The sequence below is a fragment of the Arthrobacter sp. NicSoilB4 genome (assembly GCF_019977335.1).
Lineage (GTDB): Bacteria > Actinomycetota > Actinomycetes > Actinomycetales > Micrococcaceae > Arthrobacter.
In genome coordinates this window covers 1777467-2700212 of sequence record NZ_AP024653.1, presented here as the reverse complement: position 1 = coordinate 2700212, position 922746 = coordinate 1777467, and the positions used below count along the sequence as shown (strand labels likewise).

At 67.0% G+C, this 922746-nt stretch carries 847 protein-coding genes, 13 tRNA genes, 1 other RNA gene, 5 pseudogenes and 2 riboswitches (1 of these 868 cut by a window edge); of the genes and pseudogenes, 521 read left to right on the top strand and 345 right to left on the bottom strand.

Features of this window, described 5'->3' with window-relative positions; all coding sequences use genetic code 11:
• The 4 genes in view from hisN to LDO13_RS12240 are tightly spaced (at most 55 nt apart) and all read right to left on the bottom strand, a layout consistent with a single transcriptional unit that may run on beyond the window.
• Positions 1-454, bottom strand: partial view of a histidinol-phosphatase gene (gene hisN, locus LDO13_RS12255; protein ID WP_224047006.1) — the 5' portion only. The gene continues 359 nt to the left of window position 1, outside the view; 454 of the gene's 813 nt are visible here — the first part of the coding sequence; its start codon is at positions 452-454; its stop codon lies beyond the left edge, outside the window.
• 55 nt (positions 455-509) lie between these two features.
• Positions 510-1625 (bottom strand): ribosome small subunit-dependent GTPase A, encoded by a 1116-nt coding sequence (locus LDO13_RS12250; RefSeq protein WP_224047005.1) that lies wholly within the window; start codon positions 1623-1625, stop codon positions 510-512.
• Positions 1609-3012, bottom strand: a complete 1404-nt coding sequence (aroA, locus tag LDO13_RS12245; RefSeq protein ID WP_224047004.1) for a 3-phosphoshikimate 1-carboxyvinyltransferase — start codon at positions 3010-3012, stop codon at positions 1609-1611. Before aroA ends, LDO13_RS12250 begins: the two co-directional genes overlap by 17 nt.
• A gap of 7 nt (positions 3013-3019) precedes the next feature.
• On the bottom strand, positions 3020-3568 hold the full coding sequence (locus LDO13_RS12240) for a DoxX family protein (RefSeq protein WP_224047003.1): 549 nt from the start codon (positions 3566-3568) through the stop codon (positions 3020-3022).
• Between the two features lie 424 nt (positions 3569-3992).
• On the opposite strand from LDO13_RS12240, the gene LDO13_RS12235 reads away from it, so the two are divergent.
• A complete protein-coding gene (locus LDO13_RS12235; protein WP_224047002.1) occupies positions 3993-4790 on the top strand; it encodes a sigma-70 family RNA polymerase sigma factor in 798 nt (265 codons plus the stop codon).
• Complete coding sequence (gene rsrA, locus LDO13_RS12230) at positions 4787-5047, top strand: mycothiol system anti-sigma-R factor (RefSeq protein WP_224047001.1); 261 nt, start codon at positions 4787-4789, stop codon at positions 5045-5047. Before LDO13_RS12235 ends, rsrA begins: the two co-directional genes overlap by 4 nt.
• Before the next feature lie 301 nt (positions 5048-5348).
• Here rsrA and LDO13_RS12225 read toward each other — a convergent pair whose 3' ends face one another.
• The 4 genes from LDO13_RS12225 to LDO13_RS12210 all read right to left on the bottom strand — a co-directional run bounded on the left by LDO13_RS12225 (position 5349) and on the right by LDO13_RS12210 (position 11437).
• Entirely contained in the window at positions 5349-5969 is a 621-nt protein-coding gene (locus LDO13_RS12225) for a PadR family transcriptional regulator (RefSeq protein WP_224047000.1), read from the bottom strand.
• Positions 5969-6796 (bottom strand): DUF4097 family beta strand repeat-containing protein, encoded by an 828-nt coding sequence (locus LDO13_RS12220; protein ID WP_224046999.1) that lies wholly within the window; start codon positions 6794-6796, stop codon positions 5969-5971. The genes LDO13_RS12225 and LDO13_RS12220 overlap by 1 nt, the downstream gene beginning before the upstream one ends.
• A 126-nt stretch (positions 6797-6922) precedes the next feature.
• Positions 6923-7522 carry a GDSL-type esterase/lipase family protein gene (locus tag LDO13_RS12215; RefSeq protein ID WP_224046998.1) on the bottom strand — a complete coding sequence of 200 codons (600 nt, stop codon included), beginning with the start codon at positions 7520-7522 and terminating at the stop codon, positions 6923-6925.
• A 132-nt stretch (positions 7523-7654) separates the two neighbouring features.
• Positions 7655-11437 (bottom strand): multifunctional oxoglutarate decarboxylase/oxoglutarate dehydrogenase thiamine pyrophosphate-binding subunit/dihydrolipoyllysine-residue succinyltransferase subunit, encoded by a 3783-nt coding sequence (locus LDO13_RS12210; protein ID WP_224046997.1) that lies wholly within the window; start codon positions 11435-11437, stop codon positions 7655-7657.
• A gap of 328 nt (positions 11438-11765) precedes the next feature.
• Here LDO13_RS12210 and LDO13_RS12205 point away from each other — a divergent pair, with 328 nt between their 5' ends.
• The 8 genes from LDO13_RS12205 to LDO13_RS12170 all read left to right on the top strand — a co-directional run bounded on the left by LDO13_RS12205 (position 11766) and on the right by LDO13_RS12170 (position 21216).
• A complete protein-coding gene (locus tag LDO13_RS12205; protein WP_224046996.1) occupies positions 11766-13226 on the top strand; it encodes a GuaB1 family IMP dehydrogenase-related protein in 1461 nt (486 codons plus the stop codon).
• A 319-nt stretch (positions 13227-13545) separates the two neighbouring features.
• Positions 13546-14883: a hemolysin family protein gene (locus LDO13_RS12200; protein ID WP_224046995.1), complete on the top strand. Its 1338-nt coding sequence runs from the start codon at positions 13546-13548 to the stop codon at positions 14881-14883.
• Positions 14880-15944, top strand: coding sequence for a hemolysin family protein (locus tag LDO13_RS12195; protein WP_224046994.1), 1065 nt, complete (start codon positions 14880-14882; stop codon positions 15942-15944). Before LDO13_RS12200 ends, LDO13_RS12195 begins: the two co-directional genes overlap by 4 nt.
• Positions 15945-16049: 105 nt before the next feature.
• On the top strand, positions 16050-17009 hold the full coding sequence (locus tag LDO13_RS12190) for a zinc ABC transporter substrate-binding protein (RefSeq protein ID WP_224046993.1): 960 nt from the start codon (positions 16050-16052) through the stop codon (positions 17007-17009).
• 161 nt (positions 17010-17170) lie between these two features.
• Positions 17171-17986: a metal ABC transporter ATP-binding protein gene (locus tag LDO13_RS12185; RefSeq protein WP_224046992.1), complete on the top strand. Its 816-nt coding sequence runs from the start codon at positions 17171-17173 to the stop codon at positions 17984-17986.
• Positions 17987-18877: a metal ABC transporter permease gene (locus tag LDO13_RS12180; RefSeq protein ID WP_224046991.1), complete on the top strand. Its 891-nt coding sequence runs from the start codon at positions 17987-17989 to the stop codon at positions 18875-18877. It begins immediately after the preceding gene.
• A gap of 81 nt (positions 18878-18958) precedes the next feature.
• Entirely contained in the window at positions 18959-19588 is a 630-nt protein-coding gene (locus tag LDO13_RS12175) for a TetR/AcrR family transcriptional regulator (RefSeq protein WP_224046990.1), read from the top strand.
• Positions 19585-21216 carry an MDR family MFS transporter gene (locus tag LDO13_RS12170; protein ID WP_224046989.1) on the top strand — a complete coding sequence of 544 codons (1632 nt, stop codon included), beginning with the start codon at positions 19585-19587 and terminating at the stop codon, positions 21214-21216. Before LDO13_RS12175 ends, LDO13_RS12170 begins: the two co-directional genes overlap by 4 nt.
• Here the strand turns inward: LDO13_RS12170 and LDO13_RS12165 are convergent.
• Positions 21213-21671, bottom strand: coding sequence for a Fur family transcriptional regulator (locus tag LDO13_RS12165; RefSeq protein ID WP_224049774.1), 459 nt, complete (start codon positions 21669-21671; stop codon positions 21213-21215). The two genes, LDO13_RS12170 and LDO13_RS12165, sit on opposite strands and share 4 nt — an antisense overlap.
• A 105-nt stretch (positions 21672-21776) precedes the next feature.
• Here LDO13_RS12165 and LDO13_RS12160 point away from each other — a divergent pair, with 105 nt between their 5' ends.
• The gene (locus LDO13_RS12160; RefSeq protein WP_224046988.1) at positions 21777-22433 is read left to right on the top strand and encodes an MBL fold metallo-hydrolase; all 657 of its coding nucleotides are present in this window, start codon (positions 21777-21779) and stop codon (positions 22431-22433) included.
• Between the two features lie 13 nt (positions 22434-22446).
• Here the strand turns inward: LDO13_RS12160 and LDO13_RS12155 are convergent, their stop codons facing one another.
• Positions 22447-23547 (bottom strand): PLP-dependent cysteine synthase family protein, encoded by a 1101-nt coding sequence (locus tag LDO13_RS12155; protein WP_224046987.1) that lies wholly within the window; start codon positions 23545-23547, stop codon positions 22447-22449.
• A gap of 49 nt (positions 23548-23596) precedes the next feature.
• Here LDO13_RS12155 and LDO13_RS12150 point away from each other — a divergent pair, with 49 nt between their 5' ends.
• Positions 23597-24493 carry a sulfurtransferase gene (locus tag LDO13_RS12150; protein WP_224046986.1) on the top strand — a complete coding sequence of 299 codons (897 nt, stop codon included), beginning with the start codon at positions 23597-23599 and terminating at the stop codon, positions 24491-24493.
• A 132-nt stretch (positions 24494-24625) separates the two neighbouring features.
• Here LDO13_RS12150 and LDO13_RS12145 read toward each other — a convergent pair whose 3' ends face one another.
• Both LDO13_RS12145 and LDO13_RS12140 read right to left on the bottom strand, forming a co-directional pair.
• Positions 24626-25747 (bottom strand): hypothetical protein, encoded by a 1122-nt coding sequence (locus LDO13_RS12145; protein ID WP_224046985.1) that lies wholly within the window; start codon positions 25745-25747, stop codon positions 24626-24628.
• 357 nt (positions 25748-26104) lie between these two features.
• A complete protein-coding gene (locus tag LDO13_RS12140) occupies positions 26105-27568 on the bottom strand; it encodes an HNH endonuclease signature motif containing protein (protein WP_224046984.1) in 1464 nt (487 codons plus the stop codon).
• 184 nt (positions 27569-27752) lie between these two features.
• Between LDO13_RS12140 and LDO13_RS12135 the strand changes: the two genes are divergently transcribed.
• Both LDO13_RS12135 and LDO13_RS12130 read left to right on the top strand, forming a co-directional pair.
• Entirely contained in the window at positions 27753-28922 is a 1170-nt protein-coding gene (locus LDO13_RS12135) for an NAD(P)-dependent alcohol dehydrogenase (protein WP_224046983.1), read from the top strand.
• A complete protein-coding gene (locus LDO13_RS12130; protein ID WP_224046982.1) occupies positions 28919-29347 on the top strand; it encodes an HIT family protein in 429 nt (142 codons plus the stop codon). The genes LDO13_RS12135 and LDO13_RS12130 overlap by 4 nt, the downstream gene beginning before the upstream one ends.
• A gap of 7 nt (positions 29348-29354) precedes the next feature.
• Here LDO13_RS12130 and hrpA read toward each other — a convergent pair whose 3' ends face one another.
• Positions 29355-33395 (bottom strand): ATP-dependent RNA helicase HrpA, encoded by a 4041-nt coding sequence (gene hrpA, locus LDO13_RS12125; protein ID WP_224046981.1) that lies wholly within the window; start codon positions 33393-33395, stop codon positions 29355-29357.
• 147 nt (positions 33396-33542) lie between these two features.
• Complete coding sequence (locus LDO13_RS12120; RefSeq protein WP_224046980.1) at positions 33543-33710, bottom strand: hypothetical protein; 168 nt, start codon at positions 33708-33710, stop codon at positions 33543-33545.
• Positions 33711-33802: 92 nt separating this feature from the next.
• On the opposite strand from LDO13_RS12120, the gene LDO13_RS12115 reads away from it, so the two are divergent.
• Positions 33803-34771 carry a helix-turn-helix domain-containing protein gene (locus LDO13_RS12115; RefSeq protein WP_224046979.1) on the top strand — a complete coding sequence of 323 codons (969 nt, stop codon included), beginning with the start codon at positions 33803-33805 and terminating at the stop codon, positions 34769-34771.
• On the opposite strand, the gene LDO13_RS12110 is transcribed toward LDO13_RS12115, so the two are convergent.
• The gene (locus LDO13_RS12110) at positions 34768-35073 is read right to left on the bottom strand and encodes a protealysin inhibitor emfourin (RefSeq protein ID WP_224046978.1); all 306 of its coding nucleotides are present in this window, start codon (positions 35071-35073) and stop codon (positions 34768-34770) included. The genes LDO13_RS12115 and LDO13_RS12110 overlap by 4 nt on opposite strands.
• Positions 35074-35099: 26 nt before the next feature.
• Positions 35100-36158 carry a M4 family metallopeptidase gene (locus LDO13_RS12105; RefSeq protein ID WP_224046977.1) on the bottom strand — a complete coding sequence of 353 codons (1059 nt, stop codon included), beginning with the start codon at positions 36156-36158 and terminating at the stop codon, positions 35100-35102.
• A 224-nt stretch (positions 36159-36382) separates the two neighbouring features.
• Here LDO13_RS12105 and LDO13_RS12100 point away from each other — a divergent pair, with 224 nt between their 5' ends.
• Complete coding sequence (locus LDO13_RS12100; RefSeq protein WP_224046976.1) at positions 36383-36838, top strand: SRPBCC domain-containing protein; 456 nt, start codon at positions 36383-36385, stop codon at positions 36836-36838.
• A 27-nt stretch (positions 36839-36865) separates the two neighbouring features.
• On the opposite strand, the gene yidC is transcribed toward LDO13_RS12100, so the two are convergent.
• The 5 genes from yidC to LDO13_RS12075 all read right to left on the bottom strand — a co-directional run bounded on the left by yidC (position 36866) and on the right by LDO13_RS12075 (position 40801).
• Positions 36866-37666, bottom strand: coding sequence for a membrane protein insertase YidC (gene yidC, locus LDO13_RS12095; RefSeq protein ID WP_224046975.1), 801 nt, complete (start codon positions 37664-37666; stop codon positions 36866-36868).
• A gap of 106 nt (positions 37667-37772) precedes the next feature.
• A tRNA-Arg gene (locus LDO13_RS12090) sits at positions 37773-37845 on the bottom strand.
• A gap of 78 nt (positions 37846-37923) precedes the next feature.
• Positions 37924-39456, bottom strand: a complete 1533-nt coding sequence (locus tag LDO13_RS12085; protein WP_224046974.1) for an oxidoreductase — start codon at positions 39454-39456, stop codon at positions 37924-37926.
• Complete coding sequence (locus LDO13_RS12080) at positions 39453-40328, bottom strand: FAD:protein FMN transferase (protein ID WP_224046973.1); 876 nt, start codon at positions 40326-40328, stop codon at positions 39453-39455. Before LDO13_RS12080 ends, LDO13_RS12085 begins: the two co-directional genes overlap by 4 nt.
• Positions 40329-40366: 38 nt before the next feature.
• On the bottom strand, positions 40367-40801 hold the full coding sequence (locus tag LDO13_RS12075) for a hypothetical protein (RefSeq protein WP_224046972.1): 435 nt from the start codon (positions 40799-40801) through the stop codon (positions 40367-40369).
• Positions 40802-41046: 245 nt separating this feature from the next.
• On the opposite strand from LDO13_RS12075, the gene argS reads away from it, so the two are divergent.
• From argS to LDO13_RS11945, 26 genes are all read left to right on the top strand, one after another.
• Positions 41047-42711 carry an arginine--tRNA ligase gene (gene argS / locus LDO13_RS12070; RefSeq protein ID WP_224046971.1) on the top strand — a complete coding sequence of 555 codons (1665 nt, stop codon included), beginning with the start codon at positions 41047-41049 and terminating at the stop codon, positions 42709-42711.
• Between the two features lie 5 nt (positions 42712-42716).
• Positions 42717-44189, top strand: coding sequence for a diaminopimelate decarboxylase (gene lysA / locus LDO13_RS12065; RefSeq protein WP_224046970.1), 1473 nt, complete (start codon positions 42717-42719; stop codon positions 44187-44189).
• The gene (locus LDO13_RS12060) at positions 44190-45521 is read left to right on the top strand and encodes a homoserine dehydrogenase (RefSeq protein WP_224046969.1); all 1332 of its coding nucleotides are present in this window, start codon (positions 44190-44192) and stop codon (positions 45519-45521) included. It begins immediately after the preceding gene.
• A complete protein-coding gene (gene thrC / locus LDO13_RS12055) occupies positions 45522-46628 on the top strand; it encodes a threonine synthase (RefSeq protein WP_224046968.1) in 1107 nt (368 codons plus the stop codon).
• Between the two features lie 2 nt (positions 46629-46630).
• The gene (gene thrB / locus LDO13_RS12050) at positions 46631-47617 is read left to right on the top strand and encodes a homoserine kinase (protein ID WP_224046967.1); all 987 of its coding nucleotides are present in this window, start codon (positions 46631-46633) and stop codon (positions 47615-47617) included.
• Positions 47618-47946: 329 nt separating this feature from the next.
• Complete coding sequence (rho, locus tag LDO13_RS12045) at positions 47947-50088, top strand: transcription termination factor Rho (protein WP_224046966.1); 2142 nt, start codon at positions 47947-47949, stop codon at positions 50086-50088.
• Positions 50089-50277: 189 nt separating this feature from the next.
• Positions 50278-51351: a peptide chain release factor 1 gene (gene prfA, locus LDO13_RS12040; RefSeq protein WP_224046965.1), complete on the top strand. Its 1074-nt coding sequence runs from the start codon at positions 50278-50280 to the stop codon at positions 51349-51351.
• A 13-nt stretch (positions 51352-51364) separates the two neighbouring features.
• The gene (gene prmC, locus LDO13_RS12035; RefSeq protein WP_224046964.1) at positions 51365-52252 is read left to right on the top strand and encodes a peptide chain release factor N(5)-glutamine methyltransferase; all 888 of its coding nucleotides are present in this window, start codon (positions 51365-51367) and stop codon (positions 52250-52252) included.
• 42 nt (positions 52253-52294) lie between these two features.
• Positions 52295-53140 (top strand): L-threonylcarbamoyladenylate synthase, encoded by an 846-nt coding sequence (locus LDO13_RS12030; protein WP_224046963.1) that lies wholly within the window; start codon positions 52295-52297, stop codon positions 53138-53140.
• A gap of 1 nt (position 53141) precedes the next feature.
• Positions 53142-54050 carry a glycosyltransferase gene (locus LDO13_RS12025; RefSeq protein ID WP_224046962.1) on the top strand — a complete coding sequence of 303 codons (909 nt, stop codon included), beginning with the start codon at positions 53142-53144 and terminating at the stop codon, positions 54048-54050.
• Between the two features lie 7 nt (positions 54051-54057).
• Positions 54058-55014, top strand: a complete 957-nt coding sequence (locus LDO13_RS12020; RefSeq protein WP_224046961.1) for a glycosyltransferase — start codon at positions 54058-54060, stop codon at positions 55012-55014.
• A 174-nt stretch (positions 55015-55188) separates the two neighbouring features.
• Positions 55189-57063 (top strand): nucleoside-diphosphate sugar epimerase/dehydratase, encoded by a 1875-nt coding sequence (locus tag LDO13_RS12015; RefSeq protein WP_224046960.1) that lies wholly within the window; start codon positions 55189-55191, stop codon positions 57061-57063.
• Positions 57060-58085, top strand: coding sequence for a UDP-phosphate glycosyltransferase (locus LDO13_RS12010; RefSeq protein ID WP_224046959.1), 1026 nt, complete (start codon positions 57060-57062; stop codon positions 58083-58085). The genes LDO13_RS12015 and LDO13_RS12010 overlap by 4 nt, the downstream gene beginning before the upstream one ends.
• A 129-nt stretch (positions 58086-58214) precedes the next feature.
• Positions 58215-58700 carry a hypothetical protein gene (locus LDO13_RS12005; RefSeq protein ID WP_224046958.1) on the top strand — a complete coding sequence of 162 codons (486 nt, stop codon included), beginning with the start codon at positions 58215-58217 and terminating at the stop codon, positions 58698-58700.
• Complete coding sequence (locus LDO13_RS12000) at positions 58693-59022, top strand: hypothetical protein (protein ID WP_224046957.1); 330 nt, start codon at positions 58693-58695, stop codon at positions 59020-59022. Before LDO13_RS12005 ends, LDO13_RS12000 begins: the two co-directional genes overlap by 8 nt.
• 91 nt (positions 59023-59113) lie before the next feature.
• Positions 59114-59914: a F0F1 ATP synthase subunit A gene (atpB, locus tag LDO13_RS11995; RefSeq protein WP_224046956.1), complete on the top strand. Its 801-nt coding sequence runs from the start codon at positions 59114-59116 to the stop codon at positions 59912-59914.
• 79 nt (positions 59915-59993) lie between these two features.
• Positions 59994-60197, top strand: a complete 204-nt coding sequence (atpE, locus tag LDO13_RS11990; protein ID WP_009356484.1) for an ATP synthase F0 subunit C — start codon at positions 59994-59996, stop codon at positions 60195-60197.
• 58 nt (positions 60198-60255) lie between these two features.
• Complete coding sequence (locus LDO13_RS11985) at positions 60256-60804, top strand: F0F1 ATP synthase subunit B (protein WP_224046955.1); 549 nt, start codon at positions 60256-60258, stop codon at positions 60802-60804.
• Positions 60804-61628 carry a F0F1 ATP synthase subunit delta gene (locus LDO13_RS11980; protein WP_224046954.1) on the top strand — a complete coding sequence of 275 codons (825 nt, stop codon included), beginning with the start codon at positions 60804-60806 and terminating at the stop codon, positions 61626-61628. The genes LDO13_RS11985 and LDO13_RS11980 overlap by 1 nt, the downstream gene beginning before the upstream one ends.
• Before the next feature lie 87 nt (positions 61629-61715).
• Entirely contained in the window at positions 61716-63353 is a 1638-nt protein-coding gene (atpA, locus tag LDO13_RS11975; protein ID WP_224049773.1) for a F0F1 ATP synthase subunit alpha, read from the top strand.
• Between the two features lie 76 nt (positions 63354-63429).
• On the top strand, positions 63430-64323 hold the full coding sequence (locus LDO13_RS11970; RefSeq protein WP_224046953.1) for a F0F1 ATP synthase subunit gamma: 894 nt from the start codon (positions 63430-63432) through the stop codon (positions 64321-64323).
• Positions 64324-64403: 80 nt separating this feature from the next.
• Positions 64404-65858, top strand: coding sequence for a F0F1 ATP synthase subunit beta (gene atpD, locus LDO13_RS11965; RefSeq protein ID WP_056426125.1), 1455 nt, complete (start codon positions 64404-64406; stop codon positions 65856-65858).
• 1 nt (position 65859) lies between these two features.
• Positions 65860-66144 (top strand): F0F1 ATP synthase subunit epsilon, encoded by a 285-nt coding sequence (locus tag LDO13_RS11960; RefSeq protein ID WP_069952229.1) that lies wholly within the window; start codon positions 65860-65862, stop codon positions 66142-66144.
• 10 nt (positions 66145-66154) lie between these two features.
• Entirely contained in the window at positions 66155-66586 is a 432-nt protein-coding gene (locus LDO13_RS11955; protein ID WP_224046952.1) for a DUF2550 domain-containing protein, read from the top strand.
• A gap of 5 nt (positions 66587-66591) precedes the next feature.
• Positions 66592-67974: an alpha/beta hydrolase-fold protein gene (locus LDO13_RS11950; protein WP_224046951.1), complete on the top strand. Its 1383-nt coding sequence runs from the start codon at positions 66592-66594 to the stop codon at positions 67972-67974.
• Complete coding sequence (locus tag LDO13_RS11945; protein ID WP_224046950.1) at positions 67971-70526, top strand: DUF2156 domain-containing protein; 2556 nt, start codon at positions 67971-67973, stop codon at positions 70524-70526. Before LDO13_RS11950 ends, LDO13_RS11945 begins: the two co-directional genes overlap by 4 nt.
• Before the next feature lie 327 nt (positions 70527-70853).
• On the opposite strand, the gene LDO13_RS11940 is transcribed toward LDO13_RS11945, so the two are convergent.
• Together LDO13_RS11940 and nucS are read right to left on the bottom strand one after the other, a co-directional pair.
• Positions 70854-71057, bottom strand: a complete 204-nt coding sequence (locus LDO13_RS11940; RefSeq protein WP_024365900.1) for a cold-shock protein — start codon at positions 71055-71057, stop codon at positions 70854-70856.
• Positions 71058-71391: 334 nt separating this feature from the next.
• Complete coding sequence (gene nucS / locus LDO13_RS11935) at positions 71392-72087, bottom strand: endonuclease NucS (RefSeq protein WP_224046949.1); 696 nt, start codon at positions 72085-72087, stop codon at positions 71392-71394.
• A 59-nt stretch (positions 72088-72146) separates the two neighbouring features.
• Between nucS and LDO13_RS11930 the strand changes: the two genes are divergently transcribed.
• Both LDO13_RS11930 and LDO13_RS11925 read left to right on the top strand, forming a co-directional pair.
• The gene (locus LDO13_RS11930; RefSeq protein WP_224046948.1) at positions 72147-72500 is read left to right on the top strand and encodes an ATP/GTP-binding protein; all 354 of its coding nucleotides are present in this window, start codon (positions 72147-72149) and stop codon (positions 72498-72500) included.
• A 97-nt stretch (positions 72501-72597) separates the two neighbouring features.
• Positions 72598-73404, top strand: a complete 807-nt coding sequence (locus LDO13_RS11925; RefSeq protein WP_224046947.1) for an alpha/beta fold hydrolase — start codon at positions 72598-72600, stop codon at positions 73402-73404.
• An 85-nt stretch (positions 73405-73489) separates the two neighbouring features.
• Here LDO13_RS11925 and LDO13_RS11920 read toward each other — a convergent pair whose 3' ends face one another.
• The gene (locus tag LDO13_RS11920) at positions 73490-74659 is read right to left on the bottom strand and encodes an AI-2E family transporter (protein ID WP_224049772.1); all 1170 of its coding nucleotides are present in this window, start codon (positions 74657-74659) and stop codon (positions 73490-73492) included.
• 330 nt (positions 74660-74989) lie between these two features.
• Here LDO13_RS11920 and LDO13_RS11915 point away from each other — a divergent pair, with 330 nt between their 5' ends.
• The 8 genes from LDO13_RS11915 to LDO13_RS11880 all read left to right on the top strand — a co-directional run bounded on the left by LDO13_RS11915 (position 74990) and on the right by LDO13_RS11880 (position 84841).
• Complete coding sequence (locus LDO13_RS11915) at positions 74990-76882, top strand: hypothetical protein (protein ID WP_224046946.1); 1893 nt, start codon at positions 74990-74992, stop codon at positions 76880-76882.
• A gap of 138 nt (positions 76883-77020) precedes the next feature.
• On the top strand, positions 77021-78025 hold the full coding sequence (locus LDO13_RS11910) for a tetratricopeptide repeat protein (protein ID WP_224046945.1): 1005 nt from the start codon (positions 77021-77023) through the stop codon (positions 78023-78025).
• Entirely contained in the window at positions 78025-79125 is a 1101-nt protein-coding gene (locus LDO13_RS11905; RefSeq protein ID WP_224046944.1) for an NADH:flavin oxidoreductase/NADH oxidase, read from the top strand. The genes LDO13_RS11910 and LDO13_RS11905 overlap by 1 nt, the downstream gene beginning before the upstream one ends.
• Before the next feature lie 88 nt (positions 79126-79213).
• On the top strand, positions 79214-80020 hold the full coding sequence (locus LDO13_RS11900; protein WP_224046943.1) for an ABC transporter ATP-binding protein: 807 nt from the start codon (positions 79214-79216) through the stop codon (positions 80018-80020).
• Positions 80002-81573 (top strand): transporter, encoded by a 1572-nt coding sequence (locus LDO13_RS11895; protein WP_224046942.1) that lies wholly within the window; start codon positions 80002-80004, stop codon positions 81571-81573. Before LDO13_RS11900 ends, LDO13_RS11895 begins: the two co-directional genes overlap by 19 nt.
• A 105-nt stretch (positions 81574-81678) precedes the next feature.
• Complete coding sequence (gene nagB / locus LDO13_RS11890) at positions 81679-82461, top strand: glucosamine-6-phosphate deaminase (RefSeq protein WP_224046941.1); 783 nt, start codon at positions 81679-81681, stop codon at positions 82459-82461.
• A gap of 61 nt (positions 82462-82522) precedes the next feature.
• The gene (locus LDO13_RS11885; protein ID WP_144670921.1) at positions 82523-82849 is read left to right on the top strand and encodes a DUF3039 domain-containing protein; all 327 of its coding nucleotides are present in this window, start codon (positions 82523-82525) and stop codon (positions 82847-82849) included.
• A gap of 207 nt (positions 82850-83056) precedes the next feature.
• Positions 83057-84841: a DEAD/DEAH box helicase gene (locus LDO13_RS11880; protein ID WP_224046940.1), complete on the top strand. Its 1785-nt coding sequence runs from the start codon at positions 83057-83059 to the stop codon at positions 84839-84841.
• Positions 84842-84925: 84 nt separating this feature from the next.
• On the opposite strand, the gene LDO13_RS11875 is transcribed toward LDO13_RS11880, so the two are convergent.
• The 3 genes from LDO13_RS11875 to LDO13_RS11865 form a co-directional block, all read right to left on the bottom strand.
• A complete protein-coding gene (locus LDO13_RS11875; protein ID WP_224046939.1) occupies positions 84926-85273 on the bottom strand; it encodes a hypothetical protein in 348 nt (115 codons plus the stop codon).
• Between the two features lie 122 nt (positions 85274-85395).
• A complete protein-coding gene (locus tag LDO13_RS11870; protein WP_224046938.1) occupies positions 85396-86064 on the bottom strand; it encodes an isochorismatase family protein in 669 nt (222 codons plus the stop codon).
• Positions 86064-87392, bottom strand: coding sequence for a nicotinate phosphoribosyltransferase (locus LDO13_RS11865; protein ID WP_224046937.1), 1329 nt, complete (start codon positions 87390-87392; stop codon positions 86064-86066). Before LDO13_RS11865 ends, LDO13_RS11870 begins: the two co-directional genes overlap by 1 nt.
• A 213-nt stretch (positions 87393-87605) precedes the next feature.
• On the opposite strand from LDO13_RS11865, the gene clpS reads away from it, so the two are divergent.
• The 4 genes from clpS (at position 87606) to LDO13_RS11845 (ending at position 90545) form a co-directional block, all read left to right on the top strand.
• On the top strand, positions 87606-87986 hold the full coding sequence (gene clpS / locus LDO13_RS11860) for an ATP-dependent Clp protease adapter ClpS (protein WP_224046936.1): 381 nt from the start codon (positions 87606-87608) through the stop codon (positions 87984-87986).
• On the top strand, positions 87979-88545 hold the full coding sequence (locus LDO13_RS11855) for a DUF2017 domain-containing protein (RefSeq protein WP_224046935.1): 567 nt from the start codon (positions 87979-87981) through the stop codon (positions 88543-88545). The genes clpS and LDO13_RS11855 overlap by 8 nt, the downstream gene beginning before the upstream one ends.
• 102 nt (positions 88546-88647) lie before the next feature.
• Positions 88648-89751: a glutamate racemase gene (murI, locus tag LDO13_RS11850; RefSeq protein ID WP_224046934.1), complete on the top strand. Its 1104-nt coding sequence runs from the start codon at positions 88648-88650 to the stop codon at positions 89749-89751.
• Positions 89748-90545, top strand: a complete 798-nt coding sequence (locus LDO13_RS11845) for an MBL fold metallo-hydrolase (protein WP_224046933.1) — start codon at positions 89748-89750, stop codon at positions 90543-90545. Before murI ends, LDO13_RS11845 begins: the two co-directional genes overlap by 4 nt.
• 9 nt (positions 90546-90554) lie before the next feature.
• Here the strand turns inward: LDO13_RS11845 and LDO13_RS11840 are convergent, their stop codons facing one another.
• Positions 90555-91229: a response regulator transcription factor gene (locus LDO13_RS11840; protein ID WP_224046932.1), complete on the bottom strand. Its 675-nt coding sequence runs from the start codon at positions 91227-91229 to the stop codon at positions 90555-90557.
• Positions 91222-92520: a histidine kinase gene (locus LDO13_RS11835; protein WP_224046931.1), complete on the bottom strand. Its 1299-nt coding sequence runs from the start codon at positions 92518-92520 to the stop codon at positions 91222-91224. Before LDO13_RS11835 ends, LDO13_RS11840 begins: the two co-directional genes overlap by 8 nt.
• Before the next feature lie 150 nt (positions 92521-92670).
• Between LDO13_RS11835 and rph the strand changes: the two genes are divergently transcribed.
• Together rph and rdgB are read left to right on the top strand one after the other, a co-directional pair.
• The gene (gene rph / locus LDO13_RS11830; protein ID WP_275959828.1) at positions 92671-93429 is read left to right on the top strand and encodes a ribonuclease PH; all 759 of its coding nucleotides are present in this window, start codon (positions 92671-92673) and stop codon (positions 93427-93429) included.
• Positions 93426-94100, top strand: a complete 675-nt coding sequence (gene rdgB, locus LDO13_RS11825; RefSeq protein ID WP_224046930.1) for an RdgB/HAM1 family non-canonical purine NTP pyrophosphatase — start codon at positions 93426-93428, stop codon at positions 94098-94100. The genes rph and rdgB overlap by 4 nt, the downstream gene beginning before the upstream one ends.
• A 107-nt stretch (positions 94101-94207) precedes the next feature.
• Here the strand turns inward: rdgB and LDO13_RS11820 are convergent, their stop codons facing one another.
• On the bottom strand, positions 94208-94975 hold the full coding sequence (locus tag LDO13_RS11820) for a VTT domain-containing protein (RefSeq protein WP_224046929.1): 768 nt from the start codon (positions 94973-94975) through the stop codon (positions 94208-94210).
• A gap of 125 nt (positions 94976-95100) precedes the next feature.
• Here LDO13_RS11820 and LDO13_RS11815 point away from each other — a divergent pair, with 125 nt between their 5' ends.
• Positions 95101-96120: an exonuclease domain-containing protein gene (locus LDO13_RS11815; protein ID WP_224046928.1), complete on the top strand. Its 1020-nt coding sequence runs from the start codon at positions 95101-95103 to the stop codon at positions 96118-96120.
• Between the two features lie 122 nt (positions 96121-96242).
• Entirely contained in the window at positions 96243-96791 is a 549-nt protein-coding gene (locus tag LDO13_RS11810; RefSeq protein ID WP_224046927.1) for a DUF4395 domain-containing protein, read from the top strand.
• 29 nt (positions 96792-96820) lie between these two features.
• Here LDO13_RS11810 and LDO13_RS11805 read toward each other — a convergent pair whose 3' ends face one another.
• Positions 96821-97936 carry an ADP-ribosylglycohydrolase family protein gene (locus LDO13_RS11805; protein ID WP_224046926.1) on the bottom strand — a complete coding sequence of 372 codons (1116 nt, stop codon included), beginning with the start codon at positions 97934-97936 and terminating at the stop codon, positions 96821-96823.
• 70 nt (positions 97937-98006) lie between these two features.
• Between LDO13_RS11805 and LDO13_RS11800 the strand changes: the two genes are divergently transcribed.
• From LDO13_RS11800 to LDO13_RS11770, 7 genes are all read left to right on the top strand, one after another.
• On the top strand, positions 98007-98363 hold the full coding sequence (locus LDO13_RS11800) for a DUF202 domain-containing protein (RefSeq protein WP_224046925.1): 357 nt from the start codon (positions 98007-98009) through the stop codon (positions 98361-98363).
• A complete protein-coding gene (locus LDO13_RS11795; RefSeq protein WP_224046924.1) occupies positions 98360-98740 on the top strand; it encodes a DUF202 domain-containing protein in 381 nt (126 codons plus the stop codon). The genes LDO13_RS11800 and LDO13_RS11795 overlap by 4 nt, the downstream gene beginning before the upstream one ends.
• 72 nt (positions 98741-98812) lie before the next feature.
• Positions 98813-99775 (top strand): aquaporin, encoded by a 963-nt coding sequence (locus tag LDO13_RS11790; RefSeq protein WP_224046923.1) that lies wholly within the window; start codon positions 98813-98815, stop codon positions 99773-99775.
• 143 nt (positions 99776-99918) lie between these two features.
• Positions 99919-101097, top strand: coding sequence for an exonuclease SbcCD subunit D (locus tag LDO13_RS11785; RefSeq protein WP_224046922.1), 1179 nt, complete (start codon positions 99919-99921; stop codon positions 101095-101097).
• Positions 101094-104183, top strand: coding sequence for an SMC family ATPase (locus LDO13_RS11780; RefSeq protein ID WP_224046921.1), 3090 nt, complete (start codon positions 101094-101096; stop codon positions 104181-104183). The genes LDO13_RS11785 and LDO13_RS11780 overlap by 4 nt, the downstream gene beginning before the upstream one ends.
• A 135-nt stretch (positions 104184-104318) precedes the next feature.
• On the top strand, positions 104319-105722 hold the full coding sequence (locus LDO13_RS11775) for an MFS transporter (protein WP_224046920.1): 1404 nt from the start codon (positions 104319-104321) through the stop codon (positions 105720-105722).
• Positions 105723-105923: 201 nt separating this feature from the next.
• A complete protein-coding gene (locus tag LDO13_RS11770; RefSeq protein ID WP_224046919.1) occupies positions 105924-106886 on the top strand; it encodes a hypothetical protein in 963 nt (320 codons plus the stop codon).
• Between the two features lie 35 nt (positions 106887-106921).
• Here LDO13_RS11770 and LDO13_RS11765 read toward each other — a convergent pair whose 3' ends face one another.
• Entirely contained in the window at positions 106922-107638 is a 717-nt protein-coding gene (locus LDO13_RS11765) for a helix-turn-helix domain-containing protein (protein WP_224046918.1), read from the bottom strand.
• Between the two features lie 169 nt (positions 107639-107807).
• On the opposite strand from LDO13_RS11765, the gene LDO13_RS11760 reads away from it, so the two are divergent.
• From LDO13_RS11760 to LDO13_RS11750, 3 genes are all read left to right on the top strand, one after another.
• Positions 107808-108344 (top strand): flavin reductase family protein, encoded by a 537-nt coding sequence (locus LDO13_RS11760; RefSeq protein WP_224046917.1) that lies wholly within the window; start codon positions 107808-107810, stop codon positions 108342-108344.
• A gap of 61 nt (positions 108345-108405) precedes the next feature.
• Positions 108406-109860, top strand: coding sequence for a 4-hydroxyphenylacetate 3-monooxygenase, oxygenase component (gene hpaB / locus LDO13_RS11755; protein ID WP_224046916.1), 1455 nt, complete (start codon positions 108406-108408; stop codon positions 109858-109860).
• A 190-nt stretch (positions 109861-110050) separates the two neighbouring features.
• Positions 110051-111406, top strand: coding sequence for an MFS transporter (locus LDO13_RS11750; RefSeq protein WP_224046915.1), 1356 nt, complete (start codon positions 110051-110053; stop codon positions 111404-111406).
• A 152-nt stretch (positions 111407-111558) separates the two neighbouring features.
• Here the strand turns inward: LDO13_RS11750 and LDO13_RS11745 are convergent, their stop codons facing one another.
• Positions 111559-112209 (bottom strand): phosphoribosyltransferase family protein, encoded by a 651-nt coding sequence (locus tag LDO13_RS11745; protein ID WP_224049770.1) that lies wholly within the window; start codon positions 112207-112209, stop codon positions 111559-111561.
• Between the two features lie 272 nt (positions 112210-112481).
• Between LDO13_RS11745 and LDO13_RS11740 the strand changes: the two genes are divergently transcribed.
• Entirely contained in the window at positions 112482-113741 is a 1260-nt protein-coding gene (locus LDO13_RS11740; RefSeq protein WP_224046914.1) for a hypothetical protein, read from the top strand.
• 104 nt (positions 113742-113845) lie between these two features.
• Positions 113846-114253 (top strand): hypothetical protein, encoded by a 408-nt coding sequence (locus LDO13_RS11735; RefSeq protein WP_224046913.1) that lies wholly within the window; start codon positions 113846-113848, stop codon positions 114251-114253.
• 108 nt (positions 114254-114361) lie between these two features.
• Here the strand turns inward: LDO13_RS11735 and LDO13_RS11730 are convergent, their stop codons facing one another.
• The 5 genes from LDO13_RS11730 to LDO13_RS11710 all read right to left on the bottom strand — a co-directional run bounded on the left by LDO13_RS11730 (position 114362) and on the right by LDO13_RS11710 (position 119166).
• Positions 114362-115189 carry an alpha/beta fold hydrolase gene (locus LDO13_RS11730; protein ID WP_224046912.1) on the bottom strand — a complete coding sequence of 276 codons (828 nt, stop codon included), beginning with the start codon at positions 115187-115189 and terminating at the stop codon, positions 114362-114364.
• Positions 115190-115193: 4 nt separating this feature from the next.
• Complete coding sequence (locus LDO13_RS11725; RefSeq protein WP_056426240.1) at positions 115194-115523, bottom strand: biotin/lipoyl-containing protein; 330 nt, start codon at positions 115521-115523, stop codon at positions 115194-115196.
• Positions 115516-116580 carry an alpha-ketoacid dehydrogenase subunit beta gene (locus tag LDO13_RS11720; protein ID WP_224046911.1) on the bottom strand — a complete coding sequence of 355 codons (1065 nt, stop codon included), beginning with the start codon at positions 116578-116580 and terminating at the stop codon, positions 115516-115518. The genes LDO13_RS11725 and LDO13_RS11720 overlap by 8 nt, the downstream gene beginning before the upstream one ends.
• A complete protein-coding gene (locus LDO13_RS11715; protein ID WP_224046910.1) occupies positions 116573-117607 on the bottom strand; it encodes a thiamine pyrophosphate-dependent enzyme in 1035 nt (344 codons plus the stop codon). The genes LDO13_RS11720 and LDO13_RS11715 overlap by 8 nt, the downstream gene beginning before the upstream one ends.
• A gap of 137 nt (positions 117608-117744) precedes the next feature.
• Positions 117745-119166: an amino acid permease gene (locus tag LDO13_RS11710; RefSeq protein WP_224046909.1), complete on the bottom strand. Its 1422-nt coding sequence runs from the start codon at positions 119164-119166 to the stop codon at positions 117745-117747.
• 177 nt (positions 119167-119343) lie between these two features.
• Between LDO13_RS11710 and LDO13_RS11705 the strand changes: the two genes are divergently transcribed.
• The 6 genes from LDO13_RS11705 to LDO13_RS11680 all read left to right on the top strand — a co-directional run bounded on the left by LDO13_RS11705 (position 119344) and on the right by LDO13_RS11680 (position 125989).
• Positions 119344-119817 (top strand): Lrp/AsnC family transcriptional regulator, encoded by a 474-nt coding sequence (locus LDO13_RS11705; protein ID WP_224046908.1) that lies wholly within the window; start codon positions 119344-119346, stop codon positions 119815-119817.
• A 185-nt stretch (positions 119818-120002) separates the two neighbouring features.
• Positions 120003-120713, top strand: coding sequence for an NUDIX domain-containing protein (locus tag LDO13_RS11700; protein WP_224046907.1), 711 nt, complete (start codon positions 120003-120005; stop codon positions 120711-120713).
• The gene (nadA, locus tag LDO13_RS11695; protein WP_224046906.1) at positions 120710-122023 is read left to right on the top strand and encodes a quinolinate synthase NadA; all 1314 of its coding nucleotides are present in this window, start codon (positions 120710-120712) and stop codon (positions 122021-122023) included. Before LDO13_RS11700 ends, nadA begins: the two co-directional genes overlap by 4 nt.
• Positions 122020-123876, top strand: a complete 1857-nt coding sequence (locus LDO13_RS11690; protein ID WP_224046905.1) for an FAD-binding protein — start codon at positions 122020-122022, stop codon at positions 123874-123876. The genes nadA and LDO13_RS11690 overlap by 4 nt, the downstream gene beginning before the upstream one ends.
• Positions 123873-124832: a carboxylating nicotinate-nucleotide diphosphorylase gene (gene nadC / locus LDO13_RS11685; protein WP_224046904.1), complete on the top strand. Its 960-nt coding sequence runs from the start codon at positions 123873-123875 to the stop codon at positions 124830-124832. Before LDO13_RS11690 ends, nadC begins: the two co-directional genes overlap by 4 nt.
• Positions 124829-125989, top strand: coding sequence for a cysteine desulfurase family protein (locus LDO13_RS11680; RefSeq protein ID WP_224046903.1), 1161 nt, complete (start codon positions 124829-124831; stop codon positions 125987-125989). The genes nadC and LDO13_RS11680 overlap by 4 nt, the downstream gene beginning before the upstream one ends.
• Positions 125990-126057: 68 nt before the next feature.
• Here LDO13_RS11680 and LDO13_RS11675 read toward each other — a convergent pair whose 3' ends face one another.
• Both LDO13_RS11675 and LDO13_RS11670 read right to left on the bottom strand, forming a co-directional pair.
• Entirely contained in the window at positions 126058-126549 is a 492-nt protein-coding gene (locus tag LDO13_RS11675; protein WP_224046902.1) for a GtrA family protein, read from the bottom strand.
• Between the two features lie 4 nt (positions 126550-126553).
• Positions 126554-127228 carry a DUF1684 domain-containing protein gene (locus tag LDO13_RS11670; protein WP_224046901.1) on the bottom strand — a complete coding sequence of 225 codons (675 nt, stop codon included), beginning with the start codon at positions 127226-127228 and terminating at the stop codon, positions 126554-126556.
• 135 nt (positions 127229-127363) lie between these two features.
• On the opposite strand from LDO13_RS11670, the gene LDO13_RS11665 reads away from it, so the two are divergent.
• The 4 genes from LDO13_RS11665 to LDO13_RS11655 all read left to right on the top strand — a co-directional run bounded on the left by LDO13_RS11665 (position 127364) and on the right by LDO13_RS11655 (position 129567).
• The gene (locus LDO13_RS11665) at positions 127364-127552 is read left to right on the top strand and encodes a hypothetical protein (RefSeq protein ID WP_224046900.1); all 189 of its coding nucleotides are present in this window, start codon (positions 127364-127366) and stop codon (positions 127550-127552) included.
• Between the two features lie 138 nt (positions 127553-127690).
• Complete coding sequence (locus LDO13_RS18595; protein ID WP_263422130.1) at positions 127691-127822, top strand: hypothetical protein; 132 nt, start codon at positions 127691-127693, stop codon at positions 127820-127822.
• A gap of 29 nt (positions 127823-127851) precedes the next feature.
• On the top strand, positions 127852-128673 hold the full coding sequence (locus LDO13_RS11660) for a hypothetical protein (RefSeq protein WP_224046899.1): 822 nt from the start codon (positions 127852-127854) through the stop codon (positions 128671-128673).
• Positions 128674-128760: 87 nt separating this feature from the next.
• Positions 128761-129567, top strand: a complete 807-nt coding sequence (locus tag LDO13_RS11655) for a transglutaminase family protein (protein WP_224046898.1) — start codon at positions 128761-128763, stop codon at positions 129565-129567.
• Between the two features lie 40 nt (positions 129568-129607).
• Here the strand turns inward: LDO13_RS11655 and LDO13_RS11650 are convergent, their stop codons facing one another.
• Complete coding sequence (locus tag LDO13_RS11650; RefSeq protein ID WP_224046897.1) at positions 129608-130549, bottom strand: AraC family transcriptional regulator; 942 nt, start codon at positions 130547-130549, stop codon at positions 129608-129610.
• A 268-nt stretch (positions 130550-130817) separates the two neighbouring features.
• On the opposite strand from LDO13_RS11650, the gene LDO13_RS11645 reads away from it, so the two are divergent.
• From LDO13_RS11645 to LDO13_RS11625, 5 genes are read left to right on the top strand one after another with little or no spacing between them, the layout of a single operon-like run.
• Positions 130818-132167, top strand: coding sequence for a sugar ABC transporter substrate-binding protein (locus LDO13_RS11645; protein ID WP_224046896.1), 1350 nt, complete (start codon positions 130818-130820; stop codon positions 132165-132167).
• A 23-nt stretch (positions 132168-132190) separates the two neighbouring features.
• Positions 132191-133159, top strand: a complete 969-nt coding sequence (locus tag LDO13_RS11640) for a sugar ABC transporter permease (protein WP_224046895.1) — start codon at positions 132191-132193, stop codon at positions 133157-133159.
• Positions 133156-134070: a carbohydrate ABC transporter permease gene (locus LDO13_RS11635; RefSeq protein WP_224046894.1), complete on the top strand. Its 915-nt coding sequence runs from the start codon at positions 133156-133158 to the stop codon at positions 134068-134070. The genes LDO13_RS11640 and LDO13_RS11635 overlap by 4 nt, the downstream gene beginning before the upstream one ends.
• Positions 134071-134114: 44 nt before the next feature.
• Positions 134115-135176 (top strand): NAD(P)-dependent alcohol dehydrogenase, encoded by a 1062-nt coding sequence (locus LDO13_RS11630; protein WP_224046893.1) that lies wholly within the window; start codon positions 134115-134117, stop codon positions 135174-135176.
• A gap of 29 nt (positions 135177-135205) precedes the next feature.
• Complete coding sequence (locus tag LDO13_RS11625) at positions 135206-136153, top strand: carbohydrate kinase (RefSeq protein ID WP_224046892.1); 948 nt, start codon at positions 135206-135208, stop codon at positions 136151-136153.
• A 108-nt stretch (positions 136154-136261) separates the two neighbouring features.
• Here the strand turns inward: LDO13_RS11625 and LDO13_RS11620 are convergent, their stop codons facing one another.
• Positions 136262-136720 carry a MarR family winged helix-turn-helix transcriptional regulator gene (locus tag LDO13_RS11620; protein ID WP_224046891.1) on the bottom strand — a complete coding sequence of 153 codons (459 nt, stop codon included), beginning with the start codon at positions 136718-136720 and terminating at the stop codon, positions 136262-136264.
• Complete coding sequence (locus tag LDO13_RS11615) at positions 136720-137850, bottom strand: LLM class flavin-dependent oxidoreductase (protein ID WP_224046890.1); 1131 nt, start codon at positions 137848-137850, stop codon at positions 136720-136722. The genes LDO13_RS11620 and LDO13_RS11615 overlap by 1 nt, the downstream gene beginning before the upstream one ends.
• 230 nt (positions 137851-138080) lie before the next feature.
• Between LDO13_RS11615 and LDO13_RS11610 the strand changes: the two genes are divergently transcribed.
• A complete protein-coding gene (locus LDO13_RS11610; RefSeq protein WP_224046889.1) occupies positions 138081-139100 on the top strand; it encodes a M20/M25/M40 family metallo-hydrolase in 1020 nt (339 codons plus the stop codon).
• A 77-nt stretch (positions 139101-139177) separates the two neighbouring features.
• A pseudogene (locus LDO13_RS11605) lies at positions 139178-139468 on the top strand (aminotransferase class III-fold pyridoxal phosphate-dependent enzyme); the annotation flags it as partial.
• A 3-nt stretch (positions 139469-139471) separates the two neighbouring features.
• Here the strand turns inward: LDO13_RS11605 and LDO13_RS11600 are convergent.
• Genes LDO13_RS11600 through sbnA form a run of 7 tightly spaced genes read right to left on the bottom strand, consistent with a single transcriptional unit; the run spans position 139472 to position 149713 of the window.
• Complete coding sequence (locus LDO13_RS11600) at positions 139472-139618, bottom strand: hypothetical protein (RefSeq protein WP_224046888.1); 147 nt, start codon at positions 139616-139618, stop codon at positions 139472-139474.
• A gap of 33 nt (positions 139619-139651) precedes the next feature.
• A complete protein-coding gene (locus tag LDO13_RS11595; RefSeq protein ID WP_224046887.1) occupies positions 139652-140776 on the bottom strand; it encodes an acyl-protein synthetase in 1125 nt (374 codons plus the stop codon).
• A gap of 52 nt (positions 140777-140828) precedes the next feature.
• Complete coding sequence (sbnB, locus tag LDO13_RS11590; RefSeq protein WP_224046886.1) at positions 140829-141896, bottom strand: 2,3-diaminopropionate biosynthesis protein SbnB; 1068 nt, start codon at positions 141894-141896, stop codon at positions 140829-140831.
• Positions 141893-142900, bottom strand: a complete 1008-nt coding sequence (locus LDO13_RS11585) for a TauD/TfdA family dioxygenase (RefSeq protein WP_224046885.1) — start codon at positions 142898-142900, stop codon at positions 141893-141895. Before LDO13_RS11585 ends, sbnB begins: the two co-directional genes overlap by 4 nt.
• On the bottom strand, positions 142900-145512 hold the full coding sequence (locus LDO13_RS11580; protein ID WP_224046884.1) for an amino acid adenylation domain-containing protein: 2613 nt from the start codon (positions 145510-145512) through the stop codon (positions 142900-142902). Before LDO13_RS11580 ends, LDO13_RS11585 begins: the two co-directional genes overlap by 1 nt.
• A gap of 2 nt (positions 145513-145514) precedes the next feature.
• On the bottom strand, positions 145515-148634 hold the full coding sequence (locus LDO13_RS11575; protein WP_224046883.1) for a Pls/PosA family non-ribosomal peptide synthetase: 3120 nt from the start codon (positions 148632-148634) through the stop codon (positions 145515-145517).
• A 2-nt stretch (positions 148635-148636) separates the two neighbouring features.
• Entirely contained in the window at positions 148637-149713 is a 1077-nt protein-coding gene (gene sbnA, locus LDO13_RS11570) for a 2,3-diaminopropionate biosynthesis protein SbnA (protein WP_224046882.1), read from the bottom strand.
• A 491-nt stretch (positions 149714-150204) separates the two neighbouring features.
• Between sbnA and LDO13_RS11565 the strand changes: the two genes are divergently transcribed.
• The 3 genes from LDO13_RS11565 to LDO13_RS11555 all read left to right on the top strand — a co-directional run bounded on the left by LDO13_RS11565 (position 150205) and on the right by LDO13_RS11555 (position 151420).
• On the top strand, positions 150205-150324 hold the full coding sequence (locus LDO13_RS11565; protein WP_224046881.1) for an AAA family ATPase: 120 nt from the start codon (positions 150205-150207) through the stop codon (positions 150322-150324).
• 189 nt (positions 150325-150513) lie between these two features.
• Complete coding sequence (locus LDO13_RS11560; RefSeq protein WP_263422129.1) at positions 150514-150813, top strand: hypothetical protein; 300 nt, start codon at positions 150514-150516, stop codon at positions 150811-150813.
• A gap of 382 nt (positions 150814-151195) precedes the next feature.
• Positions 151196-151420, top strand: coding sequence for a hypothetical protein (locus LDO13_RS11555; RefSeq protein WP_224046880.1), 225 nt, complete (start codon positions 151196-151198; stop codon positions 151418-151420).
• 16 nt (positions 151421-151436) lie between these two features.
• Here LDO13_RS11555 and LDO13_RS11550 read toward each other — a convergent pair whose 3' ends face one another.
• The 7 genes from LDO13_RS11550 to bcp all read right to left on the bottom strand — a co-directional run bounded on the left by LDO13_RS11550 (position 151437) and on the right by bcp (position 160721).
• Complete coding sequence (locus tag LDO13_RS11550; RefSeq protein WP_224046879.1) at positions 151437-154679, bottom strand: efflux RND transporter permease subunit; 3243 nt, start codon at positions 154677-154679, stop codon at positions 151437-151439.
• Positions 154680-154766: 87 nt separating this feature from the next.
• Positions 154767-156269 carry a malate:quinone oxidoreductase gene (locus LDO13_RS11545; protein ID WP_224046878.1) on the bottom strand — a complete coding sequence of 501 codons (1503 nt, stop codon included), beginning with the start codon at positions 156267-156269 and terminating at the stop codon, positions 154767-154769.
• A 78-nt stretch (positions 156270-156347) separates the two neighbouring features.
• Complete coding sequence (locus LDO13_RS11540; protein ID WP_224049768.1) at positions 156348-158033, bottom strand: ABC transporter substrate-binding protein; 1686 nt, start codon at positions 158031-158033, stop codon at positions 156348-156350.
• A 251-nt stretch (positions 158034-158284) separates the two neighbouring features.
• Positions 158285-158959, bottom strand: coding sequence for a fasciclin domain-containing protein (locus tag LDO13_RS11535; RefSeq protein ID WP_224046877.1), 675 nt, complete (start codon positions 158957-158959; stop codon positions 158285-158287).
• Between the two features lie 297 nt (positions 158960-159256).
• Positions 159257-159338: transfer RNA gene (locus LDO13_RS11530), tRNA-Leu, on the bottom strand.
• Positions 159339-159402: 64 nt separating this feature from the next.
• A complete protein-coding gene (locus LDO13_RS11525) occupies positions 159403-160086 on the bottom strand; it encodes a GAP family protein (RefSeq protein ID WP_224046876.1) in 684 nt (227 codons plus the stop codon).
• Positions 160087-160247: 161 nt separating this feature from the next.
• Positions 160248-160721, bottom strand: coding sequence for a thioredoxin-dependent thiol peroxidase (bcp, locus tag LDO13_RS11520; RefSeq protein ID WP_224046875.1), 474 nt, complete (start codon positions 160719-160721; stop codon positions 160248-160250).
• Between the two features lie 105 nt (positions 160722-160826).
• Here bcp and LDO13_RS11515 point away from each other — a divergent pair, with 105 nt between their 5' ends.
• From LDO13_RS11515 to LDO13_RS11455, 13 genes are all read left to right on the top strand, one after another.
• The gene (locus LDO13_RS11515; protein ID WP_224049767.1) at positions 160827-161300 is read left to right on the top strand and encodes a MarR family transcriptional regulator; all 474 of its coding nucleotides are present in this window, start codon (positions 160827-160829) and stop codon (positions 161298-161300) included.
• A 133-nt stretch (positions 161301-161433) separates the two neighbouring features.
• Complete coding sequence (locus tag LDO13_RS11510; protein ID WP_224046874.1) at positions 161434-161574, top strand: hypothetical protein; 141 nt, start codon at positions 161434-161436, stop codon at positions 161572-161574.
• 935 nt (positions 161575-162509) lie between these two features.
• Positions 162510-165518: an Ig-like domain-containing protein gene (locus LDO13_RS11505; protein ID WP_224049766.1), complete on the top strand. Its 3009-nt coding sequence runs from the start codon at positions 162510-162512 to the stop codon at positions 165516-165518.
• A 123-nt stretch (positions 165519-165641) separates the two neighbouring features.
• Positions 165642-167531 carry a glycosyltransferase gene (locus LDO13_RS11500; protein ID WP_224046868.1) on the top strand — a complete coding sequence of 630 codons (1890 nt, stop codon included), beginning with the start codon at positions 165642-165644 and terminating at the stop codon, positions 167529-167531.
• Positions 167528-167863, top strand: a complete 336-nt coding sequence (locus tag LDO13_RS11495; protein WP_224046867.1) for a hypothetical protein — start codon at positions 167528-167530, stop codon at positions 167861-167863. The genes LDO13_RS11500 and LDO13_RS11495 overlap by 4 nt, the downstream gene beginning before the upstream one ends.
• Positions 167860-168063: a hypothetical protein gene (locus LDO13_RS11490; RefSeq protein WP_224046873.1), complete on the top strand. Its 204-nt coding sequence runs from the start codon at positions 167860-167862 to the stop codon at positions 168061-168063. Before LDO13_RS11495 ends, LDO13_RS11490 begins: the two co-directional genes overlap by 4 nt.
• Positions 168060-169112 carry a hypothetical protein gene (locus LDO13_RS11485; RefSeq protein WP_224046872.1) on the top strand — a complete coding sequence of 351 codons (1053 nt, stop codon included), beginning with the start codon at positions 168060-168062 and terminating at the stop codon, positions 169110-169112. The genes LDO13_RS11490 and LDO13_RS11485 overlap by 4 nt, the downstream gene beginning before the upstream one ends.
• Before the next feature lie 401 nt (positions 169113-169513).
• The gene (locus tag LDO13_RS11480; protein WP_224046871.1) at positions 169514-170614 is read left to right on the top strand and encodes a hypothetical protein; all 1101 of its coding nucleotides are present in this window, start codon (positions 169514-169516) and stop codon (positions 170612-170614) included.
• 12 nt (positions 170615-170626) lie between these two features.
• Entirely contained in the window at positions 170627-171445 is an 819-nt protein-coding gene (locus LDO13_RS11475) for a glycosyltransferase (RefSeq protein WP_224046870.1), read from the top strand.
• The gene (locus LDO13_RS11470) at positions 171435-172718 is read left to right on the top strand and encodes a polysaccharide biosynthesis protein (protein WP_224046869.1); all 1284 of its coding nucleotides are present in this window, start codon (positions 171435-171437) and stop codon (positions 172716-172718) included. The genes LDO13_RS11475 and LDO13_RS11470 overlap by 11 nt, the downstream gene beginning before the upstream one ends.
• Positions 172719-172750: 32 nt before the next feature.
• Positions 172751-174640, top strand: a complete 1890-nt coding sequence (locus LDO13_RS11465; protein WP_224046868.1) for a glycosyltransferase — start codon at positions 172751-172753, stop codon at positions 174638-174640.
• Positions 174637-174972: a hypothetical protein gene (locus tag LDO13_RS11460; RefSeq protein ID WP_224046867.1), complete on the top strand. Its 336-nt coding sequence runs from the start codon at positions 174637-174639 to the stop codon at positions 174970-174972. Before LDO13_RS11465 ends, LDO13_RS11460 begins: the two co-directional genes overlap by 4 nt.
• On the top strand, positions 174969-175172 hold the full coding sequence (locus LDO13_RS11455) for a hypothetical protein (protein ID WP_224046866.1): 204 nt from the start codon (positions 174969-174971) through the stop codon (positions 175170-175172). The genes LDO13_RS11460 and LDO13_RS11455 overlap by 4 nt, the downstream gene beginning before the upstream one ends.
• A 214-nt stretch (positions 175173-175386) precedes the next feature.
• Here LDO13_RS11455 and LDO13_RS11450 read toward each other — a convergent pair whose 3' ends face one another.
• Positions 175387-176940, bottom strand: coding sequence for a family 16 glycosylhydrolase (locus tag LDO13_RS11450; RefSeq protein ID WP_224046865.1), 1554 nt, complete (start codon positions 176938-176940; stop codon positions 175387-175389).
• An 879-nt stretch (positions 176941-177819) separates the two neighbouring features.
• Here LDO13_RS11450 and LDO13_RS11445 point away from each other — a divergent pair.
• Positions 177820-178041 (top strand): hypothetical protein, encoded by a 222-nt coding sequence (locus tag LDO13_RS11445; protein WP_224046864.1) that lies wholly within the window; start codon positions 177820-177822, stop codon positions 178039-178041.
• A 122-nt stretch (positions 178042-178163) separates the two neighbouring features.
• Here LDO13_RS11445 and LDO13_RS11440 read toward each other — a convergent pair.
• The 3 genes from LDO13_RS11440 to LDO13_RS11430 all read right to left on the bottom strand — a co-directional run bounded on the left by LDO13_RS11440 (position 178164) and on the right by LDO13_RS11430 (position 180693).
• Positions 178164-178239, bottom strand: a tRNA-Lys gene (locus LDO13_RS11440).
• 117 nt (positions 178240-178356) lie between these two features.
• The gene (locus LDO13_RS11435; protein ID WP_224046863.1) at positions 178357-179472 is read right to left on the bottom strand and encodes a PQQ-dependent sugar dehydrogenase; all 1116 of its coding nucleotides are present in this window, start codon (positions 179470-179472) and stop codon (positions 178357-178359) included.
• Positions 179473-179625: 153 nt separating this feature from the next.
• Complete coding sequence (locus LDO13_RS11430) at positions 179626-180693, bottom strand: hypothetical protein (protein ID WP_224046862.1); 1068 nt, start codon at positions 180691-180693, stop codon at positions 179626-179628.
• 104 nt (positions 180694-180797) lie between these two features.
• On the opposite strand from LDO13_RS11430, the gene LDO13_RS11425 reads away from it, so the two are divergent.
• The 18 genes from LDO13_RS11425 to LDO13_RS11340 all read left to right on the top strand — a co-directional run bounded on the left by LDO13_RS11425 (position 180798) and on the right by LDO13_RS11340 (position 203579).
• Positions 180798-181736: a LysR family transcriptional regulator gene (locus LDO13_RS11425; protein ID WP_224046861.1), complete on the top strand. Its 939-nt coding sequence runs from the start codon at positions 180798-180800 to the stop codon at positions 181734-181736.
• Positions 181737-181864: 128 nt separating this feature from the next.
• Positions 181865-183586: a dihydroxy-acid dehydratase gene (ilvD, locus tag LDO13_RS11420; RefSeq protein WP_224046860.1), complete on the top strand. Its 1722-nt coding sequence runs from the start codon at positions 181865-181867 to the stop codon at positions 183584-183586.
• Between the two features lie 425 nt (positions 183587-184011).
• Positions 184012-185910: an acetolactate synthase large subunit gene (locus LDO13_RS11415; protein ID WP_224046859.1), complete on the top strand. Its 1899-nt coding sequence runs from the start codon at positions 184012-184014 to the stop codon at positions 185908-185910.
• 2 nt (positions 185911-185912) lie between these two features.
• A complete protein-coding gene (ilvN, locus tag LDO13_RS11410; RefSeq protein ID WP_224046858.1) occupies positions 185913-186425 on the top strand; it encodes an acetolactate synthase small subunit in 513 nt (170 codons plus the stop codon).
• 82 nt (positions 186426-186507) lie between these two features.
• Entirely contained in the window at positions 186508-187533 is a 1026-nt protein-coding gene (gene ilvC / locus LDO13_RS11405; RefSeq protein WP_144670864.1) for a ketol-acid reductoisomerase, read from the top strand.
• A gap of 135 nt (positions 187534-187668) precedes the next feature.
• Positions 187669-189264, top strand: a complete 1596-nt coding sequence (serA, locus tag LDO13_RS11400; protein ID WP_224046857.1) for a phosphoglycerate dehydrogenase — start codon at positions 187669-187671, stop codon at positions 189262-189264.
• Positions 189265-189468: 204 nt separating this feature from the next.
• Entirely contained in the window at positions 189469-192258 is a 2790-nt protein-coding gene (locus tag LDO13_RS11395; RefSeq protein WP_224046856.1) for an FtsX-like permease family protein, read from the top strand.
• 38 nt (positions 192259-192296) lie between these two features.
• Entirely contained in the window at positions 192297-193022 is a 726-nt protein-coding gene (locus tag LDO13_RS11390; protein WP_224049765.1) for an ATP-binding cassette domain-containing protein, read from the top strand.
• 9 nt (positions 193023-193031) lie between these two features.
• Positions 193032-194591 (top strand): methionine--tRNA ligase, encoded by a 1560-nt coding sequence (metG, locus tag LDO13_RS11385; protein WP_224046855.1) that lies wholly within the window; start codon positions 193032-193034, stop codon positions 194589-194591.
• Positions 194592-195034: 443 nt separating this feature from the next.
• Positions 195035-195736, top strand: coding sequence for a hypothetical protein (locus LDO13_RS11380; protein WP_224046854.1), 702 nt, complete (start codon positions 195035-195037; stop codon positions 195734-195736).
• Between the two features lie 102 nt (positions 195737-195838).
• The gene (locus LDO13_RS11375) at positions 195839-196618 is read left to right on the top strand and encodes a class F sortase (RefSeq protein ID WP_224046853.1); all 780 of its coding nucleotides are present in this window, start codon (positions 195839-195841) and stop codon (positions 196616-196618) included.
• An 82-nt stretch (positions 196619-196700) separates the two neighbouring features.
• Positions 196701-197753: a 3-isopropylmalate dehydrogenase gene (locus tag LDO13_RS11370; RefSeq protein WP_224046852.1), complete on the top strand. Its 1053-nt coding sequence runs from the start codon at positions 196701-196703 to the stop codon at positions 197751-197753.
• A 136-nt stretch (positions 197754-197889) separates the two neighbouring features.
• Complete coding sequence (locus LDO13_RS11365; RefSeq protein WP_224046851.1) at positions 197890-199002, top strand: branched-chain amino acid aminotransferase; 1113 nt, start codon at positions 197890-197892, stop codon at positions 199000-199002.
• A gap of 148 nt (positions 199003-199150) precedes the next feature.
• A complete protein-coding gene (locus LDO13_RS11360) occupies positions 199151-199519 on the top strand; it encodes a DUF1304 family protein (RefSeq protein ID WP_224046850.1) in 369 nt (122 codons plus the stop codon).
• 66 nt (positions 199520-199585) lie between these two features.
• The gene (locus LDO13_RS11355) at positions 199586-200359 is read left to right on the top strand and encodes an MBL fold metallo-hydrolase (protein ID WP_224049764.1); all 774 of its coding nucleotides are present in this window, start codon (positions 199586-199588) and stop codon (positions 200357-200359) included.
• Between the two features lie 27 nt (positions 200360-200386).
• Positions 200387-201163 (top strand): fumarylacetoacetate hydrolase family protein, encoded by a 777-nt coding sequence (locus LDO13_RS11350; RefSeq protein ID WP_224046849.1) that lies wholly within the window; start codon positions 200387-200389, stop codon positions 201161-201163.
• A 128-nt stretch (positions 201164-201291) separates the two neighbouring features.
• Positions 201292-202824 (top strand): glutamate--tRNA ligase, encoded by a 1533-nt coding sequence (gene gltX, locus LDO13_RS11345; protein WP_224046848.1) that lies wholly within the window; start codon positions 201292-201294, stop codon positions 202822-202824.
• Positions 202824-203579 (top strand): HAD family hydrolase, encoded by a 756-nt coding sequence (locus tag LDO13_RS11340; protein WP_224046847.1) that lies wholly within the window; start codon positions 202824-202826, stop codon positions 203577-203579. Before gltX ends, LDO13_RS11340 begins: the two co-directional genes overlap by 1 nt.
• On the opposite strand, the gene LDO13_RS11335 is transcribed toward LDO13_RS11340, so the two are convergent.
• Positions 203576-204979, bottom strand: a complete 1404-nt coding sequence (locus LDO13_RS11335) for a hypothetical protein (protein ID WP_224046846.1) — start codon at positions 204977-204979, stop codon at positions 203576-203578. The genes LDO13_RS11340 and LDO13_RS11335 overlap by 4 nt on opposite strands.
• Before the next feature lie 330 nt (positions 204980-205309).
• Here LDO13_RS11335 and LDO13_RS11330 point away from each other — a divergent pair.
• From LDO13_RS11330 to LDO13_RS11315, 4 genes are all read left to right on the top strand, one after another.
• A tRNA-Gln gene (locus LDO13_RS11330) sits at positions 205310-205381 on the top strand.
• Between the two features lie 129 nt (positions 205382-205510).
• Positions 205511-205583: transfer RNA gene (locus LDO13_RS11325), tRNA-Glu, on the top strand.
• 98 nt (positions 205584-205681) lie between these two features.
• A complete protein-coding gene (locus tag LDO13_RS11320; RefSeq protein ID WP_224046845.1) occupies positions 205682-207427 on the top strand; it encodes a dynamin family protein in 1746 nt (581 codons plus the stop codon).
• A complete protein-coding gene (locus LDO13_RS11315) occupies positions 207424-209037 on the top strand; it encodes a GTPase (protein ID WP_224046844.1) in 1614 nt (537 codons plus the stop codon). Before LDO13_RS11320 ends, LDO13_RS11315 begins: the two co-directional genes overlap by 4 nt.
• 50 nt (positions 209038-209087) lie before the next feature.
• Here the strand turns inward: LDO13_RS11315 and LDO13_RS11310 are convergent, their stop codons facing one another.
• Both LDO13_RS11310 and LDO13_RS11305 read right to left on the bottom strand, forming a co-directional pair.
• Entirely contained in the window at positions 209088-209621 is a 534-nt protein-coding gene (locus LDO13_RS11310) for a DUF1697 domain-containing protein (protein WP_224046843.1), read from the bottom strand.
• Between the two features lie 17 nt (positions 209622-209638).
• Complete coding sequence (locus tag LDO13_RS11305) at positions 209639-210358, bottom strand: IclR family transcriptional regulator (RefSeq protein ID WP_056426387.1); 720 nt, start codon at positions 210356-210358, stop codon at positions 209639-209641.
• Positions 210359-210482: 124 nt separating this feature from the next.
• Here LDO13_RS11305 and leuC point away from each other — a divergent pair, with 124 nt between their 5' ends.
• From leuC to LDO13_RS11275, 6 genes are all read left to right on the top strand, one after another.
• Positions 210483-211937 carry a 3-isopropylmalate dehydratase large subunit gene (gene leuC / locus LDO13_RS11300; RefSeq protein ID WP_224046842.1) on the top strand — a complete coding sequence of 485 codons (1455 nt, stop codon included), beginning with the start codon at positions 210483-210485 and terminating at the stop codon, positions 211935-211937.
• 57 nt (positions 211938-211994) lie between these two features.
• On the top strand, positions 211995-212597 hold the full coding sequence (gene leuD, locus LDO13_RS11295) for a 3-isopropylmalate dehydratase small subunit (RefSeq protein WP_224046841.1): 603 nt from the start codon (positions 211995-211997) through the stop codon (positions 212595-212597).
• 217 nt (positions 212598-212814) lie between these two features.
• Positions 212815-214140, top strand: coding sequence for a UDP-N-acetylglucosamine 1-carboxyvinyltransferase (gene murA, locus LDO13_RS11290; RefSeq protein ID WP_224046840.1), 1326 nt, complete (start codon positions 212815-212817; stop codon positions 214138-214140).
• A gap of 10 nt (positions 214141-214150) precedes the next feature.
• Positions 214151-214987 carry a lysophospholipid acyltransferase family protein gene (locus tag LDO13_RS11285; RefSeq protein ID WP_224046839.1) on the top strand — a complete coding sequence of 279 codons (837 nt, stop codon included), beginning with the start codon at positions 214151-214153 and terminating at the stop codon, positions 214985-214987.
• Complete coding sequence (locus tag LDO13_RS11280) at positions 214984-216036, top strand: NAD(P)H-dependent glycerol-3-phosphate dehydrogenase (protein ID WP_224046838.1); 1053 nt, start codon at positions 214984-214986, stop codon at positions 216034-216036. The genes LDO13_RS11285 and LDO13_RS11280 overlap by 4 nt, the downstream gene beginning before the upstream one ends.
• A 2-nt stretch (positions 216037-216038) precedes the next feature.
• The gene (locus LDO13_RS11275) at positions 216039-217178 is read left to right on the top strand and encodes a D-alanine--D-alanine ligase family protein (protein WP_224046837.1); all 1140 of its coding nucleotides are present in this window, start codon (positions 216039-216041) and stop codon (positions 217176-217178) included.
• A gap of 3 nt (positions 217179-217181) precedes the next feature.
• Here the strand turns inward: LDO13_RS11275 and LDO13_RS11270 are convergent, their stop codons facing one another.
• A complete protein-coding gene (locus LDO13_RS11270) occupies positions 217182-217685 on the bottom strand; it encodes a DUF3515 family protein (protein ID WP_224046836.1) in 504 nt (167 codons plus the stop codon).
• A gap of 72 nt (positions 217686-217757) precedes the next feature.
• Positions 217758-218615, bottom strand: coding sequence for a glucose-1-phosphate thymidylyltransferase RfbA (gene rfbA / locus LDO13_RS11265; protein WP_224046835.1), 858 nt, complete (start codon positions 218613-218615; stop codon positions 217758-217760).
• 52 nt (positions 218616-218667) lie between these two features.
• On the opposite strand from rfbA, the gene rfbB reads away from it, so the two are divergent.
• The 6 genes from rfbB (at position 218668) to rsmD (ending at position 226268) form a co-directional block, all read left to right on the top strand.
• A complete protein-coding gene (rfbB, locus tag LDO13_RS11260) occupies positions 218668-219666 on the top strand; it encodes a dTDP-glucose 4,6-dehydratase (protein WP_224046834.1) in 999 nt (332 codons plus the stop codon).
• A 3-nt stretch (positions 219667-219669) separates the two neighbouring features.
• The gene (locus tag LDO13_RS11255) at positions 219670-221124 is read left to right on the top strand and encodes a bifunctional dTDP-4-dehydrorhamnose 3,5-epimerase family protein/NAD(P)-dependent oxidoreductase (RefSeq protein WP_224046833.1); all 1455 of its coding nucleotides are present in this window, start codon (positions 219670-219672) and stop codon (positions 221122-221124) included.
• An 81-nt stretch (positions 221125-221205) separates the two neighbouring features.
• On the top strand, positions 221206-222216 hold the full coding sequence (gene thiL, locus LDO13_RS11250) for a thiamine-phosphate kinase (protein WP_224049763.1): 1011 nt from the start codon (positions 221206-221208) through the stop codon (positions 222214-222216).
• A 22-nt stretch (positions 222217-222238) separates the two neighbouring features.
• Positions 222239-223315: a DAK2 domain-containing protein gene (locus LDO13_RS11245; RefSeq protein ID WP_224049762.1), complete on the top strand. Its 1077-nt coding sequence runs from the start codon at positions 222239-222241 to the stop codon at positions 223313-223315.
• A gap of 31 nt (positions 223316-223346) precedes the next feature.
• Complete coding sequence (locus tag LDO13_RS11240) at positions 223347-225605, top strand: ATP-dependent DNA helicase RecG (RefSeq protein ID WP_224049761.1); 2259 nt, start codon at positions 223347-223349, stop codon at positions 225603-225605.
• A 42-nt stretch (positions 225606-225647) separates the two neighbouring features.
• Positions 225648-226268, top strand: coding sequence for a 16S rRNA (guanine(966)-N(2))-methyltransferase RsmD (rsmD, locus tag LDO13_RS11235; RefSeq protein WP_224046832.1), 621 nt, complete (start codon positions 225648-225650; stop codon positions 226266-226268).
• A gap of 138 nt (positions 226269-226406) precedes the next feature.
• Here rsmD and LDO13_RS11230 read toward each other — a convergent pair whose 3' ends face one another.
• The 3 genes from LDO13_RS11230 to LDO13_RS11220 are packed head-to-tail and all read right to left on the bottom strand — an operon-like array spanning position 226407 to position 229260.
• On the bottom strand, positions 226407-227198 hold the full coding sequence (locus LDO13_RS11230; protein ID WP_224046831.1) for a fused MFS/spermidine synthase: 792 nt from the start codon (positions 227196-227198) through the stop codon (positions 226407-226409).
• Positions 227198-228406: an aminotransferase class I/II-fold pyridoxal phosphate-dependent enzyme gene (locus LDO13_RS11225; RefSeq protein WP_224046830.1), complete on the bottom strand. Its 1209-nt coding sequence runs from the start codon at positions 228404-228406 to the stop codon at positions 227198-227200. The genes LDO13_RS11230 and LDO13_RS11225 overlap by 1 nt, the downstream gene beginning before the upstream one ends.
• Positions 228403-229260, bottom strand: coding sequence for an SDR family NAD(P)-dependent oxidoreductase (locus LDO13_RS11220; RefSeq protein WP_224046829.1), 858 nt, complete (start codon positions 229258-229260; stop codon positions 228403-228405). Before LDO13_RS11220 ends, LDO13_RS11225 begins: the two co-directional genes overlap by 4 nt.
• 48 nt (positions 229261-229308) lie before the next feature.
• Here LDO13_RS11220 and coaD point away from each other — a divergent pair, with 48 nt between their 5' ends.
• The 8 genes from coaD to LDO13_RS11180 all read left to right on the top strand — a co-directional run bounded on the left by coaD (position 229309) and on the right by LDO13_RS11180 (position 235698).
• On the top strand, positions 229309-229779 hold the full coding sequence (coaD, locus tag LDO13_RS11215) for a pantetheine-phosphate adenylyltransferase (protein ID WP_224046828.1): 471 nt from the start codon (positions 229309-229311) through the stop codon (positions 229777-229779).
• Between the two features lie 203 nt (positions 229780-229982).
• Positions 229983-230507, top strand: a complete 525-nt coding sequence (locus LDO13_RS11210) for a DUF177 domain-containing protein (RefSeq protein ID WP_082492579.1) — start codon at positions 229983-229985, stop codon at positions 230505-230507.
• Between the two features lie 36 nt (positions 230508-230543).
• Positions 230544-230747, top strand: coding sequence for a 50S ribosomal protein L32 (rpmF, locus tag LDO13_RS11205; RefSeq protein WP_009356569.1), 204 nt, complete (start codon positions 230544-230546; stop codon positions 230745-230747).
• Between the two features lie 21 nt (positions 230748-230768).
• On the top strand, positions 230769-231542 hold the full coding sequence (gene rnc, locus LDO13_RS11200; protein ID WP_224046827.1) for a ribonuclease III: 774 nt from the start codon (positions 230769-230771) through the stop codon (positions 231540-231542).
• 9 nt (positions 231543-231551) lie between these two features.
• Entirely contained in the window at positions 231552-232535 is a 984-nt protein-coding gene (gene mutM, locus LDO13_RS11195; protein WP_224046826.1) for a bifunctional DNA-formamidopyrimidine glycosylase/DNA-(apurinic or apyrimidinic site) lyase, read from the top strand.
• 130 nt (positions 232536-232665) lie between these two features.
• A complete protein-coding gene (locus LDO13_RS11190; RefSeq protein ID WP_224046825.1) occupies positions 232666-233361 on the top strand; it encodes a hypothetical protein in 696 nt (231 codons plus the stop codon).
• A gap of 4 nt (positions 233362-233365) precedes the next feature.
• Complete coding sequence (locus LDO13_RS11185) at positions 233366-234673, top strand: MFS transporter (RefSeq protein ID WP_224046824.1); 1308 nt, start codon at positions 233366-233368, stop codon at positions 234671-234673.
• Between the two features lie 38 nt (positions 234674-234711).
• Positions 234712-235698 (top strand): hypothetical protein, encoded by a 987-nt coding sequence (locus tag LDO13_RS11180; protein WP_224046823.1) that lies wholly within the window; start codon positions 234712-234714, stop codon positions 235696-235698.
• Between the two features lie 241 nt (positions 235699-235939).
• Here the strand turns inward: LDO13_RS11180 and LDO13_RS11175 are convergent, their stop codons facing one another.
• Positions 235940-240688 (bottom strand): DUF4082 domain-containing protein, encoded by a 4749-nt coding sequence (locus LDO13_RS11175; RefSeq protein WP_224046822.1) that lies wholly within the window; start codon positions 240686-240688, stop codon positions 235940-235942.
• A 360-nt stretch (positions 240689-241048) separates the two neighbouring features.
• Between LDO13_RS11175 and smc the strand changes: the two genes are divergently transcribed.
• Positions 241049-244642 carry a chromosome segregation protein SMC gene (smc, locus tag LDO13_RS11170; RefSeq protein WP_224046821.1) on the top strand — a complete coding sequence of 1198 codons (3594 nt, stop codon included), beginning with the start codon at positions 241049-241051 and terminating at the stop codon, positions 244640-244642.
• Between the two features lie 62 nt (positions 244643-244704).
• Entirely contained in the window at positions 244705-245928 is a 1224-nt protein-coding gene (ftsY, locus tag LDO13_RS11165; RefSeq protein WP_224046820.1) for a signal recognition particle-docking protein FtsY, read from the top strand.
• Here ftsY and LDO13_RS11160 read toward each other — a convergent pair whose 3' ends face one another.
• Complete coding sequence (locus tag LDO13_RS11160) at positions 245929-247188, bottom strand: MFS transporter (protein ID WP_224046819.1); 1260 nt, start codon at positions 247186-247188, stop codon at positions 245929-245931.
• 258 nt (positions 247189-247446) lie between these two features.
• Between LDO13_RS11160 and LDO13_RS11155 the strand changes: the two genes are divergently transcribed.
• Complete coding sequence (locus LDO13_RS11155; RefSeq protein ID WP_224046818.1) at positions 247447-248808, top strand: ammonium transporter; 1362 nt, start codon at positions 247447-247449, stop codon at positions 248806-248808.
• The gene (locus tag LDO13_RS11150; protein WP_024366371.1) at positions 248805-249143 is read left to right on the top strand and encodes a P-II family nitrogen regulator; all 339 of its coding nucleotides are present in this window, start codon (positions 248805-248807) and stop codon (positions 249141-249143) included. The genes LDO13_RS11155 and LDO13_RS11150 overlap by 4 nt, the downstream gene beginning before the upstream one ends.
• 87 nt (positions 249144-249230) lie before the next feature.
• On the opposite strand, the gene LDO13_RS11145 is transcribed toward LDO13_RS11150, so the two are convergent.
• Positions 249231-250625, bottom strand: coding sequence for a glucose-6-phosphate dehydrogenase (locus LDO13_RS11145; protein WP_224046817.1), 1395 nt, complete (start codon positions 250623-250625; stop codon positions 249231-249233).
• 152 nt (positions 250626-250777) lie between these two features.
• Between LDO13_RS11145 and ffh the strand changes: the two genes are divergently transcribed.
• The 14 genes from ffh to LDO13_RS11075 all read left to right on the top strand — a co-directional run bounded on the left by ffh (position 250778) and on the right by LDO13_RS11075 (position 262246).
• Positions 250778-252364 carry a signal recognition particle protein gene (gene ffh / locus LDO13_RS11140; RefSeq protein WP_224046816.1) on the top strand — a complete coding sequence of 529 codons (1587 nt, stop codon included), beginning with the start codon at positions 250778-250780 and terminating at the stop codon, positions 252362-252364.
• Positions 252365-252423: 59 nt separating this feature from the next.
• Complete coding sequence (locus LDO13_RS11135; RefSeq protein ID WP_224046815.1) at positions 252424-253173, top strand: alpha/beta hydrolase; 750 nt, start codon at positions 252424-252426, stop codon at positions 253171-253173.
• Between the two features lie 104 nt (positions 253174-253277).
• The gene (locus LDO13_RS11130) at positions 253278-254360 is read left to right on the top strand and encodes an amidohydrolase family protein (protein ID WP_224046814.1); all 1083 of its coding nucleotides are present in this window, start codon (positions 253278-253280) and stop codon (positions 254358-254360) included.
• Positions 254361-254461: 101 nt separating this feature from the next.
• Positions 254462-255337 carry a VOC family protein gene (locus LDO13_RS11125; protein ID WP_224046813.1) on the top strand — a complete coding sequence of 292 codons (876 nt, stop codon included), beginning with the start codon at positions 254462-254464 and terminating at the stop codon, positions 255335-255337.
• A 551-nt stretch (positions 255338-255888) separates the two neighbouring features.
• Positions 255889-256326 (top strand): hypothetical protein, encoded by a 438-nt coding sequence (locus tag LDO13_RS11120; protein WP_224046812.1) that lies wholly within the window; start codon positions 255889-255891, stop codon positions 256324-256326.
• Between the two features lie 205 nt (positions 256327-256531).
• Positions 256532-256954 (top strand): 30S ribosomal protein S16, encoded by a 423-nt coding sequence (gene rpsP / locus LDO13_RS11115; protein ID WP_224046811.1) that lies wholly within the window; start codon positions 256532-256534, stop codon positions 256952-256954.
• Between the two features lies 1 nt (position 256955).
• Complete coding sequence (locus LDO13_RS11110; RefSeq protein WP_224046810.1) at positions 256956-257198, top strand: RNA-binding protein; 243 nt, start codon at positions 256956-256958, stop codon at positions 257196-257198.
• Between the two features lie 132 nt (positions 257199-257330).
• On the top strand, positions 257331-257939 hold the full coding sequence (rimM, locus tag LDO13_RS11105) for a ribosome maturation factor RimM (protein ID WP_224046809.1): 609 nt from the start codon (positions 257331-257333) through the stop codon (positions 257937-257939).
• Positions 257940-258782 (top strand): tRNA (guanosine(37)-N1)-methyltransferase TrmD, encoded by an 843-nt coding sequence (trmD, locus tag LDO13_RS11100; RefSeq protein WP_224046808.1) that lies wholly within the window; start codon positions 257940-257942, stop codon positions 258780-258782. It begins immediately after the preceding gene.
• 230 nt (positions 258783-259012) lie between these two features.
• Positions 259013-259372: a 50S ribosomal protein L19 gene (gene rplS / locus LDO13_RS11095; protein ID WP_224046807.1), complete on the top strand. Its 360-nt coding sequence runs from the start codon at positions 259013-259015 to the stop codon at positions 259370-259372.
• 117 nt (positions 259373-259489) lie between these two features.
• Positions 259490-260170, top strand: a complete 681-nt coding sequence (lepB, locus tag LDO13_RS11090) for a signal peptidase I (protein ID WP_224046806.1) — start codon at positions 259490-259492, stop codon at positions 260168-260170.
• A complete protein-coding gene (gene lepB / locus LDO13_RS11085) occupies positions 260171-261139 on the top strand; it encodes a signal peptidase I (RefSeq protein WP_224046805.1) in 969 nt (322 codons plus the stop codon).
• Positions 261140-261151: 12 nt separating this feature from the next.
• Positions 261152-261823 (top strand): ribonuclease HII, encoded by a 672-nt coding sequence (locus tag LDO13_RS11080; RefSeq protein WP_224046804.1) that lies wholly within the window; start codon positions 261152-261154, stop codon positions 261821-261823.
• 96 nt (positions 261824-261919) lie between these two features.
• The gene (locus LDO13_RS11075; protein ID WP_018773443.1) at positions 261920-262246 is read left to right on the top strand and encodes a DUF2469 domain-containing protein; all 327 of its coding nucleotides are present in this window, start codon (positions 261920-261922) and stop codon (positions 262244-262246) included.
• Positions 262247-262290: 44 nt separating this feature from the next.
• On the opposite strand, the gene LDO13_RS11070 is transcribed toward LDO13_RS11075, so the two are convergent.
• Positions 262291-262713, bottom strand: a complete 423-nt coding sequence (locus tag LDO13_RS11070; protein ID WP_224046803.1) for an HAD domain-containing protein — start codon at positions 262711-262713, stop codon at positions 262291-262293.
• A gap of 175 nt (positions 262714-262888) precedes the next feature.
• Here LDO13_RS11070 and LDO13_RS11065 point away from each other — a divergent pair, with 175 nt between their 5' ends.
• The 6 genes from LDO13_RS11065 to LDO13_RS11040 all read left to right on the top strand — a co-directional run bounded on the left by LDO13_RS11065 (position 262889) and on the right by LDO13_RS11040 (position 268737).
• A complete protein-coding gene (locus tag LDO13_RS11065) occupies positions 262889-263245 on the top strand; it encodes a YraN family protein (protein ID WP_224046802.1) in 357 nt (118 codons plus the stop codon).
• Positions 263246-264793, top strand: coding sequence for a YifB family Mg chelatase-like AAA ATPase (locus LDO13_RS11060; protein ID WP_224046801.1), 1548 nt, complete (start codon positions 263246-263248; stop codon positions 264791-264793).
• A gap of 89 nt (positions 264794-264882) precedes the next feature.
• On the top strand, positions 264883-266073 hold the full coding sequence (dprA, locus tag LDO13_RS11055) for a DNA-processing protein DprA (RefSeq protein WP_224046800.1): 1191 nt from the start codon (positions 264883-264885) through the stop codon (positions 266071-266073).
• A 160-nt stretch (positions 266074-266233) separates the two neighbouring features.
• A complete protein-coding gene (locus LDO13_RS11050) occupies positions 266234-267160 on the top strand; it encodes a tyrosine recombinase XerC (protein ID WP_224046799.1) in 927 nt (308 codons plus the stop codon).
• A gap of 339 nt (positions 267161-267499) precedes the next feature.
• Positions 267500-268003 carry a DUF3145 domain-containing protein gene (locus LDO13_RS11045; protein WP_224046798.1) on the top strand — a complete coding sequence of 168 codons (504 nt, stop codon included), beginning with the start codon at positions 267500-267502 and terminating at the stop codon, positions 268001-268003.
• Positions 268004-268164: 161 nt separating this feature from the next.
• Positions 268165-268737, top strand: coding sequence for a dihydrofolate reductase family protein (locus LDO13_RS11040; RefSeq protein WP_224046797.1), 573 nt, complete (start codon positions 268165-268167; stop codon positions 268735-268737).
• Positions 268738-268818: 81 nt separating this feature from the next.
• Here the strand turns inward: LDO13_RS11040 and fabF are convergent, their stop codons facing one another.
• From fabF to aceE, 6 genes are all read right to left on the bottom strand, one after another.
• The gene (fabF, locus tag LDO13_RS11035) at positions 268819-270054 is read right to left on the bottom strand and encodes a beta-ketoacyl-ACP synthase II (RefSeq protein WP_224046796.1); all 1236 of its coding nucleotides are present in this window, start codon (positions 270052-270054) and stop codon (positions 268819-268821) included.
• A 156-nt stretch (positions 270055-270210) separates the two neighbouring features.
• Positions 270211-270456, bottom strand: a complete 246-nt coding sequence (locus LDO13_RS11030) for an acyl carrier protein (RefSeq protein ID WP_018773434.1) — start codon at positions 270454-270456, stop codon at positions 270211-270213.
• Between the two features lie 151 nt (positions 270457-270607).
• A complete protein-coding gene (locus LDO13_RS11025) occupies positions 270608-271669 on the bottom strand; it encodes a beta-ketoacyl-ACP synthase III (protein ID WP_224046795.1) in 1062 nt (353 codons plus the stop codon).
• Positions 271666-272595, bottom strand: coding sequence for an ACP S-malonyltransferase (locus LDO13_RS11020; protein ID WP_224046794.1), 930 nt, complete (start codon positions 272593-272595; stop codon positions 271666-271668). The genes LDO13_RS11025 and LDO13_RS11020 overlap by 4 nt, the downstream gene beginning before the upstream one ends.
• Before the next feature lie 87 nt (positions 272596-272682).
• Positions 272683-273927: a helix-turn-helix domain-containing protein gene (locus LDO13_RS11015; RefSeq protein WP_224046793.1), complete on the bottom strand. Its 1245-nt coding sequence runs from the start codon at positions 273925-273927 to the stop codon at positions 272683-272685.
• A 227-nt stretch (positions 273928-274154) separates the two neighbouring features.
• A complete protein-coding gene (aceE, locus tag LDO13_RS11010) occupies positions 274155-276935 on the bottom strand; it encodes a pyruvate dehydrogenase (acetyl-transferring), homodimeric type (protein WP_224046792.1) in 2781 nt (926 codons plus the stop codon).
• Positions 276936-277332: 397 nt separating this feature from the next.
• On the opposite strand from aceE, the gene LDO13_RS11005 reads away from it, so the two are divergent.
• The 8 genes from LDO13_RS11005 (at position 277333) to LDO13_RS10970 (ending at position 284012) form a co-directional block, all read left to right on the top strand.
• Positions 277333-277752: a DUF3052 domain-containing protein gene (locus tag LDO13_RS11005; RefSeq protein WP_224046791.1), complete on the top strand. Its 420-nt coding sequence runs from the start codon at positions 277333-277335 to the stop codon at positions 277750-277752.
• 23 nt (positions 277753-277775) lie between these two features.
• Positions 277776-278267 (top strand): peroxiredoxin, encoded by a 492-nt coding sequence (locus tag LDO13_RS11000; protein ID WP_224049760.1) that lies wholly within the window; start codon positions 277776-277778, stop codon positions 278265-278267.
• A gap of 4 nt (positions 278268-278271) precedes the next feature.
• A complete protein-coding gene (locus LDO13_RS10995; protein WP_224046790.1) occupies positions 278272-279192 on the top strand; it encodes an NAD-dependent protein deacetylase in 921 nt (306 codons plus the stop codon).
• 99 nt (positions 279193-279291) lie between these two features.
• Positions 279292-279367: transfer RNA gene (locus LDO13_RS10990), tRNA-Val, on the top strand.
• Between the two features lie 743 nt (positions 279368-280110).
• Entirely contained in the window at positions 280111-280401 is a 291-nt protein-coding gene (locus tag LDO13_RS10985) for a hypothetical protein (protein WP_224046789.1), read from the top strand.
• Between the two features lie 284 nt (positions 280402-280685).
• A complete protein-coding gene (locus LDO13_RS10980; protein WP_224046788.1) occupies positions 280686-281522 on the top strand; it encodes a fumarylacetoacetate hydrolase family protein in 837 nt (278 codons plus the stop codon).
• 174 nt (positions 281523-281696) lie between these two features.
• A complete protein-coding gene (locus tag LDO13_RS10975; protein WP_224046787.1) occupies positions 281697-282494 on the top strand; it encodes an IclR family transcriptional regulator in 798 nt (265 codons plus the stop codon).
• Between the two features lie 168 nt (positions 282495-282662).
• A complete protein-coding gene (locus LDO13_RS10970) occupies positions 282663-284012 on the top strand; it encodes an MFS transporter (protein ID WP_224046786.1) in 1350 nt (449 codons plus the stop codon).
• A 240-nt stretch (positions 284013-284252) separates the two neighbouring features.
• On the opposite strand, the gene LDO13_RS10965 is transcribed toward LDO13_RS10970, so the two are convergent.
• Positions 284253-285317: a D-2-hydroxyacid dehydrogenase gene (locus tag LDO13_RS10965; protein ID WP_346347016.1), complete on the bottom strand. Its 1065-nt coding sequence runs from the start codon at positions 285315-285317 to the stop codon at positions 284253-284255.
• 78 nt (positions 285318-285395) lie between these two features.
• Here LDO13_RS10965 and LDO13_RS10960 point away from each other — a divergent pair, with 78 nt between their 5' ends.
• From LDO13_RS10960 to LDO13_RS10950, 3 genes are read left to right on the top strand one after another with little or no spacing between them, the layout of a single operon-like run.
• On the top strand, positions 285396-286337 hold the full coding sequence (locus LDO13_RS10960; protein ID WP_224046784.1) for an NAD(P)-dependent oxidoreductase: 942 nt from the start codon (positions 285396-285398) through the stop codon (positions 286335-286337).
• A gap of 13 nt (positions 286338-286350) precedes the next feature.
• On the top strand, positions 286351-287121 hold the full coding sequence (locus LDO13_RS10955; protein ID WP_224046783.1) for an SDR family oxidoreductase: 771 nt from the start codon (positions 286351-286353) through the stop codon (positions 287119-287121).
• Positions 287121-288188, top strand: a complete 1068-nt coding sequence (locus LDO13_RS10950) for a zinc-binding dehydrogenase (RefSeq protein WP_224046782.1) — start codon at positions 287121-287123, stop codon at positions 288186-288188. Before LDO13_RS10955 ends, LDO13_RS10950 begins: the two co-directional genes overlap by 1 nt.
• A 42-nt stretch (positions 288189-288230) precedes the next feature.
• Here the strand turns inward: LDO13_RS10950 and LDO13_RS10945 are convergent, their stop codons facing one another.
• Positions 288231-288959 carry an FCD domain-containing protein gene (locus tag LDO13_RS10945; RefSeq protein ID WP_224046781.1) on the bottom strand — a complete coding sequence of 243 codons (729 nt, stop codon included), beginning with the start codon at positions 288957-288959 and terminating at the stop codon, positions 288231-288233.
• A 239-nt stretch (positions 288960-289198) separates the two neighbouring features.
• Between LDO13_RS10945 and gndA the strand changes: the two genes are divergently transcribed.
• Positions 289199-290635 carry an NADP-dependent phosphogluconate dehydrogenase gene (gene gndA, locus LDO13_RS10940; protein ID WP_224046780.1) on the top strand — a complete coding sequence of 479 codons (1437 nt, stop codon included), beginning with the start codon at positions 289199-289201 and terminating at the stop codon, positions 290633-290635.
• A gap of 119 nt (positions 290636-290754) precedes the next feature.
• A complete protein-coding gene (locus LDO13_RS10935; protein ID WP_224046779.1) occupies positions 290755-291588 on the top strand; it encodes an oxidoreductase in 834 nt (277 codons plus the stop codon).
• Between the two features lie 31 nt (positions 291589-291619).
• On the opposite strand, the gene epsC is transcribed toward LDO13_RS10935, so the two are convergent.
• The 3 genes from epsC to msrA all read right to left on the bottom strand — a co-directional run bounded on the left by epsC (position 291620) and on the right by msrA (position 293769).
• Complete coding sequence (gene epsC, locus LDO13_RS10930) at positions 291620-292204, bottom strand: serine O-acetyltransferase EpsC (protein WP_224046778.1); 585 nt, start codon at positions 292202-292204, stop codon at positions 291620-291622.
• 36 nt (positions 292205-292240) lie between these two features.
• Positions 292241-293176, bottom strand: coding sequence for a cysteine synthase A (cysK, locus tag LDO13_RS10925; protein WP_224046777.1), 936 nt, complete (start codon positions 293174-293176; stop codon positions 292241-292243).
• A gap of 68 nt (positions 293177-293244) precedes the next feature.
• A complete protein-coding gene (gene msrA / locus LDO13_RS10920) occupies positions 293245-293769 on the bottom strand; it encodes a peptide-methionine (S)-S-oxide reductase MsrA (protein WP_224046776.1) in 525 nt (174 codons plus the stop codon).
• A 78-nt stretch (positions 293770-293847) separates the two neighbouring features.
• Here msrA and LDO13_RS10915 point away from each other — a divergent pair, with 78 nt between their 5' ends.
• Positions 293848-294765, top strand: a complete 918-nt coding sequence (locus tag LDO13_RS10915) for a Nif3-like dinuclear metal center hexameric protein (RefSeq protein ID WP_224046775.1) — start codon at positions 293848-293850, stop codon at positions 294763-294765.
• Positions 294766-294888: 123 nt separating this feature from the next.
• Positions 294889-295647 carry a C4-type zinc ribbon domain-containing protein gene (locus tag LDO13_RS10910; RefSeq protein WP_224046774.1) on the top strand — a complete coding sequence of 253 codons (759 nt, stop codon included), beginning with the start codon at positions 294889-294891 and terminating at the stop codon, positions 295645-295647.
• 44 nt (positions 295648-295691) lie between these two features.
• Here LDO13_RS10910 and LDO13_RS10905 read toward each other — a convergent pair whose 3' ends face one another.
• A complete protein-coding gene (locus LDO13_RS10905) occupies positions 295692-296456 on the bottom strand; it encodes a peroxide stress protein YaaA (RefSeq protein WP_224046773.1) in 765 nt (254 codons plus the stop codon).
• Between the two features lie 35 nt (positions 296457-296491).
• A complete protein-coding gene (locus LDO13_RS10900; RefSeq protein ID WP_224046772.1) occupies positions 296492-297343 on the bottom strand; it encodes an alpha/beta hydrolase-fold protein in 852 nt (283 codons plus the stop codon).
• 72 nt (positions 297344-297415) lie between these two features.
• Here LDO13_RS10900 and rnpB point away from each other — a divergent pair.
• Positions 297416-297809, top strand: an RNA gene (gene rnpB / locus LDO13_RS10895) — RNase P RNA component class A.
• 176 nt (positions 297810-297985) lie between these two features.
• Complete coding sequence (locus tag LDO13_RS10890; RefSeq protein ID WP_224046771.1) at positions 297986-299596, top strand: GMC family oxidoreductase N-terminal domain-containing protein; 1611 nt, start codon at positions 297986-297988, stop codon at positions 299594-299596.
• Positions 299597-299601: 5 nt separating this feature from the next.
• Here the strand turns inward: LDO13_RS10890 and LDO13_RS10885 are convergent, their stop codons facing one another.
• Positions 299602-300432 (bottom strand): glycerophosphodiester phosphodiesterase, encoded by an 831-nt coding sequence (locus LDO13_RS10885; protein WP_224046770.1) that lies wholly within the window; start codon positions 300430-300432, stop codon positions 299602-299604.
• A gap of 294 nt (positions 300433-300726) precedes the next feature.
• Here LDO13_RS10885 and LDO13_RS10880 point away from each other — a divergent pair, with 294 nt between their 5' ends.
• The 4 genes from LDO13_RS10880 to LDO13_RS10865 all read left to right on the top strand — a co-directional run bounded on the left by LDO13_RS10880 (position 300727) and on the right by LDO13_RS10865 (position 303849).
• The gene (locus LDO13_RS10880; RefSeq protein WP_263422170.1) at positions 300727-302187 is read left to right on the top strand and encodes a glyceraldehyde-3-phosphate dehydrogenase; all 1461 of its coding nucleotides are present in this window, start codon (positions 300727-300729) and stop codon (positions 302185-302187) included.
• A 79-nt stretch (positions 302188-302266) separates the two neighbouring features.
• On the top strand, positions 302267-302476 hold the full coding sequence (locus LDO13_RS10875) for a hypothetical protein (protein WP_224046768.1): 210 nt from the start codon (positions 302267-302269) through the stop codon (positions 302474-302476).
• Positions 302477-302575: 99 nt separating this feature from the next.
• A complete protein-coding gene (locus LDO13_RS10870; RefSeq protein ID WP_224046767.1) occupies positions 302576-303394 on the top strand; it encodes an HNH endonuclease family protein in 819 nt (272 codons plus the stop codon).
• Positions 303391-303849 (top strand): DUF1579 domain-containing protein, encoded by a 459-nt coding sequence (locus LDO13_RS10865; protein ID WP_224046766.1) that lies wholly within the window; start codon positions 303391-303393, stop codon positions 303847-303849. Before LDO13_RS10870 ends, LDO13_RS10865 begins: the two co-directional genes overlap by 4 nt.
• Positions 303850-304037: 188 nt before the next feature.
• On the opposite strand, the gene LDO13_RS10860 is transcribed toward LDO13_RS10865, so the two are convergent.
• Entirely contained in the window at positions 304038-305018 is a 981-nt protein-coding gene (locus tag LDO13_RS10860; RefSeq protein ID WP_224046765.1) for a 1-phosphofructokinase family hexose kinase, read from the bottom strand.
• A gap of 148 nt (positions 305019-305166) precedes the next feature.
• Here LDO13_RS10860 and ppk2 point away from each other — a divergent pair, with 148 nt between their 5' ends.
• Both ppk2 and LDO13_RS10850 read left to right on the top strand, forming a co-directional pair.
• Positions 305167-306036, top strand: a complete 870-nt coding sequence (gene ppk2 / locus LDO13_RS10855; protein ID WP_224046764.1) for a polyphosphate kinase 2 — start codon at positions 305167-305169, stop codon at positions 306034-306036.
• A gap of 69 nt (positions 306037-306105) precedes the next feature.
• Positions 306106-306816: an alpha/beta hydrolase gene (locus tag LDO13_RS10850; RefSeq protein WP_224046763.1), complete on the top strand. Its 711-nt coding sequence runs from the start codon at positions 306106-306108 to the stop codon at positions 306814-306816.
• 15 nt (positions 306817-306831) lie between these two features.
• Here LDO13_RS10850 and def read toward each other — a convergent pair whose 3' ends face one another.
• The 4 genes from def to orn all read right to left on the bottom strand — a co-directional run bounded on the left by def (position 306832) and on the right by orn (position 309585).
• Positions 306832-307404: a peptide deformylase gene (def, locus tag LDO13_RS10845; protein WP_224046762.1), complete on the bottom strand. Its 573-nt coding sequence runs from the start codon at positions 307402-307404 to the stop codon at positions 306832-306834.
• A 66-nt stretch (positions 307405-307470) separates the two neighbouring features.
• Positions 307471-308625: an acyl-CoA dehydrogenase family protein gene (locus LDO13_RS10840; RefSeq protein ID WP_224046761.1), complete on the bottom strand. Its 1155-nt coding sequence runs from the start codon at positions 308623-308625 to the stop codon at positions 307471-307473.
• Positions 308626-308743: 118 nt separating this feature from the next.
• Positions 308744-308816, bottom strand: a tRNA-His gene (locus LDO13_RS10835).
• Between the two features lie 157 nt (positions 308817-308973).
• Positions 308974-309585 (bottom strand): oligoribonuclease, encoded by a 612-nt coding sequence (orn, locus tag LDO13_RS10830; protein WP_263422169.1) that lies wholly within the window; start codon positions 309583-309585, stop codon positions 308974-308976.
• Positions 309586-309785: 200 nt separating this feature from the next.
• On the opposite strand from orn, the gene mptB reads away from it, so the two are divergent.
• Complete coding sequence (gene mptB / locus LDO13_RS10825) at positions 309786-311342, top strand: polyprenol phosphomannose-dependent alpha 1,6 mannosyltransferase MptB (protein WP_224046759.1); 1557 nt, start codon at positions 309786-309788, stop codon at positions 311340-311342.
• Here the strand turns inward: mptB and LDO13_RS10820 are convergent.
• Positions 311335-312015, bottom strand: coding sequence for a DNA alkylation repair protein (locus LDO13_RS10820; protein WP_224046758.1), 681 nt, complete (start codon positions 312013-312015; stop codon positions 311335-311337). The two genes, mptB and LDO13_RS10820, sit on opposite strands and share 8 nt — an antisense overlap.
• Before the next feature lie 44 nt (positions 312016-312059).
• Between LDO13_RS10820 and map the strand changes: the two genes are divergently transcribed.
• Positions 312060-312827, top strand: a complete 768-nt coding sequence (map, locus tag LDO13_RS10815; protein ID WP_224046757.1) for a type I methionyl aminopeptidase — start codon at positions 312060-312062, stop codon at positions 312825-312827.
• Here the strand turns inward: map and LDO13_RS10810 are convergent.
• The 3 genes from LDO13_RS10810 to LDO13_RS10800 all read right to left on the bottom strand — a co-directional run bounded on the left by LDO13_RS10810 (position 312824) and on the right by LDO13_RS10800 (position 313971).
• The gene (locus tag LDO13_RS10810) at positions 312824-313096 is read right to left on the bottom strand and encodes a GNAT family N-acetyltransferase (RefSeq protein ID WP_224046756.1); all 273 of its coding nucleotides are present in this window, start codon (positions 313094-313096) and stop codon (positions 312824-312826) included. The two genes, map and LDO13_RS10810, sit on opposite strands and share 4 nt — an antisense overlap.
• Positions 313097-313184: 88 nt before the next feature.
• Complete coding sequence (locus LDO13_RS10805) at positions 313185-313451, bottom strand: hypothetical protein (RefSeq protein ID WP_224046755.1); 267 nt, start codon at positions 313449-313451, stop codon at positions 313185-313187.
• A 25-nt stretch (positions 313452-313476) separates the two neighbouring features.
• Entirely contained in the window at positions 313477-313971 is a 495-nt protein-coding gene (locus LDO13_RS10800; RefSeq protein ID WP_224046754.1) for a lipopolysaccharide assembly protein LapA domain-containing protein, read from the bottom strand.
• A gap of 240 nt (positions 313972-314211) precedes the next feature.
• On the opposite strand from LDO13_RS10800, the gene LDO13_RS10795 reads away from it, so the two are divergent.
• On the top strand, positions 314212-315228 hold the full coding sequence (locus tag LDO13_RS10795) for a magnesium and cobalt transport protein CorA (protein WP_224046753.1): 1017 nt from the start codon (positions 314212-314214) through the stop codon (positions 315226-315228).
• Positions 315229-315312: 84 nt separating this feature from the next.
• On the opposite strand, the gene LDO13_RS10790 is transcribed toward LDO13_RS10795, so the two are convergent.
• A tRNA-Arg gene (locus LDO13_RS10790) sits at positions 315313-315388 on the bottom strand.
• 177 nt (positions 315389-315565) lie between these two features.
• Here LDO13_RS10790 and ssb point away from each other — a divergent pair.
• The 3 genes from ssb to ettA all read left to right on the top strand — a co-directional run bounded on the left by ssb (position 315566) and on the right by ettA (position 318426).
• Entirely contained in the window at positions 315566-316144 is a 579-nt protein-coding gene (gene ssb, locus LDO13_RS10785) for a single-stranded DNA-binding protein (RefSeq protein WP_224046752.1), read from the top strand.
• Positions 316145-316174: 30 nt separating this feature from the next.
• Complete coding sequence (locus LDO13_RS10780; protein ID WP_224046751.1) at positions 316175-316666, top strand: hypothetical protein; 492 nt, start codon at positions 316175-316177, stop codon at positions 316664-316666.
• A 77-nt stretch (positions 316667-316743) separates the two neighbouring features.
• The gene (ettA, locus tag LDO13_RS10775; RefSeq protein WP_224046750.1) at positions 316744-318426 is read left to right on the top strand and encodes an energy-dependent translational throttle protein EttA; all 1683 of its coding nucleotides are present in this window, start codon (positions 316744-316746) and stop codon (positions 318424-318426) included.
• A gap of 96 nt (positions 318427-318522) precedes the next feature.
• On the opposite strand, the gene LDO13_RS10770 is transcribed toward ettA, so the two are convergent.
• Positions 318523-319503 (bottom strand): acyl-CoA thioesterase II, encoded by a 981-nt coding sequence (locus LDO13_RS10770; protein ID WP_224046749.1) that lies wholly within the window; start codon positions 319501-319503, stop codon positions 318523-318525.
• 63 nt (positions 319504-319566) lie between these two features.
• Between LDO13_RS10770 and LDO13_RS10765 the strand changes: the two genes are divergently transcribed.
• Positions 319567-320238 carry a hypothetical protein gene (locus LDO13_RS10765; RefSeq protein WP_224046748.1) on the top strand — a complete coding sequence of 224 codons (672 nt, stop codon included), beginning with the start codon at positions 319567-319569 and terminating at the stop codon, positions 320236-320238.
• Between the two features lie 20 nt (positions 320239-320258).
• Here LDO13_RS10765 and LDO13_RS10760 read toward each other — a convergent pair whose 3' ends face one another.
• The 3 genes from LDO13_RS10760 to LDO13_RS10750 form a co-directional block, all read right to left on the bottom strand.
• On the bottom strand, positions 320259-320702 hold the full coding sequence (locus LDO13_RS10760) for a GNAT family N-acetyltransferase (RefSeq protein ID WP_224046747.1): 444 nt from the start codon (positions 320700-320702) through the stop codon (positions 320259-320261).
• A gap of 145 nt (positions 320703-320847) precedes the next feature.
• Positions 320848-321306 (bottom strand): globin, encoded by a 459-nt coding sequence (locus tag LDO13_RS10755; RefSeq protein ID WP_224046746.1) that lies wholly within the window; start codon positions 321304-321306, stop codon positions 320848-320850.
• Positions 321307-321310: 4 nt separating this feature from the next.
• Positions 321311-321979, bottom strand: a complete 669-nt coding sequence (locus LDO13_RS10750) for a mechanosensitive ion channel domain-containing protein (protein ID WP_224046745.1) — start codon at positions 321977-321979, stop codon at positions 321311-321313.
• A 136-nt stretch (positions 321980-322115) separates the two neighbouring features.
• On the opposite strand from LDO13_RS10750, the gene LDO13_RS10745 reads away from it, so the two are divergent.
• Positions 322116-323126 carry an epimerase gene (locus LDO13_RS10745; RefSeq protein WP_224046744.1) on the top strand — a complete coding sequence of 337 codons (1011 nt, stop codon included), beginning with the start codon at positions 322116-322118 and terminating at the stop codon, positions 323124-323126.
• Positions 323127-323173: 47 nt separating this feature from the next.
• Here the strand turns inward: LDO13_RS10745 and LDO13_RS10740 are convergent, their stop codons facing one another.
• Both LDO13_RS10740 and pepN (LDO13_RS10735) read right to left on the bottom strand, forming a co-directional pair.
• Positions 323174-323659, bottom strand: coding sequence for an OsmC family protein (locus LDO13_RS10740; protein WP_224046743.1), 486 nt, complete (start codon positions 323657-323659; stop codon positions 323174-323176).
• Positions 323660-323734: 75 nt separating this feature from the next.
• Entirely contained in the window at positions 323735-326290 is a 2556-nt protein-coding gene (gene pepN, locus LDO13_RS10735; protein WP_224049759.1) for an aminopeptidase N, read from the bottom strand.
• A 156-nt stretch (positions 326291-326446) separates the two neighbouring features.
• On the opposite strand from pepN (LDO13_RS10735), the gene LDO13_RS10730 reads away from it, so the two are divergent.
• From LDO13_RS10730 to LDO13_RS10720, 3 genes are all read left to right on the top strand, one after another.
• Entirely contained in the window at positions 326447-327448 is a 1002-nt protein-coding gene (locus tag LDO13_RS10730; protein WP_224046742.1) for a hypothetical protein, read from the top strand.
• Between the two features lie 172 nt (positions 327449-327620).
• Positions 327621-328061: a ribose-5-phosphate isomerase gene (locus tag LDO13_RS10725; protein WP_263422168.1), complete on the top strand. Its 441-nt coding sequence runs from the start codon at positions 327621-327623 to the stop codon at positions 328059-328061.
• On the top strand, positions 328061-329002 hold the full coding sequence (locus LDO13_RS10720; protein WP_224046740.1) for a DNA-formamidopyrimidine glycosylase family protein: 942 nt from the start codon (positions 328061-328063) through the stop codon (positions 329000-329002). Before LDO13_RS10725 ends, LDO13_RS10720 begins: the two co-directional genes overlap by 1 nt.
• A gap of 125 nt (positions 329003-329127) precedes the next feature.
• On the opposite strand, the gene LDO13_RS10715 is transcribed toward LDO13_RS10720, so the two are convergent.
• A tRNA-Gly gene (locus LDO13_RS10715) sits at positions 329128-329198 on the bottom strand.
• A 133-nt stretch (positions 329199-329331) separates the two neighbouring features.
• Between LDO13_RS10715 and LDO13_RS10710 the strand changes: the two genes are divergently transcribed.
• The 6 genes from LDO13_RS10710 (at position 329332) to LDO13_RS10685 (ending at position 334601) form a co-directional block, all read left to right on the top strand.
• Positions 329332-329406, top strand: a tRNA-Pro gene (locus LDO13_RS10710).
• Positions 329407-329473: 67 nt separating this feature from the next.
• On the top strand, positions 329474-330868 hold the full coding sequence (tig, locus tag LDO13_RS10705) for a trigger factor (protein WP_224046739.1): 1395 nt from the start codon (positions 329474-329476) through the stop codon (positions 330866-330868).
• Positions 330869-331114: 246 nt separating this feature from the next.
• Positions 331115-331738 (top strand): ATP-dependent Clp protease proteolytic subunit, encoded by a 624-nt coding sequence (locus tag LDO13_RS10700; protein ID WP_224046738.1) that lies wholly within the window; start codon positions 331115-331117, stop codon positions 331736-331738.
• Between the two features lie 38 nt (positions 331739-331776).
• Positions 331777-332436, top strand: coding sequence for an ATP-dependent Clp protease proteolytic subunit (locus tag LDO13_RS10695; RefSeq protein WP_056430069.1), 660 nt, complete (start codon positions 331777-331779; stop codon positions 332434-332436).
• 149 nt (positions 332437-332585) lie between these two features.
• Complete coding sequence (gene clpX, locus LDO13_RS10690) at positions 332586-333866, top strand: ATP-dependent Clp protease ATP-binding subunit ClpX (RefSeq protein ID WP_224046737.1); 1281 nt, start codon at positions 332586-332588, stop codon at positions 333864-333866.
• 162 nt (positions 333867-334028) lie between these two features.
• Complete coding sequence (locus LDO13_RS10685) at positions 334029-334601, top strand: disulfide bond formation protein DsbA (RefSeq protein WP_263422167.1); 573 nt, start codon at positions 334029-334031, stop codon at positions 334599-334601.
• Positions 334602-334958: 357 nt separating this feature from the next.
• On the opposite strand, the gene valS is transcribed toward LDO13_RS10685, so the two are convergent.
• Entirely contained in the window at positions 334959-337565 is a 2607-nt protein-coding gene (gene valS, locus LDO13_RS10680) for a valine--tRNA ligase (protein ID WP_224046735.1), read from the bottom strand.
• A gap of 72 nt (positions 337566-337637) precedes the next feature.
• On the opposite strand from valS, the gene LDO13_RS10675 reads away from it, so the two are divergent.
• Positions 337638-337997 carry a DUF488 family protein gene (locus tag LDO13_RS10675; protein ID WP_224046734.1) on the top strand — a complete coding sequence of 120 codons (360 nt, stop codon included), beginning with the start codon at positions 337638-337640 and terminating at the stop codon, positions 337995-337997.
• A gap of 17 nt (positions 337998-338014) precedes the next feature.
• The gene (locus LDO13_RS10670; protein ID WP_224046733.1) at positions 338015-338791 is read left to right on the top strand and encodes an SDR family oxidoreductase; all 777 of its coding nucleotides are present in this window, start codon (positions 338015-338017) and stop codon (positions 338789-338791) included.
• Positions 338792-338863: 72 nt separating this feature from the next.
• Here the strand turns inward: LDO13_RS10670 and LDO13_RS10665 are convergent, their stop codons facing one another.
• Positions 338864-339898: an endonuclease/exonuclease/phosphatase family protein gene (locus LDO13_RS10665; RefSeq protein WP_224046732.1), complete on the bottom strand. Its 1035-nt coding sequence runs from the start codon at positions 339896-339898 to the stop codon at positions 338864-338866.
• Positions 339899-340221: 323 nt separating this feature from the next.
• Here LDO13_RS10665 and ileS point away from each other — a divergent pair, with 323 nt between their 5' ends.
• The 4 genes from ileS to ndk are packed head-to-tail and all read left to right on the top strand — an operon-like array spanning position 340222 to position 345859.
• On the top strand, positions 340222-343590 hold the full coding sequence (gene ileS, locus LDO13_RS10660; protein ID WP_224046731.1) for an isoleucine--tRNA ligase: 3369 nt from the start codon (positions 340222-340224) through the stop codon (positions 343588-343590).
• 3 nt (positions 343591-343593) lie between these two features.
• On the top strand, positions 343594-344952 hold the full coding sequence (locus LDO13_RS10655; RefSeq protein ID WP_224046730.1) for a folylpolyglutamate synthase/dihydrofolate synthase family protein: 1359 nt from the start codon (positions 343594-343596) through the stop codon (positions 344950-344952).
• A gap of 3 nt (positions 344953-344955) precedes the next feature.
• Positions 344956-345399 carry a DUF4233 domain-containing protein gene (locus LDO13_RS10650; protein WP_224046729.1) on the top strand — a complete coding sequence of 148 codons (444 nt, stop codon included), beginning with the start codon at positions 344956-344958 and terminating at the stop codon, positions 345397-345399.
• A gap of 40 nt (positions 345400-345439) precedes the next feature.
• The gene (gene ndk, locus LDO13_RS10645; protein WP_224046728.1) at positions 345440-345859 is read left to right on the top strand and encodes a nucleoside-diphosphate kinase; all 420 of its coding nucleotides are present in this window, start codon (positions 345440-345442) and stop codon (positions 345857-345859) included.
• 106 nt (positions 345860-345965) lie between these two features.
• Here the strand turns inward: ndk and LDO13_RS10640 are convergent, their stop codons facing one another.
• Complete coding sequence (locus tag LDO13_RS10640; protein ID WP_224046727.1) at positions 345966-346637, bottom strand: vitamin K epoxide reductase family protein; 672 nt, start codon at positions 346635-346637, stop codon at positions 345966-345968.
• 473 nt (positions 346638-347110) lie between these two features.
• On the opposite strand from LDO13_RS10640, the gene LDO13_RS10635 reads away from it, so the two are divergent.
• The 13 genes from LDO13_RS10635 (at position 347111) to LDO13_RS10575 (ending at position 360830) form a co-directional block, all read left to right on the top strand.
• Positions 347111-350329 (top strand): Rne/Rng family ribonuclease, encoded by a 3219-nt coding sequence (locus LDO13_RS10635; protein ID WP_224046726.1) that lies wholly within the window; start codon positions 347111-347113, stop codon positions 350327-350329.
• Between the two features lie 104 nt (positions 350330-350433).
• Positions 350434-350531: riboswitch (TPP riboswitch) on the top strand.
• Entirely contained in the window at positions 350514-352178 is a 1665-nt protein-coding gene (locus LDO13_RS10630; protein WP_224046725.1) for a bifunctional hydroxymethylpyrimidine kinase/phosphomethylpyrimidine kinase, read from the top strand. Its footprint overlaps the riboswitch before it by 18 nt.
• A gap of 353 nt (positions 352179-352531) precedes the next feature.
• Positions 352532-352840, top strand: coding sequence for a 50S ribosomal protein L21 (gene rplU / locus LDO13_RS10625; protein WP_024368343.1), 309 nt, complete (start codon positions 352532-352534; stop codon positions 352838-352840).
• A gap of 61 nt (positions 352841-352901) precedes the next feature.
• Positions 352902-353165: a 50S ribosomal protein L27 gene (gene rpmA / locus LDO13_RS10620; RefSeq protein ID WP_009372867.1), complete on the top strand. Its 264-nt coding sequence runs from the start codon at positions 352902-352904 to the stop codon at positions 353163-353165.
• A gap of 117 nt (positions 353166-353282) precedes the next feature.
• The gene (obgE, locus tag LDO13_RS10615) at positions 353283-354872 is read left to right on the top strand and encodes a GTPase ObgE (protein WP_224046724.1); all 1590 of its coding nucleotides are present in this window, start codon (positions 353283-353285) and stop codon (positions 354870-354872) included.
• On the top strand, positions 354862-356046 hold the full coding sequence (gene proB / locus LDO13_RS10610; RefSeq protein ID WP_224046723.1) for a glutamate 5-kinase: 1185 nt from the start codon (positions 354862-354864) through the stop codon (positions 356044-356046). Before obgE ends, proB begins: the two co-directional genes overlap by 11 nt.
• Before the next feature lie 26 nt (positions 356047-356072).
• Complete coding sequence (locus tag LDO13_RS10605; RefSeq protein ID WP_224046722.1) at positions 356073-357467, top strand: glutamate-5-semialdehyde dehydrogenase; 1395 nt, start codon at positions 356073-356075, stop codon at positions 357465-357467.
• Positions 357468-357547: 80 nt separating this feature from the next.
• Positions 357548-357787, top strand: coding sequence for a hypothetical protein (locus LDO13_RS10600; RefSeq protein WP_224046721.1), 240 nt, complete (start codon positions 357548-357550; stop codon positions 357785-357787).
• A 55-nt stretch (positions 357788-357842) separates the two neighbouring features.
• Positions 357843-358487 carry a nicotinate-nucleotide adenylyltransferase gene (nadD, locus tag LDO13_RS10595; protein WP_263422166.1) on the top strand — a complete coding sequence of 215 codons (645 nt, stop codon included), beginning with the start codon at positions 357843-357845 and terminating at the stop codon, positions 358485-358487.
• A gap of 7 nt (positions 358488-358494) precedes the next feature.
• Positions 358495-359781, top strand: a complete 1287-nt coding sequence (locus LDO13_RS10590) for a hypothetical protein (protein ID WP_224046719.1) — start codon at positions 358495-358497, stop codon at positions 359779-359781.
• A gap of 86 nt (positions 359782-359867) precedes the next feature.
• Positions 359868-360269 carry a ribosome silencing factor gene (gene rsfS / locus LDO13_RS10585; protein WP_224046718.1) on the top strand — a complete coding sequence of 134 codons (402 nt, stop codon included), beginning with the start codon at positions 359868-359870 and terminating at the stop codon, positions 360267-360269.
• A gap of 142 nt (positions 360270-360411) precedes the next feature.
• A tRNA-Ala gene (locus LDO13_RS10580) sits at positions 360412-360484 on the top strand.
• A gap of 273 nt (positions 360485-360757) precedes the next feature.
• Positions 360758-360830, top strand: a tRNA-Ala gene (locus LDO13_RS10575).
• A 105-nt stretch (positions 360831-360935) separates the two neighbouring features.
• Here LDO13_RS10575 and LDO13_RS10570 read toward each other — a convergent pair.
• A complete protein-coding gene (locus LDO13_RS10570; protein WP_224049758.1) occupies positions 360936-361337 on the bottom strand; it encodes a hypothetical protein in 402 nt (133 codons plus the stop codon).
• 210 nt (positions 361338-361547) lie between these two features.
• Between LDO13_RS10570 and LDO13_RS10565 the strand changes: the two genes are divergently transcribed.
• The 4 genes from LDO13_RS10565 (at position 361548) to LDO13_RS10550 (ending at position 365619) form a co-directional block, all read left to right on the top strand.
• Positions 361548-361901 carry a zinc ribbon domain-containing protein YjdM gene (locus LDO13_RS10565; RefSeq protein WP_224046717.1) on the top strand — a complete coding sequence of 118 codons (354 nt, stop codon included), beginning with the start codon at positions 361548-361550 and terminating at the stop codon, positions 361899-361901.
• Between the two features lie 5 nt (positions 361902-361906).
• Positions 361907-363130, top strand: coding sequence for an NAD(P)-binding domain-containing protein (locus LDO13_RS10560; RefSeq protein ID WP_224046716.1), 1224 nt, complete (start codon positions 361907-361909; stop codon positions 363128-363130).
• On the top strand, positions 363111-364283 hold the full coding sequence (locus LDO13_RS10555; protein ID WP_224046715.1) for a class I SAM-dependent methyltransferase: 1173 nt from the start codon (positions 363111-363113) through the stop codon (positions 364281-364283). The genes LDO13_RS10560 and LDO13_RS10555 overlap by 20 nt, the downstream gene beginning before the upstream one ends.
• Positions 364284-364365: 82 nt before the next feature.
• Positions 364366-365619 (top strand): ROK family transcriptional regulator, encoded by a 1254-nt coding sequence (locus LDO13_RS10550; RefSeq protein ID WP_224046714.1) that lies wholly within the window; start codon positions 364366-364368, stop codon positions 365617-365619.
• Positions 365620-365682: 63 nt separating this feature from the next.
• On the opposite strand, the gene LDO13_RS10545 is transcribed toward LDO13_RS10550, so the two are convergent.
• Positions 365683-365886 (bottom strand): hypothetical protein, encoded by a 204-nt coding sequence (locus LDO13_RS10545; protein WP_224046713.1) that lies wholly within the window; start codon positions 365884-365886, stop codon positions 365683-365685.
• Between the two features lie 436 nt (positions 365887-366322).
• On the opposite strand from LDO13_RS10545, the gene LDO13_RS10540 reads away from it, so the two are divergent.
• Positions 366323-367324, top strand: a complete 1002-nt coding sequence (locus tag LDO13_RS10540) for a methylenetetrahydrofolate reductase (RefSeq protein ID WP_224046712.1) — start codon at positions 366323-366325, stop codon at positions 367322-367324.
• Between the two features lie 27 nt (positions 367325-367351).
• Positions 367352-369712, top strand: coding sequence for a 5-methyltetrahydropteroyltriglutamate--homocysteine S-methyltransferase (gene metE / locus LDO13_RS10535; RefSeq protein ID WP_224046711.1), 2361 nt, complete (start codon positions 367352-367354; stop codon positions 369710-369712).
• A 130-nt stretch (positions 369713-369842) separates the two neighbouring features.
• On the opposite strand, the gene LDO13_RS10530 is transcribed toward metE, so the two are convergent.
• The gene (locus tag LDO13_RS10530) at positions 369843-370349 is read right to left on the bottom strand and encodes a DUF2004 domain-containing protein (RefSeq protein ID WP_224046710.1); all 507 of its coding nucleotides are present in this window, start codon (positions 370347-370349) and stop codon (positions 369843-369845) included.
• Between the two features lie 99 nt (positions 370350-370448).
• On the opposite strand from LDO13_RS10530, the gene LDO13_RS10525 reads away from it, so the two are divergent.
• Positions 370449-371855, top strand: a complete 1407-nt coding sequence (locus tag LDO13_RS10525) for an aldehyde dehydrogenase family protein (protein ID WP_224046709.1) — start codon at positions 370449-370451, stop codon at positions 371853-371855.
• 33 nt (positions 371856-371888) lie between these two features.
• Here the strand turns inward: LDO13_RS10525 and LDO13_RS10520 are convergent, their stop codons facing one another.
• Entirely contained in the window at positions 371889-372821 is a 933-nt protein-coding gene (locus tag LDO13_RS10520) for a LysR family transcriptional regulator (protein WP_224046708.1), read from the bottom strand.
• Between the two features lie 174 nt (positions 372822-372995).
• Between LDO13_RS10520 and LDO13_RS10515 the strand changes: the two genes are divergently transcribed.
• The 7 genes from LDO13_RS10515 (at position 372996) to nrdF (ending at position 381055) form a co-directional block, all read left to right on the top strand.
• A complete protein-coding gene (locus LDO13_RS10515) occupies positions 372996-374384 on the top strand; it encodes an FAD-dependent oxidoreductase (protein ID WP_224046707.1) in 1389 nt (462 codons plus the stop codon).
• Positions 374381-375112: a DUF1365 domain-containing protein gene (locus LDO13_RS10510; RefSeq protein WP_224046706.1), complete on the top strand. Its 732-nt coding sequence runs from the start codon at positions 374381-374383 to the stop codon at positions 375110-375112. The genes LDO13_RS10515 and LDO13_RS10510 overlap by 4 nt, the downstream gene beginning before the upstream one ends.
• The gene (locus LDO13_RS10505) at positions 375109-376470 is read left to right on the top strand and encodes a class I SAM-dependent methyltransferase (protein WP_224046705.1); all 1362 of its coding nucleotides are present in this window, start codon (positions 375109-375111) and stop codon (positions 376468-376470) included. Before LDO13_RS10510 ends, LDO13_RS10505 begins: the two co-directional genes overlap by 4 nt.
• 538 nt (positions 376471-377008) lie before the next feature.
• Positions 377009-377254: a glutaredoxin-like protein NrdH gene (nrdH, locus tag LDO13_RS10500; protein ID WP_224046704.1), complete on the top strand. Its 246-nt coding sequence runs from the start codon at positions 377009-377011 to the stop codon at positions 377252-377254.
• 39 nt (positions 377255-377293) lie between these two features.
• Positions 377294-377800, top strand: a complete 507-nt coding sequence (gene nrdI, locus LDO13_RS10495; protein ID WP_224046703.1) for a class Ib ribonucleoside-diphosphate reductase assembly flavoprotein NrdI — start codon at positions 377294-377296, stop codon at positions 377798-377800.
• Between the two features lie 68 nt (positions 377801-377868).
• Positions 377869-379989 carry a class 1b ribonucleoside-diphosphate reductase subunit alpha gene (nrdE, locus tag LDO13_RS10490; protein WP_224049757.1) on the top strand — a complete coding sequence of 707 codons (2121 nt, stop codon included), beginning with the start codon at positions 377869-377871 and terminating at the stop codon, positions 379987-379989.
• Between the two features lie 91 nt (positions 379990-380080).
• Entirely contained in the window at positions 380081-381055 is a 975-nt protein-coding gene (gene nrdF / locus LDO13_RS10485) for a class 1b ribonucleoside-diphosphate reductase subunit beta (protein WP_224046702.1), read from the top strand.
• A 538-nt stretch (positions 381056-381593) separates the two neighbouring features.
• Here the strand turns inward: nrdF and LDO13_RS10480 are convergent.
• A complete protein-coding gene (locus tag LDO13_RS10480; protein WP_224046701.1) occupies positions 381594-382376 on the bottom strand; it encodes a hypothetical protein in 783 nt (260 codons plus the stop codon).
• 664 nt (positions 382377-383040) lie between these two features.
• Between LDO13_RS10480 and LDO13_RS10475 the strand changes: the two genes are divergently transcribed.
• The 4 genes and pseudogenes from LDO13_RS10475 to LDO13_RS10460 all read left to right on the top strand — a co-directional run bounded on the left by LDO13_RS10475 (position 383041) and on the right by LDO13_RS10460 (position 384907).
• Positions 383041-383259, top strand: coding sequence for a hypothetical protein (locus LDO13_RS10475; RefSeq protein WP_224046700.1), 219 nt, complete (start codon positions 383041-383043; stop codon positions 383257-383259).
• A 30-nt stretch (positions 383260-383289) separates the two neighbouring features.
• Complete coding sequence (locus LDO13_RS10470) at positions 383290-383475, top strand: hypothetical protein (protein ID WP_224046699.1); 186 nt, start codon at positions 383290-383292, stop codon at positions 383473-383475.
• Between the two features lie 3 nt (positions 383476-383478).
• Positions 383479-383668: pseudogene (locus LDO13_RS10465) on the top strand (ribonucleotide-diphosphate reductase subunit beta); the annotation flags it as partial.
• Positions 383669-384475: 807 nt separating this feature from the next.
• Complete coding sequence (locus LDO13_RS10460) at positions 384476-384907, top strand: hypothetical protein (RefSeq protein ID WP_224046698.1); 432 nt, start codon at positions 384476-384478, stop codon at positions 384905-384907.
• On the opposite strand, the gene LDO13_RS10455 is transcribed toward LDO13_RS10460, so the two are convergent.
• On the bottom strand, positions 384904-385119 hold the full coding sequence (locus LDO13_RS10455) for a hypothetical protein (RefSeq protein WP_224046697.1): 216 nt from the start codon (positions 385117-385119) through the stop codon (positions 384904-384906). The two genes, LDO13_RS10460 and LDO13_RS10455, sit on opposite strands and share 4 nt — an antisense overlap.
• Before the next feature lie 84 nt (positions 385120-385203).
• Positions 385204-385707, bottom strand: a complete 504-nt coding sequence (locus tag LDO13_RS10450; RefSeq protein WP_224046696.1) for a hypothetical protein — start codon at positions 385705-385707, stop codon at positions 385204-385206.
• A 419-nt stretch (positions 385708-386126) separates the two neighbouring features.
• Here LDO13_RS10450 and LDO13_RS10445 point away from each other — a divergent pair, with 419 nt between their 5' ends.
• Positions 386127-386849: a hypothetical protein gene (locus LDO13_RS10445; RefSeq protein ID WP_224046695.1), complete on the top strand. Its 723-nt coding sequence runs from the start codon at positions 386127-386129 to the stop codon at positions 386847-386849.
• Positions 386850-387017: 168 nt separating this feature from the next.
• Positions 387018-387815, top strand: a complete 798-nt coding sequence (locus tag LDO13_RS10440) for a class III extradiol ring-cleavage dioxygenase (RefSeq protein ID WP_224046694.1) — start codon at positions 387018-387020, stop codon at positions 387813-387815.
• Positions 387816-387920: 105 nt separating this feature from the next.
• Here the strand turns inward: LDO13_RS10440 and LDO13_RS10435 are convergent, their stop codons facing one another.
• Entirely contained in the window at positions 387921-388676 is a 756-nt protein-coding gene (locus tag LDO13_RS10435) for a hypothetical protein (protein WP_224046693.1), read from the bottom strand.
• A 194-nt stretch (positions 388677-388870) separates the two neighbouring features.
• Between LDO13_RS10435 and LDO13_RS10430 the strand changes: the two genes are divergently transcribed.
• The gene (locus LDO13_RS10430; protein WP_224046692.1) at positions 388871-389605 is read left to right on the top strand and encodes a hypothetical protein; all 735 of its coding nucleotides are present in this window, start codon (positions 388871-388873) and stop codon (positions 389603-389605) included.
• Positions 389606-389686: 81 nt separating this feature from the next.
• Positions 389687-390031 carry a hypothetical protein gene (locus LDO13_RS10425; RefSeq protein ID WP_224046691.1) on the top strand — a complete coding sequence of 115 codons (345 nt, stop codon included), beginning with the start codon at positions 389687-389689 and terminating at the stop codon, positions 390029-390031.
• Positions 390032-390076: 45 nt separating this feature from the next.
• Here LDO13_RS10425 and LDO13_RS10420 read toward each other — a convergent pair whose 3' ends face one another.
• Entirely contained in the window at positions 390077-391597 is a 1521-nt protein-coding gene (locus LDO13_RS10420; RefSeq protein WP_224046690.1) for a M1 family metallopeptidase, read from the bottom strand.
• Between the two features lie 400 nt (positions 391598-391997).
• On the opposite strand from LDO13_RS10420, the gene LDO13_RS10415 reads away from it, so the two are divergent.
• The gene (locus LDO13_RS10415) at positions 391998-392510 is read left to right on the top strand and encodes a DUF664 domain-containing protein (RefSeq protein ID WP_224046689.1); all 513 of its coding nucleotides are present in this window, start codon (positions 391998-392000) and stop codon (positions 392508-392510) included.
• Here the strand turns inward: LDO13_RS10415 and LDO13_RS10410 are convergent.
• The 3 genes from LDO13_RS10410 to LDO13_RS10400 all read right to left on the bottom strand — a co-directional run bounded on the left by LDO13_RS10410 (position 392507) and on the right by LDO13_RS10400 (position 395946).
• Positions 392507-393049, bottom strand: a complete 543-nt coding sequence (locus tag LDO13_RS10410; protein ID WP_224046688.1) for a hypothetical protein — start codon at positions 393047-393049, stop codon at positions 392507-392509. The genes LDO13_RS10415 and LDO13_RS10410 overlap by 4 nt on opposite strands.
• 2 nt (positions 393050-393051) lie before the next feature.
• A complete protein-coding gene (locus tag LDO13_RS10405) occupies positions 393052-393609 on the bottom strand; it encodes a hypothetical protein (RefSeq protein WP_224046687.1) in 558 nt (185 codons plus the stop codon).
• 132 nt (positions 393610-393741) lie between these two features.
• The gene (locus tag LDO13_RS10400; RefSeq protein WP_224046686.1) at positions 393742-395946 is read right to left on the bottom strand and encodes a transglycosylase domain-containing protein; all 2205 of its coding nucleotides are present in this window, start codon (positions 395944-395946) and stop codon (positions 393742-393744) included.
• 374 nt (positions 395947-396320) lie between these two features.
• On the opposite strand from LDO13_RS10400, the gene LDO13_RS10395 reads away from it, so the two are divergent.
• The 3 genes from LDO13_RS10395 to LDO13_RS10385 all read left to right on the top strand — a co-directional run bounded on the left by LDO13_RS10395 (position 396321) and on the right by LDO13_RS10385 (position 398234).
• Complete coding sequence (locus tag LDO13_RS10395) at positions 396321-396710, top strand: universal stress protein (RefSeq protein ID WP_346347015.1); 390 nt, start codon at positions 396321-396323, stop codon at positions 396708-396710.
• A 225-nt stretch (positions 396711-396935) separates the two neighbouring features.
• Positions 396936-397256 (top strand): GYD domain-containing protein, encoded by a 321-nt coding sequence (locus LDO13_RS10390; protein ID WP_224046684.1) that lies wholly within the window; start codon positions 396936-396938, stop codon positions 397254-397256.
• 156 nt (positions 397257-397412) lie between these two features.
• On the top strand, positions 397413-398234 hold the full coding sequence (locus tag LDO13_RS10385; RefSeq protein ID WP_224046683.1) for a nuclease-related domain-containing protein: 822 nt from the start codon (positions 397413-397415) through the stop codon (positions 398232-398234).
• A 34-nt stretch (positions 398235-398268) separates the two neighbouring features.
• Here LDO13_RS10385 and LDO13_RS10380 read toward each other — a convergent pair whose 3' ends face one another.
• A complete protein-coding gene (locus LDO13_RS10380) occupies positions 398269-399672 on the bottom strand; it encodes an HNH endonuclease signature motif containing protein (RefSeq protein ID WP_224046682.1) in 1404 nt (467 codons plus the stop codon).
• A 225-nt stretch (positions 399673-399897) separates the two neighbouring features.
• Between LDO13_RS10380 and LDO13_RS10375 the strand changes: the two genes are divergently transcribed.
• On the top strand, positions 399898-400560 hold the full coding sequence (locus LDO13_RS10375; RefSeq protein ID WP_224046681.1) for a DNA alkylation repair protein: 663 nt from the start codon (positions 399898-399900) through the stop codon (positions 400558-400560).
• A 28-nt stretch (positions 400561-400588) separates the two neighbouring features.
• On the opposite strand, the gene LDO13_RS10370 is transcribed toward LDO13_RS10375, so the two are convergent.
• Positions 400589-400858 (bottom strand): hypothetical protein, encoded by a 270-nt coding sequence (locus LDO13_RS10370; RefSeq protein ID WP_224046680.1) that lies wholly within the window; start codon positions 400856-400858, stop codon positions 400589-400591.
• A gap of 169 nt (positions 400859-401027) precedes the next feature.
• Positions 401028-401229: riboswitch (cyclic di-AMP (ydaO/yuaA leader) on the top strand.
• 112 nt (positions 401230-401341) lie between these two features.
• On the opposite strand from LDO13_RS10370, the gene LDO13_RS10365 reads away from it, so the two are divergent.
• The 3 genes from LDO13_RS10365 to LDO13_RS10355 all read left to right on the top strand — a co-directional run bounded on the left by LDO13_RS10365 (position 401342) and on the right by LDO13_RS10355 (position 403574).
• The gene (locus tag LDO13_RS10365) at positions 401342-401959 is read left to right on the top strand and encodes an NlpC/P60 family protein (protein ID WP_224049756.1); all 618 of its coding nucleotides are present in this window, start codon (positions 401342-401344) and stop codon (positions 401957-401959) included.
• A 312-nt stretch (positions 401960-402271) separates the two neighbouring features.
• A complete protein-coding gene (locus LDO13_RS10360; protein ID WP_224046679.1) occupies positions 402272-403306 on the top strand; it encodes a serine hydrolase in 1035 nt (344 codons plus the stop codon).
• A gap of 76 nt (positions 403307-403382) precedes the next feature.
• Positions 403383-403574, top strand: coding sequence for a DUF1918 domain-containing protein (locus LDO13_RS10355; protein WP_224046678.1), 192 nt, complete (start codon positions 403383-403385; stop codon positions 403572-403574).
• A 5-nt stretch (positions 403575-403579) separates the two neighbouring features.
• On the opposite strand, the gene LDO13_RS10350 is transcribed toward LDO13_RS10355, so the two are convergent.
• Positions 403580-405034, bottom strand: coding sequence for a DUF5129 domain-containing protein (locus LDO13_RS10350; RefSeq protein ID WP_224046677.1), 1455 nt, complete (start codon positions 405032-405034; stop codon positions 403580-403582).
• A gap of 138 nt (positions 405035-405172) precedes the next feature.
• On the opposite strand from LDO13_RS10350, the gene LDO13_RS10345 reads away from it, so the two are divergent.
• From LDO13_RS10345 to LDO13_RS10330, 4 genes are all read left to right on the top strand, one after another.
• Positions 405173-405829 carry a DedA family protein gene (locus LDO13_RS10345; RefSeq protein ID WP_224046676.1) on the top strand — a complete coding sequence of 219 codons (657 nt, stop codon included), beginning with the start codon at positions 405173-405175 and terminating at the stop codon, positions 405827-405829.
• A 42-nt stretch (positions 405830-405871) separates the two neighbouring features.
• Entirely contained in the window at positions 405872-406375 is a 504-nt protein-coding gene (locus tag LDO13_RS10340; RefSeq protein WP_224046675.1) for a hypothetical protein, read from the top strand.
• Positions 406351-408051, top strand: a complete 1701-nt coding sequence (locus LDO13_RS10335) for a DUF5671 domain-containing protein (RefSeq protein ID WP_224046674.1) — start codon at positions 406351-406353, stop codon at positions 408049-408051. Before LDO13_RS10340 ends, LDO13_RS10335 begins: the two co-directional genes overlap by 25 nt.
• Positions 408052-408150: 99 nt before the next feature.
• On the top strand, positions 408151-408363 hold the full coding sequence (locus LDO13_RS10330; RefSeq protein ID WP_224046673.1) for a YegP family protein: 213 nt from the start codon (positions 408151-408153) through the stop codon (positions 408361-408363).
• An 18-nt stretch (positions 408364-408381) separates the two neighbouring features.
• Here LDO13_RS10330 and LDO13_RS10325 read toward each other — a convergent pair whose 3' ends face one another.
• The 3 genes and pseudogenes from LDO13_RS10325 to LDO13_RS10315 all read right to left on the bottom strand — a co-directional run.
• Positions 408382-410085, bottom strand: a complete 1704-nt coding sequence (locus LDO13_RS10325; protein WP_224046672.1) for a SulP family inorganic anion transporter — start codon at positions 410083-410085, stop codon at positions 408382-408384.
• A 12-nt stretch (positions 410086-410097) separates the two neighbouring features.
• Positions 410098-410808: an endonuclease/exonuclease/phosphatase family protein gene (locus tag LDO13_RS10320; protein WP_224049755.1), complete on the bottom strand. Its 711-nt coding sequence runs from the start codon at positions 410806-410808 to the stop codon at positions 410098-410100.
• A 293-nt stretch (positions 410809-411101) separates the two neighbouring features.
• A pseudogene (locus LDO13_RS10315) lies at positions 411102-411952 on the bottom strand (phosphodiester glycosidase family protein); the annotation flags it as partial.
• A gap of 150 nt (positions 411953-412102) precedes the next feature.
• Between LDO13_RS10315 and LDO13_RS10310 the strand changes: the two are divergent.
• Together LDO13_RS10310 and LDO13_RS10305 are read left to right on the top strand one after the other, a co-directional pair.
• Positions 412103-412879, top strand: a complete 777-nt coding sequence (locus tag LDO13_RS10310) for a type 1 glutamine amidotransferase domain-containing protein (RefSeq protein WP_224046671.1) — start codon at positions 412103-412105, stop codon at positions 412877-412879.
• Positions 412880-413042: 163 nt separating this feature from the next.
• Positions 413043-413849 carry a thioesterase family protein gene (locus LDO13_RS10305; protein ID WP_224046670.1) on the top strand — a complete coding sequence of 269 codons (807 nt, stop codon included), beginning with the start codon at positions 413043-413045 and terminating at the stop codon, positions 413847-413849.
• 11 nt (positions 413850-413860) lie between these two features.
• Here LDO13_RS10305 and LDO13_RS10300 read toward each other — a convergent pair whose 3' ends face one another.
• Positions 413861-414244, bottom strand: coding sequence for a DUF2177 family protein (locus LDO13_RS10300; protein ID WP_224046669.1), 384 nt, complete (start codon positions 414242-414244; stop codon positions 413861-413863).
• Between the two features lie 16 nt (positions 414245-414260).
• Between LDO13_RS10300 and LDO13_RS10295 the strand changes: the two genes are divergently transcribed.
• On the top strand, positions 414261-415010 hold the full coding sequence (locus LDO13_RS10295) for a lipoate--protein ligase family protein (protein WP_224049754.1): 750 nt from the start codon (positions 414261-414263) through the stop codon (positions 415008-415010).
• A gap of 82 nt (positions 415011-415092) precedes the next feature.
• Here LDO13_RS10295 and LDO13_RS10290 read toward each other — a convergent pair whose 3' ends face one another.
• The 3 genes from LDO13_RS10290 to LDO13_RS10280 form a co-directional block, all read right to left on the bottom strand.
• Positions 415093-415740, bottom strand: a complete 648-nt coding sequence (locus tag LDO13_RS10290) for an MBL fold metallo-hydrolase (protein ID WP_224046668.1) — start codon at positions 415738-415740, stop codon at positions 415093-415095.
• On the bottom strand, positions 415737-416822 hold the full coding sequence (locus LDO13_RS10285; protein ID WP_224046667.1) for an S-(hydroxymethyl)mycothiol dehydrogenase: 1086 nt from the start codon (positions 416820-416822) through the stop codon (positions 415737-415739). The genes LDO13_RS10290 and LDO13_RS10285 overlap by 4 nt, the downstream gene beginning before the upstream one ends.
• Positions 416823-416971: 149 nt before the next feature.
• A complete protein-coding gene (locus tag LDO13_RS10280) occupies positions 416972-417229 on the bottom strand; it encodes a mycoredoxin (protein ID WP_056429693.1) in 258 nt (85 codons plus the stop codon).
• A 340-nt stretch (positions 417230-417569) separates the two neighbouring features.
• On the opposite strand from LDO13_RS10280, the gene LDO13_RS10275 reads away from it, so the two are divergent.
• The 3 genes from LDO13_RS10275 to LDO13_RS10265 all read left to right on the top strand — a co-directional run bounded on the left by LDO13_RS10275 (position 417570) and on the right by LDO13_RS10265 (position 419816).
• Complete coding sequence (locus LDO13_RS10275; protein WP_263422165.1) at positions 417570-418298, top strand: SOS response-associated peptidase; 729 nt, start codon at positions 417570-417572, stop codon at positions 418296-418298.
• 48 nt (positions 418299-418346) lie between these two features.
• Positions 418347-419363, top strand: a complete 1017-nt coding sequence (locus tag LDO13_RS10270) for an NAD-dependent epimerase/dehydratase family protein (RefSeq protein ID WP_224046665.1) — start codon at positions 418347-418349, stop codon at positions 419361-419363.
• A gap of 201 nt (positions 419364-419564) precedes the next feature.
• Positions 419565-419816, top strand: a complete 252-nt coding sequence (locus LDO13_RS10265; RefSeq protein WP_224046664.1) for a hypothetical protein — start codon at positions 419565-419567, stop codon at positions 419814-419816.
• Between the two features lie 617 nt (positions 419817-420433).
• Here LDO13_RS10265 and LDO13_RS10255 read toward each other — a convergent pair.
• Positions 420434-420856 carry a VOC family protein gene (locus LDO13_RS10255; RefSeq protein ID WP_224049752.1) on the bottom strand — a complete coding sequence of 141 codons (423 nt, stop codon included), beginning with the start codon at positions 420854-420856 and terminating at the stop codon, positions 420434-420436.
• 14 nt (positions 420857-420870) lie between these two features.
• Here LDO13_RS10255 and LDO13_RS10250 point away from each other — a divergent pair, with 14 nt between their 5' ends.
• The gene (locus LDO13_RS10250; protein WP_224049751.1) at positions 420871-421197 is read left to right on the top strand and encodes a chorismate mutase; all 327 of its coding nucleotides are present in this window, start codon (positions 420871-420873) and stop codon (positions 421195-421197) included.
• Positions 421198-421208: 11 nt separating this feature from the next.
• On the opposite strand, the gene LDO13_RS10245 is transcribed toward LDO13_RS10250, so the two are convergent.
• The gene (locus tag LDO13_RS10245) at positions 421209-421595 is read right to left on the bottom strand and encodes a hypothetical protein (RefSeq protein ID WP_224046663.1); all 387 of its coding nucleotides are present in this window, start codon (positions 421593-421595) and stop codon (positions 421209-421211) included.
• A 167-nt stretch (positions 421596-421762) separates the two neighbouring features.
• Between LDO13_RS10245 and LDO13_RS10240 the strand changes: the two genes are divergently transcribed.
• The 6 genes from LDO13_RS10240 (at position 421763) to pdxS (ending at position 430087) form a co-directional block, all read left to right on the top strand.
• A complete protein-coding gene (locus LDO13_RS10240) occupies positions 421763-422092 on the top strand; it encodes a DUF6504 family protein (RefSeq protein ID WP_224049750.1) in 330 nt (109 codons plus the stop codon).
• Positions 422089-425589 (top strand): DNA polymerase III subunit alpha, encoded by a 3501-nt coding sequence (gene dnaE, locus LDO13_RS10235; protein ID WP_224046662.1) that lies wholly within the window; start codon positions 422089-422091, stop codon positions 425587-425589. The genes LDO13_RS10240 and dnaE overlap by 4 nt, the downstream gene beginning before the upstream one ends.
• Positions 425590-425695: 106 nt before the next feature.
• Positions 425696-427705 (top strand): threonine--tRNA ligase, encoded by a 2010-nt coding sequence (thrS, locus tag LDO13_RS10230; RefSeq protein ID WP_224046661.1) that lies wholly within the window; start codon positions 425696-425698, stop codon positions 427703-427705.
• 20 nt (positions 427706-427725) lie between these two features.
• The gene (locus LDO13_RS10225; protein ID WP_224046660.1) at positions 427726-428361 is read left to right on the top strand and encodes an HIT domain-containing protein; all 636 of its coding nucleotides are present in this window, start codon (positions 427726-427728) and stop codon (positions 428359-428361) included.
• Positions 428351-428989 (top strand): phosphatidylinositol phosphate synthase, encoded by a 639-nt coding sequence (gene pgsA, locus LDO13_RS10220; protein WP_224046659.1) that lies wholly within the window; start codon positions 428351-428353, stop codon positions 428987-428989. Before LDO13_RS10225 ends, pgsA begins: the two co-directional genes overlap by 11 nt.
• Positions 428990-429160: 171 nt before the next feature.
• Positions 429161-430087 (top strand): pyridoxal 5'-phosphate synthase lyase subunit PdxS, encoded by a 927-nt coding sequence (pdxS, locus tag LDO13_RS10215; protein WP_224046658.1) that lies wholly within the window; start codon positions 429161-429163, stop codon positions 430085-430087.
• Between the two features lie 140 nt (positions 430088-430227).
• Here pdxS and LDO13_RS10210 read toward each other — a convergent pair whose 3' ends face one another.
• The gene (locus LDO13_RS10210; protein ID WP_224046657.1) at positions 430228-432240 is read right to left on the bottom strand and encodes a M3 family metallopeptidase; all 2013 of its coding nucleotides are present in this window, start codon (positions 432238-432240) and stop codon (positions 430228-430230) included.
• A gap of 82 nt (positions 432241-432322) precedes the next feature.
• On the opposite strand from LDO13_RS10210, the gene LDO13_RS10205 reads away from it, so the two are divergent.
• The 3 genes from LDO13_RS10205 to LDO13_RS10195 all read left to right on the top strand — a co-directional run bounded on the left by LDO13_RS10205 (position 432323) and on the right by LDO13_RS10195 (position 435042).
• The gene (locus LDO13_RS10205; RefSeq protein ID WP_224046656.1) at positions 432323-433621 is read left to right on the top strand and encodes a CapA family protein; all 1299 of its coding nucleotides are present in this window, start codon (positions 432323-432325) and stop codon (positions 433619-433621) included.
• Positions 433622-433624: 3 nt separating this feature from the next.
• Entirely contained in the window at positions 433625-434128 is a 504-nt protein-coding gene (locus LDO13_RS10200) for an ATP-binding protein (RefSeq protein ID WP_224046655.1), read from the top strand.
• 77 nt (positions 434129-434205) lie between these two features.
• Positions 434206-435042: an alpha/beta fold hydrolase gene (locus LDO13_RS10195; protein WP_224046654.1), complete on the top strand. Its 837-nt coding sequence runs from the start codon at positions 434206-434208 to the stop codon at positions 435040-435042.
• Positions 435043-435067: 25 nt separating this feature from the next.
• Here the strand turns inward: LDO13_RS10195 and LDO13_RS10190 are convergent, their stop codons facing one another.
• Complete coding sequence (locus LDO13_RS10190; protein WP_224046653.1) at positions 435068-435556, bottom strand: GNAT family N-acetyltransferase; 489 nt, start codon at positions 435554-435556, stop codon at positions 435068-435070.
• Between the two features lie 234 nt (positions 435557-435790).
• Between LDO13_RS10190 and LDO13_RS10185 the strand changes: the two genes are divergently transcribed.
• Positions 435791-436438, top strand: a complete 648-nt coding sequence (locus tag LDO13_RS10185; protein ID WP_224046652.1) for a hypothetical protein — start codon at positions 435791-435793, stop codon at positions 436436-436438.
• 102 nt (positions 436439-436540) lie between these two features.
• Here the strand turns inward: LDO13_RS10185 and LDO13_RS10180 are convergent, their stop codons facing one another.
• Both LDO13_RS10180 and LDO13_RS10175 read right to left on the bottom strand, forming a co-directional pair.
• Positions 436541-437218, bottom strand: coding sequence for a glutamine amidotransferase (locus LDO13_RS10180; protein ID WP_263422163.1), 678 nt, complete (start codon positions 437216-437218; stop codon positions 436541-436543).
• 116 nt (positions 437219-437334) lie between these two features.
• On the bottom strand, positions 437335-438654 hold the full coding sequence (locus LDO13_RS10175; RefSeq protein ID WP_224046650.1) for a Mur ligase family protein: 1320 nt from the start codon (positions 438652-438654) through the stop codon (positions 437335-437337).
• A gap of 92 nt (positions 438655-438746) precedes the next feature.
• Here LDO13_RS10175 and pdxT point away from each other — a divergent pair, with 92 nt between their 5' ends.
• From pdxT to LDO13_RS10130, 9 genes are all read left to right on the top strand, one after another.
• A complete protein-coding gene (gene pdxT, locus LDO13_RS10170; RefSeq protein ID WP_224046649.1) occupies positions 438747-439448 on the top strand; it encodes a pyridoxal 5'-phosphate synthase glutaminase subunit PdxT in 702 nt (233 codons plus the stop codon).
• Positions 439449-439451: 3 nt separating this feature from the next.
• Positions 439452-440207, top strand: coding sequence for a YebC/PmpR family DNA-binding transcriptional regulator (locus LDO13_RS10165; RefSeq protein ID WP_224046648.1), 756 nt, complete (start codon positions 439452-439454; stop codon positions 440205-440207).
• On the top strand, positions 440204-440791 hold the full coding sequence (gene ruvC / locus LDO13_RS10160) for a crossover junction endodeoxyribonuclease RuvC (RefSeq protein ID WP_224046647.1): 588 nt from the start codon (positions 440204-440206) through the stop codon (positions 440789-440791). The genes LDO13_RS10165 and ruvC overlap by 4 nt, the downstream gene beginning before the upstream one ends.
• Positions 440792-440896: 105 nt before the next feature.
• Positions 440897-441544, top strand: coding sequence for a Holliday junction branch migration protein RuvA (gene ruvA, locus LDO13_RS10155; RefSeq protein WP_224046646.1), 648 nt, complete (start codon positions 440897-440899; stop codon positions 441542-441544).
• A complete protein-coding gene (gene ruvB, locus LDO13_RS10150; RefSeq protein ID WP_224046645.1) occupies positions 441537-442649 on the top strand; it encodes a Holliday junction branch migration DNA helicase RuvB in 1113 nt (370 codons plus the stop codon). The genes ruvA and ruvB overlap by 8 nt, the downstream gene beginning before the upstream one ends.
• Before the next feature lie 239 nt (positions 442650-442888).
• Complete coding sequence (yajC, locus tag LDO13_RS10145; protein ID WP_224049749.1) at positions 442889-443296, top strand: preprotein translocase subunit YajC; 408 nt, start codon at positions 442889-442891, stop codon at positions 443294-443296.
• A 106-nt stretch (positions 443297-443402) separates the two neighbouring features.
• Positions 443403-445169 carry a protein translocase subunit SecD gene (gene secD, locus LDO13_RS10140; protein WP_224046644.1) on the top strand — a complete coding sequence of 589 codons (1767 nt, stop codon included), beginning with the start codon at positions 443403-443405 and terminating at the stop codon, positions 445167-445169.
• The gene (gene secF / locus LDO13_RS10135; RefSeq protein ID WP_224046643.1) at positions 445170-446192 is read left to right on the top strand and encodes a protein translocase subunit SecF; all 1023 of its coding nucleotides are present in this window, start codon (positions 445170-445172) and stop codon (positions 446190-446192) included.
• Positions 446193-446468: 276 nt separating this feature from the next.
• On the top strand, positions 446469-448760 hold the full coding sequence (locus LDO13_RS10130) for a bifunctional (p)ppGpp synthetase/guanosine-3',5'-bis(diphosphate) 3'-pyrophosphohydrolase (protein WP_224049748.1): 2292 nt from the start codon (positions 446469-446471) through the stop codon (positions 448758-448760).
• 41 nt (positions 448761-448801) lie between these two features.
• On the opposite strand, the gene LDO13_RS10125 is transcribed toward LDO13_RS10130, so the two are convergent.
• The 3 genes from LDO13_RS10125 to LDO13_RS10115 form a co-directional block, all read right to left on the bottom strand.
• Complete coding sequence (locus tag LDO13_RS10125) at positions 448802-449314, bottom strand: hypothetical protein (RefSeq protein WP_224046642.1); 513 nt, start codon at positions 449312-449314, stop codon at positions 448802-448804.
• Positions 449315-449557: 243 nt separating this feature from the next.
• On the bottom strand, positions 449558-451195 hold the full coding sequence (locus LDO13_RS10120) for a DUF349 domain-containing protein (protein ID WP_224046641.1): 1638 nt from the start codon (positions 451193-451195) through the stop codon (positions 449558-449560).
• Between the two features lie 61 nt (positions 451196-451256).
• Positions 451257-452060: a peptidylprolyl isomerase gene (locus tag LDO13_RS10115; RefSeq protein ID WP_224046640.1), complete on the bottom strand. Its 804-nt coding sequence runs from the start codon at positions 452058-452060 to the stop codon at positions 451257-451259.
• Positions 452061-452316: 256 nt separating this feature from the next.
• Between LDO13_RS10115 and hisS the strand changes: the two genes are divergently transcribed.
• Entirely contained in the window at positions 452317-453663 is a 1347-nt protein-coding gene (gene hisS, locus LDO13_RS10110) for a histidine--tRNA ligase (RefSeq protein WP_224046639.1), read from the top strand.
• A 25-nt stretch (positions 453664-453688) separates the two neighbouring features.
• Here hisS and LDO13_RS10105 read toward each other — a convergent pair whose 3' ends face one another.
• Positions 453689-454987 (bottom strand): APC family permease, encoded by a 1299-nt coding sequence (locus LDO13_RS10105; protein WP_224046638.1) that lies wholly within the window; start codon positions 454985-454987, stop codon positions 453689-453691.
• A gap of 107 nt (positions 454988-455094) precedes the next feature.
• Here LDO13_RS10105 and aspS point away from each other — a divergent pair, with 107 nt between their 5' ends.
• Positions 455095-456891 (top strand): aspartate--tRNA ligase, encoded by a 1797-nt coding sequence (gene aspS, locus LDO13_RS10100; RefSeq protein ID WP_224046637.1) that lies wholly within the window; start codon positions 455095-455097, stop codon positions 456889-456891.
• Positions 456892-456999: 108 nt separating this feature from the next.
• On the top strand, positions 457000-457788 hold the full coding sequence (locus LDO13_RS10095) for a GNAT family N-acetyltransferase (RefSeq protein ID WP_224046636.1): 789 nt from the start codon (positions 457000-457002) through the stop codon (positions 457786-457788).
• Positions 457789-457816: 28 nt separating this feature from the next.
• Here the strand turns inward: LDO13_RS10095 and LDO13_RS10090 are convergent, their stop codons facing one another.
• Together LDO13_RS10090 and LDO13_RS10085 are read right to left on the bottom strand one after the other, a co-directional pair.
• Entirely contained in the window at positions 457817-458464 is a 648-nt protein-coding gene (locus LDO13_RS10090; protein WP_224046635.1) for a class I SAM-dependent methyltransferase, read from the bottom strand.
• Positions 458454-459071, bottom strand: coding sequence for an AAA family ATPase (locus LDO13_RS10085; RefSeq protein ID WP_224046634.1), 618 nt, complete (start codon positions 459069-459071; stop codon positions 458454-458456). Before LDO13_RS10085 ends, LDO13_RS10090 begins: the two co-directional genes overlap by 11 nt.
• 115 nt (positions 459072-459186) lie before the next feature.
• Between LDO13_RS10085 and LDO13_RS10080 the strand changes: the two genes are divergently transcribed.
• Positions 459187-459939 carry an ASCH domain-containing protein gene (locus LDO13_RS10080; protein ID WP_224046633.1) on the top strand — a complete coding sequence of 251 codons (753 nt, stop codon included), beginning with the start codon at positions 459187-459189 and terminating at the stop codon, positions 459937-459939.
• Positions 459940-459961: 22 nt separating this feature from the next.
• On the top strand, positions 459962-460468 hold the full coding sequence (locus LDO13_RS10075; RefSeq protein WP_224046632.1) for a GNAT family N-acetyltransferase: 507 nt from the start codon (positions 459962-459964) through the stop codon (positions 460466-460468).
• Positions 460469-460502: 34 nt separating this feature from the next.
• Here LDO13_RS10075 and LDO13_RS10070 read toward each other — a convergent pair whose 3' ends face one another.
• Entirely contained in the window at positions 460503-460835 is a 333-nt protein-coding gene (locus LDO13_RS10070; RefSeq protein ID WP_263422128.1) for a DM13 domain-containing protein, read from the bottom strand.
• A 425-nt stretch (positions 460836-461260) separates the two neighbouring features.
• Here LDO13_RS10070 and LDO13_RS10065 point away from each other — a divergent pair, with 425 nt between their 5' ends.
• Positions 461261-462982 (top strand): HNH endonuclease signature motif containing protein, encoded by a 1722-nt coding sequence (locus LDO13_RS10065; protein WP_224046630.1) that lies wholly within the window; start codon positions 461261-461263, stop codon positions 462980-462982.
• Positions 462983-463210: 228 nt separating this feature from the next.
• On the opposite strand, the gene LDO13_RS10060 is transcribed toward LDO13_RS10065, so the two are convergent.
• Complete coding sequence (locus LDO13_RS10060) at positions 463211-463738, bottom strand: hypothetical protein (RefSeq protein WP_224046629.1); 528 nt, start codon at positions 463736-463738, stop codon at positions 463211-463213.
• A gap of 211 nt (positions 463739-463949) precedes the next feature.
• On the opposite strand from LDO13_RS10060, the gene LDO13_RS10055 reads away from it, so the two are divergent.
• On the top strand, positions 463950-464186 hold the full coding sequence (locus tag LDO13_RS10055; RefSeq protein ID WP_224046628.1) for a hypothetical protein: 237 nt from the start codon (positions 463950-463952) through the stop codon (positions 464184-464186).
• Here LDO13_RS10055 and LDO13_RS10050 read toward each other — a convergent pair.
• Positions 464164-464835, bottom strand: coding sequence for an acVLRF1 family peptidyl-tRNA hydrolase (locus LDO13_RS10050; RefSeq protein ID WP_224046627.1), 672 nt, complete (start codon positions 464833-464835; stop codon positions 464164-464166). The genes LDO13_RS10055 and LDO13_RS10050 overlap by 23 nt on opposite strands.
• 105 nt (positions 464836-464940) lie before the next feature.
• On the opposite strand from LDO13_RS10050, the gene LDO13_RS10045 reads away from it, so the two are divergent.
• From LDO13_RS10045 to nusB, 15 genes are all read left to right on the top strand, one after another.
• Positions 464941-466326: a replication-associated recombination protein A gene (locus LDO13_RS10045; RefSeq protein ID WP_224049747.1), complete on the top strand. Its 1386-nt coding sequence runs from the start codon at positions 464941-464943 to the stop codon at positions 466324-466326.
• Positions 466327-466562: 236 nt separating this feature from the next.
• Positions 466563-466961, top strand: a complete 399-nt coding sequence (locus tag LDO13_RS10040) for a cupin (RefSeq protein WP_224046626.1) — start codon at positions 466563-466565, stop codon at positions 466959-466961.
• Positions 466962-467215: 254 nt separating this feature from the next.
• Positions 467216-467842 (top strand): 30S ribosomal protein S4, encoded by a 627-nt coding sequence (gene rpsD, locus LDO13_RS10035; RefSeq protein ID WP_224046625.1) that lies wholly within the window; start codon positions 467216-467218, stop codon positions 467840-467842.
• A 145-nt stretch (positions 467843-467987) separates the two neighbouring features.
• The gene (locus LDO13_RS10030) at positions 467988-468362 is read left to right on the top strand and encodes a DUF948 domain-containing protein (RefSeq protein ID WP_224046624.1); all 375 of its coding nucleotides are present in this window, start codon (positions 467988-467990) and stop codon (positions 468360-468362) included.
• Positions 468363-468382: 20 nt separating this feature from the next.
• Positions 468383-468649 (top strand): DUF6167 family protein, encoded by a 267-nt coding sequence (locus tag LDO13_RS10025; RefSeq protein ID WP_224046623.1) that lies wholly within the window; start codon positions 468383-468385, stop codon positions 468647-468649.
• 164 nt (positions 468650-468813) lie between these two features.
• On the top strand, positions 468814-471492 hold the full coding sequence (gene alaS, locus LDO13_RS10020) for an alanine--tRNA ligase (protein ID WP_224046622.1): 2679 nt from the start codon (positions 468814-468816) through the stop codon (positions 471490-471492).
• A gap of 10 nt (positions 471493-471502) precedes the next feature.
• On the top strand, positions 471503-472117 hold the full coding sequence (gene ruvX / locus LDO13_RS10015; RefSeq protein ID WP_224046621.1) for a Holliday junction resolvase RuvX: 615 nt from the start codon (positions 471503-471505) through the stop codon (positions 472115-472117).
• A complete protein-coding gene (gene mltG, locus LDO13_RS10010) occupies positions 472098-473876 on the top strand; it encodes an endolytic transglycosylase MltG (RefSeq protein ID WP_224046620.1) in 1779 nt (592 codons plus the stop codon). Before ruvX ends, mltG begins: the two co-directional genes overlap by 20 nt.
• Entirely contained in the window at positions 473873-474778 is a 906-nt protein-coding gene (locus LDO13_RS10005; RefSeq protein WP_224046619.1) for a shikimate dehydrogenase, read from the top strand. The genes mltG and LDO13_RS10005 overlap by 4 nt, the downstream gene beginning before the upstream one ends.
• A 25-nt stretch (positions 474779-474803) precedes the next feature.
• Positions 474804-476003, top strand: coding sequence for a chorismate synthase (gene aroC / locus LDO13_RS10000; RefSeq protein WP_224046618.1), 1200 nt, complete (start codon positions 474804-474806; stop codon positions 476001-476003).
• A 65-nt stretch (positions 476004-476068) separates the two neighbouring features.
• Positions 476069-476608, top strand: a complete 540-nt coding sequence (locus LDO13_RS09995) for a shikimate kinase (RefSeq protein WP_224049746.1) — start codon at positions 476069-476071, stop codon at positions 476606-476608.
• Complete coding sequence (aroB, locus tag LDO13_RS09990; protein ID WP_224046617.1) at positions 476605-477696, top strand: 3-dehydroquinate synthase; 1092 nt, start codon at positions 476605-476607, stop codon at positions 477694-477696. The genes LDO13_RS09995 and aroB overlap by 4 nt, the downstream gene beginning before the upstream one ends.
• Positions 477696-478211 carry a tetratricopeptide repeat protein gene (locus tag LDO13_RS09985; RefSeq protein ID WP_224046616.1) on the top strand — a complete coding sequence of 172 codons (516 nt, stop codon included), beginning with the start codon at positions 477696-477698 and terminating at the stop codon, positions 478209-478211. The genes aroB and LDO13_RS09985 overlap by 1 nt, the downstream gene beginning before the upstream one ends.
• 179 nt (positions 478212-478390) lie before the next feature.
• Positions 478391-478954, top strand: a complete 564-nt coding sequence (gene efp / locus LDO13_RS09980; protein WP_056429593.1) for an elongation factor P — start codon at positions 478391-478393, stop codon at positions 478952-478954.
• Positions 478954-479364, top strand: coding sequence for a transcription antitermination factor NusB (nusB, locus tag LDO13_RS09975; protein WP_224046615.1), 411 nt, complete (start codon positions 478954-478956; stop codon positions 479362-479364). Before efp ends, nusB begins: the two co-directional genes overlap by 1 nt.
• Positions 479365-479478: 114 nt before the next feature.
• Here nusB and LDO13_RS09970 read toward each other — a convergent pair whose 3' ends face one another.
• Together LDO13_RS09970 and LDO13_RS09965 are read right to left on the bottom strand one after the other, a co-directional pair.
• Positions 479479-479778: a GNAT family N-acetyltransferase gene (locus LDO13_RS09970; protein ID WP_224046614.1), complete on the bottom strand. Its 300-nt coding sequence runs from the start codon at positions 479776-479778 to the stop codon at positions 479479-479481.
• A gap of 103 nt (positions 479779-479881) precedes the next feature.
• Positions 479882-481159 (bottom strand): PrsW family intramembrane metalloprotease, encoded by a 1278-nt coding sequence (locus LDO13_RS09965; protein ID WP_224046613.1) that lies wholly within the window; start codon positions 481157-481159, stop codon positions 479882-479884.
• Between the two features lie 136 nt (positions 481160-481295).
• On the opposite strand from LDO13_RS09965, the gene pyrR reads away from it, so the two are divergent.
• The 14 genes from pyrR (at position 481296) to LDO13_RS09895 (ending at position 497527) form a co-directional block, all read left to right on the top strand.
• The gene (gene pyrR, locus LDO13_RS09960; RefSeq protein WP_224046612.1) at positions 481296-481895 is read left to right on the top strand and encodes a bifunctional pyr operon transcriptional regulator/uracil phosphoribosyltransferase PyrR; all 600 of its coding nucleotides are present in this window, start codon (positions 481296-481298) and stop codon (positions 481893-481895) included.
• The gene (locus LDO13_RS09955; protein ID WP_224046611.1) at positions 481892-482938 is read left to right on the top strand and encodes an aspartate carbamoyltransferase catalytic subunit; all 1047 of its coding nucleotides are present in this window, start codon (positions 481892-481894) and stop codon (positions 482936-482938) included. The genes pyrR and LDO13_RS09955 overlap by 4 nt, the downstream gene beginning before the upstream one ends.
• Complete coding sequence (locus tag LDO13_RS09950) at positions 482938-484314, top strand: dihydroorotase (protein ID WP_224046610.1); 1377 nt, start codon at positions 482938-482940, stop codon at positions 484312-484314. Before LDO13_RS09955 ends, LDO13_RS09950 begins: the two co-directional genes overlap by 1 nt.
• Positions 484314-484832 (top strand): hypothetical protein, encoded by a 519-nt coding sequence (locus tag LDO13_RS09945; protein ID WP_224046609.1) that lies wholly within the window; start codon positions 484314-484316, stop codon positions 484830-484832. The genes LDO13_RS09950 and LDO13_RS09945 overlap by 1 nt, the downstream gene beginning before the upstream one ends.
• Positions 484813-486108 carry a glutamine-hydrolyzing carbamoyl-phosphate synthase small subunit gene (gene carA / locus LDO13_RS09940; protein ID WP_224046608.1) on the top strand — a complete coding sequence of 432 codons (1296 nt, stop codon included), beginning with the start codon at positions 484813-484815 and terminating at the stop codon, positions 486106-486108. Before LDO13_RS09945 ends, carA begins: the two co-directional genes overlap by 20 nt.
• Positions 486108-489422 (top strand): carbamoyl-phosphate synthase large subunit, encoded by a 3315-nt coding sequence (gene carB, locus LDO13_RS09935; protein WP_224046607.1) that lies wholly within the window; start codon positions 486108-486110, stop codon positions 489420-489422. The genes carA and carB overlap by 1 nt, the downstream gene beginning before the upstream one ends.
• A complete protein-coding gene (gene pyrF / locus LDO13_RS09930) occupies positions 489415-490293 on the top strand; it encodes an orotidine-5'-phosphate decarboxylase (RefSeq protein WP_224046606.1) in 879 nt (292 codons plus the stop codon). The genes carB and pyrF overlap by 8 nt, the downstream gene beginning before the upstream one ends.
• A 335-nt stretch (positions 490294-490628) precedes the next feature.
• A complete protein-coding gene (mihF, locus tag LDO13_RS09925) occupies positions 490629-490964 on the top strand; it encodes an integration host factor, actinobacterial type (RefSeq protein WP_224046605.1) in 336 nt (111 codons plus the stop codon).
• A gap of 23 nt (positions 490965-490987) precedes the next feature.
• Positions 490988-491560 carry a guanylate kinase gene (gmk, locus tag LDO13_RS09920; protein WP_224046604.1) on the top strand — a complete coding sequence of 191 codons (573 nt, stop codon included), beginning with the start codon at positions 490988-490990 and terminating at the stop codon, positions 491558-491560.
• A 39-nt stretch (positions 491561-491599) separates the two neighbouring features.
• Positions 491600-491860 (top strand): DNA-directed RNA polymerase subunit omega, encoded by a 261-nt coding sequence (gene rpoZ, locus LDO13_RS09915; RefSeq protein WP_011692102.1) that lies wholly within the window; start codon positions 491600-491602, stop codon positions 491858-491860.
• A gap of 25 nt (positions 491861-491885) precedes the next feature.
• Positions 491886-493166 carry a bifunctional phosphopantothenoylcysteine decarboxylase/phosphopantothenate--cysteine ligase CoaBC gene (coaBC, locus tag LDO13_RS09910; protein WP_224046603.1) on the top strand — a complete coding sequence of 427 codons (1281 nt, stop codon included), beginning with the start codon at positions 491886-491888 and terminating at the stop codon, positions 493164-493166.
• Between the two features lie 78 nt (positions 493167-493244).
• On the top strand, positions 493245-494480 hold the full coding sequence (metK, locus tag LDO13_RS09905) for a methionine adenosyltransferase (RefSeq protein WP_224046602.1): 1236 nt from the start codon (positions 493245-493247) through the stop codon (positions 494478-494480).
• Positions 494481-494632: 152 nt separating this feature from the next.
• Positions 494633-496789, top strand: coding sequence for a primosomal protein N' (locus LDO13_RS09900; RefSeq protein ID WP_224046601.1), 2157 nt, complete (start codon positions 494633-494635; stop codon positions 496787-496789).
• A 129-nt stretch (positions 496790-496918) separates the two neighbouring features.
• Positions 496919-497527: a hypothetical protein gene (locus LDO13_RS09895; RefSeq protein ID WP_224046600.1), complete on the top strand. Its 609-nt coding sequence runs from the start codon at positions 496919-496921 to the stop codon at positions 497525-497527.
• A gap of 48 nt (positions 497528-497575) precedes the next feature.
• Here the strand turns inward: LDO13_RS09895 and LDO13_RS09890 are convergent, their stop codons facing one another.
• The 4 genes from LDO13_RS09890 to LDO13_RS09875 all read right to left on the bottom strand — a co-directional run bounded on the left by LDO13_RS09890 (position 497576) and on the right by LDO13_RS09875 (position 501524).
• Entirely contained in the window at positions 497576-498682 is a 1107-nt protein-coding gene (locus tag LDO13_RS09890; protein WP_224046599.1) for a glycosyltransferase family 1 protein, read from the bottom strand.
• Positions 498679-499608 (bottom strand): alpha/beta hydrolase, encoded by a 930-nt coding sequence (locus LDO13_RS09885; RefSeq protein WP_224046598.1) that lies wholly within the window; start codon positions 499606-499608, stop codon positions 498679-498681. The genes LDO13_RS09890 and LDO13_RS09885 overlap by 4 nt, the downstream gene beginning before the upstream one ends.
• Before the next feature lie 10 nt (positions 499609-499618).
• Entirely contained in the window at positions 499619-500497 is an 879-nt protein-coding gene (locus tag LDO13_RS09880; protein ID WP_224046597.1) for an aldo/keto reductase, read from the bottom strand.
• 64 nt (positions 500498-500561) lie between these two features.
• Positions 500562-501524, bottom strand: a complete 963-nt coding sequence (locus LDO13_RS09875; protein ID WP_224046596.1) for a sugar-binding domain-containing protein — start codon at positions 501522-501524, stop codon at positions 500562-500564.
• Positions 501525-501649: 125 nt separating this feature from the next.
• On the opposite strand from LDO13_RS09875, the gene LDO13_RS09870 reads away from it, so the two are divergent.
• The 3 genes from LDO13_RS09870 to glpK all read left to right on the top strand — a co-directional run bounded on the left by LDO13_RS09870 (position 501650) and on the right by glpK (position 505939).
• Positions 501650-503461 (top strand): glycerol-3-phosphate dehydrogenase/oxidase, encoded by a 1812-nt coding sequence (locus LDO13_RS09870; protein ID WP_224046595.1) that lies wholly within the window; start codon positions 501650-501652, stop codon positions 503459-503461.
• A 158-nt stretch (positions 503462-503619) separates the two neighbouring features.
• Positions 503620-504369, top strand: a complete 750-nt coding sequence (locus LDO13_RS09865; RefSeq protein ID WP_224046594.1) for an MIP/aquaporin family protein — start codon at positions 503620-503622, stop codon at positions 504367-504369.
• A gap of 55 nt (positions 504370-504424) precedes the next feature.
• Positions 504425-505939: a glycerol kinase GlpK gene (gene glpK / locus LDO13_RS09860; protein WP_224046593.1), complete on the top strand. Its 1515-nt coding sequence runs from the start codon at positions 504425-504427 to the stop codon at positions 505937-505939.
• A 93-nt stretch (positions 505940-506032) separates the two neighbouring features.
• Here the strand turns inward: glpK and LDO13_RS09855 are convergent, their stop codons facing one another.
• Genes LDO13_RS09855 through LDO13_RS09840 form a run of 4 tightly spaced genes read right to left on the bottom strand, consistent with a single transcriptional unit; the run spans position 506033 to position 513752 of the window.
• Positions 506033-506947 carry a hypothetical protein gene (locus tag LDO13_RS09855; RefSeq protein WP_224046592.1) on the bottom strand — a complete coding sequence of 305 codons (915 nt, stop codon included), beginning with the start codon at positions 506945-506947 and terminating at the stop codon, positions 506033-506035.
• Positions 506948-506984: 37 nt separating this feature from the next.
• Positions 506985-510128 (bottom strand): efflux RND transporter permease subunit, encoded by a 3144-nt coding sequence (locus LDO13_RS09850; protein WP_224046591.1) that lies wholly within the window; start codon positions 510126-510128, stop codon positions 506985-506987.
• Position 510129: 1 nt separating this feature from the next.
• Positions 510130-510582, bottom strand: coding sequence for a hypothetical protein (locus tag LDO13_RS09845; protein WP_224046590.1), 453 nt, complete (start codon positions 510580-510582; stop codon positions 510130-510132).
• Positions 510579-513752, bottom strand: coding sequence for an efflux RND transporter permease subunit (locus LDO13_RS09840; protein ID WP_224046589.1), 3174 nt, complete (start codon positions 513750-513752; stop codon positions 510579-510581). The genes LDO13_RS09845 and LDO13_RS09840 overlap by 4 nt, the downstream gene beginning before the upstream one ends.
• Positions 513753-514496: 744 nt before the next feature.
• Here LDO13_RS09840 and leuS point away from each other — a divergent pair.
• From leuS to holA, 5 genes are all read left to right on the top strand, one after another.
• Positions 514497-517028 (top strand): leucine--tRNA ligase, encoded by a 2532-nt coding sequence (gene leuS, locus LDO13_RS09835; protein ID WP_224046588.1) that lies wholly within the window; start codon positions 514497-514499, stop codon positions 517026-517028.
• 83 nt (positions 517029-517111) lie between these two features.
• Entirely contained in the window at positions 517112-518128 is a 1017-nt protein-coding gene (locus tag LDO13_RS09830; RefSeq protein WP_224046587.1) for a DegV family protein, read from the top strand.
• Positions 518129-518411: 283 nt separating this feature from the next.
• Positions 518412-519104, top strand: a complete 693-nt coding sequence (locus LDO13_RS09825) for a helix-hairpin-helix domain-containing protein (RefSeq protein ID WP_224046586.1) — start codon at positions 518412-518414, stop codon at positions 519102-519104.
• A 20-nt stretch (positions 519105-519124) separates the two neighbouring features.
• Positions 519125-521119 carry a ComEC/Rec2 family competence protein gene (locus LDO13_RS09820; RefSeq protein WP_224046585.1) on the top strand — a complete coding sequence of 665 codons (1995 nt, stop codon included), beginning with the start codon at positions 519125-519127 and terminating at the stop codon, positions 521117-521119.
• On the top strand, positions 521053-522066 hold the full coding sequence (gene holA / locus LDO13_RS09815) for a DNA polymerase III subunit delta (RefSeq protein ID WP_224046584.1): 1014 nt from the start codon (positions 521053-521055) through the stop codon (positions 522064-522066). Before LDO13_RS09820 ends, holA begins: the two co-directional genes overlap by 67 nt.
• Before the next feature lie 128 nt (positions 522067-522194).
• Here holA and rpsT read toward each other — a convergent pair whose 3' ends face one another.
• Both rpsT and LDO13_RS09805 read right to left on the bottom strand, forming a co-directional pair.
• On the bottom strand, positions 522195-522455 hold the full coding sequence (rpsT, locus tag LDO13_RS09810) for a 30S ribosomal protein S20 (RefSeq protein WP_024365662.1): 261 nt from the start codon (positions 522453-522455) through the stop codon (positions 522195-522197).
• 186 nt (positions 522456-522641) lie between these two features.
• Positions 522642-523205 carry a type II toxin-antitoxin system PemK/MazF family toxin gene (locus LDO13_RS09805; RefSeq protein WP_224046583.1) on the bottom strand — a complete coding sequence of 188 codons (564 nt, stop codon included), beginning with the start codon at positions 523203-523205 and terminating at the stop codon, positions 522642-522644.
• 217 nt (positions 523206-523422) lie between these two features.
• Between LDO13_RS09805 and lepA the strand changes: the two genes are divergently transcribed.
• The gene (lepA, locus tag LDO13_RS09800) at positions 523423-525276 is read left to right on the top strand and encodes a translation elongation factor 4 (RefSeq protein ID WP_224046582.1); all 1854 of its coding nucleotides are present in this window, start codon (positions 523423-523425) and stop codon (positions 525274-525276) included.
• A gap of 42 nt (positions 525277-525318) precedes the next feature.
• Positions 525319-526557, top strand: a complete 1239-nt coding sequence (hemW, locus tag LDO13_RS09795) for a radical SAM family heme chaperone HemW (RefSeq protein WP_224046581.1) — start codon at positions 525319-525321, stop codon at positions 526555-526557.
• 119 nt (positions 526558-526676) lie between these two features.
• Here the strand turns inward: hemW and LDO13_RS09790 are convergent, their stop codons facing one another.
• Both LDO13_RS09790 and LDO13_RS09785 read right to left on the bottom strand, forming a co-directional pair.
• Positions 526677-527096, bottom strand: a complete 420-nt coding sequence (locus LDO13_RS09790; RefSeq protein ID WP_224046580.1) for a DUF4870 domain-containing protein — start codon at positions 527094-527096, stop codon at positions 526677-526679.
• A gap of 143 nt (positions 527097-527239) precedes the next feature.
• Complete coding sequence (locus LDO13_RS09785) at positions 527240-528088, bottom strand: DUF3097 domain-containing protein (RefSeq protein ID WP_224046579.1); 849 nt, start codon at positions 528086-528088, stop codon at positions 527240-527242.
• Between the two features lie 231 nt (positions 528089-528319).
• Here LDO13_RS09785 and hrcA point away from each other — a divergent pair, with 231 nt between their 5' ends.
• The 3 genes from hrcA to LDO13_RS09770 all read left to right on the top strand — a co-directional run bounded on the left by hrcA (position 528320) and on the right by LDO13_RS09770 (position 531358).
• Positions 528320-529333 carry a heat-inducible transcriptional repressor HrcA gene (gene hrcA / locus LDO13_RS09780; protein WP_224046578.1) on the top strand — a complete coding sequence of 338 codons (1014 nt, stop codon included), beginning with the start codon at positions 528320-528322 and terminating at the stop codon, positions 529331-529333.
• 100 nt (positions 529334-529433) lie between these two features.
• On the top strand, positions 529434-530561 hold the full coding sequence (dnaJ, locus tag LDO13_RS09775; protein ID WP_224046577.1) for a molecular chaperone DnaJ: 1128 nt from the start codon (positions 529434-529436) through the stop codon (positions 530559-530561).
• A 2-nt stretch (positions 530562-530563) separates the two neighbouring features.
• Positions 530564-531358, top strand: a complete 795-nt coding sequence (locus LDO13_RS09770; protein ID WP_224046576.1) for a 16S rRNA (uracil(1498)-N(3))-methyltransferase — start codon at positions 530564-530566, stop codon at positions 531356-531358.
• A gap of 43 nt (positions 531359-531401) precedes the next feature.
• Here the strand turns inward: LDO13_RS09770 and LDO13_RS09765 are convergent, their stop codons facing one another.
• Entirely contained in the window at positions 531402-532295 is an 894-nt protein-coding gene (locus LDO13_RS09765; protein WP_224046575.1) for a GerMN domain-containing protein, read from the bottom strand.
• Positions 532283-532693, bottom strand: coding sequence for a hypothetical protein (locus LDO13_RS09760; RefSeq protein WP_224046574.1), 411 nt, complete (start codon positions 532691-532693; stop codon positions 532283-532285). The genes LDO13_RS09765 and LDO13_RS09760 overlap by 13 nt, the downstream gene beginning before the upstream one ends.
• A 103-nt stretch (positions 532694-532796) precedes the next feature.
• Between LDO13_RS09760 and LDO13_RS09755 the strand changes: the two genes are divergently transcribed.
• From LDO13_RS09755 to LDO13_RS09735, 5 genes are all read left to right on the top strand, one after another.
• Positions 532797-533885, top strand: coding sequence for a PhoH family protein (locus tag LDO13_RS09755; protein ID WP_224046573.1), 1089 nt, complete (start codon positions 532797-532799; stop codon positions 533883-533885).
• Entirely contained in the window at positions 533882-534355 is a 474-nt protein-coding gene (gene ybeY / locus LDO13_RS09750; RefSeq protein ID WP_224046572.1) for an rRNA maturation RNase YbeY, read from the top strand. The genes LDO13_RS09755 and ybeY overlap by 4 nt, the downstream gene beginning before the upstream one ends.
• Positions 534352-535683: a hemolysin family protein gene (locus tag LDO13_RS09745; protein WP_224046571.1), complete on the top strand. Its 1332-nt coding sequence runs from the start codon at positions 534352-534354 to the stop codon at positions 535681-535683. Before ybeY ends, LDO13_RS09745 begins: the two co-directional genes overlap by 4 nt.
• Positions 535667-536626, top strand: a complete 960-nt coding sequence (gene era / locus LDO13_RS09740) for a GTPase Era (RefSeq protein WP_224046570.1) — start codon at positions 535667-535669, stop codon at positions 536624-536626. The genes LDO13_RS09745 and era overlap by 17 nt, the downstream gene beginning before the upstream one ends.
• A gap of 237 nt (positions 536627-536863) precedes the next feature.
• Positions 536864-538315 carry an LCP family protein gene (locus LDO13_RS09735; protein WP_224049745.1) on the top strand — a complete coding sequence of 484 codons (1452 nt, stop codon included), beginning with the start codon at positions 536864-536866 and terminating at the stop codon, positions 538313-538315.
• A 113-nt stretch (positions 538316-538428) separates the two neighbouring features.
• Here the strand turns inward: LDO13_RS09735 and LDO13_RS09730 are convergent, their stop codons facing one another.
• On the bottom strand, positions 538429-540381 hold the full coding sequence (locus tag LDO13_RS09730) for a M13-type metalloendopeptidase (RefSeq protein ID WP_224046569.1): 1953 nt from the start codon (positions 540379-540381) through the stop codon (positions 538429-538431).
• Between the two features lie 252 nt (positions 540382-540633).
• On the opposite strand from LDO13_RS09730, the gene leuA reads away from it, so the two are divergent.
• The 3 genes from leuA (at position 540634) to LDO13_RS09715 (ending at position 544052) form a co-directional block, all read left to right on the top strand.
• On the top strand, positions 540634-542373 hold the full coding sequence (leuA, locus tag LDO13_RS09725; RefSeq protein WP_224046568.1) for a 2-isopropylmalate synthase: 1740 nt from the start codon (positions 540634-540636) through the stop codon (positions 542371-542373).
• Positions 542374-542466: 93 nt separating this feature from the next.
• On the top strand, positions 542467-543222 hold the full coding sequence (recO, locus tag LDO13_RS09720; protein WP_224046567.1) for a DNA repair protein RecO: 756 nt from the start codon (positions 542467-542469) through the stop codon (positions 543220-543222).
• Between the two features lie 2 nt (positions 543223-543224).
• Positions 543225-544052, top strand: coding sequence for an isoprenyl transferase (locus LDO13_RS09715; RefSeq protein WP_224046566.1), 828 nt, complete (start codon positions 543225-543227; stop codon positions 544050-544052).
• Between the two features lie 43 nt (positions 544053-544095).
• Here the strand turns inward: LDO13_RS09715 and LDO13_RS09710 are convergent, their stop codons facing one another.
• A complete protein-coding gene (locus tag LDO13_RS09710; protein WP_224046565.1) occupies positions 544096-545115 on the bottom strand; it encodes an alpha/beta hydrolase in 1020 nt (339 codons plus the stop codon).
• 68 nt (positions 545116-545183) lie between these two features.
• On the opposite strand from LDO13_RS09710, the gene LDO13_RS09705 reads away from it, so the two are divergent.
• Entirely contained in the window at positions 545184-546257 is a 1074-nt protein-coding gene (locus tag LDO13_RS09705; protein ID WP_224046564.1) for a quinone-dependent dihydroorotate dehydrogenase, read from the top strand.
• Between the two features lie 89 nt (positions 546258-546346).
• Here the strand turns inward: LDO13_RS09705 and LDO13_RS09700 are convergent, their stop codons facing one another.
• Positions 546347-546943: a DUF3043 domain-containing protein gene (locus LDO13_RS09700; protein ID WP_224046563.1), complete on the bottom strand. Its 597-nt coding sequence runs from the start codon at positions 546941-546943 to the stop codon at positions 546347-546349.
• 126 nt (positions 546944-547069) lie between these two features.
• On the opposite strand from LDO13_RS09700, the gene LDO13_RS09695 reads away from it, so the two are divergent.
• From LDO13_RS09695 to LDO13_RS09675, 5 genes are all read left to right on the top strand, one after another.
• Positions 547070-548500: a dipeptidase gene (locus tag LDO13_RS09695; RefSeq protein WP_224046562.1), complete on the top strand. Its 1431-nt coding sequence runs from the start codon at positions 547070-547072 to the stop codon at positions 548498-548500.
• 181 nt (positions 548501-548681) lie between these two features.
• On the top strand, positions 548682-549071 hold the full coding sequence (locus LDO13_RS09690; RefSeq protein WP_024368088.1) for an iron-sulfur cluster assembly accessory protein: 390 nt from the start codon (positions 548682-548684) through the stop codon (positions 549069-549071).
• 199 nt (positions 549072-549270) lie between these two features.
• Positions 549271-550143 carry a cytochrome c oxidase subunit II gene (coxB, locus tag LDO13_RS09685; protein WP_224046561.1) on the top strand — a complete coding sequence of 291 codons (873 nt, stop codon included), beginning with the start codon at positions 549271-549273 and terminating at the stop codon, positions 550141-550143.
• Between the two features lie 10 nt (positions 550144-550153).
• Positions 550154-551875: a cytochrome c oxidase subunit I gene (ctaD, locus tag LDO13_RS09680; protein ID WP_224046560.1), complete on the top strand. Its 1722-nt coding sequence runs from the start codon at positions 550154-550156 to the stop codon at positions 551873-551875.
• A complete protein-coding gene (locus LDO13_RS09675; RefSeq protein WP_224046559.1) occupies positions 551875-552276 on the top strand; it encodes a cytochrome c oxidase subunit 4 in 402 nt (133 codons plus the stop codon). Before ctaD ends, LDO13_RS09675 begins: the two co-directional genes overlap by 1 nt.
• Before the next feature lie 117 nt (positions 552277-552393).
• Here LDO13_RS09675 and LDO13_RS09670 read toward each other — a convergent pair whose 3' ends face one another.
• Positions 552394-552687: an HPr family phosphocarrier protein gene (locus LDO13_RS09670; protein WP_224046558.1), complete on the bottom strand. Its 294-nt coding sequence runs from the start codon at positions 552685-552687 to the stop codon at positions 552394-552396.
• Between the two features lie 165 nt (positions 552688-552852).
• On the opposite strand from LDO13_RS09670, the gene LDO13_RS09665 reads away from it, so the two are divergent.
• A complete protein-coding gene (locus LDO13_RS09665) occupies positions 552853-553644 on the top strand; it encodes a GntR family transcriptional regulator (protein WP_224046557.1) in 792 nt (263 codons plus the stop codon).
• A gap of 139 nt (positions 553645-553783) precedes the next feature.
• Here the strand turns inward: LDO13_RS09665 and LDO13_RS09660 are convergent, their stop codons facing one another.
• The 4 genes from LDO13_RS09660 to LDO13_RS09645 form a co-directional block, all read right to left on the bottom strand.
• Positions 553784-555463 (bottom strand): cytochrome bc complex cytochrome b subunit, encoded by a 1680-nt coding sequence (locus tag LDO13_RS09660; RefSeq protein WP_224046556.1) that lies wholly within the window; start codon positions 555461-555463, stop codon positions 553784-553786.
• Positions 555441-556511 carry a Rieske 2Fe-2S domain-containing protein gene (locus LDO13_RS09655; protein WP_224046555.1) on the bottom strand — a complete coding sequence of 357 codons (1071 nt, stop codon included), beginning with the start codon at positions 556509-556511 and terminating at the stop codon, positions 555441-555443. Before LDO13_RS09655 ends, LDO13_RS09660 begins: the two co-directional genes overlap by 23 nt.
• A 101-nt stretch (positions 556512-556612) precedes the next feature.
• Complete coding sequence (locus tag LDO13_RS09650; protein WP_224046554.1) at positions 556613-557398, bottom strand: cytochrome c; 786 nt, start codon at positions 557396-557398, stop codon at positions 556613-556615.
• A gap of 87 nt (positions 557399-557485) precedes the next feature.
• Entirely contained in the window at positions 557486-558064 is a 579-nt protein-coding gene (locus tag LDO13_RS09645; RefSeq protein WP_224046553.1) for a heme-copper oxidase subunit III, read from the bottom strand.
• Positions 558065-558272: 208 nt separating this feature from the next.
• On the opposite strand from LDO13_RS09645, the gene trpD reads away from it, so the two are divergent.
• Entirely contained in the window at positions 558273-559331 is a 1059-nt protein-coding gene (gene trpD / locus LDO13_RS09640; protein ID WP_224046552.1) for an anthranilate phosphoribosyltransferase, read from the top strand.
• An 18-nt stretch (positions 559332-559349) separates the two neighbouring features.
• Here the strand turns inward: trpD and LDO13_RS09635 are convergent, their stop codons facing one another.
• The 3 genes from LDO13_RS09635 to LDO13_RS09625 form a co-directional block, all read right to left on the bottom strand.
• Complete coding sequence (locus tag LDO13_RS09635; protein WP_224046551.1) at positions 559350-559631, bottom strand: Lrp/AsnC ligand binding domain-containing protein; 282 nt, start codon at positions 559629-559631, stop codon at positions 559350-559352.
• Between the two features lie 99 nt (positions 559632-559730).
• Positions 559731-560183, bottom strand: a complete 453-nt coding sequence (locus LDO13_RS09630; protein WP_224046550.1) for a DUF3054 domain-containing protein — start codon at positions 560181-560183, stop codon at positions 559731-559733.
• A gap of 37 nt (positions 560184-560220) precedes the next feature.
• Complete coding sequence (locus tag LDO13_RS09625; protein WP_224046549.1) at positions 560221-560856, bottom strand: LysE family translocator; 636 nt, start codon at positions 560854-560856, stop codon at positions 560221-560223.
• Between the two features lie 152 nt (positions 560857-561008).
• On the opposite strand from LDO13_RS09625, the gene LDO13_RS09620 reads away from it, so the two are divergent.
• The 4 genes from LDO13_RS09620 to LDO13_RS09605 all read left to right on the top strand — a co-directional run bounded on the left by LDO13_RS09620 (position 561009) and on the right by LDO13_RS09605 (position 567854).
• Positions 561009-561485 (top strand): VOC family protein, encoded by a 477-nt coding sequence (locus LDO13_RS09620; protein ID WP_224046548.1) that lies wholly within the window; start codon positions 561009-561011, stop codon positions 561483-561485.
• A gap of 170 nt (positions 561486-561655) precedes the next feature.
• The gene (locus LDO13_RS09615) at positions 561656-563836 is read left to right on the top strand and encodes an elongation factor G-like protein EF-G2 (protein ID WP_224046547.1); all 2181 of its coding nucleotides are present in this window, start codon (positions 561656-561658) and stop codon (positions 563834-563836) included.
• Between the two features lie 80 nt (positions 563837-563916).
• Entirely contained in the window at positions 563917-565098 is a 1182-nt protein-coding gene (locus LDO13_RS09610; RefSeq protein ID WP_224046546.1) for an MFS transporter, read from the top strand.
• A 155-nt stretch (positions 565099-565253) separates the two neighbouring features.
• Entirely contained in the window at positions 565254-567854 is a 2601-nt protein-coding gene (locus LDO13_RS09605; protein WP_224046545.1) for an AMP-binding protein, read from the top strand.
• Between the two features lie 28 nt (positions 567855-567882).
• Here the strand turns inward: LDO13_RS09605 and LDO13_RS09600 are convergent, their stop codons facing one another.
• Positions 567883-568740, bottom strand: coding sequence for a hypothetical protein (locus tag LDO13_RS09600; RefSeq protein ID WP_224046544.1), 858 nt, complete (start codon positions 568738-568740; stop codon positions 567883-567885).
• 1013 nt (positions 568741-569753) lie between these two features.
• Here LDO13_RS09600 and LDO13_RS09595 point away from each other — a divergent pair.
• The 3 genes from LDO13_RS09595 to LDO13_RS09585 are packed head-to-tail and all read left to right on the top strand — an operon-like array spanning position 569754 to position 572808.
• A complete protein-coding gene (locus LDO13_RS09595; protein ID WP_224046543.1) occupies positions 569754-570977 on the top strand; it encodes a type III polyketide synthase in 1224 nt (407 codons plus the stop codon).
• 48 nt (positions 570978-571025) lie between these two features.
• Complete coding sequence (locus LDO13_RS09590) at positions 571026-571682, top strand: class I SAM-dependent methyltransferase (protein ID WP_263422162.1); 657 nt, start codon at positions 571026-571028, stop codon at positions 571680-571682.
• Positions 571675-572808, top strand: coding sequence for an NAD(P)/FAD-dependent oxidoreductase (locus LDO13_RS09585; RefSeq protein WP_224046541.1), 1134 nt, complete (start codon positions 571675-571677; stop codon positions 572806-572808). Before LDO13_RS09590 ends, LDO13_RS09585 begins: the two co-directional genes overlap by 8 nt.
• Before the next feature lie 38 nt (positions 572809-572846).
• Here the strand turns inward: LDO13_RS09585 and LDO13_RS09580 are convergent, their stop codons facing one another.
• On the bottom strand, positions 572847-573251 hold the full coding sequence (locus LDO13_RS09580) for a nuclear transport factor 2 family protein (protein WP_224046540.1): 405 nt from the start codon (positions 573249-573251) through the stop codon (positions 572847-572849).
• 71 nt (positions 573252-573322) lie between these two features.
• On the opposite strand from LDO13_RS09580, the gene LDO13_RS09575 reads away from it, so the two are divergent.
• Positions 573323-574309, top strand: coding sequence for a hypothetical protein (locus LDO13_RS09575; protein ID WP_224046539.1), 987 nt, complete (start codon positions 573323-573325; stop codon positions 574307-574309).
• Positions 574310-574318: 9 nt separating this feature from the next.
• Positions 574319-574981 carry a peptide deformylase gene (locus LDO13_RS09570; RefSeq protein WP_224046538.1) on the top strand — a complete coding sequence of 221 codons (663 nt, stop codon included), beginning with the start codon at positions 574319-574321 and terminating at the stop codon, positions 574979-574981.
• 27 nt (positions 574982-575008) lie between these two features.
• On the opposite strand, the gene LDO13_RS09565 is transcribed toward LDO13_RS09570, so the two are convergent.
• A complete protein-coding gene (locus LDO13_RS09565) occupies positions 575009-577090 on the bottom strand; it encodes a S9 family peptidase (protein WP_224046537.1) in 2082 nt (693 codons plus the stop codon).
• A gap of 141 nt (positions 577091-577231) precedes the next feature.
• Here LDO13_RS09565 and LDO13_RS09560 point away from each other — a divergent pair, with 141 nt between their 5' ends.
• The 4 genes from LDO13_RS09560 (at position 577232) to LDO13_RS09545 (ending at position 580411) form a co-directional block, all read left to right on the top strand.
• Positions 577232-578104, top strand: coding sequence for a methyltransferase domain-containing protein (locus tag LDO13_RS09560; RefSeq protein ID WP_224046536.1), 873 nt, complete (start codon positions 577232-577234; stop codon positions 578102-578104).
• Between the two features lie 142 nt (positions 578105-578246).
• Positions 578247-578708 (top strand): NfeD family protein, encoded by a 462-nt coding sequence (locus tag LDO13_RS09555; protein WP_224046535.1) that lies wholly within the window; start codon positions 578247-578249, stop codon positions 578706-578708.
• 97 nt (positions 578709-578805) lie between these two features.
• Positions 578806-579768, top strand: coding sequence for an SPFH domain-containing protein (locus tag LDO13_RS09550; protein WP_224046534.1), 963 nt, complete (start codon positions 578806-578808; stop codon positions 579766-579768).
• Between the two features lie 295 nt (positions 579769-580063).
• On the top strand, positions 580064-580411 hold the full coding sequence (locus LDO13_RS09545) for an RNA polymerase-binding protein RbpA (protein WP_056429445.1): 348 nt from the start codon (positions 580064-580066) through the stop codon (positions 580409-580411).
• A 183-nt stretch (positions 580412-580594) separates the two neighbouring features.
• On the opposite strand, the gene LDO13_RS09540 is transcribed toward LDO13_RS09545, so the two are convergent.
• From LDO13_RS09540 to LDO13_RS09455, 18 genes are all read right to left on the bottom strand, one after another.
• A complete protein-coding gene (locus tag LDO13_RS09540; RefSeq protein ID WP_224046533.1) occupies positions 580595-581350 on the bottom strand; it encodes a polyprenol monophosphomannose synthase in 756 nt (251 codons plus the stop codon).
• 440 nt (positions 581351-581790) lie between these two features.
• On the bottom strand, positions 581791-583443 hold the full coding sequence (locus LDO13_RS09535; protein WP_224046532.1) for an amidohydrolase family protein: 1653 nt from the start codon (positions 583441-583443) through the stop codon (positions 581791-581793).
• 93 nt (positions 583444-583536) lie between these two features.
• A complete protein-coding gene (locus LDO13_RS09530; protein WP_224046531.1) occupies positions 583537-586461 on the bottom strand; it encodes a DEAD/DEAH box helicase in 2925 nt (974 codons plus the stop codon).
• Between the two features lie 24 nt (positions 586462-586485).
• Positions 586486-587280 (bottom strand): twin-arginine translocase subunit TatC, encoded by a 795-nt coding sequence (gene tatC, locus LDO13_RS09525; protein WP_224049744.1) that lies wholly within the window; start codon positions 587278-587280, stop codon positions 586486-586488.
• Positions 587281-587328: 48 nt separating this feature from the next.
• The gene (gene tatA / locus LDO13_RS09520; RefSeq protein ID WP_224046530.1) at positions 587329-587598 is read right to left on the bottom strand and encodes a Sec-independent protein translocase subunit TatA; all 270 of its coding nucleotides are present in this window, start codon (positions 587596-587598) and stop codon (positions 587329-587331) included.
• 35 nt (positions 587599-587633) lie between these two features.
• Entirely contained in the window at positions 587634-588038 is a 405-nt protein-coding gene (locus tag LDO13_RS09515; protein WP_224046529.1) for a hypothetical protein, read from the bottom strand.
• Positions 588039-588064: 26 nt separating this feature from the next.
• Complete coding sequence (locus tag LDO13_RS09510) at positions 588065-590071, bottom strand: WYL domain-containing protein (RefSeq protein ID WP_224046528.1); 2007 nt, start codon at positions 590069-590071, stop codon at positions 588065-588067.
• Positions 590072-590208: 137 nt separating this feature from the next.
• Positions 590209-590604 (bottom strand): FKBP-type peptidyl-prolyl cis-trans isomerase, encoded by a 396-nt coding sequence (locus LDO13_RS09505; protein WP_224046527.1) that lies wholly within the window; start codon positions 590602-590604, stop codon positions 590209-590211.
• Positions 590605-590649: 45 nt separating this feature from the next.
• Positions 590650-591588: an FKBP-type peptidyl-prolyl cis-trans isomerase gene (locus tag LDO13_RS09500; protein ID WP_224046526.1), complete on the bottom strand. Its 939-nt coding sequence runs from the start codon at positions 591586-591588 to the stop codon at positions 590650-590652.
• A gap of 110 nt (positions 591589-591698) precedes the next feature.
• Positions 591699-593063: a Pup--protein ligase gene (pafA, locus tag LDO13_RS09495; RefSeq protein WP_224046525.1), complete on the bottom strand. Its 1365-nt coding sequence runs from the start codon at positions 593061-593063 to the stop codon at positions 591699-591701.
• 1 nt (position 593064) lies between these two features.
• Positions 593065-593772: a proteasome subunit alpha gene (gene prcA, locus LDO13_RS09490; protein WP_224046524.1), complete on the bottom strand. Its 708-nt coding sequence runs from the start codon at positions 593770-593772 to the stop codon at positions 593065-593067.
• A 1-nt stretch (position 593773) separates the two neighbouring features.
• Positions 593774-594601 (bottom strand): proteasome subunit beta, encoded by an 828-nt coding sequence (gene prcB / locus LDO13_RS09485; RefSeq protein WP_224046523.1) that lies wholly within the window; start codon positions 594599-594601, stop codon positions 593774-593776.
• An 88-nt stretch (positions 594602-594689) separates the two neighbouring features.
• Positions 594690-594893, bottom strand: coding sequence for a ubiquitin-like protein Pup (locus tag LDO13_RS09480; protein WP_224046522.1), 204 nt, complete (start codon positions 594891-594893; stop codon positions 594690-594692).
• An 89-nt stretch (positions 594894-594982) separates the two neighbouring features.
• Complete coding sequence (gene dop, locus LDO13_RS09475; protein WP_224049743.1) at positions 594983-596593, bottom strand: depupylase/deamidase Dop; 1611 nt, start codon at positions 596591-596593, stop codon at positions 594983-594985.
• A 56-nt stretch (positions 596594-596649) separates the two neighbouring features.
• On the bottom strand, positions 596650-598443 hold the full coding sequence (gene arc / locus LDO13_RS09470) for a proteasome ATPase (protein ID WP_224046521.1): 1794 nt from the start codon (positions 598441-598443) through the stop codon (positions 596650-596652).
• Positions 598444-598525: 82 nt separating this feature from the next.
• Positions 598526-599629 carry a tRNA (adenine-N1)-methyltransferase gene (locus tag LDO13_RS09465; RefSeq protein ID WP_224046520.1) on the bottom strand — a complete coding sequence of 368 codons (1104 nt, stop codon included), beginning with the start codon at positions 599627-599629 and terminating at the stop codon, positions 598526-598528.
• Positions 599630-599754: 125 nt separating this feature from the next.
• Positions 599755-600963, bottom strand: a complete 1209-nt coding sequence (locus LDO13_RS09460) for a site-2 protease family protein (RefSeq protein ID WP_224046519.1) — start codon at positions 600961-600963, stop codon at positions 599755-599757.
• Positions 600956-601705 carry an HAD family hydrolase gene (locus LDO13_RS09455; RefSeq protein ID WP_224046518.1) on the bottom strand — a complete coding sequence of 250 codons (750 nt, stop codon included), beginning with the start codon at positions 601703-601705 and terminating at the stop codon, positions 600956-600958. The genes LDO13_RS09460 and LDO13_RS09455 overlap by 8 nt, the downstream gene beginning before the upstream one ends.
• Positions 601706-601835: 130 nt before the next feature.
• Between LDO13_RS09455 and LDO13_RS09450 the strand changes: the two genes are divergently transcribed.
• The gene (locus LDO13_RS09450; RefSeq protein WP_224046517.1) at positions 601836-602741 is read left to right on the top strand and encodes a PAC2 family protein; all 906 of its coding nucleotides are present in this window, start codon (positions 601836-601838) and stop codon (positions 602739-602741) included.
• A 49-nt stretch (positions 602742-602790) separates the two neighbouring features.
• Here the strand turns inward: LDO13_RS09450 and mshC are convergent, their stop codons facing one another.
• Both mshC and LDO13_RS09440 read right to left on the bottom strand, forming a co-directional pair.
• Positions 602791-604071, bottom strand: a complete 1281-nt coding sequence (gene mshC, locus LDO13_RS09445) for a cysteine--1-D-myo-inosityl 2-amino-2-deoxy-alpha-D-glucopyranoside ligase (protein ID WP_224046516.1) — start codon at positions 604069-604071, stop codon at positions 602791-602793.
• A gap of 15 nt (positions 604072-604086) precedes the next feature.
• A complete protein-coding gene (locus tag LDO13_RS09440) occupies positions 604087-604920 on the bottom strand; it encodes an undecaprenyl-diphosphate phosphatase (RefSeq protein WP_224046515.1) in 834 nt (277 codons plus the stop codon).
• 52 nt (positions 604921-604972) lie between these two features.
• On the opposite strand from LDO13_RS09440, the gene LDO13_RS09435 reads away from it, so the two are divergent.
• On the top strand, positions 604973-605908 hold the full coding sequence (locus LDO13_RS09435; protein WP_224046514.1) for an aldo/keto reductase: 936 nt from the start codon (positions 604973-604975) through the stop codon (positions 605906-605908).
• A 31-nt stretch (positions 605909-605939) separates the two neighbouring features.
• Here the strand turns inward: LDO13_RS09435 and LDO13_RS09430 are convergent, their stop codons facing one another.
• Positions 605940-606206: a hypothetical protein gene (locus LDO13_RS09430; RefSeq protein ID WP_224046513.1), complete on the bottom strand. Its 267-nt coding sequence runs from the start codon at positions 606204-606206 to the stop codon at positions 605940-605942.
• A 39-nt stretch (positions 606207-606245) separates the two neighbouring features.
• Between LDO13_RS09430 and LDO13_RS09425 the strand changes: the two genes are divergently transcribed.
• Positions 606246-606479, top strand: a complete 234-nt coding sequence (locus LDO13_RS09425) for a DUF5703 family protein (RefSeq protein ID WP_024366712.1) — start codon at positions 606246-606248, stop codon at positions 606477-606479.
• A gap of 97 nt (positions 606480-606576) precedes the next feature.
• Here LDO13_RS09425 and LDO13_RS09420 read toward each other — a convergent pair whose 3' ends face one another.
• Both LDO13_RS09420 and LDO13_RS09415 read right to left on the bottom strand, forming a co-directional pair.
• On the bottom strand, positions 606577-607752 hold the full coding sequence (locus tag LDO13_RS09420; protein WP_224046512.1) for an acyl-CoA dehydrogenase family protein: 1176 nt from the start codon (positions 607750-607752) through the stop codon (positions 606577-606579).
• Positions 607753-607773: 21 nt separating this feature from the next.
• The gene (locus LDO13_RS09415; protein ID WP_224046511.1) at positions 607774-609078 is read right to left on the bottom strand and encodes a M20/M25/M40 family metallo-hydrolase; all 1305 of its coding nucleotides are present in this window, start codon (positions 609076-609078) and stop codon (positions 607774-607776) included.
• 163 nt (positions 609079-609241) lie between these two features.
• Here LDO13_RS09415 and LDO13_RS09410 point away from each other — a divergent pair.
• A tRNA-Leu gene (locus LDO13_RS09410) sits at positions 609242-609324 on the top strand.
• Positions 609325-609452: 128 nt separating this feature from the next.
• On the opposite strand, the gene LDO13_RS09405 is transcribed toward LDO13_RS09410, so the two are convergent.
• From LDO13_RS09405 to LDO13_RS09395, 3 genes are all read right to left on the bottom strand, one after another.
• The gene (locus LDO13_RS09405) at positions 609453-610394 is read right to left on the bottom strand and encodes a hypothetical protein (protein ID WP_224046510.1); all 942 of its coding nucleotides are present in this window, start codon (positions 610392-610394) and stop codon (positions 609453-609455) included.
• Positions 610395-610684: 290 nt separating this feature from the next.
• Positions 610685-612841, bottom strand: a complete 2157-nt coding sequence (gene malQ, locus LDO13_RS09400) for a 4-alpha-glucanotransferase (RefSeq protein ID WP_224046509.1) — start codon at positions 612839-612841, stop codon at positions 610685-610687.
• 9 nt (positions 612842-612850) lie between these two features.
• Positions 612851-613390, bottom strand: coding sequence for a hemerythrin domain-containing protein (locus tag LDO13_RS09395; protein WP_224046508.1), 540 nt, complete (start codon positions 613388-613390; stop codon positions 612851-612853).
• 175 nt (positions 613391-613565) lie between these two features.
• Between LDO13_RS09395 and LDO13_RS09390 the strand changes: the two genes are divergently transcribed.
• The 4 genes from LDO13_RS09390 to LDO13_RS09375 all read left to right on the top strand — a co-directional run bounded on the left by LDO13_RS09390 (position 613566) and on the right by LDO13_RS09375 (position 617003).
• On the top strand, positions 613566-613952 hold the full coding sequence (locus LDO13_RS09390) for a TraR/DksA C4-type zinc finger protein (protein WP_224046507.1): 387 nt from the start codon (positions 613566-613568) through the stop codon (positions 613950-613952).
• A complete protein-coding gene (locus LDO13_RS09385; protein WP_224046506.1) occupies positions 613949-614728 on the top strand; it encodes a M50 family metallopeptidase in 780 nt (259 codons plus the stop codon). The genes LDO13_RS09390 and LDO13_RS09385 overlap by 4 nt, the downstream gene beginning before the upstream one ends.
• Positions 614729-614737: 9 nt before the next feature.
• A complete protein-coding gene (locus tag LDO13_RS09380; protein WP_224046505.1) occupies positions 614738-615802 on the top strand; it encodes a glutathione S-transferase C-terminal domain-containing protein in 1065 nt (354 codons plus the stop codon).
• Between the two features lie 67 nt (positions 615803-615869).
• Complete coding sequence (locus tag LDO13_RS09375; RefSeq protein ID WP_346347014.1) at positions 615870-617003, top strand: aromatic acid exporter family protein; 1134 nt, start codon at positions 615870-615872, stop codon at positions 617001-617003.
• Between the two features lie 93 nt (positions 617004-617096).
• On the opposite strand, the gene LDO13_RS09370 is transcribed toward LDO13_RS09375, so the two are convergent.
• From LDO13_RS09370 to LDO13_RS09360, 3 genes are read right to left on the bottom strand one after another with little or no spacing between them, the layout of a single operon-like run.
• Positions 617097-618008 (bottom strand): MaoC/PaaZ C-terminal domain-containing protein, encoded by a 912-nt coding sequence (locus tag LDO13_RS09370; RefSeq protein ID WP_224046504.1) that lies wholly within the window; start codon positions 618006-618008, stop codon positions 617097-617099.
• Positions 618005-619360, bottom strand: a complete 1356-nt coding sequence (locus tag LDO13_RS09365) for a 3-oxoacyl-ACP reductase (protein ID WP_224046503.1) — start codon at positions 619358-619360, stop codon at positions 618005-618007. Before LDO13_RS09365 ends, LDO13_RS09370 begins: the two co-directional genes overlap by 4 nt.
• Positions 619361-619369: 9 nt before the next feature.
• On the bottom strand, positions 619370-620782 hold the full coding sequence (locus LDO13_RS09360; RefSeq protein ID WP_224046502.1) for an acetyl-CoA C-acetyltransferase: 1413 nt from the start codon (positions 620780-620782) through the stop codon (positions 619370-619372).
• Positions 620783-620913: 131 nt separating this feature from the next.
• Here LDO13_RS09360 and LDO13_RS09355 point away from each other — a divergent pair, with 131 nt between their 5' ends.
• Entirely contained in the window at positions 620914-621612 is a 699-nt protein-coding gene (locus LDO13_RS09355) for a TetR/AcrR family transcriptional regulator (protein WP_224049741.1), read from the top strand.
• Positions 621609-623798: an acyl-CoA dehydrogenase gene (locus LDO13_RS09350; RefSeq protein ID WP_224046501.1), complete on the top strand. Its 2190-nt coding sequence runs from the start codon at positions 621609-621611 to the stop codon at positions 623796-623798. Before LDO13_RS09355 ends, LDO13_RS09350 begins: the two co-directional genes overlap by 4 nt.
• Before the next feature lie 93 nt (positions 623799-623891).
• On the opposite strand, the gene glgA is transcribed toward LDO13_RS09350, so the two are convergent.
• On the bottom strand, positions 623892-625097 hold the full coding sequence (gene glgA / locus LDO13_RS09345) for a glycogen synthase (protein WP_224046500.1): 1206 nt from the start codon (positions 625095-625097) through the stop codon (positions 623892-623894).
• Between the two features lie 96 nt (positions 625098-625193).
• On the opposite strand from glgA, the gene glgC reads away from it, so the two are divergent.
• The 3 genes from glgC to LDO13_RS09330 all read left to right on the top strand — a co-directional run bounded on the left by glgC (position 625194) and on the right by LDO13_RS09330 (position 628724).
• Positions 625194-626615 carry a glucose-1-phosphate adenylyltransferase gene (gene glgC, locus LDO13_RS09340; RefSeq protein WP_224049740.1) on the top strand — a complete coding sequence of 474 codons (1422 nt, stop codon included), beginning with the start codon at positions 625194-625196 and terminating at the stop codon, positions 626613-626615.
• An 86-nt stretch (positions 626616-626701) separates the two neighbouring features.
• A complete protein-coding gene (locus LDO13_RS09335; RefSeq protein WP_224046499.1) occupies positions 626702-628165 on the top strand; it encodes an SDR family NAD(P)-dependent oxidoreductase in 1464 nt (487 codons plus the stop codon).
• Positions 628166-628253: 88 nt separating this feature from the next.
• Positions 628254-628724, top strand: a complete 471-nt coding sequence (locus LDO13_RS09330) for a pyridoxamine 5'-phosphate oxidase family protein (protein ID WP_224046498.1) — start codon at positions 628254-628256, stop codon at positions 628722-628724.
• 65 nt (positions 628725-628789) lie between these two features.
• Here LDO13_RS09330 and LDO13_RS09325 read toward each other — a convergent pair whose 3' ends face one another.
• On the bottom strand, positions 628790-629251 hold the full coding sequence (locus tag LDO13_RS09325; RefSeq protein WP_224046497.1) for a universal stress protein: 462 nt from the start codon (positions 629249-629251) through the stop codon (positions 628790-628792).
• A 307-nt stretch (positions 629252-629558) separates the two neighbouring features.
• Here LDO13_RS09325 and LDO13_RS09320 point away from each other — a divergent pair, with 307 nt between their 5' ends.
• Positions 629559-630284: a response regulator transcription factor gene (locus tag LDO13_RS09320; RefSeq protein ID WP_224046496.1), complete on the top strand. Its 726-nt coding sequence runs from the start codon at positions 629559-629561 to the stop codon at positions 630282-630284.
• 33 nt (positions 630285-630317) lie between these two features.
• Here LDO13_RS09320 and LDO13_RS09315 read toward each other — a convergent pair whose 3' ends face one another.
• The gene (locus LDO13_RS09315; RefSeq protein ID WP_224046495.1) at positions 630318-632018 is read right to left on the bottom strand and encodes a GAF domain-containing sensor histidine kinase; all 1701 of its coding nucleotides are present in this window, start codon (positions 632016-632018) and stop codon (positions 630318-630320) included.
• 170 nt (positions 632019-632188) lie between these two features.
• Here LDO13_RS09315 and LDO13_RS09310 point away from each other — a divergent pair, with 170 nt between their 5' ends.
• Positions 632189-632677, top strand: coding sequence for a pyridoxamine 5'-phosphate oxidase family protein (locus tag LDO13_RS09310; RefSeq protein WP_224046494.1), 489 nt, complete (start codon positions 632189-632191; stop codon positions 632675-632677).
• A gap of 41 nt (positions 632678-632718) precedes the next feature.
• Here LDO13_RS09310 and LDO13_RS09305 read toward each other — a convergent pair whose 3' ends face one another.
• The 3 genes from LDO13_RS09305 to LDO13_RS09295 all read right to left on the bottom strand — a co-directional run bounded on the left by LDO13_RS09305 (position 632719) and on the right by LDO13_RS09295 (position 636125).
• Entirely contained in the window at positions 632719-633570 is an 852-nt protein-coding gene (locus tag LDO13_RS09305) for a transglutaminase family protein (RefSeq protein WP_224046493.1), read from the bottom strand.
• A complete protein-coding gene (locus LDO13_RS09300) occupies positions 633567-634493 on the bottom strand; it encodes an alpha-E domain-containing protein (protein ID WP_024366688.1) in 927 nt (308 codons plus the stop codon). Before LDO13_RS09300 ends, LDO13_RS09305 begins: the two co-directional genes overlap by 4 nt.
• A gap of 75 nt (positions 634494-634568) precedes the next feature.
• Entirely contained in the window at positions 634569-636125 is a 1557-nt protein-coding gene (locus LDO13_RS09295; RefSeq protein ID WP_224046492.1) for a circularly permuted type 2 ATP-grasp protein, read from the bottom strand.
• A gap of 178 nt (positions 636126-636303) precedes the next feature.
• Here LDO13_RS09295 and LDO13_RS09290 point away from each other — a divergent pair, with 178 nt between their 5' ends.
• Entirely contained in the window at positions 636304-637335 is a 1032-nt protein-coding gene (locus LDO13_RS09290; RefSeq protein ID WP_224046491.1) for a putative sulfate exporter family transporter, read from the top strand.
• A 4-nt stretch (positions 637336-637339) separates the two neighbouring features.
• Complete coding sequence (gene pepN / locus LDO13_RS09285) at positions 637340-639943, top strand: aminopeptidase N (RefSeq protein ID WP_224046490.1); 2604 nt, start codon at positions 637340-637342, stop codon at positions 639941-639943.
• A 157-nt stretch (positions 639944-640100) separates the two neighbouring features.
• On the opposite strand, the gene LDO13_RS09280 is transcribed toward pepN (LDO13_RS09285), so the two are convergent.
• The 5 genes from LDO13_RS09280 to LDO13_RS09260 all read right to left on the bottom strand — a co-directional run bounded on the left by LDO13_RS09280 (position 640101) and on the right by LDO13_RS09260 (position 644254).
• Positions 640101-641207: a biotin/lipoate A/B protein ligase family protein gene (locus LDO13_RS09280; protein ID WP_224046489.1), complete on the bottom strand. Its 1107-nt coding sequence runs from the start codon at positions 641205-641207 to the stop codon at positions 640101-640103.
• 140 nt (positions 641208-641347) lie between these two features.
• On the bottom strand, positions 641348-641605 hold the full coding sequence (locus tag LDO13_RS09275) for a type B 50S ribosomal protein L31 (RefSeq protein WP_011691973.1): 258 nt from the start codon (positions 641603-641605) through the stop codon (positions 641348-641350).
• A 192-nt stretch (positions 641606-641797) separates the two neighbouring features.
• The gene (locus tag LDO13_RS09270; protein WP_224046488.1) at positions 641798-642607 is read right to left on the bottom strand and encodes an RNA methyltransferase; all 810 of its coding nucleotides are present in this window, start codon (positions 642605-642607) and stop codon (positions 641798-641800) included.
• Between the two features lie 57 nt (positions 642608-642664).
• The gene (locus LDO13_RS09265) at positions 642665-643450 is read right to left on the bottom strand and encodes a sulfite exporter TauE/SafE family protein (protein WP_224046487.1); all 786 of its coding nucleotides are present in this window, start codon (positions 643448-643450) and stop codon (positions 642665-642667) included.
• 18 nt (positions 643451-643468) lie between these two features.
• Positions 643469-644254, bottom strand: a complete 786-nt coding sequence (locus LDO13_RS09260; RefSeq protein WP_224046486.1) for an ABC transporter ATP-binding protein — start codon at positions 644252-644254, stop codon at positions 643469-643471.
• Between the two features lie 154 nt (positions 644255-644408).
• Between LDO13_RS09260 and serB the strand changes: the two genes are divergently transcribed.
• Complete coding sequence (serB, locus tag LDO13_RS09255) at positions 644409-645317, top strand: phosphoserine phosphatase SerB (protein WP_224046485.1); 909 nt, start codon at positions 644409-644411, stop codon at positions 645315-645317.
• Positions 645318-645424: 107 nt separating this feature from the next.
• Here the strand turns inward: serB and LDO13_RS09250 are convergent, their stop codons facing one another.
• Positions 645425-646177, bottom strand: a complete 753-nt coding sequence (locus LDO13_RS09250; protein WP_224046484.1) for an SDR family oxidoreductase — start codon at positions 646175-646177, stop codon at positions 645425-645427.
• A gap of 190 nt (positions 646178-646367) precedes the next feature.
• Between LDO13_RS09250 and LDO13_RS09245 the strand changes: the two genes are divergently transcribed.
• Positions 646368-646733 (top strand): DUF5655 domain-containing protein, encoded by a 366-nt coding sequence (locus LDO13_RS09245; RefSeq protein WP_224046483.1) that lies wholly within the window; start codon positions 646368-646370, stop codon positions 646731-646733.
• 78 nt (positions 646734-646811) lie between these two features.
• Here LDO13_RS09245 and LDO13_RS09240 read toward each other — a convergent pair whose 3' ends face one another.
• Positions 646812-647231 carry an Hsp20/alpha crystallin family protein gene (locus LDO13_RS09240; protein WP_275959821.1) on the bottom strand — a complete coding sequence of 140 codons (420 nt, stop codon included), beginning with the start codon at positions 647229-647231 and terminating at the stop codon, positions 646812-646814.
• Positions 647232-647426: 195 nt separating this feature from the next.
• Positions 647427-648152 (bottom strand): 3-oxoacyl-ACP reductase FabG, encoded by a 726-nt coding sequence (gene fabG, locus LDO13_RS09235; protein ID WP_224046482.1) that lies wholly within the window; start codon positions 648150-648152, stop codon positions 647427-647429.
• A 150-nt stretch (positions 648153-648302) separates the two neighbouring features.
• Between fabG and LDO13_RS09230 the strand changes: the two genes are divergently transcribed.
• The 4 genes from LDO13_RS09230 to LDO13_RS09215 are packed head-to-tail and all read left to right on the top strand — an operon-like array spanning position 648303 to position 650423.
• Positions 648303-648806 carry a DUF3099 domain-containing protein gene (locus tag LDO13_RS09230; RefSeq protein WP_224046481.1) on the top strand — a complete coding sequence of 168 codons (504 nt, stop codon included), beginning with the start codon at positions 648303-648305 and terminating at the stop codon, positions 648804-648806.
• On the top strand, positions 648803-649051 hold the full coding sequence (locus LDO13_RS09225; protein WP_224046480.1) for a hypothetical protein: 249 nt from the start codon (positions 648803-648805) through the stop codon (positions 649049-649051). The genes LDO13_RS09230 and LDO13_RS09225 overlap by 4 nt, the downstream gene beginning before the upstream one ends.
• Entirely contained in the window at positions 649052-649942 is an 891-nt protein-coding gene (locus LDO13_RS09220) for an SURF1 family protein (protein WP_224046479.1), read from the top strand.
• A 4-nt stretch (positions 649943-649946) separates the two neighbouring features.
• Positions 649947-650423: a YbaK/EbsC family protein gene (locus LDO13_RS09215; protein ID WP_224046478.1), complete on the top strand. Its 477-nt coding sequence runs from the start codon at positions 649947-649949 to the stop codon at positions 650421-650423.
• A gap of 337 nt (positions 650424-650760) precedes the next feature.
• Here LDO13_RS09215 and LDO13_RS09210 read toward each other — a convergent pair whose 3' ends face one another.
• The gene (locus LDO13_RS09210) at positions 650761-652359 is read right to left on the bottom strand and encodes an ABC-F family ATP-binding cassette domain-containing protein (RefSeq protein WP_224046477.1); all 1599 of its coding nucleotides are present in this window, start codon (positions 652357-652359) and stop codon (positions 650761-650763) included.
• A gap of 270 nt (positions 652360-652629) precedes the next feature.
• On the opposite strand from LDO13_RS09210, the gene LDO13_RS09205 reads away from it, so the two are divergent.
• The 3 genes from LDO13_RS09205 to LDO13_RS09195 are packed head-to-tail and all read left to right on the top strand — an operon-like array spanning position 652630 to position 654751.
• Positions 652630-653325, top strand: a complete 696-nt coding sequence (locus tag LDO13_RS09205; RefSeq protein WP_224046476.1) for a biotin transporter BioY — start codon at positions 652630-652632, stop codon at positions 653323-653325.
• Entirely contained in the window at positions 653322-654074 is a 753-nt protein-coding gene (locus LDO13_RS09200; protein WP_224046475.1) for an ABC transporter ATP-binding protein, read from the top strand. Before LDO13_RS09205 ends, LDO13_RS09200 begins: the two co-directional genes overlap by 4 nt.
• Positions 654071-654751: an energy-coupling factor transporter transmembrane protein EcfT gene (locus tag LDO13_RS09195; protein ID WP_224046474.1), complete on the top strand. Its 681-nt coding sequence runs from the start codon at positions 654071-654073 to the stop codon at positions 654749-654751. The genes LDO13_RS09200 and LDO13_RS09195 overlap by 4 nt, the downstream gene beginning before the upstream one ends.
• Before the next feature lie 346 nt (positions 654752-655097).
• Here the strand turns inward: LDO13_RS09195 and LDO13_RS09190 are convergent, their stop codons facing one another.
• Positions 655098-656318, bottom strand: coding sequence for a thiolase family protein (locus LDO13_RS09190; protein WP_224046473.1), 1221 nt, complete (start codon positions 656316-656318; stop codon positions 655098-655100).
• A complete protein-coding gene (locus tag LDO13_RS09185; RefSeq protein WP_224046472.1) occupies positions 656311-657723 on the bottom strand; it encodes an AMP-binding protein in 1413 nt (470 codons plus the stop codon). The genes LDO13_RS09190 and LDO13_RS09185 overlap by 8 nt, the downstream gene beginning before the upstream one ends.
• 58 nt (positions 657724-657781) lie before the next feature.
• On the opposite strand from LDO13_RS09185, the gene LDO13_RS09180 reads away from it, so the two are divergent.
• Positions 657782-658669, top strand: a complete 888-nt coding sequence (locus LDO13_RS09180) for a neutral zinc metallopeptidase (RefSeq protein WP_224046471.1) — start codon at positions 657782-657784, stop codon at positions 658667-658669.
• Between the two features lie 137 nt (positions 658670-658806).
• On the opposite strand, the gene LDO13_RS09175 is transcribed toward LDO13_RS09180, so the two are convergent.
• From LDO13_RS09175 to LDO13_RS09150, 6 genes are all read right to left on the bottom strand, one after another.
• Positions 658807-659139 (bottom strand): metal-sulfur cluster assembly factor, encoded by a 333-nt coding sequence (locus tag LDO13_RS09175; protein ID WP_056434018.1) that lies wholly within the window; start codon positions 659137-659139, stop codon positions 658807-658809.
• A gap of 13 nt (positions 659140-659152) precedes the next feature.
• Positions 659153-659950 (bottom strand): Fe-S cluster assembly ATPase SufC, encoded by a 798-nt coding sequence (gene sufC, locus LDO13_RS09170; RefSeq protein WP_224046470.1) that lies wholly within the window; start codon positions 659948-659950, stop codon positions 659153-659155.
• 88 nt (positions 659951-660038) lie between these two features.
• Positions 660039-660398 carry a non-heme iron oxygenase ferredoxin subunit gene (locus LDO13_RS09165; RefSeq protein ID WP_224046469.1) on the bottom strand — a complete coding sequence of 120 codons (360 nt, stop codon included), beginning with the start codon at positions 660396-660398 and terminating at the stop codon, positions 660039-660041.
• 57 nt (positions 660399-660455) lie between these two features.
• Positions 660456-661742, bottom strand: a complete 1287-nt coding sequence (gene sufD, locus LDO13_RS09160) for a Fe-S cluster assembly protein SufD (protein ID WP_224046468.1) — start codon at positions 661740-661742, stop codon at positions 660456-660458.
• On the bottom strand, positions 661742-663205 hold the full coding sequence (gene sufB / locus LDO13_RS09155) for a Fe-S cluster assembly protein SufB (RefSeq protein ID WP_224046467.1): 1464 nt from the start codon (positions 663203-663205) through the stop codon (positions 661742-661744). The genes sufD and sufB overlap by 1 nt, the downstream gene beginning before the upstream one ends.
• A complete protein-coding gene (locus tag LDO13_RS09150) occupies positions 663205-664065 on the bottom strand; it encodes a winged helix-turn-helix transcriptional regulator (protein WP_224046466.1) in 861 nt (286 codons plus the stop codon). Before LDO13_RS09150 ends, sufB begins: the two co-directional genes overlap by 1 nt.
• Before the next feature lie 126 nt (positions 664066-664191).
• Here LDO13_RS09150 and LDO13_RS09145 point away from each other — a divergent pair, with 126 nt between their 5' ends.
• From LDO13_RS09145 to LDO13_RS09135, 3 genes are read left to right on the top strand one after another with little or no spacing between them, the layout of a single operon-like run.
• Entirely contained in the window at positions 664192-665160 is a 969-nt protein-coding gene (locus LDO13_RS09145) for an ABC transporter ATP-binding protein (protein ID WP_224046465.1), read from the top strand.
• The gene (locus LDO13_RS09140) at positions 665157-665966 is read left to right on the top strand and encodes an ABC transporter permease (RefSeq protein WP_224046464.1); all 810 of its coding nucleotides are present in this window, start codon (positions 665157-665159) and stop codon (positions 665964-665966) included. The genes LDO13_RS09145 and LDO13_RS09140 overlap by 4 nt, the downstream gene beginning before the upstream one ends.
• 7 nt (positions 665967-665973) lie before the next feature.
• Positions 665974-666918, top strand: a complete 945-nt coding sequence (locus LDO13_RS09135; RefSeq protein WP_224046463.1) for a COX15/CtaA family protein — start codon at positions 665974-665976, stop codon at positions 666916-666918.
• A 91-nt stretch (positions 666919-667009) separates the two neighbouring features.
• Here LDO13_RS09135 and LDO13_RS09130 read toward each other — a convergent pair whose 3' ends face one another.
• Positions 667010-667972, bottom strand: a complete 963-nt coding sequence (locus LDO13_RS09130; protein WP_224046462.1) for a heme o synthase — start codon at positions 667970-667972, stop codon at positions 667010-667012.
• 508 nt (positions 667973-668480) lie between these two features.
• On the opposite strand from LDO13_RS09130, the gene tkt reads away from it, so the two are divergent.
• From tkt to pgl, 6 genes are all read left to right on the top strand, one after another.
• A complete protein-coding gene (tkt, locus tag LDO13_RS09125) occupies positions 668481-670598 on the top strand; it encodes a transketolase (protein ID WP_224049738.1) in 2118 nt (705 codons plus the stop codon).
• A 69-nt stretch (positions 670599-670667) separates the two neighbouring features.
• On the top strand, positions 670668-671786 hold the full coding sequence (gene tal, locus LDO13_RS09120; RefSeq protein ID WP_224046461.1) for a transaldolase: 1119 nt from the start codon (positions 670668-670670) through the stop codon (positions 671784-671786).
• A gap of 5 nt (positions 671787-671791) precedes the next feature.
• Positions 671792-673426 carry a glucose-6-phosphate isomerase gene (locus tag LDO13_RS09115; RefSeq protein WP_224046460.1) on the top strand — a complete coding sequence of 545 codons (1635 nt, stop codon included), beginning with the start codon at positions 671792-671794 and terminating at the stop codon, positions 673424-673426.
• Positions 673427-673441: 15 nt separating this feature from the next.
• A complete protein-coding gene (gene zwf / locus LDO13_RS09110; RefSeq protein WP_224046459.1) occupies positions 673442-675016 on the top strand; it encodes a glucose-6-phosphate dehydrogenase in 1575 nt (524 codons plus the stop codon).
• On the top strand, positions 675013-675954 hold the full coding sequence (locus LDO13_RS09105) for a glucose-6-phosphate dehydrogenase assembly protein OpcA (protein ID WP_224046458.1): 942 nt from the start codon (positions 675013-675015) through the stop codon (positions 675952-675954). Before zwf ends, LDO13_RS09105 begins: the two co-directional genes overlap by 4 nt.
• The gene (pgl, locus tag LDO13_RS09100; RefSeq protein ID WP_224046457.1) at positions 675944-676750 is read left to right on the top strand and encodes a 6-phosphogluconolactonase; all 807 of its coding nucleotides are present in this window, start codon (positions 675944-675946) and stop codon (positions 676748-676750) included. The genes LDO13_RS09105 and pgl overlap by 11 nt, the downstream gene beginning before the upstream one ends.
• A gap of 14 nt (positions 676751-676764) precedes the next feature.
• Here pgl and LDO13_RS09095 read toward each other — a convergent pair whose 3' ends face one another.
• The 17 genes from LDO13_RS09095 to LDO13_RS09015 all read right to left on the bottom strand — a co-directional run bounded on the left by LDO13_RS09095 (position 676765) and on the right by LDO13_RS09015 (position 696637).
• The gene (locus LDO13_RS09095; RefSeq protein ID WP_224046456.1) at positions 676765-677145 is read right to left on the bottom strand and encodes an RNA polymerase-binding protein RbpA; all 381 of its coding nucleotides are present in this window, start codon (positions 677143-677145) and stop codon (positions 676765-676767) included.
• Positions 677146-677261: 116 nt separating this feature from the next.
• On the bottom strand, positions 677262-677519 hold the full coding sequence (secG, locus tag LDO13_RS09090; protein WP_056433976.1) for a preprotein translocase subunit SecG: 258 nt from the start codon (positions 677517-677519) through the stop codon (positions 677262-677264).
• A 49-nt stretch (positions 677520-677568) separates the two neighbouring features.
• Positions 677569-678384 carry a triose-phosphate isomerase gene (gene tpiA, locus LDO13_RS09085; protein WP_224046455.1) on the bottom strand — a complete coding sequence of 272 codons (816 nt, stop codon included), beginning with the start codon at positions 678382-678384 and terminating at the stop codon, positions 677569-677571.
• An 83-nt stretch (positions 678385-678467) separates the two neighbouring features.
• Positions 678468-679694, bottom strand: coding sequence for a phosphoglycerate kinase (locus LDO13_RS09080; protein WP_224046454.1), 1227 nt, complete (start codon positions 679692-679694; stop codon positions 678468-678470).
• 10 nt (positions 679695-679704) lie between these two features.
• Positions 679705-680715, bottom strand: a complete 1011-nt coding sequence (gene gap, locus LDO13_RS09075) for a type I glyceraldehyde-3-phosphate dehydrogenase (RefSeq protein WP_224046453.1) — start codon at positions 680713-680715, stop codon at positions 679705-679707.
• 289 nt (positions 680716-681004) lie between these two features.
• On the bottom strand, positions 681005-681628 hold the full coding sequence (locus LDO13_RS09070) for a superoxide dismutase (protein WP_224046452.1): 624 nt from the start codon (positions 681626-681628) through the stop codon (positions 681005-681007).
• 173 nt (positions 681629-681801) lie between these two features.
• The gene (gene whiA / locus LDO13_RS09065; RefSeq protein ID WP_056433964.1) at positions 681802-682782 is read right to left on the bottom strand and encodes a DNA-binding protein WhiA; all 981 of its coding nucleotides are present in this window, start codon (positions 682780-682782) and stop codon (positions 681802-681804) included.
• A gap of 10 nt (positions 682783-682792) precedes the next feature.
• Entirely contained in the window at positions 682793-683812 is a 1020-nt protein-coding gene (yvcK, locus tag LDO13_RS09060; protein WP_224046451.1) for a uridine diphosphate-N-acetylglucosamine-binding protein YvcK, read from the bottom strand.
• A complete protein-coding gene (gene rapZ, locus LDO13_RS09055; protein ID WP_224046450.1) occupies positions 683812-684735 on the bottom strand; it encodes an RNase adapter RapZ in 924 nt (307 codons plus the stop codon). Before rapZ ends, yvcK begins: the two co-directional genes overlap by 1 nt.
• A 123-nt stretch (positions 684736-684858) precedes the next feature.
• The gene (gene uvrC / locus LDO13_RS09050; RefSeq protein ID WP_224046449.1) at positions 684859-686883 is read right to left on the bottom strand and encodes an excinuclease ABC subunit UvrC; all 2025 of its coding nucleotides are present in this window, start codon (positions 686881-686883) and stop codon (positions 684859-684861) included.
• Positions 686884-686929: 46 nt separating this feature from the next.
• Positions 686930-687598: a lysophospholipid acyltransferase family protein gene (locus LDO13_RS09045; RefSeq protein WP_224046448.1), complete on the bottom strand. Its 669-nt coding sequence runs from the start codon at positions 687596-687598 to the stop codon at positions 686930-686932.
• Positions 687585-688376: an HAD hydrolase-like protein gene (locus LDO13_RS09040; protein WP_224046447.1), complete on the bottom strand. Its 792-nt coding sequence runs from the start codon at positions 688374-688376 to the stop codon at positions 687585-687587. Before LDO13_RS09040 ends, LDO13_RS09045 begins: the two co-directional genes overlap by 14 nt.
• 124 nt (positions 688377-688500) lie before the next feature.
• The gene (gene uvrA / locus LDO13_RS09035; protein WP_224049737.1) at positions 688501-691341 is read right to left on the bottom strand and encodes an excinuclease ABC subunit UvrA; all 2841 of its coding nucleotides are present in this window, start codon (positions 691339-691341) and stop codon (positions 688501-688503) included.
• A 221-nt stretch (positions 691342-691562) separates the two neighbouring features.
• Positions 691563-691964 carry a GntR family transcriptional regulator gene (locus LDO13_RS09030; protein ID WP_224046446.1) on the bottom strand — a complete coding sequence of 134 codons (402 nt, stop codon included), beginning with the start codon at positions 691962-691964 and terminating at the stop codon, positions 691563-691565.
• The gene (locus LDO13_RS09025; RefSeq protein WP_224049736.1) at positions 691961-693778 is read right to left on the bottom strand and encodes an ABC transporter ATP-binding protein; all 1818 of its coding nucleotides are present in this window, start codon (positions 693776-693778) and stop codon (positions 691961-691963) included. The genes LDO13_RS09030 and LDO13_RS09025 overlap by 4 nt, the downstream gene beginning before the upstream one ends.
• 200 nt (positions 693779-693978) lie before the next feature.
• Positions 693979-695691, bottom strand: coding sequence for an ABC transporter ATP-binding protein (locus tag LDO13_RS09020; RefSeq protein WP_224049735.1), 1713 nt, complete (start codon positions 695689-695691; stop codon positions 693979-693981).
• Between the two features lie 166 nt (positions 695692-695857).
• Positions 695858-696637, bottom strand: coding sequence for a trans-aconitate 2-methyltransferase (locus LDO13_RS09015; RefSeq protein ID WP_224046445.1), 780 nt, complete (start codon positions 696635-696637; stop codon positions 695858-695860).
• A 145-nt stretch (positions 696638-696782) separates the two neighbouring features.
• On the opposite strand from LDO13_RS09015, the gene LDO13_RS09010 reads away from it, so the two are divergent.
• The 3 genes from LDO13_RS09010 (at position 696783) to LDO13_RS09000 (ending at position 701291) form a co-directional block, all read left to right on the top strand.
• The gene (locus tag LDO13_RS09010; protein ID WP_224046444.1) at positions 696783-699329 is read left to right on the top strand and encodes a DEAD/DEAH box helicase; all 2547 of its coding nucleotides are present in this window, start codon (positions 696783-696785) and stop codon (positions 699327-699329) included.
• Positions 699330-699394: 65 nt separating this feature from the next.
• On the top strand, positions 699395-699892 hold the full coding sequence (locus tag LDO13_RS09005) for a GNAT family N-acetyltransferase (protein ID WP_224046443.1): 498 nt from the start codon (positions 699395-699397) through the stop codon (positions 699890-699892).
• Between the two features lie 37 nt (positions 699893-699929).
• Entirely contained in the window at positions 699930-701291 is a 1362-nt protein-coding gene (locus tag LDO13_RS09000; RefSeq protein WP_224049734.1) for an alpha/beta fold hydrolase, read from the top strand.
• Positions 701292-701321: 30 nt separating this feature from the next.
• Here LDO13_RS09000 and LDO13_RS08995 read toward each other — a convergent pair whose 3' ends face one another.
• The 4 genes from LDO13_RS08995 to coaE form a co-directional block, all read right to left on the bottom strand.
• On the bottom strand, positions 701322-702713 hold the full coding sequence (locus LDO13_RS08995; RefSeq protein WP_224046442.1) for an MFS transporter: 1392 nt from the start codon (positions 702711-702713) through the stop codon (positions 701322-701324).
• A gap of 26 nt (positions 702714-702739) precedes the next feature.
• The gene (locus tag LDO13_RS08990) at positions 702740-703768 is read right to left on the bottom strand and encodes a TerC family protein (RefSeq protein WP_224046441.1); all 1029 of its coding nucleotides are present in this window, start codon (positions 703766-703768) and stop codon (positions 702740-702742) included.
• A 177-nt stretch (positions 703769-703945) separates the two neighbouring features.
• Positions 703946-706027: an excinuclease ABC subunit UvrB gene (gene uvrB / locus LDO13_RS08985; protein ID WP_224046440.1), complete on the bottom strand. Its 2082-nt coding sequence runs from the start codon at positions 706025-706027 to the stop codon at positions 703946-703948.
• A 41-nt stretch (positions 706028-706068) separates the two neighbouring features.
• Positions 706069-707358, bottom strand: coding sequence for a dephospho-CoA kinase (gene coaE, locus LDO13_RS08980; protein WP_224046439.1), 1290 nt, complete (start codon positions 707356-707358; stop codon positions 706069-706071).
• 22 nt (positions 707359-707380) lie between these two features.
• On the opposite strand from coaE, the gene LDO13_RS08975 reads away from it, so the two are divergent.
• Both LDO13_RS08975 and LDO13_RS08970 read left to right on the top strand, forming a co-directional pair.
• Positions 707381-708082 carry a YigZ family protein gene (locus LDO13_RS08975; RefSeq protein ID WP_224046438.1) on the top strand — a complete coding sequence of 234 codons (702 nt, stop codon included), beginning with the start codon at positions 707381-707383 and terminating at the stop codon, positions 708080-708082.
• Positions 708066-708590, top strand: a complete 525-nt coding sequence (locus LDO13_RS08970; RefSeq protein ID WP_224046437.1) for a GNAT family N-acetyltransferase — start codon at positions 708066-708068, stop codon at positions 708588-708590. The genes LDO13_RS08975 and LDO13_RS08970 overlap by 17 nt, the downstream gene beginning before the upstream one ends.
• Before the next feature lie 629 nt (positions 708591-709219).
• Here LDO13_RS08970 and rpsA read toward each other — a convergent pair.
• From rpsA to polA, 3 genes are all read right to left on the bottom strand, one after another.
• On the bottom strand, positions 709220-710695 hold the full coding sequence (gene rpsA, locus LDO13_RS08965) for a 30S ribosomal protein S1 (protein WP_224046436.1): 1476 nt from the start codon (positions 710693-710695) through the stop codon (positions 709220-709222).
• A 223-nt stretch (positions 710696-710918) separates the two neighbouring features.
• On the bottom strand, positions 710919-712208 hold the full coding sequence (locus LDO13_RS08960) for a GNAT family N-acetyltransferase (RefSeq protein ID WP_224046435.1): 1290 nt from the start codon (positions 712206-712208) through the stop codon (positions 710919-710921).
• A 47-nt stretch (positions 712209-712255) separates the two neighbouring features.
• Positions 712256-714898, bottom strand: a complete 2643-nt coding sequence (polA, locus tag LDO13_RS08955) for a DNA polymerase I (RefSeq protein ID WP_263422161.1) — start codon at positions 714896-714898, stop codon at positions 712256-712258.
• 268 nt (positions 714899-715166) lie between these two features.
• Here polA and LDO13_RS08950 point away from each other — a divergent pair, with 268 nt between their 5' ends.
• Positions 715167-715631: a hotdog fold thioesterase gene (locus LDO13_RS08950; protein ID WP_224049635.1), complete on the top strand. Its 465-nt coding sequence runs from the start codon at positions 715167-715169 to the stop codon at positions 715629-715631.
• 47 nt (positions 715632-715678) lie between these two features.
• Here LDO13_RS08950 and LDO13_RS08945 read toward each other — a convergent pair whose 3' ends face one another.
• From LDO13_RS08945 to LDO13_RS08925, 5 genes are all read right to left on the bottom strand, one after another.
• On the bottom strand, positions 715679-716230 hold the full coding sequence (locus LDO13_RS08945; RefSeq protein ID WP_224049634.1) for a dihydrofolate reductase family protein: 552 nt from the start codon (positions 716228-716230) through the stop codon (positions 715679-715681).
• 86 nt (positions 716231-716316) lie between these two features.
• Positions 716317-716538, bottom strand: a complete 222-nt coding sequence (locus LDO13_RS08940) for a hypothetical protein (protein ID WP_224049633.1) — start codon at positions 716536-716538, stop codon at positions 716317-716319.
• Complete coding sequence (locus LDO13_RS08935; RefSeq protein WP_275960813.1) at positions 716538-717752, bottom strand: inorganic phosphate transporter; 1215 nt, start codon at positions 717750-717752, stop codon at positions 716538-716540. The genes LDO13_RS08940 and LDO13_RS08935 overlap by 1 nt, the downstream gene beginning before the upstream one ends.
• 181 nt (positions 717753-717933) lie before the next feature.
• Positions 717934-718617, bottom strand: a complete 684-nt coding sequence (locus LDO13_RS08930) for a hypothetical protein (RefSeq protein WP_224049632.1) — start codon at positions 718615-718617, stop codon at positions 717934-717936.
• Between the two features lie 103 nt (positions 718618-718720).
• Positions 718721-719590: a universal stress protein gene (locus tag LDO13_RS08925; protein WP_224049631.1), complete on the bottom strand. Its 870-nt coding sequence runs from the start codon at positions 719588-719590 to the stop codon at positions 718721-718723.
• A 159-nt stretch (positions 719591-719749) separates the two neighbouring features.
• Here LDO13_RS08925 and LDO13_RS08920 point away from each other — a divergent pair, with 159 nt between their 5' ends.
• From LDO13_RS08920 to LDO13_RS08910, 3 genes are read left to right on the top strand one after another with little or no spacing between them, the layout of a single operon-like run.
• Positions 719750-720742, top strand: coding sequence for a hypothetical protein (locus tag LDO13_RS08920; protein ID WP_224049630.1), 993 nt, complete (start codon positions 719750-719752; stop codon positions 720740-720742).
• The gene (locus LDO13_RS08915) at positions 720735-720884 is read left to right on the top strand and encodes a hypothetical protein (RefSeq protein WP_224049629.1); all 150 of its coding nucleotides are present in this window, start codon (positions 720735-720737) and stop codon (positions 720882-720884) included. The genes LDO13_RS08920 and LDO13_RS08915 overlap by 8 nt, the downstream gene beginning before the upstream one ends.
• A 12-nt stretch (positions 720885-720896) precedes the next feature.
• Positions 720897-721442, top strand: coding sequence for a hypothetical protein (locus tag LDO13_RS08910; protein ID WP_224049628.1), 546 nt, complete (start codon positions 720897-720899; stop codon positions 721440-721442).
• Here the strand turns inward: LDO13_RS08910 and LDO13_RS08905 are convergent.
• Together LDO13_RS08905 and LDO13_RS08900 are read right to left on the bottom strand one after the other, a co-directional pair.
• Complete coding sequence (locus LDO13_RS08905; RefSeq protein ID WP_224049627.1) at positions 721439-722752, bottom strand: erythromycin esterase family protein; 1314 nt, start codon at positions 722750-722752, stop codon at positions 721439-721441. The genes LDO13_RS08910 and LDO13_RS08905 overlap by 4 nt on opposite strands.
• Positions 722749-724131 (bottom strand): MBL fold metallo-hydrolase, encoded by a 1383-nt coding sequence (locus LDO13_RS08900; RefSeq protein ID WP_224049626.1) that lies wholly within the window; start codon positions 724129-724131, stop codon positions 722749-722751. Before LDO13_RS08900 ends, LDO13_RS08905 begins: the two co-directional genes overlap by 4 nt.
• 259 nt (positions 724132-724390) lie before the next feature.
• Between LDO13_RS08900 and LDO13_RS08895 the strand changes: the two genes are divergently transcribed.
• Positions 724391-726193, top strand: a complete 1803-nt coding sequence (locus tag LDO13_RS08895; RefSeq protein ID WP_224049625.1) for a long-chain-fatty-acid--CoA ligase — start codon at positions 724391-724393, stop codon at positions 726191-726193.
• A gap of 13 nt (positions 726194-726206) precedes the next feature.
• Here the strand turns inward: LDO13_RS08895 and LDO13_RS08890 are convergent, their stop codons facing one another.
• Positions 726207-727031 carry a dienelactone hydrolase family protein gene (locus LDO13_RS08890; protein WP_224049624.1) on the bottom strand — a complete coding sequence of 275 codons (825 nt, stop codon included), beginning with the start codon at positions 727029-727031 and terminating at the stop codon, positions 726207-726209.
• Between the two features lie 226 nt (positions 727032-727257).
• Between LDO13_RS08890 and LDO13_RS08885 the strand changes: the two genes are divergently transcribed.
• Positions 727258-729609: an FdhF/YdeP family oxidoreductase gene (locus LDO13_RS08885; protein WP_224049623.1), complete on the top strand. Its 2352-nt coding sequence runs from the start codon at positions 727258-727260 to the stop codon at positions 729607-729609.
• Between the two features lie 236 nt (positions 729610-729845).
• Here the strand turns inward: LDO13_RS08885 and LDO13_RS08880 are convergent, their stop codons facing one another.
• Both LDO13_RS08880 and LDO13_RS08875 read right to left on the bottom strand, forming a co-directional pair.
• A complete protein-coding gene (locus LDO13_RS08880; RefSeq protein WP_224049622.1) occupies positions 729846-730163 on the bottom strand; it encodes a DUF6457 domain-containing protein in 318 nt (105 codons plus the stop codon).
• A gap of 118 nt (positions 730164-730281) precedes the next feature.
• A complete protein-coding gene (locus LDO13_RS08875) occupies positions 730282-731262 on the bottom strand; it encodes a LysR family transcriptional regulator (RefSeq protein ID WP_224049732.1) in 981 nt (326 codons plus the stop codon).
• Between the two features lie 120 nt (positions 731263-731382).
• Between LDO13_RS08875 and LDO13_RS08870 the strand changes: the two genes are divergently transcribed.
• From LDO13_RS08870 to LDO13_RS08830, 9 genes are all read left to right on the top strand, one after another.
• Positions 731383-732261: a xanthine dehydrogenase family protein subunit M gene (locus LDO13_RS08870; RefSeq protein ID WP_224049621.1), complete on the top strand. Its 879-nt coding sequence runs from the start codon at positions 731383-731385 to the stop codon at positions 732259-732261.
• A 5-nt stretch (positions 732262-732266) separates the two neighbouring features.
• Entirely contained in the window at positions 732267-732827 is a 561-nt protein-coding gene (locus LDO13_RS08865; RefSeq protein ID WP_275960807.1) for a (2Fe-2S)-binding protein, read from the top strand.
• Positions 732824-735217 carry an aerobic carbon-monoxide dehydrogenase large subunit gene (locus tag LDO13_RS08860; protein WP_224049620.1) on the top strand — a complete coding sequence of 798 codons (2394 nt, stop codon included), beginning with the start codon at positions 732824-732826 and terminating at the stop codon, positions 735215-735217. The genes LDO13_RS08865 and LDO13_RS08860 overlap by 4 nt, the downstream gene beginning before the upstream one ends.
• A 10-nt stretch (positions 735218-735227) precedes the next feature.
• A complete protein-coding gene (locus tag LDO13_RS08855; RefSeq protein WP_224049619.1) occupies positions 735228-736148 on the top strand; it encodes an XdhC family protein in 921 nt (306 codons plus the stop codon).
• Complete coding sequence (locus LDO13_RS08850) at positions 736132-736782, top strand: nucleotidyltransferase family protein (RefSeq protein WP_224049618.1); 651 nt, start codon at positions 736132-736134, stop codon at positions 736780-736782. The genes LDO13_RS08855 and LDO13_RS08850 overlap by 17 nt, the downstream gene beginning before the upstream one ends.
• Positions 736779-737702: a MoxR family ATPase gene (locus LDO13_RS08845; protein WP_224049617.1), complete on the top strand. Its 924-nt coding sequence runs from the start codon at positions 736779-736781 to the stop codon at positions 737700-737702. The genes LDO13_RS08850 and LDO13_RS08845 overlap by 4 nt, the downstream gene beginning before the upstream one ends.
• A gap of 64 nt (positions 737703-737766) precedes the next feature.
• Complete coding sequence (locus LDO13_RS08840; protein ID WP_224049616.1) at positions 737767-738984, top strand: VWA domain-containing protein; 1218 nt, start codon at positions 737767-737769, stop codon at positions 738982-738984.
• Positions 738975-739799 carry an SRPBCC family protein gene (locus tag LDO13_RS08835; protein WP_224049615.1) on the top strand — a complete coding sequence of 275 codons (825 nt, stop codon included), beginning with the start codon at positions 738975-738977 and terminating at the stop codon, positions 739797-739799. The genes LDO13_RS08840 and LDO13_RS08835 overlap by 10 nt, the downstream gene beginning before the upstream one ends.
• Positions 739792-740919: an XdhC/CoxI family protein gene (locus LDO13_RS08830; protein ID WP_224049614.1), complete on the top strand. Its 1128-nt coding sequence runs from the start codon at positions 739792-739794 to the stop codon at positions 740917-740919. The genes LDO13_RS08835 and LDO13_RS08830 overlap by 8 nt, the downstream gene beginning before the upstream one ends.
• Before the next feature lie 402 nt (positions 740920-741321).
• Here LDO13_RS08830 and LDO13_RS08825 read toward each other — a convergent pair whose 3' ends face one another.
• Positions 741322-741555, bottom strand: a complete 234-nt coding sequence (locus LDO13_RS08825) for a hypothetical protein (protein WP_224049613.1) — start codon at positions 741553-741555, stop codon at positions 741322-741324.
• A gap of 526 nt (positions 741556-742081) precedes the next feature.
• Between LDO13_RS08825 and LDO13_RS08820 the strand changes: the two genes are divergently transcribed.
• Entirely contained in the window at positions 742082-742522 is a 441-nt protein-coding gene (locus LDO13_RS08820) for a DUF4145 domain-containing protein (RefSeq protein ID WP_224049612.1), read from the top strand.
• A gap of 39 nt (positions 742523-742561) precedes the next feature.
• Here the strand turns inward: LDO13_RS08820 and LDO13_RS08815 are convergent, their stop codons facing one another.
• Positions 742562-743287, bottom strand: coding sequence for a hypothetical protein (locus LDO13_RS08815; protein ID WP_224049611.1), 726 nt, complete (start codon positions 743285-743287; stop codon positions 742562-742564).
• Positions 743288-743420: 133 nt separating this feature from the next.
• Between LDO13_RS08815 and LDO13_RS08810 the strand changes: the two genes are divergently transcribed.
• Together LDO13_RS08810 and LDO13_RS08805 are read left to right on the top strand one after the other, a co-directional pair.
• Positions 743421-743585, top strand: a complete 165-nt coding sequence (locus tag LDO13_RS08810) for a hypothetical protein (RefSeq protein WP_224049610.1) — start codon at positions 743421-743423, stop codon at positions 743583-743585.
• 52 nt (positions 743586-743637) lie between these two features.
• The gene (locus tag LDO13_RS08805) at positions 743638-744258 is read left to right on the top strand and encodes an L-threonylcarbamoyladenylate synthase (RefSeq protein ID WP_224049609.1); all 621 of its coding nucleotides are present in this window, start codon (positions 743638-743640) and stop codon (positions 744256-744258) included.
• A 59-nt stretch (positions 744259-744317) separates the two neighbouring features.
• On the opposite strand, the gene LDO13_RS08800 is transcribed toward LDO13_RS08805, so the two are convergent.
• On the bottom strand, positions 744318-744569 hold the full coding sequence (locus LDO13_RS08800) for a hypothetical protein (RefSeq protein ID WP_224049608.1): 252 nt from the start codon (positions 744567-744569) through the stop codon (positions 744318-744320).
• Positions 744570-744771: 202 nt separating this feature from the next.
• Between LDO13_RS08800 and LDO13_RS08795 the strand changes: the two genes are divergently transcribed.
• Positions 744772-745362: a dihydrofolate reductase family protein gene (locus LDO13_RS08795; protein ID WP_224049607.1), complete on the top strand. Its 591-nt coding sequence runs from the start codon at positions 744772-744774 to the stop codon at positions 745360-745362.
• A 707-nt stretch (positions 745363-746069) separates the two neighbouring features.
• Positions 746070-747011 carry a GNAT family N-acetyltransferase gene (locus LDO13_RS08790; protein ID WP_224049606.1) on the top strand — a complete coding sequence of 314 codons (942 nt, stop codon included), beginning with the start codon at positions 746070-746072 and terminating at the stop codon, positions 747009-747011.
• A 179-nt stretch (positions 747012-747190) separates the two neighbouring features.
• Here the strand turns inward: LDO13_RS08790 and LDO13_RS08785 are convergent, their stop codons facing one another.
• On the bottom strand, positions 747191-747880 hold the full coding sequence (locus LDO13_RS08785; protein ID WP_224049605.1) for an SDR family NAD(P)-dependent oxidoreductase: 690 nt from the start codon (positions 747878-747880) through the stop codon (positions 747191-747193).
• Between the two features lie 37 nt (positions 747881-747917).
• On the opposite strand from LDO13_RS08785, the gene LDO13_RS08780 reads away from it, so the two are divergent.
• Positions 747918-748445 carry a GNAT family N-acetyltransferase gene (locus LDO13_RS08780; protein ID WP_224049604.1) on the top strand — a complete coding sequence of 176 codons (528 nt, stop codon included), beginning with the start codon at positions 747918-747920 and terminating at the stop codon, positions 748443-748445.
• Positions 748446-748497: 52 nt separating this feature from the next.
• Here the strand turns inward: LDO13_RS08780 and LDO13_RS08775 are convergent, their stop codons facing one another.
• Entirely contained in the window at positions 748498-749202 is a 705-nt protein-coding gene (locus tag LDO13_RS08775; protein ID WP_224049603.1) for a class I SAM-dependent methyltransferase, read from the bottom strand.
• Positions 749203-749453: 251 nt separating this feature from the next.
• Here LDO13_RS08775 and LDO13_RS08770 point away from each other — a divergent pair, with 251 nt between their 5' ends.
• From LDO13_RS08770 to LDO13_RS08755, 4 genes are all read left to right on the top strand, one after another.
• Complete coding sequence (locus tag LDO13_RS08770) at positions 749454-749909, top strand: DUF2975 domain-containing protein (RefSeq protein ID WP_224049602.1); 456 nt, start codon at positions 749454-749456, stop codon at positions 749907-749909.
• Positions 749910-749985: 76 nt separating this feature from the next.
• Entirely contained in the window at positions 749986-750417 is a 432-nt protein-coding gene (gene umuD, locus LDO13_RS08765) for a translesion error-prone DNA polymerase V autoproteolytic subunit (protein WP_224049601.1), read from the top strand.
• Positions 750410-751702 carry a Y-family DNA polymerase gene (locus LDO13_RS08760; RefSeq protein WP_224049600.1) on the top strand — a complete coding sequence of 431 codons (1293 nt, stop codon included), beginning with the start codon at positions 750410-750412 and terminating at the stop codon, positions 751700-751702. The genes umuD and LDO13_RS08760 overlap by 8 nt, the downstream gene beginning before the upstream one ends.
• A 120-nt stretch (positions 751703-751822) precedes the next feature.
• Positions 751823-752446 (top strand): dihydrofolate reductase family protein, encoded by a 624-nt coding sequence (locus LDO13_RS08755; protein ID WP_224049599.1) that lies wholly within the window; start codon positions 751823-751825, stop codon positions 752444-752446.
• Positions 752447-752504: 58 nt separating this feature from the next.
• Here the strand turns inward: LDO13_RS08755 and LDO13_RS08750 are convergent, their stop codons facing one another.
• Positions 752505-753347 (bottom strand): BTAD domain-containing putative transcriptional regulator, encoded by an 843-nt coding sequence (locus LDO13_RS08750; RefSeq protein ID WP_224049598.1) that lies wholly within the window; start codon positions 753345-753347, stop codon positions 752505-752507.
• A gap of 378 nt (positions 753348-753725) precedes the next feature.
• Complete coding sequence (locus LDO13_RS08745) at positions 753726-754706, bottom strand: trypsin-like peptidase domain-containing protein (RefSeq protein WP_224049597.1); 981 nt, start codon at positions 754704-754706, stop codon at positions 753726-753728.
• Between the two features lie 181 nt (positions 754707-754887).
• On the opposite strand from LDO13_RS08745, the gene LDO13_RS08740 reads away from it, so the two are divergent.
• From LDO13_RS08740 to LDO13_RS08730, 3 genes are all read left to right on the top strand, one after another.
• A complete protein-coding gene (locus LDO13_RS08740; protein WP_224049596.1) occupies positions 754888-755385 on the top strand; it encodes an HtaA domain-containing protein in 498 nt (165 codons plus the stop codon).
• A 39-nt stretch (positions 755386-755424) separates the two neighbouring features.
• On the top strand, positions 755425-757332 hold the full coding sequence (locus tag LDO13_RS08735) for an amylosucrase (RefSeq protein WP_224049595.1): 1908 nt from the start codon (positions 755425-755427) through the stop codon (positions 757330-757332).
• 204 nt (positions 757333-757536) lie between these two features.
• Positions 757537-759006, top strand: coding sequence for a HAMP domain-containing sensor histidine kinase (locus tag LDO13_RS08730; protein WP_224049594.1), 1470 nt, complete (start codon positions 757537-757539; stop codon positions 759004-759006).
• On the opposite strand, the gene LDO13_RS08725 is transcribed toward LDO13_RS08730, so the two are convergent.
• On the bottom strand, positions 758921-759664 hold the full coding sequence (locus LDO13_RS08725) for a response regulator transcription factor (protein ID WP_224049593.1): 744 nt from the start codon (positions 759662-759664) through the stop codon (positions 758921-758923). The two genes, LDO13_RS08730 and LDO13_RS08725, sit on opposite strands and share 86 nt — an antisense overlap.
• 85 nt (positions 759665-759749) lie before the next feature.
• On the bottom strand, positions 759750-760019 hold the full coding sequence (locus tag LDO13_RS08720) for a hypothetical protein (protein ID WP_224049592.1): 270 nt from the start codon (positions 760017-760019) through the stop codon (positions 759750-759752).
• A gap of 247 nt (positions 760020-760266) precedes the next feature.
• Between LDO13_RS08720 and LDO13_RS08715 the strand changes: the two genes are divergently transcribed.
• Positions 760267-760569, top strand: a complete 303-nt coding sequence (locus LDO13_RS08715; RefSeq protein ID WP_056426952.1) for a DUF4193 domain-containing protein — start codon at positions 760267-760269, stop codon at positions 760567-760569.
• A 119-nt stretch (positions 760570-760688) separates the two neighbouring features.
• Positions 760689-762947: an EAL domain-containing protein gene (locus tag LDO13_RS08710; protein WP_224049591.1), complete on the top strand. Its 2259-nt coding sequence runs from the start codon at positions 760689-760691 to the stop codon at positions 762945-762947.
• On the opposite strand, the gene LDO13_RS08705 is transcribed toward LDO13_RS08710, so the two are convergent.
• On the bottom strand, positions 762936-764801 hold the full coding sequence (locus LDO13_RS08705) for a glycoside hydrolase family 15 protein (RefSeq protein ID WP_224049590.1): 1866 nt from the start codon (positions 764799-764801) through the stop codon (positions 762936-762938). The genes LDO13_RS08710 and LDO13_RS08705 overlap by 12 nt on opposite strands.
• A 103-nt stretch (positions 764802-764904) precedes the next feature.
• Positions 764905-765903 (bottom strand): pirin family protein, encoded by a 999-nt coding sequence (locus LDO13_RS08700; RefSeq protein WP_224049589.1) that lies wholly within the window; start codon positions 765901-765903, stop codon positions 764905-764907.
• 61 nt (positions 765904-765964) lie between these two features.
• Between LDO13_RS08700 and LDO13_RS08695 the strand changes: the two genes are divergently transcribed.
• Positions 765965-766636, top strand: coding sequence for an alpha/beta family hydrolase (locus tag LDO13_RS08695; RefSeq protein ID WP_224049588.1), 672 nt, complete (start codon positions 765965-765967; stop codon positions 766634-766636).
• Positions 766637-766682: 46 nt separating this feature from the next.
• Here LDO13_RS08695 and LDO13_RS08690 read toward each other — a convergent pair whose 3' ends face one another.
• Positions 766683-767966 (bottom strand): class I SAM-dependent methyltransferase, encoded by a 1284-nt coding sequence (locus tag LDO13_RS08690; protein ID WP_224049587.1) that lies wholly within the window; start codon positions 767964-767966, stop codon positions 766683-766685.
• A gap of 172 nt (positions 767967-768138) precedes the next feature.
• Between LDO13_RS08690 and LDO13_RS08685 the strand changes: the two genes are divergently transcribed.
• Both LDO13_RS08685 and LDO13_RS08680 read left to right on the top strand, forming a co-directional pair.
• Positions 768139-768495, top strand: coding sequence for a hypothetical protein (locus LDO13_RS08685; RefSeq protein WP_224049586.1), 357 nt, complete (start codon positions 768139-768141; stop codon positions 768493-768495).
• A 41-nt stretch (positions 768496-768536) separates the two neighbouring features.
• On the top strand, positions 768537-769424 hold the full coding sequence (locus LDO13_RS08680) for an amidohydrolase family protein (protein ID WP_224049730.1): 888 nt from the start codon (positions 768537-768539) through the stop codon (positions 769422-769424).
• Positions 769425-769438: 14 nt separating this feature from the next.
• Here LDO13_RS08680 and ligD (LDO13_RS08675) read toward each other — a convergent pair whose 3' ends face one another.
• Positions 769439-770461, bottom strand: a complete 1023-nt coding sequence (gene ligD / locus LDO13_RS08675) for a non-homologous end-joining DNA ligase (RefSeq protein WP_224049585.1) — start codon at positions 770459-770461, stop codon at positions 769439-769441.
• 90 nt (positions 770462-770551) lie between these two features.
• Between ligD (LDO13_RS08675) and LDO13_RS08670 the strand changes: the two genes are divergently transcribed.
• Positions 770552-771874 carry a nicotinate phosphoribosyltransferase gene (locus LDO13_RS08670; RefSeq protein WP_224049584.1) on the top strand — a complete coding sequence of 441 codons (1323 nt, stop codon included), beginning with the start codon at positions 770552-770554 and terminating at the stop codon, positions 771872-771874.
• Here the strand turns inward: LDO13_RS08670 and LDO13_RS08665 are convergent.
• The 3 genes from LDO13_RS08665 to hrpB form a co-directional block, all read right to left on the bottom strand.
• Positions 771865-772161: a hypothetical protein gene (locus LDO13_RS08665; protein ID WP_224049583.1), complete on the bottom strand. Its 297-nt coding sequence runs from the start codon at positions 772159-772161 to the stop codon at positions 771865-771867. The two genes, LDO13_RS08670 and LDO13_RS08665, sit on opposite strands and share 10 nt — an antisense overlap.
• Entirely contained in the window at positions 772158-772430 is a 273-nt protein-coding gene (locus tag LDO13_RS08660) for a hypothetical protein (protein ID WP_224049582.1), read from the bottom strand. Before LDO13_RS08660 ends, LDO13_RS08665 begins: the two co-directional genes overlap by 4 nt.
• 103 nt (positions 772431-772533) lie before the next feature.
• Positions 772534-775206 carry an ATP-dependent helicase HrpB gene (gene hrpB / locus LDO13_RS08655; protein ID WP_224049581.1) on the bottom strand — a complete coding sequence of 891 codons (2673 nt, stop codon included), beginning with the start codon at positions 775204-775206 and terminating at the stop codon, positions 772534-772536.
• A 101-nt stretch (positions 775207-775307) separates the two neighbouring features.
• Here hrpB and LDO13_RS08650 point away from each other — a divergent pair, with 101 nt between their 5' ends.
• Positions 775308-776822, top strand: a complete 1515-nt coding sequence (locus LDO13_RS08650) for a CYTH and CHAD domain-containing protein (RefSeq protein WP_224049580.1) — start codon at positions 775308-775310, stop codon at positions 776820-776822.
• Positions 776823-776887: 65 nt separating this feature from the next.
• Here LDO13_RS08650 and LDO13_RS08645 read toward each other — a convergent pair whose 3' ends face one another.
• Positions 776888-777337 carry a universal stress protein gene (locus LDO13_RS08645; RefSeq protein ID WP_224049579.1) on the bottom strand — a complete coding sequence of 150 codons (450 nt, stop codon included), beginning with the start codon at positions 777335-777337 and terminating at the stop codon, positions 776888-776890.
• A gap of 259 nt (positions 777338-777596) precedes the next feature.
• On the opposite strand from LDO13_RS08645, the gene LDO13_RS08640 reads away from it, so the two are divergent.
• The 4 genes from LDO13_RS08640 to LDO13_RS08625 all read left to right on the top strand — a co-directional run bounded on the left by LDO13_RS08640 (position 777597) and on the right by LDO13_RS08625 (position 779514).
• On the top strand, positions 777597-777983 hold the full coding sequence (locus tag LDO13_RS08640; protein ID WP_224049578.1) for a hypothetical protein: 387 nt from the start codon (positions 777597-777599) through the stop codon (positions 777981-777983).
• 122 nt (positions 777984-778105) lie between these two features.
• On the top strand, positions 778106-778447 hold the full coding sequence (locus LDO13_RS08635; protein ID WP_224049577.1) for a DUF5655 domain-containing protein: 342 nt from the start codon (positions 778106-778108) through the stop codon (positions 778445-778447).
• Positions 778448-778490: 43 nt separating this feature from the next.
• The gene (locus LDO13_RS08630) at positions 778491-779000 is read left to right on the top strand and encodes a hypothetical protein (protein ID WP_224049576.1); all 510 of its coding nucleotides are present in this window, start codon (positions 778491-778493) and stop codon (positions 778998-779000) included.
• Positions 778993-779514 carry a hypothetical protein gene (locus LDO13_RS08625; protein ID WP_224049575.1) on the top strand — a complete coding sequence of 174 codons (522 nt, stop codon included), beginning with the start codon at positions 778993-778995 and terminating at the stop codon, positions 779512-779514. The genes LDO13_RS08630 and LDO13_RS08625 overlap by 8 nt, the downstream gene beginning before the upstream one ends.
• Positions 779515-779590: 76 nt before the next feature.
• Here the strand turns inward: LDO13_RS08625 and LDO13_RS08620 are convergent.
• From LDO13_RS08620 to LDO13_RS08605, 4 genes and pseudogenes are all read right to left on the bottom strand, one after another.
• A pseudogene (locus LDO13_RS08620) lies at positions 779591-781053 on the bottom strand (DUF222 domain-containing protein).
• Positions 781054-781183: 130 nt separating this feature from the next.
• Positions 781184-781465 (bottom strand): hypothetical protein, encoded by a 282-nt coding sequence (locus tag LDO13_RS08615; protein ID WP_224049574.1) that lies wholly within the window; start codon positions 781463-781465, stop codon positions 781184-781186.
• 109 nt (positions 781466-781574) lie between these two features.
• Positions 781575-782588 (bottom strand): 2-oxoglutarate and iron-dependent oxygenase domain-containing protein, encoded by a 1014-nt coding sequence (locus LDO13_RS08610; protein WP_224049573.1) that lies wholly within the window; start codon positions 782586-782588, stop codon positions 781575-781577.
• A 117-nt stretch (positions 782589-782705) separates the two neighbouring features.
• Complete coding sequence (locus LDO13_RS08605) at positions 782706-783416, bottom strand: DUF2306 domain-containing protein (RefSeq protein ID WP_224049572.1); 711 nt, start codon at positions 783414-783416, stop codon at positions 782706-782708.
• A 107-nt stretch (positions 783417-783523) separates the two neighbouring features.
• On the opposite strand from LDO13_RS08605, the gene LDO13_RS08600 reads away from it, so the two are divergent.
• From LDO13_RS08600 to LDO13_RS08590, 3 genes are all read left to right on the top strand, one after another.
• Positions 783524-784291, top strand: a complete 768-nt coding sequence (locus LDO13_RS08600; RefSeq protein WP_224049571.1) for a TetR family transcriptional regulator — start codon at positions 783524-783526, stop codon at positions 784289-784291.
• A gap of 42 nt (positions 784292-784333) precedes the next feature.
• Entirely contained in the window at positions 784334-785311 is a 978-nt protein-coding gene (locus LDO13_RS08595) for a dienelactone hydrolase family protein (RefSeq protein WP_224049570.1), read from the top strand.
• A 100-nt stretch (positions 785312-785411) separates the two neighbouring features.
• On the top strand, positions 785412-785852 hold the full coding sequence (locus tag LDO13_RS08590; protein ID WP_346347035.1) for a DUF1508 domain-containing protein: 441 nt from the start codon (positions 785412-785414) through the stop codon (positions 785850-785852).
• Between the two features lie 66 nt (positions 785853-785918).
• Here LDO13_RS08590 and LDO13_RS08585 read toward each other — a convergent pair whose 3' ends face one another.
• Positions 785919-786932, bottom strand: a complete 1014-nt coding sequence (locus tag LDO13_RS08585; protein ID WP_224049569.1) for a hypothetical protein — start codon at positions 786930-786932, stop codon at positions 785919-785921.
• A gap of 61 nt (positions 786933-786993) precedes the next feature.
• Entirely contained in the window at positions 786994-787296 is a 303-nt protein-coding gene (locus tag LDO13_RS08580; protein WP_224049568.1) for a DUF4193 domain-containing protein, read from the bottom strand.
• 465 nt (positions 787297-787761) lie between these two features.
• On the opposite strand from LDO13_RS08580, the gene LDO13_RS08575 reads away from it, so the two are divergent.
• From LDO13_RS08575 to LDO13_RS08565, 3 genes are read left to right on the top strand one after another with little or no spacing between them, the layout of a single operon-like run.
• Positions 787762-788058: a metalloregulator ArsR/SmtB family transcription factor gene (locus LDO13_RS08575; RefSeq protein WP_224049567.1), complete on the top strand. Its 297-nt coding sequence runs from the start codon at positions 787762-787764 to the stop codon at positions 788056-788058.
• Positions 788059-788098: 40 nt separating this feature from the next.
• Positions 788099-788854: a cation transporter gene (locus LDO13_RS08570; protein WP_224049566.1), complete on the top strand. Its 756-nt coding sequence runs from the start codon at positions 788099-788101 to the stop codon at positions 788852-788854.
• Entirely contained in the window at positions 788851-789546 is a 696-nt protein-coding gene (locus LDO13_RS08565) for a thioredoxin domain-containing protein (protein WP_224049565.1), read from the top strand. The genes LDO13_RS08570 and LDO13_RS08565 overlap by 4 nt, the downstream gene beginning before the upstream one ends.
• Positions 789547-789789: 243 nt before the next feature.
• On the opposite strand, the gene cls is transcribed toward LDO13_RS08565, so the two are convergent.
• The 3 genes from cls to LDO13_RS08550 all read right to left on the bottom strand — a co-directional run bounded on the left by cls (position 789790) and on the right by LDO13_RS08550 (position 794379).
• Positions 789790-791256, bottom strand: a complete 1467-nt coding sequence (cls, locus tag LDO13_RS08560) for a cardiolipin synthase (RefSeq protein ID WP_224049564.1) — start codon at positions 791254-791256, stop codon at positions 789790-789792.
• A gap of 33 nt (positions 791257-791289) precedes the next feature.
• Positions 791290-791676 carry an SHOCT domain-containing protein gene (locus LDO13_RS08555; RefSeq protein WP_224049563.1) on the bottom strand — a complete coding sequence of 129 codons (387 nt, stop codon included), beginning with the start codon at positions 791674-791676 and terminating at the stop codon, positions 791290-791292.
• Positions 791677-791850: 174 nt separating this feature from the next.
• Positions 791851-794379: a LuxR C-terminal-related transcriptional regulator gene (locus LDO13_RS08550; RefSeq protein ID WP_224049562.1), complete on the bottom strand. Its 2529-nt coding sequence runs from the start codon at positions 794377-794379 to the stop codon at positions 791851-791853.
• A 250-nt stretch (positions 794380-794629) separates the two neighbouring features.
• Here LDO13_RS08550 and LDO13_RS08545 point away from each other — a divergent pair, with 250 nt between their 5' ends.
• The 4 genes from LDO13_RS08545 (at position 794630) to LDO13_RS08530 (ending at position 797821) form a co-directional block, all read left to right on the top strand.
• Positions 794630-795193, top strand: coding sequence for a potassium channel family protein (locus LDO13_RS08545; RefSeq protein WP_224049561.1), 564 nt, complete (start codon positions 794630-794632; stop codon positions 795191-795193).
• A 340-nt stretch (positions 795194-795533) separates the two neighbouring features.
• A complete protein-coding gene (locus LDO13_RS08540; protein ID WP_224049560.1) occupies positions 795534-795962 on the top strand; it encodes a DUF6325 family protein in 429 nt (142 codons plus the stop codon).
• A gap of 28 nt (positions 795963-795990) precedes the next feature.
• On the top strand, positions 795991-796212 hold the full coding sequence (locus LDO13_RS18640; protein ID WP_224049559.1) for an SHOCT domain-containing protein: 222 nt from the start codon (positions 795991-795993) through the stop codon (positions 796210-796212).
• 178 nt (positions 796213-796390) lie between these two features.
• Entirely contained in the window at positions 796391-797821 is a 1431-nt protein-coding gene (locus tag LDO13_RS08530) for a hypothetical protein (RefSeq protein ID WP_224049558.1), read from the top strand.
• A gap of 259 nt (positions 797822-798080) precedes the next feature.
• On the opposite strand, the gene LDO13_RS08525 is transcribed toward LDO13_RS08530, so the two are convergent.
• From LDO13_RS08525 to LDO13_RS08515, 3 genes are all read right to left on the bottom strand, one after another.
• Positions 798081-798542, bottom strand: coding sequence for a DUF6325 family protein (locus LDO13_RS08525; RefSeq protein ID WP_224049557.1), 462 nt, complete (start codon positions 798540-798542; stop codon positions 798081-798083).
• A 146-nt stretch (positions 798543-798688) separates the two neighbouring features.
• Entirely contained in the window at positions 798689-799519 is an 831-nt protein-coding gene (locus LDO13_RS08520) for a class II glutamine amidotransferase (protein ID WP_224049556.1), read from the bottom strand.
• Between the two features lie 122 nt (positions 799520-799641).
• A complete protein-coding gene (locus tag LDO13_RS08515; RefSeq protein WP_224049555.1) occupies positions 799642-800019 on the bottom strand; it encodes a PLDc N-terminal domain-containing protein in 378 nt (125 codons plus the stop codon).
• Between the two features lie 291 nt (positions 800020-800310).
• Between LDO13_RS08515 and LDO13_RS08510 the strand changes: the two genes are divergently transcribed.
• The 4 genes from LDO13_RS08510 to LDO13_RS08495 all read left to right on the top strand — a co-directional run bounded on the left by LDO13_RS08510 (position 800311) and on the right by LDO13_RS08495 (position 803322).
• Positions 800311-800793 carry a hypothetical protein gene (locus LDO13_RS08510; protein ID WP_224049554.1) on the top strand — a complete coding sequence of 161 codons (483 nt, stop codon included), beginning with the start codon at positions 800311-800313 and terminating at the stop codon, positions 800791-800793.
• 92 nt (positions 800794-800885) lie between these two features.
• Complete coding sequence (locus LDO13_RS08505) at positions 800886-801272, top strand: SHOCT domain-containing protein (RefSeq protein ID WP_224049553.1); 387 nt, start codon at positions 800886-800888, stop codon at positions 801270-801272.
• A 187-nt stretch (positions 801273-801459) separates the two neighbouring features.
• On the top strand, positions 801460-802617 hold the full coding sequence (locus tag LDO13_RS08500; RefSeq protein ID WP_224049552.1) for an AI-2E family transporter: 1158 nt from the start codon (positions 801460-801462) through the stop codon (positions 802615-802617).
• 39 nt (positions 802618-802656) lie between these two features.
• Entirely contained in the window at positions 802657-803322 is a 666-nt protein-coding gene (locus LDO13_RS08495; RefSeq protein WP_224049551.1) for a GAP family protein, read from the top strand.
• Positions 803323-803388: 66 nt separating this feature from the next.
• Here LDO13_RS08495 and LDO13_RS08490 read toward each other — a convergent pair whose 3' ends face one another.
• The 8 genes from LDO13_RS08490 to LDO13_RS08455 all read right to left on the bottom strand — a co-directional run bounded on the left by LDO13_RS08490 (position 803389) and on the right by LDO13_RS08455 (position 812563).
• A complete protein-coding gene (locus LDO13_RS08490) occupies positions 803389-803775 on the bottom strand; it encodes an SHOCT domain-containing protein (RefSeq protein ID WP_224049550.1) in 387 nt (128 codons plus the stop codon).
• 172 nt (positions 803776-803947) lie between these two features.
• Positions 803948-805543, bottom strand: coding sequence for an MFS transporter (locus LDO13_RS08485; RefSeq protein ID WP_224049549.1), 1596 nt, complete (start codon positions 805541-805543; stop codon positions 803948-803950).
• Between the two features lie 110 nt (positions 805544-805653).
• The gene (locus LDO13_RS08480; RefSeq protein ID WP_224049548.1) at positions 805654-807372 is read right to left on the bottom strand and encodes a SulP family inorganic anion transporter; all 1719 of its coding nucleotides are present in this window, start codon (positions 807370-807372) and stop codon (positions 805654-805656) included.
• A 23-nt stretch (positions 807373-807395) separates the two neighbouring features.
• Positions 807396-808529, bottom strand: a complete 1134-nt coding sequence (locus tag LDO13_RS08475) for a hypothetical protein (RefSeq protein ID WP_224049547.1) — start codon at positions 808527-808529, stop codon at positions 807396-807398.
• Between the two features lie 469 nt (positions 808530-808998).
• Complete coding sequence (locus tag LDO13_RS08470) at positions 808999-809403, bottom strand: universal stress protein (RefSeq protein ID WP_224049546.1); 405 nt, start codon at positions 809401-809403, stop codon at positions 808999-809001.
• The gene (locus LDO13_RS08465) at positions 809400-810932 is read right to left on the bottom strand and encodes a tripartite tricarboxylate transporter permease (protein WP_224049545.1); all 1533 of its coding nucleotides are present in this window, start codon (positions 810930-810932) and stop codon (positions 809400-809402) included. The genes LDO13_RS08470 and LDO13_RS08465 overlap by 4 nt, the downstream gene beginning before the upstream one ends.
• 9 nt (positions 810933-810941) lie before the next feature.
• Entirely contained in the window at positions 810942-811556 is a 615-nt protein-coding gene (locus LDO13_RS08460; protein ID WP_224049544.1) for a tripartite tricarboxylate transporter TctB family protein, read from the bottom strand.
• Positions 811557-811561: 5 nt separating this feature from the next.
• Positions 811562-812563: a tripartite tricarboxylate transporter substrate binding protein gene (locus tag LDO13_RS08455; RefSeq protein WP_224049543.1), complete on the bottom strand. Its 1002-nt coding sequence runs from the start codon at positions 812561-812563 to the stop codon at positions 811562-811564.
• Positions 812564-812705: 142 nt separating this feature from the next.
• Between LDO13_RS08455 and LDO13_RS08450 the strand changes: the two are divergent.
• The 8 genes and pseudogenes from LDO13_RS08450 (at position 812706) to LDO13_RS08415 (ending at position 821965) form a co-directional block, all read left to right on the top strand.
• Positions 812706-813589, top strand: a pseudogene (locus tag LDO13_RS08450) (LysR family transcriptional regulator).
• Positions 813590-813720: 131 nt separating this feature from the next.
• A complete protein-coding gene (gene kdgD / locus LDO13_RS08445) occupies positions 813721-814635 on the top strand; it encodes a 5-dehydro-4-deoxyglucarate dehydratase (protein WP_224049542.1) in 915 nt (304 codons plus the stop codon).
• 9 nt (positions 814636-814644) lie between these two features.
• A complete protein-coding gene (locus LDO13_RS08440) occupies positions 814645-816264 on the top strand; it encodes an aldehyde dehydrogenase (NADP(+)) (RefSeq protein WP_224049541.1) in 1620 nt (539 codons plus the stop codon).
• Positions 816261-817589, top strand: coding sequence for an enolase C-terminal domain-like protein (locus LDO13_RS08435; protein ID WP_224049540.1), 1329 nt, complete (start codon positions 816261-816263; stop codon positions 817587-817589). Before LDO13_RS08440 ends, LDO13_RS08435 begins: the two co-directional genes overlap by 4 nt.
• Before the next feature lie 145 nt (positions 817590-817734).
• Entirely contained in the window at positions 817735-818655 is a 921-nt protein-coding gene (locus tag LDO13_RS08430) for an AEC family transporter (protein WP_224049539.1), read from the top strand.
• Positions 818656-818752: 97 nt separating this feature from the next.
• Entirely contained in the window at positions 818753-819880 is a 1128-nt protein-coding gene (locus tag LDO13_RS08425) for a mandelate racemase/muconate lactonizing enzyme family protein (RefSeq protein WP_224049538.1), read from the top strand.
• 9 nt (positions 819881-819889) lie between these two features.
• Positions 819890-820603, top strand: a complete 714-nt coding sequence (locus tag LDO13_RS08420) for a FadR/GntR family transcriptional regulator (protein ID WP_224049537.1) — start codon at positions 819890-819892, stop codon at positions 820601-820603.
• Between the two features lie 12 nt (positions 820604-820615).
• Complete coding sequence (locus LDO13_RS08415; RefSeq protein WP_224049536.1) at positions 820616-821965, top strand: MFS transporter; 1350 nt, start codon at positions 820616-820618, stop codon at positions 821963-821965.
• On the opposite strand, the gene LDO13_RS08410 is transcribed toward LDO13_RS08415, so the two are convergent.
• Positions 821952-822812, bottom strand: a complete 861-nt coding sequence (locus LDO13_RS08410) for an SDR family oxidoreductase (RefSeq protein ID WP_224049535.1) — start codon at positions 822810-822812, stop codon at positions 821952-821954. The two genes, LDO13_RS08415 and LDO13_RS08410, sit on opposite strands and share 14 nt — an antisense overlap.
• A 101-nt stretch (positions 822813-822913) precedes the next feature.
• Between LDO13_RS08410 and LDO13_RS08405 the strand changes: the two genes are divergently transcribed.
• Together LDO13_RS08405 and LDO13_RS08400 are read left to right on the top strand one after the other, a co-directional pair.
• Positions 822914-823315 carry a helix-turn-helix domain-containing protein gene (locus LDO13_RS08405; protein WP_224049534.1) on the top strand — a complete coding sequence of 134 codons (402 nt, stop codon included), beginning with the start codon at positions 822914-822916 and terminating at the stop codon, positions 823313-823315.
• Positions 823312-824226 carry an MBL fold metallo-hydrolase gene (locus LDO13_RS08400; RefSeq protein WP_224049533.1) on the top strand — a complete coding sequence of 305 codons (915 nt, stop codon included), beginning with the start codon at positions 823312-823314 and terminating at the stop codon, positions 824224-824226. Before LDO13_RS08405 ends, LDO13_RS08400 begins: the two co-directional genes overlap by 4 nt.
• On the opposite strand, the gene LDO13_RS08395 is transcribed toward LDO13_RS08400, so the two are convergent.
• Entirely contained in the window at positions 824207-825427 is a 1221-nt protein-coding gene (locus LDO13_RS08395; RefSeq protein ID WP_224049532.1) for an alanine racemase, read from the bottom strand. The genes LDO13_RS08400 and LDO13_RS08395 overlap by 20 nt on opposite strands.
• Positions 825428-825691: 264 nt before the next feature.
• On the opposite strand from LDO13_RS08395, the gene LDO13_RS08390 reads away from it, so the two are divergent.
• The 5 genes from LDO13_RS08390 to LDO13_RS08370 all read left to right on the top strand — a co-directional run bounded on the left by LDO13_RS08390 (position 825692) and on the right by LDO13_RS08370 (position 828514).
• On the top strand, positions 825692-826330 hold the full coding sequence (locus tag LDO13_RS08390; protein ID WP_224049531.1) for a hypothetical protein: 639 nt from the start codon (positions 825692-825694) through the stop codon (positions 826328-826330).
• Positions 826327-826806, top strand: a complete 480-nt coding sequence (locus tag LDO13_RS08385; RefSeq protein ID WP_224049530.1) for an NUDIX domain-containing protein — start codon at positions 826327-826329, stop codon at positions 826804-826806. Before LDO13_RS08390 ends, LDO13_RS08385 begins: the two co-directional genes overlap by 4 nt.
• A gap of 111 nt (positions 826807-826917) precedes the next feature.
• Complete coding sequence (locus LDO13_RS08380; protein WP_224049529.1) at positions 826918-827244, top strand: GYD domain-containing protein; 327 nt, start codon at positions 826918-826920, stop codon at positions 827242-827244.
• Positions 827245-827275: 31 nt separating this feature from the next.
• Positions 827276-827800: a hypothetical protein gene (locus tag LDO13_RS08375; protein WP_224049528.1), complete on the top strand. Its 525-nt coding sequence runs from the start codon at positions 827276-827278 to the stop codon at positions 827798-827800.
• Between the two features lie 72 nt (positions 827801-827872).
• Complete coding sequence (locus tag LDO13_RS08370) at positions 827873-828514, top strand: thymidylate kinase (RefSeq protein ID WP_224049527.1); 642 nt, start codon at positions 827873-827875, stop codon at positions 828512-828514.
• Here the strand turns inward: LDO13_RS08370 and LDO13_RS08365 are convergent.
• The gene (locus LDO13_RS08365) at positions 828511-829698 is read right to left on the bottom strand and encodes a TerC family protein (protein ID WP_224049526.1); all 1188 of its coding nucleotides are present in this window, start codon (positions 829696-829698) and stop codon (positions 828511-828513) included. The genes LDO13_RS08370 and LDO13_RS08365 overlap by 4 nt on opposite strands.
• Before the next feature lie 535 nt (positions 829699-830233).
• On the opposite strand from LDO13_RS08365, the gene LDO13_RS08360 reads away from it, so the two are divergent.
• From LDO13_RS08360 to LDO13_RS08350, 3 genes are all read left to right on the top strand, one after another.
• Entirely contained in the window at positions 830234-831136 is a 903-nt protein-coding gene (locus tag LDO13_RS08360) for a M20/M25/M40 family metallo-hydrolase (protein WP_224049525.1), read from the top strand.
• Positions 831137-831453: 317 nt separating this feature from the next.
• Positions 831454-833127 carry an alkaline phosphatase D family protein gene (locus LDO13_RS08355; RefSeq protein ID WP_224049524.1) on the top strand — a complete coding sequence of 558 codons (1674 nt, stop codon included), beginning with the start codon at positions 831454-831456 and terminating at the stop codon, positions 833125-833127.
• A 22-nt stretch (positions 833128-833149) separates the two neighbouring features.
• Positions 833150-834430 (top strand): LssY C-terminal domain-containing protein, encoded by a 1281-nt coding sequence (locus tag LDO13_RS08350; protein ID WP_224049523.1) that lies wholly within the window; start codon positions 833150-833152, stop codon positions 834428-834430.
• A 63-nt stretch (positions 834431-834493) separates the two neighbouring features.
• Here the strand turns inward: LDO13_RS08350 and LDO13_RS08345 are convergent, their stop codons facing one another.
• The 8 genes from LDO13_RS08345 to LDO13_RS08310 form a co-directional block, all read right to left on the bottom strand.
• A complete protein-coding gene (locus LDO13_RS08345; protein ID WP_224049728.1) occupies positions 834494-835693 on the bottom strand; it encodes an MFS transporter in 1200 nt (399 codons plus the stop codon).
• A gap of 173 nt (positions 835694-835866) precedes the next feature.
• Positions 835867-837276 carry an MBL fold metallo-hydrolase gene (locus tag LDO13_RS08340; RefSeq protein ID WP_224049522.1) on the bottom strand — a complete coding sequence of 470 codons (1410 nt, stop codon included), beginning with the start codon at positions 837274-837276 and terminating at the stop codon, positions 835867-835869.
• A 153-nt stretch (positions 837277-837429) separates the two neighbouring features.
• The gene (locus tag LDO13_RS08335) at positions 837430-837726 is read right to left on the bottom strand and encodes a rhodanese-like domain-containing protein (RefSeq protein WP_224049521.1); all 297 of its coding nucleotides are present in this window, start codon (positions 837724-837726) and stop codon (positions 837430-837432) included.
• A 46-nt stretch (positions 837727-837772) separates the two neighbouring features.
• Positions 837773-838684 carry a sulfite exporter TauE/SafE family protein gene (locus tag LDO13_RS08330; protein ID WP_224049520.1) on the bottom strand — a complete coding sequence of 304 codons (912 nt, stop codon included), beginning with the start codon at positions 838682-838684 and terminating at the stop codon, positions 837773-837775.
• On the bottom strand, positions 838681-839325 hold the full coding sequence (locus tag LDO13_RS08325; RefSeq protein WP_224049519.1) for a rhodanese-like domain-containing protein: 645 nt from the start codon (positions 839323-839325) through the stop codon (positions 838681-838683). The genes LDO13_RS08330 and LDO13_RS08325 overlap by 4 nt, the downstream gene beginning before the upstream one ends.
• A gap of 226 nt (positions 839326-839551) precedes the next feature.
• Positions 839552-840289, bottom strand: a complete 738-nt coding sequence (locus LDO13_RS08320; RefSeq protein ID WP_224049518.1) for a VOC family protein — start codon at positions 840287-840289, stop codon at positions 839552-839554.
• Positions 840290-840370: 81 nt separating this feature from the next.
• Positions 840371-841834 carry a protein adenylyltransferase SelO gene (locus tag LDO13_RS08315; RefSeq protein ID WP_224049517.1) on the bottom strand — a complete coding sequence of 488 codons (1464 nt, stop codon included), beginning with the start codon at positions 841832-841834 and terminating at the stop codon, positions 840371-840373.
• 9 nt (positions 841835-841843) lie between these two features.
• Positions 841844-843271, bottom strand: a complete 1428-nt coding sequence (locus tag LDO13_RS08310) for a PLP-dependent aminotransferase family protein (protein ID WP_224049516.1) — start codon at positions 843269-843271, stop codon at positions 841844-841846.
• Here LDO13_RS08310 and LDO13_RS08305 point away from each other — a divergent pair.
• Complete coding sequence (locus LDO13_RS08305) at positions 843270-844211, top strand: DMT family transporter (protein ID WP_224049515.1); 942 nt, start codon at positions 843270-843272, stop codon at positions 844209-844211. The two genes, LDO13_RS08310 and LDO13_RS08305, sit on opposite strands and share 2 nt — an antisense overlap.
• 32 nt (positions 844212-844243) lie before the next feature.
• Here LDO13_RS08305 and LDO13_RS08300 read toward each other — a convergent pair whose 3' ends face one another.
• Both LDO13_RS08300 and ggt read right to left on the bottom strand, forming a co-directional pair.
• A complete protein-coding gene (locus LDO13_RS08300) occupies positions 844244-844546 on the bottom strand; it encodes a hypothetical protein (RefSeq protein WP_224049514.1) in 303 nt (100 codons plus the stop codon).
• A 102-nt stretch (positions 844547-844648) separates the two neighbouring features.
• A complete protein-coding gene (gene ggt, locus LDO13_RS08295; protein ID WP_224049513.1) occupies positions 844649-846475 on the bottom strand; it encodes a gamma-glutamyltransferase in 1827 nt (608 codons plus the stop codon).
• Between the two features lie 197 nt (positions 846476-846672).
• Between ggt and LDO13_RS08290 the strand changes: the two genes are divergently transcribed.
• Both LDO13_RS08290 and LDO13_RS08285 read left to right on the top strand, forming a co-directional pair.
• Positions 846673-847032, top strand: a complete 360-nt coding sequence (locus LDO13_RS08290) for a carboxymuconolactone decarboxylase (RefSeq protein ID WP_224049512.1) — start codon at positions 846673-846675, stop codon at positions 847030-847032.
• Positions 847033-847158: 126 nt separating this feature from the next.
• Positions 847159-847686 (top strand): antibiotic biosynthesis monooxygenase, encoded by a 528-nt coding sequence (locus LDO13_RS08285; RefSeq protein ID WP_263422153.1) that lies wholly within the window; start codon positions 847159-847161, stop codon positions 847684-847686.
• Positions 847687-847747: 61 nt separating this feature from the next.
• On the opposite strand, the gene LDO13_RS08280 is transcribed toward LDO13_RS08285, so the two are convergent.
• From LDO13_RS08280 to LDO13_RS08255, 6 genes are all read right to left on the bottom strand, one after another.
• On the bottom strand, positions 847748-849013 hold the full coding sequence (locus LDO13_RS08280; protein WP_224049726.1) for an MFS transporter: 1266 nt from the start codon (positions 849011-849013) through the stop codon (positions 847748-847750).
• Between the two features lie 108 nt (positions 849014-849121).
• The gene (locus LDO13_RS08275; RefSeq protein WP_224049511.1) at positions 849122-849427 is read right to left on the bottom strand and encodes a DUF1905 domain-containing protein; all 306 of its coding nucleotides are present in this window, start codon (positions 849425-849427) and stop codon (positions 849122-849124) included.
• 82 nt (positions 849428-849509) lie between these two features.
• Positions 849510-850100 carry a ferritin gene (locus LDO13_RS08270; protein WP_224049510.1) on the bottom strand — a complete coding sequence of 197 codons (591 nt, stop codon included), beginning with the start codon at positions 850098-850100 and terminating at the stop codon, positions 849510-849512.
• Between the two features lie 177 nt (positions 850101-850277).
• Complete coding sequence (locus LDO13_RS08265; RefSeq protein WP_224049509.1) at positions 850278-850646, bottom strand: DUF1801 domain-containing protein; 369 nt, start codon at positions 850644-850646, stop codon at positions 850278-850280.
• Positions 850647-850670: 24 nt separating this feature from the next.
• Positions 850671-851120, bottom strand: coding sequence for an SRPBCC family protein (locus LDO13_RS08260; protein WP_224049508.1), 450 nt, complete (start codon positions 851118-851120; stop codon positions 850671-850673).
• Positions 851121-851389: 269 nt separating this feature from the next.
• The gene (locus LDO13_RS08255; protein ID WP_224049507.1) at positions 851390-853192 is read right to left on the bottom strand and encodes an SLC13 family permease; all 1803 of its coding nucleotides are present in this window, start codon (positions 853190-853192) and stop codon (positions 851390-851392) included.
• Between the two features lie 186 nt (positions 853193-853378).
• On the opposite strand from LDO13_RS08255, the gene LDO13_RS08250 reads away from it, so the two are divergent.
• From LDO13_RS08250 to LDO13_RS08225, 6 genes are all read left to right on the top strand, one after another.
• Positions 853379-854548, top strand: a complete 1170-nt coding sequence (locus LDO13_RS08250) for a serine hydrolase domain-containing protein (RefSeq protein WP_224049506.1) — start codon at positions 853379-853381, stop codon at positions 854546-854548.
• A 45-nt stretch (positions 854549-854593) separates the two neighbouring features.
• Positions 854594-855694 carry a serine hydrolase domain-containing protein gene (locus LDO13_RS08245; RefSeq protein WP_224049505.1) on the top strand — a complete coding sequence of 367 codons (1101 nt, stop codon included), beginning with the start codon at positions 854594-854596 and terminating at the stop codon, positions 855692-855694.
• A 157-nt stretch (positions 855695-855851) separates the two neighbouring features.
• Positions 855852-856766: a LysR family transcriptional regulator gene (locus tag LDO13_RS08240; protein ID WP_224049504.1), complete on the top strand. Its 915-nt coding sequence runs from the start codon at positions 855852-855854 to the stop codon at positions 856764-856766.
• 124 nt (positions 856767-856890) lie between these two features.
• Positions 856891-857988: a tartrate dehydrogenase gene (locus LDO13_RS08235; protein WP_224049503.1), complete on the top strand. Its 1098-nt coding sequence runs from the start codon at positions 856891-856893 to the stop codon at positions 857986-857988.
• 142 nt (positions 857989-858130) lie between these two features.
• The gene (gene dctA / locus LDO13_RS08230; protein WP_224049502.1) at positions 858131-859645 is read left to right on the top strand and encodes a C4-dicarboxylate transporter DctA; all 1515 of its coding nucleotides are present in this window, start codon (positions 858131-858133) and stop codon (positions 859643-859645) included.
• Between the two features lies 1 nt (position 859646).
• Positions 859647-860801, top strand: a complete 1155-nt coding sequence (locus LDO13_RS08225) for a glycerate kinase (RefSeq protein ID WP_224049501.1) — start codon at positions 859647-859649, stop codon at positions 860799-860801.
• 74 nt (positions 860802-860875) lie between these two features.
• Here LDO13_RS08225 and LDO13_RS08220 read toward each other — a convergent pair whose 3' ends face one another.
• The 3 genes from LDO13_RS08220 to LDO13_RS08210 all read right to left on the bottom strand — a co-directional run bounded on the left by LDO13_RS08220 (position 860876) and on the right by LDO13_RS08210 (position 864420).
• A complete protein-coding gene (locus tag LDO13_RS08220; protein WP_224049500.1) occupies positions 860876-862486 on the bottom strand; it encodes a DASS family sodium-coupled anion symporter in 1611 nt (536 codons plus the stop codon).
• An 85-nt stretch (positions 862487-862571) separates the two neighbouring features.
• On the bottom strand, positions 862572-863510 hold the full coding sequence (locus tag LDO13_RS08215; RefSeq protein ID WP_224049499.1) for a 5'-3' exonuclease: 939 nt from the start codon (positions 863508-863510) through the stop codon (positions 862572-862574).
• A gap of 100 nt (positions 863511-863610) precedes the next feature.
• Positions 863611-864420 (bottom strand): aquaporin, encoded by an 810-nt coding sequence (locus tag LDO13_RS08210; RefSeq protein WP_224049498.1) that lies wholly within the window; start codon positions 864418-864420, stop codon positions 863611-863613.
• 282 nt (positions 864421-864702) lie between these two features.
• Between LDO13_RS08210 and LDO13_RS08205 the strand changes: the two genes are divergently transcribed.
• Positions 864703-865452, top strand: coding sequence for a potassium channel family protein (locus tag LDO13_RS08205; RefSeq protein ID WP_224049497.1), 750 nt, complete (start codon positions 864703-864705; stop codon positions 865450-865452).
• A 212-nt stretch (positions 865453-865664) separates the two neighbouring features.
• Positions 865665-867101, top strand: a complete 1437-nt coding sequence (locus LDO13_RS08200) for a DUF2252 domain-containing protein (RefSeq protein ID WP_224049496.1) — start codon at positions 865665-865667, stop codon at positions 867099-867101.
• A gap of 7 nt (positions 867102-867108) precedes the next feature.
• On the opposite strand, the gene LDO13_RS08195 is transcribed toward LDO13_RS08200, so the two are convergent.
• Both LDO13_RS08195 and LDO13_RS08190 read right to left on the bottom strand, forming a co-directional pair.
• Positions 867109-868101: a hypothetical protein gene (locus tag LDO13_RS08195; RefSeq protein WP_224049495.1), complete on the bottom strand. Its 993-nt coding sequence runs from the start codon at positions 868099-868101 to the stop codon at positions 867109-867111.
• Complete coding sequence (locus LDO13_RS08190) at positions 868092-868742, bottom strand: MerR family transcriptional regulator (protein WP_224049494.1); 651 nt, start codon at positions 868740-868742, stop codon at positions 868092-868094. The genes LDO13_RS08195 and LDO13_RS08190 overlap by 10 nt, the downstream gene beginning before the upstream one ends.
• Positions 868743-869212: 470 nt before the next feature.
• Here LDO13_RS08190 and LDO13_RS08185 point away from each other — a divergent pair, with 470 nt between their 5' ends.
• The 7 genes from LDO13_RS08185 (at position 869213) to LDO13_RS08155 (ending at position 875273) form a co-directional block, all read left to right on the top strand.
• Entirely contained in the window at positions 869213-869854 is a 642-nt protein-coding gene (locus LDO13_RS08185; protein WP_224049493.1) for an NADPH-dependent F420 reductase, read from the top strand.
• Positions 869855-870105: 251 nt separating this feature from the next.
• Positions 870106-871272, top strand: coding sequence for a cytochrome P450 (locus LDO13_RS08180; RefSeq protein ID WP_224049492.1), 1167 nt, complete (start codon positions 870106-870108; stop codon positions 871270-871272).
• Complete coding sequence (gene ligD / locus LDO13_RS08175; RefSeq protein WP_224049491.1) at positions 871273-872517, top strand: non-homologous end-joining DNA ligase; 1245 nt, start codon at positions 871273-871275, stop codon at positions 872515-872517.
• Between the two features lie 107 nt (positions 872518-872624).
• Positions 872625-873173: a TOPRIM nucleotidyl transferase/hydrolase domain-containing protein gene (locus tag LDO13_RS08170; protein ID WP_224049490.1), complete on the top strand. Its 549-nt coding sequence runs from the start codon at positions 872625-872627 to the stop codon at positions 873171-873173.
• A 91-nt stretch (positions 873174-873264) separates the two neighbouring features.
• Complete coding sequence (locus LDO13_RS08165) at positions 873265-873591, top strand: DUF1905 domain-containing protein (protein ID WP_224049489.1); 327 nt, start codon at positions 873265-873267, stop codon at positions 873589-873591.
• A 138-nt stretch (positions 873592-873729) separates the two neighbouring features.
• Positions 873730-874608, top strand: coding sequence for a glycerophosphodiester phosphodiesterase family protein (locus tag LDO13_RS08160; RefSeq protein WP_224049488.1), 879 nt, complete (start codon positions 873730-873732; stop codon positions 874606-874608).
• Between the two features lie 140 nt (positions 874609-874748).
• On the top strand, positions 874749-875273 hold the full coding sequence (locus tag LDO13_RS08155) for a DUF427 domain-containing protein (protein WP_224049487.1): 525 nt from the start codon (positions 874749-874751) through the stop codon (positions 875271-875273).
• Positions 875274-875307: 34 nt separating this feature from the next.
• Here the strand turns inward: LDO13_RS08155 and LDO13_RS08150 are convergent, their stop codons facing one another.
• On the bottom strand, positions 875308-875742 hold the full coding sequence (locus tag LDO13_RS08150; RefSeq protein ID WP_224049486.1) for a hypothetical protein: 435 nt from the start codon (positions 875740-875742) through the stop codon (positions 875308-875310).
• Between the two features lie 401 nt (positions 875743-876143).
• Here LDO13_RS08150 and LDO13_RS08145 point away from each other — a divergent pair, with 401 nt between their 5' ends.
• Positions 876144-876827 carry a DedA family protein gene (locus LDO13_RS08145; protein ID WP_224049485.1) on the top strand — a complete coding sequence of 228 codons (684 nt, stop codon included), beginning with the start codon at positions 876144-876146 and terminating at the stop codon, positions 876825-876827.
• A gap of 52 nt (positions 876828-876879) precedes the next feature.
• On the opposite strand, the gene LDO13_RS08140 is transcribed toward LDO13_RS08145, so the two are convergent.
• Positions 876880-877188, bottom strand: a complete 309-nt coding sequence (locus LDO13_RS08140) for a hypothetical protein (protein ID WP_224049484.1) — start codon at positions 877186-877188, stop codon at positions 876880-876882.
• Complete coding sequence (locus tag LDO13_RS08135) at positions 877185-878066, bottom strand: helix-turn-helix transcriptional regulator (protein ID WP_224049483.1); 882 nt, start codon at positions 878064-878066, stop codon at positions 877185-877187. Before LDO13_RS08135 ends, LDO13_RS08140 begins: the two co-directional genes overlap by 4 nt.
• 102 nt (positions 878067-878168) lie before the next feature.
• Between LDO13_RS08135 and LDO13_RS08130 the strand changes: the two genes are divergently transcribed.
• The 5 genes from LDO13_RS08130 to LDO13_RS08110 all read left to right on the top strand — a co-directional run bounded on the left by LDO13_RS08130 (position 878169) and on the right by LDO13_RS08110 (position 882504).
• Positions 878169-879620 (top strand): MFS transporter, encoded by a 1452-nt coding sequence (locus tag LDO13_RS08130; protein ID WP_224049482.1) that lies wholly within the window; start codon positions 878169-878171, stop codon positions 879618-879620.
• Between the two features lie 152 nt (positions 879621-879772).
• Positions 879773-880654, top strand: a complete 882-nt coding sequence (locus LDO13_RS08125) for an aldo/keto reductase (RefSeq protein WP_224049481.1) — start codon at positions 879773-879775, stop codon at positions 880652-880654.
• A gap of 26 nt (positions 880655-880680) precedes the next feature.
• A complete protein-coding gene (locus LDO13_RS08120) occupies positions 880681-881697 on the top strand; it encodes an aldo/keto reductase (protein ID WP_224049480.1) in 1017 nt (338 codons plus the stop codon).
• Positions 881698-881761: 64 nt separating this feature from the next.
• On the top strand, positions 881762-882106 hold the full coding sequence (locus tag LDO13_RS08115) for a carboxymuconolactone decarboxylase family protein (RefSeq protein WP_224049479.1): 345 nt from the start codon (positions 881762-881764) through the stop codon (positions 882104-882106).
• On the top strand, positions 882103-882504 hold the full coding sequence (locus tag LDO13_RS08110; RefSeq protein WP_224049478.1) for a cupin domain-containing protein: 402 nt from the start codon (positions 882103-882105) through the stop codon (positions 882502-882504). Before LDO13_RS08115 ends, LDO13_RS08110 begins: the two co-directional genes overlap by 4 nt.
• A 26-nt stretch (positions 882505-882530) precedes the next feature.
• On the opposite strand, the gene LDO13_RS08105 is transcribed toward LDO13_RS08110, so the two are convergent.
• From LDO13_RS08105 to LDO13_RS08095, 3 genes are all read right to left on the bottom strand, one after another.
• Positions 882531-882995 (bottom strand): phage tail protein, encoded by a 465-nt coding sequence (locus LDO13_RS08105; RefSeq protein WP_224049477.1) that lies wholly within the window; start codon positions 882993-882995, stop codon positions 882531-882533.
• Between the two features lie 587 nt (positions 882996-883582).
• Positions 883583-884434, bottom strand: coding sequence for a formate/nitrite transporter family protein (locus LDO13_RS08100; RefSeq protein ID WP_224049476.1), 852 nt, complete (start codon positions 884432-884434; stop codon positions 883583-883585).
• A 139-nt stretch (positions 884435-884573) separates the two neighbouring features.
• The gene (locus LDO13_RS08095; RefSeq protein WP_224049475.1) at positions 884574-885605 is read right to left on the bottom strand and encodes an NADPH:quinone reductase; all 1032 of its coding nucleotides are present in this window, start codon (positions 885603-885605) and stop codon (positions 884574-884576) included.
• Between the two features lie 63 nt (positions 885606-885668).
• Here LDO13_RS08095 and LDO13_RS08090 point away from each other — a divergent pair, with 63 nt between their 5' ends.
• The 3 genes from LDO13_RS08090 (at position 885669) to LDO13_RS08080 (ending at position 888218) form a co-directional block, all read left to right on the top strand.
• The gene (locus tag LDO13_RS08090) at positions 885669-886481 is read left to right on the top strand and encodes a hypothetical protein (protein WP_224049474.1); all 813 of its coding nucleotides are present in this window, start codon (positions 885669-885671) and stop codon (positions 886479-886481) included.
• Between the two features lie 124 nt (positions 886482-886605).
• Positions 886606-886992 (top strand): VOC family protein, encoded by a 387-nt coding sequence (locus LDO13_RS08085; RefSeq protein WP_224049473.1) that lies wholly within the window; start codon positions 886606-886608, stop codon positions 886990-886992.
• 644 nt (positions 886993-887636) lie between these two features.
• Entirely contained in the window at positions 887637-888218 is a 582-nt protein-coding gene (locus tag LDO13_RS08080) for a dihydrofolate reductase family protein (protein ID WP_224049472.1), read from the top strand.
• A gap of 228 nt (positions 888219-888446) precedes the next feature.
• On the opposite strand, the gene LDO13_RS08075 is transcribed toward LDO13_RS08080, so the two are convergent.
• From LDO13_RS08075 to LDO13_RS08065, 3 genes are all read right to left on the bottom strand, one after another.
• Positions 888447-889154 (bottom strand): VOC family protein, encoded by a 708-nt coding sequence (locus LDO13_RS08075; protein ID WP_224049471.1) that lies wholly within the window; start codon positions 889152-889154, stop codon positions 888447-888449.
• Between the two features lie 326 nt (positions 889155-889480).
• Positions 889481-890113 carry an alpha/beta hydrolase gene (locus LDO13_RS08070; protein WP_263422152.1) on the bottom strand — a complete coding sequence of 211 codons (633 nt, stop codon included), beginning with the start codon at positions 890111-890113 and terminating at the stop codon, positions 889481-889483.
• A gap of 429 nt (positions 890114-890542) precedes the next feature.
• Positions 890543-891295 carry a lytic transglycosylase domain-containing protein gene (locus LDO13_RS08065; RefSeq protein WP_224049469.1) on the bottom strand — a complete coding sequence of 251 codons (753 nt, stop codon included), beginning with the start codon at positions 891293-891295 and terminating at the stop codon, positions 890543-890545.
• A gap of 336 nt (positions 891296-891631) precedes the next feature.
• On the opposite strand from LDO13_RS08065, the gene LDO13_RS08060 reads away from it, so the two are divergent.
• Positions 891632-892372, top strand: a complete 741-nt coding sequence (locus LDO13_RS08060; RefSeq protein WP_224049468.1) for an SGNH/GDSL hydrolase family protein — start codon at positions 891632-891634, stop codon at positions 892370-892372.
• A gap of 233 nt (positions 892373-892605) precedes the next feature.
• Here the strand turns inward: LDO13_RS08060 and LDO13_RS08055 are convergent, their stop codons facing one another.
• Positions 892606-893151: a hypothetical protein gene (locus LDO13_RS08055; RefSeq protein WP_224049467.1), complete on the bottom strand. Its 546-nt coding sequence runs from the start codon at positions 893149-893151 to the stop codon at positions 892606-892608.
• A 259-nt stretch (positions 893152-893410) separates the two neighbouring features.
• On the opposite strand from LDO13_RS08055, the gene LDO13_RS08050 reads away from it, so the two are divergent.
• Positions 893411-893884 carry an NUDIX domain-containing protein gene (locus LDO13_RS08050; RefSeq protein ID WP_224049466.1) on the top strand — a complete coding sequence of 158 codons (474 nt, stop codon included), beginning with the start codon at positions 893411-893413 and terminating at the stop codon, positions 893882-893884.
• A gap of 292 nt (positions 893885-894176) precedes the next feature.
• Here LDO13_RS08050 and LDO13_RS08045 read toward each other — a convergent pair whose 3' ends face one another.
• Positions 894177-895289, bottom strand: coding sequence for a DNRLRE domain-containing protein (locus tag LDO13_RS08045; protein ID WP_224049725.1), 1113 nt, complete (start codon positions 895287-895289; stop codon positions 894177-894179).
• A 763-nt stretch (positions 895290-896052) separates the two neighbouring features.
• Positions 896053-896706, bottom strand: a complete 654-nt coding sequence (locus LDO13_RS08040; protein WP_224049465.1) for an NUDIX domain-containing protein — start codon at positions 896704-896706, stop codon at positions 896053-896055.
• A 267-nt stretch (positions 896707-896973) separates the two neighbouring features.
• Between LDO13_RS08040 and LDO13_RS08035 the strand changes: the two genes are divergently transcribed.
• The gene (locus LDO13_RS08035; RefSeq protein WP_224049464.1) at positions 896974-897537 is read left to right on the top strand and encodes a dihydrofolate reductase family protein; all 564 of its coding nucleotides are present in this window, start codon (positions 896974-896976) and stop codon (positions 897535-897537) included.
• A gap of 146 nt (positions 897538-897683) precedes the next feature.
• On the opposite strand, the gene LDO13_RS08030 is transcribed toward LDO13_RS08035, so the two are convergent.
• Positions 897684-899354 carry a phosphodiester glycosidase family protein gene (locus LDO13_RS08030; protein WP_224049463.1) on the bottom strand — a complete coding sequence of 557 codons (1671 nt, stop codon included), beginning with the start codon at positions 899352-899354 and terminating at the stop codon, positions 897684-897686.
• 275 nt (positions 899355-899629) lie between these two features.
• Between LDO13_RS08030 and LDO13_RS08025 the strand changes: the two genes are divergently transcribed.
• From LDO13_RS08025 to LDO13_RS08015, 3 genes are read left to right on the top strand one after another with little or no spacing between them, the layout of a single operon-like run.
• Complete coding sequence (locus tag LDO13_RS08025; protein ID WP_224049462.1) at positions 899630-900322, top strand: histidine phosphatase family protein; 693 nt, start codon at positions 899630-899632, stop codon at positions 900320-900322.
• 24 nt (positions 900323-900346) lie between these two features.
• Positions 900347-900901 (top strand): DUF3090 domain-containing protein, encoded by a 555-nt coding sequence (locus LDO13_RS08020; protein ID WP_224049461.1) that lies wholly within the window; start codon positions 900347-900349, stop codon positions 900899-900901.
• On the top strand, positions 900901-901668 hold the full coding sequence (locus tag LDO13_RS08015; RefSeq protein WP_224049460.1) for an SCO1664 family protein: 768 nt from the start codon (positions 900901-900903) through the stop codon (positions 901666-901668). The genes LDO13_RS08020 and LDO13_RS08015 overlap by 1 nt, the downstream gene beginning before the upstream one ends.
• A gap of 327 nt (positions 901669-901995) precedes the next feature.
• On the opposite strand, the gene LDO13_RS08010 is transcribed toward LDO13_RS08015, so the two are convergent.
• Complete coding sequence (locus LDO13_RS08010; RefSeq protein WP_224049459.1) at positions 901996-902655, bottom strand: Type 1 glutamine amidotransferase-like domain-containing protein; 660 nt, start codon at positions 902653-902655, stop codon at positions 901996-901998.
• Positions 902656-902829: 174 nt separating this feature from the next.
• On the opposite strand from LDO13_RS08010, the gene LDO13_RS08005 reads away from it, so the two are divergent.
• Positions 902830-903297 (top strand): ASCH domain-containing protein, encoded by a 468-nt coding sequence (locus tag LDO13_RS08005; protein ID WP_224049458.1) that lies wholly within the window; start codon positions 902830-902832, stop codon positions 903295-903297.
• A 44-nt stretch (positions 903298-903341) separates the two neighbouring features.
• On the opposite strand, the gene LDO13_RS08000 is transcribed toward LDO13_RS08005, so the two are convergent.
• The 4 genes from LDO13_RS08000 to LDO13_RS07985 all read right to left on the bottom strand — a co-directional run bounded on the left by LDO13_RS08000 (position 903342) and on the right by LDO13_RS07985 (position 906573).
• Positions 903342-903995 carry a DUF4304 domain-containing protein gene (locus LDO13_RS08000; protein WP_224049457.1) on the bottom strand — a complete coding sequence of 218 codons (654 nt, stop codon included), beginning with the start codon at positions 903993-903995 and terminating at the stop codon, positions 903342-903344.
• Positions 903996-904024: 29 nt separating this feature from the next.
• The gene (locus tag LDO13_RS07995; RefSeq protein WP_224049456.1) at positions 904025-905164 is read right to left on the bottom strand and encodes an aminopeptidase P family protein; all 1140 of its coding nucleotides are present in this window, start codon (positions 905162-905164) and stop codon (positions 904025-904027) included.
• Positions 905165-905330: 166 nt separating this feature from the next.
• Positions 905331-905876 (bottom strand): NAD(P)H-dependent oxidoreductase, encoded by a 546-nt coding sequence (locus LDO13_RS07990; protein WP_224049455.1) that lies wholly within the window; start codon positions 905874-905876, stop codon positions 905331-905333.
• A gap of 118 nt (positions 905877-905994) precedes the next feature.
• Entirely contained in the window at positions 905995-906573 is a 579-nt protein-coding gene (locus tag LDO13_RS07985) for a TetR family transcriptional regulator (protein WP_224049454.1), read from the bottom strand.
• Positions 906574-906707: 134 nt separating this feature from the next.
• Here LDO13_RS07985 and LDO13_RS07980 point away from each other — a divergent pair, with 134 nt between their 5' ends.
• Together LDO13_RS07980 and LDO13_RS07975 are read left to right on the top strand one after the other, a co-directional pair.
• Positions 906708-907385 (top strand): NAD(P)-binding domain-containing protein, encoded by a 678-nt coding sequence (locus tag LDO13_RS07980; protein WP_224049453.1) that lies wholly within the window; start codon positions 906708-906710, stop codon positions 907383-907385.
• A 146-nt stretch (positions 907386-907531) separates the two neighbouring features.
• The gene (locus tag LDO13_RS07975; protein ID WP_224049452.1) at positions 907532-908425 is read left to right on the top strand and encodes an SDR family NAD(P)-dependent oxidoreductase; all 894 of its coding nucleotides are present in this window, start codon (positions 907532-907534) and stop codon (positions 908423-908425) included.
• A 388-nt stretch (positions 908426-908813) separates the two neighbouring features.
• On the opposite strand, the gene LDO13_RS07970 is transcribed toward LDO13_RS07975, so the two are convergent.
• From LDO13_RS07970 to LDO13_RS07960, 3 genes are all read right to left on the bottom strand, one after another.
• Complete coding sequence (locus LDO13_RS07970) at positions 908814-909686, bottom strand: response regulator transcription factor (protein ID WP_224049451.1); 873 nt, start codon at positions 909684-909686, stop codon at positions 908814-908816.
• 1100 nt (positions 909687-910786) lie between these two features.
• Positions 910787-911632 (bottom strand): hypothetical protein, encoded by an 846-nt coding sequence (locus LDO13_RS07965; RefSeq protein ID WP_224049450.1) that lies wholly within the window; start codon positions 911630-911632, stop codon positions 910787-910789.
• Positions 911633-912774: 1142 nt separating this feature from the next.
• Positions 912775-913392 (bottom strand): DinB family protein, encoded by a 618-nt coding sequence (locus LDO13_RS07960; protein ID WP_224049449.1) that lies wholly within the window; start codon positions 913390-913392, stop codon positions 912775-912777.
• Positions 913393-914020: 628 nt separating this feature from the next.
• On the opposite strand from LDO13_RS07960, the gene LDO13_RS07955 reads away from it, so the two are divergent.
• The gene (locus LDO13_RS07955) at positions 914021-914539 is read left to right on the top strand and encodes a cupin domain-containing protein (protein ID WP_224049448.1); all 519 of its coding nucleotides are present in this window, start codon (positions 914021-914023) and stop codon (positions 914537-914539) included.
• Between the two features lie 353 nt (positions 914540-914892).
• Here LDO13_RS07955 and LDO13_RS07950 read toward each other — a convergent pair whose 3' ends face one another.
• Together LDO13_RS07950 and LDO13_RS07945 are read right to left on the bottom strand one after the other, a co-directional pair.
• A complete protein-coding gene (locus LDO13_RS07950; protein ID WP_224049447.1) occupies positions 914893-915633 on the bottom strand; it encodes an alpha/beta hydrolase in 741 nt (246 codons plus the stop codon).
• Between the two features lie 166 nt (positions 915634-915799).
• Positions 915800-916039: a hypothetical protein gene (locus tag LDO13_RS07945; protein ID WP_224049446.1), complete on the bottom strand. Its 240-nt coding sequence runs from the start codon at positions 916037-916039 to the stop codon at positions 915800-915802.
• A 3756-nt stretch (positions 916040-919795) separates the two neighbouring features.
• Between LDO13_RS07945 and LDO13_RS07935 the strand changes: the two genes are divergently transcribed.
• From LDO13_RS07935 to LDO13_RS07925, 3 genes are read left to right on the top strand one after another with little or no spacing between them, the layout of a single operon-like run.
• Positions 919796-920806 carry a LacI family DNA-binding transcriptional regulator gene (locus LDO13_RS07935; RefSeq protein WP_263422151.1) on the top strand — a complete coding sequence of 337 codons (1011 nt, stop codon included), beginning with the start codon at positions 919796-919798 and terminating at the stop codon, positions 920804-920806.
• Positions 920803-921777, top strand: coding sequence for an ABC transporter permease subunit (locus LDO13_RS07930; RefSeq protein WP_224049443.1), 975 nt, complete (start codon positions 920803-920805; stop codon positions 921775-921777). The genes LDO13_RS07935 and LDO13_RS07930 overlap by 4 nt, the downstream gene beginning before the upstream one ends.
• 7 nt (positions 921778-921784) lie before the next feature.
• Positions 921785-922744 (top strand): carbohydrate ABC transporter permease, encoded by a 960-nt coding sequence (locus LDO13_RS07925; protein WP_224049442.1) that lies wholly within the window; start codon positions 921785-921787, stop codon positions 922742-922744.
• Positions 922745-922746 lie beyond the last annotated feature (2 nt).

Sequence of the window (922746 nt, the reverse complement as noted above, 5' to 3'; positions counted from 1 at the left end):
ACACCCGGAGCCGGGTAGCGGCGGCCAGCGAACGGCCCATGTATGCTCCGGCGCCCTTGGCGGCCCACCAGCGCTTGCCCAGGGCGGGTGCGCTCACGACGCCGACCACCGGCTCGCCTTCGTCGACGAGGGCGATCAGCGTGGCCCAGACGGGGACGCCGCGGACGAAGTTCTTGGTCCCGTCAATCGGGTCGATGATCCAGCGGCGGGAGCCGTGGCCGGAGCTGCCGAATTCCTCGCCGAGCACGGCGTCGCGCGGACGGGACCGCGACAGCTGGCCGCGGATGGCTTCTTCGGCTGACTTGTCGGCGTCGGTCACCGGCGTCAGGTCCGGCTTCGTCTCGATCCGAAGGTCGAGCGCCTTGAAGCGGCTCATGGTCTGGGAATCTACGGAATCTGCCAGTACATGGGCAAGGCGCAGGTCATCGTTGTAGCTCGAAGCGGGTTGACTCATGGTTCCAAACTACCGCCAAAGCGTGCGGGGGAGCGGTAGGCGGCACCGCAGCCGGCTACGAGACGGTGCCCAGTTCCTTGACGTCCTGCGCTTCCATCCGCGGGTCCGTGCCCAGCAGGCGGCGGAGCGAGGCGAGCCGGGCCGGGCCGGATTCGCCCGCGTGGCCGGCGGCCACCCAGGCGTCCACCCCGCAGTTGACCGCGCTGGAATCGTGCTTGCAGCCCCGCTCGCAGTCGTCGGTGCCGGGCTCGAGGTCCGGGAAGGACCGCAGGATCCGGTCCGGGTCCACATGGGCCAGGCCGAAGGATCGGATGCCCGGGGTGTCGATGATCCAGCTGCCCGCCGGGGCATCGTTGACCTTCAGGGCCAGGGCGGAGGAGGACGTGTGCCGGCCGCGTCCGGTGACGGCGTTGACGCCGCCGGTGGCGCGCTCGGCGCCGGTCAGGGCATTGACCATGGTGGATTTGCCGACGCCGGAATGGCCCAGCATGACGGTGACCTTCCCGTCGAGATGGGCGCGCAGCTCGGAGACGGCGTCCTTGTCCAGCCGGGCGGACAGCCCGTCGTCCGAGCGGGCGTCGATGCCGGACGCCGCGGAATCCGCCGTCTTGGAGATGATCACGGGGAAATCAAGGTGCTGGTAGTTGGAGAGGAGTTCCGCGGGGTCCTTGACGTCGGCCTTGGTGACGAGCAGCAGCGGCTCGATGCCGGCGTCGTACGCGGCGACGAGGGCGCGGTCGATGAAGCCGGTCCTCGGCTCGGGGTTGGCGGCCGCCACGACGATCACCAATGTGTCGGCATTGGCGACGACGGCGCGCTCGATCGGGTCCGTGTCGTCGGCGCTGCGCCGCAGCAGGGTCCTGCGGTCCTGGATCTTGACCAGCCGCGCCAGCGTGTCCGGTTCGCCGCTGACATCGCCGACGAGTGAGACGAAGTCGCCGGCCACCACGGGGTTGCGCCGCAGCTCCCGGGCGCGGGCGGCGATGATCTTGCGTTCTTCGGGTGAGCCTTCGGCGACGACGGCGGTGTAGCGGCCGCGGTCAACGGTGATGATCCGCCCGGTCACGGCGTCGTCGTAGGCGGGCCGGTCCTTGGTGCGGGGCCGGGTGCCCTTCTTGTTGGGGCGGATCCGGACGTCGGATTCGTCCCAGGAATCAGTGCTGCGTGCCACCGGCGGAGTCCTTCTCTGCAGTGGTTCGCTGCGCCAGCATGGCTTCCCAGAGCTGCGGGAAGTCCGGCATGGTCTTGGCCGTGGTCGCGATGTCCTCGACCTCGACGCCGGGCACGGCCAGGCCCAGGATGGCACCAGCGGTGGCCATGCGGTGGTCGGCATAGCTGTGGACGACGCCGCCGTGCAGCGGCGCGGGGCGGATGACGAGGCCGTCGGCGGTCTCCTCGGCATCGCCGCCCAGGCGGTTGATCTCGGCCACGAGGGCGGCGAGCCGGTCGGTTTCGTGCCCGCGGAGGTGGGCGATTCCGGTCAGCCGTGAGGGTCCGGAGGCGAGGGCGCACAGTGCGGCGACCGTCGGGGCGAGTTCGCTGGTCTCGTCGAAGTCCGCACCCGTGATCTCGGGTCCGCCGGTGACGGTCAGGGTGCCGTCCGTCAGCGTCACGTTCGCGCCCATGGCGGTCAGGATTCCGCGCCAGAGGTCGCCGACCTGCGTGGTCTCTGCAGGCCAGTTGGGGATCCGCACCGTCCCGCGGGTGGCCAGGGCCGCCGCGAGGAACGGTCCGGCGTTGGAGAGGTCCTGTTCGATCCGCTGGTCAAAGGCCCGGATCGGACCGGGGGAGACAACCCAGTGGTTCGGCACGGAGTCATCAACCGCCACGCCGACGCCGCGCAGCACGGCCACGGTCATGTTGATGTGGTCCAGGCTCGGCACGGGCTTGCCCGGGTTTTTGGTGCTGCGGTGCTCCAGATGGAGGCCTTCGGCGAAGCGGGCGCCGGCCAGCAGCAGCGCGGAGACAAACTGGGACGAGGCGCTGGCATCGATCACGAGGTGCCCGCCGCGGACTTCACCCGTGCCCCGGACGGTGAACGGCAGCGACGACGCCGTTCCGCCGTCGGGCGCGCTGACGGCGACGCCAAGGCCGGCCAGGGCCTCGATGATGGTGCCCATGGGGCGCTTGCGCGCATGCGGATCGCCGTCGAACAGTGACACTCCCCGGCGCAGGGCCGCGACGGGCGGCACGAAGCGCATGACCGTCCCGGCCAGGCCGCAGTCGATCACGGTGTCCGCAGCGGCAACGCCGGGGGTGATGGGGGTGATTTCCAGGTCCGGGCCGAAGTCGCCGTCGCCGGGAACCTCCACGATGCTGGCCCCCAACTGGCGCAGCGCCTCGATCATGAGGGCAGAGTCCCGGGAGTGCAGGGGAGCGCGCAACCGGGAGGGCCCGTCGGCGAGGGCCGCCAGCACGAGGTACCGGTTGGTCAGGGACTTCGATCCCGGCACAGTGACCGTCGCGTCAACGGGCCGTTCGGCGAAGGGCGCCCGCCACAGCGGAGCGGTCCCGGCCGGAAGGGGGTGGGCAGCGGCGGTGGGGGTGGTGCCTGTCATTGCTGTTTTAGGCTCCGTGGGTGTGGTCTACGGCTTTGCGCACGGCCTTGTCGGCCTTCTTCAGCTGCTTGCCGGTGGTCTTCCTGACATCAGCGGCGAGGTGGCCGGCGTTCTTCTTGGCGTCCGCGGCCAGATGCTCGGCGCGCCAGGCCAGGCTGGGCCTGCCGTTTGTGTCGACGGCGGCCAGCAGCACGCCGCCGGTCAGCGTGACGTTCTTGAGCAGCTGCTTGCGGCGGGCCTCGCGCCCTTCCTTGGACGTGATGTCCGCACTGCGCCATTCAACGTAGCCGTTGAGCGCGGAGATCGCGGCCAGGACGGTGGCGGCCAGGCGTGCTGACTTGCCGAGCGCGAAGAGGACGCCCGCTCCAATCTGGGTGCCGCCGATAACGCGGGCCAGGACCTTCTCGTTGGTCTGGAAGGGTAGGGATTCAGCCGCGCGGCGCAGCAGGGGTGAGAGCTGCGTCGCGGTGTCATCCGCATTCTTGAGCTTGTCCATGCCTGCAAGGACGAAACTGGAGGCGAGCATGGGCCGGGCGAGAAAGCGGACAAAGGACATGAATTTCCTCCTGGATGGACGAACCGCGGAATCAATGCGGGAGAACCGGTTCTAGTCTTGCACTTTTGCGGAATATTTGCCCGCCCGGCGGGGTTGTGAATGACAGGTCCCGGCGGTTGGTCTGCGGTGGTCAAGGAGCAGGACAGCGCAGGACATTGCGGGACAACACGAGCAGGATAACGAGTCAGGTCAGCCCGCATGACGGGCTGAAACACGGTGGTGAGGCTGGAGAACTCCGGCGCGGCGCCAGGGAGGCGGAAATTTGATTCTGGTGAAGGACGGTTTCACCCGGGACGCAACGCTTATCAGGGACACCATGCAGCCCGCGGCGGACGCCGCAGAGTTGTGGACGATGGCCCTGCAGGATGGAGGCGTGCCGGCGATTCCGGACGCGCGCCGGAAGGTGACAGTAGACTTGAAGGCAATGAGCACCATGGATCCGGCCGTTGCGGCCATGCACGAGGCGTCCGGAAACGGCGCCACGCCTGCCGAGTCACCTGTCGCCGGCACTGCCGGCGCACTTTCCACCCCTGCCCTGGAATCAAGCGCAGTTCAGGATGCGGCCGCCCAGGAGCTGATCGTGGACGGCCAGGCACTCGATGTCGCGACGGAAACGGCGGAGGACCGCCGCGTGCGGTTCGAACGGGACGCCATGCAGTATGTGGACCAGTTGTATTCCGCGGCCATGAGGATGGCCCGGAATCCCGCGGATGCCGAGGACCTCGTGCAGGAGGCGTACACGAAGGCCTTTTCGGCTTTCCACCAGTACAAGCCGGGCACCAACCTGAAAGCCTGGCTCTACCGCATCCTGACAAACACTTACATCAACCTCTACCGCAAGCGGCAGCGCGAGCCTTTGCAGTCCAACTCGGACACGATCGAGGACTGGCAGCTCGCCCGGGCAGAGTCGCACACGTCCTCGGGACTCCGCTCGGCCGAGGCCGAGGCGCTGGACCACCTGCCGGATTCCGACGTAAAGCGGGCGCTGCAGGCCATCCCGGAGGAATTCCGGCTGGCGGTGTACTTCGCCGACGTCGAGGGATTCGCGTACAAGGAAATTTCAGACATCATGAACACCCCGATCGGGACCGTGATGTCCCGTCTGCACCGGGGCCGGAAGATGCTGCGGGACATGCTCGCCGACTATGCCGCCGAGCGGGGATTCAGGGCCGCCGATGCCACCGCTGCGGCCGGAAGCAACAAACAGGAGAACAGGAAATGAGCGACTGCCAGGGACTGGGCGACTGCGACGACGCCCGGATGCAACGTATCTACGAGTATCTGGATGGTGCCCTCACTCACGATGACATCGCCGAGATCAAGGACCACCTGGAGGGCTGCCCCGAATGCTTTGAGCAGTACGACCTCGAATGTGTCATCCGCGTGATGGTCAAGCGTTCGTGCACGGAAGCCGCCCCGGAGAACCTGAAGAACTCGATCCTGGACCGGATCCACTCGAGCAACCCCGTCGAGGCCTGACCCAAACAGGCCCGGCGCCGCCTGGAACGTTGTTAAACAGATGACCCCGGAAACCGTGAGGTTTCCGGGGTCATCTGTCCAAAGCTGTGGTTCCTAAGCGTTGCTTAGGCGTTGGGGCGCTTGCCGTGGTTCGCGCCGCCACGCTTACGGTCACGACGTTTACGTGCACGCTTGCTCATAGCTGGCCTCCTTAATTTTTGGTACTCAAAAGAGCTGCCCTCAAGTCTCCCACATCAGCGCACCCGCCGCGAACCGGCGGCCCGGGAAGTGTCCCGGGGGGTCAATTACGCAGCAAAACGAATCATTCCAGGGAATTCCGGATGGAGATCCGGGCCTGGTCCAGCACCGTCCTGACCGTCTCCAGCGTGACGGGCGTGATTGGATGCCGGCCGCCGTGGCGGCGCAATTCCACCCTGATGTCGTCGCGGAAGGCCTGCACCAGCATCTCCGCTTCCCGCAGCCGGCCGTCGCCCTCCTGTGAATAGCGCTGACCCGCCAGCGAGGCGACGGTTGACCCTGCCGCCCGGGCCGAGGAGCGGGCAGCCTCGGCCGTTGCGGCCAGGTCCGCCCGCAGCCCGCGCATGTTGACCTTGATGTCCTGCCGCAGGTTGTCCGCGAGCCTCCGGACCGACGCGGAAATGTCGTTTTCCACGCCGGCAAGTTCGTCCCGCCGGCTGTTCAGCTCCACGAGCCCTGCCGGGGTGATGCTGTAGCACGTCCGGCGGCCTTCGGTGTGGGTGGCCACGAGCCCTTCCTCCTCAAGCTTGCCGAGCCGCGGATAGATGGTCCCGGCGCTGGGGGAGTACGTGCCGCCGAAGCGTTCGCTGAGCGCCTTGATGAGTTCGTAGCCGTGCTTCGGGCCCGTCTCCAGCAGGGCGAGCAGGTAGAGCCGGAGGGCGCCGTGGGCGAAGACCGGGGGCATCAGAGCCCCGTTTCGCTGTCCGCGCCCGGCGGGCGGTGGAAGATCGACGTTTTGCCCGAGACGGAATTGGTGCGGACCAGCATGAGCTGGCTGTCGGGTCCGGCGATGGTCTGGACGGCGCCGCCGGGCTGGACGTATTTTGTGTCGCCAATGACGACGGCGCCACTGGCGGACTTGGCAATGATGTCCACGCCGACGTCGTGCGGGAGGCGGATGGTGACATCACCCGAGACCGAATTGGCGCCAAAGTCCTGGGTGAAACCGTGCAGGTCGAAGCTCAGGTCTCCGCTGACCGTGTTGGCGCGGATGTGGCTGAAATCGCCGGAGGCAGTGACCTCGCCCGAGACGCTTTTGGCCGTCAGTACGCCGTTGTGGTTGCGGGCGATGACTTCGCCGCTGACGGTGTTGACGGACAGGTCACCGGACGTGCCGTCGGCCAGGACGGACCCGGACACCGTGTTGAGCCGGGTGTGTCCGCTGATTCCGGACACCATGCCGTCGCCGCTGACGGTGCCGGCCTCGACCTCGACGCCGGCCGGGAGGGCGATGCTGATGACCACCGAGTTGTTGCTGTTGTTGCTGACGGTGTCCATCAGGTTCTTGAACCAGCCCTGCGGACCGTGCAGCTGGTGCCGGACCTCGAGGCGCCCGTCGACGAGGCTGACCGCCAGCGGATCGCCGGAGACCTCGGAGACCTCGATCCTGGCGACTGGCTCCTCGTGGGTGACGATGTCGAACCGGCCCCGGACAATGCCGAGCTTCAGTGAGCGGACGCCGTCGACGTCGATGGTCTGCGGACCGGTGACGGTCCAGTTGTTCTCTGACATGGTTCCTCCGGGAAGGGCGATACTTCGTGCCAACTTTTGCGATATATCGTGACTATGAAGTCACGATATATCGCCGGATCGGCACGGTCAAGATATATCGCGAAATTCCCGGCGAAGTGCGGTTTGCTATTCCGGAGCGTCCATACCCAGCCACTGGAACCAGCCCCGGTGCAGCACCAGCCACGCCATCAGCCCGTAGCCGGCCTGGCCGGGGGTGCCCCCGTTGGCTGCGAGGTCCTGCCGCCACTGTTCGTGGTTCAGCAGCGGCGAGAAGGTGTCCACGTAAAGGTGTTTGCGGCGTGTGGTGACGTCGGCGAAGGCCGTGTTGAGCTCGCCAAGCCGGCGGTTCTGGGCCGGGTCCAGGGAGGGCGGCGGGCCCACGACAAAGACTTCGATCTTGCTCTGCGACGCGGAGTCGAGGATGTTGGCAAGGTTGAGCCGGCTGCGTGCCGTGGAGAGGCCAAACTCGACATCGCGGCCGGAGAGGCCGATCACCAGGCGGTTCTCGTGGTGGCTGTTGAACCGGCGGCCGGCTTCCTCATGCCAGCGGGCGGCCAGGCCCTCCGTTCCCTCCTGCGGGCAGGGGAGCGAGTAGCATTCAAGCGACAGTCCGTCCTGCGGCGTTCGCGCCAGGACCCGGCCCAGCCAGCCCAGTGCCCGGGGGTCACCGAGCCCGGCCAGCAGTTCATCGCCCACGGCCGCGATCCGCAGCTTTCGATCTTCCACGACTACCTCTTCACTCCAGAGCGTCCATTGAACCGTCCCCGGACGACAGCGATGCCGGGGGACGGTTTCCGGTTAAACAACACTGCCCGGCCGGAGTTGCGTGTTTCAATCTCCGGCCGGGCAGCGTTGACCTTACTTACGTGCGAATGCCTGCTTGAGCAGCGTGTCCTGCTCGGCCGAGTGGCGCTTCATCGATCCTGCCGCGGTGGAAGCCGAGGCAGGGCGGGAAACGAGGCGGACCCGGCGGTCCAGCGCGTCCGGAAGGTTCAGGCCGATGAACGGCCACGGACCCTGGTTGGCGGGCTCGTCCTGGGCCCAGACAACCTCGGCGTTCGGGTACTTGGCAAGCTCCGCCGCGATCTCGGCGGCCGGCAGCGGGTATAGCTGCTCGACCCGGATGATCGCCGTGGTCTTGTCGCCGGTCTTCTGCCGGGTGGACAGCAGATCGTAGTACAGGCGGCCGGAGACCAGCAGGACACGTTCGACGGCGTCGCCCTGCAGCTGCTCGTGCTCGGGGATGACCGGCCGGAAGGTGCCGGTCGTGAAGTCCTCCACGGAAGACGCTGCGGCCTTGAGGCGGAGCAGCTGCTTCGGGGTGAAGATGATGAGCGGCTTCCGCGGCCGGCTGTAGGCCTGGCGGCGCAGCAGGTGGAAGTGCGACGCCGAGGTCGTGGGGTTTGCCACGATCATGTTCTCTTCGGCGCACATCTGCAGGAAGCGCTCGATCCGCGCGGAGGAGTGGTCCGGTCCCTGGCCCTCGTAGCCGTGCGGCAGCATCAGCACGAGCGACGAGCGCTGGCCCCACTTCTGCTCGGCCGAGGAGATGAACTCGTCGATGATGGTCTGCGCTCCGTTGACGAAGTCACCGAACTGCGCCTCCCACAGCACCAAGGCATCCGGGCGTTCCACCGAGTAGCCGTATTCGAAGCCCATGGCCGCGTATTCCGAGAGCAGGGAGTCGTAGATCCACAGCTTGGCCTGGTCATCGGAGAGGTGCGCCAGGGGCAGCCACTCGTCACCGTTGGCGCGGTCGTGGAAGACGGCGTGGCGCTGCACGAACGTGCCGCGGCGCGAGTCCTGGCCGGCGAGCCGGACGGGAACGCCTTCCATGATGAGGGAACCGAAGGCTGCCAGCTCGCCGAAGCCCCAGTCGATGCCGCCTTCGCGGGACATGACTTCGCGCTTCTCGAGCAGCTGCTTGAGCTTGGCGTGGACCGTGAACCCCTCGGGGATGTCGATGTGTGCCTTGCCGATGCGCGCCAGCGTCTCGGCGGAGATCGCCGTCGATGCAGGGGCGCTGATACCGGAATCGGACTGCTGGGCCATCGGGCGCTCCAGATCGGATACCGCGGCGGAGTCCGCCGTGATGATCGGAATCGGGGAGGTCTGCGCGGCATGGGTCTCCGCGAAGACCCGCTCCAGCCGCTCCTGGTAGTCGCGCAGCAGCTGCTCGGCTTCTTCCTCGGTGATGTCACCGCGGCCGATCAGGGATTCCGTGTACAGCTTGCGGACCGAGCGCTTGGCCTCGATCAGGTTGTACATCAGCGGCTGGGTCATCGAGGGGTCGTCGCCCTCGTTGTGGCCGCGGCGGCGGTAGCAGACCATGTCGATGACAACGTCCTTGTGGAACCGCTGGCGGAACTCGTAGGCGAGCTGGCCGATGCGGACCACTGCCTCCGGGTCGTCGCCGTTCACGTGGAACACCGGGGCCTGGATCATCTTGGCGACGTCCGTGGAGTAGGTGGACGAACGCGACGAGGACGGGGCGGTGGTGAAACCGACCTGGTTGTTGACCACGATGTGGATGGTGCCGCCGGTGCGGTAGCCGCGAAGCTGGGAGAGGTTGAGCGTCTCCGCGACGACACCCTGGCCGGCGAAAGCGGCGTCGCCGTGCACCATGATCGGCAGCACGGGGAAGGCTTCGCCCTGGTCGAGGCGGTCCTGCTTGGCGCGGACGATGCCTTCGAGGACGGAGTCCACGGCTTCGAGGTGGGACGGGTTGGCGGCCAGGTAGACCTTGGTCTCCTTGCCGTTGTCCGACGTGAAGGTGCCCTCGGTGCCGAGGTGGTACTTGACGTCGCCCGAGCCCTGCACGGAGCGCGGGTCCTGGGTGCCCTCAAATTCGCGGAAGACCTGGGCGTAGGTCTTTCCGGCAATGTTGGTGAGCACGTTGAGCCGGCCGCGGTGGGCCATGCCGATCGCGACTTCGTCGAGTTCGTCGTCGGCAGCGTCGGAGATGATGGCGTCCAGCAGCGGGATCAGGGATTCGCCGCCCTCGAGCGAGAAGCGCTTCTGGCCGACGAACTTCGTCTGCAGGAAGGTCTCGAATGCCTCGGCAGCGTTGAGCTTGGAGACGATGCGCAGCTGCTCGTCACGGCTCGGCTTGGAGTACGGGTGCTCGATCTGGTCCTGGAACCACTTGCGCTCGGCCGGGTCCTGGATGTGCATGTACTCAATACCGGCGGTGCGGCAGTAGGCGTCACGGAGGACCCCAAGGATGTCGCGGAACTTGAGCATCGGCTTGCCGCCGAAGCCGCCGGTGGGCCATTCGCGGTCCAGGTCCCACAGCGTCAGGCCGTAGGTCAGGACGTCGAGGTCCGGGTGCTTGCGCTGGACATACTCGAGCGGATCGGTGTCCGCCATCAGGTGGCCGCGGACGCGGTAGGCGTGGATGAGCTGCTGGATCCGGGCGACCTTGTTGATCTCGTCGGCCGGGTCCACCTGCAGGTCCGGGCTCCAGCGCACGGGCTCGTAGGGGATGCGCAGCGACTCGAAGATCTCGTCGTAGAAGTTCTGGGCACCGAGCAGGAGCTGGTGGACCAGCTTCAGGAACTCGCCGCTGCCGGCACCCTGGATGACGCGGTGGTCATAGGTGGAGGTCAGCGTGAGGACCTTGCTGATGGCGTTGTGCGCAATGATCTTCTCGCTGGCGCCCTGGAATTCCGCCGGGTAGTCCAACGCGCCGACGCCGATGATGGCGGCCTGTCCCTTGGACAGCCGCGGCACCGAGTGCACCGTGCCGATGCCGCCGGGGTTGGTCAGGGAGACCGTGGTGCCGGAGTGGTCATCGGCCGTGAGCTTGCCGGCGCGGGCGCGCTTGATCAGGTCCTCGTAGGTGTGCCAGAACTCGGAGAAGTTGAGGGTCTCCGCCTTCTTGATGTTCGGGACCATCAGCAGGCGGGTGCCGTCCGGCTTGGGCATGTCGATGGCGATGCCGAAGTTGACGTGGGCCGGCTGGACTGCGACAGGCTTGCCGTCCACCTCGTCGTAGTAGACGTTCATCGAGGGGAACTGGGCCAGGGCGCGGATGACCGCGTAGCCGATCAGGTGCGTGAAGGAAACCTTGCCGCCGCGTGCACGGGCAAGGTTGGAGTTGATCACCACGCGGTTGTCGATCAGCAGCTTCGCCGGGATCGCCCGCACGCTGGTGGCGGTCGGAACCTCCAGGCTGGTGATCATGTTGGTGGCGATCGCCTTGGCCGGGCCGCGGAGGACGGAGACGACGTCTTCCTCGGGGGCGGTCGGGGCCTTGATGTTCTTGGGCAGCTGGGCCGGGATCGGCGCCGTGCCGGGGCCGGCTTCCGAAGTCTTGGAACCGTCGCGGGCAACGGTGGCCGGGGCCTTCTTCGCTGCGGGAGCGGCGGCGGGGGCGGGTGCAGCAGGTGCGGCCGGCTGCGCTGCCGGGGCCGCCGGGGATACAACGGGAAGTTCGCGGGTGGCGGGGCGCGCAACTGCCGCTGCGCCTGAGGCTCCGTTGGTGGAGGAACTGTCTCCGGCGCCAAAGGATTCGAACAGGGGCCACCACTTGGCATCCACCGTGTTCTTGTCCTGCTGATACCGCTCGTACAGTTCGTCAACGAGCCACTCGTTTCCGCCAAATTCCTCTGGTAGACGGTGGCTAGGCTGCTCTGGCACTTGAATTACGCCTCTTCCATGAGTTTGATTCCCACTGGTTTCACGGTGCCGCAGCACAACGGTTGAACCAGTCTCCGCGTCCAGTGAACCCAGACCCCTGCCAGTCTAGTGACGATCCTTGCCAAACCGCCAATAAGGGTGACTCAAATCATCAAGTCGGCTCAAAGCGCCGCCGCGACGCATCTTCCGGCCGTCCTTTCGGCCGCTCCGGCGCCCGCCCGGACAGCGGGCCGGACGGGTCTGCGGGCCGCGGGAAGCCTCGCTAGAATCGCTCAGAGAACCCGTTGAGCACCGGAATGCCAATTTTTGCTTACTTTAAGGAGCAGCCGTGCGTTTCCTGACAGAGCCCACCACCGACCTGACCTACTCGGACCTATTCCTGGTACCGTCCCGTTCCGACGTCACCTCCAGGCTGGACGTGGACCTGGCCGCGGATGACGGGACGGGGTCCACGATTCCTCTGGTCGCGGCCAACATGACGGCGGTGACCGGCAAGCGTATGGCCGAGACCATGGCCCGGCGCGGTGGGCTGGCGGTGCTGCCGCAGGACGTGCCGCTGGACGTGATCCGCGACGTGACAGCCTGGCTCAAGACCCGCCACGCCGTCCTGGAAACTCCGGTCACGCTGTCGCCGGCCGACACCGTCATCGATGCCCTGCACCTGATGGGCAAGCGTCCGCATGGGGCGGTCATTGTGGTCGATGACTCGGGTGCGGTGGGCGGCATCGTCCGGGCTGCCGACTGCGAGGGCCAGGACCGTTTCGCCTCGCTCGCCTCGGTGATGCGCCAGCCGCTGGTCCTTGACGCCGCCATGCTGGACGCCACGCCCGACGGCGACGCAGGCCCGGGCCTGCGCGGCGCCTTCGACGCGATGGACGCTGCAGGGACCGACTTTGCGCCCGTGCAGCGGGATGGTGTCCTGGCCGGGGTCCTCACCCGGAAGGGCGCCCTGCGCTCCACGCTGTACCGGCCCTCGCTGGACGCTGGCGGCAGGCTCAAGGTGGCGGCCGCCGTCGGGATCAACGGCGACGTCGCCGGGCGGGCCGCGGAACTCCTGGCCGCCGGGGTCAATGTGCTGGTCCTGGACACAGCACACGGCCACCAGCAGAAAATGTTTGATGCACTGGCCGCGGTCAAGGGCCTCAACCCGGGCGTTCCCGTCGTGGCGGGCAACGTCGTCACAGCCGAGGCGACGCGCGAACTCATCCAGGCCGGGGCGGACATCGTCAAGGTCGGTGTTGGCCCCGGCGCCATGTGCACCACCCGCATGATGACGGCCGTGGGGCGGCCGCAGTTCTCCGCCGTGCTGGAATGCTCGGCTGCCGCCCGGGCGGCCGGCGGCCGGGTCTGGGCCGACGGCGGTGTCCGCTACCCGCGCGACGTCGCGCTCGCCCTGGCGGCCGGGGCAAGCCAGGTCATGATCGGATCCTGGTTCGCCGGCACGCATGAGAGCCCGGGGGACCTGATGCAGGACGCCGGCGGACGGCAATACAAGGAAAGCTTCGGCATGGCGTCCGCCCGGGCCGTTCAGAACCGCAACCAGCGCGAGGGAGCCTTCGAAAAGGACCGCAAGGCCCTGTTCGAGGAGGGCATCTCCACCTCCCGGATGTTCATTGATCCGGCGAGGCCCGGCGTCGAGGACCTGCTGGACATGATTACCGCCGGGCTCCGCAGCTCCATGAGCTACGCCGGCTCGGCGGACCTGGCGTCGTTCCGGGAACGCGCCGTGGCAGGAATCCAGTCAGCGGCCGGCTACGAGGAAGGCCGTCCGGTCCCGCAGAGCTGGTGAGTTGCCGCGGACGGAGGCGGCCGGCGTCGGGCGCCTCCCGGCGGTGTCATGACGGCGGCCGCGCCGGGCGCTCCTGTAGACTGAAATTCTTATGGACAGTAAATCTAGGTGCCGGCCTGGGGGCTGTCAGCGGGGAACGGAATCCGTTCCCGCGCAGTCTTCCCGAAGAGCCGGCAAACCCCGTTCACGCGCCCATCACTCTCCGGCAAGCCACACCGGAGCCTTCCAGGAATCAGGGTCGGCCTCGGCTGACCATCCTCCGCCGGGCAGATCCCACGAGCACCCCCATGGTGCCGCGGCCCCGGAAGCGGGCCGCTAAATGGAGTGGCTCCTTCTCGGCGCAGGCCTTCTGCTCATCCTCGGAACCGGTTTTTTCGTAGCCGTTGAATTCTCCCTCGTTGCCCTTGACCAGGCGACGGTCCAGCGGGCTGTGGATGACGGCGACACTGCCGCCGCGCCCCTGCTCAAATGCCTCAAATCCCTGTCCACGCAGCTCTCCAGCTGCCAGCTGGGCATCACCATCACCACCCTGCTGACCGGTTACGTTATGGAGCCATCGGTCGGCGCGCTGCTCGAAGGGCCGCTGGCCGCCCTGGGGCTGCCTGAAGCCGCTATTTCCTCGGTGTCGCTGATTCTTGCGATGGCGTTCGCGACGCTCCTGTCCATGCTGATCGGCGAGCTGGTGCCGAAGAACATGGCGATCGCGCTGTCCTTCCAGGTCGGCAAGGCTTTGGCCCGCCCGCAGCTGATCTTCACGGCCATCTTCAAACCCGCCATCGTGGTGCTGAACGGCTTCTCCAACAAGGTGCTCAACATCTTTGGCCTCGAGGCCAAGGAAGAGATTTCGGGCGCGCGGACTCCGGCCGAGCTGGCTTCCCTCGTGCGCCGCTCGGCGGCGATGGGAACCCTCGACGCCGGCACCGCCAACTTCATCGCCCGGACGCTCAAGTTCTCGGGGCGGACGGCAGCGGACGTGATGACGCCCCGCATCCGGGTCGAGACCATCGACGGCGACCAGCCCGTGTCCGACATTGTGGACGCCGCACGCCGCACCGGCTATTCGCGGTTCCCGGTCATCGGGGAATCCTCCGACGACATCCGCGGTGTGGTGCACATCAAGAAGGCCATCGCCGTGCCCTCGGACCGGCGCGCCAATCTGGAAGCCGGCGCGATCATGACCGACGTGCTCCGGGTTCCGGAAACCATCCACCTGGACGCCCTGCTGGCGGAATTGCGCGAAGGCAACCTGCAGCTGGCCGTGGTCCTGGACGAATACGGCGGAACCGCCGGCATCGCCACCCTTGAGGACCTGGTGGAGGAAATCGTCGGAGAAGTTGCCGATGAGCACGACAAGGTCCGGCCGGGACTGCTCCAGAGCGCCTCGGGGGACTGGTACTTCCCGGGCCTGCTCCGCCCGGATGAACTCTCCGAACAGATCCCGGGCCTGACCGTGCCCGACGAGTCTGCCTACGAAACGGTGGGAGGCTACGTCATGAGCCAGCTGGGCCGGATTGCCGCGGTCGGTGACACCGTCGACGTCGGCGGCGGGACCTTGAGCGTCACCCGCATGGACGGGCGCCGGATCGACCGGATCTGCTTCAAGCCCGTCCGTGTCCAGGGCGGGAACCACCCGGCCGGGCAGGTTGGTGCCGCATGAGCGACTGGGCGGGAATTCTCTGGCTTGTTGTGCTGCTGCTCGGCAACGCCTTCTTCGTTGGTGCCGAGTTCGCGGTCATGTCCGCGCGCCGGAGCCAGATCGAGCCCCTGGCCGAGGCGGGATCCAAGCGCGCGCAAACCACGCTGCGCGCGATGGAGAACGTCTCGCTAATGCTGGCCTGCGCACAGCTGGGCATCACTGTCTGTTCGCTGCTGATCCTGCAGGTCGCGGAACCGGCAATCCATCATTTGATGGTGGTGCCGCTGGAAGCGGTCGGCGTTCCGGTGGAGATCGCGGACATCGCCGCGTTCGCCGTCGCCCTGCTGCTGGTCACTTTCCTCCACGTCACGATCGGCGAGATGGTGCCGAAGAACATTTCGGTGTCCGTGGCGGACAAGGCGGCCCTGCTGCTGGCGCCGCCGCTGATGTTCGTCGCGCGCGTGGTGAAGCCGGTGATCGTTGCCCTGAACTGGTCCGCCAACCACATCCTGAAACTGATGCGGATCGAGCCAAAAGACGAGGTCACGTCCTCCTTCACGCTCGAGGAAGTCCAGTCCATCGTGCAGGAATCGACGCGCCATGGCCTCGTGGATGACGACGCCGGTCTGATCACCGGTGCGCTGGAGTTCTCGGAACATACTGCGTCGCGTGTGATGGTCCCGCTGGACAAACTGGTGATGTTGAAGTCGGCCACCACACCGGTGGAGTTTGAAAAGGCCGTGAGTCGGACCGGGTTCTCGCGCTTTCCGATGCTGGACGATGACGGGATGCTCTCGGGCTACCTCCACATCAAGGATGTGCTGTCCATCCCGGATGCGGCCTACCACCAGCCGATCGCCGAAAGCCATATCCGGTCCCTGGCCAACCTGTCCATGGACGACGAGATCGAGAAGGCCATGTCCGTGATGCAGCGGACCGGATCGCACCTGGCCCGCGTAATTGGGGCGGACGGCAACACCCAGGGTGTGCTGTTCCTTGAGGACGTCATCGAGGAGCTCGTCGGCGAGATCAGGGACGCCACCCAGGCCACCGGCTACCGGAGGCTTGGCCAGGACCAGTAGTCCACAGGCCGGAGGTAGCCCTAAATAGGAATCATTCCTATTTAGGGCTACACTCAAAACTGTTGCTATTGCTCCTGATTCTCAATAACAGATCCGAGGTTTTCCGTGCGTCGTCCCGCTGCCCGTGCCATTGTTGCCGCTTTTGCAGGCCTGAGTGTGCTCCTGACGGCCTGCGGACAGACCCCGGGCAATCCGCAGGGGAGCGCCGACGACGGAATTGTCGACGTCGTAGCCTCCACCAGCGTCTACGGCGACATTGTCAGCACCATCGGCGGCGACAAGGTGCGCGTCGAGTCGATCATCACCCGCACCAGCCAGGACCCGCACTCCTACGAGGCGACAACCCAGGACAAGCTGGCGGTGTCCAAGGCCGAACTGCTCGTCGAGAACGGCGGCGGCTATGACGGCTTCATCCACAAGCTCGCCGACGACACGGGGCTCGACCACGGCCGGGTCCTGAATGCGGTGGAGCTCTCCGGGCTGGTCCCGGAAGAGGAAGCCGGCGCCTCGCCCGACGCCGACGGGCACGGCCATGACCATGCGGGCTTCAACGAGCACGTCTGGTACAGCCTGCCGGCCATGGCCCGCCTGGCGGATGCCGTCGCGGCCAAGCTTGGCGAGCTGGAACCGTCGTCCGCGGAGATGTTCCGCAGCAATGCGGCGGCATTCAAGGACTCGCTGGGGGCGCTGGAATCCAAGCTGGCCGCCGTCAAGGCCTCGGCCGGCCCGGGTGCGGCCGCCGTCACCGAACCGGTGCCGCTGTACCTGCTGGAGGCTGCAGGGCTGGAAAACAAAACCCCCGCCGAGTACCTGTCGGCCATCGAATCCGACGCCGACGTCCCGCCCGCCGTGCTGAAGGCCGCCGTTGACCAGGTGGGCTCCGGCGGCGTCAAGCTGCTGGCCTACAACCTCCAGACCGAGGGGCCGCAGACCCTCGCCCTGAAGGATGCCGCCGTGTCGGCCGGGGTCCCGGTGCTGGACTTCAGCGAGACCCTCCCGGACGGTAAGGGTTACCTTCCGTGGATGACGGACAACGTGGACGGCATCGTCCGGACCCTCTCCTGAGATCCCTCCCGGGGCATCAGCCCCGGTGGCAGTAACGGGACCAGCCCGAATGACCCCGGTCCGGGGCGGGCGGGGCCTAAGATTATCGGAACGGCGTGAGTAGACCGCGCGTGCAGAGAGTGTAAGCGTCCAAGCTTGCGCAGAAATCGAGGAAAGCCAAGTTGACCCCTGTAGTGAGTCTCCGCGGTGCCTCCCTCGCGTTCGGCGAACGGACGCTCTGGGAGAACCTGGATCTGGACATCAACCCGGGTGAATTCTTCGCCGTCCTCGGCCCCAACGGCAGCGGCAAGACGACGTTCCTCAAAGTGCTGCTCGGACTGCAGGAGCTCACGTCCGGGACTGCGGTGCTGGACGGCCACCCCGTGGAGCGGGGGAGCCGGCGAATCGGCTACGTCCCGCAGCAGAAGTCCTTCGACCCCGACACGCCGCTGCGGGCCCGCGACCTGGTGGGCCTGGGAGTCGATGGCCACCGCTGGGGAATCCGCCTCGGCAGTGCCCGGGCGAACCAAAAAATCGACCGGCTGCTCGATCTCGTGGGCGCGCAGGACTATGCGAAGGTGCCGGTGGGTCAGCTCTCCGGCGGGGAGCAGCAGCGGCTTCGGGTGGCGCAGGCCTTGGCCGCCGATCCGAAGGTCCTCCTGTGTGACGAGCCCCTGCTGTCCCTTGACCTTCAGCATCAGCAGGCTGTCAGCGCGCTGATCAACGCACAGTGCCACGAGCAGGACAGCGCCGTGGTGTTTGTGACGCACGAGATCAACCCCATCGTGGACTACGTCGACCGGGTGCTGTACCTGGCCGGCGGACGGTTCCGGGTGGGGCCGCCGGAGGAAGTCATGACCACCGAGGTCCTGTCCGACCTGTATGGCAGCCGGGTCGAAGTAATCAACGCGAACGGCCGGATGGTGGTGGTCGGTGTCCCCGATGCCACGACGCACCACCACGAAGACGCACACGCGGTGGCGGGGGAGGCGGGCTAGGTGGACCTCGACAGCCTGCTCAATTCAATCTTCAACTTCGAAAACTATGGCGACCTGCTCATTCTCGTCCAGAACTCGATCTGGGCCGGGGCGGTCCTCGGCCTGCTGGGCGGCCTGGTGGGAACTTTCGTTATGAAGCGGGACCTGGCCTTCGCTGTGCACGGAATCTCCGAGCTCTCCTTCGCCGGTGCGGCCTTCGCCCTGTTGATCGGCGTCGACGTTGTGCTGGGGTCCCTGGCGGGATCCGTGGCCGCCGCCCTGCTGCTGGGCCTGATGGGGGTCCGCGCCAGGGACAAGAATTCGACCATCGGGGTGCTCATGCCGTTCGGTCTCGGCCTGGGCATCCTCTTCCTTTCGCTCTATGAGGGCCGTGCGGCCAACAAGTTTGGCCTGCTCACCGGGCAGATCGTCTCCGTCGGCACCGTCCAGCTGCAGGTCCTGGCGGGGGCCGCCGTCGTCGTGATGCTGGCCCTGGTCGCCATCTGGCGGCCGCTGACGTTTGCCAGTGTCGACCCCGACGTCGCCGCCGCCCGCGGCGTGCCCGTGCGGGCGCTGGCCCTCGGATTTATGCTGCTGCTTGGCGTCAGCGTGGCGCTCTCCATCCAGATTGTTGGCGCCCTCCTGGTGCTGGCACTGCTCATCACCCCCGCGGCTGCCGCCATGCGCGTGACGTCGTCGCCGCGGCTGGTGGTGGTCCTGAGTGTCGTGTTCGCCGTGACGGCGACCGTGGGCGGCATCCTGCTGGCCCTTGGCGGCCGGATCCCCATCAGCCCCTACGTGACCACGTTGTCCTTCCTCATCTACGTCATCTGCCGCGTGATCGGCGGCGCCCGGGCCAAACGCGGACTCAACGGCCGGGTTGTCCGCGGTGCGGCGGTGCCGGCCGCCTGAGGCCGCAGCCTGAAGCCGTAAGTGTGCATCACTGCAAGTATGCATTTGTGCAATCGTTGCAGTCGTGCAATTATTTAGCCCATGACTGATGCCGTTTCGCTGCCCCTGCGGGAGCGCAAAAAGGCTGAGACCTGGACGGCCCTCCACGAGGCGGCCGCATCGCTCGCCCTGAAGAACGGCGTCGAGCAGACCACGGTCGAGGCCATTGCGGCCAGTGCCGGCGTCTCCCCGCGCACCTTCTTCAACTATTTCCAGGCGAAGGAAGATGCCATCCTGGGCCTGCGCGAGCCTGTCCTGGAGGCATCGCTGCTCACCCCGATCTCACTCACCGCGGACGATCTGGTGGGGCAGGTTGCCCGCCTCCTGATGTCCGTGGCCTCGACCGCGCTCGGGGGCGACGGCCGCGCACGCCGCCGCCGGCTGATCGCCCGGGATCCCCACCTGGGCCGCCGCCACATGGACTACATGGTCAAAGCGGAAACCCTCGTCTGCCAGGGACTCGCCGGCCTGCTGGCAGAGGATCCCGGCTGGGCGGCCGGTGCCGCAGGTTTCGGCCCCGAAGAGTCCGCGCGCATGCTGGTCATGATCTCCGGCGTCCCCATCCGCTTCAAAATCACCTCCGCCGATTTCGACCCCGTCGAGGGGCTCTCCGCGGAAACGCTCCAGCCGTCGTTGGCCCTGCTCCACGAACTCCTAAGGAAACTCTCATGACCACGCAAGCTGTCCCCGCCACGGGACCTGCCGGAGAAAAGCAGCACATGGTGCTGCTGTTCGTCGGCCTGATGCTCTCGATGCTGCTGGCGGCACTGAACCAGACGGTGCTCAGCACGGCCCTGCCCACCATCGTGGGCGAACTCCACGGCGTCAGCGACATGCTCTGGGTCATCACCGCGTTCATCCTCGCCTCCACCATCACCATGCCGATCTACGGCAAACTCGGCGACCTCATGGGACGCAAGGCCCTGCTGATCGCGGCCATCGTCCTGTTTATGATCGGTTCCGTCATCGGCGGCCTCGCCAACGACATGGGTGTCCTTATTACCGCCCGCGTCGTGCAGGGCCTCGGTGGCGGCGGCCTGATGATCCTGTCGCAGGCGGTCATCGCCGACGTCGTGCCGCCCCGCGAACGCGGAAAGTACATGGGAATGATGGGTGGCGTCTTTGCCATCGCCTCCGTCGCAGGACCCTTGCTGGGCGGCTGGTTCACCGAAGGGCCCGGCTGGCGCTGGGTGTTCTGGATCAACATCCCCCTCGGCCTGCTGGCGCTGGCCGGAGCCGTGTTCTTCCTGAAGCTGCCCAAGCACAGCGGCAAGCCGCGGCTGGACCTCGGCGGCATGGTGCTGCTCGCGATCGCTACGACCTGCCTTGTGCTCTTCGCGACCTGGGGCGGCGGGAAATACGAATGGACCGATCCGATTATCCTGGCCCTGATTGCCGGCGCAGTCCTCAGCGCCGTCGCCTTCGTCCTGGTGGAGCGGCGCACGGCCGAGCCGATCATTCCGCTGCACCTGTTCAGGGACCTCAACTTCAACCTCTCCACGATTGCCGGCCTGCTGATCGGTGTGGCCATGTTCGGCGCCATCGGCTACCTGCCGACGTACCTGCAGATGGCCTTCAGCGTCAACGCCACCGAATCCGGGCTGCTGATGATCCCAATGATGGGCGCCCTGCTGGTTGCCTCGGTCGTCTCCGGCCAGCTGGTCAGCCGCACCGGCCGCTACAAGTGGATGCCGATTGCCGGCGGTCTGCTGGTCGCCGTCGCCCTCGTGCTGCTCTCCACCCTGAAGCCGGGAGCGCCGCTGTGGGAAATCTGCGCGTACCTCGCCGTGATGGGCCTGGGGCTGGGCCTGAGCATGCAGATCATGGTGCTGATCGTGCAGAACTCCTTCCCGCTGCGTGAAGTCGGCACCGCAACGGCGTCGAACAACTTCTTCCGGCAGATCGGCGCCACCCTTGGCTCCGCTGTGGTCGGAAGCCTCTTCGCGAGCCGGCTGGCCGAGCTGCTCGCCCAGCGGCTGCCGGCAGCGGCCACCGGGGGAGGCGCCCCGGGAGGATCGAACTCGCTGACTCCGGCGGTGGTCAGCCATCTGCCTGCGCCCGTCAAGGAAGCCATCATCTCCTCCTACAACGACGCTCTCACGCCCATCTTCATCTGGATGGTGCCGCTGGCACTGGCGGCCGCCGTGCTGATGTGCTTCGTGAAGCAGAAGCCGCTGGCCACGGCCATCGAGCACGACGTGCTGTCCGAATCCATTTCGGAGGGCAACATCCTGATCACGGCCGACGACGCCGAGGATGCCGAGGACGCTCTTGCTCCCGCCCGGGGACCCAGGGCCTAGCCGGCAGTACGGGCCGTGCACTCCGGGCACAGCCCGAAAATCTCGACAGTGTGTTCCACCGCGGTGAAGCCGTGTTCGGTGGCGGTCCGCGCGGCCCAGGCCTCAACCGCGGGCGCCTCGACTTCAACGGCCTTGCCGCAGCTGCGGCACAGCAGGTGGTGGTGATGGCCGGTGACGGCGCAGCGCCGGTAGACGGCCTCGCCGTCTGTATTCCGGAGGACGTCCACCAGGCCCTCATCAGCGAGGGACTGCAGGATCCGGTACGACGTGGCCAGGGACACCGACGTGCCGCGCTCCTGCAGGATGCGGTGCAGCTCCTGGGTGCTGACGAAGTCCGTCAGCTCGTCGAGGACCGCACTGACCGCGAGACGCTGCTTCGTGACCCGCTGCTCTTTGGCCGCGGCAGGAGCCGGCGCCGTTGTCCGGCTGCCGTTGGCGGTGGCGCCCTGGGACATCGTGGAACTCGCTTCGCTGGTGGTCTCTATACGGGGTGGTGGCAAGGTCCCAGATTACCAGCCGGGCACGTGGACAGCGCTTTGCCGGAACCCTAGGCTGGCCGGATGATGCTGACCAAATTCACGCATTCCTGTGTGCGGCTGGAGAAGGATGGGAAGGTGCTGGTGTTCGATCCGGGGAACTTCTCGGAGACGGGCCCTGCCCTCGCCGGTGCCGACGCCGTGCTCATCACGCACGAACATCCCGACCACGTCGACGTCCTCGCAGTCACTGCCGCCTTGTCGGCCGGCGGTCCGCTGCAGCTTTTCGCTCCGGCCGGAGTCGCTGCGCAGCTGCGGGAGAAGGCGCCCGGGGCCGCGGGCCGGATCCATACGGTGGCTCCGGGCGAGGACTTCGAGACGGCCGGGTTCTCCGTCCGGAGCTTCGGGGGGCAGCATGCGGTGATCCATCCGCAGATTCCGGTGGTGGCCAATATCGGCTATTTGGTGGACGCGAATGTCTACCACCCCGGTGATTCCTTCATAGTGCCCGACGGCGTGGACGTGCGGACGCTGCTGGTGCCGATCCACGCCCCTTGGAACAAGGTGGGGGAGGTGGTCGACTTTGTGATCGGCGTCCGCGCCCCGAAGGCGTTCCCGATCCATGACGCCCTTCTCAATGAGAACGGGCGCGGACTGGTGGAGGGGCATGTGACCCGGTTCGGCGCCAAGTACGGCACCGAATACCGCCACCTCTCCAGCGGGGACACCGTCGAGGTTTAGGGAGTAGCCGAGCCTAGGCCGGCCAGGTCCCGCTGGCGATGAATTCACGGATGGTCGCCTCATGCGGCTCGGGGTCCAGGCCCTGGGACCGCAGCCACTCCGGGCTGTAGTAGTTGCCGGCGTAGCGGTCTCCGCCGTCGCACATCAACGACACGACACTGCCGCGGCGGCCCTCGGCGATCATCCCAGCGATGAGCTGCCAGACGCCCCACAGGTTGGTGCCGGTGGAGGGGCCGGCGTGCAGTCCGGCGTGGTCGTTGAGATGACGCATGGCCGCGACCGAGGCCGCGTCCGGGACCTGGACCATGTGGTCGATGACGGCGGGGACAAAGCTGGGTTCCAGCCGCGCCCGGCCGATTCCCTCGATCCGCGACGGCTGGCCCACGGGGGCCGGGTGAGTTGTGTCTGCGGCGCGGCGGCTCTCCAGCCAGCCGGGGTAGAACGCGGAATTTTCCGGATCCACGACTGCGAGTTCTGTGCTGTGGCGGTGGTACCGGAGGTAGCGGCCGATGGTGGCGCTGGTGCCGCCGGTGCCTGCGCCCACCACGATCCAGCGGGGGATCGGGTGTTCTTCCAGGGCAAGCTGGCCGAAGATCGATTCGGCGATGTTGTTGTTGCCGCGCCAGTCCGTGGCCCGTTCGGCGTAGGTGAACTGGTCCATGTAGTGGCCGTTGGTGCGCCGGGCGAGGTCCCCGGCTGCCTCGTAGACCTCCGAGGCATGGTCCACGAGCAGGCAGGAGCCGCCGAACTGCTCGATCAGGGCAATCTTCTCCCGGCTGGTGGTCCGGGCCATCACGGCGATGAACGGCAGCCCGAGCAGCTGGGCAAAATACGCTTCCGACACGGCCGTGCTTCCGCTGGAGGCCTCCACGATGGTGGAGCCTTCGGAAATCCAGCCGTTGACCAGCCCAAAGAGGAACAGCGAGCGGGCCAGACGGTGCTTCAGGCTGCCGGTGCGGTGCGTGGATTCGTCCTTGAGGTACAGCTGGACGCCCCAGTGCTCCGGAAGCGGGACGGAATACAAGTGCGTGTCCGCGGACCGGTTGTTCTCGGCGTTGATTCTGCGGATGGCCTCGTCGGCCCAGGCCCTGTCCTGCTGTCGCACTCTGTTCACCGCACCAGCCTACCCGCGGGGGCAGGTCCGGCTTGGATAGAGTTGGGGGATGCAGACCCTCATGGACGTGGCCACACTGAAGGACCGGCTGGACGACGCCGGCGCGACCGGCCGGCGGACGGTGTTGCTCGATGTGCGCTGGGCGCTCGGAGACCCGCACGGCAGGGAACACTACCTCGCGGCACACCTCCCCGGTGCAGTCTTCGTGGACCTCGCCCATGAACTGGCCGGACCCGCGGACGCTAGCCGCGGCCGCCACCCGCTACCGTCCCAGGAGCAGTTCCAGGCGTCGGCGCGTTCCTGGGGCATCCGCCGCGGTGACGCCGTGGTGGCCTATGACGACAGCGGGAACATGGCCGCCGCGCGGCTCTGGTGGATGCTGCGGAACGCCGGCCTTGCCGACGTTTACCTGCTCGACGGCGGCCTAGCCGCCTGGCGTCGCGCGGGCTACGCCGTCGAAAGCGGCGAACGGCAGGCGGAAGCGGGGGATGTTGAGTTGACTGACGGCGCCCTGCCGGTGATCGACGCCGGGCAGGCGGCCGCGTGGGGCCTGGGTGGTGTGTTGCTGGATGCCCGGGCAGGGGAGCGGTACCGCGGCGAATTCGAACCGGTGGACCCGCGGGCGGGCCATATCCCGGGAGCCGTAAGCGCCCCCACCACCGCCAATCTGGATGCCGACGGCAAGTTCTTGTCACCAGCGGCGCTGAGGGAGCACTTCGTTCAGCTCGGGGTGCGCGCCGACGTCCCCACTGCCGTGTACTGCGGCTCCGGCGTCACGGCGGCGCACGAAATTGCGGCCCTCGAAATCGCGGGATTCCCCGCGGCGCTCTATCCGGGGTCGTTCTCCGAGTGGTCAAACAATTCCTCGAACCCCGTTGTGACCGGGGCTGCCCCGTATCCGGACCAGGCCGCGACTTATCTGGATGGGTGTGAATCTCAGCGATAAATGTCGCCTCGGGTGCCCGTAAGGCGAACCTTCCTTGGGACGGTTCGCTGTATTTGACTATCAGCCTGCTTCCTGGAGTCCGTCAGTCGCTGTTTCGTGCTTTGGTGATGTCCTTGGGTCCGTGCCGGCTCGTCAGGCCCACTTGCCGAGCAGTTCCTTATTGGCCTTCCGCAGGGCATCGAACCCTGCCTCGGGGAAGCCTTCGCGGCGCCGCCACCATGCATCCGGCGTCCGCGAGATCACCATTCGCTTGCCGGCAACGGAGGGAAAAATGTGCCACGCGTCTTCGGGCTGCAGGTCAGCGTGCCCTGGCCCGAGCACTTGGAAGGCGAAAATCCCTGGAGCTGTCGTCCTTACGAAGGAGTGGTCGGCGGCGCATTCGTGATCTGATGGGGCCGGGATTCCCCACTGGCTCATGACGCTGTTTGCGGTTACCGCGCCGAAATGACGAACGATAACGGCGGCGTAATCATATAGCGGTGCCATGGACTGGAGCAGGGCCGTCAAAGCGTTTATGCCCTCCGGAGCCCCGTCCTTGTATTCGACGCCAGACAGGATCCACCCCTCCGGGGAGAATGTGACGTACCAGTCGCCGTGGGGTGTGGGAAACAGCAGTTCCGCCCACCCGATGTCCGCGCAGCAGCGGGTCAGTACTGCCGCGACCTGTTCCGGCTCGCACCGGGACCTGGTGAAGTGGAGACCGGCAAGGATGGGCCCTTTGGTGTTGTCCGCAGCCCAGCGGGCCAGCCGGTCCACCAAGTTCTGGAAGGCGGACGATTCGACTGCCCAACACGACTGGTTGTCCTTCACAGCCCGGAAGGCCAGCGGCGCCCCGTCCCTGTCGATGGCGGCGTCCACCGAGCAGATGGCCGCGTTATACGCGTACCGTCCCGTCCGTGGCCTCGGCCCAAGCCGGTCAGCGCAGGCCGTGATGGTGCCGGTAAAGCCAAGGGGTTGGATGGCCTCGGCGATGCTTTCCGCGATCTGCACCGCATGGCTGGGGGCGTTCACCGGGAAGACGTAAATTGCTGTCCCTCGGCTGACCTCGACGGCATGGAAACGCTGGTGGGGTGCATAGGTCACAGTTATTCCCGCAATGGCCTCGTCGATGTCAGCGACCGATGGCTGTTCCGAATCCGGGGCAGGGATGCACAGGAATCCCTGGGTAAAGGTCGCGAAGGTATTTACTCTGCGGATCTTGGCGGCCTCGATGGTGACTCCACCCACGATCACCAGCTTGCTTGGTGCACCCATGAAGTGATCCAAGCGTGATTGCGTGGCAATGGCAAGGGTGTGCGCCGAGAACAACGGGGTCGTTTGAATCTGGGAAGGATCGAAGAAATGCGTGAAGAGCATACGAGAAACTGCCAGCTCGAAACCATCACCGACGACGTCATCGAAGCAGCCGCCGGCACCCTCGTCATCTGCAACTGACGAAAAAGAGCGACAACAGAACACCGCAAAAAGCTCCGAAGTCCACACTGATGGGACCGCTGCACGGTAGAGGTGCTGCCCATTCTTCAGCCGTCCCAGTGAACGGCATACCCCGATCGTCGGGGCGCTTCGTGGGGTCCGAGGGCCTCCCGCGCAGTGTCCGGCCGGACCGCTCGCTCATGCAGAGGGAAGCACTGCCAGCCGTGCGCGTCTGAGGGTTTTGGCGTGGTGTCGAAGTTTGCGGCGGTGATTCCTGGCTTCGGTCGCCGTTACGTCAATCCTGACCGGTGGCGGGCCAGCCAGCATCGTCCCCGGCAGGGGAGGTGCGGTGGAGCGGTAGCTGTGCCCGGTGGGGGTCGTGACTTCGATAGCGTGACGTGGTCCTGGCCCGGGTCTGACTGTCCAGCCGGGGGTTTCTTTGATGTGGTTGCAGGCTTCGCAGAGTCCGGCGCCGTTGGTGTGGGTGGTTTGGCCGCCGTGGTGCCAGGGGATGATGTGGTCCAGGTGGCGGATGGGGGCGTCGCAGTACGGGGTGCGGCAGGTGTTGTCCCGGACCTGGATGAAGCGGCGCAGTCCTGGCGGGAAGATCCGGGCGCGGGAGTCCATCGCGGTGAGTTCCCCGGTGCCGGGCGCGGTGTAGAGCCGCCGAAGCCAGACGTTCAGGGCCTGCCGCGAGGCGGTGTCAGCGCCGGTATCGCTGCCTTTGCTTCCGCCGCTGGCCTCCGCGGGGTTCCCGGCGCCTGTGAGCAGTTGCCGGGCCCAGCCGGCGGGGACGATGCCGTAGCCGGGGAGGCGGGCGGGTTCGCTGTCGCCGTGGAGGAGGGTGCGGTCGGTCAGAACGAGCTGGATTTCGATGCCGGTGATCCCGCCGGGGGTGCCGGTGGTGCGTTCGACGAGGGCATCGGCCATGAGCTGCCCGCGGTTCCGGGGGTCCCCGGCGGAGCGCAGGGTGTCGGCGTGCCGGGTGAGGGCGGCGTGCATGGCGACGCCGGCCGAGACGGGGAGCAGGGCGGTGAGGTAGCACATGGTGTCCGGGGCCGGGCGGAGACTGACGTGCCGTTCGGTGGCGGCGTGGCTGGCCCGCTGCGTGACCGTGCGCGGGTCCCGGCGGTACGCGGCCGCGCGGGCGGCGGCGATGATGCGGCGGTCCCCGGCGCCGTCGAACGTTCCGGTGTCGGGGGCGAGTTCCTCGTCGACGGCGGCCCGGTCCTCCGGCGACAGGCACGCGGTTTCCCGGACGAGCAGGGTGGCGCGCCATTCGTTGACCTGCCCTGTCTCCAGCGCCGCGAGGGTGTGCGGCATTTCGGTCACCAGGGCCTTCGCCAGGCCGAGGAGCCGGCTGCCCTTGGCCGGGGATTCCCGCCGGGCGAGGGCGATCTGTGCGGCGACCCCGGTCCCGAGGTCTGCCGCGGGCATTCCGTCGTCGGACTGTTCCCGGCGCTGGCGCAAATCAAGTTCGACGGCGATCCGGGCCTGCGACGCGGCCGCAACGGACTTCAGGTCTTCCAGTTCCCGGAGCTGACTGATCAGCCCGGCACTGTCACGGGCGGGCCGGACAGCGGCCATCGCCCGGGCCACCTCCGCGACCGTCACCGTGCCAGCTGCTGCCGGAGCCTCGTCGGGCCCCTGATTGCCGTCCATGAAAAGACACTATCGGGCACCTCCGACAATAAAGCCCCAGGTTCTAACAGCCGTCGCAAGAGTCCGTTCCGTCCGCTGACCTTGCTTGGGCTGGCTGGACCTGCCTTAGGCCCGGCCCGCGTCCGGCATCCCGCGGCCGGCTGCTAATTGGATAACCGCAGCTGCCCGGGGGTAGCGTCGGGGCATGACTCCTGGACGCCCCGTACCGCCGCCCCTTGCCAAACCGCTTCCCGATCTCACCACGGACACCACGGACACCGCGGAGGCCGCCGGCGGACCCCGCCTTGCCGCCGCCTACGGTGCCACGGCCAGCGACAGCGGCCTGGTTCCCCTCACGGTTGCGCGCAGGGCGCCGAAGGAAGACGACGTCGAGATCGACATCGAATTCTGCGGGCTCTGCCACTCGGACGTCCACGCCACCCGCGGTGAGTGGGGCACCCAGACCTATCCGATGGTCCCGGGACACGAAATCGTGGGCCGCGTCAGCCGGGTCGGTTCGGCCGTCGACGATTTCACCCCCGGCGAGCGTGTCGGCGTCGGCTGTCTGGTCGACTCCTGCCGCGAATGCGACAGCTGCCTCGACGGCCTGGAGCAGTACTGCGAAAACGGCATGACCGGGACCTATGGCTCGAAGGACCGCCGCAACGGCGACTCCACCACCCAGGGCGGCTACGCCACCTCGATCGTTGTGGACCGCCGCTACGTCCTCCACGTCCCGGACGGCCTCGACCCCGCCGCTGCCGCGCCGCTGCTGTGCGCCGGCATCACCACGTACTCTCCCTTGCGCCATTTTGACGTCGAGGTTGGGGACGTCGTTGGCGTCATTGGACTGGGCGGACTGGGACACATGGCCGTGAAGCTGGCCAAGGCCATGGGCGCCGAAGTGAAGGTCTTCACCACGTCGGAGTCCAAGATCGCCGCCGCACAGGAGCTCGGCGCGGACGAGGTCATCCTGTCCCGCGACGAGGCCCAGATGGAAGCCGCGAACCGCAGCATCGACGTCATCATCGACACCGTCGCCGCGCCACACGACCTCAACCCGTACTTCCGCACCCTGCGTGTGGACGGGGCCTTGTTCCAGCTCGGGCTGCCGTCGGAAGACATGCCGCCGGTGAACCCCGGTGCGCTGATCCGGCGCCGGATCGCGTACGCCGGGTCCCTGATCGGCGGCATTGCCGAGACCCAGGAGATGCTGGACTTCTGCGCCGAGCACGGGGTCACCTCGGACGTTGAGGTGGTCGGCGCCGGTCAGCTTAATGAGGCCTACGACCGCATGGTGGCGGGCGATGTGAAGTACCGTTTTGTCCTGGACACCAGCACCCTCGGAGCACCCTCGGAAAGGGCAGACGCATGAGCACTCTCTTCACACGGATCATCAACGGCGAGATCCCCGGCCGCTTCGTCTGGCGCGAGGACGACGTCGTGGCATTCCTCACGGTGGGCCCGCTCGCAGACGGCCACACCCTGGTGGTGCCCACCGAGGAAGTGGACCGCTGGACGGATGCTTCCCCGGAAGTGCTGGCCCGCGTGATGCACGTGGCCCAGAAGATCGGCGCCGTGCAGATCGACGTGTTTGGCGCGGCACGCGCCGGACTCATTGTGGCCGGCTACGAGATCAACCACCTGCACGTCCACGTATGGCCGTCCAATACCATGGCGGACTTTGACTTCGGCTCGGCGGACCAGCACCCGGATCCCGCGCGGCTCGACGCCAACGCCGAAAAGCTCCGCGAAGGACTCCGGAAGGCCGGACACACGGCCCACGTTCCGGAGGCCTAGAGGCCCGCTACGCCGGCGCCAGCGCCTTGTTCAGCACCGCGCGGATCCGCTTCTCGGAGACGGAATAAGCGGTCCCGAGCTCGACGGCGAAGAGACTCACCCGGAGCTCCTCGATCATCCAGCGGACCTGGGTTAACTCGGCGCCGGCCCGCCGGCCCGGAAGCAGCGCCGACACGGCGTCGTCGTAGTCGTCCTCCAGGGCCTGGACCGCGGCCATGTGCTGGGCGTCCCGCTGGACGTTCGTCGGGAGTTTCTCCAGCCGCTTCTCGATCGCCGCGAGATAGCGCGGCAGCTGGCTGAGCTGGCTGTAGCCGGTGCGTGCCACGAAACCTGGGAACACCAGTTGCTCGAGCTGGCTCCTGATGTCGTTGAGGGCACTGATCAGGGCCAGGCTGCTGGTTCCCTTGAGCGCCTTCTCGATCCGGCGCGTGCTGGCCAGGATGCGCTCCACCACCGCGGTAACGGTGAAGACCGTGTCGATCAGTTCCGCGCGTACCTTCTCGTACAGCGCGTTGAAGGACGCCTCGTCCCACGGCAGCTCGGCGGGGGTGAGCTTGTCGATGGCGGCGAGGGCGCAGTCCGCAATCAGTGCAGTGACGGAGCCGTGCGGGTTCTGGCTGAACGTCAGCTTCTCGGTATTGTTCAGGTGCTCCAGGACGTAGCGGTCCGGCGGCGGCACCCTCAGGGCGAGCAGGCGGATGACGCCGCCGCGCATGGCCGATCCCTGTTCGGAGCTGGTCTGGAAGAGCCTCAAGGCCACGGACGTTTCCTCATCCACGAGCGCAGGGTAGCCGGTGACGGTATGCCCCTTCACCGTGCCCTGGACCTGGCGCCGCAGTGTTCCGAAGGACCAGGAGGTCAGCCCGGACTGTTCGGCGAAACCGGTTGAGGCGGCCGCCGAAGCGGAGGCCGCAGTGCCCGCTGCCGCGCCGGACGCCTGGGCCGCGGCCTTGCCGTTGGCCTGGGCTTTCGTCCTGCCGACCGGCGCTGGCGCAGTCGTCGCGGGAGTGGCGCCGAGGGACTCGGCGATCGCCCGGCGCGTGGCCGGAGCCAGCCGGTCCTGCAGTGCGGTGAGGTCCTTGCCCTCGTCGAGGACCTTCCCCTGGGAGTCCACGACGCGGAAGCTGACCCGCAGGTGCGGCGGAACGGCGTCCCAGTTCCAGGAATTCGGCGGGATGACCTGGCCGCGGATCCGGCGCAGGACGAGCTCGAGGGAGGCCTCCAGCTCGTCGGCGGCCGGGTCGAAGTCGGACTCGAGGGCAGCGACGGCCTGCCGGGCGACATCCGGGGCCGGCACGAAGTTCTTGCGCACCTGCTTGGGCAGCGACTTGATCAGGGCGGTGACCAGCTCCACCCGCTGGCCCGGAATCAGCCAGCGGAAGGCCGCGTCGTCGAGCTGGTTGAGGAACAGCACGGGCACCTCGGCGGTGACGCCGTCGGACGGGTTGGGCGGCGAGCCGGGGGCCACGGGGTGGAACTCGTAGCTCAGCGGCAACTCAAAGCCCTTGTGCAGCAGGGACTTCGGGAAGGCCGAGTCATCCAGGGCATCGGCGTCTTCGCTGATCAGCAGGGCCTGGTCGAAGTCGAGGAGTGCGGGGTCCTGCTGCCGGGCGTCCTTCCACCACTTGTCGAAGTGCCGCTCGGACACCACGTCCTTGCCGACCCGGGCGTCATAGAACTCGAAGAGCGTCTCGTCGTCCACCAGGATGTCCCGGCGTCGCATCCGGGCCTCGAGCTCCTCGACCTCGTGGAGCAGGGCCCGGTTGCGGTGGAAGAACTTGTGGTGGGTCTGCCAGTCGCCCTCGACCAGGGCGTGCCGGATGAACAGCTCCCGGCAGAGCTCCGGGTCCACCTTGCCGTAGTTGATCCGGCGGCTCGGAATGATCGGCACGCCGTACAGCGTGACCTTCTCATGGGCCATCACCGAGCCCATCTTCTTGGACCAGTGCGGTTCGCTGTAGCTGCGCTTGACCAGGTCCGGCGCCACTTGCTCGACCCAGAGCGGATCGAACTTCGCCGCGACCCGGGCCCACAGCCGGCTCGTCTCCACGAGCTCGGCGGCCATCACGAAGGTGGGGGACTTCTTGAACAGGGCAGAGCCCGGGAAGATCGCGAAGCGGCTGCCGCGGGCGCCGGCGTACTCGCGCTTGCGTTCGTCGAGGATGCCCACATGGCTCAGCAGGCCCGAGAGCAGGCTGATGTGGATGCCCTCGTGGTTGCCTACCGGATCGGCCAGGCGCTTGTTGTCCAGGCTGATGCCCAGCGGGCGGGCCAGCTGGCGGAGCTGGGCGAACAGGTCCTGCCACTCGCGGACGCGCAGGTAGTTGATGAATTCGGCGCGGCAGAGCCGGCGGAAGGCGGTGGAGGACAGCTCCTGCTGTTTCTCCTGGAGGTAGTTCCACAGGTTCAGGTAACCGGTGAAGTCCGAGTTCTCGTCCCGGAAGCGGGCGTGCTTCTCCGCGGCGAGCTGCTGCTTGTCCGTCGGACGCTCGCGCGGGTCCTGGATGGTCAGCGCGGCCGCCAGGATCATGACCTCGCGGACGCAGCCGCGCTTGCCGGACTCGACGATCATCCGGCCGAGCCGCGGGTCCACGGGCAGCTGGGCAAGCTGCTGCCCGACGGCGGTGAGTCCGCCGCCGTTTCTGCCGCCGCCGTTTCTGCCGCCGCCGCTGCGGCCAGCAGCCGGGCGGCGGGCGTCGCCGTCGCCCGTTTCCTCCTGCGGACGCGCGGCGCTCAAGGCTCCCAGCTCCCGCAGGAGGGTGACGCCGTCGTTGATGGCGCGGGAGTCAGGTGGCTCCACAAACGGGAAGTTCTCCACGTCCTTCGGTCCGCGGGCCACGCCCATGGCGGTCATCTGCAGGATGACCGCGGCGAGGTTGGTGCGCAGGATCTCCGGATCCGTGAAGGGCGGCCGGGACTCAAAGTCCGCTTCCGCGTAGAGCCGGATCGCGATGCCGTCGGAGACACGGCCGCACCGGCCGGAGCGCTGGTTGGCCGAAGCCTGTGAAACCCGCTCGATCGGCAGGCGCTGGACCTTGGTGCGGTGCGAGTAGCGGGAGATGCGCGCGGTGCCGGTGTCGATGACGTATTTGATGCCGGGCACCGTCAGGGACGTCTCCGCGACGTTGGTGGCGAGCACGATCCGGCGCTTGTTGCCGGGATGGAACACCTTGTGCTGTTCCTGCAGGCTCAGGCGGGCGAAAAGGGGGAGCACCTCGGTACCGGCCAGCTTGCGGTTGGACTGGATCCTGCCGTTGAGCGCCTCGGCGGCGTCCCGGATTTCGCGCTCGCCGGAGAAGAAGATCAGGATGTCGCCGGGCGCCTCCTGCGCGAGTTCGTCGACGGCGTCGCACACCGCGTCCAGCGGGTCGCGGTCCTCTTCCAGCTCGTCGTCGGAGGCAGTGCCTTCTCCGCCGTCGTCGGCGCCCCCGCCGGCCGGCTGGGACAACGGCCGGTAGCGGATCTCGACCGGATAGGTTCGGCCGGACACCTCGATGATCGGCGACGGCGCTTCTTCGCTGCCGAAGTGCTTGGCGAACCGCTGCGGATCGATGGTGGCCGAGGTGATGATGATCTTCAGGTCCGGCCGCTGCGGCAGGATGCGCTTGAGGTACCCGAGGATGAAGTCGATATTGAGGCTGCGCTCATGCGCCTCGTCGATGATGATGGCGTTGTACTTGCGCAACAGCTTGTCGCGCTGGATCTCGGCCAGCAGGATGCCGTCCGTCATGAGCTTGACCTTGGTGCTGCGGCTGACTTCACCGGTGAACCGGACCTGGAAGCCCACTTCCTGGCCGATCTCGACGCCGAGTTCCTCCGCAATGCGCTCGGCGACCGTGCGGGCAGCCAGCCGGCGCGGCTGCGTGTGTCCGATCAGCCCGTTCTCGCCGAGGCCAAGCTCCAGGCACATCTTTGGAATCTGGGTCGTCTTACCGGAACCGGTCTCGCCGGCGATGATCGTCACCTGGTTGGCCGCGATGGCGGCCATCAGGTCCTCGCGGCGCTCGGAAACCGGCAGCTCGGCGGGGTAGGAGATATGCAGTGTCATGGCTGCACACAGTCTACTGGGAACTGTCCCGGCGGGGGTTTCCGGCGCAACTCCCGGGACGGGGAAGTGCCCGGTCCCTGACGGGGCCGGGCAGCGGGGGCGGTGGCTTTACTTCGATTGGGGGCAGTGCGTTCCGGGTTCAGCGGCTTAGAAGATCCGGAAGGTGTAGTTGGTGCTGGGCAGGTCCAGCGCCGTCCAGTAGTCTTCCGAGCGGACCGGCGGGTTGTGGCCCAGCCCGTCCTTGCGGAGAGCTGCGATGGTGGCGGCGAGGCCGATGACGATGAGGACTATGACTGCGATTCCGATGAGTTCCATACGTCTATGGTTCTCCCGTGGCACGGACAAAAGAAGTGGCAGAAATGCCCAAAAAGCTATAATTTCTGCCACTGTTCTGCCATCATGGAAACATGATCAAATCAGTGGCAATGATCGTGGTCCCCAACTTCTCGATCTTCGAGTTCGCGACCGCGTTCGAGGTGTTCGGCATCGACCGCTCGGCACGCGGGAACGGCGTCCCCGTTTTTGATTTCCGGGTCTGTACGCCCGTGCCTGGCGAGGTCGCGATGAAATCGGGGCTGTCCATGCAGGTGGGGCTCGGGCTGGAGGCAGCCGCGGACGCGGACCTGGTCATCATGGTTCCCTTCGGCCGTGACGACGACGTCCCCGAATCCGTCCTGGACGCCCTGCGCGACGCCCACGCCCGCGGGGCCTGGGTCATGTCCATCTGCTCCGGGGCCTTCGCCCTGGCCCGGGCCGGGCTGCTGGACGGCCGCCGCTGCACCACGCACTGGCACTACTCCCAGGAGCTGGCCAGCAGGTACCCCGCCGTGCTTGTGGACGAGAACGTCCTGTACGTCGAGGACAGCCGGATCATCACCAGCGCCGGCACGGCCGCCGGCATCGACGCCTGCCTGCATCTGGTCCGGGTGGAATTCGGCGCGAACGTGGCGGCGGCTATTGCCCGAGACATGGTGGTTCCGCCGCACCGCGACGGCGGCCAGGCCCAGTTCATCGACCGGCCCATCCCGCGCTGCGGCTCCGAGCCCATGGAGGAACTCCTGCAGTGGATGGTGCGGCACCTGGAGGAGGACCATTCGGTCAACGAGCTCGCCGCGCGCGTCCATATGTCGCCGCGGACGTTCGCCCGGCGCTTCCGTTCCGAGACGGGAGCGACACCGGCCGCCTGGCTCAACTCCCAGCGTGTGCTGCGGGCCCAGGAACTGCTTGAGACCACGGACCTCAACATCGACGAAATCGCTCGCGAATCCGGCTTTGGCCACTCGGTGCTGCTGCGGCACCACTTCGCCAAGGTGCTGGACACGAGCCCGCAGTCGTACCGCCGCACCTTCCGCGGACACCTGGCCCCCGCAGTCTAGGGAACCAGACCGTCCGACGGCGGGGGCTCCGCCGCCGCCTTGGCCGTCTCGACGAGATCCCGCCATGGTCCGGTGACGGCCTGCTCGGGCAGGGTGGCGCGGTGCTGTCCGGCCCGGATGTTGTACAGGAACCGGTCCGGCTGGCCGGCGGATGCGCCGCGGCCGGACTCGGCCACGGCGTCCCACGGGCAGGCCTCGATCAGGGGCTGCCAGACGTCTGTATCCTCCGGCGGCGTCGGCTGCACGGTCCACGTCCGCTTCATGCCGGCAATGCCGCCGCTGCGCTGGACAGTAATCTTCATGGGGCTCGGATCGTCATGGGTTTGGCCTATCGGCGGGCTCCCGGGAACTTTACCTTCACAGTTTCCCACGCCGAGCGCACGGCGTCATGCTCTGGAGAATCCGCCCCGAAAAGCTCCTTGGCGGAGGCGGCCGTGGCCTTGGCGAACGCCCCGAACGTTGCGTTCGGTGCCAGTGAACCGCCGGTCAGCGTGTCGTACCAGATTTGGCCCGGGGCGTCCCAGGCGTTGCCGCCGAGGCTTGTGGCAACCAGGCAAAACGCCCGGTTGGGGATCCCGGAATTGATATGGACCCCGCCGTTGTCAGCGCTCGTGTGCACATAGCTGTCCATCGAGTCCGGCTGCGGATCCCTTCCGAGGACGTCGTCGTCGTACGCGGTTCCGGGGGCCTTCATGGAACGCAAAGCGGTCCCCTGGACCTGGTCCGTGAACAGGCCCTCGCCGATCAGCCAGCTGGCCTCCGACGTCGACTGCCGGCGGACGTGCTGCTCGACGAGCGCCCCGAAGACATCGGACATCGATTCGTTCAGCGCACCGGCCTGGTTGCGGTAGACCAGCCCCGCCGAGTACTGGGTGACGCCGTGGGCGAGCTCGTGGCCGATCACGCTCAACGACTTCGTGAAGCGCTGGAACACCTGGCCGTCGCCGTCGCCGAAGACCATTTGCCGGCCGTCCCAGAAAGCGTTGTCGTACAGGCGGCCGTAGTGCACCGTGGCCTCGAGGTGGAGGCCGTTGCCGTCGATCGAATTCCGGCCGAAGGCCTCGGCGTAAAGCCGGTGCGTGTACCCCAGCCCGTCGTAGGCCTCGTCGGCGGCAGGATCACCGGTGGGCGGTTCCCCTTCCTTGCGGACCACGCTGCCGGGAAGCTGCTCGGCGAACTTGGCGTCATAGACCGTCCGCTCCGGCGGGGAAGGCTGGAGCTCGCGCATGCCGGGATGGCTGCCGGGCCCGGGCACGGCGCGGGAAGCCTGGAAGCCCGGGACGTGGTGCAGGGCTTCCTTCGCCGCGCGGGCGGCGCCGGAGAGCTCAGGTTCGCGCTGGGCCGCCAGGCGGCGGAGCATGTACGGAGGAATGATGGAACAGTGCATGTGAGACCCCTTAGTGCTACGGCGGGATCCCGTGGTGGTACGACGGCCGGCACCCAGTCCAGCCACCCGGCCGCCGGAACCCCGCTGCCGATGCAGACAGCCTACGAGCGGCCACCGACATTTGGCAGGGGCCGCGCCCGCTTTCCGGCCAGCTGTCCTGCGTCCTGTACTGCGTCCTGTCCTGCGCACTATTCGCCGGCTCGCGGCCGGACGTAAAATCATGCATGGAAAAGTTACGGTATTCGGTGACCGTCAACGCCCCCGTGCAGGCCGTGTGGACCACCATGCTGGACGATGCCACGTACCGGGAGTGGACCAGTGTGTTCAACAGTGAGTCCTCCTACGAGGGGAACTGGGACCAGGGCAGTGAAATCCGGTTCCTCGGGCCCGACGGCGACGGCTCAGTGGCGGGGATGATCGCCACCGTCGAGGAGAACAGGCCGAACGAGCTGATCTCCCTGCGCTATATCGGGCAGGTCGTCAACGGCGAGGACGACACCACCAGCGAGGCCGCGAAGGCCTTTATGGGCGCCCATGAAAAATACGCCTTCAGCGAGTCCGGGGGCGCCACAACGGTGGACGTGGAGCTCGACAGCGAAGAGGAATTCGTCGCCATGTTCGACGACGCCTGGCCACTGGCGCTGGCGAAGCTCAAGGCCATCGCGGAATCCCGCAGCTGAGGCGGCCGGCATCTCCTGCCCGGCCTCCTACGGGGACCGGGGGTCAAGGACGAATTGCTGCACCATGGTCCATAGATTCGTCGTGGTCCAGTAGATCAGAACGCCGATCGGGAAGATGATGCCGCCCGCGCCGAAGATGAGCGGGAGGGCGTAGAGCAACGCCTTTTGCTGCTGCATGACAGGGCCCGCCACGGTCTCCGCGGACAGGTTCCGGGCCATGACGTGCTTCTGCGTGACGAACTGCGCCGCCGTCATGGTCAGGATCATCACGATCGAGAGGATCCACACGGCCACCGCGTTGCCGCCCGGCTGGGTGCCGTGGAGCATGGACGCCGACAGCGGGGCGCCGAAGATGCTCGATTCCCCGAACTGCAACACCTGCTCCGCGCTCATCGCCCCGATGCCCTGGCCTTTGGCAGCCGCCGTCGGGATGCCTGACAGCACGGTGAAGAGCGCGAAGAAGAATGGCACCTGGACCAGCAGGGGAAGGCAGGCCGAGAACGGGTTCGTGCCGTGCTTCTTGTACAGCGCCATCTGTTCCTGCGCCATGGCCTGCCGGGACAGCGGGTCGGTCTTGCCGTTGTACTTGTCCTGCAGCTTCTTCAGGTCCGGCTGCAGGAGCCGCATGCGGCGCTGTGCCCTGATCTGCTTCAGGGAGACGGGAATCAGGGCGGCGCGGATGACCAGCACCAGGCCGATGATGGACAGGGTCCAGGTCCAGCCGCTGGCCGCCGGCATGCCGATAACGCTCAGGCCGTCGTGGAGTCCCACCAGGATCGCCGAGACCAGCCACTGGAACGGAAAGAGCAGCGCTGCACCGAAGTCCATACGATGCCCCCATCCGTAGGGCCGCCGCGCGGCCTGTGAACCTGCTTTCTGTCAGCCAACACGAAAGAACCCCCAGAATCCAGTGGATCCTAGGGGTTCTTGGCTGTGCCCTCGATTGGAATCGAACCAACGACCTTCTGCTCCGGAGGCAGACGCTCTATCCCCTGAGCTACGAGGGCAGTCAGGGTTCCTGCCGTTACCGGCGGGACGTCCTAGAGCTTAGCAGGAAGGGGGCCTCCAAGGGAAAATCGACGCGCTCAGTACCCGGAGAAAGAGTCCACATGGATCCGGCGGGCCCCGGCCCGGCGGGCGGCGGTGCGGAGGGAACGGACGCTGGCCGGAGAGCCCGACACGTAGACGTCCCGGCCAGCGACGTCGGGAACGAGTTCCTTCAGCGCGGCGCCGTCGATCCTGGCCGCTCCCGCATCCTGCATAAACGCCGGCGGCACCGAGCCGTCGGCAAGCCTGGCGATGACCCGGGCCCCGGTGCGTTCGAGTTCCTCGGCGTACGCCAGTTCGCCGGCATTTTTGGCCAGATACAGCAGGACCACATCCCGGTCCGCCGCGTTCCCCGACAGCTGGGCCATAAACGGGGTAATCCCGATGCCGGCCGCTATCAGCAACACCGGAACTTCCGGAGTCCGCGGCAGGACGAAGTCACCGCCCACCGTGGTGGCCGTCAGCTCGTCGCCGGCTGCCAGGCCCAGAAGGGACTGCTTGGCCGTGGACAGCGGCGTGGCCGTTCCCACGCCGATCGTGAGCTCGGCGGAACCCGGGGGACTGGTCAGGCTGAACACCCGGCGCCGTCCCTTGTGGTCGGCCTTCCCGTGGGGCAGGTTCAGTTCGATGTACTGTCCCGGGGCGAAGCGGAGCGGGCGCTCGGGCTGGAAGCTGAATTCCGTCGTCGTCGGCGTCAACGGCCGGGAGCCCCGGTAGCGGAGCAGGACGCGGCCGCGCTGGCCCGCGGTGAAGGCGAGCGCGTTCCCAGCGAGCAGTGCCAGTTCGGGGGAATTGGCCACGAAGCCCAGGTTGTAGGGGATGGCGAACAGCAGTCCGACGACGGCGGCCAGCGCCAGTTGCTGCCACCGGCGCGGCGGCAGGGTCAGCGGCTCGGTCAGCATGAAGCCGACGAAGAACAGGACCGGGCGCTGGGCTATCGGCTGCCAGAGCGCCTCGCCGAGTGCCATGCCGGTGCGGAGCAGTTCCACGGCCACAATGGACACCGCCACCACCGTGAAGACGGCAGCCATCAGCAGCTTCCGGACCCGGAACAGGACCAGCAGTACCCCGGGCAGCACAAGCCAGAGCATTGCGGGGGTGGCGGCCCACCAGGTGGCGATGTTGAGTCCCGTCAGCCCGGTGATGAAGGCCCCGGCAGCCGCCGGATTGAAGATGTGGCGGCCGCGCCAGGCCAGGGCGTATTTGGACGCCGACGCGATCACGCAGGCGAGGGCGACGCCGGCCAGGTCCAGGTACTGCAGTCCCGCCGAGAACTGCGTCGGCCAGAACAGGAAGTACAGCAGCAGGCCCGTGATCAGTGACGATTCAGAATGCGGACGCACATGGAACAGGGCCGCTATGGCGCGGTTGGAGGCGTAGGTCAGGCCGAGGCAGAGCACCAGGTGGGCGATCATCTCCGGGAGCCCGAACGTCAGCCACCCGAGCACGTTGAGCAGCAGGCTGTAGCCGGCCAGCACGGCAAGGACCCAGAGGACCAGCCGGTACATCGTGAAACGGCCCAGCGCCGTGTCCAGCCGCGAACTGATGGGAGTGGAGATTGTTGTGGTCATGAGAACAGCACCCCTTCAAAATCGGCCGAATACTCCGCGTGGCCGTCCGAATAGACGGTCAGCCACGAACAGTCGAACTCCTGCTGCAGCCGGGCCCCGTCGACGAAGAACAGGGCCGTAGCCAGCGCGTCCGCCGTCATGGCGCTCGCCGCCATCGCCCAGCTCGCGACGACGGTGCGCACCGGCGCTCCGGTGGTGCCGTCCAGCACGTGGTGCAGCCCGTCGCCCCAGGCCCTCCGGTTGGCGGCGGAAGCACAAAGGGCGGCGCCCGCCCCGAGGCTGACGATGCCGATCGCCCGGGTCTGGTCGTAAGGATGCTCGAGGCCCACGTCCACCGGCGCGGACCCGGCGTTGAGCAAGTCACCGCTCGCGTCGATGAAGTGCTCGCTGATGCCGCCGTCGCGCAGTACACCGGAGAGCAGGTCCGCCAGTTGCCCCTTTCCGGCGGCGCCGACGTCGACCACCACCGGGGCGCGGGTGGTCAGCACACAGCCGTCCCAGTCCAGCACCTCGTCCCAGCGCGGGGCGGGCAGTGGCGGGCCGCCCGGGCGCAGGGAGTACCCGGCGTCATAGCCGAGCTGTTCCAGGCTGCCGCCGATGAGTGGGGTCATGGCCCCGCCGCTGAGCCGGTACAGAGCCGCGTAGAGCCGCCCCAGGGCCGCTGCCCCGGCAGGCAGCTCGTAGCGTCCCGGCTGCCGCGCGGCGCCCGCGATGAGCGAGTCCGGCCGGAAGCGGGACCAGGCGGCGTCATACTCCGCCACGGTGTCCAGCAACCGGCGGCGGTGCGCGCCGGAGAGCGGAGCCGGCGTGGAAATTTCCCAGCGGGTACCGATCCCGTCGAAGCCGAATTCCGTCCAGCCCGGATGCGGCACATTCCCTCCTGCTGGCTACTTGCCGGTTTTGACTGCGGTTAGGCCCGGGCCTCGGACTTGATCTTCTCCACGGCCTGGTTGAAGCCGCCGCTGGTCAGTGAGGACGCGGCGACCTTCGAGACCTTGATTTCGTCGAGTTTCTTGCCGACGATCTGGGACTGGATGCCGCCGGCGAACTCGCCCTGGAACTTCCGCGTGTTGGGATTGGTGGGGTGCGGCGTGATCTTGACGCCGGTCACGGCTCCGCCCGCCAGCGTGAGTTCCACCCCCACGGTCTCGTTGCCGTTCGGCGAAACGTAGTTGCCGTCCGCGCTGTAAGTCCCGTCCTTATAGGTGGCGCCGGTGGCGGCCTGTGGTGCGGCGCTGGTGGCCTGGGGGCTGGAAGCCTGCCCGGGCGCACAGCCGGCCGCAGACCCGGCCAAGGAAAGTCCGGCGATGCCGACGAAAACTCCGTTTCGGAGATTGGTGTTCATGCAGCGGCTCGTTTCTCTTGCGACGATCGGGTGGGGAGTGACTGAACGCTGGGCCCGCCGGTGGCGGCCTCAGCTGATACTCCGATGACGACGTGTAAATCAGCGTAGTGGTTCACCCTGTGAACCTGCCGCTCCGGGCTGTGGTTTTCTGGCGGTGCCCAGCCGACCAGCCCTGAACGCCGCCGCCAGTTGTCATGCCGGACGCCAAATTCCGCCACACACCAGGCCACCGGTAGGCTGGAAGTGTGACCCCAGAAGAACTCTCCCTCGCCATATCCGCCTGCCTGAAGGACGCCGTCGCCGCCGGTGAGATCGGGCTTTCCGCATCCGACGTCCCGGATGAGGTGCGCGTGGAGCGTCCGAAGAACAGGGACCACGGTGACTGGGCCACCAACATCGCCCTTCAGCTGGCCAAAACCGCGGGCACCAACCCCCGGGAGTTCGCCTCCGTCCTGAGCGCCCGGCTGAAGACCATCGACGGTGTGTCCGCCGTCGACATCGCCGGGCCAGGGTTCCTGAACATCACCGTCGATGCTGCTGCGGCCGGCGCCCTTGCCAAGGTGATCGTCGAAGCGGGGCGTGATTACGGCACCAACACGGCGCTCGCAGGCCACACGGTCAACATGGAGTTCGTCTCCGCGAACCCCACCGGCCCGCTGCACATCGGCCACACGCGCTGGGCCGCCCTCGGCGACGCGATCGCCCGCGTCCTCCGGGCTTCCGGCGCGGACGTCACCGCCGAGTACTACATCAACGACGCCGGGTCGCAGATGAACGTCTTCGCCCACTCCGTGCTCTCGCGGCTGCACGGGCGCGGCGTCCCGGAAGGCGGCTACCCCGGCGAGTACATCGCCGACCTCGGCCACGAAGTGCTGACGCAGCACCCGGACATCCGCGAACTGACCGACGTCGCCGCGCTGCCCGTGATCCGCGGCGCTGCCTACAAGGCGCAGCTGCACGACATCAAGAGCACCCTGGCCGGGTTCGGCGTCGAATTCGATGTCTACTTCTCCGAGCAGGAACTCCACGACGCCGGAGCGATCGAGGACGCCGTCGCGCGGCTCCGGGAACAGGGCCACGTCTACGACGACGGCGGCGCGGTCTGGCTGCGTACCACCGACTTTGGGGATGACAAAGACCGCGTGATGATCCGCGCGAACGGCGAGCCGACCTACTTCGCCGCCGACGCAGCGTATTACCTGTCCAAGAAGGACCGCGGCTACACCGAGAAGATCTACCTGCTCGGCGCCGACCACCACGGCTACATCAACCGGCTCAAGGCCATCGCGGCCGCGGCCGGGGACGATCCCGAGGTCAACATCGAGGTCCTGATCGGCCAGCTGGTTTCCGTCAACGGCGCCAAGCTCTCCAAGCGGGCCGGGAACATCATCGAGCTCAAGGACCTTATCTCCTGGCTGGGCAAGGACGCGGTCCGCTACTCGCTGGCGCGCTTCCCGGCCGATTCGCCCCTGACCCTGGACCCGGAGCTGCTGAAGAAGCACAGCAACGAGAACCCCGTGTTCTACGTGCAGTATGCGCACGCGCGTTCCCGCGGCACCGCCCGCAATGCCGTTGCCGCCGGGGTTGAGCGCCGTGTCGACGGCAAGGACTGCTTCGATGCGGCCCTCCTCGAGCACGCGACCGAGAACGAGCTGCTCTCCTACCTCGGCAGCTACCCCTCGATCGTGGCCAAGGCCGCCGAGCTGCGCGAGCCGCACCGTGTGGCCCGCCATCTCGAGGTCATCGCCGGGGCCTACCACCGCTGGTACGACGCCTGCCGTGTGGCCCCGCTGGGCGACGAACCGATCACCGACCTTAACCGCACCCGGCTGTGGCTCAACGACGCCACGAGCCAGGTGCTGGCCAACGGACTGGAACTGCTGGGCGTCTCGGCGCCGGAACGGATGTAACCGCCATGACCACGAACCCGTCCCACCCGGCCGGCGCAGCCTCCCCCCTCGCACCGGACTGGCTGCAGGTGCCCGATGACCTCAATGCCCTGCACGGACCGCTGTGGGCAGGCGGGGTCGAACGGAACGACGCCGGCGAGCTCACCATCGAGGGGCTGACGGTCAGCGAGCTGCAGCGCCAGTACGGCACGCCGCTGTTCGTGCTGAGCGAGACCGACTTCCGGGCCCGGGCCCGGGCGTTCAGCGACGCGTTCAACGACGCCTTCGCCGATATCTGCGGGGGAGTGGACGTCTACTACGCCGGCAAATCCTTCCTGTGCACCGCAGTGGTCCGCTGGGTCGAGGAAGAGGGCCTGCGGCTGGATACGGCCTCCGGCGGGGAACTCGCCGTCGCAGCCCGCGCCGGGATCCCGGGAGCCGACGTCGCGCTCCATGGCAACAACAAGTCCGACGGCGAGATCCACCGTGCGCTGGACCTGAAACTGGGCCGGATCGTCGTGGACAGCCTCGACGAGCTCGAACGCGTCGCGGCGATCGCCGCCAACCGCGGCGAAACCGCCAAGGTCATGCTCCGGCTGACCCCCGGCGTCCACGCGCACACCCACGAGTTCATCGCCACGGCGCACGAGGACCAGAAGTTCGGCCTCTCCATGGCGGGGGACTCCACCGAGCAGGCCGGCCTGTCCGCGGCGGAGGAAGCCGTGGCCGCGGCGTCGGGCCACGCCAGCATCGAACTCCTGGGCCTGCACTGCCACATCGGGTCGCAGATCTTCGAACCGGACGGCTTCGCCCTCGCCGCGGAGAAGCTGCTGGACTTCCTCGCCGCGATGCAGACCAAGTACTCGATCGTGCTCCCCGAACTCGACCTTGGCGGCGGCTACGGCATCGCCTACACGCCCGTGGACACGCCGCGCCCGGCTGCCGAAATCGCGCAGGCGATGGCCGCCGTCGTCCGCTCCAAATGCGCTGAACTGGGGATTTCCGCCCCGCGGATTTCGATCGAACCGGGCCGTGCGATCGTCGGCAGCACCACGTTCACGCTCTATGAAGTGGGCACGCTGAAGACCGTCCGGGTCGACGCCCAGGACGAAAAGGCGGGGAAAGACGTTACGTACCCGCGCCGGTATGTGTCGGTGGACGGCGGAATGAGCGACAACCCGCGTCCGGTGCTGTACGACGCGGATTACTCGGCAATTCTGGCGTCCCGGACGTCGGACGCGGACCCGCAGCTGTCCCGAGTAGTGGGCAAACATTGCGAGAGCGGCGACATAGTTGTTAGAGATGTATATCTGCCCGAGGACGTGGCAGCCGGTGATCTGCTCGCTGTACCGGGGACCGGCGCCTACTGCTGGGCCCTGTCAAGCAACTACAACTATCTGGCCCGGCCGGGCGTTGTCGCTGTGCGCGACGGATCTGCCCGGCTGATTGTCCGCGGGGAAACCGAAGAAGATCTGCTCAACCGCGACATGGGAGTCTGAATGACCGAATTGCGAACCCTGAAAGTAGCCCTGCTGGGCTGTGGCAACGTCGGGGCTCAGGTTGCGCGGATTCTCCTTGACGACGCCGACATGCTGGCGTCCCGCGCCGGCGCCCGCCTGGAGCTGGCCGGCATCGCCGTCCGCAACATCGACGCCCCCCGCGAGGTCGAGCTGCCGCGTGAACTGTTCACCACCGACGGCGAGACCCTCGTCAAGGACGCCGACCTGGTGATCGAGCTGATGGGCGGGATCGAACCGGCCCGCAGCCTGATCCTGGCCGCCATGCGGAACGGTGCCTGCGTGGTCACCGGCAACAAGGCACTCGTAGCCAAGGACGGCCCCATCCTGCACGAGGAAGCGGACAAGGCCGGCGTGCAGCTGTCCTACGAAGCTGCTGTGGCCGGAGCGATCCCCATCCTGCGGCCCATCCGGGACAGCCTCTCCGGCGACCGGATCACCCGGGTGCTCGGCATCGTCAACGGGACCACCAACTTCATCCTGGACCAGATGGATTCCACCGGGGCGCAGTTCGCCGACGCCCTGGCCCAGGCCCAGCGCCTGGGCTACGCGGAGGCCGACCCCACCGCCGACGTCGAAGGCCACGACGCCGCCTCCAAGGCCGCGATCCTTGCCTCGCTGTCCTTCCACACGCGGTTCTCCCTGGACGATGTGTACTGCGAGGGCATCAGTTCCGTCACGGCCGCGGACATCGCCGCGGCGAAGGACGCCGGATTTGTCATCAAGCTGCTGGCGATCGCCGAGAAGCTGGGGGAAACTGGCGCGGAAACAGGCATCGGCGGCACCGGCGTTTCCGTGCGGGTGCACCCGACGCTGCTGCCGCGCGAACACCCGCTGGCTGCGGTCCACGGCGCGTTCAACGCCGTCTTCGTCGAGGCCGAGAACGCCGGCGAGCTGATGTTCTACGGCCAGGGCGCAGGCGGCAAACCCACCGCCTCCGCCGTGATGGGCGATCTCATCTCCGCCGCCCGCAGCATCGTCCTGGGCGGCCCGGGCCGCGCCGAGACCACCACCGGCCAGGTTGTTGCGCTGCCCATCGCCTCCGCGGTCACCAGCTACTACATCGGCCTGGACGTCGCGGACCAGCCCGGCGTGCTGGCAAGAATCGCCCGTCTCTTCGCCGAGCACGGTGTCTCCATCGAAATCATGCGGCAGACCATCCACCGCGACGCTGATTCCAACATTGAATCCGCGGAACTCCGGATCGTGACCCACCGCGCAAGCGAGGCTGCACTGGCAGCCACCGTCGAGGCCGTCAAGGGCCTGGACGTCATCAATTCCGTTACATCCGTACTGCGGGTAGAAGGAGTCTAAGTGGCTCACCAATGGCGCGGCGTCATCCGCGAATACGCTGAACGTCTGCCTGTCACGGAGGAGACGACGGTCATCACCCTGGGGGAGGGCGGCACGCCGCTCGTCCACGCGCAGCAGCTCTCGGCGCTGACCGGCAGCGATGTCTACCTGAAGGTCGAAGGGATGAACCCGACCGGTTCGTTCAAGGACCGCGGCATGACCATGGCCATGACGGCGGCCGTTGCCGCCGGCGCCAAGGCCGTGGTGTGCGCCTCGACGGGCAACACTTCAGCGTCCGCCGCCGCGTACGCCACCGCCGCCGGGCTCAAATGCGTCGTGCTGGTGCCTGAAGGCAAGATCTCCATGGGCAAGCTCAGCCAGGCGATCGCGCACGGCGCCACCCTGCTGCAGGTCGACGGCAACTTCGACGACTGCCTCGACATCGCGCGCAAGCTGGGCGAGTCCTACCCGGTTTTCCTGGTCAACTCCGTCAACCCGGCCCGGATCGAGGGCCAGAAGACCGGCGCCTTCGAAGTGGTCGACTGGCTCGGTGACGCCCCGGACTTCCACGTGCTTCCGGTCGGCAATGCGGGAAACATCACCGCGTACTGGAAGGGCTACAAGGAATACTCCGCACCCTTCGAGTCCCTCACCGCCGGCACGCTGGCCGCGGTCTCCACGCGTACCCCGGTCATGTGGGGCTTCCAGGCCGCCGGTGCGGCACCGTTCGTCGCCGGCCACCCGATCACGGAACCCGATACGATCGCGACCGCCATCCGGATCGGCAACCCCGCGTCCTGGGACACGGCCATCGCCGCCCGCGACGAATCCGGCGGCGTGATCGAGGCCGTGACCGACGAGGAAATCCTGTCCGCCCACCGCTGGCTGTCCGCCCGTGAAGGCGTCTTCGTCGAACCGGGCTCCGCTGCCGGCGTCGCCGGACTGATCAAGAAGCACGCTGCCGGCGAAGTGCCGACCGGCAAGACCATCGTCATCACGGTCACCGGCCATGGCCTCAAGGACCCGCAGTGGGCGCTCCGCACCGAGGACGGCAGCGAAGTGCAGCCGGTCAAGGTCTCGAACGACGTGGTCACCGTGGCCACCGCCCTGGGACTGGAAGAAAAATAGCCGTGGAAACCACCCTCACCATCCCGGCCGAGTCCGCCGCCGACACGCCGGCGGTTCCGGCCGGGCAGCTCGTGACGGTCCGCGTGCCGGCCACGAGCGCGAACCTTGGCCCCGGGTACGACAGCCTCGGCCTGGCCTTGACGCTGTTCGACACTCTGACGGTGGAAACCCTGGACAGCGGAGAGCTGGAGTTCGAACTCAGCGGAGAGGGTGCGGAATCCCTGCCCCGCGACGCCAGCCACCTCGTGGTCAAGGCCATCACGGAGGCCCTGCACCGCCTCGGCTTCAGGCACGAGGGCCTGAGGATCACCGCCGACAATATCAATCCGCACGGCCGGGGCCTGGGCTCGTCGGCCTGTGCCGTGGTTGCCGCCGTAACCGCCGCCAACGCCCTGGTTCCGGAGCCGTTCCGCCGGGACAAGGACTGGGTCCTGCAGCTCACCAGTGAGATGGAAGGCCACCCGGACAACGTCGCACCCGCAATTTTCGGCGGACTGGCGCTGTCATGGCAGGACAGTGACCAGTACAGCAGCACCTGCGCGGCTGTCGCCGCCACGGTCATCCCGGTGGTCGCCGTGCCGGACTTTGAACTTTCCACCGAAGCGGCACGGGCACTCCTGCCCGCCTCGGTGGGCCACCACGCTGCGGCCATGAACTCGGGACGTGCGGCCCTGCTGATCCACGCACTGACGCAGAAGCCGGAATTCCTGCTGGCCGGCACCGAGGACTACCTGCACCAGAGCTACCGCGCCGAGGCCATGCGCCCCAGCGCGGACCTGATCGCTGCCCTGCGGCGCGCGGGCTTCGCCGCCGTCGTCTCCGGGGCCGGTCCCACCGTGCTGGTCCTTGCCAACGGAGAGGCACAGGCGGAGGCCGCCGTCGCGTTCATCGGCTCCTTCACCGCCGGCAACACGCCGGACGTGGGCTGGCGTGTGATGAAGCTGGCTGTGGACGTTGAAGGTGCTAAAGTGGAAGTGCACCGGCGGTAATCACGCAGGCGGTAAGTCAAATTACCGTTCATAAGACCGCGATGTTGGCCTTGTTGCCTCTCTCATCTTTCACTGCGCAATATTTTCCGGTGCCACCTGCTTTCGGTCTGACGCAGGAATCCGCAGAAAAAATCTCTGCACCCCTGACAAGTCAGCCCGCCGTTCCTTTATTTTCCGGAGCGCGCCAGGTGAATGCAGTATCCGGCCGTGCTGGCCAATATCCATCCGGCAGGGCCGAAAATCGCGGCTGCAGATCTGAACTGCAGCCCGGATCAAAATCATCGCGTCCAGCTCCTAGCCTGGACGCCGTCGAGGGGGAAGGATCCTTCGTGACCGAAACCACTGAGCTGTCTTCAGCTGTGGAAACATCATCTTCTGCTGCCGGATCGTCAACGGCAGCACCCGCCAAGAGCAGCGGCCTCGCCGGCCTCAAGCTCGCCCAGCTCCAGGCTCTTGCCAGCCAGCTGGGGATCTCCGGCGGTTCCCGGATGCGGAAGGGCGATCTTGTAACCGCCATTTCCGCCCACCGCGCCGGTACCCCCGTGAGCAAGGCTCCGGCCCGCGCTGCTGAAAAGGCGACCGACAACGGCACCGTCTCCCAGTCCGCGGCTGCTGTAACTGCTGCAGCGCCCGCTGCCGCCGCCGATTCCGAGGCCCCGGCTCAGGAAAACCCGCGGGCCCGTGGACGTGGCCGCAGCCGCCGCGCCGGCAGCGACGGCGTCATCACGACTCCCGCCGCCGAAGCTCCCGCGGCTCCTGCAGCGGAGGCCCCCGCGGTTTCCGCCGAGTCCGGCCCCGTTGAAACCGGTGCCGGTGCAGGTTCTGCCGCCTCGGCTGAGGGCAGCGACCGCACCCGCCAGCCGCGCACCCGCAACCGCCGCCGCGGCGAAGTCGCCGAACAGGCCGCTGCGCAGGCTGCACCGGCTGCCGAGGCCCCTGCTGAACAGCGCCAGGCTGAACAGCGCACCGAGCAGCGCACTGAACAGCGCACGGAGCAGCGCCAGGCTGAACAGGGCAGCGAAGACGGCCAGCGCCGTGAGAACACCCGCACCCGCGGCGGCCGCGACGAGGCCGCCGGAAGCCGCGACAACCGCGACAGCGACGATTCTGACGGCGGCAGCCGCCGGAACCGCCGCAACCGGCGCGACCGCAACGACCGCAATGACCGTTCCGACCGCTCCGGCGGGCAGGACAGCCGCGACAACACCTCGCGCAACGACCGCTTCCGCGACCGCAACGACCGCCGCCGGGGACGTGCCCAGGGACCGGACGTCGACGACGTCGAGGTCACCGAGGATGACGTCCTGCTGCCGGTCGCCGGCATCCTGGACGTGCTGGAGAACTACGCGTTCATCCGCACCTCCGGTTACCTTCCGGGCCCGAACGACGTCTACGTGTCCCTCGCCCAGGTCAAGAAGTACAACCTGCGCAAGGGCGACGCCGTCGTCGGCGCCATCCGCGCACCGCGTGAAGGCGAGGCGCAGCAGGGGAACCAGCAGCAGTCCGCCCGCCAGAAGTTCAACGCCCTGGTCCGCGTCACCTCGGTCAACGGCAAGACCCCCGAGGAGCTCAAGGACCGCGTCGAGTTCGCGAAGCTCGTGCCGCTGTACCCCTCCGAGCGCCTGCGCCTCGAGACGGACCCGAAGAAGATCGGCCCCCGTGTCATCGACCTGGTTGCCCCGATCGGCAAGGGCCAGCGCGGCCTGATCGTTTCGCCGCCGAAGGCCGGCAAGACGCTCATCCTGCAGTCCATCGCCAACGCCATCACCACCAACAATCCTGAGGTCCACCTCATGATGGTGCTCGTTGACGAACGTCCTGAAGAAGTGACGGACATGCAGCGCACCGTCAAGGGCGAGGTCATTGCCTCCACCTTCGACCGTCCCGCCGATGACCACACCACCGTGGCCGAGCTTTCCATCGAACGCGCCAAGCGCCTCGTGGAAATGGGCATGGACGTTGTGGTGCTCCTCGACTCCATGACCCGTCTGGGCCGTGCCTACAACCTGGCAGCACCGGCCTCCGGCCGCATCCTGTCCGGTGGCGTCGATTCCGCAGCGCTGTACCCGCCGAAGCGCTTCTTTGGTGCAGCCCGCAACATCGAAAACGGCGGCTCGCTGACCATCCTGGCCACCGCGCTCGTCGAGACCGGTTCCAAGATGGACGAGGTCATCTTCGAAGAGTTCAAGGGCACCGGCAACATGGAACTGCGCCTGTCCCGCCAGCTCGCGGACAAGCGCATCTTCCCGGCAGTGGACGTCAATGCGTCCGGTACCCGCCGCGAAGAGAACCTGCTTTCCCCCGAGGAAGTCAAGATCATGTGGAAGCTGCGCCGCGTCCTCTCCGGACTTGAGACGCAGCAGAGCCTTGAGCTGCTGACCAACAAGATCCGGGAGACCCAGAGCAACGTCGAGTTCCTCATGCAGGTGCAGAAGACGACGCTTGGTGCGAAGTCCGATAACGACAAGTAGCGTCGCGTAACCGCTCGAAAATTGGCGGCCCCGCCCCTCCGCCGGGTGGCCCACGATCTACGATCGTGAGCCACCCGGCTACGGCAGGCCCGAAGCCACTCCCTGGCCACCAATTTTCCGAGCGGTTGTTGGTTTTAAGAGGACTTGCCCGCATTACTAGACTTGAGAGAGTCGAAAGAGGTTTTGAAAATGTTTGAGTCCGTACAGGGCCTGTTGGATGAGCATGATGCCATCCAGGCACAGCTTGGGGATCCTGCTGTTTATGCTGACCAGAAGCTTGCCCGGAAGCTGGGGCGGCGTTCTGCCCAGCTGAACGGCATTGTCGAGGCTTACCATGCCTGGCATGGCATCCAGGATGACCTGGCTGCCGCCAAGGAAATGGCGGACGAGGACCCTGAGTTTGCCGCGGAGGTGCCGGAGCTGGAGGAATCGCTGGAGACGGCTGCTGCGAAGCTGCGCCGGCTGCTGATCCCGCGGGATCCGGACGATGCCCGCAACGTGATCCTCGAAGTCAAGGGCGGCGAGGGCGGCGACGAGGCTGCCCTGTTCGCGGCCGACCTGCTGCGGATGTACACCCGGTATGCGGAATCCCGCGGCTGGAAGACCGAAATGATCTCTGCCAACGAATCGGACCTGGGCGGCTACAAGGACGTCCAGGTGGCCATCAAGGGCAGCTCCAACGATCCGGCCGAGGGCGTCTACGCGCGGCTCAAGTTCGAGGGCGGCGTGCACCGTGTGCAGCGCGTTCCCGTGACGGAATCCCAGGGCCGCATCCACACGTCGGCCGCCGGCGTGCTGGTGCTCCCGGAAGTGGACGAGCCCGAAGAGCTCGAGATCAACCAGAACGATCTGAAGATCGACGTCTATCGTTCCTCCGGCCCCGGCGGCCAGTCCGTTAACACCACCGACTCCGCCGTCCGGATCACCCACCTTCCCACCGGAATCGTGGTGGCCATGCAGAACGAGAAGTCGCAGCTGCAGAACCGGGAGGCCGGCATGCGCGTCCTCCGCGCCCGCATCCTGGCGCACCAGCAGGAGCAGATCGACGCCGAAAACTCGGCCCAGCGCAAGTCGCAGATCCGCACCATGGACCGCTCCGAGCGCATCCGTACCTACAACTACCCGGAAAACCGGATCGCGGACCACCGCACCGGCTACAAGGCCTACAACCTGGACCAGGTCATGAACGGCGACCTGGAGCCGGTCATCCAGTCGGCCATCGAGATGGACGAACAGGCCCGCCTCGACGCCATCGGCGACTAGTCCGGCCGCCGTCTTGACGACAGAAGGAACCGGTCTGAGCCTCGCGGACGCGGTCCGCGAGGCCACCGCCACCCTGGCCGCCGCCGGCGTCTCGAGCCCCAAGGTCGACGCCGAACTCCTGGCCGAGCACCTGCTCGGCGTCGGGCTCGGCCGGCTGCGCGCCCTGATGCTGGGGGACACGCCGGCACCGGAGGGCTATCAGGAGCTTGTCGCCGAGCGGGCCCGGCGCATTCCGCTGCAGCACATCACGGGCGTGGCGCACTTCCGCTACCTCGAACTGGCCGTCGGGCCGGGGGTCTTCATTCCCCGGCCGGAAACGGAATCCGTGGTGCAGCTCGTGCTGGACTGGCTCAAGGACACGGGCCGACTCCAGGGGAAGGCGCATCCCAAAGTCGTGGACCTGGGCACCGGATCCGGGGCCATCGCCGGTTCGATCGCCCACGAGGTCCCCGGCGCGGAAGTCCACGCCGTCGAGTTCAGCGAATTTGCGCACGCCTGGGCGGCCAAGAACCTGCTGCCCCTCGGCGTCCACCTCATCCGCGGTGACCTGCGCGATGCCCTGCCCGCGCACAACGGAACCTTCGACGTCGTCGTCTCCAATCCTCCTTACATCCCCGCCGAAGCCATCCCCAACGAACCCGAAGTGGCGCTGCACGATCCGCCCGAGGCGCTGTACGGCGGGGGAGCGGACGGCATGGAGCTTCCGACGGCGGCGGCGGCCTCCGCGGCCCGGCTGCTGGTCCCCGGGGGCTACTTCGTGATGGAGCACGCCGAAGTCCAGGCCGAATGGATCGCCGCAATGCTGGAGCGCTCCGGGCTGTGGGCCGGCGTGACCACCCACCGCGACCTCAACGGCAAGGACCGGGCCACCAGCGCCGTCCTCGCCGGCCCGGCCGCCTGACAGCGGCCCGGGCACTACCCGACGTGATGAAAGAATAGGCCAGTGACGACTAGCTACGATTGCACGGCAGCCGAGCAACGCGCTGCAGGACTCGAACATGCCCAGCGGGCCATCAGGGAGCACAAGTGTGTGGTCCTCCCGACGGACACCGTGTACGGGATCGCCGCGGACGCGTTCTCCCCCCTCGCTGTGACCTTGCTGCTCGCGTCGAAAGGCCGCAGCCGCAAGATGCCGCCGCCCGTCCTCATTCCCAGGCTCAATGCCCTCGACGGCCTGGCCACTGATGTCCCGGCCGAGGCCCGCCGCCTGGCCGAGGCGTTCTGGCCTGGCGGACTCACGCTGATCCTGCATGCCCAGCCGTCCCTCGACTGGGATCTTGGCGAAACCAAGGGCACCGTCGCCCTGCGGATCCCGGCCGACGACGTCGCCCAGGACCTGCTCACGCTGACCGGGCCGCTGGCTGTCTCCTCCGCGAACCGCACGGGCCAGCCGGCGGCGCAGACTGCGGCCGACGCCGAAACCCAGCTCGCCGAGTCGGTGGAGGTCTACCTCGAAGGCGGGCCCCGCCCCGCCGAGGGTGCCGATGCGCTGCCGTCGACCATTGTTGACGGCACCGCCGTGCCGCTGCGGGTGGTCCGCCAGGGCGCCATCAGCCTGGAGCGGCTCCGTGAAGTCGTCCCCGGCGTGCTGGGCGTCGGCGAGGAACCCGCCGACGTCGAGACCGCAGAACAAACTGCGACCCCCGAACAACCTGGAACCCCCGAACAACCTGGAACCCCCGAACAAACCGAAGCCGCGCCTGACAGCACCCCTGCCAGCAAAATCACTGACGGCACCATTCCTGACAGCAGCGGTGCACCCGCCGTCGACGATACTCCGAGGAACTGACATGCAGCCCAAAGTCGCCGTCGCGGCAGTAACCTTTGACCGCCACGAGGAACTTACCCTCCTCCTGAAGGGGCTGGCCGAACAGACTGCCCCCATCCACTCGATCGCCCTCGTGGACTCGGGCACTGTCCCGGCCACGGATGTTGTCAACGCCGGCGGGGACAACATCAACTACCTGCGCTCCGAGGCGAACCTCGGCGGCGCCGGGGGATTCGCGTACGCGATCCTGGCCGCCATGGCCAGCGGCGCTGAATGGATCTGGATGATGGACGACGACGGCCACCCCGAGGATGCCAGCTGCCTTGCCGAGCTGCTCAAGACCGCGGAGGAACACCAGCTCGACATCGTGAGCCCGCTCGTCGCCGCCACGGCCGACCCCAACCGGCTCTCGTTCAACTTCCGCATCAACGGGCTGCTGACCAACGACCGCTCCCGGCTGGCGCCGATGGGCTATCTCCCGGACATGGTGCACTTCTTCAACGGTGCCCTGATCCGCACGGAGGTCTTCTACAAGATCGGAATCCCGGATGTGAAGTTCTTCATCCGCGGCGACGAAGTCGATTTCCTGTCGCGGGTGAAGAAGGCCGGCCTCAAATACGGCACGCTGGCCACGGTCGCCGTGCAGCACCCCGCCACCTGGACCGAGATGAAGCCGGTCTTCGGCGGCTTTATCACGCCGGTCATCCCCGAGGGAGACTTCAAGCGGTACTGCTACTTCCGCAACCGTGGCTACCTGACCCGGAAATACCGGAACCTGCGCTGGTTTGGCGCGGACATTGTTGGCTTCCCGTACTACTTCCTGAAGAACGGGGACCTCAAGGGGCTCGCGCACTGGTTCGGGGCCTATTCCACCGGCTTCCGCGGAAAGGGCTTCGGCTCACCCGCCCGGCTTATGTCCACCAACCGCTAGGCCGGATGTGAAGAACCTGTTTGCCGTCGTCGTCACCTACAACCGTGCCGATTTCCTGCAGAATCTGCTCGACTCCTTCAGCCGCCTGACCACCCGGCCGGACCGGATCGTGGTGGTGGACAACGCCAGCACCGACCACACCGCCGACGTCGTCTCCCGCGCCATGGCCGCGGGCGGGCTGCCCATCCAGTACGAACGGTTGTCCGCGAATGTGGGCGGTTCCGGCGGCTTCTCCCGCGGCGTTGACCTTGCCCTCCGCGCCGGCGCTGAGTGGCTTTGGCTTATGGACGATGACGTCGAGGTGCTCCCGGGGGCGGTCGAGGCGCTCGATAAGTTCACGCCGGACTACTCCTGCATGATCGGCCGCCGCTACGACGCCGCCGGCAAGCCGTTCTTCTGGCAGCACCATTTTGTCGAGGCGCTCGGCGTCTTCCTGCCCGTCCGCGGCGACGTCTTCAGCTCGTCCGAGGTGTTCCCCACCAATGTCGGAAATTTCGAGGGGATGCTGATCAAGGCGTCGCTTGCCCGCAACATCGGGTTGCCCGACCCGCGCTTCTTCATCACCTGGGACGACCTTATCTACGGCTGGCTGGCGGCGCAGCAGACGCCGGTGGTCTACGTGAATGCCTTTGTCATCAAGAAGGTCCGGGCCCAGCGCCAGGTGGACCTGGGCGTGCGCCACCTCAACGATTCCTCCGACCTGAGCCGCCGCTACGTGATGCGGAACCGGGGCCATGTGGCGCAATACCTGCGCGCGCACGGCAAGTACAACCGGCTCGGCTTCGGTGCCGGGACGGCCCTGACCTACCTGAAGGAAATCGCGCGCCTGGTGCTGGTTGAACGCAGTATCAAGGGGGCGGGGGCACTGTGGCAGGGATGGCGCGAATCGCGCGGCATCCTCGCCGACCGCAGCTGGCGGCCGATGCCGCCGGTGCCGGCCGGGGCGGCCCGGGACCAGGCCTGACGCCAGCGCGGAACCCGGGGGACCAGCCCCGCGTGACCGGCACGGACCCCGGCTTCCAGCGCGATAGCGATTAGTATCGTTGGAGACCCGGGTGCTGTCCGACAGTTGCACGGCGGGTAATTTTTGAAACAGGCGCATGGCCGCCGTGGTAGTGGAAGTCGGTTGCAATCTCTGTTGACTACGAAATCTGAAGCGCGCGAACCCGCCGCAGCACTGGACGAGAAGAAGCCTCCGCTTTGGATCTGGATCCAGCTGTTCCTCGACTCGATGTCGTGGGTCGTGGCGATCATCCTCGCCCTGCTGCTGCGCTACGAGATGGGCCTCCGGGAAGAGCAGCTGTTCAGCGCCATCATCATCATGGCCATCGCCATCCTTGTGCAGGCCGCGGCCGGCTATGCGCTGGCACTTTACCGCGGGCGGTATCCCTTCGGCAGTTTCCAGGAGGCCAAGGCCCTTGTCTTCGTCACCGTGATCGTGGCCGCCTCCATCACGCTGAGCCTGCTGGTGCTCTATGAAACCATCGGGATCGGCCGCAGCGTCGGGCTCATCGCCTTCCCGTTCGCCTGCCTCTTCATGGGAGCTGCCCGCTACGCCAAGCGGCTTTACGTCGAGGGCAAGAACCGTCCCGGCGAGGGCGCCCAGAACACCCTGATCTACGGTGCGGGCTTCCTCGGCAACTCCCTGCTGAACCGCATGCTGCAGGACGCCGATTCGCCGTATTTCCCGGTGGGGCTGATCGACGACGATCCCACCAAGAAGCACCTGCGCCTCTCCGGCGTCCAGGTCCTGGGCCGCGGCGACGACCTGCCGGCCCTCATTCGGCGCACCCGCGCCTCCGTGCTGGTGCTGGCCTTCGCCAATGTCGAGGCATCCGTCGTCCGGCGGATTTCCGACGCCGTCGCCGGCCTGAACGTCCGGGTGCTGGTTCTTCCCCCGCTCCGGGACATGCTGGGCCGGGGGGCGCCCGAGGGATTCTCCGATTTCCGTGACGTGGCGGTCGAGGACCTGATCGGGCGGCGGCCGGTCGACATTAAGGTCGACGAGATTGCGGGCTACATCAAGGACAAGCGTGTCCTGGTCACCGGCGCCGGGGGCTCCATCGGCTCGGAGCTGTGCCGGCAGATCGTCCAGTTCGCTCCGGCGGAACTGATCATGCTTGACCATGACGAAACAGGGCTGCAGCAGACCCAGATTTCCATCACCGGCCGGGGACTGCTCGCCGGGCGCGACACGGTCCTGGCCAGCATCCGCGACGGGGACGCCCTCCAGGAGATCTTCGAGGACCGCCGTCCGGAGGTGGTGTTCCACGCCGCCGCCCTCAAGCACGCACCGCTGCTGCAGCAGTATCCGGTCGAGGCCTGGAAGACCAACGTCCTGGGCACCCTCAACGTGCTGCGCGCGGCCGAACGCACAGGTGTTTCGCACTTCGTGAACATCTCCACCGACAAGGCGGCAAACCCGACGACGGCGCTTGGCCACTCCAAGCGCGTCGCCGAAAAGCTTGCCGCCTGGATGGCGGGCCAGACCGGCCGCAAGTTCGTCTCCGTCCGGTTCGGAAACGTCATGGGAAGCCGCGGCTCAATGCTGCCGCTCTTCACGGAGCAGATCCGCGTCGGCGGTCCGGTGACTGTGACGGACCCGGAGGTCACCCGTTTCTTCATGACGATTCCGGAGGCCTGCCAGCTGGTCATCCAGGCGGGTGCGATCGGACGCGGCGGCGAGGTCATGATCCTTGATATGGGGGAGCCGGTCAGGATTCTTGACGTCGCCCAGCGCATGATCGCCATGTCCGGCAAGAAGGTGGACATCATCTATACCGGCCTCCGGCCCGGCGAAAAGCTCCACGAGGAACTCGTGGGAACCGGCGAGCTGGACGAGCGCCCCCTGCATCCCAAGATTTCACACACCCGGGCACACGAGCAGGACCCGGACGGGCTGAACCTTGATGTCTGGCTGGCCCGCTGCGAGGCCGAGCAGGGCCTCGACATTGAGTCCATCCCCGACGACGAGGCCGATGAACCTGGCGAGAGCATCAGGGCGGCGTCATGATGCCCGTCCTCCTCGCCGCCGGCATCACCCTCTTCGCGAGCCTCCTGCTTCCGTTCGCGGTCAAGCCGTGGCTGGTCAAGATGGGCGTCGTCGACGTTCCGTCGGCCAGGTCCTCCCACGCCCGGACCACCATTCGTGGCATGGGGGTGGCTGTTTCCCTGGCCACCGGCATCGGATACGCGGCCGCCGTCGTCCTGGGCGCGGTGACAGTGGACCGCTCGGTCTTCCTCGTGGTTCTTGCGATCATCGCCGCGAGCGCGGGAGTGGGCTGGATCGAAGACCTCAGGGGTCTCTCGATCCGTGGCCGCGCCGCCGCTCAGCTGGGGATCGGCGCCGCCGGTTCCGCAGCCCTGCTGGTCCTTACCGGCCAGTCGTTCTGGTGGCTGCCGCTGGCCGCGCTGGCCATTGCGGCCTATATCAACATTGCCAACTTCATGGACGGCATCAACGGCATTTCCAGTTTCCACGGAATTCTCGCCGGCGCCGCCTATGCCGTGGCCGGTGGGCTGTCCGGGCAGCCGTGGCTGACCGCCGGCGGCGCCGTGCTGGCCATGGCTTTTCTGGGATTCGTGCCCTGGAACCTGTCGCGCGGCTCCGTGTTCCTGGGCGACGTCGGCAGCTACCTGCTCGGAGCCTCGGTTGCTGCCCTGGCGGTGGCAGGGTTCCTGAGCGGTGTCTACGTGGAATACGTCCTGTCGCCGATCCTGGTCTACCTGGCCGACACCGGGTACACCCTGCTGCGCAGGATCAACGCGGGCGAACGGTGGTACGCGTCCCACCGTGAGCATGTCTACCAGCGTCTGACCGACGTCGGCTTCTCGCACCTGCAGTCGGCCGGCACGGTCTCGGTATGCACGGCCGCGGTCATCGTCCTTGGCTTCATCGCCGCCACGGCTCCGCTGCCGGTGGTGGTGCTCTGCGTGGCCGGAAGCCTGGCCGTGCTGGCGCTCTACCTTGCGTCCCCAGACCTTATCCGGCACTTCCGGCGGCGGAAGAAGGTCACCCGGGTGCCGGCGTCCTAGATGTATTGAGCCGCAGCGGCCCCCGGTGACGAACCGGACAACTGCATGTTCTATCTCGTGTAGAATTCAGGGGCGGGTTGACCCCGCGACTTCTGACCAGCAAACCAACACCTCGACGATTGGGATCACATGACCTCCAACGCCGAACCCGGACGAACGCCCGGTGCCGGACCCGTTGGTGTCTCAGGTCCCACAAAATCCTTGTGGCTGCGCCTGCTGGCCATCAGTTCGGCCGCTGGCGGTGGAGCACTGCTGCTCACCAGCCTGGCGGCACTGCTGCTCGACGGCACCGCGGCCGCACTGTCCTCCCTCTTCGGCGGGGCCCTGGTGATCGCCTTCTTCGCGATCAGCCTCCTGGTCGGACACTTCGGCGGCCGCAACCACTCGTCCGGTGCCATCGGCCTGTTCGCGGCCACGTACTTCATCAAGGTCGTTGGCTTTGCCGTGGTGCTGTTCGCCATCGGCAGCCCCGAGTGGCTGAACGGGCGCTGGTTCCTGGCCGGCGCCGTCGTGACCGTGGTCCTGTGGCAGGCCGCAGAGATCTATGGATTCAGCAAGGCACGGCTGCAGCTCTACAACGACCCCGAGACCCCGGAAGGCGGCACCGATGTTTAGCCGCAAAGACCGGCAGAAGAACAAGCCCCGCACCCCTGAAAGCACCGCCGGAGCCCCCGGCGTTTCGGACAACGGACGCGACGGCGGATACAACGCCGGCATCGCCGTCTTCAGCTACATTGTTGGCGGAATCCTCGTCTGGAGTTTGATAGGGTGGGGTCTGGATAATCTGTGGGGAACCCGCTGGATTGTGCTCGCAGGCGCCCTGCTGGGAGCCGCGGGAGGGTTCTATCTTTCTCATATGCACGGCCTCACCAGCCCGGGTAATTCCGTTGGCGGGGACAATGCTGCACGTGGCCCGTCCAAGGACGAGGATCAGTAATGCCAAATAATTTCACAGGGGGAGAGGCCGGCAGCTACGCCGCCTTTTCCCTACCAACGCCCAATGATGGACACTGCAGAGAGGAAACGCGTTGATCGCGCTTGCGCTCCCGGCCCAAGATTCAGGAACTTTTACGCCTCCTGGAATTGAAGAAATCCACCTGCCGGCAATCGTGCCGTGGGGGGCGGCCGACGGATTCTCCAAGCAGATGCTGCTGGTAATCCTTTCGGTCGTTATTATCGCCGCATTCTTTCTGATGGCTGCCCGCAAGGGTCAGCTTGTTCCCGGCAGGCTGCAGTTTGCAGGTGAAGCCGCCTACGGCTTCGTCCGCAACGGCATCGGCAAGGACATCATCGGCGGCAAAGACTTCATGAAGTACGTCCCGCTGCTGTTCAGCCTCTTCTTCTTCATCCTGGTGAACAACATCTACGGCGCCATTCCGCTGATCCAGCTCCCCACCTTCTCGCATGTCGGCGGCGCCTACGTGATGGCCGGAATCGTGTACGTCACCTGGATCGCCATCGGCGTCAAGAAGAACGGCCTGAAGTACTTCAAGCTTGCCACCGTGCCGTCCGGAGTCCCGGGCTACATTCTTCCGATCGTGATTCCGATCGAGATTATCTCCAACTTCCTGGTCCGCCCGGTCACGCACAGCCTCCGTCTGTTTGCGACCATGCTGGCCGGCCACCTCATCGTCATGATCGCCGGTTCCGGCATCGAGTACCTCGTCACGCAGGAGAACCTCCTGCTGAAGGGCACGTCGGTCCTCGTCCTTGGCGGCGCGATCGCCATGTACATGCTGGAAGCGTTGATTATGGTCCTGCAGGCGTACGTGTTCACCCTGCTGACCGCCATCTACATTGAAGGCGCGCTGCACGCGGACAGCCACTAGGCACCCCACAAACTTCCCCTCACGGGGTAGAAGTACACCAAACAACCTGCCACATAGATGGCATCTTGAAAGGAAAAAAATGGAAGGCAATCTCAACCTCGTAGGTTACGGTCTGTCCGCAATCGGCGGTGGTATCGGTGTTGGTCTCGTGTTCGCCGCTTACATCAACGGCGTCGCACGTCAGCCGGAGGCACAGCGTGTTCTCCAGCCGATCGCATTCCTCGGCCTCGCGCTGACTGAAGCCCTCGCCATCCTCGGCCTGGTCTTCGCCTTCGTTCTCTAGTTTCGAACTTTAGAACTAAGCGAACATCCAGAACCGAGTAGATAAGGACGGGTGAATTATGAATCAGCTGATCATCTCAGCCGCCACAGAGGGCGCCAACCCTCTGGTTCCCAATCCCTGGGAAATGCTTGTCGTCTTCGCCGGCTTCGCTGTTCTCATGTTCATCGTGGTCAAGTACGTTGTCCCGATGTTCGAGAAGACCTTCGCTGAGCGTGCGGAGGCCATTGAAGGCGGCATCGCCAAGGCTGAAAAGGCTCAGGCAGAGGCATCCGCTGCACTCGAAGAGTACAAGCAGCAGCTCACCGATGCCCGTGCCGAGGCCAACCGCATCCGCGAGGAAGCCCGTGCCGAAGGCGCTCAGATCCTTGCGGACCTGAAGGAGAAGGCAGCTGTCGAGTCTGCCCGTATCACGGCACAGGCCCACGCTGCGATCCAGTCCGAGCGTCAGGCGGCCGTTGTGTCGCTCCGCACGGAGGTGGGCACGCTTGCCACCACGCTGGCAGGGCGCATCGTTGGCGAGTCCCTCGAGGACGACGAGCGTTCGGCCCGTGTGGTTGACCGTTTCCTGGCAGATCTGGAGAACCAGAACGCAGGTGCAGCTAAGTAATGGCAGGTGTATCGAGCGAATCGCTGACCGCAGCCCTGGTGGCGCTGGAAGCCAAGCTTCCTTCTGCCTCGCTGCAGTTGGCTAAGGAACTCTTCGGAATCCTGGGAACGGTGGACAGCTCGGCTGGCTTGCGCCGCGCCCTGACTGACCCGTCCCGCTCCGGTGACGAGAAGTCGGCGCTTGTCAAGCAGCTTTTCAGCGGGAAAGTCTCCGCGGACGCTGTGGAAATCGCGAGCGGACTGGCCGGCTCACGCTGGGCATCCGCCCGGGATATCGGCGATGCACTCGAGACTCTTGCCGCTTCGGTGGTCATCGCCGTTGCTGAGAACAAGTCTGCCGTCTCTGCCTCAGGAATCACCGGACTGGAAGCGCTGGAGAACGATCTGTTCTCCTTCAACCAGGCTGTGGAGTCCAACCACGAGGTACAGCGTGCTGTGTCCGAACCGCAGGCCAGCCCGGCTGCCAAGGTTGCACTCGCCGAAAAGCTCGTGCCCAGTGCCAGCGAGGAAGCGAAAGTCCTCATCGGACAGGCAGTTTCGCAGCCGCGCGGGCTCAAGGTGACCAAGCTTGTGCGTCGTTTCGCCGAGCTGGCAGCCAAGCGCCAGCAGCGCTGGATTGCAACGGTCAGTGTCACCCGTCCGCTGACGGAGACACAGACCAGCCGCCTTCAGGCGGGGCTGAATGCCCTCTACGGGCGCGAGCTCAAGATCAACATGAACGTTGACCCGGCGCTTATCGGTGGCATCCGGATCCAGGTCGGTGACGAAGTGGTAGACGCTTCGGTCCTCGCCCGCCTGGGCCAGCTTCACCGTCAGCTTGCCTAGCCAGCCGGACAAGCACAACTTAACGAAACGAAACCCCGGTCATCGTGAGCAACGATGATCACGAAAACAGGAGAGCAGGGACTGCAGATGGCCGAATTGACCATCAACGCCGACGACGTCCGTAATGCGTTGAACGAGTTCGCGGCGTCCTACGAACCCGGAAACGCAGAGCGCGTAGAGGTCGGCCGTGTAACAACCGCAGGTGACGGCATCGCCCGTGTTGAGGGCCTTCCCTCGGTCATGGCGAACGAGCTGCTTCGCTTCGAAGACGGCACCCTGGGCCTGGCCCAGAACCTCGACGTGCGCGAGATCGGCGTCATCATCCTCGGTGACTTCACCGGCATCGAAGAAGGCCAGGAAGTTCACCGCACCGGACAGGTTCTGTCCGTACCGGTGGGCGACGCCTTCCTCGGCCGCGTAGTCGACCCGCTGGGCGAGCCCATCGACGACCTCGGCGAGATCAAGGCCGAGACCACCCGTGCACTGGAACTCCAGGCGCCCGGCGTGACCCAGCGCAAGTCGGTCCACGAACCGATGCAGACCGGCCTCAAGGCTATCGACGCCATGATTCCGATCGGCCGCGGCCAGCGTCAGCTGATCATCGGTGACCGCCAGACCGGCAAGTCGGCAATCGCGATCGACACGATCATCAACCAGAAGGCCAACTGGGCTTCCGGCGATGTCAACAAGCAGGTCCGCTGCATCTACGTGGCAATCGGCCAGAAGGCATCCACGATCGCGGCTGTCCGCCAGACGCTTGAGGACAATGGCGCTCTGGAGTACACGACCATCGTGGCTTCCCCCGCGTCCGACCCCGCAGGCTTCAAGTACCTGGCACCGTACGCCGGTTCGGCAATCGGCCAGCACTGGATGTACGGCGGCAAGCACGTCCTCATCGTGTTTGATGACCTCTCCAAGCAGGCCGAGGCCTACCGTGCAGTGTCGCTGCTGCTCCGCCGCCCGCCGGGACGAGAAGCCTACCCGGGCGACGTCTTCTACTTGCACTCCCGCCTGCTGGAGCGTTGTGCCAAGCTCTCCGACGAGCTCGGTGCAGGTTCGATGACCGGCCTGCCGCTCATCGAGACGAAGGCAAACGACGTCTCCGCCTACATCCCGACCAACGTGATCTCCATCACCGATGGCCAGATCTTCCTGCAGTCGGACCTCTTCAACGCCAACCAGCGTCCCGCCGTCGATGTGGGTGTCTCCGTTTCCCGCGTTGGTGGCGCCGCCCAGGTCAAGTCCATGAAGAAGGTCTCCGGTACTTTGAAGCTGGAACTGGCCCAGTACCGCGACATGCAGGCGTTCGCAATGTTCGCGTCGGACCTCGACGCCGCATCGCGCCAGCAGCTGACCCGTGGTGCACGCCTGATGGAACTGCTCAAGCAGGGTCAGTACTCGCCGTTCCCGGTTGAGAACCAGGTCGTCTCCATCTGGGCCGGCACCAACGGTCACCTCGACAACGTTCCGGTTGAGGACATCAACCGCTTCGAGACCGAGTTCCTGGAGCACCTCAAGCACAAGTCCTCCATCCTGACGACGCTGGCCCAGACCAACGTCATGAGCGATGACACTGCAGAAGCACTGAAGACCGCGATCGTGGACTTCAAGAAGGGCTTCTTCGGCGAGGGAGACAACCAGCTGGTTGGTGCGGGGCACGAAGAGCACGCCGCCATCGACGAGGCACAGGTCGACCAGGAAAAAATCGTCAAGCAGAAGCGCTAGTTTCGCTGGCAGGGACTGCCGGAACCCCAACGGGTTCCGGCAGTCCCGGCCAACGGGATCTTAGGAAAGGATAAGTATGGGAGCCCAGATCCGGGTCTACCGCCAGAAGATCAGCTCGACGACGTCGATGCGCAAGATCTTCAAGGCGATGGAACTGATCGCTACCTCGCGCATCGGGAAGGCCCGAGCACGCGTAGCAGCTTCACTGCCTTACGCAAACGCCATCACGCGTGCCGTTTCTGCTGTCGCAAGCCAGAGCGAAATCGACCACCCGCTGACCACCGAGCCGGAGCAGATCCGCCGGGCCGCCGTCCTGGTAATCACCTCGGACCGTGGCCTCGCAGGTTCGTACTCCGCGAGCGTGCTCAAGCAGGCGGAAGGCCTCAACGAGCTGCTCGTCGAGGAGGGCAAGGAAGTCAAGTTCTACCTGGTCGGCCGCAAGGCGCAGGCTTACTTCGACTTCCGGAACCGTCCCTACGGGCGTGTCTGGACCGGCGGTACGGACGCACCGGAGTTTGCCACCGCGCAGGAAATCGGCGAGGCATTGCTGACTGACTTCGCGACGGACTACGCAGAGGGCGGTGTCGACGAGATCCATGTCGTCTACACGCGCTTCAAGTCCATGGTCACCCAGGAGCCGACGGTTGTCCGTCTTCTCCCGCTTGAGGTTGTCGAAGAGCAGGCTGCGTCCGAATCGGACCTCCTGCCGCTCTACGAATTCGAGCCGGAAACGGAGCAGGTTCTCGATGCTCTGCTGCCGCGCTACATCGAATCACGTATCTTCGCCGCGATGCTGCAGGCAGCAGCTTCGGAACTCGCTGCCCGCCAGCGGGCAATGAAGTCCGCCGGCGACAACGCCACGGAGCTTATCAAGAAGTTCACGCGTCTGCGCAACACCGCCCGCCAGGCTGAAATTACGCAGGAGCTCTCCGAAATCGTGGCCGGTGCCGACGCGTTGAACGCGTCCTAGCCTCCCTGAGTTCGGAACCAGCTGTACCTGCACCAAAGTAAACTTAACCCCAACGCCATCTACTGAGTGAAGTGAGAGAGATGACTGCCACTGCTACCGAACACGTAGCCGCGACGACCGGTGCTACCGGCCGTATTGCACGTGTTATTGGCCCGGTTGTCGACGTCGAATTCCCGGCTGACGCAATCCCCTCGATTTACAACGCACTCACCACCGAGATTACTCTCAACGGTGAGACCAAGACGATCACCTTCGAGGTTGCGCTGCACCTCGGCGACAACGTCATTCGCGCCATCTCCCTGCAGGCAACCGACGGACTCGTCCGCGGCACTGCTGTAGTGGACTCGGGTGCCCCCATCTCCGTGCCTGTCGGCGACGTCGTTAAGGGACACATCTTCAACGTCCTCGGACAGCCGCTTGACGTGGCTGAGTCGGAACTCGAGATCACCGAGCGCTGGCCCATCCACCGCAAGGCTCCTGCCTTCGCGACGCTCGAGGGTTCCACCGAGATGATGGAAACCGGCATCAAGGTCATCGACCTTCTCACCCCGTACATCAAGGGTGGCAAGATCGGCTTGTTCGGTGGCGCCGGTGTCGGCAAGACCGTGCTGATCCAGGAAATGATCACCCGTGTTGCCCGCAACTTCGGCGGCACCTCGGTGTTCGCCGGCGTCGGCGAGCGTACCCGTGAAGGTAACGACCTCTGGGTCGAAATGGAAGAGGCAGGCGTCCTCAAGGACACCGCCCTTGTGTTCGGCCAGATGGACGAGCCGCCGGGAACGCGTCTGAGGGTCGCCCTGTCGGCCCTGACCATGGCGGAGTACTTCCGCGATGTGCAGAACCAGGACGTGCTGCTCTTCATCGACAACATCTTCCGCTTCACCCAGGCAGGCTCCGAGGTCTCCACCCTCCTCGGCCGCATGCCGTCGGCCGTGGGCTACCAGCCCAACCTGGCTGACGAGATGGGCCTCCTCCAGGAGCGCATCACGTCCACCAAGGGCCACTCGATCACCTCGATGCAGGCCATCTACGTCCCCGCAGATGACTACACCGACCCGGCTCCGGCCACGACCTTCGCACACCTCGACGCGACCACGGAACTTTCCCGTGAAATCGCTTCCCGTGGTCTGTACCCGGCCGTTGACCCGCTGACGTCGACGTCCCGCATCCTGGATCCGCAGTACATCGGCAACGACCACTACAACACGGCCGTCCGCGTCAAGCAGATCCTGCAGAAGAACAAGGAACTCCAGGACATCATCGCCATCCTCGGCGTTGACGAGCTCTCCGAAGAGGACAAGATCGTCGTGTCGCGTGCACGCCGCATCCAGCAGTTCCTCTCGCAGAACACCTACACCGCCAAGCAGTTCACCGGCGTCGAAGGCTCCACTGTGTCCATCAAGGACACTGTTGAAGGCTTCACCGCGATCTGCGACGGCGAGCTGGACCACATCGCAGAGCAGGCGTTCTTCAACGTCGGCGGCCTGGATGACGTCGAGCGCCAGTGGGCCAAGATCCAGGAACAGACCAAGTAATATGGCTGAGCTTGAGGTTGAGATTGTCGCAGCGGACCACTTCGTGTGGTCCGGAGCGGCCAAGATGGTCAAGGCCCGCACCAGCGATGGTGAAATCGGAATCCTGCCCGGCCACTCGCCCCTGCTGGCGATTCTGGCCGAAGGTGAGCTGGCAATCCAGCCGGTCTCCGGTGACCGCATTGCTGTAGTGGTCGATGGCGGATTCTTCTCCGTCGACAACAACCGGGTCGTCATTGTTGCTGACAACGCCCAAATGGGCGACGCGGCTACTGCGGGGATCCGCTAGCACGACCTTGATGAACGATACTGTTTTTCCGTTCATCGTCCTGGCAACGATCTTTGCGTTGCTGGTATTTGCACTGTGCCTTTCCGGGGTGCGCCGCTTCAATCTGCGGCGCGCCCTGGGCACGGTGGACGCCTCCATTTGCACGGCTGGTAACAGCTGGCAGATGGGGGTTTGTCGTTATCAGGACAACGACCTTGAGTGGTTCCGCCTTGCCTCGCTGAGCATGCGGCCGAAACACACGTTCCGCCGGAGTTCGCTGGAGCTGATCGGCAGGCGCAAGCCCACCGAATCCGAACTCGTCAAGGTCCAGCCCGACGCCGTGATCGTAGAACTCCGGTACGAAGGGCAGGACGTCCTGCTCGCAATGCGTTTCGACGCCTACACCGGACTGTCTTCCTGGCTTGAGGCCGGGCCGGTCGTCGGCGTCGGCACCTGGCGCTAGCCCCGGTGGACTTCCTCGAAGACCTCCGTCTCGTCGACGGGCCGGTGCTGTGGATTGCGTGGGCCGCCGGCGCCGCGGGCCTGGCCTACCTGCTGTGGCACGGCGCACGGCGCCGCAGCGGGAATGCCGCCGCCCGCCGCCGGCTGGAATTCCTGCTTCCCCCGGCCGCGGCCCTCCTGGCAGCCGCCGCGCTGCTCGCCGGTGTGCACTGGCTGATGATCTACGCCTTCTCGGTCTTCCCGGAGGAACTGCCCCGCGAGGTCCTGGCCTGGTCCCTTCTTTCGGTCACGGCACTGCTGCTCTGGACCATGCGCCTGTGGCGCCTCTGGCGGCCCGGAAACGCCGGGCCCCCAAGGCAGGGAAGCCCGCGCCGCCCCGCCCGAGCGACCGCGGCGGCAACGGCCGCGCTGCTCGGCGTCGTCCTGCTTTCCTCCGTCCAGATCAACGGCTACTTTGGCCTCAACCACACAATGAGTGACCTGATGGGCACGGCCGTGGCACGGATCCAGCCGCTGGAAGACGGGCTGAAACGCGCCCCGGGAGCGCCGGCCGGCGTCGGCCTGTCCGAATGGAAGCCACCGGCTGAACTGCCCGACGGCGGCGTGATGCGGCGCGCCATGATCCCCGGCACCAGCTCGGGCTTCGAAAGCCGGGAGGCCTACATCTACCTGCCGCCCGCCTACCAGGCCACTCCGCGGCCGGCCCTTCCCGTCCTGGTCCTCTTCTCCGGGCAGCCGGGCGCGCCGGCGGACTGGCTCACGGGAGGGGCGCTGCGCAGCCGCATGGACCGGTACGCGGCCGAACACCACGGCGTGGCCCCGGTGGTGGTGGTGGTGGACCCCAACGGCTCCGCCTCGGGCAACACCCTCTGCATGGACAGCAGGATCGCCCGGGCCGACACGTTCCTCGCCACGGATGTGCCGGCCTGGATCAAGCGGACGCTGGACGTGGATCCGGACCCGTCGCGGTGGGCGGCCGGGGGTTTCTCCTTCGGCGGGACCTGCGCGATGCAGATGGTGACCCGGCACCCGGACGTCTACAGCTCCGCCCTGGCCTTTTCCAGCGAGAAGGAACCCGCCCTCGCCAAGGAGCGGGAGAAGACCATTTCCGCCTCCTTTGGCGGTGACACCGAAGCCTTCGACCGCCAGACACCGTTGCGGCTCATGAAGGACAACCGCTTTGACGGGCATGCCATCTACTTTGGCGCCGGTGAGCGGGACCCCGAATTCCTCGGCTACATGGATCTCCTGTCGGCAGCGGCGCGGTCCGCCGGGTTCACTGTGGAGGCCCACAGCATTCCCGGTGCCGGGCACTCCTGGGAGACCGCGTCCAAGGGGCTGCCCGGGGGCCTTGAGTTCCTGGCCTCCCGCTGGGGGGTCACGCAGTGACCCCGGGAGCAACGGCACAGCAGCCGGGGACCGGGGCTGCCTCCCTTCAGGGCCTCGGCCGCCAGGGCGTCCGGCAGTCGCTGGGGCATCTGCGCGCCATACCTTTCACGCTGGCGGTCCTCGCGGTCTTCCTGATCACCGGCGCAGCCACCGGAAGCTTTCTCTCCGGGCCACCGGAATCGCTGCTCGACGTGGCTTCCGTCAGTGCACCGGAGCTGAAGGCCGGACGCTGGTGGGCGCTGTTCACGTCGATGTTCTTCGCCACGAACCTGCTGGCCTACGCCGCGGCCGCGCTGATGATCCTGCTCCTGCTGGGCCTCGCCGAGCGGCAGCTGGGGACGCGGCGTACCGCCGTGTTCTACTTCGCCGCCCAGTTCGCGGCGGTGACGCTGTTCCTGCTGCTGACCCAGCTCGCCCGCTATGTCGACGACGGCTGGCTCAGCCGGATGGTCGACGCGCGGCTGATGGGCCCGTACGCGGCTGTCCTCGCGGTGTCGTTGGCGTCCAGCGGGCTGCTGCCCACGCTGTGGCAGCGGCGGCTGCGCACCGCCGTCATCTCCATCTCCCTCATGCTTGTGATGTACGTCGGGCACGCGGAAACCGTCGTCGGGTTCGCCGGGGCACTGGCCGGACTCGCGGCCGGCTGGTGGATCCAGGGGGACAAAGGCACACTGCACCGGCACCGCTCCACTGGCCGCGAGACCCGCAACCTGCTCGCGCTTACCGTGGCGATCTTCGCCGTCGGACCCATCCTGACGGCGACCGTCCGGACCCCCACCGGACCGCTGGCCCTGCTGCGGGACGTCGTCCTGAACCCGCTGCCCACGCTGAACCAGCTGGAACAGTACTGCGGCGGCACACTGGATGCCACCTGCCTTGAGGCCGGCCGCGCCGGTTTTGCGGGTCCGCTGGGCCTCGCGCTGGCGGTGGTCCCCGTGGTGCTGCTGCTCATCTGCGCCGACGGCATGCGGCACGGCCGCCGGCTGGCCCTGCGGATCGCGATCGCGCTCCAGCTCGCGGTGACAGCAATGGCCGCCGTGTACCTGTCCCTGTTCGCCAGGATTCCGCAGTACCCCAACCGGCCGCGCACCGGAGTGATGGGGTCCGGGTTTGTCCACATCCTTCCCCTCGTGGTGGTGCCGCTGGTGCTGGTGGTGCTGCTCGCGGCCAACCGCCGCCAGTTCCGCGTCGAAACCAGTCCTCGGGCCCGCCGTGCCCTCGCCGCCGTTGTCGGCGGCACCTGGCTGGTGCTGGCCTCCGGCTACACCGCAGTGTGGCTGGCCTCCGGCGGCATGGACCGCGACGGCGGCCTGCTGGGACTGGCCGCCGAACTGTCCCGCCAGTACCTTCCGGTACCCATCCCCGGAATCTACAGCCGCATCTTCGAGGGCCGTGACGCCGTCGAGGCCTTCCTCTTCGCCACCTCCGGCATCATCTTCTGGGCGGTCGCGCTGGCCGCCGTCTGGCTGGTCCTGCAGCGCCGGCTGCACCGTACCGACGCCGGGGCGGAGGACCGGGACGTTGCCCGCGGACTGATCCGCCAGGGCGGGGACTCCCTGTCCTGGATGGCGCTGTGGGAGCCCAACAAGTATTGGTTCGCACCGGAGGGCCGCGGGGGAGTGGCGTACCAGCAGCACGGCAATGTCGCGCTGACGCTGGCCGGGCCCTTCGGCCCGGCGGCGTTCCACGAGGAGACCGCGGCAGGTTTCATCCGCTACTGCGCCGAACACGCCCTCATCCCGTGCTTCTACTCCTGCACAGATGAGCTGTGGCCGATGCTGAAGGGACGCGGTTTCCGGCGCGTGGCCGTGGCCCAGGAAACCAGGCTGGCAGTGCGCTCCCTCGAGTTCAAGGGCAAGGACTGGCAGAACGTCCGTACAGCCCTGAACCGGGCGGACAAGACCGGGGTCCGCGCGGTGTGGGGCCGCTACACCGACTTCTCGCCGGCGCTGCGCGCCCAGCTGAGCGAGGTCTCGGAGGAGTGGGCCGCGCAGAAGTCCGTCCCGGAGATGGGCTTCACCCTTGGCGGCATCGACGAGCTCGTTGACGCGGAGGTGCTCTGCTGCGTCGCCGTCGACGCCGAAGGACAGGTCCAGGGCGTTACGAGCTGGCTGCCGGTGTACACGGACGGGCGGCTCGTGAGCTGGACCTTGGACTTCATGCGCCGGCGCGGCGACGCTTTCCCCGGCGTCATGGAATTCCTCATCGCCTCCGCGGTGCAGGAGCTGCGCAGCTCGGTGGAGGTCATCTCGCTGTCCGGTTCGCCGCTGGCCAAGGACACGGCGAAGGTGGCGGACGTTGCCGGCGAGGAGGCGGCGTCCGGAGGGCTGGCGGGAATACTTGACGTCGTAGGAAAAGCACTTGAGCCCGTGTACGGGTTCCGTTCGCTGGCAACCTTCAAGTCCCGTTTCAAGCCCGACTACCGGACGCTGTACCTCTACTACCAGGACCCCCTGCAGCTGCCGGCCATGGGCCGGGCGCTGAGCCGGGCGTACCTCCCCGGCTTGTCCGTGCGCCAAAGTGCACGGCTGCTCAGGAGCCTCGTGCGCTAATACCGCGCGCTAACGGCCGCAACAATACGAACCGGCCAATAGCGCGGCCCCCATTGCAGCGTCGAAACAATGCACGGCAACGGGCCAAACAATGAGGTTTTGGGACAAAACGGGCAAATCCGGAGCAGCGCTGGCTGGAAATCTGGCGGTGTCCCGGGTGCCGGCCGACGCTGCCCATAAACCGCGCATCGCGGCCTCCCGCGGTACCGGCGTCTGGTCCGATAACCCAGACAATGCGCCAACAAGGCCAAAAAATGATCCCCGGCTCAGAAGCCGGGGATCATTTCTTGCGCGGAGACCGCCGCAGGCGGTTTCCGCTGCGGGTTGCTAGACCAGCGTTACGCCGGTAGCCTGGGGGCCCTTGGCGCCCTGGCCGATTTCGAACTGAACGCGGGCGTTCTCGTCGAGGGTCTTGAAGCCGCCGGTCTGGATCTCCGAGTAGTGAACGAAGACATCGCCATCGGAGTCATCCGGGGTGATGAAGCCGAAGCCCTTTTCAGCGTTGAACCACTTGACAGTTCCCTGTGCCATGTATTTCTCCTCATTATGGATCTTGGTTAAGACCGGCACACCTCGTGCCGGACTTGGTCACTCCGCGAGAAGAACCCTTGGCTGTGAGACCGGATTATCCGGGCTTCGGCGGCAGGCGCTTCACGCTCGCAACATGTCTTGCGAGCATGAAAAAACACCTACACAAAGACTCGTATAAGAATTTCATGACAGTTGCGTCAGGTCAACGGGCACGGCGCACAATTGGCATAAATTTTGTACAAAGTATCGATGAATGCCTGTGGCCGTGCATTACCTGCGGCCAGTTCCGGTTGAACGGCCGGGGCGCTGCCTTTTAGGAGGGCCGGGATTCGACTTAGAAGAGCCGGGATTCGACGTCGTCGACGCCGCGCATCGCGTCGTAGTCCAGGGTGACGCAATCGATGCCGCGGTCGTTTGCCAGGACCTTGGCCTGGGGCTTGATCTGCTGGGCGGCGAAGATCCCGCGGACCGGAGCCAGAAGCGGGTCGCGGTTGAGCAGTTCGAGGTAGCGGGTGAGCTGCTCGACGCCGTCGATGTCACCGCGGCGCTTGAGCTCGATGGCCACTGTGGCGCCGCTGGCATCCCTGGCCAGGATGTCCACCGGGCCGATGGCGGTGAAGTACTCACGGCGGATGAGGGAGAAGCCGGCACCCAGAAGCTCGATCTGGTCGGCCAGCAGCCGCTGCAGGTCCGCCTCCACGCCGTCCTTGATCAGCCCGGGGTCCTGGCCGAGCTCGTGGGAGGTGTCGTGGAGCTGCTCATGGATGTTGATGATCAGCCGGTCGTCGGTCTTGGCGGACTGGACGGTCCACTGCTCGACGACGCCGATTTCGACGTCGACGTCCTCAGGGGTGGAAACCCTCAGGGACGCTGGAGGACTCATCCAGTTCAACGGCTTGTAGGAACCGCCGTCGGAATGGACCAGGACGGAACCGTCGGCCTTGACCAGCAGGAGCCGGGTGGCAAGCGGGAGATGGGCTTTGAGCCGGCCGACATAATCAACGGAGCAACGGGCTATCACTAAACGCACCAGCCCAACACTACCGTCTGCGGGGACAAGGGGCACCCGGACTGGGGCAGAATGGAACCATGCCCCGTTCGAACCGCCCCCGCCGTGCCGTGCCAGGCAGGTCCGGCTCCGGCAAGGCGGCAAAGCCCGGGGCGAAGGGCGGTCCGGTGCCCGAGCTGGACCTGGAGCGCGCACGCTCGGGCTTCGCGCGCCGCGAGAGTGCGCCGGACGGCGAATGGTCGGTCCGGCCCATCACCGCCGGACGGGCTGAGAAGACCTACATCTGCCCGGGCTGTTCGACTGCGGTGTTGCCCGGCGTCGCCCACCTCGTCGTGTGGTCCGAGGACCACCTCTTCGGGGCGGCCGCGGGGCTGGCGGAGCGGCGGCACTGGCACACCAACTGCTGGACCTCGCGCAGCTACCGTTACCGCTGACTGATTCGCGGGATATCTGCTTGACGGTTCTGCCTTGTGGTTCCGCTTTGCGTCGTCGCCTGGCGGCTGCGCCGGTTGCTTTCGCTAAGCTGGACGCATGAGTTTTGACCCGGCGTCGTACGTCTTCAACCAGCCTTCCGCACCGACCGCGATCCGCGCCTCCACGGTTCTGCCGGCCCGCCGGGAGAACGTGGAGCTCCGGACCGGCGACGGGCACCGGCTCGTCGGCGAGCTGGCGCTCCCGGAGTCCGGCGAAGTGAAGGCCACCCTGATCACCCTCCATCCGCTGCCGACCCACGGCGGCTTTATGGACTCGCACGTCTACCGCAAGGCCTCGTACCGGCTGCCCGCCCTCGCCGGGATCGCCGTGCTCCGGTTCAACACCCGCGGCACCGCCTCGCCGCGCGGAACCAGCGACGGAACGTTCGAGGAGGGCATCGGCGAACGCCTGGACGTCGAGGCGGCCGTGCGGTTCGCCGTCGACCGCGGCCTGCCGAACCGCTGGCTGGTGGGATGGTCCTTCGGCACCGAGCTCGCGCTGATGTACGGGGCAACCGAGCCGGTGGCCTCCCAAGTGGAGGGCGCCATCCTGCTCTCGCCGCCCCTGCACCGGGCAACAGATGTGCACCTCAAGGAGTGGGCGGCCACCGGCAAGCCGCTCAAGGTGCTCGTCCCCGAGCATGACGACTACCTCCAGCCGGCCGGGGCCACGGAGCGCTTCGGCTTGGTGCCGCAGGCCCGGGTCGTGGGCGTGGACGGTGCCAAGCACCTGTGGGTGGGGGAGAAGTATGCCGGCCGGGTGCTCAACGAGATCGTCCAGGAGGTCCTGCCGGGCGGCTCCGGCGGCACGGACTCCGGACTGCCGCAGGAATGGGACGGTCCGGTCGCCACGGCGCACGCCTGAGCGCCGGGTGCAAGGACGCTACGAAATAGGACAGCCGCTGCGTGGATCCACGCAGCGGCTGTCCTATTTCGTAGCGAAAAACTCTCTAGTGCTTGTCCTGGCGGACGATGAAGATCTCCTTGACCAGCAGCATGATGGCGGCCGCGGTGGGGATCGCGATCAGCGCCCCCAGCACACCAAGCAGGCTGCCGCCGGCGATGACCGAGATCACGGCGACGGCGCCCGGCACCGCGACGGCCTTCTGCATGATGCGCGGCGAGATGAAGTAGGCCTCGAACTGCAGGTAGGCGAAGTAGCAGATGGCATAGACCACAGCGGTCTGCCAGCCCGCCGTGAGGGCGATCAGCGTGACGATGACGCCGGCGATCAGCCCGCCGACCAGCGGAATGAAGGCCAGCAGGGCCACAACGAACGCGAGCAGCACCGCGAACGGTACGCCGACGATCGTCATCACGATGAACGCGAAAGTGGCATTCACGAGGGCGACGACGGCCTGGCCGATCACGTAGTTGCCGACCGAACCGGTGATTTCCTCGGACAGGGCCTCGACCCTGTGCCGGCGCGACCGCGGGGCAAGGCGGTAACCCCACTTCTTCATGGCAGGCAGGGCGGCCAGGAAGTAGAGGCTGAGCACCAGCACAATCAGGGCACCGAACAGACCATTCGCCACCGTTGAGCCGAAGCCGACGACGCCGCCGAAGATGCCACCCATCGCCTCCGGGTTGTTGACGAACTTTTCCAGTTCCTGGGAGATACGTTCCCGCACCCCGTACTGGTTGTCGATGCTGCGGAAGAAGTCCGAGTTGATGAAGTCCGTGATCCAGCGCGGCGCCTCCTCGACGATCTGGGTCACCTGCTGGACGATAGTGGGGATCAGCGTCGCGAAGAAGGCGGCGACAGCAAGGGCCAGGGTGGAAACGGCGACCACAATGCCGGCGGCGCGGGGAAATTTCTTCGCCTCGAGCCAGCGCACCACCGGGTCCAGGCCCAGCGCAATGAAAAGCGCCGCCACGATCCAGAGGAGCAGCTGCGTGGTGTTGGAGCCGATCCAGTAGACCAGCAGGGCCACGCCGACGCCGACTGTCCCCATAAACCCGACGTAGAGGGGGTGCTGGGAGGACATTCGCGGGCCGGGATCGCCAAAGCGGGTGCCCGTCTCAGTCTCGGGCGTCGTCTCGTCGTCCTGCTCCGGGGGCATCTCGAAGCGGAGCCGCGGCTGGGCTCCCGGAAGAGGCTGGCGCAGGCGGTGGGCCATCGCGTTGAGCACTCCGGCCAGGGCTGACCGGCGGGGGGACACCTGCTCCTGCGGACCGCCTGCCGTGCTGCCGGATTCCTGGCTTTCTTCCTGTCCTGAGGGGGACGTATCCGTGTGTCCAGTCACTGCGTTGAAAGCCCTTAATCCTTGAGAAAATTCCCGTCGGTGCCGCGGTCACGGCCCCAGTGTGATGATCAACGCAAACACTATCAGCAGGCTTGTTTTGGCGCGGTGAAGCGGCTCCCGCGGAGGCCGCGGAAGGGGTTGACAAGCAGGCCGATCTGACTCCGTGGTAACAAAACCGTTACTATTGAAGCTAAGTGTCCGCTGATGATAGGTAATATTTTGCGTTTCAAGACTGCAGTTGCACTAGTGCTGCTCGGCCTCCTGACACTGCTGGCCGGAATCGGCCAAAAGACGTTCTGGGCCCCGGCCGAGACCGTAACGGCCACCGCGCCTGCCGGTTCGACCGCGGCGCCGCTGACCGTATTTGACGAGAAGCTTCGTACGATGCGGGACGGCACGGTGACCATCAATGTCAAGGGCGAGGGCAGCTTCATGCTGGCCGCCGGCCGTCCGGACGACGTCGAGGCCTGGGTCGGCAAGACCGCGCACAACACTGTCTCCGGCGTGTCCGAGGACGGCAAGGCGCTGCAGTTGACGCATGCCGAAGGCGAAGCGACCGCCCCCTCGCCGGCGGGTTCGGATCTGTGGGTCAGCACGGAGAACGCCAGCGGCGAGTTGAAGTACAACTGGACCCCGCCGGCTGACGGCGACTGGTCGCTCCTGCTCGCGACGGACGGCACTAAGCCGGCCCCCAGCTCGATCACCATGACCTTCCCGAACGACACCTCCACTCCGTGGGCCATCCCGCTGATGGTTCTCGGCGGCCTGCTGATCCTGGCCGGCGCCGCCCTGATGGTGCTGAAGCCCAAGTCCGGCACCCGCCCCGGTTCCGGCAGCGACGGTTCAAGCGGTGGTTCCAGCGGCGGTTCCAGCGGCGGTTCCAGCGATGACTCGACCGGCGGCAGCAGCTTTGCCCGCCGTGCGCAGGCCAAGGCTGCGGCCCGCAACGAAGCCCGGAAGTCCGCCGCCGCCACGGCAGCGGTCCCCGTCGTCGAATCCCCGGCGGTCGACCCGAAGGGCGTTGACTCCAAGGGCACCCAGGAGAAGTCCGTCGCCGCGCCGGCCAACGGACTGCAGCGGCTGCGGCGCTCCGGAGCGGTCGTGGCCGTACTGACGGCCACCGCCGTCGCCGGCAGCGGCGTGGCGGCCCAGGCCAGCCAGTCGCCCGCCCCGGCGCCGGCCACGTCGTCCGCCGCAGCGGAGCAGGCCCCGGACTCGCCGGTGCTGGTCGACGCCCAGGTCCGACGCATCCTGGAGCAGGTGGCCAGCGCGGTCGACGCCGGCGACGCCGCCAAGGACGCCAGCAAGCTGGAGCCGCGTGTGGCCGGGCCCGAGCTCGAGGTCCGCACGCAGAACTACAAGATCCGCTCGCAGGTCGGCTCGTACGAGGCCCGGATGCCGGTCCGCGCCACCAAGCTGCTCACGACCGTGGTCACAGAGAAGCGCAGCTGGCCGCGCACCGTCATGGCCGTCACGCAGGGCGAGGGCAACGTTGTTCCGCAGCTGCTGACCCTGACCCAGGCCTCCCCGCGGGAGAACTACAAGCTGGTCCTCACCACGCCGCTGCAGCCGGGGACAACCTTCCCGGGGATCGCACGCGGCGGCACGCAGACGGTGGCACCGTCGGATAAGTCGGGCCTCCTCTACAGCGGCGAGGAAGCGCTGGGCGGCCTGGGCGACCGGTTGAACTCCGCCGAATCCGCATTCAAGGACAAGCTGAGCGAGGGCGCGTCCTCCCCGTACATTGCCGACACGCTGGCCTACCAGGCCGATGTGGCGAAGTCGGGGGTCAACGGAACCTTCTCCTTCACCCACAAGGTGGTCCCGGAGAGCGTCGTGGTGTTCCGGACGGCCGACGGCGGGGCGCTCGCCCTGGGCCGCCTGAACTTCGCGTTCGATGGCACTCCGAAGGCCGAGGGTGACAAGCTGACCATCGGCGACGATGCAGCGGCCCTCGCCGGCGGCAAGGAGACCAGCACCGGCATGGTGCTGAACTTCGCCGAGTCCGTGGCCGTCTATATCCCGCCGGCCGGGTCCCAGGACCCGATGAAGCTCGTGGCCGCCACCCGTGGCCTCACGGGAGCCAGCTTCAAGTAGGCAGCGCGAGGCAAGCACTGCGCGAAACAGCAGTGTGAACGCACGATGACAGGAAAGACCCGGCCCCGGCCGGGTCTTTTCTTTTGCCCGGTTCCGCCAGGTGGCACCGGGCGCGGGCGATGTGGTTAGAGTGGAACCATGACTTCGCCAGCTTCCCGACCGGTCCCGCCTCCTGCCGCCAACCCGCTCAACCTGCGGGGCGCCGTCGACCTTTCCGCCCTGAAACAGCGACCCGCAGCGCCGCCGGCCGCGGCGGGACCGGCAGGCATGCCGGGTGCTCCGGGGGCCCCCGGCAACGGGGACGCGGAGCACCCCGGCCGCCCGTTGCGGGTGGACATCTCCGAAGCCAACTTCCAGGAACTCGTGGAGCTGTCCGCCCAGGTTCCCGTCGTCGTCGCGCTCTGGGCGGCATACTCGCCCGGCTCCGCCGAACTGGTGGACGTCCTCGAGCGGATCGTGCACAGCTATGACGGCCAGCTGGTGCTCGGTGCCGCCGACGTCGAGGTGTTCCCGCAGCTTGCCCAGGCGTTCCAGGTGCAGGCCGTTCCCACCGCCGTCGCCCTCGTCAAGGGCCAGCCGGTGCCGCTGTTCCAGGGCGGTGCCGAGGAACCCCAGGTCCGCAGCCTGCTGGACGAACTGCTCAAGGTCGCCGCCGCCAACGGCGTGTCCGGACGGATCGGGACGGGCGGGCCCGGCGCCGCCGCGCCCGAAGCTCCGCCGCTGCCTCCCTTGCACCAGAAGGCGTTCGACGCGATCGAGGCCGGGGACTACGCCGCGGCAGCGGACGCCTACCGCCAGGCGCTCCTCGAGATGCCGGCCGACGCCGAAGCCAAGGCCGGGCTCGCGCAGGTGGAGCTCATGGGCCGGCTCCAGCCGGTCTCCGCCGCTGACACTGAAGCATTTCGCAAGCTGGCTGCCGACGAGCCGGACAACCTCGAGGCCCAGTTTGCCGTGGCCGACATGGACATCGCCGGAGGGCACGTCGAGGACGGGCTCGGCCGGCTCGTGGCGTTCATCGGCCGGAACTTCGGCCCGGAGCGGGAAACAGCCCGGGTCAGGCTTCTGGAACTGTTCGACGTCGTGGGCACCAGCGACGACCGCGTCGCAAAAGCGCGCCAGAACCTGGCGCGGGTCCTCTTCTGATGGGTTCCGCGCTCTTCGCCCCGCTGGAACTGCGATCCCTGCACCTGCAGCACCGCGGCTGGGTCTCGCCGATGTGCCAGTACAGCTGTGAGCCGGAAACCGGGGAAGGGGTCCCCAACGACTGGCACCTGATGCATCTGGGCTCCTTCGCCACCGGCGGCGCAGCCCTGATCCTCACCGAGGCGGCCGCCGTCAACGCCGCCGGACGGATCAGCCCGCGGGACGCCGGACTCTACAACGACGACCAGGCGGCGGCCTGGGAGCGGATTACGGCGTTCGTCCACCGGCACGGATCCGCTGAGACCAAGATCGGCACCCAGCTGGCGCACGCCGGCCGGAAGGCCTCCTCCTACTGGCCGTTCTCGGGCAGGAAAGGCACGGTGGCTGCGGCCGACGGCGGGTGGCCCACCGTGGGTCCCGGCACCTCGGCCTTCGACGGCTACGACGCCCCCTCCGCGATGTCGGAGGAGGAGATCGACGGCGTGATCGCCGATTTCGCCGCGGCCGCGGAACGGGCCGTCGGAGCTGGCTTCGACACCATCGAAATCCACGGCGCGCACGGCTATCTCCTGCACCAGTTCCAAAGCCCCCTGGTCAATGACCGCACCGACCGCTGGGGCGGTGACGAGGAGGGCCGGAACAGGCTCACCCTCGCCGTGGTGGATGCCGTGCGGAACGTCATTCCCGACTCCATGCCGCTGCTGCTCCGGATCTCTGCCTCGGACTGGGCTGAAGGCGGCATCGACGCCGAGGCCTCCGTGCGGATGGCCAAGGCGGCCTCCGAACATGGCGTGGACCTCGTGGACGTCTCCAGCGGCGGCGCCGTCGCGTACCAGCAGATCCCGGTGGGACCCGGCTACCAGACCGGTTTCTCCGCACGGATCCGGCGCGAAACCGGAGTCAGGACCGGCACGGTCGGGCTGCTGACGTCGGCCGGCCAGGCCGAGCACGCCGTGGCCACCGGCCAGGCCGACGGTGTGTTCATCGCCCGTGCCGCCCTGCGCGACCCGCACTGGTGGCTGCGGGCTGCCTTCGAGCTTGGCCATGAAATGGTCTGGCCGCCGCAGTACGACCGCGCCATTCCCCGCCACTCCTTCTAGCAGACCCTCCAACGGAGAGAGTGGTCCGCCTGCGGGGTACGCCTTGCGGACGATCCGTTCCGGGCACGGCGGCGGTTAGTCTAGCGACATGACTTTTCACCAACCGCATCCGCCTGCCACCGAAGGCCGGCGGGACCAGCCGGTCCCCGCACTGTCCCTGCGCGGGCTGGCCAAGCGCTTTGGCGGCAAGATCGCCGTCGACGGTATCAGCCTGGACGTTCCGGCGGGCTCCTTCTACGGGATCGTCGGCCCGAACGGCGCCGGCAAGACCACCACACTGTCGATGGCGACGGGACTGCTGCGGCCCGAGTTCGGCACGGCGTTCGTGCACGGGGTGGACGTCTGGAAGCAGCCGCTGGAAGCCAAGAAGCTGATGGGCATCCTGCCGGACGGCGTCCGGCTCTTTGACCGGCTGACCGGCGAGCAGCTGGTCAGCTACGCCGGGCTGCTGCGCGGGATGGACAAGGACGTCGTGGCCGGGCGCGTCAAGGAACTGCTCGCGGCCCTGGACCTGAGCGTCGACGCCGGCACGCTGGTGGTGGACTACTCCGCCGGCATGACGAAGAAGATCGCCCTCGCCTCGGCGCTGATCCATGCGCCGCGGCTGCTGGTGCTCGACGAGCCCTTCGAATCTGTGGACCCGGTGTCCGCCGCCAACATCCGCGACATCCTGGACCGCTATGTGGCTTCCGGCGGCACAGTCATCGTCTCCAGCCACGTCATGGATCTGGTCCAGCGGATGTGCGACCACGTCGCCGTCGTCGCCGCCGGCCGGCTGCTCGCCGCCGGGACCGTGGAAGAGGTCCGCGCGGGCGAGTCGCTCGAAGACCGGTTCGTCGAGCTGGTCGGCGGCCGCAGCCACACGGAGGGGCTCGAATGGTTGCGCACCTTCTGAGGCTCAAGCTGATCCTGCTGCGCAACAGCGTCCGCCGCAGCCCCTGGCAGCTTGTGGGCCTCGGCATCGGCGTCCTGTATGCGCTGGGACTCGTGGGGCTCGCCGTCGCGGGGCTCCTGTATCTCCGCGGGCAGGACGCCGGCCTGGCGCACACGGTCGTGGTGCTCGGCGGCGCCGCCGCGCTGCTGGGGTGGGCCGTGGTCCCGGTCGCTGCCGCCGCCGCCGATATGACGCTGGACCCGGCCCGGTTCACCACGTTCGCCGTGCCAATGCCGCAGCTGCTGACCGGCCTGGCCCTCGGCGGGCTGATCGGCATCCCGGGCGCCGCGACCACCCTGGTGGCGCTCGGCACCGTCGGCACCTGGTCCCGGAGCCTGCCTGCCGCGGGCGGCGCCCTGGTGGGCGCGGTCCTCGGTGTGCTGAGCTGCATTGTCCTGTCGAAACTGGTCACTACGGCCACCGCAGGGCTGGCCAGTTCCCGCCGTTTCAAGGACGCCAGCGCGGTGATCTTCCTGATACCCCTTGTCCTGATGGGCCCGATCGTGGCGGGGATCGCCAAAGGGATTGCGGGTTCCGGGAACTTCCTGGCCGGACTGGCACGCACGCTGTCCTGGACCCCGGCGGGGGCCGCGTGGTCCCTCGGCGGCGATCTTGCCGAGGGGAGCTACGGCGCCGCGGCCCTTAAGTTTCTGATAGCTGTTGCCACGCTCGCCGGACTCGCGCTGTGCTGGAAGCTGCTGCTGCAGCGGGCACTCGTGACGCCGCCCTATGCCGGCACCTCCAGGAAGCGGGCCGGAGGACTCGGATTCTTCGGGTTGTTCCCGGCGACGCCAACGGGCGCGGTCGCGGCACGGTCCCTGACCTACTGGCTCCGGGACCCCCGGTACTCAGGCTCCCTCGTCGTCGTCCCGCTGCTGCCGGTCCTGCTGCTGTTCCAGGCCACCCAGACGGGATCCTACGGGCTGCTCCTCTTCATCGGGCCGATGACCGCGTTCCTGCTTGCCTGGTCCATCTCAACGGACGTCTCCTATGACAACACCGCCTTCGCGCTGCACGTCGCCACAGGAGTGCGGGGCGTCCACGACAGGCTCGGCAGGGCGGTGGCGTGCCTTGTCTTCGCCCTGCCGGTGGTGCTGGCGCTCAGCGTCCTGCCGTTCCTGCTCGGCGCGGACTGGCAGCAGTTGCCCGCAGTGCTCGGGTTGTCCCTCGGTGTCCTGTTCAGCGGGATCGGTCTGTCCTCGGTAGTGTCGGCACGCTACACGTCGGCGGTGCCGCTCCCCGGGGACAGCCCCTTCAAGAAGCCGCCCGGCAATGTGGCGCAGACGCTGGCGGTGCAGTTCGGCGGCATGGGGGCACTCCTGGTGCTGGTGGCCCCCGAAACGGCGCTTGTGGCGGCGCAATTCGTCACCGGAAGCTCCGTGCCCGGCTGGATCAACCTGGTCCTTGGCCCGGTCCTGGGGCTCGTGTTGTTTGCCGCAGGAGTCCGGCTGGGCGGCAAATGGCTCGATGCCCGCGGGCCGGAACTGCTGGCCCAGCTGGCCGTCAACCGTTGACACGGGCGCGGCGGGCGGGACTGGGATAACCTGCCCCTAAGGCGCATCCGGCAACGGGTGCGGCAGCGGAAGAGGCAGCGGCAGGGCAACGGTAAAGGCAGGGCCATGGAAGTCGTCATTTTGTCCGGCAGCAAGCCGATCGCCGCCCTTGCGGCGGATGCTGTGGAGGCACTGATCCGGCGCAAACCCGCCGCCGTCCTGGGCCTGGCCACCGGTTCGTCCCCGCTGCCTGCCTACAACGAACTGGCGTTGCGGCACGAGCGGGACGGCCTGGACTTCAGCCAGGTGCGGGCCTTCGCCCTGGACGAATATGTGGGGCTGCCGCCCGGACACCCGGAGTCCTACCGTGAAGTGATCCGGCGTGAATTCACCGAGCGCGTGAACATCGACCCGGCGAACGTCCGCGGCCCGGACGGCTCGGCCGCGGACATACCTGCCGCCTGCCGGGCCTTCGAGGACGCCATCCGCGATGCAGGGGGAGTGGATCTGCAACTGCTGGGCGTCGGCACCGACGGCCACATCGGATTCAACGAGCCCGGGTCCTCCCTGGCATCGCGGACCCGGATCAAGACCCTGATCGAGCAGACGCGCCGGGACAACGCACGGTTCTTCGGGAGTTTGTCCCACGTCCCGCACCACGTGGTGACCCAGGGGCTTGGAACCATCCTGGAGGCCCGGCATGTGATTCTCATTGCCACCGGCGCGCAGAAGGCGCAGGCGGTCCGCGACCTCGTGGAAGGACCCGTCGCCGCCATCTGCGCGGCCTCGGTCCTGCAGCTGCACCCGCATGCCACGATCCTGCTTGACGAGGCGGCCGCGTCGTCGCTGCGGCTCGCCGACTACTACCGCCATAGCTATGAGAACAAGCCCTCGTGGCAGGGGTTGTAGCACTGCGCCTTCAACTTACCGCCGCCATGCCGTCGCCATACGGTCCGATCCAGCGGCTAAGATGGGACTCATGAACAGCATGACCGATCCTCTCGAAAACGACCCAATGCGCGAGCTCTCCGGAGCCGGGACGTCGACGGCCACTATCGAGCGCGAGGAACTGCGCCAGGAAGTGGAACCCGGTGACCGGGAACGCTTCTCGCACTACGTGCGCAAGGAAAAGATCATGGAATCCGCGCTGTCCGGCGAACCCGTCATCGCCCTGTGCGGCAAGGTCTGGACGCCGGGCCGCGATCCGAAGAAGTTCCCCGTCTGCCCCGAATGCAAAGAGGTCTACGACGGCCTCCGCCCGGGCAACGACGGCGGCAAGGGTTCCGGCGACAAATAGCGCGGCCACGCAGGGCGCGGACGCATCGCCTCCCCGTGCCCGCGTCCGGGCCTGCCCCCTGCACCGGAGAGCCTGTTCCCCCGGTGAATGATGCCCGGTCCAGCTGGCCGGTGATTGCTTACGGTTCATCCGAAAAGATTGGTGTTTTTTGTGCTTAAGTGGGTTTCTCCGTCAGCGGCAGCAGTGCGCGGAATGGAGGGCACCTAAGTGACAGAGACACTCTTCGGCGGACCCGTGCTGCCGCCCGCGTATCCCGAGCGGGCAGCCTGGGGCACCGCGCCGAAGCTCCGTGCCTGGCAGCAGGAAGCCCTGGACAGCTACTTCACCACGCATCCCAGGGACTTCCTCGCGGTCGCAACGCCCGGCGCCGGCAAAACCACGTTCGCGCTGCGGGTGGCTTCGATGCTGATCGAAGCCAATGTCGTCAACCGTGTCACCATCGTGGCGCCCACCGACCACCTGAAGCGGCAGTGGGCCGACGCGGCCGCCAGGGTGGGCATCGCCATCGATCCGAACTTCAAGAACGCCGACGGCCAGCACGGCCGCGGCTTCATCGGCGTCGCGGTAACCTACGCGCAGGTGGCGAGCAAGCCGATGCTGCACCGGGCCAAGACCGAAGCCGCCCGCACGCTGGTCATCCTCGACGAAATCCACCACGGCGGCGAGGCGCTGTCGTGGGGCGACGGGCTCCGCGAAGCCTTTGAACCCGCGGCGCGCCGGCTCTCGCTGACAGGCACTCCGTTCCGCTCCGACACCTCGCCGATCCCGTTTGTGGAATACGCCGAGGACCGGGACGGCATCCGGCGTTCCAAGGCGGACTATACCTACGGCTACGGCAAGGCGCTCCGGGACCACGTGGTCCGTCCCGTGATGTTTATGGCCTATTCCGGCCAGATGCGCTGGCGCACCAGCGGCGGCGAGGAGATGGCGGCCTCGCTCGGTGAATCGGCCGTCACCAAGGACGTCACGTCCCAGGCCTGGCGGACAGCGCTGAACCCCACGGGCGAATGGATCCCCGCCGTGCTTGCCGGGGCGGACAAACGGCTCAGCGAGGTGCGCCGGACCGTTCCCGACGCCGGCGGGCTGGTCATCGCGACCGACCACGAGGACGCCCGTGCCTACGCCGGGCAGCTGAAGAGGATCACGGGCGAGTCGCCCACGGTCATCCTCTCCGACGACACGAAAGCCTCCAGCAAGATCGAGGAGTTCACCGCCAGCGAAAAGCGCTGGATGGTGGCCGTGCGTATGGTCTCCGAAGGCGTGGACGTCCCCCGGCTTTCCGTCGGCGTCTATGCGACCTCCACCGCCACCCCGCTGTTCTTCGCCCAGGCCGTCGGGCGCTTCGTGCGCGCCCGGAAACGCGGCGAGACGGCGTCGGTCTTCCTGCCCTCCGTGCCGCAGCTGATGGCCCTGGCGAACTCCATGGAGGCCGAACGGGACCACGCCCTGGACCGCCCCGAGAAGGAGGACGGCGACGGCCTCTTCAACCCGGAAGACTCGCTCATGGACGAGGCGAACCGCGAGGAGAAAGCCTCGGATTCGCTGACCAAGGGCAAGTTCGAGGCGCTGGATTCGCAGGCCTCCTTTGACCGTGTGCTGTTCGACGGCGGCGAGTTCGGCACCGGCGGCGAGGTGGGCTCCGAGGACGAGCTCGACTTCCTCGGGATTCCCGGGCTGCTCGACGCCGAACAGGTCGGCACGCTGCTGCGCCAGCGCCAGCATGAGCAGCTCAACCGCAAGAACGCGCGTGCCCCGCAGTCAAGCCCTGCCGCAGCCATACCGGCGGTGCCGGACCACCGCATGCTGATGGACCTGCGCACCGAACTGGCGAAGAACGTCGCGGCCTGGTCTGCGCGCACGGGCACGCCGCACGGCGTCATCCACACCAAGCTCAGGACGGTCTGCGGCGGCCCTGCGGTGGCGCAGGCCAACGAGCAGCAGCTGCAGACCAGGCTTCGAAAGCTGCAGGACTGGTTTATCGGCCGGAAATAGCCACCGGCGCCGGAATGAAAACGCGAAAAAGGGACCGGGGTCACCCGGTCCCTTTTTGGGAAATTTCGCACCGGTCGGCTGCCGCTACTGGCCGCCGCCGGTGCAGAGCTGGCTGAGGGTCTGGCCGGCAGCGGTGTAGGACCCCTGCAGCTCTTCCAGCTTGGCGGAATCCGGGTTTTCCTGGGCCGAGGCGTCCAGGAACTCGATGATGGAGGTCAGCGGGGCCTGCAGTTCCTTGGACGCGGTGGCCTCGATGGGCCGGAGCCGGTTGGCGAGGCGGATCATCCCGGCCTTGTCCGCGGCGGACGTGGGTCCCGCGCCAACGCTCTGGATCCGGGCGCAGGATTCCTCGGTGGTGTCTTGCGGGGCAGTGCACCCGGCAGCGCCGAGCAGGGCCCCGGCAGCGATCAGGACGGTCAGGGTCTTCTTCATGATGTACTCCGGGGTTCTTGCGGGTCAGACGATATTGGGCAGGGATTTCGAGTCTACTGCGGCGGCGCGGCTTTCCCGTCAGCGGTCACGGGGAAACGTGCAGGGGAACGACGCAGCCGGCCTCAGGCGATGTCGACGCCGCCGAGTTCCATTTCCGCAATCGCGTCGTCGAGGTCCTCGGCCACGCCGACCGTGAGATCCCGCAGCACAGTCACGGAGTACCCGGCCTGCACGCCGTCGAGGGCGGTCGCCTTGACGCAATGGTCGGTGGCGATTCCGACGACCACGACGTCCTCGACGTCGTGGCTCTGCAGCCAGTCATCGAGCCCGATTGCGTCCTCGCCGGCCAGGGCCTCGCCGCCGGGTTCGACGTCGGTGTCACCGCCGGGGGAGCCCCCGGAGAGCGGCATGGCACCGGGTTTCCTGTCTCCGGTGGGCACGGCATCGTCCGGGGCAAGCAGGCCCTCAAAGCCCGAGTAGGCCGCGGTGAACTGGCCCTTGCGGAAGTAGGCCTGGATGTATTCCGTGTCGAGGTCAGGGTGGAGTTCGGCCCCGCGGGTTCCGGCCACGCAGTGCTTCGGCCAGCTGTCGATGAAGTCCGGGTCTTCCGAGAAATGCGCGCCCGGATCGACGTGCCAGTCCTGGGTTGCCACGACGTGGTCGAACTGTCCGTGGTGGGCGTCAACGTATTCGCTGATGGCGCCTGCCAGCTCCGCCCCGCCTTCGACGGGCAGGGAGCCGCCTTCGCAGAAATCGTTCTGGACGTCGACGATGATGAGGGCGCGGGACATCAGTTCTCCTCGTAAATGGTGGGGATGGCCGCTTCGCCGCGCTGCAGCCGGTTCACGACAGCGGGAAGCTCCTTCATGGTGTCCGCGTGGCGCTGGCGGGCGCGCAGCACACCCTCCGCGCCGGTCCAGCCGGGCAGGAGCCCGCCGTTCTTGACGAACTGATGCAGCAGGGGCCGGTCATTGCCGTCGTCCTCCGGGCGGTGCCCGATGCCGACGATCTCCTGGGTGGCCGTGCCGCGCTCGTTGAGCTTGCGCAGCGCGTACTTGCGTCCTCCCTTGCTGGTCTTGTTCTTGGCGGCCTTGGCCACGGGTTCGAATTCGCCGTCGTCATCCGTGCGGCTGACCAGCTTGTAGACCATGCTGGCCGTGGGGGCGCCGGAGCCGGTCACGAGGGACGTGCCGACTCCGTAGGAATCCACCGGGGCGGACTGCAGGGCGGCGATGGCGAACTCGTCGAGGTCGGAAGTGACGATGATGCGCGTCCGCTCGTTGCCCAGGTCATCCAGGAGTTGGCGGACCCACTGCGCCTGCGCCACGAGGTCGCCGGAGTCGAGACGCACCGCGCCGAGCTTGTCGCCGGCCAGTTCGACGGCGGTGCGCACCGCCGCCTCGACGTCGTAGGTGTCCACCAGCAGCGCGGTGCCGGCGCCCATCGACGCGATCTGCGCTTCGAACGCCTCGCGCTCGGAGTCGTGCAGGAGGGTGAAGGAATGCGCGGCCGTGCCCACGGTCTTGAGCCCGTAGCGCAGGCCAGCCTCCAGGTTCGAGGTGCTGTCGAAACCGGCGATGATGGCGGCGCGGGCCGCGGCGACGGCGGACTCCTCCTGGGTGCGGCGCGAGCCCATCTCCACGCAGGGGCGGCTTCCGGCCGCGGTGATCATGCGAGAGGCCGCCGAGGCGATCGCGCTGTCATGGTTGAGGACCGACAGGATGTAGGTCTCGAGGATGCAGGCCTCTGCGAACGTGGATTCAACAATGAGGATGGGGGAGTTGGGGAAGTACGCTTCGCCCTCCGCGTAACCCCAGATTTCGCCGGAGAAGGAGAAACCGGCCAGATAGTCCAGGGTCTCCTCGTTGACCACCTTGGTGCGGCGGAGGAAGTCGATTTCGACTTCACTGAAGCGGAAGTCCGCGATGCCCTCCAGCAGCCGGCCCGTGCCGCCCACAATGCCGTAGCGGCGCCCGTCCGGCAGCCGCCGGGCGAAGGCCTCGAACACTGACTTGCGGTGGGCGGCGCCGGAATGCAGCGCGGCCTGCAGCATGGTCAGCTCGTAATGATCGGTGTACAGGGACGTGCGGGGACGGTCCCAGCCAGCTGAGGTACTCACGAATTCACTCTAGTCCCCACCGGCTCCCACGTCTCGCTTCGCTTCGCCGCGGGGCCCTCGCCGGCGTGGGCCCACCCACCGGCTCCCACGTCTCGCTTCGCTTCGCCGCGGGGCCCTCGCCGGCGTGGGCCCACCCACCGGCTCCCACGTCTTGCTTCGCTTCGCCGCGGGGCCCTCGCCGGCGTGGGCCCATCATCCCCATAGAATGGACAGATGACCCTCAGCGTTGCGCTCGGCCCTGATACCCAGGAGAGCACCCAGACCGGAACAGCGACGTCGACCGATGTCCTGATCGCCCCGGACATCCCGTGGAACCTCGTGATCTGGAACGATCCGGTGAACCTGATGAGCTATGTGAGCTACGTGTTCCGCAGCTATTTCGGTTACTCGGAGGCCAAGGCGAACAAGCTCATGCTCGAAGTCCACAAGAAGGGCCGCTCCATCGTGGCGCACGGCAGCAAGGAACAGATGGAGCAGCACGCGGTCGCGATGCACGGCTACGGCCTGTGGGCAACGGTGGAGAAGGCCACCGGCGGCGGCTCCGGCGGCGGCGGCGACAAGGGATCGGGCAAGGGCAAGGGAAAACGTGGCTAAGGCATTCAAGTACGGCATCAAGGGGATCAGCGGCTATCTGGAACCGGCCGAGCGGGAACTGCTGCGAAGCCTGTTCGACGACGTCGTCTCCATGCTGGAGCCGGAGGAACGAGCCAACGAGGACCCCCTCGCGGCGCTTGTGGGACTCGACGCCGAGGCTCGTGAGCCCTCGGACCGTGCCCTGCGCCGGCTGCTTCCGAGCGTCTCCAAGAACGACCCCGCCGCCTCGCTGGAGTTCCGGCGCTATACCGAGCGGTCACTGCGCGAGAGCAAGATCGGTGCCCTGAAGGCCGCGTCACTCGGGCTGGACAAGGATGAACTGGTCCTGACCCCAGACGACGCGCGGCACTGGTCCATGGCGCTCAACGACGTCCGGCTGGTGCTGGCCGAACGGCTGGACATCCGCGACGACGAGGATGCCGGCCACGTGCACCTGATGCAGGACTGGTCGCAGGCCGAAGACGTCGAGAGCTACCTCGCCCTTGTTTACAACTTCACCACCTGGCTGCAGGAATCCCTGGTCCAGGCGATGCTGCAGGCGCTGGAGACGCGCGGCTGAGCCGCGGCTCACCAGCGGCTGGGCTGCGCCGTCCGGGCCGGCCGGCGGCGGAGGCTGCCGCGGCGTGTGACACATTCGACATGAGTCGGACAACACAATGTGATGGCCCGGCCCGCGGCTAAGCCCTATCCTCGAATAATCATGACTTCAGCATCGAGCATGGATCCGGCAGCGAGAGCTGTTGCGGACTCCCCAGCGAGCAGTACCGGCAGCAGCCAGTCCGTCAGCCCGACCGCCAGCGAGATGGGATCGCGTCCCATCGGTGTGTTCGATTCCGGCGTCGGCGGACTCACCGTGGCCCGGTCCATCATCGACCAGCTGCCCAACGAATCCATTCTCTACGTCGGCGACACCGCCCACGGCCCCTACGGTCCGCTCCCCATCGCCGAGGTCCGGGCGAACGCACTGGGCGTGATGGACGAGCTGGTGGATTCCGGCGTGAAACTGCTGACCATCGCGTGCAACTCCGCCTCCGCCGCCGTCCTGCGGGACGCCCGCGAACGCTACACCGCCCGGTACGGGATTCCCGTGATCGAGGTGATCCAGCCGGCGGTGCGCCGCGCCGTCGCCGCCACCCGCACCGGCCGGGTGGGCGTGATCGGGACCTCTGCCACAGTCGGCTCCCGCGCCTACGAGGACACCTTCGCCGCCGCCCCGGACCTGCACATCACTTCCGCGGCCTGCCCCGCGTTCGTGCCCTACGTCGAAGCCGGCATCACGACGGGCCCGGAGCTGCTCGCCGTCGCCCGCGAGTACCTGGAGCCGCTCAAGGCCGCCGGCGTCGACACCGTGGTGCTGGGCTGCACCCACTATCCGCTGCTCACCGGCGTCATCTCCTACGTGATGGGGGAGGACGTCACGCTGGTCTCCAGCGCAGAGGAGACGGCCAAGGACGTCTACCGGGCCCTTGCCTCCAGCGGGCTTGAGCGCACGGACGCCACCGCTCCCGAACACAACTTCATCGCCACGGGAGACGCCTCACAGTTCGAGCACCTCGCCCGGCGCTTCCTCGGCCCCGAGGTCCTCAGCGTCCGCCACGTGGACCATGTCGCGGCCCAGTACCCCACGGGGAGCCTGGCCAGGATCACACCGGAAATGATTGCCGCCGCACAGGCCGGTGCGGGACGTCCGCGGATCTCCAACTTCGTGGGGCCTTCTTCCCTCGTCGCCCCCGGGGCTGCCTCCCTGCGGGGGCGCGGCCTGTGAAGCTGACCATCGTGGGCTGTACCGGATCCTTTCCGGGCCCGGGCTCGCCGGCGTCGTGCTACCTGCTGACCGCGAACGACGGCGAGCGGGACTGGAAGATTGTGCTGGACCTCGGCAGCGGGGCGCTCGGCGCGATCCAGCGCTACACCGATCTCGAGGACATCGACGCCATCTTCCTCACCCACCTGCATCCGGACCACTGCATGGACCTGTGCGGGCTCCACGTAGCCGTGCGCTGGAAGCCGGGCGGCTGGGGCCGCGGCAGGATTCCGGTGTGGGGTCCCGCCGCGACCGCCGACCGGATGGCCACGGCCTACGGCCTGGAACTGGACCCCGGGATGCACGAGGAGTTCGACTTCAGCAACTGGTCCGAGCGCAAGCCGGTGACCATGGGCCCGTTCACGGTCACCCCCTATTCCGTCAACCACCCGGTGGAGGAGGCCTACGCGCTCCGCGTGGAGGTCACCGAACCGGACAAGGACGGCAGCCCCGTCACCCGGGTGCTCAGCTATTCGGGGGACACCGACTCCTGCAGTGGCCTCGAAGACGCGGCCCGCGACGCCGACCTGTTCCTCTGCGAGGCAGCCTTCGAGGAAGGCCGCGACGACGGCATCAAGGACGTGCACTTGACCGGCAAGCGGGCCGGGGAGGCCGCAGTGGCCGCCGGCGCCCGGCGGCTGCTGCTGACCCACATACCCGTCTGGACCTCACCGACGACCGTTATGGCGGAAGCCAAGGGCGTCTTCGGCCAGCACGTGGCCGTAGCCGTGGCGGGCGTGCACTACACGGTCTGACAGGCTGAATCAGAGCAGCCGGTGTTCGTACGCGAAGGACACGAGCTGCAGCCGGGTCCGCAGGCCAAGCTTGGCAAGAATCGACCGTATGTGCGTCTTCACGGTGGCTTCGGCCACGAACAGGCTCCCGGCAATGTCGGCGTTGGCCAGTCCCTTGGCCGCGAGCAGGAAGACGTCGCGCTCGCGGGCGGACAGCGGATCGAGCACCGACAACGCAGGTGCAGCCGGGGACACTGTGCGGGCCGCGTGCTGGAAGAGCTGGTGGACCGAGCCGGGAGCGATGACGGAGTAGCCGGAGTGCACCGTGCGGATGGCGGCCAGCAGGAATTCCGGTTCGGCGCTCTTGAGCAGGTATCCGGAGGCGCCTGCCTGGACAGCGTCGATCACCGCCTGATCCCGGTTGAAGGTCGTCAGGGCGATGATCCGGGGCTTGTCGGTGCCGGCCGCATCGGCGTCGGCCAGGATGCGCCGCGTCGCTTCCACGCCGTCCATCCCGGGCATGCGCAGGTCCATCAGCATGACATCCGGGCGGAGCCCGGCGGCGAGAGCGACGGCCTGCCCGCCGTCGTCTGCCTCACCCGCGAGCACCATGTCCGGCTGGCTCTCGACCAGCATGCGGATGCCCGTGCGGAACAACGGCTGGTCGTCGACCAGGGCCACCGAGATGGTTGCGGAATCAGGCATGCCGGCCGGCCTGCGCTCCGGTGAGTTCCGGGATGGGGGCACCGTCGCGCCCGGCCAGGCCGAAGGGAATGAATGCTGTGACGCGGAAGTCGCCGCCGTCGGCTCCGGCGGTGAGCCAACCGCCTGCCAAGTGGGCACGCTCGCGCATTCCCGGGATTCCGCGGCCCGTCCGCTCGCGTCCGACACCTACCTCCTGCCGGGGGACAGTGCTTCCGGAGCCCGATGTTGAGGCTGCGTGCAACGTAAGGCCCGGGCCGGACCAGTCGGTGTGGAGGCGCACCACGGTGCCCCGGCCGCCGTGTTTGAGCGCGTTGGTGAGGCATTCCTGGATGATCCGGAACACGGCCAGTTGTTGGCCGGCGCCCAGGTCCGCCTGCACCCCGGATGAGCTCTGCCTGATGTCCAGGCTGCCGCGCATTTGCCCGACCAACGGCTCGATGTCCTTCAGCAGCGGCTGCGGTGCGGCCGGGCCGTCCTCCCGGACGTCCTCGATGACACGCTGTGCATCCACAAGGGCGCGGCGGGCCGAACCGGCAATGGTTTCCAGGGCGTCGTGCACGGCTTTGGGGCTTCCGTTGCCGATGTAGCGTGCGCCGTCGGCCTGGGCCGCGATGACGGCCAGCGAGTGGGCGAGGACGTCGTGGAGGTCACGGGTTATGCGGCTGCGCTCCTGCTCGACGATGAGTTCCACCTCGGTTTGCTTCAGGTTTGCCCACGCCTCGTCCCGGGCACGGGAGAGGCTGCCGCGCTCCTCGTAGAGCCGCAGAAGCACTCCCGTGGCGGCGCAACCGGCGGCGATGAGGAGCAGGACGGCCCAGCACTGCCACCACAGTCCGATCATGGTGGTCCGGGTGGCGTCGGCAATCACCAGGGCTGACGTCAAGTGGGCTCCCATCCCGTAGCCGCGCCCCAGGATGATGAACGCCATGACCCCCGCCAGGACCGCGGTGCCGGCGCCGGCGGCAAGCCTCATGCGGGGCGATGCCAGCCAGAGCATGAACGCCAGGGCGACAAAGGTTCCGATGTAGACATGCCACGGCGTGGCGATCATGGGATCGAGCACATGCAACAGCTGCAGGGCGAGGAGAAGCGCCGTCGCGCCCAGGGATGCCGCAGCCCACCGGCCCGCCAGCGCGATGGCCGCCGAGACCAGGATGATGACGGGCAGCCGGCCCTGCTCGGCGAGGAAGGCGCCGTAGAGGCCCCAGTGGCGCCCCGTCCAGAGAGTGAAGAAGGCGAGGCCGGCAGCAGGGGCACCCCAGTGCCGCAGGGCGTGCAGAGTTTTTTCCATGACCGCCACGCTATACGTCGCGGGGCCGCCGGCCGGCCCTATTCCGGCCCTGCGGAGGCTGTTGCACCTGGAAGCCAGAAGATTCATCCCATTGGTTGAGCCGAACGGTGCCGCACGCGGGACCCCTGCCGGGGTCGATAAGCTAAAGGCATGACTTCCGAAGCCCTCACTGCCCCCATCATCCGCGCCGACGGCCGCACGCCTGACCAGCTCCGGCCGATCAGCATCACCCGCGGCTGGTCCAAGCAGGCCGAGGGATCGGCCCTGATCGAGTTCGGCAACACCCGGGTGCTGTGCACCGCCTCCCTCACCGAGGGTGTGCCCCGCTGGCTCAAGGGCGAAGGGCGCGGCTGGGTCACGGCCGAGTACGCCATGCTGCCGCGCGCCACCAACACCCGCTCCGACCGCGAGTCCGTCAAGGGCAAAATCGGCGGCCGCACCCACGAGATCTCCCGGCTGATCGGCCGTTCGCTGCGTTCCATCATCGACACCAAGGCACTGGGCGAGATCACCATCGTGCTGGACTGCGACGTCCTGCAGGCCGACGGCGGAACCCGTACCGCCGCCATCACGGGCGCCTACGTGGCGCTGGCTGAGGCCATCCGGTTTGCCCGCGAGAACAAGATGATCGCCCGCAATGCCCAGCCCCTGACCGACACGATCGCCGCCGTCTCCGTCGGCATCATCGACGGCGTCCCCATGCTGGACCTCCCGTACGTCGAGGACGTCCGGGCAGAGACCGACATGAACGTCGTTGTCACCGGTTCCGGCAAGTTCGTCGAGGTCCAGGGCACCGCCGAGGGCGCCCCCTTCGACCGGGACGAGCTCAACAAGCTCCTGGATCTGGCCCTGATGGGCACCGAGCAGCTTGCCGCCATCCAGCGCGAGACCCTGGCGGAAGCACCGTGACAGAGGGCCCGGCAGGTCACGGCACAGCACCGGTGCTGGTGCTCGCCACCCACAACAAGGGCAAGCTCCGGGAGCTTCGAGAACTGCTGCGCGGGCAGGTCCCCGGCCTCGACGTCGACACCCAGGTGGTGGATGCAGGGGCCGTCGGCGCCCCCGACGTGGCCGAGACCGGTGTGACCTTCGCCGAGAACTCGCTGCTCAAGGCCCGCGCGGTGGCGCAGGCGACCGGGCTCGTGGCGATCGCTGACGACTCCGGGCTCGCCGTCGACGTGCTGGGCGGGGCGCCGGGTATCTTCTCGGCCCGCTGGGCCGGCCGTCACGGCGACGACGCCGCCAACCTGCAGCTGCTGCTGGACCAGCTGGCCGACGTGCCGGATGAGTTCCGGGGTGCCGCGTTTGTGTGTGCCGCGGCGCTGGCCGTGCCCCCTTCCGGCGCAGGTGCGACCCCGGAGGAGGGCCGGGAGGTTGTCGAGTACGGGCAGCTCGAAGGGACGCTGCTGCGGGCACCCCGCGGCGCGGGCGGCTTCGGCTATGACCCCGTGCTCCAGCCGAGCGGGATGGACCGCAGCTGCGCCGAACTCAGTCCGGAGGAGAAGAACGCCATCAGCCACCGGGGCCACGCTTTCCGGGCGCTCCTTCCGGCGATCGTCGAGGCGTTGTCCGGGAGGTAGCCGCCGCAACGACGGACAGTTGCGGACAGTTAAGCCAGGAAGGCGCCCCACATCGTGGGGCGCCTTCCTCTTGCGTTCTAGGTCCGGAGTGCCGTCCGGATCGGGAGCTACGGCGTCTTGCGTTCCTCTTCGGGCTCGTGCTCCTCGACGAACTCCTCGAAGACGTCTGTGCCGTACTTTTCGGCCTGGCGCTTGGCGATGAAGCCGCGGGCGACCTCAATGCCGATCGGGATCACCGAGACCAGGACGATGATGATGAAGATGATGTCCAGGTTTTCGCGGACCCACGGGAACGTGTCGCCCAGCAGGTAGCCCAGCAGGGTCACGCCGCCGCCCCACAGCACGGCGCCGATGACGTTGAACAGGAAGAATTTGCGCTTGTCCATCTGGGCGACGCCCACAATCACCGGGACAAAGGTCCGGATGATGGGCACGAAGCGGGCCAGGATGAGGGCCTTGCCGCCGTGCTTCTCGAAGAAGGCGTGGGCGCTTTCGACGTTTTCACGCTTGAAGAGCTTGGAATTGGGCTTGTTGAAGATGGCCGGGCCGGCCTTGGACCCGATCAGGTAGCCGATCTGGTTCCCGATGATCGCCGCGGTGATGATCAGCGCAATGAATGCCCAGATGTTGACCTTGATGGTTCCGGTGGCAACCAGCAGCCCGGCCGTGAACAGCATCGAGTCGCCCGGCAGGAAGAAGCCGACCAGCAGGCCGGTTTCCGCGAAGATGATGCCGCAGACCAGCAGCACGACCCACGGCGCCAGGGCGGGGTCGGCCAGGAAGACCTGGGGGTTCAGCCAGTCGGGCAGGAAGGAGGCCAGCTGCGGCTGGACCGGTCCTGCACCGCCGATCGTGGACACGGCAAAGTCACTCAAAGCTAGAAGGTTCACTTGTTAAGCGTACTTGACGGCCGGCGCCGGCCCGCCTGACCGGGTCCACGGCACGCGACAGGCCGCGCCCGGTGCGGGCCGGCCCTGATTCCGGCGGTAAAGTTTGGGGCGTGGCTTTGGACTTTACGGCGATCGACTTTGAGACGGCGAACGGCTTCCGGGGTTCACCCTGCGCTGTTGGCCTCAGCAAAGTCCGCGGCGGAGTCGTCGTCGAGGAGGCGTCCTGGCTGATGCGGCCCCCGGAAAACCACGACCGCTTCGACCACCACAACGTCCGGATCCACGGAATCCGGCCCGAGCAGGTGGCCGGGCTGCCCCGCTTCGGCGAGCTGTTCCCGGAGATCGGCGCCTTCATCGGCGGCGACGTCCTGGCCGCCCATAACGCCGCCTTCGATCTCGGGGTGATCCGCTCCGGCCTCGAGGTCTCCGGCCTGGCCGGCCCGGCCTATGACTACGTCTGCACTGTGATGCTCTCCCGCCGCTGCTACTCGCTCGTGTCCAATTCCCTGCCGTATGCGGCCGAGGAAGCCGGTGTCCCGCTGGTCAACCACCACGACGCCGCCGAGGACGCGCGGGCGTGCGCCGGGATCCTGATCGACATTGCCACGCGCAACGGTGCCGGCAGCATCGCCGAGCTCTACTTGTCCCTGGGGCTGACGGTGTCTCGCCAGCCGGCCTTCGACCCGCGGCGCGACCCGCTCTCCAAGGCCAGCCAGTCGGCGCTGGAGGCACTCGCCGGCGGGGCGGGTGCTGCGGCCCCGGTCCGGGCCTACCAGCCTGGCTGGCCCGAGGAGGGCGCCAATCCGTTGCCGAACGCCTTCGCCGATCCCGGACACCCGCTGTTCGGCCAGACCGTGGTGTTCACCGGTGAACTCGCCATACCCCGGCCCGAAGCCAAGATCCGTTCCGCGGAGTTCGGCGCCAGTCCGGAGAGCCGGGTCACCGCCCGCACCACGGTCCTGGTGGTCGGCGACGGTTTCGTCGCCGCCGACCTGCGCTCCGGACGCCTCACCGGCAAGGCCCGGCGAGTGCTGGAGCTGCACGAGCGCGGCCGGCGGATCGAAGTCCTGTCCGAAGGCGAATTCCTGCAGATGGTGGGCGGCCACGTTCCTTCGGCCGCGATCGCCTGAACATCCCGCCCGCACGTGAGGTTCGGGCATGTGGCGCCCGGCACGTGAGGTCCGGGCCCGTGAAGGGTCATACGGCGCAACAAACATTCCCCCCGGGGCCGGGCTGCTCCTAGCCTTGGACGATGAGCAAACTCACCTCGGCACCCTCCGGGAATCCGGCACCCGCAACCGCCCGGACGACCGGAACCGGCTGGCGGACGGTCTTCGCGTTCCCGAACCCGGTCAACGAGTACGCCGCCCGCATCACGGCCGGACTCGTGGTGCTGCTGTCCGTGGTGACGCTGCTGACAGGTTTCGGCTGGGGCCTGGGCGTCATTGCCGCCGGATTCTGGCTTCGCGTCCTGTTCGGGCCGCGGATCTCGCCGCTCGCCCAGCTGTCCGTCAAGGTCCTGACGCCGCGGCTGGGGAAGACGCGGCTCGTGCCGGGTCCGCCGAAGCGGTTCGCGCAGGGCATCGGAGCCGCGATGTCCACCACCGCCGCCGTCCTGCTGACCGTCGGGCTGGCTCCGGCCGCCTGGATCCTGCTCGCGGTCCTCATTGTTGCCGCGTCCCTCGAAGCGTTCGCCGGCTTCTGCCTGGGCTGCGCCATCTTCGGTTTCCTCCAGCGCCGCGGCCTGATCCCCGCGGACGTCTGCGAAGCCTGCAACGACATCACGCTCCGCAGCGCCTAAGCGCCGGGGTACCCGCCGCTGGGTCTTGCTCAGGCGCCGGTGACTGCTGCCAGCTGTGAGGCCATGCCCCGGATGAGCTCCGGCGCCTCAAGAACGTCGAGCCACTCCGCCGGCAGGCACTCCTCGCCGTAAAGCGTGCCCAGGATGTTGCCGGCAATCGACGCGGTGGAGTCACTGTCCCCGCTGTGGTTCACGGCGACGGCGATTGCCGCACGGAAGTGGGCCTCCGGGTGCCCGGCAGCCGCCGTCGGGTCCGGTGCCGTAGCCAGCACCGCGTAGAGCGCGACGGCGAGCGCCTCCTCCGCCACCCAACCCTCGCCGAGTTCCCGGACCAGTTCCTCGGGGCCCAGCAGTGTGCCGTCGGCGCCCAGCCGGAGGGCTGTGTCGAGCCGGGCGATAAGGTCGGCGTCGGGTTCTTCACCTTTGCGCAGGTGCCCTGCGCCGAGTTCTGCGAGCGCGAATTCCGCTGCTTCGCGCAGTCCGCGGCCGGCGGCCAGGGCGTGAATGACAAGGCTGAAGATGCCGGAGCTCTGCCGCGCCGCGGGATGCCCGTGGGTGAGGGAGGCCGCATCGGCGCTGAGCTTGTAGACGGCTTCGGCCGGGATGTAGGGGACCAGGCCGAAGGGGGCGGAACGCATGACGGTGCCGCAGCCCTTGGAGTCCGGATTGACCGGGCGGTAGAACGTTCCCATCTCTCCGGTGGACAGTCCGCTCAGGCAGGCGTTTCCCGGGGCGCGGCGGTGTTTGAGGACGTCGTGGGAATCGATCCAGCGGGGCGGCTGGAACGGTGCCGCGTCCGGAACGGGCACACCCTGGGTGGCGAGCCAGCGCAGGTACGCGAGCCACAGGCACGCGTTGGTGTCGGCGGCCACGCCCGAGTTGGCCCACTCCAGCGCCTCCAGCAGCCCGTCAACGGTGTAGAGCGTGAGCTGCGTGTCGTCGGAAAAGTGGCTGCCGCCGTCGAGCGCTGAAAAGTCCTGCAGCCCGTCGGGGCCGAACGTCTTTCGGATCGTGGAAATGTCGTCGAACTCGACGACGTACCCCAGCGAATCACCGAGGGCGCCGCCCAGCAGGCACCCGTGGATCCGGGATTCGCGGGACGGTGTTGACGGCGGCGCGGGGGTGATGACGGGCTCGTTGCTCATGACTTAGAATTTTACCCCGGCGCCCAGTCGGAACCGGTGCCACAAGTCAACAGCGGACGGCAGGCGACCAATGCGCGAACCAGCATGGCGGAAGACCGGATCCACCCCTGACTACCGGTTCTCGCTCGCCAACGAAACGACGTTCCTGGCCTGGATCCGGACATCGCTGGCCCTGATCGTGGGAGCCCTCGGCATCGACCAGCTGTTCCCTGACATTGCCCCTGCCCCGCTGCGGATCGCCATGTGCGTTGCCCTGGCGTTCATCGGTGCCGTCCTGGCCGTCCTGGCCTACCGCCGCTGGGGGCAGATGGAAGAAGCCATGCGCAACAGCCGCGAGTTGCCATTTTCCGGCGTGATGCTCGTGATGACGGTAGGGGTGGCGGCGGCGGCGTTCATCCTGGCCGTGCTGCTCCTGATGGCGCGGTGAGCGCCGCGGCCGTGCGGGATCCCGGGCTGCAGCCGGAACGGACCGAGCTGTCCTGGGGCCGGACGCTGCTGGCCCTGTTCGCGGCCGACCTGTTGATTTGGCGCAGCTGGGCGGTCGCGGCGTCTCAGCCCGTCCCCGCCGCGGACCCCGCGCCCGGCTTCGCCAGGTGGGCCGGGGCCGCGACCACGGACTATCTCGGGATTTGTGCCCTGGCGGCGATGGTCGCCACCGTGGTGCTGTGCCTCTGCGTGCTGGCCCGGGTGCGGCAGCTCCGGCATTCCTCCCAGGCGCCGCTGGCGTCCCTGATACGCTGGGCCGCCGCCGGCGTCATCGTGCTGGGCACCAGCGCCGTCGCCGCGATTGCGCTGGGACGCTGAGCCCGGGTCCAGCGAATGTCCAGACTCCGCTGGCAGACTGCTCGCTGACCCCAAGCAAAGGAATTCCTGAAGATGATCACGCCCGCGTCAGCCCTCGAGCCGGCCGCCACCCCCGACGATTCACCGCCTGCCGGGCTGCCGGGCCGGTTGTCCGCCGAGGCCTTCGGGACGTTTTTCGTGGTGGTCGCCGGACTGGGCGTTCCGCTGTTCACGATCCCGCAGTCGAACCCGCTCTCCGCGTCCCTCGCCGCAGGGCTGGCGGTCACCGCCGCGATGCTGGCCGTCGGGTACCTCTCCGGCGGCCACTTCAATCCCGCGGTGACGGCGGGACACGCCATTGCGGGCCGGATCCGGCTCGCCGACGCCGCAGCGTACGTGGGGGCGCAGCTCGTGGGCGCACTGCTCGGCGCGGTGGCGCTCTTCGGTATCCTGCGCACCGTCCCCAATATCGCCGACACCAGGACGGCCTTTGACACGGTGGCCGCCGGGTTCGGCGAAAATTCCGTCATCCAGGTGCCGCTGGCCGGTGTGCTGCTCCTGGAGGTTCTCGGCACCGCCCTGCTGGTGGCAGTGTTCCTCGGCGCCACGTCGGCGCGGAACCCGTCACGGCTGGCAGCGCCCTTCGCCGTCGGCCTGACCATGGCCGTTCTGCTGCAGTTCGGCCAGGCGCCGGGCAACATCCCCTTCAATCCGGCGCGTGCCACGGCGTCCGCGCTGTTCAGCAGCCCGGACGCGCTCGGGCAGCTGTGGCTCTTCTGGGTTGCCCCGCTGGTGGGCGCGGCCCTGGCGGGGCTTGTGTACCGCGGCTTCGCGCAGGGCAGCCCGGCCGCCGCCGTGCCGGCCGCTGCTGAAGAGCCGGACGAAGAGACCGACGAAGAGGAAGCGCCGCTGGACGGGGCCGGCGAGGAGCCGGAGTCCGGCGCCGCGGTACCGGCCGCGGCGGCCACGCCCGCACCCTCAGCTGTGCCGGCACCCGCCGAAGGCAGGACGGGCGACGACGAGGCCCGCGACTTCTTCGACAAGCGCGGGCAGTAGCCCGCCCCCCAGCGTCCGGGCAGAAGCCAACGCGGGGTCACTTCCGGCCCATTCCGAACGATGGGACCGGCCGGAAGTGACCCCGCGTTGCTGCTCCGGAGCGGTGGCGCAATCCTGTCGGTGGCAGCCGATACCGTAGGAGCATGCGGTTATTGCACACCTCGGACTGGCATTTGGGCCGGTCGTTCCACGGCGTCGGGATGCTCGACGCCCAGCGCGCCTTCATCGACCAGCTCGTCTCTTTCGTGCGGGACGAGGCAGTCGACGTCGTCCTGATCGCCGGCGACGTCTACGACCGCGCCCTGCCGGGAGTCGACGTCGTCCGGCTGCTGGATGACGCGCTGGTGGGCCTGACCGGCGCCGGCGCGCAGGTGGTGCTGACCAGCGGCAACCACGACTCGGCCATCCGGCTCGGCTTCGCCTCCCGGCTGCTGGAGCGCGGGGGAGTGCACCTGCGCACGCGGCTCACCGAGCTGGACCAGCCCGTGCTGTTCCCGCTCGACCCTGGCGCCCCGGACGCCGGGCCGGTGCTCGCCATCTATGGCATCCCCTGGCTGGAACCACGGCTCGTGGCCGAACAGCTGGGGGTCGAAACCGCCAGCCACTTCGAGGTAACCCGGGCGGCCACCGCACGGATCCGGGAGGACCTGGCCCTGCGCTCCGCGGCCCGGACCGTTCATTCCGTGGTCCTGGCCCACACGTTTGCCAGCGGCGGGATCAGCTCGGACAGCGAACGGGACCTCAGCATCGGCGGCGTCGGCGCTGTCCCGCTGGATCTCTTCGACGGCTTCGGCTACACGGCGCTGGGCCACCTGCACGGCCGGCAGGAGCTCTCGCCGTCGGTCCGCTACTCCGGTTCGCCGCTGGCGTACTCCTTCTCCGAAGCGAAGCACAAAAAGGGCAGCTGGCTCCTGGACGTCGACGCTGACGGCGTCGGCGCGGCCCGCGAAGTGCTGTGGGAAGCGCCCCGGACCCTTGCGGTGCTGCGCGGCAAACTGGAGGAGCTGCTTTCCGCCGCGGACCATGCCTGGGCTGAAACCGCCTATTGCCAGATCACCGTGACCGACGCCCAGCGCCCCGCCCAGGCCATGGAACGGCTGCGCTCGCGGTTCCCGGACACGCTCGTGCTGGGTTTCGATCCGGAAGGTGCCGGCGCCGCCGCCAAAACCAGCTACAGCAGCCGGCTCGCCGGGGCCGAGGACGACCTTTCCATTTGTTGCGGGTTCCTCGAGCACGTCCGCGGCCGGGGAGCCGACGACCGCGAGGCAGCCGTCCTCGCCGAAGCCCTGGAGTCCGTGCGCCTGGAAGGAGTCTCACTGTGAAAATCCATCGCCTCGAGATCTCCGCCTTCGGGCCCTTCGCGGGTACCGAACACATCGATTTCGACCGCCTGAGCGCCCACGGCCTGTTCCTGCTCAACGGCCCCACGGGCGCCGGCAAAACCAGCGTCCTGGATGCCATCTGCTTCGCGCTCTACGGTTCGGTGCCCGGGGCCCGGCAGGACGGAAAGCGGCTGCGCAGCGACCACGCCGAGGCTGCGGCCGAGCCGCGGGTGACCTGCGAGTTCTCGGCGCGCGGGCGGCACTTCGAAGTCTCCCGCTCTCCCGCCTGGGACAAGCCCAGTGCCCGGGGGAAGAACGGGTTCACCGTGCAGCAGGCCAACACCCTGCTGCGGGAACGCGTGGACGGAGAATGGATAGAGAAGTCCGGCCGCAACGACGAAGCCGGCGCAGAGATCGCCGACGTCCTGGGCATGAACCGGGAGCAATTCACCCGGGTTGTGATGCTGCCGCAGGGTGATTTCGCGGCCTTCCTGCGGTCCAAGGCCACCGACCGCCTCGACCTGCTGCAGAGCCTCTTCGGTACCCAGCGGTTCGAGGCCGTGGAACAGGAACTCGGCCGTAAGGCGCAGGCTGCCCGCACCGAAGTCGCCAGCCTCAACGGCCAGCTCGAACTCCTGCTCGCCCAGGCGGAAGCCGAAACTGCCGCACTTGGGCTCGACACGGCGGATGCCCCGGAACGGGCCGACGCGGACGCGTTCCTGGCCTGGCTTGGGACCAATGCCGCCGCGGCCGCGGAGCAGCGCCGCGCCGCCGCGCTGGGGGCCGATGAGAAGCGCGCCGACCGCTTGTCCGCCAGGGACGCCGCAACGGCGCGTGCCGCCCGCCAGGCCAAGCTGGCCGGGGCCGAACGCCGGCGCTCCGAGGCTGAGGCCGCCGCGCCCGCCGTCGCTGCCAAAAGCGCGCAGCTGGGCCTGCACCGAAAGGCGGAAGTCCTCGGCGGGCAACTGCAGGCAGCGGATAGTGCCGGGACGGCGGAGGAACGGGCAGCGGCCGCGATGGCCGCCGCCGCAGAAGATCTGCGCAGCGCTGCGCTCACCGACCCCGAACTTGCCGCGATGCTGAACACAACCGCGGGCAGCAGCTGTGACGCCCTGGGCAACGCCGGTGATGCCGGCGGCTACGCCTTGGACGGGGAAGCCCTGCGGTCCGCGCTGGGGGGACTGCGCTCACTGCGCGCGGTGCTCGAGGAACGGCTGCCCGATGAGACCAGGCTCGCCGGACTCCGGGGCCGCAGCACCCAGCTTCGCCTGGACCTGGCGCGGCTGGAAGCCGGGCGGACGTCCGGGGCTTCCGCCCTGCTCGCCCTGCGCCATGAATCCGTTGCCCTGCTCGCCGCACTGCGCCCGCTCGAAGAACTCGCCGCCGAGGTGCAGTTGCGGACGAAGGAGGCCGCCGCGGCCGAGGAACTGCTGGTCCTGGTCCGGCGCTACGCCGCTGCCGAGAAGGCCCGCGCAGCCGTTGCGGAACACCACAGCGGGGCCCGGGCGGAGTACCAGGACCGGCGCCAGCGCTGGCTCGATCTCCGCGAGGAACGGCTGGCCAACGCCTCGGCCGAGCTCGCTTCCCAGCTGCAGGCGGGCCTCCCTTGCCCGGTCTGCGGCAGCCCAGAGCATCCGGTCCCCGCCCCGGCCGCAGCGTCCGCCCTGGACGTGGCCGAGGCAGAACAGTCCGCGCAGCACGCGTGCGAGGCCGCGGAGGCCGCCCTCGCGGCGCTCGAACGTGAACTCTCCGAGGCCCAGCAGGAGGTCGCTGTGCTTGCCGCACAGGGCGGCGACACCGCGCCCGAGGATGCCGGCCTGGAAGCGGCCCTGGCGCGGGAACGCGCCGCCGAAGCACACCGTGCGGCGGCAGAACTCGCCGTCAACCGGGCACGGCACTCCGAGCTGGACGAGGAGATCGCCGACGCCGAATCGGTCCAGGCGGCCACGGCATCAAGCATCGCCCAGACCGAGTCCACGCTCGCTGAAGTCCAGGAGCAGGCCGATTCGCTCGAACTTGCCCTCGACAACCTTCGGGCCGGCCACCCCGTCCTGGCGGACCGCATCACCGCGCTGGACGGCAGCGCAGCCGTGCTGGAACGCGCCGACGCGGCACGGACCCGGCTGGAACAGGCCGCGGCCCGCTCCGCGGAGGCCCGGCAGCAGCTGGAGCTGGCGCTTCCGGGCGCCGGTTTCGACTCCGCGGCGGCGGCGCGGGCCGTCCTGCTCTCCGCCCCGGACTCCGCTGCACTCGAAGCCGCCGTCCGCGACGGACAGGACGAAGCGGCCCGGATCGAGGAACTCTTCGCCAGCGAGGAACTGGTCCTGGCGCTGCACGAGCTGGCGACGGAGGGCCCCGTCGCGGGGGAGCTGGTGGAGCAGCTCCGTGCGGACGCAGCCGCGGCTGAACGCTCAGCCCGGGACGCCGAACTCGCGGCCGGCCTCGCGGAAAAGTCCGTGCGGACCCTGGGCACGATCGCCGCGAACTATGCGCAGCTTGCGGCGGACGGACGGGAGCCGCGCGAACGGGCGCGACTGCTGGCCGCCGTCGCCGACGCGGCCCGGGGCGGGGGAGACAACAACTACCGGATGAGCCTGAACAGCTATGTGCTCGCCGCCCGGCTCGAGCAAGTGGCCGTCGCCGCCTCTGAACGGCTGATCGGCATGAGCGATGGCCGCTACACGCTGCAGCACACCGACGCCAAGGCGGTCCGCGGGCAGAAATCCGGCCTCGGCCTGGAAGTGGTGGACCAGTGGACCGGACAGCGGCGGGACACGGCAACCCTGTCCGGCGGCGAGTCCTTCATGGCCTCGCTCGCTTTGGCCCTCGGGCTGGCGGACGTCGTGCAGCAGGAATCCGGCGGTGTGGACATCGAGACGCTGTTTGTGGATGAGGGCTTCGGCAGCCTCGACGAACAGGCCCTCGAACAGGTCATGGACGCCCTCGAAGGGCTCCGGGACGGCGGGCGCGTGGTCGGCCTGGTGAGCCACGTCGGGGAAATGAAACAGCGCATCAGCACCCAGCTCCAGGTGGTCAAGGGACGCAACGGATCCGCCCTGCACATCTCCGACGACGCCCAGGGCTGACGCGCCTCCCCAGGCCCGGCCCGCGCGGCGGCCGGGCCTTCGCTGCTTGCCGGAGTTACGGCTATAATTGGTGAGTTACCGGGTCGCGCGCATCGGGAGGAGGGACGATGCGCACCATTGAACGAACCCGGAATCATGACTCTCTCAACGACTTCCCAGGCGCCCGCTTCTTCCGCGCCGCATCTTCCTGACACAGCTGCTGCCCGTCCCGGGCCTCCGTCCCCGACGGGACCCGCGGCCGCACCCCCGGCACCGCACACTGGCGGGCGTTTCTCCCGCCTGCCGCTGCTCGCCGGCAAAACCTTCATTCCGATCGGGCTGTTCGCCCGGCTCCCGCTCGCCATGCTCACCGTCGGAGCGCTGACCCTGGCCACCGCCGTCACCGGCTCCTACGCCGTCGGCGGGGTAGTGGCCGGAGCTGTCGGCATCGGCTCCGCGCTCGGCGCTCCGGTCTTCGGCGCGCTGGCGGACCGGCTGGGCCAGCGTCCGGTCCTGCTGTTCGCCGCAGTCTTCAATACCGCCGCCGTCGTCGCGCTGATCCTCGCCGCCTACCTCGTCCCCGGCGGAGATGAGCTGGCCGCCGCCCTCCCGGTCCTGGCCGCAGCGTTCGTGGCCGGTGCCAGCTGCCCGCAGGTCGGCTCGCTGGCCCGGGTCCGCTGGATGGCCCTGACCTCCAGCGGCGGACGAAACGCCAACCCCGCGGACCTGGACACGGCGCTGTCGTACGAAAGCACCGCCGACGAGCTGACTTTTGTCCTGGGCCCGGCCCTGGTGGGCATCCTCGCCAGCCTCATCGCACCGTGGCTGCCGCTCGCCCTCGCCGCCGCCCTGACCATCACACTCGTCCCGGCCTTCGCGGTGCACTCCACGCATCACGCGGTGGTCAGGACACCGGCGCGGACAGTCGCCGGCGCGGCGCACCAGAAGCAGCTCCGGGCTGCCCTGACCGCAGGGCAGCGTGCCGGTGCGTTCGCCGCCGTCGGACTCCCGGTGCTGGCCATGGTCTGCATGGGCACGTTCTTCGGCTCCACGCAGACCGCGCTGAGTTCCTTCTCCGCCAGCTTCGCCACGTCCGAGCTGGCGGGCCTGCTTTACGCCGTGATGGGCCTGAGCTCCGCGGCGGCGGCCTTGTCGGTGGCGTACTGGCCCCAGCGGTTTACGGTAAACGCCCGCTGGGTGGCCTGCGCGGCACTGATGGCGGGCCTCGCGCTGCTGCTTTTGCTGCCTTCGACGGCCCTTCCCATGATCCTCGTGCTCCTGGTCCTGGGCCTGCCGGTGGGCCCGCTGATGGTCACGGTCTTCGCGATCGGCGGCCAAGTGGCCCCCGCGGGCAAACTCGGCACGGTCATGACGGCGCTCGCCAGCGGCATCGTCGCCGGCACCGCGATCGGCTCGTCCATCGCGGGGCAGCTGGCACAGCACCAGGGCTACTCCACCGCCTTCCTGGTGCCGGTATGTGCCGCAGCGGCGCTGTTCCTGCTCGGCGCGGCAGCCGCCGTCGTGCTCCGGCGAAAGAAAGCAGCCGCCCTCACCGGTTGACGGTGGCGGCCGTGCCGGCCACGGGATGCAAGGCCGCCGCCCGGTCCGTTGGGGCACCGCGCCCCCGGGACCCATTGACGGCGGTGGGGCTTCGGAGGACATTGAGGAATCCGGGACGTACGGGAACGGTCGCCACGAGGTATTCCGTCGGAGGACGGCCTGGCGTGCCGCGCAGGGGGCATGCGTTCCAAGGAGGTAGGCGTGCCCAAAAAGCCCGGACTTATTGCGGCCGTAGCATTGTTCTGCCTGGCCGGCGCCATGCCTGCCGGAGCATCCACGGAACCCCACGGTACGCCGGGCAACGGGCCCGTAGCCTTCGGCCGGGGCAATCCGCAGCTGGGAGGCGGTGCGAAGAGCCTGTGGGTGGCGCGCGCCGACGGCTCGCATCAGCAGCAGCTCACCCGGGACGAGACGGGCTTCTCGGACTGGTCCCCGGACGGAAGCCGGATCGCGTTCGACTTCGTCAGTGACACCGGGGTCCACATCGCCACCGTGTCGCCCAACGGCAAGGGGCGCCGCTCCCTGACGTCCGCTCCGGGGGTTCAGGAAGGTCCCAAGTGGTCGCCGGACGGACGCCTGATCACCTACGACGCGTTTGCGGCTGGCCAGGATCCGTTCGCTGTTTCCATCTGGGTGATGCGTTCGGACGGTACCGACCCGCATGAACTCACGCAGGGCTTCATAGATGTGGAACCTGTCTTCTCGCCGGACGGAACAAGGATAGCGTTCGGCCGCATCACAGGAGACAGCCCGGAGGGCCAGCTGGAGGCCGTCTATGTTGTGAACGTGGACGGCACCGGTCTCCATCAGATCCTGGCTCCGCGGGCCGGTCTGGAGCATCCCGACTGGTCGCCGGACGGACGCTTCATTTCCTTCAATATTGCTCCGGAAAGCGGTTCCGCGCCGGACTCCGGAGCGATCATGGCAGTCCGCCCCGACGGGACCGGGCTAAGGATTATCCGGCCGCCGACTGAGGAATTGCGGTTCTTTAAGCCCGTCTGGTCACCCGACGGGCGCCAGCTGCTGACCGGCTGTTTTGATACGAAGATTGGGAAAGACCGCATCTGCACGATCTCCGATCAGGGCAAGGGAGGGATCCGCGTTGTCATAGCGGGCGACACCCACGTCAACGTGCCGTCATGGGGTGCGCGGCGGAGCGGCTGAGTTCTGCACCCACGGACATCCGGGCCGGCCAGGCCTTAGCCCAGCTGGCTCTCGATCCGCTCGGCGCCCGCGGCAAGGGCCGCGGCCACCTCTTCCGGATCCTGTGCGGCGCGGATATAGACGACGGCGAGAGCGGCCGGCCGTCCGCCCGGAACCCGGATCGGTACGGCCAGCGAGGAGACGCCGGCGATGACCTCGTCATGGCTGGCGGCATACCCCCTGCGGCGTGCCTCGGCCGCTTCCGCCCGGTAGGGGATGCCGGGTGCGGCGGCGGTCCATTCCTGTTCCGACATGGCTGACTGGATCGCGATGCCGGGGGCCCCGGCGCTGATCGGATGCCGCGAGCCGGGATGCTGGACCACAGTGGCCCCGGTGTGCCGAGGATCCACGGTGACCAGGGTGACGCACTCCTCGTGGTCCCAGACGGCAACGAAGGCGCTCATCGTCAGCGAGTTGGCGAGCTGGGTGAGCTCCGGCAGGGCCGCCGTCTGGAGGTTCCGGGAAACTCCCCGGGCCAGGACGGCAAGGCCCGGTCCGGGCTGGACCCGGCCGCCGTCGTCGCGCACCAGCAGGGAGTGGTCCTCAAGGGTGCGGAGGATCCGGTAGGCGACGGAGCGGTGCACGCCCATCGCATCGGCGAGTTCGGCGATGGTCAGCGGGTGCGGGGCGTCGGCCAGGATCTCCAGGGCACGGATGCCACGCGACAGCGTCTGGGACGGGGAGGCCTGCGTGCTGCCGGCGGTCGGGGTCATTGGTCCATCCTAAGTGCGGGCGGTCGCGAATCCGGGGATACACCGGGCGGCCCTTGTGCTCCGCCTCACGGTGCGCTAGCGTTCTATATAGGAACTATGTGTTCGATTATAGAACACTAACCCTTGCAAGTCATGCCAGTAAAGCCATCACCAGATGCAGGGATCAACGATGATTGCCAAACCCCGCACGGAGCCTGTCCGGGTTGTTCCGGGTCAAACTCCCGCTGCGCGCGCCCATCGCTTCCGCGGCAGCCTGGGGCGCTTCGCCACCGGTGTCGCGATCGTGACCTTCGACGGCGCCACCAGGCGCCACGGCATCACCGTCAATTCCTTCACCTCGGTGTCCATGGACCCGCCGCTCGTGCTCGTCAGTATCGCCCGCACCGCGAAGGCACACGACGAGCTCGCCGGCCGGCCCTTCACCGTCAATATCCTTGGCGCGGAGCAGCGGCAGCTCGCGATGCACTTCGCAGGCCGCCCCGGACCCGAGCCGCTCTGGGTCGAGGGTGGCGCCGCACCGCGGCTCTCCCGTGTGCTTGCCTACTTCGAATGCAAGCCCTGGGCAGCGTACGACGGCGGCGACCACACGCTCTACATCGGCGAGGTGACGGACTTCAACTACCGCAGCGGCGATGCGCTGGGCTTCGCCAACGGCGCCTTCACCACGATCCCGGAAAGCCAGCTGGGCATGGAGGACCTGCTCTGACCCGACACCGAACAGCGCCGCGGCCTGACGACTCAGCTCAACGATGACTGGAGAAACAACCATGGGTATCCGTACCGGACAGCAGTACCTGGACAAGCTCAACGACATGACGCCCCACGTGGTGATCGACGGTGAGGTTGTCAGCGAGAAGATCGCCGAGCACCCCGCGTTCCGCAACGTGGCGCGCTCCTACGCCAAGCTCTTCGACATGCAACATGACCCGCTGCACCAGGATGCGCTGACCTACACCTCGCCCACGACCGGAGACCTGGTGAATGCCTCCTTCCTGGTGCCGAAGACCGTCGAGGACCTCCAGCGCCGGCGCCGCGCCATCTCCACGTGGGCCGAGTCCTCCAACGGCTTCCTGGGCCGCTCCGGCGACTACATGAACTCCTCGCTGACCGCCCTCAGCACGGCCGGGAAGTGGTTTTCCCAGGCGGACCCGAAGTTCGGCGAGAACATCCTCAACTACTACGAGTGGGCCCGGGAAAACGACGTCCTCGCCACACACACCCTGATCCCGCCCCAGGTCAACCGGTCCGTCTCCGGCTCTGAACAGCTCGGCGGCCAGCTGTCAGCCCGGATCGTTGAGGAACGCGAGGACGGCATCGTCATCACCGGTGCCCGCATGCTCGCCACCATCGCACCGATCGCGGATGAGCTCCTGGTCTTCCCCTCCACGGTCCTCCGCGGCACGCCGGAGGATGCCCCGTACTCGTACGCCTTCGCCATCCCCAATGACACGCCGGGGCTTCGCTACCTGTGCCGCACCTCGCTGTACAACGGCGGCAGCACCCACGACGAGCCGCTGGCCTCCCGCTACGAGGAAATGGACGCCGTGGCGGTCTTTGACAATGTCTTTGTGCCCAATGAGCGCATCTTTATGCTCGGCAACCCGCAATTGTGCAACGGCTTCTACTCCGAAACCGGTGCTGGCGCCCTCATGACGCACCAGGTGGTCACCCGGACCATCGCCAAGAGCGAGTTCTTCCTGGGCCTTGCCTCCGAACTCGCCGATTCGATCGGCATCGACGGCTTCCAGCACATCCAGGAGGACATCGCCGAACTAATCGTCGACGTCGAGATCGGCAAGGCCCTGGTCCGGGCCTCCGAGGCCGATGCGGAGCTCAACGAGGCCGGCGTTATGCTGCCGAAGTGGACCACGCTCAACGCCGCCCGCAACTGGTACCCCAAGGTCGCCCAGCGCTTTCCGCAGATCATCCGGAAGTTCTCCGCCTCCGGACTGATGGCCCTTCCCGGCGAAGCGGACGTCAACAGCGACGCCCGGGCGGATATCGAGATGTACCTGCAGGGCAAGTCGCTCACCGGCCCCGAGCGTGTCCGGCTCTTCAAGCTGGCCTTCGACGCCTCGGTGTCCGGCTTCTCCGGCCGGCAGTCACTGTACGAGTACTTCTTCTTCGGCGATCCGGTCCGGATGGCCGGGGCAATGGTGAACAGCTACGACCGCGGGCCCGTCCGGGCCCGTGTGCGGGAGTTTCTGAACCGCACCGACTGACCACCGCAGGAGTTCGCCGTCCATTTATGGCGCGGCGAAGCTTTTTCCCAATGATGTGTGCCCTGTCACACATTTCATAGTATGATTCTGAATACTAACTGACCGTTCGATCAGTAAATCCAGAGGCATTCAGTTATTCACTTCGCACCCATCCCCGGGCAGGATTTCTGCCCCCAGCAACGGAGTTTCAATGACCGCAACTTCAAGTGTCGATTCTGAGGCGGGCCCCAGCAGCAAGCATGAGGAACGCAAGGTCCTCGCGGGGACGCTGGTCGGGACCACCATCGAGTGGTACGACTTCTTCATCTTCGCCCAGCTGACGGCAACGCTGCTGTCGCCGCTGTTCCTGGCTCCCCTGAACGCCTCCAACCCGGGCCTGGCGCAGATCCTGTCCTTTGCCCTCATCGGCATCAGCTTCCTGTTCCGCCCGCTCGGCGCCGTCGTCGCCGGCCACCTGGGTGACCGCCTCGGCCGCAAGGCCATGCTGGTCTTCACCCTCATCATGATGGGCGCCGCCACTGCCCTGATCGGCATGCTGCCGACCTACGCCCAGATCGGCTTCTGGGCTCCGGTCCTGCTGATCCTGCTCCGCGTCATCCAGGGCTTCTCCGCCGGCGGTGAATGGGGCGGCGCTGCCCTGATGGCAGTCGAGCACGCTCCCAAGAGCAAGCGCGGACTGTTCGGCGCCTACCCGCAGATCGGTGTTCCGGTCGGCATGATCCTCGCCACCGGCCTGCTGTACTTCCTCAACACGTCCATGTCCAAGGAAGACTTCGCGGCCTGGGGCTGGCGTGTGCCGTTCCTGCTCTCCATCGTGCTGATCGTCGTCGGCTACCTGATCCGCCGGGCCGTTGCCGAGAGCCCCGTCTTCAAGGAAATGCAGGAGCGCAAGGAAGAGAGCAAGGCTCCCCTCGGCGAGCTCTTCCGCAAGCACAAGAAGGCCGTCCTCTTTTCGACGATGATCTTCATCGGCAACAACGCTGCCGGCTACCTGCTGATCGCATTCTTCATCTCCTACGCCACCAAGTCCCTGAAGATGCCCACCGCGCAGATCCTGCTGGCCACCACGCTGGCGTCCTTCGGCTGGCTGATCTTCACCCTGGTCGGCGGCTGGCTGTCCGACAAGATCGGCCGGGTCAAGACCTTCCTGATCGGCTATGGCATCGTCTTCGCCTGGATGATTCCGATGTTCGCGCTGATCGACACCAAGAACATCTTCCTCTACGGCGTGGCGCTGTTCGTCCTGACCATCGGCCTGGGCCTGTCCTATGGCCCGATGTCCGCGATGTACGCCGAGATGTTCCCTGCGAACGTGCGCTACTCCGGCATCTCGATCGGCTACGCCTTCGGTGCCATCCTGGGCGGCGCGTTCGCCGCCACCATCGCGGAGGCCCTGCTCCAGGGCACCGGGTGGACCGGCTCCATCGGGATCTACATCATGATCCTCTGCGTCATCTCTGCGGTCGGCGTCCTGCTGGCCGGGGAGACCAGGGGCCGCGCGCTCGGCGTCAGCCACCACGCGCCGGCCGCAACGGCCAAGCACTAGTCACCAAGCACCAGTCAGCCAACTGGCGGGAGGGCGCGGACCATAAGGTCCGTGCCCTCCTGACGTTAGGGCATCACGCCTTTGGGACAACGCGGGGTCACTTCGCGCCCATCCGTGGCCCCGGTATGGGCCGTAGCTGACCCCGCGTTGAGTCAGGCGGGCCGGGCACCCAGCAGTCGGACGACGTCGTCGTCACGCACTTGCCGGAAGGTGCGGTAGGAGCTGCCGACGGCGCGGAACTGGCCGGGGATGAACAGGCTGAACGCGGCGTCCGCGAGCTGCTGCAGTGACGACTGGGCCTCCAGTGACGCGACGGGAACGCCGACGACGACGGTTGCCGCACCGGCCGCCCGTACGGCCTCGACGCCGGCCCGCATGGTCGCTCCGGTGGCCAGCCCGTCATCGGCCACGATCACGGTTTTGCCGGCCAGGGGCAGCCGGGGCCCAGGGTAGGCTGCGGCGCGGCGCCCCAGTTCCGACCGCTCGGCGCTTTCCACTGCGTCCAGCGCGGACTGGCGGACGCCAATGTCGAGGAGCCGGGCCACCAGGGGGCGGTTCAGCACCCTCACCACCCCGCCGTCAGCGGCGGCCAGGGCGCCGAACGCGGTCTCGTCGAGTCCCGGAATCCCCAGTTTGCGGACCGGCAGCACGTCCCACGGCAGCCGGAGGGATGCGGCGGCCTCGGCCGCCACCGGAACCCCGCCACAGGCGAGGCCCAGCACCGTGGTGTCCGGTCGTCCGCGGAACTGGGGGAGGGCAGCGGCCAGGAGCCTGCCGGCCTGCTCGCGGTCTGTGAAGCGCATGGCCACGGCGTCCCTCCTCCGGTTTCCGCCCATCCTGCTGCGGCCAGCCTACGTCCGCCGGGGACGGCGCGCGAGACCGCTGCCGGCATTAGTCCCGAAGGGCAGTTCTATCCATCCAGCGAATGGAATAACACTTGTAGACTGTCCATGGGCGGGACGTACCGGCCCTCCCGCCGATGGGGGAACGACTCGGGGGAACTGTGGCCGGATCCTTTTACGGCGCGGACGTCGCGCAATTACGCACCATGGCGGCGACTGCCGGAAGCAGTGCAATGACTCTCAGCGGCCTCCACCGGCGCCTGGCAGCGGAGGTCGCGGCGTCCACCCCCTGGCAAGGGAACGACGCCAGGGCTTTCCGGTCCGAATGGGAGAGCGTACATTCGTGGTCCATGATCCGCGCCGTCCAACTGCTGGAAGCGATGCAGCGGGAGCTCACGGCCAATGCTGACCAGCAGGAAAGTGCCAGCGGCGCCGCCGGCGGCCCGGCCTCGTCACCCGCCTCGCCACCCGCCTCGTCACCCGGTGGTGCAGCGCCGACTGCCGAGCCCGTCACGCCGGCTGCGCTGGGAGCGATGTCGCCCCGGGACGTCCAGGAGTGGTGGAATGGCCTGAGCGCAAGCCAGCAGGCCGACTTTGCCAGGCTCTATCCCTTTGCCGCCGGCAATACCGACGGACTCCCTGTTGCCGCCAGGATCGAAGCGAACCGCCTGGCGGCCGGAACCCGCCTGGCCGTGCTGGAGCAGGACGGAAAAGGCTGGACGGAGGAAGCCGAGTACCTGAAGAACACGGTGAAGGGCAGCATCGATCTCGTGGCATACGATCCCGCGGAGGGTAACCTCATTGAGATGATTGGCGACTATGACGGCACCACCAGGACGGTCCTTACCTATGTTCCGGGCACGTTCGCCACGGCAGGCGACTTCTACGGCGGAACCGCCCAAAAAATGGCAGCGTTCCTCCAGCAATCAGATCCGGTCGGACTGACGGCTGCGTTTGTCTACAAGAACAGCGAGTTCCCGCAGGACCGCATGTTTGGGCAATCGGCGGACAAGCCCTTTGGTGAGCAGGCCGGCAGGAAGCTGGCGTCCTTTGAGGCGGGCCTCGAGGCGCAGAACCCGCCAGGAGCCAGGACCGTCGCGGTCTCACACAGCTGGGGCCAGGCTGCGGTAGCGTCCTCGGAGAAGTACGGGACACACTACGACAGCCAGATCTCCCTGTCGGGCGCCTGGATGCCTGAGGGCTGGAAGGCCGACCCGGCCACTGAGTACCACCACTTCGCCTATGACTTTGATGCGCTGGCCACCGCCCAGCAGTTGGGGCTGGTCGGCGACAAGTACCCCCTGGGCGACCCCGCCTTCACGAAACACATTTACGATGACCCGGCCCGAAACTATGAGTTCGGTCCGGTGAAGATCACCACCGACCCGATGGCAAAGGTCGAGAACCACAGCCTGATCGCCAGCGCCCAGGACGCGAAGAACCGGGAGGCCCGCGAGGACATCGCACGCGTCATCTTCGGGAGCCGACGGTGAACGCGGCCACACTGTTCACCCGGCTGTCCGCAGCCGTCTCCCTGACCTGTCTCGCAGCCGCATTAGCAGCCTGCGCACCCGTTACCGAACCCCGGAGCCCCAGCATGGATCTTGCCACCGCGAAACAGTCCATCCGCAGTCAGCAGGACGAGCTGATGTCGGTGGTACCGCCGGCTGCAGTGGCGACGTCGAAGCAGACCGAGACGTCCCGCGCCCTCTTTGAATGCGAGACTGGCGGCTACTACTGGCCGGGCACGATGGACGTGGTCCTCAGCGCGGACGCCGACGGCGCGGCCCTGCTTGAGCAGATCAAGGCTGACTGGTCCGCCAGGAGCGGCTGGACCGTGAGGGACAAGACCAGTGTCAATGGGGACCCTGAACTCGTGATTGTCAGCCAGGAGGGTTTCCGGCACTCGATCGAGTACAACCCGGAGCGGAACGCGCTCAACGTGCTGTCCTCGTCCGCGTGCTTCCAGATGGAGGGAAAGCCAATGCCGGGCGTCGACTACTAAAACTCCAGCTGCGTCCCCGAAACCCACAACGCGGGGTCACTCCGGGCCCATCCGCAGCGTACGGATGGGCTTCAAGTGACCCCGCGTTGTGCGTGAACGGCCGGGAGGCTAGACGCCCAGGAAGCTGATGGCCCCCTGCTTAAACGCCCGGCTGGTGATGGCGTTGGTGTGGTTGCGGCCCGGAAGGACCAGCTGCTCCACCAGGGCCCCGGCTTTGGCGCCCAGCGCCGCAAGTTCGGGCATGGAGACGGCGCGCTCGTCCTTCTCCCCGGCCACCAGCAGCATCGGCATGTGCGGCACGGCTTCGGCGGGATCGAACGGCTCGCTCTTGATGGCCTCCACGAGGGACAGCAGCGAGAAGATGTTGTTGCTCGGCAGCATCTGGGCCATCTTCAGCAGCCCGGCAGTGGACGCATCGGAGATCGGGGTGCCGTCGGCGAGGTAGCGCTGTGCGGCGACGAGGTCGAAGTCCGCGAGCGGATCGGCGACGTTCGGCCCGCCCAGGACCAGCCGGTGCACCAGCTCGTGCTGGGTGGCGCCGAACTCCCAGGCCAGCCGGGAGCCGAGCGAGTAGCCGATCAGGTCCAGTCCGCTGGAAGGGTCGCCGTCGCGCAGGGGGCGGACTCCCGAGTCGAACGCGATCTGCAGCAGGTCCGCCCGGATCCTGCTCGGGGCGTAGGAGTCCATGTCCTCGGGGGCGCCGCTGCGGCCGTGGCCGGGCAGGTCCACCGTGATGACCCGGCGGCCCGCCTCAAGCAGGGCGGTAATCCAGCCGCTGTCTTCCCAGTTGAGCTTGGATGAAGAGGAGAATCCGTGCAGCAGCAGCACCGGGCGCAGTCCGGCGTCGGACGCGGGCTCGTGGACACCCACATACAGTTGCGGGTCGGTGCCCTCGACGGTGTGCGAATGCTGTTCGCCGGTGTGTCTGCCGCTCATGGTGTCAGTCCTCATCAAGTACGGCGCTCAGGCGGACCCGGCGCTTTGGTGCCTCTTCCTTCGGGACCGTGCCCACGATGCCGGCGGTGTTGTCCGGCACCTCAAACACAATCAGGGGCTCGCCGACATTGATCTTGTCACCGGGTCCGCCGTGGATACGCACAACCTTACCTGCCTGCGGGCTGGGCAATTCAACGGCTGATTTGGTGGTTTCCACTTCGACGAGGGGCTGGTTGCGCTCCACCTGGTCGCCTGGCGCGACCAGCCATTCCAGCACGGTTGCCTCGATCAGGCCCTCGCCGAGGTCCGGGAGCGGGAAGGAAATTTCAGCCACGTTTGTACTCCAATACTCGCTGGATCCCGAAGAGGATCCGGTCAATGTTCGGGATGTATTCGTCTTCCAGGTCTCCCGAAGGGTACGGGACGTCGAAGCCGGTGACGCGCTCGACCGGCGCCCGGAGCGTGTCGAAGCAGGACTGGGTGATCAGTTGCGCCACCTCGGCGCCCAGGCCGGACGTGAGCGGCGCTTCATGGACGACGACGGCGCGGCGCGTCTTGCGCACGGAGGCGGCCAGCGCCTCGGCGTCGATCGGCTTGAGCCAGCGCAGGTCCAGGACCTCGATGTCGATCCCGTCCTCGGCGGCGAGTTCGGCGACCTGGAGGCAGCGCGCCACCATGGCGCCCCACGCGACGAGCGTGAGGTGGCGGCCCTCGCGCATGACCTTCGCTCCGGTGGGGGAGCCGCCGTCTGCGAGGTTGACGTCGCCCTTCTGCCAGTAGCGGGACTTCGGTTCCATAAAGATCACCGGGTCCGGCCGCGTGGCCGCGTACTTGAGCAGGTGGTAGGCCTCGTTCGGGTTCGACGGCGAGACCACCTTGAGCCCGGGCACGTGGGCGAAGAGCGCCTCGAGGCTTTCGCCGTGGTGTTCGGGGGCTCGGATGCCGCCGAAGCTGGGAACCCGCAGGGTGATCGGCATCGGCATCGTGCCGCGGCTGCGGTAGTTCATCCGGGCGATCTGGCAGACGATCTGGTTGATGGCCGGGTAGGCGAAGCCGTCGAACTGGACCTCGGGGATGGGGTGGAACCCGGCCATCGCCAGGCCCACGGACATGCCGAGGATGCCGGATTCCGCCAGCGGGGTGTCGAAGACGCGCTGCTCGCCGTGCTTGGCCTGCAGCCCGTCGGTGATGCGGAAGACGCCGCCGAGCCGGCCGCAGTCCTCGCCGAAGATGACGGCCTTGGGGTTGTCGGCAAGGACCTCGTCGAGGGCCCGGTTGAGGGCCTGCTGCATGGACATCACGGCGGTGGTCGCGGCGGCGGTGCTTTCGGGAGCACCCGCGGCAAGGGTGGGGTGCACGGCGCTTTCGCCTTCGAGAATCGAGTTAGACATGTTCGGACTCCTCGCGCCAGTTGGCGGCCTGGGCCTGCAGGGCAGGGGTGGTTTCCTGGAAGACCAGGTCAAACATTTCGGTGCCGGGGCGGGAACCGAGGGCCTGGATGCCGGTGCGGATCTGTTCCTCCTCGGCCTTGGCCGCGGCGAGGGCTTCGGCGAAGAAGGCCTCGTCGGCGACGCCGTCGGCGAGCAGCCGCTGCCGGAAGCGTTCCAGCGGGTCCACGCCGGCGCCGTCGCGCTCCTCATCGAGCGAGCGGTAGCGGCCCGGATCATCGGAGGTCGAGTGCGGGCCGCGGCGGTACGTCATGGCTTCGATGAGGACGGGGCCGTTGCCGGCCCGGGCGTGCGCAAAGGCGCGGCGGGTGGCCTCGACGACGGCGACGACGTCGTCGCCGTCGATCCGCAGGGCCGGGATGCCGTAGCCGGCGGCGCGGGCGGCGACGGAGCCGCCGGCGACCTGGCGTTCGGTGGGGACCGAGATGGCCCAGCCGTTGTTCTGGACAAAGAACACCACGGGCGCCTTCATTACGGCGGCGAAGTTCAGGGCCTCGTGAACGTCGCCCTGGGAGGAGGCGCCGTCGCCGAAGTACGTCATCGCGACGCCGTCTTTCCCATCCAGTGTCTGGCCATGGGCCCAGCCGACGGCGTGCAGCACCGAGCCGGCCACCACGGCCTGGATCGGGGCGAGCCGCGATTCCAGCGGGTCGTAGAGGCCGCCGTGCCAGGTGGCCTTGTGGGTGGACATGTACGCCACCATGTCCACGCCTATGGTGCGGGCGACGCCCATCTCGCGGTAGGTGGGGAAGACGAAGTCCCGGGTGGTGTCGACGGCGTAGCCGCTGCCCACCTGGGCCGCCTCCTGGCCGAGCTCGGGTGCGTAGCCGGGGATGATGCCCTGACGCTGCCAGGCGATGGCCGAGGTGTCGAGGTGGCGGACGGCCACCATCAGCGAATAGAGCTCGCGGAGCTGGGCGGGAGTGAGGGGTTCGGCGGCGTCGCCGGAAGCCACGGGAAGTGTGTCCATGCCTGTGACCCTAGTCACCCGCTCGGCGGTAGGCAAACAGCTGTTAAATCACTGACCAGACTGCACAAGAGTGCCAGTCCGACGGGCGCCGGGCTTTGCAATCTGTGCAGTCTGGTCAGGTGGTGCGGACGGGCCGGTTACTTCCCGGCGTGGGCGGTTTCGGCGGTTTTGGCCTGCTCGGCCGGAGCCGCGCCGCGGTTGCGGGTGACACGGGCGCCGATCCAGCACGCTGCGGCAATGCCGGCGACCAGGGCGATGGTGCTGAAAAGCTGCTTGCTGCTGTCCGGGCTGCTGAAGCCGACGGCGAAGATCACGGCGAGGAGCACGAGCCCGAAGATCGTCAGTCCGGGGAAGCCCTTCATCCGCAGCGGCAGGACGGTGCCGTCCCGGTCCGCGCGGCGGCGGAGGATCAGCTGGGAGACGAGGGCGGAGCCCCAGACCATCAGGCAGGTCGAGCCGACCAGCTGGAACAGCGCCGGGAGGATCTGCTCCGGGAAAAGCAGCTCCAGCACGGCGGCCAGGAAGCCGAACGCCACGGAGACGCCGACGGCGAGCATCGGCACCCGTGACTTGTTGATTTTCGAGAGGAACCGGGGGGCTTCGCCGCGTTCGGACAGCGAGAAGACCATCCGGGACGCGCCGTACAGGTTCGCGTTCAGGGCCGAGAGAAGCGCGACGACGGCCACCAGGGTGATGGCGGCGCCGGCGCCGGGGATGCCCGCCACGTCCAGGACGCCGGCGAACGGCGACGCGAGGGCATCGGATGTGTACGGAAGGACGGCGGCGATGACGAACACGGAGCCGATGTAAAAGACCAGGATCCGCCAGACGACGGTGCGGATCGCCTGGCCCACGCTGTGCTGGGGGTTCTCGGTCTCGGCCGCGGCCACACTGACAATCTCAGTGCCGCCAAAAGCGAAGATCACCACGAAGAGCGCCGTGGCGATGCCGCCCAGCCCCGCCGGGGCGAAGTCCGCGGTGAAGTTGGAAAGGCCGGGGGATTCGACGTCCGGGAGCCAGCCGAGCAGCAGGGCGGTGCCGATGCCCAGGAACAGCAGGATGGCGGCCACCTTGAGGATGGCGAACCAAAACTCAAACTCGCCGAAGTTCTTGACCCCGGCAAGGTTGATCGCAGTGAACACGACCATAAAGATCAGGGACAGGGCCCAGACCGGGATTACGGGCCACACGCTGAACAGCAGGGCGGCGGCGCCGAGGGCCTCGGCGGCGATGACAACCACCAGCTGCAGCCACCAGAGCCAGCCTACGGTTGCACCTGCGGTCCGGCCCATGGCCTTCTCGGCGTAGACGGAAAACGCGCCGCTGTTAGGGTTGGCGGCGGCCATTTCGCCGAGGGCCCACATCACGAGGATGATCAGGGTTCCCGCGACCAGGTAGGAGATCAGGACGGCGGGTCCTGCGGCCTGGACTCCGGCCCCCGAACCGAGGAACAGGCCGGCGCCGATGGCGCTGCCGAGTCCCATCATGGTGAGTTGGCGTGGCTTCATGCTGTGGCCCAGTTTCAGGCCGGGGCGCTCCGCGGTGGACTTCATTGTCATGCTGGCGAACCTTCGTGTGGTGTGGATCTTGGAGTCCTTATGGGACCTATTGAATTTACCGTGTCCGGGCGGGGCCGGCGTGCCCCGGCCCGTGAGAGCATAGTGGCAGTTTGTTGGCTAGTAACGAGGTTTTCATGGCGGTTTGCCGTGCGGATGCTGCTGCAGGAGGAATATTCGATGGACGTTGATGCCCTGGACGCTAAAATTGTCCGATTCTTCACGGATGCTCCCCGGGCGTCGGTGCTGGAGGCCTCCCGGGTCCTTAAGGTTGCCCGCGCCACCGTGCAGTCGCGGCTGGACCGGATGCAGGACAGCGGCGTCATCGGCTCGTGGGTGCCGCAGCCGGATCCGGCACATTTCGGCTTCCCGGTGGTGGCGTTCTGCTCCCTGACGATCAATCAGGACCTGGGGCATGACGCGGTGGTCGAGGCCCTCGCGGCGATCCCGGAACTGATTGAAATCCACACCGTCTCCGGCAGTTCGGACCTGATGGCCCGCATTGCGGCCCGCTCCAACCCGGACCTGCAGCGCGTGCTGGATGCCATGATCGCCACCCGGACGGTGCTGCGTTCGTCCTCGGTGATTGTGCTCAACACGCACTTCCAGGGCCGCACCCTTCCGCTGCTGGAAGCCGCCGCCAACAAAGCGTGAGCGGCCGTGGCCCTTGGGCTTGCGCGGCGGTAACCGTGTGACCTGAAACATTTTGCGCTCGGACCGCACAGTCGTATCATTAGTTCTAGTCACTTTGACTATAACTACTCCGGCGGTTGGGCCGGAGCCGTCCGGGCCGTCCCCTCAGGGCCGGCCCGCAGCCTGAGAATGCGGGGTGAACCACCGTGTACACAACAGCAGCCAACGTCTCCGAACGCCAGACCGCGCCGCCGTCGCTGGCCATTTCCACGGTGATCTTCGCCCTGCGCCCCAGCGAGCGTTCCGGGCGCCCCACCCTCTGGATCCCGCTGGTGCGCCGGATCCGCGAACCGTTCAAGGGACTGTGGGCACTGCCCGGCGGCCCGCTGACCCATTCCGAATCCCTGCCGGACGCCGCCTCGCGGAACCTGCAGGAGACCACCGGACTGGCGCCCAGCTACCTGGAACAGCTCTACGCTTTCGGCGGCCTGCACCGCTCGCCCACCCAGCGCGTCGTCTCAATTGTGTACTGGGCGCTGGTGCAGCCCACGGAGGCCGCGCTCGCGGACGAATCCGAAAACGTCAAGTGGTTCCGGGCCGACCGGCTCGGCGAGCTCGCCTTCGACCACAACGCGATCATCGACTACGCCCTCTGGCGGCTGCGCAACAAGATGGCCTACGGCTCCATCGCCTACCACCTCCTGGGCGAGTACTTCACCCTGGCGCAAGTCCGGGAGGTCTACGAGGCCGTCCTGGACCGTGAACTGGACCCGGCCAACTTCCGCCGGCAGGTCAAAGCCACACCGGAGATCGAGGAAACCGACCAGTACCTGCAGGGCGGCAAACACCGCCCGCCCCGCCTCTACCGCTTTACCGGCCGCCCTGGCCTTGACCCAGACAACAGGAGCACACCATGAGCAGCGTCAACACGGCTATCCAGCTGATCACGCGCGAACAGGCCACCAGCAACAGCGCCACGGGCCGGGCAGCGGCCTCCACCTGCAGCCCGGCGCTCGCCCGCGGCCCCTGGGACTACGACCTTGCCGAGGCCCTCGCCGGCGTGCCCGCCTATGGCCCCGGCGCCTCCGTCGCCGACGTCGCCCCGGCCTCGACCCCGCGTCAGGGACAGCTCCCGGAGGAGTACAAGCTCGCCGGCACCGCCGAACTCGACGCCCGGATCCGGGCCGCCAAAGCGGCGCTGGGGGACCGCGCCGTCGTCCTGGGCCACTTCTACCAGCGCGACGAAGTCATCGAATACGCCGACTTCGTGGGCGATTCCTTCCAGCTGGCCAATGCCGCGCTGACCCGCCCGGATGCCGAGGCGATCATCTTCTGCGGTGTGCACTTCATGGCCGAAACCGCGGACATCCTGTCCCGGCCCGACCAGGCCGTGATCCTGCCCAACCTGGCCGCGGGATGCTCGATGGCGGACATGGCGGACATCGACTCGGTGACCGAGTGCTGGGAACAGCTGGAGGAACTGTTCGGCACAGAGCCCGACGCCGACGGCCGGGTCCCGGTCATCCCGGTCACCTACATGAACTCCTCCGCCGCCCTCAAAGGCTTCTGCGGCGAGCACGGCGGGATCGTCTGCACCTCCTCCAACGCCTCCGCCGTGCTGGAATGGGCGTTCGAGCGCGGCCAGCGCGTGCTGTTCTTCCCGGACCAGCACCTGGGCCGCAACACCGCCAAGGCCATGGGCGTGCCGCTGGAGCAGATGCCGATGTGGAACCCGCGCAAGGACCTCGGCGGCAATGACGAACAGGCCCTGCTCGATTCCCGGGTGATCCTGTGGCACGGCTTCTGCTCGGTCCACAAGCGCTTCAACGTCGGCCAGATCGAAAAGGCCCGCGCCGAGTTCCCGGGCGTGCAGGTGATCGTGCACCCGGAATGCCCCATGGAGGTGGTGGACGCCGCCGATTCCGCCGGGTCCACCGACTTCATCAAGAAGGCCATCGCCGCGGCCACCGAACCCACCACGTTCGCGATCGGCACCGAGATCAACATGGTGAACCGCCTCGCCGCGGAATACCCGCAGCACACCATCTTCTGCCTGGACCCGGTGATCTGCCCCTGCTCCACGATGTACCGCATCCACCCGGGCTACCTCGCCTGGGTCCTGGAAGCGCTGGTCCGGGGCGAGGTGGTCAACCGGATCACGGTGGCGGATGGCGTCGCAGCCCCGGCAAAGGTTGCCCTCGAGCGGATGCTGGCGGCGCGGCCGTGACCAGGCGGCTGGTAGTGGTCGGCAGCGGCATCGCCGGACTGTACGCCGCACTGCTTGCGTCCGACGCCGTCGTGGACGGCGGGCCGGCCTGCGAGGTGGTGCTGCTGACCAAGGGAACCCTCGAGCAGAGCAACACCTTCTACGCCCAGGGCGGCGTCTCGGCTGTGCTCACGCCAGGGGAGGCCGCGCCGGGCGATTCCGTGGCGGCCCACATCGCCGACACCCTTGCCGCCGGCGCCGGGCTCAACGACCCCGAGGCCGTGCGGGTCCTGTGCACCGAGGCCGTCCGGGACATCGCGGGGCTGCAGCGGTTCGGCGTGCATTTCGACGCCGGACCCTCCGGAGGCCCTGCGCTCGGACTGGAGGCGGCACATTCCGCCGCCCGCATCCTGCACGCCGGCGGGGACGCTACCGGCGCCCGCATCACCCGCGCCCTCGTCGCCGCCGTGCTGGAGCGCGCCGTCCTGAACCGGACGGGCCAGAGCCGGCTGCGGGTCGAGACCGGCGCGTTCGTCACCGAGCTGCTCACCGGACTCCCCGAAGCCGGCCCGGCGGCCTCCGCCCGGGTCACCGGCGTCGCCTACCTGTCCAACGGGCAGCCCCGGCGGTTGCACGCCGACGCGGTGCTCCTGGCTACGGGCGGTGCCGGACGGCTCTTCGCCCGGACCAGCAATCCCTCCGTCGCCACAGCCGACGGCCTGGCCCTGGCCTGGCGGGCGGGTGCGTCCGTCCGGGACCTGGAGTTCTTCCAGTTCCACCCCACCACTCTCGCCGCGGACGAGATCCCCGGCGGTCCGCCGGCGCTGCTCATTTCAGAGGCGGTCCGCGGGGAAGGCGCCCTCCTGCTGGACGTCGCCGGTTACCGTTTCCTGCCCGACTACCACCCCGATGCCGAGCTGGCCCCGCGCGACGTCGTCTCCCGCAGCATTGCCTTGCACCTCGCCGCCACGGGCGCGCCGGCGGACAGCCCCGTCTTCCTCGACGCCCGGGGGATCGAAGCCACCCGCGGTCCCGGCTTCCTGGCCCGGCGTTTCCCCACCATCGACGCCGCCACCCGCGCGGCCGGCTACGACTGGACCAGCCAAACGCTGCCCGTGTCCCCGGCAGCCCACTACTGGATGGGCGGCGTGTCCACCGACCTCTGCGGGCGCACCTCCGTGCCTGGACTGTACGCCGCCGGCGAAGTCGCGTGCACCGGAGCGCAGGGCGCCAACCGGCTGGCCAGCAACTCACTGCTCGAGGGGCTGGTCTTTGGGCGGCGGGCGGTGGAGGCGTTCCTCGGTGGGGAAACGGGCTGGGCGTCGGGTGGGGCGTCGTCCGACGTCGTTCCTCCGCGTGCTGTCTCGGCCGCGGGCGGACTCCCCTTGACGCACGCTTCCGGAACGCCATCGAACGACGGCAGGCAGGCAGCTTTGGGTGCCAGCCGGGAATATCATCCGACCGGCTTTCCCGATGGAGTTGCGACGACTGAGGCCGGTCCAGGGTCGTTTTCCCGCGACGCTCTGCGGCGGTTGATGACCGCGCACGCCGGGGTGTTGCGCAGCGGGGAGCAACTGCGGGAGGCGGAGTGCGTGCTTGCCGCCTGGGCCGATGTGGTCCTCCCCGAGAACGTGACAGGCGCAGCGGACGTGGCGGAACACGAGGACCGCAACCTGCTGCTCGCCGCGCAGCTCCTGGTGGCCGCGGCCCGGCAGCGGACCGGCTCCGTGGGCGCCCACCACCGTGCGGACTCGGACCCCGCGGCCACCGTGCCCGCCATGCTCGCGATTCCCGCCCGCTCCACGCCGCCAGCCAGCGCTTACGGCCACCGGCGTGCCGCCGCTTCCCGTCCCAAACAGAGGATTTCGTCATGACAGCACCCGTTGCAGCTCCCACCGCCGTCTCCCCGGTGACGGCGCTCGCCGGAACCCTGCCCGCCGCTGCCGTGGACGCCGTGCTGCGGGCTGCCCTGCTGGAGGATGCCCCGTACGGTGACATCACCTCGCAGACGCTCATCCCCGCGGATGCGCGGGCGACGGCGGTCCTGGCCGCCCGCGTTCCCGGCGTGCTCAGCGGCGGGGAGGTGTTCGCAGCGGCGATGAAACTCACGGACCCCGACGCCGACGTCGAACTCCTCGTGGCCGACGGTGCCGCCTTCACCGCCGGAACGGCGCTCGCAAGGGTCAATGGAAACGCCCGCGCCGTGCTGCTCGCCGAGCGCGTGGCCCTGAACCTGGTCCAGCGGATGAGCGCGATCGCCACCAAGACGGCCGAGTTCGTCGCCCTCGTGGACGGCACCCTGGCCCGCATCACCGACACCCGGAAGACGACGCCGGGCCTGCGCGTGCTCGAACGGTACGCCGTCCGCTGCGGAGGGGGAGCCAACCACCGCTTCGGCCTTTCCGACGCCGTGCTGGCCAAGGACAACCACCTGGCCGTCCTCACCGGGGGAGACCCGGCGAAACTCACCGCCGTGCTCCGGGAAGCCAAAGCGCGTCTGGGGCACACCACCCACTTTGAGGTCGAAGTGGACAACATGGACCAGATCGGGCCGGTGCTGGCGGCCGGCGTGGACACCATCATGCTGGACAACTTCACGCTGGCGGACCTCGCCGCCGGTGTCGCGCTGGTCGGCGGACGGGCCCGGGTCGAGGCAAGCGGCAACGTCAACCTTGCCACTGTGGCCGGCATCGCCGCCACCGGGGTTGACGTCATCTCGATCGGCGGGCTTACGCACAGCGTGGCGGCCCTGGATCTGGGCCTGGACCTTGAGTTGGGCTTCGACGGCGAACGGAACAGCGAACAGACGGCGGGCCAGGCGACGCCATGATTTTCCTCGACGCCGCGGCCACCACCCCGGTCCGCCGCGAGGTGCTCGAAGCGATGTGGCCGTACCTCAGCGGGGATTTCGGCAATCCCTCGAGCCATCATTCGCTCGGCGACTCGGCCGCTGCTGCGCTCGCCGGGGCCCGGGCAGCAACGGCGAAGGCACTGGGCTGCCGCCCGGGCGAGGTGGTCTTCACCTCCGGCGGCACCGAGGCGGACAACCTGGCCGTCAAGGGCATAGCCCTGGCCCGGCGGGCCGCGGATCCGCAGCTGGACCGGGTGGTGATCAGCGCCGTCGAACATCCCGCAGTGGAAGAGTCCGCCCGCTACCTCGAGCGAATGCACGGCTTCGCCGTCGACGTGGTGCCGGTCGACGCCCACGGACGCGTCACCGAAGAGGCCCTCGCCGGCGCGCTCCGGCCGGAGACCGCCCTCGTCAGCATCATGTACGCCAACAACGAGGTGGGCACGGTGCAGCCGATAACCCGGCTGGCCGCGCTGGCCCGCGCCCACGGCATTCCCTTCCACACCGACGCGGTCCAGGCCGCCGGGTGGCTGCCGCTCGACACCGCAGCACTGGGTGTGGATGCCCTGAGCATCTCCGGCCACAAACTCGGCGCCCCGAAGGGCAGCGGGGCGCTGTTCGTGCGGAGCCGGACGCGGATGGAACCCGTGATCCACGGCGGCGGGCAGGAACGCGGGCGCCGGTCAGGAACCGAGAACGTCGCCGGGGCCGTGGCCCTCGCGACGGCGCTGACGCTCGCCCGGACGTCACAGGCGGAACGTGCGGCCCACGTCGCCGCCCTGCGCGACGACTTTATCCGCTCGGTGCAGGCAGGGGTTCCGGGGGCGGTCCTCACCGGCCATCCCGGCGAGCGGCTGCCCTCGGTGGCGTCCTTCTGCTTCCCGGGGACCAGCGGCGAATCCGTGCTGCTGGAGCTCGAGCGGCTGGGAGTCATCTGTTCCAGCGGTTCGGCCTGCGCGGCGGGCTCGGACGAGCCGTCCCCGGTGCTGCTGGCGATGGGCATCACCGCCGAGGTCGCCCAGACCGCGGTGCGCTTCAGCTTCGACTCCACGATCACGGCCGCCGAGCTGCACGAGGCCGCGGACGCGGTCCGCACCGCCGTCGGCAGCGTCCAGGCCCTCGGCCCAACTAGCTAGCAGCAGGGGCCGTTTTGGACGCCCAAAACGGCCCCTGCTGCGAGTCAGATGAGGCAGGCAACCTGGGGCTAGCGGTGGCGGGCGCGGCGGAAGATCCAGTGCCGCAGCATGGTGAATCGCACGGCCGTGGCCGCGAAGCCGGAGAGCGTGGTGGTCCACAACTCGTCGGCCACGGTGGCGTCGGGGTTGATCCAGTGCAGGACGCCGAGGCTGCCGCCCGTGATCAGCAGCGCCACCAGGATCACGATCAGCCCGTTGAGGTGGTCGCGCTTGAGCCGGTGCCGGTCGGTGATCTTGAAGGTCAGCCGCCGGTTCAGCGCCGTGTTCATCAGTGACGTGAGGATGAGGGCTGCCGCGTTGGCCGGCTGCGAGCCGAGATACGGCCGGAGGAAGGCGTAGAGCGCCAGCGATGTTGCCGTGCAGACCACGCCGACGGCGGTGAACCTCAGCAGCTGCCGGACCAGCGGGTAGCGCAGGACGCCGCGGTGCCGCCGGCGGGCCGGGGCACCGGCAGGAGCCGGTGCGGGCGCGGGGGAGCGCTGCTCGAGCTGGGCATCCATCCGCTCAGTACAGCTCGCCGACAGGGATCTCCACGGCGAGGCGGTTGGACGGGCCGGCGAGGGGGCATGCCCACGCCTCGTTGTAGGCGCAGGAGGGGTTGTAGGCGAAGTTGAAGTCCACCACGAACTCGGCATCCGGGCCGGACCCCTGCACGCCGTGGAAAGCACCCTTAATGGTGTCCAGCAGGTAGCGGCCGGCACCGTAGCTGCCCCCGGGCTGCCCGGCCGTGGCGTCACGGAACGGCACGAAGATTCCGCCGCCGTAGCCGTGGAGCTTCCACACGGCGAGCTGGCCCATTTCCGGCAGATCGAACGTGCCCAGCCGGACAAACCGGACCAAGCCGTCGGTCCCGGTCTCTACGTTCATTTCCCGCCCCGCGCCCTCGCTGGTCAGCGGGATGTGGAAGCGGTAGATCGGGTCGTAGTCCGCCGTCTTCAGCCCGCCGAAGGTGGACTTGGCGGCCGCCGTGAGCGGCGAGGCGGGGTGGGTGCCGAACATCCTGTCCCGCTCCTGGCGCCAGTACGAATGTGCCTCGGCTGGATCCTCCGCCGCGAACTTGCGCACGTTGGCGTAGAGCGCAAAGGTCCGGAGCCGCCAGTCCGCGATGTCGACGGCGGAGATGTCCGCCACGCTGTCCTGGGCTCCGAAATCCGTGGAGCCAAAATCCTGATCCGCCATGTCCCCAGCGTATCCCGCTTTCCCGCCGGCGAATCGCGCCGCGGCGGCGGGCCCCGGGCCCAGGAGGAGACCGCCGGGGCCAGCGCGGCCGCCGCGGCGGGCCTCCTCGCCGGGCGCGGTGTAAGGCCCTGGCTGGTGCTGGACGAGGGCGGCGCCGCGGCCGGCGGGGCGTTCCCCGGCGTGACCCGGCCCGCCGCCGTCGTCGGTGTGGCCGAAAAAGGGATCCTGGGCGTGGAGCTGCTGACCCGCGACCCCGGCGGCCACGCCTCCACACCTCCGGATGGGCGCGACGGCGCGGCTGGCGCGGGCCATCACCCGGATTGAGCGCAGCCCGTTCCCGCAGTCGCTGCCGGACGTGACCGTTGAGCTGCTGCGGCGCTTCGGCCCGCCCCGGCGCCGCTGCGGGCCGTGTTTGCCAGTTTGTCGCTATTCCGCGCCCCGGTAACACTGCTCTTCGGCCGGATGGGGGGGCGAGACCAGCAGTGGGAACTGCTGGAGGGCTGCATCGCCGGGGTGTTCCCGGAGGCAATCGTCACCCCGTACATCATGATGGGCGGCGTCAGCTTCTACGAAACGCTGATCCGGGATCTCTGAGCGGCCCGGAGTCCGGCTACGCTGGCACCATGAAAGCGACGGACACCTTCCGGCGGACCTCGGTCCGCGGCATCCGGATCGCCGCGGCCCTGGCGCTCGCCGCCGCCGCACTGGCGGGCTGCAGCAGCGAGGCCAAGGGCCCGCCCGCCTGGACGGCGGGGGGCAGCCCCGGAGCAAGCGGGGCACCGTCGGCGGACCCGTCCGCGGGCGGCACGACGCCGACCGGCACGCCAGGGTCCACTGCCTCGGCCTCGGCGGAGCCAGGCTCGACGGCGGCGGCCTGGAAAGTCTTCACCGATCCGGCGAAGAGCGTCAGTTTCGAGCTGCCGCAGGAGTGGATCGCCCAGTCGGTGGCCCCGGCGGAGGGAACCATGCCCGGCGCACTCAAGATTGAGATCAAGGACGCCGACGGCGGCTACCTCGCCACCCTGCAGACAGGGCTTCAGCCGCGGCCGGCCGTGGCCTGCGCGGACGACGCCGCGAAACCGTACGTTGTGGTCAGCAGCGCCCCGGTGGACCTCCCGCACCGCGGCGGGGAAGGCACCATCGAGCCGCGTGTGGTCTTCCGGGTAATCCAGGGCTACAAGTATTTTGGGTCCTACGGGATTACCAACGTCGTCGGCGGCGCGGACGGAAGGTCCTGTGCGCTGCAGAACCTGGTGCGCGGCCCCGAGGGCAAAGGTGACTACTCCTTCGGTGACCTGACGGAGCTGAAGTCCTTCGCCCCGGACCAGAAGGTTGCCCCGGCCAAGGCCTTCGACACCCTGGACCAGGCAGCCAAATACGTCAACGAGGGCTCGGAATTCGCCAACGTCCAGCGGATGCTAATGTCTCTGAAGATCAAAAACTAGTCCCGCACCGCCCGCACCGCCGTACCCAGCCGTACCGGCGACGGTGGCGGCGACACGACCAGCCGATACCTCACACCCCGGAGATACATGCAGCGCTCTGTAGCCGCCCGCCTGGCCTTCAAGACCGTGGCCGACACCAAGGTCGCGCTGGCCGTGTCCGTGGCTCGAAACCCCGGCTACAGCAGCTTCCTGGAGTCGTTGTCCGTGACCGCCGGCGGCGAGGATGTCCCGCTCACGGAGCTCTCCGACCACCACGGCGGTCGCTTCCACTACATGGAATTCGCTGAACCCACCGAGGTGCTCGTGGACTACACTGCGAACGTCTCCGGGTTCGCGCTGCCGGAAGAACCCCGGCTGATGGAACTCATCCGCTACGTCCGGCCCAGCCGCTATGCCGAGTCCGACCGGCTCCTGCCCACGGCCTACGCGGAATTCGGGGGTGTGCAGGGCGAGGAGCTCGTGAACGCGGTGCGCAACTGGGTCTTCAGCGAACTCCGCTACATCAGCGGATCCTCACGCGGGACCGACGGCGCCGTCGAGACGCTGCTGCACCGGCGAGGGGTCTGCCGCGACTTCGCCCACCTGGCCATCTCGCTGCTGCGCGCCAAAAACGTTCCGGCCCGGCTGGCCGCCGTGTATGCCCCCGGACTGAGCCCCATGGATTTCCATGCGGTGGCCGAGGCCCACGTCAACGGTGCCTGGCATGTCATCGATCCCACCGGCCTGGCCCCGCGGGAAAGCATGCTGCGGATCACCGCCGGCAGGGATTCCTCGGATACCGCGTTCCTGTCGACGGTGGGCGGCAGCCTGTCCTTGACGCAGCTGCAGGTGACTGCCGTCGTCGACGGCGAACTGCCGGACGAGGATCCGGCGCAGCTCGTCACCCTCCACTAGGGTGTTCCGCTGGGCAAGCTACGGTCTCGACCGAGCGGGCTCAAAGCTGGACGCGCTGGCGGTAGTCCCGCGGGGTTTCGCCGGCGTCGTTGAGGAAATGCCGGTTGAAATTGGACAAGTTCGAGAAGCCCACCTCGTAGCAAATGTCGGAAATGGCTTTGTCGCTGTGCTCCAGCAGGCGGCGCGCATGGGCCAGCCGAAGTTTGCGGACCAGGTCACTGAAGTTCTGGCCGGTGGCACGTTTGAAGTACTTCGAAAATGTCGGCTCCGACATTCCCACCAGCGCCGCAGCCTCGGACATCTTGACGCTGCCGGCGTGGTTACTGAAGACGTATTCGAGGACGATGTCCACCACGGCCGCGGCCTGGCCGTCCAGCTGGGGCCTGAACCATTCGTCGGCCAAGTAGCGACGTTCGTCCTGCGGCGCCCGGGTAAGGACTGCAAACACCTCAACGAGATGATGAAACCGCTGTAGTCCGGTGGCCTCGCCCATCGCCTCAATGGCATCGGCTGCTGCCTTGGCCGATGCTCCCAGGAACTCGATGCCGCGTGAGGACTGTTCCAGCAGGGGTTTGACCTCGGCCATTTCCGGAATGACTGCAGCAGCCTGTTCAACCCATTTTCCGTCGAACTGGATGAGGGCGTCCCTGCCCTGGAGGACTTTCCCGGGCTCCAGGTCGCTGACCCAGTCGTGCGGCAGCCCCGATCCCACCAGCACTACGTGTCCGGCCTGGAACGTGCCGATGTGGTCTCCCACGATGTACTTTCCGGTGCCTTTCCGGATCAGGTGTAGCTCGTATTCAGGATGGTAGTTCCAGCGTGCTACCGGACTGGGATAGTCGTGCTCATGCCACCGGACCGAATGGTTCGGGTCTTCCGGGATGACTTCCCGGTTGGCGCGCATCCCCAGCAGTCGTTCTGCAAGCCGGGCCGCAGCGCTGTCTACGGGGTCGGCTCCGGCGGCGGGGTTCGCTGCGGCCATGGTGGTCCCTCCCGGGTTATGAAATATGGACGGCTTCTGGGCTGCCTGCTCCCAGAGTAGCGCCCGACTGCGGCCCGGCCGGGAAAATTAGTATCAGAACCTGGCAACCACGGCGCTAGTTGTGGTCTATCCCCCAGGCCTAATCTTGAGGAACATCAGCGAGGCACCCCGGCTTTCAAGCCCCGGTCCCGCTTTCGGCACCGCACCCCGACACAGCAGTCGGAACGCCGGTCGCATTGCATCCCCTGAAGAACAAAGGAGTCCTTGAATGCGCGCAAAAATACGCGTTGCCGCGTTGGCCGCAGGTGCCCTGTGCGTGGCATTAAGCGCCTCGGCCTGTGCCGGTGCCGGCGGTGGAAATTCGGCCGGCGACCCGAACGCCATCAATGTCCTGATGGTGAACAACCCCCAGATGGAGGACCTGCAGCGGCTCACCGCGGAGAACTTCACCAAGGAAACCGGCATCAGGGTCAACTACACCGTCCTGCCGGAAAACGACGTCCGCGCCAAGATCAGCCAGGAGTTTTCGAGCCAGGCCGGCCAGTACGATATTGCGTCGCTGTCCAACTACGAGATCCCGTTCTATTCAGCCAACGGGTGGCTGGCACCGCTGGACCATGTGGCCGCGGATGCCGGGTTCAACCAGGCGGACATCCTGCCGGCCTACACAGCGTCGCTGACCGGCAAAGACGGCAAGCTCTACGGCGAACCGTTTTATGGAGAGTCCTCCTTCCTGATGTACCGGAAGGACATCTTCGACGCCAAGGGCCTGACGATGCCGGAGAAGCCCACCTGGGATGAGGTCGCAGCCCTGGCCGCTCAGGCGGACGGCGCCGCCCCGGGCATGAAGGGGATCTGTCTGCGCGGCCAACCTGGCTGGGGGCAAGTCTTCGCGCCGCTGACCACGGTGGTGAACACCTTCGGCGGAACCTGGTTCGACAAGGACTGGAACGCACAGGTCAACAGCCCCGAATTCACCGCAGCAGTCGAGTTCTACACTGCCTTGGTCCGGGAGCATGGTCCGGCGGGGGCCGCCCAGGCCGGGTTCACCGAGTGCCTGAACAACATGAGCCAGAGCAAGGTCGCCATGTGGTACGACGCCACTTCCGCGGCCGGCGCCCTGGAGGCCGAGGCCTCCCCGGTGAAGGGAAAGATCGGCTACGCCCAGGCCCCCGTGAAGGAGACCAAGTCCTCCGGCTGGCTGTGGACCTGGTCCTGGGCTGTGCAGGCGGCCTCCAAAAAGCAGGATGCCGCCGGGAAGTTCATCGCCTGGGCCAGCTCAAAGAAGTACGAGGAACTGGTGGCGTCCAAGCTCGGCTGGTCCAAGGTTCCGTCCGGCAAACGCATCTCCACTTACGAGAACACCGACTTCCAGCAGGCAGCACCGTTCTTCAAGGCCGAACGCTTCGCCATCGAAAACGCCGATCCGACCAACCCCGGTGTCCAGCCGCGTCCGGCGGTGGGCATCCAATTTGTCGGGATTCCCGAGTTCGCCGCCCTGGGCACCAGGGTCTCCCAGGGTGTCAGCTCCGCCATCGCCGGCCAGGGTACTGTCGCCGACGCGGTGGCCAAGGGCCAGGAAGCCGCACAAAAAGTCGGCGACAAGTACAAGAAGTAACAACCCAACCGCAGGAGAACATCATGACAAACGCAACGGCGCGCGTCTCCCGGCACGGGAGCACCATAGCCAAACCTTCCAGGGACACCAGGGCGAGGGAACGGGCCGTGGCCTGGGTGCGGCGTGCACCGCTGCTGCCGGCCCTGATCTTCCTCATCATCGTCACCCAGCTCCCGTTCGTGGGGACGCTGGCCATCTCGTTCATGAACTGGAACAGCATGAGCCCGGATACCACCGGGTTTGCCGGGTTCGAGAACTACGTCCAGGTCCTCACCGACCCTTACTTTCAGCAAGCGATCGTCACCACCATCGTCATGACCGTCTCGGTGGTCCTGGCCAGCCTGCTCCTCGGCCTTGGCCTGGCCCTGCTCCTGGACAAGAAGTTCATCGGCCGCGGACTGGCCCGGACCCTGCTGATCGCACCCTTCCTCGTGGTGCCGGTGGCTGCGGCGCTGATCTGGAAGCACGCCATCCTCAACCCCGTCTACGGCCTGATCAACGGCACCCTCACCTGGGTCTGGTCACTGTTCGGCAGCGACAACCCGCCCCAGACCGACCTGCTGACCTCGGCGCCCCTGCTGGCCATCATCATCTCCCTGGTCTGGCAGTGGACCCCATTCATGATGCTCATCCTGCTCGCCGGTCTGCAGTCGCGTCCCATGGACACGGTAGAAGCCGCCCAAATGGACGGCGCCACTCCCTGGGCGATCTTCCATCACCTCACCCTGCCGCACCTGCGGCAGTACCTCGAACTCGGCGGGCTGCTCGGAGCCATCTACATCGTGCAGAACTTCGACGCCGTCTTCACCCTCACGTCCGGCGGCCTGGGCACGGCCAACCTGCCCTACGCCATCTACGAGACGTTCTACTACGCCAACGAATACGGCCTGGCGTCCGCCGCCGGCGTCGTGGTGGTCATCGGCACCATCGTCGTGGCGACCTTCGCACTCCGCACCGTATTCTCGCTCTTCAAGAAGGAGGCAGCACGATGAGCACGCTCACCCCCACCGAGCCCCGGGCATCAGTCCCCGGCCCCGTCCGCACCACCGGTTCACGGCGCCGCGGCAAGTCCCGCATGGACCCCACCCGGAACAATACCGCCGCCGGGATCGCAGCCTGGCTGCTGGCCCTGCTGTTCGCCGTACCGGTGCTCTGGATGATCCTGACGTCCTTCCACTCGGAGACGGACGCCGCGACCAACCCACCCTCCGTCTTCGCCCCCCTGACGCTGGACGCCTATCAGGAGTTCTTCGGGACAACATCCGGGGTCAGCCCGTGGCCGTCACTGATCAACTCCGCCACGGCCTCGATCTTCTCCACCATCCTGGTGCTGCTTCTGGCGATCCCGGCCGCGTACGCCCTGTCCATCCGGCCGGTGAAGAAGTGGACGGACGTGATGTTCTTCTTCCTCTCCACCAAGATGATGCCCGTCGTCGCCGCGGTCCTGCCGCTCTACCTCGTCGCCAAAAACATCGGCGCGCTGGACAACATCTGGTTCCTGGTCCTGATGTATGTGTCGATGAACCTGCCCATCGCCGTCTGGATGATGCGTTCCTTCCTCGACGAAGTACCGGTCGAAATGCTGGAGGCCGCCCAGATTGACGGTGCCGGCCTGCTGCTGACGCTCCGTAAGGTCGTCGCCCCCGTGGCGATGCCCGGCATTGCCGCCACCGCCCTGATCTGCTTCATTTTCAGCTGGAACGAACTGCTCCTGGCCCGGGTCCTCACCGGCGTCGTGGCCGGCACCGCCCCCGTCTTCCTCACCGGCTTCGTCTCAGGCCAGGGCCTGTTCCTCGCCAAGGTCTGCGCCGGTGCCGTCGTGGTGTCCCTGCCCGTGCTCTTCGCCGGCTTCGCCGCGCAGGACAAACTCGTCCAGGGCCTTTCCCTCGGCGCCGTCAAATAGCCAGCCCCCGCTACTTCGATTTGTCTAGGAAAAGGAATACTTCGATGACAACCTCAACCGCACAGTCCCGCACCCCCGGACACCCGGAGGTCCCCGCTACGATGCGCGCCGCCGTCCTCAAACGCCAGGGCGAGATGGCTCTGGAAACCCTGGCGGTCCCGCAGTTGGACCCGGACCAGGTCCTGGTGCAGGTCGCCGCCGTCGGCGTCTGCGGCAGCGACGTCCACTACTACGACCACGGCCGGATCGGCGACTACGTCGTGGACCACCCGCTGATCCTGGGCCACGAGCTCTCCGGACGGATCGCCGCCGTGGGAAGCGCCGTGGACAGCGCGCGCGTCGGCCAGCGGGTCGCGGTCGAACCCCAGCGGCCCTGCCGCACCTGCAAGCAATGCAAAGCCGGCCGGTACAACCTGTGCCCGGACATCGAGTTCTACGCCACCCCGCCGATCGACGGCGCCTTCGCCGAATACGTCACCATCCAGAGCGACTTCGCCTACGACATCCCGGACAGCGTCAGCGACGAGGCGGCAGCGCTGATCGAACCGCTCTCGGTGGGTCTCTGGGCGTGCGAACGCGCCGGGATCAAGCCGGGCAGCCGGGTCCTGATCGCAGGGGCGGGTCCGATCGGCATCATCGCCGCCCAGGCGGCCCGCGCGTTCGGCGCCACCGAAATTTACGTCAGCGACATCGCCGAGGACCGGCTGGCTTTCGCGCTGGAACATGGGGCCACCCATGCCCTGAACGCGAAGACGGACAGTACCGAAGGTCTCGACGTCGACGCGTTCATTGACGCGTCCGGCGCCCCGCAGGCCGTCCGCTCCGGGATCAAAGCCGTCGGACCGGCCGGTCGGGTCATCCTGGTGGGGCTCGGGGCCGACGACGTCGAACTCCCCGTCGCGTACATCCAGAACCGGGAGATCTGGCTCTCCGGCGTCTTCCGCTACACCAACACGTGGCCGCTGGCCATCCAGCTGATCGCGGACGGGAAGGTTGACCTGGACATCCTGGTCACCGGAAGGTTCGCCCTGGCCGATTCCGAACAGGCCCTCAACGCTGGCAAGCAGGCCGGCCAGCTCAAAGCCGTCGTGTATCCGGGCCGCTAACGAACCCCTCCCACTGCAAGGAAACAGCCATGCCAGAGCATGAAATGAGGGTGGTCGTTATCGGCGAGTCCCTAGTGGAAATCATCAGCGACCCCCGCCAGCCTGAGGAGATCCAGGTCCACCCGGGCGGCAGCCCCCTCAATGTGGCGGTGGGGGCGGCGCGCCTGGGCCTGCACACGAGCCTGGTGACCCACTTCGCCGATGACCGGCATGGGCTCCTGCTCGGTGAGCACCTGCGGTCGAACTTTGTCCACGTGATCAACGGCGGTACCGCGCCGACGTCGACGGCCCGCGCCACGCTGGGGCCAGACGGTGCCGCCGACTACACGTTCGCCATCACCTGGGAAATCAACGGCGCCGCCCTGCCTGCCCTGGCCGCCGTCGAAGGTTCCGCCCACGTCCACACGGGATCGATTGCTACGGTGCTGCCGCCGGGGGACCAGGCCACGCTCGCCCTCGTGCAGGCGGCCCGCGAGCACGCGACCGTCAGCTACGATCCCAACTGCCGGCCGGGGATCAGCCCCGATGCGGCCGTGGCGCGCCACCAGGCAGAACTCTTCGTAGCCGCCAGCGACGTCGTCAAAGCCAGCGACGAAGACCTTTGCTGGCTCTACCCGGACCGGACCCCCGATGAAACCCTGGAAGCCTGGCTGGCGCTCGGCCCGGCGGTCGTGGCAGTGACGCGAGGGGCCGCGGGGCCGGTCATCCAATCCCGAGACGGGCGCGTGGAGTTGGTTGCCGAACCCAGTGCCGTGGCAGATACCGTGGGCGCCGGCGACTCCTTCATGGCGGCTCTCCTGTCCGGGCTCTCCCAGCTGGGCGCCCTCGGGACGACGGGACGCAGGACACGGATGGAAAGCCTGACTCGGGAGGAACTCCATGCCTTGGCCGCCTACGCCAACCGCGCGGCAGCGATCACATGTTCCAGGCAAGGAGCCAATCCGCCGCGGAAGGACGAACTTGGTCCGTTGCCTTGACCCTCGACGGTTGGGGGTTTCCAAGCCGGAACATCAGCGGCGTCGCAGCTGACGCCGCTAGTGAGCATTGAGGTCATGAGCGGTTGAGGCACCCCGGAAGCGCGGGGCTCACCGCGCGGCCACCGAGGCCCGCAGCTTCTCTGTGAGCCGCTGCAGCTCCTGCTGCTCGGCGGCCGTCAGCGCCGGAACCACCAGGGCGGCGATGTCGCGGACGTGCTCCCGGCCGATCTGCTTCTGCAGGTCCAAGCCTGCTTCGGTGAGCCTGACCTGGACGCCGCGCCCGTCGTCTGGGGAGGGCATCCGCTCCACGAGGCCGCGCTTTTCGAGCCGCTCCACGAGCCTGCTCAGGCTGGACTGGCTCAGCAGCACGTGGTCGTTGAGTTCGTTCTGCCGGAGCCAGCCGGACGGACAGCGGGACAGCGTAAACAGCACGTCGTACTCGTTGATGGCGAGGCCCTTGAATGCGGGGCCGGCCTGCAGCCTGCGCATCACCGCCACCTGGGCGCGGAACAGGGATTCCCAGGTCTCCGCGGCCAGGCGCACCGGTGATTCTGTCTTTGCGGACATCACGCGCTCTGATTGCCGGCGGGCCCGGCGGATTCACTGACGGACTGCGCGGCTGCGGCGAGTGAGGCTGCCACGCGTCCGGCGTGGGTGGGCGGTTCGGGGACGTGGGCGGGGGTCTTGTCGGCGTATTCCTTGCGCAGGACCGGCAGGACCTCTTCGCCGAACAAATCCAGCTGCTCCAGCACGGTCTTCAGCGGCAGGCCGGCGTGGTCGATCAGGAAGAGCTGGCGCTGGTAGTCGCCGAAGTACTCCCGGAACGTGAGGGTCTTTTCGATGACTTCCTGCGGGCTGCCGACGGTCAGCGGGGTCTGCGAGGTGAAGTCCTCGAGCGACGGGCCGTGGCCGTAGACCGGTGCGTTGTCGAAGTACGGACGGAACTCCTTGACGGCGTCCTGCGAGTTCTTGCGCATGAAGAACTGGCCGCCCAGGCCCACGATCGCCTGGTCTGCCTTGCCGTGGCCGTAGTGCTCGTAGCGCTCGCGGTAGAGTCCGATCAGCTGCTGGTAGTGCTCCTTGGGCCAGAAAATGTTGTTGGCGAAGAAGCCGTCACCGTAGTAGGCGGCCACCTCGGCGATCTGCGGCGTGCGGATGGAGCCGTGCCACACGAAAGGGGCGACGCCGTCGAGCGGGCGCGGCGTGGACGTGAAGTTCTGCAGCGGGGTGCGGTGCTTGCCGGACCAGTTGACGGTGTCCTCGTCCCAGAGGCGGCGGAGCAGGGAGTAGTTTTCGATCGCCAGTTCGATCCCGTCCTGGATGTTCTTGCCGAACCAGGGGTAGACGGGAGCGGTGTTGCCGCGGCCCAATACCAGGTCCACGCGGCCATCGGCAAGGTGCTGGAGCATGGCGAAGTCCTCGGCGATCTTCACCGGGTCATTGGTGGTGATCAGCGTGGTGGCCGTGGACAGGATGATGCGTTCTGTCTGGGCGGCGATGTAAGCCAGCGTGGTGGTGGGGGAGGAGGAGAAGAAAGGCCGGTTGTGGTGCTCGCCGATCGCGTAGACATCCATGCCGATTTCCTCGACCTTTTTGGCGATCGCCACGGACGCCTTGATGCGTTCGTGCTCAGTGGGCGTGCGGCCCGTGGTGGGGTCGGTGGTGATGTCGCTGACGCTGAATACGCCGATCTGCATGATGTGCCTTTCCGTGGCCGGAGACTTCCGGGTGCTGTCATTAGTATAGCCGATTTACATGCATTTGCATCTATCGACCCGTATAACGCCCGCCGCGTCGGAGTATTCCCCAGGCTGTGCGGGGGGCGGGCCGGAGGCCACCACAATGAGGGAAGGGAGCCGTTGCCACCCGGGCAAAGTCTTCCTCTGGAACGGTCTGGGCGTTACCTTCGTGTATGGAGGATGCCCACATGATGAAAAGGCCCGGAACGGCTGCGGCCGCAGCCATCTTGCTCGCAATCAGTCTTGTGCTCTCTGGCTGCACTGCCTCGCGGCTGAATCCTGCCGGTGATGTGGATCCGAGGGCGGTGCTGGAGGATTTCAAGGGCCGGGGCATGGTCGGCCATCTGGAGGCGCTGCAGCGGATTGCTGATGACAATGGTGGCAACCGCGTTGCGGGAACGAAGGGGTATGAGGAATCGGGCCGGTACGTTGAGGAGCAGTTGCGCGCCGCCGGGTACACCCCGGTCCGGCAGACGTTCACGTTCCGGGGCGACGGCAAGAACCGGAAGCAGGTGGAGACTTTCAACATCCTGGCCGAGACCGGCGGGAGCGCCGATCACACCGTGGTGGTGGGCGGCCATTTGGACTCCGTGGAAGATGGCCCGGGGATCAACGACAATGGCAGCGGCGTCGCGGCCATCCTCGAGACGGCGAAGTGGATGAAGGAGAAAGGCATCACTCCGGTGAACCGGGTGGTGTTCGCGTTCTGGGGCGCCGAGGAGAATGACCTCGACGGTTCCCGGCATTACGTTAACGAGTTGAGCAAGGCCGGGAAGGAGCAGACTGCGGCCTACCTGAACGTGGATATGGCGGCCTCGCCGAACGGTGTCCGGTCCTTCCACGACGGCGACGGGTCGGACTTCGGGGATGCCGGGCCGAAGGGCTCCGACGGGATTGAAGCCGTCTTCGAGCGCTACTTCAAGGAGAACTCGCTGCCGGCGGAAACAACGCCCTTTGTCGACGGCGACTCCGATTACGATCCGTTCCTCAGGGCAGGCATTCCCGGCGGCGGGCTGTTCACCGGCGAGGTGAAGAAAAAGACCCAAGCCCAGGTGCAGGCCTACGGCGGGACAGCCGGCAAGGTCCTCGATTCCTGCTACCACAAGGCCTGCGACACCACCAGCAACATCAACGCCGACCTGCTCAAGGACATGTCCGGCGCCATGGCCTACGCCACCGCGTCCTACGCCCTGGCCCCACGCGGCTGACATCCAGCTCCACAAGAACGGTTACAGCACCACGCCGCTTCGGCAGTTTGCCCGAGGGCGCTGTGCGTTGATGCGGATCAGTCGAAGCGGCCCTGACGCTGGCTCGAAAAGTCACCGGCAGGACCCACATCCTCGGCTTCACAATTGCATTCCAACGGGATGACTCTTGGATCCCTCGCAGTGACAGGCAATTCGATGAAGCGGACGGGCGCTGGGTTCCGCTAACGAACGCATCCAGCATGCCCTATAACGGATTCCTGGACGGCCAGATGGCGGACTTCCTGTGGCTTCGCCATGCCCTGGAGGATAGCGGCTCAGGCGTCGACACGCCCGCCGCCGTCATCGTGGAGACCGTCCAGGGGGAGGGGGTCTCAGCCTTGATCCACCGACGGGCGGTCGAGCTCCGCCGCGAGGAAAGCCGAGGCCTGCTTCAGGATCGCAGGGTCTTTCCTCGCATCAATGGCCATCCGCGTTGCGCGCTCACGCAGCTCATCTGGGTACTTCCGTTGTGCTGGCATGGGAATCATCCTTCCGGGTAATCGATGTCTCCCTCAAACCCGGTGCAATTCAGTAGTGCCCGAACCGAGGTATTGCTCGATGCTGACTGGGCAGTGGCCAAGCCCGCCGTCCTGCCCCCGGCGGCGGAAGTTGATGACCTGGCCGGTTCTGCCGCACCCGCAGGTGCCGGTCTCGACGTCGCCCATGTCGTCGGTGAGGAGGAAACCGGGGTAGCTGGTGCTGAGGGCGTCCAGTACGGCGATGGTGCCGGTCTCCCCCGGGGCGATCTCCTTGGCGCTTTGGCCAGGGTCCCGGATGGAGATGTAGCACCATGGCGGAACGTGCTTGCGATGCAGATGGCATTCGACAGCGAGCATGTTCGACTCGATCATCCCGTACATGTCGCGCACGTTCACCGGAAGCACGCCGAGCAAGTCGTGGCACCGTTCCCGAAAAATCTCATTAGGGATGGCCTCGGCAGTGTGCCGCTTCCAGCCCCCGAGAGTGATGATCATGCTGAACGGGTCCAAGCGCACACTGATATCCTCCCGCTCAAGGAACCGGAGGAGCCGGCCGATGAGGAACGGCGGACTGACGATGTGGCGTGTCATATGTCCCTCCCATCGTCGCAGGTGCTCCAGGGCCTCCCCGGCGTCGAACGCCTGGTCGGCAACGAGATATGCGTGGTGGTCGAAGACGCTGTTCAGGATATTTAAGTCCTTGAGCAGTCCCATCTCCGAGGCTTCCGGGTCCGACGGGTTCAAGAAAAGTCCCGCGCCCCCGGACAGGCTGAAGAACTCCCGGTAGGTGCCGAGCAGGGCGACCAGCGCCAGGGTCATTGTCTCGCTGTTGCGGGGGATGACGGAAGGGACACCGCGGGTTCCGCTGGAGCGGGTTTCGGTCTCGACGTCGGCCAGGGAACAAGTAAGCAGCACCTTGGCGTCGGGACGCTTGAAAATGCCGACCGGCAACAGTGGCAGGGATTGCAGGTCGTTGATGTCCTTGATCGTGGCGGGGTCGACTCCCAGGGCGTCACACTGGGCGCTGTAGAAGCCGTTTGCGGCCTGGTGGTAGATCGCGGCGTCCCGCAGGACGTCGGTGACCGACCGGGCCCAGTCCTCAGGGGACTGGCTGTAGGCCTTGGAGACATTCCCCAGCATCTGCGGTAGGGAGAGCATTGCGTCACTCCTCGGTGAGTGCGAATCGATGAATGCGGTTTGCGCCGCAGGGTCAGCCGTACCGACGCAACTCGGAAAAGAAATCCTCGACCACCCGGAGCTGGCCACTGCCGGCAAGTTCGTCGTAGACGTACTTGCCGACTGCCAGATCGAGCACGCCCAGTCCGAACGGCGAGAACACAATAGGGCGGTCGTCCGTCAGCGAGACCCTGCCTTCCATGACGTCGGCCAAGGTGCCGTCCACGAAGTCCCTGTTGCCGACCTTCTGCTCCGCGAGGTGGGCCGACGTCCCGGCTTTCAGGCAGTGGTCGACGTCGTCGAGGATGTTGGTGGACGCCAGCAGGATCTCAGGGGCCAGATCGCGCAGGGACACGTGCAGCACCAGCGGCTTGTGCGCGAACCACGTCGTATCGTGCACGTGCGGCTGGCCCGCCACCGTGGCGAACACGACGAGATCGCTGCTTCTGATCAGCTGCTCGGGGCCGTCGTGCACGGTCACCCGGGCACCTGTACCGCTGCGCTCGAGATAGCCCTTGAAACCCTCCTCACTCTCACCCGAGAGGTCGAACACCCCGATCTCGTCGAAGGACCAGTCGGTGGCCTTCAGGAAGGTGTGGATGTAGCGGGCAATGAGGCCAACGCCCAAGAAACCTATGCGCCGGGGACGCCCGCGTCCCCGGCTGAGCCAGTCGGCAGCAGCGGCGGCAGATGCAGCGGTCCTGGAGGCGCTGATGATGGAGCCCTCCATGCAAGCCAAGGGGTACCCCGTTGCCTGGTCGTTGAGGATCAACACCGCAGAGGCGCGCGGGATTCCCGATGCCACATTGTCCGGGAAGCTGGAGACCCATTTGATGCCGTCAACCTCTACTTGTCCGCCGACCGAGGCCGGCAGGGCGATGATGCGTGAGGTAGGCCGGTCCGGGAAGCGCAGGAAGTAGGACGGGGGGTTCACCGAATCTCCGGCCGCATGCACGCGGTAGGTTTGCTCGACCAGCTCGATGACCTTCTTTTCCCGTCCCTGAAGCACCTGCTGCACCTGGGTCCCTGAGATGACCGCGAAGGGCGGAACCGTCTTCGGCTCTGCGGCCGCTGCGGCAGGGGAACTGGCAAGCTCTGTCATCGTGCACCGTCCTCGTTGTGGTTGTCGAGATCGAAAATGTTGCGCGGCTCGGCCATGCCGACAAGAATCTCCCGAGGCCCCTCATAGGCCTCACGGCTATGCGCCATGCGGATGTTGTCGACCAGCATGAGGTCCCCCGTCTCCCAGGGGGTGCGGAGGGTGTGGGCCTCATAGACCTCGTTCAGGAGGGCAATGATTTCCTCACCGATCGGCTCTCCGTTGCCGAAGCGGGTGTTGAACGGCAGCCCATCAGGACCGTAGACGTCCACCAGGTATTCCCGCACCTCGGGTGCGGTCGTCCATTCGCTCAGGAACGCAACCTGGTTGAACCAACAGCGTTGGCCAGTCGCCGGGTGCCGAACCACGGCAGGGCGCCGTTGCCGGGTGCGCAGCTCCCCATCGGGCTGCCACTCGAGCTCGATCTCGTGCGCCCGGCAGTAGCTCTCGACATCCGCGCGGTCTGAGACCCCGAACGCCTCCTCATAGGAGGCACCGATGTCCCCGTTGTAGCTGCGGGCGAGCAGCCACCCCTGGTTTTCGAACCGACGAACGATGTCCGGCGGCAGGGCATCGAGCACGGCACTGGCGTCCGCCACTCCGGTCACCCCACCGACACTGGGTGCCTGAAGGCAGGCGAAGAGCATCAGGCCGGGGAACTCGAGCGCGTAGCTGAGCTCGTGGTGCATGCACATCGGCTGGTTCGCGGGCCATGCCAGGGATGAGTACACGCCGTCCAAGTAGGGCTGCCTGGCGGCGAAAGCCTCCCGGTCCGGCATGAGGCCGCCTGAAACCAGCCGTTGGAAGGTATCGGCCACTTCGGCTGGATCACGGAGGCCCAGACCGCGGACCAGGACGGCGCCGTGCTCATCCACCGCCGCACGCAGCGCCTCTCGGTTCTCTTCGGCCCACAGCACGGGGTCGTGGCCGTTCTCGACGATGAGCAGCGGCACCCGGCCGGCTTGGCGTTCCACGTCGAACTGGATCCTGGGTGTAGGAGACGACATCAGAGGTCCTTTCGCTTCATGGGTAGCGGGTGGGAGAGGCCAACCGGTCCTCCTGCCGGGGCCATGGAGTCGGGCTCCGCGACGGCTCCCGCCGTCCGCGGGTCCGGCGGAACGGCTGTGTTCGCGGGGGACGAGGCTTCGAGCAGGGTCGCCAGGTCTGCCAGGATGGGCGTCTGCATGATGTCCTTGATCGACACTGCGCGCTTGAGCAGTACCGCGAGCTTCACCGCGGACAGCGAGGTCCCGCCCAGTGCAAAGAACGAGTCCTGCCCGCCGATCCGGCCCATCGGCAGGCCGAGCACCGTCGCCCATGCCTCCGCAAGCCGCTGCTCGGCCGCCGAGAGGGCTTCCGTGGCGGTGCCGGCCTCGGGAATGACCTCGCGCGCCATGCGGGTCAAAGCCTTCCGGTCGATCTTCCCGTTGCCGGTCAGGGGCAGGCTCTCCTGCCACCTGTACGTCGAAGGAACCATGTAGCCGGGTACCCGGGCAGCCATCTCGCTGCGGATTTCGTCGACCTCGAGCGGCCGGTTGCCGGAGTAGAACGCCACCAGGAACTTGGACTGCCCGGCGCCCTCACCGACGACGACGGCGCAGTCGCGGACGGCGGGAACCCGCAGCAGCGCGTTTTCGATGTCGCCGATCTCGATGCGGAACCCGGAGATCTTGACTTGGTTGTCCCGCCGCCCCAGGTACTCCAGCTTGCCGTCCGGGGACCAACGGCCGTAGTCGCCGGCCCGATAGAGTCGCGCGCCGTCCACGTAGGGGTCGGTGGAGTAGGCCTGCGCGGTGCGCTCCGGGTCGTTGATGTAGCCGCGGCCCACGCACACTCCGGAGAATGCGATCTCGCCCGGTGCTCCGAGCGGCACAAGGCGCTGCCGCTCGTCGAGGATGTGGATCCGGACGTTCGGGATTGGCGGGCCAAGTGGCACGGAGCCGCCCGGGGGCGCTGCACTCAACACTTCGTGGTTCGTGTCGTCGGAGGTTTCCGTCAGCCCGTAGGCGTTGACCAGCTTGACGTCCGGCATCACGTCGAACCAGCGGCGGACCAGCTCGCGCTTTAGAGCCTCCCCTGTGGCCGAGACGCAGCGGAGGTGCGGCAAGGCGCGAGGCCTGCCGCCCAGGTACGCCACCACGGCGTCCAGATACGACGGAACGACTTGGAAGACCGCCACCGCGCCCCGTTCCACCGTGTCGATGAACCGCTCGACGTCGAGGATCCGGTCCTGCCCGACGATGAGTGTGCGGCCGCCGACGAGCAGCGCCGAGACCAGTTGCCACAGCGAGATGTCGAAGCACTGGGGTGCGGTCTGGGCGACGACGTCCCCGGGGCGGATACCCAGGTCCTCGATCTTGGCGTACAAGTGATTCACCATGCCGTCGTGCTCGCACATCGCGCCTTTCGGCTCGCCAGTGGACCCGGAGGTGAAATAGACGTAAGCGAGCTGATCGGGACGAATCTCGATGCCGAGGTCGTCGGCGGGATGCCCCTCGGCCTCGATGTCCTCGAACAAGAGCTTCGTCACTGCAGGCATTCCTTCCAGTGCCGCATCGAGGGTGGTGGTGCTGCCGCCTTCGGTGAGCACCACCCGGGCCCCGGCCCGCGTGAGCGTTCTGGCGATTCGGTCGGCCGGGAAGTGCGGCTCGATCGGCAGATATGCGCCTCCGGCTTTGAGGATGCCGATCACAGCGGCCATCCACTCCAGATCCCGTTCGGCGACGACTGCCACGATGTCCTCCGCGCGCAGCCCGCGCGAGAGCAGACCACGGGCTATCCGGTTGGCGCGGGCGTTTAGCTCCGCGTACGTCCACTCCCGCGCGTCCTGAACGGCCGCGATTTGTTCGGGACGCTGCCGAACGCGCTCCTCGAACAGCTCGTGGAAGCGCCGCTGGGGCCGGGGCCGCTCGGGCCCGGCGAGCTGCTCAAGCTGGAAGCGCCGCTCCTCCTGGCCGACTAGGTCGGTGTCCAAGGGATCCGCCCCCGGGTCCGCTACCACGCCACGGAGCGCGGCGAGGTAATAGCTGGCGATGCGGCGGGCGGCATCTGCGTCGAGAACATCCCCGCGGTACTTCAGGCGAAGCACCTCGCCGATGGTCGCGTGTCCGACCGAAATACCGAGCACGATGCCCTCCGGCAGCTCGGAATCGTCGTCCCGAAGACCGCCGAACACCACTTCGTAGCCCGGGGCGGCCGGCTCGTGACTAGCCTGCCCGGGGGTGGACTGTTCCGTACGGGGCCGGATTTGGCGGCCGTTCGCATCGGTGACGAGGGCTCGCCAGGACCGGTGCGCCAGATCCAGGGTGCACTGCCAAGTCCCGAACGCGTCCTTGCAACCGGTCGTGACCTCTGTTTCGCCGGACAACGCGTGGAGCACTCTCGAGTGTGCCGCCAGCCAGATCGAGGATGGAGCCACCTGCAGGCTCTGGGCCAGCGTCCGCACGGCCTCGCACAGGTCCTGTGGCACAGCCACTTCGATTCGGCCCTGACTCGGCTGGCGCTCCCGCGTCCACCTGGGAATCGCCGTCAGCGCGGCACCCGCGGGCGCGGTTCGGTCGTTGCCCGGGCCCGACGAGCCGCCGGCGGTGCGGCAGGTCAACGCAGAGGTGGTGGTCATGATCAGGCCCTTTCCAGCGCGAGGGGGGACGTGGCGGCGTCTCGGGCCTCTTCGGCCGGGTTGCCGGCCCACAGGGATCCGCGGGTGAGAGTGGTCCCCTTCATGACGAAGGAGTCGGCGCCGACGACCGCGCCGTCTTCGACGGTCACGCCGTAGTGGACGAACGCGGAGACGCCGAGGGTGACATCGTCGCCAACAACGATGCGGTCCGACTTGAACATGCCGTCTTCCTGGGAATGGGATTGGAGGGTGGTGCCGGCGTTCAAGGCGCAACGGGAACCGACCGTGACCAAGGTCCGCTCGATGATGCCGCAGCCGTCGTCGAAGACCCGGCTTCCGATCCGTACGCCGAGCAAACGCCAGACCAGCGGCTTGAACGGCGTCCCGTTGAGGAGGCTTGCGTATCGGCTCTGCAGCGACATCTTCCAGTACTGCTCGTGCCACCAGAAATAGGGGTTGTAGATGGAGCAGAGCTGGGGCTGAAGCGGTTTCAGTCCCCTCCCGAGATGCTCGATGCCGATGGGGACCAACAAGCCAACCACGAGCATCAGGACAAAGGCCGCGCTGAGGGCAAGGAAACTGAACTGATCGGACAATTCGAGGGCGGCGAACATAATGATCATGGCCAGTGAGATGTTGAGCCACCGCACCAGCATCAAGAGGGCCATCGTGCGCAGGTTGTACCTGTTCTTGGCTGCCAGGTTCCGACGGAAGTGCGCACGTTTTGAATACTCCTCGGGGAGGGCGTCCCGGAGGACCGAGCGGGGGATCTCGAACGGCGGTGACCCGAGCAGACCTACGTCGTGGAGCAACGGTCCGTCGAGGGGGACCATCACCTTGGTCGCGAGCAGGCAGTTGTCCCCGGTCCTGGCCCCGGCAGGGAAGAGCACGGCGTTGCCCAGGAAGTTGTGTGAGCCGATCGCCGCCCGGCTGACCTTGAACGACGTCGCCGAGAAATCGGTGTTCATAAACGACACCCCGTCGGCGATCATCGTGCCGCTGCCTATCGTCGAAAGGAACGGGCTGTCGTGTTTGAACCCCGTGCCCAGGTTCGAGCCGGTCTGCTGGACCTGCGGCTGCTTGTACCCGATGGCCCGCACGTAGTTCACGACGTACGAGCTGTCGCCGAACAATCCCGTCAGCATGGGCTTGTTGGTCATTCTCAACACCGCCCGCTCCGCCGCGTGCCGCAGGCCGAACAGCGGATACACCGTGTCCGGCTTGACGGCGTGTTGAACCACCCGCGGGACGGTGGTGACGATGAGCAACGATACGACCGTGCCACCGAAGACAGCAAGAGCGGCATAGGCAATGGCGTCGGCGTAGAAGACCCAGTTGGTGAACGCGTACGCCTGCGTCTCCAGGAGTGCCGCCACGTTGGGGTTCGCCAAGACGACCAACACGACAGCCTGGCCTAGCAGAATGCGGCCAAAGCCAATAGTGCTGATCAGCTGGGAGGTGGCGAACCATCCCCGGCGCCAGGGCGAGTAGGGCCTGGCCTCGACTCCGCCATAATCCACCTCAGTGCGCCTGCCGGGCGACCCGTGCCACCGTTCGCCGGCGGGCACGGACTGGCCGGTGTACAGGGTGGACCGGTGGCCCAACTGCGACCCATCTCCCAATGCGGTGCCTATATCCAAAACGCTCCCCTCGCCGACGATTACGTCCCGGCCCAGCGTCAGCGCGCCCAGCTGGATGACGCCGCCGTGGGCGCGGTAGCCGTTCAAAACCGCGTCCTTGCGGATGACCGTCCCTTCCCCGATCGTGAGGAGGTCGGTGCAGACCGGCAGGCGGTTGGTCATGATCGTCACGTTGCGGCCCACCTTGGCGCCCATGGCCCGCAGGTAGAAGGTGGTCAGCGGAGACCCCCTCAGTAACACCAGCGGGGAAGTTCGCATCAGTGTCTTGACCAGCCAGAACCGGAAATAGCCCAAGCTCCACAGTCGGATTTCGCCGGGGCGGAAACGCCCAAGGATGATCCACTTTGCCGCCACGGGAAGGATGCACATCAGCACGAACACTGCCGCAGCATAGGCGGTCGACCGGAGGTAGATCTCCCAGAATTTTGTCCCGTCGCTCAACCATTGCTGGCTGCTCGGCCCAGCCTCCGGGTACACCCACTGGTACCAATTGACCGTGAGCAGTCCGGCGAGCACGCAGTAGCCGAGGTAGACGAGTACCTGCAGGGCACCGCAGGTGACGTACTCCCAGGTCCGGGCGTCCATGGGCGCCGGAGCCTCCGGCACCGAAGCCACGGCCGGTGAGGGCTCCTGCAAGCGGTCCTGCTGCGGGGGAACCTGCAGGGCCGCGGCGAGGGCGGAGACGCTCGGGTTACCGTAGACATCCTTTATCGAGACCGTCGGTAGGTCCGGCTGCTTACGCATGCGGGCGCAGAACTTCGCCATGACCAGCGAGTCCGCGCCCAGGTCCAGGAAGAAGTCGGCGTCCATCGGGACCTGCTGCATGCCGAGTACGTCGGCGAGCACCTCGGCCAGCCGCTCCTGCACCTGGACCGTCGCCGACGCCTCCTCGGACGGTGCCAGGGCCGCGGCCAGCGCGGAGATTGTTGGGTTCTGGTAGATGTCCTTGATGGACACGGCAGGCAGGTCCGGCTGCTTGCGCACGCGGGCGCAGAACTGCGCCATGATCAACGAATCCGCGCCCAGGTCCTGGAAGAAATCGGCCTCCACTGGCACATGCTCAATGTCCAGCACGCCGGACAGCACCTCTGCCAACCGGTCCTGCACCTGGATCTGAACCGTCACCGACGCCACTTCCGCCGGTGCCAGAGCCGCGGCCAGCGCCGAGATCGTTGGATTCTGGTAGATGTCCTTGATCGACACCGCTGGCAAGTCCGGCTGCTTGCGCACGCGGGCGCAGAACTGTGCCATCAGCAACGAATCCGCGCCCAGGTCGTAGAAGAAGTTGGCGTCCACGGGGACGTCGTCCTTCTTAACCACCGACGCCAGAAGATCCGCCAGCCGACGCTCCAAGGCAACGGCCGTACCCTTGGCCGGAGCGGCCGGAGAGCCGTTCCCGGCCGGAGCCGCGGTTGCATCAGGAATGGGCAGATCGATAGAAGATGTGGAACGCGGAGCGCCCTGTAGGTTATCGAGACGCATTTTCACTGCAGGAAATTCCCTAAGGCGGCGGTTGCGGCGTAACCGGCCACCGCTTGACGTGCCGGGTGCTGTGGCTCCGACACCGGGTCGGACCGTCGGCCCGGAGCCCCTGCCAAATCGTCGGCGGTTGCCAGCGCTTCGGCGCCGAAATGATCGTGCACCCAGTCAGGGTTGTAGACAGTGTCCAGGTAGGGTCGGCCCATGTCCGGGGAAATGGCAACCGCCGTCAGGTCCTGGGCGTCGTGTTCGGTGAGCCAAGACGCGGCGCCGTGGACCACGGTCCCGGTGGAGCCACCGAGCGTGAAGCCGGCAGCGGCGAGGCGATGGCAGGCGCGCACCGTGTCCAGTTCTTCGACCATCACCACGTCATCGACCAAGGCCTCGTCGAGCTGCGGCGGCCGCACGCTCATGCCGAGTCCCGGGATCAGGCGGGCGGCGGGCTGGCCGCCGAACGAGACCGATCCTGCGGCATCGACCGCGACAATCCGGACATCCGGCCGGTGCTCACGGAAGTACCGCGCGCAACCCATCAAGGTCCCCGTCGTCCCTGCTCCCACGAACAGCACGTCCAGGTCGGGGAACTGATGGGAGATCTCGGGGGCAGTCCAGCGGTAGTGCGCTCCCCAATTGCCGGGATTGGTGTACTGGTTGAGCCAGATGTACCGCTCGTCGGACGCACACAGGTCCCGCACGTGGTTGAGCCGGGCTCCGAGGAAGCCGTCGACGGGATCCGGTTCGGTGACCAGGTCCACCTGTGCCCCGAGCGACTCCATGAGTTGCCGGGTTGGCGGGTTACAGCGCGGATCGATCACACACACGAAGCGGTACCCCTTGCTGGCAGCGATCATGCTGAGCGCGACGCCGAGGTTGCCCGATGAGGACTCCACGAGGATGGAGCCAGGGCCGATCAACCCCTCCCGCTCGGCGCGTTCGACCATCTCCCGCGCGGGCTTAAGCTTGATTGAGCCGGCGAAATTGAACCCCTCAATCTTCAAAAAGAGGCGGCAGCCCAGCACCCCCGCCAGGTCGACGAACAGGCTCTGCTCGTTATACAGGTGCGGATCCCTGATGATCGGCATGATCTCCCTCGTTCCCTGTCATGAGCGTGGTCAGGGATGGGGGAGGCACCTGCCAGCTTGTGTGTGACGGGTGGCGGACATCTCCGTCCGGACCCTTCTACTTTTCAAGAAATGCCGCGTAAAGGGGCACAAGCGGAATACTGCGGCCGCCGCTATTTCCCCCAGCAGCAATACCTGGCTTCCCCACCGCGGATACTCCGAAATGCAGTTGGGGCTTCAAACCTCTCTTTCGACAGTAGCCAAGTTTAGTGGCCAACCGCAATGACTTCGAGCACCTGTATCCACCCCCCCCGGGTACCTGTATCCAAGCCCCGAGTACCTGCTTCCCCGCACTCGCGGCCCCGATAATACCTAGCGTAGGCGCCCGCTCCTCGTCCTCAGATGGCGAACCTCCCAGTCGGCCGCCCGCCTTCTCAGTGAGCCCTCCAGCGCTAAACCGGGAGAAGCAGTGACGGTTACATCTTGATAGATCCATAAGGGTCAGGAGCATCGTGAGAGTAACCGCCATAGGTAATCGAAAGGGCGGCGTGGGGAAGACGTCCGTCATCCTCGGGCTGGCCACCGGGCTTCGCTTGATCGGGAAGAAGGTCCTGGTCGCCGATCTGGCCTAGCTCCCCAAGCAAATGCAACTGATGCCACGGAGGGGGCGGTGGAGTTCAATGTCTTCGACGTTCTCTAAGTTGATGAGGCAGGAACCCTCGGCCAGGCCATTACTTCAACCACGTGCGGAGGAACTGAAAGACTAAGACCACATCCTTATTGACCTCCCGCCGGCGTTGGGAAGGCTAACGCTCAATGGATTGACCTGGGCGGATCGGGTAGTTGCAGTAACGGAACCAGCAGCTTTCTCCGCGAAGGGAGTGACAGAGTTCCTTAAAACCGTCAATAAAGTGCAGTCCCTGCCGCATCTTAACCCTGCCCTGGAATGTCTTGGCATCATCATCAATGTAACCAGCTCACCCCTGACCGGTGAGCACAATTTCCAGATCGGTGAGTTGGAATCCGAATATGGAACAGACGCCCGTGCTCCGCATTTGCCGCTTAGAACCGCGATGCAGGACTCAATAGGCAGCAAGTCCCCCTTAGAAAATGAACATTAGGGGAGCGGTGGTCCTAACCGAGAAGTTCGTTTCCCACGCTCGCTACGTGGACGCAGCAAAGTGATGGCAGTTGAGAGAGAATCATCTATCCATGCGCCAACGTCAAGACGTCGTCAACGTCTTGACCTCCAGAGCCCTGGAAGCGGTTCCTCCGACTTCTGCCGCTGACACTACGCGTTCTGAATTACGCCAGGCCGAGGTGAACCCTGTGGCCACTGCCAGGGGACCCGGGCCGGGTCGCCCCAAGGAGCAAGAAAAGGATGGAGCCCTTCTCATCGAAAATTGAAATCGCGCTCCGTGACGAACTGCGCTCCTACATGGGGCCACGTTATTCAGCGAGACAGGTAACCCGGCGTTCCGACCCCAATCCACAAACTACCCGGTGGGCACATACATTGCCGCCATCAAAGGCGCGACTTTCTCCGGCAACCCCGCCCACGAAGTTATCGTCCCGGCAGCCCGAAACCAGCGGTCGGCCGAGATCCCCGCCGGACCCCGGCACCTGAGCTACGAAGCGGCAGCCGGAACCCCGAAGCCGGCCCATGGCGGCCACGGGAAACCGCGGGCCGCGCACCGCCAACGCAAATCGGCTCTGACGGGATCCTAGGAAACAGGCCCGCCGCCTACCGCGACCCCGTCGGCAGGCGCGCGTCCTCGGGAAGGTCGTCGGGGAAATCGTCGGGGATTGCCCCCGGGGCGGCCCGGCGTCCCCGCGAAGGGACCGGAGCCGCTCCGGCCCCCGTGCCGCCTGCCATTTTGGCCAGCGCCTTGCGTTCGCGGCGTCCCTCGACCAGCCGGTACAGCACGGGCACCAGGACCAGGGTGAGTGCGGTGGAGGAGATCAGGCCGCCGATCACCACGATAGCCAGCGGCTGCGAGATGAAGCCTCCGCCGCCGGTCAGGCCCAGCGCCATTGGGGTCAGGGCAAATACGGTCGCCAGCGCGGTCATCAGGATCGGCCGGAGCCGTTGGCGGGCGCCGTGCGTGATCGCGTCCGCCACGCTCATTCCGGGTTCACCGTTCCGCGGCTGGCGGTACTGGTTAATGAGGTCGATCAGTACAATTGCGTTCGTCACGACGATGCCCACGAGCATCAGCATGCCGATCAGTGAGGGCAGGCCCAGCGGCACTCCGGTGATGAGCAGCAGCCCGATGGCGCCGGTGGCCGCGAAGGGCACCGAGACCAGCAGGATCAACGGCTGGATGAGCGACTTGAACGTTGCCACCATGATCACGTAGACGATTGCTATAGCTGCCAGCAGGGCCAGGCCGAGCTGGCCGAACGATTCAGCCTGCTGGGTCGTGGCGCCACCGATCTCGGCGGTGACGCCCGGCGGCAGCTGGACGGACTTGAGCCGGGACTGCACTTCGGTGCTCAGTGCGCCGAGGTTGGCGCCCGACGGCGTGACGGACACCCGGGCGGTCCGCTGGCCGTTGCTGGCGGTAATGGACACGGGGACGTCGACCTGCTCCACGGAGGCGATGCTGGCCAGGGGCACGGGACCGGCCGCCGTCGGCAGCGGGGTCCTCCGGACGGCGTCGATGCTCGTGAAGCGGGTGCCTTCGCCGATCCGGACCGGGAAGTCGTTGGTGTCGATGCGCACTGTTCCGGCCGGGATCGGGCTGATGGTGGAGGCGAGCACACCGGCCACCTGTTCCTCGGTCAGGCCGGCGGCTACGGCCTTGGCCCGGTCCACCTTGACCTGCACCACCGGCTGGCTGGCTGCCAGGTTGGTGGCCACTTCGGAGGAGCCGGGGACGCCGTCCATGGCCTTAACCATGGTGTCGCTCGCGGTCCGGAGATCGGCGGTGGTGGCGGCCTTGAGCGTGATGTCCACGGTTGAGGACGTGCCGAAGCCGCCCTGCTGCGAGCCCACGGTGATCTTGCCGGCGTCGGGGATCCTGGCCAGTTCGCTGCGGACAGTGTCCTTGAGTTTGCCTTGGTTGGCCTTCTCCTCGGTCACCACGGTGAAGCTGGAGTTCGAGGCACCGGCGGACAGCAGGGCGGAGAAGCCGGTCTGGGCGTTGCCCGTGGTGACCTGGACGTCCTTGACGCCGTCGATCTGCCGCAGCACTTCCTCGACCTTGACTGCCGAGGCACTGGCTTCGGCCAGGCTGGTGCCGGCGGGGAGGACCTGCCGGACGGTCATGCTGTTTTCGCCGGAGCTGCCCAGCAGGTCGGTGGCCAGCAGCGGGGTCATGGCGGCGGTGCCGCCAAGGACCAGCAGGGCCGCGATCAGGGTCACGACCGGGTGCTTCTGGGTCTTGGTCAGGACCGGCAGGTAGCCGCGCTGCAGGACAGTGCGCTGCTCGGCCTCGTGGGCCTTCGCCGCGATCTGCCGGGCAGTGGTTTCACGGCCAGCGGCGTCCCCCCGGGCTCCGCCCGTCTTGTCAGCCGGGTTCCGCAGGAACCAGTACGCCAGCACCGGCACGATCGTCAGCGAGACGAGCAGGGAGGACAGCAAGGCGATAGTGACCGTCAGCGCGAACGGCCGGAACAGTTCGCCGGCCAGGCCGGCCACAAAGGCAATGGGCAGGAAGACGGCAACGGTGGTCAGGGTCGACGCCGTGATGGCGCCGGCGACCTCGCGGATGGACGTCTGGATTGCGGTGATCTTGGCCTCGCCGTAGCTCAAATGGCGTTTGATGTTTTCGATCACCACGATGGAGTCGTCCACGACGCGGCCGATCGCGATCGTCAGCGCTCCGAGGGTCAGGATGTTCAGCGAGTAGCCGGTGGCTGAGAGCCCGATGAACGTGATCAGCAGCGATAGCGGAATGGAAACGGCCGTGACCAGGGTGGCGCGGACGGACATCAGGAACACCAGGATCACGGCGACGGCGAAGCCCAGGCCCAGCAGGCCCTCCGTGGTGAGGTCCTTGATGGATTTCTCGATAAACGGCGCCTGGTCGAAGATCGGGGTGAACCGGGCGTTGGAGCCAAGCTCGGCCTCGAGCTGGGGAAGCAGGTCCTTCACCGCGTGGGAGATGCCGACCGTGTCACCCTCGGGCTTCTTGGTGACGGACAGGGCCAGGGTTTCCTTGCCGTTGGTCCGCGTGATCGAGGTGCGGGCGTCCTCGGCGATGCTGACGTCGGCGACGCCGCCGATGGTTGTCGCCTTGCTGGTGCCACCGAGAGGGAGCGCCTTGATGGCGTCCAGCGAGTCGACCGGGCTGCCGATCTGCAGCGACAGCGCTTTGCCCTGGTCCTCGATAGTGCCGGCCGGCACGAGGGTCCCGTTGTTCTTGAGCGCCCCGGTGATGGAGTTGATGCCCGCGCCGGAGGCCGCCATGGCTTCGGGGCGGGGGAGGATCTTGATGTGCTGCGTGGCGCCGCCGGTCACCTCGGCGCCGCGGACGCCGTCGAGCTTCTGCAGCCGCGGAACGGTGAGCCGGGCCAGATCGGCGTTCAGTTCGCTGAGGGGCTTGTCGGAGGAGACAGCGAGGAACACGATCGGGAAGTCGCTGATGCTACCGGCGATCGCCTGGGGCTGGACGTCGTCCGGCAGCGACCGCTTGGCGTTGGAGATGGCCCGGTCAATCTGGTTCCGCGCACGGTCCAGGTTCGAACCATAGGTGAATACCATGCTGATTTGGGAGACACCGTTGCGGGAGGTGGACGACGTCGACTCCAGGCCTTCGACGCCGTTGAGCGCCGTTTCCAGCGGGCTGCTGATCTGCTTGGCCACGACTTCGGGCGAGGCGCCAGGCATCGAGGTAATGACCGTGATCTGCGGGAACTCGATGGACGGGATGAGCTCCTGCTTGAGCGAGGACATCGTGATCACGCCGAAGACCGACGCGAAGACGGTGATCAGCGCGATCAGGGCCCGGTTTGCCAGCGACAGCTTTGCGAGCCGGAACATCTCATGGTCTCCTGGTGGGTCGGCGGACGTACTTCAACGGAATCTAACCAGCAAAGGGATCAGGTCTGCCGCAACCCGGAGCGGGTGTCAGTTGCGCGCGTTGACCGGTTCCAGCTGCAGCGCCTTGGCGGTGTCGGCTTCGAGCCGGGCGGCGAGGTCCGGGTTCTCGTTGAGCTTGACGCCGTAGCCGGGCATCATCTCCTTGAACTTGGACTGCCAGCCCTTGAACTGCTTCGGGAAGGACTTCTGCAGCAGTTCGATCATGATCGGCACCGCCGTGGACGCGCCCGGAGACGCGCCCAGCAGGGCGCCGATGGATCCATCGCGGCCGGCGATGACTTCGGTGCCGAACTGCAGCACGCCGCCCTTCTTCGGGTCCTTCTTGATGATCTGAACACGCTGGCCGGCGGTGATCAGTTCCCAGTCGCCGTCTTTTGCCGCGGGGTAATACTCGCGCAGGGCCTCGACCTTGGCGCCGTGCCGCTTGGCGACCTCTTTGACCAGGTACGCGGTCAGGTCCATGTTGTCCTTGGCCACGGCCAGCATCGGAATGATGTTGGAGGGCCGGATGGACAGCGGGAGGTCCAGGTAGGAGCCGTTCTTCAGGAAGTTCGTGGAGAAGCCGGCGTACGGGCCGAACAGCAGGGAACGTTTGCCGTTGACGTAGCGGGTGTCCAGGTGCGGGACGGACATGGGCGGGGCGCCCACGGATGCCTGGCCGTAGACCTTGGCGCTGTGCTGGGCCGCAAGCGTCTCGTCGGTGCAGCGGAAGAACTGGCCGGAGACCGGGAATCCGCCGTAGCCCTTGCTTTCCGGAATACCGGAGGCCTGCAGCAGGTGCAGAGCCCCGCCGCCGGCGCCCACGAACACGAACTTGGCACGGATCGAGCCGTGCTCGCCGGACTTGGGGTGCTTGATCGCCAGGTCCCAGCCGCCTCCGGGGGCGCGCTTGATGCCGGAGACATCGTGGCCGTAATTGACCTCCACACCATTGTTGCCGAGGTAGGCGGTCAGCTCACGGGTCAGGGCGCCGAAGTCGACGTCGGTCCCTTCCGCGGCGCGGGTGGCGGCGACGCGCTGCTTCGGGTCGCGTCCCTTGACGATCAGCGGGGCCCACTTTGCGATCTGGGCGTGGTCTTCGGAGTATTCCATCGAGCGGAACAGCGGGTTCGGCTTGAGCGCCTCGTAGCGGGTGCGCAGGAATTTGGTGTTGTCCTCGCCGATCACGAAGCTCATGTGCGGAACGGTGTTGATGAAGCCCTTGGGGGAGCCGATCAGGCCGTTCGTGACGAGGTGGGACCAGAACTGGCGGGACAACTGGAACTGCTCGTTGATCAGCACCGCCTTTGCCGGGTCCACCGAGCCGTCTTTGGCGGCGGGGGAGTAGTTGAGCTCGCACAGCGCGGCATGTCCGGTTCCGGCGTTGTTCCAGGGCCCGGAGCTTTCCAGTCCGGGCTCGTCCAGCTTTTCGAACAGGGAGATCGTCCAGTTCGGCTCGAGCTGCTTCAGGAAGGCACCGAGTGTGGCGCTCATGATGCCGCCGCCAATCAGGACGACGTCGGCATGTTGGGTCTTGGAAATGAAAGTCACAATCAGTCTCCGATAGCAGCGGGTCTGGCTGTCACAGAATATCCCGCACCGGCCTCTTACTGAAATTGGCTCCGTCCGTCAAGGCTTTAGCTCCACCTTTGTGAAAACTTCGTTCAGGACCGGCGACGCCGGATACTTCAGCACGCGGTCGGAGAGGGCCAGCGCCGAGATCGGGAAAGCGATCGGCACTGCGGGCACCGTGGCGGCGATCTGCGCGTTGATGGTCTGGTATTCCTCCGTCCGCTCCTTGCCGTCCGGCAGGCCGCGCGCCCGGGCGATCTTGGAAAAGACCTGCGGGTCCTGGTAGCCGAACTCGCCGGTGTTCTCGCCGAAGAGCGGGCCCACGAAGTTGTCCGGGTCGGCATAGGAACCGTTCCAGCCCAGCAGGTGGAGGCCGTGGTCGCCGGGGGAGGTGACCTTCTGCAGGTAGCCTTCGGACCATTCCACGGGCACCGGCTTGATGTTCAGCCCCACGGCGGTCAGCTGCTTGCTGATTTCCGCGTAGACCTTTTCCGGCGTCGGGAGATAGGGCCGGGTGACGTTCAGCGGGTAGTAGAACTTCAGTTCCTCGCCCTGGTAGCCGGCCTCGGTGAGCAGTTCCTTGGCCTTCGCCGGGTTGTGGCCCAGGGCGGGGGCGTTGTTGTTGAAACCGCTGAGCTTCGGCGGGACGAACTGCGTCGCCTGGGCCGTGTTGTCGATGAAGAATTTTCGGATCAGGGTGTCTTTGTCCAAGGCCATTTCGATGGCCTGGCGGACCTTGACGTTTTGCAGGATGGGCACTTCCTGGTTCATGCCGAGGTACATGACGGAGAAGGGATCGCGTTGCACGATCTGCTGGCCGCGCTTGACCAGCTGGTCGAAGTTGCCGATGGTTACGGCGTCGTAGGCGTCGATCTTCCCGTCGAGCAGGGCCTGCATCCGGGTCTGGGTGTGATCGTAGGTGACAAAGTTGATCGTGCCGATCTGGCCTTTGTCGCCCCAGTAGTCCTTGTTGCTGGCGAGCGTGATGCTGCCCGGGTCCCAGGAACTGAAGACATAGGGGCCGGTCCCCACCGGATGGAGCCCGTAGGCGGAGACGGGCTGGCCGTCACGGCTCTGGTTCAGCTCATCGGCGTTTTTGGCCGCAAGCGCCTGCGGCGAGGACATGGCGAAGGCGGGCAGCGTGAGGGCCTGCAGGAATCCGGTAAAAGGCTGGGTCAGTTCGATCGTGACGTTGTCCGGGGCGGCGGCGGTGCATCCCTTGTAGATGGAGAGCGACGCCTGATCGGCATGGGCCTTGAAAACGCCCTTGAATGTGGTCCCCGGCGCCTGCTGCCGCAGCGCGCTGGAGAAGTTGAACCAGCGGTCGAAGTTGCTGCAGACTGCTGCGGCGTCGAAGACCGTCCCGTCCTGGAAGGTGACCTTCTCGCGGAGCTTGAACGTGTAGGCGCGGCCGTCGTCGCTCGTCTTCCACTGGGTGGCCAGCAGCGGCGTGGGCTGACCCGTGGTCTGGTCCACGCCGACCAGTCCCTCCAGGACCTGGCGGGTGATCCGGTAGGACTCGATGTCGGAGACCACGGCCGGATCCAGCCCGAGCGGCTGCGCGGCGGTGCCGAAGGTGAAGACGGCGCTGGGGCCGGAATCCGTGGGGCTGGCCGAGGAGGTGGCGGAGCCGGGTCCGGGGCCGGGCGTGCCCGTACAGGCGGCGAGGGGCAAGGTCAGGAGCACGGCCACGCCGGCCGCGATGCGGCGCAGTGCGCCGGCCCGCGCTCCACGGCCCTGCATATTGCGGGGGCGCACGGTACGGCTGGGCACTGTACTTCTGGGCACTCGGGAATCACCTCTGGGGAACTGGATGGACCGCCGGCTGCGGAACAGCCTCATTCTAGTTGACCGGCCCGGGCGATCCCTGTGAGCCGGCCGTGCCCTCGTCCATGCAGGAAAAACGAAGGCCCGCACCAGCGGTGCGGGCCTTCGTTTCTCCTAGTTGTTCCAGTGAGTCAGGCTGGAACCGCGGCAGGAGGGTTTGGTGCTGCCTACTTGGGCATCAGGACCGAGTCGACCATGTAGACAGTGGCGTTGGCGGTCATGACGCCGCCGCAAACAACGCTGGCGTCGTCGACCTTAAGCGCGTCCTTGGTGCCGGTCACCGTCACGGATCCGCCCTGGACAGTCTTGTGGGTGCCGACGATCTCGTCGGGGCTGATCTTGCCCGGAACAACGTGGTAGGTCAGGATCTTGCTGAGCAGGGCATCGTCCGTCTTCAGCGTTTCGATCGTGGCGGGATCGATCTTGGCGAAGGCGTCATCCGTCGGTGCGAAGACCGTGAATTCGCTGCCATTCAGGGTGTCCACCAAGTTGACCTTCGGGTTGAGCTTGCCGGAAACAGCGGCGGTCAGCGTGGTGAGGATCGGGTTGTTGGACGCCGCGACGGCTACCGGGTCGAGGGCCATTCCGGAGACTGAGCCGGCGCCGCTGGGGACCTGGGCGGCGTAGCCTGCGCAGCCGGCCCCAACAAGGTTGGCGGCCGGATCCATGGCTGCTGCCGAGCTGGCGGACGGCGACGGGGCCATGCTTGTTTCCATCGGCTTGGAGGCCGGGGCCGAGGATGCGGGTGCCGTGGTGGCTGCTCCGCCACAGGCAGTAAGGCTGAGCATGGCTGCAGCAGCGATTCCTGCAACGGAAAGAGTCGTGCGCTTGATGTTCTGCATTTCGGTTTCTCCTTTGTAGTGCCGATCGTTGCCAGCGGCGCTATTGCCGCTCTGGCCCTTGTCCGACTTGTTGGGCACCGACCCTTGGTTGGTGTCTCAATGGGTATTCGCGGGCTCGGGGGAAACGGATGGGTGCCGGATGGAAATTCTTTTTGCAGGATCGATTGACGGCCGAACCGACCCGGTTTTGAGCGGTTTCCGGCAGGGGCCGGGCGTCGGCAGCCGGCTTAAAGCCGCAGTAAGCAGCCGCACTTAAGCAAAAGAGTCCCGGTCCGAAGACCGGGACTCTTTACTATGTGCGCAAGGGGGGACTTGAACCCCCACGCCCGAAGGCACAGGAACCTAAATCCTGCGTGTCTGCCAATTTCACCACTCGCGCGGGGCGCCCGCACCTGGCCGGTCCAAGGGACCGCCGAGGCGGATACCAGGCTCCATTGTACATTTCACGGCACACGTCTCGGCCTAGATGCCGGCGCGGCCCTGCCGGTCATGACCGAGCCAATTATGGCGAGCACGACGGCGATGATGATGTCGTAGTAGCGCACCAGCCAGGTCTTGGCCGGTTCCAGCGCCCGGCGCACTGGATCGCCGAGCAGAAGATGGGCCACCACCGGCACTACGACGGTGATCGTGGCCATTGCCGTGTAGATGAGCAGGGCGGCGGCAGCTATCCCTGGCGGGATGCCCGCACTTCCGATCACCACGCCGGCCGCGACGCCGAAGATCAGTTCTTTCGGATTGATCGCGGTGACCAGGAATGCCGTCCGCAGGGCCTTCGCGGGTGGCATGCCGCCCAGGGACTGCATCCACCCGGGGATCTTCGGTTCGGCGGCGCCCTTCGGCCGCGAACGGAACTTGGAGAGCGCCAGGAGGATGAGTCCCACGCCTAGTACGAGACGGATGACTGCGCCCACGCGTGTGCCGCCTGACCCCTGGGTGGCTACGTCGGAGAGGGCCGCCGCCGCTAGCGCCGTCACCAGGACCGCGAGGACCCTGCCCACGGCGAAGCCGATGCTCCTGCCCCGGCCATTTGGAGAAAGGATCATCAGCAGCACGGCGATCAGCGGGAGCGGGCTGGCCGCCATGCCGATGGCCTGCGGCACCAGCTCCGCGATCAGTTCAAGCACGCTGCTCCATCCCGTGACGCCACAGGGGCGCGGACCTTCAGCGAAGGTATCCCGTCGGGCGGCCTGGACGCATCACTCTCAGCGGATGATCGGAACGCCGGGACCGCGAGCCCCGAGGGCGCCTCGGCTGGCACTTGTCCGGGCCGCGAAGGATGTGCCGGTCAGGAGTCGATTTTGAGGTCCCTGCGGAGTTTGGCGACATGCCCGGTGGCCCGGACGTTGTACTGGGCAACCGCGACCTTTCCCTCGGGGTCGATAACTACCGTGGACCGGATAAGTCCTTGGTACGTCTTGCCATAGTTCTTCTTCTCGCCCCAGGCCGCGTACGCCTCGGCGACTGTGTGGTCCAGATCGGACAGCAGGGGGAAGTCCAGGCCTTCTTCAGCTGCGAACCTGGCGAGTTTGTCCACGGGGTCGGGGGAGATGCCCACCACGTCGTAGCCGGCCTGCTGAAGGGACGCCAGGGAATCCCGGAAGTCGCAGGCCTGCTTCGTGCAGCCCGGGGTGGAGGCTGCCGGGTAGAAGTAGACCACCGTGCTGCGGCCCAGGAAGTCCGCGAGGGAGACGTCTTGCCCTTCCGAATTCTTCAAGGTGAAAGCAGGCGCCGGATCGCCGGGGATGAGTCGTTCAGGCAAGTTGTGCTCCTTCTCAGGGCTGTTGTAGGTGGTGATATTCCAGCCTAGTGAGGGTTGGTGCGGCCGCCGAATCTTGCGCTCGCTATACTCTTTGGTATGCCTGATATGGATCGCTGGCCCACGGGGCGCCTATTGTCCACGGCAGCACGCCTTGTTGAACACTCCTGGAACGAGAAGCTGGGGGCCATTGGCCTGACCCATGCCGGTGTTATCGCCATGGAAGTGCTCTCCGCCAATGGACCCATGACCCAGGCCCAGCTTGCCCAACTGGTGCGCGTCCAGGCGCAGACCATGGGAAAGACACTGAGCCGGCTGGAAGCCCACGGTCACATCTCGCGTCAGCGCAGTGCCTCCGACCGCCGCAGCCACGTTGTGTCCCTGACGGACCGGGGCCGCGAGGCAGTTGCCGAGGCCGCGGACATGGAACGTTCCGTGCTGGCCGCCGCCTCAATTGACCCGGACGTGCTCAGGCAGGAGCTCCGGGCGGTCGTCACCGAACTGGCTACCAAGATGTCCTCCACTGAGGCAAAGGCGATCGTAAACGCTCCGGAGCCAAGCCTGCCCGTCGAGGCCAACTAGGTCGGCCAGCGGATCATTCGGCCCAGGACCGGCCAGGATAAAGTCCAGGATCGTCGAGGCCGCTGGTGCCGCGGATGCCACCATCGCCGTGTCCCTCAGCGGACCATGCGCCCGCTGCGCATAGGCTCAAGACATGGACTCGAACATGACTGTGGAACTGGAAGGGCAGACCTCGATCAACGAGCTGCTTGACGAGCCTGTCGGTGTGTCGCCCGTCCAGCTCGCGTTGCCTATCCACTTTCAATTGGCCGCCGCGGCCCGGCGGGAATCCTGACGCAGCCGACTTCCTCTATCCCCGATCGGACCGTTCGTGCCGATCTGCGCGCCAGGTGTTCCGGGCATATGGATTGATACAAGGTCGATTAGTATCCTCACGGTTCAATCGGGCGGATATGCGCTGGATTGCGTCGAAAAGGTGCTGTACCACTGCGGTTTCTGCTCCCGCCCGGAGCAGGAACAGGAGTAATGCACGCCGGGGTTTCCACGGGAAATGGGTTGTTTAGTCGCCACCCATTCACAGAGCCAGGGATGTCTCCCTCCAGCCGCCACGCCGACAACACCTCGACATCTCAACTCAGGTGGACCTGACCAGGCCTGGAGAAGAAGGGGCGCATAATCCCGGTACTTACCGAGTGGATATAGCAGGGAAAGCAAGTATGGCCTACTCGTGACACTCCTTGGGGGCCGACCATAGGCTCTACGACACGGGGAATGGCTAAGACAGCTGGGGCCACACACCAGACTATGACCGGACAAGCCCTATTGTTGCGCTTCAAAAAGCACGACGTCGTTTGATATTCCGTAATTGTCATGAAGTGGTGATGCATTTGTCCCAGCTTCCAATTTCCCCCTCCGGCCTGACCGCCTTGTTACCGAGAGCGTCAGCAGGTGCGGTTATTCCTACCCCAAATGAAGCAATGATTCTTCCCGGGGTCACTCGCCGCATGCCCTCGTTCGCAAACGAGGTTCTCATCGCAGATGGGTGCTCCCATGCCCGCCGGCTACCTGCGCGGGCCCGGCTCGCTCACGTCTCCACAACCCGGCTCAGCAGGACAGTTCCAACGGCGCACCCTGGAGGAAAGCCCAGTGAGTGAACGCGTGAATGAACTGCCACCGGCCATGGAAAGCCATCGCTTGCCGGACTGGCCGGGGGCTCGGTGGATCGGCACCGTCAAGACTTCACAGTTTGAATGTCGGAAGGATGAAAACATGAGCAACCGTAATCGTCGACGCGGGTCGCGGAAGCTGCGGCTCCATGCACTGCTGGCCGCACTCCTGGCAGCACTGCTTGTTGGGCTGGGAATTCTGCTGGTGCCGGTTCAGGCGTCGGCCGCCACGGGTGATGTTGGGGTTGAGGGTCCGTCGCATTTGGGGACGGGGACGCCGACAGGCACGAAGCGGGCCACGAGTGCGTTGTGGTTCAACGACGGGAGCTGGTGGGGGAACCTGTGGGACACTGCCAGCTCGGATTTCCATATCTTCCGGTACAACAGCGGCACGAGCTCGTGGGTCAATACGGGTGTGGCGACGGACACTCGGGCGAACACTCATCATGATGTGTTGTGGGACGGGTCGACCTTGTATGTGGCGAGCTATCGGTTCGTCAACGACGGTCTGCCGGCTGAGCCGAACTTCCCGACGACGTTGCGGCGTTACAGCTACGACGCGAGCAAGAAGACGTACACACTGCTAGGTTCCGAACAGATCAACAACCAGCGGGTTGAGACCCTGACAATCGACAAGGACTCGACTGGTCGTCTGTGGGCCACGTGGCAGCAGGGGAACCGGATCTATCTGAACGTCACTGACACGGCCGGCGTTAAGTGGGGGACGCCGTTCCCGCATCCGGCGTCGTTGAGCAACGTGTCGGTGGACGACACCTCGGCTTTGATCGCGTACGACGGGAAAATTGGTGTGATGTGGAGCCGTCAGCTCGGTGACGCCACCGACGGCATGTACTGGAGCTACCACGTCGATGGACAGACCAACACCACCTGGACCACTCCTGTGGCGGCGGTGAAGGGGCAGCGCAGCAGTGATGACCACATGAACTTGAAGTGGCTGGACTCCTCGGGTGGTCGGGTCTTCGCCGCTGTGAAGACGTCGTTCATTTCGGCGTCCCAGCCGCTGATCCAGCTGTTGTCATTCAATGGTTCGACGTGGTCCGCGAACACGATAGCGACTGTGTCGGAGTGCCCGAACCGCGTGCTCGTTTTGATTGATGAGAGCACGCAGAGGCTGCGTACGTTCGCTACCTATCCGAAGCCGAGTGGCACGACGAACGCTGGTGTCTGCACCACCTCGGGCGGGGCGATCTACGAGAAGTCCACGCCGCTGGACAACATCAACTTCACCACCACAAAGACGGCTCGTATCGTGGACGCCGACCAGTATGTCCACAACGTGACGTCGACGAAGCAGAATCTCAACAGTTCGGCGCGGGGCACGGCCAACAGCGGTGTACTGGTGCTCGCCGATGTGAACGCCACAAGCCGGTACTGGAACTTCTTCGAGCCTGGCCCCGGCGGTGGGGGTGGCGGGGATACGACGGCCCCGACCGTGACGGCTACGTCTCCGGCTGCCGGTGCCACTGGTGTGGCGGTGACGGCGAATGTGACGGGGACGTTCTCGGAGGCTATGAATGCGTCCACGGTCACGTCTGCCACGTTCACGCTGAAGACCGGGACGACGACCGTGCCGGCCGCTGTGTCCTACAACAGCACAAACAACGTTGCGACGTTGAACCCGACTGCGGATCTGGCGGCCGGTACGACCTACACGGCGACCATCAATGGTGGCTCCACGGGCGTGAAAGATGCTGCCGGTAACGCGTTGGCGTCGGACAAGACCTGGACGTTCACCACGGCTTCCGCTGGCGGCGGCACGCCGGAGACCGTCACGCTCACGGCCACCGCTGACAGCTACGTGACGAGCGCGGCGACGGGGACGAACTTTGGCACGAGTACCACGCTGGGTGTGGACAACAGCCCGGTCGAGGCCACGTACTTGAAGTTCGACCTCTCGGCGTACGCGGGCAGGACAGTGGAGAGCGCGACGCTGCAGCTGCATAGTGCCGGGAGCGGGTCAACAGGTACGCAGAACGTCAAGCTGGTCGCTGATGACAGCTGGACCGAGGGCGGGATCACGTACAACAACCGTCCGACGCTCGGCACCAGCATCGGCACGCTCGGCCCGACAACGACCAACACCAGCTACAACGTTCCCCTGACCGTCAGCGGCCTGGCCGGTGAGCTCGGCCAACAGCTCTCCCTCGGTATGGACGCCAACACCAGCGACGGCCTGGACCTCAACTCCAAAGAGGCCGGCATCACGCTCGCGCCCAAGCTGGTGCTCACGCTGAGCGGCAGCGGCGGCGGTGGGGGTGGTGGTGATACGACGGCCCCGACCGTGACGGCTACGTCTCCGGCTGCCGGTGCCACTGGTGTGGCGGTGACGGCGAATGTGACGGGGACGTTCTCGGAAGCGATGACTGCGTCGACGGTCACGTCTGCCACGTTCACGCTGAAGACCGGGACGACGACCGTGCCAGCCGCTGTGTCCTACAACAGCACAAACAACGTTGCGACGTTGAACCCGACTGCGGATCTGGCGGCCGGTACGACCTACACGGCGACCATCAATGGTGGCTCAGCGGGCGTGAAGGATTCTGCCGGTAACGCGTTGGCGTCGGACAAGACCTGGACGTTCACCACGGCTACCGCGGGCGGCGGCACTTCGGAGACCGTCACGCTCACGGCCACCGCCGACAGCTACGTGACGAGCGCGGCAGCGGGGGCGAACTTTGGCACGAGCGTCATGTTGGGTGTAGACAACAGCCCCGTGGAGGTCACGTACTTGAAGTTCGACCTATCGGCCTACGCGGGCAGGACGCTGGAGAGTGCGACGTTGCAGCTGCGTAGCGCCGGGAGTGGGTCAATCGGCACGCAGAACGTCAAGCTGGTCGCTGATGACAGCTGGACCGAGGGCGGGATCACGTACAGCCTCCGCCCGGTGCTCGGCAACAGCCTCGGCACGCTCGGCCCGACAACGACCAACACAAGTTACAACATTCCGCTGACGGTCAGCGGCCTTACCGGTGAGCTCGGCCAACAGCTCTCTCTCGGTATGGACGCCAACAGCAGCGACGGTCTGGACCTCAACTCCAAAGAGGCCGGCATCACGCTGGCGCCCAAGCTGGTGCTCACGCTGGGCAACTAGGAACTAGGTGGACGGTGTCGACACTGCCGACACCGTCCACACCAACCGACCGACACCACCCAGACAGGGGACGACCATGCAGACCAATACCAAGGCACTGCACTTCGACATCCAGGACACGCGATGACTAGCACGCTTGATGTGGCCAGGCGCACGGAGGGGCGTTGGAAGGCGCGTGATGTGTGGTGTGCGGTGGCGGGTGTGGTGGCGTTGGCGCTTGCTGTGGGGGCGGCGTCGACGGTGGCTGTGCCGGTGGGCAGCGATTTGGGGCTTGTGGCGGTGTTGCCGTTTCCGTTCTGGGTGGGTGTTTTGCTTCTGAATGTGGCTTTTGTGGTGGCGTTGCGGGGGGATGCTGCGGGTCCGGCGCGCCGTGTGGTGATGGTGTGGCTTGTGGTGGTGCTGGTGTTGGTGCTTTTCGGGACTGCTGCTTTCGTGACGGATGTTCCGCGGGGTGAGGTTGCGTTCCGTCATCTTGGCATCGCTGATGCTCTTTCGGGGGCGCAGGGGATTGATCCGGGCATTGATGCGTATTTCAATTGGCCGGGTTTCTTCGCGCTGCTGGCGACGGTGCTGGGGGCGACGGGTCTTGATCCGGTGGCTGTTGCGTTGTGGGCGCCGGTGTTCAATGTGGGTTTGTGGCTTGTTGCTTTGGGGGTGCTGACGGGTTACCTGACGCGGGATCCGCGGCGGCGGTGGCTGGTGCTGTGGGTTTTCTGTCTTGGCAGTTGGCAGGACCAGGACTACCTGTCTCCGCAGGCTTTTGGCTTCTTTTTGTATCTCGTTGTGATCGCGCTGCTCCTTGGCCCGTTGGCCGCGCGGGCTCCCGGGTTCCCCGGGTTCCGCGGGGTCCGGCGTGCGGACCTGGCGGCGTGGTGGCGGGGGCGGGTGCCTGCGGAGTCCCGGCCGGGGCTCCGGGTGGGTGCGCTGGTGGTGACGATATTGCTCGTCGCGGTGATCTGCGCGAGCCATCAGTTGACGCCGTTTATGGTGCTGATCGCCATCACTGCTCTTACGCTGAGCGGGCGTGTCTGGCCCAGCCGGTTGCCGTTGATCGCCGTGGTGTTGTTGACGCTCTGGCTTGTTTACCCGGCGAGTGCGTATCTGATCGGGAACCCGCCGCTGGCGGAAGCGGGGCTGCAGGGCGCGACCGAGGCGAACGTCCTCGACCGCCTGAGCGGGACCGCCGGGCACGTGCTGGTGGTGCAGGTCCGGATCGTTCTGACCCTGGTGTTGTGGGCGCTTGCCGCGGCGGGGGCGGTGCGTGACTGGCGCAGAGGACGTCTCGACGTCCGGGTGGCCCTCCTGGCAGCTACGCCGTTGCTGCTCTTTCCCGCGCAGTTGTACGGCGGGGAGATGCTGATCCGTGTCTCGTTGTTCGCGCTGCCTTTCGTCGCGATGCTGGCGTGCTCGATCCTGCTTCCGGCGGACGGCAGCACGCACGCCGCCGCCCACGCCGCGCACGGCAGCGCACGGCCCGCCGCCCGCGCCGGGCATGGCGGCACACACCACCCCGCCGCCCATGCCGCGCAGGACCCCACGCGGCCCTCCTTCCGCGCCGCGGGGGCTCTTGCGCTGACCTGCTGCCTGCTGGCGGTGTTGACTGTGACGGGCCGGTTCGGGAACGCCCAGTATGACGTCTTCACCGACGATGAGATTGCCGCGGTCGCGGCCGTGCATCGTCTCGCGCCGCCGGGCTCGTCGATCATCTCGGCTGCGCACCCGACGCCGTGGCGCAGCGAGGACTACCTCGAACACCGGGCGCGGACGATCGATGACATGTGCCGGTCCGATTTGTCGACGGCGACGTGCGGCCCGCTCGTTTACGACTTCGCCCGGCACAGCCCTGGCGGTGGCGTCGTGTTGATCATGCGTTCGTCGGAGGCCAGTCTTGTGCTCCAGGGCGCCGGCAGCGCGGCAGGCCTGGACGAGCTGGAGCAGTGGCTGAGCGGGCAGGGCGGCGTGGAGCTTGCGTTCAGCAACGCCGACGCACGCGTGTACCGGGTGACGCCATGAGCGGCGTCAGCCGGCCCACCGTGGTGCTCGGTCTCGCGGCCGTCGCGCTGTCGCTGGTGACGCTCCTGGGTCTGCCGACGCCGCTGCAGGCGGTCGCCGCGATAGCGGTCCTGGTCCTGCTCCCGGGGCAGGCACTGACCCGGCTTATGCCGGTGACCGACCTCGCGCTCGGCGCGATGCTCGTCCTGGCGCTCGGCCTCGCGACGCTCACGGCGGTGTCCACGGCGATGTTCTACCTCACTGTGTGGTCGTGGCAGGCGTGCGTCGTCACGATGGGCGTCATCACCATCCTCGCGTGCCTGGCACGCGCACGGCAGGAGGCAGCAAAATGATCGAACTGGCCGGACTGATCGCGGCTGCCGCCCTGCTCGCCACCCTCGTCGGGCTCGAAGTCCGGCGGTCCGGAGTTGACACCGGGCAGCCCGCACGCCCGAAGCTCCTGGGCCTAACAATCAGCCCCAGGGTCGTCGCCGTCATGTGGGCGATGTACGCGCTCCTCTTCCTTCCCCGCGTGCTGGGACTGCTCGCATGAACCACGCGGCCAGGTGGTGGCTCCTCAGCGACGTCCACCTGGGCGTGTCGGACGACGACCCCCGGCACCCCGGCAGCATGCTGCCCGAGTTCCTCCACCGCGAGGTACTCGCAACTGCAGGTCCGCAGCCGAACGTCGCCTTCGTCGGTGACACGTTCGAGCTGTTCGGGTTAGCAGAGGACGAGAGCCTGGCCCGGCTCGAGTCCATCCTGGCCCACAACGGCGACATGTTCCGCGTGCTGAAGGCGTGTGCGGAGCAGGGCGTGCAGCTGCACTTCGTGTGCGGCAACCACGATGTGGAGCTGGCCCGGCCCTCGGTTGCAGCACGCCTGTCGGCGCTGCTGTCACCCGCGGAGCCCACGCGGGTCCAGGTGCACCCTTGGTTCCTGCACGTGCCCCACGTGCTCGTTGCCGAGCACGGGCACCAGCACCACGCTCTGCACCGGATGCCCGAGGTGCTCCGCTCGGCCGTCAACGGTACCGACGAGCTGGACCTGCCACCGCTCGCTGCCTGGAACGCCAATCCGTCCACGTCGCGCCTGAGCCGTGCCGGTGCCGTTGCCCGGGCCTGCCTGGCATCCGAGCGGGCGGAACGCCGCGTCCGTGAGGATGCGTACGACGAGTTGTTGCAGACTGAGTCACTGCGGCTCGGACTTGACGGCGTGGCGGTTCGGGACCTGGCGCGCCTGTCCCGGTTCCGGACGGTGTCGGCCCTTCCGGTCGCCGCGACCCGCATGGTGCTCGGGGCCGCCGGGCGCAGAGGCGCCGGCGAGGAGGCTCCGGCTGCGGCGGGCCGGTTCGCACGTACTCTGCAGGCGCACGATTCCGGGGTGGCCTGGTACGTCTCGGGCCACACCCACCGGGCCCTCGAGACGGCGCTCGACGCGTGCCCCACCCGGTACATCAACACAGGCACGTGGTGTTCGGACGTCCGCGGTCGCGGACCTGACCAGTCGGACCGTCGGGCGTTCCCGTACGCCATGGTCGACGTCGCCCGCGACGGCACCACAAGCGGCGGGCTGCGGTACTGGCGTCCGGACGGCGGCTGAGCCGGACCGGCTGGCCAATTCCGGAGCCTCCCTGTTGAGATCCTCCCTGTTGAGAATTAGGAGAATCCACAGCGTCCTGGCTCCGCGACGCGCCCTTCGCCGTCGCACACGGAATCACCGTCGAAGCCGTGCTCACTGACTGCTGCCTGACCCTCGCGGCCTCCATTGAACCCCGGGCGAATCTCACCCCCCTGGCACTGGCGGGAGCACGAAATTCCCTAGTAGGACGCCAAGTAAAAGCGAGTAGTCACTACCGTTGTCTACCTAACCGGCCTACCATACGGTCAATAACGGCAGAGTCACTCGGCCGGGGGTTTCGAACACCTCTAGGGGCACTTGGATGGTCCAGTCGCTGGGGCCGAGACACCATCCGAACGACACCACTCAGACAGGGGAGGACCATGCAGACCAAGACCAAGAACAAGACCAAGGCACTGCACTTCGACATCCACGGCCGCGTTATGATTCGCGTCGACGGGGATGCGCCGGCAGCAGCCCAGCTCCAGAGCATGTTGGCGTGTTTCGCCACCGCCACCGAGCGGCCGGCCGACATCGTCGTCGATGACCGGCTGGAGCCGATGCCGGATGCGGGTCTGGTTGAGCACGAGCTCGCGTACACGGAGAACAGTGTGCGTTTCCAGGCCGATCGGGTCCAGGTCGTGAGGGACGCAGAGCAGTGGCGCATTCATGGGCCGGGCGAGCTGTTGACCTCCGTGGTCCCTGTTCTCGATGCCGCCATGGTCGGTCGCGGAGCTGGCATGATCCACGCTGCAACGATGGCGTACCGCGGTCACGCGATCGCGCTGCCCGCAGCCGGAGGTACCGGTAAGACGAGCACTGCCGCCAAGCTGATGCGGCGCGAGGGGTGGTCGTTCATGGGTGACGACTGGGCCTTCCTCGCCGAGGACGCCACGATGCTCGGCTACGCGAAGCCGATGTTCATCAAGCCGCACCACCGGGCCATCTACCCCCACCTGTTCGAAGGTGTCAGGAAGCCCCTCATCCCCTCACAGCTCTCGGACAGTGTCGGCCGTTTCACCACGGTGGTGCACCCGTACGTCATCCGTTATCCGCGCCTCGCGGACTTCTCCCGGCGGTGGTCGCCGGAGCACCGCATGGTCGATCCGGGGACTGCGTTCCCGGGGAGGGAAGTGACCACCTCGGCGCCGCTCGCGGCCGCCATCTACATCGAGCGGTACGAGGGCGCCCGGTCCCGGATCGTCGAGCGGACGAGCGATTGGATGGTCGACCGCATGCTCGGCAACTTCCACATCGAGATGGCGGGCTTCTCGCAGCGGGTCGTGACGGGCCTGGCGGCCACGTCCGTCCTCCCCTGGCGCGAGCATTTCGCGGCGAAGGGGGTCGTGCTGAGCAAGGCGCTCGACGGACGTCCCTGCCACCTGCTGCAGGTGCCCTCCGCGTACTCGGCGGACGAGGCGTCCGACGACATCGTCCGGTATCTCGAGCAGCTGCTGCCGTCGATCCTTGACGAGCAGGCCTGAGGGGGTGGCACTGTGGGTCACAGCCCTGCCGAGGTCACCGCGGTCGTTCCGGCCCGCAACGCGGAGGACCTGCTCCCACGCTGTCTAGAGGCCCTGCGTCAGTCCGGTGTCGCTGAGATCATCGTCGTGGACGGATGCTCCACGGACCGCACCGTCGAGATCGCCCTCGCGGCCGGTGCCCGGGTCCTGAGTGACGAGGGCCGCGGCCTGCCATGGGCTCGAACACTAGGTGTACGGAGCAGCAACACCCGTTGGGTCCTGCTCGTCGACGCCGACGTCGTGTTCGGGCCCTCGGGGGTCGCCGACCTGCTCACGGAGTTGGTGGAGGGCGGCCACGACGCCCTCCAGGCCGGTTTGGAGAGTGTCGCTGGACCGGGCTACTGGGGGCAGGCGCTGGCACATCACCATCGCACCGGCCGCAGCCGTAACTGGTTCGGGCTCGTGGCGACGATCGTCGACCGGGACCTGATGCTGGGCATAGGTTTCGATGACTCGTTCAAGTCGGGGGAGGATATCGAGCTGCGTTGGCGGATGCGGGACTCAGGGCTGCGCACGGCGGTGTCACGCCGGGTCTTCGTCGAACATCGTTTTGCCGCAGACGACTTCGACTTCGCGCTCGACCAGTTCGTCATGGATGGAACGGGCCTGGGACGGATGGTCCGCAAACACGGCTTGCGCGGTGCCAGGTTGGCGTTGCTGCCCGCCGCCGCGGCAGTCCGGGGCAGCGCCTTGAGCCTCGCCGAAGGCCAGCCTCGATGGCTGCGCTACTACGTAGCCTTCTGCTGGTACAACTACGCGGCCATGGCGAAGGGTTTGCGTCGTGAGCACTGAGCGGGGGACCGTTGTCGTGGGCACCGCGACCGTCCGGCATTCGGCCCTGCGTAGCTCCCTAGGCCTCGTCGTGGCCAAGGCCGCCCAGACGGGCGCGGGTTTCGCCTTCTGGGTCGTGGCCGCGCGGGCGACGTCCGACCGTGAGGTCGGGCTCACCATGGCCGCGGTCTCGGCGGTGATGATCTGCACACAACTCGCGGTGCTGGGGGCCGGGTCCGCCGTGATCGTGTCGGTGGGGCGGGGGGAGCCGCCTTCGCGCGTGCTTGACGCGGCGTTCGCCATCGTGGGGGTAGCCGGCACCGTGCTGGCGCTCGGCTACCTTGTGCTGCAGTCGGCTGTGATGCCGGACACGGCCTTGGTATCGGTTCTCTTCTGGCTGACGTTCCTCGTGGCTGCCGTCACCGGCACCCTGGTCATCGTGCTGGACCAGGCGCTCGTGGCGTTGGGCCGCGGTGCCAGCGCGACGTCGAGGTACGCGTTGGGCGGCCTGGTCTCGCTCGGGGCTGCGGCGCTCGTGGCCTGGCTTTCACACGGCGCCGCCGCTGACGTGATCATGGCCTGCTGGACCCTCGGGACGACCGTGGCGTGCGTCGTCGGTGCGGTCCAGCTGCGAAGACTGGTCGGCTACCGGCCGCGGCCGTCCTTGCGCTCGGCGCGCGGCCGTCCACTGCTGGCGATGGGCCTTCCGTACCAGCTCCTCACCCTCACGGAGCGCGCCCCCGGACTGGTGCTGCCGCTCCTGCTCGCGCACATGGTGGCGCCGGAGGCAGCTGCCTACTGGTATCCCGCATGGATGATGGCCTGGGCCGCCTACTCCGCTCCGATGCTGATGGGCATCGTCCAGTTCTCCGAAGGTGTCCGCGACCCGGACCGCCTTGTGTCGACCACTTGGTCGAGTCTTCGTTTGTCGATCGCCGTAGGAGGTCTGGCTGCCGCCTTCCTCGCCATTCTTGCTCACCCGCTGCTCAGTCTGCTGGGGGAGCGGTATGCCGATTCGTCTGCCGGCGCTCTGCGGTGGTTGGCGGCCGGACTGGTGCCGTATGCGGTGTTGCAGGCATACAACGCCGTGTGCCGGGCCCGCGGTAGCTACACGGAGGCGATAGTGGTTGGTGTGACGCTCGGAGTCGCCCTCTGCGCCTCAGCGCTGTGGGCCGCCGACAGGGGGGCCACCGCCATGGCCTTTGCGTGGTTGGTGGTGCTCTCCATAGGGGCCGCGGCCGTCGGACTCCGGCTGCTCGCCATTCTCCGGCGGGTCAAGCGGGACGCGCGATGAGCCGCCCTACTGCGCGTCACACGGGAGGCGCGATGACTAGCACGCTTGATGTGGCCAGGCGCACGGAGGGGCGTTGGAAGGCGCGTGATGTGTGGTGTGCGGTGGCGGGTGTGGTGGCGTTGGCGCTTGCTGTGGGGGCGGCGTCGACGGTGGCTGTGCCGGTGGGCAGCGATTTGGGGCTTGTGGCGGTGTTGCCGTTTCCGTTCTGGGTGGGTGTTTTGCTTCTGAATGTGGCTTTTGTGGTGGCGTTGCGGGGGGATGCTGCGGGTCCGGCGCGCCGTGTGGTGATGGTGTGGCTTGTGGTGGTGCTGGTGTTGGTGCTTTTCGGGACCGCTGCTTTCGTGACGGATGTTCCGCGGGGTGAGGTTGCGTTCCGTCATCTTGGCATCGCTGATGCTCTTTCGGGGGCGCAGGGGATTGATCCGGGCATTGATGCGTATTTCAATTGGCCGGGTTTCTTCGCGCTGCTGGCGACGGTGCTGGGGGCGACGGGTCTTGATCCGGTGGCTGTTGCGTTGTGGGCGCCGGTGTTCAATGTGGGTTTGTGGCTTGTTGCTTTGGGGGTGCTGACGGGTTACCTGACGCGGGATCCGCGGCGGCGGTGGCTGGTGCTGTGGGTTTTCTGTCTTGGCAGTTGGCAGGACCAGGACTACCTGTCTCCGCAGGCTTTTGGCTTCTTTTTGTATCTCGTTGTGATCGCGCTGCTCCTTGGCCCGTTGGCCGCGCGGGCTCCCGGGTTCCCCGGGTTCCGCGGGGTCCGGCGTGCGGACCTGGCGGCGTGGTGGCGGGGGCGGGTGCCTGCGGAGTCCCGGCCGGGGCTCCGGGTGGGTGCGCTGGTGGTGACGATATTGCTCGTCGCGGTGATCTGCGCGAGCCATCAGTTGACGCCGTTTATGGTGCTGATCGCCATCACTGCTCTTACGCTGAGCGGGCGTGTCTGGCCCAGCCGGTTGCCGTTGATCGCCGTGGTGTTGTTGACGCTCTGGCTTGTTTACCCGGCGAGTGCGTATCTGATCGGGAACCCGCCGCTGGCGGAAGCGGGGCTGCAGGGCGCGACCGAGGCGAACGTCCTCGACCGCCTGAGCGGGACCGCCGGGCACGTGCTGGTGGTGCAGGTCCGGATCGTTCTGACCCTGGTGTTGTGGGCGCTTGCCGCGGCGGGGGCGGTGCGTGACTGGCGCAGAGGACGTCTCGACGTCCGGGTGGCCCTCCTGGCAGCTACGCCGTTGCTGCTCTTTCCCGCGCAGTTGTACGGCGGGGAGATGCTGATCCGTGTCTCGTTGTTCGCGCTGCCTTTCGTCGCGATGCTGGCGTGCTCGATCCTGCTTCCGGCGGACGGCAGCACGCACGCCGCCGCCCACGCCGCGCACGGCAGCGCACGGCCCGCCGCCCGCGCCGGGCATGGCGGCACACACCACCCCGCCGCCCATGCCGCGCAGGACCCCACGCGGCCGTCCTTCCGCGCCGCGGGGGCTCTTGCGCTGACCTGCTGCCTGCTGGCGGTGTTGACTGTGACGGGCCGGTTCGGGAACGCCCAGTATGACGTCTTCACCGACGATGAGATTGCCGCGGTCGCGGCCGTGCATCGTCTCGCGCCGCCGGGCTCGTCGATCATCTCGGCTGCGCACCCGACGCCGTGGCGCAGCGAGGACTACCTCGAACACCGGGCGCGGACGATCGATGACATGTGCCGGTCCGATTTGTCGACGGCGACGTGCGGCCCGCTCGTTTACGACTTCGCCCGGCACAGCCCTGGCGGTGGCGTCGTGTTGATCATGCGTTCGTCGGAGGCCAGTCTTGTGCTCCAGGGCGCCGGCAGCGCGGCAGGCCTGGACGAGCTGGAGCAGTGGCTGAGCGGGCAGGGCGGCGTGGAGCTTGCGTTCAGCAACGCCGACGCACGCGTGTACCGGGTGACGCCATGAGCGGCGTCAGCCGGCCCACCGTGGTGCTCGGTCTCGCGGCCGTCGCGCTGTCGCTGGTGACGCTCCTGGGTCTGCCGACGCCGCTGCAGGCGGTCGCCGCGATAGCGGTCCTGGTCCTGCTCCCGGGGCAGGCACTGACCCGGCTTATGCCGGTGACCGACCTCGCGCTCGGCGCGATGCTCGTCCTGGCGCTCGGCCTCGCGACGCTCACGGCGGTGTCCACGGCGATGTTCTACCTCACTGTGTGGTCGTGGCAGGCGTGCGTCGTCACGATGGGCGTCATCACCATCCTCGCGTGCCTGGCACGCGCACGGCAGGAGGCAGCAAAATGATCGAACTGGCCGGACTGATCGCGGCTGCCGCCCTGCTCGCCACCCTCGTCGGGCTCGAAGTCCGGCGCGCCGGAGTTGACACCGGGCAGCCCGCACGCCCGAAGCTCATGGGCCTAACAATCAGCCCCAGGGTCGTCGCCGTCATGTGGGCGATGTACGCGCTCCTCTTCCTTCCCCGCGTGCTGGGACTGCTCGCATGAACCACGCGGCGCAGTGTCGAAGTGGGCCCGGGTGGCCTGCTTCCAGACGCTCAGGCGCCGGCCCGGCCCCGTGACCTCCGGAATCCGGCAGGTCGGGACACAGGCCAGGATATCGGCGGGAAGGTCACGGCCCCTCTCCGGCCTGGCGTGATAGGCGGTACGTAGGTTTGGGCAGCACTGCCGCGGAATGTGGCGGTCCGTCGCTCCTGCCCAATTAGCCTTGGCCTCGAGACCCGCTGTCAGTCTCCATTCCGCCGGACACGGGACGGAATTCCCACGTATAAGAGCCGTCAGCCTTGAGGCTCATCCGTAGGTGGCCCCATGTGTCGCTAAACTTCCGCTCCACATAAGAGGGGCTGCTTGTGAACTCCCGGAGGCCAATTCCACCGGTGGACACCTGGAATTGTTGCATTCCGTCCGCAACGCACTGGTCCTCGTTGTTAATCGCGCAGGTCCGCTCATAATTGTGCTGTGAGCCGGACAGCAACACACGAACACGGTTCTCCCAGAACATGTCAATCCAAGGCTTCGCCTTGGAGAAGCGGGTATGGCTCGACGTGTTGCTGGTGAAATACGGATCATGGTAAATAACGGCCAGATGCTTTCCAGCTGCCTTTGCAGCTTTCAGGTCGGCATCCATCTCCGAGGTCATCGCCTCCGCCCGCTTAACGTCGTAACGCCATGCGGCCGTAGGCGCCACAAGAATGTGCCAGTTGCCCTTGTCGAACGAATACCATTCGAGAGCGTCCTGGAACCGCCCCAGATCGGAGCTCGTCGCGCTCTTCACCGTGGACACGCATTGCCCATCCATGTAACGGTCAACATCATTCGCGCCGGGTTCAACGTCATGACCGGGACCAGCGGTCCAGTACGTCTTATCCTTCGCCGGACCCCACAACTTGTCGAATGCCTCCAGCGCGGAACAGGTGCCCTTGTCATACTGGAAATCGCCCAGCGCAAGGAAGTTGTCCAGCGAACCGTCGTTTAGTCCGGCGATGATGCTGGCCGCGTTCTTACCACTGTGTGAATTGGCCGACGTGTTATCCGGGGGGTTCATATCTCCGGTGGCGGCGAAATCAAACGACTCACCGGATGACTGCAGCGGGGGCGCAGGAGGGGCTGCCGCGTAGACGCGAACCCAATCCACCCGCATCTCGGCAGCGCCGTTAGGAGTGCTGTCAGGGAACCAGTCCAGTTGTAGCGTCTGGTGCATCGGTCCGGGAGGCTGGTGCTCGGGGTTGTTGTCCTCAAACCACTTCTCGCCGTCGACGTAGCCGACGATCCCATTCGGAGACCAGTCAACCGCGTAGTTGTGGAACTGAGTAACGTCCAGAGCCTTGGCCCCGTATGTCTGCGAATTCGAACATCCATAGTGGTGGAAGAACTTGATGACGTTCCAGTCACCAGTCGTCTCCGCGTAGTCAACTTCACCGTCGCACGGCCAATTCCTGCTATCCGGCCACAGGAGCGCCACCAAATGGTACTCATTGTCACCCGAAGCCGCCGCACGGACCTCCCATCGGCCATACTTCTGGCTTCCAAACCTCGCGCTAATTCCAGCGGTCGTACCGTCCGGCGTTCCGGTCATGACCATCTTGGAACCGTCCACCGTGACCTGCTGGGGGCTCCGAATGCCATTCCCCGCATGCCCGACACTGTTGTAAACGGACCACTTCGTGGCGTCCGGTGCGCCGAAATAGTCGAACTCGTCGCCAGCGATCGGCGTGCCCCAATTCAGATCCGTCGCGGCCGAGCCTGTCTTTGCCATTGTCGTTGGCGTAGCAGGCGCCGGCGTGGCTGACACTGATGTGGGGGCCGGCGTCGCCGTTGTTACGTCCGGTTGCGGGGGCGGGCCCGAGCAGCCGGTTAGCAGGACTGCCGCCACCCCAAGTGCGAACGTTCGTCTACGCATACGTCAGATGATAAGGGCTCGCCCTTGGGGATGCCTATGGAAATGCTCCCGTGCGCCTCAGCCGGAGTTGCACGCCAGTCTTCCGGCACCGGGCCGGGTGGAGAACTCTCAGCTCGGCGTGATCCTGATATATCTCCGCCCCGGCGGTGCGAGCCACTCGCTTGGACGGCGTGCGTGAACGGGCAGGTACCCGTGGTTCACCGCGCGCTGTGTACTCTTCGAAACGGCATTGGGGGACTTCATGACTGACTATCGCGACCTGACCACAACCGATGCCGCAGCCGCCCTCCAGGAGTTCCTCGACGAACGCGCTCCGGCACTGGAGCGGCTCCGGGAGCGACTGGTAGCCGATGGCCGGGACCCGGCTGCGCTCCTGGATGGCACGCCTGAGAGCCAGGTTCCCCTGTGGCGCTGGGTGCTTTCCAGTGTCACCATCGTTGACGCGCCTGGAGCGACCGATCCGGCTTGTGTCCTATCTCGCCGCTGTAGTGCGATACCGTGCGCCGCTGGCACGCTGGGAGACCGCGCGACACAGCAATAAGCGCTACGCCTACAACAACCACCCGGTTCTTGTCAGCGGGCACGGGCGAGGGCCACAATATCCAGCCCGGGGTTCCCGTGGTCGACGCATGCGGCGTGCTTCTCGGGGTGCGGGAGTCACCGGAGGACGCGATGGCCGTGTACGCGCGGGAGCTCATCGGACAGCTAAATGAAGGCTATGACGACACTGCGAAGGTGATGGAGCCAGAGCCGCCCTTCGAGATCGGACTGGGCGACGAGATCGCCCACGAACGGCCGGCCGACGTCGACCGGCTTGTTAGCGAACTATCCCGTGAGGACGGCATCCATGAGGTGCTCCGCGACGACCGGGAACTGATCCTGGTGCGGGCACCATCGTGGAGCTCCGGAGAGCTTGAGTCGTGGCTCGCGCCGCGCCTCAGGACCGGGGGGACCTGAGCCATGATGCGCAGGTTGCGGCCGGAGCAGCCGGCCGTCTGTTTAGGGGTTAGCGGCAAAAACCAGGCAAAACAAAACCCCGCCTTCGTGGCTTTCAGCCAGTGAAGACGGGGTTTCATTGTTGGTGCACCCCCCGGGACTCGAACCCGGAACCCATTGATTAAGAGTCAATTGCTCTGCCAGTTGAGCTAGAGGTGCATCTGTTGTTTTCGTTCTCCGCGGTCTTTTTGTTCCCGCGTTGTTCTCCGCAACGACATGAAACTCTACACGAGTTTGGGCGGAGTGTGAAATCGGGCGGACCGGCAGCTGCCGGCACTACCCGGGCAGCTCCAAAACCAGCACAGAATCGGGGTTTTCGTTGTTGTTGAGCACCCACAGGCGGCCGTCCGGAGCCAGCGAAACGTCCCTGATCCTCCCGTACATCCGTGTGAAATAGCCCACAGGTTCGCCGGCGAATTCGCCGTTCAAGGGAACCTCCCACAACCTCTGGCCGCGAAGTGCGCCCAGGTATGCCGTGTCGCCGACGATTTCGAGGCCGCTGGGGGAGGAATCAGCCGTCGATGGCCACACCACCTTCGCGTCCAGGAAGCCGGCGCGGCGCGGTGCGCCCGTGACGTCCGGCCAGCCGTAGTTGCCGCCGGGCACGATCAGGTTGAGTTCGTCGTCGACGTCGGGCCCGAACTCGCTCGCCCAGAGCCGGCCGGCGCTGTCCCAGGCGAGTCCCTGGACGTTCCGGTGGCCCAGGCTGTACACCGGGTTGTCGCCGAAGGGATTGCCCGGCGCAGGCCGCCCCTCAGGCGTAATGCGCAGGATCTTGCCGCCGAGAGCGTTCGGGTCCTGGGGCTGGCCGCGGCGCTGCGAGTCACCGGTGCCGACGTACAGATACCCGTCCGGGCCGAACCGGATCCGCCCGCCGTTGTGTGTGCCGGCCTTCGGGATTCCGCTGAAGACAACCTCCGGGGCCCCCAGTTGCAGGTTCCCTTCCCTCTCCTCGAGGCGCAGCCGCGCGATCCGGTTGTCGCCTGCGGCAGTGAAGTAGGCGTAGAGGTACCGGTCCGTGGCGAAGTCCGGGGACAGCGCCAGCCCCAACAGCCCACCTTCGCCGCCGGGAACCACGTCGGGCACCCTTCCGAGCGTGCCCGCCGGGCCTCCGCCCTGGCCGGGCGCGATGGTCCGGAGGCGGGCGGTCTCCCGTTCGGAAATGACGGCGGTGCCGTCCGGCAGGAAGACAGTGGACCACGGCACCTGCAGTTCGGCGCCGATCTGTTCGACAACCGTCGGCTGGCTCACGCCCGGGGCGCTCCCGGACGCGCTGGACGCCGGCGGGCCGGGCGTCGCGGGTTCGCTGCCGGCCGGGGGATTGGTGCCGGTTGGAGCGGGGGTGCCTCCGGACGTGCAACTGCTCAGCAGGATCGCGACGGCGGCAACCACCCCTACCCAGCCCTTTGGGCCTTCTGCCCGGCCGGCTGGGGGCCCGCAGCGTTCAGCGGCTCTTCCCCGGCGCCCCGTCCCTGGGCCCGGCACTGGTCCTGCCAAGCCGCGTTCCCGTCCCGTCCTGCGCGTCCCGGCAGCCCGCACCGAGGCCTACTGCCGTGTCCGGCGCGGCGGTCTGAAGCCCGCGGCCTCGGCATGGGCGGCGGACAGGAACCAGACCTCCGCGCGAGTTTCCTCGAAGGAGGGGCTGGTCTCGTCGTGGTAGATCATCGACGAAGCGTTGCCCTTGACGGTGAAGCCCTCCGGCCCGCTGCCGTCGGCGGCGGGCGCCGCCGATCCCTCGCCATACGGCTGGTCGGCGGCCAGATGGCCGGTGGGTTCGGCGGGTTCAGCGGGTGCTGCCTCATGGCTCGCAGCCGTTTCGGACGCGGCCGAGGACATGGCGGTCTGACGGGTCTCGGCCTCGGCAAGGGGGGATTCTGCCGTTGCCGGCGGCCGCGGCGCAGCCGGCCCGGCGGTCCCACCTTCCTCGGCCCCGGTGGCAACTCCCGCTCTGGCCTCCGCCTCGGCTTCAGCTTCTGCCGCAGCGGATTCGGCGCCGGGGAGGGTCGGGGCGTGGGGCTCCGTGTATTCAGGGTGGTGCACGGGGGCGCCGTCCGCTGCTGCTGCCGCCGTACCGGTCGCGGCACCCGCGGCGGCGGCTCCGGCGCCGCGGACCGGCTCCGGGTGAACGGCAGCATGTGGTTCGGCCGGCGGCGTCTCGGACCACTGTGTTTCCCATTCAGGGCTTTCGGCCGGGGCGGCTTCGGCAGCGGGTGCGGACGCAGCGCCCGCCCCGGTGCCCGACACCTCGGCTGCAGCAGCCGCCGCAGCTGCCGCCCGGGCCTTCAAGTGCGCCTCGACGGCTGCCCGATCCTCCGCCGTGGCAACGGGGTCGGGGGCTGGTTCGGGCTCGGCTCCGGGCTCTGCCTGGTTAAAGCCCGCGGACGTAGGCATCCATGCGAGGCCGGCCGCCGCGGCTGACGGGGAGGATCCGCCGCCGGACAGGGCGCCGCGGTGACTGGGGTCGTGGTCCGCGTCGTGCAGGTGCGGAGGTGCGGAATCGCCGGCGGCCCCGGTCTCGGAGCCGGAATGTCCGCGGGAGCTGTTGCGGTTCAGGAGCCACCAGACGACGGCCACAATCGCCACGATGACGACCAGCCAGATAATCCAATCCATAGCGGAGCCTTTCTGTCCACAAGGCGAGGTTGCCGTTGTTTGACGGTACGTCCGCCTGAGGGGGCTGTCCACCCTCCGGGCCGCCCGCCCTGTAGCCTCTGTTCATGGATTTCAAGAGACTGCGGATTCTCCGGGAACTGGCTGACCGCGGCACGGTCGGGGCCACGGCCGAGGCCATGGGGGTCACACCTTCCGCCGTCTCGCAGCAGCTCAAGACCCTGCAGGACGAGCTGGGCGTGGTCCTGGTCGAAAAATCAGGCAGGGGAGTGCGCCTCACGGAGGCCGGGCTCGCCATGGCGTCAGCCGCCGCGGAGGTTTCCACTGCCATGGCCCGCGCGGAGGCCACCATCGACACCTACCGGCGCGGCTGGCAGACCCATGTCAAGGCCGCGTTCTTCCCGAGCGCCGCCGAGATGTTCCTTCCCGGCCTCCTGCACCGCGTCAAAGCCATCGACGGTCTCCGCTTCCAGGCGCACTTCGAGGATCCAAACGTGGCCGGCTTCGCGGGCCTGACCGCCGACTATGACATTGTGCTGGCGCACAGTGTTGATGGGCCCGATGTCTTTGCCCGGCTCGGGCTGACGGTGGTGCCTCTCCTGGACGAGCCGCTCGATGTCGCGATCCCCGAAGGCCACGCGCTGGCCGGCAAGGAGATATTGTGCGCTGCTGACGTGATCGGATACCCGTGGATGGGCGTGCCGGACGGGTTCCCGTTCGACACGGTCCTCCGCCAGATCGAAGTGCAGGCCGATTCCCCGGCAGTCCGCGCCCAACTGTTCCCTGATCTGCGGGTCCTTGAGGCCCTCGTCAGTGCCGGGCACGGCCTGAGCCTGCTGCCGCGCTATACGGCCCTGAAAAACCAGGGCAGGGGTTTCGTGCTGCGCCCGCTGGCCGGGGTCAAGGCCAGCCGGAGCATTGTCGCCCTCGCCCGTCCGGACGTCGCCGCCCGGACCACCATCCAGCAGGTGCTCACCCTGCTCAAAGCCGAGGCGCAGGCCGTCGCCGAGGCACCTGAACTCCGTGGTGCCGCCCACCTCAACTGAGCCGTCGAAGGCCCGGTGTCCACCTGGTGAGACGATAGTCCACTATTTGATCGAAACATTCCCGGTTTTCCGCTTAATGCTGGAATCCGGGTCGTTACGGCCCGCGGCGGAGCCCTAGACTTTCACCCATGAGTGAGGACACCCAAACAGCGACAACCACCCAACCGGACATCAAGCCCCGCAGCCGGGTCGTCACCGATGGAATCCACGCCGCGCCCGCGCGCGGGATGTTCCGGGCGGTCGGCATGGGGGACGATGACTTCGCCAAGCCCCAGATCGGCGTCGCAAGCTCCTGGAATGAAATCACTCCCTGCAACCTCTCGCTGAACCGGCTTGCCCAAGGCGCCAAGGAAGGCGTGCACGCGGGCGGCGGGTTCCCGATGCAGTTCGGCACCATCTCCGTCTCGGACGGCATCTCCATGGGCCACGAGGGCATGCACTTCTCCCTGGTCTCCCGCGAAGTCATCGCCGACTCCGTCGAAACAGTCATGCAGGCCGAGCGCATCGATGGCTCCGTGCTCCTGGCCGGCTGCGACAAGTCGCTGCCGGGCATGCTGATGGCGGCTGCCCGCCTGGACCTCGCGAGTGTCTTCCTCTACGCCGGCTCCATCATGCCCGGCTGGGTCAAGCTGGAGGACGGCTCCGAAAAGGAAGTCACCCTCATTGACGCCTTCGAAGCCGTGGGTGCCTGCGCCGCCGGCAAGATGAGCATGGAGGACCTTACCCGCATCGAAAAGGCGATCTGCCCGGGCGAAGGCGCCTGCGGCGGCATGTACACCGCCAACACCATGGCCTGCATCGGCGAAGCGCTGGGCATGTCCCTCCCCGGCTCGGCCGCGCCGCCTTCCGCGGACCGCCGCCGCGACGAATTTGCCCGCAAGTCCGGAGAGGCCGTCGTCAATCTCCTCCGCAAGGGCATCACCGCCCGCGACATCATGACCAAGAAGGCGTTCGAGAACGCCATCGCCGTGACCATGGCCTTCGGCGGCTCCACCAACGCCGTGCTCCACCTGCTCGCCATCGCCCGCGAGGCCGAGGTCGAACTGACCCTGGACGACTTCAACCGCATCGGCGACAAGATCCCGCACCTGGGTGACCTCAAGCCGTTCGGCCGCTATGTCATGACCGACGTCGACAAGATCGGCGGCGTGCCGGTCATCATGCGTGCGCTGCTCGACGCCGGCCTGCTGCACGGCGACTGCCTCACCGTCACCGGTAAGACTGTCGCGGAGAACCTCGCGGCGATCAACCCGCCGGACCTGGACGGCAAGATCCTCCGTGCCATGGACAACCCGATCCACAAGACCGGCGGCATCACCATCCTGCACGGCACGATGGCTCCCGAGGGCGCCGTCGTGAAGAGCGCCGGCTTCGACGCCGACGTCTTCGAGGGCACCGCCCGCGTCTTCGAGCGCGAACAGGGTGCCCTGGATGCACTCGACAAGGGCCGGATCAAGTCCGGCGACGTCGTCGTCATCCGTTACGAAGGCCCCAAGGGCGGCCCGGGCATGCGCGAAATGCTCGCCATCACCGGCGCCATCAAGGGCGCGGGCCTCGGCAAGGACGTGCTGCTGCTGACCGACGGCCGCTTCTCCGGCGGAACCACGGGCCTCTGCATCGGCCACGTCGCCCCGGAAGCCGTCGACGGCGGCCCCATCGCCTTCGTCAAGGACGGCGACCGGATCCGCGTGGACATCGCCGCCCGCAGCTTCGACCTCCTGGTCGACGAGGCCGAGCTCGACGCCCGCAAGGTCGGCTGGGAGCCGCTCCCGGCCAAGTTCACCAAGGGTGTGCTCGCCAAGTACGCCAAGCTCGTCCACAGCGCCTCCACCGGCGCCTACTGCGGGTAATTCCTACCCTGAGGCTGCGGCGCTGGCGCCGCAGCCTCAGGGGCCCTCGGAATCCCCTTATTAGGCCCTGCAGCCGAACGCCGCAGGGCTACCTAGGGAAAAGAGGGTCCCAGCTAGTGGACAGCGTTGTCCAGATAGTGAGACAAGCGCGGCGCTCGTTGACACGTGTCTTACTAAGAGGGAAAACTGAACGCATGATCGAGATCGTTACCGCCGGCGTTGCTGCAGATGCATTCGTCGTACTTACCAAGCGCGTGGCTCCATAGCCGCAACTGGTAACGAACCGTCACGCGCAAACCCCTCGAAGAGCCGTCAGGCTGAGGGGTTTTTTTATTTCCGCACCACCGGTAACACCAGCATCATGCAGTACCAGCAGTTCCACGATCACCGAAGATCCCACCGTAGATCCACTAAGGAAGAGTCCGATGAGCAAAGGATCGCCGATCAGCCCTTCGCTGATGGCCACTAAGTCCGCTGGAGCCCCCAAGGCTCCGGAACGCGTCGAACGTCCGGCCGACGCCGGCGTCGACACTGCTGCCGTCTCTCCTGTCCTTGGACCGAACAACGTCGTACCCCCGACGGTGATGACCGGTTCACAAGCAATTGTCCGCGCGCTCGAAGAACTCGGCGTGGAGGATATTTTTGGTTTGCCCGGTGGCGCGATCCTGCCCACCTATGACCCCTTGATGGCTTCCCGAATGAACCACGTTCTGGTCCGTCACGAACAGGGAGCCGGCCACGCCGCGCAAGGCTACGCCATGGTTACCGGACGGGTCGGCGTCTGCATCGCCACCTCGGGTCCGGGCGCCACCAACCTCGTTACCGCCATCATGGACGCCCACATGGACTCCGTGCCGATAGTGGCCATCACCGGCCAGGTCTCCAGCGGGGTCATCGGCACCGATGCGTTCCAGGAGGCGGACATCGTCGGCATCACCATGCCGATCACGAAGCACTCGTTCCTGGTCACCGACCCCAACGACATCCCGCACGTCATGGCCGAGGCGTTCCACCTTGCCTCGACCGGCCGCCCGGGGCCCGTCCTGGTGGACGTCGCCAAGGACGCCCAGCAGGGCCAGATGACCTTCTCCTGGCCGCCCAAGGTCGACCTGCCCGGCTACCACCCGGTGCTCCGCGGCCACAACAAGCAGGTCCGCGAAGCCGCCCGGCTCATCGCGGCAGCCAGCAAGCCCGTGCTCTACGTGGGCGGCGGAGTCGTCAAGGCCCACGCCTCGGCGGAGCTGCTGGAACTGGCGGAACTCTCCGGCGCCCCCGTGGTCACCACCCTCATGGCCCGCGGCGTCTTCCCGGACTCGCACCCGCAGCACGTCGGCATGCCGGGCATGCACGGCACGGTCTCGGCCGTGACCGCCCTGCAGCAGTCGGACCTGCTGATCACACTCGGGGCACGTTTCGATGACCGGGTAACCGGCGTGCTGAAGTCCTTCGCCCCGAACGCCAAGGTTATCCACGCTGACATCGACCCGGCGGAGATCTCCAAGAACCGCACCGCCGATGTGCCGATCGTTGGCTCGGTCAAGGAGATCATCCCGGAACTCAGCGACGCCCTCCGCGCACTGTTCGCCGTCTCCGGCACCCCGGACTACACCAACTGGTGGGCCTTCCTGAACAACCTCAAGGAGACCTACCCGCTGGGCTGGACCGAACCCGACGACGGCCTCAGCGCCCCGCAGCGCGTCATCGAACGCATCGGCGCCCTCACCGGCCCCGAAGGCGTGTACGTGGCCGGCGTGGGACAGCACCAGATGTGGGCTTCGCAGTTCATCAAGTACGAACGCCCGCACGCCTGGCTGAACTCCGGCGGGGCCGGCACCATGGGCTACGCCGTACCGGCCGCCATGGGCGCCAAGGTGGGCAACCCGGACCGCGTGGTGTGGGCCATCGACGGCGACGGCTGCTTCCAGATGACCAACCAGGAACTCGCCACCTGCGCGATCAACAAGATCCCGATCAAGGTTGCCATCATCAACAACTCCTCCCTCGGCATGGTGCGGCAGTGGCAGACGCTCTTCTACGAGGGCCGCTACTCCAACACCGACCTCAACACCGGCCATGACACCGTCCGGATCCCGGACTTCGTCAAGCTGGCTGACGCCTACGGCTGCGCCGCATTCCGCTGCGACCGCGACGAGGACATCGACGCCACCATCCAGAAGGCCTTGGAAATCAACGACCGCCCCGTGGTTATCGACTTCGTCGTCAGCCCCAACTCCATGGTGTGGCCGATGGTCCCCGCCGGAGTCAGCAATGACCAGATCCAGGTTGCCCGCAACATGACCCCGGAATGGGAAGAGGAGGACTGAACATGACCCGCCACACACTGTCCGTTCTGGTCGAAGACAAGCCCGGTGTGCTGACCCGCGTCGCCAGCCTCTTCGCCCGCCGGGCCTTCAACATCAACTCCCTGGCCGTCGGCCCGACCGAAGTTCCGGGCATGTCCCGGATGACCGTCGTCGTCGACGCCGACGGCGAGCTCATCGAACAGATCACCAAGCAGCTGAACAAGCTGGTCAACGTGATCAAGATCGTCGAGCTCACCTCCGAATCTTCCGTACAGCGTGACCACATCCTGGTCAAGGTACGTGCGGATGCCGGAACACGCCTGCAGGTTACCCAGGCTGCAGACCTGTTCCGCGCATCAGTGGTCGACGTCTCCACAGAGTCGGTGGTCATTGAGGCAACGGGCCACCCGGAAAAGCTCACGGCACTGCTCTCAGTGCTGGAGCCTTTCGGCATCCGCGAAATCGTGCAGTCCGGCACTTTGGCCGTTGGGCGGGGATCCCGCTCCATGAGCGACAGGGCTCTACGCAGCGCGTAGCCTGCCGCAGCACCACACCAGCTATGACAAAAATTTCACCGACAAGCACCACCAAAGAATCCACTTAAAAGGAGACACCCCAGTGACTGAAATGTTCTACGACGACGACGCCGACCTGTCGATCATCCAGGGCCGCACCGTCGCCGTCATCGGTTACGGCTCCCAGGGCCACGCCCACGCCCTCAGCCTGCGCGATTCCGGTGTTGACGTACGCGTCGGCCTGAAGGCCGACTCCAAGTCCCGCGCCAAGGCCGAGGCCGAGGGCCTGCGCGTCCTGGACGTCGCCGCCGCCGTCGCCGAAGCCGACCTGATCATGGTCCTCACCCCGGACCAGGTCCAGCGCCACGTCTACGCCGAGGACATCGCCCCGAACCTGCAGGCCGGCGACGCCCTGTTCTTCGGCCACGGCTTCAACATCCGCTACGGCTACATCCAGCCGCCGGCCGATGTCGACGTCGCCCTCGTTGCCCCCAAGGGCCCGGGCCACATCGTCCGCCGCGAGTTCGAGGCCGGCCGCGGCGTGCCGGACCTGATCGCCGTCGAGCAGAACCCGTCCGGCAAGGCCAGGGAACTGGCACTGTCCTACGCCAAGGCCATCGGCGGCACCCGCGCCGGCGTCATCGAGACCACGTTCACCGAAGAGACCGAAACGGACCTCTTTGGCGAGCAGGCTGTCCTCTGCGGCGGCGCCTCCCAGCTGATCCAGTACGGCTTCGAGGTCCTCACCGAGGCCGGCTACAAGCCCGAGGTTGCCTACTTCGAGGTGCTGCACGAGCTCAAGCTCATCGTCGACCTCATGGTCGAAGGCGGCATCGCCAAGCAGCGCTGGAGCGTCTCCGACACCGCCGAGTACGGCGACTACGTCTCCGGCCCGCGCGTCATCACCCCGGACGTGAAGGAAAACATGAAGGCTGTCCTCGCGGACATCCAGGACGGCACCTTCGCCAAGCGCTTCATCGACGACCAGGACGCCGGTGCCCCCGAGTTCAAGGCGCTCCGCAAGAAGGGTGAGGACCACCCGATCGAGGCCACCGGCCGCGAACTGCGAAAGCTGTTCTCCTGGATCAAGAACGAAGACGACTACACCGAAGGCTCAGTGGCCCGCTAGGCACTGACCGGCAGGGGAGCCGGACACCATTACTGGGGTCCGGCTTCCCTGCTGTGGAGCACCACCTGCAGTTCCCGCACCGCCCGTTTCACCAAAATCCACGCCTGTTATACAAGAGAGCTAAAGAGGTCACCGGTGACAAGCACCAAACCTGTAGTACTCCTCGCTGAGGAACTTTCGCCCGCCACGATCGACGCCCTCGGCCCGGACTTTGAAATCCGGCAGACCGACGGCGCGGACCGTTCGCAGCTGCTCTCTGCGATCGCCGACGTCGACGCGATCCTGGTCCGCTCCGCCACCCAGGTGGACGCCGAGGCCATCGCCGCCGCAAAGAACCTCAAGGTGATCGCCCGCGCAGGCGTCGGCCTCGACAACGTCGACATCAAGGCCGCCACCCAGGCCGGTGTCATGGTGGTGAACGCTCCCACCTCGAACATCGTCTCCGCAGCGGAACTGACGGTCGGCCACATCCTCAGCCTCGCCCGCCACATCCCGCAGGCGTCCGCCGCGCTCAAGGACGGCGAGTGGAAGCGCTCCAAGTACACAGGCACCGAACTCTTCGAGAAGAAGATCGGCATCATCGGCCTGGGCCGGATCGGCGCCCTGGTGGCAGCCCGCCTGAAGGGCTTCGACACCAAGATCCTCGCCTATGATCCGTACATCACCTCGGCCCGCGCCGCCCAGCTCGGCGTGCAGCTGGTGACCTTTGACGAGCTGCTGGCGCAGTCCGACTTCATCAGCATCCACATGCCCAAGACGCCGGAGACCGTCGGCATGCTCGGCGCCGAGTCCTTCAAGAAGATGAAGAGCACCGCCTACGTCATCAACGTTGCCCGCGGCGGCCTTGTCGACGAGGAAGCCCTCTACGCCGCTCTGGAGGCCGGCGAAATCGCCGGAGCCGGCGTCGACGTGTTCGTCAAGGAACCCAGCACCGACCTGCCGTTCTTCAAGATGGACAACGTTGTTGTCACGCCGCACCTGGGCGCGTCCACGGACGAAGCGCAGGAAAAGGCCGGCGTCTCGGTCGCACGGTCCGTCCGCCTGGCCCTGGCCGGGGAGCTTGTTCCTGATGCTGTCAACGTGGCCGGCGGCGTCATCGCCCCGGACGTCCGGCCGGGCATCGCACTGGTGGAAAAGCTGGGCCGCATCTTCACCGCGATGACGCACGCCTCGCTCACCCAGTTCGACGTCGAGGTTGCCGGGGAAATCTCCTCCCTCGACGTCAAGGTGCTCGAACTCGCGGCACTCAAGGGCATTTTCGCCGACGTCGTCACCGAGCAGGTCTCCTACGTCAACGCCCCCGTGATCGCCGAGCAGCGGGGCATCAACGTCCGTCTGATCACCACGCCGGACACCGAGTCGTACCGCAACGTCCTGACGCTGCGGGGCGCGCTGAGCGACGGCTCGCAGATTTCCGTGGCCGGCACCCTGACCGGGCCCAAGCAGGTACAGAAGCTCGTGGGGATCAACGGCTTCGAGGTGGAGATCCCGATCAGCGAACACCTTGTTGTGGTCGCCTACTCGGACCGCCCCGGCGTGATCGGTACCATCGGGCACATCCTCGGCATGAACAACATCAACATCGCCGGCATGCAGGTGGCGCGGCATGACGAGGGCGGCCAGGTGCTCGCGCTGCTGACCATCGACAGCTCCGTTCCGCAGCAGGTCCTGGACGCCATCAAGGCCGGAATCGGCGCCGACATGGTGCGCGAAGTCGATCTCGAGGACTGATTTTTCCTCCGCGGACACCGGCGGCGGGACTGACCGCCGCCGGTGTCCGCGAACGCATGGCTGGTCTGCGTACAATGGCTAGGTCCGAATTTCGGATCCGGCCGGCAGTCCGGCCTTTACTTTTGCACACCCGGCAGGGGACGCCTTCAATTCCGCGTGGAATGAACGGTGGTGTGCGCACGCAATCCAGCTTTCAGGAGCCCAATGAACGCCGTCCAGAGGTTCATCAGAAGCAGAGTGCTTCTGCTGACCGCGTCCATTTTGATCGTGGCCATGTGCCTGTCGGTCCTCGTCCAGGGCCAGTCGCAGGCCGCCCTGAACAGGACCGTTGACCAGAACTCGCGGGGGCTCTACGACGTCCTCGTCCAGGCCAAGGCCCCTGACAACGGCGGGCTCATGCAGCCGGAAATCGCCGCCGGCCAGGGCGGCATCAGCTTCGAGCAGCTGGACTCACTCCGTAAGCTCTCCGGCACGTCCGTGGCGGCCCCAATCAGCCTCGTCTCCCGCGTCACCCAGAACCTCGAGTCCCCGCGCCTGGAGGCCACGGACTACCTCGGCTTCAACGCCGGACTCGCCGGCACCGCAGGGGACCCCAGCGCCACCGATCCGTCCAAGTGGCCCGCCGCGGAGTCGGTCCTGTCCGACACGCCCAAGACGTACCGGCTCACCGCCAGCGCCGTCAGTTCCGACGGCCAGTCCGATCACACCCTGTTCAAGACCTCGGCCGAAGGATCCCTCGGCAAGGCTCAGCTCGTCGAAGAGCAGGTGGCCGGCGGCAAGAACGTCCGCATAGAGGGCCCCGAGGGGGAGACCGGCATCAAGTTCCCGGCCCCGGCCGGCGGCTCCGAGCACAACCTCTTCAACCTCGCCGTCTCCTTGCCGCTCGCGCCGCAGGTGACGGAATCCGTTGTCGCCGTCGACCCCGTCTCCGAGCGCGCCCTGCTCGGCAGCGCCGGGGACTTCCTCGCCCCGCTGGAGAAGGCGCCGCCCGCCGACGCCCGCAACGCCGGGGCCATCGGCCGGCACTTCGAAAGCCTCTTCACCACCGGCATCGGCATGGACGAACTGAAGGAAGGCCCCGATTTCCTCGGCGTCAAGCTCAAGTACTGGGCGCCTTTGATGAGCCAGTACCAGCAGGCCAAGCGCAACGGCCAGCTGACCGAAAACTCGCAGGCGATTCCGCTGATTGTCCGCTCCGGCACCTCCCTTGACCTCAAGTACTCGGTCAAGATCGAGGAAATCGACGCCTCCGGCAAGGTCACCAAGGACGTCGGGACCGTGACCCGCTCGCTGGACAAGGACTACCTGCCGTTCGTGTCCAAGTCCCCGTTCGCCCTGGCCTGGCCCGGGTCCAAAGATCTCAGCCAGCTGCTCGGCGACGCAGGAAGTTTCAGCCAGGGCCTCTACAACCCCGCCACCTGGAGCACCGACTTCGCCTCCGCCCCGAAGTACACCGACGGCGAGACCGCCGGCAACGGCGCCGTGGACAAGAGTGCCACTCCCGGCGACTGGGTCACGGTGAACCGCCTCCCGGAGAAATCCGCCCAGGGCGCCCCTGTGGACCAGACCCAGCGCAAGCCCGTCGACGAGCGCTCCTACCGTTCAAACCTGGAGACCGGCAAGAAGCTCGCCACGCCGCTCGCCATGGTTTACGGCACGTTCGACGCCGAGCAGGTCAAGGAGGCCGCCGGCGACGTCAACCGCCTGCCACTGGGCGGCTATGACCCCACTCCGTTCACGCTCACCAAGGATGCCTCCGGCAAGGACGTCGAGAACACCGAACTCAAGCCCTCGCTCAGCGCCACGGGCCTGGCCAGCCAGTCCGCCGGCGCCATCACCGACTACTACGGCCTCGCCGCCGCCCGCGGCTACGAGGACAACGCCGCCGTGATCGACGCCGTGCGCATCCGCGCCAAGGCGCCGGGCAGCTGGAAAGAAGCACAGCCCGAGGTGGAGAAGCTCGCCAACGAGATCCGCGACATGGGCCTCCAGGCAACCATCGTTGCCGGCTCGGCCCGCGAGGACGCGAGCATCTTCGTCCCCGGATACGCCAAGGACGACGCCGGCAAGGAAACCCCGCTCGGCACCGTGCAGCAGTCGTGGGTCCGCCAGGACGCCGCGGACGCCGTCTCCGGTTCCCTCACCGCCACCAACCTGACGCTGCTCTTCCTCACCCTCTGCGGCGCGGCCCTGCTGACCGGCGCCTCGACCGTGAGCTACGTCCGGAAACGCCGCACCGAGGCCGGAACCCTGCGCGCCATGGGCTGGACCCAGCGCCGGATACGGTCCTGGGTGCTTGCCGAATTCGGGGTGGGGGCCGCCCTGCTGGCCGTCGCCGGAATCGTCCTGAGCCTGGTGAGCTGGAACCCGGCCACGGCCATCGTCTCGGCAGCCGTGCTGGTGCTCTACGCAGGCGCAGCCTTCTTCGCCGCGCAACAGCTGCGCCACCGCGAGGTCGTGGACCAGGAACCGCAGCACGATGAGCGCCTCATCGCCGTGGACTCCCCGCTGACGTTCGCCAACCGCCAGTTGAGCACGAACAAGTTCAACACCATCTCCCTGGCCGTCGCCGTCGGCGTCTTCGCGGCAGCGGTCGGCGGCATGGTCGCCCTGCTGATCGACATTCCCCGCGCCGCCGGTGCGAGCGCCCTCAGCGGGCTGGCTGCCACGTCCATCGCACTGCCGAGCATCATCCTCGGACTGTCCGGCGTCGCCGTGGGCCTCGTGCTCACGATGGTCACGGGCCGGTTCGAGCTGCAGGCCAAGCGCCAATACCTCGGCACCCTGCAGGCGATGGGCTGGAACCCGGACATGCTGGGCCAGGTCCGCCTCTTCGAAAATGCCATGGTGGGGACGGTCGCGCTGCCGCTGGGTATCCTCGGCGCCCTGGGCGTCAGCCTCCTCCTCGCCCCCTATGCCGCACTCTGGGCCGCTATCGCCGGGCTCGTGGCTGTACTTTGCTGGATTCCGATTGCAACGAAAGTGGTCCGATGAACAACGACCTGAACCTTGACCGTGAGGCTCACGAGCGGATGACGGCAAGCACCCGCCGCGGCGCCCACCAGACGCGCGCCAACACGATCGTGAAGGCCGCTGACCACGCCACGCCGTTGGAACTCAGCAACATCACCATCCACTACGGCGGCGGCAAGGGCGGTGCCGAAGCCGTCAACGTGGTGGACGATTTCAACATGACGCTGCACGCCGGCGAAATGCACTGCGTCGCCGGCCGCTCCGGCTCGGGCAAGACCAGCATCCTCACCGTCGGCGCGGGCCTGACCCTGCCGACGTCGGGCCGGGTGTACTGGGAGGGTGACTCCCTCGAAACCATGGGCGATGACGAAATCGCCGACCGCCGGCGCGCCCTGATCGGCTACGTCGACCAAGGCGGCGCCCTGATCGACGGGATGAGCGCGTTGGAGAACGTGCTGCTGCCCGCCGTGCCCGACGGCGAGGTGGACAAGCGCCGCGACATGGCCAAGGACCTCCTGGACCTCGTGGGCCTCGGCCGGCGCATGCGGCACCGCCCGGCCCAGCTCTCCGGCGGTGAACGCCAGCGCGTGGCGATCGCCCGCGCCCTGATCCTGGGTACGCGCGTGCTGGTGGTCGACGAGCCGACCGCGAGCCTGGACCGGTCAGCGGCGAACCGCATCATCAGCATCCTCAAGGACACGACGTCGGACGGGATCGCCGTCCTGGTGGCTTCACATGACCACGAACTCGTCCGCCAGAGCGATACCCTCACCGAACTGATCTAGGTTTAAGCTGTGACCACCTCCGAAAAAACCCCGTTCTACATCACCACAGCCATCAGCTACCCCAACGGCGTGCCGCACATCGGCCACGCCTACGAGGTCATCGCCACCGATGCGATGGCGCGGTTCAAGCGCCTGGACGGCTACGACGTGTTCTTCATGACCGGCACGGACGAGCACGGCCTGAAGATGCAGCAGACGGCGGAAAAGGAAGGCATCCCGGTCAAGGAGCTCGCCGACCGCAACTCCGCCGCGTTCCGCCAGATGAGCGATGACCTCGGCATCTCCCTGAGCCGTTTCATCCGCACCACGGACCCGGACCACTACGAGGCGGCCAAGGCGCTTTGGCAGCGGATGGAAGCGAACGGGGACATCTACCTCTCCAAGTACGCCGGCTGGTACTCGGTCCGCGACGAGCGCTATTTCGTCGAGGACGAGACCGAGGTGCAGGCCGACGGACTTCGCTATGCGTCCGAAACCGGCACCGAGGTGACGTGGACCGAAGAAGAGAGCTACTTCTTCAAGCTCTCCTCTTACCAGGACAGGCTGCTGGCCCTGTATGCGGACCACCCGTCCTTCGGCGCACCGCACAACCGCTTCAACGAGGTGGTCAGCTTCGTCAAGGGCGGCCTCGAGGACCTGTCGATCAGCCGTACGTCCTTCGACTGGGGCGTTCCCGTCCCGGGCAACCCGGACCATGTCATGTACGTCTGGGTGGACGCGCTGACCAACTACCTGACCGGAGTCGGCTTCCCGAACACCGAATCCGAGCTGTTCCGGAAGTACTGGCCGGCGGATGTCCACGTGATCGGCAAGGACATCTCGCGTTTCCACGCCGTCTACTGGCCCGCGTTCCTTCTGTCCGCCGGGCTGGAACTGCCCCGGCGCGTCATGATCCACGGCTTCCTGCACAACCAGGGCGTCAAGATGTCCAAGTCGCTGGGCAATGTGGTGGCACCGGCCGACTGGGTGGCCCAGTACGGCCTGGACCAGGTGCGCTTCTTCCTGCTCCGCGAAGTCCCCTTCGGCGCGGACGGCTCCTACAGCCACGACGCGATCGTGGGCCGGATGAACGCGGACCTCGCCAACAACTTCGGCAACCTGGCCCAGCGTTCGCTGTCCATGGTCGCGAAGAACTGCGACGGCGCCGTTCCCGTTCCCGGCGGATTCACCGCCGAGGACTCCGCCCTGCTGGACCAGGCCAACGGGCTGCTGGAGCTCTCCCGTGCCGCGTTCGAAAAGCAGGAGTTCAGCCGCGCCCTGGAGGCCATCTGGAACGTCTTGGGCGACACCAACGCGTACTTCGCCGAGCAGGCGCCCTGGGTGCTGCGGAAGACCGACGTCGAACGTATGAACACCGTCCTGTATGTCACCCTCGAGGTGCTGCGGATCGTCGCCATCCTCGCCCAGCCGGTCATGCCGGCGGCGGCGGCGGCCATCCTGAACACCCTGGGCCAGCCGGAAGGTGAGGCCCGGGAGTTCGCCGCCCTGGGAACGCCGATCGTCGCCGGAACGGCCTTGCCCGCCCCGGCCCCGGTCTTCCCGAAGTATGAGGAGCCCGCGGAGGCCTGACCGCCCGACTGCGGCAGCCCAGGAGGCTGAAGCCTGCTCGAAATGCTCCCCCACCCTTGACCAAGGGTGGGGGAGCATTTGCGTTGTACTCGCAAGCAGTTTCGTGCCTTGTTTCCGCGTAATTACGCCCGTTTCCCGGACTGGTCGTCCGCCCCGGTTCGGTAACTGGCTACCGGCAAGTAGTTTGCGGCTCCAGTACTGAGTACCGCGTGCACAAATAAGGTATTTGACCATCAATTAGACGAGTACCTACTACTCACGACCCTGGGCTTCGGCCTCCATAGCCTGAAATAGCAAGCGAACTGACGACACTGCTGGGGAGTAACTGTCACCATTCAATTCGCTGTTTGAGGTCTCGAATAGTTGTTTTCCTGGGTCTCGAAGACGGTTACTCCACGCGCAGTCACGGCAGCTTAATTCCTGACTGGACGGAGCGACGAAAAATGAGACGAACAATAGCCACACTGGGGGTTGTGGGGCTGGGGATCATGGCGGCCACGGTGTCTGCCAACGCGGCGCCCCCGGAGGATAAGAAGATCACGATCTGCCATGCGACGAGTGCAGCGGGGAACACATTCCTTTCGCAGACGATCAACCTGAGCGCGCTGAAGGCCCACGCAGACGACACCCTGGACATCGTGCCGGAAAATACAGGCGACATCATGCCGCAGGGGCAGAACACGAGCAAGGCGAACCTGGCGTTTCTGGCCAACGGTTGCGTGGCCGTCGCCGTCCCGCCGGTCGACCCTCCCGTTGACCCGCCGGTGGACCCGCCGGTGGACCCGCCGGTGGATCCGCCGGTTGACCCGCCGGCCGACCCCGGAGCGGGGGACGTAACCCCGGGAACGGATACGACGCGGGAATCGGTGGTAGCGCCGTTGTCACCGGCTGCGGTGGTGCCGGAGGCCGTTGTCCCGGCCGCGAAGACCGTCGCTCCGGCCGCGAAGACCGTCGCTCCGGCGGCCAAGACCGCCGCGCCGGCCGCCAAGAAGACGAACGTCGGATTCAACGTCCAGACTGCGGTTGGCCGCACCTCGGACTCCGGCATTCCCACGTGGCTGATGGCGCTCACCGGAGTGTTCACTGCCGGAGCGGCACTGGTGCTCTGGCAGGGCGGAAGGCGCGCCAGGAACGCTGAGGGGTAGGCGGTACAGCCAGCACAAAGCAGTACAGGGGCGGGTGCCGCGATTGCAGCACCCGCCCCGCACGTTCCGTTTGCAGAGCACAGGCACCTCACAGGAGCACGTATGAGCTGGCACCGTCGCAACCAACTACCGCGGGTACCCGGTATCCGTGGCCTGGCACTCGGCCCGAGGGACATGCTCCTGCTGGCAGCCTGCGTGGTGGGAATCCTCGCAGCCTGGCTGTTCTACGCAGCATCAGGTCCGGGGAGTGTGCAGCCGGCCTACGGCCAAGCGGCTGCGGCGGCAAAGCCCGTGACCGGAAATTCCAGCCCACCGCCGACGTCGGTCCCCTCCGATGTCCCGATCGGAAGCAGTTCTGGGCTGCTTCCGATCGGTGCGGCGGCAGCCAGCCCGGCGGCGCTGGAACCGCCCGCCCAGAGCGCAGAGATCCAGCCCGCAGCCTCCGTCCCGCAGCGCATCACCTACCCGGCGGCAGGCATGGACGTGACAATCCACCCGCTGGATCCGCCGACGGGCGACGCCGAAACCACGGGCATCGTGCCCCCGGAGACGATGGACGGCTACTGGCTCACTCCCTTTGGCACCCCCGGAGACGGCTCGGCGAACACCACTTACATCGTCGGCCACAGCTGGGAGGGCCTCGACGCGCCGTTCAACCACCTGAGCTCGGCCGCGGCCCCGGGGGACGTACTCTCCGTGGCCACGGAGACGGGGATACTCCGGTATGCCGTGGAGTCCGTCACCACGTACACGAAATCCACCCTCAAGGACAGCCCCGTTTGGGACGCCGTCCCCAACCGCCTGGTGCTGATCAGCTGCTACACGGAGGATCCGTGGGGAAAGAACGTGGTGGTGATCGCGACGCCGGACCGGGGCCCATAACCGGGCCGCGGGACCCAAAGCCCGCTGTTCGAATAATGAGACAACTTGACCAGCATGTGGATGACTTGGCTACGCTGAAAACATGAGCGCATCAACGATTGATCTGGCTGTAATTCCCGGCGATGGCATCGGCCCCGAGGTCACGGCCGAAGCCGTAAAGGTCCTCGAGAAAGCTGCCGCGGCAGAGGGCATCGTGCTGCAGCAGACCCACTACAAGCTCGGCGCCCAGCACTGGCTCGAAACGGGGGAGACCCTGCCGGAGGAAACCCTCGCCGATCTCCGCACGCGCGACGCCATCCTCTTCGGCGCGGTCGGGGCCGCCCCGGGCGACACCCGGATCCCGTCCGGCATCATCGAACGTGAACTCCTGCTCAAGCTGCGCTTCAGCCTGGACCACTTCGTCAACCTGCGGCCCTCGCGTTTGTACCCGGGGGTGGCAAGCCCGCTCGCCCATCCCGGCGACATCGACTTCATCGTGGTCCGCGAAGGCACCGAGGGACCCTATGTGGGCAACGGCGGCACCCTGCGCGCCGGCACCCCGCACGAGGTCGCCACCGAGGTCTCGCTCAACACCGCCCACGGCGTGGAGCGTGTGGTCCGGGACGCCTTCCGCCGGGCCAACGACCGCCCCCGCAAGAAGCTCACCCTCGTGCACAAACACAACGTGCTGGTGTTCGCCGGCCACCTCTGGAAGCGCACCGTGGAGGCCGTGGCCCAGGAATTCCCCGAGGTCACCCACGACTACCTGCACATCGACGCCGCCACGATCTTTATGGTCACCGACCCGGCGCGCTTCGACGTGATCGTCACCGACAACCTCTTCGGCGACATCATCACCGACCTGGCCGCCGCCGTCACCGGCGGCATCGGCCTCGCCGCGTCCGGGAACATCAACATGGAACGCACCGCCCCGTCCATGTTCGAACCCGTCCACGGGTCGGCGCCGGACATCGCCGGCCAGCAGAAGGCGGATCCGACGGCGGCCATCCTCTCCGCCGCGCTCCTGCTGGACCACCTTGGCTACGCCGCTGCCGCCCGCAGGATCGAGGCGGCCGTCGTCGCCGACGTCGCGGGCCGCGGCGCCGGGGCGCGCAGCACCAGCGCGATCGGCGACGCCATCGCCGCCGCCCTGTAGGCACAGCCCTACCGGTCCGTTGGTCCGGGCCGGCGGCCCCGCCAACGGGCGTAAGCTTGTGTCGAATCACCAATATGCTGCCGTGGTCCGACGATGAACCACGTTCACACACCAGGCAGCCGACCGTGGAGGAACCATGACTCAGACTGCCCATGGCGTCGAATTCACCCAGCACCTGTCGGAGACCCCGAAGTCTGCTGAAGAGCGTGCAGCCATCCTGGCGAACCCGGGGTTCGGCGACTATTTCACCGACCACACCGCGATCGTCGACTACAGCGTCGACGCTGCAGGCAACGGCGGCTGGCACGACGCGCGGGTTGAGCCCTACGGGCCGATTTCCCTGGACCCGTCCGCCGCAGTGCTCCACTACGGCCAGGAAATCTTCGAAGGGCTCAAGGCCTACCGCCACGCCGACGGCTCCGTCTGGACCTTCCGGCCGGAGGCCAACGCGGCCCGCCTGAACAAGTCGGCCCGCCGCCTGGCGCTTCCCGAGCTGCCCGAAGAGTACTTCCTCGGCGCCATCCGCGAGCTCGTCTCCGCGGACAAGGACTGGGTTCCGGCCGGCGACGGCGAAGCCCTCTACCTGCGCCCGTTCATGATCGCCACGGAGGCCTTCCTCGGGGTCCGCGCCGCCCGTGAAGTGTCTTTCCGCGTCATCGCGTCCCCGGCCGGCAACTACTTCGGCGGCGAGCTCAAGCCCGTTTCCATCTGGATCTCCCGCCAGTACGCCCGTGCCGGCCGCGGCGGCACCGGAGCGGCGAAGTGCGGCGGCAACTACGCCGCGTCACTGATCGCTCAGCAGGAAGCCGAGGCCCACGGCTGCAAGCAGGTGCTGTTCCTGGACCAGTTCAATGACAACGCCGTGGAAGAGCTCGGCGGCATGAACGTGTTCTTCGTGATGAAGGACGGCTCCCTGGTGACGCCCGCGCTGAGCGGAACCATCCTCGAGGGCATCACCCGGATGTCCGTCATCCAGGTTGCCAAGGACATGGGCCGCGAGGTCACCGAACGCAAGATCACCCTGGATGAATGGCGCGACGGCGTGGCCTCCGGCGAAATCGCCGAGGTCTTCGCCTGCGGCACCGCCGCCGTGATCACCCCAATCGGCGTGCTCAAGGACGACACCGAGTTCATCGGCTCCGAGGACGCGAAGGCGGGGGAGACCACCATGGCCATCCGCAAGCAGCTCCTCGGGATCCAGACCGGAGCAGTCGAGGACACCCACGGCTGGCTCACCCGGTTGGCCTAAGCGGCAGCGCCTCGGCCACAGGCAGCGTTCGACGGCGGCTCCGCACCTTCGGGTGCGGGGCCGCCGTCGTCGTTGGCCGCCCGCCCGCAGCAGGGGTCCGGCCGGAAGCCCCTAGCCGCTCCTTGGACTCAGGGGCACAATATGGCGCATGACAGGACTTATTCAGGTTCTGGGTGTCATTTTCGGCATTGTGCTGATCCTCGTGGGGATCCTGGAATCCTTCTTCTTCCGGGACCAGCGCCTCCACCGGCTGTTCCTGATCAGGCCTGAGGACACGGAGGCCGTGCGGCTGTGGACCTTCAACCTGGGCTTCTACAACATGATCTGGGGCGCGGGGGCAATAGCCGGCGCGGTTATGCTGGCGGAGCCGGCGGCCGGGCGGGCGCTGCTGCTCTTCACGTGCCTGGGCCACGTGCTCCTCGGCATCATCCTGGTCCTGTCGGAACGGCGGCTGTGGGCGAGCGCCATCGCCGAGGCGCTGCTGCCGGCAGTCATCGCCGTGCTGCTGCTGGTGTGACGGACCCTCGTGTGGGCGCCGGTTCGGTGCGAAGATGGAACAGTGATACCGGACGATCCCCGCGCCATGGTGCGCAGCACGGAGCTGACCCGCTTCAGGCTCGCCCCGAACCCCGGGCCGATGAGCCTGCACGGGACCAACTCCTACGTGATAGCCGCCCCCGGAGCGGCAGGAACGGTCGTGGTGGATCCCGGCCCGCTGGATGAGCCGCACCTGCAGGAACTGGCACAGGCCGGCGCCGTCGAGCTTATCCTGATTACGCACCGGCACGCGGACCACACGGCGGCCGCCGCAAGGTTCTCCGAACTGACCGGAGCACCCGTGCGCGCCGTGGATCCGGCCCACTGCCACGGGGGAAGTCCGCTGGCGGACGGGGAGGTCATCCACGCCGCCGGGACCGAGATCAGGGTTGTCGCAACGCCGGGCCACACCTCGGACTCGGTCTGCTTCCACCTGCCGGCCGACGGCGCCAAGGGCTCGGTCCTCACCGGCGACACGATCCTTGGCCTCGGAACCACGGTCCTGGACTACCCCGACGGCACCCTTGGGGACTATCTGGCCTCCCTGGACCGGCTGGAACGCCTCGGCGCTGTGACCGTCCTGCCGGCACACGGTCCCATACTGCCCGCGCTGGACACAATTGTCCGCGCCTACCGGGACCACCGCGAAGACCGTCTCGCGCAGATCCGGGCCGCCCTAGCGAGCCTTGGCGACAGCGCCGAGGTGGCAGACGTGGCCGACGCCGTGTACGCCGCCGTCGATCCCGCCGTGCGGCCTGCGGCGGAACTCTCCGTGGCCGCCCAGCTGCACTACCTGCGCCTGGCCGGCGGCACCGCCTAGCCCGCCGGAGACGGTACGCTTGGAGCCATGCGTATCGCCCGGTTTGTAGTCGATTCTGATCCCCTCTACGGCATTGTTGAAGGTGAGCCCGGCAGTGAGGAAGTCACTGTCATCAACGGCGACCCGTTCTTCCACGGCGTGGAACGTACCGCCGTGCGGCACAAGCTGGAGGACGTGCGGCTGCTCGCCCCGATCATTCCGCGCAGCAAGGTCATCGGCGTCGGCCGCAACTTCGTGGAGCACGCCCGGGAACTCGGCAACGAGGTCCCGGCCCAGCCGCTGCTCTTCCTGAAGCCCAACACCTCCGTGGTCGGCCCCAACGATCCGATCGTCCTGCCTGAGTTCTCAGAGGAAGTGTCCTTCGAAGCCGAGCTCTGCGTCGTGATCGGCCGGATCTGCAAGGACGTCCCGGAGGAGCGCGTGGACGACGTTATTTTCGGCTACACCTGCGGCAACGACCTCACGGCCCGCGACGTCCAGAAGACGGACCTGCAGTGGGCCCGGGCCAAGGGCTTCGACACGTCCGCGCCGCTGGGGCCGTGGATCGAGACCGAGCTGAACACCGAGGACCTGCAGATCCAGGGCCGCCTCAACGGCGAACTGCGCCAGGACGGCAGCACCAGCCAGATGATCCGCGGCGTCCGCGAGCTTGTCTCCATCGTCTCGCAGGCGTTCACCCTGCTGCCCGGTGACGTCATCATGACCGGCACCCCCGCCGGCGTCGGACTCGTTACCGCCGGCGACCGCTTCGAGGTCGAGATCGAGGGCATCGGCCGCCTCTCCAACCCGGTCGTCCGCCGCTAGCGGGGCCACATCGATTCCCGCGCCGATTTCGGACAGCCGCACCGTGGATCCACGGTGCGGCTGTCCTTTTTCGCCGCGGAAACCGCGGGCACCCGGCACTGACCGGGGTTGGTAATGTTGGTACCACTATGACTACTCCTTCCGCGCCCGACGCCGTTTCCAGCTCCGCCCCCAGTGTGACCAGCGAAGTCACCGCTGACACCCCGGTCCGCGTCCGGTTCTGCCCGTCGCCCACCGGCACCCCGCACGTCGGCCTGATCCGCACCGCCCTCTTCAACTGGGCCCACGCCCGCCACACCAAGGGCACCTTCGTGTTCCGCATCGAGGACACGGACGCGGCGCGCGACTCGGAGGAAAGCTACCAGCAGCTGCTCGAGGCCCTGAAATGGCTCGGCATCACCTGGGAGGAAGGCGTGGAGGTCGGCGGACCGCACGAGCCGTACCGCCAGTCGCAGCGCCTGGACCTGTACAAGGACGTCGTCGCCAAGCTGATCGACGCCGGCTACGCCTACGAGTGCTACTCCTCCCCGGAGGAAGTCGAGGCCCGCCACCGCGCCGCCGGCCGCGACCCCAAACTGGGCTACGACAACTTCGACCGCGAGCTCTCCGAGGAGCAGCTCGCCGCGTTCAAGGCCGAGGGCCGCCAGCCAGTGCTCCGCGTCCGGATGCCGGACACCGATGTCACTTTCACCGACATGGTCCGCGGCGAGATCACGTTCAAGGCCGGCAGCATCCCGGACTACGTGATCGTCCGCGCCGACGGGTCCCCGCTCTACACCCTGGTCAACCCCGTCGACGACGCGCTGATGGGCATCACCCACGTGCTCCGCGGCGAGGACCTGCTCTCCTCCACACCCCGCCAGGTGGTGCTGATCCGCGCGCTCATGGAGATCGGAGTCGCCAGCTACCTGCCGGTCTTCGGCCACCTGCCGTACGTCATGGGCGAGGGCAACAAAAAACTCTCCAAGCGCGACCCGCAGTCCAACCTCTTCCTGCTCCGGGACCGCGGCTTCATCCCGGAGGGCCTGCTCAACTACCTCTCCCTGCTGGGCTGGAGCCTCTCCGCCGACGAGGACATCTTCACGGTCGAGCAGCTGATCGAAAACTTCGACGTCAACGACGTTCTCGCCAACCCGGCCCGCTTCGACATCAAGAAGGCCGAGGCCATCAACGGCACGCACATCCGGATGCTCGACGCCGAGGACTTCCGCGGCCGGCTGGTCCCGTACCTGCGCACCGCCGGGTTTGTCGGCGACACGCTCACCGCCCGGCAGGAGGAGATCCTCGCCGAGGCGGCACCCCTGGTCCAGGAGCGCATTTCGCTGCTCGGCGAGGCCCCCGAGATGCTTGCCTTCCTGTTCAAGAACGACGACGCGATCGACGTCGCGGACGACGCCCGCAAGGGGCTTCCGGAAAACCTCACCGAAGTGCTCGACGCCGCCCTGGCCGCCCTGGAGCCCATCGCCGACTGGAACGCCGAGACCATCCAGGCCGCCCTCAAGGAAGCGCTGGTGGAGGGGCTCGGCGTCAAGCCGCGCCTGGCGTTCGGTCCGGTCCGCACCGCCATCTCCGGCCGCCGGATCTCCCCGCCGCTGTTCGAATCCATGGTGATCCTGGGCAAGGATTCGTCCCTGGCCCGGCTACGCGCTTTCCGCGGCTGATGATGGGCACACCCGAGGTCATTACCAGCGCCCGGACGAATGCGCTGGCCGCCGGCCTGGGCGGCGGCGCTGTTCATGGGGTGCTGTTCGACATCGACGACACCCTGGTGGACCTTGAGTTCGCCATGACAGCGGCCCTGCGTGACGTCAGCGAACACCTCCTGCCCGGCCTGGACCAGGCCGGGTGGGAGAAATTCGGGCGGATCTTCACCCGCGAGACCACCCATTTCTACGATCGGTACCTGGCCGGCGAGCTGACCTTCAACGAGCAGCGGCTCCTCCGGGGCCGGGCTGCCCTGGGGCACTTCGGTGTGGAGCTGGAGGAGGGGGAGCAGGCCCACCACTGGGTCAGCTCCTACGCCAGCCGGCAGCACGGCTACATCCGCGCCTTCGACGACGTCACGCCGATGCTGGACGCGCTGGATGCGGCCGGCATCCCCTACGGCGCCGTGAGCAACAACGTCCACGACTACCAGCGGATCAAGCTGGACGCTGCTGGTCTGGAGCGCATCAGCATACTGGTGGGGACGGACACCGTCGGTGCCGCGAAGCCGGATCCGGCCATCTACCTGGAGGGAGTCCGCCGCCTCGGCACAGGTGCGGCCGAAACACTCTATGTGGGGGACAACCGCATCCTCGATGCTGACGGCTCGACGGCGGCGGGCCTGCTGGGTGTCTGGCTGAACCGAGGCGGGGAACCGGCCCCGGGCTTTGAGGGCCGCGAGGTCGGTTCCCTGCTGGAACTGCTGGCCTAACCCTCCGCCGGGGCGGTGCCGCGGGCGCGCCGGTTCCGCAGCCCAAGGAAAGCGCCGACCGAACCCAGGCCCAGGACACCGACGATCCCGAGGGCCACGGCCGCGTCGGACTGGCCGACCATCGTCGACGGCGAGACCGCCGCAGCGCCCGAGTGCAGTGTGACCGTGCCCTCGGCAATGCGGGCGTTTCCGTCGGCGAGCTTGTCCGCTCCGGTCGAAAGCTGCGAGGAACCGGACGCCAGTTTCGTGTTGCCCGCCGAGAGCTCGCTGGCGCCCGAGGCGAGGGCCAGGGATCCGTTGAGCAGCCCCGGGTTGGCCGGATCCGCAGGGTCCCCCTTGATGCCCGAGTTCAGCGCCACGGTCCCGTCCGCGAGCCGTGAACTGCCTTCGGTCATCCGCGCGGCGGCCTTGATGAGCCCCGGCCGTGCCGGGTCGCCCGGAACGCCGTCCATGCCCGTCCGGATTTTGGATGTTCCGTCGGCCAGCAGTTGCGTGCCAAGAACGACGCCGGGGTTCCTGGGATCCTGGCTGTTGAGTTTGCCGGCCAGTGTCCGGAAACCAGCGGTCAGCTTCCCCGTCCCCGCGTGCAGCTGTTCTGTTCCTGCCTGCAGGCGGCCCGCGCCGGCCTGCAGCTGGGTGGCTCCCGCGTCGAGCTTCTGTGCCCCTGCGGTGATTTTGGCGATCTTGTCCCTGACAACGGACAAGGGCACCAGTCCCTGCACAGGGTCCGAAGCGGCCGCCTGCAGGAGCTCGAGGGCCTGTGCGAGGGCCGCCGTGCCGGTACCGGCTTCCGGGTTGTTGCCGGCGCCCCGGTACCCCTTGAGCTGGACCGTGCCCGCGGCAAGTTCGCCGGATCCGGATGCCAGCCGGGCCGCCCCGGCGTCAAGCTGCGTGGCGCCGTCGGCCAGGTTGTTCTCGGCGTTGCCGGCGGCCGTCGGGGTCAGGGCGGCCGAGAGCTGCACTGCTCCGGCGGCAAGTTTTTGCGCGCCGTCGTCGACCTTGTACACGCCGGGGGCGAGTTTGTTGTTGACGTCGGTTTCGATCTTGACGGCGCCCGTGGCCAGCTGGTCCGCGCCGGCCTGGAGCTTCTCGGCCCCGGGAGCGAGCTTCTCGCTGATTCCCGCATGGACCTTTTTGGCACCGGCAGAGAGCTTGCCGGCACCAGTATCCGCCTGGCCGGCGCCCGCCGCCAGTTTTCCCGCACCGTCCTTCAGCTGCGCGGCCCCGGCGGATGCCTGCCCGGCGCCGTCCTTGAGCCGGGCAGAGCCATCGGCTATCCGGCCGGTAACGAGCGTGTAGAACCCCAGAAGGGCAATCAGCAAAAGGGCGAGCACTGCGATGGCGATCTGTTGGGCGCGGGTGCGGTTCGGACTGGTGGCAGCGGCACGGCTCTGTGTCACGGATGGTTCCTCTCGACGGCTTTGCCGGCAGCGGCTTGCTGCCGGCCCCCGGCTGTGACGCAGCTAACATTCGAAAATGCCCATGCAGCTGCCCGCAGCGGAGTGGGGGAGGGGTAGTTACTCGTTGGTAACTTACCGAGCGTAAACTTGTTGACCCCGGATTGGCAAGGGTTTTCGGCTGAGAAGGGCGCGGGCGGCTCCCGCAGGGCAGCTCCGGGACAGGCCGATCGGCCGATTTGTGCACAGGAAAACTCTCGGGTAAAGTAATTACTCGTGCTGAGGCGCCGGGAGCGCTGGTTTAGACCTGCGGATCCGGCCCGAAAGTTCCATTGGGATATGGTGTAATTGGCAACACTACGGTTTCTGGTACCGTCATTCTAGGTTCGAGTCCTGGTATCCCAGCTCTGAAAATCCGCGAATTTCCGCGGTTGATCAGGGGTTTTGAGTCGGTCCGCCGATTTGAAACACTTGCTGAGTGTATGAAATAATCGCTTAGCGCGAATGGCAGGAATGCTGTTCTGGAGAGTACGCGGCCCCATCGTATAGCGGCCTAGTACGCTGCCCTCTCACGGCGGTAACGCGGGTTCGAATCCCGCTGGGGTCACAGATAAGACGGTCCCGGGCATAAGCCCGGGGCCGTTTTTCGTTGTCCGGAGTCCTGCGGTCCGGAATCCCGCCGCCCGGAACTGGCATGATGATGCGGTGAGCCCCGATGAAACCCCCGGCCAGGCCGTTGAACTGCTGGAAGCCGTCCACCGCGACCTCGCCGCGACGGCCCTGCCGCTTGCCCTCCCCGGTGCGGATGCCGCCAGGCGGGATATCGGCGATGCCCTGGCGCAGCTCGAGGACTACATCCTGCCGCGCTACCGGAGCTTGGACGCGCCGCTGCTCGCCGTCGTGGGCGGTTCCACGGGCGCAGGGAAGTCGACCCTCGTCAACGGACTTGTGGGGCACGCAGTCACCCGCGCCGGTGCAATCCGGCCCACAACGCGGCAGCCAATCCTGCTGCACCACCCTGCAGACGGGCACTGGTTCGAAGGCCAGCGGGTCCTGCCGAGCCTGAGCCGGATCCGCGGCACGGCGGGCCAGGAGCCACTGCCCGCCAGCCAGGCCGGGCCAACGCCGGACGCCGCCGCGGTCTCCTCGCTGGTGCTGGTCGCCGAGGCGGCGGTGCCGCAGGGGATCGCCGTGCTGGACGCTCCCGACGTCGACTCGATCTCCGCTGACAACCGCAAACTTGCCGGCCAGTTGCTGGCCGCCGCCGATTTGTGGGTGTTCGTCACCACCGCCAACCGCTACGCCGACGCCGTCCCCTGGCGCCTGCTGCTGGACGCGGCCAGCAGGGACATCATGGTGGCCGTGGTGCTGGACCGGGTGCCGCCGGGCGCCGAGGCCGAGGTCAGCGCAGACCTCCAGTCCATGCTCAGCAGGGAAGGCTTGGGCGGCGCACGCCTCTTCGTCATCCCCGAGACGGCGCTGGACGGGATGGGCATGCTTCCTCCCGCCGCAGTGGAGCCGCTGCGGCTCTGGCTGCGGGAACTCGCCGCGGACGCCGCCGGGCGCTCCGAGATCGCCCGGCGGACGCTCAACGGAACCGTCAGGGCGCTGGGCAGCCGCGTGGACGCCGTTGCGCAGGCCGCCGGCGCCCAGGAGAATGCTGCTGAGGTCCTCGCGGGGGACGCCCGGGACGCCTACCGCGACGCCGTGGCCCGGATCCTGGAGGCCACCCGTGACGGCGCGCTCCTGCGGGGCGAGGTCCTGGCCCGCTGGCAGGACTTCGTGGGCACCGGCGAGTTCTTCCGGGCAATGGAGCAGACCATCGGCCGCTTCCGGGACCGCGCCGGTGCGTTCTTCCGGGGTGAACCGGCACCGGCGGTGCGCGTGGAGACGGCGATCGAAACCGGGCTGCAGGCCGTCATCATCGATGAGGCCGCCAACGCGGCGGAGGACTCGGACAGGCGCTGGCGCTCCGATCCGGCCGGCCGCCAACTGCTGGGCCCCGATGACCTGTCCGGAACCTCCGAAGGCTTCGCCGAGAAGGCCGCTGCCGAGATCCGGGCCTGGCAGGGGGACCTCATGGAACTCATCCGGACCGAGGGCCAGGGCAAGCGCACACAGGCCCGCTGGCTGTCCTTCGGGATCAACGGCCTCGGCGCCGCCCTTATGATCGTGGTGTTCTCGATGACCGCCGGACTGACCGGGCTGGAAATCGGCGTCGCCGGCGGTACCGCCGTCGTCGGACAGCGGTTGCTGGAGGCGGTGTTCGGTGAGGATGCCGTCCGCCGGCTCGCCCGGACGGCCCGAGAGGATCTCCACGCCCGCTGCCTGAACCTGCTGGAGGCCGAGCAGTGGCGTTTCCTGGCCCGGATCGAGGGCACCGGCGGGCCCACTCCGGCAGAGCTCGCCGGCCACGCCGCCGCGCTGCGACGCCTGGGAACCTCCGCATGAGCCGCCACGGCGCGGCCGCGGAGGCTTCCCGGCTGGACCGCCGGATCGACGCCCTGAACGAGGCGCGCGAACTGGCCGCGGGGGCGCTCCCGGAGGATGTCCTGGACGGCGTCCTTCAGGTGCTGCACCGGGCGGGCACGCGGCGTTCCCTCTCGGCGGACCACACCGTCGTCGGATTTTTCGGGGCCACCGGCAGCGGAAAGTCCTCCCTCTTCAACGCCGTCAGCGGCGAGGAAATCGCGACGGCGGCAGTCCGGCGGCCCACGACGTCCGAGCCGCTGGCCGGCATCTGGGGCGCCGAGGGGAGCGAGGAGCTGCTGGACTGGCTGGAGGTCCGGAACAGGCACCACGCTGCCCCGGTCCCCGGCTTCGCCGACGAGGGTACGGGCCTCATCCTCCTGGACCTCCCCGACTTCGACTCCACGCGCGCTGCCAACCGCGAGATCGTGGAACGGATGGTGGGACTCGTCGACGTCCTCGTCTGGGTGCTCGATCCGCAGAAATACGCCGATGCCGCCGTGCACAACGATTTCCTCACCCCGCTGGCCGCACACGGCGCCGTCACGCTGGTGGTGCTGAACCAGGTCGACAGGCTCCCGGGGCGGGACGTTCCGCCGGTGCTGGAGTCGCTCAAGGCCATCCTGGCGCGGGACGGCCTGGGCAAGGTGCAGGTCATTGGCGCCTCCGCTGTCGTGGGCAGCGGCGTCGACAAAGTCCGGGCGGCCATCGGCCAGGTGGCCAGGCAGCGGCAGGCCCAGTCCCAGCGCCTGGGCGCGGACGTCACGCGGGCCTCGGCCCGGCTCGCTGAGGCGTCGGGCGACGGCGAGGCAGCCGGAGTCACGGCAGCGTCGAAGGCCAGGCTGGCCGAGGAACTGGCCTTCGCCGCGAACGTCCCGCTCGTGGTGGAGGCTGTCGTCCGGTCCTACCGCCTGGAGGCGACCCGCCGCACCGGCTGGCCGGTGACGCGCTGGCTGGTCCGCTTCCGGCCCGACCCGTTGCGCCGGCTGAATCTGCGCCGGGAAGGCGCCAAACCTGAACTGAACCGCACGTCCCTGCCGCCTGCCGGCGCCCCGGAACGGGCCCGCACGGATGCCGCCGTCCGGGAATTTGCCGACGCAGCCTCCGACGGCGCCCCCGGCCCCTGGCGGGCAGTCATCCGCAGTGCCGCCCGCGAGGGCAGGGATCAGCTTCCGGATGCGCTGGACCAGGCCATCGCCGCGACGGATTTGAAAGCCGGCGGGACATCCTGGTGGTGGACGGTGTTCAACGTCGTCCAGTGGATTGCCTTGCTGGCGGCGCTGGGCGGATTCGCGTGGCTCGGCGTCCTGGCGGCTTTGGGCTATTTGCAGCTTCCCGTGCCGGAGGTGCCGCTGGTGCAGGGCTGGCCGGTGCCGACCGTGATGATCGCGGGAGGGGTGCTTCTTGGGATTGTCCTGGCCGTGCTGGCGAAGTTCATCGCGGGCGGCGCCGCCCGCGCACGGGGCGCGGCGGCCCGGAAACGGCTCAGGGCCTCTGTCGCTGCCGTGGCCGAGGATCTTGTGGTGGAACCGGTGGAGCTTGAGGTCAGCCGCCTGGGGTCGTTCAACAAGGCACTGCGGGCGGCGCGCTAGCTAGCCAGCGCTCCAGCACTGTGACAGCGGCAACGGGGGTGCTGTTGCCATCACAGCCCGGCGGCGTCCCGGACCTTGATCATGGTGCGCAGGTTGCGGGTGGTCGTGGAGGCCTTGTATTTCGGCTTCGAGGACAGCTTGCTGAACGGGCTGTCCAGCGTTCCCCCGGCCGGCGCAAGCCACGCCAGGGCCTCCGGCCCCAGCAGGGTCAGTTCGGCCCCGTCCATCGCTCTTCCGGCCTCGTAGAGCTCCGCAAGAACCTCGGCGTCCGAAGCGAGCGTGAGGTAGGTGTGGGTGGAGGAGTCATCCGCAGGGTAGGGGCAGGCCGCCACGAGTTCACCCACACGGTCCGCCGCCAGGACCACCACCCAGGCGTCATAGCCGAAGGCCTCCCGGAGGCACTCTTCGAACTCCTCCTTGACCCCTGCGGGGGGCAGCCCGCTGGAGAGCACGACGTTTCCGCTGGCCAGGAGGGTCTTCACGTCCGAAAACGGCCGGGACTTCAGGGCTTCCTTCAGCTCGGCCATCTTGATGGTGATGCCGCCGACGTTGACCCCGCGCAGGAAGACCGCATAGCTGTTCATGCGGACAGCCTATGCCGTCAGTCGTTGGTCTTGCGCAAGGCCTCGGTCAGCACCCGCGCCGCGTTGCAGACCACCTCGGCGTGCAGCCGGCCCGGCTGGCGGGTCAGGCGTTCAATCGGCCCGGAGATCGACACCGCGGCGATCACGCGGCCGGACGGACCGCGGACGGGGGCCGAGACGGAGGCGACCCCCGGCTCACGTTCGCCGAGGCTCTGGCCCCAGCCCCGGCGTCGTACTCCGGCCAGGACGGTGGGAGTGAAGCGGGCAGCCTGCAGGCCCTCCAAAAGGCGGTCGTGGTCCTCCCACGCGAGGAGCACCTGGGCGGCGGAGCCGGCCTTCATTGACAGCTGGGTGCCGACGGGAATGGTGTCGCGCAGGCCGATGGGCCGCTCGGCGGACGCGACGCAGACGCGCCAGTCGCCCTGCCGGCGGAAGATCTGAGCGCTCTCGCCCGTGGCATCGCGGAGCTGCATGAGGACCGGGCCCGCGGAGGCGATCAGGCGGTCTTCGCCGGCCGCGGAGGCGAGCTCCACGAGGCGGCTGCCGAGCACAAAACGGCCCTGGATGTCGCGGCTGACCAGCCGGTGGTGGACCAGCGCCAGTGCCAGCCGGTGCACGGTGGGCCTTGCCAGTCCTGTGGCTGCAACAAGCTGCGCCAGGGTGGTTGGCCCGGCCTCAAGTGCGTCAAGCACATGGGCCGCTTTATCGATGACACCGACTCCACTAGAATTGTCCATGTAATGATATTGCCGTCTCATTATCTGAGATGCAAGTCAGCGCGCTGGCGCATTACGCGGGAGTGCTGATTCAGTGGAGTCAGCAAGCTGGCAAGTACGTAGACCGCAGTGAAGGGAGCAGGCCGTGGCAAAGACACTGGCCGAGAAAGTCTGGGACGCGCACGTGGTGCGAAAGGGCGACGGCGAAGGAGCCAACGCCCAGCCAGACCTTCTCTTTATCGACCTCCACCTGGTGCACGAAGTGACGTCGCCGCAGGCCTTTGAGGGCCTCCGGCTGGCCGGGCGCCCGCTGCGCCGGCCAGACCTCACCATCGCAACCGAGGACCACAACACTCCCACGCTGGACATCGACAAGCCAATTGCCGATCTCACCAGCCGCACGCAGATCCAGACCCTGCGCAACAACTGCCAGGAGTTCGGTGTCCGGCTGCACTCCCTCGGCGACGCCGAGCAGGGGATCGTCCACGTTGTCGGGCCGCAGCTTGGCCTCACCCAGCCCGGCATGACCGTCGTCTGCGGCGACTCGCACACCTCCACCCATGGGGCCTTCGGTGCCCTCGCGATGGGGATCGGCACGTCCGAGGTGGAGCATGTCATGGCCACCCAGACACTGTCGCTGAAGCCCTTCAAGACGATGGCCATCAACGTCGAGGGCACCCTGAAGCCGGGCGTCTCCGCCAAGGACATCATCCTGGCCGTCATCGCCAAGATCGGCACCGGCGGCGGCCAGGGCTACGTGCTCGAGTACCGGGGCTCCGCGATCCGGGCGCTGTCCATGGAAGCCCGGATGACCATCTGCAACATGTCCATCGAAGCCGGCGCCCGCGCCGGACTCGTCGCCCCGGACCAGACCACGTACGACTACATGTTCGGCCGCCCGCACGCGCCACAGGGCGCCGAATGGGACGCCGCCGTCGAGTACTGGAACACCCTGCGCTCCGAGGACGACGCCACGTTCGACGTCGAGGTGGACCTCGACGCCGACGCGCTGGAGCCGTTCGTCACGTGGGGAACCAACCCCGGCCAGGGCGTGTCCCTGTCCGCGAAGGTGCCCTCGCCCGAGGACTTCGGTGACGAGAACGCCAAAGCCGCGGCGGAACGCGCGCTGCAGTACATGGGACTGGAGGCCGGCACCCCGATGAAGGACATCCGGGTGGACACGGTCTTCCTGGGCTCCTGCACCAACTCCCGGATGGAGGACCTCCGCGCCGCGGCGGACATCATCCGCGGCCGCACCAAGGACCCCAACATCCGGATGCTCGTGGTGCCCGGCTCCGCCCGGGTCCGCCTCGAGGCCGAGGCCGAGGGCCTGGACAAGGTCTTCAAGGATTTCGGCGCCGAGTGGCGCTTCGCCGGCTGCTCCATGTGCCTGGGCATGAACCCGGACCAGCTGGAACCGGGGGAGCGCTGCGCCTCGACGTCGAACCGCAACTTCGAGGGCCGCCAGGGCAAGGGCGGGCGCACGCACCTGGTTTCCCCGGTGGTGGCAGCCGCGACGGCGGTGCGCGGCACGCTGAGCTCGCCCTCGGACCTTGACCCCGCTGCCGGGTCTGCGGCCCGCAGCACCGACGCCGCGTAGCTACCCGCAGTCCCTGATCCACACAGCCCAGATCCATACAGTCCAGAAGGATCCGCCATGGAAAAGTTCACCACCCACACCGGCATCGGCGTCCCGCTGCGCCAGAGCAACGTCGACACGGACCAGATCATCCCGGCCGTCTACCTCAAGCGCATCACCCGCACCGGCTTCGAGGACGCGCTGTTCGCTGCCTGGCGGAAGGACCCGGCGTTCATCCTGAACCAGGAACCGTTCAACGCCGGCTCCGTGCTGGTGGCCGGCCCGGACTTCGGCACCGGATCCTCCCGGGAGCACGCCGTCTGGGCGCTGAAGGACTACGGCTTCAAGACCGTGCTGTCCTCGCGCTTCGCGGACATCTTCCGCGGCAACTCAGGCAAGCAGGGCCTGCTCGCCGCCGAGCTCGCCCAGGATGACATCGAACTCATCTGGAAGGAGCTGGAGAACGCCCCGGGCACCGCGGTCACCGTGGACCTCGTCTCCAAGACCGTCCAGTGCGGCAACATCGTGGCGCCCTTTGAAATTGACGACTACACCCGCTGGCGCCTCCTCGAAGGCCTGGATGACATCGGCCTGACCCTCCAGCACGAGGAAGACATCACCGCGTTCGAGGCCACCCGGCCCGGCTTCATGCCCAAGACGCTGCCGGCCAAGCTGTCCTGAAGCCTTCTCCTGCAGCAACGCGGGGTCACTTTTAGCCCATCCCGGCCCTTGGGATGGGCCGGAAGTGACCCCGCGTTGCTTTGCTTTCGACGGCGGGAACTGCGGCTAAGCCAACGGGCCGGACCGTGCCGTATTTCAGATCGGTAACGCAAGCTCCTATGCTTAGCAGGTGCCTTTGTAAGGATTTGGGGGCGAGTAGTCGTGAGGAAACCGGTATATGAGTAGTGTTCTGACAATCCGCGGAGGCGTCCCGCTGACTGGCCGCGTCACCGTGCGTGGGGCCAAGAATCTTGTCCCCAAGGCCATGGTGGCTGCCCTGCTGGGCAACGAGCCGTCCGTGCTGCGCAACGTCCCTGAAATCAAGGACGTCGAGGTTGTCACCAGCCTGCTCCAGCTCCACGGTGTCACCGTGGAAAAGGACCCGCTCACGGGGGACCTCACGCTCGATCCGACCAACGCGAAGACAGCCTCCCACACGGCCATCGACGCGCACGCCGGCGATTCCCGGATCCCGATCCTGCTGTGCGGTCCCTTGATCCACGCGATCGGCGAGGCCTTCATCCCCGACCTGGGCGGCTGCAAGATCGGCGACCGGCCCATTGACTACCACCTGAACGTGCTGCGGCAGTTCGGCGCCGTCGTCGAGAAGCGTCCCGGCGGCATCCACATCTCTGCGCCGGGCGGCCTCAAGGGCGCCAAGATCTCCCTGCCGTACCCGTCCGTCGGCGCCACCGAACAGGTGCTGCTGAGCGCCACGAGGGCCGAGGGCATCACCGAGCTCTCCGGCGCGGCCACCGAGCCGGAGATCGTCGACCTCATCGCCGTGCTGCAGAAGATGGGCGCGATCATCAGCGTCCAGACGGACCGCACCATCCGGATCGAGGGCGTCCCGGACCTCGGCGGCTACAACCACCGCGCCCTGTCGGACCGCAACGAGTCCGCCTCCTGGGCCTCCGCGGCACTGGTCACGCGCGGCGACATCTTCGTCGAAGGCGCCACCCAGCGCGACATGATGACTTTCCTCAACACGTACCGCAAAGTCGGCGGCGGGATGGACATCGGCGACGACGGCATCCGCTTTTATCACAAGGGCGGCAAGCTCAACCCGCTGGTCCTCGAGACGGACGTGCACCCGGGCTTCATGACCGACTGGCAGCAGCCCCTGATCGTGGCCCTGACGCAGGCTGAGGGCGTGTCGATCGTCCACGAAACCGTCTACGAAAACCGCTTCGGCTTCACCGACGCCCTCATCAGGATGGGCGCCAACATCCAGGTCCACCGCGAATGCCTGGGCAGCGTGCCGTGCCGCTTCGGCCAGCGCAACTTCCTGCATTCAGCCGTGATTTCCGGCCCGGCCCAGCTGACCGGCACGGATATTGACGTACCGGACCTGCGCGGCGGGTTCAGCCACCTGATCGCCGCGCTGGCCGCCAACGGCACCTCGCGGGTCACCGGAATCGACATCATCAACCGCGGCTACGAGCGCTTCACCGAGAAGCTCGCGGGCCTGGGCGCCGATTTCGACATCACCGCAGCCGAGTAGCGGGGACCAGGTGAAGGAATCGGCCAAGAGCCACATCACTTTTGTCGTTGTTGCCGGGATTGTCCGGCCGGTCATGAACCTCCTGATGCGGAAGAAATGGCTCGGCCTGGAGAAGCTTCCCGCCGGCGGCTTCATCGCAGCACCCAACCACTGCACGGAAATCGACCCCCTGGTGGTGGGGCACATGCTCTACAACCAGAAGCGGATGCCGCACTTCCTGGCCAAGGCGGGGCTCTTCAAGGTGCCCGTGCTGGGGTTCGTGCTCCGCGCCACCAAGCAGGTCCCGGTGGAACGTTCGACGGCGGGCGCCAACCGCTCGCTGCAGATTGCCAAGGAAGTGGTGGACGAGGGCGGCGCCATCATCATTTATCCCGAGGGCACGCTGACCCGTGATCCGGAGCTGTGGCCGATGAAGGGCCACACCGGTGCCGCGCGGATGGCGCTCGAAAGCGGCATCCCGGTGGTGCCGATGGCGCACTGGGGAGCCCACGAGGTCCTGCCCCGCTATGCCAAACGCATGCACGTCTTTCCCCGGAAGACCTCGCGCCTGGTGGTGGGCGATCCCGTGGACCTCAGCGCATTCGCCGGACGTCCGCTGGACAAGGCCACCCTCACGGAGGCCACGAACGTCATCATGGAGGCCATTACCGAGCTCCTGGCCACGCTCCGCGGGGGACAGCCTCCCCTGGTCCGCTGGGACCCTGCGGCCCACAAGCAGTCAACGCACGGCCGCTTCATCGACCAGGACGGCAAAGCCGGCGGTTCTGCCGCCGGCACCGGCGGCAAAACACCCGACGCCGGATCCGCCGACGCCGGCACAGCGACCGGCGCGGACGGCGTCAAATGACGGCGGACTTCGGCGGGACGGGCTCCGCCACCACGGTGGCCGTCCTCGGGGCGGGGTCGTGGGGGACCACGTTCGCGAAGATCCTCGCTGACGCGGCCACGGCCTCCGGCACCGAGCGCGATATCCGGCTCTGGGGCCGGCGGGGCGAAGTGGTCGACCAGATCAACCTGAAGCACCGGAACGAGCAGTACCTCAAGGACATTGCCCTTCCGCCCAGCATCACCGCGTCCACCGACGTCGCCGAAGTCCTCGCGGGCGCCCAGCTGGTGGTCCTGGCCGTTCCGGCCCAGACCCTGAGGCCGCAACTGCGCGAATGGAAGCACCTCGTGGAGCCTGGATCCCTGGTGGTTTCCCTGATGAAGGGACTCGAGCTGCACACCGATGCCCGGATGAGCGAAGTCATCTCCGAGGAGCTCAGCGTTCCCGCCAGCCGGATCGCTGTGGTTTCCGGACCCAACCTGGCCATGGAAATCGCCCGCGAGGAGCCCACGGCATCCGTGGTGGCCTGCACGGACCCGACCGCTGCCGGCTGGATCGCGCGCAGCTGCACGGCCCCGTACTTCCGCCCGTACACGACGGGGGACGTCGTCGGCGTCGAGATCGGCGGGATCGTCAAGAACATCATTGCGCTGGCCGTCGGCATCTGCGAAGGCAAGCGGATGGGTGACAACACGAAGGCCTCCGTCATCACGCGGGGTCTCGCCGAGACCTCCCGGCTCTCGCTCGCCCTGGGCGGCGAGGTACAGACGATGGCCGGGCTGGCCGGCCTTGGCGACCTTGTGGCGACCTGTTCCTCGCCGCTGTCCCGGAACCACACCGCCGGACGGCTTCTGGGCAAGGGCCTGACCCTGGACCAAGTGACCGCGGAAATGACGCAGACGGCCGAGGGGATCAAGTCCGCCCAGGCCGTCCATGAGCTGGCCGGCAAGCGTGGCGTTGAAATGCCCATCACCGCGGCGGTCGTCGCCGTGCTGGCCGGAAAGTTGTCCGTCGATGAACTGGGGCCGCTGCTGCTGTCCCGGGACCTGAAACCTGAAGGCGATTACTGACCGTGTCTGAAGAAAACGTGAACACAGAAGGCCAAGCCGCCCGGCCCCGCGTGGCGGTCCTGTTTGGGGGCCGTTCCAGCGAACACGCTGTCAGTTGCGTGACGGCGGCCGGGGTTCTCGGCGCCATCGACCAGACGAAGTACGAGGTCATCCCGATCGGGATCGCCAAGACCGGCCAGTGGGTGCTGGCCTCCGGCGACACGCATGACTGGTCGCTGTCGGCATCCTCCCTGCCCGAGGTCGCGTCCTCGGCCCGGACCGTGGCGCTGACCGAAATCGGCGGCGAGCACCAGCTGATCGTGGCCTCCCCGAACGAGGTCCCGCAGGAACTTGGCGCCGTCGACGTCGTGTTCCCGCTGCTGCACGGCCCGTTCGGCGAGGACGGCACCATCCAGGGTTTCCTGGAACTCTCCGACACCCGCTACGTGGGCGCCGGCGTGCTGGCGTCCGCCGTCGGCATGGACAAGCACTTCATGAAAGTGGTGTTCGAATCCGCCGGGCTCCGGGTGGGTCCGTACATTGCCGTGACCGACCGGCAGTGGCGCAATGACCCTGAGACGGTCCGCAAGCGCGTGGACCAGCTGGGCTTCCCCGTCTTCGTCAAGCCCGCGCGGGCCGGGTCCTCCATGGGGATCTCCAAGGTGGACTCCATCGACGGGCTCGACGCCGCGATCGAGGCCGCCCGCGAGCATGACCCGAAGCTTGTCATCGAGGCGGGCATTGTGGGCCGCGAAATCGAGTGCGCCGTGCTGGAAGGACGGGGGACTGACGCTCCCCGGACCTCTATGCCGGGCGAGATTTCCGTGGCAGGCGGCGGGCATGAGTTCTACGACTTCAACGCCAAATACGTGGACGACGCCGCGGACCTCAGCTGCCCGGCCGACCTCCCGGACGAGGCCAGCGCCCGGGTCCGCGAGCTGGCTGCTGTCGCGTTTGACGCCGTCGGGGCCGAGGGGCTGAGCCGGGTGGACTTCTTCTACACGCCTGAGGGCGAACTCGTTATCAACGAGATCAACACGATGCCCGGGTTCACGCCGAAGAGCATGTACCCGCAGATGTGGAAGGCCTCCGGCCTGGGCTACGCGGAGCTGATCGACGAACTGATCTACCTGGCGCTGCACCGCAAGACCGGCCTGCGCTAGCAGCTACTGGCTCGGCGGCAGGTTCTGCAGGTCCGCCTGGCCCACGCAGTTCCGCGCCGCCGGGACCTTCGCGGCAGCGGCGGCCAGGTCCGCGAGCACAGTGGCGGAGCTGATCTTGTCCGGGTCCATCAGGATCTCGGTGGCGGGCTCGCGTCCGAACGTGGTCAGGGTCCAGACCGGGTTGCCTTCCTTGATGACCCAGTCGACGCCGTTCACGCTGACGCAGCGGTCCGTCGTCGGGCCCGGAACATTCACTCCGCACCGCAGGATCACGAGGGACGGGTCACCCCAGGCAGCGGTGGCCTGGCTGTTGGTCTTGCGCAGCTTGGCCTCACCAATGGCATCGGGCAGCGCCACCATCATCGGGGCACAGGCGGCGTTTGCAGCGTCCTTGGCGGGCGCGACGTCGACAACCGGAGCGCAGGCGGCCAGCACGATCCCGGCGGCTGCCGCCGTGGCCAGAAAACGGAACGGACGTGCGGAAGCCGGGAAACGGTAGCGCTGCATGCGTTAAGCCTATCCCGGTGGTGGCGCACCGCAGTACGGGCCTGGAAGCGCCCTGAACCGGCAGTAGAGTCCCTACAGGAGCCCCAGCAGGTAGGATCCGTAACCGCTTTTCACGAGCGGCTCGGCCCTGGCCCGCAGCTCGTCGTCACTGAGGAAGCCCTGGCGCCACGCGATTTCCTCGGGTGCGCCGATGATGAGTCCCTGCCGCTTCTGGACCGTCCGGACAAAATTTGATGCGTCGTTGAGGTCGTCGAACGTGCCCGTGTCCAGCCACGCAGTTCCCCGGGGGAGGATCTCGACGTGCAGCTTATCCAGGGCAAGATATGCCTTGTTGACGTCCGTGATTTCGAGTTCGCCCCGGGGCGACGGCTTCAGCTCTCGGGCAATCTCCACGACGTCGTTGTCGTAGAAGTACAGCCCGGGCACCGCGTAGTTGCTCTTCGGCTGCGCGGGCTTCTCGTCCAGCGTCAGCACGCGGCCGGAATCGTCGAACTCGACGACGCCGTAGGCGCCAGGATCGTTGACCCAGTAGCCAAAGACCGACCCGCCGTCCACGCCAACGTACCTGCCGAGCTGGGCGCCCATGCCAGGGCCATAAAAGATGTTGTCGCCGAGGACGAGTGCCACGGAATCGTGGCCGATGTGTTCCTGGCCAAGGATGAATGCCTGAGCGAGCCCGTCCGGAGACGGTTGAACCTTGTAGGTGATGGAGACCCCGAATTGTGAGCCGTCACCGAGCAGCCGGCGGAAAGGATCCGAGTCGTGGGGAGCCGTGATAATCAGGATGTCCCTGATTCCGGCCAGAATGAGGGTGGAAAGCGGATAGTAGATCATCGGTTTGTCATAGACCGGGACCAGCTGCTTGCTGATGCCAAAGGTAATCGGATGCAGCCGTGATCCGGTTCCCCCGGCCAGAATGATTCCGCGCATGGGCACATCCTTTATGTTTCTTGGAGCAAGCGCAACGGGTAGGGTCTGACTCATGCAGCGACTACTCGTCACAGGTGGCGCAGGGTTCATCGGCGCCAGTTTTGTCCACTACGTTCTCGAGAACACGGACGCCCATGTGACGGTCCTGGACAAGCTCACCTACGCCGGAAACCTGGATTCGCTCGCGGGCCTTCCGGCGGAGCGCTTCGAGTTCGTCCAGGGAGACATCTGCGACGCAGGCCTGGTCGATCGGCTGGTTGCCGGCTGCGATGTCGTCGTGCACTACGCCGCGGAGTCGCACAACGACAACTCCCTGCACGATCCGCGCCCGTTCCTGGACACGAACATCATCGGCACGTACACGCTGATCGAGGCCGCGCGGAAGCACAGCAGGCGCTTCCACCACATCTCCACCGACGAGGTCTATGGCGACCTGGAGCTCGACGATCCGGAGCGGTTCACCGAAAACACGCCGTACAACCCCTCCAGCCCGTACTCCTCGACGAAGGCGGGCTCGGATCTGCTGGTCCGCGCCTGGGTGCGGTCCTTTGGCCTGCAGGCGACCCTCAGCAACTGCTCCAACAACTACGGTCCCTACCAGCATGTGGAAAAGTTCATCCCGCGCCAGATCACCAACGTGATCGACGGCATCCGCCCCAAGCTGTACGGCAAGGGCGAGAACGTCCGCGACTGGATCCACGCCAACGACCACTCCTCCGCCGTCCTGGCGATCATCGCCAAGGGCCGGATCGGGGAGACCTACCTGATCGGCGCCGGCGGCGAGAAGAACAACAAGGACGTTGTGGAGCTGATCCTGAAACTCATGGGGCAGGCGCCGGACGACTACGACCACGTCGTGGACCGGCCCGGCCACGACGTGCGCTACGCCATCGATTCCACGAAGCTCCGCGACGAACTCGGCTGGACGCCGCGCTTCCCGCACTTCGATGCCGGGCTGGAAGACACGATTCGCTGGTACCGGAACAACGAGGACTGGTGGCGTCCGCAGAAGGCGGCCACGGAAGCCAGGTACACGGAACAGGGCCAGTAGACCATGCCGATCGAGTTCTCGAAAAAGCTCACAGCGCACGAAACTCCGATTCCCGGCGTCGTCCTCTACGACCTTCCGGTCCATGGTGACAACCGCGGGTGGTTCAAGGAGAACTGGCAACGGGAAAAAATGGTGGCCCTCGGCCTGCCGGACTTCCGGCCGGTGCAGAACAACATCTCCTTCAATGAAAAGGCCGGCACCACCCGCGGCATCCACGCCGAGCCGTGGGACAAGTTCATTTCCGTCGCCACCGGCAGGATCTTCGGGGCGTGGGTTGACCTGCGCGAGGGGCCGTCGTTCGGCGCAGTTTTCACCGCCGAACTGGACGCCAGCCAGGCCATCTTCATTCCCCGCGGCGTGGGCAACGCCTTCCAGACCCTGGCGGACAACACCGCCTACACCTACCTGGTCAACGACCACTGGTCCGCCGACGCCCAGGGCCAGTACACCTTCCTGAACCTCGCCGACGAGACCGCAGCCATCACGTGGCCGGTTCCCCTGGGCGAGGCCGAACTCTCGGACAAGGACAAGGGGCACCCGCGCCTCGCGGACGTCACCCCGATGCCGCCGAAGAAGACCCTCGTGATCGGCGCCGACGGCCAGCTCGGCAAGGCCCTGCGGCAACTGTACGACGGCGACACGTCCGTTGAGTTCGCCGGCCGGGCCGAGTTCGACCTGGGCAGCGAGGATGCCTTCGCCGCGCGGAACTGGAAAAACTACTCCACGATCATCAACGCCGCGGCCTACACAGCCGTCGACGCCGCCGAAACCCCCGAGGGCCGCAAAACCGCCTGGGCCGTCAACGTCACCGCCGTCGCCCGGCTGGCCCGGACCGCCGTCGAGCACGGCCTGACCCTGGTGCACATCTCCTCGGACTATGTCTTCGACGGCACAACTGAAGTCCATACCGAGGACGAACCGTTTTCACCGCTGGGGGTGTACGGGCAGACCAAGGCCGCGGGAGATGCCGTGGTCAGTGTGGTTCCCCGGCACTACATTGTGCGGACCAGCTGGGTCATCGGAGACGGCGGCAACTTCGTCCGGACCATGGCTTCCCTCGCCGAACGGGCGATCGAGCCTTCGGTGGTCGATGACCAGATCGGGCGGCTCAGCTTCACCGAGGACATCGCCGCCGGCATCCGGCACTTGCTCGCAACCGGCGCCCCCTTTGGCACCTACAACCTAAGCAACAACGGGAATCCGCAGTCGTGGCAGGACATCGCAGCCGATGTGTTCGAACTCGCCGGGGGAGCGCGGACGGCTGTGACCGGAGTCAGCACCACGGAGTATTTCAAAGGCAAGAGTGCCGCCCCGAGGCCGCAAAACAGCACCCTCGAACTCGGCAAGCTGGCAGCCCAGGGGTTCCACCCGCCCGCGGCCGCGACACGGCTCCGCGACTACGTAGGCCAAGATGACCGCACACGCCCAAAAACCGCAGACGTCACACCGCCGCGGTAGCGTAGGACTGTGCCTGATCGTTTGAACGAACCGTCCCTGACCGCCTCACCACTGAACGTTTCACCACAGACGTCCCCACCCCTGACCGTCGGCGGGCTCTCCGAATCCGAGCTCCTGGAACGTATCTTCCCGCGCCTGCATTACGGCCAGGAACACAACCCGTCCCTGATTCTGGGCCCGGGCGACGACGCCGCCATCGTGGCCGCCCCGGACGGCCGGACCGTCCTCAGTATCGACACGCAGGTGGCGGACCAGGATTTCCGGCTCGAGTGGAACAACGGCTACCGGACCACCGGCTACGACGTCGGGTGGAAGGCCGGCGCGCAGAACCTCAGCGACATCAACGCCATGGGTGCCCGCGCCACGTCCCTCGTCGTCAGCCTCACCATGCCACCGGAAACCCGGGTCGCCTGGGTGGAGGACTTCGCTGACGGGCTTTCGGCAGCGATCCGGGAGCTGGGCGCCCCGGACTGTGCCGTGGCCGGCGGTGACCTTGGCCGGGGCCGTGAGCTGGCCGTCAGCGTAGCAATCCTCGGCACCCTCAGCGGCCGGGCGGCCGTGCTTCGCTCCGGCGCCCGCCCGGGAGACACCCTGGCGCTGGCCGGCACAGTGGGGCGTGCCGCTGCGGGTCTCGCGCTGCTCGAGTCGGCAACCCCGGTCGAGAAACTGAGCAAGGCGCAGCGCGGCCTGATGGACACCCAGTGCAGGCCCCAGCCTCCGCTCGCGGCGGGCCCGCTGGCCCGGGATTCCGGGGCCACGGCCATGATCGATATTTCCGACGGGCTGGTCCGGGACGGCAACCGGATGGCGTCCGCCAGCCGCGCCGTCCTGAACCTCGACGCGGCGGTATTGAAGGAACTGGCGGCTCCCCTCCTGCCCGCCGCCGAGCTGCTCGGCACAGATCCGATGGCCTGGGTCCTGGGCGGCGGGGAGGACCACGGGCTGCTGGCCACATTCCCCGCGGGAGTTCAGCTGCCTCACGGTTTCACTGCGATAGGCTCGGTAGAAGCCCCTGCACCAACGGACAGCGCGGGCGTCAAAATAGCGGGAAGGCCCGCTGACTCTGTGGGATGGGATCACTTTGCAGACTAAAATTGCCGCCAACGCGCAAGCGATGAAGCGGTGGTTGAGCAAGGCAGAAACAACGCTTGGAAACCACAGCGACCGCCTGAACGCCATCAACATCTTCCCCGTCGCCGACGGCGACACCGGCACCAACCTCTACCTGACGGTGCGCGCCGCCGCCCGCTCACTCCAGAGCCTGGATACCGCCGCGCTGCCCCAGATCAGCCCCGATTCGTCAGTGCATTCGTTCGGCCCGCCGGATCCGCGTCAGAACGACGTCGGCGCCGTCCTCGCCCAGGCAGGCCAGGCAGCCATGGAACAGGCGCGCGGCAACTCCGGGACCCTGTTCGCCGTCTTCCTCTGCGCCGCAGCCGAGCCCCTCGCGGGCCACCAGCGGCTGAGCGCACCGCTGCTGGCCGCGGCTTTGAACCGTGCCCAGCTCCGGGCCTGGTCCGCGTTGAGCGACCCGGTACCCGGAACCATGCTCTCCGTGATGGAGGCCGCCGCCCGCGCCGCGGCCGCCGTGGACTCGGCGCACGACGGGGACGACAGCAACCACACCCTTGGCTTGGCCCTGGACGCCGCTGTGAACGCCGCCGTCGCGGCAGTGGTGCGCACCGAAGACCAGCTGGAGGCGCTGCACAACGCCCACGTGGTGGATGCCGGCGGTGTCGGGATGCTGCTTATCCTCGACTGCCTCCGCTCAGCGGTCCTCGGCGAGGACCTTCAGGACCGCCTCCTGGACGGCCTGCACGGCTACGACGTCCAGGACCCGCACATCCACGCGGGCATGCCGCGGGACGAGGGGGTGGAAGTCATGTGCACGATCACGCTCTCCCCGCTCGACGCCGCCATGATGCGCCAGCGGCTCGATGAAATGGGCGACTCCGTCATCATGAGCCAGGTCGGCGGAGTCCCCGACGCGACCGGTGCCTACCGCTGGCGCGTCCACGTCCATGTGCCGCAGGCCGAGCCGGCCGTGGCCATGATCCGTTCCCTCGGCGTGCCCTCGGACATCAGCATCAGCGAGCTGGCCGTGCCGGACGCTGAACCCCTGGATACCGGAACCCTGGACGCCGGTGCCCGTGAACCCGCAGGACAGGTCCCCGACGGACATGAACGCTGACCCGAACAACGCCGAAATGCACAACGCTGAAATGCCCGGAGCTGAACGGCACAGCGCTGAACTGCACCTTGGCCTCGAGCGCCGGATCGGCAAGCGTTCCGCGGCCGTCATCGAAAAGCACCTCGGCATCAGCACCGTCGGCGGGCTGCTGAACTACTTCCCCCGCCGCTACCTGAGCCGCGGCGAACTCACCCCCATCAGCGAGGTCCCGCTCGACGAGGAAGTGACCCTGATTGCCCGAGTGGTCTCCACCAGCACCCGGCCCATGCGCGCCCGCCGCGGTTCGCTGACCGACGTCGTGATTTCCGACGACGCGGCGTCCGCGGGCACCGGGATGGGCAGCGGCACGCTGAAGGTGAGTTTCTTCAACGGCTTCCGGGCCAAGGCCGAACTCCAGCCGGGCCGCCGCGCCATGTTCTCCGGCAAGGTCACCCGCTACGGCGGCTCCCTCGGGCTGACCAACCCCGACTTCCTGCTCCTGGACGAGGACCCGGACACCCCCGGGATGGACCCGGAGAAGCTCGCCGCCATGCCCATCCCCGTGTACCCGGCCACCGCCAAGCTGACCAGCTGGTCCATCCAGAAAGTCATTTCAACCCTGCTGGACACCGTGGAGCTCGACACCCTGCCGGACCCGCTGCCGGGGGACATCGCCGCGCGGGAGAAATTCCTGCCGGTCGCTGACGCCTACCGGCTTATCCACGCGCCGCAGACGCCTCCGGACTGGCAGCGGGCCAGGGACCGGTTCCGCTACCAGGAAGCCCTGGTGCTCCAGTCGGCGCTGGCCCGGCGCCGCGCCCAGCTGGCCGCGGAGGAGGCCACCGCCCGCCGTCCCGCCGCGGAGGGGCTGCTCACCGCTTTTGACCGGCAGCTGCCGTTCACCCTGACCGCCGGCCAGGCCGCCGTCGGCAAAACCCTGGCCGCGGAACTCGCCCAGGACTCGCCGATGAACCGCCTGCTCCAGGGCGAAGTCGGCTCCGGCAAGACAATCGTGGCACTGCGCGCCATGCTGCAGGTGGTGGATGCCGGCGGGCAGGCTGCCCTGCTGGCCCCCACCGAGGTCCTCGCCGCGCAGCACTTCGAATCGATCCGGCGCACGCTCGGGCCGCTGTCCCGGGACGGCCTGCTGGGCGGCTCCGGCCCCGACGCCGTCCAGGTCACCCTCCTCACCGGGTCCATGCCCACCGCCGCGCGGAAGCAGGCCATGCTGGACGCCGCCTCCGGCACTGCCGGGATCGTCATCGGCACCCACGCGCTGCTCAGCGACAACGTGTCCTTCTACGACCTCGGCCTGATCGTGGTCGACGAGCAGCACCGCTTCGGCGTCGAACAGCGGGACGTGCTCCGGTCCAAGGCGAGCAAGCCTCCGCACCTGCTGGTCATGACCGCCACGCCCATCCCGCGGACCGTGGCCATGACCGTGTTCGGGGACCTTGAGACCTCCATCCTGGACGAGCTGCCGGCCGGCCGCGCACCCATCACCACCCACGTCGTCGGACTCGCGGAGCACCCGGCGTGGGCCACACGCATCTGGACCCGCGCCCGGGAAGAGATCGACGCCGGCCATCAGGTCTACCTCGTCTGCCCCAAAATCGGCACCGACGACGACGGCGACTTCAGCCCCGGGGAAGCCGAACCGTCGGCAGCGGACCTCGAAGACGACAACGGGGCGCGCGAACTGGCGTCGGTGACCGGCGTCGTCGAACAGCTCCGGGACGAACCCGCCCTGGCCGGCGTGCCCGTCGCGCCGTTGCACGGCCGGCAGGACCCGGCCCTGAAGTCCGAGACCATGGCCGCCTTCACCGCCAACCAGGTCAAGCTGCTGGTCTCCACCACGGTGATCGAAGTGGGCGTGGACGTCCACAACGCCACCCTCATGGTGATCCTGGACGCGGACCGCTTCGGCATCTCCCAGCTCCACCAGCTCCGCGGCCGGGTGGGCCGTGGAGGCCTGCCGGGCACCTGCCTGCTCGTGACCACGCTGGAACCCGGCCACCCGAGCCGCCGCCGGCTCGAGGCCGTGGCGGCCACGACCGACGGGTTCGAGCTCTCCCAGGAGGACCTCAAGCTGCGCCGGGAAGGCGACATCCTGGGCGCGTCCCAGTCCGGCGGCCGGTCCACCCTGAAGCTGCTGCGGGTCCTGGAACACGAGGACGTGATCGCGCGGGCGCGGCAGGATGCCTGGCAGATCGTCGGCGGCGACCCGTCCCTGGGCTCCCATCCCGGGCTCGCCGCGGCGATCGACGAATACCTCAACCCGGAAAAGGAGGCGTTCCTTGAACGCGGCTAACAGCATCCAGGAATTCGCGCATGTGTCTCAGGTGGCACGGCCATGAGCCGCATCATTGCCGGGGCCGCGGGCGGAACCACCCTGGTCAGCGTCCCCGGATCACTGACCCGCCCGACGACGGACCGGGTCAAGGAAGCGCTCTTTTCCCGGCTGGACGCCTTCGAGGTCATAGCGGACGCACGGGTGCTGGACCTCTACGCCGGCTCCGGGTCACTGGGCGTGGAAAGCGCCAGCCGCGGCGCGAAATCCGTGGACCTGGTGGAATTCGACGGCAAGGCCAGCGAGGTCTGCCAGCGCAATGCTGACCTCGTCAACACCGTTGCGCAGCAAAAAGTGGTCTCCGTGCACCGCTCCAAGGTCGAATCGTTCCTGGACCGGACCCAGCCCGGGGTCCTCTGGGACCTCGTCTTCCTTGATCCGCCCTACCCCCTGGACGAACCGGCGCTGGCGGTGGTGCTGGCCAAGCTGCTCCCGCACCTGGCCGAGGGCGCCGTCGTCGTCGTGGAGCGCTCCTCCCGGGCCCCCGAACCGTCCTGGCCGGACGGGCTGGAGAGGTTCGCGGAACGCAAGTACGGGGAGACCAAGCTCTGGTTCGCCGAACCCGGCGTGGAGGCGGGCCCGGAGGATGCTTCGGACCAGGCAGCGGAGCCCGAGGGGAGCTAGTCCCGCCCCGGCGGAGCCGCCGCACCTGCCGCCGGACCCCGGACATGCCCCGCGCCGGGGCCGGCGGATGGACATATTCCGCTTATGCCCGGTCCTGGGCGCGAGGACTGGACATGTCCTCCCGGGGGAGCGGCCCGATCAGCCCGGCTGGTCTGAGAACGGATCCAGCGCGACGCCGGACAGCACCTTCCCGGGGTGCGGTCCACGGGCGGTGAGCGCCGCGGTCCACATCTCCGGCCACGGTCCCTGCGTCCCGGTCAGGATGATGTTGCCGGGAAACCTGCCGCTGAACATGCCGGTCTCGGCAAACGCGGCCACATCGGCCATCGCCCGGCGCAGCGCGGCCACCTGGCTTCGCACTAGCGTGAGTCCCGGCTCGTCACCCACGTTGACGATCAGCACCCCGCGGGGGCTGAGCTTCGCCGCGGCCTCCAGGTAGAACTCCGTGCAGGCGATGTGCTCAGGCGCCTCGGGCCCGGAGAAGATGTCCAGGATCACGACGTCGAAGCGCAGCTCCGGCGGCAGTTCCGCCAGGGCGCCGCGGGCGTCGCCGATGATCGTCTGCAGGTCCGTGCCGCCGGGCAGGGGGAGTTGCTGCAGCACGAAGTCCAGCAGTTCCCGTTCCAGCTCCACCGCGTACTGCACGGACCCCGGCCGGGTGGCCTGGATGTACCGCGCCAGCGTCAGCGCCCCGGCCCCGAGATGGAGGGCCGTGACGGGTTCGCCCCAGGGCGCCGCGAGATCCACGACGTGGCCGATCCTGCGCAGATACTCGTAGAAGATGTCCGAGGGGTCCGCCAGGTTGACGTGTGACTGTTCCGCTCCGCCGATGCTGAGCACATAACCGCCCTCGGTGAAGGCGTCGGGCTCGATCGTGGCGTGCTGGCCTGTGGTGCGCAGGAACCGCGAGGCTGCGGGCGTGTCCGCCATCAGATGATGTCGCGGAGAGTCGCGAGCCGCTCGGCCGCTTCCTGCAGGACATCAATCCTCTTGCAGAACGCGAAACGCAGCAGGCTCCGGGTGCGTTCGGCGCCTTCCGGATGGCAAAACACGGACACCGGAATGGCAGCAACGCCCACCAGCCCGGGCAGCCGGCGGGCCAGGTCCAGTGCGTCGGTAATGCCCAGCCGCGCGGTGTCCACGTTCACGAAGTACGTCCCCTGCGGGGTGAAGACGTCCAGACCCGCGGCGCGCAGGCCCTCGCTGAGGATGTCACGCTTGAGCTGCAGCGTATCGGCGATGCCGGCGTAGAACTCATCCGGCAGGCCGAGCCCGGCCGCGATGGCGCTCTGGAACGGGGTGCCGGAGCTGTAGCTCAGGAACTGCTTGACGGTGCGGGCGGCCGAGACCAGGTGCTCCGGTCCGCAGAGCCAGCCGATCTTCCAGCCGGTAAACGAGAAGGTCTTCCCGGCGGAGGAGATGGTCAGCGTGCGCTCCGCGGCGCCCGGCAGGGTGGCCACCGGGATGTGGCGGACACCGAAGGTGAGGTGTTCGTAGACCTCGTCGCTGATGATGACGGCGTCGTACCGGGTGGCGAGCTCGACGACGCGTTCCAGCACCTCGCGGGGGAACACCGCGCCGGTGGGGTTGTGCGGGTTGTTGAGCAGCACCACCTTGGTGCGGCTGCTGAACGCCACTTCGAGGGCGTCCAGGTCCGGCAGGAAATCCGGGGCCAGCAGCGGGGCAGTGACATGGCGGGCGCCGGAGAGGCCGATGATCGCGCCGTAGGAGTCATAGAACGGCTCGAAGGTGATGACCTCATCGCCCGGGCCCACGAGCGCGAGCAGCGAGGCGGCAATGGCCTCCGTGGCTCCGGTGGTGACAATGATTTCGGTCTGCGGGTCCGGTTCCAGTCCGTAGAAGCGCTCCTGGTGGAGGGAGATCGCCTCGCGCAGCTCCAGGACGCCCTTGCCGGGGGCGTACTGGTTGGCCCCTGCGGCGATGGCTGCCTGCGCGGCAGCCTTGATCTCCACCGGGCCGTCTTCGTCCGGGAAACCCTGGCCAAGGTTGATGGCGCCGGTCTGGAGCGCGAGGGTGGTCATTTCCTCGAAGATCGTCACGCCGAGGGTGCCGTCCGGGGACAGCAGGTTGGCGCCGGTCGCGGTCCGCTGCCACGGGAATTGCATCGGGGAGTTCATCGGGTGCCCGCCTTCTCGCCGCGCCCGGTGAACTTGTCCATGGTGGAGTAGATCCCGAAGACCTTCCCGCCCACAAAGTCCCAGGCGCGGACCGGCAGCAGGCCGCGCAGGACCTTGCCCAGCTGCGCGGCGGCCGGGGCGATCAGCTGCGGGCGTCCGGCGACGGTAGCCCGCCAGGCCCGGTCCACGGCGTCCTCAGGAGTCATCAGCGGAGTCAGCAGCGGTCCGCGGGCGCCGTCGAACATGCCGGTGGAGATGTAGCTGGGGCAGAACGTGGTCACCTTAAGGTGGCCGAAGCCCTGCTGTTCAAGTTCCAGCCGCAGGGAGTCGCTCCAGCCAATGACGGCCCACTTGGAGGCAGCGTAGACGCTCATCCTCGGGTTGGACACGGTGCCGGCGGCGGAGGCGATGTTCAGGATCCGGCGCGGCCGGCCGGCGTCGGCCATCATGTCCGGGAGGAACGCGTGGGTGACATACATCGGGGCCAGCGCGTTGATGTCCATGGTCAGGGCGATGTCCCGCTCCGGGCTGTGGTCCCAGAAGAACGCGCCGCGGACGATTCCGGCGTTGTTGACCAGCAGCGTCAGCGCACCTTCCGCCTCGCACTCCGCCGCGGCGTCGGCAATCGCCGCGCGGTCGGCGAGGTCCACCTGCCGGACGACGGCGCGCGCCCCGAGGGCGGTTACCTCGGCGGCGGTCTTTGCCAGGCCGTCGGCGTCGACGTCCCAGAGAATCACGACGCCGGCGCCCTCGCGGGCCGCTCGCAGGGCGTACAGGCGGCCCATGCCCATGGCGGCGCCCGTCACGAGGACCACGCCCCCGGACACGGTGAAGGGAATGTTCGATGCTGACATCCCGCCATGTTATCCCGGCCCGCGGCACCGATACGGTAGGTTCGGAGCATGAGACGCGCCGTATGCCCTGGCTCCTTTGACCCCATCCACAACGGCCACCTGGAAGTCATTGCCAGGGCCGCGGGCCTCTTCGACGAGGTCATCGTGGGCGTCTCCACGAACTACGCGAAGAAATACCGCTTCACGCTCGAAGAGCGGATCGATATGGCCAAGGAAACCCTGGCCTCCCTGCGGGGAATTGTGGTGGAACCCGTGGGGGAGGGGCTCCTCGCCGAGTACTGCCGCCAGCGCGGGGTCTCCGCGATCGTCAAGGGCCTCCGTTCCTCGTCAGATTTCGATTACGAACTGCCGATGGCGACGATGAACCGCCAGCTCACCGGCGTCGAGACGGTCTTCCTGCCCGCCGAAAGCCACTACCTGCACTTGTCCTCGACCTTGATCAAGGAAGTGTTCACCCTGGGCGGCGATGTGTCCGAGTTTGTGCCCCGTTCCGTGCTGAAACGGCTGCACGCGGGCTAGCCGGTCCAGGACCCGCCGCGCAGAGGGTAAGCTTGATCGGTACTCGGCGGCCTGCTGCCGGTGCGCGGCCCTTGCCGGGGCCGGTCCGCGGTGTGAACCGCCGGCGTGCGCCCGGTTTGAGTCCGTCCGGAAGATCAGGCTAAGATAGTACGTCGGTCATATGTTCAACAGGAGTTCTCATTAAACGAGATGCTAGTTCGCCCTTGGCGTTCGACGTCAAGGACCTCGGACGCAGTCCGGGAAGCATGCGGACGCTGACGGAACATGTACCCGCACCGAGTGATCTTGGTGTGGCACTCATTGGCGTGCAGGAAGGCTCGGATGTCGAGCTGGATCTGCGGCTGGAGGCCGTACACGAAGGAATTTTGGTATCAGGTACCGCGAACGTCGAAGTAACCGGCGAGTGCGGCCGATGCCTGGATCCCCTTGCGTATGACCTCGAGGTCAATGTGCAAGAACTTTTCTTCTACGAGGACGCTGAGTTCTCGGATGAAGAAGACGAAGAAGAGCAACGTCGAGTCGAGCACGATCTAATCGATCTTGAGCCGGTGTTGCGGGACGCAGTTGTAACCATGCTGCCGTTCCAGCCGGTGTGCCGGGAAGACTGCCAGGGCCTTTGCTCCGAATGTGGAGTTCGCCTGGAAGACGAGCCGGGGCATCACCACGAGGTCGTAGATCCTCGCTGGGCTGCCCTAGCTGACTTGGCTAAGCCTGACCGGCAAAACTGATTTGTAAGTGTTGGACTAGAGAGAAATGAGTTAGCCGTGGCTGTCCCGAAGCGGAAAATGTCTCGCTCGAATACCCGCGCCCGCCGCTCCCAGTGGAAGGCAACTGCCCCCCACCTGGTGAAGACTGTCGAGAACGGCCAGGTCACGTACAGCCTGCCGCACCAGGCAAAGGTCGTTACCGACTCGGCTGGCACCGCGCTGTTCCTTGAATACAAGGGCCGCAAGGTCGCAGACGTCTAATCCGCCAACTGGCTGACTAAGATGTCTTCAACTGAAGAGCTTCTGAAGCGTCTCGGTGTCACTATTGACGCCGGGACGCTTCGTCTTGCTCTCACACACCGTTCCTACGCCTACGAAAACGGCGGCATCCCCACCAACGAACGGCTCGAGTTCCTGGGCGACTCCATTCTGGGGTTCTCGGTCACCGACGCACTGTACCGCGATAACCCCACCCTGCCCGAGGGGGAACTGGCCAAGCGCCGCTCCGCCGTCGTGAGCACCCGGGCTCTCGCAGGCATCGGCCGCAGCATCGGTCTTGGTGAATACATCTATCTTGGACAGGGCGAAAAGCTCACCGAGGGCAAGAACAAGGCGTCCATCCTCGCGGACACCATGGAGGCGCTGATCGGCGCCACCTACGTCTCCAACGACATCGAGACGGCACGCCAGCTGGTCATGCGCCTGATCGGGCCGCTCTTGAAGGACGCTGCCGCGCTCGGCGCCGGCACCGACTGGAAGACGAGCATCCAGGAGCTGGCGGCCAGCCGCCAGCTTGGCACGATCAATTACGCAGTCGAGGGCTCAGGGCCGGACCACGCCCGGACCTTCGAAGCCATCCTTCGGATCGGCGGCAATGACTACGGCTCCGGCTCGGGCAATTCCAAAAAGGAAGCCGAGCAGGAAGCTGCCGCGGATGCATGGCGCCGGTTGTCGGCGCCGTCGACGGTGACTCCGGAAGCAGCCGCTCCGGAAGCGCCGCCGGCCGAATCCGCTGGTCCCGACGCCCAGCAGCTGCAGTCCCAGACCGGCGCCTAGGCACGCACCGTGCCGGAACTGCCCGAGGTCGAAGTTGTCCGCCGCGGCCTGGTGAGCTGGGTGCGGGGCCGGACCATCACCGCTGTTGAGGTGGTGGATCCGCGCTCCGTCCGCCGCCACGCGCTCGGCCCGGAGGACTTCGCGGGCAACCTCGAAGGCGCCCGGGTCCTGGACGTGGTCCGGCGCGGGAAATTCCTCTGGATGCCGCTGGCAGACACCTTTGCGGAGACCCCCGCGGCGGACCCTGGTGGCGGCGCGGCCGAAACTTCCGCACCCGGCGTGGCTCTCATGGCACACCTGGGCATGTCCGGCCAGCTCCTCATGCAGGACGCCGGTGTGGCGGACGAAAAGCACTTAAAAGTCCGCCTGCGCCTCAGCCCCGCCGTCGGCATGCCGGAGCAGCTCCGGTTCGTGGACCAGCGGATCTTCGGCGGACTCTTCCTCACCTCGCTGATCCCCACGTCCGACGGCGGTCCCGGCGGTCTCGCCGAAACGCCCCTGCCGCTCATTGCCGAGGAAGCCTCGCACATCGCGCGGGACCCGCTGGACCCCAACTTCTCCTTCGACGAGTTCTACCGCCGTCTCCGGACACGCAAAACGGGGCTCAAACGCGCCCTCCTGGACCAGGGGCTCGTCTCCGGCATCGGAAACATCTACGCGGACGAGGCGCTCTGGAAGGCGCGGCTGCACTTCGCCCGGCCCACGGACACCCTCCGGCGGGCTGAAGCAGGGCGGGTCCTCGACGCCGCGCGCGAGGTCATGACCGACGCCCTCGCGGCCGGCGGGACCAGCTTCGACTCGCTGTACGTCAACGTCAACGGGGCGTCCGGCTACTTCGACCGGTCGCTCAACGCCTACGGCCGGGAGGGCAAGGAATGCAAACGCTGCGCCGAGGCAGGCCTGGTCAGCATCCTCCGGCGTGACCAGTTCATGAACCGTTCTTCCTACTCGTGCCCGGTCTGCCAGCCCCGGCCACGGAACGGACGCTGGTAGCGGGCGCCCCTAAAACAAGTAGTCCTACTCTTACGCTCCCCTCATCCCGCTGAAAGACTGTGGCGATGGGTGCTAGGGGAATGACAACCATGGTCTTAATTGATTCTTTCGTCCGGGCAGGGAACAGCCGGTGAAAGCCAAGCGGCTTGTCATCGCGGGTGTCGGCGTAGCGGCGATCCTGGGAGGCACCGCCGTCGTACTGGACCAGATGACGGCCGGAGAGCCTTCGACGTCGCAGGCTGTGGCACCTGCCGGCAGCAGCCCGCCGGCCGCCGTGTCCACCGCAGACCCGGGCACGACTGACGCAACGGCCGCCCCCACAGGTGCCGCCGACAGTGCGCCCAGTCCGACGGGCGGTTCAACCGATGGCTCGTCCGCTGCACCCGCGGGCCGTGAAGTCCTTCCGCCCGTGAGTGCGGCCCCGACGGGTCTGCCCGCGCCCTCTCCGCCCGCGTCCCTCATCAGCATGCCGCTGCCGGCCGCGGCATCAGCCCAAGGCAAGATCGTGGACGGGTTTCCCGCCGACGCACTCCGCTTCCCGGAGGGAACGGTGGTCGGCTCGACGTCGGTCTCCCCGGCAGAGGAATCCCTGCAGGTGGCCGCCGACGGGATCGCCAGCCTGAGCCAGGACTCGGTGGCAGGGCACTTTCAGCAGGTCCTGGGCGGCCTGGGATTCTGGTCCGAACCCGTGCCCGCCGCGGCCGGAGAACGGGCCCTGCGGTTCGGCCGGGGCGCTGACTCGGTGACCCTCACGGCCTCCACCACCGGCACGGGCGGCACACGGTTCATGCTCCTGGGAAACCTGCACGCGGCGGCAGGGGGATAGCGCAATGTATATCTCCATGTCGGACCGCAACGGCGGCAAGAAGGACCTGCAGGCGTTGGAGCCGGACGCCGTCGAACCCGTGAAAAGGCCCTTCCGCCTCTCCCCGGTGATCATCTGGCTGGGCGTGGTGAGCATGCTCACGGATGTCTCCTCCGAATCCGTGTCCGCCATCCTGCCCCTGTACATCACCGGGTTCCTCGGCCTGTCCACCATTGCCTTCGGATTTCTTGACGGCATCAACCAGGGCGCGAGTGCCATTGTCCGGATGGCTGCGGGCTATGCTTCCGACCGCATCGGGCGCCCCAAAGGCGTGGCCGTCGCCGGCTACGGCCTCTCAATGGTGGCCCGGATCGGCCTTCTTTTCGCTGGCGGGTTCTGGGCCCTCACCGCCGTCGTGACCGCCGACCGGATTGGCAAAGGCATCCGCACCGCCCCGCGCGACGCTTTGATCGCCGTGTCAGCCCAGCCTGAATATCTGGCGCGGCATTTCGGGGTGCACCGGATGCTGGACAACATAGGGGCGGCGGGCGGTCCGCTGCTGGCCTTCCTCATCCTGATGCTGATCCCGAACGGATACGGCACCGTGTTTGTCGTGTCCTTGGCCTTCGCTGCCATCGGCGTCGCAGTGCTGACGCTCCTGGTGCCGAACCTTAGAACCCGGCGGACTGGCAGGGCGGGACCGGACAGCGGAGGGCAGGACGGCAATACCAGGCCGGCGTGGGGATTCCGCTGGCGCCTGCTGCGTGAGCCGGGCCTTGGCCGGCTCTTGGTCGCCGCCGGGATTCTTGGCCTGCTGACGGTGGGGGACGGCTTCATCTACCTGGTGCTCCAGGACCGGGACTCCTTCGCCGTCCAATGGTTTCCGCTACTGTACGTGGGCACGAACGTGGTGTTCCTGGTCCTCGCCATTCCGCTGGGACGCCTCGCGGACCGCTGGGGCAAGGCGCGGGTCTTTATCATCGGGCACGTCGCGCTGCTGGCCTGTTACCTGCTGGCCGCGGCGCCGCTCGGGGGATTCGGGCCGACGGTGGCCTGCCTGGTTCTGCTCGGGGCTTTCTACGCCGCCACGGACGGGGTGCTGTCGGCGCTGGCGAGCCAACTGTCTCCGCCGGACAAGCTTGCCACCGGCCTTGGCGCCGCCCAGACAGTGGTTGCACTCAGCCGCATGACCGCCTCCGTGGGCTTCGGTGTCCTGTGGTTCGCGCTGGGTCCCGCCGTTGCGATGGTGGTGGCAGGTACTTGCCTTGGGGCCGGAGTCGTGGCGTCCTGGTTCATCCTGCGCGGCGGCCTGCTGCAGAGGCCGGCAGCTTGACGCCCGCCGGGGGCAGGGCGCGCTGGGGGATTCTGCTGTTGATCACGGCTCTGGTCATCGCTGCCGCCGGAGCCTATGCCGCGACTGCGTTCGGGCGCTTCCAGGAGAGCAAGGCGGCTGCATCGACGGCGCGGGTGGCATCCGACACCGCTGTCCTGACCAGGGCTTCGGTACTGTTCCGCAACACCGCGCCCGGCCAGGGCTACGGAATGATCGGCACCGTCCCGCTTTCTAATCCTGCCGGCGAGCGGGCATTGGCGTCGGTGGCCTGCGACAGGGTGTACGGCACAGTGCAAAACATCGTCTGCCTAAAGACTAACCGCGGTCTGGTGACCAGCTTCGAAGCCGTCCTGCTGAACGCGCAATGGCAGCAGACCGGCAGCTGGGCCCTGCCGGGAATTCCCAGCCGCGCACGGATGAGTCCGGGCAGCGCTTTGGTATCCACGACGGTGTTTGTCTCGGGACACTCCTACGGTACTGCGGGCTTCTCGACCGAGACGTCCATCACCGCGCTGCGGGGCGGCGGCGGAAGCGGGAACCTGGAGGACTTCGCGCTGATGGTCAACGGCGCCCGGATCACCGCGGCAGACCGCAACATCTGGGGCGTGACCTTCGCGCCGGGCGAAAGCGACACGTTCTTCGCGACGGCGGCATCATCGGGCCGCATCTGGCTGGTCAAGGGAAGCATTTCGGCGCGCACGCTCACGGCAATCCACGACGGCGTGGAGTGTCCGTCGCTTTCGCCCGACGGCACCCGGATTGCGTACAAGAAGAACACCGGGGGAACGCTGACCCCGCATTGGCGTGCCGCGGTCCTGGACCTGGCCACCGGCAGTGAAACCGTGCTGTCCGAACCACGCAGCGTGGACGACCAGATCGAATGGCTGGACGACCAGACCCTGCTGTACGGGCTCGCCCGCGAAGGCGCCGCGGGTGACAGCGACATCTGGCAGATCAACACGGACCCTGCTTCCCGCTCCTCCATCTTTATCGAGCACGCCTGGTCCCCGTCAGTGGTCCGCTGACCGGACTCCTCCGCACTGCCCCCGACACCCGTCGATTGCTCCATAACTGCCGTTATCAAGCCTCAAAAGGGCGGTTGTGGAGCAATCGATGGAGTGGGACAGGGAACACCGCCAAGTGGGCGGGCATTCCCGCAGGGACTGCCGCCGCTCAGGGCCCGCGGTCCTGCCCCCAACACCCGTCGATTGCTCCGTAACCGCCGTTTTCACGCCCCTATGGGGCGGTTACGGAGCAATCGATGGATCAGGGGGCTGCGGGTGTGAAGACGATGTCGACGAAGTAGTTGGTGGCGTTCCAGGAGTTCGCCGGCATGGAACCCCCGGAACCGTACTGGTACCGGCCGTTGTTCGGGCCCGGCGCCGACAGGACGCCATTGATCCAGGGCTCCGCGAAGAACGCCGGAGTGTAGGCATAGTTGCCGTTGGGCGCCAGGTACGACACCACGTAGCCCTGTCCCGGTTCGAGCGCGACGGGAGACGGGAACGAGGCTGTTTGCCAGCCGGTGGCTGACTCGTCCGTGAAGGTCACTTCGGCCAGCCGCTCCCCGGCGGCATTCCACAGCGAGCCGACATGCGTTCCGGTGTTGCCCGTGCCCTTGTAGAACCTCACACCGGTGGCATTGCCAGCAGTCGACGCCGCGAAGGCGGTGCCGAGCTCAATGGACGAATTGTCCCCGGACGCGGCGGGCACCGCCGGCAGCAGGGGCCCGAACAGTGACTGTCCGGGTCCGCTGGGGTTGAATGTCGTGAACTGCCAGCTGAGCGGCGCCAGCGCGGCGCCTTGGGCGGAGACGACATTACCGACGCTCGCGGACATCACGGTGGCCGTCGGCAGTGGCTCTGCCGGCGAGAAGGTGATGGTCCGGGCGTCCGTCGAGAGGGCGGATGTGCCCGCGACGGCGGCACCATTGGCGGACAGTGCGAACGTGAACCCGGCCTGGATCGGCGCCGACAGCGTCACTGCCGGTTTCGATGCCACCGGGAAGCCGAGGGAATCTGCCGCCGGCACCTGGGCTGTGACACTGAGCGGCGGCACTGTCGCGGTGAAGTCCACATCCACCAGATAACTCGCGGTCGAGGAAGCTGACGGGAAATCGCCGTTGTAGGTGAACGCCCCGGAGTCATACGCCGCGCGCAGCGGCCCGCGGGTGATGCCTGAGCCAAAGCCGCCCCCTACTGCCGAATACACTCCCGTGGGCGTGCGGTAGGCGGCCACGTATTCAGTGTCCGCCGCAATGTCCACGGGCTGGCTGAACGTGCCGGTCTGCCACCCGGCGGAGGATTCACCGGTGAACGTGACGGAAGCCAGCTGCTGGCCGCCGACGGTGTACAGCGCGCCGGTATGGGTTCCGGTGTTGCCCGCCGACTTGTAGTAGCGGATGCCGGTGACCTTGCCGGGGGAGCTGCTGGCGAAACGCACCCCGAGCGTCAGGGGCACCCCGTCATTGAATTCCGGGCCGCCGGGCGTCACGGAGTCCTGGTACAGCGAACACGGGCACACGCCGTCGGCCCGCGGAACCGGAACTGTGGTGAAGGTCCACGTGCCGCCGCCGAGCTGCTGCCCCGTCGCGGAGGTGGCGGCCAGTGTGGCCGTGTAGGTGGTGGCCGCCGCCAGCGGGGACGACGGCGTGAAGGTGACCCTGCTCGTCGGCGCGTCATAAGCCGCCGTGCCTGGCACCTCGGCGGAGTCCGGACCGGTCAGGACCAGCGTCACACCCGACGCAGGCTTGGACAAGGTGGCGGAGACCGCGGCATCGAGGGCAACACTCGAGGACCCGGGAAGTGGTGCCTGCGCGCCGGCCACGAATGGCGGATCCGGGTACTGGACCACCACGTCCACCAGGTAGCTGGCGCCGGAACGGGCACTGGGGAAATCTGCCGTGTACGAGAACGCCCCGGAGTCCGACGCCGCTCTCAGGTTCCCGACCCTCAGTCCGGACCCGAACCCGTTCAACGTTGCGGAGTACGATCCGGTGGTGCTCTTGTAGGCCACGATGTATTCGGTGTCCGCCGCCATGGCGACCGGCTGGTTGAAGTTGGCCGTCTGCCAGCCCGATGTCGTCTCGTTGGCAAACGTCACAGTGGCGAGCTGCTGGCCGGACACAGTGAACAGGGTGCCGGTGTGCGTGCCGGTGTTGCCCGCTGACTTGTAGAAGCGGACGCCGGTGACAGTCCCTGCGGCAGCGCTTGCGAAACGGACTCCGAGAGTCAGCGGCACACCGTCCCGGACCTCCTGGATCCCAGGGACAACAGCGTCATCGTAGAAGCTGCAGGGGCAAGTGCCTGGCACCGGCGGAGCGACCACCGTCGTGAAGGACCATGTTGCGCCGCTGGTCAACGTGCCTCCGCTGGCCGCCGTGGCGCTGAGCGTCGCTGTGTACGTCGTGCCACGTTCCAGGCCGGCTGCAGGGGTGAAGGTCACCTTTCGCAAGGCGGAGTCGTAGCCGGTGGTCCCAGCGACGGTCGCGCCGTTTGCCTTGACCGTCAGCTGCACACTCGGCTCGGCAACTGCCTTCGAGAACACCGCCCCGACTGTTGTGGCCTGAGGGACGCTGGAGGAGCCGTCCAGCGGCCAGTGACCGGACGCCGTCAGGTCGGAGGTGTCAACCGTGTCAAACAAGGCATCCACGAAATAGTTGCCGTTGTTGTAACTGTTGGACGGAAACGAACCAGGTCCGGCGTACACGCCGGCCGGGGGACTCCCGAATCCGCCTGCCACAGTCAAGGGCGGGTCGGCCAGGCCAAAGCTGGCCCACTGGTATTCCTTGCTGGCGTAGCGTCCGTTCGGAGCGGTGTAAGAGGCGACGTACTTCTGCCCGGCGGTCACAGCCACCGGCTGGCTGAACCGTACTTTCTGCCAGCCGGACGCGGTTTCCGAGGTGAATGTGGCGGTTGCGAGCCGCTGGCCGGTGGCACTCCACAGCGAACCGGTGTGGGTGCCGGTGTTGGCGGTGCTCTTGTAGAAGCGCACCCCGGTGATGAAGCCGTCCGCGCTGGGCGAGATGTTCATACCAAGCTCGTAGGCGCCGCCGTCCTGGGCATCGGGCACCTCGGGTACCTGCTGGCCAAAGACCGAGTACGGTCCGGTGAGCTGGAGGTTGCGGGTGGAGGGGGCACCGATGTTGGCGCTGTCATCCATGGCGCGCACCTTGAGGCTGGCGGTGGCAAGGCCCTTCTGGATATAGGTGTAGGTCCAGCTCTGCCTTCCCTGGGCCGGGTGCCAAGTGGTTCCGCCGTCGGTGGAGACTTCGACACCGGCCACGATGCCGCCGGTGTCCCCGGCCGTCCCGGACACAGTCACGGCGGTTCCGTGCGGGATGGTGGTCCCCTCGGCGGGGACGGAGATCGTCACGGTCGGGCCGGCTGTGTCGGTGCTGGCCGACGCCGGTGACAGTGCTGTGTCGCGGGTGGCGGGCTGGGCTCCCATGTCGGCCAGGAGGTTGATCTGCGCCTGCTGCATCCGCGGATCAGCGGGCCCGCCTTCGCCGTCGTGCTCCTGGTCCAGGCCCCACGTCCATTGCACGGTGCCCGCCGAAAATACCAGCGCCCCGCTGGGGGCGCGGTACATGGTCATGTTGTGCGTGGTGTTTCCCGGCTCTACTTTGTTGCCGAAATCCTGCAGATACTGCGGGGTCGCTCCGGTGGTCGTAGACAGCCGGATCAGCCCGGCGGGCCGGAACCCGTTGTCCAGGTCTTCATTGGATTCGTAGCCCACCGTGTGTGGCGCCAACGCCGCGGAGCTGCCGGCGGCGAGTGCGGCCAGGGAGGTGTTGCGCCACAGCCGCGATTTTCCTTCGGCGGCGCTGACCGTGATCGGCAGATCCGTGAAATTGGACACGTACATGGTCCCGGTCAATGCGTTCTCGGGCAGGCCGCCGCCGTTGGCCGGGGCGGCATACCGCGGATCGCGCCACGTCCCGGTCCACCCCGAACTGGGGTCAATCTTGGCGTTGGCCCACGTCTCCTTGTACGACGTGATGGTGCGGCCGGCCGCGCCGTCCACAGGGGAAGGGTCCATCCGGGTCCGCCAGTACATTTCGTTGCCGGAGAGGAACTGCAGGTTCACGCCGGCATCGCGGGCGGCCTCCACATTGGCGCGCTGCGCACCGGACCAGTATTCGTCGTGGCCCACGGAGAGGAACACTTTGTGGTTGAGGAGCTGGCCGCCGTTCCTGTCCGTGTCCACACCGCTGAGGTAGCTGACGTCGTACCCGTTTTTCTCCAGGAAACGGACGAGGGGGTACTCGTTGCTGAAGTAGAAATCGCGGCCGTTCACGGCCCCGCGGGTGTTGACCGGGCGGTTGTAGCTGATCTTGTAGGCCCTGCCGTTCCCGGCGCCTTCGTAGAAGTTCGAGCCGCCGTAGCTGTTGTAAGCCTGCCAAGACGTATCGGAGGTCTGGAAGACGACGTTGGACCGGCTGCCGTCCGCGCGGACCACGAAAGTGATGTGGCTCTGGCCACCGGTATCGGGCCGGGTCAGCAGCGCAACGTAGACCCCGGAGACCGCCGCCGCAGGGACCTGCCAAGTGGCGGACACCGCCCAAGTCCCGCAGTCGTAGAGTTCCGTGGTGACATCCGAGAGGCACTGCGGCTGGACCTGCCGGAACGCCGACGGCGTGACATCGGCAATCTTTCGGGCGCCGAGCCCCTGGTACCAGCCGGTCCGATAGATCCCAATCGTGTAACTGGCCGCCGTGGTGTCCACCTTGAAGTTGATGGGCTGGCCCGCGTTGACACTGATTTCGGTCGAGAACCCCTGGATGTCGGGGTCCCCGGCGCCGGAGATGTCCCATTCCTCGGGCGGGGCGCCGGGCTTCGAATTCTCACACGCCACGGCGTTCAGGAGCGGGGAGCAGGGATCGGCCGCGCTGGCGGCCGGCAGCAACGCGGGCACGGCGGCAACGGGCAAGAGCGCTGCCATCAGGGCTACAGCCAGCGGGAGAACGACCCGCCGGAGCGATTTCAGTGTGCGGCCGGTGGCAGAAACGGACATGTGAACTCCTGAGTGAGTACGCTGCGGCGGTGTCGGGGCCGGAACGTGATGTACCGCCCTGTGCCGCACCCCCCGGGGCAGCCAACCAAGTTTTCAATTGTCCCTACACCGGGTTGCCGGCACGCGCCCCCCATGCGCCCCCGGCAAAACACGGAACCACCCGCGTTCTGCCGCGTCGGTCCGGCGTGAGCCCGCCGGCCCGAGTCGTGTCCAGCAACTCTTGGCGCCAGCCTATGGTTGCGTTCGGAAACGCCGCAAAGGATTTCCTTGGGAAAAGCCTAAATCCGCTGAATTTGGCGTGATGGCGGTAGATTTAGGGCTGGAACAGCCGTTTCCGCCAGCCAGGAGAACCGAAACACCTTGCACCTCAAAAGCCTGACCGTCCGGGGATTCAAGTCCTTCGCTTCGGCGACGACCTTCGAATTCGAACCAGGTGTCACCGCCGTGGTGGGCCCCAACGGTTCCGGCAAGTCCAATGTGGTGGACGCCCTGGCCTGGGTGATGGGCGAGCAGGGCGCCAAGACCCTTCGCGGCGGCAAGATGGAGGACGTCATCTTCGCGGGCACGTCCGGCCGCCCGCCGCTGGGCCGCGCCCACGTCTCACTCACCATTGACAACAGCGACGGCGCCCTGCCGATCGACTACAGCGAAGTCACGATTTCCCGCACGCTGTTCCGCACCGGCGGCTCGGAATACGCGATCAACGGTGCCGGCTGCCGGCTCCTGGACATCCAGGAACTCCTCTCCGATTCCGGCCTGGGCCGGGAAATGCACGTGATCGTGGGGCAGGGGCAGTTGGACAAGGTGCTCCACGCCACCCCTGAGGACCGGCGCGGTTTCATCGAAGAAGCCGCCGGCATCCTCAAGCACCGCCGCCGCAAGGAAAAAACCGTCCGCAAACTCGAAGCCATGCAGGCCAACCTGGCGCGGCTCAGCGACCTCACCGGCGAAATCCGGCGGCAGCTCACGCCTTTGGGCAAACAGGCGGAAGTGGCGCGGCGCGCCCAGACCGTCCAGTTCGACGTCCGCGACGCGCGCTCCCGCCTCCTCGCCGACGACCTGGTCCAGCTCCAGTCGGCTCTGGCCCAGGATGTCGCGGACGAGAGCGCGCTTAAAGCCCGCCGCGGCGTCGTCGGGCAGGAACTGGAACTCGGCAGGCGGCGGCAGGCCAGCCTCGAACGGCTCGCCGCCGACGCCACCCCCAAACTGAGCGCCGCCCGCGACAACTGGTACCAGCTTTCCGCCGGGCGGGAACGGCTGCGCTCCCTCGGCTCGCTCGCGGAGGAGCGGCGCCGGCTGCTCGGGACGTCTGACAACGTCCCTGATTCCGGCCGCGATCCGGACAGGCTCGACCGGCAGGCCGCCGGCGTCCGGGCGGAACAGGCCGGGCTGGAGCACCAGATCGAAGAGCGCCGCAGCACCCTGGGGGCCGCCACGGCCGCCAAACAGGAGGCCGAAAACGCCGCCGCCGCTGAGGACAAACGGCTCGCGGCCCTGCTTCGCGCGGCAGCGGACCGCCGCGAAGGCCTGGCAAAACTCGCCGGGCAGGTCGGCGCCGCACGCTCCCGGGTGGAGTCGGCCCAGGCGGAACTCGGCCGGCTCCGTGAATCACTGAAGGCAGGGGAGGAGCGCCGCAGGCAGGCCCACAGCGAGTTCACGGCCTTGGAATCCCAGGTTGCCGGAGTGGAAGACGGCGAGGAAACCCTCGACGCTGACTACGAGGACGCCAGCGCGGCGCTCGACGCCATCATTGCCGAGATCGACGCGCTCAAGGCGGCCGAACGTGACGGTGAACGGGAACGCGGCGCCCTTGTTGCCCGCCGCGACGCCCTCCAGCTCGGCCTGAACCGCAAGGACGGCTCGGAACACGTCCTTGGCGCGGGGATCCCCGGCGTGCTCGGATCCCTGGCGTCAATGATCACGGTGGAACCCGGCTTCGAGGCTGCCATCGCGGCGGCCCTGGGCGTCGCCTCCGACGCCGTCGTGGTGGAGGACGGCGGGGCGGCCGCCACCGCGGTGCAACGGTTGAAGGACGACGACGCGGGCCGTGCCGCGCTGCTGCTGGCGGGGGCAACCGCACCCGCACCGGACCCGGGTGCAGGGCTTCCGGGGGAAGCACGGTGGGCCGCCGGGCTGGTCACGGCATCCGGACCGGACGATGCAGCCTCCGGGCTGCCGCTGACCGGCCTGCTGGCGGGCATCGCCGTCGTCGGGGGGCTGGATGACGCGGCGGAACTGGTTGCGGCGCGCCCGGAGCTGACCGCCGTGACCAGGTCCGGGGACGTCTTCACGGCGCTGACGGTCAGCGGCGGCTCCGCCAAGGCGCCCTCGCTCATAGAGGTGCAGGCCGCCGTCGACGACGCGTCCGCACGGCTGGCCGCAGTCACCGCCGAACTGGAACGCCAGCGCTTCGCCCTCGCCGCGCTAGAGGCCCGGCGGGCCGCGGCGCAGGACCGCGCCGATGCCGCCCTGGAACGGCTCCACGATTCGGACGCCAGGCTGGCGGCCGTCGCCGAACGCCTGGGGCACCTGAACTCGGTGCTGCGCAGCGCAGTCGGCGAAAGCGAGCGGCTCGCCGCCTCCCTCGCCAAGGCCGAGGCCAACATCGCCAGCGAACAGGAAGCGCTCGCGGCCGTGGCGGCCCGGCTCGCGGCCGCGCAGGAAGCGCCGGCCGAGGAAGAACCGTCCCCGGAACACCGTGATGCCCTCGCGCTGGCCGCTTCGCTGTCCCGGAGCGCCGAAATGGAGGCCAGGCTCGCGCTGCGGAGCGCCGAGGAACAGCTCACGGCCACCCGCAACCGGGCGTCGTCGCTCGAACGCGCCGCCGCCACCGAGCGGCGCGCCCGCGAGGAGGCGGCCGAACGGGCACACCGCCGCAGGCTCCAGGCCAAACGCGCCGCAGCCGTCTCTGCCGCCGTCGACCGCGTGATCGGTTTCGTCGATGTTTCGGTGGAACTCGCCCGGCAGGAACGGGACAGCGCCGAGGAACGCAAGGAGCAGATGGACACGGAGCTGGCCGGCGTGCGCAGCAGCAACGATGCGCTGGCCCGCGAACTGGCCGAACTGACAGACTCCGTGCACCGCGACGAACTGGCCCGCACCCAGCAGCGCCTGAGGATCGAGGCCCTTGAGCTCAGAAGTATCGAGGAGCTGGGACTGACGCCCGACCAGCTCGTGGAGAATTTCGGCCCGGACCAGCCCGTTCCCGTGCCCGCCGGGGAATCGGCGGACAAATGGGCGGCCCTTCGCGCCCCGGTCGACGAGGACGGCCGCGGGATCGTGGCCGGCAAGCCCTTCGTCCGGGAGGAGCAGGAGAAGCGCCTGAAGCGGGCCGAACGGGACCTGTCGGCCCTGGGCCGGGTCAACCCCCTGGCGCTGGAGGAATTCGCTGCCCTCGAGGAACGCCACCAGTTCCTCAGCACCCAGCTCGAAGACCTCAAATCCAGCCGCAAGGACCTGCTGGACATCATCAAGGAAGTCGATGATCGGGTCCAGAAGGTCTTTGCCGAGGCCTTTGAGGACACCTCGGCGCAGTTCGTCCGGATCTTTGCGCGGCTGTTCCCCGGCGGCGAGGGCCGGCTGGTCCTCACGGACCCCTCGGACATGCTCACCACCGGCATCGAGGTCGAGGCACGCCCGGCGGGCAAGAAAATCAAGCGTCTCTCGCTGCTCTCGGGCGGCGAGCGTTCGCTGACCGCGGTGGCTCTCCTGGTCGCGATCTTCAAAGCCAGGCCCTCACCGTTCTACGTGATGGACGAGGTGGAGGCCGCCCTGGACGACACCAACCTGGGCCGGCTCATCACGATCTTCGAGGAGCTGCGCGAATCCAGCCAGCTCATCATCATCACGCACCAGAAACGCACCATGGAAGTTGCCGACGCCCTCTACGGAGTCACGATGCGCGGCGACGGCGTCTCGACCGTCATCAGCCAGCGCCTCGGTGCCCAGGTCTGAGGCCCGCCCGCGTGCGTTTCCGGGCTCCGCAACGGCTTTCCGCTTTGTGAGAAGCTAGGGGAGTGAACGACATCCTCCCCATTCTTCTGCCCATTCTCGCCGCCCTGGTGGTCCTCGGTGCGCTTATTCCGGTCCTGATGAAGACCCGGAAGAACATCACCAACTACCCGGGAAAGCGTGACGCGAACGATCCTGTAGTGCCGGGTGCGGGCGGCGGCACCCTCCTTGAGGACCGCCCCGCGCCGGTGCGTGAACGCGTGTCACCGGACGACGCTAACGTCACGGCCGACGTCGAGGGCCTGGAAACAGTCGAAGTCCCGGACGACGTCGCCGGCCTGGAAACCGTTCCGGTGGAGACGCCGCTGCCGGTCGCAGGGCGCCTGATCCGCCTCCGCGAACGCCTCGTCAAGTCCAACAACATCCTGGGCAAGGGCCTGCTGGCACTGCTCTCGGCGGACAAGATCGACGAGAACGTCTGGGACGAGGTGGAGGAAACCCTCCTGCTCGCAGATCTGGGAACCGAACCGACCCTGCAGCTCGTGGACGCGCTCCGCGAACGCGTCAAGGTGCTGGGGACCCGGTCCCCGGAGCAGGTCAAGGCCCTGCTGCGCGAGGAACTCGTCAAGCTCGTGGACCCGACGATGGATCGCAGCCTCCGCGTGGAACGCCATGCCGACAAGCCCGCCGTCGTGCTGGTGGTGGGCGTCAACGGCGTCGGCAAGACCACCACCGTGGGCAAGCTCGCCCGCGTTTTGGTAGCCGAGGACAAGGACGTCCTGTTGGGTGCCGCGGACACCTTCCGCGCCGCCGCCGCCGAGCAGCTCGCCACCTGGGGCCAGCGTGTAGGCGTCCCCACCGTGAAGTCCGACGTCGACGGTGCGGACCCGGCGTCGGTCGCCTATGAAGCGGTCAAGGCGGGCATCGACCAGGAAGTCGACGTCGTGATGATCGACACGGCCGGCCGTCTGCAGAACAAGACCGGCCTGATGGACGAGCTCGGCAAGGTCAAGCGCGTCATCGAGAAGCTCGCCGAAGTGGACGAGGTGCTCCTGGTTCTGGACGCGACCACCGGCCAGAACGGCCTGAACCAGGCCCGGGTTTTCGCCGAAGTCGTGAACATCACCGGCATCGTCCTGACCAAGCTGGACGGCACGGCCAAGGGCGGCATTGTAGTGGCCATCCAGAAGTCGCTCGGCGTCCCGGTCAAGCTGATCGGCCTCGGCGAGGGCGCGGATGACCTCGCTCCGTTCGATGCCGAGAACTTTGTCGACGCCATCCTGAACTGATCAGGCGGCGCGGTGCCCTTCGGGCCGCGCCGTGCGCTGGAAGGTTTCGCGCGCCATCAGCCAGCCGGCGGCGGCCGCGATGAGCACACCGCCGGTGACGCCGAACGCCCAGCCATAGCCCAGCCGGTCCGCGAGGAGCCCTGCCAGCACCGGGCCGATAATCGCGCCGCTGTCGGCCGTCATCTGGAAGATGGCGAGCACCCGGCCCCCGGAGCGTTCGTTGCCGATCACGTCGGCCATGGCGGCCTGCTGGGCGGGGCCCAGGAGGCCTGAGCCGACGCCGGCCACGGCGGTGGCCAGCAGGAACCACAACAGTTCGTGTGTGAAGCCGATTGCTGCCGTTGCGGTACCGGTGACCAGCAGGCCGGAAATCATCAGGGGTTTCCGGCCCAGGCTGTCCGCGAGCCTGCCGGAAAACGTCAGCGCCACCGCGTTGGCCGCGGCGAACACCGCCAGGGCCCAGCCTGCCGACTCCGTCCCGGCGCCCAAAGCCACGACGGCGAAGAGCGGCACCGTGGCCATCCGCACCCCGAACGTTGCCCAGCCGTTGGCGAAGCTGGAGAACAGGCCCGCCCGGTAGGCGCTGTCCCGGAGTGCATCGCGGAGCTCCATCGCCGGCGCAGTCCCGCCGTCCGGGCGGGAGGCCGCCGGCACATGGCTGAGCTGGGTCTGCACCACCAGGGCCGCCAGCACCAGGGCGGCAGCATAGGCCAGGAACGGCACCCGCAGGCCGAAGCTCGCGAGCAGCCCGCCCACGATCGGCCCGCAGACATTGCCGATCAGGAAGGCGGAGGCGTAGGCCCCCGAGACCCGGCCCCGGCTTTCGGGAGGCGCCAGCCGGACGACCAGGGCCATCGACGCCACGGTGAACATCACCGAGCCCACGCCGCCCAGGCCCCGGAAGACCAGCAGCTGCCAGTAGTCCTGGGCGAAGGCACACGCCGCCGTCGACGCCGCGACAATCAGCAGGCCGGCCACGTACACGGGCCGTTCCCCGAGCTTCACGATCAGCGCGCCGCCGGCGGGAGCAAAGACGAGCCGCATGAACGCGAAGATGCTCACGATGATGGCCGCCTCCGTGTTGCCCACGCCGAAAGTGGTGGCGAACTGGGGGAGCACGGGGGCCACGAGGCCGAAACCGAGGGCGATGAGGAACGCCGCGACCAACATCACCTTGATGTCGCGGGGCAGCACCGGCTTCCTGGTGTTCCGGGGAGGGGCCTGCGGCGGGGAACCCGCGGGACGGGGGGTCTTACTCATGGTGGTGGCTTCCTGGCGGTGCTGGCGTGCGGGAGTGCGGGAGTGGGGGTTTTGGAACGGATGAAACATAACCGTAACAAGAAGGATTTGCACCATTTACTTCCGGGAGGTTCTTGTAACAACCCGGCAATCTAAATCCTCTCCCGGTGAAACACGCCCCGGACAAACTCTTCTTAGAACGCAAACAGCGTTGAGGCATGCGGAGAACTCCGCAAGAACACCCATAGATTCGCATCTAAGCAAGGGAGGACGTGCACCATGGAACTTACCGCAGGTCACGTATGGCTGATGGTGGCGGCGGCACTCGTGCTGTTCATGACACCAGGACTCGCATTTTTCTACGGCGGCATGACGCGCGCCAAGGCTGCACTGAACATGATGATGATGAGTTTCATCTCCATCGGCATGGTCGGTGTGGTCTGGGTGCTCTGGGGCGCCTCGATGAGCTCCGGCGAGGGCTTCATGCAGATGGTCGGGAACCCGTTCGCCACCTTCGGGCTGGAGGGCATCGACACTCCTGACGGACTGATCAAGGTCGGCTACGCAGCGACCTTCGCCATCATCACCGTCGCACTGATCAGCGGCGCGATCGCTGACCGCGCCAAGTTCGGCGCCTGGACGGTCTTCGTCCCGGTCTGGGTCACACTGGTGTACTGCCCGCTGGCCTACATGGTCTGGGGCGGCGGGCTGTTCGGCCCGGAAGGCGCCATCGGCCAGGCCCTCGGCCCCGCGATTGACTTCGCCGGCGGCACGGTGGTCCACATCAACGCCGGTGTTGCCGCGCTGATCCTCGTGCTGATCATCGGCAACCGCAAGGGCTTCGGCAAGGACCCCAACCACCGCCCGCACAACATCCCGTTCGTGATGCTCGGCGCAGCAATCCTGTGGTTCGGCTGGTTCGGCTTCAACGGCGGCGCAGCGACGACGGCGGAACAGGGCGGCCTGATCTGGGTCAACACCCTGGCAGCCCCCGCCGCAGCCATGCTCGGCTGGCTCATCACGGAGCGCGTCCGCGACGGTCACCCGACCTCGCTCGGCGCCGCCTCCGGTGTGGTTGCCGGCCTCGTTGCCATCACCCCGGCCTGCGCCAACGTCAGCCCGGTCGGCGCACTGTGCCTCGGCCTCGTCGCCGGTGCGGCTTCCGCCCTCGCCGTCGGCCTCAAGTTCCGCTGGGGCTTTGACGATTCGCTCGACGTCGTCGGTGTCCACCTGGTGTCCGGCATCATCGGCACCGTGGCACTGGGCTTCATCGCCCTCCCGGTTGAGGGCGTCGGCGGCGGCCTCTTCTACGGCGGCGGACTCACCCAGCTCTGGGCCCAGCTCGCAGCGGCCGGTATCGCCATCGCCTACTCCGCAATCATGACCGCGATCATCGCCTACGCCATCCACAAGACCATGGGCTTCCGGGTTTCCCAGGAGCAGGAAGTGGTGGGCGTGGACCTCAGCCTGCACGCCGAAACGGCTTACGAATTCGGTGTCGGCGGCCACGGCGGCAGCTTCACCCCGCTGCACGAACTCATCACCGGCAAGGCCCAGGCGGCAACGGCCCCGGCCGCCGAGACGGTGGACGCGTCGTCCAATGGCAAGAAGACCGCAGGCAAGGAAAGTGTGGAGGCATGAAACTGATCACAGCAATCGTCCGGCCGGAAAAGCTCGACACCATCCGCGAAGGGCTCGAAGCCTACGGCGTGCAGGGCCTCACGGTCAGCGCGGCCAGCGGCTACGGCCGGCAGCGGGGCTACACCGAGGTGTACCGCGGCGCCGAGTACAACGTGGACCTGCTCCCCAAGATCCGGGTAGAGGTCCTGGCCACCGATGAACAGGCGGACGACATCCTGGATGTCATCATCGCCAGCTCCAACACCGGCCGCGCCGGAGACGGCAAGGTCTGGACGATGGATGTGTTCGAGGCAGTACGGGTCCGCACCGGTGAACGCGGATCGGCTGCCATCTAGCCAGCAGCTGCACACGGCGAAGCTTCAAACAGCGAAGCGGGCCGGGACCCTGGAAAGGGACCCGGCCTGCTTTTGCGTCTGGCCGCTTCACCCAGCGTCCGGCCAACCCTCCGGCCCGTCACTCCCGGCGGCGTACTCCTCCAGCGGCGCGCTGCCCCTCGCCCAGGCCTTGAGGACGGGCTCCAGGATGCGCCAGCAGTCTTCCGCGGTGTCGGCACGGACTGAGAGCAGGGGATCACCGGTCAGGACGCCCTCCAGGACCTCCCCGTAGGGCAGAAGTGCCGAGGCGCTCAGCTCGGCCTTGAGGGTGGCGCGGTCCAGGCTGAGGATGTCGCCGGGGCCGTTCACGTCGACGTCGAACTGCAGGGTGTCCGGCCCGAAACCGATCCGCAGCTGGTTTGGGGAGTCCACCCCGGTGAAGCCCTTGGGCAAATGCGGTACCGGCCGGAAAGTCACCACGGCCTCCTTGCGTTTGTTTCCCAGGGCCTTGCCGGACCGCAGGATGAACGGGACGCCCTGCCAGCGCCAGTTGTCGATCTCCACCTCGACCTCGGCGAGCGTCTCGGTGCCCCGGTCGGCGTCGACGCCTTCTTCTTTGGCATAGTCCGGCACCGCCCGGCCGCCGATGGATCCTGCGGTGTACCGGGCGCGGCGTGTGCTCTTTGCATAGGGCGCCTTGATGCTGCTTGCGCGCAGTACAGTGGCCACGGCGTCGCGGAGGTCCCGCTCATCCACCGACGCCGGCGGTTCGACCGCCAGGAGCGCCATGATCTGCAGGAGATGGCTCTGGATCATGTCGCGCAGGGCGCCGGCGCCGTCGTAGTAGCGGGCGCGCCCCTCCAGTGCGAGGTCTTCGTCGAAGACAATCTCGACCTTTTCGATATGCTCGCGGTTCCACACCGGCTCCAGGAAGGTGTTGGCGAAGCGCAGGCCCAGGATGTTCAGCACCGTCGCCTTGCCCAGGAAATGGTCCACCCGGTGGATGTGGTCCTCCGGAACCAGCGCGGCGAGGGTTGCATTGAGGTGGCGGGCGGACTCTTCGCTGGATCCGAAGGGCTTCTCCATGACCAGCCGCGTCCCGGCGGGCACCTGGCCGGGGGCCAGCGCCTCGCAGGCCAGCTGGCTGACGCTCGGCGGCAGGGCGAAGTAGATGGCCACGGGTCCCTCGAGCTGCGCCAGCAGGCCGGCCAGCTGGCCGTCGGCGGTGACGTCGAGCTGATGGTAGCTGGTGGTTTCCCTGATCCGCTTCAGCTCCCGGCGGCCTGGGGCCTCGGCCTGGGAGTGGGCGTCGGCGAAGGACGCTTCGAGGCGCTCCGTCCACTGGTCCGGGGTCCAGGCATCCGAGCCGGCACCCACCAGTGTCAGGCCGTCGGCGCGGCCCCGGGATACGAGCCTGGCCAGTCCCGGCAGCAGGAGCCTGCCGGTGAGGTCGCCCGAGGCGCCCAGGATGAGCAGGGTTTTTACAGTTGTTTTGCTGGTCACCTACGCCAGCATGCCATCTTGAACGCCCGTCTTGGTACCCTAGATAGTCGAGTCCCGTTGTCGAGGCGGTTCGTTCAGGCGAACTTCAGTCGCGACGCTGGCGTGCCGGACCGGCCGCCATCCGTAGATCCACTGAAAGAAGTGCACGGCGCGTGTTCAATTCACTCTCTGACCGGTTGACAGCAACCTTCAAGAATCTCCGTGGCAAGGGCCGCCTGACCGAGGCGGACGTTGACGCCACGGTCCGCGAAATCCGGCGGGCCCTCCTGGACGCCGACGTCGCCGTGCCCGTGGTCCGCGAGTTCACCGGACGTGTGCGCGAGCGTGCCCTCGGCGCCGAGGTTTCCGCGGCGCTGAACCCGGGCCAGCAGATCGTGAAGATCGTCAACGAGGAGCTCGTCGAGATCCTCGGAGGCGAGACCCGCCGGATCCGCCTCGCGAAGACCGGGCCCACCATCATCATGCTCGCCGGCCTCCAGGGTGCCGGTAAGACCACCCTGGCCGGGAAGCTCTCCAAGCACCTCAAGGCGCAGGGCCACAGCCCCATGCTGGTGGCCTGCGATCTGCAGCGTCCCAATGCGGTGACCCAGCTCCAGGTCGTCGGCCAGCGTGCCGGCGTGCCGGTCTTCGCCCCGCACCCGGGCGCCACCTCGACCGAACTCGACCACCCGGCCGGCGATCCGGTCGCCGTCGCCCGCGCCGGCGTCGAGGAAGCCCGCCGCACCCTCCACGACGTCGTGATCGTTGACACCGCCGGCCGGACCGGCGTCGACGCCGAGATGATGGAGCAGGCGCGCCAGATCCGCCGCGCCATCGTCCCGAACGAAGTGCTGTTCGTGGTCGACGCCATGATCGGCCAGGACGCCGTCAACACGGCCATGGCCTTCGACGAGGGCGTCAACTTCACCGGCATTGTGCTCTCCAAGCTCGACGGCGACATGCGCGGCGGTGCCGCGCTGTCCGTCTCCTCCATCACCGGCAAGCCCGTGATGTTCGCGTCCACCGGCGAGGGCCTGGACGACTTCGAGCTCTTCCACCCGGACCGCATGGCCTCACGCATCCTCGACCTCGGTGACGTGCTCACCCTGATCGAGCAGGCCGAGAAGAACTGGGACAAGGACGAGGCTGCCCGGATGGCGAAGAAATTCGCCGACCAGGAAGACTTCACCCTGGACGACTTCCTGGCCCAGATGCAGCAGATCCGCAACATGGGCTCCATGAAGAAAATGCTCATGATGATGCCCGGGGCGCAGAACATCCGGCAGCAGCTCGAGCAGTTCGACGAACGCGAGATCGACCGGGTCGAGGCGATCGTGCGTTCCATGACGCCGCACGAACGCGTCGCGCCCAAGATCATCAACGGTTCCCGCCGGGCCCGTATTGCCCGCGGCTCCGGCGTGCACGTCTCCGAGGTCAACGGCCTGCTGGAGCGCTTTGCCCAGGCCCAGAAGATGATGAAGAAGATGGCGGCCGGCGGCGGCATGCCCGGAATGCCGGGGATGCCAGGCATGGGCGGCGGCGGGGCCCGCAAGGGCGCCAAGGCCGCGCCGAAGAAGAAGGCCCGCTCCGGCAACCCGGCCAAGGCCGCACAGGAGCTCAAGGACGCCGAGGCGCGGCGGGCCGCAGGCGCCAAGGCCCTTCCGACCGGGGCCGCGTTCGGCCAGCAGGGCGGGGATTTCGACCCCTCCCAGCTGAACCTGCCCAAGGGCTTCGACAAGTTCCTCGGCGGCGGCAAATAGCCCCGTCCGGCCGAGATGTCGGCGGCCCCATTGTGGGGCCGGTGCCATAGGGTTAGACCATGTTCAAGCAGCGCGTAGTTTTCGTCCACGGGGCGGGCAGCTTCGGCGCTGCTGCGTGGCCGAAACAGCACGGAATGGCGCTGAACTACGATGCGCTGTTCCTGCGCCGCCACGGCTTTGACCCCGTCGAGGAACCGCTGGAAACCGACTTTGCCGCCGACGCCGGCATCGTCCTCGGCGCCCTGGCTGACGACGGCCGCGGCGCGGCCGGCGGCCACGTCGTGGCCCATTCGCAAGGGGCCATCGCGGCGATGATGGCCGCCGTCGAGCGCCCCGATCTGGTGCAGTCGCTGACCCTCGTGGAACCGGCCTGCCTCTCGCTCACCGCGGAGCTGCCTGCCTCGGCGGCGCACCGCGCCCTGATGCAGCCGCTCTTTGAGGTCCGCCACCACCTCAGCGACGAGGATTTCCACCGCGAATTCGTCCGCCGGGTGTTCGCCGCCCACACACCCGCCCAAGCGACCCTCGGCGCCCCGCGCCCGGAAGACCAGCGGGAGGCGCGTCGCCTGCGCCTGCAAGCCCCGCCGTGGGAAGCCCCGCTGCAGATCGTCCCCGGCGTCCCCACGCTGGTCCTGACCGGAGGCTGGGAACCGCTCTACGAGGAGATCGCGGGCTACCTGCGCGAGACCGGCGCCCTGCACCGCATCGCGGCAGGCGGGCACCGGCCCCAGGATTCAGCGGAAGGCAACCGGGTCATCCGGACGTTCATCGCCGACGTCGGCCGGCAGCAGCACGCCCAGGCGTCCTGAACGGTGCGGCGGCTGCCGTCCGCTCCTCGAGGCGGAGGCCGACCGTTTGCCCGATGCGGAGCTGGGCCCCGGGCGTTCCCGGCATGGAGCTTAGGCTTTAAGCCATGACCCGCACCATCGAATTCAGCGGCACCGTCCTCACCGGACCCGGCACGGAGCATCACGGCCTGTGGTCCGTCGACGGTCTCCTCACGTTCCATCGGCCCTCCGCCGCTCCGGACCTGGTGTTGGACGGCTGGGTCATCCCCGGACTGGTCGACGCGCACTGCCACATCGGTCTTGGCCCGGGCGGGGACGTCCCGGATGACGTTGCGGAGCGGCAGGCCCTGGCCGACCGCGACGCCGGAACCCTGCTTGTCCGCGACGCCGGCGCAGTGCACAACACCCGCTGGATCCAGCAGCGCGCCGACCTGCCGCGGCTCATCCGCGCCGGCCGCCACATCGCGAGGACACGGCGGTACCTCCGGGACTTCGCCGTCGAGGTTGAGCCGTTGGACCTGGTGGAGGCAGTGCGCAAGCAGGCCCGCGCCGGGGACGGGTGGGTCAAGCTCGTGGGGGACTGGATCGACCGGGACGCCGGTGACCTGGCCGCCAGCTTCCCGGCCCGGACGCTGAAGGACGCAGTCGAGGCGGCCCACGATGAGGGTGCCCGCGTCACGGCGCATTGCTTCGCCGAGGACACGCTCGATGACATGCTCGACGCCGGGATCGACTGCATCGAACACGGAACCGGGCTGCTTCCCCGGCACATCCCGCGGTTCGTCGAGCAGGGCGTGCCGATCGTCCCGACCCTGATCAACATCGCCACTTTCCCGGACATCGCCGCGCAGGCAGAGGGGAAGTTCCCGCGCTATGCCGCGCACATGCGCTCGCTCTGGGAGCGCCGGGCAGAACGCGTCCTTGAGGCGTACGAAGCCGGCGTCACCATCTACGCCGGAACGGACGCCGGCAGCGTCATCAAACACGGGCGGATCGTTGACGAGCTCCAGGCGCTGCACGCCGCCGGACTCCCGGCCGCGGCAGCGCTCGACGCCGGCGCCTGGGCTGCGCGGGACTGGCTGGGAGCGGACGGCATCACCGGCGGTGCCAGCGCGGACGTCGTGGTCTGCGTCGAGGACCCGCGCAGGAACCTGGCGACCCTGCAGGAGCTCAAGAACATCGTGCTGCGCGGAGAAGTGGTCCGCTAGGAACCTGCCCGCTCCATTAGGAATAAATTGAAGCTTCAAGTAATTTATATCTATGAAGGGTCATCGACGGACGGTGGCCGCCGACGCATCGGAGCGATGAAATGACCGCAGAAGCCAGCACCCAGGACCTCCTTCCCGCTGAACTCACCATGGGCACCGTGATGCTCAAGGTCGGCGACATGAAGGTGATGACCGACTACTACCAGCGCGCCCTTGGCCTCGACGTCGTGGCCGAGCAGGACGGCGGGCTCTACCTCGGACGCAAGCGGAAGCCGCTGGTCCACCTGGCACCGGCCCCCGGGCTGAACCTGCCGTCCCGCGGCGAGGCCGGCCTCTTCCACACCGCCCTGCTGTTCGACGACCAGCCGGCCCTCGCCGCCACCGTGGCGTCCGCCGCCCAGTACGAGCCGCAGTCCTTCACCGGCAGCGCCGACCACCTAGTCAGTGAGGCCTTCTACTTCAACGACCCCGAAGGCAACGGCATCGAGCTCTACTGGGACCGGCCCCGCGACGCCTGGTCCTGGGATGGCAAGAACGTCGTGATGGACAGCCTCGCTCTTCCTCCGCAGCGCTACCTCGAGCAGCACCTCACCGAGGCCTCGCTCGCCGGCCAGCGCGAGGCGGATGCCGGCGTCGGGCACGTCCACCTGCAGGTCGGCGACGTCCAGTCCGCCCAGGACTTCTATGTGGGAACGCTCGGCTTCGAAAAGACCGCCGGCTGGCACGGCCAGGCGCTCTTTGTCTCTGCGGGCGGCTACCACCACCACATGGCCATGAACGTCTGGAACAGCCGCGGCGCGGGCCCCCGCCGCGACACCCTGGGCCTCGGCGAGGTGCTGATCGAAGTGCCGGCGGGCGACGACGTCGGCGCCCTTGCCGACCGCCTCAAGGCTGCCGGTGTCCAGTCCCACCACACCGGAGCCGAGCTGCGCTTCGAGGATCCCTGGCGCAACCGGATCCGAGTCGCGGTCCGCTAGGGGCACGCCCGGCGCCGGCGCCGCCGCCCGCACGGCTGGCCCCTGCCACTGCCTCCCTGCCTGCCGGGTGGGTTCGGTCCAGGGGACATGTCCAGCGCTGACGTAAGCGAATGGGCATGGTGACTTTATGTCCATTCGTGCAGGTCTCGGGAGGGCATGTCCACCATGCCGGGCGAGTGGGTCAGCGCGTGACCAGGTAGGCGGAGGACATGTCCACTGCTCGCCGACGGGACCGGGGAGCATGTCCACTTTTCGCGGCCAGGGATGGGCATGGTGACCATATGTCCATCGGTCACGGGCAGGGGAGGGCATGTCCCGTCCGAGCACGGCTTGAGCTGCCGGTAGAGGGGAACATGTCCACCTTTCGCGGACGGGGGTGGGGAGCATGTCCACTTTTCGCGGCCAGGGGCGGGCATGGTGGCCTTATGTCCATCGGTCACGGGCAGGGGAGGGCATGTCCCGTTCGGGCTCCGGCTCATGCAAGAACGGCTAGGCTGAAGCGACGCCAAAAACAGCGGACCAGCGCCGCCGAACAGCTAAGGACGAGTTCCATGGGATTCACCGAAGTCTTTGTCTCCACCCACGACGAAGCCCTCAAGCGTGCCACCGCCCTCGACGGCGGGGCTGCTGCGGCCCCCGGCGCCGTCCGTATTGCGGATATCACGGACTTCGAAGTCGAGCGCCTGGGCGATCTGGCCGGCACCGCCGTCCATGCCGCCGGCGCCGACTACGAGCTTGCCATGGTGGATGTTGCCAGCGACTCCCTGCTCGGCGTCCCGCCGGCGATGGTCCGCGCCCTCGCCGAGCTGCTCACCTATGAGACCGAGGGCGAGGAAGTCGTCCTGGACGACGTCGCCGAAAGCTGGGCCGCCGAGGAGGACATGCCCTTCGGTGCGGAGCAGGCCGCCCGCTACGTCCGGCAGCTTGCCGAACTGGCCGCCGCCATCGACCCCGCCAGCAAATCCGGCCTCTACGTCTGGACTTCCTGACGCCGATTGGAGCCCTAAATGGACCGGTTGCGGGTGTCAAGTCGAAATCCCGCCGCTGATCTGGCACAATAAACAGGTACTTGATCTGCGTGGCCCCTCTCTCCGCGTCCGGATCTTGTCCTTTTAGAACCCCCTAGTATGGCCCGCCCCACGGGTGCAGAACGCCGGGCTCGACCCCGTTTCAGAAACAGGAGTGACCACAAAAGTGGCCGTAAAGATTCGCCTTAAGCGCTTCGGCAAGATGCGCGCACCGTACTACCGTATCGTCGTCATGGATGCACGCTCCAAGCGTGATGGCCGTGCGATCGAAGAGATCGGCAAGTACCACCCGACCGAAGAGCCCTCGTACATCGAGGTCGACACGGACCGTGCCCAGTACTGGCTCGGCGTCGGCGCACAGCCGTCCGAGCAGGTCGCCGCGATCCTCAAGATCACTGGTGACTGGCAGAAGTTCAAGGGTCTCCCGGGCCAGGAGGGCACCTTGAAGACCAAGGCGCCCAAGGCTGCCTTCGTTACCCCGGAAAAGGGTTCCGTGATCATCCCGGAAGCCATCACCAAGAAGGCCAAGAAGGACGACGCAGCCGAGGCTCCCGCCGACGCCGACGCAGAGACCACCGAGGCCGAGTAAATTGCTGGCCGAAGCGCTCGAACATCTCGTCCGCGGGATCGTTGACAGTCCTGACGATGTCAAGGTCAGTGCGAAGAACAACCGCCGCGGGGACACCCTCGAAGTGCGCGTTCACCAGGACGACCTCGGACGGGTGATCGGCCGCCAGGGCCGCACCGCACGTGCTTTGCGCACTGTGGTGGCAGCACTGGCGGACGGCGAGCCGGTCAGGGTCGACGTCGTCGACACCGACCGCCGCCGGTAACGCCTTCAGCAACACTTGTCTTGAGTCCGGCCCCTTCACCAGATAATGGTGGAGGGGCCGGACTGTTTTTCCCGGATTTCCCGGTCTTCACCAGTAGACCCACAGACTCACCAACCCCGAACAGAGGAACAGATGCAGCTTCAGGTGGCACGAATCGGCAAGCCCCACGGCATCCGCGGCGAAGTGACCGTCCAGGTGCTCACCGATGCTCCCGGCGACCGCTTCGTCCCCGGCACCCAGTTCGTCGTCGAGCCGGCCTCGGCCGGCCCGCTGACCGTCGAGAGCGCCCGCTGGAACAAAGACATCCTGCTGCTCGCCTTCGAGGAGATTGAGACCCGCAACGAGGCGGAGACCCTCCGCGGAGCCAAGCTGTTCATCGAAACCGAAGAACTCGAGGACGATGACGACGACGAGGGCTGGTACGAGCACGAGCTCGAGGGCCTGGAAGTCCGCGTCGGCGGCCAGGTGGTGGGCAAGGTTTCCGGCCTCCACACCCTCCCCGTGCAGGACCTGCTTGTGGTCACCGCGACGGACGGCAAGGAAGTCCTGATCCCCTTCGTGGAGCAGATCGTCCCCGAGGTTAACGTCGGCGAAGGCTACGTTGTGGTCACCCCGCCGCCCGGACTCTTTGAAGTCAACGCCGAGGACGAGGCCAAGCCGGAGGACAATCCGGAAGACCAGCCGAAGCCCGCGGGCGCCAGCGATTCCGAAGACCGTGCCGACGCCGGAGACAACGCCTAAATGAGGATCGACGTCGTCAGCATCTTCCCTGAGTACCTGGCACCGCTGGAACTTTCGCTGATCGGCAAGGCGCGCCAGGACGGCCTGCTGGAGCTGAACGTCCACGACCTCCGGGACTTCACCACGGACCGCCACCGGACCGTGGATGACACTCCCTACGGCGGCGGCGCCGGGATGGTCATGAAGCCCGAGCCCTGGGCGCAGGCACTGGCAGCCGTCGCGGCGGCAACGCCGGACTCCGCCGAAGCGGGACCGGCGGCTGCCGGGTCCGGGCCGGCGAAACCCGTCCTCATCGTCCCGTCGCCGGCGGGGGAGCGGTTCACCCAGGCCGCCGCCCAGGAACTGGCCGGGGAAGACCGACTGGTGTTCGCCTGCGGACGCTACGAAGGCATCGACGAGCGCGTCATGGAATGGGCCGCCGAGCACTTCACCGTGCGGCCCATGAGCCTTGGCGACTACGTCCTCAACGGCGGCGAAGTGGCCGTGCTGGCCATGGTGGAGGCCATCGGCCGCCTGCTGCCCGGCGTCGTCGGCAACCCCGAGTCCCTCGTGGAGGAATCGCACTCGGACGGGCTGCTGGAGTACCCCGTCTACACCAAACCGTCCAGCTGGCGGGACCGCGACGTCCCGGCGGTGCTGCTCAGCGGCAACCACGGCAAGATCGCCCAGTGGCGCCGGCACGAGCAGTACCGGCGCACCGCCGAGCGCCGCCCGGACCTGCTCGAGGAGTTCGACGCCGCCAAGCTGCCCCGCGCGGACCGCACCGCCTTCGCGGATCTCGGCTACGACGTCGTCGACGGCCACCTGTCCCGCCGCGCCGACGCCGGCGGGGATTCCGCCTGACCGGATTGGCTGGAAAGCCCCGGGTGTGGCAAAATTAGTCCTTGTGCCTGCTGGGTGCGAACCTGCCACAGGGGGAGCGTCACCAACAGCGGAGCACCCCGGCCCCCGCCAAGTCCTGGCGGAGCCGGATTGACAAATTTTCGGCGGGAATTTCCGGACCGCATCCGCGCCCGGGCTTGGCCGCCGTGACCCAACGTGAAGGACCTGTGGCGTTCACCAGGAGTGAATCAATGCATATCCTCGATTCCGTAGACGCAGCCTCGCTGCGCACCGATGTTCCCGTCTTCCGCGCGGGTGACACCCTCAAGGTTCACGTGAACATCATCGAAGGCAAGAACTCCCGCGTCCAGGTCTTCCAGGGCTTCGTCCTGGGCCGCCACGGCGACGGGCTGCGCGAAACCTTCACCATCCGCAAGGTCTCCTTCGGCGTTGGCGTGGAGCGTACCTTCCCGGTGCACTCCCCGATCATCGACAAGATCGAGCTCGTCTCCAAGGGTGACGTGCGCCGCGCCAAGCTTTACTACATGCGCGACCTGCGTGGTAAGGCCGCGAAGATCAAGGAAAAGCGCGACTTCCAGACCGGGAAGTAAGACTCTTTCGGCTTCGGCCACAGTCTTCCACCGCGGATCCATGGACCGTGTCCGGCCAGCGCCGGAGCATCCGCAACAGCGCTGTTCACTTTAGAAAAGCGTTAGAGGATACGGATCATGGAACACACAAAACGCCAGCCCAGGAAACTCGGCTGGCGTTTTGTGTTACTGGCGGTGGTTCTGGCCGTCCTCATCAGCGGACTGGTCCGCTCGCTGTGGCTCGATGTCTACTACATCCCGTCCGCGTCGATGGAGCCGCTCTTCCAGGAAGGCGACAGGATCATCGTCTCGCGGACGGACTTCCAGGCCGAGCCGGTGGGTCGTGGCGACATTGTCGTCTTCGACGGGCGCGGCTCCTTCGCCCCGCTGAACAGCGGCAGGGGCCCCGTGCTGGACTTTCTTGGGGACGTCGGACACTGGATCGGCCTTTCCGGCGGCGACAGCACCTACATCAAACGGGTCATCGGACTCGCCGGAGACCACGTGGTTTGCTGTGATGCCGGTGGCAAACTCACAGTCAACGGCCAGCAAGTCGCGGAACCCTATCTCTACGAGGGCGACGCCCCGAGCCAGCTGAAGTTCAGCGTGATCGTTCCTCCAGGCAGGCTCTGGCTGATGGGGGACCACCGCTCACAGTCGGCCGACTCCCGCAGCCTCCTGGGCGCCCCCGGCGGCGGCATGGTGCCGCTGGACAGGGTGATCGGCAGGCCCGTACAGATCATCTGGCCGCTTGATAGATTTACAGCAGTAGCACGGCCCACCGAGGCCACCACGACAACAGCGAAGAACGGACAGTAAATGCCCGAGACCGGACCCCGGACTCCCGATCCGCGGGGGCAGGACCAGCCCCGGGTGACTTCGTCCCCGATCCCCGCCACGGAGCACGCGCCGTACGCCGCTGCGGGTCCTTCCCCGGCCACCGGTGCTCCGGACCTTTCGGACGCTCCGGGTCAGGGAGCCCCGGCCCACTCTGATCCGGCCCACTCTGATCCCGCCCGGAATGTTCCGGCCCCGGATTATCCGGCCTCGGGCGGACCCGCCCATGCGGGCGCCTCGTCGAGGCGTGCGCGCCGGGCCAAAGCCCGTGAGGGCCACAGCCCGATGTTCCTCTGGGCGAAGGAAATAGCGACAGTTGTAATCGTCGCCGTCGTTCTGTCCTTCCTGATCAAGACGTTCCTGTTCCGTGCCTTCTACATCCCGTCGGAATCCATGGTGAACACCCTGGACGTGAACGACAGGATCTTCGTGAACCTCCTGGTTCCGGAGCCGTTCGCCCTGGAGCGCGGCGACGTCGTTGTGTTCAAGGACACCCAGGGCTGGCTGGTCCCCGCGGCGGAGAAGGAAACCGGCCCGTTCACCTGGGTGCAGGACGGGCTGACGTTCATTGGCCTGCTGCCGGACAATTCGGAGCAGCACTTGGTCAAACGCGTGGTCGGACTGCCGGGCGATCATGTGGCCTGTTGCGACGCAGGCGGCCGGCTTATGGTCAACGGCAAGCCGCTGGACGAGCCTTATATCAACCCCACCGAAGTGCCCCAGGTCCGCGATTTCGACGTCGTGGTCCCCGAAGGCAAGGTCTGGGTGATGGGTGACAACCGGAACCACTCCGCCGATTCGCGCGCCCACACGGACAGTAACGGCGGTTTCGTGAACATCGCCGACATCGAAGGCAAGGCCGCCGTCATTGCCTGGCCGCTGAACCGCATCACCGCCCTGGACAACTACCCCGGCGTCTTCCGCGACGTGCCCGCCCCGGCCGGAAAATAGTGGCTGGCCATCATGTCTGAAGCCCCCACCCTCGACTACGAGCGCCGCTTCCGCGGCTCCGGCGCCAGGCTCCTCGCCGGCGTCGACGAGGTGGGCCGTGGCGCCCTCGCCGGGCCGGTCAGCGTGGGAATCGCCGTCGTGGACCTGCACCAGCTGACGCTGCTCGATGACGTGCGCGACTCGAAGCTGCTCAAGGTGTCTGAACGCGAACGCCTGGTGCCGCTGGTCCGGAGCTGGAGCGTGGCCTCCGCCGTCGGGCATGCCTCCGCGAAGGAGATCGACGACGTCGGCATCGTCGCCGCGCTCCGGCTCGCCGGGACCCGCGCCTGGCTCGCAGTCCTGGCCGCCGGGGTGACCCCGGACGTTGTCTTGCTGGACGGCAGCCACAACTGGCTCTCACCCGAAACCCAGCCCTCCCTGTTCGACGACGGCCCGGCGGAGCCCGGCTGCGACGCGCCGGTGCACACCCTGGTCAAGGCGGACATGCAGTGCCTGAGCGTCGCCGCGGCGTCCATCCTGGCCAAGGTGGAACGCGACGGCATGATGTGCGCGCTGCACAGCGAATACCCGGCCTACGGCTGGGACGTCAATAAGGGCTACGGCACCGCCATCCACAAGGACGCGCTGCGCGCCGCCGGACCCACCCCGTACCACCGCGTGAGCTGGCAGCTGCTCGCCGACTGACCCGGCAGCCGCCCACGGGTGTCACGCAAGCATGGCCGGGCGCCGCGGGACGGGCCTGTGGCGCGCGGGCGGCGCCGGATGGTGCAAGATGGAACCATGAGTGCCGAGGACCTTGAAAACTATGAAACCGACATGGAGCTGCAGCTCTACCGCGAATACCGCGACGTCGTCGGGCTGTTCAGCTATGTGGTCGAGACCGAACGGCGTTTCTACCTGGCCAACCACGTTGACCTGCAGGCGCGCAGCGCCGACGGCGAGGTCTACTTCGACCTGACGCTGCAGGACGCCTGGGTGTGGGATGTGTACCGTTCCGCCCGCTTCGTCAAGAGCGTCCGCGTGATCACCTTCAAGGACGTCAACGTCGAGGAGCTCCCGCGCAGCGAGGAGCTCGCCCTGCCCAAGGTGGAGGACTTGGGGAACTGATTCTGGTTTCCTAGCTCGGGTTTTTTCAGTTGGTAGATGTCCGCTCATGGGTTATCGCCGATGTTAAGAAACCCGGTTACCTGCTGCGCGACCTCGTCGGTGATTCCCGTTTGCCAGTTCGTTTTGAACAAGGGCTGATCGGCATAGAAGTCAGTGTCATCGTCGACAATGGCATACCGCGTCACTTCCGGATGCTGGTCCAGCCACATCTTCACCTCCTCGCCACGAAAGCCTGTGTCTGCTGTCGGTGTAACGTCAAAGGTTTTGTAGACGTGTCGGTCGACTTCTTGGCGGCCGTCCTGGAAGTGCCGCCATGTGGACGTAAGAACAATGGCTGCATCGGTATCGAGGATGATCTTGCGGACCTTGAACGCTAGGACGGGGTCGATCCCCATGAAGCCGTGATAGCGCTGTCTCGTACCCGCGCGGTTGACGACTCCATCAATATCGAGGAAAAGTACTTTCATTTCCGTTCTTCCTGCGGTTCTTCTCGTCCGGCCTTAATTATGCGGTCCGCCGTGCTGAACACGCTGCGGATTCTCTTCTCGTCGTGCGTGTGGCCCTGTAGCCACTGCTGGCCAGGTTTCCACATAGCCGGGGTGTGCCCTGTCCCCGTTCCTGGCGGCGCTCCACTCTGGAGACATGAAAGCAAAGGATGTGCTGGGCCGGCGCGGTGAGGAACTCGCCGCCGGATACCTGGAAGCCCAGGGCATGCGGATCGTGGACCGCAACTGGCGGTGCTCCGAGGGCGAAATCGATATTGTGGCGCTCGACGGCGACGCGCTGGTCATCGCCGAGGTGAAGACGCGCAAGTCCCTCGCCTACGGGCATCCCTTCGAGGCCGTCGGCGTGGACAAACTGGCCCGGCTGCACCGGCTGGCTTCGGCCTGGTGCCGCGACCATGAACTGCGGATGCCGCTGCGCCGCGTCGACGTGGTTGCCGTGCTCGACAACGGCATCGGCGAGCCGGCCGTGGAGCACCTCAAGGGGGTGGGGTAGGTGGCGCTCGGCCGGACGTACTCGGTGGCCCTGGTCGGGCTGAATGGCTACATCGTGGAGGTCGAGGCCGACATCGGCCAGACCCTGCCGGCATTCATCATCCTGGGGCTGCCCGACGCCTCGCTCAACGAGGCCAAAGAACGGATCCGCTCGGCCGCCCAGAACTCCGGTATTCCCTTGAGCCGCCGGAAAATCACCGCCAACCTGATTCCGGCGTCGCTGCCCAAACGCGGCTCCGGCTTTGACCTGGCCATCGCCATGGCCGCCCTGCTGGCCTCCAACGACGTCCGGTCCACCGGGCGGACGGTCTTCATTGCGGAGCTGGGCCTCGACGGCAGGCTCCGGCCGGTCCGCGGGGTCCTTCCCGCTGTTATGGCGGCGGTGCGGGCCGGATATGCCGACATCGTGGTGGCGCAGGCGAACGCCGCCGAGGCGCAGCTGGTGCCCGGCGCCCGCGTGCAGGGCTACGCCACCCTGGCCCGTCTGGCGTTTGATTTCGGAGCCGACCCACAGGACCTGGCCCTCGATTTCGAACCCGAACCGGAAGATGGTGCACCGGAAGCCGGCGCCGGGGGCCTTTCGGTCGTGCCGCCGGACATGCGCGATGTGTCCGGACAGGGCGACGCGCGGAGGGCGCTGGAAGTCGCCGCTGCCGGCGCCCACCACCTGCTGCTCACCGGTCCTCCAGGCGCGGGAAAAACGATGCTGGCTGAACGCCTTCCGGGGCTCCTGCCGGACCTGGGCGACGCCGAGGCCATGGAGGTGACCGCCATTCATTCGCTTTGCGCGCTGACCTCGGCCTCCCTCCATCTGGTGCGCAGGCCACCGTATGAGAACCCCCACCACACGGCTACGCCTGCGGCCATCATCGGAGGAGGCTCGGGGCTGCCTCGGCCCGGCGCGGCGTCCCGTGCCCACCGCGGTGTGCTGTTCCTCGATGAGGCGCCTGAATACGAACGCAGGGTCCTGGATGCGCTCCGGCAGCCACTGGAGAGCGGGGAGCTCGTGCTTCACCGCTCGGCAGGAACAGCGGCCTACCCTGCCCGCTTCCAGCTGGTTCTTGCGGCCAACCCGTGCCCCTGTGGCAAGGCCACGGGCAAGGGGGTCGACTGCATCTGCACCCCGACGATGCGCCGGCGATATCTGGCGCGGATGTCCGGACCGTTGCTCGACAGGGTGGATATCCAGCTGCAGCTTGAGCGGGTGTCGCTGGCCGACTTTGGCCAGCCCTCGGCCGAGGAGGATTCCCCCACCATTGCGGCCCGTGTCCGGGCCGCGCGGGAGCGCCAGCTGGAGCGGCTGCTGCCGTTCGGCATGGAGACCAACGCCCAGGTGCCGGGGCGCGTGCTCCGGGGTGCCCTGCGGCTCGGCGCCCCCACCACTCGGATCCTGGACCACGCCCTGGAACGCGGGGTACTGACGGCGCGCGGCTACGACCGTGTGTTGCGTTTGTCATGGACCCTGGCGGATCTGGCCCTGCGGGACGTCCCGGAGGCCGACGATATCGGGCTCGCGCTCAATCTGCGGCAGGCCGCCGTCGCGGCCTGATACTCACCTCGCCAAACAGGGACCGCGGCCCTGGTGCCGCCGCGAACGCTGCGCCACTACTCATCGCCGGCTTGTGAAAGGACAACACCATGACAGAGAGCGAACGGACTGCCAGGGCAGCGCTGTCCCGGCTGTTCGAGCCACAGGACGCGGCGGGCCTCGCGCTCGTCCGCATCGCCGGAGCCGAGGATGCTCTGAGGATCGCCACCGGCCAGCTGGCCGGTGGCGCGGATCTGGAACAGGAGCTGTTCGGGCTTCTGGACGAGAACAGCTCGGGCGTCGGCTGGACGGGCCTGGGGACGGCCCGGAAGCGCTGGGCGCCGAGGGTTCCGGATCTGGCGCCGGACCGTGACCTCGCGACGATGCAACGCCTCGGGGGGCGCCTGATCATTCCATCGGACGAACTGTGGCCGCGGCAACTGGCCGACCTGGGACTGCAGGAACCGATCTGCCTCTGGTGGCGCGGCATCGAGCAGGAGCTGCCCCCGGCCGCCACGTCCATTGCGCTGGTGGGTTCCAGGGACAGTACCTCCTATGGATCGTCCGTGACAGGCGATCTCGCGTACTCGCTGGCGCAGCGGGGATTCACGATCATCTCGGGCGGCGCCTACGGGATCGATGCGCACGCCCACCGGGCTGCCCTCGCCGCGGGCTCCTCCGGGAGCATGCCCACCATTGCAGTGATGGCAGGGGGAGTGGACCGGTTCTACCCCTCCGGCAACGAGGATCTGCTCCGCGACGTCGCAAATCAGGGCGCGGTCCTGGCGGAAGTTCCGCCGGGGTCAGCGCCCACGCGATATCGGTTTCTGCAACGCAACAGGCTGATCGCCGCGCTCGCGTCGGTCACAGTCGTCGTGGAAGCCCGCTGGAGATCCGGCGCGCTGAACACCGCGCACCATGCTGAAACGCTGGGCAGGGCCGTTGGTGCGGTGCCGGGGTCGGTTCACAGCGCCAACTCCGCGGGCTGCCACCGGCTGCTCCGCGAGGGAGGGGCTGTCTGCGTCACCGACGCGGGGGAGATTGCGGAACTCGCCGCGCCCAGCGGCGAATCGCTGCCCGAAGTCCGGACCGGCCCGGCGGCGGTCCACGACGGACTGACCCTGGAGGACCTCATCCTGCTCGACGCCCTGCCGCTGCGGACCACCAGTTCCGTCGAAAAGCTCACGGCCGTGGCGGGACTGAGCGCTGACTCGGTCAGGGCGGGACTCGGCCGGCTCGGCCTGCTGGGCCTGGCCGAGTCGCACGCCGGCGGCTGGAAACGGGCGGGCAGGGCAGGCTGACTGGCGGCCGAGCTCCAGGTGCCTGCCGCCCCGCGGAGCCTGGCCTGGCATGGCCTGGCATGGTGCGGCGGCGGCACCCGTCACCGCACCGGCACGGACCGGACCGGCGGCTCGCCGTCGGGCTCCTTGACCGCCGGGTGAATCCTGCGAGAGTTGGGGAGTGCACACTCAGCAGATCCCGGCCCCACTGGCTGGCGCCGCCCAGGCTTTCGGCCGCTATCTTGAAGCGGAACGGGGCCGGTCGGCGCACACTGTGCGCGCCTACCTCTCCGACGTCGGAAGCCTCCTGGATTTTGCGGCCTCCGACGGGGTGGAGGACCTTCCCGGGCTCGAACTGGGCACCTTGCGGCGCTGGCTCGGCGCGCAGAGTGAGGGCGGCATGTCCCGCGCCACGCTCGCCCGCCGTTCCGCCACCGCCAGGGCCTTCACGGCCTGGGCCGTCCGCGAGGAACTGATCGCTGCCGACCCCGCGCTCCGGCTGAAGGCACCGAAGCGCGAAAAATCCCTGCCCGGGGTGTTGCATCAGCAACAGGTCCTTCGTCTCGTCGAGGGCACGGAGACCGCCGCCGCCGAAGGCGGACCCATGCCCCTGCGGAACCGGGCCATGGTGGAACTGCTGTACGCCACCGGCATCCGGGTCGGCGAACTGGCCGGCCTCGACGTCGACGATCTCGATCCCGACCGCAGGACCCTGCGGGTGCTGGGCAAGGGCAACAAGGAACGCACCGTCCCGTACGGCCTCCCCGCGGCGCTCGCCGTTGACGACTGGCTGCGCCGGGGCCGGCCCGCCCTCGCCGCGGACGCCTCCGGACCGGCATTGTTCCTCGGCGCCCGCGGCAAACGGGTCGACCAGCGGCAGGTCCGCAGCGTCGTCCACGACTTGCTCGAAGCCCTGGGGGACACCGCCGCCACCGGGCCGCACGCGCTCCGGCACACCGCAGCCACGCACCTGCTCGACGGCGGGGCGGACCTCCGCGCGGTCCAGGAAATCCTGGGCCACAGCAGCCTGGCCACCACCCAGATCTATACGCATGTTTCCGTTGAACGGCTCCGGCAGAGCTACCAGCAGGCGCATCCGCGCGCCTGATCGCCGTCGCCCGTCACGGCACCGCGAACCTCTTCGCGGCCGCTCCGGACCCGCCCGGGGCGGGTATACGACTCGCCGACAACGACGCGCCGAATTGCACTGGCGTAATTAGGCGGGGTACGGCAGAATAAGACTCACGCCCGGCAACTTTCAAGTGGTGCTTGAAGCTCTTGAGCATCGTTCCATCACCTGAGGTCCGGACATATTTTTGAGTAGTGTGGCTTTGAAGAAACTGAATAGTCTGGCAGGGGCAACCGCCCCGCACGCGGATCCACGCAGCAGACAGGCATCCAGGCAGAGGTCGTTGGGGAAGACGTACCTATAGCTATGGAGGATGGAATGTCTGTTGCACAAACCCGCGGTGTCCTGTTCGTTCACTCGGCTCCAACTGCCCTGTGCCCCCACGTTGAGTGGGCCATAGGTTCCGTTGTGGACAAGCGGACGGACCTTGAGTGGACTGCCCAGCCAGCAGCGCCCGGAATGTTCCGGGCCGAGCTGTCGTGGACCGGAAACCCGGGCACGGGGGCTCAATTGGCGTCCGCTCTCCGGGGCTGGGCGCACCTGCGCTATGAAGTCACGGAAGAACCCAGCCAGGGCGTGGATGGCGGCCGCTGGTCGCACACGCCGGAGCTCGGCATCTTCCACGCCGTCACGGACGTGCACGGCAACATCATGGTCTCCGAGGACCGCATCCGCTACGCCTACGAGTCCGGCGCCGGTGACCCGTCCGCGGTCTACCATGAGCTCTCCCTGGCCCTCGGTGAGGCATGGGACGAGGAACTCGAACCCTTCCGGCACGCCGCCGAAGGTGCACCCGTGCGCTGGCTCCACCAGGTGGGCTAAGCCGCCGCACAGGACCCGGCACAACACACTCCATAGCTGCGCCAAACGGCAGATGGCGGCAATGTCCACGAAGGACATTGCCGCCATCTGCCGTTTGGCGGGCGCCGCACCAACTGCCGTAGGCTCTTCCCACCGCTCGAACAGCCATGATTGGAGAGAAGATGCGCGAGCTCGTCTACTACGTCGCCGTGAGCCTGGACGGCTACATTGCGGCGCCGGACCACACCTTTGATGCGTTTCGCGTCACGGGGGACCACATGGACACGATTCTCCGGGACTACACCGATGCCCTCCCGGCTCCGGCCCTCGCCGCGCTGGGACTGACGCCCCCACTGTCCCGCTTCGACACAGTCTTGATGGGCTGGAACACCTACGCCGTGGGACTGGCGCAGGGCCTCGACAACCCCTACCCGCATCTGCGGCAGTATGTGTTCTCCCGTACGTGCACGGCCGCCCCGGCAGGGATCACCAGCAGCGGGGCGGACCCCGCCGACGTCGTCAGGGCACTTAAGGCCGAACCCGACGGTGCGGACATCTGGTTGTGCGGCGGGGGACACCTGGCTTCGGCCCTGGCCGGGGAGATCGACCGGCTGGTCGTCAAGGTCAATCCGGTGGTGTTTGGTGCGGGGATCCCGCTTTTCGCCGGGCACGGCTACTCGCCCCGGCACGCGGAGCTGATGGCCAGCGAACGCTTCCGGTCCGGCGTCGTCATCAACGACTACCGCCTCAACTAGGATCCAAACGGCAGTTGGCGGCAATGTTCACGAAGAGCATTGCCGCCAACTGGCAACTCGGTGTGCTGCGGGCAGCCGGAACTAGATGCTGCGGACCGCGATCACGGCGTTGTGGCCGCCGAAGCCGAAGGAGTTGCTCAGCGCCGAGATGCTGCCGGACGGCAGGTCGCGGGCGGAGGTGACGACGTCGAGCGGGATCTCCGGATCCTGGTTCTCGAGGTTGATGGTCACCGGCGCCTTGCGATCGTAGATGGCCATCACGGTCAGTACGGCTTCCACCGCACCGGAGGCGCCCAGCAGGTGCCCCATCTGCGACTTGGTGGCGGAGACCGCGACGCTGTCCAGTTGCTTGCCCAGGGCGGCCTTGAGGGCCGCGTACTCGGGCTTGTCGCCGACAGGGGTGGAGGTGGCGTGCGCGTTGACGTGCACCACGTCCTCCGGCTGGATCCGGCCGTCGAACATGGCGGCCTTCAGCGCGCGCGTGGCGCCGAGGCCCTCGGGGTCCGGGGCCGTGATGTGGTACGCGTCGGCGGTGACCGAGGTGCCGGCCAGTTCGGCGTAGATCCGGGCGCCGCGGGCCAGGGCGTGTTCCTCGGCTTCGAGCACCAGGGCACCGGCGCCCTCGCCCATGACGAAGCCGTCGCGGTCACGGTCGTAGGGGCGGGAGGCGTGCTCGGGGTCGTCGTTGCGGCGCGAGAGCGCCTGCATGGAGGCGAAGGCGGCGATCGGCATCGGGTGGATGGCGGCTTCGGCGCCGCCGCAGACGACGACGTCGGCCTTGCCGGAGCGGATCAGGTCCAGTCCCATGTGAACGGCTTCGGTGCCGGACGCGCAGGCGGAGACGGGCGTGTGGGCGCCGGCGCGGGCGCCCAGGTCGAGGCTTACCGCCGCAGCCGGGCCGTTGGGCATCAGCATGGGCACGGTCATCGGCAGGACGCGGCGCGGGCCCTTTTCGCGCAGGGTGTCCCAGGCGTCCAGGAGCGTCCAGACGCCGCCGATGCCGGTGGCAAAGGCCACGGCCAGCCGGTCGTGGTCGATTTCGGTGATGCCGGCGTCGGCCCACGCCTCGCGGGAGGCGACCACGGCAAACTGCGTGGAGGGGTCCATGCGCTTGGCCTCGACCCGGCTCAGGACCTCGGTCGCGGGGGTGGTCGCGCGGGCGGCGAAGTGGACCGGCAGTTCGTACTTGGCCACCCAGTCGTCCTCGAGCGTGTGCGCGCCGGAGACGCCCTTCAGCGCGTTCTTCCACATCGTGGGGACATCGCCGCCGATGGGCGTGGTGGCACCCAGACCGGTAATGACTACTTTGCGTGCCATGGGATCACTCTCTGTCGGTGCGCCTGCCGTATCCGGAACCTGGGGAGGGTTGCCGGGGCCTGCGTTTGAAAAACTCTGGGGTGGTGCAGTGGAATGGTGCTGCAAATGGCGCGGTCCAGGGGTGCCGTGGCGCCCCCGGACCGGCCGGGGCCGAAATTAGGCCTGTGCGTTCGCGATGAAGCTGACGGCGTCGCCGACGGTCTTGAGGTTCTTGACCTCTTCGTCCGGGATGCGCACGCCGAACTTCTCTTCAGCGTTGACGACGATCGTCATCATCGAGATGGAGTCGATGTCCAGGTCCTCGGTGAAGGACTTGTCCATTTCGACAGCCTCGGTGGCCAGGCCGGTTTCTTCGTTGACGATTTCAGCCAGGCCGGCCAGGATCTCTTCGTTGCTAGCCATTGGTGGCTCCTTTTCTTGTTGTCGCCGTGGGCTGCCGGTATGCCGGCATCCTCGGGCGGTAGTGATTCAAACCGAGGGTTCGGTTTGCTGTGTGATTTGAAGACGGGGAAAAACGGGGAAAACGGGGGAATGACAGGAAAAACAAGAACGCCTAAGGAAGCACGATCACTTGGGCACCGAACACCAGCCCGGCACCGAAGCCGATCTGCAGTGCAAGCCCGCCGCTGAGCTGCGGGTTTTCCTGCAGCAGGCGGTGGGTGGCCAGGGGGATGGAGGCGGCGGAGGTGTTGCCGGCGTCGGCGATGTCCCGCGCGATGATGACGTTCTCCGGGAGTTTGAGCTTCTTGGCCATCTCGTCGATGATCCGCATGTTCGCCTGGTGCGGGATGAAGGCCGCGAGATCGTCGGCGGTGATGCCGGCGGCGTCCAGCGCCTGCTGGGCCACCTTGGCCATCTCCCAGACCGCCCAGCGGAAGACCGTCTGGCCGTCCTGGCGGAGCGTCGGCCAGACAGCCGCGTCGGTGACGGCGGCTTCCTCGGCGCTCAGGGCGCCGCCCTGCTTGCCCGCCGAGGCGAGCTCGCGGAGGTCCAGCATGGAGTGGGTCATGCCGATCGCGTCCCACTTGCTGCCGTCCGAACCCCATACCGACGGGCCGATGCCCGGGGTGTCGGAGGGGCCGATCACAACGGCTCCCGCGCCGTCGCCGAGCAGGAAGGAGATGGTGCGCTCGGTGTTGTCGATGACGTCGGAGAGCTTCTCGGCGCCGACCACGAGGACGTAGTCGGCCGTGCCGGAACGGACCAGCGCGTCGGCCTGGGCAATGCCGTAGCAGTAGCCGGCGCAGGCGGCGGAGATGTCGAAGGCCGGGGCGGGCGTCGCGCCGAGGCGGTCGGCGAGGCTTGCAGCGGCGGACGGCGTCGCGTAGGGGTGCGTCACGGTGGAGACGATGACGGCGCCAAGCTGGGACGCCTCGATGCCGGCCTTCTGCAGGGCCTCGCGGGCGGCGCCCTCGGCCATGTCGATCACGCTGATGTTGGCCGGGGCGCGGTGCCGGGTGATGATGCCGGTGCGCTGGCGGATCCACTCGTCGGAGGAGTCGATCCACTGGCAGACGTCATCGTTGGTGACGATCACGCCGGGCCGGTACGCGCCGACTCCCATGATGCGGGTGTTCTCCCGCAGGGGCGCCTGCTTCAACGTGGGAACGCTCATGCCTGTCCTTCCAGTTCTGCGAATAGGGCCAGGGCAGCGGACATATCGTCCGGGGTCTTGACGGTGACGGTCTTTACACCCGGCATGCCGCGCTTGGCGAGCCCGGCCAGGGTTCCGGCGGGGGCCAGTTCAATCACGCCGGTCACGCCGCGCTTCACGAGCGTTTCCATGCAAAGGTCCCAGCGGACCGGGCGGGAAACCTGGGCGATCAGGCTCTCGACGGCGGCGTCACCGTCGGTGACCTCGGCGCCGTCGAAGTTGGAGAGCAGGGGAACCTGCGGGTTCCGCGGGTGCAGCGTAGGCCGGAGGGACCGCAGCGCGGCGACCGCGGGGGACATGTGCGAGGTGTGGAACGCGCCGGCAACCTTCAGCGGGATGACCCGGGCCTTGGCCGGCGGGTTCTCGGCGAGGGCTTTGAGCTGGTCCAGCGTTCCGGCCGCGACGGTCTGGCCGGCGCCGTTGACGTTGGCTGCCGTGGCGCCGCAGGCCTCGATAGCGGCCAGAACCTCGGCCGGGTCACCGCCCACCACGGCGCTCATGCCGGTGGGGGTGGCAGCAGCCGCGGCTGCCATGCCGTTGGCGCGTTCGCGGACGAACGTCATGGCTTCGGTTTCAGTCAGCACGCCGGCCAGGGCGGAGGCCGTGATTTCGCCGACGGAGTGGCCGGCGAGGATCACCGGCAAGGTGCCGAGTTCGACGTCGAACAGGGACTTCGCGGCCACCAGCCCGGCGGCGACGATCAGGGGCTGCGCAACGGCAGTGTCCTTGATGGTCTCTTCATCCGAGGTGGTGCCGTGGGCGGTGAGATCGATACCTGCGATTTCGCTGAGGGAGGCCAGATGGCCTGCGACGGGAGGCAGTTCCAGCCAGGGGGCCAGAAAACCAGGGGTCTGGGAGCCCTGTCCAGGGCAGACGATTGCAAGCACGTATCCAGCTTTCCAAACTACGGCGTGATTATCGGTGCATTCATGCACCAAGCTCATCGGGTCACTTTGTAGGAAGTCTACAACTCCTCAGGCGTTGTTACGCGACGGCTGCCGTTCGGTCGCGGGCTTTGGAGGGGCCGAGAGCCGGCCCACGACGAGGGCCGTCTGGAGCACAAAAGCCTCCCGCGGCAACAGCGGATCCCAGCCCGTGACGTCGCAGACGCGCTTGAGCCGGTAGCGGACGGTGTTGGCGTGGACGAAGAGTTCGCGGGCCGTGGCCTCCAGCGAATGGCCCAGCTCGAGGTAGGTGCCGAGGGTCTCCACCAGGCCGTTGGACGCCGCGAGCAGGGGCCGGTAGATGTTCTTGACCAGGGAGCGCCGGGCTGCGTCGTCCCCGGAGATCACCCGCTCCGGCAGGAGGTCGTCGGCCGCCACCGGGCGCGGCGCGGCGGGCCATGCACGGGCGGCGGTCAGGCCCGCGAACGCGGACTGTGCCGAGCCGCTGGCCTCCAGCAGGGAGCCCGCTTCCGCGCCGTAGACCACCGGGCCCGGGGCGAAGAGTTCGGCGAGTTTCAGGTACGCGGTCTCGCGGTCATGGACCCCGCCAAGGATCAGGATGAGCCGGTCGCCCTGGATCCCGACGAGGGCATCTTCGGCGAAGCGCCCGGCCGTGCGGCGCAGTTCGCTGACGTAGCTGGCGCTCGGCTCGGACGGGGAATTGCCCACCATTACGGTGAAGCGCTCCTGTGCCTTCCACCCCAGGGCGGCAATCCGGGACCGCAGGGCATCGGTGTTTTCGCCGCGCAGGATGGCGTCCACAATGAGGGCCTCCAGTCGGGTGTCCCACGATCCGCGGGATTCGGCGGCGCGGGCGTAGACATCGGCGGCGGCGAAGGCCACCTCGCGGGAGTACCGCAGCACCGCTTCGCGCAGTGCGCCCTGGTCCGCCTCGGGGGCAATCACGGGCACCTGGTCCTCGACCACCTCAACGACGATCCGGATCAGCTGCAGGGCCTTCTGCAGGCTGATGGAGCGGGTGAGTTCGGTGGGCGCGGTGCCGAAAACGTCGGACAGGATCCAGGACGGGGAGCTGGGCCGCTCGTACCAGGTGACGAAGGCGGCGATTCCGTTCTGGGCCACCATTCCCAGGGCCGAGCGTTCGTCGGAGTTCAGCCGGCTGTACCACGGCAGGGATTTCTCGAGCTGGCGCAGTGTCGTCGTAGAGAGCTGGCCGACGCTCGCCCGAAGCTTTTTGAGGGTCTCGACCTTCTCCGGGGGCATGGCCCGTGAGGAGGGCTTGCGTTTTGCGGGAGTGGTGATCGGCTCGGCCATGCATCGAGCATACGGTGCGCGCCGCCCAAGCTCCATTTGTGCAAAGGCTACAAGGAGCCTTGTTCTGGATCACAGTGCCGGATACCGTGCCAGCGGGAATGAATGCCCCCGCCGCACCCGGACAGGCGAACCGCACGGTGCGGCGCCGGGATTAGGCGCCGGGATTAAACGACGACGGCGGCCCCGCCTTCCGGTGGGGACCGCCGTCGCACGCTCTTGGACTGGCTCTAGGAGTCGCCGCCCGCGTTGCCGGTGGTGCCGGCGTTGACGTTGTGCAGGCGGTATTTCTCGATGGCCTGGGCCGGAGCCTGGGCGTCCACCTCGCCACGGCGTGCCAGCATCTGCAGTGAACGGACAACCACGGAGTGGATGTCGTTCTTGAAGAAGCGGCGCGCAGCGGCGCGGGTGTCCGAGAAGCCGAAGCCGTCGGCTCCGAGCGAGGCGAACTCGTTCGGGAGGAACTGGCGGATCTGGTCCGGCACGGCCTTCATGTAGTCGGTGACCGCCACGATGGGACCGGTCGCGCCGGCGAGCTGTTCGGTCACGAACGGGACGCGGGCGGGCTGGCCCGGGTTCAGGAAGGCTTCTTCCTCTGCGGCCATGGCGTCGCGGCGCAGTTCGCTCCAGGACGTCACGGACCAGACATCGGCGGAAACGCCCCAGTCCTCGGCGAGGACCCGCTGGGCCTCGAGGGCCCAGGGGACGGAGACGCCGGAGGCAAGGATCTGCGTGCGCGGGCCGTCAATCTTGGCCGGTGCCAGCAGGTAGATGCCCTTGATGATGCCCTCGACGTCGATTTCCGCCGGTGCTGCGGGCTGGGAGATTGGCTCGTTGTAGACCGTGATGTAGTACATCACGTTCCGCGACGGGTCGTTGTCCGCCGGCCCCGGACCGTACATGCGGTTGAGGCCGTCGCGCATGATGACGCCGATCTCATAGCCGTAGGCGGGGTCGTAGGTGACCACTGCGGGGTTGGTCGCTGCCAGGATCGGGGAGTGGCCGTCGGCGTGCTGCAGGCCTTCACCGGTCAGGGTGGTGCGGCCGGCCGTGGCGCCGATGATGAACCCGCGGGTCATCTGGTCCGCTGCTGCCCAGAAGGAGTCACCGGTGCGCTGGAAGCCGAACATCGAGTAGAAGACGTAGATCGGGATCAGCGGTTCGCCGTGCGTGGCGTAGGACGTGCCGGCGGCGGTGAAGGCCGCCACCGAACCGGCCTCGTTGATGCCGGCGTGCACGATCTGGCCGGAGATGGACTCCTTGTACGCCAGGACGAGTTCGCGGTCAACGGACAGGTAGTTCTGGCCGTTCGGGTTGTAGATCTTCGCAGTCGGGAAGAAAGCGTCCATGCCGAACGTGCGGGCCTCGTCGGGGATGATCGGGACGATCCTGTTGCCGAACTCCTTGTCCCGCATGAGGTCCTTGAGGAGCCGCACGAAGGCCATGGTGGTTGCGGCCAGCTGCTTGCCGGAGCCGCGGTTGGCTACCTCGTAGACCTTGTCATCCGGGAGGGTGACGTCGGTGTGCTTGGAGCGGCGTTCGGGGACGAAGCCGCCGAGGGCGCGGCGGCGCTCCATCAGGTACTGGATCTCGGGGGAGTCCATGCCGGGGTGGTAGTACGGGGGCCGGTACAGGTCGGCTTCCAGCTGCTCGTCCGCGATCGGGATGCGGAGGTGGTCGCGGAAGGCCTTGAGGTCCGCGAGCGTGAGTTTCTTCATCTGGTGGGTCGCGTTGCGGCCCTCGAAGTGGGTGCCCAGGCCGTAGCCCTTGACGGTGTGCGCCAGGATGACCGTCGGTTTGCCCTTGAACTCGGTCGCGGCCTTGTATGCGGCGTAGACCTTGTTGTAGTCGTGGCCGCCGCGCTTGAGGTTCCAGATCTGGTCGTCGGTGAGGTCCTGGACCATTTCCTTGGTCTGCGGGGTCTGTCCGAAGAAGTGCTCGCGGACGAACGCGCCGGACTCGGCCTTGTAGGTCTGGTAGTCGCCGTCGACCGTTTCGTTCATGATCTTCACGAGCGAACCGTCCTCGTCCTTGGCCAGGAGGTCATCCCATTCCCGGCCCCAGACGACCTTGATGACGTTCCAGCCTGCGCCGCGGAAGAACGCCTCCAGTTCCTGCATGATCTTGCCGTTGCCCCGGACCGGCCCGTCAAGGCGCTGGAGGTTGCAGTTGATCACGAAGTTGAGGTTGTCCAGCTTGTCGTTCGCGGCGAGCTGCAGCAGGCCGCGGGACTCGGGCTCGTCCATTTCGCCGTCGCCCAGGAACGCCCAGACCTGCTGGTCCGAGGTGTCCTTGATGCCGCGGTTGGCCAGGTACCGGTTGGACTGGGCCTGGTAGATGGCGTTCATCGGGCCGATGCCCATCGAGACCGTGGGGAACTCCCAGAACTCGGGCATGAGGCGCGGGTGCGGGTACGAGGAGAGGGCGTGGCCTTCCTTGGACTTCTCCTGCCGGAACCCGTCCAGGTCCTCCTCGGTCAGGCGGCCTTCCATAAACGCGCGGGCGTACATGCCGGGGGAGGCATGGCCCTGGAAGAAGACCTGGTCGCCGCCGCCGGGGTGGTCCTTGCCGCGGAAGAAGTGGTTGAACCCGACCTCATACAGGGTCGCTGCCCCGGCGTAGGTGGAGATGTGCCCGCCGACGCCGATGTCCGCCCGCTGCGCCCGGTGCACCATAACCGCGGCGTTCCAGCGCAGCCACGCCCGGTACTTCCGCTCGATCTCCTCGTCGCCAGGGAATTCAGCTTCCTGGTCCACCGGGATCGTGTTGACGTAGTCCGTGGTGGTGACCATCGGCACACCCACGCTCTGCGCGCCGGCCCGCTGGAGCAGGCTGCGCATTATGTACTGGGCACGCTCGGTGCCCTGTTCCTGAATCAGGGTATCCAGGGACTCCAGCCATTCGGCGGTCTCTTCCGGATCACGATCAGGCAGCTGGTTAGTCAACCCGCTGAGGATATGGGAGGTCTCTTCTCCTGCAGCCACGTCCAACCTCTCTTTGAGCGCATTCATCGGCACCCTCAGCTCCGGCAGGGTAACTGCCTGGCGTGAACGCGACGTGTGCGACATATCGGTTACAACTGCCCGGTCATGTGCGCCGGGCAAGGTCCAATCACAACTATTCCCGCCTGCGTCGGCGGGGCGTTCGCCCTCGCGGGCGTAGTCGTCATCAGCCACTCTAGCTCTGACAGCTCGGGGATGCGTAGCTGTCGTGTGGGGGTCCCGTCGTATTTGACCGGCATACTGGTTGTGTGACGATGTGCCGCCTGGCGGTGCTCGGATCGCCGTATGTGACGCAGAATATGGCGGATCGCGGGGCCAACAGCTTGAAGCGCAGGCGCAAAGGGTGTTGGCTTGGAGTAATGGAAATCACTAGAGCTGTTGAAAACACCAAGCATAGGAGCAACACGTGAGCGAGGCCGACGCCGCCACTTCGGTAAATGTGGCGGAAAAACTGGGTTTCAAAACCGGAGACCTGATCCAGGAATTCGGTTATGACGATGACGTCGACTTCGATCTGCGCGACGACATCGAAGATCTCACCGGCTCGGAACTCTTCGATGAGGACGATCACGAAGTCGTCGACGCCGTGATTCTTTGGTGGCGGTCCGACGACGGCGACCTCGTCGACACCCTGGTCGGCTCGCGGACCACCCTGACCGAGGGCGGCGTCGTGTGGGTCCTGACCCCGAAGTCCGGCCGGGTCGGCTACGTTTCGCCGGCCGATATCCAGGACGCTGCGCCCACCGCCGGCCTGCACTACACCACCTCCGCGGGTGTCTCCAAGGACTGGAGCGCCACCCGTCTGGTCACGCGGAAGAACAAGTGACCCAAGCGGGAGCCGTTGGCGTCATCGGGGAGCAGTCGCTTGAGGCTCAGGCCGTGCCCGCCGTCGGCGAGGCCGCTCCCGACTTTGAACTGCTGAACCAGTTCGGCGAACCCGTGAGGCTCTCGGAACTCCGGGGCCGGAACGTGGTCCTCGTCTTCTACCCGTTCGCCTTCTCCGGCATCTGCACGGGGGAGCTGTGCGAAATCAGGGACAACCTGGCGCTGTTCGAGGATGCCGACGCCGTCGTGCTGGGGATCTCGGTGGACAGCAAGTTCGCCCAGAGGGCCTACGCGGAGAAGGAAGGCTATGCCTTCGACCTGCTGGCGGACTTCTGGCCGCATGGCGCCGTCGCGGATCGTTACGGAGTGTTCGACGCCGGAAGCGGGATGGCGAGGCGCGGAACCTTCATCATCGACGCCGGCGGAACCGTGCGCTATGTCGTGGTGAATCCCCGCGGCCAGGCCCGGGAGCTCTCCGAGTACCGGGCCGCTCTGGCGGGGCTCGGCGGGAACTGACGCGGTGAAGACGCGGCGGCCCGGGATCGGCATGACTGGGTTCGCCAGCCTGCCCCCGGTCACCGCCGGGCAACCTGCGCGCGACGAACTGGAGGTCCTGCAGGACATCCACGGCATTCTCGCGGGAGAGCGCTTCGCGCTGCTTACCGGGGCCGGCCTCAGCACTGATTCCGGAATTCCGGACTACCGCGGACCGGGTGCCGCCCCCCGCGCGCCCATGACGTACCAGGAATTCATCGGCGCGGCGGACAACCGGCGCCGCTACTGGGCCCGCAACCACATCGGCTGGTCACACCTTCGCCGGGCCGACCCCAATGACGGCCACGCCGCCGCCGCCGCGCTGGAGCGCCGCGGGCTGCTCACCGGCCTCATCACCCAGAACGTGGACCGGCTGCACGAGGACGCCGGCAGCGTCAACGTGGTGGACCTGCACGGCCGATTCGACCAGGTGGTCTGCCTCTCCTGCCACCGCCGCTACAGCCGGACGCTGCTGGCAGGCGTGCTGGAGGAACTCAACCCGGGATTCCTGGAACGCGCCCTTGCCGCCGGCGTAGTTGAAATGGCTCCCGACGCCGATGCCACTGTCGAGGACGCCGCGCTCATCGAGAGTTTTGTCGTGGCCCACTGCCCGGCCTGCGGCGGAACGCTCAAGCCCGATTTCGTCTACTTCGGCGAAAACGTCCCCAAGGACCGGGTGGAACGCTCCTACGCCATGGTGGACGAGGCAGGCGCCCTCCTGGTTGCGGGCTCCTCGCTGACGGTCATGAGCGGCCTGCGGTTTGCCCGGCACGCTGCCAAACACGGAAAGCCCGTGGTCATCATCAACCGGGGCCAGACCCGCGGGGACGGGCTGGCCACCATCAAGCTCGACGCCGGCGTCAGCGAAGCGCTCACCTGGCTCGCCGCCGAGCTGCCCCCGCTCTAAACCGGACCGGGCGCCCCGGTCCGATTGGCGTTCCTACGGGGACATCCGGTACAGTAGCTGTTCGTTGGTTGAAGCGCGGAAGCGTGAAAACAGAGGTTAGGGTCTTTAGCTCAGCTGGTAGAGCGCCACGTTTACACCGTGGATGTCATCGGTTCGATCCCGGTAGGACCCACCAAGTTACGCAGCCCCGTTGTTCCGGAAATTCCCGGAACGGCGGGGCTTTTGCGTGACTCCGGGCGTGTCGAGTTCCGCAGAGTTCTTCCGCTGAGTTCCGTGATCGTCCGTAAAGTTGCAGTCGCGCCCATGGCCCGCTGGAGCTGATGCTCCCTGAAACCTCCCTGGGACCGGTCTGCCGGGGGCATGAGCCCATGACGGAAATCATCGGGTTTCTGGAAGCACGAATCCGCAAGGGACCAAGGCGGCTTCAAGGCGCCAGCGGTCGCATCAGGCTGCGACCGCTGACGCCTTTCAACTATGCCAACTCGGGCAGATCCGCTTCTTGATGGTCGCGCATCATGTCGGAGTCGGTGGCATTGGAAGCCGCCCAAACACTCTGCGGATCTGCGCCCCCATCCAGGGCATCGGTCATTGCATCGCGTAGGTCCATTCGCGCTTGATCCGCTGCAAAGTCCGCGGACTCACTGTCTGCGGAAGCAACCCAAACACGCGCCAAACTCTCGTCCACATCAGCCTCCAAAGTATTGAATCCACAGCGCTCCCAGCGGGAGGCAGATCGATTATATGCATCGGAGTTGCAGGAAACCGAGCGGAGGTCAGAAGGTCGATCTCATGGCACTGACGTCGAGCGCAGACGGGTGTTAGTCAGACAGTCACCTCCTGGGGGTCGGCTCCTGCCTATGCCCACGGCGTCAGGTGGCGCCGCGGAAATTGTCGGTGCCCCGGCCTACCGTGGCTGGCATGGAACACGTCATGGTGAAAGCGGGCCCGGATGGCAGGCCCCAGGCGGTCGTGCGCGGCGGCCGCGAATGGATTGTCGGCGCGGAGCCGGTCCGCTGGTTCGAACGGGTCAGCTGGTGGGAGGCGGAGCGCCGGATGCCCAAGGGGCTGAGCCGCGTCGACGTCGAGGTCTGGCAGATCCAGGCGAGGCTGGGCCGCAATGCGGGTTCCGCCCTCACCACGATGGAAATCATCCGTGACGGGCTGGGTGGCGGCTGGCGGCTGCGGGGGGCCATCGCGGACGCGGCGTAGCGGCGGTCCGGCAAGGCCCGAAAAGCAGGACCTTCCCGAGGCATTGGAAAAGCCTTCCACCGCGACTATTGGGGGATGCCGCGGTGGAAGGCTTGGTATGAATATACCGTGAATATTTGGAAATGTGAAACAGGCGGCATCGTTTCTGACCTGCGGAAATGCCTATTCGATGGCGTAATTAAGGGCAATTAGACGCCGCAGCCAACGCCCGGCGGGCCCGCTGTGGATGGTGCCCGGCCCGACATAATCCGGACCGGTCCGGGACCCCCACCTAGGATGTCTTCATGAACGCCGCGAGTGCCCGCCGTATTGCCCGTGTCCGCCCCCTAGCCCCAATCTCGGAGGCCGAGCACTTTTTTGTCGCCAACGATGCCCCGGACTTCGACAGTGAGGCAGGGCGGCTGTGGACGGTGACCGACTCGCCGTTCCCCGGTTCCGTGGCGAACGCCGGCAGTGCGCACCGGACGGGGTGGGAAACCGGCGCCCTGGTGGAGGAAGGCTCGTTTACGTTCCTGGCACCAAGCGCCCCGGCCAATGTCCTGGGCATGGCACACAACACCGGGAGTGCGGGCCGCGCACTGCCTCCCCAGGCCTTCCACAAGGCAGCAACCAGCGTGGTCGGACCGGGGGACGCCATAGAGCTGGGGTCGGGCGTGGGCCACGTGGATCCGGAAGCGGAACTCACCATCGTCGTCGGGAGCAGGGCCCGCGGGCTGACGCTGGGCAACGCACTCACGGCCGTTCTGGGGTTCACGATCGGAAACGATGTCTCGGCCAGGGACTTGCAGAAGACGGACGAGCTCTGGATCAGCGCCAAGAGCCAGGACACGTTCACGCCGGCGGGGCCGTGGATCGTCACGGACCTTGACGGCGCCAACCTGGCCATCGGCATCACCCACAACGGCACTGAGCTCAAGGCGGCCAGCTCGGCTGACCTGGGCTGGGGTGTGGAGGAAATCCTGGTCTACGTGACGTCCTTCATGACACTTCACCCCGGCGACCTGGTGCTCACGGGCTTCCCCGCCGAGTGCGCACGCATCGTCCCCGGCGACACCGTCACCTGCCGTGTCGAGGGGATCGGGGAGCTCACGAATCCGGTCGTGGCCGCGGGCGCGGCCTGACGCCGAGTGCGGGCCCCGTCCGGCTCGACGCAGAGTGCCGGCGACGCCCCGCTCCTGCCCTCCGCCCGCTGTGGGCGATTGGCAACCCCAGACATTATGATGGTTACTGTTCAGCTGAATGAACAGCCGTTCGAATGGCGCCTGTGGCACACACGCGATACCTGAAGGAGAATCATGGCCGATTCCCGAATTCCCCGTACCTCTGATGGACTGGGGAGCGCCTCGCCGGCGCCGGCGGTCACCCGCGCTGCCGCCGTGCTGGAGGCCCTCGCAGCCTCTGCGACCGGACGCCTCACGCTGAGCGATCTCGCCCGGGAGCTGGGGATTCCGAAATCCTCGACATCAAACCTTCTGCTTGCGCTCGAGGAGGCCCGGCTCATCAACCGCCAGGGCGCCGATTTTACCCTGGGGCGCAAACTGGTCGAGCTCGGCGCGGCCTATCTCAGCCGCCTCGACGAGGTCCAGGAGTTCTACCGGTTTTGCGAGCAGGCCCCGACGCTGTCCGGCGAAACCGTCCGCATCGCCATGCTGGACGGAACCAACGTCATCTACCTGGCCCGCTATGAGGGCCATCCCGCGGTGCGCCTGACGTCCAACATCGGCGACAAGATGCCGGTGTCCCTCTGTGCCGTCGGCAAGGCGCTGCTGGCACGCCTGCATGACCACGACATTGCCGAGATGTTCCCGGACGACGCCGAACTGCCCGTCCTGACGCCGAAATCGCTGCGGACCGGCGCCGAACTCAAAGCCCAGCTCGAGGTCATCCGGGAACAGGGCTATGCCTTCGAGGACGAGGAATCCACCACCGGTGTCGTCTGCCTGGCCGTCTCCGTCCCCACCCGCGGTGCGCACGGGCCCAGCCTGGGCCTGTCGGTCACCGCGCTGAAGGCCACCTACTCGGACGAGCAGGGCGCCCTGATGGTCAAAGAACTCAAGGAACTGGCCCGTTCCCTCGGCAATCCCATGGGGTGACGCCGACGCCGGCGTCCGGTCGGGAGGATCGCCGAAAATAAATCGGATTACACATTGGCTGGGTGATCACCATGTTGTACGCTGTTCAACATGGTGATCATCCCTCGTGGGGGTTGTTCATATCCCACCAGGCCAACGGGGGTCTGGAGTGTTCTTGAGGGAGTGCTTGTGACTACTAGTACGAATACACCGCTTGTTGAAGCGGACGGCGCCGTCGTCGATCCGGATCAGCTGCGAAGGGCAACGCTTGCCAGCTCCGTGGGCTCGGCTCTGGAGTACTACGACTTCTACATCTACGGCCTGGCTTCGGCCCTGATCTTCGGCCCGCTGTTCTTCAAGCCGCTCGGCGACGACGGCGCCCTGATCGCCTCGTTTGCCACGTACGGCGTCGGTTTCGCGGCCAGGCCCTTCGGCGGAATGATCTTCGGCTACATCGGCGACAGGTTCGGCCGCAAGATGGTCCTCATCCTCACCATCGGCCTGATGGGTACGGCCAGCTTCGCCATCGGCCTGCTGCCCACCTTTGAACAGGCGGGAATGGTGGGCGCAGTTCTCCTGGTCACCCTGCGCATCCTCCAGGGCCTGGGCGCCGGCGCGGAGCAGGCAGGGGCCACCACGCTGATTTCCGAAGTCGCACCGCGCCGCCGTCGGGGCTTCTTCGCTGCGCTCCCGTTCGTCGGCATCCAGCTCGGCACCCTGCTCGGCGCCGGAACCTTTGCCCTGATCGCCATGTCGGACAAGGCCACCCTGGAGGGCTGGCTGTGGCGGGTTCCGTTCCTGTCCAGCGTGCTCCTGATTGCGGTTGCGATCTTCATCCGGCTGCGGCTGAAAGAAACGCCCGTCTTCCAGGAACTTGAGAAGCACAAGAACGTGGCCAAGAACCCCATCGGCCAGCTGTGGAAGCACTCCAAGAAGAACACCCTCATCGGGATCGGCCTGCGGATGGGCGAGAACGGAAATTCCTCCATCTACTCCGCCCTGCTGATCGCCTTCCTGGCCGCCAAGGACGGGGTCTTCCCCGGCGACAAGTTCATCGGACCCGTGGGCCTGCTCATTGCCGCCGGCTTCGCCGCCGTTATGGTTGTCACGTTCGGTGCGCTGTCGGACCGGTTCGGCCGGGTTCCGGTCTACCGCTACGGTGCGCTCTTCCAGGCCCTGATCGCGCTGCCCGCGTTCTACCTGGTCACCCTTGGCAACGTCACGCTCGTGTGGATCGTAATGGTGGTGGGCATTGCCCTCGGCGTTCAGTCCATGCTCGGCCCGCAGTGCCCGCTGCTGCCCGAACTCTTCGGTTCGCGGTACCGGTTCACGGGTGTGGCCATGAGCCGCGAGCTCTCTGCCGTGATGGCCGGCGGGCTTGTTCCGCTGGTGGGTGCGGCGCTCCTGGCTGTCACGGACCACTCCTGGCTGGTGCTCGCCATCTACTCGCTCGTGCTCGCCCTGATCTCGTTCGTCACGACCTTCTTCACCCCCGAGACCGTGGGACGCGACCTCCTCCTGACGGAGGACGCCAGCTAGAACCCCCGCGCCCGCCGCTGGCCGGCGGCGTGACCCAGGGCCGTGGCCCCTTCCGCTCAGGAGGGGGCCACGGCCCCACGCATTTTCGGGAGAGAGCCTGCGCCGCGGAGGGCGCCTGGCGACGCGGCACGAACCGACGCAGAAGGGCGGCCCTCCGTTTTGGAGGGCCGCCCTGGATGGTGCAACCGCGACCGCAGAACCAGCGGGACCTGCCCGCCGGGACCCGGTGGCAGCCGGGACCTAGTAGAAGTGGACCGTGTCCACGAGGTGGGGGAGTTCGCCGCCGTCGAGGTGGGTCCGCAGGTTGCTGCAGAAGCGTTCCGCGATCAGCCGGTTTTCGGCGGCACTGAGGGCGGAGGTGTGCGGGGACACCATCACCCGGGGGTGGTTCCACAGCGGGCTGTCCTGCGGAAGCGGCTCCACGGCAAACACGTCGAGGCATGCGTAGGACACCTGGCCGTTCCCGAGCGCCTCCAGCAGCGCCTCCTCGTCCACAACGGTGCCGCGGCCCACGTTCACAAAGACCGTCCCCGGCTTCATGGCAGCGAACACTTCGCGGCTGAAGAGTTTCTCGGTGGACGGGGTGCCGGGAAGGGTGTTGACGACGGCGTCCGCCGTGGCCAGCAGGCCGGCAAGGCCGTCGTTGTCCGTGACGTCCTGGATGCCGTCGAGGGGTTCCACCGTCCGTTTGGTGCCGCTGACAGTCATGCCGAGGGCGCGGGCGATCCGGGCCGTCTCGAGGCCGATCTCGCCGAGCCCGGTGACCACGAGGTGTGAGCCGTTGACCAGCCGCGTGGGCGTGCGGAGTTCGGGCCAGTGCCTGGCCGCCTGGTCCTGTGCCAGTTCCGCACTGCGCTTGAAGCCGTTGAGGATACCGAGGGCGGCGAACTCGGCGAGCGGCAGGGCGTGCACCCCTGCGGACGTGGTCACCTTGAACTTCTGCAGGGCCTCGGCGTCCAGCCCGGATGCCTTGACGGCCCCGCCGGCTCCGGCCGCCATGGCGTGGATCCACTCCAGATGCGCATTGCTGCCGGCGATCCTGGCGAGGCCGGCGGGGCTTTCATTGGGGAAGCCGTACAGCACCTGGGCCTGGTTGAGCATGTCCCAGTAGCGTTCCTCCTGCTCGGGCGTCCGGCGGAAGTCCGGATCGCCTGAGTGGTCTGCGGGAAAGCGCTCCGGAGGCAGCAGCTCCGGTTCGTAGTGGACGGTAACGGAGGGATCTACTGCGCGGATGCGCTCCACCAGCTCTGCTTCGAGCGGGACGGCGATCGCGACGGTGGTTTGAGTCGTCATAGTGTTCATCATACTGAATGGCGGCTAGGATATTGAACAGTTTCAAGAAATTGGGCACTCGAAAGATTAGCCACAACGAAGTGAGGCAGCATGGATACGGACCGGAAGGAAGCAGGCTTTGTGGGCCTGGGCCTGATGGGGGCGCCGATGGCGGCAAACCTCCTCAAGGCGGGCTGGGCGGTCAGCGCCTGGAACCGTTCGCCGGCGGCGCTGGAGGAGTTCGAAGCCCGGGGCGGCGTACGCGTGGGCGGCGTCGAAGAACTCCGCGACGCCCCGGTCATCATCTTTATGCTCCCGGATCTGTCCTACATCGAAGACGCCGCCGCGGGACTTCTGGCCAGCTGGTCGGCGAACCCGCCCGCCGCCGGAACCGCCTTGGTGGTCATGAGCAGCGTCTCGCCGGCCGCGGTGCAGGAATTCGGGGCACGCGTGGCCCGGACGAGCGGCGGAAACGCCGTCGTCGTCGACGCCCCTGTCAGCGGCGGCACCACAGGCGCCGTGGAGGGGACCCTGGCCATTATGGCCGGCGCCGGCGAAGAGGACTTTCAGCGGCTCGTTCCGCTCTTCAACGCCCTGGGCAGCACCGTGCGGCGGCTGGGGCCCCTGGGCGCCGGGTCGCTCGCCAAGGCATGCAACCAGCTCATCGTGGGGACCACGACGGCGGCGCTCGCCGAGGCCGCGGAACTCGCCGACCGCTCGGGCCTGGACGTCACTGCCCTCTATGACGTGCTCGCGGGCGGCCTGGCCGGCAGCAGGGTCCTGGACATCGTGGGCCCGCGGCTCGCCGCGAAGGACTACGAGCCCACCGGGCCGGCCAAATTCATGCACAAGGACCTGTCCTTCGTGATCGAGAGTGCCGCCGCCGCCGGTGCCGCCGTGCCGATGGCGTCCGCCGGCGTCGGACTCTACGCCGAATTGTTGCGCCAGGGACTGGGAGATAAGGACCTTGCCGTCGTCCGGCAGGCAGTCGCCAACCTCAGCGACGCCGCTGGAGACGACACAACAGCCGCCACAACCGCCGGCACCAAGTGAGGATCAGCGAACCATGAGTGGACTTTTTGACCTGACCGGCCGGACCGCACTGGTCACCGGCTCCAGCCGGGGGATCGGCAACGCGCTGGCCCGGGCGCTGGCCGATGCCGGCGCCAGGGTGGTGCTCAACGGCATCAACCCCGAACGGCTCAAGGCCGCCGAAACCGCGATGGCGGCTGACTACCCGCCCGGGCGGATTTCCAGCTGCGCCTTCGACGTCACCAGCGACACTGCGGCGGCGCGGGGCGTCGCGTGGGTGGAGGAGAACGTCGGACCGCTCGAAATCCTGGTCAACAACGCCGGCATCCAGCACCGGGTCCCCATGCTGGAGCTCGACGTCGCCGACTGGGAGCGGGTGATCTCCACCGACCTGACCAGCGCCTTCCTCGTGGGCCGTGAAGCGGCGCGGTACATGATTCCGCGCGGGCGGGGCAAGATCATCAACATCTGCTCCGTTCAGACGGACCTCGCCCGCCCCACGATCGCCCCCTACATTGCTGCCAAGGGTGGGCTGCGGAACCTGACCCGGGCCATGACGGCGGAGTGGGCCGGGTCCGGCCTGCAGATCAACGGGATCGCACCGGGCTACATCCACACTGAAATGACCCAGAACCTCGTGGACGACGAGCAGTTCAACGCCTGGATCCTCGGCCGGACCCCGGCGCACCGCTGGGGGACCGTGCAGGACCTCGCCGGCCCGGCGGTCTGGCTCGCGTCCGACGGCTCCAATTTCGTCAACGGCCAGACCATCTTCATCGACGGCGGAATGACGGTGGTGGTCTGATGGGCGGCGCAGCGGAAGTTCCTGCCACGGCGGCCGCAGTGGTGGCCCACGCAGCGGGCGATCTCCGGATCGAGGACATTCCCGTCTCCGCGCCGGGGACCGGTGAGGCGGTCGTCGAGGTCGCCTTCGGCGGCATCTGCGGCTCGGACCTGCACTACTGGCTGCACGGGGCCGCCGGGGAATCGGTCCTCAAGGCGCCGATGATCCTGGGCCACGAAATCGTGGGAACGGTCCTCGTGGCAGCCGGGGACGGCACGGGTCCCGCGGCCGGCACCCGCGTCGCCGTGCACCCCGCCACGCCGGGGCCGGGCGCCGCCCCGTATCCGGAGGACCGTCCGAACATTTCGCCGGGCTGCACCTACCTTGGAAGTGCCGCGCGTTTCCCGCACACCGACGGTGCCTTCATCCGGTACGCCGTCCTGCCCGCCCGGATGCTCCGTCCCCTGCCGGCAGGCCTGGACCTGAAGACGGCCGCGCTGGCGGAACCTGCGGCCGTGGCCTGGCACGCCGTCGGGCGCGCGGGAGACGTGGCGGGAAAGACGGCCCTCGTGATCGGCAGCGGCCCCATCGGCGCGCTGGCCGTGGCTGTCCTCAAGCGTGCGGGGGCGCGGCGGATCGTGGCCGTGGACATGCACGAGCTGCCGCTGGAAATAGCCCGCGCCGTGGGCGCCGACGAGGTCCTCAAGGGCGACGATGCAGAGGCCATCGCGGCCGTCGCGGCGGACGTCGTCATTGAATCCTCGGGCAGCCACCACGGCCTTGCCTCCGCGATCAAGGGTGCAGTCCGCGGCGGCAAAGTGGTGATGGTGGGGCTCCTGCCCACCGGGCCCCAGCCCGTCCTGATCTCGCTGGCCATCACCCGCGAGCTGGAGCTGCTGGGCTCGTTCCGCTTCAACGACGAAATCGATGACGTCATCAACGCGCTCGCCGAAGGATCTCTGCTGGTGGATCCGGTGGTCACCCACACCTTCCCGCTCGGCAGCGGGCTGGAAGCCTTCGAAGTGGCCCGGAACGCGGCTGTTTCCGGAAAGGTGCTGCTGGACTTCGGCCCGGCCGCAGGGGAGTGAGGGTGGCTGGGCCAGCGGAGCCGTCCTTCGCGGGCAGTGCGGCTAGGGCCGCGGGACCGGGACGAACACCCTCGGCTGGTCCTTCCATTCCGGTTCCATGTCCGAGATGGTCTCCCGCATGATCCGGTCCGAAGCCTCGCGGGCGGCCGCCGGGTTCCCCGCTGCGATCGCCTCCGCCACGTCCACGTGCCACTGCAGCGCCGTGTCGCGCGGGTGGTCCGGCATCAGGCCGTGCACGGTGCGCCCGGTCAGCGTTTCGGCCACCTGGCCCACCATGTTGGCGAACATTTCGTTCCCGGAGCCGGTCAGCAGCAGGGAGTGGAAGTGGATGTCCAGCTCCAGGAACTTCGGCACGTCCCCGGCCCGGCCGGCGTCGCGCATCGCGTGCGAGACGTCCACCAGCTCGCGGCGGATCTCCTCCGGGGCGTTGGCGGCGGCCAGTTCGGCGGCCACGGGTTCGACGGCGGTGCGCAGCTCGGCGAGGGAGCGCAGCTGCGCGCCGCGGCCTTCGCCGGCGAGGCGCCAGCGGATGACCTGCGGATCGAAGGGATTCCACCGGTTGGCCGGCAACACCCGGATACCCACGCGCTTGGTCGTTTCGACCAGGCCGAGCGACTGCAGGACACGCACTGCCTCGCGGACCACCGAACGGGAGACCTGGAGTTCCTCTTCGAGGTGCTCGGCCAGCATGATGTGGCCGGCGGGGAGGTCGCCCGCGACGATGCGGGTGCCGAGATGCTCAATCGCACGGTGGTGGAGGCTGGTTGACATAGTCGTAAGCATAGTGCGGCGGGCGCTGTTCCAGCCGCCGTTTCGCCACGGACCGGCGCGGAGGGCGCCGGAAATCATAGACTGTTTGTGACGCGCCATATTCCGCCACGTGGGCACTGCTTTCCCGTAGCCCGCGGAAATACATATGGTTTATTGACAGCCACTGATCCCAAGAAGGAAAGCCCCGCCCCACGCGCGGGACGAACTGCACTCGTTGCACAGAATGAATTGGAGTTTTGATGTCAGCACACATCGGTGTCACCGGCCTTGCGGTGATGGGGGCCAACCTCGCCCGCAACCTGGCCCGGAACGGCTTCACCGTTGCCCTGCACAACCGGTCCGTCGAGAAGACCGACGCACTGCTGGCGAAGCACGGCCAGGACGGCGACTTTGTCCGCACGGAGACCCTGCAGGAGCTCGTTGACTCGCTGGAGAAGCCGCGCCGCGTGCTCATCATGGTCAAGGCCGGCAAGCCGGTCGACTCCGTGATCGAGCAGCTCGAACCGCTCCTGGAACCGGGCGACATCATCATCGACGCCGGCAACTCCCACTACGAGGACACCCGCCGCCGCGAAGCCGCGCTGGCCAAGACGGACCTGCACTTCGTCGGCATCGGCGTCTCCGGCGGTGAGGAGGGCGCCCTCAACGGCCCCTCGATCATGCCCGGCGGCTCCCGGGAGTCCTACGACGCCCTCGGCCCGCTGCTGGAAAAGATCGCCGCGCACGTCGACGGCAAGCCCTGCTGCGCCTGGATCGGCACCGACGGCGCCGGCCACTTCGTCAAGATGGTCCACAACGGCATCGAATACGCCGACATGCAGGTCATCGGCGAAGCGTTCGACCTGCTGCGCTCCGGCGCGGGCATCGAACCGGCGGACCAGTCCAAGATCTTCGAAGAGTGGAACAAGGGCGAGCTCGCCTCCTTCCTCATCGAGATCTCCGCCGAGGTCCTCGGCCACGTGGACGCCAAGACCGGCAAGCCGTTCGTCGACGTCGTCGTGGACGCTGCCGGCCAGAAGGGCACCGGCCGCTGGACCGTCATCTCCGCGCTGGAGCTGGGCTCCCCGACGTCGGGCATCGCCGAATCGGTCTTCGCCCGTGCACTGTCCTCCCAGGCCGAGCAGCGCAAGCTGGCCCAGGAACTGCTGGCCGGCGGCGAGGCCGCCGTCGAGGTGCCCGAGACCTTCGTCGAGGATGTCCGCCAGGCGCTGTACGCCTCCAAGCTGGTCTCCTACGCGCAGGGGCTGGACATGCTCACCTCAGCGGCGAAGGAATACGGCTGGGACCTGAAGCTGGACGAGATCGCCTCCCTGTGGCGCGGCGGCTGCATCATCCGCGCCGAGCTGCTCAAGGAGATCACCAAGGCGTACGCCGCGGAGGAGAAGCCGGCCAACCTGCTCTTCGCCCCGGCGTTCACCAAGGCGATCGCGGACGTCCTCCCGGCCTGGCGCCGCGTGGTCTCCACCGCCGTCCAGCTCGGCATTCCGGTGCCGGTGTTCTCCTCGTCGCTGGCGTACTACGACGGCCTGCGCCGCAAGCGCCTCCCGGCCGCCGTGATCCAGGGCCAGCGTGACCTCTTCGGCGCGCACACGTACGGCCGCGTCGACGCCGAAGGAACCTTCCACACCCTCTGGGGCGAGGACAAGTCCGAAATCGAGGCAGTGGACACCCACTAGTCCGACGATCAACGCCGGCGGCCGGTGCTCCCCGTTACTCTGGGAGCACCGGCCGTTCACGTTTCCCCTGGAACCCCGTCCACGCGGCCGTCCACGTTCCCGTCACAGGAGTGCAACAGATGACCCAGCCCGTAGCGTTCGTCACCGGTGCCTCCACCGGAATCGGTTTTGAAACAGCCTGGAAACTCGCGGCCCGCGGGTTCACCGTCTACGCGGGTGCCCGCCGCGTCGAGAAAATGGAGCCGCTCAAGGCCCACGGGGTGACGGTCCTGGCGCTGGACGTCACGGACGAGGAGTCCATGAGCGCCGCCGTCGGGCAGGTGATTGCGGACCACGGCCGGGTCGACGTCCTGGTGAACAACGCCGGCTACGGTTCCTACGGGTCGCTGGAGGAAGTGGAGCTGGCCGAGGGGCGGCGCCAGTTCGACGTCAACCTCTTCGGCCTCGCGCGGATGACCCAGCTGGTGCTCCCCGGGATGCGGGCGGCGGGGCGGGGGAGGATCATCAACGTGTCCTCGATCGGCGGAAAGATGTACGAGCCCCTGGGAGCCTGGTACCACGCCACGAAGTTCGCCGTCGAGGGCCTGAGCGACTCACTGCGCATCGAACTCAAGCCGCACGGCATTGACGTGTGCATCATCGAGCCGTCCGGAACCGAATCGGAATGGGGCGCCATCTCGGGCGACAGCCTGCTGGCCACGTCCGGCCACGGGCCCTACATGGACCAGGCGAAGGTGGTGGCGGCGGCGTTGGCTTCCACCGTGGGCTCGTCGATGTCCACCCCGCCGGACGTCATTGCCGATACGATCGTCCACGCCGCGACGTCGGCGAGGCCAAAGACCCGCTATCCGGTGGGCAAAGGCGCCCGGGCCATCCTCCTGCTGCGGCGTCTGCTGCCGGACCGGGCGTTCGACGTCGTCATCTGGAGAATCTACAAGCGGTTTCCCGCGTAGGTTCGAAAGGTCAGGCGGCAGGGCCCGCGCGTCAGATCCGGTATTCGATCAGGTATTCGGCCGGGTCGACGGCGGGCTTGGTCTCGCGCTGTGCGTCCCGGTGCCGCCACGTGGCCGGCACACCCGTGAGGATCGATTCGGCCGGGGCGTCCTTGACCACGACGGCGTTGGCGCCCACGGCGCTGTCCCGGCCGATGGTGATGGGGCCCAGGATCTTGGCTCCGGCGCCGATCACGACGCGGTCCTCGATGGTGGGGTGGCGCTTGACCTTGGCCAGGGAGCGGCCGCCGAGGGTCACGCCGTGGTAAATCATGACGTCCTCGCCGATCTCGGCGGTTTCGCCGATGACGACCCCCATGCCATGGTCGATGAAGAAGCGGCGGCCGATCGTCGCGCCGGGGTGGATCTCGATCCCGGTCAGGAACCGGGCCAGCTGCGAAATCAGCCGCGCCGGGAAGCGCAGGGCCGGGTTCTGCCACATCCGGTGCGTCACGCGGTGGAGCCAGATGGCGTGCAGGCCGGAGTAGGCAAAGAAGTTCTCAAAAGAACCTCGAGCCGCCGGGTCGTGTGACCGGGCGGCGTCGAGGTCTTCCTTCAGTCTTGCGAAGAAGCTCACAAAGACCTTTCTACGAATCTTGGGACGGGGCCGGGCTCAGCCGCGGATGTCGTCGTACAACACGGTGGAGATGTAACGCTCACCGAAGTCGCAGACCACAGCAACAATAAGCTTACCGGCGTTCTCCGGGCGCTTGGCCAGTTCCAGGGCGGCCCAGACGATCGCGCCGGAGGAGATGCCGCCGAGGATGCCTTCCTTGACGCCGAGCTCCCGGGCCACGCGGACCGAATCCTCGAGGGTGGCGTCGAGGACCTCGTCGTAGACGTTGGTGTCCAGGATTTCCGGGATGAAGTTGGCGCCGATGCCCTGGATCTTGTGCGGGCCCGGGGCGCCGCCGTTGAGGATGGCGGAGTCCTTCGGCTCGACGGCGATGATCTGCACGTCGGGCTTGCGCTCCTTCAGCACCTGTCCGACGCCGGTGACGGTTCCGCCGGTGCCGATGCCGGCGACGAAGATGTCCACCTTGCCGTCGGTGTCGGACCAGATTTCCTCGGCCGTGGTCTGGCGGTGGACCTCGGGGTTGGCCTCGTTGGCGAACTGCTGGGCCCAGATGGAGTTCTCCGTGTTGGCGACGATCTCCTGGGCCTTCTCGACGGCGCCCCGCATGCCCTCGGAGCCGGGAGTGAGCACAATCTCGGCGCCATAGGCGCGGAGCATGACCCGGCGTTCGGTGGACATGGTTTCCGGCATGGTCAGGATGACCTTGTAGCCGCGGGCGGCGCCGACCATGGCCAGGGCAATGCCTGTGTTGCCGGACGTGCCTTCGACGATGGTGCCGCCGGGCCTCAGGGCGCCGGACTTTTCCGCGGCGTCGACGATTGCGACACCGATCCGGTCCTTGACGCTGTTGGCCGGGTTGTAGAACTCCAGCTTGACGGCCACGGTGGCGTCAAGTCCTTCGGTCAGCCGGTTGAGCCGAACCAGCGGGGTGCCGCCAATCAGCTGGGTAACATCGTCATAGATCCGTGCCATGGGTGTCTGCGCCTGTCTGTTGGTGGGGGAATACTGAGGTCAGCCTAACGAGGGCCCGCAGGCCCTAGCTAAGCATTAAGCCATGCAGAGTAATATTTCCTGGCCTTGGCCAGCTTCGGATTGATGATCACCTGGCAGTAGCCCTGCTCCGGGAACTTGGCGTAGTAGTCCTGGTGGATTTCCTCGGCCCGGTGGAACACGGGCAGCCGGCTGACTTCTGTGACGATCGGGTGCGCCCACAGCGACTGGTTCCGGTCGATCGCGTCCTCAAAGAGGATCTTTTCCTCGGTGGTCTCGTAGAACATCGACGAACGGTACTGGGTTCCGACGTCGTAGCCCTGGCGGTTGAGCGTGGTGGGGTCATGGAGCGCGAAGAACATGTCCAGGATGACCTCCGGCGGGATGATCTCCTCATCGAAAGTCACCGCCACGACTTCGGCATGGCCGGTGGTTCCGGAGCAGACGGCGTAGTAGTCGGGGTTGCGGTCGTGGCCTCCGGTGTAGCCCGAAACGACCGCGCTGACACCCTTGGTTTTCTGGTAGACGGCGTCGAGGCACCAGAAGCAGCCTCCGCCGAGGACAAAAGTTCTCATGCTCTGTTCAATGGTTGAAGGGCCCCGATGATTCCCGCGTCTGCGGGGCCGGCCGGCCAATAGGGTAAAAATGTGGGTATGGAACCTGTAAACACCGACGTTTCAGCCGACCCTTCCGAAGGAAGCGGCGCTGCCGGCAACGGATCCGCGGAAACGCCCGGGGCACCCACCCTGGGAATGATCCTGCTGGCCGTCGAAGAGCTTTGGCCGGAGTCCCTCGCCGAGGACTGGGACGAGGTGGGCCTCGTCGCGGGGCACCCCTCCGCCGGGGTGAGCAGGATCCTCTTTGCCGTCGATCCAACCCTTGACGTGATCGAGGAAGCCATCGAGTTCGGCGCCGAACTGCTGATCACCCACCATCCGCTGCTGCTCAAGGGCGTCACCTCGGTCGCGGCGACCACTGCCAAGGGACGGGCCGTGCACCGCCTGATCGAATCGGGCACGGGCCTGCTGACGGTGCACACCAACGGTGATTCCGCCGTCGGCGGTGTCTCGGATGTCCTGGCCGACGCGCTGGGACTGCAGAACGTCGCCCCGCTGAGCCCTGCGGTGAACGGCCTGCCGGAAGAAGGCATCGGGCGGGTCGGGGACCTCGAGGAAGTCCTTACCCTCGGCGACTTTGCCGCCCGCGTCTTCGGCATCCTGCCCGCGGTCGCCGGCGGAGTGCGCGTCTCCGGGGACAGGGACGGGCTGGTCCGCCGCGTGGCCGTCTGCGGCGGCGCCGGGGATTCCCTCCTCGGCGAGGTCCGGGCCAGCAACGCCGACGTCTACCTGACCGCCGACCTACGGCACCACCCGGCGTCGGAAGCCCGGGAGGCGGCGGTCAACGACCGGCCGTACCTGATCGACGTCTCGCACTTTGCCAGCGAGTGGCTGTGGCTGCCGGCCGCCGCCGAGGCGCTCGGCAACGTGCTGAACGACCAGGGCCACGACGTCGAGATCCGGGTCAGCACCACCAACAGCGATCCGTGGGACTTCATTCTGACTCCGGGCTAAGCCTGGCGCGCGAGGGGCCCCGGGTGAGCGCAGCGAGGCCGGGGCGCACGCTAGGCGCTAGAGTCTAAAGAGCGCCGACTAGGTGCCCGGCTCCGGCCGGCAGGGAACAAGCGGAGGTAAATAGTGGCCAAGGCAGCACCGGCGGAACAGTTGAAGTTGCTCGAATTGCAGGGACTTGATGCGAAGCTCAAATCCCTGTCCAACCGCCGCCGAAGCCTTGAAAGCGACTCCCGGATCACCGATCTTGAAGCAGCCCTCAGCGTGGCCAACGGCGAACTCGGTGCCGCGAAGGTGGCGGTCCATGACGCCGAACTCGAGCTCAAGCGCGCCGAGGCGGACGTGGAGCAGGTTGCTTCGCGGATCGAACGGGACGAGGCGAAGCTCAACAGCGGCACCGGCCTTTCCAAGGACCTCGTGGCGCTGCAGCGCGACCTCGTGTCCCTGAACAAACGCCGGTCCGACCTCGAGGACGTGGAGCTGGAAGTGCTGGAGCGGCTGGATTCCCTGCGCCTGCGCCAGGCCACGCAGCAGCAGATTGTTGACGACATCCAGGGTTCCTTCGGCTCCATCCGCTCGGAGCTGGACGAGCAGCTCGCGGAGATCGCCGCCGAGGCCACGGTGGTGCGGGGCAAGCGTGCCGAATTCGCCGACGGCCTGGATGCCGGGCTGCTGGCGGTCTACGAGAAGACCCTCGCCAAGCGCGGCGTCGGCGCTGCCCGCCTCTTCCACGGAACATCCGAGGGATCGGGCATGCAGCTGAGCCCGGGCGACCTTGCCGAGATCAAGGCCGCCGCCGAGGACGATATCGTGTTCTGCCCCGATTCCGGCTGCATCCTGGTCCGCTCGGCCGAGTGGAGTGGGCCCAACCTCCCGACTGACTAGCAGTTAAGGCCGTTTTGGGGGCTCAAAACGGCCCCTGCTGCGAGCTAGTTGGGCAGGATGATGTTCAGGGTGTGCGGCTTCCGGGCCGTCCCGTCGACCAGTTCCGCGGTCCACTTCTCGGCCGCCGCCTTCCGCAGCTGGGCGGGAGTCTGCGGCGCCTTGCCCCGGCGGGTCAGCAGGTGGCGGGATAGTTCGCCCCGGGTGTGCTTGGCGAAGTGGCTGACCACCTTACGGACGCCGTTGACCTCGGTGAACACGTTTACGGCGACCGTCTGCGGCGGTGGCGGAGCCCACGCGGCTGCGTAAGTGCTGGAGCGGCAGTCCACGAGGAGTTCCCCGTCCGTGGCGGCCGCCAGGGCCTCAGTGAGCTGCGGCTTCCAGAAGGACGCCAGGCGTCCGACTTCGGGCAGTGCGGTGGCCATCGACAGCCGGTAGGCAGGGACGCTGTCGCCGAAGCGGATGGCGCCCCAGAGCGCGGAAATGACCAGCACGGAATCGTCGGCCTTGCGCTTCTGCCCAGCTGTCAGCGAGTCATAGCCCAGCGCGTCGTACAGCACGCCGGAGTAAACCTGATGGGCGGGCGCCGCCGGCTCGGCGTGCAGCCGTGTGTTGCGTTCGACGTCGGCCCGCAGCGAGGCGCCGACGCCCAGGAGTGCCAGGGCGTCCTCGTGCGCGCTGACCGTGCCGAGACCCTCCAGCACCTTGGCCCGGTAGGCGTTCAGCCCGGGGAAACTCAGGGAAGCCCAGTCGACGGCGTCGCCGTCCGTGGCGGGGGTCTTGCCTTCGGAGGGCGGCAGCAGAATCAGCACCGCACAATCTTAGCGGTGCAATCCCGGCGGCGGGCTTAGGCCAGGTTGCGGCCGAGGAAGGAGAATACGTCGGGCAGGATGGCGCGCCAGTAGCCGTCGTCGTGGCCGCCGGGCTGGAAGCCGCCTTCGACGGCGCCCGGGAGCCCTGCGCGGTACGCCCTGACGGTGGCGGCAAGGTCGTCCCCGGTGCCGCAGTCGATCCTCTTGGGCACCGCCGCGAGCCGGGGCCGGAGCGCGAACACATCGTTGGCCGCGAAGTCGGCCGGGTCATCGAAGGCACCTTCGATCCGCGAGTCGTAGTTGTCCCAGACCGCCGGACTCATGGCCGCGACGGCCCGGACGCCGGGCAGCCGGCCCTGGGAGGCGAGCAGGAGGGAACCGAAGCCGCCCATGGAGAGGCCGAAGAGACCGATCCTGCCGAGGTCGTAGCCTTCGCCGCCAAGGTACGGAACAAATTCCTTCACCAGCATCGACTGGGTGTCGCTGCCGTCCGCACGGGCATGCCACCAGGTGTTCCCGCCGTCCACTGCGGCGACGGCAAACGGCGTGCCGCCGGCATCCACGTGCCGTTGCAGGGCCTCATGGGCTGCCAATCCGTCCAGCAGGACCCTGTGGCTGCCGCCGAGCCCATGCAGGAACACTGCGACGGGCAGCTGGGGCCGCGCACCGCCGGCCGGCAGCTCAGGCGCGGCCAGCGCCCAGTGGCTGGTGACCCCCTGGCGGTAGGCCGAGACGAATGAGCCTGAGCTGGTGCGGACGGTCAGCGGGCCGGCGGGGGACGTGACAGCGGGCTCGATCCCGGCGGTGCAGGCCGCAAGCGCGGAGGCGCCAAGGCCGATTCCTGCAAGCTCAAGCAGCCGGCGCCGGGTCAGGGTTGACTCGTCCATTCCCCGATCATAGGCCCGGCCGCCGGACGTGTCCCCGGACGTGTGCCCGCTGACCGTAGAATGGACAGCGGATGGGTTGACCAGGCGGCCGCGCGTCACGCAAGTGGCTCGAGGAACGTCCGGGCTCCGCAGGGCAGGGTGGTGGGTAACGCCCACTCGGGGTAACCCGCAGGCCAGTGCCACAGAGAACAGACCGCCTGCATGCGGCGTGTGCTTGCACGGGCTGCAGGGCAGGTAAGGGTGAAACGGTGGTGTAAGAGACCACCAGCTTCCCGGGTGACCGGGAAGGCTAGGTAAACCCCACCCGGAGCAAGGCCAGACAGGACACGTTTGAGGGCTGCCCGCCCGAGTGTCCGGGTAGGCTGCTGGAGGGCGTCGGCAACGGCGTTCGTAGATGGATGGCCGCTAGTCCCGCGCCGGTAACGGCGCGGGAACACAGAACCCGGCGTATCGGTCAACCCATCCACTCACACCGCCGGGAATCCGCGCCATCGCTATCGTTTCCGCCGCCGCGTGCCAGCTGGCCGCACGCGCGCCCGGGATTGCGCGGTGGCCCGAATGCTTGACATCGTCCAAGCCGGATCAGACACTTCAGGGAACGCTTCGAGTGGCAATGGTGTTCGCGAACGCATAGGAGTCAGGGTGCCGGAGGACGCAGCGTACGACTATGTGATTGCCGGGGGCGGCAGCGCCGGCAGTGTTCTCGCCGGCCGGCTCAGCGAAGACCCCTCGGTTCGCGTCCTGCTGCTCGAGGCCGGCAGGTCCGACCGCCATCCGTTGATCCATGTCCCCGCAGGCTTCCCGAGGCTGAAGAACGGGCCATACCAGTGGGACTATGCGAGTGTCCCGCAGGCGCACAGCAACGGCCGCCGCATCCCGCTGGCCCAGGGCCGCGTGCTGGGCGGCGGCGGGTCCATCAACTCCCAGGTCTTCACCCGCGGCGTGGCAGAGGACTACGACAGCTGGGTCTCCGACTTTGGCTGCGAGGGCTGGTCCGCCGATGAGGTGAACAGATACTTTGTGCGCTCGGAGTCGAACAGCCGGCTCTCGGCACCGCACCACGGGACCCAGGGCCCGCTCGGAGTCTCCGACCTCCTGCGTCCCCACCAGCTCTCGGCGGCCTTCGTGAAGGCGGGCCAGGAGTACGGGCTGCCCTACAACAGCGACTTCAACGGAGCTGAACAGTACGGCGTCGGCTTCTACCAGACCACCACGAAGAACGGCCGCCGGTGCAGTGCGGCCGTTGCCTACCTCAAACCCGCCCGCAATCGTCCCAACCTCACCGTCCGCGCCAATGTGACCGTTTCCAGGGTGGTCATCAGGAACGGCCGGGCCGTCGGGATCCATGCGATCGAAGGCGGCAGCCCGCGCACGTACAGCGCCAACCGCGAGGTGATTGTCTCGGCCGGCGCCTTTGGTTCACCCAAGCTGCTGCAGCTGTCCGGCATCGGAGACCCGGAGGATCTCGCGGCGGCAGGCATCGACACCGTCCATGCCCTGCCCGGCGTCGGCAAGAACCTGCACGATCACTGTGACGTTGACATCGTCTACGAGCTCAGGGATTACCACAGCATGGACCGCTTCAACCAGGTGCGTCCAGCCACGGTCCTGGCCGGCGTCGAGTACCTTGCCTTCCGTTCGGGACCCTTCGCTTCAACCCTTGTCGAGGCCGGCGGCTTCAGCTACGCCAACCAGGACGAGAAGACCCCCGACCTGCAGTTCCATTTCCTGCCGGCCGCCCGGGCGGGGACAGGCGCCGAGGCGCTGAAGCCAGGATTCGGGGCCACGTTGAACTCGTACTTCCTGCGGCCACGCAGCAGGGGGACTGTCCGCCCTGCCTCGTCCGACCCGGATCGGGCACCCCTCATCGATCCGAACTACCTCGCCGACGACTACGACATCGAGATGGCCATCGCCGGGGTGCAGCAGAGCCGTCAGATCATGGAGCAGTCATCGATGGCGGAGCTCGTCAAGGCGGAGCACATCGGGGACGGCACACGTGTCCAAACCCGCGACGAGTACGTGAAATTCGTCCGCGCCTTCGGCAGGACCTCGTACCACCCCGTTGGCACCTGCGCGATGGGAACCTCCGATGATTCCGTTGTCTCCCCGCGGCTCAAGGTCCATGGCATCGAGGGGCTGCGCGTCGTCGACTCCTCGATCATGCCACGCCTGGTCAGTGCCAACACGCAGGCGCCCACCATCATGATCGCGGAAAAAGCCGTGGACATGATCCTGGCAGAAGCCAACTAGGCGAGCTAAAGGCCCAGCTGCTCCGCCAGCTCCCACGGTGTGTCGGTAAAGACCCCGTCCGCGCCGTCCGCGCGCAGCCTCGCCGCGGTTGCCGGGTCGTTGACCGTATAGGCCCAAACGGTCAGTCCGGCGTCCTTGAGGCTCCGCAGGTAGCCCGGGCTGACGTCCTTGTGCGGGCCGACGTAAGCGATGCCGCTGGAGCTGATCGATGCGGGATCCGGCTCCGCCCCGTCCCGCAGCAGGTACAGCACCTGCAGCCCCGACCGGGCGAGGGCCCGGGCGGCCGGGAAGCTGAACGTCTGCACCACCACTTTGTCCTGGATGCCGCGCTCCAGGATGGTCTTCGAGAAGGCGTCCGGGTCGATGGCAGGGTCCTTCAGTTCCGGGACCAGGATGTTCCGTCCGCCGTAGAGATCCAGCATGGCCTCCCACGTCGTCGGAGTCCCTTCGGCACCGCCCAGCGGGTGGACGATGTGGGCCGCCGCCCACTGCTCCGCCGTGATGCCGGCGGGAGGGCCGCTGAGCCCTGACATGGTCCGCTCGGCGGCGTCGTCGTGCAGCGGTACGAGCGTTCCATCCTGTAGCTGCCGCAGATCCGTTTCGATCGGGAACGCCGTTTTGCTCACGGCCTCGAAGGCTTCCGCGGAGGACTCGGGGTAGACCAGGGCCCCGCCGCGGTGCGCCACCAGGGTGAACGCTGCCGCCGTCGTCGGCGCGGGGCCGGACGACGACGGTGATGCTGCCGCCGTTGTCGGCGCGGGGCCGGACGCCGGCGCGGCCGCGGCGCAGCCGGTGCACAGCACCACGCCCAGCAGGAGGACCCCAACCTTGAACATCGCCCCAGCGTAACTGGCGCGATGCTTTGTGTGAGTCATTTCACGCACTCCCGTGGCCGGACCCCGCCGGGCCGCCCGTAGAATGGATGGTGAACGTAGAAGTTCTGCCGCCGGGTCTGCGTTCGCAGCCGGTGGTTTTTCTTTGCTTGAACGGGCGCCCGGGGTGGACCGAATCCCCGGCGCCGAGGTACCGGACACCCTCCGGCTGCCGCTTCCGCATACGACGTCGTATGTGGTGGATTCTAGGAAGGTATTTCTGTGAGCCAGACGTCAGATTCTTGTCTTGATACGTGGATGGGCCGGGAGGCGCTCGCCGAGGCCATGATTCCGGTGATCGGCCGGCTGTACCGCGAAAACAACGTGGTCACGTCCATCCACGGCCGCAGCCTGATCAACAAGTCCACCATGAACATCCTCAAGGCACACCGCTTCGCTCGCCGGATGAGCAAGGAAGAACTGCGCCTTGAGGAGACCGCCCCGCTGCTGGACGCCCTGACCAAGCTGGAGCTTGGCGCCGCAGCCATCGACATTGCCCGCCTGACCGAGAAGTACCGTGTCGAGGGCAACGGCGCAACCCTGGACGAGTTCCTCCGCAAGGAACTCGCCGAGGTTGTGGGCAAGCGCGGCGGCGACGACCGCACCAGCACCGACGTCGTCCTCTACGGCTTCGGCCGCATCGGCCGGCTCCTGGCCCGCCTCCTGATCGAAAAGGCCGGCGGCGGGCACGGACTGCGCCTGCGCGCCATTGTGGTCCGCCGCGGTTCGGACAACGACCTCGCCAAGCGCGCCAGCCTGCTGCGCCGCGACTCGGTCCACGGCTCCTTCGAGGGCACCATCAAGGTGGACCTCGAGAACGACACCATCACCGCCAACGGGGTCCAGATCCAGGTCATCTACTCGGACAACCCCTCGACGGTCGACTACACCGCCTACGGCATCCACGACGCGCTGGTCGTCGACAACACGGGACGCTGGCGCGACGCCGAGGGACTGTCCCAGCACCTCCAGAGCAAGGGCGTTTCCCGGGTGCTGCTCACCGCTCCGGGCAAGGGCGAGCTGAAGAACATCGTGCACGGCATCAACCACACCGCGATCCAGGACTCGGACACGATCGTCTCGGCCGCCTCCTGCACCACCAACGCCATCACGCCTGTCCTGAAGGCGATCAACGACCGCTACGGCGTGGTCCATGGCCATGTGGAGACCGTCCACTCCTTCACGAACGACCAGAACCTGATCGACAACTTCCACAAGGGCGACCGCCGCGGACGGTCCGCCGCCCTGAACATGGTCATCACCGAGACCGGCGCCGCCAAGGCCGTCGCCAAGGCCCTGCCCGAACTCCTCGGCAAGCTCACCGGCAGCTCCATCCGCGTCCCCACCCCGGACGTGTCGCTGGCCATCCTGAACCTCAGCCTGGAGAACGGCACCACCAAGGACGAGGTCAACGACTACCTGCGGGAAATGTCGCTGCACTCGGACCTCCGCAAGCAGATCGACTACATCGATTCGCCCGAGGTGGTCTCCACCGACTTCGTCGGCTCCCGCCGTGCCGGCATCGTCGATGGCCTCGCCACGATCTCCAACGAGAAGAACCTGGTTCTTTACGTCTGGTACGACAACGAATTCGGCTACAGCTGCCAGGTGGTCCGCGTCATGGAGGAAATGGCCGGCGTGAACCCGCCGTCGTTCCCCGCCAAGGACGCAGCCGCAACCCTGGAGGCAGCCGGCCTGCCCGTCGAGGTCACGGCCTGACACCCCGGCCCTGAATTCCGTTCCGCCTTTCCCGGCCGATCCTCTGGAATCGGCCGGGAAAGGGCACCACAATAGTGCAATGGAACAGAACTCGGCAGTGGAGCACGAAACCACCCTGGAACACGCGCTGGACGTCGCGCGGCGCAACGTCAAGGAAGCCAAACGGCTCCTGGACGATGCCCGCGCCAAACAAGCGGCCGGTGATGTCGACGAGGCGCGGGTCCAGCAACTCGAATCGCTCTTGGCCCTCGCCAACGAAGACCTTGTGCGCGTGACGAAAGAGAACTGACAAGGCACTCGTCCTCCACACTGTGGACAACCCCCGCGGCGCCGGGGGACCGGCCTAGGCTTCGGGTGTGGAGAGACTCCGACCGGCCGCGCAGCCCGCATGACGCTCACCTGGGCGGAGTTCCGGCGCGAACGACGGCGGTCCCGCCAGGCGTGGGCACTGCTGGCCGCCGCTGCCCTTGCCGCAGCCGCGGGACTGGGATGGTTCTTCACCGCCGGACAGTTTGCCGCCGTCGAGCCGCCCACCGACGGACCCAGCGACGCGCCCGTGCTGGCGGCCGGCTGGATGGACGCCGTTCCCTCCGTGCGGACGGTCCCTTCGGGTCCCGCCGCGGTGCTGTTGGACACGCTTCCCGTCAAGGGCCGGGCGGGCAGGGACAACTACGACCGCAGCGCCTTCGGCCAGGCGTGGCTGGACGTGGACCGCAACGGCTGCGATACGCGCAACGACATCCTCCGCCGGGACCTCGCCGGCGTCGAATTCACCGCCGAATCCAGCTGCCGGGTGGCCGGCGGAACCTTCCGGGAACCCTACACCGGCCGGCAGTTGACCTTCCGCAGGGGTGCCGGCAGCAGCAAAGCCGTGCAGATCGACCACGTCGTGGCGCTGGGGGATGCCTGGCAAAAGGGAGCCCAGCAGCTGACGCCGGCGCAACGCGAGCACCTGGCGAACGATCCGCTGAACCTGATCGCCGTCGACGGCCCTGCCAACCAGGACAAAAGCGCCTCCGACGCCGCCACCTGGCTGCCGCCGAACAAGGCGTTCCGCTGCCACTACGTCGCCCGGCAGGTCTCGGTCAAGGCGGCTTACCGGTTGTGGGTCACTCCGGCGGAGAAGGACGCGATGAAGCGGGTCCTCGCCTCCTGCCCGCAGCAGCAGACCATTGTTCCGGATCCGGCCGCTAGACTGCAGCGATGAATGCAACCATGACAATCGTCGAGTTCCTCGCCCCCTATTTCGGCAGCTGGAACGGCACCAACGATTTACGGATCATGCCGACGGACGACTACCGGCGTTCGCCCGCGGATGCCACGGCAGGCGTGACCGCACATGACTTCGCCACGATCTCCTACACCTGGGCGGAGGACGGGAAGCCGCAGGACGGCGTGCTGCTGCTCGGCGGCACGGCAGCTGCGGCCCAAGCGGTCTGGGCGGATTCGTGGCACACGGCCAAGACCTGGCTGAACCTGGCCGGGGAAGTGGGCCCGGACGGCGTCCTCCGCCTGACCGGCTCGTACCCCGCACCGGAAGGCCCGGACTGGGGCTGGCAGATCCACATCACGCCGGCGGAGGCGAAGATCACCATGCACAACGTCGTCCCCGGGCATGATCCCTATCAGGTCGTCGAACTGCTGACCGGCACTCCGCGCTAGCCGGGGCCTTTCCGACGGCGCCGTGGACGGGCCTGCGCCTTCCTTAGATAGCGAGCCTGACGGGCCCGGCCGTCCCCGGGCCGCCGCAGGCCTCGCTGCCGCCCACCCTGGCCGCGGCACGTCGCCGGAACAGCCCGCGGTTGCGAAGGCAAGCAGCAGCGCGACAGCCAGCCTTGCCGGTCCCGGCTTCACAGTGCGCGGCTCCCGCCGAGGTTCTGGGCGGCGAGTTCGGCCTCCAGCCGTTCCACATCCTCGCGGTGGCAGAGCTCCGTGGCGGCTGTCGTCACGGTGGCGCTTCCGGCAGCGACGGCGGCCCGGAGCGCGTCCGCGAGGGTGCGGCCCTGCGCCAGGCGCAGCACGAAGGCGGCCAGGAAACTGTCGCCGGCTCCCACCGTGCTCCGAACCTTCACCTGGGGCACAGCCAGCCGCAGAATCCCGTTTGCCGAGGCGAGCACGGCGCCTTCCCCGCCCAGGGTCAGGGCCACATGCTCGGCGGAGCCGTCCGCGACCAGTGCCGCGGCTGCCTCTACCTGGCTTTCGCCGCTCTCCAGGGCTGTTCCAAAGTGCAGCCCCAGCTCCCGCCGGCTCGGCTTCACCAGGAAGACCCCCTCGGCGAGGGCCTCGGACAGGGCAGGGCCGGAGGCATCCACGATGCAGCGCGCATCATGCACACGCGCGAGCCGCGCCACCTGGGCGTAGAAATCCTCGGGGACCCCCGGCGGCAGGCTTCCGCTGGCCACGACATACCCGCCCTCGGGAATCGAATCCGCCACGAGGGCAAGGCACAACCGCCACTCAGGCTCACTCAGCTCGGGGCCCTGCAGCACGAAGCGGAACTGCTTGCCGGTCGCCGTCTCGTCGACCGTGAAGTCCTCGCGGGTGCTCCCTTGGATTGGGACTGCCAGCGTGGGGACGCGTTCGGCTTCGATGAGCCGGCGGTACGCCTCTCCGGTGGGTCCGCCGGCGGTGTAGACCGCCAGGGTCCGGCCGCCGAGCCGCTGCACCACCCGGGACACGTTGACGCCGCCGCCGCCGGCGTCGAGGCGGCTGGCGCCGCAGCGCAGCTTGTGGCCGCTGATGACCTGTTCCGTCGCGGTGCTCACGTCCAGTGCAGGATTCACGGTGAGCGTGAGAATGGGCTGCATCGCTGTCCGTCCAGAGGCTTCCATGGCCCCAGCATAGGAGCCCGGGGTTCCCCTGTCCCGGTACGGCGTCCCCTTGTGGGCCGTCAGCCGCTCGGCGAGAATGGGCGCGGCAGGAAAGAACGCGACGCAGGGACAGGAAGTCCGCCACGCCGCAAGGAACGGGACGGGAACCATGGCACATCCAAAGGCCGGCTCCGGCAAGGCCGGCCGGAAGGGCTCCAAGGGGCACTCAAGTTCCGGGCGGCTGGCGCTCGGTCTCTATGAGGCCGAGCTCTACCGTCTCCAGGCCGAGCTCGTCGCGCTGCAGGAGTGGGTCCGCAGCACGGGCGCGCGTGTGCTGGTGATCTTCGAAGGTCGGGACGCCGCCGGGAAGGGCAGCGCGATCAAGCGGGTCACCGAATACCTGAATCCGCGCGTAGCCAGGATCGTGGCGTTGCCTGCCCCGACGGACCGGCAGCGGGGTGAATGGTACTTCCAGCGCTATGTGGCGCATCTGCCCGCTGCGGCCGAGATCGTCCTGATGGACCGCTCCTGGTACAACCGGGCCGGCGTCGAGCATGTGATGGGTTTCTGCACCCCCGCGGAACACAAGCGCTTTATGGCCCAATGCCCGGTCTTCGAACGGCTCCTGATCCAGGACGGCATCCTGCTCTTCAAATACTGGTTCTCGATCAGCCACGCGGAGCAGGAGCGGCGGTTCAAATCCCGGCTGAATGATCCGATGCGGCAATGGAAACTCTCCCCGATGGACCGTGACGCGATCCTCCGCTGGGAAGACTATTCGCGGGCCAAGGATGACATGTTTATGCAGACGGACACCGCTGAGTCGCCCTGGTATGTGGTCGAGGCGGAGGACAAACGCCGGGCCCGGATCAACATGATCGCCCACCTGCTCTCCAGCATCGACTACACCGAAGTGCGGACGGAACCGGTGACGTTGCCCGAACGGCCCAAAGCCGTGAACTACACGCGCCCGCCGCGGGAGCTCTTCCGGTACGTTCCGGATCACGCGGCGAAGCTCGAGCGGCCGGACGAGGGTTAGCCCGGCGTTCCAGGAAATCATCCGCCGGTCCCGTGCCATTAAGTCCGCCCGGGCAGGTAGGGTACCGGCATGGACATCATCCTCGTACCCGGATTCTGGTTGGACGCCTCATCGTGGGAGGAGGTGACCCCGCCGCTGGTCGCGGCCGGGCATCAGATCCACCCGCTCACGCTGCCCGGTCTGGAATCGGCCGATGAACCGCGGGCCGGGATCGGCCTGCGCACCCACATCGACGCGGTCGTGGCGAAAATTGACACCCTTGATGCCCCCGTCGTGCTGGTGGGACATTCGGGCGGGGGCGCCATCATCCACGGCGCGGTCGACGCCCGGCCGGAACAGGTGGTCCGGGCAATCTACGTCGACAGCGGTCCGCTCGGCGACGGCGGCGTCATCAACGACGAACTGCCGGACGACGGCGACGAGGTGCCGCTTCCGCCGTGGGAGTTGTTCGACGACGAAGACCTCACTGACCTCGACGAGGAACTGCGGGCCATGTTCCGGGCCCGTGCGATCCCGCAGCCCAAAGGCGTGGCCCAGGACCAGCAGCGGCTGAACGACGAGCGCCGCTACGACGTCCCGGCGACCGTCATCGCCTGCGAGTTCCCGTCGTCCATGCTCACCGAAATGATCGCCGGCGGCCACCCGTACGTCGCGGAGCTCGGACGCGTCCGCGACGTCGACTTCGTGGACCTGCCCACCGGGCACTGGCCGCAGTTCACCAAGCCCGCTGAACTGGGCGCGGCGATCCTTGCCGCCGTCGACCGAACTTCGGGGAGCTAGCCTGGCGGCCGGGCGTCAGTGCCCGAACGGGTCCGGATCCACGCCTGGCATCCAGGTCAGCCCGGGGACGCCCCAGCCACTCCTTTTCGCCAGCTTCATCGCCTTGCGGGAGTAGCGGTCGATCAGCCGGTTCACGTAGAGCTTGCCGTCGAGGTGGTCGTATTCGTGCTGGATGACCCGGGCGAACCAGCCCGTCGCCTCGAAATCGACCGGGTTGCCGTCTCCGTCGAAGCCCTGCACGCGGGCCCATTCCGCACGCTTGAGCGGGTACTGCCCGCCCGGGAAGGACAGGCAGCCCTCCTCTTCCTCATCCGGATCCGGCAGAGCGCCGGAAACCTTGGACAGGGTCAGCACCGGGTTGACGACGACGCCGGACGGCGGGGCGCCGTCGTCGTTGTCGAACTTGTAGACAAACAGCCGTTTGCCCACCCCGACCTGGGGCGCGGCCAGACCGACGCCGTTGGCGGCGTCGTTGGTTTCGAACATGTCGGCGATCAGGGTCCGGAGCTCGTCGTCGAAGACTTCAACCTCGGCGGCCCGGCTGTGCAGTACGGGCTCGCCCCAGATCGTGATGGGCAGGACGGTCATGTCAGAAGTTCCTCAGGTGCTGTGCTGGGCTGTTCAGTGCTGTGCGGTGCCGGGAAAACGCGCGGATCAGTCGGCGATGGTGCGGCCGATGACGTCGCGCATGATCTCGTTGGTGCCGCCGAAGATTGTCAGCAGCCGGGCGGCGAGGTAGGCCTGCGCCACGGGGTATTCCAGGATGTAGCCGTAGCCGCCGTGCAGCTGGAGGCAGCGGTCGGTGACGGACTTGGCGCGCTCGGAGGCCCACAGCTTCGCGCGGGCGGCGGAGGCGGCGTCGAGCTCGCCAGCGTTGAAGGCCAGGATCGCCTGGTCCACGTAGCTTTCGGTGACCTCGACCTCGGTGAGGATGTCGGCCAGTTCGAACCGGCTGTTCTGGAAGTCGATGATCCGCTCACCGAAGGCGTTACGGTCCTTCGTGTAGCGGACGGTCGCCTCGTAAGTAGCGCGGACGACGGCGGAGCTGGCCACCGCGATCGCGAGCCGGCCCTGGGGGAGCTGCGCGGCAGCGTACTGCAGGCCCTTGCCCACCTCGCCGACGAGGTCCGCGTGCGGAACCCGGACATTGTCGAAGAACAGTTCAGCGGTATCCGACGCCTTGAGGCCCATCTTGTCCAGCTGCTTGCCGGTGTTGTAGCCCTCGCCCTTGTTGACCATGAACAGCGAGAAGGAGTCGTGGTTCCCGCGGCCGGAGCTGCCGTCGGTACGGGCCAGGACCAGGGAGGCGTCGCCGGAGATCCCGTTGCCGATAAAGGTCTTCTGGCCGCTGATCAGCCAGTCGTCGCCGTCGCGGACGGCCTTGGTGCGGATGCCGCGGAGGTCCGAACCGGCGCCGGGCTCGGTCCAGGCGATCGACGTGACCTTCTCGCCGGAGACCATGCCCGGGAGCCACCGGCTCTTCAGCTCGTCGGAGCCGTAAGCCAGCAGGTGGGGGAGGACCAGGTCATCGTGGAGATGGAAGGCCAGTCCCACGGCCAGGTGGTTGCTCTTGGCGAATTCCTCGTCGATCACGGCGCGGAAGCGGTAGTCGTCCATGCCCATGCCGCCGAACTCCTCCGGGACGGCCAGACCCAGCAGGCCCTGCTCGCCGGCCGCCGTCCACAGCTCCCGGGACATCATGTGGTCCTCGTCCCACTGGGCGTAGTGCGGTGCCACGGCACGTGTGTCGAACTCGGCAGCCATCGCACGGAACATCTCGTGGTCTTCTTCAAAAAGCTTGCGCTTCATTGCTTTTCCTTCCGTTCACGGTTCCTGGCAAGGACAACTGCACAGACAACAAAGGCCGCACCGGATATCCGGTACGGCCTTCGTCTAAGGTCGGACAATCACTGCCGTCCTTCATGAGGGTGAGCGACGGGGGTTGAACCCGCGACCTCCTGGACCACAACCAGGCGCTCTGCCAACTGAGCTACGCCCACCATGTGCCCCGCCATGCCCTCCGGTGAACCGGCTGGCTGAAAAGGCAACGACAAATAGCTTACCTGCTCTTCGGGGGTGCTTTTGCCACTTTCTTCGGTTTTCACCGAAATTTTCCTCAAACGTGGCGCAGATTACTAGCCGAAGACCGGCCCGGGGCTAGTTCGCCGGCGTGCCGGAAGGGGCCTCGACGGGCGCCGGTTCCTCGGCTGTGCCCATGACCCGCCTGGCAATCCGCTGGGCCGTGGCGCTGTCCGGTCCGGGCGCCGGGACGAAAACGGCCTCGCGGTAGTAACGCAGTTCGTCGATGGAATCCTGGATGTCGCCGAGGGCCCGGTGGCCGCCGAGCTTGGCGGGGGACTGGAAGTAGGCCCGCGCGTACCAGCGCCGGGAGAGCTCCTTGATGGTGCTCACGTCGATGACGCGGTAGTGCAGGTGCTCCACGAGTTCCGGCATGTCGCGGACCAGGAAGACCCGGTCGGTGCCCACCGAGTTGCCGCCCAGCGGGGCCTTCTTGGGGTCCGGCACCCACTTCTTGATGTAGTCCAGGACGATGGCCTGGGCCTCGGCCATCGTCTTGCCATGGGGGAGCTCCGCGAGCAGCCCGGAGCGGGTGTGCATATCGCGGACGAAGTCGTTCATCTGGGCCAGGGCGGCGTCATCGGGCTTGATGACGACGTCGACGCCGTCACCGAGGATATTGAGCTCCGAATCCGTCACCAGTGCGGCCACCTCGATGAGGGCGTCGTTCACGGTATCCAGGCCGGTCATTTCGCAGTCGATCCAGACGATGCGTTCATTAGATATAGGCACGCGCCCAGCCTACCGTTTCGTCGCCGCCGGGCGGTCCGATGCTAGGATTTTGGATACGCGGGCGGCGAAACTTTTCGTCACCGCGGCGAGCCCCGGGCCGGTTCTCACGGCCGGCTGAGGGTGGAGTAGAGCCCCACAACAGATTGGACGATCCTGAGATGACGGCGCCTGTGCCTGCGGCGGGAAAAACGGCTGCCGGCACGTCCCCGGCAGCAGCCGTTGCTGACGTGGACAATGCCCGTTCACCGCTTCTGGCGGGATTCGTCGGTTCGCTCTTTATGGCGATCGGTTCGCTCGGCGTCGGCTGGTTGGCGCCGGCCTCGGAGCTCCGCCGCGTTCCGTTGTTCATCTGGCTGCGCACGGAAGCCTTCGGCGTCGGCCTGTGCATTGTGCTGCTGGCCGTCGGCGGTATGCTGCTCGTCCGCGCCTGGCTCAGGCTCGGCCAGCGAGTGCGGGTCTGGGGAGCGGAGGCCCGCAAGGCAACCCTGCAGGCGGTTGTCCTGTGGGGGCTGCCCCTGATGTTCTCGGTGCCGCTGTTCAGCCGTGATGTCTACGCCTACATCGGGCAGGGCCGGCTGATGGTGGAAGGCTTCAACCCGTACGAAAACGGCATCTCCGCGCTGTCGAACTACTTCCAGCTCGGGGCCGACAAGATGTGGACCGAGGCGCCCGTGCCCTACGGCCAGCTGTTCCTCTGGATCGAGCAGTTCGTGGTCTGGTCCACCAACGTGCACCCGGAAGCCAGCATCATGCTGTTCCGGCTCGCCGCGCTGGTCGGGATCGTGCTGTGCATCATCTACGTGCCAAAGCTCGCCGAACTGCACGGCGTAAACCCGCACCGCGCCCTGTGGCTGACGGCAGCCAACCCGCTCTTCCTCACCAACTTCATCGCCAGCGTCCACAACGACGCGCTGATGATCGGCCTGGCCCTGGCCGGGATCTACTACTGCGCCACCCGGCGGGTCATCCTCGGCCTGGTCCTGGTAACACTGTCCATCTCGGTCAAACCCATCACGATCGTCTTCCTGCCGTTCATTGGCCTGCTCTGGGCAGGAAAAGGTGCCAGCTGGCCGCGGAAGTTCGTTTTCTGGGGGCTCACCGCCGGCATCAGCCTGGCCCTGCTGTACGCCATGAGCATGGTCAACGGTTTCGGTTTCGGCTGGATCGGCGGGCTCTCCGCCCCGGGCAGCATCTGGATCTGGTACGCCCCGGTGGGACTGCTGGGCCTGGTGGTCGCGTCCATCTTCAACGCCTTCGGCCTTGACGGCTGGGGGCTGGCCAAGTGGGTGTACGACGCCGGAAAGCTGCTGGCGCTCGGCATCATCGCCTGGCAGATCTTCCGCGGCGACTATGACCGCCTGATCCGCCGGCTCACGCTGGCGTTCGCCGCCGTCGTCGTCCTGGCCCCGATGATCCAGTCCTGGTACGTCGTCTGGCTCATCCCGCTTTTCGCTGTCACCGGCATCCGTGATGACTGGCAGGTCAAGGCCCTGTACTTCATCGTGTCGTTCTTTATGGTGTACGCGATCTCGGACCAGCTGGAAGTGTTCCCCTACCTGCAGACCGCGGATCTCGGCCTGGCGCTGGCCCTGGCCCGCAACGCCGCCGCGATCATTGCCCTGCTCTTCGCCCTGTACCTGATCTTCCTCGACCCCAAGACCAAGATGCTCTTCAGCAAGTCCGAGGAACCGGTCACCACCCGCCCGGTTATCTGATTTTCCGCAGGGCTTCCCGGCGGGAGAGCGGGCTCAGGGCTTCGCCGTGCCGTGCCGCGAAGTCCAGGACCCAGTCCGGGTCCGTGGCGGCGTAGTCCCGCAGCGCCCAGCCGATCGCCTTCCTGATAAAGAACTCCGGGTCGGCCAGGTTGGGCTCGATGACCGCGGCGAGCAGGGCAGGGTCCGTCGCGGACTTGGCGCCCAGCTGTGCGGTGATCGCCGCCCGCCGGATCCAGAAGTCCGCGTCCGTGCTCCAGCGGATGAGCGTGGGGGACATGTCCTCCCGGTGGGTCTGCAGCAGCCCGCAGAGCCGGTGCGAGACCCCGTCCACCAGATCCCACCAGGCGCCGGTGCGGATGATTTCCTCGTAGAGCGGGAGCATGCTCAGCTCACCCGCGGCCAGCCTCAGGCCCGTCAGATCGATGGCCGCGTAGCGTTCCTCCCGCCAGCGTGCGCCCCGCCACAACTCCAGGACGGTCGACTGCAGTTCCTGCAGGGAACCGGGTGGCAGTTCCCGGGCGGCGGCTTTGACGATCCGCCGGACCTCGGGAACCCGGACCCCCAGCGAGGGCATCTCGGACTTCATGTAGGCCTGGGCGCCTGCCGCCCGGGCCGGGTCGGCGGCCTGCAGCAGCCTGGATCGGATCGCGGACATCAGTTCAGCGTGGGCCATGGGGCAACTTTAGCCATGCTTCTGCGGGCCCTAGAGTTGGAGGCATGTCGATGATCAAGACCCCCGCCGAGATTGCCCTGATGCGCGAAGCCGGCAGGGTGGTGGCCAATACGCTGGAACGCGTCCGGGAGGCCGCCGCCGTCGGGGTGTCCCTGAAGGAACTGGACGAGGTGGCCGCCGCGACGATCTCCGCTGCCGGGGCTACGCCTGCCTTCCTGGGCTACAAGCCGCGGTGGGCTTCGGTGCCGTTCCCCGGCGTGATCTGCACGTCCGTCAACGATGCCGTAGTGCATGGCATCCCCAACGACTACCGGCTCCACGACGGCGATCTGCTCAGCGTGGACTGCGGCGCGTTCCTCGAGGGATGGTGCGGGGACGCGGCGATCAGCTTCATCGTGGGCACGGCCGACCCCGTGGACCAGGCCCTGGTCGACGCCACGGAGGCTGCCCTCGCCCGCGGCATCGAGGCCGCCCGGATCGGCAACAAGATGGGGGACCTGGGCTACGCAATCGGCGGGGCATCACGGCGCGCCGGTTACGGGCTGCTGGCGGACCACGGCGGCCACGGGATCGGCAAGACCATGCATGCCGAGCCGGACGTTCCCAACGACGGCCGGCCCGGCCGCGGCATCAAGCTGACCGAGGGCCTGGTCATCGCGATCGAGCCCATGCTGATCCAGGGCGGCAAAGACGACTACTTCCACGACGACGACGAATGGACCCTCCGCTCGGCGAAAGGCCGCCGGGCCGCCCACAGCGAGCACACCGTGGCCATCACCAAGGACGGGCCGGTCATCCTGACCCTTCCCTAAGGATTGCCGCCGGGCGGCGGCGCCGCCAGCCGGACGACGGCGCGTCCCGGCACCGCCTCGCTGACCACCTCGAAGCCGGCTGACAGGAAAAGGCCCAGGGTGCCGTGATAGAGGTCGGCGGGGCCGGCTTTGGGCCGTTGGACGGGATCGACGGGGTACCCCTCCACGACTTCGGCGCCGTGGGCGAGGGCATGCCCGACGGCGGCTTCGAGCAACGCGGGGGCCACACCGGTCCGGCGCTGGCCGGGGGAGACCACGAAGCAACTCACCGACCACAGTTTGTTCCCGCCCGGGTCATGGCCCACCGCCGGGCCGGCAGCTGTCAGGACTTTCGAGCGCAGGATCCTGGGATAGCAGCTACGGGGGCTCGACCGCGCACCAGCCGACCGGATTCCCGCCGCGGAAGGCCAGCACCCCCGGAGCCGGCGCGCCGCCGTCGAACTTTTCCCGTAACTGGCTTTTCCGCTGCTCCGGAGTGGACTCGGGCCACTCCGCTCCGGTGAAGGCGAAGAACCGGCACCAGCAGCGCGACGGCTCGCCCCGGACGCCGAAGAGGCGCTCGACGTCGGGCCAGTCGGCCGTGGCGGTGGTAATCGCGGAGTGCCCCAAGGATTCTGCGTTCATGGGACGAGGTTAGCGCCTGCGGGCGTCAGCGTCTGCGTGTGCCCTGGCCAGCCTGGCGGCTGACGCGTGCGCGGTGCGCCGCGAGCCGGAGCTGGATGATGCGGGCGGCTCCGGCGATGGCAACCAGTACGCCGCCGCCGACCGCGGCAATGAACAGCGCAATGCCGAGCGGGACCGATCCTTGGAGACCAAAGAACTTCACCTGCACATACTCCTGGTTCTGCAGGATGAAGGCGATGAGCAGGATCAGCACCACCAGTGCGCTCGCGACCGCGACCCAGACCATTCCCGCGCGGGTGACCTGGCGAGTCTCCGCGGCGGGAGCCCCTTCCCGGGGAGTCTCGACGCGCTGCGCCGAGGGTGAGTCAGCAGGCGCCCCGGACACCAGATCGGTGCCGTCGGAAGGGGGCCGGGTGTTGTGGCCCTCCTCGGCGGATGGAGCGTCGGCTGCCCCCGGGTGCTGGGAGCTCAGGGCGTCCTTGGAATCGTGGGGATCAAATCCGCGGGGTGTCTGGGTCATGGCGGCCGTACCTTTCGGTTGCGGACAGGGCGCAGGGGCTTTCCCCGGTGGCCTGCCCGTCTGGTCAATACTAAGCGTGCTGATGGCCGGCGGAGGCACGCGGGGCACTGTTCCCCGCGGGGAGCGCGGGTCGATAATGCTGGAGGCGTCGAAGGCCGTATTGAAACCGGGGCTGTTGGCACCGGACGGACGACGGTATAGCGTCGCAGCCAAGGGAAGCCTGGTGGAGGAGGCGCGGGCGTGAGCATTGTCGACAACGCAGTGTACGTGGACGGATACCGGACCGCGGACCCGGAGAACCTGGACGAGACGTACTTCATCCTGCGCCAGCGCCAGGGCATGGCCTGGATCGGGCTCTACCGGCCGGATGCCGAAGAGCTGCGTTCCGTCGCCGAGGAATTCGATCTCAACCACTTGGCCGTGGAGGATGCACTTGCCGGGCATCAGCGGGCCAAGCTGGAACACTACGGTGAAACGCTCTTCCTGGTCCTGCGCCCCGCCCGGTACCTGGATCATCTGGAGAAAGTCGAGTTCGGCGAGATCCATGTCTTCCGCGGGGCGGACTTCGTGGTGACGGTGCGCCGTGCCGAATCACCGGATCTGGCCCGGGTCCGCCACCGGATGGAGTCCCAGCCTGCGTTCCTGGCACTCGGTCCTGATGCCGTGCTTTACGCGATCCTGGATCAGGTCGTGGATGAGTACGAACCGGTTGTTGCCGGCCTGGAAAACGACGTCGACGAGATCGAGGACGACCTCTTCGCCGCGGACCCGGGTGTGTCCCGCCGGATCTACGAGCTCTCCCGCCAGGTCATCATGTTCCAGCGGGCGACGGCTCCGCTGATTGGCATCCTGCAGTCGCTGATGGGCGAAAGGCCGGATCATCAGCCACTTCCCGAGCTGCAGGACCACTACCGGGACGTCCTGGACCATGTCCTGCGGCTGAGTGAACGCATCGCCGCCTTCCGCGCCCTGCTGCAGAATGCGCTCGCCGTCAACGCGGCGTTGGTGGCCCAGCGGCAGAACGATGAAATGCGGCTGCTGACAGAGTCGAGCATCGCCCAGAACGAGCAGGTCAAGCGGATCTCTTCGTGGGCTGCCATCCTGTTCGCGCCGACGCTCATCGGCACCATCTACGGAATGAATTTCCGCAGCATGCCTGAACTGGACTGGGTGTTCGGGTATCCGATGGCGCTGGGCCTGATGATCGGCATGGGCGTGGCGCTGTATTGGACGTTCAAGCGCAATAAGTGGATCTAGCGGCCGCGGCTGCTAGCGCCCGCACCTGACCTTGTGGCCGCGGCCCTGGCCTGCGGAAAGTTCCGGCAGGCCAGAGCCGCGCCCTGGTGCCCCAGGAGGGAATCGAACCCCCGACCGGCGGATTAGAAGGCCGCTGCTCTATCCCCTGAGCTACTGGGGCATACCGGCGTACCGGCCCGGCTGCTGCCGGGGGACGCCTCAAAAAGCTTACCGTGCCCCGCGGCCGTCCGCTGTCAGGGTTTTCCACATGGCGCGCCCGGGCCCTCGCGCAGTTCCGTCCCCGGCGGGAAGCTGAAAGAGCCTGCTAGGGCACGACACTTCGAGACAGGACATAAGAATGAGTGACAACATCACGGTCCGCGGCTTCGTCGCCACGGAACCCAAAAGTTCGACGACGCCGGGCGGGGTGGCGACGGCGTCGTTCCGGCTGGGCTCGACCGACCGGCGCTACGACCGTGCCAAGGACGCCTGGGTGGACGGGAGCACCAACTGGTTCACCGTCCAGGGCTACCGGCAATTGGCGGGAAACATCGGCTGCAGCATCAAGAAGGGCCAGCGGGTCATCGTCACGGGACGGCTCAAGATGAGGAGCTGGGAAAACGACGGGCGGATCTACCACGTGGCTGAAATCGCCGCCGATTCCGTCGGCCACGACCTCATGTGGGGGTCCGCCAACTTCATCCGCACCGCCACCAACGGACCCCAGGACGCTGCCGGGCAGTCCCCGTCCCCGGCCTTCCAGGACGGCAGTCGCGATGAAAGCCCCGCCGATGACCAAGCCCAGGAGGGGCACGGCAACGACAGCGACAGTGACGGGGACGGGTCCGGATCCCGCACTGTTTTCATCAACGACGTCAATGGGGAGGCGGAGGAACTCGACGAGGAGACGGGAGAGCTGAAAGGGGCAGCCGCCTGAACAGCGCTGGTGCCGTGGCAGAATTGCCGCGTGAAGCGAACCCGGACCTTGAGCCACAGGACGGCGCTGGCCCGTGCCCGGTTCGGGGCCCTGGCGTTGGCATTGATGATGACGGCCGCGGTCGGATGTTCGTCGCCGGCCAGCTTCGGCGCCCGGACAGAGGCTTCATCCGGCGCCGCAGCGGATGTAACGCCCGGCGCGTCCCTGGACCCGGCGGCGGTGGACTCAGCCACGTCAGACACGAAAACCCGGGTTGAGGCCGCCCTCGACACCTTGGCCGGCACCGGCCGGACGCCGGGCACCGAGGAGATCCGCTCGGTCCTGATAGCCGCGGGCTTCGCCTCGGACGGCGTTGAGGTCACGGCAAGCCGGACCCCCACGGGCCTGGAGGCGGACGCCGTCGTGGCGGCTGTCGCCTCGGGGAGTAACTGCATCGTTGCGCAGCTTCGCGGCGGCAACGTTTCGTCCGCGGTTCTCCCGGTCCTCGCCGACGGCCGCTGCCTCGTCGGCACCGCAGGCTGAGTCCGCTGCTCAGACGGGCGCTACGCACGGACCGCATGAATGTGAGTTATCCCGGTTGAACCACTAGATTTGTAGGCATGGCGGAATTTATCTACACAATGACCAAGGCCCGCAAGGCCGTTGGCGAAAAACTCATCCTCGATGACGTAAGCATGTCCTTCTTCCCGGGGGCCAAGATCGGCGTCGTCGGCCCGAATGGTGCAGGTAAGTCCACCATTCTCAAGATCATGGCCGGACTGGACACGCCGTCAAACGGTGAGGCCCGGCTCAGCCCCGGTTACACGGTGGGGATCCTGCTGCAGGAACCGCCGCTGAACGAGGACAAGACCGTCCTGGGCAACGTCCAGGAGGGCGTCGGCGAGATCTTCGGCAAGATCCAGCGCTTCAACGAGATCTCCGAGGAGATGGCCAGCCCCGACGCTGACTACGATGCCCTCCTCGAGGAGATGGGCCAGCTGCAGGAAGCGATCGATGCCGCCGATGCCTGGGATCTCGACTCCCAGCTCGAGCAGGCCATGGACGCCCTCCGTTGCCCGCCGCCCGAAGCCGACGTCACCCTGCTCTCCGGCGGTGAGCGCCGCCGTGTTGCCCTCTGCAAGCTCCTGCTCCAGAAGCCGGACCTGCTGCTCCTCGACGAGCCCACCAACCACCTCGACGCCGAGAGCGTGCTCTGGCTCGAACAGCACCTCTCCAGCTACCCCGGCGCCGTCCTCGCCGTCACCCACGACCGGTACTTCCTCGACCACGTGGCCGAGTGGATCGCCGAAGTGGACCGCGGCCACCTGTACCCGTACGAGGGCAACTACTCCACGTACCTCGAGAAGAAGCGCGCCCGTCTGGAAGTCCAGGGCAAGAAGGACGCCAAGCAGGCCAAGCGCCTCACTGAGGAACTCGAGTGGGTCCGCTCCAACGCCAAGGGACGCCAGACCAAGTCCAAGGCCCGTCTGGCCCGCTACGAGGAAATGGCTGCCGAAGCCGACCGCACCCGCAAGCTGGACTTCGAAGAAATCCAGATCCCGCCGGGACCGCGTTTGGGCGGCCTCGTCCTGGAGGCGAAGAACCTGCAGAAGGGCTTCGAGGACCGCACCCTGATCGACGGGCTGTCCTTCACCCTGCCGCGCAACGGCATCGTCGGTGTCATCGGCCCCAACGGCGTGGGCAAGACCACCCTCTTCAAGACCATCGTCGGGCTCGAACCCCTCGACGGCGGCGAGCTGAAGATCGGTGACTCCGTCAAGATCTCCTACGCGGACCAGAGCCGCGGCGGCATTGACCCGAACAAGACCCTGTGGGAAGTCGTCTCCGACGGCCTCGACTATATCCAGGTCGGCCACGTCGAAATGCCGTCCCGCGCCTATGTCGCCGCCTTCGGCTTCAAGGGCCCGGACCAGCAGAAGAAGGCCGGTGTTCTCTCCGGTGGTGAGCGCAACCGCCTGAACCTGGCCCTGACCCTCAAGCAGGGCGGCAACCTGCTGCTCCTTGACGAGCCGACTAACGACCTCGACGTCGAGACGCTCAGCAGCCTCGAGAACGCCCTGCTCGAATTCCCGGGCTGCGCCGTTGTGGTCTCGCACGACCGCTGGTTCCTGGACCGTGTGGCGACCCACATCCTGGCCTACGAAGGCGACGAGGAGAACCCCTCCAAGTGGTACTGGTTCGAGGGCAACTTCGAATCCTACGAGGAGAACAAGGTCGAGCGCCTGGGCCCGGATGCGGCCAAGCCGCACCGCGTGACCCACCGCCGCCTCACCCGCGACTAAGCCAGCGAGGCACCAAGCGCAAAACGAAGGCCGGCTCCCCGCCAGGGGAGCCGGCCTTCCGCATGCCACGGGCCTGCGCGGGCCAATCGCCGCGGATCAGCCGCGGTCAGCCTTGCGCATCTGGTGCTGCAGGACCTTGGACTGGACAGCGCCCTTGACCTTGTTCTTGAGGTCCGTCGGAATCCGGATCATTCCTTCCTGCGCCACGGTGGCCACGTGCACGCCGTCGCGGCTGAAGATCTTGCCGGTGGCCAAGCCGCGGGCGCCCTGGGCGCTGGGGGACTCCTGCACATAGAGCAGCCACTCGTCCACGCGGAGGGGACGGTGCCACCACATGGCGTGATCCAGGCTGGCCACGGACATGCCGGGGGTAATCCAGCTCATCCCGTGCTTGCGGAGGATGGACTCCAGGATGGTGTAATCACTGGCATAGGCCAGGGCCGCTCGGTGCAGCTCCGGGTCATTGGGCATCGGCCCGAATGTCTTCATCCAGACCGCGTTGCGCGGTTCCTTGTCGCCCTTGGCCGAGACGTACAGGGCCGGGTCGACGTGCCGGATATCGAAGGGCCGCTCATAGGCCCAGTGGCGGGCCACCGGGTGGTCGTACTTGCCCAGGAGGTCAGCGGTGCTCGGCAGCGACTCGGGCCCGGGGATGCCGGCCGGCATGTCGGTCTGGTGCTCGATCCCCTCATCCTCGTCCTGGAACGACGCGATCATGGACAGGATGGGCATGCCCTCCTGGTACGCGTGCACGCGCCGCGCCGAGAACGAGCGGCCGTCCCGGAGCCGCTGGACGCCGAAGGTGATGGGTTTGTTGGCGTCCCCCGGGCGCAGGAAATAGCCGTGCATGGAATGGACGCCGCGCCCCTCGGGAACGGTCCGGCTCCCGGCAATCAGCGACTGCGCCAGCACCTGGCCGCCGAACACGCGGTGCCGGGGCTGCTGCTGGGAGGGGCCCATAAAAATGTCCTCGTCCGTCCGGGCACCCTCCAGCTCACCGAGGTTCAGCAATTGGAGGAGTGAGGAGGTGGGGTCCTGTGTCGGCGGCCCCTGCAATCCGGCTTCGGCTTCAGTCATGGTTCGACTCTAGACGGCACTCCGGCGCCGTCCCAAAGAGGCGCAGCCGGTAGAGTCGAGATTGTGTCTGACGTCCTCACCCAGCCCCTGCAGTTCACCGATCCCCGCGACCTCGCCGATCTGCGCACTTTCGCCACCCGAGCCAAATCGATCGACGACGGCGCGATCCGTCTCCAGGCGTCCGGCCCGGTGCTCGCCGCCTACGTCTGCGTGCTGCGGCCGCGGCTGCTGGGGGAGTCGACGCCGACGATCCTCGGGCTGCGGACCATGGCCCTGGCCCGGCCGGCGGATATGGATGTCACGGTCCCGATTTCGGCGGTGCTGGACCGTCTCGCACGTGCCGGGGAGAACGACGTCGAGCTGCCGCTGCCGCCCGTGACGGTCACCGAATCATGGGCCGGCGTCGGCGCCCCGCGAAGCGGATGGGAGGCCGTCGGCACTTTGCAGGATTCCGCGCTGCGCCAGTCGGCCGAGGCCGGCATCACGGAGATCGCCGCCATCATCCCTGACAAACCCGGCGCATTGATTGTCAACAACGCCCGTGCCACGGTCTGGGGCAGGGAACTGCCGGGTGCCGGCGGGCTCCCGCTGGGCGCCGCCTTCGCGGCCCTGACCCTTGGCTTCCTCGCCGACGGCGAACAGCAGCTCTACCGGGCCGGTCGCTGGTTCCGCCTGAGCGGAGCCCGCGGGCACGTCCTGGCCCGGACCGGCTCGGGACTCGGCCTTCCGCTGTAACGGCACTCGGTGCGGCGGCGTCAGAACCGCAGCACGCTCAGCTCTTCCGCGGGCCGGAAGCCCAGCCGGGCGTAAAAGGTGTGGGAGTCGGAAGAGGGCGACAGTACCATCCGTACCGCCTTGATGCCTTGCGAGAACTCGATGGCCGTCCGGACCAGCCGGGCCCCGATGCCCGCGTTCCGAAACTCCGGCAGCACGTAGACGTTGCCCAGATAGACCCACCGGGACGGTTCCTTCCCGGGCTTTGGCATCCGCTCGAAGACCATCAGGTTGAGCATCCCGACCAGCTGGCCGTCCACCTCGGCCACAAAAAACTTGCGCGGGTTGGCATCCAGCCAGTCGCTATAGGCGCCCTCGAATTCGGGATCGTCCTGCAGCCCCGGCTCCTGCTCCGCGGCCCACGTGGCCCTGAGCGCCGCAACTGCGGCCCGGTCCCCGGCGGATTCTCCGCGAACTATCAGCATGCGAAGTATCCTACGGCGCTCTCAGGCTTCGGCGGCGTTCCCGCGCAGGGAACTTGCCGTCAAATACCCGGCCGGGTATTGTTGAATCCAGAAAGACCCCGGAGGCGTTCCCCCAAGTGCCTCCGGGGTCTTTCCATGTCCGCCGTCAGGCCCCGGAAGGACTGTTCACCATCGACAGGGCCGCTCGTTCCATATAGTCCCAGAGCGTCCCCTCGTACAGGGGCGGGAGGTCCAGGGAATCCACCGCGGTGCGCATGTGGTGCAGCCACCGGTCTTTCGCTTCAGGCGTGACCTGGAACGGCATGTGGCGCATCCTCAGCCGGGGGTGCCCGCGCTCCTCGCCGTACGTCGTCGGGCCGCCCCAGTACTGCTCGAGGAACATCAGGAAGCGGCGCTTCGCGGGGCCCAGATCCTGCTCCGGATACATCGGCCGCAGCAGCGGATCAGTCGCCACGCCGTCATAAAACACGTCGATGAGCTTCACGAAGGTCTCGTGGCCGCCCACGGCGTCATAGAAGTTGTCCGTGTAGCCGGGCTGGCTGAACGGATCGTTTTGCAGCAGCTGCTTGGGCTGGCGGGGTTCGCCGGCGCTGGGAAGGGTCATGGCTCTATTCTCCGGCTTTCTGCTGGGGAGCACTGTCCGCCTCGCCTTCCGGCGGTGTGACGGGCGGGATGTAGGTGCCCTGGGATCGGTTGCCCACGCGCAGGATTTCGCCGTTGCGCAAGTACCAGATGGTGCCGTCCTCCGCCCGGACCCGCGTGATCCGCAGGTTCATGGCCTCCACCGTGCCCACCACTTCCGAGGTCTCGATGATGTCGCCAATGCCGTACTGGTCCTCGATGGTGATGAAGATGCCGGCCAGGAAGTCGCGGATGAGCTGCTGGGCACCGAAGCCGATGGCGATACCCAGGATTCCGACGCTGGTCAGGATGGGAGCCACGTCCACGTTGAGGTTCTTGAGCACGTACACGCTGGTGAGGACGGAGATGAGGACGCCCACGACGCTCCGGAGCAGCGCTCCGATGGTGTGGGCCCGCTGGACCCGGCGTTCATGCTCCAGCGCCCGGAGCGCGGGCGCCGCCCAGCGGAAGTATGGTTTTTTGAAGAAGGTGGATCCCTCGGCGATGCGCTTCGTGATGACGGAGATCACGAAGGACGCCGCCAGCCACAAAGCGATGCCGACCCCCAGGCTGATGAGGACACCCGCCACGTTGATCTCCGACACGGCCGACATGTCCGGCGGGGTGATTGGTTCGGTCGTGGTCATGCTGAACATCGGCGGGGGTACTCCTTGTAGCTGGGTTCCTGCTGCCGGCCGGAAGCGCCGGGCTGTGCGTCCTGAGGGGCGGCCGGCGTTCGCCGGGCGCATAACACTCTGGTCTCATTCAACATTAGCGCCGTAGCGTGGCCCCATGCGCATCCTGGTCCTCGGCGGCACCGCCTTCCTTTCAGCAGAAATTGCCCGGCAGGCCGTAGCTGACGGCCACGACGTCACCTGCCTGGCGCGCGGGACCGCTTCCGCCCCGCCCGACGGCGCCACCTGGCTGAGAGCGGACCGCTCGCAGGGTCCCGCCGCGTATTCGGCCGCCTCCGGGGGTGCTGCTCCCGGCGGCGGGTGGGACGCCGTCGTCGACGTTTCGCGGGACCCCGGCCAGGCGCGGGAGGCGCTCGAGGCGCTGGCGGGCTCGGCCCGGCACTGGACCTTCGTCTCCAGCTGCTCCGTCTATGCGGACCATTCCGTGGCCGGGGCCGCCGAAGACGCCGGAGTCCTGGCGCCGCTCGCGCCCGGCACGGAACTCAGCGCGGGGAACTACGGCGAAGCAAAGGCGGCGATCGAGCGCTGGACCACGGAGCTCGCCGGAGACAGGGCACATCTATGCCGGGCCGGGCTCATCGGCGGTCCGGGTGACGGCTCGGACCGCTACGGGTACTGGCCGGCCCGCTTCGCCCGGGACGCCGATCCGGTCCTGGTCCCGGACATCCCCACGGACGCCACCCAGATCATCGACGTCCGCGACCTCGCAGCCTGGATCCTCACCGCCGCCCAAAGCGGAATCACCGGGGCGCTGAACGCGGTCGGTGAACCGGTGCCTTTTGCCGCCTACCTCGAGGAATCCCGGCAGCTCGCCGAGGGCGAAGCGGAAGTCGTTGCCGCTCCGGAGGACTGGCTGGCGGCACACGGCGCGAACTACTGGGCCGGTCCGGACTCGCTGCCGTTGTGGCTGCCGCCGGGCCACGAGGGCTTCGCGACGCGCAGCGGTGCGGCGGCCCGGGCGGCCGGCCTGTACACGCGGCCCTGGATGGACACGCTGCGCGACACCCTGGCGGACGAGCGCCGCCGCGGGCTCGGCCGGGAACGCAAGGCCGGGATGAGCCCGGAGGCGGAACGCCGGATCCTGGCCGAGTACAGGGCGGCCCCGTAGGGCCTCCGGCATTAGGCCGGGGGCACAGGCGGGCACGGCCGGACCGTTCAGCCCGCGTGGCCCCCGACCACCGTGCTCGGTTCGTGCAGCACCGGGAAGTTGACGCTCCGGGCGATGAAGCAGACCTTGTTCGCCCCGGAGTGCAGTTCCTCCATGAGTTCCGCCGACGCCGGAGCCGACAGGGTCACCCGGGGCCTGAGCGTCACCGATTCAAACTGACCGCTGCCGTCCCGGTTCGTCCGCATCAGTCCCTCAGCCCGGTCCTCGTACGCCGTCACCACCACACCGTGCTTCACGGCGACGTGCAGGAAGGACATCATGTGGCACTGGGACAGTGCCGCCAGCAGCAGCTGTTCCGGGTTGTAGCGGGTCCGGTCGCCGTGGAAGGTCGGGTCCGCCGAACCCCGCAGCACGGGCAGTCCCGGGATCTCGATGTCGTGGTCCCGGGAATAGCCGCGGTACGACGCCGTCCCCTCGCCAAGGTTCCCGGTCCAGCGGACTGTCAGCGCGTAGTGGTGCTCATCGAGGCTCATGGGTCCAGCCTAGAACGAAGGAACCCCGGCGCCACACAGGGGCGCCGGGGTTCCTTTGGTTCCGGAGGCAGGCGCCTACCCGGCGTCGGCCTGGCGGGCGCGCAGGGCGCGGGCCACGCCGTCGCGGTTCTCCAGCATCATCCGGCGCAGGGCCGCGCTGTCCTCCGGCAGCGCGGCAAGGAACTCATCGGTCCGGTCGATGGTCGCCTGCGTGGTCAGCTGCGCCGGGTAGAGTCCGACGACGATCTGCTGCGCCAGCGCGTGCGTGCGCTCCTTGACGATGCCGGGGACGGCGTCGAAGTACTTCTCGGCGTACGGTTCCAGCAGGGACGTGTCCAGCACGCGGGTGAAGCCGCTGACTGCGGAACCCTGGAGCGCGTTGGACAGTTCTCCCTTGACCACAATCGAGTCCCAGGCCTTGGCCTTGGCCTCGGGCGTCGGAATCGCCGCCGTCGCCAGGGCCGCCGCGTTCTGCCCCGTGGCGGTGTTGTCGTGCTCGAGTTCGGCGTCGATCTTCTCCTGCCCGGCACGGCCGCCGGCAACGAGGGAGGTGATCAGCTCCCACCGCAGGTCCTGGTCCACGGCCAGGCCCTCGAGGGTCAGGCTGCCCTCCAGCAGGCCGGACACGGTGTCCAGCTGGGCTGCGCTGCGGGCCAGCAGGGCGTAGGACTTGACGAACTGCAGCTGCGCGTCGGAGCCGGCCGGGACGCCTGAGGCGAGCTCCCAGAGGCGGTCGGCGGCGGCAACCGCGGTGGCTTCCTTGTGTTCCGCGGCCACGTAGAAGTTCAGGGTGGTGGCCAGCTGGCGCAGCTGGACCAGGATCACGGAGGAATCGGATTCTTCGGCGATGTTGGCCAGGATCAGTTCCACATAGCCGCGGGCGGGGGTTTCGCCGTCGCGGGCCGCGTCCCAGGCCGAGCCCCACACGAGGGTGCGCGGCAGGCTCTGGCTGAAGTCCTTCAGGTGCGCGGTGGCGGTGGCCAGCGACGCCGGGTCGAGGCGGACCTTGGCGTAGGCGAGGTCGTCGTCGTTGAGCAGGATCAGGTCCGGCTGCGCGAGTCCGGCGAGCGACGGCACGTCGGTGCGCCCGCCGTCGACGTCGAGTTCCTCGCGGTGGACGCGCTCCAGCTTCCCGGACCCGTTGAGGTTGTAGAAACCCACGGCGAGCCGGTGCGGGCGGAGGGTGGGCTGGCCCTCGGTGGCGGACTGCAGGATCGCGAAGGAGGCGATTTTTCCGTCCCCGCCCACGGACAGCTCGGGCTTGAGCGTGTTGACGCCGGCGGTCTCCAGCCAGAGCCGGCCCCACTCGTCCAGGTCGCGGCCGCTGGCCTTTTCGAGTTCGGCCATCAGGTCGCTGAGCTCGGTGTTCTGCCAGGCGTGCTTGCGGAAGTACTCGCGGACACCGGACATAAACTCCTCCGGACCCACCCACGCGACGAGCTGGCGGAGCACGGAGGCGCCCTTGGCGTAGGTGATGCCGTCGAAGTTCACCTCGACGTCCTCCAGGTCGTTGATCTCGGCGAAGATCGGGTGCGTGGTGGGCAGCTGGTCCTGGCGGTAGGCCCAGGACTTCTCCACGGAGGCGAACGTGGTCCAGGCGTGGTCGAAGGCGGTGTTTTCCACGGCGGCCAGGTGGGACATGTACTCGGCGAAGGACTCGTTGAGCCAGAGGTCGTTCCACCAGCGCATCGTTACGAGGTCCCCGAACCACATGTGGGCGAGCTCGTGCAGCACGGTGATGGCGCGGCGCTCCACCTGGGCGTCGGTGACCTTGCTGCGGAAGACGTAGCCTTCCAGGATGGTCACGGCCCCCGCGTTTTCCATGGCCCCGGCGTTGAACTCGGGGACGAAGAGCTGGTCGTACTTCTCGAACGGGTACGGGCAGCCGAACTGGGCCTCGAAGAACTCGAAGCCCTGGCGGGTGAGTTCGAAGATGTTGTCCGCGTCCAGGTACTGCATCAGCGATTTGCGGGCGAAGACGCCGAGCGGGGTGACCTTCCCGTCGGCGGAGACCACTTCGCTGCGGACGGACTGGTACGGCCCGGCGATCAGGGCCGTGACGTAGGACGAGAGGCGCGGTGTGGGACTGAATTCCCAGACGGAGCGGGCGCCGCCGTCGGTGCCCGGTATGGTCTCGACCGGCACCGGGGTGGGGGAGTTGGAGATGACGTCCCAGTGCGACGGCGCAGTGACCGTGAACGTGAAGCTGGCCTTGAGGTCGGGCTGTTCAAACACGGCGAACATCCGCCGGGAGTCCGGGACCTCGAACTGCGTGTAGAGGTAGACCTCATGGTCCACGGGGTCCACAAAGCGGTGCAGTCCTTCGCCGGTGTTCATGTACGGGGCTTCGGCGACGACCAGCAGCTCGTTGTCCGCGTCGAGGTCCGGCAGTTGGATGCGGACGCCGTCGGACACCTCCGCCGGGTCAAGTTCGACGCCGTTCAGGGTCACGCTCTGCACGGCGTCGGTGACGGCGTCGATGAAGGTCGAGGACCCCGGCCGGGCCGTGAACTTCACGGCGGTGGTGGTGCCGAAGACCTTCTCTCCGCGGGTCAGGTCGAGTTCGACCTCGTAGGAGTCGACGGCGATCAGTTCGGCGCGCTCGCGTGCTTCGGCGCGCGTGAGGTTCATTCCGGGCAAAGGGGGGCCTCCAAGGATGCTTAGGGTGGAAACTCGATACTGTGAAATTATTCTTTCACTTCTGCGGAGCTTGGCAAGTTGCCTGGGTCACACCAAGGTACCGGACGCCGGGCCGCCCGGTGCAGGATCCCAGAGTAGCGTTGGGGTATGGGAAAGCTTCGAGACTCCGTCGACGCGAGGGCGCTGCGCTTCGCCGTGGGGTTCCCCCTGATGCTCGCAGCGGGATTTGTGGTGTGTGCTTTCCTGATCCGACCCGATCTGCCTGAGCCGCTGGCGGTCCGCTGGGCCGGGGGAGCCGCCGTCGACTTCGCGCCGTTCGGCGCCGTCGTGGGGGTCGGCGCGGCCATGCTCGTGCTGATCGGCTGGGCCGTGCTGGTGCAGGCCGTGCCGCTCTCACGTCCGGCCATCATGCGCCGGATCATGATGGGTACCGGGCTGTTCGTGAGCCTCTTCATCGCCACGGTCCTCGCCGCGGTGCTGGTCGGCCAGCTCGGACTGGAGGACGCCGGCCAGTCGCAGGTGGACGTCGCCGTGCTCGCCATGGGCAGCGGCGCGGCCCTGGGCCTGGGGGTCGTCATGGGCTTCGTCTTCAAAGCCGACGAGCGCTGGTCCACGGACGATGACCGTGCCATGGAGGAGGCCCTGGCCCGCGAGCTGGATCCTGACCTGGCCCGTGATTCCGTGAGCCTGTGGGTCCACGCCCGCAGCTCGGTCTTCGTGATGCTCGGGATCGCCACCCTGCTTCCCGCCGCCCTCCTCACGATCGCCGTGCCCTGGCTGGCTGCCCTCCTGGTCGCTCTGGCCCTGCTGGCCGCTGCGTGCCTGTTCGCCCGCATCCGGGTGGACCGCAGCGGCCTGCGGGTCTTCGCCGCAGGGTTCGTCCGGGTCATGGACGTGCCGGCCGCGGCCATCAAGGCGGCGACGCCGAAGGAAGTCAGGGCCGCCGACTATGGCGGCTGGGGCTACCGGAGCCACGGCCCGGCGAAGGCCCTGCTGGTCAGCAGCGGACCCGCCGTCGTCGTCGACCGCTCGGACGGGCGGACCCTGACCGTCAGTGGCGGCAGCGCCACGACGGCGGACAATGTCGCGCAGGTGATCTCGCGCGTGGCGGCACGGGCCCGCCGGACCGGCGGCGCCGCGGACGCGTGAAGTCCCGGGACGCCGGCCGGACAAGCCACCCGGCCCGTGCCCTAGTAGGCTGGGAGCAGCCCTCACCCCGCACCAGCAGCCCCCGTGAGCACACCGGGCTGCCCGACTGAACGGATACGCCGTGACCCCTTCCGATTTCCCGCGCGTGCACATCGCCACCGACCACGCCGGCATGGAACTGAGCGCCCACCTCGTCAGCCACCTCACCGCCAAGGGCTACGAAGTGGTCGACCATGGACCCAAGGCCTATGACGCCCTGGATGATTACCCGTCCTTCTGCATCAACGCGGCCCTCGCGGTCGTGGCGGACCAGGAAGCCGGCGCCAACGCCCTCGGGATCGTCCTCGGCGGATCCGGCAACGGCGAGCAGATCGCCGCCAACAAGGTCAAGGGCGCCCGCGCCGCGCTGGCCTGGAACCTGTCCACCGCCAAGCTCGCGCGTGAGCACAACGACGCCAACGTTGTCGCCGTCGGCGGACGCCAGCACAGCGTCGCGGAAGCCACCGAAATCATCGAAGCGTTCCTGGCCGAACCCTTCAGCAACGATGAACGCCACGTCCGCCGGATCGGCAAGATCGCCACCTACGAGCGCACCGGCGAGGTCATCGACTAGTGCCGGAAGGGCATTCCGTCCACCGGCTGGCCCGCCAGTTCGGGGACGTTTTCACGGGGGAGCGGCTCGCTGTCTCCAGTCCGCAGGGCCGGTTCAGCCAGGGCGCGGCGCTGCTGGACGGCTGCACGCTCGTCGGCGCCGTGGCGCACGGGAAGCACCTCTTCCTGGAGTTTGAGCACGGGCTGTTCCTGCACGTCCACCTCGGCCTCTACGGCGCCTGGGACTTCGGCGGCGATGACCGCTTCCGGGGCGCGTCCAGCATCGGAGCGCCCCGCAAGGTGGGGGAGCGGGAAGAGTACGACGCAGTCGGTGGGGATGTTGCCGGAGCGGCCGGGGCGTACGCCGGCCCGCCCGCGCCGGTCGGAGCCGTCCGGGTGCGGCTCGCCGGCGCCCACGGCTGGGCTGACCTCCGGGGCGCGACCACATGCGCGGCGATCACGGAAGCGGAGGCCGCTGCCGTGCTGGCGCGGCTGGGCCCGGACCCGCTGCGGAACCTCCAGGGCGACCGGGACTCCTTCGCCGCCGCGATCCGGGCCAGGCGCACGCCGCTCGCTGCCCTGCTGATGGACCAGAAGGTTCTTGCCGGCGTCGGCAATGTCTACCGCGCCGAACTGCTGTTCCGCCAGGGCCTGGACCCCTGGCTGCCCGGGAAGGACCTCTCCGCGGAGGCGGCCGGGCGGCTCTGGGACGACACCGTCGCCATGATGTCCGACGGCGTCCGCGACGGCCGCATCATCACCACACCGCCGCGCTACTGGACCGGGTCCGACGGCGGCATGCCAGGGGACGGCGGATCCAGGGAGCTCCTGCCCGCCCCGGAGCTGTCCCACTTCGTCTACCGGCGGCAGGGACTGGACTGCCGCGACTGCGGAACGCCGGTGGCCCTGACCGAACTCGGCGCCCGGAAGCTTTACTGGTGCCCGGCCTGCCAGGCCCCGTGAGCCGTACCCCCATCGACTGCTCCATAACGGCCCTTTTGACCCGCCAAAAGGGCCGATCTGGAGCAGTCGACGGCTTGGGCACGAAAAAAGCCCCTCCGTGGAGGGGCTTTTTCGTCATATTTCGGAGGGGACGACGGGAATCGAACCCGCGTAATCAGTTTGGAAGACTGAGGCTTTACCATTAAGCTACGTCCCCGGGAATTCGCAGGAACTTTCCTGCAAAACTTCCGGGCGGCTGTTGAAGCCGGATACAACTAAACCCAATTCAGGGCCCCGCTGTCAAATGTGCAAACCGGCACAATATGACCGTAGACTGTTCTGTGCACTTACGGGGTGTAGCTCAGCTTGGCTAGAGCACCTGCTTTGGGAGCAGGAAGTCGCAGGTTCAAATCCTGTCACCCCGACTCTGCGAGTACCGCCAGGCTTTGGCGGTGCAGAACCCCACCCCCTAAAACCAGGAGTACTTAGACTGTGAAGAGCGCTGTCGAGAACCTCACCCCCACGCGGGTCAAGCTCAATGTTGAGGTCCCCTTTGAGGAATTGAAGCCCAGCATCGCAGAGGCATACAAGACTGTTGCTTCGCAGATCCAGGTCCCCGGCTTCCGCAAGGGCAAGGTCCCCTCCAAGCTCATCGACCAGCGCGTTGGCCGCGGCTACGTGCTGGAAACGGCCATCAACGACGGCCTCAACGGCTGGTACCAGGCTGCCGTGCAGGAAACCGGCATCCGCCCGCTGAGCCGTCCCGAGGTCGAAATCACCGAGGTTCCGGACCCGTCCGCCACCGACGGTGAACTCAAGTTCCACGCCGAGGTTGACGTCCGCCCCGAGATCGAACTGCCCGACTACGCCGGCATCAAGGTCGAGGTCGCCGCGGCCGAGTCCACCGACGCCGACGTCGACAAGGCCCTGGACGAACTGCGCGGCCGCTTCGGCACGCTGAAGTCCATCGACCGCCCGGCAGCCGACAAGGACTTCCTGACGATCGACATCACCGCCTCTATCGACGGCGCCGAAGTTGATTCCGCCACCGGCCTGTCCTACCAGGTCGGCGCCGGCACCATGCTCGAAGGCCTCGACGAAGCCGTCACCGGCCTCAGCGCCGACGAGGACGCCATCTTCGACACCACCCTCGTGGGCGGCGAGCACGCCGGCGAGTCCGCGCAGGTCAAGGTTGTCGTCAAGTCCGTCAAGGAGCGCGAGCTTCCCGAGGCTGACGATGACTTCGCCCAGCTGGCCTCCGAGTTCGACACCCTGGCCGAACTGCGCGAGGACCTCGCCAAGCAGGCCGCCGAGTCCAAGGTCGTCGAGCAGGGCGTCGAGGCCCGCGACAAGGTCCTCGACAAGCTCGTTGAGCTCGTAGCGGTTCCCGTCCCGGAGTCCGTCGTCGAAGAGCAGCTCGAGCAGCACTTCAACGCCGAAAACGCCCACGGCGAAGGCGAGCACGACACCGAGGAGCACCGCGCCGAGGTCAAGGCCAACACCGAGCGTGCCTTCCAGAACGAGATCATCCTCGACGCCATCGCGGAGAAGGAAGAAGTCAATGTCAGCCAGAACGAGCTGATCGACTACATCGTCACCACCGCCGGCCAGTACGGCATGGACCCGAACCAGTTCGCCCAGATCATTGATCAGAGCGGCCAGGTCCCGATGATGGTTTCCGAGGTCCGCCGCCGCAAGGCACTCGCCGTGGTCCTGGGCCAGGCCGAGGTCACCGACTCCGAGGGCAACAAGGTTGACCTCAGCGACTTCGTCCGCCCCGGCGGCGAAGAGGCGCCGGTCGAGGCACCCGAGGCCGCCGTCGAGGAAGCCGCTTCCGAGGAAGCTGCCACGGCCAAGAACGATGACCCGGCAGCAGTGAAGTTCTAACACTTCCTGTTCCCGCTGTTCCAGCCCGCACCCCCGGATCCACGATCCGGGGGTGCGGCTTTTTAAGCCCACGATGAACCCCCGCCGGCAATCGTGCGCCGTCAGCGAACAGCCCCGCGCCTGAGCACAAAGCGGCCCGGAAAACCGTTAGTGTCCATGTAGGAAAGTTCAGTGATGTCGTCCAGTGGCGTCACCGTCGCCAGCGAGAGGTAAGTACATATGTCACAGCAAGCAGGGGCACCCCGGATGGCTACTGTCGATCCGGCCGCCCAGGATAACTACATTTACAACCGCCTGCTGAAAGAGCGCATCATCTGGCTCGGCTCCGAGGTCCGCGACGAGAACGCCAACGCGATCTGCTCGCAGCTGCTGCTGCTCTCGGCCGAGAACCCCGAGAAGGATATCTACCTCTACATCAACTCACCGGGCGGCTCCGTCACTGCCGGCATGGCCATCTACGACACCATGCAGTTCATCCCGAACGACGTCGTCACCGTCGCCACCGGCCTCGCCGCGTCGATGGGGCAGTTCCTGCTCTCCTCCGGCACCAAGGGCAAGCGCTACGCCACCCCCAACGCCCGCATCCTGATGCACCAGCCCTCCGGCGGCATCGGCGGCACGGCCTCGGACATCAAGATCCAGGCCGAGCTCATCCTGCACATGAAGAAGGTCATGGCCGAGCTCACGGCCGACCAGACAGGCCAGACGGTCGAGACGATCCTCAAGGACAACGACCGCGACAAGTGGTTCACGGCCAAGGAAGCCCTCGAATACGGCTTCTTCGACAAGATCGCGGCGCACGCAGGGTCTGTCGCCGGCGGCGGCGGAACCAACGCCAACGGCGATAACGCCACGGCCACCGAGAACTGACCGGCACGTAGACAGCAATGAATTCAGGAGCAATGAACATGAACTACAACTTCGGTTCGACTGCCGGTAACCTGCCGAGCAGCCGCTACGTGCTGCCGCAGTTCGAAGAGCGCACGCCCTACGGCTTCAAGCGCCAGGACCCGTACACCAAGCTGTTCGAGGACCGCATCATCTTCCTCGGTGTCCAGGTCGACGACGCGTCCGCCGACGACGTCATGGCGCAGCTGCTGGTGCTCGAGTCCACCGACCCGGACCGCGACATCACGCTGTACATCAACTCCCCGGGCGGTTCCTTCACCGCCATGACGGCGATCTACGACACCATGACGTACATCCGCCCGGAGATCCAGACCGTCTGCCTCGGCCAGGCCGCCAGTGCCGCCGCCGTGCTGCTCGCGGCCGGCACGCCCGGCAAGCGCCTTGCCCTGCCGAACGCCCGTGTGCTGATCCACCAGCCCTCGCTCTCCGGTGGCCAGGGCGGGCAGGCTTCTGACCTGGAGATCCAGGCCGCGGAGGTCATGCGGATGCGCTCCTGGCTCGAAGACACGCTGGCCAAGCACTCCGGCCGGACGCCGGAGCAGGTCAACAACGACATCGAGCGGGACAAGATCCTCACCGCGGCCGAGGCCATGCAGTACGGCCTGATCGACCAGGTACTTGATTCACGCAAGATCAAGCCGCAGGCCATTGCCAAGTAGCGCAACAAGTAAGTAACAAGCAGTTTCCGACGCCGGTGCGGCCCACTTTAAGTGGCCGCCCCGGTGTCGGCTTTCCACCCAACCGGCCTAAAGTGACCTAGAGTGGAACATGTCACAGGCGGCAGCAAGATACTCAAAGGGGTTCACATATGGCTCGGATTGGCGAGAGCACGGATCTGCTGAAGTGTTCTTTCTGCGGAAAGAGCCAGAAGCAGGTTCGGAAGCTCATTGCCGGGCCCGGCGTCTACATCTGCGACGAGTGCATTGAACTCTGCAACGAGATCATTGAGGAAGAACTCGCCGAGGTTGCTGACCTGGGAAGTTTCGAGCTGCCCAAGCCCCGCGAGATCTTTGACTTCCTGCAGGAATACGTGATCGGCCAGGAGCCCGCGAAACGCTCGCTCGCCGTCGCCGTCTACAACCACTACAAGCGCATCCAGGCCGGCCACGCCCCCAAGAGCGGCAGCCTCGCCGAAGGGGTGCACCACGACGACGTGGAGATCGCCAAGTCCAACATCCTGCTGATCGGCCCCACCGGCTGCGGCAAGACGTACCTCGCGCAGACCCTGGCGCGCCGCCTCAACGTCCCGTTCGCCGTCGCCGATGCCACCGCGCTGACCGAAGCAGGGTACGTCGGCGAGGACGTCGAGAACATCCTCCTCAAGCTCATCCAGGCCGCCGACTACGACGTCAAGAAGGCCGAACAGGGCATCATCTACATCGACGAGATCGACAAGATTTCGCGCAAGAGCGAGAACCCCTCCATCACCCGGGACGTCTCCGGCGAGGGTGTGCAGCAGGCCCTGCTGAAGATCCTCGAAGGAACGGTCGCCTCCGTTCCGCCGCAGGGCGGCCGCAAGCACCCGCACCAGGAATTCATCCAGATCGACACCACCAACGTGCTCTTCATTGTTGCCGGCGCCTTCGCCGGGCTCGAGGAGATCATCGGCTCGCGGTCGGGGCGCAAGGGCATCGGCTTCGGCGCCCCGCTCAACGAGGTCAAGAACAACGCCGACTCCTATGGCGAGGTCATGCCCGAGGACCTGCTGAAGTTCGGGCTCATCCCCGAGTTCATCGGCCGCCTCCCGGTCATCACCACGGTGTCCAACCTCGACCGGGCCGCGCTCATCCAGATCCTGTCCACCCCCAAGAACGCCCTCGTGAAGCAGTACCAGAAGATGTTCCAGCTCGACGGCGTCGAGCTGCTCTTCGACGAGGAAGCGCTGAACACGATCGCCGACCAGGCACTCGAACGCGGCACCGGCGCCCGCGGGCTCCGCGCCATCATGGAGGAAGTCCTGCTTCCCGTGATGTTCGACCTGCCCAGCCGCGACGACATCGCCACCGTGGTGATCACGGAAGACGTCGTCTCCAGCAAGGCGGCGCCGACGATGATTGCGCACGACGTCAAGCGCCGCAAGTCCGCCTGAACCGGAATAAATAGGCCGTACCGTCCGCTGTTACCTTTGACGCGCCCGGTCATCGAGCCAGTGGTGCACTTTTCCCCCGCAGACTTCCTAAGGAGATCACCTGTGTCTGAGACCCTGACCGTCCAAGCAGAGACCAACAAAGCCGACTTCTGGTTCGACCCGATGTGCCCCTTTGCCTGGGTGACCTCGCGCTGGATCGGCGAAGTGGAAGAAGTCCGCGACATCAGCACCGAGTGGCATGTGATGAGTCTCGCCGTGCTCAATGAGGGCCGTGACGAGCTGCCCGAGCAGTACCGGGAGTTCATGAAGAAGGCGTGGGCTCCCGTCCGCGTCATCACGGCCGCCGCTGAACAGCACGGTGCGCAGTACATCAAGCCGCTTTATGACGCCATGGGCACCAAGATCCACAACGAAGGCAACAAGGACATCGACGAGGTCATCGCCAAGTCGCTGGCCGAGGCGGGACTGCCGGCCGGGTTGGCGGCAGCCGGCCAGAGCGACGAATTTGACGCGCAGCTCCGGACCAGCCACGAAGCAGGCATCTCCCTGGTCGGACAGGACGTGGGCACGCCGGTCGTCGCGTTCAACGGCACGGCCTTCTTCGGCCCGGTCCTGACCCGCATCCCGCGCGGCGAGGACGCCGGACGGATCTGGGACGCCACCGTGACCCTGGCATCCTTCCCCTACTTCTTCGAAATCAAGCGAAGCCGCACCGAAAGCCCGGTCTTCAACTAGGCCCTGAGACACCGCGCCGGGCACCCGCCCGGCGGGCCAAGAGCCCCGGAAGAATTACTGCGATGTAGTTCTTTCGGGGCTCTTGTGCATCCGGAACGGCGGGACAAGAATAGAACTTACCCACTTCGAAAGAAGAGGGACGCAGGAACCAAAGATTCAGTGACACTCATCCGACGCAGCCTTCGGCAAAGTCAGATGATGGCTACCAGTGACGAGGTAGGAAGACCTGAAAATCCAAGGATCCTGCCAGATTGTCTAAGACGTCACGTGACAATCGAAAAGTCGAAGCCCCACCAACGGCAAAACGCTGATGGGGCTTCCCCTTTGCCTGAAAACAGGCGGGCCGGATTCCGCTGGCTACGCCTCCGCCGGTGCCAGGACGACGTCGCTCACGGCCAGTTCGCCGTCGCCGCCCACCAGGGTCAGCTCGCGTGCGTTGGCTGCGGCCTTGAGGTCGGCGAGGCCGGCCTTCAGCTGCGTGGTGAGGGATTCCGAGGCCGTGATGGTCGCGGAGAGGACCTCGGTGCGCTGCTTGACCTTGGCCTCCGACTTGGCCTTGCGGATACCGCTGAGGGCGGTGCCCACGGTGGCCAGCAGGGTGGTGTCGCCGTCGACCGCGACGGCGGACGGCCAGTCGGCGCGGTGCACCGAACCGGTGCGCCACCAGCTCCAGACTTCCTCCGTGGCGAAGGGCAGGAACGGGGCGAACAGGCGCAGCAGCGTGTCAAGGCTCGTCGCCAGCGCCGCGAGGACGGAGGCCTGCTCGGCCTCGCCGGCAGCGCCGTAGGCCCGGTCCTTGATGAGCTCCACGTAGTCATCGGTGAAGTGCCAGAAGAAGCTCTCCGTGATCTGCAGGGCCCGGGCGTAGTCATAGCTCTCGAACGCCTTCGTGGCCTGCTGCACCACGTCGGCGAGCTGCGCCAGCACGGCGCGGTCCAGGGGGTTGCCCAACACGGACAGGTCCGAGGACACCACGGAGTCCTCGGTGGCGCCCAGGTTCAGCACGAACTTGGAGGCGTTGAGGAGCTTGATGGCCAGGCGGCGGCCGATCTTCATCTGAGCGATCTCGTAGGCCGTGTCTGCGCCGAGCTTGGCTGAGGCCGCCCAGTAGCGGACGGCGTCCGAGCCGTATTCCTCGAGCACGTCGGTCGGGACGATCACGTTGCCCTTGGACTTGGACATCTTCTTGCGGTCCGGGTCAAGGATCCAGCCGGAGATGGCTGCGTGCTTCCACGGTGCGACGTCCTGCAGGGCATCGGCGCGGACCGCAGTGGAGAACAGCCAGGTCCGGATGATGTCGTGGGCCTGCGGGCGCACGTCAAAGGGGAAGACCTTGGCGAAGAGTGCCTCGTCGGTGCTCCAGCCGCCCACGATTTGGGGCGTGAGCGAGGACGTGGCCCAGGTGTCCAGCACATCGGCGTCGCCGGTGAAGCCGCCCGGCACGTCGCGCTGGGCTTCCTCGAATCCGGGGGCCGCGTCCGCTGCGGGGTCCACCGGCAGCTGCGCGTCGGACGGAACGATCGGCGCCGCGAAGTCCGGATTGCCGTCGGCGTCGAGCGGGTACCAGACCGGCACCGGCACGCCGAAGAAGCGCTGGCGGGAGACCAGCCAGTCGCCGTTCAGCCCGGAGATCCAGTTCTCGTAGCGCGAGCGCATGAAGGCCGGGTGGAAGTCGATGTCGTGGCCGCGGGCAATGAGCCGCTCACGTCGTTCCGCGTCCCGGCCGCCGTTGCGGATGTACCACTGGCGGGAGGTCACCACTTCGAGGGGCTTGTCGCCCTTTTCGAAGAAGTTGACCGGGTGCATGATCTTCTTCGGCTCCCCGTCGAGGAGCTCCGCGGCGGCCAGGAGCTCCACCACGGCTTCCTTGGCGCTGAAGACGGTCTTGCCGGCGATGGCTTCGAAGTGCGCGCGGCCTTCGGCGGTGGTGATCCATTCGGGGGTCTCGCCGATGATCCGGCCGTCGCGGCCCACGATCGCGCGGGTGGGCAGCTGGAGTTCGCGCCACCAGGTGACGTCGGTGAGGTCACCGAACGTGCAGACCATCGCGACGCCGGAACCCTTGTCCGCCTTCGCGAGCGGGTGCGCCTTGACCTCCACCTCGACGCCGAACAGCGGGGAGGTGACCTTTTTGCCGAACAGCGGCTGGTACCGTTCGTCGTCGGGGTTCGCCACTAGGGCGGCGCAGGCGGCCAGCAGCTCGGGGCGGGTGGTCTCGATGTAGATCTTTTCGCCGTCCTCAGTGAAGAACGGGTAGCGGTAGTAGGCGCCCGCGACCTCACGGTCCTCAAGCTCGGCCTGGGCCACCGCGGTGCGGAAGGTGACGTCCCACAGGGTGGGTGCCTCCGCCATGTAGGCGTCGCCGGCGGCGAGGTTCGCCAGGAAGGCGCGCTGGGAAATCGCGCGGGACTTGTCATCGATGGTGCGGTAGGTCAGGTCCCAGTCCACGGACAGGCCGAGCGTCTGGAACAGGTTCTCGAAGACTTTCTCGTCCTCGACGGCGAGTTCCTCGCAGAGTTCGATGAAGTTCCGGCGCGAGACGACGTCGAAGTCGCGCTGGTTCTTGGCGGGCTCGGCTGGCGGACGGTAACCGGCGTCGTACGCGGTGGTGGGATCGCAGCGCACGCCGTAGTAGTTCTGCACGCGGCGTTCGGTGGGCAGGCCGTTGTCGTCCCAGCCCATGGGGTAGAAGACGTTCTTCCCGGTCATGCGCTGGTAGCGCGCCAGGACGTCGGTCTGCGTGTAGGAGAACATGTGGCCGACGTGCAGCGAACCCGACGCCGTGGGCGGGGGAGTGTCGATCGAGTAGACCTGCTCCCGGGTGGTGTCCGGGTTGAACTTGTAGGTCCCTTCGTCAAGCCAGCGCCGGGTGAGGGCGTCTTCCAGCCCCTCAAGGGCGGGCTTGTCCGGAACGTTGATGGGGGCGGTGGTGGGCGTGTCTGTACCCTGAGTGTCTTCAGCCATGGAGCAATTCTTTCACGCCCGGACGCGGGCGGGCGCGGTGGCCTCCCGGGCCGGCTTTAGTAACATGCGGAAATGGAAGATTCTGCCGGACGTTTCGTGATCAAGCGCGTCTATGACGAACCCGCGGACGACGACGGCTGCCGCGTCCTGGTGGACCGGCTCTGGCCGCGCGGTGTCAGCAGGGAGCGCGCCCAGCTGCAGCTGTGGCTCAAGGAAGTGGCGCCCTCACCGCCGCTGCGCACGGAGTTTGCGCACATGCAGGAACGGTTCGCCGACTTCCGCGCCGCCTACGAGGCGGAGCTCGAATCCAACCCGGCCGTGGACACCCTGAGGGAACTGGCGGCCCGGCACCCGAAGGTGACACTGCTGTTCGGGGCGAGGGACCTGCAGAGGAACCATGCCCGGGTGCTGCTGGAGTTCCTGCAGCACTAAAACGTTAGGGTGGTGCCATGACTGAGGAAATCGACATCAAGACATCAGCAGCCAAAGCGGCAGTAGTCACAGGCGCCAGCACCGGAATCGGCGAGTCCACCGTGCGGGCGCTCCGGGCCGAGGGCTGGACCGTGTACGCCGTCGCCCGCCGCGCGGACCGGCTGGCGGCGCTCGCCGCAGAAACCGGCGCCATTGCGCTTCCGGCGGACGTGACCGACGACGCCGACGTCGCCCGGCTCCTCGACGAGGTGACGCGCGCCGGCGGCATCGACACCCTCATCAACATCGCCGGCGGCGCCCGCGGCGCGGACAAAATGGCCGACGCCAAGACCGAGGACTGGGAATGGATGTTCGAGGTCAACGTCCTGGGCACCATGAAGCTCACCCGGGCGTTCCTGCCGATGCTGCGGGCCTGCGGTGAAGGCACGGTCCTGAACCTGACGTCGACGGCGGGGCTGTCCGCTTATGAGGGCGGCGGCGGCTACAACGCTGCCAAGTTCGCCCAGCATGCGCTCACCGGCGCCCTGCGCCTCGAAGAAGCCGAGCACAACCTCCGCGTGATCGAGGTCGCTCCGGGGCTGGTCCAGACGGAAGAGTTCGCGCTGAACCGCCTGGGCGGCAACCCGGACGCCGCCGCGAAGGTCTATGCCGGCGTCGAGAAGCCCCTCACCGCGGCGGACGTCGCCGACGTCGTCCGGTACGCCGTCGTGGCCCCGCACCATGTCAACCTCGACCAGATCGTGATCCGCCCGGTGGCGCAGGCGGCCAACTACAAGCTGATCCGCAAGGCGTAGCTGCAACGCGGGGTCACTTCCGGCCCATAAACCCCCCGTTTATGGGCCGGAAGTGACCCCGTGTTGCGTGGCCTAGCCGCCTGCAGGGACGGACAGCGTCACCATGATCGCGGCGTGGTCCGTTCCGGGCACCGCGTGCACCGCATAGCCCGCGCTGCGCACGGACGGGCTGGTGACGATGTGGTCGATCGTGATGCCGGGAAGAAGCAGGCCGTCCATGGGCCAGGTGGGGATCAGGCGCGATCCCTGGGCCATCCCCACGTCCACCACCTTCCGGCCCTCACCCTGGAGGAGCTGCCTGAATTCGGCATGGTCGTAGCTGGCGTTGAAGTCACCGGCCAGCACCACATTTCCCGGCCGGGATGCCACTTGGCCGAGCGCGGCGAGGTCGCTGCGCCACTGCGGCAGGCCGACGCCCACGGGAGCCCGCGTGTGGACGTTCGCCAGCTCGACGACGGCGTGCTTGCCCTGGGACTCGGCGGTGAGCCGGATCAGCGGCATCGAAAAATAGGAGTCGGGCACTGTCCCTGCGCGTTCCAGCTTGTGGACCGAGTAGACAGCGTTCCCGGAGGCACGGCCCGCGGGGGCACTGATCCTGTTCGGGAGCAGCTCGGCCAGCCCCGCAGCACCAAGCCGGTCTTCGAGAGCCTTGGTGTATTCCTGGATCGTCAGCAGGGTAATGCCGTTCTCGCGGACCAGCCGGACGATTTCCGCCGCGTCCGCCTTGCCGAGTTTGGCATTGAGGCTCATCGTCCGGAGCTCCAGGGTGTCCCCGGCTGTTCCCTCCGCGGAATCCGCCTCGGCCTGGCCGTAGTCCAGCGGGACCAGCCAGAAGAGCTGCACGGCCACGAGCCCCGCGGCGGCCCCGGCCATCCACCGCCGGCGGCCCAGCACGGCAAACAGCAGGGAGACGCTGGCAGGCAGCACCAGCCACGGAGTGAAGGACACCAACTGGACAACGGTGGTGGGCCATTCCCGCGGCACGGCACGGAACACGGAGACCACCACGACGGGCGCCGCAGCCAGCCCCGCCATCACCCTCCAGCCGGCGGCCGCAGTCCGCGCGGGGGTTCCTGGGGCAGCCTGGCCCCGGTCCCGGAACATCATGGGACTCAGTGTAGGCATTGCGGGCGGATTCCAGTTGTTAGACTTCTTCTAACAGCTTTGACCCGGCCATCACCGGTGAGCTTCCGGAAGAACGCCCCGGCGCAACGTCAGCACGCGCCAGGGCCGGTAGAACCGGACGGGTAAGCCCGTCACAGCAGTAATGAGCGGCCGGCGCAGGTGCAGCTTCTTTACCCAAAGAAGCGGGACCCGTGCCGGTAAGTGAGGTGGTACCGCGGTGCCGGTGTTGTCGAAAGACAGTGCAGGGGCCGTCCTCGCATCCTGAATGAATCCATTTGTTCACCAGCTCAACCCAGGATGTCGAGATGACTTATTACCCGAAGGCCTCCGCCGCACGTTCCGGCGCCGGCGCCACCACCTCTGCCTCCAACGCAGCAGGCGTATCCGCCTCCGTGAAGTTCCCGGAGATCGAAGAGCGCATCCTCAAATACTGGGATGAGGACGGCACGTTCCAGGCCAGCATCGACCAGCGCGACTCCGACCTGCCTGGCGGAAAGCCCGGGTCCAACGAATTCGTCTTCTACGACGGTCCGCCCTTCGCCAACGGCCTGCCGCACTACGGACACCTGCTGACCGGCTACGCCAAGGACCTGGTGGGCCGCTACCAGACCCAGCGCGGCCGCCGCGTGGAGCGCCGCTTCGGCTGGGACACGCACGGGCTGCCCGCCGAGCTGGAAGCCATGAAGCAGCTGGGCATGACCGACAAGACCCAGATCGAAGCCATGGGCATCGACAAGTTCAACGACGCCTGCCGCGCGTCGGTCATGAAGTACGCCGACGAGTGGAAGAGCTACGTCACCCGCCAGGCGCGCTGGGTCGACTTCGAGAACGACTACAAGACGCTCAACGTCGAGTACATGGAGTCCGTGCTCTGGGCCTTCAAGCAGCTGCACGAGAAGGGCCTGACCTACAACGGCTACCGCGTGCTGCCGTACTGCTGGAAGGACGAGACGCCGCTGTCCAACCATGAACTGCGCATGGACGACGACGTCTACAAGAACCGCCAGGACCAGACCGTCACGGTCACGTTCCCGATCACGGCGGGGGAGTCCGACCTCTCCCGGCAGCTCGCCGGCGTGCAGGCGCTCGCCTGGACCACCACGCCCTGGACACTGCCCACCAACCTGGCGCTCGCCGTCGGGCCGTCCATCGACTACGTCGTCCTGCCCGCGGGCCCGCACGGCATCAAGGCCGCCGCTGCCGAGGCTCCCGTCGCCGGCAGGTTCCTGCTGGCCGCGGAGCTGCTGGGCGCCTACGCCAAGGACCTCGGCTACGGGGACGGTGCCGAGGGTGTCGCGGCGGCCGAAGCCGCCGTCACCTCCAGCCACACCGGCGCCGAACTCGACGGCCTGGCCTACGAGCCGCTCTGGGACTACTTCCACGACGCCGAGAAGTTCGGCACCGAGAACGCCTGGCGCTTCCTCGTCGCCGACTACGTCACCACCACCGACGGCACCGGCATCGTCCACCAGGCCCCCGCCTACGGTGAAGACGACCAGAAGATCTGTGAAGAGGCCGGCATCCCCGTCGTCCTGTCCGTGGACGAGGGTGCGAAGTTCCTGCCGTTGTTCGGCCACGGCGACCTCGCCGAGATCGCCGGACTCCAGGTCTTCGACGCCAACAAGCCCATCACCCAGGTGCTCCGCGCCCAGGGCCGCCTGGTCCGCCAGGCCAGCTACGAACACAGCTACCCGCACTGCTGGCGCTGCCGCAACCCGCTGATCTACCGCGCGGTGTCCTCCTGGTACGTCGAGGTCACCAAGTTCAAGGACCGCATGTCCGAACTGAACCAGGAGATCAACTGGATCCCGGGCAACGTCAAGGACGGCCAGTTCGGCAAGTGGCTCGCCAATGCCCGCGACTGGTCCATCAGCCGCAACCGCTACTGGGGCAGCCCCATCCCGGTCTGGCAGTCCACCGACCCGGACTACCCCCGCACCGACGTCTACGGCTCCCTCGCCGAGATCGAGGCCGACTTCGGCCGCCTGCCGCTGAACAAGGCCGGCGAGGTGGACCTGCACCGGCCCTTCATCGACGAACTGACCCGCCCGAACCCGGACGACCCGCGCACCCCGGAAGAAGGCCAGTCCGTGATGCGCCGCGTCGAGGACGTCCTGGACGTCTGGTTCGACTCCGGTTCCATGCCCTACGGCCAGGTCCACTACCCGTTCCAGAACGAGGAATGGTTCGACACGCACAACCCGGCGGACTTCATCGTCGAGTACATCGGCCAGACCCGCGGCTGGTTCTACATGCTCCACATCCTCTCCACGGCGCTCTTCGACCGCCCGGCCTTCCGCAACGTCATCAGCCACGGCATCGTGCTGGGCTCCGACGGGCAGAAGATGTCCAAGAGCCTGCGCAACTACCCGGACGTCTCCGAGGTCCTGGACCGCGACGGCTCCGACGCGATGCGCTGGTTCCTGATGTCCAGCCCCATCCTGCGCGGCGGCAACCTGGTGGTCACCGAACAGGGGATCCGCGACGGCGTCCGCCAGGTCATCCTGCCGCTGTGGAACGTGTACAGCTTCTTCACGCTGTACACCAATGCCGCTAACGCTGCAGCAGGACAAGCGGCCGGGTACGACGCGAAGCTCCGCTACGACGGCTACTCCGACACCCTGGACCAGTACCTGATGGCCAACACCGGGGACCTCGTCCGGAACATGACCGCCCAGCTGGACAGCTACGACATCTCCGGGGCCTGCGACGAACTCCGCGGCTACCTGGACATGCTCACCAACTGGTACGTCCGCCGCAGCCGCCAGCGTTTCTTCGACGAGAACGTCGATGCCTTCGACGCGCTCTACACCGCGCTGGAAACCGTCTGCCGGGTCGCTGCGTCGCTGCTGCCGCTGGTCTCCGAAGAGATCTGGCGCGGCCTCACCGGCGGCCGCTCCGTGCACCTGGCCGACTGGCCGGACGCGGACCTGTTCCCCGCCAACCCGGGGCTAGTCGAGGCCATGGACCGGATCCAGCAGATCTGCTCCACCGGATCCTCGCTGCGCAAGGCCGCGAACCTCCGCGTGCGCCTGCCGCTGCAGGAGCTCACCGTCGTGGCACCCGGCGCGGACACGCTGGACGGCTTCGCCACCGTCGTCGCCGATGAACTGAACCTGCGCTCCGTCCGGCTGCTCGACGCCGAGAGCGCCTCCCCGGAGGAGTTCGGCATCGAACAGAAGCTCGTGGTGAACGCCCGGGCCGCCGGCCCGCGCCTGGGCAAGAACGTCCAGCAGGCCATCAAGGGCTCCAAGTCCGGCGACTGGAGCGTCGACGACGCCGGCGTCGTCACCGCCGGCGGGCTCGCCCTTGAGCCCCAGGAATACACCCTGGAAACCGTCGTGGCGGAAGCCGCGGAGGGCGAGGGCTCGCGCGCAGCGGCCGTCCTCCCCGGCGGCGGCTTCGTGGTCCTCAACACCGAGGTCACCCCGGAACTGGAAGCGGAGGGCATTGCCCGCGACATGGTCCGTGCAATCCAGCAGGCCCGCAAGGATGCCGGCTTGAACGTGAGCGACCGGATCCGGACCAACGTCACCGCCACGATGGATGTCGTCGACGCCGTGAAGGCCCACGAAAACCTGGTGGTCACCGAAACCCTCACGATGGAGCTTGGTCTGTCCTCCAACGGAGACGGCACCGAGCTGAAGATCACCGTCGAAAAGATAGGGGCCTGAACCATGACCGACGAATTCTCCGTGGAGAGCGTCTACGCCGAGCTGCTGGGCCGGGCGCCGGAAAACAAAATGGAGCCCCGGCTGGCCCCGCTGTACCGGGCGATGGACATCCTGGGGGAGCCGAACAAGGCGTTCCCGATCATCCACGTCACCGGCACCAACGGGAAGACTTCCACCGCACGGATGATCGAAGCCGGGCTGCGCGCCCACGGGCTGAGCACCGGACGGTACACGAGCCCGCACCTGTCCAAGGTCACCGAACGGATCAGCATCGACGGCGCCCCGGTGCCGGATGAGACCTTCGTCCGGATCTGGGACGAGATCCGACCGTACCTGGCCATCGTGGACGGCGAACTCGAGGCCGAGGGCCAGCCCCGGCTGACCTACTTCGAGTGCCTCACCATCCTCGGCTTCGCGGTCTTCGCCGACCAGCCGGTCAACGTCGCCGTCATCGAGGTGGGCCTGGGCGGCATCACCGACGCGACCAACGTCGGCGACGGCCAGGTCTTCGTGGTCACGCCGATCTCACTGGACCACACGGACCTCCTCGGTGACACCACCGAGGAGATCGCGTACGAAAAGGCCGGCATCATCAAGCCGGGCGGTTTCCTTATCAGCGCCGCGCAGCCCCGGGACGCGGCCCAGGTGCTGCTGGAAAAGGCGAAGGAAACCAACGTCCCGTTCCGCTTCGAGGGCGTCGAGTTCGGCGTCGAATCCCGCACGGTGGCCGTCGGCGGCCAGATGGTGACCATCCAGGGCATCGCCGGCCGCTACGAGGACCTGCTGGTCCCGCTGCACGGCGCGCACCAGGCCGAGAACGCCGCCGTCGCGATCGCCGCGCTGGAGGCCTTCTTCGGCGGGGAAAAGGCGCTCGACGCCGAGGTTGTCCAGGAGGCCTTCGCCTCGGTCACCTCGCCCGGCCGCCTTGAGGTCCTGCGCACCGCGCCGACCATCATCGTGGACGCGGCGCACAACCCGGAGGGCATCCGGGTCTCCGCTGAAGCCATCCACGAGGCGTTCAGCTTCACCAAGCTGGTGGTGGTGGTCGGCGTGCTGCGGGAAAAGGACGCCGAGGAAATCCTCCGCCAGCTCAAGGAATCCCTGGGCGGCCTGGCGGCCGAGTACTGCTTCACCCAGTCCAACTCGCCCCGCGCCGTTCCGGCCGAGGACCTCGCGGAACTCGCCGTGGAACTGGGGTTCGGCGAGGACAACATCCACGTCGCCGGGAAGCTCGACGACGCCCTCGAGTGGGCGGTGGAACGTGCCGAATCGAACGACGACCTCGCCGGCGGCGTCCTTGTCACCGGGTCCATCACGCTTGTCGCGGACGCCCGGATCCTGCTCGGAAAGGCGGACGCGTAGACCATGGCGAAACTCACCAAGGCCCAGCGCGAATGGCGCCCGGGCATGCCCAAGAAACGCCGCTCCACCAAGGTCATGTTCGCCTCCACCGTGCTGCTGCTGGAAGCCTTTGTGGTGCTCTTCGGCACCCTCACCGTCTTCGGACTGCGGCGGGACGACTTCCCGCCGGTCCTGATCTTCTCGGTGGGGATCGGGCTGTGCCTCGTGTATGTCTTCACCTGCGCGGTCCTTTCCAAGCCGTGGGGAGTCGCGCTGGGCTGGATCCTGCAGATCGTGCTGATCCTGACCGGCATCCTGGAACCGGCGATGTTTGTGGTCGGCGGACTCTTCGCGGTGGCCTGGTGGTACGGGATCCGCACCGGCATCAGGATTGACCGCGAGTCCGCGCAGCGGGAACGGGAGCAGGCCGCGTGGGACGCGGCCCACCCCGAAGACCAAAGCAACTAGACTTGTTTCCGAATCCCACCCCAAACACATTGGAGCAGTTGTGAGCATTGAGCGCACTCTCGTCCTGATCAAGCCCGACGGCGTCACCCGCAACCTGACCGGCAACATCATCGCCCGCATCGAAGCCAAGGGCTACACCCTGGCCGAGCTCAAGAAGGTCGACGCGAGCCGCGAATTGCTGGAGCAGCACTACGAGGAGCACGTGGGCAAGCCGTTCTACGAGCCGCTGGTCGAGTTCATGCTCAGCGGACCCGTTGTCGCCGCGATCTTCGAGGGCCACCGCGTGATCGAGGGCTTCCGCTCGCTCGCCGGCACCACGGACCCGACGACGGCGGCCCCCGGCACCATCCGCGGCGACTTCGGCCGCGACTGGGGCCTGAAGGTGCAGCAGAACCTGGTCCACGGCTCGGACTCCGCCGAGTCAGCGGAGCGCGAAATCAAGATCTGGTTCCAGGACTAAGTCCCCGGACTGACCACCGCCTCGCCGAGGTGACAGTTAAGGCCAATGTTCGCGATGAACATTGGCCTTAACTGTCACCTCGCGGCGGTTAACCGCGGTCCAACCGCTAGTAGCCGGAGGTCCCGATGAAGACCTGGATGAAGGCGAAGAAGATGGTGGCGATTACGGCGACGTACAGCAGTGCCGTGATGATCCAGCCGGAGTCGCCCAGGATCCTGGTGGGGCCCTCGGGCAGCCGGATCACGCCGTGGGAGACATTGCGGACGGTGACCCAGACGAACAGCGGAATCATCGCAGCCCACACAACCATGCAGAATGGGCACAGGATGTGGATGGAATACAGCGCCTGGGACCAGAGCCACACCACGAACGCGAAGCCCAGGGTCACGCCGGCCTGCAGGCCCAGCCAGTACCAGCGGGCAAACTTGGCGCCGGCCAGCAGGCCCATCGCGGTGGTGATAATGACGGCAAAGGCCACGATGCCGATGAACATGTTGGGGAAGCCGAACGCCGAACTCTGCGGCGTCTGCATGACCTGGCCACAGGAGATCCACGGGTTCACATCGCACACGGTGACGTGGCCGGGGTCCTTGAGGACCTCGAGTTTTTCCAGCACCAGGATTCCGGACGCAATCCAGCCAATGACGCCGGTAATCAGCAGCAGCCACGCGAACGGGCGGTCGCGGGTCATCGGGGGCAGCGGCCGTTCCTCAACAGATGTGCTGGAGCCTTGCTGCTGCGCGGCTGCCTCGCTGGTGGCACTGGAGATGCTGGGCATGGAATCAAAGTCCTTCGGGTCGGTGCAACTGGTCCGATTCTATCGCCGGAGGCTGGAGGAAGTCCGGGAAGGCTCGTGTCGTCCATAGTGGTTCGGTCCGGGCCGCGGTAAGGATGCCATGCTTACGCCTGCTTTGACGGCTCCTGTGAGACAATGATCGTGGCTGGAACCCGATCCACATCCGGGTCCCGGTCCGGCGACTTTGTTCCCAAGACCGCCAATGATGAGCAGGGAGCCATGGATCCTCTGATCCCGGCTGTCCCGCAATGCCATTGGACGGCACCTGGTTGTGGCGTGTAGATCAACGGGTTTCAGAACAATTCCGCCGGCCCTCCAGGGCTGCCGCACCCCACTGCCGGTGCGAACCTGAGGGTATCCAATTGACTTCTGTCAATGCCCGCGGGTGTTGACAAATATTTGCCCCAACGGGTGCCGGATGTGGCGGCACGTCAGGGGCAGGAGTGTCGCCACATATGGATAATGACCAGGTTGTAACGGGCAACGAAGAGTCTGCCGTTAGCAAAGAAGCAGCAGAATCAGCAGAAGCAGCTGTAGCCACCCCGCCGAAGCGGCCGGTCCGGACCCGCCGCAAGGCACTGCCCAAGAAGGAAGCCCCCGAGGCCGCGGCGGATGCGGCGGAGCCCGCGGTTGTTCCGGCAGAGGCCCTCGAGGCCCCCGAGGCTGAGGTCAAGGCCAAGGCGCCCGCACGCCGCTCCCGCGCCCGTAAGGTGGCCGAGCCGGCCGAACTCCTGCCGGCTTTCGCCGAAGAAGCCACCGCAGGGGCACCGACCGCGGAGCCGGCCACCGCAGGGGCGCCGGCCGCAGAGGCCGCCGAAGCGCCGGTTGAGAAGCCTGTCCGCCGCCGCGCCAGCCGCGCGAAGGCCGCCGCCCCCGTCGCTGAAGCACCGGCAACTGAAGCGCCTGCCGCTGAAGCCCCTGCCGCTGAGACCCCTGCAGCCCCGGCCGCCGGGACTGGAGCAGAGGAAGCAGCCACTGCTGCCGCGCCCGCAGAAGCCGCCGCGCCCGCCGCCGAAGCACCTGCCGCAGCCGCGTCGCTCTTCCTGGAGCCGGGCGCGGTCACCTCGATGATTTTCCAGGCACCCGACCTGGCCGCCGTCGTGCGTCCGGCCCCGGCGGCTGCCGCCGCGGAAGCTGACGAAGAAGAGGGCGAGGAGGGCGAGGGCGAAGACGCCGGAAACCGCCGTCGCCGCCGCAGCCGGGGACGCCGCGGACGCAGCGGCCGCATCGAAGAGTCCGAGACCGAGGCCGAAGGCAGCGAAGAAGAAGCAGAAGAGGGCGCCGAGGGAACACTCGAAGACGGCGTGACGTCGCGCCGCCGCCGTCGCCGCCGCCGTGGCGACCAGGACCTCGAACTGACCGGCGGGGGAGACGACGATCCGCCCAACACAGTGACCCGGGTCCGCGCGCCCCGTGCCGCCGCCGAGGCGCCGGTCAACAACCGCGTCACGTCCCTCAAGGGCTCCACCCGGCTTGAGGCGAAGAAGCAGCGCCGCCGCGAATCCCGCGACACCGGACGCCGCCGCACCGTCATCACCGAGGCCGAGTTCCTGGCCCGGCGCGAATCCGTGGACCGCCAGATGATCGTCCGCCAGCGCGACGACAGAATCCAGATCGGCGTCCTCGAGGACGGCGTCCTGGCCGAGCATTTCGTCTCGAAGACCCAGCAGGATTCCCTGATCGGCAACGTGTACCTGGGCAAGGTCCAGAACGTGCTGCCGTCGATGGAAGCCGCCTTCGTCGACATCGGACGCGGCCGCAACGCCGTGCTCTACGCCGGTGAAGTCAACTGGGAATCCGTCAACCTCGAGGGCAAGCAGCGCCGGATCGAAAACGCGCTGAAGTCCGGCGACTCCGTCCTGGTCCAGGTCACCAAGGACCCGGTGGGCCACAAGGGCGCCCGCCTCACGAGCCAGATCTCCCTGCCCGGCCGCTACCTCGTGTACGTCCCCGGCGGTTCCATGACCGGCATCTCCCGCAAGCTGCCCGACGTCGAGCGCAACCGCCTCAAGCGGATCCTCAAGGACCGCCTGCCGGAAGATGCGGGCGTCATCGTCCGCACCGCCGCCGAGGGTGCGTCCGAGGAAGAGCTCACGCATGACATCAACCGCCTCCGCGCCCAGTGGGAAGGCATCGAGGGACAGTCGACGTCCACGAAGATCCTCGCCCCCGAGCTGCTCTACGGCGAACCCGACCTGACCATCAAGGTGGTCCGTGACGTCTTCAACGAGGACTTCTCGAAGCTGATCGTCTCCGGCGAGGAAGCCTGGGACACCATCGAGGCGTACGTCACCTATGTGGCGCCGGACCTGGTGGGCCGGCTGGAGAAGTGGACCAAGGACACGGACATCTTCTCGGCCTGGCGCATCGACGAGCAGATCCACAAGGCCCTGGACCGCAAGGTCTTCCTGCCCTCCGGCGGTTCCCTCGTGATCGACCGCACCGAAGCCATGACCGTGGTGGACGTCAACACCGGCAAGTTCACCGGCTCCGGCGGCAACCTCGAGGAAACCGTCACCAAGAACAACCTCGAAGCAGCCGAGGAAGTCGTCCGGCAGCTCCGGCTCCGCGACATCGGCGGCATCATCGTCATCGACTTCATCGATATGGTGCTCGAATCCAACCGCGACCTGGTACTGCGCCGCATGGTGGAATGCCTGGGCCGGGACCGGACCAAGCACCAGGTGGCCGAGGTGACCTCGCTGGGCCTCGTGCAGATGACCCGCAAGCGGATGGGCACCGGGCTGCTTGAAGTCTTCGGCGAACAGTGCGAGACCTGCGCCGGGCGCGGCATCGTGACCCACGACGAGCCCGTCGAGCACCGCCGCGCCAACGTCGTTGCCGCCGAGCACCACGTCCCGCGGACCGAGCAGCAGCCGGCCGCGCGGACCGAACGCAAGAGCCGCCGCCGCGGCCGGGGCGGCCAAGGAACGGACGTCCAGTCCGCGCCGGCAGCCGTGCACGCCGAGCCCACCGAAGCCGAGCGCCACGCCAAGGCCGAGGCAACCCGCGCCGCCCTGGCGAACATCGCAGCAGCGGCGCACGCCGCCCACCTGCATGACGGCGAGGCAACCGCCGCCGACGCCGGGGCCCGCGAGGCAGCGGTGGAGGCCGCAGTCGAGGCTGCCGTCGAGCTGGCCGCGTCGGAGGAAGCTGCCGGGCGTCCGGCAGCCGTGCTGACGTTTGGCGGCGAGCAGGTCGCTCTTCCGTTCGTGGAGCACGCCGACGAGGCCAGTGCGCCCGCGCTGACCCTGGACCTGCTGACCGAGGCTTTCGCCAACCTCGGCGAAGCCGAAGGGGCCAAGGTTCCCGCAGCGCAGGAACCGGCAACACAGGAGCCTGCAGCGAAGGCGCCGGCGGCCCGGACGGCAGCGGCAGCTCCGGCCCGCACCGGCGGAACCGGCCCGGGACGCACCCAGTCGCCGGGTTCCCAGACCGAAGCTGAAGCCGAAGCCGGTACCTCGCGTGCCCGCCGCGGACGCCGCAACCGGAGCGCCAGCCGCGCCCAGGGTGCAGCGAATGAAACCTCGGTGGAGCAGCGCCAGGAATCCCGGCAGTCCGCCGCCGTTTCCGTGCACGAGGCCAAGGTCCCGGCAACAAAGGCGCCGGAGGCGAAGCCGGCCGCCAGCGAGCCGATCATCCTCGGCGTCGGCGTTCCGGCCTCGGAGCTTTAGCCCCGGAACAGTTCAGCAAGGCCGCGGGTGCGGTCCGGACGGCGTAGCAATACGCGCGGTTCGGGCCGTGCCCGCGTCTTCGTTAAGGGATGCGGCTAGGCTGGAACCCTGACACGGGGTGCCGCGCATCGAGCCGGCTGAGATCCAGACCCGTTGAACCTGTCCGGTTAGCACCGGCGAAGGGATGTCTCTCTTGACCACCGCCTCATCGTTTCTTCCGCCTGTCCCCGCCCCTTCGACGCCCCGGATCCCGCGGGTGCTCGCGATCGCCGGCTCCGACCCCTCCGGCGGCGCCGGCATCCAGGCCGACCTTAAGAGCATTGCCGCGCACGGCGGCTACGGCATGGCCGCCATCACGGCCCTGACCGCCCAGAACACCCGCGGTGTCAGCGCCGTCCACGTCCCGCCGGCGGCCTTCCTGACCGCCCAGCTGGATGCCATCAGCCAGGACATCACCATCGACGCCGTCAAGATCGGGATGCTGGGGGATGCCGCCGTGATTGATGCTGTCCGCGGCTGGCTCGAGAGGGCCCGGCCCGGCGTCGTGGTCCTGGATCCCGTTATGGTGGCGACGAGCGGAGACCGGCTGCTGCAGGAGTCCGCCGAGGCAGCCCTGCACGCGCTGCTGCCGTACGCGGACCTGATCACGCCCAACCTCGCCGAACTCGCCGTCCTGCTCAGGGAGGAGACCGCCGAGGACTGGGCCGGGGCACTGGAACAGGGCAAGCGGCTCGCCGCCCAGACCGGCTCCACGGTCCTGGTGAAGGGCGGCCACCTCCAGGCCGGAACGGGCCCCGGGGGCGACCAGACCGGCCCCGGCAACGACGACTGCGGCAACGGATGCCCCGACGCGCTGGTCAACACCGGCGGACTCCTGGCCCAGGACGTCGTGGTGGTGCCGGGAGAGCGGGTGCACACCCGCAACAGCCACGGCACGGGGTGTTCGCTGTCCTCCGCGATCGCCACAGTCCAGGCCAGGAAAATCGGGCAGGCCAGGGACACGGCGCGGGCCGGCGGAGCGGGGGACTGGGAAGCCGCGCTCCGCGAGGTCAAGCCATGGCTGCAGGAGGCACTGCGCACCTCTGCGGCCCTCGGCGTCGGCACCGGCAACGGCCCGGTCCACCATTTCCACCACGTGCAGCAGTACACCCATGACCACGGCGCCCGGCAAAGGGGAACCGCCGCCCGGGGACCGGCCGAAGGGGAGTTCGCCGTCGCGCTCCGGGAAGCGGCCACCGCCGACCTTAAGGCGATCTACGGCCTTGACTTCATCAGGGGCCTCGCCGACGGAACGCTGCCGGAGAACGAGTTTGCCTACTACCTTGCCCAGGACGCCCTGTACCTCAATGGCTACTCCCGCGTGCTGGCCCGGGCCGCCGCGATTGCACCCACTGAGGCCGAGCAGCTGTTCTGGGCCCGCTCGGCGCAGAACTGCCTGGAGGTCGAGTCGGAGCTGCACCGGACCTGGCTCAGCACGCGCACGGCGGTGACGACGCCCGGGCCGGTCACCAAGTCCTACGTTGACCACCTCCTGGCCGCCTCGATCTCCGGCAGTTACGGTGTGCTCGTGGCCGCCGTGCTGCCGTGCTTCTGGCTCTATGCCGAGGTGGGTGAGACCCTGTACCGGCAGTTCCTCGCCGCTGGCGCACCGGAGTCCCATCCCTACGCCGTCTGGCTGCGCACCTACGCCGACGAGGCGTTTGTTGCCGCCACCCGGCAGGCCGTCGCCTACACCGACGCCGCCGCCCGGGCGGCATCGGCGGGCGAACGGGACGCCATGACGCTGGCCTTCCGGCAGTCCGCACGCTACGAGGTCGACTTCTTCGACGCGCCGCGGCTGCACGCCTGACGGCGGGCGCCCGGATGGGCCTGTACGATAGGTGGGCACGGTTCCGGAAGTCGTTGCGGCGGGCTCTGTCCATACAGAGTGGTGCCTATCACGTACCTCCCTTCGGAACCAGCCTCATTTGCGGCCGAAGGCAAAATTAGCGTAGTCTAGATCTTCGGTGCTTACGCCAACACTTGGGTTATGACCTTGAGGACGCTCCATCCGATTTCGGATGTGTTTGTCCACGGGATAGCTCATGGATTCCCTTGGGAACTCCACCGGCGTAGAGGCACAGCGTGAGCCGGACCAAACACATTGGACCCAGGTTCCGCACGCAAATCTAGTAATAAACGTCGAGAGAAGTGAGTTCCCCAGTGGTGTACGCGATTGTCCGCGCAGGCGGCCGCCAAGAGAAGGTTTCCGTTGGAGACTTCGTTACCCTGAACCGCGTCCCCGGTGGAGCCGGCAGCACCTTTGAGTTGCCCGCACTGCTCCTGGTAGACGGTGACAAGGTCACGTCTGCAGCTTCGGACCTGGCCAAGGTAAAGGTTACGGCTGAGATCCTTGAGGACCTTCGCGGTCCCAAGATCGTCATCCAGAAGTTCAAGAACAAGACCGGTTACAAGAAGCGCCAGGGTCACCGTCAGGAATTGACCAAGGTCAAGATCACCGGTATCAAGTAACTAATCGTTACTGTTCAGGTTTTCAGCAGATTCCCCAGAATTTTAAGGCAGGCATTTCCAAATGGCACATAAAAAAGGCGCGAGCTCCACTCGCAACGGTCGTGACTCGAACGCCCAGTACCTCGGCGTCAAGCGCTTCGGCGGCCAGGTAGTTTCCGCAGGCGAGATCATCGTCCGCCAGCGTGGCACCCACTTCCACCCGGGCGCCGGCGTGGGCCGTGGCGGCGACGACACCCTGTTCGCTCTGACCCCCGGCGCTGTCGAGTTCGGCACCCGCCGCGGTCGTCGCGTTGTGAACATTGTGGCTGCTGCAGCTGCAGAGTAACAACAAGTCTTGTATCGGTGGAGCGGGCCATTAGGTCCGCTCCACCGGTGTTTTAACCGCATTACAATCATCCTGGGCGTCCTTGGCGCCTGAGGGAACAGCACTGAGGAGATCCACGTGGCCAGCTTTGTAGACCGGGTAGTACTGCACGTATCCGGCGGTACCGGCGGCCACGGTTGTGTCTCCGTCCACCGCGAGAAGTTCAAGCCGCTCGGCGGTCCCGACGGCGGCAACGGCGGCAACGGCGGCGACGTCATCCTGCGCGTCGACACCCAGACCACCACCCTGCTGGACTACCACCACGCACCGCACCGCCACGCCACCAACGGCGGCCCGGGCATGGGTGACTGGCGCGCCGGCAAACACGGCGAAACCCTGATTCTTCCGGTCCCCATTGGCACCGTGGTCAAGTCCAAGGCCGGCGAAGTCCTCGCAGACCTCGTGAGCGAGGGCGCGGAATACGTTGCCGCAGCCGGCGGCATCGGCGGACTCGGCAACGCCTCGCTCTCCTCGCAGAAGCGCCGCGCGCCCGGCTTTGCGCTGCTCGGCATCGAAGGCGAGTCCAGCGACGTCGTCCTCGAACTGAAGTCCATCGCCGACATCGCCCTGGTCGGCTTCCCGTCCGCCGGCAAGTCCAGCCTGATCGCGGCCATGTCCGCCGCGCGGCCCAAGATCGCCGACTACCCGTTCACCACCCTGATCCCGAACCTCGGCGTCGTCCAGGCCGGCGACGTGCGCTTCACCATCGCCGACGTCCCGGGCCTCATCGAGGGTGCCAGTGAAGGCAAGGGCCTCGGCCACCACTTCCTGCGCCACGTCGAGCGCTGCGCCGCCCTGGTGCACGTCCTTGACTGCGGCACGCTCGAATCGGACCGCGATCCGCTCTCCGACCTCGCCGTCATCGAGGCCGAGCTGGAGAAGTACGCCGTGGACATGAGCTACGCCGGCTCCGACGGCGAAGTCGTCCCCCTGAACCACCGCCCCCGCCTGGTCGCACTGAACAAGGTTGACCTGCCGGACGGCAAGGACATGGCCGAATTCGTCCGCCCCGAACTCGAATCCCGCGGCTACAGGGTCTTCGAAATCTCGGCGACCAGCCACGAGGGCCTCCGCCAGCTCGGCTTTGCCATGGCCGAAATCGTCCAGGCCGCCCGCGACGCCGTCGCCGCCGCCCCGCCGAAGGTGGCGGCCCCGGTCCTCAAGCCCCGCGCCGTCAACGAATCCGGCTTCAAGATCCGCCGCGAGGAGAAGAACCTGGAGCCGCTGTTCCGCGTCCTCGGCGACAAGCCCGTGCGCTGGGTCAAGCAGACCGACTTCACCAACGAGGAAGCCATCGGCTACCTCGCCGACCGCCTGGCCAAGCTCGGCGTCGAAAACGAACTCTTCAAGCAGGGTGCCAAGCCGGGCGACATGGTGGTCATCGGCGAGGACGACGGCGTCGTCTTCGACTGGGAGCCCACGATGATGGCCGGCGCCGAACTGCTGGCTGCACCGCGCGGCACGGACGTGCGTTTCGCCGACATCGGCGACCGCCCCACCCGCGGGCAGAAGCGCGACGAGCAGATCGAACGCCGCGAGGCCAAGGCTGCCGCCCGCGCCGAACTCGAAGCCGAACGCAAGGCCGGCATCTGGACCGAATCCGTCAGCGGACGCCGTGCCGCCAAGCCGCTCAAGGAGAGTGGACTGGGCGCAACAGATGACGAGTAAAGCCGTCACTGAGCGCGGCGCGGCGGCCACCCCGGACCGCCGCGCGGCCGCGGACAGGCCCGCCCCCGACCGGTCCGTGCTGTCCGGCGCACGCCGGATCGTGGTCAAGGTCGGATCGTCCTCGCTGACCTCCATCAAGGGCGGCATCTCGGAAGAGGCCCTGACCGAACTCGCCGACGCCCTCGCGCACCAGCGCAACGCCGGCACGGAGATCATCCTGGTGTCCTCCGGCGCGATCGCCGCGGGGCTGGCCCCGTTGGGGCTCGCCAAGCGGCCCCGCGACCTCGCCACCCAGCAGGCCGCCGCGAGCGTTGGCCAGGGCCTGCTGATGGCCCGCTACACGCACGCCTTCGGAGCCCACGGCGTCACCGTCAGCCAGGTGCTCCTCACCGCCGAAAACTTCATGCGCCGCAGCCAGCACACCAACGCCCTGCGCGCCCTCGACCGGCTGCTCAACCTCGGCGTTGTGCCCGTCGTCAACGAAAACGACACGGTCGCCACCCACGAGATCCGCTTCGGCGACAACGACCGGCTCGCGGCCCTCGTGGCCCACCTGGTCCGCGCCGACGCGCTGGTGCTGCTCTCCGACGTCGACTCCCTCTACGACGGCCCTCCCGCGCACGGGGCGAAGCGGATCTCCCATGTGACGGGCCCGCAGGACCTCGACGGCGTCACCATCGGACGCACCGGCAAAGCCGGAACCGGAACCGGGGGAATGGTCACCAAGGTCGAGGCGGCCACCATTGCCGCCGGCTCGGGCATCCCTGCGCTGGTCACCTCCACCGGAAACGCCGCCGCTGCGCTGGCGGGCAAGGACGTGGGGACCTGGTTCTCCGTCAACGGCTCCCGCAAGCCGGTCCGCCTGCTCTGGCTGGCGCACCTTGCCTCCGTGGAGGGCACGCTGGTGCTCGACGACGGCGCCGTGAAGGCCGTGCGCGACCGCCGCACCTCGCTGCTCCCGGCCGGAATCTCGGCGGTGCACGGACACTTCGAAGCCGGCGACGCCGTTGAGATGGTCTCCGCCGACGGCACGGTGATTGCCCGCGGACTGGTCAACTACGCCGCCGCCGAACTCCCGCAGATGCTGGGCCGCTCCACCAAGGAACTGGGCGAGACGCTCGGCCGCGGATATGACCGGGTAGTTGTTCATGTTGACGATCTGGTGCTGGTCTAAGCCTCCTGCTCGCCTAAACTGGAAGCATGACTGAGGCCCTGACTCCCCGCTCTGCCGTGCTCGCCGAAAAGCTGTTCGCCGAAGGTCTGCTCCCCGCAGACGGACCGGCGGAGGGCAGCGGCGCGGACACGTCTGCGGACAACGCCGGCACCAGCGAGGCAGCCGGCGTCGAGGCAGCCGTCCACGCCATCGCCGACCGCTCGCGCAAGGCCGCCCGCAGGATGGCCCGCGCCAACCGGGCCTGGAAGGACCGCGGACTGCGCGCCATCGCCGCCGCGCTGCTGGAGCACAAGGCCGGAATCCTCGCCGCCAATGCTAAGGACGTCGCAGCCGGAAAAGCCAACGGCACGTCCGCCGCAATGCTCGACCGCCTCACCCTCACCGGCGCCCGCATCGACGGACTCGCCGCTGCCCTGGAAAACCTCGCCACCCTGCCGGATCCGGTCGGCAACGTGGTCCGTGGCCAGACCCTGCCCAACGGGCTGCGGCTCCGCCAGGTGAACGTACCCATGGGCGTTGTTGCCGCCATCTACGAGGCGCGGCCCAACGTCACCGTGGACATTGCCGGGCTGGGCCTGAAGAGCGGCAACGCCGTCATCCTGCGCGGCGGGACTGCCGCCGCCGCCACTAACGCCGCCCTCGTCACAGTGCTCCGGGACGCCCTCGACTCGGTGGGCCTTCCCGCCGACGCCGTACAGAGTGTCGACCAGTACGGCCGCGACGGCGCCAACGCCCTGATGCGCGCCCGCGGACGCGTCGACGTCCTGATTCCCCGCGGCGGCCGGGAACTGATCCAGTCCGTCGTGAACAACGCCAGGGTTCCCGTGATCGAAACCGGCGAGGGCAATGTGCACATTTTCCTGGACGCCTCCGCGAACGAGGAAATGGCAGTGGAGATCCTGCTGAACGCCAAGACCCAGCGGCCCAGCGTCTGCAACACCGTGGAAACGTTGCTGGTCCACTCAAAGTCGACCGTGCTGCCAGCCGTCGCCGCCGCCCTGCGCGCCGCCGGCGTCAGGCTTCACGCCGACGACAGGATCCGGGCCGCTTTGCCGGCGTCGGTCGAATCGGTCCCCGCCACCGATGAGGACTGGGCCACCGAATACATGGACCTGGATCTCGCCGTGGCCATGGTGGACAGCCTGGACGACGCCGTCAAGCACATCCGCACCTGGTCCACCGGCCACACTGAAGCCATCCTGACCAATGACCTCGGCAATGCCGAGCGCTTCATCGCGGAGGTTGATTCGGCCGCCGTGATCGTGAACGCCTCAACCCGCTTTACCGACGGCGGCGAGCTTGGCCTGGGCGCCGAAGTGGGCATTTCCACCCAGAAGCTGCACGCCCGCGGGCCGATGGGTTTGACGGAACTGACCACCACGAAGTGGATCGTCCAGGGCGAGGGCCAGATCAGGGCCTAGCAACGCTGTAATATGGAACAGAAGTCCGGAACGGCGGGGGTACCCGCCGTCGTAAATTCTTGAACTTACTAGGGGAGAACATGCTGTCGCAGCAGATCGCCACCATCGTCGCCGCAGCCGGCGAATCAGGCCACGAGGAACTCGCGCCTCTTATTGCCCCGCCGTTCGTCATTGGCGGCGTTATGTTCGCGGTCCTGATGATCATGCTGTTCATCACGCTGTCCTACTCCAACCTGGGCAAGCGCCACGAGGTCGTCGAGGAGCACGCGGATCCGCACCGCCAGCACCCGAACAAGCACGATCACGGCCAAGGGCACTAATATTTCCGCCACCATGAAGCAGCGCGGCGCCAAGCGCCGCCTGCGTCTGGGTGTGATGGGTGGCACGTTTGATCCCATCCACCACGGCCACCTTGTCGCGGCCAGCGAGGTCGCGGCCAAGTTCGACTTGGACGAAGTGGTTTTCGTGCCCACGGGCCAGCCCTGGCAGAAGATGAGCAAGAAGGTCAGCGAGGCCGAGCACCGCTACCTCATGACCGTCATCGCCACCGCCTCGAACCCGCGCTTCACCGTCAGCAGGGTGGACGTGGACCGGCCCGGGCCGACGTACACGATCGACACGCTCCGGGACCTGCACACGCTGCGGCCCGACGCGGACCTGTTCTTCATCACCGGGGCGGACGCCTTGGCCCAGATCCTGTCCTGGAAGGACATCGACGAACTGTGGTCCCTCGCGCACTTCGTCGGGGTCACCCGGCCCGGCCACGTCCTCGACGGGATGGGCCGCACGGACGTCAGCCTCCTGGAGGTTCCCGCGATGGCGATCTCCTCGACCGACTGCCGCACCAGGGTGGCGGCAGGGAATCCCGTCTGGTACCTCGTCCCCGACGGTGTGGTCCAGTACATCGCCAAGTACGGACTGTACGGGGGCGACCCGGAAACCGGGGACACCTCCGCCGGCAATGGCGCCGCACGCTATGACCGAAGTACCGAGATAGCCCAACCCGCCAGCACCGAATGAGTTTTCAATGAGTCAGGAACAGCCACCAATCCGCAGCCGTCGCGAACTGCGACAGGCCAGAGATGAACGCCTGGAAGCCAACCAGGAGGCCGGTACGCCAGGTCCCGGTGCGGTTCCCGCTGCCTCAAATGATCCGGCCCCGACGAATCCCTCCGCCGGCACCGTTGACCCCGGCGAGCCCACCGAGGCGGAAATCACCGGCCGCCGCCGGATTCCAGGCCCCGTGGACTCGGTCCGGAACACAGCCGGCTCCGAACGCTCCTCGCAGGTCCGCGCCCGGGACCGCGCCACCTTGCGCACCATCAAGGAACTTGCCGAAAAGGAAGGCAACCTCGCCGGCGGCGGACCGCCTACCCGCCGCCAGCTCCGGCTGCTGCAGCTGGCGGCGGAAACCGCCCCCTCAACCTCCGCCAACCTGATCGTCCCCGCCTCGCCGCGCACGCGGGCCACGCCTGTTGTTCCCCAGCCCGGCACGGCGCCTGCTCCCGCCGGCGGCACCGGAGCCCCCGGCCAAAAGCCCGACGCCGGCCAGAAGCCCGACGCCGTTGCCCCGGGCGGGCAGGGTCCCGAGGGAATGACCGTGGAACAGGCCCTGGCCGCACGGGAACTCCTGGCCCAGCAGGCCCAAAACCAGCTGGCCAAAATGGAACACATCAACGCCACCGACCCGGACGCCGTCGATCCCGCCGTGCTGGCGGAGCAGATCGCCCTCGCCGAGCGGGCCGCCGTGTTGAACCGCCGGGCTGCCGCCAAGCAGAAGCTGGCCGAGCAGAACAGCAAGCCGGAAGCGGCACGGAATGATCCCACCACGGCCAACAACCTGGCCATGGTCACACCCCTGGAGTTCGTCCAGGTCCCCGGCGTGGAGCGGCCCGTCATGAAGCGCCCTGCCACGACCTACGTTCCGGTAGTCACCAACCCGGGCCCCCGGGTTGAACCGTCCCGGAAGTCCGGCAACCGCCGTCCGGCTTCGTCCCGGCAGCGGGCTGCGTCCGCGACCGGCCGCGGCGGTGTCCTGGCCAGGGCCGAGGCTGCCGCCAAGGCCGCGTCCGCGCCTCAGGTCACGTCCCGGCCGGCCGCTGGGAACCCCTCAGCAGCCCAGTCTGAAGAGGACTTCACGGGCAGGACGCCCGTCGCAGCGAATTCCGCCTACGGACTCGATCCCCTTGACGCGGCCACCGCCGGCCTCGGCAGGGCACGCCGTCTCCGGATCGTGCAGCTGGTGGTGCTGGCCCTTGGGGTGATGGCGCTGATCGCCGGCATCACCCTGATCATCACCGGCCTCTCCGGCTAGTCGCCTTCCATTTGGCCCCGCTGCACTGTCAGCCGGCCATTCCACGTATTTTCACAACACAAGCTTTTCACCCAACAAGGAGTCCCGTGACTGCAACAGATTCATCCATCGCCACAGCCCGCCACGCAGCCCGAGCTGCCGCGGAGAAACTGGCCGAGGACATCATCGCCATGGACGTCAGCGAGCGGCTTGCCCTGGCCGATATCTTCCTGATTGCCTCGGCCCCGTCCGAGCGCCAGGTCAACGCCATCGTGGACGGCATCGAGGACGAACTTTCCAAGTTCGATCTCAAGCCGATCCGCCGCGAAGGACGCTCCGGCGGCCGCTGGGTCCTGCTCGACTACGGCGACATCGTCATCCACGTCCAGCACGAGGAAGACCGCGTGTTCTACGCCCTGGAGCGCCTGTGGAAGGACTGCCCCGTCGTCGACCTGCAGCTCGGGGACGACGCGTCCGCAAAGGCGGCAGCAGCCTCCGAATCGGAGTAACGCCTGGGAGGCAAAAGCGGAATATGCCCGATTTGGAATTTTCCGAAAGGCTGTTCTAAGATATTTGAGTTGCTTCGGAGAGATCCGGACAAAGAACCGGAGCCGAAAGCGCAAGCTGACGGAGTCGAAGCAACGAAAATTCGGGGCTGTGGCGCAGCTGGTAGCGCACCTGCATGGCATGCAGGGGGTCAGGGGTTCGAGTCCCCTCAGCTCCACCGGATAATCCGCCGGAATCGAAAGATTCCGGCGGATTTTTTATGCGGCTTTTTTGCCGATTGGGTTCGGGGGACTGGCAGATCATCGGAAGGGACGTCTGGACCGCTGGCCCCGCCCGCCCGCTGCGGTCCCGGGGCCTGGAAAAATGGAGGCCTCCCGGGACTTTGCCGCCCGAGGGCGTGCCGATTAGCGCGAACCGGAAATGTAGTTTAAGATAAACAGGTTGCTTCCGGGAATACGGTCCTTCGCAGGAAAGATTCCCCAGCGATTTCGGGGCTGTGGCGCAGCTGGTAGCGCACCTGCATGGCATGCAGGGGGTCAGGGGTTCGAGTCCCCTCAGCTCCACCGAAGAGGTCCTGCTCACTGAGCAGGGCCTTCTTTGTTTTGTCGGACCAGTGTTGCGGCGGACGGAGATATCCGGGGCTTCCTGAGGCGCGGGGTCAAGACGGGTTAACGGGCGGCGTCGGTTCGGCGGGCTCTCCGCGACTGCCGCCACGCCCGCCAGGCGCCTGTGGACCACAGCGCCCAGGCCACCAGGACGGGCTGGAACAGCAGCCGGATCCCGCGGCTCTGGTCCGAATTGAGGCCGAACGAATCGGTGCCAGTGGCGAACTGCGAGATGTTGCCCGGGAAGACCGCCACGAAGAAGGCCGCAACAATCCAGCCGAGCGCCACCCGCTGCCGCCTGAGCAGGAGCAGCCCCAGGCCCAGGGCGATTTCCACCAGCCCGGACGCCACCACGATGAAGTCCCTGTCCAGCGGCAGCCAGGGCGGCACCTGGGCGTAGAACGCTTCCCGGCTCCAGCCCAGGTGGCTGACTCCGGCAAAGACGAGGAATCCGCCCAGCAGCAGCCGTCCGGCAGCCCGCCAGCCGGAGCGCGGCCGGGAACCGCCCTGGGACCGGGCCGGCCCGTGTGGCTGCACGGGACCATCGGATTGAACTGGACCATCGGATGGAACTGGGCTGTCGGCCATGCGGCGCCGCCTTCACTGGGGTGACAGCAGCTTAGCAATCCGGCGTCGACGGCTCTCCGCCCCGGCCGCTCGACTAACATTGGGGACGTGGATGAGACCCTGCCCCCGTGCCCCGAATGCTCCAGCGAATACACCTACGAAATGGGGGCGCTCCTGGTCTGCCCCGAGTGCGCGCATGAGTGGTCGCCGGCCTCGGAGCCGGAGTCCGGGGACCAGGAACCGAGACCGATCAAGGACGCTGTCGGCAACATCCTCGCCGACGGGGACACCGTCACGGTGGTCAAAGACCTCAAGATCAAGGGCAGTTCCACCGTTATCAAGGTCGGCACCAAGGTCCGCGGCATCCGTCTCGTGAACGGCGTCGGCGACCACGACATCGACTGCAAGGTCGATGGCGTCGGCCCCATGCAGCTGAAATCCAGTGTGGTCAAGAAGATCTGACCGGCATGTCCGCAGGGATTGACGGACGCGTCCCGACCGCCGACGTCGTGGTGATCGGCGCCGGCCAGGCCGGGCTCTCCGCTGCCTACCACCTCCAGCGCCGGGGCTTTAGCCCGGCGGGGACCGGGCCGGAAGTCCGGGACCCGGCCGGCGGGCCCGCCCGGAGCTACATCGTCCTCGACGCCGAGGACGGCCCCGGCGGGGCCTGGCGCCACCGCTGGAAGAGCCTCCTCATGGCCACCGTGAACGGCATCAGCGACCTGCCCGGGATCCCGCAGCCCGCCGTCGACCCTGACGAAGCAAGCTCCAGCTTCCTGGCCCGCTACTTCGGCGGCTACGAAGACCAACTGGCGCTGGCCATCGAGCGCCCGGTCAAGGTCCGGTCCGTCTCCCGGGAGGACAACGACGCCGGCGGGCGACTGCGGATCAGCACGTCCCGGGGCGGCTGGTCGGCCCGGGCCATCATCAACGCCACCGGCACCTGGACCCGGCCGTTCTGGCCGATCTACCCGGGGCAGGCTTCCTTCCGCGGACGGCAGCTGCACGTTGCGGACTACGTCTCCGCGGAGGAGTTCCGCGGCCGGCACGTCATCGTGGTCGGCGGCGGCATCTCCGCCGTCGGCCTGCTCGATGAAATCTCCCAGGTCACCACCACCAGCTGGTTCACCCGCCGGGAACCGGTCTGGCGGGACGCCGCCTTCGACCGGCAGGCCGGGCACGACGCCGTCGCACTCGTCGAGGAACGCGTGCGCCAGGGCCTTCCGCCGCAAAGCGTCGTCGCGGTGACCGGGCTGATCTGGACCCCGGCGCTGCGTGCGGCTGCAGCCCGGGGCGTGCTGGAGCGCCACCCCATGTTCACCGGCATCGAACCCGGGGGAGTGCGGATGGCGGACGGGAAGTTCCTGGCCGCCGATGTGATCCTCTGGGCCACCGGCTTCCGCGCGGAACTTGAACACCTCGCCCCGCTGCACCTCCGCGGCCCTGGCGGCGGAATCGCCATGGACGGCACGCAGGTGGCCGCCGAGCCGCGGGTCCACCTGGTCGGCTACGGACCGTCCTCGTCCACGATCGGCGCGAACCGGGCCGGCCGGGCAGCGGTGTCGGGCATCCTGCGTTTGTTGGAGGAGCAGGATAAGTTTGCAGGGGACCTCAACCAGGGGCCCGGACTCCCTGACCCACCCCTGACTCACAAAAGGCGGCAGCTCGCGCGTGGCGGACAACAATCTTGACTCCCTCTTCTCCCGGCTGGACAGGTTCCCGGATGTGGAGGCGGCCAATCTGCAGGCCTGGGACGCCACGGACAAGCTGCTCCTGGACACCGCCGCGGACATGCTCGCGGCCGGATCCCTGCACCCCGGCAGCAGGCTTGCCATCGTGGGGGACCGCTACGGTGCCCTGACGCTCGGTGCCCTGGCTCTCGACGACACCGCCGGCAGCTGGAACGGCCCCATCCGCGTGCACCAGGACCTCATCACCGGGGAACGGGCCCTTCGCCACAACGCCGGGACGCTGGGCGTTGCCGGCGGCTTCGAACAGCACCCGCTCGGGGCCGGGCTGCTGGCCGGGGCGGACGTGGTGCTCCTCCAGCTGCCCAAGTCCCTTGCGGAGCTGGAGGAAATCGCCGACACCGTCGCCCGCCACGCCGCCCCCGGCGTCGTCCTGCTGGCAGGCGGCCGGGTGAAGCACATGAGCCTGGGCATGAACGCCGTGCTGGAGCGCTGCTTCAGCGAGGTCCAGCCCCAGCTTGCCCGGCAAAAGTCCCGGATCCTGCTGGCCCGTGGCCCGAAACCCGTCCCAGGCACGCCGCCGTTCCCGGTCAGGGACTTCAACAGCGAACTGGGACTGACCGTGGGCGCCCGCGGAGCCGTTTTTGCCGGCACCGGGCTGGATATCGGCACCCGGTTCCTGCTGGAGTTCCTGCCGCAGATCCCGGCGGCGCGCCACGCCGTGGACCTGGGCTGCGGCACCGGAATCCTCGCCGCCATGTACGCCCGCGCCAACCCCGGCTCCCGGGTCACCGCCACGGACCAGTCCGCGGCCGCCGTCGACTCCGCCCGGGCCACGGCGGAAGCCAACGGGCTCGCGGACCAGGTCACGGTGCTCCAGGATGACGCCATGGACACGCTGCCGGACGCCAGCACCGATCTGATCCTGCTGAACCCGCCCTTCCACGTCGGTGCGGCGGTTCATGCCGGAGCCGGCATCAAGCTGATTGAGGCCGCCGGACGGGTCCTGGCTCCGGGCGGGGAGCTCTGGACGGTGTTCAACAGCCACCTCCACTACCAGCCCGCGCTGCAGCGGCTGATCGGCCCCACCCGCGAGGCCGGCCGGAACCCGAAATTCACGGTGACAGCAAGTACCCGGAAATCCGCCGGAGTGTGAAGCGGCGTGTGGGCGGTCACACCTCCGTAACGTACGATTCTGACATAAGCAGTGCGCGGCCAAAGACGTTTAGGGGTTATCAGTGACTGAGATCCGCCAGCCCTCGCCGAGGCGCGGAACCAACTTGCCCCGGATGGGTGACTTCAACCTCACGGTGATCCTCGACGCCATCAGGCGTTCCCCGGCCGGCCTGAGCCGGGTCGAACTGGCCCAGATCGTCGGGCTGTCCCCGCAGACGATCTCCAATATCTCCCGCCGGCTGCTGGACCAGAACCTGATCTACGAGGCTGGCAAGGAAGGCACCGGGCCGGGGAAGCCACGGACCATGCTCCGGCTCAATTCCGCCGGAATGTACGCAGTCGGAGTCCACCTCGATCCTGCCGTGACAACGTTCGTTGTGCTGGATCTCGTCGGTGCCGTGGTCAAGCATTCCCGGATCAAGACCCCGGCCGGCACCGACCCCGGGGCCGTCATCGACACCATCGCCGCCGAAATCAAACAGCTCATCTCGGAGTCCGGCGTCGACCCGGCCCGGATCGCCGGCCTGGGCATCGCCTCGCCCGGGCCGATCGACCTGGAGGAGGGAACGGTCGTGGACCCGCCGCTCCTCCTTGGCTGGGACCGCGTCCCGCTCCGCGACGCCCTGGCCGCGGCCACCGGCCTGTCCACCATCGTTGACAAGGACGTGACCAGCGCCGCCGTCGCGGAGACCTGGGCGGGCGGACCGAGCGGCGCCGGAAGCTTCGTCTTTATGTACATGGGCACCGGCATCGGCTGCGGAATCGTGCTCAACGATGAGGTGGTGCGCGGCACCTCCGGGAACGCCGGAGAGATCGGGCACATCATCGTTGATCCTGGCGGGGCACCCTGCGACTGCGGCATGGGCGGCTGCATCAAGTCCTCCTGCATCCCGCAGGTGCTGGTGGCCCAGGCCGTTGAGGCCGGGGTGCTGGACGGCCCGGTTGCCGCCGTGACCGGCCCGGCCCTCCAAGAGAGCTTCGCTGAACTGTGTGCCGCCGCCGGCGCCGGAGACCAGAAGGCCCAGGACATCATCGACCGCTCCGCCGTGCTGGTGGCCCGCGCCGTCTCGACCATCACCAACGCCCTGGACGTGGACCGGGTGGTTTTCGGCGGACCGTTCTGGACCTGCCTGTCGCAGCGCTACCTCGAGCGGATCCCCGAGCTGGTCCGGGAAGGCAGCGCCACCCGCAAGATCCATGAGATCGAGGTGGTGGGCACCGGCGTCGGCGAGGATGTCGGCGCGATCGGCGCGGCCTGCCTCGTGCTGGAACACACACTCGCGCCCCGCTCCCAGCGCCTCCTGCTGGAGGGCTAGAGCCCGCGGGCAGCGTCTTCGGCGGACGGCGTCAATCGCCGCCGGCGTCAGGCACCGCTGGCGTCAGTCGATGTCCTCGACGACGGTGCCGAAGGGGATCGACTCATCGACGTGCGCCTGGTGGCCGGTGGGGCCGTGGTTGTAGGACACCTTGACACCGTGCGCCTTGTCCGCAGCGGACTGCATCAGGACGGGCCGGACGGTGTTGATGAAACTCTCGCTCTTGCCGGCGAGATACTCCTGGTAACTGGCTGGAAGCTGGATCATGGCAAAAGGATAGTCCCGCGCGGGCACGTTGGGGAGTGCTGGCGGCTGCAGCGCCGGACCACGCGCAGAGGGACCCTGGCGGCCATCGAAGCGAAGAATATTCTGTCGACGGATGAAATATGCCGTAAAAGTGCGTCTTAATTCGGGGGCTGACTTGAACGGCTTCCCGGCCGGCCCGTAGAGTTCTAACCAAGTTACCTCAGTAACGTGTCAGCGATCCTCCGCTCACGGCCGGCCCTTGGGAAACACCACGGGCGGCCCAGGAGGGTGTGGGTGCCCCCATGTGGGCCTGACATTTGCTCACGGACAACTTCGTATCAGGCGTAACAGTCGCGGCTGCGTCCTGCTGGAGTTTCCTCCGTGTTCCCCAAACTCAACTCACCGACGGTCCCCGTTATCCGGGCAAAGCCGCCAGTGTTCACAGCCAAGGACGCAAATGTCACCACCGAGCCTTATTGACACCCACCCAAACCTTGCCGGCACGGCCCCTGTTGCCCTGTCCTACGAGCTGTTCCCGCCGCGCTCTCCCGCGGCGGCGGAATCGCTCTGGACCACCATCGGCGAACTGGAAAGCACGGACCCGGACTACGTTTCCGTGACCTACGGCGCCAGCGGCTCCAACCGGGACACCGCCGTCGAACTCATCAACCGCCTCGTCCAGGAAACCACCCTGCGGCCGCTGGCGCACCTGACCTGCGTGGGGAACTCCCCGCAGGAGCTCGCCGAGATCATCGGCGAACTGCTCGACGTCGGCGTCCGCGGCATCCTGGCCCTGCGCGGCGACCAGCCAAAGGACGGCGGCGTCCCTCCCGAGGGATCGTTGCGCTACGCCCAGGATCTGATCGAGCTCATCCGCCGCGTCGAACAGCGCCGGTCCGCGCTGCTCTGTGCCGGCAAGGTGGCCGTGGGGGTCGCCGCGTACCCCACCCGGCACCCGGAATCCCCGAGTGAGGCGCACGACGTCGAGGTGCTGCTGGCCAAGCAGCGCTCCGGCGCCGACTTCGCCATCACCCAGGTCTTCTTCCACACCGAGCAGTACGCGGACCTGCTGACCCGGGCACGCCGGGCCGGCGTCACCATCCCGATCATTCCGGGCGTTATGCCGCTCACCAGCATCCGGCGGCTGACCCGGCTCAGCGAGCTGACCGGCGTCGAACCGGCCCCGGAACTCATCGAACGGCTCGCCGCCGCCGACACCGACGCCGAACGCACCCGGATCGGTGTCAGCGCCACCGTGGACCTCGCCAACGCGGCCCTCGAGGCCGGCGCCCCCGGACTGCACCTCTACACCTTCAACGAACACACGGCCGCCCTGGACGTGCTGGACAAACTTGCGCTGGCCCGGCCTCAAAGAGGCAACCGGCACAGCGGCAACCGGAACAGCAGCCACGGGCCCAACGCGTCACGGCGCGGCGGCAGCCGCCAGCTCGCCAGCTAACCACCCCACCGACACTTAGGACTTCCCATGACTGAAAAGAACACCGCTAACCCCACTCCGTTCCCGGCAGCCTCCATCCTGGGCTACCCGCGCATCGGCCGCCGCCGCGAGCTCAAGAAGGCCGTCGAGGCCTACTGGGCCGGCAAGATCGACGCCGCCGCCCTGGACGCCGCCGCCAAGGAAATCCAGCTCGGCACCGCCAAGCGCCTCCAGGGTCTGGGCCTGACCGAAGCCGCCGCCGTCCCCGGCACCTTCTCCTACTACGACCAGGTGCTCGACGCCGCCGCCCACCTCGGCGCAGTGCCCGCCCGCTTCGGCAACCTCCTCGACGCCGACGGCCAGCTCGACATCGACGGCTACTTCACCCTGGCCCGCGGCAACAAGGACCAACAGCCGCTGGAAATGACCAAGTGGTTCGACACCAACTACCACTACCTCGTACCGGAAATCGGCCCGGAAACCAGCTTCGCGCTGACCTCCAACCGGATCGTCGAGGAATTCGAATACGCCCTCGCCAATGGTGTTGAGACCCGCCCGTACATCGTCGGACCGGTCACCTTCCTACTGCTGAGCAAGGCCTCCGACGACGCCCCGGCCGGCTTCAGCCCGCTGTCCCGCCTCGAGGACGTCCTCCCCGTCTACACCGCACTGCTGGAGAAGCTCGCCGGCGCCGGCGCCGGCTGGGTCCAGCTCGACGAGCCCGCCCTTGTGGTGGACCAGGACACCCCGGCCGTGGAAATCCAGGCCGCCGTCGCCCGCTCCTACGAGGTCCTCGCCGCCGCGGCCAAGCGGCCGCAGCTATTCGTTTCCACCCCGTACGGCGCGCTCAACGGCCAGCTGGGCACCCTCGCCGCGACCGGCATCGACGCCCTGCACCTGGACGTCTTCAAGGGCGAGGTCCCTTCCGCCGCGGCCCTCGCCGCCCTTGGCAACAAAACTCTCGTCGCCGGCGTCGTGGACGGCCACAACATCTGGCGCAACGACCTCGCCGCCTCCGCGGAAAAGATCGCCGAGCTGAAGAAGTCCGTCGCCCGGCTGGCCGTCAGCACTTCCACCTCCACCCAGCACGTCCCGCACGACGTCGACGAGGAAGTCCAGCTCTCCGCGCAGCTGCGCAGCTGGCTGGCCTTCGCCGACCAGAAGGCTACCGAGGTTGTCACCCTCGCCGGCCTGCTCACCGACCCGTCAACCGGTGTTCAGTCCAGGGATGTCCAGCCGGCCATCGATGAGGCCGCCCGCATCATCGCCGACCGCGCCGCAGCCGACGGCGTCCGCCGCGCCGAGGTCCGGAACCGCACTGCGGCCCTCACCGACGCCGACTTCAGCCGCTCGGCCTACGGCGTCCGCGAGGCCGCGCAGGCCGATGCCCTGCACCTGCCGCCGCTGCCCACCACCACCATCGGCTCCTTCCCGCAGACCGGCGAAATCCGCACCGCCCGGGCCCGCGCCAACAAGGGCGAACTGAGCACGGAGCAGTACGAGCAGCTCATGAAGGATGAGATCAAGCGCGTTGTGGAGCTGCAGGAAGAGCTTGGCTTCGACGTCCTGGTCCACGGCGAGCCCGAGCGCAACGACATGGTCCAGTACTTCGCCGAGAACCTCGAAGGCTTCGACGTCACCGTGCACGGCTGGGTCCAGTCCTACGGCTCCCGCTGCACCCGCCCGTCCATCCTGTGGGGCGACGTCACCCGCAGCGCCCCCATCACGGTGGAATGGGCCCGGTACGCGCAGTCCCTCACCAGCAAGCCGATGAAGGGCATGCTCACCGGCCCGGTCACCATCCTCGCGTGGTCCTTCGTCCGCGACGACCAGCCGCTCGGGGAGACCGCCAACCAGGTGGCCCTCGCCCTCCGGGACGAAATCGCGGACCTCGAGGCCGCCGGCATCAAGGTCATCCAGGTGGACGAGCCCGCCCTGCGCGAACTCCTGCCGCTGCGCAAGGCCGACCAGGCCGCCTACCTGGACTGGTCCGTGAAGTCCTTCCGCCTCGCCACCGCCGGCGCCGGGGATGCCACCCAGGTCCACACGCACCTGTGCTACTCGGAGTTCGGCGCCATCATCGACGCGATCGACGGCCTCGACGCCGACGTCACCTCGATCGAGGCCGCCCGCTCCCGCATGGAGGTTGTCCACGACCTTGAGTCCCACGGCTTCGGCCGCGGCGTCGGCCCGGGCGTCTACGACATCCACTCGCCGCGCGTTCCGGGCGAGCAGGAAGTCACCGAACTGCTCAGCACCGCCGTCAAGCACGTCCCGTCCCGCCAGCTCTGGGTCAACCCGGACTGCGGCCTGAAGACCCGCGGCTACGTGGAGACCGAAGAGTCCCTGCGCAACCTGGTCCACGCCACGAAGACGGTCCGCGCCGGACTGCTCGAAGCGGCCAAGTAACCCGCCCTAACCAAAACGACGCCGGCCGGTCACCTCACAAGGTGACCGGCCGCCGTCGTACGTTTTACTCATCGACTGCTGAGCAGCCGCCCTTATGAGCCCTCAAAAGGGCCGTTTCGGAGCAGTCGATTCAGGATTCCCAGAGGATCTCGTCGTCGACGACGCCGTCCTCGTCCGCGGAGGCCACCAGTACCTCGTCGGTGAAGTGCGAACCCAGGGTGAAGTCCATAACGAAATAGCGTTCCGGCTGGCCGGGGAAGATGCCCACATGGCCGAGCTTCAGCGCCTTGAGGAACACCGCGTCAGTGAGCTGGCTCTTATCCTCGACGCCGAACACCTTCCGCAGGTGCTCGTCCTTGATCGCGTTGCAGTGGAAGTGCCTGTACTCCTGCGGGCTGGTGCCGTCCTGCTCCAGTTCCTCGGCGATCATTTCGCGGACCTGGTCCACGAGCTCGGGCAGGAAACGCAACCGGTAGTCAACTTTATGCATGGCCGCTTCGTCGAAATGGTCATGCGCATTGACATTCAGGTCAAGCTCCACGATCTGGCCCGCCAGTTCATGCTTGGCGGTGAGGTTGTGGTCCCTCCCGTGGTTGAGCTCGACCTCTCCGAAGTGCTTGCTCGCTACCTTGTTCATATCTTCAACATAGTCCTCAAAACCGGCCCGTTCCAGCATTCCCAAGGTTTTATCCGGCACTCAACCCGGCCGGCCGCCCCGTGCCGGTACATTGGGCGGATGCAAACCGTTGCCCCCGCCGTCGACCGCGCCCGTGAACTCTATGACTCCGGAGCGACGCGTCCGCTGGCCTGGCGGCTGGAGCAACTGCGCAGCCTGCGCCGGATGCTGGCCGAGCGCAGCACGGAGTTCGCCGAAGCACTGGCCAGCGATCTGGGCAAGCACGCCACGGAGTCCCTGCTGACGGAAATCGGCTTTGTCAGCGCCGAAGCCGCGCACCTGGAAAAGCACCTCGAAGCCTGGCTGCGGCCGCGCCCGGTCGCGGTGCCGCTCGCCGTCCAGCCGGCCAGGGCGTGGACGGAGCTGACCCCGCTGGGGGTGGTGCTGGTGATCGGCCCGTGGAACTACCCGCTGCAGCTGCTGCTCGCCCCGCTGGCCGGCGCCCTCGCCGCCGGCAACACAGCGGTGCTCAAACCGAGCGAACACGCCCCGGCCACCTCGGCGGCCCTCGCTCGCTGGATCCCGGAGTACCTGTCCGGTGCGGCGGAAGTGGTCCAGGGCGGCATTCCGGAAACCACGGCCCTGCTGGCCATGCGCTTCGACCACATCTTCTTCACCGGAGGCGAAACCGCGGCCAAGGTGGTGCTGCGCGCGGCGGCGGAGCACCTGACTCCGGTCACCCTGGAACTGGGCGGCAAGTCCCCGGCCTACGTGGACTCCACCACGGACCTGGCCAAGGCGGCCAAACGGATCGCATGGGGCCGGTTCATGAACGCCGGCCAGACCTGTGTGGCGCCCGACTACATCCTGGCCACCGAGCAGGTACTGGTGCCGCTGGAGCGGGAGCTGGTCAAGGCGATCGGTGAGCTCTTTGGCCCGGACTCCTCCCGCAGCGCGTCCTACGGCCGGATTGTCGACGACCGCCACTTCGCCCGGATCGCCGCCCTCGCCGACGGCAGCACCGTGGTCCACGGCGGCGAACGGGACGCCGCGAGCCTCCACTTTGCCCCGACCCTTCTCCGGCCCGCCCCCGGGGACGCGGTCATGGGGGAGGAGATCTTCGGCCCGCTGCTCCCGCTGGTTCCGGTCTCCGGACGGGATGAGGCGATCCGGATGATCAACGACGGCGCCAAGCCGCTGGCGCTGTACGTGTTCAGCAACGACGCCGGAACGCGCCGGGCCTTCGCCGAACGCACCTCCTCGGGGGCGTTGTGCTTCGACATCCCGGCGGCGCACCTGATGGTCCCGGGACTGCCCTTCGGCGGGGTCGGCGGCAGCGGCATGGGCGCGTACCACGGGGAGCACTCGCTGCGGACGTTCTCCCATGAGCGGCCCACCCTGGCCAAGCCGCAGCGGCCGGACACCCTGGCGCTCATCTATCCGCCCTACAGCCCCGCCAAGCACCGGATCATCAGTGCCCTCGCCGGCATGGGGACGGGACTGCGCAGGCGGCCCCGACGGGGCTAAGCGAAGGGTGATTCGGCGCCGGCTGGTCCTGGCTCAGCCCTTGCGGGGGACGGCCTGTTTCAGGGTGGAGGAGTTGAACGTGTCGGCCAGCAGTTCGACGAACAGCTGGACCTGCGCGGTCTGCTTCTCGTTGATCAGCAGGGCAAAGACGTTGCGGGCCAGCCGGATCTCGGGAACGTCCAGCACCACCACCCCGGCCGGGCGGTGCAGCAGGGCCAGTTCCGGAACCAGGGCCGCGCCCAGCCCGGCCGCGGCCATCTCGAGGCTCGCATGGAAGTCATCGCTGTACGCCACCACCCGGGGGTGCAGGTTGCAGCTGGCGAAGAGCCGTTCGATCACGGTGGCGTCGGACGTGCCTGGGTGGTGCACAATCCACGGCATGTCGGACAGGTGGTCCGCCGCGACCTTGGACTCCGTGCCGATGCCCCAGGCCGCGGGCAGCACCACGCGGAAGTCGTCGTCGCCGATCCACTGCCGGTTCACGGTGTGCGGCCACGCGAGGCCGGACTGCCCCACCTGGTACACAAGGGCGACGTCGAGCTCGCCGCCGGCGCGCAGGCCCTGGATGGTCTGGGCGGGCTCCGCCACGGACACCCGTAGGTCGATCCCGAGTTTCTTCCAGGCCGGGTTTTTCAGGAGCCGCGGCAGCACGAACGTGGCCAGGCTGGGGAAAATGCCCAGGCGGAGTTCCTGCCGGGCGGGATCCCCGGTGCGGGAGGCGGCCGCCATGAGCGCCTCAATGTCCGTGAGCACCTTGGCCGCATGCCGGGTCATGACCAGGGCCGCTTCGGTGGGGTGGATGCTGCGCGCCGAGCGCTGGAACAGCTCGACGCCGGTGTCACGTTCCAGTGCCGACATCTGCTGGGATACTGCCGACGCGGTGTAGCCGAGCCGGGTGGCGGCCGCCGCGAAGGATCCGAGCCGGGTCACTTCGACTAGGGTCCGCAGGTGGACGGGGTTGATCAAGGGGCTGCCCTTCTCATGTTCCGGTGAGGCGGGACCGCAATCCCGCTTCATTCTGGCACATTGGTGGGAAACGAAATGTTGGAAAGTCGCACTCATCCGTCAGCCCCTCGGCGACGAATTGCCCATAAGACGATTCATCAGGACGATTCAGGCGAAGCCAACAGGAGCAGATCAGTGTCAGACGCAGCAGGGATTCCCCAGGGCCGGCGAGTAGCCGTGATTGGCAGCGGCGTGGCGGGACTGACCGCCGCGTACGTTCTGAACCGGCAGGACACCGTCACCCTCTTCGAGGCCGATTCCCGGCTCGGCGGCCACGCCCACACCCACGACGTGGCGCAGGACGGCGGCCCGGTGCTCGGGATCGACACCGGCTTCATCGTCCATAACGAGCGGACCTACCCCACGCTGCTGAGGCTCTTCGCCGAGCTGGGCATCGAAACGCAGGACTCCGAGATGAGCATGTCCGTCCGGTGCGACGGCTGCGGCCTGGAGTACGCCGGGGCACGGGCCAAGGGCCGCGGCATCCTGCCCCGGCCCTCCACCTTGCTGCGCGGACGCTACCTGCTGATGCTGCTCGAGGTGATGCGTTTCTACCGCCGGGCCCGCGCGCTGCTCGCCGAAGAGGGAAAGCCGGAGCTGACCCTGGGGGAGTTCCTGGCCCGGGAAAAGTTCAGCAGCTACTTCATCTCGCACTTCATGACGCCGGTGGTGAGCGCGGTCTGGTCCTGCGACCCCACCACGGCCCTGGCCTACCCGGCGCGCTACCTCTTCACGTTCCTGGGCCACCACGGCCTGCTCGGCGTCGCAGGGTCACCGCAGTGGCGCACCGTCACCGGCGGCTCGCGCACCTACGTGGACAAGCTCGCGGCGACTCTGCCCGACATTCGCCTCTCCAGCCCGGTCACCGGAGTGCGCCGCCACGCCCACGGCGTCGAGCTGACTGTCCGCGAAGGGACCAGCGGCGCCCGCACGGAGAACTTCGACGCCGTTGTGATCGCCACCCACCCGGCCCAGGCACTGGACATGCTCACCGACGCCTCGGCCGCCGAACGCGACGCGCTCGCCGGGATGCCGTACTCCGTCAACCACACCGTCTTCCACCGCGACGCCGCCGTGCTGCCGTCCAGTGACAACGCCAAGGCATCCTGGAACTACCGGCTGCCCTCCTGCGACGCCCGGCCGGACAAGGTGCTGGTCAGCTACGACATGACCCGGCTGCAGCGGCTGGCCCCTGCGGACATGGGGCGGTACATCGTCAGCCTGGGCGAATCCGAGCTGATCGCGGACAACACGGTGATCGAGCGGATGGTCTACGAGCACCCGCAGTACACCCCGGAATCCCTCAAGGCCCAGCAGCAGATCCTCGCACTCGGCGACGGGCGGCTGGCCTTCGCCGGGGCCTACCACGGCTGGGGTTTCCACGAGGACGGCGCCCTCTCCGGCGTCAAGGCCGCGGAACGGCTCGGACGTTCCTGGGACGACCCCGCCGTCGCGCTCAACGAGGAGTACCGTGCGGTCGCCGTCGACCCTGACCTGCAGACCGTCTCCGCGGAGGGCTCATGAGCACCACGGCTGCCATCTACCGCACCTCCATCGCGCATGTGCGGCGCACCCCGCTGAAGAACGCGTTCACCTACCGCAGCTACAGCTGGTACGTCGACGTCGACCGGCTCCCCGTTATGCCCCGGCTGCTCCAGCCGCTCGCCGGCTTCAGCGTGGCGGACCACCTGGGCGACCCGGACGGGACGCTGCGCGGCAACGTCGAGGCGTTCCTGGCCACCCGGGGGATAACCCTCGACGGCGGCCGGATCACCATGCTGGCCAGCGCCCGGGTGTTCGGGCACGTCTTCAACCCGCTGAGCCTGTTCTGGTGCCACGACGCCGCCGGGGAGCTGCGCTGCGTCCTCGCCGAGGTCCACAACACCTACGGCGAACGGCACTGCTACCTCCTCGAAACGGACGACGCCGGCCGGGCCAGCGTGCCCAAGGCGTTCTACGTCTCACCTTTCAACGACGTCGACGGCGAGTACCGGATGAAACTCCCGGAACCCGGCGAACGGCTCGCCGTCTCGATCGTCCTCGAGCGCGAGGGGCAGCAACCCTTCCTCGCCAGCATGGACGGCGAACGGCACGAGGCCACGGTGCGGAACATCCTCGCCGCGGCGCTCGCGGTCCCGCTGGCACCGCTGCGCGTCTCCGCGCAGATCCGCTGGCAGGGAATCAGGCTTTGGGCACGTCGGCTGCCCATCATCAAACGACCACACCACCCCTCACAGGAGGCAGTCCAGTGACAATGACCGAAGCGACCGGATCGGGCGCGGCGCGCCCGACGAACGAGGCCGCAGCTCCCTACACCGTCCCGCAGCCGCCCGCGGTCGTCGACGCCGCCATCTGGCCCGCCATCGCCACGGTCCCGTCCGGCCTGAAAACCGCCGTCGCCGGCCGCGTGGCCGAGGCGATCTTCAAGGCCGCCGTCCGCCGGCTTCCGCTCGAAGTCCGCTACCCCGACGGCACCGTCCTCGGCAAGGCGGCCACGCCCGGACACACGTACCCCGTCATGACCATGAACCGGCCCCAGGCGTTCGCGGCCCGGCTCGGCGACGGCGGGCTGATCGGCCTGGGCGAGTCCTACATGGCCGGGGACTGGGACGCCGACAACCTGACCGCCGTGATGGAGGTCTTCGCCGCCCGCGTCGGGACCCTGGTGCCCGAGCCGCTGCAGAGACTGCGCGCGCTCTACCTGCCGCGCCAGCCGCGGAAGGAACGCAATACCGAGCAGAACACCCGCTCCAACATCTCCCGCCACTACGACCTCTCCAACGAGCTCTTCGCCACGTTCCTGGACCAGACCATGACGTACTCCAGTGCACTCTTCCCGGAATCGGGCGAGGCGCTGAAGACCGTGGCCTGGGACGGCTTCGCCGCCGCCCAGCAGGCCAAGATCGACCGGCTGCTGGACAAGGCCGGCGTCGGACAGGGGACCCGGGTGCTGGAAATCGGCACCGGCTGGGGCGAGCTCGCCCTCCGGGCCGCGCAGCGCGGCGCCACCGTCTACTCCGTCACCCTTTCGAGCGAGCAGCAGGAACTGGCCCGCAAACGCGTCGCCGACGCCGGCTACACCGACGCCGTCACGATCGAGCTCAAGGACTACCGCGCGGTCGAAGGCGAGTACGACGCCGTCGTCTCCGTCGAGATGATCGAGGCCGTGGGCTTCGAGTACTGGGCCACCTACTTCCAGACAATCGAACGGGTCCTGGCCCCCGGCGGGAAGGTGGCCATCCAGGCCATCACCATCGCGCACGACCGGCTGCTGGCCACCCGCTCCAGCTACACCTGGGTGCATAAGTACATTTTCCCGGGCGGCGTCATCCCCTCCGTGCGGGCCATCGAGGACATCACGGAGAAGCAGACCGGGCTGCGCGTCCGTGAGCGGCTCGCCATGGGGGAGCACTATGCCCAGACGCTGCGGCTCTGGGAGGAGCGCTTTATGGCCCGCTCCGCCGACGTCCAGGGGCTGGGCTTCGACGAGATCTTCCAGCGCATGTGGCTGTTCTACCTCTGCTACTCCCGCGCCGGCTTTGAGACCGGCTACCTCGACGTGCAGCAGATCGTGCTGGACCGTCGGACGGCGGGCGAGGCGGCGGGCTGACAGCTCGCTGTAAGACTCCTCACGCCGCGGAAGGCGGGCACCCCCGGGGGTGCCCGCCTTCTTCGTGTTGCCGGACACTACATGTGGTGTTTAACCCCACCGCGGGCCACCGTGCCCCGCACCGCGACACGCCGTCTCCCGCGCGACACGCAGGGCAGTTAATTGTGCAAAGGTACTCCACAGCCTGTGGATTTCGTCCGCCAAAATGGCGGAAACACGGACATTTTGAGGCACCCTGCCTGTGGACTGGTGGTGCATTAAATGACATACTTGTAATACATCATCTTGGGGTCCACATCGGGCTCTTGCACTACATGTAGTATCGACATACAGTTCCAGAGCAGCAGTAAGAGCAGCAGTTCAGGAGCAGCAGTGCCCGCCAGGTGCAGCCAGTAACGGATAAGGATTCCTGTCCCGGACCGGCCCGCCCGGACCACTGGCACAACAGACGCAGCAGAGACTCAGCTCAACAGCATCAGCTCCTACGCAGCACACATTTCGCAGTACCAAAGACTTCAACAAAAAGGGGACAGGGACCATGACCGTTACGGTTTACACGAAGCCGGCTTGTGTTCAGTGCAACGCGACATACCGCGCGCTGGACAAGAAGGGCATCGCCTACCAGAGCGTCGACATCTCGCAGGACGCGGATGCCCTCGAGCGCCTGAAGGCCCTCGGCTACATGCAGGCCCCCGTCGTCGTCACGGACCAGGACCACTGGTCCGGCTTCCGCCCCGACAAGATCGAAGAACTGGCCCAGGCTTCCGCCGTCGCCGTGGCCTGATCCGCTTCGAACGAAGACACGTCAGATGAGGTGACTCCTATGGCACTGGCAACTGCCGGTACGACGCCGGCAGCAGACACGGCGCCGGCGGCGGAAGCAGCCCGGAACCCGGACACGGTCCGGACCACCGGCAGCCACCTCATCTACTTCTCCTCCACCTCCGAGAACACCGCACGCTTCATCAGGAAGCTGGGCATCGACGCCGCCCGGATTCCCCTCCACTCGAGGGAACCCGCGCTCGTGGCCACCGAACCCTACGTGCTGGTGCTTCCCACCTACGGAGGCACCGGGGGAGAGGGATCCGTTCCAAAGCAGGTCATCCGCTTCCTGAACGATCCGCGCAACCGGCAACAGCTCCGGGGAGTGATCGGGGCGGGCAACACGAATTTTGGGGACAACTACTGCATGGCCGGCGACATCATCGCCGCGAAATGCCAGGTCCCCCACCTATATCGATTCGAACTCATGGGGACGCCGGAAGACGTCAGCCGGGTACAACAAGGATTGGAAGAATTTTGGACACGACTGTCGAAGACACCGAAGTGACCGGGGTTTCCCACGCGGCCACCAGCACCGCCGTCGAGAAGCACACCGTCCCCGGTGAGAAGCCGGCCATGCCGGCCGCCTACCAGGGCCTGGGCTACCACGAGCTCAACGCCATGCTGAACCTCTACGGCCCGAACGGGGAGATCCAGTTCGAGGCCGACCGCGAGGCGGCGCACCAGTACTTCCTGCAGCACGTGAACAACAACACCGTGTTCTTCCACGACCTCGAGGAAAAGCTCGACTACCTCGTCAAGAACGAGTACTACGAGCGCGAAACCCTCGACCAGTACACGATGAACTTCATCCGCGAGCTCTACAACCGCGCGTACAAGAAGAAGTTCCGCTTCGAGACCTTCCTGGGCGCGTTCAAGTTCTACACCTCCTACACGCTGAAGACGTTCGACGGAAAGCGCTTCCTGGAGCGCTACGAGGACCGCGTCTGCATGGTGGCCCTGCACCTGGCCCGCGGCGACGAGCAGCTCGCCACCCAGATGGTCGACGAGATCATCGAGGGCCGCTTCCAGCCGGCCACCCCCACGTTCCTCAACGCCGGCAAGCGCCAGCGCGGCGAGCTGGTCTCCTGCTTCCTGCTCCGCATCGAAGACAACATGGAGTCGATCGGCCGGTCCATCAACTCCGCCCTGCAGCTGTCCAAGCGCGGCGGCGGCGTGGCCTTCGCGCTGACCAACATCCGCGAGGTCGGCGCGCCGATCAAGCAGATCGAGAACCAGTCCTCCGGCGTCATCCCCGTGATGAAGCTCCTCGAGGACAGCTTCTCCTACGCCAACCAGCTCGGTGCCCGCCAGGGTGCCGGCGCCGTGTACCTGCACGCGCACCACCCGGACATCTACCGCTTCCTGGACACCAAGCGCGAGAACGCGGACGAGAAGATCCGCATCAAGACCCTCTCCCTCGGCGTCGTCATCCCGGACATCACGTTCGAGCTGGCCAAGAAGGACGAGGACATGTACCTGTTCTCGCCGTACGACGTCGAAAAGGTCTACGGCATGCCGTTCTCCGACGTCTCGGTCACCGAGAAGTACTACGAGATGGTGGACGATTCCCGGATCAAGAAGACCAAGATCAAGGCGCGTGAGTTCTTCCAGACCCTCGCCGAGATCCAGTTCGAATCCGGCTACCCGTACATCATGTTCGAGGACACCGTGAACCGGGAAAACCCGATCGACGGCAAGATCATCATGTCCAACCTGTGCTCCGAGATCCTCCAGGTCTCCCAGCCCACGACGTATCACGATGACCTGTCCTACGACCAGACCGGCAAGGACATCTCCTGCAACCTGGGCTCGCTGAACATCGCCAAGACTATGGACTCGCCCGACTTCGGCCTGACCATCGAGACGGCCATCCGGTCCCTCTCGGCCGTCTCGGACATGTCCAACATCACCTCGGTACCCTCGATCGCCCGCGGCAATGACCAGAGCCACGCGATCGGCCTCGGCCAGATGAACCTGCACGGCTACCTGGCCCGTGAGCGGGTCCACTACGGCTCCGAAGAGGGCCTGGACTTCACCAACATCTACTTCTACTCGGTGGTGTTCCACGCCGTCCGCGCCTCCAACAAGCTGGCCATCCAGACCGGCCAGACCTTCGGCGGCTTCGAGAAGTCCAAGTACGCCTCCGGCGAGTTCTTCGACAAGTACATCAACCGGGAATGGGTCCCGCAGACCGCCAAGGTCGCGGAGCTGTTCAAGAACATCCACATCCCGACGCAGGCCGACTGGCAGGAGCTGAAGGCTTCCGTCATGGAGCACGGCATCTACAACCAGAACCTGCAGGCCGTCCCGCCGACGGGCTCGATCAGCTACATCAACAACTCCACCTCTTCGATCCACCCGGTGGCGTCCAAGATCGAGATCCGCAAGGAAGGCAAGCTGGGCCGCGTGTACTACCCGGCCCCGTACCTGACGAACGACAACCTGGAGTACTACCAGGACGCGTACGAGATCGGCTACGAGAAGGTCATCGACACGTACGCCGCGGCCACGCAGCACGTGGACCAGGGCCTGTCCCTGACGCTGTTCTTCAAGGACACCGCCACCACGCGCGACATCAACAAGGCCCAGATCTACGCCTGGAAGAAGGGCATCAAGACCATCTACTACATCCGTCTCCGCCAGCTCGCGCTGGAAGGGACCGAGGTGGACGGCTGCGTCAGCTGCATGCTGTAGCTTCAACCAAATCGTGACAGTACGACGGCGGGCGCCCGCCCGCCGTCGTACGCTTTAACTAGAGAACCGACCCAACTTCTTAGGGGATGACATGACCGAGAAGGTCAAGCTGCTTAGCCACGTTGAAGCCATTAACTGGAACCGTATTCAGGACGACAAGGACGTGGACGTCTGGAACCGCCTGGTCAATAACTTCTGGCTGCCGGAGAAGATCCCGCTGTCCAACGACGTTCAGTCCTGGGCAACGCTGACCCCGGACGAGCAGCAGCTCACCATGCGCGTGTTCACGGGCCTGACCCTGCTGGACACCATCCAGGGCACCGTCGGCGCGGTCTCGCTGATCCCGGACGCGCTGACCCCGCACGAAGAGGCTGTTTACACGAACATCGCCTTCATGGAGTCGGTGCACGCCAAGAGCTACTCCTCCATCTTCTCCACGCTGGCCTCCACCAAGGAGATCGACGAGGCATTCCGCTGGTCCACCGAGAACGTGAACCTGCAGAAGAAGGCCCAGATCGTCATGGACTACTACCAGGGCGACGATCCCCTGAAGCGCAAGGTGGCCTCGACGCTGCTGGAGAGCTTCCTGTTCTACTCCGGCTTCTACCTGCCGATGTACTGGTCCTCGCGGGCCAAGCTGACGAACACGGCCGACCTGATCCGCCTGATCATCCGCGATGAGGCCGTGCACGGCTACTACATCGGCTACAAGTTCCAGAAGGGCCTGGAAGGCCTGTCCGAGGAGCGCAAGCAGGAGATCAAGGACTACACCTTCGAGCTGCTCTTCGAGCTGTACGAGAACGAAGTCCAGTACACGCACGACCTCTACGACTCCGTCGGCCTGGCCGAGGACGTCAAGAAGTTCCTGCACTACAACGCCAACAAGGCGCTGATGAACCTGGGCTACGAGGCCATGTTCCCGGCCTCGGTCACCGACGTGAACCCGGCCATCCTGTCGGCCCTGTCGCCGAACGCGGACGAGAACCACGACTTCTTCTCGGGTTCGGGTTCGTCCTATGTGATTGGCAAGGCTGTTAATACCGAGGATGACGACTGGGACTTCTAGTCTCTTGTGAGATGTCGACCTAATTGGAAGAATGGCACCCTATTTGGAAGAAACGCATCGCCTAGTTGGAAGTCTTCCAAGTAGATTCCATTAAGCGGCTCTGCACGGTAAATCGTGCAGAGCCGCCTCGTGAGCTTTCATACCTTTGCCACCTCGGGGTGAGGTTCCACGGTACTTGGCCATTTCCCAACTTGGGTGGCCACGATTCACAGTAGTTGGCCAGCTGTTTCATACAGTTGGCCAACCTTGTGATTGAGGCCGACCGTGAAGCACGAGTGATACTTCCTTGTTGCACCCTCAGTAGCCAGCTGACCGCCCATGCCGCGGAGCTCGCCATGCTCACGCAGCTGGCAGACCCGGCCCAACCCTTCGTCGAAGAAATCTCGTCTGAGGTACACAGTTCGCCTCTCTGGAAGACCTCGGAGAGCAGACCGAACTGAAGGCACGGCTTGCCGCGCTCAAGTCCTTGGACCGGAAGGCCATCGACGACTAAGCCGGCGGTGGGGTTGCGCCCTGGGTCCTCATTGGTCCTGCAACGCTACTGGCGGACCGCAATGTCGCGGCGATTCTCCATGACCCAGTTGGCCATACGAATGCTCCGTTTCTTGATGAACGCCAGGACATTCTCCCGGTATTCGATGTACTCACCTGTTGTAGCCGGGGTTGCGGCACGCTCGAAGTTGTTCGGCTTCAGAAAGTATTCGATTTCTTGGTAGTCGGAGCCGGGCTTAATGAGGTCCTGGAAGTGGAAGAATTCCACGAATGCCTTGAAGGTGCCGAACAGGTCGAAAAAGTCTTTGTAGGCGGTAGTTGCTTTTTCAAGAGGGTGCCCCGCCTTCCCTGCGTAGTGGAGTTGGATGCATTCGAGCGTGAGATCCATCCGATCGGCGATGAGTATATTCCTCCCCCGTACTCTGTTGACGGTGTGATAGTCCTTGCGTCGGACCGGCCAGATCATTGCACTACCGATGGTGTATGGCGGGTCGAGGTAGCGGGCCCGCTGCTCAGGGTTCAGCCCAGCGATGGCCTCGACCAGGGCCCTTGATCTGGGTCTTTTTGCCTTCACCCAGTCTGTGTAGGAGCTGGTGATGGCATCGCTGCCGTAACAAAATCTGTCACCAGTGGCATCTGTGAAGATGAGGTACTCATTCTTGCCGGGTGTCACCTTCGGGGCGAAAATCGCCTCGGACAAGGGCAGCTTCTTGCTCCACAGCAGTTCGTGGTCCTCTCGGAGCGTCTTGCTGTCCCTGTCGGCGTCCGGCCTGGCCCCACGAGGGTCATCGGTCTTGTAGTCGAATGTCGTGTCGAAGACTCGTCGCATGTTCGAAAGTGTATGTGCAGGTCAGGCCTTCTGCAGGTGTGAACCGCCCGCACATAGGATGGCCGGGTGACCGACGAACCCAAGAAGCTGCGCTTCCTGACCATCGCCCAGACAGCCGAAGAGCTGAATGTGAACCAGAACTAGATCCGAGCCCTGCTCAGGACAGGGGAGCTTCGCGGAATTCAGCTCGGTGGAAGGGGCATTTGGCGCATCGGGGCTAACGACATCGAGGACTTCGTCGCTGAGGCCTACCGGCGCACCGCCGAACGCGTCGCGGCCGGCGAGCTCGAAGATGGCGCTGAGACCGAGGCTCAGGAGTAGCTAGTCCTGCACCTCGGCGGGCTCGACATTCAAGACGACGAGCTGACGTTCTTCTGGGCCGGGACTCCAAACAGTGAAGAGGTACTTATGCTCCCCGTCGCTTCCTCTGAGGTGCAGATGGGGCTGTTCCCGATGACGTTTGATCGCCTCTCGCACGGCCTGTCCGCCTTCACCCCGTCGCCACCGGCCGTCACGACCCTTGGGGCGGCGAGGTGACGTCGGCCGTTCTATGCCGTTCAGCCGGTCGCTTGCTTGTTTAGCGCAAGGACCGTTTTATCAAGCATCCCTGTGGTAGCTTGCTGATAATTCTAGGAACAGTGATTCGTGTGAAACGAGATGCATTATGGCTAAGCGAAAGACCTCAGGGCATCCGATACTGCCTGCCAAACATTTTGACTGGCTCCTCACGCATTGGGGAGAAGACGCAGCCGTCGAAATCCTGGACAAGGTCCAGCTTGGCGAAATGTCCGTGGAAGAGGTCGAGAAGGGCATCAACAGGCCGGATATTGACCCTGGGGACTGGCAGGCCTTCGAAGATGGGTGGCGGCCTCCAAACTGGTAACTCCGGTCAGGAGCACACCTAACCATGAGCATGGCACGCTCTGCGGCCGACGCTGACCGCGAGCAGGTACAGCAGCGCTACGGGATCGCTGTCGACGCCCTGGGGGCGGATGTGGATGGTGCTGCGGCACTTAATGAGGCGGCGCGTGCAAAAAGTCAGGTCGAGGAAGAACGGACAGCAGCAGCGGGGCTACTGGCGGCGCTTCCACGGGAGTAGAACAACGCCAACAAGACCCTCATGAAACTCGGCTACGAGGCAATGTTCCCGGCGTCCGTCACAAACGTGACCCGGCCATCCTGTCGGGCCTGTCACTGAACTCCGACAAGAACCACGACTTCTTCTCCGGGTCGGGCTCCTCTTACGTGATTGGCAAGGTGTCAACACCGAAGACGAAGACCGCGCGTTCTGAGCGACCCGACGATGTGGAGAGTATCGGCGCAGGGGCGTCAGCCATTCCCGACTACGTGAGCCGCCTCCTGGGGGAGGCCGCAGGGGAAGCGATACAGGGCATCCTAGAGCTCCACTGTGAAGATGATCTCGCCCTTTTCGTTGATTGGGGGGAGTACGGAGTCTATCCAGAGGAAGTAGGCCGATCCGCCGCGGTTATCGGCGTCCATGGTCCAGATGCCGATGGCGTTGTCATTCTAGATACCGAACATCTGGCCCGATGGCCGGTTACGCATAGGGCGAGACGGCCTATGCATGAGGTATCCGTTCCTGAACCTGTTCCGCTCTCTGTGTCTGCCATTCACCCTTACCTACGGGACGCGCAGCGCATCCGCCTGCGTGTGCCGGGAATTGAACGACTAGTTACTGTAATTGACACGGCAGAGGTGCGGGCAAATGGTGGCCACGGAAATGGGCATTGGGTTCAGCTTGTTCCTGCAGGGCCCTGCTCCTAAGCCAAGCCTTCAAGTCATCTGGATCTAGTCGGAAAACTTGGAAGCACGTCCCGTGTGCCGTGTACGCGCAGCCGCGCGGACCAAGCCGCAGCCGAGTGACTGCTTGGCCAACGGTGCTACCGGAAAAACTGCTACAGGGCGTTGACAGGGCCATAGAAGTTTTCCACCCGCGCAATGTGTGCAAAGGACAACAGAAAAGCGCCGCTACGCTTCGCACGGCGGGGCTTTCGCAAGACAGCCATTCCGTTCCATACTGTGACCTACCTGCATGTCGCTGCGACGAACACAGTTGCAGCCGGAGGAAGGTCATCTCAATGGCGATGTTGAAGACTTTGTGGATCATTCATACGACTGCGATTGAAACGCCCGCGGTCACTCGTCCGGGCTTTCCCACCATCCCAGGCACCGGAGCGAACGCCGGCACGGACGATAAATTCGATCTTCTACTTAACAACCGTCGGTTTCGTTTTCCCGATCTGCCAGATCCTGACGAACGCGAGCCGGGCAAGACCGAGGAATATGAGTTCGACGTTCAGTCTGCACGCGTCGATATGGACAACGTCAGCGGCCGATACATCGTGATCGAAATCCTCGGAAACGATGCCTGGCTCCCATCCTCGATATGGGCGATCGGTGAAGACGTCAATGGCGACAGCAAAGTACTGGCCCACGTTCCGAAGTGGCCCGTGGACAGGTACTGGAGTAGGGATTCGCGGGAAGGTCAGCCCCGTCGTCGCTTGGTCTAAAGTGTCTCTCTGAACCGTCCCGGGTTTGATGCCGCTATCTTCCGGTCATCGGGGACGATGGCCACCACAGGGGCATCGTTGGAGGTGACCGACGGGATGGAGATGTAGTGCGTGAAGACCTCATCCACGGGGCGGGCTTTCCGGCAGCGCGGCGGGACCCGGTACGGGCGGTAGGAGACATCGGCAGTGACGGTGAACGGTTCGGCAGTCATGGCACCAATGTGTGCGGACCCACCGACAGCGCTACCCATTGGAGGACCCGGCGCCCGGTCATGCCGCGGTCCATGAACGGCAGCTCAAGGTAGGGAGTTTAGGTGCTTCTCATGGTCTCGACCGGCCGCGCGCATCTCTTCTTCGGTCACAAACCCCCGGTCGGCGAGAAGGATGGGGCGATATGATTTTGGTCCGTTAGTGCAGCGCACGTCGTCGTGCCAATTATTGTTCATGGTCGGCTCGTAGTAACATGACCACCTCTTTCCGAAGATTTTCTCCCGCGACTCTTCGTCCGCCGCTTCGATCTCCTGGTCGGTGGGCTTGTAGTCCTTGTCAACATGCTGAACGGGACGCTGAGAGGTGCGGGTCTGTCGATCTCCGTTAGACGCCACGGGAGCCGAGGTGCCGCCGCAAGCCGTGAGGGTGAGGCTGGCCAGCACGAGCAGGGCGGTGACGCGAAGATTCGAGATGATCATTTTTTCCCCCTGAGTTGATGTCAAGACATTCTGGCACGCCGTTGCGCCCGCCTGCGTCATACCGGTGAGCGTCGGCGGGCCGCCCGCACACATGAGGGCGGTAACCGTCATCAACCCTTGGAGCCTTCGTCTGCCTTCGTGAGTGTGATGACGTAGTGGTCGTCACCCTTGAACCCATCATCATCGACACAATGTCTCCGGGAGACAGCCCCTTCAACTTGTTGCTGAAGTACGCACCGAACGCGCCCTCGGATTCACCCCCAACATATCGGACTGAGGCCCCTGCCGACTCCTGGAATATGTGGGAGCGGGCCATGTGTAGCGATGCTGCTGAGCATGTCTCAGCCCGTGTCCGGGCCGCATATAACTTTCGCCCCCAGGCTCCTAATCTTGTTGGTAGGGGCGGGTCAAAAACTCGCCCGCTCCAGCCAAATGGAAGCAATGGAAGGCCCGGCGATGCGTCCCTGAAGGGATGACTGGTCGCGTTGGCTAGTTGCCGGCCTGGAGAGGGGAAAGTGATGGAAACGCGTGTGGAATCAAGAGCGCTCTGGGGGAGGATCGGCGCGATTGCGCTTCCCCTCGGCATCATCCTTTTGGTGGCGGCTACGGCTGTGCACCCCTCTCGCGAGGACGTCATGAACCATACGGCGGTCTTCAGGGAGTACGCGCAGACCGATGCATGGATTGCCATCCACTTCACGCAGTGGCTCGCCAGCCTGGTGTTTTTCGGCGGGCTGGTAGCTCTCTACTTTGCCATGGGCCCCAAACGGGAAGGGTCAACGGTGCTGGCACGCTTCGGCTTGTCCGCTGTGGTGCTGACGACGGCGGCCATCACGATGCTTCAGGCGGTGGACGGTGTTGCGCTCAAATGGGCGGTTGATGCCTGGGCGAAAGCTCCCGCCGATCAGGAGTCCTCAGCGTTGGCGGCCGCCATGGGGTTGAGATGGACTGAATACGCGCTGCAGAGCTATTCCAACATCCTGCTGGGGCTCACGCTCACCTTCTTTGGTCTGGCCATCGCCTATGGCACGGCCTATTCCCGCTGGCTGGGATGGCTGGCCGCCGTCGCGGGGGTCGCCTGGATCATCCACGGCGTGATGGTTTCCTACGTGGGCCTGTTCGACTCGGTGCCCCGGCTGGTGGCTCTGGTGCTCATGGCCGTCTGGGCGTTCGCCATGGCTGTTCAGATGTGGCCCGGCCGCCGCAGCCGTGCTGCCCGCACTGCAGCCCCGACGGGCCCGGTCACCGCATAGTTCGCCGGGACCCGCCCGTACCGCTGTTCTAGGCTCGCGCCGCGGCAAAGACCAGGGGATTCAACTCCCCGCCCCGCCTGTTCTTTGTGGGGACAAAAGTTGGGGCGTAGGGACACCAGTTTTTCGGCATCACTTGAACCTTCAAGTAAAACCGGCTACCATGAAATCATGACATCGACGCTCGACCGCCCTCCGGTTCTCTTCCTCAGCCATGGTGCGCCGCCGTTGGCTGACGACGCCACCTGGACCCGCGAACTCAACGAATGGTCCGGCACCTTCGACAAGCCCAAAGACATCCTGATGGTGTCCGCCCACTGGGAAAACGCCCCGGTCACGCTCAGCGCCACCGGGCGCAACCCGGGACTGGTCTATGACTTCGGCGGCTTCGCCCAGAAGTACTACGACGTCACCTACGACGCCCCGCAGGCTCCCGGGCTGGCCGCCGAGGTGGAGAAGCTCGTCGCCGGCCATGGCCACCACGTCGAACGCGACGAGTACCGCGGCCTGGACCACGGCGCCTACGTCCCACTCAAGGAGATGTTCCCGGACGCGGATGTGCCGGTGGTGCAAATGTCCATGCCCACCCTTGATCCGCAGGGCCTGTTCGATCTGGGCAAGTCCCTCGCGCCGTTGCGCGACCGCGGGACGCTGATCGTCGGGTCCGGGTTCACCACCCACAATCTGCGCTGGTTCAACCCCGCCGGCGGACCTGACAGCACCCCGCCGTCGGTCTCCCGCGAGTTCGATCAATGGGCCGAGGAAGCAATGGCGCGCGGCGACGTCGACTCCATCCTGGACTTTTTGCACAAGGCCCCGGCAGCCCGGGAGGCGCACCCCCGCAGCGAGCACTGGGCGCCGCTCTATGTGGCTCTCGGCGCGGCCTACGAGTCCGGCGACTTGAATGCCAAGACCGCCATTGACGGGTTCTGGTTCGGCCTGTCCAAGCGCTCCTGGACGCTGACCTAAAGCTGCGGCGGCGGGCAGTGAGTCACCCGGCAGCGCGAACGCGAAAGCCCTGCACCCGGTTGGGTGCAGGGCTTTTCGCATCCGCCTCGGGTTGTCCAGCCAGGCTCAGGCGTATTTCAGGCTCAGCAGCAGGGCCTTGAGGTGGGCGTACTGATCGGTGGCCATCCAGGCCTTGGCCGCGCCGTGGTTCGGGAAGCCGGGGTCGTTAAAATGAACGCGGGTGAAAAGGCCGCCGTTCGCCGTGGGGATCAGGTTGCACCAGGACGAGACGCCCTCTCCTTCCTTCAGCGACCGGGGATCGGTGAGTCCCATGAAATACGCCTCGCCGTTCCCATAGTTTTCCGCAACGAATCCGAAGCTGGGTTCCGTGCCGTTCGGGGCCTTCATTCCCGGAACCGACGCCTGGTCCAAGACCTGGCGCGACACGGGGCCGCCCGCGCACCCGGCGGTGACGCCGTTGGCCAGGGTCAGGAGTTCGTTTCCCGCGGCGTCAGCGACGATCGCTTCAACGCCGGGAAGTCCGGCCGGTGGGAGGACGGTCCGCACCATCCACGTCTCCGGATAGGCGAACGAGATGTGCCCGTCCGGGAAGGTGAAGGTCTTCAGCCCGGGAGACACGTGCTTCGCCGGTGAGCTGGGAACCTTCGACGCCGGCACCGCACCGGTGGCGGGGGCCCCCGGCGCCGCGGTGGACGTTGATGCGACGGTCAGCGTTGCAGTGCGGTCGGCCGTGCTGCTCTCGGCAGGGTTCGAGGCGGCGGCAGGAGTGCCAGTCTGCGTCGCGCAGCCGGCAAGGGCCAGGCTGACGGCAAACCCTGCCATGGCGACGGTTGCGGCGAAGGCGGTGCGCTTGGAATTCATTGTGTAACCCCCATGTTCTTTGACGGCGGGCTGGTCTTCCCGCTCACTGACTAGGTTTCCCGGGCATGGCCAAGGATTACAGTCCGGGCAAAAAGTTCTGCCGCAACGCCGGCGTTGAGCCGGTCAGGGACGTCGCCTGCGGCCAAGGACTCTTCCCGTGGCCACTGCGTAGCTGATAGACCGATAGCTGCTTCATGAAGTATCCGAGCGTCCCGGGAGGCCGCACCTGGGCACTGAGGGGAGACTCGATGACGCTCCGCACACCGCATTTGCCGGCAAAGGCCGGAGCCGCTGCTGCCGCAGCCGGTTTGGTGACCGCCTACCTGGCATTTGTGCGGCCCCGCCTGCTGCGTGCCGGCGCCACCGCAGGGGAAGCGGACGGGCCCTACCCTGGGGACGGACTCATCCCGGACGGTACCCGGAGCGCCACCATGGCGGTGACCATCGATGCGCCCCGCTCGCGCGTGTGGCCCTGGCTGGTGCAGATGGGGACCGACCGGGGCGGGTGGTACAGCTGGGACCGGCTGGATAATTTCGGGCGCACCAGCGTTCGGTCCCTTCGCCCTGAGTGGCAAGACATCGCTGTCGGCGACCATCTGGCGGGCACACCGGACGGCAGCCAGTGGTGGGAGGTCGCGGCACTGGAACCGGAGCGGTTCCTGGGCCTGCGCATGTCGCTCGACCTGCGGGGCCGCCCGTTCGATCCGGCCGGAGAGCGGCCCCGTTACTTCACCGACTCGCTGTGGGGATTCGAGCTGAAGGACGCGGCAGGCGGGTGCACCAGGATGGTCGTCAGCGAGTACTGGTCGTTCCGGCCGACATGGTTTCAGCCCGTTCTGAGCATCTTGTTGCTGGAGCCCTCGCACTGGGTCATGCAGACCCGGCAGTTTGCGAACCTCAAACGCCGGGCCGAGTCCGGAAGCGCCTGAGTGGCTGCGGAATCTTCCGCCCCCAACGCCATATGCTGTGACCGCAACCATCGCCAGCAGCACGGAATACCAGGGGGACCAATGTCGACCAGCCAGTACGGACCGCAATACGCCTACCGGAACCAGGACCAGCAACCAGTGACGATGGGTCAGCTGCGCTGGTACATGGAGGGCATGCGGCACGCCCGGCTGGCCACGGTGTTCGGCATCCTGTCGATCTTCAGCCTGGGCGTACTGTTCGGGCCCTTGGCGATCGCCCGGTCGAAGAAGGCTGAGGCCTACGGGGTGCCTGCGCCCGAGGGGCGCGTGCTGGGCTGGGTGGGGATTGGCTTGTTCGTCCTGTGGGTGGTGTTCTTCATCTTTTACATGGCCCTGATCTTCACCATCATCGGGAACCTCCCGGAGTCGGGCAGGACATCCGCCTAGAGACCTGGCAGGACCAAGGGGCCGTTCCGCGAGTCGCTCAACGCCCTAGCGCCTCGGCATGTCCGGGCGGTTGGGTTCACGCAGCCAATCATCGAAGAACTCGTCGAGGTGCTCACGCGAGGCCTTTTCCATAACGGCTTCGAAGTCCTCGGTCGTCGCCGTCGAGTCGTTGTGCCGGGTGAGCCACAAGCGGGCCCCTGCGAGGAACGCCTTGTTGCCGATCTTCGCCCGCAACGCGTGGAGGGCGGCGGCGCCGCGGAGATAGACCTGACCCGCGAACAGGTTGTCGCGGCCCGGGTCGGCGATGTTCAGCGCCCAGCGGTTCTCCGCATCGAGGTACTCGACCGCTTTCGAGAACTGCTGCGGCATCGCCGCGACGCCCCGGTGCTCGGCCCACAGCCACTCGAGGTAGGTCGCCCAGCCCTCGTTCAGCCAGATATCCCGCCAGTCGGAGGGACTCACGCTATTGCCGAACCACTGGTGGCCCAGCTCGTGCAGTACCGTGGACTCGCTCGCGATTCCCGAGTAGACCGGCCTGGTCTGCGTCTCCAGCGCGTACTCGACCGTGTCGTCGTCGACAATCGCGCCGAACGCCTCGAACGGGTACCGCCCGAACTGGCCCTCCAGGAACTCGATCATCGTCGGCTGCAATGCGAGGGACGCCGTCGTCTCCGCCAGTTCCGCGTCCGGCACGCCGTCGTCGATTGCGTTGATGATCGGCAGCCCGCGCGGACCCTTGTCGTAGGACAGGGCGAAGTCACCAACGCCCGCTGTGGACAGATAGCTGGCCATCGGGTCCGATGCTTTCCACGTCCACGTCGTCCATCCGGCCTTCGTTGCCGGCGGGCCGGACGGCAGGCCGTTAGCCACTGCGGTCTTGCCCTCTGGCACCGTGATGCGGAACGTGTAAGTTGCCTTGTCTTCGGGGTCGTCGTTGACCGGGTACCAGGTCGCAGCGCCCTCGGGCTCGTTGACGACCATCGCGCCGTCAGCGGTGGTGACCCACCCGTAGAGGGCCCCGGTGGTGTCGAGCGGCCGGCCGGTGGTTCCGCCGTACTCGATGACGATCGTCGTCTTCTGTCCGGCCTTCAGATTCGGCTGCAAACCGATCGTGAGTTCCCAGATCCGGTTCGCGTCATCCTGCTCCTGTGACCACTCGGCGCTGTTCCCGCCCTGGGATTTCCCTTGCTTCGCGGCCTTCCCGTCGACCCGGACCGAAGTGACGTCGAGGCCCCGCAGGTCGAAATTGAGCGACTGCAGGTCCTTCGTCGCCCGGAGAGTGACGGTGGCGACGCCGTTGAGGTTACCTTCGAGCACCGCGGGATCTGCTGGCGGGGTGTAATGGAGGGCGAGATCGTAGTTCAGGACGTCGTACCCGCCGTTGCCGGCATGGGGAAAGTACTCGTCGCCGCTGCCGGAGGCGCCCGCCACGTAGCCGGCGCCGTCGGGGTTGGGGGCGGCCTGCGCCGTGCCGCTCACCGCACCGGCCCCGCCTGCCGCCAGCACGACGACGATCGCTAGTGTGCGCAGGCGTCCATTCCCTTGATTACTCCTGGTTTCGATCATCTGCCGGTCCTCTCACTCAGGGGGACGTCCAAGGTAGATCTGGACCTTAGCCCCTCAGCGGTACCGGGCGGTAGGGGTTCCTCAAGCTGGAAGGAAATAGTCCGGGAGCCCGCGGCGTCGGTTTCCACCCTGGAGTGGGGGGTGAGAATGCGTGGGGGAGCGGGGGCGGCCGCGGCCCGTTACGAATCCATGCCGCCCCGCGCTGCCCGGTCAGCTGCTGGCCGGGATCACCAGGCCATTGAACTTGGTCTGCAGGAAATCCGTCTGCCGGACTGCTGGTATGGGGGCCCGGAAGTGGCAGTCGCGTCCCGGGGGCCGGTCAATCGGGAGCCACGCGTAGCGGTGGCCCGGCACGCGTGCCACCATGGGGACTCACCGACAATTCACCGTGAGGGACTTGATGAAATCCAACGAACTGCTGCTGGACGCCTTCGGCCGGATCCATGAGACCGTGGCACGCACCCTTGACGGGGCCGACGGCGAGGCCCTGGTCCGTCGGCCCACAGGAAACGGCAACTCGATGGCGTGGCTGATCTGGCACCTGAGCCGGGTCGAGGACGCGCAGGTCTCCTCAGCCGCCGGACTCGGGCAGGTCTGGACCGCGCAGGGGTTTGCAAAACGCTTTGATCTTCCGCTGTCCGAACGCGACACGGGTTACGGCCACTCGAGCGGACAGGTCGACGCCGTGAGGGCCACGCCGGAGCTCTTGTTCGAGTACTACGACGCCGTCCACCGTCAGACCGTGGCATTCCTGGAAGGCCTCGGAGATGAGGACTTAGACCGCATCGTCGACAAGCGCTGGGACCCTCCCGTCACGCTCGGGGTGCGGCTGGTCAGCACCATCGCCGATTGCCTGCAGCACGTGGGGCAGGCCGGATATGCCAAAGGCTTGAATTCCGAGCCCTCGCGCTAGGGGCCGCTGGCGCCTCCACGGCCTGCGTCAATTGCCGCGGCAACCAGCCGGTCAAAACTTTCCGTCCCGCTTTCCGGAGGGTCCACGGTAAAGACCGCCAGCCATTTCTCGGGGGCGTTGTTGTCCAGCGATACCAGCCGTTCCACGTGCAGGTTCAACCCGGGCACCCCGCTGACAAGGAGCGGCCTGCGCTCCCCGCTCTTGACCAGTCGCTGGAATTCCTTCACCGACAATTGGTCGCCCGGGGTGCTGGCAATCTCCGCAATGGTGTCGTTGATCCGCTTGGTCAGCCCAAACATGAATGTCCTCCGGCCCCTGACCGTCGGCACGGTGAGCAAGACGGCAAAGAAGAGCGTAAACAAGGCGACGGCGCCGAAGCTCCTGAGGCCGCGGATGAATATCATGAGGACGATGCACAGAATTAGGCCGAAGACGCTGAACATCACGAATTTGACCACGGGATTTTCGCTTGGCTTCTTTGACCACCGCACAAGGGCGACGGTGTCTTTGCGGGGCGGAACGACCGGTGAGTTATCCATGATTAGTACCCCTTCAATTCCATCAGCGCTTCGGCCAGGATGACTGCCTCGCGCGCCTCCCTGAGATCGCCCAGCAGCCCCGAATCCGGGAGGGCCGAGACTGCAACGGTGGAGCCGGCAAGTGCAGAATAAACGCTGCTCAGTTTTTCGCGGTCCTGTGACAGCATCCGCGACGAGTTCAGTTTCAGCCGGCTTAACTCCAGCTCCAGCAGCGATTTGTCGATGGCCTCGCGACGACCGTGCATCACCGACAACTGTTCCTGGACGCGCTCGACGCGGCCGCGGAGCATCGATTCCATCCTGCCCGCCACGTCGTGGAGCTCCCGCAGCGCGGTGTGTGACTGCGGCGGCCCGGAGTGCCCGGCCAGCTGCCCGCCGACGTGACGGCGCCGTCGTTCCCATTCCCGGACGGCGGATTCGTAGGGTCCCAAGAGCAATGAGACGGCTGCCACCGCTTTGTCCAACGCTCCGGCCCGCGCGCTGAGGCTCGTGGTCGCGGCGTCCAGCCTCGACAGGAACGCGTCGTAGTTGTCAGGAGGCCCGGCGCTAGAGGTAACCACGGGCCACTCGCACGTAATGGCGCGATTCCCCTCGCCGGAACTTGCCCCCAACTCTCATGGCAAGAGAATAGAGGCTCGGGGCTCCGCGGCATAGGGTGCCGGCTCGAATCACGGCATTCGCCAACGGCCGGGTCACCGCCTCCTGCCCGCAGACTCCGACTGCTTCGCGGACGGGGACTCGGATGGATTCTTGGTCATGGACTCCGGAGGCGGGGGGAATGGATCGGCACGGTAGAGTCCTGCGACCTCGAGCATGTAATTCGCCCACTGCGGACCGGCGAGCATATATCCATCAATGCCCTTGTAGAACTTGCCGTTGATGGTGACGTTCTGCCCGGCCCGCTTCTGGCCTTCCAGGGTGTCTCCGAAGAAGGACGCGGTGGCAATGCCGGAGGTGTAGCCGACCACCCACGTCGCGCCGTTGTTGTTCGAGGTGCCGGTCTTTGCGGCCACCGGGAACTGGCTGTGGACCTTGGGTTTGATGTAGACGCCGGACCCGCGTTTCAGCACGTCCTGGAGGACGGAGTTCACGCCCCGGGCAACCTCGGGCTTGACGGCTTTGCGGCAGTCTTTGGTCTCCGCGGGCAACTTCCGACCGGAAGGGTCGGTCACTTCCACAATGGCGATCGGGGCGCAGTACTCGCCGTCGTTGGCGAACGTGGCGAACGCATTTGCAAGGTGGAGAGGCGCCACTCCAATGGCGCCCAACAGGTTGCCCAGCTGGTGCATGTTGATCTGGGCGTTGTCCAAACCGCTGTGCAGCCCGACCGTGTCGACCATCTTCTGGATGTTGCAGAAATCCAGCTGGGCCGCCTCCGCGAACGTTGCCGTGTTGATGGAGTTGTAGAGCCCGTAGTCAACGGGCATGCGGCGGTAGTATCCCTCATCGTTGTTCTGGAGATCGTCCGTGGCGTCAAGGCCGGCCTTCTTCTCCTTGGTGCTGTAGGCGCCGCGCACCTTGCCGCAGCTGGACTTCCACGGAAAATCGAGCGGATACGTCCTCTTGGAGGCGTCCACCATGGCGGTCAGGGACTTCCCCGAATTGAGCCACTCCGCGAACGTGAACGGTTTCATGGTGGACCCGGGCTGGAACCCGCCGGCGCCGTTCAAGTCATTGCCGTCCGCGTCTTTGGAATCGACGTTGAAGTTGAGCTGGGTATCGAATCTTCCGGGTTCGGGGAGGAACACGGTGTTTTGCGCCATCGCGAGGATCTTGCCAGTGCCGGGAACGACGGAGACCAGCGACGCACCCCATTTGTCCGGGTTGGCCCCGGCCGTGGCGTCTACCTGCGCCTGCGCGGCCAGCTGCATCCTGCTGTCCAGGGTGGTGGTGATGGTCAGGCCGCCGCGGTACAGCTTCCTCTGGCGGCTGGCGAGGTCGACGCCGTACGCCGGGTTGTTGAGGATGAGGTGCGAAACGTAGTCGCAGAAGTAGGGTGCAAGTTCCGACCCGGCGCAGCCCTGCCGGCCCGGGGTGATCTTGAGGTCGACGCCGGTGGCGATGGCGGCGTCGTACTCTGCTTGAAGGATCATCCCCTGGCTCAGCATTTTTTCCAGGACTTGGTCGCGTCGCCGTAGGGCGTTGTCCGGGTAGACGGACGGGTCGTAGAAGCTGGGGCTGTTCACCAGTCCGGCGAGCAGGGCGGCCTGCGGCAGCGTGAGATCCTTGGCTGTGGTGCTGTAGAAGTAGCGTGCCGCGGCCTCAATGCCGTAGGCGTCCCGGTTGAAGAACACGATATTGAGGTAACCCTCGAGGATCTGGTCCTTGGTGTACTTTTTCTCCAGTTCGATGGCCAGCTTGATCTCGCGGAGCTTGTCCCCGACGGTTTTCTGCCCGCCGCGGATGACCTCGTCGCTCCGGTCCGCGGACACGAGGGACTCGGTGACGACGTTGGCGACGTACTGTTGGGTCAGCGTGGACGCGCCCTGCCGGCCGCCGCCGGTCAGGTTGCTTGACAGCGCTCGCAGAATCCCTTGGGGGTCCACGCCGGCGTGTTCGTAGAAGCGCCGGTCCTCGACGGCGATGATCGCGTCCTTGATGTACGGGGACATCTCGGACAGGCTGACCCTGACACGGTTCTCCGCGTAGAAGTTGGCGATCAGTTTCCCGTCGGCGCTCAGCACTTTGGTTGACTGCGACGGCGGATCAACCGTCAGCCCCGAGGGGAGCTGGTTGAAGAACCTGATCGAGTTGCTGCCGGCGACACCCGCGGCAGCAATGCCCGGGACCACCAAACCGGCGACCAGGACACCGCAGAGCGCGCTCACTGTGAAGTAACCGAGGACTCCCCACAAGGCCGCGGCGAGACGAGATCGGGTTCGTCTTCTCAGCTCCATCTTTCCCCCACCTGTCACGCTCAAAAAATGCGGTCAAGAAGGCCCCGGAACCACCCCTGGACCGATTGTTTTAGAACCCGGCCCGCCTTACCGCCGTCGGTGATTCTTGCGTTGTGCCCGGTGCCGCAGTAATCCCATGTCCATAACATAGGACCGCCCGCCCGGCTGGCGCCACACCCTGACCAGATGGGCCGGATTCTGGGCGCGGGCAGCCATGGCATCCGTGCTGCCTTGACACTGGCTTTAGCCCGCGCAGAGACTGAAAGATCCAGGCTGCTGAGCGAAGCTAGGGAATGGAAAGACAAATGGCCGGTACAGATTCGTTCGTGATTGTGGTTGGTTTTGACGGTTCCCAGAATTCTCAGAATGCGCTGGTGTGGGCCGTAGAGGAGGCCCGGCAGCGTAACGGCCAGATCCGTCTGGTCACGGCCTGGCGCAAGCCTCCGCTTGCCTGGTATGCGGCGGTTCTGGAAACTGCCGCCGGCGAAATCGTGGCTGAGGATTCCCCGCAAGAGGCCGCAGAAAAACTGCAGGCGGACGCTCTGAAAACGACCGAAACTGCGGGGGTGGCAGCCACCGGGCAAGTCGTTCACAGTGAATCACCGGCAGGAGCAATACTCGACGCCGCCAAGGATGCGGATCTTGTGGTGGTCGGCTTCCGCGGGCACGGCGGATTCACCGGCCTGCACCTGGGCTCGGTCGCCACCCAGGTCATCACCCACGCACCGTGTCCTGTCCTCGTCGTCCGGCCCAAAGCCGCCTGAGGAGCCGACCGGCGTCGCCCCCGGCTGCCATCTGGCGCCCGGGAGCCCCGGGCGAAATTTGGCCCGCCGGGCACGCGACTCTCCGGCAACCGTTGTAAGGGCGCGGGGGAGCGCCTACGATGTGGCCACAACCCCATTCTGGGGACCACCTCCGGGACCTGCCGTCAAGTGTTTTGACGCACTTTGCGTTGCCCGAGTCCTGGATATGACGGGACGGGAAGGGCCATGACCAAATATCTGTTTGAAGCGAACTATGTGGGCGACGGCATCAAGGGCCTCATGCGCGAGGGGGGAACGAAGCGCCGTGATGCGCTCGTCGATGCCCTCAAGTCCGTGGGAGGATCGCTCGAATGTTTCTACTACGCCTTTGGGGAGAGGGACGTGCTGGGGGTCTTCGAGGTCCCGGCGCCGTCCGACGCCGCCGCGCTGTCGCTCCTGATCAACTCATCGGGCTCTGTGAATGTGCGCCTGAAACCGCTTTTGACGCCGGAGGATCTTGACGAAGCGGCCAAGAAGACACCGACGTACCGGGCTCCCGGGCAATAGGGCATCGAGCCCGGTACGGCTCTTCGGTTACGACTGGCCAGCGCAGGGCTTAGGCAGGCGTTCCGCAAGGTTTCCGGCAAGGGGCGCCTCTGGTCCGGGGTTTATCGTCTGCGGCGCTAGGATCGCTCCCATGCGCCGTCACTTAGAGTCCATGCCATGACCGCCGATCCCGCACCAGTCCTGCTGGGGGCACGGGTTCCGGCCCAGGCGGTGATGGAGGAGTTGTTGGCGCTCCAAAGTCTGGAGCGTCGACGGTCCAGACTCCAGAGGATTTTTGGTGCCAGCCCGCTGAGCGAAGCAACGTGGCCCTGGTACCGGGGCGCTTTGGGAGAGATCGCTGTCGGCAGGATCCTGGCTGCGCTGGGTCCGGCCTGGCTCGTGCTGCATGCTGTGCCGGTAGGTACGGGTTCCACTGATATTGACCACGTGCTGGTCGGCCCTCCGGGGGTCTTTACCATCAACACAAAGAACCACTCGGGCCAGCCCATCTGGGTGGCCGGGCGGACGCTCATGGTGGCAGGCAAGAAAACACGCCATCTCTACAGCGCGGCGCATGAAGCGGCGCGGGCGTCCAAGCTCCTCAGCGCGGCGGTGGGTGACGCAATAGCCGTCACCGGGGTAGTGGTGGTCGTGGAACCCAAAACGCTGACGATCAAGGCGGCACCTGAACAGGTGGCAGTGGTCACCGAGCGGCAGCTATTGCGCTGGCTCATGCGTCGCAGCCACGTGCTGGACCCGGAGCAGGTGTCCCGGATTGCGACGGCGGCCGTCCTCGCCCGGACCTGGCACCGGAACCCTGCCCAGCCGGGCGACGCGATTGCCATCCAGCAGAACTTCGCGGCCCTGCGGTTGCTGGTGGACAGGGCACGATGGCGTCGGGCCACTTGGGTCCTGGGCGTCCCCGCCATCGCGTTTCTGATGCTTGTTGCGGGTGGACCCTTGGGCTCAGCGATCCTTCATGCGCTGACGGGCCGGTGAAGACCCCCGAGCTACGTTGACGATCCCGCGGGCTTTAGGCTGCCAGCAGTCTGCCCGGGCGCGGACCTTTGACGGTCTTCAGGCGATGCCGGAACTTCCGGCGCTCGCGGGTATCGGCGGGGGCAGTTCGGTGCGGGGGACCACCCGGGGATTCTGTCCCCGGCAGGGGAGGTGCGGTGGATTGGTGGCTGTGCCCGGTGGGGGTTGTGATTTCGATCGTGTGTCGTGGTCCTGGCCCGGGTTTGACGGTCCAGCCGGGGGTTTCTTTGGTGTGGTTGCAGGCTTCGCAGAGTCCGGCGCCGTTGGTGTGGGTGGTTTGGCCGCCGTGGTGCCAGGGGATGATGTGGTCCAGGTGCCGGATGGGGGCGTCGCAGTACGGGGTGCGGCAGGTGTTGTCCCGGACCTGGATGAGGCGGCGCAGTCCTGGCGGGAAGAGTCTGGCGAGGGAGTCCATCGCGATCAGTTCCCCGGTGCCGGGGGCGGTGTAGAGCCGCCGGAGCCAGACATTGTGGGCCTGGTCCTCGTCTTGGCCGGCGTTGTGGAGCAGTTCGCGGGCCCAGCCGGCGGGGACGATGCCGTAGCCGGGGAGGCGGGCGGGTTCACTGTCGCCCTGGTTGAGGGTGCGGTCGGTCAGAACGAGCTGGATTTCGATGCCGGTGATCCCGCCGGGGGTGCCGGTGGTGCGTTCGACGAGGGCATCGGCCATGAGCTGCCCGCGGGTGCGGGGGTCCCCGGCGGAGCGCAGGGTGTCGGCGTGCCGGGTGAGGGCGGCGTGCATGGCGACGCCGGCCGGGACGGGGAGCAGGGCGGTGAGGTAGCACATGGTGTCCGGGGCCGGGCGGAGACTGACGTGCCGTTCGGTGGCGGCGTGGCTGGCCCGCTGCGTGACCGTGCGCGGGTCCCGGCGGTAGGCGGCCGCCCTGGCGGCGGCGATGATGCGGCGGTCCCCGGCGCCGTCGAAGGTCCCGGTGTCGGGGGCGAGTTCCTCGTCGACGGCGGCCCGGTCCTCCGGCGACAGGCACGCGGTTTCCCGGACGAGCAGGGTGGCGCGCCATTCGTTGAGCTGCCCGGCCTCCAACGCAGCTAAAGCGTGCGGCATCTCGGTCACCAGGGCCTTCGCCAGGCCGAGGAGCCGGCCGCCCTTGGCCGGGGATTCCCGCCGGGCGAGGGCGATCTGCGCGGTCACCCCGGTCCCCAGGTCTGCCGCGGGCATCCCGGCGTCGGACTGTTCCCGGCGCTGGCGCAAATCAAGTTCGACGGCGATCCGGGCCTGCGACGCGGCCGCAACGGACTTCAGGTCTTCCAGTTCCCGGAGCTGACTGATCAGCCCGGCACTGTCACGGGCGGGCCGGACAACGGCCATCGCCCGGGCCGCCTCCGCGACCGTCACCGTGCCAGCTGCTGCCGGAGCCTCGTCGGGCCCCTGATTGCCGTCCATGAAAAGACACTATCGGGCACCTCTGACATTAAGCCGGGGGTCAGGAAGGGATCGGCGACACCCCACGCCAGCGGCCGCGGAGAAGGATCCGCACCCGTGATGACTTGCCGCGGGCCGGGAACCACGTCGGGCATCTGCTTGCGGTCCATGGATTCCCCTTCGACGAGTTGGGGCCTCCGGCCTGCAAGGAACCAGCAGCACCGCCGCATGCGAAAGAATGGTCCCATGAGTGATGCCGGCGACTTCATCGACCTTGCGCTCCAGCGCGAGTCGTCGTGGAGCCGCGCCGAGGAGTCCGAGTCGAGGCACGGAAGCGGCCACCGGTACTACGGCTCGTCCGTCGGAGCCGTGCGGGGAACCATCCGCGATGCCCTCCGCCGCCACCCGGACCTCACGCACGATGACATTACCGCTCTGAGCTCCGAGCTGTGGGAGGTGCCGGTCTTCGAACGCCGCCTCGCCGCCGTCGTCCTCCTGCAGTCCAGCGTCCGGCTGCTGACCAACACGGACCTGACGCGGATCGAGGGCTTCGTGCGGAGCGCGCAGCTAAGAGCCGTCGTCGATCCTCTCGCCATCGACGTCGTCGGCCCCCTGATCGCCGGGCTCGACGTCGTCGGGAGGGTCCGCGCGGACAGCGTCCTGGACCGGTGGGTGCGTGATCCTGACGGCTGGCTGCGCCGCGCCGCCCTGCTGTGCCCGCTGCGCGAGCTCCGCGCCGGCGCGGGCGACTGGTCCCGGTTCGTGCGCCACGCCCGTTCGGTGCTGCCGGAGTCCCGGCCAACCCCGCCTTATCGCGACGGCGCTGTCGACGGCGGAGCTGTCGACGAGGGTGCAGTCGCCGTCGTGCTCACTGACATGGCCAAGTACCGGCCGGAGCTGGAACTCTGACCGGCCCGTACCGCACGGGGGACGATTCCTAACGTTCCGGCCGGCGTTCCACCACGGCGTACGCCTTTTCGTCAAAGAACTCCCAATCGGTGACCACCATAAAACCCAGGGCGTCCACGCGGTCGTTCAGGACGTGAACGTCGAAGCCGCCGTCACGGGGCTCGGCATCCCACGTGGAGACATGGACCTCCCCGCCTTCCAGGACCAGCAACTCGGTGTTGACATTGAAGTCCTCCTGCGGCTCATTGCTGAGCTGGCAGATGGCGACACAGTGCGTGCTGACGTCGGGATAGTTCATTTCCAGGCCTCCGCTTCGAGGAACGGTGATGGCATCATCCTATGCCTGACGCCGCGTCCGGGAAGGGGAAAAACAGCGTCCGGGACCCCACCGCCGTTACCTCAATGTGACATGCCGTGATCATTCCGTTACCGTTGTTAAGTGCCTGTTGTTACCGAGACGGGCTCTCCCCAGCCGATTGCCTAACTCTGCCGCGGCCCGGGGACAACTCGCAGCAACGTCCGGCAGAGACGGGGAAACCACTTTTGACCCGCTGTTCTCCAGGGGTCTTGGGGTGAAGCCGCACGGCCCGCAATGATCGGGCCCGAGTGCGGCCGGGTGCCTCCCATCCGAATCCGACAGCTCACCTCGCAGGCATTGGGAGAGGCTCCTTTAATGACTTTTAGCAATACCCGTGCGCCCAAGCGCGCCGATCTTCGCAGCAAACGCCGTACCGCCGGGACCGTTGGCCGCCAGGCCGCCGTCCTCGTCGCAGCTTCCGGAATGGTGCTCAGCGGCGCCATGGCCGCCAACGCGGCCGATGCCCCGGCCGAGCGCGGCACCGCCCCGGCGTCGTCCGTTGACGTCAAGGGCCAGGTCGGTGCACCGGTCATGGCGGACTCCGCTGTTCAGATCACTTTCGAGCGCCCCGCTGTTGAGACCGCCCCGGCACCCGTGGTCGAGGCGCCCAAGCCCGCGGCCGCTCCGGCCGCTCCGGCCCCGGCAGCACCGGCCCCCGCCGCCGCCAAGGCGACCGTGAAGGTCCAGTCGGCCCCCGCCCCTGCCGCTGCCCCGGCAGCCGGAGGAGTCAACGCCACCCTGCTGTCCATGGCCTACGGCCAGATCGGCATCACGCAGGACTGCACCGCCATGGTGGAGAAGGCCCTGAACGCTGCCGGCATCCCTGTCGGCAACATCGGCCCGACAGCCTTCCTGAACTACGGCAAGGTAGTCGCCGATCCGCAGCCCGGCGACATCATCGTCCAGTCCGGCCACGTTGCCATCTACGCCGGCAACGGCCAGGCCATCAGCGGCGGCATGAACGGCGTCAACGCCACCATGACGCACCCGCTGTCCTGGCTGACCGCCACCGGCCCCGTGACGTTCGTCCGAGCCGGCTAGCAGAACCGCTAACAGCATGCAAAAGACCGGTCGATCGGTTGCCTTGGGGGCAGCTGATCACCGGTCTTTTGCGTGCGCGGCGTCCGGCGTCAGGGCATCCGTCTCCTCAAAGAGGGGCGTGCCGCGTCCGACCAGCAGATTCACGCGCTGCGCGGGCGCCGTACCTTGCGCTCTGGCCGTGCCCGGGGAAGAATGCATTAGGTTTATAGCCGCGCCGCGGTTCTTTATTTTCGAAGGAAGATTATGCCTGCGAGCCTGCCTGTGGCGTCATCGGACTTTGCGCTGGCGCCGATTAGCCGGGGGTGAGGCCGGTTGGATTCCTGGGGCCCCGGCCGGCATTACAGCAGCGGCCGCCACACACATGAGACGACCCAGCGGGGCGGGCTGCTCCGGCGCATTGGCGGGATCCGCCCGCAGTTCCTGGTCGTGCTGGTCACCGTCCTCACATTGGTCGCGGCCGCGACTGTCTACGCCACCGTCCAGTCCCGGGTAACGGCTGACGGAACTCGGCCGGCAGGGTCCGAGTCCGCCCTCTCCGGTGCCGCAGCGGCGGCCGATGCGCGGTCCGCCACCGGCGGATCGTCGCCGGCAGCATCCCCGTCAGCCACGGAGTCGACGCCGGCCCCGGCACCGGCCGCCGTCGTTCCTGCCAAGAGCCTGATAGGGCCGGCGCTCGACGCCGAAATCAACGCGGTCATCCGGGCCAACAAGGCGTACCGGGTGGGCGTGGCCCTGATCGATCTTGGTGACGGCCAGGTGCACGAGTACGGCGTGAAGACCAAGTTTGTGGCAGCCAGTACCGCGAAGATCCTCGCCGCGGAGGCCTATTACCATCTGGTGGAAACCGGTAAGGCGTCACTGACAACCCGGATGGGGGCGTCCACCGCAGGCCAGCAGATCCGGCAAATGGTCCAGCAAAGCAACAACGAATCGTGGGCGCTGATCATGGCCGCCGTGGGCCAGAAGGGGCTGACGGACTATGCGGCCTCGCTGGGCATCCCTTATGACCGGACGGTGAACGGCCTGACTCCGGCAGAGATGGCGACGACCCTCGCGGAGCTCTACAGTGGCCGGCTGCTCAACTCGGCCAACACCGCCCAGCTGCTCTCTTATATGCAGAACACCAATTACGAGGTGATGATCCCCGCCGCCGCACCTCCGGGAATCGACGTCTTCCATAAATACGGCCTGCTCAACGGCAACCTCCACGACGCGAGCATTCTGGTGCAAGGGGAGCGGGCTGTCGTGTTTGTGGTCTACACCCAGGGCAAGGACATGTCGGACATGGCCGCACGGACCCGCGTCATCCAACAGCTCACCGGCAAGGTCGCCGCCGGGGCCTTTTGACGCAGCCCCTGTTCCGCACCGGGGCCGTTCCCCTAAAGCACACAGAATCGTAGGCTGGAGAAGGGAGGTGAATGCCATGAAGGCAGCACAGGGAGACCGCATCATCATCCGTGGCACCACGGTCGAGTCATCGGACCGGCACGGGGAAATACTCGAGGTCAGGGGCGCTGACGGAGCCCCGCCGTATCACGTCAGGTTCGACGACGGCCACGAGACCATCCTGTTCCCCGGCGGCGATTTCGTCGTCGAACGCAGCAAGACTGTCTGACGCCGCTAGAAGCTCGATGAGCTGCCGGAGCCGGAGAAGCTCCCGCCGCTGCTTCCGTAACCCGTCGTGCTGCTTCCGCCGCGGGCGCTGCTGACACTGCTGACGCCGGTGCTGAAGCCGGAGTTGAACGTGGGCACGGAGAAGAAGTAGTACGCGGGGTACACGGTGCCCAGGATGCTGGGTTCGTACGCGCGCCCGTACTTGGCCTTGCTTCCGGCCTGCGCGGTCTCCATTTCCTTGCGCATAAGACGGGCTTCCTTCTCATTTTTGGCGTAGCCCTCGATGACGGTATCGGCATGGTTCTTGAGCAACTCTGACAAATGGGTGCGGGCGTCCCTCAGCCGGTCCAGGGCGGTCTCCGGAGTGATGGTTCCGTCCGAAAGTTCCGAGGTCCACCGTTCGATCTCCCGGTGGCTTTCGTCCCGGAACGAGCGCAGCGCCGCCGCAGTGGCCGAGTCGCCCTCGGCGTTGCGCTTGCTGAGCATCTGTTCGATCGCGGCCAGGTCGGCCCGGAAAGGTGCCAGCTGCCGGTCCCAGGCGGGCGCCCAGGCGGAGCTCTTGTTGAGCAGGGCATTGGTGTCCGAGATGACGTCGTCGAGGGCATCCAGTTCGGTGGCGGCATCCGCGTAGCTTCGGACCAGCGTCAGGTTGGGCCGCCGGCTCAGGCCCTTGGGCGACAGGGCATGGACCTGGTTGGAGAGGCCGGTGGCGGTGTTGTACTTCGCCATGAAGGTCCTGTGCTTCTCCAGCACGGTGCTGCCGTACCGGGAAGCTTCCGGGATGGTGCCGGCGTTGAGTTCGGTGACCTGCAGATCCATGCTGACGTTGGCGTAGCTGGCGTCGCCGCGGGCCAATTCCCTGCGGCTGCTGACCCTGGTCCGCCAGCGCACGATCAGCCAGGCCGCGGCTCCCGCGACGGCGGCGGCCACGGTGACCCACGCAGTGACGAGGAACGCCGTGGACCGGTACCACGGCTGGTTGATCAGTTCCGCCCCGCGCTGGACCCCCGCAATGGTGCCGTCCGTCCACTGGGCATCGCGGAGGAGCTCCTTGGAGGCGTTCTGGATGTCCTCGCGCTGTTCGGGCGAGACCTTCCGGTCCTCACCCATGTAGGTCCCCACATGCCGGCCCACCGGGTCCAGGGCAAAAATGAAGAGCCCGTCCGCCCATTTCTGCCCGTCAGCGCTGATCCACTCCGGGCGCTCGGCCCGGGCAAACCGCAGCACCTCCTCGTTGAGGTTGTCCGAGGACGAGCCGTTGTAGGTGTAAACAGCCACCTTGGTGGGCTGGTAAAACTCGATGGCCCGGACGGCGGGCAGGAGCGTGTTTTGGTCCAGCACCCCCGCCCGGTCCTCGATGACGATGTCGACCGGCGTGACGGCCAGCGCTGCCGGCCCCGAACCGGCCAGTCCGGCCACCACCAGGAGGAGGACACCGAGGACTTTCCGCACGATTGCCATTTCCTGAGCGTAGTGCTTGCCGCGGGCGGCGTCGACGGACGCCCGCCGACCCCGCGCTCCTGTTTCGGCTAGGCTTGCCACGTCCTGCGTGGAAGGGGAGGCTGCGGTGTTCGAGGAAGCTGAACGGCCGGGGCAGCCATGACCCCCGCCACTCCGGTCGACGAGCTGGACGGGCTGGTAGGTTTTGCCGCCCGGGCCGTCGACGCCCTCGGCGAGTGGGGCGTGGGGCTCTTCACCCTGGCGGAGACGGTCTTCCCGCCCATCCCCAGCGAGGTCATCCTTCCCCTGGCGGGTTTCCTCACGCGGCAGGGGACCATGAACATGGCCCTTGTCCTGGTCACCAGCACCCTCGGCGCCTACCTGGGTGCTCTGCTGCTCTACTGGCTCGGCGCGCGGCTGGGCCTCGAACGGTCGATCCGGTGGCTGTCCGGGCTCCCGCTCATGGACCGCGAGGACTTTGAACAGGCCGCGGACTGGTTCCGGCGCCACGGCAGGTCGGCGATCTTCTTCGGCAGGCTGCTTCCGGGCGTGCGCAGCCTGATCTCGCTGCCTGCCGGAGCCGAGCGGATGCACCTCGGCACTTTCAGTGCGTTCACCATTGCGGGGAGCGTCATCTGGAACGGGCTGCTGATCAGCCTCGGTGCCCTGCTCGGTGCGCAGTTCCGGCTCATTGACGAGTACTCGCGTTTCCTCAACTATGCCGTCTATGCGGCCCTGGCTTTCGTCGTCGGCTCCCTCGTCGTGAGGGGCTTCCGGCGGCGGCGAAACAGCAGGTCAGGGCCGAACGGGGCCTAAAGACACCGTGACGGCGGGCCCCGCCTGCTACATACTGGCGGCATGAGTCCAGCGGCGAACGAACCCGAGCCGAGCCAACCGGAACCGGCAGCAGGGAACCACCGGCCGGACCGTACCCTGCTCGCCATCCTCGCCGCCATCGCCGTCCTGGTGGTCGTCGCCCTGATCGTCGTTTTCACCCGCGGCGAGCCCGCTCCGGTGGACGAGGCCACCCCCGCCGGAGTGGTCCAGCGGTATTCCGCCGCCGTCATCGCCGGGGACGAGGCTGCCGCGGCCGCCTACCTGACTGACGCCGTCAAGAACCGCTGCAACACCGTGGAACGGATGCCCGGGGACAACCTCCGCGTCACGCTCGTCTCAACGACCGAGCGGCCTGCAACGGCCGATGTCAAGGTGCTCATCACCGTCTCCGAGGGCGGCGGGCCGTTCGGGAACGCCGAGTACCAGGTCGAGGACGTCTTCGACCTGGTCAAGACCGGGGACAAGTGGCTCATCGAAAGCGCTCCCTGGCAACTGACCGTGTGCCCCAACCCGGCGGTGAAATGATGAGCGCGGAATCCGCCGTGGGCTCGGCCCAGCGGACCGTCCGCCGCCTGATCACGTACCTGCTGCTCTTCGCCCTGGTGGTGATCGCCGCCGTCGGACTGAGCGGACTGCTGGAGCGGCTCCTCGTGGCGGGTACCGAGCTGGCGACGGCGGATGTGGCCGGGCTGGCGCGCTCGCTGGCCTTCGCCCTCATCGGCGGACCGCTCGCCGCGCTCCTCTGGTGGGTTGTATGGCGGCGCCTCGGCGACGAAACAGAGCGGGCGTCTGTCGGCTGGGGCCTCTATGTGACCGGCATGTACGTGCTTTCCCTGGTACTGGCGGTGAGCAACCTGCTCAGTACTTTGACCACGCTGATCGGCGGCCCGTCGCTGCAGTGGCGCCCGTCCCTGGCCACCGGGCTCGTCTGGGCGGCCGTCTGGGTCTGGCACCGGTGGATGTCGCGGCATCCGCGCAAGAGGCCGCTGGACCTGGTTGACGTCCCCACGGTGCTGGGCACGTACATCGGGCTGGTGATGGGCGTCAGCGGCGCCGTCGCGGCCCTGTCCACCCTGCTGGATGCCGCCCTCCGGGGGGCAACGGCGGCCGTGGCGGTGGGCAAACCCTGGTGGGTTTCCGCGCTGCAGTCCCTTGTCTGGGCCGCGGGCGGCGGCCTGGTCTGGTGGTGGCACTGGAAGCACGACGGCGGCAGGCTGCTGCGCACCGGATTCGCCGGCATCGCCCTCATCGCCGTCGGTGTCCTGGGCGCCGGAGTGCTGACTCTCGGAGGCGCCGGCGTCGTGTTGTTCGTCGTGCTCCGGCTCGCCTTCGACCGCACCGAATCGATGGACCTGCTGCTCGAACCCCTGGCGCCCGCGGTCGCCGCCGCAGCCATCGGCTCACTCGTCTGGGTGTACCACCGCGGGCTGGCGCGCGGAAGTTCGGAGACTCTCCGGCAGGGAAGCCGGCTGGTGACCTCGGGAGTGGCCCTGGTTGCGGCTGCTTCCGGGATCGGCGTGATCGTCAACGCCGCCCTCGCCATGGCGGCCACCCCGCTCGCCGGGTCCGGGGCGCGCACGCTCCTGCTCGGCGGCATCAGTTCGCTCCTGGTCGGAGGCCCGGTCTGGTGGCTCACCTGGAAACCGCTCGAACGGACCGCCGCGGTGGACCCCCGCGCCGCCGGCGAGTCCGGAGCCTGGCTGAACGCCCGGCGGGTTTACCTGATTGTGGTGTTCGGCCTCAGCGCCGTGGTCGCCGTCATCACCCTGCTGGTCATCGGGTTCCGGATGTTCGAATACTTCCTGGGCGACCTCTCGGGCGGCAGCCTGGTGGAAAGGATCCGTGCCCCGCTCGGGTTGCTCGTGGCCACCGCACTCGTCGCCGGGTACCACTTCGCTGTGTGGCGCCACGAACGCGCCATCTTCGCGGCGGCCGGATCTGCCCGGCAACGCACCGTCGGACACGTCATCCTGGTGACCGGCTTCGACCCGGCCCCGCTGCACCGGGTCATCGAAGACGTGACCGGGGCAGGTGTGACTGTCTGGCGGCGGTCCGACGCCGGGCAGGGCACCGGCGCAGCTGCCGACACCGGCCGGCTGGCCGGCCGGCTGGCCGCGGAACTCGAGGGCGTGAGCGCAAGACGCGTGCTTGTGACGGTCGGCCCGGACGGCAGGATCGACGTGATTCCGCTGCAGGGCTGAGGTCCTGGGATCCACTGGTCAGGCTGGCCCCTGCGGCGGTAGATTGTGGCTTAACGGCCCACCGGGCCGGCTCCACCGACGCTTCATCAGGGGTGCAAAATGGCTGGAAAATTTGAGGTCTACAAGGACAAGTCCGGCGGGTTCCGCTTCCGGCTCAAGGCAGCCAATGGCGAGGTGATTGCGTCCTCGCAGAGCTACAAGTCGAAGGCCAGCGCCATGGGCGGGGTCGAATCGGTCAAGAAGAACGCCGCCGGCGACGTCGTCGACCTCACCGAAGAGGCCCCGGGCAGCATCACCGGTGTTGCCGGCTAGGCACAGCTCCGGCGGGCCCTAGTCCTGCTGGTCCAGGCCGAAGAGTCTCTTGTAGCTCCGCACCGCGTTGGTCACCGTGGGGAAGAAGTGGTCCGGACCAAACCGGCTGCTGACGCCGAACCTGATCAGGCGGTCCTTGATGGGCCCCTTCATTTCGGCGAAGACCAGGCTGATCCCGCGCTTGGCGAGCTCGTCGTCGAGCGCCACGAGGTCATCCAGCGCGGTGGTGTCCAGGCCGGTGATGGCCTCTGAGGCCACGATCACCCAGCGCACCGGATCCGGGGCGCTGGCCACGAGCGCCCTGATGTGGTCGGTGAACACTGCCCCGTTGGCAAAGAACAGAGGGGCGTCGAAGCGCGCGATCACAAGCCCGGGAACGCGGTGGCCCTCGGGGTGCCGGCCCAGGTCGTGGTAGCCGGGCACGTCCCCCACGCTGCCCAACTCGGTGCGGTAAGGGTCCAGGGCGCGCAGCACAAAAGCGACCAGGGACAGGCCGATCGCGACCACGATGCCTTCGAGCACTCCCACAAAGGCGACGCCCAGAAAGGTCGCGGCCAGCAGTGCCGCCTCGGTCCGGCTCATCCTGAGCAGCCTGCGGAACGTCGCCACGTCCAAGATCGACGCCGCAGCCACCATCACGACGCCGGCCAGCACGCTGGAGGGAAGGTAGGCGGTCACTCCGGGCGCCACGATCATGAACAGCGCCACGAGGGCGGCGGCAACGGCTCCGCTCAGGGGGCTCTTGGCACCGGCCGCGAGGGCGATCGGCGTCCGCGAGGCGCTGCCGGAAATCGGAAAGCCACCGAAGAGGCCGCTGGCCATGTTCGCCGCGCCGAGGGCACCCATTTCCTGGTTCCCGTCGACCTGGACGCCGCTCCGGGCGGCGAAGCTCTTGGACAGGACCGACGTATCGGCAAAGGCGATCAGGGCGATGCCGGCCGCGGGGCCGAGCAAGGCGGTGACGTCGTCCAGGCTGATTCCGCCGAGTGCGGGGGCGGGCAGGCCGCGGGGCAGGGAGCCCACAGTGGGCAGCGCCGTCGTCAGGTCCAGCGCTGCTGTCAGCGCAGTGGCCGCCACGACGGCGATCAGCACTCCGGGGAGCTTCCACGGCAGGAGCCGGCACCCGACGATGACGGCGATGGTGCCGGCGCCGAACAGCAAGGCAAGAGGATTGGTGGCGCCCTGGGAAACAGCCTGGACGGTGCCGGCGGCGGTGTTGACCAGCGAGCCGCCCGTGCCCGGGATGCCGAGCAGCTTGGGCAGCTGGCTCAGCATGATGACCAGCGCGATTCCGTTGAGGTAGCCCACCCGGATGGGTTTGGACAGCAGCCCGGTCACGAAACCCAGTTTGAAAACCCTGCCGGCCAGGAGCAGCCCGCCGATCATGAGTGCCAGGACGCCGGCGAGGGCGACGGCGTGGTCCGGTTCCGTGCCGGCCAGGGGGAGGATTGCAGCCGCGATTATGGGGGCCAGGCTCGAGTCCGGGCCGATAATCAGGACCCGGGAAGGCCCGAACACGGCGTAGGCGAGCAGGGGGACGATGGAGGCGTAAAGTCCCGTGACGGCCGGAAGCCCGGCCGCCTCGGCGTAGGCCATGCCGGCCGGAATGAGGAACGCGCTGAGGGCTGCGCCGGCGGCCAGATCGGATTTCAGCCAGGGCCGCTCATAGTCCCGCACCATCCGCAGGCCCGGCGGGAGTTTTGGTGCCCATGCGCCGCTCACGGTGGGCCCAGGCTAGGCGGCCGGGGAAGCGGAGTCGCCAGCCGCCGGAGCGTCCTGGCCGTACTCCGCAGAAATGAGGATCGGGAGGTGGTCCGATGCCCCGCGCGGAAGGGTTTCAACACTTTCGATGTTGAGGCCCTGCGAGGTGGCGAAATCGAAGTGGCCCTTGAATACCTTGTAACGGGTGTAGGTCCGCCGGTCGCTGAGGGTCAGGTCGTAGCCGGCGTCCTTCATCTGTTCCGTGAGGTTCTTGGTGAAGAACGGGTAGTTGAAGTCGCCCACCATCAGCGACATCAGGCCGCCGCCCATGCTCAGCAGTTCCGCGTGCGCGGCGTGGATCTGGTTCCGCCGCAACGAGTTCGACGCCGTCAGGGGGGCCGCGTGGAACGACGCGATGACGAGGTCGTGGTCTGTCTCGTTGTCGATCACCCGGGTCCCGATGAGCCGCTCGTGGGCGGGGGACAGGACGCGGTCATGCAGCGACTTCTTCAGGGCGAAAGTCTTCGTTTCGAACGCGGTAAACCGGTCCATCCGGTAGTAGATCGCAAGGCCCAGCCGGTTGCCCTTGGTGGCGTCCGCAAGGTGCAGATCACCAATCGTGTCCGGCAGGTCATTGGTGTCGCACTCCTGCAGACACAAGGCATCAATCTCAAAATCGCGGGCCAGATCAACCAGCTCACCGCTGGCATGGTGCTTACGCAGGTTGTAGCTGATGACTCGAATCAGGGGAACACCTCTTCGGTGATAGTCGCGGAAAGTCTGGTTCCGAGTCTACCCAGTCCGGCGAATCGTGCAGGAACGGGCGGCGCCCGGTCCGTGCACCGCCACGCTGTTCTGACGCTGCGGCGGCGCATCACAGGATGGATTGAGCGCCGCGGGCCGGCTGGCGTGTCGCGGAGAGCGCGCGTGCGTGCCTACCGGCCGCCGGGGCCCCGGGCCGCCGTGTACTCCCCGGCAGTCACAGTACCCTGCTGCTGCGCGCCGTCGAGCGATCCCTCGCCCAGCCCGGCCGCGACGCTGGTGGCGCCGAGGTCCTGCATGATCGCCGCCAGTCCCGTCATGGTGACGCCGGCGCTGTAGCCAGGGCTCCGGCCGTCGACGACGAACACGAGGTGGTTGGTCCCGATGATCCCGACGGCGGTCCGGGGCTGCGCACCCTGGATGGAGTGGTTGCCGACGTTGGTGTCAACCTCCGCGTCCTCGATGCCGCCCACCACTTGGCCGTCCTCCAGCACGGCCGGACCGAACGAGAGGGTGTTCCAAACGCTGTCGGCCACGAGCTGGGCGGCCGTGGTGCTGGTCTCGTCGTAGACCCTGGCGGTGCCGTCCCGGTAGAAGGCGAGGCCCTGGCGGGCGCCCTCATCGCGGTAGACGCCGTTGCGGATGACGATCCCGGTGTCCCGGAAGCCGTAGTAGTCGCCGTTGATGGCGAAGACGGCGTTGTGGTCGGCCGCGGTGTCCGAGGTGGTCTCGGTGATGTTCTCGCCGAAGCTGTTGTTGGCAAAGGCGGACTGGACACGGTGGCGTCGGTCAGCACGAGGGCGGCCATGTAGTAGGTGACTGTGGTGTCCCCGCTGCCGGTGACGACCGTGGAGATGTTGATGGTGGAATCGTCCGAGGTGTACGTGCTGTCCGTGGTCTGCGCCGTGGAATCCGTGGCGGTTTCCGCGGCCGCGGTGCCGGACGTAACGGCCTGGCTTGCCTCGTAGGCCGCGACGTCGGAGATTTCGACGTGTTCGAAGACGAAGCGGTCCAGCGCCCAGGCGGCGGGGCCTCCCGCCGAGAGGGTCAGGGCCAGGGGTCCGGCCAGCACGGCGCGCCGCACTCGGCCGCCCGTCTTGCGTTGTGGGTTGTTGTCTGGAGTCATGCACCATTTCTAGGCGCCGGACTTATGCCGGCCATGGGACGGGCTATAGCGGGAGCTGTGAAAGAGGTTTGGCGTCGCGCCCCGGCCGCACTCCCGCCAACGGACATGTGGGCTAGGCGTAGGGTGGAATTTGGACGATAGGAGCACTTCATGAAGAAAATCCTCATGGTACTGACCAGCGTTTCCGAGATCGGCGATACAGGGGAGAAGACGGGCTACAACGTGGCCGAAGCTGCACATCCCTGGAAGGTCTTCAAGGATTCCGGGCATTTTGTGGACTTCGCGTCCATTAAAGGCGGCCAGCCCCCGCGAGACGAGGTGGATTCAGAAGATCCCATCCAGGTTGCCTTCACGGAGGACGAGACCACGCGGGCCGGTCTCTACAACACTGCCCGCGTCGACGTCGTTGATCCGGACCAGTACGACGCCGTCTACCTCGTGGGCGGCCACGGCACGATGTGGGACTTCCCCGACAGCGAAAGCTTGCAGAACCTCGTAGCCAGCGTCTACAACGCCGGCGGCTTGGTGGGCGCCGTTTGCCACGGACCGGCCGGCCTGCTGAACGTGGTACTGGAGAACGGGCTTCGCCTCGTCGAGGGCCGGAAGGTGGCCGCCTTCACCAACGACGAGGAGGTTGCCGCAGGGAAGGACAAGGTCATCCCGTTCTTTTTGGCAGACCGACTTGAGGAACAGGGCGCCACCCACGTCTCCGCCGACGTCTTTGAGGAGAAGGTCGTGGTTGACGACCGGCTGGTGACCGGCCAGAACCCGGCCTCAGCGGCCGGCGTGGCCAAGGAGATGGAGAAGCTGTTCGCAGCGGTCATCCACCAGGAAAAGGCCGAGGAACAGCACGGCGCGGAGGCTCTGCGCGCCGAGAAGGACGCAGAGAAGAACGCCAAAAAGGCAGCCGCAGAAGCGGAGCACTAACACCAACAGCGCTGAAACTGACGGTCACCCGGACACGGGTGTGGCCGTCAGTTGTCAAACTTGCGGTCAGTGATGCCCTCGGGAAGGGTTGCGCGGCGGGCCTGCCGCCGGCGTGGAGGCGATAGTGTGTTCTGGGATTACCAGCCACGCGAAAGGGCAGACATTGACGACTGCTGAACTACCGGTCCTTGCCGACGGCGACTTCTACTACGAGGTCCTGGGGGAGGGCCGCTTCCGTTCCACCATCCACGCCCAGGGCGCCTGGAATGTGCACGAGCAGCACATGGCGCCGGCGTCCGGCATCATGGCGGACTGCCTGGACCGGCACGAACCGCGCGACGACATGCGGATGGCGCGGCTGAGCTATGAGATCCTCGGCCTGATCCCCGGCGGCGAGTTTGAGGTGGTCACCACCACGCTCCGGCCGGGCCGGACGATCGAGCTGGTGCAGGCCGAGCTGGTCGCGGAGGGACGGGTTGCCATCCGCGCCACGGCCTGGCGGATGATCACCTCCGACACGACCGCCGTCGCCGCCTTTGAGGATCCCAGGATTCCCGCGCCGGAGGACTGCAAACCGTACGACGCCTCGAGCATCTGGCCGGGCGGCTACATCGCTTCCCTGGAAATGCGGATTGCCGAGGGGCACCGCGCCGGTTCGGGGACGGTCTGGCTGCACACCGAACACCCGCTGACGGACAAGAAAGACAGCAGCGACCTGGCCCGGCTGATCGGCCTGGTGGACACCGCCAACGGGATCGCCGCCCGGGTTCCGCCGGGCAAGGGCAGCTACGCGTTCCCCAACCTGGACCTCCAGGTCCACATGTACCGGCGGCCTGAAGGTCAGTGGCTGGGCCTGGACAACGAGGTCTCGTTCGGCACGGACGGGATCGGCCTGACCTCGACGGTGCTGCATGACCTCCAGGGCCCGTTCGGCCGGGCCGAGCAGATCCTGACGCTCCGGAAGTCCTGACGCCCGGCCTCCTAGTGGAAGACCAGCCAGCCGACGACGGTGGCCAGGCCCGTCAGCACGGCGCCCCAGGCGATGTCGGCCACGACGATGACGAGCGGCCAGTCCTTCAGGGTCGCGGCGTTCGTGAGGTCATAGGTGGCGTAGGCGAAGGTGCCCAGCGCGGCGCCGTAGCCGAGCGCCGTGAGCCAGCTGCCGCCGTCGAGCGCGGGCTGGAGGGCGAAGAAGACGATGCCTGCGATGTACAGGACGTAGAAGGCGACGGCGTACCCTAGATTGGGCTTGTCCGCCATGAGGTGCCCCAGATGGCTCCGGTAGAACTTGCTCATCGACTTGAGCCAGACGGAATCGATGACGGCGAACGCGGCGGCTACGACGAGGAACTGCAAGATGACCATAAGGGAGCATAACAACATGCCGGAGGCCGCGGTGGCACCACGGACGCTGACGATTTTCCGGCAGGAGGAATCCCTGGGCGCGGCCGCGGACCTGGACCTCGCCCTCGAGCTGCTGCGGAAGGTCAAAACCGGCGAGGCGGGTCCCATGCTCCGGCTCTACCGGCCGGCACCCACCGTGGCGTTCGGGCAGCGGGACACGCACCTGCCGGGCTTCGAGGCCGCGGCTCAGGCCTGCCGCGGACTGGGCTTCGAACCGCTGGTCCGCAAGGCCGGTGGACGTGCCGCCGCATACCACGAGGGCACCCTCGTGATTGATCACCTGGAACCGGACACGGACGCGATCGCCGGGGCCAAGGGGCGTTTCTCCTTCTTCGGCGAACTGCTGGCCCACGCCCTGCGGAGCGCCGGCGTCGACGCCGCCGTGGGGGAGATCCCCGGCGAATACTGCCCCGGCGAATTCAGCGTTCACGGCCAGGATCCGGCGTTTCCGCAGCACCAGCTGAAGCTGATCGGCACAGCCCAGCGCGTCGTGGCCGGCGGCTGGCTGTTCAGCTCGGTGATTGTGGTGGAGAACTCGGCGCCGATCCGCGCGGTGCTGGAGGCAAGCTATGCTGCCTTGGGCCTGGACTGGGATCCGGCCACGGCGGGCGCCGTCAACGACCTTGTCCCGCACCTGGACGTGGACGCCATCGAGGCGGCCGTGATCGACACGTACTCCCGCTACGCAACCCTGGACTACGGCGACTTCGGCAGCCTGCTGGGCTGAGAGCCGGCGCCGCCCGCCCCAACTGACTGGCAGCGGGGGCCGTTTTGAGCGCTCAAAACGGCCCCTGCTGCTAGTTGGATGCCTAGTGCCCCCGGGCGATCCATTCCTCGAGCTGCGGCGCCTCGGCGCCGACCGTCGTTGAGTCGCCGTGACCGGTCCGTACCACGGTCTCGGCCGGGAGCGTCAGCAGCCGGTTCTTGATGGACTCGATGATGGTGGGGAAGTCGCTGAAGGACCGGCCTGTGGCGCCCGGGCCGCCCTGGAACAGCGTGTCGCCGGTGAAGACGGTGCCTTCGCTGGCCAGGTGGAAGCTCACGGATCCGGGCGAATGCCCCGGCGTGTGCAGTGCCACGAGCCGGGCGCCGGCGACGTCGAACGTGTCCCCGTCCTCGATCGCGTGGTCCGGTTCGGTGCCCGGGAACACCCGGTCCCAGAGCATCCAGTCCGCACGGTTGAGGTACACCGGGGCGCCGACGCGGCCGCGGAACCCGCCGACGGCGGCGATGTGGTCATCGTGGCCGTGGGTGAGCAGGATCGCGGTGACCTTCCGGCCGTTGACGGCTGCCTCGATGGCGTCGGCGTCGTGCGCCGGGTCGATCACGATGCACTCCGCGTCGTTGCCGACGATCCAGACGTTGTTGTCCACGTCCCAGGTGCCGCCGTCGAGCGAGAAGGTGCCCGAAGTGACCAGCCGGTCGATCCGGAGCCCGTTCACGGGGCCGCCGCTCACAGCTCCACCACCGAGCGGAGCACCGAGCCGGAGTGCATCTTGTCGAAGGCTTCCTCGATCTGGTCGATCGTGATCCGCTCCGTGACGAACGCGTCCAGGTCCAGCTTGCCTTGCCGGTACAGGTCGATCAGCATGGGGAAGTCGCGCGAGGGGAGGCAGTCGCCGTACCACGAGGACTTGAGGGAGCCGCCGCGGCCGAAGACATCCAGCAGCGGCAGTTCCAGAGTCATCTCCGGGCTCGGGACACCCACCAGGACCACGGTGCCGGCGAGGTCGCGGGCATAGAAGGCCTGCTTGTACGTCTCGGGGCGACCGACGGCGTCGATCACCACATCGGCGCCGAAGCCGCCGGTCAGTTCGCGGATGGCCTCCACCGGGTCGACGGCGGAGGAGTCAACGGTGTGGGTGGCGCCGAGGTCCTTGGCGCGGTCGAGCTTCTTCGGGTCGATGTCGACGGCGATCACCGTGGTGGCGCCGGCGAGCGCGGCGCCGGCGACGGCCGCCACGCCCACTCCGCCGCAGCCGATGACGGCGACGGAATCGCCACGCTTGACGTTTCCGGTGTTGATGGCCGCACCGATGCCCGCCATCACGCCGCAGCCGAGCAGGCCGACGGCCGCGGGATCAGCCTCGGGGTCAACCTTGGTGCACTGCCCTGCGGCGACGAGCGTCTTCTCGGCGAACGCGCCGATGCCCAGCGCAGCGGAGAGTTCAGTGCCGTCCTCGAGCGTCATCTTCTGGGTGGCGTTGTGGGTGTTGAAGCAGTACTGCGGCTGGCCCTTGGCGCAGGCACGGCATTCGCCGCAGACGGCGCGCCAGTTGAGGACGACGCGGTCGCCGGGGGCCACCTCGGTGACGTCCGGGCCCACGGCGCTGACCACACCGGTGGCCTCGTGGCCGAGCAGGAACGGGAAGTCGTCGCTGATGGCGCCCTGCTTGTAGTGCAGGTCGGTATGGCAGACACCGCAGGTGAGGATGTCCACGAGGGCCTCGCCGGGTCCGGGATCCGGAACCAGGATGGTCTCCAGGGTGACGGGTGCTCCCTTGGAGCGGGCTACGACGCCTTTGACTTTATGGACCATGAAAATGTCTCCTCTGCTCAGATCGCGGTTTCCACCGCAAGACTCTTCGTCGCGTGGCTTCTGCCGCAACCAACTTTGTCGCAAAACGCGGTGCGGCGCGGCCCCCTTGGGAGGCCGCGCCGTCGTCGTTATCGGTTCATAGAACGGCTTTAGGCCGCGAGGCGGCTCTTGACCTCTGCCGCGGAGGGGTTGGTGGCCGCGGTGCCGTCGGGGAACAGCACGGTGGGGACAGTGCGGTTGCCGCCGTTGAGCTTCTCCACGAGATCTGCGGTGCCATCAACTTCTTCGATGTTGATCTCGGTGTACCCGATGCCCTGGGCATCCAGCTGCTTCTTCAGGCGGTTGCAGTAGCCGCACCAGGTGGTCGAAAACATGGTGATGGTGCCGGATTCGGGGGTGAAGTCCACGAAGTTCTCCTCAAAGCTAGTTGACGGCGCGCGGTGGCAGCGCCAGTTGCGACAAAAAGTCGTACGTTACTCCCAATAACCGTAACCCGCGGGCCCCTATTCCCGCACAGTGCGGCGCCGGTGCTACGTCGAGGCGCCGTCGGACGCGTTGTCGGACGCGTTGTCGGACGCGTTGTCGCCGGAAAGCTGCGAGGTCGCTGGGACCTTCCGGCGACGTCGCAGCTTTCCGGCGATCTCGGCGGGCCCAGCGGAATTCGCCCGGCGCTGGCGCCGGGGCGGCCGGCCGGATGACACAGCATGGGCGCGGTGGCATGCTGGTGCCATGTGTGGACGCTACGTGATGGCCCGGGCCGTCGGAGACCTGCTGGCCGAGTTCGACGCCGGGCTGGAGGAGGAGGTCGCGGTTCCGCCGTCGTGGAATGTGGCCCCGACCGCGGATGTACCCATCCTGCTGGAACGGCTGGTGGACGGAGAACCGGTCCGGCAGCTGCACATTGCGCGCTGGGGACTGGTGCCGTCCTGGGCCAAGGACCCGGGGATCGGCTCGAAGATGATCAATGCCCGCAGTGAGAGTGTGCTGGAGAAGCCGGCGTTCCGGAAGGCAACCCGCTCCCGGCGCTGTGCCGTCCCCGCCGACGGCTATTACGAATGGAAGGGCGAAGGCCGCGGCAAGCAGCCCTATTACGTGCACCCGAGGGACGGCCACCCGATTGTCTTCGCCGGGCTCTACGAATGGTGGAAGGACCCGTCCAAGGCCGAGGACGACCCGGCGCGCTGGCTACTCTCGACGTCGATCATGACCACCGACTCGCCGCCGGAGGGCTACGCCGGGGGAATGCTGGCCGAACTCACGGCCCTGCACGACAGGGTGCCGCTGCCGATGGACCGGGAAACGATGCAGGCCTGGCTGGACCCGCAGGCAGACGATGCCGCCGGGCTCGTGGACCTGGTCCGGGCCGGCGCGCACGATGTCGCGGAGGGCTGGACGATCGACGCCGTCGGCACCGCCGTCGGGAACGTCAGGAACGACTCCCCGGAGCTCATCCAGCCGGTGGGGAGCCTGTTCTAGCCGGGCCGGCGCGGCGGTAGCTGGTGGGGCGGCGCTTAGAGTAAGCGGATGAAACGAGCGGTAATTCTTGGCGGCACTGGAGTCCTCGGCCGCGCCATCGCGGGGCGGCTCATCAGGGCCGGTTGGGCGGTGGACGTGACCGGCCGCGTTGGCCGGAAGATGCCCCGGGACCTTGCCGAGGCGGGAGCGCGGTTTATCCCATCTGAACGACAGGACAACGCCGCCCTGGCGGAGGTGCTGGGGAGCGGTGCCGATCTCCTCGTGGATGCGGTGTGTTTCACAGAGGCCGATGCGCGGCTGCTCCTGCCCCACCTGTCGGACGTGACCTCCAGCGTCATGCTTTCCAGCAAGGCCGTTTATGTCGATGCCGCCGGCAACCACGTCAATTCCGACGCCGCTCCCCGCTTTGAGGCTCCCATCACGGAAGACGGCCCGACCATGAAGCCTGGCGGAGGGGACTACGACTCCCGCGAAGGATACGGGGCCAGTAAGGTCGCGGCGGAGAACGCCCTCCTGGACAGCGGCCATCCCGTGACCGTGATCAGGGCATCCAAGGTCCATGGGGAAGGGGCAGGGCGTCCGCGGGAATGGATGTTCGTGAAGCGTGTACTCGACAACCGCCCGGCGGTGTTCCTGGCGCACGACGGCCTGGGCGGGGACCACACAACTGCCGCCGTCAACACGGCCGCCCTTGTGGAACGCGTTTCCTGCATGCCGGGGGCGCGGATCCTCAACAGTGCCGACCCCGATGCGCCGAATGCCCGTCAGATCGCACAGACTATTGCCCGGCATCTCGGTCACCAGTGGGATGAAGTGCTCCTGGACGAAACCGCTCCCGAGGGGCTTGGCGACCACCCGTGGGATTTCCGGCCGCCGATCATTCTGAGTACCGTCGCCTCACTTGAGCTGGGCTACGAACCGGCCGGAACGTATGCGGAGACGATTCCGCGGCAGATCGACTGGCTCCTGGCCACCGCAGCGCTCGGGACGGACCCGGTGGCCCACGATCCGTTCTTCGGGCACTTCCTCGACTACCGGCTGGAAGACAAGCTCATCAATCCGTAACCGCCCGACCGCAAGCTCGGGACGCGGGGATAGTTTCCGGACACGGACGATCCGGTCCTTGGGCCACGCCCCACCAAAGGTACCGTCGAGCGCCTGATGATCTGGATCAACGGAACCTTTGGCGTGGGGAAGCCCACGGCGGCTACGGCACTGGTGGAGGCGCTTCCCGCGCTGCGGCTCTGACCTGAGGCGGTGGGCTACATGCTCGCGCACAGCCTGAAGGGCCAGGCATTCACCGACTTCCAGGATCTCCCGGCGTGGCGCACCTTGGTCCCGGCTGTCGCGTTGGAAATCCGACGGCACACCGGACAAGACCTGGTGGCAGTTCAAACAGTGCTGATGATCGCTGAGGCTGATCTGGTCGTCGACACGTCCCGACTCACAGCGCGCGAAGTCGTCGCACACATCGCCGGGGCGGTACACGGGGAACTTGGGGTCAGGGCGGATGGCTAGGGGACAAACCGGTGGCGAACTGCAGAACACACCTCTGCTTCGCAGCTCACCGCACACCGGCTCGAATAGCGTGCCGCCGTGTACTCCAAGTCACGTTAGCGATGCCGGCGGACACCTCAATAGGGCCATAGTGCCCTTGGCGAGTGAGCCGCGGCCTCACCCGGCCCGATGCCACCGGGCCGGGGGATCTTGACGTGAGTATCGATTTTTCGATCCGGGAAGCGGTCCGGGCTGGGCGAGGATCCTCGGAGACACCGATCAGAGTGTCCGCCGTCTCGCCGTAACAGTCGAAGGCACTGCGGTGGGCTGGTCTGGATTCGGGAGGTCGCGGGATGACGTGGCTGGGGGAACCGGGGAACTCCATGCGTTGAATCTCCTGCCTGCCTATTGGTCCCGTGGACTGGGCTCCGCACTGTTCCTGGCCTCGGTGGAGGGGCTTCGCGCCATGGGCTATGAACGTGCGTAACTCTGGGTCGCTGACGGAAACGGCCGCGCCATCCGCTTCTAGGAAAAAGCATGGCTGGTGCCCGGACGGCCGGACCAAGCAGGATGCCCGCTTTGATCCGCCGCTGCCCGTCGGGGAGCCAGCATCCCCGAAGGCCCGGGGGAGGCGCGGGTCAGAGTGTGACTTTTCCGCCGCCGTCGACCCCCCAGCTGGGATTGAAGGCGACCTCCCAGCGGTAGCCGTCGGGATCGGCGAAGTAGCCGGTGTAGCCGCCCCAGGACTGGGTCTTAGGCTCGGCGATGATCGCCGCTCCGGCGGCCTCGGCCTCCGCCATCACCCAGTCGACTTCCGCAGCGCTGCCCAGGTTGTGGCTCAGGGTGATGGAGGGAACGCCGGCGGGGGGATCAACGGCAGCTTCGGCCTGCATCTGCCCGGCATCCCAGAGCGAGAGGATGAGGCCGTGGTTGGCCTGGATGAACAGGACCTCGCCCCGGACTTCCCGGTGGACGGGCCAGCCCAGGCCATCTACATAGAAACTACGGGAGGCGTCAACACTGCGGACTCCCAGTGAGATTAAATCGACTCGTGGCTGCATCATTCGATACTGTCATGCACATGTCCACAAATCACCAAGACGAAAAAGCTGCCAAGGCCGACCGGGAGCAGCTCGCTGCTGTGCGGGTGGCCGTGGACGAGGTGGACGAGCAGATCGTGTCGCTGATCGGCCGCCGCGAGCGCCTGATCCGGATCGCCGGAACCCTCAAGGCCGACAGCGCCGAAGTGCGTGCCCCGGGCCGGGTGGAGCGGGTTATCGAGCATGTCCGCGCCACGGCGGAACAAAAGGACATCGACGTCGACCTTGTAGAGAAGACCTACCGTGCCATGATCGACGCGTTCATCACGCTCGAGCTGGAAGTCTACAAAGCCAGCTCCTAGAGCGTGGGGGCCTAGAGGGCCTCCGCCACCGGGACGTTTGCCTGGTAGTCGCGGCCGTCGCAGTCGCTGAAGGCCGTCATGAGGTGCCCCTTGGCCAGGCCCATGATGGTGCTGAGCGGAAAGTGCCCGGTAATGGTGTTGCCGGAGTGCTCCACTCCCTTGAGGTCAAAGTTCTCCTCTGTGCCGTCATGACTGAAGCAGTAGAAGGACACGGCTTCCCCGTTCATGAACTCGATCCCCATTCGTCGCTGGTGGGAATGATCCGGGGTCGCGGCTACCAGCCCCACCACGTAGGCGCCCTGGCCGGGGATGTTTCCGTCTATATCGAACTTCGCCACCAAGGACGTGTCCTCGGCGGCGATGCTGACGTGCTTCAGAAGTGCGTTATGGGAGCTCATGGCTCAATCCTGCTACCTGTGCCTGCGTCCGTCCACCCCTGATCTAGGTTTTGCCCCGGCACCGTCGTAGACTGGAACTGTTCGAAAATATGTTCGAACGGTTGCTGGCTGCTATAGCCAGATTGTTAGGCCAGATGGTTCTTGCAGATGGTGGTCCGGGAGGCGCGATGGGCATGTTCAGCGAGTCGGTAGACGTCGTCTGCACACCCTCAGGCCAGCCCCTGGAGCTGGACTGGGCGGGCCGGCACTACGCCGTCTGCGCCGAACCGGTCCGCTGGTTTGAGCGCCGCCAGTGGTGGGCGGAAGAGCAGCGGGCGCCGCTGGGCAGCGGCCCGGGACTCGTGGACCATGAGATCTGGCGGGTCCAGGTGCGCCGGGCAGGTTCCCCCGACCCCGAACCCCTCACCCTTGACCTCACCCGGCATGTCGGCAGCGGACGCTGGCGCCTGCTGCGGATCCATGACGCCCTGCTTCACCGGAAGCCCGAATCAGCATGAGCTTCACCCATCTCCATGTCTCCACCGCCTTCAGTGCCCACTATGGGGTCTCCTGGCCGGATGAGCTGGCGGCCGCCGCCGCAGCAGACGGGGCGACGGCGCTCGCCTGCACTGACCGCGACGGCCTCTACGGGACGGTCAAGCACCTGAGGGCCTGCATGGCGGCCGGGCTGGACCCGGTCGTCGGGGTGGACCTTGCGGTCTTTGACGACGACGGCGACCTCCGCACCCAGGTGGGGGGACGCGTCGTCGTGCTGGCCCACGGGCACAACAACGGTGCCGGCTACCGAGCACTGTGCCGGCTGATCTCCGATGCGCATGCCCGCACCACGGGCAAAGCCGGGGGAGTGGTGCCCGTCGCCGTTACCCGGGCTGAGCTGGCCTCCCGCACCCTGCACCCTGAAACGCTCAAGCCGGTGCTGACCGTGCTGATTGGACCCGACTCCGACGTGGGACGCGCCATGGGCGGGAGGCGCTACCTGCGCCCCCGCACCCTGTTCAAGCGCTGGCTCGACGCCATGCCGCCCGGAACCATCGCCGCCGAGGTGGTCAGCCAGCTCAGCCCGCCCGGGGAACCGCTGAGCACCGCCCACGCGGTACGGATGCTCAAGCTTGCCGCCGAACACGGGGTCCCCGCCGTGCTGAGCAACGCCGTGCGGTACGTGGCCGAGGACGGGGCGGCCACCGCGGATGTGCTGGATTCGGCCCGCACCCTGAAATCGCTGCCCGAACTTTCCGCCGCCCCGCTGCTGCAGCCCAACGGGCAGGGCTGGCTCAAATCCGCGGCGCAAATGCTCCAGCTCGGCAAGGAGATCATGCACGCCGCCGGATACGGCGCCGCTGACCTCAAGAGCCTTATGGCCCAGACGGAGGCGCTCGCGGACCGCTGCCGGATGGACCCAGTGACGGACATGGGGTGGAAACAGCCGGTAGTACCGGAAGCCTCGGTGATCGGGATCGCCGGGGACGCCCTCGTGGAGCTCACCCTGCGGTGTGAAGCCGGCATCAGCCGGCGGTTCCCCGGGATCACGGGCAAAGCCGCCGGGGAGCTGCGCTCGCGGCTGGAACACGAGCTGCGGATCATCGACAGCCTGGGCTTCGCCGCATACTTCCTGACCGTCGCCGAAGTTTCCCGGATGATCCTGGACATGGGGGTCCGGGCCGCAGCCCGAGGTTCGGGGGCATCCAGCCTGGTCAACTACCTGATCGACGTCAGCCAGGTGAATCCGCTGCAGCACGATCTGATCTTCGAGCGCTTCCTCTCCCGGGACCGCGCCACCCTGCCGGACATCGACATCGACGTCGAGAGCGCCGAACGGCACAACGTATACCGGAAAATCTTCGAGCGCTTCGGCTCAGAGCGCGTCACGCTGATGAGCATGCAGAACGGCTACCGCGCCCGCGGAGCCGTGCGCGACGCCGGCCTTGCCCTGGGCATGGAGGAGGGCGAAATCGGGGACATCGCCAAGCAGCTGTGGCGATTCTCGGCCCGGAACTTCCGCGAAGCCCTCGAGGAGAAGCCTGAGCTGAAGGAATTCGCCGGCCGGGTGGGGCAGCGCGACTTCAGCGGGAACCAGCAGCTTGACCTGCTGGTGGACCTCACTGAACGGCTGGACCGGCTGCCGCGCCATATCTCCATGCACCCCTGCGGGGTCATCCTGGGGGACGCCACCCTGCTGGACCGCACGCCCGTGCAGCCCAGCGGACTGGGCCTGCCCATGAGCCAGTTCGACAAGCACGACATGGACCCGATGGGCATGCTCAAACTCGATGTTCTGGGCGTCCGTATGCAAAGCGCCATGGCCTTCGCCGTCCGCGAGGTGATCCGCCTGCACCCCTCCAAAGCCGAGGTGGTGGCTGCCGGCGCGCACCCGGCGGGGCCGGACGGGACGGGCCCGGACTACATCTCCGAGGACGGCGCGATCGACCTCAACGCCGTGCCGCTCGACGACGAACCCACCTACGAGCTGATCCGCAGCACCCACACCCTGGGCTGCTTCCAGATCGAATCCCCGGGCCAGCGGGAGCTGATCGGCAAGCTCGCCCCCCGGGAGTTCAACGACCTCATCATCGACATCTCCCTGTTCCGGCCGGGCCCGATGAAATCGGACATGGTCCGGCCCTTCCTGGAGCACCGGCACGGCTTCGCCCCCGAGGTCTACCCGCACCCTGACCTCAAGCCGGTCCTCAAGGAAACACACGGGGTCACTGTGTTCCATGAGCAGATCCTGAAGACCTTCGACGTCATGACCGGATGCGGGCTGGCGCGGGCGGACGAATTCCGCCGCGCCCTCGGCAACGAGGTGCTGGAAGGCAGGGTGGAGGAGTTTTTCCGGACGGAGGCCCGTGCCCGGGCGTACAGCCCCGAGGTGGTGGACAAGGTCTGGGGCACGCTCAAGGCCTTCGGCAGCTTCGGGTTCTGCAAGGCCCACGGCGCCGCCTTTGCCGTGCCCACCTACCAGTCGGCCTGGCTCAAGACCCACCACCCGGAGGCATTCCTCGCCGGGCTGTGGGAGCACGACCCGGGCATGTATCCCAAAAGGCTCCTCGTCGCCGAGGCCCGGCGGTTGGGAATCCCCATCCTGCCCTTGGACATCAACCGCAGCCAGGCAGAGTACCGGGTGGAACGCGTGGCCGCCGGCCCGGACCGCGGCAAGCTGGGCATCAGGCTGAGCCTGAACGGCATTTACGGGCTCTCGGGAACCGAGCTGAAGCGGATCGTGGCAGGCCAGCCCTACGACTCGCTCGCGGACCTGCGGGCCAGGTCCCGGCTGAGCAAACCCAGCATCCAGCGGCTGGCCCAGCTGGGCGCCTTCGACTCCCTCCACCGCGCCGCCGGCGGGACCGCCAACCGCGCAGACCTGGTCCAGCACCTGCAAACCCTGCAAAGCCGTCCACACCGTAAAGGCGTGGACGTGATCGAGGGGCAGCTGTCACTGCCGCTGGGCGACGTCGAGCTGAAAAACCTCAAGGCCGGGCTGCCCGCGCCCACCCTGGTGGATACCGTCCGGGCCGAACTGGACCTGATGGCCGTGGACGTCAGCGACCATCTGATGTCCAGCCACCGGCCCCTCCTGGACCGTCTCGGCGTCACCACCGCGGACAAACTGCTGGGGCTGCGCAACGGCACCGAGGTGCTGGTCGCCGGAGTCCGCGTCGCCACACAGACCCCTCCGATGCGGGGCGGCCGCCGGGTGGTGTTCATCAGCATCGACGACGGCACGGGCTGCGTGGACTCGGTCTTCTTCCATGAGGCCCAGGAGTTGGCGGGTCCATTGTTGTTCGGCACCAGGCTGCTGCTGATCCGGGGGACCACCCGGCGGACCGGGCCGCGGGGCATCAGTATCAGCGCCAGCATGGCCTGGGACCTGAGCCGCACGGAGACCCTGCCCTTCCCGGTCCCGGCCTCCGGAATCCCGGACACCCGGGAACCCGAGCCGCCGGGACCCCTTGACGGCATCAGCCGCCACCTCGCCATCACCGGGCTGGGAGGCTGAGTGGCGCGTTGGTTGGCCTCTTCAGAAACCGATAGCATGGACGAGGCTGGCTGTGGTCCCCGTACGCCACAAGCTACGAAGCCTTAACTTTGAATAGGAGACACCCGTGTCAGATGCCCAGCAGATCACCCTTCTCGTCGATGGCGAAGAGACCAAGGTGACTACCGGGACCACCGGCGCGGAACTCTTTTTTGAGCGCCGCGACGTCGTTGTGGCCCGTATCAACGGCGAGCTGAAGGACCTGGACCAGCCGCTGCCCGAGGACGCCACGGTCGAGGCCGTCACCATCGATTCCCCGGACGGACTCAACGTCCTGCGCCACTCCACGGCCCACGTCATGGCCCAGGCCGTGCAGCAGCTGCGCCCCGACGCCAAGCTTGGCATCGGCCCCTACATCACCGACGGCTTCTACTTCGATTTCGACGTCGAGGAGCCGTTCACGCCGGAAGACCTGAAGACCCTGGAAAAGATGATGCTCAAGATCATCAACCAGAACCAGAAATTCGTCCGCCGCGTAGTGTCTGAGGACGAGGCCCGCGAGGCGATGAAGGACGAGCCGTACAAGCTCGAACTGCTGGGCAAGAAGAACGAGGCCGCCGACGCCGGCGAAGGCGTCAACGTCGAGGTCGGCGCCGGGGACATCACCATCTACGACAACGTGGACCGCAAGAGCGGGGACAGCGTCTGGTGCGACCTGTGCCGCGGCCCCCACCTGCCCAACACCAAGCTCATCTCCAACGCCTTCGCCCTGACCCGGTCCTCGGCCGCCTACTGGCTGGGCAACCAGAATAACCAGCAGCTGCAGCGGATCTACGGCACCGCGTGGCCCACCAAGGACGCCCTGAAGGCCTACCAGGAGCGCATCGCCGAGGCCGAACGACGCGACCACCGCAAACTCGGCGCGGAGCTGGACCTGTTCTCCTTCCCGGACGAGCTGGGCTCCGGCCTGCCGGTGTTCCACCCCAAGGGCGGCATCATCCGCAAGGCCATGGAGGACTACTCCCGCCAGCGCCACGTCGATGCCGGCTACGACTTCGTCTACACCCCGCACATCACCAAGGGCCACCTCTACGAGGTCTCCGGCCACCTGGACTGGTACAAGGAGGGCATGTTCCCGGCGATGCACATCGACGCGGAACTGAACGAGGACGGCACCGTGCGCAAGCCCGGCCAGGACTACTACCTGAAGCCGATGAACTGCCCGATGCACAACCTCATCTTCCGTTCCCGCGGCCGCTCCTACCGCGAACTGCCGCTGCGGCTGTTCGAATTCGGCTCCGTCTACCGCTACGAGAAGTCCGGAGTGGTGCACGGCCTCACCCGCGTGCGCGGCATGACCCAGGACGACGCCCACATCTACTGCACCCGCGAGCAGATGAAGGACGAGCTCACCGGCACCCTGAACTTCGTGCTGGGCCTGCTCAAGGACTACGGCCTCGACGACTTCTACCTGGAGCTCTCGACCAAGAACCCAGACAAGTTCGTCGGCGACGACGCCGCCTGGGACGAAGCCACCCGCACCCTCGCCGAAGTTGCCGAAGCCTCGGGCCTGGAGCTCATCCCGGATCCGGGCGGAGCCGCGTTCTACGGCCCCAAGATCTCCGTCCAGGCCAAGGACGCCCTCGGCCGCACCTGGCAGATGTCCACCATCCAGCTGGACTTCAACCTGCCCGAGCGGTTCGAACTCGAATTCCAGGCCGCGGACGGCACGCGCCAGCGCCCGGTCATGATCCACCGCGCCCTGTTCGGTTCCGTGGAACGGTTCATGGGTGTGCTCACCGAGCACTATGCCGGCGCCTTCCCGGCCTGGCTGGCCCCCGTCCAGGTGGTCGGCATCCCGGTGGCCGAGGCGTTCAACGACTACATGTTCGACGTCGTGGACCAGCTCAAGGCCGCCGGAATCCGCGCTGAAGTGGATATTTCCTCGGACCGTTTCCCGAAGAAGATCCGCACCGCCAGCAAGGACAAGATTCCGTTCGTGCTGATCGCCGGGGGCGACGACGCCGATGCCGGCGCGGTGTCCTTCCGCTTCCGTGACGGCAGCCAGGACAACGGCGTGCCGGTGGCCGAGGCAGTCCAGCGGATCGTTGACGCCGTCCGCAACCGGACCAGCTAGCGGACAGGGAAGAACCAGGCATGCAGGACAGCACAGGGGCCGCTCCGGAGTATCCGGGGGACGACGGCGTGACCGACGACTTTGGCCTGGCCGGGGTGCCGGACGCGTTCCAGCGCCTGTGGACTCCGCACCGGATGGCGTACATCAAGGGCGGGCAGCACCAGTTCAAGAACGTGGACGACTGCCCGTTCTGCGTGGCGCCGGAACGCGAGGACGACGATTCACTGATCGTCTACCGCGGGCGGACCAGCTACGTCGTGCTGAACCTCTTTCCGTACAACCCGGGGCACCTCCTGGTCTGCCCCTACCGGCACGTTCCCGACTACACGGACCTGACCGTGGAGGAAACGGCCGAATTCGCCGAGCTGACCCAGACGGCCATGCGCGTGCTGCGCAAGGTCGCCAACCCCACCGGCTTCAACCTGGGCATGAACCAGGGTGTGACCGGCGGCGCCGGGATCGCCGGGCACCTGCACCAGCACGTGGTGCCACGCTGGGGAGGCGACGGGAACTTCTTCCCGATCATCGCCCAGACCAAGGCCATCACGCAGACCCTGGGCGAGGTCCGCCAGCAGGTCGCGGAAGCCTGGCCGCAGGCCACGGCCGCGGCGACGGATACTGAACAGGCCACCGCCGGGGCGACGGATGCTGAATAGGCACGCGCGCGGGTTCTTCACCGCGCTGTTCTCCCCGCTTGCCCGCTGGCTGCTACGGATCGGGGTGTCCCCGGACGCAGTGACCATCGTTGGAACCCTGGGCGTCGTGGTCGGTGCGCTGGTGTTCTACCCGCTGGGCCAGCTCTGGTGGGGCACACTCTTCATCACCGCCTTCATCTTCTCCGACGTCATCGACGGGATCATGGCCCGGATGCAAAAGGGCGGCGGCCGCTGGGGCAACTTCCTGGATTCCACCCTGGACCGGGTGGCCGACGGGGCGTTGTTCGCCGGCGTCGCGGTCTGGTTCTTCACCGGAGGCGACGACGCCGCGATCGCGATTGCCGCCGTCGTCTGCCTCGTCCTGGGCATGGTGGTCTCCTACGCCCGCGCCAAGGCAGAGGCCCTGGGCTTCCAGGCGAACGTGGGCATTGCCGAGCGTGCCGAGCGGCTGGTGTCCGTGCTGGTGGTCACCGGTTTCACCGGGCTGGGCCTGCCCACCGTGGTCCTGTTCGCGACTCTGTGCCTGCTGGCGGCGGCGAGCCTCGTGACGGTCATCCAGCGGATCATCACGGTGCGCCGCCAGTCGCTCGAGGAGCCTGAAGGCACCGCGACCGGACAGGCCGCCTGAGCGCGCAGGTTCCGGCGTGTCCCGCGGGTGTAACCGGAATTCAACCGGGCGCGGCGGGGGACTAGTATTAGCACTACCGGCCAATGGATCCGGTAATCCGGTGTGTGCGACGCGGCATTTGTGTGCCGTCCGCGCTCCGGCGAGGTCATCTATCTACCCATAGGGGTTTTTGTGTCTACACCTGATGTAAGCAGCGAAGCCGGCGCGTCCGCGAAGAGCGTTACGGGCAGCAACCGCGTCAAGCGCGGCATGGCGGAGATGCTCAAGGGCGGCGTCATCATGGACGTCGTCAACGTCGAGCAGGCCCGCATCGCTGAGGATGCCGGAGCCGTGGCAGTCATGGCGCTGGAACGCGTCCCCGCCGATATCCGTGCCCAGGGCGGCGTCTCCCGCATGTCCGATCCGGACATGATCGAGGCGATCATCGCGGCAGTGTCCATCCCGGTCATGGCGAAGGTCCGTATCGGCCACTTCGTCGAGGCCCAGGTCATCCAGACCCTCGGCGTGGACTACATCGACGAGTCCGAGGTCCTGACCCCGGCCGACTACGCCAACCACATCGACAAGTGGAACTTCACGGTTCCCTTCGTCTGCGGCGCCACGAACCTCGGTGAGGCCCTGCGCCGCATCAACGAGGGCGCGGCCATGATCCGCTCCAAGGGCGAGGCCGGCACCGGCGACGTCTCCAACGCCACCACCCACATGCGCCAGATCCGCGCCGAGATCAAGAAGCTCGCCGGCATGGCCGAGGACGAGCTCTACGTCGCCGCCAAGGAACTGCAGGCCCCGTACGAACTGGTCAAGGAAGTTGCCGCCACCGGCAAGCTGCCCGTCGTGCTGTTCACCGCCGGCGGCATCGCCACCCCGGCCGACGCCGCGATGATGATGCAGCTCGGCGCCGACGGCGTCTTCGTTGGCTCCGGCATCTTCAAGTCCGGCAACCCGGCGCAGCGCGCCGCCGCCGTCGTGAAGGCCACCACCTTCTTCGACGACCCGGAAGAAATCGCCAAGGCCTCCCGCGGCCTGGGCGAGGCCATGGTCGGCATCAACGTGGACGAGATCCCGCAGCCGCACCGCCTCGCCGAGCGCGGCTGGTAACAAAACCAGAGTACAAACCACGACGGCGGCGGGTCACCCTCTATGGGTGACTCGCCGCCGTCGTTAATTCCCCCGTCGATTGCTCCGCAACTGCCCTTATGAGGCTCCAAAAGGGCGGCTACGGAGCAGTCGATGTGGGGTTAGTCGAGGCCGCGGCGCTTCAGCAGCGGTTCGAGCTCGGCGTCGCGGCCGCGGAAGGCGCGGAAGGAATCCAGCGGGTCGCGGCTGTTGCCCCGGGAGAGCAGTTCGGCGCGGAAGAAATCGCCGTTGGCCCGGGTGAGGCCGCCGTTGTCCTTGAACCATTCCACCGTCTCGGCGTCCAGCACCTCGCTCCAGATGTAGGAGTAGTAGCCCGCGGCGTAACCGGCGCCGGCGAAGATGTGCTGGAAGTAGCCGGTGCGGTAGCGCGGCGGGATCAGGTGGTGCGCCACGCCGGCCGCAGCGAGTGCCTTGGCCTCGAACTCCAGGACGTCGTCGGGGATATCGGTGCCGTCCAGCACATGCCAGGCGAGGTCCAGCAGGGCCGCCCCCAGGTACTCGGTGGTGCCGAAGCCCTCGCCCCACAGCTGCGCGGCGTCGAGCTTATCCACCACCTCCTGCGGCAACGCCTCGCCCGTGGCGTGGTGGCGGGCGTAGTTGGCGAGAACTTCCGGCCACATGATCCACATTTCGTTCACCTGCGAGGGGTACTCGACGAAGTCCCGCGGTACAGAGGTTCCGGAGAACCGCGGGTAGGTGACCGAGGAGAACAGGCCGTGCAGGGCGTGGCCGAACTCGTGGAACGTGGTGCGCAGCTCGTCCAGGGTCAGGAGCGTGGGTTCGTTGGCCGGCGGCTTGGAGATGTTGAGGTTGTTGATCACCACAGGCCGGGTGTTGAGCAGGCCGGACTGTTCCACCAGGGAGTTCATCCACGCACCGCCGCGCTTGGATTCGCGCGTGTAGTAGTCGCCGAGGAACAGGCCCAGCTCGGTGCCGTCGGAATTGCGGACTTCCCAGACGCGCACGTCCGGGTGGTAGCCGGCGAGGTCGCTGCGTTCGTGGAACGTAATGCCGTAGAGGGCGTTGGCGGCGAAGAACACGCCGTCGTTGAGGACGCGGTCCAGCTCGAAGTAGGGTCGCAGGGCCTGCTCGTCCACGGCATACCGCTCGCGCTTGACCTTGGCGGAGTAGTAGGCCCAGTCCCAGGCCTCAAGGGGGTGGCCGGCGACTTCGGCCAGTGCCTCGGCCTCGGCGTCGGCGTTCCGGACGGCAGCCGGTGCGAGCCGGTTCATCATGGTCTGCACGGCGGCAAAGTCCGGCGCGGTCTGCTGGTCCACGACGAGTTCGGCATAGTTGGTGAAGCCCAGCAGGGCGGCCTTCTCGGCGCGGAGCCGGACCATGTCCTTGACCAGGTCCAGGACGTCGAAGGAACCGCCGTCGCTGCCGCGGCCGACCGAGGCCTCGTACAGGCGGCGGCGGACGTCCCGGTTGTCCAGGGCGGCAAGGGCCGGCTGGTTGCTGGGCTGGATGAGGGTGAGCAGGAACTTGCCCTCGTGCCCGGCAACGCGGGCGGCTTCCGCGGCGCTGGCGATATCGTCGGCGGGCAGGCCGGCGAGGTCGACGGCGTCGTCGAGAAGCAGCGCGGCCGACTTCATCGCTTCCTTCACCCGCTGGCCGAACTCCGTGCCGAGCCGGGAGAGCTCGGCGTTGACGGCCTTGAGCCGTTCCTGGCCGGCGTCGTCGAGCTGGATGCCGGTCTGGCGGAACTCCTTGAGGTACTCGTCCACAAGCCTGGCGGATTCGGCGTCGAGCTGGTCGGTGTTGATGGCGGCGAACCGCTCGAAGAGCCCCCGGTTCAGGTAGACGGCGTCCTGGTGGGCCGAGAACCGGGGAGACAGCGTTGTTTCAAGGTCGCGGATGGCGTCCGAGGCATCGGCCGAGACAAGCGTGAAGAAGGAGGCCGCCGCACGCTGCAGGAGCTGTCCGGACCGCTCCATGGCAAGCGCGGTGTTCTCGAAAGTGGCAGGCTCCGGTGTGTCCACGATCGCCTGGATCTCGGCGAGGTGCTCGGCGAGGCCGGCCTCGACGGCTTCGGCGTAATGCCCGGAGGCGATGTCCGCGAACGGCGGCAGGCCGAACGGCAGGGGGCTGGGGCTCATCAGGGGATTGGTCATGAAATAACTCTTTCATGTAGGCGGTGAGTTCTCAACGGCCTGCTGCGCGTGTTGTGACCGCCGCCGCCGTAGGATTAGCGCCATGCGTACCATCACTCCCGGGCTGCGTCGCCGTCTGCTCGTCGCGGCCGCAGCGGTCTCCCTCGCGGCCTCAGTGGCTTCCTGCGGCATCGGCGCCCGTCCGGAAAGCAGTTCGTCAGGCTCCCCGGCGGCTGCCGGCGCCACCGCCGGACCGGCAGCAACCGGGCCGGCAGCAACCCAGGCGCCGGAATCGACGACGGCGTCGCCGTCGGTCACTCCGACGCCGACCCCGACACCGACGCCGGGCAAGGGGCCCGACTGCGCCGCCGTCCGCTGCGCCTCCGTGCTGGTCACCGGCGACATGCTGGTCCACGCGCAGCTCTGGGAACAGGCCCGCGCGGACGCGCTGGCCACGGGTGCCAAGGGCCTGGACTTCGGGCCGCTGCTCGAGGGGCAGCGCAAGTACATCGAGAAGAGCGACCTCGCGGTCTGCCACCTGGAAACGCCGGTGGCGGGCCCGACCGGGCCCTTCTCCGCGTACCCCTCGTTCAACGTTCCGCCGCAGATCCTTCCTGCCGTCCAGCAAGTCGGCTACCAGGCCTGCACCACCGCGAGCAACCATACGGTCGACCGCGGCACCGCGGGGCTGGTCCGCACCCTGGATGCCCTCGACGCCGCCGGGCTGCAGCACACCGGCTCCTACCGGACCGAGGCCGATTCCCAGGGCATCCTGATCCTGCAGACCGCCGCGGCCAAGATCGCCGTGATCAGTGCGACCTACGGACTGAACGGCCAGCTTGCGGAGGCCGCCTGGCAGGTGGACATGCTCGACCCCGACGTCATGATCGCCAAGGCGAAGAAGGCCCGGGACCTCGGCGCCGACATCGTGCTGGGCGCCATGCACGCCGGCGACGAATACTCCAGTGTGCCCAACGCCGAGCACACGACGGTCGCCCATGCCCTCGCGGACAGCGGACAGTTCACCATGATCTACAGCCACCACTCGCACTCGGTCCTGCCGATAGAGCAGTACAAGGGAACCTGGATTGCCTACGGCCTGGGCAACGGGATCACCGAACTTTCGCCGAACTACAGGGTGAACAACGAGGGCCTGCTGGTCCGGGCGCAGTTCAGCGAGGACGCGTCCGGCAAGTGGACCGCCTCTGACCTGGCGTGGGCGCCGTCGGTGATGGTCCGCGGACCGTACCGCTGGTGCTCCGTGGCCGCCGACGCGCCGCAGGGCCCCTGCGCAGGTGCCGCGGCCGATGCCGCCACCCGCCAGCGCACCAAGACCGTGGTCGAGTCGAGGGGTGCCGCGGCTGCGGGCGCCCACGAACTGCTCATCGCCAAGGAGCCGTAGGGCTTGGGAGAACGACGGCGGTCGGCGCCCGGGCACTCGACCGTCCACCTGCTGTGCGGACTCCCGGGCGCCGGTAAGACAACAGTTGCCAGGCAGCTCGAAGCCGGGCGGCCGGCCGTGCGGTTCAGCCTGGACGAGTGGATGTTGCGGCTCTACCCGGACCTTCACTTTGCCTCCGGGAATTACGGGGAACTCGCGGAAACGTGCAAATTGCTGATCTGGGATACCGCCCGGCAGGTCCTGCAGGGCGGCACCGACGTGGTTCTCGACTGGAACCAGTGGAGCCGGGAGAGGCGTGCTGCCTGGGCCGCCCGGGCCGAGGCGGCCGGCGCCGGCGTCGTCCTTCACTATGTCCGGACACCGCTGCAGATTTCCATCGAACGGGCGGCAAGCCGTGCCGCGCGGGATGAGGCGGGCTCCCACCGTCTCGAGGAGGCTGATGTCCGGCACCTGGCCGGGATCTTCGAGGAGCCGGAACCGTCGGAGGGCCTGTGGATCTTGCCCTGATACCGGCCGGCGAATACCGTGATGGTGACGCGGGAGCTCAAGAAGTCAGCCCTGTCGGACCTGGACAGGAGGCTTTCGTGGGCAAAGTACCGACGGCGGACCGGGAACCCCGGAACGGGACGTTTCCGAACGGCATGGAGTACCTGAGCTGGGGTAACGGCCCGAAGGCCCTCCTTTTTATCCAGGGCGGCCCTGGCAGCGGCGTTCCCAAAGGGATGCTCCGCGGAATGTTCCGGCGGCAGTTCGATCCCTTTCTCCGCGCCGGATACGCCGTCTGGATCGTCACCCGGCGCCGGGGAATGCCGCCGGAGCACACCATCGAAGGCATGGCAGACGACTACGCGCGGCTGATAGACGCCGAGTTCGGCGGGCGGGTCGACCTCGTCGTGGCGGAGTCATTTGGCGGGATGGTGGCACAATATCTGGCCGCGCGGCATCCGGACTCCTTCGGCCACATCGCCATGGTGGTCACGGCCGCGGAGTTGAGCGACTGGGGCAAGGACGTCGATGCACGGATGGCCACGGCCCTGGCGGGCGGTGACACGAACGGCGCCGGGACGGTCTTCGCCGAGTACCTGCTGCCGGGCCGGCGGATGATGTGGCTGCGGCGGCTGATCGGGCCCCTTATCAGCCGCCGGCTCCTCAGCGGAGCCGATTTCCCCGCCCAGGATGTGCTCACCGAGGTGCAGGGCGAAATGACCTTCAATTCCCGGGCAGTGCTCCCGCTCATCCGGCGGCCCGTGCTGCTGATCTGTGGCGGCTCCGACCAATTCTTCCCCCGCGACGTCGCCCAGGAAACGGCCGGGCTCATCCCGGACTGCACCCTCGTTTGGTACGAGGGGAAGGGCCATCTCCGGGCTGCCTCCAGCGGACGCATTGCCCGCGACGTGCTCGAGTACGCCGGGCGCAGCTGAAGCCCGGCCGGCGGGGAATGCACCGCTACGTCCGGTCCGGGTCCAGCGCCAGGGTCATATAGACGCTGTTCGGGTCGTCCCCGTAGCCGGCAAAGGGCGGGCAGACGCTGAACCCGTGACGCTGGTACAGCCGCCGTGCCGGAGCGAAGAAGTCCTGGCTCCCGGTCTCGAGGTACAGGCGGTCATAGCCGCCCTGCCGGGCCGCGGCCATGATGTGCGCCAGCAGGCGGGCGCCGATGCCGCGGCCTCGTGCGTGGGCGGCGGTACGCATGGACTTGATTTCGCCCTGCAGGGTCCCGGCCTCACCGGGCTGGAGCAGTTTCAGTGCCCCGCAGCCGAGTACCTCGGAATCCTCGCGTGCGCTCCAGAACGTGATGTCCGGTCCGGAGAGCGCCGCAGCATCGAGGGCATGCACGCTTTCGGCGGGCGAGGTGGCGAACATGTCGGCGAGGTGCTCGCTCAGGAGCTGCCGGACGGCCGCGCGGCCGGGGTCGTCACGGTCAATCCGGATCATCGTGCACTGCTCTCATAATCTGTCATCGCTCCATCAATCTACCGGCTCGCGCCGAGGTCGCGGGAAACGTGCGGGGTCGCCGGAACTGTCTGGCGATTTCGCCGCTTTCCCGCGATTTCGCGTCCGACGGCGGCTGTCGGCTCGCCGCCTCGGGCCCAGCCGGCGCGGCCGGCGCTATGCTGGGCCAAACGCGGCTGCCACGAGGCGGCCGTAACGCCGATGGTGGGGGATCCATTGCGAACAATAGTCAACAGCGGCACCAACAGCCCGAACGATACGTCGGGCAGATCAAGCGCCTCCGCAGGGACGACGCACCGGGCGGGATCCGCGCGGCCGGTTGCCGTCACGGTGTGGCTGTGCGCCGCCGTCGTGATGGCCTGGCTGCTGCTGGCCGGCAGGACGGAAGCGGCGATGGCGGCGGCGCCGTGGCTGTTCCTGGCGTCGTGGTTCGTCTACGCGGCGCAGTGGCGGCCGCTTCTCCGGACGGACGCGCACGGGTTCGAGCTGGTCAACGGACTCCGCGACCACCGGATACCCTACGAGGCGGTGGAGGACATCGAGGTCCGCTACACCGTGGCGGTCAGGGCCGCGGGACGGCGGTACGTCAGTTGGGGCGCCCCGACGCCGCCGGGCGCCTTCGGGTCCGGATTCGACCACGTCAGTGACCTGAAGAGCCGGCCGTACAGCATCCTCCCGGGCAACGAGCGCATCAGCCAAAAAGAGCAGAAGACCGGCCGGGACGCCATCGTTGCCGCGTGGCAGGATGCCAGCACCGCCGCCGCAAAACGGCCTGCCGGCGCCGTCGTCTCCTCCTGGCATTTGCCGACCGTCATCGTCGGCGGCATCGCCGTCGCCTGGGCGGTGCTGTCGGCGTTCGGCTGACCTAAAGGCCGGCCCGGTCGCCGGAAGCGTGCGGGATCGCCGTAAGGCTCCGGCGACGTCGCGGCCTTCCTGCGACTTCGAGGCCGGCGCCGCAGCGACGCCTCAGCGGGGGCGGCGGGCTGCGTGTTCGCGGGCGTGGACGGCGTAGGAGTCGTCCGGAGTACCGGGGGAGAAGCTGCCGTATTTGCGTTCGACGGCGGTCCGGATGAGGAAGTCCGCCAGCGCCGGGTTCTTGGGCAGCAGGGATCCATGCAGGTAGCTCGCCACGATGTTCCGGTAGCGGGCGCCTTCCTGGCCGTCGCTGCTGTTGTTCCCGGTGCCCTTGGCTGTGGTCCCCAGTGGTGTGACGCCCGGGCCCAGGGTGGTCTGGCCGCTGTGGTTCTCGTAACCCAGGACGGTCCCGAACTCGGTGGTGGACACCGATACGTTGCCGATCAGCCGCTCGTCGGTGCCGTGGGTTTCCACGTCCAGGATGCCGATCCCCGGGATGACGGACCCTGTCCGGGTCTTGAAGAACTTCCCGAACAGCTGGTACAGGCCGCAGATCACCAGCATGGGCATGCCGTCCTCGGCGAGGCCCCTCAGGACAGACTCCCGCGACAGCAGGTCGTCCTGGATGACCAGCTGGCCGCTGTCCTGCCCGCCGCCGCCGACGATCAGGTCGACATCCGCCGGAAACTCGTCGCCGACGTTGTATTCGAGCAGCTCAGGGGTGTAGCCGTGCCAGCGCAGCCGCTGTGCCAGCACCAGGGCGTTGCCCCAGTCGCCGTAGATGTTCATGTCCCGCGGGTACAGCTGCAGGACCCGGATGGTTCCCTTGCCGGGCTCGGGGGATTCCTCCGGCGGGAGCACGTGCCCGAAGGAGAGTTTGGACTGGTCGGAATCGGCCTGGGGGGTCATGAGACCACCTCCACTGTGGTGATTTTGGACAGCTCGCGGCGGATCGCCAGCATCGCTGTGTAAGTGCAGAAGATCCGCTTCGGCTTGTCCCTGGCGCCGCTGATGAAGGCCGCCAGCGCGGGCGCGATCTCGGTGTTCACGGCGCCGATGGCAACGTCGTCGTACTGCAGGCGGAGCGCCATGTCGTAGGCGCGGGAGCCGCTCAGCTGGTCCACGCCGCCCTCCCGAAGCGTGTCGAATTCCACGTCCCAGAGCCAGGACATGTCCCGGCCGTCGGCGTAGTTGTCATTGATCGCGATCATCGTGGCGTAGCCGGCCGCCGGGAAGGACTTCAGCCCCAGCCGGAAGCCGCTGGGGTTCTTCACCAGGACCAGGTCCAGCGGCAGGCCGTCGACGACAAGGCTCTCACCGCGGCCGAATGCCGGAGCCACGTTTGCCAGGGCTTTCAGCAGCCCTTCGTTGTCCGCAAGGGCCGCCTGTCCCTGGCCTGTGCCCCGCACCGCAATTGCCCGGGCCAGGGTCAGTGCGGCGGCGGCGTTGAAGATGTTGTAGACGCCGCGGAGCTTCATCGCCGTCGTTGCTGTGACGCCGTCGTACTCAAAGTCCGCGTCGGCCGCACCGACCCGGCGGAGCACAACGTCGGCGTGCGGTTTCGCGGGTGCCGGCGGCACCGGGCTGCCGGGGGCCGCCCTCATCTCGTCGTCGTTCGGGAACGTGCTCAGCAGGGAGTCATCCAGGCCGAAGTAGAGGACCTCGGGACCGCTGGCGGTTTCTGTACTCAGAGTGTCCGCGATCCGGGCCACCCGGGGGTCCTCCCGGTTCAGCACGACGGTTCCCGTGGTCTTGGAGGCGATGTGCTGCAGCAGCTGCGCCGTCTTGTCGATCTCGCCGAAACGGTCCAGCTGGTCCCGCAGCACGTTGAGCAGCAGGCAGTAGCGCGGCGGCACCTGGTTGACGAAATGCACCGCGTGGGCCTCGTCCAGTTCCAGCACGGCGACGTCGGCGTCCAGCCGTCCCCGCCAGTCCACCTCGCCGAGCAGCGCAGCGGCCACGCCGCGCGTGAAGTTGCTGCCCGTGCGGTTAGTGAAGACCTTCAGGCCCTGGCTCTCGAGCAGCTCGACGACCATCTTTGTGGTGGTCGTCTTGCCGTTCGTGCCGCTGACGACGGCGACGCCGTGCGGCAGCGTGGACAGCGTCCTGCGCATGAAGCCGGGATCGATTTTTTCGACGACGAGCCCGGGAAGGGCAGAGCCTCCGCCCCTGAGCCGGGAGACCCGGCGAACGAACTTGCCGAGCGGAACGCTGAAGTAAAACATGCTTTGTAATATATCCCAGCGGCGGCATGGAAGCCCGCCGGGAAGCGGCGACGCATGCCCCGGTGCGCGGCGGCGAGCACTATGCTGTTCGGATGACCAACCCCTCTTCTGTGCCTTCCTCCCGCGTGGGATCAGGGCTGCGGATCGGCGTCCTGGCTCTCCAGGGCGACTTCCGCGAACACCTGCACGCGGTGGAAGCTGCCGGTGCCACGGGCATCGGCGTCCGCCGGCCGGCCGAACTCGACGGCCTCGACGGGCTCATCATTCCCGGCGGCGAATCGACCACCATTGACAAGCTGTCCCGGGCTTTCGGACTTAGCGACCCGCTGCGCCGGCGCATCCGGGAAGGACTGCCGGTCTACGGCTCCTGCGCCGGGATGATCCTCCTCGCGGATGAGATCACTGACCCCGCGAAGGACCTTGCCGGCAACCCGCAGCAGACATTCGGCGGGCTCGACATCACAGTGCGCCGGAACGCCTTCGGCCGGCAGCGCGAATCCTTCGAGACGGACCTGGACTTCAAGGGCCTCGACTTCAGCGCCACCGAAAACGGCGTGGCTCCCGTCCACGCGGTCTTCATCCGCGGACCATGGGTGGAACGCGTCGGCGACGGCGTCGAAGTCCTCGCCGAAGTGGAACCCTCCAGGGCGTCCCACCCCGAGGCGCTGGCCGGGACGGCTAGAATTGTTGCTGTGCGTTCCGGCAAGCTGCTGGCCACCTCCTTCCACCCGGAAGTGACGGGGGAGAAGCGCGTGCATGAATTGTTTATTCGAATGATCAGAGGAGAAGCGTAAAGCATGTCAGGCCACTCCAAATGGGCGACGACCAAGCACAAGAAGGCCATCCTCGATAGCCGTCGGGCCAAGTCGTTCGCCAAGCTGATCAAGAACATCGAAGTCGCCGCACGCATGGGCGGCCCGGACCTTGCCGGCAACCCGAGCCTGGAACTCGCCGTCACGAAGGCCAAGAAGACCTCGGTCCCCGCTGACAACATCGACCGCGCCATCAAGCGCGGCGCCGGCCTCACCGGCGAGGTCGTGGACTACACCGAGATCATGTACGAGTGCCGCGGACCGCAGGGCTCGGCGCTGCTGATCGAATGCCTGACGGACAACAAGAACCGTGCGGCCTCCGAAGTGCGTCTGGCCATCTCCCGCAACGGCGGCACTATCGCCGATCCCGGTTCGGTCAGCTACCTCTTCTCCCGCAAGGGCGTTGTCTCGCTGCCAAAGAACGGCCTGAGCGAGGACGACGTCCTGATGGCCGTCCTCGACGCCGGCGCCGAAGAAGTCAAGGACAACGGCGACAGCTTCGAGATCCACTCCGAACCGACCGACCTGCAGGCCATCCGCGATGCGCTCAAGGAAGCCGGCATGGAGTACGACACCGACGAGGCCGAGTTCGTGCCCTCCATGCAGGTGCCGCTGGATCTCGACGCCGCCAAGAAGTTCATGAAGCTCGTCGACGCCCTCGAAGAACTCGACGACGTCCAGAACGTCTACAGCAACGCCGACCTCAGCGACGAAGTGCAGGCCGCACTGGAAGCGGAGTGACCCTTCGCGTCCTCGGCGTCGATCCGGGCCTTACCCGCTGCGGGATCGGCGTCGTGGACGTCGAGAAGAACCGCCGCGCCACCATGGTGGCGTTCGGCGTCGTCGGAACGTCCCCGGAGGAGAGCCTGGACCAGCGCCTGCTGGTCATCGCCACCTCCATCGATGAGTGGCTGGACAAATACGAACCGCACGTCCTGGCCGTCGAACGCGTCTTCTCCCAGCTCAACGTCAGCACGGTGATGGGCGTCGCCCAGGCTTCCGGCGTTGTGATCGCCGCCGCCGCACGGCGCGGCATCCCGGTGGCCCTGCACACGCCGTCGGAGGTCAAGGCCGCCGTGACCGGCAGCGGAACGTCCAACAAGGACGCCGTCACCAAACTGGTGACCAAGATCCTCCGGCTGGACGCCCCGCCGCGCCCCGCCGACGCCGCGGACGCCCTGGCGCTGGCAATCACCCATGCCTGGCGGTCCGGCAGCGGGACTTCCAATAGCGGCGCAGTCACGACGGGACCGGGCAGCCAGTCGCTGACCCCGGCCCAGCGCGCCTGGGCCGACGCGGAGGCCAAAGCGCGCCGTGCGCGCTGAATGTCCGGCTCCGACGCAGTATCACTTGGTAGGGTATTCGTAGATATGTTCGGATAGCCGGGTTCTCCCGGTTCTACTTTCAGCTGAATTTTCAGGAGCCCGGCTTTGATCAGTTTTCTCCGCGGAACCGTAGCGCACGTCGGCCTGTCCTCCGCCGTGATCGACCTCAACGGCGCCGGCATGAGCGTGAACGCGACACCCCAGACCCTCGGCCGGCTCCGCGTCGGCGAGGAGGGGAAGCTCTTCACCTCGCTGATCGTGCGCGAGGACTCCCTCACCCTGTTCGGTTTCGGCAGCGACGACGAACGCGAGGTCTTCGATGTCCTGCTCAGCGTCAGCGGCGTCGGACCCCGGCTCGCGTTGGCGGTCCTCGCCGTGCACGAGCCCGAAGCGATCCGTGTCGCCGCCCACTCCGGCGACGGCAAGGCCTTCACCAAGGTCCCGGGCATCGGCCCCAAAGTCGCCGGGCGGATCGTGCTGGAACTGGCCGGCAAGCTGGTGCCGCACGGCACGGCCGCCGGCGCAGCGGCTCCGGCAGCATCTGCCGAAGCGCTCTGGAAGCCGCAGGTCGTTGCTGCCATGACAAGCCTCGGCTGGTCCGAGAAGGACGCCACGTCCAGCATCGACAAGTCCCTGGCGGATTCCCCCGAACTGGCCGAGAACGGCAACGTGGCCGAGATCCTGCGGGCCACCCTCCGCTGGCTGGGCCAGGACGGTGCCCGCGCCGGGAACAGGGTAGGCGCCCGTGGCTGAGCCGTCCCTGGTTGGCGGGGGAGAGGAGCCGGAGGAGCGGGTCATCGAAGCCGCACTCCGGCCCAAGAACCTGCACGACTTCGTGGGCCAGCACCGGGTCCGCAAGCAGCTTTCCCTCGTCCTGGAGGCCTCCCGCATGCGCGGCCGCAGCGCCGACCACGTCCTGCTCTCCGGGCCGCCGGGACTGGGCAAAACGACACTGTCCATGATCATTGCCGCCGAGATGAACGCCCCGCTGCGGATCAGCAGCGGGCCCGCCATCCAGCACGCCGGGGATCTGGCCGCCATCCTGTCCTCACTGTCCGAAGGCGAAGTCCTCTTCCTCGACGAGATCCACCGGATGTCCCGGCCGGCCGAGGAAATGCTCTACATGGCGATGGAAGACTTCAGGGTCGACATCGTCGTCGGCAAGGGCGCCGGCGCCACTGCCATCCCGCTGGAACTTCCGCCGTTCACCCTGGTCGGCGCCACGACCCGCGCAGGCCTGCTGCCCGGGCCCCTCCGGGACCGCTTCGGCTTCACCGGCCACCTCGAGTTCTACTCGGTCGCCGAACTGGAACTCGTGCTGCGGCGCTCCGCCGGGCTCCTGGACCTCAAGGTCAACTCGGCCGGGTTCAGCGAAATCGCAGGACGATCCCGTGGCACACCCCGCATCGCCAACCGTCTGCTGCGCCGGGTCCGCGACTGGGCGCTGGTGCACGGGATCGAGCAGATCGATGCCCGCGCGGCCTCCGCGGCGCTGGACATGTATGAGGTCGACAAGCGCGGCCTGGACCGGCTGGACCGCGCCGTCCTTGAAGCCCTCATCACGAAATTCGGCGGCGGACCCGTGGGGCTGTCCACCCTGGCGATCGCCGTCGGCGAAGAAACCGAGACCGTGGAGACAGTCGCCGAGCCGTACCTCGTCCGGGAGGGGCTGCTGGGCCGGACCCCGCGGGGGAGGATTGCCCTCGCCCCCGCCTGGACGCACCTCGGCTTCGCCGTGCCGCCGGGAGTGTTCGCGCAGGACCCCCTGGAGCTCTTCCAGGCCGGGGACGACGGGCCGGAGACCGACGGCGGGCTGGGCCATGGCGCGGATCCGGAATGGATCCGTAATAGTCAATAGCACCGCACCGGAACGTTTTTGCCTCTAGACTGGTATGACGCTCGGCACGTTCGGGTCTTTGTTTCTGTGCGCGGCCGCCACCTGGCCGCCGCCGGCTTGGCATGGTTCGCTGCCGGCCAGCCCGAAGCGAAGCGGACGTTGCTGTAAAATCAGCTACGCAAGTACAGAACGGAACTATCCCTGTGTTCGGACTTATCTCTGCCCAGACCCAGCCGCAGGCCGGCGGCGGCATCGACATCATGACCATCCTGCTGTTCGCCATGCTCGGCGTCTTCGTCTTCATGATGTTCCGCCGCAACAAGAAGACCCAGCAGCAGCAGGCGCAGCTCCAGTCGAAGTTTGCCCCGGGCGTCGAGGTCATGACCAGCTTTGGCCTGTACGGACGGATCGTCGAGATCGACGATGAAGAGAACAAGGTCCTGCTGGAACTCTCCCCGGGCAACACCGCCACCGTGCACCGCCAGGCCGTCACCAAGATCGTCGAGCCGGTTGTCGCTGCTGAGGAGCCCACGGTCGTCCCGAACGACGCCTCCTCGCTGACCGCCGACAAGGCCGATAGCGCCGCAACGGTCAACGATGCCCCGCGCGACGAGACGCCGGAAGAAACCCTGCGCCGCCTCAACGACGAAGGCAAGAAAGACAGCTAGTCTGCCTGTTTGAGCAATCCCGCGAAGCAACGGTTGCGGGCAACCGCCGGAGCGGCCTCCTAGGTTCGCACCGGCGGTTCCTCCGTAAATACTAGAAAGATCGACAATGGCACGAACTGGCCCCAAAAACACAGCCCTCAGGGTGCTGGTCTGGCTCGGCGTTATCCTCGCCGTCATGACCGCTGTCCTGGCAGGCGGCAACATGGCCGGCCAGGCGAGCTGGGCTCCCAAGCTTGCCCTGGACCTTGAAGGCGGCACCCAGATGATCCTGGCGCCCAAGGTTGAGGGCGGCTCGGACATCACCGAAGAACAGCTCAACCAGGCCGTGGCGATCATCCGCCAGCGCGTGGATGGCTCCGGCGTCGCGGAAGCTGAAATCAGCACGCAGTCCGGACGCAACGTCGTGGTCAGCCTTCCCGGCACCCCGTCAAAGGAAACCCGCGCGCTGATCCAGGCTTCCGCCGACATGAACTTCCGGCCTGTGCTGCAGGCCGGTCCCGGCGCGGCAGTCCCCGCGGAGTCACGGACTCCGGAGGACCAGCTGCCCAAGCCCACCGCGGAGCCCGCCAACGGCAGCGACGTGAACTGGATAACCCCCGAGCTCTACAAGAAGTTCGAGGCGCTCGACTGTGACAACCCGTCGCAGGACAAGCTGGAACGCTCAGACCCGGCGCAGCCGCTGGTCACCTGCGAACCTGCTTCCGAGGGCCGGCCCGCGATCAAGTACATCCTCGGCCCGGTTGAGGTCAAGGGATCGAACATCTCGGGCTCAACCTTCCAGCTGCAGCGCGGTGCCCAGGGTGCCGTGACCAACGAGTGGGCTGTGAACATCCAGTTCAACGACGAAGGCACGGCCAAGTTCAAGACGGTCACCGAACGGCTGAACAAGTTCTACGCCGAAGCCGGCGGCGAGACCGGTTCTGATCCGAGGTCCCAGTTCGCCATTGTCCTGGACGACCAGGTCATCTCCGCCCCGCGCTCCCAGGCAGTCATCACCGATGGCCGCCCGCAGATCACCGGCGGATTCACCGAGCAGTCCGCGAAGGCACTCTCCGACCAGCTGCGCTTCGGCGCACTGCCGATCAGCTTCGAGATCCAGAGCGACCAGCAGATTTCCGCCACCCTCGGTGGTGAGCAGCTCCGCATGGGCCTGCTCGCCGGCCTGATCGGCCTGCTGCTGGTGGTGGTCTACTCCCTGTTCCAGTACCGGGCACTGGGTCTCGTCACCGTCGCCTCCCTCGTGGTCGCAGGTGCCCTCACGTTCTTGGCCATCGACATCCTCGGCTGGACCGAGAACTACCGGCTTTCCCTCGCCGGCGTCGCGGGCATCATCGTGGCCATCGGCCAGACCGCGGACTCGTTCATCGTCTACTTCGAACGAATCCGCGATGAGCTCCGTGAAGGCCGCGGCCTCGTCTCGGCAGTCGAGAACGGCTGGAAGCGGGCAAAGCGCACGGTCCTGGCGTCCAAGGCAGTCAACCTGCTGGCCGCCGTCGTCCTGTACTTCGTGGCAGTGGGCAACGTCCGCGGCTTCGCGTTCACCCTCGGCCTGACCGCCCTCGCCGACCTGCTGGTCGTCTTTATGTTCACCCACCCGACCCTGCAGCTGCTGGCCCGCACCAAGTTCTTCGGTGAAGGCCACCCGCTCTCCGGGCTGGACCCGAAGAGTCTCGGCGCTGTCCCCCTGTACCGGGGCGCGGGCCGGTTCCGCACCCCTGCGGACAAGCCGGCCCAGGTTGCCGCGCTCCGCGCCAAGAACACCGGCGCCGCGGCTGAGGCCGAACGCCGGATGACCATTGCAGAACGACGTCTCGCCGAACGGCAGGAACAGCTTGCTGGTTCCTCCAAGAGCTCGTCCAAGGAGGGCAACTAAATGGCCACCAGCTTCGCCAATTTCGGTAACGAGCTCTACACGGGTAAGCGCTCGTACGACTTCGTCGGATCCAAGAAAATCTGGTTCCTGATCGCGGCCGTCCTGGTGGCGCTCTCGATCCTGCTTCCCGTCGTCAAGGGCGGCTTCAACCTCGGCATCGAATTCCGTGGCGGTTCGGAATTCACCGTCTCCAACGTGAAGACCACGGATGCGTCCATCGGTGAGAAGGCCGTCGAGGATGTTGTCGCCGGCAGCGTCCCGCGGGTGGCCAACGTCGCAGGCAACACGATGCGGATCCAGACGGACAAGCTCACGGAAGACGAAACGCTCCAGATCAAGGCGGGCCTCACCGACGCTTACGGGGTGACGGACAACGAGGTGACCTCCACCTTCATCGGCCCGACCTGGGGCGCCGACGTCACCAAGCAGGCCCTGCTGGGCCTGGCGATCTTCGTCGGACTCGCCGCCGTGCTGATGGCGCTGTACTTCCGGACCTGGAAGATGTCGCTCTCGGCGATCGTCGGCATGCTGGTGACCATGTTCATCACCGCCGGTGTCTACGCCCTGAGCGACTTTGAAGTCACGCCCTCGGCGATTATCGGCTTCCTGACCGTGCTGAGCTACTCGCTGTATGACACCGTGGTGGTCTTCGACAAGATCCGCGAGAACACAGCGGACCTGCAGGCCTCCACGCGGCGGACCTTCGCCGAGGAAGTCAACCTGGCAGTGAACCAGACGCTGGTCCGTTCCATCAACACCATGATGGTGGCCATCCTCCCGGTCGGCGCCATCCTGTTCATTGGCGCCGGTCTGCTGGGTGCCGGAACGCTGCGGGACCTCTCGCTGGCCCTGTTTGTCGGCATCCTGATCGGCACGGCGGCCACGATCTTCATCGCTGCGCCGCTCTACGCCTGGCTGCGCCAGGGAGAACCGGAGCTGGTCAAGCAGGCCGAGCGTGTGGCTCATCGCCGCGCCCAGGCTGCCGCGAAGGCCGACTCCCCGGCGGAGCCCGCCAAGGCCTAGCCGCAGCAATCCTGCCGGACCGGCCACCGCCGGGCTGTGGTCCCGCGGTTCTGACGGGCCGGAGAACGTCATGCGTGACGTTTCTCCGGCCCGTCGCCGTATCGCCGCCGGTTATCGAAGTATCCTGCTGCGGGAATACACTGGAAGAATTAACGGGTTCGGAGAGGTGCTCCATTGGAAGAACGTTCGACGCCGGTGCCTTCAGCACCGGTGGCCAAGGCTCCAGGCCAGGGTTCGCAGACTGGTGTGGTGGCTCCCGGACGCGCCGACCCGCCGGTGCCTGTGGACAGCTCGGGTGCACGCCCCACGTTTCCTGGCCGGCGTGAGCGCACGCGTTCCCGGCTCGCCCGCCTGACCGGCCGCGGCGCCCCCGCGTATTCCCCCATCCTTGAGCCGCTGCTGCGGACCGTGCGGGCCAACAACCCGAAAGAGGACTTCGACCTCATCCAGCGCGCCTTCGTTGTGGCGGAGCGCTGCCACCGCGGCCAGAAGCGCAAGAGCGGTGACCCCTACATCACGCATCCGGTGGCGGTGGCCACCATCCTGGCCGAGCTCGGTCTCAGCGGAACCACGCTGGCAGCGGCGCTCCTGCACGACACCGTTGAGGACACCTCCTACACCCTGGATGACCTGAAGGCCGAGTTCGGGCCGGAAGTCGCCATGCTGGTGGACGGCGTCACCAAGCTGGACAAGGTCAGTTTCGGCGAGGCAGCGCAATCTGAAACCGTCCGCAAGATGGTCGTGGCCATGGCCAAGGACATCCGCGTCCTGATGATCAAACTTGCCGACCGGCTGCACAACGCCAGGACCTGGCGTTTCGTCTCGGCCGAGTCCTCGGCGCGCAAGGCGCGGGAGACGCTCGAAATCTTCGCCCCGCTGGCGCACCGGCTCGGCATGAACACGATCAAATGGGAGCTGGAAGACCTTTCCTTCGCGGCCCTGTACCCGAAGGTCTACGAGGAAATCGTGCGCATGGTGGGGGACCGGACCCCCGAACGCGAAAAGAACCTCTCCGTCATCCGCAACCAGATCACCGAGGACCTGCGCGAGGCCAAGATCAAGGCCACCATCACTGGCCGGCCGAAGCATTACTACTCGATCTACCAGAAGATGATTGTCCGGGATAAGGACTTCGACGACATCAACGACCTGATGGGCGTCCGGGTACTGGTTGATTCCGTCCGGGACTGTTACGCGGCCCTGGGCGCGATGCACTCGCGCTGGAACCCCCTCCCGGGGCGGTTCAAGGACTACATCGCGATGCCCAAGTTCAACATGTACCAGTCGCTGCACACCACGGTGATCGGCCCGGGCGGCAAGCCCGTCGAGATCCAGATCCGCACCCATGAGATGCACCGCCGCGCCGAATACGGCGTCGCCGCGCACTGGAAGTACAAGGACCAGCCGAACCGCACGGCCGCCGGCCCGGGCAGCCCGCGCGACGGCGACATGGGGTGGCTCCGGTCCCTCGTGGACTGGCAGCAGGAAACGTCGGACCCGGGGGAGTTCCTCGACTCGCTGCGCTTTGAAATCAACGCCCGGGAAGTGTTCGTGTTCACGCCCAAGGGCGAGGTCATGGCACTGCCCGCCGGTTCCACTCCCGTGGACTTCGCCTATGCCGTCCACACGGAGGTGGGCCACCGGACCATCGGTGCCCGCGTCAACGGCAAACTGGTCCCGCTCAACAGCGAACTCAACCACGGCGACTGGGTGGAGATCTTCACCTCCAAGGCCGAAGGCGCCGGGCCCAGCCAGGACTGGCAGCACTTCGTCAAGAGCGCCCGTGCCCGCAACAAGATCAGGCAGTGGTTCAGCAAGGAACGCCGCGAGGAGTCGATCGACCGCGGCAAGGAGCTGCTGACGAAGGCGATGCGCAAGCAGAACCTCCCGCTGCAGCGCCTCATGACGCATGACGCCCTCGCCGCGGTGGCCGAGGACTTCAAATACGTCGACATCTCCGGCCTCTACGCCGGTGTGGGCGACGGGCACACCTCCGCCCAGTCCGTTATGGAACGCCTGGTGGAGAGCCTGGGCGGCAACGACACCCCCGAGGACGACCTCACCGAGGTATCCATCCCCACCCAGGTCACCAAGGCCCGGTATTCCGATTCCGGCGTTGTGGTGCGGGGTGTGGACGACGTCTGGGTGAAACTCGCCCGCTGCTGCACCCCGGTACCTCCTGACCCGATCCTGGGCTTCGTCACCCGGGGCTCCGGCGTCTCCGTGCACCGGACGGACTGCACGAACGTCAGCGGACTGCTGGAGCAGCCGGACCGGATCGTTGAGGTCGACTGGGCACCCACGCAGTCGAGCGTTTTCCTCGTCGAAATCCAGGTCGAAGCGCTCGACCGCAAGTCCCTGCTTTCGGATGTGACGCGGATCCTGTCCGAGAATCACGTCAACATCCTGGCGGCCAGCGTGCACACGTCCACGGACCGGGTGGCGATCTCCAAGTTCGCCTTCGAGATGGGCGATCCCAAGTACCTGAGCCATGTGCTGAGCGCCGTCCGCCGGATTGACGGCGTCTTCGACGTCTACCGCACCACCGGCAACCGGCGGCGCAGCTAAGCGCACCATCGACGTTCAGGGCCGCTGATGGGTGTGGAGGCCTAGGGGGCCGGCCCGGCCCGGAGGAGTTCGAGCTTCGCCAGGGCCGCCCTCATGTGCGGCACCCTCGGCGTGGCCTCCACGGCGAGCCTGAGCAGCCGCAGCCGCACGCCCAGCTCGGGCCGGCCCAGGAACGCCCGCAACGCAGGGACGGCCCGCTCTGCGTCCACGTGCAGGGCGATGTCCACTGAGGTCCGCAGCGGGCTGGAGACCATCAGTCCGCCCAGGCTCACGACGTCGAACGGGCCCAGGCGCACCTCGTGAAAAGTGCAGCCCCGCGTGGACCTGAGGCTGGAAATCCGCCGGTTGGCGTCCACGAGCAGGGCGAGCCGGTCCGGCTCTGCCGTGCAGCCGTAGATCCACGCAGCGGTCATCCGTCCTGCAACGACCCGTTGCCGGACAGCCGGACGGATGAGGATGGCCGCGGCGCGGGCCCGGAGCTGAGGAGTGGCCCGGCTGCCCGGGGGCAGGTAGCCGCGCTGGTAAAGCTGCGTCAGCACGCCGTCGGACGCCATGGCCTGCAGCTCGGGCCAGGTGAAAAGCGCCCCGGGGGAGTAGAGCTCAAGCGGCGCCGGGCGAGGCGGGACCGAGTGAGCATGTATCGTGCCAGACGGGGGCGGGCCGGTCGGTGGAGGGCCGGAAACAATGACCATCCAGTCATCCTGTCCCGTCCGATCCAAAGCGGACAGGCCCCGTGCCGGTCATGTGGATAACCGGTACGGGGCCTGCCTCTGTGCTTAGTGCCTTGTGCTTGAGGCCTAGGAGAGCTCGCTCGCTGACTTCTCGAGCTGTTCCAGCCAGGCCTCACGGGCCTCGAGGGCTTCCCGGGCGGACTTGATCTTGCGCTCGTCGCCGGCCTTCTCGGCCTCGGCCAGGTCGTCGCGGAGCCCGGCGATAGCGGATTCCAGCTGCGTCAGCGCGCTGTTGGTGCGTGCCTTCGTCTCCGGATTGGACCGCTTCCAGTTCTCGTCCTCGGCGTGGCGGACGGCGTCTTCGACCTTGCGCAGCCCGGCCTCCACGCGTCCCATGTCGGCGCGGGGAACCTTGCCGGCTTCTTCCCAGCGGTCACGGATGGACTGCAGGGCCTTCTTGGCGGCCGCGAGGTCCGTGATGGGCAGCAGCTGGTTGGCTTCCTCCAGCAGGGCTTCCTTGACCACCAGGTTCGCGCCGTATTCCTGGTCGATCTCGTCGTTTGCGGCCTGGCGGTGCGTGAAGAAGACGTCCTGTGCGGCACGGAACCGCGCCCAGAGGGCGTCGTCGTCCTTGCGGCTGGCGCGCGGCGAGGCCTTCCACTGGTCCATGAGGCGGCGGTACTCGCCGGCGGCGAAGCCCCAGTCGGTGGACGTCGAGAGTGCTTCCGCCTCGGCGATCAGCTTTTCCTTGGCGGCCTTGGCTGCCGAGTTGTTGCTGTCCAGCTGGGAGAAGTACGCACGGCGGTGCCGGTCGAAGACCGTGCGGGCGGCGCGGAAGCGCTTCCAGAGGGCGTCCTCGTTGCTGCGGCCGAGACGGACGCCGCTCTTCTGCGCGGTTTTCCAGCTCTCGAACAGTTCGTTCATCCGGGCGCTGGAGGTCTTCCACTGGATCTGGGCCGGATCGTGACCGGCGATCTCTTCAGCCTCGGCGACGATGGCTTCGCGGGCAGCCAGCTCGGCAGCCCGGACGGCGTCGTGTTCGGCTTTCTCGGTCTTTTCGAGCGCAGTGATCTGCTGGCTGAGCGTGTCCAGGCGGCCCTCGGCGGCGCGGAGATCGCCAACCATGTTGCGCTCGGCCAGTTGCTCGCGCAGGTGGTTGACGGTCTTCTGCATGTCCGTGGTGGGCGCCTTGGAGCTTACGCGCTGTTCCAGCAGGACAATCTGGGCGACGACGTCGTCGTACTTCCGGGCGAAGTAGCCCAGGGCTTCGTCATCGCTGACACCCGGGTACTGTCCGACGGGATGCTCCTCGCCGTCGACGGTCAGGAACACGTGGCCGTCGCCTTCGACGCGGCCCCAGCGGGCAGCTTCGGCCAGCGACGCAGCGGAGGACACCGCTGCCGGCGCGGCTGCGGGGGCGGCCGGTGAGGGCTTCGCCTTCGGGCGGGCCGCGAATGCTGCCGGTGACGGCGCGGGACGGGCCGGGGCCGCAGCGGCTGGAGCCGCAGGAGCCGGAGCCTGGACGGCTGCATCATCGGCCGGAGCCGCAGGAGCCTCGACAGGAGCCTCGGGGGTGGTCCCGGCGTCGGCCGCGGACACGTCAGTGGCCGGTTCCGCCACCGTCTCGGTCGCCGGTTCGTTTGCCGGTTCCGGGACCGTACTTTCGGGAGTGTCGGTCGCCTGAGCTGTCACGTTGGCCTCAGCTTCGGTCTCGTTGGCAGCTGCTGCTGACACTGTTTCGTCGGATTTCTGACTGTCTGTCACCGCTAGAAGTCTTTCGCTTGGAGGGAAATACCGGGGCCATGGCCACAAGGGCAACGGCTGGTTACTTCAGAGAGAACGAGTCTATCGTGACTGGTTCCGCAGGTGCGCCGTCTGTGGCGTTATCACCCGGTTTTAGTCCGGCGGCCGCGATGTTGGCCACCACGTCCAGGCCTGAGGTCACCTTGCCCACCACCGTGTAGCCACCGGCGGCATCGGCCGGAATGACCGTGTCCTTGTAGACAATGAAGAACTGCGTGCCGTTGCCGTATGCGTTTCCGCCGCTCCTGGCGACGGCGATGGTTCCGGCGGGGTAGTTGTTGTCCTGCGGCGTGTTTTCCAGGGGACCCCAGGTGAAGCTTGGGTCGCTGCTGCCGTCGCCGGCCTTGGAGCCGCACTGCAGCACGCCGAAGGTCTCGGCCGTGGTGAGCCGGTGGCAGTTGAGCCCGGCGTAGAAGTTCTGGTCCGCGAGGGACTTGAAGACAGCGGCCGCCTGGGGCGCCGCTGTGCCGTCGAGTTCGACGCCGAGGGTGCCGCTGTTGAGTTTGAGTTCGCCGGTGAAGGTCTGGCCGGCTGCCGTCTCAGGCTTCGGGATGTTCTCGGCGTTAGCAGATGGTGTGGCCGGCGGTGTGGCGGAGGGGCTGGTCAGCCCGGCCTGGGCCGCGGCGTATTCATCCTCCGTCGGATTGGACGAGAAGACCGTCAGCTGGAGCACCAGGGCAACCACCACGGCGGTGGTGCCCGCGGCAATGGCCAGGACGTTGTCGCGCTTGCGGCGCTTGTCCTGCTCCTTGCGCAGCTCGCGCTTTGCCTCCATTTGCTGGACGCGCCGCTTGGCCTCGCGGGCGCTCCGTGAACTGGCCGCCAAAAGTCCTCCTGCTAGTCGGGCCGAAACAGGGCGGCGCCAGGGCGCCGTCGTCTGTTCAGCGGTAAAGCTGCCGGCAGTCCGGACGTACCGGCCGCATTAGAAGTTGCGGGCGCGGAACGCATAAACTGACTGCCGCACACAGTTTATGCATGACCGGCCGCTCTGCAGCCCATCTGATCCCGTTTCGGACGGCCCTTTTCGGCCGCAACGCGGCACAGGAGGCTCCGGCCGGTTTTACCTGAGGAGAAAATCCACCATGGCACGCACCGCCTCCCTGTCCGGATTCCCCGAGTGGCTTCCCGAGGAGCGGCTGGTGGAGCTGCATGTGCTGGACACGCTGCGCCGGGTCTTTGAACTCCATGGCTTTTCCTCGATTGAGACCCGTGCCGTGGAAACGGTCGGGCAGCTGCTGCGCAAGGGCGAGATCGACAAAGAGGTGTACGGGCTGAGCCGGCTCCAGGACGAGGAGAGCGAAGAAGCCAAGTCGCACAAGGGCGATCCGCACGCCCTGGCCCTGCACTTCGACCTCACCGTGCCGTTCGCCCGGTACGTCGTCGAGAACGCCGGCTACCTCGCTTTCCCGTTCCGCCGCTACCAGATCCAGAAGGTCTGGCGCGGCGAGCGTCCGCAGGAAGGCCGTGCCCGCGAGTTCACCCAGGCGGACATCGACATCGTGGGCGACGGCGAACTGCCGTTCCGCTACGACGTCGAGATTGCGCTGGTCATCGCCGAGGCCCTGGGCGCCCTGCCGATTCCGGACTTCCTGCTCCGGATCAACAACCGCAAGCTGGCCGAGGGCTTCTACAACGGCATCGGACTCACGGACACCGCCGGGGTACTGCGCAGCATCGACAAGCTCGAGAAGATCGGCCCGGCCAAGGTGGCGGAACTGCTCAAGTCTGAGCTTGGCGCCACTGACGAGCAGGCCCAGGCCGCCCTCAGCCTGGCTTCGATCCGCACCGAGGACACCTCCTTCGTGGAGCAGGTCCGCGCGCTGGGGGTCAGCAACGAACTGCTCGAAGAGGGCCTGGCCGAACTGGAGCAGGTCATCGCGGCAGCCGTCCAGCGGGCGCCCGGCAGGGTGGTCGCCGACCTCAGCATTGCCCGCGGCCTGGACTACTACACAGGCACCGTGGTGGAAACCGTCCTGGTGGGCCACGAACAGCTCGGCTCGATCTGCTCCGGCGGACGCTACGACGCCCTCGCCAGCAAGGGCAACCGCAAGTTCCCCGGCGTCGGCCTCTCCATCGGCGTGACCCGTCTGGTCTCCCGGATACTCAGCCAGGACCTCGCCAAGGCAACACGCTCCGTGCCGACCGCCGTGCTCGTGGCGCTCAACAGCGACGACAGCTGGGGCGCGGCGCAGGACGTCGCCGCTCAGCTGCGCAGCCGCGGGATCGCCACCGAGGTCGCGGCCAAGGCCGAGAAGTTCGGCAAGCAGATCAAATTCGCCGACCGCCGCGGCATCCCCTTCGTCTGGTTTACCGACGACGACGGCAAGCACCAGGTCAAGGACATCCGCTCCGGCGAACAGCTCGACGCCGATCCGGCCACCTGGGCTCCGGCCGCGGACGACCTGAACGTCCGGGTCCTGAGGGCCTAGTACACCCAGGCGGCGGAGACGCAGCCTAGGCGCCGACTTTCCGGAGCCGCCACCGCAGCACAAGGAGGCGTCCGGCTACGCCCACGGCCAGCACTGCCGCCATGCCCAGCACCGAGGCCGGCGGCAGTGTGACGGCCAGGAGCAGGCAGCCGAGGAACCCCAGGACGTTGAGCCAGCGCGGCGCATGCCAGGGCCGCGCGGGCAGGGTGAAAGCGGCGGCGTTCGTCACCGAGTAGTACACCAGCACGCCGAAGCTGGAGAAGCCCACTACCGTCAGCACGCTCGTGGTCAGCAGCAGCACGATAACGGCAGCCGCGACGGTCAGTTCGGCGAGGAAGGGAACAGTGTGCGCGCCGCCCACCCGCGCGAGCGGGGAAGGCAGGTCACGTTCCCGCGCCATCGCCATGGCGGTCCTGCCCACCCCCGTGATGAGTGCCAGCAGCGCGCCGAGGCAGGCGGCCGCCGCCCCCGCCTGAACGAACGGGGCGCCGGCGCTGAGCCTGGAGCTGGTCACTGCGTCGAGCAGCGGCGCCGTCGAGGTGGCCAGCTGCTGCGGCGGCAGGTGCCACTGGAGCAGCAACGCCAGCCCGAGGTAGATCACGAAGGCCGCTGCCAGTGCCGCAAGGATGGCCCGCGGTATGGTGCGGGCCGGGTCCTTGACTTCTTCGCCCAGCGTCGCGATCCGGGCATATCCGGCGAAGGCGAAGAACATCAGCCCGGCGGCGGGGAGGACACCCCAGCCGCCCGCCCCTGCGCCGATGATGGCGGCACCCTCCGATCCAGGATGCGGGCCCAGGACAGCGGCGGCCGCCACGAAGGCGAGGGTCGCGAGCACCACGCCCAGCAGGATCCGGGTCAGCAGCGCGGTCCGCGTGATCCCCAGCAGGTTCACTCCGGTCAGGACCACGACGGCGGCCACCGCCAGCGGCGTCGCGAATTCCGGTGCCACATAGTGTCCGAACGTCAGGGCCATGGCCGCGCAGGAGGCCGTCTTGCCGGTCACGAATCCCCAGCCGGCAATAAAGCCCGGCCACTCGCCCAGCCGGATCCGCCCATAGACGTACGTGCCGCCGCTGGACGGGTATCTTGCCGCCAGCTGGGCGGAGGCCACCGCGTTGCAGTACGCGATCACACCGGCGACCGCCACGGCCACGGCCAGCAGGGGACCGGCCAGCGCAGCTGCCGGCGCGAAGACCACAAAGACGCCGGCGCCCAGCATGGAGCCGAGCCCGATCGCGGTGGAATCCAGAACGCCCAGCCGGCGCTGCAGCTGCTCCTGGTGGTGCCGGCCGGGAGAGGGCTGGCTCGGGTGGCGGCTTGCCATGGCGGGAGGGGCCTTTCCAACGGGTAAACTCGTACGGGATCGTTCCTGTAGCGATCCTATTGAACATGAGTTTTGATTTCCCTCTGTCTTCTTCAGAAAGGCGTGCTGTGCTGCGCACACATGACCTCGGATCCCTTCGTTCCGAGCACATTGGACAAACCGTAACCCTCGCCGGCTGGGTCGGCCGGCGTCGTGACCACGGTGGTGTCGCCTTCGTTGACCTGCGCGACGCTTCGGGCGTGTCCCAGGTGGTCGTCCGTGAAGAAGAGGTCTTCCACGGCCTGCGCAACGAGTTCGTGCTGCAGATCGTGGGCACCGTTTCCCGGCGTCCCGAGGGCAACGAGAACCCCGCGCTGGCCACCGGCGAGATCGAGGTCATGGCCGAGAAGGTCACCATCCTCAACACCTCCGATCCGCTGCCCTTCCAGATCGACGAGCACGTCGAAGTGGGCGAGGAAGCCCGCCTCAAGCACCGCTACCTCGACCTGCGCCGCCCCGGCCCCGCCCGCAACCTGCGCCTGCGCTCCGAGGCCAACCGCGTGGCCCGCGAACTGCTCCACCAGGACGGCTACGTCGAGATCGAAACCCCGACGCTGACCCGTTCGACGCCGGAAGGCGCCCGTGACTTCGTGGTCCCCGCACGCCTGGCACCGGGTTCCTGGTACGCGCTGCCGCAGTCCCCGCAGCTGTTCAAGCAGCTCCTGCAGGTGGGCGGCTTCGAGAAGTACTACCAGATCGCCCGCTGCTACCGCGACGAGGACTTCCGCGCGGACCGCCAGCCGGAATTCACCCAGCTCGACATCGAAGCCAGCTTCGTCGAGCAGGACGACATCATCCGTCTCGGCGAGAGCATCGTCAAGGCACTGTGGAAGCTGATCGACGTCGAAATCCCGACTCCGATCCAGCGCATCACGTACCACGACGCCATGGCCCGCTACGGCTCGGACAAGCCGGACCTGCGCTTCGGCCAGGAGCTCACCGAACTCACCGAATTCTTCAAGGACACCAACTTCGGCGTCTTCAAGGCGCCTTACGTCGGTGCCGTTGTGATGCCGGGCGGCGCCTCCCAGGCCCGCCGCGCCCTCGACGCTTGGCAGGAATGGGCCAAGCAGCGCGGCGCCAAGGGCCTGGCGTACGTCCTGTACAAGGAAGACGGCGAACTCGCCGGTCCCGTGGCAAAGAACCTCACCGACACCGAGCGTGCGGGCCTGGCCGACGCGGTCGGCGCCAAGCCCGGCGACTGCATCTTCTTCGCCGCCGGCGAGAAGACCCCGTCCCGCGCCCTCCTGGGCGCTGCCCGTGTGGAGATCGGCCACCGCACCGGCCTGATCAACCCCGCAGACTGGGCCTTCTGCTGGGTCGTGGACGCACCGATGTTCGAACCCGCAGCAGCCGCAGTGGCGTCCGGTGACGTCGCCGTCGGCGCCGGCAAGTGGACCGCCGTGCACCACGCATTCACCTCACCCAAGCCCGAGTTCATGGACAGCTTCGACCAGGATCCCGAGTCGGCCCTGTCCTACGCCTACGACATCGTCTGCAACGGCAACGAAATCGGCGGCGGCTCGATCCGTATCCACGAGCGCGACGTGCAGGAACGGGTCTTCGAGCTCATGGGCCTGGACAAGGAGGACGCCCAGACCAAGTTCGGCTTCCTGCTTGAGGGCTTCAAGTTCGGCGCGCCTCCCCACGGCGGCATCGCCTTCGGCTGGGACCGTGTGGTCGCGCTGCTGGCAGGCGTCGAGTCCATCCGCGACGTCATCGCGTTCCCGAAGTCCGGCGGCGGCTTCGACCCGCTGACCCAGGCTCCGGCCCCGATCACGGCGCAGCAGCGCAAGGAAGCCGGCGTGGACTTCAAGCCGGAAGCCAAGAAGGCTGCTCCGCCGGTGGCAGACGACGCCAAGTAGCCTGACACGACGATCAGCAAAGGCTCTCCGGGAAACCGGGGAGCCTTTGCTGTCGGCGCATCTGGGGCCGCTGAAGCAGTAGAAGACGTGGGGGACGGAGGAGATCACATGGCACGGGAACCGATGCCCGGTATTGAAGCGCTGATGGATGCCGCCTGGCCCGCCGCGGAGCGCGAGGAATCCGGCGGCTGGGTACTCCGCGCCGCCTCCGGGGTGACCCAGCGGGCCAACTCAGTATGGCCCCGCGAACCCGGCGGCGACGCGCACCGGCAGCTGGCCGCGCTCCGCGAGGCACGCCTCTGGTACCGGAACCGCCGGCTGCCGCTGATCTTCCAGATATTCGAGGACCCGCGCTACGCCCCGCTCAACGCTCTCCTTGACGAGGAAGGGTTCACCCGGCAGTCCGAGACACTGGTGCTGGTACGGGACCGCGGCACCGATACTGCGGCGGCTGATCCCGGCGTCGAGATTTCCACGGAGCCTACCCCGGAGTGGCTGCGCCTGTGGTGGAGCGTGGACGGACGCGGCGACGACGCAGCCGTGGCCGTCGCCCGCGGGATCCTCGAACGCTGCCCCTCCCTGTACGCCCTCGTGCGCGACGACGACGGCCGGCCGGCCGCCGTCGGACGCCTTGCCATTCCTCCAGGCGGGGAAGACGGAACAGGCGGGCTGTACTGCATGGCGACGCGCCCCGACGCCCGGCGGCGCGGCTATGCGGCCCGGATCCTGGGTGCGCTGCTGCGTGAAGGCGACGCCCGGGGCGCCGGCAGCTACTGGCTGCTGGTGATGGCCTCCAATGCCGGCGCCCGGGAACTCTACGCCCGCGCGGGATTCCTGACGGCGGGCCGGTACCTTTACCGGCAGGAACGGCCGAAGCGGCACCTGACGGGCTGCTGACTCCGCGTTGTCAGCTAACGCCGCGCCTTCAGCCCGGCCGGTGTGCGAGGAGTACGGCCTGGGGCGTCTTTTCCTGGGAACGTGGCGGGCGGGTCAGCTGGGCGGCCACGTCGAAGCCGGCGTCCGCCAGGTGCTCCGCGATGACCTCCGGCGTGAAGAGCCGGGCCTCCAGCGACACGTCGTGGCCGTAGGCGCGCGAGAGATGCCGGGTACCCTCGCCGACGTGGAAGCTGAGCAGGGCGTGGCCTCCGGGCGCCAGCACGCGGAAGAAATCGGCGAACACCCGGGGGAGATCCGATGCCGGCGTATGGATAATCGAATACCAGGCGAAGACCCCGCCCAGCTGCCCGTCCGCGAAGGGTAGATCCGCAAGTTCGCCGACCTCGAAGCTGAGCCCGGGACTGTTGCGGCGGGCCACGGCAATCATCCCGGCGGACACATCAATTCCCGATACGTCCACGCCCCGTGACGCCAGCAGCCGTGTCATGCGTCCCGTCCCGCACCCGGCATCGACGACCGTTTGTGCGGTTCCCTCGGCCACATGGGTGGCGAAAGCTTCGATCATGCCGCGGTCCGTCGGTGCCTCGAAGCCGGCGTCGGGCAACAGGCGCGCGTAGCTTTCCGCGACGACGTCGTACGTTGACCGGACGCTTTCAAGGTGATCTTCAGCAATCATCCGGACAGGCTACCGGGCTCCTTTGCCGGTCACGTGCGGACGCGCTGACCGCGCCGGCGAGCGGCCCGGCCAGCCAAACCTCGGCTTCCTTCTGCGAACGCAGCCGCACAATGGTGAGGTGCGGGTACGCATGCAGGAGGCCGGGCACGGCCGAGTGGTAGTTCCGCCGGGACCTGATGGCCCAGCGCACGATGTGGTCAGGATCGGTGAGAACCGTCCACAAGGGCGCTTCGCGGTTGCCGTTCCACAACTCCTCGCGGGTCCAGCGGCGGCGGATCGTGCGCCGGACGAGGCGGGGAAGCGTCACGCGTGCAAATGACAGGTCGAGCCAGACCAGCACCTCTGCGCGCCCCGCGAGCAGAGGACGCGCGGCGTCGTATTGCCACTCGGTGGTCCACGACTCGGTCCTGATCAGAGAACGGACGTCGGCGAGGAACTCCGGGCGTGGCGTCCATTCCGGGCCATGGAAAAGCGCGTCGATCTCAGTGTGCGGACCTCCCGTCATGGCAGCGATTCGCCGGGCGAGCGTCGTCTTGCCGACGCCCGATACGCCTGCCACGAGCACGCGCTTCGGGGGAGAGGGCAGCGGGTCGCTATGAGAATGCATGTGACGAGCTTAGGCCGACGGCGTCGGGAAGGGCCGCCGTGTCCGTCCGCGGTGCGGCCCTGCGCCCGCGCTGACGTGCCACGACGTATGCCGGAGCGCATGCGAGGATGATCCGATGTTGTATGCCAACGAACAGCGTGTACTGGACGCGGCGAACGAGCTCGTGGGCCGGATGGGTGATTCCCCGAACCACACGGTCGCCGCAGCCGCGATGGACACGGAAGGGCGGATTTTCACCGGCACGAACGTATACCACTTCACCGGGGGACCGTGCGCCGAACTTGTCGTTCTCGGGGCAGCGGCGACGGCTGGTGCCGGGCCACTGACGACAATGGTCGCGGTAAGCAATGACAGCAGGGGCGTCATTGCCCCCTGCGGACGCTGCCGCCAGACTCTCCTGGATCTGCACCCGGACTGCTTCGTCATCGTGCCCACGGCGGAAGGGCCGGACTGCACGCCCATTCACGAGCTTTTGCCTTTCGCCTATCACTACCCCGGGGCCGCGGCCGAACGGATTGTCCGGTTCAACAGTGCCTACTTCGACCGCGTCCGGTCCGGTCGGAAGACGGCGACCACCAGATATCGGGACCCGGTTGAAACCGGACCCGCACTCTTCATCTTCGAAGATGATGACGGGTACCGCCGGCTCCACGGCGTGATTGACGACGTCGAAGAGCTCCGCTTTGACGAATTGACGCCGGAACACGCGGAACTGGAGGGAGCATCTTCGCTGCAAGCACTGCGTACGGCACTGAGGCAGCACTACCCCCGCCTTGCGGACGAAGCATTGATTAGTTTTGTCCGATTCCATCTTGAGGAGCCTCGCAGCCAGGTTGCTGTGCGCATGGCCGAGGTTACGTCCCCTTGATTCTGGCCGGTATTGTTGCGGCATGCCCGAGCTGATCGAACCCACCGGACGGCTGCACGCGGCCTGGATAGAGGCGCATGCCGAGTGGGGTCCCGGCGTCCATGAAGACGGGTTCGGGCTGTTGCCGACGGACGACGTCGGGTCCACAGCCGGATTCGCGGCGTGGGTGGAACGGCTGGCAGGGGAGTCGGAACGCTGCACGTACCGCTGGATTGTTGAGGACGGCCAAGTGCTCGGCGGGATCGCGCTGCGTCACGAGGGACACCATTTAGCGCCGCGGGCCGGACACATCGGCTACGGAATCCGGCCGACGGGCCGCCGGCGCGGACTGGCAACCTGGGCTCTTGGTCGTATGGTCCGCGAGGCGGAAGTGCGGGGGATGGAACGCTTGCTGGTTGTCTGCAAGGCTGGAAACGCCGCCTCGGCAAGGACCATAGAGCGCCATGGCGGCATCCTCGAGGATGACGCCGGGAATGGCGCTGTGCTGCGCTACTGGATCAGGACCGATCGATTGCAGGATCTCAGATGAATCCGGCTCGCTGGAGAGCCGGCGAACATTACTGTTAACGCTCTGCGAGATTTGCCGTGCCGTAGGCTTCCTGGACGTCGGAGCTGGATCTGTAGATGGTGACGCTTCTGATCTTCGGTAGTGTCTGCCACTCGGCAGTCAGATCGTAATACTGAGTGCCCATCTGTGCTTTCAGGGGTGCCACCACAAAGTATTCCGTGGAACTGAGCCCACGTTCCCCGGAGGCCGAAGGCTCCAGGGTGCCAGGGTTGAGGTGCACGTAAAGATCGTCGCCATCTCCAGTCGAGAATCCAGCGAGCTCCAGCTCTACCTTCGACGGAGTTACCGTCCGGGCGACGGTGCCGCGCGTCATGGTTGCCTGTGACACGAATACTCCCGCAAGCACCTGTGGCTGGTTGGTCTCCTGAGCGGGGCTGGAGGCGGTGGCGGCGGGTGCCGTGGTTCCCGTGCCCTCCGGCGGCCCCGTGTACGTACATCCGGCAAGCGCTGCCACAAGAGTGGCAGCTAGCGTCGTCCTGACCGGTTTCATGTTCCCCCAAGGAATGACTTCTTGAATGCGGCGCCTTGCCAATTGAGCGTTTCAACGTTCGCCGGGCAGCGTGTGGGCGTCAACCATATTTACTGGCGGAAATAATCTGTGCGCCGCCAGCACGAGCACACGACGGCATCCAGAGTATCGCCGTCCCCTCGGAAGTTGCGGGCGTCATGACCCCGGAAACCCTCACGATGCGTGGCGTCGGAAATGGCCTTCACCCCATCATTATTGTCAGTGGTGCCCGCTAGGTTTGAAGTATGGACAGCACGGACTGGAGTGCGGAGGGCAGGGCGGCCTTGGCTGCTGTCGTTGCGTTGACTACGGCGTTGGATCCCGTCACCGCGGCCGGCGTTGATCAGACTGGTCCGTCCGTTGCCGCCGCTGATCATGTTGATTCCCGGCCTGATCCGTTAGGGGGCGATCCGTTGCGGGATGTGGCGGATGCATGTTTGGACGGGTTGGCCGAGTTGGCCAGGCGTGATGCTCGTTCCGCGGCTTTGAAGGTGCGGCTCCTCGCGGAATACGTGAGCGCGGCCAGGGCGTTGGTGCCGCCCGCAGCGTCCCCGCAGGAGCGCACCGCCCAGGAGATGGCTTTGGTGGCGGAGGTCGCGTGTGTCCTGACGGTGAGTGAACGTTCCGCCAGTGCCCTGCTGACAGAATCGCAGGCATTGACGGCGGCGCTGCCGCTGACCTTGGGAGCCCTGCAGGCCGGGACGCTGTCCTGGCAGCACGCCAGGATCATGGTGGACGAGACCGCCGTCCTTGACCCGGCCTCGGCGGCCGCGCTGGAGGCGCACTTCCTGGACCCCGACGCGCCGGGTCCGGCCCGCGGGTGCCCGGCGGGGGAGTTGGTGCCGTCCCGGTTCCGCGCCAAGGCACGCACGTGGCGGGAACGCCACCACCCGGTCAGCATCGAAATACGCCACGCCAGGTGCGCGGCGGACCGGCGGGTGGAGTTCGTCCCGGACCGCGACGGCATGGCCTGGCTCAACGCCTACCTCCCGGCCGACACCGCCGCCGGGATCTGGGAACGGACCACCACCGCGGCCCGCACCCTTCAGGGCCCGGACGAGGCCCGGACCCTGACCCAGCTGCGCGCCGACATCGCCGCGACCCTGCTCCTCACCGGCAACGGGACCGCAAGCGCCGGCCCGGGGACTCCGGACGGGATCGCTGGCGGGTTGGCCGGCGGTGGGACCGGGATGGTTGGCCTGGTCGGGGATGTGCCGGTCCCGCGGGCGCAGGTCCTGATCACCGTCCCGGTGATGTCCCTGCTGGGCGCCAGTGACGAACCGGCCATGCTGGACGGGTACGGGCCGATCCCGCCGTCCATGGCCCGCCGCCTGATCGCCGGCGGCGCCGACTCGTTCCACCGGGTCCTGACCGACCCCCGCGACGGCGCACCGCTGGAGATCGGCCGGACCAGCTACCGCCCGACGAAGGTCCAGCGCCAGTGGCTCCGCCTCCGTGACGGCAAATGCCCGTTCCCCGGCTGCAACAACCACTCCCTGGACAACGAAGCCGACCACCTCCTGGCCTGGGCCGACGGCGGCACCACCGGGATCGCCAACCTGGGCCAGCCCTGCCGCAAACACCACCGCCTCAAACACGGGTCCGCCTGGACACCAGCCGGCGCCACCATGAACGACCCGCCGGGATGGGTCTCACCCTCAGGCCGGCACTACCGGAGCGAACACCAGGACTGGGAACCACCCCACTGGCCGGACCACCTCCTGCCCGCAGATGCACGCCGGGGGCAAGGCGCAGATCCGGGACAGCACCCGGACCCGGCGCCCGCCGGAGGCCCCGGCCCGGATCCAGGGCGGGATCCCGAAACGGAATTGCCCCCGGATCCCTTCCCCGACTGGCACCTATTCACGGCCGGGCACCGATGGGCCGCCGCAGACATAGATGACCCGGGCTGGCCAGAGCCTATCGAGGACCCGTATCCGGAATGCCTCCTGATCCAACACGCCTGAACCACTCGTCGCGTGCCCTTCCAGAGCCATGGAGTCCTCAGCCGGCAGCACGGATTGGATGTCGCAGTCGCGGGGTGCAGCGCGGATTGGTCGAGGAAATCATAAGGTCGGCAGCTGTAGCCCGCTGTCCGTGAACTCAGCCAGGTCGTCCAGCCGGGTCACGAGGTTTCAAACACCCGATGTCGCGGCTAGATCTCTCCAGAGCGCCTGCGCCAGAACGTAAACGTGTCAGCCCGCGTCGACGCTTGGGGGAGCGGTTCGTTGTTCTTTGTCGTCGCCCGGGGACGTGGCGGCAGCACCGGTGGTGGGGCCGCTCAGGGTCTCAATGTAATCCAGTGTTTTCGGACTGACATGCCGCACAGCCGCCAGTTCCTCCCGCAGAACGCCTCTCTTGGCTTCGTCACCGAGTGTGACCCGGAGGTCCATTACAGTTTCGATGCCCTGACGTTCGAGCACGTATGTGATGTCCTCAATCTGGGCCAGGCGGCCAGGCGACGGCCAATTGATGACTTCCGAGAGTTTTCCCGTAGCGAGGCGACGGCGGAATCCACTGGTCGTGGCGGCATCCGGCCAAGCCTCAACCATGGCCATAACGCGAGGCAGGACGGTCGCGTGATAGTTCTGCCGTCGCTGCAACGTTGCGTCGACAATTATGGCCCCAATGTGGTCCCAGCCACGGCGGATGTTGGTCGAGGCGTCACTGCCCTGTGCATCCGTTGACGCCGGGAGGTTGGCATCATCTTTATCGATAGTCATAAGTGAATCCTTCCATGCCCCAGCAGTGAGGACGGGCGCTGAGTCGTAAGATCCGGTTGTCCCGGGCCGGTCACGGGATACCTGGTGACGAAAGGGCATTTCAGCACTGGGAACCCTGATCGCTGCCGGAGAACAATCGGAGTGAATAGGGCATGCGCCCCTCGGCCAGGCCGCGCCGTCCGTCCGCGGCCGCAATCAGTGGAGGCATCTCATGAAAATCGTTCTCGCGGAGTCCGCCGCAATGATGGCCATCGGTGACGGTGTCCTTGGAGTGTTGTTTCCGGTCCAGCACTCGACCCGGTGGGAGTTCGGCCCGGAGCCATGGCGCAAGTGCATGCGCATGTGGGCCGACCGTCCCGGACTGACGCGGGCGGTGAGTCTGCTGCAGATCGCTGCGGGCATCGCCTTGGCGTCGCGCCTTCCGTCTACTCCTGCGGGTGAGCCTTAGGGGCGTTAGGCGGATCCGTCACCAGGATCCGCACCGCGCACTGGTCCGCGGCGGCCTTCTTCAGCACTGCGGCGCGCGGATCCGGGACATCGAGGAACGCCAGCCTCGGCCGTGTGGCGTACTGCTTCAGCACCGGTTCGGCGAGAACCTGCTCGGCCAAGGTCCGGTCGCCGCCGGGAGCCAGGTACTCGATCCGGTGCTCCGCGAAAATCCGCGCGGCATGCTCCGCCACGGCCTCCACCAGCGCATCGGCCTGGTTGGCCCGCCGCCGGGCAAAGCGCTGCTGCGACCAGCCGCCGGCAGCCGTCCGGGACTGGACATGCCGGGTCCCGGTCTTGGACGCGAGCACAGCTCCGCCGCTCACCACTGCCACGGAGTAGCCTCCGCGGCGGACCAGTACCGCCCCGATGCCCCGCGGCTGGGACGCCAGGGATGCGAGGCGGGCGACGGCGTCTTCGCCGCGCCCGGGGCGGCCGTCCGCCGGCCACGGCGCCTGCAGCAGGGCCACGGCCCCGTCCGCAGCACGCAACTGCAGCCCGCCGTCGAGCTCCTCCTCGGCCAGCGTGCCGTGGCTCGCCGCGAATCTCTCCACCCACCCCGGCAGCCGGGCGCCGGAGACGAAGGCCACACGGGACTCGGTGGTTGTCATGGCGCGGGTCTCCGTTGTGAGGTGAGTGTCTGGGCGGGCGGGAACTAGAAGTAGCCTATCTATGTGGATGATCTCTTTGGCGCAGGGCGGGACGGCGGCGCCGCTATCGAGGATGACGGCGACGCCGACCAGCCCGGCGACGCCCGCAGAGTCTCCCCGCGCAGCCCGCTCGCCGTCAGGATGCGGCCGCGGACACTCGATGACGTGGTAGGCCAGCAGCACCTCCTTGGCCAGGGCTCGCCGCTGCGCCAGCTCGCCGCAGGAACGGACGCCACCGGACCCGCTGGCCCCAGTTCGCTGATCCTCTGGGGCCCTCCCGGTACCGGCAAGACCACGCTCGCCCACGTCATCGCCAAGGGTCCAGGCCGGAAGTTCGTCGAGCTCTCCGCCATCACCGCCGGCGTCAAGGACGTCCGCCGCGTGATGGACGAGGCCCTCACCGCCCGGGACCTCTTCAAGACCACCACCGTGCTGTTCCTTGACGAGATCCACCGCTTCAACAAGGCCCAGCAGGACGCCTTGCTGCCCGGCGTCGAAAACCGCTGGGTTGTCCTGGTCGCGGCAACCACCGAAAACCCGTCCTTCTCCGTCGTCTCCCCGCTGCTCTCGCGGTCCCTGCTGCTGACGCTCAAACCGCTGACCGACGCCGACGTCGAGGGCCTTCTCCTGCGGGCCGCAACTGATGACCGCGGGCTCGGCGGCAAGGTTGAGCTCAGCGACGAGGCCCTGGCGCACCTCGTCCGGCTCTCCGGCGGGGACGCCCGCCGGGCACTGACCGCGCTCGAGGCGGCGGCCGGCGTCGCGTTCGGGGACGCGGACGACGCCGACGCAGCAGGGGAGGCCGCGGCGGCTCCGATGAAGATCGAACTCAAGCACACGGAACGTGCCCTGGACGTCGCCTCGGTCCGCTACGACCGCGCCGGCGACCAGCACTACGACGTCGTCAGTGCCTTCATCAAGTCCATCAGGGGCTCCGACGTCGACGCTGCCCTGCACTACCTCGCCCGGATGCTCGAGGCGGGGGAGGACCCGCGGTTCGTGGCCCGGCGCATCGTCATTTCCGCGGCCGAGGACGTCGGCATGGCCGATCCGACGGCGCTGCAGACCGCCGTCGCAGCGGCGCAGGCCGTGCAGCTCATCGGCATGCCGGAAGGCCGCATCATCCTGGCCGAGGCCGTGGTCCACCTCGCCACCGCACCCAAATCCAACGCCGCCTACCTGGGCATCAACCAGGCGATCGCCGACGTCCGCGCCGGCCTGGGCAACGGCATCCCTGCCCACCTGCGCGACGCCCACTACCCGGGGTCCAAGCAACTTGGCCACGGGCAGGGCTATAAATACGCCCATGACGCACCCCATTCCGTGGCCACCCAGCAGTACCCGCCGGACGATCTGGTGGGCCGCAACTACTACGAGCCCACGGCCAACGGTGCGGAGCGGGACATTTCCACCCGGCTGGAGCGGCTGCGAAAGATAATCCGGGGCAAGTAGCCGGCCGCCCAAAAAAACTGCCCGTTGACTTCCGGTCCGTGAGGTCTAACGTGGATTTAGATCAGCAAGGACCTGCTGAACGTGCGTGTTGTGACCGCTCCGACCGCACTTGGACACGCGGCAAGCAGCACACATCGTCGGCTCTTCGCTTTCCGGACCTCAGGTCAGCGGCCGGCACATCAGTAGCCTGGCTCACCGCCGGGCTTCACCGTCCAAGTTTCCTAGGTCGTGTTTCCATGTCCTTGAATTTCGTCACAGCCCTGGCAGTCAAGTCGTTCGATGTACCGGACAAGAAGCGGTGCCCGGAAAACGCCGAATACGACCTTGTCACCGTGAACGACTACTCGGTGGCCCGCCTCATTCTCGGACCGGGGTGGCGGTGGTCCGAGTCGATCAGACCCTTCGAACAGACCGAGCTGTGCCAGCACCATCACCTCGGGTTCTGCATCTCGGGGATGATGGAAGTGGAATCCTCCGACGGGCTGCGGACCACGATCCATCCCAACGACACCTACACGATTCCGCCCGGCCACGATGAATGGGTGGCAGGGCCGGCTTCGTTCGTGGCCGTGGAATTCCTGGGTGCCGCGTCCTTCGGGCGGCGCAGCAGCCGGGGCGTGCACGCCAGGACCTGACCTGCTGCCCTGGCCTGCTGCCCAGACCTGCTGCCCTGACCGGACTGACGGGCTGCAGGCTCCAGCGTGGTAGGCTTGTTCGTTGTCTGGCAAGGCACAGACGCACAATCCACCTGATTCCGGCATTGCACGTTGTTGCGATGCTCATTTGATGGGTTTGCCCTGTGCCCAGTAGCAAAAGGCAGCGGTTGGCCGATGCTCTCCATCGTGGAGGCCAGTAACACTGACACACCGCAGATATTGGAAGGACACAAGTGGCTAACAACACTCGTGCTCGCCGTACCGCACGCCTCTCGCGTGCACTCGGCATTGCTCTGACCCCCAAGGCCGCCAAGTACATGGAGCGCCGCCCGTACGGCCCCGGTGAGCATGGCCGTGCCCGCAAGAAGCAGGACTCTGACTACGCCGTACGTCTGCGCGAAAAGCAGCGTCTGCGCGCCCAGTACGGCATCCGCGAAGCCCAGATGACCCGTGCCTTCGAAGAAGCACGCCGCACCAAGGGCCTGACCGGTGAAAACCTGATCGAACTGCTCGAAATGCGTCTCGACGCCCTCGTGCTGCGTGCAGGCTTCGCCCGTACGATCGCCCAGGCCCGCCAGCTGGTAGTCCACCGCCACATCCTGGTCGACGGCATCCGCGTTGACCGCCCGTCTTTCCGCGTCTCTGAGGGCCAGCTGGTCCACGTTCACAGCCGCAGCGAGACCATGCCTCCGTTCCAGGTTGCAGCAGCCGGCGCTCACCGCGACGTCCTGCCGATGGTTCCGGCATACCTGGACGTCAAGCTTGACGCCCTGCAGGCACGCCTGGTCCGTCGCCCCAAGCGCTCTGAGGTCCCCGTGACCTGCGAAGAGCAGCTCGTTGTGGAATTCTACGCACGCTAGATCCAACGCGACACCTTACAAAGAAGCCCGTGGCAAGCGCCACGGGCTTCTTTGTATGTAAGGTACTTGGGGGAGTTCTGCGGTTGCCGGCTGTGTCAGCCGGAGACGCCCGCGGATACACGATGCAACAAGGAGATGAACGACTATGACTGGTGGCGATATTGCCGGCCTGATCGCGGCCGGAGTGTTTGCACTGCTGGTCCTGCTGCTTGCCGTGCCGATCCTCAAGCTCGGGGGAGTGTTCGACGAAGTCCGGACCTCCATCCGTTCGATCAGCGACGGGGCCACCCCGCTGATGGACGAAGTCACTGCCACCGTCTCCACCACCAACGAGCAGCTGAAGAAGGTCGACGGGATCGCGAACAACGTTTCCGACGCCTCCGCCAACATCTCGGCGCTGTCCTCGCTTATGGCCGCCACCGTCGGGTCGCCGCTGATCAAGGTCGCGTCCTTCAGTTACGGCGTGCGCTCGGCCTTCACCGCCCGCAAGAAGCCCGCCACCGGCCGCCGTAGCCGCTAAGCCCCGCTGGAGAACCTGACATGAACAGAATCATCTGGATGGGAATCGGCGTCGCCATCGGCGTCATCGCGTTCCGCAAGATCACCGAAGCGCAGTCCAACCTGGGCCCCGAAGGCCTTAACCGGGCCGTCGGCAGGCTCGCCGACGGACTGTACGACTTCGCCGACGCCGTCCGCGAGGGCATGAACGAACGCGAGACCGAACTCCGGGGGGCTTTGGGGATCGACGCAGGCCTGGAGAAGGCCGTCAGCAAGAGCTCCGCTGGCAAGGATGCAGTCCGGCGCTAGCCGGGAGAGAATGAGAAAAACGGTGGCACCCGAAAGGGCGCCGCCCGCACGGCCACAGGCCGCGACCAACCGTTCCGCGGACTACCCGCGTAAACGCCGAACGCAGTGAACATAAACACCGTGAACATAAACACAGTGAATATTGAAGGGTAAGTAATCAGCTCATGAAGTCGCAGGAGATCACCAAGCGCTGGATCGACTTTTTTGTCAGCAAGGGCCACACGGCGGTTCCTTCCGCCTCCCTGGTCTCCAGCGACCCTTCCCTGCTGTTCACGGTGGCCGGCATGGTCCCGTTCATCCCTTACCTGACCGCCCGGGAGGAAGCACCCTACAAGCGCGCCACCAGCGTGCAGAAGTGCATCCGGACCGGCGACATCGAGGAAGTTGGCAAGACGGCCCGCCACGGCACCTTCTTCCAGATGTGCGGCAACTTCTCCTTCGGCGACTACTTCAAGGAAGACGCCATCAAGTACGCCTGGGAACTGCTCACCACGAGCGTTGACGACGGCGGCTACGGACTGCCGCCCGAGCTCCTGTGGGTCACCGTCTACGAAGAAGACGACGAGGCCGAGCAGCTCTGGCTCAAGAACACCGGCATGCCCGCCGAGCGCATCCAGCGGATGGGCAAGGCGGACAACTACTGGTCCACCGGCCAGCCCGGCCCGGCCGGCCCCTGCTCCGAGATCTACTACGACCGCGGCCCCGCCTACGGCGTTGAAGGCGGACCGATCGCGGACGAGAACCGCTACGTGGAAATCTGGAACCTCGTGTTCATGCAGTACCAGATCGACAACGTGCGCTCCAAGGTCGACTTCGACATCACCGGCGAATTGCCCAAGAAGAACATCGACACGGGCCTCGGCATGGAACGCCTCGCGATGATCCTCCAGGACGTCGAGAACATGTACGAAACGGACCAGGTGCGTCCCGTCATCGACCGGGCCGCCGCCCTGTCCGGCCGGGAATACACGTCCGCCGAGTCCGCCGCGGACCCGCACCACACGGACGATGTCCGGATGCGCGTCGTCGCCGACCACATCCGCTCCTCCCTCATGCTGATCGCCGACGGCGTCACGCCCTCCAACGAGGGACGCGGCTACGTGCTGCGCCGCCTGATCCGCCGCGCCGTGCGCTCGATGCGCCTGCTCGGCGTCGAGAAGGCCTGCCTGCCGGAGCTGCTGCCGGCCTCCCGCGATGCCATGAAGGGCGTCTACCCGATTGTGGAGACGGACTTCGACCGGATCAGCCGGATCGCGTACGCCGAGGAGAAGGCGTTCCTGCGCACCATCGCCTCCGGCACCGCCCGGCTTGAGGACGCCGTCAAGGAATCCCAGGCCGCCGGCCAGCCGCTCTCCGGCGCCGACGCCTTCGCCCTGCACGACACCTACGGCTTCCCGATCGACCTCACCCTTGAAATGGCGGAAGAAGCCGGGCTGAAGGTCGACGAGCCGGAGTTCCGCAAGCTCATGCTGGAACAGCGCCAGCGCGCCCAGGCCGACGCCAAGGGCAAGAAGGGCTCCCACGCGGATCTCAGCGCCTTCCAGGAGCTGCTCTCCGCCGGCGAGACCGTCTTCACCGGCTACACCGAACTCAACGGCGAATCCAAGGTCCGCGGCATCCTTACCGGCGGACGCAAGGTATCCCAGGCCTCCACGGGCGAGGAAATCGAGCTCGTCCTGGCCGAGACCCCGTTCTACGCCGAAGCCGGCGGCCAGGCCGCCGACACCGGGCTGATCACCGGCGACGGCTTCGTCGTCGAGGTCCTGGACGTCCAGCGCCCCATCAAGGGCCTGAGCGTGCACAAGGCGATCGTCCGCGAAGGTGAAATCGGAGCCGACTCCCTGGTCCAGGCTGCCGTGGACCGGGAACGCCGGCACGCCGCCGAGCAGGCCCACACCGGCACGCACATCGTGCACGCGGCCCTGCACCAGATCCTCGGCCCGGAAGCGCTGCAGCGCGGCTCCTTCAACAAGGCCGGCTACCTGCGCTTCGACTTCGCCTGGGGTGAAGGACTGAGCGCCGCGACACGCTCCGAGATCGAGGAAGTTTCCAACATCGCGATCCGCAACAACTACCGCGTGGAGACGAAGGTCATGGGCCTCGCCGAGGCCAAGGCCCTCGGCGCCATGGCTCTCTTCGGCGAGAACTACGGCAACGAAGTCCGTGTCGTGGAGATCGACGGCGCCTGGTCCCGTGAACTGTGCGGCGGCACCCACGTCGAGAACACCTCACTCATCGGCAGCCTGTCCCTCCTCGGGGAACAGTCAGTCGGTTCGGGAAACCGCCGCGTTGAGGCCTTCGTCGGCATGGATGCCTTCAGGCACCTCGCCGCCGAACGCGCCCTCGTCACCGAACTCACCGAAATGCTCAAGGTTCCCTCCGGTCTCCTCACGGACCGCATCGCCACCACCCTGACCAAGCTCAAGACCGCCGAAAAGGAACTGGAGCGCCTGCGCAAGGAACAGCTCACAGCAGCGGCCGCTCAGCTCGTGGGTACCGCGAAGGACGCCGCAGGAGTCAAGGTCATCGCGCACGATGCCGGCCAGGTAAGCGGCGCCGATGACCTGCGGGGCCTGGCCCTGGACCTGCGCACCCGCCTCGGCTCCGAGCCTGCCGCCGTGGCCGTCGCCGGTGTGAGCAACGACCGCCCGGTCATCCTGATCGCCACCAACGAGGCTGCCCGCGCGGCCGGCGTCAAGGCCGGCGCACTGGTCCGCCTCGCCGCCGGAATCCTCGGCGGCGGCGGTGGCGGCAAGGACGACGTCGCCCAGGGCGGCGGCACCGACGCCACCAAGGTCGGTGCGGCCCTCGACGCCGTCGTGGACGCCATTACCCGGCGATAACGGAACAGTCATGAATGAAGCTGCTGTGCCCGGCGACTACCCCCGGGGCGTGAAACTCGGGGTAGACGTCGGCACCGTCCGGGTCGGAGTGGCGGTCTGCGACCGTGATGGCATCCTTGCCACGCCGCTGCGCACCCTGGACCGGAACGCGAAGAAGAATACCGATGTGCGGATTCTTGCGGCCCTTGCCGAGGAACTCGGCGTGGTTGAAATTTTCGTTGGCCTTCCGCGGACGATGAAGGGCGAGGAACATGCCTCGGCCCGGATGGCATCGGACTACGCGAAACTACTGGCCGGTAAACTGGAGGAATGCGGTTCTGACGTGCCGGTTCGCCTGGTCGATGAGCGGCTGAGCACCGTGACCGCCCACCGGAACCTGCACGAAGCTGGCATGAGCAGCCGAAATCACCGTAAGGTTGTTGATCAGGTTGCGGCCGCAGGTATCCTGCAACAAGCGATCGATATGCAAAAGGCCAGGGGGACGGAGGTCGGAAGCCGCGTATATGCGGAGTCCACGCCGGGGCCGACCGGGGATGGCGCTCAGGCCACTCCCGGATTAGACACGCAATCTGCACAACGCATTCTGCCCAAAATGGAAGGCTACAGTGAGCCCGGTCAACAGTGACGACCCCTCCGGTGATGCTTTCGGCGGCGCCGGCCGACCGCTGACGCGCAAGGAGATCAGGGCCCAGGAGAAGTCCCAGGTGACCCAAAGTCAGGACGTTATCCCGCCGCAGGCTTTCGAGACCGGCGAGGACACCCCGGCAGCCGCGCCAAGCGCCGGGGCCGGGCGGGACACCGCCCCCGATCCCGGGTTCCATTCCGGGCCGATCCAGCCCGCGCCGATGCAAGCCGCCGACGCGCCGGACGTGCCGGCAGCAGCGCCGACCGTGCACGAAGAACCGGTCTCTGACGAGCCGTTGCACGCGGACGCCCCGCACGAGCCTGTCTATGAAGAGCCTGTCCAGGAGCAGCCTGTCCAGGAGCAGCCTGTCCACGGCGGCCAGGTCCACGAAGAACCCGTGCATGAAGCGCCCGGGCATGGAGAACCTGCCTTCTACGAGCCGGCTCACGAAGAGCCCGTGCACGAGTACGCCGGCGGGGTTGCCCATGAGGACACTGCGCATTATCAAGCCGAAGTCCCGGCCGCCTACGATCACGGCCACGACGCTGAGTTCCACGCCGGCCACGCTGTGTACCCCTCCGGCGAAGATCACTATGCCTACGATGGCGCGGACGGTCAGCCTGCCGAATACCACCACGAGGAAGACGGCCATGTTGTGATGGCCGGAGGTGCCGCCATCCGCACGTCCAAGGGCCCGTCCAAAAAGGTCCGCCGCCGGCGCCGGTTCCTTGCGCTGCTGCTGACTCTGTCGGTCTTTGTTATTGCGATAGCCGTCGGCGCGCAGTTCCTGAAACCCCTCCTCGGCGGGGATACCGTTGCCGACTACCCTGGCCCCGGAACAGGCGAGGTCATCATCACCGTGCCCGAGGGCGCCGGGCCGAAATCGGTGGCAACCCAGCTCCAGGAGAAGAAGGTCGTAGCGAACGCCGACACGTTCCTCCGGGACTTCCTCGCCGCCGGCGGGGCGCTGGCCCCCGGCGAATTCACCATGCGCAATGAGATGAAGAATTCCGACGCCGTGGCCGTGCTGCTGAACAAGGACCAGGGCAAGGTCATGTACTTCGCCCTCAGCGCCGGACTCAGGATCGGAGAATCGCTCCAGGCCATCTCCGAGGGCTCGGGAGTTCCGGTCTCGGAACTCAAGGCGCTCAACGAGTCGCCCGCCCAGTTCGGCGTCCCGGCCAAAGCCAAGAACCTCGAAGGCTTCCTCGCTCCCGGCGAGTACCGGTTCCCGCTCGGCACCCCGGCCAAGGATGTGCTGCAGAAGCTGGTCACCACCACGCTCGACGAGCTCAAGTCACAGGGTGTCACCGATCCTGCGAAGCAGTACGACGTCGTCACGGTCGCCAGTATCGTGCAGGCCGAGGGCGGCCAGGCCGAGTACGGCGATGTGGCGGGAGCCATCTACAACCGGCTCAAGCCGAACAACACCGAGACGAACGGGCTGATCCAGTCGGACGCCACGGTGACCTACGGGCTGGGCATCAAGAGCTTCCACATTGACGAGGCCCAGAAGACCGACAAGTCAAACCCCTACAACACGTACGCCAACCAGGGACTGCCGGTGGGGCCGATCGGCTCGCCGGGCAAGACGGCGATCGACGCGGCGGCGAAACCCAAGGCGAACGAATACCTCTACTGGGTGACCATCAACCTGGACACCAAGGAGACCCTGTTCTCCAAGACGCTGGCGGAGCACAACACGTACGTCGCCAGATACAACGCCTGGTGTGAGGGCAACCCCGGACGCTGCGTATGACGCTGCGGGCCGCCGTGCTCGGGCACCCGATCAGCCATTCCAAGTCGCCGGCGCTGCACCAGGCCGCCTACGCCCACCTTGGTGTGCAGCTGGAATACTCGGCGATTGATGTGACGGAGGACGCGCTCCCGGCCTTCATGGCCAGGGTCCGGGAGGACGTCCGGCAGGGGGAGAGCTGGCGCGGACTGTCGGTCACCATGCCGCTGAAAACCGGCATGGTCCGCGAAGTGGATGAGGTCCGCGGCGTTGCCCGCGCCCTGGGGGTCGTGAACACCGTGGCGTTTGAGCGCCAGGCCCCCGGAGCGTGTGCCGGCTCAACGCGGCTGGTCGGCTACAACACCGACGTCGCCGGAATCGTCAATGCGCTCCGCCATGCGGGCGCCGCGTCCGCGCCCACCGCCGCTGTCCTCGGCGGCGGCGGCACCTCAGCCGCTGCCGTTGCGGCGCTGAAGGAACTGGGCGCACCGGACGCGGACATCTTCGTCCGCGATGTCAGCCGCGCCGCGGAAGCACGGGCGGCCGCTGCCGCCGTGGGCCTGCCCGTCCGGATTCTGCCCCTGGCCGGGGCGGCCGCCGCGGTCGCAGCTGCCGACGTCGTGATTTCCACGCTGCCGCCCCGCGCCGCAGACCCCCTGGCCGAAGAACTGGCGCGGCTTTTCACGCAGCGCCCGGGAGTGCAGCTCCGGCCCGGTGTGCTGCTCGACGTCGCCTATGATCCCTGGCCCAGCCGGATTGCCTCCGCCTGGCAGGAAGCCGGCGGCGCGGTGGTCCCCGGACTTGAGATGCTCATCTACCAGGCCGTGGAACAGGTCCGCCACTTCACCGGCCTTGGCGAGGCCATGCCGGCCGAGGTCATAGATGTGATGTGTGACGCAGTCGGGGCGCCCCGACGGGTGTTCTGACCGCCTTACATGGCAGGATGGATTTATGCTGCGTTGGTTGACTGCCGGAGAATCCCATGGGCCGGCCCTGGTCGGAATTATTGAAGGCGTGCCCGCCGGTGTTGAACTCACCAGCGCCCAGATCGCCGATTCGCTGGCCCGCCGGCGGCTCGGCTACGGCCGCGGCGCCCGGATGAAATTCGAACAGGACGTCGTCACGATCCTCGGCGGCGTCCGCCACGGCCTGACCCAGGGCGGCCCCGTCGCCATCCAGGTCGGCAACACCGAGTGGCCCAAGTGGGAACAGATCATGTCCTCCGATCCCGTGGCCCCCGAAGTCCTCGCCGACCAGGCCCGCAATGCCCCGCTAACCCGACCCCGGCCCGGCCACGCCGACTTCACCGGCATGCAGAAGTACGGCTTCGACGAGGCACGCCCCGTGCTGGAGCGCGCCAGCGCCCGCGAGACGGCCACCCGGGTGGCGCTCGGCACCGTCGCCTCCGCGTTCCTCAAGCAGCTCGGCATCGAGCTGGTCTCCCACACAGTGTCGATCGCCAGCACCGCCGTCCCGGAAGGCCGTCCGCTCCCGGTCCCGGCCAACGTTCTTGCCCTCGACGCCGACCCCCTGCGCTGCTTCGACCGCGAAACATCCGACGCCATGGTCGCCGAGGTCGACGTCGCGCACAAGGAAGGCGAAACCCTCGGCGGTGTGGTCGAGGTCCTCGCCTACGGACTGCCGCCGGGACTGGGCAGCTACGTCCACTGGGACCGCCGCCTCGACTCCCGTCTGGCCGCCGCCCTGATGGGCATCCAGGCCATCAAGGGCGTTGAGGTCGGAGACGGCTTCCTCACCGCGTCCCGCCGCGGCTCCGCCGCCCACGACGAGATCGTCAAGGACTCCAACGGCAGGATCATCCGCACCTCCAACCGCGCCGGCGGCATCGAAGGCGGCATGAGCATCGGCGACGTCCTCCGTGTCCGCGCCGCCATGAAGCCGATCGCCACCGTGCCCCGCGCGCTCAAAACGGTCGACGTCAGCACCGGCGAGGCCGCCAAGGCGCACCACCAGCGCTCAGACGTCTGTGCCGTCCCGGCCGCCGGCGTCGTGGCCGAGGCCATGGTCGCCCTCGTCCTGGCCGAGGCCGTCACCGAAAAGTTCGGCGGCGATTCCGTGCAGGAAACCGCCCGCAACATCAAGGGTTACCTGGACAACATTCCGGCGTCCCTGGACTCGATCGGCCACTAGTGCCGGCCGACATTCCGGCATCGCCGGACCGGGGCGCTGCCCGGCCCATCGTACTGATCGGGCCCATGGCAGTGGGCAAATCAGCGATCGGGCACCAGCTCGCCCACCAGCTCGGAGCCCCGTTCCTCGACACCGACGTCATGGTGGTCGCGAACCACGGATCCATCGCGGAAATCTTCGCGAGCCGCGGCGAGCACGCCTTCCGCGAGCTTGAGGCCAGGGCCGTCGCGCGGGCCATTGAGGACGCACAGGGCCGCACTGCGGTAATCTCGCTGGGCGGCGGCGCGGTCCTGGACTCCGGCACCCAGCAACTGCTCGACCGCTGCACCGTGGTCTACCTCGAGTGCGATGCGGACACCGTGGCGGAACGCATTGCCAGGAACTCGGGCCGGCCGCTTCTGGCCGGACACGCCATGGAACGATGGAAGACGCTGTTCGCCACCCGGCGCCCGGTCTACGAGCGGCTGGCCGATGTGGTCCTGGACGTGCGGTCCGGAACGGTTCAGGACCTCGCCCGGCAGTTAGAAGATGCGCTGCGAAACTACGCCGCTGGGACACCAGCGCCCGTAGCCACGCCAGCGGGGACAAAGGAAGTTGAAAAGTGATCACCGAATCAACCGTTATCAAGGTCACCGGGCAGACGCCCGGCGAGAACTACGACGTCGTGGTGGGCCGCGGCCTGCTGCCCAGCCTGCCCGGGCTGCTGGGCGAGCGCGTGAAGCGTGTCCTCGTCATCCACCCGCGCGCGCTGCGCCTCACCGGCGACACCGTCAGGGAAGAACTCGCCGCGGCAGGCTTCACCGCTCTGACGGCCGAGATTCCCGACGCCGAGGAGGGCAAGCACATCGAGGTGGCGTCCTTCTGCTGGCAGGTGCTCGGACAGAACGACTTCACCCGCTCGGACGCTGTCGTCGCCGTCGGCGGCGGGGCGGTCACCGACCTGGCCGGCTTCGTGGCCGCGACCTGGCTGCGCGGTGTCAAGGTCATCCACATGCCCACCAGCCTGCTCGGCATGGTGGACGCAGCCGTCGGCGGGAAGACCGGGATCAACACCGCCGAGGGCAAGAACCTCGTCGGGGCGTTCCACCCGCCGGCCGGTGTCCTCGTGGACCTCGACACCCTGGACACCCTGCCCAAGAACGAGATGATCTCCGGCATGGCTGAGGTCATCAAGTGCGGCTTCATCGCCGATCCGGCCATCCTCGAGCTCATCGAAAAGGATCCGACCGCCGTCACCGATCCCCGCTCGGACGCCGTCCGGGAACTCATCGAGCGCGCCATCACGGTGAAGGCCAGGGTTGTCTCCGCGGACCTCAAGGAAGCGGGCGAGCGTGAAATCCTCAATTACGGCCACACTCTGGGCCACGCGATCGAACTCGCCGAACGCTACTCTTGGCGCCACGGCGCCGCCGTCGCCGTCGGCATGATGTTCGCCGCCGAGCTGGCACGCAGCGTCGGCCGTCTCAGTGACGCCGACGCCGACAGGCACCGCAGCATCCTGGAAAGCCTCGGGCTTCCCATCACCTACCGGCGCGACCGCTGGCAGGCGCTCCTCGACGGCATGCGGCGGGACAAGAAGTCGCGCGGTGACCTGCTGCGTTTCGTTGTGCTCGACGGCGTGGGCCGCCCCGGCATCCTCGACGTCCCGGACACCTCGCTGCTGTTTGCCGCCTACCAGGAGATCGCCTCCTGATGCCCTTCATCTCAGGTACCAGCGATTGGCCGGATGCAGGCTTTCCGGGGATCAAGATCAACCCGGACAGCCTGATGCCGCAAGTCGTCAACGAGGAGACCTGCGCCGCGGCGCTGGCAGCCTCGACCGACCCCGGTGACCTGATCTTCGTCCGCCTCGTCGAGGGGCACGCCGCCGAGGCGGCCGAACTGCTCGCCGAGGCCCGGTACAGCGACCCCTCCTCGCTGCGCCTGCGCATCTTCGAAGCGGATATCCTGCGGGTCTCCCACCGGCTGGACCGGGCGGTCGAACTGTTTCGCCAGCTCCTGGCGGAAACTCACGGCACCCTGGACGAAGCCGCCGTCCGCCAGCACCTCGGCCGGTCCTACTTCGCCAGCGGCAACATTGCCGCCGCCGTCGAATCCTTCGCGAAGGCGCTCGACCTGCGGGTCGCCGGATCCGCCGACGCGGCCCTGATCTATGCCTCCACCGTGGCGCTGCAGCGCGCCCGGGACGTGCTGGATCTCGCCTCCTGAGACCGGGCCGGTAACGCGTCCGCAGAGGCCCCGCACCGGGGCGTCCGGCAGCGGCGGCGCAAAACCGGTAGAATGATTCTTGGATTTTTGATAAATACGCGCTGGCTGCCATTCGGCATGCTCGCCTGGCATAACCGGCTGGCAGCTAGAAGCAGCAAGAAACGAAACCAGAGGATACTGTGGCAACCACTAACGACATCAAGAACGGGACCGTCCTTAAGCTCGAGGGCCAACTCTGGAACATCATTGAGTTCCAGCACGTCAAGCCCGGCAAGGGCGGCGCGTTCGTGCGCACCAAGATGCGCAACGTGATGTCCGGCAAGGTCGTCGACAAGACCTTCAACGCCGGACTCAAGATCGAGACCGCCACGGTTGACCGCCGCGACTACCAGTACCTGTACCAGGACGGCGCGGACTTCGTGTTTATGGACACCACCGACTTCGACCAGCTCACCGTTCCGGGCGCAACCGTCGGTGACGCCACCAACTTCATGCTCGAAAACCAGATGGTCAACATCGCCATCCACGAGGGCAACCCGCTCTACATCGAGCTGCCGCCGAGCGTTGTGCTCGAAATCACCTACACGGAGCCGGGCCTGCAGGGCGACCGCTCCTCGGCCGGCACCAAGCCCGCCACGCTCGAAACCGGCTACGAGATCCAGGTGCCCTTGTTCGTCGAGAACAACACCAAGGTCAAGGTCGACACCCGCGACGGCAGCTACCTCGGCCGGGTCAACGACTAGTGAGTGCCCGCGGTAAGGCCCGTAACCGGGCCCTGGAAGTTCTCTTCGAGGCGGAACAGCGTTCCGTCTCGGCGTTCGATGTGTTGAAGTCCCGCCGGGAACAGACGGACCAGATCGTCAACCCGTACACCCTCGAAATCGTTGAGGGCGTTGTCTCCCACCAGACGGCGATCGACGAGTTCCTGGAAACCTACTCGCAGGGCTGGAGCCTGGAGCGGATGCCCTCTGTGGACCGCACCATCCTGCGGATCGGCACCTGGGAGCTGCTCTACAACGACGACGTCCCCGACGGTGTCGCCGTCAGCGAGGCCGTGGCGCTTGCCAAGACCCTCTCAACGGACGAGTCGCCGTCGTTCATCAACGGCCTGCTGGGCCGCCTGCAGCAGCTGAAGCCCTCGCTGCTCGCATAAGCGCACCGCGCTTCGAGAAACCCCGCCCGGGAAATCCCGGGCGGGGTTCTTTCATTCTGCTGCGGGCCCTTTTCGCGGCGCCTGCAAGATTGCCTGCAGAAGAGACGTTCGGGATCATTGCCACGGATTAGGACGATCCGCGCCGGTGCGCCCGGAGCCGAGGTCCCGGTGCATGGCAAGCTCGCGCCGGCCATCCGGTAGCAGATCGCCGGGTTCCGAGGACACGGTAAAGCCGTTCCGTTCATAGGTGCGTCGTGCTGCGACGTTGTCCTGCATCACGGACAAGTTGAGCGTCGACGCACCGGAGCTCGCCGCCCAACGCACGATCGCGGTGATGAGCGCAGTGGCGACGAGCCGCACCGACCGCCAGGACCGCCAGTCGTCTGCGGACATTGTGCGTAGCTCGATGCTCATGTCGATACCCTGCTGGCCTGCACGGCGAGACAAGCGTGTTGCGGTCGTCCACCGGCCGGCACCGAAGCGGGCTGCTTGCCCTCCTCGGACCCCGCGAACGCCCCTACCGGACGACGGCGGCCCGGAGTGAGGCGATTTCGGCGAGCTGGTGGCGCTCATCAAGCAGGTGCGCCGGCACGTCCCGGCCGCTGAGGATCCGCTGGCGGGTGAAGGCCAGCTGGGTGGCGGCTTCGAGCAGGGCCTTCATCTGCGGGCCGCGGCCGGTGGACTTCGCCCAGCGCAGGGCCGACCGGCGGCCGCCGCTGGTGGCCAGCATGTCCACCTCGGCCGCGCTGAACCAGCCCGCCGCCGCGTATTCCGTGAGCCGCTGGCGGGTGAGCCTGCGCTCGGCGACGCGCAGCAGCACGATGACCAGGACCGCCAGCAGGAAGATCGGCACCTGCACCAGCAAATACGTGGCCAGGAAGTCCGCTCCCATGCGATTCCAGGCGCTGTGCAGCAGCATCGCTGGGACCAGGCCGACGGCGAACGCCAGCACGGACAACCCGTTGTGCCAGCGGCGCGCTGCGAAACCCATGATCAGTCCGGTGGTGCCCGTGAAGATGGCGTGGGCGAACGGCGACATGACCCCCCGGAGGAAGAACACCACCGCGAACTCCGTGCCGGGGTCGGAAGATTCGGCGATCGCACGGCCGAAATAGAGGATGTTCTCGGTGAACGCGAAGCCTGCCGCGATGGTGAAGGCGAACACCACCCCGTCGACCGGCCCGTCGAAGTGTTTCCGGGCGAAGAGCAGAAGCAGCAGCAGCCCCAGGGACTTGGCGAATTCCTCCACCACCGGCGCCTGGACGGTCACGGCAAACGTCGTGTAGTCCAGTCCCGAGGCGGGCCCCGCCACGGCCGAGAAATAAGGCTGCAAAAGCATGGTCACGGCAATCGAGACGACCGCTCCCCAAACGAAGGCGAACAGCAGCAGCGGCCGCGGTTCCGGCTCCCAGCGGTCGATAAAGCGCACGGTCAGCAGCACAGTGCCCAGGGGAATGAGCGAGGCGACGAAGCCGATGACAAAGCCGGAGACCCCCGTGCTGCCCAGCAGGAACGGCAGGACCAGGAAGAGGCTGAAGAACCCCAGGAACAGGCCGGCCAGCAGGAGCCCGGACAGCCCGGCGGAACTGCGGCCGCGCCGAAGCGCGGAAGCCGCGGCAACCGCCGGCGGGAGGACCGGCTGGAACCCGCCCCGGTCGTTGGGCGGCGCCTGCCGGTAGTACTCCGGCCGGACGTGCCCCAGCCACGTCGGATTGGCCTGCTGCGGCAGCGGCCGCCGGCCGCCGGGGGAGTAGCCGGGGCGGTCGGGCCCCGGCCGCGGCTCGTTCGTCGTCATGAACCCGAGCCTATGTCCGTGTGAGGTTAAACGCATGCCGGCGGCGCCGGGGCGTCAGCGCCCCTGTGGTAATTTGAGAAAGCAAACAATCCTTTTTTAATTCCGTCCCGTGAGGCGGGGAAAGGGGAGACGAGCGTTGACTTCTGTTCCAGAAGCACCGGTTCCGGCCAAGGTTGTACTCACCCGAGTGGTACTCAACCAGGCGGACATCGACCGTGCACTCACTCGTATCGCCCATGAGATCCTCGAGTCCAACAAGGGCTCCCAGGACCTGGTCCTGCTGGGCATCCCGCGGAGGGGCTACCCCCTCGCCGTCCGGCTCGCCGCCAAAATCGCCGCCGCCGATCCCACCGTGGACCCCGTCGCGATCGTCGGCCAGCTGGACGTGACAATGTTCCGCGACGACCTCTCCCACCAGGCCATGCGCCCGCCGTACCCCACCCAGCTTCCCCGCACCGGCATCGACAACAAAGTCGTGGTGCTGATCGACGACGTCCTGTACTCCGGCCGGACCATCCGGGCCGCTCTGGACGCGATCATCGACCTCGGCCGCCCGCGCATCGTCCGGCTCGCCGTACTGATCGACCGCGGCCACCGGGAACTGCCCATCCGCGCGGACCACGTCGGCAAGAACCTCCCCACCTCCTCGTCGGAGAAGGTCCGGGTCCGGCTCGCCGAAACGGACTCGGTCGACGGCGCCCCCGTCAACGAAGTGGTCATCGAGGCCACCGCATGAGGCACCTGCTCTCCACCGAAGACCTGAGCCTGTCCAACGCCATCCGCATCCTCGACACCGCCGAGGAAATGGCGGCCGTGGGGGAGCGCGAGGTCAAGAAGCTTCCCACGCTGCGCGGGCGGACCGTGGTCAACCTGTTCTTCGAGGACTCCACCCGGACCCGGATCTCCTTCGAAGCCGCCGCCAAGCGGCTCTCCGCCGACGTCATCAACTTCGCTGCGAAGGGCTCCTCTGTCTCCAAGGGCGAATCCCTCAAGGACACCGCCCAGACGCTCTCCGCGATGGGCGCCGACGCCGTCGTCATCCGGCACTGGGCCTCGGGCGCCCCGCACCGGCTCGCCGCGACGGACTGGATCGACGCCGCCGTCATCAACGCCGGCGACGGCACCCACGAACACCCCACCCAGGCGCTGCTGGACGCGTTCACCATGCGCCGGCACTGGTCGAAGCTGGCCGGCACCCCGTCGACCGGGGCGGACCTGACGGGAATGCGGGTGGCGATCGCCGGGGACGTGCTGCACTCCCGGGTGGCCCGTTCCAACGTCTGGCTGCTGCGCACCCTCGGCGCCGAAGTCACCCTGGTCGCCCCGCCGACGCTGCTGCCGATCGGCGTCGAACAGTGGCCATGCACGGTCAGCTATGACCTGGACGAGACCCTCGCCCGCGGTGTGGACGCCATGATGATGCTGCGCGTGCAGGGGGAACGGATGAACGCGTCGTTCTTCCCGACCACCCGCGAATACTCCCGCCGCTGGGGCTTCGACGACAACCGGCTCCGCGCCCTGGACAGCCTCGGCCTGAAGGACACCATCATCATGCACCCCGGGCCCATGAACCGCGGCCTGGAGATCTCCTCCGCCGCGGCCGACTCGCCCCGCTCGACGGTGCTGGCGCAGGTCCGCAACGGCGTCTCCATCCGGATGGCGGCCCTCTACCTGCTGCTCTCCGGGGATACCCGCGAACCGGCCGCCCACACGAATTCCACCACCCACCCCACTTCCGCAGAGAACACCTCCGCCCTCGTCACCAAGGAGAGCCACTGATGGCATCACAGCAACAGGACGCAGGCACAGGCGCCTACCTGATCCGCGGGGCCGCCATCCTCGGCGGAGCCCCCGAAGACCTCCTCATCCGCGACGGGATCATCGCCGACCGCGGCCAGGACCTGTCCGCCGAGGGCGCGACCGTTATTGAGGCCGCCGGACTCGTGGCCCTGCCCGGCATGGTGGACATCCACACCCACCTGCGCGAACCGGGCCGCGAAGACGCCGAAACGGTCGAGACCGGCACCCGCGCAGCCGCCCTCGGCGGCTACACGGCTGTCCACGCCATGGCCAACAGCACCCCGGTGGCGGACACCGCCGGCGTCGTCGAACAGGTCCTCACCCTCGGCCGCACCGCCGGCTGGGTGGACGTCCGCCCGGTCGGCGCCGTCACCGTCGGCCTGGCGGGGGAACAGCTCGCCGAACTCGGCGCGATGGCCGACTCCCGCGCCCGCGTCCGGGTCTTCTCCGACGACGGGATCTGCGTCCACGACCCCGTGCTGATGCGCCGGGCACTGGAATACGTCAAGGCGTTCGACGGCGTCGTCGCCCAGCACGCGCAGGAACCGCGGCTCACCGCCGGCGCGCAGATGAACGAGGGCGAGGTCTCCGCCGTCCTCGGCCTCACCGGCTGGCCCGCCGTCGCCGAGGAAAGCATCATTGCCCGCGACGTGCTGCTCGCCCAGCACGTCGGTTCCCGGCTGCACGTCTGCCACGTTTCCACGGCCGGCTCCGTGGAGATCATCCGCTGGGCCAAGTCCCGCGGCGTCAACGTCACGGCCGAGGTCACCCCGCACCACCTCTGGCTCACCGATGAGCTCGCCCGCAGCTACGACCCCGTCTACAAGGTCAACCCTCCGCTGCGCACCGACGCCGACGTCCAGGCCCTGCGCGCCGCGCTGGCCGACGGCACGATCGACGTCGTCGGCACCGACCACGCCCCGCACCCGAGCGAACACAAGGAATGCGAGTGGGCGCAGGCCGCCATGGGCATGACCGGGCTGGAAACCGCGCTGTCCGTGGTGCAGCACACCATGATCGAAACCGGTCTGATGGGCTGGGCCGACTTCGCCCGCGTCACCTCCACCGCCCCGGCCGCGATCGGCCGGCTGGAGGACCAGGGCCGCCCGCTCGACGCCGGGGAACCCGCCAACGTCACACTCGTGGACCCGGCTGCGCGCTGGACCGTGGACCCTTCTAAGATGGCAACCATGGGCCGTAACTCTCCGTTTGCCGGCCGGGAACTTCCCGGCAAGGTGGTGGCGACGTTCTTCAAGGGCCACCCCACCGTCCTCGACGGCAAACTCAACACCCCGTACCGGTGGCTCGCCGAAGCACCGGCCGCGCCCGGAGCCGGTGCGGCGGGCGGCAACTGATGGTTAAGGAACTCTCCCTGATCTTCACGCTGGTCCTGATCACCGTCGCGCTGGCGCTGATCTGGCTCGGCTGGCGGAACCGCCTGCGCCGCCAGGCCGACGTCGACCCGCTGCCGGACATCCCCGGCGCGCTGGGCACCGCGCTGGCTGTCGCGGACGGCCAGTACGTCGCGTCCACCACCGCCGGCGACTGGCTGGACCGGATCGCCGTGCACAATCTGGGCATCCGTACCAACGCCGAACTCAGCGTCCACCCCGAAGGGGTGCTCTTCGACCGCTCCGGCGCGGCCCCGGTCTTCATCCCGGCCGCGAGCCTCACCGGCGTGCGGCAGGAAAGCGGCATGGCCGGCAAGTTCGTCGAAAAGGACGGACTGCTGGTGCTCAGCTGGATGCTCGGCAGCCGCGAACTCGATTCCGGGTTCCGCACCCGGCACGCCGAAGACAAGACAGTGCTCCTCAAAGCCCTCCAAGATTTGATCCCCGCGGCCCCTCAGGCCAATGCCGATAGTGGAAAGTAACGACGTGACGGATACCAACGAAGTTTCAGCAACAGCAGTGTCAGAAAAAACAGCAGTTTCAGCAGCAGCAGCCTCCACCCCGGCGGCCCTCGTCCTCGAGGACGGCCGGATCTTCCGCGGCACCAGCTACGGCGCCACCGGCACCGCCCTTGGCGAGGCCGTCTTCGCGACCGGCATGACGGGCTACCAGGAGACCATCACGGACCCCTCCTACGCCCGCCAGCTCGTGGTCCAGACCGCCCCGCACATCGGCAACACCGGCGTGAACAAGGACGACGCCGAGTCCCGCCGCATCTGGGTGGCCGGATATGTCGTCCGCGACGCCGCCCGGCGGCCGTCCAACTGGCGCTCCGAACGATCCCTCGACGACGAACTGGTCGAACAGGGCATCGTCGGCATCCAGGGCGTGGACACCCGCGCGATCACCCGGCACCTGCGCGAGCACAAGACCATGCGCGCCGGAATCTTCTCCGGCGACGCCGTCCGCGCCACGGACAAGGAACTCGTGGACACCGTCCTGGCAAGCGCCCCGATGGAAGGCTCACGCCTGGCCGAAGAGGTCAGTGTGGACGAGGCCTACACCGTGGAACCCAAGGACTGGGGCTGGGACGGCGAACCGCGCTTCAGCATCGCCGCGATCGACCTTGGCATCAAGCGGATGACCCCCATCCGCTTCGCCGAGCGCGGCGTCCGGGTGCACGTGCTGCCCGCCACCGCCACCCTGGCCGACGTCCAGGCGGTCAACCCCGACGGATTCTTTATGTCCAACGGCCCCGGCGACCCCGCCACCGCCGACAACCAGGTCAAGCTGCTCCGCTCGGTCCTTGACGAGAAGATCCCCTACTTCGGCATCTGCTTCGGCAACCAGATCCTGGGCAGGGCACTGGGCTTCGGCACCTACAAACTGCGCTACGGCCACCGCGGCATCAACCAGCCCGTCATGGACCGACGCACCGGCAAGGTGGAGATCACCTCGCAGAACCACGGCTTCGCCGTGGACGCCCCGCTCGACGGCGCCACGCAGGCCCCCGAGGAGCGCTTCGGCCGCGTCGAGGTCAGCCATGTGAGCCTCAACGACGACGTCGTCGAGGGTCTGTCGTGCCTGGACATCCCGGCCTTCTCGGTGCAGTACCACCCCGAAGCCGCGTCCGGTCCGCACGATGCGGCCTACCTCTTCGACCGCTTCATCGAGCTGATGGCGGAGTCTTCTTCCAAGCCAGAGACCGTGACAAACACCGAGACCTCCACCGACTCCAAGACTGAGGACAAGAAGTAATGCCCAAGAGAACTGACCTTAAGAGCGTCCTGGTCATCGGTTCCGGCCCGATCGTGATCGGCCAGGCGGCCGAATTCGACTACTCCGGCACCCAGGCACTGCGTGTCCTCAAGGAGGAGGGCCTGCGCGTCATCCTCGTCAACTCCAACCCGGCCACCATCATGACCGACCCGGAGTTTGCCGACGCCACGTACATCGAGCCGATCACCCCCGAGGTGGTCGAGAAGATCATCGCCAAGGAACGCCCCGACGCGATCCTGCCCACCCTGGGCGGCCAGACCGCGCTCAATACCGCGATCGCGCTGGACAAGAACGGGGTGCTGGAGAAGTACAACGTCGAGCTGATCGGCGCCAACATCGCCGCGATCGAGCTCGGCGAGGACCGCGAAAAGTTCAAGGGCGTCGTGGAGCGCTGCGGCGCCGAATCGGCCCGCAGCCACATCATCCACACCATCGACGAGGCCCTGGCCGCCGCCGAGGACCTCGGCTACCCGATGGTGGTCCGGCCCTCCTTCACCATGGGCGGCCTCGGCTCCGGCCTCGCCTACGACGAGAACGACCTCCGCCGGATCGTCGGCCAGGGGCTGCAGTACAGCCCCACGTCCGAAGTGCTGCTCGAAGAGAGCATCCTGGGCTGGAAGGAGTACGAGCTCGAGATGATGCGGGACAAGAACGACAACGTCGTGGTGGTCTGCTCCATCGAGAACTTCGACCCGGTCGGCGTGCACACCGGCGACTCGATCACCGTTGCCCCGGCACTGACCCTGACGGACCGCGAATACCAGCGCCTGCGCGACATCTCCATCGCTGTCATCCGCGAAGTCGGCGTCGACACCGGCGGCTGCAACATCCAGTTCGCCGTCGAGCCCGACACGGGACGCGTCGTCGTGATTGAGATGAACCCGCGCGTCTCCCGCTCCTCCGCCCTGGCGTCCAAGGCCACAGGCTTCGCCATCGCCAAAATCGCCACCAAGCTCTCGCTCGGCTACACCCTGGACGAGATCCCGAACGACATCACGCAGAAGACCCCGGCCTCCTTCGAGCCGACCCTGGACTACGTTGTGGTGAAGGTCCCGCGCTTCGCTTTCGAGAAGTTCCCGGCGGCGGACCCCACCCTCACCACCACCATGAAGTCGGTGGGCGAGGCCATGGCGATGGGCCGCAACTTCACCGAGGCCCTGCAGAAGGCGCTCCGGTCCCTGGAGCAGAAGGGCTCCCAGCTGGACTTCAGCCACGTCCCGGAATGGGAAGTCGCGGAGCTGATCGAGAAGTCCAAGAGGCCCACCACGGAGCGCCTGCACCAGGTCCAGCGTGCCATGCTCGGCGGCGCCACCGTGGAGCAGCTCTTCGAGGCGACCAAGATCGACCCCTGGTATCTGGACCAGCTCCAGCTGCTGAACGAGATCTCGGTGGAAATCCGCAAGGCCGCCGCCCTGACCCCGGAGATGCTGACCCGCGCCAAGCGCCACGGCTTCTCCGACGAGCAGATCGGTGCCCTCACGCACAACTCCGAGGACGTCGTCCGCGGCGTCCGGCAGGCCCTCGGCATCCGGCCTGTCTACAAGACCGTGGACACCTGCGCCGCGGAATTCGCCGCGTACACGCCGTACCACTACTCCTCCTACGACGAGGAGGACGAGGTGGCGCTGCACGCCAAACCGTCCATCATCATCCTGGGCTCCGGGCCCAACCGGATCGGCCAGGGCATCGAGTTCGACTACTCCTGCGTGCACGCCTCGATGGCGCTGCGCAAGGCCGGCTACGAGACTGTGATGGTCAACTGCAACCCGGAGACCGTCTCCACCGACTACGACGTCTCCACCCGGCTGTACTTCGAGCCGCTCACGCTCGAGGACGTGCTCGAGGTCATCGCGGCCGAGGAGCGCACCGGCGGCGTGATGGGCGTCTTCGTCCAGCTCGGCGGCCAGACCCCGCTCAAGCTCGCCCAGCAGCTCGCCGACGCCGGCGTGCCGATCCTCGGCACCTCCCCGGAAGCGATCGACCTCGCCGAGCACCGCGGCGCCTTCTCCCGCGTCCTCGACAAGGGCGGCCTCATCTCGCCGAAGAACGGCACCGCAGTGTCCTTCGACGACGCCAAGAAGATCGCCGACGAGATCGGCTACCCGGTCCTGGTCCGCCCCTCCTACGTGCTCGGCGGCCGCGGCATGGAGATTGTCTATGACGAGCCCAACCTCTCGCGCTACATCGCCAACGCCACCGAGATCACCCCGGACCACCCGGTACTGATCGACCGCTTCCTCGAGGACGCCGTCGAAATTGACGTCGACGCCCTGTACGACGGCACCGAGATGTACCTCGGCGGCATCATGGAGCACATCGAGGAGGCCGGCATCCACTCCGGCGACTCCGCGTGTGTGCTGCCGCCGATCACCCTGGGCAACAACGTGCTGGAGCGGGTCCGCACCGCCACACTGGCGATCGCCGAGGGCGTGGGTGTCCGCGGCCTGATCAACATCCAGTTCGCCCTGGCCTCCGATGTGCTCTATGTTCTGGAGGCCAACCCGCGGGCCTCCCGCACCGTCCCGTTCGTCTCCAAGGCGACCGGTGTGCAGATGGCGAAGGCGGCCGCCCTGATCGGCACCGGCGTCACCATCAACCAGCTCCGCACGGCCTACAAGATGCTGCCGGAAACCGGCGACGGCTCCACGCTGCCGCTGGATGCCCCGGTCTCGGTGAAGGAAGCCGTACTGCCGTTCAGCCGCTTCCGCACCCCGGAGGGCAAGGTTGTGGACTCGCTGCTCGGGCCGGAAATGCGCTCCACCGGCGAGGTCATGGGCATCGACAAGCACTTCGACACCGCCTTCGCCAAGAGCCAGGCGGCCGCCAACAACGCGCTGCCCACCGAGGGCAAGATCTTCGTGTCCGTGGCGAACCGGGACAAGCGCTCGGTCATCATGGGCGTGAAGCGGCTCTCCGACCTCGGCTTCGAGATCGTCTCCACCGGCGGCACCGCCGACGTGCTGCGCCGTAACGGAATCCAGGCCACCCCGGTCCGGAAGGTCGCCGAGGGCTCCAGCGCCGAGGGCGAAGGCACCATCGCCGACCTCATCATCGCCGGGGAGATCGATATGGTCTTCAACACGCCCTCGGGCGGCGAAGCACGCAGCGACGGCTACGAACTGCGCGCGGCCGCGACGTCGATCGGCATCCCGTGCATCACGACGGTGGCCGAGTTCAACGCCGCGGTCCAGGCCATCGAGGCGCTGCGCACCTACGAATGGTCGGTCACCAGCCTGCAGGAGCACGCCGCCGCACTGTTTGCCTCGCAGAACGCGGTAGCGCAGGATGCCTGAGGCTGCTGCCGCTGAGACGGCCGGCCGGGAGTCCTTCGGCTCCCGGCTGGGCCGGGCCATGGCGGACCGGGGTCCGTTGTGCGTCGGCATCGACCCGCACCCGGCGCTGCTGCAGCACTGGGGACTGAACGACGACGTCGCCGGGCTGGAACGCTTCTCGCTCACCGTCCTGGACGCGGTGGCTTCACTCGCTGCCGCGGTCAAACCCCAGGTGGCCCTGTATGAGCGGCACGGCTCGGCCGGGATGGCGGTGCTGGAACGCGTCCTCGCCGCGGCGGCGGACGCCTCCGTGCTGACCATTGCCGACGCCAAGCGCGGCGACATTGGCTCCACCATGGCCGCCTACGCCGACGCGTGGCTGCGGGACGGTTCCGCCCTGGCCGCCGACTCGGTCACGCTGAGCCCGTACCTGGGCTTCGAATCGCTGAGGCCGGCCCTGGACCTCGCCGCGCAGACCGGGCGCGGCGTGTTCGTCCTGGCGCTGACGTCCAACCCGGAGGGCGCGTCCGTCCAGCACGTCGGCGGCGCGGACTCCGTGGCCCGCCGGATCGTCCGCGCGGCGGCGGCGGAAAACCGGCGTTACGGTGTTGATGAAGGCGCGGCGCTGGGCTCAACCGGCCTTGTCGTCGGCGCGACTGTCGGCTCGGCACTTACCGATCTGGACCTGGACCTGGCCGCGGTGCGCGGCCCGATCCTGGCCCCGGGCCTTGGCGCGCAGGGCGCCACCGCGGCGGACCTGCGCCGCACCTTTGGCAGCGCGTACGGCCAGGTGCTGGGGACCTCCAGCCGGGACATCCTCGGCGCTGGTCCGCGGATCCAGGACCTCAGCGACGCCGCCCTGCGGACCCTCGAGGAACTGCGCACGGCCTAGCCTGCCACGCTGACCCGGACGTCCCGGGTGCCCCCCATGTCGCGTCAGGGCCCCCATCTGACGCAAATGGCCGCCATGGGGGCCGCCATGGGTGCCGTCATGGCGGCCATTCGTGGCGAACGGCGGCAGCCGCCTTGCCGCAGGGCCGACGTCGGGAGTGCTGCGCCCTGGCCGGACCTTCGGGCAGGCTGGGAACCGGGCAATTCGTCCATTGATTTCTGCGGCATCCAGACGGTAGGTTCAGGACAAGTCCGCGGTACCGGCCGGGGCTGTGTTCGGCCCCGTCCGGCCGGGCCGTGTCCGCGGCCCGGCTGACACTTGCAGGGAGGCATTCAGTGAGTTTGCGACCCCTCACTCCGCAGGAGCGTGCCGACGCCTTGAGTAAGGCCGCCGCCGCCAGGACCACCCGGGCCACCGCGAAGGACCGGCTGAAATCGGGGACGCTGACCATCGCGGAATTGCTCAGCGCAGGGGAGAGCGATGACGCGATCGCCCGGATGAGGATCGTGGAACTGCTGGAGGCGCTGCCCGGAATCGGACGGGTACGTGCCGCGGCCATCATGGATCAGCTCGGCATCGCCGCATCACGCCGGGTCCGAGGCTTGGGAATTCACCAGCGCCGGGCGCTGGTAGATTTTATAAACGACAAACAGCCCGGTCCGCCGCGCTGACTTCCAACCGCCCAAAGGAATATGTGAGCAACAAACCGGGACTGACAGTCCTCGCCGGCCCGACGGCTGTTGGCAAAGGCACCGTGTCCACCTACATCCGGGACAACTATCCCGAGGTGTGGTTGTCCGTTTCGGCTACCACCAGGGCTCCTCGGCCCGGGGAAATCGACGGCGTGCACTACTACTTCAAAACGAAGGAAGAGTTCGAGTCCCTGGTGGCTGCAGGCGAACTCCTCGAATGGGCCGTGGTGCACGGACAGAACACCTACGGCACCCTGAAAAGCACGGTCAACCAGGCCATCGCCGAGGGCCGCCCGGTGCTGCTGGAAATCGATTTGCAAGGTGCCCGCCAGGTAAGGCAGGCCGTTCCGGATGCCCAGTTCGTGTTCCTGGCGCCCCCCAGCTGGGACGAATTGGTCCGCCGGCTGGTGGGCCGCGGCACGGAAAGCGCCGAGGAACAGCAGCGGCGGCTGGAAACCGGTAAAGTAGAGCTAGCTGCTGAACCGGAGTTCGACCACACCGTCATTAACGACGACGTTCGCCGGGCAGCGGACGAGCTCGTTTCACTCATGGGGCTGACCCCCCACCCGCGCTAGGCGCGGGAAGCCATCAGCCCGTTAGAATTTGGAGAATTCGTGTCCACGAACCTTGAAGGCATCATCAACCCGCCGATCGACGAGCTGCTGAAGGCTGCCGACTCGAAGTACGGACTGGTGATTTTCGGCGCCAAGCGCGCACGTCAGATCAACGCCTACTACGCCCAGCTGCACGAGGGCCTGTTCGAGTATGTCGGCCCGCTGGTCGACACCAAGCTGAACGAGAAGTCGCTCTCCATCGCCCTGCGCGAAATCAACGAAGGCAAGCTCGTTTCCACCCCGATCGAACCTGCAGAGTAATTCCGCAGACGCAGACGGAGGTCAAGTGCGCATAGTCCTCGGAGTCGGGGGAGGGATAGCTGCCTACAAGGTGGCGTCGCTCCTCCGGCTTTTTACTGAAGCCGGCCATGACGTGACGGTCATCCCCACGGAGGCCGCGACCCGGTTCGTCGGCGTCGCCACGTGGGAAGCGTTGTCCGGGCATCCGGTCAGCAACAGCGTCTTCGACGAGGTGCACACCGTCAATCACGTCCGCCTCGGCCACGAGGCCGAGCTGATCGTGGTGGCACCCGCTACGGCAGACCTCTTGGCCCGCGCCGCCACCGGCCAGGCCAACGACCTCCTGAGCAACACCCTGCTCATGGCCGGCGGCTGCCCGGTGCTGATGGCCCCGGCCATGCACACCGAGATGTGGCAGCACCCGGCGACCCAAGCGAATGTCGAGACGCTCCGCAGCCGGGGCGTCACCGTCCTGGAACCCGCCTCCGGCCGGCTCACCGGATCGGACTCCGGGCCGGGCCGGCTGCCCGAACCGGATGCCATTTTCGAAGCTGCGCTGGCCCTCGCAGGTGCGCCCGCGGTGCCCGCGTCGGTGCCCGTGACGGCGTCGGACGCCGCACTTTTGCCGCCGCGGCGTCCGCTGGCCGGGCTCACCGTCACGATCAGTGCCGGCGGCACGCGAGAACCCCTGGACCCCGTCCGGTTCCTGGGAAACCGCTCCTCCGGCAAGCAGGGCGTGGCGCTGGCCACCGCAGCGCGCGACGCCGGCGCAAGAGTCCGGCTGCTGGCCGCCCACATGGACGTCCCGCCGCCAGCCGGCGTCGACGTCGTCAAAGTGGAGACGGCCCTGGAACTTCGCGAGGCCGCCCTGCACGCCGCCGCAGATTCCGACGTTATCGTCATGGCCGCCGCCGTCGCCGACTTCCGCCCGGCGGATGTCTCCGGCACGAAGATCAAGAAGCGCGACGACGTCGACGATCCCGTCATCTCGCTGGTCCGGAACCCGGACATTCTGCGGGAACTCGTTGAGGTCCGCGATGCGGCCTCCCGTAACCAGCTGATTGTCGGCTTCGCGGCCGAGACCGGCGACGCCGACGGCGACGTCCTGGAATATGCTGCGGCCAAGCTTCGCCGCAAGGCATGCGACCTGCTGGTGGTCAACCACGTGGGCCAGGACAAGGTCTTCGGCGAGGACACGAATTCCGTAGTCATCCTTTCCCGCGCCGGCTCCGAACCCCAAGAGGCGTCGGGTTCCAAATCCGACGTCGCGGCTGCCGTGATTGACCGCATCAGCGCCGAGCTGAGCCGGGTTGTTCCGCCGGCCTGAGCCGGGCGTAAGCAACGTCTCCTTAGCACAGGGACACACGCCGCCGGACGTCCGTTTTCCAACCAGTAAGGTAGTTGAGTGACTTTACCGCTGCACATCCCTGATTTCCACGGGTCCACGCCCGCCTCGCTCCGGCTTTTCACGTCCGAGTCGGTGACCGAAGGACATCCCGACAAGATCTGCGACCAGATCAGCGATGCGATCCTGGACGCCCTGCTGGCCAAGGACCCGGAGTCCCGGGTGGCGGTGGAGACGCTGGCCACCACCGGGCTGGTCCACGTCGCCGGCGAGGTCACCACCGACGCGTACGTCGAAATCCCGCAGATCGTCCGGGAAACCATCCTGGGCATCGGCTACGACTCCTCGGCCAACGGCTTCGACGGCGCCCGCTGCGGCGTGTCCGTCTCCATCGGCCAGCAGTCCAACGACATTGCCGGTGGCGTCTTCAATTCGCTGGAAGCCCGCGAAGGCCGCCAGGAGGACGACTACGACCTCCAGGGCGCCGGCGACCAGGGCCTGATGTTCGGCTACGCCAGCGATGAGACCCCCTCCTACATGCCTGTGCCGATCTGGCTCGCGCACCGCCTCTCCGAGCGCCTGACCGAGGTCCGCAAGAACGGCGAACTCGCCTACCTGCGCCCAGACGGCAAGACCCAGGTCACCGTCGGCTACGACGGCGACCGGCCCGTCTCCGTCGAGACCGTCGTCATCTCCAGTCAGCACGCCGAGGGCGCCAGCCTGGACCAGCTCCGCGCCGACCTCGCCGCCCACGTGGTCGACCCGGTCATGGCGCTGTCCAACCTGGACATCTCGCGGACCAGGAACATCCTGAACCCGGCCGGCGCCTTCGTCATCGGCGGCCCCGTCGGCGACGCCGGCCTCACCGGCCGCAAGATCATCGTTGACACTTACGGCGGCATGGCCCGCCACGGCGGCGGCGCGTTCTCCGGCAAGGATCCGTCCAAGGTGGACCGCTCGGCCGCGTACGCGATGCGCTGGGTCGCCAAGAACGTGGTGGCGGCAGGCCTCGCGAAGCGCGCCGAGATCCAGATCGCCTATGCGATCGGCCAGGCCCGCCCGGTGGGAACCTACGTCGAGACCTTCGGCACCGAGACCGTGGATCCCGCCCGGATCAGCGCAGCAATCGCCGAGATCTTCGACCTGCGGCCCCGGGCCATCATCGATGCCCTCGACCTGAAACGCCCGATCTACGCCAAAACAGCGGCCCACGGCCACTTCGGCCGCGACGACCCCGACTTCACGTGGGAGCGGCTGGACCGGGTGGACGAGCTGAAGGCCTTCTTCAACGCCTGAGGCCTGAGTAACCATCCGCTGTGACGCCCTAAACGTCACACCCATGTGATGTGCTGTAGCCAGGCCGCCGATACTGGCGGCCTGGCTACTCTTTATTGAGCCGGCACCGCGGTGGGCCGGCACAGACTGCTGTTGAAGGAAGGACCTGCGCGATGAGCCCCACCCATGGTGCCGCAGCGTCGGACGAGCCCCAGCAGTTGTCGCTGCTCCAGGGCTTTCCCGCGTCAGCGGCCGCAGCCGCGGGCCCCGCCTTGGCCGCCCGGCTCCCGGTGGCGCAGGTCCGGCTGGAATCCTCGCTTCCGCACCTCGACCGGCCCTTCGACTACAGCGTGCCGGCTGGGCTCGACGCAGCGGCACGGCCCGGCGTCCGCGTGAAGGTAAAGTTCAACGGCCAGGAACTGGCCGGATATCTGATCGACCGGGTGCCGGAATCCGACGCCGGCCACCCCCTGGTCCCGCTGCACAAAGTGGTCTCTCCCGTTCCGGTGCTGACGGCGGCCGTCGCCGATCTCGCCGTGAACGTCGCTGCGCGCTACGCCGGCAACGTCAGCGACGTGCTCCGCGTTGCCGTGCCGCCGCGGATGGCGAAACTCGAGAAGGACCTTGCCCCTGATGGTGTCCTGGATCCGTCCCTCTTCGCTGACGGGGGGTCCGAAGCGGGTTCGGGAACCGCGATTCCTTCCGGCCTGCAAACCTCCGGCTGGTCCTCCTACCGCAACGGCCCGGCATTCCTGCAGCACCTCAACGCAGGGGAGTCGCCGCGGGCCGTGCTCAGCGCGCTCCAGGGCTACGGTCCCGGCGGCTGGCCGACCCTGATTGCCGAGGCCGTGGCGGCTGTTCGCCTGTCCGGCCGCGGCGCCGTCGTCGTTGTTCCCGATTACCGTGACCTGGACCGCGTGGAGGCCGCCCTCCTGCAGCTGCTGCCGGCCGGGGACGTTGCCCGGCTCACCGCGGACGACGGGCAGACCCCACGCTACCGCAGCTTCCTGCGGATCCTCAGTGGTGCCGCCGGGGTGGCTGTCGGCACGCGCTCGGCCGCCTACGCGCCGGTCCACAACCTTGGGCTCGTGGTCTGCTGGGACGACGGCGACGATCTGCACATCGAGCAACGCTCGCCATACGCCCACTCCCGCGAAGTCCTGCTGCTGCGCGCCGGGCAGGAGGGCGCCGCCTGCCTTCTCGCCGGGCACACCCGGAGCACCGAAACGCAGCGCCTCGTCGAGGCCGGATGGGCATGGCCGGTGGAGGCGGATCGCGCCGTCGTCCGCCGGACGGTTCCGCGGGTGCTGAACACCGCCGACAGCTACGAACTCGAACATGATCCGCTGGCCAGGATCGCCCGGCTGCCGGGCGCCGCCTGGCGCGCGGCCAAGGACGGACTGGAACGCGGTCCGGTCCTGGTCCAGGTGGCCCGGGCGGGCTACGCGCCGTCCCTGGCTTGCGAAAACTGCCGGGAACCGGCGCGTTGCACCTCCTGCAGCGGGCCGCTGGCCATCGCCGGGGCCAGCGGGAGCTCGGCCGTGCCGCAGTGCCGCTGGTGTTCGACGCCGGCGCCCTCCTGGCGCTGCGGCACGTGCAACGGAGTCAGGCTTCGGCGTGGCGCCACGGGTGCCCTGCGCACGGCCGAGGAGCTGGGCCGCGCCTTCCCGGGGAAGCCGGTGATCACCTCGTCCGGGGACCGGGTGCTGGCCACGGTGCCGGACTCGAAGGCCCTGGTGGTGGCCACGGTCGGCGCGGAGCCGGTCGCGGCCGGCGGCTATGCGGCGGCACTGTTGCTCGACGGCGATTCACTGCTGCGGCGCGAAAACCTCAGGGCGGGGGAGGACGCCGTCCGGCGCTGGTTCAACGCCGCCGCCCTGGTCCGGCCGGCCGGCGATGGCGGCCTGGTGGTCATCACCGCCGACGATGCGTCTGGAGTGGGCGCCCTGCTGCGCTGGGACCCCGCCGGCTACGCCCAGCGGGAACTGTCCCTGCGCCGGGAACTCCAGCTGCCCCCGGCCGTCCGGGTTGCCTCCATCACCGGCGGGAGGACCGCCGTCGGGCACTTCGGCCAGGCCGTCGAGCAGCAGCTCGGCCGGCAGGGGATCGTGCTGCGGACCGCCGGTCCGGCGCCGCTCGTGATCACCGGCGCCCCCGGCCAGGGAAGTGCACCGGGCACCGCCCACGAAGACGTCAGGACGCTGCTCTTCATCCCATACGGCCAGGCCCCAGAAGTAACCCGGGCGCTGCGGGCAGTCAAGGTCTCCGCGGCCGCCAAACGCACCGACGATCCGGTGCAGCTCAGGCTCGACGGCGTGGACGTGCTCTAAGGGGTTCCGTGCCGCCCTGCTGGATTCAACAGACGTGGAACCACAGGCTGTCTGCGTGCCCGGAGCGGAATGCATAATAGGACCAACCGCATTCCGGCATGTCACCGGCCGCGGAACCTTGGGGGAAAATTGAAACGATTGAAAATCGCCGGCGTACTGGTCGCGCCGATGCTGCTCCTGGCCTGCGGAGGACCCGCCCGGGAGGCTGGACCCGTCCCGTCAGGGGCCGCTCAAGTAGCTGCGGCCGCGGAAGCCGGCCCGACGCTCACATCGGCTGAAGCCCAGCCGGTGCTGGAAGCATCCGTCAGTGACCGCACGGCCCAGACGCTGGTGACAGCACCACCGGCGGGACCATCCCTGGACGGGGCGAAATCCAGCGACAAGTTCAAGGCCGCCCGGGAGCGTGAGCGACTCCTCGTCGCTGAACGCAAAGTGAGGTTGCAGGGCTTCGGCTTCCACTACACGTCCGCACAAACGACCGTTCAGGTCAGGGAAATCACGGGGACAGCCACGAAGGCCACCGTCAGGTTTGACGAGTCCGGGACGCTGTACCTCGCTTCGGACACGACGGGCCCCAGCGGTGTGCCCGAGCAATACCGTCTCCGAGCCACTGCCACATTCCTCAGGACCGGCCAAGGCTGGGTGCTCGATGAGGTGCTGCCGGATGACGGACAGTTCGGCCTGCCGTTCTCCGTGGTCGATCCGCGGCTCCCCTCCGACCCACCGGCCCGCCCCTAGCGATTCGGGTGCGGAGAGGGGCTGCGGGCCGGCTACTCGGGCCGGCTACTACCGGTAAGAAGCTTTGGGGCCGCCGGAGCGGCGGGCGCGAAGCTCGACTGCCTCTTCGGCGACCTCCAGCAGCCTGCGGGCGGACTCGTCCCAGCTGAAGTCCGCGGCGCGCTCCACCGAGCGGCGTGAACGGGCCTTCCACAGGTCCGGCTCCTCGAGGTTCCGGACCGCCGCGGCGAACTCCGCCGGTGAATCCGGGTGGACGTAGCTGACGGCGTCGCCGCCCACCTCGCGGAAGATCGGAATGTCGCTGGCGATCACGGGCGTGCCGTGCGACATCGCTTCCACGAGGGGCAGTCCGTAGCCCTCCGCCCGGGAGAGGCTGATCAGGGCCGTGGTGCGTCCGAGCATGGCCTCGTACTCGGCGTCGGTCACGCCGTTGTGGAAGACGATGTCAGCGCCTGCCGGGGCAAGGGCCTCGAGTTCCGCCCGGCGTTCCGGGGTGATCCGGCTGAGCAGGTGCAGGCTCATGTCCGGTAGTTCCGCCATGCCCAGGATCATGGTCTCCACGTTTTTGTAGGGCATGAACGACCCCATATAGAGAAGCGTCTTGTCTGCTCCCGCGCCGGGGTCCCGCGGAGTGTGGCCGTGCTGCGGGGCGTTGCCCACAATCCTGACGGGCCGCCGGGTGAGCCGGTACTTCGAGATGAGTGCGGCGGTGGTGGAGCTGATGGTGGCGACGACGTCGGCCCGGTTCAGCAGGAGCCGCTGCGGCCAGAACGCCTTGTGGTAGAGCCGCCAGAGGACCCGGACCGGGGCCGGAAGGAAGCCGGGAGGTGCCGGGTGTTCGTAGTAGATCAGGTCGTGCAGGGTGAGCACCAGGGGGTACTTCCGGCCCCAGCTGCCCATGGTCTGCATGGGACACACAACGACGTCGGCGCCGAGCTTGTTGACCTTGCCGGCGACAAACAACTCGGCGGGCGACAGCGGGCTGTTGATCAGGGTGTACGGCACATCCGGCAGCATGGGGAGCTGGCGGACGTCGCTGATCAGCATGGAGACGTCGGCGATCCTGGCCGTGGCCGCGATCAGGCTGGCACCGTAGCGGCTGATGCCGTCGTGGTGGTCCAGCCGGGTGAAACGGGCATCGATGAGGATTTTCACGCGGAGTGGTCCTTCAGGAAGCGGCGGATGTGGCCCGCGGCAGGTTCCGGGGTCTCGTAGTGGATCAGGTGGCCGACGCCGGGGATGACGTCAAGGTGCGCATCCGGCAGCAGAGCCAGCAGCGTGTACTGGTCAGGCAGCGTCGCGATCTCGTCCTTCTCCCCGGCAATCAGGAGCACGGGGAGGGTGAGGCTGCGGGCCACTTCGGCGACGTTGCCGCCGACGGAGGCCTTGAACGCCTCGAGCAGGCTTTCGCGGTCCGCGAACGCGGAGAAATATGCGCTGTGCTGGGCGTGTACAAATCGACGCAGCTGCTTGTCCTTGGTCTTCGCCATCGTCTCGCTCATCACCCGCACGATCAGCTGGCTGCGCAGCAGGCCTTGTCCCAGCCGGCGGGGGAGCCGGGCGGCGGCCTCGTAGTACAGGACGGCGAGTTTGGTCATGAGGCCCTTGGGTCCCTCCAGGGCGGGAGCTGCGATCGGATTGACCAGGATCAGCTCCGAGACCGTTCCGGGGTGGGCTGCCACGTAGTGGCTGGCGACAATCGAGCCGAAGGAGTGCCCCAGCAGCACCGTATCGGCGCCCAGCCCCAGGGCCGCCATGAACTCCGCGATGAACCGGCCATAGCTCTCGACGCTGTGTTCGGCACCCGCGAAGGCAGCAGAGCTGCCGAAGCCGGGGAGGTCCGGCATGATGAGCCGCATCTCAGGGAGCTGGTCGGCTACCCGGAGCAGGCCATGGTGGTCGCCGCGGAAGCCGTGGATGACCAGGATGGTCCGCGTCTCCGGGGTCTCGCGGACCGGCTCGTAGCTCCAGTACGCGACGCTTGTGCCGTCCAGGACGACGTCGGCGGCATGGGTTCGGGCCTCAAGCCCGTCGCTGAACAGGGGCGTGCTGGGGGAGGACTCGGTGTCCGCGTATTCCATTCGATATGTCCTAATTGACTGAGTCCGGGTGGGAGCCGGTGCGGAAGCCACGTTCCAGACCGGCAAGGGCTGTCATGGCGGCGTCGTCGAGGCTGAAGTCGAAGACGTCGAGGTTGTCGCGGATCCGGGCGTGGGAGCTGGCCTTCGGGATGGCGACGTGGCCGAGCTGGACGTGCCAGCGGAGGATGATCTGTGCCGCGGTCTTGCCCTGCGCGGCCGCGAGCTCCAGCACCACCGGATCCTGCAGGACCTGGCCGCGGCCCAGCGGACTCCACGCCTGCGTAGTGATTCCGAGCTCGCCGTGCAGCGTGCGCAGCTCCTCCTGCTGGAGCCAGGGGTGCAATTCGATCTGGTTGACGGCCGGCACGACTTCAGCGCTCTGCAGCAGGCGGTGCAGGTGGGCCGGCTGGAAATTCGACACCCCGATGGCCCGCGCCTTGCCCTCCCTGTACAGGGTCTCCATCGCGCGGTAGCTCTCGGGATACAGCCCGCGTTGCGCACAGGGCCAGTGGATCAGGTACAGATCCACGTATTCCAGACCAAGGTTGGCCAAGGAGGTGTCGAAGGCGCGCAGCGTGGCGTCATAGCCCTGGTCGTCGTTCCAGAGCTTGGTGGTGACGAACAGGTCATCGCGCGATAGGGCGGGGGAGGACTCGCCGGAACCGCCGCGGGCATCGTCATGGCTTGAGAAGCCGGAGAGCGAACCAATGCCCCGGCCAACGCCCGTCTCGTTGCCGTACATGGCGGCGGTATCAAAATGGCGGTACCCGGCCTCGAGGGCCATGGTCACGAGTCCGGCGGCGTCCGCGGACGGCACCTTATAGAGCCCGAACCCCAACTGGTCGATCAGGACGCCGTTGTTGAGGCTGAGGCGGGGCGAGGGTTTCATACCCTCGACTTTACCGACTCCGCCGCCGCTGCTCCCCACGGCGGGCCGGGCCAGGCAGGCCGAGTCACGCCAAACCGTCGAAGCTGACCAGGCGCCGGGCGCTGGCCTCGTCGAGGATCAGGTCGGTGGCCAGGCCCGCGGCGAGGGCGCCGCGCAGGCCATTGATCTTGGAGGCACCCGACACCACACAGATCCTCCGGCGCACCTGGCGCAACTGCGCGAGGTCCGGGCCGGTGGAGCGTTCGTTGAGCGTGATGCCGTCCGAGGAGCCGTTGGCGCGGAAGAACACGGTGGCCACGTCGCCCACGACGTCGGAATTGGCCAGGACGGACAGGTCCTCCTCGTCGAGGTAGCCGCCGGCGTAGACGTGGCTGGGGTAGTCGGCGTCGACCGATCCCACACCGAAAATCGCAATGCTCATGCGTGCCTGAAGCTCGAGGATCCGCTGAACACTGCGCTCATTCCACATGGCCCTTTTGGTCGCGGCATGGTCGAAGAAGGCCGGGACCGGGAACTGCTCCACGCGCGCCCCGTAGGCACTGCCAAAGCGCCGCATGATGTCAGAGGCGTAGGTGATGCCGGTGGTTTGCATGTTGCCCGCGCCGTTGAGCTGGACGATTACGCTGTCGTGGGTGATCTTCCGGGTCAGGTGCCGGCTGACGGCGCTAAGGGTGGAACCCCACGCGACGCCGATGATCGCATTGGAATCGACCAGCGGGCCGATGGTGCGCGCGGCCTGCATGGCCACGCGGTCCAGTGTTTCCGCCTCATTCAGCGTGTCAACGACCGGAACAACGTGCACATCGACCTTGTATTCGGCGCGGATCATGCTCGCCAGCTCCGGGCCGGTGTCCAGCGGGCTCCGGATCTGGATCTGGACCAGTCCGGATTCCCGGGCCGAGGAAAGCAGCCGCGAAACGGTGGACCGGGACGTCCGGAGCTCACGCGCGATGGCGTCCATGGTCAGGTCCTGGAGGTAATACAACTGGGCCGCGCGGAGGGCGTCGGAGTGGCGTGAAGGTGTCATCCCATTTCCGTTCTGCACGTTTGTGCATAGTGCTTGACTCCATTTTCCATTACTCCAAAGAATAGTGTTGAACGGCGCCGCGCCACAGGGCGCGCCGCACAGGACAAGACCCAAAGGAGCAGTTCTTGGGACAGAAGGTTTCAGCCCGCAACCAGGCGTCGGCCGGCGAGCGAGCATCGGTGCAGAAGCTGCGGACGCGGCCCCACGCGCAGGTGCTGATCATCGGCGGCGGTATCAACGGAGTGGGCACGTTCCGGGACCTGGCCCTGCAGGGTGTGGACGTCGCCCTCGTGGAGCGCGGCGACTACTGCCAGGGAGCCAGCGGGGCCTCCTCGCACATGATCCACGGCGGCATCCGCTACCTCGAAAACGGTGAATTCCGCCTCGTCCAGGAGTCGGTCGTCGAACGCAACCGGCTGCTCCGCATCGCACCCCACTACGTGAAGCCGCTGCAGACCACCATCCCCATCTTCAGCACGTTCTCCGGAGTCCTCGCCGCCCCGCTGCGCTTCCTGACCCACAAGCAGCAGGGCGCGCCGAAGGAGCGCGGGGCCTTCCTGATCAAGCTCGGGCTGAGCCTGTACGACTTCTTCTCCCGCGACGGTGGCACCGTGCCCCGCCACCAGTTCCGCGGCCGCAAACGAGCGCTGGCGGAACTGCCGCGCCTCCACCCCGGCATCAAGTACAGCGCCACGTACTTCGACGCCTCCGTCCACAACCCGGAGCGGCTCACCCTTGACGTGCTGCAGGACGGCGAGAAAGCCGGCGCGTCCGGCGCCAGTGACGCCCGCGCCAGCAACTACGTCTCGCTCGTCGCGGTCAAGGACGGCGCGGGAGCAGGGGGTACCGGGAGCACAGTGGAACTGCGGGACGAACTCACCGGCGACCTGTTCCACTTCACCGCCGACGTCATCGTCAACACCACCGGCGCCTGGGTCGACCTGACCAACCAGGCCATGGGCGCGGCGTCGGCCTTCATGGGCGGCACCAAGGGATCGCACATCGTGCTGGACCACCCGGAACTGCTTGCCGCCTGCAACGGCCGCGAGATCTTCTTCGAGCACACCGACGGCCGGATCGTGCTGATCTACCCGATGGGGGACCGGGTCCTGGTGGGCACCACCGACGTCGACGCCGACATGGCGGAGGACGCCGTGTGCACCGAATCGGAGATCGACTACTTCTTCGACTTGATCGGCCATGTCTTCCCCGACATCGCCGTGGACCGGGAGCAGATCGTCTACACCTTCTCCGGAGTCCGCCCGCTGCCCAGGCACGACGCCACCCAGCCAGGCTTTGTCAGCCGCGACTACCGGATCGAGCGGCGCGCAGGCGCCGCAGCAGCCGCCGGAGCAGGACGGGGCGCCGGCGCCGTCGTACTCAGCCTCGTCGGCGGCAAGTGGACCACGTTCCGCGCCCTCGCCGAACACCTGAGCAACAACGTCCTCGCCGAACTCGGCATGGAGCGGAAGGTTTCGACGGCGAAGCTCGCCATCGGCGGCGGCGCCGGCTTCCCGGACTCCGGTGACGGCGTGCAGCGCTGGATCAAGGCGCACATGGCCGCCGGACGCGACGCGGACCGCACCGCCGGGCTGCTGACCCGCTACGGCACCCGCGCGGAGGAAGTCATCCGTTTCCTCGACGGAGCCCCGGGATCCGCCGCCGACCGGCTCCTGCACTCGACCCGCGAACTGAGCGTCCGGGAACTGGAGTTCATGGCCCAAAACGAGCAGATCGGGCACTTGGTCGACGTACTGATCCGCCGCACGTCCCTCGCCTTCCGCGGACTCGTGACCGGCGAACTGCTGAACGAGGTTGCCGACATCCTCGCCGGCCCGCTGGGCTGGGACGCGGCAACGCGGACCTCCGAGATCACCCACGCTCAGGAGGTGCTCAAGCGATCCCACGGCGTCCAGGTCCACAGCCTGGTCTCGTGATAGACCTCGGTGCCCGGACGGGGGACGTCCGGGCACAAGGACTGCGTGGTTCCTCTGGGGGACCGGCGCAGTGGCAGGCCGGCGGCGCCAACACGCTGACGGCCCAACAGCCCTTCAAACTCGCGAGGGGCTGACAACAGAAAATAGAGGAGTCAAAGATGTCTCTTGGAATAGTTTTCCTGTCCGAAGTATTCGGTACCGCAATGCTGACCCTGCTGGGTTGCGGCGTTGTGGCAAACGTTGCACTTAAAGGCACCAAGGGCAACAACGGCGGGTTCCTGATGGTCACCTGGGGATGGGGCATCGCCGTCCTCTCCGGCGTCTACGTCGCCGCCATGTCCGGGGCGCACCTGAACCCCGCGGTCACCATGGGCATACTCATTGAGGGCAGGAGGAATTACGCCGCCGGTGTTCCCATCGACTTCGCGTCCACGATGACCTACTTCGCCGGTGAAATGGTCGGTGCCTTCCTTGGCGCCATCGTGATGTGGCTGGCCTACAAGCAGCACTTCGACCTTGAGCAGGAGCCCGCCAGCCAGCTGGCCGTCTTCTCGACCGGACCCGCCATCCGCTCCGTCCCGTGGAACCTGGTGACGGAAATCATCGGCACCTTTGTCCTCGTTTTCGTCATCCTGGCCTTCGGCGGAACGCCTTCCGGGCTGGGCCCGCTGGCCGTTGCCCTGTTGGTTGTCGGCATCGGTGTCTCCCTCGGTGGCCCCACGGGCTACGCCATCAATCCGGCCCGTGACCTCGGTCCCCGCATCGCGCACGCCCTGCTCCCGATCAAGGGCAAGGGCTCGAGCGACTGGGGCTATTCCTGGATCCCCGTTGTGGGCCCGCTGACCGGCGGAATCCTGGGCGGCCTTGCCGCCAAGTACGTGCCGATCATCATCCTGGCCACCTCCTAACCCCACTTGCACGCATTCATCCAACTGCCAGGCCAAAAAAGACAAGGACGTCAACATGAACCAGTACGTAATCGCCATTGACCAGGGCACCACCAGCACACGCGCCATCGTGTTCGACCACAGCGGCCACATCGTCTCCTCGGGCCAGATGGAACACGAGCAGATCTTCCCGCAGGCCGGCTGGGTGGAGCACGACCCCGCCGAGATCTGGAACAACACCCGCGAGGTCATCGCCTCTGCCCTGTCCAAGGCGAACCTGACGCGCCACGACATCGCGGCGGTCGGCATCACCAACCAGCGCGAAACCGCGGTCGTCTGGGACAAGACCACCGGCAAGGCGATCTACAACGCGATCGTCTGGCAGGACACCCGGACCCAGCCGATCGTGGACGAGCTGGCCAAGGACGGCGGACCGGAGCGGTTCAAGCAGAAGGTGGGCCTGCCGCTGGCAACCTACTTCTCCGGCACCAAGATCAAGTGGATCCTGGACAACGTCGAGGGCGCCCGCGCCAAGGCCGAGGCCGGGGACCTGGTGTTCGGCAACACCGACTGCTGGGTGCTCTGGAACCTGACCGGCGGGACTGACGGCGGGGTCCACGTCACGGATGTCACCAACGCCTCGAGGACCATGTTCATGGACCTGGAGACGCTCTCCTGGGACCGGGAAATCCTGGATGCCTTCGGTGTTCCGGCCTCCATGATGCCGGCCATCAAGTCGTCGTCGGAGGTCTACGGCACGGTCCACACCTCCCAGCTGCTGCGTGAAGTTCCTGTTGCCGGCATCCTGGGCGACCAGCAGGCGGCGACGTTCGGACAGGCGGCGTTCGACGCCGGCGAGGCCAAGAACACCTACGGCACGGGCTGCTTCCTCATCTTCAACACCGGTGAGGAAATCGTCCACTCCAAGAACGGGCTGCTGACCACGGTCGGCTACAAGCTCGGGGACTCCGCTCCGCACTATGCCCTGGAAGGCTCCATCGCCGTCACCGGCTCGCTCGTGCAGTGGCTGCGTGACAACCTTGGCATGATCAGCAGCGCCCCCGAGGTGGAGACGCTGGCGGCTTCGGTCGAGGACAACGGCGGTGTGTACATTGTTCCCGCGTTCTCCGGCCTGTTCGCTCCCTACTGGCGTTCCGACGCCCGCGGTGCGATCGTCGGACTGACCCGCTTTGTGAACAAGAACCACATCGCCCGCGCGGCGCTGGAGGCTACGGCATTCCAGACCCGCGAAGTGCTCGACGCCGTCAACGCGGACTCGGGTGTGCCCCTGACCGAGCTGAAGGTCGACGGCGGCATGGTCGCCAACGACGCTCTGATGCAGTTCCAGGCGGATATCCTCGGGGTTCCGGTGATCCGGCCCAAGGTCGTCGAGACAACCGCGCTGGGTGCCGCCTACGCAGCCGGTCTTGCCGTCGGATTCTGGAAGGACCTGGGCGAATGCTCGGCCAACTGGTCCGAGGACAAGCGCTGGGAGCCGACGATGGACCAGTCCGAGCGGGAGCGCCAGATGCGCCTTTGGAAGAAGGCCGTCACCAAGTCCATGGACTGGGTGGACGACGACGTCAAGTAGCGGCGCCAACGGCCTCCCGCAGGCCAAGGAAAAGCTCCGGTCAGCCAGGCTGGCCGGAGCTTTTCCTGTTGGCCCCCGCAGAGGGCGGGGACGTCAGTCCCCGTGACGGGGAGCTACCTCAACGGCGCGGGGCGTCTTGGCATACACATCCGGGCTGACTTTGTAGGCGTGGTTGTCCAGTTCCAGCGCCTGCTCGTTGACGTTCCTGAGCTGCGCATCGCTGAGCTTCCGGATCTTGACCAGGTCCATGGTCTCCTGCTGGTCACCGCCGTCGGCGGTCACCCGCACGAGCCCGGTGCCGGCGGAGTAGAACTTCCGCTGGTGGCCGGCGCTGGGCGGATCCAGCGGATTGAATTCGTCGATCACCAGCACATCGTCGTAGCATCCTGTCGGAACGCAGACGTGCCGGTTCGTTTCGATCACGTCGCCGCAGTCGAGGAAATCGACTTTGGGCGCATAAGCCTGGACGTATGCCGGCGTGCCGGTCCGCGGACGTCCCTGCATCGCGATTCCGGCCTGCGCCTTGGCGATCCCGCTTATGAAGGTGCTGGGCGCACCCACAAATTTGCCGTTCTCATACTCCTCCGGATACTCGCCGAAGAGCCAGACGTCGCCGTCCTTCGACTGGGCGAAGAATGCCAGTTCGGATTCGGCCAGTACGTCGTCGGAGTAGTCCCGGTCCCACATGACCAGGGTGTTCACACCGTCGATGACCTTGGTCAGCCCGGTGACGGTATGAACCACCTTATGAGCGCTGGTCCCGTCCGCCGACTTGACGGTGCCATCCGTGGTGAACTGCATTCCCGGCTTGAGCGGAAACCATTTGTTGTCGATCTTCGGCGATGCGGGGAACTCCCAGGGATCGAAATCGATCTCAGAGCCGGGTCCGCAGAATTCCTTTGGACCCGGGGCGGCGGCGGCTGTGGCCGCCGTCGTCACGGTCAGCGTGGCCAGCACCAGCAGGATTGCGGAGCCGTAGGCCGTGAAGCGTTTGCCTGGTAAGGCCATGTCACTGGCTTCTTTCTTCAAATGGTGGTGGTTGCGGCTAGACGGCCGGGGCCGGCTGGGGCTGGTTGGGCCGGCGCTCACGCTTCGGACCCTTCTTGGCGAACCGCAGGTACAGCGATGGGACGATGAACAGGTTGACCAGTGTCGACGTGACAAGGCCGCCCAGAATCACCACCGCCATGGGATGTTCAATCTCATGGCCGGGGATGTTCCCCATCACCACCAGCGGCACAAGTGCCAGTGCGGTAGCGAGGGTGGTCATCAGAATCGGCGACAAGCGCTCGGCGGCCCCGCGCAGCACGAGGGCAGGTCCGAAGGCCATGCCCTCGAACTCCTCCAGGTGCTGGCAGTGGTTGATGAGCAGGATGCCGTTGCGGGCGGCGATGCCCATCAGCGTCAGGAATCCGACCAGGGATCCCAGCGACAGGATGCCGCCGCTGAGGTGGGCGGCAATCACACCCCCCACCAATGCGACCGGCAGCGTCAGGATGGCCAGGATGGCCAGCCGCCAGCTCCGGAATGCCGCCTGGAGCAGGAGGAAGACCACGATGACCGCGCCCGCCGAGTAAAGCAGCAGGCGCTGCGAGGCTGCCTGGCGTTCGGCGTATTCGCCGAGGACAACCGCCTCGTAGCCGACCGGGAACTGGACCGTCTCCATTTCGGACTTCAGCTTCTCCACAACCTTGGCCAGGTCGCCTTCCTTGACGTTGGCACTGACATCGATGCGCCTGGATCCCTCCGACCGCTCGATGACATTGGGGGTGGGTTTGACCGAAATCGTGGCGACGTCAGCCATCCGGATCCTTTCCCCGGATGGGGTGTCGAGCGGGAGGTTCTCGATGCTGGTGACGCTGGTCCGGGTTTCCGGCGCGCTCCACACCTGCACGTCGTAGGCCTTGCCATCCCGATAGACGTCGCCGACTTCCTCTCCGGCGACCAGGGTGGCGGCGGCACGTCGCACGTCGCCGGGCTTCAGCCCGTAGCGTTTTGCGGCATCCAGATTCACTTCCACGTTGATTTGCGGAATGTTGGCCTGGAGGGCCACCTTTGCGCCGATGGCCCCGTCGATGCCGCCCAGGATGCCCTTTATCTTGTCGGCCTCCGCTTTCAGGGTGCCCAAGTCGTCGCCATAGACGCGCACGACGACGGCGTAGCCGGTGCCTGTCAGGACCTCGCGGATGCGCTCCTTGAGGTACGTCTGGACGTCCCGCACGATTCCGGGGTAGCCACTCACGACCTCCTGCACGGCGGCCAGAGTCTCGTCATAGTCCACCGCAGGGTCAACGCTGATCCAGTTCTCCCCGAAGTAGACGCCCACGACTTCATCGGCGTTGAACGCCTGGCCAATGTGGGACCCACAGTTGTTGACTCCCTTAATCGTCATGAGTTCCTTGCAGGCGAGCTGGCTGACCCGGACTTCCTCGGAATTGGACGTGCCGGGCTGCGTGAGCCAGTGCATCAGGAAGTCACGCTCCTTGAAGGACGGGAGCAAGGATTGGCCCAGCAGGGGTGCCAGTACAAGGCCGATCACGCCCAGGGCGCCCAGGGCAAGGTACCCCGGGGCGGGACGCCGGACCATAGGCCGGAGCAGGTGGCCGTACCAGCGCTTCAGCACCCTGACCACGGGCGGATCCTTGTCTTCCAGTTTGGCGTTCCTGAGGAAGATGTAGGCCATCGCCGGCGTGACGGTCAGCGCAACCACCATGGACGCCATCACCGCGAGGGTGTAGGAGGTGGCCAGCGGGCGGAAGAACGCCCCGGTCAACCCGTCGAGGAAGAAGATCGGCACCGTCGCGGCGACGATGATCAACGTGGCATAGACAATCGGGCCCCGGACCTCGAGCGAGGCGTTCACCACGACCCTGGCGGTGCTTTCGGTGCCGCCGCTGGCACGGTGGTGCCGGAGCCGCCGGACGATGTTTTCGACGTCGATAATGGCATCGTCCACCACCACCCCGACGGCAATCACCAGCCCCGCAAGCACCATCGTATTAATCGTGCCCCCGGTCCAATAGAGGACCAGGGCCGCGGCCGTCAGCGACAACGGTATGGCCATGACGCTGACCAGCGCCGTCCGCCACTGGAAGAGGAAGACGCTCAGCACCAGGATGACCAGCAGGCAGCCCAGCAGAAGGGCCACGCCCAGGTTGCCGAGGGATTCCTCGATGAAGGTCGCCGGGCGGAATATCGTGGTGTCCACGGCAATCCCGGTGAGGCCTGGTTCGAGTTGCTTCAGCGCCTCTTCCACCCCGCGCGTCACTTCGAGGGTGTTGCCCCAGGGGAGCTTCTCAACGATCAGCATGAGCCCGGGACCGCCATTGATCACCGCGTCGCCGATCAGCTGCTGGTGGTCCTCCACTACGTTGGCGACGTCCGCCAGCCGCAGCGGCGCCTGTCCCTCACGGTCCGTCACCGCCACCTTCGCCAGTTCTTCCGGCGACGTGATGGCCTGGACGTGACGGATGCCAATGGACTGGCTGGGCGTGTCGAGCGAACCGCCCGTTCCGATGAGGGCGCCGGGGGAGTAGTGCAGCAGGCCCGCGTCCAGGGCATCGGACGTTGAGCTCATCACGGTTTCCAAGGTGACATTGTTGGCTGCCAGCCGGGCCGGATCCACCTGCACCTGGAGCATCTGGAGGCGTTCGCCCCAGATGGCGACATTGGCCACCCCCGGAACGCGCAGCAGATGGGCCCTGATGTTCCAGTAGGAAATCATGGACATTTCGATGAGCGACCGGGTGTCCGAGGACAGGCCGATCTTCATGACCCGGCTGGTGGAGGACAGGGGCTGCAGCATCAGCGGCGGTGCGGCCCAGGTGGGCAGGGTCGGGATAACCGTCGCCATGCGCTCGGACACCAGTTGCCGGGCGGTGAGCAGATCAGTGCCGTTCTCGAATTCCATCACAATCGACGAAAGCTGGGGCACCGATTTGGACCTCATGTGGTCCAGGCCGGCGATCCCGTTGAACGCTTCCTCCATGGGAACCGAAACCAGTTCCTCGACCTCGGCGGCGGTAAGTCCCAGGCAGGCTGTCTGGACCTCGACCTTCGGCGGCGCGAACTCGGGGAACACGTCCACCGAGGCACTGCTGAGTTGCGCGCCGCCCACGATCATCAGCGCCGCCGCCAGCGCGATGATGATCGATCTGAACTTCAGGCTGGCTGCGACTATCCGGCGCATGTCATTTGCCCGTGTTGAACTCGGTGCCGAAGAGCTCTACCGCGCCCACCGTGACGACGGGAGTCCCCACGGCGGGGCCGGCGCTGGCCGTGACCACACCTGCCTCGACTTTGGCGACGGTGACTGCCTGGCGCTCAAATACCCGCGGTGCGGGGTTGGTGTAGACCCACGTCTTGCCGTTGGCGTCGTATAACAGCGAGGCATAGGGCAGCAGCACGTCCGTGCCCGTGCCCGCCGTGACCGGTTCCGTCTTCAGGTCGATGCGGGCCAGACCGTGTTCGGTCACGGTCAGCTTGGCGATGCCCGTCGTGGCGTTTTTCTCGACTTTGGCGGGGGCTTCACCGGCCGCCGCGGGTGTCACCGCAGCGGACTGGGCGCAGGCCGTGAGGCTCAAGAGAAGGGCACAGGCAGCGGCCGCCAGGGGCAGACGCCGTTGGGGCTTTTGGCTGGTCATTTTACTTCCACCTTTTCCTGCGTAACGGGTTGAACAGGCTCTTCCGCCTCGTAAACTTCCGACCAATCTTCAGGTGCGGTACGGGGACCGAACCAGAGGGCCAGCAGGGGGAGCACCAGGAGCGCCACAAGCGTTGTGGTCACGAGGCCTCCGCCGATGATCAGCAACATCGGGAGTATCACCGCATGGCCGACGCCGCCAATCAGTGCGGGTGGTATCAGCACCAGCAGGGTGATCAAGGCGGCTTTGAGGACCGGTGATACCCGGTCCCGGGCTGCCGTCATGACGGCCTTAGCGCGAGACGTTTGCGGCTGGGAACGCCACAGCTCATCGGCACGGGCCGAGAGCAACGTTGCGTTGCGGGCGGCAATGGCAAGGACAGCGGCGAAGGCGGTCATGGCAATCCAGGACATCGCCGCACTCCCGATCCAGGCTGCCACGGCCGCCCCGGAGAGCGCCGCCGGAAGGGACAGGAAGATGGCGAGCGCCAGCTTCCAGCTCCGCACCGCCGTCTGGAGCAGCAGGAACACCCCGAGGAGGGCGGCCGCTGCAAGCCACAGGACAAGGGAGTCGGCGGCCTGCAACTGGGCATACTTCGCCGGGATCTCTGCGTGGTATTCCACCGGGAACTGGATCTGCTTGATGGCTGCTTCAATATCGCGCTGCACGTCGGCCAGCGGTCGTCCGCTGACATCGGCCACCACATCGATCCGCCGTGAGGTGTCATCGTGCAAGACGACCACTTCGTTGGGGACCATCCGGATGGTGGCAATGTCGCCCAACTGGACGTGTCCGCCGGTGGGAGTATCCAGGAGCAGTTCACGGATGCTGGTCAGGTCATCCCTGACGTCAACCGCGCCGCGCACGACCACTTCGAAGACCTTTTGCTCTTCGAAAAGGTTGCCCACGACAATCCCCTGCATCAGGGTTGCCGCCGCACGCCTCGCGTCACCAGGCTTGATGCCGGACTTCTGGGCAGCCTCGAGATTGACCTCGACCTCCACGATCGGAGTCATCGGTATGGCGTTGATCGTCGGGTTCTTGACGCCATTGATGTTCTCGATGGCTTTTCGGACTTCTTCGGCTTTCTCCCGCAGGACCGGCAGTTCCGTGCCGTAGACGCGGACCGCAAAGCCGGGCTCCAGGGTGCTGTGCATGTCGCCGATTTTCTGCTCGGAATAGTTCACAACGTTGTTCGTGATGCCGGGGTAGCCCTGGACCACCTCGCGGACGGCCTGCTCGGTCGCTCCGAAGTCGGCATTCGGGGCGATGGATACCCACAGCTCGGCGGCGCTGTTTCCGACAACCTGGTCGGAGGTGATGGCGCGGCCGATGTGCCCGCCGACTCCTGAAACGCCTGGCAGCGCCTTCAGTTCGTCAGAGGCCTTGGACGCGACCCGGCGGACCTCGTCATTGGACGTGCCGGACATGGAGTCCCACTGGACCAGCAGGGTCCTGTCCGGCAAGGTCGGAACCACCGGCCGGTTGCCGATCAACTGGGATCCGGCAGCGATTCCAAGCACGCCAACGACCGCAACAGCGACCAGGCTGACTGTCCGGCGGGAACGGATGCCCGAGAGTGCCCGGTCGTAGTACGCCCGGGCACGTCCGGCGGCAGCCGGCTCCTTTGGCTGCGCCGTCTCGCGGGGCAGGAGCATATGCGCGAGCACAGGGGTGACAGAGAGTCCGACGAGCAAGGCGGCCGAGAGAGCCAGCACCAGGGACCAGAACAGCGGAGTAAAGAAGGAGCCGCCGATCCCGGGCACGAACAGCGTCGGAATGAGGGCCACCACCATGATCAGCGAGGCGTGGAACAACGGGGTCCGGACTCCCCGGACGACCGCCACGATCCTGGACCTCAGCGTGGCCTCGGTTTCCGTGGCTTCGGTCACCAGCGGCCTGCGCCGCTGGGCGTGGACGTCCTCCACGATGTCGCCCACGATCACTGACATGGCAAGGACCAGGCCGACCAGGACCGTGACGTTGAGAGTGGCGTTTTGCGCGTATAGGACCACAGCGGCCGTGACGACGGTTGTCGTGATGGCCGCGAGGGCAATGACCGCTACGCGCCAGGAGCGGAAGAGCAGCCAGAAAAGCCCGACCGCGATCAGCAGGCTGATCAACAGTGCAAGACCAAGACCGCTCACGGAGTCCTGAACGGCGGTCGCCGGGCGAAACACGGTGGTGTCCAGCTGGACTCCGGTCAGGCCGGGTTCCATATCCTTGAGCGCGGCCTCAATATTCTCGGTGACCTGCACTGCGCTGGTCCCGGGGAACTTCTCAATGACCAGCATCAGCCCGGCGTCCTGTCCGACGACGGCATCGCCGATGAGGGGCTGATGGTCTTCCCTGACCTGGGCTATATCGCCCAACGACATCGCCGGAGTCGAATCCTCCACGCTGACCTTGGAAAGGTCCGCCGGAGTCCGGATTGGGAGGACATGCTGGATGCCGAGGCGCTGACTGGGAGACTCGACGAAACCGCCGGTTCCCGGTGTGGACGCTTCGAGGAAACTCAGCGGCGAAACCCACACCGCGTTGCCGGTGGTCTTGATGACCTGTTCGAGGGTGATGCCCTTGTCCCGCAGCTGCGTGGGGGTGACCTCAACCTGGAGCTGCTGCTCGCGCTGGCCCCAAATGGAAACGTTCGCCACGCCCGGAATGCCGATCAGCCTCGGTTTGATTTTCCAGCGGGCCAGGACCGACATCTCGATGCCGGAGAGCTGCTTGGAACTCATCTTGACCATCAGCACCCGGCTCGTGGAGGAGACGGGCTGCATGATCAGCGGCGGCGCGGATACATTCGGCAGCGCCACTGCCTGGGTCATCCGTTCCGCGACGAGCTGGCGTGCCCGCAGCAGATCCGTGCCCGGCTCGAAGACCAGTTGGATGGATGACAGCCCCGGGACGGATTTCGAGCGGATCTCGTCCAGCCAGGCCACCCCGTTGAGTAGGTCCGCTTCCATCGGGGAGGTAATGAGCTGCTCAACCTCGACAGCGGAAAGGCCCAGGGCTTCTGTCTGGATTTCGACTTGCGCCGGCGCGAATTCGGGCATTGTGTCCACGGCGATACGCGGAACATTGATGATGCCAAAAGCGATTATTCCGGCCGCGAGGGCGAGCACCAGGATGCGGAACTGCAGACTGAAGCGGGTGATCCAGCCAAACATGGCTAATCGGCTTCCAGGCCGCTTCCGGTGGGCGCGCAACGCCCGGCCGGATCTATGAATTGTTGCAGGCAAGAACTCCGCGAATGACACATGTCAGGCTCCTCAACCCGAGACCTGTTGCGAATCCCCCCAGAGATCTTGAGAGCATAGTGTTCCTATCAGCAACGTTTGGCAAGGGCGCAAATGCCCGCATTGGAGTCCGGGATTCGCGTGGCGCCAGCACCTGATGTGCACAGTGACTCTCATATAGGCTGCGTTTTGTCAATAAGGGCGTTTCGACTACTGGGATACACGCAAGTATTACTGGGCCGGAGACGGAAAGCTACTTGCCTTCGTGCCGCGGGCACTCCCTCCGTCAGGTGCCGCCGGGCAGGCGGGGCAGCGATTTGCACAGTAGTGGCGGACTTCGTCCGAGTGGTCGTTTTCAAAAAAAGTTTGGGCTTTCGGGGCCGCGAAGCATGCCAATCGCGGCGGCTGCTCCGGCAAAGGCCGCTCCGGGCGGGAACGCAACGCCGTTCCCGTTTCCCCGCGAACCAGCCGGAGGCGCTAAAGTAGAGCTATGCGTGCGATCCTCCTGCTTAGCTAGCCGCCCGGCATCCCGACGAGAACTCGGATTGCCGAGCGGCAGCCCCTCCGTGTCGAGGGGCTTTTGTGTGTCTGGACCCATTTGGGCGGACGGCAGGGAACAGGCAGGGCGGGACAGTAGCCTGTACATAGGGCTTGACAGAACAGAAGAGGCCAGCAGTGAGCGTTCAGCCGGAGACAGAGACCGGAACACCAGCAGTCGCAGCGGAGACCCCGGAAGAGGGTGCCTACAGCTTTGCGGCCATGGAAGCCAAGTGGCCGCAGGTCTGGGAGGACTTGAAGGTCTTCACACCCGTCGACGACGGGTCGAAGGAGCGGCGGTACGTGCTGGACATGTTCCCGTACCCGTCCGGCGATCTCCACATGGGCCACGCCGAAGCGTTTGCGATGGGCGACGTCGTCGCGCGTTACCTGCGCCAGCAGGGCTACGACGTGCTGCACCCGATCGGCTGGGACTCCTTCGGGCTTCCCGCCGAAAACGCGGCCATCAAGCGAAATGCCCACCCCAGCGAGTGGACCTACGCCAATATCGACACCCAGGCTGCGTCGTTCAAGCGCTACGCGATTTCCGCCGACTGGTCACGCCGGATCCACACCTCCGATCCGGAGTACTACCGCTGGACGCAGTGGCTCTTCAAACGCTTCTACGAGCGCGGCCTGGCCTACCGCAAGAATTCCCCGGTCAACTGGTGCCCCAAGGACCAGACCGTGCTGGCCAACGAACAGGTGGTCAACGGTGCCTGTGAGCGCTGCGGCACGCCCGTCACCAAGAAGTCGCTGAACCAGTGGTACTTCAAGATCACCGATTACGCTGACCGGCTGCTCGATGACATGGACGAACTGCGCGGCCACTGGCCCGAACGTGTCCTGGCCATGCAGAAGAACTGGATCGGACGCTCCGAGGGCGCACACGTCAGCTTCGTGATCGAAGCCGACGGCGGCAGGCCCGCCAAGGACGTCACGGTTTTCACCACCCGCCCGGACACCCTCTACGGCGCGACGTTCTTTGTCGTCGCCGCCGACGCGCCGATCGCCGTGGAACTGGTCACCGAGGAGCACGCCGCCGCCCTGGACGCATACCGCGAACAGGTCAAGGCGCTCTCCGAAATCGAACGCCAGTCCACCGAGCGCGAGAAGACCGGCGTCTTCACCGGCCGCTACGCCATCAACCCGCTCAACGGCGAGAAGCTGCCCGTCTGGGCGGCCGACTACGTGCTGGCCGACTACGGCACCGGCGCCATCATGGCCGTCCCCGCGCACGACCAGCGCGACCTCGACTTCGCCCGCACCTTCGACCTCCCGGTCCGCGCCGTCCTGGACACCGGCGAGGAAGACCCCGCCGTCAGCGGCACCGCGACCTCCGGCGAGGGGACCCTGATCAACTCCGGCACCCTGGACGGACTGCCCAAGGCCGAGGCCATCCCGGCAGCCATCGAAATCCTGGAGCAGCAGGGCACGGGCGAGAAGTTCGTGAACTTCCGCCTGCGCGACTGGCTGCTCAGCCGGCAGCGGTTCTGGGGCACGCCGATCCCGATCATCCACTGCCCGTCCTGCGGGGAAGTCCCGGTCCCGGACGAGCAGCTGCCCGTCACGCTGCCGGCCGACCTGCGCGGCGAGGACCTGTCCCCAAAGGGCACTTCACCGCTCGCGGCGGTCGAGAGCTGGGTCAACGTCGAATGCCCCGACTGCCACGGCCCGGCCAAGCGGGACACGGACACCATGGACACCTTCGTGGATTCGTCCTGGTACTTCCTGCGCTTCGTTTCCCCGCAGTACACCGAGGGCCCCTTCGATCCCGCCAGGATCAACGACTGGATGCCGGTGGGCCAGTACGTCGGCGGCGTGGAGCACGCCATCCTGCACCTGCTCTACGCACGGTTCTTCACCAAGGTCATCCACGACCTGGGCATGATCGACGCCGACGAGCCGTTCAGTGCGCTGCTGAACCAGGGCCAGGTGCTCAACGGCGGCAAGGCCATGAGCAAGTCCCTGGGCAACGGCGTCGACCTCGGCGAGCAGCTGGACAAGTTCGGCGTCGACGCCGTCCGGCTCACCATGATCTTCGCCTCCCCGCCGGAGGACGACGTCGACTGGGCGGACGTCTCGCCGTCGGGCTCCGCGAAGTTCCTGGCCCGCGCCTGGCGGCTGGGACGAGATGTCACCAGCGCACCCGGTGTGGACTACGCGGCCGGCGACCGGGCCCTGCGCGCCGTCACGCACCGCACGATCGCCGACGCGGAAACGCTGCTCGACTCCAACAAGTTCAACGTGGTCGTGGCCAAGCTCATGGAACTGGTCAACGCTACGCGTAAGACTATTGACGCAGCCAACGGCGCCGGCGGCGCCGATCCGGCCGTCCGTGAGGCCGTCGAGACCGTCGCGGTCATCCTGAGCCTGTTCGCGCCGTACACGGCCGAGGACCTCTGGAACGTGCTGGGGCACCCCGCCTCGGTCGCCAACGCGGGATGGCCCACGCATGATGAGGCCCTGCTGGTGCAGGACACGGTCACCGCCGTCGTCCAGGTCCAGGGCAAGGTCCGGGACCGCCTGGAAGTCTCGCCGGAGATCGGCGAGGACGAACTGCGGGAGCTGGCACTGGCCTCGGACAACGTCCAGCGGGCCCTTGACGGGCGGGGGATCCGCACGGTGATCGTGCGGGCGCCTAAACTGGTCAACATCGTCCCGGCCTAGCCGGTTGCAGGCCGCCGGTTCCGACCGGCGGCCTGCTCTCACAGCGTGTCCGGATAGCTAGCGCAGACAGCAGGAGGTGCTTCGTGCCCCACCGCGACCCCGCGGGGTGGCCGTGGCTGAAGGAGCGCCTGAGCGGGCTCCGCCAGGCCACGCGGCCCGAACTTGTCCGCGGAACCGGACCCGGGGCAGTGCCCGCCGCCGTCGTGCGGACGGCTGTGGTTACGGACTCCGCCGCCGCACTGCCGGCTGACTGGGTTCGGGGCCTGGCCGCCGATGGGCTGCTGACGGTTGTCCCGATGCCCGTCATGGTGGGTTCCGAAATCTATGGCGAGGGCGAAGACGACATCGCCGACACGATCGCCGTAGCCCTGGCCAGCGGCAAACCGGTCAAAACCTCGCGCCCCTCACCCGGGCAGTTCGAACAGGCCTACCTCGCGGCCCGGCGGCACGGATATGAGTCCGTCGTCTCGATCCACATTTCCGGGGAACTGTCCGGAACGGCCGACTCGGCCCGCATCGCCGCCGCCCGGGTGGGTTTCCCCGTGGAGGTCCTGGACTCGCGCACGGTCGGCATGGCGCAGGGAATGGGGGTCCAGGCCGCCGTGGCCGCCGCGGCGGACGGCCTGACGGCAGGGGAAGTGCGGGAATTCGCCGAGCAGCGGCTGGCCCGCACCAGGGTCTATTTCTACGTGCCCAGCCTCGAGCAGTTGCGCCGCGGCGGTCGGATCGGCGCCGCGGCCTCGCTCTGGGGGACCATGCTTGCGATCAAGCCCATCCTCGCGGTCGAAGACGGCAGGGTGGTTCCGCTGGAGAAAGTCCGCTCGGCGGCGAAGGCCATCGCACGTCTCAAGGAGATCGTGGTGGCCGATGCCGCCGCCCGGTCCGGGGGGCAGGCCCGGCTCGCCGTCCACCACTTCGGCAACCCGGCCGAGGCCGGCCAGCTCGCAGCGGAGCTGGCCGCAGCGGTTCCCGGCTGCGCGCCCATCCAGATCAGCGCGCTTCCGGCGGTGCTGGCCGCCCATGCCGGCCTCGGCGTGCTGGCGGTGATTGTGGGGGAGAACAGCACCCCCGCAGCCACTGAGGCACGCGCCGCCACGTAGTCCGTCCACCGGCCGGCGTCATCCCTGCGGTTTCGCGGTATCCACATGAGGCAAACCGGCCCTGATCTGTGTGCCCACCGCTTCATACGATGGGCGCATGCCGCGCCACGATCCGGGAGTCCCGCCCAGTGCCGAACCGGGCCATGCCGAACCGGGCCATGCCGGCCGAAGGCTGTCTGCCGCCGTCGGGCCCGGGGCCGGCCTCCTCGCCGGTCCGCCCATGGCTACCGTGCCGGAGGGCCAGTGGGAGCCAGGCCCGCGTGGTTCGCCGGCGCAGAGCCGTATGAGATGGCGCACCGGTCGGCGCGCCGCCACGCTGCTTTGTCTGGTGGCCGCGATGTTCCTCGGCTGGTTCTGGTGGCAGGCGGCGAACGGTACCAGCGAGGTCAGTCCGCTGGGTTCTGTCGCAGCGTCGGAATCTGGTGACGCGCCCGCCCCGGAGCCGGAACCGGAAACGGAACCCGGCCGCGCAGCGGAAGATCCGCCCGGCGAGTCTGCAGGGGACAGCGGCGGAAGCATCATTGTGCATGTGGCCGGTGCGGTCGTCCGTGCCGGAATCGTGGAGCTGCCGCAGGGGAGCCGCCTGCACGAGGCCATTGCGGCCGCGGGAGGCAGTGCCCCCGACGCGGACCCGGACCAGCTCAATCTCGCGGCTGTACTCGAGGATGGACAGAAGGTCCTGGTGCCCAGGCGAGGGGAAACCGTGCCTGCCGGTTCTGCCCCGGCCGCTGATACCGGCGCCCCGGGCGGCACGGCGGGTGGCGGAGCCGGACCCGCTTCGGACGGAAAGATCAGCCTGAACACTGCCGGCGTCGACGAACTGGCCACCCTTCCGCGTGTGGGTCCGGTGCTGGCGCAGCGGATTGTGGAGTGGCGGACCCAGCACGGCCGGTTCCAGCGGGTGGAGGAGCTGGATGCGGTGGACGGAGTCGGGCCCAAGCTGCTCGCGGCGCTGCTGCCCCTGGTCCGGGTTTGACGGCGGACTCGGACATTGACATGGAACAGCACAGCCGCTGGCAGCGGTACGTTGACGCCGCCGTTACCCGGGGACCTGGGACCGGTCGGTCCCGGCCGGGGCCGCCGCCGGCTGCCCGCCGGGGACGCGGCCGGCTGCGGCTCCGTGACCGGCTTCCGCAGTTCGCATCCCCGCACCGCACCACCCCGGCGCGGGAGGAGACGCTCCGCCGAACGGATATGCGCCTCGTTCCCTCGGCAGCGCTGGTGTGGGCCACGGCCGCCGCCGGGCACCACCTGCACCCTGCAGCGCTGGCGGCCCTCTGCATTACCCTCCTGGCCGGCGCCGGGCTCCTCCTGTTCGGGGCATCCTACGGCGGCAGTGCCGGTCACGGAGCGCGATGGCACTGCAGCCCGGCACGTCGGAGCTTCCTCGCGACCATGGCCGCGGCGCTGCTCCTCTCCGCTGCGGCGGGCGGCCACGCCGCCGTCGACTCCTCCCGGCGGCACGAAGGTGCCATCGCGGCTGCCGCCGCCGCCCATGCGGCCGTCGTCGCGGAAGTGGAGATAACGGGTGCTCCCCGGGGACTCAGGACGCCCGGAAGTTCCGGACTCGCGGAGCAATGGGCGGTTCCGGCGGTCCTGCTCGAAATGAACGTTGCCTCAAACCGCGTGATCTCGCCCGCCAAGGTACTGGTCATAGGCGGTGCCGGCTGGGAAGATGCCACGCCCGGGCAGCGGCTGCGCACCACCGGCAAACTCAGGCCAATTGCGCCCGGCCAGGCTGAAGCGGCGGTGCTCTCGGCAAGTTCTGCCCCGCTTACGATCAGCACACCGGGGCCCTGGCAGCAGGGCCCCGTGGAAGTCCGCAGCCACTTCGCCGCTGCCGCCGGGCATTTCGGCGGTGACGCCCGGGGCCTCCTGCCGGGAATGGTGACCGGAGACACCAGCAATCTGGACGCCGGGCTGGATGTGGCCATGAAATCCGTCGGGATGACCCACCTGACCGCGGTCAGCGGCGCCAACTGCAGCCTCATCCTGGGCGCCCTGCTGCTGGCCGCGCGCAGCCTGCGGTGCAGCCGGTCGTTCGCGGCGGTCCTCGGCCTTGCGGGCATGGGGCTGTTTGTCCTGATGGTCGGCCCGGATGCCAGCGTCCTGCGGGCTGCCGTGATGGGCGGGGTTGGGCTCGTGGCCCTGGCGGGAGGCCGGCAGGGCCGGGGTTTGAGCTTCCTGTGCCTCGCCGTGATTGTGCTGGTGCTGGCGCAACCGGCGATGTCGACCAGCTTCGGGTTCCTGCTGTCCGTGCTTGCGACCCTCGGTATCGTCGTGGTGGGGCGGCTGATCATGGGGTGGTTCCCGGCCGCGGTGCCGCGCTGGCTCGCCGCCGGAGTGGCAGTGCCGCTGTCCGCGCAGGCCTTCTGCGGGCCGGTGGTCGTGTTGCTGCAGCCGCAGTTCTCCAGCTACGCCCTGCCCGCCAACATGGCCGCGGCCGTCTTCGTCGCCCCGGTCACGTTGCTGGGGACGGCCGCCGTGCCGTTGGTGCCGCTGGCCCCGGCCCTCGCCGACGCACTGCTCGGCACGGCCGCGGTTTTCGCCGCCGCAGTCGGGGCGATCGCCCGCTGCTTCGCCGGGCTGCCCGGCGCCGTCCTGCCATGGCCGGAAGGGGCATTCGGCGCCGCCACGATGGCACTGTTCTCCACCTGCACCCTCGCCGCCTGGTGGCTGGTGTTCCACCCGGCCCGCTCGGCCGGACTGGCGCTGGCGGCGCACAGACGGACCGTGAGCCTGCTCAGGGCGGTGATGTTGCCCAAGGCGGTGATATTGCCCGAGACCGCGGCCTTGCCCCACCGGATGCCGCGACGCCGGAACGGCTTGGGGGCGCCGCGGGGAGTGCACGGGCCCGGCTTGGTGCACCGTCCAGGCCGTGGCACGCTTAGAGTCTGCAATCAATCTTCCGGGAGGAAACCTCAGTGGCTGCTGCCCAGACCCAACGCACCCGGCCAGCGGCGTCGAACACCGCCACCTGGCGCGATGTGACCCCGGCCGCCGTTGTGCTGGTCGGTGGACCGGAGGACTATCTGGGTTCCCGTGCCATGGACCGCATCCGCGCGCAGGTCCGCGCCGCCGCCCCCGACGTCGAAGTCACCCGGCTCAACGCCGGCAGCTATGAACCCGGGTCGCTCGCGATGAATGTGAGCCCCTCCCTCTTCGGCGAGCAGAAGCTTCTCGAGGTGGAAGGCCTGGAGGCCATGAACGACGCGTTCCTGGCCGACGGGCTCAAGTACCTCCAGCGGCCAGAACCGGACGCCGTTCTGGTCCTCCGCCACAGCGGCGGCGTGCGCGGCAAGAAACTCCTCGACGCCGTCAAGGCCGGCGGGTGGCCGGTGGTGGACTGCCAGCCCCTGAAGAAGGACGCGGACAAGATCGCCTTCGTGACGTCCGAGTTCAAGGCCGCGTCCCGGCGGATCGATTCGGACGCCGTGCATGCTTTGGTCAACGCTGTCGGCGCGCAGCTGGCTGAACTGGCGGCCGCCTGCAGCCAACTGATCGCCGATGCCTCCACTGGCGTGGATTCCGCCATGGTGGACCGGTACTACGGGGGCAGGGTCGAGGCCACCGCCTTCAAGGTCGCCGATGCCGCCATGGCCGGGAATGCTCCGCTGGCGCTGTCCACCCTGCGCCACGCCCTCGATACCGGGGCGGACCCGGTGCCGCTGGTGGCCGCGCTGGCATCGAAGCTGCGCACCCTCGCCAAGGTCGCCGGCGCCCAGGGGTCCTCGGGCCAGATCGCCAAGCAACTGGGCATGCAGCCCTGGCTTGTCGAACAGGCGCAGCGGGAAGTGCGGCGCTGGACTCCCGAGGGGCTCGTCCGCTCCATCCAGGTGACCGCCGAGGCCGATGCGCAGGTCAAGGGCCTGTCGCGCGACCCGGTCTACGCCGTCGAACACGCCGTGACGGTGATTGCGACGTCGGTGCGCCGCTGACGCCGACTTTCCCCGGGCTGGACCGCCGGCGCCGCCTGCGCCCGGGCATCGAAGCTGGGCTTTAACTGGAAGTGGCCGGCACCCGAGGGTGCCGGCCACAATCATCAGTTCAAGTGAACTGGAAACCTTTAGAGCGCGTTGACCTTCTTGGAGATGGCCGACTTGCGGTTTGCAGCGTTGTTCTTGTGGAGAACGCCCTTGCTGACAGCCTTGTCCAGCTTGCGGCTGGCAGAAAGCAGCGCGGCAGCCGCAGCATCCTTGTCGGTGGACTCAACGGCGGTGTTGACGGCGCGGATGGCCGTCTTCAGCTCGGACTTGACTGCGTTGTTGCGCAGGCGGGCCTTCTCGTTGGTGAGGATGCGCTTCTTCTGGGACTTGATATTAGCCACGTGTGAACTCTCTTTTTCAATGCGGAAAATGGTCTAGAGGGCTTTCAGATTGGCCATTGACTGAGCGGCGTGGGGATACCTATGGCGACCAACCATCTGTGGCCGTCGACCTGCACGGACACACAGCTGTCAATAGTAGCAGAGACGACGCCGCAGGCACGAACAGAGTGGCGATCCGAAGGCCGGTCAGCGCCAGCCGTGGCGGCTCTGCAGGGCCGCGGCGATCACGCTGAAGCTTCCGGCGTCGAGGATGGCGGCCTCGCGCCGGACATCCTGCGGGTTGATCTGCAGGATACGGTCCAGTTTCGCCTCACTGGGGCGCCACTGCCGGTCCCAGGGGCCGGTGCCGATGTCGATGTAGTCGTCCGCGCGGCGGGGGTCGCCGTCGTGGTCCTTGCTGGTCAACATCAGGCCGAGCAGATAGCTCCCGCTCGTGCCCACCAGCAGCACGGGGCGGTCCTTGCCCTTCGAGTGGTCCTCTTCATACGGAACCCAGGTCCAGACAACTTCGCCCGGCTCGGGGCGTCCGTTGGGGGAGGGCGCGTAGGTGACCTTGGCTTTCCCGTGAAAATCGCCGGGGTACCGGCCGGACAGGCCCACGGCGGCCCCGCGCCCGGTACCCGGGCGGGCGGCGGATTTCGCGCCCTTCCCCTTCGTGCCGGTCCCGCGGGGCGCGGCGGCCGGACGCCCCTCCAGGAAGCGCAAGGTACCGCGGATTGCATTGCCGATTGAGCGTAAGTTCCAAGCCATGGTGAAAACCATACCGGCCCGCTCTGGCAGAAAGGCGGGATGAGGGCTCGGGGGTGGCCGGAATCAATCCGACAAAAATGCGGTCCGCAGTGGAATTCAGGAATGCAAACCCACGGGGCCGGACGTGGGAGACTATACGGAGAGAAAGGCGGCACGTCGCAGGATGGGAAACCAGCCCGGCGCCGGTCCGTGGAAAAGCCAACAGTAAGGACCCTGCGTGTCTCCCATGGCCCGCACCGCCCCGGTGCCTGCCGCAACAGATCCGGCCATCATCCGGAACTTCTGCATCATTGCGCACATTGACCACGGCAAATCCACACTGGCCGACCGGATGCTCCAGTACACCGGCGTCGTCCAGTCCCGTGACATGAAGGCCCAGTACCTGGACCGCATGGACATTGAGCGCGAACGCGGCATCACCATTAAGTCCCAGGCAGTCCGTATGCCCTGGGAGCTCGACGGCACCAGCTACGCGCTGAACATGATCGACACCCCCGGGCACGTTGACTTCACCTATGAAGTGTCCCGCTCGCTCGCGGCCTGCGAAGGCGCGATCCTGCTGGTGGACGCGGCACAGGGCATCGAGGCCCAGACCCTCGCTAACCTTTACCTGGCGATGGAAAACAACCTCACGATCATCCCGGTCCTGAACAAGATCGACCTTCCGGCGGCCCAGCCGGAGAAGTACGCGGCGGAACTCGCCAGCCTGATCGGCGGCGACCCCGACGACGTGCTCCGCGTCTCCGGCAAGACCGGCATGGGCGTCGAGGTGCTGCTGGACAAGATCGTCCGCGACCTGCCGGCCCCCGTGGGTGACCCGAACGCCCCGGCCCGTGCCATGATCTTCGACTCCGTCTACGACACGTACCGCGGCGTGGTCACCTACGTCCGGGTGGTGGACGGCATGCTGCACCCCCGCGAACGCATCCAGATGATGTCCACCCGGGCCACGCACGAACTCCTCGAAATCGGTGTCAGCTCACCGGAACCCACCCCTTCCAAGGGCCTCGGCGTCGGCGAAGTGGGCTACCTCATCACCGGCGTGAAGGACGTCCGCCTGTCAAAAGTGGGCGATACCGTCACAAACCTGGCCAAACCGGCCTCCGAGTCGCTTCCCGGCTATGCGGACGCCAAGCCGATGGTCTTCTCCGGCCTGTACCCCCTGGACGGCACGGACTATCCCGTGCTCCGCGATGCGTTGGAGAAGCTGATGCTCAACGACGCCGCGCTCGTCTACGAGCCGGAGACATCGGCCGCCCTGGGCTTCGGCTTCCGCGTGGGTTTCCTGGGGCTGCTGCACCTGGAAATCACGCGTGAGCGGCTCGAACGCGAATACAACCTGGACCTGATCTCCACCGCCCCCAACGTGGAGTACGAGGTGACGCTGGAGGACAAGAAGGTCGTCCACGTCACCAACCCCAGCGAGTACCCCACGGGCAAGGTCGCGGAGGTCCGCGAGCCGATGGTGGCCGCGACCATCCTGGCGCCGAACGAATTTGTCGGCGCCATCATGGAACTGTGCCAGAGCCGGCGCGGCGTCATGGGCGGGATGGACTACCTGTCCGAGGACCGGGTTGAAATCCGGTACCGGCTGCCGCTGGCCGAAATCGTCTTCGACTTCTTCGACATCCTCAAGTCCAAGACCCGCGGCTACGGCTCGCTGGACTGGAAAGCCGACGGCGACCAGGTGGCCGACCTCGTCAAGGTGGACATTATGCTCCAGGGCGAACAGGTTGATGCCTTCTCCGCCATCACGCACCGTGACAAGGCCTACACCTACGGTGTGATGATGACCACCAAGCTCCGCGAGCTCATTCCGCGCCAGCAGTTCGAGGTGCCCATCCAGGCTGCCATCGGCTCCCGGATCATCGCCCGGGAAAGCATCCGCGCCATCCGCAAGGACGTGCTCGCCAAGTGCTACGGCGGCGACATTTCCCGCAAGCGAAAACTGCTGGAGAAGCAAAAAGAAGGCAAGAAGCGCATGAAGATGGTGGGCCGCGTTGAGGTTCCCCAGGAAGCGTTTATTGCCGCCCTCACCACGGACGAGTCCAAGGACAAGGCCAAGAAGTAGCGGTGCCCGTGATAACTGTCCCAATGCTTGCCGGACCCGACCGTGCCTAGCGCCCTTCCGCTGGGCGACCCGGCGCCGTCGGACGGGCTGCTGCCCGGGCAGGCGCTCGAAGGCGCCGCATCCAGGGCCTTCGGGCTGTACGTCCATATCCCGTTCTGCGCTGTGCGCTGCGGCTACTGCGACTTCAACACCTACACGGCCACGGAACTCGGCGGCGGGGCGTCCCAGGACGCCTACGCCGGCACCGCCGTCGCGGAGGTCGACTTCGCGGCAGCCGTTCTGAAGACCAGCGGCCTGCCGGCACGTCCGCTCAGCACGGTTTTCTTCGGCGGCGGGACACCCACGCTCCTCCCGGCCGGAGACCTGGCCAGGATCCTCACCGCCGCCATAGGAGCCTGGGGCCTCGAACCCGGCGCCGAGGTCACCACGGAAGCGAACCCGGACTCGGTTACGCCCGATTCCCTGCAGCTGCTGGCCGACGCCGGCTTCACCCGCGTCTCCTTTGGCATGCAGTCCGCAGTGCCGCACGTTCTGAAGGTCCTGGACCGCACGCACACGCCCAGCCGGGTGCCCCAGGCGGTCCGGTGGGCCCGTGAGGCGGGCCTGGCCGTCAGCCTCGACCTGATTTACGGGACGCCGGGGGAGTCTCTGGCTGACTGGCGTTACTCCTTGGAGACCGCGCTGTCCTACCAGCCGGACCACATCAGCGCCTACGCGCTGATCGTCGAGGAGGGCACCAAGCTCGCCGCGCAGATCCGCCGCGGCGAAGTCCCGGGGATCGACGACGACGACCACGCAGACAAATACGAACTCGCCGACGAACTCATCTCGGCGGCCGGACTGTCCTGGTACGAGGTCAGCAACTGGTCCCGCACCCCGGAGCAGGCCTGCCGGCACAACCTTGCCTACTGGCGTGGCGATGACTGGTGGGGGATCGGCCCGGGCGCGCACTCCCACATGGGCGGCGTGCGCTGGTGGAACGTCAAGCACCCCACGGCCTATGCCAACCGGCTGGGATCGGGGCTTTCGCCGGCAGCAGGCCGGGAGACCCTCGATTCGCAGACCCGCAACGTCGAGCGCGTCATGCTGGAGGCCCGCCTGAATTCCGGGCTGGACATCAGCAGCCTCGGCGGACTCGGTGACACCGGGCGGCACGCCGTCGCCGGGCTTATCGCCGACAGCCTGATTGATCCCGTGGCGGCGTTCCACGGCAGCCTCGTGCTGACCCTCAAGGGCCGGCTGCTCGCAGACGCCGTCGTCCGCAGGATTTTGCCGGACTAGGGTCCGCAAGATCCTGCCCGACCAAGCTGAAAAAGCCGGCCGCCGCCCTGAGGGCAGCGGCCGGCTTTCCTGCTTCGGTCCGGGATTTCGGGACCGTCTGCCTGGGACCGGCTGGAGGGCTACTTGATCCAGCGGAGGTTGAACTCGTAGCGGTGCGGCTGGCCGCGGTTGACGTGGATGCCGGCCGCGACCGAGAAGCAGGTGACGGCGATCCAGATGACCGTGGCGAGGACAGCGAAGATGTTGCCCACCACCGGCACGAAGACCAGCAGGTTGCACAGCACGGCCGCGATCGTGGGCGGCAGCGTGAAGTTCAGGGCTTCCTTGGACTCTTGCGCCGTGAACGGGCCGCGGTCCTTGAAGATCAGGTAGATCAGCAGCGAGGGAACGCAGCCGAGGATGCCGCCGAAGTGAGCCAGCGTGGCCCACTGCCGGTCCTCGCTTGCCGTCAGGGGCAGTGCATTTGCGGGAACGCCATGGTACGGGGGCTGGCCATGGCCGGCCTGGTTGCCGGTGTGTTCGCGTGCGTCATCTGCCACGGTGTCGTCCTTCGGATTGCGGTGGTGCGTTGGTGCCTGGGGGTGCCAGGGCCGCGCCGGGAGCGCAGCCGCCGTTCCAAGAATACTTGGTTCGGCGCGGAATGGAGGATCGGCCCGCTGGCGGCGGCGCCAGGGCAGGCTCCTCAGGGAACGGTGAGGAAGTCGATGACCTCTTCCACCCGGCCCAGCAGGGAGGGTTCCAGGTCGGCGTAGCTGCGGACCGCGCCGAGGAGTTTCTGCCAGCCCAGGCCGATGTCCTCCTTGGTGCTGTGCGGCCAGCCGAAAGCCATCAGGATGCCCGTCTTCCAGTCCACGCCGCGGGGAATCACCGGCCACTTCTCGATCCCCAGCACGGCGGGCCGGATCGCCTGCCAGACATCCACATAGGGGTGCCCGACGATCAGCACGTTGCCGGCCGCGCCGGGGGATGCCATAACGGCGTCCGCGATCCGGGATTCCTTGGAATCGGGAACCAGATGGTCCACCAGGACGCCGAGCCGGCGCCCGGGGCCGGGCCGGAAAGCGGCCACGGCTCCGGCGAGGTCGTCGATGCCGTGCAGCGGCTCGACGACGATGCCCTCCACCCGGAGATCGTCGCCCCAGACCTTCTCGACGAGTTCGGCGTCGTGCTTGCCTTCCACCCAGATCCGGCTCGCCTTGGCGACCTGGGCACGCTGGCCCGCCACACGGACGGAGCCGGAGGCTGTTCTGCTGCCGGCGGCAGCCGCGGCGCCCCGGGGGGCCGGCGGCATCAGCCGGATCGGCTGTCCGTCCAGCAGGAAGCCGAAGCCGAGCCGGAAGGACCGGGACTTGCCGCGGCGGTCCTCCAGGGCGACGACGTGCATCCCGCCGGACTTCTCCACCCGGGTCACGGCGCCCACCCAGCCCGACTGCACATCTTCGAGGACCATTCCGCGCTCCACCGGCACTTCCGGCAGTTGCGTCTTGGCGGGGGCGGACAGGTCCTGCGGGCCCCAGTTCTGGTACGACATCGGTTCCACACTGCTTTGCGATTGGATTGCTACGGCGGGCTGTGCCCGAAAACACCTGCCCCGGGAAGAACGCCCGGAGCGAATCCAATGCTAACAACGCGGCGACTCATATTAGACTGGTTAGCACTTAGGCATGTCGAGTGCTAACCGACAGGCCGTGTGCCAGCAGAGCGTGCGGTGCGGTCGGCGAACGGCGGCACCGGATGCGGGACAGTCGAATGGAGGTGGAGCGTGAGCGAACCACGCAAACTCGAAGTGCTGCGCGCCATCGTGGAGGACTACGTCCATTCACGGGAACCCGTCGGCTCCAAAGCCCTCGTGGAGCGGCACCATCTGGGCGTCTCCAGCGCCACGATCCGCAATGACATGGCGGCCCTGGAGGATGAGGGCCTCATCACGGCCCCGCACACGAGTGCCGGACGCATCCCCACCGACAAGGGCTACCGGCTCTTCGTGGACCAGATTTCGGCGGTCAAGCCGCTCTCACCGGCAGAACGCCGCGCCATCCAGGCCCTGCTGGAAGGCTCCGACGACCTCGACGACGTCCTGGACCGAACCGTCCGGCTGCTCGCGCACCTGACCAACCAGGTCGCCGTCGTGCAGTATCCGCATCTCAGCCGGGCCAAGGTAAGGCACATCGAATTCGTCCTGTTGGCGCCCCGCAAGGTGCTTATCGTGCTGATCGCCGACACCGGCAAAGTGGAACAGCGGGTCATTGACGTGGGGCAGGACTTCGGCGACGAGGCCCTGGCCGAACTCCGCACGCGCTTCCTCAGCGGCCTGTCCGGGACGCCGCTGAACTTGTTGCCGCAGTCGTTGCAGTCCGTGGTCGGCAGTTGCCCGCCCGCGCGGCGCGGCGCGGCGCAGGCGCTGGCCCGCGGCCTCGAGGCGCTGGCCACGAGCAGCCGCGAAGAGCGTATGGTCATGGCCGGAACCGCCAACCTCGCCCGCTCCAACGTGGACTTCCCGCTGAGCATCGGACCGGTGCTGGAAGCCCTCGAGGAACAAGTGGTTATGCTCCGCCTGCTGAGTGACATGGCGGCGGACCCGCGGGGGGTGACGGTCAGCATCGGCCGGGAGAACCCGTATGTCGGACTCGCCGAGGCCTCGGTGGTGGCCACCGGCTACGGTCCGGACGCCACGGCGAAGGTCGGCGTGCTGGGGCCAACCCGGATGGACTATCCCACCACCATGGCCGCCGTCCGAGCGGTGGCCCGCTATCTTTCAAGGATTCTCGGCCCCTGACGGACGGCACACCACGCCCGTCCCGACGTTCCGACACCAGGCTTCTTGCCCCTAACAGGCAGTGCCCCACCGGCAGTACAAAAAGGAAGAGATACAAACTTTGAGCAGCCATTACGACGTTCTTGGAGTCTCCCGCGAAGCTACGGGCGAAGAAATCAAGAAGGCCTACCGCAAGCTGGCGCGGACCCTGCACCCGGACGTGAACCCCGGGGATGACGCCTCGGACCGGTTCAAGGCCGTCACCCACGCCTACGAGGTGCTGTCCGATCCGCAGAAGCGCAGGGTCTACGACACCACCGGCAATGAGAACGGCACCGACAACGGTTTCGGCGGCGGCAGCTACTCCGGCCAGGGCTTCGCGTTCCAGGACATTTTCGAAACCTTCTTCGGCGCCGGCGGCCAGGCCGGACCGGCCTCACGCGTCCGCCGCGGCCAGGACGCGCTGATCAGCGTCCGGATCGACCTCCGCGACGCCGTGTTCGGCGTCAACAAGAAACTCGAAGTCGACACGGCTGTCACCTGCCCCACCTGTGAGGGCTCGTGCTGCCGTGAAGGCAGCCACCCGGAACGCTGCGACATCTGCGGCGGCAGCGGCCAGGTCCAGCGCGCCGTCCGTTCCATCCTCGGCCAGGTCATGACCACCGCGCCCTGTGGTTCCTGCGAGGGCTTCGGCACGGTCATCAAGGACCCCTGCAACGAATGTGCAGGCCAGGGCCGGATCCGCAGCCGGCGCTCCCTGACGGTGAAGGTTCCCGCCGGAGTTGCCACCGGCACCCGCATCCAGCTCTCCGGCCAGGGCGAGGCCGGCCCCGCCGGCGGCCCCGCCGGCGATCTGTACGTGGAGATCCGGGTCAACAACGACGCCACCTACGTGCGCGACGGCGACGACCTGCACGCCAGCCTCAACATCCCCATGACGGCGGCAGCGCTGGGCACTGAACTCACCCTCGACACCTTCGACGGCCAGCAGGAGATTGACGTCAAGGCAGGCACCCAGTCCGGTGAGGTCATCACGCTGCGCGGACTCGGCGTCACCCACCTTCGCGGCTACGGCCGCGGTGACCTCAAGGTCCACCTCCAGGTGGACACCCCCGCCAAGCTCGACGCCGCCCAGGAGGACCTGCTCCGCCAGCTCGCGAAGCTGCGCGGCGAGCAGTTCACCGAAGGAAAGCTCGCCGCGAGCGGCGGGGTTTTCGCGAAGCTCCGGGACCGGCTCGGTAACCTGTAGCGGTGAGCAACCCGGTCTTTTTCACTGCCCCCGGCACCCTCGACGGGCTGGTTCCCGGCTCCGTCTTCACTCTTGACGGACCTGAGGCCCGCCACGCGGTCACGGTGAAGCGCCTTGCCGTCGGGGAAGCCGTGGACATCGCCGACGGCGCCGGCAAGCGCCTGACCGGCACCGTCGCGGCCGTCGCCCCGAACGAGCTGTCGGTCACGTGCTCCGAACTCTCCGACGAGCCCCGGCCCGCGGTCCGGCTCGTCCTGGTCCAGGCCCTCGCAAAGGGCGACCGGGACGAGCTCGCCGCGGAGACCGCGACCGAACTCGGAATCGACGCGGTTGTGCCCTGGCAGGCCGAACGGTCGATCGTCCGCTGGAAGGCCGAGCGTGCGGCGAGGGCCCACGCCAAGTGGCAGTCCGTCGTCACTGCGGCGGCCAAGCAGGCCCGTCGTGCGTGGATCCCGGAAGTCCGCTCCGCCGTCGACGGCGCCGGACTGCAGGCTGCGGTGGCCGCCGCGGATCTCGCCATCATCCTGCACGAGGACGCCGTGCGTCCGCTGCGGCAGGTCCTGGAGGCCTGGCAGGCGGCCAACTCCGCTGGTGACTTGTCCGACGGCGACGGGTCCGGCGCGGGCGGCGAGGTACTGCTGATAGTGGGGCCCGAGGGCGGCATCAGCCCGCGTGAAGTGACCAGGCTCTGCGACGCCGGCGCCGTGACGGCCCTGCTGGGACATCATGTGCTGCGTTCGTCCACAGCAGGTCCCGCAGCGACAGTACTCGCCAGCGACATCCTGGGCCGCTGGTAGCCCGGGTTCAGCTCAAAAGTCGATGCTGGTTCGGCAGCGGTGCCTATTTGACCGTGAAGCCGCGGGTATCGATGTTCAGGTCTTTTGCAGCGTTGCCGTCCTCCAGCTGGGACACCCGGACCTCGTAGTTGCCCGGTCCAAGATTCACCGAGACGCTGAAGGCGCCCGACTGGCCGGCCTCAGCCGACGCCGTGACCGTCCCGTTCAGGTAGCTGGTCTTGACGCTGCCGTCGATCCGCAGGATCTCCCACCGGAGTTCGCCTCCCGGAGCCGTGCTGCGCCCGGAGACCTTGACCGCGCCGTCCTGGACTGAAGTCCCTTCCTGGGGGTCAATGATCCACACCGGGGCGACCATCCCGGCGCTGCGCGACGTCGGGGAGCCGAGGCGGACGTGGTTGAAGGCGACGTAGTCGGTATGGCCGTCCACGAGCACCACCACCTGAATCTGCTGGCCGGAGTCGATCAGTCCCGCACTGGCGGCGGCCGCCGTCGCGGTGTACACGAGCTGCTGGACCGCGCGCTCGGCCATGGCGGGATCCACGTTGCTGTTGAAAGCGTCCGCTGACATGTCGACGGTGATGACATTCTTGCCCGAAATGGAGGTGGCCAGCTTCTTGGGGTTCTGCCAGGGAGTGAAGAAGTCCGGATCGAGCGGCTTCTGCGACATCATGACCCGCAGGGCCCGGGTGACCGGGTTGTCCTGTTCCGGGACATCCCGGAATTCCCGGTAGAGGAACGTGTTGTCATTGCTCCGGCCGATCCAGTAGACCGGCGCCTTGTTGGATGCCTGGGTCGTCTCCAGCGGCGCGCTGGTGGTCGCCGCCGATGCCTGGGCGGACACGACCTGCGACGGAGAGTTGGAGTTCGTGATGCCGGACTGGGGCGTGGCCACGCAGCCGGACAGGACCAGCGCCGCAGGCAGCATTAGCAGCAGCATGCGCGGTCGTATCCGCGCGCCTGCTGCTGTTGTCTGTCCCATCCCGCGTTGCCTGATTGCCGCTGCCCTTGTCTGCTCTGGTTTGTCTGGTTCGTCTGGTTCGTCTGCTTGACCGTGCCCGCCGCCCGGCTGCAAATGCCGTGCAGGTAGCTGATTTCCAGCATCGCATACGGGTCCGGCGCGGAACGGGGGATTCGGCAGGAGGGCCGGAACTGCAACGGGAACGATATGAGGCCGATGCGAAGTTGATACCAAAATCCGGAAACAAAGTCGGAAATGGTTGCCAGACAGCCGGCCGGGCTGCCCGACAGGCCGTCGCCCGGCGGCATACGCAGCCGGCCACTGGCGTAAGATAGGAGGACCCGCTGACCCCGGAACCAGAAGGCGAGCCACAACAAGCACCGCCTTCACAACAAGCCTTCACCACAAGCACCGTGGGGCCGGATCAGGGGGCAGACCATTTCCGAACTGGAGGGGACCAGAGGCCCGCGGGCCAACACCATGACTGAAGCAACGAACGGCAAGGCCCGGATCAGCGCTGGAGAGCGCTCCGCAGGTGAATTCCCCCACTCCCTACCAGGGCTGCGGACGGAGGTAGTCCTGTTCGACAGCTCCGATCAGATGGTCCAGTCCCTTGGCAGTCATGACGAGGCCCTGCGCTTTATTGAGGCCCAGTTCCCGGCCGTCGACTTCCATGTCCGCGGCAACGAGCTCGCGATCAGCGGGCCGGCCGCGGACGTGCCGCGGATCATGCGCCTGCTCAACGAGGTCCGTGGCCTCGTCGCCAGGGGCACCATCATCACGCCCGCTGTCCTGCAGCAGCTCGTATCAATGCTCCGGACCCAGTCCCTGCAGAACCCGGTCGAGGTGCTCACGCACAACATCCTTTCGAGCCGCGGCAAGACGATCCGGCCGAAGACGCTGAACCAGAAGAACTACGTCGACGCGATAGACGCCAACACGGTGATCTTCGGCATCGGTCCGGCGGGTACCGGCAAGACGTACCTGGCGATGGCCAAGGCTGTCCAGGCGCTGCAGCAAAAGGAAGTCACGCGGATCATCCTGACCCGTCCCGCCGTCGAGGCGGGGGAGCGGCTCGGATTCCTGCCCGGCACGCTCAGCGACAAGATCGACCCCTACCTGCGGCCGCTCTACGACGCCCTGCACGAAATGATGGACCCCGAATCCATCCCCCGGCTGATCGCGGCCGGGACCATCGAGGTGGCCCCGCTGGCCTACATGCGCGGACGCACGCTCAATGACGCCTTCATCATCCTGGACGAGGCCCAGAACACCACTCCGGAGCAGATGAAGATGTTCCTCACCCGTTTGGGCTTCGGCTCGAAAATGGTGGTCACCGGGGACGTTACGCAGGTGGACCTTCCCTTCGGGACCCGGTCCGGGCTCCGGATCGTCGAGGAAATCCTGCAGGGCATCGAGGACGTCAACTTCACAGTCCTGGACGCCTCCGACGTCGTCCGGCACCGCTTGGTGGGCGACATCGTGACCGCCTACAGCGTATGGGACGAGATCCAGCGAAACCGGGTCAAACACTCCGTGGCACGCGACAAGCGGGGAGAAGACGCATGAGCATCGAGGTCAACAACGAATCCGGCGTTACGGTCGACGAGGCCGAGCTGGTGCAGCTGTCCCGGTTCATTTTCGAACGACTCTTCATCCACCCGCAGGCCGAGCTGTCCATCCTGCTCGTGGACGAACCGGCCATGGAGAAGCTGCACATCGAACTGATGGACGAGCCGGGCTCCACCGACGTGCTCTCGGTGCCGATGGATGAGCTGACGCCAGGCACGCCGGACAAACCAACGCCCCAGGGCATGCTCGGCGACATCGCCATCTGCCCGCAGGTCGCGGAGGTCCAGGCGATGAACGCCGGCCACACCACCCAGGACGAAATGCTGCTCCTCACGACGCACGGCATCCTGCACCTGCTCGGCTTCGATCATGCCGAACCGGAGGAGAAGGAGGAGATGTTCGGCCTCCAGCGTGAACTGCTCTCTGCCTTCACCGGCAAAGACGCCCCGTCAGAGACGATTCAGTGACGCCACTGATCCTCGCCGGCATGGCGCTGGTCTTCCTGAGCTTTGCCGCGTTCCTGACCGCAGCCGAATCTGCCTTCAACTACCTTTCCCGGCATGATGCCGAGGCCGCCATTCTGCAGAGCCGCGGTCCCGCGCTGAAACGCATCATGGCGCAGCCAGTGGCGCACATGCGTGCCCTGCGGTTCTGGCGGATCTGGTTCGATATGGCCTCCGCCGTCGCCGTGACGGTGCTGTTGACCAGCCTGCTTGAGAACATCTGGCTCGCGGGGCTGATCGCCACCGGAATCATGGCGCTGCTGGGCTTCGTGATTGTGGGCGTGTCCCCCCGGCAGCTCGGCCGGGTCCACTCGGCCGGCCTCGTCCGCTTCAGCGCCCCCCTGATCCGCTGGCTGTGCTGGGTGCTTGGGCCGATTCCGGGCTGGCTGGTCGCCCTGGGCAGCGCCGTGGCCCCCGGGGCACCCGCGGACAACGAGGCGTTCTTCAGCGAAGAGGAATTCCGGGAACTGGTGGACCGCGCCACGGAGTCCGACGTGATCGAGGACAACGAGGCCGAGCTGATCCAGTCCGTGTTCGACTTCGGCGACACACTGGTCCGCTCCGTCATGGTGCCCCGCACCGACATCCTCTGCATCGACTCGGGGTCCAGCCTGCGCCGGGCCATGTCGCTGTTCCTGCGCTCGGGCTATTCCCGGATCCCGGTGATCGGCGAGAACACGGACCAGGTCCTTGGCATCGTGTACCTCAAGGACGTGGCCGCCGTCATCCATAACCTCCGCCCCGGCGAGGTGCCCCCTGTCGTGGACGAGCTGGCCCGGGAGGTCCGCTACGTGCCGGACTCGAAGCCGGTGAGCGAGCTGCTGCGCGAACTGCAGAAGGAATCGACGCACGTCGCGATTGTGATCGACGAGTACGGCGGCACCGCCGGACTGGTCACCCTCGAGGACCTCATTGAGGAAATCGTCGGCGAGATCGTTGACGAGTACGACACCGAAAGCGCGGAAGCGGTGGAGCTCGGCGACGGAAGTTACCGGGTGAGCGCGCGGATGAGCATCGATGACCTCGGTGAGCTCTTCGACTTGGAGCTCGACGACGACGAAGTGGACACCGTGGGCGGCCTGCTCGCCAAAGCCCTCGGCCGGGTCCCGATCGTCGGCAGCACCGTGGAGGTCCACGGGCTGTCCCTCCGTGCCGACCGGCTCGAGGGCCGGCGGAACCGCGTCAGCCACATCATTGCGGCAGCCGTACCAAAAGAAGAAACTGACCTTGAAGACCTTCTCGACGAGGCCGCACCAATCCAACAGGGAGTCTCACGTGAGCAAGCAGAATAAGTCCGACGGCGCAGCTGCCGATGGCGGCTACCGCGCCGGTTTCGCGGTGCTGGTCGGGCGGCCCAACGCGGGCAAGTCCACCCTGACCAACGCCCTGGTCGGCCAGAAGGTCGCGATCACCTCTGCCAAGCCGCAGACGACGCGCCACACCATCCGCGGCATCGTCCACCGGGACGACGCGCAGCTGATCCTGGTGGACACCCCGGGCCTGCACCGCCCGCGCACCCTGCTGGGAAAGCGGCTGAATGAACTGGTCGCCGACACCCTCGCCGAGGTTGATGCGATCGGCTTCTGCCTTCCCGCCAACGAGAAGATCGGCCCGGGCGACAAGTTCATCGCCGCCCAGCTCGCCGCGATCGGCAACAAGCCGGTCATCGCGATCGTCACGAAAGCCGACACCGTGGACCGGCAGGCCCTCACCGAGCAGCTGCTCGCCGTCGCAGCCCTGGGCCGCGACGTGATCGGCGAGGACGGCTGGAAGGACATCGTCCCGGTCTCCGCCACCGACGGTTTCCAGGTCGGCACGCTGGCCGATGTACTGATCAGCCACATGCCGCCGTCGCCGCCCCTGTATCCGGACGGCCACCTGACGGACGAACCGGAAGCCGTGATGATCGCCGAGCTCATCCGGGAAGCCGCGCTGGAAGGCGTACGCGACGAACTGCCGCACTCCCTGGCCGTCGTCGTCGACGAGATCGTTCCGCGGGAGGGCCGGCCCGAAGACAGGCCGTTCCTCGACGTCCGCGTCAACCTCTTCGTGGAACGGCCGTCCCAGAAGGCCATCATCATCGGGAAGGGCGGGGCCCGGCTCCGCGAGGTCGGCACCAACGCCCGCAAGGGGATCGAGGCGCTGCTCGGCGCCCGCATCTACCTCGATCTGCACGTGAAGGTCGCCAAGGACTGGCAGCGCGACCCGAAGCAGCTCGTGAAGCTGGGTTTCTAGGCGCACGCCGGACCGACCTCGGCGCCTGCGCCGCTCCCACGGAGGACACCATCGGGGAATTCCCAGATTCGGAGTCTAAAATGGATGAACCCGTTCGTGAAAGTAGGCTCAACTGTGTCCCGACCCCGTGAAGACCGCGCAGGCGGAACCGGATCCCCGGTTCGGCCAGGTTCTGCCGCCCGGCACACGGATGATCCCGCCGTCGGGCCGGCACGGCATCTCGGTGCGGCGCGCGGCATGCCCGGCTGGCTGAAAATCGGGACGGTTGTGGTGTCTGTCCTGCTCGTTGGTGTGATTGCCTTCGGCGCCTACTGGGCGGTCCGGCTGCAGGGAAACATCAGCAAGGCCGCCCTGGGCGCCGGCGGTGACAAGACGGAAGGCGCGGTCGACAATTCGCGGGACCGGATGCAGATCCTGATTCTCGGCTCCGACACCCGCGACGGCAAGAACGCGCAGTACGGCACCTCCGACGACGCCACCGGCTACGGGCATTCCGACGTCATGATGCTCATGGACATCTCCGCGGACAACAAGCGCGTCAGCGTGGTTAGTTTCCCCCGCGACCTGCTGGTGGACACGCCGAAATGCACCGACCAGGAATCCAAGAAGGAGTTCCCGGCGCAGAAGAACGTGATGATCAACGCCGCCATGTCCGAGGCGGGCATTGGCTGCGCCGTGGACACGGTCAACAAACTCACGGGCCTGGAGATCGACCACTTCATGATGGCCGACTTCAACGCGGTCAAGGAACTCTCGAACACTGTGGGCGGCGTGGACGTGTGCATCAGCGACGCCGTGTACGACCCCGATTCGAAGCTGCGGCTCCCCAAGGGGACGTCCAAGGTCCAGGGCGAGCAGGCGCTGGCGTTCCTGCGCGCCCGGCACGCCTTCGCCGACGGCGGCGACCTCGGCAGGATCAAGGCCCAGCAGGGCTTCCTGTCCTCCCTGACGCGGAAGATGAAGGATGACGGCACCTTGTCGAACCCCGGCAAGATGCTGGAAATCGCCGACGTCGTTACCAAGAACCTGACCATCGACGAGGGCATGGCCTCCATTCCCACGCTGCTGACCGTCGGGAACCGGCTGAAGAACATCGACGTCGGCAAGGTTGCGTTCGTGGCGGTGCCGACTGTGCCGGCGGCCAGCGACCCGAACCGCCTGCAGGTCGCGGAGCCTGCTGCTTCCCAGCTCTTCGCCGCGATGCGCAAGGACATCGACCTGACGGACCCGACGGCGACGCCCAGCCCGTCTGCCGCCCCGGACGCGAGTGCCAGCGCCGAGCCGGCACCGAGCGAGACGGCCGCCGCGTACGACAAGACGCTGCAGCCGGTCACGGTGGCTAACGGTTCCGGGACTCCGGCGCGGACCCAGGAGATCATCAAGGTCCTGACCGCCGGCGGCTTCACCCAGCTCGGCCAGCTCGCGGCAAAGCCCGTAGCGGCCACCGCGGTGTATTACGGCGAGGGTTTCGCCGACGTTGCAGCGGACGTTGCCGCGGTGCTGGGCATTCCGGCGCAGCAGGTGCTGCCGGCGGCCGGTGTCGCCGGCGTCCAGGTCTACCTGGGCAGCGACCGCGTAGGGGGTACCCCAGGCGGGGACGCCCCGGTGCAGCTGCCCAACGACATCGTGAACCAGACCGCCGGCGACGTCGTCTGCCAGCAGGCCAACCCGTATCTGATCACCCGCTGACGACGCGCTTCCACGGAGCGCCGGCAACCAGGCAGGACCTGGCAACCAAGAAGGGCCGGCCGCGGGATAAGGTTCCCGCGGCCGGCCCTTGCCGTTAGCTTCGGCAGGTTCTCCTACCAGATGCTGACGCGCTCGGCCGCGGGCATCCACATGCCGTCCCGCTCCGTGGTCCCGAAGGCCTCGTGGAAGGCATCGAGGTTCCGGGCAATCTGGTTGGTGCGGAACTCGTTCGGGGAGTGCGGATCCGTGGCGAGCCTGCGGATCGCTTCCTCGCTCCGCATGACCTGCCGCCAGCTGGCAGCCCAGGACGCGAAGAAGCGCTGCACACCCGTCAGGCCGTCCAGGACCGGCGGCTCCTGGCCGTCGAGGCTGATCAGGTAGGCCTTGTACGCGATCGCCAGGCCGCCGAGGTCGCCGATGTTTTCGCCGAGGGTCAGCTTGCCGTTGACGTTGTGCCCGGGCGCCGCGGTGGGGGAGAGCGCATCGAACTGGGCGACAAGCTTCGAGGTCAGCGACTCGAAGGCTGTGCGGTCGCCCTCCGTCCACCAGTTGCGGAGCAGGCCGCTGCCGTCGTACTGGGAGCCCTGGTCGTCGAAGCCGTGGCCGATTTCGTGGCCGATGACGGCACCGATGCCCCCGTAGTTGACGGCATCGTCGGCGTCGGCGGTGAAGAACGGCGGCTGCAGGATGGCGGCCGGGAACACGATTTCGTTGAGTAGCGGGTGGTAGTACGCGTTCACCGTCTGCGGCGTCATCAGCCACTTCTCCCGGTCGACGGGCTTGCCCACCTCGTCCAGGTGCCGGTCGACGTCGGCGCTGTGCGCGCGCTCCACATTGCCCAGCAGGTCCGAAGGATCGATCTCCACGGCGGAATAGTCGATCCACTTGTCCGGGAAGCCGATCTTGGCCCGGAAGGAATCGAGCTTCTTGAGCGCCTCGTGCTTGGTGTCCTCGCCCATCCAGGCGAGACCCGTGATGGATTCGCGGTAGGCCTCGATCAGGTTCGCCACCAGCGACTCCATGCGCGCCTTGTGGGTTTCCGGGAAATGCCGGGCAACGTAGATCTGGCCGACCGCCTCGCCGAGCGCGGCCTCCACGACGGCGACGCCGCGCTTCCACCGGTCCTTGTTGCGCGGAGTGCCGCTGAGCGTGGTGCCGTAGAAGGCGAAGTTCGCATCAACAAAGGCCGACGACAGGTACGGTGCGGCCGCGCTGACGACCCGCATGGCCAGCCATTCCTGCCAGACGGACAGCGGTTCGGAGTCCAGCAGCGACGCCGCTCCGGCGAAGAAGTCCGGCGTGCTCACAACGAGGTCCGCCCGCTTCTCCGGTGCGATGCCGGCGGCGTCGAACCACGTGGCGAGAAGCGGGAAGAGTTGCGCCGCCTCGTCCGCGGTCTTCAGGTTGTACGTCTTCTGCGGGTCACGCAGCGTGACGTTGTCCCAGTGGTGCGAGGCCAGCGCGGTCTCCAGTTCCACGACGCGGCCTGCCGCGTCCTCCGGGCCTGTGACACCGGCCAGGCCGAAGACCGCCTGCACATGCTCCCGGTAGGCCTGGACCATCGGCGCGAACTTTTCCTCGCGGTAGTACGACTCATCCGGCAGGCCCAGGCCGCCCTGGCCGGTGTAGAGCAGGATCCGGTCCGGGTTCCCGGCGTCGGGGGCGGGATAGATGTAGAACAGGCCGCCCACGTCCGCGCGGAACAGCCGGCCGGCCAAAGCCACGAGATCGGCGGCTGACTCCGTGGCGAACACCTCGGCGAGCCGCTGCCTGATCGGGTCCAGCCCCTTGGCCTCCACGGCAGCCTCGTCCAGGAAGCTGTTGTAGAGGTCGCCGATTTTCTGCTCGATCCCGGTGGAGTCCGCGCCGCGGGCCGCCGCGTCCTCGATGATCTCCTTGACCGCGAGTTCCGAGCCGTCCCGCAGCGCCGTGAACGTCCCCTCCAGGGGCCGGTCATCCGGAATCTCAGTGTTCTTGAGCCAGGCGCCGTTGACATGCTGGTACAGGTCATCCTGAGGCCTGACACTGGCGTCGATATTGGACAGGGCGATCCCCGAAAGTGGCACAGATGCTCCTTTGAGAAGCAGCCCGGCACCGCCTTATTACACGTGGCCGGTCTGCATGGTGGACGTTGCGGAGGTATGGCTCCTTCATCTTACGCACCCGTGTTACTGTGAAAAGGTGCGCGCAGAACTGCTCCTTCTTAGCTGCCGCGGCGAGGCCTCAGACGCGATCTAGCGCAAGGCCCACCCTCGCTGCGGAGTTTGTGTTGCCCGGCCACCCTTTCACCAGGAATCACAGAAAAGGCCCCGATTGTAATGCGAAACGCACAGAAGTCCTCAGGAATGCCCGTCCACCGCTACGTCCCGTTCCAGGACATCATCACTGTTGAACTGCCGGACCGCACCTGGCCGGACAAGGTCATCACCAAGGCCCCGCGCTGGTGCGCCGTGGACCTGCGCGACGGCAACCAGGCCCTGATCGACCCGATGAGCCCCGCCCGCAAGCTGAAGATGTTCCAGCTGCTGGTCCGGATGGGCTACAAGGAAATCGAAGTCGGTTTCCCCTCCGCCTCGCAGACCGACTTCGACTTCGTCCGGCAGCTGATCGAGGGAAACCACATCCCGGACGACGTCACCATCCAGGTCCTGACCCAGGCCCGCGAGCACCTGATCGAGCGGACCTACGAGTCGCTCGTCGGCGCCAAGCAGGCCATCGTGCACCTGTACAACTCGACGTCGGTCCTGCAGCGCCGGGTGGTCTTCAACCAGGACGAAGACGGCATCCTGGACATCGCCCTGCAGGGCGCGCGGCTGTGCAAGAAGTACGAGGAGACGCTGCAGGACACCCACATCACCTACGAGTACTCGCCGGAATCCTTCACCGGGACCGAGCTGGAGTACGCCGTCCGGGTCTGCAACGCCATTGCCGATGTGTTCGAAGCCTCCGCCGACAGCCAGGTCATCATCAACCTGCCGGCCACGGTGGAAATGGCCACCCCCAACGTCTACGCCGACTCGATCGAGTGGATGAGCCGCAACCTGCACCCGCGGGAAGGCATCATCCTGTCCCTGCACCCGCACAATGACCGCGGCACCGGCGTCGCGGCAGCGGAACTGGGCTACCTGGCGGGCGCGGACCGGATTGAAGGCTGCCTGTTCGGCAACGGCGAGCGGACCGGCAACGTGGACCTGGTGACACTGGGCCTGAACATGTTTGTCCAGGGCGTCGACCCCATGATCGACTTCTCCGACATCGATGAGGTCCGCCGCACCGTGGAGTACTGCAACCAGCTGCCGGTGGCCGAGCGCGCACCTTACGGCGGGGACCTCGTCTTCACCGCCTTCTCCGGCTCGCACCAGGACGCCATCAAGAAGGGCCTGGAAGCCCTGGAGAAAGACGCCGCCGCGGCCGGCAAGGACGTGGCCGACTACCCCTGGCAGGTCCCGTACCTGCCGGTCGACCCGAAGGACCTGGGCCGCAGCTACGAGGCCGTCATCCGGGTCAACTCCCAGTCCGGCAAGGGCGGCGTCGCCTACCTGCTCAAGAACGAGCACAACCTGGACCTGCCGCGTCGCGCGCAGATCGAATTTTCCGGCGTCATCCAGAAGCAGACCGACACCATGGGCGGCGAGGTCAGCGGCGCCCAGCTCTGGCAGGTCTTCCAGGATGAATACCTGCCCTCCGGCGCGGCCGACGAGCAGTGGGGACGCTATGCCCTCGGCCCGTTCAGCACCGAGACGGACGAGGACGGCTCGATGACGCTGCACGCGGCACTCAAGATCGACGGCGCCCAGGTCCACCGCACCGGCACCGGCAACGGTCCGATCGCCGCACTGCTGAGCATCCTGCGCGAAGACGGCGTCGACGTCCGGGTGCTGGACTACAGCGAACATGCCCTGTCCGAAGGCGGCAGCGCCCTTGCCGCGGCGTACGTCGAATGCGCCGTGGGTGAACGCGTGCTGTGGGGCGTCGGCATCGACGCCAACACGTCCACCTCGTCGCTGAAGGCCGTCATCTCGGCCGTGAACCGGGCCATCCGGGACGTCCGCGCCTAAGCTGTCAGCCGCTGCGCCGCCGGTCCGTCCGGCGGCGCAGCGCTGTTCTTCCTGAAAGGCAACGTTTCTTCTGATGCAGTGCGAAGATTAACCGTGGCCCAACCATCCTCCTTTTCTTCCCGCGCCTACCGTGACGACGGCGTCGTGCTGCGCACCCACAAGCTGGGCGAGGCGGACCGCATCATCACCATCCTGACCAAGCACCACGGCCAGGTCCGCGCGGTGGCCAAAGGAGTCCGGCGCACGTCCAGCCGCTTCGGCGCCCGCCTCGAGCCTTTTATGGTCGCCGACCTCCAGCTGATATCCGGCCGCACGCTGGACATCGTCACGCAGGCCGTCGCCAAGGGGGCCTACGGCGGCAGTATCGCCGCGGACTACGGCCGCTACACGGTCGCCGCCGCCATGACCGAGACGGCGGAAAAGCTCACCGACGTCGACGGCGAAGCGGGCACCGCCCAATACAACCTCCTCGTCGGCGCACTGGCCTCGCTGAGCCGCGGCGACCACACCCCGGAACTCATCCTCGATTCCTACCTGCTGCGCGCCCTCGCCACCGGCGGCTGGGCGCCGAGCTTCACCGACTGCGCCCGCTGCGGTGCCCGCGGTCCGCACACCGCGTTCTCGGCGCCGCTGGGTGGCATGGTGTGCGCCGACTGCCGCCCGCCGGGATCCCCGGCACCCGCCGCGGAGACAGTGCTCCTGCTGGGTGCGCTGCTGACGGGGGACTGGACGACGGCGGACGCGTCAGTCCCCTTGCACCGCCGCGAGGCGGCCGGCCTGGTGGCCAGTTACCTGCAGTGGCATCTCGAACGTGTCCTTAAGTCCCTCAAACATGTGGAGCGAACGTAACTGTGGCGTTGGGTAAAAAGAAGAATCCGGTCCGGCAGCGGAGCACCCCCGTGGTGAGCCCGTACCCGCACCCCTCCGGTGCCGTTCCTCCGGCCATCCCGGCGGAGTTCATTCCGCGGCACGTCGCGATTGTGATGGACGGCAACGGCCGCTGGGCCAACCAGCGCGGCCTGCCCCGGATCGAGGGCCACAAGGCGGGGGAGCCCGCCCTGCTGGACGTGATGGCCGGAGCGATCGAACTTGGCATCGAGCACGTGAGTGTCTATGCCTTCTCAACGGAGAACTGGCGCCGCTCGCCTGAAGAAGTCCGTTTCCTGATGGGATTTAACAAAGATGTGCTACGTCGGCAGCGCAACCAGCTGGATGAATGGGGTGTACGGATCCGATGGTCCGGACGGCGGCCGAGGCTGTGGGGATCGGTGATCCGGGAGCTGGAGGAGGCCGAGGACTTCACCCGCGGAAACAGCACCTGCACCCTGAACATGTGTGTTAACTACGGGGGCCGCGCCGAAATCGCCGATGCAGTGTCCGCGATCGCGGAGGAGGTGGCCGCGGGCCGGCTCAAGCCGGGGGCCATCACCGAGAAGACGATCCAGAAATACCTGGACGAGCCGGACCTGCCGGACGTGGACCTGTTCCTGCGCAGCTCCGGCGAGCAGCGGCTGTCCAACTTCATGCTCTGGCAGTCGGCCTACGCCGAATTTGTCTTCCTGGACACGCTGTGGCCCGACGTGGACCGGCGCACACTGTGGGATGCCGTCGAGATCTATGCGCAGCGGGACCGCCGCTACGGCGGCGCGGTGGACGCGGCCCCCGCCGGCCCGGCCTGACGCCCGGGAGCCACCCCGCGCCAGCCGCCGCCGGAGCGCGCTGTCAGGCGGTGCCGCCGTCGTCCAGGACATACGCCCGGAGCCAGCGGGCCAGCCGCGCATAGGCGTCGGCACGGACCCGCGGGGCGGACAGGAACACATCATGCAGGGCCCCGTCGATCCGTTCCAGGGTGACGGTGCGGCCCAGGCTGAGAGCGCGCAGGGCGATGGTGTTGACGTCCAGGACCGCGTCCGTGCGGCGCATGGATTCCTTCCAAAACATCCCGGTGGCGCTGGCCCCGGAAATCAGGACCAGGATCGGGACGTCGATGTTCAGTCCCCGCGCCACCCGCGACTGCCCGCTGAGGACCGCGCTGAGCCAGCCGGCCCGGACGGGGAACGCCCGGGGCGGGCGGTAGTTGTCATCCAGTGTCCATTCGCCCTCCGCGGCGCTGCTGACGCTGCGCCAGTAGAAGCCGCGTTCGGGCAGCCGGATGACGGCCTCGGGCCAGAACCGCGCGAGCGGTTCCACCATGGTCCGCGCCGCGCGGCGCACGGCCGGGCTGCCGTGCATTTCCAGCCAGGGGCTGTCGAGGATCAGCTGCGAGACCATCCCGCGATGCCGGCTGGCCCACAGTGCGGCAATGAGCCCACCGGTGGAATGCCCCATCAGCGCCACGGTCGGAGGGTTTTCGGCCCCGGGGTGCAGGGAGGCGATGATGCTGATCGCCGCGGTGATCTCGGCGTCATAATCGTCCAGGTCCGCCACATAGCCGCCGTGCCCGCCGGCCTGGAGGCTCCGCCCGTGGTTGTGCATGTCCAGGGCGAAGAACGCAAAGCCCTGGCCGGTCCAGAACTCTGCCAGTTCCTCGTTGAAGAAGTAGTCGCTCCAGCCGTGCAGGAACAGGACGGCCCGGCTCCGCTGGCCCCCGGCCAGGTCAGCACCGCCGGCCGCACCCGCTTGGGCTGCAACATGCCGGACCAGCGTCGCGGTCCGCTCGACGCCGTCGGGGCCCGACGCCGGGACGGTGCACGCTTCGAAGCCGTCGCCGAGGATATCCGGTACCCATTCCTCGCTGGTCATGGCTTCATGCTAGCGCCCGGCGCGGAGGCGGGTTTGGTCTGGACCGCCGGAACCGCAAAACTAGAGCCATGCGCGTATATCCGACATTCTTCCGGCTGGCCTTCTCATGGATGGACGCCGAACGCGCCCATAAGATCGGCTTCAAGGCCATCCGAATCATCCACACCTGCGGGGCCGGGAGGGTGCTGCAGAAGTTCACCGCCCCCGCGGCGTCACTGCAGACCCAGGCGTTCGGCCTGACCTTCCCGTCGCCCTTCGGACTGGCTGCCGGCTTCGACAAGGAGGGCCACGGCATTGAGGCCCTGACCGAGCTCGGCTTCGGCCATGTGGAAGTCGGTACCATTACCGGCCAGGCCCAGCCGGGGAACCCGGCGCCGAGGCTCTTCCGCCTGGTCGACGACAGGGCTGTGATCAACCGGATGGGCTTCAACAACGACGGGGCGGCCGCTGTGGCGCCCCGGCTGAAGTCCGCCCGGGCGGCCCTGCAGCGCCGCCACCCGGGCGTCCGCCCGGTGATCGGGGTCAACATCGGCAAGAGCAAGGTGGTCGAACTTGAAGACGCGGTGGCCGACTACCTCATCAGCGCCCGGAGCCTGGCACCCGCGGCCGACTACCTCGTGGTCAACGTCAGCTCCCCGAACACCCCGGGCCTGCGGCTTCTCCAGGATGTGGAAACTCTCCGCCCGCTGCTGACGGCAGTGGGGGAGGCGGCGGACACGGCTTCCGGACGCCACGTCCCGCTGCTGGTCAAGATCGCTCCGGACCTCAGCAATGAGGACATCGACGACGTCGCGCGCCTCGCGCTGGACCTGAAACTGGACGGGATCATTGCCACCAACACCACCATCGCCCGCAGCGGCCTCTCGTCCGCCCCGGACAAGGTGGCGGAGTGTGGTGCGGGCGGGCTTTCGGGTGCCCCGCTGAAGCAGCGTTCCCTCGAGGTGCTGGCCCGGCTGAAGGCGGCAACCGGCGGCAAGCTGACCCTGGTCTCGGTGGGCGGCGTCGAAACCGCGCAGGACGTCCAGCAGCGGCTCGACGCCGGCGCCACACTCGTGCAGGGATACACGGCCTTCCTCTACGAAGGTCCGTTCTGGGCTGGCCGCATCAACCGGCTGCTCGCGAAGCACCCGTCCCGGCGCTGAGGGGCGGCCCCGCCCGGGGGCACCGAACACCAGGAACGACAAAGCCCCCGGCAGCCCAGCTGCCGGGGGCCCGTTGTTGATCGGGGGAGTCAGGCGGGGTATTCGCCGCGCTTGACGAGGGGCTTGGGAAGGCGCAGGCGGCGGAACTGCAGCGAGCGCATGGAGCCGTACCAGACGGTACCGCGCTCCACTTCGCCGAACTTCTCCGTCAGCCGCTTCCGGAGCTTCCGGGAGAGGATGAAGACGTCGACGAAAACAGCCAGGAACATCACCCAGAAGCCGCCCAGGACGTAGATCATCTGTTCGCTGGAGGCCGGGACGAGCAGTGAGACAACCACGAAGATTAGGGCACCGAACATCAGGTACTCGCCCAGGCTGAAGCGGGCGTCCACATAGTCACGGGCGAAGCGCTTCTGCGGACCCTTGTCCCGCAGCGGCAGGTACTTCTCGTCGCCGGTGTCCATGGCCTGCCGCATCTTCAGCCGCTGCTCCTGGACCGCTGCGCGCTCTGCCGCCTTGGAGGCCTTGCGGTCCTCCGGCACGAGCGGCCGTTTGCGGGCAGCCACCTGGGCGCTGCGCTTGGGCGTGGGCGCGCCCTTGCCGGGGGCAGTGTCCCGGGTTGCCCCGGCCGCCTGTTGGTCAACTATGTCCTGCGCCGTTGGCGCTTCCTTTTTACGTCCAAACACCCCTACAGAATACCCCGGGGCGGCATGCGCGAGACCCAGCCCACACGGCGCATGACCTGCCGTGTCAGTGTCAGTGCCAGCGTTCACGGGTTTAGCGTGATCCGCGACACGGGTAGTGTTCTGGCCATGACTTCATCACCCGCGGGGAACCCGCAAACCGCAACCGTCCAGATGGGAACCGTCGACACCGAGGCGCTCCGCCAGGCCGTCACCGAATCGTTCGACACCACGATCGCCCAGTTGAAAGAGCTCGTCGCTATCCCCGGCATCGCCTGGCCAAGCTTCGACCCCGCCCCGCTGAATGCCAGCGCCGACGCCGTCGCCCGGCTGGTGCGGGACAGCGGCTTCGACGACGTGCAGATCCTGCGCTGCGACAAGGAAGACGGGACGCCCGGCGGCCCCGCCGTCGTCGCACGCCGCCCCGCGGCCGAAGGCAAGCCGACGATCCTGCTGTACGCGCACCACGATGTGCAGCCCACCGGAGACCTGGCGCTGTGGGAGACGGAGCCGTTCACCGCCGTCGAGCGTGACGGCCGGCTCTACGGCCGCGGCGCCGCCGACGACAAGGCCGGCATCATGGCCCACATCGCCGCCTACGCGGCCGTGACCCGCGTGCTGGGCGACGATCTGGGCCTCGGCGTGACGTTCTTCTTCGAGGGCGAGGAGGAAGCCGGCTCCCCGACGTTCCGCACCTTCCTGGAAACCCACCGGGAGCTGCTCCGCGCCGATGTGATCGTCGTGGCCGACTCCAGCAACTGGAAGGTCGGCATCCCCGCGCTCACCACCAGCCTCCGCGGCCTGGTGGACGGCACCATCGAGGTCAAGGTCCTGGACCACGCCGTCCACTCTGGCATGTTCGGCGGCCCCGTGCTGGACGCGCCGACCCTGCTGTCCCGGCTCATCGCCACCCTCCACGACGACGAGGGCAACGTCGCGATCGCCGGCCTCGTCAGCCGCGACGACGCCACCGTGGACCTCTCCGAAGAGGAATACCGCGCCGACGCGTCGGTGCTCGACGGCGTCCGGCTCGCCGGCACCGGCACCATCGCCTCGCGGATGTGGACCAAACCGGCGCTGTCGATCATCGGCTTCGATGCACCCGCCGTGGACGTCGCCTCGAACACCCTGCTGCCCCGGGCGCGGGCGAAGTTCAGCATGCGGCTCGCTCCCGGGCAGGACCCGGCCGAGGCGATGGATGCCGTCCGCAGGCACGTGGAAGCCAATGCACCGTTCGGCGCCCACGTGGTCTTCACGCCGGGGGAGAGCGGCAACTCCTTCCTCACGGACACCTCCTCCAAGGCCGCAGGCGTCGCGATGTGGGCGCTCGGCGAGGCCTGGGGCGTGCCCGCAGTCGAAACCGGCATCGGCGGTTCCATTCCGTTCATCGCCGACCTGACCGAGCTGTACCCCGACGTGCAGATCCTGGTCACCGGCGTCGAGGATCCCGATTCGCGGGCGCACAGCGCCAACGAATCCCTGCATCTGGGCGACTTCCGGAACGCGGTCGTAGCCGAAGCCCTGATGCTGGCCCGGCTGAACGAGGAAGGGCTGGCCTAAGCGGACCGGGCCGGGACCCCCTTCCCGGGGAACATCCGGCCTGTACCCACGGTTACGTCAGGAGTTAGAGCTACGCGGCTGATCGACGTAGCATTAGCTATAGCCCGTACCGTACAAGTAGGGGCGGGCCGGATGTTCCCTGGGAGGGGGCGCCGCCACCACCGTCGTTAGAAGGTAGGCCATGAGCACTACAACCAATGAAAACAGCGCCGACACCACCGCCACGGCGGGCGAGGAACTGGCCACGCACGAGGTCAAGCTGACCGATGTCGCAGCCGGCAAGGTCCGCAGCCTGCTCGAGCAGGAAGGCCGCACCGATCTGCGCCTCCGCGTGGCCGTGCAGCCCGGCGGTTGCTCCGGCCTGATCTACCAGCTCTACTTCGACGAGAGGCTCCTCGACGGAGACGCCGTCCGCGACTACGACGGCGTTGAAGTCGTTGTCGACAAGATGAGCGTCCCGTACCTCAGCGGCGCCAGCATCGACTTCGAGGACACCATCTCCAAGCAGGGCTTCACGATCGACAATCCGAACGCCGGCGGCTCATGCGCCTGCGGTGATTCCTTCCACTAAGGCCGGGCAATCTGCCCGGCCTTAGTGCCGCAGGATCCATAACGAGCGGGCCCGGCAAAAAGGTCCCGACGCACGGCGCGGACATGTGGGCGAAAACTCGCGGGGAGCGGTAAGCTCTACACCGAGTAGTAAAACTTTTCGTGTGCCCAGACCGCCATTTCGCGGCCCGGGCGACAGCAACAAGTAGGAAGGGCCGTCTGTGAGTTCGCAGAACCGAACCGGCAGCCGACGCAAACAGATCACTACGATCACTGGCTTGGCACTCGCCGGCGCGTTGGCTTTGACTGGATGTTCACCAGAGGTACAGAAAGGGTGGCTGCCTACTGAACGCGGCACCACCAACCACACTGACCGCATCATGGACCTCTGGGTCAACTCATGGATTGCCGCGCTGATCGTTGGTGTCATTACCTGGGGCCTGATGATCTGGTGCATGGTCGCCTACCGGCGCCGCAAGGGCACCGTCGGCTTCCCCCGGCAGAACAGCTTCAACCTGCCCCTTGAGGTCTTCTACCTGACGATCCCGCTGTTCATGGTCCTGGTGTTCTTCTACTTCACCGACCGAGACCAGCACGCGATCGACAACCGCGCACAGCCGGCCGACGTCGTCGTTGACGTCCGCGGCAAGCAGTGGGCCTGGGACTTCAACTACAAAAAGGGCGACGTGATCCGCGAGGATGTCCACGAGGCCGGCGTCCAGGCGCACCTGACCGGTGAGGCTGTGGACAAGGAAAAGCTGCCCACCCTGTACCTCCCGGTCAATAAGTCGGTTGACGTAGAGCTGAACGCCCGCGACGTCATCCACTCCTTCTGGGTCCCCGCCTTCCTGCAGAAGCGCGACATGATCCCCGGAAAGACCAACTACATCAGGTTCACCCCCACCAAGGAGGGGACCTACGACGGCAAATGCGCCGAACTCTGCGGCGAATACCACTCCGAAATGCTGTTCCGCGTAAAGGTCGTTTCCGACGCCGAATTCCAGGCGCACCTGGAAAAGCTCCGCCAGGACGGCAACACCGGTCTCCTCGGCGAAGAGTACGACCGCAACCCGGCCCCGACCGAAACCAAGTAAGGGGAGCGACGTGGCAACTACCTATTCCCAGCCCACCGGGATCCTTGAGGCTCCCGTAGTACCGAAGTCCAAGGGGCGCATCGTCGTCAACTGGATCACTTCGACCGACCACAAGACCATCGGGTACATGTACCTGATCGCGTCCTTCGTGTTCTTCTGCTTCGGCGGTGTTATGGCGCTGCTGATCCGGGCCGAGCTGTTCGAGCCCGGCATGCAGATCCTCCAGACCAAAGAGCAGTACAACCAGCTCTTCACCATGCACGGCACCGTCATGCTGCTGATGTTCGCGACGCCGCTGTTCGCCGGCTTCGCCAACGTCATCATGCCGCTCCAGATCGGTGCCCCCGACGTCGCCTTCCCGCGACTGAACGCACTGGCCTTCTGGTTCTTCCTCTTCGGTTCCACCATCGCCGTGTCCGGCTTCGTCACCCCGCAGGGTGCGGCCTCGTTCGGCTGGTTCGCGTACGCGCCGCTGTCCAACACGACGTTCAGCCCCGGCGTGGGCGGTGACCTCTGGGTCTTCGGCCTGGCGCTCTCCGGCTTCGGCACCATCCTCGGTGCGGTCAACTTCATCACCACGATCATCTGCATGCGCGCCCCGGGCATGACCATGTGGCGGATGCCGATCTTCACCTGGAACATCCTGGTGACGGCAATCCTGGTCCTGATGGCGTTCCCGCCGCTGGCCGCAGCCCTCTTCGCCCTCGGCGCGGACCGGCGCTTCGGTGCCCACATCTTCGACCCCGAGAACGGCGGCGCCGTCCTCTGGCAGCACCTGTTCTGGTTCTTCGGCCACCCCGAGGTCTACATCATCGCCCTGCCGTTCTTCGGCATCGTCTCCGAGATCTTCCCGGTCTTCAGCCGCAAGCCGATCTTCGGTTACAAGGGCCTCGTCTACGCAACGATCTCCATCGCCGCCCTGTCCGTGACCGTGTGGGCCCACCACATGTACGTCACCGGCTCGGTCCTGCTGCCGTTCTTCTCCTTCATGACGATGCTGATCGCGGTGCCCACCGGCGTGAAGTTCTTCAACTGGATCGGCACCATGTGGCGGGGTTCCATCACCTTCGAAACCCCCATGCTGTGGAGCATCGGCTTCCTGGCGACGTTCCTCTTCGGCGGCCTGACCGGCATCATCCTGGCCTCCCCGCCGCTGGACTTCCACGTGTCCGACTCCTACTTCGTGGTGGCACACTTCCACTACGTCGTCTTCGGCACCGTCGTGTTCGCGATGTTCGCAGGCTTCTACTTCTGGTGGCCGAAGTGGACCGGCAAGATGCTCAACGAGCGCCTCGGCAAGATCCACTTCTGGATGCTGTTCCTCGGCTTCCACGGCACCTTCCTCATCCAGCACTGGCTGGGCGTCGAGGGCATGCCCCGCCGCTACGCGGACTACATGCCGCAGGACAACTTCACCTGGATGAACCAGTTCTCCACCTACGCGTCGTTCCTGCTGGGCGCCTCGCTGATCCCGTTCTTCTGGAACGTCTACATCACGTGGCGCAGCAACGAGCGGGTTGAAGTGGATGACCCCTGGGGCTTCGGCGCCTCGCTCGAATGGGCAACCTCCTGCCCGCCGCCGCGTCACAACTTCACCTCGCTGCCGCGGATCCGTTCGGAGCGTCCTGCCCTGGACCTGCACCACCCCGAACTTTCCCAGACATACACCGTCGACTCTCCTGCCCCGGCCGCAGAAGCCCTCGGTAACGCCGACCAGAAGGACAACCCCTAGTGAAGATCGAATCAAGGATTTTTGGCCTCGGAGTCTTCTTCTTCGTGCCGGTGGCTCTCATCTACGGTTTCCTGACCGGCTGGTCCGAGTGGGTCGGCATCCTGGGCGTGCTCTTGGTCGGCGGGCTCGCGGGCATGATCGGCGCCTACCTCGCCTTTACCGGCAAGCGCGTCGGTATGCGTCCCGAGGACCGCAGTGACGCCGAGATCCACGAGGGCGCCGGTGAGCAGGGCCACTTCAGCCCCTGGAGCTGGTGGCCGCTGGTCCTCGGCCTGGCCAGCGCCACAGGATTCCTCGGAATGGCCATCGGCTTCTGGATCGTCTACATCGCGGCCGGGCTCGCCCTGGTCGCCCTGGTCGGCTGGGTGTACGAGTACAGCCGCGGAGACCACGCGCACTAAGGTCCGCCAGGACGCGTACCAAGTCAACAACGGCGGCGGGCCCCACCTTCTGGTGGGGCCCGCCGTCGTTGTTTTGTTGTTAGCCCGTTGTGCGGCCCGGGAGGGGCTGTACGGCGGTCAGCGGGACCGGGCCGACTCCAGCAGGGCACTGAGCCCCTCAAGGGCCTTCTCGACGTCGTCAGGGCTGTACCCGTCCGGGACGGCATCGGGCGCGACAGCCAGTTCCACCACACAGCCGAAGTGGAAGTCCTCGGTCATGACTTCCAGCAGGGAGCGGGCGTCCACGCCGGGCCTGCCGTCCTTGCTGATGGTGACGGGCAGCCCGGTCTCATGAACCGCCCGGACGAACAGCGCCGCCGGCCGTGCATGCAGTCCGATGGTGGCCTGGACGATTGCGTTCCGAACTGGCAACGGGGCTTCCTTGTCTCTCACTGGATTATTGGGCCGGGGGGACACCGGCGCATTCAAGCCTAGCGCCGGGCGGGGTCCCCGGGCGAACCGCTACCGGCAGGTGGTCTAGACCTGCGCGCCGAGTGGTTTAACCTTGACGTATGACTCATTCCGGAAGGAACCGCTATGGCGGCTTCTGACGCCGCCCGCATGGCCGGCGAGATCGACCGGCACAACGGTACGCCCATCTACGTCCAGCTGAGGGAAATCCTTCGCGCCCACATCGTGAGCGCCTGCCCCCCGGGGTCCGCACTGCCCTCGGAACGGGATCTCGCCGAGCGCTTCGGCCTGGCCCGGATGACGGTGCGCCAGGCCATCGATGCCCTCGTCGGCGAGGAAGTCATCGAACGCGTGGTGGGCCTCGGAACGTTTGTGCGCAAACCCAAACTTGACCTCCAGGTGAAGCTGACCTCCTACAGCGAGGAAATGCAGCGCCGCGGCATGGTTCCCGCCGCCAAAGTCCTCAGTTTCGAGCAGATCGGTGCCAGTGCTTTCCTGGCCCGTGAGCTCCAACTCGAGGAGGGTACGCCCCTCGTGCGGTTCCGGCGCCTCCTGCTGGCGGACAACGAACCCATGAGCGTGGACGAGAACTTCATCCCCGCGCACCGGGTTCCCGGACTGCTCGATGGTGAACCGCCCACATCCCTGTACAACGTCCTGAGCGAACGCTTCGGCCTGGTGATGGAGTGGGGCGAGGACATGATCGAGGCGACGGCGGCCTCGCCGTCGACGGCCCGGTTGCTTAACGTTGAAGTGGGGTCCCCGCTCCTGAAGATCCAGCGCCACGCCTTCGTGGCACGGGCCATGGTCGATTACTCGGTGTCTTACTACCGGGCGGACCGCTACAAGCTCTGGGTGCCCCTGCAGCGGCCGGGCGTCCGTCCGACCCGGAACTACGCCTCGGGGTACCGCCCCTAAGAACAACGCGGGGTCACTCCGCGCCCATCCCGAGGGGGATTATGGGCGCGGAGTGACACCGCGTTGTTTGTGCCGCCCGAGACATGCAGAAAGGCCCGGTCCTGATGGACCGGGCCTTTCTGGTGTTCACTGCAGCCGGTTAGTGGCTAAGCGTCTTCTGCGATACACCGGATTCGATGGCCTCGTGTTCGCCGTGGTGGCCATGGGCCGCCGCCAGCTCAGCGGGCGTGGCCGGGGCAACCCGGTCCTCAAAGAACCACTTGGAAAACAGTGCGCGCCGCTTCTCCTTCTTGTCGACGACGCCGTTGGCGTTCGGCTCCGCAGGAAGCGGTGACGGCGACTCGAAGCCGACCAGCTTGTACCGCTTGTACTCGTCCAGCGGTGCGTGGACCTCGATGAACTCACCGTGCGGCAGGCGCACGATGCGGCCGGTTTCGCGGCCGTGCAGAGCAATCTCGCGGTCCTTGCGCTGGAGGGCCAGAGCAACACGTTTCGTGACAATGAAGGCGATGACCGGTCCAACAAAGAACAGCGCACGCAGCCAGTAGGTGACATCGTTCAGCGACACGTGGAAGTGCGTGGCGATGAGGTCCGAACCTGCTGCCGCCCACATCACGCAGTACCAGACAAAGCCGGCCATGCCGATGGCGGTACGCGTGGGAGCGTTGCGCGGACGGTCGAGGACGTGGTGCTCGCGGTTGTCCTTGGTGATCCAGCGTTCGATCCACGGGTAGGTGAACAGCACGGTGAAGATGATTCCCGCAGGCACCAGGGCCGGGAGCAGGACGTTGAACGTGAAGACCTGGCCGAACCAGACCTGTTCGACGCTCCAGTTGCCGATGGTGCCCGGCATAAGCCGGAGGGCGCCGTCGACGAAGCCGATGTACCAGTCAGGCTGGGTGCCCGCCGAGACGGGGGAGGGGTCGTACGGGCCGTAGTTCCAGATCGGGTTGATGGTGAAGAACCCTGCCATGAGGGCGACGACACCAAACACGATGAAGAAGAAGCCGCCGGCCTTGGCAGCGTAGACCGGGCCAAGCGGGTAGCCGACGACGTTGCCATCGTTGCGTCCCGGGCCGGGGTACTGGGTGTGCTTGTGCACGACCACCATAAAGAGGTGCAGGACGATCATCAGGAGGATGAGGGCCGGAACCAGCAGGATGTGGAGCATGTACAGGCGGCCGATGATGACCGTGCCGGGGAATTCTCCGCCGAAGAGGAAGAACGAGATGTACGTTCCGACCACGGGAATGGACTTGATGACGCCGTCGATGATGCGCAGGCCGTTGCCGGAGAGCAGGTCATCGGGGAGGGAGTAGCCGGTGAAGCCGGCAGCCATCGAGAGGATGAGCAGCACGCCGCCCACCACCCAGTTCATTTCGCGCGGCTTGCGGAAGGCTCCGGTGAAGAACACGCGGAGCATGTGCACGGACACCGAGGCCACGAAGAGCAGCGCGGACCAGTGGTGGACCTGGCGCATAAACAGGCCGCCGCGGACATCGAAGGAGATGTCCAGCGAGGAGCTGTAAGCCACCGACATTTCGACGTTCTTCAGCGGAGTGTAGGAGCCCTGGTAGTGCGTCTCCGCCATCGAGGGATCAAAGAAGAACGTCAGGAAGGTGCCCGAGAGCAGCAGGATGACGAAGGAGTACAGGGCAACTTCGCCGAACATGAACGACCAGTGGTCCGGGAAGACCTTGCGGCCGAATTCGCGCAGGATCCCCGACCCGCCGACGCGTTCGTCAACGAAGTTGGTGATGCGGCCGCCTGTGGTCTTGGCGACGAAGGTGGGGGCATTAGGCGTTGATGTTGCGCTCATGCTGCTCACGCTCCCAATAGCTAGGTCCAACGGGTTCATGGAAGTCGCTGGTGGCGACCAGGTAGCCCTCGGAATCAACCGCGATGGGCAGCTGGGGGAGGGGACGGCTGGCCGGTCCAAAGATAACCTTGCATTCCTGGGTCAGGTCGAAGGTTGACTGGTGGCACGGGCACAGCAGGTGGTGGGTCTGCTGCTCGTAAAGGGCAACAGGGCAACCGACGTGGGTGCAGATCTTGGAGTAGGCAACAATGCCGTTGTAGGCCCAGTCCGCGCGGCCGGGGGAGGGGTGGAGTTCCTCCGGGTTCAGGCGCATGAGCAGGACAACAGACTTGGCCTTCTCATTCAGCTTGCCTTCGTGCAGTTCATTCAGGCCTTCCGGGATGACGTGGAAAGCAGAACCGATGGTCACGTCGGCGGCCTTGATGGGGGTGCCGTCAGGGTCACGGGTGAGCCGCTTGAGCTTGCCATCCTGGGGTGCCCACATGGTGTGCGCCAGGGCGTCGTCGGGACGCGGACCCAGGTCACCGAAGACGGCGAGGGCCGGCAGCGGAGCCAGCGCCACGGCGCCCAAAAGGGTGTTGCGGATCAGCGGGCGGCGCTTGATGCCGGTTTCCTCGACGATGTCGTCGACGATCCGGACAGCAGCCTGGCGGTCATCCTCGGTGCGGATGGCATGGCGCTCTTCCGAGACTTCGTGGTCCGGCATGAGGGCCTTGGCCCAATGCACGATTCCGGTACCGATGCCCAGCATGGCAAAGGCGGTGCCGATACCCAGCAGCGCGTTCTGCAGCCGGATGGTCGCGATCGCCGTGTCATCTCCCAGATCGATGGCGAAGTACGCCACCAGGAAGATCAGGGTGCCAACGACCGAGGTCCCGAAAAGAAGGGCTACCTGCCGTTCTGCTCGCTTTGCGGCCTTCGGGTCCGTGTCAGCCAGGCGCAAACGATGCGGGGGAATTCCAGGATCCTGGAACTTCTCCACCTCATTCTGACCAGCCGTAGCTACGGTGCCCGAGTGGTTCGGACTGCCGTCACTATGGTTGCCCATAATTCGCCTCATCCCTCTCTCGTCTCGGCAAGTGCCGAGTTAGCTTTCAATTCAAACTGCTGACAGGCCAGCAGAAAATTCTTACAGGTGCAAACAGTGGGCTAGGACGTCCGGGACGTCAGCCAGATGGTGAAGGCGATGATGACGCCCAGACCGGCGATCCAGACGAACAGGCCTTCAGAAACCGGGCCCAGGGACCCCAGGTCGGCGCCGCCGGGTGAACCGTTGGCCTCGATCTGCTTCAGGAAGGTGATGATGTCGCGCTTGCCCTCGGGGCCGACGTTGGCGTCGCTGAACACCGGCATGTTCTGCGGGCCGGTGACCATGGCTTCGTAGATGTGCTTGCTGGACACGTCGCCCAGGGCCGGAGCGAACTTGCCCCGGGTCAGCGCACCGCCGGCAGCGGCGGCGTTGTGGCACATGGCGCAGTTCACGCGGAACAGTTCGCCACCGTTGGCGGCGTCGCCCTTGCCGTCGAGGACATGTGCCTCGGGGATGGACGGGCCGGGGCCCAGCGAAGCAACGTAAGCGGAGAGCTGGTGGGTCTGCTCCTCGTTGAACTGGGCGGGCTTCTTGGGGGCCTGCGGGGCGTTCATCTGCATGGGCATGCGCCCGGTGCCGACCTGGAAGTCAACGGCGGCAGCGCCGACGCCGACCAGGGAGGGGCCGTCTTTGGTCCCGCTGGCGCCCATGCCGTGGCAGGTGGCGCAGTTTGCCGCGAAGAGCTTGCCGCCCTCCTCTGCGTCACTTGCGCTGAAGGTGGTGGTGGCTTTGGCCTGGTTGACGGTGGTGGCAACGGCGTACAGCCCACCAGTGACCAGGAGGCCCATCAGCAGCAGTGCAATTGCTGCCAGTGGGTGACGTCGCTTCTGCGAGAGTGCCTTCACGTGGTGGTTCCTTTATTCGATCGTGCGTGGGCTCCGGGGAGCCGCTTCTTGAAATTCTGCCTCTTGTAGAAAAAGAGTCAAGTCTTGCTACTTGAGGACGTAGATGACCAGGAAGAGGCCGATCCAGACGACGTCGACGAAGTGCCAGTAGTACGAGGTGACAATCGCTGAGGTTGCTTCGAAGTGGCCGAACTTCTTCGCTGCGAAGGACCGGCCCATGATGAGGAGGAAGGCAACCAAGCCACCGATGACGTGCAGGCCGTGGAAGCCCGTGGTGATGTAGAACGCCGAACCGTAGGCGTTGGAGGAGAGTGAGACATGCTCGGAAACGAGCATGGCGTACTCAGTCGCCTGGCCGGCCACGAAGAAGGAACCCATGATGAAGGTCAGGGTGAACCATTCGTTCATTCCCCAGCGGGTGAAGCTGAGGCGGCCGCCGCTTCGGCGCGGCTGAAGCCGCTCAGCGGCGAAGACGCCCATCTGGCAAGTGAACGAACTTGCCACGAGGACGATCGTGTTGATGAGCGCAAAGGGGAAGTTGAGCTTGGCTGTCTCCTCGGCCCACATCAGTCCGGAAGTCGAACGGAGTGTGAAGTACATGGCGAAGAGACCGGCGAAGAACATCAACTCACTGGACAGCCAGACTACGGTTCCAACAGAAACCATGTTCGGGCGATTCAGCGTCGGGTGCGCCGGGGTACTGGGGGCATGGGTCGCAGATGTCACATAGACATTATGTCTATAAAACTCCCTCCTGCCCAACGCAAACCGCCTTTTCGGAGGACTTTTTCTACAAAGACGCGAATTCGCGCGGAAAAGTTCCCGCACCCGTTCACATTGGTCTTTGCGGGGCGCACCTCGATAGCATCGGAACGTGACTTCTCAGGCATCTGCACAGGCGGCAGGCAACACCTGGCCGCGGCTCATCGGCGCACTCATCGACGGTACGGATCTCACCGCCACCAACACCGAGTGGGCGATGAACTCGATCATGTCCGGAGAGGCCACGCCGGCGCAGGTTGCCGGCTTCCTCGTGGCGCTGCGGTCCAAAGGCGAGACCGTGGATGAACTCGTCGGCCTGGTCGAGGCGATGATCGCGAACGCCAGCCCAATCGACATAGCCGGGCAGAAGCTGGACATCGTCGGCACCGGAGGCGACCAGCAAAACACGGTCAACATATCCACGATGGCCGCGCTGATCGCGGCCGGGGCCGGTGCCAAGGTGGTTAAGCACGGCAACCGTGCCGCGTCCTCGACCTCCGGTTCCGCCGACGTCCTGGAGGCATTGGGCGTCCGGCTGGACCTTCCCATCCCGAGGGTGGCCCTCAACGCGGAGGAGGCGGGCATCACCTTCTGCTTCGCGCAGGTGTTCCATCCCTCCATGCGGCATGCCGCCGTCGCCCGCCGTGAACTCGGCGTGCCGACTGCCTTCAACTTCCTGGGGCCCATGATCAACCCTGCCCACGTCCAGGCCTCGGCGGTGGGGGTCGCCAATGAGCGGATGGCCCCGCTGGTGGCCGGGGTGCTGGCCAAGCGCGGGAGCCGCGGGCTGGTGTTCCGCGGGAATGACGGGCTCGATGAACTCACCACCACCGGCCCGTCCCGGGTGTGGGAAATCCGGAACGGTGCCGTGAGCGAAGAGATGTTCGACCCGGCTGATCTTGGCATCCGCCGGGCAACCCTTGAGGAGCTGCGCGGCGGGGACGCCGCCGCGAATGCCGCCGTCGTGCGTTCCGTCCTCGCCGGTGGCCGCGGACCCGCGCGCGATGCAGCACTGCTGAATGCCGCCGCCGGACTCGTCGCGTTCGACCTGGACGCCGTCGGTCCCTTCAGCGAGCGGATGGCCGCCGCGTTCAGGCGGGCGGAAGAATCGATCGAGTCGGGTGCCGCCGCGGCCGTCCTGGACCGGTGGGTCGCGCTCTCGCGCAGCTGAAGCAGCTGACCCAGGGCCCTACTGTTCGAAGCCGAGGGCGAAAGCGGCGTCGAGGTCGTGCTGCGAATAGGCGCGGAAAGCGATCTGGGTGGTGGTGTGGACAACGCCCGGAACCTTGGAGAGCTTGTCCGCGATGGCGTCGGCCAGGTCCTCATGCTTCTGCACCCGGGCAATCGCAATAAGATCCCATTCGCCGGTGACGGAGTAGACCTCGCTGATCCCCTGGATGGCGGAGATCTCTTCCGCGGTCTCCGGGATACGGGAGGCATCTGTCTTAATCAGGACGAAAGCGGTGACCACGTGTGAACCTTTCCGGATCTGTTGCGCCGTTGCCGGCCGGTGAATGCGCCCCTCGGGGACTCCCCGGGGCCTTGGCCATGTGCTTGCAAGCCTAGTCCATCAGGCCCCGCCGCGGCGTGTGTTGCGCTGCCGGATGACCGCGGCCAGAAGACGATATCCGAGCAGGAAGAGCCCCAGGCTGAGCAGGGCCACAATAACGAACGGCAGGACCACTGTCTGCCCGGTGACGGCCCGCAGGAGCATACCGACAGTGACCGCTCCGAGCCAGACGCCGGCGCCGGCGGGCCAGAGGGCCAGGGGTGAACGCCAGATCCGCAGGGCAAGCCAGGCGGCCGCCGCGCCGGCCAGGAACGGCCAGGCCGTGGCAAGCACGCCCGTGATGACGTCCCCGCGCTGGTGCGCATCGCGGCCGATCGCGGCGAAGAGGAGAATCAGGGCGGCGTCGGCGCAGGCGGCCACCACGGCAGATCGTCGCGACACCGACACAGGCCCCGACGGCGTGGCCGGACCGGTCGCGGCGGGGCGGGGGAGCGGCGGCGGGGAAGAAGGCATGCTCCAAGCCTAGCCGGGCCGGCCGGGACGCCGCAGATCAGGCTTTCGTCGTCGCGATCCTGGCGGCGAAGCCGATCAGGACGACGCCGGCAATGCGGTCCGTCACCTTGCCGGCCCGCGGTGACTGAAGCCAGCGCCGGGCGTGGTGGGTGGCCAGGATAATCGCCGCGAACCAGAGCATCGCCTCGGCATTGTGGACCAGGGGCAGGAGTGTTCCCATCAGCAGGGCCGGGGCGTCGGCGGGCATGAACTGGGGGATCATCGCCATGTAGAACACGCCGACCTTGGGGTTCAGCAGGCTGGTGGTCAGGCCGGTCAGCCAGTCTGAACGGGCAGCGCCTGATGCCGCATCCGGCTGCACGGCCGCCTGCGCGGGCCCCGGGCGGAGGCTCTTGACCAGCATGGAAAAGCCCAGCCAGGCCATGTAGCCGGCGCCAGCGAGCTTGAGTACGGTAAAGGCCGTTTCCGAGGCGGCCAGCAGGGCCGACGCGCCGATGGCTGCTGCGAGTCCCCACGCCGCGGTTCCCGTGCAGATGCCGGCAGCGGTGGCGAAGGCCGGCGCGTGTCCGCGGCTGATGGCCGTGCGCAGCACCAGTACCGTATCCATTCCCGGGACCAGGGTCAGCAAGGCCGCCACGAGGGCGAACTGCAGGAGGGCGTCGGCGATGGTCATACGCCATGATAGCGGCGTCCGCGGGCTGCTCCGCCGCGCCGTTGTGCCCGGTTGGCCGGCGGGCTAGGCTCGGCCCCACACCCCTGCAACGCCGCCGGACTGTCCCCGGAGACACCGCTTCGCGGCGCGGGCCAAAGGAAAGAGGATGCGACGTGGCCGAAAAGATCACCACCTGCCTGTGGTTCGACAACCAGGCGGAAGAAGCTGCCGACTTTTACGTTTCCGTCTTCGACGGCGGGAAGGTGCTCGATGTCTCGCGCTACGGGGAGGGCGGGCCGGCACCGGCTGGCCAGGCAATGACCGTGCGCTTTGAAATCGATGGGCGGACATTCACGGCGTTGAACGGGGGACCGGCCTTCACTTTCAACGAGTCGGTCTCCTTCGTCATCGACTGCTCCTCCCAGGAGGAGGTCGACCGGTATTGGGCCGCATTGGGCGCGGGCGGCACCGAAAGCCAGTGCGGGTGGCTCAAGGACAGGTACGGGGTGTCGTGGCAGGTGGTCCCGTCCGCGCTGGGCGGCCTGATCGGCGGCCCGGATCCGGAGGGTGCTCAGCGCGCCATGCAGGCCATGCTGGGCATGCAGAAGCTCGACATCGCGGCGCTGCAGAAGGCCTACGACGGCACCTGAGCCGGGTACGGGAGGCTGATTTCCAAGCCTTTCCGCGCTGCCGCGGCATGGGGTTGGTTTTTGCATCTTGCCGCCGTATCGCCGAAGGGTGTCCAATCCATATAGACAGCCCCATGTTGAGCGGATGCCGGCGGTCCGGCCGTCCGACGGATGCAGACCAGGAGGGTCCCATGCCTGCCAAGGACGCGAAGGTACCGGCGAAAACCGCCGCCCGCGGCACGTCTGAACTCCGGCGGGCGGACGCCTCCGATGCCCTGCCGCCCGAACAGCCGGAGCAGATCCGGAACGTGGCGCTGGTTGGCCGCTCAGGATCCGGAAAGACGATGCTGGCAGAGGCTCTGCTCGCCGCCACCGGGGCGATTTCGCGGAAGGGCTCGATCACCGAAGGCACAACTGTCGGAGACTCGGAGCCGGCCGCCATCCACCAGCAACGCTCCGTCGCCCTCTCCGTCGTGCCCGTCACGGCCGGGGGCATCAAGGTCAACCTCCTCGACACGCCGGGCTACCCGGACTTCGTCGGCGAACTGCGGGCAGGGCTGCGCGCGGCGGACGCGGCCCTGTTTGTTGTCTCTGCGGTGGACGCCATTGACGCAGCCACCACCGCGCTCTGGGGCGAGTGCCAGCGCGTCGGGGTGCCGCGGGCGGTGGTGATCAGCCGCCTGGACCATCCCCGGGCGGACTTTGACGCGGCCCTCGAACGCTGCCAGAAGGCCTTCGGCGACGCGACACTCCCGCTCTACCTGCCGGTCACGAAGGGGGCGCAAGTGATCGGTCTGCTGGGCCTCCTGTCGGGTACGGTGTCGGACCAGCCGGCGGGCGGCGAGCTGCCCGGGTACCGGGACGCTGACGACGTCGAACGCGTCGCCTCGGAGGCGGCCCGCGGCGCGCTGATCGAAGGAATCATCGCAGAAAGCGAGGACGAGTCGTTGATGGACCGGTACCTTGGCGGCGAGGAGATCCCCCCGGACGTCCTGGTGAGTGACCTGGAAACCGCCGTCGCGCGCGGATCGTTCCATCCGGTGGTCGCCACGTCCGCCGAGACCGGCCTCGGCCTGGCTGAACTGCTGGACGTAGTGACGCGGGCATTCCCCTCACCCACAGAACATGCGCGGCCGTCGGTGACCCTCCTGGACGGCAGCCCCGCCGCCACACCGGACTGCGACCCCGCGGGCCCGCTGCTTGGCGAGGTTGTGCGCACCACCACCGACCCGTTCCTTGGCCGCGTGTGCCTGGTCCGCCTCTTTTCCGGCACGCTGCGGGAAGACACGGCCGTCCACGTGGCCGGGCACGGCCTGGCGGACCGGGGCCATGCCGATCACGACAGTGACGAGCGCGTCTCCCATCTGTATTCGCCGCTGGGCTCCAGTTTGCGGCCGGTGCCGTACAGCGTGGCGGGGGACATCTGCGCCCTGACGAAGCTCGGGCCGGCCGAGACGGGGGACACCGTTTCGGCCAAGGATTTTCCGTTGCTGATCCAGCCGTGGGAGATGCCGGAGCCGCTGCTTCCGGTAGCCGTCGAGGCGGCTTCCCATGGTGATGAGGACGTTCTGGCCAGGAGCCTGGGCAAGGTGGCGGCCGGCGATCCGGCGCTCCGGGTGGAGCGGAACGCGGAGACCCACCAGTTGATCCTCTGGTGCATGGGCGAGGCGCATGCGGACGTGGTCCTGGGCCGGCTGCGCGAGCAGGGCGTCAACCTGCAGACGGTCGATGTCGTCACGCCGCTGCGGGAGACGTTCGCCGCTCCCGCAACGGGCCACGGACGGCACGTCAAACAATCCGGAGGCCATGGGCAATACGCAGTGTGCGACATTGAGGTTGAACCGCTGGACCGTGGGGCCGGCTTCGAATTCGTAGACAAGACCGTGGGCGGCGTGATTCCGGGGCCCTTCATCAGTTCAGTGGAGAAGGGCGTGCGGGCGCAGATGCAGAAAGGGGTCTCCGCGGGCTTTCCGGTGGTGGACATCCGGGTGACCCTGCTCGGCGGCAAGGCACACAGCGTGGATTCCTCGGACGCGGCCTTTCAGGCGGCCGGCGCGCTGGCCCTGCGGGAAGCAGCCGCAGCCGGCCGGATCCAGCTGCTGGAACCCGTCTCCGCCGCGACGATCAGCGTGTCGGAAGAGCACGTCGGCGCGGTGATGAGCGATCTGTCCTCACGCCGGGCACGCCTGACCGGAACCACGTCCGCCGGGGGAGACCTGACCGAAATCAGCGCCGAAGTTCCGGACCAGGAGCTCCTGCGGTACGCCATCGAACTGCGCGCACTGACCGCGGGAAGCGGCCGGTTCAGCCGGAGCTACCTGCGCCACGAACCCGTCCCGGCCGCCGCCGCCCGAGCTGCCGCGAAGGACTAATAGAGAGCCACGAACGACGGGACGCGGCCGACGGACCGAATCGCAGGGGCGATTCGGAGTTCGTCCCCTAGGATCGGCGCATGCGCATACAACCGGACCGGCGGCGGGCCGCGGGCACCGCAGCGACTCTCATCGGAGGGTCCGCGGAGTTGCTGGACTTCCTGATCCCGCTGTGGGGCGGCACCGAGCTTGGCCTTGCGCCCAGCGCGATCGGCGCTCTCGTCGCCGTCGAGCTTGTCATCTCGGTGATTGCACGTCGGGTGTCCGGGTGGCTGGTCGACACGCGGGTGCGGACGACGGTCGCGGCGGCCGGGGCGCTGCTGTACGCGGTGAGCTGCCTCGGTTACGCCCTCGCGACGTCGCTTCCGCTCGCCTTCGCCGCCGCCGTCGTGGGGGGCGCCGGCGGGGCGTTCTTCTGGATCGCCGTCCGGGCGATCGCGGCCGAGGACCTCGAGCGTGACTCCGGCTCGCTGGCCGGGCTGCTGTCCTCCGAAGCGCTCGGATCCTGGTTTTTCTGGCTTCCGGCCATGGTCCTGCTGCCGCTGATCGGCTTCGGCGGGGTCTTCGGGACCCTCGGCGTTGCCTGTATCGCCGCAGCGGTCCTGCTGGTCCGCGTGCCAAGGTTCCTCGAGCCGCCGCAGGAACAGCCGCCGGGCGGGATCCGGGGCGATGGCAGGCGCCTAGCCCCGCTGCTGTTCGTCGCGCTGGTGACCGCCGTCGCCGAGGCCGGCGTGTCCCTGCTGCTGCTGCTTCACCTGCAAAGGGAGCTCGGGCTTGAGGTCTACCAGATTGCACTCATCTACTTGCCCGGCGGCGTGGTGCTCACGGCGATGCCGCGCGTGCTGCACCGGTTCGTTGAACGTCGGGGCAGGCGTGCGGGCTATGCCATCGCGTCCGTCGCGTCGGCCCTGACTGCGGCCGGTCTCGCGTTCACGCCAAGTCCCGTCGTGATCGCCGCCCTCTGGGTACTGACGAGCGCCGCCTGGGCAATCTTGCTGCCGATCCAGCGGGCGGTCGTGGCAGAAGTGAACGGGCACCGGGTGGGCCGCGGGATGAGCCTGTTGACCAACTCCGAGATGTTGGGCGCTGCAGCCGGTGCGCTGCTGGCGGGCCTGCTGTACGAGGGTGGGTCGTGGCACCTGTCGTGCCTGATCTTCGCCGGCATCATCGCCGCCGGTTCCGTCCTGGGTCCGCGTGCTCTCACGAAATTGGGCGTGCGTGACCGCCCGGAATCCGGCGCGACGGTTGTGAACACGGGCTAGCGCGGCCCGCTCCGGCGGCGGTGCATAACCGCATGAAACCGTGCCTCTGCAGAAACGACGTCGACGGGTGGACCCGCCGCGGATCCGGCCGGCTTGGCCACCAGCCCGGCATTGTCCATTTGAGTTAGGTAAGGTTTACCTTCTAAAGTGCATCGGTGACTATTGAGCCTGTTTTGGCGGGTGTCTCGTTTGCCGCCGACCTGGCCGCATTCGGAGACCGGACCGCTGTACACGTTGAGGGCGAATCCGTAAGCTACGGCGAACTCGCCGACCGGGTGGACGCCGCAGCCCGGTCGTTGGGGACGGTGCGCCGTCTGGTGGCCCTCGAAGCGGACAATTCCCTGCCCTCCCTTGTGGTGTATCTGGCGGCGCTGTCATCCGGACACCCCCTGCTCATTCTGCCGACCGGTGGCGGACGGGCTGCTGAATCTCTTGTTTCTGCCTACGACCCGGACGTTCTGGCCCGCGTTCAAGACGGCGAAGCCGTATTTGACGTGCGACGGGAAGGGACCCGCCACGCCCTGCACCCGGAACTGGCGCTCCTGGTGAGCACCTCCGGTTCGACTGGCTCGCCGAAGCTTGTCCGGCTCTCCGCCGAGTCCGTCCAGGCCAACGCAGCCGCGATCGCCGAGTACTTGCAGCTGCGTCCCGATGACCGGGCAGCCACCACCCTTCCGTTGTCCTACTGCTATGGCATGTCAGTCGTGAACAGCCACTTGTGCGTGGGTGCCTCGGTGGTGCTCACCGACCTTTCAGTAGTCGACCCCTGCTTCTGGGAGCTGGTCCGCAACGAGCGGGTGACCTCCTTCGCCGCGGTGCCCTACACGTTCGACCTGCTGGAGCGGGTGGGCTTCGCGGACAAGGAACTGCCAAGCCTCCGCTACATCACCCAGGCGGGTGGTCGCCTGGACCCGGACCGGGTCCGTGACTACGCACAGCTGGGCCGTCGCCGGGGCTGGGACCTGTTCGTCATGTACGGGCAAACGGAAGCCACGGCCAGGATGGCCTACCTGCCTCCCGACGTCGCGGCAGAACACCCGCAAGCCGTCGGCATCCCGATTCCGGGCGGCAGCTTCCGCCTCGCCGCCGTCTCCGGGCTGGATGACCGCGAACTGGTCTACACCGGCCCCAACGTCATGCTCGGCTACGCCGAAAAGCCGGAGGACTTGGAGCTGGGACGCACGGTCACGGACCTTCACACCGGCGATTTGGCCCGCCGGACCGCCGAGGGCCTCTACGAGATAGTCGGCCGCCGCAGCCGATTCGTGAAGATCGTCGGGCTTCGGGTGGACCTTGGCCAGGTTGAGCGGATCCTCGCCGGCATGGGCATTTCCGCCGCGGCCACGGGCACGGATGGCCAGGTGATCGCTGCCGTCGAGTCCGGGCACGACCTTTCCCTCATCGCGAAGTCGGTCGCCCAGGACATAGGCGTGCCGCGCGCAGCCATCCACTTTCACTCCGTGGCGGCTGTCCCGCGATTGAGCAGCGGGAAGCCCGACTATCCCGCGATTCTGGCCCTGCACACGGAGGAACAAGGAAGCGCAAAGCGCACGGAAGGCGGTCCGGAGGCGGCGTCGAACGATGTATTGGGCATCTTCGCGGACGTTCTCGAACGGGACGACGTCCGTGGGACGGACACGTTCGTTTCACTGGGCGGCGATTCGCTGTCCTATGTTGCCGCATCAGTCCGGCTTGAGCGTGCGCTCGGAAGCCTTCCCCTCGATTGGCATCTGATGCCGCTGGGGGAGCTTGCGCAGGCCCCCGGAGTGGATGGAAGTCCTGGTGTAGCGAGTCCTGTGGGGGCGGCGCTCCACAAATGGCGGCGGCGGCTGCTCGCACCCATGGAGACCGGAATAGTGCTCCGCGCCCTGGGCATCATCCTCATCATCTCCACCCATATCCGGTGGTTCTCGTGGGAGGGCATGGCGCACGTGCTGGTGGCCGTCGCCGGATTCAACTTTGCCCGGTTCCAGCTGAGCGGCCCGCCCCGCGTGCGGTTGCGGCGGCAGTTGCGCTCAGTCGCCCGGATCGTGGTGCCAAGCGTCGCGGTGATCGGCTTCGCTTTTGCCGTGACAGACACGTACAGCTGGGCAAATGTGTTCCTGCTCAACTCCCTCCTGGGCCCGGAAGGTTGGACGGACTTCTCACGTTTTTGGTTCGTGGAGGCGCTGGTGCACATCTTGCTCGGCGTGGCTGTCCTCCTGGCGATACCCGCCGTCGGGCGGGCGGAACGCCGGTGGCCATGGGCGGTCCCGTTGGCGCTCCTTGGCGCCGACCTGTTACTGCGTTTCCGCCTCATTGACCTCCCGTACCCGGGTCAGGGTCCGGTGCTGTGGCTGTTTGCGCTTGGCTGGGCGGCGTCCGCGTCCCGAACGCTGCCGAAACGGACCATTGTGACCGTCCTTGCCGTGCTGACCATCCCCGGGGCATTCGACGACGAATTACGGAACGCCACGCTCCTCGCCGGGTTCCTCATCCTGCTCTGGCTCCCGACAGTGCCCGTGCCCCGGGCTCTCCACGGGATCACCGGCCTCCTGGCCAGCGCCTCGCTCTACGCCTATGTGACGCACTGGCTCGTGTATCCGCTGTTCGACCAGGACAGCAAGGGACTGGCGGTCGTGGCCTCCCTCGCGGTCGGCATCGCATACTGGGCGGTGGCTACCCGGCTCATGGGCGCCGCAGAGCGCTGCTTTCGGGAACGGCTGGCCGCCCGCCGCCGCAGGGAAGAGGCCTGCGGGGCCGTGGGTTTCCGGTGATCTCGAAACGCGCGGGGTCCTGACCAGCTCACCGGGCCGCGATCGAGGTCACCGCGCCGACAAACATCGGCAACGCGGCCAGCGACACCAGGAGAAGGATGCCGCGCCCTGCCCGGAGGACGGCCCGCGGCTGCCGCCAACTGCCCTCCGGGCGGGGCGAAAAGATTTTCGCCTTGGCCATCACGAGCAACGCGCCGATTCCGAGCACGAGCCCGGCGGGCGGGAACAGGACCGCCGCCAGCAGCGGCAGATAGGACTTCCAGGTCTTTCGTGCCAGGGGCTGGAGACGGTCACTGACCGCGCCGGCCACTGCAGCGACGAGCGCACCGTGGAGCGTGGCGAGGGCTGCGAACAGGACGACCGCCAGCCACCCAGGCTCGACAATCTCGAAGTCAATATTGTCCGGCCGCAACGGATCCACGGACGCGCCGAAGGCGAGGAGAAGCAGCAGACCCAGCGCCGGTCCTCCCAGCCGGCCGGCGGGCAGCCACCGGCGTATCAGCATGTAGATGAATGCGGCCGCGAAGCCCGCCGGGAGGCCGGCGAATATCAACAACGCCAGCGTGCCCTCGACCGAGGGTATTCCAATGACTGCCTGAGCCTCGGTCAGCCTTCCCTGCGCCGACAGCGGTGATGTGAGGGCCAGGATACGCATCGCCAGCCTTCCGCCGGGCCACGCAACCAGGAACGCGGATGCGACAGCGGCGACGGTCGCCACGTTTGCTCCCCACAGGTAACGAAGGAACACGGACGCCAGGGTCTCCGGTCCGGAGGCAGGCCGGACAAGCGCGGCCGGCGTTCGCACGGGACGGCCGCCAAAGGCAATGACCAGCCCCACGCCGGTGACCAGCAGCAGCGTGCAGGAAACCACAATCATCAGCGTCACGCCACCACCACCCCGAACTGGTGCACTCATTGTGGCCTGTGGGACTGGCGTCCGCCAGACCAGCGGCACGTCAGCTGCGGACATGACCGTCCAGAGAGGGGGCAACCCGGTGCGCCAGGGTATGCGTGCAGCGTCGGGGGAGGAGAGCGTTGGGGTCAGACGAACAGGATCAAGGGAAACGCGGGGGATACCCACCTGATTCCCAGTGAAAGAGGCGGTTACCTTCCGGAGGAAATCGCACCGCTTTTCCCCCGGTCCATGCCCATCCGGGGAGGCATGCAGGACAACTTTCGGGGGCTGACGCGGACGCCGGGGGAGTGTCTGCGTGGTGGTCTGGAAGTTCTACTGGTAACCAGTATTGGTCGATTCGGAACTATTTGGCGCCAGTCGGAGGAAATCGCTCCGGATGCTTAGGGTCCCGTCCCTTTTCGCCCCAGTACTCATCCCGCTGCCACAGCGAGAATCTGGATATTTGGACGGCCATTACGACGACGGCGACGCCGAAGAGGATCGTCCGAGTCCAGAGCCATGGCTCCGAATCAATACCAACGAGGCTTAGGACGGTGGAAATCAGCATGATGACAATGACTGGAAGGGACCAGCGGAGGATGCGTTGAAGCCTCCGCTGCATTTCATTCTAGGTGGCCACCGCTGCCTCCGTTGGTCGGGTTGCCGCCCGGGGCCGTCTTCGCTCCAGATTGAAGATCTTTGGAGTGGTCATCGATCCATTCCGATGGTGTCAGTCATTATCCGCGTCACCTTGTTTCTTGGATAGCGGGACCGATCACGCCTCAGGTGCAGGGTCGCATTCGCCGGGAGAACGGGGGATGCCCAACGGATTCCCCGTCGACAGAATCCTGACTACTTTACATAATGTTGATTATCGGCGTTCTGGAACGAGCTGCCGAGAGGGCCTGAGCGTGCGTCTGTCACGCGATGCCGGATGTCAGGCATTCCGCTTATGCTGCCGCCGAATCCATTGTCATCTGCGCCGACCTCACTGAGAATGAACCATGACGGTCTACCTGAGATCCCTGGAAACTGCTGTCCCGCCAACTGTCCTGGTCCAAACCGAAGCCCGGGACGTTTTTGCTGCCCAGCCGGGCCTCACCAGGCTTGGCACCCGATTGGTCGGCACTTGCTTTGACTCTGCGGGCATTGACACCCGCTACACGGCCGTTGCGGAACTGACCAAGGATCACCGGGCCGAGAATCCGCGTTTTTTCGACTCCGGCACAGGTCTGCTGCTAAGCCCCAGCACCAAAGTCCGCAACGACATCTTCGCCACTGAGGCCACCAAGCTCTTTATTGAGGCAGCCCAGAAAGCCCTCGACGCCTGCCCTGGCATCACTTTACTTGACATAACTCACCTCGTGACAGTCTCCTGTACCGGGTTTTTCAACCCCGGGCCGGACTACAAAATCGTCCGCGCCCTCGGCCTGAATCCCGCAGTGCAGCGCTACCACCTCGGCTTCATGGGCTGCTACGCGGCCTTCCCTGCACTGCGCGCGGCCAAATCGTTCTGCGAGGCGGACCCGGACGCCGTCGTGCTGGTCGTCTGCGCCGAACTCTGCTCCCTGCACGTGCGGACCTCGAACGATCCGGACACCATCATGGGGTCGGCACTGTTTGCCGACGGCGCGGCCGCCGCCATCGTGACCGCCCGCGAGCACCCGGACCAACCGGCGCTGCTGCAGCTTGACCACTTCGAGACGGTCCTGACGCCGGTCGGCGAGGAATCCATGGCGTGGAACATCGGCGACGAAGGCTTCGAGATGGTCCTGGGCAACTACGTCCCGCACATCATCGACGACCACATCATCGGAGCCCTGGAACCGCTCCTCTCCCGCGAAAGCACCCTGCTGGGACTCCCCTACCGCGATATCCGGCACTGGGCCATCCACCCCGGCGGCCGCAGCATCCTGGACAAGGTCCAGTCCAGGCTGGACCTGAGCGACGAGCAGCTGGTCCCGGCCCGGGAAACCCTGCGCAACTACGGGAACATGAGCAGCGCCACCGTGCTGTTCGTGCTCCGGCACATCCTTGACCTGCCGCCGGCCGGCGCGGCCGACGGCGACGGGGAACGGATCTGTTCCATGGCGTTCGGGCCCGGGCTGACCGTGGAAACTGCGCTCTTCACCAAGCTCGGCAGCCCGGCCCGGAACGATGAAGCCCGGGCGAACGAGGACGCGGACGCCACGTCCGCCTCCACCCAGCCGGAATCGGCCCTGGCCTGAGAACCGGTGGACCTGCTGCGGGTACGTGCCGCCGACGCCGTCGAGGAAATGGATCTGCCCGGCTGCGACCCGGACAAGCTGGACCGTACCTACGCCCAGTTTGCCCTGGTCAACCGTGCCGTTTCCGGATGGCGCGGCATCTACCGCAGCCAGCTCCGGCCCCGCCTCCGCCGGGGCAACCCGGCCACCCTGCTGGACATCGGCTGCGGGGGCGGCGACGTGCCTGTGATGCTCTCGCGGTGGGCGGCCCTGGACGGGCTCCAACTGGAGATCACTGCCATCGATCCGGATCCGCGGGCGAGCCGCTTCGCCGCCGAACGGCACCCTTCCGCGCGCGTGAGGTTCCGGCAGGCCACAGCGGTTGACCTCCTCGCCGAGGGGCTGAGCTTCGACCTGGTCGTGTCCAACCACGTGCTGCACCACCTGTCGGAAAGTGAACTGCCGGAATTCCTGGCCGAGTCGGCGGGGCTCTGCCATGGCAGGGTCATCCACAACGACCTCCGGCGCAGCCCGGCCGCCTACGCGCTCTTCTTCGCCGGCGCCCTGCCCTTCACCGGCTCCTACATCAGGCAGGACGGCCTCACTTCCATCCGCCGCAGTTACACCGCCGCAGAGCTCCTGGCCGCCGCTCCCCCGGGCTGGACCGTGCGCCGCCGCGCGCCGTTCCGCAACCTGCTGATCCTCGACAGGACCGCCCATGGATGATGTCCTCGTGATCGGCGGCGGACCCGTGGGCCTGTTCATGGCCGCCCTGCTGCTTCAACAGGGCGTGAGTGTCCGGGTCCTGGAACAGCGCACCGGCGCCGAGCCGCATTCCAGGGCCATTGGCATCCATCCCCCGTCCCTGGACGCGCTCCAGGAAATCGGCGTGGCACCGGACCTCGTGGCGGAAGGGGTTCCAATCCGGCGCGGACTCGCCGTGGGCGGCGGCAGGACACTTGCCGAGATGTCCTTCGCCGGCGTCTCCGACAGCTACCCCTTTGTCCTGTCCCTGCCGCAGGCCCGGACCGCAGCCATCCTGGAACAACGCGTGCGGCATCTCGACCCGGCCGCGCTTCACCGCGGTGTCCGGGTCACCCGGGTGCACGACGACGGCGGAAAGGTCACCGCGGACGCCACGGCGGGAGGTTCAGCGGTCCGCTACACGGCTGCCATCGTCATCGCAGCGGACGGTGTCCGGTCAACTGTCCGGGCACAGTTCGGCACTCCCGTCCGGGCGAAGGATTACCCGGACAGCTACCAGATGGGCGACTTCGCCGACTCCACCGGATTCGGCCCGGTCGCGGCGCTGTTCCTGGAATCCGCGGGGATTGTGGAATCCTTTCCGCTGCCAGGGAATCTGCGCCGCTGGGTGGTCCGCCTCGCGGAGCCAGGGAGCGGCGGAGACGCCCGCTGGCTGGTTGACAGGATCCGCCAACGAACCGGCGTCGAGGTCGACCCGGAGAGCAACAGCGTGCTCAGCCGTTTCGGAGTACGCACACGCCTGGTGCGCCGCATGGTGGCCGGCCGCACGGTCCTGATCGGCGACGCCGCCCACGAGATCAGCCCCATCGGAGGCCAGGGCATGAACCTGGGCTGGCTCGACGCCGTCGCGCTGGCCCCGGTGGTGCTCGCGTCGTTGCACGGCAAACACGTAGGGGCGGAACTCCGGGGCTTCGAGGCCCGCCGTAAGGCTGCCGCCGCCCGGGCGGCCCGCCAGTCCGAAATCAACATGGCGCTGGGGCGGCCCCTGCCCGCCGGACCCTGGTCAGTGCGGAACCGGGCGATCGGGGCGGCCGGCGCCGTACCCGCGGTCAACGGATTCGTGGCCCGCCGGTTCACGATGCAGTGAAATGTCAATCGAGCAGGCAACTGACCGGGCACGCCGGCTCAGGCAGGGGTGAAATAGCAGTCGTAGCTGTCCTGGCTTACGATCCGGCCGTCCCGGACCTCAAAGACGGATGCAATCCTGGCGCGGATCACCTCTCCGGCGTCCCAGTGCGGCAAGTCCATCAGCAGGGTGGCTGTCCACACGGCTTCCACCACCAACCGGTTGCCCTCACACGTCGTGCGCCGCACCTCGAAACGCTGTCCGGAGACGACGTCGTGGGCTGCAGCCGCACCCGCCAAGGCCTCTTCGCGGTTCCGGACTGCCCCGGCCGGCGCGAGCAGGTGGGGTGCCTCGGTCATAACGTAGTCCTCGGCCAGGAACGGTGCAATGTCAGCGGCCCCGCTGCCGGCTTCAAGAGCGCGCAACAGTCCAAGGACGCAGTCCAAAGGGGTGGGTGACGTCATCGAACGAGACTAACCGAAAACGCCCGCCCAAAGGCGCCCTCGTGGACCCGCGCCGGGAATACACTGACGCCATGGGCCGATTTCCCCTGCCGCGCCAATCCCCACCGCCGCACCCACATCCGGCCAGCGGAACCCCGAGATTCGCGCTGTTCAGGGGCGCCGCCGCCGGTGCAGCCCTCGCCATGACGGTCTCCTGCAGCGCGGGCACGTCCGTTCCCGGCAGCTCTTCCGCACCGCCCGCAGCAACTGCGCCGGCCGCCGCATCCGCCCCGGTCACCGCCGAGATCAACCAGCTCCGGGACGACTACAGCCGCCAGATCATTGCCATCCAGCTGACGAACACCACCGCAGGCCCCGTGACCGTTCTCGGCGCCGGACTCACCAGCCCCCTCTACTCCGCCACCATCGAGTGGCCGGCCACTCCCGGCGGGATCGAACTGCCGCCGGGCCAGACGAAGATCCTGCCGGCACAACTGAGCGCCCCCGAATGCGGCATCAGGACCGCCGGGCCGGGCGAGGGAACGCTGGTGAAACTTCAGCTTGCCGGCGCCACAGGACAAGGGCCTGCCACGACGGTGCCCGCCGCCGACCCTTATGGGGTGCTCAGCCGGAACAACGCGGAAATGTGCCTCGCCCAGGCGGCCGCCGCCGTCGCCGGAATCCGGCTGGAACCGGAACTCGAAGTGTCCGCCGATGCCCAGAGCGCCGTGCTGAGACTGGCCATCACGCCGCGGAACACCCCGGGGGCCGTGAACCCCGGATCCACGGGAACCCTGACGATCAACCGGATCGAAGGGACCACCTTGCTCGACGAAGACCCCTCCGCCCCCTGGCCCCGCTCAGTCTCGGTCCAGTCCGGCGGTGCCAGCCAACAGTTCCGGCTGGGAATCCGGCCCGCGCGCTGCGATCCGCACGCCATCGCCGATGACAAAGTGGGAACGCTGCTGCCCCTCAGGGTGTCGGCGGCCGGGCGGGACGGCGTCCTGAAGATCGACGCAGGCCCGCTGCTTCGCGGACGCATATACGAATTTGTTACGGCTGCTTGCGCACGCAAGTAGTCTGTTGGCATGTCTCCTGACGCCAAGCCGACTGACTTCAGCGCCGCCCGCATCCAAGAAACCGTCCAGCAAGTGCTCACCGCAGGGGTGCTTCCCACGATTGTCCAGGCGGGGCATCCGGTGCTCAGGCAGCTCGCCGCGCCCTTTGCCGGCCAGCTGAGCGGCGCCGAACTTGGCCAGCTGATCGACCTCATGCGCAGCGTCATGCACAAGGCACCCGGCGTCGGCCTGGCGGCCCCCCAGCTTGGCATTCCGCTCCAGATCGCGGTGCTCGAGGACCAATTCGACGTCGACCCCGAGGTCGCCGCCGTCCGCGGACGGGAGGCGCTGCCCTTCTTCGCCATGCTCAACCCGACCTACCAGCCGCTGGGCGGTTCCACCGTGGCGTTCTACGAAGGATGCCTCTCCCTGAACGGACTGCAGGCGGCGGTATCCCGGCCAGAAAAGGTGCTGCTCGACTTCACCGCCCCGGACGGGAGCACCCAGCAACGGGAATTCAGCGGCTGGCAGGCGCGGATCGTCCAGCACGAAGCAGACCACGTCCACGGCATCCTGTACCTGGATCGTGCCGAGCTGCGCTCTATCAGCAGCAACGCCGAGTACTCCGCGCGCTGGGCGCAACCGGACATCAGCCTCGCCCGGAAGGAACTGGGGTTCCTGCCCGGCGACTGACCGGCCGCGGCGGTGTACGAGGCCCTACTAACGGACCGCCGGGGCCGGGTTTTCCGTCGTCGGAAGGTAGCGCGACCACCACCGCAGGATCTCATCGAAGCGCTGCTTGCGGTGGTGCGGCGTCCCGGAGCGCGAGAGTTCGTGGTTCTCCCCCGGAAAGACCAGGAACGCGGCCTCCACGCCCAGCTGTTTAAGGGCGGTGAAGTACCGCTGGCCCTGCTCCACCGGGCACCGGAGATCCTCCTCGCTGTGGATGACCAGGGCCGGTGTGCGCACCTGCTCCACCCGGGCCATCGGGCTTTGTGCGGCCATCTGATTGGCGGAACGGCCGGTGTACTCCCCGCCGAAGAACCAGCCAATGTCGGAGGAGCCGATGAAACTCACAGGATCCAAGTAGCCCCGTTCCACGATGGCGGCCTTGAAGCGGTGGTCGTGGCTGATGGTCCAGGCGGTGAGATAGCCGCCGTAGGAGCCTCCCATGATGCCGAGCGCCCCGGCGTCGAGCTCCTCGAACTTGCCGAGTGCCCCCTCGAGGAACGCCAGGACGTCCTGCATGTCCAAGGTGCCCATCTTTTCCTTGATGGCCCGCCCGTGCGCCTGGCCGTAGCCGGCGGAACCGCGGGGGTTGCACATCAGGACGGCGTAGCCTGCCGCGGCGTAGACCTGGGCCTCGTCGAAGAGGGCCCCGGTGTACTGGGCAAACGGGCCGCCGTGGATGTTCAGCAGGACCGGGTGGGGTCCCTGTCCCGCCGGCCTCACCAGCCAGCCATGGACGGGGTAGCCGTCGGCGGAAGGGAACGTGAGCTCGAGGGGCTCGATGATTCCGGCGTCGGAGCGCAGCTGTGCCGAGAAATCCGTCAGGACGCGGAGCTGCCCGCCGTCGAGCACCGCCACGTCCCCGGCGGTCGCCGCGTCGGCGAAACTGACCACGAGCGAACCTCCGCGGGCGGCCGCGCCGGTGACTGCCCGGCCGCCGTGGACCAGCACCTGGTGGCTCCCGGTGGCCTGGAACTCGTGCAGCTCGACGGTTCCGCCGGCGTTGTTCAGCAGCAGTGCGGAGTCGGGCCCGCGCAGTTCGATCCTGCCGTTGCAGCCGAGGTCCATGGTCTCGACGTTGCTGAGCAAGGTGGCGTCCCCGCCCCCTGACGGCACGGCGTAGAGCGCGGTGTTGCGGGCCACGAAGTCCTGGCCCGAATCACCGATGTCCTGGGCGAGGAAGAACAGCCATTGCCCGTCCTCGGACTGGCGGACGGCGTGGACGCTCTGCCGGCCCGTGTTGGCCGGTGCGACGGGCTCCGGTTCCCCTCCCCCGGCGCCGTCGCCGTCGCCAAGTGTGATGCGGTAGATGCCGCTGGCGAGGTCGGAGTCGCTGCCTTCATGCAGGGCGGCCGTGAAGAACACGGCGCGCCCGTCGGTGCTGAAGGCCGCGCCGTTGTGGTCGGCGGCCGCGGAGGTCAGCTGCTGCGCGGCCGGCAACAGGCCGGCGGACGCAGCGGAGCTGCCACGGTCAGCGGTGTCCCCGGCCGCAGCCGCGGTGCTGGCTTTCAAGGCCCGCCCCTTGGGCGCCACCTTGGGCTCGGCCCCGAGCTCCGGAACGATAACGAGGAAGAGCTGCACCGGCTTGTCTGCCGTGTATCCGACGCCGTTCATCCGGTACTGGTAGTCGGTGATCAGCCGGGCGTCCTCGCCGCCGGCGGAAACCCCTTCCGTGCTTCCATACCGGCCGTCCTCAGGGGTCCGGGCGCTGTAGACAATGCGGCGGGAATCGGGCGACCACGCGAACCCGGAGACACCCAGCGGTGCATCGGTGACGGCCTGCGGCTCTCCGCCTTCAGCCTCCACGATGTGGAGCTGGGGTTTGCCGCCGGCAGCGGCGCGAAGGAACGCCAGCACATGGCCGTCCGGCGAAAAATCCGGCGCCGTGTCACGGAATCCGCGGGTCAGGCGGCGCGGGGGCTGGCCGGAGCCGAGCGGCACCGCCCACAGCTGGCCGACGTACGCATCGGCGTCGAAGTCGGGCCGCAGAACGGACACCACGGCGCGTGCGCCGTCCGGATGCACGGCAGGGGCGGAGACGGAATTCAGCAGCGGCAGATGTTCGGATTTCACGAGTGCGAGCCTAGCCCCAGTTTCCCCGGCTGTGAAATAGCTCACGGGGCAGCCCTCGAACCGGGGCCTGGAATCCGCAACGGCGCGGTGGCGGGCTGCCGCGGGTCGGGCCCCGGGCCGCACCGCCCTAGGATGGAGAGTATGCCCGCCTCCGCCACCCCCCTGCTGTGCCCGGTCTGCCGGGACCGCCTGGAATTGGGCGGCGCCGCGGGCCGGGCCCTGGTGTGCCCGGCCGGGCACAGTTTCGACGCGGCGAAACAGGGATACTTCAATTTCCTCGTCGGCAAGGGCACGGTTTTCGAGGCGGACACGGCTGACATGGTGGCGGCCCGCTTCGACTTCCTCTCTGCCGGCCACTACCGGCCCCTTGCCGACGCCGTGGCTGAACTGGCCGCTGCGGCACTCGCCGGCGTTGTCGCGACACGGCCGGGGACAGTGCTGGACGCCGGGACCGGGACCGGGCACTACCTCCGGGCACTGCTGGACCGGCTGGCGCTGAACGTGGCGTCCGTCGAAGCGATCGGCCTGGATATTTCGAAGTTCGCCCTCCGCCGGGCCGCCAGGCTAAACCCGGAAGCCATGAACATCGTCAGCGATGTATGGCAGCCACTGCCCGTCGGTGACGACGCCGTCGACGTTGTCACCGTGGTGTTCGCGCCGCGCAACGCGGCGGAGTTCGCACGGGTGCTGCGCGCAGGCGGCCGGCTCATCGTGGTGACCCCCCGGGCCGGCCACCTGGAGGAAGTGGCCGCCCTGGCCGGACTGCTCGGCATCGACCCGGCGAAGGACGAACGGCTCGCGGCTTCGCTCGAAGGACACTTCGCGCCGCTCTCCGCCGACCGGCTGGACATCCCCCTCTCGCTGTCCCCGGACGACGTCGCCCGGCTGGCTCTCATGGGCCCGGCCGGACACCATCTGGACCGCGGAACCCTGGCGACCCGCACGGCCGGACTTCCGCCGCGGACAGCCGTGTCGGCCCGGTTCCGGATCAGCGTTTTCGAGCCGCGGCGCTAGTCCGCGGGTTACCTGAAGGTAACGACTTGGCCACTTTCGCCGGCTGAATTCCGCTGCCCTCCGCAGCCTTGGCCGTTCGGCTTAGGATGGAACCATAGTTACTGAGGGTCTGCGCCTGCAGCCCGCGGGGCAAGGGGGAAAGATGTTCGAATGGCTACCTGAAAACTGGTGGGCCCTGTGGCTCACGGTCTTCCTCGTGTTTGCCGTGGTGGAAATGATCACCCTGGACCTGTTCTTCATCATGCTCGGAGGCGGAGCCCTCGCCGGGCTGGTCGCCTCCCTGGCCGGCGCCGACCTTGGCCTGCAGATCGTGGCCTTCTGCGTCGTGTCCCTCCTGATGATCGGTTTCGTACGGCCCGTCGCGCTCAAACACCTCCATAAAGGCCCGGCCGACCGCCGCAGCAACGTGGAACGCCTGATCGGCGAATCCGCCCTCGTGATGGAGCCCGTCAGCGCCAGCGGCGGCCTGGTCAAAATCGGCGGCGACGTCTGGAGCGCCCGCTCGGAGACCGGCGTCCTGTCCCCGGGCCAGCATGCGATCGTCAGCGCGATCGACGGCGCCACCGCCGTCGTCGCCCCGCAGCCGGAAACCGCGATCCAATAGCGCCCGCAAGAATTCCGGCGGCCGGCATCGGCGCCGGGCCCGCGGCGGGACACCGCCGCACACCATAGCAAGACCAAATCTGGGGAATAGGTGATGTATGGATATCGCAGTCGCAATCGTGCTGCTGGTTCTCGTTGCGTTCGTAATTATCGTGCTGGTCCGGTCGGTGCGGATTGTCCCGCAGGCCCGGGCCGGCGTCGTCGAACGGCTGGGCAAGTACCAGCGGACGCTGAACCCCGGCCTCACGATCCTGATCCCGTTCGTGGACCGGCTGCTGCCGCTGCTTGACCTGCGCGAACAGGTGGTCTCCTTTCCGCCGCAGCCGGTGATCACCGAGGACAACCTCGTGGTCTCGATCGACACCGTGGTCTACTTCCAGGTCACCGACGCGCGCGCTGCCACCTACGAGATCGCCAACTACATCCAGGCGGTCGAACAGCTCACGACGACGACGCTCCGCAACGTCGTCGGCGGCCTGAACCTCGAAGAGGCCCTGACTTCGCGTGACCAGATCAACGGGCAGCTCCGCGGCGTGCTGGACGAGGCGACCGGCCGCTGGGGCATCCGCGTCTCGCGGGTGGAGCTCAAGGCGATCGATCCGCCCCACTCCATCCAGGACTCCATGGAGAAGCAGATGCGCGCCGAGCGTGACCGCCGCGCCGCCATCCTGACCGCGGAAGGCACCAAGCAGTCCGCCATCCTCACGGCGGAGGGCCAGCGGCAGTCCTCGATCCTGAAGGCCGAGGGTGACGCGAAGGCGGCCATCCTCCGGGCCGACGGCGAGGCCCAGGCCATCCAGAAGGTGTTCGACGCGATCCACAAGGGCAACCCGGACCAGAAGCTCCTGGCCTACCAGTACCTGCAGACCCTCCCGAAGATCGCCGAGGGATCGGCCAACAAGGTGTGGATCATCCCCAGCGAAGTCGGCGAAGCCCTCAAGGGCATCGGCAGCGCGCTGGGCGGCAGCAAGGACGGCCAGCCCAATGCCGGGCTGTTCGGCCCGGATTCCGACGCCGCGGCGGAACCCGCGGCGGCCCGCCCGGCCGCACCGGAAGCCTAAGCGCACGAAGGAACGGGGAGGCATCCGCACTGCGGATGCCTCCCCGTTCTGCTGCCTGTAACAGCATGCGCCGGACGCAGGCTTTACCCGGTGTGGCGAAAGCCCGTATACTTGAATATTTGTCCGGCTGGTTCAGTCCGGTGGAACAATTTAGCTTCGCTAAGCGTTGAATCCTGTGACGACTTTTCCGGCACGGATCCAGTATCCAGCGCAAGGCAAACAGCAGTCCGGTGCGGCCTCACGGCCCCCGGCCACCGCAGGGCACGATCCTGCGGACCGAATAGAGGGAGAGAAGATGAGCGATCGCAGCCTGCGGGGTATGCGCCTTGGCGCACAGAGCATGGAGACCGAATCCGGCGTCGAACCGGCTCCGCGCCAGCGCGTTGAGTACCGTTGCGAGGACGGCGAGCAGGTATTCGTGACTTTCTCCTCCGAAGCGGAAATCCCCCCGGTCTGGGTCTCGAAAACAGGCAAGGAAGCCCTGCTCGTCGATGGCGAACGCCCCGTGAACCTCAATGAGAAGGCAGTCCGCACCCACTGGGACATGCTCCTGGAACGCCGTTCGCTGCCTGAACTCGAGCAGATCCTCGAAGACCGCCTCACGATCCTGCGCGAACGCCGCGGCGAACGCCGCTCGGCCTAGGCAGTAGGCTCAGCCACTTCAAGCCACGCGGGGTCACTCCCGGCCCATCCCGAGGCATTGGATGGGCGGGAAGTGACCCCGCGTTGCGTTAAAAAGAGGGCCGGGACCGCACCGTTATTGCAACGGTGCGGGCCCGGCCTTTTGCTTATGCCGTCAGCGCCTGGCTGTTTACGCCGGCAGCGCCTAGGCCTTCTTGCCGGCAAATTTGCCGGGAAGCTTCCCGGAGAGCGTGTTCCAGCGGGCGGCCAGGCCCCACTTGGTGACATTGACCATCGCTTCGACCACAATGTTGCCGCTCATCTTGGACGCGCCCAGCTCACGCTCGACAAAGGTGATGGGGCGTTCGACGATCGTCAGTCCGAGTTTGGCCACGCGCCAGGCCAGGTCCACCTGGAAGCCGTACCCGACCGAGTCGACGGAGTCCAGGTTCAGTTTCTCCAGCGTGCTCCGGCGGAACGCGCGGAAACCGCCCGTGACGTCCTTGATCTTCATGCCCAGCATGAGCCGCGCGTAGGTGCTGCCCACCCGGGAGATCGCCTGGCGGTACAGCGGCCAGTTGACGACGCTGCCGCCGGGCACCCAGCGGCTGCCCATCGCGAGGTCGGCGCCCTGTTCCACGGCCTCGATCAGCTGGGGAAGCTGCTCGGGCTGGTGCGAGCCGTCGGCGTCCATCTCCACGAGGATGTCATAGCCGGCCTCGAGTCCCCACTTGAAACCGGCGATGTAGGCGGCTCCCAGTCCGGCCTTCCCGGCGCGGTGCAGGACATGGACCTGGCTGTCCTCTGCGGCGATTCGGTCCGCCAGCTGCCCGGTGCCGTCAGGGCTGTTGTCGTCGACAACCAGAACGTCGGAACCGGGCACGGCAGTGCGGAGGCGCCCGAGCGTCTTGGGCAACGATTCCAGCTCGTTGTAGGTCGGGATGATCGTGAGGACACGCACAGCGGGCCTTTCCTTGGAGGGAGCGGTCAAGCGCCGGGCGGTCTGCGGTGAGCGGACACCAGGCGCAACTCTCCATTATAGGGAGTCGCCGGACCCTCGAAGGCCTAAGCCCGTTACCGGGGCAGGTCCACCCGCTTCGGGCCAGTTGCGGCGGACCGCGAAAAACGCCGCCGGAACCGTTTTCTGCTGCGAAGTGGACCCGCCCCCTGGGAGTACCCATGGCCACGACCAGAGAAGCTGCCGCGCTGGCGGCAACCTGGAAATGACCGGGGGACGTCCGGAGGCCGCAGTCCGCGCAACCCTCCGTTGCCCCTCAATGCTACGGGCAGGCCCTGATCTGTCAACCGGACCGTGACCTGCCGTTTCATCCATCGGTGCAGGTCAGCAGCGCCTCGCCGCCGGTGAAGTTTCGGTGCCGGACCGGCGGTTTGCGGTGGCCGTCAGTCCCGGAGCGCGCCGCTGGAGAACAGTTCCCGGCCATCCCTCACCGTCTGCAGGCAGACCGGTTCGGAGCCGGTATCCAAGGCGGGCAGCAGCGGGGTCCGCGCGCGGGGGTCCGTACTCCAGGACTGGACCCGGCCGTCGGCCACCTGGACCATGAGTTCTTCGACTTCCCAGACGGCGAAGCTGGCGGGGGCGCCGGGTACCAGCTGGCCCGCCATGGGGTTGCGGTACCGGGCGGCCCGCCAGCCGGCCCGCGTATGTCCGAGGAAAGCTGCGCGGGCGGAGATCTGTTCGGCGGGGTTGTTGTGCTGCAGGCAGGCCCGGACGCTGGCCCACGGCCGCAACGGCGTCACCGGGCTGTCGCTGCCGAAGCAGATCGGAACGCCGGCGGCGTAGAAGGAAGCGAAGGGGTTCATGCCGTTCCGGCGGTCCCCCAGGCGTTGCCGGTAGAGACCCGAGTCTCCACCCCAGGCAGCGTCGAAGCCGGGCTGCGCGCTGACCGTCACCGAGTATCGGGCCAGCCGGCCGATGGATTCCGCGTCTGCGAGCTCGACGTGTTCCAGCCGGTGGCCGGCGGCGCGGACCTTCTGCTCTCCGACTTCCGCCGCGGCCAGGTCCAACGCGTCCAGCGCGGCATCCAGGCCGGCGTCGCCGATGACGTGGAAGCCTGCCTGGACCCCGAGAAGCGAGCACGCCGCGAGGTGGGCTGCGGCCGCCGCGACCGAGAGGTACAGGTTGCCCCGCTCCCCCGGCGCGTCGCTGTAGTCCGCCCGCAGCGCAGCGGTCCGCGACCCGATCGAGCCGTCCAGGTTCAAGTCCCCCGCCAGCCCCAGCACGGGCACCCCCAGCCCGTCCAGGATGGACCGGGCGTGGTCGGCCGAGGTGGCCTGCTCACCCCAATAGGGCAGGATCTCGGGAACAGTATCCGGCCCGGTGTTCCAGGCCGCGGCAAGCTGCAGGTCTTCGATGCTGCCGATGTGCGGCGCCGCCATTTCCGCCAGCGCGACGTAACCGTTGGCTGCCGCCTCGGCCAGGGCCCGCTGCTGGTACCCGCGGAGGGCCGCGGAGGGCAGCCTGCGAGCCGCAAGCCGGGCGGCCGTGTGCGCGGCGAGCTTGACCTGGCCACCCGCGCCGGAGCCGTCCGTTCCGCCGAGCCCGGCGGCCGCTGCCAGCGAGGAGGACACCAGGGCAGAGTGCACGTCGACCCGGGAGAGGTAGACCTGCCGCCCGGCGGCGGCGCGTTCCAGCTCTTCGCGCGACGGCAAGGTGGGGTCCGCCCACCGCGTCTCGTCCCAGCCGTGGCCCAGCACGGTGCCTCCCGCGCTGGAAGCGGAATAGCCGGCAACGGCGTCCAGCAGTTCCCGGCCCGAGCGGACACCGCCGAGCTGCAGCGAGTCCAGGGCGATTCCCGTTTCGGTGAGGTGGACGTGGGAATCGACGAAGCCGGGAGCCAGGAGTGCGCCGTGCAGGTCAACGACCTTCATCGAGGAATCGGCAATGGATGTGGCTGCCTGCTCCGAGCCCACCCAGGCGACCGTGTCGCCGTCGACCAGCATCGCCGTAGCGAAAGGATCGGCGGCGGTGTAGACGGAACCGTTCCGGTACAGCGTTACCTGGTGTGGTGCGGGGGCGGCCGGTGAATCGGTCATGGGTCGGGGACTCCTTGGTCACTGGTGGCCGGCGGGGGCCGGGCGTGTTCGACGACGGTGGGGGCGTTATTGCCGGGCGTCCGGCGGCGGCGGTCAGGCCACAGAGGAATACGCGACGACGCCGCGTTTGATGAGTTTGATCGCTTCCCCGCACAGCCGCGCCACGCGCGGGTCCAGGGACGGGATTTTTGCCAGCTGGTCCAACAGGTCGATGACCTGTTTCACCCACCGGACAAAGTCGCCGGCGGCGAGGTCCGTGCCGCTGAGGACGTCCTGCAGGTGCCTGCCCTTGGCCCATTTGAAGATGGGCCAGACCAGTCCCAGTTCGGGTTCACCGGTCAGCGGGAGCTTGTTGGCTTCCTCCGTGTCCTCCAGGGCGGACCACTCATGCACCACAATGTCGACGGCGGACTCCAGGGAGACGCTCGGCATTTTCGGCCGGAGTCCGCGGTCCTCACGCTTGGCCTGGTAGACCAGGACGCTGGCCAGTGCGGCGACCTCGGCGGCGTCGAGGTCGTTGAAGGCGCCCAGCCGCAGGGCCTGGGAAATCAGCAGGTCCTTTTCGCCGTAGATCCGGCGCAGCCGCTGCCCGTCGGGGCTGATGGTGAGCACTCCGGCGTCGGAGGTTTCAAGGTAGCCGTAGCTGGACAGGACGCCGCATACCCGGTCGAAGGTCTTGGCGATGGTGTTGGTGCGGCCCTGGATCTGGCGGACCAGACCGTCGGTCTCCTGGCGGAGCTTCCAGTAGCGCTCCGACCAGCGCGCATGGTCCTCGCGTTCGCTGCAGCCATGGCAGGGATGGGCGCGGAGCTCCCGGCGCAGCTCCGCGATCTTCTTCTCCTGGTCCGGGAGGGCCGCGGCGCGGCCGAAGTCGTCGTTGCGGTTCGGCGGGGCCGGCGGCCGGTTCTCCCGCAGTGCGTTGCGGACCGAGGACGCCAGGTCGCGCCGTGACTTGGGGACCTTGGCGTTGAAGGATTTCGGGATCCTGACCCGGGTGATCGGGGCCAGAGGCCCCTCCACGTCCTGGGTGCCGATCCGGCGCAGCTGGTTGTCCAGCGTCATCACGGCGGGCCGCGGCTCGCGGGAGTGGTGGTCGGAACTGAGGACGACGGCGAGCCCGGGCGCCCTCCCGGTGGGAACATCCACGACGTCGCCGGGAAGGAGACGGCTCAGCGAATCCTCGGTCACCGACTTCCTGGCCCGGGAACTGGTCTTGGAGGCATTATTCTCGACGTCGGTGAGCGCCCGCCGGATGCGGGAGTACTCGGTGAAGTCGCCGAGGTGGCACGTCATGGCCTTGCTGAAGCCGGCCAGGGACTCCTCGCGGCTGCGCACCTGCTTCGCCAGTCCGACGACGGAACGGTCGGCCTGGAACTGGGCGAACGAGGACTCGAGGATCTCCCGCGCCCGGGGCCGGCCGAACTGCGCCAGAAGGTTGATGGACATGTTGTACGTGGGCCGGAAGCTGGAGTTCAGCGGGTAGGTGCGCCGCGATGCGAGGCCGGCCACCGACGCCGGATCCGTGCCGGGCTGCCACAGGACGACGGCGTGCCCTTCGACGTCGATCCCGCGCCGGCCGGCGCGGCCGGTGAGCTGGGTATATTCGCCCGCGGTGATGTTGACGTGCGCCTCGCCGTTGAACTTGTCGAGCTTCTCCAGCACGACGGAGCGCGCCGGCATGTTGACGCCGAGCGCCAGTGTTTCGGTCGCGAACACGGCCTTGACCAGCCCGTCGACGAAAAGTTTCTCGACGACTTCCTTGAACGTGGGCAGCATGCCGGCGTGGTGGGCGGCCAGTCCGCGGAGGAGCCCGTCGCGCCAACTCCAGAAGCCCAGGACGTCCAGGTCGTCGGAGGGGATGTCCTGCGCTGCCTCGTCGACGCGCCGGGCAATGATGAGCTGCTCCTGCTCGGTGGTCAGCCAGAGCCCGGCGGCGACGCATTGCGCGACGGCGGCGTCGCAGCCGGCGCGGGAAAAGATGAAGGTGATCGCCGGGAGCAGGTCCTGCCGGTCCAGGCTGGCGATGACCTGGGGGCGGCTGGCCTTCCGGACCGGGCTGCGGGCACCGGCCGGCTGGGCGTCGTCCCGCTGGCTGTGCTGGTTGCGCTGGCGCCGCTGGTTGCGGCCGCCGTGGCCGAACCTGCCGCGGAAGTTCATCTGGCTTTCGGCGCGGGCCATGGAGAGCAGTTCGGGGTTGACCTCAAAGCCCGGACGCTCGGTGATGACGGCGCCAGTGGCCGCTTTGTCCGTGCTGGCGGCCGCAGTGGACGCAGTGGACGCGTCCGTTCCGACGGCAGGGGCGATCTCATCGAAGGTGGTGTCGCCGGCGAAGAGGTCCACGATCTTCCGGCCCACCATCACGTGCTGCCAGAGCGGCACGGGCCGGTGCTCCGAAACGATGACGTCGGTCTGGCCGCGCACCGTGTCCAGCCAGGCGCCGAATTCCTCGGCGTTGGAGACGGTCGCGCTGAGCGAGGCCACCTGGACCTCGCTGGGCAGATGGATGATGACTTCTTCCCACACCGCGCCGCGGAAGCGGTCCGCCAGGTAGTGGACCTCGTCCATCACGACGAAGCCGAGGTCCGCCAGGGTGCTGGAGTCTGCGTAAAGCATGTTGCGGAGCACCTCGGTGGTCATGACCACCACGGGGGCGTCGCCGTTGATGCTGGTGTCTCCGGTTAGGAGCCCCACCCGGTCGGCACCGTACTTGTCCGCCAGTTCCGAGTACTTCTGGTTGCTCAGGGCCTTGATCGGGGTGGTGTAGAACGCCTTGAGCCCGCGCTGGAGCGCGAGGTAGATGGCGAATTCCCCCACAATGGTCTTGCCGGCACCCGTGGGGGCGGCCACCAGGACGCCCCGCCCGGCCTGCAGGGAAAGGCAGGCCTCGCGCTGGAAGTCGTCGAGTTCGAAAGCGAGCGAGCGGATAAAGCCGCCCAGATAGGTCTTGGCTTCTGCGGCCCGCTCGGCACTGGCTCGGTAGCGTTCAGACGGCGATTCCGGCCCGGGTAGTGAGGACATGCTTCCAGCCTAGTGCGCGTTCGGCTAGAGATTCTCCAGCTCGGAGCTGGGAGTCGCCTGGTCCGCGGTGGCTTCGGTCTCGGCGGCGCGTTTGACGGCGCGCCGTTCGCGCCGTCGGTCGTTGAGCAGGCACAGCCCGATGGCGGCGAAGAACAGGAGCAGCATGGGGCCGGCAAGGTAGAACATGCTCATCGCGTCCGCTCCGGGTGCGGCCATGGCGGCGAAGAGGCAGACGAGGAACACGGTGATGCGCCAGCTCTTGACGAGCTGCCGGCCTTTGATGATGCCGGCCAGGTTCAGCCCGACCAGGACCACCGGCAACAGGAAAGCGATGCCGAATGCCAGCAGGAGCCGCAGCACAAAGGACAGGTAGACCTGGGCGCTGATGAAGTTGGAGCCCCCGGAGGGGGTGAAATCGGTAAGCACCCGGACAGCGTTCGGAAGCACCAGCCAGGCCAGCAGCACGCCGCCCACGAACAGCGGGACAGCGGCCGCCACGAAGGACAGCGCGAGCCGCCGTTCCTTCTTGTGCAGGCCGGGGACGATAAAGGCCCACAGCTGGTACAGCCAGACCGGGCTGGCGACGATCAGGCCCAGGAAGACGGACACCTGGATCATCAGGTCAAAGGAACTCGCCACGCCGTCAAAGTTCAGCGTGGCCTGCCGGCCCTCATGGGTGTTGAGGTCGCTGATCGGTTTGATCAGGGCCGCGAGCATGGGCTGGTAGACAAGGAACCCGATGACGGTTCCGAGGACGACGGCGATCGCCGACTTGAAGAGGCGGTTCCGCAGTTCTTTCAGGTGGTCGAGGAGCGCCATCCTCCCCTCGGGGTTCGACCGGCGGCTCATGGTTACTGCCACGCGGTGTTAGGCGCGGTTCGGCGGCGGAACGTCGGTTCCGTCTCCGGCGCGGGTCTCCGTGCCGGCGGACTTCGGGTGGTTCACGACACGGCCCTCAACGGGGTCGGAGCCGTCTGCGGCGTCCGTGGCGCCGTCCTTCTTCATCTCCCGGACTTCCGACTTGAAGATGCGCATCGACTGGCCGAGGCTCCGGGCCATGCCCGGCAGCTTCGGGGCAGCGAAAAGCACCAGTGCCAGAATGATGATGATGATGAGATGCCAGCCTTCAAGCCTCATGGCGGGAGGTCCTTTCGTTGAAATACATCCTACGTCTATGTCTTATTGAATTCGATGTCGCTCAGCCGCTGGGGCTGGCCGCGGTCCGTCTTGCGCTGGACCCGCCGCCTGCGGCGGGCTTCCCGACGGGCGAATTTGGATGCGCGGTAATCATGTCCCATCTGCATCGGTGAGGCAAAAACGGCGGAACCGGGTTCCGGCAGCGTGCCGGATCCGTCCCCCGCGTCACCGCCGTCCGAGCCTACGCGGCCGACATGAACAGCGGTTGAACCGAAGGTGCCTGGGCCGGACGTGACGGCGGAGAACCGCTCGCCCGCTTCCCCGAGCTCCTTGGCCGCGGCCATGAACTGCCGGTACAGCCGGACGCCGAGCACAACGAAGAACAACAGCGACAGCGCGACAAGCGCTATCCAAATCACGATCCAGGACCACCAAGGCATGCTGAGTAGTCTAACCGCCGCGCTGGCTAGTCTTCATATTGGGCGAGGGCGGCGGACAGCCACTGGCGGGAGGTTGCCGCCAGCTCGTCGGGCTGGATGATGCGGGCAGTCCCGCCGTGCTGGGCGACGAACATCGGAAGCCAGTCGGTGCTGCCGAAGCGGATTTCGGCCAAGAGCCCGCCGTCAGGCAGTTCCGCCGTCCGCTCCGCGTAGTACTCATCGGCGAGGCCTGCGCCGCGGCGGGTGAGTTCAACCACTACCACCGCGTCGTCGTCGTTGGGTGTGAAGAGCTTGACGGGGAAACTGTCGCCGGGCGTGGCCGACTCCGAGACGGGCCGGCCGTTGGGTTCGAGCGCCTCGATCCGGTCCAGCCGGAAGTTGCGCAGGCCCCGCGCGGAATGGCAGTAAGCCTCGAGATACCACGTGTTATCCAGCGAATAGAGCCGCAGCGGGTCGATGTCACGTTCGGAGACGGTGTCCCGGAGCGGCGAGAAGTAGCGCAGCCGCAACTGGGCGCCCGTCCGGATTGCCCCCTGCGCCGTTTCCAGGGCTGCGGAGTTTCCGGGTCCCACCTCGGGCGCGGACAGGGCTGCCGCCTTGAGGCCTTCCTCCCCTGCCGCGGCCATGAGCTTGAGGGTGACGGATTCCAGTGCGCCGCCTTCGGCAAGTTCGGGCAGGCCGTTGAGCGTTTCCAGCCCCGTCAGCAGGGCGCAGGCCTCTTCCACGGTGAAGCGGACCGGCCGCTTCAGGTCCAGGTCCTGGGTGATCGTGACGTGGTCGTCGTCCCATTGGATGTCCAGCAGGTCGTCCGGGTAGCCCTCGGGCAGGCCGGAGCAGATCAGGATCCGCAGGTCCGCCTCCAGTTCGTTGCGGGTGATCCCGAACTTCGCGGCCACTTCGCTGATGTGAAGGCCCTGGTTGTGCACCAGGAACGGCACGAGCTGCAGCATCCGGGCCAGCTGGTCCTCGGAGGTGCGTTTGCGGCCGCGCCGGGGTGCGGCACCTGCAAGGGAGGAAACCGGCGGGAAGGCGACCGGCGGGACGGGGGCCGAGGCGAAATGTTCGGCGGCCGCCAGACGGCGCCGCACGGACGTGACGAGCTCGGGCGGGGACACCACGCGGACCCGGGGCCCGTAGGAGGCGAGTTCCTCGGCCAGGGTCTCGGCGTCCCGGTATGGCACGCTGAGGCGGTCGCGGCCCGCCTTGGGCAGCCCGGCGCCGGGTTCCGGAACGGGAGCGCTGAGGGCCCGGCTGCGGAGCCCGTGCAGCCTGCCCGCCTGGACGTCCAGCACCGCGGTGCTGACCGGCAGCTCCGCCAGTGAGGCCAGTTCGGAGCGCACGTTAAAGTCCGCCGGCGGAGTGAAGGATTCCTTCTCCAGCACGGTGACAGCGGACGTGAGCCGGGAGAGGCGGAAGAAGCGCTTGTCCCCGCGGGTCCTGTCCTGGGCGACGAGGTACCACTGGCCGAAGCGGCTGCCGAGGCCCCACGGTTCCACCAGGCGCTCCTCTTCCTTGCCGGTGCTGCCGGCGAGGTAGCGGAAGCTGACCGGGTGCTGGGCGTGCATGGCGGCGACCAGGTCTTCGAAGGCCTGGCCGGCGGGACGGATCCGTGGCTGTACCCCGGCAGGGAGCTCGGCGTCGACCAGCCCGCCGGAGGCCTGGAGCTTGCGTACGGCGTTTACGGCCGCGGAGCCGAGGGCGGCATGCTCCCAGAGCTGGGCCGCGAGGATAAGGACGGTGCACTCGGCCGGGGTGAGGTCGACATCCGGAAGCCGGTTGGATTCCTTGCCGATCCGGTAGCGGGTGGTAGCCGGATCGTCCGATCCCCAGCCCTTGTCCATGACGGTCTCGACATCGAAGCCGAAGTGCCGGAGTTCGCCCTTGTCGCGTTCAAACATCCGGCCGAAGGCGACGTCGCTGCTGGTGCTGTCGCGGTAGACCTTGTCCCGCAGCTCACTGCGGCGCAGGCCGTAGGTGGTGTTGAGCAGCGCGATGAGCAGGTTCAGGAGGCGTTCTGTACGTGAGGCGGACACCCCGCAAGGGTACTAAAGTCCCTGCCCGAAACTGACAAAAGCGCGGCAACAGCCGGAAGAACTTTTCCGATTGTTACCGCGCTTGTGCTTCAGGCGGCGGCCGGTCAGTACGGCAGCCGTTGAAGTGTCCTAGTTGCTCAGCGGACGCCGACGAGGTCGACGACGAAGATCAGGGCCTCGTTGGGGCCGATCGCTCCGCCGGCACCGCGCGAGCCGTAAGCCAGCTCGGAGGGGATTTCCAGCCGCCGGCGGCCGCCGACCTTCATGCCCAGCAGGCCCTGGTCCCAGCCCTGGATGACCTGGCCGACGCCGACCCGGAAGTCGAGCGGTGCGCCGCGGCCCCAGGAGGCGTCAAACTCTTCGCCGGTGGACCAGGCCACGCCGACGTAGTGGGTGGAGACGGTGTCCCCGGCCTTGGCTTCGGCGCCGTCGCCTTCGATCAGGTCGGTGATGACCAGCTCGGTGGGCACGTCGCCTTCGGGGAACTCAATTTCCGGCTTCTGGCGGTCGATGTTGCGCTGTCCAAATGACATGGCTGCTCCTTCGTGGCTTGGGTGGTGGTGGTGCAGGTGTGGTGGTTACTTGACGCCGAGGATGTCGACGACGAAGACGAGGTCGCCTTCAGGCTGGCCACTGCCAGCCGTGGCGTCGGGGTAGGCAAGGTCCTTGGGGATCACGAGGAGGACGCGGGAGCCGACCGTCTTGCCGGCGAGGCCCTGGGTCCAGCCCTTGATGACACCGGTGAGGGGGAAGGTGGCCTTCTCGCCGCGTTCGAAGCTGGAATCGAAGACCTTGCCGCCGGCCAGCGCCACACCGACGTAGTTCACGGTGAGGGTGTCGGTTTCCTTGACCTGCGGGCCAGTGCCCTTGATGAGGTCCTGGGACACCAGTGCGGTCGGGGCGGCGACGCCTTCGACGGAGATCTCCGGCGTGCCCTTGTCGTTGTCCTTGACGGTCGGCAGGCCTGCCGGCGGGGTGACAGTTTCACCCTCGGGCTTGTCCAGCACCGGCGGGGCGTCCTTGACGGAGAGCACCTTGACGACGAGGAGCTGGGTGGGCTGCGCTTCGGCGCCCTCGGCGGCCGCAGCGCCGGGAACGGCGAGTGCCAGGTGGGAGCCAACCTTCGCGCCCACGAAGGCGTTGTAGATGACGGCGCTGCTGGTCTTGAGCTCGTCGTTCAGTTCGAGCTCTTCCGGATCCTTCGGGAAGGTGTCCTCCAGGGTGGAGCCGTCCTTGCCGTTCAGGGCAACGATGGAAATGGAAGCGATCTGGTTCGCCTTGACCCGGTCACCGTCGCCTTCCTTGAGCACCTTGACGGTAGGTTCCTTGACCTCGAGGGGCTTGGCGAATTCAACGCCGGGCGCTTTCTTGTCGCCGTTCTCCGTCAGCTTGACGGAGTCCAGCTTGGCGGTCTCACCGGCGGACTGGCTGGTGGGTTCCGGTGCGGCAGGTTCGCCGCCGCCGCAGGCAGTCAGCAGCAGAAGTCCGGGAAGAAGGATTGCTAGTAGTCGGCGCACTTAAGAACTTTCGTCGGGGCAGGATGGACGCCTCGCCGGGCAGTTGCCAGCGGCAAAGCAAGCGTTGGCCGCGAACGGCACCCCTCCAGAATAACGCGGAAAGCTGGGTATCAGCCCATAGAGTTCAGCAGGGCATCGACGCGCTCATCGACGCTGCGGAACGGGTCTTTGCACAACAGGGTCTGGTGGGCGCGGTCGTTGAGCTTCAGATGCACCCAGTCCACGGTGTAGTCGCGTCCCAGTTCCTGTGCCCGGCGGACGAAGTCGCCGCGGAGCTTGGCGCGGGTGGTTTGCGGCGGCGCGTCCACCGCGTCCTTGACCGCGGTATCGTCCACCACGCGGCGCACGGCCCCCCGGGACTGCAGCAGGTAGTAAAGCCCGCGGGTCCGGGAGATGTCATGGTAGGTCAGGTCCAGCTGGGCGATCCGGGGAGCGTCGAGGCCAAGGTTGTGCCGCTCGCGGTAGTTGTCCATGAGCTTCTTCTTGATGGCCCAGTCCACTTCGGTGTCGATCTTGCTGGTGTCGCCGCTTTCGATCGCGTCCAGCGTCCGTTCCCAGAGGTCCAGGATCAGCGGGACGTGGGCGTTGTGGGCGCCTTGTTCCGCAACGAACGCCGTGACCTTGCCCAGGTATTCGCGCTGGATTTCCAGGGCGGTGAGCTGCCGGCCGTTGGCGAGCCGGACCAGGGCACGTCCGCTGAGGTCATGTGAGATTTCCCGGATGCTTCGGATGGGGTTCTCCATCCGCATATCGCGCATGATGACGCCGGCCTCGATCATCCGCAGGATCAGGTCGACGGTTCCGACCTTGAGCAGCGCCGTGGTCTCGGACATGTTGGAGTCCCCCACGATCACGTGCAACCGGCGGTAGAACTCGGCGTCGGCGTGCGGCTCGTCGCGGGTGTTGATAATCGGGCGGGACCTTGTGGTGGCGGAGGAAACGCCCTCCCAGATGTGGTCGGCACGCTGGGAGAACGCGAACGTGGCTCCGTGCGGGGTCTTGAGGATCTTGCCGGCGCCCGCGATCAGCTGCCGGGTCACCAGGAACGGGATCAGGATCTCGGCCAGCCGGGAGAACTCGCCGCGCCGCGGGATGAGGTAGTTCTCGTGGCTGCCGTAGGAGTTCCCGGCGGAGTCGGTGTTGTTCTTGAACAGGTAGACGGTGCCGTTGAAGCCCTCCGCTGCGAGCCGTTCCTGGGCCTCGTCGACGAGGTCGTCCAGGATCAGTTCGCCCGCCCGGTCGTGCGCGATCAGCTGGGCGAGGTCGTCGCACTCGGCGGTGGCGTACTCCGGGTGGGATCCGACGTCGAGGTACAGCCTGGACCCGTTCGTCAGGAATACGTTGGAGGACCTCCCCCAGCTGACCACCTTGCGGAACAGGTAGCGGGCCACCTCTTCGGGTGCCAGCGGGCGGGACTCCGGGCTCGAATAGGAAATCCCGAACTCTGTTTCGATGCCGAAAATTCGCTTGTCCATCTCAGTTCTCCTCAGCAAGCAATGCCGTGATGTCTGCGTCCTCAAGCCGGCGGAAGGCGCGGCGGGTGCCGCGGCTGCTTTCCGAGCCGCGGTCCAGGACGGCCACCTCCACGGCCGATGCCGGCAGCGTGGTGGTTTCCTTGTCCGCAACGAGGCCGGACAGGGCGAGCCTGATGGCGCCGGCAAAATCGAGTTGGCCCTGCCAGCCCGCTGCCACGGCTTCCGAGACCTTGTCCGCCTGGCCGCCCATCACGATGAAGCCGTTCTCGTCGGCGATCGACCCGTCGAAGGTCAGCCGGTAGAGGTGGTCTTCTTCCGGGGAGTTCCCCACCTCGGCGACGGCCAGTTCCACCTCGAAGGGTTTCTGTTCTGCCGTGAACACGGCCCCCAGGCTCTGCGCGTAGACGCTGGCGAGGCCCCTGGCCGTGACGTCCTCCCGGTCGTAGGAGTAGCCGCGCACGTCGGCGTAGCGCACACCGGCCTGGCGGAGGCTTTCAAATTCGTTGTATTTGCCCACGGCCGCAAACGCGATCTTGTCGTAGATTTCCCCGATTTTGTGCAGCGAAGGGGACGGATTCTCGGCCACGAGGGCGATCCCGTCCCGGCAGCTGATGACCACTACGGAGCGCCCGCGCGCGATGCCCTTCCGCGCGAAATCCGCGCGGTCCTTCATCAGTTGTTCGGGCGATACGTAGAACTGCTGGGTCATCTCAGGCCTCCCGCTGGGCCACGGCCCTGGATTCAATGATGGTGCCGGCCATCGCCGCGAGCTCGCGCTCCGGGACCCGGTAGGCGCCTGTTCGGTTGACGATGTAAACCACCGGCCAGAGCTGCCGGACGGGATCCGGGCCGCCGGTGGCGGAGTCGTCGTCGGCGGCGTCGTAAAGCGCTTCGACGGCGACGGCGACGGCCTCCTCCTCGGTGAGGTTGGGCTGCCAGAGTTTCTTGAGCGCGCCGCGGGCGAACATCGAGCCCGAACCGACCGAGTGGTGCTCCTGCTCCTCGTACCGGCCGCCGGTGACGTCGTAGGAGAACAGGCGTCCGACGCCGGCCGGCCGGTCGAAGCCGGCGAACAGGGGCACCACCGCGAGTCCCTGCATCGCCATCGGAAGGTTGCTGCGGATCATGGCACCGAGACGGTTGGCTTTGCCGTCCAGGCTCAGCAGCGTCCCTTCGATCTTCTCGTAATGTTCGAGTTCGACCTGGAATAGCCGGGTGATGTCGAGGGCGATGCCCGCGGTGCCGGCGATGCCGAGCACCGAATACTGGTCCGCCGGGAAGACTTTCTCGATATGCCGGCTGGCGATGACGTTGCCCATCGTGGCGCGCCGGTCCCCTGCCATCAGCACGCCGCCGGCATAGCTAAGCGCGACGATTGTGGTCCCGTGCGGCGCCTGCAGCGGCGCCGTGCCCGCCGCTGGTGCCCCCGCCCCGAGCTGCTGGCCGAACGGCAGCAAATCGGGGCGCTGGCGCTGCAGATGTTCGGTGAAGGAGGACGTGGCGTTGGCTGCTACCTGGTTGGCTGTGGTTTCCTGCACTGGTGCACTCCCTCAACGTAGTGAATCAACGACTTCCGGCACTCAGCCCTGTGTCGGCGCAACCCCTGGGCCGCCGTGGTCCGCCGGCCTACTGGCCGCCCTTTTGGACGAACGCCCGCACGAATTCTTCGGCGTTGGACTCCAGCACACCGTCGATCTCGTCGAGCAGGTCGTCGACGCCCTGCGTGGCGGCCGATGCCTGTCCCTCCGCCGGGGCCGGCGGGGCGGCGGGGACGTCCTCGTCAACTTCGGTGTCCCGCGGCTGCGGCTGCTGTTGCTCCTGGCCTGCCATTGTCTTCTCCTTCTGTCCGTCCCGTCTGCGCGAGGGACTTCCTGTAAGCCATATTGCCACGCCGGGGGCCGCTGCGGGACTCTTTGTCCCTAGGAACCGGGTGGGAGTCCCAGCAGCTCGGAGAGGAACGGTCCGGCTTCGCGGTGCCGCGCGAAAAGCCCGCCGGTGAGGGCCTCGGTTCCGCGCAGCGGTTCCCGGGTGGGGACGCGCTGCAGCCTGCCGCGGCCGGGTACGTCGAAGATCACGGAGTCCCAGCTGGCGCCGACCACGTCGGCCCCGAAGCGGCTGACGCAGCGGCCCCGGAAGAACGCCCGGGTGTCCGACGGCGGTTCGGTGACCGCCCGCTGGATCCGGCCGTCGTCGACGAGCCGCTGCATGCGCTCGCGTGCCAGCAGGCGGTAATAGAGTCCCTTTTCAGGCCGGATGTCCGCCCATTGCAGGTCCACGAGGCCCAGCCGTGCGTGGCCCCAGTCGAGCCCGTCGCGTTCCCGGTAGCCGTCCAGCAGGGAGAGCTTGGCCAGCCACTCCACGGAGGTCGCGGCCTTGGCCCGGTCGCTTCCCAGTTCCGTCAGCGTCGCCTGCCAGCGTTCCAGCACCTGATGCGTGTGGCCGTCCCCGTCCACGGCGTCGGCCACGCCGGTGTCCTGGGCGTGCTTCGCGGCGGCTTCGTAGTAGATCCACTGCAGGTCCAGGGCGGTGATCCGCCGCCCGTCGAGCAGCCGGAAGGTGGCAGTGAGCGAGGTGTCATGGCTGACGGCCTGCAGCGCGGCGACCGGCTCGTGGATTTCGAGCCTGGGCGCCAGGCCGGCCTCGATCAGGCTCAGCACCATCGCGGTGGTGCCGAATTTCAGGTAGTTGGAGGCCTGGCTGAGGTTGGCGTCACCGATGATGACATGCAGCCGCCGGTACTTGTCCGCCGTCGCGTGCGGTTCGTCGCGGGTGTTGATGATGGGCCGGCGGATGGTGGTTTCCAGGCCGACTTCGGTCTCGAAAAAATCCGCCCGCTGGCTGATCTGGTAGCCGGGCCGCGAGCCGTCCTGTTTCATGCCGACCCGGCCGGCCCCGCAGATGATCTGGCGGGTGACAAAGAACGGCGTCAGGCCGCGGACAATGTCTCCGAAGGGCACGTTGCGGGGCATGAGGTAGTTTTCGTGGGAACCGTAGGACACCGACTTGTTGTCGGTGTTGTTCTTGTACAGGTTGACCGGAGGCAGCTCGGGATCGGCCGCCAGCCGGCGCACCGCGGCAAGGGCCACGAGATCACCGGCGGCATCCCAGGCGACGGCGTCCCGGGGGTTGGTCACTTCCGGGCTGGAGTACTCGGGGTGGGCATGGTCGACATACAGCCGGGCGCCGTTGCCGAGGACCATGTTCATCAGGAGCGTGCCGGACTCGTCCTCCCCGTCGGCCTCCAGTTCCTGCCGCCCATAGGCGAGGGCAACAGCCTCGGCGTCGAGGACGGGCGGCTGGTCGGTCAGCTGGTCGGGTTCCGCCTGGCTGCGCTCCAGCGTCCAGCCGCGGGCGTCATGCAGCGGTTCCTCGTCGGTGTAGTCCCAGCGGGTTTCGGCGCCGCCGGCCGCACGCTGCCGTGTCACCTGGGCGTAGGCCTGGATCACCCGGGCAGACATCATTGTGGCGTTGGCGCCGGGGGCGGTGGGCGCATGGATGCCGTATTCGGTCTCCGAACCCATGACCCGCATGGCGCCGCCGGCCGGCAGCCCGCCGGTATCGGCGGCCGGCTGGCCGGGCGCTGCCGTCACAGGTACTGGCCCGTGCTGGGCATCGTCTCGATGGACTTGCCGGGCTCCTGCCCCGCCTTGCCCTGGACGATGGTGCGGATGTAGGTGATGCGTTCGCCCTTCTTGCCCGAGATCCGTGCCCAGTCGTCCGGGTTGGTGGTGTTGGGCATGTCCTCGTGCTCGCGGAACTCGTCGACGACGGCCCGCAGCAGGTGGTCGATCCGGATGCCCTTCTGGCCCACGGTCAGCAGGTCCTTGATCGCGTACTTCTTGGCCCGGTCCACGACGTTTTGCACCACGGCGCCGGAATTGAAGTCCTTGAAGTAGAGCATTTCGGTGTCGCCGTTGGCGTACGTGACCTCGAGGTATTCGTTGGACTTTTCGGTGGAGTACATGGCCTCGACGGTGCGTTGGACCATCGCATCCACGGTGGCCTGCACATCACCGTGGTGCTCGGCGAGATCGGACTCGTGGAACGGCAGGTCGGCGGTGATGTACTTGTTGAAAATGTCGGCCGCGGCCTCGGCATCGGGGCGGTGGATCTTGACCTTGACGTCCAGCCGGCCCGGCCGCAGGATCGCCGGGTCGATCATGTCCTCGCGGTTGGACGCGCCGATCACGATCACGTTGTCGAGCCGTTCGACGCCGTCGATCTCGCTGAGGAGCTGCGGGACGATGGTGGTCTCGACGTCGGAGGAGATGCCGGTGCCGCGGGTGCGGAACAGCGAGTCCATTTCGTCGAAGAACACCACGACGGGGCTGCCCTCGGACGCCTTCTCCCGGGCGCGGGCGAAGATCAGCCGGATGTGCCGTTCGGTTTCTCCGACGTACTTGTCCAGCAGCTCCGGACCCTTGATGTTCAGGAAGTAGCTCTTCATGTCCGTCTTGCCGGTGCGCTCGGCGGCCCGGGCGGCGAGGGAATTGGCGACGGCCTTGGCAATCAGCGTCTTCCCGCAGCCCGGGGGGCCGTAGAGCAGGATGCCCTTGGGCGCTTTGAGGCCGTGTTCGCGGTACAGGTCCGGGTGCAGGAAGGGCAGTTCCACGGCGTCCCGGATCTGCTCGATCTGCGGGCCCAGTCCGCCGATGTCCTGGTAGGTGATGTCGGGCACTTCTTCGAGGACGAGGTTCTCCACCTCGGAGCGAGGAATTTTCTCCAGGGCGTAGCCCGTGCGGGAATCGATCGAGAGGGCGTCGCCGACGCGGAGCTTCTGCGCGAGCAGGGGCCCGGAGAGCCGGATGACGCGTTCCTCGTCGGCGCGGCCGACCACCAGTGCGCGGTCCGCGCCGAGCAGTTCCTTCAGCGTGACCAGGTCACCGGCCCGTTCGTAGCCCAGCCCGGCGACCACCAGGAGCGCCTCGTTGAGGAGGACCTCCTGGCCAACAGCGAGCTGGTTCATGTTGACCAGCGGGCTGATGCCCACACGCATCTTGCGGCCGGCGTTGAAGATGTCCACGGATTCTTCGGTGGCGGCCTGCCCGCCGTTGCCGGCGGAGGCATGGCGTTTCGGGTTCAGCTGCAGCACCGTGCCGAAGCTGTACGGTGGCTGGCCCTCCTGGTCCAGGGCGTTCTTCAGTCGGAGGATTTCCTGCTTGGCGGTCTCCAGCATGGCCACGAGCTTGGAGTTGTTCTGCGTGGCGGCGGCGAGCTGGCGGTCAATATGCCGGAGCTTGTCCCGGAGGATATTGACCTGCCGCTCGGCCACGGAGAGTTCGCCGGCGCCGTAGCGGTCAGCGTCGGCCTGCGATTGTCCCGCGGCTGCCGCCGCGTCCTCTGCCGGGGTCAGGCCCGGATCAGTGTTCGGAGTCTCCATCGTGCATCAGCCCCTTCCTACGCTTCTATTAAGACATTAGCCCCAAGAAGCCGGGTGCCGCTGGAGTCTTCCGAAATACGGACTACTTCGTAATATCCGGATCGTCCTTGACGTTGGTTCCGGCGATGGCGTCCCGGGCGGCCCGGCGCAGCTTCTTGTCCGAGACGGCCCGCTCCCCCACGGCCCCAGGGGTCCAGGCGTTGACGTCGTCTTCGTTGAAGTCGGTCTTGGACGGGCGGCGCTTCACGGAGATGCCCGTGACGCCGTCGGCCAGCCGCCGGGTGACCAGCAGGAAGCCGGTGTGGGCGACCATGCGGTGGTCCGGGCGGACCGCCAGGCCCTCGAGGTGCCAGCCGCGAACCATGGACTCCCAGGCGTCGGGTTCGGTGAAACGGCCGTCGGCCCGGATGGCCTCCGCGGTCCGGGAAAGCTGCGTCACGGTGGCGACGTAGTTGATCCACACACCGCCCGGGGCCAGCACGGTGGCGACAGCGTCGAGGCATTCCCAGGGGGCAAGCATGTCCAGGACCACGCGGTCCACGGAGCCGGGCTCTTCGGTGCGGACCACTTCCTCCTGGAAATCGCCGAGGGAGATCTGCCAGGCCGGGTGCGGGCCGCCGAAGATCGTCTCGACGTTGCCGCGGGCGATGTCGGCGAATTCTTCCCGGCGCTCGAAGGAGTGCAGGTAGCCGTTGTCGCCGACGGCGCGGAGCAGCGAGATGGACAGGGCACCGGAGCCGACGCCGGCCTCGACGACGCGTGCGCCGGGGAAAATGTCCGCCATGGTGACAATCTGGCCGGCGTCCTTGGGGTAGACGACGGCTGCGCCGCGGGGCATCGAGAGGACGAAGTCCGAGAGCAGGGGCCGCAATGTCTGGTATTGCTGGCCGACGTTGTTGACCACCACAGAGCCGTCCGGCTTGCCGATGATCTCGTCGTGGTTGAGGAATCCGCGGTGCGTGTGGAACGCGCCGCCGGCCTCGAGGCTGATCGTGTTCATGCGGCCGCGCTCGTCGGTGAGCTGCACACGCTCGCCTTCCCGGAACGGTCCGCGGCGCCGCGCTGCCCCGACCGGGGCGGCGGCACTGGCCGTGCCGGCCGCCCGTGCGTCCGGCCCGGTGGTTGCTGCGCGGCTGGTTGTTCCGGCGTCGTCCGGGGTGGTGCCTGCGGCGGTGTCGCTGCTCATGAAAATGTTCCTCGCTCCTGTAAAGCTGTGTGGCCGTGGATGGGGCCGGCTGGCCGCCGGCTCGTGCCCGGGACGTGGGCCCTGGCGGGAATAACAGTCCGGAAATACACGACCGGCAGGTAACTCTACCGGCTTTGGCCGTACATCCGCTTGCCGGCGCCGTTGCCCTTGCCGGTAAGGGCCCCAAGGACTGCGGATTGGTGGAGCAGGCCGGTGACGGTTCCGTCCCGGTCGACGACGGCATACTCCAGGCCCTCGAGTTGGGCGAGGTACTGGATCAGTTCCTGTCCCCTGGACCACTCGGGCACGTAGGCGCCTGCGCCGAGGGAGTAGGACACGGCCGTGAGCGGCGTGGCGGCAGTGGCGGCCGCGGGAACAGTGGCGAGGGCACCGGCGTCGACCACGGCAGACGGGCGCCCGTCCGGGCGGTACAGCACGACGGCGGGAGCCGCGCCGGTGGCGGGATCCGGCGCCAGTGCCAGCACATCGGCCACCGTGGCCGATTCGGGGAGGCCCACTGCTGGCTCGGCGAGGGCGCCGGCTTCCACGCCCGGGAGCCGGCCCCGCAGGCGGGCCTGCTGGATCGCGGCGCTGGCTCCCATCCAGAGGAAGCTGCAGACAAGGAGGGTGAGGAGCACCAGCGACAGGTCCGGCTCGCCGCCGCTGAGCAGCGGAAGGGCCACGAACCAGACGACGAGGGCGATCACGATGATGCGGCCGCCCCAGCCGGCGGCCACCGTGCCCTTTTCCTGGCTGCCGGTCAGCTTCCAGACGGCGGATTCGACGAGCCGGCCGCCGTCCAGCGGCAGCCCGGGGAGGACATTGAAGATGCCGATCAGCAGGTTGGCCCAGACGAAGATATTGGCCAGGATGCCCGGCACCCCGGTGAGGTCGGCGGCGGTCAGCACGAGCCAGCCGCCGGCGGCCAGGACGAAGTTCGCCGCGGGACCGGCCATCGCGACGATGACGGACCGGCCAGGGGACGCGGTGAAGCTCTCGAACTGGGTGTGGCCACCCCAGAGGTTGAGGACGATCTTTTCGCTGGGCCAGCGGTAGATCTTGGCGGTCAGGGCGTGCGCGAGCTCATGCACGAGGACCGAGATCAGCAGCAGGACGGCGTAGGCGAACGCCACGAAGTAGGCGCCGACGCCCAGCCGCGGGTTGTTGTGCTGCAGCACAGGGCCGTAGACGACAACCGTGAACGCGGCAATGATGAACCACGAGTAGGCGAGGATCACGGGGATGCCGGCGATGCGCCCCAGCGCGATTCCTTCGTTGCGCCCCTGTTTCCGGGGGTCCTGCCCGCTGGTGCCCTGGGTGTCGGTGTCAGCCACGGACCGGCTCCTGCGCGGCGTCGCGGGCCAGGCCGAAGGTTGCCTCCGGGAACTCGTGGCGCAGGGCGACCAGCTCTTCGAGGTCGGCCACGGTACGCCCTTCCAGGGTGTCCCACATGGCATGGCGGGGATCGTGCGCCAGCGGGGCGATGTGCGGAATGGCGACCGTCGGCACCCCGGAGGCGACGGCGGCGGCAACGCCGGGCTTGGAGTCCTCCAGCGCGATGCAGTGGTGCAGGCCAAGGTCCGGGTCCTGCTCCTGCAGCAGTTCGACCGCGGTGAGGTAGGCCTCGGGGTGCGGCTTGCCCTGCGTGACGGTGTCACCGGTGACGAGGAAGTCGAAGTAGGGCCTGGGCAGGCTGGCCACGATCTCACGGGCCAGCGCGGCCTCGGACATGGTCACGAGGACACAGCGGATCCCCGCGGTGTGCAGCTCTTCGAGCAGTTCACGGGCGCCGGGCCGCCAGGGCACGGAGATGCGGACCTGGCTGATGACATGGGCCGTCAGGGTGTCGATGATCTCCCGGCGCTCCAGCGCGACGCCGGCTTCCTGCAGGATCCCCGCGGAGAAGACGAGGGACTGGCCCACCAGCTGCATGGCCTTCTCGTGCGACCACTGCCCGCCGTGCGCGGCGACCAGGGCGTGTTCGGCCTCGATCCAGTACGGTTCGGTGTCGACGATGGTGCCATCCATGTCCCAGAGCGCGGCTTTGAGGAGGGGCTGGGAAGCTGAGGATTGCATGTTTTCCAGTCTACGGTGCGGCCCTGTGAGGGGGCAGTTACTACGCCTACGGCGAATATCGCCAGCGCGGCAGCGATTCCCGGCGCTTCATTCCATGCGTGGCCCGGGTCCTTGGACGTAGGGTGAAGAGATGAATAGCTTCGAGGTAGACCCCGCGGAAACGGGCGACGTGCCCGAGCCGGAACGGCTGCTGCAGCCCGTACCCGAGGGCCGGCGCATCACGGTGCTGCTCGCGGCCTTCGAAGGCTGGAACGACGCCGGGGAGGCAGCGAGCGATGCCTTGCGTTACCTTAACAAGCTTTGGGGCGGCAAGAAGGTCGGTTCGATCGACGCCGACGAATACTACGACTTCCAGTTCACCCGGCCCACGATCCGCCGGACGGCGTCCGGTGAGCGGAAAATCAAGTGGCCCTCAACCCGGATCTTCAAGGCGAGTGTTCCCGATTCCAACGTGGACGTCATCTTCGTCCAGGGCACGGAGCCGTCCTATAAGTGGCGTGCCTACACGGCCGAGCTGCTGGTCCACGCCGAGGCGCTCCACGTGGACTACGTGATCCTGGTCGGTGCACTCCTCGCCGACGTGCCGCACAGCCGGCCGATTCCCGTGAGTGCCTCCACGGATGACCCGGCGCTGCGGGAGCGGATGGACCTCGAGGCCTCGCAGTATGAGGGGCCGGTGGGGATCGTCGGGGTCCTCGCGGAGGTTGCGCTGCTCGCCGGGCTGCCCACCGTCTCGCTGTGGGCCGCCGTGCCGCATTATGTGGCGCAGGCGCCCTCCCCCAAGGCCCAGCTCGCCCTGCTGCACCGCATCGAGGAGCTGCTGCAGGTCCCGCTCGACACCCAGGAACTGGTCGAGGAGTCGGACGCGTGGGAGCGCGGCGTTGACGAGCTGGCCACCGAGGACCCGGAAATCGCGGCCTACGTGCGCCAGCTGGAGGAAGCGAAGGACACCGCCGACCTCCCGGAGGCCAGCGGCGAGTCGATCGCCCGGGAATTCGAGCGGTACCTCAAGCGCCGCGGCAAGGAGAAGCCCTAGCGTCCGGCGTGGTTTCGACGCCTAAACGTCGATCCCTGAACTGCCACGCCTAGAGCTCCACACCGAGCAAAGCGTTGACGGCGTCGCTCACCAGCGCCGCGTCCGACGGCGACCCGTCATGGCCTTCCGCCAGGGCCGCTTTGGCCCAGTCATCAACGGCGGCGACGGCTCCCGGGGCGTTCAGGTCATTTGAGAGTTCGGCCCGCATCCGGGACACCAGCCCGGCGGCGGAGCCCGCCGGGGCAGCGGCGAGTGCTCCCCTCCAGCTGCGGAGCCGCTCCTTGGCGGCGTCGAATCCGGCGTCGGTCCAGGACCAGTCGCTGCGGTAGTGGTGGGCCAGGATGGCCAGCCGGATCGCGGCCGGCTCCTCTCCGGCGGCACGGAGCTTGGAAACGAGGACAAGGTTTCCCTTGGACTTGCTCATCTTTTCGCCGTCGAGCCCCACCATGCCGGCGTGGGCGAAGTGTTGCGCCAGCGGCACTCCGGACAGCGAGTAGGCATGCCCGGCGCCCATCTCGTGGTGCGGGAAGACCAGGTCAGAGCCGCCGCCCTGGACGGTGAACGGGGCGGGCAGGTACTTCTGGGCGATGACCGTGCACTCGATGTGCCAGCCGGGCCGTCCCTCCCCCAGTTCGCCGCCGGGCCAGCTGGGTTCTCCTTCGCGGGCAACCCGCCAGAGCAGGGGATCCAGCGCCTGGCGCTTTCCGGCCCGGCCGGGGTCTCCGCCACGTTCGGCAAAGAGCTCCAGCATCTCGGCGTCGGACAACCCTGAGACGGCGCCGAGGGTCCAGGCATCAGTGGCCTCGGCAGAGTGCTTGCCGGCGGCTTCGACGTCGTAATAGACGTCTCCGTCAGGCTCGCCGGCGCCGCCGGGCACCCGGTAGGCCAAGCCCCGCTGCAGCAGCTGCTCGATGGCCGGCACGATCAGGGGAATGGCTTCCACGGCGCCCACATAACGGTCCGGAGCCAGCACGTTGAGGGCTTCCATGTCCGTCTGGAAGAGTTCGATCTGGCTGGCCGCCAGGTCACGCCAGTCCACTCCGGTGGCCGTTGCGCGCTCCAGCAGGGGGTCGTCGATGTCGGTGACGTTCTGCACGTAGGCGACCGTCTGCCGGCCGTCCCGCCAGGCCCGGTTCAGCAGGTCGAATGCGACGTAGCTGGCCGCGTGGCCCATATGGGTGGCGTCATACGGGGTGATTCCGCAGACGTACATGGACTGTTCGCCGGCCGCGCCGAGGGTGACGACACTGCCCTTGGCGGTGTCGAAGAGGCGGAGGGCAGGCATGCTGCCCGGGAGCTGGGGAACGGGGCGGGAGATCCAAGACTTCACAGCCCAAGCCTAGTGCTAGGCGCTGATGACGTTGAAACCGAGCAGCAGGTACAGGGCCAGGCCCAGGAGGATCCGGTACCAGACGAAGAGCCGGTAGCTGTGGGTCGAGACGTACTTCAGGAACCAGCCGATGATGATGTATCCCACAACAAACGCGACGGCCGTGGCGAGGGCTGTTTCCGGGAGGCTGTAGGGACCGGTGATGCCGTCCTTGGAGAGAACTTTGTAGAGCTGGTACAGGCCGCTGCCGAACACTGCCGGGATGGCCAGGAGGAAGGAATAGCGGGCCGCCGCTTCACGGGTGTAGCCCATGAGGAGCCCGGCGGTGATGGTGCCGCCGGAGCGGGACACGCCGGGGATCAGGGCCATGGCCTGCGCAAGTCCGTAGAGGATTCCGTGTTTGTACGTCAGCTGCGTCAGGTCGCGGTCCTGGCGCCCGACGGCGTCGGCGACGGCGAGGATCATGCCGAAGACAATCAGCATGGTGGCGACAATCCAGAGGCTGCGGAGCACGGACTCGATCTGGTCCTGGAACAGCAGTCCAAGGACGATGATCGGCAGGCTGCCCAGAATTACCAGCCAGCCCATCCGGGCGTCCGGGTCGTGCCGGGAGACCTTGCCGGCCAAGGATCCGGCCCAGGCTTTGACGATCCGCACGATGTCGCGCCAGAAGTAAACGACGACGGCGGTTTCGGTGCCGAGCTGGGTGATGGCCGTAAATGCGGCCCCGGGGTCCGCGGCGTTCGGGAGGAAGGAACCCACAATCCGCAGATGGGCACTTGAGGAAATCGGGAGGAATTCGGTCAGCCCCTGCACAAGGCCCAAAAAGGCCGCTTCAAACCAGTTCACGTTTATAGACCCTACGTCATGAAACATTCCGAATCCCCGTAAGCTTGCTGACATGCAGCAGCGTTATGTCGGCAACAGTGGGTTGCGCGTGTCCTCCGTTTCCCTAGGCACCATGTCCTGGGCCCGGGAAACCGACGAGCAGGATGCCTCCGCCCTGCTCCGCACTTTCGTGGACGGCGGCGGGACCCTGATCGACACGGCCGCGTCCTACGCCGACGGCCAGGCGGAGGCGATGCTGGGCGGGATGCTGGGCGACGTGGTGGCCCGCTCCGAGGTTGTCATCTCCACTAAGGCCGGATTGTCGTTCTCGGACGGCCGGCGCGGCGTCGACACCTCGCGGAACGGAATGCTCTCCGGCCTGGACGCGAGCCTGGCCCGGCTGGGCACCGACTATGTGGACCTCTGGTTCGCGCATGCCTGGGACCCCAACGTCCCGCTGGAAGAGACCTTGTCCGCGCTTGAATTCGCCGTACGCTCGGGCCGCGTCCGCTACGTGGGAGTTTCCAACTTCAACGGCTGGCAGACGGCGAAGGCTGCCGCGGTGGCCGGCTTCCCGCTGGTCGCGAACCAGTCCGAGTATTCCCTCCTCCAGCGCTCCCCCGAAGCTGAACTCATTCCCGCCGTTGAGGACGCCGGCCTGGGCCTGATGGCGTGGGGTCCGTTGGGGCGCGGCGTGCTGAGCGGCAAATACCGCGGGAGCATTCCCGCGGATTCGCGGGCGGCCCATTCGAGGCTGGCCGGCTATGTGGAGCCGTACCTTGAGGGTGCCGCGTCCAGTGTGGTGGAGGCCGTGGCGATGGCGGCGAAGGGTCTGGGGCGGACGTCCCTGGACGTCTCGCTGAGCTGGCTGCTGTCCCAGTCTGGTGTCGCGACGGCGATTGTGGGCGCACGCACGCCGGTGCAGCTCAAGGAAATCCTGGATTCGACGCTGGCGCCGCTGCCCCCGCAGATCGCCCAGGCGCTGGAGGACGTGTCGAACCCCGCCTGAGCTGGGTCGTTCGCTGGCCTAACGGCCGGACCTAGTCCTGGAGGATTTCGAGGTCTTCCTCGTCGTCGACGTCTTCTTCCTCGTCCTCGTCGCTGTCGTCATCGATCACTTCGAGCGGCGTCACTTCGCCATACGCTTCGTAGAGCGAGTCGTCGTAGACTTCAAAGGCATCAGCAACGGCAAAAAACGCTGCCTCGACCGCGGGATCCCCATCTCCCCGGCGGGCAGACGCAGCAGCGAGGTGTTCTTCCAGCGCAGCCGTCAGGGATTGAAGCGCGACACGCGGATCGATGCTCATGACTTCACGTTAGCCGGAAAAGGGAGAAAATGGAGAGCAATGAAGGAACATTTTCTCAGCAGCTCGGTCCGTCGGGAACGGGACTATGTGAGGCAGTACGAGTACCTCGTACTGACGGTCAGTCCTGAGGATTCCCTGCCTGAAGCGCGCCGCCGCCTGGTCGAGCACTCGGAGTACGGCAAGTGGGAACTTGAGCGCAGCGTGCTGTATTTGGGCGGCGGACGCCGCTTCTGGCTGCGCCGCAGGGTGACGCAGGTCCAGCGGACCGTTTAGGGGTGTGGGGTCCAGCGGACCGTTTAGGGGTGTGGGGTCCAGCGGACCGTTTAGTTGTGGGGTCCAGCGGACCGTTTAGGGGTGTGGGGTCCAGCGTCTATGCCGTCTCGAGCGGCCCGAGCCACGCGTTGGCTACGGTGTTGTGCGCCGATTCGTCATCTGAGGGGTGGAACATTCCCGCCAGCACGTCGCGGTACAGCCGTTCCAGCTCGGAACCGCGGAAGTAGCTCGATCCCCCGGAGACCCTGACCGCCAGGTCCACGACCGTCCGGGCCGTCTCCGTCGCGCTGACTTTCACTCCGACCAGCTTCGGGAACCACTGGGCGCCGTGCTCGGCCAGGGCATCCACATCTGCCGCGACGCTGGACAGCTGGGGGTACAGCGCGTCCATCGCCATCGCCGCGTCCGCCACCTTCCAGCGGATATCCGGATCCTGGGCGTAGCTGCGCCCGCCGTTCTTGAACGAGGTCCGCCGCTTCACCGCCTCTACCGCCAGGTCAAGGGCCCGTTCGCCGAGGCCCGTGTACACCGCGGCCAGCAGCGTCTCGAAACAGGCGAAGATGGCGAAGATCAGCGGGTCAGCGTTCGGGCCCACCGGAAGCTTCCGGAAAATCCGCTCTGCCGGCACCACCGCACCATCCAGGACCGTCGTGTTGGACTGGCTTGCCCGCATGCCGAGCGTGTCCCAGTCCGCCAGGACTTCGTACCCCGGGGTGTCCCTGGTGATGAAGCCGTGGACCAACTGGCCCTCGCCGTCCCCGGCCGAGGCGTCCTTGCCGAAAATGCCCAGCCGGGTCCACGCCGGCGAGAGGCTTGTGAAGATCTTGCGGCCGGTGAAGGAATAGCCGCCCCCGGCGACCGGCACGGCGGTGGTGAGGGAATCGAAGAGCACCGAGTCGTTCCCTGCCTCCGAGTTTCCGAACGCGAAGATCTCGCCCTGCGCTGCCTCCTGGAGGATGAAGTCCAGCGAGGAGTCACCGCGGGCTGCCAGGACGTGCGCGACGCCGGTCCACACCAGGTGCATATTGACGGCCAGCGCGGTGGCCGGGGCCGCCGTCGCCAGCCGCCGCTGCAGCTGCGCCGCCGCGGACAGCCCAAGTCCCAATCCGCCGTCGGCCGCCGGGACAAAGATCTTCAGGTAGCCGGCCGCGGCCAGCTCCTCAAGATCCTCGTGGAAAAAGGCGTTGTCCCGGTCGTAGCCGGCGGCACGGCCGCGGATCCGTTCGAGCAGGGCATCGGGCAAGACATCGGGCAGGGCATTTCCAGGGCGCATCGGCGGTGTGTCTTTCGGGGCTCAGTAGTTGGTGAGCAGGGTATCGAGCACGCGGGCGCCGAACTTCAGGGATTCGGTGGGGACGCGTTCGTCCACCCCGTGGAACATCCCGGTGAAGTCCAGTTCGTCCGGGAGCTGGAGCGGGGCGAAACCGTAGCCGGTGATGCCCAGCCGGCTCAGGGACTTGTTGTCCGTGCCGCCGGAGAGGGTGTACGGCAGGACCTTGGCTCCCGGATCCTCGGCGTGCAGCGCGTCGATCATCGAGTCCACGAGGTTTCCCGCGAACGGGACCTCCAGCGACACGTCGTTGTGGACGTAGCTCACGTCCACGCCCTTGCCGGCCAGTTCGCGGACCTTTTCGAGGACGTGTTCCTCCTGGCCGGGCAGGGTGCGGCAGTCGATGAGGGCCTCGGCCGATTCCGGGATCACATTGTGCTTGTAGCCGCCCTTGAGCAGGGTGGGGTTGGTGGTGTTCTGCAAGGTGGCGCCGACGAAGCGGGCCACGGTGCCGAGTTCCTTGAGGATCTTGTCCGGATCGTCCGGATCGAACTCGACGCCCGTGAGTTCCGTCACGCCGTCGAGGAACTGCCGGGTGGTGGGGGTGAGCTCCACCGGCCACCGATATTCCCCGATGCGGGACACGGCGCTGGCGAGCCGGGTAACGGCGTTGTCCGTATTGATCTGGGAACCGTGGCCCGCGCGGCCGTGGGCGACGAGGCGGAGCCAGGACAGGCCTTTCTCGGCGGTCTGGAGCAGGTAGGTGCGCTGGCCGCCGATGTTCGCGGAGAAGCCGCCGACTTCGGAGATGGCCTCGGTGGCGCCGTCGAAGAGTTCGGGCCGCTTCTCGATCGCGTAGCGGGCGCCGTAGGTGCCGCCGGCTTCCTCGTCGGCGAAGAACGCGAAGATCAGGTCCCGCTTGGGTTTGCGGCCGGTCCGGGCAAAATTCCGCAGCACGGAAAGGATCATGGCGTCCATGTCCTTCATATCCACGGCGCCGCGGCCCCAGATCATGCCGTCCTTGAGTTCGGCACCGAAGGGGTCCACCGACCACTGTTCGCGGAGCGCGGGGACAACATCCAGGTGCCCGTGGACCACCAGGGCGCTGGCGGACGGGTCCTCGCCGGCAAGTCTGGTGACGACGCTGGCGCGGCCCGGGGCGGACTCGAAGATTTCGGCGTCCAGTCCCACTTCCGTCATCAGCCCCGCGGTGTACTCGGCAGCCGCCCGCTCCCCCGGGCCTGAGCCGTCACCGTAGTTGGACGTGTCGATCCGGATCAGTTCCTGGCAGATTCTGACGACTTCGTCCTCGGGCCTGATTTCAGTCATGTTTCACTCCTCGTGGCGTCGGCTCTGTTGCTGGCTTCAGCCTACCCACATGCCCTCCCGGGCCCCGATTATTTGTTTCGGGAAAGTTCATGCTAGAGTCTTTCTCGCTGCTTCGGAGAAATCCAAAACGCTGAAAGGCGAAAAGGTTCACCGAATACCACCTGCGCGGGTGGCGGAATGGCAGACGCGCTAGCTTGAGGTGCTAGTCCTCGAAAGGGGGTGGGGGTTCAAGTCCCCCTCCGCGCACAACGGGAAAACCCCCAGAATCCAAGGATTCTGGGGGTTTTTTCTATCTCTGGCGACAACAGGCGGGGACAGGCCCCCGAATCCTTGGATTCCGGGACCTTCCCGGTTTGGATCTATTTGCGGGCGCGCTACTTGTACGCAACCCGCTGGATCTGCAGGACCTCCGAGCTGGAGACGACGTTGGCCCTCACGTATTCATCCACGTAGGTTTCGCCTTCGATTGAGACCCTCGTGAGGTTGGGCGCCGCGCCGGAAATCCCGTAGAAAGACAGCCACTTCTCGTTGTTGAGCGGCTTGTCCTTGGCGTAGATGTGAGTGTCGCCGTTGAAAAGGAACACCGGCTTCTTGAATGCCTTGCTTTCACTGGCGATGGCCCGCACGATGCTCTGGAAGGCGTTGCGGTAGCCCGAGTACTGGGTGCCGGGAGCAAACATGTCCGCCTGGGTCATCAGGACCACGGCCCTGCTGTTATTGGCCTTCGCCATTGCGAAGGCACTTCGGATCTGCGCGACGGCGGCATTCACCCGGGCCTTCTCCTCGGCCACCTGTCCAGTGGTGGCCATCGTGAAGCCGAGGCCGGTCCACGGCCGGAGGTCATTCTCCGAACCAACGATGTGCAGGGTCGAGATGGTCAGCCCGCCGGCGGCGAACTTCACATTCTCCTTGTACCCGGACTGGGCCGTGACGGAGATCGGGTTCTGGCCCAGGGTCCGGCCGCTTCTGGGGAAGAAGACCGAGCGGATGGCAGCCAGCCGCTGCAGCGGATTGGCTTTGCCTATTCTGGCGCTGTGGCAGTCCGCCCACTCGTTGTCACCGGGGGTGTACACCAGCGGGTCGACAAACTTGTCGAAGCTTGCCTTGATCTTCTGGTAGTAGGCGTCAGAGCAGACACCCGTGCCGATATCGCCGAGATGCCCGACCATGCGCACATCCGGATCCGCGTTTATCTGCGCGATGCGTTTCGGAAAGAGGCTCAATTGGGTGCTGCCGTAGGGCATGTCGCCGATGACGGCAAAGCTGTAACTCGTGGCAGCGCCTGCAGTGCCGGCTACGCTTCCAGCGATTCCCATTGCCAGAGCCAGACCGGCACCAGCTACCCGCACACTGCTTTTCATTTGTTCCCCCATAAACATCGGATCTGCATCTGACACGACCGCGCGGCGATAGTTTCTGGCGCTTTGGCGATCAGATTAGACGGAGCGGACACGGAAGGAACGAGTAGTTTTACTTGTCCGCCCGCTCTTGTGACACCTGTACAGCACGCGGCAGGTTACTTGAGCAGGTCACTCATCTGCGGCGCGTCCCACTCAGGCCCGTCGGGGGCTGCGGGCCTTAGGCGTTTTCCATCGTGTGCGCGCGGCTAATCCGCGGCGTGCAGCGCAGTCCGGATGGTGCCGAGGAGCGAGCGGAAGCCGGGATCCTCGGCCAGGCTGTCGAGCAGGACCGGCCCCCGCGGGCCGGCCAGGGCTATGCGCCAGTTGGGGTACTCCGTGCTGGTTCCGGGCTGGTTTTGGGTCCGGGTTTCGCCCACCGCATCAACCAGCGCGACGCCGAGCAGGGACGACGGCGTCAGAGTGGTGAAGGCATACAGCGCCTCGACGGTGCCCTGCACGTCTTCGTGCCCCGGCGCCGGCAGGAGGCCGCGTTCCCGCAGCATCCCGAGCACTGCCTGCTGCTCCGCCACGGCCTCGGCGCGTTCCTCATCCACCGGACGCCGCAGCAGGCCCAGGGACTCGCGGAGGGTGACGTGCTCGCCGGCCAGATAGCCGGCCGTCGGGGGCAGGTCGTGGGTGTTGACGCTGGTCAGGCACTGCTGCCGGTACCGCTCCGGCGGAAGCGGGCCGTCGGCGTCGTGTTCGAACCAGAGGATCGACGTGCCGAAGATCCCGCGTTCGGCGAGGTAGTCTCGGACCCACGGCTCAAACACCCCCAGATCCTCGCCGATGACGATCGCACCGGCACGCTGCGCCTCCAGCGCCAGGATGCCGATGAGCGCCTCATGGTCGTAATAGACATAGGTGCCGTCGCCAGGCCCGGCCCCCTCGGGGATCCACCACAGCCGGAACAGGCCCAGAATGTGGTCCACCCGGATGCCCCCGGCATGCCGCAGCACCGTCCGGAGCATGTCCCGGTAGGCCGCGTATCCCGACTCGGCGAGCCGGACCGGGTGCCAGGGCGGTTGGGTCCAGTTCTGGCCCTGCTGGTTGAACATGTCCGGAGGCGCGCCGACCGTGACGTCGCGGGCCAGCACCCCGGCAAGGGTCCAGGCGTCCGCACCGCCTGGTTTCACGCCGACCGCAAGATCGTGGATGACGCCGATCTCCATGCCCGACCGCCGGGCCGAGCGCTGGGCGGCTTCCAGCTGCTGGTCGCAGAGCCACTGCAGCCAGCGGTGGAATTCGATCCGCCCGGCGAGCAGGACCCGTTGCTCCTTGCAGTAGGACGTCTCCGGGCTGGCCGCCTCCGCAGCCCATTGCGGAGCCTCCGGGGCCAGCTTCTCGGCCAGGGCGCACCAGAGCGCGAAGTCATCGAGTCCCTGCCCCTGTTCACGGCAGAAGTCCGCAAACGCGAGGGCGCGGGCGGGGTCGCGCGGGACCCCGAACACGAGCTCAAGGGCGGCCAGCTTCGCCCCGTAGCTGGAGTTCCGGTCCAGCAGCCCGGTGGAGTGGTTGGCGGAGTGTTGTTGGCTGGCCAGCCGCTCCACCTCGGCGCGGCCGGCCGGGCCGAGGTAGCCGTATTCGGGGATCTCCTCCACCCGGAGATAGAGCGGGTTGAAAAACCGCCGGGTCGTGGGAAGGTAGGGCGAGTCCTCAACCGGCGGCCGCGGCTCGGCGGCATGGAGCGGGTTGACCAGGAGGAAACCGGCGCCCTCCTGCCCGGTCAGGGTGGCGAGGTCCGCGAGGTCGGCGAAGTCGCCGATGCCCCAGGACCGGGAGGAGCGCACAGAATAGAGCTGCGTGGTCAGTCCCCAGTTCCGCCGCCCGGCGAGCGCCTCCGTCGTGTGGAGCCTCCGCGGTGTGACGACGAGCGGGCACCGGGCGATCGTGCCGGCGTTATCTGCCAGCAGGGTGTGCCACCCGAGCGGCACCGTACCCGGCAGCGCGAAGGTCGCCCGTCCGGTCAGGACGCCGTCGACGTCGACCGGCGCGTCCCAATTCTCGCGCTGCGCTGCCCTGTGCGTGCTGCCGTCTTCGGCGGCGATCCACACACTGACGGCGCTGCCGTGCGGTACATGGACGTTGATGAGGAGTTCCTGCCCCTCCCGGGCGACGGCGACCGGCGGCAGGAGGCGCCGCCACGGTGCCAGCCGCGCCTCGGCCAGGGACCGCTCCATCGCGGCCGTGTCCGACGCCGGTACGCCCAGCGCGGCGAGAACGCCGCGCAATGTGCTCTCCGTGACAGAGCGTTCGACCCCGTCCCAGCCCCAGTAGGAGGTTCCCACCCCGTGGGCCGCCGCTAGCTCCCTCAGCAATGCATCAGTGCCGGGAGTGCTGTCGTGGTGCATTCCGTCCGCCATGGGGCAACTCTAGACGCTGCCCGTTTGCCCCGTCCCGTGTTGATGGATGTGGGTTTCGCCGACCAGTTCGTGCAGGCCTTCGACGGCGCGTGCGAGGGACAGCTCGGGGGAAGCCACGATGAACGGCATCAGGAGCCTGTTTTCCTTGTCCAGGTGGAGCGCGAAAATGTTCCGGATGGAGCCGGCCGCCACAGCGGCGTCCACCCCGGCGGAACCGCGCAGCTCCTCGACGAGGCCGACGATCATCTGGTGCTCGCCCAGCATCCCGTCCACCAGTAGCGCGCCTTCCGGCCTCTTCCGGGCTCCGCCGTACAGTGGCCCTTCCTCGGCGAGCGCGTGCGGGACGAGTTCGGTCTCGCACCATTCCACGAGCACCTCATGGGCGTCGTGCTCCGCCACGGTGTCGCCGGCCGTCACGGCACGGGTGAGAGTGGACGTCAGGGCATTGAGGCGCTTGAGCATGCTGGCATGGTGCCGCTCTACCGCGGCCAGGGCGTCGGCCTCCTCCACGGCGTTCTTGGTGGGGTCGTTGGCCGCCTGCTGATCCATGACGTCTCCTGACTTATCTGGTCGAAGTCTTCCGGTCACAGTCTCTTCCCCCACTGTACGGCGCAGACTCCCCCGTCCGCCGGGGACTTTCGACCCGGCCCGGTGCGCTTTTCGACGGCGTCCCCTACGCGCCCGCTTCGACGCCCGCGGGTCCGCCGCGCTAGCCTTGCAGCCTATGGTTGACGTCGAACGGTTCCGCGCACTCCTCCAGGAGGAGCGCCACCGGAAACTTGCACTCCTTCCCGCGCTTGGCCGGGACATCACCGCGGTGAATGCGGCCCGGCAGGACTCCAACGTCGACGACGAACACGATCCCGAGGGCGCGACCATCGCGTTTGAGCTCTCCCAGGCCTCGGCCCTGCTTGAGCAAAGCCGCGCGGGTCTCGCCCAGATCGAGGCAGCCCTGGAACGGATCGAGGCCGGCACCTACGGCATCTGCGCAGTGTGCGGGGAAGGGATCGCCGAGGGCCGGCTGGAGGCCAGGCCGTGGACCCCCTACTGCATCCGGCACAGTGCGGGCCCCGCAGGGCCCGCGGGACCGGCTGCACGGGTCCGGGCATGACCAACGCCGCAGAAACCTGGTGGAACCGGATTGCCGCCGGATTCACCCAGTCCCCCGTCCCGCACGTCACCGTTACCGAACTCGCCCTGGTGATCCTCCTCGCCGTCGCGCTCTCCCTGCCGCGGGTGACGTGGCGGTACTTCGGACTCATGGCAACCGTGACCCACGAACTCGGCCACGCCTTCGCCGCGCTCATGACCGGGCAGCGCGTGGGCGGCATCCGGCTGAGCCTGGACCATTCGGGCACCACCACCACCTACAGCAGGCGCCCCCTCGCCGCCGTCTGGTCCACGTTCTGGGGCTACCCCGTGCCGGCCGTCGTTGGCGCCGCCATGGTCTGGTGCGGCTTCAGCGGCTGGGGCCCGGCGGCAATGTCGCTCGGGACCCTGATCCTGCTGGCCTCGTTCCTGTTCATCCGCAACGGAATCGGCCTGCTCATCACCGCGGCCGCGGTCCTGGCCGCCGTCCTGCTCGTGCTGTTTGTCCCGCCCGAATTCAACGGCCATGTCATGATCGTGCTCGGCCTGGCGCTTCTGGTCGCCGCCGTTCGGGACCTCGGCAAACTTGCGGCCGTGCACGTGCGGCGCCGCGACCGGCTGGCGACGTCGGACGCCTACCTGCTGTCCCGGGCAACCCGCGTCCCCGCGGGCGTGTGGATCGTCCTGTTCGCCGCCGTCGTCGGTGCCGCCTGGTGGTTCGCCTGGCAGCCGTTGTCGCAGGTCTTCGCGTCCCTGCCGCATACACCGTGGCAGGGACCCGGCGGCACTCCGGCATAGGCTGGGTCCATGAGCCAAACACACACGGACGACCCTGGATTCAGCACGAAAGGTGCCTACGTCACCGGCGGCGAGGAGTTCACCCGGGACACGAACTACATCGAGGACCGGATCACCCGCGACGGCGCCCCCGGCCGGAACGGCGAGCCCGGCTGGCCGGTCGAGCCGGGACGCTACCGTCTGATCGCGGCCCGCGCCTGCCCGTGGGCCAACCGGACCGTGATCGTGCGGCGCCTGCTGGGCCTCGAGGAGGCCATCTCCCTGGGCCAGCCCGGACCCACCCACGATGCGCGTTCCTGGACGTTTGACCTGGATCCCGGCGGCAAGGATCCGGTGCTCGGCATCGAGCGGATCCAGGAGGCGTACTTCCGCCGGTTCCCGGACTATCCGCGCGGCATCACCGTTCCGGCGATCGTCGACATCGCCAGCGGGCAGGTGGTGACCAACAACTTCCCGCAGATCACCCTGGACTTCTCCACCGAGTGGGCCGCGCACCACCGTCCCGGCGCGCCGGACCTTTACCCCGAGGCGCTGCGCGGGGAGATCGACACGGTCAACAAGCGGGTGTTCACCGAGGTGAACAACGGCGTGTACCGCTGCGGCTTCGCAGGATTGCAGGAAGCCTATGATGCCGCCTACAGCCGGCTCTGGACCGCCCTTGACTGGCTCGAGGAGCGCCTCACCACGCAGCGGTACCTCGTGGGCGACACGATCACGGAGGCCGACGTCCGCCTCTTCACCACGCTGGCACGGTTCGACGCGGTCTACCACGGGCACTTCAAGTGCAACCGGCAGAAACTCAGCGAGATGCCCGCACTCTGGGCCTACGCCCGCGACCTGTTCCAGACCCCCGGGTTCGGCGACACCACCGACTTCGTGCAGATCAAGCAGCACTATTACATCGTCCATGAAGACATCAACCCCACGGGGATCGTTCCGGCGGGGCCGGACCTTGGCAACTGGCTGAGCGCCCACGGCAGGGAAACCCTGGGCGGACGCCCCTTCGGCGACGGAACTCCGCCGGGCCCGGTCCGGGCCGGTGAAGAAGTCTCTCCCGGGCACGGGGCGGACTAGGCCGCCGTGCGGCTGGCCGGGGTTCATCCACTTGTCGCAGCAACGTGCCCACCCTAGGGTGGGCCGGGTGACAACTACAGACGAGGCTACGCACACCGGCGGCCATTCCCTGCCCCGGCGGCTCTGGCGGATCGTGTCCGGCAACGCCCGCTCGGCCCTGCTGTGGCCCCGGCTGCAGCTGGCCCTGAAGGCAGGGCTGGCCGCCGGCATTGCTTTCGCAATCGCCCCTTTCATGCCTGGTTCCGCGGCTGACTACCCCTACTACGCCCCGCTGGGCGCCCTGGTGGCGATGTACGAGAATGTCGCCGGTTCCATGCGTCAGGGCGTACAGACGCTTGTCGGGCTCGCGATCGGAGTGGGGCTGGCCTTCGTGCTGTTCATCCTCGGCAGCCCGACGCCGCTGACGGTCGGCGTCGTGATGGCCTTCGGCGTCGTCCTGGCCGGGCTCCCCAGACTCGGTGCGGGCAGGGACTGGATCCCGACGGCGGCGCTGCTGGTCCTGCTGGTCGGCGGCCACAACCCGGACCAGTTCTCCTTCGGCTACCTCCTGCAGATGGGGGCCGGGGTCACCGTGGGAGTCCTCGTCAACCTGCTGGTCTTTCCGCCGCTGCACTTCCGCGCCGCCGAGCTCAGCATTGCCGAACTGCGCCTCGCACTCGCCCAGCAACTCCGGGACATGGCCAAGGCGCTGAAGGAGAGCTGGCCGCCGGAGCACGAAGAGTGGTCCACGCGCTCCGGCGCCCTCGAAGCGTCAGCGCGTTCCGTCCGCCTGGCGGTGGAGAAGGCGGACGCCAGCCGGCAGGCCAACCCCAGGCGCCGGCTCCATCCGCGGGACGTGGAGCTGGACTACCGCAACCTGCGGGACCTGGAAAGGATAACCTTCCACGTCCAGGACGTCACGCAGGTGCTCTCGGATGTCATCTGGGCCAAGGACACTCCCTTCGTGGTGCCGGATGAATTCGCTGCGCCGCTCGCCGACGCCATGTCTGCCGTGGGCGACGTCCTGCGCTCGGTCGAGGAAGACACCCCGGAGCGGCAGGCCGAGCTGAGCGAGGCGGCCGATGCCACCGTCAAGGAGCTCACGGCACGCGTCGGTGCCGAGGAAGCGGCAACCGACGCCCCCAGCGCCGTCGAATCGATCCTGCTCAGCCTGCACCGGGTGCTGCGGGTGGTGAAGACCTCGGCGGACACCAGCAAGTAGTGCCCTGCCGCTTCCGGCTGGCACACAGACAACGACGGCGGTAGCCGCCCCGGAGGGGGCGGCCACCGCCGTCGTCCTTTGCGTCCGGGACCGCTACAGCGCAGCCACCGATCCGCTGAAGTGCCTGCGTCCGGAACGTGCGTTCCAGGCGACGTAGTCGGAGCGCTGCCAGGCACCGTCGGAGTCCTGCATGGTGCTGATATCCAGCGCCACCCGGGCCGGCAGGAACACCGGCGCCTCAAAGGACACATCCCAGCTGAATGCCTCGCCCTTGGCGGCGCCCACGTCCGCCAGTGCCCTCGACGCCAGGTACATGCCGTGCGCGATCGACCGGCGCAGGCCCAGGGCCTTGGCCGAGAGGACGCTCAGGTGGATCGGGTTGAAGTCACCGGACACAGCGGCGTAGGCGCGCCCGGTGTCCACGCCGAGCTGCCACAGCGCCGTCGGGTCCGGTGCCTTGAAGTCCGCCGGAACAGAGGCTGCCGTGGGCTTGTCGATGCCGGGCAGGAACACGCCTTTGGCCAGGTAGCTTGAGACACCCCGCCAGAGGACGGGGTCCTCCCCCGTGCGGCGGACCTCCGTGACGAGGTCCAGCTGCGTGCCGGACCGGTGCCCGCGCAGGTTCTCCGCCCAGGCGCGGATATCCAGGGCCTCCGTGAAACGCAGCGGCGCGGACTGCACCACATGGTTTTCCAGATGGATCATCCCCAGCAGCGGCAGCGGGAAGTCGTCCCGGTTCATCACGCTCATGGCCAGCGGGAACGCCAGGGCATGGATGAAGCCGGCCGGCAGCACGTCACTCGCCGTCTCGCCGATCAGGTGCTGGTACGCCGTGAGGTTCTCCACCGCCGCCTTCACGCCGCGGACCTCGTGCCGTGTTTCGGGGAGCCCGTTGCCCGCATGCGTGCCCAGCACCCGGCGGCGGGCGGCCGTGGCCGCCGCGTTGACGTACAGCTTCGACAGCGACGGCATCTCGCCCAGGATCACGGGCCCGGATGGGGTCATGCCCCCACCAGGTTCTGCCCGCAGACGCGCAATACGTCCCCGGAGATGCCGCCGGCCGCGTCACTGGCCAGGAACGCGATGGCCTCCGCGACGTCGCCCGGGCGGCCGCCCTGCTGCAGGGAGTTGAGCCTGCGGGCGATCTCGCGGGTGGCGAACGGGATCTTCGCGGTCATTTCGGTTTCGATGAAGCCCGGTGCGACGGCGTTGATGGAACCGCCGTGGGTGCCGATCAGCGGAGCCGTGGCCCGGACCATGCCCATCACACCGCCCTTGGAGGCGGCGTAGTTGGTCTGGCCGCGGTTGCCGGCGATCCCGCTGGTGGAGGCCACGGAGACGATCCGCGGTGAGTTCCGGAAATGCTCCGATGCCAGCAGGGCCTCATTGATCCGCAGCTGCGCGGCGATGTTGACGGCGATGACGGAGTCCCACCGGCCCTGGTCCATGTTGGCGAGCAGCTTGTCCCGGGTGATGCCGGCGTTGTGGATCACGATGTCCAGGCGCCCGTGGCGTTCCACAGTGTGGTCGATGATCCGCTGCCCGGCGTCCTCACGGCTGATGTCCAGCTGCAGGGCTGTGCCGTGCACCTCGTTGGCGACCGCCGCGAGGTGGTCCCCGGCCGCCGGGACATCAACGACGACGACCGTGGCGCCGTCGCGGTGGAGGGTGCGTGCAATCGCGGCGCCGATTCCGCGCGCCGCACCGGTCACGACGGCGACCTTGCCCGCGAGCGGCTGGTCGGCGTCGGCCGGCAGGTGGCCTCCGGCGGAGCTCACCGTCAGGAACTGGCCGTCGACGAACGCTGAGCGGCCGGAGAGGAAGAACCGGAGCGCGCCGAGGGTGCTGGGGCTGGTGGTGCCGGCGCCGCCGGCGAGCAGGATGCCGTTGGCGGTGGCACCGGCCCGGAGTTCCTTGGCGAGCGAGCGGAGGAGCCCGTCGACTCCCTGGCGGGCTGCCGCGGCGGCAGGGTCAGCCGCTGCCGGTCCTGCGGCGTCAGCTGCCGAGCGGGAGATGGTGATGACGCGGGAGTTGGGTGCCAGGTCCCGGAGCGACGTGGCTGCGGTGAGCACCGGCTTCGCCAGGTCCTCGGGGCGGGCCAGTTCGTCCAGCACGAGGATGATGGCGCCGAGCTTCTCCTTGGGCACGGCATGCCGGCGGACATCGAGGTCCCAGGACAGGAGGGTCGAGGCCAGTTCATCGGCGCCGCTGCCGGTGCCCTGGACCAGGACGGGTCCCGTCATGAGCGGCTGGCCCGGTGTGTGGCGCCGCAACACCACAGGCTGGGGCAGGCCCAGTTTCCCGGCGATGTCCCGGCCCAGGCCCTTGGTCACGAGTTGGGTGTATTTGTCGGTCATTGGATTCCCCTAGTGTGCTTCGAGAATGGCGACGACGCCCTGGCCGCCGGCGGCGCAGATGGAGATGAGTCCGCGGGCCGGGCGGCCGTCAACGCGGCCCTGGGCGTGCAGCATTTTCGCGAGCGAGGCGACGATCCGTCCGCCGGTGGCCGCGAAGGGGTGGCCGGCCGCGAGGGAGGACCCGTTCACGTTGAGCCGGGAGCGGTCGATGCTGCCGAAGGCTCCGTCCAGGCCCAGCCGGGTGCGGCCGAACTCCTCGTCCTCCCAGGCGGCGAGGGTGCTCAGCACGGTTCCGGCGAAGGCCTCGTGGATTTCGAAGAAGTCGATGTCGTCGAGGCCCAGGCCGTTGCGGGCCAGCAGGCGCGGCACGGCGAACGCGGGGGCCATCAGGAGGCCGTCCTTGCCGTGGACGAAGTCGACGGCCGCCGCCTCGCCGTCCACGACTGTGGCCAGCTTGGGCAGGTCGTGGGCGTCGGCCCACTCCTCGGAGCCGAGCAGCACGGTCGAGGCGCCGTCGGTCAGCGGGGTGGAGTTGCCGGCCGTCATCGTCGCAGCGGAGCCCAGGCTCTTGCCGAAAACGGGCTTGAGCGTGGCCAGCTTTTCGATGCTCGTGTCGGCGCGCAGGTTGGAGTCACGGGTGAGTCCGCGGTACGGGGTCAGCAGATCATCGAAGAAGCCGGCATCGTAGGCGGCGGCAAGGTTCCGGTGGCTGTTGAAAGCGAGTTCATCCTGCGCCTCCCGCGTGATCTTCCACTGGGCGGTGGTGAGCGCCTGGTGCTCTCCCATGGACAGGCCGGTGCGCGGTTCGCCCGTGCTGGGGGCATCGGGCGCGAGGTCCTTGGGCCGGAGCCGGCTGAGGACCTGCAGCCGCTGCGGCAGCGTCTTGGCCCGGTTCAGGTCAAGGAGCACCTCGCGCAGGCCTTCGCTGACGGCGATCGGCGCGTCCGAGGCAGAGTCCACGCCGCCGGCGATGGCCGAATCGATCTGTCCGAGCTTGATCTTGTTGGCGAGGCCAAGGACGGTCTCCAGCCCGGTGGCGCAGGCCTGCTGCAGGTCGTAGGCCGGGGTCTCCGCCGACAGTGCGGAGCCGAGCACGGCCTCGCGTGTCAGGTTGAAATCGCGGGAGTGCTTGAGCACGGCCCCGGCGGCGACCTCGCCGATACGCTCGTCCTGCAACCCAAAGCGGGCAATGAGCCCGTCCAGGGCTGCGGTCAGCATGTCCTGGTTGGAGGACTTGGTGTAAGCGCCCCCGGTCCGGGCAAACGGAATACGGTTGCCGCCCACGATGACCGCCTTGCGGAGCCGCGGCGCGGCCGGTCCTGCCGCGCCCGCTGCCCGGGGCACGCCGGCCGCCTTGGCTGCTGTGGGCGCTGCGGGGGTCGATTCCTTTGGTCCGGGTGCGGACTGTCCGTTGACGGACATGGGCTGTCTCCTTCGATCAAAGCGGGTTACCGATACCCAGCGTACCTGATACGCTGGGTATCGTGAACATCCCCCAGCCTGATCTTCCCGGCGCAAGCACGGACGGCTCCGCTTCCGCCGGCGCCGGCAATGTGGACGGCCGCGCGTCGCGCTGGCAGTCGCACCGTGAAGAGCGGCGCCGGGAGCTGATCAAGTCAGCCCGCAGGGCCGTGCATGCGCTCGGCAGCGACGCGTCGATGGAGGACATTGCCGCAGCTGCCGGCACCTCGAAATCCGTGTTCTACCGGTATTTCGGGGACAAGGCCGGGCTGCAGCAGGCAGTGGGCGAAGTCGTCCTGAACCAGATGCAGCGCCGCATCCAGGAAGCCGCCCAGAGCGCCCAGACCCCCCGCGAGGGCCTCTTCGCGATGGTCTCCGCGTACCTCCAGATGGCCGAAACCAGCCCGAATGTGTACACCTTCGTCACGCGCTACACCCCCGGGGACGCGGAGGCCACAAACGGCACCATTGCCACCGCCGGTGCGCTGGGCCACTTCTTCGCGGCGATCAGCGACATGATCGCCCGGCCCATGCGCAGCCACCTTGGCGACGGGCGTGAGGCCGTGATCGGATACTGGCCGAACGCGGCGATCGGCCTGGTCCGGAACGCCGGCGAACAATGGCTCGCCAGCCCGGCTTCCCCGTCGAAGCCCGACCAGGAGGCGATGGCACGCCAGATTACCGACTGGCTGTGCCTCGGCATCGCCCCCGAGCTCCGCACCGCAGCACCGGGCCTCACACCACCGACTTCCGCACCGACCTTGTCAGAACCAAAGAAGGAATCGACATGACCGAACTCGCCGACCGCCCCTTGGGCGAAGCCCGCAACAATACAGCCCGCAACACAGCAGTCCGCAACACCGCCACCCGCAACCCTGCTGTCCGGACGCCGGCGGCCTCGTCGACGCCGGCAGGCACGCCGGCTCCCGTCGTCGACGTCGCCGCACTCGGTGAGCTGCTCCTGGGCAAGTGGGCCGACACCCGCCGTGTCTCCCGTGCGCTCGCGGGCCGCCCCGAGCTGCACAAGACCGAGGGACTGACCCACACCGAGCACCGCAAGCGCGCTTTCGGCCAGCTCAAGATCCTGGTGGACAACGGCGCCGTGCACCGCGCCTTCCCCGTGTCCGTCGGCGGCGCCGACGAACACGGCGGCAACGTGGCCGGCTTCCAGGAACTCGTCATCGCCGACCCCTCGCTGCAGATCAAGGCCGGCGTCCAGTGGGGCCTGTTCGGCTCCGCCGTGAACCACCTCGGCACGAAGGAACACCACGAGAAGTGGCTCCCCGGCATCATGAGCCTGGACATCCCCGGCTGCTTCGCCATGACGGAGACCGGGCACGGCTCGGACGTTGCCAGCATCGCGACCACCGCCACGTACGATCCGGCGACCGAGGAATTCGTGGTGCACACACCGTTCCGGGCCGCCTGGAAGGACTACATCGGCAACGCCGCCGTCGACGGCCTCGCCGCAGTGGTGTTCGCCCAGCTCGTGACGCAGGGCGTGAACCACGGCGTCCACGCCTTCTACATGGACCTCCGGGATCCCGGGACCAAGGAGTTCCTGCCGGGAATCGGCGGCGAGGACGACGGCGTCAAGGGCGGCCTCAACGGCATCGACAACGGCCGGCTGCATTTCACCCACGTCCGGATCCCGCGCACCCACCTGCTGAACCGCTACGGCAGCGTCGACGCCGACGGCAGCTACAGCTCCCCGATCGCGAGCCCGGGCCGCCGCTTCTTCACCATGCTCGGCACGCTGGTCCAGGGCCGCGTCTCGCTCGACGGCGCCGCCGTCACCGCGTCGAAGCTGGCCCTGAAGACGGCGATCCAGTACGCCACGGAACGCCGCCAGTTCAACGCCTCCTCGCAGACCGACGAGGAAGTGCTGCTGGACTACCAGCGGCACCAGCGCCGGCTGTTCACCCGGCTCGCCACGACGTACGCCGCGGGCTTCGCCAGCGAGCAGCTGCTGCAGAAGTTCGACGACGTCTTCTCCGGCCGCACCGATACGGACGAGGACCGCCAGGACCTGGAAACCCTCGCCGCAGCACTCAAGCCGCTCAGCACCTGGCACGCCCTCGACACCCTGCAGGAATGCCGCGAGGCCTGCGGCGGCGCCGGCTTCCTGATCGAGAACCGCTTCGCCTCGCTGCGCGCCGACCTGGACGTCTACGCCACCTTCGAAGGCGACAACACCGTCCTGCTGCAACTGGTCGCGAAGCGGCTGCTGGCCGACTACGCCAAGGAATTCCGCAGCGTGAACTTCGGCGTCCTGGCCCGCTACGTGGTGGGCCAGGCCACCGGCGCCGCCATCCACCGCACCGGCCTGCGCGGCGTCGCGCAGTTCATGGCGGACTCCGGCTCGGTGCAGAAGGCCGCCATCGCCATCAAGGACGAGGCGAGCCAGCGCGCGCTGCTGACCGACCGGGTGCAGACCATGGTCGCCGAAGTGGGCTCGGCCCTCAAGGGCGCCAACAAGCTTCCGCAGCAGCAGGGGGCGGCCCTGTTCAACAGCCACCAGAACGAACTCATCGAAGCTGCCCAGGCGCATGCCGAGCTGCTGCAGTGGGAGGCCTTCACCGAGGCGCTGGGCAAGGTCACTGACCCCGGCACCAGGAAGGTCCTGACCTGGCTGCGGGACCTCTTCGGCCTGTCCCTGATCGAGGAAAACCTGTCCTGGTACCTCATGAACGGCCGGCTCTCCATGCAGCGTGCCCGGACCGTGGGCGAGTACATCAACCGGCTGCTCGTCAAGATCCGCCCGCACGCCCTCGACCTGGTGGACGCCTTCGGCTTCGGCCCCGAACATCTCCGCGCCGAGATCGCCACGGGCGCCGAGAGGGTGCGCCAGGACGAGGCGCGCGAGTACTTCAGGCAGCAGCGTGCCAGCGGCGACGCACCGGTGGACGAGAAGATCCTGCTGGCCCGCACGGGCCGCGGGACATCGACCCGCGACATCAAAGAGCGCGGCGCCTGACCCGGCCCGATAAGGACGGCGGCGCCGCCCCCTTTAGCCGGGGCGGCGCCGTCGTCGTCTCTTCTGCCGTCTCCGTTCAGGAGACAGCGGGGGTCAGGAACCGCTGGGGAGCACCGAGCGGTAGACCTCAAGCGTGGTCTCCGTGATGGATTCCCAGGAGAAGTGCTCCTCGGCCCGACGGCGCCCGGCCCGGCCCATTTCGCGGGCCCGTTCGGGATCCGACACGACCTCGGTCAGGGCGGCGGCGAATTCGGTGACGAATTTCTCCGGGTCCAGCGGAGTGCCGGTCCCGTCCGTGACCTGCTCGATGTCCACCAGCAGGCCGGTCTCGCCATGCTGGACAACCTCGGGGATCCCGCCGGTGGCGCTGGCCACGACGGCGGCGCCGCAGGCCATGGCCTCCAGGTTGACGATCCCGAGCGGTTCGTAGATCGACGGGCAGGCGAACGCCGTCGCATGGCTGAGGACCTGGATGAGTTCGTTCCGCGGCAGCATCCGCTCCACCAGGATCACACCGCCGCGCTGTGTCTGGAGCTCCTCGATCAGGCGGGCGGTTTCGGCCGCGAGCTCGGGCGTGTCGGCGGCGCCGAGGCACAGCACCAGCTGGACGTCGGCCGGCAGCTGGGCGGCGGCGCGGAGCAGGTAGGGCACGCCCTTCTGGCGCGTGTTGCGGCCCACGAAGACCACGCTGGGCCGCTCCGGGTCAATCCCCAGGGCGCGGACGACGTCGTCGCCCTCGTCCCGGTTCCAGAGGCTCACGTCGATTCCGTTGTGCACCACCTTGACCTTGGCCGGGTCCACGTCGGGATAGCTGCGCAGGATGTCCTGGCGCATGCCCTCGGACACGGCGATGATGGCGGCCGCGGCTTCATAGGCGGTCTTTTCCACCCAGGAGGACAGGGCGTAGCCGCCGCCGAGCTGCTCGGCCTTCCACGGCCGCAGCGGTTCCAGGCTGTGGGCGCTGAGCACGTGCGGGATGCCGTGCAGCAGCGAGGCGATGTGCCCCGCCATGTTGGCGTACCAGGTGTGCGAATGCACCAGGTCCGCTCCGGCGATGTCGGGCACGATGCGCAGGTCCACCCCGAGAGTCTGCACCGCGGCGTTCGCCCCGGCGAGGTCCTCGGGCACGGCGTAGGACGTAACGGAAGCACCGTGGTACCCCGGTTCACGGGGCGCGCCGAAGGCGCGCACCTGCAGATCCACGTGCTGGGCCAGCACCCGGCTGAGTTCGGCCACGTGGACCCCGGCGCCGCCATAGATTTCGGGCGGGAATTCTTTGGTCACAATGTCTATACGCACAAACCCCAAGGTAGTCGTTACGGTGGAACTGATCTAGTGTGAAGACGTTCGGGCGTGCCGGACTGTTTTGGGGAAGTACAAAGGCGTTCAGGAGCGATCACCATGCCGAATAAAAAAGTTCTGGCCATTGTCCTCGCAGGTGGCGAGGGAAACCGGCTCATGCCACTGACGGCAGACCGGGCCAAACCCGGTGTTCCGTTCGCCGGAAGCTACCGGCTTATTGACTTCGCGTTGTCCAACCTGGTGAATTCCCGCTATTTGCAGATCGTCGTCCTGACGCAATACAAATCGCACAGCCTGGACCGCCACATTTCCGAAACCTGGCGGATGTCCACCCAGCTGGGCAACTACATCGCCTCGGTCCCGGCGCAGCAGCGCGTGGGCAAGAGCTGGTTCCTCGGCAGCGCCAACGCCATCTACCAGTCCCTGAACCTGATCCATGACGCCAACCCGGACATCGTCGTCGTGGTGGGCGCCGACCACGTCTACCGGATGGACTTCGCCCAGATGGTTGACCAGCACGTCGCCAGCGGCGCCAAGGCCACTGTTGCGGCCGTCCGCCAGCCGCTGCACATGGCGGACCAGTTCGGCGTCATCGAAGTGGACCAGGACAACCCCGAGAAGATCGCGGCCTTCGTCGAGAAGCCGTCCTCCACCCCGGGTCTGGCCGCCGATCCCACCCAGTTCCTCGCCTCCATGGGCAACTACGTCTTCGACGCCGACGCCCTCGTCGAGGCCCTGCACGTCGACGCCGAGCGGCTGGACACCAAACACGACATGGGCGGGGACATCATTCCCTACTTCGTCGACAAGGGTGAGGCCGGAGTGTACGACTTCACCCTGAACCAGATCCCCGGCTCCACCGAACGCGACCGCACCTACTGGCGCGATGTCGGCACCATCGATTCGTTCTACGACGCGCACATGGACCTCATCTCGCCCGTGCCGGTCTTCAACCTGTACAACTCCGAATGGCCGATCTACACGCGGCAAAGCATTTCCCCGCCGGCCAAGTTCGTCCGCGGCCAGAAAAACACGGTGGGCACCGCCCTGGATTCGATCGTCGCCAGCGGCACCGTCATTTCCGGCGGCATCGTGGAAGGCTCCGTGCTTTCCAACGACGTCTACGTCGGCACCTCCAGCCGTGTGCTGGACTCCGTGCTGATGGACAAGGTCAACATCGGTGAAGGCGCCGTCGTCAAGCGCGCCATCATCGACAAGAACGTCCAGGTCCCGGCAGGTGCCGCGATCGGCCTCGACCCCGAACTGGACCGGGCACGCGGCTTCAAGGTCACGGATTCAGGCATCACCGTCCTGTCCAAGGGACAGGTCGTCCCCGAACCGGGCGAAGACGAGCGCGCCTTGTCGGCCGCCAACCTGATCCTCGTGCCGGACGCGGTCAGGGCCGCCACGGAGAACTGGCCGGCCCTGCGCGAGTCGGTGGACAAGGTGGCGGAAGTCCAGGCCGCCGCCGTCGGCGTCACGGTCCCCGGCGCGGGGTCACCGAAGGGCCACTGAGCCCTCCTTCCAGCGAAGATCCAGCAAGGACGGGAGCCCGGCACCGGCGTCGGGCCGGGCTCCTGGCAGGCTGTAAAATTAGGGAAATGAGCTCCCCCGATCTGCCGTCCGACCTGACCCCCGAGGAAATCCAGGCCTGCCTGAAGGTCCTCAACAGCATCCACGTCTACGACGAGGAGCACCCGGACTACGTATCGGTGCGCCGCGCCACCGGCAAGATGTTCAAGGCCGTCAAGCGGCACCGCCGGGTCAGCAAGCGGGACCTGATCGCCGAAGCAGACCGCGCCGTGATCGCCCAGACGGCGACGGCGGCCCCGGACCGGATCGACGACGAGACCCGCGGCAACAAACTCGCCACGTCCGCGACCGGGGAGATCGCCGGGCACCTGATCAGGTCCAGGCCCTGCTACATCTGCAAGCAGCACTACACCCAGGTCGACGCTTTCTACCACCAGCTGTGCCCGGAGTGCGCCGAGTTCAGCCACAGCAAGCGGGACGCCCGCACTGACCTCACCGGGCGCCGTGCTCTCCTCACCGGCGGCCGGGCCAAGATCGGCATGTACATCGCGCTCCGGCTGCTGCGCGACGGCGCCCACACCACCATCACCACGCGCTTCCCCAAGGACGCCGCCCGGCGCTTCGCCGCCATGGAAGACAGCGCCGACTGGCTGCACCGGCTCCGGATCGTCGGGATCGACCTGCGCGACCCCTCGCAGGTCATGGCGCTGACCGATTCCCTGGACGCGGCGGGCCCGCTCGACATCATCATCAACAATGCCGCCCAGACCGTCCGCCGTTCCGGCAACGCCTACAAGCCGCTGGTCGACGCCGAGGACGAGCCCCTTCCAGCGGCCCTGCAGGCCGCCAACGGCGGCCCCGAACTGGTGACCTTCGGCCACGCCCACGACAAGCATCCGCTGGCGCTGGCGAGTACCGTCCTGGAGCACCCGGTGCTGGCCGGCGATGCCATCACGTCCCTGGCACTGTCCACCGGATCCGCGTCGCTGGAGCGGATCGCCTCGGGCACCGCCATCGACGCGGGGGGCCTGGTTCCGGACCTCGCCACGATCAACAGCTGGACACAGGTGCTGGACGAGGTGGATCCCCTCGAAATGCTCGAGGTCCAGTTGTGCAACGTCACCGCACCTTTCCTCCTGGTCAGCCGGCTGCGCGGGGCGATGAAACGCTCCACCGCGAGGCGGAAGTACATCGTGAACGTCAGCGCCATGGAAGGCCAGTTCTCCCGCGCCTACAAGGGCCCCGGCCACCCGCACACCAACATGGCCAAGGCGGCCCTGAACATGATGACCCGGACCAGCGCCCAGGAGATGCTGGACGCCGACGGCATTCTGATGACCGCCGTCGACACCGGCTGGATCACCGACGAGCGGCCGCACTACACCAAGGTGCGCCTGATGGAGGAGGGGTTCCACGCCCCGCTGGACCTCGTCGACGGTGCAGCCCGCGTCTACGACCCGATCGTTATGGGCGAGTCGGGCGAAGACCAGTTCGGTGTCTTCCTGAAGGACTACAAGCCGAGCCCCTGGTAGGCGCCGGGACCCAGCAGCGGCGGCCGGCTGGGGCTACGGGCCTTATGGCCCTAATGGGGGCCCCCGGCACTACGTAACGTGGGTCCACATGAACACAGAGACGACGCCTGCGCCCGATTTTGGACTGTCCCTTGACCAGTGCTGGGTGTTGCTGGATACGGAGGTCGTGGGGCGGATCGCCCTGATTGTGGACGGCCACCCGGAGATCTTTCCGGTGAACTTCGCACTGGAGCGCCGCTCCATTGTGTTCCGCACCGCCGGCGGGTCCAAACTGTGGGCAGCGATGACGGCCAAGCCGATCGCGTTCGAAATCGACGGCTACGACGCCCACGAGCAGCAGGCCTGGAGCGTTGTGGCCCGCGGCGAGGCTCAGTTGATTGAAAGCCAGCAGGAGAAGGACGCCGTCGACGCACAACTGCTCGAGCCGTGGCAGCCGGGCGACAAGAACTACTACGTGCGGCTCTCCCCCAAGGCGATGACCGGACGCCGATTCAAGGTCAACAAGCCGGACCTGTGGAGCACGCGGCTCTCCGATCCCCGCCGGGCATCTTTCGAATAGATCCCGGATCCACTGGTCCGCCCGGAAGCCGGGACGACCGGGCGAAATATCCGGCGGGCTGGCCGCTACTTCGCGGCGTGCTTGTCCTTGGTTTCCGGGGAATGGACCACCAGTACCGGGCAGTGGGCATGGGCCACCAAGGCGGAGCTCACGGATCCAATCAGCATTCCGCCGAAGCCTCCGTGGCCGCGGCGTCCCACCACCACCAGGTCGGCATCCCGGCTGGCCTCAATCAGGGTGTGCCGCGGGTGTCCCTGGACGAGCCGCGTTTCGACGTTGGCCGGGGTTTCAGCCCCGAACGCCTTCTCCACCGTCTCCTGAAGGATTTCGCCCGCACGGACATCGAAGTCGTCGATGCCCATGGCGACGTAGCCGTCATAGACCGGAGGGAGGTCCCAGCTGGCCATCGCTACAAGCGTGGCCGAGAGCGGTACGGCAAGGCTTTGGGCCTGGCGCAGCGCCTCCACCGACGCCTCGGAACCATCAACCCCCACCACAATCGTCCGGATGTCCCTGGCCTCGGTCATTGCGGATCCCTTCGTCGAGCAGCTGGCGCGTCCAGCCTACAATTACCCGGCAGCAATGGGAGCGGCAAGGGCCAAAAGTCATAAGGGTCAGCCGCAGGCGACGCCGCGGCAGGACCAAGGACCCTTGTCCGGGTCCGGGCCCCAGAGCAGAATTGCAGACGTCGGCAAAGGCGACAGCAACGCTAGAGTCGGCGACAATAGACAGAGCACGCACGATCCGCAGGCACCACCGGCAGGCACGGTCCGCGGAACAGGCTGGGGAGCACAGCACCATACTTGGCAGCACAAGCTGCCCGACAGGAGAGCCATGATTGCCTGGTCCGACGCAGGTCTCACTGCACCCGACGGGGCTCCGGCCGTCATCCGCGTCTTCATCCTGGATGACCATGAACTCGTCAGGCGTGGCCTCCAGGAGCTCCTTGAGGGTGAAGGGTTCCTGGTGGTGGGAAGCTCGGGTTCCGCTGTTGAGGCGACCCGCCGTATTCCCGCCCTTCACCCGGATGTCTGCGTTCTCGACGCCAGGCTGCCGGACGGCACCGGGATCGAGGTCTGCCGCGACGTACGCTCCGTAGATCCCTCGCTGAACTGCATCATCCTGACGAGTTTCGACGACGAACAGGCCCTGCGCGGAGCCGTCCTGGCGGGTGCGAGCGGCTATGTCCTGAAGGAAATCGGCGGCACCGACCTGATCGGGGCCCTGCGCCGGGCGGCCGCGGGAGAGTCGATCTTCGCGGAGGGGGTCGCTGCCGGCATCGTTGACAGCCTTGTGGAGGCCGAAGACGTTGACCCCAGGACGTCCTCCCTGACACCCCAGGAGCGCCGGGTGCTGGAGCTGGTGGGCGGCGGGCTCACGAACCGCCAGATTGCCGCGGAAATGTTCCTCGCGGAGAAGACAGTCAAGAACTACGTCTCGTCGCTGCTGGCCAAGCTGGGCTTCGAAAGGCGTACCCAGGCCGCGGTCTTCATCGCCGGGCCCGCGTCGGTGTCCCCCGGAAGCCATGCTGAAGCAAACCGCCCGCACACGGTCCGCTAGCTGGCAGCCCCGGCCCGCTGGAACGCTCGGGTGCTAGAGCGGCACTGACCACTCGAGGCTGGTCCCGGCATCCGGGGCGCTGGTGATGGTGCATTCGCCGTCGAGCATACGTGCCCGGTCCTCCAGGTTGGCGAGTCCCCGGCGTTTTTCCGGTTCCGCGAAGCCGGCGCCGTTGTCCGTGATGACCACCGTGACCCTGCCTTTCACGACGCCGACCGACACGGAGATGGCGTCCGCGCCGGAATGCCTGATGGCGTTGCTGAGGCCCTCCGAGACCACGGCCACGACGTTGTCCGCCTTGTCCGGCGTGACGGCGTCCACGGGTCCGGTGATGGTCAGGTGCGGCGTGAAGGGCATGGACTTTGCCGAGCCGCGCGTAACGCGCCGGATCCGTCCGCTGAGCAGTTCGGTTTCCCCGCTGCTGCTCTTGAGCGAGTAGATGGTGTCCCGCAGGCTCCGGATCGCCTCGTCAAGTTCGCCGGTGATGGTGCGGATCCGCTCGGTGGCGAGCTCATCCTTGGTGAAGCGGGTCAGGCTCTGGACGCTCAGCCCGGCGGCGAACAGCCGCTGTATGACCAGGTCGTGGAGGTCGCGGGCGATCCGGTCCCGGTCAGTAAACACCAGCAGCTCTTCGCGGAGGCGATGTACCCGGGCGAGCTCAAGGGCGAGGGCAACGTGGGACCCGAAGACCGCGCCCATCTCGATGTCCGTGCGGGCGAAGTGGAGCGCGTTCGGTTCCCGGACCAGCAGCAGGAGCCCGTGATGCGCTCCCTGGGTGCTGAGCGCCACCGCGAGCAGGGGTCCGGTGATCCCGCCGTCGAGCTCCCCGAACAGGGCTGAGGCGTCATCAAGCACAACGGGCTCCCCGCCGTCGAGGACGCTTTCAAGCAAAGGTGAGTCCAGCATGAGCCGGCGGCCGGTGAACTGCGGACTGCGTTGGCCGGCGACTCCGGCGACGATATGGCCGTCGCCTTCCGCTGCGGGGGCCACCAGCAGGGCGAGGTGGGAACCCGATTCCTGCAGTGCCCGGCTTGCGATGGGGTCCAGTCCCCCGGAGGTGTAGTCGCGGTCGTTGCTGAGCATGAGCCCTGAGACGTCCATGCAGGCTTCCAGCCAGCGGGCGCGGCGTCTGGCGTCGTCGTAGAGGCGGGCATTTTCGATGGCGACCCCCGCGGCCGCCGCCAGGGCGACGGCAAGGCCCTCGTCCTCGGCCGTGAAGTCGCTGCCGTCTTCCTTTTCGGTCAGGTACAGGTTGCCGAAGACCACGTCCCGGACCCGGACCGGGACGCCGAGGAACGATCTCATGGGCGGATGGTTTGCCGGGAAGCCGTACGATTCAGGATGGTTGCGCAGGTCGTGGAGCCGGAGGGGGCGGGGTTCGGAAATGAGCAGGCCCAGGACCCCGTGGCCGGTAGGCAGCGGACCGATCTTGTGGGACAGTTCCTGGTCGATGCCGACCGTGATGAAATGACTGAGGGCGCGGTCGTCGCCGATCACGCCCAAGGCGCCGTAGCGGGCGTGAAGAAGCCGGCACGCGGACTGCACCACGCGTTCCAGCACGGCATCCAGGCTGAGGTCTTCCGCAACGGCGACGACCGCTTCCAGCAGGCCGGCCATCCGTTCCTGGGACTGGAGCAACTCCTCGGCCCTGGACACGAATCCCTTGAGGACACCGTCAATCATGGGCTGCGGCTCGGTAGCAGCCTGGTCCGGATTTCCCCCGAGTGAATGCATGCTCCTGGCCCCAATTCGCTACAACGGACACAACGATCGTCGGCGCTGACGATAGTGATGCCAGAATACCCCGTTGCGGCTCCAAAGGCCCTAGATGTCGGACCATATTGCCGTGGATTGTGACCTTATCCCCTACCCTGACGCCGGGGGCATGTCATAGGCTCGGCACCATGAGTAATGATCCGAACCTGGGTAAGCACCAGCAGGCATATGAAGTCGAAAACCTTGACAACCACGAATGCTGGCGGCTCCTGCGCGGCGTCAGCGTGGGCAGGCTCGCGGTGTGGGTGGACGATCATCCCGACATCTTCCCCATCAACTACAAGGTGGACCATGGTTCCCTGGTGTTCCGCACGGCAGACGGAACCAAGCTCCAGGCGGCCACGGGCGACACCCCGGTGGCCGTCGAAGCCGACGGTGTGGACGCGGACAGCGGCATCGCCTGGAGTGTGGTGATCAAGGGACAGGCCACGCCGGTGCAAAACCAGCAGGAGGTCCTGGACACCGTGGGTCTGCTCTTGTTCCCGTGGCAGGCGGGCAAGAAGGAGCACTTCGTGCGGATCACCCCGGAAACAGTTACGGGACGCCGCTTCAAGGTGGTCCCGCCGTTGACCTGGTGGACGCCCCTGGACGACGCCACCCGTTCCGGCCTCGAATAGACCGTAAAGTCCAAGATGCGCTAGATGGGTGGCGCCGGGGCTCAGGCCAGGCGGGTGATCTCCACGCTCACACTGAGGGCTGAGCCGCCGCCGCCGGACAGGATCCCCTTGAGCGGGGGAACGTCGCGGTAGTCCCGGCCCCGCGCCACGGTCACGTGGAAGTCGCCGGCAGGTTTGTGGTTGGTGGGGTCCCAGCTGCGCCATTCCCCGTCCCACCATTCCAGCCAGGCGTGCGACTGCCCGGCGACCGTCTCGCCGAGCTCCGCCGTCGAGCGCGGGTGCAGGTAGCCGGACACGTAGCGGGCCGGGATGCCCCTGCTGCGCAGCGCACCGATCGCAAGGTGTGCCAGGTCCTGGCAGACACCCTGGCGCTGGTTCCAGGCCTCCTCGGCGTTGGTGGTGACGCCGGTGGAGCCCTTCATGTATGTCATTTCCCCGCGCATCCATTCGAAGATCGCCATGGCGGCCTCGTGCGGGTTGCGGCCCTCGACGACCCCGGGAATGATCCCGAGGACCTCGGCGCCCGGACCGGTGAGCTGCGACTGCGGGATCCAGTCGCTGAACTTGTTGAGCGTTTCCGGCGCCTCGAGGACGTCCCAGCCCACGATGTCCGCCTCGGACGGGATCCGCTCCACCCGGTGGACCTCAACGGTGGTGGTGGACAGGACTTCCAGGTGCTCGTGCGGCATCTGCATGTCGAACGCGGAAACGCGCGTACCCCAGTAGTCGCGGTAAGTGCTCAGCGCGGCCTGGGACGGCGAGACCTTCAGCGAGGACTCCAGCACCACCTGCTGCGGATCCGTCAGAGGCGTCATGCGGGCCTCGTTGTAGGAGAGCGTGACCCGCTTGTTGTACTTGTATGCCGTCTTGTGGATGATACTCAGCCGGGTCATGAAACTTCTCCCACCCAGGCCAGTTCGTCTGCCTGATTGAAGTACTTACGGGAAATGGCGTCCGAGGCCTGCGAGACAGCCTTCTGCACACGTTCCATGTGCTCCGGCAGCTCCGACATCAGGTCGTCGGTGCGGTGGAACTCGAGGAAGGTGCGGGCCTGGCCCACGATCCGGCGGGCGTCGTTGATGAAGCCGACGCGCTGGGCCGACGGGTCCAGCTTCGCGAGGCATTCGTCGGCATCCCGCAGCGCGTAAACGATCGAGCGCGGGAACAGCCGGTCCAGGAGCAGGAACTCGGCGGCGTGCTGGTCGCCGAACGCGGCCCGGCGGGTGCGCAGGAACGACTCGTAAGCGCCGGCGCAGCGCAGCATGTTCACCCACGACATCCCGGCGGAGAGGACATCACGGGTGGAGAGCATCCGCGCGGTCATGTCGGCGCGTTCCAGCGAACGGCCGAGGACCAGGAACTGCCAGCTCTCGTCGTGGCTCACCGTCGTGTCGGCGAGGCCGCTGACCATGGCCGTGCGTTCCAGCACCCAGTTGCAGAAGCGGTAGGTGCCGACGACGTCCTTGCGGTGCTGGTTGAGCCCGTAGTACGTGGTGTTCAGGCTCTCCCACAGCCCGGACGACACGGTTTCCCGGGCACGGCGGGCGTTCTCCCGCGCGGCGCCGAGGGAACCGGCGATCGAGGTGGCACTCTGCTTGTCGTAAGCCAGGGCGTTGAGCAGTTCGGGGAGGCCGAAGTCTTCGCTCTGCGCCCGGGCGCCCATAACGGCGAGGAGTTCCTGCGCGACGCTGCGCTGTTCCTCCATCGGCAGATGGTTGAGCCGCTCAAGGTGGACGTCGAGGATCCGGGCGGTGCCGTCGGCCCGTTCCACGTAGCGGCCGATCCAAAACAGGGACTCGGCGATACGGCTAAGCATTCGCGGTTACCTCCAGCGCATCGGAAATCTGAAAAGAGCAGGTCAGCGGAAAATTGGTCGACACGGTGCCGCGGGTCATTGCTGCTGCTCCTTCTGGCTGTCGCGCCAGTTGCTCTCGACAGGCCACACCGATACGCGTTCGCGGACGGTGATGGCCGGGCGCGGCAGGGTCTCCACCGGCACCTCCGGCGAATCGGCGAGCACCCAGGTGTCCTTGGAGCCGCCGCCCTGGCTGGAGTTCACGATCAGTGAGCCCTCCTTGAGCGCCACCCGGGTCAGGCCGCCGGGCAGGACCCAGACGTCGTCGCCGTCGTTGACGGCAAAGGGGCGGAGGTCCACGTGCCGCGGGCCGAACTTGTCGCCGCTGAGCGTGGGCACGGTGGACAGCTGCAGGACCGGCTGCGCGATCCAGCCGCGGGGGTCCGCAATGACGCGCTTGCGCAGGGCATCGAGTTCCTCCTTGGAGGCATCCGGGCCGATCACCAGGCCCTTGCCGCCGGAACCGTCCACGGGCTTGACCACGAGCTCGTCCAGCCGGTCAAGGACCTCTTCCCGGGCTTCCTTTTCTTCGAGCCGGAAGGTGTCCACGTTGGCGATCACGGGTTCTTCATTGAGGTAGTAGCGGATCAGGTCCGGGACGTAGCTGTAGACCAGCTTGTCGTCGGCGACGCCGTTGCCCACAGCGTTGGCGATGGTGACGCCGCCGGCGCGGGCGGCGTTGACGAGGCCCGGGCAGCCGAGCATGGAGTCGGCGCGGAACTGCAGCGGATCCAGGAACTCGTCGTCGATGCGCTTGTAGATCACGTCCACGCGCTGTTCGCCGGCGGTGGTGCGCATGTAGACCCGGTTGCCTCGGCAGATGAGGTCGCGCCCTTCGACGAGTTCCACGCCCATCAGGCCCGCGAGCAGGGTGTGCTCGAAGTAGGCACTGTTGAAGACGCCGGGGGTCAGGACCACCACCGTGGGGTCGTCGACACCGGACGGTGCCGTCTTGCGCAGGGCGGACAGGAGCCGGCGCGGGTACTCCTCGACCGGCCGGATGAGCTGCTGGCCAAAGGCCTCAGGCAGCCCCTTGGCCATGGCGCGGCGGTTCTCCAGGACATAGCTGACGCCGGAGGGGACGCGGACGTTGTCTTCGAGGACACGGAAGGTCCCCGCGGCGTCGCGGACGACGTCGATGCCGGAGATATGCACGCGGACGCCGCCGGCCGGCTCGAAACCGTGCACCTGGCGGTGGAAGTGGGCGCTCGTCGTGACGAGCTGGCGCGGGATGACGCCGTCGGCAACGACGGCCATCTTGTCGTAGACGTCGTTGAGGAACGCCTCGAGCGCCCGCACGCGCTGCGCCACGCCCTGCTCGAGCACGGTCCACTCGTCGGCCGGGATGACCCGGGGGACGATGTCGAGCGGGAAGGGCCGCTCCTCCCCCGCGAAGTCGAAGGTGACGCCGCGGTCCAAGAACGTCCGCGCCATGGAATCGGCGCGGGCGGTGACATCAGCGAGCGAGAGTTCACGCAGGGCCCCGGCAACCTGCCCGTAGGACTTCCGGGCCTGTTGGCCGGGGGTAAACATCTCGTCGTAGGCGCCGGTGCGTTCGGCGGCCACTGAGTAATCCTGGAATAGGTCAGACATGGTCTCTAGACAATCACCTTTTTGTTGCGAAATCATTTCCGGGCCCGCGGCAGTGTGGCGCCGGGCACCTCCGGAAGGGCGGGAAAGGAGCCTTCTGCGGGCTGCCAACCGGCGCGCGCCGCTGGCCGGCCGACGTGGCGGTGACGGCTTTTCCCGAGGCTTGGGGCAAGGTTGTTGCGTGCCACCGATAACTCTCACACCGCTCCTCAGGGCCAGGCCGCGGCCCGGCCTGCTCCCGGGCCTGCTGGCCGCGGCGGCCGCCGTCGTGCTGGCCCTCGCCGTCCACACCCTGATACCCGCCCTTCCGGCCATGACCCTGGCCGTGGTGTTCGGGCTCCTCTCGGCAAACGCTCCGGGGCTGTCCGGCTGGACTGCCGGCCCGGGCCGGCCCGGCCTGGATTTCGCCGGCAAGCACCTGATGCGCGCCGGGATCGTGGTCCTGGGCCTGAAGGTGAGCCTCGTGGACATCCTCGGACTGGGCTGGAGCGCGCTGCTGCTGATCACGGGCGTGGTCCTGGCGGCTTTCGCCGGAACGTACGGCATCAGCAGGCTGTTCCGGCTGCCGCCGCAGGTGTCGCTGCTGATCGCCACCGGCTTCTCCATCTGCGGGGCCTCGGCCATTGGGGCGATGGCAGCGGTGCGCCGGATCCGGCAGCACGACACCGTGCTTCCGGTGGCCTTGGTGACCCTGTGCGGCACCCTGGCAATCGGCGTGATGCCCCTGCTGATCCAGCCGCTGGGACTCGGCCCGGAAGTCTTCGGCGCCTGGGCGGGGGCCTCGGTGCACGACGTCGGACAGGTGGTGGCCACCGCGCAGACCGCGGGGGCCTCGGCACTCGCGGTCGCCGTCGTCGTCAAACTCACCCGGGTGATCCTGCTGGCTCCCATCGTCGCCGCCGCGGGCCTGCACCACCGCAGCACCGCCGGCGCCGGCGCCGGACTGAAGCGGCCGCCCATCGTCCCGCTGTTCGTGCTCGGGTTCGTCACCCTGGCGGCCCTGCGCACCACGGGCTGGCTCTCCCCCGCCGTCCTCGACGCCGCCGCCGTTCTCCAGGACGTCCTGCTGGGGATGGCGCTGTTCGGCCTCGGTTCGGCGGTGCGGGTCGGCCAGCTGCTGCACACCGGTGCGCGGGCCCTGCTGGCCGCACTGGCGTCCTGGCTGCTGATTGCCGCGCTGGGACTCGGCGCCGCGTACCTCATGATTAGATAGCTGGGTGTCAAACCAGAACCTGCGCCGCGATGAAGCCGCAACCCGCTCAGCCCTGATCACCACGCACAGCTACGACGTCTCCCTGGATGTCCGGCAAGCGGCTGATGCGGGGATTGCCGGGTACACGAGCCGCAGCGTCATCAACTTCTCCGCCAGCGCCCCAGGGTCCTCCACGTTCCTGGACTTCATCAGCAGCGACGTGCACAGCGTCTTCCTCAACGGCAAGGGACTTGACGTCAAGGACGTCGTGGATGGCTCCCGGATCCGGCTGGACAACCTCCAGGCGGAGAACCAGGTCACCGTCACGGGCACCGCGCTGTACAGCACCTCCGGGGAAGGCATGCACCGCTTCGTCGACCCGGCCGACGGCCAGTGCTACCTGTACACCCAGTACGAGCCCGCCGACGCCCGCCGGGTGTTCGCGAACTTCGAGCAGCCCGACCTCAAGGCCGAGTTCACCTTCCACGTCATGGCCCCCTCGGCCTGGCAGGTGGCGTCCAACGGCGTCGAGACCGCGCGCACGCTCCTGACCAGCGACCCGGACACAAGCCGCTGGGACTTCGCCCCCACGAAGGCGATGTCCACGTACATCACCACGGTCCTGGCCGGCCCGTACTTCAAGGCCGAGGATTCCTGGCGCGGGACCCTCAACGACGGCAGCAGCCTGGACGTGCCACTGGCCCTCTACTGCCGTGCGTCGATGGCGCCGTCCTTTGACCCCGAGGCGCTTTTCGCCCTCACCAAAAACGGCCTGGACTTCTTCAACGAGCTCTTCGACTTCCCGTATCCGTGGGGCAAATACGACCAGGCCTTCGTGCCCGAGTACAACCTCGGCGCCATGGAGAACCCCGGGCTGGTGACATTCACGGAGAACTACGTCTTCACCTCCCGGGCTGCCGATTCGCAGTACCAGGCCCGTGCCAACACCCTGCTGCACGAGATGGCCCACATGTGGTTCGGCGACCTCGTCACGATGCAGTGGTGGGACGATCTGTGGCTCAAGGAGTCCTTCGCGGACTACATGGGCACCCTCGGCGTGGACCGCACCACGGACTGGGCAACGGCCTGGGTGAACTTCGCCAACAACCGCAAGGCCTGGGCCTACGTGCAGGACCAGCTGCCGACGACGCACCCGATCGTCGCCGACATCCCCGACCTCGAGGCAGCCAAGCAGAACTTCGACGGCATCACCTACGCCAAGGGCGCCTCGGTGCTCAAGCAGCTCGTCGCCTACGTGGGTTTCGAGGCCTTCGTCGCCGGCTCCCGCCGGTACTTCAAGGACCACGCCTACGGCAACACCACCCTCGCGGACCTGCTGGCCGCGCTCAGCGCAGCCTCCGGCCGGGACCTCGGGGACTGGGCCCGCCAGTGGCTGCAGACCTCAGGCATCTCAACCCTCACCACCGGGATCGAGGAGCACGACGGCGTCCTCGGCACGGTGACCCTCCACCAGGACGCCGAGGACCCGACGACGGGCCGGCAGGAGCCGCGGCCGCACCGGCTCCGGATCGGCCTGTACGAGATGGACGACGCCGGCGCCCTGGTCCGCGCGGACAGCGTCGAGACCGACATCAGCGGCGCACGGACCGAAGTGCAGGCCCTGTCCGGCAAGCCGCGGCCGGCCCTGCTGCTGGTCAACGACGAGGACCTCAGCTACGCCAAGGTCCGGCTGGACCCGCACTCCGAAGCCACCGTCCGGGCCTCGCTCGGCGCACTCACGGATCCGATGGCCCGGGCCCTGTGCTGGACCGCCCTCTGGGATTCGGCCCGGGACGCTGTCACGCCGTCGTCCCTCTACGTGGACGCCGTGCAGCGCTTCGGCCCGGCGGAGACCGGCATCGGTGTGCTTCTGAACGTCCTGGGCAACGCGTCCACGGCGATCGAGCGCTATGTGCCCGCGTCCCGGCGGGACACGGTCCGCCACCGCTTCCTGTCCCTGGCAGCCGATGAGCTGCAGCGGGCCGCGCCGGGCTCCGACCAGCAGCTGGCGTGGGCACGCACGGTCGCCGCGACCAGCCGCCATGACGGCAGCAGGCTGGACCTGCTCCGCGGCATCCTGGACGGCAGCGAAGTGATCGACGGCCTGTCCGTGGATCCGGAGCTCCGGTGGAACCTCTGGCACGCCCTCGCCGCCAACGGACAGGCCACCGTCGAGGAGCTCCAGGGCGAGCTGGCAAGGGACAACACCGCCGCCGGTAAGTCCGGGCACGCCACAGCCCTCGCCGCCCGCCCCGAGGCGGCCGTCAAGGAGGCTGCCTGGCAGGAGGCGGTGCATGGTACGTCGCTCTCCAACCAGCTGCTGAGCGCCACGATCGCGGGGTTCAACACGGCACCGGCGGCCCTGCTCGCTGGATTCGTGGACCGTTATTTTGAGTGCCTCGAGGACGTGTGGTCCGGGCGCAGCATCGAAATCGCCAGCCGCATTGTCCGCGGCCTCTACCCGGCGGGCCAGGACCTCGACGGCGGCACCCCGGACACCCACGCCGTCGTCGTCCGGACCGATGAGTGGCTTGACGGCCACCCGGAAGCCCCCCGGGCGCTGCGCCGCATCATCATCGAGCAACGCAGCCACCTGCACCGTTCCCTTACGGCACAGGCTGTAGGCTAACCCCCAACGACTGCTCCGTATATACCGTTCGTGGGTAATGCGGCCACTTGTAGCGAACGGATGAAGAGCGTCTCCCACCCCGACACCCATCTGACACGAATGGCCGCTATGGGACGTGCTCCAACGGCGGCGGCGCAGTCGAGGGACCGTAAGGGGCCTACGGGACCCGGTGCAGCCACTCCTGGGTGCCGAACTTGGCCTCGACCCGGTGGTGGGCGGCGGCCAGTTCGGCGTCGGTGAGCTCCGAGGGGGTCGCGGCGTAGCGTTCCGCGAAGACGTCCATCATGGCCGCGACAATGTCGGTCCGGGCCAGGCCGGTCTGCCGGCGCAGCGGGTCGACGCGCTTCTTCGCGCTGCGGGTGCCCTTGTCCGAGAGCTTTTCCTTGCCGATCCGCAGGACCTCCACCATCTTGTCCGCGTCGATGTCATAGCTCATGGTGACGTGATGCAGCATGCCGCCGTTGGCGAGCCGTTTCTGCGCGGCGCCGCCGATCTTGCCGTGCTCGGTGGCGATGTCGTTCAGCGGCACGTAGAAGGCGCTGATCCCCATCTTCTCGAGGGCTGCCATCACCCACGCATCCAGGAAGCCGTAGGAATCGGCGAAGCTGATGCCGTCCACCAGGGTCTGCGGCAGGTACAGCGAGTAGGTGATGCAGTTGCCGGCCTCCATGAACATCGCTCCCCCGCCGCTGATCCGGCGGACCACGCTGATGCCATGGCGTTCGACGCCGGCCGGGTCCAGTTCGTTCCGGACAGACTGGAAGCTGCCGATCACCACTGACGGTTCCTCCCAGTCCCAGAAGCGCAGGGTGGGGTTGCGGCGGCCCGCGCCGACCTCTTCGGTCAGCACCTCGTCGAGGGCGACGTTGATGTGGGTGGGCAGCACGGAGGGCCCGATGATGTTCCAGTGGTGGTCCGCCCAGCCGGTGGCCTTCGCGAGGGCGCGGCGGACGGTGACCGCCACGGCCTCGGCGGAAAAGCCGAACAGGACGGCGTCGGCTGGCAGGGCCGCCGCCACCGCGGCGGAAATGTCCGCCGCGCCGGACTCCGCCGGCAGGCCGGTGAGCGCACGGTTGATGTCCAGCAGCGCCTCGTCGGGCTCCAGGAAGAAGTCGCCGCTGAGCGAGACGTTCGCGAGGACCCCGTCGACGACGTCGAGATCGGCCACCACGAGTTTGCCGCCGGGAACCTTGTACTCGCCATGGCGGCGTGTGCCGTAGTCGTCGGGACTGCTGGAACCGGGTACCGGGCGAAGGCTTGTCATGCCCTTAATCCTGCCACGCGGCGGCCGCCCTGCAGGCACAGGGTTGTTCGCTGTTTTCCGGGGTTTCCGGGGTTTCCGGACGCAAAAAACCCGCACCGTTGCCGGTGCGGGCTTTTCCAAAAGACCTTGGTGGGAAGAAGTTACTTCTTGCCGCCGAAGCCCTTGAAGCGAGCGTTGAAGCGCTCGACGCGGCCTGCAGAGTCCATGATGCGCTGCTTGCCCGTGTAGAACGGGTGGGACTCGGAGGAGATTTCGACGTCGATAACCGGGTAGGTGTTTCCGTCTTCCCACTCGATGGTCTTCTTGGAAGACACGGTGGACTTGGTCAGGAACTTGACGCCGGAAGCCAGGTCGTTGAAAACAACAGCTTCGTACTTCGGGTGAGTATTGGACTTCATAATTGGACCTTTGTTCGCACAACTGGATTTTGCCAGTTGCCAGGTATGAATGGGATGGCCGGCGGAATGCACCGGACGGCCAGCTATCAATCATAGCGGAAGATCGGCTCCTTCGCCGCCTGATCAGCGGTTCCGTCCGGCAACCCGGTATCGGCAGCCCTGTTTCGGCAGCCCTGTTTCAGCGGCCTGGTTTCAGTCCCGGGGCCGGAGCTCCCAGAACGCGACGGCGGACGCTGCCGCGACGTTGAGCGAGTCAACGCCCGGGCGCATGGGGATCTTTACGGCGAGGTCGACGGCGGCCAGGGTGCCGGCGCTCATTCCGGCACCCTCGGTCCCGAGGACGAGGGCGAGTTTCCCCGGCCGGCGGGCGGCCAGCTCATCGAGGTCCACGGCGTCGCCGGTGAGCTCCATCGCCGCCACGGTGAAGCCCTCGTCCCGGAGCACCTGCAGGTCCCCCGGCCAGTCCTCCAGCCGGGCCCACGGCACCTGGAACACCGTTCCCATGCTGACCCGGACACTGCGCCGGTACAGCGGGTCACCGCAGCGCGGGGAGACGAGGACGGCGTCGACGCCCAGGGCGGCGGCGGAGCGGAAGATCGCGCCGACGTTGGTGTGGTCCACGATGTCTTCCAGCACGGCGACCCGGCGGGCCCCGGCGAGGAGTTCGGGCAGCGGAACAGGTTCGGGGCGCTGCATGGCCGCCATCGCGCCGCGGTGGAGGTGGAACCCGGTGATGTCCTCGAGCAGCGCGGCGGAACCGATGTAGACGGGGACGTCGGGGTACTGGGCAAAGACATCGGCGAGGTCCTCCAGCCATTTCTCGGCAAGGAAGAAGGACCGTGGCCGGTGCCCTGCCGCGAGGGCGCGGCGCAGCACCCGGGAGGACTCGGCGATGTACATCCCCTCCGCGGGTTCGCGGAGCTTGCGCAGGTGCACATCGGTGAGCTGGGTGTAGTCGGAGACCCGGGGGTCGTCGGCGGACTCGAGGCGGTGGAAGGTCACTGGGGGGCCATTTCAGCGGAGGATTTTGGGGGAAAGTTCAGCAGTCACGGGACGGGATCACTTGAACAGGTTGGCGATCATGAACCCCAGGGCAACGAGGCCGAGGACAAAGATGACCCCGCGCAGGACAACCGGGGACAGCCGGCGGCCGACCTTGGAGCCGATGACACCGCCGATCAGCGAGCTCACGGCGATCAGCCCGACGACGGTCCAATCGATCCGGCCGAAGGCGAAGAGCAGGTAGGAGGCCGCCGCCACAACGTTGACGCCGAGGACCAGGATGTTCTTCATGGCGTTCGCGTTCTGCATGGTTCCGGTCATAAAGATGCCCAGGATCCCGACCAGCAGGATGCCCTGCGCGGCGACGAAGTATCCGCCGTACACGCCGGCAAGGTACACGAGGACGACGAGGATGACGCCGTGGCGGCGGTCCCGGATGGCGTGCTCGGGATTCTGTTCCCGGTTCCGGACCCACTGCTGCAGCCGGGGCTGGAACGCCACCATCAGCAGCGCGAGCACGATCAGGACGGGGGCGGCGTAGTAGAAGACCTGCTCGGGCAGGTGCAGCAGCAGGTAGGCGCCGGTGATGCCGCCCAGCAGCGAGGCGGGCAGCAGCTTGAGCAGCTGCCTGCCGCGTCCGGTGAGCTCCTTGCGGTAGCCCCAGGCGCCGGAGGCATTCCCCGCCACGAGACCCATCGCGTTGCTGATGGACGCCGTGACCGGCGCGTAGCCGAGGGCGATCAGCACCGGGAAGGTCACCAGGGTGCCGGAACCCACCACACTGTTGATGGTCCCGGCCCAGAGCCCGGCGAAGAAAATGAAGACGCTATTGAAGAACTCCACGCGCGGTCAGCGGCCCCGTCAGCGGCGTGCGGTGGCCGTGTACCGGCCGGCGGTGACGCTGACGTCCAGCGGCAGGCCGAAAGTCTGGCTCAGGTTTTCCGCGGTGAGGACGCCTTCGATCGGGCCCTGGGCCACCACGCCGCCGTCGCGCATCAGCATGGCGTGCGTGAAGCCCGGCGGGACCTCTTCGAGGTGGTGCGTGACCAGGACGATGGCGGGGGCGGCCTCGTCGCGGGCGAGTTCACTGAGCCGGTACACGAGATCCTCGCGGCCGGCCAGGTCAAGACCGGCGGCGGGCTCGTCGAGGAGCAGCAGTTCCGGATCCGTCATCAGGGCCCGGGCGATCTGGACGCGTTTGCGCTCGCCCTCGGAGAGCGAGGCGAACGGCCGGTTGAGCAGCGGGCCCATGCCCCACTCGTTCAGCAGGGAGAAGGCTCGGCGTTCGTCGTCCTTCTCATACCCCTCGCGCCACCGTCCCGTGACTCCGTAGGCGGCCGTCACGACGACGTTGAGGACCTTCTCATGCTCCGGGATCTGGTTGGCCAGCGCTGCCGAGGACAGGCCGATCCGGGGACGGAGTTCGAAGACGTCGACGGCGCCAAGGATCTCCTCGAGAATGCCAGCCATCCCGCTCGTGGGGTGGATCCGCGCACCGGCGATCTGCAGCAGTGTGGTCTTGCCGGCGCCGTTGGGTCCCAGGATCACCCAACGCTCGCCCTCGCGGACCTGCCAGTCGACCTTGTCCAGGAGGGTTTTTGCCCCTCGCACGACGCTGACGGCGGCCATTTCAAGAACATCACTCATAGGAGTAGACACTAGGACATAAAAGGGGACGACTGATAACCGGAACACCGGGCCCGGGCAGCGTGCGCGCCGCCCGCCTGCCGCCGGCTGCTGCCGCGTCACCGGGGCGCAACGAATTCGGTCCCCCATCGGCCTGATCGCTAGGATTGCAGCCATGAACCTGTTCGTGACCGCAGTGAGCTATGCCCCGAAACTTACCCTCCCCGAAGTGCAGCGGCTCCGTTCGCTGCTCTCCGCTGCGGGAGTGACGCTCGACGCCGAGACCCGCACCGGGGACTCCCGCTTCGAGGTCTACACGGCGGACGGCAGCATGGAGCTGGCCCCCGGCCCGGACAGCGGGGAGGCGGCTCTGGCGGCACTGCGCCGGGCGGCAGCGGATAACGGGCCCGCGGGGGTGGACACGGCGGTTGTCCCCACCTCCCTGCGCCGTGCGCGGCGGAAGTTCCTCATCTTGGACGTGGATTCCACCCTCATCCAGCAGGAAGTGATCGAACTCCTGGCCGCGTACGCCGGCAAACGTGACGAAGTGACGGCAGTGACCGAGGCCGCCATGCGTGGAGAGCTGGACTTCGCCCAGAGCCTGCACGCCCGGGTGGCGGAGCTCGCAGGGCTGCCGGCCGGCGTCGTCGATTCCGTGCGCGCCGAAGTGAAGCTGAGCCTGGGCGCGGCGGAGCTCGTGGCAGCTTTCCGGGCAGCGGGGCATGTGGTGGCCGTGATCTCCGGCGGCTTCAACCAGATTCTGCAGCCCATCGCGGAGGATCTGGGACTGGATTATTGGGTTGCCAACGAGCTTGAAATCGTCGATGGTGCCCTGACCGGGAAGGTGATCGGCGAGGTGATTGACCGGGCGGCGAAAGAGAAATACCTGCGCGCATGGGCCGCCAGGGAAGGCATCCCGATGGAGCACACGATTGCCGTGGGCGACGGCGCCAACGATCTGGACATGCTCGGCGCCGCGGGGATCGGCGTGGCGTTCAACGCCAAACCGGCTGTGCGCGCGGTGGCGGACGCCGAAGTGAACCTGCCGTACCTTGACGCAGTGCGTCACATCGCCGGCGTGTGAGGCCGGACGGTCAACCGATAGCTGGCAACAGACAACAAGGAAGGCCGGGGCGGTTGCCCCGGCCTTCCTTGTGTGCCGCCCTTGAGGGCCGCCGGCTTGGCGGGTGCTTAGTTGCTGCCCTTATCGAAGTAGTCGGCGCCGCCGACATACTCGGTGTGGCCGCTCTCGACGTCGGCGGTGACCATCTTGGCGACCTCGCCGGCGAATTCGACCACCGAGTACAGCTTCCCGGCCTCGGCGCGGCGGGCCTCGATGGCGCCCGGGTTGGAGCGGTCCAGCAGCGTGGCCGTCACGGTGCCCTCGATCATGTCGCCGGAGACGACGACGAGGGAGATGCCTTTGTCCGCCAGGTTCGGGACGAGTTCGCGGAGGGCGTCCTCACCGGCGCGCTTGCTGCGTGCCACGGGCTCGTAGTTCTCCATGGTGGGCACGGTGTTGATGAAGTGGGCCTGGTGGCTGGTCACGAAGACCACCCGGGACCCCCCGGACATCAGCGGCACGGCGGCGTTGAGCATGTTGACCTGGGCGTCGCGGTTGAGCTTGAGCGCGTAGCCCTCTTCCATGCCGGATTCCATCCCGCCGGAAGCGTTGAGGACCAGGACGTCGAGCGAGCCGAAGTTCTCCATCGCGGCGCTGGCGAGGGCCTGGACGCCTTCCTGGGTGGTGAGATCGGCGCCGACGGCGGCAGCGCGGCCGCCGGCCGCCTCGATCTCGGCGACGACCTTGTTGGCGCGCGGCGCCTTCTGGCGGTAGTTCACGACGACGGCGGCGCCCTCGCCGGCGAGGATCTTGGCGACTTCGGCGCCGATGCCCCTCGATGAACCGGTCACGATTGCGGTCTTGTTATCCAGCAGTCCCATACGAGCTCCTTTGTTCCAAACGTCCAAAAACGGTGGGTCTGCAGTCCATCATGCCAGCGGCTCCGGCCTTTTCAGTTGTTCGGGTCCCACAAAGAAGCTGCAGCGGGCTAGTGGCGGCACTGCCGGCGGGCGTAGGCTCGCGCATGGCATGGCTGATTGTGACGCAACGGGAGGGCCCGTGCCGCGGAGTGTGAGCGGGGAGTCGACGCCGGAAGAGGTGTTCAGCGGCTCACCGCGCGGACTTGAGCTGTTCCGCGCCCTGGTGGAGCTGCTGTCCGTGCCAAAGCCGCCCACGGTCCACGCCACGAGAAGCCAGGTCGCGTTTCGGGAGAAGCGCGGTTACGCGTACTTCTGGTGGCCCGGGAGATACGTTGACTCCGCTGTCCCCGCCGTACTGTCGATCGCACTGCCGCGGCGCATCGAGTCCGACAGGGTCAAGGAAGTGGTGAATCCCTCCCCCGGGGTGTGGATGCATCACCTGGAGCTTCATTCCTTGGACGAACTCGACACGGAGGTCCTGGACTGGCTGCGGGAGGCGAGGGAAGCCGCCGGCTGAGGGCGGGCGGCCCGCGCCTGCACAAGAACGGGGCGGGAGGACCGACAGTCCTCCCGCCCCGCCCCGCGTCCAGCCTGGTTACGGGTGGTCGATCCTGATCTTCCGGGCCGTCGTGTCGGGCCTGGGCACGGGGGCAGGTGCCCGCACCTCAAGGACGCCGTCCTTGTAGGTTGCCGTGATGTCCTCTGCCCTCGTGCCCGGTGGCAGCGCAACACTGCGCGAGAACGAGCCGTAACGGAACTCCGAGCGGTAGCCGTCCTTGCCCTTGTGCTCGGTCTTCTCCTCACGTTCGGCCCTGATGTGCAGCATGCCTTCGCTGACGGAGACGTCAACGTCCCTGTCGGGATCGATCCCCGGCACTTCGGCGCGCACCACCTGGGTGGTCCCGTCCACAAACTGCTCGACTTTGATGGACGGCGTCATGGTCAGGTCACCGTCGAGGAAGCGTTTGATCGGCTCCAGCACGTCCGACGGGACCCACTTGTTCAGTTCAGCCACGGTTATCCTCCTGATTCCATGCCCCTGCCATGGTGTGGTCAGGGGCTGTAGCCTCATTACACACCCGGGGATGCGCGGCGGAAAAGGGCTGAAGGTCCTGATGTGGCGGGCCGGGAGGCGCGCTGGGGGCACGGAGCGGCCGGCCCGGTGACGGCCGTCGCCGGCAGCACCAGCCGCCGTCGTCGGCTTTGGGTCCTAGTGGCCCATGCCGAGGCCGCCGTCGACCGGAATAACCGCGCCGGAGATGTACGCTGCCTCGTCGCTGGCGATCCAGCGGACCACATTGGCAACCTCGGAGGCTTCGGCGAAGCGGGCGGCGGGAACCTTGGACAGGTAGTCCTTCTGGGTTGCCTCGGACAACTCCGCCGTCATGTCGGTGTTGATGAAGCCGGGCGCCACCACGTTCGCGGTGATGCCGCGGGCGCCCAGCTCGCGGGTCAGGGAGCGGGCGATGCCGACGAGGCCGGCCTTGGAAGCGGAGTAGTTGATCTGGCCGGGCGCGCCGTACAGGCCCGAAACGGAGGAAATCAGGACTACGCGGCCCTTGCGTGCCCGGATCATGCCCTTGGACGCACGCTTGATCACACGGAAGGCGCCCGTGAGGTTGGTGTCGATGACGGAGGTGAAATCGTCTTCGCTCATCCGCATCAAGAGCGTGTCCTTGGTGATGCCGGCATTTGCCACCAGCACCTCGACGGCGCCGTGGGCGGCTTCAACTGCCGCGAACGCGGCGTCCACTGAGGCTTCATCCGTGACGTCTGCCTTCACGCCAAGAATGCCCTCGGGGAGCGCTGATTCGCTGCGGTAGGTCACGGCCACTTTGTCCCCGTTGGCGAGGAAGGCTTCGGCGATGGCGAGGCCGATTCCGCGGTTTCCGCCGGTGACCAGGACACTGCGGCCGGTGGTTGCTGTTTCAGACATGGGGGGCTCCGGAATTCTGCGGCGGACGGCGCCGCGGTGGGGGGCGGGATTTTCCTGCCTCCGATCTTAGCGCCCGGCTGGCCTGCGTTTGGGCGGCCCTGCCGTTGGTGAGAGAATTGCAGTAAGCCTTGGGAGCGTGATCTGACAGCCGTGACACTCAAAAACCGACCCGGTGTACCTGTGCCCGGGAACCCGGACGTCCCGTCCGTTGATTCCGAGGTTCACAGCATCACGGACGCCGCCACTGCGCATTCTGAAGAGATGCGCCAGCGGATGATCAAGTACGCCGTGGCGATGGGCATCCGTATGGTGTGCCTGATCCTGATTTTTGTGGTGGACGGCTGGTTCAAGATCATCCCGGTCATCGGGGCCGTTTTCCTGCCCTGGTTCGCGGTTATCATCGCCAATGGCAGTGACAAGGCGGAGGTTCATGCCGACTCGCTGCTGGACTATGCCCCGCTGGCCCAGCTCGATGCGCCGGCCGAGGCCGGTTCGGGCGGCCGGGAGCCGGAAGACCCCTCGATGACGCTGCTGCAGGGCGAGCTGGTCGATGACGAGGACGGGGACGCGGTCGCAGACGCCCCGGAGGATGGCCCGGGATTCCGCGCCGAAGACGCCGGGGACGACGGCGGCCCGGGGCGGGCGGCGTCGTGAATCTTTTTGACCTCACCGGAAACGCCGGGGCGGCAGGGCCCGCGGAGGCCGTGTGCTCCCGCAAGGCATGCCGGAGCGGCGCCGCATGGCAGCTACTCTGGAACAACCCCAAGATCCACACCCCGGAGCGCCGCAAGATCTGGCTGGCGTGCCCGGAACATCGGGCCTGGCTCGAGGACTATCTGCAGACCCGCGGGCTCTGGAAAGAGACTGTGGCATTGGACCCGGCAGGCAAGGCAAGCTGAATGTACCGTTTTCTTTTTTCCAGCAAGTGGCTGGGATATCTGCTGCTGGCCGCGATTTTCGCCGCCGCCTGCGTAGGACTGGGCCGTTGGCAGATGGACCGCCGCGCGGAGACACTCGCCGAGATCAACCGCGTCACCTCCAACTATTCCGCCACGCCTGTCCCCTTCGCCGAGGTCAAGGAGCAGTTCAGCTCCCTCGCGGCGGACCGCGAGTGGACCCAGGTGGAGCTCAAGGGCAGCTACGACGTCGACGGGCAGCGCGTAGTCCGCAACCGCCCGCTCAACGGCCAGCCCGGTTACGAAGTTGTTGTGCCCTTCCGGCTGGAAACCGGCGAGACAGTCGTCATTGACCGCGGGTGGCTGCCGATCGGCAACAACAATCCCGGCCGCCCGGACTCGATTCCGGCACCCCCGCAGGGCACCGTGACCGTCGTTGCCCGCCTCAAGCCGGCCGAGCCAGAGCTCCAGCGCGGCGCCCCGGACGGTCAGCTGGCCTCGATAGACCTCACTGCCTACGCGAACCAGCTGGGCTACCCGCTGCTGACGGGCGCCTACGGGCAGTTGGCGTCGGAGAGCCCGTCCGTGGCGGAGATGCCCTTCCCGTTCCCGAAGCCGTCCACCGACGAGGGCACGCACCTGTCCTACTCGCTGCAGTGGTTTGCCTTTGGCGTGTTGATGTTCATCGGCTTCGGGTACGCGGCCCGGCAGCAGGCCCGGAACGCGGCCATCGACGCCGAGGACGCCGATACCCAGGCGGCAGCCGGAGACCCCGACGGCGGCTTTATGCACTCCAGCGGACCGGTGGCCCGCCGTCGTCCAGTCCCCCGCAAGCGGAAGAACGCGACCGCGGAGGAAGAGGAAGACGCCATCCTGGACGCCCAGGGGTTCTGAGCCGGTGGCCGTCGTTGTTCCGGAGCCTGTGGCCCGGGTGAAGCGCGCGTTGACGGTGCTGGGCGCAGAAGACACCGTCACGGTATTCGATTCGAAAGTCCCGACGGCGGCCGCCGCCGCCGCCACGTTGGGCTGCGATGTCGCGGCGATCACCAACAGCCTCGTGTTCGACCTTGAGGGGGCTCCACTGCTGATCCTGGCCAGCGGTGCCGCGAGGGTGGACGTACTAAAGGTCGCCGCCCAGCTGGGCGGCGGCAAAATCCGCCGCGCTTCCCCCGATTTCGTGCTCGAACACACCGGCCAGGAAGTCGGTGGTGTAGCCCCGGTCGGCCACCCGGCGAAAATCAGGACACTCCTGGACGAATCACTCAAGATCCACGAGGTGCTCTGGGCGGGCGCGGGCGACCACAACTCGATGTTCTCGATCACCTACGAAGAGCTGCACCGCATCACCGGGGCCGAAGAAATGCCCGTCCGCTAAACGTGCCCGTGGCGGCCATGTGCGTCACATGGATGTGGGCGTCGGGGGCGCCGTGGCTGCGTCGGCGAATTGGCGGCCAGGGGTCACGAGGCGGCGAGGGAACGTGAGTGCGGCGGATCCTCGTCCGTTTGCCACGAATGGCCGCTAAGCCTGCCCCGATAGCGGCCATTTTCGTCACATGTACGTGTACGGGGTGGCGGAAGTGGGTCGCAGAGGTCATGGCCCTGCCGCCGGCTCAAAGGGTGACGATGCCCGCAAGCGCAGCGGAGCGGTCGATTTGTGTACGAGCGGGCACGCGGCAAATCGGGCGCGGCGCGAAGCGGACCAGAGACCCGCCCTACGCCAGCGTGATCAGGTCCAGGTAGTCTGCGTTCCAGAGGTCCTCGACGCCGTCGGGCAGCAGCACCACACGCTCCGGGTTCAGCGCCTCGACGGCACCCTCATCGTGGCTCACCAGCACTACGGCACCGGTGTAGTTGCTCAAGGCTCCGAGGATTTCGGCGCGGCTGGCCGGGTCAAGGTTGTTGGTGGGTTCGTCGAGGAGGAGCACGTTCGCGCTCGAGGCGACGATCGTCGCCAGCGCCAGGCGGGTCTTCTCGCCGCCGGAGAGCACACCGGCGGGCTTGTCGACGTCGTCACCTGAGAACAGGAACGAACCGAGGATGTTGCGCACTTCCGCGTCGTTCATGTCCGGGGCGGAGGAGCGCATGTTCTGCAGCACAGTCCGGTCGACGTCGAGCGTCTCGTGCTCCTGGGCGTAGTAGCCCACCTTCAGGCCGTGGCCCGCGACGACTTCGCCGGTGTCCGGCTTGTCAACGCCGGCCAGCATCCGCAGCAGGGTGGTCTTGCCGGCGCCGTTCAGGCCCAGGATGACCACCTTGGAGCCGCGGTCGATGGCGAGGTCCACGTCCGTGAAGATCTCCAGGGAACCAAAGGACTTGCTAAGGCCGTCCGCGGTGAGCGGGGTCTTGCCGCAGGGCGACGGATCCGGGAAGCGCAGCGCCGCTACGCGGTCGGTCGCGCGGACGGCTTCGAGGCCGCCCAGCAGACGCTCGGCACGCTTGGCCATGTTCTGCGCGGCGACGGCCTTGGTGGCCTTGGCACGCATCTTGTTCGCCTGGTCCATCAGGACCTGGGCCTTCTTCTCCGCATTGGCGCGCTCCCGCTTGCGGGCGCGCTCGTCCGTTTCGCGCTGCTGCAGGTAGCGCTTCCAGTCCATGTTGTAGAAGTCGATCTGCGCGCGGTTGGGATCCAGCAGGAACACCTTGTTCACGGTGGCTTCAAGCAGTTCCGTGTCGTGGCTGATCACGATCAGACCGCCCTGGTGGTTCTTCAGGAAGTCGCGAAGCCAGGTGATGGAGTCGGCGTCGAGGTGGTTGGTGGGCTCATCGAGGAGCATCGTCTCGGCGTCCGAATACAGGATGCGGGCAAGCTCCACACGGCGGCGCTGGCCACCGGAAAGAGTCTTCAGCGGCTGGTTCAGCAGCCGGTCCGGGAGCGCCAGGTTCGAGCAGATCGCGGCGGCCTCGGCCTCGGCCGCGTAGCCGCCGGCGGCCAGGAACTCCGATTCCAGCCGGTCGTAGCGGTTCATGGCCTTGCGCTGGACGTCGGCGTCGTCGCTGGCCATCTCTTCGTGGGCCACGCGGAGCTTCCCGACGGCGATGTCCAAACCGCGGGCGGACAGGATCCGGTCACGGGCCAGCTGCTCCATGTCAGGCGTGCGCGGGTCCTGCGGCAGGTAGCCGATCTCGCCGCTGCGCGTGACCTTGCCGCCGGCGGGGAGGCCCTCGCCCGCGAGAACACGGGTCAGCGTCGTCTTGCCTGCACCGTTACGGCCCACAAGGCCGATCTTGTCTCCCTTGTCGATCCGGAAGCTCACCTGGTCCATAAGGAGGCGGGCGCCGGCGCGCAGTTCGAGATCCTGGACGGTAATCAATGCAGCTAAGGCCTTTCACAACAGGGAATGCCGCGGCACAACGGTGGAGTCTGGAAAGGGCCGGGGCAGTGTGGCCGAGAGGACGGCCTCTCCAAGTCTACCGGCCCGGCCCCGGCCCCATGACATGGACCCCGGGCGGGAGCCTTTGGTGCTGCCCTCCAGCTGCCGGGCCGCCGGTTAGTGGAGCACCTACAAAAAACCCGCCCGGCCATGCTCGTACAGTCAGAAACAGAGAAGCATGTCCCCGATTCATTCGCGATAGGAACTCCCATGACACAGATTGACGGCACCGCTGCCGCCACCCCCGCCCGGCACCGGAACCGCTGGAACGCCACCGACCTGGGACTGATCGCCGTCTTCGCCGCGCTCGTTGCAGGATCCGCCCTGATCGCAGCCATCCCGGTTGGCGGACTCGGTGTTCCCATCACCCTGCAGACGCTCGCCGTGATGCTCACCGGCCTTGCCCTGGGCCCAGGCAGGGCCTTCGCCGCCGTCGGGCTCTACGTTCTCCTTGGTCTCGCCGGACTGCCGATCTTCAGTGGCGGACGCAGCGGACTCGGCGTCCTAGCCGGCCCCTCAGCGGGCTACATCATCGGCTTCGTGTTCGCTGCAACGGCGGTGGGCTGGCTCACCGTCGTCGTGTTCCGCCGCACTGCGGGCCGTCCCGGCAAGCTCCGCGCCGTCCTCCTTTTCGCCGCCGCGATGGTGAGCAGCCTCATCTTCGTCCACGGCCTTGGCATCCTGGGAATGATGGTCAACGCAAAGCTGGACTTCTCCAAAGCGTTTCTCGCCGACCTCGTCTTCTACCCCGGCGATGTGATCAAGAACGCACTGGCAGTGACCATTGCCCTGGCGCTGCACAAGGCGTTCCCGGACCTGCTCATCCGCAGGGTCCGGACCGCCGGGACCCCCCTCCCCGCGACCGCCACACCCGCTCCCGGCGCCGGGGCGGGCAGCCGGCCGTGAGCACCATCGTGCTGGACCGGGCTGCGGTGCGGGTCGCCGTCGACGGCCGCACGTCGCCCAAGACCCTGCTGGAGGAGCTGAGCCTGCGGCTCACTGAGCAGCGGATCGGCGTAATCGGCGCCAACGGTTCCGGCAAGTCCACCCTGCTGCGGCTCCTCAACGGACTCGTGGCGCCGAGCAGCGGCACCGTCACGGTGGACGGCTCAGATACGGTCCGCTCGGTGCGGGAAGTACGACGCCGGGTCGGCTTCGTCTTCACCGATCCGCTGTCGCAGCTGGTGATGCCGACCGGGCGGGAGGACGTTGAACTGTCACTCCGGCGTTCGGTCCGAAACGCCCGCGAACGCAGCAGCCAGGCGGAGGCCACCCTGGACCGTTTCGGCCTCCTGCCCCTGGCGGACCAGAGCATCTATGAGCTTTCCGGCGGGGAGCGGCAGCTCTTGGCCCTCGCGGCGGTCCTCGCTGTCGACCCGGAAGTGCTGGTCCTCGACGAGCCGTCGACCCTGCTGGACCTGCGCAACAGGGAGCTGCTCCGGCGGACGCTGGCCGGGCTCAGCCAGCAGATCATCCTTTCCACGCACGACCTGGAACTCGCGCTGGACCTGGACCGGGTCCTCGTCGTCGACGCAGGGTCGGTGGTGTTCGACGGCGGTCCGGCCGCCGCCGTCGCCCACTACCGGGAGCTCTGCGCGGCGTTCCCCCCGGCTCCGGGCGGAGGGCTGGAAAAACCGCGCCAGGGGCAACTGTGAGCGGCCACGGATTCCTGCTGGCCAACTACGTGCCCGGGAACTCCGTGGTGCACCGCGCGCCGCTGTGGCTGAAATTCCTGCTGGTCCTCGGCTGCGGGATGGCGTCGTTCCTGATTGTGGACTGGGCCGTGGCGGCCGCCGCCCTGGTGCTGATGTGTGCACTGTTCCTGCTCAGCGGGGCAGGGTTCCCGCGCCTGTTCCGGGCGGTGCGGCCCGTGTTGCCCGTCCTCGCGGCCATCGGACTGTTCCAGTGGTGGCAGCTCGGCGGGCCCACGGCGGCACGGATTGTGCTCAACGTGCTGGTTTGTATTGTGGCGGCGTCGATCCTCACCGCCACCACTCCGGTGCAGCGGCTGCTGGACGGGGTAGCTTCCCTGGCGATGCCGTTCCAGCGCTTCGGGGCGGATCCGGAGCGCTTCGCCCTGACGATCGCCATCATGCTGCGCAGTATCCCGTTCATCGCGGGCGCGTACAGCGATGTCCGCGATTCCGCCCGGGCCCGCGGACTGGAACGCAACCCCCGGGCGCTGATCCTTCCGGTCTTCATCACCACCGTGGCCTTCGCCCGGCAAACCGGCGACGCCCTCGCCGCCCGCGGCCTGGGCGAGGCCGAGCACAACGACGAGGACCAGCACTCGCCCGGGCCCGCATCCCCAGGGGGACATGCGCTCCCCTGAGTGTGGAGGGTGGACATAAGCCCAGTATGTTCACTGGCCGCGCCAAGGAATGGGCATGTCCCCCGGTGGCTTCGTGCGGGTCTGGGCTCCGAAGCCGTAGGACCACTGGACATGCTCTCCCCTGAGCGTGACGGGTGGACATAACCCCGGTATGTCCTTCGCCCGCGCCCAGGAATGGGCATGTCCCCCCCGTGGCATCGGGCGGGTCTGGGCTCCGAAGCCGTAGGACCACTGGACATGCGCTCCCCTGAGCGTGACGGGTGGACATAACCCCGGTATGCCCATCGCCCGCGCCCAGGAATGGGCATGTCCCCCGGTGCCGAGGCGAAGCCGCCACGAGCACCTGCTACAAAATGCTGCGGTACTCCAGCAGCGCGGCTGTTCCCATGCCCCCGGCGATGCTGATCATTGCCAGCGCCAGTTGCCCCTCGACCGGATCGCGGCGAGCCTGCGCCAGCAAACGCGTGACCAGCACCGCGCCGGACGCCCCGTAGGCGTGGCCCAGGGCCAGGGCGCCGCCGTCGAGGTTGGCGCCCTCCGGCGGGATGCCGAGCCGGTCCAGGCACGCCAGGGTCTGGGACGCGAACGCCTCGTTGAACTCGACCAGCCCCAGCCCGGCGGCTGGGACGCCACACCGTTCCAGCAGTCGTTCGGCTGCCGCGGCCGCCCCGATGCCTAGCAGTTCCGGGTCCACGCCGGCCGTGTCCGTGCCGCGCACCAGGAATCCGTTGGTGGCCCCCAGTTCCCGGGCGCGCTGCACCGAGGTGATGACGACGGCGGCGGCGCCGTCCGCATCGAAGCAGGAGTTCCCGGCGGTGACGGTGCCACCCTCGGCGAACACCGGAGGGAACCGGGCCAGCACGGCTGCGGTCAACGCGCGGCGCGGCCCGTCGTCGGCCGTCACCGTGCCGCCGTCGGGACCAACAGCCCCGTCCGGCCCCGCAACGCCGTCGAGCTGGACGATTTCGGCGTCGAACACCCCCGCGGCGGCGGACGCCAGGGCACGCTGGTGGCTGCGCAGCGCCAGCTCGTCCTGCCGCTCCCGGCTGATACCGAAGCGTTCGGCAACATTTTCAGCGGCAACGCCCATGACCGGGTCGCCGAGGCCCTTGGGTGCGAACTGCGCCCGGGAGAAGAATTCGGGGTCGCCCTGGGAATTCCGGCGGGCCCGCAGCGGCGCCGTGCTGATGCTCTCCACTCCGCCGGCCAGGTACAGGCCGCCGCCTCCGGCGGCCACGAGCTGGGCGGCTAGCACGATCGCGTCGAGTCCGGAGCCGCACTGACGGTCCACCGTGACGCCGGGGACGCTGAAAGGCAGGCCCGCTTCGAGGGCGGCCAGCCGGGCCACGTTCCCGCCGCCGCCCACTGCGTTGCCGATCACCACATCCGCCACCGATTCCGGAGCCGCTCCGGCGTCGGCCAGCAGGCTGCGGAGTACGGGGGCGAGGAGTTCGTGGGCGTGCAGGCTTTTCAGGGCACCGTTGGCGCGGCAGACCGGGGTGCGCCGGGCCGCGATGATGACAGGCTGCCGGTCGTCGGGAAGAATCCGCGTCTCCTGCTCAGCCAAGGCGCCGGATCCGGGGGTCGTTGCGCGCAATCCAGTCAAGCAGCAGTTCCCGGCTGAGCTTGCCCCGGTCAGTGAGGGGGAGTTCGGCCAGGGCGAAGTACTCCAGCGGCCGTTTGTTCCGCGCCAGCACGTCCTCCACGCCGGCCTTCAGCTGCGTGGCAGTCACCCCGCCGTGGGACGGAACGATGCCGGCGACGACCTTTTGGCCCCGGAGATCGTCCGCCAGGCCGGCGGCCACGGCGGCGGCAACGCCGGGTACGGATGCCAGTGCCAGCTCCACCTCGTGCGGGTAGACGTTGGTCCCGGCCGTGATGATCATGTCCAAGCGGCGCCCCAGCATGTGCAGGGTCCCGCGGTCGAGGTAGCCCTGGTCCCCCACCGTGTGCCAGCCGTCGAAACTCTGCAGGGCCTGGCCGTCGTCGCCCCAGAGGTACCCGTCGCTGACCATCCCGCTGCGGACACAGATGTTGCCGTCGGCGCCGTCCGGCAGTTCGACTCCGGCGTCGTCGAGGATGCGGATCTCGACGCCGGGAAACGGCTTCCCGATTCCGGTTCCGCGCTGCTCCGGCGGCTGGCCGGGCCGGAGTCCGGCCCCGGAGACAAAGCTCAGCTCGGAGGCGCCGTAGTACTCGAAGATGGTCGCATTGGGCGCCCAGCGGCGGGCAGCCTCGAGAGTCCGGGCGTCCAGTTTCGAACCGGCACAGATGATGCTCCTGATCCCGGAGGCGTCCACGCCGCCGCTCAGTCCCCGCTCGCTGAGGAGCCGCAGCATCGTGGGTACGAGCACCAGCCGGGTGATTCCGTCATGGCTGACCGCGGCGTGGGCGTCGCCGACGTCGAACTGTGACAGGGTGTGGAACTCCGAGCCGGCGTACAGGCATTCGGCCAGTGCGTAAAGGTTGAGGCTTGCCGCGAGCGGCCCGGGCGCCAGGGTCTTGTCGTCGGCGGCCAGGCCAAAAAACTCGATCGACGCGTCGAAGGACAGCTGCCAGGACCGCCGTGTGCGGGAGAAGGCCTTGGGCACGGACGTGGTCCCGGACGTCAGGCCGATTAGGAACGTCGTGTCCGGGAGCCCGTCGGCGAGTTCCGTAGCGGTGAGGGCGTCCGCAGCGGCGGCTCCCGTCGACAGGCCGCGGATCCGGTCCCTGATCGCGTCCTGCAGTTGCTGGTGCCACGTCGGGTCCAGCACGGCACACTGCCGTTCCCCGGCAACGCCGGCCGCGAAGGCCGCGGCGAAGTGCAGCGAATTCTCTTCCGACAGCACGGTCACGGCGGGTGCGCCCGGCACCAGCCCGGCGGCCGTGTCCCGCAGCTCTTCCCAGCTCAGGCGCTGCCCGGCCACGACGACGGCGGTCCCGTCGGGGCGGTCATCGGCCCAGCGCTGAAGTCTGTCGAGGAAAGGCATCAGACCAACTTTACCGGCCGGGAGCCGTCCGCAAGGCGGCACGCGATATTGTGACAGCATGAGTTTCAATGACAATGTTCAGCTGGATCCCTCGCAGGTCCAGGACCGCCGCGGCATGGGCCGCGGCGTCAAAGTCGGGGGCGGGATCGGCGGCGGCATCATCCTGCTGATCGCGGCCCTGCTCGGCATCAATCCGAGCCTGCTGGAAGGCCTAGGCGCCGGCACGCAGGATCCCGGATCGCAAAGCCAGGGCACCGCCCCTGCGTGCACGACCGGCGCCGACGCCGACGCCCGGCTCGACTGCCGCATCACCGGAACGGTCAACAGCCTGAACGCCTTCTGGCCCGCCTACCTCGCCCAATACAACAGGCAGTATCCGCAGCCTGACACGGTGATCTTCGACGCGGCCACCAACACCGGCTGCGGCTCGGCGACCTCGGATGTGGGCCCGTTCTATTGCCCCGCCGACTCCACCGCGTACTTCGACCCGGGCTTTTTCCAGGAACTCGTGGACCGCTTCGGTTCCTCCGGCGGACCCCTCGCCCAGGAATACGTGGTGGCGCACGAGTTCGGCCACCACATCCAGAACGTGCTGGGGAACCTGGACCGGGCCCAGCAGGATCCGCAGGGACCGGAATCCGGTGCCGTCCGGGTGGAGCTGCAGGCTGACTGCTACGCCGGGCTGTGGGTCCGCTACGCCACGACCCAGCAGGATCCCAAGACCGGGCTGCCGTTCCTGGAGCCGCTGACGGAGCGGGATCTGCAGGATGCCCTCTCCGCCGCCTCCGCCGTCGGTGACGACCGGATCCAGAAAGCCGCGACGGGCCGGGTCTCCCCCGAGGCCTGGACGCACGGTTCCAGCGCCCAGCGGCAGAAATGGTTCTACCAGGGCTACTCGACCGGCGACATCAACCAGTGCGACACGTTCGCCGTCGCCACCCCATGACCCGATAGCCCCATCGACTGCTCCGTGCCTGCCGTTATGGGCCGCCAAAAGGGCGGTTGCGGAACAACCGACGGGACGACGACGGCGGGCCCACCTCAGAAAGGTGGACCCGCCGTCGTCGTTTAAGCGGTGCGGTTCTAGATGTTGAAGCCGAGGGCGCGCATCTGGTCGCGGCCGTCCTCGGTGATCCGTTCCGGACCCCACGGCGGCATCCACACCCAGTTCAGGCGCCATTCGTCGACAACCCCGTCCAGGGCCTTGCCGACCTGCTCCTCGATCACGTCGGTGAGCGGGCAGGCGGCCGTGGTGAGCGTCATGTCGATCAGCAGGGCGCCGTCGTCGTCTGAGTACTTCAGGCCGTACAGCAGGCCCAGGTCAACGATGTTCACACCCAGTTCAGGGTCGATCACATCCTTGAGTGCCTCTTCGACATCCTCGAGGCCCGTGCGGGCCACATTGAGTTCGGTCATCGTGAAGTCCTAACTAGGCCTGTGCTGCAGCGGACGCAGCAGCGATGGTGGCTGCCCCGGCGCCGGTGGCGTAGCGGTCGTAGCCTTCTTCTTCGAGGCGGTCGGCGAGCTCCGGGCCGCCCTCTTCAACAACCTGGCCGTCGACGAACACGTGCACGAAGTCCGGCTTGATGTAGCGCAGGATCCGGGTGTAGTGCGTGATGAGCAGGGTGCCCATGTTGCCTTCGGAGTGGGCGCGGTTGACGCCCTCGGAGACAACCTTGAGTGCGTCGACGTCCAGGCCGGAGTCCGTCTCGTCGAGGATGGCGAACTTCGGCTTGAACAGCTCCAGCTGGAGGATTTCGACGCGCTTCTTCTCGCCGCCGGAGAAGCCTTCGTTGACGTTGCGCTGGGTGAAGTCGGCGTCGATGCGCAGCTGCGCCATGGCGGCCTTGACGTCCTTGGTCCAGGTGCGCAGCTTGGGTGCTTCGCCGTCGATGGCCGTCTTGGCGGTGCGCAGGAAGTTGGTCATGCTGACGCCGGGAACCTCGACGGGGTACTGCATGGCCAGGAACATGCCGGCGCGGGCGCGCTCGTCGACGCTCATCGCGAGGACGTCTTCGCCGTCCAGCGTGATGGTGCCGGAGGTGACGTTGTAGCGCGGGTGCCCGGCGATGGTGGACGCCAGGGTGGACTTGCCGGAACCGTTCGGGCCCATGATGGCGTGGGTCTCGCCCGTCCGGATGGTCAGGCTGACGCCCTTCAGGATTTCCTTCGTGCCCTGCTCGGTGTCAATGCTGACGTGCAGGTCCTTGATCTCAAGAGTAGACATGTGCCTTGTTCTCCTCTGCACTGTGCCCTTCGGCACGGTGCGTTTCTTGTCGATAAGTTCTGTTGTGCGGGTGGCCGGCTGCAGGCAGCTAGCTGAAGTTCGGAGCCGCGGCGCCGTTCAGGACGTTGGTGAAGTCCACATAGACCTCGTCGTCCAGCACGGTCACTGCGAAGACGGGAACAGGATCATACGCAGGCAGCTGGAGCGGCTCGCCGCTGCGCAGGTCGAACTGGGAGCCGTGGCCCCAGCACTCGATCATGCAGCCTTCAACCTCGCCCTCGGAAAGGGAGATGTCCGCGTGCGAGCAGGTGTCACCGATGGCGTGGATTTCGCCCATCGAGTCCTTGACGATCGCGACAGGGTAGTCGTCGACCAGGATCCGCAGCGCCTGCTTGAGTTGGATCTCACTGGCGTTGCAGACGAGCTCGCCTCTTGGCTGTTCAGTCATTGATGCTTCCCGTGCTTCTGTGTTCTCTAGCGCTTCTGTGTTCTCTAGTGCTTCGCACTAGTGGTTCGTTGCCGCGAGTTCGCGCTCGACGGCTTCCGTGAGGCGCTCTTCGATGGCCGGAACGTTGATCTTCTGGATGATCTCGTTCAGGAAGCCGCGGACCACCAGCCGGCGGGCCACCTCTTCCGGAATGCCGCGGGCCATCAGGTAGAACAGGTGCTGGTCGTCGAACCGTCCGGTGGCGCTGGCGTGGCCGGCGCCGGCGATCAGGCCGGTTTCGATTTCCAGGTTCGGCACGGAGTCGGCGCGGGCGCCGTCGGTGAGGACCAGGTTGCGGTTGGCCTCGTAGGTGTCGGTGCCTTCTGCTTCCTTGCGGATCAGGACGTCACCCACCCAGACGGTGTGCGCGTTGCGGCCCTGCAGGGCGCCCTTGTACAGCACGTTGGACTTGCAGTTGGCGACGGCGTGGTCCACGAAGAGGCGCTGCTCCAGGTGCTGGCCGGCGTCGGCGAAGTACAGGCCGAACAGTTCCACTTCGGCGCCCGGGGCAGTGAAGCGGGCCGACGGCGTGACGCGGACAAGGTCGCCGCCGAGGCTGACGACAATGTGCTTGAACTTGGCGTCGCGGCCAAGCTTCGCCTGCTGGGAGGAGGCGTGCACGGCGTCGTCGTTCCATTCCTGGAGCGAGATGACGGTGAGCTGCGCGCCGTCCTCCACGAGGATCTCGATGTTCTCCGACACGACGGCGGTGCCCTGGTGGTCCAGGACGACGACGGCCTTGGAGAACTTCTCCGCGACGATCACGATGTGCTGGGCGGAAGCCCCGGTGCCCTGGCCGGTCAGCAGGACGCTGACTTCCCCTTCGGCCTGGACCTCGGCGGGAACCGTGATCACGGTGGCCTCGGTGAAGTTCTCCCAGGCGTTCGCGGACACACGGTCCTCAGGGATGGCTGCGGAGCCGATCCGGGCGTCGTCCCGGCCGACGGTCTCCACGCGGACGCTGTCCGGGCCGGTGACGGCCACGGACGGGGCGGCGCCGTTGAGGACCTCGGTGTGCAGGCCGCGGAGGCGCTTAAGCGGGGTGAACCGCCAGTCCTCTTCCATGCCGGTCAGCGGCTTGAAGTCCGCCAGCTTGTAGGAGGTCAGTCGGCCGGCGCGTGAGCTGTCCGGAACGCCGACGCCGCCGCCGTGCGAGTGCCGCTTCACGGCCTCGCCGGCCAGCGGGGACTTGGACTCCGCGGCGTTCAGCGGTGACAGGCTCTCGCCTTCCTCGGTGAAACCGTTGATGAACGGCTGGGCTGACGGCGCGCCGATGCGGGCCTTTTCAGTAGTGATGTCAGTCATTAACCGACCGATCCTTCCATCTGCAGTTCAATCAGGCGGTTCAGCTCGAGGGCGTATTCCATCGGCAGCTCACGGGCAATCGGCTCGATGAAGCCGCGGACGATCATCGCCATGGCCTCGTCCTCGCGCATGCCGCGGGACATCAGGTAGAACAGCTGTTCTTCGCTGACACGCGAGACCGTGGCCTCGTGGCCCATGGTGACGTCATCCTCGCGGATGTCGATGTACGGGTACGTGTCGGAGCGGCTGATGGTGTCCACCAGCAGGGCGTCGCAGCGGACCGTGTTGGCCGAGTGCTTGGCGCCTTCGCGGACCTGGACCAGGCCGCGGTAGGCAGCGCGGCCGCCGCCGCGGGCCACGGACTTGGACACGATCGAGCTCTTGGTGTTCGGCGCGATGTGGACCATCTTGGAGCCGGTGTCCTGGTGCTGGCCTTCGCCGGCGAACGCGATGGACAGGGTCTCGCCCTTGGCGCCCTCGCCCACAAGGTAGACGGCCGGGTACTTCATGGTGACCTTGGAGCCGATGTTGCCATCGATCCACTCCATGGTCGCGCCCTCTTCGCAGATGGCGCGCTTGGTGACCAGGTTGTACACGTTGGTGGACCAGTTCTGGATGGTCGTGTAGCGGACGCGGGCGCCCTTCTTCACGATGATCTCCACAACGGCGGAGTGCAGCGAGTCCGAGGTGTAGATCGGCGCCGTGCAGCCTTCGATGTAATGGACGTAGGAGTCCTCGTCGGCGATGATCAGCGTGCGCTCGAACTGGCCCATGTTTTCCGTGTTGATGCGGAAGTAGGCCTGCAGCGGGATGTCCACGTGGACGCCCTTGGGGACGTACACGAAGGAACCGCCGGACCAGACGGCCGTGTTCAGCGAGGCGAACTTGTTGTCGCCCACCGGGATGATGGTGCCGAAGTACTCCTGGAAGATCTCCGGGTGCTCCCGCAGCGCGGTGTCGGTGTCCAGGAAGATGACGCCCTGCGCTTCCAGGTCCTCGCGGATCTGGTGGTACACGACCTCGGATTCGTACTGGGCCGCGACACCGGAGACGAGGCGGCTGCGCTCGGCTTCCGGGATGCCCAGCTTCTCGTAGGTGTTCCGGATGTCCTCGGGCAGGTCTTCCCAGGTGGCAGCCTGCTTCTCCGTGGAACGCACGAAGTACTTGATGTTGTCGAAGTCGATGCCGGAGAGGTCCGCGCCCCAGGTGGGCATGGGCTTGCGGTCGAAGTACTTCAGGCCCTTGAGGCGCAGGTCCAGCATCCACTCCGGCTCGTTCTTCTTGGCCGAAATGTCACGGACGACGTCCTCATTGATGCCGCGGCGGGCGTTGGCCCCGACATCGTTCTTGTCGGACCAGCCGTACTCATAGGTACCGATTCCGTGGAGCTCGGGATTCTTTTCCAGAATCTCCGAAATCACAGTGGATTCAGCAACCTTCTTCTCTGATAGTTGGTCCGTCATCACGGCCTTTCTTGCAGATGGTTGGATACTTCGTCCGGGTTGCCCGTGCCCTCGGGGCTGGGAGCCCCGACGGCGGCCGGACGGCCCGTAGGTATGTGGGTGGTGCAGACATGGCCGCCGCGCGCCAGTGTGGAAAGCCGCCGGACATCGACGCCGACCAGCCGGGAGAACACATCGGTCTCCACGTCGCAGAACACGGGGAACTGCGCGGCCAGCTGCTGGATGGGGCAGTGGCCCTGGCACAGCTGGACGCTGGAGAGCGCAGCCGGCAGGGGTGCCTTGGCCTCGATCGACGCAGTGGAGGCCACGAACCCGTCCCGGCTGAGCGCAGCGGAGAGTGCCTGCGCCCGGGCGGTGATGTCAGGGCCGGCCGCGTCGATTTCCGGTGCGTAGCGGCGCTCCATGTCCCCGAAGCGCTCGACGGCGAACTGCCGCACGGCTTCGGGACCGGCCATCTCGCCAAGGCGCTGCAGCGCCAGGGCGGCAATGTCCAGGTAGTCGTTGCCGAGCGTGGACTGGCCCTGGGAACTGAGCACATAGCGTCGGGCGGGGCGCCCGGCACCCGCACCGGCGCGGGTAGCGCGCTTGACCTCGATCACTCCGTCGCGCGAAAGGTGGTCGAGGTGCCGGCGGACCGCGGCGGGTGTGAAGCCGAGCAGATCGCCGAGTTCGGCGGCGCTGATGGGGCCATGCTCCAGGACGGCGTTCAGGACGCGGTCCCGGGTGCGTTCCTCGGCGTCGGCCGCAGGGAAGGCTGCTGAGGCCCGCGCTGCCAGCGATCCCGCTGCCCCGGAGGGGGCTGCCGATGCCACGCGCGAGCGGCCGGGCCCGGCGGGCGCGGCAGAAGTCGGGGCGGTCATGGAATACACAACACAATCATGTCCTAATTTAGTCCCCTGATCCAGTAAGGCATGGCTATCCTCCGGGCAGCCGGCGGGTCCGGCCGCCGCCGGACCCGGACGTACTACATCCCGTAGAATGCTGTGGTGCGATCCCCCGAATCCCCCGTCCTGTCCATCAGCGGGCTAGTCAAGGATGTTGGTCCACTGTCCACCCTCGACGGCAAGATGCTTCGTGTGGTCAGCGGCCTTTCCCTCGTCGCCGAACGCGGACAGGTGACAGCCCTGCTGGGAGCCAACGGTGCCGGCAAGACCACCACCATCGAATGCGCCCAGGGACTCCAGAAACGCACCCACGGCAGCATCAGCCTCCTGGGCGAGGACCCGGACACGGCCGGCGCCGGGCTGCGGGCCCGCGTCGGCGTGATGCTGCAGGACGGCGGCCTGCCGCCGTCGGCCCGTCCCATTCCCCTGCTCAAGCATATTGCCGGCATGTACCAGGACCCCTGGCCGGTCGGGGAGCTCGTTGACCGCCTCGGCATCGACGTGTTCAGCCGGACCTCCGTGCGGCGGCTCTCCGGCGGACAGAAGCAGCGGCTCGCCCTGGCGGCAGCCCTCGTGGGCAACCCCGACGTGCTCTTCCTCGACGAGCCGAGCGCCGGCCTGGACCCGCAATCGCGCCAACTCGTGTTCGAGCTCATCTCCGAACTCAGGAACCGCGGGATGGGCATCGTCCTGACCACGCACCTCATGGATGACGCCCAGCGTCTGGCCGATTACGTCTACATCATCGACGCCGGCCGCAATGTTGCCGAGGGGACAGTCGCACAGCTCCTGGAGCACCCGCTGCCGCCCGGGGCCGGGGAACAGCACATCCGCACCCTGCTGTTCGAGGCCGACCCCGGACTGGATTTCACCGGAGTGCTCCCCGACGGCATCGACGTCACCGAGGCGCGGGCGGGCAGCTACGCCGCGACCGGCGCCCTCACCCCGGCCGACCTGGCCGCGATCACCGCGTGGTGGGCGGCCCGGGGAATCATGCCACGTTCCCTGAGCCTTGAGGCCCGCAGCCTCGAGGACGTCTTCCTCGACATCTCCGGAAGGGAGATCCGATGACCCGCGACAGCGCCGCACTGGGGAACGCGCCTTCGGGCAGTGCCCTGCCGGCCCGCCCCCTTGGCGGTGCCCCGGCCACGCTGCTGCGGCGCATCGTCCAGCAGGGCCGGTACGAAACCGTCACCATGCTGCGGAACGGCGAACAGCTGATCCTGGCCATTGTGCTTCCGCTGCTGGCCATGGTGGGCCTGACCGTCACACCCCTGCTGGACGGGTTCGGCGCGAGCCGGATCAATGTGGCCGTGCCGGGCATCCTGGCGCTGTGTGCCATGTCCACCGCTTTTACCGGCCAGGGGATCTCCACCGGCTTTGACCGCCGCTACGGGGTTCTGCGCTTCCTCTCCACCACCCCCCTGGGCCGCACCGGGCTGATCGCCGGGAAGGTCCTCGCGGTCCTCGCGGTGCTGTTCCTGCAGGTGCTGGTGGTCACGGCCGTGGCCTTGGTGCTGGGCTGGCAGCCGGATCCGCAGGGATGGGCCCCGGCACTTGCCCTGCTGGTGCTCGGGGCCGCCGCGTTCACGGCGCTTGGGCTGCTGGTGGCGGGCACCGTCCGGCCGGAAGCGACCCTGGCCATCACCAACCTGCTGTGGATCCTGCTGGGTGCCCTCGGCGGGATCGTGATCCCCGCCGAACGGCTGCCCGCCCTGCTGGAGGCGTTCGTTCAGTTCCTTCCCTCCGGCGCCCTGGGACAGGGAATGCGGGAAGCATTCCTGTCCGGCACCGTCAACCCTGTGTCCGTACTTGTCCTGCTGCTCTGGACGGCGATTGCCGGCGGCGCAGCAACCCGTTGGTTCAAATGGAATTGAGAAAACTGTGAGCACGGCCTCCCGCCCTCCCCGGACCGCTTCCCGGAACATCTCGTGGCTGCCCGTCACCGTCGACAAGACGGTGAAGCGGCTGGCCGTGTTGTCCCTGATCGGCCAGACCATCCTGATCGTGACCGGCGGCGCCGTCCGCCTCACCGCCTCGGGCCTGGGCTGCCCCACCTGGCCCCGCTGCACGGACGCCTCGCTGGTGAACACTCCCGAAATGGGAATCCACGGCATTATCGAATTCGGCAACCGGCTCCTCACCTTCGCCCTGGCCGCCATCGCCGTGGCGATGCTCGTGTACCTGTGGAATCTCCGCAAGGAACGCCGCGACCTCTTCCTGCTCGCCCTGGGGCTGCTTGCCAGCATCCCGGCGCAGGCCATTATCGGCGGCGTCACGGTGCTGACCCAGCTGAACCCTTGGGTGGTGGGGCTGCACTTCCTGGTCTCGATGGCCCTCGTGGTCGTGGCGACCCTGCTGGTCAACCGCGCGTACGGGCGGACAGGAAAATTCCGGGTGGCTGATCTGCCGGCCCTGCCTGGTACCGCGCGCCCCCTGATGTCCGCCGTCGCACTGTTCTCCGCCCTGGCCGTATGCCTGGGCGTCGTGGTCACCGGCGCCGGCCCGCACGCCGGCGACGCCGACGCCCCGCGCAACAACCTGGACTGGGACCTGTTCTCGCACATCCACGCCGTCCCTGCCTACCTGGTCACCGCCGGGACTCTGTTCGCGCTGTACCTCGTCCTGCGCGACCGGATTGCCGGCCCGTTCCGCACGGCCGTCGTGCTGCTCCTGGGCGTCACCGTGCTGCAGGCCGTCATCGGGTTCACCCAGTACTACAACGGCATCCCGGCGCTCCTGGTTGCGGCGCACATGCTCGCGGCCGCCCTGCTGATGAGCGCGGCCACGAACGCCGCGGACCTGGCCCGCAGCAGCCCGGTCAAGTAGGCGCCACAAACAACAACGCGGGGTCAGATACCGTCCATGCCGGGCTTCCGGATGGGCGGTATCTGACCCCGCGTTGTTTTGTGCTCTTTGGTCAGCCGCCCATGATGGCGGAGCCGACGAACGGGTCCACGGCGAGGGCGATGAAGAGCAGGGTCAGGTAGCTGATGGAGCCGTGGAAGACCTTCATGGCGCCCTTGTTGGACACGTCGCCGGCCTGCGCGCGGTTGTACAGCGCGTGCGATTCGTAAAGGAACCACGCTCCGGCGAGCACGGCGGTGACGGTGTAGACCCAGCCTGCGCCGCCGGCGGGTACCAGCAGCAGCGAGCAGGCCACCATGGCCCACGCGTACAGGACCACCTGGACCGAGACAACCTTGGCCCCGGCGATCGCGCCCAGCATCGGCACGTTGGCGTTGCGGTAGTCCTCGCCGTAGCGCATGGACAGCGGCCAGTAGTGCGGCGGGGTCCAGAGGAAGATCACCATAAAGAGGACGACGGCGGGCCATTCCACCGTGTTGGTGACGGCGGCCCAGGCAATGAGCACCGGGAAGCAGCCGGCCGCCCCGCCCCACACGATGTTCTGGGCCGTGCGGCGCTTGAGGATCATCGTGTAGATGACGACGTAGAAGACGATCGCGCCGAGCCCGAGCCAGGCTGCGAGCGGGTTGGCCCCGAACCAGAGGATTGCGATCGCCGCCGCGCCCAGGAGCCAGGAGAAGACCAGCGCTTCACGCGGGGTGACCTCACCCGTGACCAGGGGGCGGTTCTCCGTGCGGTGCATCAGTTTGTCGATGTCGCGGTCCAGGTAGCAGTTGAACGCGCCTGCGCTGCCGGCGGCAAACGCCCCGCCCACGAGGGTCGCCAGGATCAGGCCGATCGACGGGAAGCCGCGTTCGGCGTAGATCATGGTCGGCAGGGTGCTGACCAGCAGGAGTTCGATGACGCGGGGTTTCGTGAGCGCCAGGTAGGCCTTGGCTTTGCGGGCGAAGCCGATTCTTCCGCGGGTGGGCGAAGCGGTCAGCGGCGTATCTGTTGTGCTCACGGTGGCAGTCACTCTGTTCTGTCTGGCTGTTCAGTCCGGCTGGTTCCGCAACGCGGGTTGCATATCGAGGGGGTCCACGCGCAGTGCACAGGCGTGTCCGTCGCCCCCGTTGGTAGCCACGAACCATCATACCGTGCAGGCGCTGGACGGCAGGTTCCGGGAACGGCGCGGCCGCACCCCCATGATTCGAACAGATTAACGCGGGCTCACGGCCGCCGCGGATGCCGGTGATTCATATAAGCGTAAATCCCGTCCAATTGGTGAGATATACAGCGCCCGGCAGATGGAATGGGGCTAAGCTGTCAGCAGATCAGCGTGCACGGGCCGCAGCGACATCCGGCCGCCCTGGTGGCTGCAGCGTAATGCAGCTGTGCATGTGCACACGCGACTGAATGTTAGATCAACGTTTCGATGGTGAACGGCTGGTACGTACCGCAGCGGGCACCGAACTGTGCCCCGGACGGGACTGACCATACCACCCGCCGTCAGCACAGAGAGGGGCCCGGTTTTCGTGCCACATTTGGAAGAGCAAGAACTGTCATGGACCAGCTTGGACCAGCGTGCCGTGGACACCATCCGCGTCCTGGCCGCCGACGCCGTCGAGAAGGTCGGTAACGGCCACCCCGGCACCGCGATGAGCCTGGCTCCGGCCGCCTACCTTCTCTTCCAGAAGCTGATGCGGCACGATCCGAAGAACCCCGACTGGCTGGGACGCGACCGTTTCGTCCTCTCCCCCGGCCACACCTCCCTGACGCTGTACATCCAGCTCTTCCTCTCCGGCTACGGCCTGGAACTGAAGGACCTTGAGGCGCTGCGCACCTGGGGCTCGCTGACCCCGGGCCACCCCGAGTACAAGCACACCAAGGGCGTGGAAATCACCACCGGCCCGCTGGGCCAGGGCCTCGCATCCGCCGTCGGCTTTGCGTACTCCCAGCGCCGCCAGCGCGGACTGTTCGACGCCGACGCCGCCGAAGGCACCAGCCCGTTCGACCACACGGTCTGGGTCATCGCGTCCGACGGCGACCTCCAGGAGGGCGTCACGTCCGAAGCGTCCTCGCTCGCCGGGCACCAGGAGCTCGGCAACCTCGTGGTCATCTACGACGAGAACCACATCTCGATCGAGGACGACACCGACATCTCCTTCACCGAGGATGTCCTGAAGCGCTACGAAGCCTACGGCTGGCACGTCCAGCGCGTCGACTGGACCCGCACCGGGGAGTACAAGGAGGACGTGCAGGAACTGCACGCCGCCCTGCTGGCCGCCAAGGCCGAGACGGGCAAGCCCTCCATCGTCTCGCTGCGCACCATCATCGGCTACCCTGCCCCGAAGAAGCAGAACACCGGCAAGATCCACGGCTCCGCCCTCGGGTCCGAGGAAGTCGCCGCACTGAAGAAGGTCCTCGGTTTCGACCCGGAGCGTTCCTTCCAGGTCGACGACGACGTCCTGGCCCACGCCCGTGAGGCCGTGGACCGCGGCGCGGCAGCCCGGAGCGAATGGCAGGAAGCCTTCGAGGCCTGGCAGTCCGGCAACCCCGAGGCTGCCGCCCTGCTGGAGCGCGTCGAGGCCCGCAAGCTCCCGGCCGAACTCGACGCCGCCCTCCCGGTCTTCGAAGCCGGCAAGGACGTCTCCACCCGCGCCGCCTCCGGCAAGGTCCTGAACGCGATCGGCCCGGTCATGCCGGAACTGTGGGGCGGCTCGGCCGACCTCGCCGAGTCCAACAACACCACGATCGAGGGTTCGCCGTCGTTCATCCCGGTCTCCCGCTCCACGGATGCCTGGAAGGGCAACCCCTACGGCCGGGTGCTGCACTTCGGCATCCGCGAACACGCGGCCGCGTCGATCGTCAACGGCATCAGCCTGCACGGCCGCACCCGCGCCTTCTCCGGCACGTTCCTGATCTTCAGCGATTACCAGCGACCGGCGATCCGCCTCGGCGCCCTCATGGGTGTCCCGTCACTGTATGTCTGGACGCACGACTCGATCGGCCTCGGCGAAGACGGGCCCACCCACCAGCCGGTGGAGCAGCTCGCCTCACTCCGCGCCATCCCGGGCCTGGACGTCGTCCGCCCGGGCGACGCCAACGAGGTCGCCGCCGCCTGGAAGGTCATGCTCGAGAACCACGCGAACCCGGCCGGCATCGTCCTGACCCGCCAGAACATCCCCACGTATGCCCGCGGGGCCGGCGAGGCCGACGGCGACACGTTCGGCTCCACCGCCGGCGTCGCGAAGGGCGGCTACGTCCTGGCCGAAGCCTCTGCCGGTGGCAAGACCGCCGACGCCCAGGTCATCCTGATCGGCACCGGCTCCGAAGTCCAGCTGGCCGTGCACGCCCGTGAGGCGCTGCAGGCCGAAGGCATCCCCACCCGCGTTGTTTCCATGCCGTGCGTGGAGTGGTTCAACAAGCAGGACGCCGCCTACCGTGAAGCGGTGCTCCCGGCTGCAGTCAAGGCACGGGTATCCGTCGAAGCCGGGCTCTCCCTGGGCTGGAGGGAATTCGTCGGCGACGCCGGCCGTTCCGTCTCCCTCGAGCACTACGGCGCCTCGGCGGACTACAAGCGCCTGTTCCAGGAATTCGGCATCACCGCGGAGGCCGTCGCCGCCGCGGCCAAGGATTCCCTCGCCGGCCTCCCGGCCTGACCCAGACTTCCCATTTTCCGGGCCGCCGCCCCAACTGACGGCGGCGGCCCCAGACTCCAGGAGTTACCCATGACCACCACCCCCACGCAACTGCTCTCCGACGCCGGCGTCTCCATCTGGCTCGATGACCTCTCCCGCGGCCGCCTCGCCACCGGAACGCTCCGCAAGCTGATCGAAGAGAAGAACGTTGTCGGTGTCACCACGAACCCCAGCATCTTCCACGCCGCCATCACCACCGGCCACGACTACGACGCCATCATCGCCGCCCAGGCCGCGGCCGGCGCCACCGTGGAAGAGACCGTTTTCGAGATCACCACCACCGACGTGGCCGACGCCTGCGAGCTGTTCGCCCCCGTCGCCGCCGCCTCCAAGGGCGTTGACGGGCGCGTGTCCATCGAGGTTGACCCGCGCCTCGCCTGGGACACCGCCGGCACCATCGCCGAAGCCAAGCACCTGTACAAGAAGGTCGGCAAGGACAACGTCCACATCAAGATCCCGGCAACCCTGGAAGGCCTCGAGGCCATCACGGCCACCCTGGCCGAGGGCATCAGCGTCAACGTCACGCTGATCTTCTCGCTGGAACGCTACCGCGCCGTCATCAACGCCTTCCAGTCCGGACTGGAGCAGGCCAAGGACAACGGCCACGACCTCTCCAAGATCCACTCCGTGGCGTCCTTCTTCGTTTCCCGCGTGGACTCCGAGATCGACAAGCGCCTCGACGCGATCGGCACCGACGAGGCCCGCGGCCTCAAGGGCAAGGCAGGCGTAGCCAACGCCCGCCTCGCCTACCAGGTCTACGAGGAGCTGTTCTCCACCGAACGCTGGGCCCTCCTGGCCGACGCCGGGGCGCTCCCCCAGCGCCCGCTGTGGGCCTCCACCGGCGTCAAGGATCCGGCCTACCCGGACACCCTCTACGTCACGGAACTCGTCGCCCCCGGCGTCGTGAACACCATGCCGGAGAAGACCCTCGACGCCACGTTCGACCACGGCACCGTCACGGGCAACACGATCACCCGCGGCTATAACGATGCCAACGCCACGCTGAACGCCCTCGATGCCCTCGGCATCTCGTACAACGAGGTCGTCGCGGTGCTCGAGTCCGAAGGCCTCGACAAGTTCGTGGCAAGCTGGAAGGAACTGCTGGCCGACGTCGAGGGTGCCCTCGCCGCTGCACGGAAGGACGCATAGTCCCCATGACCACTCTCAGCTACGACGCCACAGGCGCCGCCCGCCTGGCCCACGAACAGCACCTGCCCGCCCTGCTGGAGGACAAGGTCGCCACGCGGATCTTCGCCAAGGACCCCACCCTGTGGGGCCCCGAGGCCGAGGCCGAGGCTTCCGTCCGGCTCGGCTGGGTCGAGGCGGCCACCGTCTCCCAGCCGCTCGTTGCCGACATCCTGGCACTCCGCGACGCCCTCCGCGCGGAGGGCGTCAGCCGGATTGTCCTCTGCGGCATGGGCGGATCATCGCTGGCCCCCGAGGTCATCGCCGGCACCGCCGGCGTCGAGCTGACAGTGCTGGACAGCACCGATCCGGAACAGGTTGCCGCCGCCCTCGCGGACCGGCTCGCCGAAACCGCGATCGTGGTGTCCTCCAAGTCCGGTTCCACCCTGGAAACGGACTCCCAGCGCCGGATCTTCGAGCACGCCTTCACCGAGGCGGGACTCGACGCGAAGAGCCGGATCATCATCGTCACCGATCCGGGCTCGCCGCTGGACAAGTCCGCCCGCGAGGCCGGCTACCGTGCCGTGTTCAACGCCGACCCCAACGTCGGCGGACGCTACTCGGCGCTCACCGCCTTCGGGATGGTGCCGTGCGGCCTGGCCGGCGTGGACATCCAGGCGTTCCTGGACGAAGCGGAGGAGGCGGCCGAGGTCCTCAACGAGGACGGCGAGGAAAACATCGGACTCGCCCTCGGCGCTGCGCTGGGCGGCACCAACCCGCTGCGCGACAAGATCGTCATCGCCGAGGACGGTTCCGGGATCAAGGGCTTCGCCGACTGGGCCGAACAGCTCATCGCCGAATCCACCGGCAAGCTCGGCACCGGCGTGCTGCCGGTTGTTGCCGGTCCCGCCTCGCCGGAGGCCGCTCTCGGCGCCGCCGACGTGCTGGTGATCCGCCTCGTCGCCGCGGACGCCGACGTCGAACTCGGCGAAAACGAGGTCGCCATCGCCGGCGGCCTGCCCACCCAGATGATGACGTGGGAGTTCGCCACCGCCGTTGCGGGACGCCTGCTGGGCATCAACCCCTACGACCAGCCCGATGTCGAGGCCGCCAAGGTGGCCGCCCGCGGACTGCTGGACGCACAGCCGGAGCCGACGCCGGCAGCCTTCACCGACGGAGCCATTGAGGTCCGCGGCGGGGACTGGCTCGGCGCCGCGGATACCGCCGCCGGGGCCGTCACCGCCCTGTTGGGCGAGCTCGGCCCGGACAGCTACTTGAGCGTCCAGGCCTACTTCGACCGGCTCGCCTACGCACCGTTGGAAGGCGTCCGGGACCAGCTGGCCGCCGTCAGCGGCCGTCCGGTGACCTTCGGCTGGGGACCGCGCTTCCTGCACTCCACCGGTCAGTTCCACAAGGGCGGACCCGCAGTCGGCGTTTTCCTGCAGGTGACGGCCGCGGCCGCCTCCGACCTGGCCATCCCGGACCGGCCCTTTAGCTTCGGCGAGCTGATCTCGGCCCAGGCCGCCGGCGATGCGCAGGTACTTTCCGACCACGGCCGCCCGGTCCTCCGCCTGCACCTCACGGACCGCGCAGCCGGCGTCCGCCAGCTGCAGGACCTCGTCGCCGCGCTGGCCCGCCAGGCAGTCCCCTCCACCGAAAGCTAAGGCACCAAAGCAACCATGCCAGAAAAACTCAACGGCGGCCTCACGTCCCCGACGCGTTCGGGAAGGTCTGGCCGCAACCCGCTCCGGGACCCGCGGGACCGTCGCCTGAACCGCATTGCGGGACCGTCATCCCTGGTCCTGTTCGGGGTCACGGGGGACCTCGCGCGCAAGAAACTCATGCCGGCCGTGTACGACCTGGCCAACCGCGGGCTGCTGCCGCCGAGCTTCGCGCTGGTGGGCTTCGCCCGGCGGAACTGGGAGAACGAGGACTTCGCGGCCGAGGTCAAGGAGGCCGTCAAGGCCTACGCCCGTACCCCCTTTGATGAAACGGTGTGGAAGCAGCTCTCCGAGGGCATCCGCTTCGTGCAGGGCGAGTTCGACGACGACGATGCCTTCAAGCGTCTCAGCGAAACCATCGACGAACTCGATGAGCAGCGGGGAACCCGTGGCAACCACGCGTTTTACCTCTCCATCCCGCCGAACGCGTTCGAGCTGGTCTGCCGGCAGCTGTCCAAGCATGGCCTGGCCCAGGCCGAGGGCGACAAGTGGCGGCGCGTGGTGATCGAAAAGCCGTTCGGCCACAACCTCGAGTCGGCGCGTCAGCTCAACGACATCGTCGAGTCGGTCTTCCCGCAGGACGCGGTGTTCCGGATCGACCACTACCTGGGCAAGGAGACAGTGCAGAACATCCTCGCACTGCGCTTCGCGAACCAGCTCTTCGAGCCGCTGTGGAACGCCAACTACGTGGACCACGTCCAGATCACCATGGCCGAGGACATCGGCACCGGCGGCCGGGCAGGGTATTACGACGGCGTCGGCGCGGCCCGCGACGTGATCCAGAACCACCTGCTCCAGCTCCTGGCGCTGACTGCGATGGAAGAACCGATTTCCTTCAACGCCGACGACCTGCGCGCCGAGAAGGAAAAGGTCCTCGCAGCCGTCCGGCTCCCGGACGACCTTTCCACGCACTCGGCCCGCGGGCAGTTCACAGGTGGCTGGCAGGGTGGCGAACAGGTGGTGGGCTACCTCGAGGAGGATGGCATCCCTGCCGACTCCAAGACTGAGACGTTCGCCGCGATCCGGGTGGACATCAACACCCGCCGCTGGTCCGGGGTGCCGTTCTACCTGCGCGCGGGCAAGCGGCTGGGCCGCCGGGTGACCGAAATCGCCGTCGTGCTCAAACGTGCCCCCAACCTGCTCTTCACCGACCACGGTGAGGACGACTTCGGCCAGAACGCCGTGGTGATCCGGGTCCAGCCCGACGAGGGCGCCACCATCCGCTTCGGGTCCAAGGTTCCCGGCACGCAGATGGAAGTCCGCGACGTCACCATGGACTTCGGCTACGGACACTCCTTCACGGAGTCCAGCCCCGAAGCCTACGAACGGCTCATCCTCGATGTGCTCCTCGGCGAACCGCCGCTGTTCCCCCGGCACGCGGAAGTGGAGCTGTCCTGGAAGATCCTGGACCCGTTCGAGGACTACTGGGCGTCCCTGGACGAGCAGCCCGAACCCTACGCGCCCGGAAGCTGGGGACCTGCCTCCGCTGACGAGTTGCTTGCCCGTGACGGACGAACCTGGAGAAGGCCATGATCGTAGATCTTCCCGATACCACCACCTCCAAGATTTCCAAGAAGATCATGGCGCTGCGCGAGCAGGGCGGCGTGATCGCCCTGGGCCGGGTGCTGACGCTCGTGGTCGTCACCAAGTCCGGTCTGGAGGAGGAGGCCATCGAGGCGGCCAACGAAGCCAGCCGTGAGCACCCCTGCCGGATCATCGTCCTCGCTGATGCCGGCGCCGCCGCCCCGACCCGGCTCGACGCGCAGATCCGGGTGGGCGGCGACGCCGGAGCCTCCGAGGTCATCCTGCTCCGCGGCTACGGCGAACTTGCGGAGGAGAGCGAATCGCTCGTCGCGGCCTTGTTGCTGCCGGACGCGCCCATCGTGGCCTGGTGGCCCCATGGCGCGCCGAAAAACGCCTGCGAGACCTCGATCGGGCGGATCGCGCACCGCCGGATCACGGACTCGGGCAACGAGAGCGATCCGCAGGGGGCGCTGGAGAACATCCGCCGCACCTACAAGGCCGGCGACACGGACCTTGCCTGGACCCGCCTGACCAACTGGCGGATCCAGCTGGCCGCGGCCCTGGACCAGGTGGACGGCTCGCCCGTCACGGCCGTCGCCGTCGAAGGCGCCTCGGACTCCCCCAGCACCATCCTGCTCGCAGCGTGGCTCACCCTCGCGCTGGACGCCCCGGTGACGATCGTCGCCGATCCCGCCGGAACCGGGATCCGGCGGGTGCGGCTCACCCGCACCGGCGGCGACATCCAGCTTTTCCGGCCCGGCCTCAACGTGGCCGAACTGACCCAGCCCGGCCAGCCCGCCCAGCGCATCTCGCTGCCCCGCCGGAGCCTGAAGGACTGCCTCGCCGAGGAGCTGCGCCGCCTCGATCCGGACGAAGTGTTCGGTGAAGTGATTACTATTGGACTGCCACGTACCAATCTAAGGAGTGTCCGTCCCAGTGAGCGCTGACCCCAGAGTAAGCATCCATCCCGACTCGACCGTCCTCATGGCTGCCATCGCGGCACGCCTGATCACCAAGCTGGTGGACATCCAGGACAAACACGGCGAGGCGACAGTGGTGCTTACCGGCGGCTCGATGGGGATCGGCTCCCTCAAAGCCGTGGCCGAGTCGCCTGCGGCACCCGCGGTCGACTGGTCCAAGGTCAACTTCTGGTGGGGTGACGAGCGCTTCGTTTCAGCCTCCGACCCTGAACGCAACGCCCGCCAGGCCCACGAGGCGCTGCTCGAGCGGATCTCCGCCGACCCGGCGCGGATCCACGTGCCCGGCTCGACCGAGGACTTCGACACTCCCGAGGAGGCGGCCGCGGACTACGCCCGCCGGCTCAGCGACGCCGCTGCCGCCGAACACGCCGCAGATATGTCGGATGACCGCCCGGAGCGCCCGTCCGCGCTCCCCCGCTTCGACATCGTCCTGCTCGGTGTGGGACCGGACGCGCACGTCGCGTCCCTCTTCCCGGAGCAGGCGGGCATCCGCGAGAAAGAACTGACAGTGGTGGGTGTCCGCAACTCGCCCAAACCGCCGCCGCTGCGGGTTTCCCTCACTCTGCCTGCCATCAACACGGCGGCAGAGATCTGGATGGTGGTGGCCGGCGAGGACAAGGCGGGCGCCGTGGGCCTGGCCCTCGCGGGCGCGAACCCTGTGCAGGTGCCGGCTGCGGGCCCGCGGGGACGGAACGAAACGCTCTGGCTGATCGACGAAAACGCCGCCTCCCGGGTGCCGGAACAGCTGGTTCGGAAGGGCTGAGCTACCCCTCCGCGCTACTCCTCCGGGAGGCCGCGGCGGGCACGCAGTCTTTCGAGCGCTCCAGCCAGCACGTCTTCGGCGTCCTGGCTGGAGCGCCGCTCTTTAACGTATTCCAGATGGCTCTTGAAGCCTTCCACCGGAATTTCCTCGAGCGCGAACTGCGCCTCGTCCCGCGTGGCCGTCCCGCCGCAGCGGCGGCAGTCCCAAACCCCGGGGATCTGTTCGTCGGGCAGCTGGGCGAACACCAGCGGAGTCTCGTGGCCTTTGGCGCACTGGTAGGTGATGCGGATACGGGGCGTGCGGACAGCAGCCCCGTCGAGAGGTTCATGGCGGGGCGCGGCCCCTTCGGTGGCTCCTACACGGATGCCCCGGAATCCGGAGGCGGAATGCAGCATCGGGAACTCCTGGCTACTTGGCGGACGGAATGCGCGTGCAATCAGCCACAGTGTAGTTCGGAGTTCCCGATGCGGGGAGGGCCACAGGACCCCTATGAAGTTTTCGGGAAGAGGTGCTAGGAGTCTCCGCCGCCGCTGAACCGCATGATCAGGCCGAGGCCGATGATCACCAGTCCCCAGGTGACGCCGAGGATGATCGTGAAGCGGTTCAGGTTCCGCTCGGCCACGCCGGAGGAGCTGAGTCCGGAGCTCATCCCGCCGCCGAACATGTCGGACAGGCCGCCGCCACGGCCCTTGTGGAGCAGGATGAGCAAGGTCAGCAGGAGGCTGGTGATACCCAGGAGGACCTGCAGAATGACATGAAGAACGTCCACGACGGCCTTTCAGAAGATTTGGATTACGGGGGCCACAACAGTGTCCGGACTAATCCGTCAGCAGGTGACTCTCGAACCTGACAATATTAGCAAACTCGGCGGCGTCAAGGCTGGCACCACCGACAAGCAATCCGTCCACGTCGCGTTCCTTCAGGATCGACGCGGCGTTATTGGCCTTGACTGAACCGCCGTAGAGGAGGCGGGTCTTGCCGGCGACGTCGGCGCCGAAGAGCGTTGCGAGCTCGGCCCGGATGGCAGCGCACATTTCCTGGGCGTCCTCGGGGCCCGCGACTTCGCCGGTCCCGATGGCCCACACCGGCTCGTAGGCGACGACGAGTTCGGCCGCCTGCTCCGGGGTGAGGCCCTCGACGCCGGCGCGCAGCTGTGCGAGCGTGTGGTCCACGTGGGTTCCGGCCTGGCGGATCTCCAGGCCCTCGCCGACGCAGAGCACGGGTGTGATGCCGTGCCGGAATGCCGCCTTGGTCTTGGCGTTGAGCACCTCATCGGACTCGTGGTGGATAGTGCGGCGTTCGCTGTGGCCGACCAGCACGTAGCTGCAGCCGAGCTTGGCGAGGAACTGCCCGGAGATGTCCCCCGTGTAGGCGCCGGAGTCGAACTGGGAGAGATCCTGGCCGCCGTAGACGACCTTGAGTTCATCGCCCTGGACGAGGGTCTGGACGCCTCGGAGACTTGTGAACGGCGGGAAGACGGCGACTTCCGCCCGGCTGTAGTCGTGCTTGGCGTCGGACAGGGTCCAGGCCAGTTTCTGCAGGAGGGTGATGCCCTGGACATGGTCCATGTTCATCTTCCAGTTGCCCGCGATGAAGGGCGTGCGGTCGAATTTGCCGTTGGTTGACGTAGTCACGTGATCTCCAAGAAGTTCGTAGCAGTGGAACAGCCGGCAGGGCGCCCCGTCCTGGGGCCGGGCGCCCTGCCGGCTGGAGGTTTCTAGCGGTCCAGGACGCTCAGGCCGGGGAGTTCCTTGCCTTCAAGGTACTCGAGGCTGGCGCCGCCGCCGGTGGAAATGTGCCCGAACTGGTCGTCGGCGAAGCCGAGGGTCCGGACCGCCGCGGCGGAGTCGCCGCCACCGACAACGGTGAAGGCTCCGGTTTCCGTCAGCGCCTGGGCGATGGCCCGGGTCCCGCCGGCGAAAGCCGGGAACTCAAACACGCCCATGGGACCGTTCCAGAACACCGTCCTGGCCCCCTTGATCCGCTCCGCGAAGGCGGCGGCCGACTCCGGGCCGATGTCCAGCCCGATACCCTGGGCGCCGAAGCTGCTGTCTTCAATGGCTTCAGCCCGCACCGTTTCGTGGTCGGCGTCGGCGGCGAATTTGCTGGCCACCACGACGTCGGTGGGCACCACGAATTCGGTTCCGGCGTCCGCTGCGCGCTTGAGGTAGTCCTGCACGACAGGGATCTGGTCCTCTTCCAGCAGGCTGCCGGCCACCTTGTGGCCCGCGGCTGCGAGGAAGGTGAACAGCATGCCCCCGCCGACCAGGATGGTGTCCGCCTTGCCGATGAGGTTGTCGATCACGGCGAGCTTGTCGGAGACCTTGGAGCCGCCGAGCACCACGACGTAGGGGCGCTGCGTGTCGGTGGTGAGCTTGCGCAGCACCTCGACCTCGGTGCGGACCAGGTCGCCCTGGTACGACGGCAGCCGGGTGGCGACGTCGTACACGCTGGCGTGCTTGCGGTGGACGGCGCCGAAGGCGTCATCCACGAAAGCACCGCTGTCGCCGGTCAGGGACACCAGTTCGTCCGCGAACGCGCCGCGCTCGGCGTCGTCCTTCGACGTCTCCCGGGCGTCGAAGCGCACGTTCTCGAGGACGAGTGCTTCGCCGTCCTGCAGGGCGGCGGCGGACGCCGCCGCGGCGCCGCCGACGGTGTCTTCGGCGAGGGAGACCTTGAAGGGGGCCAGCTCGGCCAGCCGTGCGACGGCGGGCTTGAGCGAGTACTTGTCCTCGGGGGCGCCCTTGGGGCGGCCCAGGTGTGCTGTGACCAGCACGCGGGCACCGGCGTCCGTGAGCTTCGCCAGCACTGGCAGGGAGGCCTTGATGCGGCCGTCGTCAGTCACTGTAGAGCCGTCGAGCGGCACGTTCAGGTCACTTCTGACCAGAACGTACCGCCCGCGGACACCATCAGCGATCAGTTCGTTGAGGGTGTGGAATGTCATGAGTCTTACCCTAGCCCAGCTTGGCTGCGACGAGCTCCGTGAGGTCCACGAGGCGGTTGGAGTAGCCCCATTCGTTGTCATACCAGGAAACAACCTTGACCTGGTTGCCGATTACCTTGGTCAGGCCGGAGTCGAAGATGGACGACGCCGGGTCCCCGACGATGTCCGAGGAGACGATCGGCTCGTCGGTGTAGGTCAGCAGGCCCCTGAGCTCGTCGGTCTCGGAGGCGGCCTTGAGGGCCGCGTTGACTTCCTCGACGGTGGTCTCGCGGGAGACGGTGACGGTGAGGTCGGTTGCGGAGCCGGTGGGGACGGGAACGCGGATGGCGTATCCGTCGAGCTTGCCCTTGAGCTCCGGCAGGACCAGGCCGATGGCCTTGGCTGCACCCGTGGAGGTGGGGACCATGTTGATGGCGGCGGCGCGGGCACGGCGGAGGTCCTTGTGCGGGCCGTCCTGCAGGTTCTGGTCGGCGGTGTAGGCGTGGATCGTGGTCATCAGGCCGCGCTCGATGCCGAAGACGTCGTTGACCACCTTGGCCAGCGGGCCGAGGCAGTTGGTGGTGCAGGAGGCGTTGGAGATGATGTGGTGCGCGGCGGGGTCGTAGAGACCGTCGTTGACGCCCATCACGATCGTGATGTCCTCGTCCGAGGCGGGGGCGGAAATCAGGACCTTCTTGGCACCGGCATCGATGTGCTTCTGCGCGTCGGCGGCCTTGGTGAAGAAGCCGGTGGATTCGATGACGATATCGACGCCGAGCTCGCCCCACGGCAGCTTGGCCGGATCGCGCTCGGCCAGGACCTTGACGATGTTGCCGTCGACGATGATGTTGCCGTCCTTGACCTCGATCGTCTCCTGCAGGCGTCCGCCCACGGAGTCGTACTTGAAGAGGTGTGCAAGGGCTTCCGGGCTGGTGAGGTCGTTCACTGCGACGATCTCGAGGTCTGCCCCCTGGGCAAGTGCGGCGCGGAAGTAGTTGCGGCCAATACGGCCGAAGCCGTTAATTCCAATACGGGTGGTCACTTTTTCAGTCTCCTTGGTGCTTCTTCAAGCACGATTAGTTGAGAAGGCGCTCAAGCCAACTAACAGATCCCGCACGCCATTGGGCAGAGATGATTTACAGATCGGAGGGCGAACAGCCACATTGCTGAAGGCTAACCGCCTTCCGTGACCTATCTTACGTTTAACTTGGTCTGCCCCCGCAAGTGCGGGGGCAGACCGTCCACTATTCGAGCCTCGCGGCGGCAAATGTGAGCTTTGTTACGTTCAGGTGAACGGCAGTGCAAGTGCAGCGCCGCCGCCCGGCACCGTCCTAGAGCGTGATGAGGCCGGTGGCGTTCTTGCGGGCTGCGTCGAAACGCTTGGCGACGTCGGCCCAGTTCACGATGTTCCAGAAGGCCTTGACGTAGTCGGCCTTGACGTTGACGTAGTCCAGATAGAAGGCGTGCTCCCACATGTCCAGCATCAGCAGCGGGGTGGTGCCGACGGCCACGTTGCCCTGCTGATCGTAAAGCTGCTCGATCACGAGGTTGCCGCCGATCGGCTCGTAGGCCAGGAATGCCCAGCCGGAACCCTGCAGGCCCATGGCCGCCGCGGTGAAGTGGGCCCGGAACGCGTCGAAGGAGCCAAACGCGTCGTCGATTGCCGCGGCCAGCTCGCCCTCGGGCTTGTCGCCGCCGTCCGGGGAGAGGTTGTTCCAGAACACCGAGTGGTTGATGTGGCCGCCGGTGTGGAACGCGAGGTCCTTGGAGAGGCGGTTGATGTTGGCGAAATCGCCCTTGTCGCGTGCTTCGGCCAGCTGGGCGAGGGCGTTGTTGGCGCCCGCCACGTAGGCGGCGTGGTGCTTGCTGTGGTGCAGCTCCATGATCCGCGCGGAAATGTGGGGTTCCAGCGCTGCGTAGTCATAGCTGAGTTCAGGCAGTACGTACTCGGTCACAAAATCCTCCAATGTCGTGGACTGATTGTCCGTTTTGGTAACTCTCGGATTGTGCATCCGGATGTTGTGGCACCCGGAAGTCTCTGGATCGGAATCCAGTGGGCATAGCCTCCGGTCCCCCTGAGGTATTCCCGCCGGCCCGTTCCGATTCTGCTGGTGTTTTTCGGCAGAGGCTACTCGTCCAGCATTTCGGGTGTCACATTTGCCTCCGTGCCGGGAATCCCGAGGTCTTGGGCGCGTTTGTCCGCCATGGCCAGCAGGCGGCGGATCCGCCCTGCGATGGCGTCCTTGGTCATGATCGGGTCGGCGAGGCGGCCGAGCTCGTCCAGGCTGGCCTGCTTATGCGCGACGCGCAGCTCCCCGGCGTACTTCAGGTGGTCGGGGACGTCGTCGCCGAGGATCTCCAGGGCGCGGTCCACGCGGGCGCCGGCGGCGACTGCGGCCTGTGCAGAACGCCGCAGGTTGGCATCGTCGAAGTTGGCCAGCCGGTTCGCGGTGGCCCGGACCTCCTTGCGCATCCGGCGTTCCTCCCACACCATCAGCGCGTCGTGGGCGCCCATGCGGGTCAGCAGGGCGGCGATGGTGTCGCCGTCGCGGATGACCACCCGGTCCACTCCCCTGACCTCGCGGGCCTTAGCCTGGATGCCCAGCCGGCGGGCCGCGCCGACGAGCGCAAGGGCGGATTCAGGGCCGGGGCAGGTGACCTCCATCGCGGAGGACCGGCCGGGCTCCGTGAGGGAACCGTGGGCCAGGAAGGCGCCGCGCCAGACGGCCTCGGCGTCGGCGGCGGATCCGTTCACCACTACCGACGGCAGGCCGCGGACAGGCCGGCCGCGGGCGTCCAGCAGACCCGTCTGGCGGGCGAGGGCCTCGCCGTCGCGCACCACCCGGACGACGTAGCGGCTGCCGCGGCGCAGGCCGCCGCCGGACACGACGATGATTTCACTCTGGTGCCCGTAGACCTCCGCGATGGCGGCGCGCAGCCGCCGTGCGGTCGAGGCGAGGTCGACTTCGGCCTCGATCACGATCCGGCCGGAGATGATGTGCAGTCCCCCGGCGAAGCGAAGCATGGCGGACACTTCAGCCTTGCGGACCGAGGACTTCTTGATGTCCAGCCGGGAAAGTTCTTCCTTGACTGATGCTGTCAGTGCCATGGCACCTTTCCTACCTGTTCCCGAAAATGTCGTGGTACGCCGTTGCCAGACGCAGCGGGTCGTGGATCGGCCGGCGGCTCGACGCCCCCACTTTACCCAACACAACCTCGGCACCGAGCATCCCGGCCGCCTGCTCGAAGTCGGCGAGGTCCGTCACGGACGCCGGATCGGCCAGGACGACGTCGATCGTGAAGTCCGGCGCGTACTCCCGGAGCACCCGCAGGTGGTCCGCGGCGGACATCCCGAGGGTTTCCTTGGTGTCCGTCGCGAGGTTCATGGTGAGGCAGCGCCGGGCGGCCGTGTTGCAGAGCGCCTCTCGCATTTCCGGCAACAGCAGGTGCGGGAGCACGGAGGTGTACCAGGATCCCGGGCCGAGGATGACCCAGTCGGCCAGCTCAATGGCGGTGAGCGCCTCGATGCACGCCGGCGCGTCCGTCGGCAGCAGCCGCACGCTTTCCAGCGAGCCGGCCACAGCGCACTTGGCCTGCCCGGTGAGGGTCTGCAGCACCGAGGTGCCGTCGGGGGCCGTGACGCGGACCTGGCCCTCGATGGTCAGCGGGACGCTGGACATCGGCAGGACCTCGCCGCGGGCACCGAGCAACGCCCCTGCCCATTTGAGGCCGGCGACGGTATCGCCCAGGAGCTCCCAGAGCGTCACGATCAGCAGGTTGCCCATGGCGTGTTCGTCGAGGGACCCTCCGCGGCCCTTGCCGGGCGCGAAGCGGTGCTGCATAACATCGCGCCAGGTACGCCCCCAGTCCGTGTCGTCACAGAGCGCGGAGAGCGCCATCCGGAGGTCGCCGGGCGGCAGCACCCCGTACTCCTCCCGCAGCCGTCCCGAGGAACCGCCGTCGTCCGCCACGGTGACGATGGCGGTCAGCTCGGACGTGAGCAGGCGCAGCGCGGACAGCGAGGCTGAGAGGCCGTGGCCGCCGCCGAGCGCGACGACAGAGGGGCCCTTGTCCTGCTGGCTGGCGAAGGCTGCGCTGGCCGGAGGGACGAGCGGCAGCGGCCCGGTAAGCAGCGCCATTACTCGCGGCCCAGGTCCCGGTGCGTGGTGGTCACGGTGACGCGCGGGTATTGCGCGAGCCTGCGGGACAGTTCGACGGCGACGGCAACGGAGCGGTGCTTGCCGCCGGTGCAGCCGACGGCGATAGTGGCGTAGTGCTTGTTCTCCCGCCGGTAGCCGTCCAGGACCGGTTCGAGGGCCAGCACGTAGCGCCCCACGAAGTCGCTGACGCCCTGCGCTTCCAGCACGTAGTCACTGACGTCCTTGTCCAGCCCGGTGTGCGGGCGGAGCGCGGGGACCCAGTGCGGGTTGGGGATGAACCGGGCGTCGGCGACGAAGTTCGCATCGACCGGGAGCCCGTACTTGAAACCGAAGCTCATCACGTTGAGGCGGAGGGCCACGGGACCGGTCTCGCTGAACAGTTCCGTGATGGCGGTGGCGAGGCCGTGGACGTTCAGCGCCGAGGTGTCCAGAACGATGTCGGCGGAGGTGCGGAGCTCCTGCAGCAGTTCGCGTTCGGCGGCGATGCCGTCAAGGATCCTGCCGCCAGCCTGCAGCGGGTGGGGGCGCCGGCCCTGCTCGAAACGCCGGACCAGGACGCCGTCGTCCGCGTCGAGGAACAACACCCGGAAGCCGACGCCGCTCGTTTCAAGATTGCGGAGGGCGGCGCGGATGTCCGCGAACAGCTCCTTGCTGCGCACGTCCATCACGACGGCGAGCTTGGAGATGGAGCCGGGCGCGTGCGACACGATTTCCGCGAGCGTGCCGAGCATCTGCGGGGGGAGGTTTTCCACGACATACCAGCCGTGGTCCTCCAGGGCGTCCGCCGCGGTGCTCCGGCCGGCTCCCGACATGCCCGTCACTACGAGCAGTTCCGCCTCAACGGGTTTGACCGGCGTCATGCCGTCCGATTCCGTCCCGGATCCTGCCGTCGACTCTGCCATCAGTGAAGCCCCGTTCTGCTGTGCTGTTGTGCGCTATGACCGCCGGGTGGCGGCCGCACTGCGAAAAGTCGCCGCGCGTGCCGTTTCCCAAGTCCTTACCCTAGCTAAGTTTGCCGGTCCCAGCTAAGTCTCGAGGATTTCCCCGGTGGTCATGTTGATCGCGGGCACGGCGGCGGCGCCGTCGTCGTCGGTGAAGTGCCGGACGATCGCGGCGGCGAGGGACGGACCGATCCCCTTGGCGCCGGTGAGTTCCTCGACGCTGGCTGTCCTGATGCTCTTGACCGAGCCGAACTGGGCGAGGAGGGCCTTGCGCTTGGATTCGCCCAGGCCGGGCACACCATCCAGCGCGGAGACGGTCATCGCCTTGCCGCGCTTCTGCCGGTGGAAGGAAATCGCGAAGCGGTGGGCCTCGTCGCGGATGCGCTGGAGCAGGTACAGTCCGGCCGAGGCACGCGGCAGGATCACCGGGAAATCGCTGTCCGGGAGCCAGACTTCCTCAAGGCGCTTGGCGAGCCCGACGACGTAGACGTCGTCGATGCCCAGTTCGGCCAGGGCGCGGGCGGCCGCGTTGACCTGCGGCTTGCCGCCGTCGACCACCACGAGGTTGGGCGGGTAGGCGAACTTGCTCCGCGGCGCCGGGGTGGTGGTGTCCGCGACGGTGGACGGAGCGCCTGCCACCGCCGCGTCCGCGGTGGCGTTGAGCATGGCCTGATGGCCTGGCTGGCGCGCGGCGTCGGCCTGGACCGCCTGCTCCTGCAGGTAGTTCCGGAACCGCCGGGTCAGCACGTCATGCATCGCGGCCGTGTCGTCGTTCGCGGCGGCGCCGGTGACAGAGAACTTCCGGTAATCGGACTTCTTCGGCAGGCCGTCCTCGACCACCACCATGGAGCCGACCACGTTGGTGCCCTGCACATGCGAGATGTCGAAGCATTCGATCCGGAGCAGCGCGACCGGCAGTTCGAGGGCCTCCTGCAGCTCCTGGAGCGCCTGGGACCGCATGGTCAGATCGCCGGCGCGCCGGGACTTGTGGAGTTTGAGGGCATGCTCGGCATTGTCCCGGACGGTGGACAGCAGGGCGGCCTTGTCGCCGCGCTGCGGCACCCGGATGTCCACCCGGGCTCCGCGCAGCCCGCCGAGCCACAGCGCCAGCTCGGCGGCGTTGCTGGGCTCCACCGGGACGAGGACCTCTCGCGGCAGCCTGCCCTCCAGCCCGGCTTCCTCGCCATAGACCTGCTGGAGCAGGTGCTCGACGAGGTCCGGGGTGGTGGAGTCCTCGACCTTCTCGACGACCCAGCCGCGCTGGCCGCGGATCCGGCCGCCGCGGACGTGGAAGACCTGCACGGCGGCTTCGAGTTCATCCTCATGCAGGGCGAAGACGTCCGCGTCGGTTCCCTCGGCCAGGACCACGGCATTGCGTTCGAAAACCTTCTTGAGCGCGACGATGTCATCACGGATCCGCGCCGCCCGCTCATAGTCCAGTTCCGCGACGGCCGCGGCCATGTCCTTCTCCAGCCGGGTGACGAAGGGCTTGGCCTCACCGCCCATGAAGGTGCAGAAGTCCTCGGCCAGGGCACGGTGGTCCGCGGCCGAGATGCGGCCGACACACGGCGCCGCGCACTTGTCGATGTACCCGAGCAGGCATGGCCTGCCGCTGGCTTCGGCCCGCTTCAGGACACCGGGGCTGCAGCTGCGGACCGGGAAAACACGCAGCAGGGTGTCCATGGTGTCCCGGATCGCCCCGGCCGTGTACGGGCCAAAGTAGCGGGTGCCCTTGCGCCGCTCACCGCGCAGGACCTGGACCCGGGGGTACTTCTCCCCCATCGAGACGGCGAGGTACGGGTAGCTCTTGTCATCCCGGAACATCACGTTGAAACGGGGCTTGAATTCCTTGATCCAGGTGTATTCAAGCTGCAGCGACTCGAGCTCGCTGCCGACAACCGTCCACTCGACGCTGCTGGCCGTGTGCACCATGGCATACGTTTTGGGGAGCAGCCCCGCCGGATTGGCGAAGTAGGAATTCAGCCGCGAGCGGAGGTTCTTGGCCTTGCCGACGTAGATGACCCGTCCGTGCGGGTCGCGGAAGCGGTACACGCCCGGATTGGTCGGAATTTCACCCGTCTGGGGTCGGTAACTCGCTGGATCTGCCACAGTTCAAGTCTACTGAGGACTCCGCCGTGCCTCGCACCGCGGGGCGTTAGTCGGTGGCTTTGCTCTGGTTGTAGCTCGTGGAGCGTTCCTGGCCGCTGAGTTCGGCGATGGCGTCCATGATGCGGTCGGTGGCCTGGCGGCGCGCGGGCAGGGAATGGTCCGGCCCGGTCTTGTCGAAGTACAGCGGTTCACCGACCTTCATGGTGAAGTGCTGCGGCTTGACCGATTTGCTGTCCGCGGGCTGCAGGTTCTCGGTGCCGATCAGCCCGACCGGGATCACGGGGGCGCCCGTAGTCAGGGCCAGCCAGCCCACGCCGGTGCGGCCGCGGTAGAGGATGCCGTCCCGGGAGCGGGTGCCCTCAGGATAGATGCCGACGCCCTTGCCGGAGTCGAGGATTTCCAGCAGGGTTTTGAGCGCCTGGACGCTGGCGGCCTGTTCGCCGCGTTCCACCGGGATGGATCCGACCGCCTCGAAGAAGGACTTCATGACCTTGCCTTTGACGCCGCCGGTGGTGAAATATTCCGCTTTGGCGAAGAAGGCGACGGGGCGGGGCATCAGCGCCTGGACGATCACGCTGTCCAGGAAGGACAGGTGGTTGGGTGCCACGATGAACGGGCCCTCCTTGGGCACGTTGTCAAGTCCGACGACCGTGGGCCGGCAGGTGGAGCTGACAAGGCCCCGTGTGGTCCAGCGGATTGCGTCAAACATTGCCATCGGTGTGCACCTCGTCTTGGGCTTCGGTCGTCGGGTCCGGGGTCATTGCGTTGGGATTCACTGGGCTGCCGGCCACTGGATGGGAGTGTTCGGCGTCCCTCCGGGCAATGGTCTCGTGCAGGGCCCTGCTGCTGTGGACGATCTCCACGGCTCCGGCCGTGTCCAGTTCACCGTCCGGAGCAAAACCCCAGCCTACGCCGATGCAGTCGAGTCCGTTGGCAGCGGCTCCGGCCACGTCCTGCGCCCGGTCCCCCACCATCACGGCATGCTGCGTGTCCAGGCCGTGTTGCGTCGCGAGGTCCGTGAGGGCGGCCGCCACGATTTCGGCCTTCCCCGAGGACACTCCTGCCGCTGCGGCCTCGTCGGCGGCCGAGCCGCGGATGGTATGGAACAGGTCGGCGATGCCGTGGTGCTCGAGGACTGTCCTGGCAATGCCTTCGGGCTTCTGGGTGGCCACGGCGATGGGACGGCCGGCCTGCACGAAGGATTCCAGCAGGGCCCGGATTCCCGGGTAGAGCCTGCTTTGGGCGATGCCCGTGGCAAGGTAGTTCGCGCGGTAGATCCGGATGGCGTCGTCGAGCTGGTCGGCGGGGACCCCGGCGATCTCCGTGAGGGAATGGCTGAGTTTCGGGCCGATCATGGCATTCATCCGGGCTTTGCCGGGAACGCCGAGTCCGAGCTCCGTGAGGGCCGCTGCGATTCCGTCCGTAATTCCCTGCGCCGGATCGACAAGAGTGCCGTCCAGGTCAAAGATCACGGGCACTGTTGTTTGGGTCACCGGCCTAGTTTCTCACGAGTGGACGGATGCCAGAAACTCGCATGCCTCAACGGGAATATACCGCCGTCGGCGACGCCGATGCATCCGCGGCTGGTACCGCGGATGCATCCGGGCGTGGCGTGGCTCAGGCCAGGATGTCGGCCAGGAAGGCCGCCGTATGGCTTTCCGTGGACTTGGCCACCTGTTCGGGGGTTCCCGAGGCGACAATGCGGCCGCCGCCGGATCCGCCGTCGGGACCCAGGTCGACGATCCAGTCCGCGCTCTTGATGACGTCAAGGTTGTGCTCGATGGTGATGACGGTGTTGCCCTTGTCCACGAGGCCCTGGAGCACCAGGAGCAGCTTCCGGATGTCCTCGAAGTGCAGGCCCGTGGTGGGTTCGTCCAGCACGTAGACGCTGCGGCCGTTGGAGCGTTTTTGCAGTTCCGCCGCGAGCTTCACGCGCTGCGCCTCGCCGCCGGAGAGCGTGGTGGCGGGCTGGCCCAGCCGGACATAGCCGAGTCCGACGTCGACCAGCGTGCTGAGGTGCCGGGCGATCGGCGAGAAGGCGGCGAAGAACTCGGCGCCTTCCTCGATCGGCATGTTCAGGACATCGGCGATCGTCTTGCCCTTGTAGTGGACTTCCAGCGTCTCGCGGTTGTACCGGGCGCCGTGGCACACCTCGCACGGCACGTAGACGTCCGGCAGGAAGTTCATTTCGATCTTCAGGGTGCCGTCGCCGGAGCACGCCTCGCAGCGGCCGCCCTTGACGTTGAAGGAGAACCGGCCCGGCAGGTAGCCGCGGACCTTGGCCTCGGTGGTGTCGGCGAAGAGCTTCCGGATGTTGTCAAAGACCCCGGTGTAGGTGGCCGGGTTGGACCGCGGTGTGCGGCCGATGGGGCTCTGGTCGACGTGGACCACCTTGTCCAGGTGTTCGAGGCCCTGGATCAACTTGTGCCGGCCCGCCACCTGCTTGGCGCCGTTGAGCTTGTTGGCCAGGACCTTGTAGAGGATCTCGTTGACCAGGGTGGACTTGCCGGAGCCGCTGACGCCGGTCACCGCGGTGAACAGGCCCAGCGGGAACGCGGCATCCACGTTCAGGAGGTTGTTCTCCTTGGCGCCGACCACCTTCAGTTCGCGCTTTTTGTCGTATTTGCGCCGTTTCTTGGGGATCTCAATCCGTTTCCGGCCGGAGAGGTAGTCGCCCGTGAGGGATTCGGTGTTCTCGAGCAGTTCCTTGTAGGAACCGGAGTGCACCACCATGCCGCCGTGTTCGCCGGCTCCCGGTCCGATGTCCACCACCCAGTCGGCTTCCTGGATGGTGTCCTCGTCGTGCTCCACCACGATCAGTGTGTTTCCGAGGTCCCGCAGCCGCGTGAGGGTCTCGATCAGGCGCCGGTTGTCGCGCTGGTGCAGGCCGATGGAGGGCTCGTCCAGGACGTAGAGCACACCCACGAGGCCGGAGCCGATCTGGGTGGCCAGCCGTATGCGCTGGGCCTCGCCGCCGGACAGGGTGCCCGACGGGCGCTCCAGGTTCAGATACTCCAGGCCGACGTCGAGCAGGAAGGTCAGGCGGGCCTGGATCTCCTTGAGGACCTGGTTCGCGATCTGGGCTTCACGGCCGGTGAGCACCAGGTGGTCCAGGAAGTGGGCGCATTCGCGCATCGGCAGGGCGGCGACCTCGGCGATCGATTTGCCGTTGATCAGCACCGAGAGCGACGCCGGGTTCAGGCGCGCGCCGTTGCAGGCGGGGCACGGGATCTGCCGCATGTATTCCTCGTACCGGTCGCGGGCAGAGTCCGAGTCCGTTTCGAGGTGCTTGCGGTGGACGTACTGGATGACGCCCTCGAAACCGGTGCTGTACTTGCGTTCCCGGCCGAAGCGGTTCCGGTACTGCACCACGACTTTGTGGTCCTTGCCGTGCAGCACGGTCTGGCGGGCGTCCTCGGAGAGCTTGTCCCACGGGGTGGTCATCGAGAAGCCGAGTTCCTTGGCCAGGCCGTCGAGCAGGCGGTTCCAGTACTCCGTCGTGGCGGTGCCGAGGGACCACGGCGCGATGGCCCCCTCCGAGAGGGACAGTTCCCCGTTCGGGATGATGAGTTCCTCATCCACTTCCAGCTTGGTGCCGATGCCGCTGCAGGCCGAGCAGGCACCGAAGGGGTTGTTGAAGGAGAAGGAGCGGGGTTCGATCTCGTCGATCGCGAGCGGGTGCTCGTTGGGGCAGGCGAGGTGCTCGGAGAAAGCCCTGATCCGTTCGGGATCGTCCGCGTCGAGGTCGACGAACTCGGCAAGGATCCGCCCCTCGGCCAGGCCGAGTGCGGTTTCCACCGAGTCGGTGAGTCGCTGGCTGATGCCTTCCTTGACCACCAGCCGGTCAACCACCACTTCGATGGTGTGCTTGAACTGCTTGCCGAGCTTGGGGGGATCACTGAGCTGGATCAGCTTGTCATCGACCCGGGCCCGCGAGTAGCCCTTGGCCGTGAGCTCCTTGAACAGCTCGACGAATTCGCCCTTGCGGCCGCGGACCACCGGGGCGAGGACCTGGAAACGGGTGCCCTCCGGCAGTTCCAGCAGCTGGTCGACGATCTGCTGCGGTGTCTGCTTCGTGACGGGCTCGCCGCACACAGGGCAGTGCGGGCGGCCGACACGGGCCCACAGGAGGCGCATGTAGTCGTAGATCTCGGTGATTGTGCCCACGGTCGAGCGGGGGTTCTTGCTCGTGGATTTCTGGTCGATGGACACCGCGGGCGAGAGTCCCTCGATGAAGTCGACGTCGGGCTTGTCCACCTGGCCCAGGAACTGCCGGGCGTAGGCGGAGAGCGATTCAACGTAGCGCCGCTGGCCCTCGGCGAAGATCGTGTCGAACGCGAGCGAGGATTTGCCCGAACCCGAGAGCCCCGTGAACACGATCATGGAATCGCGCGGCAGGTCCAGGTCCACGTTGCGCAGGTTGTGCTCCCGCGCGCCCTTGACGACGAGCCGGGACATGTCCGGACGTGTCACCGCGGGGCGGGTTCCGACGGCGCGGCCCGGCTTTGCGGAGCCCTCCGGAACGGCACGCTCCGGAACTGCGGCGGTCTGGGTATCAACGGCTGGATCTTCAGCTACGGCTTTAGGCACGCTACCAATGCTAATCGAAAACTTCTTCGAATATCCATTCCCGGCTGTGTCCCGCGCCGGGGGCCGCCGGCCGTTGTGTTGGTGGCGGCCTACTCGCGGTCGTAGGCGGCGGCGAGCAGCTGGACGGCCTCGGCGAAGCTGGCACCCTGGGCCTTGGCCGAGGCGGCGAATTCGGCGGCGGCTGCGGAAAGCGAGCTCCAGGCCTCGTCCCGGGCGCACACCACCGTCCCGTTCCGGCCCCGCGTCACCACGACGCCGGCGGCCTCCAGTTCCTTGTAGGCGCGCGCCACGGTGTGGGGAGCGACGGCCAGCTCGCCGGCGAGGCTCCGGACCGCGGGGAGCTTCGTCCCCGGCGCGAGGGTCCCGTTGTCGGCGCGTTCAATGATGTTGAGCCGGAGCTGTTCAAACAGGGGGACGGTACTGGCCGGATTGGGCCGCCAGGCACCGGGAAACGGCGCGACTGATGTTGCTGACGTGTCACTGGTCGTCACTGTCCGGGCTCCAGTGCGCTCCTGCGCTGTTCGCGGCGGGCGAACTGCGCCTCGTACAGCTCCACGTAGAGTCCACCCCTGGCCATCAGCTGCTGATGGGTCCCTTGCTCAACGATCCGTCCTTGGTCCATGACCAGAATTAGATCAGCGTCCCGCACGGTGGACAAGCGGTGGGCTATCACGAAGCTCGTGCGGCCCTGCCGGAGCCGCTGCATCGCCTGCCGGATCTGCACTTCGGTGCGGCTATCGACGGAGCTGGTGGCCTCGTCGAGGATCAGGATGCTGCGGCCCGCCAGGTGCGCCCTGGCGATGGAGACGAGCTGGCGCTGGCCGCGGCTCAGTGAGTCGCCGTCGTTGCCGAGCATGGTGGCGTAGCCGCCGGGCAGAGCACGGACGAACTGGTCCACGTGGCTGGCCTGCGCCGCGGCCAGAATCTCCGCTTCGCCGGCGCCGGGCCGCCCATACGCAATGTTGTCCCGGATGCTGCCGGTGAACAGCCAGGCGTCCTGCAGGACCGTGCCGAACCCGGCCCGCAGTTCATCCCGCGGCAATGCCGCGATGTCCGTGCCGTCGACGGTGATCCGGCCGGAATCCAGTTCGTAGAAGCGCATCAGGAGATTCACCACTGTGGTCTTGCCTGCGCCGGTGTGGCCGACGACCGCCACGGTCTGCCCGGGTTCGACGGTGAAGGACAGGTCCTGGACCACGGGCGAGGCGGGGCTGTAGCCGAAGGTGACATGTTCAAAGGCAACCCGGCCCGCGCCGTCCGGCCCTGCCCCGGACGGCGCTGTCACGGGCGGCCCTGCCCCGGCCGGAGCTGCTCCGGACCCGGCGGCTGCCGGGACGGCGGCGGCTGCCGGGACGGCGGAGGCTGCCGGCGGCGGCAATTCCGCGGGGATCTCCGGCGCGTCGAGGAGTTCGAAGACCCGCCCGGCGGACACGAGACAGGACTGCATCAGGGTCAGCATGCCGCCAATCTGCCCCATCGGCTGGCTGAAGAGCCGGGTGAACTGGATGAAGGCCTGGAGCCCGCCGATGGTCATGGCGCCGGCGAGGACCTGGAGCGCGCCGACCACGGCGACGGCGATGTAGTTGAGGTTGGACACAAAGACCATCAGGGGCTGGACGACACCGGAGATGTATTGTGCGCGGGCACTGGCCCTGAAGAGCTTGTCGTTGCCCTCCTTGAAGGTGGCCGCGGCGGCGTCCTGCGAGCCAAAGGCCTTGAGGACCTCGTGGCCGGTGAAGAACTCTTCCAGCTGGGAGTGCAGGTCGCCCGTGCTCCCCCACTGCTCGCTGAAATGTGCCTGGGACTTCCTGGCCACGACGACGGTGATGAGCGTGGACACCGGGACGGAGACCAGCGCGATCAGGGCCAGGACCGGGGAGAGCCACAGCATCATCGCCAACGCCCCCGAGAGCATCAGCAGCGACATGATCAGCTGGTTGAGCAGCTGGTTCAGGGCCTGGGCGATGTTGTCGACGTCGTTCGTGGCGCGGCTCAGCACGTCCCCGCGGTGCTGCTCGTCAAAGTGGCTGGACGGAAGCACGTGCAGTTTGCCCTCCACCGAGGCCCTGAGCCGGTAGCCCAGGCGCTGCACGGCGACGGCGGTCAGGGCACCCTGTACCCAGCTGAAGACGGAGGCCCCCAGATACATGACGGACACCCCCGTCAGCAGCGCGGCGAGCATTTCCTGGTCAAAGGATCCCTGCACCACGCCGTCGACCACGACGTCGGTGGCGTCACCCAACACTTTCGGAGCGGCCACGTTGAGCACCACAAAGGCGCACGTGGCGGCGAAGGCGCCCAGCATCCGCCATTTCGATGGCCGCAGCAGCCCGAGCAGCCGCCCGGCGGTCCGCCACCGGAACCGGTCGCCCTTCGGGGGTTCCTCCTGGGCCAGGACCGGGAGGGATGCGCTGCGGCCGCCGGACGGCGTGTCCACCAGGGGCTGGTCCTTGGCGTCGCGGGCGGCGGGGGCCTCGGTGCCGGCGTCGAGCGCCTGTTCCGGGGTCACAGAGTCTCCTCCAGCACCAGCTGGGAGGCGGCGATTTCCCGGTAGCCCGGCGAGGATTCCATCAACTGCTGATGGGTTCCCTGCGCCACCAGCCGGCCGTCCTCAAGGAGCAGGATCAGTCCGGCATCGACGATCGTGGCGACCCTTTCGGCGACAACCAGGACGGTGGCCGTACGCAGCAGCGGCGCCATTGCCTGACGGAGCCGGTGGTCGGTGCCGTAGTCCAGCGCCGAGAAGCTGTCGTCGAACAAGTACACGGGAGCCTCCCGGAGCAAGGCGCGTGCGATGCACAGGCGCTGCCGTTGCCCGCCGGAGAAATTCGTGCCGCCCTGGTTCACCGGCGCCTCCAGCCCCAGCGGCAGCTTCCGCACGAACTCCTCGGCCTGCGCGCTGCCAAGCACGCGCCACAGATCTTCGTCCGTCGCCGCCGGGGCGGCCATCCGCAGGTTCCCGGCAAGCGTCCCGGAGAACAGATAGGACTGCTGTGGCACGACGGCGATCAGGCTCCGCAACGTGTCCAGCGGCAGGCTGCGCACATCGCAGCCGCCGATGCTGATCGTCCCACCGGTGGCGGCGAGGAACCTGGGCAGCAGGTTCAGCAGGGTGGTCTTGCCGCTGCCGGTGGCGCCGACGACGGCCGTCACAGTCCCGGGAACGGCCGTGAAGCTGACACGGTCGAGGACCGCAGCCTCGGCGCCGGGATACGCGAAGGAGACGTTCCGGAACTCCACGGCGTGGCCCTCGGGTGTGGCGCCGCCCGGGCCGTCCGTGATTGCCGGGGCCGTGTCGAGGACCGCGTGGATCCGTTCCGCGCAGGCAGCCGCCCGCGGGGCCGTCATAAAGACGTACATGGCCATCATGATTGCGATGAGAATCTGCAGGATATAGGCGATGAACGCCGTCAGGGCGCCCAGCCGCATCTCGCCTGACTGGATGCGGTGTCCCCCGAACCAGACCACACCGACCGAGGACAGATTGACCACCAGCATGATCAGCGGCATCATTCCGGCGACCAGCAGCGCGGACCGCAGGTTGTTGTTTGTCAGGTCCTTGTTGACCGCGTCGAAGCGCCGGATTTCGTGCCGCTGGCGCACAAATGCGCGGATGACGTTGGCGCCGATGATCTGTTCACGCAGCATCCGGCTGGTCCGGTCGATGAGTTCCTGGCCCTGCCGGTACAGCGGCACGAGCCGCCGGACGATCAGGGTCATGATCACCGCGAGCACCGGGACCACGGCAACCACGATCCCGGACAAGACGATGTCCTGGTGCATGGCCAGCACAATGCCGCCGACAAAGATGGCGGGCGCGGCGACCAGCATCGTGAAAACGAGGACGACGAGGTTCTGGATCTGTGCGACGTCGTTGGTGGCACGCGTCACCAGGCTGGCAGCTCCGAACGCCCCTACCTCCTGGGAGGACATGGACTGCACCTTCGCGAACAGCTCTGCGCGCAGTTCCCGGCCCAGCTCCATGGCCGCTACGGCGCCCAGATAGCCGGCGGCGATCGCCGCGATGACCTGCACCAGGGCGATCGCGGCCATCCAGCACCCCAGGCGCAGGATTGCCGGGACATCTCCGCCGACGACGCCGTCATCGATGATGGCCGCGTTCAGCGTGGGAAGGAGGAGGCTGGCGGTGGTCTGCACCAGCTGCAGGAGAACGATGGCGAGCACGGTCCCTTTGTGGGCGGCCAACAGCCGGCCCATCAGGCCAATAAGCACCGAACCTCCATCGCTAGTTCAGGGCATGGATTCAGCTTCGCGGCTGCAGCGGCCCCCACGCTGCCCCGACATTGTAAGCACGATCACACAGTGCTCTGTTGTCACACGTCCGCCGGCCGCTGTAATCGGCACGGAAGCAGGAGCCGGGGGGTCATTCCCGCTTGCGGGCCACGGCGAAGATCCGGCGGAACGGGAACACAGTTCCGTGCGGCCCGGCCGGATAGGCCTCGGCCAGCCGGGCCGAGTATTCCGCTTCGAAGTCGCGGGCGTCCGGGGCGGACAGGGCGGCAAGGACCGGCCGGAGTCCGGTGCCGCGCACCCACTCCAGCACGGGATTTTCGCCTGGAAGGAGCTGGTAATACGTGGTCTCCCACGCGTCCGCGTCGCAGCCGGCGTCGAGCATGATCTCCAGGTAGTCGTCCGGTTCGCCCGCGACGTCGGCGTGGCGCAGCACACCGGCGAGCCGGTCCGCCCACGCAGTGGACTCCGCCAGCCCGCGCATAAGCGTGTGCGACGGGGCGTTGAAGTTGCCGGGGACCTGCAGCGCGAACCAGGCTCCGGGCTTTAGGGCGGCGAGCCAGCGGGCCAGCATGTCCCGGTGGCCGGGCACCCATTGCAGGGCTGCGTTGGTGACGACGACGTCGGTCTCGTCAGTGGGCATCCAGCCGGCGATATCCGCCCGGCCAAACGACAGATTGGGCAGCCGCCGGGTGTGCGCCGCAGACTGGGCCAGCATCTCCGCTGACGAGTCCAGGCCGGTGACCTCCGCCTCGGACCAGCGCTCAGCCAGGGTGGCCGTCAGGTTCCCGGGACCGCAGCCGAGGTCGACCACGTGGCGGGGTGCGTCCGCATGGATCCGGGCCGTCAGGTCGAAGTACGGCCGGTCCCGGTAGTCACCGAACTGCACATACTTCGCGGGATCCCATTTCACTGATTCCTCCAGTTCACGTTCCTCCAGCCACCGGCAACGATGCGACCTCCGAAGCCTATCCCCGGCCGCGGCGGCGGCCAAGGAGGCGCACGCCCGCCCGGCCCCGGCGCGGGCTCTGCGGCCCCGGCCACTAAGCTGGGAGGCGATGAAACTTGTTGATCAGCTCCCCGCCCCGGCCGCCCGAGTCCCAGGCCGGGCAGGCCTCGACCCGGACGAGCTCTACACCCGCTTCGTCGAGTGGACGGAAACCCGCGGGCTGGCCCTGTACACCGCCCAGGACGAGGCCATCATGGAGCTTGCCTCCGGCGCCAATGTCATCCTGGCCACCCCCACCGGCTCAGGGAAATCCCTGGTTGCCATCGCTGTCCACTTCCAGGCCATGGCCCGCGGACAGCGCAGCTACTACACCGCACCGATCAAGGCACTCGTCTCGGAGAAATTTTTCGCCCTGTGCGAGATCTTCGGTGCCGAGAACGTCGGCATGATCACCGGCGACTCCGGCGTCAACCAGGACGCGCCGATCATCTGCTGCACCGCGGAAATCCTGGCCAATATCGCCCTCCGCGAGGGTGCCGCCGCCGAGCTTGGCGCCGTCATCATGGACGAGTTCCACTTCTACTCCGACCCGCAGCGCGGCTGGGCCTGGCAGGTGCCGCTGCTGGAACTGCCCCAGGCCCAGTTCCTGCTGATGTCCGCAACACTGGGCGATGTCAGCCGCTTCGAAGCCGGCATCACGGAGCTGACCGGCCGCCCGACGACGACCGTCAGTTCCGTGGAGCGGCCCATCCCGTTGCACTACTACTACGAGCAGACGCCGGTCCACGAGACCCTCGAGGAGCTCCTCGCGACGAACCAGGTTCCCGTGTACGTCGTGCACTTTAGCCAGGTGGAGGCGATCGACCGGGCCCAGAACCTGATGAGCATCAACGTCTGCACCCGCGAGGAGAAGGACAAGATCGCGGAGCTGATCGCCGGCTTCCGCTTCGCCGCCGGTTTTGGCAAGACCCTGAACCGGCTGGTCCGGCACGGCATCGGCGTGCATCACGCCGGCATGCTGCCCAAGTACCGCCGGCTGGTGGAACAGCTCGCCCAGGCCGGACTGCTCAAGGTCATCTGCGGGACCGACACGCTCGGCGTGGGCATCAACGTCCCCATCCGAACCGTGCTGCTCACCGCGCTGAGCAAGTACGACGGCGTCCGCACCCGGCTGCTGAACTCCCGCGAATTCCACCAGATCGCCGGCCGCGCCGGGCGGGCCGGCTACGACACCGCCGGGACCGTCGTGGTCCAGGCCCCCGAGCACGTGACCGAAAACGTCAAGGCGATGGCGAAGGCCACGGCCAAGTTCGGCGACGACCAGAAGAAACTCCGCCAGGTGGTCAAGAAGAAGCCGCCGGAGGGCTTCGTGTCCTGGGGCGAACCGACGTACACGCGCCTGGTGGAGTCCGTTCCGGATCCGCTGACGTCGAGCTTCACGGTGACCCACGCGATGCTGATGAACCTGATGGAACGGCCGGGAGATCCGTTCAAGGCCGCCCGCCGCCTGCTCACCGAGAACCATGAAACGCGCTCGTCCCAGCTCCAGCTCATGAAGAAGGCCCTCGGGATCTACCGCGAACTGCTGGCCGCCGGCGTCGTGGAGCGGATCCCGCCCGAGGAGCAGGGAATGGACGGCCGCACCGTCCGCCTGACCGTCCACCTGCAGGCCAACTTCGCCCTGAACCAGCCACTGTCCCCCTTCGCCCTCGCGGCGCTGGAACTGCTGGATCCGGAGTCGCCGTCGTACGCCCTGGACGTCGTGTCCGTGATCGAGTCGACGCTGGAAAAGCCCCGGCAGATCCTGTCCGCGCAGCTGAAGAAGGCCCGCGGCGAGGCGGTCGCCGCGATGAAGGCGGACGGCATCGACTACGACCAGCGCATGGCCATGCTCGATGAGGTCACCTACCCCCAGCCGCTCGCGGAACTCCTCGGCGAGGCCTTCGAGGTCTACCGCCGGGCCGCGCCCTGGATCGGCGACTTTGAGCTTGCGCCCAAGTCGGTGGTCCGGGACATGTACGAGCGGGCGATGAACTTTGGCGAGTTCGTCCAGTTCTACGGGCTGGCACGGTCCGAGGGCATCGTGCTGCGCTATCTCGCCGACGGCTTCAAGGCGCTGCGGCAGACCGTCCCGCAGGACGCGCTCCGCGAAGACCTCGAGGACCTTATCGCGTGGCTCGGCGAACTGGTCCGCCAGGTCGACTCCAGCCTGCTGGATGAGTGGGAGGAGCTCACCTCCGGCAAGGCGCCGACGCCCCACGACGCGCCGCCGCCCCCGCCGCCGTCGCTGACCTCCAACGTCCGGGCCTTCCGGGTCATGGTCCGCAATGAGATGTTCCGCCGGGTGGAGCTCTTCGCGGACGAGGACGCCGCTGCCCTCGGCGAACTCGACGCCGGCACCGGCTGGGACGCCGAGCGCTGGGAAGACGTGCTGGATGACTACTTCGACGAACACGACGACATCGGCACGGGCCCGGACGCCCGCGGCCCGGGCCTGCTGATCATCACCGAGGAACCCGGGACGTGGAAGGTGCGGCAGATCTTCGAGGACCCGGCCGGGAACCACGACTGGGGCATCTCCGCCGAGGTGGACCTCGCGGCATCGGACGAGACCGGCACCGCCGTCGTGCGCGTGACGGACGTGAACCGGCTCTAGGCCGCCCGGCGCCCTGCAGTTTCGGGCGGGTCCTTTTGGACGCGGACAACTTGTAAACTCGAACAATGAGTGTAATCCGGCCCGCGACGGCGAACGATGTCCCCACAATCCTGCAGATGATCCATGACCTGGCCGTCTACGAGAAGGAGCCGGACGCCGTCCGGAACACTCCGGAGATGCTCAGCGAGGTCCTGTTCGGCGAGAACCCGCGGGTGTTCGCCGCCATGGCCGAGAACGAGGCCGGCGAGGTCCGGGGCTTCGCCCTCTGGTTCCTGAACTACTCCACGTGGGAAGGCGTCCACGGCATCTACCTGGAGGACCTCTACGTGCGGCCGGAAGCCCGCGGCGAGGGCCACGGCAAGGCACTCCTGCAGCATCTGGCCGCGACAGCCGTGGACCGCGGCTACGCGAGGGTTGAATGGAGCGTCCTGGACTGGAACGAGCCCTCCATCAATTTCTACAAGAAACTCGGCGCCAACCCGATGGAGGAATGGTCCACGTTCCGCCTCACCGGCGACGCGCTGGAAGCGTTTGGCGCCCGCAAGGCCGAAGCCCGTGGCTGACCGGACCGTTGCTGCCGGGCCCGGGGCCGACTTGCCCATGACCGGATCCGGTGCCGCGGACCTGCTCGAGGCGGCGCGCCCGCCGGTCCCCCACACCATCAAGGCGCGGCATGAATACCGCGGGATGCGCACCGCGGAACACTACTTCGAGGTGCCGCTAGACCACTTCGGCGGCGACGCGGCCGCCGGTGAGACCATCACCGTCTTTGCCCGCGAATACGTCTCCACGGACCACACGGAGGAGGAGGCCGCCCGGCTCCCGTGGCTCCTCTACCTCCAGGGCGGTCCGGGCGGCCGCGGCAACCGGCTCCCGTCCCTGGGCGGCTGGAGCAAGGCCGCCGCCAAGGACTTCCGCATCCTCATGCTGGACCAGCGCGGCACCGGCCTGTCCTCCGCGATCGACCGCAACACCCTGCCGCTGCGCGGCAACGTCGCCGACCAGGCAGAGTACCTGGCGCACTTCCGGGCGGACTCGATCGTCGCCGACGCGGAGGCCATCCGGCTGGCACTGGGGTCCGCGCCATGGACCATCTACGGCCAAAGCTACGGGGGCTTCTGCGCCCTCAGCTATCTCTCCTTCGCCCCGGAAGGCCTTCGCGAAGCCCTGATCACCGGAGGGCTCGCCCCACTTGCAGGGCCGGCGGACCGGGTCTACCGGGCGACCTTCCAGCGGGTGGCGGCCCGCAACGCCGAGTACTTCGGACGGTACCCCGAGGACCGTGCGGCAGTCACCCGGATCGCCCGGCACCTGCGCGACACTGAGGAATACCTGCCCGACGGCGAACGCCTCACCGTGGAGCGCTTCCAGATGGTGGGTTCCTTCCTCGGCGGGAACACCCGGGTGGATGCGCTGCACCACCTGCTGGAGGATGCCTTCGTCGGCACACCCGGCGGCGACCGCCTCTCGGACGCCTTCCTCGACCAGGTCCGCGGGCTCGTGTCCCGGTCCGCCAACCCGTTGTACGCGCTGATGCACGAATCGATCTACGGCCAGGGCGAGTCCACCGACTGGGCCGCCTGGCGGGTCCTGCAGGACTTCCCGGAGTTCTCCCCGGAGTCCCCCGAGCCGCTGCTCACCGGCGAGATGGTCTACCCCTGGTACTTCGAGCAGGATCCCGCGCTCCGGCCGCTGCAAAACGTCGCCGGACTGCTCGCGGAAAAGGAAGACTGGCCGCACCTGTATGACCCCGAACGGCTCGCCCTCAACACCGTTCCGGTGGCCGCGGCGGTGTACACCGACGACATCTACGTGGACCGCGATCTCTCGCTTGAGACGGCCGCGGCTGTCCGCGGCCTGCAGGTGTGGGAGTCGGCGGACTTCCACCATGACGGCATCGCGGACGACGGCGAGGGCATCTTCGCCCGGCTGCTCGGCTTGACCCGCTCCGTCCGGACCTAAGCGACCACCGGCCCTCCGGCCCTCCGGCCGTCAGGCTGCCGCGTGGAGCCGGCGGCCTTGGGCCGCCGCGCGCAGGGCGGCCGCAAACACTGCCAGTGCGACGCCGGCGGCCGCCAGGTTGAGGCCCTGGTAGCCGACGCCGCTCATCACCAGCCCGGAGAACCCCGCCCCGACCGCGCCGGCGATCCCCATCATGGTGTCCGAGACGCCCTGGACGAGGACGCGGTCATCCGCGCCGACACTCTCGGCCAGCAGGGTGGAACCGGCGATGGTGGCCGCGGACCAGCCCAGCCCGAGCAGCACGAGTCCGACCGTCACCAGGGCCGGCTCGGCCTGGCCGAAGCCGGCCACCAGGACGGACAGCAGGATCAGGCCGTAGCCCAGCAGGATGACCGGGAGCCTGCCCGTTTTGTCGGTCAGCCAGCCCATGACCGGCGAGAGCGCGTACATTCCGGCGATGTGCAGCGAGATGGTGAATCCGATGAGGACCAGGACGTCGGTGCTGGCGGCGTGGGCGTGGCCGGACGGCATGTTGGCCAGCGGGCCCTCGGTCAGCAGCTGCAGGTGCAGGGGCGTCATCGACATCACGGCGGCCATACAGCCGTGGGCTGCAATCACGGCGACGAGGGCCAGCCGTGCCCGCGGAGAGGCCTGGATGGCGCGCATGCCGTGACGGAGGCCGTGCCGCCGTCGGGCCCCGGACGTGCCTTTGGCCTGTCCAGCGGCGCCTCCGGCGCTGTCCGTAATAGCGGCCGTGGGCTGGCCGCCGGAACGAAGCCGCGCGGCGAGCAGCAGCGGGTCCGGCCGCAAGCCGATGATCAGCAGCAGGGCGGCGAGTGCCAGCCCGGCCGTCGAGAACACGAAGGGACCGGCCAAGGCGGGCAGGCCGAGGGCTTCTCCGACCAGGGCGCCGGGGCGGATCAGGTTGGGACCGGCGACGGCGCCGACGGTCACGGCCCACACGACGATCGCCAGGGAGCGTCCGCGGTGCTCCGGATCGGCGAGGTCGACGGCGGCGAACCGGGCCTGCAGGTTGGCGGCCGTGCCGAGTCCCAGAAGGGCCGCCGCCAGCAGCAGCACCGGGAAGCTTCCCGTCACCGTGGACACGATCACCAGGCCGGCGCCGGCCATGGCTGCGAGCAGACCCGTGACGAGCGAGGCCCGCCGACCGCGGCGCCCGGCCAGTCCCGCGAGCGGAAGGGCGGCCGCAGCGGCGCCGAGCGTCATGGTGGTGGTGACCGACCCGGCCCAGGCGTTGGAGCCGGAAAGCTGGACGGCCAGCAGCGATCCGACCGACAGGCTGGCGCCGTTGCCTATTCCGCTGAGCAGCTGCGCGGAGCTTAACACCCAAACAGTACGGCGCTGGACCCGTCGCGGGTCCAGCGCCGTACTGTTCACTGCTGTTGCGTCAAAGATTTTCACGGTCCGAGCTTAGCCGAACCACGGGGCTACTCTGCGTCGCTCAGGCTCTTGCGGGAATCCTCGTCGAGCCGGGCGTCGATCTTCGTCTGCGCTGCCTTGGAGCTGATCAGGCTGGCGATCACGGCGATGACGATGGTCCCGATGATCACCCCTAGGGAGACGAAGGTGGGGATCTCGGGGGCCCATTCGATGTGCTGGCCGCCGTTGATGAAGGGCAGTTCGTTGACGTGCATGGCGTGCAGCACCAGCTTCACGCCGATGAACGCGAGGATCACCGAGAGTGCGTGCTTGAGGTAGATCAGGCGCGTCATGAGGCCGCCGAGGAGGAAGTACAGCTGCCGCAGGCCCATCAGGGCGAAGATGTTGGCGGTGAAGACGATGAACGCGCTCTGGGTCAGGCCGAAGATGGCCGGGATGGAGTCCACTGCGAAGAGCAGGTCCGTCAGGCCGATGGTCACGAAGACGATCAGCATGGGTGTGAAGACCTTCTTGCCGTCCACTACGGTGCGGAGTTTGCCGCCGTCGTACTTTTCCGACATGGGCAGGACCTTGCGGATCCTGGCGATCAGCGGGTTTTCCTTGTCCTCTTCTTCGTGGCCGTCGTCCTGGGCCTGCTTCCATGCGGTCCACAGCAGGAAGGCACCGAAGATGTAGAAGACCCAGCTGAACTGTTCGATCACAATGGCACCGAGCAGGATGAAGATGCCGCGGAGGATCAGCGCGATGATGATGCCGACCATCAGCACTTCCTGCTGGTACTTACGGGGTACCGAGAAGCGGGCCATGATGATGATGAAGACAAACAGGTTGTCGATGCTGAGGCTGTATTCCGTCACCCAGCCGGCGAGGAACTGGCCGCCATACTCGGGGCCGGTGAAAGCGAACATGGCCCCGGCGAAGACCAGGGCGAGGGCGATGTAGAAGGCAACCCACAGCCCGGCCTCCTTCATGGAGGGCTCGTGCGGGCGCTTGAGGACCAGCAGCAGGTCGATGGCAAGGATGATGCCGAGGACGACAAAGGAGCCGACCTCAAACCAGACGGGAAGTTCGGGCACGAAGATACCTTTCGCAGGGTGTGACAGTGCGGTGTAAGTCTCTCCGACTGGCCTGCACGTCCGGTACTGCATACCTGGAACTGTCTGGCTGCCCGCTACGCCCGGCAGGGCATCTGTGCCGTGCGTGTTGACGATCGTAGCGCTTGGGATACTCCCCTACGTCTGCCCAACAATACCCTAGGCGTGACCGGCGGACTGCATCTGGCGCAGTTCCTTCTTGAGTTCCCCGACCTCGTCACGGAGCCGGGCGGCCAGTTCGAACTGGAGCTCACCGGCGGCGGCATGCATCTGTTCCGTGAGCTGTTCGATCAGCCCCACCAGGTCCTCGGCCGGCGCGGCCGCCAGGCCGTCCGCCCGGACCTTCGCCGCGCCCTTGCCCTTGCCGCGGGCCTTGCCGGCGCTGGCCAGCAGCTCGCGGGTGTCGGCGTCCTCCTTGTTGATCTGGTCCGTGATGTCGGCGATCTTCTTCCGCAGCGGTTGCGGGTCGATCCCCTTTTCGGTGTTGTACGCGACCTGGATCGCTCGGCGCCGGTTAGTTTCATCAATGGCGTGCGCCATCGAGTCGGTGATCTTGTCCGCATACATGTGCACCTCGCCGGAGACATTGCGGGCGGCGCGGCCGATGGTCTGGATCAGCGACGTGGAGGAGCGCAGGAAGCCCTCCTTGTCGGCGTCGAGGATGCTCACGAGCGACACCTCGGGCAGGTCGAGGCCCTCACGGAGCAGGTTGATGCCGACCAGCACGTCAAAGACACCCATCCGGAGTTCACGGAGCAGTTCGACGCGGCGGAGCGTGTCCACGTCGGAGTGCAGGTATTCGACCTTGACCCCGTGGCCGAGCAGGTAGTCGGTGAGGTCCTCGGCCATCCGCTTCGTCAGGGTGGTGACCAGGACGCGTTCGTTCTTCGCGGTACGGGTCCGGATTTCACCCAGCAGGTCGTCGATCTGGCCCTTGGTGGGCTTGACGATCACCTCGGGGTCGATCAGGCCGGTGGGCCGGATGATCTGTTGGACAAAGCCGTCCGCCTTGCCGAGTTCGTACTTGCCGGGGGTGGCCGAGAGGTACACGGTCTGGCCCACCCGGTCCTGGAACTCGTCCCACTTGAGCGGGCGGTTGTCCATCGCCGAGGGCAGCCGGAAGCCGTGGTCCACGAGGTTCCGCTTGCGGGACATGTCGCCCTCGTACATGGCGCCGATCTGCGGCACGGTGACGTGCGATTCATCGATGACCAGCAGGAAATCGTCCGGGAAGTAATCGATGAGGCAGTGCGGCGCGGTCCCGCGGGCACGTCCGTCGATGTGCGAGGAGTAGTTTTCAATGCCGTTGCAGAACCCCATTTGCTGCATCATTTCGAGGTCGTACGTGGTGCGCATCCGGAGCCGCTGCGCCTCCACCAGCTTGTTCTGGCTCTCCAGGACCTGGAGCCGCTCGGCGAGCTCGTCCTCGATCCTCTTGATGGCCCGGCCCATACGCTCCGGACCGGCCACGTAGTGGGAAGCCGGGAAGACGTACATCTCGGTCTCGTCCCGGATCACCTCGCCGGTCAGTGGGTGCAGCGTGTAGATGTTCTCGATCTCGTCGCCGAAGAACTCGACCCGGATCGCCAGCTCCTCGTACATCGGGATGATTTCGACCGTGTCACCGCGGACCCGGAACGTGCCGCGATGGAAGTCCATGTCGTTGCGGGCGTACTGCATCGAGACGAACTTCCGGAGCAGGTCGTCCCGGTTCATCTCCGCGCCCTTGCGGAGCGTCACCATGCCGGCGATGTACTCCTCCGGGGTGCCGAGGCCGTAGATGCAGGACACCGTGGCCACAACGATCACGTCGCGTCGGGTCAGCAGCGCGTTCGTGGCCGAGTGGCGGAGCCGCTCGACTTCCTCGTTGACGGAGGAGTCCTTCTCGATGAAGGTGTCCGTCTGCGCCACGTAGGCCTCAGGCTGGTAGTAGTCGTAATAGGAGACGAAGTACTCAACGGCGTTGTTCGGGAGCAGTTCGCGGAATTCGTTGGCGAGCTGCGCCGCGAGGGTCTTGTTCTGCACCATCACCAGCGTGGGCCGCTGCACCTGCTCGATCAGCCACGCCGTCGTCGCGCTCTTGCCGGTACCGGTGGCACCGAGCAGCACGACGTCTTTCTCGCCGTTGTTGATGCGTTCTGTCAGTTCGGCGATCGCGGCCGGCTGGTCACCCGCCGGCTTGAACTCGCTGATGACCTCAAAGGGCGCCACGACACGGTTGATCTGCTGCGCAAGACTCATGTACCTAATCTACCGCCGTGCCGCGACAGGATGCCCCTGATTCAGCTTTGGGCGGTACCGGAGCCAGCACCGTCTGTGTCCGCCTCCGGCCGGGTCGCAGGGCGCGCCTCGGATTCGGCGGCGGCGTACGGTGGCGGCCGCCAGCCCGTGCGCCGGGCCCACGCGTCCATCCGCGGCGCGGCGTAGTCCGTGAACCAGCCTTCCTTGTCGGCGGCGTACCGTGCCGTGGATTTGTCCGTGCCGTGCAGCTTGGCGACCCGGCGCTTCTCGGCAAGATAGTCGGCCCGGGCAGCCGCGTCGTCGCGCAGCCAGTCCCGGAAGCAGAGCGCAAACCGCCAGCCCGGGGACGCGACAGCGCGGACGTGGAGGTTGACCGCCCGCCCGGGGTCCGCGTTGCCGTGCAGGCGCTTCGGCCAGTCCGCCGGGTCGGGGTGCGAGGGCTTGGGGTTGTCCGAGAATATGCCGGGCCACGCCGGGAAACCTGCGTCGGCCAGCATCGGTGCCATCCGCTCCGCGGCGGCCATGTCCGCCACCCCCAGCTGGAGATCGAGCACGTCCTTCGCGGGCAGTCCCGGGACGGCCGTGGACCCGACATGGTCCAGGGCCAGGATGTCCTCTCCGACGGCCGCCCGCAGGCGCGCGATGAGCCGGCCGGCCTGCGCGGGCCAGTCCGGATTGGCGGGTGCCAGCACCGGCCCGCCGGCACGCGGGGCGAGGCGGTGCCTGGACAGGTTCTCCGCAAACGGTGCCAGCCGGAACTTCCAGAGCCGGTCCACGGCGTCCCGCAGTTCGTCCTTGGAACCCGAGTTGTCCAGGACGACGTCGGCCGCGGCCAGCCGTTCGTCACGGGGGGCCTGGGCGGCCATCCTGGCCCTGGCTTCGTCCGCGGTCAGGTGCCGGTGCTGCACCATGCGCTGCACGCGGACGTTATCAGGGGCGTCGACCACCAGCACCAGATGGAAATTGGCGCCTTGGCCGGTCTCGACCAGCAGCGGGATGTCCTGGACCACCACCGCGCCTTTCGGGGCGCCGGCAGCCAGGGCGGCGGCGCGCTCCCGGACGAGGGGGTGGATGATGCCGTTGAGTACCGCGAGCCGTTCGGGGTTGCCGAAGACCAGGGCGCCGAGCTTCGGCCGGTCCAGGCCGCCGTCGGGCGCCAGGATGGCCCGGCTGAAGGCCCCGACCACCTGTGTGAGTCCGGGTGTTCCGGGTTCCACCACCTCGCGGGCCAGGGCGTCGGCGTCGATCACCACCGCGCCGAGTTCGCGCAGGCGCGAGGCCGCCACTGACTTCCCTGAGGCGATGCCGCCCGTCAACCCGATTTTCAGCACCCCACCAGACTAAACTGATCCGGTGGCTGAAGACGTGGTTTTCCCGGAGAGCAGGGCCACCGTTTACACCACCCTGGCCGCGGGTCCGGAATTCCGCCACGAGATCGAGGTGAAACGCTCCCGCTTCATCACCGTGCTGCGCCGCACCGGGGATGAGGAGAGCGCCCGTTCGGTTCTCGCCGGGCTGCGCAAGGAGTTCCACGATGCCCGGCACCACTGCTCCGCGTTCGTGCTCGGTCCGGACCGCGGCGTGCAGCGGTCCAACGACGACGGCGAGCCGTCCGGCACCGCGGGCATCCCGATGCTCGACGCGCTGCTGAAACGCGAGACTGCCCCCGGCGTGGCGGACCTCAGCGACGTGACCGCCGTCGTCGTCCGCTACTTCGGCGGGATCCTGCTTGGTGCCGGCGGCCTCGTGCGGGCCTACTCCGAATCCGTGACCGCTGCCCTGGACCGGGCGCCGCTGGTGCAGCGCCGCCGGTTGCGGATCTGCATAGTGGCCGTCCCCCACACGGCGGCCGGCCGGCTGGAGAATGATCTGCGCGCCGCGGGCTATGTCATGGCCGAAACCAGCTACGAGGCGCAGACTACTGTTTTGAGGCTTGCACTGCCGGACGTTCCGGCGGATCTGGCCCAGGCGGGTGAACGGATCGCCGCACTGTCAGCCGGAACGGCCGCGTTGCGGCCTGGAGAAACGGAGTGGATCGATGTCCCCCTCAGCTGAGCACTCCCCTGCCACGGTCCGGCTCGTGGACGTCTCCGAGGCGGTCCTGGAGCAGCTGCTGACCCTCGCGATCCAGGACGCCGACGCCGACGAGGTGACGCCTCCGCTGGGCAGTGCCGCCGGCTGGAATTCTGAACGGATCAGCTGGTTCCGGGAATACCACCACGCTGCGGCGGGACTCGACGGGCCGGCGCAGCAAAAGAGCTGGGCGATCAGCTGCGACGGGAAGCCGGCCGGATCCATCCGGCTCAAGCGGACCGGCGAAGGCACCCTGGAAACCGGAATCTGGCTCGGACGCAGCTTCCGTGGCCAGGGAATCGCACGGGAGGCCCTTCGCCTCGTTATCGGCCGGGCCGCAGCGTCCGGTGCTGCGGTGCTGGAAGCCGACACCACAGCCGGGAACACCGCAGCCCTGGTCCTCCTGCGTTCCGCCGGCGCCACGCTGGACGAGGGCCAGGCCTCCGGTGACGCCGCGGTTCCAGTCAAGGCCAGGATTCCGCTCCGCTGAGGTCCCGCCACTGGACATGCCCCCTCCTGGCTGCGACCAATGGACATAGTCCCATCCTGCCCATCCGCCCGGCGAACCACTGGACATGTCCCACGTTGGCCACCGCGGTCCCAACCGGGCATGCCCACCCCTGCGCGCAACCAATGGACATAGTCCCATCCTGCCCATCCGCCCGGCGAACCACTGGACATGTCCCACGTTGGCCACCGCGGTCCCAACCGGGCATGCCCACTCCTGCGCGCAACCAATGGACATAGACCCATCCTGCCCATCCACCCGGCGAACCACTGGACATGTCCCGTGGACGCGGCGTCTCGGTGGCCTGGACATGCTCCCCGGCTTCGGTTCAGGCAGCCCGGGAAAACTGGGCATGCACCAGGTCCGGGCCCAGGACTGGACATACTGCCTCTATGTCCAGTGGCCGCGCCCAGGAATGGGCATGTCCCGTGGGTGTGGTACCCGCCGATGGGCATGTCCCCAGGAGAGGGGCGCCCGCTGGACATGTCCCCAACTGGACATGTCCTTAAATGAAAAGTGGCCGCCCCCGAGGGGACGGCCACCTTTACGGTGCTACTTCAAGCTGGCAACTGCCAAGCCCCGGGGAGCGGACTCCCCGGGAACGTGGGCAATTAGTTGCCGGTCAGCTTCTCGCGCAGTGCTGCGAGAGCCTCGTCCGAAGCAAGCGTGCCTGCACCGGTCTCGGTTGCAGCAGGCTCGGAGGAGTAGCTGGTGGTGCCGGAGTCGCTCTCGCCGGACGTTGCAGCTGCAGCGTCGTCGGCAGCGTGCTGGGCAACCTGCTTCTTGTGGGCTTCCCAGCGGGTCTGGGCGTCAGCGTACTGCTGCTCCCAGGCGGCGCGCTGCGTCTCGTAGCCTTCAAGCCACTCGTTGGACTCCGGATCGAAGCCCTCCGGGTACTTGTAGTTGCCCTCTTCGTCGTACTCTGCGGCCATGCCGTAGAGAGCCGGATCGAATTCGGTGGACTCGGCGTCGACGCCCTCGTTGGCCTGCTTGAGGGACAGCGAGATGCGGCGGCGTTCGAGGTCGATGTCGATGACCTTGACGAACAGCTCGTCGCCAACGGAGACAACCTGCTCGGCCAGCTCAACGTGGCGCACGGCGAGCTCGGAGATGTGGACCAGGCCTTCGATGCCGTCTTCAACGCGAACGAACGCGCCGAACGGAACCAGCTTGGTGACCTTACCCGGAACAACCTGCCCGAGGGCGTGGGTGCGGGCGAAGGTCTGCCACGGATCTTCCTGCGTAGCCTTGAGCGACAGGGAAACACGCTCACGGTCCAGGTCGACCTCGAGGACCTCGACGGTGACTTCCTGGCCAACTTCGACAACCTCGGACGGGTGGTCGATGTGCTTCCAGGACAGCTCGGAAACGTGAACGAGGCCGTCCACGCCGCCCAGGTCCACGAAGGCACCGAAGTTGACGATGGAGGAAACGACGCCGGGACGGACCTGGCCCTTTTCCAGCTTGTTGAGGAACGTGGAGCGAACCTCGGACTGGGTCTGCTCGAGCCAGGCACGGCGGGACAGCACAACGTTGTTGCGGTTCTTGTCCAGCTCGATGATCTTGGCTTCGATCTGCTGACCGATGTACGGAGCAAGGTCGCGCACACGGCGCATCTCGACGAGGGATGCGGGCAGGAAGCCGCGCAGACCGATGTCGAGGATAAGACCACCCTTGACAACCTCGATGACGGTACCGGTAACGACACCGTCTTCTTCCTTGACCTTCTCGATGTCGCCCCAGGCACGCTCGTACTGAGCACGCTTCTTGGAGAGGATCAGGCGGCCTTCTTTGTCTTCCTTGGTGAGCACCAGGGCTTCGACGAGATCGCCAACGGAGACGACGTCTCCGGGATCAACATCGTGCTTGATGGACAGCTCGCGGGAGGGAATGACACCTTCGGTCTTGTAACCGATGTCGAGCAGAACTTCGTCGCGGTCGACCTTGACGACGGTACCTTCGACGAGGTCTCCGTCGTTGAAGTACTTGATGGTGGCGTCGACTGCTGCGAGGAAGTCCTCAGCGGTACCGATGTCGTTAATCGCGACTACGGGGGTACCGGGCTTCTCGGTTGAGGTGATGGTCATGTAGTAGGGGCTCCGTTGTGGATAGTTAGTCGGTCAGGCAAACCGCTGCGCCCGCGTCGGCGACACGGGCACAGAACACGGCAAAACGCCGGGTCATCCTGATTTGTGGATTGTAGATGCGCGCACGTAGTGCACGCCCGTTTAGTCTAGTCGCTTTCGTGAACGGGGGTCAAAGCGCGTCGGGACGGTGCACCGGGCCACTGCAACGGGACGGCGAGGGCCCCTAGAAGTGCGTCAGGCAGTGCGGTGCGCGTTCGACGGCGAACATGAGCCGCGCCGTCAGCGCCGCCCCGGCGGCGTGCTCGGTGATGCGCCCGGCAGCGGCGAGGGTCACCGGGCAGACAGCGCCGAGATAGATCGATCCAAGGTCCGCGACGTCGAGCGTAACGTCGGCTTCCGCCCCTTCCGGAGCCTCCGCAACGCTTGCCTCCCCTCCGCTCACGGACAGGGTGAACGTCCCGGCGGCGAACCCCAGGGTATCCGTGACGCGCAGCACCAGGCTTCCGTCGGACGAGTAGCGCCTCGCGCCCAGGGCCTTGACGGTATCGAGGATGCGGAGCCAGAGCATGTCGGCGTTCTCTGAAGACTCGATGCATCGCGGGTCTTCCAGGGCCCACGTCAGTGGATCGTCCACGGGGGCTTCGGCCCAGGTGACCCGCTGGATCATGTCGATGCTGCCAAGGAACTGCCACAGTTCCAGGTAGCCGGATTCGGTGGCCGCCACGAGGTCGATGACTTCCATGGTGAAGGGCTTGGTGTCCCAGCCGGAGAACTTGTAGGCGACGTAGCCGTCCACACCGCCGTCGGCGTCGTAGTGCAGGGCGCACCGGATCGCCTCGTCCTCCGCGCCGTCCCGGCCGAGGGTTCCCGAGCTGCGCTGCCGGTAGGCGTCCTGCCGCACAATGGAGCCCGGCGTGACCCGGTGGACGCGGTCGAAGACTTCCGGCGCCAGTTCCAGCAGGACCTTACGGTCGGCGATTTCCACAGTGCCTGTGGGAGTGTGCCGCAGCCGAAACCGCGGGCCGGTGTCCACCTTGACGCTGCGCTCGAACGTCGCGACGCCGAAGCCGAACCGCCCGTAAATTGACGCCTCCGAGGCCGTCAGCGCAGCAATGGCCAGGCCGTCGGCCTTCGACGCGGCCAGGTCCTCGGTCATCATCCGGCGCAGAAGTCCTTGCCGGCGGTGCGTTCCGCGGACGGTCACGGCGGTGATCAGCTGCGCTTCGAGCCGCCGGCCGAAGCCGACGTTGAGGTCCTTGCGCAGGGTCCCGAAGGTCGCCACGGGGATATCGGCTGCCAGGGAGTGGGCGGCAACGGCACCCGTCTGGTAGACGCCGGTCATCTCACGGTTGTCCACCCGGTACATGGCCATGACCTTGTCCACGAACTCGTCTTTGTGCCGTTCGTCGTAGAACCCGACGCCGACGCCGCGCAGCCAGTCCACCCCCAGCGCGTAGTCCGGTTCGCCCTTTTCGGCCGCTCGGAACCGCCGGATCTCATACTTCTCAGCCACGTAGCTCTCCCCCTAGGAATACTGCCAATTGCCCAATCGAAGCAGCGTCAGTGCCCGGCCTCGTACCAGCTGGAGCCGATGCCGATCTGGACGTCGAGCGGCACCGTCAGCTTCGCTGCGGCACCCATCTGCTCCGTTACAAGCTTCTCCACGGCCTCACGCTCGCCGTGCGCCACTTCGAGGACCAGTTCATCATGGACCTGCAGCAACATGCGCGATTTCAATCCCTGGTCCGTCAGGGCGCCGGCGACGCCGAGCATCGCGCGTTTGATGATGTCCGCGGCGGAGCCCTGGATGGGCGAGTTCAGCGCGATGCGCTCCGCGTTCTCGCGCAGCTGCCGGTCGGTGCTGGTGAGGTCCGGCAGGTAGCGGCGGCGGCCTTCGATGGTTGCCGTGTAGCCGTCGATCCTGGCCTGGTCCACCACACCGCGGAGGTAATCACGGACGGCGCCGAACCGGTCGAAGTAGTCCTTCATCAGTGTCCGCGCCTCGTCGACGGAGATCTCAAGCTGCTTGGAGAGGCCGAACGACGTCAGGCCGTAGGCCAGGCCATAGGACATGGCCTTGACCTTGGAGCGCATCGCACTGGTCACCTGGTCGGTGGGCACATGGAAGATGTTGGAGCCCACGAACCGGTGCAGGTCTTCGCCGTCCTGGTAGGCCTGGATCAGCCCCGGATCGCCGGAAAGGTGGGCCATGATGCGCATCTCGATCTGCGAGTAGTCCGCGGACAGCAGGCAGTCATAGCCCTCGCTGACCACAAAGATGCCGCGGACCCGCCGGCCTTCCTCGCTGCGGATGGGGATGTTCTGCAGGTTCGGGTTATTGGAGGAGATCCGGCCCGTGGCTGCGACGTTCTGCGCATACGTGGTGTGGATCCGGCCGTCGTCCGTGACGGACTTCTTCAGCGATTCCAGCATCTGCCGCAGCTTCGATGACTCGCGGTGCGCCATGAGCTGGACCAGGAATTCGTGGCCCGTCTTCTCCAGCAGGTTCTTCAAAGACGCGGCGTCGGTGGTGTAGCCGGACTTGATCTTCTTGGTCTTCGGCAGCCCCAGCTCCTCGAAGAGCACGGTCTGCAGCTGCTTGGGCGACCCGAGGTTCACCTCGTGGCCGATCGCGGCGAAGGCGAGCTCCTGGGCGTTGTCGATCACCTTGCCGAGATCCGCCACCTGCTCGTCCATGCGCCCCATGTCGATCGCGATCCCCGACAGTTCCATGTCGGCAAGAACGCGGCTGACAGGCAGCTCAAGGGTGGTCAGGAGGTCCTGGGCTTTGCGTTCGGCCAGTTCCGTCTCGAAGTACCGGCTGAGGGCACGCACGACGGCGGCCACATGGACCAGCGCGCCGGCAGCGGCGGCGTCGTCCTCGCCGTCGAACGCCAGCTCAAGCTGGCCGGCCTTGGCCGCCTCGGTCGATACGCTGATGTTGAGGTGGTGCTGGGCAAGTTCGGCGAGTTCATAGCTGCGGCGGTCGGGCTGGATGAGGTATCCGGAGATGGACGTGTCGTCCACGACGCCTTCCAGGCCGAGGCCGCGGCTGGAGAGCGCCTTGAGGGCGGCTTTGTAGCCGTGCATGACTTTGGCCACGCCGGCGTCCCTGAGCCAGCCGGCCAGGACGTTTTCGGCAGCCGCGTCCTGGCTGGCAAGGTCGATGTAGGCGGCCCCGTCGTTATGGACGATGGCCAGGGCGGCGGCATCTTCGCCGATCCGGCCGGGCACGACGTCGACGGCGACGGCGCAGCGCTGGCCGGCCCCGGACTCGAGGAAGGCAGCCAGCTCGGCAGCGTCCGCGGGGATCACGAAATCGGGGGTTTCGAGGCTTTCCCGCTCCGCTTCAGGAACTTCACTGCCGTACAGGGCAAAGAGCCGCGTGCGGATGGTCTTGAATTCGAGTGCGTCGAACAATTCCTCGAGCGCGGCCTGGTCCGGCCGCGGTTCCGCAAGCTCGTCCAGGGTCACCGGGAGGTCGAGGTCAGTGTGGAGCCGGTTCAACCGGCGGTTGCGCTTGACCTCGTCCACGTTTTCCCGGAGCGAGTCCCCCACCTTTCCGCCGATCGCGTCAAGGTTCGCCAGGACCCCCTCCAGCCCGCCATACAGGTTAATCCACTTGGCCGCCGTCTTGGGGCCGACGCCCGGGACGCCGGGGAGGTTGTCAGCGGACTCCCCCACCAAGGCTGCCAGGTCGGAATACTGGGCGGGGCTGACGAAGTACTTTTCCTGGATGGCCGTCGCATCCATCCTGGGAATGTCGCTGACGCCCTTCCTCGGGTACAGGACAAAAACGTTGTCCGTGATCAGCTGGAAGGCGTCACGGTCGCCCGACACGAGCAGCACCTCGAAGCCTGCTTTTTCACCCATGGCGGCGAGAGTGGCCAGGATGTCATCAGCTTCATAGCCTGGCATCTTGATGGTCTTGATCCCCCACGCGCCCATGACTTTGTCGATGAGGTCAATCTGGCCGCTCATCTCCCGGGGGGTCTCGTTGCGTCCGCCCTTGTAGTCGCTGTACTCGGCCTTGCGGTGGGTGGTGTCGTCCGAGACGTCGAAGGCCACGGCGACGTGTGTCGGCTTCTGCTCCTTGATCAGGTTGATGAGCATGGAGGTAAATCCGTGGATCGCATTGGTGTGCTGCCCTGTGGCGGTGGAGAACTTGTCCGCGGGGAGCGCAAAGAACGCCCGGAATGCCATCGAGTGACCGTCCAGGACCAGGAGGCGGGGCTGGTCCGTGATCGGAATCACGGGCGCCTCAGTGGCGGAAACCGACGCCGCGGCCCGGCTGGACTTCCGGGCGGGCTTGGCCGCAGCCACTGCTGCGGTCCCAGTTGCCGGGAGAAGGTCCACCGCGGTGTCCGCGGACAGGAGGGCAGCAGAATCGACGGCAGCAGAATCAAGGGCAGCAGAATGGGGGGCAGTGGCCGGTTTGGTAGTTTCGCTCACAGGTGCCAGCCTAGTTGCCATGACGGACAATTTCACGCCGGGCCCGTTCGCGGCCGAACTGGCGGCTGCCGGGATTCCCGAGGACCTGCACGAATGGCTGGGACAATACGGCGTGGGCGCCCTGGTGGTGAAGATGGGGATCCATTTCCTGGAGATGAGTCCGGAGCGGACAGTTGCCACCATGCCGGTGGAAGGCAACACCCAGGTCGCCGGGATCCTGCACGGCGGCGCCCACGTGGTCCTGGCCGAAACCCTGGGTTCGTTTGCGGCAGGAATGCACGCCGGGCCGCGGCGGCAGGCCCTGGGGATCGACGTCAGCGCCACGCATCACCGGGCCATCACGTCGGGCACCGTGACCGGGACGTGTACGGCAATCCACCTCGGCCGGACGCTCACCACGCACGAGGTCGTGATGACGGACGAACTGGGCCGCCGGCTGTCCACGGCGCGCATCACCAACCTGATCCGCGACATCGGCGCGTAGGCACTAAGCACACGGGCACGACGCACAGGCAGCGGAGCGCCCAGGCCCTAGGCCGGGACGCCCCCGAAGCGGTAGCGCAGCTCCACGATGCCGCGGCCCATGGTGTGCGAGGAGAGCAACTCCAGCGGCGCCGTCGGACCCGACACCGGCAGTACCGCCTTGCCGCTGCCCAGCACCACCGGAATGATCGAGATGATGATCTCGTCGAGGGCTCCGGCGTCCGCGAACTGGGCGGCCAGGACCCCGCCGCCCACGATCCAGACGTTCTTGCCTGCCGCGCCGGCCCTGAGATCCTCAAGGAATTCGGCAACCGGGCCGCGGACGAAGGTCACGTCAGCGCCTTTGGGGGCTGAGTGCTCGTGGTGGGTAAACACCCAGCACGGCGTCGCGGGATACGGCCAGGTGTCCGGTTCGTGCTTCCGCAGCCAGGCATAGGTGTCGCCACCCATCACGATGCAGCCGACGTCGGCCATGAAGCTGTCGTAGCTCTCCTGACCGCCGTCGAAACCGTCGAACTGGAGCAACCAGTCCAGATTGTCATCTCCGGTGGCGATGAAACCGTCCAGCGAGGACGCCACAAAATACTGGAAACCAGGCATGGCCCCAGCCTAGCCAATTCCTGCCGGGGTGCCCATCCTGCCCGCGCAGCAGGGCGCGTGCGGTGCGCAGCCCGGCGCCGTGCCGGCTACTTGCTGAAGTAGGGAATGATCAGGTACAGGCCGAACAGCACGGCCAGGCCGCACAGGCCGAAGCACACATAGGCGAGCGGCCGCACCCAGGCCGGCTTTCGTTCACTCACGTCACCGGCGATGGCGGTGAGACGGACCCCCAGGGAGTACAGAACCACGACGGTCACTGCCGCGACGAGCGTTGCTCCCGCCACCTGAACCAGTTCCAGCCACTTCATTACAGTTCGCCCTTCGGTTCGTCACTGGCCCTGCTGACAGACACGGCTTTCTTCTTCTTGCGGAACCGCACAGCCTGGCCGGCTTCCTCAACCGCGACGGCGTTGTGGTGCCCGACAGGGGATTTCTTGGAGTGGAGGAACATGTACAGCACGGCCGCGGTGCCGGCCACTGCGGCGACGACGACGCCTACGACGCCGGTCTGCACCAGCATGGCCGTCAGTGCCCCCACGATGCCGGCGGCAGGGAGGGTGAAGAGCCAGCCGAGTGCAATCCTTCCGGCCGTTCCCCACCGGACAGTGGTGCCGCGGCGTCCCATGCCCGAACCGATGACCGAGCCGGAGGCCACCTGGGTGGTGGAAAGGGCGAACCCGAGGTGGGACGAGGCAAGGATGGCTGAGGCCGTGCTGCTCTCGGCCGAGAAGCCCTGGGCGGGTTTCACGTCGGTGAGGCCGGACCCCATGGTGCGGATAATCCGCCAGCCGCCGGTGTACGTGCCGATCGCGATGGCGAAGGCACACGAGGCGATGACCCAGAACTGCGGTCCGGTACCGGGCGCCTGGGTGCCCGCTGCGATCAGGACCAGCGTGATGATGCCCATGGTCTTCTGGGCATCGTTCGTGCCGTGAGCGAGGGCTACCAGGCTGGACGTGAAGATCTGGCCATTGCGGAAGCCGCCGCGCTTCTGCGTAAGCTTGCTGCCCGACTCCGGGTCGTGGCGGGAAGTCAGCGCGTAGGCCAGCTTCGTGCACAGGTACGCCACGGCGCCGGCGATGATCGGCGCGAAAATCGCGGGGAGGATCACCTTCTGCATCAGGCTCTCGAAGTTGATCGAGTGGATGCCGATGCCGGCAATGGCTGCGCCGATCAGGCCGCCGAAGAGCGCGTGCGAGGAACTCGATGGCAGGCCCTTGAGCCAGGTGATCATGTTCCAGAGGATGGCGCCCATCAGTCCGGCGAAAATGATGTCCGGGGTGATCTGGACCCCTTCCGAGCCTTCCTTGATGATGCCGCCGGAGACGGTCTTCGCCACTTCCGTGGACAGGAAAGCACCCACCAGGTTCAGCACCGCCGCGAGTGCGACAGCCATTTTGGGTTTGATGGCACCGGTGGCGATGGGCGTGGCCATCGCATTGGCGGTGTCATGGAATCCGTTGGTGAAGTCAAAAAAAAGCGCCAAGGTTATTACCAGCGCCACCATGATGGTGATTTCCACCTGTTGCCCAATCTGCAGAGTCGACGGTCAGAGGTTTCATTCCCCGCTGCCGGCATAGTTCATCCGGGATCTACCGGGAGGATGTGCGGCGTTCAGCAAAATTGCCTGACCCGTTAAAGCGTACGGGGCATTGGCATCAGGGCAAAACAAGCACCGGAGAAGCCCGTGGGCAGCCCCTCCGTCAGCCATAGTGCAGATCGGGCGACTTCCCGGCGTCGATCATGCCGGCGATTTTTTCCTCCAGCGCGGCCAGGGTGGCGTCCGGCAGGACAATCAGCCCGTCCAGTTCGCGCCGGGCACGTTTGTATGCCGTTTGCCGTTCCGCGGGTGTGGCGCCGGCGTCCGAAGCGATCCGCAGCAGCTTCCGGGCTGTTGCGAGGCGCTCCCGTTCCGGTCCGGTGAAATTGCTGTCCCTGATCCGCTTGGCTTCCCGCTCGGCGACGTCGAATGCGAGTTCGTAGCCGTTGACGGCTTCCCGATACTCGGCCAGCCGTGCCGCCGTCGTGATGTCCTCCGGGGCTCCCGGGCGCAGGCCGTCGGCCAGCCGCTTCGCCCGGAGGAATGCCACGGTCAGGGGTTCACGAACGTCGGTCATGACCGGAAAGTCGATGAGCTTTCCGACGTCCAGCTCGTAGTCGAGCCACCGCCGGTTGACTGAGTCGTGGCTGTCCATGAGCTGCCGGACTTGGGACCGGCTGGCCTGCTCCACCTCCGCGGCCCGGTTGCGGAGCTTGTAGAGCTCAACCCGGCGGCGGTGCCGGCGTTCGCTGGCCCTGGACCAGGAGCGCGCCCAGCCTCCGAACAGCCCGCTCAGCGGGAAGATGAGCCACCAGAAGTGGCCGACGAAATCGAAGAAGGGCTCCACTGCATCATCCTCCCACCCGCCCCGGACAGGCTCAAGGGTCAGGCCACAGGGAGAGCCTCCTCGTGTGAGGAGACTCCCCGATGGCCGCCAGCCGAGCCGGCTGTCAATCCTCGTGCTTGACCTTGTGCACCCGCGTGACAATGGTCGGGCACGGCACGTTGAGCAGGACGGCGTGGGCCGTGGAGCCGAGCACCATCCGGGAGAACCCACCGCGGCCGCGGCTGCCGATGACCAGGAGCCGGGCCTCCTTGGCGGCTTCGACAAGTGCCTTGGCCGGCTCCGTGTCGGTCTCCAATCGCTGGTGGACCACCAGGTCCGGATACTTGTCTCCCAGCCCGGCAACGGATTCCGCCAGCACAATCCGGTCCTCCTCGAGGATCGATTCGGCGAGGCCGCTCTTCGGCAACTGGCTTTCGACCCAGCGGGCCGGCCTGCGGAAGGCGAGGACCACGGTCAGTTCGTCGCCGCCTTTGTCCGCTTCCGCGGCGGCGAACTCGACCGCCTGCAGGGACTCCTCGGAGCCGTCCACGCCCACCACGACGCCGGTGGCCCCTGCCCCGCGCTTGAGCGGGATCACGGCGGCGGGGATTTCCGAGGCGGAGACGATCTGCAGGGCGCGGTCCGTGAGGGGACCGCCGTCCATCCAGTGCTTGTCATGTTCGCCGACCACCACCAGGGAGGCTTCTTTGGATACCTCCCGCAGGACTGAACCGCCGCTGCCGTGGCGGAGTTGGATGTCCACCTTCACTTCGGGTGCCTGCTCGCTGGCGCTGGCCTGCGCCTTCTGGAGCAGCTCCATGCCCGCCTGCCTGATGATCTCGTGGTACTGGAAGTCCGGGGAAATCCAGCGGTCATCCACCGCGTGGATGGCGATGACCGGAACCTTGTCCCGGGCCGCCCGCTCCAGGGCCCACGTCAGCGCGGCCTCGCTTCCGGCTGATCCGTTTATACCGACAACGATTGGCTTGTTCATTCTGAATCCTGCTCTTTTCCATGGCGCGGACAGATCTGCATCGCATGATGGGACGGCAGCACCGTGGTCCGCCGACACTTCAGTGTGCGCCGGGCCCTGACCCCCGGTTAGGGCCTTAAGCCCTTCACTCCCCTTGCGCGCCACGCGTACCGTCGACCCATGGAGCAGGCCCCGTTGCTGCCCGCCATAGCCTGGTTGGCGGCGTCAGAGGAACCTGCCGTGCGCCGGGCGGCCCACCGGGAATTCCTCGGCACACCGTGGCCCGGCGGCGACGTAAGCAGCGGAAGGATCGTGTCCTCGCTGCTGGCCGGGCAAACCTCCGACGGCGGTTTCGGCGTCCACCCGTACCGGAAATGGACGGGAGCGCATTGGCGGCTCGTCTCCCTCGTCGACCTTGGCGTGACCGGAGCGGATGCCCCGACACTGCCGGACGCGGCCGGCACGGTGCTCGACTGGCTGCACAGTGATCAGCACCTCAGCCAGGTCCGGACTGTCAACGGCCTGACCCGCCGCTGCGCGTCGCAGGAAGGCAACGCCCTGTACGTCTGCGCCCGGCTGGGGATGGCCGCGGATGCCCGGGTGGCACGGCTGGCCCGCGACCTGATCCGCTGGCAGTGGCCCGACGGCGGCTGGAACTGCGACGTCGACGCCAGCGGCCGCCGCTCCTCGTTCCATGAGACGCTGCCGGCCGCCAAGGGACTCCACGCGTACTGGGAAGCCAGCGGCGATCCGGCGGCACGTGCCGGCGCGGTGCGGGCCGCTGAGCTGTTGCTGGAACATCGGCTTTTCAAGTCATCCTCGACGGGGCGGCCGATCGATCCGCGCTGGGTCAAGCTGCGCTACCCCGAGTTCTGGCACTACGGCATCCTTCCGGCCCTGCTGCTCATGTCCCGGATGGGGCTCGCGGGAGACCCGCGGACCCAGGAAGCCGCCGACGTGCTGCGCGGCAAGATGCTGGCGGACGGGCGGTGGCCGGTCGAGGGCGCCTGGTGGCATCCGCCGGGGGCAAAGGGCCAGACGGACGTGACTGATTGGGGCCGGACGGGACCCAATGAATTCGTCACCCTCAGCGCCGTTCGGATCCTCTCCCGCGGCCTGCCGGCCGCCGTCCCCACCGCCGATCCCGCCGGATGGGCCGGATCCCATGCCTGAGCAGCCGCCGGCCCCGGCCCGACGACTGTTCCTTCGGGCCGGAGCACTCAGCGGCCTGCTCTCCGCCGCCCTTGGCGTGGCCGGCGGGCTGCTCGAAGGGGCACTGACCGGGCCATGGCCGGTCGCCGCGGACCCCGGCTAAGCGGACTACCTGGTGGCGAACCGCGCACCGATCCTCGCCCAGAGCATGCTCTTCGTTTTCAGCTCCGCAGCGCTGCTCTGGTTCCTCGGCCACGTCCGGGCATGGCTGCTCCGCGCCGAGCCGGCGCCGGGCACGGCCTCCGGCATCGCTTTCGCCGCCGGGGTCTTGGCGGTGGGGCTGAACATTCTGGGCCAGGCCGCCCAGATCACCCTGACGCTGCCCTCCCAGGCCCGGATCCCTCCGGACGTCGCCGCCGCCGTGGCGGATCTGTGCCTCGTCACGCTGAACCTCGCCAACCTGCCCGCCGGTGTGATGTTCCTGGCCATCGCGCTGCTGTCCTGGCAGCTGCTGGCCTATCCCCGGTGGCTGGGCTGGATCGCTGCCGCGGCGGCCACGGCCGCGTTCGTTTCCACGCTATCGCTGATCCCGGCGGACGGCCCGTTGTCCCCGACCGGCGCCCTGACCACCGCACTGCGGCTGGTGCCGCTGTTCTGGTACGTCCCAGCCGCCGTCGTTATGCTGCGGCGGCCCGGCCGTCCGCCGCAGGCGGCAGGTTAGAAGCCGGTGGGCTCAGTTTCGAATTCCGGTTCCCGCGGGGGTCCTTCGTGGTGCACGGGGCGCAGCGCGGCGGTGCGCTCGAACCAGATCAGCGCGTCGTAGCGTTCGCCGATCCGCGTCGGAACGTAGTTCCCCAGCTCCCGCTCGGGATGGTAGACCACACCGATCGCCCGGTGGCCGAGCCAGGTGGAGAGCCAGGGCCCTGACCTGTCCTCGCCGAAGTCCAGCACCGACGGCACGCCCAGGGCCTCATGCAGGAAATCTTCGTGGCTGCCCGCGCGCGCCGGCGGGACCGGGAGTATCCGCTCCGGGCGGCCCCAGGCATCCGCCGCGATCACCTCGCCCCGGTGGGAGGCGAGGCCCACCAGCATCACCCCGTCCGCGGCGTGCCGTTCGCGGAGCAGCTGCCCCACGTTTACGAGTCCGTCCTGGGCCATGTCCGTGGCGCGGGCGTCCCCGACATGGGTGTTGTGCTCCCAGATAAGGCCCTTGGATTCCGGACCGAGATGCTTGCTGAGCCGGTCGATGGTGTCAGCCATGTGGTGGTCCCGGATGTTCCAGGACCGCCGGTCGCCGCGGACCATGATCCGGTAGTAGTGCTCGGCGTTCGCTGCCACCTCGGCGTTCTGCACCGCATCGAACGCCGCTTCGTCGTGATCGCCCGGACTGGACACCCGGTTCCGGACTTCGGTGAGGAGGGCGATGACGTCGGCTTCACAGGACTGTGGCACCAGCCGGGTGCTCCAGGCGTACTGGTGCGGATCCTCGTGGTGGGGCAGGAAGCACTCCCAGGCGCGCATGGCTGCAGGGACCGCGCCGGGATCGTTCTCCTCCAGCCAGCCGATGATCTCGCGGAGCGAATCCCACAGGGAGTACACATCGAGTCCGTAGAAGCCGACCCGCCGGCTCAGCGGACGGCCGAGGTTCCAGGTGCGGAGCCAGTCCAGGAACGCAGCGATTTCCTCGTTCGCCCACATCCACGTTGGCCAGCGTTCAAAGCCGGCGAGCAGGGCATGGACGCCCAGGTCCCGTCCGGTCTCGCCCCGGACCCAACCGTTGATCCGCCAGCAATCGGGCCAGTCCCCCTCCACGCCGATCCAGTTGTAGCCTTCCTCTTCGATGAGCCGCCTGCTGAGCGTGTCACGCCAGGTGTAGAACTCGTGCGTGCCGTGTGAGGCTTCGCCGATCGCGACGAACCGGCAGTCCGCCGCGCGCCGGACCAGGCCGTTGAGGTCCCGGTCGGTGGTCAGCGGCCGGGCCAGCGAGTGGATTTCCGCCAGGACCGCGGACCTGCGGACGCCGGACGTCACCGGGGGTCCTCGAGGGAGATCTTTTCGAGGTGCTCAGGAACCCGCGCCCGCCAGCCCAGTTCACGCTTGATCCTCAGGCGAAGGGCATCCGAGGCGTCGGGGTCTCCGTGGGTGATGTACGTCATCCGGGGTTCCCTTTCCGCGGTCTTCAGCCAGGCGATGATTCCGTCCGCGTCGGCATGCGCGGACAGGCTTTCCATCTGGACCACCTCGGCCCGGATTCTGATGTCCTCGCCGTAGATCCGGAGCTCGCGTTCGCCGGCTGCGAGGGAGGCGCCACGCGTGCCCCCGGCCTGGTAGCCGCTGAGGATCACGGCATTCTTCGGGTCCGGCCCGTAGGCGGCCAGGTGGTGCAGGATCCTCCCGCCGGTGAGCATTCCGCTGGCAGAGATGATGATCATCGGGCCGCCGCGCAGGTTCAGCAGCTTGGATTCATCGACCGAGCGGGTGAGCTTGGCCAATTTGTACATGTTCAGGTATTCCTGCTCTTTGAGCCGGTGTTCCTCGGGGTGCCGCTGGTACATTCCGGACGCGTCGATGGCCATCGGGCTGTTGAGGTACACGGGGATGTCCGGAATCAGGTTCTTGCTCCGGAGCCGGGACAGGTGCAGCATCAGCGTTTCGGCGCGGCCGACGGCGAACGCGGCGAACAGCACCACGCCGCCGCGCTTCGCGACCCGGTTGACGATCTCGCCCAGCTGCTGTTCGGGGTCGACGGTGGAGTGCGACCGGTTCCCGTAGGTGGACTCCGTGACAAGGACGTCGGCCTCCCCCAGCGGCCGGGGCGGCTTCATCAGCGGGTCGTCCGTCCGGCCCAGGTCCCCCGTGAAGTGCACCGAGTGCGGGCCGAGCCGCACCCGGACCTGGGCGGCGCCCAGGATATGGCCGGCCGGCAGGAATGTCATCTCCATCCCCCCGCCCAGGTCCAGCGGCTCGTCGAAATCCTGGACCGTGAAGCTGTTGAGGGACTTGACGGCGTCGGCCGCGGTGTAGATCGGCAGCGCGGGACTGTGCCTGGTCGATCCCCGGTGGGTGGCGTACCGGGCTTCCTCCTCCTGCAGGTAGCCGCTGTCGGGGAGGAGGAGTTTGCACAGGTCCGTGGTGCCGTCGGTGGCAATGACCGGTCCGCTGAACCCGTCCCGCACCAGCGCGGGCACGTAGCCGGTGTGGTCCAGGTGCGCGTGGGTCAACACCACGGCGTTGATGGAGTGCGGGGGGACGGGAAAGGGCGCCCGGTTGCGTTCGCGGCTGCGTTTGTAGCCCTGGAAGAGTCCGCAGTCCACCAGCACCCGTTTCCCGCCGGCCTCGAGCAGGTACCTGGAGCCGGTGACGGTGTCGGTGGCACCGAGGAAACGGAGGGTGGGCTGCTGGTGCTTCATGGTGCTCCCGTTCCCGCCTGGAATGACCTGCAACGACGCGCAGGAGCACGGCTGACCCGCGCAGGTGACATACCCCAGCTTCCGCCCGCGCAGGGCCGACCCGTAGGGCCGAAAGTCACCAACGCCCCGCGTCCGCACGGGCCACGCGGGAGGCCCCGGCCACGGTCACCGCGGCATGGGGACCACGGCACCGGTAGGATTTTCCGGCAGGCTCTTTGGCTCGCGCACAACCGGCGGATTCCAGTGGCAAGGACTGATCATGAAAAAGACATCCCCGCGGGCGGCGGCCAACGGCGCAGACCTGAACGGCGCAGCTCTGAACGGCGCAGCACGCCAGCCGGGGCTGCCCGGGAGTGACCGCCCGTGGACCAGTTCCTACGGGCCAGGGGTGCCGGCGCAACTCGTCCTCCCCAAGGGTTCGCTGGTGGACCTCATGGACACGTCCGTCCGCCGCTACGGGTCGAAGACCGCCCTGGAATTCTTCGGCGCGCGAACGAGCTACCGCGAGCTGGGCACCCTGATCAGCCGGGCGGCTGCCGGCCTGCAGAAACTGGGGGTGAAGGCCGGCGACAGGGTCGCCCTGGTCATGCCGAACTGCCCGCAGCACATTGTTGCCTTCCATGCCGTGCTGCGCCTGGGCGCCGTGGTGGTCGAGCACAACCCCCTCTACACGGAACGGGAGCTACGCCACCAGTTCGAGGACCACGGGGCAGTCGTCGCGATTGTCTGGGACAAGGCGGTGGAGCGGGTCCGGCAGCTGCCGGCCGACGTCGGGCTCCGCAGTATTGTCTCGGTGGAGCTGATCCCGGCGATGCCGCTGCTGCAGCGGCTGGCACTGCGGCTGCCGGTCCGCGCCGCCCGCAAGTCCCGCGCCGCCCTTTCCGTGGGCAAAGATGGACGGCGGGGCCGGCCGGCTCCCGCCGTTCGGCCCGTGCTGCCGTGGCGAGAGCTCCTCGACGCCGGGGAACTCAGGAAGAAGCACCCGCGCCCGTCGGCCGGGGACCTCGCAGTGCTGCAGTACACGTCCGGCACGACGGGCCTGCCCAAGGCCGCCATGCTGACCCACGCCAATCTGCAGGCCAATGCCGCGCAGGGCAGGGCGTGGGTGCCGGGGCTTAAGGACGGCCGGGAAACCGTGTATGCGGTGCTGCCGATGTTCCACGCGTACGGCCTGACGCTCTGCATGACCTTCGCGTTGAGCATCGGCGCGAAGCTGGTCCTGTTCCCCAAGTTCGACGTCGACCTTGTGCTGAAGGCGCTCAAGAAGTCCCCCGCGACCTTCCTGCCAGCGGTGCCGCCGATCTACGACCGGATCGCCGCCGCCGCGGCGGAGCGCGGGATCGGGCTGGACAGCATCCGGTTCTCGATCTCCGGAGCCATGAACCTGCCGACGGCGACGGTGGAGACCTGGGAGAAGGCGACCGGCGGCTACCTGATCGAGGGCTACGGACTGACCGAAACGTCCCCCATCGCGATCGGCAACCCGTTCGGCCCCAGCCGCAAGCCGGGGACGGTAGGAGTGCCGTTCCCGCTGACCGACATCCGGGTCGTGGACCCGAAGAACACCGCGCTGGACCGCGCCCCGGGCGAGGAAGGGGAACTCCTGATCCGCGGCCCCCAGGTGTTCGCCGGCTACTGGAACCGGCCGGAGGAAACCGAAGACGCCCTGCTCGACGGCGGCTGGTTCCGGACCGGGGACATCGTCTCGGTCGATGACGACTACTTCGTCACGATCCGGGACCGGATCAAGGAACTGATCATCACGGGCGGCTTCAACGTCTCGCCCAGCGAAGTGGAGGACGTCATCGCCACCTTCCCCGGCGTTTCGGAGGTCTCCGTGGTCGGGCTGCCGCGCCCCGGAGGCGGCGAGGACGTGGTCGCCGCCGTGGTGCCGATCCCGCGCACCACCATCGATCCGGACGCGCTCCTGGCCTTCGCCCGGAAGAACCTGACCGCCTACAAGGTGCCGCGCCGCGTGGTGGTGCTCGATTCCCTGCCCCGTTCGCTGATCGGCAAGGTCCTCCGCCGCGAGATCCGCGACACGCTCGTGGCAGGGCACTGAGCCGCTTCCCGCGTCACGGCCCGTCGGTTCCGGTCCGGGTGGCTGTCCCGGGCCGCAGCCGCTCGCCGATGAACTCGATGGTCCGGTCCAGGGCCGCCCTCGTCGGGTGCCCGGGGGTGTCCACCAGGTCCACGGTCAGGACGCAGTGCGCCGACTGGGAGATGCCGAACGGATTTCCCGGCGACGAGTCGACTTCAATGCTTTCGAAGCTCTCGCCGAATTCCCGCCGCATGGTCTCAAAACGCGCCGCCGGGCAGGCCCGGTCGTTGCTGAACCGCAGCCCGAGCAGCCGAAGCCCCTGGCTCGTCCGTTCTTTCACCCGTGCCAGTTCGCCGTCGTCGAGCCCGACGGCGGCACGCCGCCGCGCGGTGAGGCCCGCCGGCAGCCCGGGCTGGCTCATGACCGGCGCCAGCACCGCGGGCTCCAGGGCCATGGCGAGGGCGAAGCTCCCGGTCATGCACATGCCGATCGCCCCGACACCGGGCCCGCCGCATTCCTGATGCGCGTGGGCGGCGAGGGCACGCAGCCAGCCCGTCGCCGGGCTGCTCCGGTCCGCCAGGACAGCGAATTCACGGGAAATGCAGACTTTGGCGATGGACTTCGCGATTCCGGAACCCGCTGCACCGCCGGGCCGGCCGAACATCGAGGGAAGGTACACGGTATAGCCCCGGTCGATCAGGCGGCGGGCGAGGTCCACAACCCCGGGATGGATTCCCGGGACCTCATGGATCAGGATCACCGCCGGGCCCGTCCCGGCCCGGAAGACCTGGTGGCTGATGCCGCCGTCGCTGAAGGTTGATTCGGTGAAGCCCTCCAGCGTGTCCCGTTGCTCCGGCATGGACGGCCCCCTTCGGTTCCGGGCGGCAGTTTTCGAATCGGGCCGCCCCGCGTACCGCACATGCTACGGAACGGCAGGGCCGCCGTCGACGGCAGACACCTTGCGGCACTCCAAGCCAGCTGATAGGCCTGTAATGGGTCAAAAGGTAGGGTGCCTTGTAGAAGAGTCGCGCCGTAGTAGAAAAGCGCCGGGCTGAACCGGCGCTGGTTGCAGAAGGGAAGTCCACGTGACCCGCAAGAATCCCATAGTCGAGGAAAACGACGAAAAGAACCTCGAGGTCGGAGCCGGTCCAAAGGACTGGGTTGCCGGCATCCCGGGGGTGCTGCACTCCATGAAGCCCGCGATCGAGCAGATGGGCCTGAACCGCACGCGCAAGACCGTCCTGGCGATGAACCAGAAGCACGGCTTCGACTGCCCCAGCTGCGCGTGGCCGGACCCGAACCACCGCAAGGCCTTCGAGTTCTGTGAAAACGGCGCCAAGGCCGTCACCTGGGAGGCGACACCGGTGGTGATCGCGCCGGAGTTCTGGGCGGAACACTCCGTGAGCGAGCTCCGGAGCCGCTCCGAGTACTGGCTGGGCATGCAGGGCCGGCTCACGGAACCGGTGCACAAGCCGGCCGGCGCGGACCACTACAAGCCGGTCACCTGGCCCGAGGCGATCCGGATCATCGCGGACAAGCTCAACAGCCTGGACTCTCCCGACGAGGCCGCCTTCTACACCAGCGGCCGCACGTCCAACGAGGCTGCCTTCCTTTACCAGCTGATGGTCCGCGGCTACGGCACCAACAACCTGCCGGACTGCTCCAATATGTGCCACGAATCCTCCGGCTGGGCGATGGGCCAGACCATCGGCATCGGCAAAGCCACGGTCAACTTCGACGACTACGCCCACGCCGACCTGATCATCGTTATGGGCCAGAATCCGGGCACCAACCACCCACGCATGCTGACCGAACTCGAGGCATGCAAGGAAAACGGCGGCGAGATCGTCGCCGTCAACCCCCTCCCGGAGGCCGGCCTTCGCCGGTACAAGAACCCGCAGAAGGTCAAGGGCATCGTCGGCCACGGCACGGAGATCGCGGACCAGTTCCTGCACATCCGCATCGGCGGCGACATGGCGCTGCTGCAGGCCATCTCCAAACGCGTGTTCGACGCCGAGGCCCGCAACCCCGGCACCGTCCTGGACCACGCGTTCCTCGCCGAGCACTGCGAGGGGCTCGAGGAGCTCCGGGAGCACCTCAGCCTGCTCGACGAGGCGGCGGTCCTCGAGGCGACCGGCCTGCGCACCGAAGAAATTGATGAACTCGCCGCCCGCTACCTGAAGGCCGAGAAGGTCATCATCACCTGGGCCATGGGCATCACGCAGCAGAAGAAGGGTGTGGCCACCATCAAGGAGATCATCAACCTGCTCCTGCTGCGCGGCAACATGGGCAAGCCGGGCGCCGGGGCATCCCCCATCCGGGGCCACAGCAACGTCCAGGGCGACCGCACCATGGGCATCTGGGAGCAGATGCCGCAGTCCTTTATGGACTCACTCGGCGAGGAGTTCGGTTTCGAGCCTCCCCGCGAACACGGCGTGGACGCCGTCGAAACCATCAACAAGATGCGCGACGGCGGGATCAGGGCTTTCGTGGCGCTGGGCGGCAACTTCGTCGGCGCGATTTCGGACACGAACGCCGCTGAAGCGGCCATGCAGAACACCGAACTGTCGGTGCAGATCTCCACAAAACTCAACCGGTCCCACACGGTCACCGGGGCGGAAGCCCTGATCCTGCCCACGATGGGCCGGACCGAGATCGATATCCAGGAGTCGGGGCAGCAGTTCGTATCCGTGGAGGACACCGTCTGCGCCGTACACCCCTCATGGGGCAGTGTTGAACCGGTCTCGCACCATCTCCTGTCGGAGCCGGCCATTGTCAGCCGGCTCGGCAAGGCGCTGGTCGGGGACAAGGTCAAGGCCGACTGGGACGGTTTCGAGAAGAACTACGACCTGATCCGGGACCACATTTCCCGGGTAGTCGGTGGTTGCGAGAACTACAACGAGCGGATCCGGCACGAGGGCGGCTTCATCCTGGCGAACGGGCCGCGGGATTCCCGCACCTTCCCCACCCCGACGGGCAAGGCCGTGCTGACCGTCAACGACCTGGAGCATGTGGAAAGGCCGGAAGGCACGCTGATCCTGCAGAGCATGCGCTCCCATGACCAGTTCAACACCACCATCTACAGCCACAACGACCGCTACCGGGGCATCAAGAAGGGCCGCCACGTGGTGTTCGTGAACCCGGACGACATCGCAGAGCTGGGCCTGGCCGACGGCATGTTCGTGGACATCCGGGGCGAGTACAAGGACGGCGAGGAGCGCATGGTCCGCAAGTTCCGGGTGGTCTCCTACCCCACCGCCCGCGGCTGCGCGGCCGCATACTACCCGGAGGCCAATGTGCTGGTGCCGCTGAACCACACGGCCGAAGGCAGCAACACGCCTGTCTCCAAGGCAGTGATTGTGAGGCTCGAACCCAGCGCGGACCAGACCCCGGACGGTTCGGCCACGCTGGCGTCCAGCACGGCCCAGAAGCGGTAGGGAGCAGCGCCCGGGTGCCCTCTCCACGGGACATGCCCAGTCCCGGCCGCGACCACTGGACATAATGCCAACATGTCCATCCTTGGCCGCCAAGGGAGGGCATGTCCCACGGAAGGTATCTCGCACTCCTGCGGACATGCCCAGTCCCGGCCGCGGCCACTGGACATAATGCCAACATGTCCATCCGTGGCCGCCAAGGGGGGCATGTCCCGGGTGGGTGCAGCTAAATCCGGGGGCTATTGGGCCCGCTTGGCCCAGCCCTTTTCGTCGGGGCCGCCGGATTCGCCGTGCTCGCACAGTTCCAAGACCTTGTTGGATGCAGCGTGGACGGCCTCCTGCGTGCTCTTCCGGCCGTCGGTCGAGGCGGTTCCCGCGGCATAGCCCACGATGAAGGCGCTGATGGCATCCGCGTGCGGCCCGACGGCCTTCAGCGACTCGTCCGCGACCTGGACAAGCTTCTCGTGGTCCACCTCGAGGTCAAGGATCTGCAGTGCCTGGATCAGGCGGGCACTCCAGTGCCGCAGCGCGCTGTCTTCGTCCCGGGGCATAGTCATAGTTACTCCTCTTCGTAGGGAACGTCAGTCGATCGTCCACCCCCACAAGGGTTAGCACCCACATCCGCGTTCCGCAACGCCGCACAGGCATTCTCCGCCCAAGGAACGCGGAACTGCCTCAGCTCCACAACGCGACATGGAACTTCGACCCGCGGCGTTCAAGGCCCCGCGAGCCGCCGGGGGCAACCATGGCGGCGGTCGCGTCTGCCGTGCCGGCGAAGCGCTGCAGCGTCCGCGCCATGGTCGTTGTCCGGCGGTGGTCCAGGGTGCTGGCCCACCACAGGCCGGTGACCGGTGTTCCCACGACGGGCAGCCGCACGAGGACCCCGCTCTGGAGTTCGGCCCGGACAATGTGGCCCAGTGCCAGCATGATGCCCTCCCCCGCCCTCACCGCAGCCAGGGCTTCGGTCTCGCTGCTGAGCCGGATGATCTCAGGCGCCACCCCCGTCGACGCCAGCCAGCGGCCTTCCTCCGAGCTGTCCTGGATCCCCGCGGGCCCGGCAAACCAGGGCCGGTCCAGCAGCCGGGCCACAGGAACCGGTCCGTGCTGCGGGGCCAGCGGATGTCCGGCAGCCGCCACCAGGGCGCGCTGGTAGCGCAGGAACGGAACGCACTCCAGGCGCAGTTCGGTGAGAGCCGGACCGGCGGGCGCCGCCGGCCTGGCCCCGAGGGCGATGTCGTAGGCGCGCTCCTGCAGGAGCGAGCCAAGGTCCTCGGCGGACTCGACCACCACATCCACCGAGGCTCCCGGGACCCGCTTGGTGAAGAGGTCCAGCAGCCGGCCCGCCGCGTGTTCGGCGAAAGGGGCAGTCGAGACAATCTTCAGCCGCCCGGCATCGTTCTTGGCGTTGGACACCTCCCAGCGGGCCTGGTCCGCCAGCCCCACGATGTCCTGGGCGTAGTCGGCCAGCGCCCGGCCGCCCGGCGTCAGCGCGATGCCTCCGCCTGCCCGGACGAACAGCGGATCGCCGAGGTCCTGCCGGAGTGCCGTCAGGGCCGAGGAAACTGCCGGTTCGCTGACGCCGAGGGTCTCCGCGGCAGCGTGCAGCGAGCCCAGACGGGCGACCAGGGCGAACGTGCGGAGCTGGCTCAATGTCATCGACACGGCGTCATAACCTTTCGCTTATGACGATATTGACACTCCGTATCAGGCGGGGCAACACTTGCCTCACACTGGTGCTGCGCAACGTTGCCAGCGCCCCGGAGTGAGGTAGGGACTATGCAGATTCCGGCTCCTTTCGACTACGTGCGGGCCACGTCCGTGGACAACGCCCTCGAGCTCCTCTCGCGCCACGGCCCCGAGTCGAGAGTCGTCGCCGGGGGCCACAGCCTCCTGCCGATGATGAAGCTCCGGCTCTCCCGGCCCGAGTGGCTGATCGACATCAACGACCTGTACGAACTCGATTTCATCCTGCGCGACGGCGACAAACTCCGCATCGGCGCACTGACCCGCCACACCACGCTCCTGGAGTCCGACGAAATCGCCGGCCTGTTCCCCATCGTCCGGGACGCCGAGTCCGTAATCGCCGATCCGATCGTCCGGAACCGGGGAACCATCGGCGGCTCGCTGTGCCAGGCCGACCCGGCCGAGGACCTCTCCACTGTCTGCGACGTGCTCGGCGCGGAAGCCGTGGTCCGGGGACCGGCCGGCGAGCGCATCCTGACCATGGCGGACTTCCACCGCGGACCCTACGAGACCGCGGTGGGCCAGGACGAGCTGCTGTGTGAGCTCCGCTTCCCGATCCGCCCCCGTTCCGGCAGTGCCTACGAGAAGGTCGAACGCAGGGTGGGTGACTGGGCCGTCGGCGCCGCCGGCGCGTCCGTGACGCTCGCGGAGGACGGCACCATCGCCGACGCCGCCGTCGGGCTCACAGCCCTCGGGCTCGACCATACGGTTGCCGGGGCCGCCGGGCTGCTCCGCGGCCAGCAGCCCCGGGAGGAACTGTTCGTGGAGGCGGCACGGCTCGCCGCGGAAGCCTGCGACCCGGTGGCCGACCAGCGCGGCCCGGTCGACTACAAACGCCATCTGGCGGACGAACTCACCCGGCGGGTCCTGCGACAGGCCTGTGCCCGCGCCGCCCAGACACAGGAAGGCTGAAGCGGATGCAGATCAGCATGACCGTCAACGGCAACGAAGTCACGTCCGACATTGAGCCCCGCGTGCTCCTTGTCCACTACATCCGCGAAGTCCTGGGCCTGACCGGAACCCACTGGGGATGCGACACCAGCAACTGCGGAACCTGCGTGGTCCTCATGGACGGCCAGCCCGTGAAATCCTGCACCGTCCTCGCGGCGATGGCCGCCGGACACGACATCCGCACGGTCGAGGGGCTCGCCAGCGGCGCCACCCTTGACCCGGTCCAGCAGGGCTTCATGGAGGAACACGGGCTGCAGTGCGGCTTCTGCACCCCAGGAATGATGCTGACCGCCCGGGCCCTGCTGGACAAGAACCCGCACCCGGACACCACCGAGATCAGGCAGGCCATCTCGGGCCAGATCTGCCGGTGCACCGGCTACGCCACGATCGTGCGGTCGGTCCAGTGGGCCGCCGCCCACCCGGCGGGCGGCACGAGCGACGCCACAGTGGACGAGGTCATCGAGGGCAGGGACACCGTGATTGAAGACATCCCGGCGGAGACACAAGACGCAGAGGTGAAGGCATGACCGTCATCCACGAACGGCACGGCAATCCGGCGGCCGGCGACGAGGACCGCCCGATCGGCTTCGGCCGGATCCAGCGGAAGGAAGATCCGCGATTTGTCCGCGGCAAGGGCAACTACCTGGACGACATTGTCCTTCCCGGCATGCTGCACGGCGCGATCCTGCGCGCCCCCGTGGCCCACGCCCGGCTTGTCTCCATCGACACCACCAACGCCCTCGCCCACCCCAAGGTTCTCGCCGTCATCACCGGTAAGGACCTGCTCGGGCTCAAGCTCGCGTGGGCCCCCACCCTCTCGGCAGACGTCCAGGCAGTCCTCGTCACCGACAAGGTGCGCTTCCAGGGCCAGGAGGTCGCGTTCGTTGTGGCCGAGGACCGCTACGCCGCCCGCGACGCGCTGGAGCTGATCGACGTCGAATACGATGTCCTTCCCCCGCTCACCGACGCCCGGAAAGCCCTCGACGCCGATGCCCCCGTGATCCGCGACGAGATCGAGGGCCGGACGGACAACCGCATCTTCGACTGGGAAATTGGCGACAAGGCCGAAACCGAGGCCGCCTTCGCAGCCGCCGACGTCGTCGTCGCCCAGGAGATCGTGTACCCGCGCGTGCACCCCGCCCCGATGGAGACGTGCGGCGCGATTGCCGATTTCGACGCCGTCGACGGCAAGCTGACCCTCTACGAAACCACCCAGGCCCCGCACGCCCACCGCACCCTGTTCGCGATCGTCGCCGGGATCCCGGAGCACAAGATCCGCGTGGTGTCCCCGGACATCGGCGGCGGCTTCGGCAACAAGGTGGGCATCTACCCCGGCTACATCCTCGCCGTCGTCGGCTCGATCGTCACCGGCCGGCCGGTCAAATGGGTGGAGGACCGCTCGGAGAACCTGATGTCCACGTCCTTCGCCCGCGACTACATCATGCAGGGCGAGATCGCCGCCACCAAGGACGGCAAGATCCTCGCGGTGCGCACCAACGTCCTGGCCGACCACGGCGCGTTCAACGCCACCGCGCAGCCGACCAAGACCCCCGCCGGGTTCTTCTCCATCTTCACCGGCAGCTATGACCTGAAGGCCGCCTACTGCAGCGTCACGGGCGTCTACACCAACAAGGCACCGGGCGGCGTCGCTTATGCCTGCTCCTTCCGCGTCACCGAGGCCGTCTACCTCGTCGAGCGCATGGTGGACATCCTGGCCCGGAAGCTGGAGATGGATCCGGCGGAACTGCGGCTGAAGAACTTCATCAAGCCCGAGCAGTTCCCCTACGCCAACAAGACCGGCTGGGTCTACGACTCCGGGAACTACGAACCGGCCATGCGGCTGTCCATGGAGCTGGCCGGCTACGAGGAACTCCGCCGCGAGCAGCAGCAGAAGCGGGAGCGCGGCGAGCTGATGGGGATCGGCGTCTCCTTCTTCACCGAGACCGTGGGCGCCGGACCGCGCAAGCACTTCGACATCGTGGGCCTCGGCATGGCCGACGGCGCCGAGCTGCGCGTCCATCCCACCGGCAAGGCCGTCGTCCGGATCTCGGTGCAAAGCCAGGGCCAGGGCCACGAGACCACCTTCGCGCAAATCGTCGCCGAGGAACTCGGCATCCCGCCGGAGGACATCGACGTCGTCCACGGCGACACCGACCAGACGCCGTTCGGCCTCGGCACGTACGGCAGCCGTTCGACGCCGGTAAGCGGCGGCGCCGTCGCCCTCGTCGCCCGGAAGGTGCGGGAGAAGGCGAAGCTGATTGCCGCGGCCATGCTGGAGACCCGGCCGGATGACCTCGAGTGGGAGAAGGGCCGCTGGTACGTCAAGGGCGATCCCAGCGCCGGGAAGACCATCGCCGAAATCGCCTTCGCCGCCCACGGCACCATGACACTTCCCGAGGGGGTCGACGGCAACCTCGACGCCGAGGTGACCTACGACCCGCCGAACCTCACGTTCCCGTTCGGCGCCTACATCTGTGTGGTCGACATCGACCCGGGCACCGGGCACGTCAAGGTGCGCCGCTTCATCGCCGTGGACGACTGCGGCACCCGGATCAACCCGATGATCATCGAGGGCCAGGTCCACGGCGGACTGACCGACGGCGTCGGGATGGCGCTGATGGAGATCATCGAGTTCGACGCCGACGGCAACTGCCTGGGCGGGTCGTTCATGGACTACCTGATCCCCACCGCGATGGAGGTGCCGGACTGGGAGACCGGCTTCACCGTCACGCCGTCCCCGCACCACCCCATCGGGGCCAAGGGCATCGGCGAGTCCGCCACGGTCGGGTCTCCGCCGGCGATCGTGAACGCCGTCGTCGACGCGCTGGCCCCCTACGGCGTGGTCCACATGGACATGCCCTGCACTCCGGCCCGGGTCTGGGCCGCGATGCAGGGCCGGGCAACGCCGCCGATCTGACATGACGCCGATGGGAGAATCCCTTGCGGCCCGGGCGAACGACCTCGCCTCCCGCCGCGAGCCGTTCGTGCACGCCACCGTGGTCCGCGCCCAGCGCCCCACCAGCGCCCATGCCGGGGATACGGCGCTGGTGCTGCCCGGCGGCGAGATCGAGGGCTTCGTCGGCGGAAACTGCGTCGAGTCCTCGGTGCGGGAGTACAGCCTGCAGGTCCTGGCGTCCGGGGAACCGCTGCTGCTGCGCGTCGTCCCCGGCGAACCGTCCCGCAGCGCCGAGGAAGGCGCCGTCGAGGTCTCCAACCCGTGCCTGAGCGGCGGGGCCATCGAGATCTTCCTCCAGCCGCGCATCCCGGCTCCGCGGGTCCTCGTGGTCGGCACCACGCCCGTGGCACAGGCACTGGCGACCCTCGGCTCCGGCGTGGGCCTGGCCGTGGAACTCACCGACGGGGAGTCCGCCCGACCGGTGGCTGATGATGCGGCGCTGATCGTGGCCTCGCACGGCAAGGCCGAGGAAGTTGCGCTCGAGGCGGCCCTGCGCGCCGGGGTGCCGTATGTCGCGCTGGTGGCCAGCGGGACGCGGGGCGCTGCGGTGCTGGAGTCCCTCGACGTCGACCCTGCGCAGCGATCACGGGTCTTTACCCCGGCCGGGCTGCAGCTGGGCGCCCGCACCCCGGGCGAGATCGCGCTGTCGATCCTGGCCCAGCTCATCCAGGAGCGGGCAAAGTCCCGGCACGCCGCACCGGCGCCTCCCGCGGCGGCAGCCCCGGCGGCCGCTGCCGAGGCGACGGCGGTCGACCCCGTCTGCGGCATGACCGTCGCCGCCGCGGTATCAACGCTGCAGCTTGAGCACAACGGTGTCACCGTGTACTTCTGCTCGCCCGGCTGCCGCGCTGCCTTCCGCAAAGATCCGGAGCGCTATGCCCTCACTCTCTGAACTCCGGCCCGCACACCACCGGACGGCGGGTCTGATCCTGGCGGCCGGGGCCTCGCGGCGCATGGGCCGGCCCAAACAGCTCCTCCCCTACGGCGGGGGCGTGCTCCTCGGCGCCGTGCTGGCGGCCGCCCGGGACTGCGGGTTCGACCAGACGGTGCTGGCCCTGGGCGGCGCGGCCGGAGAGGTGCGGCGGACCGTCGACACCACCGGCTGCGACATCGCGCTTAACCCGGACTTCGGCGCGGGCTGTTCCTCCTCGATCGCCGCGGGCATCGCCGCGCTCCACCCGGACACTGACGCCGTCGTCCTCCTGCTTGGGGACCAGCCGGAGGTCCGGGCCGCCGCCGCCCGGGCACTGCTGGAGCTCCTGTTCGCAGCAGGGGCATCCGCAGGCCAGACCGCCCCCGGGATCGCCGTGTGCCGCTACGACGACGGCGCCGGCCACCCCCTGGCCTTCACCCGGAAGATGTTCCCGGAACTGGCAGCACTGCACGGCGACAAGGCGGTCTGGAGGCTGCTGGAGCAGCGGGCGGACGACGTCGTCGAACTCCGGGTGCCGGGAACGATGCCCCTGGACGTCGACACGGACGAGGACTACCGCCGGGTCCTGGCCGGACTGGCGGGCGCACAGTGAGCACCGCGGCGCGCACCGGGGCCGAGGAGGATGTCCGGCGGCGGATTCCCGACGTCGAGTCCCTGATCTCGGCCCTCGACCGTAACGACTACCTCGCCGACGTCGGACTGGCCACCGCCCTCTTCCTCGCTGTCCGGCTGCCGCAGCCCATCCTGCTTGAAGGCGAGGCGGGCGTGGGCAAGACCGAGGCGGCGAAGGCCTTGGCCGATCTGTTGGACACCCCCCTGTACCGGCTGCAGTGCTACGAGGGTATCGACGCCGGCGAGGCGCTCTATGAGTGGAACCACCAGCGGCAGCTGCTCGGGATCCGGCTGGCCGAAGTCCGTGACGCCGCGGTCACCGAAACCGACCTGTTCGGCCCTGAGTACCTGCTGCGGCGGCCACTGCTGCAGGCAATCGAACATCCCGGACCGCGCCCCGCGGTCCTGCTGCTGGACGAGATCGACCGTGCCGACGCCGAATTCGAGGCCTTCACCTTCGAACTGCTCGCCGAGGCCGCGGTCACCATCCCGGAACTGGGCACCATCCGCGCCACCCACCCGCCGATCGTCATTCTGACGTCCAACCGCACGCGGGACCTGCACGACGCCCTGACCCGCCGCTGCCTGTACCACTGGATCGACTACCCCGGCCCGGACCGGATCGCCGAAATCGTCCGCCGCCGCGTGCCGGCCAGCAGCGGCCCGCTGGCCCTGCAGGCCGCCGCGGTGATCACGAAGCTGCGCACCCTGGACCTTGCCAAACCGCCGGGGATTTCCGAGGCCATCGACTGGGTGTCGGCGCTCGCCGTGCTGGGCATCGACCGCATCGACGCCACTACGGCGGACCAGACCCTCGGTGCGATCGTCAAAAACCGCGACGACCTGGAACTGGTCGGCGCCCGCGGGGCCGACTGGCTCGTGGCCGGCACGGGCGGGTGAGCCGCTGATGGCCGGGAGCACACACAGCAAGGCCGCGGCACTTCCCGCAGTGGAGGCGGCCGCCATGTCTGCCGCGTTTATCACCGCCCTGCGCCGGGCCGGGTTGTCCTGCTCTCCGGACCGGGCAGTCCGGCTGGCCAGGGCCCTCCGGCTGGTCCCGCCCACCGACGTCGGGAACCTCTACTGGGCGTCCCGCGTGGTGCTGGTGTCCGCGCGCGGGCAATTGCCGGTGTTCGACGCCGTCTTCGCCTCGGTGTTCCGCGGCGGCTTCGACCCCTCCGCCCCGACCAGCAGAGCAGCGGCACAGGCCGCGGCGCCGCCGGCTATCGCCGATGAAGCACGAACCCGTCCGTCCCCGGCCGAGGACCGCGCGCCCGGTCGCCCGCCGGACCACCCGCGGGCGACGCCGGCGATTGCCTCCGCGGCACCGGACAACACCGGGGACCGCAACGCCCCGGAGCGGGAAGCCGTGCTGGCCATGGCCTCCACCGAGGAGCGGCTCCACAGCATGTCGTTCGCCCAACTGACCGAGGCGGAGGTCCTGGAAGTCCGGCGGCTTGCGTCCCGGCTGCTGCTGGCCACGCCGTCACGCTTGAGCCGCCGCACCCGCAAGTCAGCCCACAGCAGCGCCCGGCTGGACGTCCGCGCCACGGTGCGCGCCGCGCGGCGCTCGGGCACCGACACCACCCGTCTGCTGTATGCCCGCCGCCGCGAGCAGCGCCGCAAGCTGGTGCTGCTGTGCGATGTCTCCGGTTCCATGGAACCGTATGCCCGGATCTTTGTCTCCCTGCTGCAGGGGGCGGTGGCGACGGCGGGTGCCGAAGCCTTCGTTTTCTCCACCCGGCTGACGCGCCTGACGAGGCAGTTGGCGCTGCGTGATCCGGACGAGGCCCTGGCCCGCGCCGCCGTGGCCGCCCCGGACTGGGCCGGGGGTACCCGGATCGCCGACAGCATCCGGCACTTCCTCGACGAGCACGGCCGCCGGGGCCTGGCCCGCGGTGCGGTGGTGGTGATTTTCTCGGACGGCTGGGCCCTGGAGGACCCCGAACAGGTGGCGGCCCAGATGGCGAGGCTGCGGCGTCTGGCGCACCGCATCATCTGGGTCAATCCCCGCAAGGCCGCCCCGGAATACCGGCCCTTGACGGGCGGAATGGCAGCGGCCCTGCCATACTGCGACGCGTTCGTCAGCGGACACAGCTACACGGCTTTGGCAGAGTTGGCGGCCGCAATCCGCGGCGACGGCCTGTCATCACTCAACGGAAGAGGGAACCCATGCAGATAGACAGCACTTTCTCGGTCGTCGCACCGATCGACACCGTCTGGGAAGCCATCATGGACTTTGAACGCGTGGCCGGTTGTGTTCCCGGCGCCAAGATCCTGAACAAGCTGTCGGACGACGCCTACCAGATGGGCATGACCGTGAAGCTCGGCCCGGTCACCATGCAGTACAAGGGCCTGCTCAACGTCATCGAGCGGAACGCCGCCGAACACCGCGCCGTGCTCGGCGGCAAGGCCCAGGAAACCCGCGGCCAGGGCACCGCCGAGGCCACGGTGACCCTGCAGCTGGCCGAAGAGGCCGGCGGCACCACCCGCGGCACGGTCAGCGCCGACCTGAAGCTGTCCGGCAAGGCCGCAGCCATGGGCAAGGGCGTGATCGGCAGCGTGACCGAACAGATGATGGCCCTGTTCGCCGGTAATCTGCAGGCCATGATCGCCGCCCCCGGCGCAGCCGGAGAAACGGCGGCAGCCGGAGGATCAGCGACCAGCGTTCCGGAACCCGTTCCCGCGTCCGAGGCAGCGGCGGCGAAGGCAGCCGCTGTGACGGCCCCGCCGCCGGCGTCGGAACTTCCGGGCGTGCCGGCGGGCGCTGTTCCCGCGGCTCCCTCGAAGGTTGCCGCGCCCGCCCCGGCGGCTGCCCCCGCCGGCAGCCTGGACGCCCTCAGCCTCGCGAAGGGGGTCGCGGCGGAGCAACTGTCCAGCCCGGGAAAGGTCCTGGCACTTGTGGCTCTGGTGGCGTGTGTCTCCTACTGGGCGGGCCGGTGTTCCGCGTTCCGTCTGATCCGGACGATCGAAAGGATGAAGACCGGCCGTGCGTGATGTCCTGGCAGCTATGATGCCGGGCTGGCGGAGAGGTGACACCGCCGGCCTGGCCACCGTGGTGAGCACATTCAAGTCAGCCCCGCGGCTCCCGGGCGCCTCCATGCTCGTGACCGCCGACGGCGAAGCGGTCGGTTCAGTCTCCGGCGGCTGCGTCGAGGGTGCCGTGTACGAGCTGGCCACGCAGGTCAAGGAGGACGGCACCCCCGTCCTGGTGCGCTACGGGATCAGTGACGACGATGCGTTCGCCGTCGGCCTGACCTGCGGGGGAATCATCGACATCTTCGTCGAGCCGGTATCCAGGTACAGCTACGCCGAACTCGACGCCGTCAGTGCGGACATCGCCGGCGAGCGCCGCGTCGGCGTCGCCACCGTGATCGAACACCCGGACAGCAACTGGCTGGGCCGGCACCTGATCGTGCGGCCGGACGGCGTCGAAGGCAACCTCTGTTCCGAGCGGGCCAACCACGCCGTGGGCGATGACACCCAGGGCCTGCTTGCAGCCGGCCGGTCCGGCATCCTGAGCTACGGCCCCGACGGGGAACGCCTGGACGCTGGAATGCGGGTCTTCTTCGCAAGCTACGCCCCGCCTCCGCGGATGCTGGTCTTCGGCGCGATCGACTTCGCCTCGGCGCTTGCCCGGCTGGGCACCTTCCTGGGGTACCGCGTCACGGTCTGTGACGCCCGGGCAATCTTCGCCACGCCCGCACGCTTTCCCGATGCGGCCGAGGTAGTCAACGCCTGGCCGCACCGCTACCTTGCAGGTCAGCTCGAACAGGGTCTGGTGGATGAGCGCACCGTGATGTGTGTCCTCACCCACGATCCAAAGTTCGATATTCCACTGCTGGAAGTTGCGCTGCGCGGCCGCCCGATCGCCTTCATCGGCGCCATGGGTTCGCGCCGTACCCATGCAGACCGGGTCGCCCGGCTGCGCGAGGCCGGCCTGGGCGAGGAGGAGCTGGCCCGGCTGCACAGCCCGGTGGGTCTTGACCTCGGTGCGCGCACCCCGGAGGAAACAGCCGTGTCCATCGCCGCGGAGTTCATCGCCAAGCAGTGGAGCGGAAGCGGGGAACCGTTGCGCCGGCTCGATGAACGGATCCACCACGACGAGCAGCACTGACCGCCTTGATCGGGGACGGGTTCCTGCGCTGGGCGCTGACGGCATTGCTGCTGGCGGCGTCGCTGTATTCGGCGTTCCGCGCCGGCCGCAAGTCGCCGCCGGCCACGAGGGTCGGTTTTGGCCTCCATGCCGCCATGATGGCCGCCATGGTGCTCATGCTCGCACCCGGAATCCGGTGGCCAGCACTCCCCCAGATCCTGTTCTTCAGCGTGGCCGCGTGGTGGTTCGTCCTCCGTGCAGCCTCCGGGCTGCCTGCCCCCGTCGCCGGGTCGGGGCACCGGCGACGGGGGCAGGCAGCCCGGAGGCCTGCTCTGAGCTATCACTATTGTCCGGACTGCTCATCTGTGGCCGGCATGAGAAGGGGTCCGTATGCGGGAAGTCACTGGGCTACGGGGCTAAGGCCTACATCTGCAAAGACTCAAGTGGCGGCTGCAACAAGATGTCGATCAGCACGGCCAGGATCGAGGAACACGTCCTGGACTCGTTGAGGCGCTCATCAAAGCCAAAGACTTCAAGCTCCCGGCCCTCGCCGCCCAGACTCCGGATGAGCTCACCGCAGCGAAATGACGACGCTTGAAGAAGAACTACGACGATGCCTTCGACCAATTCACGCGCGGCATCATCGACAGTGACCAACTGGCTGCGGCCAAGGCGAAACTTCAGGAGCAGCTAGACCAGCTGGGGCCGCATCCACAGAGCCAAGGCCAACTGTGTCCGTTTCGACTATGAGCGCGCAGATATCCAGTGGGCAGAGTGGGACGCCAACGGGCAACGCATCGCGCGAAACCACGAAAGGCCTCGAAGTGCGGCGCAGCAAGCCCGAAGCCGAAAGTAGCGATTGTTGCCAGAGAACATTAGTGTCGGTGGAACTCGCTATATTTAGTTGAACTGATACAACAAAAACGGGGGTAGAGGATTTATGCCAGCGACAGTCTGCGCATGGTGCAATGCAAAGTCGAACATGACGCGGCATGGAGAACCGACCACGAGTGGCCTCACACCTCTGAGCGGGAATTACATCCGAGTCGAAGCTGCGTTCAAATGCGATAACTGCCGAAGGCTCAGCATAGGCGGATCGCTAGGTCCCGAGAACCAAGGGGCGGCAGCGGCCATCTCACCCAATTGGTGGGATTCTCGCCCGATATCGTGGACCCCGCAGGTCGTGAACGGCAAGAACTTTCCCGACGTTCCTGAGCACATCGCGTCGGCTGCTGACGAGGCATACCGTTGCCGGAGCATCAACGCGCTGCGCGGAGCCATACTCTTGGCCCGAGGGGTCGTAGAGGCAACGGCAAAGGAGCGAGGGATCGACAAGGGCATGCTGCACGCCAAGATCGAAGCGCTGCACGCCGAGGGAGACATCCGCGGCTTCACCAAAGAGGCCGCGCATGAACTTCGGTATCTTGGCAACGACATGGCCCACGGAGACTTCGTCAACGATGTGGACGCCGACGATGCGGACGAGGTTCTAGACGTCATGACCGAAATACTCAGCGAGGTATACCAAGGCCCAGCCCGTGTAAACCGCATGAAGACAAAGCGAGAAGGTCAGGGCCAGACCAGCAACAGATCTCAGATCCCAAGTGCATCTGGTACTGGATAACCTCACGATGTTCCTCTTGAACGTAGGCGGTGCTGTCGTTTAGCGCACCGTCATGCGCACGAAATCGTCGCCACTTTCACTTGACTCGACCCTTCTGAGGAAACCAAATTTTCGATACAGACGGAGCGTTGAGTAGCCTTCTTGGAGGTCCTGCTTTTCCAAGTAGCGAACAACCTTAGTAACGTCAGATTGCTTCGCATCCGGAGCGTTGAAGTGAGCGTACGTGTTGGCAGGAGTCGGCCCGAGGGTTCGAACCACCATGGTGAACGTCTGGTCTGGTAGCTCACGCCGAAGCAGCTCACTAATGTCGGGCACGTGCGTCAAGAGAGCACGGAAGGACTGTGCTGCCTCTGTCCGTCCTTCGTCACCGTCACTTTGGGTTCGTGCGCCTAACTCAACCAGGACAGAGGGCTTGTAGGGATCGAGGATCCGTTCTTCCCACGCCTTCTTCAGCTTCCGCCACTTGTCACGGATATTTGCCACCCGAGCCAACACCACAGATGCCGCCCCAGCCAAGAACTCCCAGTGCTCCTGCACCCATAGCAAGACTTCCGGGAAAGCGGGACCTCCTGCTGCCGCGCCAAAACCTCCGTGAAAGCATCGTCGACTGGAGAGCCCCATTTGGGTCAGATACTGCTCAACGAGATCCATAACACGATTGCTAACCGCTTTGCCGTCGTAGACGGATGGCCCCTGGAAATATGCCGCAAAATCTACGCCACTAAAATCGCTGGGCTCACTGCTGTCCAAGGGGAACATCATCATGGCTCGACTATAAAACACTGATCGCGCCATTGCGTGTTACTGGCACCAAGGACAAAATCCGGCAGATTTCGTAGCGACTTTCCTTTTTCCAGCGTCTTACGCTTTGCGGACACGACGAATCTCTAGGAAGGCTGTGCTTGTCCTGGCGATTGCCTTCGGGGTGTCAGCGGTGCTGTGGGCCTTCCTCCTGCTCCGTCGGATCCACCCTCGCACTCGCCGGGACAACGGCAACGCGTTCCTGGAACTCGTGTCCGCGGCAGCGATGTCCGTCATGTTTTCGGGGCTCGCCGGCGCCTGACATGCGGCCCGGTCGTCAGGCGGCGCCCCGCCGTCGGGCGTAAGCTCGTCCCATGGCGAGATACTTCGATGTTCACCCCGAAAACCCCCAGGCGCGCTCGATCAGCCAGGCGGTGGAAATCGTCCGCTCCGGCGGGCTGATCGCGTATCCCACCGATTCGTGTTACGCCCTCGGCGCGCAGATCGGGAACAAGGAGGCCCTGGACCGGATCCGGAGCATCCGCCAGCTTGATAGCAAGCACCATTTCACACTGGTCTGCAAGGACTTTGCGCAGCTGGGACAGTTCGTGATGATCGACAACGATGTGTTCCGCAGCATCAAGGCCGTCACGCCCGGAAGCTACACCTTCATCCTGCCCGCCACCAAGGAAGTCCCGAAGCGGCTGCTGCACCCGAAGAAGAAGACGGTCGGCGTGCGCATCCCGGACAACCGGGTGGTCCAGGCCTTGCTGGCCGAACTGGGCGAGCCGCTGCTCTCGAGCACACTGTTGCTGCCTGACGAGGACGAGCCCCTGACCCAGGGCTGGGAAATCAAGGAACGGCTTGAGCATGTGGTGGACGCCGTGATCGACTCCGGGGACTGTGGCTCCGAGCCCACTACCGTTATTGACTACTCCGGCGGCACCGCGGAAATCGTCCGGCGCGGCATGGGCGACCCGACTCGCTTCGAATAGGGCGGGGTTCGAATAGGGCGCAGTTCGAATAAAGCGCGGTTCGAAGAGTGCGGGTCGCCTTACGCTCCCCCGGCGCCCGGCGTCCGGTTCCGCAGCCAGCGGCGTGACAGGTCCACCACGGCGATAAGCCCCGCGAGGGGCGTCAGCACAGCCGCGGCATAGACGAAGAGCAGCCAGCTGAGCGTGGTCAGCAACGACTGGTAGTTGCTCAGCAGCGACAGCCCGCCAAAGAGCCCCAGGCCCCAGAACAAGAGCACTCCGGCCAGCACCGCAGTGGCGGGAAAGTACTCGTTCGTGACCGTGTTTTTCACAGTGCTCTGCAGAATTTTCAAGTTTTCATGGACCCTCCTCATGCCTGGCGGTGGAGAGAATCCGCCGGGGTCATTCCCAGTATGGGGCCCGCCACGGCCGGATATTCTTCGAATGCCCGCGACGTGAGCAAGCTAACGAAGTGCACTGCAATTGCTTCCGCGGAGCCGGACCCAGACCGCCAAGTGGTGGCATGATGGGCGCATGAGCCAAGTCACGTGCGACCTGACCATCTCCCTCGACGGATTCGCCTCGGGTCCGAACCAAAGCATGACGGACCCCCTGGGCGAAGGTGGCGAACTGCTGCACAGGTGGCAGTTCGAAGAGTCGCAGGCCAACGCAGCCGCACGCGAAGGCATCCTCGCCGCCGGCGCGTACATCATGGGACGGAACATGTTCGCCGGCCCGGGGACGTGGGCTGAGGAATGGCGGGGCTGGTGGGGAGAGGACCCGCCGTATCACGCACCCGTGTACGTGCTCACCCATCAACCACGCGAGCCCCTGGAGATGCAGGGCGGCACAACGTTCACCTTCGTGACCGATGGGATCGAATCGGCCCTGGCCCAGGCGCGGACGGCAGCCGGCAGCAAAGACGTGGCCATTGCCGGAGGAGCGCAGACCGTCCGCCAATTCCTTTCCGCGGGACTGATCGACGAGCTGCGGCTCCACATCGCACCCATCGTCCTGGGAGCGGGCGAGCGGCTGCTGGACGGCGTCGCGAACCTAAAGCTTGAACCGACGGAAGTGAGCGGCACCGGCCTCGTCACCCACGTGCGCTACCGGGTAATCCGCTGAAACGCACGACGCCGGCGCTGCTGTCGCTGCCTTGCCTCGCCGTCATCGCCGTGACCGCAGCCTGCGCGGCGCCGTCCACAAGCGCGGACGCCAACATACAAGCGGCCGCCCAGCTGCCGGCTGCCTCGGCCGCACCTTCGACGGGCGCCCAGCTGTCACCAGGCATGACCCTCGCGCCGGTCCCGCCGGTGCCGCCAGCCCCTGCCGGGCAGCGTGCAGATGAATGCTTGCCGCAGGGTGCTGAGGACGCCGCGGCCACCGGAACGCCGGAGTGTCAGTACTTCACGTCCGGGTCCATGCAGCCGGCTACTGTGCCCCGCGGTCCGGGGTTGAGCTCTGGCGACTACGCGGTAAGGTTCGGCAGCCTTGGCGGCCACACCATGATGACCGTGCGGATCCCATGCGCCTCGTACATGGTCAGGGTCAGCATTTCCGGCGAAACGATCACGCCGGATCCAGGGACACTCGAAGCGTTTGTGGGTACGTGCAACTTCCCGTGGGACGAGGAACAGCAGCGGATGGCACGGTATGTCCAGGCCCCGCTCCAGTTCGTGCAACACGAAGCCAGTATCGTGCTGCACAACTCCGAATGGGGAGTCACCCTCTTCCGCACTCCCTACAGAACCCCCTAGTCTTTCTGGCTACCCTGTCGCCGCGGAATGTGGTCCGGCCATAGGCATCCAAATCCATAAAAAAGATCGGTAACGATGAGCCCTTTTGACCTTCCGGCCCACCGACTCGCCGCTTTCGCCCGCCCGGTATTGGAATACCTTCCGGCCGGGTTCGGCGCTAAGGACGCAGCGCGGGCCGAGATCGACGACATCGGATCCCTCGCCGCGCTTGCGTCACCGGACGTCGTGGCGGCCAGAATCGGCCGGCTGGAAGTCAACGTCAGCACATGGGACATGACCGAGCGGTTACTTGAAGCCAGTGACGACAGCACTATCGTCTCAGGCCTCCGATACCTCAACCTTGATCCGGCCTTCCCCTTCGTGGCGGTCAAAACCACTGCCCGGGTGAACAACGTTGACGCAGTGAATGCACTCGCAGCCCAAGTGGCGCAGGCTTACCGCAGCGTCGGAGTGCGTGGCTTCACATTCTGGGAGCAGTCAGGCCTCGACCTGTCCTCCGCGGAAAGCTGGGCAACAGTCATGGCCGGGTCCCTCAGCGCGGCAGCCGGAGCCGACGAACGGGACGTGACCGCGGCCTTAACGATCTCGTGGCCGGAAGCGGCGGCCGAAGTGTTCGCCGATTACCAGCGCGAACATCGAGCGTGGCGGTCCGGCGCCCCGGAACTCGCCCCATTTGTTTCAGAGTCCGACCAGGCGGGACTCCAGGACGCGGCAGACCACGGCTTGCTGATGTCACTCCGGGACGACCACGGCTTTGCAGGATTGGCGGCGGCCACCATCTCACCGCTCTTTGGCAGACGTGCCGTCTGCATGCTGGACGTGTTCCTGACCGAACGCTGGCGTGGCAAGGGCTTGGCTCCAGCGATCCAGTCCACGTTCCTGGCCGGCCAACGCTCGGGAGCGGACACCGTCTGGGGCCACATCCACGCGAAAAACACTCCCTCGCTCCGCACAGCGCAGAAAATGGGCCGCTGCCCGGTCCAGCAGGAGTACTTCGTCAGCCTGCCCGCATTCTGAAGGCGGTTCCCCCGCTGACGGGGCCTCTTGGACGAACTTGCGCATTCGAGTACCTCCGGTGGCGGCGAAAGGCGACCGAGCCGCCGTCGTACCTTTCAGTGAAGCACTCCCGGAGGCCGGCGGAACAGGCCATTCTCCTGCCCGAAGCCGAAGCCGAAGCCGGGGCCAACAACTCTGCACTACCAGGGGAGATCCTGTTCACCGAGCGAACAGAAGCGGGGGGAAGTCCGGACACCTGATTCGACCAGCTCGCGCAGTTGGCGAGCGGCGGTGCGTGGATCTTTGGACGCGTCGGCCTGTCCCAAGTCAGTTGCAAGTTTGCCCGGATGTACTGCCCAGCAGCGAACGCGGCCCTGCAGGTCCTGAGCCAACGAGACGGTCAGCATGTTCTGCGCGGCTTTGGAGATTTTGTAGGCATAACTCGTCGACAGATGTGAGAAGTCACCGTTGGCCTGGGCAGCAAGGGATCCCAGCCGGGACGTCATGTTGATGATGATCGAATCGGGGGCCGCCAACAGGTTCGGCAAGAGGAACTGCACAAGGCGCAGTGGACCGGCAACGTTCACGTCAACTGAGTTCAAGATCCCTGCAGGGGGAATTGACCCGAGTTCACCATGGGGCGCTCCCTGGGCCGCGTTATTGATCAGTAAGTCGACAGGGCGGCCGTTCAGCACTTCAAGAAGTCCTGCAGCAACGTCGGATCGAACATCCTGACGGACTGTTACGACGTCGTGTGGGTCGGCGCCGGTGTTCTCGGGCCGAGGTGACCGCGCGATGGCGATGACGTCCCAACCGGACTCCGAAAACTCATCCACCAGGGACAGACCCAGACCTCGGTTAGCGCCCGTAACGACAGCGAGCTTCTTCATCCGCTCAGGGTAGCCGGATTTCACGTACGATCTCTTGATGCCCATCCTTATCGCACCGGACGACAGCTACCAATCCTCCTGGCTGGAAGGAACCAAAGAGTTCGACGGCGCCCACCTGCACGGTGCGGGCGCGGAGGACTGGCCTCTCGAAGAACTCAGAGATGCCCGGTCGTTCCGCCGCTTTGTCGACGCACTCGTCAGGGGCGCTCTGCCGGAGAGCCCGCGGAAGCCCGGGTACGTGCCCTGCACGTATCTGTGGATCGTGGAGGGTGAGACATTCCTTGGCTCGCTGGCGATCCGGCACGAGTTGAACGATTTCCTCCTCAACGAGGGTGGGCACATCGGGTACAGCGTGAGGCCTTCCGCGAGGCGTCGCGGCCATGCCGCGAAGGCGCTGGCTGCTGCCCTGCCGATTGCCCGGGAACTTGGACTCACCCGTGTTCTCCTGACCTGCGACGAGGACAACTCCGGATCCCGGGCGACCATAAAAAAGAACGGCGGCATCTACGAGGACACCCGCAACGGCAAGCGCCGGTACTGGGTCGCTACGGCTGCTTCGGCCTGATCGGCGCCTTCGTACAGGTGCTGGCAACGGGCATGGCGGTTCGGGTGCTGACTTAGTTCGCTTCGAGGACGAAGAAGATGAAGGACAAGAACGCTGTCCTCTCGCCGTTGAGGATGCGCGGCGGAAGGAGTTCGTGCGGCGTGTCTGGAGCTGGCGCTGGTTCGCTCACGGTGGCTACGCGGTATCCCGCCGACGTGAAGTCGTTGATCATCGCGTGAAGGGGCCGGTGCCAGAAGGTCAGGACTGCGGGCTCGCCATCGAACTCGTAATCCTCCGAGTACTGCCGGACGGCGAAGTAGTCCTCGGTTGGGTGGTTGACGACGCTGACCGTGGGGTGGTTGACCGACAGGATCAGGCGGCCGCCCGGCTTCAGCACGCGACGCAGTTCGGCAAGAGGTGCTGACCAGTCCTCCAAATAGTGCAGTACCAGGGACGAGACGACGTCGTCGAAGGACCGGTCTGCGAAAGGGAGCGGCTTGCTGAGGTCGGCCAGGTGCAGGTCCGCGGCCGCGCCCAGCCGCTGTCTTGCCAATTCCAGCATCGCAGGACTGGAATCGAAGCCGGTCATGATCGCGCCTTTGGCGCTCAGCGCCGCGGACAGAGGCCCGGAACCGCACCCCGCGTCCAGGATCCGGCGACCTGACACGTCGCCGGCAAGGCCAATCATCGCCGGCCGCTCGTAATAGGCGTTGAGGAGGCTGGACTCATTTTCGGCCGAATAGTTCTCGGCGAAATCGTCATAATGGGTGGGCTTCACTTCTCTTCCCTTCGGGCGATTCTTCACGGGCGGAACAACAGGGTCGACCCTAGCAAGCAGGAGCTATCTTTGACATGGAACTGTCGGAAGTTTGCGGAGTAGTTTTGGAACCAATGACCCTTACTCGCCGAAGGGTTGCCGGACACGGGGCGAAAATGCGGATAGAGCTGGTGTCTTAGGGCAAAGGCGTCGGTAAGGTTTTTGGACGGCGGCGACTTTTCCCGGTAACCAAGCAGCGACAGGAGACAAAGATGACGCGTAGAACCTCGTCCGCGCTGGCTGCGGTACTTCGCATCCTGCTGCTCTTGACCGTGTTCGCGCAGGTATGGATCCTCCCCTCCGCAGTGGAGAGAGCAGTTGCCGTCTTCCCGGAGGTCGAGCCGCTCACGGTTCCTGCCCTTATCTGGGGAATCTGCGCAATTGCCTGCTGGCAAGCCATTGCTGTCATTGGACTGCGGCTGGTCATACGCGCCCGCGACCGCAGATTCGATTCAGCTGCCGACAAATGGCTGCGCGCAATGGTTGGTTGTCTCCTGGCCTTCATCGTGCTCGTCTTATCAGCGTTTATCGCTCTGAACGTGCTGGCGTACACGCCCCCAGGCGTGATGCTTGGACTTATCGCCGGAGGGCTCATCGCTCTGATCGCTGCGGGCTCCCTCGTACTCCTTGGGACCCGGCCACGAATGCGGCAGGATTCGCACGCCTAGCCGGCAAAGAATATTCACTGTCCGCCCCCGGGGCTACACTGGAAGTATCGAACATATATTCGAATAAAGGTGTGTTGTGGGTGTAATCATCGGGCCCCGCGTGATAGACGCGGGCACTTCTCTTCTGTCTGTCCTGATCTCGCCGGTGCCGGTTGCCGCCGGCTACCCTTCCCCGGCCCAGGACTATTTTGACGGCCGGATCGACCTCAACGAACACCTCATCAAGGACATCACCAGCACCTACGTTGTCCGGGTGTCCGGGGACTCCATGGAGGGCGCCGGGATCAGCGACGGCGACGAACTGATCGTGAACCGGGCGCTCGAACCACGCGACGGGTGCGTCGTCGTCGCGGTCCTCGATGGCGAGCTTACGGTCAAAAGGCTGCGCATCATGGCTTCTGGCGTCGTGCTGCAGGCGGACAACCCCCGCTACCCGGACATCCGGGTTCCGGCGCTGTCCGACCTCGTCATCTGGGGCGTCGCGACCCGCTGCCTGCACCATGTCTAGTGCCGCGTCCGGCCGGGGCAGCGTGGCCCTCGTTGATGTGAACTGCTTCTACGCCAGCGCCGAACGCGCTTTCGACCCCTCCCTTGAGGGCCGTCCGCTCGTGGTGCTCTCCAACAATGACGGCTGCGCCGTCACCCGCTCCCCCGAAGCGAAAGCCCTCGGAATCCCCCTCGGCGAACCCTGGTTCAAGCTCGCACCGCGGGCGAAGGAATGGGGGCTCGTGGCGCGCTCCAGCAACTATGAGCTCTACGGGGACATCAGCGCCCGGGTCATGGAACTCCTCGGCCGCTACTCAGCCTGGCTGGAGGTCTACAGCATCGACGAGGCCTTCCTCGGCGTCACCGGCACCCCGGAAGAACTGCTACGGCTGGGCCACACCATGAAGACCGCCGTGCGCCGGAACGTCGGCGTCCCCGTCTGCGTCGGCATCGCCTCCACCAAGACACTGGCGAAACTTGCCAACAAGTGGGCCAAGCACAATCCGGCGTTCGACGGCGTCTGCCACTGGGACGCCATCCCCGCCGCGCAGCGCGAGAAGCTGATGGCGGGACTTTCCGTGATCGAGCTCTGGGGCGTTGCCACGCGGCTGACCAAGCGGCTCAACGGGCTGGGGATCCACACCGTCCTGGACCTCGCCCGTGCGGACCCGATCATGATCAGGGACCGATTCTCGGTGGTGCTGATGCGGACCGTCCTGGAACTCCAGGGGACTGCATGCATCCCATTGGAAGAGGAACGGACCGGCCGCGACCAGCTCATCTTCAGCCGGTCCTTCGCGGCCCCGATCACCACCGGCGCCGGACTGCGCCAGGTCCTGGGCATCTATGCCCAGCAGGCCAGCGCCAGGCTGGCGCGGCACGGGCTGCAGGCCAAGGTGCTGACCGCGTTCGCTGCCACGTCCTACTACAACCCGCAGAACGCCTCGTCCCCCTCCGTGTGCGTGCCGTTGCCGATGCCCACCGCTGACGCGGTCCTCCTGGCGCGGGCGGCCTACGCCCTGCTCCCCCGGATTGACGACGGCGCGAGGTACGTCCGCGCGGGGATTATGGTCACCGATCTGCGCCCCACCGGAAACCAGGCTCCCCTGGCAATCTTCGAGAATCCGCATGAGGAACGCGGCATCGGCCCGCTGCTGGAGGACGTCAGCCGGAGGTACGGGCGCGGTTCGATCGGCCTGGGCTACGCCGGCATCCGGGGCGGTCCGGACTGGAGCATGAAACGCGGCATGCTGTCCCCGCGGTATACGACGCACTGGGCCGAGCTCCCCGTCGTCAAGGCCGCGTGAGTTTGCCCGCGGGGCAGCGTGGCAACGTGGCAACGTGCCATTGCTTCGCAGCGGGATCGTGTGCCAGCCTCGAAGTGATCCCGCCGCCGCGCGACGACGGGCGACAGAGAGGAGCACGGCATGGGACTCATCCATATCGACCTGTTCACCACGCTCGACGGCGTCGCGCAGGCGCCCGGCGGGCCGGACGAAGATCCTGACGGCGGTTTCGCGTTTGGCGGCTGGCAGGCACCCCTCCTGGACAAGGTGGTCGGCGAGCAGATCGACTCCGGGATGGAAGGGATGGACGCACTGCTGCTTGGGCGCCGGACCTACGACATTTTCGCCGCGTACTGGCCACACGCCGACGGGGCCATCGCGGGCCTGTTCAACCGCCTCCCGAAATACGTGGCCTCGCGCCAGACGCCGGACCTCGAGTGGGCCGGCTCAACGCTGCTCGGACCCGACGTCGTCGCCGGCGTGCGCGAAATACGCGAACGGCACGCCAACATCCACGTCATCGGCAGTCTCAACTTCGTACAAACGCTGTTCGCCGAGCGGCTCTTCGACCGGCTCACGCTCTGGGTGTATCCGATCCTCCTCGGCGGCGGGAAGAAAGTCTTCGCAGACGGGGTGGTCCCGACAAACCTCAGACTCATCGAGCCGGTGGTCACCTCACCGAAGGGTGCGGTGCTGCAACGATATGCGCTCGCCGATGGCACACCGGGCGTCGGCGATATGACGACCGGCGACCACTCAAGCTAGGGCCGGCACGGGCGGGAACAACGACTCCGAGGGCCTGGGCGACGCGCCCCGGGCCGCCTCAGACTGCGGCCCGGGCCTGCCGGAGGAAGGTGTCGAGGACCCTGCCAGCGTTCTCCTGCATGCGCCGGGATTCTTCGGCGGCATACTGCGAGCACTTGGGGCCATGAAGCCGTTCCCCCAGGTAGAGCAGAGCAGCCAGGACTTCTGAAAGCTCGGCATTTCCCTCGGCGCGCTGCCGCAGCAATCTCAAATGGGCGGCCTGCAGGGCTGGCCCCGGGGCGCAGCCCAGATCGCGGTCGAACAGGCGGCGGCAGCGCTCGTAGGCTGCCAGCCCCTCCACGGGAAGTCCGGCCTGTTCGTATCCGGCGACAAGAATGGTCCAGGCGCGTTCGTTGAGCGGTTCGGACTGGATGGCCGTCTGTGCCAGCGAAATGGTCACCTGGGGCTTGTCGAGGAAGGCAGCGGTTTCGGCTGCGAGGATCTGGGCTGCGACCTTCTCGGCAGCATGCCGCGTCCGTGCGTCCTCCGCCCAATCGGCCCCGAGCTCAAAGCCCAACAGCGGCTCATCGGCGAGCTCCAGGGCCTGTATGGCCAGCCCGTGGGCCTCGGCCGGAGCTGCCTGCCGGGCCGCATGGAGCAACTGCTGGAAATCCGTCAGGTCCAGCTCCACCAGCTGCGGATCCAGCACGTAGCCGCTGTTCGCGGTGCGCAGCGGCCCCGTCTTGGTATTGCCCGGCTGGATCGCCCTGCGAATACCGCTGATGTAGCTCTCCAGCGTGGCGACCGCGCCGCTGCTCGCCCGCGGTCCCCAGAGGAGTTCCACGAGGCGCGTCTTGGAGACAGGGGTGCCCAGATTCAGCAAGAGAATTTCCAGGATGTGCCGGGGCTTGCAGCCGCCCATGTCCGCGGCTGTCAGTACGGCACCATTTCTCCGGATTTCGAATGATCCGAACAGTCGGACCGAAATTGCCGGCGCGTTTTCGACCAAATTTCCCACATTGATCTCCGATTTCCCCATCTAAGACCTAATCCCTATTCGGAGAGTCGGAAAGAATTATTGGAACGACGCAAACGAGACCCATTTCCATCCGGCTTTCTAGGAAAACCGTGACACGCAAAACAGGGCACAACAAGCAATTGAGCTACCCGTTCCTTTACCATCAGGAAAGTCGAGTACAGCCTGGAGAGCCACCAAGTAACCTTCGAAAACAAATGTGAGTAGTCGGGTCTTGGGGCAAGTACCGCCGCCGTCGCGCTTCCGGGCGGACGTATGTACCCATCATTCCTCGGACATCTCCTCGGGAACGGCGGCTATCTTGATTTCCGCACCGTCACGCAGCACGGACAACTCCAGCGGTACGCCAATGGCCTCCGCAAAAAGCAGCCGTTGAAGACTCTCGGCATTTGAGACCGCCTTTTCGCCGACGCTGAGGAGCACGTCGCCCGGCCGGAGCCGTGCCCGCTCGGCAGGTGAGCCGGCCAGCACTTCCACCACCAGCAGCCCTTCGCGGCGTCCGGTCCGGACCACAGCGCTTGGCTGCAGCCGGACAGGGGTGTTGACAAGCCCGAGATAGGCCCGCCGGACGCGGCCGTCCTTCAGCAGGGCTGCAATGATCCGCCTGGACGTGGCGTTGACCGGAACAGCCAGTCCCAGTCCCGCCCCGGCCACTGCGGTGTTGATGCCGACGATCCTGCCCCGCGCGTCCGCGAGGGCTCCACCGGAGCTTCCCGGGTTGAGGGCCGCGTCGGTCTGGATGACGTCCTCGATCATGCGGCGGTTGCGGCCGGACCAGACGGGGATGGAACGGCCCAGTCCGCTGACCACGCCGGCCGTCACGGACCCCGAAAGTCCCAGCGGGTTCCCGACCGCGATGACCAGCTGCCCGACCTTGAGCGACTCGGCATCGCCGAGTTCCGCCGGGGCGGCGGTCGGGGCCCTTCCGTGCACAACGGCCAGGTCCGAGAGAGGATCGGAGCCCACCACGTCCACGGCTGTGCGTGTCCCGTCGGAATACACCGCGCTTCCTCCCTGGGCGCCGGCCACCACGTGGGCGTTGGTGAGGAGGTAACCATCGGAGGTGAACAGCACGGCAGACCCGGCGCCCGTGCGGAACCGGCCGTGCCTGCCGGTGCCGCCCACTTCGAGCGCGGCTACGTGCGGAGTCACGGCGGCGGCCACGCGGATGACCGTCGCGGAGTAGGAATCGAGGGGGTCCTCGGACGCCTCCGGTTCGGGGACCCGACTCCTCGCAGTGGCCACGGCGCACCTCCTGGCTGGTACTTATCTAAGTCAACCACCGACCCCTCGGGGGTAGTCCGGCGCCGCCTACGCCCTCAGAGAAATACTCCGGATGTCACGCCGCCCGGGCGGCAGTTCATCCGGCGGGCAATCCGCCGATAGGCTCAGTGAAGACCAGCCTCACAGCCACAGGAGAACCCACGTGAACCCAGCGAACGCCGCACCCGACCCGCTGCCTCCGCTGGGCCTGAGCTGGGGCATCAAGCGCAGCTTCATCGACTACATCGCCGGCCTGCCGGACGGGTCCGTTTCCGCGACCGCCGGGGCAACGGTGTCCGGATCCTCTCTTTTCTGCTTCAGCCCCGATCCGTCCGACTACGACGCCGCGCGCGGCACCGGCGTGCTGCGCTTCCGCGGGGACGTCCGGCTCGCCGGGCACCACGGCATGCTCCTGGTCCGGCTGCTGGACCCCTGGATCACCTTCACCTCCGGCAGTGGCGTGCTGTCCATCAGCACCGGCGACGGCCAGGACCGTACCGCCGTCGGCTTCCTCAGCCCTGCGAAACCGCGCGACGCCGACGGGTCGCTGGTCTGGGACCACGTCGACGTCGTCATTTCTCCCGAGGGGTCCGAACTGTTCGACGGCCAGTATGCGGCCGGGCAGCCGATGGATCCCCTGTTCATCCGGGTCGCCAGCTAGGCAATCGCCGGGCAGGCAAGAAAGAGTCAAGGGGAGAACATGGTGGAAATCGCAGACGCCGTCGAAGCAGCCTGCCAGCGCGTGCTCGCCGGCCTGGACCCTGGATCGGAGCCTGCGGACAAGGACGCGGCCGACTTCCGGCGCCGCCTGGATGCCCACCTTCCGGAGCTGGTGCGGCTGTTCCACAGTCTCTACAGGACCCGCGCGGACTGGGCGGACCAGTTGACTGCCCTGGTGCAGCACGCCGCCGGTTCGTGGGCGGACCGGCCGGCGGAGCTCAAGGCCCTCGACGCCGTCCGCGAGGAGAACAGCGGCTGGTTCCTGTCCAACGAGATGCTCGGCGGGGTCTGCTACGTCGACCGGTACGCCGGGAACCTGGACGGTGTCCGCGCCCGGATCCCGTACTTCAACGAACTTGGCCTCACGTACCTGCACCTGATGCCCCTCTTCCTGGCGCCCGAGCCGCACTCCGACGGCGGCTATGCAGTCTCCAGCTACCGCGAAGTCAACCCCGGCCTCGGCACCATGGAGCAGCTGCAGGCCCTTGCAGCCGAGCTCCGGGCAAACGGCATCAGCCTGGTTGTCGACTTCATCTTCAACCACACCTCCGACGAACACGAGTGGGCCCGGAAGGCGTCCGCCGGGGATCCGGCCTACAGCGACTACTACTGGCTCTATCCCGACCGGACCATGCCTGACGCGTTCGAGGAACAGGTGCGGGAGATCTTCCCGGACGATCATCCGGGCTCGTTCGTACGCATGCCGGACGGGCGCTGGGTCTGGGCCACGTTCCATACCTTCCAATGGGACCTGAACTACTCCAACCCGGAGGTGTTCCGGGCCATGGCCGGTGAGATGCTCTTCCTGGCCAACCAAGGCGTCGACATCCTCCGGATGGACGCCGTCGCCTTCATCTGGAAGCAGCTCGGAACACCCTGCGAGAACCTGCCGGAAGCACACCTGCTGCTGCGTGCCTTCAACGCCGTGTGCCGGATCGCGGCACCATCGCTCCTGTTCAAGTCCGAAGCGATCGTGCACCCCGACGAGGTGGCGCAGTACATCGACCCGGCAGAATGCCAGCTCTCCTATAACCCGCTGCAGATGGCTCTGATCTGGGAAGCCATGGCCACTCGGGATATTTCCCTGCTGGCGCAGGCGCTGGAACGGCGGCACAACATCCCGGAGTCCACATCCTGGGTGAACTACGTCCGGAGCCACGACGACATCGGCTGGACGTTTGCCGACGAGGACGCCGCAGAGCTGGGCATCAACGGCTTCGACCACCGGAGGTTCCTGAACTCCTTCTACGTCAACCGCTTCCCGGGCAGCTTTGCCCGGGGTGTCCCGTTCCAGGACAACCCCCGGACCGGTGACTGCCGCATTTCCGGCACGACGGCGTCGCTCTGCGGGCTGGAGGACGGCACCGGCCACGCGGTGGAGCGCATCCTGCTGGCCCACTCGGTCGCGTTCAGCACCGGCGGCATCCCGCTGCTCTACCTTGGCGACGAAGTGGGTCAGGTCAACGACTACGACTTCGCCCTTGAGGACGGCCACGGCAGTGACAGCCGTTGGGTCCACCGGCCGCACTTCCCCGCCGCCCGGTATGCCCGGCGCCATGACGCGTCCACGCCGGAGGGGGCGGTGTTCGCCGGGCTCCGGAACATGATTGCCGTCCGCTCCCGCACGCCGGAGCTGGCCGGAACGCGGCTGCTGGATTTCGCCACCAAGAACCCGGGTGTCCTCGGTTACCAGCGGCCCGGCGACGGAACCCGGATCCTGGCGCTGGCCAACTTCAGCGACCTTGCCCAGGCCGTGGCGGCGATGACGCTCTCCGGGTTCGCCGTAGACGCCGTCGACATCCTTGCCGGAACGCCCGTCAGCCTCGCCCAGGGGCTTGTGCTCGAACCCCGGCAGTTCGTCTGGCTCAGGGTAACGCCGCTGTCCTGATGCCGCTGTCTTGAAACGCACAAAATGACCGGCCGCACACTGGTTGAGGAGAGAGTGCGGCCGGTAGCCTGTTCGGAATTTCGTCTTGGACCAACTGTGCACCAAGTCACCTGAGAGGACGCTGAGAAGGCATTTACTGAAGCGTGCACCGGAGAATCTCCCGGGACGGTTGTCCATGGACCGTGGGTGCCGCATTCTTGAACCATGGACAAGCCCGCGTCCACTGCTGCGTCCGGCCGGTCCCGCCGCCGGCCCAGCTGGGGCCTGCGCAAGCGGTCGACGGCGGCCGCCGTCGCCGTCGTTGCTTTTGCCCTGCTGATCGGTGGCATCATATGGATCGCGTTGTTGCAGAGCACCCTCACGGCCTCGCTCGACACGGCTTCCCTTCGGAAGGCACAAAACGTGATCGTTGAGCTGGCTGACCATGAAGTCGAGGATGCGGCGGAATACATCCGGCAGACGGGCGACGCCGGCCAGTACGTCCAAATCATCGACGCCTCAGGGCACGTGGCGGCCGCCTCCGATCCCAAGGCCGAACAAGTGCCCCTGACCGGGCTGCGTCCCACGCCGGGACAGACCCAGGCACAGGATGTCTCGAGCCTTCCGAACATCGGCAACGATGACGACTTCCACGTGGTCGCAGCCGGTGTCCAGGTCGGTTCCGCGCCCTACACAGTGGTGGTGGCCTCCTCGGTGCAGGTCCAGTCCGACACCGTGATCACCGTGGCCTGGTTCCTGCTGGCGGCGACGCCACTGTTGCTGGCCATCGTTGCTGTCTCTGTGTGGCTGCTGGTGGGCCGCTCGCTGAAGCAGGTCGAAAGGATCCGGGGCCAGGTCGCCCGGATCAACGCCGATCACCTTGATGGCCGCGTCGACGTTCCGCGCACCAACGACGAACTCGAGGCACTGGCCCTGACCATGAACATGATGCTGGAGCGGCTCCAGGCCTCAGACCGCGAACAGCGCCGCTTCGTCTCCGACGCAAGCCACGAACTGCGCAGCCCGCTGGCCACCTTGAGTGCCGGCGTCGAGATCGCGGCGGCGGACCCTTCCGGAGCGATGTGGACCCAAATGAAGGATGTCCTTGCCGGCGAAACCGACCGCATGCGCTATCTGGTGGAGGACCTGCTGACACTTGCCAAGGCCAACGACGGAGGGTTCACGATCGAGGACGCTGAAGTGGACCTTGATGACGTCGTTGACCAGGAGATCAGGCGGCTGCGCTCGGCGAGCCGGCATCAGGTCACCGCCGAGATCACCCCCGTCCGGATCCGGGGCGACGCCCGGCGCATCGGCCAGGTCCTGCGGAATGTCCTCGACAACGCCGAACGGCACGCGCTGTCCCGGATCCGCGTCGCGCTGCGCACCACGGACGCCGGTGCCGTGATCACGGTCGACAACGACGGCGACCCTGTCCCCGAGGCGGACCGCGCACGGATCTTTGAGCGCTTCGTCCGGCTCGACGAGAGCCGGTCCCGGGAAGGTGGCGGAAGCGGTCTGGGCCTGGCGATTGCGGCCGGGATCATGTCCGCCCACCGGGGCACCATCCTGGCCGCCGAAGGTCCCGCCGGTGAATGCCGCTTTGAAATTACTTTCCCGGTGCCCGATCCGGCGGCTCCGGTGAAGAACGAGGGCGCGGAACTTGCTCCGGCGCAGGAATCTGGTCGGCGCTGAGCTGGTAGCCCATCCCCCGCACCGTGGCCAGGCTGCGGACGCCGAACGGGGCGTCAATTTTGCGCCGCAGGTAACCGATGTACACCTCCACGACGTTGTCCCCGCCTTCGAAGGCCGAATCCCAGACGTTGTCGAGGATCTCTGCCTTCGACACCACCTGGTCGTGCCGGCGCATCAGGTAGTGGAGCAGCCCATATTCGCGGGCGGTCAGGGGGATGTCAGAACCCGCCCGGCGGACGCGGCGGGTGACCGGGTCGATCGACAGGGTCCCCAGGGTCAGCACCACAGGCCGCTCCGGCGCCCCGCGCCGGATCAGGGCACGGATTCGGGCCACGAGGACCAGGAAACTGAAGGGTTTGGTCAGGTAGTCGTCAGCACCAAGGTCAAAGGCATCCGTCTGGTCATATTCGCCGTCCTTCGCCGTGAGCATCAGCACCGGGGTCCAGATCCCGCGGCGGCGGAGTTCCTTGAGCACATCGTAACCGTTCATGAGCGGCAGCATGAGGTCCAGCAGGATGGCGTCATAGGAGGACTCGGTCGCGGACGACAGGCCGCTGACGCCGTCGTGGGCCAAGTCCACAACGAACCCTTCATTCACGAGTCCGCGGCGGACGGTGTCGGCGAGGTGCCGTTCATCCTCCACCATCAGAATCCTCATCGCGGGACTCCTCTCCTCAGACACAGTATGGCGCCTTCGGCGCCTCCGTGGGGCGCCGCGAGGAGAGACCGGCGCCGGAGGGTTCCTAGACGTCCCCGCGGGCGCGCGCAACCTGGGAAGGGGGACCGAACAGCCAGCCGGAGACGTCGGAGCGCAGGACAAAGTGGGGTCCCCCGGTGGCACTCACGCTGCCGGTGGGAACGTAGTACCCGCGTCCGGCCCCCGGACCTCCGGCTGCACGGTCCAGTGCTTCAGTGAGGTGCCTCGGCAGATGCCCCGAGGGGCCAAGGGCCCGCAGGCCGTCGAATTCTTCCGGCGTGAGCCGTCCGAGCACTGCAGCGATATCGGCCATCATGTATTCCTTCCGGCTGATGGTGCCTAAGGGACCAGCCTAGGATCACGCCGTGAACGGCAGATTAACTCCGGAATACGATCACCGAACACGTGCCGGGGCCGGGCGCCGGCACGAGGTTCCCGCTCCAACCGCACGGGTGTCATGAGGGTCACTGCCCGCAGTCCCCCTACACCCAGCAAATTAACGGGTGGATGCTGTACCGTTCAATCCCGGGAAACCCAGACCAACGGAATCGAGAATCAACCAGGTGGCAACCGACTATGACGAAGTCCGATCCGACGTTGCGGAATCACGCAACGCCTCGCTAGAGGCCCTTCGCTCCGCGAACGCACCGGACGCCCGCAGCGTCACCCGTGAGCTTGACGAGGCTGACACCTCCGAAGGCGTGGAGCTGCCGGGCGCCGACCTGTCCGGCGAGGAACTGACGGTCACCGTCATTCCGCAGAAGGAAGACGAGTTCACGTGCTACTCGTGCTTCCTCGTCCGGCACCGCTCGCAGCTCGCCCGCGAAAAGGCTGGCCACTCGTACTGCGCTGACTGCATGAGCTAACAGCCCTTCAGCTTCACATTTCCGCAACAAGGGCTCCGGGAATGCCATGCAGGGCACGTTCCTATACGCTCCTCAATGACGATTCGGCGCGTGCCGGCACGTAGCCGGAGGCGGAAACCATGCGGGACTGGACCACGACGCCGGAGGACCCTCCTCCGATGGTGGCTGAGGGCGCGGCCGATGGCCGGCTCCTCATCGACAGCTCCGGCACCGGCAAGACCGGTACCGGAGCTGTCTCCGTTGGAACCGAAGCCCAACGCCCAAGGCGCACCTGGAGCATTAAGACTGAATGGTCCCGAGCCTTCGCCCTGATGCTGGTGGCGCTGCTCCTCGGCGCGGTGGCAACGATTGTCGGGGTCAGGGCCGTGGCGGACCAGGTTCGGGAGACGTCCGCCCAGCTGCAACGTGAATCGGCTGCCGTCGCGGGCCTGCGATCCGCCCTGGACGCCCATGAACAGGCCGGCCATCGGCTCTTGTCGAATGCGCAGGCCGACCGGGCAGCGTTCCTCCAGCAGCAACAGGACCTCTCCCGCCGCTTCGAGGACGCCATCATTCTCCTCCCGGCCGAGCGGGACATGCGGGCCACCGCAAGCCAGGCCCGCGACGAGTGGCAGGACGGCCTCGCCGAACACGGCCTGTGGGGCAGCCAACTGCAGTCCCTCACGGGAGTCCGCGCGGCCGACTCCCCCGGCCTCTCCGCGTCCGGCGCCGGCGTCCGCGCCCTGCTGGACAGGATCCAGCGGTCGGCCATCGAAGCGATGGACTCCGGCCTGGCTTACAGTGCCGAACTCCAGCAGATCGTGATCGCGGCCCGCAGCGCCTTGTTCGGACTTGCCGCGGCCGGCGTCGTCTATTTCCGTGCCAGGATCGTGAAATTTTTGATCCGGCCGGTGGAAGCCCTGCACCGTGGGGTTATCAGCCTGCAGTCAGGCAATTACAGCCACCGCATCGACGTCGTCCGCCGTGACGAACTGGGCGAGCTGGCCGAGGCCTTCAATTCCATGGCGGCCGCCGTCCACAACAGCCACCTGACCCTGACACACCGCGCCACCCATGATCCCCTGACCGGCCTCGCCAACCGTGCAGCGCTCACGGAGCGCCTTGCGTCCTCCTTCAAACCCGGCGCTGAGCCAGGGTCCCGGCACGAGGGACTGCTGATCATTGATGTCGACGACTTCAAGGACGTTAACGACTCCCTCGGGCACGAAGGCGGCGACGCGTTGCTGATCCAACTGGCGGGACGGCTGCAGGGCTGCGTGCGGGCCCACGATCTCGCCGCCCGCCTCGGCGGTGACGAGTTCGCGATCGTGGTCGGGGACGACGCCGACGGGTCCGCCACCGCCGGGATCGCGGAGCGGATACATGATGCGCTGCGGGCACCGTTCACCGTCGGCGACATCCGCCTGAAGGTTTCAGTGAGCATGGGCGCTGCGCAGCGCCGCCGCGAAACCGGCGATCCCGCCGAACTGCTGCGGCAGGCAGACTTCGCGATGTACATGGCCAAGCAAGGCGGGAAGGGACGCTACCAGCGCTTCGACGCCGAGGGCTATGGCCGGATGGCGCGCCGCACGGCACTCCGGGCCGATCTAGCCGCCGCGGTAACCCAGCGGCAGCTTCGGCTCGACTACCAGCCCGTGGCCGATCTGCGCACCGGGGAAATCCTGGGCGTCGAGGCGCTGGTGCGCTGGCACCACCCGACGCTGGGGAGCCTGGACCCCGCCGAGTTCATTCCCCTCGCCGAAGAAACCGGAGACATCGACGCAATCGGCTGCTGGGTGCTGAGCACCGCCAGCCGGCAAGCCGCCCGCTGGCGTACCTCCATGAGCCACTGCGAGGACCTCTGGGTCTCCATCAACCTCTCCACCCTGCAGTTGCCCAGCCCCCGGAACCTGTCCGCGATCGAGGCCATCCTGGCCGACCCCGCTGCGCAGGCGGACAAGGTGGTGCTTGAAGTCACCGAAACGGCGTTGGCCAGCAGTGTAGACGGCGGCATCACCGCCCTCAACCGGCTGAAGGGCTTCGGCGTCCGGATCGCCATCGACGACTTCGGAACCGGTTATTCCTCGCTGAGCGCCCTGGCCGAACTTCCCGCGGACATCCTCAAGATCGACCGGTCATTCCTCTCCGGGAATGCCTCCGACGCGCCGTCTGCCGCCATGCTTGAAGGCATCCTCGGACTGGCGTTCAAGCTCAACCTCGAAGCGATTGCCGAAGGCATCGAGGACCCCGGGCAACTGGACCTGGTGCGCGGACTGGGCTGCCGGCTGGGGCAGGGTTACCTGCTGGCCCGGCCCGGCCCCGCTCCGCTGATCGAGGCCCTCCTGGCCGCACGGACCCGCCTGAAGCCGCAGGCCGGGGCGAACCCCTCAGACGCCTGAGTCAGCCCGCCGGCCGGCTTTGAGCAAACGCAAGCCGCTTGCCAGGACACCGACGTGGCTGAAGGCCTGGGGGAAATTCCCCAGGAACTCACCCGTGTCCGGGTGGATTTGCTCGGGCAGCAATCCCAGCGGATTGGCACGGTTGCAGAGGGTCTCGTACAGCTCATACGCCTCATCGATCCGCCCCTGGCCGGCGAGGTTGTCCACGAGCCAGAAGCTGCACAACAGGAACGCGCCCTCGCCCCCGGGAAGACCGTCGGGGGACACCTCAGGGAGGTACCGGTAAAGCAGGCCGTTGCCGGCGTCGAGGTCCTCGGCAATGGCCTTCGTCGTGGAGACCATCCGCGGATCGTCGAAGGCTATGACATTGCGGACAGGCAACGTCAACAGCGCGGCGTCCAGGCCGCCCGTCCCTCCGAGGTTTTCAGTGAAAGTCTGCCGCTCGGAGTTCCACGACTGCGTCAGCGCGGCTTCGCGGATTTCCTTGGACGCGGCTTCCCATCTCCCCCTCGGATACGGCAGCCTGTGCCTTCGGGCAATCTGGATCGCACGGTCGACGGCGACGTAACAGAGCGCCGCCGAGTACGTGAACGGGCGGCCCGCTGACCGGATTTCCCAGGGGCCGCTGTCAGGCGTCCGCCAGCGGGCGATTGCCAGTTCCACGATCGGGACCAGCGCCGCCCACAGCTTCTGGTCCACCCGCCCGCCACTGTCTGACCACTGATAGGCGATGTCAATGATCTCGCCATAGACGTCGTGCTGCAGCTGGTGGATGGCACCGTTCCCCCAGCGGACCGGGGCCGAGCCGCGGTAACCCCTGAGCAAGGGGTCCTGGACCTCGTCAGGGGGCTGGGAACCGTCCAGTGCATACATCACATGCGGTGCGCCGTCCCTTTCGACGTTCGTCAGCACCCAGGCGAGAAAAACGTCAGCGTCGCTGGGATCACCGATGCGGCGGAACACGTAGTTCGAAAATGACGCGTCCCGCACCCAGGTGTAGCGGTAGTCCCAGTTCCGCGGCGCGCCGGGCCATTCCGGCAGTGACGAGGTGGCCGCTGCCATGATGGCACCCGTCTCTGCATGATCCAGCAGCTTGAGGGTCAGGGCAGAGCGCTTCATCAGTTCCGCCTGCGACCCTTGGCAGTCCAGTCCGGACGCCCAGCGCCTCCACGCCGCAACCGTCTGGTCGATCAGCTTCCTCGTGTCCGGATGCTGCCGGAGCCGGAAGCGCCCCGACCAGTGCAGGGCGGCCGTGAGGGTCTCCCCGGCCCGCAGCGTCAGCTCCGCGGAGAGCCCGTCTCCGTCCGGAGCCAAAGCCACTGAAGACCACAAATAGACTTCCGATACCAGCCCGCCCTCCCACGCGAAGCGCCAGCCGCCTGCGAGCTCGTCAAAACGGACCCCGGCCTTCGGCACCAGCCGGATGCGGAGGCGCACGTCGCCGCCCACCGCCTGGACGTGCCGCAGAAGTTCACTCCGGCCCGCGGGCACGGGTTCCACCAGGTCAGCGCCGGAACGCAGTGTCAGGCAGTCAGTGATCTGGAGCATGCCGCGGTCCGAGGCCAGAGTGGTGACCAGGACACAGGAGTCCTCCATATAGCGCTGGGTGGACGCCCGGATGGAGACGGGGGCAATTTCGAAGACGCCACCGTTTTCCGCGTCCAGGATTCCGGCCAGGAACGGCGGGCTGTCGAATTCGGGAATGCAGAGCCAGGCTATTCCGCCGTCGCGTCCCACGAGGGCGCACGTGGACCCATCGCCGATGAGACCATGGTCCTCGATGGGCAAGTACCCGTCCCGGCGAACTACCTCGCGCATCTGCGCCGCAGGGAACACTGCTGCGGACTCCTTCAAGCTGCCCGTGTCTTCCGCTATCCATTTTCCACCTGTCCGGCCCCGGAAACCACAGCTGCGACCGTGTGCCGGCGGCCGGCGTGACCGGGTTCAGGGTCAGTGTTCAGTCGCGGGGGCGGAGGCGCGCGTTCGGTAGCGGGGGCGCAGGCAACGGCGCCGGTTCTCCCGCGGGAAATGTGCCGAACCGCCGGTCCGCGGATCCTGCCCCGGCGGCTGCGGGCACATCCTCCGCGCCGATTTCCGCCTGCCATTGGGCGCGGTACCCGACAATTTCCTCATGGCTGCGCCCCACGAAGTTCCACCACATCACGATCTTCTCGCCTAAGGGCTCGCCTCCGATCAGGAGCACACGCAGGGGCTCGTCGCCGGCCGCCAGGCCCACGGACGTGCGCCCTGCCGGCAAATAGGCGAGATGGTCCTGCCCGACCGGGTGGCCGTCGACCACGAGGGTCCCCGTGTCAACCAGCAGTCCGTGCTCAAAGGACGGATCCGTGGCCAGGTCCAGGGCGGCTCCGGCCTCCAGCAGGATCTCGGCACCGAGCAGCGGCGTGTGGGTAGTGACCGGCGACGTGGCGCCGGCAAGGGATCCCAGAAATACCCGCAGGGTCCAGCCCGGTCCCGTCAGTGGCTCGGGTCGGTAGTGCTCGAACGTCGGCTCCATGTGGCGTGCCCGGTCGGGCAGCGCTACCCACAGCTGTGCACCGTGCAGCACGTCGGTCTCCGGAGTGGAAAACTCCGAGTGGCTGATGCCGCGTCCGGCCGTCATCAGGTTGACTTCGCCGGGCCGCACGGCCGCGTGGAACCCCGCCGAGTCGCGGTGCTCGATCTCACCGCTAAACAGCCAGCTGACCGTTTGGAGTCCGGTGTGCGGGTGCCGCGGCACCTGCATGCCCCCAGAACCGCCCACCCGGTCCGGGCCGTAATGATCCAGGAAGCACCACGCACCGATGAGGCTCCGCTGCCGCTGCGGCAGGGTCCTTTTGACATCCATCGCCCGCGGACCGCCCAGCGGGACCTGGCGGGGAACCAGGATTTCGACGCCGGCGCCGTCGTCCTCGGTCTCGCAAAGAATCTCCTGAGGGGCCACCTCGGTATTGCTCATGGCACCAGCCTAGCGATCCGGCATCGGTTCCCGCACCCACTGCAGGCGTCATGATGGAGTCATGAGCATCCCCGAGTCACCCGTCGCGATCGCCGTTGGCGAATCCACCGTATCGGGCGTCTATGCCCGCCCCGAGAAACCGTCCGCCACCCTGGTGGTCGCCCACGGTGCCGGAGCCGGCATGGAACACCCGTTCCTGGCCGGATTCACCCGCGCCCTCAACGAACTGGGCATCGCCACGCTCCGCTTCAACTTCCCGTACTTTGAAGCCGGCCGGAAGTTCCCCGACAGGCCCCCCGCTGCCGTAGCTGCCTGGCGCGCGGCCATGGCCGAGGCCGCGGCCCGGTCCGGGGGCGAGCCACTCTGGGCAGCGGGCAAATCCTTCGGCGGACGCATGGCCTCCATGGCGGTCGCCGTGGGGATGCCGGCGGCGGGACTTGTCTACCTTGGCTACCCGCTCCATCCCCCGGGCAAGCCGGAGAAGGTCCGTGACGATCACCTCTACGGACTGACGCTGCCCATGCTCTTCCTGCAGGGAACACGCGACCCGTTCGCCACGCCCGAGCTGCTGGAGGCCGTCGTCGCAAAGATCGGCCCCTCAGCGACGCTGGAGTGGCGCGACGGCGGCGGCCACACCTTCGACGTCGCCGGAACCAAACGCAGCGCGGAGGAAGTCGGTGCCTCGCTGGCCGGGGCTGCGGCGGCCTTCATCACCGCGCACGGCCCCGGCTGAGGCGTCAGCGGCCCCACGCCCCAAGCAGACTCAGGCTCAGACGGACTCAGACCCACGCGGTCCGGCGCAGCGGCGGCTCTGCGCCGCCGGGCCGCTGCACGAGGATCTGGTTGACGCCGGTCATGCCCGACTCGAAGCCCAGGGCGCTGGCAGCCATGTAGAGCCGCCAGACCCGCGCCCGCCCTGCCCCGGCCAGCTCCACGGCTTCACTCCAGTGTTCTTCGAGGTTCTGCACCCAGGCCCGGAGGGTGAGCGCGTAGTGCCGGCGCAGAGCCTCGACGTCGAGGACTTCCAGTCCCCCGCTCTCGAGCGCCCCCACCATCTCCGCGAGGCCGAGCATCTCGCCGTCGGGGAACACGTAGCGCGGAATAAACGAGTCCGGATCCGGCGCGGTGGGCCCTGCGTTCCAGGAAATGGCGTGGTTGAGCAGCCGGCCGCCGGGTCGGAGTAGCCCGTACAGCTTGGTGACGTAGGCGGGCATTTGCTCTCGGCCCACATGTTCGGACATGCCGATGGAACTGATCGCGTCAAAGGGCCCGTCGTCGACGTCGCGGTAGTCCTGGACGCGGATGGATACCCGGTCCGTCAGGCCGGCCTCGGCCACCCGTTTTCCCGCCATGGCCGCCTGTTCACCGGAGAGCGTCACGCCCACGACCTCGACGCCGAAATTCCGGGCCGCGTGCAGGGCGAAGCTCCCCCAGCCGCATCCGACGTCCAGCACCCTCATCCCCGCTTGCAGTCCCAGTTTCCGGCAGACCAGATCGATTTTGGCCTCCTGTGCCGCCTCCAGGGAGGTCCGTTCCTCGTCCCATACCGCGCAGGAGTAGACCATGGACGGGCCCAGCACCAGCGCGTAGAAGTCATTGCCGACGTCGTAGTGGTGGGAAATGGCCGCGGCGTCCCGCTTCCGCGTGTGCCGCCGGCCGGCGCGGACGAGCTTTGCTTCCTCCGGCGGGGGCGCCGGGTTGGGTCCCAGGGCGCCGAGCAGGGCCGCGTTCCTGAGGATTGTCGCAATTTCGCGGACCGTGGGCCGGCGGAACGGACCGGGTTCGGCGAACTTGCCGGTGGAACTGAGGGCGGCGAAGCTGGCGAAGACGTCGCCCGGAGCGTCGATGTCCCCGGCAACGTAGGCGCGGCTGAGGCCCAACTGCCCGGGCGACCACAGCATCCGGCGCAACGCCCGCCGGGACCGGAACTCGATGACCGGCGCGCCGGCCGGACCGGCTTCCGAGCCGTCCCAGGCTTTCAGCCGCAGCGGCACACCCTCCGTACCCAGGACGATGGCGAGCACTTCAGCAAGCCGTGGCGCCGCCCCAGTCTGTTTCGTCATGATCATGTCCTCTCTTCCGATGCGATAGTCCGGTTCCAATCTATTTCGAGGCACGGCGGGAAAATAGGGGCCGGATGGCCCTGACGTCCTTCCGTTCCCGCTTCCGGGAGTCCGGGGGTCCGGGGCCAACGACTCTGGCGTTCCCCCGGACCGCACGCCTATCGTCGTAGCCATGACTGAAGCACTTTCGTCTCTCGCGGAGACATTCAAAAACGTGGGTGTATCCCGGGCCTATGGCCCGGCCATCAAAGTGGACGGGGAGGAACTGATTCCGGTGGCCCTGGTGTCGTTCGGCTTTGGCGGTGGCGGAAACTCCGGCGCCGGAACCGCAGCCGTCGACAGCAGCCAGGACAGCGCGGCCGGCGGCGGGGGCGGGGGCTTCGTTCTCCCCCTGGGTGTCTACTCCCGCAACGGAAGCGGGCATGTGACGTTCCGGCCCAACACCATCGCGCTGCTGGCCGGTTTGGCGCCGCTGGTTTGCGCCGTCGGGTACACCGTCCGGGGGATTCTCCGTGCCCAGCGGCGGTAGGATTCTCTGACGACGACGTCGAAGGAGACCAGGTGGAAACGATGCGGGACACTGACGTACCGCAGTGGTGGGCAGAGCTGGGGCTTCCGGGGCTGATCGACATCCACACACATTTCCTCCCGGAACGGATGCTGCAGCGGGTGTGGGCGCACTTCGATGAGACCGGTCCGCTGATCGGCCGGCCGTGGCCGATCACGTACCGTTCGGACGAGGCGAGCCGACTGGCCCAACTGCGCCAACTCGGGTTGCGGCATTTCACGGCACTGACCTACGCGCACCGCCCCGGCATGGCAGCGGACCTCACCAATTTCGCCCTCGATCTGGCCGCAACAGAACCTGACTGCGTCCCGAGCGCGACGTTCTACCCCGAAGAAGGTGTCCTGGACCAGGTCCGGTCGGCTTTGGACCGCGGTGCGCGGGTATTCAAGATCCATGCGCAGGTGGGCGGATTCGATCTGCGCGAGCCAATCCTCGACCCGGTGTGGGGGCTCCTGGCCGAGACCGGCGTTCCGGTTGTGGTCCACGTCGGCAGCGGCCCGGTGCCGCGGCCCGGCTTCACCGGCCCGGACAAGCTCGAGGGCGTGATGCGCCGCCACCCTCAGCTGACCGCCGTCGTCGCCCATCTGGGGGCACCGGAGTACGCCGAGTTCCTGGACCTGGCCGATCGGTATCCCCGCGTCCACCTGGACACCACGATGGTCTTCACGGATTTCTTCGAGGCGGCCGCGCCCTTCCCGCCTGAGCTCCTGCCACGGCTGGCCGGAATGCCGGACAGGATTGTGCTCGGCAGCGACTTCCCGAACATCCCCTACCCCTACGCCCACCAACTGGAGGCGCTGGAACGCCTCCGGGACAAGGAGCCGCGCCTCGACGACGACTGGCTGCGCACCGTCTGCTGGTTCAACGGCCAGCGCCTGCTGGACGTTTAGCCCGCTCCAGGGAACTAATCCTTGTTCTTGGCCCGGCTGGGCTGCACGCGCATTGGCTCGCCGGGCATCTTCGGGAAATCCGGCGGGAAGGGCATCTCCCCCAGTCCGGCCGCAAGATCCCGCTCCCACCATCCCAGGAGGACGTCGATGGTTCCCGGCTTCGAATGCATGGCCGCCCACGGGTCTCCCGTGGCCTTGAGCCGCTGCGGCACCGTGGCGACTGTGAAGTCCTTGGTGGTAACGTGCTCCAGCTCCTCCCAGCCGATCGGGCAGGAAACGGTGGCACCTGGCAGGGCACGCGGGCTGTAGGCCCCTGCCATGGTGCGGTCGCGGTTCGCCTGATTGAAGTCGACGAAAATCCGTGTGCCGCGCTCCTCCTTCCACCAGGCGGTGGTCACGTTCTCCGGCATCCGCCGCTCGAGTTCGCGGGCAGCCGCGATCACGGCATGGCGCACGTCGAGGAACTCACGGGTGGGTTCGATCGGCGCGAACACATGGAGTCCCCGGTTGCCGGAAGTCTTAATAAAGGATTCCAGCCCGGCCTCTGACAGCACGGACCGCAGTTCCTGCGCCGCGGGAACCGCCTCCTCGAACCCGGTGCCGGGCTGCGGGTCCAGGTCGATCCGGAGCTGGTCGGGATTGTCCGGATTGCCGGCCCGTGACGCCCATGGGTGGAAGACCACGGTATTCATCTGCACCGCCCAGACCGCGGCGGCGATCTCGTCAATCACGAGCTGGGGATGGGAGCGGCCGCTGGGGTAGACCACCATGACCGAGCGCACAAAGTCCGGGGCGCCCCGCGGCGGGTTCTTCGAGAAGAACTGTTCGCCGTCAATGCCGCCACCGAACCGCTGGAGTGTGACGGGACGGTCACCGTTCGCCGCCAGGAAAGCGTCCCCGACGTCGATGATGTACCGGGCAAGGTCCAGCTTGGTGAGCCCGAGCTGCGGCCACAGGACCCTGCCGGGGCTGGAGATCCTCAGCTCCCGGTCTCCGCTGGGGCTGCTTACAGTGACGCTTGCTTCTTCCTTGGCCATGGGGACAAGGTACTCCCAGTCAGGAAACAAACTGAATAGGCAGGACGGCGGGATCGCACCCCGCCTGACCTCGGAGGACTACGGTTAATCATGGACACCACGCAGGCCCGGGACTGCCCCGTCACGTCGCTCTACACCGACCATTACGAACTGACCATGCTGCAGGCGGCCCTCCATTCCGGGGCCGCGGAACGCAGGACAGTGTTCGAGGCCTTCGCCCGCGGACTGCCGGAGGGCCGACGGTACGGGATCGTAGCCGGGACCGGTCGGCTGCTGGACGGCATCGCCCGGTTCCGTTTCGGCCCGCCGGAGCTGGACTTCCTGGACCGGACCGGCGTCGTCAATACGGATACGCTGGCCCGCCTCGCCGACTTCCGGTTTTCCGGCGACGTCTGGGGCTACCCGGAGGGGGAAGCGTACTTCCCCTACTCCCCCGTCCTGATCGTGGAATCCACCTTCGCCGAGGCCTGCATCCTGGAAACCTTTGTACTGTCCGTCCTTAACCATGACAGCGCCATTGCCTCTGCCGCCTCCCGGATGGTCAGCGCGGCGGGCGGCCGGCCCTGCATTGAAATGGGTTCACGCCGCGCCCAGGAGGAGGCCGCCGCGGCCGCTGCCCGCGCCGCCGTCATCGCCGGCTTCGAGGCGACGTCGAACCTGGAGGCCGGCCGGCGGTACGGCCTCCGGACGGTCGGCACGGCCGCTCATTCATTCACGCTCCTGCACGACACCGAACGCGACGCGTTCCGGGCGCAACTGGACTCGCTGGGGCCCGGGACCACACTGCTGGTGGACACCTACGACGTCGAAGCGGCCGTCCGGACCGCCGTCGAGCTCGCCGGGGACAAACTGGGCGCGGTGCGGCTCGATTCCGGCGACCTGGTGGCCCAGGCGAAGTGGGTCCGTGAGCTGCTGGACAGCCTGGGCAACGTGCACACGAAGATCGTCGTCACGTCCGACCTCGACGAATACTCCGTCGCGGCCCTCCGGGCCGCCCCGGCCGACGCGTATGGGATCGGCACGGCGCTGGTCACGGGCTCCGGCGCCCCCACCGCAGGGATGGTCTACAAACTCGTCAGCCGCACCAACGACGCCGGGGAGTTCGTTGCGGTGGCCAAGAGCTCCAAGAACAAGATCAACGTCGGCGGCAGGAAGCATGCGGTGCGCAGGCTCGACGGATCGGGCACAGCCACTCATGAGGTCCTCGGCGTTGGCCACCCGCCCGCGGAGGAACCCAACGGGAGGCCTCTGTTGCGGCAGTTCATCCGGGACGGAGAGCTCCTGCCAGGCTGGACCGGGCCGGAGGCCGTGGCGAGGGCCCGGCGCCGGCACGCCGACACGATGGCCGAGTTGCCCGCCGTCGTGAACCGGTTACAGCGGGGCGACCCCGCCATCCCTACCGTCTACGCGTGAGGGAGCCGCCGCGCCCGCCGGAACCCCGCCGGCAGGACCGCGGGCCCAGGCATGTCGAAACGGCGCTCCAGTTCGTCCGTGACGAGCTGGAGCAGTCTTCCGGCCGACTCCGAGAGATCCCGGCCGTTATCCGGTGACGCCAGCTCGACGCACTGCAGCAACGCCGAGCGGAGCCGCACCAGCTGCGAGGAGGGCACCAGTGGCCAGCGGCGGAAGGAATCGAAAATCAGCTCAGCCCTGTGGCCATGCGCCGGGGAACCGTACCCGGCGGCGGTCTCGGGGCTCATGCCGCACGCACCCGGCCGGCCTTGCCGGCGCCCAGCAGGTGGCTCCCCTGCCAGCCCGAATCACGGATCATTGCTACGGCTTCAGGCTCTGCAGCGGTCAGCTTCCGCAGATCCACGACGGTGTCGAGGCCATACCCGAAGGAGCCGGCCCGGCGGGCGACTGCGATGAGGCTTGGAACGTTTCGAACGGTGAGTTTCCCCTGCGGTGACACGAGGGCAGACTCTGAACTGAGATCGACAGCGACGGTGATGTCGAGTTTGTTGGTCATAATAAATATCCCCTGTAACGCATGAACGGCCGACTTCCTGACCGCTATCAGGATACCCAACACGCCGTGAGCCACGTCACAATGCCGTAACAGCCGCCCGGAATCAGCCCCTGCTCTTGGTCCTGGCGGTCGCCGGCGCCGTCCACGGATCCTCCGGCCACGGATGCCGGGGGTACCGGCCCCGCATCTCGGCGCGGACCTGCGCATAGGGGCCCGACCAGAACGAGGCGAGGTCGTCCGTCACGGCCAGTGGCCGCCGCGCGGGCGACAATAGGTGGAACAACACCGGCACGCGTCCGCCCACCAGCCGAGGCGTCCGGTCCCACCCGAAGCATTCCTGCAGCTTGACGGCCACCACCGGGCGGCCGCCGTCGTCCTCCACCGCCGGGTAGTCGATTTTCACCCAGGAGCCGCTCGGCACTTCAAGCCGTTCCGGCACCAGCTCCCCGAGCAGGCCGGCGTCGGGCCACGGCAGGAGGCGCCGCAGAGGCTCCGCCAGATCAATGCCGCTCGTGGCAGCCCCGCCGGCCAGCGCTTCAAGTTCGGGAGCCAGCCACTCGTCGAGCCGGGCCAGCAGCGCCGGCTCGGACACGTCCGGCCACGGGTCCCCCAGTCCCCGGCGCACCAGGGCGAGCCGCCGGCGCAAGGCGTCCGCCGCCGTCGACCATCCAATGCTTCCCAGCCCGTCCTTCTCCAGCGCCCGGGCAACCGCCGCCCGGCCATCGGCGGCTGAGGGGCGCACCGGGGTGGAGGACAGCACGATCGCGCCCAGCCGGCGCTCCTTCCGGGCGGTGACCCTGCCCTGGCCGAACCGGGCCTCCACAGTGTCGGCCAGGAGGTGCCGGGCGGCGGCCTCGGCCGTGTCCGCCGTCAGCGGCGCCGCAGAACGGATGACGGCGCCGGTACCGGCTGCGTCCCGCCCCTGGGCCCGGGACACTTCCGCGACGGCAAGCCATTCGTGCCCCGACAGGGAACTTCCGGCCGGAAGCCCGGCCCGCGTCCCGGAGGTGAGCAGGTAGCGCTCCGGCCCGTCGCCCGGCACCCTGCGCCCGACACGGTCCGGGAATGCGAGGGCGACGACGTAGCCGGCCGCCTCCGCCGCGGTCACCGCCGTTGCGGGAGGGGAGGCGACGCCGGACCGTTCCTGGCGGGCGATCGTCTCCATCCGCCGGACGTCCTCCGTCCAGCGCCGGGACGCCGGATCCTTTCCCGTGCGCAGGGCCGCCAGGAGGCGCGGAAGATCAGCCCCGGGGGCCCGCTGGTCCCCGGTGACCAGGGCGACGGCTTCCGCGGCGGCGCGGTTCCCCACGGCGGCGGCTCCGTCCAGCAAGGCCCGGGCCAGCCGGGGGTCGGCGGGAACCCGGGCCAGCGCCTTGCCAAGAACCGTGGCAGTGCCTTCCGCACCTACCGCACCAAGTTCCCGCAGCACCTCCACTGCTTCGTCCATCGCGGCCCGCGGCGGGGCGTCGGGCAATGACAGCCCGCGGCCGCCGGGCGATCCCCAGCAGGCCAGGACCAGGGCGGCGCCGGTGAGGTCCGCGACGGCGATTTCCGGCGTCGGGTGGGCAGGGGCGGCGCCGTAGGACTTCTGGTCGTAGCAGCGGACCACACGGCCGGGTCCCTGGCGGGCCGCGCGCCCGGCGCGCTGTTCGGCGGACGCACGGGAGCAGGACACGTTAACGAGTCCGGACATGCCCCGGCTCGCATCGCGTCGGGGCTCCCGGGACAGCCCCGAGTCGACGACCAGCCGGACCCCCGGGACGGTCAACGAGGATTCGGCAAGCGACGTCGCCACGATGATCCGGGGGCTGCCGCCGGGTTCCCGCCCCGAGACGGCACGGTCCTGTTCGGCGGGGCCGATCTGTCCGTGCAGTTCCAGGATCTCCGCTCGTGTCCGGCCGCGCAGTCGGCCCGCCACATAGGACACTTCCCACGCTCCCGGAACGAATACCAGGGCGTCAATGTCCCGGCCTGACGCCAGCGCTTCCGCGTGCGATGCAGCGGCAGTATCCGCCACGTGCTCCAGGAAGGCGCGTGTCACCCCGCGTTCATCCAGCCTCGGCACCGCGGCCGGAACCCAGTCGACTTCAAGCGGGTACAGAGCGGACGGACAGTCGACGACGGTCGCAGGCCCGCCGCCGTCGTTCTCCGCTGCGTCCCCGGACACCCCACCGCCTCCGATCAGGGCGGCGAAGCGCGGCGCGTCGAGCGTGGCGGACATGGCGACGAGGGCGAGATCCCCGCGCAGCTGGCGGACTTCGTTGAGCATGCCGAGCAGCAGGTCCGTCTCGAGGCCGCGTTCGTGCACTTCGTCGAGGATGACGGCGCTGGCTGTTTCCAGTCCCGGATCCGCGAGCAGGCGGTTCAACAGGATGCCCGGCGTGACAAATTCGATCAGGGTGTCCGGCCCGGCCTGGCGTTCGCCGCGGACCGTGTACCCCACACGGTCCCCCAGCTTGCTGCCGTCCAGCGCAGCGAGACGGCGTGCCGCCGAACGGGCGGCGACCCGCCGCGGCTGGGTGACGATGATCCGCGGGCTGCCCTCCCGGCCCGGCTGCGGGGTGGCACCCAGGGCGAGGTTGGCCAGCACCGGCGGAACGAGGGTTGTCTTGCCCGTGCCCGGCGGCGCCTGCACCACGGCGGTCGCACCAGGGGCTCCGGCCCGTAGCGCGTCAGCCAGCTCACCGAGAGAGTGCGCGAATGCCAGGCCGGCCCCGATAACCCCCAGGTCGAAGGGGGCGGGAGCAGGGGGCAGCGGAACGGCCGGAGAAGTCACGCTTCCATTGTGCCTACAAAGCAGGGGCACCGGATCCTTCCGGGGCTCATGCGGGACTTTCGGCTCATGCGGCCCCCGGTCCACAGGGCCTACCCTTGGCCATGACCGACTCCGGAATGCTCGAAGTGGAGCGCAAATACGACGTCGGCGAGGACGACAAACTGCCGGTCCTGGAGTCGTTGCCGGGTGTGGACCGGGCGGGGTCACCCGAAGAGGAAGCCCTCGACGCCGTCTATTTCGATACCGCGGGCCTGACGCTGGCTTCCCGCGGAATCACGCTGCGCCGGCGGACCGGCGGACACGATGCCGGATGGCACCTGAAACTCCCCGTGGCGGTTGGGGAACGGCAGGAATTCACGGGGCGGTTGGGCAAAGACCCGGAATCGGTGCCCCGGCGGCTGCGACAACTCGTCCAGGTCCATACGAGGGATCAGGACGTGATTCCGGTTGCGAGGCTGAAGACCCGGCGCACCACGCAGCGCCTTTTTGCGTCCGACGGGACGGCCCTTGCTGACTTCAGCGATGACCGGGTGGATTCCGAGACCCTGTTGGAGCCGCAATCCCACACGGCGTGGCGGGAATGGGAAATTGAACTTATCGACGGGCCCAGGAAGTTGCTCAAGGGCGCCGATACCCTGCTCGCGGCGGCGGGCCATCATCCGTCGGCGCTGCCATCCAAACTCGCCCGCGGCCTGGGCGGACAGTACCCTCAGGGGGTCAAACCGGCACCCGGGCCGGAGCCCGAGGGCCCGGCGTCGGCGGTGCTGCTTTCTTATTTGGCCAAGCAGGTCGAGGCCTTGAAAAGAAATGACCCCGGCGTCCGGGAGGATGCCCCGGACTCCGTCCACCAGCTCCGGGTGGCCGCGCGGCGGATCCGGTCCGCGCTGGCCACCTTCCGGAAACTTGCCGACCCCGACGTCACCCGATCGCTGCGCTCAGAGCTTCAATGGCTGGCCGGAACCGTGGGTGAGGCCCGGGACAACGAGGTGATGCAGGCCCGGCTGCTGGGCCTGATCGGTGCCGAACCGCCGGACCTCTTGATGGGTCCGGTTGCGCAGCAGATCGAGGAGCACTTCGAGGCTGCAGCCCATAGTGCACGCACGAAGGGCCTTGCCGCGCTGAGGAGTGCCCGCTACTTCCGCCTGCTCGATTCGCTGGATGCCTTTCTCAGGGAACCGCCGCTGACCGACGCCGCCGGGACGGACGCGCTTCAGACGGTGGGCCGGCTCGTGTCGAGGGAGCGCAAGCGCCTGAAGAAGGAGGTACTGGCCCTCGATACCGACTCCGCAAGTCCAGCCACGGATGCGGCACTCCATGAGGTCCGAAAGAGCGCCAAGCGGCTGCGCTACGCGGCGGAAGCGGCGGTCCCGATTTTCGGGAAGCGGGCAACGACGCTCGCCCGGGCTGCGGAGGAGATCCAGGAGAGCCTGGGTGATCACCATGACAGCGTTGTCACCCGGGACCGGCTGCGGGAGCTGGCGGCGAACCATCGCGGAAAAGCCGCGTTCACCTACGGCCGGCTGCATGCCCTGGAGCAAGTGGCTGGCGAGGAATCCCGCGAGCGGTTCTTCCGCACGTGGAGCATGTCGCCCCCGGAGCCGTTCCGTTGGAAATAGGCGGCCGTGCGCCCGGATTTAGATCACGACGCCGGACGGCAGCGCATCCGGCCGCGGCGTGCCGGTTACGCGTCCAGAACTGGAATCACCAGGACTGGCCTGGATTGCAGTCTGGCCAACTCCGCACTCACCGATCCCTCCAGGATCCGTTCCATGGCAGCGAGTCGGCCGGGACGTTGCCCTCCGACGATCAGCAACGAGGCGTCCGTGCTGTCCGCCAGCCGGCAAAGTGCCTGGGCAACAGCGCCGTTCAGCACCCTGAACGTCCATTCCTCTCCGGGCGGTCCCAGGATTGCCTGGAGTCCGTCGCGCACATGGCTGGAGGGGAAGTCGGTCTCACTCTTGACGGCGGGATCCAGGGATGCGCTTGTCCTTGAACCGGCGGGTTCCCATTCGGTGAGATAGCTGGCAGGGTCCACGAATGCACAAATCAGGTGTGCGTTCAGCCGGGCAGCAAGAGCGGCGCCGGCCCGGATCACGTTCCCGGACGGTTCCCACGCTACTCCCAGAACCACGGGGCCAACCAGCCACTCATTGCCGGCCCCGGACGGGCGATTGTTATGGGAGGATCCCATCAGAGTAGGCCTGCGCCCGGTGCTGCCAGCACGTCCATAGGGTCAGGATAGCCATCGCCCGGAATCGAGCCCAGCGCGTTTCGCCGTGAAGGCAGGTACAAGCGCTCCGCTTCCCCGACTTTCGCGGAGGGTACTGCTATTTTTGCGGCAACGGCTGCCACGATGCCGCCCCTGCAGTTCCACGGAGGATGAGTTCCTGATGGCTTTAGATCAACTTTCCGCACTTCTGGCATGCGCGATCCTGGCCGGCCTGGCGATTTTCCAGGCCGCCCTCGCTGCCGGGGCGCCACTGGGGAGGATGGCCTGGGGCGGAGGACACACAGTACTTCCGAAGAAACTGAGGGTGGCCAGCGCCGCGTCCGTCGCCTTGTACGCTCTTTTCGCCTACACCGCCCTTGCCAAGGCTGACTTGGCACCACCACTCATCAACGACACCGTCACAAGCGTCTCCGCGTGGGTCCTCACCGCATACTTCGCACTCGGCATCGTCATGAACGGGATCTCCCGCAGCAAACCGGAACGGCTCATCATGACACCCACCGTCCTGGTTCTTACGGCTCTCTATCTCACCATCTCGCTCCATTGACGGGTTTCACTCCGGCCAAGCCGCCCGCTGGTTGAGTATGTCTAGCATTGGTGTCCCCTGCGGAACAGCTATTTCCGGCCGCACCTGAGGACTGCCGTGTCTGCCTGTCGTATGCTGGCTGGATGGCTCGCACGGCAAGAGAACGCATTGATGGTGACCCGATTTCGTCCGGCGTTTACGGTGCGCTTATGGACAAGATTTCTGCACTGGACGAGTGTGAGCTGCAGGAGAACGCGTCGTCGTTCCACGTGGCCCACGGACGGGCTTTTCTTGGTATCCATCCCCGCCGTGGCGGGATATTGGTCAATATTGTCCTGACCAGGGAACTCGAATCGACACGGATTCACCGAGCCGAGCGCGTGTCGGCCAACCGGTGGCATAACGAAGTCATCCTAAAGGACCCTGCAGAGATCGATGTCGAACTGCTCACATGGATCAGCGAAGGATATGCCCACACCGCCTGAGCTGGCTGACCTAGCGATAGCCGTCCGGTGGTAGCTTGTGCCCATGGATCAAGGGGGAAGTGTTCCAAAGCGGCGGGCGGTCCTTGCAGCCGTTGTGGGGTCGGCGGTGCTGACCGCGTATTCGATCGCCGGTGCCTACCAGATCCTCGTATGGAATCCGCTGGCCGCGGTCCCGGGCGCAAGTCTTAGCGAAATCTACGCAGCCCTGGAGAGTGCCGGCGAGACCCTGGGGGCACCGCGCGTGATCGCCTGGAGTGCTGTCGGGGTCGCCTTGGCCGTGGTTGGGCTGATCGGCACGATCCTTGAGAGAGCTCCACGCCCGCGCCAAGTTGTCTCCGGCTATTTGGCGTTGCTCGTCCTCGCTGCGCCATCCCATATGTTCGTGGCGTTTACTGGCGGCATGGGAATCGCTGATGCGTTCGCCACATCAGGAGGCGACCATGCCCCCTGGGGCGGAATGCTCTATGCGGCAAGCGGCCTCGCATTGCTGGCCCTCCTGGCGCTGGCCCTCCTGCAAACTGCCGGGTTACAGAAGAGGCTCCGCAATGCGTGAAGTCCTGGCGGCCGTTCCCGGGCGTCCTCTCCCCCGCCGTCGCCCCCGGTCCCTGGCGGCCCTGCCGGCGTGCGTCGTCCTGCTGGCATCCGCGCAGTCCGGTTGCGCATCCTCCATCCCCGGGAATGCTGAGCCACCCTGTTTCCCGCCGGCATTCTCCGTCGCGCCGTCGAGCGCGAAACCGGGCGAGCGGGTGACGGTGACGGCGCCTGACGCCGTCTGCAACCCGCGCTATGGCGGGAATGCCCGGATCCAGGTGACCGTGACCGACGCCGCCGGCGTGCAAGTGTTGACCGCGACCGCCCCGATGAACGACGGTGGCAGCTTCGGTTACGGCTTTGACGTGCCGGCCGGGACGGCCGCCGGAGAGGCGGGCATCACGGCGATGCCCTTCAACATCGACTGGTGCGATGACACCGGCAGGAACAACCGGGTTCCCGGTGCCGGAGCGGCCCTCACGCTTGAACGGGTTTCCTGCGTGATACCGACGAGGCCGCTGACCATCATCCGGTAGGCCCCGGTGGCCGCGATACGCGGGCCCGTCCCCTGCCATGGCCAGGAAGCCTCCCCGAAGGCACCGCCGCCGCGCCCTAAGCGGCCAAGGCCTGTCGGATGCCGGCACGTTTGAGCGACTTCGCGAGATGCCGGAGTTTGCGGCTGTGATTGCTCGCTTGGACCGCCGGACGGGCGGACCCGTGCAGGGGTGGACCGTTCAGCATCGTCCCCGGCAGCGGTGGTGCGGTGGAGTGGCAGCTGTGCCCGGTGGGGGTTGTGATTTCGATAGTGTGTCTGGGGCCTTGCTGGGGTTTGACGGTCCAGCCGGAGGTTTCTTTGGTGTGGTTGCAGGCTTCGCAGAGTCCGGCGCCGTTACTGTGGGTGGTTTGGCCACCGTGGTGCCAGGGGATGATGTGGTCCAGGTGCCGGATGGGGGCGTCGCAGTACGGTGTGCGGCAGGTGTTGTCCCGGACCTGGATGAGGCGGCGGAGTCCGGGCGGGAAGATCCGGGCGCGGAGTCCATCGCGACCAGTTCCCCGGTGCCGGGCGCGGTGTAGAGCCGCCGGAGCCAGACGTTCAGGGCCTGCCGCGAGGCGGTGTCAGCGCCGGTATCGCTGCCTTTGCTTCCGCCGCCGGCCTCCGCGGGGTTCCCGGCGCCTGTGAGCAGTTCGCGGGCCCAGCCGGCGGGGACGATCCCGTAGCCGGGGAGGCGGGCGGGTTCGCTGTCACCCTGGAGGAGGGTGCGGTCGGTCAGAACGAGCTGGATCTCGACGCCGGTGACCCCGCCGGGGGTGCCGGTGGTGCGTTCGACGAGGGCATCTGCCATAAGCTGCCCGCTGGTGCGGGGGTCCCCGGCGGAACGCAGGGTATCGGCGTGCCGGGTGAGGGCCGCGTACATCGCGACGCCGGCCGAGGCGGGGAGCAGGGCGGTGAGGTAGCACATGGTGTCCGGGGCGGGGCGGAGACTGACGTGCCGTTCGGTGGCGGCGTGGCTGGCCCGCTGGGTGACGGTGCGCGGGTCCCGCCGGTACGCGGCGGTGCGGGCGGCGGCGATGATGGCCCGGTCCCCGGCGCCGTCGAATGTTCCGGTGTCGGGGGCGAGTTCCTCGTCGACGGCGGCCCGGTCCTCCGGCGACAGGCAGGCGGTTTCCCGGACCAGCAGGGTGGCGCGCCATTCGTTGACCTGCCCTGTCTCCAGCGCCGCGAGGGTGTGCGGCATTTCGGTCACCAGGGCCTTCGCCAGCCCGAGGAGCCGTCCGCCCTTGGCGGGGGATTCCCGCCGGGCGAGTGCGATCTGCGCGGCGACCCCGGCCCCCAGTTCCGCCGCGGGCATTCCGGCGTCGGCCTGTTCCCGGCGCTGGCGCAAATCAAATTCGACGGAGATCCGGGCCTGCGACGCGGCCGCAACGGACTTCAGGTCTTCCAGTTCCCGGAGCTGACTGATCAGCCCGGCACTGTCACCCGCGGGCCGGACAGCGGCCAGCGCCCGGACCACCTCCGCGACCGTCACCGTGCCAGCTGCTGCCGGAGCCTCGTCGGGCCCCTGATTGCCGTCCATGAAAAGACACTATCGGGCACCTACGACAATTTTCGGCTGTCTCCACGGCGTCAATTTACTGCTGGTCGCTGGCTGTTGGGGCCGCCGCGTCGACGCTTCTTGTGTCTTGAATTCCGCCATCCCACGGGGACTAGCGGGCAGGCCGCGAGCGATCTCGCCAAGCAAGGATCAGCAGGACCAAGCCAACCGGGACGAGGCCTGCCGACACGTAAAAGAACGTCCGTTCTGCCATAGTTGGCGCGACAATCTGGCGGAACAGTTCCGCGCCCACGGCAGGATCCACGTCGAGGCCAAGGGCTTCGAGGTGCATGTATCGGACAAGGGACAAGACACGGACGGCAAAGGCGACTGCTACACCGACGGCAACCAGGACTATTCCCAGCATGAAGGTGATTTGGCTGCGATTGAACACGCTTCCCCCAGAGGACATCGACCAGCGCTGACACCCGGAGTCTAACCGTCCCCACCGGCCGGACCTCCCGGCTGCAGCGCACCGCAGCCGGGAAGGTCAACCAGAAGGGTCAGCTGGCCTGCAGATCCGAGTGGTGTTCGGCAACGACGTTGGGGTGTGCCCGCAGCCGGTAGCGGAGCGCGTTGTCGCCATAGGTTTCAAGAATCGGGCTGTTGGTCGGATCGACGGACAAGCCGCGGGCTTTGGCCCGGAACTCCGGGCTCACGGCAAGCTGCGGCATCGTCGCATCCAGGGCCGGGTTGAAGAAGAACGGAAGGGAAACCCGGTCCGTGCCGCGCAATGGGGAGATCACCCGGTGTAGCGTCGCCTTGAGGTAGCCGTTGGTTGCCAGTTCGAGCATTTCGCCGATATTGACCACGAACGTGCCCGGAACCTGGGGAGCGTCGATCCATTGTCCCTGGTACTCGACTTGGAGTCCGCCCTTGCCGGGCTCCACAAGCAGCAGCGTCAGGACCCCGCCGTCGCGGTGGGCGCCAACCCCCTGCTTGGGCTCCGGGTTGGACTCCCCCGGATACCGCACGATCTTGAGAAGTGGAAAGGCCCGTTCGGCGAAGGCAGCATCGAAGGTGTCTTCAGGCGCACCCAGGGAGACCGCCAAGGCACGCAGGAGAGTCAACGAGATGGTACTCAACCGTTCGGTCCACTCGGTGACAACCTCCCGCATTTCGGGCAGCGCGTCAGGCCAAAGGTTGGGTCCTTCCAGACGCCAATAGTCAGCGACGCCGGGACCCGGCTCCACTGCGGCACGCTCGACGCCGATATCGATCTGCTCGCGCCAGTCGACCGCACCGTCCGTAAGCTCGCCGCCAACCCTCGTATACCCGCGGAACTGCGGGCTGTGGACGTTCTCAACCGCGAGCTTTTGCTCTTCGGGGAGCTCGAAGAAGCGTCGGGACACATCCAGCATGGAATCTGTCAGCTCCTGCGGGATCCCATGCCCTGACAGGTAGAGGAAGCCCACCTCGTGCATGGCGTCGCGCAGGTCGTTCCGGAAGCGCGTGGCTTCCTCCGGGCCGGCACTCAAGCGGGAGAAATCCAGGACGGGCAATGATTCGAGTGGCAATCTATTAGTCCTTTTCGATGAACTTGGCAAGCCGGGGACCGTAATTGCTTCAATATTACGGAGCCAGCCTCCCTGGAAGGCATTCTTATGTCGAATTAAGACATTTGCCTCGAGCCTTCACCGCACGATCCCTGCAACAGTCCGGACGGAGCGGCCGGCAGGACCGCGCGTCCGTGCGGAGCTCCGTGATCTTCGACGAATGACGTACTCGGCCACCGCGAGGTTCATCACCCAGGCGGCCGCCATCAGCAGCGCCCGGGTCAGCTCGCCCGGCGTGCCCACGAGGAGCAGCCAGCCGGAGATGACCAGGGCCTGGGTTCCAGCGCCGACGCCGATTGCATAGCCGCGCGTCATCCACGCACCGTGCCGGACGAAGTCCCGGCGCCGGACCGCAACAATCCCGAGAATAAAGCTGACGAGCATCGCCGAGCCGAAGAACAGCCGGATCGGAACATCGGTGCCGCCATCCGGGAGCGCGTAGAACGCCGACATCCACAGGCCGGAGAGCGCTGCAAGCAGGCCGGCGGGAATGAGAACACTTCCGGCGCTGCGGTGCCAGCCGCGCCCGCCCCGCAGCGCCGGAACGAACTGGAACGCGCCGAGCAGGCTGTAGACGGTGACGCTGACAATGTGGACCACCACCGGAACCGGCGAGGCAAAAAACCGTGCGTTCTGCGGCGTGATGGCAGCTCCCCCGGTCAGCTCTGTCAGCCGCGCCGCACCAGCAATCACCGGGATGAGGCTTAGGAGGATCAGGCCGGTCGGCACGGACCACCGGGGCCGGGGACGCTTGGCGGCTTGGAGGGCACCATTTGGTTTTGTTGGCATGAGCCTGCTCCTCGGTTCGGGTAGTGTACGGCGTACACCGCTGACTCGTACGCTAGGTGTACGGAGTACACTTGTCAAGAGTGGGCCGCTAGGGAAAGGTTGTCGGGATGACTCAGCAGTTGGAGGCAACACGCCGCACGCCCTTGAACCGGGACCGGGTGCTGCGGGCCGCTGTTGCCCTCGCTGATGAAGTGGGCTTCGAGTCGCTCAGCATGCGCCGGCTCGCCGAGGAGCTCGGCGTGGTCCCTATGGCGCTGTACAAGCACGTCGCCAACAAAGAGGAACTTCTCGACGGGATGGTCGCGAACCTCATCGGCGAGATCGATCCCCCGGTGCCCGATGCGGACTGGAAGAGCGCCGTCCGGTTGCGGGTACTCTCGGCGAGGCGGTCACTGCAGCGGCATCCGTGGGCCCGTCAAGCCATTGAATCCCGTACCAACAAGACGCCTGCCGTCCTTGACTACATGGAATCATTTACGGGCATGTTCTTGGCTGGCGGCTTCTCGGCGGACCTCACGCACCACGTGATGCATGCCCTCGGCGGCCGTATGTGGGGCTTCACCCAGGAGCTGTTCGACGACCCGGCGGGAACGACGGCGGAGTCCCCGGCAGCGGTGCCGCCGGACGCCCAGGCCGAAATGTTCCAGCAGATGGCCGCGCGGTATCCGAACATCATGGCAATCGCCACCTCGACGCACCACGACGAAGGTTCGGTTGTCGGACACGGCTGCGACGACCAGTTCGAGTTCGAGTTTGCCCTCGATCTGCTCCTGGACGGCTTTGAGCGGCTGCAAGAACGGGGCTGGTCATCGAGGCAGGCGAAGCAGGACCACAACGGGGCCGGGGTGCAGCAAGGCGCGCCCTTGCCGGAATAGGCGCTTCGGAGGAGGATATGCGCACACTCCAGGAGGCCCCTCATGACGACGCTTGGCAAGTTTGAGAAGTACCTGATCGAGGAATTCTTCGACGATTACCGCGCCGGCGCCATGAGCCAGCGCACGTTCACGCGCAGGGTGGCTTTTATCACCGGCAGCATGGCCGCGGCGTCGGCCGCGATGCTGCTGGTGGGTTGCACACCGGAGGAAGTCCCGCGCAGTACCGATCCCATGCCCACCCCCGGCACGTCGTCGCCGGGCGCGGGAACGGGCACCGTTTCCGCCGGCCCGGTCGAGGGCGCCAAGAGCCCGCTCTCAGTTCCAGTGGGCGCTCCGGGCCTGGTGACGGAAACAGTGAGATTCCCTGTCGGCGGGACTGACATCAGCGCCTACCTCGCCCGGCCGGAGGCAGGCGGACCCGGCCCTGCCGTCCTGATCTGCCATGAGAATCGCGGGCTGACCCCGCACATCGAGGATGTGGCACGGCGCTTTGCCAAGGCCGGCTACGCAGCCCTTGCGCTCGACCTGCTGAGCAGGGAAGGAGGCACAGCCACGATGGACCGCGACGCCGTCCCCGGAGCGCTGACGGCGGCCGGCGCCCAACGCCACGTCTCCGACTTCGCCGCGGCTTTCGACTACCTGCAGTCAAAGGACTACGTCGACCGGGGCCGGATCGCCATGACGGGGTACTGCTTCGGCGGGGGCATCACCTGGCAGGCCGCGACGGAGTTGACCGGGTTGAAGGCAACCGCAGCGTTCTACGGACCCTCCCCCGACCTGGCAAAGGTTCCGGCGATCAAAGCGGCGGTCTTCGGCGTCTACGCCGAACTGGACCAACGGATCACCGGCGCCCTTCCGGCGCTCCGGGATGCCTTGGCAGCCACGGACGTCCGCCACCAGCTCACCGTCTATCCCGGCGTCGACCATGCCTTCCACAATGACACCGGCGCGCGCTACGTCGAAGCCCAGGCCACCGCCGCCTGGAACGACACGCTGGCCTGGTTCTCCCGCTACGTCTGAGGACATCGTTGAACGGCTTTTACCCAAGGTTTACATGGCTTGTCTTGTGAGCCCCCGGAGCCTGCAACAGACTGGTTACCACCAGATGAACTGATTCTTTGTGATCGTTCTACCAGAGCAGCGGGACACGGACGCAGTGATGCGCTCCCGTCTGATCCCCCGTATCGACGCCGGGGAGCACCCCGCCGACCGGGAGGATTTTGTTATGGCCGGCATGTTTGAAGTGTTCGTTGACGGGGATTCGAATTTCCGGTTCCGGCTCAGGGCGCCGGACGGAGCTGTGGTGGCGGATTCGGCTGCTTTCAGCGACAAGGCCGCCGCCGTCGCCGGCATCGCTGCGGTGCGTGAGTGCGCCGGCACAGGCCTGGTCACCTATCTCTGCCCCGAGGGCAGGATGCAAAGCGGGACGCAGGCTGCGGCCCGTCCCGGCGCCGCCCCGCAGGCACGCCACCACTGGCACTGGCGGGGCGACGGCTTCCACACCCGGGCCGGGGCAATCCGACGGGCGACAACGACGCCGAGATGGAACGGCGCGGCCTAGAACATCCAGGACCACCGGGACCACCAGGACCACCAGGGACGGCATCGCGACGCCCGGGCGTCTTGGCTATGCGTCCACTCCGTTCCCGTACCACTGCAGGACCCGCAGCGCCCTCAGGGTGTTCCAGCGGCTCGGCCGGCCGTCACCGTCTTCCAGTTCGAAGTGGACCTGCCCGGGATGCGTGTTTTCCAGCAGCCAGACGCCGTTGGGCTGTTGCTTGGACCTGACCAGCTCGATCGCCTCAGCTAACCGCGGGTCTGGCGGAGCGCCTGCGGACCGGAAGTACTCCAGGGCGCGGAGCACGTCGTAGTGCCAGCGGGTGGGAAAGGTGAACTCCAGCCAGGCCGGGTCAATGACTTCGCCGGTGCTCTTGCGCCGGAAGAGTCCCCGTTCAAGGAGATATTCCTCGCCCCGCCGCCGGGCCGCGACGGAGGCCGAAGACCCGCCGGTTGCCTGCTCGTGCGCCAGCAGCCCCTCGAGCACGTTGATTGTTGTTGCGAGCGATGAAACCACCGCGCCGTCCACGGCCCAGCAGTTCCACCCGCCGTCGTCCAGTTGCTCACGGGCAAGCCGGGCAACCACGCCCTCGACGTCCTGGCCAAAGTAGGCTCCAAGCCCGGCCGTCATGCCGTTGATGCAAGGTTCGACTTCCCCGTTGAAATAGGGCTGCCCGCCCTCCTCCCAACGGCAGTTGTCCCGCACCAGCGCCACGGCCCGTCGCATCTGGTCGCTCTCCGGGTCGACGCCGAAGTCACGCAGCTGCAGGAGGCTGTACGTGGTGGCGGTCCAGGGCTGGCTCCCGTCGTCGGGCACGTCGAGTCCGCCGGGTTCGCCCTGGCCGTCCGGCGCGCTGCCCTCGGATTCGCCGACGTCGGGGTCGACGCCCTGCGCCGGGAAGTACGCGCCGCCGGCCCATTGCCCGTCCTCGCCGCGCAATGCCAGCAGCCGGGCGCCCCACCCCTCGGTGGACACCCTCGCCCGCTCTGCGGCGACGACATCGGCAGGGGCGCCGGCAAGATCCCGCAGTACTTGCCATCGGATGGAAGGATCAGAGTCCAGCAGCCAGTCCAGGACAGTCATGCGCCGATTGTAGTGCTGGCCGGGTTTCCGTCACAGGGTTTCGCCGACCCGCGGGAACGCTCTAGCCTTCGCAGTCAACGCAGTAAGCGTGACCGTTCTGTTCCCGCGCTATCTGGGAGCGGTGCCGGACCAGGAAACAGGAGTAACAGGTAAATTCGTCGTTCGCCTGCGGGATGACTTGGACCGTCAGTTCCTCGGCAACGATTTCCCCGCCCGGGACCATTGCACCGTCCAGCGAATCCGCCTCATCCAACTCACGCACAACGCTGCGGGCGTCGGGAGCGTTCGCGGACTGCAGTGCCTCCAGGGACCTGTCCTGCGATTCCTTGACGTCGGAGCGAACTTCATCGTAATCGGTTGCCACGGGGGTGATTCTCTCTTCTTCGGATTGCTCGGATAGGTATTCAACAGACAGGACTGCTCCAGTATTCCCTCCCCGCAGTGAGCTTTGCAGCAAGAACCGGCGCCGGGCCGCCATCCGGTCCGTGCTGGCATGCATTTTATTTGTACAATCGATAGAGTTAAGCTTCGATTGAGCAAAGTTTCTTGGGGGAAATTATGAACAAAGCGCAAAGGCGCGCTCATGTGGAGCCGCCGTGCCGGGAGTGCGGCTCGAGGGTCATTCCAATCTGGAAGGACGAACGCCCAGTGACCTCCAGCCAACCCGACTGGCGGGTAAGTGCCCGGCAATGCAGCCGGCAGGGGTGCGGCTTCAGCAATTCCCGGAACTGGCCCGAATCCTGACGCGCCGCCGTCGGGGAAAGGGGCACTGCGGGCTTCGCGCCGGCACGCAATTGCCTGAATACACCCGCCGCTGTACTTTTGCTGCATGGAGTCCCTCACGCACGCGCCCGTGCTGGCGCGGTTTGGCTATGCCATATCCGACCCGACCCGGGCGCGGATCCTGCTTGCCCTGGCCCAGGGCCCGGCCTACCCCTCAGACCTCGCCGAATCCCTCGAAGTCTCCCGGCAGAGCATGTCCAACCATCTGACCTGCCTGCGGGGCTGCGGCCTGGTGGTCGCCGTCCCGGACGGCCGGCGGAACCGGTACGAGCTCGCCGACGCGCGGCTGGGCCACGCCATCGGTGACCTGCTTGGCGTGGTCCTCGCTGTTGACCCCGCCTGATGCGCACCCGACGGGACGTGCCTGGCATGAAGGCCACGGCATGACCGCGCTCCGGCTGGTACCGGATCCGGCCCGCCACGCCGTCCTGAGCCGGCGCATCCGGCTGCTCGCCGCTGCAACGATCAGCTATAACGTCATCGAAGCCATCGTCGCCCTCTGGGCCGGCGGCGTCGCCGACTCCTCCGCGCTCATCGGCTTCGGCCTGGACTCGGTGATCGAGGTGGCGTCCGCCGTCGCCCTGTCCTGGCAGTTCTCCGCCAAGGATCCGGAACGGCGCGAACACCTGACCCTGCGGATCATCGCGATCTCCTTCTTCGCGCTCGCCGCCTTTGTAGCTTTTGACTCGGTTACCTCACTGGCCGGCGGAGGTGAGGCACAGCATTCGACGCCGGGCATCGTCATTGCGGCGTTCAGTCTGGCCATCATGCCCGTGCTGTCCTGGCTGCAGCGCCGGGCCGGGCGGGAGTTCGGCTCACGGACGGCCGTGGCCGACTCCAAACAGACTCTGCTGTGTACGTACCTCTCCGCGGTGCTGCTGCTCGGCCTCGTGCTGAACAGCACGCTGGGCTGGTGGTGGGCGGACGCAGGGGCAGCGCTGGTCATTGCCGTGATTGCAGTCCGCGAAGGCATCAACGCCTGGCAGGGCGACGCCTGCTGTGCCGTACCCCGACCACTGGATGCAGCCGAGCCGGACGGCGACGGTGACTGCTGCGGCGGCTGCGCTCCCCCTGCCGCCCCCTCACTACCGACCGAACCCGACCTCCACCACAACCAGGAAAGCAGCCCGCACCCATGACACAGACCACGGCAAAACCCGTCCCCGCCCCGAGTGACCCCGCGAAGAGGGTGCGCCTGATCCTCTGGATCCTGATCGGGGTCATCGTCGCGGCCGGCCTCGTCTGGTACGCCGTTGTCTCCACGAATAAGCCCGCACCGGCGGCTCCGCAGCCTGCGGCCAGTGCGCAACTGGTCCGCGAGGACAGCCACCGGCTCACCTCCCCCGCCGTCGAAAAAGCCCAGTTGGTCGAGTTCCTGGACTTCGAATGCGAATCCTGCCGGGCCGCCCACCCACTCGTCGAGGAACTGAAGAAGGAGTACGGCGACCGCATCACCTTCGTGAACCGCTATTTCCCCCTCCCCGGCCACCTGAACTCGGGGACTGCTGCCTTGGCCGTTGAAGCCTCCGCCCGGCAGGGAAAGTACCAGCAGATGACAGCGAAGCTGTTCGAAACCCAGACCCAGTGGGGCGGGAAGCAGGATTCCCAGGCGGCCGTGTTCCGCAGCTACGCGCAGGAACTTGGGCTGGACATGGCCAGGTATGACGCCGCCGTGGCAGACGAAAAGACCAAGGAACGGATCCGGAAGGATGTCGCGGACGGTACGGCGCTGGGGGTCAAGGGCACGCCCACGTTCTTCCTCAACGGCAAAAAGCTGGTGCTCAACACGGAGGCGGAGTTCCGCCAGTTGCTTACCGACGCCGCCAAGTAGCCACGGTCAGAACGCGGGAATCGAAAACCCGATGCCAAGCAGGCCACGGCCCGCCTGTTCCAGGATCGGGTCCCTGCTCAAGGTGGGGTGGTTGAGCAAAACGTTGACGTCGTGCTGAATCCGCTGGTAATGGCGGGATGTTTCCGGTGCAAGTGATGTGACGCGGGCAAGGCTGATGCCGCGGCGCGGGGTGGCCCGCCTGGCAGGCAGCATCCCAGCACGCGCCGTCCGGCCGCCGTCGCGCTATTGCAGGGACGCAGTCAGGCGCGCCAGGTTGTCGAACGCTTTTTGGGACACTGGCCGGCGGAGCCAGTCCTCAAGTTGCAGCTCCAGGCTGTTTGCCCGGTACTGTTCTTCGACCTCACGAATTGAGTCCACAAAACCGCGCCCATGCACCAGTACGGAGACTTCCATGTTGAGGCTGAAGGACCGGACATCCATGTTGCTGGACCCAATCACCGCAACCTCCTCATCGATGGTGAAGTGCTTCGAGTGCAGTACCTGCGGGGCCCGGTACAAGTAGATCCTGACGCCGGCGCGGAGCAGCGCCTCGTAGTAGGAACGCTGCGCGTGGTACACCAAGCTCTGGTCACCGACCTCGGACACAAAGAGATCGACGCGGAGGCCCCGCGCCGCGGCCGTGACAATAGCCATCAGGATGGATTCGTCCGGTACAAAGTAGGGGCTCGTGATGCTGACACGGCGTTCGGCCTTATGGATCAGGGTGGCGTAGAGCTTCAGGTTGTTGTCGTTGTCGAAGCTGGGACCGCTGGGCAGGACCTGCGCGTCAAAGAGCGCAGATCCCTGGCTGGGGACAGCGGGACCGGACTCCAGCGACAAAAGGACATCAGTTTCGCTGTACCAGTCCGTCGCGAAGACGGCATCCAGCTCGCGGACAGCAGGCCCTTCAATACGCATCATGAGCTCGTGCCACCGGAGCCCGCGTTTCAGGTTGCTCTTCTTGTTATAGCTGGCATCGATCAGGTTCTGCGAGCCGGTGAATCCCACGCGGCCGTCGACCACCACGATCTTCCGGTGATTGCGCAGGTCCGGCCTCTGCCACTGGCCCCGCCACGGCCGCACCGGCAGCATGGGGCGATACTCCGCCCCTGCGTCCTCCAGGTATTTGATGGTCTCCTTCCGGGCCGGGAACATAAGACCCGCCAAGTGGTCGGAGAGCACCCGCACGGCGACGCCGCGTTCCCGCGCCCGGGCCAGCGCCTGAAGAAACGGTTCAGTGGTCGGATCGAGGGCAAGGATGTAGAACTCAACGTGCACGTAGCGTTCCGCGACGTCGATCTCGGCGATCATGGCATCGAAGGTGCCGTTGTAGTCAGGCAGGAGTTGTGTGCTGTTGCCGGAGACCATGGGCAGCGCGCCTAGGTTGTTGTTCAACGTCACTGCCGAGTGCAACCACTCCGGCCAGTCATCGCCATGGCTGATGAGCTGGCTGCCCTCGGTCCGCGCCAGGACCAGTTCATTGATTTCCCGTTGTTTGTCCCGGCGGACCTTGGGCAGTTTCGCGTACCCCACAAAGAAATACGCGACGGCGCCGAGTACCGGGATGAAGATTATGGCGAGCACCCAGGCGATTGCCGAGGAAGGTCGGCGGTTCACGGACACAAGGACAGCCGCGACGGCAACGAGGAAGATGTGGACCGCAAGCAGGAGCGCAGCGACAGCCTCGGGATCCTGGAAGAATCCGCGCACGGCTACTTGTGGGCCTTCGCCGCTGCATACATGTCAGACCAGCACCCGGCTCTTGATTCTTTCAAACTCGTCGGCGCTGATGGTCCCCGCGTCCAGCAGCGCCTTGGCCCGGGAAATCTCCTCGCTGGGGCTCGCGGCGGCAACCTTGCGGATGTAGGAATCGGCCTCGTGCTGGTCGCGCCGGGCCCGCTCCACGGACCGCTCGGCCATGCCGTCACCGCGGGCGGCCAGGTACACCAGCAGCGTCACGAAGGGCAGGAAGCACAGGAAGAAGATCCAGACGGCCTTCCACCACCCACTGAGCCGGTGATCGCGAAAGAGGTCACCGATGATCGCGAATATCCCAAACAGGTAGGCGAAGAAGACGCATGCGGTGAAGAACCACCAGAAGATGTCCCAAAAATTCTCCCAAAAACTCATTTGCTGCCCTGCTTTCAACTGGTGCGGCCTCCTGGATGGATTCTCCCGAGCCCGGCCGTTGGCACTCATGACAATTCTGGGCGTCCGCAACTGTTGTGGCCCTCACCCCCTGCGGGTGAAATCCGCCGGCCGGGACGGTAGTCCGGTGCCGTGTGCCCGGACCATCCACAATTTTCAGACGATTCCACGCTCGGCGGCTGTTTTGAGGGCATCGCGCCGACCTGCCGCGCCCAGTTTTCGGTAGATTGACCGCTCGTGCGTCTTGACCGTATTGACGGAGATGTACAGGGCCTCTGCGATCTCGGCAGCGGTCATCACTGAGCGCATGTAGGCCAGGACCTCCCGTTCCCTTTCTGTGAGCGTCCAGTAGGAACGCGTTCGGAGGTGGGGCGGCCCGTCAGCGTGGCGTGCCATCCGCGCAGCGATGAACGCTTCATGGCTGGTGCCCCATACGGCGTGCCGGATCAACAGGGCTGCGAGTTCGTCCCTCCGCTCGGTGAAGGGGCGCAGGACTGACTGGGGCTCGGCGCGGTGGACCGCATGCTCTATCCGCTCGTGCATCTGGGCTTCATCACCCGCCGCCTGGGCCAGGAGGGCCTCGGTCAGGCTCATGCTGGTGTCCAGGTAGCGGTTGCGGTGCCGGTCGGCCAGGGCCTGGGCACAGATTGCGGCGGTGCCGTGTTCTCCTCCGCGGCGCAAGAGCTCCGCCAGGAGCATGTCCACCTGGGGGGAACGCCCGCCGGCTCCCAGCGGAGCGACGATGGTCAATGCGCCTTCCAAGTCGCCCTGGGCTTCGGCGATCTTAGCCCTGGCGATGGTGTGGAAATCCGACCACGACACACCATAGAGCCCTTGGTCGTTGAACGCCTCAAGGGATGCGCTGGATTCGGCAAGATGTGTTTGCTCGCCATGGGCGCAGTCGACCAGGACGCCATAGAGGACGCATAGCGGGCCGAGCGGCAACAAATCGCCGCCAAGGCGCTGGGCCTTTGCCAGATGGGCGCGGGCACTGCTCAGTTCGTCTTTCCAGTAGCAGGCGATTCCACGCGCCAGCCAGGCCGCCGCCATCCGGTCTTGCGCACTGCGCCCCAGTCCGTCGGCCCGCTCCAGGGCCTGCGTCGCAGTGTCGTCGGCCGTTTCGAGGTCTCCGGCAACTGCGAAGGCGAGTGCGAGTTCCGCCATGGAACCGGTTTCCACCGCCGCCCATTGGGTGGCGGTGCCCGCCGCCGATTGGAGCAGGAGGGCGGCCTGGTCCCCCATGCGGTGAAAACGAAACTCAGCCTGGGCGAGCAGGAACAGTCCTGACGTCGTGGTGGGCAGGCACTCCGGTGCCTCGTCGGCACCCGCCCTGCTATGGGTGGCTGGCGGGGGCACGTCCGGGCGACCGCTGGCAGGGAACGGCTCGAAGAGGGCCCGGCACCGGTCAAACTGTCGGCGCCGGACTCCATCCAGTGCCGAGGTGCGCGCCAGCGCACGGCCGGCGAGTTCCGAGGCAGCCGTGCTGTCACCTTCAAGGGCGCGGCACACGGAACTGACCATCAAGATCTCGGGGTCTTCGTTCCAGGGGGCCGGCAGGTCGCTGCAGAGTTGTTCGAGGGCGTGGGCACCGTTGCACAGCAGGAACTCGAGCCAGGACGCTCCCAGCGCCGTGACAGCCTGCCTGGCAGCATTGCCCTGCAGGGCGTGAGCGACGCATTCACTGACGTCGGTGTCCTCATAATGTCGCGCCGCCAGGCGGTGGAGGCGTTCGGCCAGCAGGGGGTCCCTCCGCTCCAGGATCCGGCGGCACTGGGCCGCGAACAGGGGGTGCCAACGGTACGTCGAATCTCCGCCTCGACGTTCGTGCTCTTCGATGTACAACCCGTCGCGCAGGCACGCCTCCAGCAGCATCCCGCCGTCGGGGCGGCCATGAAGCTCGACGGCGAGCCGGCGGACAAGCCAATCACAGGTGGTGGCACGGAGGACAAAGTCCGCCAGTGACGGGTCCAGCTGGTCAAGGACCTCCTCCGCGATGTAATCGCCAAGGGGCACCTGCACGGGAAGGGAAACCGAATTCCCGCCCGGCGTATCTCCCCCCTGAACCGGTGTGTTGAGACCCGCATGGACAGCAACCGGCCAGCCGCCGGTCTGGTGCCAGAGTTGTCCGGCGTCGAAGCCCGGAGTGTGTCCCAGCGAAGTCGCGAACCGGGTGACTTCGTCCCGGGTGAAGGCCAGTTCTGCTGCCCCGAACTCGCCCAGGCCTTCCCCGAACCTGAGCCGCTCCAACTGGATCGGGGGATGCCCCCGCCCGGAGAGGATGAGCCGCAAGGCGGGCGGGGCTGAGGCGGCAAGCACCCCGACGACTCCGTTGGCCAGCCCCTGCCCTGCCAGGTGGATGTCATCGATGACCAGTACGATCGGCTCCGTCAGTCGCTCCAGGGCTCCGAGCAGCAGGTCATAGGAAGCAGCGCGATCCGGGGCGAGGCCTGGTTCCAGCGCCATCAGGGCGTCGTTGCCGGGCAAAGGAACTTGAGCGACAACCGCCTGAATCGCTTCGACAACCCCATGGAACAGCCGGGCGGGCTGGGTATCGAAACGGTCCAGTGACAACCAGGCGCACTGGAGGTCGCAGTTGCGGACCCAATCGCCCAAAATGGTCGACTTGCCGTAGCCGGCAGGCGCGGCGACGAGAGTGAGCCGGTGGGCATCAGCTGCTGCGGTCAATGCGTCTTCCAGGCGCGGGCGCTCCAGCGTCCCCAGACCGCGCAGAGGCGGTCGGAGCTTGAATTGCGGACCGGGTCCCCATTCCGAATTCTGCGGCTCTCCCACGTAATCGATGGTAGGGACCTGCAGCGTCGTTCAATAGGGGCATAAGGTCCTTGTGCCTGCACACTCTCACAAGGCCCGCGGGACAGCGATCTTACGGCTGCTGCGGCCAGCGGACGGGTATATCTGTGCGGGGGTAACATCAGTCATGGCCACTAAGCACGGCAGCCGCAAGCCACCGGTGTTTGTCCGTCAACTTGACCGGGCCACGAGGCGGCACGTCTTTTTCGTCGCGGGAATTCGGCTCGCCGCCTTCCTGGCACTGCTCATCTTCTTCTTCACCAACATTCCTATTGGAGGCTTCAACGAGGACTATCCCGCGGCGGCCTGGATCCGGCTGGTGGGAATACTGCTCGTATTCTTCTTCGCCCTGGCGCTTGAATTGCGCATGATCATCAGGGCAGAGGTGCCCCAAGTCCGCGCGGCCGAAGCCGTTGTCGAGACCGTGCTGATGTTCCTGTTCCTCTTCGCATTCCTTTACACGTCGATGTCCACCACCGATCCATCGGCGTTTACGGAACCGCTGAGCAGGATGGATGCCCTCTACTTCACCACGGTCACGTTCGCCACTGTCGGGTTTGGGGACATCACTCCCGTGAGCCAACTCGCGCGCGCGGTCGTGACAGTCCAGATGATCGCCGGCCTCGGTGCCCTCGTGCTGGTCGCCAAGGTTGCCTTCTTCGCGGCTGGCCGGCGGCTGGGCGACACCTGACCCGAATTCTGGCCGGGCCAGACCTCTGCCGCGTCAATCTCCGGGAGGTCAACCACCCTCGTCCCACCCGGACGATCACCCGAAAGGGGTGATGATGCATCGCTGGGACCGTCGGCACCGGCAACTCCCCGTGGAACAGCCACGCGTTGAACGCCCGGAAGGCTGGCGCCTCCAGCGAATGAGTCTCACCGGAAGACGCACAGCCCTCGCTCCCCGCAAGTTGGGTTCCTTGCGACGGCAACAGATCACCCCGGGCGGGTGGGGCAGGGCGCGTGGCCCTTGCGGACAATAGGGATTGTCACGACTGCAGGACTCCACGACGCGCGAACAGGAGTTTTCCATGAAGATCGGCCCCTTGGAAGTGATTATCTGCGCCTTCCCGAAACCGGCCATCGACGCGAACGTGATCAAGGCATTCAGTGAAACGGTGAAGTCAGGGGCCATTGCCCTGGCAGATCTGGTCCTGGTCACCAAGGATCAGGCGGGGGTGATGCAGGTCCGCGACCTGCACGACAGCCTGCCCGCCGCATGGTCTGCAATGATCCGTGATGCCCGGCCGATGACGCTGCTTAGCGACGCCGACATCGGGTGGGCGGCGGAGACAATTGGAAACAGCCAGATGGCGCTGGTCGCCGTCGTCGAACACCGCTGGGCGCACCGATTGTCAGAGGAAGTGCGCCGCTCGGGGGGTGTGACGGCCCTGCAGGCCAGGATCCCGGACGAAGAAGCGGTCCTGGCGCTCGAAGCCGATGGCGTGACAGCAATTTGACCGTGACACACCCGCAAAGGAACCCCTCATGCCATTTGCCAGAGCCGGGAGGCCAGGGTTGCTTGGAACCATTGCCCGGACTGCCGCGCTCCGGGGCACTCCGGCCCGGGACGCTCCACGACCGGCCGTTCCCACGCCGGCGGGCGGAAGAGAGCTGGCGGACCAACTCTCGCGCCTCGCCGACTTGCGCAGCACCGGAATGCTCACCGAGGCGGAGTTCACCGCGGCGAAATCCAGGCTTCTGATGTGACCCCAGCCTGCGAAGCCAGACACCCTTAACCGAACCCAGACGTTGGAGGTGGTTCCCGTGAAGCGATGGAGCAGTCGTGTCGCCGTCCACACACTGAAGGCATTGCCCCCTGATCCGGGCCCCCGGGCTCGACAAATCGAACCCTTGCGGCGAGAAGTTACCTAGGCGGCGAACTCCCATGACACTTCATGATGACGCAAACAGCGCCGGCAGCCCGGAGCAGGCAGAAATCCTCAGGCTACGTGCCGAGGTCGCCCGCCTTCAGCTCGAAAAGGACCGCGCCAGCTCAACTGGACCGACCCCCCCAGGCCGCGGATCGGGGATCGCCCGACGGATTATCGCCGTCGTCCTGGTGGTTCTGACCGCCGTTCTCGCGTTCGCCACCGTGCCGGCCCTGTACCTGCGCAGCGAGCTGCTCGACACTGACCGCTATGTGGCCACTGTCGCGCCTTTGGCCTCGGACCCCGCCATCCAGGCGGAGATCTCCAATAAGGTCACCACCCAGATCACCGAAGCTGTCGACGTCGAGGGCATCACCCGCGACGCGATGACCGAACTGAGCAAAGTCGCACCACGCGTGGCCGCCGTTATCTCCGGGCTGGCACCCGCCATTGCCGAGCAGACGAAGTCGCTGATCCATACCGCCGTGTCCAGATTCGTCGCCAGCCCGCAGTTCCAGGATCTCTGGACGCAGGTCAACCGCGTAGCGCACCAGAGTATCGTCAACCTCGCAACCGGAAACACGGGCGGAACCGTGACCATCGACGAGAGCGGCACAGTCTCAATCTCCACGAAGGAAATCATCGCCCGGGTCAAGACCCTCCTTGTCGATCAAGGCGTGGAAATCGCGGCCAGAATTCCGGAAGTCAACGCACAGATCACCCTGCTCCAGTCCCCCGAACTCGTCAGGGCAACGGATGCCATCAGAACGCTGGACCGGACTGCCCCCATCCTGGCGTGGATGACGGTGCTGAGCGCCATCGGAGCCATCGCGGTGGCGCCACGGGGCTGGAGGCGGCGTACGACGAGCCGTGTCGGGTTGGGGATAGCGGTAGCCATGGCTCTACTGGCCCTCGCGCTCACCATCGGCCTGGACATCTTCCTCGGCTCAATCCCGTCTGCCACCGTCTCCCCCTCGGCGGCCCAAAGCCTTGTGGATACCCTCCTGGTGCCTCTCCGGACCGGCGTGCGGTTTGTCTTCGTTGTGGGTCTGCTGATGGCCGTCGCCGCCTTCCTTACGGGCCATTCGCGCCCGGCGGAGGCCGTCCGGCAAGGACTGGCACGGGCAGGCGACTACGTGACCGGAAAGGTCGGCGCCGGGCAACCCAGGCCGTGGCAGCACTGGCTGGCCCGTTACCGCCGGATCCTGGAGGCCGCCGTCATCGGCGTCGCCATTCTCGTTCTCATCCTCTGGCAGTACCCGACGGCGGCCGTCGCCATCTGGACGGCCATCCTTGCCGGACTGGCGATCCTCCTGATCGAGTTGCTGTGCCGGCCCGCCGTCGCCGCTGAACATGCCGGAGGGCCCGCGCCGGGCAGTCCGCCTGAAGTGCCCGTGGCCGGAAGTCCACCGCCGGAGGTATCGAATCCAACTCTCCCACTGCCATAAGCGGGGTATACAAAGGTGCGCATGGCCCCGGAAGGGTCATGCGCACCTGCGTGTGCCGGTAGCCGGCTCCGTGGTCTTGAACTGCGTGTCAGTCTCGGCGATCGCGGCGGTCGTCGCGGCGGTCACCGCGGTCGTCCCTCCGGTCCTCACGGCGGTCGCCTCGACGGTTAATCCCGTGGGCGACGACAATCGCCCCGCCCACGGCGGCTGCGGTCCTGCGCCTGCGTCGTGCTGCCAGTGGCATATCAGGCTCCTTTCTTCATTCCTGCGTTTGGGCTTCGGCGTCTGAGTCCGCCTGGAAGGCGGCGATGACGGCCTGGGTCGGGATCCGGCCGCTCGCCACGAGCTGCCCGCCGGCCTTGCGGACGGCCGCCCCGAACGGGGCAGCCCACTGGTTCTCCCAGACGAGGACCGCGGCGGAGTGGCCGGGCGCGATCGTCTCGGCCAGGTCCATGACGTCCTGCTCCGAGAGCACCATGGCCAGTTCGGCCTCGGCCATGCGCACCTCGCCGAGCTGGCTCTCGTCGAGGTCGGAGATCTCCGCCGTCTCGAGTGTGCCGTCCTCAGCCTTCCTCAGGAAAACCATGTCGAGGACCCTGATGAGCTCACGCTTGACCAAGTCGTCCAGGAACGGGGCGATCTGGCCTTCACCGAAGTTGGGCCCGGGGAACTCCACAACGAGCCAGTCAACCGGCCCCAGTTCATCCAATGAATCAGCCATGCTGATGACCTCCGTTTCTGATTGGGTTCAGGCGATCCGACGGACCGCCGCAGTCCCATCCTGTGCTTCCACTGCGGCGTGGCGCCTCATCCGGGCCGAGTGACCTGACTCTCCGCCGCCGTGGGATGCCTTTTGCTGCAGCAGCGTTAGGAAGCTGCAGGCGCAAACGGGTACAGTTCCTGACCTCCGCCGTGCACAACGACGCACGTGGCTTCCGGTACCTCCTGCCATGCCCCGCGGAGGTCCCCCAGCGGTTCGGACACCACCAACCGCGCGTCGTCCGCGAGCTCGTGGAGTATGGGGTTGTCCGGGTACTGTTCGCGGAGCGTTGCGATGTCGGCGCTGTGGAAAAGTGACCGGGAGTTGCGCTCGCTGGAGTAGCGGAACGCCCAGGTGGTGTCGCCGTCGGTAGTTGCTACGGTCATCTGGATCGGATGCTCGATGCCGTGGCGCCGACCGGCGTCTTCGATGAATCCCACCGCTTCAGCGACCGCCGCGCGAGGGTCCCGCTCCAGGCCGAAGGTCAGGGCGAGGTAGAAGAACATTTCCGAGTCGGTTGATCCTTCGATCTCCGGGTAGAGGCTGGGCTCGACGGCTATGGCCAAGTCACGCTTCACTTTTGGAAATTCCGCGAGGACCCCGTTGTGCATCCAGAGCCACTGCCCGTGGCGGAACGGGTGGCAGTTCGTCTGCTGAACGGCGGTGCCGGTCGTGGCACGGATATGTGCGAACACGCGGCCGGACGAGGCATGCCCTGCGAGCTCGCGCAGGTTGCGGTCGTGCCAGGCAGGCTCCGTGCTGTGGAACACCCCGGGAACCGGCGCGGCACCGTACCAGCCGACGCCGAACCCATCACCGTTGGTGGTCTCAACTCCCATGCGTGCATGTTTGCTCTGCATGACGAGGGAGTTGGCGGGTTTGTAGAGGAGGTCATCCAATCGCACGGGCGAACCTGAATACGCTAGCCAACGGCACATGTCGTCTCCTTCAGATCGGGGGCGGATTTCCAGCACGATTCCACCACCGGCACAAGGCTGGCGCATCACCTCCCGCGGGTGAAACCTCCGCGGCAACTCTTACTGGCCCTCCGCGGCAACTCTTACTGGCCAAGCACGCGTTGTTTCAGCGCGGCGAATTCCTCGGCCGACAAGGCGCCGTCGTCCATCAGGGTCTTGGCCTGGGCGATCTGCTCGGCCGGGTTGGTTCCGGCAGTCCGCCGGACATCGTCGTCAAAGTCTTCCTTCGCCACATCGTTCCGCGCAGCCTGCCGAAGTGACATGGACTGCCCGAAGGCAATCAAATACGCAAGGCCGCCGAAGACCGGGACGACTAAGAGGACCAACACCCAGACAGCCTTGCTCCATCCGGCACGCGTCGAATCCGAGAAAATGTCTTTGACGATGAGGAAAAGCACCACAAGGTACGAAACATAAAGCAGAAACGACATCATCAGCCAAAAGAAGTCCCAAAACGTCATGACTGTTCCTTTCCGCCGCCACGGACCGGGATCGCACACAAATTGCGGCGGGGCAGAGAATTTCGAACCCCTACCCGGCTGCCTGTGCCCGCATCGTCCCACAAATTGCCGCTCTCCGGAACAGTCCTCCGCAACGCTCCCGGATCCGTCGATTGAGTGTGCGGTGGGGTCTTCCGCCTAACCCGTATCACCCCCGGCGGGTGAGGTGTACGCGCGGCTCGAGGCCAACGATGGACTTAGCTGGCAGTGACAGGGCTGCCGGGCGAATGCCCATCTGAGAGGGGACATCCCATGTCGAGGCCACGACGAGTCCTGGCTTGGTTGCTGCCGCTCTTTGCGGCGCTCGTGCTGCTGGCTGGCTGCAGCACGCCAAGCCCGCCAGCGGGCACGTCAAGCCCGCCAGCGGGTACCTCAAGCCCGCCAGCCAGTACATCCAGCCCGCAGCAGACCGTCTCTCCGGCCTGCGCCGCCGCCGACGCCTTTGCGCAGGCGCTGACAGGTTTCAAGGACACCCTCAAGCCGGGGTCCACGTTGGAGCAGGTCCGCTCGGCACGGGACCAGGTGGTGAAGACCTATAACGATCTTGTCAGCGCAACAGGGAGCGCGGCTCAAGCCCGGGTGGACGCCGTCAAGTCGGCCGAAGAACAGTTCTCTGCCGCCGTAGACGATATTCCCGACGACGCCACCCTCACCGCAGCCGTCGACTCCCTGCGGGACGAAGCGGCAAACGTCCAGGCCGCATTGAGCGACCTCGCCACTGAGGTCAAGTGCTAATTTCCATGTTTCCCCGGGCCGGCAGTTGACCTCGCTCCGGCCCGAGGCTGCGTTCACGGACAATGCCACATCAATCGAAAGTAGGGATCCGAATGAGTTTCTGGGAAAACTTCTGGGACATCTTCTGGTGGTTTTTCATCGTGTACGCATTCTTCGCCTTCCTGTACGCGTTGTTCATCGTCATTTCCGACGTCTTCCGCGACAAAGACCTGAACGGCTGGTGGAAGGCCGTCTGGATCGTCTTCCTGGCGTTCGTGCCCTTCCTGACACTGTTGGTGTACATGGTGGCCCGCGGCAAGGGCATGGCCCAGCGGTCCGTGGAGCGGGCCAAGCGGGACCAGGCGGAAGCCGATTCCTATATCCGCAGTGTCGCAACCGCGAGCCCCACTGAGGAAATCGCCAAAGCCAAGGCCCTTCTCGACGCGGGCACCATCACTCCTGACGAGTTCCAACGAATCAAGGACAGTGTCACAAGCTGAAGACGTACGACACGCCCACGGGTGATGCCGAGCCAGGAGGTCGTCCCAATGACTGATTACCCGTTGACCGGCGATCTCCAATCGGCTGCCCGGCTGCGCCGGCCGGGATCGGAGTGCGCCATGCGGTCCCTGCTATGAAGGGCCCCGCGTCTCTAGACTGATTCCAAGGCGAACGAAGGAGGGCTCAATGGGTCCGGAACCAGCGGAACCTTCTCCACGTCCCGTCCTCCCCCGCTCGGCGATCATCCTGCTCACTTTGGCATGTGCGGCTGTCGTGGCTTTCGGCCTGGCTGCCATGCGGGGAATTGTCATCCCCGTCTTCTTTGCGTTTGTCCTCACGCTCTGCGTCCATCCCTTGCGGCGCTGGATGCAGGGGCGCGGAGTGCCTCGGGGAATCGCTACTGGGACAACCATCGCGGCAGTTTTTGGGCTGCTGACGGCCTTCGCCGCGATACTCGTTGCCTCGCTCGCCCAGTTCTCGGCTTTGTTGCCGCAGTATGCGCCGCAGCTCGCTCAACTTGGCGCCTCCCTCACCGCGTTGCTGGAATCTGTGGGGTTTGGCCCTGAGCAGACCCAGGCTTTTCTGCAGGGGTTCACTCCCGGCCGCCTGATCAGCTTCATTGGCGGAGTCCTGGGAAACATCACGAGCATCGTGGGCAGCCTTGTGGTCATCCTGACGATGCTGATCCTCATGGGGGTGGATGGCTCGCGCATGCCGGCCGTGCTGACGCATCTGAACTACCACCGGCCGGACATGGTCACCGCATTCAACGACTTTGGGCGCGGCGTCCGCCGGTACATGGTGGCCACCACGGTCCTTGGGGTAGCCCAGGGCCTTTTCAACTGGCTCCTTCTGACCATCCTGCAGGTTCCCGGCGCACTGCTGTGGGGTTTGCTCTCCTTCATCTGCAGCTTCATTCCGAACATTGGCTACTTCATTGCGATCGTCCCGCCGCTGTTCTTCGGATTCCTCACCGGCGGGTGGCCCACGGTGGTGGCCGTGATCGTCTTCTACGGCGGGATCAACACTGTCATTCAGTCCATCGTCCAGCCTAAGTACGTTGGCAATGCGGTGGCCCTCAGTGAGACGATAACGTTCGCCTCAGTGCTGTTCTGGGCCGTCATCCTGGGACCCGTCGGAGCCGTCCTTGCAGTGCCCCTCACACTCCTCTCCCGCACAATCCTCCTCGACTCCGACCCGGCCATCGCCTGGTGGCGGCCCCTGACGGGTGACAAAAAAGACCTCGAGGCCCTGCTCAAGCAGGAAGACGATGCGATTCGCGCACGCCGGGCGCGGCGGGGATCCGGCAACCCGGACCCCGGCAGCAGCACGCCCAAGGCATGACATGCCGTCGAATTCCAGCCAGGACAGGGTGACTTCCAAGTGCTGAGCGTGCTCACCAGCCTGGCGCTGTTCGCCCTTGCGGGGGCGATGAGCACCGTGCCTGTGAGCATCACCATCATGATCCTGCTCTCCCCCGATCCACGACGCGGTGCGCTCCCTTTCCTGATCGGCAGTGTTGCCGGATCGATCGTGGTTGTCGGCCTGTCGGCTGTAGGGCTGCAACTCCTGCCCGGCCGGCCGTCACTGAGACAGGACGAATTGCTGGCGCAGATTGGCCTGGTGGTCGGCGTCTTGCTCATCGGCTACGCCATCTACCTTTTCTGGCGCAGAAGCCAGACGGACAGTGCCGTCGTCGGAAAACTCCAAACGAGGTTCCAATCCGCGCGTCCGTGGGAATTCGTTGTCCTGGGCCTGGGCCTGAACCTGCGCCCCAAGGCGATCCTGCTCGCCGTCGCGGCCGGTGCGGTGATCAGCGTGCGGGAACCGCCGTTGTTCCTGGGAGCCGTGCTGGTCCTCGCCTACGCCGTTGTCACCCAGTCAGCCGTCGTCGTGCCGATCGCCGTATGGCTGCACTCCCCGGAGCGTGCCGAAGTGCCGCTGACCGCGATCTACTCGTGGATGCAGCGGAACGGACAGACGATTGCGGCGGTCGCAACGCTGACGATTGGGGTGCTGATGACCGGCTACGCATTTTTCCAACTTTGAACGCACCGGAGCGCCCCGGCGATGTCATTGCCGGGGCGCTCCTCGTAGTTAGCGGTTCCTGCACTGTCAGACGAGTGCGCTGCTCTTGATCTTCTCGAACTCGTCGGGGCTGATGGTGCCGGAGTCCAGGAGAGCCTTGGCTTTGGCAATCTCCTCGGTTGGGCTCGCGGTGGCAACCTGGCGGATGTACGCGTCCGAGGCCTCCTGGTCTTTCCGGGCCCGTTCCCCGGCCCGTTCTACCATGCCCTTGCCGCGGGCAATCAGGTACACCAGCACGCTCAAGAAAGGCACGAACGCCAGGAATACGATCCAGATGGCTTTCAACCATCCGTTCAGCTCGTGGTCACGAAAAATGTCGCCGATGATGGCGAATAGTGCGTAAAGGAAGGCAATGAATGCGTACACACAAAGGAACCACCAGAATATGTTCCAAAAGTTTTCCCAGAAACTCATGTGGCTCCCTGCTTTCAGTTGATGCGGCTTGGAAATGGAACCAAGTGCAGGTCCGGATAATCGCCTGGCTGCCTGACCAGTGGCAGGTAAGAACATCTTCGGCTTCGGGACCGGGTCATTTCCTCATCCGCTGCGGGTGAAATCCCGGATGGGAAATTGACCCCTGCACCGTTCAACCCAGGATCGCCCCTTCGCCGGTGCCAGAGGATTTGGGATCGGGAAGCCTCATCATGCGGAAGGACGTCACCAGCCCGACGGCGCCCGCCAGTATCGGGACGAATAGTGCGATCTGGAGGGCCAGGGGCCGTGCGTCCGTGTTGATGCGGATGATTTCGTTCTGGATGTCCTCCGGCTGGCCGGCGAGCTGTTCCTGAAGTTGCGCGTCGCTCATCACCTGGGCGTCTTCTTCCAGTACCGTCGCGACCTGCTGCTGTTGGTCGGGTGCGAGGACCGTGCTGGAATTGGACATGCCGATGAAGATGGTCGAGAGCGATGCGAGCATGATCCCGCCGGCGAACGCGAGCCCGAAGGACAGGCCGAACGATCCTGCGGCCGAATTCACGCTGGCGGCCTCGCTGACCCGCTCGTCCGAAATCGGGGACAAGGTGTAGTTGTTGAGCTGGGATACCAGCAGCCCCAGGCCAAATCCTGAAATGATCAGCGGGATCAGGAGCCACCAGCCGGAGTCCGCTCGCGGCACGACCGGGACGAGCACCACCAATCCCACGATCAGGAACAGGAAACCCCACCGGATGAGGCTGGCCGGGCGGCGCCTGCCGGACCTCTTCCCGGCGATCATGGCGACCACAAACATGGTGAGCGAGAGCGGGGCGATCGACAACCCCGACTGCATCGCGTTGTATCCGAGCACCATCTGAAGGTAGATGGGCAGCACAATCATCGTGCCGCCCAAAGTGATCTGCTGAAGCATCTGTCCTGTGGCACCAAAGCGGAATGCTTTCGACTGGAACAGATCCGGGTCCAGCAATGTCGGCTTGTCACGACGCTTGCGCTGAACGAGCCAGTAGACCAGGCCACCCAGTCCGACGGCACCCACGGCCAGGAGTGCGCCCACCGCCTCGCCACCTTCCTGCCAGACCAGGATGCCGAGCACGATGCCGCCCATCCCCACGATGGACAGGAAGGATCCGAAGATATCCAGTTCCCGGGGTCCGGCGTACGGCACGTCTTTGACGAGCCTAATGCCGGACAGGACGACCGCGATGATGAGGGCCTCGAGCAGGAAGGCGACACGCCAGGACAGGAACGTGGTGAGGAAGCCGCCGAGTAAAGGCCCGACCGCGGCGGCGATCGCGGCAGAGGCGCCAACCAGGGCGTAGACCCGGTGCTGGGCATCACCTTCGAAATTTCCGTGGATGAGGGACTGCATGGCGGGGAGGAGCAGCGAGGCACCCAGGCCGCCGATCAGGGCCCAGCAGATGATGATCGGGAGAAGACTCTGGGCCAGGGTCATGGCGATGGCCCCGATGGCGTAGCAGCACAGCCCGATCACGTAGGCGCGTTTGCGTCCGATCAGGTCGCCGATTTTGCCGCCGATCAGGATGAACGCGGCGGATACCAGCGCCTCAAGGGCGATGGTCGACTGGAGTCCGCTGACGGTCGCGCCGATGTCTTTCACCACGGCGGAAATCGAGACGTTCATGATCGACGTGTCGACGACCAGCACGAACATCGCCATCGCCAGCAGCAAAGCGAGTCTGCTATTGAACGGTTCCGCCGGGGAGCCGCCGTCGTCCGGCTTTTTCATCTGTCATCGACTCCCGGGCTTGTCGGATAGGCTGCTCCCCCAAAGCTAGCCACTCGGCGTGGTGCGCAAATCATTCCCGGGGCATGAGGTTGCCATCGGGCTGCCCCGGCCTAGCCTGCGTTGTCGTCATGCCCCGTATCGACGGTCTGTGCGGCCTGCACGGCCCGGAAGATGTTGCCGTGGATTCGCTCCGCGCCGATTCGTTCGATCACCCCGTCCTTTGCCAGGGTGGCCCGCACAGCGGGTTTCAGCCGGGCCAAGCGCAGGGTGACGCCGGCCTCCCGGGCGAGGTCCACGATGTCTGCCATCTTCGCGGCGCCCTGGGAGTCGACAAAGTTGATTCCCGCGCAGTCCAGCACAATGCCTGTCAGGTCCGGTGTCGAGTGGATCGTCTCGCGCAGACGATCCTCCAGCGCGTCCGCCGTGGCGAAGAAGAGGCCGCCGTCGAACCTGATGACGGCGATGCCCGGAATCACCTCGTCGCCGGGGTGCTCGTCGACCTCGCGGAAGACCTGCGTGCCGCGTTCCAGTCCCAGGGACGGCATCTCCGGGTGGGTGGCTACACCGACGAGCCAGAGGAGCGAGAGCCCGATCCCGATGATGACGCCCGCGAGGACACCGAAGATGAGGGTGCCAACGATCGCGGCGACGGCAATCCAGAAATCAAACTTTTGCACGCGGGCCAGCCGCCGCATCTCCGGCACGTTCATCATGCCCATCACAACGGCTTCGATGATCAGCGCCGCCAGCACCGGTTTGGGCAGATTGGAAAACAGCGGGGCCAGGAACAGGAGTGTCAGCAGGACGGTGGCACCGGAAATGAGGGAGGCCAGGCCGGTCTTCGCCCCGGAGTGGTCGTTGAGCGAGCTCGCCGAGAGGCTGGTCGAGACGGGCATCCCCTTGAACAATCCCGCGGCCATGTTGGCGAAGGACTGGGCAACGGACTCCTGGTTGATGTCGATCTGGTAGCGGTGCTTGGCGGCGAACGCCCGCGCGTCGCCAGCAGTCTGGGAAAAGCCGATCAGTACCAGCGCCACCGCCGCGACCGCAACGGTCCCTGCGTTGTCCCACATCAGCTGCCCGTCCGGGATTTCGGGCGAAGGCAGCCCGCTAGGCACGTCACCCACCAATGCCACGCCCTTGGCCCCAAGATCGAAGACGGCAGCCGCCAGCAGCCCGCCCACCACCAGGACCAGGGCGCCGGGAACCCTCGGAGCGACCGCCTTCAGCCCGAAGACGACGGCCAGCGCGATGACACCCACCAGCACGGTGGTCTGGTGCGCCTCGCCCAGGGTCCCCAGCCATGACCGGAGTTCCTGGATCGGGTTGGAGCCGGTGACCTCTGTCCCGGTCAGTTTCGGGAGCTCTCCGATGACGACGTCGACCGCCGCGCCGAAGAGGAACCCGGTGACCACGGCCCGCGAGAGGAACTGGGCGATCCAGCCCATCTTCGCGACGGCCAGGAGCAGGAACAGGATGCCGGAGGCCAGAGTGATGCCTGCAACGAACGAGGCGACGTCCTGCTCGCTGGTGATGCCGGCGGCGAGCACGGCGCTGGCGGCCACCGCCGCCAGCCCGGAGCTGGGTCCCATCGAGATCTGCCGGCAGGAGCCGAGGACTCCGTACACGATCGCGCCCGCCGCAGCCGCGTAGAGACCGTTCTGCAACGGGATCCCCGCGATTCCGGCATAGCCCAGATTCTTCGGAACGATCAGCGCCGCGACGGTCACGCCGGCGATCAGGTCGCCCCGCAGCCAGGCACGGTTGTAGGAACGGAGCTGGCCGGCGATAGGCACCACCGTGAGGCGGCTCCGCTGCGGTTTCTTCATACCCAGTCCTACTCGTCGGTTCATCAGGCTTCGCTGGCCGCCCCGTCCGCTCCGGTGGCAGCCGGCTGGCTTGCGGTGCCGGAGCGCCGGAACTGCGGGCCGGCGGCCGGGTTGGCCGCGAGCTGGTCGGCGTCGACGGCGGCCAGGTTGCGGATCAGCACGATCAGCCAGGCGAAGACAAGCGAGGCGGCGATGAGCTCCACGGCGGTGAGGTTGTAGTAGGCAAACGGGAAGTACATCACGACGGCGAAGGCGATGACCGCCAGGAACACCAGCCCCAGCACGTTGAACGTCGCCGGTATCGAGGGAACCAGTGAGCGCATGCGGACAATCAGGGTTCCGAACACCACCACCATGCCGGACGCTGCCGCGGTGTGGAGCCAGAACTGCTCATCGACCGGGAACAGTCCCACGCAAGCGAGGAGAACTCCGATGAGGACGATGCCCCCTTGCAACTGGCGCGCCCGGCGGCGCTCGGACGCGGTGTCTGCCGTGGATTCGAGCGTTCGTGTGGAGTATCCGGCGAGGGTGGTGACCACAATGCCGGCGACGATCAGCGTGACGTTGAACGCCACCCCGGAGACGTCGGAACTCATGCCCAGGGCGCTGAGGTTCTCCTGCCACCATTGCGGATCCTCCGCGGTGAGCATGCTGGTCAGCACACCGGTGACGAGGAAGACGGCCAGCAGCGCAGCGAGCCGGTAGGCGTTCATGGTCACTGCCGACAGGTATGCGATGTACGTGCTGACGGCTCCGGTGACTCCGACGAGGATTGCCGCGGCCAGCGGATACAGCACTGCACCCACGAACGCCCGCTGGAAGATCGCGAACAGCGCCAGCCAGCCGAGCAGGAGGATGCAGGCATGAGCGAGCGCGAGGGCGGCGATGTCGATGATGTTGCGTGCCCGGCCGCCGCGGGGCGGGTGCGTCGCTTCAAGCCCCCGGCCCTGCCTGGAACCGATGACCACCGCTGCGGCACCCAGGGCAGCCGTCCCCAGCGCAGCGATGTCGCCCGCAGAACCCCGTCCTGACAACGCAACGGGTTCACGCCCCACAAGCAGGAAGGCGATCACACCGAGAAGGAGAAAGCCCGCACCTCCGATGACGAGCGCCCGGGACTCGGACGTGACTGCAGCGTGTTTCTTCAGGGCCAACATCACTCACTTCGCTTCCCCGTGGCCGCCAAAGAGCCATGGACTGCCGCCGGCACCGGCAACTTGCTGCCTGCCTGCGGCACAGCAGCCGGGTGTTTGGTCCGGTTCCGGCGTATCCCCACGCTATGGCTTCCCTGCCCCTGTGCCGTCACCCGGAAAGGATGAAACCCCGTGCATCAAACCTGCAGATTTCCCTCCCTGTTCGTGCCTGCGGGGTGTTGAATAGTAGTAGGTCCGCGCCTCTGCCGAACGCTGCGAGGTGGTGGGCCGAACACGTCTGCTTGCCGGGCCCGGGGTCCGGTGCGAGGCGGGGCCGGCGACGCTTGAGAGCCCTCTGAGACCGGGGTTCTCTCCCCCAGCCGTCGTCGGCCCCTTCGGATGGTCCTGTCGGACCGTCCGAAAGCGCAAACGGGGCGGGTCCGGACATTTCGGTCCGGACCCGCCCCGTTTCGGGCCATGCGCTGCGGCCGTGCTAGCGTCCGGCGCCCTCGGCCTTGACGGCGAGGACTGGACGGTCGGCCTGGATCAGGATGCGCTGGGCGTGGCTGCCCATGATGAACTTGCCCACCTGGGAGCGGTGGCGGAGTCCGATGACAATCAACGATGCGTTGACCTCCCGCGCCAGGTCGAGGAACTCGTCCGCCAGATCGTGCTGATACGAGGGCTGCAGCACGGACGTTTTGACGCCCGCGTCCGTGGCGCGCCTGGCTGCCTCCTCAAGGAGTCCGGCAGTGGCCACTGCCTTGTCCACCAGGGCACCTTCCCGAGCCGAATTGACGATGAAGAGGTCCTGGTTCCGGAGGGCGGCTTCCGCGATACCGGCCGTGAGGGCAGCCTCCCCCGCCGGTGTGGGGACGAAACCGACAATGATGCTCATACCTTCTCCTTGATGTTTTCGGGTGCGGGCGCTCCGGAGGTGGAGGGCTTGCGCTTGGCCAGCATCGAGCGGATGCCCGGAAGGACGGCCACCAGCACGAAGACGATGAGAAGCGTCGCCGAAATCGGGCGGCTGAAGAATCCTGTCGCGTCCCCGCCAAAGACCAGCAGTGAACGGCGCAGGGAGCTTTCCAGCAGGGAACCCAGGACGAAGGCCAGGACAAGCGGTCCCGGTTCGAAGCCGAACTTCTTCATCAGGTACCCGACGATGCCAAAGACCACGACGAGGGTGACGTCGAACATGCTGTTGTTGATGGTGTAGGCGCCGAGCAGGGTGATCAGGGCGGTGACGGGCGCGAGGATCGCGGCACGGACACGGAGAATCTTCACGAAGAGTCCGACGAGCGGCAGGCTCATGATCAGCAGCAGGATGTTGCCGATGTACATGGAATTCACCACGCCCCAGAACAGCTCCGGGTCCTGCTCCACGAGCTGCGGGCCAGGCGTCACGCCCTGGATCAGGAGTGCGCCAAACATCAGGGCCATGGTCGCGTTGGCGGGGATACCGAGGGTCAGCAGCGGAATGAACGACGACGTTGCGGCGGCATTGTTGGCGGTCTCCGGCCCGGCAACGCCTTCCGTCGCGCCCTTTCCGAAGCGCTCCGGCTGCTTGGCCCGCTTCTTCTCCATGGCATAGGAGGCCATGGAGGCGATCGTGGCCCCGCCGCCGGGCAGGATTCCGAGGAAGAAGCCAAGGACGGAACCCCGGCCGATCGCGCCGGACGCCTGCTTCAGGTCCTTGCGTGAGGGCCAGACGTTGGTGACCTTGGAGGGGGCCTTCGCCGCCCGGTGGCGCTCCTCGAGGTTGTACAGGATTTCGCCCAGGCCGAAGATGCCCATGGCGATCGGCACAAAGTCGATTCCGTCGGCAAGTTCAAGACTGCCGAAGGTGAACCGGCTTTCGCCGGTGAAGATGTCCCGGCCGACGGTCGCCAGCAGCAGGCCGAGGGCCGCGGCGATCAAAGCCTTGGTCTTGGCTCCATTGCTGATGGTGGCGACGAGCAGGATACCGAGCAGCGCCAGGGCCGAGTACTCGGCCGGGCCGAAGTCCAGCGCGAAGCTGGCCACCACGGGCGCCAGGAACGTCAGCCCGATGATGGACGCCGTGCCCCCGATGAAGGATCCGATGGACGCCAGGCCGAGGGCGGTGCCGGCCTTGCCTTGTTTGGCCATCTGGTAGCCATCAAAAACGGTGACGACGGACGAGGCTTCGCCGGGCAACCGCAGCAGGACGGACGTAATGGTTCCGCCGTACTGGGCGCCGTAGAAGATGCCCGCCAGCATGATGATGGCGGTCACCGGCTCCACGTTGTAGGTCAGCGGGAGGAGGATGGCGATGGTTGCCGCGGGCCCCAGACCGGGCAGCACACCGATGAGCATGCCGATGACGACGCCGATCAGGCAGTACAGGAGGTTGGTCGGCTCCAGGACAACGGCGAATCCGTTGATTACGGGATTCAGAAAATCCACGGGGTTCTCCTAGAAGAGGTGGGGAATGGAGGTGTTGAGTGCCAGTACGAAGATGCCGTAGAACCCCGCCACAACGACGGCGCTGACCAGCAGCGTGGAGCGCCAGGTTTCGCCGCCGAGGAACCGCATCCAGATGATGCACAAGACGAGGGCAGGCAGCTCAAAGCCGATGACCGGCATCAGCGCCACCATGAGGGCAAGCGTGACCAGGCCGGTGAGCGGTGCCGTGGACATGCGGGTGAATTTTTCCGCATCGCGGTTGCGCCGGCCGGCGATGAGCTGGAACGCTCCCAGGGCCACCATCACGCAGCTGATGATGAAGGGCCAGAGGCCGGGCTGCGGCGCGGCCAGCGAACCGAGGCCCATGGCCAGCGACAGCACCAGGGCGCCCAGGCCAACGGCAATGACGGCCAACGAGGAGGCCGCATTGGCCAGTGCGCCGGCAGCGGGCGGCTTCTCCTCTTCCCATTGGGCGGCCAGCTGCTCGGGCGTCAGCTCGTCAAGCCCGCCGTTCGGGTTGCCTTCCGGGTGCCCAGCCGGCGGAACGCCCGGAAGTTCATCCGGGCCGTTCCCGGCGGAGGGTGCGCTGCCCGCTCCGCCGGGAACAGAACTGGTGGTCTTCACTCGAATCACTTGGTCCCGCTGAGGCTGATGTCGTACTTCTCAACCAGGGACTTGTATTTCGCGGCGTAGTCCTTCCACTGCGTAACGACCTCTGCACCGGAGATTTCCTTCGGAGTCAGCATGTTCTTTTTGTTGAATTCCTTGTAGGACTCCGTCTTAAAGGTCTCCTGGATCGCTGCGAGCAGTTTGTCCTTCACATCCTGGGGAGTTCCCTTCGGGGCAGCGACGGCACGGTACTGCGCCACGGGAACGTCATAGCCTGATTCCTTCGCGGTGGGGACTTCCGGGAGGAAGGAATTCCGCTCTTCGGAGAAGACGAGCAGCGGGGTCACCTTGCCGGCCTGGATCTGGGGCATGGCCTCCCCGAGCTGGATGGTGGAGACTTCGACCTGGTTGCCGAGGACCGCAGTCAGGGCGGGCTTGCCACTGTCGAAGGGGACGTCCGTTCCCTTCACATTGGCCTGCTTGAAGAGAACGGTCTGCGCGAGCTGGCTGCCGGTGCCAACGCCGGTGGTGCCGAAGGTGATGTTCCGCCCGGCGCCGGTGAGGTCCCCAATGGAGTTGAGTCCTGACGCCTTGCTGGCGACCAGCACGTAATCGTCCTGGGACAGTCCTGCGATGATGTCCAGATCATCGATGCTAACGGCTTCCTCCGGGGTGACCGCCAGCGGAGTGATGGTGATGAGCGAGGCGGTGACCAGCAGCAGGTTCTGGCCGTCGGCAGGCTTGCCCGCCACCTCCTTGGTGGCGAGGGCGCCGTTGGCGCCGGGCTTGTTCACCACGGGCATCGGAGCGCCGAGTGTCTTGGACGCGCCTTCCGAGATGGCGCGGGCAATCAGATCGGTGCTCCCGCCGGCAGCCTGGCCCACGGTGAGGTTGACCGGACCGCTGGGGAACTTCGCAGAACTGGTGCTGCCGGCCGCGACGTTGCCACAGGCAGTCATGGCCAGCAGCGCGACGGCGGATGCTGCACCGAGAACGGTACGGCGCGTGGGGAAGTGCATCATTGGAACTCCTCGTTGACAAGCGGGGCGACGGCCCCGGAAGCATGTGAACCGGATCACTGCCGGTTCGCTGAATCGAGTGTAGGGAGGCGCTATGATGCATGTCTAAGCCCAAATATGCATAGGGTGATACCAGAAAGGCATCATGTTTACCTTTGACCAACTGGCGGGTTTCATCGCCGTCGCGGAAGAACTCCACTTCGGCCGTGCGGCGGAGCGCCTGAACATGACCCAGCCTCCCTTGAGTCGCCAGATCCAGAAGTTGGAGCGGAGCGTCGGCGCGGAACTCCTCGAACGGGACAACCGGAAGGTTCAGCTGACGCACGCCGGCATGGCCTTCCTTGACGAGGCCAGGCGCCTGCTGGCCCTCGCCGAGCGCGCCCCGGTCACCGCCCGCCGGATCGCCTCTGGCCGCTCGGGGCTGCTGCGGATCGGCTTCACCGCCGCAAGTGGCCTGAGCATCCTTGGCCCGCTGCTGGAGGAGATCTCAACGAGGCTGCCGGACGTCGACATCGACCTCCAGGAACTGGTGTCGGGCGAACAGATCCAAGCGTTGCAGACCGGGGAGCTGGATCTCGGCCTGGCGCGGCCGCCTTTCAACGGTGAGGTGTTTGATTCACACCTCCTGTACCGCGAGTCAATGGTGCTCGCCGTCCCGGCCGGTCACAGGCTGGCGGGCCTGGACCGGGAGATCGACAATGACGAATTGAAGGACGAGCCGCTCATCATGCACTCGCCGCAGCAGGCCCGGTACTTCTACGACCTCGTGATACGCACTTTTCCGATCCAGCACGGCAACGTGGTCCACACCGTCAGCCAGATCCTGACCATGGTGTCGCTGGTTGCGGCCAAACGCGGCGTCGCCTTCGTGCCGCACTCCGCCACGGCTTTGGGTATCCAGGGCGTCGAGTTCCTGCCCCTGGCGGGCAGCCGGGGCGAGCCCGTGGAACTGCACGCCATCTGGAACCGCAAGGTGGAAATCCGGCACTGGGCCGACTGCTGGCGGAGCTCGAGTACGCCATGGAATGACATCCCACGTGATGCACTCAAGGTATCACCGCATACACAAATGAACTTAGACAGGCATGGAAGCCGAGCCTACGCTGAAGGGGAACCACACCCACTTGCGTCGATCACGGCGCCCATCCGGAGGACATATCGTGGCAAAATACACACCCCAAGAACTGGCCAACGCCCTCAAGGAGGGCCTGCTCTCCTTCCCCGTCACGTCGTTCGATGCACAGTTGCAGTTCGACGAGGAGAACTACCGCAAGCACCTGGCCTGGCAGGCGAGTTTCCCCGTTGCGGGATTGTTCGCAGCGGGCGGTACCGGCGAGGGCTTCTCCCTGACGCCGGCTGAATCCGAGCGCGTGGTCCGCGCCGCCGTCGACGAGGTCGGCGCGCGGGTACCCGTCCTCGCCTCCGCCGGCGGATCCACGGCACAGGCCATCGAAAATGCCCGGGCTGCCGAGGCAGCGGGAGCGGAAGGCATCCTGCTCCTTCCGCCCTACCTGACCGAAGCGGACCAGGGTGGACTGATCGAGCACGTCAGCGCCATCTGCAGTGCCACCTCGCTGGGTGTCATCATCTACAACCGTGCCAACGCCATCTACAAGGACACCACTGTCGCCACCCTGGCGGACCGCCACGAAAACCTCATCGGGTTCAAGGACGGCGTGGGCGATCTCGAGCATGACGCCCGCGTCTACGCCAAGCTCGGCGACCGCCTCTTCTACCTCGGCGGTCTCCCCACGGCGGAAACGTTCGCCCTCCCGCTCCTGCAGTTGGGCATGAGCACCTACTCCAGCGCGATGTACAACTTCGTCCCGCAGTTCGCCCTGGACTTCTACCAGGACGTCCGCAACAACGACCGGGTCGCTGTGAACAAGAAGCTCAACGATTTCGTCATTCCGTACCTGGACATCAGGGACCGGGTCAAGGGCTACTCCGTCTCCATCGTCAAGGGCGGGCTCGACGCGATCGGCCGCTCCGCCGGCGGCGTCCGGCCACCGCTGCAGAACCTCGCCCCGCAGGATCTTGCGGACCTCACTGCCCTCATCGCAAGAATCTCCTAGGAGGAACCCGTGACCCTCACCGGACACTCCCTGATCGCCGGCCGTCCCGTCCCCGGCGACGGCAAAACCACCTTCGGCGTCAACCCCGCGAGCAACGAGCGCCTCGAACCGGAGTACACGCTGCTCACGGAGCAACAACTCACGACGGCGACCTCGGCCGCCGCGGCCGCCTTCGAGTCCTTCAGCACGCTCGATCCCGAGACCCACGCCGGCTTCCTGGACGCCATCGCCGTCAACATCGACGCGCTCGGCGACGAGCTGATCGTGCGGGCGGGCCTGGAAACCGGCCTGCCCGCACCGCGGCTCCAGGGCGAGCGTGCCCGCACCACCGGCCAGTTGCGGCTCTTCGCCAACGTCGTGCGGCAGGGCGATTTCCGCGGCGTCCGGATCGACCCCGCGCTCCCGGACCGAGCTCCCGCGGCCCGCGCCGACATCCGCCAGCGCCAGATTCCACTGGGCCCCGTCGCCGTCTTCGGGGCGAGCAACTTCCCGCTCGCCTTTTCGACGGCGGGCGGAGACACCGCCTCCGCGCTTGCCGCCGGCTGCCCCGTGGTCTTCAAGGCGCACAACGCCCACCCGGGCACCGGAGAACTCGTCGGACAGGCCATCGCCAAGGCAGTGAAGGACTTCGGGCTCCACCCCGGCGTGTTCTCGCTGGTCTACGGCCCCGGCAACAGCATTGGCCAGGCCCTCGTGGCCGATCCTGCGATCAAGGCCGTGGGCTTCACCGGCTCGCAGTCCGCCGGCATCGCCCTCATGCGCACCGCTGCCGCGCGGCCGGAACCCATCCCGGTGTATGCAGAAATGTCCTCGCTCAACCCGGTGTTCGTGCTCCCCGGTGCCCTCGCAGGCAACGCCGAAGAAATCGACGCACTCGCGCAGCAGTACGTCACTGCCGTCACCGGCAGCTCCGGCCAGCTGTGCACCTCCCCCGGCCTCCTCTTCGCCCCCGCCGGCGAGGCCGGAGACAAACTGGCTGCCGCCGTCGGGCGCGCAGTATCCGCCTGCGCCGGCCAGACCATGTTGACCGCAGGCATCGCCGGTTCCTGGAACGACGGCGCCGATGCACTCGGCTCTGCCGACAACGTGACCGTCGTCGGACGGGGTTCCGCCGGTGCCACCGAAAACGCGCCGGCACCCACGATTTTCGGCACCGGAATCGCCGACTTCATCAGCAACCACGTGCTCCACGCGGAAATCTTCGGCGCGGCGAGCCTCGTCATCCGGTATTCCACCACCGAGGAATTGATCGATGCGGCCCGCAGCATGGAGGGCCAGCTCACGGCGTCCCTGCAGCTGGCCGAAGAGGACTATCCGACGGCGGCACGCCTCCTTCCGGCACTTGAGCAGAAGGTCGGGCGCATCATCGTAAACGGCTGGCCCACCGGCGTCGAGGTAGGGCATGCCATGGTCCACGGCGGCCCCTTCCCCGCCACCTCGGACACCCGCACAACGTCCGTCGGCACCCTGGCCATCAACCGATTCCTGCGGCCCGTCGCGTACCAGAACCTGCCGCAGGAGCTGCTCCCGGCGGCGCTTCAGGACGACAATCCGTGGCGGCTGAACCGCCGGATGGACGGCATCATGGAAGAAACGGCCGCACACCAGAAAACAGAGGTCAACGCGTGACAACCCAGCCCACCATTGCCCATGTTGAAGTGGTCCCGGTCGCGGGTCACGACAGCATGCTGATGAACCTCAGCGGCGCGCACGGCCCGTTCTTCACCCGCAACATCGTAATCGTGACGGACTCGGACGGCCGCACCGGCCTCGGCGAGGTACCGGGCGGCGAAAAGATCCGCAGCACCATCGAGGAAGCCGGCAAGCTGATCAACGGGCGGCCCGTGGCACGGTACCGTTCGCTGCTGCGCGGGATTTCGGCCGAGTTCGCGGACCGTGATGCCGGCGGCCGGGGTCTCCAGACCTTCGACCTGCGCACCACCGTCCACGCCGTCACCGCCGTCGAATCGGCACTCCTGGACCTGCACGGGCAGTTCCTCGGCGTCCCCGTCGCGGAACTCCTGGGCGACGGGCAGCAACGGAGTTCGGTGCCGATGCTCGGATACCTCTTCTTCGTCGGCGACCACCAGCGGACGGATCTTCCGTACCTTGTGGAGGAGGCGCCGTCGGACCGGTGGGAAACGCTGCGCCGCCAGGAGGCCATGACCCCCGACGCCGTCGTGGCCCTCGCCGAAGCCGCGCAGGAGCGCTATGGCTTCAGCGACTTCAAGCTCAAGGGCGGCGTGCTCTCCGGCGACGCCGAAGTGGACGTCGTCACGGCCCTGGCCAAACGTTTCCCGGAGGCGCGGATCACCCTCGACCCCAACGGCGGCTGGCTCCTGGACGAGGCGATCCGGCTGGGCAAGCGCATGCAGGGCGTTGTGGCCTACGCCGAGGACCCCTGCGGCGCCGAGGGCCGGTTCTCCGGCCGAGAGGTGATGGCGGAGTTCCGCCGCGCCACCGGGCTCAGGACGGCGACCAACATGATTGCGACGGACTGGCGGGAAATGTCCCATGCCATCCGGAGCAACGCCGTCGACATTCCGCTGGCCGACCCGCATTTCTGGACCATGCACGGCTCCGTCCGCGTGGCGCAGATGTGCCACGAGTTCGGCCTGACCTGGGGCTCGCACTCGAACAACCACTTCGACATCTCCCTCGCCATGTTCACGCACACCGGAGCGGCGGCTCCGGGCGAGATCACGGCGCTGGACACGCACTGGATCTGGCAGGACGGCCAGGGGCTGACCAAGCAGCCGCTGCAGATCCGTGACGGCTCCATCGACGTTCCGGATGCCCCGGGGCTTGGAATCGAGCTGGACCGCGACGCCCTCGCCAAGGCACACCAGCTGTACCTCGAACACGGGCTCGATGCCCGGGACGACAGCATCGGCATGCAGTACTACGTCGACGGCTGGGCCTTCGACCCGAAGCGGCCCTGCCTCGTCCGGTAGGCAGCGTCCGGTAAGCAGCTGCCGGTAGGCAGCGCCCGTTCCCCACACTTCCGCATGGCCCGCCTTCCTTCAAGCATCGGGAGAGGGCCGTGCGGAATCCCACTCTGGCCGGGTCCCGGCCCGCAGCTACTTTGAAGGGCCTATTTTGGGCGGCGTTGTCTCCGGAATCCTGATCGTCTCCGCCGTCATCGCCGTCGGCTATGTCGCCGCCCGGCTGCGGGTCCTGGGACCCGAAGTACAAGGCGCCCTCACCCGCACAGCCTTCTACGTCACCAACCCGGCGCTGCTGTTCACCGTGGTGTCCGGCAGCGACATCCGCGCCGCGCTCGGTACGGATGCCCCGCTGGCGCTGCTGTCCGCAGCGGCAGTGGGGCTTCTCTATTGCCTGCTCAGCTTCCTGTTTTTCCGGCGGCCCGTCGCCGAAACCGCCGTCGGCGCCATGGCCAGCAGCTACGCAAACGCCAACAACATCGGCATCCCCGTGTCGCTCTACGCCGTGGGCACGGCACAGCATGTGGCCCCGGTGCTGCTGGTGCAGATCCTGGTCATGGCCCCGTTCTACCTCACCGTCCTGGGACTGGCCGGCGGAGCCAGGATCTCCTGGAAAAAGCTGCTGATCCAGCCGGTCGCGAATCCGATGATCATCGCCTCCGGGCTGGGCGCCGCCGTTGCCCTGACCGGCTGGAGCGCTCCGGAGCTCCTCCAGAAACCCATCGACATGCTCGCCGGCGGGGCCGTCCCAATGGTCCTGCTCGCCTTTGGCCTCTCCCTGGCCGGGCGGGCACCGCTGCAGAAGGGCGACGGCCGGACCGAGACGCTGGTCGCCACCGCCCTGAAACTTGCCGGAATGCCGCTCATCGTGTGGGCACTGGGACGCTTCGTCTTTGGCCTGGAGGGCCAGCACCTGCTCGCCAGCGTCATCATGGCGGCACTGCCGACCGCCCAGAATGTGTTCCTCTTCGCCTCCCCCTACGGCCGGGGCGTCACGATGGCCCGTGACGTGATCCTCTGCACCACAGTCCTCAGCGCCGGCGCGCTGCTGGCTGTCGCGTGGCTGCTGGGCTGATTGCCCCGCCAAAAATTACTTGTTATACAAGATAACAACTTGTATTATAAGTACCTACCGGGCGGCGCAGCCCGGCAGTCACTTCCAGGGAGAATCCATGACCAGCGTTGATCTGATCCGCCACGTAAAGCTTTCCACCGCACGGCTGCCGCTCGCCGTTCCCATCAGCGACGCGAAGGTGTTCACCGGACGCCAGAAACCCATGACCGAAGTGGTCTTCCTCTTCGCCGAAATCACCACCGAGCAGGGCCACAGCGGCATCGGCTTCAGCTACTCCAAGCGCGCCGGCGGCCCGGCCCAGTACGCCCACGCCCGGGAGGTCGCCGAAGGCATCATCGGGGAGGACCCGAACGACATCGGCAAGCTGTACACCAAGCTCCTCTGGGCGGGGGCCTCCGTCGGCCGGTCCGGCGTCGCCACCCAGGCACTCGCCGCCATTGACATCGCCCTCTACGACCTCAAGTCCAAGCGCGCCGGACTGCCGCTGGCCAAGTTCCTCGGCTCCTACCGGGACTCGGTGCAGACCTACAACACCTCCGGCGGCTTCCTCAACGCCTCCCTCGACGAGGTCAAGGCCCGTGCCAGCGTCCTCCTGGACGAGGGAATCGGCGGCATCAAGATCAAGGTGGGCCTGCCGGACACGGCCGAGGACCTCCGCCGCGTTGCCGGCATCCGTGAACACATCGGCTGGGACGTGCAGCTGATGGTCGACGCAAACCAGCAGTGGGACCGCGCCACTGCTTTGCGGATGGGCCGCCAGCTGGAGGAATTCAACCTCGTCTGGATCGAGGAGCCCCTCGACGCCTACGACTTCGAAGGCCACGCACACCTCGCCCAGATCCTTGACACCCCCATCGCCACCGGTGAAATGCTGGCCTCTGTCGCCGAACACAAGGGCCTTATCAATGCCAACGGCTGCGACATTATCCAGCCCGACGCACCGCGCGTCGGCGGCATCACGCAGTTCCTCCGCCTCGCCGCCCTGGCGGACGAGCGGGGACTCGGCCTGGCCCCGCACTTTGCCATGGAAATCCACCTACACCTCGCCGCAGCGTACCCGCGCGAACCGTGGGTGGAGCACTTCGACTGGCTGGACCCGCTCTTCAACGAACGGCTCGAAACCAAGAACGGCCGCATGCTGGTTCCGGACCGCCCCGGCCTGGGCATTACGCTCAGCGACCAGGCGCGGGCCTGGACGACGGAGTCAGTGGAATTCGGCAAGTAACCTAGACCCATGAGCCGGAACCTGACCGCGGACCTCGCCGCCGATCTTCGCATGCGCATAGTCGACGGCGTGATCCAGCCGGGCGACAAGCTCCCCAGCGAGAACACCTTGATCGGCGAGTTCGGCGTCAGCCGGACTGTAGTCCGTTCCGCGCTCACCCGCCTGCAGGCGGAAGGACTCGTCGAAACCGAACGGGGGCGGGGCAGCTTCGCACTGACCCCTCCCCCGTCAGACACGCAACCGGCACCCGGAAGCCGGCCGGTGGCCAGCCTGGAAGACCGCGCAAAGCTGCTCGAGTTCCGCATCGGCGTCGAATCCGAGGCCGCCGCCCTGGCGGCCCGCAACCATTCGGAACGGCAACTGCACGCGGCCCGGGCGGCGCTGGAGGAATTCACGGCCAGCGGCGCCCACCCGGCGCATGCCATGAAATCGGACTACGAGTTCCACCGGGCCATTGCGGCCGCCACCGGCAACCCGTTCTATTCCGACTGCCTGGCCTCGCTGGGACAGACGATGATCGCGATGCCCCGGACCCGCCTCATCACCGGCGGGGAACACTACGTGAAGGAGCATTTCGAGCAGGTCGTGCTGGAACACGAATCCATCTACGCCGCCATCGCGGAAGGCGACGGACCGTCGTCGTCGGCCGCCATGCGGACCCACCTGGCCAACTCCCGACGCCGGCTCCGCACGCCCGCTTCCGGCCGCCGGGACGAAAGCTAGGGACCACTCCGTATGCAGTCTGTCGACACCGCCGTCACGGACGTGGCAACCGCCACGAAAAAGTTCTTTAAGCGCGTGCTTCCCATCCTGCTGGTCATGCTCGTGTGCAACCAGCTCAACCGCTCGAACATCGGCTACGCCCAGGCACAGCTGGAAGCCGACGTGGGCATCGGTGCCGCGGCCTACGGCCTGGGCGCCGGCCTGTTCTTCATCGCCTATGCCATCTTTGAGCTGCCCAGCAACGTCATGATGGAGAAGTACGGTGCGAAGGTCTGGTTGTCCCGGATCATGGTCAGCTGGGGCATCGTCGCGTTCCTGATGGCCTTCGTGCAGGACGAGACGATGTTCTATGTCCTGCGGTTCCTCCTCGGCGCCGCGGAGGCGGGTTTCTTCCCCGCAGTCATTTTCTACTTCGCCCGCTGGGTCCCGGCCGGCCAGCGCGGCAAGGCCACGGCAATCTTCATCGCCGGGTCCTCCGTCGCCGCCGCCATCTCGGGGCCGATCGCCGGACTGCTGCTAAGCCTTAACAGCGTCCTGGGCCTTCGCGGCTGGCAGTGGCTGTTCGGGTTCGAGGGAATGCTCTCCGTGGCGGTCGGGGCCGTGGTGTTCTTCCTGCTGGACGCAAGAGTCCAGGACGCCACGTGGCTCAGCGACGGCGAAAAGTCCGCGCTTGGCGCTGCCATCGCCGCTGAGGACGCCCGGCACGTCAGCGCCGGGGAAGGACGGCTGGACCGCTGGAAGATGCTCCTGAATCCGCAGATCCTGCTGCTGTGCGGCATCTACTTCGCCATCCAGCTCTCCGTCTACGCCAACACCTTCTGGCTCCCCAGCATCATCCGGCGGATCCCGGGCACCACGGACCTCAGCGTGGGGTTCCTTTCCGCCGTTCCATGGGTCTGCGCCATCGTTGCGATGTATTTTGCGGCGCGGTGGCAGGACAAGGCGAAATCCAGGCGCCCCCTCCTGGCGGTTGCCCTGCTGGTCGCCGCGGCCGGGACCCTCGCGGCCGCCGTCGCTTCCCCGGCGCTGGCGCTGGTCTTCCTGTCCGTCGCAGCCATGGGCTTCAAGAGTGCGACTCCGCTGTTCTGGACCATCCCCCAGTCGGGCCTGCATCCGTTGGTCCTCGCGCCGGCCATCGCAGTCATCAACTCGCTGGGAAACCTGGGCGGCTTCGTGGCCCCCTTCGGTTTCGGCGTCATCAAGGAACAGACGGGAAGCGTGACGCCTGGGCTCTTCGCCCTGGCAGCGGCGTCCACGCTTGCCGCCGGACTTGTCTGTTTCGTGAAGGAACGCCGGACCGAAAGGGGCCCGCGGGCACAGCACGGGGCCGGCCGGATTCAGGAAGCGGTCACCGCCCCGTAGCAGCCCGGACGGCTTCCCGCAGGGACGTTGTGGGCCGCCCGATAAGCCGGCTGAGGTCCCCGCTGGTCACCAGCAGCTCGCCGCGGGCGATGCCACTGTCGCTGTCGGCGAGGATGGCCGCGTATGCCTCCGGCAGGCCAACCTCCACCAGCACCTTCGCGTACTGCTCCACGGGCAGGTCCTGGTAGGGCACCGGCTGTCCGGCAGCGGAGCTGACTTCCTCAGCCAGCTCGCCCAGGGTGAACGGCACGTCGCCGCCGAGCTCGTAAACCCTTCCGGCCTGGCCTTCGAGGAGCAGCACGGACGCGGCTGCGTGGGCGTAGTCGGCGCGGGTGGCGGCGCTGACGCGTCCCTCCCCGGCGCTGCCGAGCACGGCGCCGTGCTGGACGTAGCTGCCCAGCCGATCGGTGTAGTTTTCCAGGTACCAGCCGTTGCGCAGCAGTGTGAACGGCAGCCCGGACTCTTCCAGGGCTGCCTCCGTGGCCTCATGCTCGGCCGCCAGCTGCATGCCGGTGCTGCCGGCGTTGGCGATGCTGGTGTAGGCGATCAGCCCGACGCCGGCTTCCTTGGCGGCCGTGATGGCGTTCCGGTGCTGCTCCAGCCGCTGGCCCACCTCGCTGCCGGAGATCAGCAGCACCTTTTCGGCCCCCGAGAATGCCTGGCGCAGCGACTCGGGGTCGCTGTAGTCGACCTTCCGGACCTGGACGCCCCGCTCGGCGAGGTCCGCGACTTTGGCCAGGTCCCGGCCCGCGGCCACGATGTGCCCCGCAGGCACGTTCTGATCGAGGAGGGCTTCGACAACGAGGCGTCCGAGCTGTCCGGTGGCGCCGGTGATAACAATGGTCATGATGGTCCTTTTCACCAGGGGATGTCTTATATCCATAGCAACGGCACCGGATCGGCAAAGCTTCCCTAGAGAGAGTACGCACCTTAAAGTAAGGTACTGATATGGAAGTAAGTACACAGCCGGGCACATCCGCCATCGAGGGCGCGGACGGGATCTTTCCCGCCGGTTGCCCCAGCCGCACGGTCCTGGACCACGTCTCCAGCAAATGGGGTGTACTGATCCTGGTAGCGCTGTGGAATGGTCCGCAGCGCTGGAGCGAACTGCGCCGCCGGGCTGAAGGCATCAGCGAGAAGATGCTCGCCCAAACACTCAAGACGCTCGAAGGGGACGGCTTCCTCCGCCGCGATGCCCAGCCGGTTATCCCGCCCAGGGTCGACTACAGCCTCACCGAGCGCGGCCGCGGGCTTGTTGCCGTACTGCTCCCGCTGGTCACCTGGATAGCCGAGCACGCGGGCGAAATCGTCGACTCCCCCGCAGCCGTGAACAGGGAATCCACACCGTGACGGACCTCGATCTCGACGTGCGCTGGCATGCGGGGACGCCGTTCCGCGGAAGCAGCGCAGCACCGCCGATCCAGGTGCACATGGCCGCGCCCGACACGGTTCTGCTCCGGCAGAGCTTCGCCAGCAATTTCGAGGCGCCTTTCCTCTACCTGCTTTTCGGCGAGGAGCGCGCGTTCCTCCTCGATACGGGCGCGACGGCGGACGCCGCCGCGTTTCCACTCCGGGCGACAGTTGACGCCCTCATGGAGGACTGGCTGCGCAGCCATCCCAACGACGGTTACGAACTCATCGTCGCCCACTCGCATGCCCACGGGGACCACGTCGCTGCGGACGGGCAGTTCACAGACCGGCCGAACACCAGGCTTGTGGGACATTCAGCCGAGGACGTCGCCGCGTTCTTCGGGATCGGCGGCTGGCCCCGGGGCACGGCCCGCGTCGACCTTGGCGGCCGTGTTCTTGAGATGATCCCGACGCCGGGCCACCATCCTTCCGCCGTCGCCGTCTACGACGGGGCCACCGGGATGCTGCTCACGGGAGATACGGTCTATCCGGGCCGGCTCTATGTGCAGGACTTTCCGGCGTTCCAGGAGTCGCTGCGCACGCTCTCCGATTTCAGTGCCTTGCATCCGGTCAGCGTGGTGCTCGGCGCCCACATTGAAATGCCGGCCCGGCCGTTCAGGGACTTTCCGCTCGGCTCGACCTGGCACCCCAATGAGGCGCCGCTCCCGATGACGGCCCGGGACCTGGAGTCGGTCAGGCATGCGGCCGCCCGGATCGCCGGCCGCCCCGGGGCTCACCGGTTCGCCAACTTCATCATCTGGAACGGGCCCTGCCGGCGGGAGTCCGCGGTCCAGACGGTCAGGCTCCTTCTGTTCAGGGCATTTGGCCTGTTCAGGGCATTTGGCCGGTAGCGGTCGCCGCCGCCAGGGAGGACCGGCGAAAGTCTGTGTGCCACACATCAAGGGTTTGTCCGTTGCTGTCGGTGACGACGTATTCGGGCCAGCGGTCGAAGGCGGAGCAGGGGTGTGAGATCCCCAAGTCGACCACATCCGTGACGCCCAGCCCGCTCACCCCGGTGAGGACTGCGTGATGGTCGAAAAGATTGCGCACGACGCCGGCCGTCCCGGCCTTCGGGGCACCGTCCGCGGTCCGGGCTGACAGGAAGACCGGCAGTCCGGCGTCGTACGGCAGGTCCCGTTTGCCGGCGCCGACGACGGCCATTCCCTCTTCGGGGGTGGACAGGACAACGGCCCGGACCGTGAGAGCGGGAACCAGGTCAGGAACCGGGCTGACGCCGGCGTAGGTTCCGTGATCGTGGGTGACGTAGCAGCCGGACCGGAAAATGATCCGGGTACCGGGCACCAGACCGTCATCGGGAAGGTGTTCCGCCACGCGGTCCGGGAACGCGGACCCGCCCATGGAGTAGACCGGGGCGGCGCTCTCAAAGTACGGTGCGGCTGCCACGAACACGTCCCGCACCAGCCTGCAGTGCCGGTCGACGGCTGCGATAGTGGACTCCTCCCTGGTGTTGGGCACAACGCCCTCGTACCCGGCAACGCCGGCGAGCCGGAGGCCGGGTGTGCCATGGACCAGTTCAGCGAGGCCAAGGGCGTCCTGCAGGGTCCGGGCTCCAGTGCGTCCGTCGGGTGTTCCGACGTCGACCAGCACGCCAAGGGTGACGTCCGATCCGGCGAAAACCCGGGCCGCCGCATCGACACCGGCAGCCGAATCCACAAAGCAGCTGATTTCAAGCCCGGGATCTTCCTCCAGCCATGAGCGAAGGCGCATCAGGCCGTGCCGGTCGACCACCTCATTGGCGACGAGGACGTGCCGGTGCCCCCAGCCCAGTGCCGAGCCGGCCTGGTCCACGGTGGCGACAGTGACCCCGACGGCGCCCGAAGCCATCTGGCGCGCGATGATCGGTGCGGACATCGTTGTCTTGACGTGCGGGGCGAGGTCCACGCCCCGTTGCCGGCACCAGGCAGCCATCACCCGGATGTTGGAGTCGAGGGCCTCGAGGTTGAGCCGCAACTGCGGGTAGGCCGGGGCTGCGATCCTCCCTGCCGCCACGTCACTGTCAAGTCCGCTCTGGTGCTGGATCGGGCTGCTCACGAGGCCCCTTGGTGGTCACGGGACAGGTCCACCCACCCTGGCGGATGCGGCAGCGGGGAGTCCGGTACGGCCGATTCGTTGATTGTGCCATGCGCCTTTCCTGCTCGACCCTGCGGGCACACCGCACGGCGGCAGGTTTCCCTGCCCCGCGGACATTGGCGCCGGTGGATAATGGCACCAATAAAGAGTGGCACGGCTAAATAATGGCACGGCTAAATATTGGCACGGCGACCCAACGGAAGGCATGCACGGGAAGGAGTCCGGATGCAGTCTGCTCCACGGATCACGGTCGAGGCGCCAGTGCTCGCTGTGGGCTCCGGACCCTCCGACTACGAGGAACTGGGCAGCCACGTCGATGCGCTGCGCAGGCAACGGGGACTCCACCTGACGCTGCTGCACATCGGCGTCCTGGCGGACTTCGCCCAGGACGTCGCGGACTGGACCAGGGGCTTCACGACGGCCGGGGAGGCCGCCGACGCGACGGTGGCCTGGCTGGAGGGGCTGCCGGTGCTGGGCGGTTTCTCCGCAAGCTCCGGGAGGCTGGTCCTCCTGGGCGGCGGACGCGTGAGCGGCCTGGAAGTGGACGTGCCCCGGCACGTGCGGGATTTTCAGGTCACCCTCGTGAAGGCCCTGCACGAGCTGCTGGAGGGGTTGCTGGTGGACAATGTCGATGACTTCATCCTCGGCTCGCGGGCACTCGGTTACCGCTACCCCCGGTGGACGCCCCACATCGCCGTCGGCCGCCCTAAGGCTCGGGAACGCGGACCGTGGGAGATTGAGCCCCTGGCGCTCGAATTCGGTGCATCACGGATCAGGAACCGTCAGTTCCTCCCGGCCGGCGGTTCCGGCGAAGGGCCGCGGGGCCAGGGCACCGCGACACCCGGGGCAGGCGGCGGGCAGTGACGGTCCGGAGTGCAGGGATTCTGCTGTATCGCCGGGGCGCAGGGCCAGAAGTCGAGGTGTGGATAGCCCACATGGGCGGACCGTTCTGGGCACGCAAGGACGCCCGCGCCTGGTCGATTCCCAAGGGCGAATACCTCAACGACGAGGACCCGCTGGCCGCCGCGCGGCGCGAGTTCGCCGAGGAAATGGGGACTCCCGCGCCGTCCGTCGACTACGTCCGGCTGGGTGCCTTCCGGCAACCCTCGGGCAAGGTCATCACAGTCTTCACGGCTGAAGCCGGCTCTTACGCTCCCGAGCAGATCGTGAGCAACACCTTTGCGCTGGAATGGCCGAGGGGATCCGGCATTGTCCGGGACTACCCCGAAGTCGACGCCGCCAGGTGGGCCGGAGAGTCCGTGGCCCGCACCAAGCTGGTCAGCGGCCAGCTGCCGATCCTCGACGCGCTCGTGGACCATTTGGCGGGCCACGAAAAGTAGCCGGCCCCGTTCCCTCGGGCCTCCGCAGGGACGGCCGGGCATTGCTGGTCCGGCGGCCGACTGCCATCCTTGGGTAATCCGCACTCCCGGAAGCGAACGAAGGGAAAGACGATGCCGCTCTACCTGTCGAAGTTCAGCTACACCCCTGAGACCTGGGCCAGGATGATCAGGAACCCGGAGGACCGCGGAAAGGCCGCCCAGGCCTACATCGAATCAGTGGGGGGCAAGCTCCACGGTTTCTGGTATGCCTTCGGCAGCCACGACGGCTACAACCTGTGGGAGGCCCCGGACAACGTCTCCATGGCCGCCGTGGCGCTCGCCATCACCGGCGGCGGTGCCCTGGGCTCACTGGAAACAACAGTGCTCTTGACCGTCGACGAAACCCTGGACGCCCTCCGGATGGCCGCCGAGGTCGGATACCGGGCTCCCGGCGCCTGAGCATCACGCCGCACGTCGAAGGAGGCCCTCGATGGATACGATCGAACCGGCCGGCCGGCAGGAGCCGACCGCGAGCCAACGCGCGGCAAGCCTCAAGGAGCGCGTCTACATCAGCTTCACCAGCCTGGCCGTGGTGCTGGCCCTGCGGAGCCACGCAGACGAGACGACGCCCGCCGCGGCGGCCGCCACCCTGACGATCGTCGTCGTCGGGTCCCTGCTGGGCATTTTCGTCGCCGACCTGCTGAGCCACCTGACGGTCCACGCGAAGCTGCCCAGCCGTCCGCAGCTGAATCACATGATCGCCGTCAGCACGGAGTCACTCAGCGTCCTTGTGACTCCGATCCTGCTCCTCACGGCGGCCGGGCTCGGTCTCTGGTCGACGGCCGTGGCTCTTCAGTGGGCCATTGTGGTTCTCGTGGTAACACTCTTCATCATCGGTTACCTCGCGATCCGGCGGCTCGACCTTCCGTTCCGCCACAAGGCGCTCATCGTGTTCGCCGAAGTAGTGTTGAGTCTCCTGGTCATCGCGCTCGAACTGCTGGCCCACAACCTCTGAGGGGATCAACCGGCGCCGTCGTTCGTTGATTACATCACCCCCACCACCACACCACCCGAAGGAGCCTGCTTTTTGCTGATCGTACTCACGGGCATCGACGGTTCGGGGAAGACGACGGCGGCCGAGGCCACCGTCGAGGCCGCCCGCCGGGCGGGGACCAAAGCCCGGCTCCTGCGCAACTATGCCGGCCGCCGCAGAATGTCCCTGCTCGGCGCCAGGCTTGGCGTACACCTCCCCGCACGAACCGCGGACGTCATCGAAACTGCCATACGCACGTTCAATGTCCTGAACTCACACCGCCGCGCCCGGAAATTCCACGGCCTCGTGGTCATGGACCGGCACCTTCATTGCCAGCTTGCGCTCCGCGGGATGCACGGACTTCCCCGGGGACGATTCCTTCCCTGGCTCATCCGAACGCTCCCTGCGCCGGACCTGGTCATCTACCTGGACATCGAGCCGCGAGAGGCGCACGCAAGGGTCCTCGCGCGGGGCACCGACTCGGAGCGCCTCGAGGACCTGGTGTCGTTGCGCGACGCCTATGAGTCCCTTCCCGAATTTTCCGGGTTCACCCGCATCGCCGCAGGCGGGTCCCCTGACGAGGTCCTGTCCCGGGTGCAAGCCGTCATCGCCGAAGCCGGCGGACAACGGCCGGAAGGCTGCCCGGCCGGCCCCGCGTCCTCCGGTCCGGGGCTCGGCGCGGTGCCAGGCAACTAGCGGGCCAGATACTTCTCGTGCTGGCGGTGCGCTTCCGCGACAAGCTCGCGGATCTTGTCGATGTCCTTGGCCTTGTTCCGGTACTTCAGGTCCATGGTCATGATCTGGGCCTCCTCGGCGGTCAGCATCCGGTAGATGCGTTCGCGTTCGGCAGCATCGGCGGTGTATTCCAAGTCGAGGTAGTTGACGGCGTGCCGCCGCGCGTTGTTGATCGAAGTCTGCGCCTTTCCGGCTTTGCTCAACAGCGAGGCCACGACGGTGATCACAAGCACACCGATGATGACGCTCAGGGACGTGGCCGTGGTGATCTCGATGACAGGTACCGGTTCGCCGCCGTTGATGAACGGCAGGTTGTTCTCGTGCAGGGCGTGGAGCACCAACTTGACGCCGATGAAGGCAAGGATGGCCGCCAGTCCGTACGCAAGGTAGATGAGGCGGTCCAGGAGTCCGTCGATCAGGAAGTAGAGCTGGCGCAGGCCCATCAGCGAGAACGCCGTGGCGGTGAAAACGACGTACACGTTCTGGGTCAGCCCGAAAATCGCCGGAATGGAATCCAGGGCGAACAGAATATCCGTTCCGCCGATCGCGACCATCACCAGCAGCATCGGAGTCAGCGCCCGCTTGCCGTCCTGGATGGTGAAGAGCTTGTCCCCGTCGTAGTGCTCCGTGGTGTGGAAGAGTTTTCTGGCAATCCTGATGATGAAGTTGTCGGCATGTTCGTCGCCGTGGGCATCCGGCCGCAGCAGGTTGCCCGCGGTGATCAGCAGGATCAGGCCGAAAATGTAGAACACCCAGGCGAAGGAGTTGATCAGCGCGGCCCCCAGGAAGATGAAACCGGTGCGGGCGATCAGCGAGAAGACGATGCCGAACAGCAGTACCTTTTGCTGGTCTTCCCGGGGTACACGGAAGCTCGCGATGATGATCAGGAAGACAAAGAGGTTGTCCACGGAGAGCGCTTTCTCCGTGATGTAGCCCGCGAAGTACTCCGACCCCATCGCGGCGCCGCCGAAGATCCACACCACGATGCCGAAGACCACGGCCAGGCCCACGTAGAGGGTGGACCACGCGGCTGCCTCTTTCAGCGTGGGCACATGGGCTTTGCGGATGTGGAAGAAGTAGTCGAAGGCCAGCAGGGCCAGGATGACGACAATGGTGATTGCCCAGATGAGGGGAGAAACTGTCATGTTTGCTCAACTTCCGTGAAGGGACTGGCCCCTGCGTCCAGCGCTGTCCGGTACTACAGATGGTAGTGGGAATCCATGTGCTGGTGGTGGCTACCGGAGTGACGGCGGGGACCCGTTCCCTGCCGCGGACCCCTCCGCGTGGTCACCAGCGGACTTCGATTCGCACAGCGCTTTCACAGGAAGACGCTATTGAAGATACAGCCGGAACCACGAGAATGATTGGAACTGACAGTGCGATCCGGGGACTCAATGGCGGCCGCGGCCTTGCACAGCATCAGGGGCGAGCTTTTTGCCTATAGGCCTGAAACCGACCAACGACGGGTTTCCCAGCATGTTGACCCTACGCAAGCATCTACTTCCTTCGATCCTGGCCGTGATGTTGCTGTCGGCGACGGCCTGTACTTCCGAGCCCGCAGCCGGCTCCCCGCCCGACTTAGTGACCACCGGCCCGGGGAGCTCCGCGGCTCCTCGATCCACGAGTCCCAGCGCCCAAGCTCCGCGCCTGGAACCTGTGGGCGGGGTGGATGCGCGGGCGGTGCTGGAGGATTTCAAGGGCCGGGCCATGGTGGGCCATCTGGAGGCGCTGCAGCGGATTGCTGATGACAATGGTGGCAACCGCGTTGCGGGAACGAAGGGGTATGAGGAATCGGGCCGGTACGTTGAGGAGCAGTTGCGCGCCGCCGGGTACACCCCGGTCCGGCAAACGTTCACTTACCGGGGTGACGGCAAGAACCGGAAGCAGGTGGAGACTTTCAACATCCTGGCCGAGACCGGCGGGAGCGCCGATCACACCGTGGTGGTGGGCGGCCATTTGGACTCCGTGGAAGATGGCCCGGGGATCAACGACAATGGCAGCGGCGTCGCGGCCATCCTCGAGACGGCGAAGTGGATGAAGGAGAAAGGCATCACTCCGGTGAACCGGGTGGTGTTCGCGTTCTGGGGCGCCGAGGAGAATGACCTCGACGGTTCCCGGCATTACGTTAACGAGTTGAGCAAGGCCGGGAAGGAGCAGACTGCGGCCTACCTGAACGTGGATATGGCGGCCTCGCCGAACGGTGTCCGGTCCTTCCACGACGGCGACGGGTCGGACTTCGGGGATGCCGGGCCGAAGGGCTCCGACGGGATTGAAGCCGTCTTCGAGCGCTACTTCAAGGAGAACTCGCTGCCGGCGGAAACAACGCCCTTTGTCGACGGCGACTCCGATTACGATCCGTTCCTCAGGGCAGGCATTCCCGGCGGCGGGCTGTTCACCGGCGAGGTGAAGAAAAAGACCCAAGCCCAGGTGCAGGCCTACGGCGGGACAGCCGGCAAGGTCCTCGATTCCTGCTACCACAAGGCCTGCGACACCACCAGCAACATCAACGCCGACCTGCTCAAGGACATGTCCGGCGCCATGGCCTACGCCACCGCGTCCTACGCCCTGGCCCCACGCGGCTGACCGCTGGACCCGCGGACCTGAAGTTCGCTGGAGACCAGATGCAGCCGCGACACGTCCGGACTTCCGAGACGTTCCAGAATGAACGTGCCGGCCTGGACATGTCGCCCGGCACGTTGAGATTGCTGTCAGCCCCGGCCGAAAGGGCTGATTCAGGCGATGTCATTGAACTCGAAGACTGCGGTCTGCCGTTCAGGCCCGGAGAGGAGCCGGTTCGCGGCGGCATAGCCGCTTTCCCCGCTCATGCCGCCCCGAACCGCAGGGGGATCATTTCCGCCAGGCCATGGCCGCAGCCGGGGCCGAGCAGGTACAACTGAGTCATGACGACCTCTCCCTTGGTGCTCGGCCCGATGATGCGGTACGTGGATGAGACCTCGGCGAGTGTCTGGGTGGAGACCCGGTCCGCGGGCCGGGTCTCCATCCGGGCCGGCGGCAGGCACTGGGACGCCGGCACGTTCGCAGCTCACGGCCACCACTACGCGCTGGTGGAGCTGGACGGGCTGGAGCCCGGGACCGTTACGCCCTACTCCCTCGACATCAACGGGGCACAGGCCTGGCCCGAACCCGAGCCGGAGTTCCCGCCGTCCATGATCGCCACCCTGAAACCCGGCAAGCCGCTGCGGATGGCCTACGGCTCCTGCCGGACCAGCGTCCCGCACGATGAGCACGGGAACCGGACCCACGGCGTCGACTCACTGCGCGCTTACGCACTGAAGATGGCCTCCGGCGGCGACGAGTCGTGGCCGGACCTGGTGGCCTTCCTCGGAGACCAGGTGTATGCCGACCTGACCAGCGACCAGATGCAGGAGTTCATCCGTGCCCGGCGTGACATCGAGGCGCCGCCCGGCGAGGAGCTCAAGGACTACGAGGAATACGCCCACCTCTATTTCCTGGCCTGGTCGGACCCCGCGAACCGGTGGCTGCTGTCCACGCTGCCGAGCGCCATGATCTTCGATGACCACGACATCCGCGATGACTGGAACACCTCGCTCAGCTGGAAGAAGGAAATGGAGGCCACCTCCTGGTGGCACGGGCGGATCGTGGCGGGGCTCGCCTCGTACTGGGTCTACCAGCATCTGGGGAATCTTTCGCCGCAGGAGCGGGCTGACGATGCCATCTGGCAGCACATCGCCGCGCATGAGGGCGAGGACGAGATTGATGTCAGCGCGGAACTGGACAGCTTCGCGGACCGGGCCGATCAGGACCCAGGGTCATACCGGTGGAGCTACTATCGGGATTTCGGGGACACGCGGCTGATTGTGGTGGATTCCCGGGCGGCCCGGGACCTCGCCCCGGACCACCGCGCCCTCGTTGACACGGCGGAGATGGCTTGGCTCGACGGCCGGATGCGCGGCGGATTCCGCCACCTGCTGGTGGCAACGTCGCTGCCCTTCCTGCTGCCGATGGGCCTGCACTACGTCGAGTCCTGGAATGAGGCCATCTCCCAGGGTGCGTGGGGAAACCGTGCCGCCCGTGCCGGCGAAAAGCTGCGCCAGGCGGTGGACCTAGAGCACTGGGGTGCGTTCCAGAACAGCTTCCGGGAAGTGGCGGCCATGGTGACCGAGGTCGCCGACGGCAAACGCGGGCCGGCACCGGAAACCATTGCCTTTCTTTCCGGAGACGTCCATTACTCCTACGTTTCGGAGGTGGAGCGCACGTCGGGCAGCCGGATCGTGCAGGCCGTCTGCTCCCCCATCCGCAACCCGCTGCCCCGGTTGATGAGGTCCTTCGCGGCCGTCATGTCGTACGGCCTGGCCACGCCGGTCGGCGCCTTGGTGGCGCGCTCGGCAAAGGTCCCGGACCCGCCGTTCCGCTGGTCCGGCATAAGGGGGCCGTGGTTCGACAACAACCTGGCCTGCCTGGAGGTGACCCCGGAGGGGCTGAAACTGTGGTGGCAGACCGGCGTCGTCAACGGCGGAGACCAGATGCACCCTGGGCTGAAACGCGTCGCCTCGGTCACGTTGGCTCCGAGGGGCGCCGGGGCAGACGGCTGACGCGCGTGAAAGAGCCCCACCCGTGAAGGAGCAGGGCCGGGGCCTGCTGCCGGGCAACGCCGATACCTTGCTGGACCGGGCGCTGTTTGTGTTCAGCGGCGTCGCCGCCATCTGGCTCGCCACCCTGCTTCTGGAAGAAAGCCTGCGGCCGGACATGGCCTGGTTCGCGCTAGTGTTCTGGGCCGCCCTGGCGTACCTGGTGCTGCCCCGTGTCCACCGGATTCTGACCAGGATCTATCTCCCGGATTACTTCATTGGCCGGGCCCGGACCAGCGATGGCCTGCTGGGCGACCCGGTCAACATTGCCTTGCTCGGCAGCGGGGACCAGATCCATGCCGCCATGCGCCGGGCGGGCTGGACCCAGGCCGACGACGTCGATCTGGCGAGTAGCCGCCGGATCATCCTGTCGACCCTGACCCGGCGGAGCTACGAGGAAGCGCCGGTCAGCCCGCTGTTCATCTTTGGCCGCCAGCAGGACTTTGCGTATCAGCAGGAGGTCGACGGGAGCCCAGGCAAACGCCATCACGTCCGCTTCTGGCGCTGCCCGCCCGGGTGGCTGCTGCCGGGCGGCGTCCGGGTCGATTGGCTTGCCGCCGGCACGTACGACCGATCCGTGGGGTTGTCGCTGTTCACGCTGCAGGTCACGCACAAGATCGAGGAGAACACCGACGACGAAAGGGACCACGTCGTGGCGACCCTAAAGCAGGCAGTACCCGAGGCGGAAGTCACGGTCATCCGGGATTTTTCGACGGGATACCATGCGCGCAACGGCGGCGGAGACACAATCTCCACCGACGGGGACTTGCCGGTCATCGACCTTGCTCCCCTGACGGCGGCCCCGGCAGGGCCGCCCCTTGTGCCGGCGGTCCGCCGACCCAGGCGGCCCGCCCCGACCCTCTTCGGAGGTGTTCTCGTCTTCTTTCGCGGAATCGCTGCCCTCGTTCTTGCCGCGTCACTGCTGATGGGCGTCAATCCCGCCGCGGCAGCAGGGCCGGCTGGTCAGTCGACGGCCGCTGCGACGGTCCTCGCGGTGTTCGGGGTCGGAGAGATCCTCCTGGCCTGGGGTGTCCTGCGGGGCGGAAACCCCGCCAGGGTCATGGCCATGCTTCTCAGCGCGGCGGCCATCATCACCCAGGCCGCCAACGTCCTCAACGGCGGCGCGGCAGTCGATTTCGGGACCAACCTTGTGGGCCTCTCCCTGGACATCCTCCTCATCATCGCCCTCTCCAGCGAGCACTCGCGCACCTATGCCAGGAACTCCCGGCGGGGCAGAGTCCCACGCGGCCGTGTGGCCGCCTTGTGAACCGAAGGTCAAATCCGGGCTCAGACCAGGGGTCCCGGGTCCGGCGACCGAGGTTGCTCCAGGTCAGGCCGTGCGGTGGTGATCCCCGCCGCGCATGCGCATGGCCACGAGAATTCCCGACAGCCCGGTGAGGGCTCCAACGACCCCGACGGCGGCCGGAATGCCGTAGGCATCGGCAATGATCCCGGACAGCAGCGCGCCGACGGCGAACCCGCCGTCGCGCCAGAGCCGGTAGATGCCCACCGAGCGTGCCCGCCATTGCGGATGCGCGACGTCGCCGATGGCTGCCAGCAGGGTGGGGTACACCATTGCCGTGCCGAGTCCGAGGAGCGCGGCAGCGGCCAGCCAGATTCCGAAGTCCTGGCCGACGGCGATCATCGCCAGGGCACCGGCCTGGACGAGCATCCCGCCGACGATCAGCGACTTCCGGCCATATTTGTCCGACAGCGCTCCGGTGACGAGTTGCGCGGCGCCCCAGACCGCGGGGTAGACAGCGGCGAGGATGCCGATCTTTTCGATCGTCAGTCCGGCGGCGGCGAAGAGGACGGGGAAGAGCCCCCAAGCGAGGCCGTCGTTGAGGTTGTTGACCATGCCGGCCTGGCTGACCGAGGAGAGGGACTTGTCCCGGAAGCTGGTGAGGGTGAAGATTTCCCAGTTGCCCAGTTGTCCATGGGCGCCGGCGTGGGCGTTCGTGTGGTTGGCCGCTTCCAGCCGGGCGTGGCCCCGGGTTTCCTTTACGGCGAAGACGGACAGCCCGAGTCCCAGTGCGATGTAGGCGGCACCGAGCAGGAACGGCCCGGGCCGCAGTCCGTAGGTGGCGGCGATGTAGCCGGTGGCGAGCGCGGTTCCGGCGACGCCGAGGTAGCCGGCTGCTTCGTTCAGGCCCATGGCCAGGCCCCGCCGGGAAGGGCCGATCAGATCCATTTTCATGACGACGGTGGTGGACCACGTGAGTCCCTGGCTGATGCCCAGGATCACGTTGGCGGCGACGATCCAGCCCCAGCTCGGCCCGAAGATCAGCATCAGCGGGACCGGCAAGGCGATGACCCAGCCTGCTATCAGGACGGGTTTGCGGCCGTAGCGGTCTGAGAGGGTGCCGGCGAAGTAGTTGGTGGCGGCCTTGGCGAGCCCGAAAGCGAGGATGTAGGTCAGTGCGGACGTGTAGAGGTCCAGCTGGAAGACCTGCCCGGCGAGCAACGGAAGCACGGTGCGCTCCTGCCCCAGAGTGCCGCCGACGAGGGCGTTGACGGCGACGAGGAGCATGAACTGGGCCAGATTTTGCCGCAGGCCCAGTCTCATGCCGGTACGGGGCCTTTGCTGCAGTGCGTCGGTGTTGCCGGAAGTCATGGTGCTCCACGTGGTCGGGACGAGTGCAGGCGGCGGCCCTGTTGCCAGGGCCGCCGCCTGCGGTGTCAGTCAGTTGCCGCTGGTGCGGACTAGCTGGCGGAGACGGACTGCAGTGCCTGCTGCCGTGCGGTCCAGGCGGCGTAGCTGCCGTCGAGTTCGACGACGTCGTAGCCGGCGCGGCGCAGCGCGCTGGCCGCGACCGAGTTCCGGACGCCGCTCTGGCAGTAGCTCACGATGGTGCCCTCCGCGGGGAGCTCATCGAGGTGCCACATCACGCGGCCGCCACTGAGCTGGTGCGAGCCGGGGATGTTCCCGGCGGTGTGCTCGGTGCGGTTGCGCACGTCCAGGATCATGGCAGCGTCGAAGCCCTCGAGTTCTTCGGGCCGGATGAGCGTCGGGGTGCTGGTGGGCAGGCCCTCGAAGCCGGTGACATAGCCGGCGACCTTGTCGATGCCGACCCGGACAAGGTGGTCCCACAGGTCCTGCGCGGCGTCCTGGTCCGAAGCCAGCAGCACCAGGGGGTTCTTGTCGGTTTCCGGGTTCACGACCCAGGCGCCGAAGCTGGCCACGGATTTGCCGGCCGGGACGTTCAGGGAACCGGAGACAGTGCCCTGGTGGGCCTGGTCGTTGGGGCGGGTGTCGATGAAGGTCACCTTGTCCTCCGCCAGGTCCCTGGCAACGGAGGCGAGGTCTAGTTCCTGCAAGGGTGCACGCTCGCCCATGACTGCCGGACCCTCGCGGTTTTCCCGCTTCATCCGGCCGAAGTAGGCGTGGGCGTCGGGCTGGCCGTCGAGCAGTTCATCGATGAAGCCCTGCTCGTCATTGGCCGCCAGGTAGGGTCCCCACCAGGCGTACAGCCGCTCGTAGCCGACCGTGGAGGACGGGATGGCACCTAGGGCCTTGCCACAGGCGCTGCCGGCACCGTGCGCCGGGTGGACCTGGACGTAGTCGGGCAGGGTCAGGAATTTGTCCCGCAGGCTTGCGAAGAGCTGCCTGGCCCCCACGAAGCGGGTGTCCACACCGCTGGCAGCCTCATCCAGCAGGTCCGGGCGGCCCAGGTCGCCGGAGAACACAAAGTCACCGGAAAGCAGGTAGCCGGCCTGGTCGCTGAACGCGCCATCGGTCACCAGGAAAGACAGGTGCTCCGGGGTGTGGCCGGGGGTGTGCAGGGCTTTGATGCTGATGTTGCCCAGGGTGATCGTGTCGCCGTCGAACAGCCGCTCCCCCTCGAACCCGTACTGCCAGTCCGGTCCGCCTTCTCCGGAAACGTAGATCTTCGCGCCGGTGGCGGCGGCCAGCTCGCGGGTGCCGGAGAGGTAGTCGGCGTGAATGTGGGTCTCGGTGACGGCGGCGATCTTCATGCCGTTCTTGGCAGCCAGGGCCTGGTAGACGGCGATGTCGCGGCGGCCGTCCACCACAACCGCTTCGCCCTTGGCCTGGCAGCCGATCAGGTAGCTGGCCTGGGCGAGGTCTTCGTCGTAAATGCGTTCCAGAAGCATGTGTTCTCCTTCGTAGAGAGGTGGGGAAATCCCTGTCGCCTATGAACAATATTAATACCCCGGGGGGTATCTTGCAAAATGCGTAGTGCTAGCGTCAGCCGCGCTCGCAAGGTCTCCAGGCGGCAGGCCCGGAGCATGTCCGCCGGAGACGGCTCAGGTGGTGGGCAGGCCCGCGCGGGTCCACGCGATCATGCCGCCGTCCATGGTGTCTGCGGTGAAGCCGGCACCGTTGAGGGCATCGGCCACGCGGGCACTGCGGTTGCCGCTGCGGCAGATGGCAATGACCGGAACCTTCGGGTCCAGCTCGGCCAGCCGCGCCTGCAGCTCCCCCATGGGGATGTGGAGCGCGCCGGGGATCATGCCCTCGGCGACCTCGAAGTCCTCGCGGACGTCCAGGACCTGCGCCTGGTTCCGGCGCTGATCCGCTTCGGTGATGCTAATTTCTGCCATGCTGGTGCCTTTCGTTGCAGGATGTTGATAGGTGGGTCGGTCCGCATCAGACCGGTGCGGGCAGGGAGTCCTGGCGGCTGGCAGTCCGGTTGGACTTGCGCAGCGGGCAGGACCTGACGAAGAGCCAGCAGACGGCGGCCGCGACGACTGCGCCCCCCGCCACCGCCAGGGCGATCGGTCCGCGCAGGTCCCCGGGGGCCTGCTGGATAAGGACGAAGGCGCCCATCAGCAGCACGAACCAGCCGAAACTCTTGCGCAGGGCCGCTTCCGGAATGCGCCCGGCCAGCCTGGAGCCGATCAGGGTGCCGACAATGGCGGCCGCGGTGACGGCGAGCGTGATCCCCCAGTCCAACTCCACGGTGGTGAGGTAGCCGGCCAGTCCGGCGAAGGACTTCATGGCGATGACGACGAGCGAGGTTCCGACGGCGATTGCCATCGGCAGCCCGCCGAGCAGCGCCAGGGCCGGGACCACCAGGAATCCGCCGCCGGCGCCGACGAGGCCCGTGACCAGGCCGACGACGAGGCCGTCGAGCAGAACGCGGAACAGCGGCAGTTCGGCGTGCTTGGGTGCTTCGGCGCCCGCGTCAGCCTTCTTCTTGCGGCCGCGGATCATGGCGATGGAGGTGGCGACCATCATCAGGGCAAACGCGATGAGGAGGATCTGGCCGGGGATGTGCCCGCCCAGGAGTCCCCCCACGAAGGCTCCGGCCATCCCTGCGGCGCCGAACAGCAGCCCGGTGCGCCACATGACGCGGCCGGCGCGGGCGTGGCTGAAAACGCTGACGGCCGAGGTCACGCCGACCACGAAGAGGGACGCCGCAATGGCTTCCTTGGCTTCGAATCCGGCCACGTAGACCAGAATCGGCACCGTCAGGATGGAGCCGCCTCCACCGAGCACACCGAGCGACAACCCGATGAGCACGGACAGGGCGAGGACGAAAATCAGCGTCGCGGTCATGAGGCTTTGGACGCCGGGGTCACGGCGTTTGCAACAGGAAACTGCAGGATGGCGGACTCGCGGGTCGGCTCCTTGGCTGCCTTGTTCCACGGCATGGCCGAGATGGCCCGGCCCATGGCGCACGTGTTGGTGGCGGCGGAGAACGCCAGGCCAGTACCGATGGCCCCGGCAAGGAGCCGGACCTTCGGAGAGACGAACTTGCCGCCGGCGAGGCCCAGAACCACGAGGGAACCGGCAGCAAGCCGGACCTGGCGTTCAAGGTCCCAGCGGGCCTTCCCGCGGACTACGTCTCCGCCGATCTCAGCGAACGCCGGGGCTCCGCCGGTCAGGACGTAGGCCGTGCCGATTCCCGCACCGCCCAGGCGCTGCCGTGCCTGCTCGGCCCGCGCTCCCGACTGGCATACGAGGACGACGCGGCTGCCCAGGCGGGCCGCCAGTTCGTCCGTGTGCTCGGAGAGCAGCGGCAGCGGGACGTTGTAGGAGCCGCGGATGTGCATGTTTTCAAACTCCGCGGCCGAGCGGACGTCGATCATGATGAGGTCCTGGTGTTCCTGGACCCAGTTGCGCAGCGTTTCCGGAGCCAGGGCGGTGACCGCCGGCGCGGACGAGGAGTGGGCGGAGGAAGTGGAAGGGGGCGTCATGGGGTCCTTTCGAAACAAGCAAAGTGAATACCCCACCGAGTATCACAGATACCCCCTGGGGTAGTCAAAATACCCATGGGGGTATGCTCTTTCCGCCCATCTATCCCTGGCTTAGTAGCCATTTATGGACCCTGATTCAGCGGGACTCCCCCGCAATCACCCCAAACGGACACCGGCGCCCGGCGTCCGTATCGCCCGGGCCGGTGCCTACGGGCGAGGCTCTGGGTCAGTGCGGGGCGAGGACGCAGAACTCGTTGCCCTCTGAGTCCGCGAGGCACACCCATGGCACCACGCCCTGGCCGACGTCGGCGTCCGTGGCGCCCAGTGCCCGCAGCCGGGCCACTTCTGCCGCTTGATCATCGCCGGGGTACGGCATGAGGTCGAGATGGACACGACCCCACACGGTCTTTGAGACCGGCGTGCGGCAGAACTCCAGGTAGGGCCCCACCCCTTGGGCCGAACGCAGCCTCGCACGGTCGTCGGTCACCTCGTGCCAGGTCCAATCCATCGCCTCGCTCCAGAACCGGGCCATTTCCCGCGGATCCGCACAGCTGACCACTACAGCGGCGATCGGTCCCGTGTCCCGGTAGAGCGGGCGCGGCTCCAGCACCCGGAACAGGTTGCCCTCCGGGTCGGCCAGAACCTTCCACGGCACGTCACCCTCGCCCGCGTCGGCGGGCACCGCGCCAAGCTCCACCAGGTGCGCGACCAGCTCCGCCTGATGGGCCGCAGAGGTGGTGGCGAGATCGAGGCGCGCGCGGTATCTCACCGTCTCGGGGTCCGGGACGGTGACGACATCGACGCAGACGGCGACGGGGTCCGGCCAGACGAAGCCCAGGGGTTCGACATTGGTCACGCCGGGCCCCTCGCTGGAAACACCCCAGCCGAGCGCCTCCGCCCAAAATCGGCCGAGAGCCGAGTCATTCCGAGCCTTGAAATTCACCTGGACAAGTCGCAGCGCCATACTGCCCGAGCCTATACCGGGTAAGACCCGGCATGGGAGGCACGCCCCAGCCTGCGCTGGATGAGTCCCGAGGCCGTTGGCCTAGGTTCCGCAGAACGTCCGGTAGGGGCCGAAGTCCTCCGGCGCGGCGGCGGCGTAGCGCTCCAGCTCCGGACGCTCGTCGTACGGGCTGGTCACGGCCTCAAGGAGGCGGGCGAACGGGTCGAGGTCGCCCGCCGTGGCGGCGTCGAGGGCCTCCTCGACCAGGTGGTTCCGCGGGATATAGGCGGGGTTGACCCGGTCCATTGCGTCGGCGTCGGGGCCCAGGGAGCTCCAGCGCACTGCCCACGCATCGAACGCGGCCGGGTCGGGAAACAGGCTCCGCACGCGGGCTGTGCGCCCGCGGGCTGCCTCGGCCAGGCCGCGGAAGAACATTGTGTGGTCAGCCCGGCCGGCCTGCAGGAGGCTGAGCAGCTCGTCCACGAGGGGCGAGGCCGCGTCGTCGTCGAGATCGTCGGGCAGGCCGATCTTGGCCCGCAGGCCGGCCGACCAGGCCGCGCTGTATTGCCTGCGGAACGCGGCAAGGGAGTCCTGCGCCAGGACGACGGCCTGCTCCTGTTCGTCGTGGAAGAGGGGCAGGAGGGACTCTGCGAGCCGGGTGAGGTTCCATTCCGCCACGACCGGCTGGTTGCGGTAAGCGTAGCGCCCGGTCTCGTCGATCGAGCTGTAGACCGCTGCCGGGTCGAAGGCGTCCAGGAAGGCGCAGGGGCCGTAGTCGATGGTCTCGCCGAAGATCGTCATGTTGTCGGTGTTCATCACTCCGTGGACGAAACCCACCAGCATCCACCGGGCCACCAGCGAGGCCTGGGCCGCTATCACCGACTGGAGCAGCGCGACATAAGGATTCCGGGCCTCCGCCGCCGCAGGGAAGTGCCGGGCGATCGCATGGTCGGCGAGGCGGCGCAGGAGGTCGATGTCGCCCGTGGCACGGGCGAACTGGAAGCTGCCGACACGCAGATGGCTGCTTGCGACGCGGGTGAGCACTGCTCCGGGCAGCAAGGTCTCGCGGAGCACGGGACGCCCCGTCGCCACGACGGCGAGGGACCGCGTGGTGGGGATGCCCATGGCGTGCATCGCTTCACTCACGACATATTCGCGCAGCATCGGGCCGACGGCGGCCAGTCCGTCACCGCCGCGGGCGAAGGGCGTGCGCCCCGAGCCTTTCAGGTGGACATCGCGGAGACGGCCGTCCGCGTCGGCGATCTCACCGAGCAGAAGTGCACGCCCGTCACCGAGGCGGGGGGCCAACCAGCCGAACTGGTGCCCGGCGTACGCCTGCGCCACGGGCGTGGCGCCGCCGGGGACCAGGTTGCCCGTCAGCAGCAGCAACCCGTCCGGACCACGCAGGTAGGCGGCGCCGAGGCCCAGCTCGGCGGCCAGAGGCTCGTTGAGCACCAGGAGGCGCGGGTCCGGCACCTGCTCCGCCTGCCAGGGAATTGCCATTTCCTTGAGCTCCCGGGCGAAGCGTCCGTCAAAGGTGACGGCGGAGGGGGCAATAGCACTCATACCACCAGACTATCCTCCGGTGCCCCGACCGGACTGGCGTTTCATCATCCCGCCGAGGATGCGGGCTCCTTCGGGAAAGGCGGCGGGGTTGGGTCCGGCGTAGTTGAGCCGGATGAACTGTCCCGCCGGTTCGGCCGGGAACCACTCGGTGCCCGGGGCGATGATGACCCCGGCGGCCTCACAGTCGCGGGTGAGCTGTTCGAGGTCTGTCCCGTCGGGCAGGCGCGCCCACAGGTTCAGCCCTCCCCTCGGAAGGTGTTCGATGTGGGCCTGCGGGGCATGCTCCCGCAGGCTGCTGGCCAGCAGGTCCCGGCGGGCGTGGAGTTGGTGGCGGAGTCCGCGGAGGTGGGTCTGCCACCCGGGCTGGGTCACGACGTCGAGGGCCGCCGACTGCAGCACGCCGCTGACGTACATCGACTCAGCGCCCCGGTCGGCGAGGATGCGGTCGCGGGCCGGTCCGCGGGCGATTACGGCCGCAACGCGGATTCCCGGGGACACGCTCTTGGTGAGTGAGCGAAGGTAGACGACGTGCCCGGAGTCATCTCGGGCCGCCACGGGGACGGCGGACGTGGTGATGCCGAAATCGTGCGCCCAGTCGTCTTCGACGAGGAACGCGCCGTGCGACCGGACGACGTCCAGCACTTGTTCGGCCACCCGCGCCGGCCATTGCGCACCGGTGGGATTCGCATAGTTCGGCTGTGCGTAGAACAGCCGTGCCCCGGTTTCCCCGAAGGCCCGGGCCAGCTCTTCCGCGTCGGGGCCCTCCGGCCCGCTCGGCACCGGGACGACGTGGACGCCGGCCTGCGCCGCGGCCAGGATGGCCCCCCAATAGCTCGGTGACTCCATCAGCAGGGACTGCCCGCTGCCGGCCAGGGCGCGGAATACGGAGCTGAGGCCACTCTGGCTTCCGGGCAGCACGATGACATCACTCGGCGTCGGCGGAGTGACCCCGGCCGGGGTGGAGGCCCGGAGTTCCTGGGCGAACCAGGACTGCAGCTCCGGCAGGCCCGCCGCCGGCGGCCGCGACAAGGCCGCGTCGCCGCGGGCTGCCCGGGTGAGGGCGGCGCGCACCAGCCGCTCCGGCAGGAGTTCCCGGTCCGGGTATCCCGAGTGGAAGGCAATGACATCGTTTGATGTCGTGCGCATTGCAGTGGAGACCGGCCGGGGCGGCGCCTGGGGTGAACGCAGCGCTGCCGTCTGCCAGCCGTAGTCGGCGGGCCGTGCTGTCCGGACCGCCCGGACGAATGTCCCGACGCCGGGCCGGCTCTCGATCAGTCCTTGGGTCGAGAGGGCGCGGAGGACTTTCTGCACTGTCACGGGACTCGCCCGATATTCGGCGACCAGCGAGCGTGTGGACGGCAGCCTGGCCCCGGGCGGGGCTGCCGCGATCCAGGCCCGGAGTCGTTCGGCAATAACGGAACTGCTATCGTTGGACATGAGAGACAATAGTAGCGCTACTGAAGTTTTGCGGCCACCGATATCCGTTCGCCCGGCGAACGGCTTGTGGTGGGGTCTGCTCGGAGTAGCAGCCTTCTCCTTTACCGTTCCGTTCACCAGGCTGGCGGTCGGCGGGCTGGATCCCTTGTTCATCGGCTCCGGCCGTGCCGTGGTGGCTGCGGTCCTCGCCGCGTGCGCCCTGGCCCTCACCCGGCAGCGCCTTCCGCACGGTGCCCAGTGGAAAAGCCTGGCCGTCGTTGCTGGCGGGGTCGTCGTCGGCTTCCCTCTGCTGACGTCGTTCGCGCTCACCGCTGTCCCCGCCAGTCACGGTGCCGTCGTCATCGCCTTGCTCCCGGCCGCCACCGCAACGATGGCGGTACTCCGCGGCCGCGAACGTCCGCGGCCCGCCTTCTGGCTCATCTCCGGCGTCGGCGCCGTGGCCGCAATCGCCTTCGCCTCCGCGCAGTCCGCCGGCCTCGGGCAACTGCAGTGGCCAGACCTCCTGCTCTTCGGCGCCGTCGTGGCTGCGGCGGTCGGATACGCCGAAGGTGGCCTGCTGGCGCGTGACCTCGGCGCGTGGCAAACCGTCTCCTGGGCGCTCGTCCTCGCCTCTCCCCTGATGGTGTTCCTGATGGTCCTCTCTATGGCCCAGCAGCCGCCCTCGGGCACAGCGGTGCAGTGGGCGGCCTTTGCCTACCTGGGCGTCGTCAGCATGTTCCTCGGCTTCTTCGCCTGGTACCACGGGCTGGCCATCGGCCCGATGGCGCAGGTCGGCCAGGTCCAACTCATCCAGCCCGTCTTGAGCATCTGCTGGGCCGGGCTCCTGCTGGGGGAAACCTTGGCCTGGACCACCATCGCCGGCGGCCTGGTCGTCATCCTCTGCGCCGGTCTTGCCGTCCGCACGCGGCTCAGCCGGCCGCCGTCGAACCTTACGCGATAGCCCGACGGCGTGCCGGTACGGTGAACCGGCCGTTAGGGTGCGGGCACCTGCTCGATGGCGACCGTCTCGATGATCCGGGTCGAAGGCTCACCGACCAGCGCCGGCGCCGTCACACCGGTTTTCCAGGTGTCGTTCTGCAGCCGGCCCAGGAAGTCAACAGCGGCTGCCTGCGTGTCGAAATCCATCTCCAGCATCACGTAATCCTCCTGGTCCAGGGGCCGCGAGATCCGGTAGGACCGCACCCCCGAGGCGGCGCGGTTCAGCGGGTCGCTGTCGAAGGCCCTCCTCCACATGCCGAAGTCCCGGACCTGGTGTTCGATCTGCAGGGTAATCATGTGGCCACTCCTGTCGACAGTGCTGGAAGCCCAACTGTAGGCCCGAATGGGCCCTCTTCGTAAGGAGACGGGCGGGAGTGATTTGCTGGCACGGCACGGGACTCACGGCGACGGTTTAACCACCATTGCCGAGCCGCCTCCGCGCCGCACGGGCTCAGCCGCGGCAATCATGCGCCCGTCGGGCAGGAACTCGATTGCTGTCGCAGCGCCGATCTCCGCCGCTGAGGTGAACGCGTCACCCGACGGAGTGAATTCGTGGCCATACCGGGCGAGCTTCTTTCCGTAGGCCGCGATGAAATCCGGCTCGGCCGTCACCTTTGGCGTGTTTCGCTGCGAAGCACGCGGGGCGGCGATGGCCTCAGGAATGCTCATGCCCAGATCCACCCTGTTCACGATCGCCTGCAGGACGGTGGTGATGATCGTCGAACCGCCGGGCGAGCCGAGCGCGAGGTACGGATCACCGTCCTTCAGGACGATGGTGGGCGACATCGAAGAACGGGGGCGCTTCCCCGGCTCGATCCGGTTCGGATCGGCCGGGTCGTACACGGTGGAGAAGTCGGTCAGCTCGTTGTTCAGCAGGAAACCGCGGCCGGGCACCACGATGCCGGACCCGCCTGTCTGCTCGATCGTCAGCGTGTATTCCACCACGTTCCCCCAACGGTCCGCCACGGTCAGGTTGGTCGTCGAAATATTCTCAGTGTCCCTCTCAGCGCCTAGCGTGCCCGGCGTTGCCGGGCACGCGCCGTCGTACGTGGACACATCGCCCGGGGCGACAGGCTTGGCAGCCGCTTTCCCGGGATCGATCATGCATGCCCGTTCCTTGCCGAACAGCGGGTCCGTGAGTTCGCCGGTGGGGACATCGACGAACGCCGGGTCGCCCACGTACTTGGCCCGGTCCGCAAAGGAGAGGGCGCTCGCCTCCAGATAGTGGTGCAGGGCGCCGGAGGTGGACATCTCGGACAGGTTGACCGTGTCCAGTATGTTCAGCGCCTCGCCGATGGTGGTGCCGCCGCTGCTCGACGGCGCCATGCCGTACACGTCCAGGTCGCGGTACTCCACATGAGTGGGCGCCTGGTCCAGGGCGGCGTAGGCGCCGAGGTCCTTCGCCGTCATATGGCCGGCCGGAACAGGCAGCGTCGTGGTGGCGGACTTGGGCGGGGCCTGGACTGCGTCCGCGATCTCTTCCGCGAGCGGGCCGCGGTAGAAGCCCCGCGTACCCTTCTCCGCGAGGAGCCGGTAGGTTGCGGCAAGATCGGGGTTCCGGAAGACACTGCCGACGGCGGGTGCGTCGCCGCCCGGGAGGTACAGACTGCTCGTCGACGTGAAGGCCTCGAAACGAAGTTTGTTGTCGAGCGTTTGTTGACGGAATGTCGCGTCGACTACGAAGCCGCGGGTCGCGACGTCGATGGCGGGTTCGAGGGCGTCCCCAAGGTCCCGGGTACCCCAGCGGTCGAGGGCGCGCGCCCACGTGGCCGGTGTGCCCGGGACGCCCACGGAGACTCCGCTCGTGACGAGGTCGGGCGTAAAGGGGTAGGGCCGGCCGGTGCCGGGGTCAATGAAGGCGTCATTCGGCATGGCCGCCGGTGCGGTTTCCCGGCCGTCGATGGTGCCGACCTTGCCGTTGCTTGCGTTGTAGAAGACAAAGTAGCCGCCGCCGCCGATCCCGGCACTGTAGGGCTCTGTCACGCCCAGGGTCGCTGCCGCGGCGACAGCGGCATCCGCCGCGTTGCCGCCGTCGCGGAGGATCTTGATCGCAGCGGCCGATGCCTCCGGGTCCACAGTGCTCACCGCGCCGCCATAGCCGGTGGCGGTCGGGGTCTTGTCAGTCTGCCGCGGATCTGCGAAGGCGGGGCTGATGACTGCGCCGCCCGTCGTGCTCAGGGCAAGGACTGCCGTGATGGCAGCCAGTCGACGTTTTATGGATGGCATGGTCGCTCCCGAGTCAGGGTGGTGCGAGTTGGCGGTGGGGCAACACTACTCCGCCGCGGCGGGGCACTCAACGGATGATCGGCTCATCCGCTCCGGGTGATGCCCCCCGCCGCCTTGGCGCGCTACGTTGCAACGGGTGGCGGCGGCCAGCATTAGTCGCGCCACCCGGCCCAAACCCGCCGCGTACAGATGGAGACATGACCATGGCCGAAGAAGAAACCCCCGTCCTCGACGCGCTCGCCGAGATCACCGCCGTATCGATCGACCGCTGCAACCTCGCTGACCGCGAGATCATGCTGGCCAGGATCGCGGCGCTCGTGGCTGTCGACGCCCCACCGGCTTCCTACTTGCTCAACGCCGGCACCGCGAGCGACGTCGGCATCACCCTGGAGGACGTCCAGGGCATCCTCATCGCCGTAGCTCCTGTCGTCGGCACCCCCAGGGTCGTGGCGGCAGCCGGCAACCTCACCCAGGCACTGGGCTTCGCCGTAGCAGTGATCGAAGCCGAGCTCGAGGCCGAGCTTGGGGCCGACTCCGGGACCGGGGCTATGGGCTGACCCCCTCCTGGCCACGACGGACGCCGGCAGGCGGCGGTCCGGGCCGCCCGCAAGATCAGCGCCGTCTGTAAGATCGGTGCTGTGACCCTCCCAGATCTGCGTCCCCAGCCCGTCACTGTGTCAGTTGTGCGTACAGTCCAGCCAGGCCGGACACGCCAGGCCAGCGCCTGGGCCCATGCCGGCCAGGAGCTGGCCCGCGAATGGCCCGGCTATCTTGGATCCGGCTGGGTCCGCTCCGCCGCGGATTCAAACGAATGGCACATGTTGTACCGATTTGCTGATGCCGAACTGCTGCACGACTGGGAGCAGTCGGACGAACGGCGCTGGTGGATTGACAGCGCGGCGGACCTCGTGGAGGTGACGCAAATTGAACGGCGCACGGGCATCGAGGGCTGGTTCGCGCAGCCCGGCGATGCCCTCCTCACCGTCCCCGAGACCGTGGTGCCACCGCGCTGGAAGCAGATGGTCAGTATTTTCCTCCCCTTCTTTCCGCTCAGTCTTCTGGCCAATTTCCTGCTGCATCCGCTGACCGGGGAATGGCCCCTGCCGCTGCAGGTGCTGCTGGCCACGTGCGTCCTCACACCGCTCATGACCTACATTTTCCTTCCGGTCACCACCCGGCTGCTGGGGCCGTGGCTGCGGAAAAGGCGCTGATGTCGGCACGCTGATGTCGGCAGGAGCGCAACCCGAGCTCAGCTGACCGGGACCCGGCGCGTCAAGACTGCGCCGAACCCTCCGCCGTCGAGGCGTTGGCCAGGTCCGCCCGGGGGTGCTGCCGCCGGCTCGCCAGCAGGAAGGGCACCGCGATCATCTCGATGACGCCGCCAAGCGCCACCGAGGCGGGATAGCCGTACACGTCGGCCGCCCGGCCGAGAACAGGCTGCACCACGACGCCGCCACTTGATCCCATCAGCGAGTCGAAGCTAAGCACTGTTGCCCGCTGCTTCGAGGGGATCATGTCGTTCAGGTAGGCCTGCCGCACCGGGGTGCCTGCCGAGGCGACCAGGGCCCAGAGCGCCAACAGCGCCAGGGCAACCCAGAAATCCCGTGTGAACCCGAGCACCACGAGCAGCAATGCGCTCACCGCGCTGCTCAGGATCAGCACGGTGGTGCGCTTTCGGACGAGGAGCCGCAGGCGGGGCGCCAACCAGCCGCCAAGCACCTGCGCACCGGCCACGATGGCAGCCGCGAGGCCGGCCACGGAGTATGCGCTGGGGTCACCAAAGAGCTCAAGCAGGTAGGGCTGGAGGGCGTAAAAGACATAGATCCCGACGCCGGCGCTGAACGGTGCCGCCAGCATCACGTACCGCACCGGCGGGTGCTTCAATCCGTTCTCGATCGAGGCGGAGAGCACGGCCCGGGTCGCCTGGAGCGGATGGGTGGAACGCTCGGGGGTGAAACCGACGTCGCGCATAAGCCAGAAAGCGACGGCGAACATAACAAGCAGCACGCCCACCCGCAGCAGGAACGGCACGCCGAGGTTGGTGGCCTGCGCGATCACGCCGCCGGCGACCGATCCGGCGAGCATCGCAACGCCCGACACCATCAGACCCCGGCCGAGCACGGTCTCCAGCCCGCCCTCGTACCCCGAAAAGCGCAACGCGTCGACGAGCCACGCCTCCACCGCCCCCGAGAAGAAGGTAAATCCCAGGCCCAGCAACACCGACACCACCGCCCACGCCCAGAACGGCGCGGAGAGCTGCCACAGCAGATAGTAGAGGTAGGTCGATGCGGCCAGTACCGCTGTGCCGAGCAGGAACGAAACGCGGCGGCCCCACCCGTCGGCAACCACTCCGGTGGGCACCTCGAACAGGACCATGCCGGCCGTGAAGAAGGCATTCGCGGCAAAAGCCTCAAGATTGCTGAGTCCGGCGTCGAGCAGGAACAGGGTGTTGATCCCCCAGATGAACGAGGCCGCAAGGGTATTGCCCAGCGTCAACGTGAGAAAGATGCGCTGGATCTTTCGGGCGGCGGCGTTCATCACTTCGCCGTCCCCGCCGGGGCGAGGTGGGGGCACCAGCCCATTCTCGCCTCCATCACCTGCCCGCGCCAGAGCAGCAAGTCCTCGCGCGGGGAACAGCGGCGTGGTTCAGCCGGCGTCGGGCACCTCGAGCTGAACGCTGACCTGGTCCCCCGACTCAATGCCGGCGGCCGCCCTGATGGCCTTCTTGACCGGAAGCAGGTAGGACCCGCTGCGGCTGTCCGGGAACAGCGACGTGGACCAGCGGTGACCGGCGATGACGGCCGTGGTTTTGATGGAGCCGAAGCCCTGGCGGAGAGCAACCGTGTCCTCCCGTATCTCGGCCGAAACCCCGTCCGGAACAGTGAGGAAGTGCCAGCCGGCTTCTCCCGGGTAGAGCCACAGCCGGGCCGTGAACGTATAGCTCAGCGGCATGGCCGACTCGCTGCAGGGCGGCCGTTGGAGTGTGTGGCGGTCCTTCCGCCGGCCAGGACCGGCTCCCGCCGGCATGCCGCCACTAGAGCGATCCGCCGGCGACCTCCGGCGTGCCGGCGTCCTCGGGCGGTCCGCCATGGGCGCCTCCGTGACCGCGGTGTCCCCCGTGTCCTCCTCCCCCATGCTGGCCGGCGTCGCCCACCCGCTCGCGGGCCAGGAAGGTCTCGACGTCGAAAAGGTTGTCCGCCCGGCGGGCAACGTTGAGCAGCGTTGACATCGATGCCACCTCCTCGACCTGCTCCTTGAGGAACCACAGCATGAACTGTTCACCCAGGGGGTCGTTTTCCGCCCGGGCGGCGGCGAACAGTTCCTTGATGCGGTCCGTGACCTCAACCTCCTGGGCGAGTGCAAGGACCAAGGGTTCCTCCGCCGAACTGAAGTCGTTACGGACGGGGTCGATGCCGGGGATGGTGATCTTGATGCCGCGGTCCAGGATGTAGCGGACCATCATCATGGCGTGGTTGCGTTCCTCCAGCGACTGACGGTAGAAGTGCCTGGCGAGCTGGGGCAGGTCCTGCCCGTCGAACCAGGCGGCGATGGCGATGTACTGCTGCGACGCTGCGAATTCGTTGCCGACCTGGCGGGTCAGCAATTCGTTGAATTGCGGGCTCATGGCGCCCTCCTCGAGTCGGTGTTCAAGGGTGCGGACCTGGGGCGCCAGGGTTCTGCCGGGCCGGGCTGCCCGAGGGCCTGTAACGAGACTCCTCCGCTTCGGAACTCCGCGTCAAGATCGTGCCGTTGTCCCGACGGCGGGGCCCCGGGCGGCCCAGGGGGTGACAGCAGCAACGGACTAGGACCGGGCCCGGATCCAGTCCTCAATGACGGCCTGGAGGGCCGGCTTCTTCGCCTCGAAGTCGGCAGCGTCACTAAACCTGGCCACCCGTGAGACGCCACCTTCACCTTCCAGCAGCCCACCTCGATCGGCCAGGGATGCGCCCTGATGGAACATCAGCGTGACGTTCTTTTTGGCTTTGGGGAAGAACGAGGCGATATTGCCTAGGTACATAAAAGTGGGCGCCTGCCACTTGATCGCCTCCGTCACGGCGGGGTCAACGGCCAGGATGAACTCCCTGATCCTGCCCACAAGCTCACGCTGCGGGTTCTCGTAGCCCTCCAACCATGCGTCCACGTCGGGATTGCGGTTGCTGGTGCCGCCCACGGTTCCTCCCTCCGGCCCGGTGTCTCAGAGCCCGCCGCGACCGTGATCCTCGATGACGGTCTTCAGCTCCTGAAGCTGGCTGACTTCGGCCTGCATCGTCTTGGTGATGAGCCCGTCGAGGACTTTCATGAGGCCTGAGGGCTTGAGATCCAGAATGAAACGGACCGTGGTGCGGCCCTGCTCCTCCGTCATCAGATACCGGCCTTCGGGCCGCGCCGGGCCGGCGATGACTTCGAAGGCCAGGCTGCGGCCCGGTTCTGCGGTCGTGATCCGGTAGTCGCCCTGGATGGACCTGCCACGGGGGCCGGTCAGCGTTTGGCTATACACGGCGCCCGTTTCGCCCGGCGCACCGCTCTGGAGCGCGATGCTCCGGACGCTGCTGCGCCATGACGGGTTGTTCAACCCGTCCGCGAGGTAGGCATAGACCTCCGTTGCGGGTCGGTCGATGGTGATTTCGTTTTCGGCGTGTGCCATCAGATTCCTCTCGACCGGCTCGGACCGGTCATGCGCGTTGTGAGCCTTCATCTTGCCACGTGGGCCGCTATTCGGTGCGGGACTGTGCCTCGACCGGGGTGAAACCGCGGGCGAGCTCGATGAGGATGCGGGTCCCAAAGCCGGTGGCGCCCTTGGAACGCCAGTTCCGTTGCGGCCGTCCCGGTGGCCGCGGATGCCGGTGACGCCGGGAGGGTATTGGACATTCCTTGCTCTTTAGTGGGGATTAGCCTTGAGGAACTGTCCGGGGATCAGCTGATATGGACGGGCCAGAACACCGGCACCAACAGAATCGCGACTGCCGCGTACAGGGCCATGACTGCCAGGCCAAACTTCCAGTAGTCTCCGAACCGGTACCCGGCAGGCTGCATGATCATCATGTTGGCCGGTGTGGATACGGGGGTCAGGAGTGCAGCGGACGATGCGACCGCAACGGACATCAGGACCGTGATGGGGTTGATCGCAGCCTCAGCTGCAACCGACAGCGAAATCGGAATGATAATCAGCGCCGTGGCGGTGTTGCTGATGAGCTGCCCAAGGACCGCCGTGACGGCGAAAATTCCCGAGAGAAGCAGCAGGGGCCCGGAGCTGCCGATGGCGGCGACCATGGCGTCCGCGATCATGCCTGCTGTCCCCGTCTGGGTGATGGCTGCAGACAGCGGGATCATGGCCCCAACGAGGATCAGGGTCTGCCACGCCATCGAACGGTGGGCCTGCGCCGGCGTTACCACTTTGAGCACCACCATGGCCATGGCTGCCAGCAGGGCGGCAACCGGGGCGGGGACAATGCCCGTTGCCAGCAGGATGACCATCGCGGCCAGCACAATCAGCGCGGGCACGGCTCCCGGGCCCAGCGGGACGGCCTGGCGACGGATGGCATCAGGAGAATCGACAAGCAGCACGTTGTGGTCGACCGTGTGCTTGTCCAACGCGGACCAGGCGCCCTGCAGCAGGAGCATGTCGCCCGCATTTACGGTGGCGCGCTCCAGGGAAAGAGCCTCCCCCGGACGTTCGTGGGCCAGTACCACCAGCGCGCCGCTGGCGGTGACCATGCCCGGGTAAACCTCCGTGCCGACGAGGTTTGACCGGGGCGCGACGACGACTTCCGCGACGCCGTAGGAGCTGCTGATCAGCCCGCAGGTGGCATCGTCGTCTTGCTCCAGCCCATGCCCCGCGGCGAAGTCGTCGATGAGCCGCTGCTCGCCGCGCACGATGATTTGGTCCCCCGCCGAGAGCTTGGCGGCGCTGACGGGCCTGCCGTCGGGGCGTTGCACGCTGATCAGGTGCAGCCCGGCGGAGTGCCCGCCAAGGGGTTCCACGGTAGGGAGGCCGATGAGGGCTGAGTCTTCCGGTATCCGCAGCCGGGTCAGCTGGTCCCCGCCCAAATAGTGTTGCATCAGAGTTTCCCCATGGGAGCTCAGGTCTCTTGGCAGCGCCTCGGGAGTGCGGTCCGGCAGGAGTTTCGGGCCGAGCCAGACGGCCAGCCCCATCGTGCCCACGAGCAGGGGAAGGCCCACCAGCCCGAACTCGAAAAACCCGATTCCCCGGCCGGTTGAGTCCAAGGCGGCGTTGAGGATCAGGATGTTGACCGGCGAACCGGTGAGCACCAGCAAGGATCCGGCATGGGCGGCAAAGGCCATCGGCATCAGCAATTGGGCAGGCTTGCGGCCCAGCCGGACGGCGAGGACCACAACCATCGGCAGCAGCGCAGCGACCGCCCCGTTGATGCTGATAAACGCCGTCAACAAGGCCGTGATGCCCATCATCAGCAGAACGAGCCGGACCCGGCTCGTGCCTGCGAACCGGATGAGCAGGCCGCCCAGCCACGTGGTGATGCCTGCGGCGTCAACGGCCTCAGCGACCACGAAGAGTGCGGCGATCAGCACTACCGTGCCGCTGCCGAATCCGGAGAACGCCTCGTCCAGAGTGATAATTCCGGTGCCAAACAGGGCCAGGGCCACTCCGAGGGCAACAATTTCGACCGGCAGACGGTTCCAAACGAACGCCGCCACAGCGACGACAAGGACAAGAACGGTAATAGCTACGTCCGTCATGAGGGACACGCTAAACCAGAACGGCCCCTGCGAGATATAGCCGGCCGGGGCGGACCATTCAATCGCTCGACCCGTGCGGCGGCCACTCCTAGAATGAAAGGGCTGGGGCTACGGCGCCGGACGGACTCTGGCCGGGGACGGCGCGGCTGCGGCCCGCTCCTTGTCCGGCCAAGGCACGGCGGTGTCATGCGATCCACGACCAGCATCCTGGGCGGCGCAGCCGTGGCCCTCGTGCTGCTTCTCGGCGCGTGCACAGAAGCAACCCCGGTCCCGCCTCCGTCATTTGGCACAGCGCCCGCACCCACCGATTCCCTCGACTTCACGATGCGCTCTTTCATGAATCAGGGCGCGGTAGCCGTCGTTGCCGAGGTGCGCTGGCCGGGAGGCATGTGGTCCAGGGCCTACGGCGTCCGGGACCTGGAAGACATGCAGCCCGCGCGCGCGGACGACCGGGTGTCGGTGGCCAGCGTCACCAAATCCATGACCGCCGTCGCTGTCCTGAAACTTGTCGACGACGGCCTCATCCGGCTCGACGACCCCGTCAACGGCATGCTGGACAGTCTCACGACCGTCCTCCGGCCTCCCGGCCCCATCACCGTCAGGCAACTGCTCGCCCACACCTCTGGCATGCCCACTTTTCAGGAGGCAAATGAGAAGATCGTCGAGGACGTTGCCCGGGTTTTCAAAGAAGACATGAGCACGCAACGGGGGTTGGAGCTCACAGCGTCGCTGCCCTGGGAAGCCAAGGATGTGGGTTCGTTCCGCTACTCCGATTCGAACTACCTTGCGCTGGGACAGCTGCTGGAGAAGCTCCGGGGCAAGCCCTATTCGCAGGTACTCCACGACGGCGTGATCAACCGGCTGGGATTAGCGGCCACGTCCATCGGCCAGGCAGTCCGCGGGGAACCCGACGTGATCCATGGGTACATCACGTTGCACGGTGAGCGCCTGGACGTCACGCAGCCGCCGGCGGACCTCGGGTCACCGGCGTTCGGCGCCATCTCCACCGTGCACGACGTCAACGACTTTTTCGAAGCGCTCTTCCGGGGCGACCTGGTGTCGGACACCTCGCTCAAGGAAATGACCGCGACCGGCAGCTTTCCGTACTACGGTCTCGGGCTTTGGAAATGGCCCCCCGGCTGCACCGACGACTTCCGGTATGGCGGCAAGGGCGGCTTTTCGTCCTACCGCACAATCGCAATCAGCAGCGCCGACGGGCAGCAGCAAGCCTCGATGACTCTGGTGCCTCCTCCGATTCCCACACCCCTCGAGGACCCTGAGTCCGCGGAAAAGTTGGAGTTGTGGGACGGCCAAATGGCCTCCGTACTCCAGGAAACGCTAGACCGGCTCTGCTGATTTGGCGAGAAGTGCATCGACGGAGGGCGGGAAGAGATGGGTGATGTGGTCGAAAGTATCGCTGCGGGCACGCCACCCCGCGGCCTGACGTCGGCAGTCACCAGGATGATGAGCCGGGGCAGCGTCCCGGGCCTCTCCCTCGCCGTCGTCAATCGCGATAGCGTGCTCTTCGCCGCAGGTTACGGTTTCGCCGACCTGGCAGCGAATACGACGGCGGCCGCGTCGACGTCGTACCTGTGGTTTTCGATGTCCAAGATCGTCACGGCGACTGCTGCGATGCGGCTCGTTGACGAGGGTCGCCTCGATCTCAGTGCGCCGGCCGGCAGCTACGTCGATTACCTCCGGGCGCCAGGGACTACGACGCCAAACGTGGGCCAACTGCTCAACCACACCGCCGGTTTCGGCAACCCGCTGCCCCTTCGCTGGGTGCACGCGGCCGACGCGGATCCGCCGGACCCCGGTGCCCTGCTCCGCCGCCTGATGGGCAGGCGCCGCGCCTACCGCTACCCGGCCGGGCAGAGCGCCAGTTACTCCAACGTCGGCTACCTTGCCGCCGGACAGGTCATCGCCGCCGCCTCCGGGCAGCCCTTTGAGGGCTATGTCCGCGAGTCCGTCCTGCGGGCTGCGGGCATGGAACACACCGGGTTCCGCTATCAGGACGGCGCGGCCAAAGCGACCGGTTACATCAGGGCGCCCAGGATCGCAGACCCCCTGCTGCGCGCCCTGCTGCCTCGCGGGGTCGCCGGCGACCGCCACGGGCCGTACCTGTCACTGAACCCCTTCTACGTGGACGGCCCCGCATACGGCGGCCTGGTGGGCGACGTCCTGGATGCGGCCCGATTCCTCCGTCTGCACCTTCGCGACGGCGAGATCGACGGAACCCGGGTCCTCTCCCCCGAGTCCGCGCGCCGCATGCGCACCATCGACCAGGCGGGCAAGCCGTTCGACCACGGAACCGGCTGGTTTCGGCGCCCAACCAAGACGCCACAGCAGTGGGTGGAGCATTTCGGCGCCGGCGCTGGCTTCTGGAACGTCATGCGCCTCTACCCGGACCGCGGACTCGGCGTCGTCGTTATGAGCAACAGCACCCGCATGTACGACTTCGAACCCCTCTTCGCGCTCCTGGTTTCGGCTTCGTGGCCGTAGCGGCCGTCGGCACTATAACGGCGGCGGATCCGGTCTTTGCGGTAGTCCACCCTCATAGGCATAAGCTATTAGCGCTTCAGCGCGGCCTCCTCCGGTCCCCCGGCCCGGTTCGTGGATCGCGCCGGAAGCCCGAGAACCGGACCGGTAAGGAGCTGGCGTGGACACGCGAAAGCTGAAGTACTTTCTAGCCGTCGTTGACCACGACGGATTCAACCGCGCAGCGGAGCACCTGCTGATCGCCCAGCCCTCCCTGTCCCAGACCATCGCCGGCCTGGAGAAGGATCTTGGCGTGCCGCTCTTCCACCGCATCGGCCGTCGTGCGGTCCTCAGCGAAGCCGGCAAGGAACTCATTGGACCGGCGCGCCTGGTCATGCGCGACCTTGACGCGGCGCAGTCCGCGGTCCAGGCATTGAAGGGGGTGCGCAGCGGCCGGCTGGACATCGTGACCATGCCCTCCCCCGGAATCGAACCCCTGACATCGATGATCGCAGCCTTCACCGAACTGCATCCGTCGGTGCGCCTCAACGTCAGCGCCGCGTTCACGCCCGAGGAAGTCATCGAATCCGTGCGCACCGGCAGCACCGAGATCGGGCTGGCAGGATCCTCCGCCCCCATCCGCATGCCGGGCGTGCACGTTCTGGACCTGGAGCGCCAGCCGTTGATCCTGATCGTGAACCCCAGTGCCGATACCTTCCGTCCCGGGACGGCCATCCAGCGGGAGGATCTGGCCGGGCACCGGCTGATCGCCAGCCAGCGCGGTTCGCTGATGCGCTGGCTCGTCGACGACGCGCTGGCCCACGGCGTCGCGACGGAAATCGTCGTCGAGGTGGCGCACCGGACGTCGATCCTCCCGCTGGTACTGGCCGGCGTCGGGCACGCGGTGATGCCGTCGTCCTGGGCACCCACCGCCCACAAGGCAGGGCTTCGCACCCTGCTGATCGAGCCGGTATCCCATCTGGACGTGGCGATCCTCAGCCGGAAGGACGGCCTCACCCCGGCCGCCAGGGCATTCCTGCAAGTGGCGGAGCAGCATGTGGCGGCCACCGGGGAATCCACGGCCGCGCCTGCCTGATCAATAGGCTGAACCTATTTGCCGTATCGAATCTTGGTCTTGGACGCCACATGGCGCCGGACCGTCTACTTGAAGAGGACAAGCAGTGTGACGCTGCTAACACACTCAACGAGGAGGTAGGCACATGAGCGCCACCCAGAAATTCAGCATCGCTTCCATCCCGGCGGACGGCGTCGGCAAGGAAGTGGTCTCCGCAGGCCGCCGCGTCCTGGACGCCCTCGCGGAAAACTCGGGCGGCAAGTTCGCCTTCGAATGGACCGAGTTCCCCTGGGGCTGCGGGTATTTTGAAAAGACCGGACAGATGATGGACCCGGCGGGCCTGGAGATCCTCAAGGACTTCGACGCCATCTACTTCGGCGCCGTCGGCTGGGAAAACGTTCCTGACCACATCAGCCTCTGGGGACTGCGCCTGAACATCACGCAGAACTTCGACCAGTGGGCCAACATCCGCCCGGTGAAGTTCCTCCCCGGTATCCAGTCCCCGCTCCGCAAAGCCGACCACACCGAGCTCGACTGGATCGTTGTCCGCGAAAATAGTGAGGGCGAATACGCCGGCCTCGGCGGACGCAACCTCAGCGGCCGCGGCCCCGGCAACGAGGTGGCCCTGCAGACGGCATTGTTCACGGAGAAGGGCTGCGAGCGCATCATGCGCTTCGCCTTCGACCTCGCCCGGACCCGGACGGTGAAGAAGGTCTCCTCCGTCACCAAGTCCAACGCCCAGCAGTACGGCATGGTCCTCTGGGACGAAACCTTCCAGCGGGTGGCGCTGGACTACCCCGACGTGGCCACAGAGAGCGTCCTGGTCGACGCGATGAGCGCCAAATTCATCCTGCACCCCGAGGACCTCTCCGTTGTGGTCGCCTCCAACCTGAACGCCGACATCCTCTCGGACCTGGGCTCAGCCCTGGCGGGAAGCCTCGGCCTGGCCGCCAGCGCGAACCTGAACCCGGAACGCCGCTTCCCGTCGATGTTCGAACCGGTCCACGGCTCCGCCCCGGACATCGCCGGCAAGGGCATCAGCAACCCGATCGGCGCGATCGCCAGCGCGGCCCTGATGCTGGACCACTTCGGCCTGCACACCGAGGCCCGCCTGGTCGAGGCGGCCATCGAGCAGACCACCGCCGCGGGGTACCTGACGCGCGACGTCGGCGGGGAAGCAAACACCGATGACGTAACCGAGGCGATCATCGCGGCGCTGGCCCGCAGCCTGGCCGCCGTCTAACCGGATCACGCGCCGGCCGGTGGCCGGCAGTCAGTCCCAAGCCCGGAGTGGACGGCGGTGCACCAAACCGCCGCCGTTCACTCCGTCATGCTCCCCTTCATCCAGCAGCACTCCAGCGACATTCCACAACGAGGTAGGAATCATGGATCACATCACCACCGCCGGCCCGGCATACGCAGACACGACGCAGTCATCCACGACGCAACCAGCCAGGAACCCGGCGCCCAAAACACGCTGGTACAGGCAGTTGTACTTCTGGGTACTGACCGCCATAGTCTGCGGCATCCTGGTCGGCTGGCTCGCACCGACCGTCGGCATTGCCATGGAACCCATCGGCACGACCTTCGTAAATTCGATGAAGATGCTCATCGGCCCGATCGTTTTCCTCACCATCGTCGGCGGCATCGCCAGCGTCGCTGACCTGAAGAAGGTCGGCATGACCGGTCTGAAGGCCCTGACCTACTTCCAGGTCGGCACCATCCTCGCCATGGTCTTCGGCCTGGTCGCGATCAACCTGTTCCGCCTGGGCGACGGGGTGAACGCCGACGCCGACTCGATCGAGACTTCCGCGTCAGCCGCCAAGCTCATCGACGCCGGGCAGAACCAGGAATGGTGGCAGTTCCTCACCCACATCATCCCTAACAGCATCGTTGGCCCCTTCGTTGAGGGAGACATCCTCCAGATCATCTTCATCGCCGTGGTCTTCGGCATCGCCCTGAATGCCATGGGCAAGGTCGGCGCCCCCGTCCTGGACGGCGTGCAGCGCCTGACCGGGGTCATGTTCAAGATCCTGGGCTTCATCATGAAGGCCGCCCCGATCGGCGCGTTCGGTGCGATGGCCTACGCAGTGGGCAAATTCGGCGTCACCTCCCTCACCAGCATGGGCGGACTGATTGCCCTTTTCTACATCACCTCCATCCTCTTCGTTGTCATCGTCCTCGGCTCCGTGATGGCCTTCCTGAAGCTGAACATCTTCACAATGATCCGCCACCTCAAGGAGGAGTACATGCTCATCCTGGGCACGTCCACCGCGGAACCGGCCCTCCCGGGCCTGATGCGCAAGCTGGAACACGCAGGCGTCAAGAAGGAAACCGTCGGGCTCGTCGTCCCCACCGGCTACAGCTTCAACCTCGACGGCGCCGCGATCTACCTCTCCCTCGCGGCCCTCTACATCGCCCAGGCCACCAACACAGACCTGACACTCGGCCAGCAGCTGGGCCTGCTGGCGGTCATGCTGCTGACCTCCAAGGGGGCAGCTGGCGTCGCCGGCGGCGGTTTCATCGCCCTGACTGCCACGTTGACCACCCTTGGCACCATCCCGGCAGCCGGCATCATGCTCATCTTCGGGATCGACAAGTTCATGTCCGAGTGCCGCGCCCTGGTCAACTTCACCGGCAACGCCGTCGCCACCTTGTTCATTGCCTGGTGGGACCGCACCTTGGACGCTGACCGCGCCCGCCGCGTCTTCGCCGGCGAAACCGTTGAGCCCATGCCGGGTGAAGGGCAGAGCCAGCCCGGCGGCGCCACGGACCTCGACGATGAATTGACCGAATACAGCCGCCAGGCGCTCGAGGAAACCGGCCCCCGGCACACAGGACACTCTGGTACTTCATCCCTCGCCAAGGACCGCACCCCTGCCTACTCGGAGACCGTCTGAAATGCACAACGCGACCGCCCCGAAAACCATCCGCACGCTCATCGCACCCGATAAATTCAAAGGCAGCCTCACCGCCGGCGAGGTGGCGGATGCCCTGGCCGCGGGGCTCCGCTCGGCAACTGGTTCAGGGACCGGATCGGTCCATTGCGAGCTGCTGCCTTTGGCGGACGGAGGTGACGGCAGTGTTGACGCCGCCGTCGCCTCCGGCTTCAACCAGCGCAGCTACACCGTCGCCGGACCCACCGGCCAGCACGTCCAGGCCAGCATCGCGTTCGACGGCGCCACCGCCGTCGTCGAGGTTGCCAACACCTGCGGCCTCGCGCTCCTGCCGGGCGGGCGGCTGGAGCCGCTGAACGCCTCCAGCCGCGGCTTCGGCGAAGCAATCCTGTTCGCACTCAGCCTGAACCCGGCACGGATCGTGCTGGCCCTGGGCGGCAGTGCCAGCACCGACGGCGGCCTGGGAATGCTCACGGCCCTCGGCTTCAGCTTTCGCGACGCCGACGGCAGGCTGCTGTACGGCTCCGGAGGGGAACTGGACGAGATCCACACCGTTCACCGGTCCATCCTCCCCGAACTGGCCGGCACCGAACTCATCGTCGCGAGCGACGTCCACAACCCGCTGCTCGGGCCCCAAGGCGCAGCGGCCGTCTTCGGGCCCCAAAAGGGCGCCCGACAAGGCGACATCGAGGCCTTGGACCAAGGCCTGGAACACTTCGTTGCCAAGCTGACGGAGGCCGGATTCGCGAACGCGGCGGCCCTCGCCGGGCATGCAGGCGCCGGAAGTGCCGGAGGCATCGGCTACGCCTGCCTGCTGCTGGGCGCACACCAGGTTTCCGGTGCCGACTACTTCCTGGACCTGCTCGACTTCAACACCCGCAAGGACAACTGCGACGTCGTGATCACCGGCGAGGGCAGCATCGACGAACAGACGCTGGCCGGGAAACTGCCCGCCGCCGTCGCACGCCGGTCCGGTCAGCGCCCGATCATCGCCGTCGCCGGCCGCTCCCTGCTCCCCCGGGACCGGTGGTCCGACCTGCACCTGTCACAGGTGTACACCCTGGCGGATTACACCGATCAGGACTCCGCCAAGGACCCTGAACTTTCCGCGGCCCTGCTTCGCAGGATCGGACGGGACATCGGAAGCAGACTCCTCTAGCTTTCCCTGCTGCCGGGAGCAGGAGCGCCCGTCCGGGATCACGCGGACGGGCGCTTTGCGGCCCAACCTGCCTGTCACGGGGGCGCAGTCGCGCTCATCCGCCGATGCCGGTGACGCCGACCATCACCGGTACTATACCGATGATGAGGAGTGCACCGCTGATGTCGAACACCAGCCCAGTGCGGATCATCCTGATGATCGGCACCGTTCCGGAGCCGTAGACGATCGCGTTCTGCGGCGTCGAGACGGGGGGGCATGAACCCGAATGAGGCGGCGAACGTGGCCGCCAGGGCGGGCACGAACGGGTCAACCCCAATCGCCGCGCAGAGGGGGATGACGATGGGGACGACGACGGCTGCCGAAGCCGTGTTGCTGGTGGTCTCCGAGATGAGGATGGCCAGCACCGTGGCGAAAGCGGTGATAGCGACGACGTTCGTGGCCGGGAGGTTATTCGACGCGGCGGTCCCGATGGTCTCCGCGAGTCCGGTGGCTGCAAGGAGTGAACCGAAAATGATGCCCGTACCAAAGAGGAGGATGGTCCCCCAATCGATCCGGGCGGCGTCCGACCAGGTGAGCGTCGCCCGTCGTTCCTTCCAGTTCGTCGGCAGGATGAACAGCAGCGAGGCCCCGAGCACCGCCACGATCCCCTCGTCCAGCCGGTCATCCAGGAAGAGGTACAGCTCAGAGTCGGCGCCGGCGGCCAGGCTGATGACGGCAGGGAGCAGCCACAGGGTGACGGTGACACCGAAGGCTATGAGGGTGTTGATTTCCGCGCGGGCCATTCTGCCCTGGGCGGCCTTCTGCTCGCGGAGGTATTCCTCGACGCCCTCGATCCGCCGGACCTCGGGCCTGTTGAGCAGGAACATGATCAGTGCCAGCACCAGGAACATGGCCAGGCAGAGCGGGGCCGCGGTGGCAGTCCACTGGGCGAAGGAGATGCGCTCGCCCGTGGCCTCCTCGATCAGGCCCCGGCCGATGAGGTTGGGCGGGGACCCCACGGGTGTCAGCAGGCCTCCGACGCTGGCGCCATAGGCCAGCATCAGCATCAGCGCTGCGCCGACCCGCAGCCGCAGCGGGTCAAAGTCCGCCCGGACGATGCCACGGTCCTGCATGAGCTGGCAGATCACCGCCAAAATGCCGAGTGCTGTGGGCATCAGCATGGCAACCGTCGCCGTGTTCGATACGAAGGCCGACAACAAACAGGTGATGACCCCGAAGGCGACGATCACCCGGTAGGTGGACGTGGCCACGCCGGGTATCGAGAGCACGGCAACGGCCAGCCGCTGCGCAATGCCGTGCTTGAGCATCGCCTGGGCGAGGATGAAGGCGCCGATGAAGGTGAAGATCGTTGTCGATCCAAAGGGGGCCAGGACATCGCCGGCCGGTGCCACGCCGAGGATCACCACGGCGGCTACCCCGAGGAGGCCTCCCACCGGAATGGGCACCGGCTCACAGATCCATAGGATAATCACGCCCAGCAGGACCGCGGCCAGCAGCTGTTGCGTCCGGTCCATCGGCACCGGAAGCAGCGCGAACAGAATCGCGACGGCAGGGGCAAGGAAGAATCCCAGGGTCTGCCGCGCCCTCTCGAACTTCTCCTCCTTGGGTGACAGGGTTTGCTCACTGAGGCTCCGAAAAGTCTTCCCTCCGAGCAGGGCGGCCCGGACATCAGTGCGTCCGGACACTTTCAGAGGGTCTGCTGGCAGGTCCGTGGACATCGGCGTCCTTCCGTCGTTAGCTTCTCCTGCAGTGCCTCAGCAATTCAGCCCCTCACGGACTCCGGTCGAGGGCAGCGAGGAGCCGTCCGACCGAGCCGCCAAGGTTCCACTGCGTGGCGAGCGCCTCCAGTTCGGCGCGGGCATCGCCGGAGACAGGGTTCAGTGGCGCCCCCGCCTGTTCCAGCGTCGGCAGTTCGAGGTCGCGCACGACATTCACGACGGCGGGCGCGACCGCAAGGTAGTCCGCGGCGGCCGCCAGCTTCGACCGCACGGACGCGGACAGCCCGCTTTCCGGATCGGCCGCCGCGGCGAGCAGCCCGTCCAGCGTGCCGTACTCGGCGAGCAGCGACGCGGCGGTCTTCTCCCCGATGCCGGCGACGCCCGGCAGCCCATCGGAAGTATCGCCGCGGAGGGTCGCGAAGTCGGCATACTGCCCGGGCAACACACGGTACTTGCCAACGACCACTGCCTCGGTGAGGACCTCCAGGTTCTTCATGCCGCGCGCGGTGTAGATCACGCGCACCCGGCGGGCGTCGTCGACGACCTGGAAGAGGTCGCGGTCCCCCGTCACGACGTCGACGGGCAGCCCGGCGTGGCTGGCGTAGGTGCCGACGACGTCGTCGGCCTCATGCCCGGCAGCCCCCACGACGGCGATGCCGGCGAGGTCAAGCACGCGGCGGATCAACGGAATCTGCGCCCGAAGCGCGTCCGGAACGATCTCCACATCGGGGGCATCCGCCACCGCCTCTGCCACCCGGTGCGACTTGTAGCTCGGTATAAGGTCCACCCGCCACTGCGGACGCCAGTCGTCGTCCCAGCACGCAACGAGATGCGTCGCCTCGTAGTCCGTGGTGAGGCGGGCGATCATGTCGAGCAGCCCGCGGACGGCGTTCACGGGCGTTCCGTCGGCGCGGCGGATCGTATCGGGAATGCCATAGAAGGCGCGGAAGTACAGGGACGCGGTGTCGAGCAGCATCAGACGTTGGGCCATGACTGATCCTGACACGGCTGTGCCTGTTTCGCGCTGGACCGTCCGTTCCGTGTTCTTGTCGGCGGTCAAGGCACGACGTACGAGCCCGTCCAGCCGGCCACTATGCTTCCTTTTCCTGGGCGGCCTCGGTGAAGAGGGCTCCCTGTGCAGCTTCGGAACCCGACTTCCCGCCGCCTGCGCCGCGCAAAATGAACGCGATCCCGACGGCGGCGGCAGCTCCGGCCAGGGGCCCGGCGACGTACACCCAATAGTGGCTGAAATTTCCGCCCACAAGGTCGGGCCCGAAAGTCCGGGCGGGATTCATCGAAGTGCCTGAAATGGGACTGCCCCACAGCCCTGCCAGGGCAATGTAGCCGCCTACCGCAAACGCCCCGAGGAGCCCGATGTTCTGGGCCCCGGAGGCCGTTCCGAGGATGACGCTGACCAGCGCCAAAGTCAGAAGCGCCTCCATCCAGAACGCGGCGACCGCCGGGTAGTTCGCAGCCGGGTAGTTCGAACCGAAGGTGGCGGAGACGCCGATGACGGCCTGCAGCAGCAGACAGGCAAGCGTCGCGCCGATGAGCTGAACGACGATGTAGCCCGGCACCCGGCGCCACGGGAAGTCGCCGCGGAGCGCGAACGCGAGGCTGACTGCAGGGTTCAAATGGGCACCCGAGATTTTGCCCATGAACAGAATGATCCCCAACACCATTAAGCCGGGAGCCACCACGGCCGACGTGCGGCTGATGACACCGGGAAAGGCCTGGCTCATCATTCCGCCCCCGGCAGCCACGATGACGAGCAGAAATGTGCCGTATAGCTCCGAGAACAGGCGCCGCCATTCCTGGCGTGGATCATCGAAATCCTGGATTCGAAGCAGGATGTTCTGCTCGACCGCCCCCAGCTCGTTGGCAAGGGTTCGCTCATTCACGTGGGCTTCACGCGCACCCCTGCGTCCGCTTGCGTTATTGCCCTGATTTTTCGCCATGGCATTCGCCTCCGCCGGTGCTGGCTTCGTGACCTGCCGTGCCCGACGCGGGCCGGCACCGCAGAAGCCCAATGTACCGCTGCCAGGGCCTGCTGTCATCGCCGTTCTCGTTGCTGTTCAAGGGGGACGGTAGCGCTGCCGTCCGCGAAGGGATCCGGCCGGGCATTTCCTGAGGACTTCCGGGGAACAAAGTCCTACGATTCAGCCATGAGGCAAGAGACGTGGATGAAGTATTCCGAGTTGCCCCTCGTCGGGGCGGCCTTCCTTTTCCTGGCGGCATATTCCATTCTGATCATCGCGGAACCGCCGGCCCCTTACGCGGACGCGCTGGTCATTGTCATCTGGTCAACATGGGTTGCCTTCGGCGTCGATTACATCGTGAAATTGCTCTTGGCGCCGCAGCCGGTGCGGTGGTTCATCCGCCACCCTTTGGAGTTGCTGATGGTGGTACTCCCGGTGATGCGGCCATTGCGGCTGCTGAGGCCTTTTACGTTGCGCCAGGTCATGGAGCGGGCCCCGGGAACGGCAATCAGAACGCGCCTCATGGCCTACGTCATTGCATCGGCCCTCCTTCTCATCTACACCGTTGCCCTGAGCGTCCTCAGTTTCGAAAAGAGCGCCCCGAACGCGAATATCACCACGATGGGTGACTCCCTGTGGTGGGCCATGGTCACGATCACAACGATCGGTTACGGCGACTTTTATCCCGTCACTATGCCGGGCCGTTGGGCTGCCGCTGCGCTGATGATCGGCGGGTTTGTCGTCTTGAGTATGGTCACCGCGACCGTGTCATCCTGGCTGGTCGAAAGTGTCACCGCCGCGACGAACGCACGGGCGAAAGCGGATGAATCCGCAAGGAGCGACGAACTCGCCCGGCTCACGGCGCAGGTCGAGAGGCTCCATGGCCGCACCCTGGGCCCGGTGGAAACCGTCAGTGGCCCTACGGAAGTCAAGCCACGCAAGGAACCAGATTAGGGGTGCGCCCGCAGCGCGTTGACGATTCAGCGCCGCAAGGCCACAATCGCATTGTGAGGCGGTCGGCCCGGGCCCTCCGGTCGCCTTGGATCGTCAATGTGCACCGATTCAGATGAGCCCGAAACCAAGGCGCCTTACGCGCTCAGCCGGCACCAACGCCTGGCACCTGTTGCCGGTGACGGTTCCTGATGTAAATGGGAGGGTCACCGATCATGGCCGGGACCAAAGTCAAGCACCCGAGTGTTGAAAAACGTGCTGCAAAGGGTAAAGGGTGCCGCGAGAAGACACCCGTTTCCAGCCACGCAGGCTGGACTCCCGCCACCGACCGCCCGGATCCGGTCGCGTTGCTCGAGGAACAGAACCGCACCCGGGAGCAGGACCTGGTACCGGTACGACACGGCCGAATGCTGGTCTCCCCGTTCACGTTTTACCGTGGTGCGGCGAAGATCATGGCGGCCGACCTGAAAGACACGCCCCGGGCAGACCTGCGCGTCCAGCTGTGCGGAGACGCCCACCTTTCCAACTTCGGGGTCTTCGCTTCGCCGGAACGGACTTTGCTGTTCGACCTGAACGACTTCGACGAGACGCTCCCGGGCCCGTTCGAGTATGACGTCAAGCGGATGGCGGCGAGTTTTACAATTGCGGCGCGTAACAACGCGTTCACCAAGGAAGAAACACGCGACGCGACTCTCAGGGCGGTCCGGGCGTACCGGGAGGCGATGGCCGAGTTCGCGCAAATGCGCACCCTGGACATCTGGTACTCACGCCTGTCCGAGGAGCAACTGATGGAAGCCATCGACCTGGCCGTGGCAAGCCAGAAGGGGAAGGCCCTCAAGAAGGTTGCCCAAGGAATGGTGAAAGCGGCACGGCAGAACGTCGCCAAGGCGCACACCAGGGACAGCCTGCAGGCCCTGTCCAAGCTCGCCGAGCGCGTTGACGGGAAGTACCGGATTGTCAGTCAACCGCCCATTGTCGTTCCCGTCCGGGAACTGGCAGCCACGTACGGTATGTCTGGCGAGGATGTTGAGAACGCGGTTCGTGACCAGCTCCGTTCCTACCGGGCCACGCTGCCGGATGACCGGCGCCACCTGCTCGAACAATTCGAAGTCATCGACGTTGCCCGCAAGGTCGTCGGCGTCGGCAGCGTCGGCACGCGGGCGTTCATCGCCTTGCTCCAGGGACGCGACCAAGAGGATCCCTTGTTCCTCCAGGTCAAGGAAGCCACGAAATCTGTGCTCGAGGACCACTTGCCCAAGAGCCATTACAAGCAGCCGGGCGAACGTGTCGTTCAGGGACAGCGGATGATGCAGGCCGCGAGCGACATCTTCCTGGGGTGGACCAAAGGCGTGCAGGACAACCGGTACCTGTACTGGCGCCAACTGCGTGACATGAAGGGCTCAGCCGTTGTGGAAGGGATGAAGCCGCTCGGCATGAACTTCTACGCCAACGCATGCGGCTGGACCCTGGCCCGGGCCCACGCCAGGTCCGGCGACCCGGTCGCGATCGCGTCCTACCTCGGCAAGAGCGACAAGTTCGACCTGTCCATCACCGACTTTTCCGAGCGTTACGCCGACCAGAACGAAAGGGACTACCAGGCATTCGCCGACGCAGTGCGGTCCGGCCGGCTGCCGGCAGCCGACGCCGTTTAGGCCGGCGTTACGGCTGCTGCCAGCTCGCGGCCGGCAGAACGACACCTTGCTGTGCGACTAGTGCGCGGCGCCCCCTGCGGAGGACGACGACGGCGGCCAACCCGGCAGCCGCGAGGAGTGCCACGCCCCAAGCCGTCACGGTAGCGTCGGGGCGCACGACCGGCTGCCCGGCCAGGGCCTGCACCGTGAGCAGCGCCACGGCACCCAGGTAGGACAGGACGAGGATCCAGATCAGGCCCAGGCGCGTCGCGGCCGCCCGGAGAAGCGGAACCCGGCGGGCACCGAACTCGAGCAGCAGGGCCGAGAGCGGGATGAGCTGGAGGGCGTGCATGCCCACGAAATGGGGAACGCGCAGGTCGCCAGCTGAGGTGCTCCAACCCAGCAGCGGGAGGCCGGGGCCGCCGTCGGGAAGGCCAACCGTGTGTGCCCCGACGATGCCCCGAAAACTGTTGAGCTGCTCCGCGGTGGGGCCTGTCATGAGGAACGCAAGCGCCATGCCGACGAGCGCGATGACGAACCCGGCGCGGATCGCCAGCGAACGCACCGGGTCACTGAGCGGAGCCCTGAAGAGCAACAGCGCCGTAACAAGGCCAGCGATCCAAACGATAACGATTGACGCGGCCATGACGGACCAGAGGCTGGCGGCAACGGGCGTGGAAACGTTGAAGTGGCTTTTGTTGCCTGCCGCTGCGGCTCCCCCAATGATGACGATTTCCACCGCGAGGAAGACCGCCGCCAAGGTGCCTGCCCACCACGCCAGCCGCCGCCAGCGCTGCAGCTGGCCGAGCAGCCAGGACAGTGTCAGGGCATAGATCAGAATGGAGACGGAGAATTTAAAGGGCTTGGCCCAGAGCGGTGCCCCGTCCAGCAACCGGGGGTCGAGGGCCAGCCCGGCCAGGGCTGCGAGGGTCGAGGCGGCCATAGCGAGGCTGAGCCAGAGCAGCGGGCGGTGCCAGCGGGTCTGCACGGCAAGAAACGGGGAAGCTGCTGTTACGGACATTCTTGCTCCTTGGCGGGTGCACGGACTGGCTCGAACGGGACAGGATGGCGCAGGGCCGAGACATGCTCCTGCGCGGCACGGCGAAGCCCCGAAAAGAGGGCGTCGCCCAATACGGTGCCGATGACCACGGTCTCGGCCATGGCCTCACGGCTGCCGCGGGCCTCGACCAGATCCAGGTCTGCCTCGGCCACTAGCAGGGCCGCGGCGGCATAGCGCGAGAACCAGTCCCGGTCATCCCGCTGGCCCAGCGCATTGAAGGTCTCCAGCACGCGGGCCGCGGCGAGCCGGCCCGGGTTGTCCGCTGAGACGCGCCAGCCCTCGACCAGCCGGTCGATGCCTGCCAGGGCCTCGGGGTCCATCCCGCCCGGATCGATGTCGGCGGAGACCGCCCGCTGGGCCACCCCGAATGAGTGGGCCAGGGGAAGCTCCGAGTCCACGGCATCGATCACGCCACGGGCCGACGCGACGCTGAGTCCACCGACGTCGAGGAGGCCACGAATGAGCCGCAACCGGCGCAGGTGCTGCTCACCGTAGCGCGACTGATTGGGACCCGTCCGTTCACCCGCCGGAAGCAGCCGCTCGCGCAGATAGAACTTGATGGTGGCGACCGGAATGCCGCTGGTTTTGCTCAGTTCAGCCATTCGCATGTAGATAGTATGACTATCGGAGAGTCCCACTGTCTATAGTTTGACCTACTCCGTCGAGCCGGTCTGCGGCTTTTACGCGCCCCCGGATTGAGACTCGCCCGGGATCGCGCCTGGAACGGATGAATAGCACAATCGCCATGGGCCGTAGGCGCATCCAGCGCTGCTGCTTCGGCTGGTCGGTGGGTGTGCACGCCACAAACCCGCATCGAGCGAACAGTGCTCCGGGGCGAACTCGGATCACTGTCCACCGCAGAACTCAACGCCGACCTCGAACAAGCGATCCTTCGAGCAACCACCCTCCTGGGCTCTGATTCCGAACTCCAGTATCCGCGAAGAACTCAGCGCAATACTTGACGCTTCAACTTTTTCGGAGTACCTTAGTTGTAGCTTCAACAAACGCTCCCCCAGTAGAACAGAATCTGATGAAAACCCTCCTGGCCCGCATATTCGGAAAGAAGACTCCAATGACGAACCTCACCATCATCGGCAACGGAAACATGGCCCGCGGCATCGCAACCCGTGCCCTCGCCGGCGGCCTGGCCGTCGAGATCCTCGGACAGGACGCCACCAAGGCGCAGGAACTGGCCGCCGAGTTCGGCGCCGGCGTCACCTTCGGCACAACGGTGGACGCTCCGAAGGGCCAGATCGTGGTCCTGGCGGTTCCGTTCGACGCCGCGAAGTCCATTGTCAGGGCCTATGGCGATGCGCTGGCCGGCAAGACCGTCGTGGACATCACCAACCCGGTGAACTTCGAGACCTTCGATTCGCTGGTTGTTGAACCCGGGAACTCCGCCGCCGAGGAAATCTCGCAGCTTGTCCCCGCCGGTGCCCATGTGGTCAAGGCCTTCAACACGACCTTCGCCGGCACCCTGGTGGCCGGCGAGTCCGGCGGACAGCCGCTGGACGTCTTCATCGCCGGGGACAACGCAGCGGCCAACGCTGCTGTCAGCAGCTTCGTCGGCGCCGGCGGCATGCGCCCCCTGGTCGTCGGTCCGCTCAAGCGCGCCCGTGAACTCGAAGGCTTCCAGTTCGTCCTCATGACCATGCAGGCCAACCCGGAGTTCGCCGACTTCAACTGGGACACGGGTCTTCAGGTCACCAAGTAGCAACCGGCTTGCAGCCGTAGGAACCAGGAGCACGACGGCGGGAACATTCCCGCCGTCGTGCTCTTTTGTGCTCCGCCGGCTGGCCGATCCTGCCGGATGAAAATGTGTCCGCCCGTGGCGGGGCTGCTGCAATTCCCTACAGACAGGCGGAACCGGCGTTGGATAAGATCAGGCTCCCACGGTCCATCAACCCGACGCCCCGGCGGTTCGGCCAGACCGACAGATCGCCGGGCTGAGCAGAGAGGCCAGCCATGGACTTCGTCCCGGCCAGTGAGCATCCGCTGGATCCCTTTCCCCAGTACGAGCGGATGCGGCAATCAGCACCCGTCTTTCTCGACGAGCAGTCGGGAAGCTGGCACGTGTTCCGGTATGACGACGTGCAACGGGTGCTGTCCGAACACGCCACGTTTTCCTCGCGGATGGGCGGCGACGAGTCATCCGCGGCGGGCCACCTGTTCGCGTCGAGCCTGATCACCACAGACCCGCCGCGGCACCGGCAGCTACGCTCCCTGGTCACCCAGGCATTCACGCCGAAGGCCGTCGATGCGCTCGCTCCCCGGATTTCCGAACTTACGGACGAACTGCTGGAAGGGATCGCCCCCCTCGGAACATCGGACCTGATCGAGGCGCTGGCGTACCCCTTGCCGGTCATCGTAATCTCGGAACTTATGGGCATCCCCGCGGAGGACCGGGACCGGTTCAAGCGGTGGTCCGATGTGATCGTGAGCCAAACGCGGACCGGTGCGGCGACTGAGGACCACCAGTCCGCGAACCAGGAGATGACCGGGTACTTCCTGGACCTGATCGAACGGCGGCGGCGCCGGCCCGGCGATGATTTGATCAGCAACCTGCTCGCCGCCGAGATTGACGGGCAGAAACTGAACGTGGCTGAACTGCTGGGCTTCTGCGCGCTGCTGCTCGTCGCCGGTAATGAAACAACCACCAACCTGATCGGCAACGCGGTTCTTTGCTTTACCGAAGTGCCCGGCACCATCGAGCGGATTGTGAAGGAGCCATCACGGCTTGCGCAGGCCATCGAAGAAGTGCTCCGCTTTCGGTCACCGGTGCAGTCCATGTACCGGGTGACCGTTGCCGACACGACCCTGGGCGGCGTCCAGATTCCGGCCGGCGCCCCGGTGGTGGCCTGGATCGGCTCCGCAAACCGCGACGAGCGGCAGTTCGCGCGGCCCGCGCAGTTCGACGTCGACCGCGGCCAGATCCGGCATCTGGCCTTCGGCCACGGCGTCCACTTCTGCCTCGGTGCCCCGCTGGCCCGGCTTGAAGCACGGATCGCACTGGAGGCGACCCTGTCCCGGCTGCCCGGACTGAGCCTGGTCCCGGGATCGCAGCTGGAACGGATGGACAGCACCATCGTCTATGGTGTGAAGTCGCTTCCGGTCAGGTGGCAGGCGGCCTGAATGAACCCGTCGAAGACCCCGGCCGGGATCATCAATATTGCCGGCGCCGAAGTGAGGATCTCGAGTCCGGACAAGGTGGTGTTTCCCGAGCCAGGGCTGACGAAGCTCGATTTGGTTCGCTACTACCTCGCTGTCGCCGACGGGGCGCTGCGGGGCGCCGGCGGACGGCCCATGGTGCTCAAGCGCTTCCCGAAAGGGATCGGCGCTGAGCCGTTCTTCCAGAAGCGGGTGCCAGACGGCCATCCCGACTTCATCGACACGGCGACGCTGCACTACGCGTCGGGGACATCAGCCGAGGAAGCCGTCATCCGGGATGCTGCGGGCCTGGCGTGGGTCGTTAACCTTGGATGCCTGGACCTCAACCCGCACCCCGTGCGCGCTGAGGATCTCGAGCACCCCGACGAGCTCCGGGTCGATCTTGACCCGATGCCGGGGGTCGACTGGAAGCAGATTGTCGACGTCGCCTACGTCGCACGGGATGTGCTCGACGACGTGGGACTGGTGGGGTGGCCGAAGACGAGCGGGTCGCGGGGCCTCCACATCCTGGTCCGCATCGCGCCCCGGTGGTCATACCGCGACGTGCGGCTGGCCGCCGAGACCCTCGCCCGGGAGGTCGAAAACCGGGCTCCGGGCCTCGCCACGGCGCGGTGGTGGAAGGAGGAGCGCGGCGAGAGTGTCTTCGTCGACTTCAACCAGAACGCCAAGGACCGCACCGTGGCATCGGCGTATTCGATCCGGCCCCTGCCCGACGCCCGGGTCTCGACCCCGCTCACCTGGGCCGAAGTCAGCTCGACCCGACCGGAGCAATTCACGGTTCCCACGGTGCTCGAGCGTTTCGCGGCGGTGGGCGACCCCCACGCCGGCATAGACGACGCTGTCGGGGCACTCGACGGACTTCTCAGCTTGGCGGCCGGGCTCGGCCCCGCCGATAAGCCGCCGCGCGGCAGCGACGGCTCGGGCCGCCGGCAGTCGGTGATGCCGCTGATCGAGGTGGCCCGTACCAAGACCAAGGCCGAGGCTCTGGCGGCACTCGACGAATGGGCAACCCGGCATGCCGGCGTCGTGCCAGCACTGCATCCGGCCGACATACTCGTCGACGGAATGCGCGGATCGAGTTCGCTCTGGTACCGGGTGCGGGTGAACCTGCAGCACGTTCCCGAAAATGAGCGTCCGCGGCAGGAGGAGCTCATCGCCGACTACGACCCGTGGGCGGGCAAACAGTGGCCGGGGCACCCCGGGTCCTGACAGCACCGGATGGTGTTGTCGATCCCCCTACCGGGTTCAGTTCAGACCCGGCGGTTCACGGTGCCCGCCGGGAGCCGCCGCGGCTGGCCGTCCGACATACTGGTTACATGCAGGCGACGACGGTGTTGGTCGAGGGCGAGAGTGACCGGTTGGCGGTCGAGACGCTGGCTATTCGCCTCGGCCTTGACCTGACAGCCTTGCGGGTGTCGGTCGTGCCGATGGGAGGCGCCACCAGCATTGTCCGATTCCTCGACCGCTACGGACCGAATGGCGCAGGCCACCGGTTGCTGGGCCTGTGCGATGAGGGGGAATCCCGTGGCATCGCCCGCGCGCTCGGCCGCGCAGGTATCGGGCCCGGTCCGCTGGCTGAGCTTGGGTTCCATGTCTGTCGCGCCGATCTAGAGGACGAACTCATCCGCTGCCTGGGGATCGATGACGTGCTCAAAGTCATCGCGGCTCAAGGCGAGCTCGCGTCGTTCCGGCTTCTGCAACGCCAGCCGTCACTGCGGGAGCGGCCAGTAACCGCGCAGCTGCAACGGTTCTTCGGAGGACGCAGCGGTAACAAGGTCCGCTACGCGCCACTGCTGGTCGACGCTTTGCCGGCTGGACATGCGCCTCCGCCGCTCGCCCGGCTCGTCGCTTCCTTGGTGGTGTGATCGCCCGGCGCAGGCTGAAATCCACTGGCGTTGCAGGCGGCGCCCGAGGGGCTGTTGATCACGCGTCGTCCGACCACTACCGTTACGTGACGTGGACCTGACTTTCAGCGCGGATGTGTTCGAATGGCGTGGGCCCGCGCCGTTCTACTGGTTGTCGCCGCCCTCGGACATATGTGACTACCTCCGGGCCGAGGCAGCAGCCGTCACCTACGGTTGGGGCGCCATCCCGGTGTGCGTGCGGATCGGCGGCACCGAATGGGAGACCTCGCTGCTGCCGCGCAACGGTGAGTACGTGCTGCCGGTGAAAAAGCACGTCCGCGCGCAGGAACATTTCGGCGACGGTGACACTGTAACGGTCACCATGAGCGTGGCTCCCCGCGGGGGTCGGGCCGCGAACGGCACCGGCCCAACCGTGTGAGGCACCTGCCCAGGAAAACATCTGATGCCTGACAGTTCACCCATAGGCCATGAGCAGTTCGACGCGAGTGCACAAAGTTTCGAGAGCGTAGGTGAGCGAGACCGGCACTTGCCGGTTCAGAACAGGAAGAGGTTGTCCATGCGTCGTACAGAACGCGTGCTCGGGATCGTCACAGGGTTGGCAGTTGCCGCCCTAAGTGCGTTCACCGCACCGGCCGCTCAGGCCGCACAGAGCATAGCCCAAGGCAACGGGTCCCACTCGACCGTCCAGGTCATCGCCCACCGGGGCTCCAGCGGAGCAGCCCCCGAAAACACCCTCGCGGCCGTGGAGCTCGCGCTGCAGCAGGACGTCGACGTCGTCGAGAACGACATCCAGCGCACCACCGACGGCGCCCTCGTGATCATTCACGACACGACTTTGGCCCGCACGACCGATGTCGAGACTGTCTTCCCCGACCGGGCACCGTGGAACGTCCGCGACTTCACGCTCGCCGAGATCAAGCAGCTCGACGCCGGCTCGTGGTTCGCGCCGCAGTTCGCCGGCCAGCGCGTGCCGACGCTCGCAGAGTGGGCGCACGCCGTGGGCCGTCAAACCGGCATGCTGTTGGAGGTCAAGTCGCCCGAGCTCTACCCGGGCATTGAGATCGACGTCGACAGGGAGCTGCGTACGCTGCCCGAATTCACCCAGGCCCTGCGGCACGGCCGGGTAATGATGCAGTCGTTCAACCACGAGTGGCTGCGCGCCTATGATGCCCTCGCGGTGGACGTACCGGTCGGCCTGCTCTTCGCCGGCGGCCCGCCGTCCGACGCGCAACTCGCCGACGCCGCCACTTGGGCGCAGGCCGCCAACCCGGCCCTCGGCGACATGACCCAAGGCACCGTCGCGATGATCCACGGCTACGGCCTGAAGACGTACACCTGGACCGTGAACGGCGGCCAGGACATGCGCCGCGCCATCAACTGGGGCGTCGACGGGGTCATCACCAACTACCCACAGGTGCTGCGGGGCATCCTCTAGATTCGGCGCTCACACCTGGGCTTTGTTAGTCCGGTGCAGGGTTCAAGGAAGGCTCCGTCCGTGTCGGACGGAGCCTTCCTCGGCATTCCCTCCCCCGGCGTTCACAGTGGCAACGCAGCAGAAGATGGCAACATGGGGATATGACTCCTGCCCCAGGTATTTCCGGCTTCTTCCGGCCCCGGCCTATTAAACCCAAAGCCGGTCAGGAATCGGTGTGGGATTACCCTCGACCGCCACGGGTCGAGCCGCGATCCGATCGGGTTATCGTGCGCCTGGGCGGGCAGGTGATTGCCGACACCACCGATGCAGTGCGCGTCCTGGAGACCAGTCATCCGCCTGTCTACTATTTGCCATTGAGCTCATTCCCTGCCGGTGTACTCGTCCCGGTCGAGGGCAGCAGCTTCTGCGAGTTCAAGGGGGAAGCGCACTACTTCGACGTCGTCGCCGGCGGCGTCGTCGTTCCCCGCGCCGGGTGGACTTACCCGGAACCCACCCGGGGGTTCGAGCCGCTCAGCACCCGGGTGGCCCTCTACCCGGCTCACATGGACTCCTGCGAGGTCAACGGCGAGCAAGTGACCTTCCAGGAAGGCGACTTTTACGGCGGTTGGGTTACCTCGCAGATCGTCGGTCCGTTCAAAGGTGGCCCGGGCACGGCCGGATGGTGAGAACATCGCTCGCACGAAGCCCGGGCGTTCCGGTTTAAGAGCTGACGTTCGGCGGGGTTTCTCCCGGCTTTAGCTCGTCGCCGTGGGCGATGATCGCGTAGATGATCAACACGTCAATGGCGATGACGATCAAGGACCACCACGGCTGCGCCGGAATGAGCATCAGTTGAACGACAGCACTGACGCCCGCAAGGACGACAGCAACGACTCTAGCCCACGTTGCGCCGGAAAAGAGCGCGACGGCGGTGAGGATCAAGAGCACGCCGAGAGCCACATTCCACCAGCCCCACCCCTTCGCGTCGAAGATGAACAGTGCGCCCGGGGCCGACAAATAGTAGGAATCGGGTCCAGTGAGCGCGACGAGACCTTGAAGGCCGCTGAAAACGCCGTTGATGATCAGAATGACTCCGGCGAAACGGACCCAACCGGTCCAGCCAGTTGAAGCGACAGGATGATGGGCTGTACTCATTTTGTCGACCGCTTTCCGTTGAATTTTCTGCCGTCGGCCTCTAGGTGGGCGCCGGCATGTCGTGAAGCTCGTACCGATCCTGCTGGTGTTCCTCACAGTCCGGGCCGGTCAATCGAGTTTGACGGACCGCTGCAGTTCCATCCTCTGCCCCCGGTGAAGTGCGGCACCTCATCCGCGTCGGGTGAATTCACGCACCGGTGTAGGGCCGCAGACCTGCAGCGCGGTGCCGGCGCCGGCCCCTACCGGCTGTGACCGCGGCGCGCTCTTGACGCGGCCGGGCCACAAGGGTAGACAAGGGCCATCCCAGCTTCGTCGCGTGGGCCACGACCGCAAAGCAACCGCCGGCAGCGCGGGGACCGTCATTACGAACCACGGCGGAGCGGCAGAGTGAGGTGTGAGCGATGACCGGGTTATCTGCCGTCCGCTTGATGGCGCTCGGCTGGGCCGGTTTCATGGCCGCGGAGGCAGGGATTGCGGACGAGTGGGGTTACTACTTCGGCGTCTTCGTCATTGTGCTGGCCCAGTGCGCCGGTGTTCCGCTTCCCGCGGTGGCCGTACTGCTTGGGGCCTACGCCTCGGCGCGCCACGGAGATCTGAACCTTGCTGCCGTTATCGCGGTCGGCAGCCTGGGCGCCATGCTCGGGAGCACTATTGGCTACGTACTGGGGCGGGTGGGAGGTCGTCCGTTGATGCTGCGCCTTGCACAGCGCTTCCACGCCGACGAAAGTCGCATCGTCCAACTGGAGTCGTTCTTCGACCGGCACGGCGGCTCAGCCTTGTTCTTCGGCCGCTGGGTCATTGTCGTCCGGCTCTGGGGCGCCATTGCCGCCGGGGCTGCGAAGATGCCGTTGCCGAAGTTCCTGCTGTGGACCATCACAGGGTCCATTGCCTGGGTCGCGAGCCTCAGCGTTCTCGCCTATCTGGCCGGGGCGCTGGCCCATGCCATCGGTGACGCCCTCGACATCGGCGGCTGGGTGCTGGTCCCCATCGTCATTCTTGGACTGGTGATTGTCTGGCGCCGGCGCAGACGCCGGAAGCTCAAGTCAGCGGAAGGGACGGGGGACGGCGTGCCCGACGCCGAATGAGGCCGGGGCTTCATCGTCCCGCCGGGATCAACGTCGGCCCCCGCGCTGAACGCTAGTCCCCGGCGTTGAGGCTTCCTGCTGTGATTGTGGCGAGGTCGTCACGGGACAGTTCGGGCTCACTCTCCATGGGGAGGTCCACAAGGTCTTCGGCCGCGTCGAGGGATTTGCCTGAGTCTGGAGTGAGGGCGGCGAAGACGGTGGTGAGCTCGTCTTGTTCCGGTCCATAGTCAGCGATGAGTTCGAGAGTTTTGTGGTTGGCGGCGTCAATGTGAAGGCTGTCGAGGAGGACCCGGGCGATTTGGTCCCGGGCAATGACACCGTCGGCACCGACAATCAGAACAGTGGTGCGACGGTGGCTCATTTCTTCTCCTTGACTGTGGCCATTGTCGTCTCACCCTGGGTGGCGGCCCAACTGGCCAGGACTTTCAGCGCGTCCTCGGAGGGTGTGCCGGGATCTGCTGTGTACACGTTGATGCGCAGTCCCGGGTCGGCGGGGAGCTCCAACGCTTCGAAGCTCAGGTCCAGGTCCCCGACGATCGGGTGGTGAAGCCGTTTGCGGCCAGCGCGGTGGTACTTCACGTCGTGCCGGGCCCACCGGGTGCGGAACTCCTCGCTTCGGGTTGAGAGTTCACCGACCAGGTCCGTGAGGTCCTTGTCGTACGGGTTTTTCCCGGCTGTGGACCGCAGGACAGCGACGATGTCATCCGCCGCGCGTTCCCAATCGGCGAAGAACTCCCGCGCTTTCGGGTTCAGGAAGGTGAACCGTGCGCTGTTCGGCGGGGTGGTCTGTTCGGCCATCAGGTCCAGATAAAGGGCACGGCCCAATTCGTTGGAAGCAAGAACATCCCCGCGGTCGTTGCGGACCCAGGCCGGCGCCGTCGTGATCGCATCGATGACGCGTTGCACGCTCGGCCGCACGGTCTGCGGGCTGCGCTTGCGCCGCACCCGGGGGGAGGCTGTGGCCGCGCGGGCCAGGTCGAAAAGGTGGGCCGTTTCAGCGTCGTCGAGCTTCAGGGCACGCGCGAGCGCTTCGAGGACGCTGTCCGAGGCGCCGGAGAGGTTTCCCCGCTCAAGACGTATGTAGTAATCGATGCTCATTCCGGCGAGCATGGCGACTTCCTCGCGTCGGAGCCCGGCAACGCGCCGGTTGCCTCCATAGACCGGCAGGCCGGCTTCATCCGGGGTGATCTTTGCGCGGCGGGAGGTCAGGAACTTCCGCACATCGTCGCTGTGTGTCATGGCTTCCACGCTACCCGCGGCCGCTGGCACGAGGGAGGCACTGCCGTTACCCGGAACGGCTGTGACTCCCGGCCCGTGCGGAATCCGGGTTGCATTGAAGGCATGAAACCTGAACCCACAACTGCTCCGCACCCGGCGGCGGTCCTTGCGATCATCCTCGTCAGCTACTTCATGATCCTGCTGGACAACTCGGTTATCTTCACCGCCCTGCCGAGCCTGCAGGCTGACCTGCAGCTGAGCACGGGTGAGCTTTCCTGGGTCCAGGATGCGTACACGCTGGTCTTCGGCGGCCTGCTGCTCCTCGGCGCCAGGGCAGGAGACCTTCTCGGACGCCGGCGGGTCTTCGTCGTCGGGCTGGTGGTGTTTTCGATCGCTTCCCTGCTGATCGGGCTGGCACCGGCTGGCTGGTGGGCGATCGCCGGCCGCGCCGTCCAGGGTATCGGGGCGGCGATCGTGGCACCCGCCTCACTGTCCCTGCTCACGGCGAGCTTCCCGGAAGGCCGTGAGCGAAACCGGGCGGTGACGTTGTACGGCGCTACCGCAGGGATCGGCGCCAGCCTCGGCCTGGTCATCGGCGGGGCGCTGGCCCACTGGATCTCCTGGCGGGCCGGGTTCTTCGTCAACGTACCCATCGGCGCCGCGATGATCGCACTCGCGCCCCGGTTCCTCCCGGAAACCGGCCGGGCCCGCGGCCGCTTCGACGTATTCGGCGCACTCAGCGCCACACTGGGTGTCGGCGCCCTCGTGTTCGGGATAATCAACACCGTTGATGCGGGATGGACTTCCCCGGTGACGGTCACAGCCGTCAGCGCCGGCGTCGTGCTCCTGATCGTGTTCGTGCTGATCGAGCGCCGGGTGGCCCAGCCGATCATGCCGTTGCGGCTGTTCGCGAGCCGCCGACGCACCGGCGCCTACGTTGCGCGTTTTCTGTACCTGGGCGCGATGATCGCATTCTTCTTCTTCACGACCCAGTTCCTGCAGGAAGTACTGGGCTTCGACCCCTTGCAGGCCGGCATGGGATTCCTGCCCATGACCGCAGTCAACTTCGCTGTTGCCATGAGTGTCCCGAAGCTTTTGGGGAAAATGCCGGGTTCCATTCCGCTCTTGACCGGCATTCTGGTCACCCTCGCCGGGATGTTTTGGCTCAGCCGCGTCGGCGTCGACTCCGGCTATCTGGCGGGGGTGGCCCTGCCGATGGTCCTCATTGGCGCCGGCCAGGGTCTCGCGTTTGCGCCACTGACCTCGTTTGGCATCGTCGGCGCCCCCGCGGCCGATGCCGGGGCGGCGTCGGGCCTTGTCAACACCTTCCACCAGGTCGGTACCAGCCTTGGGCTTGGCGTCGCGGTCGCGGCGGCAGCAAGCGTCCCGGCGGCGGGTTCCGCCGTTACGCACCTGGCCGCGCAGGTCAGCGTCGCGCTGACCACGGGCAGCATCCTCCTGCTCCTGGCTCTGGCAGTCGCTGCGGCACTCATCCTGCCCGCAGACTTGGCCGGGCGCCGGACCCGGACGTTGCCCGCGGCGCGGCCCGCGGCGCTGGCCGGGAGCACCCGCTGAACCACGAACCCCGAAGGGGGTCCTGCCAATACCCTGATCAGCCGTGACTCCCAAGACGTGCGCGACCGGAGTTGACTGGAATCTGTCCGACAACTCAAAAACGCTCAAAGTACCCGTCCGCCCGTAAGCGAAGCGAAGGAACAGGACCAACCATGGACATCACACTTAACAACGGGGTCATCATGCCCGCTATCGGGCTCGGCGTCTTCCAAAGCGCCCCGGAACAGACCACGGCCGCCGTCGAGGCCGCACTGGCCACCGGCTACCGGCACATCGACACCGCCGCCGCCTACGGCAACGAGCAGGAAGTCGGGCAGGGCATCCGTGCCTCCGGCCTTGACCGTGCGGAGGTGTTCATCGAGACCAAGGTCTGGGTCAGTGACTACGGCTACGACCAGACACTGCATGCCTGGGCGAAGGCGACCGGCAAGCTGGGCGTCGACTATCTGGACCTGCTCATCCTGCACCAGCCCGCCCCCGACCGCTTCGAAAAAACCATCGCCGCCTACAAGGCGCTGGAGGCGCTGCTTGCTGACGGGCGCGTGCGGGCAATCGGTGTCAGCAACTTCATGCCGCACCACCTGCAGCAGCTCCTGGACGCGACCGACGTCGTCCCCGCCGTGAACCAGATCGAACTGCACCCCTACTTCACGCAGCCGGACGTACAGGCCGCCGATGCCCGGAACGGGATCCTTACCCAGGCGTGGTCGCCGATCGGCGGGATCACCTTCTACCCAGGGTGGGGCGCGGGGCGCCGAAACGTCATGGAAGACCCGACCATCGCCGCCATCGCACGGGCCCACGGCAAGAGTCCGGCACAGGTCATGCTGCGCTGGCACCTGCAGCACGGCCGCTCAGCCATCCCGAAATCCACGAATCCGGCACGCATCGCCGAAAACTTCGACGTGTTCAATTTCGAGCTCAGTGCCCGCGAACTCGCCGCCATTGACGGGCTCGACACAGGGATGCGCAACGGACCGGACCCCGACGAGGCCCGCGAAGAGCGCTTCGCCATGGTCATCCCCGAAGCCTAAGACAGAGACAGAGACAAGGAACCATCATGGAATACCGTCCCCTCGGCCGCACCGGTGTGCAGGTCAGTCCCCTGTGCCTGGGCGCGATGATGTTCGGCCCCTGGGGCAACAAGGACACCGCCGATTCCATCCGCATCATCCACCACGCCCTCGACGCGGGCATCAACTTCATCGACACCGCCGATGTCTACTCCGGCGGGGCATCCGAAGAAATCGTCGGGCAGGCACTCGAAGCCCGGCGTGATGACGTGTTCCTGGCCACGAAGTTCTTTATGCCCATGAGCGAAGACCCCAACCAGCGCGGTGGATCCCGCCGCTGGATCATCCGCGAAGTCGAAAACTCCCTCCGCCGCCTGAACACCGACTACATCGACCTCTACCAGGTCCACCGGCCCAGCCCCGATACCGACGTCGCGGAGACCCTCGGCGCCCTCACCGACCTCGTCCGCCAGGGCAAGGTCCGCTACATAGGCTCATCGTCGCACTCGGGTTCCCAGATCGTGGAGGCCCAGTGGGCCTCCCGGGCACGCAACCTGGAGCGGTTCGTCACGGAGCAGCCGCCCTACTCGATCCTGGTCCGCGGCATCGAGGAAGACATCCTCCCGACGGCTCAACGTCACGGCATGGGGACACTCACGTACAGCCCGCTCAGCGGCGGGTGGCTCTCCGGACGCTGGCGCAAAGACTCGGCGTCGGCACCGGCGTCGCCAGCCCGCCCGAGCGCCCGGTTCGACATGAGCAGCCCGGCCAACCAGCGAAAACTCGACATCGTCGAAGACCTCGCCCAGCTCGCCGAACAAAACGGGCTGACGCTCATCGAACTGGCCATCGCGTTCGTCATCAACCACCCAGGCGTCACGGGAGCGATCGTGGGACCGCGCACGATGGAACAGCTCGAGTCCTACCTGCCCGCCGCGGACCTCAAACTGGGCGCCGACGTGCTGGACCGCATCGATCGGCTCGTGGCCCCCGGCGTGACCATTAACCCCGATGACAACAGCTACGGCGCGCACGAACTCACGGCTCACGCACGACGGCGGTGACGGATGTGGCCACGCCGGACGCCAACCTTGCCACTTTAGAGTCCAAACCGAAAGAAGGATCATCATGACCGACCAACCCAAACAGCTCGGAGGAGGCCGAAAGATGTTCGGCGACTTCGCCCCAAAGCTGGCCGAGCTCACAGACGACGTGCTCTTCGAGGACGTCTGGAACCGGCCCGAACTGAGCGCCCGCGATCGCAGCCTCATCACCGTGGCTGTGCTCACCGCCGGCGGGAACACCGAGCAGCTAGGTTCCCACCTCGGGCGCGCCCTCGAAAACGGCGTAACCCAGGACGAGCTCATCGAAGCCATCACCCACGTCACGCTCTACGCCGGCTGGCCCAAGGGCACGTCTGCGATGGGCGTCGCCAAGCAGCTCTTCACCGACAACGAGTCAGGAAAGCCATGAACATCGAACCCAATGTGCCGACGACGAAGAACCCGGCGGCACAATTTGCCGGCGACGTGTGGCTAGACCCGATCGCATTGCCCCACGAGTCCGCCCAGACGATGGTCGTAGCGACAGTCCGCTTCGCCCCGGGAGCACGCACCGCCTGGCACTCCCACGAGCACGGCCAGTACCTGCGCGTCACCCAAGGTGTGGGCCGGTTCGGTACCCGCGACGGAGCGATCATCGAAGTCCACCCCGGCCAGACGCTTTACACCCCACCCGGTGAGGAACATTGGCACGCCGCCGCCCCAGGCTGCTTTATGGAGCACATTGCCATGCTCCAACACGGGGAAGACCCGTCCAAGACCACCACCTGGGGCGAGCACATCACAGACGAGGAGTACAACGGCCGCTAAGGGCCGGATAACGGAACGTCAGCTGATCAGTACTCGCCTTTCATCACGAAGTACGAGCCGCGGATAACGCCTGCCAGCTTTGACTTCTGGCGGGCGAACTTGAATTTTGACGCCAGTTCCTCTGGAATATCCATGCCTTCGGCCAGTTTGAATCCGACGGCGCGCTTCCCGCCCGCTTCGATGCTGTACATGACATTGACCGACAGCCCTGACTCGTAGAACACGTAATCCATCCGCAAACCGTCGACTTCGAAGGCGGTCGCTTCGAGCGGGCGGGAACCGATGACAATGTCACGCTCGTCCCTTAGGATCCGGCTCACCCGGTCGATGACCTCCGGAACCTCGCTTGCAGCGCTAACAGTGAAGACGTGGTCGTACTTGTTGCGATAGTAGCGCGCCTCATTGGCCCGCAACCCAGCGAGCGATTCGGCGACAGGAGACGATTCCAGTCCGACAGTAGAAACATTCTCGAAGTCAACAACGTACGGCATACGTCCTCCTCAGCAGATGTGTTGGACCAACGATAACGTGGGGGCCCGCTTCCGCCGATGTACGGACCCTCTTGGGCCGATCCTGCCCCTCAGCAACCCGCCGAAGTATCCGCTATAGGCATCCATCCCTCTTGAGTCGTGTTCATCCACCGGCAGGTATCGCCTTCCGTTAGCCCCCGCGCCCTCTGTCATTCGGGTTCCGGCTGAAAGCGAAGCTTCAGCCCATGCTCGAAGAGTCCTCTGCCAGAAACGCCCCTGGACACCCCCTGCCCGTCGTCGCACCCGGCGCGGTGATCCCGCTGAGAGTCCTGGCCTCGCCCATGAAATCCTCTTCCTGGCGGCCGGCCCGGAGTACCGGGAACGCCTTGCAGAGACCGCCGTGGAGCCGGCGACCCCGCTGCTCGTGGACGGGCAGCGGGACGGGATGGTGGTACGGATCGAAGCCTCCCGCGACGAACCACTTTGCCGTGGAGCCCGTTGAACCGGCGTCGTAATCACGGATCTCCGGAGGTCACTATGGCGAGCCGGAGTTCGGCGGGGCTGTCCACCGGTGCCCGTCCATCGCGCATTAGACACGTCACGGAAACTTAGCCGGAGTGGTGCACGTCCTCCGGGTCCTCGGGTGAGTCATTGCGCCGTTCCTTCACGAGCTTTCTGGCGCTCACCAACCGTAGCGCGGTCACCAGCAGGATCCCGCCAAGCATGTTAAAGACCACGACGTAGGAAAACCAGCCGAGCCATTCAAAATAGCTGATATCGGCACCCGTGTGGATGGCACCGAAAATCAGCAGCGAGTCCAAAATCGAGTGGAAGAGCTGCAGCCCGTAGAGCAGGAAAGCGCCAACGACGGCGGCCGCGATCTTGCCGGTGACGCTGTCCGTCCCGTGCTGCATGCGGGTCATCAACGTGATGGTGCTCCCCGCCAGCACGGCAAGACACACGGTTGTCCAGTTGAACCCGGCGTCGAGATAGTGGTCGGCCTCCTTCGTGATCGTCTCGCTCCACTGCGGGAACGCTGTCATGATCAAGGCCATTGATAGCCAACCGCCCACCAGGTTGGCTATGAGAGTGCCGCCCCAGAGCTTCCCGAGCTGCGCGTAACTTGCCTCCCGGGCAACGACGGCGGCAATGGGCACCAGGAAACCTTCCGTGAACAGTTCGCTCTTGGCCAGCAGGAGGGCGATGAGCCCTGCACTGAACGCAAGCCCCGCGAGAAGGTGGTTCCCGGTCTCATAAAGAACACCAAGGTAGGCCATGATCCCAACGCCTATTTCAAACCCGCCGAACAAGCCGGTGATGAGCACGTCCCGAAAGGAGCGGTTCAGCCGCTGCGCGCCTTCCTCAACCGTGCGGTCGAAGGACTCCTCCACCTCCTCCTCGACCGGGCCTGAATTGTCGCCAAGTTCCCGCCGTCGTGCATCGCCGTCGGTGTCGCTCATTCGTGTCGCCTATCCGCCTGAAAAATGTGTGGCCATTCTACTGTGACGGTCTTGCTGGAAGGCGTACTCGTCGCCACGGCACAGCACAACCGTGGAGCCACAGCCGTGCGGGAACCCGCGCGACTACTGCGTCCCAGACTTAGAGGCGTGGCACATCGATCAGCACCTTGCCGATAATGCTCTCTTCCACCGCGGCGTGGGCCGCGGGCGTGTTAGCCAGGTCAAAGCGATGCAGCGGCAGACCTGCGGCTTCTCCGACCGGAAGGGCGCCGTCGGCGATGGCCGCGTTGATGTCCTCGGCGGCGGCATGCACGGCCGCCATGCCAACTGTGTAGAGCAACACGAACTGGTAGCGGACGTTGAGGCTGAAGTGCCTGCGCACGTCCAGGGTCACCTGATCGCCGCCGTTGTTGGCGTAGACAGCGATGGAGCCGCGGTTGCGGATTACTGCCAGGTCGAGTTCCGCGTTCTGCGCGGGCGCCACCTCCACGATCTGGTCGACGCCCTCGGGAGCGATCCGACGTATCTCCGCGGCTGCGTGGCCTTCCCCGTAATTGATAACGTGATCAGCGCCGGCGGCCGTGGCCAGCGCAGCCTTTGCCGGTCCACTCACGGTCGTGATCACAACGGCGCCGGCCCACTTGGCGAGCTGGATCGCCGCATGGCCCACCGCGCCAGCCCCTCCAGCAACGAGAACTGCCTTGCCGTCCAAAGCTCCCGGACGCAGCCGCCGCGGGCCGTCCTCGGCGATGGTCAGGGCCCTGTGGGCGGTGATCGCGGGAACGCCCAGGCTTGCGCCGACGTCGAACCCCGCATTCTCCGGCAGCGGAAAGACCCGCTCGGCTGGCAGGACGGCGAATTCCTGGGCTGTCCCGCCGTCGGCGCGCTGGTGGGCGGCCAAGGCCACCCAGACCCTGTCACCGACGTGGAGATGCTCGACGCCGGGTCCGACGGCGTCCACTATTCCGGCGCCGTCCTGGTTCGGCACGACCTCCGCGAAGGGCAAGGTTTGGCCCGGTCGGATGCCGCGGCGCGACTTCCAGTCGGTGGGGTTCACCGCGGAAACCATGATCCGCACGCGCACCTCCCCCCTCCCCGGGGCGCGGATCTCGCGGTCGACGAGTTCGAGAACAGACGGATCACCGGTGGCACGGTACACGATGGCTTTCATACTCAGACCCAACGCCCGACCGGACCGAAAAGTCCCGCCGCGTGGCGATAAACTGGACCGATCATGATCGGTGCCCCGCTCCGTATTCTGGTCTGGTTCGTCATCCTAGCGAACCTCATCTCTGCCTGCGCGCCAACGATCAGACTCGAGGCGGCCACCGCTGATCCACTGATCCAGACCTCCTCGGCCCCGCCGGCCGCACGCGATGACGCAGCTCCTCGCCGGCCCACCTCCCCCACCCCGACGCCGGTTCCCACGCCTCCCCCGGCGCCCCAGGCGTTCGCCCTCAACCTCTACCAGGAGGGGGACTTCGTGCCGCAGTACACCTTTAACTGGTGTGTGGCGGCGAGCATCCAGATGATGCACAACCTCATCGACGACACCGGGGCCGGCACATGGACCGATCGCGTCCAGCAGGGGGAGCTCTGGGAGATGGCACGGGCACGGTCCTTCAACTCGTTCAACGGTGCCAACCCCTTGGGTTGGGCGGAGGTGCTAACCGAGGTCGGGATGGGGCCCTACGCCGTCGTGAGCATCGCCGACTACGAGGAGGCGCTGCAGATCGCGGCGCGCGCCATTGCCGACACGAATCGGCCGGTCGGGCTGGTCATGTGGCGCGGCCGCCACGTTTGGGTGATGAGCGGCTTCGAGTCACTCGGCGCTCCCGACCAGTTCCCGGAGTTCCCGGTCACCGGCATCCGCGTCCAGGATCCGCTCTACCCGTACGGTGACGACCAGTGGGGACCGTCCCCCGCGCCCAATGCCCTGCTCACCCCCGAACAGCTGGCGACCCAGTTCGTCGTCCGCGAGCCGCGGCGCTGGAGCAGCGATATGCCGACCGGCTACATGCTGGTGCTGCCGATCGCCAAGGCTTGATCAGCCCCTAATGCCCTGTTCCCCGACGCTGACCCATGAACGACCAGGGACCACGCGGCCGCTCTTGAATTCTCAAGGGCACCGGGCATAGATGGTCCCAGAGCAATCACCAGAGGAGGTCACCATGACGGTCACTTTCAACCACACCATCGTCTACGCAACGGACAAGCGCCATTCGGCGGAGTTCCTGGCCAACGTGCTCGGACTCCCGAAACCCCAAGCCATGTGGTCCTTCATGACCGTGTCCCTCGACCACGGAGTGGCCCTCGATTTCGCCACGGCAGACCGGCCCATCTCCCCGCAGCACTACGCCTTCCTGGTCAGCGAGGAGGACTTCGACGGAATCATCGCAAGGATTCAGGCCCAGGACATCCCCTACTGGGCAGACCCGGGACGGGCTCGCCCGCAGCAGATCAACCACAACGACGGCGGACGTGGCGTCTATTTCGCGGATCCGGACGGGCACTTCCTCGAAGCGATCACGCGTCCGTACGGATCGGGCGCCACGTGAACTCCTGGGACGCCGGCGGCCAGCTTGGCGGCCCGCCCTGTCGCTGGAAAGGCTATGCGCCCGGACAAATCGCCGCCACTGAGTTCATCATCGGGCAACCTTGGTCTAAGTTCTTCTGCATGGGAAGCAATGGCCTGACGCTGGTCTCGGGTGAATCTTCTAGCCTGCAGGTCCAGGACTGCCCTGCTGAGCCCTTCTCCCACCCCCCAACAGTTGAGCCAGGCGACGGATTGCTTCGACCATGTCCTCTGACTCCCCAATCACCTGGAAGATGGTGCAAGCGTTGGATCGGTTCGGGGATCGGTCAGCAGGCGTGTGCAATGGACACCTGAAAGTTGCGTCAGGCTTGAATGTTGTGCGAGCCCAGTCCTGGTAAACGGCATCCACCTCCAAGCCGGCTGCGGCCGAGCTGCCGTCCTGATGTCCGCGTGGCGAAAAACGACGTGCGCCGTCTCGGTCACACTTTCACCTGCCCGCAGAGGTTGTCGCGATCGACCCTTCGGCTGCGTTCCGCAGGCCCTGCGCCAGCAGCTGCCATGTGACGCGGTCGCCGTCGATCCGTTCCACACCCCTCAGCAGATCAACCCGCCACGAACCGCGCAGAGCCGCTACTCTGGGGGCATCCCGGAGCAAAGGAGGACCCCATGGGCAAAGTGGTCATGTACAGCTCGGTGTCGGTGGACGGCTTCATCGCGGACGAGAACGACCAGCCCGGACCCCTGTTCGACTGGTTGACCAGCGGTGACGTGCCGTTGGACGAGAGCGGCGAGTTGAAGGTGTCGCAGGCGTCCTACGACTACACCCGGCCGTACTGGAACCAGGTCGGGGCGACAGTCGTCGGCCGCCACGTCTTCGACATGACAGACGGCTGGGACGGACAGCCTCCGAGCGGGGTCGACTATGTGGTCGTCGTAACGCACCGGCCGGAGCCTGAGGGCTGGGACCCCGAGGCGCCGTTTTACTTCGTCGACGGCGTCGAGGCAGCCGTGGCCAAGGCGCAGGAGCTGGCGGGTGACCGCATCGTCGAGATCGCTGCTGGCGACGTCGGTGGCCAGGTGCTGGCCGCGGGGCTGGTCGACGAGGTGCGCATGGACGTCGCACCCGTCGTGTTCGGGTCCGGCAAACGCTATTTCGGGTCGGTCCACGCGCAGCACCTGTTGGAGGATCCTGACGTGGTGATTCAGGGGAACCGGGTGCTTCACCTGCGTTTTCAGGTGAGCCGTTGACCGATTTGAACGGTTACACAAAGAAGTCCACTGTGAACGGTGACATCAAGATCGGGCCCCGCTCGCTGGCCTAGCACCCGTGCGGCTGCCCGCCGTGTACGTGCCGCCTTGGGACTTCGGCCCCGAATTCCCTTCAGGACGAGGAGAAGGCCTCCCGAACCGGCCGGACCCCCAGAAAGTGCCGAAGTGACCTTCACCCGCGCGCCGCGGGTCAACCGAAATGGCTATTCAATCTTTCTTCGCTGCGGACACGTCGATGCATACGATTCCCTGGTTGCCGTCCTGGTCGGCGATCACGGTGAGCGAGGGCGCGTTGCTGGCATCGACGACGGTCCCGCCCGCGGCGAGGGCGGCGGCGATCCGTTGCTCCGCCACCTCGGGCGCCACATAGACCTCGATGTGGAACCGCTGACGCGAGGTCTCGTGCTCGACGGCGTCCCCGAACCACAGGTTCGGAACCCGTCCTGTGGCGTCCCGGATTTCGTCGCTGGGGGACCCTCGGCCCTGGGCCTCCGCGCTCCCGGTCAGCAGGGCGGCCCACACCGGGGCGATGGTCGCGGAGCGCGCCGTGTCGAGGCCGAGCTCGATGTCGCTGACCGATGCCGGGTCGGCGTCGACCTTGTGGTCGGCGGCGATCTCTGTGATTCGTCGCGCCAGGTCGACGTCCAGCTGAGTCACCCACTCAACGACGTGTTCGGTGCCCTCGCCGTCGCGGTAAGTGGCGTCGTCTGTGATCAGCTTGAGGTCAACGTACCCATTGCCGATCGACACGCGAGGGTGGTGTCCGAGCGCGTCGCCCGCCTCGCCTACCGCGGCGACGAACCGTGCGCCCGTGCCGAAGTCGGCGACCAGATAGCGGGCATGCAGTCCCTGGGCCAGTTTGCGCCAGTCCGTCAGGTTGGCCTCGGCGATCTGCTCGCCCTTCAGCATGTCCATAGACGGGGATCCTACCAAGGTCAGTTCACAGTTGATACGGCTGTGACTGGTGGGACTAGCTTGAAATCCAGAGGCCGACCAACGCTGGTGACTCGGCCGCCCAGAGTGCGGTGGCGGCCATCCCTGTGCTGGCATTGCCACCCGGCGTCACACGATCACCTGCGGGGGCACCCCGCGGGCAAGCCATAACGACGACTGTGAACGGGCACTGGGGACGCGACTCCTGGCTCAGCCCGCAGCGCTGGCCGAACGAACCGCCGGATCTTCCCCTCCACGTGCGCTGGCAGACGGACACTACTGACAGGAGGCCGGCGGATCCTGTGACTTCATCGCGTGCTTTTGGCTGAGATGAATTGTCGGATCCAGTTGGCGGTTTCTGGATGGTCGAGATGCAGGCCGTGACGTGCGCCGGGAACCCGTACGAGGGTGGAGCGGCGGATGTGTTGATGGAGCAATGTGCCGTTCCACAGCGGCGTCAGAGCGTCGTCCGTGCCGTGGAGGATGAGCGTCGGGGCCTTGATTGAAGCCAGGTCGTCCCACGCGTCATGCTCCCGGCTGGCCTTGAAATGGCGGGATTTTACCCAGGCCGATGCCTGCGAATCAACGAAGGTGCGCGTTACGTCGGGATGCTGATTCGCCCATTCGGGATCAAATAGGAGCGGGATCATGAGCTCGAAGTCCCCGCTCAGCAGTGCGGCCATGGCGGTGTTGTTCTGCTCGGAGTCCTGGCGCCGCCCTCCGGTGGTTGCGGCCAGTACGAGGGCACGCACCCGGTGCGGCTGATCGATGGCAACCCATTGGGCGACCCTGCCACCCATCGAATGGCCGTACACGTGAGCGGCCTCTACGCCGGCAGCCTGAAGGACCGCGACCGCGTCGGCTGCAAAGAACCTCGTTGTGTACCGGTCGGCATTGCCTTGGCCGCTGGCACCGATCCCTCGATGTTCGAAGCGGATCACGCGGAAATGCTGCGCCAGAGCTTCTGCGGTCGGCCCCCCACCCGGCCATTGCTGTGGCCTGACCGGCAATAAGGAGCAAAGGCTCCCCCGCACCTTCCTCGACCCAGGCCAACTCGGCACCATCCGGAGCCTTGGCGATTTTCACCTCTGCACTGTGCCCGGTGAGGCGCAGTGGCCGCTGTGGTGCAGTGCACGTTGGGTTTCAGGAAGGTGCCCGACTGTACGCCTGCCGGCTGATCCGTTCCCGATCCGGCCGCGCGTCTCTCCCCCGCGTGCGGAGACTGTCAGTCCCGGCTCAGGACGCGTCCCGGGGAGTCGGCATCGGGAGCGGGACCGTCCTAGCCCCTGGCCAGCCCCTTGATGCACCTCACGGATCCACCGGGCTGCCGCCCGCTTGCACTCAACGCCATGGACCCTCAGCCCACGGACTCATTCGGCGGTGCCCGTCTTCACGGCGTATGCGGTGGCTTGGGCCCGCACCTGGCGAATGTAGGGATCGGACTGGTTGTAGGAGTACACGGCGTCTGTCCATCCTTGGGCGGTCGCGAGGTCACGGCCGTTTGCGCACAGATAGGTCGCCGCACTGAGGGCGGCGTCGTCGATATTGAACGGGTCCGCTGTTCCGTCCCCGTTCCCGTCCCGCCCTACAAGCTGCCAGGTGGTGGGAATGAACTGCATGGGCCCGACAGCGTGGTCCCAGCGGGAGTCGCCGTCCAGGGTACCCGCGTCCGTGTCGGCGATGGCGGCGAATCCGACGCCATTGAGGCTCGGGCCCACAATTGGTCCGCTCGCCTGCCCTGCGGCGTTGAGGCTGCCGCCACCGTAGGTTCCATGCGCTGATTCGACGGAGCCGACGGCTGCCACGGTGTTCCAGCCGATCCCGCACGTCGGAGCGGAATCGGTGGCCGTGGCTGCCGCAGAAACATAGGCCCGGAGCGCGCGGGCAGGAATCCCAGTCTGTGCGGCAGCCCGGTTGAGCCACTGGGCATCCGGGCTCGGCGTCACGTTCACGGCGGTGGTAATGCCGCTGGACAACATTTCTAGTTGCGCCACCGCTCGCGGGGGTGCAGAAAGTGTCCCACGGGCGTCTGCGCCGGGCTCCCGAATTGCCCAGAACGAGAATGCGGTGATGAGGGAAACCGCGAACAAGCTGAAAATCATAAGGCGTTTTAGACGGAGCACGGACTAATCAAACCATCCAAGCTCCGTGACCGGTTGCCGAAACGGGTCTCATCGGACGTCTCGTGTCGCCGCCCGGACTACTCCCCCGAGCAATTCTTTCCGCCGTTTAGGTGTTTGTGCCGATGGCTTATGAAACTGACAGAACGTCGCGAGTGTCCAATGGAAGGCACTTGCGCGCCCTAGGGATTAGGAGTCCGTCGGGTATAGCCTTCGTCCATGCGTCCGACTCGGAGTGCGGCCCTCATAGCCTTGGCAATTCTACTAACAACGACTGCCTGCACCGGTCCTACAGAGAGCAGCAGCGCTGGCGCCGGTCGAACGCCCACAACCGAGCCGATGGTAGTTCTGGTCATTGGCGATTCAATTCCTTTCAACTCTCCCGACGACTGCCCCGGCTGCACTGGTTTCGCCAACTCGTTCGCCAAGGCGCTTACTACCGAGGGCAAGGGAGAAGTATCAGTGCGGAATATGTCGCGTCACGACGGAGCCAAGACACAGGACATCGCAAAGCAGCTGGCCGTGGACAAGAATCTCATAGCCGAGTTGGGCACCGCCGACGTCGTTCTCCTGTCCTTCGGATTCAACGACCAGCCGCCATACGCTTCAGGGGGTTCGCCGTGTCAGAGCGTCAAAGAAAGCGACGACGACGCCGCTTTCGTCAGCGGACTGGCCGGCACCACTGCGGATTGTATCGACAGCAAAACCCGAGAGTTGAGTGCGCTTTCAGCCACCATCTTTTCCCGCGTCCGTGAACTTTCACCCAAAAGTTCCGTAGGGGTACTCAACTCCTACAACTCATGGATCGGATGGGAAGCCGCCAACAAATATCCGGATAAAGTCACTGCGGTTGCAGAGAAGTCAGCGTACGCGCTGGATGCTTGGAACACTGCACTTTGTAAGGCGGCCGCGGCCGTCAAGGCGGCCTGCCTCGACATTTACCATGCATTCAACGGGGCCGATGGGCTGTCTCCGGCGGGCGTCCTTCTCGCCGCTGACTACACGCATCCATCCCAGGCTGGCAATGACGCCATCACAAAGGTCCTTCTCGCAAGCGAGACGCTCAAAACCGGCCGCTGACCGCCGTCGCGTTATCCTCGGTCGGCGACAACCGGACTTTCATTTCAGCCGGCGTGGATTCAATGAAGTCTTTGAACGCTGAGCGAAGCCAGGGACTTCGTCGTGCTAATCGCTGGTCCGGGTGCGTTGAGGGACACGATAAGCGGAGTGAAACACTGAGTTGATCAACGGTGCAAGTACAGGTGTCGGCGGGACCGAATTGCTGACCCGCCCGGGTTACGCATGAACCAGGGCTATCCCGTAATCGCCTCCACCAAGTTGTTGACCGGTCTAGAGCTGTCGAGGCGAAGTATTGGGCAGGAAAACATTGCCAGCCATTGTTCATGGCGGCTGCGATTTCGGCCAGCGAAATCAGGCTCGTCATATCCTCGCGCCCAGGACATGAACTCCTCGTGTGCTGCTTCGTCGGAGCTTCCGGCCCGGGATAGCTCCAGCATCCTAGTTTTCTCCCTTGCCAGCAGCCTGGTCATCCTTGTTTCAGGATCGAGGGTCAAGAACACGACTGCGTCGAACATCGCCATGAGGTCCTCGCCCCAGCCCATGATGGAACCTGAAAGCACCCAAGTGGACCGGGGCACGAAGACTTCCCTCATCAAGGAGAGACGCTCGACTGGTGCCCGCTGTTCCGTGTACGGCGGCGACGTCGGCCGCCAGAAATAATCGTCGGCGTCCGCGTGGGGTATTGCCCACTTGTCGGCGATTGCCCGACCGAGCGTCGTTGTTCCGGATCCGCTGGCGCCCATGATGAACAAACGGCAAGGGTCGAGAGTATTCAACACGATCGCAGACTATCTGGTTGAAGTCGCATACTCCATTGGTCCCGATGACTCCGGATGGCCTCTAGATCGTGAAGCACAGCCTGCCGGACCACAACGGATGGCGCCCCCGTTCGCCACACCTGTGACACGCTGCGATAAATAGCGGTCTTTTCGCAGCGCCATTTGTCACCCTGGCAGCCCACAGGGGATCGCTCATTGGGACGTGGCGCCGGCGTTCTGCAAGGATGGATCTGCCCCTTGACCTTGAGAAGGATCCTCCGTGAATGGACGACACCAGCTAACTCCAGTCAGTTCCGTCATCTTCAGACAAGCCGAATTTGTGCTTCTACAACTGCGCCGAGGAACTGGTTATCTGGATGGGTACTGGGCTACAGCGGCCGCCGGCCACATTGAAGCCAACGAGTCTGCTCAGGACGCGGCGTGCCGTGAAGTCCTGGAAGAGCTTGGACTCTCAATTGATGGCAGCGATCTTCTGCCGCTAGTAGTCATGCACCGGAATCAGGAGCACGGGGAAACCTTTGGGGGTCGAGTGGACTTTTTCTACCAGTGCACAGCATGGCCATCCGAACCGCACCTGATGGAACAAGACAAGGCTTCTGATCTCAGGTGGTTCCACCTTGATGATTTACCGTCGCCGGTCGTCCCTCACGAGCTCCACGTCCTCGAGTCCCTTAGATCAGGAATGCCAGCGATCGTCTCTGTCGGATTTTCCTCCAGCGCGGCTATCGAATGAGGCTAGTCCGTCCGGAGTTCTTTGACCTCTTGACCCGCCGGGTAACCAAGGTGTCCTGTGAAGGATCCTCCACGGGGCAGCGCCAACCATGCCTAAATGCGACGGGCACGATTAGCGAACTTGCAGTGAGCCCTTAGTACCGTTCAAGGCTGACTCGTGGGGCATCACGTAGCGAGCAACAGCTCGTTAATGATGAGTCCTGCTATCTCTTGGAAAATCCACTGTTCGAGCCGGCTGGTTAACATGTCGAAGTACTAGGGCGGCTAGGATGGGTCTTTGAAATGGTCGATGTTCAGCCCGCCGCGTACACGCGGACCCAATCCACCCTCATCTCGCCGGGGCCGTTGGCAGTGCTGTCAGGGAACCAGTCCAGTTGTAAGGTCTGGTGCATCGGACCGGGAGGCTGATGCGCGGGGTCGGTGTCTTCAAACCACTTCACGCCATCAACGTAGCCCACGATTCCGCGCGGAGACCAGTCAAGCGCGTAGTTGTGCAACTGCGTAACGTCCAGCGGCTTGGACAATGACGTCTGCAAGTTCGAGCACCCATAGTGGTGGAAGAACTTGATGACGTTCCAGTCGCCAGTCGTCTCCGCGTAGTCAATCTCGCCGTCACACGGCCAATTTTCACTATCGGGCCACAGGATGGACACCATATGGTATTCGTTATCACCGGACCCGGCCGCCCGGACTTCCCACCGCCCGTACTTCTGGTTTGCAAACTTCGCACCCATCCCGGCAGTCGTGCCATCCTGGGTCCCAGTCATGACCATTTTGGAACCATCTACGGTAACCTGCTGAAGACTCCGGAAACCGTTGCCCGCGTGGCCGGCACTGTTGTAGACATTCCACTTCGTGGCATCGGGCGCGCCCGAATAATTGAACTCGTCCCCAGCTACACGCGCACCCCACCCATGGATCACGGCTGCCTCCATGGAGGTTGCCGTGTCAGGCGCAGTCGTCACCACCAGTTTTGGGCGCAGGGCGGAGTTCGACGATTCCCTAGACTTGAACCCGATCCACTTCCGCGCGTTGCTTTCCAGCTTGAAGTTCTGCTCGCCGCCCTTCGCGTTGACGCCCTTGGTTACATCCCATTCAACCCAGGAGCCGGTGGCGAATCCGCCAGCCTTCCCGAGCCATGTCCCGCGTGCCGGTGCGCTATTCCAAGTGACGCCCCTCTCTGTCCAGCCGCCAGTTGTAGTAAAGACATCCACGAACTCAGTGGAACTTGTAGATGTCTCGGAATACGCCCGAAGTTTGGCTGAAACAACATGTTCGCCAGAGGGAACTTGCACGGAGAACCGTAAAAGCGAGTTCCGCCAGATATTCGCACGGCCTTCTGTAGATAAACGGATACTGGCCCCAAAGTTCGAAGTCGCCCTGTCCGCCTGCACGTAAGTATCCATGACCAACGAGGTTGTCGCTGCGGCGCTTGCGGTTGTCGGAGTGATGATTGCAGACAAAATCAGAATGGACGATGCAGCAGCTACGCATTTACGCCGGAACATCATGCCACGTCGACTCTGCTGAGTTGGCAACGCCCGAACACTCGTAGCCTTCATCTTTATCGGTGTTTCTACTAGGTATTTGATATATCCGGCTGCCGGAGCCAACCTCGACCGAGAAAGCGGGTGACATCGCTAGGAAGGATGGTGGTCGAACTGTACCGGGGATCCGCTGACGCCAACAAGAGTGCGGACGTAAGACAAGTAGTAGCTAGTAGTAAACCCAGTAGTCACACTCGAACCCGGATGAGTGGAAAAGCACGTACCCAAACCATGCAGGGCGGACATCATCGTGCCGAGCACCGTTATTGCCCATGACTGCGGGCCCGTGAGAGGCCTGATCCATCCTGCCTGGGCAGTACATCTAGAGTGTGAAGCCCAACTCGGGTACAAGCTCCCTGACCAACTTCGGCAACTCCTGGCAGAAACGAATGGTACGAGGGTGAGTACGGGCTGGGCCTGCTTTGGACCGCCCACCGAATCGCTGAGGACAACGCCTATTTCCGGTCTGGAACCACGTGGATGACAGCCGGGTGTGGGTCGCGCCGACCGTCATGCGTTACCTCGAGGATTGGATGACCGGGACACTCAACGTCTGAGGGAGAACGATGTCCACGGTAGCGTCTGAGAATCCGAGTGGACGACGACCGTCCCAGCCGACGCGTCAGCCAATCAGTGAGATTGACCTACGCCGGACGTGTTCCAAGCGCGCGACGAAGCCAGTAGGTACCTGATCGGGCAGTTCGTCGATTGGGAACCATCGGACGTCCTCGCTTTCATCACTCACGGCGATCTCCACATCAGGGTCGATGGTTGCAGCGAATCCGACATCCCAATGGGCGGCACATGAGAATCCCGCGTGCAGATCGTGGCGGTCAAGATCAACGATCGCGGTAGATAGCAGGACAACGTCGACAATTCCGGACTCCTCGCGGGCTTCCCTTTGTGCTGCTTCCGCCACCGATGCGTCCTTCGACTCGATGTGACCGCCGAACTGCACCCAGAACTGCCCCTTGCGGTGGAAGCACAGAAGAATACGGTCGAATGCAGGTGAAAAGACGAAGCAGGACCCTGTGACATGCTCCGGGCCGCCATCGCGACGCAACGCCGCGTCCCCGGCAATGGTCAGGAACCGAAGATACGCGTCACGCGAACCTGATTCAGGAACTTCCTGGAGGCTGGCGAGCAGATCGTCAAGAGGCATGCTGCCATCTTGGCGCACGAAACAACGCCCTTTCTCGCAAGGAACCGCAATGATATCCCCCTGTTCCAGCTCTCCGCTGGTTTTTGGGCGGAATGGGAACTGGCGCGTGGTCATGCTTGAAATGTCCCAGGACAACCGAGTAGCCACCCAAGACACGCGCCCAGGGCTTGAACTCCGTCACTTCTCTAGGACGCTCATCGTTGCCACCCGCAGCGCCCGTAAGGAAACTCCACCGGGCAGCTGAAACGCGTGCCGAAGGCTATGGCATCCACATCATGGGCAGTTACGGTGGCTCCATGAGGGACAGGGCGCTGCCGATCATATGCGGGACGACAGAGTTCAATGACGCCTTCGACCACTACGAGACGGAAGGCTGGCGCCGTGCGGAAACTGATCTACGGCATGAATCTGACCCTGGACGGCTACATCGCCGCGGCCGGCGACGACATCGGCTGGGGCGGGCCGAGCGACGAACTGTTCCAGTGGTGGCTCGACCAGGAGCGGGCTAGCAGCCTGTCGCTGTACGGGCGCAAGCTCTGGGAGACCATGAGCTCCTACTGGCCCACTGGCGACCAGCAGCCCAACGCCACCCCGGCGGAGATTGAGTTCGCGCGGAACTGGCGGGACACGCCAAAGGTGGTGTTCTCCTCGACGATCGAGAAGGTCGACTGGAACACCCGCCTGGTCACCGGCGACGCGGTCGCCGAGATCACCCGGCTCAAGGCCGAGGACGGCGGCCCGATCAGCGTCGGCGGCGCAACGCTCGCCGGGGCTGCCATGCGGGCCGGGCTGATCGACGAATACGCGCTAGCCACCCATCCGGTCCTGGTGGGCGGCGGCACTCCGTTCTTCACATCGCTGGACAGCTGGGTGAACCTGAACCTGGTGGAGACGCGGACGTTTCCCGATGGTGTGGTCCTGACCCGGTACGAGACGAGGCGCTGAGCACGGCGAGCCTTCCGGGACCTGACCCGCAGCGAAGTGTCCTGGCGGATCTCAGGTCATTACCTGCTCTGGTGCGAGTTCCTGCTGGGCTGACGCGCAAGTCCCCACCAACGACAACGGGTGCCGTGGGCGGGGATTGACCGGGCCTAGCCTTTACGGCCGGGAAGAACGAGGAGCGCATCTCCGACCGGGCGTTCACCGGCCGTATCAGACGGGGAGTTTACGACCTGGCCGCCCTGGACCATGGCTGTTGATCCTCCGCCGTCGAGGTTGATGGCGTTGACCATCCCGAGCGAGCGGGCGACGTCGGCGGCTTCTTTGATGCTCAGTCCGAGGGACGTCGTCTGGCGCCCGTCGGCTGTGACCAGGAGCGTGCGGCCTTGGGCGTCAACTCCTGCAATGGTGCGCGGGTTGCGCTTGTGCACCCACCCGTAGAAGAAGGAGTTGCTGTCGCCGGCGCGGACCATGCCGTCGCGCTTGGCAGTCACGTTGAGCTCCCCGTTTTCGACGAGTGTCGGTCCGCCGTTGACCACGTCGGTGGTGGGGCTGGTCCTGAGGGGCTTTCCGCCGTCGTTGATGAGCTCCGTGTCGACCGTCAGCCTGGAGCCGGGCTCAGCCAGGGCGGCGAGCTTGTCTGCGTCCGTCCCGACGGCCTGCAGGGTGTGGCCGCCGGCCGGGACGGCGGTTCCCCGGCTGTTGTTGACGGCAGTGACCGTGCCCTGGGCGTCGAGGACGGCTTCAAGCCCGGGACCGGACGGGGTGGTGGCGCCGAACTCCGGGGTGAAGGCCACGATCTCGTTCACGTCCGTGCAGGTGAAGTCGTGCAGCGGCAGGTTCGTTGGGGTGTCATCGGTGCCGCCGCAGTTGCGGATGAGGCCCGGCACCCGGTTCAAGCCGTCCAGGGAGAGCCCTCCAGCCTTCCCGGAGGCCGTGACTTTTCCGTGCCAGTGCAGCCGCTGGATGGAGGTCTCGTTCTTGGCATCGATAACTAGGGAGGGCCGGTCCCCGACGGGCTCGCTGAGGACCTTGCCAGCTTGAACTGCCGAGCCTGCGGGATCGCCCGGGGCTCCGGCGGCGGGGTCCATAACGAAGTAGCCGCCGTTGGTCGCAGCCAGGGCGCCCGAGGCGTCCGCGAGCTGGCTGGTCGTTTCCCGGTCTTCGAGGTTGGGACCGAACGAGGAAGTAAGGTCGCCTCGGAATTCTTTGGGGTCGATAGTGAGGACCTCCAGCTTCCAGAGCCCGTGGTCGTTCTCGCTGGAGCCTTCGTCGCCATCCCAGCCGCTGTAGATCACCGAGGATTTGTAGCCGGCCGACTGGATCTGGGCGACAGTGGCGGAGCCGCCGGCTTTGGCCGTGAAATGCCCAGCACGGACGCGGTAGCCGAGATCCCCTCCGGCGTCGGCCAGCTGCGGTGACTGGACATGTTCGACGCGGGCGACGACGCCCGCGGCGATGAGCTTGTCGGCGACCTTTTGGGCCTGCGCCTGCGTGGACAGTGCTGACGCCGGCGCGTCCGGATCCGGGGAGGTGGACGGTACGGCAACCTCAGCGGTCCAGAAGAAGTCCTGGTTGGGGGTTCCCCGGGTGATGGATGTCCGAGTGAGGCCTGGGGCAAGGGCCGTGACGGTGCGGGACTCGGGGAGGCCGGGAGCGCCCAGGTCGAGCTTGGCGGATGGGTCCGGCGCGACGGCAGCAGTCTGATGTGCGGTGCCCGGTGCCGCTGAAGAGGCGCCGGCGGGGGCAAGGAATGCAACCGGCAGGGCTACGGCCGCGGCGGCCATGGAAGCTCTGCGGAAAGGATGATTGGGTGTGATCATGACCGCGACGCTACGGCGCCTAGGGACGCGCGTTCCTACCCACACGCCGCCGTTCACGGCGTCTTCGCCATCTATTCACGGCGGATCTCACACCCGCTTCGGTGTTGTTCGCGTAACCGGACGACAGTCTCGAAAACGTCAAACGTCCAGCCGCGCCGGATTGGCAGCTTCATAAGTCGTCTACACCAAGGGTTCCGCCAGTGCTTTGTCTGCCTGTTCGACGCGCGGCCCTGTACGGTTCACACCGCCGTCGAGCGGGTGGTTAGGCTGGGTGGATGGCGACAGTTATTCTCGTGCGGCACGGCCGCACCACGGCAAATGCCACTGGGCTGCTGGCCGGTCGGGCCGTCGGCGTCAGTCTGGACCAGATCGGGCGGGACCAGGCGGCTCTGACCGGAGACCGGCTCGCGGCCGTGCCTCTAGCCGGGGTGGTGTCGAGCCCTCTTGAGCGTTGTCAGCAGACCGCCCAGCTCATCCTTGATCGCCAGGCCGGCACGCCGCACGCGCCGGTCGAACCGGATCTCACCGAGTGCGACTACGGCCAGTGGCAGGGCCGCACGCTCAGTGATCTCGCGACCGAGGATTTGTGGCCGGTTGTGCAGTCGCAACCGTCCGCCGTCGTCTTTCCCGGCGGTGAACCCATGGCTGCGATGCAGGCTAGGTCGGTGGCAGCGATTCGACGCCACGATGCAGCCTTCGAGGCCGAGTACGGGCCGGGGGCCGTGTGGGTGGCGGTCAGCCACGGCGACATCATCAAGTCAATCCTCGCCGACGCGCTGGGCATGCACCTTGACCTGTTCCAGCGTATTAACGTGGGCCCCGCCTCGGTATCGATCGTGCGCTACGGCGCTAGCCGGCCGAGCGTCTACGCGACCAACACCGACGCGGGTGATCTGTCGTGGCTGTCAAACGGCATCCACTCTGGCGATGCGCCGGTGGGCGGCGGTGCAGGGCTAAGGGCGCCATGAACCACATGTGCCTAAAATACTGACATGCCTACACGAGTTCACGAGTTTGCCTGGCCTGATCGGGTCGTCGTCGGCACCATTGGCCTTCCGGGGGCGCGCACGTTCTACCTGCAGGTGCGCGCAGGGAAGCAGATCGTGAGTATCGCGCTGGAGAAGCAGCAGTCGGCTCTGCTCGCAGATAAGATCGACGAAATTCTCGACCAGCTCATCACCGTCGAAGGCAACCCCTTCAGCGTTCCCACCAGCACCCCCGTCGAACTTGTCGACAATGACCAGCTCGAGGCCGTTCAGGAGCAGTTCCGCACCGGCGCCATGAGCTTAGGTTGGGACCCAACCACCGCCCAGGTCGTAATCGAGGCCCACCCCATCACCGATGTCGATGCTGATGACAACGACGCAGCGCAGGATGAGGACGGCGCTGATGAGCCCGAAATGCTGCTGGTGCGGATGCCGGTCGGCACCGCCCGCGCGTTCGCCAAGCGCACCCGGGAGATCGTGGGCGCAGGGCGTCCGGCTTGTCCGCTCTGCGGTTACCCCATAGACGCCGACGGGCACATCTGCACCTTTCCCGAGGTCTGATGCCAGCGCCGGACCTCGTGACCGCCGAGCTGACGCTCACCGGCCGCATCACGACGGCGTCAAACGCCACATTTTTGGGGAGCATCGGCGACGTCGTGGTCGTCTACAAACCGATAGCAGGCGAAAGTCCGCTGTGGGATTTTCCCCACGGCACCCTGGCTCACCGGGAGGTGGCAGCCTACCTGGTCTCGCAGGCCCTCGGCTGGAACGTGGTGCCGCACACCTGGCTGCGCGATGGTCCCCTGGGCGAAGGAATGGTGCAGCTCTGGCAGGAGCAGGACCCCGCCCAAAGCGCTGTGAGCCTGGTCGCGACGGACCTGGTGCCGGAGACGGGCTGGAAACAAATTCTCGAGGGACGAGATGAGACCGGACAGATGGTCGCCCTCGTCCACGAAGACTCGCCAGCGCTCAGACGCATGGCGGTGTTCGACATGGTCGTCAACAACGCCGACCGCAAAGGCGACCACATTCTTGCCATGACGGACGGACACCGGCACGGCGTGGACCATGGGCTCACCTTTCACCGTGACAACAAGCTGCGCACGGTGCTGTGGGGATGGCTGGGCGACGCTCTGACCGCCGAGGAACGCGACGGCATAGATCGCGTCCGTGAAGGACTCCAAGGTGGGCTGGGACGAAATCTGGCGGATTTGCTCAGCGCCGAAGAAATCGCATCGCTCGCCGCGCGCTGCGCCCGGTTGCGCCTGGCAGGGCGGTTTCCGGCTCCGAGCGGTGAGATGCCGGCCTTACCCTGGCCGCTGTTCTAAGGGAAATTGCGGCTGCGGGCTTCGCAGGCTGTGTCACGTTGATCGCATGGATCTTAGGGTAGCGACGGAGCTCATCCTGCCTGAGCGCGAGCTCGGCTGGGGATTATCCTCGGAACCAGGCCCCGGCCGGCAAACCTCCGTTCCGAAGGTCTGGGCGATGGGAGCGTCATCAACTGTCACCGGGAATTCGCGGCCTCGCTCGCTAGGTCCAGGAGTCAACAAAACCCGGGGCAGTCCCAACCTGCCCGTTTCGCTGCAGACCTTCCCTGTTCGTCCCGTCCCTGCTGTTCACAAAAGCCACGCGAGGTCACAAATGCTGGGCACCTATCACCCGAACTTCTTCCATTGTCCTTCGGAAACCACCTCGACGGCGCCGTCGACCACCTTGATAGCTGTCTGTTCGTCGATGGCGTAGGCCGGGCCGCCGAGGTCGTCGGCCCACCGCTCTGCGTGGGCCAGGGTGTTGCCCGGGAAAGCGTCCAGGTGCGGAAAGATCGAAAATTCCACCACCCCCAGCGTCCGATCATCCGGAGCGGATGGCCACTCGACGAAGTATTTCCCGATCCGGGGCGTCACCACCATGCTTCCGGCACTCACTCCCACCCACACCGTGTCGGGAAGTGACGGCAGCAGGTCGGCCAGCCCTGACTCCCGCATCCAGTGGGAGAGGTACGTCGCATCGCCGCCGTCGACCAAGAGCACGTCGGCCTCCCGAAGCCAGGGGACCCACCGCTCCGCGCCGATGGTGGGCAGCGCGGTGAGTTCGAGAACGCCGAGCGACGCCCAGCCCAGGCCGGACAAGTGACGGGAGTCGGGCTCGGTAGCCAGGAGGCCCCGCACCGATGCAGGTCCGCACATCGGGTGACCCCACTGCGCTGTCGGGACGACCAGGGCGTGGCAGTGTGCGACCGGCTTGTTGAGAAGCTGCACGAGCGCCGAGTGGATGCTCGGGTTCGTCACGCCGCCTGAGGTAAGCAAGAGCTTCAAACGTGCCCCCAAATTTCGCGCGCGGATAGTGGATGTGCCCGAAGCCCCGGGAACGGGCTGGAACTCACCGACAGATCCGGTAGGCACGCCCGTCTCGTGCTCGGCCCTTCAATACGTACACACCCAGCCAAACTTTGTCCACAGTTCCACGTCGGACAGCTTAGGATTTTCAGCATGCTGTCTCCAAACGAAATTGCTGGTCTACCGGTCGAGGAGTACGGGTTTCCGGGCCCCCTGCGAGATGCACTCGTTGGCGCAATCCTTGACGGACGGAAGACGAGCACGACCTCTTTGGCCGTCCAATACGAGCTAGACGACCAGCCGTTGCCCGTCGTTGGCGAACGCGGCGTGGTCGTTGATTCGACAGGGCGGCCCGTCTGCATCACGGAAGTTACCCAGGTTCGCGTAGTGCCCCTTGACGCCGTTGATGCAGCTCACGCGGTCGACGAAGGCGAGGGTTACCAGACAGTCTCCGGCTGGCGTGCAGGCCACGAGGAATTCTGGCATAGCCCCGCCTTTCGTGCCGTCATGCGTGATCCCACCTTTACGGTCTCGGAGTCGACGGAAGTTGTTTTAGTGCGCTTCTGTGTCCCGTCCAGCACTAGACTCCCAGCAAAGTCCGGCCTATTGAGTGCACGGTAAAGGATCGCTAACTGGCGCTGTTTGGGGCCTTCGAGGAGCCGTATTCAGTCGGCGTGATTCGCCTGTTCCCGCACCCAGGCATCAAATTCGAGGGCGTTCTCCCGCTGCTGTGGCATGCAGTTTTCGAGCGCAAACTGCAAGCGCTCGTTTAACTCGGGGCTCGGGCCGCCATCCATCAGCAGTAGGGCCTCAGCTCGGGCGAAGAGAACGCCGGAACTCGACCGCTTCCAAATTCCTAGGTTCCCGGTTCGAACCTGTTCGAGCATGCTCTCCGGTCTCAGCAACCGGTCGAGAACTGGCCAGCCCGCGACGTCCAACTGGATGGCCATGCCCGCGACTGCGGACGTAACGGAAACAGCATCCCTCATCTCCCACCAGACATCCCGGCCCGGTGCCGCCCCCTCCGGATGAAGCCGCTCGCGATAGAGGCCAAGGGATTCGGTGACCGACTTCGGCATTCCGGCGCCCAACTTCACCCGACTCCAGCGCAGCCAAGGCTCGGGGGCGACTGCCAGGTTGATTACGCACTTCAGATGTTCCGCCGAACTAAAAGATAAGGATTGCACGTTCATGACGGCCCAATCGCCTGAAGGCGTCGACTTCCGCCAGGTCGGAGCTGTGCCCTTAAAGCCGTGGCTCCGGGCGCAGGTACCGAGCATCTCTTTCAGCGCAACCTTTAGCGCTTCCTGAACTGTCATATAGGAACAATCGCATGCCCGGGGGCCAACTAGTGGACGATTCTCATCTCGTGCGAGGTCTGATTGAGTCGCCGTCCGCCGTCGGGAACGACCGTCACAATGTCCTCGATCCTTACGCCGAACCTACCCGGCAGGTAGATTCCGGGTTCGATCGAGAAGCACATGCCTGGGTGGAGGAGCTGGGTTTCGCCCTCGACCATGTACGGCGGCTCATGAGTCGTCAGTCCGATTCCGTGCCCGACGCGGTGAATGAAGTAGTCGCCGTATCCGGCTTCATTGATCACCGCACGGGACACGCGATCGATCTCCTGGCACTCGACGCCTGGCTGCACGGCCTCGAATCCGGCCTGCTGTGCGTGTCTGACGACGTCGTGAACCTCGCGCTCCTCGGCGTTGGGTTCGCCGACGTGCACGGTCCGCGTCGTGTCTGATCCGTAGCCGTGTTTGAGGCCGCCGAAGTCGAGCACCACCATGTCGCCGTCCTCGATGATCCGCGGACCGATCTCGTGGTGAGGGTTGGCTCCGTTCGGACCCGAACCGACGACAGTGAAGTCCACCTGCGAATGCCCGAATTGGCGAAGTAGGTCGGCGAGATCAGAGCCGACGTCGGTCTCGCTGCGCCCAGCGAACCGCACGGTGACGATCTCCTCGTACGCCTGGTCCGCGGCCGCGCCGGCCGCCGCCAACCGCGCGATCTCGTCGTCGTCCTTGATCGCCCGAAGCATCGGCAGGGCGGTCGTCATCGAGACGTAGGACGACTTGGGCAGTCGATCCTGCAGGCCCAGGAGGTGCATGGCCCAGGCCGAGTCAGAGACGGCATAACGTCCGGTGCCGGCCATCAGCGTCGCCGACGCCGTGTAGGGGTCGCTCCCGTCGGTCCAGTCGGTGATCCTAAGAATCGAGGCGCCGGCGGCCGCTTCCGCGTCGGGCCTCTCGAGCCTTGGAACGATCATGGCGGGCTCCGCGTCGACGGGGATCACAAGCATTGTGATGCGCTCAGTGATCGCCACGGGTGCGTACCCCGTGAGGTACAGCAGGTCCGGTCCGGGAGTTACCAGGATGCCGTCGAGCCCGGCATCCTGGGCGGCGTGGGCTGCTCGCCGCAACCTCTCGGCGAAGTCTTGGGCGGTGAACGGAGCCGGCTCGGAAAGGCTGCGGTGATCACTCATGCTTCGCATTGTCGTGCGCGGGCATCCACCGGTCAACCCATCGCCAGGACAGCCGCTCCCCTTAGGGTGATGATGGAATTTGCCAGCCGCACTGGTTCCGGCACGCCTATGCCGCCGGATGCTTAGGGAGAACGTCCGATCGAGGTGGTCAAGTCACGCGCTGGGCTCAGCGTGCGGCGGCGGGGACGGCAGAAAGCAGTTCCTGGTAGCGCGCTGCGTGTTGCGCCAGTTCCGCGGCCGTGACGCCGGGCGCAGAGTGCAGGACCAAGGGTTCTTCCATTTGCAGCCCGCAAAGGTGCGCGGTGGCTTCAAGTGGGCGCAGGAGTTCAGCCATGGTGAAGCGGTTATGCCCGCTGGGTGTGTAGGAGGATTCGGGACCGCCGGTTGAAATGACCAGCCTCAGCCGTTTGCCGCGCAAAGCGTCCCCGCCGGAACCGTAGGCAAAACCGTAGGTGAGGACCTGGTCCATCCACTCCTTCAGCACGCCGGGCACGGAGTACCAGTGCCAAGGGAACTGCCACACGATGGCGTCATGCCCGCTCAGGAGTTCTTGCTCCCTGATGGCGTCCACGCGCCGGTCCGGGTAGACGGCGGAGAGATCATGAACGGTGACGTGTTCCACGTCCCTGATCGCTGCGGTGAGCCGGGCCGTGATCCGCGATTTCTCCAGGTCTGGGTGGGCGACAATGACGAGTGTGCGGTGCGGGGTCATGGAAAGGCGTGCATCTTTCGGAAGTGGGTCGAGGCGGTTCGGAGGAACCGTGCTGATGTGGCGGACGCCAGCACCGCATTGAGCTTTGGCTGCCAGCACGGGCAGCTGGCAGGGGGTGCTAAAGACGGGGGCAGGCGTCGTCGACGATTCGCCGGGCCATGGCCAGGGCGCGCTGGCCGTAGGTTGCCCCGTCGAGCACAGCGCCTGTGGCGTAGGCGCCATTGAGGACGATAAGCAATTCGTCCGCGAGCTGATCCGGGTCCTGCACGTCGGCGTCGACGGCGATGGTACGGAACCACTCCCGTACCTGCCGCTTGTGCCCGATGGCCGCGAGGTGTGCCGGATGCTGCCCATCGGGGAACTCGGTGTTGGTGTTCAGCATCGGGCATCCGCGGTAGGAGGCGCCGGCGGTGTCCCCCGCGAGTACCTCAAAGACGGCGATGAGCTTGTCCCGTGGGGCCGGGTATTCTTCGGCTGCCTGCCGCATACGCTCGAACCAGGCGTCCGCGCGGCCCTGCACGTAGGCGGTGGCGAGGGCATCCTTGGTGGGGAACTGGCGGTAAACAGTGGCGTTACCGACGCCGCTTTCCTTGACCACGGTGTCCATCCCGACCGCCCGGATGCCGCGCTGGTAGAACAAACGCGTCGCTACCTCGAGAACGTTGCGCCGGTTCTCTTCGCCAGTCTTGCGTGCCACGAAAATTTACTCCTATTGAACTTCTCCAGAGGTCTTACTGCTTCCAGTTTGACAGACGGAACGATCCGTCACAAACTGATCGAGAATGATCCGTCACATCGGATCCAGGCTCATCGACAACAGGAGATCAACTTATGAAGACCGCCATTCTCGGAACCGGCACTGTGGGCCGCACGATCGCCGCGCGGCTGGTTGAACTCGGCCACGGTGTCATCATCGGCACCCGCGATCCTGAGGCCACGCTTGCCCGGACGGAGGCCGACCCCATGGGCAACGCGCCTTTCGCCGACTGGGCTGCAGAGAACCCCGGCGTCACTCTGGCCGGCTTCTCCGACGCCGCGGCCGGAGCCGAACTCGTTGTCAACGCGACCAACGGCGCTGCATCCCTGGACGTCCTGGCCCAGGCAGGGGTTGAACACCTCGACGGCAAGGTCATCCTGGACATCGCCAACCCGCTCGACTTCAGCCAAGGCATGCCGCCGACCCTGTTCGTCAAGGACACCGATTCCCTCGGCGAGCAAATCCAGCGCGCTTTCCCCACCGCCCGCGTGGTCAAGTCCCTCAACACCCTGAACGCCGACCTGATGGCCCGTCCGGGCAGCCTTCCCGAGGCCAGCACTGTCTTCGTCTCCGGGAACGACGCCGCCGCCAAGGAAACCGTCACGGAACTGCTGAAGGAGTTCGGCCACCAGGATGTCATCGACCTCGGCGACATCACCACTGCCCGCGGCACCGAAATGCTTCTCCCCGTCTGGCTTCGCCTCTGGGGTGCACTCGGTACGCCTGCCTTCAACTTCAAGATCGTCCGCTGATCCCGCGGCCCACTGGCCAGAACACCGGAAGCAGCACATGACCGCTGTGCTGTGATGGTGGCCCGCCGAGGCAGGCCGCGGCGGGCGCCGCAGCTATGCATGGCAACGTGTTTGGGAGAAGGACATGCCTGAGGAGGCGAAGACATATGGGTTCCATGGATGGGACAGTGGCGCTGGTAACGGGTGCGGCGAGCGGACTGGGACAAGCAGTGGCAGCGGGCCTTGCGCGCGACGGTGCCTTGGTCGTAGTGGTGGGCCGGTCCCCGGCTCGGGCGGAAGAGGCGGTAATGTCCATCCGGACGCTCGTTCCGGGCGCCCTGCTGGAGCCATTGGCCTGCGATCTCTCGGTGCAGTCCTCGATCCGCACGGCGGCGGCCGAGTTCCTGTCCCGCCATGGCAGGCTGGACGTGCTGGTCAACTCAGCGGGCGTCTTTCGCAAGGACCGCCATGTGACTCCTGACGGGCTGGAACTCACATTCGCCACCAATGTGATGGCGTACTTCGTGCTGACCAACCTGCTGCTGGACGCTCTCAAAAGTGCCGGCGCAACGGAGGCAATCCCGGAGACTGCCAACCAGCACGCCGAGGGGGCTCGCGTGGGCCGCATTGTGAATATCGCGTCCAAGTACGGCAACACCAAACTCAATTTCGATGACTTGCAGACCGCCACGGGCAGGTACAGCTACCTCCGATCGACACCGCCGACTATGCTCGCCCGGGTTCTGCTCACCCAGGAGTTCGCTGAACGCCTCCAAGGCGCGGGCGTCGTGGCCAATGCCGTCCACCCGGGACTCGTCAAGAACACGTCATTGCTGCACGACGTCGGCGGCCCCTTCCGCCTGCTCGCCAACACGTTTGGCGCGACCGCGGAAGAAGCGGCGGACACGGCCCTCTGGCTGGCCACGTCACAGGAAACAGCCGGTGTATCCGGCAAGCTCTGGTCAAAGCGCAAGGAACTCCCCACGCCCGGCATGGGCTCGAACCCTGAAGCCCGTAAACGCCTCTGGGACGCATGCTCGCAACTGGCAGGGCTGCAGTGAGTCGTGCCTGGCGGACCCCCATGCGTCGTCGGCGGAGCCTTCATCGATAGGCTCGGCGAAAATGTCAGCGGCATCGCTGGTGCCGTTGGCAGCGAGCCAACGAAGCTCATCCGGGTCCGACTTTTCGGCGCGAGTTCAGGGAGCTGATCGGCAGCGTCTCTGCTGCCGCCGTCAGCGAAACTTCGCCGTTCTTCGAACCTCTTCCCGTTCCGCGGACAGCACAATCACTAGCCGGACGGCGCCGAGGTACCCGCGGGCAGCCCGTTTACGGAGGATTCCGTATCGCAACCTGACACGGTGAGTACATCCGAAGAATTGCGGTGCTCGACAGACATCCCTCACCGCCATGATCCCGCGTGCGGTGGTCCGGGCTCCTTAAGTGCGGCCTTTAGTGGGGCCGGGTCACTGTCAGCCCGGTCCGGGTCGCGGTAAGGGCGTCGGCAAGCCGGTCCGCGTCCCCTGCTTGTTCTTCGACAGTGGGCATGGTGCGAGTCTCGCTGGTGCAGTTCAGCAGCGCGGCCGTGACCTCGGGGATCAGATTCGGGAACCGGCTGGACCGGTAGCCATTATCGTCGGGGTGCTCGGGGTGATTCAGGGTTGTGGTGACGAGAACTGCGACCTCGGTTCTGCGCGTCATGCCGAGTTTCATCAGGATGGACGAGACCATATTTTTCACGGTCTTTTCTGCCAAAAACATTTCCTGGCTGATCTGGCGGTTGCTCAGTCCTCTTCCCATGCCAATGGCGGCAGTCATTTCCTGCCTTGAGAGGCTCAGGAGACGGTCATCCGCCCGTGCGTGCCCTAGCAGGGGGCACGGGGCCAGAAGCACCGGATGGAACCAGCCACTGTACGCGGTGTGCCCGGCCAGGGCCCGTCGGATGAGCCTGAGTTGTTCGCTGCTGTCATCCTGCTTGGACAGGCACCCCCACGCGCCGGCCAGGATGGAGTCGATCAGCACGGCTTCGTCGCTGTCCCCGGTCATCAGCACGCACCGGATGCCCGGGTCGGCCGCTGCGATGGCCCGGCAGACGTCGGCACCGGAACCGTCCGGAAGATCATCGTCCAGGATCACCAGCTCCGGGCGAAGGGCAGGGATCCGCCGCACTGCTTCGCGGGCGGCCCCTGACTCCCCGGCGATGCAAAGACCATCGGACTCGATCAGTTGGCGCAGACCTCGCCTGATGACCTCGTGGTCGTCCACCAAATACACGCCACGGCCGGCGTAGCTGTCGTGTGGGCGGACTTCCGGGTCAGCCATCATCGCTGTTCCGTATCTTTCGCCTGTGAGACTCCGAAGGCGTTGTTAGTGAATCCCTAGAGCCTGCCCCACCGACTCGAAGGCGAACCCGGAACCTCCATCCGGACTGCTGCCGGCGCGCATTCATGCACACAGGCCCTTTCCCTCCTGACGCTAGACCTAAAAGCTTCCTATACCAATAGCGTCCGGTCAGCCGGCCGGCGCCGTCACGTCAGGCAGCCGGGCCCATAGCTGGCGCCGGAACGGGAGTGTAGGCGGCGCCGTTCGGAGCATGGGCCCAGAGGCTGGTGAACGGGATGGTCCAAGGGAAGGACGAACGAGGATGAACTCCCAGCAGAAGCCCACAGGGCGGTGCGCGGTCCGCCTTATTCGGCCACTCCCCCATACAACCGAAAAGGTCTATCCGGGACCCCACACACCCGGAACATCAGATCAGAGGCTGGAGAGTGTGGACACTGTCCACGCCCCCAATTCTCCCCGCTAAAGGCACCCAGCCGCACCCCGCAATGACGGCGTGCGGCATTTCTCTGTCTCGACAAAGTTGAAGAAGCCGTAGGACTCCACGTGCGGCAGCAACCTGGTCATGCCCTCGCTCATTGCGGGCTCTTGGGCAGACCAGGGCTGTCGGTCGCTAGGCTTCTCATAACGCTTCCACCTCCGTTCATCCCTTCATGGCCGGCAGCGTCGAGAGCCGCATGACCAGGCGTTCCCCTCAGAATCCCCTCCCCGCGTGCTCGCCTAACCCCGGGGGCAGTGCTCGCCGCATCACGGCACTGAATGGGCGACCTTCTGCATGACGCCGCTCACAACCTCGCACGACCGATTTCGCACCCTGTCTTCACAGTTGACCTCACATCTGATAGCTGACGGAAGGCCGGTTTTCGGCGTTTGAAAAGCACTGGGAAGGAGGGGAGTGCGGCTTCGTGATCAGCGTACGAAGGCCGGAACGCAGGAGTTGTTGAAGGGCTTGAACCAGTCCTTGAGTTCCATCGGGGCGAGGGCACTGCCTGCCAACACTGAGGTAACTACGCCTATGAGGACGGTGGCCGCCCGGTCGCTTAGTATGGTGCCCCTGGTCTGCGAGGGCTTGGCGGTGGCCTTGACTACGGTGCGGAACGCGTCCCTGCGTCCGTGCCCGACCCCGACGTGGGAACGAAGTTCCAGTCGAAAGACCCGTCGTCTCGGAGTGTCATCCGAAGGAACCCGTGGGTGTCGCTGAACCGCTTCACGATGTACGACGGACTGTTGGTGAAGGGGCGCAGATCGATACCTCCGGTGGAAACCTGGAACGCGGTCATCCCGTCACTGACGCACTGGTCGGCGTTGTTCACCGGACATGAGCGTTCGTAGTTGTGTTGTGACCCTGACAGGGTCAGACGGACCCGGTGCTTCCACATCACGTCGATCCACGGCTTGTGGTCAGAGGCCCGGTCATGCTCCCTCGTGTTCGACGTGAAGTACGGTTCATGGTGCACGACTGCCAGGTGCTTACCCGCCGCTTTAGCAGCAGCGAGGTCGTTGTCCAGCCACGTCGTCAACGCCCGAGCCTGCGAGGGGTTGAACCGCCAGTGCGCGGACGACAGGAACGCGAAGTGCCAGTTCCCGAAGTCCTTCGAGTACGGTTTCCCGTTCCCGATGAACCCACGCTGCTGGTTGATCGCAGCCTTCGCCGTAGACCCCGGGCATTGGCCATTCATGAAGTTGCCGAGGTCTTCGTTGCGGCCGGGTTGCCAGTCGTGGTTGGGTGCGGACACCCAGTACAACTTGGGCTTTGTGCCACCCCACAGCGGCGTCCAGTACTTCACGTAGTCAGCGCAGTACGCGGCGTCGTATTGGAAGTCCCCGAGCCCTAGGAACGCGTCAATCTCATTGTTCTGCACGAGCCGGGTGATCGCCGCACCGTTCCGACCGGACGGGCTATCAGGCGCGTAGTTCCTGACGCCGTTCATGTCACCGACAGCAGCGATCCGAACATCAGTGATCCGACCGCCGATGGAGAGGGACACGACCCAAAGACAAGTGACGCCTAAGAGGAACGCGGAAACCCCAGCGATAACACGGTTGCGGCGCATGGGGCCTCCCTTCGTTGGGGGTTGCAGTGTGTACCACTTCGGGCATATCGGGCGGTCCGCCCTGTATGTCCCTTTTTTCGAGTGTAGAACAACCCCGGACGCTGTTTGCCTCGCCATGCCTCTGGCCCGGGTAACCGAATCACCTGGTAAGGACCATGGCGATGACGTCATCAAGACAGCGATTGCGGCTGGGCATCCTCCAGGAATCCACTTGAATGCCGAGTGTTCGCTTTGCACGGCCGCCGTGCTTCCGCCATACGGCACCGAAATCAACAAAAGAATGGCTTTTGTTCTCTACTTGGACCTGGGTTTGCGGCTGGTCCAGAGTTTTCGCTCCGACCCCTCTTCATGCAGGACTGCGGGGGCAAAGGCAGAAGTCATGTTGTACGCGGCCCTAGCCACCATGAACTGGTGAACGCGAAAACCCAACGGAAGGACGAACAAGGATGAACACCCAGCAGAGGCCGCACAAGGCGGTACGCGGGCCGCCGTAGCCGGCCGCTCCCCCACAACCGAATAGGTCTACCCGGGACCCCACACACCCGGAACATCAGATCAGAGGCAAGAGTGTGGACACTGTCCACACGAAAAAACACCAAAAAGCCCCTGAACAGGGAAAATACTTGCCCGAGGTGGGACTCGAACCGGGTTCCAGGCATTGAGATACCGCCACTCGCCTGAAATCCTCCGCAATCCGGCCCAATCCGGCCCAATCCGGCACGAGTACGACCCGATCCGATCCGAAGCCCAGGGTCTGCACAAAGCATTCTGTGGCTGTGCGCGGTCAAGAACCCGAGCATCTCGATTGCATGTCCCGGCGAGCAAGGCGGAATGCATCGCAAATGTGCGTCCGTTTGAGGATCGGCTTGCGGGCACCTATGCACCGATGCGGACATAATCCTCTTTATCATTTCGTGCACGAGATGACGTTAAATTCTCTACGACGCGGGACACATTCATGGAATTGCCGACTACGTAGAGACTCCGCCAGCTGAGCTGTCCGCTGTGCGCGCTCGTCGCTACTGAGCGTGGTGAACGTAGAGATCGCGGAGCAGCGCGATCTCGGCTCCGTGGTGCAGGATCTCCTGGTTCTCCCACCACACGATCGACGGAAACGTCTCCTCGGCGTCGCTGCCGTACGGGTAGCTGCTTAGCCCGGTCCGGTCATAGTCGGACTCATCGACGCTGAGTAGTACCCGGCGCCAGTCGGCTGCGGCCTGTCGGAACCTCTCGATAGCGCCCGCTGCATCTGGTCGTGATTCGTACGTCGCTCGATCGAACGTTCGGTCGCCCCCGAGGTGGTTGGATCGGCCCAACAGCGTCTCGGAGATGTGGTCAAGCCGCCAGGCGATCGTCGTGAGGGGCGTAGGCCACGGACTTTCGGGGGCGCCGTCTCGCCCCCACTCACCCGAGCCAATGAGCTTGACGGCGCCCGGTCCGGGCCCATCGGCGCGCCTCCGTACCGACCAGCACGCGGCGACCGGTTCCCAGAGGTACTCGGCGTCCGTCAGTACCGGTACTTCGACGTCGCTGTCATCACCCGAGTTGCTGGTGGGCCCGGCGAGGCGAGTGAGAAGTCGTCCCGTCGCCCAGTCGTACTGCTCGAGCAGTGGCTTGAGGCGCTGGTTGGTCATCATGGCACGTAGCCTATACGCCCACGAGATACCGTTAGGCGCCTACGCACGGTCGATGTTCGCTTTCGGGGCATCTGCTGGCTGTCCACGACCAAGTGCCCGCCAAGGGATCCCTCAGCGGGACAACTCGAGTCAGGCAGTGACTCGGGCAGACACGGCCGCGGTGACTCTGTGCAATGAGGCCTAGCTCGACAATGAAGACAAGAGTCGACCGGCAGCGAGGCTAACTAACGAGCTGCTGAATCGCGCCGGGATTGAACATCAGCGTGTTAATCAATGCGAATGTGGGGATGCCGTAACCAATGGCCAGGGCCGCAATAGCCAGACCGCGGCCGCGAACCCTTCGACCCGATCTGGCTGAGCGCCATATGCCCGCACCCCACGGCGAAGACGGCGACGACGGCAGTTCCAAAAATCCAGACGCCGGAAGCGGCGATCAAAGCGAGGATGATGGCTGCGACGGAAAGCCTGTTCAGTCGATCAGTCGAATTTTCTGCCGGCAATAGGCCGACCGCACGGTAACGGGCATGCCGTCATCTTCGCTCTCTTACGGACCGCCAGGAAGCTGCACGGCATTGATCGGTTCGGGATCCTGAGTAGCATTGCAGGCACTTCCAAGCTGAGGAGTGTCATGGACAGGATAGAGGATACGACCGCGCCGGCCACCGGCCTGCAGGGCCGGGCGTACAAACTTGCAGCCGACGAGGGGACCGCCCTGTGGTTCACGAATGCATTGGTCATGGTCAAGGCAGGTGGCCCGGAGACGAAGCAGCGGCTGACCATTGTGGAGATACTCCATCCGGCCGGCTACGCGCCACCGATGCACCGGCATCTGGTTGAGGACGAATCCTTCTACATTATTTCGGGCACGGCCCTGTTCGAGAGCGACGGGCATCGCTTCACCGTGCAAAAGGGCGATTTCGTCTTTCTTCCCCAAGGTTCCACCCACACATTTCTCGCCGGGCCGGAAGAGTCCTTCCGCTCCCTCGTGATCACTGTCCCGGCCGGCTTCGAAAGCTTCGCCGCCGAGGCAGGAGCGCCGGCAGCGCGCAGGGAACTGCCGGAACCTGAACCCATCGACGGCCCTTCACTAACCGCGATCGCTGCACGCCACAACATCGAGATCATCGGGCCGCCGCTCACTAGCTGACCCACATTCCCCCGTGCCGACGCCCCGCCAGTCACGGTGCGGGCGAGGAGGCAGCTTACGAAATCCGGGTGCCAGCGTCGTGCCTTGGTGAGGTTCGGGCGGGTCTCGGTCATGGTCCAGGTACCGACCGTGAGATTCGAGTCCGTCCCGGCGGGAAGGACGGCGGTCACCCTGCCGCAGCCACGTCGGACCACGAACGAACTGAAGTAAAACACCGGAGACCGCCTGCTCTGAAAATAGCGATGCGCCTCCCGATGTGAATCGCAGCGGTAAGTGGCAGCGTTCTCGCGGAGCTTTTTGTCACGCCTTGCTGCTCCTGAGTCCGCCCGTGAATGGTCCGTGGTGATGCGCGGTCAGGGGGTGAATCCGATGATCTGGCCGTGAAGCGTGGATGCGATAACGCCGGGTTGGCTGAACGGGATGTCATGTGCAGCGCCCTGCACCGTGCGAAGAGTGCTGCCAGGAAGCGCCGAAGCGGTCAGCTCGGCGGATTCGTGCATGAGTTTTCGTTCGTTCGCTCCAACCAGTACGTCGACGGCTCCCTGATAGTCGCTCCATGTCGCGGGCAGCGTGAATCGGATGTTCTCGCTCACGCTAGACAGGAGGGTTTCGCGAGTCGTTGCGGCGCTGTCATGAAAGTAGTCGTCCACAAGGCGATTGGGGATACCGAGCTGGTGTGCTTGGGCCGCCGCAAACCGCCTGTGCCGAGCGAGCGGGGCAGCCAGGCTGAGCAGTGCCAGCGTAGGTCCGGGAAAGGGAGCGGGTTTTGTTTCAGCGCTGACGACGACGACGCCCCGCACAAGGCGGGGTAGCTCGGAAGCGAGCAGGATCGCGAGCTGGGCTCCCATGGAGAAGCCGACGACGTGGGCTCCCTGCGGGGCATGGCGTTCGATGACGTCGGTGAGTCCTCGCACGGTGTCTTCATGCGAGAGGTACGGCTGTGCTGCGCTACGGCCGAATCCTGGGAGGTCTGGGACGATGGCTTTTATGGTCGGCCCCAGCAGTTCGCGCAGGGGTCTCCACATCCATCCGCTCACGCCCGCCGCGTGAATCATTAGAACCGGATCGCTGCCCTCGTCCACGTTGACGTACATCCGGCCATCATCGCAGAGCGGTTGATCGCACAGGCGAGGCGATGAGGCCCGCAAGCCGGTCCGTTAGTGGAACCTCGGACGGGGCAATCACCGGCCGTTCAGGTCTGGATCGACGATGCGAGTTGCACTGGCGTGGTCTGTTGGTCCCAATTGGCTGTAAGGGTCCTTAGCTCTGGGGGCTTCCGACGAGGTTGAGTGACCGACGGACTGACATCTCCAGGTTTCCTGCATGGATGGTTGTCACTTCGCCTGTGCTGTCGGGAACTGTGGAGCCGATGACGGGAACTCTGGCGTTGGGGTTTCCGGCGCTCCGCAGATGGACGGACTCGGGAATTATTTCCATCGTCCCATCGACCTCGAAGTACTGGTCGGCCCGGGGCTGGCCGGTCAGGATGCTGGCCGCCAAGGCGGATGCATAGACGGGATCAACGGCAGCGTCTTAGATCCATCTCGTTCCGAGAAAAGAGTGCTCCATCATGCCGACAAGGCACGGGTCGCCGCGTAAAAGAGGCGAACCCCTGCACGTCAGCGGAACCTGAAAACTGCGCCGTCGTTTGCAACGGGACTCTTGGATTTTGGTTTTCCCCACACTTCTCCGCCGGGCGTGTGTCTCAGTTTCACCGCTCCAGTGGAGACGAGTATTCATCGCTCTCTCCCAGTGCCAGTAGGGACGCGATTGCTTTTGATGTGGGGTCATTGTGGGAGTTCAGACGCCAGGAAACCCTTGCCACGGAATCAGTAGGCGCAGCAGCTGTTCCACGTCGGGAGGCACTCATCATGGCTGCACTTACTTCCTTCTTATATCGCTCCCACAAAATTTCACTATGAAGCGGACAGGCAAGTTCCATCGGTCGAGCCGCTAGCCGGTCAAAGGTAATTAGTCCAAACGGGTCGTGATGAGGCGATAACTTCACGCCTGTCTCACCGCAGCCAGCAACGGGACACTGATTCGAAGTATTCATTTCTATAGTTCCTCTCTTGCAGGTACTTCGTGCATTGTCAGCGATGGTCGAAAGTGAGCCATTTTTGTGGGCTGAAAAGTGAGCATTTTAGCGCTGGTTATTCTGCCGTAATTTCCAGTCTTTTCGAGGCCAGCGCCGCCATTTGTTTGGGGCGCACTGTCATTACGCAAACTATCAACGATCGCGGCAAAACCCCACTTTGTGCTCATGATTTCTCGCAATCCCACGAGGACCTACACGCCCTGGTTCGTTCTATTCGCAGCTTGATACGCAAAAAATGTGAATTCCAATGGAAACAACCCTGCATTCACCCAATTCGTCCGAAGCGCCCGGACGGAGAACAAGCGATCAGAAAACTCGTTGACGACAGAGGCGGCGTAACCCGCCGTACACCACATTCATCAACATCGTCCGGCGCTCTCTCGTGTCGCATTTGGTCATTCCACATCCAGTTCCCTTCCATAATGCGGCCGGGCTCCTGAGGGGAACCTGAGACCGGCCTAGGCTCTCATCGCATCGGGACGGTTCAGGCTGAATCCTTGGACTATGGTTCAACCGAATCCGTCGCCCGCCGCTGCGCTTCCGGGGAGGGGACTGAAGCAACCACGGCGAAAGCGTGGCGTGCGGCGTGGACTCCGATGGCAGTCCACTGTCGCGGCCATGGCCGCCGTCGCCGTCGCCGTCGCCGTGCTGACCAGAGGATAACTGCTGCTCCAGAGACTGGAGTCGGCGCTCGTCTCGAGTACTTCGCCGGCACCGTAACTAAAGACCCCTTGGTGCAAATCCTCGACAAGAGGGGAATTGTTATCGCGGCGTCGGAGCCCAGGCAATTGAGGCGCCGCTGAGTTCCCTCAGACCTGCTGCGGAGCAGATCGTGACCGAAAACTTATCGGCACCCGGACTCCTAGGGGACGCCGACGAGCGCTACCTTGTGGTGTTGGACGTCGAAGTCGAAGGCAGCAAGTAGTGGGTTCTGGCTTGCCGGACCATTCAGCCCCAATCAGACACGGTCCGGATTGTCCACGGATTCTTACTGACCGCCATGCCGTTACTGCTGGCCGTGGTGGGCCTGTCCGTGCATTTCCTCGTCGGGCGTTCACCGCGCCAGGTGGACACGATCCGTACACAAGTCAGCCACATCTCCAATGCCAGCCACGAACTGCGGAGCCCGCTCACGACAATCCGCACTGGGTCTCATGGTCGCTTCGGTTTGGCTAGGTCACAAACAGCAGGGAACAACAACGACGGGACAACGAGGACTGGGCCAAGCGCCGTCAGGGCGGTGTGTCGCCAAATACGACAACTTCCCGCTCCGTGCACATCCGGGGACCTCTAACCGTTCCGCACAGAAATTCCTCAGGCGATCCATACGGAGGACACAGTCGGCGAGCCCACCATTGTTCAAACCGGAGTCGCCGCGAACGCGACGGCGACCGCGCCTTACCGGAGCGTCGGTGGCGAGCGGCGAGACCTTTAGCCGAAAGAGGACCGGCACTTATACCGGCTAAAGATGTGAGGCTCAATGATAACTTTGCGCAAGCACCTACTCCCTCCAGTCCCCCAGACAGGTTGCTGTCGACGCAAGCCTGTACCTCTGAAACCGCGGCCTCCACGTCCGGCGGCGTGACCAGTAGATCCGCCGGTTCAAGCCCCGAACAGTGAAGTGCCCCCGATGAGCGCCGGACGATGAAATGTTCCATCGCTGACAATTCACGAAGTACCTGCAAGAGAGGAACAATGGAAATGAATACTTCGAATCAGTGTCCCGTTGCTGGCTGCGGTGAGACAGGCGTGAAGTTATCGCCTCATCACGACCCGTTTGGACTAATTACCTTTGACCGGCTAGCGGCTCGACCGATGGAACTTGCCTGTCCGCTTCATAGTGAAATTTTGTGGGAGCGATATAGGAAGGAAGTAAGTGCAGCCATGATGAGTGCCGCCCGACGTGGAACTGCTGCTGCGCCTACTGATTCCGTGGCAACGGTTTCCTGGCTTCTGAACTCCCACAATGACCCCACATCAAAAGCAATCGCATCCCTACTGGCACTGGGAGAGAGCGATGAATACTCGTCTCCACTGGAGCGGTGAAACTGAGACACACGCCCGGCGAAGAAGTGTGGGGAAAACCGAAATCCAGGGATCCCGGTGGAGACCACGCTGGACACATCGCCAGCCTTTAGTCGCCGGGATAATGTTTTTGCCCGTGCCGGCCGAACGGGCGGAGGGTTTGAGACCATTTCCTTGCTTGATCGAGGCCAGAAAGCGGATACCTGCTGGAGACGTCGAACTCAAATACATACAAGTCCATGACCGGGCCCCCATCGGATACGCCCTCGTATCCTCGAACGACCAAGACCTTACCGCCCGGAAGAATGCCCCTGGTTGCTCTTGGAGTGTCGTCGGAGAAGACGTTCACGGACCAGGGACTCGCCGGTGCCGACCCGGCACACCTCGGCTCAAGGAAGCGCTAGCCGCTTGACCGTCAACAAGACGTATCAAGTCATGCGCTTACCTGGCAACGTCGCCACGAACAGTCATGACATCAAGAAATGCAAACCAGCAAAGGCAGCACCGCTCCCCCAGCCAGCGTCCAGTCATGCAGCTGGCGGCACCCCGGGCCATGAACGAGTAAACAGCGCCACCGCTGCCCGAACCACGAGAAGGAGCCGCCGGCCACAGCAACGGCACACCAACAAAAATAGGCCCCGGAGGGGCCCATCAGTAAACAGTCTGTGCACACTCAGAGGCTCACAAGCCCCTGAACAGGGAAAACACGTGCCCGAGGTGGGACTCGAACCGGGTTCCAGCCCTTGAATTTCCGCCACTCCCCCGCAAACCTCCGCGATCCGGCCCAGTCCGGCACCAGTACGACCCGATCCTAAGCCCAGGGTGTGCACGTTGTGCACACCCGCTTCCTTGCACGCTTCGGGGCCCCCAACCGGGCGAGCTCGCCCGGTTGGGAAGGGGCTCTTTGCAGCAACTATGGCGATTCAGTACTCGAATGCCATATAGCCGCCCCCGCGCCACCGGCGGCTGACTCGCGAAGGAGAAATCTCCCCCGCCCGCCCTCACAACTTCCCGCACCGTTGACGCCACGTGTGACTCAGGCTACAGTTTAGCAAGTTATACGAATAACCCACCAATGTAATTGGCCCAAGGAGGTGCCCATGGCTGGATCACGGCAAAAGTCAGGACCGACAATGCATGACGTCGCTGCTGCCGCCGGCGTCTCGCAGGCCACTGTCTCGCTCGTGCTGAATTCCGCCTCCGGATCGCGCTTCTCCGAGGACACTCGCAAGCGGGTACGCGACGCCGTGGACCGGCTCGGCTACCGCACCAACGCCCACGCCAAGGTTCTCCGCGAAGGCGTGGCCGGCATGATCGGATTCATCGGCGATTCCGTGGCCACTTCGCCTTTTGCCGGCGCCATCATTGAAGGCGCGCAGCAGCGGGCCTGGGAGGACGGACTCCTCCTGCTCACGGTGAACACCGGCGGCGACGAGGAACTTGAGACCGCATCGCTGGACACCATGCTCTCCTACAAAGTTGCTGGAGTGGTCTACGCCGCCATGTACCACCGGCGGCTCGAAGTCCCCGAAGTGCTGGCGGGCGTTCCGTCGGTGGTGCTGAATTCCCAGGACCGCGCGGGCCGCATTCCGAGCGTAGCTCCCGATGAGGTGCGGGGTGGCTATGTAGCTACGCGGCGCCTGCTGGAGGCCGGGCATTCCAGGGTTGGACTCATCAACATCGAGACTTTGGAAAGTGGGCTCCCAGCTGCCGTGGGCCGCTACGAGGGCTACACGCGGGCGCTTGAGGAAGCCGGACTGGTGTTGGACCCAGTCGTCATCCGGTTCGGTGCGGGCAATGAGGAAGACGGCTACCGGTACGCGATGGAGCTGATGACTGCGGCGAAGCCGCCGACGGCTATCTTCTGCGCGAACGACCGGACGGCCTGGGGCGCGTATCAAGCCGTCTCAGAGCTGCGCCTTTCGATCCCCGGGGATGTATCCATCGTGGGCTTCGACAACCAGTCGACCCTGGCGCCCCACCTTCGCCCGGGACTTACCACCCTTGAACTGCCGTTCGTCGCCATGGGCCGGCGCGCGGTTGACCTGATCCTCCAGGGCGCGGAACCCGATGGCCGGGTCGAGCTGATGGAGTGCCCTCTTATTGAACGCAACTCAGTGACACATCCAAAGGAGATGCCATGAGCCGCATTATCCCGGCCGGACGCCGGCGTCCGGCCGCGGCACCCCAGCCGCAACGAAGGATTTCTTTTTCGCTTCGGCTGAAACGAATTCTTCGGGCCTGGCAGTTATACGTATTACTAGCCCCTGCGATTATCTACATTCTGGTCTTCAAATACTGGCCGATGTACGGAGTGCAGATCGCTTTCAAGAACTACAACCCGGTGGACGGCTTCACGGACAGCCCTTGGGTGGGTCTGACCCACTTCATCAGGTTTGTGAACTCGTACCAGTTCGGCCAGGTCATCGGAAACACGCTGTGGATCGCGCTTCTGGGTCTGCTGGTGGCCTTCCCGGTTCCGATCATCCTGGCGTTGCTGGTCAACCAGCTCCAAAGCGAAAAGTTCAAGAAATTCACCCAGACAGTGCTGTACTCGCCGGCATTCATCTCCACGGTCGTGGTCGTGGGCATCATGTTTGTTGTCCTATCCCCCAGATCCGGTCTGGTGAACAACGCGATCCAATTGGGCGGGGGCGAGCCGATCTTCTTTATGGGATCCGCGGAATGGTTCCGTCCCATCTACGTCCTCTCGGATGTCTGGCAAAACGCCGGGTTCTCAATGATTGTGTATCTGGCGGCTCTGGCCGGAATTGATCCCGCCCTTCACGACGCGGCCAAGGTCGACGGCGCCTCAAAGCTCCAGCGCATCCGGCACATCGATCTGCCGGGCATCATGCCGGTCATCACTGTGCTGTTCATTCTGGCCATTGGGAACCTGCTCAACGTTGGTTTCGAGAAGGCACTGCTAATGCAGACCCCCCTGAACCTCTCGACGTCGGAGATCATCCAGACCTACGTCTACCACGCGGGCCTGCAGCAGGCGCAGTTCAGCTACTCGGCTGCCATCGGCCTGTTCAATTCCATCCTCAACCTGGCGCTGCTGCTTTTCTTCAACTCGGTGGCGCGCCGGGCCAACCAGTCGACCCTGTGGTGATGCCGAGATGTCTCTGAAAACCAGCCCCGTCAACATCGAAAACCCAGCCAGGGCCGTGAGCCGGCCCCGCCCCAAGCCGACCCTGAGGGACAAGTACGGCGACCGCGTGTTCAACATCGCCGCCACATCGGTGCTGGTGCTGTCCATCCTGGCCGTCGTCTACCCGTTGTACTTCATTGTGATCGCCTCCATCAGCGACCCCAACGCGGTCTACGAAGGCAAGGTCTGGCTGTTCCCCTCCGGCGTGACCACGGAGGGCTACGAGCGGATCTTCGCTGACAGCCGGATCTGGAACGGCCTGGGCAACACGGTCGTCTACACCGTCCTGGGAACCGTCATCAGCGTCACCACGATCCTCTGTGGCGCCTACGCCCTCTCCCGCAAGGACATGCCGGGCCGCAAGATCCTGATGCTCCTGTTCGTCATCACCATGTTTTTCGACGGCGGCCTCATCACCAAGTACCTGGTGGTCCGGGACCTGGGGATGCTGGACACCGTCTGGGCCGTGGTCCTGCCGGGGGCAGTGGGGGTGTGGAACCTGATCATCGCCCGCTCCTTCTTCGAACACACCGTCCCGAACGAACTGCGTGAAGCGGCCCAGATGGACGGAGCCAACGACTTCACCTTCTTCTTCAAGATGGTGCTGCCGCTGTCCAAACCGCTGATCATGCTGATGATCATGGTCCACGTCGTCGCGCACTGGAACTCGTTCTTCGACGCCCTGATCTTCCTGAACGACGACTCCAAATATCCGCTGCAGCTCGTCCTGCGGAACATCCTCATCCAGTCAGACGTCTCATCCTCCGGCACCACCGGCGGGGACATCGAATCCTATGCCGCCGCGCAAAGGATCGCAGAGCTCACCAAGTACGCCATGATCGTCGTCTCGAGCCTGCCACTCATGATTGCCCTGCCATTCATGCAGAAGCACTTCACCAAGGGCGCCATGATCGGCGCAGTCAAATAGCC

Coding starts and splice junctions, on each gene's coding strand:
- aroA (WP_224047004.1), bottom strand. CDS start 3,012: ATGACAGGCACCACCCCCACCGCCGCTGCCCACCCCCTTCCGGCCGGG.
- LDO13_RS12240 (WP_224047003.1), bottom strand. CDS start 3,568: ATGTCCTTTGTCCGCTTTCTCGCCCGGCCCATGCTCGCCTCCAGTTTC.
- LDO13_RS12235 (WP_224047002.1), top strand. CDS start 3,993: ATGAGCACCATGGATCCGGCCGTTGCGGCCATGCACGAGGCGTCCGGA.
- rsrA (WP_224047001.1), top strand. CDS start 4,787: ATGAGCGACTGCCAGGGACTGGGCGACTGCGACGACGCCCGGATGCAA.
- LDO13_RS12225 (WP_224047000.1), bottom strand. CDS start 5,969: ATGCCCCCGGTCTTCGCCCACGGCGCCCTCCGGCTCTACCTGCTCGCC.
- LDO13_RS12220 (WP_224046999.1), bottom strand. CDS start 6,796: ATGTCAGAGAACAACTGGACCGTCACCGGTCCGCAGACCATCGACGTC.
- LDO13_RS12200 (WP_224046995.1), top strand. CDS start 13,546: ATGGAGTGGCTCCTTCTCGGCGCAGGCCTTCTGCTCATCCTCGGAACC.
- LDO13_RS12195 (WP_224046994.1), top strand. CDS start 14,880: ATGAGCGACTGGGCGGGAATTCTCTGGCTTGTTGTGCTGCTGCTCGGC.
- LDO13_RS12175 (WP_224046990.1), top strand. CDS start 18,959: ATGACTGATGCCGTTTCGCTGCCCCTGCGGGAGCGCAAAAAGGCTGAG.
- LDO13_RS12170 (WP_224046989.1), top strand. CDS start 19,585: ATGACCACGCAAGCTGTCCCCGCCACGGGACCTGCCGGAGAAAAGCAG.
- LDO13_RS12165 (WP_224049774.1), bottom strand. CDS start 21,671: ATGTCCCAGGGCGCCACCGCCAACGGCAGCCGGACAACGGCGCCGGCT.
- LDO13_RS12160 (WP_224046988.1), top strand. CDS start 21,777: ATGATGCTGACCAAATTCACGCATTCCTGTGTGCGGCTGGAGAAGGAT.
- LDO13_RS12150 (WP_224046986.1), top strand. CDS start 23,597: ATGCAGACCCTCATGGACGTGGCCACACTGAAGGACCGGCTGGACGAC.
- LDO13_RS12145 (WP_224046985.1), bottom strand. CDS start 25,747: ATGGGTGCACCAAGCAAGCTGGTGATCGTGGGTGGAGTCACCATCGAG.
- LDO13_RS12140 (WP_224046984.1), bottom strand. CDS start 27,568: ATGGACGGCAATCAGGGGCCCGACGAGGCTCCGGCAGCAGCTGGCACG.
- LDO13_RS12135 (WP_224046983.1), top strand. CDS start 27,753: ATGACTCCTGGACGCCCCGTACCGCCGCCCCTTGCCAAACCGCTTCCC.
- LDO13_RS12130 (WP_224046982.1), top strand. CDS start 28,919: ATGAGCACTCTCTTCACACGGATCATCAACGGCGAGATCCCCGGCCGC.
- hrpA (WP_224046981.1), bottom strand. CDS start 33,395: ATGACACTGCATATCTCCTACCCCGCCGAGCTGCCGGTTTCCGAGCGC.
- LDO13_RS12120 (WP_224046980.1), bottom strand. CDS start 33,710: ATGGAACTCATCGGAATCGCAGTCATAGTCCTCATCGTCATCGGCCTC.
- LDO13_RS12115 (WP_224046979.1), top strand. CDS start 33,803: ATGATCAAATCAGTGGCAATGATCGTGGTCCCCAACTTCTCGATCTTC.
- LDO13_RS12110 (WP_224046978.1), bottom strand. CDS start 35,073: ATGAAGATTACTGTCCAGCGCAGCGGCGGCATTGCCGGCATGAAGCGG.
- LDO13_RS12105 (WP_224046977.1), bottom strand. CDS start 36,158: ATGCACTGTTCCATCATTCCTCCGTACATGCTCCGCCGCCTGGCGGCC.
- LDO13_RS12100 (WP_224046976.1), top strand. CDS start 36,383: ATGGAAAAGTTACGGTATTCGGTGACCGTCAACGCCCCCGTGCAGGCC.
- yidC (WP_224046975.1), bottom strand. CDS start 37,666: ATGGACTTCGGTGCAGCGCTGCTCTTTCCGTTCCAGTGGCTGGTCTCG.
- LDO13_RS12085 (WP_224046974.1), bottom strand. CDS start 39,456: ATGACCACAACAATCTCCACTCCCATCAGTTCGCGGCTGGACACGGCG.
- LDO13_RS12075 (WP_224046972.1), bottom strand. CDS start 40,801: ATGAACACCAATCTCCGAAACGGAGTTTTCGTCGGCATCGCCGGACTT.
- lysA (WP_224046970.1), top strand. CDS start 42,717: ATGACCACGAACCCGTCCCACCCGGCCGGCGCAGCCTCCCCCCTCGCA.
- LDO13_RS12060 (WP_224046969.1), top strand. CDS start 44,190: ATGACCGAATTGCGAACCCTGAAAGTAGCCCTGCTGGGCTGTGGCAAC.
- prfA (WP_224046965.1), top strand. CDS start 50,278: ATGTTTGAGTCCGTACAGGGCCTGTTGGATGAGCATGATGCCATCCAG.
- LDO13_RS12025 (WP_224046962.1), top strand. CDS start 53,142: ATGCAGCCCAAAGTCGCCGTCGCGGCAGTAACCTTTGACCGCCACGAG.
- LDO13_RS12010 (WP_224046959.1), top strand. CDS start 57,060: ATGATGCCCGTCCTCCTCGCCGCCGGCATCACCCTCTTCGCGAGCCTC.
- LDO13_RS12005 (WP_224046958.1), top strand. CDS start 58,215: ATGACCTCCAACGCCGAACCCGGACGAACGCCCGGTGCCGGACCCGTT.
- LDO13_RS12000 (WP_224046957.1), top strand. CDS start 58,693: ATGTTTAGCCGCAAAGACCGGCAGAAGAACAAGCCCCGCACCCCTGAA.
- atpE (WP_009356484.1), top strand. CDS start 59,994: ATGGAAGGCAATCTCAACCTCGTAGGTTACGGTCTGTCCGCAATCGGC.
- LDO13_RS11985 (WP_224046955.1), top strand. CDS start 60,256: ATGAATCAGCTGATCATCTCAGCCGCCACAGAGGGCGCCAACCCTCTG.
- LDO13_RS11980 (WP_224046954.1), top strand. CDS start 60,804: ATGGCAGGTGTATCGAGCGAATCGCTGACCGCAGCCCTGGTGGCGCTG.
- atpA (WP_224049773.1), top strand. CDS start 61,716: ATGGCCGAATTGACCATCAACGCCGACGACGTCCGTAATGCGTTGAAC.
- LDO13_RS11970 (WP_224046953.1), top strand. CDS start 63,430: ATGGGAGCCCAGATCCGGGTCTACCGCCAGAAGATCAGCTCGACGACG.
- atpD (WP_056426125.1), top strand. CDS start 64,404: ATGACTGCCACTGCTACCGAACACGTAGCCGCGACGACCGGTGCTACC.
- LDO13_RS11960 (WP_069952229.1), top strand. CDS start 65,860: ATGGCTGAGCTTGAGGTTGAGATTGTCGCAGCGGACCACTTCGTGTGG.
- LDO13_RS11955 (WP_224046952.1), top strand. CDS start 66,155: ATGAACGATACTGTTTTTCCGTTCATCGTCCTGGCAACGATCTTTGCG.
- LDO13_RS11940 (WP_024365900.1), bottom strand. CDS start 71,057: ATGGCACAGGGAACTGTCAAGTGGTTCAACGCTGAAAAGGGCTTCGGC.
- LDO13_RS11930 (WP_224046948.1), top strand. CDS start 72,147: ATGCCCCGTTCGAACCGCCCCCGCCGTGCCGTGCCAGGCAGGTCCGGC.
- LDO13_RS11925 (WP_224046947.1), top strand. CDS start 72,598: ATGAGTTTTGACCCGGCGTCGTACGTCTTCAACCAGCCTTCCGCACCG.
- LDO13_RS11920 (WP_224049772.1), bottom strand. CDS start 74,659: ATGGCCCACCGCCTGCGCCAGCCTCTTCCGGGAGCCCAGCCGCGGCTC.
- LDO13_RS11915 (WP_224046946.1), top strand. CDS start 74,990: ATGATAGGTAATATTTTGCGTTTCAAGACTGCAGTTGCACTAGTGCTG.
- LDO13_RS11910 (WP_224046945.1), top strand. CDS start 77,021: ATGACTTCGCCAGCTTCCCGACCGGTCCCGCCTCCTGCCGCCAACCCG.
- LDO13_RS11905 (WP_224046944.1), top strand. CDS start 78,025: ATGGGTTCCGCGCTCTTCGCCCCGCTGGAACTGCGATCCCTGCACCTG.
- LDO13_RS11900 (WP_224046943.1), top strand. CDS start 79,214: ATGACTTTTCACCAACCGCATCCGCCTGCCACCGAAGGCCGGCGGGAC.
- LDO13_RS11895 (WP_224046942.1), top strand. CDS start 80,002: ATGGTTGCGCACCTTCTGAGGCTCAAGCTGATCCTGCTGCGCAACAGC.
- nagB (WP_224046941.1), top strand. CDS start 81,679: ATGGAAGTCGTCATTTTGTCCGGCAGCAAGCCGATCGCCGCCCTTGCG.
- LDO13_RS11885 (WP_144670921.1), top strand. CDS start 82,523: ATGGGACTCATGAACAGCATGACCGATCCTCTCGAAAACGACCCAATG.
- LDO13_RS11875 (WP_224046939.1), bottom strand. CDS start 85,273: ATGAAGAAGACCCTGACCGTCCTGATCGCTGCCGGGGCCCTGCTCGGC.
- LDO13_RS11870 (WP_224046938.1), bottom strand. CDS start 86,064: ATGTCCCGCGCCCTCATCATCGTCGACGTCCAGAACGATTTCTGCGAA.
- clpS (WP_224046936.1), top strand. CDS start 87,606: ATGACCCTCAGCGTTGCGCTCGGCCCTGATACCCAGGAGAGCACCCAG.
- murI (WP_224046934.1), top strand. CDS start 88,648: ATGGCCCGGCCCGCGGCTAAGCCCTATCCTCGAATAATCATGACTTCA.
- LDO13_RS11840 (WP_224046932.1), bottom strand. CDS start 91,229: ATGCCTGATTCCGCAACCATCTCGGTGGCCCTGGTCGACGACCAGCCG.
- LDO13_RS11835 (WP_224046931.1), bottom strand. CDS start 92,520: ATGGAAAAAACTCTGCACGCCCTGCGGCACTGGGGTGCCCCTGCTGCC.
- rph (WP_275959828.1), top strand. CDS start 92,671: ATGACTTCCGAAGCCCTCACTGCCCCCATCATCCGCGCCGACGGCCGC.
- LDO13_RS11810 (WP_224046927.1), top strand. CDS start 96,243: ATGAGCAAACTCACCTCGGCACCCTCCGGGAATCCGGCACCCGCAACC.
- LDO13_RS11805 (WP_224046926.1), bottom strand. CDS start 97,936: ATGAGCAACGAGCCCGTCATCACCCCCGCGCCGCCGTCAACACCGTCC.
- LDO13_RS11800 (WP_224046925.1), top strand. CDS start 98,007: ATGCGCGAACCAGCATGGCGGAAGACCGGATCCACCCCTGACTACCGG.
- LDO13_RS11790 (WP_224046923.1), top strand. CDS start 98,813: ATGATCACGCCCGCGTCAGCCCTCGAGCCGGCCGCCACCCCCGACGAT.
- LDO13_RS11785 (WP_224046922.1), top strand. CDS start 99,919: ATGCGGTTATTGCACACCTCGGACTGGCATTTGGGCCGGTCGTTCCAC.
- LDO13_RS11775 (WP_224046920.1), top strand. CDS start 104,319: ATGACTCTCTCAACGACTTCCCAGGCGCCCGCTTCTTCCGCGCCGCAT.
- LDO13_RS11765 (WP_224046918.1), bottom strand. CDS start 107,638: ATGACCCCGACCGCCGGCAGCACGCAGGCCTCCCCGTCCCAGACGCTG.
- LDO13_RS11760 (WP_224046917.1), top strand. CDS start 107,808: ATGATTGCCAAACCCCGCACGGAGCCTGTCCGGGTTGTTCCGGGTCAA.
- hpaB (WP_224046916.1), top strand. CDS start 108,406: ATGGGTATCCGTACCGGACAGCAGTACCTGGACAAGCTCAACGACATG.
- LDO13_RS11750 (WP_224046915.1), top strand. CDS start 110,051: ATGACCGCAACTTCAAGTGTCGATTCTGAGGCGGGCCCCAGCAGCAAG.
- LDO13_RS11745 (WP_224049770.1), bottom strand. CDS start 112,209: ATGCGCTTCACAGACCGCGAGCAGGCCGGCAGGCTCCTGGCCGCTGCC.
- LDO13_RS11740 (WP_224046914.1), top strand. CDS start 112,482: ATGACTCTCAGCGGCCTCCACCGGCGCCTGGCAGCGGAGGTCGCGGCG.
- LDO13_RS11735 (WP_224046913.1), top strand. CDS start 113,846: ATGGATCTTGCCACCGCGAAACAGTCCATCCGCAGTCAGCAGGACGAG.
- LDO13_RS11730 (WP_224046912.1), bottom strand. CDS start 115,189: ATGAGCGGCAGACACACCGGCGAACAGCATTCGCACACCGTCGAGGGC.
- LDO13_RS11720 (WP_224046911.1), bottom strand. CDS start 116,580: ATGTCTAACTCGATTCTCGAAGGCGAAAGCGCCGTGCACCCCACCCTT.
- LDO13_RS11715 (WP_224046910.1), bottom strand. CDS start 117,607: ATGGACACACTTCCCGTGGCTTCCGGCGACGCCGCCGAACCCCTCACT.
- LDO13_RS11710 (WP_224046909.1), bottom strand. CDS start 119,166: ATGACAATGAAGTCCACCGCGGAGCGCCCCGGCCTGAAACTGGGCCAC.
- LDO13_RS11705 (WP_224046908.1), top strand. CDS start 119,344: ATGGACGTTGATGCCCTGGACGCTAAAATTGTCCGATTCTTCACGGAT.
- nadA (WP_224046906.1), top strand. CDS start 120,710: ATGAGCAGCGTCAACACGGCTATCCAGCTGATCACGCGCGAACAGGCC.
- nadC (WP_224046904.1), top strand. CDS start 123,873: ATGACAGCACCCGTTGCAGCTCCCACCGCCGTCTCCCCGGTGACGGCG.
- LDO13_RS11680 (WP_224046903.1), top strand. CDS start 124,829: ATGATTTTCCTCGACGCCGCGGCCACCACCCCGGTCCGCCGCGAGGTG.
- LDO13_RS11675 (WP_224046902.1), bottom strand. CDS start 126,549: ATGGATGCCCAGCTCGAGCAGCGCTCCCCCGCGCCCGCACCGGCTCCT.
- LDO13_RS11670 (WP_224046901.1), bottom strand. CDS start 127,228: ATGGCGGATCAGGATTTTGGCTCCACGGATTTCGGAGCCCAGGACAGC.
- LDO13_RS18595 (WP_263422130.1), top strand. CDS start 127,691: ATGGGGGGGCGAGACCAGCAGTGGGAACTGCTGGAGGGCTGCATCGCC.
- LDO13_RS11660 (WP_224046899.1), top strand. CDS start 127,852: ATGAAAGCGACGGACACCTTCCGGCGGACCTCGGTCCGCGGCATCCGG.
- LDO13_RS11655 (WP_224046898.1), top strand. CDS start 128,761: ATGCAGCGCTCTGTAGCCGCCCGCCTGGCCTTCAAGACCGTGGCCGAC.
- LDO13_RS11650 (WP_224046897.1), bottom strand. CDS start 130,549: ATGGCCGCAGCGAACCCCGCCGCCGGAGCCGACCCCGTAGACAGCGCT.
- LDO13_RS11645 (WP_224046896.1), top strand. CDS start 130,818: ATGCGCGCAAAAATACGCGTTGCCGCGTTGGCCGCAGGTGCCCTGTGC.
- LDO13_RS11640 (WP_224046895.1), top strand. CDS start 132,191: ATGACAAACGCAACGGCGCGCGTCTCCCGGCACGGGAGCACCATAGCC.
- LDO13_RS11635 (WP_224046894.1), top strand. CDS start 133,156: ATGAGCACGCTCACCCCCACCGAGCCCCGGGCATCAGTCCCCGGCCCC.
- LDO13_RS11630 (WP_224046893.1), top strand. CDS start 134,115: ATGACAACCTCAACCGCACAGTCCCGCACCCCCGGACACCCGGAGGTC.
- LDO13_RS11625 (WP_224046892.1), top strand. CDS start 135,206: ATGCCAGAGCATGAAATGAGGGTGGTCGTTATCGGCGAGTCCCTAGTG.
- LDO13_RS11620 (WP_224046891.1), bottom strand. CDS start 136,720: ATGTCCGCAAAGACAGAATCACCGGTGCGCCTGGCCGCGGAGACCTGG.
- LDO13_RS11615 (WP_224046890.1), bottom strand. CDS start 137,850: ATGCAGATCGGCGTATTCAGCGTCAGCGACATCACCACCGACCCCACC.
- LDO13_RS11610 (WP_224046889.1), top strand. CDS start 138,081: ATGATGAAAAGGCCCGGAACGGCTGCGGCCGCAGCCATCTTGCTCGCA.
- LDO13_RS11600 (WP_224046888.1), bottom strand. CDS start 139,618: ATGCCAGCACAACGGAAGTACCCAGATGAGCTGCGTGAGCGCGCAACG.
- LDO13_RS11595 (WP_224046887.1), bottom strand. CDS start 140,776: ATGCTCTCCCTACCGCAGATGCTGGGGAATGTCTCCAAGGCCTACAGC.
- sbnB (WP_224046886.1), bottom strand. CDS start 141,896: ATGACAGAGCTTGCCAGTTCCCCTGCCGCAGCGGCCGCAGAGCCGAAG.
- LDO13_RS11585 (WP_224046885.1), bottom strand. CDS start 142,900: ATGTCGTCTCCTACACCCAGGATCCAGTTCGACGTGGAACGCCAAGCC.
- LDO13_RS11580 (WP_224046884.1), bottom strand. CDS start 145,512: ATGACCACCACCTCTGCGTTGACCTGCCGCACCGCCGGCGGCTCGTCG.
- LDO13_RS11575 (WP_224046883.1), bottom strand. CDS start 148,634: ATGCGTCTCGATAACCTACAGGGCGCTCCGCGTTCCACATCTTCTATC.
- sbnA (WP_224046882.1), bottom strand. CDS start 149,713: ATGCCGATCATCAGGGATCCGCACCTGTATAACGAGCAGAGCCTGTTC.
- LDO13_RS11550 (WP_224046879.1), bottom strand. CDS start 154,679: ATGTTCCGGCTCGCAAAGCTGTCGCTGGCAAACCGGGCCCTGATCGCG.
- LDO13_RS11540 (WP_224049768.1), bottom strand. CDS start 158,033: ATGCAGGGCCGTGGAGCGCGGGCCGGCGCACTGCGCCGCATCGCGGCC.
- LDO13_RS11535 (WP_224046877.1), bottom strand. CDS start 158,959: ATGCAGAACATCAAGCGCACGACTCTTTCCGTTGCAGGAATCGCTGCT.
- LDO13_RS11515 (WP_224049767.1), top strand. CDS start 160,827: ATGGATCGCTGGCCCACGGGGCGCCTATTGTCCACGGCAGCACGCCTT.
- LDO13_RS11510 (WP_224046874.1), top strand. CDS start 161,434: ATGGACTCGAACATGACTGTGGAACTGGAAGGGCAGACCTCGATCAAC.
- LDO13_RS11505 (WP_224049766.1), top strand. CDS start 162,510: ATGAGCAACCGTAATCGTCGACGCGGGTCGCGGAAGCTGCGGCTCCAT.
- LDO13_RS11500 (WP_224046868.1), top strand. CDS start 165,642: ATGACTAGCACGCTTGATGTGGCCAGGCGCACGGAGGGGCGTTGGAAG.
- LDO13_RS11495 (WP_224046867.1), top strand. CDS start 167,528: ATGAGCGGCGTCAGCCGGCCCACCGTGGTGCTCGGTCTCGCGGCCGTC.
- LDO13_RS11490 (WP_224046873.1), top strand. CDS start 167,860: ATGATCGAACTGGCCGGACTGATCGCGGCTGCCGCCCTGCTCGCCACC.
- LDO13_RS11485 (WP_224046872.1), top strand. CDS start 168,060: ATGAACCACGCGGCCAGGTGGTGGCTCCTCAGCGACGTCCACCTGGGC.
- LDO13_RS11480 (WP_224046871.1), top strand. CDS start 169,514: ATGCAGACCAAGACCAAGAACAAGACCAAGGCACTGCACTTCGACATC.
- LDO13_RS11465 (WP_224046868.1), top strand. CDS start 172,751: ATGACTAGCACGCTTGATGTGGCCAGGCGCACGGAGGGGCGTTGGAAG.
- LDO13_RS11460 (WP_224046867.1), top strand. CDS start 174,637: ATGAGCGGCGTCAGCCGGCCCACCGTGGTGCTCGGTCTCGCGGCCGTC.
- LDO13_RS11455 (WP_224046866.1), top strand. CDS start 174,969: ATGATCGAACTGGCCGGACTGATCGCGGCTGCCGCCCTGCTCGCCACC.
- LDO13_RS11450 (WP_224046865.1), bottom strand. CDS start 176,940: ATGGCAAAGACAGGCTCGGCCGCGACGGATCTGAATTGGGGCACGCCG.
- LDO13_RS11430 (WP_224046862.1), bottom strand. CDS start 180,693: ATGGATTGGATTATCTGGCTGGTCGTCATCGTGGCGATTGTGGCCGTC.
- LDO13_RS11425 (WP_224046861.1), top strand. CDS start 180,798: ATGGATTTCAAGAGACTGCGGATTCTCCGGGAACTGGCTGACCGCGGC.
- ilvD (WP_224046860.1), top strand. CDS start 181,865: ATGAGTGAGGACACCCAAACAGCGACAACCACCCAACCGGACATCAAG.
- LDO13_RS11415 (WP_224046859.1), top strand. CDS start 184,012: ATGAGCAAAGGATCGCCGATCAGCCCTTCGCTGATGGCCACTAAGTCC.
- ilvN (WP_224046858.1), top strand. CDS start 185,913: ATGACCCGCCACACACTGTCCGTTCTGGTCGAAGACAAGCCCGGTGTG.
- LDO13_RS11395 (WP_224046856.1), top strand. CDS start 189,469: ATGAACGCCGTCCAGAGGTTCATCAGAAGCAGAGTGCTTCTGCTGACC.
- LDO13_RS11390 (WP_224049765.1), top strand. CDS start 192,297: ATGACGGCAAGCACCCGCCGCGGCGCCCACCAGACGCGCGCCAACACG.
- LDO13_RS11380 (WP_224046854.1), top strand. CDS start 195,035: ATGAGACGAACAATAGCCACACTGGGGGTTGTGGGGCTGGGGATCATG.
- LDO13_RS11375 (WP_224046853.1), top strand. CDS start 195,839: ATGAGCTGGCACCGTCGCAACCAACTACCGCGGGTACCCGGTATCCGT.
- LDO13_RS11370 (WP_224046852.1), top strand. CDS start 196,701: ATGAGCGCATCAACGATTGATCTGGCTGTAATTCCCGGCGATGGCATC.
- LDO13_RS11365 (WP_224046851.1), top strand. CDS start 197,890: ATGACTCAGACTGCCCATGGCGTCGAATTCACCCAGCACCTGTCGGAG.
- LDO13_RS11360 (WP_224046850.1), top strand. CDS start 199,151: ATGACAGGACTTATTCAGGTTCTGGGTGTCATTTTCGGCATTGTGCTG.
- LDO13_RS11355 (WP_224049764.1), top strand. CDS start 199,586: ATGGTGCGCAGCACGGAGCTGACCCGCTTCAGGCTCGCCCCGAACCCC.
- LDO13_RS11350 (WP_224046849.1), top strand. CDS start 200,387: ATGCGTATCGCCCGGTTTGTAGTCGATTCTGATCCCCTCTACGGCATT.
- gltX (WP_224046848.1), top strand. CDS start 201,292: ATGACTACTCCTTCCGCGCCCGACGCCGTTTCCAGCTCCGCCCCCAGT.
- LDO13_RS11340 (WP_224046847.1), top strand. CDS start 202,824: ATGATGGGCACACCCGAGGTCATTACCAGCGCCCGGACGAATGCGCTG.
- LDO13_RS11315 (WP_224046844.1), top strand. CDS start 207,424: ATGAGCCGCCACGGCGCGGCCGCGGAGGCTTCCCGGCTGGACCGCCGG.
- LDO13_RS11310 (WP_224046843.1), bottom strand. CDS start 209,621: ATGAACAGCTATGCGGTCTTCCTGCGCGGGGTCAACGTCGGCGGCATC.
- LDO13_RS11305 (WP_056426387.1), bottom strand. CDS start 210,358: ATGGACAATTCTAGTGGAGTCGGTGTCATCGATAAAGCGGCCCATGTG.
- leuD (WP_224046841.1), top strand. CDS start 211,995: ATGGAAAAGTTCACCACCCACACCGGCATCGGCGTCCCGCTGCGCCAG.
- murA (WP_224046840.1), top strand. CDS start 212,815: ATGAGTAGTGTTCTGACAATCCGCGGAGGCGTCCCGCTGACTGGCCGC.
- LDO13_RS11280 (WP_224046838.1), top strand. CDS start 214,984: ATGACGGCGGACTTCGGCGGGACGGGCTCCGCCACCACGGTGGCCGTC.
- LDO13_RS11270 (WP_224046836.1), bottom strand. CDS start 217,685: ATGCAGCGCTACCGTTTCCCGGCTTCCGCACGTCCGTTCCGTTTTCTG.
- rfbA (WP_224046835.1), bottom strand. CDS start 218,615: ATGCGCGGAATCATTCTGGCCGGGGGAACCGGATCACGGCTGCATCCG.
- rfbB (WP_224046834.1), top strand. CDS start 218,668: ATGCAGCGACTACTCGTCACAGGTGGCGCAGGGTTCATCGGCGCCAGT.
- LDO13_RS11255 (WP_224046833.1), top strand. CDS start 219,670: ATGCCGATCGAGTTCTCGAAAAAGCTCACAGCGCACGAAACTCCGATT.
- LDO13_RS11245 (WP_224049762.1), top strand. CDS start 222,239: ATGAAGCGGTGGTTGAGCAAGGCAGAAACAACGCTTGGAAACCACAGC.
- LDO13_RS11240 (WP_224049761.1), top strand. CDS start 223,347: ATGCCCGGAGCTGAACGGCACAGCGCTGAACTGCACCTTGGCCTCGAG.
- rsmD (WP_224046832.1), top strand. CDS start 225,648: ATGAGCCGCATCATTGCCGGGGCCGCGGGCGGAACCACCCTGGTCAGC.
- LDO13_RS11230 (WP_224046831.1), bottom strand. CDS start 227,198: ATGGCGGACACGCCCGCAGCCTCGCGGTTCCTGCGCACCACAGGCCAG.
- LDO13_RS11225 (WP_224046830.1), bottom strand. CDS start 228,406: ATGAACTCCCCGATGCAATTCCCGTGGCAGCGGACCGCGACCGGCGCC.
- LDO13_RS11220 (WP_224046829.1), bottom strand. CDS start 229,260: ATGTCAGCATCGAACATTCCCTTCACCGTGTCCGGGGGCGTGGTCCTC.
- coaD (WP_224046828.1), top strand. CDS start 229,309: ATGAGACGCGCCGTATGCCCTGGCTCCTTTGACCCCATCCACAACGGC.
- rnc (WP_224046827.1), top strand. CDS start 230,769: ATGTCTTCAACTGAAGAGCTTCTGAAGCGTCTCGGTGTCACTATTGAC.
- LDO13_RS11185 (WP_224046824.1), top strand. CDS start 233,366: ATGTATATCTCCATGTCGGACCGCAACGGCGGCAAGAAGGACCTGCAG.
- LDO13_RS11175 (WP_224046822.1), bottom strand. CDS start 240,688: ATGTCCGTTTCTGCCACCGGCCGCACACTGAAATCGCTCCGGCGGGTC.
- LDO13_RS11160 (WP_224046819.1), bottom strand. CDS start 247,188: ATGAGTAAGACCCCCCGTCCCGCGGGTTCCCCGCCGCAGGCCCCTCCC.
- LDO13_RS11155 (WP_224046818.1), top strand. CDS start 247,447: ATGGAACTTACCGCAGGTCACGTATGGCTGATGGTGGCGGCGGCACTC.
- LDO13_RS11150 (WP_024366371.1), top strand. CDS start 248,805: ATGAAACTGATCACAGCAATCGTCCGGCCGGAAAAGCTCGACACCATC.
- LDO13_RS11135 (WP_224046815.1), top strand. CDS start 252,424: ATGTTCAAGCAGCGCGTAGTTTTCGTCCACGGGGCGGGCAGCTTCGGC.
- LDO13_RS11130 (WP_224046814.1), top strand. CDS start 253,278: ATGACCCGCACCATCGAATTCAGCGGCACCGTCCTCACCGGACCCGGC.
- LDO13_RS11125 (WP_224046813.1), top strand. CDS start 254,462: ATGACCGCAGAAGCCAGCACCCAGGACCTCCTTCCCGCTGAACTCACC.
- LDO13_RS11120 (WP_224046812.1), top strand. CDS start 255,889: ATGGGATTCACCGAAGTCTTTGTCTCCACCCACGACGAAGCCCTCAAG.
- rimM (WP_224046809.1), top strand. CDS start 257,331: ATGCAGCTTCAGGTGGCACGAATCGGCAAGCCCCACGGCATCCGCGGC.
- trmD (WP_224046808.1), top strand. CDS start 257,940: ATGAGGATCGACGTCGTCAGCATCTTCCCTGAGTACCTGGCACCGCTG.
- rplS (WP_224046807.1), top strand. CDS start 259,013: ATGCATATCCTCGATTCCGTAGACGCAGCCTCGCTGCGCACCGATGTT.
- lepB (WP_224046806.1), top strand. CDS start 259,490: ATGGAACACACAAAACGCCAGCCCAGGAAACTCGGCTGGCGTTTTGTG.
- lepB (WP_224046805.1), top strand. CDS start 260,171: ATGCCCGAGACCGGACCCCGGACTCCCGATCCGCGGGGGCAGGACCAG.
- LDO13_RS11080 (WP_224046804.1), top strand. CDS start 261,152: ATGTCTGAAGCCCCCACCCTCGACTACGAGCGCCGCTTCCGCGGCTCC.
- LDO13_RS11075 (WP_018773443.1), top strand. CDS start 261,920: ATGAGTGCCGAGGACCTTGAAAACTATGAAACCGACATGGAGCTGCAG.
- LDO13_RS11070 (WP_224046803.1), bottom strand. CDS start 262,713: ATGAAAGTACTTTTCCTCGATATTGATGGAGTCGTCAACCGCGCGGGT.
- LDO13_RS11065 (WP_224046802.1), top strand. CDS start 262,889: ATGAAAGCAAAGGATGTGCTGGGCCGGCGCGGTGAGGAACTCGCCGCC.
- dprA (WP_224046800.1), top strand. CDS start 264,883: ATGACAGAGAGCGAACGGACTGCCAGGGCAGCGCTGTCCCGGCTGTTC.
- LDO13_RS11045 (WP_224046798.1), top strand. CDS start 267,500: ATGTCTGTTGCACAAACCCGCGGTGTCCTGTTCGTTCACTCGGCTCCA.
- LDO13_RS11040 (WP_224046797.1), top strand. CDS start 268,165: ATGCGCGAGCTCGTCTACTACGTCGCCGTGAGCCTGGACGGCTACATT.
- fabF (WP_224046796.1), bottom strand. CDS start 270,054: ATGGCACGCAAAGTAGTCATTACCGGTCTGGGTGCCACCACGCCCATC.
- LDO13_RS11030 (WP_018773434.1), bottom strand. CDS start 270,456: ATGGCTAGCAACGAAGAGATCCTGGCCGGCCTGGCTGAAATCGTCAAC.
- LDO13_RS11025 (WP_224046795.1), bottom strand. CDS start 271,669: ATGAGCGTTCCCACGTTGAAGCAGGCGCCCCTGCGGGAGAACACCCGC.
- LDO13_RS11015 (WP_224046793.1), bottom strand. CDS start 273,927: ATGGCCGAGCCGATCACCACTCCCGCAAAACGCAAGCCCTCCTCACGG.
- aceE (WP_224046792.1), bottom strand. CDS start 276,935: ATGAATGCGCTCAAAGAGAGGTTGGACGTGGCTGCAGGAGAAGAGACC.
- LDO13_RS10985 (WP_224046789.1), top strand. CDS start 280,111: ATGGAACACGTCATGGTGAAAGCGGGCCCGGATGGCAGGCCCCAGGCG.
- LDO13_RS10980 (WP_224046788.1), top strand. CDS start 280,686: ATGAACGCCGCGAGTGCCCGCCGTATTGCCCGTGTCCGCCCCCTAGCC.
- LDO13_RS10975 (WP_224046787.1), top strand. CDS start 281,697: ATGGCCGATTCCCGAATTCCCCGTACCTCTGATGGACTGGGGAGCGCC.
- LDO13_RS10965 (WP_346347016.1), bottom strand. CDS start 285,317: ATGATGAACACTATGACGACTCAAACCACCGTCGCGATCGCCGTCCCG.
- LDO13_RS10960 (WP_224046784.1), top strand. CDS start 285,396: ATGGATACGGACCGGAAGGAAGCAGGCTTTGTGGGCCTGGGCCTGATG.
- LDO13_RS10955 (WP_224046783.1), top strand. CDS start 286,351: ATGAGTGGACTTTTTGACCTGACCGGCCGGACCGCACTGGTCACCGGC.
- LDO13_RS10950 (WP_224046782.1), top strand. CDS start 287,121: ATGGGCGGCGCAGCGGAAGTTCCTGCCACGGCGGCCGCAGTGGTGGCC.
- LDO13_RS10945 (WP_224046781.1), bottom strand. CDS start 288,959: ATGTCAACCAGCCTCCACCACCGTGCGATTGAGCATCTCGGCACCCGC.
- gndA (WP_224046780.1), top strand. CDS start 289,199: ATGTCAGCACACATCGGTGTCACCGGCCTTGCGGTGATGGGGGCCAAC.
- LDO13_RS10935 (WP_224046779.1), top strand. CDS start 290,755: ATGACCCAGCCCGTAGCGTTCGTCACCGGTGCCTCCACCGGAATCGGT.
- cysK (WP_224046777.1), bottom strand. CDS start 293,176: ATGGCACGGATCTATGACGATGTTACCCAGCTGATTGGCGGCACCCCG.
- msrA (WP_224046776.1), bottom strand. CDS start 293,769: ATGAGAACTTTTGTCCTCGGCGGAGGCTGCTTCTGGTGCCTCGACGCC.
- LDO13_RS10915 (WP_224046775.1), top strand. CDS start 293,848: ATGGAACCTGTAAACACCGACGTTTCAGCCGACCCTTCCGAAGGAAGC.
- LDO13_RS10900 (WP_224046772.1), bottom strand. CDS start 297,343: ATGGACGAGTCAACCCTGACCCGGCGCCGGCTGCTTGAGCTTGCAGGA.
- LDO13_RS10885 (WP_224046770.1), bottom strand. CDS start 300,432: ATGTTCAAGGTTGGGGTCCTCCTGCTGGGCGTGGTGCTGTGCACCGGC.
- LDO13_RS10880 (WP_263422170.1), top strand. CDS start 300,727: ATGGGCCGGGAGGCGCTCGCCGAGGCCATGATTCCGGTGATCGGCCGG.
- LDO13_RS10875 (WP_224046768.1), top strand. CDS start 302,267: ATGGAACAGAACTCGGCAGTGGAGCACGAAACCACCCTGGAACACGCG.
- LDO13_RS10870 (WP_224046767.1), top strand. CDS start 302,576: ATGACGCTCACCTGGGCGGAGTTCCGGCGCGAACGACGGCGGTCCCGC.
- LDO13_RS10865 (WP_224046766.1), top strand. CDS start 303,391: ATGAATGCAACCATGACAATCGTCGAGTTCCTCGCCCCCTATTTCGGC.
- LDO13_RS10860 (WP_224046765.1), bottom strand. CDS start 305,018: ATGGAAGCCTCTGGACGGACAGCGATGCAGCCCATTCTCACGCTCACC.
- ppk2 (WP_224046764.1), top strand. CDS start 305,167: ATGGCACATCCAAAGGCCGGCTCCGGCAAGGCCGGCCGGAAGGGCTCC.
- LDO13_RS10850 (WP_224046763.1), top strand. CDS start 306,106: ATGGACATCATCCTCGTACCCGGATTCTGGTTGGACGCCTCATCGTGG.
- def (WP_224046762.1), bottom strand. CDS start 307,404: ATGACCGTCCTGCCCATCACGATCTGGGGCGAGCCCGTACTGCACAGC.
- LDO13_RS10840 (WP_224046761.1), bottom strand. CDS start 308,625: ATGAAGCGCAAGCTTTTTGAAGAAGACCACGAGATGTTCCGTGCGATG.
- orn (WP_263422169.1), bottom strand. CDS start 309,585: ATGACCGGCCTGGATACCGTGAACGACGCCCTCATCGAGGTGGCCGCA.
- mptB (WP_224046759.1), top strand. CDS start 309,786: ATGACGGCGCCTGTGCCTGCGGCGGGAAAAACGGCTGCCGGCACGTCC.
- LDO13_RS10820 (WP_224046758.1), bottom strand. CDS start 312,015: ATGGCCCACGCTGAACTGATGTCCGCGATCCGATCCAGGCTGCTGCAG.
- map (WP_224046757.1), top strand. CDS start 312,060: ATGTCGATGATCAAGACCCCCGCCGAGATTGCCCTGATGCGCGAAGCC.
- LDO13_RS10805 (WP_224046755.1), bottom strand. CDS start 313,451: ATGAACGCAGAATCCTTGGGGCACTCCGCGATTACCACCGCCACGGCC.
- LDO13_RS10800 (WP_224046754.1), bottom strand. CDS start 313,971: ATGACCCAGACACCCCGCGGATTTGATCCCCACGATTCCAAGGACGCC.
- ssb (WP_224046752.1), top strand. CDS start 315,566: ATGAGTGACAACATCACGGTCCGCGGCTTCGTCGCCACGGAACCCAAA.
- ettA (WP_224046750.1), top strand. CDS start 316,744: ATGGCGGAATTTATCTACACAATGACCAAGGCCCGCAAGGCCGTTGGC.
- LDO13_RS10770 (WP_224046749.1), bottom strand. CDS start 319,503: ATGACTGAAGCCGAAGCCGGATTGCAGGGGCCGCCGACACAGGACCCC.
- LDO13_RS10760 (WP_224046747.1), bottom strand. CDS start 320,702: ATGCTGATAGTTCGCGGAGAATCCGCCGGGGACCGGGCCGCAGTTGCG.
- LDO13_RS10755 (WP_224046746.1), bottom strand. CDS start 321,306: ATGACCCTTCCCAGCGCCGGCGAACCCCGCCAGCCCAAGCAGCTGCTG.
- LDO13_RS10750 (WP_224046745.1), bottom strand. CDS start 321,979: ATGTTCAGCATGACCACGACCGAACCAATCACCCCGCCGGACATGTCG.
- LDO13_RS10745 (WP_224046744.1), top strand. CDS start 322,116: ATGCGCATCCTGGTCCTCGGCGGCACCGCCTTCCTTTCAGCAGAAATT.
- LDO13_RS10740 (WP_224046743.1), bottom strand. CDS start 323,659: ATGAGCCTCGATGAGCACCACTACGCGCTGACAGTCCGCTGGACCGGG.
- pepN (WP_224049759.1), bottom strand. CDS start 326,290: ATGAACCTCACGCGCGCCGAAGCACGCGAGCGCGCCGAACTGATCGCC.
- LDO13_RS10730 (WP_224046742.1), top strand. CDS start 326,447: ATGGGAAAGCTTCGAGACTCCGTCGACGCGAGGGCGCTGCGCTTCGCC.
- LDO13_RS10725 (WP_263422168.1), top strand. CDS start 327,621: ATGGAACTGAGCGCCCACCTCGTCAGCCACCTCACCGCCAAGGGCTAC.
- LDO13_RS10700 (WP_224046738.1), top strand. CDS start 331,115: ATGGCTACTGTCGATCCGGCCGCCCAGGATAACTACATTTACAACCGC.
- LDO13_RS10695 (WP_056430069.1), top strand. CDS start 331,777: ATGAACTACAACTTCGGTTCGACTGCCGGTAACCTGCCGAGCAGCCGC.
- clpX (WP_224046737.1), top strand. CDS start 332,586: ATGGCTCGGATTGGCGAGAGCACGGATCTGCTGAAGTGTTCTTTCTGC.
- LDO13_RS10685 (WP_263422167.1), top strand. CDS start 334,029: ATGTGCCCCTTTGCCTGGGTGACCTCGCGCTGGATCGGCGAAGTGGAA.
- valS (WP_224046735.1), bottom strand. CDS start 337,565: ATGGCTGAAGACACTCAGGGTACAGACACGCCCACCACCGCCCCCATC.
- LDO13_RS10675 (WP_224046734.1), top strand. CDS start 337,638: ATGGAAGATTCTGCCGGACGTTTCGTGATCAAGCGCGTCTATGACGAA.
- LDO13_RS10670 (WP_224046733.1), top strand. CDS start 338,015: ATGACTGAGGAAATCGACATCAAGACATCAGCAGCCAAAGCGGCAGTA.
- LDO13_RS10665 (WP_224046732.1), bottom strand. CDS start 339,898: ATGATGTTCCGGGACCGGGGCCAGGCTGCCCCAGGAACCCCCGCGCGG.
- ileS (WP_224046731.1), top strand. CDS start 340,222: ATGACTTATTACCCGAAGGCCTCCGCCGCACGTTCCGGCGCCGGCGCC.
- LDO13_RS10655 (WP_224046730.1), top strand. CDS start 343,594: ATGACCGACGAATTCTCCGTGGAGAGCGTCTACGCCGAGCTGCTGGGC.
- LDO13_RS10650 (WP_224046729.1), top strand. CDS start 344,956: ATGGCGAAACTCACCAAGGCCCAGCGCGAATGGCGCCCGGGCATGCCC.
- LDO13_RS10640 (WP_224046727.1), bottom strand. CDS start 346,637: ATGCCCAGCATCTCCAGTGCCACCAGCGAGGCAGCCGCGCAGCAGCAA.
- LDO13_RS10635 (WP_224046726.1), top strand. CDS start 347,111: ATGGATAATGACCAGGTTGTAACGGGCAACGAAGAGTCTGCCGTTAGC.
- LDO13_RS10630 (WP_224046725.1), top strand. CDS start 350,514: ATGTCTCTCTTGACCACCGCCTCATCGTTTCTTCCGCCTGTCCCCGCC.
- rpmA (WP_009372867.1), top strand. CDS start 352,902: ATGGCACATAAAAAAGGCGCGAGCTCCACTCGCAACGGTCGTGACTCG.
- proB (WP_224046723.1), top strand. CDS start 354,862: ATGACGAGTAAAGCCGTCACTGAGCGCGGCGCGGCGGCCACCCCGGAC.
- LDO13_RS10605 (WP_224046722.1), top strand. CDS start 356,073: ATGACTGAGGCCCTGACTCCCCGCTCTGCCGTGCTCGCCGAAAAGCTG.
- LDO13_RS10600 (WP_224046721.1), top strand. CDS start 357,548: ATGCTGTCGCAGCAGATCGCCACCATCGTCGCCGCAGCCGGCGAATCA.
- nadD (WP_263422166.1), top strand. CDS start 357,843: ATGGGTGGCACGTTTGATCCCATCCACCACGGCCACCTTGTCGCGGCC.
- LDO13_RS10590 (WP_224046719.1), top strand. CDS start 358,495: ATGAGTCAGGAACAGCCACCAATCCGCAGCCGTCGCGAACTGCGACAG.
- LDO13_RS10560 (WP_224046716.1), top strand. CDS start 361,907: ATGTCCGCAGGGATTGACGGACGCGTCCCGACCGCCGACGTCGTGGTG.
- LDO13_RS10545 (WP_224046713.1), bottom strand. CDS start 365,886: ATGATCCAGCTTCCAGCCAGTTACCAGGAGTATCTCGCCGGCAAGAGC.
- LDO13_RS10540 (WP_224046712.1), top strand. CDS start 366,323: ATGTCACCACCGAGCCTTATTGACACCCACCCAAACCTTGCCGGCACG.
- metE (WP_224046711.1), top strand. CDS start 367,352: ATGACTGAAAAGAACACCGCTAACCCCACTCCGTTCCCGGCAGCCTCC.
- LDO13_RS10530 (WP_224046710.1), bottom strand. CDS start 370,349: ATGAACAAGGTAGCGAGCAAGCACTTCGGAGAGGTCGAGCTCAACCAC.
- LDO13_RS10525 (WP_224046709.1), top strand. CDS start 370,449: ATGCAAACCGTTGCCCCCGCCGTCGACCGCGCCCGTGAACTCTATGAC.
- LDO13_RS10510 (WP_224046706.1), top strand. CDS start 374,381: ATGAGCACCACGGCTGCCATCTACCGCACCTCCATCGCGCATGTGCGG.
- nrdH (WP_224046704.1), top strand. CDS start 377,009: ATGACCGTTACGGTTTACACGAAGCCGGCTTGTGTTCAGTGCAACGCG.
- nrdI (WP_224046703.1), top strand. CDS start 377,294: ATGGCACTGGCAACTGCCGGTACGACGCCGGCAGCAGACACGGCGCCG.
- nrdE (WP_224049757.1), top strand. CDS start 377,869: ATGCCGGCCGCCTACCAGGGCCTGGGCTACCACGAGCTCAACGCCATG.
- nrdF (WP_224046702.1), top strand. CDS start 380,081: ATGACCGAGAAGGTCAAGCTGCTTAGCCACGTTGAAGCCATTAACTGG.
- LDO13_RS10480 (WP_224046701.1), bottom strand. CDS start 382,376: ATGCGACGAGTCTTCGACACGACATTCGACTACAAGACCGATGACCCT.
- LDO13_RS10475 (WP_224046700.1), top strand. CDS start 383,041: ATGGCTAAGCGAAAGACCTCAGGGCATCCGATACTGCCTGCCAAACAT.
- LDO13_RS10470 (WP_224046699.1), top strand. CDS start 383,290: ATGGCACGCTCTGCGGCCGACGCTGACCGCGAGCAGGTACAGCAGCGC.
- LDO13_RS10460 (WP_224046698.1), top strand. CDS start 384,476: ATGGCGATGTTGAAGACTTTGTGGATCATTCATACGACTGCGATTGAA.
- LDO13_RS10455 (WP_224046697.1), bottom strand. CDS start 385,119: ATGACTGCCGAACCGTTCACCGTCACTGCCGATGTCTCCTACCGCCCG.
- LDO13_RS10450 (WP_224046696.1), bottom strand. CDS start 385,707: ATGACGGTTACCGCCCTCATGTGTGCGGGCGGCCCGCCGACGCTCACC.
- LDO13_RS10440 (WP_224046694.1), top strand. CDS start 387,018: ATGACATCGACGCTCGACCGCCCTCCGGTTCTCTTCCTCAGCCATGGT.
- LDO13_RS10435 (WP_224046693.1), bottom strand. CDS start 388,676: ATGAATTCCAAGCGCACCGCCTTCGCCGCAACCGTCGCCATGGCAGGG.
- LDO13_RS10430 (WP_224046692.1), top strand. CDS start 388,871: ATGAAGTATCCGAGCGTCCCGGGAGGCCGCACCTGGGCACTGAGGGGA.
- LDO13_RS10425 (WP_224046691.1), top strand. CDS start 389,687: ATGTCGACCAGCCAGTACGGACCGCAATACGCCTACCGGAACCAGGAC.
- LDO13_RS10420 (WP_224046690.1), bottom strand. CDS start 391,597: ATGATCGAAACCAGGAGTAATCAAGGGAATGGACGCCTGCGCACACTA.
- LDO13_RS10415 (WP_224046689.1), top strand. CDS start 391,998: ATGAAATCCAACGAACTGCTGCTGGACGCCTTCGGCCGGATCCATGAG.
- LDO13_RS10410 (WP_224046688.1), bottom strand. CDS start 393,049: ATGGATAACTCACCGGTCGTTCCGCCCCGCAAAGACACCGTCGCCCTT.
- LDO13_RS10400 (WP_224046686.1), bottom strand. CDS start 395,946: ATGGAGCTGAGAAGACGAACCCGATCTCGTCTCGCCGCGGCCTTGTGG.
- LDO13_RS10390 (WP_224046684.1), top strand. CDS start 396,936: ATGACCAAATATCTGTTTGAAGCGAACTATGTGGGCGACGGCATCAAG.
- LDO13_RS10385 (WP_224046683.1), top strand. CDS start 397,413: ATGACCGCCGATCCCGCACCAGTCCTGCTGGGGGCACGGGTTCCGGCC.
- LDO13_RS10380 (WP_224046682.1), bottom strand. CDS start 399,672: ATGGACGGCAATCAGGGGCCCGACGAGGCTCCGGCAGCAGCTGGCACG.
- LDO13_RS10375 (WP_224046681.1), top strand. CDS start 399,898: ATGAGTGATGCCGGCGACTTCATCGACCTTGCGCTCCAGCGCGAGTCG.
- LDO13_RS10370 (WP_224046680.1), bottom strand. CDS start 400,858: ATGAACTATCCCGACGTCAGCACGCACTGTGTCGCCATCTGCCAGCTC.
- LDO13_RS10365 (WP_224049756.1), top strand. CDS start 401,342: ATGGTGCTCAGCGGCGCCATGGCCGCCAACGCGGCCGATGCCCCGGCC.
- LDO13_RS10355 (WP_224046678.1), top strand. CDS start 403,383: ATGAAGGCAGCACAGGGAGACCGCATCATCATCCGTGGCACCACGGTC.
- LDO13_RS10350 (WP_224046677.1), bottom strand. CDS start 405,034: ATGGCAATCGTGCGGAAAGTCCTCGGTGTCCTCCTCCTGGTGGTGGCC.
- LDO13_RS10345 (WP_224046676.1), top strand. CDS start 405,173: ATGACCCCCGCCACTCCGGTCGACGAGCTGGACGGGCTGGTAGGTTTT.
- LDO13_RS10340 (WP_224046675.1), top strand. CDS start 405,872: ATGAGTCCAGCGGCGAACGAACCCGAGCCGAGCCAACCGGAACCGGCA.
- LDO13_RS10330 (WP_224046673.1), top strand. CDS start 408,151: ATGGCTGGAAAATTTGAGGTCTACAAGGACAAGTCCGGCGGGTTCCGC.
- LDO13_RS10310 (WP_224046671.1), top strand. CDS start 412,103: ATGAAGAAAATCCTCATGGTACTGACCAGCGTTTCCGAGATCGGCGAT.
- LDO13_RS10300 (WP_224046669.1), bottom strand. CDS start 414,244: ATGGTCATCTTGCAGTTCCTCGTCGTAGCCGCCGCGTTCGCCGTCATC.
- LDO13_RS10295 (WP_224049754.1), top strand. CDS start 414,261: ATGCCGGAGGCCGCGGTGGCACCACGGACGCTGACGATTTTCCGGCAG.
- LDO13_RS10285 (WP_224046667.1), bottom strand. CDS start 416,822: ATGGTCCATAAAGTCAAAGGCGTCGTAGCCCGCTCCAAGGGAGCACCC.
- LDO13_RS10275 (WP_263422165.1), top strand. CDS start 417,570: ATGGCCCGGGCCGTCGGAGACCTGCTGGCCGAGTTCGACGCCGGGCTG.
- LDO13_RS10270 (WP_224046665.1), top strand. CDS start 418,347: ATGAAACGAGCGGTAATTCTTGGCGGCACTGGAGTCCTCGGCCGCGCC.
- LDO13_RS10265 (WP_224046664.1), top strand. CDS start 419,565: ATGCTCGCGCACAGCCTGAAGGGCCAGGCATTCACCGACTTCCAGGAT.
- LDO13_RS10255 (WP_224049752.1), bottom strand. CDS start 420,856: ATGCAGCCACGAGTCGATTTAATCTCACTGGGAGTCCGCAGTGTTGAC.
- LDO13_RS10250 (WP_224049751.1), top strand. CDS start 420,871: ATGCACATGTCCACAAATCACCAAGACGAAAAAGCTGCCAAGGCCGAC.
- LDO13_RS10245 (WP_224046663.1), bottom strand. CDS start 421,595: ATGAGCTCCCATAACGCACTTCTGAAGCACGTCAGCATCGCCGCCGAG.
- LDO13_RS10240 (WP_224049750.1), top strand. CDS start 421,763: ATGGGCATGTTCAGCGAGTCGGTAGACGTCGTCTGCACACCCTCAGGC.
- dnaE (WP_224046662.1), top strand. CDS start 422,089: ATGAGCTTCACCCATCTCCATGTCTCCACCGCCTTCAGTGCCCACTAT.
- LDO13_RS10225 (WP_224046660.1), top strand. CDS start 427,726: ATGCAGGACAGCACAGGGGCCGCTCCGGAGTATCCGGGGGACGACGGC.
- pgsA (WP_224046659.1), top strand. CDS start 428,351: ATGCTGAATAGGCACGCGCGCGGGTTCTTCACCGCGCTGTTCTCCCCG.
- LDO13_RS10210 (WP_224046657.1), bottom strand. CDS start 432,240: ATGACCAATCCCCTGATGAGCCCCAGCCCCCTGCCGTTCGGCCTGCCG.
- LDO13_RS10205 (WP_224046656.1), top strand. CDS start 432,323: ATGCGTACCATCACTCCCGGGCTGCGTCGCCGTCTGCTCGTCGCGGCC.
- LDO13_RS10190 (WP_224046653.1), bottom strand. CDS start 435,556: ATGATCCGGATTGACCGTGACGACCCCGGCCGCGCGGCCGTCCGGCAG.
- LDO13_RS10180 (WP_263422163.1), bottom strand. CDS start 437,218: ATGAACATCTACGGCGACTGGGGCAACGCCCTGGTGCTGGCACAGCGG.
- LDO13_RS10175 (WP_224046650.1), bottom strand. CDS start 438,654: ATGTTTTACTTCAGCGTTCCGCTCGGCAAGTTCGTTCGCCGGGTCTCC.
- pdxT (WP_224046649.1), top strand. CDS start 438,747: ATGACCAACCCCTCTTCTGTGCCTTCCTCCCGCGTGGGATCAGGGCTG.
- LDO13_RS10165 (WP_224046648.1), top strand. CDS start 439,452: ATGTCAGGCCACTCCAAATGGGCGACGACCAAGCACAAGAAGGCCATC.
- yajC (WP_224049749.1), top strand. CDS start 442,889: ATGACCATCCTGCTGTTCGCCATGCTCGGCGTCTTCGTCTTCATGATG.
- secD (WP_224046644.1), top strand. CDS start 443,403: ATGGCACGAACTGGCCCCAAAAACACAGCCCTCAGGGTGCTGGTCTGG.
- secF (WP_224046643.1), top strand. CDS start 445,170: ATGGCCACCAGCTTCGCCAATTTCGGTAACGAGCTCTACACGGGTAAG.
- LDO13_RS10125 (WP_224046642.1), bottom strand. CDS start 449,314: ATGGCGTCCGACGGCGTGCTGACGCAGCTTTACCAGCGCGGCTACCTG.
- hisS (WP_224046639.1), top strand. CDS start 452,317: ATGGCACGCACCGCCTCCCTGTCCGGATTCCCCGAGTGGCTTCCCGAG.
- LDO13_RS10105 (WP_224046638.1), bottom strand. CDS start 454,987: ATGGCAAGCCGCCACCCGAGCCAGCCCTCTCCCGGCCGGCACCACCAG.
- LDO13_RS10095 (WP_224046636.1), top strand. CDS start 457,000: ATGGCACGGGAACCGATGCCCGGTATTGAAGCGCTGATGGATGCCGCC.
- LDO13_RS10090 (WP_224046635.1), bottom strand. CDS start 458,464: ATGATTGCTGAAGATCACCTTGAAAGCGTCCGGTCAACGTACGACGTC.
- LDO13_RS10085 (WP_224046634.1), bottom strand. CDS start 459,071: ATGCATTCTCATAGCGACCCGCTGCCCTCTCCCCCGAAGCGCGTGCTC.
- LDO13_RS10080 (WP_224046633.1), top strand. CDS start 459,187: ATGTTGTATGCCAACGAACAGCGTGTACTGGACGCGGCGAACGAGCTC.
- LDO13_RS10075 (WP_224046632.1), top strand. CDS start 459,962: ATGCCCGAGCTGATCGAACCCACCGGACGGCTGCACGCGGCCTGGATA.
- LDO13_RS10065 (WP_224046630.1), top strand. CDS start 461,261: ATGGACAGCACGGACTGGAGTGCGGAGGGCAGGGCGGCCTTGGCTGCT.
- LDO13_RS10060 (WP_224046629.1), bottom strand. CDS start 463,738: ATGACTATCGATAAAGATGATGCCAACCTCCCGGCGTCAACGGATGCA.
- LDO13_RS10055 (WP_224046628.1), top strand. CDS start 463,950: ATGAAAATCGTTCTCGCGGAGTCCGCCGCAATGATGGCCATCGGTGAC.
- LDO13_RS10050 (WP_224046627.1), bottom strand. CDS start 464,835: ATGACAACCACCGAGTCCCGTGTGGCCTTCGTCTCCGGCGCCCGGCTG.
- LDO13_RS10040 (WP_224046626.1), top strand. CDS start 466,563: ATGTCCTTGAATTTCGTCACAGCCCTGGCAGTCAAGTCGTTCGATGTA.
- LDO13_RS10030 (WP_224046624.1), top strand. CDS start 467,988: ATGACTGGTGGCGATATTGCCGGCCTGATCGCGGCCGGAGTGTTTGCA.
- LDO13_RS10025 (WP_224046623.1), top strand. CDS start 468,383: ATGAACAGAATCATCTGGATGGGAATCGGCGTCGCCATCGGCGTCATC.
- alaS (WP_224046622.1), top strand. CDS start 468,814: ATGAAGTCGCAGGAGATCACCAAGCGCTGGATCGACTTTTTTGTCAGC.
- ruvX (WP_224046621.1), top strand. CDS start 471,503: ATGAATGAAGCTGCTGTGCCCGGCGACTACCCCCGGGGCGTGAAACTC.
- LDO13_RS10005 (WP_224046619.1), top strand. CDS start 473,873: ATGACGCTGCGGGCCGCCGTGCTCGGGCACCCGATCAGCCATTCCAAG.
- aroC (WP_224046618.1), top strand. CDS start 474,804: ATGCTGCGTTGGTTGACTGCCGGAGAATCCCATGGGCCGGCCCTGGTC.
- LDO13_RS09995 (WP_224049746.1), top strand. CDS start 476,069: ATGGCAGTGGGCAAATCAGCGATCGGGCACCAGCTCGCCCACCAGCTC.
- LDO13_RS09985 (WP_224046616.1), top strand. CDS start 477,696: ATGCCCTTCATCTCAGGTACCAGCGATTGGCCGGATGCAGGCTTTCCG.
- LDO13_RS09970 (WP_224046614.1), bottom strand. CDS start 479,778: ATGAGCATCGAGCTACGCACAATGTCCGCAGACGACTGGCGGTCCTGG.
- LDO13_RS09965 (WP_224046613.1), bottom strand. CDS start 481,159: ATGACGACGAACGAGCCGCGGCCGGGGCCCGACCGCCCCGGCTACTCC.
- LDO13_RS09955 (WP_224046611.1), top strand. CDS start 481,892: ATGAGGCACCTGCTCTCCACCGAAGACCTGAGCCTGTCCAACGCCATC.
- LDO13_RS09950 (WP_224046610.1), top strand. CDS start 482,938: ATGGCATCACAGCAACAGGACGCAGGCACAGGCGCCTACCTGATCCGC.
- LDO13_RS09945 (WP_224046609.1), top strand. CDS start 484,314: ATGGTTAAGGAACTCTCCCTGATCTTCACGCTGGTCCTGATCACCGTC.
- carA (WP_224046608.1), top strand. CDS start 484,813: ATGCCGATAGTGGAAAGTAACGACGTGACGGATACCAACGAAGTTTCA.
- carB (WP_224046607.1), top strand. CDS start 486,108: ATGCCCAAGAGAACTGACCTTAAGAGCGTCCTGGTCATCGGTTCCGGC.
- pyrF (WP_224046606.1), top strand. CDS start 489,415: ATGCCTGAGGCTGCTGCCGCTGAGACGGCCGGCCGGGAGTCCTTCGGC.
- LDO13_RS09900 (WP_224046601.1), top strand. CDS start 494,633: ATGAGCCCCACCCATGGTGCCGCAGCGTCGGACGAGCCCCAGCAGTTG.
- LDO13_RS09885 (WP_224046598.1), bottom strand. CDS start 499,608: ATGGAATACGCGGACACCGAGTCCTCCCCCAGCACGCCCCTGTTCAGC.
- LDO13_RS09880 (WP_224046597.1), bottom strand. CDS start 500,497: ATGAAACCCTCGCCCCGCCTCAGCCTCAACAACGGCGTCCTGATCGAC.
- LDO13_RS09875 (WP_224046596.1), bottom strand. CDS start 501,524: ATGACACCTTCACGCCACTCCGACGCCCTCCGCGCGGCCCAGTTGTAT.
- LDO13_RS09865 (WP_224046594.1), top strand. CDS start 503,620: ATGTCTCTTGGAATAGTTTTCCTGTCCGAAGTATTCGGTACCGCAATG.
- glpK (WP_224046593.1), top strand. CDS start 504,425: ATGAACCAGTACGTAATCGCCATTGACCAGGGCACCACCAGCACACGC.
- LDO13_RS09855 (WP_224046592.1), bottom strand. CDS start 506,947: ATGGCCTTACCAGGCAAACGCTTCACGGCCTACGGCTCCGCAATCCTG.
- LDO13_RS09850 (WP_224046591.1), bottom strand. CDS start 510,128: ATGCGCCGGATAGTCGCAGCCAGCCTGAAGTTCAGATCGATCATCATC.
- LDO13_RS09845 (WP_224046590.1), bottom strand. CDS start 510,582: ATGACCAGCCAAAAGCCCCAACGGCGTCTGCCCCTGGCGGCCGCTGCC.
- LDO13_RS09840 (WP_224046589.1), bottom strand. CDS start 513,752: ATGTTTGGCTGGATCACCCGCTTCAGTCTGCAGTTCCGCATCCTGGTG.
- LDO13_RS09825 (WP_224046586.1), top strand. CDS start 518,412: ATGAGATGGCGCACCGGTCGGCGCGCCGCCACGCTGCTTTGTCTGGTG.
- LDO13_RS09820 (WP_224046585.1), top strand. CDS start 519,125: ATGGAACAGCACAGCCGCTGGCAGCGGTACGTTGACGCCGCCGTTACC.
- LDO13_RS09805 (WP_224046583.1), bottom strand. CDS start 523,205: ATGGCTTGGAACTTACGCTCAATCGGCAATGCAATCCGCGGTACCTTG.
- LDO13_RS09785 (WP_224046579.1), bottom strand. CDS start 528,088: ATGTCGTACCAGAACTGGGGCCCGCAGGACCTGTCCGCCCCCGCCAAG.
- LDO13_RS09765 (WP_224046575.1), bottom strand. CDS start 532,295: ATGCTGCTGCTAATGCTGCCTGCGGCGCTGGTCCTGTCCGGCTGCGTG.
- LDO13_RS09755 (WP_224046573.1), top strand. CDS start 532,797: ATGACTGAAGCAACGAACGGCAAGGCCCGGATCAGCGCTGGAGAGCGC.
- ybeY (WP_224046572.1), top strand. CDS start 533,882: ATGAGCATCGAGGTCAACAACGAATCCGGCGTTACGGTCGACGAGGCC.
- LDO13_RS09735 (WP_224049745.1), top strand. CDS start 536,864: ATGCCCGGCTGGCTGAAAATCGGGACGGTTGTGGTGTCTGTCCTGCTC.
- leuA (WP_224046568.1), top strand. CDS start 540,634: ATGCGAAACGCACAGAAGTCCTCAGGAATGCCCGTCCACCGCTACGTC.
- LDO13_RS09710 (WP_224046565.1), bottom strand. CDS start 545,115: ATGACCAGCGAGGAATGGGTACCGGATATCCTCGGCGACGGCTTCGAA.
- LDO13_RS09705 (WP_224046564.1), top strand. CDS start 545,184: ATGCGCGTATATCCGACATTCTTCCGGCTGGCCTTCTCATGGATGGAC.
- LDO13_RS09695 (WP_224046562.1), top strand. CDS start 547,070: ATGACTTCATCACCCGCGGGGAACCCGCAAACCGCAACCGTCCAGATG.
- LDO13_RS09690 (WP_024368088.1), top strand. CDS start 548,682: ATGAGCACTACAACCAATGAAAACAGCGCCGACACCACCGCCACGGCG.
- LDO13_RS09665 (WP_224046557.1), top strand. CDS start 552,853: ATGGCGGCTTCTGACGCCGCCCGCATGGCCGGCGAGATCGACCGGCAC.
- LDO13_RS09660 (WP_224046556.1), bottom strand. CDS start 555,463: ATGAGCGCAACATCAACGCCTAATGCCCCCACCTTCGTCGCCAAGACC.
- LDO13_RS09655 (WP_224046555.1), bottom strand. CDS start 556,511: ATGGGCAACCATAGTGACGGCAGTCCGAACCACTCGGGCACCGTAGCT.
- LDO13_RS09645 (WP_224046553.1), bottom strand. CDS start 558,064: ATGGTTTCTGTTGGAACCGTAGTCTGGCTGTCCAGTGAGTTGATGTTC.
- LDO13_RS09630 (WP_224046550.1), bottom strand. CDS start 560,183: ATGCCTTCTTCCCCGCCGCCGCTCCCCCGCCCCGCCGCGACCGGTCCG.
- LDO13_RS09625 (WP_224046549.1), bottom strand. CDS start 560,856: ATGACCATCGCCGACGCCCTCCTGCAGTTCGCCCTCGTGGCGGCCTTG.
- LDO13_RS09615 (WP_224046547.1), top strand. CDS start 561,656: ATGCCTGCCAAGGACGCGAAGGTACCGGCGAAAACCGCCGCCCGCGGC.
- LDO13_RS09610 (WP_224046546.1), top strand. CDS start 563,917: ATGCGCATACAACCGGACCGGCGGCGGGCCGCGGGCACCGCAGCGACT.
- LDO13_RS09595 (WP_224046543.1), top strand. CDS start 569,754: ATGACGGTCTACCTGAGATCCCTGGAAACTGCTGTCCCGCCAACTGTC.
- LDO13_RS09590 (WP_263422162.1), top strand. CDS start 571,026: ATGGATCTGCCCGGCTGCGACCCGGACAAGCTGGACCGTACCTACGCC.
- LDO13_RS09585 (WP_224046541.1), top strand. CDS start 571,675: ATGGATGATGTCCTCGTGATCGGCGGCGGACCCGTGGGCCTGTTCATG.
- LDO13_RS09580 (WP_224046540.1), bottom strand. CDS start 573,251: ATGACGTCACCCACCCCTTTGGACTGCGTCCTTGGACTGTTGCGCGCT.
- LDO13_RS09575 (WP_224046539.1), top strand. CDS start 573,323: ATGGGCCGATTTCCCCTGCCGCGCCAATCCCCACCGCCGCACCCACAT.
- LDO13_RS09570 (WP_224046538.1), top strand. CDS start 574,319: ATGTCTCCTGACGCCAAGCCGACTGACTTCAGCGCCGCCCGCATCCAA.
- LDO13_RS09560 (WP_224046536.1), top strand. CDS start 577,232: ATGCCCGCCTCCGCCACCCCCCTGCTGTGCCCGGTCTGCCGGGACCGC.
- LDO13_RS09555 (WP_224046535.1), top strand. CDS start 578,247: ATGTTCGAATGGCTACCTGAAAACTGGTGGGCCCTGTGGCTCACGGTC.
- LDO13_RS09550 (WP_224046534.1), top strand. CDS start 578,806: ATGGATATCGCAGTCGCAATCGTGCTGCTGGTTCTCGTTGCGTTCGTA.
- LDO13_RS09545 (WP_056429445.1), top strand. CDS start 580,064: ATGAGCGATCGCAGCCTGCGGGGTATGCGCCTTGGCGCACAGAGCATG.
- LDO13_RS09535 (WP_224046532.1), bottom strand. CDS start 583,443: ATGACCGATTCACCGGCCGCCCCCGCACCACACCAGGTAACGCTGTAC.
- LDO13_RS09530 (WP_224046531.1), bottom strand. CDS start 586,461: ATGTCCTCACTACCCGGGCCGGAATCGCCGTCTGAACGCTACCGAGCC.
- tatC (WP_224049744.1), bottom strand. CDS start 587,280: ATGGCGCTCCTCGACCACCTGAAAGAACTGCGGAACCGCCTCTTCAAG.
- tatA (WP_224046530.1), bottom strand. CDS start 587,598: ATGAGGCTTGAAGGCTGGCATCTCATCATCATCATCATTCTGGCACTG.
- LDO13_RS09515 (WP_224046529.1), bottom strand. CDS start 588,038: ATGCCTTGGTGGTCCTGGATCGTGATTTGGATAGCGCTTGTCGCGCTG.
- LDO13_RS09505 (WP_224046527.1), bottom strand. CDS start 590,604: ATGTCATTTGGACAGCGCAACATCGACCGCCAGAAGCCGGAAATTGAG.
- pafA (WP_224046525.1), bottom strand. CDS start 593,063: ATGGACAAGCGAATTTTCGGCATCGAAACAGAGTTCGGGATTTCCTAT.
- prcA (WP_224046524.1), bottom strand. CDS start 593,772: ATGACCCAGCAGTTCTACGTATCGCCCGAACAACTGATGAAGGACCGC.
- LDO13_RS09480 (WP_224046522.1), bottom strand. CDS start 594,893: ATGGCAGGCCAGGAGCAACAGCAGCCGCAGCCGCGGGACACCGAAGTT.
- dop (WP_224049743.1), bottom strand. CDS start 596,593: ATGCGGGTCATGGGTTCGGAGACCGAATACGGCATCCATGCGCCCACC.
- arc (WP_224046521.1), bottom strand. CDS start 598,443: ATGGAGACTCCGAACACTGATCCGGGCCTGACCCCGGCAGAGGACGCG.
- LDO13_RS09465 (WP_224046520.1), bottom strand. CDS start 599,629: ATGAGCAGCGACACCGCCGCAGGCACCACCCCGGACGACGCCGGAACA.
- LDO13_RS09455 (WP_224046518.1), bottom strand. CDS start 601,705: ATGCAATCCTCAGCTTCCCAGCCCCTCCTCAAAGCCGCGCTCTGGGAC.
- LDO13_RS09450 (WP_224046517.1), top strand. CDS start 601,836: ATGAATAGCTTCGAGGTAGACCCCGCGGAAACGGGCGACGTGCCCGAG.
- LDO13_RS09435 (WP_224046514.1), top strand. CDS start 604,973: ATGCAGCAGCGTTATGTCGGCAACAGTGGGTTGCGCGTGTCCTCCGTT.
- LDO13_RS09430 (WP_224046513.1), bottom strand. CDS start 606,206: ATGAGCATCGATCCGCGTGTCGCGCTTCAATCCCTGACGGCTGCGCTG.
- LDO13_RS09425 (WP_024366712.1), top strand. CDS start 606,246: ATGAAGGAACATTTTCTCAGCAGCTCGGTCCGTCGGGAACGGGACTAT.
- LDO13_RS09420 (WP_224046512.1), bottom strand. CDS start 607,752: ATGCGCCCTGGAAATGCCCTGCCCGATGTCTTGCCCGATGCCCTGCTC.
- LDO13_RS09415 (WP_224046511.1), bottom strand. CDS start 609,078: ATGACTGAAATCAGGCCCGAGGACGAAGTCGTCAGAATCTGCCAGGAA.
- LDO13_RS09405 (WP_224046510.1), bottom strand. CDS start 610,394: ATGGGAATCGCTGGAAGCGTAGCCGGCACTGCAGGCGCTGCCACGAGT.
- malQ (WP_224046509.1), bottom strand. CDS start 612,841: ATGGCGGACGGAATGCACCACGACAGCACTCCCGGCACTGATGCATTG.
- LDO13_RS09395 (WP_224046508.1), bottom strand. CDS start 613,390: ATGGATCAGCAGGCGGCCAACGACCCCACCAAGAACGCCGTGGAGGAG.
- LDO13_RS09390 (WP_224046507.1), top strand. CDS start 613,566: ATGGTTGACGTCGAACGGTTCCGCGCACTCCTCCAGGAGGAGCGCCAC.
- LDO13_RS09385 (WP_224046506.1), top strand. CDS start 613,949: ATGACCAACGCCGCAGAAACCTGGTGGAACCGGATTGCCGCCGGATTC.
- LDO13_RS09380 (WP_224046505.1), top strand. CDS start 614,738: ATGAGCCAAACACACACGGACGACCCTGGATTCAGCACGAAAGGTGCC.
- LDO13_RS09370 (WP_224046504.1), bottom strand. CDS start 618,008: ATGACCCCATCCGGGCCCGTGATCCTGGGCGAGATGCCGTCGCTGTCG.
- LDO13_RS09365 (WP_224046503.1), bottom strand. CDS start 619,360: ATGACCGACAAATACACCCAACTCGTGACCAAGGGCCTGGGCCGGGAC.
- LDO13_RS09360 (WP_224046502.1), bottom strand. CDS start 620,782: ATGTCCGTCAACGGACAGTCCGCACCCGGACCAAAGGAATCGACCCCC.
- LDO13_RS09350 (WP_224046501.1), top strand. CDS start 621,609: ATGACCGAACTCGCCGACCGCCCCTTGGGCGAAGCCCGCAACAATACA.
- LDO13_RS09335 (WP_224046499.1), top strand. CDS start 626,702: ATGAGCTCCCCCGATCTGCCGTCCGACCTGACCCCCGAGGAAATCCAG.
- LDO13_RS09330 (WP_224046498.1), top strand. CDS start 628,254: ATGAACACAGAGACGACGCCTGCGCCCGATTTTGGACTGTCCCTTGAC.
- LDO13_RS09325 (WP_224046497.1), bottom strand. CDS start 629,251: ATGACCGAGGCCAGGGACATCCGGACGATTGTGGTGGGGGTTGATGGT.
- LDO13_RS09320 (WP_224046496.1), top strand. CDS start 629,559: ATGATTGCCTGGTCCGACGCAGGTCTCACTGCACCCGACGGGGCTCCG.
- LDO13_RS09315 (WP_224046495.1), bottom strand. CDS start 632,018: ATGCATTCACTCGGGGGAAATCCGGACCAGGCTGCTACCGAGCCGCAG.
- LDO13_RS09310 (WP_224046494.1), top strand. CDS start 632,189: ATGAGTAATGATCCGAACCTGGGTAAGCACCAGCAGGCATATGAAGTC.
- LDO13_RS09305 (WP_224046493.1), bottom strand. CDS start 633,570: ATGACCCGGCTGAGTATCATCCACAAGACGGCATACAAGTACAACAAG.
- LDO13_RS09300 (WP_024366688.1), bottom strand. CDS start 634,493: ATGCTTAGCCGTATCGCCGAGTCCCTGTTTTGGATCGGCCGCTACGTG.
- LDO13_RS09295 (WP_224046492.1), bottom strand. CDS start 636,125: ATGTCTGACCTATTCCAGGATTACTCAGTGGCCGCCGAACGCACCGGC.
- LDO13_RS09280 (WP_224046489.1), bottom strand. CDS start 641,207: ATGACAAGCCTTCGCCCGGTACCCGGTTCCAGCAGTCCCGACGACTAC.
- LDO13_RS09275 (WP_011691973.1), bottom strand. CDS start 641,605: ATGAAGTCCAATACTCACCCGAAGTACGAAGCTGTTGTTTTCAACGAC.
- LDO13_RS09260 (WP_224046486.1), bottom strand. CDS start 644,254: ATGAGTGATGTTCTTGAAATGGCCGCCGTCAGCGTCGTGCGAGGGGCA.
- serB (WP_224046485.1), top strand. CDS start 644,409: ATGAACCTGTTCGTGACCGCAGTGAGCTATGCCCCGAAACTTACCCTC.
- LDO13_RS09250 (WP_224046484.1), bottom strand. CDS start 646,177: ATGGGACTGCTGGATAACAAGACCGCAATCGTGACCGGTTCATCGAGG.
- fabG (WP_224046482.1), bottom strand. CDS start 648,152: ATGTCTGAAACAGCAACCACCGGCCGCAGTGTCCTGGTCACCGGCGGA.
- LDO13_RS09220 (WP_224046479.1), top strand. CDS start 649,052: ATGTACCGTTTTCTTTTTTCCAGCAAGTGGCTGGGATATCTGCTGCTG.
- LDO13_RS09205 (WP_224046476.1), top strand. CDS start 652,630: ATGACACAGATTGACGGCACCGCTGCCGCCACCCCCGCCCGGCACCGG.
- LDO13_RS09185 (WP_224046472.1), bottom strand. CDS start 657,723: ATGCCTTTCCTCGACAGACTTCAGCGCTGGGCCGATGACCGCCCCGAC.
- LDO13_RS09180 (WP_224046471.1), top strand. CDS start 657,782: ATGAGTTTCAATGACAATGTTCAGCTGGATCCCTCGCAGGTCCAGGAC.
- LDO13_RS09175 (WP_056434018.1), bottom strand. CDS start 659,139: ATGACCGAACTCAATGTGGCCCGCACGGGCCTCGAGGATGTCGAAGAG.
- sufC (WP_224046470.1), bottom strand. CDS start 659,950: ATGTCTACTCTTGAGATCAAGGACCTGCACGTCAGCATTGACACCGAG.
- LDO13_RS09165 (WP_224046469.1), bottom strand. CDS start 660,398: ATGACTGAACAGCCAAGAGGCGAGCTCGTCTGCAACGCCAGTGAGATC.
- sufD (WP_224046468.1), bottom strand. CDS start 661,742: ATGACTGACATCACTACTGAAAAGGCCCGCATCGGCGCGCCGTCAGCC.
- sufB (WP_224046467.1), bottom strand. CDS start 663,205: ATGACGGACCAACTATCAGAGAAGAAGGTTGCTGAATCCACTGTGATT.
- LDO13_RS09150 (WP_224046466.1), bottom strand. CDS start 664,065: ATGACCGCCCCGACTTCTGCCGCGCCCGCCGGGCCCGGCCGCTCGCGC.
- LDO13_RS09140 (WP_224046464.1), top strand. CDS start 665,157: ATGACCCGCGACAGCGCCGCACTGGGGAACGCGCCTTCGGGCAGTGCC.
- tal (WP_224046461.1), top strand. CDS start 670,668: ATGACCACCACCCCCACGCAACTGCTCTCCGACGCCGGCGTCTCCATC.
- LDO13_RS09115 (WP_224046460.1), top strand. CDS start 671,792: ATGACCACTCTCAGCTACGACGCCACAGGCGCCGCCCGCCTGGCCCAC.
- zwf (WP_224046459.1), top strand. CDS start 673,442: ATGCCAGAAAAACTCAACGGCGGCCTCACGTCCCCGACGCGTTCGGGA.
- LDO13_RS09105 (WP_224046458.1), top strand. CDS start 675,013: ATGATCGTAGATCTTCCCGATACCACCACCTCCAAGATTTCCAAGAAG.
- LDO13_RS09095 (WP_224046456.1), bottom strand. CDS start 677,145: ATGCTGCATTCCGCCTCCGGATTCCGGGGCATCCGTGTAGGAGCCACC.
- LDO13_RS09080 (WP_224046454.1), bottom strand. CDS start 679,694: ATGACATTCCACACCCTCAACGAACTGATCGCTGATGGTGTCCGCGGG.
- whiA (WP_056433964.1), bottom strand. CDS start 682,782: ATGGCACTGACAGCATCAGTCAAGGAAGAACTTTCCCGGCTGGACATC.
- yvcK (WP_224046451.1), bottom strand. CDS start 683,812: ATGGCGCTGCTTACCGGGCCGCTGCCGCTCGTCCCTCCGGCCAGCGCA.
- rapZ (WP_224046450.1), bottom strand. CDS start 684,735: ATGGCAGAGTCGACGGCAGGATCCGGGACGGAATCGGACGGCATGACG.
- LDO13_RS09045 (WP_224046448.1), bottom strand. CDS start 687,598: ATGGCAATGTTTGACGCAATCCGCTGGACCACACGGGGCCTTGTCAGC.
- uvrA (WP_224049737.1), bottom strand. CDS start 691,341: ATGTCCCGGCTCGTCGTCAAGGGCGCGCGGGAGCACAACCTGCGCAAC.
- LDO13_RS09025 (WP_224049736.1), bottom strand. CDS start 693,778: ATGCTGGGCGCCTTCGCCGCCACGTGCGCCTTTGTGGTGCTCAACGTG.
- LDO13_RS09020 (WP_224049735.1), bottom strand. CDS start 695,691: ATGGGCCGGCTGTTGGCCGCCCACAAAGGGACCGTGCTCGCCATCGTT.
- LDO13_RS09010 (WP_224046444.1), top strand. CDS start 696,783: ATGAAACTTGTTGATCAGCTCCCCGCCCCGGCCGCCCGAGTCCCAGGC.
- LDO13_RS09005 (WP_224046443.1), top strand. CDS start 699,395: ATGAGTGTAATCCGGCCCGCGACGGCGAACGATGTCCCCACAATCCTG.
- LDO13_RS09000 (WP_224049734.1), top strand. CDS start 699,930: ATGACCGGATCCGGTGCCGCGGACCTGCTCGAGGCGGCGCGCCCGCCG.
- uvrB (WP_224046440.1), bottom strand. CDS start 706,027: ATGAGTCTTGCGCAGCAGATCAACCGTGTCGTGGCGCCCTTTGAGGTC.
- LDO13_RS08970 (WP_224046437.1), top strand. CDS start 708,066: ATGTCCCCCTCAGCTGAGCACTCCCCTGCCACGGTCCGGCTCGTGGAC.
- rpsA (WP_224046436.1), bottom strand. CDS start 710,695: ATGACCATCACCTCAACCGAGAAGCCCGGTACCCCCGTAGTCGCGATT.
- polA (WP_263422161.1), bottom strand. CDS start 714,898: ATGGCATTCCGGGCGTTCTTTGCGCTCCCCGCGGACAAGTTCTCCACC.
- LDO13_RS08950 (WP_224049635.1), top strand. CDS start 715,167: ATGACGGACAATTTCACGCCGGGCCCGTTCGCGGCCGAACTGGCGGCT.
- LDO13_RS08945 (WP_224049634.1), bottom strand. CDS start 716,230: ATGCCTGGTTTCCAGTATTTTGTGGCGTCCTCGCTGGACGGTTTCATC.
- LDO13_RS08940 (WP_224049633.1), bottom strand. CDS start 716,538: ATGAAGTGGCTGGAACTGGTTCAGGTGGCGGGAGCAACGCTCGTCGCG.
- LDO13_RS08925 (WP_224049631.1), bottom strand. CDS start 719,590: ATGAACAAGCCAATCGTTGTCGGTATAAACGGATCAGCCGGAAGCGAG.
- LDO13_RS08920 (WP_224049630.1), top strand. CDS start 719,750: ATGGAGCAGGCCCCGTTGCTGCCCGCCATAGCCTGGTTGGCGGCGTCA.
- LDO13_RS08915 (WP_224049629.1), top strand. CDS start 720,735: ATGCCTGAGCAGCCGCCGGCCCCGGCCCGACGACTGTTCCTTCGGGCC.
- LDO13_RS08900 (WP_224049626.1), bottom strand. CDS start 724,131: ATGAAGCACCAGCAGCCCACCCTCCGTTTCCTCGGTGCCACCGACACC.
- LDO13_RS08895 (WP_224049625.1), top strand. CDS start 724,391: ATGAAAAAGACATCCCCGCGGGCGGCGGCCAACGGCGCAGACCTGAAC.
- LDO13_RS08890 (WP_224049624.1), bottom strand. CDS start 727,031: ATGCCGGAGCAACGGGACACGCTGGAGGGCTTCACCGAATCAACCTTC.
- LDO13_RS08880 (WP_224049622.1), bottom strand. CDS start 730,163: ATGACTATGCCCCGGGACGAAGACAGCGCGCTGCGGCACTGGAGTGCC.
- LDO13_RS08875 (WP_224049732.1), bottom strand. CDS start 731,262: ATGACATTGAGCCAGCTCCGCACGTTCGCCCTGGTCGCCCGTCTGGGC.
- LDO13_RS08870 (WP_224049621.1), top strand. CDS start 731,383: ATGCAGATTCCGGCTCCTTTCGACTACGTGCGGGCCACGTCCGTGGAC.
- LDO13_RS08865 (WP_275960807.1), top strand. CDS start 732,267: ATGCAGATCAGCATGACCGTCAACGGCAACGAAGTCACGTCCGACATT.
- LDO13_RS08860 (WP_224049620.1), top strand. CDS start 732,824: ATGACCGTCATCCACGAACGGCACGGCAATCCGGCGGCCGGCGACGAG.
- LDO13_RS08855 (WP_224049619.1), top strand. CDS start 735,228: ATGGGAGAATCCCTTGCGGCCCGGGCGAACGACCTCGCCTCCCGCCGC.
- LDO13_RS08850 (WP_224049618.1), top strand. CDS start 736,132: ATGCCCTCACTCTCTGAACTCCGGCCCGCACACCACCGGACGGCGGGT.
- LDO13_RS08840 (WP_224049616.1), top strand. CDS start 737,767: ATGTCTGCCGCGTTTATCACCGCCCTGCGCCGGGCCGGGTTGTCCTGC.
- LDO13_RS08835 (WP_224049615.1), top strand. CDS start 738,975: ATGCAGATAGACAGCACTTTCTCGGTCGTCGCACCGATCGACACCGTC.
- LDO13_RS08815 (WP_224049611.1), bottom strand. CDS start 743,287: ATGATGATGTTCCCCTTGGACAGCAGTGAGCCCAGCGATTTTAGTGGC.
- LDO13_RS08805 (WP_224049609.1), top strand. CDS start 743,638: ATGGCGAGATACTTCGATGTTCACCCCGAAAACCCCCAGGCGCGCTCG.
- LDO13_RS08795 (WP_224049607.1), top strand. CDS start 744,772: ATGAGCCAAGTCACGTGCGACCTGACCATCTCCCTCGACGGATTCGCC.
- LDO13_RS08790 (WP_224049606.1), top strand. CDS start 746,070: ATGAGCCCTTTTGACCTTCCGGCCCACCGACTCGCCGCTTTCGCCCGC.
- LDO13_RS08785 (WP_224049605.1), bottom strand. CDS start 747,880: ATGAAGAAGCTCGCTGTCGTTACGGGCGCTAACCGAGGTCTGGGTCTG.
- LDO13_RS08780 (WP_224049604.1), top strand. CDS start 747,918: ATGCCCATCCTTATCGCACCGGACGACAGCTACCAATCCTCCTGGCTG.
- LDO13_RS08770 (WP_224049602.1), top strand. CDS start 749,454: ATGACGCGTAGAACCTCGTCCGCGCTGGCTGCGGTACTTCGCATCCTG.
- LDO13_RS08760 (WP_224049600.1), top strand. CDS start 750,410: ATGTCTAGTGCCGCGTCCGGCCGGGGCAGCGTGGCCCTCGTTGATGTG.
- LDO13_RS08755 (WP_224049599.1), top strand. CDS start 751,823: ATGGGACTCATCCATATCGACCTGTTCACCACGCTCGACGGCGTCGCG.
- LDO13_RS08750 (WP_224049598.1), bottom strand. CDS start 753,347: ATGGGCGGCTGCAAGCCCCGGCACATCCTGGAAATTCTCTTGCTGAAT.
- LDO13_RS08735 (WP_224049595.1), top strand. CDS start 755,425: ATGGTGGAAATCGCAGACGCCGTCGAAGCAGCCTGCCAGCGCGTGCTC.
- LDO13_RS08730 (WP_224049594.1), top strand. CDS start 757,537: ATGGACAAGCCCGCGTCCACTGCTGCGTCCGGCCGGTCCCGCCGCCGG.
- LDO13_RS08725 (WP_224049593.1), bottom strand. CDS start 759,664: ATGAGGATTCTGATGGTGGAGGATGAACGGCACCTCGCCGACACCGTC.
- LDO13_RS08720 (WP_224049592.1), bottom strand. CDS start 760,019: ATGATGGCCGATATCGCTGCAGTGCTCGGACGGCTCACGCCGGAAGAA.
- LDO13_RS08710 (WP_224049591.1), top strand. CDS start 760,689: ATGCGGGACTGGACCACGACGCCGGAGGACCCTCCTCCGATGGTGGCT.
- LDO13_RS08700 (WP_224049589.1), bottom strand. CDS start 765,903: ATGAGCAATACCGAGGTGGCCCCTCAGGAGATTCTTTGCGAGACCGAG.
- LDO13_RS08695 (WP_224049588.1), top strand. CDS start 765,965: ATGAGCATCCCCGAGTCACCCGTCGCGATCGCCGTTGGCGAATCCACC.
- LDO13_RS08690 (WP_224049587.1), bottom strand. CDS start 767,966: ATGACGAAACAGACTGGGGCGGCGCCACGGCTTGCTGAAGTGCTCGCC.
- LDO13_RS08685 (WP_224049586.1), top strand. CDS start 768,139: ATGACTGAAGCACTTTCGTCTCTCGCGGAGACATTCAAAAACGTGGGT.
- LDO13_RS08680 (WP_224049730.1), top strand. CDS start 768,537: ATGCGGGACACTGACGTACCGCAGTGGTGGGCAGAGCTGGGGCTTCCG.
- ligD (WP_224049585.1), bottom strand. CDS start 770,461: ATGGCCAAGGAAGAAGCAAGCGTCACTGTAAGCAGCCCCAGCGGAGAC.
- LDO13_RS08670 (WP_224049584.1), top strand. CDS start 770,552: ATGGACACCACGCAGGCCCGGGACTGCCCCGTCACGTCGCTCTACACC.
- LDO13_RS08665 (WP_224049583.1), bottom strand. CDS start 772,161: ATGAGCCCCGAGACCGCCGCCGGGTACGGTTCCCCGGCGCATGGCCAC.
- LDO13_RS08660 (WP_224049582.1), bottom strand. CDS start 772,430: ATGACCAACAAACTCGACATCACCGTCGCTGTCGATCTCAGTTCAGAG.
- LDO13_RS08650 (WP_224049580.1), top strand. CDS start 775,308: ATGACCGACTCCGGAATGCTCGAAGTGGAGCGCAAATACGACGTCGGC.
- LDO13_RS08640 (WP_224049578.1), top strand. CDS start 777,597: ATGGCTTTAGATCAACTTTCCGCACTTCTGGCATGCGCGATCCTGGCC.
- LDO13_RS08635 (WP_224049577.1), top strand. CDS start 778,106: ATGGCTCGCACGGCAAGAGAACGCATTGATGGTGACCCGATTTCGTCC.
- LDO13_RS08630 (WP_224049576.1), top strand. CDS start 778,491: ATGGATCAAGGGGGAAGTGTTCCAAAGCGGCGGGCGGTCCTTGCAGCC.
- LDO13_RS08625 (WP_224049575.1), top strand. CDS start 778,993: ATGCGTGAAGTCCTGGCGGCCGTTCCCGGGCGTCCTCTCCCCCGCCGT.
- LDO13_RS08605 (WP_224049572.1), bottom strand. CDS start 783,416: ATGCCAACAAAACCAAATGGTGCCCTCCAAGCCGCCAAGCGTCCCCGG.
- LDO13_RS08600 (WP_224049571.1), top strand. CDS start 783,524: ATGACTCAGCAGTTGGAGGCAACACGCCGCACGCCCTTGAACCGGGAC.
- LDO13_RS08595 (WP_224049570.1), top strand. CDS start 784,334: ATGACGACGCTTGGCAAGTTTGAGAAGTACCTGATCGAGGAATTCTTC.
- LDO13_RS08585 (WP_224049569.1), bottom strand. CDS start 786,932: ATGACTGTCCTGGACTGGCTGCTGGACTCTGATCCTTCCATCCGATGG.
- LDO13_RS08575 (WP_224049567.1), top strand. CDS start 787,762: ATGGAGTCCCTCACGCACGCGCCCGTGCTGGCGCGGTTTGGCTATGCC.
- LDO13_RS08570 (WP_224049566.1), top strand. CDS start 788,099: ATGACCGCGCTCCGGCTGGTACCGGATCCGGCCCGCCACGCCGTCCTG.
- LDO13_RS08565 (WP_224049565.1), top strand. CDS start 788,851: ATGACACAGACCACGGCAAAACCCGTCCCCGCCCCGAGTGACCCCGCG.
- LDO13_RS08555 (WP_224049563.1), bottom strand. CDS start 791,676: ATGAGTTTTTGGGAGAATTTTTGGGACATCTTCTGGTGGTTCTTCACC.
- LDO13_RS08545 (WP_224049561.1), top strand. CDS start 794,630: ATGGCCACTAAGCACGGCAGCCGCAAGCCACCGGTGTTTGTCCGTCAA.
- LDO13_RS08540 (WP_224049560.1), top strand. CDS start 795,534: ATGAAGATCGGCCCCTTGGAAGTGATTATCTGCGCCTTCCCGAAACCG.
- LDO13_RS18640 (WP_224049559.1), top strand. CDS start 795,991: ATGCCATTTGCCAGAGCCGGGAGGCCAGGGTTGCTTGGAACCATTGCC.
- LDO13_RS08530 (WP_224049558.1), top strand. CDS start 796,391: ATGACACTTCATGATGACGCAAACAGCGCCGGCAGCCCGGAGCAGGCA.
- LDO13_RS08525 (WP_224049557.1), bottom strand. CDS start 798,542: ATGGCTGATTCATTGGATGAACTGGGGCCGGTTGACTGGCTCGTTGTG.
- LDO13_RS08520 (WP_224049556.1), bottom strand. CDS start 799,519: ATGTGCCGTTGGCTAGCGTATTCAGGTTCGCCCGTGCGATTGGATGAC.
- LDO13_RS08515 (WP_224049555.1), bottom strand. CDS start 800,019: ATGACGTTTTGGGACTTCTTTTGGCTGATGATGTCGTTTCTGCTTTAT.
- LDO13_RS08510 (WP_224049554.1), top strand. CDS start 800,311: ATGTCGAGGCCACGACGAGTCCTGGCTTGGTTGCTGCCGCTCTTTGCG.
- LDO13_RS08505 (WP_224049553.1), top strand. CDS start 800,886: ATGAGTTTCTGGGAAAACTTCTGGGACATCTTCTGGTGGTTTTTCATC.
- LDO13_RS08500 (WP_224049552.1), top strand. CDS start 801,460: ATGGGTCCGGAACCAGCGGAACCTTCTCCACGTCCCGTCCTCCCCCGC.
- LDO13_RS08490 (WP_224049550.1), bottom strand. CDS start 803,775: ATGAGTTTCTGGGAAAACTTTTGGAACATATTCTGGTGGTTCCTTTGT.
- LDO13_RS08485 (WP_224049549.1), bottom strand. CDS start 805,543: ATGAAAAAGCCGGACGACGGCGGCTCCCCGGCGGAACCGTTCAATAGC.
- LDO13_RS08480 (WP_224049548.1), bottom strand. CDS start 807,372: ATGAAGAAACCGCAGCGGAGCCGCCTCACGGTGGTGCCTATCGCCGGC.
- LDO13_RS08475 (WP_224049547.1), bottom strand. CDS start 808,529: ATGTTGGCCCTGAAGAAACACGCTGCAGTCACGTCCGAGTCCCGGGCG.
- LDO13_RS08470 (WP_224049546.1), bottom strand. CDS start 809,403: ATGAGCATCATTGTCGGTTTCGTCCCCACACCGGCGGGGGAGGCTGCC.
- LDO13_RS08455 (WP_224049543.1), bottom strand. CDS start 812,563: ATGATGCACTTCCCCACGCGCCGTACCGTTCTCGGTGCAGCATCCGCC.
- LDO13_RS08425 (WP_224049538.1), top strand. CDS start 818,753: ATGACCAGCGTTGATCTGATCCGCCACGTAAAGCTTTCCACCGCACGG.
- LDO13_RS08420 (WP_224049537.1), top strand. CDS start 819,890: ATGAGCCGGAACCTGACCGCGGACCTCGCCGCCGATCTTCGCATGCGC.
- LDO13_RS08415 (WP_224049536.1), top strand. CDS start 820,616: ATGCAGTCTGTCGACACCGCCGTCACGGACGTGGCAACCGCCACGAAA.
- LDO13_RS08410 (WP_224049535.1), bottom strand. CDS start 822,812: ATGACCATTGTTATCACCGGCGCCACCGGACAGCTCGGACGCCTCGTT.
- LDO13_RS08405 (WP_224049534.1), top strand. CDS start 822,914: ATGGAAGTAAGTACACAGCCGGGCACATCCGCCATCGAGGGCGCGGAC.
- LDO13_RS08390 (WP_224049531.1), top strand. CDS start 825,692: ATGCAGTCTGCTCCACGGATCACGGTCGAGGCGCCAGTGCTCGCTGTG.
- LDO13_RS08380 (WP_224049529.1), top strand. CDS start 826,918: ATGCCGCTCTACCTGTCGAAGTTCAGCTACACCCCTGAGACCTGGGCC.
- LDO13_RS08375 (WP_224049528.1), top strand. CDS start 827,276: ATGGATACGATCGAACCGGCCGGCCGGCAGGAGCCGACCGCGAGCCAA.
- LDO13_RS08365 (WP_224049526.1), bottom strand. CDS start 829,698: ATGACAGTTTCTCCCCTCATCTGGGCAATCACCATTGTCGTCATCCTG.
- LDO13_RS08355 (WP_224049524.1), top strand. CDS start 831,454: ATGACGACCTCTCCCTTGGTGCTCGGCCCGATGATGCGGTACGTGGAT.
- LDO13_RS08345 (WP_224049728.1), bottom strand. CDS start 835,693: ATGCTCCTCGTCGCCGTCAACGCCCTCGTCGGCGGCACTCTGGGGCAG.
- LDO13_RS08340 (WP_224049522.1), bottom strand. CDS start 837,276: ATGCTTCTGGAACGCATTTACGACGAAGACCTCGCCCAGGCCAGCTAC.
- LDO13_RS08335 (WP_224049521.1), bottom strand. CDS start 837,726: ATGGCAGAAATTAGCATCACCGAAGCGGATCAGCGCCGGAACCAGGCG.
- LDO13_RS08330 (WP_224049520.1), bottom strand. CDS start 838,684: ATGACCGCGACGCTGATTTTCGTCCTCGCCCTGTCCGTGCTCATCGGG.
- LDO13_RS08325 (WP_224049519.1), bottom strand. CDS start 839,325: ATGACGCCCCCTTCCACTTCCTCCGCCCACTCCTCGTCCGCGCCGGCG.
- LDO13_RS08320 (WP_224049518.1), bottom strand. CDS start 840,289: ATGGCGCTGCGACTTGTCCAGGTGAATTTCAAGGCTCGGAATGACTCG.
- LDO13_RS08315 (WP_224049517.1), bottom strand. CDS start 841,834: ATGAGTGCTATTGCCCCCTCCGCCGTCACCTTTGACGGACGCTTCGCC.
- LDO13_RS08305 (WP_224049515.1), top strand. CDS start 843,270: ATGAGAGACAATAGTAGCGCTACTGAAGTTTTGCGGCCACCGATATCC.
- LDO13_RS08310 (WP_224049516.1), bottom strand. CDS start 843,271: ATGTCCAACGATAGCAGTTCCGTTATTGCCGAACGACTCCGGGCCTGG.
- LDO13_RS08300 (WP_224049514.1), bottom strand. CDS start 844,546: ATGATTACCCTGCAGATCGAACACCAGGTCCGGGACTTCGGCATGTGG.
- ggt (WP_224049513.1), bottom strand. CDS start 846,475: ATGCCATCCATAAAACGTCGACTGGCTGCCATCACGGCAGTCCTTGCC.
- LDO13_RS08290 (WP_224049512.1), top strand. CDS start 846,673: ATGACCATGGCCGAAGAAGAAACCCCCGTCCTCGACGCGCTCGCCGAG.
- LDO13_RS08280 (WP_224049726.1), bottom strand. CDS start 849,013: ATGAACGCCGCCGCCCGAAAGATCCAGCGCATCTTTCTCACGTTGACG.
- LDO13_RS08275 (WP_224049511.1), bottom strand. CDS start 849,427: ATGCCGCTGAGCTATACGTTCACGGCCCGGCTGTGGCTCTACCCGGGA.
- LDO13_RS08270 (WP_224049510.1), bottom strand. CDS start 850,100: ATGAGCCCGCAATTCAACGAATTGCTGACCCGCCAGGTCGGCAACGAA.
- LDO13_RS08260 (WP_224049508.1), bottom strand. CDS start 851,120: ATGGCACACGCCGAAAACGAAATCACCATCGACCGACCCGCAACGGAG.
- LDO13_RS08255 (WP_224049507.1), bottom strand. CDS start 853,192: ATGACGGACGTAGCTATTACCGTTCTTGTCCTTGTCGTCGCTGTGGCG.
- LDO13_RS08250 (WP_224049506.1), top strand. CDS start 853,379: ATGCGATCCACGACCAGCATCCTGGGCGGCGCAGCCGTGGCCCTCGTG.
- LDO13_RS08235 (WP_224049503.1), top strand. CDS start 856,891: ATGAGCGCCACCCAGAAATTCAGCATCGCTTCCATCCCGGCGGACGGC.
- dctA (WP_224049502.1), top strand. CDS start 858,131: ATGGATCACATCACCACCGCCGGCCCGGCATACGCAGACACGACGCAG.
- LDO13_RS08225 (WP_224049501.1), top strand. CDS start 859,647: ATGCACAACGCGACCGCCCCGAAAACCATCCGCACGCTCATCGCACCC.
- LDO13_RS08215 (WP_224049499.1), bottom strand. CDS start 863,510: ATGGCCCAACGTCTGATGCTGCTCGACACCGCGTCCCTGTACTTCCGC.
- LDO13_RS08205 (WP_224049497.1), top strand. CDS start 864,703: ATGAAGTATTCCGAGTTGCCCCTCGTCGGGGCGGCCTTCCTTTTCCTG.
- LDO13_RS08200 (WP_224049496.1), top strand. CDS start 865,665: ATGGCCGGGACCAAAGTCAAGCACCCGAGTGTTGAAAAACGTGCTGCA.
- LDO13_RS08195 (WP_224049495.1), bottom strand. CDS start 868,101: ATGTCCGTAACAGCAGCTTCCCCGTTTCTTGCCGTGCAGACCCGCTGG.
- LDO13_RS08190 (WP_224049494.1), bottom strand. CDS start 868,742: ATGGCTGAACTGAGCAAAACCAGCGGCATTCCGGTCGCCACCATCAAG.
- LDO13_RS08185 (WP_224049493.1), top strand. CDS start 869,213: ATGACGAACCTCACCATCATCGGCAACGGAAACATGGCCCGCGGCATC.
- LDO13_RS08180 (WP_224049492.1), top strand. CDS start 870,106: ATGGACTTCGTCCCGGCCAGTGAGCATCCGCTGGATCCCTTTCCCCAG.
- ligD (WP_224049491.1), top strand. CDS start 871,273: ATGAACCCGTCGAAGACCCCGGCCGGGATCATCAATATTGCCGGCGCC.
- LDO13_RS08170 (WP_224049490.1), top strand. CDS start 872,625: ATGCAGGCGACGACGGTGTTGGTCGAGGGCGAGAGTGACCGGTTGGCG.
- LDO13_RS08160 (WP_224049488.1), top strand. CDS start 873,730: ATGCGTCGTACAGAACGCGTGCTCGGGATCGTCACAGGGTTGGCAGTT.
- LDO13_RS08155 (WP_224049487.1), top strand. CDS start 874,749: ATGACTCCTGCCCCAGGTATTTCCGGCTTCTTCCGGCCCCGGCCTATT.
- LDO13_RS08150 (WP_224049486.1), bottom strand. CDS start 875,742: ATGAGTACAGCCCATCATCCTGTCGCTTCAACTGGCTGGACCGGTTGG.
- LDO13_RS08145 (WP_224049485.1), top strand. CDS start 876,144: ATGACCGGGTTATCTGCCGTCCGCTTGATGGCGCTCGGCTGGGCCGGT.
- LDO13_RS08140 (WP_224049484.1), bottom strand. CDS start 877,188: ATGAGCCACCGTCGCACCACTGTTCTGATTGTCGGTGCCGACGGTGTC.
- LDO13_RS08135 (WP_224049483.1), bottom strand. CDS start 878,066: ATGACACACAGCGACGATGTGCGGAAGTTCCTGACCTCCCGCCGCGCA.
- LDO13_RS08130 (WP_224049482.1), top strand. CDS start 878,169: ATGAAACCTGAACCCACAACTGCTCCGCACCCGGCGGCGGTCCTTGCG.
- LDO13_RS08125 (WP_224049481.1), top strand. CDS start 879,773: ATGGACATCACACTTAACAACGGGGTCATCATGCCCGCTATCGGGCTC.
- LDO13_RS08120 (WP_224049480.1), top strand. CDS start 880,681: ATGGAATACCGTCCCCTCGGCCGCACCGGTGTGCAGGTCAGTCCCCTG.
- LDO13_RS08115 (WP_224049479.1), top strand. CDS start 881,762: ATGACCGACCAACCCAAACAGCTCGGAGGAGGCCGAAAGATGTTCGGC.
- LDO13_RS08110 (WP_224049478.1), top strand. CDS start 882,103: ATGAACATCGAACCCAATGTGCCGACGACGAAGAACCCGGCGGCACAA.
- LDO13_RS08105 (WP_224049477.1), bottom strand. CDS start 882,995: ATGCCGTACGTTGTTGACTTCGAGAATGTTTCTACTGTCGGACTGGAA.
- LDO13_RS08100 (WP_224049476.1), bottom strand. CDS start 884,434: ATGAGCGACACCGACGGCGATGCACGACGGCGGGAACTTGGCGACAAT.
- LDO13_RS08095 (WP_224049475.1), bottom strand. CDS start 885,605: ATGAAAGCCATCGTGTACCGTGCCACCGGTGATCCGTCTGTTCTCGAA.
- LDO13_RS08090 (WP_224049474.1), top strand. CDS start 885,669: ATGATCGGTGCCCCGCTCCGTATTCTGGTCTGGTTCGTCATCCTAGCG.
- LDO13_RS08085 (WP_224049473.1), top strand. CDS start 886,606: ATGACGGTCACTTTCAACCACACCATCGTCTACGCAACGGACAAGCGC.
- LDO13_RS08080 (WP_224049472.1), top strand. CDS start 887,637: ATGGGCAAAGTGGTCATGTACAGCTCGGTGTCGGTGGACGGCTTCATC.
- LDO13_RS08075 (WP_224049471.1), bottom strand. CDS start 889,154: ATGGACATGCTGAAGGGCGAGCAGATCGCCGAGGCCAACCTGACGGAC.
- LDO13_RS08060 (WP_224049468.1), top strand. CDS start 891,632: ATGGTAGTTCTGGTCATTGGCGATTCAATTCCTTTCAACTCTCCCGAC.
- LDO13_RS08045 (WP_224049725.1), bottom strand. CDS start 895,289: ATGGATACTTACGTGCAGGCGGACAGGGCGACTTCGAACTTTGGGGCC.
- LDO13_RS08040 (WP_224049465.1), bottom strand. CDS start 896,706: ATGACCACGCGCCAGTTCCCATTCCGCCCAAAAACCAGCGGAGAGCTG.
- LDO13_RS08030 (WP_224049463.1), bottom strand. CDS start 899,354: ATGATCACACCCAATCATCCTTTCCGCAGAGCTTCCATGGCCGCCGCG.
- LDO13_RS08025 (WP_224049462.1), top strand. CDS start 899,630: ATGGCGACAGTTATTCTCGTGCGGCACGGCCGCACCACGGCAAATGCC.
- LDO13_RS08020 (WP_224049461.1), top strand. CDS start 900,347: ATGCCTACACGAGTTCACGAGTTTGCCTGGCCTGATCGGGTCGTCGTC.
- LDO13_RS08015 (WP_224049460.1), top strand. CDS start 900,901: ATGCCAGCGCCGGACCTCGTGACCGCCGAGCTGACGCTCACCGGCCGC.
- LDO13_RS08005 (WP_224049458.1), top strand. CDS start 902,830: ATGCTGTCTCCAAACGAAATTGCTGGTCTACCGGTCGAGGAGTACGGG.
- LDO13_RS08000 (WP_224049457.1), bottom strand. CDS start 903,995: ATGACAGTTCAGGAAGCGCTAAAGGTTGCGCTGAAAGAGATGCTCGGT.
- LDO13_RS07995 (WP_224049456.1), bottom strand. CDS start 905,164: ATGAGTGATCACCGCAGCCTTTCCGAGCCGGCTCCGTTCACCGCCCAA.
- LDO13_RS07990 (WP_224049455.1), bottom strand. CDS start 905,876: ATGACCCCGCACCGCACACTCGTCATTGTCGCCCACCCAGACCTGGAG.
- LDO13_RS07980 (WP_224049453.1), top strand. CDS start 906,708: ATGAAGACCGCCATTCTCGGAACCGGCACTGTGGGCCGCACGATCGCC.
- LDO13_RS07975 (WP_224049452.1), top strand. CDS start 907,532: ATGGGTTCCATGGATGGGACAGTGGCGCTGGTAACGGGTGCGGCGAGC.
- LDO13_RS07970 (WP_224049451.1), bottom strand. CDS start 909,686: ATGATGGCTGACCCGGAAGTCCGCCCACACGACAGCTACGCCGGCCGT.
- LDO13_RS07965 (WP_224049450.1), bottom strand. CDS start 911,632: ATGAACGGCGTCAGGAACTACGCGCCTGATAGCCCGTCCGGTCGGAAC.
- LDO13_RS07960 (WP_224049449.1), bottom strand. CDS start 913,392: ATGATGACCAACCAGCGCCTCAAGCCACTGCTCGAGCAGTACGACTGG.
- LDO13_RS07955 (WP_224049448.1), top strand. CDS start 914,021: ATGGACAGGATAGAGGATACGACCGCGCCGGCCACCGGCCTGCAGGGC.
- LDO13_RS07950 (WP_224049447.1), bottom strand. CDS start 915,633: ATGTACGTCAACGTGGACGAGGGCAGCGATCCGGTTCTAATGATTCAC.
- LDO13_RS07935 (WP_263422151.1), top strand. CDS start 919,796: ATGCATGACGTCGCTGCTGCCGCCGGCGTCTCGCAGGCCACTGTCTCG.
- LDO13_RS07930 (WP_224049443.1), top strand. CDS start 920,803: ATGAGCCGCATTATCCCGGCCGGACGCCGGCGTCCGGCCGCGGCACCC.
- LDO13_RS07925 (WP_224049442.1), top strand. CDS start 921,785: ATGTCTCTGAAAACCAGCCCCGTCAACATCGAAAACCCAGCCAGGGCC.